Origin of the sequence: Streptomyces sp. NPDC015661, assembly GCF_043077765.1 — a bacterium.
Classification (GTDB): domain Bacteria; phylum Actinomycetota; class Actinomycetes; order Streptomycetales; family Streptomycetaceae; genus Streptomyces.
In genome coordinates this window covers 115,344-770,054 of the sequence record NZ_JBIBST010000003.1, presented here as the reverse complement: position 1 = coordinate 770,054, position 654,711 = coordinate 115,344, and the positions used below count along the sequence as shown (strand labels likewise).

The following is a 654,711-nucleotide window of genomic DNA, read 5'->3' as shown; positions in this document are numbered from 1 at the left end:
TTAAGCACGCCGCCAGCGTTCGTCCTGAGCCAGGATCAAACTCTCCGTGAATGTTTACCGGTAATCCGGTGAGACACTCGCGTTGAGCGGGACAGGCAGGCCGGAATATGGCCCGCTGTCCACAGCGTCCTCGCTGTAGTGTGCCACCCCGAGGGGTGGACTTTTTCAAAGGAACCTCGACCATCCGAAGATGGACGGGGTATCAACTAATCTGGCGTTGATTTTTGGCACGCTGTTGAGTTCTCAAGGTGCGGACGCTTCCTTCGTTCCTGTTTCCAGGCCCTCCGGGCGCTTCCTTCGTTTCCGACTCTATCAGATCTTTCCGATCCGATTTCCTCGGTGCTTTCCGGTCCCTTTCGCTTTCGCTCCGGGCCCTTCCGGCGTGTCCACTACGTTAGCTGATTTCTTCGGCGACTCATAATCGAGCCAATCGAATTCGAATTCCGGCATGCCGAAATACGCCCCTGCTGGGGAGTCATCTTGAGTAGTGGGTGGCCGCTGCGGGGTGCTCGAACAAGCAGACCGTTTCCAGCGGCTCGGGCTACGTTACGGGGTCCGGTTGCCCGAGTCAAGGCGACGTTTGCGGGGCGTGTGGGCGCGGTACGGGCTCACCGTCGGGTCCTCGGTGATCCAGAAACGCCAGGGGTGCGGGGCCCCGTCGCCGCCGACGCCCGTGCGGGGGCCGCTGTTGATGCGGTCCGGGGCGGGGGGCGTGCCGGTGAGGAGGGCGAGCGGTCCGTCCTGACCTGCGCAGGTGTCCGTGCCGTTCAGGGAGAGGGCGATGTCGAGGGCGGTCGCCAGGCGGGCCGGGCCCTTCGCCAGCTCGTGGTCGGAGCGGGCCGAGCGGCGGCGCGGGCGGGCCTGCTCGGCGCCCTCGATGAATTCACCCGCGCGCAGGAGGACACCGCTCGCGTGTCCCTCGGGGCCGCACACCAGGTTCAGGCAGTGCCACATGCCGTACGTGAAGTAGACGTACGCGTGCCCGGGGGGTCCGAACATGACGGCGTTCCGGTCCGTACGGCCCCGGAAGGCGTGGGAGCCGGGGTCGATCGCGCCGGCGTACGCCTCCACCTCCGTGAGGCGGAGTTCCATCCGGCCTTCGTCCGTGTTGCGGACGAGCGTGCGGCCCAGGAGATCGGGGGCCACCTCCAGTACGGGGCGGTCGAAGAAGGCCCGCGGGAGCGGCGTACGGTCGGGGCTCTCGCTCATGGCGTCCGAGGGTAGTGGGGAACCGGCTACGGTCGTCGCGCGTATGTAGGGGTCAGGACCCTAGAAGGAGTGGAAGTCATGGGATTCAAGAAGCTGCTCGCGAGCCTGGGTGCCGGTGGGGCCACCGTGGAGACGGTGCTCACCGAGGAGAACGTCGTCCCGGGTGGGGTCGTCCAGGGCGAGGTGCGGATCCAGGGTGGTTCGGTCGCGCAGCAGATCGAGGGGCTGTCCGTCGGGCTGCAGGCGCGTGTCGAGGTCGAGGGCGGTGACCAGGAGCACAAGCAGGACATCGAGTTCGTGAAGGTGCGTCTGGGCGGGGCCTTCGAGGTGCAGCCCGGGGCGGTGCACGTGGTGCCGTTCGGTCTGGAGATTCCGTGGGAGACGCCGGTGACGACCATCGCCGGGCAGCAGCTGCGCGGGATGAACATCGGGGTGACGACCGAGCTGGAGATCGCCCGGGCCGTGGACTCGGGTGACCTGGACCCGATCAACGTGCACCCGCTGCCGGCGCAGCAGGCGATCCTGGACGCCTTCATCGGACTGGGCTTCCGCTTCAAGAGCGCGGACATGGAGCGCGGGCACATCCGGGGGACGCGGCAGCGGCTGCCCTTCTACCAGGAGATCGAGTTCTTCGCGCCGCAGCAGTACCGGGGTCTGAACCAGGTCGAGGTCAGCTTCGTCGCGGACGACCGTGAGATGGACGTCGTCCTGGAGATGGACAAGAAGCCGGGTCTGTTCACCGAGGGCAGCGACTCCTTCCGTGCGTTCAAGGTGGGGCTGCACGACTTCCACACCACGGACTGGGCGGCCTACCTGAACCAGTGGCTCGCCGAGGTCGGCGGCCGTCGCAACTGGCTCTAGGCTCGGCCCGTCAGCGTTGACGGACGATTCGGAGGTACTCGACGTGTCCGAGGGCAAGAGGGCGCCGCTCCCCCACGACTTCCATCCGCCGGTGGCAGCGTTCACCGTGGTGAGCGACGACGTCGCGGCGGGCGGGGTCCTGAAGGACGCTCAGGTGTACGCGGCGGGGAACACCTCGCCGCAGCTGAGCTGGGAGGGGTTCCCCGCGGAGACGAAGAGCTTCGCCGTGACCTGCTTCGACCCGGACGCCCCGACGGGCAGCGGGTTCTGGCACTGGGTGCTGTTCGACATACCGGTGTCGGTGACGGAGCTGCCGGTGGGTGCCGGATCGGGGTCGTTCGAGGGGCTGCCGGCCGGTGCGGTCCACGCGCGGAACGACTACGGCTCGAAGGACTTCGGCGGTGCCGCTCCGCCGAAGGGGGACGGGCCGCACCGGTACGTCTTCACGGTGTACGCGGTGGATCAGGAGAGGCTCGGTCCGGACGCCGACGCCTCGCCCGCGGCGGTCGGGTTCAATCTTCGCTTCCACACCCTCGGGCGTGCCCAGCTCGTGGGTGAGTACGAGGATCCCGCGCAAGGCTGATCGTTCGTCAGTTGTTTGCCCGCTTCTGGTCTTGGAGAGATCAGAAGCGGGCATCTTTTGTTGCGCAGGAAATTGCGTTGTCCGACCCGGCCGGCCCGGCCATCGTTGATCCAAGCCCGAAGACCCCTTCCGGGGCTGGGGCCGGCACACGGGAGGTGGGCAACATGCGGGACACGCTGGTACTGAACGCGAGCTTCGAGCCGCTGTCGACGGTCACACTCAACCGTGCGGTGGTGCTTGTCCTACAGGACAAGGCCGTCGTCGAGCAGGCCCATCCCGAGCTGAGGGTGCGGGGTGCCGCCGTCGATCTCCCGGTGCCCCGGGTGATCAGGCTCTGCCGGTACGTACGGGTGCCGTTCCGAAGACAGGCTCCGTGGTCGAGGAGGGGGGTGCTGGTCCGGGACCAGCACCGGTGCGCGTACTGCGGGCGGCGGGCGACGACGGTCGACCACGTGGTGCCGCGGGCGCAGGGCGGTGGGGACAGCTGGCTGAATACGGTCGCTTCCTGTGCCGAGGACAACCACCGCAAGGCCGACCGGACGCCGGAGCAGGCGGGGATGCCGCTGCTGCACCAGCCGTTCGAGCCGACCCCGGCGGACGCGATGCTGCTCGCGATGCGGGCGAGCGAGCGGTCGGAGCTGCCGGAGTGGCTGGCCAACTCGGCCGCTTAGACGCGTAGACGCGTAGACGTGTGAACGGGTGGGCCCGTCTCCCTTGGGGGAGGCGGGCCCTTCCGTCGTTGCGGCTAGCCGAGGGTCAGCTGGAGGATCGCCACGATGCCGACCGCGATGATCACCCCGCGCAGGACCGTGGGGGGCAGTTTGCGGCCCACCTTGGCGCCGAGCTGGCCGCCGAGGGTGGAGCCGACGGCGATGAGCAGGACGGCCGTCCAGTCGAAGTCGGCGACGAAGAGGAAGAAGACGGCTGCGATTCCGTTGACCAGGGCGCCGAGGATGTTCTTGACGGCGTTGATGCGCTGGAGGTCGTCGTGGAGCAGCAGGCCCATGAGGGAGAGGTAGAGGACTCCCTGGGCGGCGCCGAAGTATCCGCCGTACATGCTGGCGAAGAAGAGGCCGACGAGGAGCACGGGGCCGCCGTCGGGGTGGGCCTCGGTGCCGGTCTGTTCGCGGCGGCGCTTCACGGCGGCGGCGATGCGGGGCTGGAACAGGACCAGGACGAGCGCGAGGCCGATGAGGACGGGGACGATCGCGTCGAAGGCCTCGGACGGCAGGGCCAGGAGCAGGATGGCGCCGATGAGGCCGCCGGCGAGGGCGACGGCGCCGAGTCGCAGGACGCGGGACTTCTGGCCCCCGAGTTCGCGGCGGTAGCCGATGGCCCCGCTGATGGAGCCGGGCACGAGGCCGAGGGCGTTGGAGACGTTCGCGGTGATCGGGGGGAGTCCGGTCGCGAGGAGGACCGGGAACGTGATCAGCGTTCCCGATCCGACAATCGTGTTGATGGTGCCGGCGCCGATGCCGGCGGCGAAGACTGCCAGGGCTTCCCAGATGGACAACGCCATCTCCTTACATGGTCAGTGAGTCGCCTCCCCGCCCTGACGTCGTCAGGGTCGAGGGGCTCGTTACTGATCATGCACGAATTACGTGTACGCGTCAGTCGACCGAGGGTTCGTCTCGCCGTTCGGCCGCCGCGCCCTTGACGTTGAAGCCGGGGGTGCCGCCGCCGACGTTGCCGAAGGCGCCGGAGAGGCCCTTGAGCGCGTCGCCGATCTCGCTGGGCACGATCCAGAGCTTGTTGGCGTCGCCCTCGGCGATCTTCGGGAGCATCTGGAGGTACTGGTACGAGAGGAGCTTCTGGTCCGGGTCGCCCGCGTGGATGGCCTCGAAGACCGTGCGGACGGCCTGCGCCTCGCCCTCGGCCTTGAGCGCGGCGGCCTTGGCCTCACCCTCGGCGCGCAGGATCGCGGACTGCTTCTCGCCCTCGGCGGTGAGGATCGCGGACTGGCGGGTTCCCTCGGCGGTGAGGATCGCTGCGCGCTTGTCGCGCTCGGCGCGCATCTGCTTCTCCATCGAGTCCTGGATGGAGGTCGGCGGCTCGATGGCCTTGAGTTCGACGCGGTTGACGCGGATGCCCCACTTGCCGGTGGCCTCGTCGAGGACGCCGCGCAGGGCCGCGTTGATCTCCTCGCGGGAGGTGAGGGTCCGCTCCAGGTCCATGCCACCGATGATGTTGCGCAGGGTGGTGACCGTGAGCTGCTCGATCGCCTGGATGTAGCTGGCGACCTCGTAGGTCGCGGCCCGGGCGTCCGTCACCTGGTAGTAGATGACCGTGTCGATGTTGACGACGAGGTTGTCCTGGGTGATCACCGGCTGCGGCGGGAACGGGACGACCTGCTCACGGAGGTCGATCCGGTTGCGGATCGAGTCGATGAACGGGACGACGATGTTCAGTCCTGCGTTGAGCGTGCGGGTGTAGCGGCCGAAGCGCTCCACGATCGCCGCACTCGCCTGCGGGATGACCTGGATCGTCTTGATCAGGGCGATGAAGACGAGCACCACCAGAATGATCAGGACGATGATGACTGCTGACATCGTGTTCCCCGTGCCCTTCGCTGCCGGTTGTCTGCCGGGTATCTTCCGATGATCGAGTTTCCCAGATGGCGGAGCGTCATGGGCGAGGTTCGGTCACATGACGTCACATGACCACGGCGGTCGCCCCGTCGATCTCCACGACGTCGACCTGTTCGCCCGGTTCGAAGCTCTGGCCGGTGTCGAGGGTGCGGGCCGACCAGACCTCGCCGGCGAGCTTGATGCGGCCTCCGTTGCCGTCGACCCGTTCCAGGACGACGGCCTGACGGCCTTTCAGGGCGTCGACGCCGGTGCGGATTCCGGGACCGCCGTCGCGGTGGCGGACGGCGATCGGGCGTACCACCGCGATGAGTGCCACGGAGACGACGACGAAGACGAGCACCTGGGTGACGATGCCGAAGCCGAGGGCGGCGGTCACCGCCCCGGCGACCGCTCCTACGGAGAACATGCCGAACTCCGGCATCGCGGTCAGGACCAGCGGAATGCCGAGCCCCACCGCGCCGATCAGCCACCAGACCCACGCGTCGATGTCCACGTGGTCATGGTAGGGCGGTGGGGTCCTTCCGGGACAGGGCGCGGGCGGCTGTGCGGGACGCCGGTGCCCTCTCCGGTCACTTCAGGGGCAGGCCGTGGGCGGTCCAGCGGTCGCCGACGCGCTCGACGACGAGCGGCAGGCCGAAGCAGTGCGAGAGGTTGCGGGAGGTGAGCTCGGTCTCCACGGGTCCCGCGGCGAGGACCTTGCCCTGGCGGATCATCAGGACGTGGGTGAAGCCCGGGGCGATCTCCTCGACATGGTGGGTGACCATGATCATGGAGGGGGCGTACGGGTCGCGGGCCAGACGGCCGAGGCGGCGGACCAGGTCCTCGCGGCCGCCGAGGTCGAGGCCGGCGGCGGGCTCGTCGAGGAGGAGGAGCTCCGGGTCGGTCATCATCGCGCGGGCGATCAGGGTGCGCTTGCGCTCGCCCTCGGAGAGGGTGCCGAACTTGCGGTCCAGGTAGTCGTTCATCCCGAGCCGGTCGAGGAAGGCCTTGGCGCGCTCCTCGTCGACCGGGTCGTAGTCCTCGTGCCAGGTGGCGGTCATGCCGTACGCGGCGGTGAGGACGGTCTGCAGGACGGTCTGGCGCTTGGGGAGCTTCTCCGCCATGGCGATGCCGGCCATGCCGATGCGGGGGCGGAGTTCGAAGACGTCGGTGCCGACGCCGCCGAGCTGCTCGTCCAGGATGCGGGCGGTGCCCTTGGTGGGGAAGAGGTAGCTGGAGGCGATGTTCAGAAGGGTGGTCTTGCCGGCGCCGTTGGGTCCGAGGATCACCCAGCGCTCGCCCTCCTTGACCGACCAGGAGACCTCGTCCACCAGAGCCCGTCCGTCGCGGACCACGGATACGTCCACCAGCTCCAGTACATCGCTCATGAGCGCGTTGTCTCCCCTTGCGGTCGAGTCTTGTCGTCGCCTTGCGCCGGTGGGCGCGGCGTCCAGGGGAAAACCTACGTTATCGACGGAGCGGACCGGTCCGTAGGGCTTCCTTTGAGTCCTTAGTCTGGGGGGATGCTTTCGGAACCACGCTCAGGACGTCTGGCCGCCTGGGGCAATGCCCTGCTGGCCGGGGCCGTGTCGCCCGACGAGGCGGCGACGGCGATTGTCGGGGAGGACGCGGTGCACCGCGTCGAGGGGCTGCCGGGTGAGGCGGGGCCGGTGGGGCTGACGCTCGCGCTGGGCCGGCTGCGGCGGCTCGGGGTGACCGGCTGGCGGGTCGCGCTGCCGGCGCCGGGGCATCCGCTGGGGCTGAGCGGGCCGCCGGACTTCAACGCGCGCGCGTTGGAGGCGGAGGAGGCGGTGGTGGGCTTCGGTGCGCCGTACGGTCTCGTGCCGGAGGTCTCCGAGGCCGGTCCCGCGGGTGATGTGCACGTCTCGGTGGTCTGGCAGTGCCTGGCCGTACGGGAGGCCCCGCCGGCCGACGTGCCCTCGCTCGGCGAGGCGGAGCGGGAGCTGGCGGAGGCGCTGCGGGACGCGACGGCGGTGCTGACCCGGCTCGACGTGGCGGCCTCGGGCCCGGCGGCGGACGCGGCGCGCGAGGCGTACCGGGCGCGGGCGGAGGTGGGGCGCGAGGTGCTCGCCCCGGGCTATCCGCCGCGCGCGGTGCGGGTCCTGGAGCTGGCGCAGCGGATCGGCCTGCTGGTGAACCTGGCGTACGACCACGGGCACGGGGGCGCGGTGAGCGCCTCGGAGATGGCGGCGCGGGGGGCGGCGCTGCGGCCGGTGGAACGGGTGGCACGACGGGCCCAGGTCGCGGCGTACAACGCGTACGTGGAAGAGAGGGAGCGGGACCGGGGCTTCTGACGCCTGCGCCTCCACCTCCGGCCCGGCGGACGGAGTCCGGCGCAGCGACCCCGAAGCCCGAGAGGCCCCCGGGGCCGAGCGGTGCGAGGGACGCGTCAAAGAGGGGCCGGCGGCGCGGGGGGCGGCGCTGCGGCCGGTGGAACGGGTGGCACGACGGGCCCAGGTCGCGGCGTACAACGCGTATGTGGAGGAGAGGGAGCGGGAGCGCGGGTTCTGAGGCCTGCGCGGCCGGAGGTGGGCGCCACGTCGGTCGCCTCGGCGGCGGAACCGTGCGGCGGGCCGTGGTCGGCTGAGGTGGTGGGGCGGCTGCAGGCCGGTGGTTCCGGTGCGCCCACCCGTTCCGCCCTTCGCGGAACGTATGCCCACCACCGGCACGAACCCCCGGCCCCGGGGGGATCGGCCGGGGGCGGGGGTTCGGTCGGGGAGGCGTCAGCCGTTGACGGCGCCGTTGCCGAAGGCCGGGTTGAGCAGGCCGATCACGTTGACCGTGTTGCCGGAGACGTTCACGGGGACGTGGACCGGGACCTGCACCAGGTTGCCGGAGGCGACGCCCGGCGAGTGGAGGGCCTGCCCGTTGGCGTCCGCGTTCGCGGAGGCGACGCCCGCACCGGCGGCGACGATGCCTCCGGCGACCATGGTGAGGGCAGCGGCCTTCTTGAGGTTCTTCACTTGGTACATCCTCCTGGTCGTCGCTGCGGCAGGTCCGCCGCAGCACGCCATGGAGAACGCCCCACCCCCCGTCGGGTTGCGCCGAACGGGGGACATACACACGACGGTATGAAGGACTGAACGGTCGTGCGCTCCGGCGCGCGAAGGGGGCGCATCAGCGGGTGAGGCCGTGCCTCACCGCCCAGAGCGCCGCCTGGGTGCGGTCCGCGAGGTCGAGCTTCATCAGGATGTTCGAGACATGCGTCTTGACCGTCTTCTCGGAGAGGACGAGCGCGCGGGCGATCTCCCGGTTGGACCGGCCGTCCGCGATCAGGCCGAGGACCTCGCGCTCCCGCTCCGTGAGGGACGGCCCCCGCCCCGTGCCCCCGTGGGAGTCCTCCTGGGCGAGGAGCGCGCCCGCGACCTCGGGCTGGAGCAGGACGTGCCCGGCGTGGACGGAGCGGATCGCGCCGGCCAGGGCGTCGGGGTCCACGTCCTTGTAGACGTATCCGGAGGCCCCTGCCCGGAGCGCGGGGACGACCGTCCGCTGCTCGGTGAAGCTGGTGACGATCAGGACCCTGGCGGGGTTGGCGAGCTCGCGGAGCCGCTTGAGCGCCTCGATGCCGTCCGTGCCCGGCATCTTCACGTCCATCAGGACCACGTCGGGGCGGAGCTCCTCGGCCCTCGCGACCCCTTCGTCGCCGTCGGAGGCCTCCCCCACGACCTCTATGTCGTCCTGCACCTCCAGGAAGGTGCGCAGGCCTCGGCGGACGACCTGGTGGTCGTCGACCAGCAGGACACGGATCGGCTTGTCAGCCACCGGGAACCTCCATCTCGATCGTGGTGCCCTCGCCCGGGGCCGAGGTCACGGTGAGCCGGCCGCCGACGCCGCCCGCGCGGTCCCGCATGGAGACCAGGCCGAGGTGGCGGCCGGCCCTGCGGACCGTACGCGGGTCGAAGCCCTTGCCGTCGTCGGTGACGGTGAGCCGCGCGCCCTGGCCGCTGCGGGTCAGGGAGACCGCGACGAGCCGCGCGTCCGCGTGCCGCAGGGCGTTGTGCAGGGCCTCCTGCGCGACCCGGAGGACGGCCTCCTCCTGGGCGGCCGGCAGGGCCCGGGTCCCGGGGCTCTCGAAGGTGACCCGGGCGGAGTGGGCGCGGTCGAGGACCTGGATCTGGGTGCGGAGCGTGTGCACGAGGCCGTCCTCGTCGAGGGCGGCGGGCCGGAGCTCGACGACGGCGGCGCGCAGCTCGTCGGCGGCCTCGGCGGCGAGCGCGGCGACCTGCTGGAGCTCGCCCTTGGCGCGGGCCGGGTCGCGGTCGACGAGGGCGGCGGCGGCCTGGGCGGTCAGCCGGAGCGAGAACAGCTTCTGGCTGACGGCGTCGTGCAGCTCGTGGGCGAGGCGGGAGCGCTCCTCGGCGATGGTGAGCTCGCGGCTGCGCTCGTACAGGCGGGCGTTGGTGAGGGCGATGGCCGCGTGCTGGGCGAGGATCGAGAGGAGTGCCTCGTCCTCGGCGGTGAAGCCGCAGCCGCCGTCGGGCTTGGGGCAGCGCTTGTTGGCGAGGAAGAGGGCGCCGAGGATCTCGTCGCCGTCCCGGACGGGCAGGCCGAGGAAGTCGGACATCTCGGGGTGGGCGTCGGGCCAGCCCTCGAAGCGGGGGTCCTCGCGGACGTCGGCGAGCCGCTCGGGCTCGGCCTTGTGGAGCATCGAGGCGAGGATGCCGTGCTGGCGGGGCAGGGGGCCGATGGCCTTCCACTGCTCGTCGCTGACGCCGTCGACCACGAACTGGGCGAAGCCGCCGTGGTCGTCGGGGACGCCCAGGGCCGCGTACTCGGCGTCGAGCAGCTCGCGGGCGGAGGCCACGATCGTCTTGAGGACGTCCCGGACCTCCAGATGGCGGCTCATCGCCAGGAGGGCGGTGCTCACGGCGGCCAGGCCGGAGCTCGGTCGATGGCTCATGTGTTCACCGTACCGGCGGGGTGTGACGGTCCGTATCCGCCCGGGGACGAGGGCGGCGCAGGTCTCGGGACCTAGGTCGAAGTGCCCTTGGCGGTCCGGGCCGGGGGACGAGGCGGTGGGCGGGGGTGCGGCCGGAGGCTTGAGCCATCCAGAAGGAAGAGGGGATGGACGTCATGGCTGTCGCGATCATCACGGGTGCGTCGAGGGGTCTCGGGCGGGCGCTGGCCACGGCGCTTGCCGGGCAGGGCTGGGATCTGGTGCTCGACGCCCGCAAGGCGGACGTACTGGAGGAGAGCGCGGAGGCGGCCCGCGCGCGTGGCGCCCGGGTGGTGGCGCTGGCGGGGGACGTGACGGACGCGGCGCACCGGCGGGAGCTCGTGGCGGCGGCGCGGGAGCTCGGGGGGCTCGATCTGGTGGTGAACAACGCGGGGATCCTGGGCGCCGAGCCGCTCGTGCCGCTCGACCGTCACTCGCTGGACGGGTTCCGGGCCGCCCTTGAGGTCAATGTGGTGGCTCCGCTGGGGCTCCTCCAGGAGGCGCTGCCCCTGCTGCGCACCTCGCCCGCCGGTGCGGTGGTCAATCTGAGTTCGGACGCGGCGGCGGAGGCGTACCGGACCTGGGGCGCGTACGGGGCGACGAAGGCGGCGCTCGACCAGCTGTCGGCGGTCCTGGCGGTGGAGGAGCCGGGGCTGCGGGTCTGGTGGGTGGACCCGGGCGGGATGCGGACGGACATGCTGGCGGCCGCGGAGCCCGGCGAGGACCTGTCGGGGACGCCGACACCGGACGAGGTCGCCCCCGTCTTCCTGCGGCTGCTCGACGAGCGGCCGGCGAGCGGGCGGTACTCGGCGCCGGCCTTCCTGGAGACACGATGAGCCTCGCCGTACGGGTGCCGGCGGAGCTGTCGGCGCGGGTGCCGGCCGAGCAGCGGGGGCCCGGGCGGGGCCGGGACGACGTGCGGCTGCTCGTGTCGCGGGGCGAGGCGGTGTCGCACCACTCCTTCAGGGAGCTGCCGGCACTGCTGCGGGCCGGGGACGTGCTCGTCGTGAACACGTCGACGACGCTGGCGGCGGCGGTGGACGGGTGGTCGGCAGGACACCCCCCGGGGCACCTTCCCGGGCCCGGGCCCGGGGAGCCGGTGGTGGTGCACTTCTCGACCCGCGGGGACGACGGGCGGTGGGCCGTGGAGCTGCGGACGCCGGACGGGTCGGGCAGTACGCGCCCGCGTGGGGGCGGTCCGGCGGGGGCGGTCGTGCGGCTGCCCGGCGGGGCGCGGCTGGTGCTGGCGGAGCCGCTGGTGCCGGGGAGCGGGCGGCTGTGGTGGGCGCGGGCGGACGTGGACGTGCCGGGGCTGCTCGGGCGGTACGGGCGGGCCATCCGGTACGGGTACACGGAGCGGGACCAGCCCCTGTCGGCGTACCGGACGGTCTTCGCGCGCCCCTCCCCCGACGGGGCGGGCTCGGCGGAGATGCCGAGCGCGGGGCGGCCCTTCACGGCCCGGCTCGTGGCGGAGCTGGTCGACCGGGGCGTACGGATCGCTCCGCTGTCCCTTCATACGGGGGTGTCGTCGGCGGAGGCGCACGAGCCGCCGTACCCGGAGCGCTTCGAGGTCCCTGCGGCGACGGCGGCCCTGGTGAACACGGCCCGCGCCGAGGGCTGCCGGGTGATCGCGGTGGGGACCACGGTGGTGCGGGCCCTGGAATCGGCCGCCGTCGACGGGGTCGTGCGGGCCGCCGGGGGGTGGACCGGGCTCGTGGTGACGCCCGCGCGGGGAGTGCGGGTCGTGGACGGGCTGCTCACCGGCCTGCACGAGCCCGAGGCCTCGCATCTGCTGATGCTGGAGGCGGTCGCCGGACGGCCCGCGCTGCGGAGCGCGTACGACGCCGCGGTACGGGGCCGCTACCTCTGGCACGAGTTCGGCGACGTCCATCTCCTCCTCCCGGCGCAGGAGCCTCACCCTGCGCATTGCTGACGCAACGCCCGGTGAGTTTGTTACGTGCCCGATGTGAGGCCGCGCATAGGACCCACATCACTTACGAAGCCCCCTAGTGGACCCATGACGCCGGATATCGGCGGAGGAAATGGGGCACAGGGGGCTTCGTGCGGCCTGTGCGCGACCCCCTGATCCACTACCCGGGTTCGTACGTCACACCTTTGCCACGGGATTTTGCTGCCGCTAAGAATTGCCCCCGTCGCCGCCGAGCAGGCGCAGCGCCGCCCCGGCCGAGCGACCCCCAGCGATTCGAAGAGGTAGTCCTGCATGTCTGCGAACACCCCTGGCCACTATCGTGGTCTGAAGAAGACCCACAAGGCCACGATCGCCGGCGTCGTCGCTCTGAGCGCCGCAGCCCTCACCTTCTCCCTCGTGCCCGGTAACAGCGGCACCGAGACCGAGCCGCAGGCTCTGGCCGGTACGCAGCAGGTCGCCTGGTCCTACGACGCGAGCAGCCCGCAGGCGAAGGCGCTTGCCGCGAGCCTCGACGAGCAGCAGGACGCGATCAGCCTGAAGGCCAAGCAGGAGGCGGCGGCGAAGGCCAAGGCAGCCGCCAAGGCAAAGGCCGACGCCAAGGCGAAGGCCGCCGCGAAGGCCAAGGCCGACGCGCAGGCCAAGGCCGCCGCCAAGGCGAAGGCCGAGGCCAAGGCGAAGGCCGCCGCGAAGAAGCGCGCCGCCGAGAAGGCCGCCGCGAGCCGTTCCGTCGCCCGTACCCCGGTCTTCGCGAACAACCTCGACGGCTGGATCCGCGAGGCGCTCTACATCATGGACAAGCACAACATCCCGGGCACCTACAACGGCCTGCACCGGAACATCATGCGCGAGTCCAGCGGCAACCCGTACGCCATCAACAACTGGGACATCAACGCCATCAACGGCGTCCCGTCCAAGGGCCTGCTCCAGGTGATCTACCCGACCTTCAAGGCGTACCACATCCCCGGCACCAAGTTCGACCAGTACGACCCGGTCGCCAACATCGTCGCCGCCGCCAACTACGCGGCCGACCGCTACGGCTCGATCGACAACGTCAACAGCGCGTACTGAGTCGCCTCGGACACGCCGAAGGGCGGCACCCCGTGCGGGGTGCCGCCCTTCGGGGCTGTCACTACTTGCGCATGACCTCGGGCTCGTGGCGGCGCAGCAGCCGCGCCACGAGGACGCAGCAGACGGTCGCCATGAACAGCTGGATGCCCAGGTCGAGGCTCCACTGGCCGACCGTGTGCTCCCACAGCGGGTCGGTGTTCGTGGGGTCCTTGTGGTCCCACGGCGGCATCAGGTGCGCCAGGTCCAGGGTGGTGCCGGCGCCGGCGATGCCCCAGCGGGAGGGCATGAGCCAGGCGAACTGCTCCAGGCCGGGCGAGCCGTACACCTGGAAGAGGATGCCGGTGAACACGACCTGGATGATCGCGAACATCACGAGCAGCGGCATGGTCTTCTCGGCGGTCTTCACCAGCGCGGAGATGACCAGGCCGACCATCATCGAGGTCAGGCCGAGCGCGATGACCTGGATGCACAGCTCGGCGGCCGGCGGCATGAACAGGCCCTCTTCGGGCAGCGCGCGCGTGGAGAAGCCGATGCCGCAGATGATCACGCCCTGGAAGGCCGTGATCAGGCCGAGGACGATGACCTTGGACATCAGGTACGCGGAGCGGGACAGGCCGACGGCGCGCTCCCGCTCGTAGATGACACGTTCCTTGATCAGCTCTCGGACGGAGTTGGCCGCGCCGGAGAAGCACATGCCGACCGCGAGGATCAGCATGATCGTGCCGGCGTCGCCGTTGAAGCGGGACGGCGGCGTGGGCTTGCCGAGGCCGAAGTCGGCCGGGATGACGACGGACACCGCGCCGAGGACGGCCGGCAGGATCACCATCAGGGCCATGAAGCCCTTGTCGGAGGCGATCACCGACACGTAGCGGCGGATCAGGGTCAACAGCTGCGAGCCCCAGCCCTGCGGCTTCGGCGGGCGGGCCATGGCCTGCTGCGGCATCTGGACGGGCTGCGCGGCGACGGCGTCGATGTCCGCGGCGTACATCTGGTAGTGCTGCGAGCCCTTCCAGCGGCCCGCCCAGTCGTAGTCGCGGTAGTTCTCGAAGGCGGAGAAGACGTCGGCCCAGGTGGAGTAGCCGAAGAAGTTCAGCGCCTCCTCCGGCGGGCCGAAGTACGCCACGGAGCCGCCGGGTGCCATGACGAGCAGCTTGTCGCAGAGGCCCAGCTCGGCCACCGAGTGGGTGACGACGAGGACCGTGCGGCCGTCGTCCGCGAGGCCGCGGAGCAGCTGCATGACGTCGCGGTCCATGCCCGGGTCGAGGCCGGAGGTCGGCTCGTCCAGGAAGATCAGCGACGGCTTGGTGAGGAGCTCCAGGGCGACGGAGACGCGCTTGCGCTGGCCACCGGAGAGGGAGGTGACCTTCTTCTCCTTGTGGATGTCGAGCTTGAGCTCGCGCAGCACCTCGTCGATGCGGGCCTCGCGCTCGGCCGTGGCGGTGTCGCCGGGGAAGCGGAGCTTGGCCGCGTAGCGCAGCGCCTTCTGGACGGTCAGCTCCTTGTGCAGGATGTCGTCCTGCGGGACCAGACCGATGCGCTGGCGCAGCTCGGCGAACTGCTTGTAGAGGCTGCGGTTGTCGTAGAGGACGTCGCCCTCGTTGGCCGGGCGGTAGCCGGTCAGCGCCTTGAGCAGGGTGGACTTGCCGGAGCCGGACGGGCCGATGACGCCGATCAGCGACTTCTCCGGGACGCCGAAGGTGACGTCCTTGAGGATCTGCTTGCCGCCGTCGACCGTGACCGTGAGGTGGCGGGCCGAGAAGGAGACCGAGCCGGTGTCGACGAACTCTTCCAGCTGGCCGCCGACGATGCGGAAGGTCGAGTGACCGACGCCGACGATGTCCTGCGGGCCGAGGAGGGCCGTGCCGCCCTTGGCGATCGGCTGGCCGTTGACGTACGTGCCGTTGTGCGAGCCGAGGTCGCGGATCTCGAAGCGGCCGTCGGGCGTCGCGTGGAACTCGGCGTGGTGCCGCGAGACCTGCAGGTCGGAGACGACCAGTTCGTTCTCGAGGGCACGGCCGATCCGCATGACGCGGCCGAGGTCCAGCTGGTAGAAGGTCGTCGGGCTGCGGTGGTCGCCGTAGGGCGACGGCGCCGGCGCGGAGCCGCCGGGGTGTCCCTGGGCGGGCCCCTGCTGGTGCGGGACCTGCTGCTGGGCGGGCGGCTGCTGGGGCTGCTGCCAGCCCTGCTGCGGCGGCGGCGCCTGGTGCGTGGCCCAGTCGGCCTGGGCCGCGGCGGCCCCGGCCGCGTGGTGCGCGGGGGCCTGCTGGGCGGGGGCCTGCTGCTGGGGCACCTGCTGCTGCGGTGCCTGCTGCTGCGCGGCGGCCGCGCCGGCGGCGGCGAGATTCAGCCGCGGGCCGTCGGTCGCGTTGCCGAGGTTGACGGCCGAGCCGGGGCCGATCTCCACCTGGTGGATCCTCTGGCCCTGGAGGAACGTGCCGTTGGTGGAGCCGTGGTCCTCGATGACCCAGCTCCGGCCGCCCCAGCTGATGGTGGCGTGGCGCCACGAGACCCTGGCGTCGTCGATGACCAGGTCACCCTGAGGGTCCCTGCCCAGGGTGTACGACCGGGACGGATCGAGCGTCCAGGTCCTGCCGTTCAATTCCAGTACGAGTTCTGGCACTCCATGCCCCACTACTTGTCCCCCGATGTACCCCCGTCTTCGGGAGTCCAGGGATGGCGAATCATCCTGGGGAACTATTTCAGGCCCGGTCCCGTCTCGGAAAGTCGGGCCGCGTGAAGACCTTCGGGGCAAGCCCCGGGCAAGCCCTGGACCACTCGGGTGTCCGCAGGGCGGGACGGACGCTCGGACCGCACACGGTGCCCGATACGGTGGAACCACCATGAGCGCATCGCAGACCTCAGACGTTCCCACCCTTCTCGTCAAGATCTTCGGGAAGGACCGTCCCGGGATCACCGCGGGACTCTTCGACACCCTCGCCGCCTACTCCGTCGACGTCGTGGACATCGAGCAGGTGGTCTCCCGGGGCCGCCTCGTCCTGTGCGCGCTCGTCACCGAGCCGACCGTCGCCTCGCAGGGCGAGCTCCGGGCCACCATCCACAGCTGGGCCGAGTCGCTGAAGCTCCAGGCCGAGATCATCTCCGGCACGGGCGACAACCGTCCCCGTGGCGAGGGACGCTCGCACGTCACCGTGCTCGGCCACCCGCTCACCGCGGAGCAGACGGCGGCCATAGCGGCCAGGATCGCGGAGACCGGCGGCAACATCGACCGCATCTTCCGCCTCGCGAAGTACCCGGTGACGGCGGTCGAGTTCGCCGTCTCGGGCTGCGGGACCGAGCCGCTGCGGACCGCCCTCGCCACCGAGGCGCACTCCGTCGGCGTCGACGTGGCCGTCGTCTCCGCCGGTCTGCACCGGCGGGCCCAGCGGCTGGTGGTCATGGACGTCGACTCGACCCTGATCCAGGACGAGGTGATCGAGCTCTTCGCCGCGCACGCGGGCTGCGAGGACAAGGTCGCCGAGGTGACGGCGGCGGCGATGCGCGGCGAGCTGGACTTCGAGCAGTCGCTGCACGCGCGCGTGGAGCTGCTCGCGGGCCTCGACGCCTCGGTGGTCGACAAGGTCCGCGCCGAGGTGCGGCTGACGCCCGGCGCCCGGACCCTGATCCGTACCCTCAAGCGGCTCGGGTACCAGGTGGGTGTCGTCTCCGGCGGTTTCACGCAGGTCACCGACGATCTGAAGGAGCGGCTCGGCCTCGACTTCGCCTCGGCCAACACCCTCGAGATCGTGGACGGGAAGCTCACGGGGCGGGTGACCGGCGAGATCGTCGACCGGGCGGGCAAGGCGCGGCTGCTGCGCCGGTTCGCCGCGGAGGCCGGGGTGCCGCTGGCGCAGACCGTGGCGATCGGCGACGGGGCCAACGACCTGGACATGCTGAACGCGGCCGGGCTCGGGGTGGCGTTCAACGCGAAGCCGGTGGTGCGTCAGGCGGCCCACACCGCGGTGAACGTGCCGTTCCTGGACACCGTGCTGTACCTGCTGGGCATCACGCGCGAAGAGGTCGAGGCGGCGGACTTCGGCGAGGAGGACCTGCCGCACTGAGCGGTGGGGGTACGGGGAAGGGCCCGGGCGTCGGTCGACGCCCGGGCCCTTCCGCGTACGGGATCAGGCGTACGGGATCAGGCGTACGGAACAGACGTACGTGATCGGGTGTGCGGGATCAGGGGTGCGGGGTCCAGAAGTCGACCAGCTTGCCGACGCCGTGCTCCACGGACTTCCAGGAGCCGTTGAAGGTGACGACGGCGAAGGCGGAGGCCGGGAAGCCGCTGCGGTTCATGCGGGCGACGGTGTCGCCCTCGGCCTCGCCGGCGAGGGCGTCGGCGAGGGCGTGCATGCCGGGGTTGTGGCCGATGAGCAGGAGGTTGTTCACGGCGTCCGGGGTCTCGTTGACCAGGGCGATGAGCTCGCCGAGGGAGGCCTCGTACATCCGCTCCTCGTACACCGTCCTGGGGCGCACGGGCAGCTCGTGGACGGCCAGCTTCCAGGTCTCGCGGGTGCGGAGGGCGGTCGAACAGAGGGCCAGGTCGAAGGCGATGCCGCTGTCGGCGAGCTTGCGGCCGGCCACCGGGGCGTCCTTGCGGCCTCGGTCGGCGAGCGGTCGCTCGTGGTCGGAAGAGTCGTTCCAGTCTGCCTTCGCGTGCCGGAGGAGCACGATGCTGCGGGATGTATCGACGCTCATGGTCCACAGCTTCGCACGAAACAGGCCACTCCGACTCAGAGAGAGAGCGTTTGCCAGACGTGCTCCAGGACCTGGCCGACCCCTTGATCACCCGTGGTCGCCCGGGCCTCACCCGACCCGGCCATGAGGACCAGGAGGGCGAGGAAGGCGGCCGCGGGGAGGGCGAGGGCCCACCAGGGCAGCCGGGTGTCGACGCCGGTGGTCGTGGTCCGGATGCCGGGGTGCGTGGGGGCCGACATGGCCGCCTCCGTGGGTGAGTTCCGCGCTTTCGCCGTTGTCACCAACGTACGGATCGCGCGTCCGCCGGCCCATCCGGTGATCCACCCACTTCACCCTGAGACCCGCCCCCTAGGGGATACGGGGGTCAGCCCCACCTCACGGGGAGGCGAAGGTGGCGATGACGGCGATGACGACCGTGATGCCGAGCATCGCGCCGAGCACGACGAGCAGCTTCTTCTGGCCGTTCTGGGGGTTGGGTTCGAGGACTGGCATGGGAACAGTCTTACATCTCAGCATTCGTCCTCGACCGTCCGGTCCCTGCCCGCCAGGGTTCCGACGATCATCTGCGGGACCATCAGCCCGCCCATGAGGGCGATGGGCAGTCCCCAGCCACCGCTGTGCTGGTAGAGCACACCGACGAGGAGGGGGCCGGGGATCGAGATCAGGTAGCCGACGCTCTGCGCGAAGGCGGAGAGCCGGACGACGCCGGCGCCGGTGCGCGAGCGCATGCCGATCATCGTGAGGGCGAGCGGGAAGGCGCAGTTGGAGATGCCGAGGAGCACCGCCCAGACCCAGGCTCCGGCGGCGGGGGCCAGGAAGAGTCCGGTGTAGCCGGTGAGTCCGCACAGGCCGAGGGCGACGACGATCGGGCCCTGGTTCTTCATCCGGGTCGCGAGGCGGGGGATGACGAAGGCGAGCGGGACGCCCATGACCATGGTGACGGCGAGGAGCACGCCCGCGGTGGTGGCGGGGACGCCGGAGTCGCGGAAGATCTGCGGCATCCAGCCCATGGTGATGTAGGCGCCGGTGGCCTGGAGGCCGAAGAAGACGCCGAGCGCCCAGGCGGTGCGGCTGCGGGTGATGCGGGGCGCGGCCGCCGGCGGTGCCGCCACGGGGGCCGCGTGGGGTGCCGCGTCCGCGTCCCGGTCGCGCAGGAGCGGGAGCCAGGGCAGCACGGCGAGCGCGGCGAGGACCGCCCAGACGCCCAGGCCGAGGCGCCAGCCGCCGCCCAGGGCGTCGGTCATGGGGACGGTCGCGGCCGCGGCGATGGAGGTGCCCAGGGCGAGCGCCATGGAGTAGAGGCCGGTCATGCTGCCGACGCGGTCGGGGAAGTACCGCTTGACGATGACGGGCATCAGGACGTTGCTGACGGCGATGCCCATGAGGGCGAGGGCGCTGGCGGCGAGGAAGGCGGCGGTGCCGGTCGCGAAGGGCCTCAGGACGAGGCCGGTGAAGATCGCGGCCATGCCCGCGCAGACGACGGCGGCGGGGCCGAAGCGGCGGGCGAGGCGGGGGGCGGTGATGCCGAAGACCGCGAAGCAGAGCGGGGGCACGGAGGTGAGGACTCCGGCGACGCTGCCGCTCATGTGGAGGTCTTCGCTGACCTCTTCGAGGAGGGCGCCGAGGCTGGTGATGGCGGGGCGCAGGTTGAGGGCGGCCAGGACGAGTCCGACGGCGACGAGGCCGAGGGCCCAGCGGCGCGCCGGGGCGGCACGGTCCGGTGCGGGAGAGTCGCCGGCGGTGGCGGGCGCTCCGGACGGCGCGGTCGCGGCGGGGTCGAGGGTCTTCTGCTCGTCAGGCATGGGGCCATCATAGAATCATGGGATGATTGGTTGTCCAATCCCGAACGATCCAATCTTGAACGTTCTAGGCTCGAACCAATGGAAAGGCGTTCCATGGCCCTCGGTCACCCCCGGCGCACCGGTCTCTCCGACCAGGTGATCGCCGAGCTGCGGAACCAGATCACCTCCGGCGAATGGCCGGTGGGTTCGCGCATCCCGACCGAACCCGAACTGGTCGAGCAGCTGGGCGTCGCCCGGAACACGGTGCGCGAGGCGGTCCGCGCGCTCGCGCACAACGGCCTGCTCGACATCCGCCAGGGCTCGGGGACGTACGTCGTCGCCACCAGCGAGCTGGCGGGCGTCATGCACCGGCGCTTCGCCGGCTCCGACCCCCGGCACGTGGCCGAGCTGCGCTCCACGCTGGAGTCCGCCGCCGCCCGGTTCGCGGCCGAGCGGCGCACGGAGCGGGACCTGAAGCAGCTGGACGCCCTGCTCGGGCGCCGCGAGGAGGCGTGGGAGTCCGGGGACGCGGAGCGCTTCGTGACGGTCGACGCGGCCTTCCACCACGCCGTCGTCGCCGCCTCGGGCAACGAGGTCCTGACGGAGCTCTACGCGGACCTGGGCGACCTGCTGCGGGACTGGCTGCGCGACGACGTGGGGCAGGTGCTGCGGCCGGAGAACCACATGGACCACGCGCGCCTGGTGGACGCGATCCGCGAGGGCGATGCCGAGCGGGCCGGCACGGAGGCGGCCGGCTACCCCTTCATGTGCCTCAGGAACCCCGTACCGGAAGCGAGTCGGGAGCAGGAGCCGGAGCCTGGTCCGCGGGCTGGTGCGTGATCCAGGCGGACCGGACCTCCTTCCAGCAGCGGCCGGTGACCCGGGCGTAGTCGGCGGGTTCGACCTCCACGGGGGCGCTGTCGCTGTCGACGTCCCACCAGCGCTCGCACTCGACGTGGAGGCGGATCCGGTCGGTGCGGGGGTACGGGTTGCTGCAGTGCGCGGTGACGCGGGAGCCCTCGACGACGGTGCGGCAGGAGGCCCCGAAGTCCTCCGGCTCCTCCGCCGCCGGGGCGGTGGCCGGGAGCTCCTCGGCCGGGGCGGGAGCGGCCCGCAGCTCGGTGGCCACGGCTGTCCCGGTGATCAGAACGGCGACGGAGGCGAACGCCCCGAAGCCCTGACGTATCGCGCGCATGCCCGTACCTCCTCCCCGTCAGCAGCAGAACATCACGCTCTGCCTCAGTCTGGGGTCATTCGGGCTACTTTTCGACCCGTGCAGGAGTTGCGGAACGGCGAGGGCCGTGTGTCCGCCACGGGGGCGGCCACACGGCCCTTACCTGCTGTCCTGGACGGTTACGCGCCGATGGCGTGCAGACCGCCGTCGACGTGGATGATCTCGCCCGTGGTCTTCGGGAACCAGTCGGAGAGCAGCGCGACGATGCCGCGGCCGGCCGGCTCCGGGTCCGAGAGCTCCCACTCCAGCGGGGAACGGCTGTCCCAGACGGACGCCAGCTCGCCGAAGCCCGGGATGGACTTGGCGGCCATGGAGCCGAGCGGGCCCGCCGAGATCAGGTTGCAGCGGATGTTCTGCTTGCCGAGGTCGCGCGCCATGTAGCGGCTGGTGGCCTCGAGGGCGGCCTTGGCCGGACCCATCCAGTCGTACTGCGGCCAGGCGAACTTCGCGTCGAAGGTGAGGCCGACGACCGAGCCGCCCTCGGACATCAGCGGCAGCAGCGCCATCGTCAGCGACTTCAGGGAGAAGGCGGAGACGTGCATGGCGGTGGCCACGGACTCGAACGGCGTGTTCAGGAAGTTGCCGCCGAGCGCGTCCTGCGGCGCGAAGCCGATGGAGTGCACGATGCCGTCGAGACGGTCGCCCAGGTGCTCACGGACCTGGCCCTCCAGACGGGCGAGGTGCTCGTCGTTCGAGACGTCGAGCTCCAGGACCTTGACGTTCTCGGGCTTGGGGAGCTTCTTGGCGATGCGCTCGGTCAGCGACGGCCGGGGCCAGGCGGTGAGGATGATCTCCGCACCCTGCTCCTGGGCCAGCTTCGCGGCGTGGAAGGCGATGGAGGACTCCATCAGCACACCGGTGATGAGGATGCGCTTGCCCTCGAGAATTCCGCTCATGGTGATCAGTGACCCATGCCCAATCCGCCGTCAACCGGGATGACGGCTCCAGTGATGTACGAGGCGTCGTCGGAGGCGAGGAACCTCACCGCCGCGGCGATCTCCTCCGGCTGGGCGTAGCGGCCCAGCGGCACCTGCGACACGATGCCCGCGCGCTGCTCGTCGGTGAGCACCGCGGTCATGTCGGTGTCGACGAAGCCGGGGGCGACGACGTTGAAGGTGATGTTGCGCGAGCCCAGCTCACGCGCGAGGGAGCGGGCGAAGCCGACCAGGCCGGCCTTGGAGGCGGCGTAGTTGGCCTGGCCCGCGGAGCCCAGCAGACCGACGACCGAGGAGATCAGGACGACGCGGCCCTTCTTGGCGCGCAGCATCCCGCGGTTGGCGCGCTTGACCACCCGGAAGGTGCCGGTGAGGTTGGTGTCGAGGACGGACGTGAAGTCCTCCTCGGTCATGCGCATGAGGAGCTGGTCCTTCGTCACGCCGGCGTTGGCCACGAGGACCTCCACCGGACCGTGCTTCTCCTCGATCTCCTTGTAGGCCGTCTCCACCTGCTCCGCGTCGGTGATGTCGCACTTGACGGGAAGGCAGCCGAGCTCGACCAGGGCGGCCGGGGGCTCGCCGGAGCGGTACGTGATCGCGACCTTGTCGCCGGCCTCGGCGAACGCGCGGGCGATGGCGAGGCCGATGCCCCGGTTTCCTCCGGTGACGAGAACCGAGCGGCTCAACGGATCACCCTTTCGATAGCGGTCTGGTAGCCGAAAACCTATCGGTATCACTCCCGACATGAGCAATCGACCTCCCACAGTGGCGTACGGGTGTCGCTGTCGGATCCCTACAGCTCGGGGGCCGTACGGGTCGGGTCGCCGCACCGCGGAGGGACCGGTTCCACCGGGGGCGGTCCTCAATGCGCCGACTCGGCCGCCCGTCCCGTGATTGACTTCCGGGGCAGTTTCAGACCGCTGTCTTCCGATCGCCGAGAGCGAGGCCGCTCGTGGTCCATCAGATCGACCCTTCGTTCGTCGCGCTGCCGTTGCGGGCGCTCGCCGACGCGGCGCTCGCCCGAGCGCGCGCGCTCGGTGCCGAGCACGCGGACTTCCGCCTGGAGCGGGTGCGCAGCGCCTCGTGGCGGCTGCGCGACGCCAAACCGTCCGGGTCCTCCGACACCACGGACCTCGGCTACGCGGTGCGGGTGGTGCACGGTGGGGCCTGGGGCTTCGCGTCCGGCGTCGACCTGACGATGGACGGGGCCGCGCGGGTCGCCTCGCAGGCGGTCGCCATGGCGAAGCTGTCGGCGAAGGTGATCGCGGCGGCCGGCTCCGACGAACGCGTGGAGCTGGCGGACGAGCCGGTGCACTCCGAGCGCACCTGGGTCTCCTCGTACGAGATCGACCCCTTCTCCGTCCCCGCCGAGGAGAAGAGCGCCCTGCTCGCCGACTGGAGCGCGCGGCTGCTCGGGGCGGAGGGCGTGGCGCACGTGGACGCCTCGCTGCTCACCGTCCACGAGAACAAGTTCTACGCGGACACGGCCGGCACCGTGACCACCCAGCAGCGCGTCCGGCTGCACCCGCAGCTCACGGCGGTCGCCGTGGACGAGACGACCGGCGAGTTCGACTCGATGCGGACGATCGCGCCGCCGGTCGGACGGGGCTGGGAGTACCTGACGGGGACCGGCTGGGACTGGGACAAGGAGCTCGACGAGATCCCGGCGCTGCTCGCCGAGAAGATGCGGGCGCCGAGCGTGGAGGCGGGCCGGTACGACCTGGTCGTGGACCCGTCGAACCTGTGGCTGACGATCCACGAGTCCATCGGGCACGCCACCGAGCTGGACCGGGCGCTGGGCTACGAGGCGGCGTACGCGGGCACCTCGTTCGCCACCTTCGACCAGCTGGGCAAGCTGGCGTACGGCTCCTCGATCATGAACGTGACGGGTGACCGCACCGCCGAGCACGGTCTCGCCACCGTCGGCTTCGACGACGAGGGCGTCGAGGCGCAGAGCTGGGACCTGGTGAAGGACGGCACGCTCGTCGGCTACCAGCTGGACCGGCGGATCGCGAAGCTCACGGGCCTGGGCCGGTCGAACGGCTGCGCCTTCGCCGACTCCCCCGCGCACGTGCCGGTGCAGCGGATGGCGAACGTCTCGCTCCAGCCGGACCCGGGCGGTCTGTCGACGGAGGACCTGATCGGGGGCGTGGAGCGCGGCATCTACGTGGTCGGCGACCGGTCCTGGTCGATCGACATGCAGCGCTACAACTTCCAGTTCACCGGCCAGCGCTTCTTCCGCATCGAGAACGGCCAACTCACCGGGCAGCTGCGGGACGTGGCGTACCAGGCGACGACCACCGACTTCTGGGGCTCGATGGAGCAGGTCGGCGGCCCGCAGACGTACGTCCTCGGTGGCGCCTTCAACTGCGGCAAGGCCCAGCCGGGCCAGGTCGCCGCCGTCTCGCACGGCTGCCCGTCCGCCCTCTTCCGGGGCGTCAACATCCTGAACACGACGCAGGAGGCCGGTCGATGAACGCCCGCCACAACCTTTGCTGGGGGTCCGGGGGTCGTCCCCCGGGTAGGCACAGTCTGAACACGACGCAGGAGGCCGGTCGATGAGCCGCGTCAGCAAGCCGTACGAGATCGTCGAGCGGGCCCTGGAGCTGTCCCGCGCCGACGGGTGTGTCGTCATCGCCGACGAGGAGTCCTCGGCCAATCTGCGCTGGGCCGGGAACGCGCTCACCACGAACGGGGTGACCCGGGGCCGTACCCTCACGGTGATCGCGACCGTCGACGGCGCCCAGGGCACCGCCTCCGGTGTCGTCTCGCGGTCCGCCGTGACCGTCGACGACCTGGAGCCCCTGGTCCGGGCCGCCGAGGCCGCCGCCCGCGCCGCCGGGCCCGCCGAGGACGCCCAGCCGCTCGTGGAGGGCGTGCCCGCCTCGCCCGACTTCACCGACGCCCCGGCGGAGACCTCCTCCTCCGTCTTCGCCGACTTCGCCCCGGCGCTCGGCGAGGCCTTCGCACGCGCGCGTACCGGCGGCCGTGAGCTGTACGGCTTCGCCAACCACGAGCTGACCTCCACCTACCTGGGCACCTCCACGGGGCTGCGGCTGCGCCACGACCAGCCCAACGGGACCCTGGAGCTCAACGCCAAGTCCCCGGACCGCGCGCGTTCCGCCTGGGCCGGGCGCTCGACCCGGGACTTCAAGGACGTCGACCCGGCCGCGCTCGACGCCGAGCTCGCGACCCGTCTCGGCTGGGCGGAGCGGCGGATCGAGCTGCCCGCCGGCCGGTACGAGACGCTGCTGCCGCCGACCGCCGTGGCCGACCTGATGATCTACCAGCTGTGGTCCTCGACGGCCCGGGACGCGGTGGAGGGCCGGACGGTCTTCTCCAAGCCCGGCGGCGGCACCCGGCTCGGCGAGACGCTCTCCCCGCTGCCGCTCACGCTGCGCAGCGACCCGAACGAGCCGGGCCTGGAGTCCTCGCCGTTCGTGATCGCGCACTCCTCGGGCGACGACTCCTCCGTCTTCGACAACGGTCTGCCGGTCGGGCCGGTCGACTGGGTGAAGGCGGGCAGCCTGGCGCACCTGATCACCACCCGGCACACGGCGGGGCTTACTCATTTGCCCGTGGCGCCGGGAGCGGGGAACCTGATCCTGGACGGCGGCGGCGAGCGCTCCCTGGAGGAGATGGTCGCCTCGACGGAGCGCGGCCTGCTGCTGACCTGCCTCTGGTACATCCGCGAGGTCGACCCGGCGACGCTGCTGCTGACCGGGCTGACCCGGGACGGCGTCTATCTCGTCGAGAACGGCGAGGTGGTCGGCGAGGTGAACAACTTCCGGTTCAACGAGTCGCCGGTGGACCTGCTGTCGCGGGCCTCGGAGGCCGGTCGTACGGAGAAGACGCTGCCGCGCGAGTGGAGCGACTGGTTCACGCGCGCCGCGATGCCGGCCCTGCGGGTGCCGGACTTCAACATGAGCTCGGTCAGCAAGGGGGTCTGACCCCCATAGACTGATCGCGACAACTGGTTCCCCTGAGCATCACGAGGAGACGGACGACGTGACGGACATCGTCGACGAGCTGAAGTGGCGCGGGCTCTTCGCCCAGTCCACCGATGAGGACGCACTGCGCAAGGCTCTCGCGGACGGCCCCGTCACGTTCTATTGCGGTTTCGACCCGACCGCGGCCAGTCTCCACGTCGGCCACCTGGTCCAGGTCCTCACCGTCCGCCGGCTCCAGCAGGCCGGGCACCGGCCGCTGGCGCTGGTCGGCGGGGCCACCGGGCAGATCGGTGACCCGCGGCCGACGGCCGAGCGCACCCTGAACGACCCCGAGACGGTCGCGAACTGGGTGAACCGGCTGCGCTCGCAGATCGAGCCCTTCCTCTCCTTCGAGGGGGAGAACGCGGCGGTCATGGTGAACAACCTGGACTGGACCGCCGGGATGTCGGCGATCGAGTTCCTGCGGGACATCGGCAAGCACTTCCGGGTCAACAAGATGCTGACCAAGGACTCCGTCGCCCGGCGCCTGGAGTCCGAGCAGGGCATCAGCTACACCGAGTTCAGCTACCAGCTGCTCCAGGGCATGGACTTCCTGGAGCTGTACCGCCGCTACGGCTGCACGCTCCAGCAGGGCGGCTCGGACCAGTGGGGCAACCTGGTGGCCGGCCTCGACCTGATCCACCGCCTGGAGCCGGGTGCCGAGGCGCACGCGCTCGCGACCCCGCTGATGGTCAAGGCGGACGGCACCAAGTTCGGCAAGACCGAGGGCGGGGCCGTCTGGCTCGACCCGGAGATGACCACGCCGTACGCGTTCTACCAGTTCTGGCTGAACGTGGACGACCGGGACATCTCGACGTACATGCGGATCCTGTCCTTCAAGTCCCGCGAGGAGCTGGAGGAGCTGGAGGCGCAGACCGCCGAGCGACCGCAGGCGCGTGCCGCCCAGCGGGCGCTCGCCGAGGAGCTCACCACCCTGGTGCACGGCGCCGAGCAGTGCGCGGCCGTCATCAACGCCTCCAAGGCGCTGTTCGGGCAGGGCGACCTGGCCGAGCTGGACGAGCCGACGCTCGCCGCCGCGCTCTCCGAGCTGCCGCACGCGCGCGTGTCCGAGCTCGGCCAGGTCGTGGACCTGTTCGCCGAGGTCGGTCTCGTGGCGAGCAAGTCGGCGGCGCGCCGCACGGTGAAGGAGGGCGGGGCCTACGTGAACAACGTGAAGGTGACCGCCGAGGACGCCGTGGTGTCGGCGGAGGAGCTGCTGCACGGCCGCTGGCTGGTGCTGCGGCGCGGCAAGAAGAACCTGGCGGCGATCGAGTTCGCCGGCTAGCGGTACCCATGGGAAGAGGCCCGGTACGTGCGCTGTGCGCCGTACCGGGCCTCTTCCCGTCTCTCAGGCGCGCTGCTTGCTGCCCTTGATCGAGGCCCACAGCATGTCGCCCACGCCGACGACGGCGACGGCGCCGATCAGCTGCAGCAGATGCCGGGTCCAGTCGATGCCCCGGGTGTCGTTGACTCCGATCCAGGTCGCGACCGCGTTGCCGAGCACGCTGCCGAGAATGCCGAACACGGTCGTCAGCCACAGCGGGATCTGCTGCTTGCCCGGCAGGATCGCCTTCGCGATCAGACCGAGGACGAATCCCACGATGATCGCCCACAACCAACTCATCGTCGCCTCCTAGTGCGGATCTGGGCTCAGTCTCGGCCCATCCGCCATACGACGCATGTCGGACAGCACCGTACGTGCCCCGGTCTCGTCGGCCCGGCGGGGCGGGCGTACGGTGGAAAGAGGTCCGGACCGGGGAGGGTCCGGCATGACCTGTGGGTGGTGAACGGCGATGCCGAAGCATGGCGGGACCGAGGTCTTCCGGATCACGGGAGCCCGGCAGGGGCTCGCCGACGACGTGCGGGGCAGGCAGCGGCGCTATGTCATCTCGATGACGGTGCGGACGCTCTCCGTGATCGCCGCGACGGTGCTGTGGAACGTGGAGCGGCACGTGGCCTTCGTGGCGCTGGGCCTGGGCCTGCTGCTCCCCTATATCGCCGTGGTGATCGCCAACGCGGGACGCGAGAGGGCTCCGTCCCTTCCCTCCACCTTCGTCCCCCCTCCGGAGCGCCCCGCACTCGAGCCTCCGAACCTCAAGAAAACCTCAGATCAATCATGACGATCCGGTGCACCGCACCCCATGTGCCGTGACATACTGCCTACGCGCTCCGCATCCCCCGTCGGAGCGACGGACCGATGCCGGGCAGCTCCCCCCGTGGCTGCCCGGCATCGCTGTTGCTGGACAATGATCGGGTGATCAATGGTCCAGTGAGCGAAGAGAAGCCGATCTGTTCCGCCAAGGGGTGCCGCGCCGACGCCGTCTGGGTCCTCGCGTGGAACAACCCCAAGCTGCACACGCCGGAGCGGCGCAAGACCTGGCTCGCGTGCGAGGAGCACCGCGAGCACCTCTCCCAGTTCCTGGGGGTACGGGGCTTCCTGAAGGACGTCGTCCCGCTGGCCGACTGGGAGTCCGAGGACGCCTAGGTCAGCCGCCGATGGCCGACATCGGGCGCTCGGGCTGGAGGAAGCTCGGGTCGTCGAGGCCCGAGCCGGCCTTCTTGCCCCACATGGCCTTCTTCCAGAGCTCCGCGACCGTCTCGTCCGGGGCGTCCGAGCGGAGCGCCGCCCGCAGGTCCGTCTCCTCGGTGGCGAAGAGACAGGTGCGCACCTGTCCGTCGGCGGTGAGCCGGGTGCGGTCGCAGGCCCGGCAGAACGGGCGGGTCACGGAGGCGATGACGCCGACCGTGTGCGGTCCGCCGTCGACGACCCAGCGCTCGGCGGGGGCCGAGCCGCGCTCCTCGGAGCCTTCGGGCGTCAGGGTGAAGCGGGTGCGCAGGGACTCCAGGATGTCCCCGGCGGTGATCATGCCGTCGCGCTTCCAGCCGTGCTGGGCGTCCAGCGGCATCTGCTCGATGAAGCGGAGCTCGTAGTGGTTCTCGACCGCCCAGGCGAGGAGGTCGGGGGCCTCGTCGGCGTTGAGCCCGGGCATCAGGACGGCGTTGACCTTGACCGGGGTGAGGCCGGCCTCGCGGGCGGCGGCCATGCCGTCGAGGACGTCCTGGTGGCGGTCGCGCCGGGTGAGGGTCTTGAAGACCTCGGGGCGCAGGGTGTCGAGGGAGACGTTGACCCGGTCGAGGCCGGCGGCCTTGAGGGCGGCGGCGGTGCGCTTGAGTCCGATGCCGTTGGTGGTGAGGGACATCCGGGGGCGGGGCTCCAGGGCGGCGCAGCGCTCGACGATCCCGACGAGGCCGGGGCGGAGCAGCGGCTCACCGCCGGTGAAGCGGACCTCGGTGACGCCGAGGTCGGTGACCGCGATGCGGATCAGCCGGACGATCTCGTCGTCGGTGAGGAGGTCCGGCTTGGCGAGCCACTGCAGGCCCTCCTCGGGCATGCAGTACGTGCAGCGCAGATTGCACCGGTCCGTGAGCGAGACGCGCAGGTCAGTGGCCACACGGCCGTAGGTGTCGATGAGCACTGTGGGCCCCCTCCCTGTGTTCCGGATGCGTGTGTTCCGAGCCTACGTGAGCGCACGGACAACGAGCAGGGCAGATTGTCACGAGGACCGACGCGGCCGCGTCGTAGAACTCTACGACGCGGCCGCCGGGCGGTGGCGGAACGTATACGGTTCAGTGCGCTCCGACTCCGGTGAGGGACTTGACCTCCAGCTCCGCGTACTTGCCCTTGTCCGGCTCCTCCTTGGAGAGGATCGAGCCGAGCCAGCCGAGCAGGAAGCCGAGCGGGATGGAGACGAGGCCGGGGTTCTCCAGCGGGAACCAGTAGAAGTCCGCCGTCTTGAACATCGACGTGGGCTTGCCGGAGACGACCGGCGAGAAGAGCACGAGGACGACGGCGGAGATCAGACCGCCGTAGATCGACCAGAGCGCGCCCTGGGTGGTGAACCGCTTCCAGAAGAGCGAGTAGAGGATCGTCGGCAGGTTGGCCGAGGCGGCGACCGCGAAGGCGAGGGCGACGAGACCGGCGACGTTGAGGTCGCGGGCGAGGGCGCCGAGCGCGATGGAGACGATGCCGATGAAGACGGTCGCCCAGCGGGCGGCCTTCACCTCCTCCTTCTCGGTGGCCTGTCCGCGCCGGATGACGTTGGCGTAGATGTCGTGCGCGAAGGACGAGGACGAGGCCAGGGTCAGACCGGCGACGACGGCGAGGATGGTCGCGAAGGCGACGGCGGAGATGACGGCGAGGAGGATCGCTCCGCCGGTGGAGCCGGCTCCGCCGCCGATCTCCAGGGCCGCGAGCGGGGCGGCCGTGTTGCCGGCCTTGTTGGAGGCGACGATGTCGCTGTTCTTGAGGAGGGCGGCGGCGCCGAAGCCGAGGACGATCGTCATCAGGTAGAAGGCGCCGATGATGCCGATGGCCCAGTTGACGGACTTGCGGGCGGCCTTGGCGGTCGGCACCGTGTAGAAGCGGATCAGGATGTGGGGCAGGCCGGCCGTGCCGAGGACGAGCGCGATGCCGAGCGAGAGGAAGTCCAGCTTGGAGGTGGCGGTGGCGCCGTACTTGAGGCCGGGCTCCAGGAAGGCGTCGCCCTTGCCGCTGTTGGTGGCGGCCGCGCCGAGCAGCTCCGAGATGTTGAAGTGGAACTTGAGGAGGATGAGGAAGGTGATCAGGAGCGTGCCCGCGATGAGCAGGACCGCCTTGACCATCTGCACCCAGGTGGTGCCCTTCATGCCGCCGATTGTCACGTACACGATCATCAGCAGGCCGACCAGGGCGACGATCGCGATCTTGCCGCCGTCGCTGGTGATGCCGAGCAGGAGCGAGACGAGGACGCCCGCGCCCGCCATCTGGGCGAGCAGGTAGAAGATCGAGACGACGATGGTCGAGGTGCCGGCGGCGGTGCGGACGGGCCGCTGGCGCATCCGGTAGGCGAGGACGTCGCCCATGGTGAACCGGCCGGAGTTGCGCAGCGGCTCGGCGACCAGGAGCAGGGCGACGAGCCAGGCGACGAGGAAGCCGATCGAGTACAGGAAGCCGTCGTAGCCGAAGAGGGCGATGGCTCCGGCGATGCCGAGGAAGGACGCGGCGGACATGTAGTCGCCGGAGATCGCGAGGCCGTTCTGGAAGCCGGTGAACTGGCGTCCGCCGGCGTAGAAGTCGGCGGCGCTGCGGGTCTGGCGGCCGGCCCAGACGGTGATGACGAGGGTGGCGACGACGAAGGCGCCGAACAGGGCGATGATCAGGGGCCGGTGCTCGGTGGTGGCGTTGCCGGCGGCGAGCAGGACGGGGGTGCTCATGCGTCGCCCTCCATACGGGTTCTGATGGCCTCGGCCCGGGGGTCGAGCCGGTTCGCCGCGTGCCGCGAGTAGAGCCAGGCGATGAGGAACGTGGTGAGGAACTGGCCGAGGCCGAGGACGAGCGCCACGTTGATGTTGCCGAAGAGCTTGGTGCCCATGAAGCCGCCCGCGTAGTTGGAGAGCAGCACGTACAGCAGGTACCAGGCGATGAAGGCCAGGGTGAGGGGGAAGGCGAAGGATCGGTACGTACGGCGCAGTTCGCCGAACTCCGCGCCCTCCTGCACCTCGACGAACTGCTCCGTCGTGGGCGACGCGGGACCGTGGTCGGTCTCCGTGCCGTTTCTGGGCGGCGGCGGTGCTTCGGTAGCCACGGAATCTCCTCGTGACGCGGGGGCGGACGGCTGGGTCAAGGGGGCCTCACCAGGGGTGCGGGAACCGGGGCTCCGAGCGGAGCTCCTCCCCTGACCAACGGCACGGAGGCGGAACCGACGCGGTTCAACCGGAGGAATTTCTTGAACAGATCTTCATGAAGTCTTCTCAACTCATTGAAGGTTCGGGAAGATCAGCGATAACTTCACTCGTCATGCACCTGCCCGAGCGCAAACCCGCGCGCGGGCAGTACATACGGATGATGTGGAGAACCCATGGCTCATCTGGGATCGAGGCGCGGCCGAGCTCTCGCTCTGCCGGTTGGTCTCGCGCTCACGGCCTCGCTCGGCTTCCTTGCCCCCGGCGCCGCCTCCGCCGCGGAACTGAGCGACGCTCCGGCCACCGTTGCCACCAACGGCCCGAAGCTTTCCTACGTCGTCAACGTCGAGGGTGGCCGCTGGACCGCCGCCTCGGTGAAGAAGGCGATCGCCGCCGCGGGCGGCGAGGTGGTCATCTCGTACGACCAGATAGGCGTGATAGTCGTCCACTCGCAGAACCCCGAGTTCGCGAAGACGATCCGTCAGGCGCGTGGTGTGGTGTCGGCCGGTTCGACCCGTACCGCCCCGCTCTCCGTCCAGTCCGACGACTCCGTCGACGAGGGCGCGCAGACGCTGTCCGCCGCCGAGGCGAAGGCGGCCGCCGCCGCCGCCACGGACGGTCAGGACCCGCTGGAGCCCCTGCAGTGGGACCTCCCGGCGATCAAGGCCGACAAGGCCCACGAGAAGACGCTCGGCAGCAAGAACGTCACCGTCGGCATCATCGACACCGGTGTCGACGACACCCACCCGGACCTGGCGCCGAACTTCGACGCCGCCGCGTCCGCCAACTGCGTGTCCGGCAAGCCGGACACCACGGCCGGCTCGTGGCGTCCGATGCAGGGCGAGAGCGACCACGGCACGCACGTCGCCGGCACCATCGGTGCCGCCAAGAACGGCATCGGCGTCACCGGTGTCGCCCCGGGCGTGAAGCTCGCCGGCATCAAGGTGTCCACCCCGGACGGCTTCTTCTACACCGAGGCCGTGGTCTGTGGCTTCGTGTGGGCGGCCGAGCACGGCGTCGACATCACGAACAACAGCTACTACACCGACCCGTGGATGTTCGCCTGCAAGAACGACGAGGACCAGAAGGCCCTCATCGAGGCGGTCACCCGGGCCACCCGCTACGCGGAGAAGAAGGGCACGGTCAACGTCGCCGCGGCCGGCAACTCCAAGTTCGACCTGGCGGCCGACTCGATCCTGGACAACAGCAGCCCGAACGACACCACGCCGGGCGACCGGGTCATCGACCCGTCGGAGTGCTTCGACTACCCGGCCATGCTGCCGGGCGTCGTGACGGTCTCCGCGACCGGCGCCAAGGGCCTGAAGGCGTCCTACTCCAACTACGGTGCCGGTGTCATCGACATCGCCGCCCCGGGTGGCGACCGCACCGAGTACCAGACCCCGGACGCCCCGGCGGTCAACGGCCGCATCCTGTCGACCACGGTCGACGGCGGCTACAACTACAAGGCCGGCACGTCGATGGCCTCGCCGCACGCGGCGGGCGTCCTGGCGCTCATCAAGTCGACGCACCCCTACGCGAGCCCGGCGGCGCTGAAGGCGCTGCTGTACGCGCAGGCCGACGACCACGCGTGCACCAACCCGTACGACATCAACGCCGACGGTGTCGTCGACGCGGTGTGCGAGGAAGGCGCCGACAAGAAGAACGGCTTCTACGGGGCCGGCATCATCAACGCGCTGAACGCCGTGAAGTAAGCGGTACGGTCCGGTTCGCGAGAGGGCCCTGGTGTGGTGTGCCACACCGGGGCCCTTTTGTGTGGCACTCAGTGCCACACTGCTGGTCATGGACAACACAGTGCGTACCGGTACGGAGTTGCTGTGGTCGGCCCTCGGCGGCGATCCCGCCCTCGTCGACCGGGTGGAGTACGGCGGGACGTCCGGGCTGCTGCCCGCGCGGCTCCCGGTGATGGACCTGGCGCGCGGCGCGGTCGCGGCCTGCTCGCTCGCCGCGGTGGAGCACGCGGGGCTTCCGGGGCCGGTGCGGGTGGACGACGGGGCGGTCGCCACCGCCTTCGTGAGCGAGCGTCATCTGCGGGTCGACGGGCGGGCGCCGGTGAACTTCGCGCCCCTCTCCCGGTTCTGGCGGTCGGCCGACGGGTGGGTCCGTACGCACGCCAACTACCCGCACCACAGGGCGGCGCTGCTCGCGGCGCTGGGTGTGGCGGACTCCGGCTCCGGCTCCGTCGAGGCCGTCGCGGCGGCGATCGGGGAGCGGAAGGCCGTCGAGGTCGAGACGGCGGTGTACGCGGCCGGGGGCCTGGCCGTCGCCCTGCGGACGCCCGAGGAGTGGGCGGCGACCGAGCAGGGCCGGGAGGTGGCGGCGCGGCCGCTGCTGACCCGGGAGCGGCTGGACGACGCGGCGCCCCGGGACCGGGGCGGGCGGCCGCTGCGGGTCCTCGACCTGACCCGGGTGATCGCCGGGCCGGTCGCGACCCGGTCGCTGGCGCTGCTCGGCGCGGACGTGCTGCGGATCGACCCGCCGGGCAACCCCGAGCTGCCGGACCAGCACGCCGACACGGGCGTCGGCAAGCGGACCGCCGCGCTCGACCTGGACCGGCCGTCGGACCGGCGGACCTTCGACGAACTCCTCGACGCGGCCGATGTGCTGGTCGCCGGCTACCGTCCGGGCGCGCTCGACCGCTTCGACCTGGAGCGGCCGGGTCTGGTGACCGCCCGGCTCTCCGCCTGGGGCGACTACGGGCCGTGGGGCGGGCGGCGCGGCTTCGACTCGCTGGTGCAGGTGGCGACGGGGATCGCGACGGTGGAGGGCTCGGCGGCGGAGCCCGGCGCGCTGCCGGCGCAGGCGCTGGACCACGGCACGGGGTATCTGCTGGCGGCGGCGGTGCTGCGGTCGCTGACGGAACAGCGCGAGCAGGGCGGGAGCCGGCTCGTACGGCTCGCTCTGGCCCAGACGGGTCACTGGCTGAGCGGGACTCTGCCGCGGTACGAGCCGGAGCGGTACCTCGCGGAGTCGGAGGGGCCGCTCGGACGCCTCCGGCACGCGCTGTCGCCCGTGTCGTACGAGGGCGGGCCCGCGGGCTGGTCGCGGGCGCCGGGCGTCGCCGGGGCGGACGCGCCGGAGTGGGCGGGGGCCTGACCGGAGGGCGGCGGGCCGGGCCGGCCCGCCGCCCGGCTCACGGCTTGACCAGGACCTTGAGGGCCGTGCGGTCGTCCATCGCCTTGTAGCCGCCGGGGACTCCGTCCAGGCCGACCGTCAGGTCGAAGACCGGGGACGGGTCGATGGTGCCGTCCAGGACGTCCGGGAGGAGTTCCGGGATGTACGCGCGGACCGGGGCGACGCCGCCGCGGAGGGCGATGTTGCGGTCGAACATGACCGAGAGGTCGAGGCCGGTGCCGCTGCCGTGCGGGACGCCGACGTAGCCGATGGAGCCGCCGTCACGGGCGATCGCGACGGCCGTGCGCATCGACTGCTCGGTGCCGACGGCCTCGATGACGCCGTGGGCGCCCTGGCCGCCGGTGAGCTCGCGGACGGCGGCCTCGGCGGCCTCGCCGCGCTCGGCGACCACGTCGGTGGCGCCGAAGGCGCGGGCGATGTCGGTACGGGCGGTGTGCCGGCCGAGCGCGATGATCCGCTCGGCGCCGAGCCGCTTGGCGGCGAGGACGCCGCAGAGGCCGACGGCGCCGTCACCGACGACGGCGACGGTGGAGCCCCGCTTCACCCCCGCGCCGAGGGCCGCGTGGTGGCCGGTGCCGAGGACGTCGGAGAGGGCGAGCAGCGCGGTGAGGAGACGGTCGTCGCCGGCCGCCTCGGCGGGCAGCTTGACGAGGGTGCCGTCGGCGAAGGGGACGCGGACGGCCTCGCCCTGGCCGCCGTCGGAGCCGACCGAGCCCCAGAAGCCGCCGCGCGGGCAGGAGGTCTGGAGGCCTTCGGCGCAGTACTCGCAGGTGCCGTCGGACCAGACGAAGGGGGCGACGACGAGGTCGCCGGCGGCGAAGCCGCTGACCTCGGAGCCGGCCGCCTCGACGATGCCGAGGAACTCGTGGCCGATGCGCTGGCCGGGCTGCCGGGCGGACTCGCCGCGGTAGGCCCAGAGGTCGCTGCCGCAGATGCAGGCGCGCAGGACCCGCAGGACGACGTCCGTGGGCTCCTGGATCACCGGGTCGGGCACGTCCTCCACGCGCATGTCGAACGGGGCGTGGATGGTGGTGGCGCGCATGGGGGGCGGTCCTTGCTGTCAGACGGTTGTACGACGTTCACCGTACATCGCTCGGAGCGCTCCCGCCGTCAGCAGGTACTGCGCCGCGATGTAGGTCAGCATGACCCAGAAGTCGGGGGCCGGCAGCTGGGGCCACTCGGCGACACCGGTGGCGATCAGGGTGTCGGACAGCAGGAAGAGCGCGCCGCCGAGCCCTGCGAGGAGCCCGAGGGCGCTGGAGCGGTAGGCCATCGCGGTGAGCAGCAGCGAGTACCCGGCGACCGGGATCCGCAGTTCGGCGGGAAGGTCGGGCCAGAGGAGCGCGACGGTGCCGGCGAGCACGGCCGCGTACAGGGCGCCGAGCGCCGGGGACGTACGCCTGCGCCCGAACAGGACCAGGTAGCAGACGTGTCCGGCGGCGAAGGAGCCCATGCCGACGAGGAAGGCCCAGTCGGCGTCGGAGAGCAGGAACACGTCGCCGCCCCAGCCGAGGAGGAGCGCGGCGGTGAGCGGCTTCGGGGCGCCCCTGGTGACGGCGTACGCGGCGAGCAGCGGCATCAGGAGCGGTTTGGCGATCTGGTGGCCGAGCTCGGCGCCGGCGAGCAGGGAGACCAGGTCGACGGTGGACGCGAGCCCGAAGGCGGCGAGCAGGACGCGGGAGGACGTCTTCACGCGGCGGCCTCGGGGGCGGCGGCGGGCACGGCCTCCGGGGCGGCGGGCGCGGCCTTCGGGGCCGGGGATGCCGGCTGCCAGCCCGGACCGCGGAAGACCCGTCCGGCCCGCTCGCGCCAGCCGTGCGCGGCGCGCAGGTCGCGCGCGATGGCGGCGTACTCGTGGGTGGCGACGCGCAGCGGGTTGTACGTCTCGATGTTCTTGGTGAGCCCGTAGACGGGCCGCTCGGTCTCGCCGACCCAGGAACCGAACAGCCGGTCCCAGACGATCAGGATGCCGCCGAAGTTCCGGTCCAGGTAGCCCCCCTGGGAGGCGTGGTGGACACGGTGGTGCGAGGGCGTGTTGAGGACGTACTCGAAGGGGCGGGGCAGCTTGTCGATGCGCTCGGTGTGGATCCAGAACTGGTAGACGAGGTTGACCGAGTAGCAGAAGGCGAGGGCCGCCGGGTGCACGCCGAGGGCGATCATCGGCAGGTAGAACGGCCAACCCGTCACACCGGTCCACGGCTGGCGCAGGGCGGTGCTGAGGTTGAACTTCCGGCTGCTGTGGTGGACGACGTGGCAGGCCCAGAGGATGCGGATGACGTGGTGTCCGCGGTGCTGCCAGTAGTAGAGGAAGTCCTGCGCGAGCAGCATGAGCGGGATGGTCCACCAGAGGACGGGGACGCGGAGCGGGGTCAGCTCGTAGACGGCGGTGTAGATCGCCACGACGGGGATCTTCCACAGCGCGTCGAAGCCGAGGCTTCCCAGGCCCATGCCGATGCTGGTGGCGGCGTCCCTGGCCTCGTACCCGGCGGCGTCCTCGTCGGGGTGGATCCGGTGGCTGACCATCTCCAGGACGGTGAGCAGGACGAACGCCGGTATGGACCAGAGCACGACATCGGGCAGGTGTGGCATGCCGTTGACGGTAGAGGCGGCGGACGGACGCGACTAGACGTGATTACTTACAAGTAAGTGAGACTGCTTGTCAGCAAGCTTTGGCACCTTCCGACAAGCCCGCACGTCGTACGATCGCAGGGGGCGGTGAGCAAGGGGGAGGAACTCCGTTGCAGGGTCTGGAAGTTGCGCTGCTGCGCTTGGCGGGGGCGGCACTGGGGGCGGTCGTGCGGTCCGTCGTCGCCCCGGGGAAGGGAGCCGGGCTCGTCCCCTCCCCCGTCCGCCCGCTCCCACGGCCCGCGAAGCCCGGCCGTCTGGCGAAGGTGCTGGGCGGACGACTCACGGAGCACTACGCCACCCTGCCCGAGCACGAGCGGCTCGCGGCGGTCGACGGGGTGCGGGACGCCTTCGCCGCGGCGGGCCCGCTCGACGCGGACCGGCTGTTCGCCGCCGGCCTCGACCCCCTGCGGCTGCGCGAGGAACTGCGCTCCCCCGACCGCGGGCTGTCCGGGCGAACCCTGGAGCTCTACGACGACCTGCTCGGGCTGTGCTGCGCCCACCTCGTGGAGCAGCTCACGGCCGAACCGTCCTTCCCCGCACGGGCCGCGGTGGAGCAGGTGCGCACGGCCGGCCGGACCCGCGACGCGGTGGCGTCCCTGGCCGCCGGCCGGCCGAGCCCCGAGGCGGAGGCCCTCGCCTTCGAGGAGCGGTACGCGCGGTACGTGGCCCAGACGCACGGCCGGCTGGAACTGTTCGGCCTCACCCTCGGGCGCTCGGCGCGCGAATGGCCGCTGGACACCGCGTACATCACCCTCGCGGTGAGCGGCGACCGCGAGGCCGTCCATGGACTCGCGCCCACGGGACCGGCCACCGTGAGCACCGAGGTGGCGCTCACGACGGCGGACCGGCTGCTCCTGCGCGGCCCGGCCGGTTCCGGCAAGAGCACGCTCGTCCAGTGGCTCGCCCTCAACGCCGCCAGGCGTTCCTTCGAGGGCGACCTCGCCGACTGGAACCGCTGTGTGCCGTTCGTCCTGCGGCTGCGCGCCTTCACCTCGTCGGACGCGCTGCCGGTGCCCGAGGACTTCCTCAGGGCCACGGGGGTGCCCCTGGCTCCCCCGGCCGGCTGGGTGGAGGACCTGCTCACGAGCGGCCGGGCGCTCGTCCTCGTCGACGGCGTGGACGAGGTGCCGGTGCGGCTCCGGCAGCGGACCGAGACCTGGCTGAAGGGCCTCGTCACGGCCTTCCCCCAGGCCAGGTACGTGGTCACGACCCGGCCCTCCGCCGTCCCCGAGGCCTGGCTCTCCCGGCAGGGCTTCGCCCCGCACACGCTGCTCCCGATGGACCGGAACGGGATCCGGTCCTTCCTCGCCCACTGGCACGACGCGGCGCGGCTGGAGGACCCCGGGGACGGGACCCTCACCACCTACGAGAACGCCCTGCGGCAGGCCGTCGCCACCCGGCGGGACCTCGGCCGGCTCGCCACCAACCCGCTGATGTGCGCACTGCTGTGCGCACTGAACCGCGACCGGCGGATGCAGCTGCCGCGCGCCCGGAAGGAGCTGTACGACGCCGCGCTCGACATGCTGCTCGTACGGCGTGACACCGAGCGGGAGATCTGCGGGGTGGAAGGGGTCGATCTGACCCGGGACGAGCAGACGGCCCTGCTCCAGCGGCTGGCGTACTGGCTGATCCGCAACGGACAGGTCGAGGCCGACCGCGACGAGGCGGAGGAGATGGTCGCGGAGTGGCTGGCCGCGATGCCGCAGGTCCGGGGGACGAGGGAACAGGTCTTCGCCCATCTGCTGATCCGCAGCGGTCTGCTGCGCGAACCGGCTCCCGGCTCGGTGGGATTCGTGCACCGCACCTTCCAGGACTACCTGGGCGCCAAGGCGGCGGTGGAGGCGCGCGACTTCGGGGTCCTCGTCAAGAACGCCCACGACGACACCTGGGACGACGTGGTGCAGATGGCCGTCGGCCACGCGCGCGTGGAGGAGCGGGCCCGTCTCCTGAAGCAGCTGCTGCGCCGCGCGGAGCGGGCACCCCGGCTGCGCGGCCGACTGGTGCTGCTCGCGGCGGCGTGTCTGGAGCACGCGCCGGAGCTGGAGCCGGGGGTACGGGCGGAGGTCGAGCGCCAGGCGCGCGAGCTGATCCCTCCGCGCTCCGTGAAGGACGCGGACGACCTCGCGAAGGCGGGCGAGCTCGTCCTCGAGCTGCTGCCGGGCCCGGAGGGCCTGGACGCCGACGGCGCGGCCGCGGTGGTGCGCACGGCGGCGCTGGTGACGGGGGACGCGGCCTTCGAGGTGGTGGCACGCTTCCGTGAGGACGAGCGGATCGACGTCGCGGTCCAGCTGGGCGATGCGTGGGGCGCGTTCGACACCGAGCGGTACGCCCGCGAGGTGCTGTCGGCGAGCACCTGGGAAGAGGTCTCCCTCAATGTGCAGTCCCGGGAGCAGTTGGCGGCCCTCCGCCTCCTGCCGAAGGCCCGGGGGGTCCGTCTCGGCGGCCTCGACGTCGACCTGACGGCCCTGCACGTCCTGGACGGTCTGCAAAGGGTCTTCGTCTACGAGAACCCGTCGCTCGCCGACCTGTCCCCGCTGCGGCGCTTCCCGGAGCTGACGAACGTCGGCCTCAGCCGCTGCCCCCTGCTGAAGGACCTCTCGCCGCTCGCGCGTCCCGGCCTGAAGACACTCACCGTCTACGAGCTGCACCCCGAGCTGTCCGTCGAGCCGCTGCGCGACATGCCGGACCTCTCTTCTTTCAGTCTCGCGGTTCCCCTGTTGATGGAGCGGCTGGACGAACTCCCCATCGGCCCGGCTCTCGGGTTTCTCTCGCTGGGCGCGCAGGCCCGCTACGTCGACCTCGGCGGCATCGAGAAGTGGCCCCTGCTGGCCAACCTCTCCCTGCAGGGCCGTACGCAGACCGACCAGCTGCTCGCCCTGCGCACCCCTCCGAAGCTCACGACCCTGCAGCTCTCGGAGATCACCGTCCCCGACCTCACCGCGCTCGGCGGTCTGGAGGACCTGCGCGCGCTGTACCTCTTCCGCTGCGAGATCCCCGACCTCACGCCCCTGCGCGACCTCCCTTCGCTCGACCGCCTCCATCTGTGGCAGTCCACGGGGCGGGGTGGCGGACCGATCGACATCACTCCGCTCGCTGCCCGGCACGGCCTCCGCCTCTCGGTGAACGCCGGCATCCCGCTCCTCGGCGAAGAGCTCTTCGAGCCCGACCGGATCGAACGCACCCCCTAGACCCCGGCCGCCCCCAGGAGCGAGCCCGCCGCATACGTCACGCCCATCGCCAGCGCCCCGCCCGCCACGTTGCGGAGGATCGCCGGGCCCGTGGGGGCGGCGCCCAGGCGGGCGCTCCACCAGCCGGTGAAGGCGAGCGCGGCGAGGACGGAGAGGACCGTGACCCAGAGGCGGGCGGAGGCCGACGGGAGGACGATCGCGAGCAGCGGGAGCAGGGCGCCGACGGTGAAGGCGAGGAAGCTGGCGCCGGCCGCGTGCCAGGGGTTGGTGAGGGCGTCGGGGTCGATGCCGAGCTCCACGCGCGCGTGGGCGCGCAGCGCGTCGCGTGCGGTGAGCTGTTCGGCCGCCTCGCGGGCCACCTCGGGGGAGAGGCCGCGGGCGGCCAGGAGGCCGGTCAGTTCGGCGAGTTCGGCCTCCGGCCGTTCGCGCAGCTCGCGCTTCTCCTGGGCCAGCGCGGCCTTCTCGGAGTCGCGCTGGGTGGAGACCGAGACGTACTCCCCCGCCGCCATCGACATCGAGCCGGCGAGCAGCCCCGCCAGGCCGGCCGTGAGCAGCGCCGCCTGGGACTCGGTGGCGCCCGCGACGCCGACGACGAGGCCGGCGGTGGAGACGACGCCGTCGTTGGCTCCGAGCACGGCCGCCCGGAGCCAGTTGAGACGGGAGCCGAGGCCACCGCCGTGGGCCTCGTCGTGTACGGGGGCTTCAGTCACCCCAGGAGGGTCGCACCCGGCGCCTCACCACACGCGGACCGACCCGCCCGGGGCGAAGGCCGGGCTCGTCGCCCCCTCGGGAACCTTCTCCAGGGGCTGGGCGATCTCCTCGACGGCCGGGCCGTGGACGGCGGCGAGGCGGTCGAGGAGGGCGAGGTCGAAGCCGTAGACGCGGGCGGCGTTCCCGCCGACCATGGCGGCGACCTCCTCCTTCGGGAGTCCCGCGTAGGCGATGCGGAGGCCTTCGCGGGAGTACGGGGTGGTGCCCTCGTCGTGCGGGTAGTCGCTGCCCCACATGATCTTGTCGAGGCCGATCCGGTCGCGCAGCGGCACCTCGTGCGGGCGCATGAAGCTCGCGCCGACGAAGCAGTTGTCCCGCCAGACCTCGCCCGGGCCCTTGCCCATGGACTCCGCGAGGCCGGCGCCGAACTTGGACTCGGCGGTGGCGGCCCGCGTCGCGGCCGACACCAGGCGCCGGTGGTAGTAGTCCAGCATGTCGAGCACGCCGGGGATCCAGCCCGAGCCCTGCTCGGTCAGGACCAGCTTGAGCCCCGGGTGGCGCCGGAACGCGCCGCCGAAGATCAGGTGCCACAGGGCCCGGTGGGAGAACCAGGTGGTCTCCACCATGAACACCGCCCGGGCGGCCGGTTCGTCGCCGAGCGGCGGCGAGGCCGAGCCGCCGTGGTGGTTGACCGGCACGTCGAGCTCGGCGCAGACCGCCCAGATCGGGTCGTACGCCTCCGAGTACAGCTCGGGGACGGGCGAGCCCGGTGGGACGCCCGGGAGCAGGATGCCCCCGGTGAGACCGGCCTCGCGGGTGCGGCGGATCTCCGCGACCGCCGCGTCCACGTCGTTGAGGAGGATCTGCGCCACGCCCGCCCTGCGGCCCGGGGCGTCCGCGCAGAAGTCGGCCAGCCAGCGGTTGTGCGCCTGGAGCCCGGCCCAGCGCTGCTCGTACTCGGCGCGGGTGGGCGGCTGGGCCATCAGGGAGGCCTTGGGGAAGAACGGCGGGATGGTGTTGGGGAAGACGACCTCGGCGACGATGCCGTCCGCCTCCAGCTCGCGCAGCCGGCGCCGCGAGTTCCAGTTGCGGTCGGCGGTGTCGGCGAGGAGGTCCTCGTACGGGTTGACGTAGGTCGCCGCCCAGGCGTCGAAGTCGTCGTGGTGCTTCTTCTCCAGGTACGGCCTGTAGTCGAGGAGGTCGGCGCCCGCGTGGCAGTCGGCGGAGACGACGGTGTAGCGGTCGGTCACGGGTTCACCCCCAGGACCGGGAACTCGTGGTCGGTGAGCCAGTGCCGGCCGACCTCGCGCGAGCGGGCCCAGGAGGCCTCGACGGCGGCCTGGTCGGCGGGCTGGCCGAGGTCGGCGGGGGTGGGGCCGATCCGACGGGCTATCGGATCCAATGTTTGGACATCGAATCCGAAGACCTCGGCGGCGGCGAGCCCCAGCATCCTCCGGGTCTCCTCGACCGGGATGTCGTGGAACGTCTTCCGCAGCCACGCGCGCGTGTCGGGCCAGGTCCCCTCCGGGTGCGGGAAGTCCGAGCCCCACAGGATGTTGTCGACGCCGATCTCGTACCGCTGGGCGAGCTCGCGCCGCTTGGTGTTGGTGGCGCAGACGAAGACCTGCCGGTCCAGGTACTCGCTCGGCGGCCGCTTCAGCTCCGCGAACGGGGACAGCTTCTTGCCGCCGTGCGCGCCCAGGTAGAGCCGGTCCATGAACCAGAGCAGGTTCGGCAGCCACCAGCAGCCGGACTCGGCGACCCCGAACCGCAGGCCCGGGTGGCGCTCGAAGACGCCCGACCAGAGCAGGAACCACAGCGGCCTGGCGGGCCACCAGGTGACCTCGGAGACGTAGATCCCGAGGTGGTCGCCGTACTCCTCGCGCGGCGCCGCCCCGGAGTGGGTGACGACCGGCATGCCGGTCTCGGCGGCCGCCGCCCACACCGGGTCGTAACGCCGGTCGTGGTAGGGGGCCTTGTCCACCCACATGGAGGGGATCATCAGCGCGCCGAGTCCGGACTCCTTGGCCCGGTGGATCTCGGCGACGACCTCGCGGACGTCGGCGGTGACGGGCAGCAGGGCGACCCCGCGGTGCCGGGCTGCGTTTTCGGCGTTCCCGCCCACGAACTCGGCGAGCCAGCGGTTGTGGGCCTTCGCGCCCGCCATGCCGAGCTCCGGGTCCTGGTCGCCGGAGAGCCCGAGGCCGACGCCGAAGGGCGCGGCGGTCTGGCTGTCGACGGCGTCCGCGTCCGGGAAGACGACCTCGGCGGCCACCCCGTCGCCGTCGAGCTCCTTGATCCGCTGCGCGGGGTCCCAACCGCCGCGCAGGCCTTCCTCGTTGTCGCGGAACCATTTGTCCGCGAAGGCCTCGTTGCGGACCCCGAGCCGGGTCATGGCCTCCCGGCGGGCCTCGCGCCCGGCGAGGAAGTCGTCGAAGTCCCGGTGGAAACGGGAGTCGAGATAGGGCCGGTACTCCTCGGTGGGAAGCCCGGCGTGGCAGTCGGAGGAGATGATCAGATACGGGTCCTCATAGCTCATGGCTAAGCCCCTCAGTCGAGGATGAAGCTCTCCAGGTACGACGGGTTGGCGCGGTCGAGCATGGACCGCGAGCGCGCCTTGATCTGGCGGTCGCTGTGCTCGCTCTCCGGCAGCATCCAGAAGCGGTCGGCGCGGATGCCGTCGACGACGTGCTCGGCGACGTCCTCCACCGGCGTGAAGGTCACCTCGTGACCGGCTTCCTTCATCGCGGCCTCGTACTGGTCGAGGCTGCGGTACGGGGTCCTGCGCGGCCGCTGCTTGGCGTACCGCTCGGGCCGGTTGCGGTGCGACTCCCACAGTCCGGTGCGGAGCATGTGCGGGCCCGGGAAGAGGACGGAGGCGCCCACACGCGCGTGCTCGGCCTTCAGGTGCGCGTACAGGGACTCGGTCATGGTGACGACGGCCGCCTTGGTGACCGCGTACACGGAGGCGGTGGGCAGCGGGGCGATGCCTCCGTCGCCGGAGGAGGTGTTGACGACGTGGCCGGGTTCGCCGCCGGCGAGCATGCGCGGGACGAAGGCCTGGATGCCGTGGAAGACGCCCCAGACGTTGACGGAGAAGGCCCACTTCCAGTCGTTGGGCTCGTGCTCCCACATGCGGCCCTCGGCGCCGGAGCCGACGCCCGCGTTGTTGCAGAGGACGTGGACGGCACCGAAGGTCTCGTACGCGGCGTCCGCGAACGCCCGTACCTCGTCGGGGTCGGAGACGTCGACCGTCCGGGCGAGGACCTGCGCCCCGCTCGCCATCAGCTCGTCGGCGGCCTCCTCCAGGGCTCCCCGCTCGACGTCCCCGAGGACGACGGCGAGGCCTTCGGCGGCGAAGCGGCGGGCCATCGCGAGGCCGATGCCGCTCGCCGCGCCGGTGACGACGGCGACCTGTCCCTCTCGCAGCTCCATCAGGCACTTCCTTCCGGGGGTCCGTCGAGGATCTGGAGCGGGTCGTCGTACCGCTGGTGGACGAAGGGCAGCAGGTCCCGGGCGGAGACGCGCTCGGCGACCGTGCCCTTCTGGTCGGTGGTCTTCTCGCCGATCGTGATCTCGACGAGCCGGCGCACCGGAAGGTCGGCGACCGGGTCGTACATGGACTCGCGCAGGACCACGTCACCGGTGATCCGCTCCAGCTTCCGCACCTTCTCGTTGCGGACGCAGTGGACGAGGACGGGGTCGGCGTCGAAGCCGGTCCCCTCCACGCCCGGCAGGAACTTGAAGTAGAAGTCGGTCTTCTCCACGGGCTCCGGCAGCGGCAGCGGCCCGGAGACCGCGCCGCGCACCTCCACGAAGGCGATGCCGTGCCGGGCGAGTGCGGCGCGCACGACGAGCCCCTCGCGCTCGACCGTGACCTCGCCCAGCTTCTTCGGCTCGCCGAAGACCTCACGCCCGCCGATCAGGGCCCGCTCGTGGGTCATCGGCATCACCAGCGGGTACCAGCCCTCCCGGTCGCCGTGGGCGGCGGCCACGGCCACCGAGCCGGCGCCGAGGGGATAGCCGGGCAGGTCGACCTTGCTGATGTTGGCGCGCACCAGGGGGCGCGCGGTGGGCTTCAGCGGGGGCGGCAGGACCGCCGCCACGACGTCCGGGTCGGTCTCCCAGACGGCGACCACACCGGTGGACCAGATGTCGGGGAGCTTGGCGGACCGCTCGCGGGCCGCCGCCGCCTCCGCGTCGCTGCGCGCCCCGTACCGTACTCGTGCCATGACGTACCACCCTTCGGGATCGTCGGCCTGTAACACAGTTACACCGCTGCCGCCGAAGGGTAAAGAGGTCTGCACGCAGAGGAGTTGGGGGAACCGATGGCACGCTCCGCGCTGACCCGCGACGAGGTCCTGGACACCGCGGCCGCCCTGGTGAGGGAGCACGGCCCGGACGCGCTCACGATGCGCCGGCTCGCCGCGGAGCTCGGCACCGCGGTCACCTCGATCTACTGGCACGTCGGCAACCGCGAGTCGCTCCTCGACGCGCTCGTCGCCCGCACGGTGGCCGACCTCGGCACGATCCGGCCCCGGGGCGCGACCCCGGCCGAGCGGATCGTCTCGGTGGCCCGCGCGCTGCGCCGCGCGCTGCGCGAGCGGCCGCACCTGGTGGCGATGGTCCACGAGCGGGGGCTGACGGAGCGCATGTTCCTGCCGGCCCAGCGCGCCCTGGTCCACGAGGCGCACGCGGCGGGGCTGCGCGGGGCGCGGGCCGCCCGGGCCGTCCGGGCCGTGCAGTTCCAGGTCGTCGGCTACGTCCTGGTGGAGCGCAACCGCGAGCGGGCCCCCGCCCAGTCCCCCGCCGAGGAGGAGCTGTGGCGCGGGGAGGACGCCGAGGCGGACGGGCCCCTCGCGCGCGCCCTGTCCGCGCCGATCGACACCGAGCGGCTCTTCGCCGACTCCGTACGCGCCCTGGTCGACGGCCTCCTCGCGGGCGCCCCCGTGAACACCGCGAAGGACACGGGAAAGGGCACGGGAGAGGACTCCGGGGACGGGAGTGTCGGTCGCGGGCCGTATTCTCAGTGACCGTGCTTGACGACCGTACGACAGCAGCGATGTGGCCGGCCGCCTACCCGCAGGGGTACGCGGTCGTCGACGTGGAGACCACCGGACTCGCCCGCGACGACCGGATAGTGTCGGCTGCCGTCTACCGGCTGGACGCCCAGGGGAACGTCGAGGACCACTGGTACACGCTCGTCAATCCCGAGCGCGATCCCGGTCCGGTCTGGATCCACGGGCTGACCAGCGACGTCCTGGAGGGCGCGCCGCTCTTCCCGGAGATCGCGGCGGAGTTCGCGGCCCGGCTCGACGGCCGGGTGCTCGTCGCGCACAACGCCATGTTCGACTGGCAGATGATCGCCCGGGAGTACGCGCGCGCGGAGTCCGCCGCGCCGGTGCGCCAGCGGCTGTGCACGATCGCGCTCGCCAAGGAGCTGTCGCTGCCGCTGCCCAACCACAAGCTGGAGTCGCTCGCGGCGCACTTCGGCGTCGTGCAGCAGCGCGCGCACAACGCGCTCGACGACGCGCGGGTGCTCGCCGAGGCGTTCCGGCCGAGCCTGCACGCGGCGGCCGAGCGGAACGTACGGCTGCCGCTCCTGGAGTGCCGGCCACTGACCGAGTGGGCCTCGGGGCCGGCGCAGCCGCGGATCGGCCAGCAGTCCTCGTACCGGGCGGGCAGCTGGCGTCCCTCCCGCAAGCGTCCGCCGTGCCCGTACCCCAACCCCGGGCGGTACGAGTCGGACAAACCACTCAAGCAGGGCATGCGGGTGGCCTTCTCCGGCGACACCTCCGTCGACCGCGAGCTCCTGGAGGACCGCACCGTCGAGGCCGGCCTCCACGTCGCCACCAGCGTCTCCCGGCTCACCAGCCTGCTCGTCACCAACGACCCGGACGCCGCCACCTCCAAGACGGTGAAGGCGAAGTCCTTCGGCACCCCGGTCGTCGACGAGGCCGCCTACACCCAGCTGCTGCGCGACGTGACCCCGGCAGACGGGTGACACCCCCCGCCCCTGCGGGCGCGCCGAGCTGCGCGCGCCCGCCGGGCGCTCCACCCTGTGGCGCATGGCACGTTGTGAGGTCTGCGGAAACGATTACGGCATGTCCTTCGAGGTGCACGCGCAGGGCGCGGTGCACGTCTTCGACTGCTTCGCCTGCGCCATCCACCGCATGGCGCCCATCTGCGAGCACTGCCGGGTCCAGATCATCGGACAGGGCGTCGAGGTCGAGGGCAGCTGGTACTGCGGCGGCCACTGCGCCCGCGCGGAGGGAAAGGTGGGCATCGTCGACAGGGTGTGAACCGGGACCACTCCGGCCCCCCTGCGGCACCCGCCGCAAGGGGGCCTTTCGCCGCAATGTACCGTCGACGGCGTGTACCGCTTCCTGTTGTCCCGGCAGTGGGTGATCCTCACCCTCGTCGCCCTCGTCCTCGTCCCCACGATGATCGAGCTGGGCTTCTGGCAGTTCCACCGGCACGAACACCGGGTCGCCCAGAACGCCCTGATCGCAGACAACCTCAAGGCGAAGCCGCTCCCGGTCGAGGAGCTCACCTCCCCCGGCCACACCGTCCCGCGCGCCGACTACTGGCGGACGGTCACCGCCACCGGCACCTTCGACACCGCCCACGAGGTGGTCGTCCGCCGCCGCACCTCCTCCGACGACCAGGTGGGCGTGCACGTCCTGACCCCGCTGGTCCTGCGCGACGGCCGGGTCGTCCTGGTGAACCGCGGCTGGATCCCGGCCGCCGCCGACCAGCACTCCTTCCCGCCGGTGCCGCCCGCCCCCAAGGGCGAGGTCACCGTCACCGGCCGGCTCAAGGCGGACGAGACGACGGGCGCCAGCGGCATCAAGGACCTGAAGGGCCTGCCGGACCGCCAGGTCATGCTCATCAGCAGCCGTCAGCAGGCCGAGCTCATCGGCCGCGAGGTGCTCGGCGGCTATCTGGAGCTGAGCGCGCCCGACCCGGCCGGCGGCACCCCCGAGATGATCGCCGAGCCGGACCACGACTCGATCGGCCCGCACATGGCGTACGCCGTGCAGTGGTGGCTCTTCACCGCCGGGGTACCCGTCGGCTGGGTGATCCTGGTCCGCCGGGAGAAGCGCGACCGCGCGGCCGGCACCGCCTCCGAGGTCCGGCGATCCCCCGAGCCGGCCCCGGTCGAGGCGTAGGCCACTCCCTCCCGCTGATTGGCCGTCGCCGCTTCCGGGAACAGCCCAAAGCGTGACGCAACGTATCGACGACTACGCCCTCATCGGGGATCTCCAGACCGCCGCGCTCATCGGCCGCGACGGGTCGGTCGACTGGCTGTGTCTGCCCCGCTTCGACTCCGCCGCCTGCTTCGCCGCCCTCCTCGGCGACGAGAACAACGGCCACTGGACCGTCGCGCCCAAGGGCGCCACGACCTGCACCGGCCGCCGCTACGCCGAGGACTCCCTCGTCCTGGAGACCTACTGGGAGACCCGTACGGGCACCGTCAAGGTCGTCGACTTCATGCCGCAGCGGGACAGGTCCCCCGACCTGATGCGGATCGTGGAGGGCGTCAGCGGCAGCGTGGAGATGACGTCCGTGCTGCGGCTCCGCTTCGACTACGGCTCGATCGTGCCCTGGGTCCGCAGGGCCGACGGCCACCGGGTCGCGATCGCCGGGCCCGACTCGGTCTGGCTGCGCAGCGAGCCGCCCGTGAAGACCTGGGGCCAGCAGTTCTCCACCCAGTCCTCCTTCACCGTCGCCGCCGGCGAGAAGGTGGCCTTCGTGCTGACCTGGCACCCCTCGCACGAGCCGCGCCCCGACCTCGTCGACCCCTTCGAGGCCCTGGAGCAGTGCCTCGCGGACTGGCGCGAGTGGACCGCCCGCTGCACCTACCGCGGCCCCTACCGGGAGGCGGTGCTGCGCTCCCTGATCACCCTCAAGGCGCTCACGTACGCCCCCACGGGGGGCATCATGGCCGCCCCCACCACCTCCCTGCCGGAGGAGCTCGGCGGCGTGCGGAACTGGGACTACCGCGCCTGCTGGCTGCGCGACTCCTCCCTCACCCTGGGCGCGCTGCTCGCCGCCGGGTACGAGGAGGAGGCCTGCGCCTGGCGGGACTGGCTGCTGCGCTCGGTCGCCGGCGACCCCGCCGACCTGCAGATCATGTACGGCCCCGCCGGGGAGCGCCGGCTGCCGGAGACGAGCCTGCCGTGGCTGCGCGGCTACGCCGACTCGGCGCCCGTACGGACCGGGAACGCGGCGGTGGACCAGTTCCAGCTCGATGTGTACGGCGAGGTCCTGGACTCCCTCCACCGCGCGCGTGAGGCCGGGATCCCGGCCGAGCGGCACGCGTGGCACCTCCAGCTGAGCCTGCTCGGCTTCCTGGAGTCCACCTGGCGGGAGCCCGACGAGGGCCTGTGGGAGGTCCGCGGGCCGCGCCGCCACTTCACCCACTCGAAGGTGATGGCCTGGGTCGCCGCCGACCGCGCGGTCCGCACCCTGGAGGCCGACCCCTCGCTGCCGGGGGACGCGGGCCGCTGGCGGACCATGCGGGACGAGATCCACGCCCAGGTGTGCGCGCGGGCGTACGACCCGGTGCGGAACACCTTCACCCAGGCCTACGGCTCGTCCGGGCTGGACGCCGCCACCCTCCTCATCCCGCGGGTCGGCTTCCTGCCGCCGGACGACCCCCGGGTCGTGGGCACGGTGGACGCGGTACGGGCGGAGCTCATGCACGACGGCTTCCTGAGGCGGTACAGCCCCGACTCCACGGCCCTGGACGGGCTCCCGGGCCAGGAGGGGACCTTCCTGGTCTGCTCGTTCTGGCTGGCGGACGCGCTGCTGATGACCGGCCGCGCCGGGGAGGCCCGCGAGCTCTTCGAGCGGCTCGTCGCGCTCACCAGCGACGTGGGGCTCCTCGCGGAGGAGTACGACCCGGTGGCGGGGCGTCAGCTGGGCAACTTCCCGCAGGCGTTCAGCCACATCGGTCTCGTCGGGACCGCCTTGGCGCTCGCCGCCGGGGAGACGGCAGGATAGGGCCCATGGATCTGGGACTGAAGGACCGTGTGTACGTGGTGACCGGCGCGACGCGGGGGCTCGGCCGGGCCTCCGCCGAGGCGCTGCTCGCCGAGGGCGCGAAGGTGCTGATCACCGGGCGCGAGGAGAAGACGGTCGCCGACGCGGTGGCCGAGCTGGGCGAGGGCGCGGCCGGGATCGCCGCCGACAACACCGACCCGGGGACCCCGGCCCGGCTGATCGCCGAGGCGCGGGCCCGGTTCGGCGGTTTCGACGGCATCCTGATCAGCGTCGGCGGCCCGGCGCCCGGCTTCGCGGCCGACAACACCGACGAGGAGTGGGCGGCCGCCTTCGACACCGTCTTCCTGGGGGCGGTACGGCTGGCCCGCGCGGCCGCCGAGACGCTCACCGAGGGCGGGGTCATCGGCTTCGTCCTGTCCGGCTCCGTCCACGAGCCGATCCCGGGCCTGACGATCTCGAACGGGCTGCGCCCGGGACTCGCCGGCTTCGCCAAGTCGCTCTCCAACGACCTGGGCCCGCGCGGGATCCGCGTCGTCGGCCTGCTGCCGAGCCGGATCGACACCGACCGGGTCCGCTCCCTGGACGCGCTCTCCGGCGACGCGGACGCGGCCCGCGCGACGAACGAGCTCACGATCCCGCTGCGCCGCTACGGCACCCCGGAGGAGTTCGGGCGCACGGCGGCCTTCCTGCTCTCGCCGGCCGCGTCCTACCTGACGGGCCTGATGCTGCCGGTGGACGGCGGGGCGCGCTCCGGGTTCTGACCCCGGGGCACCCCTTCAGGCGACCCTGCGGGCGCGGTGCTTCACCGCGCGCAGGCGCGCCTCGGCGGGCAGGGCCGGCAGGCCCGTCGACGTACGGGCGTGGGCGAGGGCCTCGGTGCTGAGGGCGGTCAGGGCGCTGCCCGGGGAGGCGTACGGCTCCAGGTGGAGCGCGATCCGGGTCCGGGGGGCGCCGCGGCGGCCCGTGAGGGAGACCTTGGCCCGGGCCACGCCCTCCTGCGCGGCGGCGTCCGCCTCCAGGACGCTCTCCAGGGCCCGGCCGCGCAGCACCGCCTCCTCGCCGTCGCCGGTGTCGACGAGGACCTCGCGGAGCCGGGCCCGCCGGAACTGGACGAGCAGCCACCACAGGGCCAGCAGGACGACGAGCCCGAGGACCGCGATGACCACGGGCCACCACCAGCTCTCGTCCCGCCAGCGCTGCCGCTGGGCGGTGGTGAGCAGCACGTCGGAGGGGCCCGACCAGGGCCACCAGGACGGTACGGGCAGGTCGGTGGCGGCCGCGAGGACCGCGCCGCCGCCGAGGACCAGGAGCAGCCCGGCGAGCCCGAGCAGGAGACGGTTGACCCGCCGGAGGACCACGGTCACCTCGGCTTCCCTTCCTTGCGGGGCGGCCTGGCCACCCGTACCGTCCGCGCGGGCGGATGGGCGAGGCCGAGTTCGTCGACGCCGGTGGCGAGCACCGTCTCCACGTCGGCCCGGACCTCGTCGAGGGCCCGGAAGTGGGACACCGCGCGGACGGCGACCTTGGCGCGGCCGACGCGCACCCGGACGGACTGCACCCCGGAGACCTCCATGACGCGGTCCCGCAGGGTGAGCGCGGCGGCCTCGCGGTCGAGTCCCGCCCGGACGTCGGTGTGCTCGCGGCGCATCGGGAGGATGGCGCGCAGCCCGGGGGTGGCGGCCAGGACGAGCAGCCAGACGCCGAGCACGACGGCGACGGCCGCGCCGACGACGATCGCCGTGTCGTCGAGCGGCCGGGTCGCGAGGGCGTCGGCGAGCTTGCTCCGCCACGCCATGGCGGAGCGGTCGGCCCGTACGGCCGCGACATCGTAGAGGAGCAGCCCGGTGCCGCCGAGGACGACGGCGGCGAGCAGGGCGGCGGGGATGCGGCGGACGGACCAGAAGCGGCGGACGTGCGACGCTTCCGGGGCGCCCGCGGCGGCGCCCTCGGGGGGCGCGGGGTCCTGGGTGGCGGTCATGCGAGGCGGCCCCTCGGCTTGGCGTGGCGGGTGTGCGCGGAGTGGAGGCGCTCGACCTGGACGTCCACCTCGTGGACCTCCAGGCCGACGAGTTGCTCCACGCGCGCGCGTACCCGGCTCCGGACGGCGCCGCACTGGCGGCCGACGTCGGAGGGGTAGTCGAGGTCGAGGCTCACCGATACGCGGGCGACCTCCCGGTGGACGACCACCGAGGCGTGCGGCTTCGATCCCCCTTCGGGGACGGCGTCGACCGCCTCCCTGGCCGCCTGGGCGGCGATCTTCGCGACGACCCGGTCGGCGATGGTGGTCGCCCCCCGGTGCCGCACCCCGTCCCGTACCGGGTCGTCTGCCAGGTCCGTCACCACCCCGGGTCACCGCCGCCGGTCGCCGCGTTCGCGTCCCCGGAACAGATCGCCGGGTTCGAGGTCTCCGTCGAGGAACCGACCGGCCACGAAGCCGATCGCCCCGAGGGCCGCGACCAGCAGAAACGCCCCGAAGCCACCGAAGTATCCGGCGAAGCCGAGAGCCATGCCGGCCACCAGGCCGACCACCGCCATGCTCATTTCGAGCCCCTTTCCTGGCCCCTGTCGCCGGGGTTCCGACGACTACTGGAGCCGGGGCTCCGGCTCCTCTTCCTCTTCCTCGGGCAGCTTCACGTCGCTGACCGCGATGTTGACCTCGACGACCTCCAGGCCGGTCATCCGCTCCACGGCGGCGATGACGTTCTCCCGGACGTCGCCCGCGACATCGGCGATGGAGACGCCGTAGTCGACGACGATCTCCAGGTCGAGCGCGGTCTGCACCTCGCCGACCTCGGCCTTGACCCCTCGGGTCACGTTCGCCTTGCCGCCGCCGGTGCCGGGGACGCGGTCGCGGACGGCGCCGAAGGTGCGGGAGAGGCCGCTGCCCATGGCGTGGACGCCGACGACGTCGCGTGCGGCGAGGCCGGCGATCTTCTCCACGACTCCGTCGGCGATCGTCGTCCGGCCCCGGGAGGCCGCTGCGCCGCCGCCCCGTTTGGTCACCGGGGTGCGGCGCGACTCGCGCGGATCGTCCGTCGCGGCGACTCCGGTCTGAGTGGTGTCCGTCATCATTCAGCCCCTTCTGTCATATTTCGGGGTTCTTCGCCCACACTAAGGGCGCTTGCCCCGATCCGCCCCGGGAATGCGGCAGGCTGGGGGAATGACGACGGCTGAGGGTTGGACGGCTGCGGTACGGGACCGCCTCGCGCCGGGCAGGCTACTGCCCCTCGGGGCGGCCGGGGACGGCGCGTGGATCACCGAGCGCGCGGCGCGGGGCGTCCTCGACCCGGCCGCCGCGGCGGTACGCGGGGTGGTGCCGGGCGGCCTCCGGATCGGACCCGATCCGGACGAGGAGGAGACATCGGCCGGCCCGCTACCGGTGCCGCCGGGCGGGCTCGGGCCCGGGGCGCTGCGGATCGCCGCGGACTTCGGGGCGGTGGCGGGCCGCCCGCTGCCGGAGCTGGCCGAGGAACTGCGGACGGCCCTGCTCGGGGCGGCCCGCGACGGTCTCGGGCTGCGGGTGACGGCCGTGGACCTGCGGGTGACGGAGCTGCTCGACGCGGAGCCGCCCCCGGCGGGGCCGGCCGCTCCCCCGCCGGGGCGGCCCGCTCCCGCGACGGACGATCCGGTGGCCCTGGCGGTCCTGCGGGTCGAGGGCGTGGCCGGCGTGACGGACCTGTGGGGGCCGCCGGTGCGCCGGGGCCCCGATCAGGTGCGGGTGGAGCTGGCGGTGACGGCCGGGCACCGCCCGCTGGACGTGGCCCGCGCCGCCCGGAGCGCCGCGACCGCGGCCGCCACGGGGGCGACCGCGGTCACGGTGCTGGTGTCGGAACTGCGCTGAGCGGGCGCGTCGGCCGCCCTGCACGCGGGCGTCGGCGCACCCGTGCGTCGGCAGCGCTCCGCGCGCGTGCCGCGTCGGTGCGTCAGTCGCCGAGGCCCGCCAGGTCGCGCAGGCGGCGGGCCTGGGCGGCGCGCTCGGCGGTGCGCTGCTCCTCGTAGGAGCGGCCGGAGACGCCCTGGAGCAGCGCCTTGGTCTCGTTGACCGCGTCGCGGGGCGCCGCGAGCAGGGCGGCGCTGAGGTCCCGTACCGCCGCGTCGAGCTCGTCGGCGGGCACGGACAGATTGGCGAGGCCGATGCGCTCGGCCTCCTCCGCGTGCACGAAGCGGCCGGTGGCGCAGATCTCCAGCGCGCGGGCGTAGCCGACGAGCGAGACGAGCGGGTGCGTCCCGGTCAGGTCCGGGACGAGGCCCAGGCTGGTCTCGCGCATGGCGAACTGCACGTCCTCGGCGACGACCCGCAGGTCGCAGGCGAGGGCGAGCTGGAAGCCCGCGCCGATGGCGTGGCCCTGGACGGCCGCGATCGACACGAGGTCGCTGCGGCGCCACCAGGTGAACGCCTCCTGGTACTCGGCGATGACCGCGTCGAGGTCCGCGTCGGACCCGCGCGCCATCTCCAGGAAGGACGGCTCGCCGTCGAAGCCCTCGGGCGTGAACGCCTGCCGGTCGAGTCCGGCGGAGAAGGACTTGCCCTCGCCGCGCAGAACGACGACCCGCACGCTGCCGGGCAACGACCGGCCGGCTTCCGTCAACGCCCGCCACAGAGCGGGAGACTGGGCGTTGCGCTTCGCCGGATTGGTCAGGGTCACCGTGGCAACGGCGTCCTCGACGGTGAGCCGTACACCGTCCTTGTCGAATACGAGCTCAGAGTCGTCGAGCGTAGTCATGGGGCGCCTCCGGTTCCGGTGCAGCACTGCAACGAGATGCTAAGTGACTGCACAGTAACCACCTGGCCGACCGCAGGGCCGACCGGGTGCCCACCGGGAGGTCCCGGTGGACCGGTCGAGCCGCCCCGATGTCAGGCCGAGGCCGCCTTCTTGCCCCGTGTCGCTCCGCCGCGTCCACGCAGCGTGACTCCGGACTCGCTCAGCATCCGGTGGACGAATCCGTAGGAGCGGCCGGTTTCCTCGGCCAGCGCCCGGATGCTCGCACCGGAGTCGTACTTCTTCTTCAGGTCTGCCGCGAGCTTGTCGCGCGCGGCGCCGGTCACCCGGCTGCCCTTCTTCAGAGTCTCGGCCACCCGTGCCTCCTCATGGGAAGTGCGCTCTGGACTTCTCATGATCACCCCTTACGTCCGTCCTGGCCACCCATTCGACAAGGTCCGTGCCGCCGGGTTTGTGGACGAGTACGCCGTCATCACGAACGGAAGCCGATATTCCGCAGGGCCGAAAACGCGCCTACGGACCACTTGGTACGGGAAGTGCCAGGTCAGCGCAGCAAGGGGAACACACGTACGGCGCGGGTCTGCCGGAAGGATTCGGCAGAGCACCGCGCCGGGGTGTACGAGAGACCCTCACTCAGATGAAGGATCACCCATGAGCCGAATGATCCAGCCCGGGATGATCACCCGGGGCCCCGAGGGCCCCACGGGGGTCAGGCGAGGGCCACCAGGTCCGCGTAGTCCGCGCCCCACAGGTCCTCGACGCCGTCCGGGAGCAGGATGATCCGCTCCGGGTCGAGCGCCTCCACGGCGCCCTCGTCGTGGGTGACGAGGACGACGGCGCCCTTGTACGTGCGCAGCGCGCCGAGGATCTCCTCGCGGCTGGCCGGGTCCAGGTTGTTGGTCGGCTCGTCGAGGAGGAGCACGTTCGCCGAGGAGACGACGAGGGTCGCGAGCGCGAGCCGGGTCTTCTCGCCGCCGGAGAGCACGCCCGCCGGCTTGTCGACGTCGTCGCCGGAGAAGAGGAAGGAGCCGAGCGTCTTGCGCACGTCGACGAGGTCGAGGTCGGGCGCGGCCGAGCGCATGTTCTCCAGGACGGTCCGCTCGGGGTCGAGCGTCTCGTGCTCCTGGGCGTAGTAGCCGAGCTTCAGGCCGTGGCCGGGGGTGACCTCGCCGGTGTCGGGCTGCTCGACGCCGCCGAGGAGGCGGAGCAGGGTCGTCTTGCCCGCACCGTTGAGGCCGAGGATGACGACGCGCGAGCCCTTGTCGATGGCGAGGCTGACGTCGGTGAAGATCTCCAGCGAGCCGTAGGACTTGGAGAGCCCCTCGGCCGTGAGCGGGGTCCTGCCGCAGGGGGCCGGCTCGGGGAAGCGGAGCTTGGCGACCTTGTCGGAGGCGCGCACGGCCTCCAGGCCGGAGAGCAGCCGCTCGGCGCGCTTGGCCATGTTCTGCGCGGCGACGGTCTTGGTCGCCTTGGCGCGCATCTTGTCGGCCTGCGAGTTGAGCGCGGCGGCCTTCTTCTCGGCGTTCTGGCGCTCGCGCTTGCGGCGCTTCTCGTCGGCCTCGCGCTGCTGCTGGTAGAGCTTCCAGCCCATGTTGTAGACGTCGATGGTGGAGCGGTTGGCGTCCAGGTAGAAGACCTTGTTCACCACGGTCTCGACGAGGTCGACGTCGTGGGAGATCACGATGAAGCCGCCGCGGTAGGTCTTCAGGTAGTCGCGCAGCCAGACGATGGAGTCGGCGTCGAGGTGGTTCGTGGGCTCGTCGAGGAGCAGGGTGTCGGCGTCCGAGAAGAGGATCCGGGCGAGCTCGACGCGGCGGCGCTGACCACCGGAGAGGGTGTGCAGCGGCTGGCCCAGGACCCGGTCGGGCAGGCCGAGGGCGGCGGCGATGGTGGAGGCCTCGGCCTCGGCCGCGTACCCGCCCTTGGTCAGGAACTCGGTCTCCTGGCGCTCGTACTGCCGCAGCGCCTTGTCGCGGGTGGCGCCGGAGCCCGTGGCGATGCGCTCCTCGTTCATCCGCATCTTCTTGATGAGGACGTCGAGGCCACGGGCGGACAGGATGCGGTCGCGGGCCAGGACGTCGAGGTCGCCGGTGCGCGGGTCCTGCGGGAGGTAGCCGACCTCGCCGGAGCGGGCGATGGTGCCGGCGGCCGGCTGGCCCTCGCCGGCGAGGCACTTGGTGAGGGTGGTCTTGCCCGCTCCGTTGCGGCCGACCAGGCCGATGCGGTCGCCCTTGGCGACGCGGAAGGAAGCGGACTCGATGAGGATTCGGGCGCCGGCGCGCAGCTCGATGCCGGAAGCGGTGATCACGGACAGACTCCAGGGCGGTGGGAAACGGCGGAAGGACGACTGGTGGCGGGCTTCGACGCCGCTAATGCACCCAAAGGAGAATGGCCATGCGGCCAGTCTAACGGGCGTCTGCAACTGGTTTTCGGCCATGCGGGGGACGGGGACACTCTCGGACTTTTCTCACATTCCCGCCGATGCTCGCGAAAAGGGGCGTGAGCTGAAAGATCGTCCGATACTCGGCGCAGGGCGGCGGCCACTGCCGCGGCAGCGACGCGGAGGGTGGTGGACCGTGCAGTTCGACGACGACGCCGACCTGGACACCTCGGAGGTGCGGGACGTCCGGAACAGCCGCGTCCCGGGCGGCAGGGCGACCGTCGGCGGCGGCATCATCGGCCTCATCGCGCTGGTCCTCGGCGTGCTCTTCGGGGTGGGCCCCGACCAGCTCGGGCTCTCCTCCGGCGGGGACGAGCCGCTCGCGTCCTCCTCGTCCGCGGCCCAGGTGGACCAGAGCTGCAAGAAGGGCTCGGACGCCAACGCGCGCCAGGACTGCCGGATCGTCGCCGTCGTGAACAGCGTCCAGGACTACTGGCGGAGCGAGTACCCGCGCCGGGGCGGCACCTACGGGAACGCCGCCACCGTGATGTTCAGCCGGCGCGTGGGCACCGCGTGCGGCTCGGCGAGCTCGGCGGTCGGCCCCTTCTACTGCCCCGGAGACCGGCAGGTCTATCTGGACCTGGGCTTCTTCGACGAGCTGCGGACCACGTTCGGGTCGAGCGGCGGCCCCTTCGCCCAGGCGTACGTCGTGGCGCACGAGTACGGCCATCACATCCAGAACCTGATGGGCACCCTGAGCCGCGCCCAGGACGGCCGGACCGGCGCGAACTCCAACGCCGTACGGGTCGAGCTCCAGGCCGACTGCTACGCCGGGGTGTGGGCGCGGCACGCGACGACCACTCCCGACGAGAAGACGGGCCGGCTGCTGCTGACCCGGCTCACCGACGAGGACATCCGGGACGGCCTGGACGCGGCGGCGGCCGTGGGCGACGACCGGATCCAGGAGAGGTTCCAGGGCCGGGTGACGCCGGAGAGCTGGACGCACGGCTCGGCGGCGCAGCGCCGGCAGTGGTTCCACGAGGGCTACCGGACCGGCGACATGGCCCGGTGCAACACCTTCCGCTGAGTTGTCGGTGGCGACTGCCAGACTGAGATCCGGGTCACATCGAGAGGAAGTGATCGGGATGGCTGGGACACCCGACATCTGTCCGGCGCTGCGGTACGCGGACGCGAAGGCCGCGATCAAGCAGCTCACGGAGGGCTTCGGCTTCGGCGAGCACGCCGTGTACGAGGGCGAGGACGGCCGTGTGATGCACGCCGAGCTCACCTGCGGGAACGGCATGGTGATGCTGGGCAACAAGGGCAGCGGCAGCGCCTTCGACAAGCTCATGGCCGACGGCGGACCGACCGCGGTGTACGTGCGCGTGGACGACGTCGACGAGCATCACGCGCGGGCCGTGGCGTACGGCATCGAGATCGTGGTGCCGCCGACGGACCAGGAGTACGGCTCCCGGGACTACACGGCCCGGGACGCCGAGGGCAACGTGTGGAGCTTCGGCACGTACGCCCCCGGCGCCGCCGGGTAGTTCCGGGGCTCGGGTGCCGCCGGTCGGACCTCGCCGGCGGCTCAGGCCCCGCCGGTGTGGACCTGGAAGGCGGCCCGGCGGACCGCCTTGGCCAGGGCCGGGTCCGGGTGGGCGGCGGCCAGGGCGACCAGGACCTGGACGGTACGGGGGTGGCCGACGGCGCGGACCTCGTCGAGCAACGCCGGGACCGTGCCCTGCACGGCCGAGTCGAGGTGGCGGACGAGCAGCTCGCTCTCGCCGTGGTCGGCCACGGCGGCGGCGGTGTCGACCCAGAGCCAGGTCGACTCCTCGCGGGTCAGCACCTCCTGGGCGTCCTCGGGGTCGGCCCCCTCGTACTCGGCGAGCCAGAGCAGCGCGTACGGGCGCAGCGAGGGCTCGGCGACGGTGGCCCGGACCTCGGCCTCGGCGGGCGCGCCGACGACGCGGAGCGCCTCGAAGGCGAGCCCGCGCAGGAGGGCGTCCTCGCCGCGGGCGACGGCGAGGAGTTCGCTCACGGCGCTGGACAGGGTGCGGGCGGCGAGCCAGGCGCGGTACTCGTCGCGGGCCGGGCCCGGGGTGAGCCGGGCGCAGCCGCGGAGCATGTCCTCGGCGGACTGCTCGATGTTGCCCGCGGGGCTCTGCGCTGCGACGCAGATCTGCTCCAGCTTGACCCAGACCGCCCAGTTGCCGAGCGGGGTCAGGGTGGCGTGGCGCTCGTCGGTGCCGGGGTCCAGGGTGAGCGCGCCGACGGCGGCCAGGCCCTCCAGGGCCCAGTCGAGGAGGGCGGGCAGCCCGTCCACGGCGGGGGCGTCCGCGGCCTCGGGCGCCGGCTCGGCCGCGGGGACCTCGCAGCGCTCCTCGCGGAGCTCCTCGACGCGCTGGCCGAGGAGGTCGAGGAGGGCGGGGACGAGGACCGGGCCCTGGGAGAGCTGGAGCAACGAGAGCACCTGGGGGACGGCCTCGACGACCTCGGCGACGGCGCTCGGCGCGACCCCTTCCGGAGCGGGGTGCACCAGGGACCAGGCGTCGAAGAGGGCGACCCAGCCGCGCAGGACGGCGGAGTCGTCGCGGTCCCAGGCGTGCAGGCGCCAGCCGGGGCGGGCGGTGTCGCCGTGCAGCTCGACGAGCCCGGCGAGCCGGGCGCGGTCCCAGCCGGCGCTGATCTGGCCGGGCGTCAGGTCCAGGGCGGCCGCGGCCCGTTCCTGGGCGGGGCCGGCTCCGGGGCCGGTGCGGGGTGCCGCGTCGGCGCCGTGCTCGACGGCGGCCCAGCGGGCGATCCGTACGGCGTCGGCGAGGACGTGCCGGGCCTGGCGGGCGAGTTCCGCGCGGGGCGGAGTGCCCTCGGGCGGCCGCGGCGCCGGCCGGGTGCGCCGGGTCGTCACGGCCCGTCGGGCGGTGGCCAGCGCCCGCGGGCGGACGAGTCGGAGTCTGGAGTTGCGCGCCAATGGTTCATCGGGCTTTCGAGACATCACGGGGGCAGTCTTCCCGCTGACGGCCCGAAAGCCCAATCGGAATCGGACGCCCCGTCGGATCGGGCCCCGGAGCGGCCGCGGAGGCCCCCTCAGAACAGCGGGGTGAGGAAGCGGCGCAGGGACTCCTCGTAACGGACGGGGTCGGCGTTCCACATCGCGGCGTGCGGGGCCTGCCGCACGGTCTGCAGGGTGACCCGGTCGGGGCGGCGGGCGGCGAGCTCGACGGAGGGTTCCCAGGGGGCGATCGTGTCGTCGGGGCCGTGGAAGAGGAGGACGGGGACGCGCAGGGCGTCCGGCTCGGAGGCCTCCTGGAGGAGGTCCTCGCGGGGGCTGGTCCTGCCCTGGGCGGCGCGGACGGCGAGCGGCAGCAGGGGGCCGGGGACGTGGTGGGCCGCCGCGAGGTTGCGGAGGGTGGCCGCCCAGTCGAGGACCGGGGAGTCGAGGACGAGGCCGGTGATCCGGTCGCGCAGGCCCGATTCGGCGGCGGCGCGCAGGGCCATCGAGGCACCGGTCCCCCAGCCGTGCAGGACGACCTTCCGGGCGCCCCGGCGGACGGCGTAGCGGATGGCGGCGTCGACGTCCCGCCACTCGGAGTCGCCGAGGTGGGCGAGGCCGTCCGGGGAGGCGGGGGCTCCTTCGTCGCCGCGGTAGGCGGGGACGAGGACGGGGATCTTGCGGTGGTGGAAGAAGGGGACGAGGTTCAGCGGGTGCTCGCGGGTGGTGCCGAGGCCGTGCAGGGCGATCACCCAGGTGGTGCGGGGGCCGGCCACGAGCCAGGCGGGCAGGGGGCCGAGTTCGCCGGGGATCTCGACGTCCTCGTGGGCGAGCCCGAGGGCGCTGATGGGGGTGCCCCGGTGCAGCTGGGGGGTGAGCCGGACGCGGGCGCCGGGCCCGAGGACGCCGAGCTCGACCCGCTCCAGGCGGCGGACGACGGTGTCGGCGGTGTGCGGGACCCGGTCGAGGACGGGGCCGAGGACGGCGTGCAGTCCGGGGGCCTCCATCCCGTACGTGCCGGGGCGCAGCGAGGCGAGGCTGCGGGTGAGGGTGACCCGCTCGGGTCCCGTGGCGTGCACGGTGAGCCGCGGGTCTCCGGGCAGTGGTCGTCCGGACGGCGCCTTGAGGGCGACGTCGCTGGCGTACCGGCCGGCCGCGAACGCGGCCGCGCCGACACCGATCAGGGTGGTGACGGCCGCTGCCGTCGCTGTAGCCGGGCGCACGCTCCCAGTCTCGGCAGGTCGGGGTGGGGCTGCCACCGGGGGGACCCGGCGGGGGAGAAGCGGAAGGGTCGCTCAGGGGAGTGACATGGGTCTCCTCCGCGGGGTCATCCGGTCGGATGGTCGCGTCCAGGGAGCGGAACGGGATGACGGGGGAGGAAGCGGGACAGGTCGCATGTGCCCCGGGAGGACTGGGATGCCCGTGGTTCCGGGGTGACCGCATCGTGGACACCGGGTCCCCCGGAGCGAGAAGCGGAACCTCTTGACACCGGTTAGAGACACCACGTCGCCCGGCCCAGTTCATCTTCCGTTCACTCAGGTTGCTTACGTTCAACGAAACACTGACGTCGAACGATTGCCTGGGTAAATGGAACACATCACGCTGCTGCTCGCCATTGTGGTCGTGACAGCTCTCGTGTTCGATTTCACGAACGGTTTCCACGACACCGCCAACGCGATGGCCACGACCATCTCGACCGGTGCCCTCAAGCCGAAGACGGCGGTGGTCATGTCCGCCGTGCTGAACCTCGTCGGCGCGTTCCTGTCCGTGGAGGTCGCCAAGACGATCTCCAAGGGACTGGTCAACGAGGACGGCATCCAGCCCGAAGTGATCCTCGCCGCGCTCGTCGGCGCGATCCTCTGGAATCTGGTGACCTGGCTGGTCGGACTGCCCTCCAGCTCCTCCCACGCCCTGATGGGCGGCCTCATCGGCGCGACCGTCGCCTCGATCGGCGTCAGCGGCGTCAACGGCGAGGTCGTCGTCAGCAAGGTCCTCATCCCGGCCGTCGCCGCGCCGATCGTCGCCGGCATCGCCGCGATGCTGGCCACGAAGCTGACGTACAAGATCGGCGCCAAGACCTCCGAGAAGGACACGGCCAAGGGCTACCGCGTCGGCCAGATCGCCTCCGCCGGTCTCGTCTCCCTCGCCCACGGCACCAACGACGCCCAGAAGACGATGGGCATCATCACCCTCGCCCTGGTCGCCGGCGGCTCCCTGCCCTCCGGCGCCAACCCGCCGGTCTGGGTCATCGTCTCCGCCGGCACGGCGATCGCGCTCGGCACGGCCCTCGGCGGCTGGCGCATCATCCGCACCATGGGCAAGGGCCTCACCGACCTCCAGCCGCAGCAGGGCTTCGCCGCCCAGACCAGCGCGGCCACGGTCATCCTGGCCTCCTCCCACCTGGGCTTCTCCCTCTCCACCACGCACTCCGTCTCCGGCGCCGTCATGGGTGCGGGTCTGGGCCGCAAGGGCGGTGTCGTCCGCTGGTCGACCGCCACCCGCATGTTCGTCGCCTGGGGCCTGACCCTGCCGGCCGCCGGCCTGGTCGCCGCCGGTGCCGAGTTCGTCGCCCGTCAGGGCAACTGGGGCGTCTACGTCGTCGCGGCCTTCCTCGCCGCCTCCTGCCTCGGCATCTGGCTCGTCTCCCGCCGCCAGCCGGTCGACCACACCAACGTCAACGAGGTCGACACCGACGCCGAGCCCGAGGGCGTCGTGACCACCGCGATCGCGGCCGTCACCCCGCCGCCGGCCGGTACCGTCGCCGCCGTCGCGGACGAGGACCTGAAGACCACCATCCCCGCGCCGGCCCCCACGGACCCGGCCGCTCCCCCGGCCACCGCCGCGGTCTAAGGAACTGGAACCAAGCATGAAGATCGACTGGGCAGCTCTCGGCTCCGTCTTCGGAGTCAGCCTCGTGGCGACCGTCGCCCTCGTGGGCCTCTTCACCCTCGGTGTCATCGGCCTCTCCAAGCAGGAGCAGGCCGCCACCCAGGGAGGCTCCGCCGTCCTGGCCCGCACCGGCGCCTACGCCTGCTTCGCCCTGTGCCTGGCGGCCGTGGCGTACGGCATCTACCTGATCGTCGCCTGACGGTCCTCACCACCCCGGCCGGGCGGTCCGCACCTCGCGTGCGGGCCGCCCGGCCGTCGTGTTTGTGGTGCTTCGCACAGTGACGCGGCGCAGGTCAAGGGTGAGTTGACGGCTGTTCTCGGGCCGTGGTGGACTGCCGAGGCCATTACGGCGGCAGTAGAGGAAGTCCGGTGCGATTCCGGCGCGGTCCCGCCACTGTGACCGGATCCGAAGGGTCCGGGAGTCAGGAACTCTCGCCGCCGGTCACGTCGATCCAGGGCGCGGACCCTGAGTGAGGACACGTCGCCATGCCCGGCCGCAGCCCCACCCTGTCCAGAGCCAGCCGCCTCTCCCCGGACGGATTCGCGTACGGCGCGGCGGCCGGTCTCGCCGTCGACCTGCTCGTCGGCGATCCCCGCCGCGGACACCCCGTCGCCGCCTTCGGCCGGGCCGCGGGCCGGGTCGAGAAGGCCCTCTGGCACGACCACCGCGGCTGGGGCGCCCTGCACACCGCCGTCTGCGTCGGCGCCACCGTCGCGGCCGGCGCCCTCGCCGCCCGTACGGTACGGGACAGCCGCGCCGCCTCCGTCGCCCTCACCGCCGCCTCGGTCTGGGCCGTCGTCGGCGGGACGACCCTGGGACGCGAGGCCCGCGCGATCGGCGGCGCCCTCGCCGCCGGGGACCTGGAGGTCGCCCGGGAACGGCTGCCGCACCTGTGCGGACGCGACCCGCAGTCCCTCGACGGTCCCGCGATGGCCCGCGCGGTCGTCGAGTCCGTCGCCGAGAACACCTCCGACGCGGTCGTGGGCGCCCTCTTCTGGGGAGCGGTCGCGGGCGTGCCGGGCCTGGTCGGCTTCCGCGCGGTGAACACCCTCGACGCGATGGTCGGCCACAAGAACCCCCGCCACCGGCGGTACGGCTGGGCCTCGGCCCGCCTCGACGACGTGGCCGGCTGGCCCGGGGCCCGGCTGACCGCCGCCCTCGCGACCGTCGCCGGCGGGAACCCGCGCGGGGCCGTACGGGCCTGGCGGGCGGACGCCGCGAAGCACCCGAGCCCCAACGCGGGACCGGTCGAGGCCTCCTTCGCGGGCGCCCTCGGCGTACGGCTCGGGGGCACCCTCTCGTACGCCGGACGGGTCGAGCACCGGCCCGTCCTCAACGGGGAGGGGCGGCCCGTCGAGGTCGCCGACATCGACCGCGCGGTCCGGCTCTCCCGCCGGATCACCGGACTGACCCTGGCCGCCTGCGTCGGCGGCCGCATGATCGCGAGCGCGCTGAAGCGGAGGAACGCATGAGGGGTGGGGGGCTGCTCGTCGCCGGGACCACGTCCGACGCGGGCAAGAGCGTCGTGACGGCCGGCATCTGCCGCTGGCTGGTACGGCAGGGCGTCAAGGTCGCGCCGTTCAAGGGACAGAACATGTCCCTCAACTCCTTCGTCACCCGGGAGGGCGCCGAGATCGGCCGTGCGCAGGCCATGCAGGCGCAGGCCGCCCGGGTGGAGCCGACCGCGCTGATGAACCCGGTGCTGCTCAAGCCCGGCAGCGACCGCTCCAGCCAGGTCGTCCTCATGGGCAAACCGGTCGGCGAGATGAGCGCCCGGGGCTATCACGGAGGCCGGCAGCAGACGCTCTTCGAGCCGGTGATGGCGTGCCTGGAGGAACTCCGGGGCACGTATGACGCCGTGATCTGCGAGGGGGCGGGGAGTCCGGCCGAGATCAACCTGCGGCGCACGGACATCGTGAACATGGGCATCGCGCGCGCCGCGCGGCTGCCCGTGGTCGTCGTCGGGGACATCGACCGGGGCGGGGTCTTCGCCCAGTTCTTCGGGACGACGGCGCTGCTCGCGCCCGAGGACCAGTCGCTGGTCGCGGGCTACCTGGTCAACAAGTTCCGGGGCGACGTGACCCTCCTGGAACCGGGCCTGGACATGCTGCACGGGCTCACCGGGCGCCGGACCTTCGGTGTCCTGCCGTACGCGCACGGCCTCGGCATCGACGAGGAGGACGGCCTGCGGGTCTCCCTGCGGGGCACCGTCCGCGAGTCGGTCGTCGCGCCGCCGGTCGGCGCGGACGTACTGCGGGTCGCCGTCTGCGCGGTGCCGCTGATGTCCAACTTCACGGACGTCGACGCGCTCGCCGCCGAACCGGGCGTCGTGGTCCGCTTCGTGGACCGGCCCGAGGAGCTCGTCGACGCCGACCTCGTCGTCGTGCCCGGCACCCGGGGCACGGTCAAGGCCCTCTCCTGGCTGCGGGAGCGGGGACTCGCGGACGCCCTCGTCCGGCGCGCGGCCGAGGGCCGGCCGGTGCTCGGCATCTGCGGCGGCTTCCAGGCCCTGGCCGAGCGCATCGAGGACGAGGTCGAGTCGAAGGCGGGGGTCGTCGACGGACTCGGCCTGCTGCCCGTACGGGTGCGGTTCGGGGTCGAGAAGACCCTCGCCCGGCCGGTCGGCGAGGCGCTGGGCGAACGGGTCGAGGGCTACGAGATCCACCACGGCGTCGCCACCGTGGACGGCGGGGAACCCTTCCTGGACGGCTGCCGGGTCGGCTCCGTGTGGGGCACCCACTGGCACGGCTCGCTGGAGAGCGACGGCTTCCGCCGGGCGTTCCTGCGCGAGGTCGCGGCGGCGGCGGGCCGCCGGTTCGTGCCCGCCCCGGACACGTCCTTCGGCGCGCTGCGCGAGGAGCAGCTCGACCGCCTCGGCGACCTGATCGAGGAGCACGCCGACACGGACGCGCTGCTGCGGCTGATCGAGGAGGGAGCCCCGAAGGGGCTGCCGTTCGTGCCGCCGGGGGCGCCGTGAGCGCGGGATCCCCGCGTGGGCGGGGAGCACACGAGAACTCCGCCCACAGCTGGGCTGACGGCGGGGCCATCCCCATGACCGTGGGGAACGCCGACAGTCTCGCCCACGTCTCAGGCGCCTACGGTCGAGTCGAACAGAAGTCACCCGAAGGAGCGAGCATTCGATGAACACCCGCTACCCGTTCACCGCCGTCGTCGGCATGGACGACCTGCGGCTCGCGCTGCTGCTGACTGCGGTCAGCCCAGCCGTGGGCGGTGTGCTCGTGCGGGGCGAGAAGGGCACGGCAAAGAGCACCGCCGTTCGCGCGCTCGCCGAGCTGCTGCCCGAGGTGCCGGTCGTCGTCGGCTGCCGGTTCAGCTGTGACCCCACCTCGCCGGACCCCGGGTGCCCGGATGGGCCGCACGGGGACGGCGCCGCCAACGCCCGGCCCGCGCGGATGGTCGAGCTGCCCGTCGGGGCCTCCGAGGACCGGCTCGTCGGCTCGCTCGACATCGAGAAGGCCCTCGCCGAGGGCGTGAAGGCCTTCGAGCCGGGGCTGCTGGCCCATGCGCACCGGGGAATCCTGTACGTCGACGAGGTGAATCTGCTCCACGATCACTTGATCGATGTCTTGCTCGATGCCGCCGCGATGGGTCAGTCCCACGTCGAACGCGAAGGCGTCTCCGTACGGCATGCCGCCCGCTTCCTGCTCGTCGGGACCATGAACCCCGAAGAGGGCGAGCTGCGGCCGCAGTTGCTCGACCGCTTCGGTCTCACCGTGGAGGTCGCCGCCTCGCGGGACCCGGAGCAGCGGGTCGAGGTCGTACGGCGGCGGCTCGCGTTCGAGGACGACCCGGCCGCCTTCGCCGCCCGCTGGGCCGGCGAGGAAGCCGCCCTGCGCGAACGGATCGTCGCCGCGCGGGCGTTGCTGCCCCAGGTCACCCTCGGGGACGCCGTGCTCCTCCAGATCGCCGCGACCTGCGCCGCCTTCGAGGTGGACGGCATGCGCGCCGACATCGTCATGGCCCGGACCGCGACCGCCCTCGCCGCCTGGGCCGGACGGACCGAGGTCACCTCGGAGGACGTGCGGCAGGCCGCGCTCCTGGCCCTCCCCCACCGCCGGCGTCGCTCGCCGTTCGACGCGCCCGGACTCGACGAGGACAAGCTCGACGAGACCCTGGAGCAGTTCAAGGGGGACGCACCGGACGACGATCCCGAGCCGGACGGGCCCGGGGACGGCGGTCCTGACGGGGGCGGCGGCGGGGGTGTCCCGCCGCAGGGCGAGGGGCCCGGGGGTCCTGCGCCCGAGTCCGCCGAGGCACCGGAGAGCGCGCCCGCCCCGCAGAACTCCGGCGCCGGTGCCGGTGAACGCGCCGCCGTCAAGGCCGGCGAACCCTTCCGTACGAAGGTGCTGAGCGTTCCCGGTCTCGGCGAGGGCGCGGCCGGGCGCCGTTCCCGGGCCCGCACCGAGCACGGCCGTACCACCGGCTCCACCCGGCCCCGGGGCGCGCTGACCAAGCTGCACCTGGCCGCGACCGTCCAGGCCGCCGCCCCGCACCAGCGGGCGCGCGGGCGGTCCGGGCCAGGACTGGTGGTCCGCCGCGACGACCTGCGGCAGGCGACCCGGGAGGGCCGTGAGGGCAACCTGGTGCTCTTCGCCGTGGACGCCTCCGGCTCCATGGCGGCGCGGCAGCGGATGAGCGCCGTGAAGGGCGCGGTGCTCTCGCTGCTGCTCGACGCCTACCAGCGGCGCGACAAGGTCGGTCTCGTCACCTTCCGGGGGCGGGACGCCGAGGTCGCGCTGCCGCCGACCTCGTCCGTGGACGCGGCCGCCGCCCGCCTGGAGAAGCTGCCGACCGGAGGTCGTACACCGCTCTCCGCGGGGCTGCTCAAGGCCCATGACGTGCTGCGGGTCGAACGGCTGCGGGACCCCTCGCGCCGCCCGCTGCTCGTCGTCGTGACCGACGGGCGGGCGACCGGCGGCGGGGCCGACCCGGTGGCGCTCGCGGCCCGCGCGGCGCGGCTGCACGCCGCCGACGGCACGGCCTCGGTGGTCGTGGACTGCGAGACCGGCCCGGTGCGCCTCGGGCTCGCCGGGAACCTGGCGCGTGAACTCGGCGGCACCGCCGTCACCTTGGACGAGCTGCGCGCCGACTCGATCGCCGGCCTCGTCCGGGACGTACAGGCAGCAGGACAGACAACGCAGACAGCATGGAGGGCCGCTTAATGCCGCAGGGACAGCCGACCGTCGTGCCCGACGACGGCCTCACCACCCGTCAGCGCCGCAACCGGGCACTGGTGATGGTGCACACCGGAGTCGGCAAGGGGAAGTCGACCGCCGCGTTCGGCATGGCGCTGCGCGCCTGGAACCAGGGCTGGCCGATCGGGGTGTTCCAGTTCGTCAAGTCCGCCAAGTGGAAGGTCGGCGAGGAGAACGCCCTCAAGGCGCTCGGCGAGACCGGCAAGGGCGGCACGGTCACCTGGAACAAGATGGGCGAGGGCTGGTCCTGGATCCAGCGCGAGGTCGCCGAGGGCGAGCAGTCCCACGAGGAGAAGGCCCGCGAGGGCTGGGAGCAGGTCAAGCGGGACCTCGCCGAGGAGAGGTACAAGTTCTACGTCCTCGACGAGTTCGCCTACCTGCTGCACTGGGGCTGGATCGACGTCAAGGAGGTCGTCGAGGTGCTGCGCGACCGTCCCGGGCAGCAGCACGTCGTCATCACCGGCCGCAACGCCCCGCAGGAGCTCGTCGACTTCGCCGATCTCGTCACCGACATGTCCAAGGTCAAGCACCCGATGGACGCCGGTCAGAAGGGCCAGCGGGGCATCGAGTGGTAGCACGTCTCGTCATCGCCGCGCCGTCGTCCGGCGCGGGCAAGACCACGGTCGCGACCGGCCTGATGGCCGCGTTCGCCGGCCGTGGTCTGGCCGTCTCCCCGCACAAGGTCGGCCCCGACTACATCGACCCGGGCTACCACGCGCTCGCGACCGGACGCCCGGGCCGCAACCTCGACGCGTACATGTGCGGTACGGGGCTGGTCGCACCGCTCTTCCTGCACGGCTCGCGCGGCTGCGACCTGGCCGTGGTCGAGGGGGTCATGGGCCTGTACGACGGGGCCGCCGACCAGGGCGAGCTGGCGTCCACCGCGCAGGTGGCGAAGCTGCTCAAGGCACCGGTGGTGCTCGTCGTCGACGCCTCCTCGCAGTCGCGGTCGGTGGCGGCGCTCGTGCACGGCTTCGCGTCCTGGGACCCGGAGGTGCGGATCGGGGGCGTGATCCTCAACAAGGTCGCGTCGGACCGGCACGAACACCTGCTGCGGGAGGCGCTCGGGGAGTCGGGGGTGCCGGTGCTCGGCGTGCTCCGGCGTGCCCCCGCCGTGGCGACGCCGTCGCGGCACCTCGGGCTCGTGCCGGTCGCCGAGCGGCAGGCCCAGGCGGTGGAGGCGGTGGCCGCGCAGGCGGAGCAGGTGCGGCAGGGGTGCGACCTGGATGCGCTGATGGCCCTTGCACAGTCGGCGCCGGAGCTTCGCTGCACGCCGTGGGTGCCTGAGGTTGACGGGCGGCTGCACGCCGGTGGTCGCGTTGTGCCCACCCGTTCCGCCCCGGCGGAACGCATGCCCACAACGCGGCCTGTGGTAGCCGTCGCCGGCGGGGCGGCATTCACCTTCTCGTACGCCGAGCACACGGAGTTGCTCCAGGCCGCCGGCGCCGAGGTCGTCACCTTCGACCCGCTCCGGGACGAGGCCCTCCCCGAGGGGACGAGCGGGCTCGTCATAGGCGGCGGCTTCCCCGAGATGTACGGCGAGCAGCTGTCCGCCAACGAGCCCCTCCGCAAGGCCGTGGCCGAGCTCGCCGCCTCCGGCGCGCCGATCGCCGCCGAGTGCGCCGGGCTCCTGTACCTGGCGCGGTCGCTGGACGGGCACCCGATGTGCGGCGTGCTCGACGCCGACGCGCGGATGTCGGAGCGGCTCACGCTCGGCTACCGGGACGCCGTCGCCGTCAGCGACAGCGTCCTCGCGCCGGCCGGGGCGCGGCTGCGCGGCCACGAGTTCCACCGCACCGTGATCGAGCCGGGTGCCGGGCCGCTGGCGGCCTGGGGCCTTCGGCAGCCGGAGCGGCGCGTGGAGGGCTTCGTGCAGGGCGGGGTGCACGCCAGTTATGTGCACACCCACTGGGCGGGGTCGCCCGAGGTCGCCGCGCGGTTCGTGGGGCACTGCGCGTGAGTTCAGCCGCCGGAGACGCCCACCACGAGCCAGATGAAGGCCACGCCCGCCACCGTGCACAGCACGGTGGAACGGGCGGGGTGTTCGTGGTGGGCCTCGGGCAGGATCTCGGCGGCGGCGAGGTAGAGCAGGACGCCGCCGAAGAAGCCGAGATAGCAGCCGAGCAGTTCCTCCGGAAGGGTGAACAGGGTGGCGAGTCCGGCTCCGGCGAGCGGGGCGACGGCGGCCGCGACGAGCATGGTGAGGGCTCTGCGGCGGGCGTTCCCGTAGAGGCTCGTGATCGTGTACGTGTTGAAGCCGTCGGCGAAGTCGTGGGCGATGACGGCGAGGGCGACGGTGGCGCCCATGCCGCCGCCGACCTGGAAGGCGGCGCCGAGCGCGATGCCGTCCATGAGGCTGTGGAGGATCATCGCCGCGGCGGCCGTCAGACCGACCTGGGGGACCCGCTCGTGGGCGTCGACGCCGTGCGCCGCACGGCGGACGGCGAGGAGCCGCTCGACGACGTGGGCGAAGAGGAAGCCGCCGACGAAGAGCAGCAGGGCCTCGGGGACGCCGAAGACCTTCTGCCCGGCGGCCTCCAGGGCCTCCGGCAGGAGGTCGAGTCCGACGACGCCGAGCATGAGTCCGCCGGCGAGGCCGAGGACGAGGTGGCGGCGGTCGGTGACGCGCCCGGCGACCCAGCCGCCGAAGAGCGTCATGAGGAACGCGCCGAGCGCGACGACTACAGCCATGGGCCTTTGCTATCCGATGGGACGGCGTCCGCGCACCTCGGCGTCGGGGCCCGGTCGGGCGTGCCGGTGGGCGAGGTCCTCGCGCTCGTGGACGCGGTCCTGCGGGAGGCGGGTCTGACGCGCGCGCGGGTGCGGTCGCTCGCCACGCTCGACGCGCGGGCGGCGGAGCCGGGGATCGTGGCGGCCGCGGCGGCGCTCGGGGTGCCGGTGCGCGGGTTCACGGCCGGGGAGCTGGCGGCCGTACCCGTACCGCATCCTTCGGCGCTGCCGCTGGCGGCGACGGGCACGGCGTCCGTGGCGGAGGCGGCGGCGCTGCTCGCGGCGGAGGCGGATGCGGAGGCGGCGGCGCTGCTCGCGGCGGAAGCGGATGCGGAGGCGGCGGCGCTGCTCGCGGCGGAGGCGGATGCGGATACGGAGGCGGAGGAGGCGGAGGTGGAGGCGGGCACGCGCGCGGGTGCCGAGCCGGCCGTGGGCACGCGCGCGCGTACGGAGGCGGACCTCGGCACGCGCCCCGGTGCGGAGGCCCGGGCGGGGTCCCGGGCGGGGTCCCTCGTGCCGCCCGGCGGTCGGGCCGGGGCCGTGCTGCTGGTGCCGAAGCGGAAATCCCGGCGCGTGACCTGCGCAATCGCCACCTTTCTCCCGTTTCATCCGAACGAAGTGACTTCCGTCGCACGGTTGTTGCCCTTGACGCACGGGTACATCGCTGGCGAGCCTGGCTCACCCCCCACCATCCCCACCCCCCACACGACGGCGGCCATGGACACGCATACCGACGCCCACGACCTGCGCCACCACGGTGACGACGAGGTCAGGGACGAGAAACTCATCGATCTGGCGGTCAACGTCCGGACGAACACCCCGCCGGACTGGCTGCGGAAGCGGATCGCCGACTCGCTGACCGGTCTGGCGGCCTATCCGGACGGCCGGGCCGCGCGGGCGGCGGTCGCCGAGCGGCACGACCTGCCGTCGAACCGGGTGCTCCTGACGGCGGGCGCGGCGGAGGCGTTCGTGCTGCTCGCGCGGGCGCTGCCGGTGCGGCGGCCGGTCGTGGTGCATCCGCAGTTCACCGAGCCCGAGGCGGCGCTGCGGGACGCCGGGCACGAGGTGGGCCGGGTGCTGTTGCGCGAGGAGGACGGCTTCCGGCTGGATCCGGCGGCGGTTCCGGAGGACGCGGACCTGGTGGTGATCGGGAACCCCACGAACCCGACCTCCGTGTTGCATCCGGCCGCCTCGATCGCCGCGCTCGCCCGGCCGGGGCGGACCCTGGTGGTGGACGAGGCGTTCATGGACGCGGTGCCGGGTGAGCGGGAGTCGCTGGCCGGGCGGACGGACGTGCCGGGGCTCGTGGTGCTGCGGAGCCTCACCAAGACCTGGGGGCTCGCCGGGCTGCGGATCGGGTACGTACTGGCCGGGCCGGAGACGATCGCGGCTCTGGAGCGGACGCAGCCGCTGTGGCCGGTGTCGACGCCGGCCCTGGTGGCGGCGGAGGCGTGCATGTCGCGGGCGGCGCTCGCGGAGGCGGAGCACGCGGCGCACCGCATCGGGGTGGAGCGGGCCCATCTGCTCGCCGGGCTCGCGGAGTTCGACGAGGTGCGGACGGTGGCGGGGGCGGAGGGCCCCTTCGTGCTGCTGCGGATCGACGGTGCGGACGTGGTGCGGGAGCGGCTGCGGTCGCTCGGCTTCGCGGCCCGCCGGGGCGACACGTTTCCGGGGCTCGACCGGAACTGGCTGCGGCTCGCGGTCCGGGACCGGGCGACGACGAACCGTTTCCTGCAGGCGCTCGACCAGGCGCTGCTGATCTGCGGCTGAGCCGCGGCCGGGAGGAACGCGAGGAAGGGTCCGGGGAGGGCGGTGTCGTCACCGCCGCCCTCCCCGGACCCTCGTTTTCCTCCCGGCGCCCCCCGGCGCTTCCCCCTCGGACCGTCAGCCGCGGTTGCGTGCGCGCGAGCGGGTCACGGCGAGGGCGCCGCCGCCGGCGACGAGCAGGGCGAGCGCTCCGGCCGCGATGTACGGGGTGGTGGAGCTGCCGCCGGTCTCGGCGAGGTTCTCGGTGGGCGTGGTGCCGCCGTTGTTGGTCTTGATGCCCCCCGCGTCACTCGGCTTGACCGAGGGCTGCTGCGTGGGCTGCCCGGTCGGCTGCTGCGTGGGGTTCTCGGTGGGCTTGTCGGTGGGCTTCTCGGTCGGGGTCGTGCCCTCGGGCGTCTCGCAGGTGGCCTCGGCGAGGGTCACGGTGCCGTTGACCTCGGCGACGCCGAGGTCCAGCGGGTTGACCTGCACCTTGAGTTCGAGGGCCGTGGCCGCGGCGGTGCGGGAGGTCGTGGACGTACGGGACAGGTCCAGGGTGACCTTGCCGACCCCCGGCACGCCGACCTGGGTCCGGCCGCCCGCGGACAGGGTGGTCTTCTTGCCGAACACGGTCACGTGACCGAGGACGTTGGACTGGGCGACCGGCTTCTTCCCCACCTCGCACAGCGCCTTGGAGGTGACCTTCTCGACCTCGATGAGGGAGAGCAGCGGGATGCCGGGGACGTGGACCCGGGCCTTGACGAGGTTGACGTACCCCTCGGCCTTCTTCTCGTCCACGGTCGCGTCGGCGGTGGCGACGTCGGCCTTGAGGAGGTCGATCGGCTTCCCGCCCTCGGCTCCCTGCACCTTCACGGAGAGCGCCGTCTCCTTCTCGGTCTCGGGCGCCTCGACCTCGTTGAGGGAGGCCCGGACCGGCACGTTCACGGTCTTGCCGAGGAGGGAGACGTCGAGGCCGGCCCTCAGCACGACGGCGGTGGCGCGCCCTTCGCCGCCCGTGGCGTGCGCCGCCGGGGCCGCGAGGAGCACGGGGCCGACGGCCAGGGCGGCGACGGTCGCGGCGGCGGCGGAGCGGCGTACGGGCATGCGGAAGGTGTTGCTGTTCAAGATGGTGGAACCCCCACAGGAGACATGGCGTCGCCGGCCGCTCACCACGGGGACGGTGGGTCGGTGCGGCCTCGGCGACTTGAGACACCGGAATCTTTACGCACGGAGAGTGAACCGACAGTCGCCTGACGTGAGTTCACTCCAAAGGGGGGTTTCCGTGTTCATTTTCGATTCATCTCTCTACAACCGTTCCCGGTTTTCCCGCGTGTTTCGTACGGGGCGGTCCGGGCGGAATCGGTGAGAACGATCCGCGGGGCGCCCGGGTCACGGATCGTCAACCCGGCGCACCCGACCCCTCCGGGACTCCTGTAGATTAATTTAGGCCAGCCTAACCTAAGGAGCTGGCGGGATCGGAACGACGGGATCGGGGTCTCCGTGAGCATCGAGGTCTACCGGGACGCCTGGGGCGTCCCCCATCTGCGGGCCGCGGACCCGGACGAACTCGCCTTCGCCCAGGGGCGGGTCACCGCCCGCGACCGCGCCTGGCAGCTGGAGGTCGAACGGCACCGGGCCCAGGGCAGCAGCGCCGCCTTCCTCGGCGCCGCCGAGCTCGGCTGGGACGCCTTCGCCCGCCGGGCCCGCCTCGCCGACACCGCCCGCCGCTGCTTCGACCGGCTCCGGGAGACCGACGCACCGACGGCGGCGTGGGTACGCGCGTACGTGGACGGGGTCAACGACGGCCTCGCCGAAGGCGCCGGCCGCGCACCCGAGTTCGCCCGGACCGGCCTCGCGCCCGGCCGCTGGGAGCCCTGGACGCCGCTCGCCGTCTGGCTCTCCACCCACATCCTCTTCGCGGGCTTCCCCACCAAGCTGTGGCGGGACGAGGTCGCCCGGCGGCTCGGCGAGGAGTGGACGGAGCTCTTCGCGACCGACGGGCCCGGCACCGCCGGCTCCAACGGCTGGGTCGTGGCCGGCGGACGGACGGCGAGCGGGGCGGCCCTGGTGGCGGGCGACCCGCACCGGTTCATCGAGGCGCCGGGCGTCTACCAGCAGATCCGGCTCGCCTGCCCCGCGTACGACGTGGTGGGCCTCGCCGTGCCCGGAGTCCCCGGACTCGCCCACTTCGGCCACACCGGGCCGGTGGCCTGGGCGATCACCAACGCGATGGCGGACTACCAGGACCTCTACCGGGAACGGCTCCGCATGCTCCCCGACGGCACCGTGGAGGCCCTCGGCCCGGACGGCTGGGCCCCGGCGGCCGCGCACCGGGAGACGATCGAGGTCGCGGGCGCGGACCCGGTGGAGATCGAGGTGATCGAGACGCCCCGGGGGCCGGTGATCACCGACCCGGACGGGGACGCGGCCGGCGGCCGGGAGGCCCTCGCCCTGCGGTACCCGCCCCGGGTCACCGGGGAACTCGGCTTCGGGGTGCTGCCCGCGCTGCTGCGCGCCCGGACCGTCGCCGACGTGGACGCGGCCCTCGACGGCTGGGTCGAGCCGGTGAACGTCGTCCAGGCCGCCGACACCGGAGGCGGTCTCCTGCACCGGGTCGCCGGCCACGTCCCCGTACGGGACCGGGCCAACTCCCTGCGGATCGTGCCCGCCTGGGACCCGGCGCACGCCTGGGCCGACGCCCCGGCGCCGCTGCCCCGCGCCGAGGTCCGCGGCCACGCCGTGATGGCCAACGCCCGGGGCCTGGCCGCGCCCCTGGGCGTCGAGTTCGCCCCGCCGCACCGGGCGGCCCGCATCGACACGCTGCTCGGCGCCTCCGCGGCCTGGACCCCGGAGACGACGGCCGCGATCCACACGGACACGGACAACCCCTCGGCGGCCCGCCTCCTGGAAGCCGTACGCCGCGCGGGCGAGGGCCTCTCCCCCGCCGGCGCAGGCGTCCGGGAGCGGCTGCTCGCCTGGGACCGGCGGATGGACGCCGACAGCCTCGACGCCGGTCTCTACGCGGCCGTGCGCGGGGCCGTCGTCCGCCGCCTCGCCGCCCACGAGGCCTTCGCGGCGCTGCGCGAACCCGCCCCGTACCCCGAGCTCTTCCGGCCCTGGCTCGCGCTCGGGCCGCGGGTCGCCCTCGCCCTGGAGACGCTGCTCGTCACCGGGCCCGTGCCCGCCGGGGACGTCGACCGGATCGTGCGCGAGGCGCTCGACGAGACCGGCGCCGGTGAGCCCCCCGCCGCCTGGGGCGTGACCCACCGGCTCGCGCCCTGGCAGGCGCTGCCGGACCCGGACGACCACCGGTGGCCGGGGCTCGGCGGGGACCACGACTGCGTCCTCTCCACGTCCAGCGTGCCCGGCTGGACCGACCGCAGCGCCCGCGCCTCCGCCGCTCGCTACGTCTGGGACCTCGCCGACCGGGAGCGGAGCCGCTGGATCGTGCCGTTCGGCGCGTCCGGAGTGCCCGGCGACCCGCACCACCGCGACCAACTCCCCCTGTGGCTGCGGGGCGAGCTCGCCCCCGTCACCACCGACTGGCAGGACCTCACCAAGGAGCAGGGATGACCACCGCCGTACACGTCCAGACCGTCGAGGGCTTCGGAATCGTCACGGTCCGGCCCGTCGACCCCGACGGCGACGCGCCGCTCCTGCACGGCTGGGTCACCGAGGAGCGGGCCCGCTTCTGGGGCATGGCCGGGACCACCGTCGAGCAGGTCCGGGAGATCTACGCGCACCTCGGCTCGCTGACCACGCACCACGGTTACCTGGTCGCCCGGGACGGGCAGCCGGTCGCCCTCTTCCAGACGTACGACCCCGAGGCCGACCGGGTCGGCGAGTGCTACGAGGCGCGGCCGGGCGACATCGGCGTGCACCTGCTCGTGGCGCCGGGGCTCGCCCCGGAGCCGGGCTTCACCGGCCGGCTGCTCGTCGCGCTCGTCGACTTCGCGCTGACGGGCCGCACCCGGATCGTCGTCGACCCGGACGCCGCGAACGAGAGGGCGATCGCCCGGCTCGTACGGGCCGGTTTCGAGCTCGGCCCCGAGGTCCTGCTGCCCGAGGTCGACCTGCCGGAGGTCTTCATCCCGGAGAAGCGGGCCCGGCTCGGATTCCTGAGCCGCTGACGGGCCGGACCAGGCCCGCCCACGGCGCCGCGTGAGGGCTCAGCCCACCACCCGGCCGTTGACGACGATCCGCCGCGGTGCCGCGAGGACACGGACGTCCGCGCGCGGGTCCTCGCCGTAGACGACGAGGTCGGCCGGGGCGCCCTCCTCCAGGGAGGGCCGGCCCAGCCAGGCCCTGGCCCCCCAGGCGGTGGCGGCGAGCGCGTCGATCGGCGGGATACCGGCCTTGGTCAGCTCCTCGACCTCCTCGGCGACCAGGCCGTGGGCGAGGGAGCCGCCCGCGTCGGTGCCGACGAAGACGGGCACGCCCGCGTCGAAGGCCGCGCGGACCGTGTCGTACCGCCGCTCGTGGAGCCGGCGCATATGGGCCGACCAGCGGGGGAACTTCTCCTGGCCGCCGTCGGCGAGGTGCGGGAAGGTCGCGATGTTCACCAGGGTGGGGACGATGGCGACGCCCCGCTCCGCGAAGAGCGGGATCGTCTCCTCGGTGAGCCCGGTGGCGTGCTCGATGCAGTCGATGCCCGCCTCCACCAGGTCCCGCAGCGAGTCCTCGGCGAAGCAGTGCGCGGTGACGCGGGCGCCGAGCCGGTGCGCCTCCGCGATGGCCTCCTCGACCTCGGCGCGCGGCCAGCAGGCGGTGAGGTCGCCCGCCTCGCGGTCGATCCAGTCGCCGACGAGCTTGACCCAGCCGTCGCCGCGGCGGGCCTCCCGGCCGACGTACGCGACGAGGTCGGCGGGCTCGATCTCGTGGGCGTAGTTGCGGATGTAGCGGCGGGTGCGGGCGATGTGCCGGCCCGCCCGGATGATCTTCGGGAGGTCCTCGCGCTCGTCGATCCAGCGGGTGTCCGAGGGCGAGCCCGCGTCCCGGATGAGGAGGGTGCCGGCGTCCCGGTCGGTGAGGGCCTGCTTCTCGCTGGTGGCCTCGTCGACGGGACCGTGCCGGTCGAGTCCGACGTGGCAGTGGGCGTCGACGAGGCCGGGGAGCACCCAGCCCTCGACGGTCACGGCCTCGGCGGCGGGCCGCTCGAAGGTGATCCGCCCGTCGACGCACCACAGTTCGTCGCGGACGTCCTCCGGGCCGACGAGCACCCGCCCCTTCACGTGCAGCACCTCGTGATCGCTCATACCCGCACTCTACGAGCCGTGTCGAGGGGGCGGATCAGGGGCGCCAGTCCGCCTCCAGGTCGTGCGAGTCGGTCTTGGTGAGCTGCTTCAGGCCGGTGCCGTCGACCCGCACCAGGAAGAGGTGCTCGGGGTCCGCGTCGTCGGTGCCGCCGCGGGTGAAGACCAGGCGGCGGCCGTCCGGCGACCAGGAGGGGAACTTGTCGTGGGCCGGGCCCGTGGTGATCTGGTGCACTCCCGTGCCGTCGGGGCGGACGTCGTAGAGGTGGGCGAAGCCGCTGGCGTCCAGGCGGCTGAAGGCGATCCGGTCGGCGCTCGACCAGTCGGGACTCCAGTCCTGGGAGCCCGTCCCGGTGATCGGCGTCTGGGCCAGGGTGGACAGCTGGATCCGTACCAGCCCGCTGCCTCCGGAGGTGTCCGTGCGGCTGAAGGCCAGGTTCTTGCCGTCCGGGGACCAGGTCGGGTGGAACTCGTCCGCCGTGGTGGTGGTGAGCCGCGTGGCGGGGGTGCCGTCGACGTCGGCCACGTAGATCTCGCGCTGGTCGCCGACCGGCCGGGAGTAGGCGATCCGCGTGCCGTCCGGGGACCAGGCCGGGTCGGAGGCGCCCTGGGTGCCGGGCACCGACTTCAGGTCGCCGCCCGCGGCGTTCATCGTCCAGATGCCGTCGATCGTGCCGTCGAGGCTGTACCGGAGGAACGCCACCCGCTTGCCGTCCGGGGACCAGCCGGGCATCACGTCGCTGACGGTGGGGGTGTGGGTGAGCCGGACGGCGCCGCCGCCGAGCGGGGACATGGCGTACAGGTCCTCGATGGAGTCCGTGGCGTCGTAGCGGGCGAAGACGATCGGGTGGCCGATCGCCGACCACGCGGCGCGGGCCGCGTCCGCAGCCGTGGCCGCCTCGGACGTCACTGCCGTCGCCGACGTCACTGCCGTCCCCGACGTCCCGGCCGCTCCCGCCGTCACGGCCGTCCCCGCCGCTCCCGCGTCTCCCGCGGCGCAGAGGGTCAGCGGTGCGGTGACGGCGAGCGTCGCGGCGGCCACCGCCGCCCGGCGCAGCAGCGCTCTGTCGTTCCCGCCCGTTCTCGTGCTTCCGGCCATGGTGTCCACCCCGTTCGTCCCGGCGGCATCGTGCGGCGCCGCTCCGGCCCGCAACATCCCACCGACGGCGCGCCGGGGGAAGAGTCCGGGCCCACCGGTACGAGCCCTGTGACACGTTGGGCACACCGCCGTGACGGCGTACGGGCCCGGCCGTCCGGCGGCGGACCGAGCGCTTACGCTGGCACGAGCCTCATCCTGATGTAGGCGACACGCATTCGACACCGACGAAGGAACCCCCGTGACCGTGACACATCCGCTGCTGGACCTGGCCCCGCTGACCGCCGCGCACTTCGCGTCGATCGAGCGCCGGGTCGCCGCGCTGCTCTCCACCGAGCAGGACGTGGTGATCACCCAGGGCGAGGCGCTGCTGCCCCTGGAGGGGTGCATCCGCAGCGGCGCGCGGGCCGGTTCGACCGCGCTGAACATCGTCACCGGTCCGTACGGACAGACCTTCGGGAACTGGCTGCGGGACTGCGGGGCGACCGTCGTCGACCTGGAGGTGCCCTTCCACACGGCGGTCACGGCGGAGCAGGTGGAGCGGGCGCTCGCCGAGCACCCGGAGATCGACTTCGTGTCGCTGGTGCACGCGGAGGCGGCGACCGGCAACACCAACCCGGTGGCGGAGATCGGCGAGGTCGTGCGGGCGCACGGCGCGCTGTTCTACCTGGACGCGGTGGCGTCGATCGGCGCCGAGCCGGTGCTGCCGGACGCCTGGGGCGTGGACATGTGCATCATCGGCGCGCAGAAGGCGATGGGCGGCCCCGCGGGCGTGTCGGCGGTGTCGGTGAGCGCGCGGGCCTGGGAGCGGTTCGCCGCCAACCCGGCCGCGCCGCGGCGCTCGTACCTCTCCCTCCTGGACTGGAAGGAGCGCTGGATCGACGGCGGCCGCAAGGCGCTGCTGCACGCTCCGGCGCAGCTGGAGATGCTGGCGCTGGAGGCCTGTGTGGAGCGGATCGAGGCCGAGGGCCTGGACGCGCTGATGGCACGGCACGCCTCGGCGGCGGCCGCGACCCGCGCGGGCGCGCTGGCCCTGGGCGGCGGTCTGGAGCCGTATGTGTACGAGGCGAAGGACGCGGCCCCGGTGGCGACGACGCTGCGCGTGCCGGCGGGTCTCGACGCCTCGGAGCTGGTGGCGAAGGCGCTCGCGGCCGATCCGTCGCTGCCGCTGATCGCGGGCGGCGGGGCGCTGGCCAAGGAGATGATCCGGGTCAACCACTACGGGGTGGACGCGACGCCGGGGGCCGTGCAGTCCTCGCTCGCCGCCCTGGGCGCGGCGCTCGGCGAGTCGGGCCGCGCGGTGGACCTGGAGGCGGCGCGCCGGGCGGTCACGGAGGCCTGGTAGTCGACACGTGGAAGGGGCGGGGGTCCGGGCCCCCGCCCCTTCCGCGTCTCCGCGTCTTACAGCGCGGGGTAGTCGATGTAGCCCTCGGGGCCGCCGGCGTACATGGTGGCGGGGTCCGGGGTGGCGTAGGGGCCGTCGGTCTTCAGCCGGGCGGGCAGGTCGGGGTTGGCGATGAAGTGCCTGCCGTACGCGACGAGGTCGGTGGTGCCGTCCTCGATCAGGGCCAGGGACTCGGCGCCGGTCGGGTCGGCGCCGGTGGCCGGGTTGAGGATGAAGGTGCCGGCGAAGCGCTTGCGCAGGTCGAGCACGAGCGGGCGGCGCTCGGGGCCGGTCTCCAGGACGTGGAGGTAGGCGATGCCGACGGGCTCGATCGCGGTGAGGAGCCGGGTGTAGAGCTCGTCGGTGTCGGTCTCGCTGATGTCGTTGAGGGTGTTGGCCGGGGAGATGCGCAGGCCGGTTCGCTCGGGGCCGATCTCGGCGGCGACGGCCTTGACGACCGCGACGGCGAAGCGGATGCGGTTCTCGACGGATCCGCCCCACTCGTCGGTGCGGTGGTTGGAGCCGGAGGCGAGGAACTGCTGGATCAGATAGCCGTTGGCGCCGTGGATCTCGACGCCGTCGAAGCCGGCCTCGACGGCGTTGCGGGCGGCGGAGGCGAAGCCGGCGATCGCCTCGTGCACCTGGTCGCCGGTGAGTTCGCGCGGGGCGACGAAGTCCTTGGGGCCCTCGTGGGTGTAGACCTGGCCGGCGGCGGCGATCGGCGAGGGGCCGACGGGGTGGAGGTCTCCGTCGAGGAGGTCGGGGTGGCCGATCCGGCCGGAGTGCATGAGCTGGGCGAAGATCCGGCCGCCGCGCTCGTGGACGGCGGTGGTGACCTCGCGCCAGGCGGCGATCTGCTCGCGGCTGTGGAGGCCGGGGGTGTTCGGGTAGCCCTGACCCTCGGGGACGGGCTGGACGCCCTCGCTGATGATCAGGCCGGCGGAGGCGCGCTGGGCGTAGTACTCGGCGACGATCGCCGGCGGGGTGCCGTCCTGGCCGTTGGCGCGGCTGCGGGTCATGGGGGCCATCGCGATGCGGTTGGCGAGGCGGGTACCGGCGAGGTCGATCGGGTCGAATGCAGTGGTCACGGCTGTCCCTCACAGAAATATGTGGTCGGCCAACTAATTGGGCCGGATGCCACTGTAACCCATTCATTGGCCGACCAAGGTAATCTTGTGGTCAGAGCCGTCCCGAGGAGTGCGCATGTCAGGAAACGACCCCGTCTGTACCGCCCCGTCCGCCGGGCCGGAGCCCTCCGGTGCCTGCACCGGGACCGTCAGCCACACCCTGGCGTGGGTCGCGCGGCTCCACCGGATCGCCATGGGCCGGCGGCTGCGGGACCTGGGCCTCTACCCGGGCCAGGAGCTGATGATGATGCGCCTGTGGGACTGCGGGGCGGTCCGCCAGTCGGAGCTGATCCAGTCGCTCGGCCTCGACCCCTCCACGGTCACGAAGATGCTCCAGCGCATGGAGCAGTGCGGCTACGTCCGCCGCAGCCCGGACCCGGCCGACCGGCGCGCGGTCCTGGTCGAGGCGACGGACCAGGGCCTTGCCCTGCGCGCCGGGGTCGAGGACGCCTGGGCCGACCTGGAGGAGACCACCCTGTCCGGGCTCACCCCGGCCGACCGGGCGGAACTCGCCCGGCTCCTCGGCCTCGCGGGCGAGAACCTGGCGAAGGAGGCGGGCGAGGAGGGCGACGCGGGCGCCGTCTGCTGAACGCCCGCGGGTCCGGACGGGGCGGGGCGTGCTGAACACCCGCCCCGTCCGGACCGGGCGCCGGGCCCGCCGCCGTCGGGGGTCAGCCCGCGAGGACCTCCAGGACGCGGTCCACGTCCGCCGCCGTGTTGTACAGGTGGAAGGAGGCCCGCAGATTGCCCGCGCGGGCCGAGAGCAGGACGTCCGCCTCGCGCAGGGCGTCCGCCCGGTCCCCGAGGCCGGGGACGGCGACGACCGTCGAGTCGTCCATGACCGGAGCGTGCCCCAGGGCGAGGAGCCCGGAGCGGAAGCGGGCCGCGAGCCCCTTGTCGTGGGCCTCGATCCGCTCGATGCCGATCTCCTCCAGGAGGGCGAGCGAACGGGCCGCCCCGTGGTACGAGAGGAACGCCGCGGGTTCGTCGAACCGGCGGGCGGTGCGGGCCAGTTCACGGACCGGGCCGTAGCTGTTGACCCACAGCTCCTCGCCCGTGACCCAGTTGGCGTGGATCGCGAGCAGCGAGTCCTGCGCCTCCTCCGTGACGGTCAGGAAGGACGCGCCGCGCGGGCAGAGCAGGTACTTGTAGCCACCGGCGACGGTGTAGTCCCACTCCCCCGCGTTCAGCGGCAGCCAGCCCGCCGACTGGGTGGCGTCCATGAGGGTGCGCGCGCCGTGGGCGGCCGCCGCCGCCCGTATCGCCGCGAAGTCGGCCGTGCGGCCGTCCGCCGACTGCACGGCGGAGAAGGCGACGAGCGCGGTCCCGGGACGGACGGATTCGGCCAGCCGCTCCAGGGGCGCGAAGCGGATCTTGAGGTCGCCGCGGATCGTGAAGGGGGTGATGACGGAGGAGAAGTCGCCCTCGGGGAAGAGGACCTCGGACCCGGCGGGCAGCGACTGGGCGATCATCCCGCAGTGGACCGCGACCGAGCTGCCGACGGCGACGCGCTCGTGGGAGACACCGGCGATCCGGCCGAAGGCGGCGCGGGCCTCGTCCACGATGTCGAAGCTTCCGGCACCGTCCGGGCGGCCGTCGGCGGTCTCCTCGGCGAGGAGGGTGATCGCCTCGATGGTCCGGCGGGGCAGCAGGCCGCAGGCGGAGGTGTTGAGGTAGGTCTTCTTGGGAGCGAACTCGGCGCCGCCGAGCGGCTGATCAAGGGAATCCATGTCCCCACCCTGGATTCCCCGCGATCGCCCGTCAATGGCGTTTCGACCGCGGGGGATCCCCAAGCCGCGCTTATCTCCGCAGGTCAGAGACTCGGGTCAGAGACTCGGGTCAGAGACTCAGGACTGCGGGACCTCGCAGGTGCCGTCCGGGCCGCAGACCTCCGCGTCGGCGCCGACGGGCTGGAGGACGCGGCCCTGCCAGGCCTGCTCCAGGGCCTGGGTGAAGACCTCGGCGGGCTGGCCGCCGGAGACGCCGTAGCGGCGGTCGAGGACGAAGAACGGCACGCCGTTGGCGCCGAGTTCGGCGGCCTCGCGCTCGTCCTCCCGTACGGCCTCGGCGTAGGCGGTCTCGTCGGCGAGGACGGCACGGACCTCGGCCTCGTCGAGACCGGCCTCCACTCCGAGGGTCACCAGGGTCTCGGCGTCGAAGACGGAGCGCTCCTCGGCGAAGTTGGCCCGGTAGGCCAGGTCCAGGAGTTCGCTCTGGCGGCCGCGCTCCTTGGCGAGGTGCAGCAGCCGGTGGATGTCGAAGGTGTTGCCGTGGTCGCGGCCGTCGGTGAGGTACGCGAGGCCCTCGGAGTGCGCGTTCGACGCGACGTGCGCCTCCATGGCGCGGGCCTCGTCGAGGGTGCGGCCGTACTTCTTCGCCAGCATCTCCAGAACGGGGCCGGTGTCGCCCTTGGCGCGGTGCGGGTCGAGCTCGAAGGAGCGGTGCACGACCTCGACGTCGTCGCGGTGGGCGAAGGCCGCGAGCCCCTTCTCGAAGCGGGCCTTGCCGATGTAGCACCAGGGGCAGGCGATGTCGCTCCAGATCTCGACGCGCATGTGACTTCTCTCCGAGGGTTGCCGGTGGGGTGTACGGGGGTGTGTACGCCGGGGGGAACGCGCACACCGGCCCGGTTCATTCCGTTTCCGGCCCCGGTGTGAGCCGGAGCACCCGACCTCAGGCCGTTCCGGCGCCCGTCAGACGGCTGAAGGAGGAGCGGTAGGCGCTGGGGGTGAGACCGGTGCGGCGGAGGAGGTGCTGGCGGAGGGAGTCCGCCGTGCCGAGGCCGCTCGCGCGGGCCAGCCGGTCCATGGGGAGCGAGGTGGTCTCCAGGAGTTCCTTCGCCCGCTCGACGCGCTGGTGCAGCAGCCACTGGAGCGGGCTGACGCCGGTCTCCGCGTGGAAGCGGCGGGAGAGCGTGCGGACGGAGACGCCGGCGTGCCGGGCGAGGTCGGTGAGGCCGAGGGGTTCGTCGAGGTGTTCCATCGCCCACGCGCGCGTGTCGGCGAAGGAGGCCCCGCGCTCGGGCGGCAGCGGGGTCTGGGTGAACTGGGTCTGGCCGCCGGGCCGGACGGGCGCGACGAGGGCGAGCCGGGCGACGGCGTTGGCGACGGCGGCGCCGTGGTCGGTGCGGATGACGTGCAGGCAGAGGTCGATGCCCGCCGCGTATCCGGAGGAGGTGAGCACCGGGCCGTCCTGGACGAAGAGGACGTCGTCCTGGAGGTCGACGGCGGGGTGCCGGGCGGCGAGCAGCGGCCGGTACGCCCAGTACGTCGTCGCCGCCCGGCCGTCGAGCAGTCCGGCCTCGGCGAGCGCGAAGGCGCCGGTGCAGATGGAGGCGATCCGCTTGCCCCCGACGGCGGAGGCGCGCAGGACGTCGAGGACGCGCGGGTCGGGGTCCTCGTACGCGCCGCTGCCCGCGAGGATCACCGTGTCGGCGCCCTCGACGGCTTCGAGTCCGTGCGGGACGACCAGGTCGAGGCCGCCGGTGGTGGTGACGGGCCCGGGGTCGGGGGCGCAGATGACCGTCTCGTACCCGGGCCCGCCGTCGATCTCGACCTTGCCGAAGAGCATCTCCGGGATGGCCAGGTTGAACATCGAGACGGGCGGGGCGGCGATCACGGCGACGCGCCGCACACGGGAGGCGGGGGGCGTGCCGGGCGCTGCGGGCGAGCGGGTCGTCGGCGGCATGGCCAGAACCTCCGGTCGTATGGCATTCCAGCCACTACTGTACGGGCCCGCGGCTCACGAAGCTGGGCGCATGTCCTCAACAGTCCTCACCAAGGCCCCCGTTGACCGTCGCGAATCCCCCGGCTCCGCCCCCGGGCCCGCCCTCGCCGCGGCCATGCTCGGCTTCGCCCTCATCACCCTCGACACCTCCGTCGTGAACGTCGCCCTGCCCGCGATCGGCGCCGACCTGCGGGCCGGCATGACGGGCCTGCAATGGGTGGTCGACGCGTACACGCTGGCCTTCGCCGCGCTGCTGCTCTCCAGCGGGGCGCTCGCCGACCGGGTCGGGGCGAGCCGGGCGTACGGGGCGGGGGTCGTCGTCTTCACCCTCGCCTCGGCCGCCTGCGGTCTCGCCCCCGGCCTCCCCGGGCTCCTGGCGGCCCGGACGGTGCAGGGCGCGGCGGCGGCCGTGATGCTGCCCGCCTCCCTCGCCCTCGTACGGGAGGCGTACGGCGATCCGGCGCGGCGGGCCCGTGCGGTGTCGCTCTGGGCTGCGGGCGGCACGGTCGCGGTGGCGCTCGGCCCGGTCGCGGGCGGGGCGCTGACCACGGCCTGGAGCTGGCGCGGGATCTTCTTCATCAACCTGCCCCTCGGGCTCCTCGCGCTCGTCCTGCTGACCCGGGTCGCCCGCTCGGAGCGCCGGCCGGCCCCGCTGGACCTGCCGGGGCAGCTGACGGCGATGACGGCGCTCGGGGCGCTGACCTTCGCCGCGATCGAGGGCGGCGCGGAGGCCTGGTGGGCGCTGGGGGTCGCGGTGGTCTCCTTCGCCGCGTTCCTGCTGGTCGAGGCGCGGCGGCGGCATCCGATGGTGCCGCTCGGGCTGTTCCGGAACACGACGGTCGCGGTCGCGGTGGCGGCCGGTTCGGCGAACAGCGTGGCCTTCTACGGCATGGTCTTCGTGTTCAGCCTCTTCTTCCAGCAGGTCCTCGGGCTCTCGGCGCTCGGCGCGGGGCTGATGTTCCTGCCGATGACGGGGCTGCTCGCCGGGGTGAACGTCCTGTCGGCGCGGGTGGCCGCGCGGTACGGGGCGCGGCTGCCGATCGTCCTGGGCCAGACGGTCGCGGTGGCCGGGCTCCTCGGCCTGCTCACCGTGGACGCGGACTCCTCGCGGGTGGCCCAGGCCCTGCTCCTCGTGCCGCTCGCGCTGGGGGCCGGTTTCTCCCTGCCGCCGCTGATCGCGGCCATGATGGAGGCCGTCCCTGCGGAGCGGGCGGGCACGGCGGCGGGCCTCCTGAACGCGATCCGTCAGACGGCGGGCGCGCTCGCGATCGCGGTCTTCGGCTCCCTCGCGGCCCAGGACATGGCGACGGCGCTGCGCACGAGCCTCCTGATCAGCGCCGGCCTGCTGACCCTGACGACCCTGGTGTCACTGCGGCTGCCGCGCCGCGGAACCCGGACGCGCTAGGGGGGTGGGTGCCGGGCGGGGCTTTCCGGACACCCTAGGCGCCCTTGCGGTACTGGCCGGGTGCCACCCCGTACTCCCGTTTGAAGGCCTTGGCGAAGGCGAACTCCGAGGAGTACCCGGAGCGTTCGGCGACGGCCCGGAGGGGCAGGTCGTCGGAGCGGAGGAGGCGGCCGGCCGTGGTCATGCGCCACCAGGTGAGGTACGCGAGGGGCGGCCGTCCGACGAGGGCGGTGAAGCGGCGGGCGAAGGCGGCGCGGGAGAGGCCCCCGAGCGCGCCGAGCTCCTCGACCGTCCACGACCGGGCGGGGTCGCCGTGCAGGGCGCGCAGGGCGCCCGCGACGGCCGGGTCGCTGAGCGCGGCCGACCAGCCGGTGGAGCGGTCGCCGCACTCGGTGAGCCACCAGGTGCGCAGCAGGTACAGGAGCAGGGTGTCGAGGAGGGCGGGCACGACGGCGTCGGATCCCGGCTGGGGTTCGGCGAGTTCGGCGCCGAGCAGGTCGACGGCGGCGCGCAGCCGGGGGTGGGCGCCGACCCGGGCGGGGAGGTGGACGTACGGCGGCAGTTCGGTGAGCAGGGGGTGGGCGCGGGACCGGTTGAGCTGGTAGGCGCCGCAGAGCAGCAGGGTCTCCTCGGCGCCGACGGGTCCGCGGGCGGGCCGGGTGGGCCAGGAGCCGTCGGGGGTGGGCACGGCGTCGACCAGGGGGGTGTCGGGCCGGTCGGCGAGGCCGTGGCCGGTGGCGTGGGCGACGAGGACGATGTCGCCGGGGCCGAGCCGGACGGGGGCGCCGTCGTCCGGGGGCAGCAGCCAGGCGGTGCCCTGGAGGAGGACGTGGAATCCGGCGCCCATGCTCGGGGGGAAGCGGTAGCCCCAGGGGGCGAAGCGGACGGTGCGGGAGGAGTGCGGGCGCCCGGTGCGCATGGAGGCGATGGCATCGCTCAGTACGTCCATGGCCCGAACGGTAGCGGGCGAGACGATCGGACATGGCGGGAAGCCGGGGAGACATGGATCGTCTTGCCCGGCCTTCCTAACGTCGACGCCATGACGACAACAGGCATGACGACGAAGGCTGTTCTCTTCCACGAGCTCGGCGGACCCGAGGTGCTGAGGGTCGAGGAGGTGCCGCTCCCGGACCCCTGTCCCGGGGAGGTGCTCGTCCGGGTCGAGGCGATCGGGCTCAACCGCGCGGAGGCGCTGTTCCGGGCCGGCACCTACTACTACCCGGCGACGCTGCCGGGTTCGCGGCTCGGCTACGAGGCGGCGGGGGTGGTCGAGGCGGTCGGCGCGGGGGTCACCGCGTACGCCCCGGGCGACCCGGTGATGGCGGCGGCCAACTTCGAGTTCGGGACGTACGGCGTGTACGCGGAGCGGGTGGTGCTCCCCGAGGAGTACGTGGTGGCCCGGCCCGAGGGGGTGGACGCGGTGACGGCGGCGGCCGTGTGGCTGGGCTACTTCACCGCGTACGGCGGGATGGTCCTGACCGGCGGTCTGCGTCCGGGCGACCATGTGGTGATCACGGGCGCGTCGAGCGGGGTGGGGACGGCCGCGATCCAGACGGCGCTGCGGATCGGCGCGGTGCCGCTCGCCACCACCCGCGGCGAGGACAAGCGGAAGCCCCTCCTTGAGCTGGGGGCCGCGCATGTGATCACCACCGACACCGAGGACCTGGTCGACGAGGTGCGGCGGATCACCGGCGGAAGGGGCGCGGACCTGGCGTTCGACGCGATCGGCGGGCCCGGCTTCGCCCGCCTGGGGGACGCGCTGCGGACCGGTGGCACCGCCGTGCTCTACGGCTGGCTGGACCCGCGGCCGACCGAGCTGTCGCGGAACTGGCCGCTGACCACGCACGCGTACGCGAACGGGGCGCTGGCCAGGACCGAGGAGGGGCGCCGGCTCGCCGCGGGGTTCATCGGCTCGGGGCTGCGGGACGGCTCCCTGGCGCCGGTGATCGCCGAGACCTTCGACGGTCTGGAGCGGATCGCCGACGCCCATCGGCTGATGGAGTCGAACACGCACCTCGGGAAGATCGTGGTGCGGCTCGACTCCTAGGCGTCAGCGCCGGGGCAGTCCCAGCGGGTTGCCGTCGCGGAGTTCCGGCGGGAGGAGGTGGTCGGGCGTCGACTGGTACGTGACCGGGCGCAGCCAGCGCTCGATCGCGGTCGCGCCGACCGAGGTGGAGGTGGAGGTGGTGGCCGGGTAGGGGCCGCCGTGGTGCTGGGCGGGCGCGACGGCGACGCCGGTGGGCCAGCCGTTGACGAGGACGCGGCCGGCGAGGGGCGTGAGTTCGGCGAGCAGCGGGGCGGCGTCGGGATCCCCGGCGGCATCCTCGGCGATGTGCAGGGTGGCGGTGAGGTTGCCGGGCAGCAGGCCGAGGACGGCGGCCACCTCCTCCCGGCCGGAGTAGCGGGCGACGACGGTGACCGGTCCGAAGCACTCCTCCAGGAGGAGGTGGTGGCCGTCCTCGGCGAGCGCGGCGGCGTCGACGGCGAGGACGCCGGCGCTGACGGTGTGGGCGCCGCCCGCGCCGGGGGTGACGGGGGTGTCGACCCCGGTCAGCGCGGCGCGCTCGGCGACCCCGGTGACGAAGGCGTCCCGCATGCGGTGGTCGAGCATGACGGCCGGTTCCGTCTCGCTGACGGCGGCGGTGAGGGCGTCGAGGAAGCGGTCGCCGTCCGCGCCCCGGGGGGCGAGGACGAAGCCGGGCTTGGTGCAGAACTGGCCGGCGCCCAGGGTCATGGAGCCGGCGAGACCGGCACCGATCTCCTCGGCGCGCTCCGCGGCGGCGGCCTCGGTGACCACGACCGGGTTGAGGGAGCCGAGTTCACCGTGGAAGGGGATGGGGACGGGCCGGGTGACGGCCGCGTCGAAGAGGGCCCGGCCGCCGCGGATCGAGCCGGTGAAGCCGGCCGCCGAGACGAGCGGGTGGCGGACGAGTTCCACGCCGGCGTCGAAGCCGTGGACGAGGACGACGACGTCCTCGGGGAGGCCGGCCTTGGCGGCGGCCCGGCGCAGCAGGGAGGCGCAGAGCTCGGAGGTGGCCGGGTGGTCGGGGTGGGCCTTGACGACCACGGGGCAGCCGGCCGCGAGGGCGCTCGCGGTGTCGCCGCCGGGGACGGAGAAGGCGAGCGGGAAGTTGCTGGCGGCGTAGACGGCGACGACGCCGAGCGGGATCTTCCAGCGGCGCAGGTCGCACCGGGGCGGGGTGGTCGTGGGGTCGGGGAGGTCGATCCGGATGTCGAGGAAGGAGCCGTCCTCGACGACCTCCGCGAAGGCGCGCAACTGGGCGGTGGTGCGGGCCAGTTCGCCGGTGAGGCGGACGGGCCCGAGGGCGGTCTCGGCGTCGGCCGCCTCGACGACGTGCTCGCCGGAGGCGTCGAGGAGGTCGGCGGCGGTACGGAGGAAGGCGGCCCGCACCGCCCGGTCGGCGAGGGCCTCGCGGGCGGCGTGCGCGGCCCTGACGGCGCGGTCCACCTCCTCGGCTGTGGCCTCCACCGCAACCTGCTCGCGCGGCTTCCCCGTCCGGGGGTCCACACTCCACACTGGTTCTGCCGCCACCGCCACGCCCCTGTTCGCTATTCTGAACACAGTTCCCGTAGATGAACGCATCTGGGCGGGACTCTATTGACGGCCCGGCCGTCTCCACAAGGGCCCCCGTTCGGCCGGGGTGGCCGGTGGGCGGCCGGACAACGGAAAAGGGGCGAGGGCCATGGCGACTGCCGACGCGGGTGGGGCACAGGTGAAGTCCGCGGTGCGGACCGTGGAGCTGCTCGAGTACTTCGCGGGGCGCCCCGGGATGCATTCGCTCGCCGCCGTCCAGGAGGCCGTCGGCTACCCCAAGTCCAGCCTGTACATGCTGCTGCGCACCCTGGTCGAGCTGGGCTGGGTGGAGACGGACGCCACGGGCACGCGGTACGGGATCGGGGTGCGGGCCCTGCTCGTCGGCACCTCGTACATCGACGGCGACGAGGTGGTGGCCGCCTCCCGGCCCACCCTGGACCGGCTCTCCGACGACACCACCGAGACCATCCACCTGGCGCGGCTCGACGGCACCAACGTCGTGTATCTGGCGACCCGTCAGTCCCAGCACTATCTGCGGCCGTTCACCCGGGTCGGGCGCCGGCTGCCCGCGCACTCGACCTCGCTCGGCAAGGCGCTGCTGGCCACCCACAGCGACGAGCAGGTGCGCAAGCTGCTCCCGGAGACGCTCCCGGCGCTGACCGAGCACACGATCACCGACCGCGAGAAGCTCATCGAGGAGCTGCGCGTCATCCGCGAGCAGGGCTACTCGGTGGACCGCGAGGAGAACACCCTGGGGCTGCGCTGCTTCGGCGTCGCGATCCCCTACCGGACCCCGGCGCGGGACGCGATCAGCTGCTCGGTGCCGGTGGCGCGGCTCACCCCCGCCCACGAGCAGATGATCAAGGACGCGCTGTTCGACGCGCGGGACCGGCTGACCCTGGCGACCCGCCGCCTCTGAGCCGTCCGGTCAGGCACGGTCGGCGAGGGCCCGCTGCCACACCGGGCTGTCGACGTAGTGGTTGTCGTACTGCTCCGAGGACGCCTTGATCTCCTCGAAGCTCGCCTCGCCCCGCATGACGCGGCCGAGGAGGCGCAGGTAGTCGAAGCGGGCCATGCCGGGCGTGAAGACGAAGAGGACGTCGGCCTCGGCGCCGGGCGCCGCCGCGAAGGCGTGCGGGGTGTGTGGCGGGACGAGGAGGAAGTCGCCCTGGTCCAGGACGGTCAGCTCCTCGCCGACCAGGACCTGGAGCGACCCGCCGAGCACGAAGAACATCTCCGAGGCCTTGGTGTGGAAGTGCGCCGGGGCGCCGACCGCGCCCTTCGCGAACGAGGAGCGGTAGCTGGTGAGCTGTCCGCCGGTGGTGCCGGAGTCGGCGAGGAGGGTCATCACGCTGCTCGGGTCGGCGGTGGTCTCGGCGGTGGCGGCGCGGGTGAGGAGCGGGGCGAAGGTCTCGATCTCGTTCATGATCACTACCCTAGGCCTCCATTGACCCCCGCCACAGGGGCAATCGATCACCGGAAACACGGGTCAATTCCGCCGGAGGGAAGCCACGGCCCAGGCCCCGGGAGGAGGGCTCCTCCCCCGCGCGGCGGAGGCGGTTCACCGCTCGGCAGGAGGTGGCGGCAGGGGTCCGCGCGGGAGCGTGGAGCCATGACACAGACCGCGCACCTCCCCGCCCCGGCGCCCGCCGCCGGCCACCGTCCGAGCGCCGCCCGCCGGGCGCTGCGCGCCCTCGCGATCCTCGCCTGCCTCCCGTACATCTCGCTCAAGGTCGCCTGGGTGGCGGGCAGCCGGATCGGCATCCCGGCCGGGAGCGTGCTCCTGGAGCACCGGCAGATGATGGTGATCGCCAACGCGGTCTCGGTGGTCGCCGACGTCCTCGTCGTCGTCCTCGCCCTGCTGCTCACCCAGGCCTGGGGCCGGCGCTTCCCCGCCTGGCTGCTCGCCCTGCCCATGTGGGCGGCGACCGGGCTGCTCACCCCGATCATGACCGGCTACCCGGCCCAGCTCGCGGTCGCCCTCGTCACCGGCGACGAGAAGGCCGCCGCGCCCAGCGAACCCTTCCTGGACGACTGGGTCTTCGGCGTCGTCTACGGCGGTTTCATCCTCCAGGGCCTCGCCCTCGGCACCCTCTTCGCCCTGTACGCCCGGGACCGCTGGAGCCATGTGTGGCGGGGCCGGCTCGGCGAGCTCCCCGCCCGCACGTCCGGGCCCGGGGCGCGGGCGCTCGCCGTGGCCGGCGCGGTCGTCGCACTCGTGCCCGCCACGCTGCACCTGATGTGGGCGGCCGGCTCGGCCACAGGCCTGTCCCCCCGCCGGATCGCCGAACGCGACTCCGACTTCTACGTCCTGGAGGCCGAGCGGCTCGGGTTCCTCGTCCTCGCCGTCGCCTTCACCCTCTTCCTGGTACTGCGCCGGCCCGCCCGGCTCCGGGTGCGCGGCACACTCGCCCTGGCCTGGACGGCCTCGGCCGCCGTGGGCTGCTGGGGCGCCTACATGTCGCTCGTCGCGCTCCTCCCGGAGTCGGATCCGACCAAGCACGTCCCCGGGCTCGTACAGCTGTCCTACGCTGGCGACATGATCACCGGGTTCCTCCTCGCCGCGTGCGTGGCACTGTTCCTGCGGCGGCGGAGCGCCGGGGCGTGAGACCGGTTCGGGCCCTGTTCGGGCAGCGGGCCAGGCTGCGCTGGCTCCATCTGATCCTGGGCGGCGCGCTGTTCATGCCGTTCTGGATGGTCGGATCCCTCGTCGTGGCGCCGCTGCTCGACGACGGCGGCCTGTTCGCCGGCGGCCTCGGTACCCAGCTCTGGGCGTACGCGGCGGGGCTGCCGCTCGCCGCGGTCACCGCGCTCTTCCCGCTGGCCCGGCCGATGTCGGTGGCGGCGGCGCGGGCGCTGTGCGGGGTGGACGCGGACCGGTTCGCGGACGGCCCCGCGCGCGGCCGGGAGGCCAGGGCCCGGACAGCCGGCTGGTTCACCCTGCACCTGGGCGCCGGGGCGCTGATCAGCGGGGCGACCCTGGCCCTGCCGCCGTTCGCGGTCGCCGTCCTCGCGCTGCCGCTCTCGCCGGGGCTCCGGGCGTCCGAACTCGGTCGGTTCTGGGGGCTCGACCGGAGCTGGTGGGTCTGGGCGGCGCTCCCGGCGGGCCTCCTGATGCTGCTCGCCCTCGCCGCCGTCGCCGCCGCGACCGGCGCCCTGCTCGCCCGCCAGGCGCCCCGGATGCTCGGGCCCAGCCCGGCGGACCGGCTCGCGGCGGCCGAACGGCGCGCCGCCGAGGCCGAGTCCCGCAACCGACTCGCCCGCGAGCTGCACGACTCGGTCGGCCACGCCCTGAGCGCGGTCACCCTCCAGGCGGGCGCGGCCCGCCGGGTCCTGGACGGCGACCGGGCCGACCTGGAGTTCGTACGGGAGGCGCTGACCGCGATCGAGGAGACCACCCGGCGCACGGTCGGCGAACTGGACTGGGTCCTGGGCCTGCTGCGCCGGGGCGGGGAGGTCGAGGAGGGCGTGGGCCCGGGGCTCGACGCCCTGGAGGCCCTGGTGCGGGGCGCGGGGCCGCGGGTGGCGCTGACGGTGGACGGCGCCCTGGGCTCCGTACCGGAGGCGCTGTCCCGGGAGGCGTACCGGATCGTCCAGGAAGGGCTGACGAACGCGGCCCGGCACGCGGGCGGCCAGCCCGTCACCGTACGGCTCGACGCCCGTACCGAGGAGTTGGAGATCACCATGGAGAACCCCCTGCCCGACCGGCCCCCCGTCACCCGGCCCGACGGCGGACGCGGCCTGCGCGGGATCGCCGAGCGGGCCCGGTTGTTCGGCGGCACCGCCGAGACGGGACCGGCGGACGGCGTCTGGCGCCTCGCGGTCAGGATCCCCCGGTGACCGCCCCCGTCAGGGTCGTCCTCGCCGACGACGAGCGGATGGTCCGGACGGCCCTGCGGGTCATCCTGGACGCGGAGCCCGGCCTGGAGGTGGTCGGCGAGGCGTCCACGGGCGCCGAGGCGGTGTCGGTGGTGCGGGCGGAGCGTCCGGACGTCGTCCTCATGGACGTTCGGATGCCGGAGATCGACGGGATCCGGGCCACCGAGCAGATCCTCGCCGGGATGGCGGAGCCGCCGCGGATCGTGGTGGTGACGACCTTCGAGAACGACTCCTATGTGTACGACGCGCTGCGCGTCGGCGCGGCCGGCTTCCTCCTGAAGCGGGCGGCCGCCGACGAGCTGGTGAGCGCGGTCCGCCTGGTCGCGCGGAGCGATTCGCTGCTCTACCCGGCGGCGGTACGGGGCCTGGCCGCCGAGCACGCCCGCCGCAGGCCGCGGGTGGCGCCGCCGTGGGTGGCGCGGCTCACCGAACGGGAGGCGGAGGTGCTGCGTCTGGTGGCGACGGGCCTCACGAACGCCGAGATCGCCGGCCGGATGGGCGTCGGCCCGGCCACGGTCAAGACCCACGTGGCGGCGGTCCTGTCGAAACTGGGTGCCCGCGACCGCACCCAGGCGGTGATCCTGGCGTACGAGTCGGGGTTCGTGGGGGCGGGCTGAGGCCCCCGCCGGCGGCGGGGGCCCGGTCTCAGGACCGCGTGGCGGTCGCGCAGCCGCCGTCGCCCCCGGCGATCGGGCCGGTGCGGTCGTACGGGTCGACCGTCCCGCCGTCCGCGCCGGCGGCCGGGCCCCCGCCGCCGAACTCCGGCCGGAAGGACCCGGTGGTGTTGTCGCAGCCGCCGTTCGTCATGTCGGTCCGGTACGACAGGAGGCTGAAGGTCCCCTTCTCGGTGATCACCTTCGACGGGTCGTCCCAGCTCACCACGGTCTCCCGCCGCACGATCACGCGCACGACCTCGTCGCCGCCGCCGGCCGGCGCGACCGGGTACACGTAGGTGACGTCGGCGGTCACCTCCAGGGCCCCGAGCCGCCCCTCGCGGAAGGAGAGACGGCCGCGGGTCTTCACCACGTCCCCGGCCGGGCGCGCCTGCGCGGGGTCGAAGCGGCTGAAGAGCAGCAGCGGGTCGTGGTCCTTGTCCGGGGTGCGCAGCGAGGTCGTCACGAAGGCGGTGACGTCCTTCTGGTGCGGGTTCATCAGGGCGATCGCCTTCTCCGGGCGCCCGCCGCGCAGCACCGCCGGGTCCAGGTTGGACGCGGCGAGGAAGTCACGGGTCCGCGCGAGCGCCCGCTCCACCTCGGCCTTCGACATCCATCCGGTCGCCCTGGCCGGGGGGACGGTGATGCCGGCCGTGCCGTTCGCCCAGCGGGCCGCCGGGGAACCCTTGAAGGGCTCGTCCAGGGTGGGCCGCCCGCCCGGCTCGGCAGGAGGCGCCTCCTCCGGTCGCGCGGTCTCCTGCGCGACGGGCTTCGCGTCCCGGTCCCCGTCGCCGGACCAGCCGATGAGGCCGCCCGGGTCCAGGGCCACCACGAGCAGTACGAGCGAGGCCACGAGCCCCGCCACGTACCAGCCGTTCCGGCGCCGGGGCCGTCCGGGCGTGTGCGCGCGCCAGGGCGTCGGCTCCGCGGGCCGGTCCCGCAGCCGGCCCGCGACCTCGCGGGCCCGCGCGGACGGCTCCTTCGGCGCGTCGCCGGCGCCCTCGCCCGAGGTCCTCAGGAACTCCGCCCACACCTCGTCCGGCACGGACGAGCCGTCCTTCTCCCCACCCACGCTCACGCCGACCCCTCTCCCCCTGCGTCTCCGGCCGTCACATGATCACACGGTGCTCCGACATGAAGGTTCGCTGAGAAACCGGCCACATCTGGAACGTCCGCCACCGCCCCGTTCGTCCCCAGAAGTGCGATGAACAAGACGATCAGGCACACGTCGGTCTTCGTCCTGATCCTGGTGCTCGCCCTCCTCGGACGGGCCACCTGGGTGCAGGCGTACGAAGGCAAGGCGCTCGCGGACGACTCGAAGAACCGGCGGAAGACCATCGCGCAGTACGCGCAGCCGCTCGGGAACATCGTCGTGGCCGGCTCCCCGGTCACCGGCTCGAAGAAGACGGAGGGATCGGATCTCTCGTACAAGCGCACCTACACGGACGGCGAGCTGTACGCGGCGGTCACCGGCTACAGCTCGCAGGCCTACGGCGCGACCCAGCTGGAGGGCATCTACTCCTCCGTCCTCGACGGCACCGACGACCGGCTGAAGAACCCCCTGGACGCCGTCACCCGCAAGCAGCAGGAACCGGGCACGGTCGTCACCACGATCGACCCGGACGTGCAGAAGGCCGCCTACCGGGCGCTCGGCGGCAAGAAGGGCGCGGCCGTCGCCATCGACCCGGCGACCGGCCGGATCCTCGCCATGGTCTCCACCCCGTCCTACGACCCGTCGAAGATCGCGGGGACGAACGACGGCGACGCCTGGAAGGAGCTGACCACCGACGAGGACAAGCCGCTGGTGAACCGCGCGCTCCGGCAGCCGCTGCCGCCCGGCTCCACCTTCAAGCTGGTCGTCGCGGCCGCCGCCCTCGAGGACGGTCTCTACGGCTCCGTGGACACGGCGACGAAGAGCCCCGACCCGTACACCCTGCCGGGCACCCGGACCGTACTGAGGAACGAGAACGCCTCCGCGCCCTGCGAGAACGCCACGATCCGCACCGCGCTCCAGTACTCCTGCAACAACGTCTTCGCCAAGATGGCCGCCGACCTGGGCCAGGACAAGGTGAAGGCGATGGCGGAGAAGTTCGGCTTCAACGACGCCGAGCTGGACGTCCCGGTCCGCGCCTACGCGAGCGTGTACCCCTCCGGCATGGACAAGGCGCAGACGGCCCTGACCGGCATCGGCCAGTTCGACGTGACCGCCACCCCGCTGCAGATGGCCATGGTGTCGGCCGCCATCGCCAACGACGGCCTGCTCGCCGCCCCGCACATGGTCTCGCAGGTCGTCGACTCCGACGGCGACGCGCTGAACTCGTACGAGGACGGGGACACCGAGCGGATCGTCTCCTCCTCGACCGCCGAGCAGCTGCGCAGCGCGATGGTGACCGTCGTGGAGAAGGGCACCGGCACCAACGCGGCCGTGGCCGGCGCCGAGGTGGGCGGCAAGACCGGCACCGCGCAGCACGGCGAGAACAACAGCAAGACGCCGTACGCCTGGTTCACCTCCTACGCCAAGGACTCCTCGACCGGGAAGCAGGTCGCCGTCGCGGTGATGATCGAGGACTCGGGCGCGGCCCGCTCCGAGGTCAGCGGCAACGGCCTGGCGGCCCCCGTGGCGCAGAAGATGATGGAGGCGGCGCTGAAGTGACAGGGGGCGGGGGCCGATTGGCCGTCGGGCCCCGTCACACGATATGCAGGGGCGCACCCCATGATCCGATTACACATTCGAATCATGGGGTGTGCCCCTGCTCTTCGTCCCACCTGTCGTCCCACGGAGGACCGCCGTGCGTCTGCCCCGTTCCCTGTCCGGCTGGACCATGGCGGTCTTCGGCGTGCTCGCCGCCGCCCTGGGGGTGGTGGGCCTGGTCGCCCCGGACGCCCTGCTCACCGTCATGGGCTTCGAGCCGGTGCCCGCGGGCCGGCGCGCGGACGGGGACCACACCCTGGTCTTCCTCACGGCCTCCTCGATGGCCGCGCTCAACATGGGCGTCTACTACGTCCTCGCCGCCCTCGCCGACTGGAAGCCGTTCTTCCGCTGGACGGTCCCCTTCCGGCTGCTCACCTGCGCCGTCTTCACCCTCGCGGTCGTCGGCGGCCGCGCCCCGGCCGGCTTCCTCGGCGTGGGCCTGTGGGAGGGGCTCGGCGCGGTGGTGACGGGACTCGCGCTGAGGTACGAGAAGCGGGCGGCGGTACGGGGATGAACGACCGCGCCCCCGGCGGGCCCGACCCGCTCGCCGGGCTCCACGACATCGACTGGGCGTCCCACCGGCACGCGTACGGACCGGCGAAGGGGGCGCCACCCGGGCGGTCACCGAGACGGTGCGGCTGCTCGGCCGGATCGGCCCGGCGGCAGCACCCGCCGTACCCGCCCTGCGCGCCCTCCTCGACGCCGACGAGCGGCCGGTGGAGCACGGAAGCCGGCGGTCCGTGCCGGACGACGACGCGCTGTGCGCGGCGGCACGTAGGGCACTGAGCGCCGTCTCCGGGGAAACGATCTAGGGCAACCGACCGATCCGGCCGGCCCGCCTCAGACGGCAGCCTTCGGCCATGCGTTGGTATCTGACAGGTGTCGTCGTGTCCGGATTCGGGACGACGGCGATGTGGCTGGTCTCCGGAATCTGGGTCAAGTCCCTCACGGGCTCGGACAGTCTGGCGGCCCTGGCCGCCTTCGCCCTCTGGGCTCCCGTGCTCCTCGGGCCACTGCTCGGCACGCTCGCCGACCGCGTGCGGCGCAGGCCGCTGCTCGTCGTCCTGAACCTGGCGATGGCGGGCCTGCTGCCCGTCCTGCTGTGGGTGGAGTCGGCGGACAGGGTGTGGCTGCTCTTCGCGGTCCTCGTGCTGTACGGGGCGCAGGGCTCCGTCCATGACGCGGCGGAGCAGGCGCTGGTGGCCTCCGTGGTCGACGAGAAGCGGCTCGGCACGTTCAACGGGCTGCGGATGACCGCGAACGAGTCCATGAAGCTGATCGCCCCGCTGGTCGCGGCGGGCCTGTTCGCCGCGTACGGGGGCGGGCCCGTCGCCCTCCTCGACGCGGCGAGCTTCGCCGTCGCCGCGGTCCTGTTCGCCCTCATGCCGGTCCGGGAGGCGCGCCCCGCCCGGCCGGAGACCCGGAACTGGTGGCGGGAGACCGCCGAGGGCGTGCGGCTGCTCCGGGCCTCCCGGGTGCTGCGGCCGCTGGTGGCGACGGGGGCGTTCACGATGCTCCTCGCCGGGGTGAACGGGGCCGCGATCTACGCCGTGGTGGACCGGGGGCTCGGGCACGCGCCCGCGTACGCGGGAGTCCTCTACGCGGTCCAGGGCGTGGGCTCCGTCCTCGCGGGCCTGGTCACGGGCCCGCTGCTCCGCCGGATCCCGGAGCGGGCCCTCGCCGCCGCCGGCCTCGCGCTGTTCGCCCTTGCCGTGGGCGTGCGGGGAGCCCTGCCGTACGAGGCGACGGCCCTGGCGGCGAGCGCGGTGATCGGCCTGGGGATGCCGTGGGTCCTCATCGCGGTGATGACGGCCGTCCAGCGGGAGGCCCCGGCGGAGGCGGTCGGCCGGATGGCGGCGACCGCGAACACGGTGGTCATGGCGCCGAACGCGCTGGCCATCGCGCTGGGCGCGGGCCTGGTCGCGGTCGTCGACGTCCGCGTGCTGCTGCCGCTCCTGGCGGTGGCGGGCCTGGCCTGGGCGACGACCCTCGTACCGGCCACACGCCGAGCCGACCTCCTCCCCCGAGACAACACCTGACCCCCTCTCGCGCGCCCCCACACGACGCGGCCCCGCCGCCGTGTGGGCCCGCGCCCCGCCCGTGTGGGCAATCGTCCCGCTGGGGCGATGGGGGTCCCCCTGCTCGAGCGGAACGCCTGCCCACGACGGGGGTGGGCGGGGGGCACCGCCCCTTGCGGAACGCATGCCCACAACGGGGTGGGCGCCGCCCCGGCGGGACCCGCGCGCACAACGGGGTGCGGCGGGGCCTGGGGGCGGGGAGCATGGAGACAGGCGCCCCGCGCGGCGGGAGGAGGGCAGTGTGACGGCCGGTTCGTTCCCGGGGACCGCGGGGCGGGTCGGTGTGCCCCTGGACGGCAAGGGACTCCTCGACGTGCTCGGCGTCGCGGCCGTCGTCGTGGACGCCCGCGGCCGCATCGTGCTGTGGAGCCCACAGGCGGAGACCCTCTTCGGTTTCCGCGCCGACGAGGCCCTCGGCCGCTACGTGGCCCGGCTGATCGTCGGCGAGGACCACCGCGAGGAGGCGCAGCGCCTCTTCGGCGAGGTGCTGCGCGGCGGCCCGACCTGGGCCGGCACCTTCCCCGTACGGCACAAGGACGGCTCCGTCCGGCGCGTGGAGTTCCGGAACATGCGGCTCACCGACGACCTGGGCGACCTGTACGCCCTGGGGATCGCCGCGGACGCCGCCGCCGTCGAGCGGATCGAGACCGAGCTCGCGCTCTCCGACCGGCTGGTCTCCCAGTCGCCGATCGGCCTCGCCGTACTCGACACCGAGCTGCGCTACGTCCTGGTGAACCCCGCCCTGGAGCGGATCAACGGCATCCCGGCGGCGGACCACCTCGGCCGGCGGATCGCCGACATGCTCCCGCAGGTCGACGCCGAGGCCCTGGAGGCGGCGCTGCGCGGGGTGCTGGGCACGGGGACGCCGATTCTCGACCACGCCGTGGCGGGCCGGACCCCGGCGGACCCGGAGCACGAGCACAACTGGTCGCTCTCCTTCTACCGTCTGGAGGGGGCCGACGGCCGCGTCCAGGGCGTCGCGGCCTCGGTGATCGACGTGACCGAACGGCACCGGGCGGACGCGGACGCCGACCGGTCCCGACGGCGGCTCGCGCTCATCGCGGACGCCTCGGCCCGGGTGGGCACCACCCTGGAGGTGGAGCGGACGGCCGACGAGCTGGCCTCGGTGGTGGTGCCGGAGCTCGCGGACATCGCCGCCGTCGACGTCCTCGACTCCGTCCTGGCGCTGCGCAGGCCGGGCGCGCCCGAGGACGGGCCCGAGCTGTTCCGGGCGCTCGCGGTGAAGGCCGAGGGCGCGACGGACGCGCTCCCGGCGGCGGACCCGCCGGGGGAGGTCGCGATGTACGGCGCGGACCGGCTCGTCACCCGGTGCGTGCACACCGGTCTGCCGGTCCTGGTGGAGCATGTGGGCCCCGGTGACCTGTCGCGGATCGCGCGCAGCCCCGAGGCCGCGGAGCTCCTCGCGCGGGCGGGGGTCCACTCGTACCTGGCGGTGCCGCTGATCGCGCGCGGCGAGGTGCTCGGCGCGCTCGACCTCAAGCGGGACCGCAACGCGCTGCCCTTCGACGGGGACGACGTCCTGCTGGCGACGGAGCTGGCGGCCCGCGCGGCCGTCAGCATCGACAACGCCCGCTGGTACCAGAGCGTGCGGAACTCGGCGGTGACGCTCCAGCGCAGTCTGCTGCCGGGGTCTCCGCCGCAGCGGGCGGGCCTCGAGGTCGCCGCCCGCTACCAGCCGGCGCACGCGTCGAGCGAGGTCGGCGGCGACTGGTACGACGTGATCGCGCTGCCCGACGACAAGACGGCGCTGGTCGTCGGGGACGTGATGGGCAGCGGGATCGACGCGGCGGCGACGATGGGCCGGCTGCGGACGGCGACCTGCGCGTTCGCCGACCTCGATCTGTCCCCGGCGCAGGTCCTGCGGCATCTGGACCGGATCACGGCGGGCCTGGAGCACTACATCGCGACCTGTCTCTTCGCCGTGCACGACCCGGTGCGGCAGCGCTGCCGGATCGCGAACGCGGGCCATCTGCCGCCCGTCCGGGTCCCGGCGGACGGGCCGGCCGAGCTGGTGCGGCTCTCGACTGGGGTGCCGCTGGGGGTCGGCGGCGGCGTGTTCCGGACGGCCCGGGTGCCGTTCCGGCCCGGGGACCTGCTCGTGCTGTACACGGACGGTCTGATCGAGACGCGTACGGAGTCGATCGACGAGCGGCTCGCCCTGCTCGTACGCCTCCTCGACGAGGAGCGCGGACCGCTCGAGGAGACCTGCGACCGGCTCCTCCGGGCGCTGCGCCGGCCGGGCGCGCCGGACGACGTGGCGCTCCTGATCGCCCGGAGCACGGGATGACGGCGCGCGACCGCGGAACGGGGCGGGGGCGGCCCCCGGGGCAGGGCAAAGGACGCCGCACCGGGACGGGGCTGCGGAGCGTCGCCGGGCAGGTGTTCGCCCTGGAGGCGCTGATCGCGCTCCTGGTGATCGCCGCGGCCGTGTTCGTGACCTTCCATCAGGCGAACCGGGACACCGAGCGGGACGCCCGGATCCGTTCGCTCGCGGTCGCGGAGGCCTTCGCCCACGCGCCCGGCGTCGACGACGCCCTGACCTCCTCCGATCCGACGGCGCAGCTCCAGAGCCGCGCGGAGGCGACCCGGAAGGCCACGGGCGTGGACTTCATCGCGGTCCTGAGCCCCTCCGGGGTGCGCTACACCGACTCGCAGCCGGAGCTGATCGGCCAGAAGGCGACCGGGGACCTCTCGCGGGCGACCGTGGACGGCGAGGCGTTCACGGAGCTGTTCCACGGCGCGCCGAACGACGCGGTGCGGGCGGTGGTCCCGGTGTTCGACGACCGGGGCCGGTTCGTCGGCATGGTCAGCAGCGGCATCGAGGTGGAGAGCATCTCGCACGCCGTGCAGGGACGGCTGCCGCTGCTCATCGGCGCGGCGGGCGGCGCCCTGGCGGCGGCCGTGGGCGGGGCGGCGCTGGTGAGCCGACGGCTGCGGCGACAGACCCACGGGCTCGGTCCCGCGGAGATGACCCGGATGAAGGAGCACCACGAGGCGGTGCTGCACGCGGTGCGCGAAGGGGTCCTCATCGTGGACGCCGACCACCGGCTGCTGCTCGCCAACGACGAGGCGCGCCGGCTGCTCGGTCTGACGGCGGAGGCGGAGCGGCGGCACGTCTCGGAGCTGGGCCTCGATCCGCGGACGGTGGAGCTCCTGGAGTCGGGGCGGGCGGCGACCGACGAGGTGCACCGGGCGGGCGACCGGCTGCTCGCGGTGAGCGTGCGGCCCACCCTGCAGCACGGCTCGGAGTCCGGGTGCGTGATGACGATGCGGGACACCACCGAGCTGGCGGCGGTGACCGGCCGGGCGGCGGTGGCCCGGGGCCGGCTGCAGCTGCTGTACGAGGCGGGTGTGCGGATCGGGACCACGCTGGAGGTCGTACGGACGGCGGAGGAGCTGGCGGAGGTGGCGGTGCCCCGGTTCGCGGACTTCGCGACGGTGGAGCTGCTCGAACCGGTGCTGCGCGGGGAGGAACCCCCGGAGACGGCGGCCACGTCCACGGAGATGCGGCGGACGGCGCTGAGCGGGCTGCGCCCGGACCAGCCGCTCCAGCCGGTCGGGGACACCGTCCACTTCCACGTCTCCAGCACGCCGATGGCGAAGGCCCTGCACGCGGGGCACGCGGTGGTGGAGCCGGAGCTCGCCGCGGCGGAGGGCTGGCGGGCGCAGGACCCGGAGGGTGCCGCGCAGGCCCTGGCGTACGGGATGCACTCGCTGCTCACCGTGCCGCTGCTCGCCCGTGGGGTCGTCCTCGGGATGGCCAACTTCTGGCGCGCGGACACCCCGGAGCCGTTCGGGGAGGAGGACCTGTCGTTCGCGGAGGAGCTGGCGGCGCGGGCGGCGGTCGCGATCGACAACGCGCGCCGGTTCACCCGGGAGCACGCGATGGCGGTGACGCTCCAGCGGAGCCTGCTGCCGAGGGCGCTGCCCGAGCAGAGCGCGGTGGAGGTGGCGTACCGCTACCTGCCGGCGAAGGCCGGGGTGGGCGGCGACTGGTTCGACGTGATCCCGCTGCCGGGGGCGCGGGTGGCGCTCGTGGTGGGCGACGTGGTGGGGCACGGCCTGCACGCGGCGGCGACCATGGGGCGGCTGCGGACGGCGGTGCACAACTTCTCGACGCTGGACGTGCCGCCGGACGAGCTGCTCGGCCATCTCGACGAGCTGACGGGGCGGATCGACGACCGGGAGTCGGAGGTGCCGGACGGGGAGGTGCGGCGGCGGGACGAGGGCATCACCGGCGCGACCTGTCTGTACGCGATCTACGACCCGGCGTCGGGGCTCTGCCAGGTGGCGAGCGCGGGGCATCCCGGTCCGGCTCTGGTGGGTCCGGACGGGCGGGTGGAGTTCCCGGAGCTGTCGCCGGGGCTGCCGCTGGGGCTGGGTCTGGGCGATGTGCCCTTCGAGTCGACGGAGCTGCGGCTGCCGGAGGGCAGCAAGCTGGTGATGTACACCGACGGGCTCCTGGAGGACCACGGGCGGGACCTGGACACGGGGCTCGGGCTGCTGCGGTCGACGCTCTCCCGGCCGGACCGGAGCCCGGAGCAGACCTGCGCGGACGTGCTCGCGACGCTCCTGTCGCCGACGCCGCGCGACGACATCGCGCTGCTCGTGGCGGAGACCCGGCTGCTCGACCGGGACCGGATCGCCGAGTGGGAGGTGCCCCGGGACCCGTCGGCGGTGTCGCCGGTACGGAACGCGGCGGCGGAGAAGCTGTCGGAGTGGGGGCTCGACGGGCTCGCGTTCACGGCGGAGCTGATCCTCAGCGAGCTGATCACGAACGCGGTGCGGTACGGGGCGGATCCGGTGCGCGTACGGCTCCTCCACGACCGGACGCTGATCTGCGAGGTCTCGGACGGCAGCAGCACCTCGCCGCATCTGCGGCACGCGGCGACGACGGACGAGGGCGGGCGCGGGCTCTATCTGGTCGCGCAGTACGCGGAGCGCTGGGGCACCAGGTACGCCCGGCGCGGCAAGACGATCTGGGCGGAACTCCGCGTCGGCGGGAACGACGACGAACCGGTGGCCATGGCAGTGCCGGACCTGGACGCCTTGGAGGACCTCGCGTGGTGAGCCCCGCCCCCGTTGTGGGCAGTGGCCCGCCGTTCGTTGTGGGCAATCGTTCCGCTGGGGCGATGGGGGTCCCCCCTGCTCGAGCGAAGCCGAGAGCTTGGGGGAGGGTGGGCACAACGGACGGCGCCCCTGGCCGGGCCTAGGCTCCCGTGCCTGAACCCGCACCGGCCGAGGCGCATGGTATACCAAATGGCGCCCCCTGTCGCTGCCCCTGAGGAGCCCCGCGTGACCCCGCCCCGCACCGCCACCCTCTTCCACGACGTACGCCCCTTCGGCGGCCCCGCCCGCGACCTGATCGCCGTGGACGGCGAACTCGTCGCCGAGGTCCCCCCGGGCGCCGAGGTCGAGCGGATCGACGGCGGCGGCCGGCTCGCGCTGCCGACCCTGGTCGACGCGCACATCCACCCCGACAAGACCTCCTGGGGCGAGCCCTGGCACAGCCGCCGGCCCGCGCACGGCATCGCCGAGTACGTCGCCGGGGACGTGGAGCTGGCACGCGCCCTGCCGACGCCGGTGGCCGAGCGGGCGCTGCGGCTGATGTCGCGCGCCGCCGCGCAGGGCACCCGGGCGATGCGGGCCCACGCGGACGTGGCCCCGGCCTTCGGGCTCTCCGGGATCGAGGGGGTCGCCGAGGCGGCCCGGAAGCTCGCCGGGACCGTCGACGTGGAGCTGGTCGCCTTCCCGCAGCACGGGGTGGTCCGGACCCCGGGGGTGGCCGAGCTCCTGGCGGAGGCCGCGGCGAGCGGGCTCGTCAGCCACATCGGCGGCATCGACCCGGCCGGCTTCGACGCGGAGGGCGGCCGGGAGGGCGACCAGCTCGGCACGGTCTTCGCGCTGGCCGAGGAGCACGGGCTCGGGCTCGACGTCCACCTCCACGACCGGGGCGAGCAGGGTCTCGCGCCGCTGCGGGACATCGCGGCCCGCACGCGCGCGCTGGGGCTGCAGGGCCGGGTGAACGTGGGCCACGCCTTCGCGGTCGCGGCCCTCCCGGACCGCGAACTCGACGAGACGGCGGACCTCCTGGCGGAGGCCGGCGTCTCGCTCACGACGGTCGCCCTCTCGACGACGACGATCCTGCCGTTCCGGCGGCTCGCCGAGCGCGGGGTGACGGTGGGTCTCGGCTCGGACGGGGTGCGGGACAGCTGGAGCCCGTTCGGCAACGCGGACATGCTGCACCGCGCCTGGCTCGCGGCCTGGGCCCTGGACGCCCGGCTCGACGAGGAGTTGGAGGGCTGCTTCCGGCTCGCCGCCGACGGGGGCGCGGAGCTGCTCGGCCTGCCGAAGGCGGACCTGCGGCCGGGCTCCCCCGCCGACTTCATGCTGGTGGACGGCGAGTGCCTGCCGCAGGCGGTGGTGGACGTGCCGCGCCGTGACCTGGTGGTCCGCGCGGGCCGGGTGGTGGCGCGGGACGGCCGCCTGGTCTGAGCGGCGCGGGAAGGCGTACGGGGCGGGGGCGGCCCCGCCCCGTACGCACGCCCGATCAGTCCCGCTCCACGTCCACCGTCGTGAGCGAGGCGTACCGCTCGGGGTCCCGGCGCCGGATCCGGAGGGCCACGAGGAGGCCGGCCGCGAGGACCACCGGCAGCGGCACCAGGAGGGCCGTGTTCACGGCGCCGGTGCGGCCGGTGAGCAGGTCGAAGTGGACCACGGCGAGGACGGTGAGCAGGGCGAGGCCCGCGCAGGAGATCAGCGGCGCCCAGACGACCCGGGCGGCCGAGAGGCCCATCCGGTCGCGCCGGAAGTAGGCCCAGACGGCGAGCGCGGCGAGGGCCTGCATGCCCATGATGCCGAGGACGCCGACGCTGTTGGTCCACAGGAAGACCTCGCCGTACGGGTCGGCGGCGAGGAGCGCGCCGGCGCCGACGACGGCCAGGTTGAAGCCGGTCTGGGCGACGACGGCGCCGCCGGGCGAGCCGTGCTTCCCGGAGACCGAGCCGAGGCGGCGGGGCAGCAGGCCCTCGCGTCCGAGGGCGTACAGGTAGCGGGCTCCGGCGTTGTGGAAGGCGAGCGTGGCGGCGAAGGCGCTGACGATGATGAGCCCGTGCATGGCGTCCGCCAGCCAGGCGCCCGCGTAGAGCTCGGCGGCCCGGAAGGTGAGTTCGGGCCCGTCGGCGGCGCGGGCGAGCTCCACGGCCTTGTCGGTGCCGAAGGCGCCCATGATCAGCCAGCAGCCGAGGGAGTAGAAGACGGCGAGGAAGCCGATCGCGATGAAGGTGGCCCGGGGCACGGTCTTGCGGGGCTCGCGCACCTCCTCGGCGAAGATCGCGGTGGCCTCGAAGCCGGTGAAGGCGCCGATGACCAGGACGAACATGCCCGCGACGCCGCCCGCGGCGAGGGTGGAGGGGGCGAAGGACGCGGTGTCGAGGGCGGCGGTGCCGCGCTCGCCGAGGATGCCGCCGTCCATGACGACGAGCGAGAGGACCTCCAGGACCAGGGCGATGCCGAGGACCTTGGCGCTGAGCGTGACCTTGAGCCAGCCGAGCACGCCGACGGCGAGCACGCAGAGCCCGGAGAGCAGCCACCAGGGCACGTCGGCGCCGGTGGCGTCACGGACGGATCCGGCGGCGAAGTAGCCGAAGGCGGCGGCGACTCCGGGGGTGACGAGGTTGTACGAGACGACGGCGACGTAGGCGGTGCCGACGCCGAGGGTGCGGCCGAGGCCGCGGGCGACGTACGCGTAGAAGGCCCCGGCGTTGCGGACGTGCAGGCTCATCGCGGTGAACCCGGCGGCGAAGAGGGCGAGCAGGGCGCCGGAGACGAGGTAGGCGAGCGGGGCGCCGGGGCCGCCGATGCCGATGGCGAAGGGGGCGACGCCGGCGAGGACGGTGAGCGGCGCGGCGGCGGCCACGACGAAGAAGACGAGGTCGAAGGTGCCGATCCGGCCGGCGGCGAGCCGGCCCGCCGCTTCCTGTGCCGTTCCCGGCGTCGTACGGGGGGTGGTGTCGGTGGTCATGCGGGCGCTCCGGCGGACGGGACGAGCGTGGGGTACGGGTCGTCGGCGAAGGGTCCGACGAGGATTCCGGCGTGCAGGACGAGGAGCCGGCGGGGGTGGGCGGCGACGGCCTCGGGCACGGAGCCGGCGGCGACGGCGACGAGGTCGGCGCGGGCGCCGGGGGCGATGCCGTAGTCGGTGAGGCCGAGGGCCGCGGCGGCCTCGCCGGTGACGAGGGAGGCGGCGAAGGACAGTTCGGAGTCGGTCATGAGCCCGGTCCTGAGGCCGATGATCGTGGCGCGTTCGAGCATGTCGGCGGTGCCGTAGGGCCACCAGGTGTCGCGGATGTTGTCGGAGCCCGCGAAGACCCGGACGCCGTGCTCGCGCAGCCGGAGGACGGGCGGTACGGGGCCGCTCGGGCCGTTGGTCATGATCGCGACGCCGGCGGCGGCGAGGGCGGTGGCGGTGCGGTCGAGCTCGGTGGCGTCGACGTCGCCGAGGGCGTAGGCGTGGCTGACGGCGACCTTGCCGCCGAGGCCGAGGGCGGCGGTGCGGGCGGCGATGTCCCGCAGCTGGGCGGTGCCGGTGTCGCCGCCGTCGTGGAGGTGCAGGTCGATGCCCTTGCCGTGGCGCTCGGCGAGTCCGAAGACGGTGTCGAGCTGGCCCGCGGCGTCGCCGTCGAAGCCCACCGGGTCGAGGCCGCCGACGAGGTCGGCGCCGTCGGCGAGGGCGGCGTCGAGGAGTTCGGCGACGCCGGGCGCGGTGACGACCCCGGACTGCGGGAAGGCGACGAGCTGGATGCCGAGCCGGTCGCGGAACTTCTCGCGGACGTCGAGGAGGGCGTGCAGGTGGTCGAGGCCGGTGTCGGGGTCGACGTCGACGTGGGAGCGGACGTGTCCGGTGCCGAGGGAGACCATCCGGCGGGCGAGGGCGGCGGCCCGCTCGGCGACGGGGACCTCCTCGGTGTGCCGGGAGGCGCGCTCGGCGGCGATCTGCTCGTGCAGGGTCGCGGTCGGCCGGTGCGGGCGCCAGGGGGCTCCGAGGAGGGTCTTGTCGAGGTGGGCGTGGCCGTCGACGAGGGCGGGCAGCAGCAGGGCGCCGCCGAGGTGGAGGGCGCCGGGCGGGGTGGGGCGGTCGGGGACGTGCGCCTCGACGGCGCTCACCCGGCCGTCCCGGAGGTGGACGTCGGCGGTGCGGCCGTCGGGGAGGGCGGCCCCGAGGAGGGCGGTGGGCCCGGGCGGGGCGGAGGCCTCGCTCATGGTGTCTCCTTCGCGAAGAGTGCGGACGAGGGGCAGGGGCGCGCGTCGGGATCCCCCTGGTGACCGCGGTGTGGCGCAAAGGTAATTGGTATACCGAATACCAGGCAATGCCTGGAGGCCCCTCAGTTCGGGACACCCTCGAACCGGTCTGCGAAGATCGGGGAACCAGCACCGCCCCCGCCCCTCCCGACTGGAGCCCGCCCGATGAGCACCCCCCGCCCCACCGGCCGCAGCACCGCCATCGGGGACACGCACCTGTCCCTGCGGGAGCGGGTGTACGTGGAGCTGCGCGAGCGGATCATCGAGGGCGACTACCCGGCGGGGCTCCGGCTCGTGGAGCGGGAGATCGCCGACGAGCTGCGGGTCTCCCGGGTGCCGGTGCGCGAGGCCATGCAGCGCTTGGAGTCGGAGGGCTTCCTCTCGGTGCAGCCGCGCCGGGGATCGGTGGTGGCGGAGTTCGGCCCGGAGGACGCCGAGTACCTCTTCGACGTGCGGGAGAACCTGGAGGGCCTGGCCGCGCGGCTCGCCGCCCGGCACGCGAGCCCCGAGCGGCTGCGGGACCTGGAGCGGCTGCTGGCCCGGGGGCGGAAGGCGGCGGAGTCCGGGCGGCTCCGCGAGGCCGTCTCGCTCAACGCCGACTTCCACCGCCGGATCGTCGAACTCTCCGGGAACCCGCTCCTGGTCGACCTGATGACCCCGCTCGACTCCCGGCTGCGCCGGCTCTTCCGGCTCACCTCGGCCCAGGCGGACGGCGAGCCGATGTGCGGGGCGCACGAGCGGCTCTACGAGGCGGTCCGCGACCGCGACGAGGACGGCGCGGAGGCCCTGGCCCGCGCCCACGTCGCCGACACCCGCGCCTCGACGCAGCGCCTCCTGGCGGCGCTGCCGGACGCTCCTTAGGGGAGCCGCAGCTCCCGCAACGCCACCCGGACGGCCGCCAGGTCCTCGTCCGATGCCAGGCCCGCGTGGTAGAGGCGGAGCTCGGTCGCGCCCGCCTCGCGCGCGTGCCCGGCGTCCCGGGCCAGCGAACCGGGGGCGCCGCCCATGCCGGCGACGATCGGGAGGTTGGCGGCGAGGACGGTCCCCGCGCGCGCGTGGCCGGCGAAGTCGGCCAGCTTCGGCGGGCGGGCGACGACACCGTCCGCGAGGCCCAGGACGTGCGCCGGGTCCGTGCCGGCGTCGGCGCCGCAGCGGTACGGGTCGGGGTCGGCGTGCAGCAGGACGCGGAAGCCGGGCGGAGCGGCGGCGCGCACGGCGGCGACGGCGTCCTCCTGGAAGGCACGGGCGGTCCGCGCGCGCCAGGCGAGGGCGGGGGCCTCCAGGGCGCCGAGCCCGCCGACCGGTCCCGCGCCGGTCCACACGGGCTCCAGCGCGGCGCGCACGGCGGCGGCCAGTTCGTCGGGGTCGGCGCCCTCGTCCCCGTACCCCTCGCGGCAGGAGGGGCAGAAGCAGAGCGACATCAGGAGCTGCTCGCGCTCCCCCAGGGGTATGCCGGCGGTCTTGTCGTGGGCGTGCAGATGGGCGAGGCCGTACCAGCCGCAGGACTCCAGTTCCGTGCCGGCCGCGCCGGGCCGGACGGCGGCCTCGGCGGCGAGGTCGACGAGCAGGGCGCGGACCTCGGGGCGGGCGATGCAGGGGGCCCACGGGTAGCGGTCGCCGTGGGCGTTGACGACGGATGTCTCGGGATGTTCCGCGCCGAGGCGGGAGTTGTGCGCGAGGACGACCCAGCTGTGCACCTCGAGGCCGGTGGCGGCGAGGGCCTCGGCGGCCCGCCCGTAGGCGTCGCCGGGGGCCCACTCCCCCGCCGGGTACGGGCGGAGCGCGCGGCCCGCCCAGCGGCCGGGGTCGGGCGGGTAGAGCACGGCGGCGTGTCCGGCGGTGACGATCCGGTGGGCCGGGTGACGGGGGCTCAGCGCCCGGGTGGAGTGGTAGGCGGCGGCGAGGGTGACCCGGGCGAGGCCGAGGTCGGCGAGGAGCCCGGGCGCGGCGGGGTCGCCGTCGACGTCCCAGGGGTAGAGGAAGGCCCCGGCCCTCAGGTTCCCCGCGCCCCCCGTGCGCCCCGCGCGCCCCGCGCTCTCTGCGCTCCCCATGCGCCCCACGCTCCCTGTGTGCCTCACGCTCTTCTTGCTCCCTGCGCCCCCCGTGCGCCCTGCGCTCCCGGGGCTCCCGGGGCTCCCGGGGCTCGTGCTCACGCGCCGAGCTCCTTCACCAGGGCGCGGCCGCGCTCGACGAGCCGGGCGAGCGCGTCGAGGTGCTCGGGGGCGGGCTCGCTGAGCGGGGGCCGCACCGGGCCGACGTCGAGGCCCTCCATCCGTACCGCCGCCTTGACGAGCGAGACGGCGTATCCCCTGCCCTGGGCGCGGAGTTCGACGAGCGGCCGGTAGAAGCCGTCGACGAGCAGGTCGACGGTGGCGTCGTCGCCGGAGGCGAGGGCGCGGTGGTAGGCGAGGGCGAGGTCGGGGGCGAAGCAGAAGACGGCGGAGGAGTAGAGGGTGACGCCGATGCCCCGGTAGGCGGCGCCGGTGAGTTCGGCGGTCGGCAGGCCGTTGAAGTAGAGCAGGTCGAGCCCTTCGGCGCGGACGGCGCTGACGATCCGCTGCATGAGGCCGAGGTCGCCGAGGCCGTCCTTGAGGCCGATGACGCCGTCGGTGCGGGCGAGGGCGACGGCGGTGTCGGGGGTGAGGACCGCGTTGTCCCGCTGGTAGACGATGACGTCGAGCGAGGTGGCGGCGGCGAGTTCGGTGTAGTGGCGGAGCAGCCCGGCCTGGTCGGCGACGACGAGGTACGGGGGCATGGCGAGGAGCCCGTCGGCACCGGCCTGCTCGGCCAGGCGCGCGTACCGGACGGCGAGGGCGGTGCCGTAGCCGGTGCCGGCGACGACGGGGACGCGTCCCGCGGTCTCCTCGACGGCGGCGGCGACGCAGTCCCGGAACTCCTCGGGAGTGAGGGCGTGGAACTCGCCGGTGCCGCAGCAGGCGAAGACGGCCGCGGCGCCCGCGTCGACGCCGGCGCGGACGTGGGCGCGGAAGGTGTCGACGTCGACGGAGCCGTCGGGTGCGAAGGCGGTGACGGGGAAGAACAGCAGGCCGTCGAGGCGGCCGGCGAGCGGGGCAGTGGTCACGGGCGCTCCCAGGAGTCCGTCGTGCACAGTTATGACTTTCATCCATATGCATGAACGCTGACCTCACGCACGCTAGAGCAGCGTCGATCGGCCGGTCAAGGCGATTGCGCGCCTCGGTCAAGGATCTTGACGCTCCGTCGGACAGCTCCCTAGCGTGTCCACGGTTGTGAACGACACTCAGGTCAATGGCACTCGACGGAGGAGACCCGCTCCATGACCGCACCCCGCACCGTCCTGCTCACCGGCGCCGCCGGGGGCGTCGGCACGCTGATGCGGGAGCTGCTGCCCCCGTACGGCTACGAGCTCCGCCTCCTGGACGTCAACCCCGTCCAGGGGGCTCCCCAGGCGATCGTCGCCGACCTCGCGGACCGCGCCGCACTGCGCGAGGCGGTCCGGGGCGTCGACGCGATCGTGCACCTGGCGGGCATCTCCCTGGAGGCCGACTTCGAGAAGATCATGGCCGCCAACATCGCCGGCACGCACCACCTCTACGAGGCCGCCCGCGAGGAGGGCGTCCGGCGGGTCGTCCTCGCCTCCAGCAACCACGCGGTCGGCTTCACCCGGCGCCCGCGCGAGGGCGAGCCGCCGATCCCGGTCGACACCCCGCACCGGCCCGACACCTTGTACGGCCTCTCCAAGTGCTTCGGCGAGGACCTGGCCCAGCTCTACTGGGACCTGCACGGCGTCGAGACGGTCTCCCTCCGCATCGGCTCCTGCTTCCCGGAGCCCACCTCGGTACGGATGCTCTCGATGTGGCTCAGCCCCGCCGACTGCGCCCGCCTCCTGCACGCCGCGCTCACCGCCGAGGACGTGGCCCACACGGTCGTGTACGGCTCGTCCGCCAACACGCGCGCGTGGTGGGACCTCTCCACGGCCCGGGCGCTCGGCTACGCGCCGCAGGACGACTCGGAGGCGTACGCGGAGAAGCTGATCGCCGAGAAGGGCATGCCGGCGGAGGGCAGCGCCGACGACCTCTACCTGGGTGGCCACTTCTGCGTGGACCCGCCCCGCTGGCCGCACTGAACGGGCCGCACCGCGCAGGGGATACGCAGGACCCGGCCGGACTGATACGGGGGAGCCGGCCGGGGCCCGGGTCGCGGTGCGCCTCGGCGCACGTGACCAGCTCACCGTAGGCGCGGCCGAAGATCATCGCGAGCCGGGGAACGCGGCACCTGTCCGGATTGCGCGATGGGTTGGCGCAAAGAAGTGGGTGCGGACGCGCCCCCTGCGCCCCTCCCGGTGGGGCGCGCGCCCCCGTTCCCGGTCGGGCGCCCACTTGCCGTTCCCGGTCGGGCGCCCACTTGCCGTTCCCGGTCGGGCGCCCGCTTGCCGTTCCCGGTCGGGCGCCGCCTGCCGTTCCCGGTCAGGCACCCGCTCTGAGCGTCCGGGACGGGGACTCGCCGAACTTCTCCCGGTAGCGGGCCGCGAACCGCCCCTGGTGGGCGAAGCCCCAGCGCCAGGCCACCTCGCTCACGCTCACCTCGTCCGGCGCGGCCGCCCGCAGCTCCTCGCGGACCCGGTCGAGCCGCACCTCCCGCACGTACGCCATCGGCGACATCCCCACGTACTCCCGGAAGGACTCCTGGAGGCGGCGGACGCTCACCCGGCCAAGGGCGGCGAGTTCGGTGGTCGTGAACGGGTGCTCCGGGCGTTCCCGCACCGCGTCCATCGCGCGCTTGACCGGGGCCGGGCGCAGCGCCTCCCCCGGGTGGGCGAGCGCCTCGCGCCAGGGGTGCTCGGCGGCCAGGAGCAGCCCGTTGAGCAGCGCCTCCTGCAGGGGCCGCGCGACCAGCTCGTGCGTGGCGATCCCCTCCCCGGCGAGCGCCTCGGCGGCGACCTGGCGGGCGAAGCGCACCCAGCTGAGGCCGGGGCCGCGCGTGATGTCCAGGTGGGGTGCGAAGACGAGCGGGCCGCGCGGCGCCCGGCCCATCAACTGTTCGAGGCGCTCGCGCAGCTCGACCGCCCCGACCTTCACGGACAGGCTCCGGCAGTCCCCGGTCCAGCGGTCGAGGAAGGTGTCCCCGGCCGGGTCGAGCAGCAGCGCCTCGCTCGCCGTCGCGACGATCGGGGAGCCGCCGCCCTGGCGGATCTCCATCCTCCCGCTCAGCGGCGCGTTCAGGTGGTACGCCCCGAGCTCGCCGAAGCTCATCCGCACATCGGCGCCGCAGCTGAGGTCGCCGATGACCAGCGGCCCGAGCGTCACGGTGTCGAAGCGGGCCGCGAAGGGGCGCCGCTCCCCGTCGACTACGGCCATGCGGTTCGCGTAGTAGCGCGCGTCGAGCTCCTCGCGCGCCTCGTCGACGTCGTCCGTCCGGAACGAGTTCCCGCCCACAGCACCCGCGCCACGCGCGGCCCCCACACTCCCCATGGGCCACAAGAATATTCATATGACGGATCTGACCGGGAACGGCAGGATGCGCGGCATGCCACGACCCCATGGATTCGCCTACGAGCAGCGCCGCGACGGCTCCGTCGTCCTCACCCACCAGGGCCGCGCCGCGGGCGTGCTGCGCGGCGGGCGGGCCGGGAAGTTCCTGGCGGAGGTGGAGGCGGGCGACGCCCAGCTGGTCATGGCCCGCTGGACGGGCTCGTACCGCTTCGGCAACGAACGGCAGGCCAGGAGCCACCCGCGTAACCAGGGTGGCCGAACCGGGCGCGGGTAAGGGAACGGCAAAGGGACCCGGATCGTTAGCCCTGGCATGACCGCTATGACCCCCGGCTCGAACATCCCTCTCACCGCCGCGCGCGTGGCGGTGGACGTGGCCGCCCCCGTGCGGCTCGACGTCTCGGGCCTGCTGCTCGGCGCCAACGGCAAGGTGCGCTCGGACGACGACTTCATCTTCTACAACCAGCCGGCCGGGCCCGGTGTCACCTACCGCTCCGGCGGCGGGGCCGCGCCCGACGCGATCCTGGTGGACACCGGCGCCCTCCCCGCCGGCATCGAGAGGATCGTCGTCACCGCGAGCCCGGACGCCGCCGGCCAGACCTTCCAGGGCATCGAGCCCACGGCCACCATCCGGAACGCGGACGACGGCACCGTCATCGCCACGTTCACGCCGCCGCAGCTGGCCACGGAGACGGCGCTGGTGGTCGTCGAGATCTATCTGCGCAACGGCGCGTGGAAGGCCCGCGCGGTGGGCCAGGGGTACGCGAACGGCCTCGCCGGCATCGCGACCGACTTCGGCGTCTCGGTGGACGACGAGCCCGCCGCCGCCCCCGCCCCCGTCGCGCCGGCGCCGGTCGCCCCGGCCCCCGTCGCCCCGCCGGTGCCGCCCGCGCCGCCCGTCGCCCCGGTGGACCCGCGCATCGCGGCCCCGGTGCCGCCGGCCCCGGCCGCCGCCCCCGTCTCCACGGGCAAGATCAACCTCGACAAGGGCCGGGTCAGCCTCCAGAAGAACCAGACGGTGTCCCTGGTCAAGGGCGGCCGCCCGCTGCTCTCCCAGGTCAAGATGGGCCTCGGCTGGGAGCCCGCCTACCGGGGCAAGGACATCGACCTGGACGCCTCCGTCATCGCGTACGGCCCGCAGCGCAACCACCTGGACAGCTGCTACTTCGGCAAGCTGTCCATCCTCAACGGCTCGATCAAGCACTCCGGTGACAACCTCACCGGCGAGGGCGCGGGCGACGACGAGGTGATCGTCGTCGACCTCGGCCGGCTGCCGGCCGACGCGACCGGCCTGGTCTTCACGGTCAACTCCTTCTCCGGCCAGAAGTTCACCGAGGTCGCCAAGGCCTACTGCCGGCTGATCGACGCGGCGACCGGCGAGGAGCTGGTCCGCTTCGACCTCACCACCGCCGAGCCGCAGACCGGCGTGATGATGGCCAAGCTGATCAAGCAGTTCTCCGGCGAGTGGGAGATGACGGCGATGGGCGAGTTCGTGAAGTCGCGGACCGTCCGGGGCATGGTGAAGCCGGCCGCCCAGGCGCTGTAGCAGGGCCCGTCGCCGACGGGAACGCGGCGACAGGCCCCCGGGCCTCAGAACAGCGCGCTGTAGGCGTTGAGGGCGGGCTGGCCGCCGAGGTGGGCGTAGAGCACGGTCGAGTCCCGGCCGATCTCTCCCCGGCCCACCAGATCGACCAGCCCCGCCATCGACTTCCCCTCGTAGACGGGGTCGGTGACCATGCCCTCGGTGCGGGCGGCGAGCCGCATCGCGTCGAGGGTGGTCTCGTCCGGGACCCCGTACACCCCGGCGTGGTAGCGCTCGTCCAGCTCGACGTCGGCCGCCGTCACCTCGCGCTCGACGCCGATGAGGGCGGCGGTGTCCCGGGCGATCCGGGTGATCTGCTCGTGCGTCGGGACGGGCTTCGCGGAGGCGTCGATCCCGATGATCCGGCGGGCCGGGCCGCCCTCCTCGGCGAGCGCGGCGAAGCCCGCGACCATGCCGGCCTGGGTGGAGCCGGTCACCGAGCAGACGACGACGGTGTCGAAGAAGACGCCGAGCTCCCGCTCCTGCTCGGACACCTCGTACGCCCAGTTCGCGAAGCCGAGGCCGCCGAGGCGGTGGTCGGAGGCGCCCGCCGGGATCGCGTACGGCTTCCCGCCGCCCTCCTCGACCTCCCGCAGGGCCTGCTCCCAGCTCTCCTTGAAGCCGATGCCGAACCCGGCCTTCACCAGGCGCACATCGGCGCCCGCGAGGCGGCTGATGAGGATGTTGCCGACCTTGTCGTAGACGGAGTCGGGCCAGTCGACCCAGCTCTCCTGGACGAGGACGCACCTCAGGCCGGCGCGGGCGGCGACGGCGGCGACCTGGCGGGTGTGGTTGGACTGCACCCCGCCGATGGAGACGAGGGTGTCGCAGCCCTGCGCGAGGGCGTCGGCGACCAGGTACTCCAGCTTGCGGGTCTTGTTCCCCCCGTACGCGACACCGGAGTTGCAGTCCTCGCGCTTGGCCCAGAGGACGGCGCCGCCGAGGTGATGGGTGAGCCGTTCGAGCGGGTGGACCGGGGAGGGTCCGAAGAGGAGCGGGTAGCGGTCGAAGTCGGTGATCGGCAAAACGGCTCCCGGTGGGTGACGGCGGGGGATCGACGTTCTGGACGCGCTACGGCGCGGGGATGCCGGTGACCTCCGCCACCTCGATGGCGTCGTCCGCGAGCTGCTCCAGGGCCGCCCAGATCTCCGTGGTGACCCGCACCGCCGCCTCCGCGTCCCCCGCCGCGCACGCCTCGATGAGCCGGGCGTGCAGTTCGGCCGATCCGCAGCTCCCGGCGTCGCCGAAGAGGCGCCGCTCGACGCGGCGGATCAGGGGGGTGTAGCGCGCGATCGTGGCGGCGGCGGCGTGGTTGCCGCTGGCGACGACGAGGACCTGGTGGAGCTCGTCGTCGGCGCGGAGCGCGGCCTCGACGTCGGAGGCGCGGACGGCCGCGGCGAAGCGCTCGTTGGCCTCGCGCATCGTCCGGATGCCCTCGGGGCCGAGCAGCGGGACGCCGGTCCTGGCGGCCAGCTCGTGCATCACCCGCACCACCGAGGCGGCGTCCCGGACGACCCGGCTGACGGGCCGGGTGACCCGGGTGTAGCTCTGGGGCTTGGACTCGACGAGCCCCTCGTCGCCGAGCCGGGCCAGGGCCTCGCGCACGGGTGCGCGCGAGAGCCCGAGACGGTCGGCGAGATCGGCGTCCTTCAGCGAGGCGCCGGGCGCGAGGTCGCCGCGCACGATGGCCTCGCGCAGCGCCTCGTACGCCCGGTCACGCAGCAGGGTCCGGCCCACGGGCCGCAGTGCGTCCATGGACTGACATGTTAGATGTCAGTCCATGGACTGACCAGGGATCAGTTTCGGCCTCCCCGGCCCCTCTTGGCTCAGCGGCGGGGCTGGCGGCGCCAGGGGCCGGTGATCGCGACCATGATGCCCGGGGTCTGGATGTTGGCGAACAGCGTGTCGCCGTCGGGCGAGAAGACGACGCCGGTGAACTCGCTGTCGTTGAGGTCGTTGCGGGCGATCGGGTAGGTGCGGCCGGAGTCCGTCGCGCCGAAGAGGTGCTGGACGCCCTCGCCGTCCTCGGCGATGACGAGCCCGCCGTACGGGGAGACGGTGATGTTGTCGGGGCCGTCGAAGGCGCCGTCCTCGTCCGGGGCCGTGTTCACCCCGAGGAGCACCTTGAGGGTGAGGGTGCGGCGCTTCGGGTCGTAGAACCAGACCTGGCCGTCGTGCGCGGCGCCGGGGCTCTCCTCGCGCGCGTAGGAGGAGACGACGTAGGCGCCGCCGTCGGCCCACCACATGCCCTCCAGCTTGCGGGCACGGGTGACCTGGCCGTCGGCGAACTGCTTGCGGACGGGGGTGGTGCGGGCGTCACGGTCGGGGACGTCGACCCAGTCGACGCCGTAGACGGTGCCGATCCCGGTGGCGCGGGACAGGTCGTCCACGAAGCGGCCCGAGGAGTCGATGCACTTGAAGGCCTGGAGCACACCGGCGTCGTCGGCGAGGGTACGGAGCTTGCCGCGGCCGTGCTCGAAGTCCTGCGGCGGCACCCAGCGGAAGAGCAGCCCGTTGGGGCCGGAGGCGTCCTCGGTGAGGTAGGCGTGGCCGCGCTTGGGGTCGAGCACGACGGCCTCGTGGGCGTACCGGCCGAAGGCCTTGACCGGCTTCGGGTCGAGGTTGGCGCGGACGTCGCGCGGGTCGACCTCGAAGATGTAGCCGTGGTCCTTGGTCATGCCGTTCTTGCCGGCCAGGTCCTCGGTCTCCTCGCCGGTCAGCCAGGTGCCCCAGGCGGTGCGGCCGCCGGCGCAGTTGGTGGAGGTGCCGGCGATGCCGACCCACTCGGCGACGGTGCCGTCGCGGTGCACCTCGACGACGGTGCAGCCGCCGGCCGCGGCCGGGTCGTAGACGAGGCCCTCGGCGAGCGGGACGGGGTGCTCCCACTTGGCGCGGGGGCCCTTGAGCTCGTGGTTGTTGACCAGGTACGTGGTGCCGCGCGGGCCGGCGAAGGCGGCGGTGCCGTCGTGGTTGGAGGGCGTGAACTCGCCGGACTCCAGGCGGGTCACGCCGCTGTGGGTGACGACGCGGTACGAGAACCCCTCGGGCAGGGCGAGCATGCCGTCGGGGTCGGCGACGAGCGGCCCGTACCCGAGCTCGTGTCCGTGCCCGTGGCCGGCCCCGAACGCCTCCGGCTCGTCGGAGGCGAGCGCCTCGGGAGCGGTGGCGAGAGCCCCGACGGCACCGGTGAGGGCGAGGCCCGCACCGGCGGCGGCGGACTGCTTGGTGAACTCTCTGCGGTTGAGCGGCATGGTGGTGGGGTCTCCCTGTGATGGCCGATTCTCGCGGGCCAGCCTTCCGCGCCGCCGAGAACTCCGCCTGAACACCACGGGAACACCACCGGGCATCCAGCCCGGACGGCCCTGGACGGCCCCGGACGGCCCCGGACGGCATCGGACCGGCCGCACGGGACCGGCCGCACGGGACCGACCCGACCACCCGGCCCCGCGTCAGGCGGCCCGGGCCCCTGTCAGGCCGTGCCGCCTCGCGGGAACAGGCCGCGTCAGGCCCCCGTCGACCCCGCACGGGAGCGCGCCTTGAAGGCCGCCTTGCGGGCCTCCTTCGCCGCCGTCCTGTCGCGGTGCAGGCGGCCCATCGCCTCCAGGACCTCCGCCGTCGCCGGGTGCTCCACCCGCCAGGCCGCCTCGAAGAAGCCGCTGTGGCGGCCGGTCAGGCCCTCGATCAGTTCCTGGAGTTCCTCCAGGTCTCCGTCCGAGTCGAGCTGGGCCGCGATCGTGTCGATGGCGAGCCAGAAGATCATCGACTCCGGCGGCGCGGGCACGTCCGCCGCGCCGCGCTCCGCGAGCCAGACCCGGGCGAGGCCGCCGAGTTCCGCGTCGTCGAGGACCTCCCGGACGGCGGGCTCCGCCTCGGCGCCGACCAGGGAGAGCGTCTGCTGGCAGTGGAGGCGGCGGAGCGGGGAGCCCGCGTCGGAGCCCCGCGCGGCGTACAGCAGCTCGCGGGCCGCGCCGAGCGCGTCGCGGCCGGCCAGCCACGCGGCGGTCTCCTCGCGGGCCGCGGCGGCCGGGTAGCCGGCGATTCCGTCGAGGAGGGCATCGGCGCCCTTGTCCGTCAGGTCGCCGACGGCGGGCGCGTCCACCCCGGCCTCCAGCATCCGGGCGCGGACGCCGTAGAGCCCGAGCGGGGTGAGCCGGACCATGCCGTAGCGGCTGACGTCCTCGTCGTCGACGGGCGGCGCGGGCTCCTCGCCCTCCTCGGCCATCAGGGCCTCGTCGACGGGCTGGTACTCGACGAGCCCGATCGGTTCGAGCAGCCGGAACTGCTCGTCGAGCCGCATCATCGCGTCCGAGACCTGCTCCAGGACGTCGTCGGTGGGCTCGCCCATGTCGTCGGGGACGACCATCGACGCGGCGAGCGCGGGCAGCGGCACGGGGCCCTCGCCGGCGCCGCCCTCGCTGACGGTCAGCAGGTAGAGGTTGCCGAGGACGCCCTCCAGGAACTCGGCCTCCGCCTCGGGGTCCCAGTCGAGCGCCTCGATGTCGATCTCGCCGTCCTCGCCGACGATCGCGTCCAGGTCGTCGAGGACGGGCGCGACGGCGTCGGCGAAGACGGCGTCGAAGCCGTCGAGCCAGAGTCCGAGGACGTCCTGCGGCGAACCGCCCGTGACCAGCGCGAGGTTCTCGCCGGGACCGGCCCGCCCGGGAAGGTCCTCGTCCCCGGCACCGGCCGAGGCCTCGCCGTCCTCGACGGCGACCAGCCCGGTGTCGACGGCGAGCCGCCACGCGTCGCCGGCCCACGTCTCGCCGTCCTCGTCGTCGGCGAGCCCCAGGAGCTCGGCGGCCTCGGGGAGTTGCTCGTCGACGAGTTCGCCGCCCGCGTCGACCCGGGTCCCGGGCCCGGCCCAGCGGGCGAGCCGTACGGCCTGGGCGAGGAGGGGGGCGGCCAGGGCGTCCCGCGCCAGCTCCGCGTCCGCACGGAGCCGAACGGGGGGAAGGGTGGGGTGCTCTGACATCTGGTGGGTCTCCTCGACGCGTACGGGGGTGAATCGGGTGAAGGTGAAGGGCTCGGAGAGCGGTCCTCAGGGTAGACGTATCCGGGACCCCGTCCGCCGGTTCACGGATCCGTCAGCCTTCGTACACCCGTCGACTCTTGACAAGTCCACCGCTCTCACAAGAGATTGACGCGCGTAGATACATCTGCCGATCCTCCAAGCACCCCCCGGAGCCTCTGATGTCTTCCTCCATACCGAGATCCGCCGCGGTCTCCGCCGTCGTCGCCGCCGCCCTCGCCTCCGGTCTGCTCGCGGGTTCGGCGAACGCCGCCGCGGAGGACGCCGCCGCCGGCGTCCGCATCCACGACATCCAGGGCACGACGCGCGTCTCGCCCCTCGTCGGCAAGCAGGTCACCGGCGTCACGGGCATCGTCACCGGCGTCCGCACCTACGGTTCGCGCGGTTTCTGGATCCAGGACCCGGAGGCCGACGACAACGCGGCCACCAGCGAAGGCATCTTCGTCTTCACCAGCTCCGTCCCGACCGTCGCCGTCGGCGACGCGGTCAGCCTGAACGGCACGGTCACCGAGTACGTCCCCGGCGGCCTGAACTCCGGCAACCAGTCGCTGACCCAGATCTCCAAGCCCGTCGTCACCGTCCTGTCGAAGGGCAACCCCGTCCCGGCTCCGGTGACGATCTCCGGCTGGTCCGTCCCCGACGAGTACACCCCCGAGGGCGACCCCGCCGCGGGCGGCTCGATCAACGGCCTGACGCTGGACCCCGAGACGTACGCCCTGGACTACTACGAGTCCCTGGAGGGCACCAACGTCCGGATCGACTCCTCGCGGGTGGTCGGCGCCACCGACGCGTACGCGGAGCTCTGGGTGACGGTGAAGCCCTGGGAGAACGACAACGAGCGCGGCGGCACGGTCTACGGCTCGTACGAGTCCCAGAACACCGGCCGCCTCCAGATCCAGTCGCTGACCCCGCTGGCCCAGCAGCCCTTCCCGAAGGCGAACGTGGGCGACCGGCTGACCGGCACCACCGAGGGCCCGCTCGACTTCAACCAGTTCGGCGGCTACACCCTGACCGCCCGTACCCTCGGCACGCTCGTCGACGAGGGCCTGGAGCGCGAGACCACGGACAAGCAGCACAAGAACGAGCTGGCCGTGGCGACGTACAACGTCGAGAACCTCGACCCGACCGACCCGCAGGAGAAGTTCGACGCGCTCGCGAAGGCGGTCGTCGAGAACCTCTCCTCGCCCGACATCGTCGCCCTGGAGGAGATCCAGGACAACAACGGCGCCAAGAACGACGGCACCGTCGCCGCCGACGTGACGGTGAAGAAGTTCACGGACGCGATCGTGGCGGCCGGCGGACCGGCGTACGAGTGGCGCTCGATCGACCCGCAGAACGGCAAGGACGGCGGCGAGCCCGGCGGCAACATCCGTCAGGTCTTCCTCTTCAACCCCGAGCGGGTCTCCTTCGTCGACCGCGCGGGCGGCGACGCGACCACCGCCACCGCCGTGACGGGCACGAAGGGCGACGCCCACCTCACCCTCTCCCCCGGCCGCATCGACCCGGCGAACTCCGCCTGGGAGAGCAGCCGCAAGCCGCTCGCCGGCGAGTTCCGCTTCCGCGGCCGCACGGTGATCGTGGTCGCGAACCACCTCACCTCGAAGGGCGGCGACGAGTCGATCGTCTCCCACCACCAGCCGCCGAACCGTTCCTCCGACGCCAAGCGACTGCTCCAGGCGCAGGCCGTCAACGCCTTCGTCAAGGAGATCGAGGCCGTCGACAAGCAGGCGGACGTGCTCGTCGTGGGCGACATGAACGACTTCGAGTTCTCCGGCACCACGGAGGCGATGACCGACGGCGGCGCGCTCCACCCGGCCATGCTGTCGCTGCCGGAGAGCGAGCGCTACTCGTACGTCTACCAGGGCAACAGCCAGGTCCTCGACCAGATCCTGACCAGCCCCGGGGTGCACCACTTCGAGTACGACTCCGTCCACATCAACGCGGAGTTCGCCGACCAGAACAGCGACCACGACCCTCAGGTGCTGCGCTTCCGCCCCTGACGGCCCGGCCGTCACACGCCCGCGCTCAGACTGAGCGCGGGCGTGTACCGCCGCACCCGGCTGCCCACGAGGCCCGGGTGGTGGTGCACCCGCTTCCAGGCCTCGCTCGGCCGGGTGTCGTCCGCCAGCCACTCCTCATGGGCCCGCTCGCTCTCCCACTCGGCGTAGTTGAGGACCCGCCCGCCGTCGGTGGACAGATGGAACTGGGCGCTGATCCCGCCGGGCGCCGGCCGCGTCGCCGCGTCCTCGTCCAGGGCGGTGAACACGGCGTCCACCCAGTCCTCCCGGCGCCCCGCGCCGGGCCCGTCGAAGTCGGCCTCGACGACCACGACGACCCCGGGCAGCTCCCCCGTGCCCGTCCCGCCGCGGACGGCGGAACGGTGGATCGGCGCGTAGCGGCGGAGCTCCACCCGCTCGATGCCGGGCACGGCGGCGTCGATCTCGGCGTTCCGCTCGTCGCGGTGGGTGCGGACGAAGTCGTCGTAGGCCTGCTGCTCGGTCCACTGCGAGTAGTGCAACAGCGTGTCCCCGTCGGTTCCGACGGCCACGCTGTACGAGAGCAGGCCGAGGTCGGGCCACGCGCGGCTCTCCCAGGCCTTCCGGATGGCCTCGACGGCGGCGCGCTGGCGTTCGGGGGTGCCGACCCTCCAGGTGCTGACGAGGACGGCGCCGACTCCGGGGCGGTGGAGGTCGGGACGGGCATCGGGGCGCGCGACGGCGTTCATGGAGTGTCTCCTCCTGCTCGGTTCCGATGGTTCGACCCTCCTCCCTCAACCATGGTTGAGGTCAAGGGGGTTCGCCGTGGGAGACTTCCGCCATGATCCTTCGCCCCGCCACCCGCGCCGAACTGCCCGCCGTCCTCGCCCTGCTCGCCGACGAGGACAGGGTCGTGGACCCCGCGTCGGTCCTCGTCACCGAGGCGTACGAGCGGGCCTTCGCGTCCATCGAGGGCGATCCGCGCAACGAGGTGCTCGTCCTGGTGGACGGTGAACTCGTCCTGGGCTGCCTCCAGGCCACGTACATCCCGGGGCTCGGCAAGGGCGGCGCCGAGCGGGCCCTGATCGAGGCGGTCCGGATCAGGGCCGACCGGCGCGGCGGCGGGCTCGGCCGGGAGCTGATGGAGCGGGCCGTGGCGCGCGCCAAGGAGCGCGGCTGCGCGCTCGTCCAGCTGACCAGCAACAAGCAGCGGACGGATGCCCACCGCTTCTATGCCTCGCTGGGCTTCGCGCGCAGCCACGACGGCTTCAAGCTGGCGCTCCAGCCGGTCTAGCCGAGCAGGTGTCCGCCACCGTCGACGAGGAGCACCTCGCCGGTGATGTACGAGGCGTGGGCGAGGTCGAAGACGGCCCCGGCGATGTCCTCGGGGCGGCCGACCCGGCGCAGCGGGACGACCCCGGCCACGTGCTCCTTGGCGGCGTCGGCCCCGTCCACCCCGTCGAACCAGGGGGTGTCGATGAGGCCGGGCGCGACCGCGTTGACGCGGATGTCGGGGCCGAGGGTCTTGGCGAGGAGCTTCGTCATGTGGTTGACGGCCGCCTTGGAGACCGAGTACGGGATGGAGCTGCCGCCCGGCCGGACGCCCGCCTGGGAGGAGATCGTCACGATGGTGCCGCGGGTCTTCCGCAGGTGCGGGACGGCGGCGGTGACGGTCTGCCAGACGCCGATGACGTTGACGTCGTAGAGGTGGCGCCAGACCTCGGGCGAGGCGGCTTCGAGGTCGTCGTGCGGGATGAACCGGGTGGTGCCCGCGCAGTTGACGAGGAGGTCGAGGCGGCCGTACGCCTCCACGGCGGCCGCGACGAGCCCCGTGGCCTGGGCCTCGTCGGAGACGTCGGCCTGTACGTAGACGGCGTCCGGCAGTTCCGCGGCGAGGGCCTCGCCCGCTTCGACCGACCGCCCGGAGTTGACGACGACCCGGTAGCCGGCCTCGGCGAGCCGTCGGGCGACGGCCGCTCCGATGCCCGAGGACGAGCCGGTGACGAGTGCGACGCGCTGTTCGGCGGCCGTGCTGTGTGCGCTCATGCTGTGCTGTTCTCCATGTCCCCCTGTCGCGCCCGGCCGATCATGCCAGACGGCCATCGTTCACAGAAACTGAATTCTCGAACCAAGCAGATCTAAGTGGACCTTCACGGTCGCGCGCGCACAGACTGCTCGGATGAACACTGGACGCCCCTTCGGTCGCGCCCTCTGCGCGATGATCACCCCGTTCACCCCCGCCGGCGCGCTCGACCTCGACGCGGCGGGGAAGCTCGCCACCCGGCTCGTCGCGGAGGGCTGCGACGGACTGGTCCTCAACGGCACCACCGGTGAGTCCCCCACCACCGGCGATGCCGAGAAGGCCGCGCTCGTCCGTGCCGTCCGCGAGGCGGTCGGCCCCGGGCCCTCGGTCCTCGCGGGGGTGGGCACCGCCGACACCCTGCACACCGCGGAGCTCGCCCGGCAGGCCGAGGAGGCGGGGGCGGACGGGCTGCTCGTCGTCACCCCGTACTACAGCCGTCCCCCGCAGGCGGCCGTCGAGGCGCACTTCCTGAAGGTCGCGGACGCGACCGGTCTTCCGGTGATGGTGTACGACATCCCGGGGCGCACCGGCACCCGGGTCGAGCCCGCGACGATGCGGCGGCTCGCCCGGCATCCGCGGATCGTGGCGGTGAAGGACTGCTCGTACGACCTGCTCGGCTCGGCCCGTCTGATCGCGGAGACGGGGCTCGCGTACTACTCGGGCTGCGAGGAGCTGAACCTGCCGCTGTACGCGGTGGGCGGCGCCGGGTACGTCAGCACGGTGGCCAACGTGGTGCCCCGCGGGCTCCGGGCCGTCCTCGACGCCTTCGACGCGGGCGACACCGCGGGCGCGGCCCGGCTCAACGCCCTGACGCTGCCGCTCGCCGAGCTGATGATGGCCTCGGGCCTGCCGGGCACGGTGACCGCGAAGGCGCTGCTCGGCGGCCCGGTGCGCGAACCGCTGCAGCCCGCCGACCGGGAGACGGCCGACGGGCTGCGGGCGGCGCACGAGGCGCTGCTCCGGGCGGACTCCGCGTTCCGCTGACCGCGGAGTCGCCGGATCAGTTGTGGCTGTGCAGGATCTCGTTCAGGCCGCCCCAGACCGCGTTGTTCGGGCGGGCCTCGACGGCGCCGGTGACCGAGTTGCGGCGGAAGAGGATGTTCGAGGCGCCGGAGAGCTCGCGGGCCTTCACGATCTGGCCGTCGGGCAGGGTGACCCGGGTGCCGGCGGTGACGTAGAGACCGGCCTCGACGACGACCTCGTCGCCGAGCGCGATGCCGACGCCCGCCTCGGCGCCGATCAGGCAGCGCTCGCCGATGGAGATGACGACGTTGCCGCCGCCGGAGAGGGTGCCCATGGTGGAGGCGCCGCCGCCGATGTCGGAGCCGTTGCCGACGACGACGCCGGCCGAGATGCGGCCCTCGACCATCGAGGTGCCGAGGGTGCCGGCGTTGAAGTTGACGAAGCCCTCGTGCATGACGGTGGTGCCGGCGGCGAGGTGGGCGCCGAGGCGGACGCGGTCGGCGTCAGCGATGCGGACCCCGGCGGGCACGACGTAGTCGGTCATGCGGGGGAACTTGTCGATCGAGGTCACCTGGAGGTGCAGGCCCTCGGCGCGGGCGTTGAGCCGGACCTTCTCGATGTCGTCGACGGCGACCGGGCCGAGCGAGGTCCAGGCGACGTTGGCGAGCAGGCCGAAGACGCCGTCCAGGCTCTGGCCGTGCGGCTTGACCAGCCGGTGGCTCAGCAGGTGGAGGCGGAGGTAGGCGTCGTGGGCGTCGAGCGGCTTCTCGTCGAGCGAGGCGATGACGGTGCGGACGGCGACCACCTCGACGCCACGGCGGGCGTCCACGCCGAGGGCCTTGGCGGCGCCTTCACCGAGGGCGTTGACGGCCTCGTCGGGGCTGAGGCGCTCGGTGCTGGCGGGGCCGGCCGCCTCGGTGAGCTCGGGGGCGGGGAACCAGGTGTCGAGAACGGTGCCGTCGCCGGCGATGGTGGCGAGGCCGGCGGCGACGGCGCCGGTGGTGCGAGGAGCAGTGGTCATGACGGAAAACCTAACCGGCGGGCCCCCGCCCGGGCCAACCGGTCTCAGGTGTCGGTCGAGTCCGTCGGCGGTTCCGACGAGGCCACGAGCGGCGGATTCGGTCCTTCGTTCAGGACCCGCGCGAGGATCACGCGTGCGTACTCCTCGTCGTACGTGCCGTCGGTGAGCAGCACCTGGAGGCAGATGCCGTCCATGACGGCGACCAGGGCACGGGCGCCGGCCGGGTCGGTGCGGTGGGCCAGGGCGGCGACGACGGACTCGGTCCACTCGGCGGCGACCGGGCGCAGGGCGGGGCGGCGCAGGGCGGCGAGATAGAGCTCGTACTCCAGCTCCACGCGCGCGCGTTCGCCGCCCAGCCACTCCCCGAGGAGCCGGGCGAGCGCGGTGGCGAGGCCGGTGTCCGGATCGGTGAGGGCGGGGTGCTCGCGGAGCAGCCGTCCGAAGCCCTCGTTGGCCTTGCGGAGCGCCGCGACGAGGAGTTCGTCGAGGGAGGCGAAGTGGTACGTGGTGGAGCCGAGCGGCACATCGGCCTCGGCGGCCACCGTGCGGTGGCTCAGGCCCCCGATGCCGGCGCGCCCGACGACGGTGAGGGCGGCGTCGACGATCCGCTCGCGCCGGTCGGGGTCGTACCGCCGGGCCCGGGCCATCAGTGCGCGCCGCCGAGGTTGAGGACGGCGACGCCGGCGATGATGAGGACGATTCCGGCGATCTTGGCGGGGTTGAGGCTCTCGCCGAGGAAGAGGAAGCCGATGACGGCGACGGCGGCGGTGCCGACCCCGGACCAGATGGCGTAGGCCGTGCCGACCTGGAGGGTCTTGAGCGCCTGGGCGAGGAGCGCGAAGGCGATGAGATAGCCGGCGCCGGTGACGAGGGAGGGCCAGAGCCTGGTGAAGCCCTCGCTGTACTTCATCGAGGTGGTGGCGAGTATCTCCGCCGCGATGGCGCCCGCAAGGAGTCCGTAACCCATGCGTACGAGCGTACACATGGATGCGTACGGGCGTACACAACGGGCCCCGATACGGTGTCCCGCATGACGTATCCCCCAGGTCCGCCAGGACCGCCCCACGGCTACGGCTATCCGCCGCCGCCCCCGCCGCCGAAGCCCGGCGTGATACCCCTCGCGCCGCTCGGTTTCAGCACGATCCTGACCGGTGCCTTCGCCACGCTCGGCCGCTACTGGAAGCAGCTGCTCGGGGTGGCGGGAGCCGTCTACGGCGCCGCGATCCTGATCGTCGGCGCGGCGGTCGGCATCGGGTACGCGGCCGTCGGCGACCACTTCCCGGCCGTGTTCGACCTGCCCGAGGGCCGTCAGCCCCAGTGGGAGGACGTCCGGCCGCTGCTCTACGCGTTCGTCTGCGTCTGGGCCGTCGCCATGATCGCGATCATGTGCGCCACCATCGTGGTGGCCGCCGCCTCCCCGGCCGTGGTCCAGGAGGCGGTCCTCGGCCGGCCCCTCACCTTCGGCGCGCTCTGGCGCCGGTCCTGGTCCCGGGTGCCGTCCGTCCTCGGCACCGTGGTGCTGACCTCGCTGGCGCTGCTGCTCCCGGCCGCGCTCTTCCTGGGGGGCTTCGTCGCCCTGACCGTGGCGCTGATCGCGGCGCGGACCGGCCCGCTGATCGCGCCGTTCCTGGCGCTCCTCGGCGCGACGGTCACCCTGCCGCTCGCGCTCTGGATCTGGGTGAAGTTCAGCCTGGCCCCGGCGGCTGCGGTGATCGAGGGCCAGGGCGCCCTCCCCTCGATGCGCCGCTCCTCGTCCCTCGTCCGGGGCTCCTGGTGGCGCGTGTTCGGCTGCCTGCTCGCCGCCGGCGTCATGGCCTCCGTGGTGAGCTGGCTGATCCAGCAGGTCTTCTCCCTGCTGCTCTCGGCGCCGCTGGCGACGACGGACTTCTCCGGCAGCGACTCCAACGCCCTGATCGCCTCCTTCCTGGTCCTCTTCGGCGTCCTCGCCGTGGGCCAGCTGATCAGCCAGGGCATCGTCTCGGTCTTCCCGCCGCTGGTCACCGCCCTGCTCTACGTGGACCAGCGCATCCGCAAGGAGAACCTGGCCCCGGAACTGGCCCGCGCGGCGGGTCTGTACTGAGGAACGCGAACGGCCGCGCCCCGAAGGGCGCGGCCGTTCTCACGTACACCGGCGATCAGACGTTGAAGCCGAGCGCGCGAAGCTGCTCGCGGCCGTCGTCCGTGATCTTGTCCGGGCCCCACGGGGGCATCCAGACCCAGTTGATCTTCAGCTCGCTGACGATGCCGTCCGTCGCGGACTTCGCCTGGTCCTCGATCACATCGGTCAGCGGGCAGGCCGCCGACGTCAGTGTCATGTCCAGCGTCGCGACGTTCGAGTCGTCGATGTGGATGCCGTAGATCAGGCCCAGGTTGACGACGTCGATGCCCAGCTCGGGGTCGACGACGTCGTACAGCGCCTCACGGACTTCTTCCTCGGAGGCCGGCTTCATCGTGGCCTCGGCGTTCTCGGTCATGCCGACTTCCTCTCCGCGTCACCCAGCGCCTGGGCGGTCGCGTCCTTCCACGCCATCCAGCTGAGCAGCGCGCACTTCACACGGGCCGGGTACTTGGAGACCCCGGCGAACGCGACCGCGTCCTCCAGGACCTCCTCCATCGCCTCGTCCGGCTCGATCTGGCCCTTGGACTGCATCAGCTCCAGGAAGGTGCCCTGGATCTTCTGCGCCTCGGCCAGCTCCTTGCCGACGAGCAGCTCGTTGAGGACGGAGGCCGAGGCCTGGCTGATGGAGCAGCCCTGACCCTCGTACGACACGTCCTCGATGCGCGAGCCGTCGTACTTCACGCGGAGCGTGATCTCGTCGCCGCACGTCGGGTTGACGTGGTGCACCTCGGCGTCGCCGTCCCGAAGACCGCGCCCGTGCGGGTGCTTGTAGTGGTCCAGGATGACGTCCTGGTACATCGAATCCAGCTTCACGAGCCGTTCCCCTAGCCGAAGAAGTTACGGACGTGCTCCAGTCCCTCGACCAGGGCGTCGACCTCGGCCGGAGTGGAGTACAGATAGAACGACGCTCGCGTGGTCGCGGGAATTCCGTACCGCAGGCAGACCGGCCGCGCGCAGTGGTGGCCGACCCGGACCGCGATGCCCTGCTCGTCGAGGACCTGGCCCACGTCGTGCGGGTGGATGTCGCCCAGCGTGAAGGAGATCGCCGCGCCGCGGTCCTCGGCCGTGGTGGGGCCGATGATCCGCAGGTCCGGGACCTCCTGGAGGCGCCGGACGGCGTACTCGGTGATCGCGTGCTCGTGGCGCGCGATGTTCTCCATGCCGATCGCCGACAGGTAGTCCACGGCCGCGCCGAGGCCGACGGCCTGGGCGATCGGGGGCGTACCCGCCTCGAACTTGTGCGGGGCCGGCGCGTACGTCGAGGAGTGCATCGAGACGGTCTCGATCATCTCGCCGCCGCCGAGGAAGGGCGGGAGGTCCTCCAGGAGCTCCTGCCGTCCCCACAGCACGCCGATGCCGGTCGGGCCGCACATCTTGTGGCCGGTGAAGGCCACGAAGTCGGCCTGGAGCGCCTGCACGTCCAGGACCATGTGCGGGGCCGCCTGGGAGGCGTCGATGCAGACGAGCGCACCGACCTCCTGGGCGCGGCGGATGATCGTCTCCACCGGGTTGACCGTACCGAGCAGGTTCGAGACCAGCGTGAACGAGACGATCTTCGTCTTCTCGGTGATGACCTCCTCGATGTTCGAGAGGTCGAGGCGGCCGTCGTCGGTGAGGCCGAACCACTTCAGCTTCGCGCCCGTGCGCTGCGAGAGCAGCTGCCACGGCACGATGTTGGAGTGGTGCTCCATCTCCGTGATGGCGATCTCGGTCTCGTGGTCCACGCGGTAGGGCTCGTCGGCCCAGCCCAGCATGTTGGCCACGAGGTTGAGCGACTCCGAGGCGTTCTTGGTGAAGATCACCTCGTCGCGGCTCGGCGCGTTGATGAAGGCCGCGACCTTGTCACGGGCGCCTTCGTACAGCGCCGTCGCCTCCTCGGCGACCGTGTAGACGCCGCGGTGGACATTGGCGTTGTGACGCTCGTAGTACTGGTTGAGCGCGTCGAGGACCTGCCGCGGCTTCTGGGAGGTCGCCGCGGAGTCGAGGTACACGATCTTCTTGCCGTCGTGGACCACGCGATCCAGGAGCGGGAAGTCCTTGCGGATCGCCTCGGTGTCGAGGAGGCCGGAGAGCCCCTGATGGGCAGAAGTCACGCGGATGCGCCACCCTTCACGTACTTGTCGTAGCCCTCGTTCTCCAGCTGGTCGGCGAGCTCGGCGCCGCCGGACTCGACGATGCGGCCGTTCGCGAACACGTGCACGAAGTCGGGCTTGATGTAGCGCAGGATGCGCGTGTAGTGGGTGATCAGCAGGGTGCCGACCTCACCGGTCTCGCGGACGCGGTTGACGCCCTCGGAGACGATGCGCAGGGCGTCGACGTCGAGACCGGAGTCGGTCTCGTCGAGGATCGCGATCTTCGGCTTGAGGAGCTCCAGCTGGAGGATCTCGTGGCGCTTCTTCTCACCGCCGGAGAAGCCCTCGTTGACGTTGCGCTCGGCGAAGGCCGGGTCCATCTGGAGCTGCTCCATCGCGGACTTGACCTCCTTCACCCAGGTGCGCAGCTTGGGCGCCTCGCCACGCACGGCGGTGGCGGAGGTGCGCAGGAAGTTGGAGACCGAGACGCCGGGAACCTCGACCGGGTACTGCATGGCGAGGAAGACGCCGGCGCGGGCGCGCTCGTCGACCGACATCTCCAGGACGTCCTCACCGTCGAGGGTGACGGTGCCGCCGGTGACCGTGTACTTCGGGTGACCGGCGAGGGAGTACGCCAGGGTCGACTTGCCGGAGCCGTTGGGGCCCATGACGGCGTGGGTCTCGCCCTGCTTGATGGTCAGGTCGACGCCCTTGAGGATCTCGCGGGGGCCGTTCTCCGCCTCGACGGAGACGTGCAGGTCGTGGATTTCAAGCGTAGCCATGGGTGACTCAGGACTCCTGGGTGACGGAGACGAGCACATCGTCCCCTTCGATCTTTACGGGGTATACGGGGACGGGGCGCGTCGCGGGAAGGCCGGAGGGCTTGCCGGTGCGCAGGTCGAAGCTGGAGCCGTGCAGCCAGCACTCGATCGCGCAGTCCTCGACCTCGCCCTCCGAGAGGGAGACGTTCGCGTGCGAGCAGATGTCGTTGATCGCGAACACCTCGCCCTCGGTGTGCACGACCGACACCGGCGTGCCGTCGACCTCGACCCGCTTCGGGGTGTCGGCCTCCAGCTCGCTCAGCGCGCAGACTCGGACGAAGGCCATCAGACGGAGGCCTCCAGCTCGGCCTCGATCTTGGCGAGGAGCCGCTCCTGGACGTCCGGCAGACCGATCTGCTGGACGAGCTCCGCGAAGAAGCCGCGGACGACGAGGCGGCGGGCCTCGGCCTCCGGGATGCCGCGGGCCATCAGGTAGAAGAGCTGCTCGTCGTCGAAGCGGCCGGTGGCCGAGGCGTGACCGGCGCCGGCGATCTCGCCGGTCTCGATCTCCAGGTTCGGCACGGAGTCGACCCGGGCACCGTCCGTGAGGACCAGGTTCCGGTTGAGCTCGTACGTGTCGGTGCCCTCGGCGGCGGCCTGGATGAGCACGTCACCGATCCAGACGGCGTGCGCGTCCTGGCCCTGCAGCGCGCCCTTGTAGGCCACGTTGGACTTGCAGTGCGGGGCGTCGTGGTCGACGAAGAGGCGGTGCTCCTGGTGCTGACCGGCGTCGGTGAAGTACAGGCCGAACAGCTCGGCCTCGCCGCCGGGGCCCGCGTAGTCGACGCGCGGGTGGATGCGGACGACGTCGCCGCCGAAGGTGACGACGACCGACTTGAAGGAGGCGTCGCGGCCGACCAGCGCGTTGTGCTGGGCGACGTGGACGGCCTTCTCGTCCCAGTCCTGGACGGAGACGACGGTCAGCTTGGCGCCGTCGCCGAGGACGTAGTCCACGTTGGCGGCGAGCACGGCGTCACCGGTGTGGTCGATGACCACGACGGCCTCGGCGAAGGCGCCGAGCTCGATGACCTGGTGCGCGAAGGCGACCCCGCCCTGGCCGTGCACGGAGATGCGGATCGGCTCGGTGAGCACCGCCTCCTTGGCGACGGTGACGACCCCGGCCTTCTCGAAGGAGGAGTAGGCCTGCGCGGCGACGCGGTCGACGGGCGTGCCGGCCTTGCCGAGGCGCTCGTCGTCGCGGCCGACGGTCTCCACGGTGACGCCCTCGGGCGCCTCGACCTCGACCTTGACGCCCTCGCCGGAGGCGACGGCGGTGCCGTCGTGGAGTCCGCGCAGTCGAGCCAGCGGGGTGAACCGCCACTCCTCCTCACGGCCGTGCGGGACGGGGAAGTCCGCGACGTCGAAGGACGGGGGCGCGCTCATGCGCGTGGCGACGGTGGACTCGGCGGCCACCGCGATCGAGCCGGCGGTGGTGGAGCCCGCCGGGATGTTCTGAGCCTCAGCCATGGCTGTCGTCTTGCTCTCTTCCTGCCTCGTCTTACGGGCCCGCCCCCTGCGGGGGGCCGGTCCGGCCGGGCACCTCTCGGCCCCGGCCGGGGACCTGCCGTCGTGCGGCGGGCTCGCGGGGCTCAGCGACTGAGCCCGGGTCGTTTGCCTGGTCTGCGGGGCGCTCTAGCCCACCGCGCCTTCCATCTGCAGCTCGATCAGCCGGTTGAGCTCCAGGGCGTACTCCATGGGGAGCTCCTTGGCGATGGGCTCGACGAAGCCGCGGACGATCATCGCCATGGCCTCGAACTCGGTGAGGCCGCGGCTCATCAGGTAGAAGAGCTGGTCCTCGGAGACCTTGGAGACGGTGGCCTCGTGGCCCATGGAGACGTCGTCCTCGCGCACGTCCACGTAGGGGTACGTGTCGGAGCGGGAGATCGTGTCGACGAGCAGCGCGTCGCAGAGCACGTTGGACTTGGCGCCCGGGGCACCCTCGCCGATCTCGATGAGACCGCGGTAGGAGGTGCGGCCGCCGCCTCGCGCCACCGACTTGGAGACGATGTTGGAGGAGGTGTTCGGGGCCATGTGGACCATCTTGGCGCCGGCGTCCTGGTGCTGGCCCTCGCCCGCGAAGGCGATGGACAGGGTCTCGCCCTTGGCGTGCTCGCCCATGAGGTAGACGGCCGGGTACTTCATGGTGACCTTGGAGCCGATGTTGCCGTCGACCCACTCCATGGTGGCGCCCTCGTAGGCGACGGCGCGCTTGGTCACCAGGTTGTAGACGTTGTTCGACCAGTTCTGGATGGTCGTGTAGCGGCAGCGGCCGCCCTTCTTCACGATGATCTCGACGACCGCGGAGTGCAGCGAGTCCGAGGAGTAGATCGGGGCGGTGCAGCCCTCGACGTAGTGGACGTAGGCGTCCTCGTCGACGATGATCAGCGTCCGCTCGAACTGGCCCATGTTCTCCGTGTTGATGCGGAAGTAGGCCTGGAGCGGGATCTCGACGTGCACGCCCTTCGGCACGTAGATGAAGGAGCCGCCGGACCACACGGCCGTGTTCAGGGAGGCGAACTTGTTGTCGCCGACCGGGATGACGGTGCCGAAGTACTCCTTGAAGAGCTCCTCGTGCTCCTTCAGCGCGGTGTCGGTGTCGACGAAGATGACGCCCTGCTCCTCCAGGTCCTCGCGGATCTGGTGGTAGACGACCTCGGACTCGTACTGGGCGGCGACACCGGCGACGAGGCGCTGCTTCTCCGCCTCCGGGATGCCGAGCTTGTCGTACGTGTTCTTGATGTCCTCCGGCAGGTCCTCCCAGGACTCGGCCTGCTTCTCGGTGGACCGCACGAAGTACTTGATGTTGTCGAAGTCGATGCCGGAGAGGTCGGAGCCCCAGGTCGGCATGGGCTTCTTGTCGAAGAGGCGCAGACCCTTGAGACGCAGCTTGAGCATCCACTCGGGCTCGTTCTTCTTCGAGGAGATGTCGCGGACGACGTCCTCGTTGAGTCCGCGCTTGGCGGCGGCACCGGCCGCGTCGGAGTCGGCCCAGCCGTACTCGTACCGACCCAGGCCCTCGAGCTCGGGGTGGCTGATCTCGGTGGTCATGCGGGGTTCCTCCCGGCCGTGCTTGCGGATGCTGATTCGGTGGTCTGTGGGGCGCTGTGCGGGATGAACGTGGTGCAGACGCCGTCACCATGCGCGATGGTGGCCAGACGCTGGACGTGCGTTCCCAAGAGGCGGGAGAAGAACTCCGTCTCCGCCTCGCACAGCTGGGGATACTGCTCGGCGACGTGGGCTACCGGGCAGTGGTGCTGGCAGAGCTGCTCGCCGACCGGCGCGTTCCGCGCAGTGGCAGCGTACCCGTCCGCCGTGAGGGCCTTGGCAAGCGCCTCGGTCCGCTGGGCGGGCTCGGCCGACTCGACGGCCTCCCGGTACGCCCCGGCCTGGGCCTCGATCCGGTCGCGGGCGAAGGCGGCGACGGCCGCCTCCCCGCCGGCGTTGCGCTCGATCCAGCGGAGCGCCTCGACGGCGAGCGAGTCGTACGACTGGTCGAAGGCGTCCCGGCCGCAGTCGGTGAGCGCGAAGACCTTCGCGGGGCGGCCACGGGTCCGGGTCCCGTAGACGCGCTTCTCGCGGGCTTCGACGACGTTCTCGGCGACCAGCGAGTCGAGGTGGCGGCGGACGGCCGCCTGGGTGAGGCGGAGCCGTTCGGCCAGGTCGGCGACGGTCGAGGGACCGTGGTCCAGGATCGACCGCGCGACCCGGTTGCGCGTGGAACGCTCTCGGGTCGCGAGTTCCTCCACGGGAGCCGCGCCAACGTTTTTCACAACGCCATTGTTGCGTAATTAATCGCGAGGTGACAAGCGGCGTCCGAGCCGGTCACGGTGCCGTGCATCACTCAGGTAAGGCTTACCTGACCTGCGGAAACGATCATTGGTGGGATGAATCCGCCGCCCCGCGCACCGGGGCCCCCGGCGGGCTCTCTAGACTTCCCGGCATGTCAATCGAGTCCGTCGACAGCGCCGTCCGGGTCCGCGGCCTGGTCAAGCGGTACGGAAACAAGACCGCCGTCGACGGCCTCGACCTCGACGTGCGCGCGGGCACCGTCACCGCCGTCCTCGGCCCCAACGGGGCCGGCAAGACGACCACCATCGAGACCTGCGAGGGCTACCGCAGGCCCGACGGCGGCACCGTCCGCGTCCTCGGCCTCGACCCGGTCGCCGACGCCGCCGCCCTGCGCCCCAGGATCGGCGTCATGCTCCAGTCCGGCGGCGTCTACTCCGGCGCCCGCGCCGACGAGATGCTCCGCCACATGGCCAAGCTGCACGCCCACCCGCTCGACGTGGACGCCCTCGTCGAGCGGCTCGGCCTCGGCTCCTGCGGCCGCACCACCTACCGGCGCCTCTCCGGCGGCCAGCAGCAGCGCCTCGCGCTCGCCATGGCCGTCGTCGGCCGCCCCGAGCTCGTCTTCCTCGACGAGCCCACCGCGGGCCTTGACCCGCAGGCCCGCCGCGCCACCTGGGACCTCGTCCGCGAGCTGCGCGCCGACGGCGTCACCGTGGTCCTCACCACCCACTTCATGCAGGAGGCCGAGGAGCTGGCCGACGACGTCGCCATCGTCGACGCCGGCCGGGTCGCCGCCCAGGGCAGCCCCGAGGAGCTCTGCCGCGGCGGCGCCGAGAACACCTTGCGCTTCACCGGCCGCCCCGGCCTCGACCTCGGCTCCCTGCTCAAGGCGCTGCCGGACGGCTCGGCCGCCGCGGAACCGCTCCCCGGCACGTACCGGATCACCGGCACCGTCGACCCGCAGCTGCTCGCCACGGTCACCACCTGGTGCGCCCAGCACGGCGTCATGCCCGACGGCATCTCCGTCGAACGCCACACCCTCGAAGACGTCTTTCTGGAACTGACGGGCAAGGAACTGCGGTCGTGAGCACTGGTACGTACGCCCCGAAGCCCGGAGCCGCCCCCGTCGGGCGGATGATCGCCGCGCAGACCGCCCTGGAGACCAGGATGCTGCTGCGCAACGGCGAGCAGCTGCTCCTGACGGTGATCATCCCCTCGCTGATCCTGGTGCTGTTCTCCACCGTGGAGATCGTCGACACCGGCACGGACGAGGCCGTCGACTTCCTGGCCCCCGGCGTCCTCGCGCTCGCCGTGCTGTCCACCGCCTTCACCGGCCAGGCCATCGCGACCGGCTTCGAGCGGCGGTACGGGGTGCTCAAGCGCCTGGGCGCCTCACCGCTCCCCCGCTGGGCGCTCATGACCGCCAAGACGCTCTCCGTCCTCGTCACCGAGGTCCTCCAGGTCGCGCTCCTGACGGCGATCGCCCTGGCCCTCGGCTGGTCCCCGCACGGCAACCCCGCGTCGGTCCTGCTGCTCCTGGTCCTCGGCACGGCCGCCTTCTCCGGACTCGGCCTGCTGATGGCCGGCACCCTGAAGGCCGAGGCCACCCTGGCCGCCGCGAACCTGGTCTTCCTGCTGCTCCTGGTGGGCGGCGGGGTCATCGTCCCGCTGGAGAGGTTCGGCGCCGCGGGCGACGTGCTCGCGCTGCTCCCGATCTCGGCCCTCTCGGACGGGCTCCGGGACGTCCTCCAGAACGGGGCCGCCATGCCGTGGGGCGACGCGCTGATCCTGGCCGTCTGGGCGGTCCTGGGGCTCGGAGCTGCGGCGAAGTTCTTCCGCTGGGAGTAACCGTAAGGTTCCGTTCGGCCACATACGCCCCCCTCGTGAAAGCGCGCACAAGCACCGTCCTACGATAGGGCCCGTGCTGACCCCCCTCGCCTCCATCGCCCAGCGCTGGACCCCGTCCCCCCGGACGCTCCGGCGCGCCGCGCTCGCCGCCGTCGTGATGAGCGTGCTCATCATCGTCACCGGCGGCGCGGTCCGGCTGACCGGTTCCGGTCTCGGCTGCGACACCTGGCCGAAGTGCACGGACGACAGCCTCATCGTGACGCCCGAGCAGGGCTACCGCGGCGCGATCGAGTTCGGCAACCGGATGCTGACGTACGTCCTGTCGGCGGCGGTCGGCTGGGCGATCGTCTCCGCCCGCTCCACCAAGCCCTGGCGCCGCGGGCTCACCCGGCTCGCCTGGGCCCAGTTCTGGATCGTGATGAGCAACGCCGTCATCGGCGGCATCACGGTCTGGATGGGCCTCAACCCGTGGACGGTGGCCGGCCACTTCCTCGCCGCGAACTCCCTGCTCACGGTCGCCGTCATCACCTGGCACCGCACCGGCGAGGGCGACACCGCCCCCCGGCCGCGCGTGCCGCGCCCGGTCCGGAAGCTGTCCTGGGCCATCACGCTCGTCTCCGCCCTGCTCATCGTGCTCGGCACGACGGTCACCGGCGCCGGCAAGCACGCCGGCGACAGCAGCGACGTCCCGCGCATGCCGTGGGACTGGACGAACGCCGCCCACGTCCACGCGATCGCCGCCTGGGTCGTCTGCGCCCTCGCGCTCGCGATGTGGCTGGTCCTGCGCGTGGTGGACGCCCCGGACGACACCCGCGCCCGCGCCCGCGACCTGCTGATCGTGCTGGTGCTTCAGGGGGGCGTGGGCTATGTCCAGTACTTCACGGGCGTGCCGGAGCTCCTCGTCGGTCTCCACATGCTCGGCTCCTCGCTGATGTGGATCGCAGTCCTGCGCCTGGCCCTGAGCCTGCGCGAGCGCCCGCTCGGCACGGCCGGGATCCCGGCCCAGGCCGACCCCGAGCTGGCGAAGGCCTGATCGATCGGCTCTCTCCTAGCGGAGCGGATCGGGCGCATGTCTTCCCCGGTCCGCCTGCCGGAGAATCTTGCGATCGTGGTCCCGCTTCGAGCTGCGCAGCCGGAACGAGTCCAAGTGTCGCTCCATCGCGTCCCGGGCCTCGTACGAGAGGTGCCAGGCGATCTCGACCTTGTGCGATTCCGACGCCACGGACGCGAACTTCTGACAGGCCTCGCCGGTCTCGAGCGTCTCGAGTTGACGCGCCACACCGTAGGCCCAGTGCGAGTCCCAGAGAGCAGCGGCCTGCGGCCTGGGCAGGCGCCCCATAAGGTCGTGGGCGTCGATCCCGGACACCGCGACAGCGGCCGCGATGTAGCGGCAGGCCAGGGGCGCCCTGAACGGGCGGGACTGGTCCGCCGCCATCATGCTCGACACACAGTCGGCGAGCCGTCCTTCCAGCCTCGGGAACACATCGGCCAGGCCCTGAACGTTCATCGGGCCGATCAGATTGACTCGCATCTCGGGCGAAAGACCGCTGTACACGGCGGGCCCGATGTCCGAGGTGGCGACGAGTTCAGCGATCCGCGGTTCCCCCAGAGCCCCCAGGACCTCGCCGATCCGCGGAACCTCCACCCCGTAGAGGTCACACACCTGCCGCAGCTGGTCGGACGCGTCCGCGAGCCCGATGATCGCCTTCTCCGCCCATTCGACCGGCATGTGCGCGACCAGGGCGAGCCGCGCCGACGGGTCGCCCATGGCCAGCCACACCACAATGTCCCGGTCGACCGCCGCCTCGAGGATCTGCGCCCCGCCCACCGGCGGGAACCGCGTCAGGAGCGCTGACAGGACGGGAACGGGCAGACAGACGGCGAAGCTTTTCAGGGTCTCGATGTTGAAAGACCCCATCCCCGTCGCCTCATCGACCTCCCCGATGAGACGGACCACCTGGTCCAAGGTCATCTTCGCGAGGAAATCGGACCTGAACGGCTCAGGGGTGACGAGTGCGACACTCTGGGCATCGAGGGAGTTCATCGCGAGCAGTCTTTCGATCGCCAGCTGCTCGTCCATACCCAGAAGGATCTCCACGGCCATCGGCGGCGGGAGTCTCGAGATCCTGACCGCCGCGGCGGGAACAGTCATCTCGGCAAGCACGGCCGCCCGCTCGTCCGTCGGCATCTGGACGAGTTTCTCCGCCGCCTGCTGCACAGGCATCGCCGCCAGCTTTCGAGCGGTGACCACGGTGGAGTCGACGTCGCCGATGTACATGCTGCCTTCGGCCACTTGATACACGCGGCTCTCTCCGAGCGCGTCGATGTTCACCTCGATGCGCCGGGATCCCTCTTCGGAGCTCGTCATTCCGTGATACTCATCTCGCCCTGCCCGAGCTGGTAGATCCGGGCATTCCCCGAGGCCCTGGAGGTCTGACGCACATCCCCCTGCCAGATCGGGCCCTCCGGGGACCGTGCGTCTGCGGGCTCACCGACGATTCCGCGCAACTCCTCCAGCGCCTTCTCGCGCTCGGCCGCGTCCAGGGAGGACAACCAGTCTTCGAGCCGCGCCTGCCAGGTTCCCTCCTGCAGCGTGCGGACTCGGTCGAGCTGCTCCTCGTCGGCGTTCGCAATCACCGTCGCGGTCCTGTCAAGCCGCTCCAGCTCGTGCTCCGAGCGCTGCTCATCGCCTCGGCCCAGCAGGGTCGCGACCCGTGCCCGCATGCTCGTCCACGCGTCCGTGCCGACAGCCTGCACCACCGCGGTGCCACCTGTCGCGGCGACCGCCGCGAGTGCCTCTGTGAGCATCTTTGCTCCTTTGCCATCCGTTCCGGAGCGCGCGAGTCTAGCGGAGATCAAACGGGCTCGTGACCGCCAACTCCCTTCCAAGAATGGCCATTTATCGCCGGTTCACAGCGTCGGTTCACGGTGTCGAGGCTTCCCGAAGCCATCGGAGGTGCCGGTGGCGCCAGCGAGCCGGTAGACCCGTTTCGCGTTGTCTGCCGCGATCATCGTCGCGACCCGCTGCGCGTCCGTACGGGACCAGGCGCCGTCCATGACCCACTCGCCGAGCACCCGGCCCAGGGCGGACCGGAAGGTGCTCGCCGCGACCACGTGCAGCTCGGGCAGCCCCTGGGCGCCGCTGGAGAACAGCAGCTTGCCGAAGGGCGCGCGCTCCAGGACCTCGGCGAGGACGGCCGCCGCCCGTGCCCCCGTGTGGGCGAGGACAGGGCCGAGGTCGGCGTACACGTGCGGGTGAAGTCCGGTCAGGTGCGCGGCCGCGCGATGGTGCGGATAGCGGTGCAGCAGCACCAGGTCCGCGCCGAGCCCCGCGGTGGCGGCGGCGAAGCCGTGCAGGGCGGCCGGATCCTCCGTGTGCAGCTGGAGGGGACGCCCGGCCGTGACCGCGATCCAGAGCAGATGGCGCAGCAGGACGGGGTCGGTGACCGGCCCGCCGGCCGCGCGCTGGGCCAGCCAGCGCCCGGCGGCCCCGCGTACCTCTCCGGGGCCCGGCGGTTCGGGCAGGGCCGCGAGCCCGCCCCGTACGCCCGACGCCGAACTGAACGCGACCGCGCCGGCGGCGGCCCCGTGGACGGCCTCGGCGAGGTGGGCGAGGAAGGCCTCGACGGTGCCCGAGGTGTCGGCGACCCGTTCGGCGAGGGGTTCGAGCCGGACGATCTCGTGGGCCTCGGCGGCACCTGCGGCGCCGAGCTCGGCGGGGCGGGTGAGATCGCCGGGGAGCCCGGTGTCGACGAGATAGGTGGAGATCCCGGAGGCGCGGAGCAGCCGGCGGCCGGCCTCGGCGGCGCCGAGTTCCCGGCGGCGGGCGAGGTAGCGCGCGGGCGGGCAGTGCGGTTCGAGGCCGAGGAGCGGCGGGCACCAGCGGCGCACGGCGAAGCCGGTCTGGGTGTCGAAGAGGGTGGTGCCCGCGGCGGGCAGCACGGCGGCACCACCCGGGTGGCCGCCCAGGTGCGCACCGAGGTGGGCCTCGAAGGTGCCGAGGCCGAGCTCCGTACGGAGCACCCCGTGGCAGTACTGGTCCACCAGGTGCGGCGTGTCGATCATCTCGGGGGGCTCCCTGTGTGGACGTGTCTCCACACGTCCTAACGGGTGAGCCCCGCGCGAGGTTGTTGCCTCAGCTGTTGGAGGGGCCGCCGATCTGGATACCGGCCATCCGGGTCCACTCGTACGGGCCGGTGGCGACCTTGGCGGCGAACTCGCCGTCGAACTCCTCGTGGAGGGTCAGACCGGCCTTCTCGGCGGCCTTGGTCGCGACCTCGTACGTCGGGGCGACGAGGTCGCCCCAGCCGCCGTCCGTGCCGACCAGGACGATCCGGGTGCCCGCCTGGCCGATGTGCGCGAGGTGTCCCTCGGAGCCGCCGTGGGCCTTGGAGAAGGCCTGGATCTCCTTGGCGAGCCTGGCCGCCTTGCGCTCTGCCTGCTTCGTTTCTGCCATGACACGGATGCTACCGAGCGGTAGAACGAACGGCGACGGCCGGGTCACGTGGCCTATCCCACGCGACCCGGCCGTCGGACCGGTCTGATCATCTGAGCGCTAGCGGAGGAAGGGGTCCACCGCGACCGCCACGAAGAGCAGCGAGACATAGGTGATGGACCAGTGGAAGAGGCGCATCTCCTTGAGCTTGGCGCCCGTCACCTCGGCCTTGGCGCGGTTGAGGAGCGCGTGCGCCTCCCACAGCCACCAGCCGCCGGTGAGCAGCGCCACGGCGGTGTAGAACCAGCCGGTGTAGCCGAGCGGGGTCAGGAGCAGGGAGACGGCGACCATCACCCAGCTGTAGAGGACGATCTGCTTGGCCACGACCTTGTTGGAGGCGAGGACCGGCAGCATGGGCACGCCCGCGCGTGCGTAGTCGTCCTTCACCTTCATCGACAGCGGCCAGTAGTGCGGCGGCGTCCAGAAGAAGATGACGAGGAAGAGGATGACCGCGGCCCACGACATCGAGTTGGTCACGGCCGACCAGCCGATGAGCACCGGCAGGCAGCCGGCGATGCCGCCCCAGACGATGTTCTGCGCGGTGCGCCTCTTGAGGATCATCGTGTAGACGACGACGTAGAAGAGGAGCGCGCCGAGCGAGAGCGCGGCGGACAGCCAGTTGACGAGCAGGCCGAACCAGAGCGTGGAGACCACGGCGAGGGTGAGCCCGAAGACCAGCCCCTCGCGCGGCGTGAGCACGCCGGTGACCAGCGGTCGCTGGGAGGTGCGGTCCATCAGGGCGTCGATGTCGCGGTCGATGTACATGTTCAGCGCGTTGGCGCCGCCCGCGGACAGGTAGCCGCCGAAGCAGGTGGCGAGCACCAGCCACAGGTCGGGCACGCCCTGCTCGGCGAGGAACATCACCGGAACGGTCGTGATGAGCAGCAGCTCGATGATCCGCGGCTTGGTCAGCGCCACGAATGCCTTGACGCGGGCCCCGAACGGCCGATGGCCCCCCGGGCTGGGAGTCAAGACGACCCCTGCGGGTCGGGACTCGACGGCCGTCACGCACACCCCTGACAGAGAAATTCCCAGCAAGCTCCCCGGGTGAAGACGGGGTAAAGCTTGCGCGTACCACGCCACTGTAGACGTTGCCCAGACGCCGATCTTCGCGGGGGTGGGGTCGTGTTGGTGCGGTACGTCCCAAGGGGTGGACACCGTTCGGGGACGGCTCCGGGCGTGGCTCGGGAGGCGAACTCCCACGACCACCGGCACTCTTGCTGTGTCCATTCATTTCTCCGCTCATTTGAGGGGCATGGACACGAAAAGAGGGGCGTTCTGCGGGGGTAGGCTCGACAACGCCGGTACACCCTCAGTCACCGGCTTCAGACATGTGGAGAGGAGCCCTGACCCAGGGTGAGCACTAAGCCGACCACCACAGACCTCGAGTGGACCGAGTTGGACCAGCGGGCCGTCGACACCGCCCGCATCCTGGCCGCGGACGCCGTACAGAAGGTCGGCAACGGCCATCCCGGTACGGCGATGAGCCTGGCGCCCGCCGCGTACACCCTCTTCCAGAAGGTGATGCGGCACGACCCGGCCGACCCCGAGTGGGTCGGGCGGGACCGGTTCGTCCTCTCCGCGGGCCACTCGTCCCTGACCCTCTACACCCAGCTGTACCTGGGTGGTTTCGGTCTTGAGCTGGACGACCTGAAGGCCTTCCGCACCTGGGGTTCCAAGACCCCCGGTCACCCGGAGTACGGTCACACCGCCGGCGTCGAGACGACGACGGGCCCGCTGGGCCAGGGTGTCGCCAACGCCGTGGGCATGGCGATGGCCGCCCGCTTCGAGCGCGGTCTGTTCGACCCGGAGGCCGCCACCGGCACCTCCCCGTTCGACCACCGTGTCTACGTGATCGCCGGTGACGGCTGCCTGCAGGAGGGCATCTCCGCGGAGGCGTCCTCGCTCGCCGGCCACCAGAAGCTCGGCAACCTGATCCTGCTGTGGGACGACAACCACATCTCGATCGAGGGCGACACCGAGACGGCCGTGTCCGAGGACACGATGAAGCGGTACGAGGCGTACGGCTGGCACGTCCAGCGCGTGGAGCCGAAGTCCAACGGCGACCTGGACCCGGCCGCGCTGTACGCGGCGGTCAAGGCCGCCGAGGCCGAGACCGAGCGTCCGTCGTTCATCGCGATGCGCTCGATCATCGCCTGGCCGGCCCCGAACGCGCAGAACACCGAGGCCGCGCACGGCTCGGCGCTCGGCGACGAGGAGATCGCAGCCACCAAGCGCGTCCTGGGCTTCGACCCGGAGCAGACCTTCGAGGTCGGCGACGAGGTCATCGCGCACACCCGTGCGCTCGGCGACCGCGGCCGTGAGGCCCGCGCCGCGTGGGAGAAGCAGCTCGCCGAGTGGCGTACGGCCAATCCGGAGCGCGCCGCCGAGTTCGACCGCATCCAGGCGAACGAGCTGCCGGCCGGCTGGGCCGAGAAGCTCCCGGTCTTCGAGCCGGGCAAGGGTGTCGCCACCCGTGCCGCCTCGGGCCAGGTCCTCAAGGCGCTCGGCGCGGTCGTCCCGGAGCTGTGGGGCGGCTCGGCCGACCTCGCCGGCTCGAACAACACGACGATCGACAAGGACTCGTCGTTCCTGCCCGAGGGCAACCCGCTGCCGGAGGCCGACAAGTACGGCCGCACGATCCACTTCGGCATCCGCGAGCACTCCATGGCCGCGGAGATGAACGGCATCGCGCTGCACGGCAACACGCGCATCTACGGCGGCACCTTCCTGGTGTTCTCCGACTACATGCGCAACGCGGTGCGTCTGTCGGCCCTCATGCACCTCCCCGTGACGTACGTCTGGACCCACGACTCGATCGGTCTGGGCGAGGACGGCCCGACGCACCAGCCGGTGGAGCACCTGGCCTCGCTGCGCGCGATCCCGGGTCTGAACGTGGTCCGTCCGGCCGACGCGAACGAGACGGCCCTGGCCTGGCGCGAGATCATGCAGCGCCACACCAAGGTCTTCGGCAAGGGCGCCCCGCACGGTCTGGCGCTCACCCGCCAGGGCGTGCCGACGTACGCGCCGAACGAGGACACGGTCAAGGGCGGCTACGTGCTGTTCGACGCCGAGGGCGGCGACGCCCAGGTCGTGCTGATCGGCACCGGCTCCGAGGTGCACCTGGCCGTCGAGGCCCGTGAGCAGCTCCAGGCCGCCGGCGTCCCGACCCGTGTGGTCTCGATGCCGTCCGTGGAGTGGTTCGAGGAGCAGGACCAGGCGTACAAGGACTCGGTCCTGCCGCCGTCGGTCAAGGCGCGGGTCGCGGTCGAGGCCGGCATCGGTCTCACCTGGCACAAGTACGTCGGTGACGCCGGCCGGATCGTCTCGCTGGAGCACTTCGGTGCCTCGGCGGACGCGAAGGTCCTCTTCCGCGAGTTCGGGTTCACGCCGGAGGCGATCGCCGCCGCCGCGCGGGAATCCCTCGCCTCCGCCGCGCGCTGACGTCCATACGTACGACTTAATGGAGATGCAATTCTCATGACAGACGCTCTCAAGCGCCTCTCCGACGAAGGCGTCGCGATCTGGCTGGACGACCTCTCGCGCAAGCGGATCACGTCCGGCAACCTGGCCGAGCTCATCGACCAGAGCCACGTGGTCGGTGTGACCACGAACCCGTCGATCTTCCAGAAGGCCATCTCCTCGGGTGACGGTTACGAGCAGCAGCTCGTCGACCTCGCCGCCCGCAAGGTGACCGTCGACGAGGCCATCCGCATGATCACGACGGCGGACGTCCGTGACGCCGCCGACATCCTGCGCCCGGTCTTCGACGCGACGGACGGCCAGGACGGCCGGGTCTCCATCGAGGTCGACCCCCGTCTCGCCCACGAGACCGCCCCCACCATCGCCGAGGCCAAGCAGCTGGCCTGGCTGGTGGACCGCCCCAACACCCTGATCAAGATCCCGGCGACCAAGGCGGGCCTGCCGGCGATCACCGAGGTCATCGGCCTCGGCATCAGCGTCAACGTCACGCTGATCTTCTCGCTGGAGCGCTACCGCGCGGTCATGGACGCCTACCTGGCGGGTCTGGAGAAGGCCCGCGAGCGCGGCCTCGACCTGTCGAAGATCCACTCGGTGGCGTCCTTCTTCGTGTCCCGCGTGGACACGGAGATCGACAAGCGCCTGGACGGCATCGGCACCGACGAGGCCAAGGCGCTCAAGGGCAAGGCCGCCCTGGCCAACGCCCGTCTGGCCTACGAGGCGTACGAGGAGGTCTTCTCCTCGGACCGCTGGGCCGCCCTCGACAAGGCGCAGGCCAACAAGCAGCGTCCGCTGTGGGCCTCGACCGGCGTCAAGGACCCGGCGTACAAGGACACGCTGTACGTCGTGGACCTGGTCGCGCCCGGCACGGTGAACACCATGCCGGAGGCGACCCTGGAGGCCACCGCCGACCACGGCGAGGTCACCGGTGACACCATCCGCGGCACGTACGAGCAGTCGCGGGCCGAGCTGGCGGCCGTCGAGAAGCTGGGCATCAGCTACGACGACGTCGTCCAGCTCCTGGAGGACGAGGGCGTCGAGAAGTTCGAGGCGTCCTGGAACGACCTGCTCAAGTCCACCGAGGCGGAGCTCGCGCGCCGCGGATCTTCGGAGGCGTAAGCACTTTGAGCGCAGTCCACGGAGCCAACCCGCTCCGTGACGCCGCAGACCGACGGCTCCCGCGCATCGCGGGGCCGTCGGGTCTGGTGATCTTCGGCGTCACGGGCGATTTGTCCCGTAAGAAGCTGATGCCTGCCGTCTACGACCTCGCCAACCGTGGCCTGCTGCCGCCGGGCTTCTCGCTCGTCGGCTTCGCCCGCCGCGAGTGGGCGGACGAGGACTTCGCGCAGGAGGTCTACGAGGCCGTCAAGCAGCACGCGCGCACCCCCTTCCGCGAGGAGGTGTGGCAGCAGCTCATCCAGGGCATGCGGTTCGTCCAGGGCGACTTCGACGACGACACGGCCTTCGAGCAGCTCAAGTCGACGATCGAGGAGCTCGACAAGGCACAGGGCACGGGCGGCAACTTCGCCTTCTACCTGTCCGTGCCGCCGAAGTTCTTCCCGCTCGTCGTCCAGCAGCTCAAGAAGCACGGCCTGGCCGACCAGAAGGACGGCTCCTGGCGCCGCGCTGTCATCGAGAAGCCCTTCGGGCACGACCTGGTCTCCGCCAAGGAGCTCAACGAGGTCGTCCACGAGGTCTTCCCGCCCGACGCGGTCTTCCGCATCGACCACTACCTCGGCAAGGAGACCGTCCAGAACATCCTGGCGCTCCGCTTCGCCAACACCCTCTTCGAGCCGATCTGGAACCGGTCGTACGTCGACCACGTGCAGATCACCATGGCCGAGGACATCGGCATCGGCGGCCGGGCCGGCTACTACGACGGCATCGGCGCCGCCCGTGACGTCATCCAGAACCACCTGCTCCAGCTGCTCGCGCTGACCGCGATGGAGGAGCCCGCCTCCTTCGACGCCGACGCGCTGGCCGCCGAGAAGACCAAGGTCCTCGGCGCGGTGAAGCTGCCCAAGGACCTGGGCAAGTCCACGGTCCGCGGCCAGTACGCGGCCGGGTGGCAGGGCGGCGCCAAGGCCGTCGGCTACCTCCAGGAAGACGGCATCGACCCCCAGTCGAAGACCGACACCTACGCGGCCATCAAGCTGGAGATCGACAACCGCCGCTGGGCGGGCGTCCCGTTCTACCTGCGGACCGGCAAGCGCCTGGGCCGCCGCGTCACCGAGATCGCGGTCGTCTTCCAGCGCGCCCCGCACTCCCCCTTCGACCACACCGCGACCGAGGAGCTCGGCCGCAACGCCATCGTGATCCGGGTCCAGCCGGACGAGGGCGTGACGGTGCGGTTCGGCTCCAAGGTGCCCGGCACCCAGATGGAGATCCGGGACGTGTCGATGGACTTCGCGTACGGCGAGTCCTTCACCGAGTCCAGCCCCGAGGCGTACGAGCGGCTCATCCTCGACGTCCTGCTCGGCGACTCCAACCTCTTCCCGCGCGTCGAGGAGGTCGAGCTGTCCTGGAAGATCCTCGACCCGATCGAGCAGTTCTGGGACACGCACGGCAAGCCCGCGCAGTACCAGTCCGGGACCTGGGGTCCGGTCGAGGCGGACGAGATGCTCGCACGAGACGGCAGGAGCTGGCGCCGGCCATGAAGACCGACCTGACGGACACCACGTCCTCCAAGATCAACAAGGCGCTGGTGCTCGGGCGGCGGGCGATCGGTACGCCGGCCGTCGGCATGGTGCTCACCCTCGTGATCGTCACCGACGAGGAGAACGCCTACGACGCGCTGAAGGCGGCCAACGAGGCGTCCCGCGAGCACCCCTCGCGGACCCTCGTCGTCATCAAGAGGGTCTCGCGCTCCCCGCGGGACCGTGCCAAGGCGCGGCTCGACGCCGAGGTCCGCCTCGGCGCCGACGCCAGCACCGGCGAGACGGTGGTGCTCCGGCTGTACGGCGAGGTCGTCGACCACGCCCAGTCGGTGGTGCTGCCGCTGCTCCTCCCGGACGCCCCCGTCGTCGTCTGGTGGCCGGTGAACGCGCCGTCCGACCCGGCGAACGACCCGCTGGGCGCGCTCGCCCAGCGCCGGGTGACCGACACGTACGCCGCCGAGCAGCCCATCCAGGAGCTGACCGCGCGCGCGGACGCGTACACCCCGGGCGACACGGACCTCTCGTGGACCCGGATCACCCCGTGGCGTTCGATGCTGGCCGCCGCGCTCGACCAGGTCGTGTGCGAGGTCACCTCGGCCGAGGTCGAGGGCGAGGAGTTCAACCCGAGCGTCGAGCTGCTCGCGATGTGGCTGGCGGACCGGCTGAAGGTGCCCGTGCGGCGCGCGAAGTCGGCCGGCCCCGGTCTCACCTCCGTACGGATGGAGACCAACGCGGGACCGATCGTGCTCGACCGGCCGGACGGCTCGCTCGCGACGCTCTCCATAGAGGGTCAGCCGGACCGTGCGGTGGCGCTCAAGCGCCGTGACACGGCCGAGCTGATCGCGGAGGAGCTGCGCCGGCTCGACCCGGACGACACCTACGCGACGGCGCTCAAGTTCGGTCTGGAGCGGCTGGACGAGGAGGCGGCGACCCTCGCCCCCGCACCGGCCGTGTCGCCCGAGCCGGCGGAGACGCCGGAGCAGGCGGAGACGCCCGAGCCGGTGGCGAAGCCCGAGCCGGTGGCGAAGCCCGAGCCGGTGGCGAAGCCCGAGCCGGTGGCGAAGCCGGCCGCGAAGAAGACCCCGGCCAAGAAGGCGGCGGCCAAGTGAGCACCCCTCAGCTGGTCGTCCACCGCGACAAGGAGCTGATGGCCGAGGCCGCCGCGGCCCGGCTCATCACGAAGATCGTGGACGCCCAGGCCGCCCGCGGCTCCGCCTCGGTCGTGCTGACCGGCGGCCGCAACGGCAACGGCCTGCTCGCGGCGCTCGGTTCGGCGCCCGCGCGGGACGCGGTCGACTGGTCGCGGCTCGACCTGTGGTGGGGCGACGAGCGGTACCTGCCCGAGGGCGATCCCGAGCGGAACGTCACCCAGGCCCGTGCCGCGCTGCTCGACCGGGTGCCGCTCGACCCGGCGCGGGTGCACGCGATGCCCGCCTCGGACGGGCCGTACGGCTCCGACGTCGACGCCGCAGCCGCCGCGTACGCGGAGGAGCTGGCCGCCGCCGCGGGTCCCGGTGACCACGGCGGGGTGCCGACCTTCGACGTGCTGATGCTGGGCGTCGGTCCGGACACGCATGTGGCCTCGCTCTTCCCTGAACTGCCGGCGGTCCGTGAGACCGAGCGGACGGTGGTCGGGGTGCACGGCGCTCCGAAGCCGCCGCCGGTCCGCGTCTCGCTGACGCTTCCGGCGATCCGGGCGGCGAAGGAGGTCTGGCTGCTCGCGGCCGGGGAGGACAAGGCGAAGGCCGCGGCGATCGCGCTGTCGGGCGCGGGCGAGGTGCAGGCCCCGGCGGCCGGTGCCTACGGCCGCTCGCGGACGCTGTGGCTGCTCGACGCGGCGGCCGCGTCGGAGCTGCCGCGGAGCCTGTATCCGCCGGCCTCGGCCTGACGCAGCTGTACGGAGGCCCGGTTCACCGCTCGGTGGGCCGGGCCTCCGGCGTTTCCAGGAACGGCGCGAGGAGGTCCGGTACGGCTCCGGCGGCGAAGGCCAGGCCCTGGCTCTCGCCCGCGTCGAGGATGTCGTACGCCCCCTCGCCCGCGGCCGTCGTGGCGGTGAGGGTCAGGACGCCGGCCCGGCGCTGGAAGTACGACTGCTTGACGGTCCATCCGATGACGCCGGAGCGCTGGAGGGCGGTCGTCCTCCGCCGCACGGTGCCCGAACGGGTCACCAGATAGCCGCCGCTGACGCCGTGTCCGAGGGCGCGGTACGCGTCGAGGGCGAGCAGCACGGCGAGCGGGGTGAGGACGAGGGCCCAGCCGGCCGCCACGTACAGCAGCACCGGAGTGAGCAGCAGCCCGAGGACGGCGAGGACCGCGGCGGGTCCGAGGGCGCCCCACAGGGCCCGGCGCAGTCGCCGGGCGCGGGCGGCCCGGGGGTGGGCGGCGAGGGGCGTGCCGGTCGGCGGCTCCGGCTCGCGCAGGACCAGGGCGACGACCCGCCCGGCACGCTCCCTGGGGGCGGCGGGCAGCAGGTTCTTCAGGTCGGCGTGCTGGTCGTCGTCGTCCTGGGCGAGGCCGGTGGCGACGGCGTCGACGCGGGCGGCGCCGAACAGCCGTACGCCGAGCGGCTCGACGAGCTCGACGCCACGCAGCCGGCGCTCCTCCAGCGTGACCGACCGGGCGGTGAACAGGCCGCGACGGACGCGGAGGGTGCCGCCGGGCTCGCGCTCCAGGCGGTAGTTCCACCACATCTCGATCCAGAGGCCGAGGGCGCCGACGGTGCCGGCGAGGGTGACGAGCAGGAACAGGTCGACGACCGTCCAGGTGAGGGAGGTGTTCCGGAAGCGGTCGCCTATCCAGTCGATGACCTCCGCCCGGGCGTCGAACCAGTCGCTGACCTGCAGGACGGCCCCGGCCGCCGCGCCGCCGAGGGCGGGGGCGAGGAAGGAGACGGGGGCGTAGCGGATCCAGCGCGGGTCGAGCGCGGCCAGGACACTGTAGTGGCCCGGCTCCTCGGCGGCGGCGCGGGTGAGGAGCTCCTGGCGGAGCCGCTCGCCCTCCGCGCGGGTGACCAGGTCGAGTTCGAGGGTGGACTCGCCGCCGGTGTGCTCGCCGGTGCCGATGCGGACCTTGACGAGGCCGAGGAGGCGGTGGAGGGGGTTCGCGGTGAGGTCGACGCTGCGGATCCGCTCACGGGCCAGGGAGCGGCGCTTGAGGAGCAGGAGCCCGGTGTGGAGGTCGACCCGCTCGGGGCCGACGCGGTAGCGGGTGCGGCGCAGCCGGACCCAGTCGGCGGCGGTGCCGGCGAGGACGAGCAGCAGGGCGCCCGCGAGGACCCAGGCGACGGCCTGCCACAGGGGCCTGCCTCCGGAGAGGCCGGCCACGGCCGGGAGGGCCGCACCGCCGGCCACCCCGCAGAGGACGGCGGCTCCGGCGAGCACGGTCCGCGGGTCGAGCCGCCGCCACTGCTCCTCCTCGCTCATGTGGCGTCCCCGGGGGTGGCCCGGGTGAGGAGGGTGAGCCGCTCGGCGAGCTCGGCGGCGAGCTCGTGGTCGAGTCCCTCGATGCGGATCGCCCCTTTGGAGGAAGCGGTGGTGACGGTGACGGTGGCGAGCCGGAAGGCCTGCTCCAGCGGGCCGCGTACGGTGTCGACCGTCTGGATCCGGGACATCGGGGCGATCCGCCACTCCTGCCAGAGGGCGCCGGTGCGCACGTAGACGGCCTCGTCGGTGACCTCCCAGCGGTGCACCCGGAACCACCAGGCGGGGAGGAACGCGGTGCAGGCGAGACCCAGGGCCGCCACGGCCCCGGCCGCGAGTAGCAGCCAGGACCTGGCCGGCCCGATCAGCGCGCCGAGCACGGCCAGGACCACCACCGGCACGGCGGTGGCCACGAGCAGCCGGCCCCGCCACCACGGGACGGCCCGTGCGTCGACGGCGTTCCTGGGCGGCCGCAGCCGCACCGCGTCCTCCCCCCTCATCCGGTTACCGCCCGCGCAGCGAGCGGTAGACGGAGACGAGCCCGGCGGTGGAGCTGTCGAGCTGCTCGGCTCCCTCGCCCTCCGTCAGGACCGGCTCGATCTTCTTGGCGAGGACCTTGCCGAGTTCGACGCCCCACTGGTCGAAGGAGTCGATGTTCCAGATCGCGCCCTGGACGAAGACCTTGTGCTCGTAGAGCGCGATCAGCTGGCCGAGGACGCAGGGGGTGAGCGCCTCGGCGAGGATCGTGGTGGTCGGGTGGTTGCCCTGGAAGGTCTTGTGCGGGACGAGTTCCTCGGCGACGCCCTCGGCCCGTACCTCCTCGGGCGTCTTGCCGAAGGCGAGCGCCTGGGTCTGGGCGAAGAAGTTGGCCATGAGCAGGTCGTGCTGGGCGACGAGCCCGGGCAGCAGGTCGTCGACGGGCCGGGCGAAGCCGATGAAGTCGGCCGGGATGACCTTGGTGCCCTGGTGGATCAACTGGTAGTAGGCGTGCTGCCCGTTGGTCCCGGGGGTGCCCCAGACGACGGGGCCGGTCTGCCAGTCGACGCGCTTGCCCTCGCGGTCCACCGACTTGCCGTTGGACTCCATGTCGAGCTGCTGGAGGTAGGCGGTGAACTTGGACAGGTAGTGGGAGTACGGCAGGACGGCGTGCGACTGGGCGTCGAAGAAGGCGCCGTACCAGACGCCGAGGAGGCCGAGGAGCAGCGGCGCGTTCTCCTCGGGCGGGGCGGTGCGGAAGTGCTCGTCGACGAGGTGGAAGCCGTCGAGCATCTCGCGGAAGCGCTCCGGGCCGATGGCGATCATCAGGGAGAGGCCGATGGCGGAGTCGTAGGAGTAGCGGCCGCCGACCCAGTCCCAGAACTCGAACATGTTCGTGGTGTCGATGCCGAACTCCTCGACCTTCTCGGCGTTGGTCGAGAGGGCCACGAAGTGCCGTGCGACGGCCTCCTGGCCGGCCCGCAGCCCGGTGAGGAGCCAGTCGCGGGCGGAGGTGGCGTTGGTGATCGTCTCGATGGTGGTGAAGGTCTTCGAGGCGACGATGAACAGCGTCTCTGCGGGGTCGAGGTCCCTGACGGCCTCGTGGAGGTCGGCGCCGTCGACGTTGGAGACGAAACGGAACGTCAGGTCCCGCCGGGTGTAGGAGCGCAGGACCTCGTAGGCCATGGCGGGGCCGAGGTCGGAGCCGCCGATGCCGATGTTCACGATGTTCTTGATGGGCTTGCCGGTGTGGCCGGTCCACTCGCCCGCGCGGACCTTGTCGGCGAAGGCGCCCATCCTGTCGAGGACGGCGTGGACGCCCGGCACGACGTTCTCCCCGTCGACCTCGACGACGGCCCCGCGGGGGGCGCGCAGCGCGGTGTGGAGGACGGCGCGGTCCTCGGTGGTGTTGATCTTCTCGCCGCGGAACATGGCGTCGCGGAGCTCGGCGACGCCGGTGACGGCGGCGAGTTCACGCAGCAGGGTCAGCGTCTCGTCGGTGACGAGGTGCTTGGAGTAGTCCAGGTGGAGGTCACCGACGCGCAGGGTGTTGCGGGTGCCCCGCTCCGGGTCGGCGGCGAACAGTTCGCGCAGATGGGTCTCGCCCAGCTGCTCACGGTGCTTGCCGAGGGCCGCCCACTCGGGCAGCCGGTTGAGCCTGGTACGGCCTTCGCTGGTCATCTCGGACATCGCCCACTTCTTCTCAATACTGCTTGTCTGCCCCGCTGCACCCCCCAACCTAATTGATCAGGGGGGCCAGCGACGCGACGGCGAGCGCGAACAACGCCGCCGCGAGGAGGGCGGGTGGTGCGGTCCCGGACCGGCGGCCGCGGCGCCGCCGAGCAGCGCCCCGAGCGGCGCGCCCGCGACGGCGAGGGTGCGGAAGGCCGCGGCGACGCGGCCGAGCATCCCTTCGGGGGCGCGCTCCTGCATGAGGGTGGTCTGCTGGACGTTCCACACCGTCCCCGTGAAGCCGAACACCGCCATGGCCCCGATCGATACCGGGAGGACGGGCATCGCCCCCATGAGGACCAGGCAACCGGTCTGGACGGTCCCGGCGAGGAACACGGCGCGTATCCGTCCGGTCCGTTCGGCGATGCGCCGGGCGAGGAAGCCGCCGGCGACGGCGCCCAGGGCGTAGGCGGTGATCGTGGCGGCGTACGCCGTGTTCCCGGCGGTTCCCGCGGGCCGGCCGTCCGTCACGTGGAGGACGAGGGTGGCGATGAGGGCGCCCATGCCGATGTTGCACAGGGTGGTGGCGGTGCAGAGCCACCGCAGGTGCCGGTCCGCGCGCAGGACGGCGAGTCCTTCGGCGATCTCGGAGCGGAGGGTGGACCCGGCCGGGCGGGGCGGCCGGGCGGGTGCCCCGGTCCGCAGGGAGGCGACGAGGAGCGCCGCCAGGACGTAGGTGACGGCGTCGGCCGCGTACGGTACGGCGGGGCCGGCGAGGAGCAGGACGGGCACGGCGGGTCCGGCGAGGAGCAGGACGGGCACGGCGGGTCCGGCGAGGAGGCCGCCGGCGAGCTGCTGACCGGTCATCAGGCGGGCGTTGGCCCCGGCCAGGGACTCGGTGGGGACGAGGGCGGGCAGCAGGGCGGTGGCCGCGTTGTCGAAGAGGGTCTGGAGGGTGGTCAGCGCGAACGCGAGGAGGAGCAGCAGGGCGATCGTGGCGTGTCCGAGGGCCACGGCCGCGGCGAAGGCGGCCACGAGTCCGCCGCGGACGAGGTCGACGGCCCACATGGCCCGGCGCTGGTCGACGCGGTCGGCGACGGCTCCGCCGAGGAGTCCGAAGAGCAGCCAGGGCAGGAAGCCGCAGGCGGTGACGGAGGCGATGAGGAGGGGGTCGTCGGTGAGCGAGGCGGCGAGCAGGGGCAGCGCGGCGTTGCGCAGCGAGTCGCCGAACCGGGAGACGACCGCGGCCGTCCACAGGCGTCCGAAGCCGCCCCGCCAGGTGGGCGCCGTCCTGGTGCCGCCCACTGCCTCCGTCGCCGCCACGGCGCGCCCCCTCGGTCCGGTGATCTCCCGTCCGGGCGACCGTAGAGGACGCCACTGACAACGCCCGGAATCCGGCCGTCGGGGACACACGAACGGGCCTTGCCCGCGAATCGAGTTCGCGGGCAAGGCCCGTTCGTCACACCGTCACACCACGCTTCAGATCTCGCCGCGCAGTTTGGCCAGCGCCTCGGCGAGGATGGCCTCGCCGTCCGCGTCGCTGCGCCGCTCACGCACATAGGCGAGGTGGGTCTTGTACGGCTCCGTGCGCGGCGGGTCCGGCGGGTTGTCCCGGTCCTGGCCCGCCGGGAAGCCGCAGCGCGGGCAGTCCCAGGTATCCGGGACCGCCGCGTCGCTGGCGAAGCTCGGCTGCGTCTCGTGCCCGTTCGAGCACCAGAAGGAGATGCGGAGGCGCGGTGCCGACTCGCCCCGCTCGGCCTCCCCCATCGGCCCCGCTCCGACCCGGCTTCCCCGGATCGCGTTGCCACTTGCCACGGTCGTAACTCCCTGCGTGATGGTGCTCGAAGATGCCCCAGTCTACGTAAGGCCCAACGCGCGTCCAGTGATTGGAGTTACCGGTCCAACTTCATCAGCAGACCAAGTACCACAATGCAGGAGAACCAGAGCAGACCGACCACGACCGTGATCCGGTCAAGGTTCCGCTCGGCGACCGAGGAGCCGCCGACGGAGGACTGCATACCGCCTCCGAACATGTCGGAGAGGCCGCCGCCCTTCCCCTTGTGCATCAGCACGAGCAGCATCAGCAGCGCGCTGAAGACGATCAGGGCGATCGAGAACCCCATAACCACGGCTGGACCAACTTCCTCGGACTTATACGGACGGGGGCCGGGCACCTGCCCGACCCCCGCAAGGGTACGACGTAACTCCGCTACCGCATACTCACTGGTCGCGGAAGCGCACGATCTTGACGAACTCGTCGGCGTCCAGCGCCGCGCCGCCCACGAGGGCGCCGTCGACGTCCGGCTGCGCCATGATCGCGGCGACGTTGCCGGCCTTGACCGAGCCGCCGTACTGGATGCGGACCTTGTCGGCCAGCTCCTGCGAGTACAGCTCCGCGAGGCGGCCGCGGATCGCCCCGCAGACCTCCTGGGCGTCGTCGGGGGTGGCGACCTCGCCGGTGCCGATGGCCCACACCGGCTCGTACGCGATCACGATCGTCTCGGCCTGCTCGGCCGGGACGTCCTTCAGACCGCCGTCGATCTGGGCCAGGGTGTACGCGACCTGGTCGCCCGCCTTGCGGACGTCCAGGCCCTCGCCGACGCAGAGGATCGGGGTCACGCCGTGCTTGAAGGCGGCCTTCACCTTGGCGTTGCAGACCTCGTCGTTCTCGGCGTGGTACTGGCGGCGCTCGGAGTGGCCGACGGCGACGTAGGCGGCCTTGAGCTTGGACAGCATCAGGCCCGAGATCTCACCGGTGTAGGCACCGGAGTCGTGCGCCGAGATGTCCTGGGCGCCGTACTTGATCTTGAGCTTGTCCCCGTCGACCAGGGTCTGGACGGACCGAAGGTCGGTGAAGGGAACCAGGACCGCGACCTCACAGGCGTCGTAGTCCTTGTCGGTCAGGGCGAAGGCGAGCTTCTGGACGTGGGCGATGGCCTCGAGGTGGTTGAGGTTCATCTTCCAGTTGCCCGCCATCAGCGGGGTGCGGGTGGTCATAAGGGGGTCAGTCCTCCAGTGCGACGAGGCCGGGGAGCTGCTTGCCCTCGAGGTATTCGAGGGAGGCGCCGCCGCCGGTCGAGATGTGGCCGAAGGCATTCTCGTCGAAGCCCAGGATCCGGACGGCGGCGGCGGAGTCGCCACCGCCGACCACCGTGAAGGCCGGGGAGTCGACGAGCGCCTGGGCGACGGCCTTGGTGCCCTCGGCGTAGTCGGGGTGCTCGAAGACGCCCATCGGCCCGTTCCAGAAGACGGTGGCCGCGTCGGCGAGCTTCGAGGCGTAGAGCTTACGGGTCTCCGGACCGATGTCCAGGCCCTCCTGGTCCGCCGGGATGGCGGTCGCGGCGACCGTGGTGGGGTTGGCCGGAGCCTTGGTCTTCAGGTCCGGGAACTCGGGCGAGACCAGGACGTCGACGGGGAGCACGAACTCCACGCCGCGCTTCTCGGCACGCGCCAGGTACTCCAGGACCGCCGGGATCTGGTCCTCCTGGAGCAGCGAGATGCCGACCTCGTGGCCCTTGGCCTTGAGGAAGGTGTACGCCATGCCGCCGCCGATGAGGATGCGGTCGGCCTTCTCCAGGAGGTGGTCGATCACGCCGAGCTTGTCGGAGACCTTGGCGCCGCCGAGCACGACCACGTACGGCCGCCGGACCTCGTCCGTGAGCTTCTTCAGGACGCCGACCTCGGTGGCGATGAGGTAGCCGGCGGCGTGCGGGAGGCGCGCCGGGAGGTCGAAGACCGAGGCGTGCTTGCGGTGCACGGCGCCGAAGCCGTCGCCGACGTACAGGTCGGCGAGGGCCGCGAGCTGGTCCGCGAAGGCGCCGCGCTCGGTGTCGTCCTTCGAGGTCTCGCCGGCGTTGAAACGGAGGTTCTCGATGACGGCCACGCCGCCGTCGGCGAGGCCCTCGACGGTGGCCTTGGCCGAGTCGCCGACGGTGTCGGTCGCGAACGCGACCTCGGCGCCCAGCAGTTCACCGAGCCGCGCGGCGGCCGGGGCGAGCGAGAACGCCGGGTCCGGGGCGCCCTTGGGGCGGCCCAGGTGCGAGGCGACCACGACGCGGGCACCCGCGTCGGCGAGCGCCTTGACCGTGGGGACGACGGCGCGGATGCGGCCGTCGTCGGTGATCTTGGTGCCGTCGAGCGGCACGTTGAGGTCGGCACGCACGAACACGCGCTTGCCTTCGACGCCGGCTTCGAGCAGCTCGTCGATCGTCTTCATCTGTTAACAGACTCCTTGGTACGCGGTGGAGCACACAAACAGGGCTCGCACAGCGCGACGTTGCGCTGCCCGAGCCCTGCTCCCATCGAAAACCCGCCCTGAAGCTTAGAGCTGGCCGCCGACGAAGACGGTGAGGTCGACGAGACGGTTGGAGTAGCCCCACTCGTTGTCGTACCAGCCGAGGATCTTGACCGTGTTGCCTTCCTGGACCATCGTCAGGGAGGCGTCGAAGGTGCAGGACGCCGGGTCGCTGACGATGTCCGAGGAGACGATCGGGTCCTCGGTGTAGAACAGGATGCCCTTGAGGTCGCCACCGTCGGCGGCCTTCTTGAACGCGGCGTTGACCTCGTCCTTGGTGACCTCACGGTCGAGGGTGACGACCAGGTCGGTGGCGGAACCGGTCGGGACCGGGACGCGCATGGCGATGCCGTCGAGCTTGCCCTTGAGCTGCGGGAGGACCAGGGCGGTGGCCTTGGCGGCGCCCGTCGTGGTCGGGATGATGTTCTCCGCGGCGGCGCGGGCGCGGCGCAGGTCCTTGTGCGGGAAGTCCAGGATGCGCTGGTCGTTGGTGTACGCGTGGACCGTCGTCATGAGGCCCTTGACGATGCCGAAGTTCTCGTCGAGGACCTTGGCCATCGGCGCGACACAGTTGGTGGTGCAGGACGCGTTGGAGATGACGTCGTGCTGCGCGGGGTCGTACTTGTCCTGGTTGACGCCCATGACGATGGTGATGTCCTCGTCGGTGGCCGGAGCCGAGATGAGGACCTTCTTGGCGCCGCCGGCGAGGTGCTTCGCGGCGTCGGCCTTCTTGGTGAAGATGCCGGTCGACTCGATGACGATGTCGACGCCCAGGTCGCCCCAGGGGATGTCGGCCGGGTCGCGCTCGGACAGCACCTTGATGGTGTGACCGTCGACGGTGATGGTGTCGGCGGTGTGGGTCACCTCGGCCTTGAGGCGGCCCAGGATGGTGTCGTACTTCAGCAGGTGCGCGGTGGTCGCGGTGTCACCCAGGTCGTTGACAGCCACGATCTCGATGTCAGCACCCTGCTCAAGGAGCGCGCGGAAATAGTTCCGGCCGATGCGGCCAAAGCCGTTGATGCCTACGCGGATCGTCACGAACCGATCTCCTCGTTAGGAACGCCGGTGTATCGACGCCGGCGAGATTTTTGTTTTTTGGGATGTCCCCGACCGCTTACGACCCTACCTCCCCGGCCGCCCGCGAGTGACATCCTGCGCAGCCGTACGAGCCCGGAAAGTGAGGGAAAACGGCCGACGGCCCGCACCTACCAACGGGTACGGGCCGCCTTGGGACCTTTGTCCCGACTACTCTCCGTCAGCGCCGGAGAGCGCCGAGGGCGCGGCCGACGAGCCGTGCGCGCTCCGCCTCGCCGGGCACGTGCTCCAGGCCGAAGCCGAGGAGGACGGTGTCGCGGGTGGTGACCGCGGCCTGGGAGTGGAAGAGCGCCGCGGAGCGCGTCCAGTCGGAGGCGTTGCCGGGGCTGCCGGCCGGGGCGCCCGGCGTGGACCAGGCGCCGAGGGAGGTCTCGAAGCCCTCCGCCTCGGTGGTGGTCCCGGTGACGAGCCGGGTGTCGTCGACGAAGGCGCCCATCTCTCCCGTACCGGGGTCCGAGACGTACGAGACGGCGAGCTCGACCTTCTTGCCCGCCCAGGCGCTCAGGTCGACGGAGGCCTGCCGCCAGCCGTTGGAGGGGCCGGTGAAGGCGTTCCAGGCGCCGGTGGTGCCGGTGGCCGCGCAGCCGTCCTCGCCGACGGTGAGGTAGTGGGCGAGGAAGGGGTGACCGCGGAGGTAGTAGCCCTCGCCGCAGTCGGCCGGGGGCTCGGCGGAGGTGCCGCCGTTGGCGTCGGGCAGGGTCGTCCAGTCGTCCTGGCCGACGGTGTGGGCCTCGACGACGAGGTTGTCGTAGCCGGGCTCGGTGTCGTAGCTGACCTGGAAGTCCAGGCGCGGCTTCGAGGCGGCGGCGACGCCGGTGAGGTCGACGGTCCTGGCGAGCCGGGCCCAGGTGTCGTCGGCGTGCCTGACGGCCGCGAAGGACGTGCCCTCGGCGGGCTCGAAGGGGGTGCGGATGCCCGGGTAGTCGCCGGCGGAGGCGCTGCTCGCGAACTGCGGGAACCGCTCCGGCTTCAGCGTGTCCGAGGTGACGGTGTACGCGCCCGCGTTGTCCAGCGGGTTGTCGGCGGCGGCGCCGAGCGTGGCGCCGGTGCCCGCGAAGGCGCCCGTGCCGGAGAACGCGGGCGGGTTCTTGAGGCCCGCGCGGTGGTAGGCGCCGAGGTAGTACTGGGCGAAGTCGTTGGACTCGGCCCGGCCGACCTGGGTGAGCCCGCCGGCCTTCTCACCGGCGTTGATCAGCTTGCCGCCCTCGTTGAGGTAGGCGCGGACGGCGAGCTGGGCGGCGCCGGAGGGGCGCTCGGCGCCGGTGTACCAGACCACGGTGCGGAAGTGGGAGAGGACGCCGAGGGCGTCCGGGGCGCCCTGGGTGGCGACGTCCCAGACGGCGGCCTTGCGGCCGTTGTCGGCGAGCGCCTTCACGTACGCGGCGGTGTGGCCGGCCGCCGTGGTGCCGCCCTCGTCGGCGAGGACGAGCACGTCGCCGCGGGGCCGTTCGGCGACCTTGTAGGTGAAGGGGGCGGAGGAGGTGGGCCGGCCCTCACGGGTGCGGGCGGTGTACCAGACCTCGACGGAGTCGCCGGGGCGGGCTCCCCCGACCTCGGCGCGGTACTCGTCGAAGTAGAGGTTGTCGTCGCCGCCGAAGGTCTCGCCGCCCTTCCAGGCCTCGAGCTCCTCGCTGTGGGTGCGGCCGCCGTTGATCCGGTACTTCAGGGTCTTGGCGCGCAGCGACTTGCGGGCGGTGACGGCGACCTCCTGGTCCGCGCCGCGCGCGTAGGAGGTGGTGAAGGTCTTGGGGGTGAGGTCCGGGGCGTCGATGCCGACCGGGGAGACGGGCCGGTCCGGGTGGGCGGCGGTCTCGGCGACGGCGAGCGCGAAGGGGACGTTCTTGGCGAACTCGGCCTGGATCAGCTTCTCGTCGTCGGGGAAGGTGAAGACGGAGGCGCAGTCGCCCGGGTTCCACGCGTCGTTCGGGTCGACGCGGGAGGCGGTGGCGCAGGTCGACATCTCCGGGGTGAACATCTGCATCCCGTTGACGTTGGCGGCGTGCCCGTCCGCCTCGCCGTTGGTGATGTACAGCTCCGAGGAGACCTGCGGCCGGTAGCCGGGGACGGCGGAGTTCTGCGGGGTGCCGGCGAGGGCCTTGAGGGCCACGTCGTCGGGGGTGTCGGTGGCGACCTGCCAGCCGACGCCGTACAGCAGGAGCTGGGCGGCCGAGTGGTAGTTGACGCCGTACGCGAAGCCGATCCGCTTCTGGAAGGCGTCGAGGGCCCTCGTCTCGGGCTCCGACATGGGACCCTTGCCGCGGAAGGTCTCGTCGGCCGGGTCGGGGGACGAACCCTCGTTGTCGTAGCCCCACTTGTAGGCGAAGTTGCGGTTGAGGTCGACGCCGTCGCCGGGGCCGATCCTCCCGTCGCCGTCGTTGTCGTGGAGGTTCTTGCGCCACTGCCGGTTGGCGGGATCGGCGTGCGTGAAGTCGTAGCCGTCCGGGTTGGCGGAGAGCACGAACCACAGCTCGGTGGAGTCGACGATGCGGGTGATCCGCTGGTCCTTGCCGTAGTTGTCGAGGTAGTGGTGCATCAGCCGCCGGGTCATCTCCGGGGTGATCCACTCGCGCGCGTGCTGGTTGGACATGTACAGCGTGGCGGGCTTCGAGCCGTCCTTGGTGCGCTGGGCGCCCTTGGTCAGCTTGAGGGCGAGGATGTCCTGGCCCCTGAGGGTCTTGCCGATGGAGACGACCTTGGTGAGGCCGGGGTTGGCCCGCGCGGTGTCCAGGATCTCCTGCTTCAGGCCGCCCGGCCCTCCGTACGGGCGGAAGACGCCGTCCCCGGCCGCGGCGACCCGCTTCTCGGCCTGGGCGGTGAGGCTGTGCTCGGCGATCTCGACGCCCTGGCCGCGCAGCTGCCCGGCCTGCCGGCCGGTGAGGAAGAGCTCGACCGTCGCGGAGCCCTTCGCCGGGACCTGCTCGGTGAGTTCATGGGCGTCGGCACCGGCGTCGAGGAGCAGCGGAACCTGCTCCTGGGTGACCACGGCGCGCCAGACGGAGAGGGCGTCACCGCCGTCCCGGTCATTCGGCTGCGCTCCGGCGACGGGTGCCGCCGCCACTCCGGCGATCAGCAGTGAAGCCGCGGCGAGGATCGATCTCGCTCTGCGTCTCATGAGCCCCCCTTGCTGTTGTCTGTCACGAAGGCGAACAGACGCCAGGCTCTTGGGCGCTCATGGGCCTGTCAAGGGTGCCTCGCGGGTGTACGAAAAAGCTGCCGGTGCCTCAGAAAGGCACCGGCAGCCCGGAGTTCGGAATTCCGTACGGTCAGCCGACCAGGCTGTCGTCGAGCTCCTCCGTCAGGTTCGACTCGGTCCCGGGGATGCCCAGGTCCTGCGCCCGCTTGTCGGCCATCGCGAGGAGCCGGCGGATCCGGCCGGCCACGGCGTCCTTGGTCAGCGGCGGGTCGGCGAGCGCGCCCAGCTCCTCCAGGGAGGCCTGCTTGTGCTCCATGCGGAGCCGGCCGGCGGCGGCGAGGTGCTCGGGCACCTCCTCGCCGAGGATCTCCAGGGCGCGCTGCACCCGGGCGCCCGCGGCGACCGCGGCACGGGCCGAGCGGCGCAGGTTGGCGTCGTCGAAGTTGGCCAGGCGGTTGGCGGTGGCGCGGACCTCGCGCCGCATCCGCCGCTCCTCCCAGGCGAGCACCGACTCGTGCGCGCCGAGCCGGGTGAGGAGCGCGCCGATCGCGTCGCCGTCACGGACGACGACCCGGTCCACGCCCCGCACCTCACGGGCCTTCGCCGCGATGGAGAGCCGGCGGGCCGCGCCGACCAGCGCGAGGGCGGCCTCCGGACCCGGGCAGGTCACCTCCAGGGAGGAGGAGCGGCCGGGCTCGGTCAGCGAGCCGTGCGCGAGGAACGCGCCGCGCCAGGCCGCCTCGGCGTCACAGGTCGCGCCGGAGACCACCTGCGGGGGAAGCCCCCGGATGGGACGGCCGCGGCCGTCCACGAGACCCGTCTGCCGGGCCAGCTGGTCGCCTCCGGCCACCACCCGCACCACGAAGCGCGAGCCGCGCCGCAGCCCGCCCGGAGCCATCACGATCAGCTCGGAGCTGTGCCCGAAGATCTCCAGGATGTCCCGCTTGAGGCGGCGGGCCGCCATCGCGGTGTCCAGCTCCGCCTCGATCACGATGCGGCCGCTCACCAGGTGCAGCCCGCCCGCGAACCGCAGGATCGACGAGACCTCTGCCTTCCTGCAGCAGGTCCGGGTGACGGGAAGCCGGGAGATCTCGTCCTTCACCGCTGCCGTCATCGCCATGGGCCGATCCTTCCATGCATCCGAAAAATACGGTCGTACGCGGCGGCCAACAGCTCCGGGTCATGCTTCGCGGAGCCGTCGGGCCCGGCCACCGGCGCCAGCTCGACCGCGGCACCGAGCCGCTTGGCGGCATCGGCGAGGGACTCGCGGTCGGGCACGGCGGCCTCGTCGGCCAGCACCACGTCCAGGGCGAGTTTAGGGGCGTGTCGTCCCAAAACCTCCAAATGACGCTGCGGGGAGAAGCCTTCGGTTTCTCCGGGCTGCGGCGCGAGGTTCAGCGACAGCACCTTCCGGGCCTTCGTCTCGACCAGGGCGTCGAGGAGTTCGGGGACCAGGAGGTGCGGGATCACCGAGGAGAACCAGGACCCGGGACCGAGCACCACCCAGTCCGCGTCCAGGACGGCGGCGACCGCCTCGGGCACGGCCGGCGGGTCGTGCGGCACGAGGTGCACGGACTGCACCTCGCCGGGGGTGAGCGCCACGGTCGCCTGCCCGCGGACCGTGTCCACGTCGTCCGGCCGCTCCGGGTCGTGGCCCCTGACCAGGGCCTGGAGCTCCAGCGGCACGGCGGACATGGGCAGCACCCTGCCCTGGGCGCCGAGCAGCCGTCCGACCAGGTCGAGGGCCTGGACGGGGTCGCCGAGCTGCTCCCAGAGGGCGACGATCAGCAGATTGCCGACGGCGTGGCCGTTGATCTCGCCCTTGGACTGGAAGCGGTGCTGGATCACCCGGGCCCAGGTCTGGCCCCAGTCGTCGTCGCCGCAGAGGGCGGCGAGCGCCTTGCGCAGGTCGCCGGGGGGCAGCACGCCGAGCTCCTCCCGGAGCCGGCCGCTGGACCCCCCGTCGTCGGCGACGGTGACGACGGCGGTGAGGTCGCCGGTGATCCGGCGGAGCGCGGCGAGGGAGGCCGACAGGCCCATGCCGCCGCCCAGCGCGACCACCTTGGGCTGGGCGCCGCGCCTGCGGAGCGTACGCCGCACCGCGAGGGTGGAGGTACGCCGACGGTACGGCTTCACTCGCGCCCCATGTCCCGGTGGACGACGACGGTCTCGACCCCTTCGGAGGCGAGGCGGGCGGCGAGGCGCTCGGCGGTGGCGACGGAGCGGTGCTTGCCGCCCGTGCAGCCCACGGCGATGGTCACGTACCGCTTGCCCTCGCGGCGGTAGCCCGCAGCGATCAGCTGGAGCAGCTCGGTGTAGCGGTCGAGGAACTCCTTGGCGCCAGGCTGGTTGTAGACGTAGTTCGACACCTCCTCGTTGAGGCCGGTGAAGGGGCGCAGCTCGGGGACCCAGTGCGGGTTCGGCAGGAAGCGCATGTCGACGACGAGGTCGGCGTCGACCGGCAGGCCGTACTTGAATCCGAAGGACATCACGGTGGCCCGGAGCTCGGGCTCCTCGTCGCCGGCGAACTGGGCGTCCATCTTGGCGCGCAGCTCGTGGACGTTGAGGCTGGAGGTGTCGATCACCAGGTCGGCGTCGCCGCGCAGCTCGCGCAGCAGGTCGCGCTCGGCGGCGATGCCGTCGGTGATGCGGCCGTCGCCCTGGAGCGGGTGCGGCCTGCGGACCGACTCGAAGCGCCGGACGAGGGCCTCGTCGGAGGACTCCAGGAAGACGATCCGGCGGGTGACCTGCTTGGCGTCCAGGTCGGCGAGGGACTCCCTGAGGTTGTCGAAGAACTGCCGGCCGCGGACGTCCACGACGACGGCGATCCGGGCGACATTGCCCTGGGAGCGGGCGCCGAGCTCCACCATGGTGGGGATCAGCGCGGGCGGCAGATTGTCCACGACGAACCAGCCGAGGTCCTCCAGGCACTTCGCCGCGGTGGACCGGCCGGCTCCGGACATGCCGGAGATGATCACCAGCTCGGGAATGGCCGCCTCGGCGCCGTTGTCGCCGGGGGTCTCCTTCGTGCCCGTACTCACGTGTCCTGCTCCGTCTTCTCGGTCGTGCTCGTCGTGCGTGTGGCGCTCGGTCATGCGGTGGTGCCCCCGTCGTCTTCCATGATCTCTCCTGTGGCCGTGTTCACGGCGGGTGCGGCGGGGGCCGCCTGGGCCAGGGCCACGGCGACCGCCTCCGCGGTCTTCCGGCCGAAGCCGGGGACCTCACAGATCTGCTCGATTGTCGCCTGCTTCAGCCGCTTCACCGAGCCGAAATGCTTGATCAAGGCCTGTTTGCGCGACTCTCCGAGGCCGGGGACGGCGTCGAGCGGGCTGGTCCGGAGGCGTTTGGTCCGCTTGGACCGCTGGTAGCGGATGGCGAAGTCGTGAGCCGTGTCACGCACCCGCTGGAGCAGATAGAGCCCCTCGCTGGACCGGGGCAGGACCACGGGGTCGTCCTCGCCGGGCAGCCAGACCTCCTCCAGGCGCTTGGCGAGGCCGCAGACCGCGACGTCGTCGATGCCGAGCTCGTCCAGGGCGCGGCGGGCCGCGGCGACCTGCGGCTGCCCGCCGTCGACGACGACGAGCTGCGGCGGGTACGCGAAGCGCTTGGGCCGCCCGTCGTCCTGGGCGTCCTCGGCGGGGACCTCGCCGCCGACGGGAACCTCACCCTCCGCGACCGGCCCCCACTCCCCCGTACGGTCCTTCTCGGCGAGGTAGCGCTTGAAGCGGCGGCTGATCACCTCGTGCATGGACCGGACGTCGTCCTGGCCCTCGAAGCCCTTGATCTGGAAGCGGCGGTACTCGCTCTTCCTGGGCAGCCCGTCCTCGAAGACGACCATCGAGGCGACGACGTCCTCGCCCTGGAGGTGCGAGATGTCGAAGCACTCGATCCGCAGCGGCGCCGAGTCCAGGTCCAGGGCCTCGGCGATCTCCTCCAGGGCCCGGGAGCGGGTGGTGAGATCGCTGGCCCGCTTGGTCTTGTGCAGGACGAGCGCCTGCTGGGCGTTGCGCGCGACGGTCTCCATCAGGTCCTTCTTGTCGCCGCGCTGCGGGACGCGCAGCGAGACGAGGGAGCCGCGGCGGCCGGAGAGCCAGGCGGAGACGGACTCCGTGTCCTCGGGCAGCGCCGGGACCAGGACCTCCTTGGGGACGGCGTCGCCGCTCTCCTCGCCGTACAGCTGCTGGAGCGCGTGCTCGACGAGCCCCGCCGTGTCGACGGCCTCGACCTTGTCCGTGACCCAGCCGCGCTGGCCCCGGACGCGTCCTCCGCGCACGTGGAAGATCTGGACGGCGGCCTCCAGCTCGTCCTCGGCGAGGGCGATCAGGTCGGCGTCGGTGGCGTCGGCGAGGACCACCGCGTTCTTCTCCATGGCCCGGCGCAGGGCCTCTATGTCGTCGCGCAGCCGGGCGGCCTTCTCGTACTCCATGTCCTCGGCCGCGATCATCATCTGCTTCTCGAGCCGGCGGATGTACGTGCCGGTGCGGCCGGCCATGAAGTCGCTGAAGTCCTCGGCCAGTTCGCGGTGCTCCTCGGGCGTGACCCGGCCGACGCAGGGCGCCGAGCACTTGCCGATGTACCCGAGCAGGCAGGGCCGTCCGGCCGACGCGGCGTTCCTGAAGACCCCCGCCGAGCAGGTCCGCACGGGGAACACCCGCAGCATCAGGTCGACGGTCTCGCGGATCGCCCACGCGTGCGCGTACGGCCCGAAGTAGCGCACGCCCTTCTTCTTGTGGCCGCGCATGACCTGGACGCGCGGGAACTCCTCGTTCATGGTCACGGCGAGGTACGGATAGCTCTTGTCGTCCCGGTACTTGACGTTGAACCGGGGGTCGAACTCCTTGATCCAGGAGTACTCCAGCTGCAGCGCCTCCACCTCGGTGGACACCACGGTCCACTCCACGGAGGCGGCCGTCGTCACCATGGTGGCCGTGCGCGGGTGCAGGCTCGTCAGCGGCTGGAAGTAGTTCGCCAGCCGCTGGCGCAGGGACTTCGCCTTCCCGACGTAGATCACCCGGCGGTGCTCGTCGCGGAACTTGTAGACCCCCGGGGAGTCGGGGATCTGACCCGGCTTGGGGCGGTAGCTGGAGGGGTCTGCCATGCTCCCCACCCTACTGGCGGGGACCGACACTCAGGGCGGGCGCGCTCGTTGGCCGGACATGGCTCAGAACACTTCAGGACGGCTGTCGGACCGGGTGTGCGTGATCACGGGCGCGGCGAGCGGAATCGGCCGGGCGACGGCGGAACGCTTCCTGCGGGAGGGGGCGCGGGTGGTCGCCACGGACGTCGACGCGGACCGCCTCGCCACCCTCCCGGGCGTGACCCCGGTGGTGGGGGACGTCTCCCGGGAGGAGGACGCCCGGCGCATGATCGACACCGCGGTGGAACGCTTCGGACGGCTGGACGTCCTTGTCGCGAACGCGGGCGTGATCCCGCTGCTCTCCGTCACGGAGGCGGAGCCGGCGGACTTCGACCGGGTGATGGCCGTCGACGGCCGGGGCATGTTCCTGACCTGCAAGTACGCGATCGAGGCCATGCTCGTCTCGGGCGGCGGGGCCATCGTGTGCACCTCGTCGATCTCCGGCGTGGCCGGCCAGGCGAGGCAGGCGGTGTACGGCCCGGCGAAGTTCGTCGCGACCGGCCTGACGAAGCACCTGGCGGTGGAGTGGGCGGAGCACGGCATCCGTGTCAACGCGGTCGCCCCCGGCACCATCGAGACCGAACGGGTCGCCGCCGCGCGTGTGGAGCCGGGCGGCCCCGAGTACCTCGCGGAGATCGTCGGGGCGCACCCGATGGGGCGCTTCGGGACGCCGGAGGAGGTGGCGGCGGCGATCCTGTTCCTGGCGTCGGAGGAGGCGTCGTTCGTGACGGGCGCGATCCTCCCGGTAGACGGCGGCTACCTGGCCCGCTGAGGAGCCCGTGCCCCCGGCCCCACGCCCCCACACCGCGCGGACCCGCGCCGCGTGGCCCCGCACCTCCACCGGGCGGTGCCGCCGTGTGGGCCCACACCGCGTGCGCCCGCATCGTGTGGGCCCGCACCGCGTGGGCCCGCACCGCGTGGGCCCGCATCGTGTGGGCCCGCACCGCGTGGGCCCGCACCGCGCGGGCCCGCACCGCGTGGGCCCGCACCGCGCGGGCCCGCACCGCGTGGGCCCGCGGCTCCGCCGGGCGGTGCCCCCGCCACCCCCCGTGTGGGCAATCGTCCCGCAGGGCGGGACGGGTGGGCACACGGGACGGCGCCCATGCGGGCGCCTCCGCCTTCCGTGCCTGGACCCGCACCACCAGTGCACTGCGCACGGGGTGCGGGTCAGGGCGCGGAAGCCTAGGCCCGGCCAGGGGCGCCGTCCGTTGTGCCCACCCGTTCCGCCCCGGCGGGACGATTGCCCACAACGGGGATGGGCGCCGCCCCGGCGGAGGACGTCCGGCGTCGGCGTACCACCGCCGTCGCCGCCAGCGCGAGCACCAGCCCCGCGCCCACCCCCGCCGCCGCGACGCCAGACGTCTCGGACGTCGCGGGTGCGGCCGAGCCGTAACCCCCCGCCGCTCCCTTCCGCGCGTACGCCGAGCCCGGCAGCTTGTCGCCGTACGCTCGGGCGACCCGCTCCCGGTAGGCCGTGAGGCTCGTCCCGTCGCGGCCGACGGCCCGTACCGCGTCCTCGTCCAGCGGCAGCACCTTCGCCCCCTTCTGGACGTACCACGCGTCGATCTGCGGCTCGCGGAAGACGAGGCCGCCGTGGCCCATCTCCGCGTACCGGATCTCGTCGTCGCCGGTGGCGATGTTCACCACCTGCCAGCCGCCCGGCTGCTTCACCGTCCACAGCGAGGCCTTCTGCCCGTCCGAGGCCACGGCCCTGCTGGCGCGGAACTCGACGCGGGCGACCGGTGCCCCGGGCTTCCCGGCGACGAAGTCCGGGGAGAGGAACCGCACCGGGACGGAGGCGCCGTCGACGCGCGGCGCGGCCGCCGTGCGGGCGAGGGCCCCGTCGCGGGCGAAGAACCGGGACAGGGTGTCGAGGGTCCCCGGCGCGGAGGCGGCCTGTTCGGGGGTCGGCGCGGGCGGCAGGCCCTCGGCGGCGGCCGAGGGGAGCACCCCGAGGGCGACGAGCGCGGCGGCGAGGAGGCCGGTGGCCGTGACGCGTGCGTTCATGGTGGTCACGCCCCGATCCGGTAGAGCGAGTGGGTCCAGGAGAAGGAGTTGTTGTTGACGTACCAGGCGTGCGAGGCCCAGTTGTAGCGGTCGCTGGAGGGCCAGGGATCGCCCCAGTAGACCCAGCTGTTCGCGTCGTCGTAGCCGTAGACCACGTGCATGTGGCCGCCGCCGGCGGCCCACTGGATGCGGGTCTCGACGGGCCGGTCGGCGTTGATCTCGGTCTGGACGGTCGAGTACCGCAGCCAGCCGTCGACGTAGGAGCCGGGGCTGATGCCGGCCCAGCTCAGGCCGGTCTGGACGTTGCCGAGCGTGGCCTGCCAGTTGGGGCAGTCGTAGCCCTGCTGCCGGTTGAAGGCGGCGTTGCAGAACTGGTTCTGGCTGTAGTTCCGGCCGTACCAGGTGGCGATGGTGTTGCCGCTCGCCGCCCAGCACCAGTTGGTCTTCTGCTGGGCCTGCATGGTGATGTTCAGCCGCTTGGAGGCGAGGGCGGAGACACCCTCGTCCGAAGACGCGGCGGGTGAGGCAGGCACGGCGGGCGCGGCAGGCGCGGCGGAGGCCGGGGTCGTGGGGACGAGGAAGAGGGCGGCCGCGGCGAGTGCCGCGAGGTCGATCAGTCTTCTGCGCATCGCGTTCCTCCCAGGGTGGGGGGGTGGGGCTGTGGGGAGTCGGAGGAGCGCGTCCGGACGCTGGTCAGGAGCATCGGCCGTTGTCGGGACCGGGTCAACACGCTTCAATGCGGGGTGACATCGGACTGTGAACGGTGTGACCCGGGTGTGAACGGACACCCATGGCCCACCTGCCCGCCCACCCCTCGCGGCGCGACGGTCCGTGCCCCCGACGTGAACGTTCACCGAGGAGTCCTCGTGAGCCACACCGAGGCCGATCTGGTGCAGCTGCTGCACACCGGCCCCTTCCATCTGGCGCTGCGCACCGCGCTCGCCGTGCGCGGGCTGCCGCTCCAGCGGGTGCAGCACCATCTCGCGCACCGGGGCGTGAAGGTCGGGGTGACAAGTCTGAGCTACTGGCAGCAGGGCGCCCGCCGGCCCCAGCGGCCGGAGTCCCTGAAGGCCGTCCGGGCCCTGGAGGAGGTGCTCCAGCTGCCCGGGAACTCACTGCTGCGGCTCCTGACGGAGGACGCGGCCGCCCGCTCCGAGGTGGAGCGCCCGGCGGCCCGCTCGTACCGCTCGCTGGTGGAGGCCTCGGGCTCGGTCGAGGAGCTGCTCGCGGAGCTCGAGTCCCCGGTGGACGGCGGGCTGCACACGGTGGGGCACCACGAGCGGGTGCGGATCGGGGCGGGGCGGGAGCTGGTGGGGCGCGAGTCGCAGCACGTGGTGCGGGCGCACCGGGACGGCGTGGACCGCTATCTCGCCATCCACCACGGCGACCCGGACTGCGACCCGTCCCGGGTGGTCGTGCGGGCGGTGGAGAACTGCCGGACGGGGCGGGTGCGGTGGCACGCCGGGACGGGCGTGCTCGTCGCGGAGCTGCTCTTCGACGTGCGACTGCGGGCCGGGGACACGTACCTGTTCTCGTACGGCTTCGAGGACGGTACGGCGGGGCCGAGCGGGGAGTACGTGCGCGGGTTCAGCTTCGCGGGCGGGCAGTACGTGCTCCAGGTCCGCTTCGACGAGGCGGCGCTGCCGGTGCGGTGCCGGAGGTTCGCGCAGGCCTCGGCGGGGGCGCCGCGCGGCGGCCGTGCGGAGCTGACCCTGAGCGGCCGGCACCGCACGGTGCACCTCGTGGAGCAGGGGGTACGCCCGGGGATCCTGGGGATCGACTGGGACTGGGCGTGAACGCCGGCGGTCAGGCCTCGGGTCCGGCCACCAGCTTGCCGTCCTCGACGCGGATCGGGACCTCGGGGAGCGGGACGGTGGCGGGGCCCTGGATCGCCTTGCCGGTCGTCGTGTCGAAGCGGCTTCCGTGGCAGGGGCAGTTGCCCTCGTTCTCCTCGACCTTGTCGAGGACGCAGCCGGCGTGGGTGCACTGGGCGCTGAAGGCCTTGTACTGGCCCTTGGCGGGGCAGCTCACGACGAGCCGCTGCTCGCGGTAGAGCTTCGAACCGCCGACCGGGATCTCGTCCGGGGCGCCGAGCGGGACCGGGGCGGTCGGGGTCGGGACCTCGGCGTGGCCGAGCTTGGACTCCGTGGAGCAGGCGGCGACTCCCAGCCCGGCGGCTCCGGCGAGGGCCGCGCCTTTCAGTACGGTGCGGCGGCTGGACTGGCCGGACATGAGCGCTCCACGGTGAGATCGGGGACAACACACCCAGGGGGTGACCGACCCGACGATACCGGCGCCCTCTCCCGCCCCGTCGGCCGGGCCTGACCTGGCACGCAGGCCCGGGGCTCGGGAGCGTACGGGCGGGCCCGCAGCCGTACGGGCAGGGCAGCGCAGGGCGGCGCACGGCCCGCGCCCGAGGCGTACGGGCGGGGCCGGGGCTTACGGGCAGGGCTCGTAGCCGTACCGGGCAGGGCCCGGGACCGGACGGGCTGGGCCCGGGGCAGTACCGGGCAGGGCCCGGAGCAGGACGGGCAGGGCCCGGGGCAGTACCGGGCAGGGCAGCGCAGGGCGGCGCACGGCCCGCGCCCGAGGCGTACGGGCGGGGCCGGGGCTTACGGGCAGGGCTCGTAGCCGTACCGGGCAGGGCCCGGGGCCGGACGGGCAGGGCCCGGAGCAGGACGGGCAGGGCCCGGGACCGGACGGGCTGGGCCCGGGGCAGTACCGGGCAGGGCCCGGGGCCGGACGGGCAGGGCCCGGGGCAGTACCGGGCAGGGCCCGTAGCAGTACCCGGCAGGGCCCGTAGCCGGACGGGCAGGGCCGGAGCCGTACCCGGCAGGCCCCGGGGGTGGGGCGCACCCCGGCGCGCGGCAGGGCCCCCGGGCGGGGGCCCTGCCGGGACCTCACGCCTTGCGGGTCCGGGTCGTCGCCTTCTTCGCGGCGGCCTTGGTGGCCGTGGCCGCCTTCTTCGCGGGGGCCACCGCCTTGGTGGCGGTCTTCTTGGCGGGAGCCTTCGCGGCCACCGTCTTCGCCGCCTGCTTCTTCGCCGCCGCCTTCTTCGGACCGCGGGCCGCCGGGATCGTCCCCGCGGCGTCGCTGATCCGCTCGGCGCCGAGGATCTCGCGGAGGAACTTGCCGGTGTGGCTCGCCGGGACCGAGGCGACCTCCTCCGGCGTGCCCTCGGCGACCACCAGACCGCCGCCGCTGCCGCCCTCCGGGCCCATGTCGATGACCCAGTCCGCGGTCTTGATGACATCGAGGTTGTGCTCGATGACGATCACCGAGTTCCCCTTGTCGACCAGGTTGGACAGCACCTTGATCAGCTTCGAGATGTCCTCGAAGTGGAGACCGGTGGTCGGTTCGTCGAGGACGTAGACCGTGCGGCCCGTCGAGCGCTTCTGGAGCTCGGAGGCGAGCTTCACGCGCTGGGCCTCGCCGCCCGAGAGCGTCGGCGCCGACTGGCCGAGGCGGACGTAGCCGAGTCCGACCTCGTTGAGCGTGCGCAGGTGCCGGGCGATGGTCGGGACGGCCTCGAAGAAGTCGAGGGCCTCCTCGATCGGCATGTTCAGGACTTCGGCGATGGACTTGCCCTTGTAGTGGACCTCCAGGGTCTCCCGGTTGTACCGGTCGCCGTGGCAGACCTCGCACGGGACGTAGACGTCCGGGAGGAAGTTCATCTCGATCTTGATCGTGCCGTCGCCGGAGCAGTTCTCGCAGCGGCCGCCCTTGACGTTGAAGGAGAAGCGGCCGGGCAGGTAGCCCCGGACCTTGGCCTCCATCGTCTCGGCGAAGAGCTTGCGGACGTGGTCGAAGACGCCGGTGTACGTCGCCGGGTTCGACCGCGGGGTGCGGCCGATCGGGGACTGGTCGACGTGCACGACCTTGTCGACGAGGTCGTCGCCGTCCACGCGCGTGTGCCGTCCGGGCACCGACTTGGCGCCGTTCAGCTCGCGCGCCAGGTGGGTGTAGAGGATGTCGTTGACCAGGGTCGACTTGCCGGAGCCGGAGACGCCGGTGACGGCGGTGAGGACGCCCAGCGGGAAGGAGACGTCGATGTCCCGCAGGTTGTTCTCGCGGGCCCCGTGCACGGTGAGCCGGCGGCCGGGGTCCATCGGGCGGCGGATGTCCGGGGTGGCGATCGCCCTGCGGCCGGACAGGTACTGCCCGGTCATCGACTCCTCGTTGGCGAGGAGCTCCTTGAGGGAGCCGGAGTGGACGACCTTGCCGCCGTGCTCGCCGGCGCCGGGGCCGATGTCGACGACCCAGTCGGCGACCTTGATCGTGTCCTCGTCGTGCTCGACGACGATGAGCGTGTTGCCCATGTCCCGGAGCCGGACCAGGGTCTCGATGAGCCGGTGGTTGTCGCGCTGGTGGAGGCCGATGGACGGCTCGTCGAGCACGTACAGCACGCCGACCAGGCCGGAGCCGATCTGGGTGGCGAGCCGGATGCGCTGGGCCTCTCCGCCGGAGAGCGTGCCCGCCGCCCGGTTCAGGGAGAGGTAGTCGAGGCCGACGTCGACGAGGAAGCGCAGCCGCTCGTTGACCTCCTTGAGGACCCGCTCGGCGATCTTCTTGTCGCGGGCGTTGAGCGTGAGGCGGGAGAGGAACTCGGCGCAGTCGCTGATGGACATCGCGGAGACCTCGGCGATGGACCGGTCCATGACCGTGACCGCGAGGACGATCGGCTTGAGGCGGGAGCCCTCGCAGGTGGGGCAGGGCACCTCGCGCATGTAGCCCTCGAAGCGCTCGCGGCTGGAGTCGCTCTCGGCCTCGGTGTGGCGCCGCTTGACGAAGGAGACGGCGCCCTCGAAGGCCGGGGTGGTGTACGCCCGCTCGCGGCCGTACCGGTTCCGGTAGCGGACCTCGACCTGGGTCTTGTGGCCGTACATCAGGGCCTTCTTGGCGCGCTGCGGCAGCCCGGCGTACGGGATGTCCGTGCGGAAGCCGAGGGCCTGGGAGAGTCCGCCGATGAGCCGGCCGAAGTACTCCTTGGTGTGACCGTGCGACCACGGGTGGATGGCGCCCTCGTCGAGGGACCGCTCCTCGTCGGGGACGATCAGCTCCGGGTCGACCTCCATGCGGGTGCCGATGCCGGTGCAGTCGGGGCAGGCGCCGAAGGGCGAGTTGAAGGAGAAGGAGCGCGGCTCCAGCTCCTCGAAGGACAGGTCGTCGTACGGGCAGTAGAGGTGCTCCGAGTACATCCGCTCGCGCTCGGGGTCGTCCTCGGCGAGGTCGACGAAGTCGAGCACGACCATGCCGCCGGAGAGTCCGAGCGCGGTCTCGACGGAGTCGGTGAGCCGGCGCTTGGCGCTGTCCTTCACGGTCAGGCGGTCGACGACCACCTCGATCGTGTGCTTCTCCTGCTTCTTCAGCGTCGGCGGCTCGCTCAGCTGGATGGTCACGCCGTCCACGCGGGCGCGGCTGTAGCCCTTGGTCTGGAGGTCCGCGAAGAGGTCGACGAACTCGCCCTTCCGCTCGCGCACGAGCGGGGAGAGCACCTGGAAACGGCTGCCCTCGGGGAGGTCCAGGACCTTGTCGACGATGGCCTGCGGCGACTGGCGGGAGATGGGGCGGCGGCACTCGGGACAGTGCGGCTTGCCGATGCGGGCGAAGAGCAGGCGGAGGTAGTCGTAGACCTCCGTGATGGTGCCGACCGTCGAGCGCGGGTTGCGCGAGGTCGACTTCTGGTCGATGGAGACGGCGGGCGACAGACCTTCGATGAAGTCGACGTCCGGCTTGTCCATCTGGCCGAGGAACTGCCGGGCGTACGAGGAGAGCGACTCGACGTACCGGCGCTGCCCCTCGGCGAAGATCGTGTCGAACGCGAGGGAGGACTTGCCCGACCCCGAGAGCCCGGTGAAGACGATGAGGGAGTCACGCGGGAGGTCGAGCGAGACGTTCTTGAGGTTGTGCTCGCGAGCGCCACGGACGATGAGACGGTCGGCCACGCCGGTCCGCACCTTTCTTGAGAGAGCGGATGTGCCTGACACACCCAACAACCAAGGATGCCGGATGCTTCCGTCGAGCCTATAGCACGCACATTCGATTTCCGCCCGCGCCGAGACCGCTTCACCCGAATGAGTGGCGGCGCTAGGGTCGGCGCCATGATCGACCACGAAATCGACCTTGCCTCCGTACGCGAGGCGACCGAGCGGCTGCTGACCGCGGCCGCCTCATGGGACAACGCGGCGACGGGCGAGCCGTCACGGCTTCCCGGCTGGACCCGCGGCCACGTGCTCGCCCACGTCGCCCGTAACGCCGACGCTCTGGTCAACGTCCTCCAGGGCCTTCCCATGTACGCCGACGCCGCCACCCGCGACGCCGACATCGAGCGGGACGCCGCCCGCCCGCTCGACGTCCACCTCGCCGACCTGCGCGAGTCCGGCGACCGCTTCCAGGCCGTGGCCGCCGAGCCCGCCGACTGGAACCGCACGGTCGAGCTCCGCAACGGGGTCACCGACAGCGCCTCCCGGATCCCCTTCCGCCGCTGGGTGGAGGTCGCCCTGCACCACGTCGACCTGGGCGTCGGCTACGAGCTGGAGGACCTGCCCGAGGAGTTCGTCCAGCGCGAGATCGACTTCCTCACCGAGCGCTTCAGGGGCCTGGAGAGCGTCCCGGCGACCGAGCTCCGGGCCGCCGACGGGCGGGGCTGGACGACCGGCGGCACCTCCGGCGGAGTCACCGTCACGGGGCCGGCCACCGAGCTCCTCGGCTGGCTCGCCGGACGCCGCGACGGCTCCGCGCTGAAGACCGAGGGCGGCCCGCTGCCGGAGCTTCCTCCGCTGTAGCCGCCACTGTCACTCCCCGGGGCTAGTCTGAGGCCATGACGTACAGCGGAGTGGTGAAGGTCGGCGGCGCGGCGGACGTGCACGAGCTCACGGACCTGATGATCTCGAAGGTCGCGGTCGGCCCGATGGACAACAACGCGTATCTGCTGCGCTGCCGGGCGACCGGTGAGCAGCTGCTGATCGACGCGGCCAACGAGGCCGGGACGCTGCTCACGCTGATCGGTGACGACGGCATCACGGCCGTCGTCACCACCCACCAGCACGGTGACCACTGGCAGGCCCTGGAGGAGGTCGTCGCCGCGACCGGCGCCCGGACCTACGCGGGCGCGTACGACGCGGAGGGCATCCCGGTCCCGACCGACGTGCCCGTCGAGGACGGCGACACGATCCGGGTGGGCCGGGTCGAGCTGACCGCGCGCCGTCTGGTCGGGCACACCCCCGGCTCGATCGCCCTGATCTACGACGACCCGCACGGCCACCCCCACGTCTTCACCGGCGACTGCCTCTTCCCCGGCGGCGTGGGCAACACCTGGAAGGACCCGGAGCGCTTCGCGAGCCTCCTGCACGACGTGGAGACCAAACTCTTCGCGGCCCTGCCCGACGAGTCCTGGATCTACCCCGGCCACGGCAAGGACACCACGCTCGGTGACGAGCGCCCCCACCTCACGGAGTGGCGCGAGCGCGGCTGGTGACACCCGGCGCGCGGCTTCCGAGCTGCTCGCCTCCGTACGCCCCCGTAACCCGGACGGCGGCGGGGTAGTTGGCGCGACATGCGCCAAAGTCACCCTCCGTCGCCGTCCCCGACGCCCCCGGCTCCCGCTGCTCCGCCGGCTCCTCCTGCTCCTCGCGCTCCGTCGATGGGGCGGCTCGCCGCCGCCTCGCTCGTCGGCACGGCCATCGAGTTCTTCGACTTCTTCGTCTACGGGACAGCCGCAGCCCTCGTCCTGGGGCCGCTCTTCTTCCCCACCTTCTCGCCGCCGGCCGGGACCCTGGCGGCCTTCGGCACCTTCGCCGTCGGATTCCTCGCCCGGCCCCTCGGCTCGGTCCTCTTCGGACACGTCGGCGACCGTTACGGCCGGCGGCCGGTCCTCTTCGCCTCGCTGCTCCTGACGGGCTGCGCCACCGTCGCGGTCGGCTGCGTCCCGACGTACGCGACACTGGGCATCGCCGCCCCGGTGCTGCTCCTGACCCTCCGCTTCCTGCAGGGTCTCGGCCTGGGCGGCGAGTGGGGCGGGGCGGTCCTGCTCACCGCCGAGCACGCCCCCGAGCACCGGCGCGCGCTGTGGGCGAGCTTCCCGCAGATCGGCCCCCCGATCGGCTTCCTGCTGGCGAACGGGGTGATGCTGGCGCTCACCGCCGGACTGAGCGAGGCCGAGTTCCGTGCCTGGGGTTGGCGGGTGCCGTTCTGGGCGGCGGGGCTGCTGGCCCTTGTCGGACTGCTGCTGCGCTCCTCGCTGGCGGAGACCCCGCAGTTCGAGGAGGTGTCCGCGTCCGGGCGGCGCACGGGCGCCCCGCTGGCCGAGATCGTCCGCGACCACTGGCGTCTCGTCCTGCTGACGGCCGGGGCGCTCGCGGTCGGGTACGCCGTCTTCTACACGGTCTCCACCTGGGCGCTGGCCTACGGCACCGAGCGGCTCGGGGTGAGCAGCACGGTGATGCTGACCTGTGTGATGGCGGCGGTGGCGGTCCAGGGTGCGGTCACCCCGTTCGTGGGGCTCCTGGGCGACCGCTGGGGCCGCCGGCCGCTCTGTCTGGCGGGGTGCGCGGCCTCCGCGCTCTGGATGTTCCCGATGGTGGCCCTGCTGCACACCGCGCGACCGGCGCTGATGTTCCTCGGGTTCCTGGGCTCGATGCTGGCCTTCATCACCATGTTCGCGGTGGTCGCCGCGTACCTCCCGGAGCTGTACGAGCCCCACGTCCGCTGCACCGGCGCCGCCGTCGGCTACAACCTGGCGGGCGTCCTGGGCGGCGCGCTGACGCCCCTCGTGGCCACGGCCCTCTCCGACGGCGGCTCCGGGCCGCCCTGGGGCGTCGCGGCCTATCTCACGCTGGTCGCCCTGGTGAGCCTCGGCTGCTTCGCCCTGCTTCCGGAGACCCTCCCGGACCGCGCGGGCCGGCCGGCGCCCGAGCCGGCCGCCGCCTGAGCGGCACCTGCGGACAGCACGGCGACGGCCGACCGGAGTGCATCCGGTCGGCCGTCGTGGTGTGCGGGAGCGGCGTCAGGCTTCGACGCTGTCCTTCGGGGCCTCGTCCGCGGCCTCGGCCGCCTCGCGCTGCGCCTGCTTCTTGGAGGCGATCAGGCTGGTGATGGTCGTGATGACCAGGACACCGCCGATGACCGCCAGCGAGAACGGGATGGAGATCTCCGGGACGTGGACCCCGGACTCGTGCAGGGCGTGGAGCACCAGCTTCACGCCGATGAAGCCGAGGATCACCGACAGGCCGTAGCTGAGGTGGACCAGCTTCTTGAGCAGGCCGCCGATCAGGAAGTACAGCTGCCGCAGGCCCATGAGGGCGAAGGCGTTGGCGGTGAAGACGATGTACGGGTCCTGGGTGAGGCCGAAGATCGCCGGGATGGAGTCGAGGGCGAAGAGGATGTCCGTGGTGCCGATGGCGAGCATGACGACCATCAGCGGGGTCATCACCCGCTTGCCGTTGGTGCGGATGAAGAGCTTGGTGCCGTGGTACCGGTCGGCGACGCCGAACTTCTTCTCGACGGTCTTGAGGAGACGGTTCTCCTCCCAGTCGTCCTCCTCCTCGTCGGCACGCGCCTCCTGGATGAGCTTCCAGGCGGTGTAGATCAGGAACGCGCCGAAGAGGTAGAACACCCAGGAGAAGCTCGCGATGATCGCGGCGCCGGCGGCGATGAAGATCGTGCGGAGCACCAGGGCGATCACCACGCCCACGAGCAGCACCCGCTGCTGGAGGTGGGAGGGGACCGCGAACTTCGCCATGATCAGGACGAAGACGAAGAGGTTGTCGACGCTGAGCGACTTCTCGGTGATGTAGCCGGCGAAGAACTCGCCGGACGCCTGACTGTTGCCGAAGAACAGCAGGCCGAGCCCGAAGAGTCCGGCCAGCACGATCCAGACGATCGTCCAGATTCCGGCTTCCTTGACCGACACGTCATGGGGTTTGCGCCCGATGAAGAAGTCGGCACCGATCAGGGCAGCGAGACCGAGAATGGTCACTACCCACAGGGTCATTGAAACGTCCACTGCGCCTCCGGCGTCGTACGGCTACTGATCAGCGTCGTCGCTGCCGGAGGTCTCTTCCACCCGGGCGGCTGACGGGCCGCCGGGCCGACGCCCCGGGATCGGATCGATGAGGATCCGTCCGTATTGACGGGTACGCCGCGCATGGGGAGTACTCCCCTCCGCGCTCAAAAGACTACCCGAAAGACCAAGAGAAGGTAAAGGGCAGGGTAAAGAGCCCCCAAAAGGCCAGGTCAGAGCCGCTTTCCCTGGCGAGCGTCCGCCACCTGCGCAAGGACCTGGCGGAGGATCACGCTGCCCGGCGGAAGGAGCGGCGGATCGTACGACCAGGCATGGCCGACCCATGGATCGGCCAGGTGGTCGTCCGGCACCGGGGTGAGCCGCAGCAGCGAGCGCCACAGCGGGTCGAGCAGCGGCCCGTACGCGGCCGCGTCCTCCCGTGCGGCGACCATCAGCAGATGGACGCCGACCGACGGCCCCTCGTCCGCGAGGTACCGCAGCCGGGTGACCGCCCGGTCGTCGAAGCCGTGCGGGAAGTCGTGCACGATCACCAGCTGCCGGGCCGTGTCGAGACCGGGCGGCAGCGCGTCGGCCGCACCGCCCCGCTGTGCCATCTGCAGCAGGTCGACCCGCTCCGTGAGCTGCTCCAGGACCGCCGTGACCCCGGCGGCACCCCGGGCGGGCGGGGCGGCGGCCCCCGTCTCCACGAGGGGTGCGAGGGCCGCCGCGCCCGCGCCCGCCGGGTCGACGAGATGGACGGTGAGACCGCCGGCCGGGTGCGCCGCGAGCAGCCGCGCCGCGTGTGCGACGGCGGAGTCCAGGGCGAGCCGCCGCAGCTCGACCTCGTCGAGGAACGCGGCCGCCTCGGAGCGGCCGCGGCCGGAGTCCACCCAGAGCCCGCGCTCCAGCGGCAGCCGGACGAGCATGGGGATCCGCAGGTCGGTGCGCTCGGGCAGGTGGAGGTCGCCGAGGCGTACGGCCATCGGCTCCTCGGTGGGGACGCGGTAGGCGTGCCAGACGGGGTTGTCCCAGCGGGCGTAGGCGACGGGCAGCGCCGGCTCGACGACCTCGGACTCGGCGGCGAGCTGGGCGAGGTCCCGGTCCAGGACCTCCCGGGCGCGCTCCACGAGCTCGTCGTGCCGGGCGCGGGCGGCGGCGCGGGCGGCGTCGTTCGCGCCCCCGGCCCGGGCGCGGTAGTCGGTGAGCGTCTCGTCGAGCTCGCGGTCGAGCCGGGACTCCGCGAAGTCGCAGGCGCTGCGGTAGGCGGCGGCAGTACGGGCCAGGTCCTCGAACATGCCCCACACCTGGTTGTAGAGCCGCTCGTCCATGGACCAGCCCGAGGCGTCCCCGGCGACCGGCACGGGCGGGGCCTGCCGGGGCTCGGGGGCCGGGGCCGGGTCGGCGGCGGCCGGCCGGCGCCGGGGGTGGGAGTAGTCGATGGGATCGCCGGCGGCGACGCCCGTCGCGGGGGTGGGCGGCGGTGTCGCCGGTGCCGGGTCCTGAGCGGTCGGCGGTGCCGCCCGGCGTACGAGTTCCGGCTCGGGGACGCTCGGCGTGGCGGCGGGCGCGGGGGCGACGTCCGGGGCCGCGGTCGCGAGGATCGTGGCGGCGAGCTCCTCGGGGCGCTCCAGGCCCTGGTCGCCGAGCAGGGCGGCGAGTCCGTCCTCGTACCCCTGGCCCATGGCGCGGACCTTCCAGGCGCCCTGGCGGCGGTACAGCTCCAGGGCGACGACGGCGGACTCCCGGTCGAGGCCGGTGATCGTGTAGCCGGCGATCTCGGTGCCGTCGAGGCCGCTGACGGCGACGTGGGGGGCGGCGAGGGCCCCGAAGCGGGCCGCTGCGCCGGTCAGCGCGAGGAGGACCGAGACACGGTGGACGGCTTCGGGGACCGCGTCGAGGTCGACGGTGAGGCGGTGGTCGGCGGCGGTCCGCCCGGGGACGTCGACACCGGGGAGCGAGGGCGTGCCCGGGTGGGCGATCCACTCGGCGCCGGCGACCCTGCCCCGCTCGTCGCCGAGGGTGGCCCCGGCGAGGACCGGATGACCGGCGGACACCCGGATCTCCAGTCGGGTGTCGGGCAGGGGGTGGTTCTGCCCCCGGACCAGCTCGGCCGTCATCGACTCTGTCCCCTCGGTGTGTCCGGTCGGTGTGTCCGGTCGGTGTGTCCGGTCGGTGTGTCCGGTCGGTGTGTCCGGTCGGTGTGTCCGGTCGGTGTGTCCGGGCGCGGTTCATGCGGACAGCTCCCGGCGGCCTGGGCCTGTCGTCGACGTAGCGCCGTCTGCCCGGAGGGCAGGGGCCGCGGCGTCTGGTGCGTGCGAGCGCAAGGCGCCGGGATGCCCTCGTAGCGGAGCTACTTGGGCATCCCGGCAACGCGGCGATCGTGCGTGCCGGGCGTCGCGGCCCGGGCGGGACCTTGACGGCAGGCCCCAGCCTCCGGGAGCTGTGGGTGTGCCGGGACCTGTTTACAGGTGCGGCAGGATCGCCGGCATCAGGTCCTGGAAGGTGCGGCCGTTGGCCGGGTTGCCCAGGGCCGTCATCTGCCAGCCGGAGCCGACCCGGTGCACCTTCGCCATGATCTGCGCGGTGTAGTTGCCGCCGCCGTCGAGGGTGTAGCGCGCGAGCTCCTGCCCGTTCGTCTCGTCGACGATCCGGCAGAAGGCGTTCTGCACCTCCTGGAACGTCTGGCCGGTGAAGGAGTTCACCGTGAAGACGATCTGGTCGATGTGGACCGGCACCCGCTCCAGGTCCACGAGGATCGCCTCGTCGTCGCCGCCCTGGCCGGCGCCGCCCACGAGGTTGTCACCGGTGTGCTTGACCGAGCCGTCGTCGCTGACCAGGTGACGGAAGAAGACCACGTCGACCGGCTGCTTCTCGGCGAAGAGGACGGCCGAGGCGTCCAGGTCGATCTCCCGGGTGCGCGAACCGAAGAGACCGCGGCGCGGCGCCGCCTGCCAGCCGAGCCCCATCCGCACCTGGGTGAGGCTGCCCCCGCCCCGCTTCTCCAGGCTGATGGCCTGACCCTTGGTCATGTTGACCGACACGCGTTGCCCCTCTCGTTCAGCGTTCCCCGCGCCCGCTTCCGGTGCGTGCGGTTGTCGAGCACCCTACGCAGCCGCACCGACACAGCGGAGGCGCGGTCCGGTTTTGTGTCGGTCTTGCAACACACCGGACCGCCCGTCCGCGGCCGTCCGGTCAGGCGAGTCCCGCCTCCTTCATCTGGCGCAACTCCTTCTTCAGCTCCCCCACTTCGTCGCGGAGCCGGGCCGCCACCTCGAACTGCAGCTCGGCGGCGGCGGCGCGCATCCGGTCGGTCATCTCCTCGATGATCGCGGCCAGTTCGGTGGCGGGCCGGTCGCCGAGCTCGACCGTCGCGCCCGCCTTGCCGCCCTTGCCCCTGGCCTTGGGGGCGTGCGCGGCGAGCGAGGGCACGGGGGCCTTCGCACCCTTGCCCTCCTTGCCCTGCCGGTAGCCGCTGCCGAGCAGTTCCTCGGTGTCGATCTCCTCGCGCGCGATGGTCGCGACGATGTCGTTGATCTTCTTGCGGAGCGGCTGCGGGTCGATGCCGTGCTCCGTGTTGTACGCGATCTGCTTCTCGCGGCGCCGGTTGGTCTCCTCGATGGCCTGCTCCATCGCCGGGGTGATCCGGTCGGCGTACATGTGGACCTGGCCCGAGACGTTGCGCGCGGCGCGGCCGATCGTCTGGATGAGGGAGGTCCCGGAGCGCAGGAAGCCCTGCTTGTCGGCGTCGAGGATGGCGACGAGGGACACCTCGGGCAGGTCGAGGCCCTCCCGGAGGAGGTTGATGCCGACGAGGACGTCGTACTCGCCGGCGCGGAGCTCGCGGAGGAGTTCGATGCGGCGCAGGGTGTCGACGTCGCTGTGCAGGTAGCGCACCTGGATGCCGAGCTCCAGGAAGTAGTCGGTGAGGTCCTCGGCCATCTTCTTGGTGAGGGTGGTGACGAGGACACGCTCGTCGCGCTCGGCGCGCAGCCGGATCTCGTGGACCAGGTCGTCGATCTGGCCCTCGGTGGGCTTGACGACGACCTCGGGGTCGACGAGTCCGGTGGGACGGATGATCTGCTCGACGAAGCCGTCGCCGCGCGAGAGTTCGTAGGTCCCGGGGGTCGCGGAGAGGTAGACGGTCTGGCCGATCCGCTCCTGGAACTCCTCCCACTTCAGCGGGCGGTTGTCGAGGGCGGAGGGAAGCCGGAAGCCGTGGTCGACCAGGGTCCGCTTGCGGGAGGCGTCGCCCTCGTACATGGCGCCGATCTGGGGCACGGTGACGTGCGACTCGTCGATGACGAGGAGGAAGTCCTCGGGGAAGTAGTCGAGGAGGGTGTTGGGCGCGGAGCCGGGGTCGCGTCCGTCGAAGTGCATCGAGTAGTTCTCGATGCCGGAGCAGGAGCCGATCTGCCGCATCATCTCGATGTCGTACGTGGTGCGCATGCGCAGGCGCTGGGACTCCAGGTGCTTGCCCTGCTTGTCGAGCTCGGCGAGGCGGACCTCCAGCTCGCGCTCGATGTCGTTGATCGCCCGCTCCATGCGCTCGGGGCCGGCGACGTAGTGGCTGGCGGGGAACACGTACAGCTCGTGGTCCTCGCTGATGACCTCGCCGGTGAGCGGGTGGAGGGTGGAGAGGGCCTCGATCTCGTCGCCGAACATCTCGATGCGGACGGCGAGCTCCTCGTACACCGGGAAGATCTCGATGGTGTCGCCGCGCACCCGGAAGGTGCCGCGGGTGAACGCGAGGTCGTTCCGGGTGTACTGGATGTCGACGAAGCGGCGGAGCAGCTGGTCGCGGTCGATCTCCTCGCCGACCTTGAGCGGGACCATCCGGTCCACGTACTCCTGGGGCGTGCCGAGGCCGTAGATGCAGGAGACGGAGGCGACCACGACGACGTCCCGGCGGGTGAGCAGGGAGTTCGTCGCGGAGTGCCGGAGCCGCTCCACCTCCTCGTTGATGGAGGAGTCCTTCTCGATGTAGGTGTCGGACTGCGGGACGTACGCCTCGGGCTGGTAGTAGTCGTAGTACGAGACGAAGTACTCGACGGCGTTGTTCGGCAGGAGCTCGCGGAACTCGTTCGCCAGCTGGGCGGCCAGCGTCTTGTTCGGCGCCATCACGAGGGTGGGGCGCTGGAGCTTCTCGATCATCCACGCGGTGGTCGCCGACTTGCCGGTGCCGGTGGCGCCGAGGAGCACGACGTCCTTCTCGCCCGCGCGGATGCGCCGCTCCAGGTCGGCGATGGCGGTCGGCTGGTCGCCGCTGGGCTTGTACTCGCTGACGACCTCGAAGGGCGCCACCGAACGTTCGATCTTGGAAACTGGCCGCATGCAACCACCGTACGACCCGGCACTGACACTCGGGCGGTGATCGGCTCACCGCCCGGTCGCCGGGCCTCCCGTCACCAGTCCTGGGAGCGGTGTCCGCCGCGCGCGACGCTTCGGCGCGCGCCCCGTCCGGCGGCCCGGCCGGGCGGGCGGGCGCTCCAGTTGGCCGGCTCTCCGTAGGACGGGACATGGCGCGGGGCGGGCACGCCGGGGCGGTGCGGGGTCCGGGCGGCGGGGCGCTGCCAGTCCGGGTCGCCCATCACGAGCAGCGGGTCGAACATGACGACGACGGCGGCCAGGATCAGGAAGACCGCCGGGCCGATCAGCATGGGCAGCAGGAGCGAGGTGGCCGTGGGGCCGCCCCCGGTGACGGCCTCGGTGCCGTGCAGGTGGACGCTGACGGCGGCCATGGCGGTGTAGTGCATACCACTGACGGCTCCGCCCATCACCAGGCTCGCGCCGAGACTGGCCAGAAATCCATGGACGGAGACGGCCGCCCAGAGGGCCGCGGTGGCGGCCACGACGGCGATGACCACGGAGAGGGCGACGGTGAGCGTGTCGTACTCGATCCGCCCCTGGAGGCGCATTCCGGCCATGCCGAGGTAGTGCATGGTGGCGACGCCGAGGCCGGTGATGGTGCCGCCGGTGACGAGGGTGAGGGCGGTCGCGCCGCGGTAGCCGACGATGAAGATGCCGATGCCGACCATGAGGACGGCGACGCCCAGGCTGGCGAAGGTGATGGGGCGGTCGTAGTCGATGGGCGCGTGCTCGACGGAGAAGCCCATCATGGCGATGAAGTGCATCGTCCAGATGCCGGTGCCGATCGAGGTGGCGCCGAGGGCGAGCCAGCCGGCCTTGAAGCTGTCGTGGTGGCGGAGCGATCTGGTGGTGCACCTCAGGCCGAGGGCGCCGCCGAGGCAGGCCATGAGAAAGGCGGCCACCGGCGTGACGAGCCCGTAGCTGAATCCGTCGACCGTGCCCTGCATGAGCGTGTGTCCTCCACCCCTGGTGCAACGTCGTCCGAAAACAGTCGGTACCGCTGGGTAGTACTACCGGGGCGAGATTATGGCGCGCCGGGGGCCGGGCGACCACGTGACCGGGGATTTTCCGTTCGCGAGACCGGAGCGAGACCGGCCCGTGATCTCGGTGGCGGTCCCGGGCCGGGTGACCGTCGCCCTTCCCGGACCGGGGTGTCGGTGCCGGGTCGTACCGTGGGCGGCATGGACATCGACACGGGGTCGGAAGCGGGGCCGGCCGGCCGGGAGCGGGCCGGCACGGTGGAGTGGACGGTCGTGGAGAGCGCCATCGGGCCGCTCTTCCTCGCCGCGACGGGGCGGGGGCTCGTGCGGGTCGAGTTCCACGCCGACGCGGCCCGGCGGGAGCGGATGCTCGACCGGCTGGCGGGACAGCTCGGCGCGGAGCCGGTGGAGTGCGCCTCGGGGCGGCTCGCCGAGGCGATACGCCGGCTCGACCACTACTTCGCGGGCGAGCCCGACGAGCTCGACCTGCCGCTGGACTGGAGCCTGACGACCGGCTTCAACCGGCAGGTGCTCCGCGAGCTGGCGGCGGGCGTGCCGTACGGGACGGTCGTCGGGTACGGGGAACTGGCGAGGCGCGTGGGGCAGCCGGGCGCGGCGCAGGCGGTCGGAGCGGCGATGGGCGCCAATCCGCTGCCGGTGGTGGTGCCGTGCCACCGGGTGGTGGAGAGCGACGGCGGTCTCGGCGGTTTCGGGGGCGGTCTGGAGACGAAGCGGCAGCTGCTCGCCCTGGAAGGGGTGCTGCCGGCGCCGCTCTTCTGAGCGCGGGTGGCCGTCGGGGAAGGAGGCGGCGTTCCCATCGGATGGGACGGCTGGCACACTCACGTAAGTGACACATACCCCCAGTGCCCCTGACGCCACCGTGCCCGGCCACATATCCGCCCCCGTCACCCCCGCCGAGCTGCCCGCGCTCCGCCGGCGCGTCCAGGCCGGACTGATCGCCACCCAGGTCCTGGGAGGCCTCGGCATCGCCATCGGCTTCGCCCTCGCCGCCGTCCTGGCGCGGGACGTCAGCGGCACCGAGGCCCTGTCCGGTCTCGCCTCGACGGCCTCGGTGGCCGGCTCCGCGCTGCTCGCCATGCCGCTGGCCACGCTGATGACCCGGCGGGGGCGCCGGACCGGACTCGTCCTCGCGTATCTGCTGGCGGCGGTCGGCGCCGGTGTGGTGGTGCTCGGGGCGGTCGTCGACAGCTTCCCCGTCCTGCTCGTCGGGCTCGTCGGCTTCGGTGCCGGGTCCTCGGCGAACCTGGCGGCCCGCTTCGCCGCCGCCGACCTCGCCGAGCCCGACCGCAGGGCCCGCGCCATCTCCACGGTGGTGTGGGCGACGACGATCGGCGCCGTGCTCGGTCCGAACGTCGCCGCGCCCGCCGGAAGGAGCGTCTCGGGCCTGGGGATCCCGGCCGCCGCGGGCCCGTTCGTCTGGGCCGCCGGTGTCTTCGTGCTCGCCGCGGCCGTCGTGGCCGTGCTGCTGCGCCCGGACCCGCTGCTCACCGCCCGCGCGCTGGCGGCCGCCGGGCCGGGTGAGGCGGCGGAGGGCCGCTCCCTGCGGGCCGGGATGGACGCGGTACGGAAGTCCCCGCGGGCCCGGATCGCCCTGGTCACCATCGCCGGCTCGCACACCGCCATGGTGTCGATCATGTCGATGACCCCGGTGGCGCTCACCCACCACGGCGCGGACATCCAGCTGATCGGGCTGGTGATCAGCGGGCACATCACGGGGATGTACGCCTTCTCGCCGCTGATGGGCTGGCTGTCCGACCGGCTCGGCCGGCTCGCGGTGATCGGGCTCGCGGTGGGGCTGATCGGCACGGCGGCGCTGATCGCGGGCACGGCGGGATCGTCCCACGGCCGGATCGCCCTGGGCCTCTTCGTCCTGGGCCTGGGCTGGTCGGCAGGGCTCGTGTCCGGTTCGGCGCTGCTCACCGACTCGGTGCCGCAGGCCGCGCGGGCCGCCGTCCAGGGACTCTCCGACTTCGTCATGAACACCGCCGCCGGGGTCGGCGGCCTCGCCGCCGGCCTGGTCGTCTCCCAGGCGGGCTACGGCCCCCTGAACGCGATCGCCGCGTGCCTGCTGCTGCCGATGGCGGCCCTGGCGCTGCGCGGCGCCCTCCGCAAGGCCTGAGCCGCCGGAGCCCCTGGGCCACGGACTTTCCGGACACGGCCTAGCGCGGCGCCGCCGGGGACGAGGCCGCCGCGGCCAGCCTCCGCGGGGCGCCCGTACCGTCGGCGGGCACCGACCAGACCGCTCCCCCGTACCCGTACGCGAGGGTGTGCGCGTCCGTCCACAGCGCCTGGTCGTCGATGCCGCGCCGCTCGGCGACGGGGTGCTCGCGCCCGGTGCGCAGCTCGTACACGTACAGGCGCCATGGATCGCGCGGGCCGTCGGACACCCGTTTCTTGAAGGCGATCCGGGTGCCGTCCGGGGAGAGCGAGGGGCATTCGACGTTCTCCCGCAGTGTCCGGGCGGACCAGTTCCGCATGTCCCCCTCCACGAGGTGGGTGCGGCCGCCGGTCGAGACGGTGGCGTAGAAGCGGTTGTCGTCGGCGGCGAAGCTGACGCCCCAGTAGTTGACGTCGGGGGCGTGGTGGCGGCGGCCGTCGAGGGTGAGCGGGATCTGCTCGATGTTCTTCACCAGGTAGCCGGTGCGCAGGTCGAGGATCGACGTGCGGGTGGCGAAGGCCGAGCGCGCGTACGAGTCGCCGGTGGCGAACATCGTCCAGGACAGCATGCGTCCCGAGGCGGAGACCCTGGCCCGGCTGGGGATGCCCGGCAGGCCGATGCGGCGGACCTCGCGCAGCCGCCCGTCGAGCACGAGGACGTACGAGCGGGCGGGCACGCCCGGCCGCCGCTGGAGGCAGAGGGCGGTGGAACCGGCCGCGTGGAAGCGGTCGCAGGACGGGCCTCCCGTCACCCGGCCGCCGGGCGCGGCCGGGTCCACGCGCGCGACGCGGCCGCTCACGGTGTCCCGGACATAGAGCGCCCCGGCGCCGCCGTCGAGGGTGAAGCCGCGGTCGGCGGTGCTGTCGGCGGCGGCATGCCCGGAGGCGGCCCGCAGGGTGTAGGCGGTGGCTCCGCCGCCGAGCAGCAGGAGGGCGAGGACGAGGATCCCCACACGCGCGCGCGTGGAGGTGGTGAGGGTCATGTCGTGGTCCCTTCGGGGGTGGGCCCGTACGGCAGCAGCCGGGCGGCGCAGCCCAGGGCCACGGCCAGCGCCAGGATCGCCGCGACGAGCGCCGTCTCCGGGCCGCTCGCCGTCCAGACGGCGCCGAAGGCGACGGCGGCACCGAGCCGGGCGAGCGCCTGCGCGGTCTGGACGACCGCGAGGCCGCCGGCCTGTCGTCCCTCGGCGAGGAACGGTCCGGTGAGGGCCATCAGGACGCCGTCGGTGGCGGCGTAGAAGACCCCGAGCAGCAGGAGGACGCCCACGAGGGCCGCCGTGCCGGGCACGGGTGCCAGGAGCAGTCCGTAGGCGAGGAGCAGGGCCCCGTGCCCGTACAGGAGCGGTCCGCGGCGCCCGAGGCGGTCGGCGAGGCGGCCGGCGGGGACGGCGAGCAGGAGGTAGACGGCGGCCGCGCCGAGCGGCAGGAACGGGAACCAGGTGGGGTCGAGGTCGAGGCGCCGCTGGAGCAGCAGGTAGAGGAAGGAGTCGCCGACGGTGGCGGCGCCGAGGAGGGCGGCGCAGAGCACGACGCGGCGGTAGGCGGGCGAGCGTCGCAGGGTCGCGAGGAGTGCGCCACGCGCGCGTGGCACCGCCTTCTCCCTCGGCGCCGTGGGCCGCGCGCGCCCGGGGACGAGGAGCAGCCAGAGCAGCACGCCGAACGCGCCGACGCAGAAGCTGACGGCGAAGACCGCCTCGTACGTCTCGGCCGTCGCCCACAGCAGCGCGAAGGCGGCGAGGGGTCCGAGGAGGGCGCCGGTGGTGTCCATGGCGCGGTGGGTGCCGAAGGCGCGGCCCAGGTCCTCGGGTGGACTGTGCAGGGTGATGAGCGCGTCGCGCGGGGCGGTGCGGACGCCCTTGCCGAGGCGGTCGGCGGCGAGGGCTCCGGCGATCCAGCCGGTCGCCCCGCCGGCGAGGAGGAGGCCGAGCCGGGAGCAGGCGGAGAGGGCGTAGCCGAGTCCGGCGACCTGCTTGTGGCGGCCGCCGCGGTCGGCGGAGGCGCCGCCGAGGAGCCGTACGAGCGCGGTGGCGCCGGTGGAGAGGCCGTCGAGGAGCCCGAACTGGAGCGGGGAGAGGCCGAGTCCGAGGACCAGGTAGAGCGGCAGGACGGCGGTCACCATCTCCGAGGAGACGTCGGTGACGAGGCTGACCGTGCCGAGGGCGAGGACGGTGCCGGGGACGCGCCGCCGGGTCCCGGTGGGACGGGGCGGCGCGTCGCGGCGACCGGTGGTCGCGAGGTACATCAGTGGCAGGTGTAGGTCGGGCCGGAGTCCTTGACCTGGTCGTCGGTGCCGACGTACTGCCAGGTGTAGGTGGTGTCGGTGAGGTTCAGCTTCAGGACGCCGTACGTGCCGCTGATCCTCTTCTGGCTGTTGGGCTGGACGGTCTCGATGTCGTACGGCTCGGCGCCGCCCATGCCGCCGACGATCTCGACGATGCCGTCGGCGGTGGCCTGCCCGTTCGGGTCCTGCGGGGCGAAGCGCTCGTAGTGGTGGTCGTGTCCGTTGAGGACGAGGTCGGCCTTGGCGCCGTAGAGGATCTGCCAGACGGGCTTGGAGACGGGGTCGTTGCCGTGGCCGCCGGAGGAGTACAGCGGGTGGTGGAAGTAGGCGGCGACGCAGCCCTTGGTGTTCCGCGCGAGGTCGTCCTTGAGCCACTGGATCTGCGCGGCGTCGTCGAAGGTGTTGGAGTCGAGGGCGACGAAGTGCCAGTTGCCCTGGTCGTAGCTGTAGTAGGGCTTGCCCTGCGGGTAGGCGATGGCGCCGAAGTACGACTTGTAGCCGGAGAACGCGCCGGCCGGGTCGTAGGACTCGTGGTTGCCGGGCACGGGCCGGGTCTGCGCCTTGAAGGCGCCCCAGGTCTTGTCGTAGTAGTTGCGGAAGTCCGAGAGACGGGCGTCGTCGTACTGGTTGTCACCCATCGTCAGATAGAAGGACGGCGCGATCCGCTGGGCCAGGGCGGCCGTCTTCGGGTGGGCGCAGGAGCTGCTGGCGGCGGTGCACTGGGCGGCGATGTCGCCGGCCGCGACGACGGTGAAGGCGCCGGTGGGCGGGGGTGTGGTGGAGGTGGTTCCGTAGACCTCCACGGTGTAGAGGGAGTAGCCGTACGAGGTGCCGCGGGCGGTCCCGTAGACGCGCAGGTAGCGGCCGGTGCCGGTGAGTCCGGTCCAGTCGTCCGTGGCGCCGTTGCCGGCGGTCTCGGTGGCGAGCCGGGTCCAGGTGGTGCCGTCGGCGGAGATCTCGACGCGGTAGGCCTTGGCGTAGGCGACCTCCCAGACGAGCTTGACGCGGGAGACGGTGGCCGAGGGGCCGAGGTCGACCCGGATCCACTGCGGGTCGATGCCTTCGGCGCTGGCCCAGCGGGTGGTGGCGTTGCCGTCGAAGGCCTTCTCCGGGCCGAAGGTGCTGTCCTCGACGGAGGAGGACGTGGCCGGCCTGCCCTGGGATATCAGGGTGTCGGCGGCGGCTCCGGCCCGGTCCGGGAGGGCGAGCAGGAGTCCGCCGACGAGCAGCAGCACGGCGGCGAGGACGAGGGGAAGTCGGTCGGTGGTGCGGCGAGGTGGGGCGGAGGCGAACAGGCGCATACCTGGGCTCCCTGGCCTGAGGGGTCGGCGAGAGCTGGACACCGGTGCGGGGCACCACGGCCGCGCCGGACGCACGGACCGGGTCGCCCGTGCCGCGCGGTGCGGGCACGGGCGACCGGCCGGGTGGCGATTCGGGGCGCCACGCGGTGGGGTGGTGCTCGGCGGCCGGGTCAGAGCTCTCGCTGAGCGCGTCACGCCCCGGGGGTGGAGCTTGGGGTGGGGCGCCGCGCCAAGCCGCTGCCGGGGAGGATAGCGGATAGGAAGGTTTCCTACCAGACTCCCAACCCCCGCTCGCCCGCCCCGGGTTCGGGCGGCTCGGGCAGGCCTCAGAGGCTGATGTGGTAGGCCTTGCGCAGGGTCTCGTGCACGGTCCAGGTCGTGCGGTCGCCCTCCCGCAGCACGCACGCGTCGCCGGGGCCGATCTCCAGGGTCTCGCCGCCCTCGACGGCGACCGTCGCGCGCCCGGAGACCACCACGAAGAGCTCGTTGGCCTCGGTGTCGGTGACGACGCCGGGCGTGATCTGCCAGATGCCGCGCAACTGCTTGCCGTCGGCCGACTCCCACAGCACCTTGCCGGTCACCTCCGGCGCGCCGGAGACGATCTGGGCGGGGTCGAGGGGCTCGGCCTCGAGCTCCGCGTCGGGAATGTGAACGGCGAAGGAGGGCACGTCATGAGTGGTCATGGGCGGTGACTGTAGCGGGGGTCCGGAGGCGCTCCCAGGCCGGGACCGGCTGGAACAACAGCCTCCGTTTCGGCCCCCACCAGGCGCGATGCCAAGAACCCGCTCCGGCGACGAAATCCGTACCGGCCCTCCGCCGCAGCGCCCCAAGGGCGCCGCGGGCGTCCCCGCCGCCTCGGGCGGGGGGTCGGTCACGGATTCCGCAGACGCCTTCGCGTGAGTGGCAGGAGGTCGCCAACGAGGTTTGCGGGGCCGGTGATCGCGCCAAGGAATGGGACATGTCCACACAGGTGTCCGAAGAGGTACGGGAGGCGCTCCACGAGGGCCGGCCCGTCGTCGCGCTGGAATCGACGATCATCGCCCACGGCCTGCCGCGCCCGCGCAACCTCGCCGTGGCCGCGGAGCTGGAGGAGTCGGTACGGGCCGGGGGCGCCGTCCCCGCCACGATCGCGGTCGTCGACGGCACGGCCAGGATCGGCCTCGACCGGGCGGCCCTCACCAGAATCGCCGAGGACCCGTCGGTGCGGAAGCTGGGCCACCGCGACCTGGCCCCGGCCCTGGCGACCGGGGCGACCGGGGCGACGACGGTCTCGGCGACGGCCTGGCTGGCGGACGCCGCCGGCATACGGGTGTTCGCGACGGGCGGGCTCGGCGGCGTGCACCGCGAGTGGAGCGAGACCCAGGACGAGTCCGCCGACCTGCGGCTGCTCGCCCGGGTCGGGATCACCGTGGTGTGCGCGGGGGTCAAGTCGATCCTCGACGTGCCCGCGACGCTCCAGCGCCTGGAGACCCTGGGGGTGACGGTCGTCGGCTACGGCACGGACCACTTCCCCGGCTTCTACCTCTCCTCCTCGGGCGAGCCCGTCGACTGGACCCTGCGCACCCCGGCGGAGGTGGCCGGGGTGATACGGGCGCAGGACGCGCTGGGCGGCCCCCGGGCCGCCCTGATCGTGGCGAACCCGGTGCCGGTGGCCGAGCAGCTTGATCCCGCGCTGCACGACCGGGTGCTCGCGCGGGGCCTCGCGGCGGCGAAGGAGAAGGGGATCACCGGGCAGGCCGTGACGCCGTTCCTCCTCGAATACCTGACGGTGCACACGGAAGGGGCGTCCCTGGAGGCCAACCTCGCGGCGGTCCGCGGCAATGTGCGGCTCGCGGCGAGCGTCGCGGGTGCGTACGCGTCGGGTGCGGCACCGGGCGGCGCGGGCACGGCGGCTCAGGGCACGGCGACCGGCTCCGACGGCCGGTGACCCGGCCCGGGGGCGCGCTGCTCGTCGTCGGGGACGTCGTCACCGATGTCGTCGCCCGGCACCGGACCCCGCTCGCCCCGGCGACGGACACGGCGGCGGAGATCCGGACCCTACCGGGCGGCGCCGGGGCCAACGCGGCCTGCTGGGCGGCGCGTTCGGGTGGCGGGGAGGTGCGGCTGCTCGGCCGGGTGGGGACGGACGCGGCCGACTGGCACGAACGGGCGCTGCGGAGGGCGGGCGTGCGCCCCCTGCTCGTCCCGGACGCGGAGGCGGCGACGGCCACCGTGATCGCGCTCGTGGACGGCTCGGCGGAGCGCACCTTCCTGACGGACAGCGGCGCCGCGCTGCGCCTCTCCCCCGCCGACTGGTCGCCCGCCCTCCTGGACGGCGTGGCCCGGCTGCACCTCTCGGGGTACCTGTTCTTCGCCGCGCCGAGCCGCGAGACGGCCTGCCGGGCGCTGCGGGACGCGCGGGCGGCGGGAGTCCCGGTGAGTGTGGACCCGGCGTCGGCGGGGTTCCTGGCGGAACTGGGCGCGGACCGGTTCCTCGCGGCGGCGGAGGGCGCCGAGACCCTGCTGCCCAATGCCGACGAGGCCCGGTCGCTCACCGGCTGCGGCGAACCGGAGTCGGCGGCCGCGGAGTTGAGCCGGCGGTTCCCGCTGGTCGTGGTGACCCTCGGGGCGGCCGGCGCACTGGTCGCCGATGGCGGTGCGGTCACCGCGCGGGTGGCGGCGCCCCCGGTGCGGCCGGTGGACTCGACGGGCGCGGGCGACGCGTTCACCGGGGCGTTCCTGGCGGCGCGGCTCGCGGGCGAGGACCCGGCGCGGGCCGCCGAGGCGGGCTGCCGCGCGGGCGCGGAGGCGGTCACCGCGGTGGGCGGCAGACCCCCTGCGGGCCCCGATGGCGACTGAACGGGCGGGGCTCTCCGGACACGGACGGGGGGCGTGCCGGGCGCCGCGGCTGCTGTGCGGGACTTCCCGGACACCCCCGCCGTGGGTGCCGCGCGGGACTTCCCGGACACCCGCTAGGTCCGCAGCCCCGTCCAGGCCGGGTGGCGCGGGTCGTCGGCGCGCACGACGGCGTCCGCCGCATCGGTGGGGCCGACCTCCATCTCGTACCGGGCGAAGGCGGGCAGGGTCCAGGACTCCTCCGTGCGCCGGGCGAGGGCGCCGGGCGAGAGGCGCAGATGGACGGTGAGGTCGAAGGGGAACCAGTGGCCGAGCAGGAAGGTCCCGTACAGCACGAGCACCCCGCGCGGCGGCAGCGTGACGTAGGGGCTGCGGGTCGCGCGGTCCGTGACCGGGTCCCACAGGTCGGGCAGCACGCGCCCGGTGCCGCCGGGGTCCAGCGGCCCGAAGACCTCCCGCCACAGGGCCCCGGTGTCGGTCCACCCGCTGTAGTACGCGTCGGGGTCCTGCTTCCCGTACTCGTACCGGAGGGAAGCGGGCCGCAGGAAGCCGCCGGTGCTCACGACCTGGACCGCCCGCCCGCGTGTGCGCAGCGCCTCGGCGAGGAGCCCGGCGAGTTCGCCCCCGGGCGCGGGGGGCGGGCCGTCGATGCCCACCTTGAGCCAGTCGTCGCCCGCCGCGGCGGGGGACGCGTCGAGGTGGCCGGCGAGCGTCTCCGCCAGCCGGTCCCAGGTGATCGCCTCGTATCGCATGACGCCCATCCTGCCTGCCGCGCACACCCCTGACGTGTACCGGCCGACATCTTCGGCCGTACGGTGACCTGGCCGCGCGACCGCACGGCACCCACGGAGGAGAGGACTCGTTCCCGATGAGCCGGCGTCAGGAAGCACTGCCCTACGAGACCGCGGAGGCGAGGACGCCCTTCGGCCTCGGGCTGCACCATGTGCAGCTCTCCCTGCCACCGGGCGAGGAGGAGGCGTGCCGCCGGTTCTACGTGGACGTCCTCGGCATGACCGAGATCCGGAAGCCGCCGGTGCTCGCGGCGCGCGGCGGTCTGTGGGTGCGCTCGGACGCGCTGGAGATCCACCTGGGCGTCGAGGAGGACTTCCGGCCGTCCCGCAAGGGGCACCCGGGCATCCTGGTCGCCGACATCGACGGCCTGGCGGAGCGGCTGACCGGCCTGGGCGTCGAGGTGACGTGGGACGACAACTTCCCGGGCCACCGGCGCTTCTATGTCGCCGACTGCCACGGCAACCGGCTGGAGTTCCTCTGCCCCCAGCGGTGAGCCGGGCTTGACCTTGTCACTGGCGTCAGGGTTCGACCATCGGATCCATGGACACCACCACACCCACCAGGGTCGTCGTCGTCACCGGCGCGGGCACCGGCATCGGCCGGGCCACCGCGCGCTCGTTCGCCGGGCAGGGGGCGACGGTCGTCGCCGTCGGCCGCCGGGCGGAGCCGCTGCGGGAGACCGCCGAGGGGCACCCGGGCATCCGCCCGTTCGCCGCCGACATCACGGCGGAGGGCGCGGCCGAGGAGATCGTCCGCGCCACGCTGGCGGCCCACGGCCGGCTCGACGTGCTCGTCAACAACGCGGGGATCTCCGCCGGCGGCCCGCTCGGCACCCTCGACCGTTCCGTGATGGCCCCGCTGCTGGAGACGAACCTCGTCGCCCCGGTCCTGCTCACCCAGGCGGCCGTCCCCGCGCTCCGGGAGTCCCGGGGCGTCGTGGTGAACGTGACGACGACGATCGGTCAGCGCGGCTGGCCCGCCAACTCCTTCTATCCGGCGACCAAGAGCGCCCTGGAGACCCTGACCCGCTGCTGGGCGGTGGAGCTCGCGCCGGCCGGCGTCCGGGTCGTGGCGGTCGCGCCCGGTGCGATCGAGACCCCGATCGCGGACCACATGGGCCTCTCCCCCGAGCAGCGGAAGGCGGTGCGGGCCTGGCAGCTCGCGCACACCCCGCTGGGCCGGGTCGGCAGGCCCGAGGAGGTCGCCTGGGCGATCACCGCGCTCGCCGCCCCGGACGCCGCCTTCCTGACCGGCACGGTCCTGCCCGTCGACGGGGGCGCGCTGGTCTCGTGATACGACTGCGCGAGGAGGTGGCGTCCTTGCGCATCGGTGAACTGGCCCGGCGGACCGGGGTGTCGGCCCGCGCGCTGCGGCACTACGAGCAGGCGGGGCTGATCACCTCGGGCCGCGCGGCCAATGGCTACCGGGAGTACGAGGAGATCGCCGTCGCGCGGGTGGCGAACATCCGGTACCTGCTGGAGGCCGGGTTCACCCTGGACGACGTGTCGGCGTTCCGCACCTGTCTGGACGGGGACATCTCGGCGGCTCCGCCGTCCGCCCGGGCCCTGGAGATCGCCCGCGAGCGGCTCGCCGTGATCGACGCCCGCATCGCGGCCCAGACGGCGGCCCGCGACCGCCTGGCGAAGGCCCTGGCGGCGCAGTCCTGAGCACGGGCGCGGTCCCGAGCTCAGGCGCGGTCCTGAACTCAGGCGCAGTCCTGAACTCAGGCGCAGTCCTGGACTCAGGCGCAGTCCCGAGCTCGTGCGCCGGGCCGGTCCTGAACTCAGGCGCGGTCCCGAGCTCAGGCCGACGCGACGGCCGCCGCGGGGCGTTCCAGCACGGCGCGGCCCGAATCGACCGCCTCGCCCAGCGTCAGCTCTCCCGCCGCGAGGGCCCGGCAGGTCGCCGCGTCGGTCCGCAGCCGTGCGTCGGGGGCGTCCACCGTCCCGTCCCCGTAGGCCGCGTCTCCGTCCGCCCCGAGCCGTACATGGAACTCACCCTCGTCGAGGGTCACTTGGACGACCCCCGCGCCGAGCTCCGTCAGCGCGCCGAGGAGCGGGATCGCGTACCAGTGGGCGCGGACCGCGTCGGTGGGCCGGGGCTCGCCGAGGTCGGGCGCGCCCCAGGCGGCGAGGGTGCGCAGGACGGGCAGCAGGTCACGTCCGCGCGGGGTGAGTTCGTACACGTACGCCGAGACGGGCGGGGGCAGCCGGCGGCGGGTGACGAGCTCGGCGCCCTCCATGTCCTTGAGGCGGCCGGCGAGCATGTCGGTGCTGACGCCGGGCAGATCGGCGTGGAGGTCGGTGTAGCGGCGCGGCCCGGCGAGGAGTTCGCGGACGACGAGCAGGGTCCAGCGGTCGCCGACGAGGTCGAGGGCGCGCGCGGCGGCGCAGTGCTGGTCGTAGCTGCGGCGGCGTGGCTGACGTGGCATGCGACGCAGTCTAGTGATGTTGTTGGACTTTCCAAGCTCGAACTTGGTAAAACCAAGCAACACTGATTCCGGGGACCTGGGGAGGTCGGACATGGAGTTCCGGCAGTCGAGCAAGCTGAACGAGGTCTGCTACGAGATCCGCGGCCCGGTGATCGAGCACGCCAACGCCCTGGAGGAGGCGGGCCACAGCGTCCTGCGCCTCAACACCGGCAACCCGGCGCTCTTCGGCTTCGAGGCCCCCGAGGAGATCGTCCAGGACATGATCCGGATGCTCCCCAAGGCCCATGGCTACACCGACTCGCGCGGGATCCTCTCCGCCCGGCGCGCGGTCGCCCAGCGCTACCAGTCCATGGGCCTGCCGGACGTGGACGTCGACGACATCTTCCTCGGCAACGGCGTGTCCGAACTGATCTCGATGGCCGTCCAGGCCCTCCTGGAGGACGGCGACGAGGTCCTCGTACCCGCCCCGGACTACCCGCTGTGGACAGCCGTGGTCACGCTCGCGGGCGGCAGGCCCGTGCACTACCTGTGCGACGAGTCCGCCGACTGGTACCCGGACCTCGACGACATGGCGTCGAAGATCACCGACCGCACCAAGGCCATCGTCGTCATCAACCCGAACAACCCCACGGGCGCCGTCTACCCGAAGGAGGTCCTGGAGGGCATCTTCGAACTCGCCCGGCGCCACGGCCTGATGGTCTTCGCCGACGAGATCTACGACCAGATCGTCTACGACGAGGTCGTCCACCACCCGGCCGCCTCCCTCGCCCCCGACCTGGTCGTCCTCACCTTCGGCGGGCTCTCCAAGACGTACCGGGTCGCGGGCTTCCGCTCCGGCTGGCTGGTCGTCACCGGCCCCAGGCAGCACGCGAGGAACTACCTGGAGGGCCTCACCATGCTGGCCTCCATGCGGCTCTGCCCCAACGCCCCCGCCCAGTACGCCATCCAGGCCGCGCTCGGCGGCCGGCAGTCGATCCACGAGCTCACCGCCCCGGGCGGCAGGCTGCGCGAACAGCGCGACCGGGCCTGGGAGAAGCTCAACGAGATCCCGGGCGTCTCCTGCGTGAAGCCGAAGGGCGCCCTGTACGCCTTCCCGCGCCTCGACCCCACCGTGCACAAGATCCACGACGACGAGAAGTTCGTCCTCGACCTGCTGCTGCGGGAGAAGATCCAGGTCGTGCAGGGCACCGGGTTCAACTGGCCGCGCCCGGACCACTTCCGCATCCTGACCCTGCCGTACGCCGACGACCTCGATGCCGCCATCAGCCGCATCGGGCGCTTCCTGAGCGGCTACCGGCAGTGACGTGCGACCCCCTCTGCTGTCATGATCTACGGGTCTGAAGGCCTCTGAAGGCCTCTGAAGGCCTCTGAGGGCCCCAGAGGGCCTCTGACGGCCGAGGAGAAACGGGAGGGCGGGCCGGTCATGGATGCGGCGCTGATAGCGGTGGCGGGAACCCTGTTGGGCGTCGTCTTCACCCACTGGTTCCAGGGGCGGGCCACCGAGCGCACGGCCGCCCTCGCCCGCACCGAACAGCTCCGGCAGGAACGGATCGCGACCTACAGCGCCTTCGCTGGCGCCGTCGTCGACTACCGGCACAGCCAGAACGACCGCTGGTTCCGGGCGCACCGACAGCCCGGCTCGGAGGAGGCGGAGGAGTCCCGGCACGCCTCCTACCGGCAGCGCACCGCCGCCCGGCAGGCCCTCTTCCGCGTCCAGTTGGTGTGCGAGGACCCCGAGGTCCGGCGGCTCGCCGAGGCGGCCTTCGTGGATTCCCACTGCATGCACGAGGCGGTCGACGAGGCGGACCGCGCCCGCCGCTCCCAGCAGGCGAAGGAGGCGCTCGCCGTGTTCATCGCCGCCGCCGCACCCGGCGTCCGCTGACCGGGGGCCGGCCGTGGACCTCGTCGCGCCCGTCGTCGTCGAACCGCTCAGGCGCCGCCGCTGCTCCGAGTGCCACCAGGGGCCGCTGGAACGGATGATCGTCGAGTTCAACGCGCCGGTCTGCCTGGACTGCGCCGATCTCGGCCATCTGGTCTTCCTGCGCCGCGGCGACACGGCGCTCACCCGCCGCGCCCGGGAGGCCAGCACCCTCTGGGCCGTGGTCGTACGGCACAACCGGCGCCGCACCCGGTACGAGCGCCAGGGCCTGCTCGTCGAGGAGGCCGCCCTCGCCGAGGCGGAACGGGCCTGCCTGGCGGACGCGGACGCACGGGCCGCGCGGCGGGCCCGGGACGCGGCCCGGCGCGCCGCCCTCGACGCCGAGATCACCCAGGTCCTCCGGGCGGAGATCCTGCGGCTCTTCCCGTCCTGCCCGGCCGACCGGGCCACGGAGATCGCCGTCCACGCCTCGGCCAAGGGCAGCGGACGGGTGGGGCGCACGGCCGCGGGCCGCTCGCTCGACCGCGGCGCGGTCACCGCCGCGGTACGGGCCTCCGTACGGCACGTGGACACGCCGTACGACTCCCTGCTGATGCAGGGGGTTCCCCGGCACCAGGCCCGGACGAGGATCGCGCCCGCCATCGAGGCGGTGCTCCGGACCTGGCGCCAGGACGTCGGGACCGCGGGCGGCCGGGGACGGGGCTGACGGCTCGGGCGTCAGCCCGCGTCGGCCGGACCGCGCGGGGCGGACCCTCAGGCCTGGTCGGCGGCCCGGCGTGCGCGGCGGTACAGCAGGGCGCCGCCGAGGAGCAGCGCGGCGCTCGCGGGAGCGGCGAAGCCCATGGCGTCCGAACCCGTGGCGGCCAGCGAGGCGGTGCTCGTCTCACCCTGCGGCGCGGGGGCCGGGGCGGCCGGGGGCACGCTCTCGGAGCGCGGCACCGGCACGTTGCGCACGGGGGTCTGCGGGCGCGGCGTCGGCGTCTCGATCGGCTGCTCGGGCTTGGCCGGGCCGTTCACCGAGGTGTTGCCGAAGACCGGGTTGAGGATGCCGACCACGTTGACCGAGTTCCCGCTGACGTTCGCGGGGAGGTCGACGGGCAGCTGGAGGCCGTTCCCGGAGAGCACGCCCGGGGATCCCGCGGCGTGGGTCTCGGCGGTGGACCCGCCGCCGTTGGAGGAGCCGCCCCCGTGGGAGCCGCCGCCGTGGGAGCCGCCCCCGTGGGAGCCGCCGGCCTGCTCGCCGCCGCGCGGGGTGGCGGGCTGGTCCTTGTAGGTGCCGCCGCCGCTCTCGTCCCCGTACCCCCCGGCCTCGCGCTCGGCGGAGCGGTTGGCACAGCTGTTGCCGAAGGCCGGGTTGAGCAGCCCGACGACGCTGACGGTGTTGCCGCAGGCGTTGACCGGCGCGTGCACCGGCAGCTGGATCGTGTTGCCGGAACCGACTCCCGGCGAACCGACCGCGGCGCCCTCGGCGCCGGCGTCGGCGTGCGCGGCGCCCGCCGAGAGGGCGAGCGCTCCGCCCGTGACCAACAGTGTGGCCAGACCACTTCGGCGAATCTGCCTCATGGCTTCCTGCCTTCCGGAGGTATGCACGGGCAAGTGCCCGTACCGGAATCAACGCGACAAACGTGTGCACCGGATCCGGCCGTTGACGGGTTTCACTCCATCGAGTGGGACTCCGTTCGAGTGTCGGGTCAACACCCGTCTACGGCCGTCAGCGCCCCAGGAGATCGGTGAGGGCGCCGACCGGGTCCGGGTCGGGGGCGCCGCGCGGCCACCAGTCCTCGCGGCCGGCGTCCGACTCGTACCCGTACCAGAGACCGTCCCGGCCGAGCCGGAGCTGGAGGGACTCCCCGGAGAGCCGGTTGCGCCAGGGGCGGAACGCCGGGAAGTCGGCCGCGAGCAGCGCGGGTCTGGCCCGGTCGAACGGGCCGGCCGGCGGGTCCCAGGGCTCTTCGAGGACGGCGAGGCCCGCCGCACCGCCCTGCCGCCAGGCGGCGACGGCGCGGGCGAGGTCCGTGGGGGTGCGGTCGAGGGCGTACGCCAGGTCGCGGTAGAGCGCGCGTGACGAGGCGGTCAGTCCGGAACCGGGGTGCGCGGCGGCCAGCCGGACCGCGTCCTGCCAGGGGGTGAGCGCGGCGACCGGGTCGTGGCCGGTGGCGAGGAAGGCGTGCGCCCGGGCCGCGGCCTCGGTGGCGAGGAGGTCGAGCGCGAGCGGATCGGGGGCGTCCGGGTCCGGCGGGAAGACGGCCGGGCGGCCGGGCCGGTCCGGGACGGGCAGCTCGGGCGGCAGCGGCGGCAACCCGGGCCCGGTGGCCGCGTCGAGCGCGATCCGGGCGGGGACCGTGGGCATCGGCGGGGCGGCGGCGCCCGCCTCGGCGGCGCCCCGGGCGGCGTTCCGACGGGTGAGTTCGGCGAGGAGCTCCTGCTCCCCGCGGCCGCGCATCAGGAAGAGGACGAACGGGTCCTCGTCGAGGAGACGGGCGGCCTGGTAGCAGAGGGCGGCGGCGTGCTTGCAGGGGTAACCGTCGTCCGGGCAGGAGCAGTCGGGGACCAGGTCGCCCGGCGCGGGCAGCAGTCCGGTGACCGCCTCCAGGGCGTGCGGGACGTCCTTGTCGAGGAGGGCGGCGATGTGGTCGGGGCGTGCGGCGGCCTCGTCGAGGAACCGCTCCCAGCCGTCGTCGCCGAGGGTCCGCATCCTGATCTCGGTGCGGTACGGGCGGGGCCGGGTGCCGTGCACATAGGCGACGACCCGGCCGGGGGTGACGGTGATCGCGTCGACGTGGCCGCGCCCCGCATAGGCCTTGCCGCGCGCGAGCCGGGCCGGGTCGAGGGCGGTGTTCTCCAGGGCCGTGACCCAGGCGTTCCCCCACCAGGTGGCGGCGAACCGGCCGTCGGGGGCCGAGCGGGGCGCGAGCTGCGGGAAGCTGCGGCGGCGGTCGTCGTGACGGAGGGCGGCACCCCGTGCGCCCCGCGCGCTCCTGGCGTGGTTCACGAGGGCCTCCTCAGGGACACCAGGTCGGCGAGCTCCCGGTCGGTGAGTTCGGTGAGGGCGGCCTCGCCGGAGCCGAGGACGGCGTCGGCCAGGGCCCGTTTGGCGCGGAGCATCTCGGCGATGCGGTCCTCGACGGTCCCCTCGGCGATGAGCCGGTGGACCTGCACCGGCTGGGTCTGCCCGATGCGGTAGGCCCGGTCGGTCGCCTGCTCCTCGACGGCCGGGTTCCACCAGCGGTCGTAGTGGACGACGTGGCCGGCCCGGGTGAGGTTGAGACCGGTGCCGGCGGCCTTCAGGGAGAGCAGGAACACGGGCACCTCGCCGGCCTGGAAGCGGTCGACCATCCGCTCCCGCTCGGCCACGGGCGTGCCGCCGTGCAGGAGCTGGGCCGGGATGCCGCGCGCGGCCAGGTGGTCGGCGAGGAGCCGCGCCATCGACACGTACTGGGTGAAGACGAGCACGGACCCGTCCTCCGCGAGGATCGTGTCGAGGAGCTCGTCGAGCAGGGCGAGCTTTCCGGAGCGGCCGGCGAGCCGCCCGGTGCCGCTGCCGCGCGGCGCCTCCTCCTTGAGGTACTGCGCGGGGTGGTTGCAGATCTGCTTGAGGGAGGTCAGCAGGCTCATGACGAGACCCCGGCGGGCCATGCCCTCGGCGCCCTCGATCCGCGTCATGGTCTCGCGGACGACCGCCTCGTAGAGCGAGGCCTGCTCCCGCGTGAGGGCGACGGGATGGTCGGACTCCGTCTTCGGCGGCAGTTCGGGGACGATGCCGGGGTCGGACTTGCGGCGGCGCAGCAGGAAGGGCCGCACCAGCCGGGCGAGCCGCTCGACGGCCTCCTGGTGCTCGATCTCCTCGTGGTTCTCCACGGCCCGGGCGTGCCGGGAGCGGAACGCCTTGAGCGGGCCGAGGAGGCCGGGGGTGGTCCAGTCGAGGAGCGCCCACAGCTCGGAGAGGTTGTTCTCGACGGGGGTGCCGGTGAGGGCGACCCTGGCGGGTGCGGGGATCTCGCGGAGCGCCTTGGCGGTCGCGGAGAACGGGTTCTTGACGTGCTGGGCCTCGTCGGCGACGACCATCCCCCACTCCCGCTCGGCGAGGCGGGCGGCGCTGGTGCGCAGGGTGCCGTAGGTGGTGAGGACGAAGCCGCCCTCGGTGCCGTCGAGGTCCCGGTCCGTGCCGTGGAAGCGCCGGACGGGCACGTCGGGGGCGAACTTCCGCACCTCCCGCTGCCAGTTGCCGAGGAGGGAGGCCGGGCAGACGACGAGGGTGGGGGCGCGGCGGGCGCGGCGCAGGTGGAGGGCGATGAGGGTGACGGTCTTGCCGAGGCCCATGTCGTCGGCGAGGCAGCCGCCGAGTCCGAGCGAGGTCATCAGGTCCAGCCATGCGAGGCCGCGGAGCTGGTAGTCGCGCAGGGTGGCGGTGAGACCGGCTGGTGCCTGCACGTCCTCGGGGCCGGCGAGGAGCCGGTCGCGGAGCGCGGCGAGGGCCCCGACGGGGACGGCGGGGACGGACTCGCCGTCCACCTCGGCGGTGCCGGTGAGCGCGGCGGCGAGGGCGTCGACCGGTTCGAGCAGGCCGAGCTCGCGCTTGCGTGCCTTGCGGACGAGGGCGGGGTCGACGACGACCCACTGGTCGCGGAGGCGGACGACGGGCCGGTGGGCCTCGGCCAGGAGGTCCATCTCGCGCTCGGTGAGCGGATCTCCGTCGAGCGCCAGCTGCCAGTTGAACCGCAGGAGCTCCTCGCTGTCGAAGAAGGAGGTGCCGTCGGTGGCGGAGCCGGGCGCGGCGTGGGCGGGGCGGACGACGGCGGAGGCGCTGAGGGAGCGGGCGAGCTCGCGCGGCCAGTGGAGGGCGACCCCGGCGTCGGCGAGCCGGGCGGCGGCCGGGCCGAGGAGTTCGTACAGCTCGTCCTCGGTGACGGCGAGGACGTCGGGCACGTCCCGCTCCAGGAGCCGGGAGAGCGGGGGCCAGACGCGGGCGGCCCGGCGCAGGGCGAGGACGGCGTCGATCCGGGCGCGGGGCCCGAAGTGCTCGCCGTCCCCCGCCCACAGGTCCGCCGCGTCGATGACGAGGGTGGGGTCGGCGAGGCTGTGGATCTGGAGGAGCGCGGCGGCGGCGTGCCGCTCCCCGTCGGCGGTGCCGGGGGTGTCGGCGGCATCGGCGGTGTCGAAGAGCTCGTACGGCGACAGGTCCAGGCGGAGCGAGACCCGCACCCCCGCGTCCATCCCGGCCGCCGCCTCGGCGGCCCAGGCACGCGCGCGGGGCAGGTGCTGCGGGGCACGCGCGGCGAACGGCGCGCCGACCGCGTGGGCGGCGGCGGGCGTGCGGGGCAGCACGTCGGCGACCGCGTCGAGGAAGGCCCGCACGAGGCCCTCGGGCTCGGGCAGCCGCAGCGGACCGCGCCCCGGCACCGGCACCGCGTATCCCTCGTACGGCAGGGCGGCGGCGACGGCCCGCAGATGGGCGATGTCCTCGGCGTCCAGGGGTCCGGCCCGCCAGGCGTCGAGATCGTCCGCGGTCAGCCCCGGCAGGAGCCGCCCGCGCGAGGCGAGGTGCAGGGCGTGCAGGGCGGCGGCGCCCCAGCCGGCGGTGGCGGGGTGCGCGGCCGGATGGTGGCGGGCCGCGACGAGATGCGGCAGGGCGGCCTCGACCGGCAGGATCACGGCGGGCACGGAGCGGCCGCGGGCGCCGCTGCCGTGCCGCCGGGCCACGGTCAGCTCGGCCCGCTCGGCCCCGCTCGCCGCCGGGTCCGGCAGCGGGCGGCCGTCGGGGGCCCAGAAGGCGACCCGGCCGTCGCGGGGCAGGGCGGCCGGCAGGAAGACGGCGGCGCTGGTCGTCCAGGTGTGTGCCACGGCTCCGCTCTCCTCCCGCTGTGTGTCGTTTCCCGACTGGACCTCCGACCTTACGGGTGGGGTCTGACAACGTGCGTCGGACGGGTTCCCCCGGGCGGCCCAACAGCGGATGACAGCGGTCGCCGCGGGCGGGATGGTGGCCTGAAACGACACGACAGAAGAGGATTCCGCCATGTCCGTTCGCCGGCGTCTCACGACCGCCACCGGGGCCGTGCTGCTCACTCTCGCCGCCGCCGGCTGCTCGGGCCTCGGCCGCACCACCGTGGGCACGATCGAGTACGAGACGCAGCGTGAGCTCGTCGTGACCGTGACCAGCCCCTCGGTGAACGGCTGCCACCGCCTGGCGCCCTCGGGCGTGACCAAGGTCCGGAACAACTCCCTGACCGACATCGTGATGTACCGGACCCGCGACTGTAAGGGCGGGAACTCGATCTACGTGGCCACCAACACCGCGAACTGGATCGCCCCGGACACCCTGCCCTGGCGCAGCTACAGCGTCGTCCACTAGACGGGAAGCGCCCTTCGGCGGGCGTTCCGTTTCCCCCACCCCGGGTACATGCTGGAAGTGACCTCGGGGTGCCGAGGGGAGATGTGACCGCCATGCGTACGGGGAACGAGCCTGTGAACGCGCGCAGCGCGCTGCGCCTGCGGTTCTGGCTGAGCATGTGGGGGCTGCTCTGGGCGGCCTTCGGCACGACCGTGTTCTCCCTGGTGGAGCGCCCCGGCTGGGCGGCGGCCTGCGGAGTGCTGTTCCTGGTGGTCACGGTCGACCTGGCGGTGGTGCTGCACCACATCCACCAGGGCCCGCACTGGCAGCCGGGCCGGGGCATCCCGCCGTACGAACCCGATCACGGCGGCACACGGCACTGACGCCCCCGCCGCTCGGACCCGCCCGTTTCCGCCCGCTCAGTTCCGGGTGTCGAAGCCCGCCGCCAGGAGGTACTCCGGCTTCGGGTCCAGCGCGGCCGCGAGGCGGAAGTGCCGCATGGCCTGGGCGGTCTGCCCGGAGCGCTCGAAGGTGCGGGCCAGCGCGAAGTGGGCGAAGGCGTTGTCCGGCTCGCGCTCCAGGACCAGCTCGAACTCCAGCTGTGCCGGGCGGAGCTGTGCGGCGGCGAAGAACGCCCGGGCGCGCAGCAGACGCGCGGCCGTGTTCTCGGGGTGGGCGGCGATCACCGAGTCCAGCAGCTTCACGGCCCCGCGAGGGTCCCGCGCGGCCAGGAGGTGCTCGGCGGCGCGGAAGTCGATGACGTGCGTTTCCGGGTTGCTGTCGGCCACGATGGCATCCTTCCCCTCGACCCGAGGTTGAACACCGGACCCGGCGGCCGCATTCCTGCGTCGGACGGCCCCTAGGGCCTGTCGCCGGCCGCCGCGCGGCGCTCCAGCTCCTCCCAGACCTTCCGCACCTGGGGCTCCAGCGCGTCGAGCGGTCCGTCGTTGTCGATCACGAGGTCGGCGACGGCCAGCCGCTGCGCGCGCGTGGCCTGGGCGGCCATCCGGGCCCCGGCCTCGGCCTCGGCCATGCCCCGGAGCCGTACGAGCCGGTCGAGCTGGGTCTCGGGGGACGCGTCCACGACCACGACCAGGTCGTACAGCGGCGCGAGCCCGTTCTCGGTGAGCAGGGGTACGTCGTGGACGACGACGTCCCCGGCGCCCGCACGGCTCTCCAGCTCCGCCGACCGGGCCCCGACCAGGGGGTGGACGATGGCGTTGAGGGTGGCGAGCCGGTCGGCGTCGGAGAACACGATGGAGCCGAGCTTCGGCCGGTCGAGCGTCCCCTCCGCGGTGAGGACGCCGTCCCCGAAGGCCGCCACGACGGCCGCGAACCCCGGGGTCCCCGGCTCGACGACCTCGCGCGCGATCCGGTCCGCGTCGATCAGCACGGCTCCGTACGAGACGAGCAGCCGTGACACTTCGCTCTTGCCGGCGCCGATCCCGCCGGTCAGGCCCACCTTCAGCATGAGCGGCAGCTTAGGGCCTGCCCCGGAGGGGCTAGGCGTCGCCCTCCCGCTCCGCGAGGAAGCGCTCGAACTCACGGCCCAGCTCGTCGGCCGACGGCAGGTCGACCGGCTCGGCGACCAGGCTGCCGCGCGTCTCGGCGCCGGCCGCCGCGTCGTACTGGTGCTCCAGGCCCTGCACGAGCGCGACCAGCTCCTCGTCGCCCTCGCCGATCTGGCGGTCGATCTCGGTCTGGGTGCGACGGGCCTCGGTCCGCAGGGAGTGGGCGACACCCGGGAGGACGAGGCCGGTGGCGGCGGTGACGGCCTCCAGGGCGGTCAGGGCCGCGTCCGGGTACGGGGATCGCGCCACGTAGTGCGGGACGTGGGCGGCGACGCCGAGGGTGTCGTGGCCGGCTTCGGTGAGCCGGTACTCGATGAGGGACTCGGCGCTGCCGGGGACCTGCGCCTCGTCGAAGGGGCTGCGGTGGCCGGGCATGAGGTCGGTGCGGCTGCCGTGCGGGGTGAGGCCGACGGGGCGGGTGTGCGGAACGCCCATGGGGATGCCGTGGAAGTTGACGGAGAGGCGCACGCCGAGGCGCTCGACGATCTGCCGGACGGCGACGGCGAACCGCTCCCACTCCACGTCCGGCTCGGGGCCGGAGAGCAGGAGGAAGGGCGCGCCGGTGGCGTCCTGCACGAGGCGGACCTCGATGGACGGCGTCTCGTACGCGGTCCAGCGGTCGCGCCGGAAGGTGAGCAGCGGGCGGCGGGCGCGGTAGTCCACGAGCCGGTCGTGGTCGAAGCGGGCCACCAGCTGGTGCGGGAGGGTGTCGAGCAGGCCGTCGACGATCTGCTCGCCGGTCTCGCCCGCGTCGATGTAGCCGTCGAAGTGGTACAGCATGACCAGCCCGGCCGACTCCTGCGCCAGGGCCAGGTCGACGACGGCCACGCCCTTCGGGTCCCATTCGTACAAATCCTGGGGATCAAGCACGATTACCGCTCCTCCTCGTGTTCTCTCTGGAAACGCCGTGCGCGGCACGGCCATTCCCGGCTCGCGCGATCTTCCGGCGGAGGAGTGCGGGGACCGCGGCAAACGACCGAGGCCCGCTCCCCCGAAGGGGAACGGGCCTCGGTTTCGCTAGCGGCTAGCGCTCAGCGGAGAGCCTGTTCAGCTCTGGCCGCCGGCGAGCTTCTCGCGGAGGGCGGCGAGCGCCTCGTCCGACGCCAGGGCGCCGGAGGTGTCGTCCGACTCCGAGGAGTACGAACCACCCGAGATGCCCGCACCGGCGTTGCCGGCGGCCGGGGCGGCAGCACCCTCGGCAGCGGCGGCCTCGTCGGCCTCGCGGGACTTGATGACCTGAGCCTGGTGCTGCTCGAAGCGAGCCTGCGCCTCGGCGTACTGGGTCTCCCAGGCCTCGCGCTGAGCCTCGTAGCCCTCGAGCCAGTCGTTGGTCTCGGGGTCGAAGCCCTCGGGGTAGATGTAGTTGCCCTGGTCGTCGTAGGACGCGGCCATGCCGTACAGGGTCGGGTCGAACTCGACCGAGGCCGGGTCGGCACCGAAGGACTCGTTGGCCTGCTTCAGCGAGAGGCTGATGCGACGACGCTCGAGGTCGATGTCGATGACCTTGACGAAGATCTCGTCGTTGACCTGGACGACCTGCTCCGGGATCTCCACGTGGCGCTCGGCCAGCTCGGAGATGTGGACCAGACCCTCGATGCCCTCGTCCACGCGGACGAACGCACCGAACGGAACCAGCTTGGTGACCTTACCCGGGACGACCTGGCCGATCTGGTGGGTCCGGGCGAACTGCTGCCACGGGTCCTCCTGCGTCGCCTTCAGCGACAGGGAGACACGCTCGCGGTCCATGTCGACGTCGAGAACCTCGACGGTGACCTCCTGGCCGACCTCGACAACCTCGGACGGGTGGTCGATGTGCTTCCAGGACAGCTCGGAGACGTGCACGAGGCCGTCGACGCCACCCAGGTCCACGAAGGCACCGAAGTTGACGATCGAGGACACGACGCCGGAGCGGACCTGACCCTTCTGGAGGGTCGTGAGGAAGGTCTGGCGAACCTCGGACTGGGTCTGCTCGAGCCAGGCGCGGCGGGACAGGACCACGTTGTTGCGGTTCTTGTCCAGCTCGATGATCTTGGCCTCGAGCTCCTTGCCCACGTAGGGCTGGAGGTCGCGGACACGACGCATCTCGACGAGGGAGGCCGGCAGGAAGCCACGGAGGCCGATGTCGAGGATGAGACCACCCTTGACGACCTCGATGACGGTACCGGTGACGATGCCGTCCTCTTCCTTGATCTTCTCGATGGTGCCCCAGGCGCGCTCGTACTGGGCACGCTTCTTCGAGAGGATCAGGCGGCCTTCCTTGTCCTCCTTCTGGAGAACCAGGGCCTCGATCTCGTCGCCGACCTTGACGACCTCGTTCGGGTCGACGTCGTGCTTGATCGAGAGCTCGCGGCTCGGGATGACACCTTCGGTCTTGTAACCGATGTCGAGCAGGACCTCGTCCCGGTCGACCTTCACGATGACGCCGTCGACGATGTCGCCGTCGTTGAAGTACTTGATCGTCTCGTCGATCGCGGCGAGGAAGGCTTCCTCGTTACCGATGTCGTTGACCGCAACCTGCGGGGTGGTGGCGGTGGTCTCGGTGCTGCTCGTCATGTGGGAAAGGGCTCCGGTTACGGACAGAAAGTCGTAGGTACTGCTACGCCGAGAGCCCGTATCGCACCAAGAAGCCGGACAGCCAATGAAGCACCCTTCCGCGAACGGGAGGGAACCTCGAGAACCGAGGGGACATACAAAAGGTACGAGCGCGGCCTGCTCCGTCTGAGGCGCGCAGGCCCGCAGCGCAACCTTTAGCATACGGGGGCAGCCGGACAGGGTCAATGCGCGAAGCGCGCACCCGGGGCAGATCTGCTCAATTCCGGCGCGACTCATGGCCCTTGCGCCGTCATGGCGGGGGTCGCCGCGCGGCGGCACTGAGCGCAAACTACATCGGCGGGCGAGATGAACCAAGAGTACGGACACGAAGACGGGGTCGACGGGGACGCCGACGAGGCCGAGGCGACCCGGCGTGACGCGGGGGACGCGGAGAGCAGCCGGGCGAGCCGGGGCTGGTGGGACCGGAACGCCGACGAGTACCAGAGCGATCACGGCTCCTTCCTGGGCGACGACCGGTTCGTCTGGGGCCCCGAGGGGCTCGACGAGGCCGAGGCCGGGCTCCTCGGCCCGGCCGGCTCCCTGAAGGGCCTCGACGTCCTGGAGATCGGCGCGGGCGCGGCACAGTGCTCGCGGTGGCTGGCCGCCCAGGGCGCGCGGCCGGTGGCCCTCGACCTCTCCCACCGGCAGCTCCAGCACGCGCTGCGGATCGGCGGGGAGGTGCCGCTGGTGGAGGCGGACGCGGGGGCGCTGCCCTTCCGGGACGGCTCCTTCGACCTGGCGTGCTCGGCGTACGGCGCGGTGCCGTTCGTCGCGGACCCGGTGCGGGTCTTCCGCGAGGTGCGCCGGGTGCTGCGGCCGGGCGGCCGCTGGGTGTTCTCGGTGACGCACCCGATCCGCTGGGCGTTCCCGGACGAGCCGGGCCCCGAGGGCCTCTCGGTCGCCGCCTCCTACTTCGACCGCACGCCGTACGTCGAGCAGGACGAGCGGGGCCGGGCGGTGTACGTGGAGCACCACCGGACCATCGGGGACCGGGTGCGGGACGTGGTGGCCGGCGGCTTCCGGCTCGTGGACCTGGTCGAGCCGGAGTGGCCGGCCTGGAACAGCCAGGAGTGGGGCGGCTGGTCCCCGCTGCGGGGGAACCTGATCCCGGGGACGGCGATCTTCGTCTGCGAGCGGGACGACTAGCCGGTCCTCGTAGACGACGGCTGATCAGTCCTATTAATGGAGGGCCCTGTGGACAACGGGGCCCTCCATTTTCTTCGCGCGTACGAGACTGAGTGCGTGATCCGAAACGACGCACTCGACCGTCTCCCCGTCCGCCATGCCGTCCCCGAGCTGCTCGCCGCGCTCGCGGAGCGCGGCACGGCGGTGCTGTCCGCTCCTCCCGGCACCGGCAAGACCACGCTGGTGCCGCTGGCTCTCGCGGGGCTCATAGGGGACGGACCGGAGCGCCGGGTGCTGGTGGCCGAGCCGCGGAGGATGGCGGTGCGGGCGGCGGCCCGGCGGATGGCCTGGCTGCTCGGCGAGGAGGTCGGCGGCGCGGTCGGCTTCTCGGTCCGCGGCGAGCGGCGGAGCGGCCCCGCGACCCGGGTCGAGGTGGTGACCACGGGCATCCTGCTGCAGCGGCTCCAGCGCGATCCGGAGCTGGCGGGCGTGGACGTGGTGCTGCTCGACGAGTGCCACGAGCGGCATCTCGACGCCGACACGGCCATGGCCTTTCTGGTGGACGTGCGGGCGACGCTGCGGCCGGAGCTGAAGCTGATCGCCGCGTCGGCGACCAGCGACGCGGCGGCCTGGGCGGATCTCCTCACGGTCCTGGACGGGAGCGGGCCCGCGCCGGTGGTGTGGAGCAAGGGGGAGGGCCACGGCTGCCGGGTCCTCTTCGCGGAGCCGCCGGCGGGCATCCGGCCCGCGCACGGCACCTGGGTGGATCCGGCGCTGCTGCGTCACGTGGCGGCGACGGTGCGGCTCGCTATGGAGCGCCACGAGGGGGACGTCCTCTGTTTCCTGCCCGGTACGGGGGAGATCGCACGGACGGCCGGCCTGCTCGACGGGGTCGATGCGGAGGTGCTCCAGCTGCACGGCCGCGCCCCGGCGGCGGTACAGGACACGGTGCTGCGCGGTGCGGAGCCGGGCGGGCGGCGCAGGGTGGTGCTCGCCACGTCGGTGGCGGAGTCCAGCCTGACGGTGCCGGGCGTGCGGATCGTCGTGGACTCGGGTCTCGCCAGGGAACCGCGCATGGACCACGCCCGGGGGCTGGGCTCGCTGGCGACGGTGACGGTGTCCGAGGCGACGGCGACCCAGCGGCTCGGCCGGGCGGGCCGTGAGGCCTTCGGCTTCGTCTACCGCTGCTGGGCGGAGGCGAGCGACGGCGGCAGGCCGCGCTTCCCGTCGCCGGAGATCAAGGTCGCCGACCTGGCGGACTTCGCCCTGCGGGCCGCCTGCTGGGGCGACCCGACGGCGGAGGGGCTCGCGCTGCTCGACCCGCCGCCGGCCGGGGCGATGGCGGCGGCCCGCGCGGTCCTCGGGTCGATCGGGGCCGTCGACGGGGACGGCCGGGCCACGGAGCGGGGTGTACGGATGTCCCGGCTCGGGCTGCACCCCCGGCTGGGGCGCGCGCTCCTGGACGGCGCGCCCGAGGTCGGGGTCCGGCGGGCCGCGGAGGTGGTGGCGCTGATCGGCGAGGAGCCGCCGCGCGAGTACGGGGACGACCTGGTGGCGGCCTGGCGCACGGCCCGCCGGGGCACCGACGGGTACGGCGCGCGCTGGCGGGCGGAGGTACGCCGCCTGGAGCGGTCGGCGGTCGAGGCGGTGGGCGGGGGCGCCGGGGACAGGGCTGGGGCGGGGTCCGGGTCCGTGTCGGGGTACGTGTCCGGGTCGGGGTCCGGGTCGGGGCCCGGGTCCGAGTCGGGCGCGGGGTCCGGGGCCGGGGGCGATGACGACGCCGTGGCCGGGCTTGTGACGGCGTTGGCGTTTCCGGAGCGGGTGGCCCGGGCGCGGGAGCAGGGGGGCTATCTGATGGCGTCGGGGAGCGGGGCCCGGCTCGCCGAGGGGTCCCGGCTGCGGTCCAGCCCGTGGCTCGCCGTGGCGGTGGCGGACCGCACCGCCAGGGACGCGACGGCGCGGGTGCGGCTCGCGGCCGTGGTGGACGAGTCCACGGCGTGCCGGGCGGCCGGGCATCTGCGGAGCACCGGCGAGGAGGTCCACTGGGAGGACGGGGACGTGGTCGCCCGGTCCGTGGATCGGCTGGGCGCTGTCGAGCTGACGGTCCGGCCCCTGGGTTCCGGGGCCGAGCCCGCTCTCGTGCGGGAGGCGCTCCTCGACGGTCTGCGGCGCGAGGGGCTCGGGCTGCTGCGGTGGCGCCGGGAGGCCGGGGAGCTGCGCGAGCGGCTCGCCTTCCTCCACCGGGAGCTGGGAGAGCCCTGGCCGGACGTGTCGGAGGAGGCGCTGGTGGACCGGGCCGGGGAGTGGCTGGAGCCCGAGCTGTCCCGGGCGTCGCGCCGGGCCGATCTGGGGCGGATCGACGCCGGGGAGGCGCTGCGGCGGCTGTTGCCGTGGGCTTCGGGCGAGGCGGTGCGCCTCGACGAGCTGGCGCCGGAGCGGATCGAGGTGCCGAGCGGTTCGCGGATACGGGTCGAGTACGGGGGTGAGCGGCCGGTGCTCGCGGTGAAGCTCCAGGAGATGTTCGGTCTGGCGGAGACACCCCGGGTGGCGGGGGTCCCGGTGCTCGTCCACCTCCTCTCCCCCGCCGGCCGGCCGGCGGCGGTCACGGCCGACCTGGCGTCGTTCTGGCGGGACGGCTACCGCGCGGTGCGGGCGGAGCTGCGGGGGCGGTATCCGAAGCACCCGTGGCCGGAGGATCCGTCCGCGGCGGTGCCGACCCGGCACACCAGTGCCCGTCTCAGAGGGGAGCGCTGACCGGGGCCGGGGCGGGGGCGGCCGGGGGCTCCGGCTCGGGGCGCCGCGAGCGGGCCTCCAGCCAGAGGGCGAGGGCGAGGAGGACGAGGGCCAGGAGGGTGAGGCTCCACGGGATGTAGGAGACGAGCATGAGGACCATGAGGCGGTTGGAGGAGACGAGCTCGCCGACGCTCTCCAGGTAGTCCTCGCGCATCTTCACGTGGCCCGCGAAGACGGTGAGGGTGTCCTGCCCCATCAGCTTCCTGGCGTTGCGGAGCTCCTCCTTGTGGATCTCCTCGCCGTTGACGGGGGCTCCGGTGACGGGCTCGATCCAGAACATGCGCTTGGTCGTGTACCAGCGGGTGAGGCCCGAGTCGGCGAGGATCTTCGGGGTGATGCCCTTGACCGGCATGGTCTTGGGCATGGGGACCTTGGTCCAGGGGATGGTCTGCTCGAAGTAGTAGACCTCCATGCCGCGGAAGGTGCGGGTGCCCTTGTAGTGGATGGGGGCCGCGGTGCGGGTCTGGGCGTCGAAGTACTGGTAGTCGCGCTTCTCGGTGAGGAAGGGGAACTTGAACTCGATGCCCTCGCGGCGGACCGGGTCGCCGTCGACGGATTCGCCGGTGGCGTGGACGGGGTCCTGGGTGTGGGCGTCGAAGATGTACCGCTCCGGGACCTGGGAGACCATCTTGCCGTCGGGCCCGGTGACGTAGGCGAGGGCGTCCCAGACGACGACGTCGCGCCCGGCGTCGCGTTCGATGCGCCGTGACTCCTCCACGTTGCCCTTGAGGGTCTGGATGATCGTGATCTTGTCGACCTTCTCGGCCTTGAGGGTGGAGTAGTTGAGGAGGGTCGCGGGCTGCGCCTCCAGAACGGTGTCCTGGTACTGGTTCGCCGGGATCTTCGCCAGGCGGGGGAAGGCGTACCAGCGCAGGGTCGGGGCCATCGCGGCGCAGAAGACGGCGAGGGCGAGCAGGACGAGGCTGGCTCGGCGGCGCACGGTCGTCCCCCTACTTCTTGGCGCCGGGATCGGCGGTCAGCAGGGGCTTGGGCGAGGTGGGGCCGTCGGGCGGCAGATCGACCACGGAGAGGAGCAGGACGAAGAGCAGGACTGGGGCGAGTCCGATGGCGGCGGCGACGAGGGCGCGCATGGTCGGCCTCCCGGGATGCGATCTGATAGGTCGTCAGGGCGGGGGCACCGTAGCAACGCGGCCGTGAGATGAGAACACGTTGCACCCGGGTAACGCGAAGCGCCGCCCCCCGTCCGATGCGGACGGGAGACGGCGCGGAGGAACGCGGTGCGGTGGAGGAGCGCGCGGTGGCGCGTCCGGTCAGGCCGAGGGGGTGGGGGTGGGGGTGGGCGAGCCGCTGTCGGAGGGCGAGGGCTCCGGGGTCGGCGTCGCGGGCGCCTCGACGGTGAGGTCGATGAAGGTGGTGCCGCCGCCCGGTGCGGTGAGCTGGACGTAGAACGTGCCGGCCGTGTCGCCCGCGAGGATGTCGCCCGACTCGAAGGTGAGCAGTCCGTCCGTACCGGTCTTCAGGGTGACGGTACGGACCGCCGTGCCGTCCGCGCCCTTGAAGGAAGGGCCCTCGGTGCTCTCCTTGGGGTCCGTCTTCGAGGTGACGATCACCGCGGTGACGAGCACGCCGGGGGCGAGGGCGCCCTTGTCGGTGGCCTTCACCTGGACCTGCTGGGTGAAGGAGGAGCCGGTCGTGGCGGTCAGGGCGTCGCCGGGGACCCGGGTGAGGGTGTCCGCCCGGCGCTCCGTGACGGTCGCGGCGAAGTCGGCCGCGCCCAGGGTGCGGCCCACGACGGTGGCCCGCACGGTGAAGGATCCCGTCTTCTCGCCGGCCCGGAGCGCGGCCGCGGTGGCGAGACCGGTCGACCCGGTGGTGACGAGGGCGGTGGTCCCGCCGTCGGCGAAGCGGGAGTCGGTGGTGCCGGCGATCTCGAAGCGGATGCTCACGCCGGCGACGGGCTTGCCCGAGGCGTCGAGCGCGGCGACCCGGGGGGCGCCCGTGAAGGCGCTGCCGGTGGTCGCTGTCAGCTGCTGGTTGGCCACGATCGCGAGCCGCGTGACCTTGGCGGCCGCCGGGACGGCGGGCGGCTTCACCGGCGTGGTGACCGGGGGCTTGGTGGGGACGGTCGGCGGCTTGACCGGACCGGGACGGTTCTCCGGCGGCTTCGGCTGCTGGGTGCCCGGGTTCGGTGCCGGAGTCGACGGCTGGGTGCTGGGGTGGGTGCGGTTGCCCCGGTTGCCCTCGTCGCTGCGGCCGACCGGCAGCACGCCCGTGCCGTCCGGGACCTGGTGGGTGCCGCGCTCGTAGAAGGCGGCCCAGGACAGAACCGTGTTCAGGTACTCCCTGGAGCGGTTGTAGCTGAGGATCGCCTGGTCGAGGTCGGCCTTGAGCGCGAGGTTGCGGTCGTTGGCGCAGAGGTAGAGACCGGCGGCCTGCGCCGCGTCGTAGATGTTGTTCGGGTCCTTCTTCCCGTCGCTGTTGGCGTCCTGGCCCCAGGTGGCCCAGGTGGACGGGATGAACTGCATCGGGCCGACGGCCCGGTCGTGGACCTTGTCGCCGTCGTAGGCGCCGCCGTCGGTGTCGGCGATCATGGCGAAGCCGTTGCCGTCGAGGGCGGGACCGAGGATCCGCGGCGATGCCGTGCCGTTGGCGTCGACCCTGCCGCCGTTCGCCTGACCCGACTCGACCTTGCCGATGCCGGCGAGCAGCTGCCACGGCAGGTTGCAACCGGGGTCGGTCGAACGTATCGACAGCTCTGCGCGCTTGTAGGCGGAGTAGACGGACGCGGGTATGCCGGCCTCGGCGGGGCCTGCGATCACCGGCAGATTGGTGGTCGCGCCCGGCTTGTTCGGCGTGTTCAGCGGCGGCAGCTTCGTGTAGTACGGGGAATCGCCCGTCGCGGAGCCGTCTCCCGACGGCGGCGCCGTGTCACCGGCACCGATGGCGGTGTCTCCGCCGGCGTTGTCCGCGGCCGGCGGTATCACCTCCGGCGCCTGCGAGGCGGCAAGCGCGGCGACCGCCGCGGCCATCACCACACCACTGGTGGCTCCCTTGCGCAGCCGGTGGCCGATGTGCGCTGCCATGTCCGTCGTCCCCTCCCCATCGACGCGGTCCCGCGCTCCCCGCGCGAAACCTCTGGCGACCCTATGCCAACTCCGGACCGACGAGTACCGGCAGCTGACCGTGTTTCACGGTTTCGTCACCTCTTGGCCGCCTGCCGACCAGGTGAGTCCGGGAACCGACCGGAGCGTCCCGCCCCTCTTGCACTGCGGCCGACCATGGACACCGCCATCCCGTACACCGGCCGCCGTCGCCACCGGACCCTGGGGGAACTCCCGTTGCCGTTCACGCTGAGCCATGCCGCCGCCGTGCTGCCCGCGCTGCGCCGGGACGGGACCGCGCGCGGGCCGCTCGTCGCGTCCGCTCTCGTCGCCGGGTCCTTCTCCCCCGACATGACCTACTTCGCGGCCTCCGCGTCCCCCGGGGCGATGGTCCTCGGGGACGTCACCCACTCCCCCGTCGGCATCGTCACGGCCGACGTGCTGATCACCACCGCGCTCGTGGCCCTGTGGCTGACCGTGCGCGAGCCGCTCGTCGCGCTGCTGCCCGCCGGGTGGCGGGGCAGGGTGTACGGGCTCGTCCGGGGCGCTCCCTGGCGGGAGCGGCACCCGGCCGCGCTCGCCGGGTGGTTCTGCCTCTCGGCGATCCTCGGCGCCACGACCCACGTGGTGTGGGACTCCTTCACCCACCTGGACCGCTGGGGCACCCGCGCGATCCCCTTCCTCGGCGACGTCGTCGCCGGGTTCCCGGTCTATCTGTACGCGCAGTACGGGGGTTCGGCGCTGGCCCTCGCGCTCCTCGGCCGGTACACGGCGCGGGCGCTCCGCTCTGCCGTCCCGGGGGTGGAGGCGCCGGCCGGGGTTCCGGTCCCCGACCGGCGCGGACGGCTCCTCGCCGCCGGGCTGATCGGCGGCTGCGTCCTCGCGGGGGTCGCCCACCGGGTGCTGCGCTGGGCCGCGTACTGGGGCTGGGACCGGATCGAGACGCCCCTCGACGTCATCCCGACGGCCTGCTTCGGCGCCGGCGCGGGGCTCGCCGTCGGGCTCGTGCTGTACGGGACGGGGGTGCGGCTCCTGGGGTCACGGCGGGCTCGGACGACCCCGGCCGCGCCGGCCCCCCGGGACCTCCCTGACCCGGATCCGGACCCGGGCCCTCGGCCGGAGCGCTCCCGTCAGGGATCTCGCTGATCTTCTCGGGCGGGGTGAAGCCGCGGGCCGCCGCGCCGCCGGCGAGTCTGCGGTGGACGGCGAGGGAGACGCTCTCCAAGGTGCGGACGCCGTACCGCATGGTGGGGTTGTCGTGGCTCAGGAGGACGATCCGGTAGTCGACCGCGGGGCTCTGCGCGGCGGTGTCCGCGTCCTCGTCGGTCTTCTTTCCCTTGTCGGTGCCTGCGCCCGTTCCTGCACTCGTACCTGCGCCCGTTCCTGCACTCGTGCCTGCGCCCGTTCCTGCACTCGTACCTGCGCCCGTTCCTGCGCCCGTTCCTGCACTCGTACCTGCGCCCTTGCCTGCGCCCTTGCCTACGCCCGTGCCCGTGCCCGTGTCCGTCGTCGCCGGGCGCACGATGCCGACGCTGTGGACGCGCCAGGCGTGGGTCGCGCGGGGCAGCCAGCCGTTCTTGACGTGGACCTTGACCGTGCGGGGCGCGCCCGCCGTGACACCCCAGGCCTGTGCGTGGACGACCTGCCCCATCAGGGACAGGGCCTCGGTGCGGCGCGACACCGCGGCGAGGAGGGCGAGTTGGTCGCGGGCGGTGGTGCGGGTGAGGCCCCAGTAGTGGCCGCGGCCGAGGACCGTGTCCTGGGCCCCGGCCTCCCGCAGCACCCTGTTCAGCCGGGCGCGGGACAGCCCGTCCCAGAGCTCGGTGGCGGCCTTGTTGTCGGAGCGGGTGATCATCGCCTTCAGCCGCCGTGCCTCCAGCGGGGTCGGCGCGCGGCCGAGCTCCTCCGCGCGTCCGAGGACGGCCTGCATGATCAGGACCTTGGCGATGCTGGCGGAGTCGTACGCGAGGGTGTCGTCGAGCCGGCAGCGCAGTCCGCGCCCGGGGTCGTGGACCGCGAGGGCGACCGTGCTCTGGCGGCCCTTGAGCGCCGCCCTGATGTCCTGGGACAGGCGGGCGGCGAGGGCCGGCTCGCGGGACGAGGTGCAGAGGGCGGGCGCCGGGTGTGCCTGGGCCTCGGCGGGCGGGGACCAGACGGTGCCGGAGGCGCCCAGCAGTGCGCCCAGGAGGGCCCAGGCGGGGAGGTGGGGGCGGCGGATCATGCTCCCAGTTTCGAGAGCCGTGCACCTGGGCCGCGCCCGGACTGGTCCGACTGGCGCACACCTGCCGGGCCCGCACCACGGGCGTGATGTGCACGTGGTGCGGGTTCAGGCTCGGAAGCCTCTGGCGCCGGCAGGGCGCGGGTCCGTTGTGCCCACCCTCCCCCAAGCTCTCGGCTTCGCTCGAGCAGGGCCCCCCATCGCCCCCTTGCGGAGCGCATGCCCACAACGGGGGCGGCGGATGGGCGCCGCCCCCGGCGCGGCGATGTCAGTGGGCTGCCGAGTCCCAGTTCGGGCCTACGCCCACCGAGACGTCCAGGGGGGCCCGGAGGTCGGCGGCGGCCGACATCTGTTCGCGGACCAGGGCCTCGACCTGCTCGCGCTCGCCGGGGGCGAGTTCGAGGACGATTTCGTCGTGGACCTGGAGGAGCATCCGGGAGGCGAGGCCCGCGTCGGTGAGGGCGCGGTCCACGTTCAGCATGGCGACCTTGACGATGTCGGCGGCCGTGCCCTGGATGGGGGCGTTGAGCGCCATCCGCTCGGCGGCCTCGCGGCGCTGCCGGTTGTCGCTGTTGAGGTCGGGGAGGTAGCGGCGGCGGCCCAGCATCGTCTCGGTGTACCCGGTCGCGCGGGCCTCGTCGACGACGCGGCGCAGGTAGTCCCGTACCCCGCCGAAGCGCTCGAAGTAGGTGTCCATCAGGCCGCGGGCCTCGCCCGGGTCGATGTTCAGCTGCTGCGAGAGGCCGAAGGCCGACAGGCCGTAGGCCAGGCCGTACGACATGGCCTTGATCTTGCGGCGCATCTCCGCGTCGACGGCGGACCGCTCGACGCCGAAGACCTGGGAGGCGACGGTGGTGTGCAGGTCCTCGCCGGAGGTGAAGGCCTCGATGAGGCCCTCGTCCTCGGAGAGGTGCGCCATGACGCGCAGCTCGATCTGGCTGTAGTCGGCGGTCATGAGGGCCTCGAAGCCCTCGCCGACGACGAAGCCGTGCCGGATGGCGCGGCCCTCGTCCGTCCGCACCGGCACATTCTGCAGGTTGGGGTCGGTCGAGGAGAGACGGCCGGTCGCGGCCACCGTCTGGCTGAAGGTGGTGTGGATCCGGTTGTCGGCCGCGACCGTCTTGATCAGGCCCTCGACCGTGGAGCGCAGGCGGGCCTGCTCGCGGTGGCGGAGCATGATCACCGGCAGTTCGTGCTCGGTCTGGCCGGCCAGCCAGGCGAGCGCGTCGGCGTCCGTCGTGTACCCGGTCTTGGTCTTCTTGGTCTTCGGCAGGTTCAGCTCGCCGAAGAAGACCTCCTGGAGCTGCTTGGGCGAGCCGAGGTTGAACTCGTGGCCGACGGAGGCGTGCGCCTCCTTCACGGCCTGCTGCACTGCGCCGGCGAACTGCTGCTCCATGGCCTCCAGGTGGTCGCGGTCGGCGGCGATGCCGTGCCGCTCCAGGCGGGCGAGGAGGGCGGAGGTGGGGAGCTCGACCTCGTGGAGGAGCTCGCGGGCACCGACCTCGGCGAGCCGCTCGTCGAAGGCTCCGCCGAGGTCGAGGACGGCCCGCGCCTGGCTCATGAGGGCCTCGGCCTCGGCGGTGTCGTCGGCGCCGAAGGCGAGCTGGCCGTCGGCGGCGGCAGCGGGGGCGAGCTCACGGCCGAGGTACTCGACGGTGAGGGCGTCGAGGGCGAAGGAGCGCCGGCCGGGCTTGACCAGGTAGGCGGCGAGGGCGGTGTCCATGGCGACGCCGGCGATGGTCCAGCCGTGCTCGGGGAAGACCCGCATGGCGCCCTTGGCGTTGTGCATGATCTTCGGCCGGTCGGGGTCGGAGATCCACGCGGCCCAGGCCTGGTCGTCGGCCTCGTCGAGGGTGCTGGGGTCGAACCAGGCGGCGGCTCCCCCGGCGGCGGCGAGGGCGATCTCGGCGACGTTCCCGGTGCCGAGGGTCCAGCTGTCGACGGTGGCGATGCCGAGGGGTTCGCCGGCGTGCTCGGCGAGCCAGGGGGCGAGCTCGCCGGCGCCGAGGACGGTGAAGTCGAGCTCGACGCCCGCGGCGGGGGCGGGCGCGGTCTCCTCGGCGGCGCCCGGGTCGACGGCGAGGAGCCGCTCGCGCAGCGAGGGGTTGCGGATCTCCAGGGTGTCGAGGACGAGGGCGACGGCCGTGCGGTCGTACGGCTCGCGGGCGAGGTCCGTCACGGTCTTCGGCAGCTCGACGTCCCGGACCATCTCGGTGAGGAGGCGGTTGAGCTTCACCGACTCCAGGTGGTCGCGGAAGTTCTGGCCGGCCTTGCCCTTGACCTCGTCCGCGCGCTCGACGAGCTCGGCGAAGGAGCCGAACTGGTTGATCCACTTGGCGGCGGTCTTCTCGCCGACGCCGGGGATGCCCGGCAGGTTGTCGGACGGGTCGCCGCGCAGGGCGGCGAAGTCGGGGTACTGCGAGGGGCTCAGGCCGTACTTCTCCTGGACCTTCTCCGGGGTGAAGCGGGTGAGCTCGGAGACGCCCTTGGTCGGGTAGAGCACGGTGGTGTGGTCGGTGACGAGCTGGAAGGAGTCCCGGTCGCCGGTCACGATGAGGACCTCGAAGCCCTCGGCCTCGGCCTGGGTGGCGAGGGTGGCGATGACGTCGTCGGCCTCGAAGCCGTCGACGGCGAAGCGCGGCGCGTGCATCGCGTCGAGGAGCTCGCCGATCAGCTCGACCTGGCCCTTGAACTCGTCGGGGGTCTTCGAGCGGTTCGCCTTGTACTCCGGGAACTCCTCGGACCGCCAGGTCTTGCGGGACACGTCGAACGCGACCGCGAAGTGGGTGGGCGCCTCGTCGCGGAGCGTGTTCGCCAGCATCGAGGCGAACCCGTAGATCGCGTTCGTCGGCTGTCCGGTCGCGGTGGTGAAGTTCTCCGCGGGCAGCGCGAAGAACGCCCGGTACGCGAGCGAGTGCCCGTCCATGAGGAGCAGGCGGGGGCGGGTGTCTGCGGGGTTCTTCGATGCTGTCTCGGCCACACGACGATCCTGCCACGGTCCACTGACAATCCCGTCCACAGCGGTCGGGGTGCCGGGTTGTCGGTGCCGCGTGACAGGATCGAAGACGTACGCCACAGGATTACCGCTCAAGGGAGAGCGCGATGGTCAGCAAGCCGCCGGCCGGTGACCCGGTCCAGGACGCACCGCAGGTCACGCCGCCGCAGCACGCCGCAGCAGGCCTGCCCGCCATCGGGCACACCCTGCGGATCGCGCAGGAGCAGATGGGCCTGCGGCGCACCGCGCGGACCCTGCTCAAGGTCAATCAGAAGGACGGCTTCGACTGTCCCGGCTGCGCCTGGCCCGAGGGTGACAAGCGGCATGTGGCGGAGTTCTGCGAGAACGGCGCGAAGGCGGTCGCCGAGGAGGCGACGCTGCGCCGGGTGACCCCGGAGTTCTTCGCGGCCCATCCGGTGGCGGACCTGGCGACCCGCAGCGGGTACTGGCTGGGCCAGCAGGGCCGGATCACTCAGCCGATGCTGCTGCCGGAGGGCGGCGAGCGGTACGAGCCGGTGAGCTGGGAGCGCGCGTTCGCGATCATCGCGGAGGAGCTGCGGGCCCTGGGCTCGCCCGACGAGGCGCTCTTCTACACCTCGGGGCGGACGAGCAACGAGGCGGCGTTCCTGCTGCAGCTCTTCGCCCGCGAGTTCGGCACGAACAATCTGCCGGACTGCTCCAACATGTGCCACGAGTCCTCGGGCTCGGCGCTGACGGAGACGATCGGCATCGGCAAGGGCAGCGTCTCCCTGGAGGACCTGCACCGGGCGGACCTGATCATCGTGGCCGGGCAGAACCCGGGGACGAACCATCCGCGGATGCTCTCGGCCCTGGAGAAGGCGAAGGCGGCGGGCGCGCGGATCATCTCGGTGAACCCGCTTCCGGAGGCCGGCCTGGAGCGCTTCAAGAACCCGCAGACGCCGCAGGGCATGCTCAAGGGCGCGGCGCTCACCGACCTCTTCCTGCAGATCCGGATCGGCGGCGACCAGGCCCTGTTCCGGCTCCTCAACAAGCTGGTCCTGGAGACGGCCGGGGCGGTCGACGAGGAGTTCGTCCGCGAGCACACCCACGGGTACGAGGAGTTCGCGGCGGCGGCGAAGGACGCCGACTGGGAAGACACGCTCGCCGCGACGGGTCTCGACCGTGCCGAGATCGAGCGTGCCCTGGAGATGGTGCTCGCCTCCGAGCGGACGATCGTCTGCTGGGCGATGGGGCTGACCCAGCACAAGCACTCCGTGCCGACCATCCGCGAGGTGGTCAACTTCCTGCTGCTCCGGGGGAACATCGGGCGGCCGGGCGCCGGGGTGTGTCCGGTGCGCGGCCATTCGAACGTGCAGGGCGACCGCACGATGGGCATCTTCGAGCGCCCCGCGCCCGCCTTCCTCGACGCCCTGGACAAGGAGTTCGGGATCGTCTCGCCGCGTCACCACGGTTTCGACGTGGTGCGCTCGATCCAGGCTCTGCGCGACGGCGAGGCGAAGGTGTTCTTCGCGATGGGCGGCAACTTCGTGGGGGCGACGCCCGACACGGAGGTGACGGAGGCGGCCATGCGGAACGCGCGCCTGACCGTGCACGTCTCGACGAAGCTGAACCGCTCGCACGCGGTGACGGGCACGCGCGCGCTGATCCTGCCGACGCTCGGCCGCACCGACAAGGACGTGCAGAAGAGCGGCAAGCAGTTCGTGACGGTCGAGGACTCGATGAGCCTGGTGCACGCCTCCCGGGGCAATCTGCCGCCGGCGAGCCCGCACCTGCTGTCCGAGCCCGCGATCGTGGCGCGGATGGCCCGGGCCGTGCTCGGCGACGGATCGGCCACGCCCTGGGAGGAGTTCGAGGCGGACTACGCCCGGATCCGGGACCGCATCGCGCGCGTGGTGCCCGGTTTCCAGGACTTCAACGCCCGCCTCGCGGCCGATCCGGGCGGCTTCGCGCTGCCGCACGGCCCGCGGGACGAGCGCCGCTTCCCCACGAAGACCGGCAAGGCCAACTTCACGGCCGCCCCCGTCGAGTACCCGAGGGTGCCCGAGGGCCGGCTGCTGCTGCAGACGCTGCGCTCGCACGACCAGTACAACACCACGATCTACGGCCTGGACGACCGCTACCGGGGGATCAAGGGCGGCCGTCGGGTGGTGCTGGTGCACCCGGAGGACGCGGCGGCGTTCGGCCTCGCGGACGGGGCGTACACGGATCTGGTGAGCGAGTGGACGGACGGCACCGAGCGGCGGGCGCCCGGCTTCCGGGTGGTGCACTACCCGACGTCCCGGGGGTGCGCGGCGGCCTACTACCCGGAGACGAACGTCCTGGTGCCGCTGGAGTCGACGGCGGACATCAGCAACACCCCCGCCAGCAAGTCCGTCATCGTGCGTCTGGAACAATCGCAGTCCGCCTAAGCGTTTGCTCAGGCGACCACGATGCGACAAGCAGCCGTACGAAGACGAACGGAGCCGGGCCCATGGGTGAGCAGCAGCACGTGAAGTTCCCGCAGGAGGTCATCGACGAGTACGCGGCGCTCGGCGTCGACCTCCCGGCGCTCTTCTCGGCCGGGCACCTCGGGAACCGGATGGGCGTCCAGATCGTGGAGGCCTCGGCCGAGAAGGTCGTCGGCACGATGCCGGTGGAGGGCAACACCCAGCCGTACGGGCTCCTGCACGGCGGTGCGTCGGCGGTGCTCGCCGAGACGCTGGGCTCCGTCGGCTCGATGCTGCACGGCGGGGTCTCGAAGATCGCCGTCGGCGTCGACCTGAACTGCACCCACCACCGCGGGGTGCGCAGCGGTCTGGTGACCGGTGTGGCGACGCCGGTCCACCGCGGGCGGACCACCGCCACGTACGAGATCGTGATCAGCGACGAGCAGGGCAAGCGGGTGTGCTCGGCGCGGCTGACCTGCCTGCTCCGCGAGGTCACCGCGAAGGACGCGGGCAACCTCCCGGAGGCGGGGACGACCACGGGCGCCTGAGGCAGCCGGGCGGCACTCGCCCGCACGCCGGCGCCCGAGCCGGAAAACGAGCGGCGCGGCGCGGGACGGTTCACCGTCTCGCGCCGCGCCGTTTCCGTCTCAACTCCCGTATCTCCGGAACCTCTTGCTCCACGCGGCCACAGCCGCTTCACTGGCGAACCTCCCCCACAGGAGAACACCCGATCCACTCACACACCGAGGGGTTCTTCGTGACCGCCAGTCGCACCACCTACGCGATGACCACCGCCATCGCCGCCGCCTGCGCCGCCGTGCTCGCCACCGCGATGCCGGCCACGGCGATCAACTCGTACAACGCGACCCCGGCCCCCGAGCGCACCGAGGTCGGCGCGCTCGTCGCGACCTGGGACAACGACGACGACCCGGCGACGCCCGACCGCGTCGACTGGGTCTGCTCGGGCACCATGATCGACGCGGACACCTTCCTGACGGCCGCGCACTGCACCACCGACTGGCCGGCGAACGTCCGCTTCTACGTCTCGCTCGACCAGGACGTCCAGGCCGGCCTGGACCGCGCGGCCGCCGCCCACCCGGGCGACCCGGCCGCCCAGGCCCGGAGCGTGGCCGTCGAGGGCACCGCCCACACCCACCCGGCCTACCCCGGTCCGGCCTCCGACACCCATGACATCTCGGTGATCGAACTGCCGGCGAAGGCCGTGAAGGCCCGCTGGTCCTTCACCCCGGCCTCCCTCCCCCGGGCGGGCGCCCTCGACGCGCTCGGCCCGCAGGGGCTGAAGGACACCTCCTTCCTGGTCGCCGGTTACGGAACCGAGGAGGCGGAGCGCGGCCCGGGCGGGCAGACGCACCCCGGCGGCGGCGTCCGCATGAAGGCGCCGGTCACGTTCGACGCGCTCAACAGCGCCTGGATCCGGCTCGCGATGACCGCGCCCCAGGGGAACGGCGGCGCCTGCTACGGCGACTCGGGCGGCCCCAACTTCGCGACGCTGAGCGGCAGGCGGACCCTGGTGGCCACGACGATCACCGGCGATACGCCGTGCTACGCGACCAATGTGGTCTATCGGCTGGACACTCCCGGTGCGCGTGACTTCCTGAAGCCGTACGTCCAGCTTCCCTGACGTCCCCGGCCCGCCCCGCCCCGCCCGATGTCACTCTCCGTGATCTTCGCACGATGTGGAATCGGGCGGGACGGGCGAGCCGTCTCGTCCGCTCAGGTTTTGGCCGCTGTCCGATATCCGGAGAGTCCGCTGAGCGGACCGTCAGTACCAAGAATCGCTCAAGCCCCTTAGCGGAACTGCACGTTCTCAGTATGTGAACACTGCATTACAGACCCTAATGCCCCGGTTTTTCCATCCGGCGCGCACACTCTTTCCCCCTCGGCATAACAAGACAGTCACATCCTGACCTCGCCGCTCCCCGACCCTCCCCACCTGCGCTTAGAGTCACCGCCAGTCACCGCGCCGCCGGGCGCGTCCTAGTGCACGGCCCTGTACCAACCCCAGTACGGCCCGGCGTTCCAAAACGGCACCCCTCGCTCCGCAGCTTCACGGCACCGCCTCATTCCGAGGGGGCCGCGCCAGGGAAAGGACCCTTCGTGCGAAACCGTTCGTTGCTCATACTCACCACCGCGGTCACCGCGGGAGCGCTCACGCTCACGGCCTGTGGTTCCCGGGACGACAAGGGCGGCGCCGAGAACGGCGACAGCGGCAACGTCACCGTGACCATCGGTCTCGACGCGCCGCTCACGGGTGAGCTGTCCGCCCTCGGCCAGGGCATCAAGAACTCGGCCGACCTCGCGGTCAAGACGGCCAACAAGAAGGGCTACGTCAAGGGCGTGACCTTCAAGCTGGAGTCCCTGGACGACCAGGCGCAGCCCTCCTCCGGCCAGCAGAACGCCACCAAGTTCGTCGCCGACAAGTCCGTCCTCGGCGTCGTCGGCCCGCTGAACTCCGGTGTCGCCGAGTCCATGCAGAAGGTCTTCGACGACGCCAAGCTGGTGCAGGTCTCCCCGGCCAACACCAACCCGGCGCTGTCCCAGGGCCCGAACTGGGCCTCCGGTGACAAGAAGCGCGGCTACAAGTCGTACTTCCGCACCGCCACCACCGACGCCATCCAGGGCCCGTTCGCGGCCCAGTACGTCTTCAACGAGGCCAAGAAGACCAAGGCCTTCATCATCGACGACAAGAAGACCTACGGCGCCGGTCTCGCGGGCACCTTCAAGGGCGAGTTCGAGAAGCTCGGCGGCAAGGTCGTCGGCACGCAGCACATCAACCCGGACACCAAGGACTTCGCCGCGGTCGCCACCCAGGTGAAGAGCTCCGGTGCCGAGGTCGTCTACTACGGTGGCGAGTACCCGGCCGCCGGCCCGCTGGCCAAGCAGATCAAGGCGGCCGGCGCCAAGGTCACCGTCGTCGGTGGCGACGCGATCTTCTCCCCCGAGTACGTGAAGCTCGCCAGCGCGGCCTCGGCCGAGGGCGACTTCGCCACCTCGGTCGGCGCGCCGATCGAGTCCCTCGACTCCGCCAAGGAGTTCCTGGCCAACTACAAGGCCGAGAACTACAAGGAGGCCTACGAGGCCTACGGCGGCTACGCCTACGACTCGACCTGGGCGATCATCGAGGCCGTCAAGAAGGCCGTCGAGGGCAACGGTGGCAAGCTCCCCGAGCGCGCCAAGGTCGTCGAGGCCATGCAGGGCGTCTCCTTCGAGGGTGTGACCGGCTCGGTCGCCTTCGACGAGTTCGGTGACACCACCAACAAGCAGCTCACGGTCTACAAGGTCGAGGGCGGCGCGTTCAAGCCGGTCAAGTCCGGCACCTTCGGCGGCTGATCCTCAGCAGCCCCATCTCTCAGCACCACCTTCACCGCGCGGGGGCGCCACACCAGGCTCCCCGCGCGGTGTCACATCCGTCGAAAGTCTCGGAGGACAATGCGGTGAACGAACTGCCGCAGCAGCTGGTCAACGGCCTGCTACTGGGATCCATGTACGGGCTCGTCGCCGTCGGCTACACGATGGTCTACGGCATCGTCCAGCTCATCAACTTCGCCCATGGCGAGATCTTCATGACCGGCGGCTTCGGGGCGCTCACGGTCTGGCTCATCCTGCCCACCGGCACCACCATGTGGATCGCTCTGCCCCTCATGCTCATCGGTGCCATCCTCGTCGCGACGACGATAGCCGTCGGGGCGGAACGCCTGGCCTACCGCCCGCTGCGCGGTGGCCCCCGCCTCGCCCCGCTCATCACCGCCATCGGTCTCTCGCTCGCCCTCCAGCAGGCCGTGTGGTCGCTGTACCCGGAGGCGAAGTCCGCCCGGACCTTCCCGCAGATCCCCGGCGGCCCGATCGAGCTCGGACCGGTCACCATCCAAACCGGCGACGTGTTCCTCCTGATCGCGGCCCCCGTCTGCATGGCCTTCCTCGCCTTCTTCGTCATGCGCACCCGCACAGGTCGCGGCATGCAGGCCACGGCGCAGGACCCGGACACCGCGAAGCTCATGGGCGTGAACACCGACCGGATCATCGTGATCGCGTTCGCCCTCGGCGCCGCGTTCGCGGCCGTCGGTGCCGTGGCCTACGGCCTCAAGTACGGCGTCGTCGACTTCAAGATGGGCTTCCTCCTCGGCCTGAAGGCCTTCACGGCCGCGGTCCTCGGCGGCATCGGCAACATCTACGGCGCCATGATCGGCGGACTCGTCCTCGGCATCGCCGAGACGATGGCGACGGCCTACATCGCCCACATCCCCGGCATGCAGCAGCTCGGCGGCCAGTCCTGGGCCGACGTCTGGGCCTTCGTACTCCTCATCGTCGTACTCCTCGCCCGGCCACAAGGCCTGCTCGGCGAGCGCGTCGCGGACAGGGCGTGAGCACCATGACCACCATCTCCGAGAACACCACGGCACCCGCGGCACCCGAGCCGACCGCGGCGACCGGCCTCATCGGCTTCATCCCGGCCGGGATCGCCCGCCCGCTCGCCCTCGGCGGCGGCGCCCTCACGGTCGCCGGCTGCTTCCTCGCCTGGACCTGGACCGCCCGCTTCCCGGGCGACCTCACCTTCTACGGCAACCCGGGCGGCCTCCAGCTGCAGGTCCTGGTCACCGGCCTGCTCACCACCCTCTTCGCCCTCTCCTCGTACGGCGTCAAGGGCACCCGCTGGCTGACCCCGGCCGGTGGCGACGGAGCCCTCAAGCTCGCCGCGCTCGCCAACTTCGCGATCGTCTGGTTCACGGTCGGCGCGATCAGCATCGAGCTCGGCGGCCCGATCAACCTCGAGCCGGGCGGCGCGATCGTCGCGCTCACCTCCCTGCTCGCCCTCCTCGGCGCCTTCGCCCTCCCCTTCGAGCGGCCGAAGCTGCTGCCCGTGGACCCCGAGGACACCGGCTGGGACCAGTTCAAGCACCGCTGGAGCAACGGCTGGGCCACCTTCCGGGCCTCCTTCGCCGCCGGTCCGGTGCGCAAGCTGCCCGCGATGAACTCCGCCGTCGAGCTCCTGATCATCACCGGAGTCCTCGCCGTGGCGCTCGGCGTCTTCACCTACGGTGTCGGCACCGAGTACGACGAGCAGTTCCTCGGCTTCCTGATCACGACCGGCCTCGGCTTCGCGGCGGTCAGCAAGTCGGGCCTCATGGCGCAGGCCACGCAGCTCACCGGCAAGCACCAGAACCTGTCCATCGCGGGCGCGTTCACCGCCGCCGCGCTGTTCCCCTTCACCCAGACCGACGACCAGTACGCGACGCTCGGCGTCTACATCCTGATCTTCGCCACGGTCGCCCTGGGCCTGAACATCGTCGTCGGCCTCGCCGGTCTCCTCGACCTCGGTTACGTCGCCTTCCTCGGCGTCGGCGCCTACGCGGCCGCCCTCGTCTCGGGCGCCCCGACCTCGCCGTTCGGCATCCACCTGCCCTTCTGGGCCGCCGTCCTGGTCGGCGCGGCCGCCTCCCTGGTCTTCGGTGTCCTCATCGGCGCCCCGACCCTGCGACTGCGCGGCGACTACCTCGCCATCGTCACCCTCGGTTTCGGTGAGATCTTCCGTATCGCGGTGATGAACGCCGACGGCACCTCCGGCCCCGACATCACCAACGGCTCCAACGGCATCGCGTCCATCCCGAACCTCGACATCCTCGGGTTCGACTTCGGCGCCGAGCACAACATCGCCGGCTTCACCATCGGCCGCTTCGCGAACTACTTCTTCCTGATGCTGCTGATCATGGCGGTCGTCGTGCTGGTCTTCCGGCGCAGCGGCGACTCCCGCATCGGCCGCGCCTGGGTCGCCATCCGCGAGGACGAGACCGCCGCGCTCGCCATGGGCATCAACGGCTTCCGGGTCAAGCTCATCGCCTTCGCGCTCGGCGCCTCGCTCGCCGGCCTCGCCGGCACCGTGCAGGCCCACGTCACCTACACGGTGACCCCGGAGCAGTACGTCTTCGCCGGTCCCATCCCGCCCAACTCCGCCTTCCTGCTCGCGGCCGTCGTCCTCGGCGGCATGGGCACCATGAGCGGTCCGCTGGTCGGCGCGTCCCTGCTCTTCCTCATCCCCAACAAGCTCCAGTTCATGGGCGAATACCAGCTGCTCGCCTTCGGCGTCGCGCTGATCCTGCTCATGCGCTTCCGCCCGGAGGGCATGATCGCCAACCGGCGCAACCAGCTGGAGTTCCACGAGAAGGACGAGACGCCCGCCACGCTCGCCAAGGCAGGTGCCTGAACCATGACGACCACCACCAACAAGGCCGAGGCCACCACCGAGCCGGCCGCCCGCGAGACCGTGCTCGACGCGCGCGGGGTCACCATGCGGTTCGGCGGCCTCACCGCCGTACGCGATGTGAACCTCACCGTGAACAGCGGCGAGATCGTCGGTCTCATCGGCCCCAACGGCGCCGGCAAGACCACCTTCTTCAACTGCCTCACCGGTCTCTACATCCCGACCGAGGGCGAGGTCCGCTACAAGGGCCAGGTCCTCCCGCCGAAGTCGTTCAAGGTCACCGCGGCCGGTATCGCGCGCACCTTCCAGAACATCCGTCTCTTCGGCAACATGACGGTCCTGGAGAACGTCCTCGTCGGACGCCACACCCGCACCAAGGAGGGCCTCTGGTCGGCCCTGCTCCGCGGCCCCGGCTTCAAGAAGGCCGAGGCGGCCTCCGAGAAGCGGGCCATGGAGCTCCTGGAGTTCATCGGCCTCCAGGACAAGGCGCAGCACCTCGCCAAGAACCTCCCGTACGGAGAGCAGCGCAAGCTGGAGATCGCCCGCGCCCTCGCGAGCGACCCCGGTCTGATCCTGCTCGACGAGCCCACCGCGGGCATGAACCCGCAGGAGACGCGGGCGGCGGAGGAACTCATCTTCGCCATCCGGGACATGGGCATCGCCGTGCTCGTCATCGAGCACGACATGCGGTTCATCTTCAACCTCTGCGACCGGGTCGCCGTGCTCGTCCAGGGCCAGAAGCTGATCGAGGGCGACAGCGCGACCGTCCAGGGTGACGAGCGGGTCATCGCCGCGTACCTGGGCGAGCCCGTCGAGGCGGACGCGGCCCCGGCCGCTGCCGATGCCGCTGCCGCTGAGGAGACCTCGGAGGAAGGCGCGGAGACCCCCGAGGCCCCTGCCGACGAGAACCCGGCGGCCGAAGAGGACGCCGAGACCTCCGAGGACGACGAGACGCCCGAGGCTCCCGCCGACGACGAGACGCCCGAGGCTCCCGCCGACGACGAGAGCGCCGAAGAGCCCTCGGAGGGCACCCCGCACGACCCTGCTTCGGGCAAGGAGAACGACGCATGACCGCACTGCTCGAAGTCGAGGACCTGCGCGTCGCCTACGGAAAGATCGAGGCCGTCAAGGGCATCTCCTTCTCCGTCGACGCCGGTGAGGTCGTCACCCTCATCGGTACCAACGGCGCCGGGAAGACCACCACCCTGCGGACCCTCTCCGGGCTCCTCAAGCCGGTCGGCGGCCAGATCAAGTTCGAGGGCAAGTCCCTCCGCAAGATCCCCGCGCACAAGATCGTCTCGCTGGGTCTGGCCCACTCCCCCGAGGGCCGGCACATCTTCCCCCGGATGACGATCGAGGAGAACCTCCTCCTCGGCGCCTTCCTCCGGAAGGACACCGCGGGCATCGCCAAGGACGTCCAGCGCGCCTACGACCTCTTCCCGATCCTGGGCGAGCGTCGCAAGCAGGCCGCGGGCACGCTCTCCGGCGGTGAGCAGCAGATGCTCGCCATGGGCAGGGCGCTGATGTCCCAGCCGAAGCTGCTCATGCTCGACGAGCCCTCGATGGGTCTCTCGCCGATCATGATGCAGAAGATCATGGCGACGATCGCCGAGCTGAAGGCCCAGGGCACCACGATCCTGCTCGTCGAGCAGAACGCCCAGGCCGCGCTCGCCCTGGCGGACCACGGTCACGTCATGGAGATCGGCAAGATCGTGCTCTCGGGCACGGGGCAGAACCTGCTCCACGACGAGTCCGTCCGCAAGGCGTACCTCGGCGAGGACTGAGCCCCACGAACCGAAGGCCCGCCCCACAAGGTCGTGGGGCGGGCCTTCTCGTGTACGGAGCGGGGGGGGGGCGGTTACTGCCCCTTGGCCGCCTTCTTCTCCTCGGCGTCCTCGATGACGGCCTCGGCGACCTGCTGCATCGACATGCGGCGGTCCATCGAGGTCTTCTGGATCCAGCGGAAGGCCGCCGGCTCCGTCAGGCCGTACTGGGTCTGCAGGATCGACTTGGCGCGGTCGACGAGCTTGCGGGTCTCCAGGCGCTGGGAGAGGTCGGCGACCTCCTTCTCCAGGGCGCGGAGCTCGGCGAAGCGGGAGACGGCCATCTCGATGGCCGGGACCACGTCGCTCTTGCTGAACGGCTTCACCAGGTACGCCATGGCGCCGGCGTCTCGGGCCCGCTCGACGAGCTCGCGCTGCGAGAAGGCGGTCAGCATGAGGACCGGGGCGATGGACTCGCCGGCGATCTTCTCGGCGGCCGAGATGCCGTCGAGGACGGGCATCTTCACGTCGAGGATGACGAGGTCGGGGCGGTGCTCGCGGGCGAGCTCGACGGCCCGCTGGCCGTCTCCGGCCTCGCCGACGACCGTGTAGCCCTCTTCTTCCAGCATCTCTTTGAGGTCGAGGCGGATGAGGGCCTCGTCCTCGGCGATGACGACGCGGGTCGTCAGCGGCGGGACGTGCGACGCCGCGGCGTCGTCGGCGGGCTGGGGCGACTCGGGGGCGGTCACGGGAGCTCCTCGTTGCGGGGCAGTGCGCTGCATGAAGAAGCCTACCTAGCCACCAGACAGACCGGTGACCGGGTACACTCCGATTGGCAGCCTGCCGGGTTGGCGAAATCGGCAAACGCGGAAGCCTCAAAAGCTTTTGCCCGTAAGGGCTTGCGGGTTCAAGTCCCGCACCCGGCACCGATCAAGAAGCGGACGTTCGCCTTCGCGTGAATGTCCGCTTTTTGCTGCGCAAGGCGATGGATCGTTGCGCAGAGTGATCGCATGAAGCGCGGCGAGTGCCCAGGCAGGCGCAGCCCCTTGTGTCCACAGTGCGACGGCCGCGAGCTCGACAAAGTCGCGTAGGCCCGTCTTCTCGGGTTGTACCTCGGTGACGGGCACATCAGCCGGCCCCAGCAGCACCGGGTTCCGGCGATACGAGTATCCCCGCTACTTCTTCACCAATACCTCGGAAGACATCGTGCGGCTGTACACCGACACGCTGGAGCGTGTCGGTGTGGCAGGGCGGAGTCGGCGCCGAGCGGCGGGGGCACGGGATGTCTCCGTGGCAAGGCGTGATGCCGTCGCCCTCATGGACGCGCACGTGGGGCCCAAGCACTGACTACGTCAGCGACTCACCGATGTGGTGGACGCGGACCAGGTTCGTCGAGCCCGCGACGCCCGGCGGGGAGCCCGCCGTGATGACCACGATGTCGCCCGGCCGGCAGCGGCCGATCCGCAGCAGCTCCTCGTCGACCTGGGCCACCATCGCGTCCGTGGAGTCCACGTGCGGACCGAGGAAGGTCTCGACACCCCAGGTCAGATTGAGCTGGGAGCGGGTCGCCGGGTCCGGCGTGAAGGCGAGCAGCGGGATCGGCGAGCGGTAGCGGGAGAGCCGCTTGACCGTGTCGCCGGACTGGGTGAACGCCACCAGGAACTTGGCGCCCAGGAAGTCACCCATCTCGGCGGCCGCGCGGGCCACGGCACCGCCCTGGGTGCGGGGCTTGTTCCGCTCGGTGAGCGGCGGGAGGCCCTTGGCGAGGATGTCCTCCTCCGCGGCCTCGACGATCCGGCTCATGGTGCGGACCGTCTCGATCGGGTAGCGGCCGACGCTGGTCTCGCCGGAGAGCATCACGGCGTCGGTGCCGTCGATGACCGCGTTCGCCACGTCGCTCGCCTCGGCGCGCGTGGGGCGGGAGTTGTCGATCATCGAGTCGAGCATCTGGGTGGCGACGATGACCGGCTTGGCGTTGCGCTTGGCCAGCTTCACGGCGCGCTTCTGGACGATCGGCACCTGCTCCAGCGGCATCTCGACGCCCAGGTCGCCGCGGGCGACCATGATGCCGTCGAAGGCGGCGACGATCTCCTCGATGTTCTCGACGGCCTGCGGCTTCTCGATCTTGGCGATGACGGGGAGCCGGCGGCCCTCCTCGTCCATGATCCGGTGCACGTCGTCGATGTCGCGGGCACTGCGGACGAAGGAGAGGGCGATGACGTCGGCGCCAGTGCGCAGCGCCCAGCGCAGGTCCTCGATGTCCTTCTCGGAGAGGGCGGGGACGGAGACGGCGACCCCGGGCAGGTTGAGGCCCTTGTGGTCGGAGACCATGCCGCCCTCGATCACGCGGGTGTGCACGCGGGGGCCGTCGACGGAGGTGACCTCCAGGGTGACGCGGCCGTCGTCGACGAGGACGCGCTCGCCCGGGGTCACGTCCCCGGCGAGGCCGGCGTAGGTCGTCCCGCAGCCGTGGCGGTCGCCCTCCCTCGGCTCGACGGTGATGGTGAACTCGTCGCCGCGTTCAAGGAGTACGGGACCTTCGCGGAAGCGGCCGAGGCGGATCTTCGGGCCTTGAAGGTCGGCGAGGACGCCGACGCTGCGGCCGGTCTCGTCGGCGGCTTTGCGGACGCGCTGGTAGCGCTCCTCGTGCTCGGCGTAGCTGCCGTGGCTGAGGTTGAAGCGGGCCACGTCCATTCCGGCCTCGATCAACGCCTTGATCTGGTCGTATGTTTCGGTGGCGGGCCCAAGGGTACAAACGATTTTCGCTCGGCGCATGAGTCGAGCCTAGGCCTTACCGATCGGTAGGAAATTGGCTCGGCATGACGACCCAACAACCTTTCCGTGAAAGGTTGTTGACAAGACTTGAATCTGTGCGCCGGGCTGCTCCGATGAGCGGATCAGGGACCGAAAAACCGTTCGTCTCAGAGTGCGGGCGGGGTCATCGTGAACCGCGCGACGACCTCGGCCGTGACCGTCTGGCGCTGCGGTTCGAGGTCGAGCGGCGGCGCCTCGCCGGCCGCCTCCGCCGAGTACGCCACGGCCGCCGCGCCGAAGCCGGAACGCCTCGGCCTCAGCGGCTCCGCGAGTCCGGCGTCCGACAGTTCGAGGAGTGAGTCGAGCGAGGCGCCGAGCGCCGCCGCGTAGGCCCGGGCCCGCTGCACCGCCTCCTCGACCGCGCGCCGGCGTGCCTCCGCGTACGCCGGGGAGGCCGGCCGCAGGTCCCACCACGGGCCGTCGACGCTCGTCATCTCCAGGTCGGCGAGCCGCGTCACCAGCTCGCCGAGGGCGGTGAAGTCGGTCAGCTCGACCGTGACCCGCACCCGGCCCGTATAGGCGTGCACCCGCTCCCCGCGCCCCTTCCGGGTCAGCTCCGGGGAGAGCGAGAAGCTGCCCGTCTCCAGCTTCTCGACCGCGTCGCCGAGCGCCTTCACCAGGTCGAGCACCCGCGCGTTGCGCCGGGTGAGGTCGGCGAGCGTCTCCGCGCGGTCCGTACCCCGGGCGGAGACCGTCACCCAGATCCGGGCGAACTCCGGCTCGACCTCCAGGCGTCCTTCGCCACGGACCGTCACCTGGGGTGCGTCGGGGGTGGGGTGTGGATGTGTCATACCGAACACTTTCCCACTCCGTAACCCGGAAGGTCTGTTGCGACGGTGCGGTCTGAGCCAGAATCTACGCGCGTTGTGCGCCATGGCAGGCGCCGAATCAAGGGGAGAAACACATGCCGCTGAACCGCCGGGCCTTCTTGGAGAGCTCCGCCGCCGTCGGAGCCGGAGTCGCTCTCACCGCCGGGGTCGCCGCCCCCGCCGAGGCCCACCAGGCAGGCCCCCGGCCGGCCAAGCGGTACTCGTTCACCGTGATGGGCACCACCGACCTGCACGGAAACGTCTTCAACTGGGACTACTTCACGGACAAGGAGTTCGACGACAAGGCGCACAACGACGTCGGCCTCGCCAAGATCTCCACCCTGGTGAACCAGGTGCGCGCGGAGAAGGGCGAGGAGAACACGCTCCTCATCGACGCCGGCGACACCATCCAGGGCACCCAGCTGTCCTACTACTACGCCAAGGTCGACCCGATCACGCAGACCGGCGGCCCCGTCCACCCCATGGCCCAGGCCATGAACGCCATCGGCTACGACGCCGCCGCGCTCGGCAACCACGAGTTCAACTACGGCATCCCGGTGCTCCGGAAGTTCGAGGAGCAGTGCGACTTCCCGCTGCTCGGCGCCAACGCGCTCGACGCCAAGACCCTGCGCCCGGCCTTCGCGCCGTACAGCATGCACTGTCTGCGCACCCCGCACGGCAGGGACGTCAAGGTCGCGGTCCTGGGCCTGACCAACCCGGGCATCGCCATCTGGGACAAGGCGAACGTCACCGGCAAGATGGTCTTCCCCGGCCTGGAGGAGCAGGCGGCCAAGTGGGTGCCGAAGCTGCGCTCCATGGGCGCCGACGTCGTGGTCGTCTCGGCGCACTCCGGCTCCTCCGGCACCTCCTCGTACGGTGACCAGCTCCCGTACATCGAGAACGCCGCCGGGCTCGTCGCCGAGCAGGTGCCGGGCATCGACGCGATCCTCGTCGGCCACGCGCACACCGAGATCCCCGAGTACCGGGTGAAGAACAAGGAGACGGGCAAGGACGTCGTCCTGTCCGAGCCGCTGAAGTGGGGCCAGCGCCTCACCCTCTTCTCCTTCGACCTGGTGTGGGAGAAGGGCCGCTGGGTGGTCGAGAAGGCCGGCGCGCAGGTCCTCAACTCCAACACGGTCGCCGAGGACCCGGAGATCACCGGACTGCTCGCGGACGAGCACAAGAAGGTCGTCGCGTACGTCAACCAGGTCATCGGCACCTCCACGGCGGCCATGACCACGACCGACGCGCCGTGGAAGGACGAGCCGATCATCGACCTGATCAACGTCGTCCAGGCCGAGACGGTGAAGGCGGCCCTCGCGGGCGGCGCGTACGCCGGACTTCCGGTGCTCTCGCAGGCCTCCTGCTTCTCCCGCACGGCCCGGATCCCGGCCGGCGAGATCAGCATCAAGGACGCCGCCGGCCTCTACCCCTTCGAGAACACCCTGGAGGCCCGTCTGATGACGGGCGCCCAGCTGAAGGACTACCTGGAGTACTCGGCGAAGTACTACGTCCAGACCCCGGCGGGCGCGCCCGTCGACACCGCGAAGCTCACGAACGCGGACAGCACGCCGGACTACAACTACGACGCCGTGTCGGGTCTGACCTACGACATCGACATCGCCAAGCCGGCCGGCTCCCGGATCACCGGCCTGTCCTTCCAGGGCAAGCCGCTCGACCCGGCCGCGCAGTTCGTCCTCGCGGTCAACAACTACCGCGCCTCCGGCGGCGGCGCGTTCCCGCACGTGGCCAAGGCCCAGCAGCTGTGGGCGAACTCGGACGAGATCCGCAACACCATCATCCAGTGGGTGAAGGCCAAGGGGACGGTCGACACGGGCACCTTCGCGTCGGTGGACTGGAAGCTGACCCGGGACGGCGTGCCGGTCTTCTAGTCCGTACGCTCCTACTGCTGCACGAGAGGCGTCAGCTTCCGGTCCTGGGCCGGGATGCTCGGCGCCTCTCGCGTCTCCAGGCCGAAGCTGGTGAAGGCGGTGCGGCGCGGCAGCGGGTACGGATCCTTGCCGGTGACCGAGTTGAGGATGGTCGCGCTGCGCCAGGCCGCGAGGCCCAGATCGGGGGCCCCGACGCCATGGGTGTGGCGCTCGGCGTTCTGGACGTACACCGAGCCGGTGACGGAGGGGTCGAGGACCAGCCGGTACCGCTCGTCGACCCGCGCCCGCCCGGCGGAGTCGTGCCGCAGGTACGGGTCGAGCCCGGCGAGCATCCGGTCCACCGGGCGCTCCCGGTAGCCGGTCGCGAGGACCACGGCGTCGGTGGTGAGCCGCGAGCGGGTGGACTGCTGCACATGCTCCAGGTGCAGTTCGACCTGGGTGGTGGCGACCCGGCCCGCGGTGCGGACCCGGACGCCGGGGGTGATGACGGCGTCGGGCCAGCCGCCGTGCAGGGTGCGCCGGTAGAGCTCGTCGTGGATGGCGGCGATGGTGTCCGCGTCGATGCCCTTGTGCAACTGCCACTGCCGGGGCACGAGTTCACCGCGCACCGGCTCGGGCAGGGCGTGGAAGTAGCGGGTGTAGTCGGGGGTGAAGTGCTCCAGGCCCAGCTTGGAGTACTCCATGGGGGCGAAGGCCTCGGTGCGGGCCAGCCAGTGGAGGCGCTCGGCCCCGGCGGGACGGGCGCGGAGCAGGTCGAGGAAGACCTCGGCACCCGACTGGCCGGAGCCGATGACGGTGACGTGCCCGGCCCGCAGGAGCGTCTCGCGGTGGGTGAGGTAGTCGGCGGAGTGGATCACCGGGACGCCGGGGGCGTCGGTGAGCGGGCGGAGCGGCTCGGGGACGTACGGCTCGGTGCCGACGCCCAGGACAACGTTCCGGGTGTAGGCGCGGCCCAGGGCCTCCGCCTCGCCCTCCGGGTCGACCTGGGTGAAGTCCACCTCGAAGAGGCGGCGCTCGGGGTTCCAGCGGACGGAGTCGACCTGGTGGCCGAAGTGCAGGCCGGGGAGCCGCTCGCTGACCCAGCGGCAGTAGGCGTCGTACTCGGCGCGCTGGATGTGGAACTTCTCGGCGAAGTAGAAGGGGAAGAGGCGCTCACGGCTCTTCAGGTAGTTGAGGAAGGTCCAGGGGCTGGCCGGGTCGGCGAGGGTCACCAGGTCGGCCAGGAAGGGGACCTGGAGGGTGGCGCCGTCGAGGAGGAGCCCCGGGTGCCAGTGGAAGGCCGGCCGCTGCTCGTAGAACGTGGCGGCGAGGCCTCCGGGGACGCCGTGCGCGAGGGCGGCGAGCGAGAGGTTGAAGGGGCCGATGCCGACGCCCACCAGGTCGTGGGGTTGGTCGAGGTCCTGCTGGGGGGTGCTGCCGGTCATCGGTGCGCGCTGCCTTCCACGAGGGTGAGGATCTCTGCGAGATCTCCGGGGGTGGTGTGGGGGTTGAGCAGGGTGGCCTTGAGCCAGAGGCGGCCGTCGGCCCTCGCCCGGCCGAGGACGGCGCGGCCCCCGGCGAGCAGGGTGCGGCGGATCGCCGCGACGGCCTCGTCGTCGGCGCCGGTGGGCCGGAAGAGGACGGTGGTGAGCGTCGGGCGACCCTTGAGGTCGAGACCGGGGGCCTTCTCCACCAGACCGGCGAGGTCCTGGGCGAGGTCCATGCACCGGTCGACGAGCGCGCCGAGGCCCGTGCGGCCGAGGGCCCGGAGGGTCACGGCGGTCTTGAGGACGTCGGGGCGGCGGGTGGTGCGCAGGGAGCGGCCGAGGAGATCGGGGAGACCGGCCTCCGTGTCGTCGTCGGCGTTGAGGTAGTCGGCGGTGTGGCCGAGGACGGCGAGATCGGCGGTGTCGCGTACGGCGAGGAGTCCCGCGGCGGCCGGCTGCCAGCCGAGTTTGTGCAGGTCGACGGTGACGGTACGGGCCCGGTCGAGGCCGTCGAGGAGCCGGCGGTGGGTACGGCTGAACAGGACGGGCCCGCCGTACGCGGCGTCGACGTGCAGCTCGGCGCCGGAGCGGGAGCCGGAGCGGGAGCCGGAGCCGTGGGCCGCGCAGACCTCGGCGATCGCGGGGAGCGGGTCGATCAGGCCCTCGTCCGTGGTGCCGGCGGTGGCGGCGACGAGCACGGGCCCCGTCTCCCCGTCCAGGACCTCGGCCAGGGCCGCCGGGTCCATGACCCCCGTCGGGGTGGGCACGGCGACCGGCTCCCGCAGGCCCAGGAGCCACGCGGAACGGCGGAAGGAATGGTGGGCGTTGGCGCCGACGACGATCCGCAGTCCGGCTCCGTGCCGCTCCCGGGCGAGGAGCAGGGCCAGCTGATTCGACTCGGTGCCGCCGGTGGTGACCAGGGCGTCGGGCTGCGTCGCGTCCGGGAAGACCTCGGCGGCCAGGGCCGCCGTGACCTCGGCCTCCAGGGCGGAGGCCGCGGGCGCCTGGTCCCAGGAGTCCATGGACGGATTGAGCGCGGAGGCGGCCAGATCGGCCGCCGCGGCGAGCGCGAGGGGCGGGGTGTGGAGATGGGCGGCGCAGAGGGGGTGGGCGGGGTCGGCGGCGCCCTCCGCGAGAGCCCGCACGAGGGTACGGAGGGCCTCGTCGGGTCCCGTACCGGTGTCGGGGAGTACGGCTCCGAGCTCCGCGAGCCGACGGGCCACGGCCTCCGGGCCACCCGCCGGCAGGGGGCCGCCCCTGACCTGCGCCCCTTCCCGGAGGGCGTCGAGGGCCGTGCCGAGGAGCCGGCTCAGAGCGGTGGCGTCGGCGGCGAGGGGCGGGGGTGCGGCACGCATGGACGACAGGGTGCCGGGCCCTGCGGGGTGCTGTCCGGGGAGTACGCGGACGTGACCCGAACGGGGGACGCGGGAGGGGGTGACCCGAGCCGCCTTGCTGGGCGGCGCCCCGGTCCGTGCGGGCCCGCGCCCTGGAGGGCGGTGCCCGGGCCCGCCGCCGTGTGGGCAAGCGTCCCGCAGGGGCGGGACGGGTGGGCACACGGGACGGCGCCCTCCAGCGGCGCCTCCGCGTTCCGCGCCTGGGCCCGCACCACGTTGTGCGCCGTACCTGCCGGTGCGGGTTCAGGCGCGGGAGCCTCTGGCGCCGGCAGGCGCGGGTCCGTTGTGCCCACCCGTTCCGCCCCAGCGGAACGATTGCCCACAACGGGGGCGGGTGGGCGCCGCCCGAGTGGAACGGGTGGGCGCAACGGGGTGGGCGTCAGGTCACCTCGATGTTGGCCATCATGCCCATGTCCTCGTGTTCCGCATTGTGGCAGTGGAAGAGGTAGCGGCCCCGATGGCCCTCCCACCGCGTGATGATCTCCGCCGACTCCCCCGGCCGGAGGGACACCGTGTCCTTCAGGCCCGCGTCGTGCGGCAGCGGCGCCCCGCCGCCCCTGGACAGGATGCGGAAGCCCGTCAGGTGGAGGTGCACGGGGTGGTGGACGTCCGCGACCAGGCGCCAGATCTCCACGTCGCCCAGGCGGACCGTCACGTCCGGGCGGGCCGGGTCGAAGGGGCGGCCGCCGATCAGCCAGCCGTGCCGGTCGTCCTCGCCCATGCGTCCCGCGCGGAAGGAGAAGTCGCGGACCCGGACCGCCTCCGAGCGCCGCCACCTCGGCAGGTCGGTCGACAGGACGGCCGGGACCCGACTGTCGTCGGCCGCCTTGCGCGCGACCCTGAAGGCCATCACGTCACGGGTACGGCCGGAGCCCAGACGGTTGACGAGCTTCACCAGGCTGCCGACCGGGACGTGGGCGAAGTCGACGACCACGTCGTAGCGTTCGGCGGGTGCGACCGGCAGGGACCGGAGGGTGACCGGCCCGGCGAGCAGGCCCTGGTCCGCGCCGATCTGGACGAGGTCGAGCCTGCGCCCGTCCTCGGTGACCGCTTCGAGCTCGTAGTGCCGGGCGTTCGACGCGTTCAGGAGGCGCAGCCGGTGGCGGGCCGCGTCGACCTCGTGCACGGGCCAGGGGGCGCCGTTGACGAGGACGACGTCGCCGAGGACGCCGGCCAGGTAGGGCTCGCGGACGCCCGGGCTGCCCCGCAGCGTGGGGTCCAGGGACGGGTAGTCGAGGCTGCCGTCGGCGGCGAAGGAACGGTCCGCGATCATCAGCGGCAGTTCACGCGGCCCGGACGGCAGTCCGAGGGCCTCCTCGGCGTCGTCGCGCACGAGGTGCAGTCCGGCGAGGCCCCGCCAGATCGCCGGGGCGGTGAAGTCCATCCGGTGGTCGTGGTACCAGAGCAGCGTCGGCCGCTGGTCCAGCGGGAAGGTGTAGTCCCGGGTGAGTTCGGTGGTCACCGCCCGGGGGTCGTGCATGACGTGACCCGATCCGTGTCCCCCGTGGCCGCCGCTTCTCCCGTGGCCGCCGCTCCAGCCCTCCGGCAGCACCAGGTCCGTCGGGTAGCCGTCCGACGCCGCGGGGGTGCGTCCGCCGTGCAGGTGCACGACCGTCGGCACGGGCAGTTCGTTGCGGTGGGAGACCGTGACCGGGCGGCCGCGCCGCGACTCGATCGTGGGACCGGGGAAGGTGCCCCCGTACGTCCACAGCCGTGTCCGTACGCCGGGCAGGATCTCCGCCGTCACCTCGCGCTGGACGATCTCGTAGCGGTCCACGCCGCCCGACGTGGCGACCGGCGCGAGGACCGCCGGGAGCGGCAGCGGCACCCGGAACGGGCCCGGCAGCGGTACCCCGCTGCGGAGTTCCGCACCCGTGGCCGCCGGTCGGCGGGACAGTCCGGCCGCGGCCGTCAGACCGCCGGCCGCCATGAGGCCGAGCGCCCCGCCGACGGCCAGGACCCGGCGTCTCGTCGGGTCAGGCATCGACGGCCTCCCGCCCGGTGGCCTCCCGGCGCTCCAGCGGCCGCAGCCACACCGCGGTGAACAGCACGACGACGGCCGCGACGGTGAACACGCCCAGCGGAATGTGCAGCCACAGCGCCCCGGCCGTCCCCGCGAAGTACTGCGCGGTCTCGGCGACCGCGAGCGCCAGCGTGACGGAGAACGGCCAGGAGCGGCGCAGCCGCGCCCAGACCACGATCGCGACGACGAGCTGGACGAGGCAGAGCGAGGTGACGACGTCGGCGCCCGCCCCGTGCATGCCGAGGCCGTCGAAGTCGCCGCTCAGATAGACGCCGGCGAACACCGGCTGGCCGAAGACCGCCACCACGTGCGCCGTGACGACGGCCCGCCACACGCCTCCCAACATGACGTGCCTTCCCCCTTGTTGTCGGTGCGGGAACGCTCACGACGCTATGACCCGGCCGATACCCTGTCCAAGATCAATATCGTTATCGGGCTATGTCCCTGGGGGCATGATGGATCTCCACGCGCTCGGGCAGTTCGTCGTCGTGGCCCGACTGGAGCACCTCAGCCGCGCGGCCGAGGAACTCCGCGTGGCCCAGCCGTCGTTGAGCCGCACCATCGCCAGGCTGGAGAGCGAGCTGGGCACGCCCTTGTTCGACCGGGTCGGCCGGCTCCGGCTGAACGACGCCGGGAAGGTCTTCCTGCGGCACGTCGAGCGTTCCCTCGGGGAGCTCGACGCGGGACGCCGGGCCGTCGCCGCGATCACGGGCGGGGAGTTCGGCACCGTACGGCTGGCCTCGGAGACCTTCCTGACCCTGACGGGGCCGCTGGGGGCCTTCAAGCGGGCCCACCCGGGCGTCGAGGTCGAGCTCCATCAGATGGCCGCCGAGGAGATGGCCCGCGGCCTGCGCGGCCAGGAGGTGGACCTCTGCGTCGCCTCGCAGCCCTTCGCGCCGGAGGGCCTGGAGGCGGTCCGGCTGCTCGACGAGGCGGTGTGGGTGGTCACGCCGCTCGACCACCCGCTGGCGGGCCGCGCCTCGGTGACGGTCGCCGAGCTGGCCGACGAGCCCTTCGTCAGCACCCGCACGGGCCACTGGCAGCGCAGGCTCCTCGACCGGCTCTTCGCGGGGAACGGACTGGCGCCCCCGAGGATCGTCTGCGAGGGCGACGAGCCCGGCGCCACCGCGATCCTGGTGGCCGCCGGGCTCGGCATCGGCCTCATCCCGGACATGGCCCGGCGCAGCGCCACCCGCGCCCCCGTCGCCTGGATCGCCGTGGACAGCCCCGACTGCCGGCGTACCCTCACCCTGCTCCGGTACGCCGACGGCCGCCCGGCGGGCGCCGCGCGCCTGATGCACGCGGCGCTGACGGGCTGGGACTGGACGTCCGGCCCCGTCTGATCCCCGAAGGGACGCGCCCAGGGGGGGTCTAGCCGCGCACGCGCAGGGCCCGCCGCAGGTCGTCGAGCTGGTCGACGAGCTTGCGGTGGAGGGCCGGGATCATGGCGTCGTCCGCGAGGTGGGACTCGCCCAGGGCCAGGGAGTCGGCGTCGATCGCGTGCGCCGGGAAGGCGTAGCGGCCGGCGGCCTCGGCCATCGCGGGGCCCCGGCGGTCGCCGAGCGCGACGGCCGCCTCGTAGAAGCGCGGGACGTACTCCCGTACGAGCTCGGCCTGTTCGGGCTGCCAGAAGCCCTGGGCGGTGGCGGTGAAGAGGTAGTTGGAGAGGTCGTCGGAGTCGAAGAGCGCCGACCAGGCGGCGGCCTTCGCCTCCGGGGTGGGGAGGCCCGCCCGGCAGCGGGCCGCGCCCTCCTGGCCGGTGGCGCTCGGGTCCCGGTCCAGTTCGGCGGCGATCACGGTCTCGTCGACGGCGCCGAGGACGGCGAGGCGGGCGAGGATCCGCCAGCGCAGTTCGGGGTCGAGCTCGGGGCCTCCGTGGACGGTGCCCTCGTCGAGCCAGGAGGCGATCTTGTCGGGGGTGGTGGCGCTGTCGATGCAGGCGCGGACGGCGGTGAGGCGCAGTCCGGGCTCCTCGCCGTCCTCGGTGCGGCGAAGGAGTGCGCGGGCGATCTCGCCGATGGTGGCGAGCGCGGCCGGGCGCTCCTCCTCGGTCACGTACCGGTCGGCGATCTGGGTGCGGGCGAAGCCGAGGACGCCCTGGACCAGGGCGAGTTCGGTCTCCTGGGGCAGGTGGGCGTGCGCGGCCTCCAGATAGGTGGCGGGCTCCAGTTCACCGTCGCGGACCATGTCGCGCAGGCTGTTCCAGACGACGGCGCGGGTGACCGCGTCGGGGATGTCGGACAGCGCCCACAGGACCGTGTACTCGGAGGTCTCGTCGAAGCGCACCTTGGCGTAAGTGAGGTCCTGCTCGTTGAGGGCGACCAGGGCGGGGCGGGGGCCGGTCAGATCGAGCGGCGCCTCCTGCGGGACGTCGATCTCGTGCCGCTCTCGCAGGACGGGGGCGTCGAGGGCGTCCCGGTCGTAGACGCCGACGCTGATCCGGTGCGGTCGGCTGCCGGCGCGGTCGACCGTGAGCTTCCAGTCGAGGCCCTCGCCCTCGACGCGTGGCTTGAGCGTGTCGACGCCCGTCGTGCGCAGCCACTGCTCGGCCCAGGCGTGGACGTCGCGGTCGGTGGCGGCGGCCAGGTTGTCGATGAAGTCGGCGAGGGTGGCGTTGCCGAACTTGTGGCGCTTGAAGTGGATGTTGATGCCGGCGAGGAAGTCCTTCTCGCCGAGCCAGGCGACGAGCTGGCGCAGGGCGGAGGCGCCCTTGGCGTAGGAGATGCCGTCGAAGTTGAGGAGGGCGGAGGCGGTGTCGGGGACGGCTTCCGGGTCGGGGGCGACGGGGTGGGTGGAGGGGCGCTGGTCCGCCTCGTACCCCCAGGACTTGCGGGTGACGCCGAAGTCGATCCAGGTGTCGGGGAAGAGGTCGGAGCAGGCCTCGTTGACGGTCTGGAAGCCCATGTACTCGGCGAAGGACTCGTTCAGCCAGATGTCGTCCCACCAGCGCAGGGTGACGAGGTCGCCGAACCACATGTGGGCCATCTCGTGGGCGATGACCATGGCGCGGGTCTGGCGCTCGGTGACGGTGACGGCGGAGCGGAAGACGAACTCGTCGCGGAAGGTGACGAGTCCGGGGTTCTCCATGGCGCCGGCGTTGAACTCGGGGACGAAGGCCTGGTCGTACGAGTCGAAGGGGTAGGGCTCCTCGAACTTCTCGTGGTAGCGGTCGTAGCAGGCCTTGGTGACGGCGAGGATCTCGTCGGCGTCGGCGTCGAGGTGGGCGGCGAGGGAGCGGCGGCAGTGGATGCCGAAGGGCAGTCCCGCGTGCTCGGTGCGGACGGTGTGCCAGGGGCCGGCGGCGACGCAGACGAAGTAGGTGGAGAGCAGCGGGGTGGGGGCGGCCTGCCAGCGGCCGTCGTCCTGCTGTTCGGTGATGCCGTTGGAGAGGACGGTCCAGCCCTCGGGGGCCTTGACGCTCAGCTCGAAGACGGCCTTCAGGTCGGGCTGGTCGAAGGCGGCGAAGACGCGCTGGACGTCCTCCATGAACAGCTGGGTGTAGACGTACGACTCGCCGTCGGTGGGGTCGGTGAAGCGGTGCATGCCCTCGCCGGTGCGGGAGTACCGCATGGTGGTGCTGACGCGCAGGGTGTGCTCGCCCTCGGTGAGGGTCAGCGGGAGCCGGTTGCCGTCGAGGGTGGTGACGTCGAGGGGCTCGCCGTCGAGGAGGGCGGAGCGGAGCGTCTCGGGCTTGAGCTCGACGAAGGTGTCCCCCGCGGCGCGGGCCGTGAAGCGGATCAGGCTCCGGGACCCGAAGGTCTCGTCGCCGGTGGTGAGGTCGAGGTCCACGCGGTAGTGGTGGACGTCGAGGAGCTGGGCACGGGTCTGCGCTTCGTCGCGCGTCAGTACGGACATGGGCCCTATGCTGCCCGATCACTCTCCGCCGGGGCAGGGGGTGGGCCCGGCTCAGGCGAGGCCGGAGCCGTTCAGGTGGGTGAAGGCGGCGGTGATGCGGGGGCGGTCGTAGCCGGTCGGTCCCGCGGCGCCGCTGGAGACCAGGGTGTGGAGCAGGATCCGGGCCTTGGCGGGGTCGAGCGGGCCGGCGGGGATCAGTCCGCGGTGCAGCAGGTCGTACTCGGAGCCGGGGCCGCGGTAGGTGTGCGAGAGGGTCGCGCCGCCGCCCGTGCGGGAGGCCAGGACGACGGGGATGCGGCCGGCGATCTCGGCGAGGGGTTCGACGAGGGGGGCGGGGACGTGTCCGGCGCCGAAGGCGGCGACGACGAGGCCCTGGAAGCGGTCGTCGACGGCGTCGAGGAGTTCGCCGCGGTCGCCGAGGGAGAGGGTCACCAGGGCGACGCGTACGGAGGGGTCGACCTTGAGCGGGCAGAGCGCGGTGGGGGCGGCGGGGCGGAGCAGGATCCGGGGTTCGCCCTCGACGACGGTGCCGAGGGGGCCGGCGCCGGGCGAGGCGAAGGTGGTGAGGGAGGTGGTGTGGGTCTTGCGGGCGAGGCGGGCGGCGTGGATCTCGTCGGCGAGGACGACGAGGACGCCGAGGTTCCGGCAGGCGGGGTCGGCGGCGACGGCGAGCGCGGCGGCGAGGTTGGCGGGGCCGTCGGCGCCGGGCAGGTCGGGGCGGCGCATGGCGCCGGTGACGGCGATCGGCTGCTCGGTGGTGCAGAGCAGGTCGAGGAGGAAGGCGGTCTCCTCCAGGGTGTCGGTGCCCTGGACGACGACCACGCCGGAGCCGTCGGCGACGGCTTTGCGGACCTCGTCGGCGAGGGCGGCGAGGTCCTCGAAGGAGAGGGTGGAGCTGGGGACGCGGCGGAAGTCCCGCAGCTCGACGTCCTCGGGGGCGCCGAGCCCGGCGAGGACCTCCTGACCGGTCATGCGGGCCGCGTCACCGCCTCGTGCGGAGATGGTCCCTCCGAGGGTGAAGACCGTGACGCGGCCCATCAGCGTGCTCCGTCCGCAATCGTCTCGTGGTGCCGGATGACCTCGGCGATGATGAAGTTGAGGAGTTTCTCCGCGAAGGCCGGGTCCAGTTTCGCGCTCTCGGCGAGTTCCCGCAGCCGGGCGATCTGGCGGGCCTCGCGGGCGGGGTCGGCGGGCGGGAGCTGGTGCTCGGCCTTGAGGACGCCGACCTGCTGCGTGCACTTGAAGCGCTCGGCGAGCATGTGCACGACCGCGGCGTCGATGTTGTCGATGCTTTCGCGCAGCCGGGTCAGTTCGGCGATGACGGTCGGGTCGATGTCGCTGGTGTCGCTCATGATCTGCGAGCTTAGACGGATCTCGGGAGGATCGTGGGCGGGTGTTCGGGATCCGGAACGACGTTGCTCCAGCCGCCGTGCACGGACCGCCCCTGCTGTTCGCGGAAACGGATGGGCGCGGTGCCCACCCGGCGGGTGAAGAGCCGGGAGAAGTAGGCGGGGTCGTCGTAGCCGACGCGGCGGGCGACGGCGGCGACGGGCAGCTCGGTGGCGGCGAGGAGCTCCTTGGCGCGGCCGAGGCGGACGGTGAGCAGGTAGTCCTTGGGGCTGCATCCGGCGGCGCGGCGGACGGCGGTGCGCAGCTCGGCGGGGGTCATGCCGTGCCGGGCGGCGTGGTCGGCGACGGAGAGCGGCTGGAAGGCGTCGCGGGCCAGGGCGGTGAGGACGGGGTCGCCCTCGGCGTTGGTGTCGGCGCGGGCCCGGCGCAGGGCGACGAGGAGTTCGTGGACGGCGGCGCCGGTCTCGACCTCCAGGAGGGGGTTGCCGGGGCGCGCGGCGCGGGCGATGCGGCTGATGGCGGCGCGGGCGGGGGCGGCGTCGGAGAGGGGGACGACGGGCCGGTCGGGCTCGATGTAGCCGAGTTCGGTGTAGGTGGCGGTGGCGGGTCCGGTGAAGTCGACGAAGGCCTCGTCCCAGCCGGTGGCGGGGTCGGCGGCGTAGTGGTGGGGGGTGCCGGGGGTGAGCCAGAGGAGGGCGGGGGCGGTGACGGTGGTGCGGCGTCCGTCGACGCCCCGGTACCAGCCGCTGCCGGCGGAGACGACGACGGCGACGTGGTGGTCGAGGGTGCGCGGGCCGACGGTGGGCAGGGTGCCGTGCTGGAGTCCGACGCCGAGGCAGACGAGGCCGAGGCGGTGGTGGACGGGGCTGGGCGTGAAGTAACGCATCCAGGTGTGGTACATCGCGCGGCCCGCTCTCTCTAACGTCCAAACTGCGACGATCTTTGTCCATGGACCGCGCCGCCGCCAGCGGGTCAGGGTGAGGTCATGAGCACGTTCGCTGTGGGTGACGAGGACTTTCTGCTCGACGGGCGGCCGGTGCGGCTGCTCTCGGGGGCGCTGCACTACTTCCGGGTGCACGAGGGGCACTGGGAGCACCGCCTCGGGATGCTGCGCGCGATGGGCCTCGACTGTGTCGAGACGTACGTCCCGTGGAACCTGCACGAGCCGGAGCCCGGCCGGTACGCGGACGTGGAGGCGCTCGGCCGGTTCCTGGACGCGGTGGGGCGGGCCGGGATGCGGGCGATCGTGCGCCCCGGTCCGTACATCTGCGCCGAGTGGGAGAACGGCGGGCTTCCGCACTGGCTGACCGGCCCGCTGGGGCGGCGGGTGCGGAGCCTCGACCCGGAGTTCCTGGCGCCGGTGGAGGCCTGGTTCCGGCGGCTGCTCCCGCAGGTGGTGGAGCGGCAGGTCGACCGGGGCGGGCCGGTGGTCCTGGTGCAGGTGGAGAACGAGTACGGGAGTTACGGGAGCGACCGGGGCTATCTGGAGTGGATGGCGGAGCTGCTGCGGGGCTGTGGGGTGAGCGTGCCGCTGTTCACCTCGGACGGGCCCGAGGACCACATGCTGACGGGCGGTTCGGTGCCGGGGGTGCTCGCGACGGCGAACTTCGGCTCGGGCGCGCGGGAGGGCTTCGCGACGCTGCGGCGGCACCGGCCTTCGGGGCCGCTGATGTGCATGGAGTTCTGGTGCGGCTGGTTCGACCACTGGGGCACGGAGCACTCGGTGCGGGACGCGGCGGACGCGGCGGCGGCGCTGCGGGAGATCCTGGAGTGCGGGGCCTCGGTCAATGTGTACATGGCGCACGGCGGGACGAACTTCGGCGGCTGGGCGGGCGCGAACCGGGCGGGCGAGCTGCACGACGGTCCGCTGCGGCCGACGGTGACCTCGTACGACTACGACGCGCCGGTCGACGAGGCGGGGCGGCCGACGGAGAAGTTCTGGGCCTTCCGCGAGGTGCTCGCGGACTGTGCGGAGGGGCCGCTGCCGGAGGTGCCGGAGCCGCCGGCCGGGCTCGGGGCGCCGGTGTCCTGCACGCTCGACGGCTGGGCGTCGCTGGACGGGGTCCTGGAGGTGCTCGGCGGCGAGGAGACGGTCACGCCGATGCCGCCGACCTTCGAGGAGCTGGGCGTGGACCGGGGTCTGGTCCGCTACCGGGTGGCGGTGCCGGGTCCCCGGCAGCCGTATCCGCTCTCGGTGACGGGGCTGCGGGACCGGGCCGTGGTGCGGGTCGACGGGCTGCCGGCGGGGGTGCTGGACACCTCGGCCGGTGAGGACGCCGTCCTGCCCGAGCCGGTGGCGGGTCCCGCGCTCGTGGACCTGTGGGTGGAGTCGCTCGGCCGGGTCAACTACGGGCCGCGTCTTGCGGAGCCGAAGGGGATCACCGGGGGCGTACGGCACGAGCGGCAGTATCTGCACGGGGTACGGGCGCGGGGGCTGCGGCTCGACGCCTTCGAGGCGGCGGCGGTCGGCAAGGTGCCGTTCGCGTCGGTGCCGGCGGAGCCGGGCCCCGGCCTGTACCGGGGCGCGCTCGATGTGACGGGCGCGGGCGACGCGTCGCTGCGGCTGCCGGGCGCGACCCGGGGCTTCGTGTGGGTGAACGGCTTCTGCCTGGGCCGCTACTGGGCGGCCGGCCCGCAGGAGGCTCTGTTCGTGCCGGGTCCGGTGCTGCGGGAGGGGGCGAACGAGGTGTGGGTCCTGGAGCTGGAGGGCGCGGCGCCGTCCTCCGTGGAGCTGGACGTCCTCCGAGCACAGAGACTGGACGTCCTCTGAGCACAATAAGGGGGGCGAGCACGTGAAGGTGCCCCGGAGCCGAGGCCGCTCCGGGGCACCCGTTCAGGGCGAGCGGCTACAGCGTGGCCGCGGCCGACTTGATCGCGGCGGCGAAGGTCGAGACCTCCGTGTAGACGCCGGGGTAGCCGGCCCGCGCGCAGCCCTCGCCCCAGCTCACGATGCCGACCTGGATCCAGGCTCCGTTGTTGTCCTTGCGGAACATGGGGCCGCCGGAGTCGCCCTGGCAGGTGTCGACCCCGCCCTGGCTGTAGCCGGCGCAGATCTCCTCGGCGGGCACGAGGTCGCTGCCGTAGGCGGTCTGGCAGGAGGCGTCGGAGACGAACGGGACGTTCGCCTTGAGCAGGTAGCGCTGCTGCGAACCGCCCTCGCGGGCGGCGCCCCAGCCGGCCACGGTGAAGGTGCCGCTGTTGTACGCGGTGGTCTCGGCGATCTTCAGGTTGGCCAGCGAGGTGATCGGGGTGGCGAGCTTGATCAGTGCCCAGTCCTTGCCCTGGCCGTTGTAGCCGGGGGCCTGGAGGACCTTGGTCGACTTGACCTTGATGGCGCTGCTGGACTGGAGATCCACGACTCCGGCGGTGGCGGTGATGCTGGTGTTGTTGCCGGAGCCGCTCACGCAGTGGGCGGCGGTGAGGACGACCTGAGGGGTGATCAGGGAGCCGCCGCAGCCCATGGAGAGCCTGACCATCCAGGGGAACTCGCCCTGGGCGGCGCGGGTGCCGCCGACCACGGGGGCCGGGGCGGCGGAGGCGGTGGTGGTGGGCTGGAGGCTGACGGCCGCCAGGACGACGGCGCCGGCGGCTGCCAGCTTCTGGAGGGCACGGACCATGCGGTTCTGCTGCTTCACGTGTCTTCCTTCTCTCGTGGGGGGTCGGCCCGGACGGGTGACGACACCGACACGAGTCGGTGACATGCGCTCGTCAAGGCACGTCCGGATTATGGACAGCGCCCAACTGACGCCACAAGAAAGCCTTTTCGGCCAGATCCGGTGGGGGGACCGTACAGTGGAGAGGAGAGGGGATCCGGCATGCAGAACCGTCATGAGGCCGACCGTGTCATCCACGGCTTCCCGCACCGCGCCGTCGTGCGGGCCTCGCTCACCGCGCTCTACCGCCGCCTCTCCCCCGACGGCGTGCACCGCTACCCGTCCTGCGTGACCGCCGCCGACGTGGCCCTGGGGGACGACGAGGACCTCCATCTCGGCGCCCAGCGGGTGGCCCACGCCCTCGTCCGGCACCTGAGGCTGCCCGAGGCGCGCATCGTGGTGAGCTTCCGGCCCATGGAGTACGCGGCGGCCGTCGAGCTCACCGCGGGCCCCGAGTACTTCGTGGAGCTCAACGACCGCTTCCGGACCCGCCGCAGGGACATCGGCGCGGCCCTCGCCCACGAGATCACCCACGTCCTGCTGCACCGGCTCGGCCTCGGCTTCCCCTCCACCGCCGAGAACGAGGTCCTCACCGATGTGACCACCACCTATCTGGGCGCCGGCTGGCTGCTGCTCGACGCGTACCGGCAGGACGGCGTCGAGCACCAGAAGCTCGGCTATCTGACCCCGGAGGAGTTCGGCTACGTCCTCGCCAAGAGGGCCGAGGTCTTCGGCGAGGACCCCTCGCCGTGGTTCACCAGCGCGGTGGCGTACGAGGCGTGGGTACGGGGCCGGGCGGAGGCGGCGCGGGAGCGGACCGCGCCGCCGCTCGCCGGGGCGGGCTGGGCCGAGCGCCGCCGGTACGCCCTGCAGCGGCACCGGGGCCGGGCCTCCGAGGAGGCTCCGTACGCCTTCGACGGCGGCGCCCCGGCGACCGGCGTCTCCTTCCACTGCCCGGTCTGCGCCCAGCGCCTGCGGATCCCGGCGGGACGGGCGCTCAAGGCCCGGTGCGGGGTGTGCGGCTCCGTCCTGGAGTGCTCCGCCTGACGTAACGATTTGCGCCGCACACCGACGGCGCGTCAGGGTCGGGGCATGAGCACGTTGTTCGACGCCATCCGGGACGGGGACGAGAACGGGGCCGTGCGGCTCCTGCGGGACGGGGCGGACCCCGAGGGCCGGGAGGACGGGGAGACCGCCCTGTACCGGGCGGCCGTCGGCGACGAGGCGGGCATCGTGCGGCTGCTGCTCGCCGCAGGGGCCGACCCCGGCCGGGGCAGCGGCGAGGACGACGGCGACCTGCCGCTCTGCGGCGCGGCCTGCGGGGGACACACCGAGGTGGTGCGGGCGCTGCTCGCGGCGGGCGCGGCGGCCGACCAGGAGGAGGCGTACGGCTTCACCGCCCTCGCCTGGGCCCTCCGCCTCGGCCACGCCGACACGGCCCGGGTCCTCCTGGAGCACGGCGCCGACCCGGACCGGCCGGGACCCGACGGGCTCCTCCCGCTCGTCGCCGCCGCCCGGCGCGGCTGCACCGGCTGCGTGCGGGCGCTCCTCGACCACGGCGCGCAGGCCCGGGAGGCCGCGCTGCGGGAGGCCCGGCGGTGGATCGGCGCCGACATCGCGGCCGAGCTGCGGCGCGGGCTCGTCGCCGGGAACGAGGGCGGGCAGACGTACGAGGCGGTCGTCCGGCGGGTGCGGGAGGACGGCGGGATCACGGTCGTCGTCGAGCTGCTGCGGGAGGACGGGGCGCCCGGGCGCGGCGACGACCGGGGCACCGGCCACGCGGCGATCGCCACGCTCCTGGAGGCGGCGCTCGGCCTGCGCACCCCGCAGGAGGAGCTCGCGGCGCGGGCGCTGCGCTGCGGCGACCCCGAGCTCGACGACTGGACGACGGCGGTGACCGAACTGGTGGGCCGGGCCGACGAGGAGACCTTCGTGGCTGCTGCCGGGTGGTGCGCCTACCGGGATCCGCTGCGCCGGGCCCTCGGCGCGCGGGTGCTCGGCGCGCTGCCCGGCTTCGGCCCGAGCGCGGTGCCGGTCCTGCGCCGCCTCGCGGCGGAGGCCGTGCCCCCGGCGCGGGAACCGCTGCTCTCGGCGGTGAACGCGCTCGGGGAGTGCGCGGACGCGGCCGCCGTGCCCGAACTGCTCGCGGCGGCCGGGCATCCCGACGCGGTGGTGCGCCGGGCGGTCGCGGCGGCCCTCGCCGGGATCGTGCCGGCCGGACACGTCGAGGCGCTCGGGGTGGTGCTGGCGCTGAGCCGGGACGGCGACGCCCGGGTGCGGGACTGGGCGACGCTGGCGCTCGCCGAGCTGCCCGACGACACCCCTCTCGTGCGGGAGGGGCTCGCGGAGCGGCTCGGCGACACCGATCCGGAGACCGCGGCGGAGGCGGCGCGCGGGCTCGCGATCCGTCAGGACCCGCGCGCCGTCGACGCGCTGGCGTCGATCCTCGCGGACGGGGCGGCGGACGGCGCGGCGCGCGAGACGGCGCTGGCCGCCCTGGAGCACGTCCACGACCGGCGGGTCAGGACCCGCCTGGAGTGGACGACTCCGCGCCGGGGCTGACCGCGGGGGTCAGCAGGCGTAGTCGACGAGGTCGAACGTGGCGTAGTGGTCGGAGGTGTAGTAGTCCTCCTCCGCCGCGCTCCCGGTGACGATCCGGCGGGCGCCGCGGGTGTCGATGCCCGGGGTCTTCACCGTGTACTCGTGGTAGTAGCCGTAGCTGTGGGCCGGCAGGACGCCTTCGCGGTTCTGGAAGACGGAGCCGTCCTGGCTGTACGGGAAGGGGCCGCCCGCGTCGATCAGGCGCAGGGTGTCGTACGCCTGGCTGGGCAGGTCCGAGTAGCAGATGTCCCCGACGGACGCGGTGGCCGCGAGCGTGGACACGGCGGCGACGGGTGCGGGGGCGGGCGCGGCGGTGGCCGGGGCGCCGAGGAGGAGGGAGGACAGGAGGGCGGTGGCGACACCGCCGGCGAGGGTGAATCGAGGGGGGATTCGCATGGCTGTGATGATGACGCGCGTAGATCCCCGTCGGGAACCCCAACGCCCGTGAATTCCCCGGACGTTAACCGGTTCCTCCCGAACGTGCGGATCCGGTGGACGCGGCGCGCGCCGGGACCCGTCCGGGTCCCGGCGCGCGCCGTGTGCGTGAGGAGGTGTCACCGCCCGCCGGCGGGGAGCCGCAGGCTCAGCAGGGCGGCGCCGGCGTAGGCCGCGAGGACCCAGGGCATCGCGGCGGAGAGGGAGAGGTCCGCGAAGTAGGCGGTGCCGATGGCTGCCGCGCCGAGGGCGCCGCCGAACTGCTGGGCGGTGGAGAAGACGCCGGAGGCTCCGCCCGCGAGTTCGGCCGGGGCGGCCGAGAGGACGATGCCGACGAGCGGGACGACGAGGAGGCCGAGGCCGGCGCCCGCGACGGCGAGGCCGGGCGCCAGGGGCCAGGCGCCGGTGTGGACGGGCGCGGCGGCGTCCATCGCGTACCAGACCCAGCCGTAGCCGCCGGCCATGAGGAGGGCGCCCGCGGTGGGGACGTACCGGCCGAGCTTGACCGCGAGCGGTTCGGCGGCCGGGGCGGTGAGGAAGCCGCCCGCCGAGAAGGCGGCCATCAGGACGCCCGCCTGGGTCGGGGTGTAGCCCTGTCCGCCCTGCAGCCAGATCGCGAGGACCAGGAAGAAGCCCTGCATGCCGAGGGCGAAGAGCAGCTGGACCGCCAGGCCGTACGAGAAGGCCGGGACGGTGAAGATCCGCCGGGGCAGCACCGAGCCACGCACGGCGACCCCGGCCACCGCGAGGGCGCCGGCCGCGAGGAGGCCCCAGCCCCAGAGCGGCCAGCCCCAGCCGCGGCCCTGGACGAGCGGCAGGACGACGGCGACGAGGCCGGCGGCGAGGACGAGGCTGCCGAGCAGCGGGGGCCGGGTGGCGGCCTGCTCGCGGGTGCTGGGGACGAGGACGACGGCGGCGGCGAGGGTGAGGACGGAGACGGGCACGTTGACGAGGAAGACGGTGCGCCAGCCGAGCCCGAAGAGGTCCGCGTCGGTGAGGACCCCGCCGAGCAGCAGCCCGATCGCGGAGGCGAAGCCGGCCACCGCGCCGTACATCCCGAAGACCTTGCCGCGGTCCTTGCCCTGGAAGAGGCTCTGGAAGGAGCCGAGCACCTGCGGCATGAGCACGGCCGCCGCGACGCCCTGCACGGCGCGGGCCGCGATCAGCTGGCCGGGGCTCTGGGCGATTCCGCAGGCGAGGCTGGCGAGGCCGAAGCCGGCGGTGCCGGCGAGGAAGAGCACCTTGCGGCCGTACCGGTCGCCGAGCCGTCCCGCGACGACGAGGGTCGCGGCGAAGCCCAGGAGGTAGGCGGAGACGGTCCACTGGAGGGCACTCTCGGAGGCGCCGAGGCCGTGCCCGAGGGAGGGCAGGGCGACGTTGACGATGGTGACGTCCACGAGGTCCATCAGGGCGGCGACCATCATGACGACGGCGGCGGCCCAGCGGCGCGGGTGGACGGTGAACGGAGCGCCGGTGGCGGCGGTCGTGACGGTCGTGGACATCTCGACTCTCCCTCTCTCGAGATTTATTTCGTTCGAGCGAACGAAATAAATCTGGCATGCACCACCCCTTGATCACAACTCTTTCGTTCGGCCGAACGAAATGAATTTTGCTAGGCTGCCGCCATGAGCGAGCCGGGCACCGAACAGGACAGTGGGCGGGACAGCGCACAGGACCGGGAGCGGGGCGCGGTCGTCGCCGCCCTCACCGCCGCCGGCCGGGACTCCAGTGCCGCCTCCGTCGCCTTCCACTCGGCGATCGCCGCCCAGCAGGACCTGGGCGCCACCGAGACCAAGACGCTCGACCTGCTCGAACGGCACGGCCCCCTCACCGCCAAGGAGCTGGCCGAGCACTCGGGCCTGGCCCCCGCCTCCGTGACCGGACTCGTCGACCGCCTGGAGCGCAAGGGCTTCGTGCGCAGGGTGAAGCACCCGACGGACAAGCGCCGGGTGCTCGTCGAGCCCCGCCCCGAGAAGCTGGCCGAGCTCGCCCCGCTCTTCGACGACTGGGCACGCGAAGTGCACGAGCTCTACGAGGAGTTCACGACCGAGGAACTGGTGACGATCACCCGCTTCCTGACGGGCGCGACCGAACGCCAGCGCGCCGCGACGAAGCGCCTCACGGAGTAGCCCGCCCGACCCGGCGCCGCAGACCCCTCCCGTTCGGCCCCTCCGGCTGCTACCTTCCTCGCCAGCACGTCACCTAACTAACGTTAGGTGGAAGAGCGGCCCCGCGGGCCCGTCCGCCCACGGCTGTCCACCCGAGTCCGTCTGCCGTACGGCCGTCCGCCGTACGTCCGTCAGTCCGTAAGGGAGCCCAGCCATGCCCCTGTCCCGACGCGCACTGCTCACCACCACCGGTGCCGCAGCCCTGCTCTCGGCGCTGCCCACGGAAGCGAGCGCCCGCACCAGCTCGACGACCGCGATCCGGCAGATCCCGCTCCAGGGCGCGGTCAACGTCCGTGATCTCGGCGGATACGCCACCTACGACGGCCGCCGGGTCCGGCACGGTCTCGCCTACCGGAGCGACCACCTCGCCAAACTCACCGACGCCGACCTCACCACCCTCGCCGGGCTCGGCCTCGGCACCGTGGTCGACCTGCGGATCCCGCTGGAGGTCGGGTACGACGGCGCCGACCGGCTGCCCGCGGGCCCGGTCCCGGTCGCCCGGCCCATCACCGACCACGGGCTCTTCGGGCAGCTGATGGCCGCGATCGGCTCCCGCGACCCGGTCCGTCAGGAGGAGATGCTCGGCGGCGGGCGGGCCGCCGCCTTCATGTGCGAGGTGTACCGCACCTTCGTCACCGACTCCGCGAACCGGGACGCCCTCGCGGCCACCCTGCGGGACCTGGCCGACCCGCGCCGGGGGCCGCTGCTCCTGCACTGCACCTCGGGCAAGGACCGCACCGGCTGGACGAGCTGGCTCCTGCTCACCCTGCTCGGGGTGCCCGAGAGCTCCGCCCGCGCGGACTACCTGGCCTCCAACACCTTCCGCGCCGCCTACGACGCGCGCGTCCGGGAGGGCCTGAAGCAGGGCGGGCTCATGCAGAACCCGGACCTGATCGTGCCGCTCCAGGAGGTGCGGGCCGAGTACCTGGACACCGCCCTCGACCAGGTCCGCACCTCCTACGGGAGCCTCTTCCGTTACGTGTCGGTCGGCCTCGGCCTGGAGCTGCGCGAGCTCGCGGCGCTCCGCGAACGGCTCGTGCCGGAGGCCTGACGCCCGCCCCGGCCGGCGCCGGCCGCCGCACCGCGCCCGGCACCCGCGCCGGAACCACGGCCCGCGCCGGAGCCGCGCCCCGCGCCGCCCGCGCCACGCCCGGAGCCGCCGGCCCCGCCGGAACCCCGGCCCGAGCCCGTCGCGGCGCCGGAGCCCCGGCCGGTGGGCGTGGTGGACCCGCGCCCGCCGGACGTGCCGGAGCCGCGCCCCGAGCCCGGTGCGGCCGTGTCCGTACCACCGCTGCCGGCTCCGGAGGAGGCCGGACGGCGACGGCGGCGGCCGCCCGTGCCGGCGCCACCGGCCCCCGCCGCCTTGCGCGGCGGGGTCGGCTGCGGGGTCTCGACGACGACGGGGACGCCCGAGGGCTCCCGGGCGCCGGTGAGCTCGGAGAGCTCCTCGTCGCTGGACCTGATCTGCGCCGTACGGGGGCTGATGCCCGCGTTCGACATCAGCCGGCCCATGTCCCGCTTCTGCTCGGGCAGGACCAGCGTGAACACGCTGCCGGACTCGCCGGCGCGCGCGGTGCGGCCGCCCCGGTGCAGATAGTCCTTGTGGTCCATCGGCGGGTCGACGTTCACGACCATGTCGAGGTCGTCGACGTGGATGCCGCGGGCCGCCACGTTCGTCGCGACGAGCGTGGTGACCTGACCGGTCTTGAACTGGTCCAGGGTCCGGTTCCGCTGCGGCTGCGAGCGGCCGCCGTGCAGCCCGGAGGCCCGGACGCCGTTGGCCAGGAGCCGCTTGACCAGCCGGTCCACGGACCGCTTGGTGTCGAGGAAGAGGATCGTGCGGCCTTCGCGGGCCGCGATCCGCAGCGTGACGGCCTTCTTGTCCGTCTCGTCCATCACGTACAGGACGTGGTGCTCCATCGTGGTCACCGCACCGGCCGAGGGGTCGACCGAGTGCACGACCGGGTCGTCCAGGAACATCTTGACCAGCTTGTCGATGTTCCGGTCGAGGGTCGCGGAGAACAGCAGCCGCTGCCCGTCCGGCTCGACCTGCTTCAGCAGCTTCGTGACCTGCGGCAGGAAGCCCATGTCGGCCATCTGGTCGGCCTCGTCGAGGACGGTGACGGCGACCTGGTCGAGGCGGCAGTCACCCCGCTCGATGAGGTCGTGGAGCCGGCCGGGCGTGGCGATGAGGATCTCGGCGCCGCGCCGCAGGGACGAGGACTGCCGGGAGATCGACATGCCGCCGACGACCGTGGTGATCCGCAGCCGCAGCGCAGAGGCGTACGGGGTGAGGGCGTCGGTCACCTGCTGGGCGAGCTCGCGGGTCGGCACCAGGACCAGCGCGAGGGGCGCGGTCGGCTCGGCGCGGCGGCCGGCGGTGCGGGCGAGGAGCGCGAGCCCGAAGGCGAGGGTCTTGCCGGAGCCGGTGCGCCCCCGGCCGAGGACGTCACGCCCGGCGATCGAGTTCGGCAGCGTCGCGGCCTGGATCGGGAACGGCTCCGTCACACCCTGCTCGGTGAGCGTCCGCAGCAGCGCGGCCGGCATGTCCAGGTCCTCGAAGGAGGCCACGGGCGGCAGCGCGGGCGTCACCGTCTCCGGAGGGGTGAACTCCTGCGGCGGCGGGGGCGCGGCGGGACGACGGCCGCCGCGGGGGCCCTTCGGCTGGGACGTGGACTTCGCCTGGGCGGTGCGGGGGCCGCGCCTCTGGGGGCGTTCGGAGCGGGTCATTCGTGCCTTCCTGGCCGGTGCGCGGCACAGCCGGGGCCCGCACCTGCGCGATGCGGGCCCCGGCTGTACCGCCCGGAACACGAGATACGGGCCCCGGCTGTCTCTCCCGGAACGCGAAACGGTTTCCGGATGTCTCTACCGGAACAATAGTGCGCCCCGGGACCTTCCCGCCCCGGCCGCCCCCTCGGCCGCCCCGTACCACGCCCTGCACGGGGCCCCGTACGGCGCCCCGTACGGCGCCCCGTACGGCGCCCGGTGCGACGCCCCGCCGTGAGCGGCGTCACAGCCGTCCGGTCAGTCGCGGCGTACGGCGACACCGTCCAGGACCATGGACAGGTACTGCCGGGCGATCTCCTCCGGGCTGTGCCGGCCGCCCGGCCGGTACCAGGAAGCGGCGACCCAGACGGTGTCGCGGACGAACCGGTAGGTGAGCCGGACGTCGAGGTCGGCGCGGAAGACCCCGGCGGCGACGCCGCGTTCCAGGGTGCCGAGCCAGGCCTTCTCGAACTTGCGCTGCGAGTCGGCCAGATAGCCGAAACGGGGCTGGTCGACGAGGTGCAGGGACTCCTTCTGGTAGATCGCGACGGCGGCACGGTGCCGGTCGATCTCCCGGAAGGACTCGGTGACCAGGGCCTCGATGGTCTCGCGGGGGCCGAGCCCGGCGTCGAGGACGGCGTCGTACCCCTCCCACAGCTCGTTCAGGAAGGTGGAGAGGATCTCGTCGAGCATCGACTCCTTGGAGTCGAAGTGGTAGTAGAGGCTGCCGGCGAGCATCCCGGCGGCGTCCGCGATCTTGCGGACGGTGGTGGCGTTGTACCCCTGGGCGGCGAACACCTCGGCCGCCGTGTCGAGGAGTTCACGGCGCCGCTCGGGCCCGCCGCTCACCTGGGTCTTCTTCTTGCTTGCAGTGTTCGGCACGTGCCCATTGTGGTCCTCCGCGCGCCGGGCCACCCAGGGGTCAGGTGTCCTCGCGGGGCGGACGGTCGTCATTGCCGCGCCGGAGCGTCCGGGTCGGGCGTCCCGGCGCCCAGCTGCGGAAGACGATCTCCTCGCCGTCCACCCAGGTCCGCACGACCTCGGTCGGCTCCACCCGGAAGAGGTGGAAGGGCTGCGGCGCGCCCGCCTCGGCCGCGTACCAGTCCAGCTTCTCCGGGTCGGTGACCTCGACGGCCCGCCCCGAGATCCGGACGTCCCCGCCGCCCATGTCGGTGCCGGGGCCCGGGTTGGCGAGCAGCGCGAACCGGGGGTCGCGGCGCAGGTCGAGCGCCTTGCGGGAGTTCGGCATCATGCCGAGCCAGAGCTCCCCGCCGCGGAAGTCGGCCTCGATGCCGCTGAGGCGGGGCGAGCCGTCCTTCCGGAGGGTGGCGAGGGCGTGGTGGGTGTACTGCCCGAAGCGCTCCCGCACGGTCGCGGCGAAGTCGGGCTCGTCGGCCTCGAAGGCCGGCCAGGTGGTTCCGGTGTCTCCCATGAGTCCAGGAAACACCGGAAACCCGACAGCCACTGTCCGGATTACTCCGGACTCACCCGTGGGTTCAGGCGGTCGCCGCGCGTTCCGCCCGGCTGCGCTCCACGCAGAACTCGTTGCCCTCCGGGTCCGTCATGGTCGCCCAGCCGGTGCCGTCGGCGTTCCGGCGGTCGTCGACCAGCGTCGCGCCGAGGCCGAGCAGCCGCTCGACCTCCTCGTCACGCGTGCGGTCCTGCGGCTGGAGGTCGAGGTGGACGCGGTTCTTCACCGCCTTCGGCTCGGGGACCCGGATGAAGAGGAGGTTCGCGCCGGCCGACTCGACGAGCGCCTCCGGGTCGCCGGGCTTGTCGTCGTCGGAGACCCGGGAGTCGAGGGCCTTCGCCCAGAAGTTCGCCAGGGCGTAGGCGTCGGCGCAGTCGATGGTCACGTGTCGCACGAGAGAAGTCATGGGCGGCATCGTCGCCCGCGGCCGCGCCCGGAGGCCACCGGATTTCCCTACCTGCCTTGTTTCCTCCTGCCTTCGGTCGGCGGTGGCGAGTTGCCCGCCCTCGGTCACCGCGACGAGCGCGGCGGGCGAGGAGCGGGCGCCCCCGGGCCCCTGGTTCCACCGAGGAGCGGTTCGCCCGCCTCGGGGCCTCGGGTTCACGACCGGACGACGCCCTGGGCCCGGGCCGCGGCGAGCCAGGCCGGGAACTCGGAGACGAGCCGGTCGTACAGCTCCGCGTCCGGGACCCGGCTCGGGTCCTGGCCCGCGTGGAAGAAGCCGGCGTTGTCGAGGGGCCGCTTCGCCGGCACGTCCAGCTCGTCGAGCCGGCGCAGGAACTCGAACTGCCGGCTTCCGGGGTCGCCGAAGCCGATGAACTGCCAGAAGATCGGCAGCCGGGCCGCCTTGCAGACGTACCGCTCGGCGGCGAGCTTGTTGATCGGCCCGCCGTCGGTCTGGAAGACGACGAGCGCGGGCGCGGTGGAGCCGCTGTCCAGGTAGTGGTCGATGACGGCGTCCATGGCGAGGTGATAGCTCGTCTTGCCCATGTGGCCGAGCCCGGCGACGATCCGGTCGATCCGGCCGACGTGGTCGTCGAGCCGGATCTCGGTCTCGGCGTCGATGCCGGTGGAGAAGAAGACCACCGGCACCCGTCCGTCGTCGTCGAGGTGCGCGGAGAGCCCGAGGACCCGGTCCGCCAGGGCCTGCACGGCGCCGTTGGCGTAGTACGGCTTCATGGACCCCGAGTAGTCGACGACGAGGTAGACGGCGACCCGATGGCCGCCGATCCCGTGCCGCGCGAGCGAGGCCCCGGCCTCCTTGTAGAGGCTCACCAGGGCGGGCGCTGTCTCCTCGACCTTCCGCAGGCTCAGTGCCATCTACTGCTCCCCCTCCAGTTCCTCGATGTCCGCGAGCATGGCGTCGGCCAGGTCGCGTTCGGCCGTGTAGTACCGCTCGGCCCAGGTGAGGGTGAGCCGGGGGTACGCCCAGGCCTCGTCCGCCCCCGCGTCCGCCACGTCCGCCTCGGCGCGCCGCCGCATGCGCTCGGCGTACTCGCGGTGCGCGGCCAGGATCTCCCGCATCCGCTCGGGTTCGAGGAGGTGGCCGAGCCAGAGCCGCAGCATCGGCCCGTGCTTGAGGACGGGCGGGTCGAGGGGGGCCGTGCGGGCCCAGGTGCGGACGGCGTCGAGGCCCTCGTCGGTGATCCGGTAGACCCGCTTGTCGCGCGTGCCGGCCTCGGGGGCGACGAGCCGCGAGGTGGCGTAGCCGCGGTTCTCCAGGCGCTTGAGCTCGCTGTAGACCTGGCTGAAGGAGGGGCTCCAGTAGAAGAGTCCGAGGGACCGGTCGGACCACTTCTTGACGTCGTAGCCGGACAACTCCCGTCCGTGGGAGAGCAGTCCGAGCACCGCCCAGCTGGTCGCGGGAAGCTCCGGCACGCTCTCTCGGTCCACCACGGAGGGCAGTCTACGGCCCTTCCTTCCTCCTCCTATGCCTGCTAGAAGTATTTCGATTAGGCATAGAACTGGCCTGCCCCGGGAGGAGCGTCCCGTGAAGTTCTCCATGATCTTCGAAGCACAGCTCGTCGACCCCACCCCCGCCCGCGAACACCAGGTCCTCCACGACTGCGTCGAACAGGCCGTCCTCGCCGAGGAGATGGGCTTCGACCGGATCTGGGCGGTCGAGCACCACTCCCTCGTCCAGTACGCCCACATGAGCGCGTCCGAGATCTTCCTGACCTGGGTCGCGGCCCGCACCCGGACCATCCGGGTCGGCCACGGCGTGGTCACCATGCCCTTCGGCTACCAGCACCCGGTCCGGGTCGCCGAGCGCGCCGCCATGCTCGACGTGCTCTCCGGCGGCCGGGTCGACGTCGGCGCCGGGCGGGGCGCGACCCGCCAGGAGACCCGGATGTTCGGGGTACGCCCGGAGGACACCCGTCCGCAGACCGAGGAGGCCCTGCGGATCTTCGCCTCGGCCTGGCGGGAGCCGGAGCTGGAGTGGCACGGCACCCTCGACATCGGCCCCGGTGCGGTCCTCCCCCGCCCCGTGCAGACCCCGCATCCCCCGCTCTTCATGGCCTGCTCGCAGCACGAGTCCCTCCGGCAGGCCGCCGAACTCGGCATCGGCGCCCTGGTGATGGGCTTCGCCGGCGCCGAGGACGTCCGCGCGATGCGCACGGTGTACGACGAGGCCATCGCCGCCAGGGACGGTTCCCGGTTCGTCTCCACCGAGGTCAACGACCACTTCTCGGCCCTCTGCCCCACGATCGTCCTCGACGACGCCGCCCGCGCCCTCCGCCTCGGCACCCGGGGCCAGCGCTTCTTCGCCGAGTCGATCGCCCACTGGTACGGCGGCGCCCCCGCCCCCACGGGCTACGCGGAGGACGAGGACCACACGGGGGCGCTCGACGAGCAGCGCCGGAAGCTGATCGCCCGCCTGCACGACGCGGACATCCCGGCCCGACCGGTGGACACGGGCACGTACAACACCGACCACGCCTACGGGGACGCGGCGACGGCGATCGCCTACGTGGAACGGCTCCGGGAGATCGGCGTCGACGAGGTGATGTGCCTGATCCAGATGGGCACGGTCCCCCAGCAGGTCTGCCTGGAGACGATCCGGCAGTGGGGCGAGCGGGTGATCCCGCGCTTCCGCGGGCCGGGGAAGGGCGTGTGAGGTGGGGGCTCCCGTGAGCTCCGGGCTTGTCCCCGGCAGTACCGATCCGGTCCCGGTGTTCTGGAATCATGGACCTCCTGCGGTGCCGCACAGGGGAGTTGGGGGAACGGGTGAGCTCGACGACGGCCGCGTCGGTGGACACGACCGAGGAACCGGTCGACGGAAGACGGCGAGCGCTGCTCATCGGAGTCGGCAGGACCGCCTTCCTGGAACGGAACGAGACCCTCGCCCGACGCTTCCCCCCGCTCGGGTTCGTCGACCGCGACGTAGAACTCGTCGGGTCCGCCCTCGCCGAGTCCGGCTACATCGTCGACGCCCTCCACCCCGGCCACACCAGTCCGGAGCGGCAGGACACGGGCGTGGGTTCGATCGTCAGCGCCGTGGAGGAATTCCTCCTCTCCTGCACGGCAGGTGACACGGCCTTCCTCTACGTCTCCGGCCACGGGGTGACCATCGGCGAACGCGAGTACCTGCTCACCTCGGACGCGCGCCCTCGTGCCGACGGCTCGCTGATCGCACAGACGGTCCTCGAAACCGCCCCCGAGGTCCTCCTCGGCACGATTCCCGAGGGCGTCACGGTCGTGGTCTGCCTCGACACCTGCAGGACCGACCAGCCGCCCTCACCCTCGGACCCGGACGAGGCCCGCCTGGTGAACTCCACATATCGCGACGTGGCCTGGCTGCTCGCGAGCGGGCGCGGACAGCCCGCCTACGCCGACCCCGAGAAGGGCAGCTACTTCGGCATCGCCCTCTCCGAGGCCCTGTCCCGCAACAGTCCCCCGAAGACCCTGAAGGACGTTCACAACTTCGTCCGGGCCCGGGTCGGGCGACTGACGGCGCAGCTCACGGAACCCCCTCCGACGGTGGACTTCCAGTGCGTGCAGGGCCTCGACGCACGGCTGGTCCTCTGCCGGGGATCTCAGGAGACCCAGCGCTGGTCCGAGGCGGTCGCCGGCTCCGTCCTCTGGCAGCACACCTCGCACGCGGACGCACACGAGTCGGTCAAGGACAAGCTCGCCGACCTGGCGCGCGAGGTCGCGAAGAGCCGCCTGGGCACGGACTCGGCCCTCGCCACCCCCTGGAACGATCCGGACTATCCGATCCGGGTCGTCGACCGCCTCGGCCGGCTCGTCGAGGCCGCCCACCTCACCGGCCGTGAACGTCTCTCTCCCGCCGAGACGGCAGCGCTGCTCGCCGCACCCCTGCTGCACGAGGGCGTCGTCGCCATTGCCCTGAGCGAGCTGGCGGCACTGCGGCCGGACCGGATCGACCGGCGCGAGGACGGCCGCGGCCGGGAGGCCGTCACCCCGCACGACCACCTGGTGTGCGACGCCGCGCGGGACGTGTCCCGGGCGCACTCGCAGGTCAGCCTGGCGGCCGAAACCCTGCGCCGGCGCCACCTGGCCGGACCCGCCACGGCGGCCGACCACTGGCTGCGCCACCGGTTCATCGCCGACTGGGACCGCCTGTGGGACGGTACGGGCGACTACGCGGCGGTCGACCACCTGCTCGGCATGGTGGTCGCGGCCGTGACCGCCGCGTCCTCCGGCGAGACCTCCCCGCAGAACCGCACCCTGATCGACCGCCAGCTCCGCCAGGTCCTGGCCCACGTCACGGTCGCGCCCGGCAGCAGCCCCCGCATCAACGACAGCGGCGAGCTCCGGTGGAACGAGCACCCCGCCGTGCCCGGCAACTCTTGGCGCGCCCCCGACCTCGCGTACCTCGTCTGGCTGGCGTCGCTCCTCGCCGCGGACCCCCGGCGGATGTCCAGCGTCCTCGTCGACCATCTGGGCGCCCACCGCCGGCTCCTCCCCTCAGACGTCACCGCGGCCCTCTCCGAGTACCGCCTGGAGTCCCCCGACGGGCACACCCGGACCGGCGACGACGGGGGATACGACCTCGCGATCAACTTCCTCTGCCCGCACCCCGCGCTGCACGCGGCCGTGGAGGACCTGGCCGCGACGGCCGACGCGTCGGTCCGAGCGCTCCACAAGGGCTGGAAGGACGCCCGGACGACCGCCCCCCACCTGCTGCGCGGCATCCCCCGGAAGGTGACCACCGAGTTCCTGGAACCCCTGGAGCAGCAGTACACCAAACCGCTGGAGCGCTTCCGCCTAGCCGAGGACGAGATCCGCCCGCTGCTCATGGGGACCCAGCTGTACGGCGACAAGATGCTCGCCGTCCGGGAGCTCTACCAGAACGCCCTGGACGCCTGCCGGTACCGGCAGCTGCGCACCCAGTACGGGCGGAGCCTGCGCAAGTGCGGGGCGAAGGGCCGTGATCCGGAGATCTCCTTCGTCCAGGGATACGACGAGGAGGACCGCCCGTACATCGAGTGCCGCGACACAGGCACCGGTATGAGCCGCAGAAAGCTCATCTCGATGTTCGCCCGGGCGGGCAAACGGTACGAGCAGGACCCGGACTTCGTCCAGGAACGCCGGAACTGGCGCCGGGCGGGCATCGAGCCGATTCCTTTCAACAGCCGTTTCGGCATTGGCGTGTTCAGCTACTTCATGCTGGCGGAGGAGGTCGTGGTCACCACCGCCACCACCGACCTCCACGGCAACCTCTCCCGTGCGGAAGCGCCCCTGCAGGCCACCATCCAGTCGGGCTCGGGCCTTCTGGAGATCGTGGAGACCACCGACGCCCCGGAACGCGGCGGCACCGTGGTCCGCCTCTATCTGAGTGCGGACGGCGAGACGCCGCCATCACTCGTGGAGACGCTGCGCTCCCTGCTGTGGGTGAGCGACCACCGGGTGACGGCAGAGGAACTGGACCGGGACGGCAACCGGATCCGCTGGGCGGAGTGGTCGCCCGGCGAACTCCAGGCGTCGGAGAACTGGCCGGCCAAGCCCGCCGTGGCAGGGACGGACGCGTGGATCGTCCAGGGCGCGGGCCAGCTACTCCTGGACGGCGTCGTCCTCAAGAAGGCCCCCGAGGTCGACGGCTACGTCTTCAACCTGCGCGAACGGGACCAGCCGGTCCCCACGGTCGACCGCAACGGCCTGATCGGCCACGACGAGGAAGGCGTACTGCTCCGCCTGCTGTCGGGCGTGCCCGAGGCAGTGGCCGCCTTCGAGGAGGTGTCACTGCGCTGGCTGTGGGAGCTCGCCCGCACGGAGCCGAAACTGGCGGTGAAGGTCTTCGACTCGCTCGGCGAGGACGCGGTGGGGGTACTGCATACGACACACGAAGAGCGCAGCCTCGGCTCGTCGACCTTGCGGCTGCGCGATGTGGGGTGCATCCCGTCCGACCGCGATCTACTGAGCCTGAACAGATACACCGGTCGCCTCAACGGCTCGCCGATCAGCAGCACGACGCTGAGGCAGTGGCGGCACTCCGCGCTGGGGGTTCACCGCCACGAGGGTGAGCCGTTCACTCCGGACAGCTACCCCAAGCCCATCGGCCTGGACATGCTGCTCTTCGCTCGGGGCATGCCCGACGGCTGGGCGGCGCCGCTCCGGGCTGCCGCGCAGACCCAGGAGTCTCTGGCCCTGGCCGTCCGCGCCCAACGACGACTCGCCGTCGTCGGCGTGCACGTGCCGGAAGTCTCCGACGTACGCGCCTTGAGGACCTTCTTCCCGACCCCGGTCATGACCGACATCGTCGAGACGCATGCGGCCGCGAGACGTCGTGGCATCGCGGGCCGCAAGGCGAGCCCAGCTGCCTTCGCCCCGCTCCTACCGGTCGCTCATACCCACACGATCACACTGTCCGAGGCCCTTTCCTCGACAAGGGAACTGACGCGCGTCGTGCCACTGCGCGGATGGGAGGACGTACCCCGGCTCTCCGAGGGCGTCGTCCTGGAGACGGAGGTCTCCGAACTGGCCGGTCCCAGGTCTGTGGCCGTGCCAGGGAGGATACGAATGTGGCACGACGGGGTCGTTCACCCGGTCGACCTCTTGGTGCGTGCGCCCTCGGTCGAGGAGCGCAAGCACCTCGTCGAGCGAATCGAATCCTTGAGCGACCTGGGCTTCTCCCTGGGCCCCGAGGTCTCCGCCGCGACACTCGGCCATCGGCCCCTGACCGGCGACGAGCGCCGCCTCATGTCGTCCAAGGTGGACGGTGAGCCGCCGTGGGTCCAAGGCGCCCTCACCATGCTCGACGTACTCGAACGATCCGCCGTCATGAACATCCCGGTCGGCCGGGTGGCCGAGCAGATCAACGGCCTCACAGCGGCCACCGGTGTCGACGCACCTCCCGTACCGGCGGAGACCAGCGACTGGACGGCGCCGGGCTGGCTCGGCACTCTTCATTCCCAGGCCGCCAAGGGTCTCGGCCCCATCGGCCCCTGGCGGCTTCTCGCAGCGATCCGGCACGCCACCCCCGATCCCGACATCGCATCGACGCTTCAGGATCTGAGGTGCCTGGAGGTGTGCGGCGTTCTCACCCCCGAGTGCCTCGCCTCGGTCGACGCAAGCACTCTGCAGCTGGTCCAGGACCCTGTCGTCGACGTACTGCTCACCATCGCCTACCCCCGCACGGGCCTCGGTGCGGCTCACTGGGATCTCGACGCGAGGGGTGTCGGTCTGGAGCCGCTCACGGCCCTCGCCAGTCGGGAACGAACGACGTTGGGTCGTCAGGCGGAACGCCTGGCAGAGCTTCCTTTGCCCATCCCCCTGAAGGTCGTCGATCTCCCCGAGTCCCTCCGGGCGATATCTCCGTACGCCAACACCAATTTCCTCTTCGACAGGGGGCTTTCCATCGGGATGGCCTTTCGCACCACACTCACATGCCACCAGCTGCTCGACGCGACTCGTCATGGCAAGACCCTCAGCGAGGTCGTCCGCACCGCCCGCGCCTTCCACTCCGCCGGCGGCCCCAGCCTCCCCGGCCCCTTCACCGGCTCCGACGCCGAAGCCCTCAAGCACTTCGTCCCCGACCGCTTCGACATCGCCGCCTTCGAAACGGATCTGCTCGGACCCGGCACCCTCGGCCCCCTCGAACTCGTCCTCGTCGCCGGGCGGTTCGGTTGGACGCTCGGGAAGGTGTACGACCGCTACGCGCCCTTCCGCTGTCTCGGGCTCGGCGTCACCGTCCCCGAGCCCGTCGGGGACGAACGGGACCTGACGCCCGACTGGCGCGACGTCATCGTGCTCACCACCGGGCTGACCGGCCGCGCGCCGGCCGTCGAAGGTGCCGTGGACCCCGATCACGTCCTCCTCTGCTCGGAGGAGACGGACCTCTCCGAGACGGAGGTCCTGGAGCGGCTCCGCACGTACTCCCGCCTCTTCGACCTCGATCTTCCCCGCACCCCAGGAGGCCCCCGCCCATGAGTTCCGCCGTCCCCTACCGCGTCAACGACCGGCCCCCGGCCTCGCCCGTCACGACGTTCCTGTGGCAGCCCCGGGGCGCCGGGCGCGTGCAGGCCACGGGCGAGTGTCCGGAGTGCCGGTGCGTGACCACCCGGATATGGGAGGACGTCCAGTACGTCACCAAGGGCCCGTCCGGCCCGTACACGTTCGACGACGGCGAGCCGAAGTACGCGCGGTGCGCGTGCCCGACCTGGCACGTCGGTCGGCCCGCCGGGGTCGAGAAGGGCTGCGGCGCCTCGTTCTATCTCACGCCGCCCCAGGGGCTGTCGCTGTGAGCGAGTTCACCCCCGAGGAACTGCGGGACGCCGACGACCGGGTCCTGACCATGGCCACCCCGCCCGAACAGCTCAAGGCCGCTCTCCAGCAGGCCGAGGGGTACCGGAACTTCCTGGCCACGCTCACCGGTCTGCTCACCGTCGTCTTCGTACTCAAGGGTCAGGAGAACCTGAGCAAGATGACCACCGGGCCCCGGTGGTGGGTGATCGGGCTGCTCGCCGGGGCGTTCCTGCTGCTTCTCCTGGCGTCCTGGCTGATGGTCTCGGCGGTGCACGAGCGGCCGGGACGGAAGCTGCCGTCGGGGGCGGAGTACCTGCTGCGGTACGAGCGGGAGCGGGCCAGGACCGTTCGGCGGATGACCGGCTGGGCCCGCTGGATGGGTCTCGTCGGGGTTCTCGCGGTGTCCGCCGCGTCGCTGATCACCTGGATCTGGCCGGGGAACAGCTGACGACGCGCCGCAGCGCCCACCCAGTCGTCCGGTCGGGGACATTCGGGGGGCGCTGCGCTCAGTTCCGTACGTCGTTGTACGGGACGTTTGTGGGGGTCGGTCAGACCGTCAGGGAGCGGTCCGTCGGGCGGATCGGGGCCGGCAGGGAGCTGGCGCCGGTCAGGTAGCGGTCGACGCCGCGGGCGGCCGAGCGGCCCTCGGCGATGGCCCAGACGATGAGGGACTGGCCGCGGCCGGCGTCGCCGGCGACGAAGACGCCGTCGACGTTGGTGGCGAAGTCCGCGTCGCGGGCGACGTTGCCCCGCTCGTCCAGGTCCAGGCCGAACTGCGCGACCAGGCCGTTCTCCACGTCCGTGCCGGTGAAGCCCATCGCGAGCGTGACCAGCTGGGCGGGGATCTTCCGCTCCGTGCCCGGCTTCTGGGTCAGCTTGCCCTCGACGAACTCGACCTCGACGAGGTGGAGGAACTGGACGTTGCCGTCCTCGTCGCCCTCGAAGTGGGTGGTGGAGACGGAGTAGACCCGCTCGCCGCCCTCCTCGTGCGCCGAGGTGACCTTGTAGAGCATGGGGAAGGTCGGCCAGGGCTGGCCGGCGTTCCGCTCGTCGCCCGGCTTCGGCATGATCTCCAGCTGCGTGACCGAGGCAGCGCCCTGGCGGTGTGCCGTACCGACGCAGTCCGCGCCGGTGTCGCCGCCGCCGATGACGACGACGTGCTTGCCCTCGGCGGTGATCGGCGGGGCCACGAAGTCGCCCTCGACGACCTTGTTGGCGAGCGGCAGGTACTCCATCGCCTGGTGGATGCCGTTCAGCTCCCGGCCCGGGACGGGCAGGTCGCGGGCGGTGGTGGCACCGGCGGCGATGACGACCGCGTCGTACCGGTTGCGCAGCGCCGTCGCCGGCATGTCGCGGCCGATCTCGACGCCCGTGCGGAACTTGGTGCCCTCCGCGCGCATCTGCTCGATGCGGCGGTTGATGTGCCGCTTCTCCATCTTGAACTCGGGGATGCCGTAACGGAGGAGGCCTCCGATGCGGTCCGCGCGCTCGTAGACGGCGACGGTGTGGCCGGCCCGGGTCAGCTGCTGGGCGGCGGCGAGACCGGCCGGGCCGGAGCCGATGACGGCGACGGTCTTGCCGGAGAGGCGGTCGGGCGCCTGCGGCTTGACGTCGTTCGCGTCCCAGGCCTTGTCGATGATGGAGACTTCGACGTTCTTGATGGTGACGGCCGGCTGGTTGATGCCGAGCACGCACGCCGACTCACAGGGCGCCGGGCAGAGGCGGCCGGTGAACTCCGGGAAGTTGTTGGTGGCGTGCAGGCGCTCCTGCGCCGCCGACCAGTCCTCGCGGTAGGCGTAGTCGTTCCACTCGGGGATCAGGTTCCCGAGGGGGCAGCCGTTGTGGCAGAACGGGATGCCGCAGTCCATGCAGCGGCCGGCCTGCTTGCTGATGATCGGCAGCAGGGAGCCGGGGACGTAGACCTCGTTCCAGTCCCTGACGCGCTCGCCCACCGGTCGGGTCTGGGCGACTTCGCGCCCGGTGGTCAGGAAGCCCTTGGGGTCAGCCATGGGACGCAGCCTCCATCATCTTCTCGGTGGTCTCGGTCTCGGAGAGACCGGCGAGCTCAGCGGCGTCCTTGGCGGCGAGCACTGCCTTGTACGTGGTGGGGATGATCTTGCTGAACCGGGCCGCCGCGGCGTCCCAGTCGGCGAGGAGCTTCTCGGCGACCGTGGAGCCGGTCTCCTCGAAGTGGCGGCGCACGACGTCGTGCAGCCAGGTCCTGTCGGTGTCCGACAGGGCCTCGATCGCCTCCAGGTTCCCGGAGTTGACGTTGTCCCGGTCGAGGTCGACGACGTAGGCGACACCGCCCGACATGCCGGCCGCGAAGTTGCGGCCGGTCTCGCCGAGGACGACCGCCGTGCCGCCGGTCATGTACTCGCAGCCGTGGTCGCCCACGCCCTCCGAGACGACCAGGGCGCCGGAGTTGCGGACGCAGAAGCGCTCGCCGGTGCGGCCGCGGAGGAACAGCTCGCCGCCGGTGGCGCCGTAGCCGATCGTGTTGCCCGCGATGGTGGAGTACTCGGCCAGGTGGTCGGCGCCCCGGTCGGGGCGGACGATCACACGGCCGCCGGAGAGGCCCTTGCCGACGTAGTCGTTGGCGTCGCCCTCCAGGCGGAGGGTGACACCGGCCGGCAGGAAGGCGCCGAAGGACTGGCCCGCGGAGCCGGTGAAGGTGATGTCGATGGTGTCGGCCGGGAGGCCGGCGCCGCCGAACTTCTTCGTCACCTGGTGGCCGAGCATGGTGCCGACCGTGCGGTTGATGTTGCGGATCGCGACCTGGGCGCGGACCGGCTGGGCCTCCTCGGCGGAGGCGGCACCCAGGGCCTCGGCGGCGAGCTCGATCAGCTCGTTGTCGAGGGCCTTCTCCAGACCGTGGTCCTGCTCGACGAGCGCGTGACGGACCGCGCCCTCGGGAAGCTCGGGCACGTAGAAGAGCGGCTCCAGGTCGAGGCCCTGCGCCTTCCAGTGCGTGACCGCGCGGCTGGTGTCGAGCAGCTCGGCGTGGCCGACGGCCTCTTCGAGGGTGCGGAAGCCCAGCTCGGCGAGGAGCTCGCGGACCTCCTCGGCGATGAACTCGAAGAAGTTGACGACGAATTCGGGCTTGCCGGAGAAGCGGTCGCGCAGGACCGGGTTCTGGGTGGCGATGCCGACCGGGCAGGTGTCCAGGTGGCAGACGCGCATCATGACGCAGCCGGAGACGACGAGCGGCGCGGTCGCGAAACCGAACTCCTCGGCGCCGAGCAGCGCGGCGATGACCACGTCACGGCCGGTCTTCAGCTGGCCGTCGGTCTGGACGACGATCCGGTCGCGCAGGCCGTTGAGCAGCAGCGTCTGCTGGGTCTCGGCGAGACCGAGCTCCCAGGGACCGCCCGCGTGCTTCAGGGAGGTCAGCGGGGAGGCGCCCGTACCGCCGTCGTGGCCGGAGATGAGGACGACGTCCGCGTGGGCCTTGGAGACACCGGCGGCGACCGTGCCGACGCCGACCTCGGAGACCAGCTTCACGTGGATGCGGGCGACCGGGTTGGCGTTCTTGAGGTCGTGGATCAGCTGAGCCAGGTCCTCGATGGAGTAGATGTCGTGGTGCGGCGGCGGCGAGATGAGGCCGACGCCCGGCGTCGAGTGACGCGTCTTGGCGACCCACGGGTAGACCTTGTGGCCGGGCAGCTGGCCGCCCTCGCCGGGCTTGGCGCCCTGGGCCATCTTGATCTGGATGTCGTCGGCGTTGACGAGGTACTCGCTGGTGACGCCGAAGCGGCCGGAGGCGACCTGCTTGATCGCGGAGCGGCGCGCCGGGTCGTACAGGCGCTCCGGGTCCTCGCCGCCCTCACCGGTGTTGGACTTGGCGCCCAGCTGGTTCATGGCGACGGCGAGCGTCTCGTGCGCCTCGCGGGAGATGGAGCCGTACGACATGGCGCCGGTGGAGAAGCGCTTGACGATCTCGGAGACCGGCTCGACCTCGTCGATGGAGATCGGGGCACGGCCCTCGGTGGCGAAGCCGAAGAGGCCGCGGAGCGTCATGAGGCGCTCGGACTGCTCGTTCACCCGGTCCGTGTACTTCTTGAAGATGTCGTACCGCTTGTTGCGCGTGGCGTGCTGCAGGCGGAAGACGGTCTCCGGGTCGAACAGGTGCGGCTCGCCCTCGCGGCGCCACTGGTACTCGCCGCCGATCTCCAGGGCGCGGTGCGCCGAGGGGACGCCGGAGGCGGGGTACGCCTTGGCGTGGCGGGCGGCGACCTCCTTGGCGACGACGTCGAGACCGGCGCCGCCGATCTTGGTGGCCGTGCCGTTGAAGTACGTGGCGACGAAGGTCTCGTCGAGGCCGACGGCCTCGAAGACCTGGGCGCCGCGGTAGGAGGCGACGGTGGAGATGCCCATCTTGGACATGACCTTGAGGACGCCCTTGCCGAGGGCGTAGATCAGGTTCCGGATGGCCTGCTCGGGCTCCAGGCCCTCGATGAAGGTGCCGGCGCGGACCAGGTCCTCGACGGACTCCATCGCCAGGTACGGGTTGACCGCCGCGGCGCCGTAGCCGATGAGCAGGGCGACGTGGTGGACCTCGCGGACGTCGCCGGCCTCGACGAGCAGACCCACCTTGGTGCGCTGCTTGGTGCGGATGAGGTGGTGGTGGACGGCCGCGGTGAGCAGCAGCGAGGGGATCGGCGCGTGCTCGGCGTCGGAGTGCCGGTCGGAGAGCACGATCAGGCGGGCGCCGCCCTCGATGGCGGTGTCGGCCTCGGCGCAGATCGCCTCGATGCGGGCGGCGAGGGCCTCGCCGCCGCCGGAGACCCGGTAGAGGCCGGAGAGGGTCGCGGCCTTCATGCCGGGCATGTCGCCGTCGGCGTTGATGTGGATGAGCTTGGCCAGCTCGTCGTTGTCGATCACCGGGAAGGGCAGGGTGACGCTGCGACACGACACGGCGGTCGGCTCGAGCAGGTTGCCCTGGGGGCCGAGCGAGGAGCGCAGCGAGGTGACGAGCTCCTCGCGGATGGCGTCCAGCGGCGGGTTCGTGACCTGCGCGAAGAGCTGGGTGAAGTAGTCGAAGAGCAGCCGCGGGCGGGCGGACAGGGCCGCGATCGGCGAGTCCGTACCCATGGAGCCGAGCGGCTCGCCGCCGGTGCGGGCCATCGGGGCGAGGATGACGCGGAGCTCTTCCTCGGTGTAGCCGAAGGTCTGCTGGCGGCGGGTGACCGAGGCGTGGGTGTGCACGATGTGCTCGCGCTCGGGGAGGTCGGAGAGCTCGATCTCGCCGGTCTCCAGCCACTCCTCGTAGGGGTGCTCGGCGGCGAGGGCGGCCTTGATCTCGTCGTCCTCGACGATGCGGTGCTCGGCGGTGTCGACGAGGAACATCTTGCCGGGCTGGAGGCGGCCCTTGCGGACGACCTTGGCGGGGTCGATGTCGAGGACGCCGACCTCGGAGGAGAGGACGACGAGGCCCTCGTCGGTGACCCAGTAGCGGCCGGGGCGCAGACCGTTGCGGTCGAGGACCGCGCCGACCTGGACGCCGTCGGTGAAGGTGACGCAGGCCGGGCCGTCCCAGGGCTCCATCATCGTGGAGTGGTACTGGTAGAAGGCGCGGCGGGCCGGGTCCATGGTCTCGTGGTTCTCCCACGCCTCCGGGACCATCATCAGGACCGCGTGCGGCAGGGAGCGGCCGCCGAGGTGGAGGAGCTCCAGGACCTCGTCGAAGGAGGCGGAGTCGGAGGCGTCGGGGGTGCAGATCGGGAAGATCCGCTCCAGGGCGCCCTCGCCGAAGGCGGTGGAGTCGAGCTGCGCCTCGCGGGCGGTCATCCAGTTCCGGTTGCCCTTGACGGTGTTGATCTCACCGTTGTGGGCGACGAAGCGGTACGGGTGGGCCAGCGGCCAGCTCGGGAAGGTGTTGGTGGAGAACCGGGAGTGGACCAGGGCCACGGCGGTGGCACAGCGGCGGTCCGACAGGTCCGGGAAGAAGGGCTCCAGCTGGCCGGTGGTCAGCATGCCCTTGTAGACGATGGTGCGGGCGGAGAGCGACGGGAAGTACGTCGCGGCCTCGCGCTCGGCGCGCTTGCGCAGGACGAAGGCCTTGCGGTCGAGCGCGAGGCCGGTGTGCTCGCCGTCGGCGACGAAGAGCTGGCGGAAGACCGGCATGGTGGCGCGGGCGGAGGCGCCGAGCAGCTCGGGGGCGACGGGGACCTCGCGCCAGCCGAGGACGGTGAGGCCCTCTTCGGTGGCGATCGTCTCGATCTTCGCGGCGGTCTCGTCGGTGCCGTCCTCGGGGAGGAAGGCGATGCCGACGGCGTAGGCGCCGGCCTCGGGGAGGGCGAATCCGGCGACCTCGCGCAGGAAGGCGTCCGGGACCTGGAGCAGGATGCCGGCGCCGTCACCGGAGTCGGGCTCGGAGCCGGTGGCGCCGCGGTGTTCGAGGTTGCGCAGTACGGTCAGCGCCTGCTCGACCAGCGCGTGGCTGGCTACACCGGTGAGGGTGGCCACGAACCCGACACCACAGGCGTCGTGTTCGTTACGGGGGTCGTACATTCCCTGCGGGGCAGGGCGACCGTCCATGGGCGACCAGGCGTCGGAACGCATCGGCTCTCCCGTCGTCGTCGTGGCAATGGAGCTGCCGAGGGACGACGTTGGCCCTCCGCGAAATTTCGTGCAGGTTACATGATGGCTGGCTTCTCGGTAAGTGGAAAGCACGTTCCAGCATGCGGACACCGCCGATACGCAGCGGTGGTGTGGGTTCACCTGTGGGGTGCGGCGACAGAGGCTGTCCCGCGGGGGACGGATCGAAGGTCCGGAGGTTGTTCGGGCTCCGGCGACCCGCCACTGGGGCTGGGGGTGGGCTTCATTGCCCGGTGACGCTCAGGCCTCTTTCCCGTTGGTCACGGGTTCGAAACCGCCGGGTAACCGGCTACTTATGTGGCGTCCCGCATAGTGTCTCATCGTCGCGGCGGATCGGGCCAGGGATATACGTCACAGCCGATACGCACCTTTCACCCCGTAAAGGCGCCACGAAAAGACCGAGAGGCCCCTTTCGGGGGCCTCTCGGTCTTCTGTCGAGGTACGGAATCCGCACCGGTCCCGCAGGGCTACAGCGCCGCCCCGAAGAGCATGCCGAGCCCGTACGTGACGGCCGCGGCGGCACCACCCAGGACGAGCTGGCGCATACCGCTGAAGAGCCAGCCGCGGGCGGTCACGCGGGCCACCAGGGCGCCGCAGGCGAAGAGCCCGAGGAGCGCGAGCAGCACGGCGGGCCAGAGCGCGGTCGCCCCGAGCAGGTACGGCAGGAGGGGGAGGAGCGCGCCGAGCGCGAAGGAGCCGAAGGACGACACGGCGGCGACCATCGGCGACGGCAGGTCGTCCGGGTCGATGCCGAGCTCCTCGCGGGCGTGGATCTCCAGGGCCTGCTCGGGGTCCTTCGACAGCTGCATCGCGACCTCGCGGGCGAGCGCGGGCTCGACGCCGCGGGAGACGTAGAGCGCGGCGAGCTCCTCCATCTCGTCGATCGGGTGCTTGCGCAACTGGCGGCGCTCGACGTCGAGTTCCGCCTGGACGAGCTCGCGCTGCGAGGCGACGGAGGTGTACTCCCCGGCCGCCATGGAGAAGGCGCCGGCGGCGAGGCCCGCGAGGCCGGTGATGACGATGGTCTGCGAGGAGACCGCGCCACCGGCGACACCGGTCATCAGGGCGAGGTTGGAGACGAGTCCGTCCATCGCGCCGAACACCGCCGGGCGCAGCCAACCGCCGTTCACGTCGCGGTGCGTGTGGTTGTCGCGGTGGGCCTCGTGCAGTGGCGCCTGAGCTTCGATGATGGACATGGCTCTCCCCTCGTTCCGGCGGGCCGGGTTGCACCCGCCGCCCCCAACAGCCTCGAAAATACGCCCGATGTAAGGGGCCCGCCAGCAAGCCAGGCCGTACTTACTAAGGCCCGCCTCAGTGAGGGCAGCCCAACCTGGCGAGGTGTCAGGCGGGTGACAGAGACGTTTCTTCGGCGAGTTCGCGGTCTGTGGTGGCACAGATCCAGGCATCGGGGCGCCGCCGTCGGCGCCTCTATTGAGGAAGGGGCGCGAGATGGTGAACAGCACGGCCTGCGACACGCGTGAACGGGCGAGAGGGGCACTCCTCGGTCTCGCCGTCGGCGACGCGCTCGGCGCGCCCGCCGAGAACATGAAACCCTCGGAGATCCGCCGCCGCTGGGGCCGCATCGAGGGCTTCGTGACGGACAGCCCGGCGGGCACCGACGACACGGAGTACGCCATCTTCTCGGCGCTGCTCCTCGCCCGGCACGGCTCGGCCCTCACCGTCCACCACGTGGAACGGGCCTGGCACCACTGGATCGCCGACCTCGACGAAGGCCCCTTCCGCGGCGCGGGCTTCTCGGAGCGCGGCACCCTGGAGAACCTCCGCCGGGGCCTGGCGGCCCCCATCTCGGCCCAGCACCGCCACGCGTGGAGCGACGGCCTCGCGATGCGCGCGGCGCCTTTCGGGGTGTTCGCGGCGGGCCGTCCGGCGGAGGCGGCCCGGCTGGTCGCGATCGACGGCAGCGTCAGCCACGACGGTGAGGGCATCTACGGCGGCCAGGCGGTGGCGGCGGGCGTGGCGGCGGCGATGACGGGAGCGACGGTCACCTCGGTGATCGCGGCGGCCCTGTCCGTGGTCCCGATGGACTCGTGGACGGCGCGCTCGCTGCGCCGCGCGGTCGTCGCGGCCCAGCGGGTCCAGCCGGACCCGCTCACCCGCGAACGCCAGGTCCGCTCGGCGGTCGTCATCGGCGGCTACCCGTGGACGGACCTGGCGCCGGAGGCGGTGGGCCTGGCGTTCGGCGCGTTCGCGGCGGCCCGCGGCGACTTCCGTACGGCGGTCCTGACGGCGGTCAACATGGGCCGCGACGCCGACACGACGGCGGCGGTGGCGGGAGCCCTGGCGGGCGCGGCGGGCGGCGTGGACGCGATCCCGGCCGACTGGGCCTCGGCCATCGCCCCGGTGACGGGCAGCTGCCTCCCGTCGATGCGCGGCTACCACGTCCTGGACGTGGCGGACCTCCTGACCCCGGAGGAAGCGGCATGAGCGCCGACGTGACGACGACGGCGGAGGCGGACGCCACGACCGCCGCCGCCACCGCCGCCACCACCGCTGCCGCTGTGGGCAAGGCCCCGGAGCCGGGCGCACTCACCGCACCAGCTGTGGGCAAGGCCCCGGAACCGGGCACACTCGCCGCACCAGCTGTGGGCAAGGCCCTGGAACCGGGTGCAATCGCCGCACCAGCTGGGGGCACGGCCCTGGAACCGGGTGCAATTGCCGCACCAGCTGGGGATCAGGGCACAGGTACCGGCGCACTCGCCGCACCAGCCGTGGGCAAGGCCCCGGAGCCGGGCGCACTCACCGCACCAGCTGGGGATCAGGGCACAGGTACCGGCGCACTCGCCGCACCAGCCGTGGGCAAGGCCCCGGAGCCGGGCGCACTCGCCGCACCCGCTGTGGGCAATCGTTCCGCAGGGCGGAACGGGTGGGCACAGCCCCCGATGCCGGGCACCGCCCCGGCGAACGGTGCCCCGTGGGACCCCGCCCTGGTGCGGGGCACCGGCTCGTGGCGAGGCGCCGACAAGGCCCCGGCCTCACCGCTGGGCCAGGCCCCGGCGCCGGCCGCCCGGGCCAGGGCGACCCGTGACAAGGCGGAGGGCCTCCTCCTCGGGCTCGCCGCAGGCGACGCCGCCGGCTGGCCCGCCGCCAGGCACCGCGCCGCCCGCATGCCCGAATGGACCCGCCGCCTCACCCGCGAACTCGACACCTTCGCCGAGCAGAACGCGACGACCACCCTCCCCGTCCCCATCGCCCTCAACCAGCCCCCGGAGCCCCTCCGCCTCGGCCCCTCCGACGACGCCGAGTGGGCGGTCTTCACCGCCGAGGCGATCCTCACCGCCGACGGCCCGGTCTTCGCCGCCCTCCCCCCGGACCGCCGCCTCCGCGCCGCCGTCGACCTCGCCTGGAACGCCCTCGCCGGCCAGGTCGCCGCCGCCGCCGACCGCGCCCCCGAGGTCGAGTCGGCCGTCCTCCCGCTCCGGGCCCGGATCTCGGTCCGCGCGGGCCTCGGAAATCTCGCCACCGGCCTGCGCCCGCCCGCCACGGGCCACGACAACCCGCACTTCTTCGACGACGCCGCCTGCGTCCGCGCCGCGGTCCTCGCCCTCGTCCACCCCGGCGACCCCCGCGCGGCCGCCGAACTCGCCGAGTTCGACGCGCGGTACACCCAGGACGGCGACGGCGTCCACGGCGCCCGGGCGACGGCGGCGGCCGTCGCCGCGGCCCTCGGCGGGGCGACGGTCGACGGGGCCGTCGAGGCGGCGCTCGCCGAACTCCCGCCCGTCACCGAGATCGGCCGCAACGCCCGGCACGCCGTGAAGCTCGCCCAGGCCGCCGAGTCCGCCTTCGAACTGGTCCCGCTCCTGGAGCACCAGATCGTGGACCACGTCTACAGCTACGGCATCGCCGCCGCCGAGACCGTCCCGGTCGCCCTGGCCCTCGCCACCGCCGCCAGGGGCGAGATGACGGCCGCGGTACCGGCCGCCGCCTGCCTCTCCCGGGTCGCCGACTCGGCCCCGGCGCTCGCGGGCGCCCTCACCGGCGCGCTGGGCGGCGGCCGTTCGGTCCCGGCGAGCTGGCGCGAGGCGTGCAGGACGCTCGCGGGCTGCGCGCTGCCCCGCCTCGCGGGGACGGACCTGGTGGAACTCGCCGGGCTGCTGGGAGCCACGGAACCGGCCGCCCCAGGTGGACAATTCCGACATGACACGCACACTGGATCTGCCCACCCTGGATGACCGGATCACCGGCAGTCTCCTCGGGGCCGCCGTCGGCGACGCCCTCGGCGGCCCCGTCGAGGGCTACACCCCCGAACAGATCCTGGAACGCCACGGCGGCCGCGTCACCGGGATCGTCGGCCCCTGGAACGGCGGCGACTGGCGCACCGCCCGGCCCATCGCGCCGTACCACAAGGGCGACGGGCACGTCACCGACGACACCTTGATGACCCACGCGCTGATCCGGGTGTACGAGAAGGTCCGCGGCCACCTCGACGCGTACGCGGTCGCGGACCACCTCGTCCCCGAACTCATGGGCTCCCCCGTCTGGATCCCGGAGCTGGAGGCCGAGGCGCTCCCCCTCCAGCGGATCTTCCTCGCCGAGAAGTGGATCGTGACCCGGCTCCACTACGGCCACGTGGACCCCCGGGAGGCGGGCGCGGGGAACATCGTCAACTGCGGGGCCGCGATGTACATGGCGCCGGTCGGCCTGGTCAACGCCGCCCACCCGGCGGCCGCCTACGCCGAGGCGATCGACCTGACGGGCGCGCACCAGTCCTCGTACGGCCGGGAGGCGGCGGGGGTCTTCGCGGCGGCGGTCGCGGCGGCCTGCGCGCCGGGCGCGACGCCGGCGTCGGTGGTGGCCGCGGCACTGTCCCTGGCGAAGGACGGAACGCACGCGGCGATCAGGGCGGTCGCCGAAGTCGCCGCCGACCACACGGACTTCGAGACCGCCCTGATCCCGCTCCGCAGGGCGGTGGCCCCCTTCGACACGGTGGGCCCCGACTACCGGGCCCCCTCCCTCGGTGCCCGCCGCCCCTCCCGCCTGCACGCCATCGAGGAACTCCCCGTCGCCCTCGGCATGCTCCTCGTCGGCGAGGGCGACTACCGCCGTACGGTCCTGGGCGCGGTCAACTACGGCCGCGACTGCGACTCGATCGCCACGATGGCGGGTGCGATCGTGGGCGCACTGCGCGGCGAGTCCGCGGTCCCCCCGGAGTGGGCGAAGCAGGTGGCGGAGGCGAGCCGCCTGGACCTGCACGCACCGGCGCGAACGCTGGCGGAGGTGGCCCGCGAGATCTTCGCGGGGGACAGCGCCGTCCGCCGGGCCCACGAGGCGGCCTTCGCGACGCTGACGAGCGCGGACCGATGACCCTCCGCGTGACCTGGGTCCAGCCGGAGGACCTGGTGGGCCACGAACTCCGCCAGGCCTCGGAGGACGGCCGCGACGCCGACGCCCTGGCGGCCCGCTGGACGGAGGCGGGCGGCCCCCCGGCCCCGAGGACGGCCGGCGCCTCCGGGACCCCCCGCCCGGACCTCCGCCCCCTGGCGGAAGAACTCCTGGACGCCCTGACGTCCCTCCCCTCGCCCCTCTCGGCCCACGAGCCCACCGACCTCCCCGCGATCCGGGCCCTGACGGCGACCTCCGACCCCCCGGAACGCCTGCCCACGACGTCGAAGGACACCGCTCTGCTGCACCGGCTGCACGCCGCCTGGCTCGGGCGGGCCGCCGGGTGTCTGCTCGGCAAGCCCGTCGAGAAGCTCCCCCTCCCCGCCCTCCGCGCCCTCGCCCGCGCCGCCGGCAACTGGCCCCTCACCACCTGGTTCACCGCCCGCGGCGTCCCGCCCGAACTGCTCGCCGCCCACCCGTGGAACCGCCGCTCCGCCGCCACCTCCCTCGCCGAGAACATCGACGGCATGCCCGAGGACGACGACCTCAACTACCCCCTCCTCAACCTGCTGCTCCTCCAGCGGTACGGGCGCGACTTCACCACCGCCGACGTAGCCCGCCTCTGGCTCGACGAACTCCCCGCCGGCCGCACCTTCACGGCCGAGCGGGTCGCCTACCGCAACCTCCTCGACGGCGTCGAACCCCCGCTGACCGCCCTCCGCCGCAACCCCTTCCGCGAGTGGATCGGCGCCCAGATCCGGGCCGACGTCCACGGCTGGACCCACCCGGGCGACCCGTCGGCCGCCGCGGCGCAGGCCCACCGGGACGCGGTGCTCACGCACACCGGCAACGGCGTCTACGGCGCCATGTTCGTCGCCGCCACCCTCGCCGCCGCCGCGGGCGGGACGGCGGACGTCCATCAGTCCCTCGCCGCCGGTCTCGGCGTCGTCCCGCCGCGCTCGCGGCTCGCCCGGGCCGTCCGCCTCGGGATCGGGGCCGCACGCACCACCGCCGACTTCGACACCGTCGTCGACCGCCTGCACGCCGAACTCGGCGGGTACCACTGGGTGCATGCCGTCCCCAACGCCGCCCTGCTCGCCGCCGCCCTCACCCACGCCGAGGGCGACTTCTCCCGCTCCGTCTGCGCGGCGGTCTCGGGCGGCTGGGACACCGACTCCAACGGCGCCACCGCCGGTTCGGTCGCCGGGCTGCTCGCCGGGCACCCGGACCGGCTGCCCGAGCGCTGGACCGACCCGCTCAAGAACCGTCTGGCGACCTCGGTGCCGTCCTTCGACGGCATCGGCTTCGACACCCTCGCCGAACTGACACACACGGAGGCCGTACGCCCATGACCAGCATCGTCGTGCTCGGCAGCACGAACATGGACCTCGTCACCTATGTGGCACGGGCCCCCGCCCTCGGTGAGACGGTCACCGGCCGCTCCTTCCGTACGATCCCCGGCGGCAAGGGCGCCAACCAGGCCGTCGCCGCCGCCCGCGCGGGCGCCGAGGTGGCGATGATCGGCGCGGTCGGCGCGGACGACTTCGGGGCACGGCTCCGCGCCACCCTGGAGCACTGCGCCGTGGACACCGATCTGCTGCGCACCTCCGAGGGCTCCTCCGGCACCGCCCACATCGTGGTCGACGACGAGGGCGGCAACGCGATCGTGGTCGTCCCCGGCGCCAACGGCACCGTCACCTCCCTCAGCCACGGCGACGAGGCCCTCATCGGCACCGCGGACGCCCTGCTGCTCCAGCTCGAACTCCCCCTGTCCGCCGTCGTCGAGGGCGCCGTCACCGCCCGCCGGCTCGGCGTCCGTACCGTGCTCACCCCCGCCCCCGTGCAGCCCCTCCCGCCGGAACTCCTCGCCGCCACCGACCTGTTGGTGCCCAACGAGCACGAGGCCGCGGCGCTCACCGGGCTCACCGACCCGCGCGAAGCCGCGCAGGCACTGCTGCGGGACGTCCCCGAGGTGGTCGTCACCCTGGGCGCGGCCGGCGCCCTGTACGCGGCGCGCGGCGCCGAACCGGTCACCGTGCCCGCGCCCCGGGTCCGGGCCGTGGACACCACGGCGGCCGGCGACACCTTCGTCGGAGCCCTCGCGGTCGCCCTCGGCGAGGGCCGTCCCGCCCCGGAGGCCCTCGCCTGGGCGCAGACCGCCGCCGCCCTCTCCGTCCAGCGCGAGGGCGCGTCGACGTCGATGCCGTACCGCGTCGAGATCGAGGCCGCCTTCCACACGCCCCACACCCTGGAGGCCGACGCCGTATGACCGCCCACGCCCCGACCGCCACGCCCCAGAACCCGACGGCACCCCTGCACGGGCTGCGCGTCCTGGATCTCGCGACCCTCTTCGCCGGCCCACTGGCCGCCATGATGCTGGGCGACTTCGGCGCCGACGTCGTCAAGGTCGAGCATCCCCGCAAGCCGGACCCGTCCCGTGGCCACGGCCCCGCCAAGGACGGCATCGGCCTGTGGTGGAAGGTCCTCGGCCGGAACAAGCGGGCGATCACCCTCGACCTCTCCTCGCCCGGCGGCCGCGACACCCTGCTCGCGCTCGCCGCCGAAGCGGACGTCATCGTGGAGAACTTCCGCCCCGGCACCCTGGAACGCTGGGGTCTCGGCTGGGAGGAGCTGTCCACCGTCAACCCGCGTCTCGTGCTCGCCCGGGTCACCGGCTTCGGCCAGTTCGGCCCGTACGCCCACCGCCCCGGCTTCGGCACCCTCGCCGAGGCGATGAGCGGCTTCGCCGCCATCACCGGCGAGCCGGACGGCCCGCCGACCCTGCCGCCCTTCGGCCTCGCCGACTCGATCGCCGCCCTCGCCACGGCGTACGCGGTGATGACCGCGCTCACCGCGAGGACGGCGACCGGCCGCGGCCAGGTCGTCGACATGGCGATCATCGAACCGATGCTCTCCGTCATCGGACCCCACCCCCTCTGGTACGACCAGCTCGGTTACGTCCAGCCCAGGACCGGCAACCGCTCCCGCAACAACGCCCCGCGCAACACCTACCGGACCTCCGACGGCTCCTGGGTCGCCGTCTCCACCTCCGCCCAGTCGATCGCCGAGCGGGTGCTGCGGCTCGTCGGCCGCCCGGAGCTGATCGACGAGCCGTGGTTCGCCGACGGCACCGGCCGGGCCGAGCACGCGGACGTCCTCGACGAGGCGGTCGGCTCGTGGATCGCCCGCCACACCCGCGACGAGGCGATGGCGGCCTTCGAGAAGGCGGAGGCGGCCATCGCCCCCGTCTACGACATCCGGGACGTCGTCGCCGATCCGCAGTACCAGGCGCTCCGCACCGTGACCGAGGTGCAGGATCCCGAACTCGGTCCGATCAAGATGCAGAACGTCCTCTTCCGCCTCTCCGAGACCCCGGGCGCCATCCGCTGGCCCGGCCGGCCGCACGGCGCCGACACCACCGCCGTCCTCTCCGAACTCGGCCTCACCCCCGCCGAGATCGACGCCCTCCGCGAGCAAGGAGCGGTATGAGCCCTCTCAGCGGCCCCGCCGGACGAGAACGGACGAGCCCGGGCGAACGGACGGACGCGCCCCGCAGGCACGCCACCGCCCACCCGCGCGCCCCGCTCACCCCCCTCACCTGGCTGTACGCACCCGGCGACCGCCCCGAGGTCGTCCGCAAGGCCCTGTCCTCCGGCGCCGACGTCGTGATCGTCGACCTGGAGGACGCGGTCGCCCCGCACCGCAAGGCGTACGCCCTCGACGCCACGGCCGATCTCCTCGCGGACGTCCACCCCGTCCCGGTCCACGTCCGCGTCCACACCCCGCTCGACATCCCCACCCTGGCCCCCCTCCCCGGCCTCCGCGGTCTCCGAGTACCCAAGGTGACACACGCCACTGACATCCACCGGATCGCGGACCTCGCCCCGGGCCTCCCGCTCTATCCGCTCCTGGAGAACGCCCTCGCCGTCGAGCACGCCTACGCCATCGCCACCGCCCACCCCGCCGTCCGCGGCATCGCCCTCGGCGAGGCCGACCTCCGCGCCGACCTGGGGGTACGGGAGGACAGCGGGCTCGACTGGCCGCGCGGCCGCGTGGTGGTCGCCGCCCGCGCGGCCGCCCTTCCGCCGCCGGCCCAGTCCGTCCACCCGGACATCGCCGACCTGGACGCGCTGGCCGCCGGCTGCGCCCGGGGCCGGGCCATGGGCTTCTTCGGCCGGGCGGCGATCCACCCGCGCCAGCTCCCGGTCATCGAGCGCGCCTACCTCCCCACCCCGGAGGAGGTCGACGCGGCCCGCGAGGTCGTCGAGGCGGCCGCGACCGAGCAGGGCGCCCTCGCGCTCCCGGACGGCCGCTTCGTCGACGCGGCGGTGGTGGAGGGCGCCCGCCGGATCCTCGCGCTCGCGGCCCGCACGGGGTGACCCCGCGGCCCGCACGGGGTGACACGGAAGCGGGGCGTCACACGGAAAAGGGCCGCCGGAACCTCTCGGTCCCGACGGCCCTCCGGCTAGGGGCGATCAGCTCTTGGCGGCCGATCCGGCGCCGTTGCCCGACTTCTCGGACTTCTCGGACTCGGACTCCTCGGGATCGGACTCCCCGGCATCGGACTCCCCCGGTTCCGCGGCGGAGTCCGCGTCAGGAGCGGCGTCCTTCGGCTCGGCGTCCGTCACCTCGCCCTCCTCGGCGCCTTCCACGGCGCCGTCGGCCTTCTCGGCCTTCCGCGGCTCCACGATCTCCTCGCGGCCCGGGCGGAGGCGGGACGAGATCACCATGTAGACCACGGCGAGCACACCGACGACGATCGCGGTCCACACGTTGAGGCGCAGGCCGAGGACGTGGTGCGCCTCGTCGACGCGCAGGGCCTCCGTCCACACGCGACCCGAGCAGTACGCGGCGACGTACAGCGCGAAGGCGCGGCCGTGGCCCAGCTTGAAGCGGCGGTCGGCCCAGATGACCAGGAAGCCGACGGCGACGTTCCACAGCGACTCGTACAGGAAGGTCGGGTGGTACAGGCCCGCCTCGCGGTTGGGGCCCTCGGTGATCTTCAGCGCCCACGGCACGTCGGTCGGCTTGCCGTACAGCTCCTGGTTGAACCAGTTGCCCCAACGGCCGATGGCCTGGGCGAAGGCGATGCCGGGGGCGATGGCGTCCGCGTACACGGGCAGGGAGATCCCGCGCCGACGGCAGCCGATCCAGGCGCCCACCGCGCCGAGCGCGATGGCACCCCAGATACCGAGGCCGCCCTCCCAGATCTTGAAGGCGTCGACCCAGTTCTCACCCTCGCTGAAGTACAGCTGGTAGTCGGTGATCACGTGGTAGAGGCGTCCGCCGACGAGGCCGAAGGGCACCGCCCAGACGGCGATGTCGGCCACGGTGCCGGCGGTGCCGCCCCGGGCGATCCAGCGCTTGTTGCCGAGCCAGACGGCGACGAAGACACCGATGATGATGCAGAAGGCATAGCCGCGCAGCGGGATCGGTCCGAGGTGGATCACGCCGGTCGACGGGCTGGGAATGTAGGCAAGGTCCATGGCAGGACCGACGCTACCTTGCCGGGCGGGCGGGACGGCAGCCCACCCGGCAACTTCTGGATAACCAATCCGCCGGGCGACCCGCCGGCTAGCCCGCCGACGGGGAGGCGCTGCCCGCCTTCTTGCCCTTGTTGGCCTCGGCGACCCACTTCTTCAGGTTCTCCGGGGAGATCTGCTCGTTCCCCTTGGTCGGGAAGATCGATTCTCCGTTGAGGAGGACGGAGGGGGTGCCGCGGAAGCCGCCGTTCTGGAAGGCCTCGTTCGACTTCTTGACCCAGCCGTCGTGCGTGCCGTCGTTCACACAGCTGCGGAAGGCCGGCGTGTCGAGCCCCGGCACCTTCGCGGCCAGCTCGATCAGCTTGTCGTTCTTCCCGTAGGCGTCGTCCGTCTCCGGCGGCTGGTTGATGTAGAGCGTGTCGTGGTACGCGGTGAACTTCCCCGCGTCCTGGGCGCACGCGGCCGCGTTCGCCGCGCGGAGCGAGCCGCTGCCGCCCATGTTCCCGTCGATGAGGGTGGCGAGGTGGTACTCGGCCTTGAGCGCGCCGGAGGCCTCCAGCTCGTGGATCGAGTCCCGCATCACGTTCTCGAACTGGGCGCACGCCGGGCAGCGGAAGTCCTCCCAGATCGCGAGCGTCGACGGGGCGCCCGCCGTGCCCGTGGGGATGGCGGGCTTGGCGTCCTCGTCGGTCGCCCCGCTCGGCGCGACCACCGGGCCGGCCTTGTCGGACCCGCCGTCCTTGTCGCCGCCGGCGGCGATCACGCCGACGATCGCGGCCAGGCCGAGGACACCGACCACCGCCGCCGACACGATCAGGACGCGCCGCTGCTTCTCGCGGGCCTTGTCGCGCTCACGCTGCTGCTGGAGGCGCTCCCGCGCGCTCCGGTTACCGTCACCGCTGTTCTTCTCACTCACGCCCCAGGCAACGAACCGGGGAGGCACATCCGCGCCTCCCCGGTCCCACATCCACCCGAATGGGCTACGAAACGCGGCGGACGCCCTCGGCGAGTTCGGCCGCCAGTTCCCTTACGGCGGTGAGGCCGGCCGCCTCGTCGCCGTCGGCGTCGAGGAGCCGCTGCACGAAGGCGGAGCCGACGATGACGCCGTCGGCGAAGCCGGCGACCTCCTTCGCCTGCGCGGCGTTGGAGACGCCGAGCCCGACGCAGACGGGGAGCCCCTGGCGGGAATGGTCGGTGGCTCGGGTGCGACGGACCAGGTCCGCGGCCGACGCGCCGACCGACTCGCGGGTGCCGGTGACACCCATGAGCGAGGCGGCGTAGACGAATCCGGAGCCGGCGGCCGTGATGGTGGCGAGCCGCTCGTCCTTGCTGCTGGGCGCGACGACGAAGACGGTCGCGAGACCGTGCTTGTCGGCGTGCTCGCGCCAGACGCCGGACTCCTGGACCGGCAGGTCGGGCAGGATGCAGCCGGCGCCGCCGGCCTCGGCGAGCTCCTGGGTGAAGCGCTCGATGCCGTACCGGTCGATCGGGTTCCAGTACGTCATGACGAGGACCGGCTTGCCGGTGGCCTCGTGGGCCTCGCGGACCGTGCGCATGACGTCGGTGATCTTCACGCCGCCGCGCAGGGCGATGTCGTCGGCGGTCTGGATGACCGGCCCGTCGAGGACCGGGTCGCTGTGCGGCAGTCCGACCTCGACGACGTCGGCGCCGCCGTCGAAGACGGCCTTGATCGCGGCGATGCCGCCGTCGACGGTCGGGAAGCCGGCCGGCAGGTACGCGATGAGCGCGGCCCGGTTCTCGGCCTTGGCCTTGGCGAGGGTGTCGCTGAGGAGCTGGATGTTTCCGGTGGTCACTTGGAGCCCCCCTCGGCGCCGTTGTCGTAGAGCCCGAAGTAGCGAGCGGCGGTATCCATGTCCTTGTCGCCGCGCCCGGAGAGGTTCACGAGGATCAGGGCGTCCTTGCCGAGCTCCTTGCCGACCTCCAGGGCTCCGGCGAGGGCGTGCGCCGACTCGATGGCCGGGATGATGCCCTCCGTACGGGAGAGCAGCCGCAGCGCCTGCATGGCGTCGTCGTCGGTGACGGCCCGGTACTCGCCGCGCCCGCTGTCCTTGAGGTACGCGTGCTCGGGGCCGATGCCGGGGTAGTCGAGTCCGGCGGAGATCGAGTACGGCTCGGTGATCTGCCCCTCCTCGTCCTGGAGGACATAGGAGCGGGACCCGTGCAGGATGCCGGGCTCGCCGGCGGTGAGGGTGGCCGCGTGCTCGCCGGTCTCGACGCCGTGGCCGGCCGGCTCGCAGCCGATCAGGCGGACGCCCGCGTCCGGGACGAAGGCGTGGAAGAGCCCGATGGCGTTGGAGCCGCCGCCGACGCAGGCGATGGCCGCGTCGGGCAGACGGCCCGCGCGCTCCAGGATCTGGCGGCGGGCCTCGACGCCGATGACCCGGTGGAAGTCGCGGACCATGGCGGGGAAGGGGTGCGGTCCCGCGACGGTGCCGAACAGGTAGTGCGTGCGGTCCACATTGGCGACCCAGTCGCGGAAGGCCTCGTTGATGGCGTCCTTGAGGGTGCGGCTGCCGGACTTCACGGCCACGACCTCGGCGCCGAGCATCCGCATCCGGGCCACGTTGAGGGCCTGGCGCTGGGTGTCGACCTCGCCCATGTAGATGGTGCAGTCGAGGCCGAAGAGGGCGCAGGCGGTGGCGGTGGCCACGCCGTGCTGGCCGGCGCCGGTCTCGGCGATGACCCGCGTCTTGCCCATGCGCTTGGTCAGGAGGGCCTGCCCGAGCACGTTGTTGATCTTGTGCGATCCGGTGTGGTTGAGGTCCTCGCGCTTGAGGAAGACCCGGGCGCCGCCGGCGTGCTCGGCGAACCGGGGGACCTCGGTGAGGGCGCTCGGCCGGCCGGTGTAGTTGACCATCAGGTCGTTGAGCTCGCGGGCGAACTCGGGGTCGGCCTTGGCCTTGTCGTACTCGACGGCGACCTCGTCGACGGCGGCGACGAGGGCCTCCGGGATGAACTTGCCGCCGTAGGCGCCGAAGTAGCCATCCGGGCTGGGGACCTGGCCTTCCAGGTCCGGGATGAAGAACTCGCTGGACATGCGGATGCGCTCCTCGCGGGGCGGGTGCCCCGGGATACGTGGGGTTGATGGTCACGGTATGCGCGCGAGCTCTTCAGGTACGGGCACCCCGGCCGTTGTGGGCATGCGTTCCGCCGGGGCGGAACGGTTGGGCACAACGGACGGCGCCCTTGCCGGCGCCAAGGGCTTCCGCACCTGAACCCGCACCGCAGGTACGGCGCAGTCGTGGTGCGGGCCGAGGCGCGGAACGCGGGGGCGCCGCCGAGGGCGCCGTTCCGTGTGTCCACCCGTTCCGCCCTTGCGGAACGTATGCCCACACGGAGGTGGCGTTACGTGAAGTCGCGCGCGAGGCGCGGGCGCCATCGCATGCCGTTGACCTGGCCCGGCTCGGAGCCGATGACGTAGCGGACCCGGCGGCCGTGGACACGGCGGGCGGGCGCGCGGCAGCCGCGCGGACGGCAGCCCCTGGCCAGGGGGGCGTGCTTGGAGACGGGCGCCGCGGCGGTACGGAGCCGGCCGCGGCGGCCCGAGGCGTCCGCGGGCACGACGGAGCCGCCCGGGGCGGAGCCCAGGGCGGTCGGCGTGGCGCGGACGACGGTCATGGTTCGGTCAGCTCCGGCCGTGGCGGAGGGCCGGGTGGGCGCCGGCGGCGACGAGGTCGGCGACGGCGGCCTTCGGGTCGCGGCCGGTGACGAGGGACTCGCCGACGAGGACCGCGTCGGCGCCCGCGTTCGCGTAGGCGATGAGGTCGTGCGGGCCGCGGACGCCGGACTCGGCGACCTTGACGATGTGCGCGGGGATCTCGGGGGCGACGCGCTCGAAGGTGGAGCGGTCGACCTTGAGGGTCTTGAGGTTGCGCGCGTTGACGCCGATGATGCGGGCGCCCGCGTCGACGGCGCGCTCGACCTCCTCCTCGTCGTGGACCTCGACCAGCGGGGTCAGCCCGATGGACTCGGCACGCTCGATGAGGGAGACCAGCGCCTCCTGCTCCAGGGCGGCGACGATGAGGAGCGCGAGATCCGCTCCGTACGCCCGCGCCTCCCAGAGCTGGTACGCGGTGACGATGAAGTCCTTGCGCAGCACAGGGATGTCGACCCGGGCCCGGACGGCCTCCAGGTCGGCGAGCGAGCCGCCGAAGCGGCGCTGCTCGGTGAGGACGGAGATGACGGCGGCGCCGCCCGCCTCGTAGTCCGCGGCGAGACCGGCCGGGTCGGCGATCGCGGCGAGCGCGCCCTTGGACGGGCTGGAGCGCTTGACCTCGCAGATCACCTTGACGCCGTCCCCGCGCAGTGCGGCGACGCCGTCCTTGGCCTGCGGCGCCTTGGCGGCGCGCTCCTTGAGCTCGTCGAGGGTGACCCGCGCCTGCCGCTCTGCGAGGTCGGCGCGCACGCCTTCGATGATCTCGTCGAGCACACTCACGCGAGGGGCCCCCTTCCGGGACGGTGACGGTGATGAAGAACCAGGTTCAGCCACTTCGATCCTATCCGCAGGACGGCCCCGGAATCGCATCGGCCGGAGCGGCGTCCCACCTGCTGGGACTCCCGACCGGCGCTCAGGGGGCCAGTGCGGAGCCGAAGGGAAGGTTCCGGACCAGGGTGAAGAGGGCGAGGACGGCCCCGATCCCCCACCACCAGACGGGGGAGATCGCCAGGCGCATGGGCACGCCGCGGACCGCCCGAATCAGCCAGACGGTGATGGCGACGGCGAAGATTCCGTAGCCGACGACGGCGAGGGCGTTGGCGCCGAGCGCGGCCGGGAGGTCGCCGTGGGCGAAGGCGTGGGCGCTGCGGAGCCCGCCGCAGCCGGGGCAGTAGATGCCGGTGAAGCGGAGGAGGGGGCAGACGGGGTAGTGCCCGGGTTCGTTGGGGTCGACGGCCCCGACGTAGGCGAACGCGGCGACGACACCGGCGAGGGTGCCGACCGGCGGCAGCAGCCGGCGCACGAGTGACCGCGGCGGGGCGGGCGGCGGCGCCGGCACGGACCCGGCCGGCCAAGTGGCACCGGGCGGCACGGACCCGGTCGGCCACGCAGCGCCCGGCGGCACGGACCCGGCCGGCCACGCAGCACCCGGCGGCACGGACCCGGCCGGCCACGCAGCACCCGGCGGCACGGACCCGGCCGGCCACGCAGCGCCCGGCGGCACGGACCCGGCCGGCCGGGCGGCACCGGGCGCCACGGCCGCGTCCTGGCGCGGGGCGGCGCCCGGTGGCGTCGGGGCGTCCGGTCGGGCCGTGGCATTCGGTCCCGCAGGTTCACCCGGCTGGGTGGGGGAATCGTCGGTCACGGCTCCGGCCGTCGGCTGCGCGTCCACCCGGTGATTGTGGCCCCTGACGCGCGAGGGCGCAGCCCGGCACGGCCGGACTGCGCCCTCGGGTGCGTCGTGTCGCGTCAGGCGCGGGCCCTCGCGGTCGCGGTCGCGGCCTCGCGGGCGGCGACGACCGCCTCCGAGTCCTTCGGCATGCCGAGGCCCGCCACCTTCATCGCGCCGCCGACGATGCCGCCGAGGAAGATGACGCCCACGCCGGCCCAGAAGCCGGGCAGGTTGGCGGCCACCATGAAGACGCCGGCGATGCAGAAGCCGATGAAGGAGATGATGACACCGGTCCAGGCGGCCGGGGTGTGTCCGTGGGCGCTGCCCGCCATGAGTTGCTCCTCGTTGCAGTTGCTCGATGGTGAGGTCTCGCGTGCGCGGACACTCGGCGCTCATTGTCCCGCACGTGGGCGCGCGAGGATGAATCGGGGGTGCCCGGACGATCACGCGTCGCGGACGGAACGGTTCACTCGCCCCGGGTCGGGTCCTCGCCGCGGTCCAGGGCCTTCCACAGGTCCTCGGGCCGGTCCGGGTCGGTCGTGGGGGTCTTGCGGCCCGCGCGCGGGGTGCCGGAGCGCTCGTAGCGGCCGCCCATCGCGGGCCAGTTCTTGCCGAAGCGGAGGGCGAAGAGGCCGGCGAGCAGGATGAGGACGGCGCCCGCGGCGGTCACGTACGGCCAGATGGTGTGGGAGAGGCCGGCGACGGCGGCGGCGGTGTCTCCGCTGATCCGGGCGGCCTCGGCGTCGAGCGCGGCGCTGTCGGAGGCGCCGAGGACCGCGGCGAGCGCGGCGCCGGCGCCGCTGAGCGCGAGGAGCGCGGCGACGAGGGTGCGGCCGGTGCGGCGGACGGCGAAGACGGCGAAGAGCGCGGCGAGACCGACGATCGCGAGGGCGGTCGGCACTCCGGTGACGGTGCCGCCGTCGGCCTCGACGGGGACCGTGCCGCCGCCGACGGACGCGGTGCCCTCCGCCCAGATCTGGCCCGCGGAGAGCAGGACGACGGTGGCGCCGAGGGCGCCGAGGAGGAGGGCCGCGGCCAGGCTGCGGCGGCCGCCGGTGGGGACGGCCGCGCGGGCGGCCCGGGGCTGGGGTACGGGTACGGCACTCACATACCCCACTATCCCCTACGTGCTCAGTTGCCGTTCATCCGGTTGGCGGTGTGAACGGCGCGGAGGACGGCCGCGGCCTTGTTGCGGCACTCGTTGTCCTCGGCGACCGGGTCGGAGTCGGCGACGACACCCGCTCCGGCCTGCACGTACGCCGTTCCGTCACGGAGCAGTGCCGTACGGATGGCGATGGCGGTGTCCGCGTCTCCGGCGAAATCGAGATAACCGACACATCCGCCGTAGAGGCCGCGCCGGGAGGGTTCGAGCTCCTCGATGATCTGCATGGCGCGGGGCTTGGGCGCACCGGAGAGCGTCCCGGCGGGGAAGCAGGCGGTGAGGACGTCGAAGGCGGTGCGACCGTCGGCGACCTCGCCGGTGACGGTGGAGACGATGTGCATGACGTGGGAGTAGCGCTCGATCGACATGAAGTCGACGACCTCCACCGAGCCGGGGGTGCAGACCCGGCCGAGGTCGTTGCGGCCGAGGTCGACGAGCATGAGGTGCTCGGCGCGCTCCTTGGGGTCGGCGAGCAGCTCCTCGGCGAGGTCGTGGTCCTCCTGCGGGGTGGCGCCCCGGTGCCGGGTGCCGGCGATGGGGTGGAGCATCGCCTGCCCGTCCTCGACCTTGACGAGGGCCTCGGGCGAGGAGCCGACGACGTCGAAGCCGTTCTCGAAGCGGAAGAGGTACATGTACGGGGACGGGTTGGTGGCCCGCAGGACCCGGTACACGTCGAGCGCGGAGGCGGTGCAGCGGGTCTCGAAGCGCTGCGAGGGCACGACCTGGAAGGCCTCGCCGGCCCGGATGCGCTCCTTGATGTCCTCGACGGCGTCCTGGTAGGCGGGGCCGCCCCAGAGCGCGGAGAACGCGGGGAGCTCGGAGGGCGGCAGGGCGGCCGGCGCGGTCTCGACCGGGCGGGCCAGGTCGGCCTCCATGGCGTCGAGGCGGGCGACGGCGTGCGCGTACGCCTCGTCGACGCCGGTCTCCAGGTCGTTGTGGTTGATCGCGTTGGCGATCAGCAGGACCGAGCCGTCCCAGTGGTCGAGGACCGCGAGGTCGCTGGTGAGGAGCATGGTGAGCTCGGGGAGCTGCAGGTCGTCGCGGGTGGAGTCGCCGATCTTCTCCAGGCGGCGGACGATGTCGTAGCCGAGGTAGCCGACCATGCCGCCGGTGAACGGGGGCATGCCGGACGCGAGGTCGCGCGGGGTGTGGAGGGTCTCGACGGTGGCGCGCAGGGCGGCGAGCGGGTCGCCGTCGACGGGGACGCCGACGGGCGGGGTGCCGAGCCAGTGCGCCTGGCCGTCCCGCACGGTCAGGGTCGCGTCGCTGCGGACTCCGATGAAGGAGTAGCGGGACCAGCTGCGGCCGTTCTCCGCGGATTCGAGGAGGAAGGTGCCGGGGCGTTCGGCGGCGAGCTTGCGGTAGAGCCCGACCGGGGTGTCGCCGTCCGCGAGGAGCCTGCGGCTGACGGGGATGACGCGGCGGTCGGCCGCCAGCTTGCGGAAGGTCTCGAGATCCATGGCACCGGACCTTACTGGGAGACGGGGAGCACGTCGGCGTCGAAGCAGGTGCGGGCGCCGGTGTGGCAGGCGGCTCCGACCTGGTCGACCTTGACGAGGAGGGTGTCGGCGTCGCAGTCGAGGGCGACGGACTTGACGTGCTGGACGTGCCCGGAGGTGTCGCCCTTGACCCAGTACTCGTTGCGGCTGCGGGACCAGTAGGTGCAGCGGCCGGTGGTGAGCGTGCGGTGGAGGGCCTCGTCGTCCATCCAGCCGAGCATCAGCACCTCACCGGTGTCGTACTGCTGGGCGATGGCGGGGACGAGCCCGTCGGCGCTGCGCTTGAGGCGGGCGGCGATGGCCGGGTCGAGGTCGCTGGGGGTCCGGGGCGTGCTGCTCATGGCGCCATTGTGCCGCGATCCGGGGCGGTGTCCGGCGGGGCGTCCACTGGGCGGACCGGAGTGCCCGGCCGTACGCTGGCGGACATGTCGACCCATGCGAAACGTGAACGGCTTCTGCTCGCCGATCTGTTGGAGGCGGCGGGCCCGGACGCGCCCACGCTCTGCGAGGGCTGGCGGACCCGGGACCTCGCGGCCCATGTGGTGGTGCGGGAACGGCGTCCGGACGCGGCGGCGGGTTCCCTCGTACCGGCGCTGAAGGAGCGGCAGGAACGGGTGCAGGCGGAGTTCGCCGACAAGCCGTACGAGGAGCTGATCCAGCTCATCCGGACGGGCCCCCCGCGGTTCTCGCCGTTCACCATCAAGCAGGTGGACGAGGGTGCGAACGTCGTCGAGTTCTACGTCCACGCGGAGGACGTCCGGCGGGCGCAGCCCGACTGGTCGGCGCGTGAGCTGGACCCGGTCTTCGCGGACGCCCTCTGGTCCCGTCTGGAGCGGATGGCCCGGCTGCTGGGCCGCAAGGCGCCGGTGGGCCTGGTCCTGCGCCGTCCGAACGGCCAGACGGCGGTCGCCCACCGCGGCACCCCGGTGGTCACGGCCTCCGGGGAGCCGGGCGAGCTGGTGATGTACCTGTACGGCCGCCAGGACTCGGCGAAGGTGGCGCTGGAGGGCGAGCCGGAGGCGATCGAACGGCTGCGGGAGACGAAGCAGCTGGGGATCTGACCCGGGCTACCGGGGCAGTTCGGCGCGGCGGAGGGCCGGGACGGCGAGGGTGTACACGCCGGCCAGGGCGCAGATCGAGGCGCTCACGGCGAAGACCGGGCCGGGGCCCCACAGGCCGATCGCCGCGCCGGTGACGGGGAAGGACAGCGGGGCTATGCCCAGGCTGGCGAGGCTGGAGACGGCGGTGACCCTGCCGAGGTAGGCGGGGTCGCACTCGGTCTGGACGAGGGCGTTGACCAGTGCCCCGGAGAGTCCGGCGAGCAGGCCGACGGCCAGGGCGACGGCGGCGGCGACGGGCAGGTACGGCGTGAAGGCGAGGGCGCCGATGGAGACGGCGCCGACCGTCATGGTCCAGCCGCTGACGGCCCCGGCGCGCGGGACGCGTCCTCGTACGGTGAGGAGCAGGGAGGCGGCGCCCGCGCCCGTACCGAAGCCGGCGAGGATCCAGCCGATGCCTGAGGCACCCCAGCCGCGCTGTTCGGAGAGGACGGCGAGGCCGACGTTGAGGGGGCCGACGAAGCCCAGGTCGCTGAGGAGCACGACGATCATCAGCGGGCCGAGGACGCGGTGGCCGCGCAGATAGCGCAGTCCGTCGGCGAGGTCGCGCAGGGCGGTGCCGTCGCGGGCCTCGTCGGCGCCGGGGAGCGGGCGGAGCCGGAGCGCGCTCAGCAGGGGCAGCGAGAGGGCGAAGAGCAGTCCGGCGACGCCGAAGGCGGTGGCCGGGCCGCCGAGGGCGACGGCGAGGCCGCCGAGCGGGGCGCCGAGGACGGCGCCGGAGCGGTACGCGAGCCCGCGCATGCCCTGGACGCGGGCGAGCTGGTCGCGCTCGGCGATCCGGGGCGGGAGGGCGCCGACGGCGGGCAGGAAGAGGGCGTCGACCACGCCGAAGACGAGGGCGACGGCGGCGAGCACCCACAGGCCGGGCGAGGCGAGGAACAGGGTCGCGGCGAGGCCGAGGACGACCAGGGCGCGGACGGTGTCGGAGGCGATGACGACCCGGCGGGGGCCGAGGCGGTCGGCGACCACTCCCCCGCCGAGCATGAGCAGCGCGCGGGGTACGGCGGAGACGGCCATGACCAGTCCGGCCTGGGCGGGGGTGCCGCCGCTGACGGCGGTCCAGGAGAGGGCGAGGTAGTAGACGCTGTCGCCGAGGGTGGAGGCGGTGAAGGCGCCGAGCCAGCGCAGGACGTTGAGGTCGCGGTGGGCGGGGCGGGCGGGGGCGGGCGCGGTCGTCGTCATCGTCATGGTCAGCCTCGGTAGGGGAAGCCGTGGAGGTGGACGGCGACGTTCTCGCGGCCCTCGGTGTCGCCGGCGGCCTCGGCGGCGCGGGCGGCCTGGTCGTACTTCTTGAGCAGCGCGTCGAGCTCCTTGCCGAGGGCGGCGAGCTCGGGGGCGGTGAGGCGCGGCAGCCATTCGGAGCTGATGGCGGCGGAGCGCCACTCGTCGGACCAGGTGTGGCGCTCGTCGCGGAAGCGGGCGTACATCTGGCTGCGCTGCTCGTCGACGGTGCGGCCGAAGGCGGCGGACGCGGCGGCGAGCTCGGGGGCGTCACGGACGTCCTCGTCGTGGATGCTGATGCCGTACGAGCTGGGCTGCCACCACCGCTCCCGCCCGTCCGCCGACTGCGCCTCGGCCTCCTCGATGAGGCCGTGCTCGGCGAGCTTGCGCAGGTGGTAGCTGACGAGGGAGACGGCCTCGTCGACCTGCTCGGCGAGCTGGGAGGCGGTGGCGGTGCGGGCCACGTGCAGGGCGCGGTAGAGGCGCATGCGCAGCGGGTGCGCGATGGCTTTGAGGGTGCCGAGATCGGTGATCCGGCGGTTCTCCGACGAGGTCATGACATGGACGGTAGATGCGAAAGAAAACTTGCGCAACAGATATTGCGCAACTAATCCTGCGTATCCGGTGAAAGGAAAGGGCCCCCGAAGGGGCCCCTTCCGCAAGCGGAACCTCGGCTCAGCGGACCGGGTGGCCCGCCTCCCGCAGCGCGTCCTTGACCTGCGAGATCCGCAGGTCGCCGAAGTGGAAGACGGAGGCCGCGAGCACCGCGTCCGCGCCCGCCGCCACGGCCGGGGCGAAGTCGGCGAGCTTGCCGGCGCCGCCGGAGGCGATCACCGGGACCGTGACGTGCTTGCGCACGGCCGCGATCATCTCGGTGTCGTAGCCGTCCTTCGTGCCGTCGGCGTCCATCGAGTTGAGCAGGATCTCCCCCGCGCCGAGCTCGGCGGCCCGGTGCGCCCACTCGACGGCGTCGATGCCGGTGCCCTTGCGGCCGCCGTGCGTCGTCACCTCGAAGGAGCCCGAGGCGGTGCGGCGCGCGTCCACGGACAGGACCAGCACCTGCCGCCCGAAGCGCTCCGCGATCTCCTGGATCAGCTCGGGGCGCGCGATGGCGGCGGTGTTGACGCCCACCTTGTCGGCGCCGGCCCGCAGCAGCTTGTCGACGTCCTCGGCCGAGCGGACGCCGCCGCCGACCGTGAGCGGGATGAAGACCTGCTCGGCGGTGCGGCGCACCACGTCGTAGGTGGTCTCCCGGTTGCCGGAGGAGGCGGTGATGTCGAGGAAGGTCAGCTCGTCGGCGCCCTCGGCGTCGTACAGCTTGGCCATCTCGACGGGGTCGCCCGCGTCCCGGAGGTTCTGGAAGTTGACGCCCTTGACGACCCGGCCGTTGTCCACGTCCAGGCAGGGAATCACCCGTACGGCGAGACTCATGCGGCATCACCCCGGTAAGCCTCGACCTCGACCTCGACCACAAGACGCGGGTCGACGAAGCCGGAGACGATGATCATGGAAGCGGCGGGGCGGACGTCGTCGAACAGCTCCTTGTGGGCGCGGCCGACCTCCTCCACGTCCCGGGCGTGGGTGATGTACATCCGGGTCCGGACGACGTGCTCCGCGCCCAGGCCCAGCTGCTTCAGGGCGTCGAAGGCCACGTTGAAGGAGTTGACGGCCTGGTCGTACGGGCCGCCGTCGGCGATCTTGCCGTCGACCACCGAGGTGCAGCCGGAGACCAGGACGAGGCCGTTCGGCAGCTCCAGCGCGCGGGAGTAGCCGAACTCCTCCTCCCAGGGGGCGCCGGTGACGACCCTGCGGATCTCGGAGGTCACGACGCCACCGCCGCGAGCGCCTCTTCGAGGGTGAAGGCCTTGGCGTACAGCGCCTTGCCGATGATCGCGCCCTCGACGCCCACCGGGACCAGGCCGGACAGGGCCCGCAGGTCGTCCAGGGAGGACACGCCGCCGGACGCGACGACGGGCTTGTCCGTGGCCGCGCAGACGTTCTTCAGGAGCTCCAGGTTGGGGCCCTGGAGGGTGCCGTCCTTGGCGATGTCGGTGACGACGTAGCGGGAGCAGCCCTCGGAGTCGAGGCGGGCGAGCGTCTCGTACAGGTCGCCGCCGTCGCGGGTCCAGCCGCGGCCGCGCAGGGTCGTGCCGCGCACGTCGAGGCCGACGGCGATCTTGTCGCCGTACTGGGCGATGACCTTGGCGACCCACTCGGGGGTCTCCAGGGCGGCGGTGCCGAGGTTGACGCGGGTGCAGCCGGTGGCGAGGGCGGCGGCGAGCGAGGCGTCGTCGCGGATGCCGCCGGAGAGCTCGACCTTGATGTCCATGGCCTCGGTGACCTGGCGGACCAGGTCGCGGTTGTCGCCGGTGCCGAAGGCGGCGTCCAGGTCGACCAGGTGGAGCCACTCGGCGCCGGCGCGCTGCCAGGCCAGGGCGGCCTCCAGCGGGGAGCCGTAGGAGGTCTCGCTGCCGGACTCGCCGTGGACGAGCCGGACGGCCTGGCCGTCGCGGACGTCGACGGCGGGGAGGAGTTCGAGAGTGCTCACAGGGTTCCGATCCAGTTGGTGAGGAGCTGGGCTCCGGCGTCGCCGGACTTCTCGGGGTGGAACTGGGTGGCCCAGAGGGCGCCGTTCTCGACGGCGGCGACGAAGGGCTCGCCGTGGGTGGCCCAGCTGACCTTGGGGGCGCGGATGTTGGGGTTGCCGACCTCCAGGGTCCACTCGCGCACCGCGTAGGAGTGCACGAAGTAGTACCGGGCGTCGGCGTCGAGGCCCGCGAAGAGCTGGGTGTCGGCGGGCGCGTCGACGGTGTTCCAGCCCATGTGGGGGACGACGGGGGCGTTCAGCGGGCCGACCGTGCCGGGCCACTCGTCGAGGCCTTCGGTCTGCACGCCGTGCTCGATGCCCTCGGCGAAGAGGATCTGCATGCCGACGCAGATGCCCATGACCGGGCGGCCGCCGGAGAGCCGGCGGCCGATGATCCAGTCGCCGCGGGCCTCCTTGAGGCCCTGCATGCAGGCGGAGAAGGCGCCGACGCCGGGGACGAGGAGCCCGTCGGCGTTCATGGCCCTGTCGTAGTCGCGGGTGATCTCGACGTCGGCGCCGACCCGGGCGAGCGCGCGCTCGGCGGAGCGCACGTTGCCGAAGCCGTAGTCGAAGACGACGACCTTCTTCGGGGAGACCGTGCTCATGACCACACGTCCAGACGCAGCACGCCGGCGGAGAGACACATCGCGGCGCCGATGGAGAGGAGCACGATGAGGCCCTTGGGCATCTGCTGCTTGACGAAGGAGTAGATGCCGCCGAGCAGGAAGAGCCCGACGAGGATGAGGATGGTGGAGAGGCCGTTCACGACTAGAGCGCGCCCTTCGTGGAGGGGAGGATTCCGGCGGCGCGCGGGTCGCGCTCGGAGGCGTAGCGCAGGGCCCGGGCGAGTGCCTTGAACTGGCACTCCACGATGTGGTGGGCGTTGCGGCCGTACGGCACGTGGACGTGCAGCGCGATCTGCGCCTGGGCGACGAAGGACTCCAGGATGTGCCGGGTCATCGTCGTGTCGTACGAGCCGATCATCGGCGCCATGTTCTCGGGCTCGGTGTGCACGAGGTACGGGCGGCCGGAGAGGTCGACGGTGACCTGGGCGAGCGACTCGTCCAGCGGGACGGTGCAGTTGCCGAAGCGGTAGATGCCGACCTTGTCGCCGAGGGCCTGCTTGAAGGCGGCGCCGAGGGCGAGGGCCGTGTCCTCGATGGTGTGGTGCGAGTCGATGTGCAGGTCGCCGTCGGTCTTGACGGTCAGGTCGAAGAGCCCGTGCCGGCCGAGCTGGTCGAGCATGTGGTCGTAGAAGCCGACCCCGGTCGACACGTCGACCTTTCCGGTGCCGTCGAGGTCGATCTCGACGACGACGGAGGTCTCCTTGGTGGTGCGCTCAACGCGGCCTACGCGGCTCATCGCTTCTGCTCCTTCATCAGTTCACGGACCGCGTCGAGGAACGCGTCGTTCTCTTCGGGGGTGCCGGCGGTGACCCGCAGCCATCCCGGTACGCCGTTGTCCCGGACCAGGACGCCCCGGTCGAGGATCGACTGCCAGGCCGCGTGCGCGTCGGGGAACTTCCCGAACTGCACGAAGTTGGCGTCGGAGTCGGTGACCTCGCAGCCGAGGGCGCGCAGCTCGGTGACGAGGCGGTCGCGCTCGGCCTTGAGCTGCTCGACGTACCCGAGGAGGGTGTCGGTGTGCTCCAGGGCGGCGAGCGCGGTGGCCTGGGTGACGGCCGAGAGGTGGTACGGCAGGCGGACCAGCTGCACGGCGTCGACGACGGCCGGGTGGGCGGCGAGGTAGCCGAGACGGAGCCCGGCGGCGCCGAAGGCCTTGGACATGGTCCGGGAGATCACCAGGTTCGGGCGCCCCTCGATGAGGGGCAGCAGCGAGTCGCGGTGGCTGAACTCCACGTACGCCTCGTCCACGATCACCATGGAGGGCTTGGCCGCCTGGGCCGCCTCGTACAGGGCGAGGACGGTGCCGGCCGCGACCGCGGTGCCGGTGGGGTTGTTGGGCGAGGCGATGAAGACGACGTCCGGCGCGTTCTCGGCGATGGCCTGGACGGCCGCCTCGACGTCGATCGTGAAGTCCTCGTTGCGCGGCCCGGAGATCCAGCCGGTGCCGGTGCCGCGGGCGATCAGGGCGTGCATCGAGTACGAGGGCTCGAAGCCGATCGCGGTACGGCCGGGGCCGCCGAAGGTCTGCAGCAGCTGCTGGAGGACCTCGTTGGACCCGTTGGCCGCCCAGACGTTCTCGACGCCGACACGGTGCCCGCCGGTGCGGGTGAGGTAGGCGGCGAGCTCGGTGCGGAGCTCGATCGCGTCGCGGTCGGGGTAGCGGTTGAGGCCGCGGGCGGCCTTGGCGACCCGCTCCGCGATCCGGGCCACCAGGGGCTCGGGCAGCGGGTAGGGGTTCTCGTTGGTGTTCAGCTGGACGGGGACGTCGAGCTGGGGCGCGCCGTAGGGGGACTTGCCGCGCAGCTCGTCCCGGACGGGCAGGTCGTCGATCTTGATCTGGCTCACTTGCTCTACGGCACCTTCCAACCGAAACGGGCCTTGACGGCGGCGCCGTGGGCCGGGAGGTCCTCGGCCTCGGCGAGGGTGACGACGTGGTGGGCGACGTCGGCGAGGGCGTCGCGCGTGTAGTCCACGATGTGCACGCCGCGCAGGAAGGACTGCACGGAGAGACCGGAGGAGTGGCAGGCGCAGCCGCCGGTGGGCAGGACGTGGTTGGAGCCGGCGCAGTAGTCGCCGAGCGAGACCGGCGCCCAGGGGCCGACGAAGATCGCGCCGGCGTTGCGGACGCGGTCGGCGACGGCGGCGGCGTCGGCGGTCTGGATCTCCAGGTGCTCGGCGCCGTACGCGTCGACGACCTTGAGGCCGTCGGCGAGGTCGCGGACGAGGACGATCGCGGACTGACGGCCGGCCAGGGCCGGGACGATCCGGTCGTCGACGTGCTTGGAGGCGGCGACCTGGGTCTTCAGCTCGGCCTCGGTGGCGGCGGCCAGTTCGTCCGAGTCGGTGACGAGGACGGAGGCGGCCATCGGGTCGTGCTCGGCCTGGCTGATGAGGTCGGCGGCGACGTGCACGGGGTCGGCGGTGGAGTCCGCGAGGATCGCGATCTCCGTGGGGCCGGCCTCGGCGTCGATGCCGATGCGGCCCTTGAGGAGGCGCTTGGCAGCGGCCACGTAGATGTTGCCGGGGCCGGTGACGAGGTTGACGGGGGCACAGCCGGGCTCGTCGGCCGTTCCCTCCGTGCCGTACGCGAACATGGCGATGGCCTGGGCGCCGCCGGCGGCGTAGACCTCGTCGACGCCGAGCAGGGCGCAGGCGGCCAGGATCGTCGGGTGCGGCAGGCCGCCGAACTCCCTCTGCGGGGGCGAGGCGATGGCCACGCCCTCGACGCCGGCCTCCTGGGCCGGGACGACGTTCATCACGACGGAGGACGGGTAGACCGAACGGCCGCCCGGCACGTACAGACCGACGCGCTCGACGGGGATCCACTTCTCGGTGACCGTGCCGCCGGGGACGACCTGGGTGGTGTGGGTGGTGCGGCGCTGCTCGCGGTGGACGAGCCGGGCGCGCCGGATGGACTCCTCGAGGGCGGCGCGGACGGCCGGGTCGAGCTCGTCGAGGGCGCGGCTGATCGCCTCGGCCGGGACGCGCAGGCTCCCGACGCGGACGCCGTCGAATTTCTCCCCGTAGTCGATCACCGCCGCTGCGCCATGATGCCGTACGTCCTCGCAGATCGGCCGCACCTTCTCCAGGGCGGCTTCCACGTCGAACTCGGCACGGGGCAGCAGGTCGCGCAGTGCGGAACCCTCGGGGAGGGTCTCGCCGCGCAGATCGATTCGAGAGATCACGGGTCAATTCTCTCAGACGGCCCACAGCGCCGGTCGCCCGTATCACTGGCTGATACACGCCACGGTGGCGTCTCCTCGCCACTCCTGACCGTTAGCGTTCAGCCCGTCACAGCGCGGGAAGAACGACTGTACGAATCCACGAATCCCGGGAAGCGGAATCGTGGGAGCGCATCGGGGAAAGCGAGGGGGCGGCAGTGACCGAGCCGCACGAGGACGGGATGCCGGAGGGTCTCACGGGCCCGGAGCGGGCCGTGTGGCGGGCGTTCCGGATCGGCAGGACCTGCGATCTCACGGAGGGCATCGCGGAGCGGGACGACCCCTTCGGGGGACGGGAGTGGGGGGAGGAGCGGAGCGTCCGCGCCGACGTGGTGGCGCTGCTGCTGCTCGACGGGCCGCCGGCGCGGTCCGGGCGGGTGGCCGCGCTGAAACTGCGCGGGGTCAGGATCACCGGCGTGCTGAACCTGGCGGGCGGGACGATAGGGCCGTACGTGGAGCTGCACGGCTGCCGGTTCGACGGCGAGGTGGTGCTGCCCGAGGCCCGGTTCGGCACGCTGCGGATGATCGAGTGCGTGCTGCCGCGCCTGGAGGCGGCCCGGCTGCACACGGAGGGGGACCTGCACCTGCCGCGCTGCCGGGTGCGCCGCGGCATCCGGCTGACGGACGCCCAGATCGGCACGGACCTGCTGATCAACCAGATCCAGGTGTGGCCGGACCGGCGCGGGCGGGCGATCACGGCGGACGGGATGGTGGTCGCCCAGGACCTCCAGGCCGAGCTGATCGAGACCCACGGGGAGCTGAGCCTGCGCGGGGCGAAGGTGGGGGTCTCGCTCAGCCTCCGGGGCAGCGTGCTGCGCGGGGCCCAGGGCCGCCGCGCGCTGAACGCCCCGCAGCTGACGGTGGAGCGCTCGCTCTATCTGAACGCGGCCTGGGTGTACGAGGAGACGGGCTCGGGCCGGACGGGGAACACCACGGCCACCCCGCCGTACGGGGTGACGCCCGCGCAGGGCACCCGCCGCAAGCCGGTGGAGTGCCACGGCGGGGTGCGGCTCGACGACGGCCGCTTCGGTGACGCGGTGGACCTGCACAGCGCCCGGTTCCTGCTGAACGGCGCGCGCCGGGACGAGCTGTCGCTGCGCCGGATCGTCACCCCGGAGCTGCGGTTCAACGGCGAGCGGCCGGAGGAGGGCCGGGTCGTGCTCAACGGCGCGAAGGTCGTCACCCTGATCGACCTGTCGACGAGCTGGCCGGGACCCGGCGGGCTGGCGATGGGCGGCTTCGTCTACGAGAACCTCGTGCCGTACGGACACTTCCCGCTGGCCCGGCGGCTCGAGTGGGTGGCGGCGGCCACCCCGGAGTACGCCCCCGAGCCCTACGAGCGGCTCGCGACGGTCCTGCGGAACAGCGGCGAGGACGCCGACGCCCGCGAGGTGCTGCTCGCCAAGCAGCGGCGCAGACGGGAGACCCTGCCGATCGCGGGGAAGCTGTGGGGCTACCTCCAGGACTGGACCGTGGCGTACGGCTACCGGCCGGGCCGGGCGGCGCTGTGGATGGCCGTGCTGTGGGCGGCCGGCACGGTGGCCTTCTCCCACTACCGCCCGATACCGATGAAGGCGGACGAGGCGCCCGAGTGGAACGGCACGCTGTACGCGCTCGACCTGCTGCTTCCCGTGATCAACCTGGGCCAGGACGGCTACTGGCGGCTCGAAGGCATGTGGCAGTGGGCGGCGGCGGCCCTGATCCTCCTCGGCTGGATCCTCGCGACGACCGTGGCGGCGGGCGCGACACGGTTGCTGCGGAGGGGCTGAGGACGGCGGCCCCCGCCGAGGGGGTGAGGACGGTGTCACCACCAGGTGAGAGTGCTGTCGCGACCTCGTGATGCGGCTGCCGGGGCGGGCCGGGCCGGGGGAGAATGCACAGCACCATGTCCTTCCTCCGCGCCCTGGTCGGCACCCTCCGCTCGGCCCGGCACGCACCGCGGCTCGCCGCGGGGTTCGTGCCGGACGACGACGTGCTGCTCGACGCCCCGGACGAGCGGCTCGCCCCCGCCCTGGTCGCCGCCGCCCTCGGCGATCCGGAGCCCGCGGCGAAGCTGCTCGCCACCACCCGGGACGGCGGCGAGTGGGAGGACCGCGACCGGTACGTGACCCGGCTCGCCACCTTCGCGTACAGCAGGGGCGACTGGCTCACCCGCTGGGTCTCCACCACACCCCGCGATCCCGACGCGCTCCTCGTCTCCGCGCAGCTCGCCGTCCGCCGCGCCTGGGAGTCCCCGGCGCGGGCCGAGCGGCTGCGCGAGCTCGCCCCGCTGATCCGGGAGACCGCCGAGGAGGCGCCGCACGACCCGGTGCCGTGGCGGCTGGCGCTCGACCACGCGCGCGGGGCGCACGCCGGACACGCGGTCTTCGAGTCGCTGTGGGAGCAGGCCGTGCGCCGTTCCCCGCACCACTACGGCTGCCATGTCGCCGCGCTGAAGTACCTCTCCGCGCAGTGGTACGGCTCGCACCGCGCCGCCTTCGACTTCGCCGAGCAGGCCGCCGACGACGCCGCCCCCGGCTCGCTCGTCGGGGCGCTGCCGGTCCGCGCGGCCTACGACGGGCTCCGGGTGCCGCCGGGTCCCGACGGGTCCGTGCCGGCCGCGCGGGTCGACCGGGCGGTGGTCCGCGCCCTGGCCCTGTCGGCGGAGTTCCCGGCGGGCGACCCGTGGCCGGCCGAGGTCCGCAACCTGCTCGCGTACGTGCTGGTGGAGCTGGGGCGCTGGGAGGAGGCGTGGGGGGAGTTCGGGCGGATCGGCCCGTTCGCGACCTCGTTCCCCTGGGGTGCCGCGCGGGCTGCCGCGGCGGGGGACCCCCTCCTCCGCTTCCTGGCCGCGCGGGACCGGGTACGGGGCGAACTGGCCCGCCGGACACCTCTCCGTGGCTCGGGTCGTGGAAGGGCCGGACGGGGCGGGCCCGGCGGCCATTAGGCTTGGCGGCTGTGACCACCGCTCGCCTGCCTCTCTTCCCGCTCAACGCGGTGCTGTTCCCCGGCCTCGTGCTGCCGCTGAACGTCTTCGAGGAGCGTTATCGCGCCATGATGCGCGAGCTGCTCACGATCGACGACGCGGAGCCGCGCCGATTCGCCGTCGTCGCCATCCGCGACGGCCGCGAGGTCGCGCCCACGGCTCCGGGCATGCCGGACCGGACGGCGCTGCCGGAGAAGGGCCCGTCGGCGGGCTTCGGCTCCGATCCCATCCAGTCCTTCCACCGGGTCGGCTGCGTCGCCGACGCGGCGTCGATCCGGGAGCGCGCCGACGGCAGCTTCGAGGTGATGGCGACCGGTACGACCCGGGTGAAGCTGCTGTCGGTCGACGCGACCGGGCCGTTCCTGACGGCCGAGGTCGAGGAGATCCCCGAGGAGCAGGGCGAGGAGGCGGGCACGCTCGCCGAGGGGGTGCTGCGCGCCTTCCGTAGCTACCAGAAGCGGCTCGCCGGTGCCCGGGAGCGTTCCCTGACGACGAGTGAGCTGCCGGACGAGCCCTCGGTGGTGTCGTACCTGGTCGCGGCGGCCGCGGTGCTCGACACCCCGTCCAAGCAGCGGCTGCTCCAGGCGCCGGACACGGCGACCCGGCTGCGGGAGGAACTGACGCTGCTGCGCGCGGAGACCGCGGTGCTGCGGCATCTGCCGTCGCTGCCGGTGGTGGACCTGACGCAGACCCCGACGTACCCGAACTGATCCGACCGGGCCCGGCCCAGGAAGAACGCGCGTGGCGAAGAAGCAGAAGAAGAACAGCGGAGGCACTCCGGCGACGGTGGCCCTGACGGCGGCCGGCACCCCGTTCACCCTGCACGCGTACGAGCACGACCCGGCCTCGCCCTCGTACGGCGAGGAGGCGGCGGAGGCCCTCGGCGTCTCCCCCGACCGGGTCTTCAAGACGCTGGTCGCGGACGTCGACGGCGAGCTGACGGTCGCGGTGGTCCCGGTGGCGGGCCAGCTGGACCTGAAGGCCCTGGCCTCGGCGGTCGGCGGGAAGCGGGCCGCGATGGCCGACCCGGCTGCTGCGGAGCGCACGACGGGGTACGTCCGGGGCGGCATCTCCCCGCTGGGCCAGCGCAAGCGGCTCCGTACCGTCCTCGACTCCTCGGCCTCGGACCACGCGACGGTCTGCATCTCGGCGGGCCGGCGCGGCCTCGAGGTGGAGCTCTCCCCCGCGGACCTGGCCGCCCTCACCTCGGCGGTCCTGGCCCCGATCGGCCGCGCCTGAGCTCGGGCACGGCGAAGGGCCTGCCCGACGCGAACGGTCGGACAGGCCCTCGCGGGGTCGTCAGTGTGTGCTCGGCCCCTGGGTGTACGGCTTCGGCTGCCCCCAGGGTTCCGGCTCCGGGTCGCGGGGGCCGAAGGCGGCCGTGAGCGCCAGGTGGACGATCATCGCGGCGAGCGGCCAGGCCAGCATCGCGGCGGCCCCCAGGTTCAGTTCGAGCGGCGCCTCGAAGGCGACGTTCGGGCCGACGGCCTTCGCGTGGGCGACCACGTCGTCGGTGGGGCCGAAGTAGGTGCCGATCCCCCAGGCGAGCAGCGAGCCCAGGACGCCGCCGAGGGCCAGTCCGAGCACGAGCGGGACGCCGCCCTTGCGGCGCAGCAGGAAGACCACGAGCGCGGCGACCGCGCCGAAGGCGAGCGCGAGGAGCACGAACGTTCCGTCGGCGCCGATCGCCTGCTCCCCCTCCGAGTTCCGGAGGTAGACGCCCTTGCCGTCCGAGATCAGCAGGACGCGCGGGGCCAGGTTCAGCCACAGGACTCCGAGGAGCGCTCCCGCGACCGCGGAGACGAGGGTCACCAGCACGCCCTGCACGACCTCGGCAGCCGTGATCGGGTCACCGGCCGGGCCGTCGAACGGCGGAGTTGGCGGGGGCCGGTCGGGATCGTGCGGCTGCGGCTGGTGAGGCGGAGTCAGAGGTGCGGTCACCCCGCCATCGTGCCAGGTGTCCCTGTGGCCCGCCTCAGCGGACGGCGGCCCACGCGTAGGCCCGGCCTCGGCCGACCGCGACCCACGCGTAGGCCCGGGTCCAGGCGACCGCGGCCCATGCGAAGGCCCGGGTCCAGCCGACCGCGGCCCATGCGAAGGCCCGGGTCCAGGCGACCGCGGCCCATGCGAAGGCCCGGGTCCAGGCGACCGCGGCCCACGCGTACCCCGGCCTCAGCGGACGGCGGCCCGCCGGTAGGCCCAGGTGGCGACGGCGAGCGAGACGAGGCCGACGGCCCCGCACACGGCGAGGTCGACGGCGACGGCCGCCCAGTCGGGGTGCGGGTCGAAGGTGCGGGCCAGGGCCTCCACGCCGTACGTCGACGGCAGCAGGTCCCGCGCCCAGCCGATCGGTCCCGGCAGCCGCTCGGCCGGGAGGACGCCGAGGAGCAGGGCCGCCGACATGCCGAGCTGGCCGAGGAGGGTGGCCAGCTCCTGGCGGGGCGCGAGGAGCCCGAGCGCCGCGCCGAGCCCGGCGAGCGCCGCCCCGGCGAGCGGCACGACGGCGCCGAGGATCCACAGGTGGCCGAGGGGCAGCCCGAAGAGCACGGAGCCGGCGACGGCCGTGACGGCGGTCCCGGGCACGGTGAAGGAGGCGTACGCCCCGGCCGCGCCGAGCACGACGGCGGCGGGCGGCACGGGCAGGGTGGCGTAGTGGTCGAGGCCGCCGCCGGCCCGCAGCTGCCCGAAGTACTGGGCGAGCAGGTTGAGCGCGACGAAGGCGACGACGAGGACGGTGGAGCCGGCCACGACGGCGCGCGCCTCCGAGCCGCCGTCGACGACCCCGCGCATCAGGACCATGATCCCGATGGACTGGAAGGTGGCGACGAAGAGCAGCGGGATCCGGGCGACACGGGCCCGGGAGAGCTGGGCGCGGTAGACCGCGGCCAGCGCCGGAAGGAGCCGGGCGCGCGGGGCGAGGGGCGCGGCGCCGTCCTCGTCCCGGCTCGTGGCGGGGAGCGCGCCGGTCGGCAGGACCTCGGCGGGCACGGTGCTCACTGCGTACAGCTCCTGACGGTCACGGGCGGTTCGTGGCGGGTCACGCCTTCACCAGCCCCTCGGTCGCGCCGCCCAGCGCGAGGTACACGTCCTCCAGGCTGGGCGTGGCCAGGGTGAAGTCGTCGAGCGCGGCGAACGCCGCCCCGCCGGTGACGGTGGCGACGGCCGCGCGGGCGGCGTCGGGGGCGAGCCGGAGGTGCCAGCGGCGTCCGGTCTCCTGGGCGTGCGCGCGCAGCTCGGCGACCTCGGGGAGGTGGAGCGGCGGCGTGTCGCGCCACACCAGCTCGACGCGGACCTCGCCGGCGACCCGCTCCTTGAGGCCCGCGGGGGTGTCGCAGGCGATGACCCGGCCGCGGTCGAGGACGGCGACCCGGTCGAGGACGGTCTCGGCCTCGATGACGTTGTGGGTGACGAGGAGCACGGTGGTGCCGTGCTCGGCGCGGCGCCGGTCGACGGCGGCCCAGACGGCGCGCCGGGCGACCGGGTCCATGCCGGTGGTGGGTTCGTCGAGGACGAGGACGGGCCGGCGGCCGACGAGTGCGGCGGCGAAACAGGCGAGCCGGCGCTGTCCGCCGGAGAGCTTCTTGAGGGGGCGGCCGGCGATCTCGCCGAGCCCGAGCTCGTCCAGGACGGCGTCGCGCTCGGCGCGGGCGTCGTGGGCGGTGAGGCCGCGGAGGCGTCCGGTGGTCTCGGCGGCGAGGGAGACGGTCAGCTCGTCGAGGGCGGTGGACTCCTGGCCGAGGTAGGCGAGGAGCCGTGCCGCCCGCTCGGGGTGGCGCACCAGGTCGTGGCCGAGGAGTTCGACGGTGCCGGAGTCGGGGCGCATGAGCCCGGTGAGCTGGCGGACGAGGGTGGACTTGCCGGCGCCGTTGGGGCCGAGCAGGCCGAAGATCTCGCCGCCGCGCACGTCGAGGCTGATCCCGTCGGTGGCCCGCACCTCGGGGGTCGCGGGCGCGCCTCGCCTGCCGCGCGTGGCGGGGTACGTCTTGACCAGATCCCGCACCACGCACACCGTACTCACGGGGGAAGAGCCTACGGGGTCGGCGGGGCCGCTCCGGGCGCGGGGGCGTGTTCGGCGGCGGCCCGGACGTCGATCTCGCGCCAGAACCCGGCCCGGATGGCGTACCGGTCGTGCTCGTCGATCTGGTCGTCCTTGTGGGCGAGAAGTCCGAAACGGGCGGCGTAGCGGAGGAGTTCGCCGTCGATGCGGTGCGGGATGCGCGGGTACAGGGTGGAGAGCTTCTGGACGTGGCTCTGCTCGGGGAGCCGTTCCATCCAGCGGCGGGCGAACACCTGTCCGACCTCGAAGGGGTCGCCGCCGACGGTGGTGATGTCCTCCTCGCGGTCGGCCCAGCGCTGCTCGGCGCTGGTGAGCGTGGCGAGGGTGGGCAGGGTGGCGGTCTCGGCCGGTTCGCCGACGGAGGGGGCGGGGCGCTCGACCCAGCCCCGGTCGGAGGACCAGCGCAGCGCGCTCGCGCCGTGTGTGACCTGGGTGGCCGGGGCGCCGGGGCCGCGCAGTCCCGCCAGGTCCTTGGGGGTGGGGACGCCCCTGCCGGGCGACGCCGGGGCGGGGACGCCGTCGCCGTCGCCGTGCTCGTCGCCGTTGACGTGTCCGTTGTGGTGGAGGTGCTCGTGGCCGCCGTCGCCGTTCGCGTCGACGGGGGCCGGTCCCCCGTTCCGTACGGCGGCTGCTGCCTCGGCGGCCCGTTCGGCGGAGGCGGCGAGGGCCGCCTCGGGCAGTGGCGCGGAGAGGATGGCGGCGATCTCCGGGCGCGGGGCGGGCGGCGGCGCGCAGATGCCGGTGAGGTCCTTGGCGCGGACGGCGCGGGTGATCCAGGCCCGGTCGAGGACCCGCCGTTCGTCGGCCTCGGCGACGAGGTCCTCGGACTGGTTGTAGTCGCCGTCGGCGGCCTGGACGGCCCAGAGGTGGACGGCGACGCCGTGCTCCTTGGCCGACATCAGGCCGGGCAGCAGATCGCCGTCGCCGGTGACGAGCACGATGTCGGAGCAGGCCCTGTTCCTCGCGAGCTCGGTCAGCTCGGTGTGCATGGCCGCGTCGACGCCCTTCTGCGCCCAGCGCCCGTCGCTCCTGGTCAGAGCGCCGAGCCGGACGGTGACCCGGGGCATCACACGGAGCCGGCGGTGCTCGGGCTGGGGCACCCGGTCGGGCGCGCCGTCGAACCAGTAGATCCGCAGGAGGGGCAGCGCGGTCTCGGCCTCGGCGCGCTGCCGCAGCTGCTGGATCAGCCCGGCGTGGTCGACGGTGATCCTGGAGCGGGCCGGTTCCCCGGCGAGGAGACTGGCGGCGGCGCCCAGCAGGTAGCCGGCGTCCACCAGGACGACGCAGCGGTCCACGTGTTCCACCCTCTTTCGGGAGCCTCGGGTTCGAAAGGGTGCTTCGGGTTCCTTCGAGTCTGCCCGACGGCCAGGTGCTTGACGTCCGGAACTGGATCATCGGCGTGGCGAGTATCACTCCCGCTCGCCCCCTACGCTCCGTAATGATCCAACATGCGGCGGTTCGTACCGTGTGTGAGTCTGACAGCGGCCCTGGCCCCTAGGTCCCTTTGAGGAGGCAACCCCATGGCCAAGAACCGCAACCAGAACCGCAGTCAGAAGCAGCAGTCGCCGGCCGAGCGCGGCGCCCAGCAGGCGCAGCAGTCGGCGATGGAATCGCAGGCCGAGCAGCGCGCGAGCCAGGTCACTCCGGGTGACATGGCCCGCAAGGGCCGTCAGAAGCGTTTCGGCCACAACTGACGGTTCGCATACGGCAAAGGGGCGCGCCCGTGACGACGGGCGCGCCCCTTGCGCGTGGGTGGGGGCGGTGCGGCTAGCCGGCGAGGCAGGAGGGGCCGAGCAGCACCTTCAGGTCGCCGAAGAGCGCCGGATCGGGCTGCACCCGGTGCCGGTCGAGCCGGAGCACGGTGGTCTTCCGGGGGCCCTGGAGCTTGATCCGCACCTCGGTGTTGCCCTTGTGGTGCTTGAGGATCTCGCCGAGCCTGCTGACCATCGGCGGGGTCACCTTCACCGTCGGGATGGTGAGGACGACCGGCGCGTTGGTCCCGGCGTTCGACAGGTCGGGGACCATCAGCTCCATGGCGACGAGGCGGGGCACGTCCTCGCGCTTGTCGAGGCGGCCCTTGACGAAGACGACCGTGTCCTCGACGAGCTGGGTGGAGACCAGCTGGTACGTGGCCGGGAAGAACATGCACTCGATGGAGCCGGCCAGGTCCTCGACGGTGGCGATCGCCCAGGCGTTGCCCTGCTTGGTCATCTTGCGCTGGAGGCCGGAGATGATGCCGCCGATGGTGACGACGGCGCCGTCGCCGTGCTCGCCGCCGGTCAGCTGGGAGATCGCCGCGTCCGTCTTGTCGGACAGGACGTGCTCGATGCCGAAGAGCGGGTGGTCGGAGACGTAGAGGCCGAGCATCTCGCGCTCCTGGGCGAGCAGGTACGACTTCTCCCACTCGACGTCGGAGAACTCGACGTCCAGGCCGAAGCCGGGCTCGTCGCTCGCCTCGTCGCCCATCCCGCCGAAGAGGTCGAACTGTCCCTCGGCCTCCTTGCGCTTGACCGCCACCACGTTGTCGATCATGGGTTCGTGGTGGGCGACCAGGCCCTTGCGGGTGTGGCCCATCTCGTCGAAGGCGCCGGCCTTGATCAGCGACTCGACCGTCCGCTTGTTGCAGACGACGGCCTCGACCTTGTCGAGGAAGTCGGGGAAGGAGGAGTACTTCCCCTTGGCCTTGCGCGATTTGATGATCGACTCGACGACGTTGGTGCCGACGTTCCGGATGGCGGAGAGGCCGAAGAGGATCACGTCGTCGCCCTGGGCGGCGAAGTTCGACTCGGACTCGTTGACGTTGGGCGGGAGGACCTTGATGCCCATGCGGCGGCACTCGTTGAGGTAGACCGCGGACTTGTCCTTGTCGTCCTTGACCGAGGTGAGCAGTCCCGCCATGTACTCGGCGGGGTGGTTGGCCTTGAGGTAGGCGGTCCAGTAGGAGACCAGGCCGTACGCGGCGGAGTGCGCCTTGTTGAAGGCGTAGCCGGCGAAGGGGACCAGGACGTCCCAGAGGGCCTGGATGGCCTCGTCGCTGTAGCCGTTCTTCTTGGCGCCGGCCTGGAAGATGGTGAAGTTCTTCGCCAGCTCCTCGGGCTTCTTCTTGCCCATGACGCGGCGGAGGATGTCGGCCTCGCCGAGCGAGTAGCCGGCGATGATCTGGGCGGCCTTCTGCACCTGCTCCTGGTACACGATGAGGCCGTAGGTGACCGCGAGCACCTCTTCGAGCGGCTTCTCCAGCTCGGGGTGGATCGGGGTGATCTCCTGCTGGCCGTTCTTGCGCAGGGCGTAGTTCGTGTGCGAGTTCATGCCCATCGGGCCCGGCCGGTACAGGGCGGACACGGCGGAGATGTCTTCGAAGTTGTCGGGCTTCATCAGCCGCAGCAGCGAGCGCATCGGGCCGCCGTCGAACTGGAAGACGCCGAGGGTGTCACCGCGCTGGAGCAGTTCGAAGGTCTTCTGGTCGTCGAGCGGCAGCGCCAGGAGATCGATGTCGATCCCCTTGTTGGACTTCACCATCTTGACGGCGTCGTCCATGATCGTGAGGTTGCGCAGGCCGAGGAAGTCCATCTTCAGCAGGCCGAGCGACTCGCACTGCGGGTAGTCCCACTGCGTGATGGTGACGCCGTCGGTGTGCCGCACCCAGATCGGGGCGTGGTCGACGATCGGCTCGCTGGACATGATCACGCCGGCGGCGTGCACGCCCATCTGGCGGACCAGGCCCTCGACGCCCCGGGCGGTGTCGATGACCTTCTTGACGTCCGGCTCGTTCTCGTACATCGCGCGGATCTCGCCGGCCTCGCTGTAGCGCGGGTGCGAGGGGTCGGTGATGCCGTTGAGGTCGATGCCCTTGCCGAGGACGTCGGCGGGCATGGCCTTGGTGAGCCGGTCGCCCATGGCGTACGGGTAGCCGAGGACGCGCGCGGAGTCCTTGATGGCGTTCTTCGCCTTGATCTTTCCGTACGTGCCGATCATGGCGACCTTGTCGGCGCCGTACTTCTCGGTCACGTACCGGATCACCTCGACGCGCCGACGCTCGTCGAAGTCGATGTCGACATCGGGCATCGAGATGCGCTCGGGGTTGAGGAAGCGCTCGAAGATCAGACCGTGCGGGATCGGGTCGAGGTCGGTGATGCCCATGGCGTACGCGACGATCGAGCCGGCCGCGGAGCCTCGGCCGGGACCCACGGCGATGCCCTGCTTCTTCGCCCACATGATGAAGTCGGCGACGACGAGGAAGTAGCCGGGGAAGCCCATCGAGATGATGGTGTCCATCTCGTACTCCGCCTGCTTGAGGCGGTCCTCGGGGATGCCCCCGGGGAAGCGGCGGGCCATGCCGCGCATGGTCTCCTCGCGGAACCAGGTGACCTCGGTGTAGCCCTCCGGGATGTCGAACTTCGGCATGAGGTTCTTGGCCTCGAACATGCCGGAGGTGTCGATCTGCTCCGCGACGAGCAGCGTGTTGCGGCAGCCCTCCTGCCAGGCGTCCGAGGAGTCGACGGCGTACATCTCGTCCGTGGACTTGAGGTAGTAGCCGGTGCCGTCGAACTTGAAGCGGTCCGGGTCCGAGAGGTTCTTGCCGGTCTGGATGCAGAGCAGGGCGTCGTGCGCGCCGGCCTCGTGCGCGTACGTGTAGTGCGAGTCGTTCGTGACCAGCGGCGGGATGCCGAGCTTCCTGCCGATCTCCAGGAGCCCGTCGCGGACCCGGTGCTCGATCTCGATGCCGTGGTCCATCAGCTCCAGGAAGTACCGGTCCTTGCCGAAGATGTCCTGGTACTCGGAGGCGGACTTCAGGGCCTCGTCGAACTGGCCGAGGCGGAGGCGGGTCTGCAGCTCTCCGGAGGGGCAGCCGGTGGAGGCGATCAGGCCCTCGGACCACTGGGAGATGGTCTCCTTGTCCATCCGGGGCCACTTCTGCAGCCAGCCCTCGGCGTACGCGTCGGAGGACAGCTTGAAGAGGTTGTGGAGTCCGGTGGCGTTGGCCGCCCAGATCGTCTTGTGGGTGTAACCGCCGGAACCGGAGACGTCGTCCCGCTTCTGGTGCGGCTGGCCCCACTGGATCTTCCGCTTGTTGCGCCGGGACTCGGGCGCCACGTACGCCTCGATGCCGATGATCGGCGTGACCCCGGCCTTCTTCGCGGTGTGGAAGAAGTCGTACGCCCCGTGCAGGTTGCCGTGGTCGGACATGGCGATATGGGTCATGCCCATCTCGTTGCACGCGTTGAACATGTCCTTCAGCCGCGCGGCACCGTCCAGCAGCGAGTACTGGGTGTGGACGTGGAGGTGCGTGAAGGGCGGCTTGGTCACGGGGGAGGCCTCCGATGAATTTCTGGGGGGACAGCGTGGAAGTCTACGTCGGCCCACTGACAGATCGCGGGCACTCGCCGGTACCGTCGAGCGTTGGGAGAACGGGAACACCTGTCCCATTTGTCATGAGCAGTCTTGCACCAGGAGGCACCCTCGATGTCGGTCCCGCAGCCCACCGCAGCCGAGCGCGGTGAGCACATCCTCGCCGTCTTCGACACCGCCTTCGGCGAGCTCCTCGCCGCCGACCCCGCGGCCTTCCGCGTCAAGTTCCGGAAGATGGCCGGCTCCGCCTTCGCCTTCTACCGCGGCACGGCGTGCCTGTTCTACGCGGACCTGGAGCACGAGACGCACGGCGGCCCCTACCTGGACGAGCAGACCGGCCGGGTCTGGATCCACGGCGATCTCCACGCGGAGAACTTCGGCACGTACATGGACGCCAACGGCCGGCTCGTCTTCAACGTGAACGACTTCGACGAGGCCTACGTCGGCCCCTTCACCTGGGACCTCAAGCGGCTGTCCGCCTCGCTCGCCCTGATCGGCTACGCCAAGGCGCTCAGCGACGAGCAGATCACCGGGCTCGTCCGGATCTACGCGGGCGCGTACCGGGAGCGGATCCACGCGCTGGCCACCGGCGCCAAGGGTGACGAGGTCCCCGCCTTCACCCTGGAGACCGCGGACGGGGCGCTGCTCGGCGCCCTGCGCGAGGCCCGGGCGCTGACCCGCTTCGGGCTGCTCGACTCGATGACCGAGATCCGCGACTTCGAGCGCCGCTTCTCGGCGGGCGGCGGCGCGATCGAGCTGGACGCGGCCACCCGGTACAAGGTCCTCGCCGCCTTCGACGGCTACCTGGAGACCCTGCCGGAGTCCTCGCTCGCCCGCCCCGACTCCTACCGGGTGAAGGACGTCGTCGGGCGGCGCGGGATCGGCATCGGCTCGGCCGGCCTCCCCTCTTACAACATCCTCCTGGAGGGCAACAGCGACGCCCTGGAGAACGACGTCGTGATCTACCTCAAGCAGGCGCAGACCCCGGCGGTCTCGCGGCACGTCACGGACGCGGCGGTACGGGGGTACTTCCAGCACGAGGGCCACCGCACCGTGATCTCGCAGCGGGCGCTCCAGGCGCACGCCGACCCGTGGCTGGGCTGGACGGAGCTGGACGGGGCGGGCCAGCTGGTCGCCGAGGTGTCGCCGTACGCGGTGGACCTCGACTGGTCGGACATCGACGACCCGCAGGACATCGCGGCCACCGTCGCCGACCTGGGCCGGGCGACGGCCACGATGCACGCGGCGGCGGACGACTCCAGCGGTCACTCCCTGGTCCCGTTCTCGACGGAGCGGGCCATCGACGCGGCGATCGCCGCCGACGAGGAGGGCTTCGCCGAGCTCCTGGTGGACTTCGCGCACGCGTACGGCGCGCGGGCGCGGGCGGATCACCAGATCTTCGTGGACCTCTTCCGCAACGGCCGGATCCCGGGGCTGTAGGGGCGGATCCACAGGCTGCGCTTAAGGCCGTCTTACGCGCGGGCATGGGACACTCCACGACGATGGACATGGCAGGGACGCAGCTGAGGGCGCTGCGGGCGGCGTTCTTCACGGCACTGGTCGTGACGCTGTCCGTGGCGTCCCACGTGCTGCTCTCCGGCGTGCCGCTGCCGCTGGGGACGGTCGTCCCGGTCGCGGTCGCCGTCTTCGCCGTGGCGTACGCGCTGGCCGGCCGCGAGCGCGGGTTCGGTCCGATCGCCGGGCTCCTCGTCCCGCTGGAGCTGGCCGCCGACACCCTCTTCACCAGCGGGCAGGCGGTCTGTTACGGGCCCGCCGGCGGCCCGGTCGCCGGTTCGCTGCGCGCGGTGGGGGTGGACGTCTTCTGCGGCGGCGCCGTGGGCACGCCGCTGCCCGGTGTGGTGACCCCGCAGAGCGGGAGCGCGGCCGCGCTGCTCGACTCCCCCGACCCGGCGCTGCCGTGGCTGCTGCTCCTGGCCCATGTGGGCGTGGGGCTCTCGGCGGCCTGCTGGCTGCGCGGCGGGGAGCGGGCGCTGGCCCGGCTGCTCCGCGCGGTGGAGGCCTTCGCGTTCCGGCCGCTGCTGCTCGTGGCGGCCTTCTTCCGGGCCGCCGGTCCGGCGCCGCTGCGGGCCGGCCGGCCCGCCGGGCGGCCCCGGGCCTCCCGTGCCCGGCTCCTCGTGCACTCCGTCGGGCGGCGGGGGCCGCCGCGTCCGGTGCTCGCTCTCGTCTGAGCGGGTTCCGCGCCTCCCCCTGCCTTTCCCCACCTTTCACGGAGAACACGATCATGAGTGCACGCAACAACCAGGCCAACAAGGCCGCCGCCCGCGAGCGACTGCGCGAGGAGCGCGAGCGCCAGGCGAAGAAGGACCGGGCGCGCCGGCAGCTGATCGTCGGCGTCTCGGCCGTCGCCGTCCTGGCCGCCGCCGGCGGCATCGGCTTCGCGATCGTCCAGTCGAACAAGCCGACCCAGTGGGAGGCGGCGGCCGACGCGAAGAGCGTGACGGCCCCGAAGAACACCACGGGCACGAACGGCACGACCGTCGTCATCGGCAAGGACTCCGCGAAGAAGACGCTGGAGCTGTACGAGGACTCGCGCTGCCCGGTCTGCGCGACCTTCGAGCAGAGCGTGGGCTCCACGGTCGAGAAGGACGTCGAGGCCGGCAAGTACAAGATCAAGTACGTCGGCGCGACCTTCATCGACAACGGCATCCCGGGCGAGGGCTCGAAGAACGCCCTCTCGGCGCTCGGCGCCGCGCTGAACGTGAGCCCGGAGGCCTTCCTCAAGTACAAGGCGGCCCTCTACTCCACGAAGTTCCACCCGGAGGAGAAGGACGACAAGTTCGCCAAGGACTCCTACCTCCTCGAGGTGGCGGACTCGGTCCCGGCCCTCAAGGGCAACGCCGAGTTCAAGAAGAACGTCGAGGACGGCACCTTCGACGCGTGGGCGATGAAGATGTCGAAGGCCTTCGACGCGAGCGGGGTGCAGGGCACGCCGACCCTGAAGATGAACGGCAAGGCCGTCACGGTCCAGGGCACGGAGAACCCGCCGATGACGGTGGCCGAGTTCAACACGGCGATCGACGCGGCCCTCAAGGCCTGACGCCCCGCCCGAGAAGACCGCCATGGCCCCGGACCGACCCGGTCCGGGGCCGAGGCGTACCCGGCCCGGGCGTCCGCCGGGCGACGAGTCGGCGAACTTCCGGAATTCGCCTGCCCCTGGGGCGTACTCGTCAGTAATCTGACTGCCCGTGACCAGTCGTTTCATATCTCCTGCCCCCACGCGGCGCGCCGTCGTCAAGGCCGCCGCCGTCACCGCCGTCGCCACGCCCGCCCTGCTCGGCGCGGCCTCTCCGGCGCTCGCGGACTCCGGGGCACCCGCCTTCCTCCACGGCGTCGCCTCCGGCGACCCGCTGCCCGACGGCGTCCTGCTCTGGACGCGCGTCACCCCCACCCCCGAGGCCGTGCCCGGCTCCGGCCTCGGCCCCGACGTCCAGGTCGGCTGGGAGCTGGCCGAGGACCGCTCCTTCGCCCGGGTCGTCGCCTCCGGCACCACCACGGCGAGCGCCGCCTCCGACCACACGGTGAAGGCCGACGTCCGGGGCCTGCGCCCGGCCACCGCCTACTGGTTCCGCTTCACCGCGGGCGCGACCGTCTCCCCCGCCGCCCGCACCCGCACCGCGCCGGCCGCCGACTCCGCCGCGCCCGGTGTCCGCTTCGGCGTGGTCTCCTGCGCCAACTGGGAGTCCGGCCACTTCTCCGCCTACCGCCACCTCGCGACCCGCTCGGACCTGGACGCGATCCTCCACCTCGGTGACTACATCTACGAGTACGCCACCGGCGCCTACCCCGAGGCGAAGTACGTCGTGCGGCAGCACGAGCCGCGCCACGAGATCGTCTCGCTCGCCGACTACCGCACCCGGCACGGGAAGTACAAGACGGACGCCGACCTCCAGGCGCTGCACGCGGCGCACCCGGTGATCGCGATCTGGGACGACCACGAGTTCGCCAACGACGCCTGGTCGGGCGGGGCCGAGAACCACACCCCGGGCACCGAGGGCGAGTGGGCGGCCCGGGTGGCCGCCGCGAAGCAGGCCTACTTCGAGTGGATGCCGGTCCGCACCTCCACGGAGGGCACGGTCTTCCGGCGCCTGCGCTTCGGCAAGCTGGCCGATCTGCATCTGCTCGACCTTCGTTCCTTCCGCTCCGCGCAGGCGAAGACGGGCAGCGGCACGGTCGACGACCCGGAGCGGAGCATCACGGGGCGGGCGCAGCTGGACTGGCTGAAGGCCGGGCTCGCCGGTTCGGACGCGACCTGGCAGCTGGTCGGCACCTCGGTGATGATCTCGCCGGTCGCCTTCGGCTCCCTGCCGGCGTACCTCCTGGAGCCGCTCGCCGGGCTCCTCGGCCTGCCGAAGGAGGGGCTCGCGGTCAACGTCGACCAGTGGGACGGCTACACCGACGACCGCAAGGAGCTGCTCGCGCACCTGACCGCGCGGGCGATCCGGAACACGGTCTTCCTGACCGGCGACATCCACATGGCCTGGGCCAACGACGTGCCGGTGAAGGCCGCGACGTATCCGCTCTCGGCCTCGGCGGCGACCGAGTTCGTGGTCACCTCGGTGACCTCGGACAACCTGGACGACCTGCTGCACGTGGCTCCGGGCACGCTCTCGGTGGTGGCCGCGGGCGCCGTGAAGGCCGCCAACCGCCATGTGAAGTGGGTGGACATGGACTACCACGGCTACGGCGTGCTCGATGTGACGGCCGAGCGCTCGCAGATGGACTACTACACGGTCTCCGACAAGGCGGATCCGGCCGCGACGACGGCCTGGGCGCGCTCGTACCGGACGCTGAGCGGAACGCAGCGTGTCGAGCGGGTGTACCAGCCGGTGCTGTAACCGCCTCCTCAACGGCGATTTTCAGCCATGATCTCTTCTGTTAACGGGAGATCACATCACTACGGCGGGTGGTGGGTTCCGGAGATCGAATCCGGACACACCACCCGCCTCCGTCACCCCGCTCGTTACGTCGGCGTCTCAAACTCCGGAAGCGGCGCAAGTTTTTCTTCCCGATGACCCGAATTGCCCCATGAATGATTGGGCCTGATCACTTCTCAACGATGCGTGACATGGACGCGTAATCTCCCCGGCGTGGCGAGGAAGTTCCTCCCACCACCCCCCGCGAGGAGTCACCCGTGCGTGCTCTTGTCCGTATATCGCCGCGTACGTCACGCCGTATGCTCGGCACCGCCGTCATGGCCGGAACCCTGGCCCTGGCCCCGCTGTCCGCCCCGGCGGCCACTCCGTCGACCACCACGCTGGCCTCGGCCGAGAAGTGCGCGGACGGCACCACCGCGCTGTCCGGCGCCCGCAAGGCCAAGGGGGACGCCACCAAGGCCGAGCCCAACGACATCACCGCCGCGCAGGCCAAGGCCATGGACGACGACCTGAAGAAGAAGGTCGCCGCCGCCCGCACCTCCGGCCGCGTCGGCTCCTCCTCCCTCGCCGCCGGCGCCACCATCCCCGTCTACTTCCACGTGATCCACAGCGGCACGACGGGCAAGCTCAGCGCCACGGCCGTCAGCAACCAGATGGCCGTCCTCAACGCCGCCTACGCGGGCCAGGGCACCGGCAACGTGAACTCGGGCTTCCAGTTCTCGCTGGCCGCGACCGACTACACGGACAACGCCACCTGGTACAACCTGTCCTCCGGCTCGCAGGCCGAGAAGGACATGAAGACCACCCTGCGCAAGGGCGGCGCGAACGCCCTGAACATCTACACCGCCAACCTCGGCGGCGGCCTGCTCGGCTGGGCGACCTTCCCGTCCTCGTACAACTCCAGCCCGAACATGGACGGTGTCGTCATCCTCGACACCTCCCTGCCGGGCGGCTCGGCGACCAACTACGACGAGGGCGACACCGCCACCCACGAGGTCGGCCACTGGATGGGCCTGTACCACACCTTCCAGGGCGGCTGTAACGGCAACGGCGACTACGTCGCCGACACCCCGGCCGAGAAGAGCCCTGCCTACCAGTGCCCGACCGGCCGTGACTCGTGCGCCTCGAAGCCCGGTGTGGACCCGATCCACAACTTCATGGACTACACGTACGACTCCTGCATGTACCAGTTCACCGCGGGCCAGGTGACCCGGATGAACGACGCCTGGACCGCGTACCGCGCCTGACGGCCCGTCCGCGGAAGAAGGGGTGTGGCCCCCGGGGAACTCCCGGGGGCCACACCCCTTTTCCGTACGTCCGGAAGGCCGTCGCCCTGAAGACCGTCCTCCTCCAGGCTGTCGTCCTACAGGCTGTCGATGAAGGACAGCGCCACCGACCAGGTCCGCTCCGCCGCCTCCGCGTCGTAGTCCGGCAGCTCCGGATCCGTGTAGATGTGCCCCGCGCCCCGGTAGCGGTAGATCTCCACGTCCGCCCCCGCCTTGCGCATCTGGAGGTACCAGGAGGACAGCCAGTCGTCCGTCTCGAAGGGGTCCGGCTCGGCCACGTGCAGCTGCACCGGCAGCTCGTCCACCTCAGCGGACTCCGCGATGTCCGAGGTGCCGTGGAGCAGCAGCAGCCCACGCGCCTTCTCGTCGCCGAGCGCCAGGGTCTGCGCGATCGAGGCCCCGAGCGAGAGGCCCATGTAGACCAGGCCGCGCTCGGAGTAGGGGGCGGCGGCCAGGACCGCCCGCTTGAGCAGCTCGTCCTTGCCGATCTCGTCGCGGAGCACCACGCCCTCCTCGACGGTCCCGACCGTCCGTCCGTCGTAGAGGTCCGGAGTCCAGACCTGGTGGCCGGCGGCCCGGAGCCGCTCGGCGGCCGCCTCGACGGAAGGGGTCAGCCCGTAGGCCGAGTGGAAGAGCATGATGTCCATGCGTCCCATCCTGCCACCCGCCGCCGACGGCCCCGCCGTCACCGCATGCTGCGCACGTCCAGGTGGCGCAGCACCCGGTCCACCACCTCGGGGTCGGCGCCCGGTTCGCTGCGCGCCGCGAGGACCTCGTGCCGGGCGGCCGACATCAGCTCCCGCTGGATCCGCTGCACGGCCTTGAACCGCTTCGTCCGCTCCATGAAGGCGGCCTTCCGCTCGTCGTCCACCATGTCGGGGCTGATCCGCGCCCCGATGTCGTACGCCCCGCGCAGCAGCCGCTCCTGGACCTCCTCGGGCAGCTCCTCGACCTCCTCGATCTCCTTGAGCCTGCGCTTGGCGGCCTTCGCGGCCCGGATCGCGAGCTCCCGCTCCAGGGCGCGCCCGGCGTCCGAGTCGGCCCGCACCCCGAGCCGCCTCACCAGCCAGGGCAGGGTGAGGCCCTGGAGGACGAGGGTGGCGATGATCACGCAGAAGGCGATGAAGACGATCTCGTCACGGCCGGGGAAGGGCGTGCCTTCGTCGGTGGTGAACGGGATGGCGAGGGCGAGGGCGACCGAGGCCACCCCGCGCATCCCCGCCCACCACATGACGACGGTCTCCCGCCAGCTCATCGGGATCTCCTCGTCGATGTCCCGGAGCGTGTGCAGCTTCTTCGCCAGCCAGGTGGCCGGCAGCAGCCACAGGAGGCGGACGCCGACGACCACGCCGACCACGGCGGCGCCCCAGCCGAGCATCTGCCAGCCGTGCCCCTCGGCGACTCCGAAGACATGGACGAGCTCCAGGCCGATGAGGCCGAAGGCGATGCCGGTGACGAGGGTGTCGACGATCTGCCAGAAGGTCTGCCCGGCGAGCCGGCCCATGACGTCGTCGGCGTCGGCCGCGTGCTCGGCCAGGAAGAGCGCGGTGACCAGGACGGCGAGGACGCCGGAGCCGTGCAGCTCCTCGGCGATCACGTAGCTCACGAAGGGGACGAGGAGGGTGAGGCCGGTCTGCAGGGTGGCGTCACCGAGGAGGCCGATGAGCTTGTTGCAGAGCCAGCCGAGCGCCAGGCCGACGATCACGGCGACGACCGCGGACAGCACGAACTCGCCGAGCGCCTCGGGCCAGGAGAAGGAGCCGCTGACGACCGCGGCGATCGCCACGTGGTAGAGCACGATCGCCGTGACGTCGTTGAAGAGCCCCTCGCCCTCCAGGATCGACACCAGCCGGCGGGGCAGCCCGAGCGAACCGGCCACGGCGGTCGCTGCGACCGGGTCCGGCGGTGCGACGAGGGCGCCGAGCGCCAGCGCGGCGGCCAGTGGAAGGCCCGGCACGAGCGAGTGCGCGACCGCGCCCACGGCGGCGGTGGTGACGAAGACCAGGGCGACCGCGAGCAGGAAGATGGGCCGCCTGTTGGCCGCGAACTGCCGCCAGGAGGTCCGCTGCACGGAGGCGTAGAGCAGCGGCGGCAGCACCAGCGGGAGGATGAACTCCGGCGGGATGTCGACGTTCGGCACGAAGGGCAGGAAGGCCAGCAGGATCCCGATGAGGGTCATCAGGACGGGCGCGGGCAGCCCCAGCCGCTCCCCCAGGGGAACGGTGAGCACGGCGCCGAGCAGCAGCAGGAACAGCAGGGCGAGCTGGTCCACGGTGTCCTCTCCAGGCGGGCGAAGATCAGAACCCCTATCATGAAAGGGACATTCCGACCACTCGCCAGGAGGATGTCATGTTGAGGCAGCACATCGGGCGCCGCGCGGCCGCCTTGGTGCTGGCCGTCGCCGGCGTGCTCGGCGCCGGCTCGGCAGCACTGGCGAACCCGTCGCCGCCGACCAACGGCGGAAACGGCGGCGGCCAGAGCGGTCAGTGCACCGGACCCGTCGACGAGCGCCCGCACGGGTGCCACACCTTCAAGTAGCCACCACCACGATCACCCGGTCCGGGCCGGGCAGACCGCCCCCCGGGTGTCCATGCAGGGCCTGTCCTTCCGGACCGGCCCTCCGCCGTGCCCGCTACAGCGCGCGCCTCATCGCCCGGTGCGGGATGCCCGCGTCCGGGAACTCCGGGCCGTACGCCGCGTACCCGAGCCGCTCGTAGAAGCCGAGGGCGTGGGTCTGCGCGTGCAGGTCGACGGCGCTCAGACCGCGCTCCCGCGCCGCGTCCTCGATGCCCCGCACGAGCGCCGCGCCGACACCCAGACCGCGCGCGGCCTCCGCGACCGCGAGCCGGCCGAGCGAGCCCACCGAGGGGTCGCCACCGGTCTTGCCGGCCGCGTCCGCCCCGTACAGCAGACGTCCGGTGCCCAGCGGCAGCCCGTCCGCGCGCACCGCGAGGACGTGCACCGCGGTCGCGTCGTACGTGTCGTACTCCAGCTCCTGCGGAACGCCCTGCTCCACGACGAAGACCTCGCGGCGCACCGCGAAGCAGGCCTCCCGGTCGCCCTCGCCCACCGCCTCGCGGACGGCGTACGCGGCGGTCACCGGCTCTCCGAAGCGATGCGGTCCAGGGCCTTCTGCAGGTCCTCGGGGTAGGTGCTCGCGAACTCGACCCAGGACCCGTCGCCCGGGTGCTCGAAGCCGAGGCGGACGGCGTGCAGCCACTGCCGGGTCAGGCCGAGGCGCTTCGCCAGGGTGGGGTCGGCGCCGTAGGTGAGGTCGCCGACGCAGGGGTGGCGGTGGGCGGACATGTGCACCCGGATCTGGTGGGTGCGGCCCGTCTCCAGCTTGATGTCGAGCAGCGAGGCCGACCGGTACGCCTCGATGAGGTCGTAGTGCGTGACGGAGGGCTTGCCGTCGGCGGTGACCGCCCACTTGTAGTCGTGGTTCGGGTGCCGGCCGATCGGCGCGTCGATGGTGCCGCTCATCGGGTCCGGGTGGCCCTGGACCAGCGCGTGGTAGCGCTTGTCGACCGTGCGTTCCTTGAACTGGCGCTTGAGCGAGGTGTACGCGTACTCCGACTTGGCGACCACCATCAGGCCGGAGGTGCCGACGTCGAGGCGGTGCACGATGCCCTGGCGCTCGGCGGCGCCGGAGGTGGAGATCCGGTACCCGGCGGCGGCGAGGCCGCCGATCACGGTGGTGCCGGTCCAGCCGGGGCTGGGGTGGGCGGCGACGCCGATCGGCTTCATGATGACGACGATGTCGTCGTCGTCATGAACGATCTCCATGCCCTCGACGGGCTCGGCGACGATCTGCACCGGCGCGGCCGCGCCCGGCATCTCGACCTCGAGCCACGCGCCACCGCTGACCCGCTCGGACTTGCCGACGACGGAGCCGTCGACCTGGACCTTCCCTGAGGCGGCCAGCTCGGCCGCCTTCGTACGGGAGAACCCGAACATACGGGCGATGGCGGCGTCGACGCGCTCGCCCTCCAGGCCATCGGGAACGGGCAGCGTGCGGATCTCGGGACTCGTGCTCACCCGTCGAGTATGCCTTGTCAGTCCTTGTGGACGGTCCCGTCGGGGTCCAGGCCCCGGAACGACAGGAGGACGATCAGGATGCCGCCGCAGACGATCGCCGAGTCGGCGAGGTTGAAGACGGCGAAGTGCGCGGGGGCGATGAAGTCCACGACCGCGCCCTCGAAGACGCCCGGCGAGCGGAAGATCCGGTCCGTGAGGTTGCCGAGCGCACCGCCGAGCAGCAGGCCCAGCGCGATCGCCCAGGGCAGGCTGTAGAGCTTCCGCGCCAGCCGGATGATCACGACGATCACGGCGGCGGCGATGCAGGTGAAGATGATCGTGAAGGCCTCGCCCATGCCGAAGGCGGCGCCCGGGTTCCGGATGGCGTCGAGCCGCAGCAGGTCGCCGATCAGGTCGATCGGCTCGTGGCCCTCCAGCTTGGCGACCACGAGCATCTTGCTGCCGAGGTCGAGCAGATAGGCGAGCACGGCCACGACGAAGAGGGCGACGATCCGGCGCCTGCCCCTGGGCCGCTCCTCGGGAGCGGCCGTGCCGTCGGGAGCGGCCGTGCCGTCGGGGGCGGCCGTCTCGTCGGCCCCTGCTGAATCCGGCGTACCGATGATGCGCTCCGCCTCTGCCACGTGAGTGAGTCCCTCGACCTCGATGCCTGACCGTGCACCGAGGGTACGGCACAGGCGTACGAGACCGGCAGCCGAGATCGTCAGCCGCGCCGCTCCTGTCGCTGTTTGTCCTCGACGCAGAGCGTGGCCCGCGGGAAGGCCTGCATCCGCGCCTTGCCGATCGGCTTGCCGCACACCTCGCACAGGCCGTACGTGCCCGCGTCGAGCCGCTCCAGGGCGTGCTCGCTCTGCTCCAGCATCTCCCGGGCGTTCGCCGCGAGGGCCAGCTCGTGCTCGCGCGTGATGTTCTTGGTGCCGGTGTCGGCCTGGTCGTCCCCGGCGCCGTCGCCGGAGTCCCGCATCAGGCCGGTCAGCTCCTCCTGGGAGTGGACGAGCTCGCTGCGGAGCCGCAGCACCTCCGCCTGGAGGCCGCTGCGGGCCTCGGCGACCTCCTCCGGCGTCCACGGGTCCTCGCCGGGACGCACCGCGAGCTCACCGGCCCGCGCCGGGGGCACCGCCGTCTCGTCGCCGACGGTCGTGACGCCACCCGCGGTCTTCTTCGCTGCCACCGTCCTGGCTCCTGTCTGCTTCTTCGCGGCGGGCGCCTTCCTGGCGGCCGCCTTCTTCGCCACCGCCTTCTTGGCGGGCGTCTTCGGGGCGGGGGCGTCGTCGGCGGAGGCCTCGTCGGCGGGGTCCGCCGCACCGGCCTCTCCCGCGACGGCGTCCTTCGGGGCCGTGTCCGCGGCGGCGGTCCTCCGCGCCGCGGTCTTCTTCGCGACCGACTTCTTCGCGACCGTCTTCTTCGTGACCGTCTTCCTGGCCGGCGTCTTCTTCGCGACCGGTTTCCCGTCGACCGTCGACTTCTTGCCGGCCACGTCCTTGGCGGCCACGTCCTCGGCGACCCCGGTCGTGCCGGGGGAACCGGCGACCGAGGTCTTCTTCGCGGCGGTCTTCTTCGCCACCATGTCGCGGCCCCTTCACATTTTGTGATCTTGCTCGCGAATCGTGCTGGGACGATAAATCGGCCCAAGGCCCGCGGCAACGGGGCACGCCGCCGTTCCCACCCGCCCCCGCTCCCCGCGGGGCGGGCCTGCCTCCGTTGTGCCCAGCTCCCCGCCCGGTTATCCGTCCCACCACTCCCCCACATGGCCGCACAGGAAGTCGGGCCCGGCCCGTATGGCCATTCGGGTCACGGGAAAACCGGTCTGCCGCCTCCCCTCCGGCCCCTTACACTGGCCACAGCGAAAGGCTTGGATGGGGACGAGTAGCGTCGCAAGCAGCCATGAGCGACCCGGGGACGGTGAGAGCCCGGGGGCGAGCCCGATGTGAAGCATCACCCCGGAGCCGTCGGAAGAAAGCCGCACGACAGCGCGGTGACTAGAACCGGCGTCGCGACCCCAATGAGGGGGCTCAGGGCGATCACGTCCGGGGCCAAGGAGGGTGGTACCGCGGGAGCAGCGCTCTCGTCCCTCCGACGGAAGAGAACCGTCCGCCGGAGGAAGATCGATGTCGCAGTACCGCCAGGTGCCCGCCCAGGTCGACCTGCCCGCGCTGGAGCACGACGTGCTCGATTTCTGGCGCGAGAGCAAGGTCTTCGCGAAGACCCTGGAGCAGTCCGAGGGACGCCCCGAGTGGGTGTTCTACGAGGGCCCGCCCACCGCCAACGGCATGCCCGGCGCCCACCACATCGAGGCCCGCGTCTTCAAGGACGTGTTCCCCCGCTTCCGGACCATGCGCGGCTACCACGTGGCCCGCAAGGCCGGCTGGGACTGCCACGGCCTGCCGGTCGAGCTCGCCGTCGAGAAGGAGCTCGGCTTCTCCGGCAAGAAGGACATCGAGGCGTACGGCATCGCCGAGTTCAACGAGAAGTGCCGCGAGTCCGTGACCCGGCACACCGACGCCTTCGCCGAGCTCACGACCCGCATGGGCTACTGGGTCGACCTCGACGACGCGTACCGGACCATGGACCCCTCGTACATCGAGTCGGTCTGGTGGTCGCTCAAGCAGATCTTCGACAAGGACCTCCTGGTCCAGGACCACCGCGTCGCCCCCTGGTGCCCCCGCTGCGGCACCGGCCTCTCCGACCACGAGCTGGCGCAGGGCTACGAGACGGTCGTCGACCCCTCCGTCTACGTGCGCTTCCCGCTCACGTCCGGCCCGCTCGCGGGCAAGGCGGCGCTCCTGGTCTGGACGACGACCCCGTGGACCCTGGTGTCCAACACGGCCGTCGCCGCGCACCCCGAGGTGACGTACGTGGTCGCCACGGACGGCGACGAGAAGCTGGTCGTCGCCGAGCCCCTCCTGGAGAAGGCGCTCGGCGAGGGCTGGGTGACCACGGGCGAGTCCTTCACGGGCGCGGAGATGGAGCGCTGGACCTACCAGCGCCCCTTCGAGCTGGTGGCCTTCCCCGAGGAGGCGCACTACGTCGTCAACGCCGAGTACGTCACGACCGAGGACGGTACGGGTCTGGTCCACCAGTCCCCCGCCTTCGGTGAGGACGACCTCAAGGTCTGCAAGGCGTACGGCCTGCCGGTCGTGAACCCGGTCCGCCCCGACGGCACCTTCGAGGAGGACACGCCGCTGGTCGGCGGCGTCTTCTTCAAGAAGGCCGACGAGGCCCTCACCGCCGACCTGGACGCGCGCGGCCTGCTCTTCAAGCACATCGCGTACGAGCACAGCTACCCGCACTGCTGGCGCTGCCACACGGCCCTGCTCTACTACGCGCAGCCGTCCTGGTACATCCGCACGACCGCGGTCAAGGACCGCATGCTCCAGGAGAACGAGCGGACCAACTGGTTCCCGGACTCGGTCAAGCACGGCCGCTTCGGCGACTGGCTGACGAACAACGTCGACTGGGCCCTCTCCCGGAACCGCTACTGGGGCACCCCGCTGCCGATCTGGCGCTGCGAGGACGACCACCTGACGTGCGTGGGCTCGCGCGCGGAGCTCACGGAGCTGACGGGCACCGACCAGTCGGAGCTCGACCCGCACCGCCCGTTCATCGACGCGGTGACCTTCCCGTGCCCGAGCTGCTCGAAGACCGCCACGCGCGTGCCGGAGGTCATCGACGCCTGGTACGACTCGGGCTCGATGCCGTTCGCGCAGTACGGCTACCCGTACCAGAACAAGGAGCTCTTCGAGTCGCGCTACCCGGCGCAGTTCATCTCCGAGGCGATCGACCAGACGCGAGGGTGGTTCTACACCCTCATGGCCGTGGGCACCCTGGTCTTCGACAAGTCGTCCTACGAGAACGTGGTCTGCCTGGGCCACATCCTCGCCGAGGACGGCCGGAAGATGTCCAAGCACCTGGGCAACATCCTCCAGCCCATCCCGCTGATGGACCAGCACGGCGCCGACGCCGTCCGCTGGTTCATGGCGGCCGGCGGCTCCCCGTGGGCGGCCCGGCGAGTCGGCCACGGCACGATCCAGGAGGTCGTGCGGAAGACGCTGCTCACGTACTGGAACACGGTGGCCTTCCAGGCCCTGTACGCCCGTACGTCCGGCTGGGCGCCGAGCGCGTCCGACCCGGCGCCGACGGAGCGCACGGTCCTCGACCGCTGGCTCCTGAGCGAGCTGAACACGCTGGTCGCCGAGACGACCGAGGCGATGGAGTCGTACGACACCCAGCGCACCGGCAAGCTGATCTCCGCCTTCGTCGACGACCTGTCCAACTGGTACGTGCGCCGCTCGCGCCGCCGCTTCTGGCAGGGCGACGCCTCCGCGCTCCGCACCCTGCACGACGTCATCGAGACGGTCACCCGCCTGATGGCCCCGCTGACCCCGTTCATCACCGAGCGGGTCTGGCAGGACCTGGTGGCCCCGGTGACGCCGGACGCCCCGGAATCGGTCCACCTGGCCACCTGGCCCGAGTCGGACGCGACCCTGATCGACAAGATGCTCTCGGAGCAGATGCTCCTGGTCCGCCGCCTGGTCGAACTGGGCCGGGCGACGCGGGCGGAGTCGGGCGTGAAGACCCGCCAGCCGCTGTCCCGCGCGCTGGTCGCGGCGACGGGCTTCGCGGCGCTGTCGCCGGAGCTCCAGGCCCAGATCACCGAGGAGCTGAACGTCAGCTCCCTGGCGTCCCTGTCGGAGGTCGGCGGCTCGCTCGTCGACACGACGGCCAAGGCGAACTTCCGCGCCCTGGGCAAGCGCTTCGGCAAGGGCGTCCAGGACGTGGCGAAGGCGGTGGCCGCGGCCGACGCGGCGGCCCTCTCGCTGGCCCTCCGCTCCGGCGAGGCGACGCTCTCGGTGAACGGCGAGGACATCACCGTCACCCCGGAGGAGATCATCATCACGGAGACCCCCCGTGAGGGCTGGTCGGTCGCCTCCGACGCGGGCGCGACGGTGGCCCTGGACCTGGAGATCACCCCGGAGCTGCGCCGCGCCGGCCTGGCCCGTGACGCGATCCGCCTGATCCAGGAGGCCCGCAAGAACAGCGGCCTGGACGTCGCGGACCGCATCGCCCTCCGCTGGACGTCCGCGTCCCCGGAGACGGTGGAGGCCCTGACGGCCCACGCGGACCTGATCGCGGACGAGGTCCTGTCCACGGACTACGCGGAGGGCGAGGCCGACGCCTCGTACGGCACGCCCTTCGAGGACGAGGGCCTGACCCTCACCTTCCGCCTCCGCAAGGCGTAACCCCACGGGAAGGGCCCGGCACCAAACCTTGGTGCCGGGCCCTTCCCGTTGCCGCTTGCGGACGCCGCCCACCCCGTTGTGGACATGCGTTCCGCAAGGGGCGGTGCCCCCGCCCCGTTGTGGGCAGGCGTTCCGCAAGGGGCGATGGGGGTCCCCCCTGCTCGAGCGGAGCCGAGAGCTTGGGGGAGGGTGGGCACAACGGACCCGCGCCCTGCCGGCGCCAGAGGCTCCCGCGCCTGAACCCGCACCCCAGGTGACGGCGCACACGTGGTGCGGGTCCAGGCGCGGAACGCACAGGCGCCGCTAAGGGGCGCCGTCCCGTGTGCCCACCCGTCCCGCCCCAGCGGGACGATTGCCCACACGGGCGGGGGCAGCCGCCCAGCGGAGGCGCGGGCCTAACCCGGCGGGCACGGGGCGCGGGGTTCGCCCAGTGGGTACGGCGAAGGGCCGGTTCTCCGGGGTGTACCCCGGGGAACCGGCCCTTGCAGCCTGCCGACGGCTACGCGCTCAGCGCGCGCTCACCCGCCGCCTCAGTTGTCGTCCTCGTCGATCAGGAAGCCCCGCATCGGCGCCGGCGCCTGCTGCATCGGCTGGGGCGCCTGCGGCCGGACCGGAGCCATCGGCTGGGTCATCGCCGGGGACATCTGCTGCTGGCCGCCGTAGGACGGGGCGCCACCCATGGACGGCGCACCACCCATCGCGCCGTTGCCGCCGTAGGACGGCGCGCTCGCGCCCGCCGAGGCCATCGACGGGGCCGGCGGCAGCGAGGCCGTGGCCGGGGTGCGCGGCGGGGCCAGCGAGTCGTCCGCCTGGGTCTCCAGCTGACGCAGCTGGGACTCCAGGTAGGACTTCAGACGCGTGCGGTACTCGCGCTCGAAGCCGCGCAGGTCCTCGACCTTGCGCTCCAGCGTGGCGCGGGCGGACTCCAGGGAGCCCATCGCGACGCGGTGCTTCTCCTGCGCGTCCCGCTCAAGAGCGTCCGCCTTGGCGCGGGCGTCCCGCTCCAGGCCCTCGGCGCGGGAGCGCGCCTCGCCGACGATCTTGTTGGCCTCGGAGCGCGCCTCGGCGATCGCCTGGTCGGCGGTCTGCTGGGCGAGCGAGAGGACACGCGCGGCACTGTCGCCACCGGGGCCCTGCTGCGGCTGCTGCATCTGCGGCTGCATCTGCTGCTGCGGGTGACCCATGGGGCCGCCCTGCATCGGGCCGGGACCCATCGGTCCGCCCTGCATGGGGCCGCCCTGCATCGGGCCGGGGCCCATGGGCCCGCCCTGCATGGGGCCACCCTGCATGGGGCCGGGGGGAAGCGCGGGGGCACCGGACGGAAGCTGCGGCGGACCCATCTGCGGCTGCTGCTGCTGGGCCGGCGGTCCGGATATGGCGGCGGGCACGGGCGCGCCGGGACCGACGGGACGATCCTGCGGCTCCGGGGGCTTGCGCATGCCCTGCTGCTGGTTCTGCGCGGCGGCACGCGTCGCGGCGGCCAGCTTGGCGCGCAGGTCCTCGTTCTCGCGGAGCAGGCGGGTCAGTTCGGCTTCGACCTCGTCGAGGAAGGCATCGACCTCGTCCTCGTCATAGCCTTCTCGAAGGCGGACGGTCGTGAACTGCTTGTTCCGCACGTCCTCGGGGGTCAGCGGCATCTCTTCTTCACCTCTACGTAGTCGTCGGCAGTCGGCAAGACCGTATCGTCCACTTGTTCCTCCACCATCACCTCGCGAAGCTGCTCACGATGGAGATCAGGATGTAGACGATGATCATCAGAACGAAGAAGGACAGGTCGAGTGCCACGCCCCCGAGACGCAGCGGCGGGATGAGTCGCCGCAGAAGCTTGAGCGGTGGATCGGTGACAGTGTAGGTGGCCTCAAGGACGACCACCATCGCCTTACCGGGTTGCCATGAACGGGCGAACTGGAAGACGTAGTCCATGACAAGCCGGACGATCAGGAGGACGAGGAAGCACATCAGCACGATGTAGACCACCTGTAGTGCGACGCCCATCCCGCGTTTCCCTCTCCCCTGGCTTTCGTGCTCTCGCTTGTCCGGCCGCTTCGCGACCGGTCCGTCCGGTTCTCGTGTTCTCAGCTCTGGTTGAAGAATCCGCCCTCTGCGATCCGGGCCTTGTCCTCCGCCGTGACATCGACGTTAGCAGGCGACAACAGGAACACCTTCTGCGTCACGCGCTCAATGCTGCCATGGAGCCCGAAGACGAGTCCGGCGGCAAAGTCGACAAGTCGCTTCGCGTCCGTGTCGTCCATCTCTGTGAGGTTCATGATCACCGGGGTGCCCTCACGGAAGTGTTCCCCGATGGTACGGGCCTCGTTGTAGGTCCGCGGGTGCAGCGTGGTGATGCGGTACGGCTCCCGCTCGGACACGACCTTGGGCATGATCACCGGTGCGTTCTTCTCCAGGCTCGGACGTTCGGGTGTGATGGATGCCACGGGGGCAATTCGGGCCGGACGTCCGCTTTCGGCGAGTACCGGGACAGAATGGGCAAGGGGCTCCCGGGGGGCCGGGGGCTGCACCACTCGTACCGGCTCCTCGCGCTCCACCTGACGCGGGGGGGTGTGGCGCCGGTCGCGCTCGGGCTCCGGCTCCAGCTCGGGTTCGAAGTCGTCGTCGGGGTCGAAGCCCCGGCCGTCGTACCCATCGTCCTCCACGAGGCCGAGGTAGACCGCCATCTTGCGCATCGCGCCGGCCATTCTCTGAGTCCTCCGCTCTGTGGTGGATCGGCCTTGTCACCAAGTGCCGGCGATCCACGGGTCAACCCGCCGTTCTGCGGAATGACCATATTTTCTGCTGTGGTCCGACTTGCTTCGCGACGTTACCCGAGCTTCGGGCGGACACCGAGTACCGCCGTACCGACGCGTACGTGTGTCGCCCCGGCAGCGACGGCCTCCTCGAGGTCCGCACTCATCCCTGCTGACACCATGTTCGCAGCCGGACGGGTCGCGCGCAGGACAGTCGACAAATCCATCAGCCGGTCGAAGGCGGCGCGTTGCCGCCCCGCGTACTCCCCGGCGAGCGGGGCGACGGTCATCAGTCCGGCGAGTCGCAGTCCGGGCGCGGCGTCCACGGCGGCGGCCAACTCCTCGATCCCGTCCGGCGCGACGCCGCCGCGGTCGCCCCGCTCGCCGGATTCGGCGTCGAGCGCCACCTGGATCAGACAGCCGAGCTCGCGGCCCTCCTTCTCCGCGGCCGCGGAGAGGGCGGAAACGAGCTTCAGGCGGTCGACAGACTGCACCACATCGGCATAACCCACCACGGATCTGACCTTGTTGGTCTGCAACTGGCCGACGAAGTGCCAGGTCAGATCGAGGTCGGCACAGGCGGCCGCCTTGGGGGCGGCGTCCTGGTCCCGGTTCTCGGCGACGTGCCGCACCCCGAGCTCGTGCAGGAGTCTGACGTCGCTCGCGGGGTAGGTCTTGGTGACCACGATCAGGGTCACCTCCTCCCGCGGGCGCCCGGCGGCGGCGCACGCGGCGGCGATGCGCTCCTCCACCTGGGCCAGGTTCGCGGCGAGTTCCGACTTGCGGTCTGTCATGTCTCTTCTCACAACCAGACATATCCCGCGAGTCGCCCCGTGGTGCGATCGCGGCGGTACGAGTAGTGGTCGCGCGATTCCAGGGTGCAGACCCCGGCGTCCGCGATGTCCAGGACCCCGAGCCGCTCCAACTGCGCGCGCACTCCGGCGGCGACGTCGACGGCGGGGGTGCCCCAGGAGGTCTCGGCGTACGCGGCCGGTTCGACGGCCGCGACCTCGGCGCGCATCGCCTCGGGCACTTCGTAGCACCGGCCGCAGACGGCGGGTCCGGTGCGGGCGACGATCCGGGCGGGTTCCGCGCCGAGCTTCGCCATCGCCGCGACGGCGGCGGGGACGACTCCGGCGACCATCCCGGGCCGCCCGGCGTGGGCGGCGGCCGCGACTCCGGCGACCGGGTCGGCGAGGAGGACGGGAACGCAGTCCGCGGTGAGGACGGCGAGGGCGAGTCCGGGCCGGGCGGTGACGATCGCGTCGACGGACGGGATCACCGCGTCTCCCCACGGTGCGTCGACCTCGGCGACGTCGGCTCCGTGGACCTGGTTCATCCAGACCACCCGCGCCGGGTCGAGCCCGAGGGCCCCGGCGGCGGCCGCCCGGTTGGCGAGGACGGCCGCGGGGTCGTCCCCGACCGCTCCGCCGAGGTTGAGCTCCTCGTACGGAACGGCGCTCACCCCGCCCCACCGGTCGGTGAAGGCGAAGTGCGCGCCGTTCGCGTCGAAGCGCTGTCCTATCACTTCAGGAAGTCCGGGACGTCCAGCTCCTCGGCCTGGCTGTCCGCGTACGGACGGGCCGGCGGGACGACCGGCGGGGCGGGCGTCAGCGGGGTCTCGTTGACGACCGGGGCGGGCTCGACCGGGACCGGGGCCGGCTCCTCGCGCGGGGCGACCGTGCCGAGGCCGCCCAGCGGGCGGGGGGTCTCGGTGATGCGGGGCGCCGGGGCCGGCTCCTCGCGCTTGGCCGAGACCGAGCCGATGATGTTGTCCCGGCGGGCCGGGGGCTGGCCGCCGTCGAAGCCGGCCGCGATGACGGTGACCCGGACCTCGTCGCCGAGGGCGTCGTCGATGACGGCGCCGAAGATGATGTTGGCCTCGGGGTGGGCCGCCTCGCTGACCAGCTGCGCGGCCTCGTTGATCTCGAAGAGACCGAGGTCGCTGCCGCCGGAGATGGAGAGCAGCACGCCGCGGGCGCCGTCGATGGAGGCTTCGAGGAGCGGCGAGGAGATCGCCATCTCGGCCGCCGCCACCGCGCGGTCGTCGCCGCGGGCGGAGCCGATGCCCATGAGCGCCGAACCGGCCTCGGACATGACCGACTTGACGTCGGCGAAGTCGAGGTTGATCAGACCCGGGGTGGTGATGAGGTCGGTGATGCCCTGGACACCGCTCAGGAGGACCTGGTCGGCCGACTTGAAGGCGTCGAGCACGGAGACCTGGCGGTCCGAGATCGAGAGCAGCCGGTCGTTCGGGATGACGATGAGGGTGTCGACCTCTTCGCGGAGCTCGGCGATGCCGTCCTCCGCCTGGTTGGCGCGACGGCGGCCCTCGAAGGTGAACGGCCGGGTGACCACACCGATCGTCAGGGCGCCGAGCGAGCGCGCGATGTTGGCGACGACGGGCGCGCCGCCGGTGCCGGTGCCGCCGCCTTCGCCGGCGGTGACGAAGACCATGTCGGCCCCCTTGAGGACCTCCTCGATCTCCTCACGGTGGTCCTCTGCCGCCTTGCGACCGACGGCCGGGTTGGCCCCGGCCCCGAGGCCGCGGGTGAGTTCACGGCCGACGTCGAGCTTGACGTCGGCGTCGCTCATCAACAGCGCTTGCGCGTCGGTGTTGATCGCGATGAACTCGACGCCCTTGAGGCCGACCTCGATCATTCGGTTGATGGCATTGACACCACCGCCGCCGACACCGATGACCTTGATGACTGCGAGGTAGTTCTGCGGTGCTGCCACGTCGAAGGCCTCTCGCCTCGAGTTACGTGTCGTCGCTGCGCGGTTGGTCGCGCCGCTCCGACGGATGCCGATTGGGACGGTCCGAAACGCCGACCCAAACCCTAACGTTGAAGTTTAGGGTTACCAGTGTCTCTGTTCGCTGGACTCTTCCGAACAGGACACTAAGTCGACAAGTGGCGCACGTTCAACGAACACGCCGAACCTCCCGTTTTTCTTTTCACCCTATGTGATCACCCGTAGCGATGGCCAACCAGGGTGCTGGCCAGCGCAGATGCCCGTCAACTTCCGGACGAGGCGGGGGCCGTGGGGGCACTTACGTCGAAGTGCCCCGCTTTGGGAGTGGCCTTCATGAGGGCGGTCAGCACCCGGGCCTTGACCGGGCCGTGCTCACCGCTGCCCCAGAAGACCGTTCGGCCCCCGGTCAGCTCCAGAGTGACGGAGTCGTACGAGGTGATGCGCACGACACGAGTGTCCCGGGCGATTTCCGCCGGGAGTTCACCCCGGACGCGGACCGCCTCCCGGAGCAGCCGGTCCGCGTCGAAGCGGCGCAGGCTCGGCGAGGAGGCGCTGTCGAGGACGAGGAAGGGGACGCCTCGGGGCGCGGTGTCGACGGTCGCGAACCGCAGCCCGGTCGAGTCCACTTCGGTGAACTTTCCGCCCTTTTCGACGAGAAGAACGGGCTTCCGTTCCGTCACTTTCAGCCCGATTCCGTGCGGCCACGACCGCACGACGTCGATGGACTCGATGCGCGGCAGCCTCTGCCGGAGCCGGGCCTCGATCGCGTCGGTGTCGACGGTGACGAGCGGGGCACCCATCGGGACGGCGGCGACCGTCTCGACCTCGGCCGGTGTCAGCACCCGGGTCCCGGAAGTCTTCACACGTTCCACACGGAACCAGGTCGAGCCGTAGAGCGCCCAGACCCCGCCGGCGACGAGCACGACGAGGCCGAGCACGACGAGGAGCACCCGGGGGGCAGGCACCCGGAATCGGTGATTCCGGGTGCCCGTGCCGGACGACTGCCCCGACGGCCCCTTCGACTTGCTCGTCCCGCTCTTCTCCGCGGTCGTCGGTCCGGCTGCCACCCGGCGCCTCCTGCCTCAGGGCCGCTACGCCTGCCGGCGGGCGGCGATCGCCTCGTACACCATGCCGACGAGCAGGTCGTCGGCGTCCCGGCGGCCGAACTCGGCGGCGGAGCGGGACATCTCGTACAACCGGTGCGGATCGGCCAGTACGGGCAGGACGTTGCCCTGCACCCACTGCGGCGTCAGCTCCGCGTCGTCGACGAGGAGTCCACCGCCTGCCTTCACCACCGGCTGGGCGTTGAGCCGCTGTTCGCCGTTGCCGATGGGCAGCGGGACGTACGCGGCGGGCAGCCCGACGGCGGAGAGCTCGGCGACGGTCATCGCGCCCGCGCGGCAGAGCATCATGTCGGCCGCGGCGTACGCGAGATCCATCCGGTCCACGTACGGTACCGGCACGTACGGCGGCATACCGGGCATGTTGTCGACGCGCGGCATCTCGTTCTTCGGGCCGACCGCGTGCAGGATCTGGATGCCGGAGCGCTGGAGCACCGGGGCGATCTGCTGGATCACCTCGTTGAGCCGCCGGGCGCCCTGGGAGCCGCCGGAGACCAGCAGCGTCGGCAGGTTCGGGTCGAGACCGAAGGCGGCGCGCGCCTCGGGCCGCACCCGCGCCCGGTCGAGGGTCGCGATGGTGTGCCGCAGCGGGATGCCGATGTAACGGGCGTTGCGGAGCTTGCTGTCCGGGGTGGCGACGGCGACCCCGGCCGCGTACCGCGAACCGATCTTGTTGGCCAGGCCGGGCCGGGCGTTGGCCTCGTGGACCACGATGGGCACCCCGAGGCGCTTGGCCGCGAGATAGCCGGGCAGGGCCACATAGCCGCCGAAGCCGACCACGCAGTCCGCCTTGGTGCGCTCCAGGACCTGCTCGGCCGCCTTGATCGTGCCGCGCAGCCGCCCGGGGACGGTGATCAGCTCGGGGGTGGGCTTGCGGGGCAGCGGTACGGCGGGGATGAGCGCCAACTCGTAGCCCCGCTCGGGCACGAGCCGGGTCTCCAGACCCTTCTCCGTGCCGAGCGCCGTGATCCCCACGCTGGGGTCCTGCCTGCGCAGGGCGTCCGCGAGGGCGAGCGCGGGCTCGATGTGGCCGGCGGTCCCCCCACCGGCGAGTACGACATGCACCGAAATTCACCGCTCTCCGGACGGGCGCTTCTTGACGCGCCGTCGCATCGACTTCCATCTCTTCCCGGCCCGCTTGCCCCAGCCGGGGCGGCGCATGGCCAGGGCCGCTTTCGCGGCGGGTTCCTGTCGCGCGAAGGCGATGAGGAGCCCGACGGCGAACATGGTCGGCAGCAGGGCCGACCCTCCGTAGGAGAACAGCGGGAGCGGGACACCGGCGATCGGCAGCAGGCCGAGCACCGCACCGATGTTGATCACGGCCTGAGCCGTGATCCAGGTGGTCACACCTCCCGCGGCGAACCTCACGAAGGGGTCCTCCGTGCCTCCGGCCACGCGGATACCCGCATAGCCTAGAGCCGCGAACAGGGCGAGTACCGACAGCGTCCCCGCGAGACCCAGTTCCTCACCGGTGACCGCGAAGATGAAGTCGGTGTGCGCTTCGGGGAGTTGGCCCCATTTCTCGACGCTCGCGCCGAGTCCGGAACCGAACCATCCGCCCGAGGCCAGAGCATAGATTCCGTGCGCGGCCTGCAGGCAGGGGGCTCCCTCGCCGCCGGGGTCGGTCGCTCCGATGCAGTCGAAGCGCTTCATCCGGTTCGCGCTGGTCTTGATCAGCAGGACGCCGATCGCGCCGGCGACCGTGAGGACGCCGACGAAGAGGCGGGTGGGCGCTCCGGCCGTCCACAGCAGGCCGAAGAGGATGGCCGCGAGGATGATCGAGGTGCCCATGTCGCCGCCGAGCATGATCAACCCGAGCAGCATGAAGGCGCCCGGCACCAGCGGCACCAGCATGTGCTTCCACTGGGTGAGCAGCCGCGTGTCGTGCTTGCGGGCGAGCAGGTCGGCCCCCCACAGGATCAGCGCCAGCTTGCCGAACTCGCTGGGCTGGAGCTGGAAGGGGCCGCCGAGGGAGATCCAGTTCTGGTTGCCGTTGACCGCGTGCCCTATCCCGGGGATCTGCACGAGGACCATCAGGAAGACCGCGCCGACCAGGATCGGGTAGGCCAGCGCCCGGTGCAGCTTGACCGGCATCCGGGAGGCGACCAGGAGCAGTCCGGTGCCGAGGAGCGCGGCGATGAACTGCTTCCGGAAGAAGTAGGAGGGCACCAGGTCGTAGCGGAGCGCCGTGATCATCGAGGCGGAGTAGACCATCACCAGGCCGAGCGTGGTGATGAGCAGTCCCGCGCCGATGATCACGTAGTACGCCGTGAGGGGCCGGTCCCAGGCCTTGCGGAGCCGCTCGTACAGCCCCCGTACGCCTCCGCCGCGCGCCCGCCGCGGGGTCGCGGGGGCCCGCCCTCCGCCGCGTACGGCGGAAGGCCGGCGTGTCCCGGCGATCTTGCTCGGCATGGTCGCTGTCCCCTCCAGTCGTGCCCGGTCCGGCCGGACCCTCCCGCTGGTCGGGTCAGGCGTCCCCGGTGGCGGCGAGGGCGCGGACGGCGTCCGCGAAGGCCTCGCCCCGCTTGTTGTAGTTGGTGAACATGTCCATCGAGGCGCAGGCCGGGGCGAGCAGGACCGTGTCCCCCGGCTGGGCGAGCCGGGCCGCCTCGCGGACCGCCTCGGACATCGCCCCAGTGTCGGTCCGGTCGAGGTCCACCACCGGGACCTCCGGGGCGTGTCGCGCCAGGGCTTCGCGGATCAGGGCCCGGTCGGCGCCGATCAGGACGGCGCCGCGCAAGCGCTTCGCCGAGCGCTGGACGAGCTCGTCGAAGGTCGCACCCTTGGCGAGGCCGCCGGCGATCCAGACGATCGGGTCGTAGGCGGCCAACGAGGCTTCCGCGGCGTGGGTGTTGGTGGCCTTGGAGTCGTCGACGTACGTGACTCCCTGGACCTCCTCGACCAGTTCGATGCGGTGCGGGTCGGGCCGGAAGGCCTTGAGGCCGTCCCGTACGGCCTTGGCGTCGACGCCGAAGGCGCGCGCGAGGGCGGCGGCGGCGAGGGCGTTGGCGATGTTGTGCGGGGCCGGCGGCTGGACGTCGGCGACCTCGGCGAGCTCCTGGGCGTTCTTCTGCCGGTTCTCGACGAAGGCCCGGTCGACGAGGAGTCCCTCGACGACACCGAGCTGGGAGGGGCCGGGGGTGCCGAGGGTGAAGCCGATCGCGCGGCAGCCCTCCTCGACGTCGGCCTCGACGACCAGGTCCTCGGTGGCCTTGTCGGCGACGTTGTAGACGCAGGCGATCCGGTTGCCCTCGTAGATGCGGCCCTTGTCGGCGGCGTACGCCTCCATGGAGCCGTGCCAGTCGAGGTGGTCGGGCGCCAGGTTGAGCACGGCGGCCGAGTGGGCGCGGACGGACGGCGCCCAGTGCAGCTGGTAGCTGGAGAGCTCGACGGCGAGCACGTCGTACTCCTGCTCGCCGAGGACGGCGTCGAGGAGCGAGACGCCGATGTTCCCGACGGCGGCGGTCCGCAGTCCGGCCGCCTCCAGGATCGAGGCGAGCATCCGCACGGTGGTGGTCTTGCCGTTGGTGCCGGTGACCGCGAGCCAGGGAGCCGCGTCCGGGCCCCTGAGCCGCCAGGCCAGCTCGACGTCGCCCCAGATCTCCACGCCCGCCTCGGCGGCGGCCGTGAAGAGGGGCTTGTCGGGGCGCCAGCCGGGAGTGGTGACGATCAGCTCGGTGCCGGCCGGCAGCGTCGCCCCGTCGCCGAGGCGGACGGTGATGCCCTCCGCCTCGAGCTCGGCGGCCTGCGCCCGGGAGCGCTCGTCGTCGCCGTCGTTGACGACGGTCACGAGCGCGCCGCGGGCGTGCAGGACGCGGGCGGCCGGGATCCCGGAGACCCCGAGCCCCGCGACGGTGACCTTCTTGCCGTTCCAGTCGAGCTGTTCTGTCACTTTTCCGATGCCCATCCCGCGTAGAAGAGGCCCAGGCCCACGATCACGCACATGCCCTGGATGATCCAGAACCGGACGACGACCAGGACCTCGGACCACCCCTTGAGTTCGAAGTGGTGCTGGAGGGGTGCCATCCGGAAGACGCGCTTGCCGGTCATCTTGAACGAGCCGACCTGGATGACCACGGACATCGTGATCAGCACGAACAGGCCGCCGAGCAGGGCCAGCAGAAGCTCCGTACGGGAGCAGATGGCGAGACCGGCGAGGGCGCCGCCGAGGGCGAGCGAGCCGGTGTCACCCATGAAGATCTTGGCGGGCGAGGTGTTCCACCAGAGGAAGCCGAAGCAGGCGCCCATCAGCGCGGAGGCGACGACCGCGAGGTCGAGCGGGTCACGGACCTCGAAGCAGGCGTTGGGGTTGGTCAGCGTCACCGCGTTGGCACAGGACTCCTGGAACTGCCAGAGCCCGATGAAGGTGTACGCGCCGAAGACCATCACCGAGGCGCCGGTGGCCAGGCCGTCCAGACCGTCGGTCAGGTTCACGCCGTTGGACATGGCCAGGATCATGAAGAGCGCCCAGACCACGAAGAGCACCGGGCCGATGGCCCAGCCGAAGTCCGTGATGAAGGAGAGCTTCGTGGAGGCCGGGGTGTTGCCGCGCAGGTCCGCGAACTGCAGCGCGAGCACGGCGAAGGCGATGCCGACGATCAGCTGGCCGGCCATCTTCGCCTTGGCCCGCAGACCGAGCGAACGCTGCTTGACGATCTTGATGTAGTCGTCGAGGAAGCCCACCAGGCCCATGCCGGCCATGAGGAACAGCACCAGGACGCCCGAGTACGTCGGGTCCTCACCGGTGATGACCTTGGCCAGCGCGTACGCGATGAGCGTGGCCAGGATGAAGGAGATGCCGCCCATGGTGGGCGTGCCCTTCTTCCCGGCGTGACCGCGCGGGCCGTCGTCCCGGATGAACTGCCCGTACCCCTTGCGGGCAAGGAGCTTGATCAGCAGCGGCGTGCCGATCAGGGTCAGGAAGAGCCCGATGGCCCCCGCGAAGAGGATCTGCCTCATCGGCCGGTGACCTCGCCCTCGGTGTCGAGGAGCGCCAGCGCGACCTGTTCGAGACCGACCGACCTGGAAGCCTTCACAAGGACGACATCCCCCGGGCGCAGCTCACTGCGCAACAGGTCGACAGCCGCCTGCGCGTCGGACACGTGCACCGACTCCTCACCCCACGAACCCTCGTTATATGCGCCCAGTTGCAGCCAGGAAGCTTCCCTCTCCCCGACCGCGACGAGCTTGCTGACGTTGAGCCGGACGGCGAGCCGTCCGACCGCGTCGTGCTCGACGAGCGATGCGTCACCGAGCTCGGCCATCTTGCCGAGCACCGCCCACGTACGAGCCCCTCGGGCCTGTGCGGCCCTGCCCATGGCCGCGAGCGCGCGCAGGGCGGCTCGCATGGACTCGGGGTTCGCGTTGTAGGCGTCGTTGACGATCGTCACGCCGTCCGGACGCTCGGTGACCTCCATGCGCCAGCGCGACAGGGTGCCCGCCTCGGAGAGCGCGGTGGCGATCTCTTCGACGGGCATGCCCAGCTCGTGCGCGACGGCGGCCGCTGCGAGCGCGTTCGACACGTGGTGCTCACCGTACAGGCGCAAGGTCACGTCACTGCACCCGGTGGGTGTGTGAAGCCTGAAAGAAGGCTGTCCGTTCTCTGTGAGGTGGACGTTCTCGGCCCGTACGGCCGCTTCGTCCGCTTCGCCGAACAGGGTCACGCGGGCCTTGGTGCGGCTCGCCATGGCGCGGACGAGCGGGTCGTCGGCGTTGAGGACCGCGATCCCGCCCTCCTCGGCGGACGGCAGGGCCTCGACGAGCTCGCCCTTGGCCTCGGCGATCTGCTCCCGGCCGCCGAACTCGCCGATGTGGGCGGTGCCCACGTTGAGGACGAGGCCGATACGGGGCGGGGTGAGGCCGGCGAGGTAGCGGATGTGTCCGATGCCGCGGGCGCCCATCTCCAGGACCAGGTGCCGGGTCTCGTCGCTCGCGCGGAGCGCCGTGAGCGGCAGGCCGATCTCGTTGTTGAGCGAGCCGGGCGTCCACACGGTGGGCGCGTGCCGGTCGAGGACCTGGGCGATCAGGTCCTTCGTGGAAGTCTTGCCGGCCGAGCCGGTGAGGGCGACGACATCGGTGCCGAGCCGCTCCACGACCGCGCGGGCGAGGGCCCCCAGCGCGGTCTGGACGTCGTCGACGACGATGGCGGGGACGCCGACGGGCCGGGCGGCGAGCACGGCCGCCGCTCCCGCCGCGACGGCGCGCTCCGCGTAGTCGTGGCCGTCGACGTGCTCACCGGCGAAGGCCGCGAAGAGGCTGCCGGCCCGCACCTCGCGGGAGTCGATGACGACGGGCCCGGTGATCCGGGTGGCCGTGTCCGGTATGTCGTGCGCCTGCCCGCCGACGATTTCGGCGATCTCGGCGAGGGAGAGGGCGATCACTGCTTCATCCCTGACTGTTCTCGTGACGGTGTGCGTCGTGCTGGCTCTGCTGGCGGAGAATCGCCTCGCGCAGGACCTCGCGGTCGTCGAAGGGGCGTACGACCCCGGCGATCTCCTGGCCCTGCTCGTGGCCCTTGCCGGCGACCAGGACGGTGTCGCCGGGCCGTGCGCGGGACACGGCGGCCGCGACGGCGGCGGCCCGGTCGGGTTCGACCAGGACGTCCCCGCGCTCCCCCGCCGGCACCTCGGCGGCGCCGGCGAGCATGGCGCTGAGGATCACCAGGGGGTCCTCGGAGCGGGGGTTGTCGGAGGTGAGGACGGCGGTGTCGGCGAGCCGGGCGGCGGCGGCGCCCATCGGGCCGCGCTTGGTGGTGTCCCGGTCGCCGCCGCAGCCGATGACCACGTGCAGCCGACCCTCGGTGACCTCGCGCAGGGAGCGCAGGACCGATTCGACGGCGTCCGTCTTGTGCGCGTAGTCGACGACCGCGAGGTACGGCTGGCCGGCGTCGACCCGCTCCAGGCGGCCCGGGACGCCGGGGACGGCGGCGACGCCCTCGGCGGCGGCCTTCGGGTCGAGGCCCGCGGCGGCGAGGGTGGCGATCGCGGCGAGGGTGTTGGCGACGTTGAACGGGCCGGGCAGCGGGGCGGTGGCGGAGATCCGGGCGCCCTCGGGGCCGACGGCGGTGAACGTCGAGTCGTGGGAGCCGAGGACGAGGTCCTCGGCGCGCCAGTCGGCCTGGGGGCGGCCCTCGGCGGAGAAGGTGACGACCGGGACGGTCGCCTCCGCGACGAGCCTGCGGCCGTATGCGTCGTCGAGGTTGATCACGCCCAGGCGGCTGCGCTCGGGCGTGAAGAGCCCGGCCTTGGCCCGGAAGTAGTCCTCCATGTCGGAGTGGAACTCCATGTGCTCCGGGCTGAGGTTGTTGAAGACGGCGACGTCGAAGACGCAGCCGTCGACCCGGCCGAGCACCAGGGCGTGGCTGGAGACCTCCATGGCGACGGCCTCGACGCCCCGCTCGCGCATGACGGCGAAGAGCGCCTGGAGGTCGGTGGCCTCGGGGGTGGTGCGCTCCGACTTGATGCGTTCGTCGCCGATCCGCATCTCGACGGTGCCGACGAGGCCGGTCTTCCGCCCGGAGCCGCGCAGGCCGCCCTCCACCAGGTAGGCGGTGGTGGTCTTGCCGGAGGTGCCGGTGATGCCGATCTGGAGGAGGTCCTCGCCGGGGCGCCCGTAGATCGCGGCGGCGAGTTCGCCCATCCGGCCGCGCGGGTTCTCCACGACGAGGACCGGGAGGCCGGTCTCGGCGGCGCGCTCGGCGCCCGCCGGGTCGGTGAGGATCGCGGCGGCTCCGAGTCCGGCGGCCTGGGCGACGAAGTCGGCGCCGTGGGTGCGGGCGCCGGGCAGGGCCGCGTACAGGTCCCCGGGGCGCACGGCCCGCGAGTCGTGCGTGATGCCCGAGATCTCGGCGGCCCGGGGGGCGTCGGCCCCCAGCTGCGCGGCCAGGTCGCCCAGGGGTGTCGGGCGGGCCTGCTCCGGCCGGGGTGGGGCGTTTCGGTACTGATCAGCGTGTGGCACGGCGGTGAGCGTACCGGGCGCACCCTGTGCGGGGCCAAAAGAGCCCGGGGCCTCGCCGGAGTTCGATTTCCGGTTCCCGGAATGAGGGGTGATCGTTGTCACTGGTGCTCCCGGAGTGTCACGGGGTGGGTTCGAAGGTGACCGGCAGTCGGGCGGGGTCGCTGCCCGTGGGGGCGACGTGGAGGGTCTTGAGGGCGAACTCCATGACCTTCTTGTAGATGGGTCCGCAGATCTGGCCGCCGAAGTAGCTGCCCTTGGTGGGGTTCTGGATGGCGCAGTAGACGGTGATCTGCGGGTCGTCGGCGGGGGCGAAGCCGGCGAAGGAGGCGGTGTAGCCCTTGTAGCGGCCGAGTTCGGGGTCGACGCGGTTGGCGGTACCGGTCTTGCCGGCGACGCGGTAGCCGGGGATGGCGGCCTTGGTGCCGGTGCCCTCCCGGTCCTTGACGACGGACTCCAGCATCTGCGCGAGGGTCTTGGCCGTCTTCTCGCTGACGACCCGGGACTCCTTGGGCGCGGGGGCCGCCGCGAAGCGCCCGTCGGGGCCCTTCGTGCCGCGCACGAGGGTCGGTTCGATCCGTACGCCTCCGTTGGCGATGGTCGAGTAGACGGAGGCGGCCTGCATCGCGCTGACGGAGAGGCCCTGGCCGAAGGGGATCGTGTACTGCTGGGAGGTGGACCAGTCCTGGGGCTTGGCGAGGATGCCGGGGGTCTCGCCGGGGAAGTGCAGGCCGGTGGGGCTGCCGATGCCGAACTTGCGCAGGTACGAGTGGAGGACCCGGTTGGCCTCGGCCTGGTCCTTGCCGAGCTGGCCGGTGGCGAGGATGGTGCCGATGTTGCTGGACTTGGCGAGGACGCCGTTGAGGGTCAGGTACCAGGTGATGTGGTCGATGTCGTCCTTGAAGAGCCGGTCGCCGCGGTGGAGCCGGTTGGGGACGGTGACGTGGGTGTCGGGGGTGGCCTTGCCCTCCTCCAGGACGGCGGCCATGGACAGGACCTTGCTGGTGGAGCCGGGCTCGTAGGCGTCCTGGAGGGCGGCGTTGCCCATGGCGGCGGCGTTGGCGGCGGAGAGGTCGTTGGGGTCGAAGCCGGGGGCGTTGGCCATGGCGAGGACCTCGCCGGTCCTGGTGTTCTGCACGACGACGTAGCCGCGGTCCGCCTTGGACTTCTTCACCTGCTCGGTGATGGCCTGCTGGGCGGCCCACTGGATGTCCCGGTCGATGGTCAGCTCGATGTCGGAGCCGGGGACGGCGGGGGTGCCCTGGGAGCCGGCGGTGGGCACCTGGCGGCCGCCGGACTGGGTGAAGCGGATCTTGCCGTCCTTGCCGGCGAGCTCCGCGTCGAGCATGGACTCCACGCCGCCGGCGCCCTTGCCCTCGGCGTTGACGTAGCCCAGTATCCCGGCGGCGAGCTCGCCGTTCGGGTACACGCGCTTGGTGCTGGGCTCGCTGAGGATGCCGCCGAGGAGGTTGATCCCGTTGCCGCCGACGGCCTGCGCCTTCTGCCCGTAGACCTTCTTGAGGTCCTTGATCTGGTTCCAGACCTGCGGGGTCTGCTTGCGGGCCAGCAGGGTGTAGCGGGACTTGGGGGTACGGAGCTTCTTCGCGAGCTCGGCGGGCTGCTTGCCGAGGATCGGGGCGAGGAGCGCGGCCGCCTGCTCGGGGGCGTCCGCGAGCTTCGACTCCTCGCGGGTGAAGAGCTTGGGGTCGGCCGTGATGTCGTACGCGTCGACGCTGGCGGCGAGCGCGATGCCGTTGCGGTCGGTGATCTCGCCCCGCTCGGCGGAGAGCGTGTACTCCTGGAAGCGGTACTTGTCGGCCTTCGCGGCGTACGCGCCGGCGTCCACGGCCTGGACCTGGAGCAGCCGCACCACGAAGACCAGCATGACGAGGGTCAGGCCGAGGGAGATCAGGCGCAGCCGGGGCCGGGGGCTGCCGAGCCGGATCGTGCGGGGCTGCCGGGCCGGGGGCCGGGGCGCGGTCCGCTTCGCGGCCGGGCGCGGGGCGGGGCGGGACGGGCGGGCTCCGGACGCGCGGGCCCCGGCGGAGGCGGGCCGGGGACGCGCGGGCCGCGCGGGTCCGGGGACACGGCGACGCGGGGGCTCCTGGGGGGGCACTGCGGTCACCTGCCGGTCTGTGTGGGGTCCTGGACGTCCGGTTCCGGCGCTGTCCGTGCCTGGCCGGTGCCGGTGGGGTCCTGTCGATCCGGTTCCGGCGCTGTCCCTGCCTGGCCGGTGCCTGTGGGGTCCTGTCGATCCGGTCCCGGCGCTGTCCCTGCCTGGCCGGTGCCGGTGGGGCCCGGACTGGTGGGGGCTGAGCCGGTCGGGCCGGTGCCGGTGGTCGTGGCCTCGGCCGTGCTTGTGATTGCGGCGTTGCCGGTGTTCGCCGAAGTGCTGGTCCGGTTGGCGGACGTGCCCTTGGGCACGGAGGCCGTCGGCCTGGGTTTCGGGGTCGGCTTCGGGGCGACCGCGACGGAGGGTTCGCCCAGGACCTTGCCGTCCGGGCCCAGGAAGGCGGGGCTGCCGCCCGGGACCATGCCGAGCTCGCGGGCCCGCCGCTCCAGGGCGTCGGGGGCCGCGTAGTCGTCGACGTCCCGCTGGAGCGCCTGCTCCTCGTCGGTGAGCTCGGTGGTCTTGACCTTGAGCTCGTTCAGCTTGAAGGAGCCCTGGTTGAGGGCGGAGTTCAGCAGGAGCAGGGAGATGAGCCCGCCGCCGAGCAGGACGACGACGAGCAGGACGAAGGGGGTGCGGGCGGCCGAGCTGGGCCCCGACGGCATGAGCCGTCCGAGCCGCGCGGCCCGCCCTTTGACGGGCCCCTTCGCCGTGCTCACAGGACGTCTTCCCGGATGCGCTCGACGCCCCGGAGCCGGGCGGGGGCGGCGCGCCGGTTCTCGGCGACCTCCTCCTCCGTGGGCAGCTCGGCGCCGCGGGTGAGCAGCTTCAGGCGGGGCTGGTACTTCTCGGGGACGACCGGAAGGCCGGGCGGCGCGGTGGTCGCCGCGCCGGCCGCGAAGACGCCCTTCACGATCCGGTCCTCCAGGGACTGGTACGAGAGGACGGCGACCCGGCCGCCGACGGCGAGGGCCTTCACGGCCGCCGGGATGGCCTTCTCGACGCTGTCGAGCTCGTGGTTGACCTCGATGCGCAGGGCCTGGAACGTGCGCTTGGCCGGGTTGCCGCCGGTGCGCTTGGCGGCCTGGGGCAGGGCGTCGCGGATGAGCTCCACGAGCCGGGCGCTGTTGGTGAAGGGCTCCTTGTCGCGCTCGCGCACGATCGCGGAGACGATCCGCTTGGCCTGCTTCTCCTCGCCGTACGCGCGGAGGATCCGGACCAGCTCGCCCGGCGGGTAGGTGTTGAGGACCTCGGCCGCGCTGATGCCGGTCGTCTGGTCCATGCGCATGTCCAGCGGGGCGTCCTGGGCGTAGGCGAAGCCGCGGTCGGCCTCGTCCAGCTGCATGGAGGAGACGCCCAGGTCGAAGAGGACGCCGTCCACCTTCGGGATGCCGAGCCGGTCGAGGACCTCGGGCAGCTCGTCGTACACGGCGTGGACGAGGGTGGCCCGGTCCCCGTACGGGGCGAGCCGCTCGCCGGAGAGTCGCAGGGCCTCCTTGTCGCGGTCGAGGGCGACGAGCCGCACCTCGGGGAACCGCTGCAGGAGGGCCTCGCTGTGGCCGCCGAGGCCCAGGGTGCAGTCGACGACGACCGCGCCGGGGCGCTGCAGGGCGGGGGCCAACATGTCCAGGCACCGCTGGAGCATCACCGGGACGTGTCGGTCGTTGCTCAATGCGCCCTCTCAGATCCGGCGCGGAGGCACGTACCGCGGGAGAGGCCGAGCCGTAGGTACCGCCGCACACACGGGGGAGAAACCGCGGAAAATCGCTCGTTGTCTCCGTGAACTCCGCGTCACTTTAGTCCACGGGACCCGCCGGTCAATCAACCGACTGGCGGGTCGCACAACCCGGGGAGCCCCATCTGTGGGTTAGCTCACAACAAGACTCATTGATGTTCTTTGTCCCCTCTCACAGCGGGCCGGAAAGAGGTGTGACCATTACCGTCGGAACCATGTCGACCTCCGCGCACCCCTCTGCCGACGCCATACGCACCGGCGCCACGGTCACCGACCGTCTCGTCGAGGCCAACGAACGCTACGCCGCCGATTTCGCCGACCCGGGAATGGACGCGCGGCCCGTACTGCGCGTCGCCGTCGTCGCCTGCATGGACGCCCGTCTGGACCTGCACGCGGCCCTCGGCCTGGAACTCGGCGACTGCCACACGATCCGCAACGCGGGCGGCGTGGTCACCGATGACGTGATCCGCTCGCTCACCATCAGCCAGCGGGCCCTCGGCACCCGCAGCGTGATGCTGGTGCACCACACGAACTGCGGTCTCGAATCGCTCACCGAGGACTTCCGGCACGAGCTGGAGGACGAGGTCGGCCAGCGCCCCGCCTGGGCGGTCGAGGCCTTCCGCGACGTCGACCAGGACGTCCGGCAGTCGATGCAGCGGGTGCGGACCTCCCCCTTCCTGCTGCACTCCGACGACGTCCGGGGCTTCGTCTTCGACGTGACGACGGGTCTCCTGCGCGAGATCGACCCGGCGTAATCCGTCAAACCCTGGCATTTCCCCCGCACTTGTCCGCATGCAAGTGACAGGCCCGGCCACGGCAACAACAATGCTCGGACGACAGTTCCGAAAGGCCGAGGAGGGCCGGGGTGACGACCTATGACGATCGAGCGAGCCTCGCTGATCTGACCACCACTGTGGAGCGCGTCCGCAGATCGGTGGAGAGTGTGATCGAGGGCAAGCCCGAGGTCGTACGGCTTTCGCTGACCGTGCTGCTCGCCGAGGGGCACCTCCTCATCGAGGATGTCCCCGGCGTCGGCAAGACCATGCTGGCCAAGACACTGGCCCGGTCCATCGACTGCTCGGTGCGCCGCATCCAGTTCACGCCCGACCTGCTGCCCTCGGACGTCACGGGCGTGTCGATCTTCGACCAGCAGCGCCGGGACTTCGAGTTCAAGCCGGGCGCGATCTTCGCCCAGATCGTGATCGGCGACGAGATCAACCGCGCCTCGCCGAAGACCCAGTCCGCGCTCCTGGAGTCCATGGAGGAGCGCCAGGTCACGGTCGACGGCCAGACGTACGAGCTGCCCAGCCCGTTCATGGTCGTCGCCACCCAGAACCCGGTCGAGATGGAGGGCACCTACCCGCTGCCCGAGGCCCAGCGCGACCGCTTCATGGCCCGCGTCTCCATCGGCTACCCCAGCGCCGAGGCCGAGCTCCAGATGCTCGACGTGCACGGCTCGGTCTCCCCGCTGGACGACCTCCAGCCGGTCGCCCACGCCCACGACATCCTCAAGCTGATCGACGCGGTGCGCGGCGTCCACGTCGCCGACGCCGTACGCCGCTACGCGGTGGACATCGTCGCCGCCACCCGCACCCACCCCGACCTGCGGCTCGGCGCCTCCCCCCGGGCCACGCTCCACCTGCTGCGGGCCGCCAAGGCCTCCGCGGCGCTCAGCGGCCGCGAGTACGTCCTGCCGGACGACCTCCAGGCCCTCGCCGCGCCCGTCCTCGCCCACCGGCTGCTGCCGACGGCGCAGGCCCAGCTCAACCGCCGCACCGCCGAGCAGGTCGTCCAGGAGATCCTCCAGCGCACCCCCGTCCCGGCCACCGCCCCGCCGGCCGGACCGGTCTACGGCCAGCAGCAGCCCGGCGCCCGGCGGCTGTGATGAGTGGCTCCGCCGTGCCGGACGGACCGCGGGGCGACGAGGACGACCGGGGCAGTCTGCGGGCCGCCCTCGGCGGTCTCACCACCCGCGGCCGTTCCTTCCTCGCCGCGGGGGTGGCCGCCGCCGCCTGCGCGTACGTCCTCGGCCAGGCCGATCTGCTGCGCGTCGGGCTGCTGCTCGCCGCCCTCCCGCTGATCTGCGTCCTCGTGCTGCACCGGACCCGCTACCGCGTCGCGGCCTCCCGCCGGCTCACTCCCCAGCGGGTGGAGACCAGTACCGAGGCACGCGTCCAGCTGCGGATGGAGAACGTCTCCAAGCTGCCCACCGGCCTCCTGATGCTCCAGGACCACGTGCCGTACATGCTGGGGCCCCGCCCCCGCTTCGTCCTCGACCGGGTCGAGGCGGGCGGGCGGCGCGAGGTGTCCTACCGGGTCCGCTCCGACCTGCGCGGCCGCTTCCCGCTGGGCCCCCTCCAGCTGCGGCTCAACGACCCCTTCGGGATGTGCGAGCTCACCCGGTCCTTCAGCGCGTACGACACCCTCACCGTCGTGCCCCGCACCGAGGCCCTCCCGCCGGTGAAGCTCTTCGGCGAGGCCGGGGGGTACGGGGACGGGCAGTCCCGCTCCCTCGCGCTCGCCGGCGACGACGACGTCATCCCGCGCACCTACCGCCACGGCGACGACCTGCGCCGGGTGCACTGGCGCTCCACCGCCCGCTACGGCGAGCTGATGGTGCGCCGCGAGGAGCTGCCCCAGCGGGCCCGCTGCACCGTCCTCCTCGACACCCGCCGGATCGCCTTCCAGGGCGCGGGCCCGGACTCGGCCTTCGAATGGGCCGTCTCCGCCACCGCCTCCGCGCTCGTCCACATGCTGGAGCGCGGCTACGCGGTCCGGCTGCTCACCGACACCGGCACCGCGATCCCCGGCGAGGGGTCCGAGGGCTTCGCCGGCTCCGCACAGGACTCGGCCGAGGCGGCCGGACTGATGATGGACACCCTCGCGGTCGTCGACCACTCCGAGGGGGCCGGGCTCTCCCGCGCCTCCGACGTGCTGCGCGGCGGCGGCGACGGGCTGCTCATCGCCTTCCTCGGCGACCTCGACGAGGAGCAGGCCGCCCTCGCCGCCAAGATGCGCGGGCGGTCCGGCGCGGCCGTCGCCTTCGTCCTCGACTCCGGCACCTGGCTCACCGGCGGCGCGGTCGCCGGAGCGGCCGAGGACCGGGTGCGGGAGCTGCGGGAGGCGGGCTGGACGGCACTGGCCGTACCGGCCGGCGCCTCGCTCGCCGACCTGTGGCAGCAGGCCGCCGGGCTCCGCCCGGAGACCGCCGCCGCCGACACCTACGGAGGATGGTCATGAGCGGCCGCACACGGCTGACGCTCGCTTCCTGGGCCGCCACCCTCATGGCGGCCGGGGCACTGCTCCCCCTGGTGAAGCCGGCGACCTGGATCTTCACGGCCGCCTTCGTCCTCGCCCTGGTCAGCGGAGTGGGCACGCTCGCCCGGCGGGTGCCGCTGGCCCGGCCGCTGACCCTGCTCGCGCAGACCGTCACCGCGGTCCTCGCGCTGACCGTGTTCTTCGCCCGGGAGCAGGCCCTCCTGTGGCTCGTCCCGGGCCCCGAGGCCCTCACGCACGCCGCCGAGCTGTTCCGGGCGGGCGCCGAGGACGTCGGCCGGTACGCGATCCCCGCGCCCGACACCGAGGGCATCCGGCTCATGCTGGTCGGCGGCGTCGTCGCTATCGGGCTCCTGGTGGACGCCCTCGCCGTCACCTTCCGCAAGGCGGCCCCGGCCGGCCTGCCGCTGCTCGCCCTGTACTCGGTGGCCGCCGGCCTCTCGGGCGGCGGAGCGGGCTGGCTCTGGTTCCTCCTCGCGGCCTCCGGCTATCTGCTGCTGCTCCTCGCCGAGGGCCGTGACCGGCTCTCCCAGTGGGGGCGGGTCTTCGGCGGCGCCCAGCGCTCCGGCCGGCCCGGCTCCAGCGTCGCCGCCGGCGGCGGCCCCGCCTTCGCCCCGGCGCGCACCGGCCGCCGGATCGGCGCCGTCGCCATGGGCATCGCGCTCGTGGTGCCGTTCGCGCTGCCGGGCTTCTCCGGCGGTCTCTTCGGCGGCGACGGCGAGGGCAGCGGGGGCTCCGGCAAGGGCGGCACGATCTCCGCGGTGAACCCGCTGGTGTCCCTGCAGAACAATCTGCGCCAGCCGGAGGACCGGGAGGTCCTCCGCTACCGGACCAACGCCCGCGACACCAGCGGGATGTACCTGCGGCTGGTCGCCCTCGACCAGTTCGACGGCACCTCGTGGAAGTCCTCGGTCCGTCCCATCGAGGACGTGCCCAAGCAGCTGCCCTGGCCGGACGGCCTCTCCCAGAGCGTCCGGATCACCGAGGTGACCAGCAACTTCGTCGCCTCCGAGGCGTACGAGCAGAAGTGGCTGCCCATGCCGTACCCGGCGGGCCGGGTCGACATCGACGGACGCTGGCGGTACGAGCCGGCCGGCCGGATGCTCGTCGGCGACGACAAGCAGACCACCAAGGGCGCCCGCTACCAGGTCTCCAGCCTGGACGTGCAGCCGACGGCCGCCCAGCTGGCCGCCGCCGGGCCCGCCCCGGAGAAGCTGCGCCGCGAGTACACCAAGGTGCCGACGACGCTGCCGGCCGACGTGCGCGCGACGGCCCTGAACGTCACCAAGGGCGCGCGGAACGACTACGAGCGGGCGGTGAAGCTCCAGGACTGGTTCGCCCAGGACGGCGGCTTCCGCTACGACGTCGACGTGGAGTCCGGAACCGGGGTCCAGGCGATCTCCCGCTTCCTGAAGGACAAGGAGGGCTTCTGCGTCCACTTCTCCTTCTCGATGGCGGCGATGGCCCGCTCGCTCGGCATCCCGGCCCGGGTGGCCGTGGGCTTCATGCCGGGCGCGACGCAGACCGACGGATCGGTCTCCGTCGGCATCCGGGACGCGCACGCCTGGCCCGAGCTGTACTTCGAGGGCGCCGGGTGGACGCGGTTCGAGCCGACCCCCTCGCGGGGCTCCACCCCCTCGTACACCCGGGAGAACACCCCCTCGGGCACGGCCACCGGGCCCGCGCAGCCCCAGCAGAGCGCCTCGGCGCAGCCGTCCGCCGCGCCGAGCGCCCCGGAGAGCTGCACCCCGCAGATGAAGAAGCTCGGCGACTGCGGTCCCGACGCTTCCGCGGCCGGCGCGTCCGGGGGCGGCTCCGGCCCGGACCTCCGGACGGTCCTCCTCCTGTCCCTGGCGGCCCTCCTGCTCGTCTCGCTCCCCCTCCTCCCCCTCTTCTGGCGGACGCGGGTACGGGCGCGACGGCTCGGGACGGACGGCGCCCCTCTCGCGGTCTGGGAGGAGATCAACGACACGGCCTGGGACTACGGGGTCGAGCCGGACGACTCCCTCACGCCGAGGAAGTCGGCGGCGCGGATCGTCCGCCTCGGTGAGCTGCGCGGCGAGTCCGCGGACGCGGTGCACCGGGTGGCCCGGGCGGTGGAGGAGGTCCTGTACGCGCCCCGGCCGCGGCCGGTCGCGGACCTGGCCTCCGATGCGGGGCGGGTCCGTGCGGGCTTCCACGCGGCCGCCGACGGTCGCACCCGGCTCCGTGCCCGCCTGGCCCCGCGCTCGGCGGCCCGCCTCCGCTGGGCGGCCTCGACCCGCTGGGCGTCGTGGACGACGCGGTGGTCGGAGCGGCGGGATGCGGCGGTGACACGGGCGGCAACCGCCTTCCGCCGCCGCAACCACAAAACCGGCTGACAGCACCCGTTCCACCAGGGCGGGCGCCCACCCGCCGCCCCCCCGTTGTGGGCAGGCGTTCCGCAAGGGGCGGAACGGGTGGGCACAACGGACCCGCGCCCTGCCGGCGCCAGAGGCTCCCGCGCCTGAACCCGCACCGCGAGTGACGGCGCACTGGTGGTGCGGGCCGGGGCGCGGAACGCGGAGGCGCCGCTAGAGGGCGCCGTCCCGTGTGCCCACCCTCCCCCAAGCTCTCGGCTTCGCTCGAGCAGGGGGAACCCCCATCGCCCCAGCGGGACGATCGCCCACACGGCGGGTGGGCGAGGGGCACCGCCCCGCACGGGCGCGGCACACACGGGCAGGGGGGCAGCGCCCAGCCAGGCGGGGCCCGGAATGTGTTGAGCCCCGCAGGGGGCGCGTCGGAAGGCGCGGGCCCTGCGGGGCTCGGGGTTTTGGGGGGCGGGGCTACCGCTCCGGGGCCGTCAGCGGCCGCCACCCTGCTGCTCGTCGCGGCGGCGCTGCCAGCGCGCCTCGATCCGGTCCATCATGGAGCGTCGCTGCCGAGCCGGACGGCCCGCGGCCGCCCGCTGCTCACCCGGCTTCGGCGCCTTGCGCCATCCGGTGACCGCCAGGACCGCGCAGCCCAGCATGACGAGGAATCCCACCACGCTGATCCAGATCTGCTGTGCGACCATTCCGGCCATGAGGAGCGCGATACCCACCAGGAAGCCGGCGACTGCCTGGTAAACCCGTCGCCGGGTGTACGTACGCAGTCCGCTTCCCTCGAGCGCTGTCGCGAACTTGGGATCTTCGGCGTACAGCGCTCGCTCCATCTGCTCGAGCATTCGCTGCTCGTGCTCCGAGAGCGGCACGGAGTCCTCCTAGTCGTCGGTCGCGGGGGCGACCGGTTTGCGGCCCTTTCAGGATAGGCAGGGAATCGCCCCCGTGAAACCCGCCCTCAATGCCGAATAGCCAATCCGGGCCGCCATGCGGATCGGTTGCTGAGGCGTTGATTCCCCAGCCCCTTGTCCGTCATGCCGGATGGTGTCCCCCGATCATACGGGGCGGAGCCCCAGATCGGGCGGGCTGTGGCGTACTCCATGGCACACCGCGGCCCGCACCGCCGAACGGGTGGCCGTCCCGCTCAGGCCCGCTTCTCGCCGAGAACGTGCAGCTGGGTGGCGATGGCGTGGAAGGAGGGCAGCTCCGCGGCGGCCGCCTCCAGCTTGAGCAGGGCCTCGGCGGCACCGGGCTCGGTGTCGACGAGGGCGCCGGGAACCAGGTCGGCGAAGACCCGGACGCCGTGCACGGCGCCGACCTCGAGTCCGGCCCCGTCGGCGAGCTCGGTGAGCTGCTCGGCGGTGAAGCGGCGGGGCACGGGGTCGCCGGCGCCCCAGCGGCCCGCGGGGTCGTCGAGCGCGTGCCGGGCCTCGGTGAAGTGGCCGGCGAGGGCGCGGGCCAGGACGGCGCCGCCGACGCCGGAGGCCAGCAGGCTGAGGCTGCCGGCGGGGCGGAGCGCGGCCGTCGCGTTCCGCAGGCCCTCGGCGGGGTCGTCGACGTACTCCAGGACGCCGTGGCAGAGCACCGTGTCGTACGCCTCGCGCTCGACGACGTCGAAGAGGCCCTTGATGTCGCCCTGGACGCCGGTGACGAGGTCGGCGACACCGGCCTCGGCGGCCCGGCGCTCCAGCGCGAAGAGCGCGTTGGGGCTGGGGTCGACGACGGTGACCCGGTGGCCGAGGCGGGCGACCGGCACCGCGAAGTTGCCGGAGCCGCCGCCCGTGTCGAGGACGTCGAGGCTGTCCTTCCCGGTGGCCTCGACCCGGCGGTCCAGGGCGTCTTTGAGGACGTCCCAGACGACGGCGGTACGCAGGGAGGCGCGCGACGGGCGCGACGACGCCTCTCGACCGAAGACAGGGGAAGGGTCCGGCACGGCTGTTGACTCCTCGGTGACGGGTACGAACGCTCCCCACCCTATGGCCTCGCCCCCGCCTTCCGGATCATCCTCCGCCCTCGTCGGCCCCGGGCTGGCGGGGCAGTACCGGCTGGAGGGCGAGCAGTCGCTCGACCAGGCGCAGGAAGTGCCCGGCGTCCCTGAGCAGGTCGTCGGCCTCGCGCCGGGTGGCGGCGCCGACGATGCCGGCCTCGGCGCGGGCTCTGCGCTGGGCGCCGGCGGCGAAGAGGGCGCTCCACTCGGTCAGCTCGGGGGCGAGGTCGGGGAGGAGCTCCCAGGTGCTCCTTATCCGCTGCCGGTGGCGGGGCCGGGTGTCGGGCCTGGCCCGGGCGGCGAGCACGGCGGCCGCGGCGCGCAGGGCGGCGAGGTGGGCGGTGGCGTACCGCTCGTGGGGGCGGTCGAGGACGGCGGCCTCGGCGAGTCCGGCGCGGGACTTGGCGAGGAGGTCGAGGGCGGCGGGCGGGGCGGCGGAGCGGCGCGTGACGGGGTGGATGTCGGAGCCGGGTCCCGCCTCCCCGGGGGTGGGACGGCGGCGGGGCGCGGCTGCTGCGGATGGGCTTGCCATGACGAGCCTCCTGTCGTCGCGTGACGGCGCTGTGGCCGTATGTGTTCATCGTGCCGTGCCCCACTGACAATCGCGCTGACCTGGGGTTTTGCCTGAAACCCAACCCGGGGGTAACTTTTGAACTGACTGGTCAGTTCAAAAAGGGGAATGGGGGGTGAGTCCGTGGGCACCGAAACCGGGGAACAGCCGCACGGAGCCACCGTCGTCGCGGACGGCTTCGGACTGAAGGGACCGCGCGGCTGGGCCTTCCGGGAGGTCTCCTTCCGCGCCGAGCCGGGCGCACTGGTGGCGATCGAGGGCCCTTCGGGCTCGGGCCGCACCTCTCTGCTGCTCGCGCTCACCGGCCGGATGAAGGCCAAGGAGGGCCACGCCGAGGTCGGCGGCCTCCCCCTGCCCCGCAAGATGGCCGCCGTGCGCCGGATCAGCGCGCTCGGCCAGGTCCCGGGCGTCAGCGAGCTCGACCCCGCCTTCACGGTCGCCGAGCACCTGCGCGAGCGGGCCCTGCTCCAGCGCCGCTTCGACGGTTCCGTACGGGCCCTCCTGCGGCGCCCCGCCGAGCGGGCGGCGACCTCCCGGGAGCGGATCGACGAGGCCCTGAAGGCCGCCGGCCTGGACCTCGACGCCCTGCCGAAGGGCGAGCGGACCTCCGTACGGGATCTGGAGCGCCTCGAAGCGCTGCGGCTCTCGATCGCCCTGGCCCTGATCGGCCGTCCCCGGCTGCTCGCCGTGGACGACACCGATCTGAAGCTCTCGGACGCCGACCGCGCCGAGGCCTGGGCGCTGCTGCGCTCGCTGGCCGCCTCCGGGACCACGGTCCTCGCCGTCTGCAGCGAGGCCCCCGCGGACGCCCTGCGCATCACGACGGTCCCGGGCGGGAGCGAGGACGAGGGCGAGGCCACGGCCACCGCCACCACCGCCACCGCCACCGCCACCGCCACCGCCACCGCCGCGGACGCGGACCCGGCCCCGGCCCCGGACGCCACCGACACCACCGACACCACGACCGAGGAGGGGGCGGCCGATGCGCTCGCCGAAACTGGCCGCGCTTGAGCTGAAGCGCTTCGGCAGGGGAAAGCTGCCGCGCGCCGCGCTCGTCGCGATCCTGCTGCTGCCCCTGCTGTACGGCGCCCTGTACCTGTACTCGTTCTGGGACCCGTACAGCAGGCTCGACAAGATTCCCGTCGCCCTCGTCAACGAGGACCGCGGCGCCACCGCCGGCGGCAAGGAGATCCACGCCGGTGACGACATCACCGAGGGGCTCCTGGAGAGCAAGACCTTCGAGTGGCACCGGGTGAGCGACGCCGAGGCACGCGCGGGCGTGGAGGACGGGACGTACTACCTGTCCCTGACCATGCCCGGCGACTTCAGCTCCCGGATCGCCTCCAGCTCCGGCGACTCCCCCGAGACCGGTGCGCTCCGGGTGCGGACGAACGACGCCAACAACTACATCGTCGGCCAGATCTCCCGGACGGTCTTCTCCGAGGTGCGCACCGCGGCCTCCACGAAGTCCTCCCGCACCTTCCTCGACAAGATCTTCATCTCCTTCTCCGACATCCACGACGCCACCGCGAAGGCCGCCAAGGGCGCGGCCGACCTCAAGCAGGGCGTGGACAAGGCGAAGAAGGGTTCCAAGAGCCTGTCGGAGGGCCTCACCGACGCCAAGTCCGGCAGTGGCGACCTGGCCGCCGGCCTGAAGAAGCTCGACAAGGGCGCCAAGGACCTGGAGAACGGTTCCCGCAAGGTCGCGAACGGCACGCAGGCCCTCGCCGACAAGGTGAACGGCACCGCCGACAAGGTCCGCCCGTACCTGGCGAACAACGGCAAGTCGATCCGCGACACCGCCCGCCTCGTCTCCGACTCGGCCACGGCCGCCCGCCACAACCTGGACGACCTGGTGAAGCGCGCGCCCCTGGTGCGCACCGCCGCCCACAAGGCCGACGACGGTCTCGGCCGGCTCCACCGCGAGCTGTGCCTGGAGGCCCCCGCCACGACTCCCCCGCTCGACCCCACGGTCTGCCAGAAGCTCAAGGAGGCCTCGGTCACCGCCGACGACGTGGCCACCATCGCCGACGACGTGCACGAGCTCACCAAGGACAACTCCGACGACCTGAAGACCCTGGACGCGCGCCTGGCCAAGCTGAAGAAGCAGGCCGACGAGCTGGCCGCCCGCGCCCCGCACCTCGACGAGGACGTCGAGGGCGCCATCCGGAAGATCAACGAGCTCAACACGGGCGCGCAGAAGGTCGCGACCGGCGCGGACCAGCTGCACACCGGCATCACCCGGGCCAAGACCGGTTCGGTCAGCCTCGACACCGGCGTCGGCAAGCTCAAGAAGGGCGCGGGCGACCTGGACGGCGGTCTGTTCAAGCTGGCCGACGGCTCGGGCACCCTCGCCACCGGCCTGAAGGACGGGGTCGACCAGATCCCGGACTACGACCAGCAGGACCGCGACCGGCGTACGGAGGTCATGGCCGACCCGGTCAAGCTGGCCTCCCAGTCCCTGCACAAGGCCCCGAACTACGGCACCGGCTTCGCCCCGTACTTCATCCCGCTCTCCCTCTGGGTCGGCGCGATGGTCGCGTACATGCTCATCCAGCCGCTGAACCGGCGCGCCCTCGCGGCGGGCGGCTCCGCCTGGCGGATCGCGCTCGCGGGCTGGCTCCCGGTGGCGGCCATCGGCATCCTGCAGGTCGCGGCCCTGATGTCGGTCCTGCACTGGGGCCTCGGCCTCCGGATGGACCGCGCCGCCGGCACGATCGGCTTCCTCGCCCTGGTCACCTGCTGCTTCGCCGCGATCATCCAGTGGCTCAACGCCCGCTTCGGCGCGGCGGGCCGGATCCTGGTGCTCGCGTTCCTGATGCTCCAGCTGACCTCGGCGGGCGGCACGTACCCCGTCCAGACCAGCCCGGCCTTCTTCAACGCCGTCCACCCCTTCCTGCCGATGAGCCACGTGGTCGAGGCCCTGCGCCGGCTGATCACGGGCGGCGGGACCGGACCGGTCTGGCAGGCCTGCGCGGTCCTGGCGGCCTTCACCGTCGGCGCCCTGGCCCTGACCGCCGTCTCGGCACGCAGGAAGCAGGTGTGGACGATGGACCGGCTCCACCCCGAACTGTCCCTCTGAACCTGTGAGAATCGACGCCATGGACAGCAGCAGCACCCGACGCCAGGCCACGCGCACCAAGCTCTACGAGGCGGCCGTCACCCTCATCGCGGAGCAGGGCTTCTCCGCGACGACGGTGGACGAGATCGCCGAGCGGGCCGGCGTGGCCAAGGGCACCGTCTACTACAACTTCAAGAGCAAGACGGAGCTCTTCGAGGAGCTGCTGCGCCACGGCGTGTCGCTGCTCACCGCCTCCCTGCGCTCGGCGGCCGAGGAGACCGCGGAGCGCGGCGGGAGCCGGGTCGACGCGCTGGACGCGATGATCCGGGCGGGCCTCGTCTTCATCGACCGCTACCCGGCGTTCACCCAGCTGTACGTGGCCGAGCTCTGGCGCACCAACCGGGCCTGGAACTCCACGCTCCTGGTGGTGCGTCAGGAGGCCGTGGCGGTGGTCGAGGGGGTGCTGCGCGAGGGCGTCGCGGCCGGTGAGCTGAGCGAGGAGATCGACGTCCAGCTGACGGCGGCGGCGCTGGTCGGAATGGTGCTGGTGGCCGCGCTCGACTGGCAGGCCTTCCAGAGCGAGCGTTCCCTGGACGACGTGCACGCGGCGCTCTCGCGGCTGCTGCACGGGCGCGTGGGCGGCCGCTGAGGCAGACGCACGACGGCCACCGCCACCGCGCGCGCAGGTCATGAAAACGCCGGTGCGGCGAGGCTCGATCCCCCCGAGCCTCACCGCACCGGCTTCTTTCGCACCCCCGTGCCGGCAGGTGCGCGGCCCCGTTCCGCAGCCCCGTGCCGGCGGTACCGGAGCCGCGCCCCTTCCGTTGGCTCCACTCTCTCCTCCCGCCCGCGGCGGCCCCATCCGCGCACGTACTCATCTCGACCCCTAGGTACGGATACTCAGTCCTGGTTACGATCGCGGGCGTGTCCGTACTCCCCCTGGTGTTCACCAGCGGCTGGGCGAGCGGGATCAACGCGTACGCGGTGGTCCTGCTGTTCGGCGTCTTCGGCGCGACCGGGCTGACCGACGAGGTGCCCGCGTCCCTGCAGCGCACCGATGTCCTCGTCGCGGCGGGCGTGCTGTTCCTGTGCGAGGCGGTGGCGGACAAGATTCCGTACGTCGACTCGATATGGGACTCCGTCCACACGGTGATCCGGCCGATCGCGGGAGCCGTGGTCGGCGCCCTGCTCGCCGGGCAGAACGGTTCGCTGCCGGAGCTGGCGGCGGGCGCGGTCGGCGGTTCGACGGCCTTGCTCAGTCACTTCGTCAAAGCCGGGACGAGGATGGCGGTCAACACCACGCCGGAACCGTTCTCGAACGTCGTGCTGAGCCTGGCGGAGGACCTCGGTGTGGCGGCGATCGTCACCTTCGCCGTCTTCCATCCCGTGGCGGCGGCGTCCATCGCGGCGGTCCTGCTCCTGGCGGGCCTGGCGATACTGGTCTTCCTGGCGCAGCGGATCCGCCGCTTCTGGCGCCGCCGGTCCCAGCGGCGGGAGGAGAGACGGCTCACCGCCATGGGGGCGCGTCCACGGGCCCAGGGCCCGCCGGACGACGGGTCCGACCACTTCTGACCGTGCCCGGCCTGCCCTCCGACGGTGTCGGAGGCGCCGGATAGGCTCGCCCGCATGGCACGGATTGTGGTGATCGGCGCGGGACTCGGCGCCATGGCGGCGGCGGCCCGACTGGCGGTCGCCGGGCACACGGTGACGGTGTACGAGAAGACGTCGGCGTACGGCGGCGCGGTCGGCCGCTTCGAGCGTGACGGCTTCGCCTTCGACACCGGCCCCGGGCTGCTGCATCTGCCCGCCGTCTACCGCGACCTGTTCGTGAAGACCGGCAAGGAGCCGCTCGAGGAGTGCGTCTCGCTGACGCAGGTCGATCCGGCGGCCCGTCATGTCTTCGCCGACGGCACCCGCGTCGACCTGCCGAACGCCTCGCGGGCCGGCACGGTCGCCGCCCTGGACGCGGCGCTCGGCGCGGGCGCGGGCGAGCGCTGGGGCGACTTCCTGACGCGGGCCCGCGAGGCCTGGGACCGGACCCGGCGCCCGCTCCTGGAGGAGCCGCAGCCGGCTGACCCGTCGCCGCTGGCCCGTGAGCCGTACCCGGCCCTGAAGGCGGGCCTGCTGCGCCGCCCGACGACGACGCTCGCCCAGGTCGGGACGCGGGAGCTGCGCGACCCGCGGCTCGCGGCGCTCCTCGACGCGTACGCCTGGTCGTACGGCTTCGACCCGGCGACCGCCCCGGCCTCGGCCGCCGTCCTGCCGTACATGGAGCAGACCTTCGGCAGCTGGTACGTGGGCGGGGGCCTGCGGGCGCTCGCCGACGCGGTGTACGAGCGGTGCCGGAAGCGGCGGGTGGAGTTCGTGTTCGACACACCGGTCGAGGACGTCCTGGAGAAGGACGGCCGGGCGGCCGGGGTCCGGCTGGCCGGCGGAGCGACCGTCGAGGCCGACCACGTGGTGTCCGGGGCCCCGGTGCCGGCGCTCTACCGCGACCACGTCGTGGAGTGGGAGCACGGCGACGACTGGCCGCACCACCAGGTGAACGGGACGGGCCGGGTGACGGTCTGTCTGGCCCTGCGCGGCGCCCGGGAGGCGGACGCGGTCCACCGGACGGTCGTGCACGCCGAGGGCGGCCGTCCCACCGTGACCGTGCTGCGGCCGGACGACCCGGCGCTGCGCCCGGACGCGGACCACGAGTCGGTGACGGTCACGGCGACGGTGCGGACCTCCCCCGAGCAGGACTGGGAGCCCTTCGCCGACCGGATGGCCGAGGCGGCCGCGCGCGCGGTCCCGGGGCTCGCGGAGCGGCTGCTGTGGCGGCACGTCCGCACCCCGGAGGACGTCCGGCGGGACACCGGCGCCGCCGAGGTGCCGGGGCCCGCGCTCGCCGGGGCGGGGGGCCGGCTCCTGCCGGCCGCCAACCGCTCCCCGCTGCCGGGCCTCCACTTCGCGGGCGGCTGGTCGCACCCGGGCGGCGGGCTCGCCCACGCGGGCATGTCGGGCGCCCTGGTGGCCGGACTCATCGTGGAGGGCGCGGACTTCCGCGGCTCCCAGTAGGCCCCGGCCGGCCCGGGTGGGCCCGAGGGGGCCCTAGTAGCGGTACTGGTCGTCCGGGTGCGGCTGCTCGTAGCCGTACGGGGCCTGCGGGTGCTGCGGGGCCTGGTCGGTGTCGCGCTGCTGCGGGACCCAGACGCCGCCGGGCGGGGTGTCGTAGGTGTACGAGGGGGCGTACGGGTCGGTGTAGTACGGGGTGTACTGCTGACTGTCCGTGCCCGGGCCGATGTACGGGTCGGAGTACGCGGCGTACTGCTGCTGACCGGCGGCGGCGCCGTAGTCGTAGGCCGGCTGCTGCTCGTAGCCGGGCTGTTCGTAGGAGGTCTGCCCGTAGGCGGGCTGCTCGTACGAGGGCTGCTCGTACCCGGAAGCGTAGGAGTCGTAGCCCGTGCCGTAGACCCCGTACTGGCCGGTGTCCTCGGGCATCGGCTGCGGCTCGTAGACGGCGGTCGTCTCGGCGGCGGTCTCCGGGTGCCCGTCGTGACCGGGGCCGTCCTCCGTGCCGTACGCGGTGTCCTCCGAGTCGTACGAGAGCTCGGTGACCTCCAGGGTGGGCCCGGCCTCGGCCGGTCCTGCGGCCTTGCGGCGGCGGCTCGCCCCCGGGTTGCCGCCGATCGCCCAGCCGGTGGAGAAGCCGCGGCGGAAGGAGAGCGTCACATAGGTCTGGCCGACGGCGAAGGCGACGGCTCCCGCGATGATGACGACGACCGAGGGCAGCAGGACGCCCAGGACCACGCAGAGGAAGCCGCCGAAGGCGAGCAGGCGCCAGCGCAGCCGCGCCTTGTACTGGAGGAGCACCTCCCCCAGCAGCCACAGCGCGACCACGCCGAACGCGATGTAGAGGACCGTCCACCCCATGCCCCGCCGCCCCTCTCCACGGTCACCGCCGCGGGTCGGGGCGGGTACGACCGGTCACGACTGCTGGTGCAGTCCGAGATTCTCGTAGATCTCGAGCGTCGCGGTGGAGCTGTTGAGCGTGATGAAGTGCAGTCCGGGGACACCCTCGGAGAGCAGACGCGCGCAGAACTCCGTCGCGAACTCGATACCGATGGAGCGTACAGCGGCGGGATCGTCCTTGACGGCGAGGATGCGCTCTTTCACATCCGCGGGGAAGACGGCGTTGCTGAGCTGGGGCAGCCGGTCGAGGGTCTTCACGTTCACGACGGGCATGACCTCGGGGATGATCGGGGTCTCGCAGCCCACCCTCTCCACGCTGTCGCGGAGCCTCAGGTAGTTCTCCGGGTCGAAGAACATCTGGGTGATCGCGTAGTCGGCACCCGCACGGCACTTGTCCACGAAGTGCCGGATGTCCGTGTCCCAGTCGGTGGAGCGGGGGTGCATCTCCGGGAAGGCCGCGACGCCGACGCAGAAGTCTCCCGACTCCTTGATCAGCCGGACGAGGTCGGCGGCGTACCTCACGCCCTCCGGGTGCTCGATCCACTCCCCCAGTGGGTCGCCGGCCGGGTCGCCGCGCAGCGCGAGCATGTTGCGGATGCCGGCGTCGGCGTACTGGCCGAGGACGTTGCGCAGTTCGGCGACCGAGTGGTCGACGGCCGTGAGGTGGGCGACGGGGGTGAGCGTGGTGTCGGAGGCGATCTTCTGGGTGGCCTTGACGGTGCCGCCGCGGGTGGAGCCGCCGGCGCCGTAGGTCACGGAGACGAAGCTGGGGCCGACCGCCTCGACGCGGCGCATGGCGTTCCAGAGGACCTGCTCGCCCTTCTCGGTCCGGGGCGCGTAGAACTCGAAGGAGTACGACGTGTCACCGGCAGCGAGGATCTCGCGCACCGTGCGTGCACGGTCCGATCGGACGGAAGCGGTTCCAAGGGCCATACCGGCAGGTTAGACGCGGTCCGGGGAGCCGCGGGAGCGCTGTCCGAGTGTTGGACACCTTTTCGGACAACTCGCCGGGCGGCTTCCCGCGGCTTCGGAGGGTCCTACACGCCGGCGCCCGAGTGTTGGACACCTTTTCGGACAACTCGCCGGGCGGCTTCCCGCGGCTTCGGAGGGTCCTACACGCCGGCGCGCTCACGGACGCGCTTGGCGAGGGCGGCCGTCGCGGCGGCGGGGTCGTCGGCCTCGGTGATGGCGCGGACGACGACGATCCGGCGGGCGCCCGCGTCCAGGACCTCGTCGAGGTTGGTCTCGTCGATGCCGCCGATGGCGAACCAGGGCCGGTCCTGGGCCAGACCCGCCGCGTACCGCACGAGGCCGAGCCCCGGCGCGTACCGTCCGGGCTTGGTGGGGGTGGGCCAGCAGGGGCCGGTGCAGAAGTAGTCCACGCCCGGCTCGGCGGCGGCCGCGGCCACCTCGGACTCGGCGTGGCAGGAGCGGCCGATCAGCAGCTCGTCGCCGAGGATCGCGCGGGCGGCGGGCACGGGCAGGTCGCCCTGGCCCAGGTGGAGGACGTCGGAGCCGATGGCGTGGGCGACGTCGGCCCGGTCGTTCACGGCGAGGAGCTTGCCGTGCCGACGGGCGGCCTCGGCGAAGACGGCGAGGTGCTCCAGCTCCTCACCGGCCTCCATGCCCTTGTCGCGGAGCTGCACGATGTCCACGCCGGAGGAGAGCACGGCGTCGAGGAAGGCGGGCAGGTCGCCCTGGCGCTTCCGGGCGTCGGTGCACAGGTAGAGGCGGGCGTCGGCGAGCCGCTCACGAGGCGTGGACATGGGTGGGTTCCCCCCGTTCGTGCGCCGGTGCCGCGGCGCCCGGCCCCTGGAGGGGCGGGGCGCCGCGACACCCGCGGGTGGTGTCTTCGGTGCGTACCTGCGTCAGATGGCGAGCGCCTGGGCGCGGCGCTTCACCTCCGTACCGCGATTCTCGTTGAGCGCCTGGGCGGGCGTGCCCGGCAGGCTCTCGTCCGGAGTGAAGAGCCACTCCAGCATCTCCTCGTTGGTGAAGCCGTCGTCCCGCAGCACGGTCAGGAGTCCGACGAGACCCTTGACGATCCTGTCGCCCTGGATGAAGGCCGCGGGGATCTGCAGGGCGTTGTTCTCGCCGCGGCGCACGGCGATGAGCTGGCCTTCCTTGATCAGCTGCCGCACGCGCACCACGTCGACATCGAGCATCTCCGCGATGTCGGGCACGTAGAGCCAGGCGGGGACGAGCGCATCGATCTTTACGTCAATCTCGGTCACAGGACAAGCCTGCCATCCCGGACTGACAGCCGGTAGTCGGGCCCTACCTGAGTGCCGCCTTCAGGGGGACGGACGGGTCCGCGGCGCGCTCCGGGTCGACGGGGACGGCGGCCTCGATGAGCTTGCGGCCCTGGGCCAGGTCGCGGGGGCGGCCGACGGCGAGGAGGGCCACGGGCACCCCGGCGCGCAGCCAGAGCACGGACCAGGCCTCGTCGGCCGGGTCGCCGCGCCACAGCAGCTGGTCCGCGTGCGCGTGGTGCCCGGCGTACTGGACGAAGCGGCCGAACTGCTCGGACCAGAAGTACGGCACCGGGTCGTACGGCGCGTCGGCGGCCCCGGTGATGGCCGCGGCGACCGCGCGCGGGCCCTGGAGCGCGTTGTCCCAGTGGTGGACGAGGAGGCGCTCGCCGTAGCGGGCGGAGGGGAAGGAGGCGCAGTCGCCGACGGCGTACACATCGGGCAGGGAGGTGCGCAGCCGGTCGTCGGCGGTGATGGCGCCGCTCGGGTCGAGGGCGATGCCTGAGCCGGTGAGCCAGCTCGTGGCGGGGCGGGCGCCGATGCCGACGACGACGGCGTCGGCGGCCAGTTCGCGGCCGTCGGCGAGGACGACGCGGCCGGGCGCACCGGGCTCGACGGTGAGCACGCGCGCGTGGGTGAGGAGTTCGGCGCCGTTCGCCCCGTACCACTCGGCCATGGGGGCGGTGACCTCGGCGGGCAGGGCTCCGGCGAGCGGGCGGTCGGCGGCCTCGACGACGGTGACGGCGCAGCCCGCCTCGCGCGCGGCGGTGGCGAACTCGGCGCCGATCCAGCCGGCGCCGACGACCACGACGGAGTGGCGGCGCTCCAGGACGGGCCCGAGGCGGACGGCGTCGTCGAGGGTGCGCAGCAGATGGACCCCGGGGACGCCCTCGGTGCCGGGCAGGGTGACGGGGTGGGCGCCGGTGGCGACGACGAGGGTGTCGTACGCGACGGGTCCGGCCTCGGTGTCGATCTCGTGGTCGGCGGGGCGCAGCCCGGTGACGTCCAGGCCGAGGCGGAGTTCGATGTCGAGGTCCTCGAAGTCGATCTCGAAGGCGGAGTCCTCGGCCTTGCCGAGGAGGATCGCCTTGGAGAGCGGTGGCCGGTCGTAGGGCTGGTGGGGTTCGGCCCCGATGAGGGTCAGGGGTCCGGTGAAGCCCTGCTCGCGCAGGGCGACGGCGGTCTGGACGCCCGCCATTCCGGCGCCGACGATCACGACGTGCTGCTGGGCCTGCTTCTGCTCGCTCACCCGACCACCTTACGCATCTGACGGACCGTCAGGAAGGGAGGGGTCTGTGGCCCCCGGGAGACGCGGGCTAGTCTGGCGGGCGTAAAGCACTCGCGGGAGCCCGGACGCACCGGGCTGAGAGGGAGGCTGGGACGGCCTCCGACCGTACGAACCTGATCCGGGTCATGCCGGCGAAGGGAGGGGCTGGACGCCCATGCGTTCTTCCGATGTCCTCGTGGTCGGGGGCGGCATCATCGGCCTGGTCACGGCCTGGCGGGCCGCGCAGCGCGGACTGCGCACCGCCGTCGTCGACCCGGACCCGGGCGGCGGGGCCGCGCGGGTCGCGGCCGGCATGCTCGCCGCCGTCACCGAACTCCACTACGGCGAGGAGACCCTGCTCGGGCTCAACCTCGCCTCCGCGGCGCGCTACCCCGCGTTCGCCGCCGAACTCGAGGAAGCCACCGGCCACGACGTCGGCTACCGGGCCTGCGGCACCCTCGCCGTCGCCCTCGACGCCGACGACCGGGCCCATCTGCGCGAACTGCACGCCCTGCAGACCCGCTGCGGGCTCGTCTCCGAATGGCTCAGCGGCCGCGACTGCCGCCGCCTCGAACCGATGCTGGCCCCGGGGGTGCGCGGCGGACTGCGGGTCGACGGCGACCACCAGGTCGACCCTCGCCGGCTGGCCGCCGCCCTCGTGGTGGCCTGCGAGCGGGCCGGGGTGGCCTTCCACCGCACGCTCGCGGAACGCCTGGAGGTCGTACGCGACCGGGCCCGCGGAGTCCTCCTCACCGGCGGCGAGGAGCTGACGGTCGACCAGGTCGTGCTCGCCGCGGGCAGCCTCAGCGGGCGGCTCGCGGGCGTGCCGGAGGAGGTGCTGCCGCCGGTCCGCCCCGTGAAGGGCCAGGTCCTGCGGCTCCGCGTCCCCGCGCCGTACGCCCCCTTCCTCTCCCGCACCGTCCGGGCCGTCGTCCGCGGCAGCCACGTCTACCTGGTGCCCCGCGAGAACGGCGAGCTCGTCGTCGGCGCCACCAGCGAGGAACTCGGCTGGGACACCACGGTGACGGCGGGCGGGGTGTACGAGCTGCTGCGCGACGCCCACGAGCTGGTCCCCGGTCTCACGGAGCTGCCGCTCACCGAGACCTGTGCCGGGCTGCGCCCCGGCTCCCCCGACAACGCGCCGCTGCTCGGCCCCACCGCCCTGCCCGGCCTGCACCTGGCCACCGGCCACTACCGCAACGGGGTGCTGCTCACCCCCGTCACCGGCGACGTCATGGCCGAGGCGCTCACCACGGGCGCCCTCCCCGACGAGGCGCGCCCCTTCACCCCCCGCCGTTTCTCCCCTGTACGTCAGGAGCAGCCCGCATGAACGTGTCCGTGAACGGAGAGACGCGCGAGCTCTCCGGCCCGCTCTCCCTGGACGACCTGGTGACCACCCTGACCACGGCCCGCTCCGGGGTCGCCGCCGCCCTCAACGAGACGGTCGTACCGCGCGGCGAGTGGGCCACGACGCTGCTGGACGAGGGCGACCGGGTGGAAGTCCTCACGGCCGTGCAGGGAGGCTGAGGAATGTCCGACGACGTCTTCACCCTCGGCGGTACGGAGTTCTCCTCCCGCCTGATCATGGGCACCGGCGGCGCCCCCAGCCTCGACGTCCTGGAACGCTCCCTCGTCGCCAGCGGTACGGAGCTGACGACGGTCGCCATGCGGCGCCTGGACCCGACGGTCCAGGGCTCGGTCCTGTCGGTCCTGACCCGGCTCGGCATCCAGGTCCTGCCCAACACCGCGGGCTGCTTCACGGCCGGCGAGGCCGTCCTCACGGCCCGCCTGGCCCGGGAGGCGCTGGGCACGGACTGGATCAAGCTGGAGGTCGTCGCCGACGAGCGGACCCTCCTCCCCGACGGGGAGGAGCTCCTCGCCGCGGCCGAGACGCTGGTCGACGACGGCTTCGTGGTCCTCCCCTACACCAACGACGACCCGGTCCTCGCCCGGAAGCTGGAGGACGTGGGCTGCGCCGCGATCATGCCGCTCGGCTCCCCCATCGGCTCCGGGCTCGGCATCCGCAACCCGCACAACTTCCAGCTGATCGTGGAACGGGCCGGGGTCCCGGTCATCCTCGACGCGGGCGCGGGCACGGCCTCCGACGCGGCGCTCGCGATGGAGCTGGGGTGCGCGGCGGTGATGCTGGCGTCGGCGGTGACCCGGGCGCAGGAGCCGGTGCTGATGGCCTCCGCGATGCGGGACGCGGTCTCGGCGGGGCGGCTGGCGTACCGGGCGGGCCGGATCCCGCGCCGCCACTTCGCATCGGCGTCCTCCCCGACGACGGGCCAGGCCCACCTGGACCCAGAACGCCCGGCGTTCTAACCACAACGAACCAACGCCCACCCCCGTTGTGGGCACTGGTCCCGCCGGGGCGCTGCCCACCCCGCCCACCCCCGTTGTGGGCAGGCGTTCCGCCGGGGCGGTGCCCACCCGCCGCCCCCGTTGTGGGCAGGCGTTCCGCAAGGGGCGGAACGGGTGGGCACAACGGACCCGCGCCCTGCCGGCGCCAGAGGCTTCCGAGCCTGAACCCGCACCACGTTGGGCGCCGCAGCTTGTGGTGCGGGTCCAGGCGCGGAACGCGGAGGCGCCGCTAGAGCGCGCCGTCCCGTGTGCCCACCCTCCCCCAAGCTCTCGGCTTCGCTCGAGCAGGGGGGACCCCCATCGCCCCAGCGGGACGATTGCCCACACGGGGGTGGGTGTGGGTGGGGGTGCCGCCCCGGACGGGCGCGGGCACACACGGCGGGGGCGGATGAGGGCGCCGTCCATCGGGCGCGGGTGCGGCGTCGTGCGGGGTGTGCGTCGCAGGTGGGCTGCAGTGGTGGGCGCCAGGCCCGGCACCCCGTACCGCCCTCGTAGACTCGTCGCCGTGGACACGACCCTTCAGGACCCCCTCGTCGGGCGGCTGCTCGACGGCCGCTACCGCGTGGACGCGCGCATCGCCGTCGGCGGCATGGCCACGGTCTACCGGGCCGTCGACACCCGCCTCGACCGCGTCCTCGCGCTCAAGGTGATGCACCCCGACCTCGCCACCGACGCCGCCTTCGTCGAGCGGTTCATCCGCGAGGCGAAGTCCGTCGCCCGGCTCGCGCACCCCAACGTCGTCGGCGTCTTCGACCAGGGCGCCGAGGGCGCGTACGTCTATCTGGCGATGGAGTACGTCGCCGGCTGCACCCTCCGCGACGTCCTGCGCGAGCGCGGCGCCCTCTCGCCCCGTGCCGCGCTGGACATCCTGGAGCCGGTGCTCGCCGCGCTCGGCGCCGCGCACCGGGCCGGGTTCGTGCACCGGGACATGAAGCCGGAGAACGTCCTGATAGGGGACGACGGCCGGGTGAAGGTCGCCGACTTCGGTCTCGTCCGGGCCGTGGGTTCGGCGACCGCCACGACCGGCGCGGTCCTCGGCACGGTCTCGTACCTCGCACCGGAGCAGATCGAGCACGGCACCGCCGACACCCGCGCCGACGTGTACGCCTGCGGTGTCGTCCTCTACGAGATGCTCACCGGCGGCAAGCCGCACTCCGGCGACACCCCCGCCCAGGTGCTCTACCAGCACCTGAACACCGACGTGCCCGCCCCTTCCGCCACCGTCCCCGGCCTCGCCCCGGAGCTGGACGACCTGGTCGCGGCGGCCACGGCCCGCAATCCCGAGCTCCGTCCGTACGACGCCGTCGCCCTGCTCGCCCTGCTCCGGGAGGCCCGCGCCGGGCTCGGCGACGAGCAGCTGGACGCCGTGCCCCCGCTGGCGCGCCCCGAGGCCCGGGACACCGCCGAGGACCGGACGAGCGTGATCGCCCGCCCCGTACCGGCGGCGACGGAGCACACCAACCGGCTGCCCGCCCCGGAGGCACCGCCCGCCGCCCGCAGGCGGCCGCCGCGCGGTCCCTTCCTCCTCGTCGCCGCCGTCCTCCTCGCCCTCGGCCTCGGCGCCGGCGTCTGGTACATCAATTCCGGCCAGTTCACCCGTGTCCCCGCCGTCCTCGGCCAGTCCGAGGCCGCCGCGACGAAGCGCCTCACCGACGCCGGTCTCGACGTCGGCGCCACGAAGCGCGACTTCAGCGACGTGTACGAGCGCGGCACGGTCATGGCCGTCGACCCGGCCCCCGGCGAGCGCGTCCGGGGCAACGACACGGTCACCCTCACCCTCTCCCGCGGCCCGCAGATCGTGAAGGTCCCCAACCTCAAGAACAAGCCGCTCGGAGAAGCCAAGCGCACCCTGAAGCGCGAGGGCCTGGCGCCCGGGGTGATCAGCTACGACTTCAGCGACTCCGTCGCGCAGGGCGCCGTGATCAGCTCCGACCCCGAGCCCGGCACCGAGCGCAGCCCCGACTCGGCCGTCGCGCTCGTGGTCAGCAAGGGCTCCCCGATCGACGTGCCCGACGTCAGCGGCGAGACGGTCGCCGACGCCACGGCCGCCCTCCAGGAGGAGGGGCTCACCGTCAAGGTCGCCCCGGAGCGGATCAACTCCCCGGAGGAGGCCGGCACCGTCGCGGCCCAGTCCCTCGCCGGCGGCAGCAGGGCCGCCGAGGGCGACGTCATCACCCTCACCGTCTCCAAGGGCCCGAAGCTGGTCGAGGTCCCGGACGTGACCGGTGAGACGACCGCCGACGCACAGGCGGCCCTGGAGGACGCGGGCTTCGAGGTGAAGGTCAAGAAGTCCTTCCCCTATCTCGGCGACACGGTCGCGAGCCAGTCCGTGGAGGGCGGCGGGACCGCGCCCGAGGGCTCCACCATCACCATCACGATCAAGGGACTCTAGAGACTCATGCGCAACCCCGTCGGCGGCCATGTCCCCGTGGCCGGTGGCCTCGCCACGGTCGGCCTCGGCTACGCCCGCGAGCTCGGCGCCGAGACCGTGCAGGTCTTCGTCGCCAACCCGCGCGGCTGGGCCACGCCGGTGGGCAACCCGGCCCAGGACGAGCGGTTCCGTGCCGAGTGCGAGGCCGAGTCGATCTCGGCCTGGGTGCACGCCCCGTACCTGATCAACTTCGGCTCCCACACCGAGGCCACGGTGGAGAAGTCCGTGGAGTCGCTGCGGCACTCGCTGCGCCGCGGCCGGGAGATCGGTGCGCAGGGCGTCGTGGTCCACACCGGCTCGGCGACCGGCGGCCGCCCGCGCGAGGTGGCCCTCGCCCAGGTGCGCGAGCGCATGCTGCCGCTCCTCGACGAGCTGACCCACGAGGACGACCCGTATCTGCTCCTGGAGTCGACGGCGGGCCAGGGCTTCTCGCTCTGCTCGCGGACCTGGGACTTCGGCCCGTACTTCGACGCCCTCGACCACCACCCCAGGCTGGGCGTCTGCCTCGACACCTGCCACATCTTCGCCGCCGGGCACGACCTGGCCGGGCCGCACGGGGCGGCGCAGACGCTGGACCTGCTGGTGGAGACGGTCGGCGAGGGACGCCTGAAGCTCATCCACGCCAACGACTCGAAGGACGTCGTGGGCGCCCACAAGGACCGCCACGCGAACATCGGGTCCGGCCACATCGGCGAGGAGGCGTTCCGCAATCTCCTGCGCCATCCGGCCACGGAGAACGTACCGTTGATCATCGAGACCCCTGGCGGCAAGGACGGGCACGTCGCCGACATCGAGCTCCTGAAGAAGCTCCGCGAGCGCCCTTTTTGATCATTCCTGTTGAGGAATACCCTAGAGGGGTATACGGTTTTCCTGGAGGCGGCAGGATCCGTAGAGGGGATCGGGGGCACTCCCATGAAGCACGAAGCGCACGAGCACCACGAACACGAGGGCCACGCGGGCCACGCAGGGCATGAAGCTCACGCCGACCGTGCGGGTCATGCGGGTCACGAGGGCCACGAGGCCCACCTGGCTCACGCCGGCCACGAAGGCCATGCGGACCACGGCAGCCACATGGACCACTCCGCCCACGCGGATCACGCCGAGCACGCGGGTCACTCAGGTCACACCGGCCACGAGGAGCACGCAGGTCACGCCGGCCACGAGGAGCACCATCACACCCCCGGCGGCACCGTCTCCTGGGCCATGGCCGCCCAGGCCACCCTGCACTGCCTCACCGGCTGCGCCATCGGCGAGATCCTCGGCATGATCATCGGCACCGCGTTCGGCTGGGGCAATGTGCCGACGATGATCCTCGCGATCATCCTGGCCTTCTTCTTCGGCTACGCGCTCACCCTGCGCGGCATCCTCAAGGCCGGCGTCGATTTCAGGACAGCCTTCAAGGTCGCTCTCGCCGCCGACACCCTCTCCATCGCCGTCATGGAGATCATCGACAACGGCGTCATCGCCCTCTGGCCCGGCGCCATGGACGCGCATCTCGACGAGCCGCTCTTCTGGATCGTCCTCGCGATCTCGCTCGGCGTCGCCTTCGTGCTCACCACCCCGGTCAACAAGTGGATGATCGGCCGCGGCAAGGGCCACGCGGTGGTCCACCAGTACCACCACTGAACGACACCACCACCGAGGCGGTCCGGAGCTGCTACAGCTCCGGGCCGTCTCCGGGTTCCTCCTGGTACGAGTAGCGCTGCTCCCGCCACGGGTCACCGAGGTTGTGGTAGCCGCGCTCCTCCCAGAAGCCCCGCCGGTCGGCCGCCATGTACTCCACGCCCCGGACCCACTTCGGCCCCTTCCAGGCGTAGAGGTGCGGGACGACGAGCCGCAGCGGGAAGCCGTGCTCGGCGGTGAGCAGCTCCCCGTCCTTGTGGGTGGCGAAAATCGTACGGTCCGAGGCGAAGTCGGCGAGCCGCATGTTGGCGCTGTAGCCGTACTCGGCCCAGACCATCACGTGCGTGACGTGGGGCGCGGGCGGGGCGAGCTCCAGGACCGTGCGGGCGGGGACACCACCCCATTCGGCCCCGAGCATGCTGAATTTCGTGACGCAGTGCAGATCGGCCACGACCGTGGAGAACGGCAGGGCCGAGAACTCCTCGTGGTTCCAGCACCGCTTGTCGCCGTCGGCCGTCGCGCCGAAGACGCGGAACTCCCAGCGGTCGGGCTTGAACCTGGGGACGGGCCCGTAATGGGTGACCGGCCAGCCGCGCTGGAGGCGCTGCCCCGGCGGCAGATCCGGCGGAAGCTCCGGCGAACGATCCGGCTGACCCGCTTCCCGGTGTACTCCGCTCTCCGGCTGACCCATGTCATCCATGGTGACAGACGGCGAGGGGTGGTCATGACCAAGCGACCGGGCGGGCGGCTCGATTCGGGCAAGTCCGACTAAGCCTGCACTTACTGGACGCCCCCCATTCGGGGTGCGAGGATGCGGCCATCCCGCCTAGTGACGGCATGGACACGTACCGTGGAAGGATCCTGAAGCGATGCAGGGCGACCCCGAGGTCCTCGAGTTCCTCAACGAGCAGCTGACCGGCGAGCTGACGGCCATCAACCAGTACTGGCTGCATTACCGCATCCAGGACAACAAGGGGTGGACGAAGCTCGCCAAGTACACCCGCGAAGAGTCCATCGACGAGATGAAGCACGCGGACAAGCTGACCGAGCGCATCCTGATGCTCGACGGCCTGCCCAACTACCAGCGGCTCTTCCATGTGCGGGTCGGCCAGACGATCACCGAGATGTTCCAGGCGGACCGCCAGGTCGAGGTGGAGGCGATCGACCGCCTCAAGCGCGGGATCGAGGTCATGCGCGCCAAGGGGGACGTCACGTCCGCCAACCTCTTCGAGGAGATCCTCGCCGACGAGGAGCACCACATCGACTACCTGGACACGCAGCTGGAGCTGATCGAGTCCCTGGGTGAGGCGCTGTACCTCTCGACGCTCATCGAGCAGCCGAGCTGAGTCCGTCAGACGGGCTCTAGGCCGCTTCCTGGAGCTCCGTGACCGTCTCGGCCGTCAGGGCGGGCATGCCCTGGTCCACGAGCTCGCGTCGCGGGCAGTTGCCGCGCCCGAGAATGGCTTGAATGCGACGGACGCAGGAGCCGCAGTCCGTGCCGGCCTTGCAGGCGGAGGCTATCTGGCGGGGCGTGCAGGCGCCCGCGTCCGCGTGCTCCTTGACCTGCTTCTCCGTGACACCGAAGCATGAGCAGACGTACACGCGGTTCACCTCCCGCCGAGATCGTTAAGGCTAACCTAACCTTACCCGGCACCCCGAAGGCGTAAAAGCCCTCGATACGACGATGGGGCACGGATCACAGCGATCCGTGCCCCATCCCCGTAGGAACCTACTTACTGATCGCGGTACATCTCCGCCACCAGGAAGGCCAGGTCGAGCGACTGGCTGCGGTTGAGCCGCGGGTCGCAGGCCGTCTCGTAGCGCTGGTGCAGGTCGTCGACGAAGATCTCGTCGCCGCCGCCCACGCACTCGGTGACGTCGTCACCGGTGAGCTCGACGTGGATGCCGCCCGGGTGGGTGCCGAGCGCCTTGTGGACCTCGAAGAAGCCCTTGACCTCGTCGAGCACGTCGTCGAAGCGGCGGGTCTTGTGGCCCGAGGCCGCCTCGAAGGTGTTGCCGTGCATCGGGTCGGTGACCCAGGCGACGACCGCGCCGGAGGCGGTGACCTTCTCGACCAGCTCGGGGAGCTTGTCGCGGACCTTGTCGGCGCCCATGCGGACGATGAAGGTCAGCCGGCCCGGCTCGCGGTCCGGGTCGAGACGGTCGATGTAGCTGAGCGCCTCGTCGACCGTGGTGGTCGGGCCGAGCTTGATGCCGATCGGGTTGGCGATCTGCGAGCAGAACTCGATGTGCGCGTGGTCGAGCTGACGGGTGCGCTCACCGATCCAGACCATGTGGCCGGAGGTGTCGTACAGCTTGCCGGTGCGCGAGTCCGTACGGGTCAGGGCGCCCTCGTAGTCGAGCAGCAGCGCCTCGTGGGAGGCGTAGAACTCGACGGCCTTGAACTCGGCCGGGTCGGTGCCACAGGCCTTCATGAAGTTCAGGGCGTTGTCGATCTCGCGGGCGAGCGCCTCGTAGCGCTGGCCCGAGGGGGACGACTTCACGAAGTCCTGGTTCCAGGCGTGCACCTGGCGCAGGTCGGCGTAGCCACCGGTGGTGAAGGCGCGGACCAGGTTGAGCGTGGAGGCGGAGGCGTTGTACATCCGCTTCAGCCGCTCGGGGTCCGGGATGCGGGCCTTCTCGTTGAAGTCGAAGCCGTTGACGGAGTCGCCGCGGTAGGTCGGCAGGGTCACGCCGTCGCGGGTCTCGGTCCCCTTGGAGCGGGGCTTCGAGTACTGGCCGGCGATGCGGCCGACCTTCACGACCGGCACGGAGGCCGCGTAGGTGAGGACGGCGCTCATCTGGAGCAGCGTCTTGAGCTTGGCCCTGATGTGGTCGGCGGACACGGCGTCGAAGGCCTCGGCGCAGTCGCCGCCCTGGAGCAGGAACGCCTCGCCACGGGCGACGGCTCCCATCCGGGCGCGCAGCTGGTCGCACTCGCCGGCGAAGACGAGCGGAGGATACGACTCGAGGTCCGCGATCACATCGCGCAGAGCCTCGGCATCGGGGTACTCGGGCTGCTGCGCCGCGGGCAGGTCTCGCCAGGTCGCCTTGGCGACGGCGTGGGAATCAGCGTTCACGGTCACATGCACAACATTACGGGGTTCTTCGTCCGGTCCTGTCCCTCTGCCCATTGGCTGAGACGCGCGCCCGAAATGTCACACGGGGATCTTCACGCCATCGAGTGGTGTTACCCTCTGGCCCGTTTCACAAGAGCAAAGTCGAATTCACAGGGGTGGGCGTGACCCAGAGGCATCGCAGGGATCGCAAGAAGAAACGACTCTTGTACGGAGCGGCGGCGGCCGTCGTCGCCACCGCCACGATCGGCACCATCGCGGTCGCCTCACCGGGCCTCCTCGGCGCGGGCGACGGCAGCTCCGGAAGTGACCCTTCCCTCCAGACGCAGTTCGCAAACGCCGCCCGCGAGTTCGATGTCCCGCAGAGCGTGCTGATGGCCGTGTCGTACCGCCAGACGCGCTGGGAGTCGCACGACGGTGTCCCCAGCACCACGGGTGCGTACAACGTCATGGGGTTGACGAAGGTCGACCCGGAGGACGTCGAGCAGGACACGGACGAGCAGCTGCTCGATCTGATGAACCGGAGCGGCGACCCGCGCATCGAGAAGCGGTTCGACGGGAAGAAGGCGCTGGCCTCCCTCCCCGAGAAGAAGATCGACACCTCCGACCCGACGCTGCACACGCTCGACAAGGCCGCCGAGCTGATCGACGGCTCGACCGAGTCCGTGCAGAACGACACGGCCGCCTCGATCCGCGCTGGTGCCGCGCTCCTCGCCGAGTACCAGAAGCAGGCCGGCGCCGAGCTGTCCGACGACGCCGGCAACTGGTACCCGGCCGTGGCCCGCTACAGCCAGTCCGAGGACCGGAAGGGCGCCGACCTCTTCGCGAAGCGCGTCTTCGAGTCCATCAAGACGGGTGAACGGGAGATCACCGCGGACGGCGAGCAGGTCGTCCTGCCGGCGGACCCGTCGGTGAAGCCGGTCAAGGCGTCGAACGTGCCGCTGGCGGCGAGCTTCACGGCCACCACCGAGGACCCGGCGGTCGAGTGCCCGACCGGCCTGGTTTGCGCGTTCATCCCGGCCGCCTACTCGCAGAACGACGGCAACTACAACATCGCGAGCCGTCCCGCGAACGGCTTCGACGTCCGCCAGATCGTCATCCACGACATCGAGGGCAACCACGACGGGGCCGTCAGTGTCTTCCAGAATCCGCTGAGCTACGCCAGCGCCCACTACATCGTCCGCGCTGACGGTCGCGTGACGCAGATGGTGGAGACCAAGAACGAGGCGTACCACGCCGGCAACAAGACTCTCAACATGCACTCGATCGGCATCGAGCACGAGGGTTACGCCATCAAGGGCGACTCCGGCTGGTACACCGAGCCCGAGTACGAGTCCTCCGCGGCCCTCGTGAAGTACCTGGCGGCGAAGTTCTCCATCCCGCTGGACCGCGAGCACATCATCGGCCACGACGACGTGCCGAGCATCCTGGACTCCAAGATCCAGGACCACTGGGACCCGGGCCCGTTCTGGGACTGGAACCACTTCATGACGCTGGTGGGCGCCCCCACCGGTGCCGGTGGCGCGGGCGGCCCCCTCCAGGCCGGACAGCTCGTGCGGATCGTCCCGCCGTTCACCTCGGCCAACCAGCAGCAGCTGAAGTACACGGAGAAGGTCGGCGACCAGTACGTCACCAAGACCACCGTCGCGCTGCCGGTCAACTTCGGCTACCTCTACTCGGAGCCGGTGGCTGACCAGACCAAGGCGCTGACAGACCCGTACATCGGGCTGGGCTCGGGCTGGCAGTTCGGCTCCACATGGGCGAACAAGGTCACCGCCGGCAGCACCCACGTCGTCGCCGAGTCCCGGACCGACTGGACCGCCATCTGGTACGGCGGCAAGAAGGCCTGGTTCTACAACCCGGGCGGCCAGTACACGGCCCCCGTGGGCGTGAAGACGGCGATCACCGCCAAGGACGGCCTCACCTCCGTCCCGGTCTACGGCCGCGCCTACCCGGAGGACGCCGCCTACACGGGCACCGGCGTCCCGGTCCAGGCCAGCAACGGCGCGTCGCTGACGAAGTACAGCCTCCCGGCCGGGCAGCTGTACGTGAAGGCCGGTGAGCCGGTCGCGGGCGACTACTACTACAGCGCCTACAACACCGACGGCACCCGTGTCGTCGGCACGACCAACATCTTCATCCCGATCCGCTTCAACCACCGCATGGCGTGGGTGAAGGCGAGCGACGTCAAGGAGGTCGCCACCACGGCGCCCCTCCGCGCCGACAACCGCTACAACCTCCTCGCCCGGGACGGCTCCGGTGTCCTCTGGCAGTACCAGGGCACCGGCAGCGCCACCAGCCCGTTCCTGACCCGGTACAAGGTCGGCGCCGGCTGGCAGATCTACAACACCGTCACCCCGCTGACCGCCCTGCGGGCCGACGGCACCGGTGACGCCGTGGCCCGGGACGCCTCCGGTGTCCTCTGGTACTACCAGGGCAGCGGCAACGCGTCCGCGCCGTTCAAGACGCGCCTGAAGATCGGCGGCGGCTGGCAGATCTACGACCGGATCACCGGCGTCCGCGACCTCACCGGGGACTCCAAGCCGGACCTGATCGCCCGCGAGAAGTCGGGTGCCCTGTGGCTGTACAAGGGCACCGGCACCCCGGCGACGCCTTTCGCCCCCCGGGTGCAGATCGGCACCGGCTGGCAGATCTACAACACCATCGTCAGCACCGGCGACCTGACCTCCGACGGCAAGGCGGACATGATCGGCCGCGACAGCGCCGGCGTGCTCTGGCTGTACAAGGGCACCGGCAGCGCCACCGCCCCGTACGCCGCCCGCGTCAAGGTCGGCACCGGCTGGCAGATCTACAACAGCATCACCGGTCCGAGTGACATCACCGGTGACGGCAAGGTCGACTTCGTCGCCCGTGACAGCGCCGGCGCGCTGTGGCTCTACAAGGGCACCGGCAGCGCCACCGCCCCGTACGCCTCGCGCGTGCAGGTCGGTCCGGGCTGGCAGTCCTACAACCTGATCTTCTGATCGGGTAGTTCGCCCGGCCTCGGGGCCCGGCTCGCACCGTCCACGGTGCGGACCGGGCCCCGTTCCGTGCCCGGGCTGCGTTACAGTGCTCGCATGTCGTACGCCTCGCAGACCCAGAACTGGTGGTGGACCGCTCATCCGGCGGCCCACTGACTGCGCGTACACCCACACACGCAAAGGCCGCCCGAGGGGCGGCCTTTCTCGTGCCCGGGCCGTTCCTCCTCTCCGTATTCCACTCGGAAGGAACGACCCGCCCCATGGACCTTTCCCGTCTCCTCGACCCCTCCTGCCCTCCCTTCGCGCTGCTGCGCCGGCGCACCCCCGGCCGTGACCACGACACCGTCGAGGTGCTGATCGGCCGGGTCCACGAGGCCGAGCGCCTCGCGGAGCTGCCCGTGGGGCCGATGCCGACGCTCGCGCTCGTGCCGTTCCGGCAGATCCGCGAGCGCGGCTTCGACGTGCGGGACGACGGCACCCCGCTCTCCGTGCTCGTCGCCGACGAGGCGTACGAGCTGCCGCTCGACGAGGCCCTGGCCGCGTTGCCCACCCATGGGGTACGGGTGGAGGGCGGCGGGTTCGACGTCTCCGACGAGGAGTACGCGGAGACCGTGCGGCGGGTCATCGACGAGGAGATCGGCTCCGGCGAGGGCGCGAACTTCGTGATCCGGCGCACCTACACCGGCGAGATCCCGGGCTTCGGGCGCGCCGACGCGCTCGCCCTGTTCCGGCGGCTGCTGGCGGGCGAGCGGGGCGCGTACTGGACGTTCGTGGTGCACACCGGGGACCGGACGCTCGTCGGGGCGAGCCCCGAGGTGCACGTCCGGATGTCGGGGGGCACGGTCGTGATGAACCCGATCAGCGGCACGTACCGCTACCCGGCCGGGGCAGCCCCGACGGCCGAGGACCTGCTCGCCTTCCTCGCCGACCGCAAGGAGACCGAGGAGCTCTCCATGGTGGTGGACGAGGAGCTCAAGATGATGTGCACGGTCGGCGACATGGGCGGGGTGGTGGTCGGACCGCGCCTCAAGGAGATGGCCCATCTCGCGCACACGGAGTACGAGTTGCGCGGCCGGTCCTCGCTCGACGTGCGGGACGTGCTGCGGGAGACGATGTTCGCGGCGACCGTGACCGGCTCGCCCGTGCAGAACGCCTGCCGGGTGATCGAGCGTCACGAGACCGGTGGGCGCGGCTACTACGCGGGGGCGCTCGCCCTGCTCGGCACGGACGCGAACGGGGCGCAGACGCTGGACTCGCCCATCCTGATCCGTACGGCCGACATCGCGCCCGACGGCCGGCTCCGGGTGCCGGTCGGGGCGACGCTCGTACGGCACTCGGACCCGGCGGGCGAGGTCGCCGAGACCCACGCGAAGGCGGCGGGCGTGCTGGCCGCCCTGGGGGTGTGGGAGGGGCGGCCGCGCGACGAGGCCGTGGTGCCGCCGCCGCTCGCCGAGGACCCCAGGGTGCGGGCCGCGCTGGACGCGCGCCGCGCGGACCTGGCGCCGTTCTGGCTGAAGATGCAGGTCCGGTCGGCGGAGTTGTCCGGGCACGCGCTGGTGATCGACGCCGAGGACACCTTCACGGCGATGCTCGCGCACGTCCTGCGCTCCTCCGGCCTGGAGGTGTCGGTGCTGCGCTACGACGAGCCGGGGCTGCGGGAGCTGGCCCTCGCCCACGAGGGGCCCGTCGTCCTGGGGCCCGGCCCCGGGAACCCCTCGGACGTCGCCGACCCGAAGATGCGCTTCCTGCGCGGCCTGACGGCGGAGCTCGTCCGGGGGCACCGTCACGGCCTGCTGGGCGTCTGCCTCGGGCACGAGCTGATCGCGGCCGAACTGGGCCTGGACATCGTCCGCAAGCGGACGCCGTTCCAGGGGGCGCAGCTGCGGATCGACCTCTTCGGGCAGGAGCAGACGGTCGGTTTCTACAACAGCTTCACGGCCCGGTGTGACGACCGGACGGCGACGGAGCTGGCGCTGCACCGCATCGAGGTGAGCCGGGACGCGGAGACCGGCGAGGTGCACGCCCTGCGCGGGCCGGGCTTCGCCGGAGTGCAGTTCCACCCGGAGTCGGTGCTCACGACGGACGGCGCGGCGCTCACGGCCTCGCTGCTCGCGGGCGTGCTGGTCTAGGGGGCGGTCCTCGGTACCAGGACGTTCTCGCTGCGCCGGCCGGCGGTGTAGTCGAGGACGTTCTGGACGGTGGTGTCGACGATCTGGCCGACCGCGTCGGTCGTGTAGTAGGCCTGGTGGGAGGTGACCACCACGTTCGGGAAGGTGACCAGGCGGGCCAGGGTGTCGTCCTCGACGACCTCCAGGGACTTGTCGAGGTAGAAGAGCCCGGCCTCCGCCTCGTACACGTCGAGGCCGACGCCGGCGAAGCGGCCGGACCGGAGTTCGGCGACGAGGGCCTCGGTGTCGATGAGCCCGCCGCGGCTGGAGTTCACCAGGATGGCGTCGTCCTTCATGGCCCTGAGGGCGGCGGCGTCGATGAGGTGCCGGGTGGCGGGGAGCAGCGGGACGTGGAGGCTGACGAGGTCGGCCTCGGCGAGGAGCCGTTCCTTCTCGACGTACTTCATGCCGAGTGCCACGCAGGCGGGGTTCTCGGCGACGTCCCAGCCGAGGAGGTTCATGCCGAAGCCGTGGGCGATCCGGGTGAAGGCCTCGCCGATCTTGCCGGTGCCGAGGACGCCGACGGTGCGGCCCCGCAGGTCACGGCCCATCAGTCCGTCCAGCCGGAAGTCGAAGTCGCGGGTCCGGTTGGAGGCGCGGACGATGCGGCGGTTGACGGCCGTGGCGAGGGTCCAGGCGAACTCGGCGACGGAGTACGGCGAGTAGTACGAGACCCGGGCGACGGTGAGGCCGAGGCGCTCGGCGACCTCCAGGTCGATGTTGTTGAAGCCGGTCGAGCGCTGGGCGATCATCCGGGTCCCGCCGGCCGCGAGGGTCTGCAGGACCCGGTGGTCCAGGACGGCGTTGACGCTGCTGGAGATGATCTCGTAGCCGGCGGCGATGGGCGCGGTGTCCTCGGTGAGGAAGACGCTCAGGCAGCGGACGTCGTGGTGGCCCTCGAAGGCCTTCTCGATGAGGGGCTTCTCGTCCGCCTGCACGCCGAATGCCAGGATTTCCACGGGATTCCCCTCAACATCACGATGGGCCGTATATCCGCGAATATACGGCCCCTCGTGATGTCCGGCCGTCTCAGGCGTCGTCGAGGCCGCGCTCGATGGCGTACCGGACGAGCTCCACCCGATTGTGCAGCTGCAGCTTGCCCAGGGTGTTCTGGACGTGGTTCTGCACGGTGCGGTGCGAGATGACCAGGCGCTCGGCGATCTGCTTGTAGCTGAGGCCCTTCGCGACGAGCCGCAGGACCTCGGTCTCGCGATCGGTGAGCTGGGGGGCCTTCGGCTCGTCGGCGCCGGCCGCCGGGGCGGGCTCGGAGGCGAGCCGGCGGTACTCGCCGAGGACCAGGCCGGCCAGGCCCGGGGTGAAGACGGGGTCGCCGACGGCCGTGCGGCGTACCGCGTCGATCAGCTCCTCCGTACTGGCCGACTTGAGGAGGTAGCCGGTGGCACCGGACTTGACCGCCTCCAGGACGTCGGCGTGCTCGCCGCTCGCCGAGAGGACGAGGACCCGCAGCTCGGGCCGGCCGCCGACGAGCTCCTTGCAGACCTGGACGCCCGGCATGACCGGCAGGTTCAGGTCAAGGACGAGGACGTCGGGACCGGCCGCGACGGCGCGGCGCACGGCCTGCTCGCCGTCGCCGGCGGTGGCGACCACGTCGAAGCCCGCCTCGGCGAGGTCACGGGCGACCGCGTCCCGCCACATCGGATGGTCGTCGACGACCATCACCTTGATCCGCTGCTCGCTCACTTCTCCCCTGCCTTCCCCCGTGGAACCTTCAACTCGACTTCCGTGCCCTGGCCGGGGACCGAGATCAGCTCGGCCGAGCCGCCCAGGTCCCGCAGTCTCCCCCGGATGGACAGGGCGACGCCCATCCGGCCCTCGCCCCAGGCCTCCGCGAGGCGGCCCTCCGGGATGCCGGGGCCGTCGTCCCGGACGGTGACGATCACCTCGTCCGTCCAGTCCTCGATCAGGATCCACGCGTGCGCGTCCGCCCCGGCGTGCGCCCGGACGTTGTCCAGGGCGGCGCCGACGGCGTTGGACAGCTCCCGGGCGGTGGGCGGCGGCAGCAGGACCGGGGCGCCCGGCTCGGAGAGGGTGACCTTGGCCCCGGCGCGGGGGGCGAGCAGGACGCGGAGGTCGACGGGCGCGTCGCCGGCGCCGTAAGGGGGGTCGTCGTCGACCTCGACGACCCGGACGAAGGCGCCCTCGGACTCGTCCTCGGAGACCAGGCTGGGCCGGGTGAGCCCGCCCGCGACGAGGGTGCGGAGGGCGACCTCCTGCTCCCCCGCCATCCGGCCGAGTTCGGCGGCCTCGCCGCCGAGCGCCGTGCCGCGCCGCTGCACCATCGCGAGGACCTGGAGGACGCTGTCGTGGATGTCGCGGGCGAGCCGCTCCCGTTCCCGGGTCGCGGCCTCGATCTCCAGGGCGCGGGCGAGGGTGCGCTCGGAGGCGCGGGCGACCTCGACGATGTAGCCGACGGCGATGGAGGCCACCCAGACGAGCAGCACGTTGTGGAAGGTGTCCCGGCTGGGGTGGGCGCGCTCGATGATGTTGGCGACGGCGACGAAGGACGAGGCGACTCCGGCCCAGCGCCAGCCGCCCTTGATCGCGTACGCGAGGACGGCGCCGGCGGTCCATATCGACGGCAGGGTGGGGCCGTCGACGGACTGGGCCTGGGCCTCGGCGAGCGGGGTGAGCAGGATGCCGACGAGGGCGATCGTGAGGTCGGCGCCGAGGAAGCGCTTGGTGCAGCTGGCCGCGTTGGCGACCCTGGGGAGGGTCGCGAGCGTCCAGACGCTCATCACCGTCAGATAGCCGACGGCGACCCAGGGCCGCTCGTACCCCTTCCAGCCGAAGACGAAGATCAGGACGGCATAGACCATCGTCAGGACGCGGTAGCCGGCCAGTGCCCGCCACAGCGGCTGCTCGACCGACATGCGCACGACACGCTCGCGCTTGGCCATCTTCCCCACCCCTGAGAAGCCCCTCGCGGGGACTTACGCGCCGGACTCTTCCCGAGCGGCGATCTCGGCCTTGACGGCCTCCTTGGCCGCCTTCTCCGCCTCCGCGATCTGCCGCTTGGCGGCCGTCGCGTAGATGTCGACGTACTCCTGGCCGGACAGCTTCATGATCTCGTACATGACCTCGTCGGTCACCGAGCGGAGGATGAAGCGGTCCCCCTCCATGCCCTGGTAGCGGGTGAAGTCCAGCGGCTTGCCGATCCGGATCCCCGGGCGCATCAGCTTGGGGACGACCTTGCCGGGCGGCTGGATCTTCTCGGTGTCGATCATGGCGACCGGGATCACGGGCGCGCCGGTGGCCAGGGCCACGCGCGCGAGACCGCCGGGCTTGCCCCGGTAGAGGCGGCCGTCGGGCGAGCGGGTGCCCTCGGGGTAGATCCCGAAGAGCCCGCCGCCCTCGATGACCTCGATGCCGGCCTTGATGGCCGCCTCGCCCGCGCCGCGGGCACCCGAACGGTCCACCGGGAGCTGGCCGACGCCCTTGAAGAAGGCGGCGGTGAGCTTGCCCTTCACGCCGGGCGTGGTGAAGTACTCCGCCTTGGCGATGAAGGTGACCTTGCGGTCGAGGACGGCGGGGAGGAAGAAGGAGTCCGAGAAGGACAGGTGGTTGCTCGCGAGGATCGCGGGGCCCTCGGCGGGGATGTTCTCCAGACCCTCCACCCAGGGCCGGAAGGCGAGCTTCAGGGACCCTCCGATGGAGAACTTCATTGCGCCGTAGATCAACTCGCCAAGCCTTCCGTGTGCCGTCGCCACGACTTTATCCCGTACCGGTGCACGGCCCCCGCTACGGCCCTGGTCGGTGTCGGTCCGGTCGCGTACCGTGAAGGTCCTTCCCCATTTTCCGTCGCTCCGGCGCACCCGAGAACGCCGGAGTCGCAACCGAACAGGAGACCCCGGTGCCGGTCCTTCCCGGAGCCGAGCCGTACCGCCATGAAGGCGGAGAGGTCGGCGTCCTTCTCTGTCACGGATTCACCGGTTCCCCGCAGTCGATGCGCCCGTGGGCCGAGTACCTGGCCGAGCGCGGCCTGTCGGTGTCGGTGCCGCTGCTGCCCGGTCACGGCACCCGCTGGCAGGACATGCAGCTCACCACCTGGCACGACTGGTACGCGGAGGCGGACCGGGCCCTGCGCGAGCTCCTGGAGCGCTGCCGGACCGTCTTCGTCTTCGGCCTCTCCATGGGCGGGGCCCTCACGCTGCGGCTCGCCGCCCAGCACGGTGACGCGGTGCGGGGCATCGTCCTCGTCAACCCGGGCAACAAGGTGCACGGCCTCGCCGCGTACGCCCTGCCGGTCGTCCGGCACCTGGTCCCCTCCACGAAGGGCATCGCCAGCGACATCGCCAAGGAGGGCGTGGCCGAGGTCGGCTACGACCGGGTGCCGCTGCACGCCGCGCACTCCCTGCGCCGGTTCTTCCAGACGGTGGACGGGGAGCTTCCGCAGGTCACGCAGCCGGTGGTACTGCTCCACAGCCCGCAGGACCACGTCGTGCCGCCGGCCGACTCGGCCCGGATCCTCTCCCGTATCTCCTCGACGGACGTGAAGGAGGTCCTGCTGGAACAGAGCTACCACGTGGCGACGTTGGACCATGACGCGGAGCGGATCTTCGACGAGAGCCTGGCCTTCGTCGAGCGTCTGGCCCCGGATCTGGTCGACGGGAAGGGGAGCAGGAGCGGTGGCTGAGCAGCAGGACGGCCCGGAGCGGGAGCCGCAGCCCATCGACGAGGAGGCGGCCTGGGCCGCGATCGTCGCCGGGTACGGCGAGGAGCCCGCGGATCCTCCGGGGACGAAGCCGTTCCGGCCCGTCGAGAACCTCTCGCTGCCCGAGCCCGAGGAGACGGACGGGCCCGACGAGGAGGTACGGCCCGTGAAGGGCACGACCTGGAAGCCGAGGCCGAAGCCCCCGGCCGAGGAGCCCGAGGCGGACGAGGACCCGGAGGCGGGGCCCGAGCGGCCCGCGCTCGGCAGCTCGATCGTGTTCGCGCCCGGGGTGCGGACCGGCGGCCCCCGGGACTACTCCCCCGCCGAGGCCGACGACGAGGCGGGCGGCTCCGACGAGGGCCACTTCGTCCCGCCGGAGCCGCCGCCGCTGCCCGAGGCGGACACGACGACCAGGTTCGCCTGGCTCGCGGTCGTCGGCGGCCCGGTCCTGATGCTGCTCGCCGTCCTGCTCCAGTGGGACATGACCTGGTGGCTGACGACGCTCTGCGTGGGCGGCTTCCTGGGCGGCTTCGCGACCCTGGTGGCCCGTATGAAGCACGACGACGACGATGACGACGGCTTCGACGACCCGGGCCGCGGGGCGGTCGTCTAGCCTCCCGACGCCGCGGTGACATCGGTCGCCGAGCGACGGGCGTCCGCCGACGCGGGGGCGTGGGCCCCGGGATCCGGCCTGCCGGTCAGCTGTTCGCGGGGACGCGGACCGCGGCCAGCACCGGGAGGTGGTCGGTGGCGGCCCGCAGGTCCGCCGGGTCGAGGTCCGTGGGGACTCCGCAGCCGAGGAACTCGACGCCGGGGGTCGCCAGGATCGCGTCGATGCGCTGGTGCGGGTCGGCCGGGGTCGAGGTGTGCTCGCCACCCCAGGGGCTCACCGCCCAGCCGTCCTGGAGCTCCTTCGTGAGCCGGGTGAACGCGGGTCCGCCGGGGCGTTCGTTGAGGTCGCCGGCGACCAGGGCGTGCGGGGCGCCGAGGGCGGCGACCCGGTCGAGGACCATCCCGGCCTGGGCGTACCGCTCGTCCTTCCGCAGGCTCAGATGGCAGCTGACGAGACCGAGCCGGGCCCCGGCGAAGCGGACGACCGCGGTCGCGAGGCCGCGCCGGTGCAGGCCCGGGGTGAGCGGCAGCAGGACGTCCTCGGTCCGCTCCACGGTGGCCCGCAGGGAGCAGAGCAGGAGCGGTCCGGCCGCGGTGGCGCCGCCGCTCAGGACGACGAGCTCGCTCTTGGCGGCGAGCCGGGCGGCGTGTTTGCGCCAGCGGAAGAAGCGCGGGGCCTCCTGGACGAAGACGAGGTCCGGGGCGCAGGCGCGGATCACCCGGGCGAGGGCGTCCTCGTCGTCGCGCATCGAACGGACGTTGTAGCTCAGGACCCGGAGGACGGCCGAACCGTCGCTCTCGGTGCGGGAGTTGGGCAGCTCACTGATCGCCATGACGGCCAACATACGACGACCGCCCGCCGGGTCCGAGAGGACGCGGCGGGCGGTCGTCGTATGCCCGGGGGGCTGTCAGCCCTGGCGGGCGAGGTCGGCGGCGCCGACCAGGCCGGCCTTGTTGCCGAGCTGGGCCGCGAGGACCTGCGCGTGCGGGCGCCACTGGCCGCCGATCAGCCAGCGCCGGAAGGACTTGCGGATCGGGTCGAGGACGAGGTCGCCCTCGTCCGAGACGCCGCCGCCGACGATGAACGCCGAGGGGTCGAAGAGCGAGGCCAGGTCGGCGAGACCGGCGCCCGCCCAACGGGCCAGCTCCCGGAAGGAGTCGACGGCCACCGGGTCGCCGGCGCGGGCGGCCTGGCTGACGTGCTTGCCCTCGATGCCCTCCGGGGTGCCGTCGCCGAGGCCGAGGAGGATCTCCGCGCGCTCCGGGGTGGCGTTGGCGCGCTGCCTGGCGTACCGGACGAGCGCGCGCCCGGAGGCGTACTGCTCCCAGCAGCCCTGGCTGCCGCAGCCGCACAGCAGACCGTCCGGGACGACCCGGATGTGGCCGAACTCGGCTGCCACGCCGAAGCGTCCGCGGCGCAGCTTGTTGCCGATGATGATGCCGCCGCCGAGGCCGGTGCCGAGGGTGATGCAGATGACGTCCTCGTGGCCCTTGCCGGCGCCGAACTTGTACTCGCCCCAGGCCGCCGCGTTGGCGTCGTTCTCGACGACGACGGGCAGGCCGACGCGCTGCTCGACCTTGTCCTTGAGCGGCTCGTGCCGCCAGTCGATGTTCGGCGCGAAGAGGACGGTGGCGCGCTTGTCGTCGACGTAGCCCGCGGCGCCGATGCCGACGGCCTCGATCTGGTACCCCTTGCCGGCCTGGGAGACCGCGTCGCAGATGGCGTCGACGATGCCTTCGGGGGTCGGCGGGGTGGGCACGGTGTGCGTGTCGAGGATGTTGCCCTCCTCGTCGACCACGCCGGCCGCGATCTTCGTGCCGCCGATGTCGACGCCGATGGTGAGTCCCATGTGTCCCTCAGTTTTCGGTCGAGCCCCGCTAAGGCCCACCGTACCCGAGCGGGGGTGGCCCGCCGATCAGTCGAGGTCGATGTGCTGGCCGGTTCCGGGCCCCTCGTCGTCCTTGCGGTCGTCCTTGCGGTCGCCCTTGGGCGGCGTGTCCGGGTCCGCGTCCCGGCGCGGGTCGTCGGCGTCGGGGACGGAGCCGCCGCGGGTCCAGCGGCTCTCGTGGCCCTCGACGGCGGAGCGGTAGGCGGCGAGCAGCTCGCTGCCGGCGGCGGCGAGGTGGTCGAAGACCTGCGGGTTGCGCTCGATGACGGGCTCGACGACGGCCTTCGCCTGGTTGACGAGCTGCTGCACGGTCTGCGCGGCGGTCTGCGCGGCCTGGCCGCCGAGGAGCGGGTTCCCGAGGCCGCCGGAGACCTTGTCGGCCACGGCCTCGAAGAGCTTGCGGAACTCCTCCGCGGGCGAGCCGGGCTCGGTCGCGCGCTGCGCCCGGCGGCGGGCCTTCTCCGCCTCCAGGTCCTCGGCACAGGCCTTGGCCCAGGCGTCCGAATCGCTCATGGCGTACTCCTCAGTGGCTGCGTACTTCGACGGTACACGCCACCTCAGGCGGTGCGGGGCCAGAGCCCGGGGTCGGGTGTGAAGCGCACCCGGAGGTCCCCGTCGACGAGTCCGGCGCCGGTGACGGTGCAGCGGCGCAGGGCGCCCGGCAGGGGGACGCCGCGGCGGAACGCGCCGACGGTCAGGAGCAGTTCGTCGCCGCGGCGGACGAGGTTGAGCTCCTCCTTGACGGCGCCCGGCAGGGGGATGTGCCAGACGAGGACGCCGTCCTCCTCGCGCCGGTCCTCGACGGCCCACTCCGGTACGGGGACCGCTCCCTCGGTCCGGACCGGCGAGAGCAGCACCAGGTCCTCGGCTCCGCGCGGGGCCCTGCCGAGATGCGGCAGCTCGTACAGCTCCCCCGTGGCGGCGGTACGGAGCTCCGCGAGGTGCCGGTGCTGTTCGGCAGTGAGTCCGGCGAGCCACGGGTCCTCCGAGGCGGCGGGCAGGATCCGGTTGGCGACGACGGCGTCGAGGGCGAGGCGCTGGACGGCGAGGCCGAGCCGGGCGGTGCGCAGGGCGCGGGCGGCGCCGGGGCCGGGTTCGAGGACGAGCCGGACGGTGGTGCCGGGGGCCTCGACCACGGCCTGGACGGCGGCGAGCTCGGCCTCCCAGCGGGCGGTGGTCTCGTACAGCCACTGCGCGGGCATGGGGACGCCGGCGAGCTGGGCGAGCATCGGGCGCAGGGCGCGGGCGGCCTGGCGCTCCTGGGGCAGGAGGCGGCGCAGATAGCGGCGGAGCTGGCCGGGGAGAGCGAGGAGGGCGAGGGCCTCCGGGAGCGGCGGCAGATCGACGACGGCGAGGTCGTGGTCACCGGCGGCGGCGTCCCGCAGGGCCCTGAGCAGGGCGAACTGCCGGCTCCCCGGGAGCTCGGTCAGCTCGGCGTCCTCGAAGGGAGCGGCGCCGAGGAGGTCGAGGGCGGCGGAGGAGCGCTCCTGGAGGGCGAGGAACTCGCGCCGGAAGTCGGCGGCGGGCGCGGGCCGGAGGCTTTTTATGTGGGGGAGCGGGTCCGCGTCCTCGGATACGAGCACGACGCGGCGTCCGGCCCGGGCCTCGGCGAGGGCGGTGGCGGCGGCGAGGGTGGTGCGGCCGGCGCCGCCGGGGCCGGTGACAAGGATGATCCGCATGCGGCGAAACGTTACCGGGCCCCAGTTGCGGGCCGCCGCGCCACCCACCGGCGTGTGGGCCCGCGCCCGTCGGGGCGGTGCCCCCTGCCCGCCCGCCGTCTGTGCCCGCGCCCGCGCAGGGCGGTGTTCCCCGCCACCCGCCCGTGTGGGCAATCGTCCCGCCGGGGCGATGGGGGTCCCCCCTGCTCGAGCGATGCCGAGAGCTTGGGGGAGGGTGGGCACACGGGACGGCGCCCTTCAGCGGCGCCTCCGCGTTCCGCGCCTGGACCCGCACCAGCGACGACGGCGCACCTGCGGTGCGGGTCAGGGCGCGGAAGCCTCTGGCGCCGGCAAGGCGCGGGTCCGTTGTGCCCACCCGTTCCGCCCTTGCGGAACGCCTGCCCACAACGGGGTGGGGGGGGTGAGGGTTACGCGCCGGATTCCACGCGCTGCTTCAGGCCCGCCAGGGCGCGGTCGATGATGACCTTCTCCGCCTTGCGCTTGATCATGCCGAGCATGGGGATCTTGACGTCCACCGTCAGCTGGTACGTGACCTCGGTGCGCTCGTCCCCGAGGTCCTTCAGCAGGTACGAGCCGTCGAGGGAGCGGAGCATCTGGGACTTGACCAGCGTCCAGGAGACCTCGTTGTCCCCGGTCCAGGTGTACGCCAGGGTGTGGTCGTCCTTGATGGCGCCGGCGTCGAGGAGCAGCCGGACCTTCTCCGCGCGCCCGGCCTCGTCGGAGGAGAGGACCTCGGCCTCCTTCACCTCGCCGGTCCACTCGGGGTAGCGGGCGAAGTCGGCGATCACGCCCATGACGTCGGCCGGCGCCGCCTCGATGGTGATGCTCGAGCTGGTGTGTTCGGCCATCGCGGTGGCTCCTCCACTGTGCGGTCCGGCGGAAGTAGAAAAGGGGCACAGACGTGCCGACGGAAGGCTATCGCGCCCCCGTGGCCGCGCCGTCACCACTCCAGGGCGTAGGGCCGCCCGGTCGAGGCGAAGTGGCCGACGTTCACGCACTCCGTGACGCCGATCCGCATGCGCCGGGCGAGCGGCTGGTGGACGTGGCCGAAGAGGGCGTACCGCGGCCGGACCCGGTGGATGGCGTCGAGCAGGGCGCGGCTGCCGCGCTCGAAGCGGCGGGCGACCGTGTCGTAGGTCAGGTCGGGGACGTCCGGCGGGATGTGGGAGCAGAGGACGTCGACGTCCCCGAGCGCCTCGACCTTCGCCGCGTACTCCTCGTCGGAGATCTCGTACGGGGTGCGCATGGGAGAGCGCAGGCCTCCGCCGACGAAGCCGAACACCAGCCCGCCGAGCTCGATCCGTTCGCCGTCGAGGACGGTCGTGCCCGGTCGGGCGAAGTCCGTCCAGAGCTGGGGGATGTCGACGTTCCCGTAGGTGGCGTACGTGGGGGTGGGGAAGGCGGCGAAGAGTTCGGCGTACTGGCGGCGGACCGCCGCCTCGATCGCGGTGTCGCGGTCGACGTCGAGCTCGGCCCAGAGACGGCGGCCCAGGTCGCGGGCCTCGTCGAAGCGGCGTGCGGTGCGGAGCTCGACGATCCGGTCGGCGTTCTCGGTGCCGAAGAGGTCGGGGAAGATGCCCCGGCTGTGGTCGGCGTAGTCGAGGAAGAGGACCAGGTCACCGAGGCATATCAGGGCGTCGGCGCCCTCCCCCGCCTTGGCGAGGTCGCCGGCGTTGCCGTGCACGTCACTGACCACATGGACTCGCATGAGCCCACCTTAGGGGGTGTCACCTGCGGTTACTTGGGAGTCGCGAAACCCGTGGATTACTGTGCGCAGAGCAACGTCATGCATGTGTGACGCACGGAACATCTGGCCGGGACCCCCTATCGGGAACCATGTACTGGTGGGTAACGTCCGAGCGGTCCAGTCGTGCTCACCCCCACTGAGCACCTGCCCGATCATGGACTTCACCGGTGCATCACACAGAGCCGTGGCGCCGGCGCCCGATGAGGAGCAGCAGTCTTGCGCGAGTTCAGCCTTCCGGCCCTGTACGAGGTCCCCACGGACGGCAACCTGACGGATCTCATCCGCCGCAACGCCTCCCAGCACCCAGACGTCGCCGTGATGGGGCGCAAGGTCGACGGCGTCTGGACCGATGTCACCGCCACCCGGTTCCTCGCCGAGGTCCGCGGGGTCGCCAAGGGTCTGATCGCCTCCGGTGTGGAGCCGGGCGACCGGGTCGCGCTGCTCTCCCGCACGCGGTACGAGTGGGTGCTCCTCGACTTCGCGATCTGGAGCGCGGGCGGCGTGACCGTGCCGGTGTACGAGACGAGCTCGCCGGAGCAGATCCAGTGGATCCTCGGCGACTCGGGCGCGAAGCACGTCCTGCTGGAGAGCGCGGCGCACGAGGCGTCGGTGGCGTCCGTGCGGGCGAACCTGCCGGAGCTGGAGGGCGTCTGGCAGATCGAGGCCGACGCGGTCGCGCGGCTCACCGCCGCCGGTGCGGACGTCTCCGACGAGCTGCTCGACGCGCGCATGTCGGCGGCGAACGCGGACGACCCGGCGACGATCGTCTACACCTCGGGCACGACGGGCCGCCCCAAGGGTTGTGTGCTGTCCCACCGGGCCTTCTTCGCCGAGTGCGGCAACATCGTGGAGCGGCTCAAGCCCCTCTTCCGTACGGGCGAGTGCTCGGTGCTGCTGTTCCTGCCGGCCGCACACGTCTTCGGGCGGCTCGTCGAGGTCGCGTCGGTGATGGCCCCGATCCGTCTCGGCTGTGTCCCGGACATCAAGAACCTCACCGACGAGCTGGCCTCGTTCCGGCCGACGCTCATCCTGGGCGTGCCGCGCGTCTTCGAGAAGGTGTACAACTCGGCGCGGGCGAAGGCGCAGGCCGACGGCAAGGGCAAGATCTTCGACAAGGCCGCGCATACGGCCATCGCATACAGCAGGGCGATCGGCACCCCGCAGGGCCCGTCCTTCGGCCTGAAGCTGAAGCACAAAGTCTTCGACAAGCTGGTCTTCAGCAAGCTGCGGGCGGTGCTCGGCGGTCGCGGCGAGTACGCGATCTCGGGCGGCGCGCCGCTGGGCGAGCGGCTCGGCCACTTCTTCCGGGGCATCGGCTTCACGGTGCTGGAGGGGTACGGCCTGACGGAGTCGTGCGCGGCGACGGCGTTCAACCCCTGGGACCGGCAGAAGATCGGCACGGTCGGTCAGCCGCTGCCGGGCTCGGTGGTGCGGATCGCCGACGACGGCGAGGTGCTGCTGCACGGCGAGCACATCTTCTCGCGGTACTGGAACAACGAGGCGGCGACGGCCGAGGCGCTCGCGGACGGCTGGTTCCACACGGGTGACATCGGCACCCTCGACGAGGACGGCTACCTCGCGATCACGGGCCGCAAGAAGGAGATCCTGGTGACGGCGGGCGGCAAGAACGTCGCCCCGGCGGTCATCGAGGACCGGATCCGGGCGCACGCGCTGGTCGCGGAGTGCATGGTGGTCGGCGACGGGCGTCCGTTCGTGGGCGCGCTGGTCACGATCGACGAGGAGTTCCTGGGCCGCTGGGCGAGCGAGCACGGCAAGCCGGCCGGTTCGACGGCGGCTTCCCTCCGTGAGGACGCGGAGCTCATCGCGGAGGTCCAGCGGGCGATCGACGACGGCAACGCGGCGGTCTCCAAGGCGGAGTCGGTCCGCAAGTTCCGTATCCTCCCGGCCCAGTTCACGGAGGAGGCGGGGCACATCACCCCGTCCCTGAAGCTGAAGCGGAACGTGGTGGCGAAGGACTTCGCGGACGAGATCGAGGCGATCTACACGGCGTGAGCCGGTGGCGCCGGTGACGGTGCACGAAGGGCCCGGGGCGATCGCCCCGGGCCCTTCGCCGTACTGCCGAAGCGGGCGCTACAGGAGCTCGCGCAGCCGCTCCGCGAGCAGGTCCCAGCGCCAGCGCTCCTCCACCCAGGCCCGGCCGCGCTCGCCCATGCGGGCGCGGAGCTCGGGGTCGAGGAGGAGGGTGGCGACCCGGTCGGCGGTCTCCTCGGCGGACTCGCCGCGGACGACCCAGCCGGTCTCGCCGTCGAGGACGGCGTCGGGCGCGCCGCCGGAGTCGCCGGCGACGACGGGCAGGCCGGTGGCGGAGGCCTCCAGGTAGACGATCCCGAGGCCCTCGACGTCGAGGCCGCCGCGGCGGGTGCGGCAGGGCATGGCGAAGACGTCGCCGGCCCCGTAGTGGGCGGGCAGCTCGGACCAGGGGACGGCGCCGGTGAAGCGTACGGATCCGGCCACACCGGTCTCGGCGGCGAGGCGGTGCAGGTCCTTCTCGTACGGTCCGCCGCCGACGATCAGGAGGACGGCGTCCGGGACCCGGCGCAGGATCGCGGGCATGGCCCGGATCAGGGTGTCCTGGCCCTTGCGCGGGACGAGCCGGGAGACGCAGACGACGACGGGGCGGTCGCTGAGCCCGAGGCGGGCGCGGACCTCGTCGCCGCCGGAGTCGGGGTGGAAGGTCTTCTCGTCGACGCCGGGCGGGAGCTGGACCATGCGCCGGGCGGCGGCCGGGGTGAGGGCGGTCGCGATCCGGGAGCGGGTGTACTCGCCGAGGTAGGTGATCGTGTCCGTGCCCTCGCCGATGCGGCCGAGGAGCTGCCGGGCGGCGGGCAGCTGGGCCCAGCCGGCCTCGTGCCCGTGGGTGGTGGCGACGAGCCGCTTCGCGCCCGCGCGGCGGAGCGCGGGGGCCATCAGGCCGAGGGGGGCGGCCGCGCCGAACCACACGGACTCGCAGCCGTGCTCGCGGAGGAGCGCGGTGGCCCGGGCGGTGACCCGAGGAGTCGGCAGCAGCATGGTGGTGCGATCCCGTACGACCGTGAAAGGCTGTTCGGCGTCGAACGCGGCCGTCGCCTCGATCCCTTCACGGCTGCGCTTCCAGGTGGAGGCGTAGACCACGATCCGGTCGGGGTCCAGGCGGAGCGCCATGTTGTGCAGGAAGGCCTGGATTCCGCCGGGACGCGGCGGGAAGTCGTTGGTTACGATCAGGGTCTTGTGCATCGTGGCCGACAGTACGCGATCGCCTGCACCACCCGGCAACACCGTCACCCGCCACCGCGGGGCGGCAGGACCATGACCGCCCCGCCACCGCGGGCCGACAGGACAGGGACGCGACAGTGACGACGGGTGCCGTGGGGAACGGGTCACGCACGAGTCCGCGACTTGCCCTCGGCCTCTGGGGTCTCTCCCGGGTCCTGCTGCTGCTCTGCGTCTTCAAGATCGTGGTGATCCCGGGCCCCGACATCACCTTCGACGTCCGGGAGATCTACCAGGGCTGGTACGAGGTCCTGCGGACGGGCACGTACCCGCTGGACGACGTCACCTGGCAGTACCCGCCGGCCGCGGCGTTCGCGATCCTCGCCCCCGGTCTGCTGCCGTTCCTCGGCTACGCGTCCGCGTTCTTCGTCCTCGCCTTCCTCTGCGACGCGCTGGTCTTCGGGCTGCTGCTCCACACGGGCCGCCGGGCGGGCCGCTCGTCACGGGGTGCCTGGTTCTGGCTCGCGGGCGTCCCGCTGCTCGGCCCGACGGCGTACGCCCGGTACGACGTGATGGTCACCGCCGTCGCGGTGGCGGCGCTGCTCGCGGCGGGCCGCAGCCCGCGCGTCCTCGGCGCCCTCGCCGGTTTCGGCGCGGTCCTGAAGGTCTGGCCGGTGCTGCTGCTCGCGGGCTCCCCGAAGGGCCGGGCCACCCTCCGTTCCTGGTCGACGGCGGTGGGCGCGGCGGCCGCCGTCCTCGCGTTCTGCCTGGTGTGGATGCCGGGGGCGCTGGCCTTCCTCGGTTTCCAGCGGGACCGGGGCACGGAGGTCGAGTCGCTGGGCGCGATGGTCTTCCACATAGTCCGGCACTTCGGCTGGGAGGGCGAGGCGCGGATGAACTACGGGTCGATCGAGTTCCTCGGCCCGTACGTGTCCACGGTGTCGACGGCCGCGCTCGTCCTCACGGTCGCCGCCTTCGGCTGGCTGCTGGTGTGGCGGATCCGGGCGCGGGCCTTCGTGTCGTCGACGGTGGCGGACGCGGCCTTCGTGGCGGTGCTGCTGTTCACGACGACGAGCCGGGTGCTCTCCCCCCAGTACATGCTGTGGCTGGTCGGTCTGGCCGCGGTGTGCCTCGCCTTCCGGTCGAGCCGGATGCGGAAGCCCGCGCATCTGGTGCTGTGGGCGACGGCGGTGACGCAGTTCGAGTTCCCGGTGTGGTTCTCGCACGTGACGCGGAGCGATCCGCTGGGCATGGCGGTGCTGTTCACGCGGAACGGTCTGCTGATCGCCGCCACGCTCCTCGCCTGCCGGATCCTGTGGCGTCAGACGGTGACGGAGCCGCGTCTCGCCGAGGTCGGGAAGGTGCCGGCCCAGGGCGCTCAGCCGGAGCGCGAGAAGGCCTTGTCCGGCTCGTACTGACTCCTCCCGGCCTTCCCGGTCTTCCCGGGGGTCGCGGTGACCGTACGGCGGTGCAGCAGGCCGAGGGCCGCGCACTGGGCTCCCATGGCGAGGGCCATCGCGAGGCAGATCCCGGGGAGGCCGAGGCCGGTGCCCGAGAGGGCGTACGCGAGGGGGAGCTGGACGAGGACGCCGGCGAGGGTGATCCGGGCGAGGTACGGGCTCGCCCCGGTGCCCTCGAAGACTCCGGCGAGCGCGATGTACCCGGCCATGAGCAGCAGATAGGGGCCGAGGCAGCGCAGGAAGAGCGCGCCCGCCTCCGCGACCGCGGGCTCCGCTCCGAAGGCCCGCATGACGGGTCCGGCGCCGAGGAGCAGCAGCCCCGCGGCGCTCGCGCCGAGGGTGCCGCCGAGGAGGAGGGCCTGCCGGCCGACGGCCCGGCGTTCGTCCAGGCCCGCCCCGAGGAGGTGGGCGCTGTGGATGGACGCGGCCTGCCGGACGGCGTAGAAGGCCATGGTCGCCACGTACATGGCCTTGGTGGCGATGCCGTAGGCGGCGATCTCGGTGACGCCGAGCCGGGCGACGACGGAGACGAGCGCGAGGGCTCCGGCCATCCGGACCGTGAAGTCGACGGCCATGGGCAGTCCGGTGGCGGCGGTGCGGCGCAGCGCGGCGGCGGTGGGCAGGGCCGCCCGGGCCGCCCGCGCGGCCTTGAGGAGCGGGTCGCGGCGCAGGGCGAGGAGGCCGGCGGCGAGGGCGACGCTCCGGCCGGTGACGGTGGCGAGGGCGGCGCCGGGGACCCCGTACGCGTGGATGAGCAGCGGGTCGAGGACGAGGATCAGCCCGTTGGCGAGGAAGGCGAGCCGCATGGGGGTGCGGGTGTCGCCGGTGCCCTTGAGGATTCCGTCGAGGACGTTCGTGGCGAAGAAGACGGCCGTGCCGGGGAGCGAGATCGCGAAGTAGGCGGTGGCCAGGGCGTGCGCGGGGTGTCCTGAACCGCCGAGCAGGAGGGCGGCGAGCGGGTCCCGGAGCAGGTAGCCGCCGAGGGCGACGGGTGGCACGAGCAGGGCGCAGAGGGCGGTGCCGCCGCGGACGGCGGCGCGGACCGCGCCGGGGTCGTCGGCGCCCCGGGCACGGGCGACGAGGACGGTGGTGCCGGAGCCGGCCATGAGGACGACGCCGAGCAGGAGGTTCTCGACGTTGGTGGCGACCGCGACGGCGGCGACGGCGTCCCCGCCGAGCCGGGCGACCCAGACCATGTTGATGATGCCGGCGGCGACGCCGGCGAGGAGTTCGAGATAGACCGGGCGGGCGAGCCGGACGAGTGTGCGGCGGTGCGAGGACGGCGACGACAGCGAGGACATGTGAAGGGACCCCCTCTTTCCGATGTACCTCGATTCGAGGCACCTCGAAAAGAGGTAGCATGAGAAGCGGTCCCCCGACAAGCGCGAAGGAGAGTGCACGGTGCTGGAGCTGTCGATCCTGGGCTTCCTGTACGAGAAGCCGCTGCACGGGTACGAGCTCAAGGAGCGCATCCAGGGCCTGAGCGGCCACGTCCGCCCGGTCAGCGACGGCGCCCTCTACCCGGCCATCACCCGTCTGGTGAAGAACGGCCTGGTCGACAGCCGTACGGAGCCCGGCGTGAGTGCGGCCCCGCGCCGCACGCTCTCGCTCACCCCCGAGGGCCGCCGGGAGCTCCTCGCCCGGCTGCGCACGCCCAAGGACGCCGAGATCACCGACGGCCAGCGCTTCTTCACCCTGCTCGCCTTCCTGCGGCACCTGCCCGACCCGGCGGACCAGGCGGCCGTCCTCCGCCGCCGCCAGGAGTTCCTGGACACCCCGGCCAGCTTCTTCTACGAGGGCGGGACCCCGGTCACCGTCGAGCGGGAGCCCGACCTCTTCCGCCAGGGGATGCTGCGGATCGCCCGCGCGACGGGCACGGAGGAGAAGGCCTGGCTGGCGGAGACCCTGGAGAAGCTCGGGACGAGCTAGCCGAGCCGCTCCCCCAGGTACGTGCGCCAGTCGGCGGTGAACTCCTCCGGCGTGGTGTCCAGGACCTCCCGGAGCGCCTTCTCCACGGCGCCGTCCCGGCCCGGGTGCGCCCCCACCGCCCGGTAGAACGCGGTCAGCTTCTCCTCGCCCCAGCGGTCCGCGATCAGCTCGCAGGCCAGCCAGCCGCCCTCGTAGGCCCGGGCCAGCGCCTCCGCGTCCCCGCCGAAGGTGAAGGCCTCGTCCTCCGGGAGCCCGGCCGGGAGGTCTCCGGCCCGGACCGCGCGGCGCAGCTCGGGGGCGGCCTGGGCGGCGGTGCGGTCGGTCCCCCGGTAGGCGACCCAGTCGGCGAAGCCCTCGGAGAGCCAGACCGGGGTGGCCTTCGTCGTCTGGACGCGGGTGGCGACATGGGTGGTCTCGTGGGTGAGGACCACCTGCCGGCCGAACGCCCCGAGCACCGCGTACGCGTCCGGGTTCACGATCACCCGGTCCGCGGGCGCGGTGGGGCCACCGCCGGTCCGGCCGGTCGTGACGGCCGCGATGCCCCGGTAGGAGGCGGCCGGCCCGCCCAGGAGCCGGCCCATCGCGTCGATCGAGTCGGGCACCAGGACCACGACCCGGCCCGCCCAGTTCCCGTGCCAGGCGTCCCCGACCGCGGGCACCGCCCGGTCCGCCGCGGTCGCGATCTCCCGCAGCCGCTCCTGGCTCTGCCCCACGCCGAGGACGAGGCTGCGCCTGCCGGTCACGCTCCTGACCTCGCCCTGCTGCCACAGCTGCTGGGGGGCGCCCTCGGCGGCGCGGTCGCCGGTCACGTACCAGCGGCCGTCCCGCTCGGCGAGGTCGAGGACCCGCTCGGTGGTGGCGGGCCCGGAGTCGTAGCCCTTGATCCGGTAGCCGAGCTCGGCCCTGGCGGTGACCCGGCCCTCACCGGCCCGGTCGACATCGGTGACCCGGTACGTCCAGCCGCCGAGCGGGACCTTCGCGAGCCGGTCGAACTCGGTGCGCGCGGCCGGCACGAGCGCGGGGTCGAGGGCCGCGAGGTAGCCGGCCTCGTCCCGGTCGAGCAGCGCCCGCGCGTGCCGGTCGAGCAGGCTCTGGATCTCCTCGGACGCCGGTCCCGCCGGGGCGGGGGCCGCGCATCCGCCGAGGGCGAGCACCGCGGTCAGCAGCCCCGCCGCCGCACCGCGCACCGCTCCGCTCCGCCTGCCCGCCACGCCCCCGATCGTACGGGGACGGGGTCAGGCGCGGGCCGGACGCGGGTCAGACGCGGGTCACAGTGACGTGGGACATCATGTTCACCGGGTCGTAGCGGACCCGGGCGCCCGGGTAGGGGGCGTGGATGACCTGGCCGTTCCCGGCGTAGATCGCCACATGGCTGGCGTCCCCGCGGTAGGTGACGAGGTCGCCCGGCTGCGCCTGCGAGAGCGGTACCCGGCGGCCGGCGTACCGCTGCGCCGAGGAGGTGCGGGGCAGGCTGATCCCGGCCTGCCGGTACGACCAGACCATCAGGCCGGAGCAGTCGAAGGCGGAGGGACCGGTCGCGCCCCACACGTACGGCTTGCCGATCGCGCTGCGGGCGGCGATCACCGCGGCGGCGGCCCGCGAGGGGCCGAGGTCGGCGAGCGGCGGCATGTCCTCGGCGGGCGAACCGGCGCGCTCGCCGGTGCGGGAGACCCGGTCGTAGTCGGCGCGCTCCTCGACGGTGAGGGAGGCGAGCACCCGGCGGGCCTCGGCGAGCTTCCGCTCGACGGTGCGCTTGTGGCGGGCGACCTCGGCCCGGCTGCGCTCCAGTTCGCCGAGGGCCGTGCGGGCCTCGCTCCGCTCCTGGTTCAGGGCGCGCTGCTCGCGCAGGAGTTCGCCGAGCGCGGCGCCCTGCCGGGCGGTGACCCGGTCCAGGGCGGTGGCCCGGTCCAGGTAGCTGTCCGGGTCGGAGGAGAGCAGCAGGGCGAGGGCGGGGTCGATGCCGCCGGAGCGGTACTGGGCTCCGGCGACCGAACCGAGCGCGCCCCGCATGCGGTTGATGCGCTCCTGGCCGCGGGCGAGGCTGTCCTGCGCCTGGGAGACCGTCCTGCGCAGCGCGTCCGCCTTCTCGTCCGCCCGGTTGTAGCCCTCGGTGGCCTTCTCGGCCTCCTCGAAGAGGCGGTCGACCGTGGCGCGGGTGGCCGCGGGCGTCGCCCCGGGGTCGGCGCTCGCGGGGACGGCCCCGAGGGACGCCGCCGCGGTGGCCGCGGCGGCGGCGGTGAGGACGGTGACCCGGGCGGGTCGGCGGTGGGACGCCACGAATCGCGCTCCGTTCGGCTCGACGCTGACTGGCGCGGCAGACAGTAGCCGCTGATCAGTCCTCGTCCAACGAAGGCGCCGGGCACACAAAGTGACGCCCCGCCGGAGAACACAGGTCACCGGCGGGGCGTCAGGTCAGTGCGCGTCGCGGCGAACCACCCGTTCGGGCGGTGTGCCGCAGCGGGTCGCGGGGGTGGGTCAGCCGGCGATCCGGACGCCGAACTGGAAGGTGCCCATGTAGTTCATGGACTCGTAGCGGACGACGGCGCCCGGCTTCGGGGCGTGCAGGATCGTGTTGTTGCCCGCGTACAGAGCCACGTGCGACAGGTTGTTGAAGAAGACCAGGTCGCCCGGCTTGAGCTGACTGCGGCCGATCTTCACGCCGTCGTTCTGCTGGGTGTAGGTGGTGCGGGTGAGGGTGACGCCGGCCTGGCGGTAGGACCACATGGTCAGACCGGAGCAGTCGTACGAGTTGGGGCCCTCGGCACCGGAGACGTACGGCTTGCCGAGCTGGGTGGCGGCGGCCGCGAGCGCGGCGGCGCCGAAGCCGTTCGCGGGGACCTCGCTGCCCAGGTTGACGCGCTCGCCGGCGGCGCGGCTGGCGCGCTGCTCCTGCTCCTCCATCTTGGCCCGCTCGGCCGCGGTGAGGCTGTTGAGGAGCTTGCGGGCCTCGGCCAGCTTGCCCTGGTACTTCGCCTTCTTGGCGCCGAGGGTCTTGCGGACGTCCTCGAGGTCGGCCAGCTTCGAGGTGGCCTCGGCCCGCTGCTGGGCGAGCGTGCGCTGCTTGGCCTGGATCGAGGTGAGCACGTCGGCCTGCTGGGCGCTCAACTGGTCGATCGCGGACGCCTTGTCGAGGTAGGAGTCCGGGTCGGAGGAGAGGAAGAGCTGGAGCGCGGGGTCGATGCCGCCGGAGCGGTACTGGGCGCTGGCGACCGAACCGATCTGGTCGCGCAGGGTGTTGAGCTCCTGCTGACCGCGGGCCACCTTGTCCTGGAGGGCGCCGATCTCCTTCTGCAGCTTGCCGCGGCGCTCCTCGGCGAGGTTGTACTGCTCCGTGGCTTCCTCGGCCTCGTGGTTCAGGGCGTCGACCTTCGCCTTGACCTCGTCGATCTTGGGCTTGGCGGGGGCCGCCTGGGCGCCGGACTGGGCGGTGAGGGCGACGGCTGCTGCCGCGGTCACGGTGAGCACGGTCACACGGGTGCGGCTCGGCTGCTTGGGTCGACGGTGGGACGCCACGAAGGCGAGCTCCTTCTTCCTCAGAGCCGCCCAACCGGTCACGGGCAGGCGGTTCCTCCGCCGCCACCCCGGATGGGTGATCAACCGCGCGAAGGTTCGAAGCCCGACCCTAGTGACCAAGTTGTGATCAGTTCAAATCCCGCTGGCAAAATTCTCGCCCACGCACCACTTTATTTACACGCACCGCACGGCCAGTGATGGGCACTTGACGGTGCGCCATCCAGAATTCGGGCATAACGCCCAGGAGTTGCGATGCGTCACGAGAGGCGCGAAAGCCGCTTCAGCAACAAGGCGGACGTCACCGGCCGCGCCCCCGCCTTCGCGACGCCGTCGGCCACCTCGCGGTCGGTGGAGACCACCACGACCGGCCGACCCGGCGGCTCCGCCCGGACCAGCTGACGGATCAACTCGTCCGCCGTGACACCGGGCTTGGAGAACAGCACCCGCACCCCGCGCGGCGGGGCGAGCAGCACCGGGGCCGCCAGCTCCGCCCCGTCGAAGACACAGGTGACCTCGGCGCCCGAGCGGGCCGCCAGGGCCGAGAGCGCGCCGAGCAGCCGCAGCCGCTGCTTCTCCAGCGGCATCGTCGGATAGCCGGTCTTGGTGACGTTGTAGCCGTCGACGACCAGATGCGCCTGCGGCAGCGCGAGCAGCTGGTCGAGCAGCGCCGGGTCCGTCTCGGAGAGCGCCCGCGCCGCGATGTCCTTCGGGGACATCCGCCCCGGCTCCACCGCGTCCACGGTGTCCGCCGGGTGCACCGAGACGGGCGGCAGCGCGAGTTCGCGCCGCAGCCCCTGGGCCGCGTCGAGGACCGTGTCGAGGAGCAGCCGCAGCCGCATGTCCTCCACCGAGCGGCCCTCGCGGGCGGTCCTGCGGCTCGCCTCCAGGGCCGCCTCGACCTCGCCGAGCCGGGCCTTGAGCCGCCGGGTCTCGCTCTCGGCGGCCGACACCTGGGCCGCCGACTCGGCCCGCGCGGCCTCGATCTCGCCCTGGACCTTGCGCAGCGCCGCCTCGCCGCGCTTGACGTCGCTCTGGGCGCTGCGCAGCTTGCGGTGAAGCGATTCCGCTTCCTTGCGGGCGGCCTCCAGGTCGTGCCGGAGCTGCTCGGTCTCGCCCCGGGAGCGGTCCCGGGCGGCGGCGAGCTCCTCGCGCAGCCGCTCCAGCTCGCGCCGGCCGGCCTCGTCGGCCCGCTCGGCGTCGGCCCGCTGGGCCTCCTCGCCGGCGGCGGCGACGAGCTTGACCCAGCCGGGCGGGCGCAGCACATAGGCGGCCGCCGCCACGTCGACGGGGTCGGCGGCCGCGGGCGGGGTGCCGGTCTCCACGGCTCCGGCCAGCTCGGGCTGGCCCTGCTTGAACCGTTCGCCGATCCGCTGCCGGAAGAGCGGGTCGCTCTCCAGGGCGGCGGCCATCGCGTTGCCGGCGAACTTGGCCCGCCGGCTCGCGGTGAAGCGGGCGTACTGCCGCAGGGGCGCGGGGAGCTCCGCCACGGTGAGCCCGCCGAAGGCGTCCGCGACCAGCGCGACGACCCGTCGCCGTACACCTTCCGGCAATGGGTGGTCGAGCGTCTCGGCAGCGTCACCTGCCGCGCCGGCCGGCTCACCACCGTGCGCGGGCTGCTCCACGATCCGTCACCCCTATGTCGTCCGCGCCGCCCCTCAGGAAGCGGCGCCCGGCCTGTCCACCAGTTCGATCTGGTCCACCGCGTTGCACCAGCGGCAGCGGACCGACTCGATGGTCTCACTGACCACCTGCCGCTCCTCGACCGTCGGGTCTCCGGCGAGGTCCAGATGGACGTACTCCACGACCTTGGAGGAGCGGGTCACGTCGAAGCGGGTCAGGTTGCCGCAGAGCGTGCAGCGCCAGCGGGTCTCGTCGGTCGGCAGGGGAACCGTCGTCATCGGTGCCGTCCTTCTTCCTGTTTCCTGGTACCAGGTGCGGGTGCCGCGGTGCGCCGTCGAACTGCGGTGGTGGTGCCCGTAACCCTACGGCCTCGCGGGCAGGCCGGGGCACGGCGAGGCACTCTGTCCACTTCGGCCCCGGTACGCCATGATCTGTCCATGATCGACTGGCGAGGCGCGGTCCTCGGTGCCTGGCGGGGCACCCGCAACGGACCCACGGTGACCTACGGGCTGATCGCCGCCTGCTGCCTGCTCTTCGCCATCAGCCCGGTCTCCGGACTCAACCCGGGATACGGCACGGGCGACGAGCTCCTGGCCGCCCAGGGCGCCTACTTCCGCCGCTGGGGCGTCGTCCCCGCCGATCTCACGGGCGGCGATCCGCGCGCCCTGCTCACCCCGCTGACCGCGCTCTTCGTCCACGGCAGCTGGCTCCACCTGCTGGGAAACATGCTCTTCCTGTACGTCTTCGGCGCGATGGCCGAGGAGCGCATGGGGCCCGTCGAGTTCTGCCTCTTCTACCTGGGGACCGGCTACGTCGCCCTGTCCGGGTACGCGCTGGCGCACGCGGACAGCGAGCAGACCCTGGTCGGGGCCTCCGGAGCGATCTCCGCGGTGCTCGGGGCCTTCCTCTTCCTCTTCCCCCGCTCCCGGGTCACCAGCCTCTTCCCCTTCCTGTTCTTCCTGCCGCTGCGCTTCCCCGCCTGGATCGTCCTGATCTTCTGGTTCACGCTGCAGTGGCTGGCCGCGCGGGCGGCGGGCGCGGGGCCCGGCGTCGCCTATCTGGCCCATGTCGTGGGCTTCTCCGTCGGCTTCCTCTACGCCTGGGTGCGCTTCCGCGGTGGGGATAGAGTGAAAGCCCAAGCCGCGGCGACCGAGGGAGAAAGCCAGCCGTGATCACCGCGATCGTGCTCATCAAGACCAGCGTGGACCGCATCCCCGAGATCGCCGAGTCGATCGCCGCGCTCGACAGCGTCAGCGAGGTCTTCTCGGTCACCGGTACGTACGACCTGATCGCCATGGTCCGGGTGCCGCGCCACGACGACCTGGCGGACGTGATCCCCGGCCGCATCAGCAAGATTCCGGGCGTCGAGGCCACGGACACGCACGTCGCCTTCCGGACGTACTCCCAGCACGACCTGGAGGCGGCCTTCGCCATCGGTCTGGAGTCCTGACGGTCCGGAGTCCTGGAGACCGCGCACGCGGCATGGCTGAAGGGGGCCTCCCGACCGGGAGGCCCCCTTCACCCGTACGAGTGACTGATCAGCCGCGGTCCGGGACGCAGCGGCCGTCCTCGGTGCGGTACTTCCACTGCGCGCCGTCCCGGACGAGCTCCTTCACCGCGCCGACGAACCGGTCCACGTGCTCGTCCGGGGTACCGGCGCCGAAGCTCACCCGGATGGCGTTCAGGGACCGCTCCCCCGGGGCCGCCTCGGGGGAGCCGCACTCGCCCGGGTCCTGCGGGTCGCTGCCGAGCAGGGTGCGGACCAGCGGGTGGGCGCAGAAGAGGCCGTCACGGACGCCGATGCCGTACTCGGCGGAGAGCGCGGCGGCGAAGTGGGAGCTGTTCCAGCCCTCCACGACGAAGGAGATGACGCCCACGCGGGGCGCGTCGTCGCCGAAGAGCGAGAGCACCCGCACCTCGGGGACCTCGGCCAGGCCCTCGCGGACCTTGGCGATCAGGTGCTGCTCACGGGCGACGAGGGTGTCGAAGCCGGCCTCGGTCAGCGCCTTGCAGGCGGAGGCGATCGAGTAGACGCCGATGACGTTCGGCGAACCCGCCTCGTGCCGGGCCGCGGTGGTGTGCCACTCCACGTCCACACCACCGTCGGCCCGGCGGGCCACCTTGCGGGAGGCGCCGCCGCCCGCGAGGTAGGGCTCGGAGTCCTGGAGCCAGTCGGCACGGCCGGCGAGGACGCCGGAGCCGAAGGGCGCGTACAGCTTGTGCCCGGAGAAGGCCACCCAGTCCACGTCCAACTCCCGCACGGAGACCGGGTGGTGGGGGGCCAGCTGGGCGGCGTCGAGCACGATCCGGGCGCCGTGCGCGTGCGCGGCGGCGGCCAGCTCCTTCACCGGCCACAGCTCACCGGTGACGTTGGAGGCACCGGTCACGCAGACCAGGGCGGGACCGTAGCCCCCCTCGATCGTCACAGTACGGTCGGCGAGGGCGCGCTCCAGGGTCTCGACGGCCTGCTCCGGGGTGCGCGGCGCGTTGAGGTAGGTGACGCGGGCGTCCCGCCAGGGCAGCAGGGAGGCGTGGTGCTCGGTCTCGAAGACGAAGACCTGGCAGCCGGCCGGGATCGTGGCAGCGAGCAGGTTCAGCGAGTCGGTGGTGGAGCGGGTGAAGACGACCTGGTCGTCGGGGCGGCAGTCGAGGAACTCGGCGACGGTGACGCGGCTGTTCTCGAAGAGGTCGGTGGAGAGCTGGGAGAGGTAGCCGGCGCCGCGGTGGACGCTGCCGTAGTACGGGGCGTACGCGGCGACGTCGTCCCAGACCCGCTGCAGGGCCGGCGCGCTGGCCGCGTAGTCGAGCGCCGCGTAGGTCACCTCGCCGCCGGTGACGAGCGGGACGGTGACGTCCCGGCCGAGGACCGCCAGCGGGGCGGCGCAGCAGGGGTCGGCGGACTCGGAGTCGGCGGCGACGGCGGTGGCGTTCGGGTATGCGGACATGGCGGTATCTCCCGGCGGGCGGTGCGGAATGGCTTCGGTGGATCCCGTACGCGGCCGGGTACGGCGGGGTACGGGTGATGCCTCGGAGGACATGGGGGTACGCGGAAGGGACCCTGTTCCGAGGGTGAAGAAGGGGCGGAGTCGCCCTATCGCATTCGCTTGCTCACGGAAAAAGCTCCTCGAGTGACCAGGACCCCTGGTGTTCGAGGGATCCGCGCTTGCCGTAGACCTCGCTGCCTACGGCCTGGTCATCACCCGGGGCACCCCGCCACGGAAGGAGGGTTGCCGGACAGCAAGCCGGGGCCAAAACGCTGTCACTCGTGACCTGTGAAGCATCCTGCCACATGATCGCCGAAGCGCAAGACCCCGGTCCGCATGGTGGACCGGGGCCGTACGCCACAAGGGTTACGCGTTGCTGGCGGCGATCCAGCGCTCCAGGGACCGCAGGGCCGCACCGGAGTCGATCGACTCGGCCGCCTTCGCGATGCCCGCGCCCAGCTGCTCGGCGAGGCTGCCCGTGCCGGGGTCCAGGGCGGTGAGCGCCGCCGCGGCGTTGAGCAGCACCGCGTCCCGTACCGGACCGGTCTCCCCCGCGAGCAGCCGGCGGGCGACGTCGGCGTTGTACGAGGCGTCGTCGCCGCGCAGCGCCTCCAGGGGGACGAGGTCGATGCCGACGTCCCGCGGGTCGAAGCGCTCCTCGGTGACGCCGCCGTCCCGGACCACCCAGACCCGGGACGTGGAGGTCGTGGTGAGCTCGTCCAGGCCGTCGTCGCCGCGGAAGACCAGGGCGGAGTTGCCGCGCTCGGCGAAGACCCCGGCGACCACGGGCGCCATGCGCGGGTCGGCGACCCCCACGGCCTGGGAGCGCACCTTGGCCGGGTTGGTCAGCGGGCCGAGGACGTTGAAGGTCGTCCGGATGCCCAGCTGGCCGCGGGCCGCGGCGACGTGCCGCAGCGAGGGGTGGAACTTGATCGCGAAGCAGAGGGTGATGCCCGCTTCGTCGGCGACCTCGGCGACCCGCTGCGGGGTCAGGTTCAGATTGACGCCGAGCTTCTCCAGGACGTCGGAGGAGCCGGAGGCGGAGGACGCGGCGCGGTTGCCGTGCTTGACGACCTTGGCGCCCGTTCCGGCGACCACGATCGACGCCATCGTGGAGATGTTCACCGTCTTGGCGCCGTCGCCGCCCGTGCCGACGATGTCGACGGTGCGGCCGGGCACCTCGATGACGTTGGCGTGCGCGTACATGGTCCGGACGAGGCCGGCGATCTCCTGCACGGTCTCGCCCTTGGCGCGCAGGGCCACCATGAAGCCGGCGATCTGCGCGTCGGTCGCCTCGCCGCTCATGATCAGGTCCATCGCCCAGGCCGTGTCGTCGGCGGTGAGGTCATGGCCGTCGAGGAGTCCGTTCAGCAGGGCGGGCCAGGAGCGGCCCGCCGACGTAGGTCCTCCAGCGGGGGTCGCAGCGCTCATGGCAGCTCCTGTTGATCACGTGACGGATACACACCCACCCTATCGATGTCCGGGCACGGCAAAGAGCCCCGTCCATCGAATGGACGGGGCTCTCGCCGTGGCGACCTACGAGGTCAGGTGATCAGTGGTGGCCGTGGCCGCTCTGGATCTCCTTGTACTCCTCGACCGTGGGCTTGGCGACCTGGCTGTCGTCTCCGTAGTAGCCCTTGTTGAGCTTGACCCGGAGCTTCTCCATGCGGCCGATCTTGCGCTCCACGCCGTTCTCGTCGACGGCCGGCGGAAGCTCCGCGGCCTCGTACTGCTCGTGCGCCGTGAGGCGGTGCAGCTCGCCCTGGCTGAGCGGCTGGTGGACCTCGACGAACTCACCGTGCGGCAGGCGCTTGATGATGCCCGACTCGCGGCCGTGCAGCACCTTGTCCTTGTCGCGGCGCTGGAGGCCGAGGCAGATCCGCTTGGTGGCGACGAACGCGATGACCGGACCGACGAAGAAGAAGATCCGCACGAACCAGGTGATCGAGTTCAGCGACAGGTGGAAGTGCGTGGCCCAGAGGTCGTTTCCACCACCCACGAGCATGATCATGTACGCGGTGATCCAGGCGACACCGAAGGCGGTGCGCGTCGGAGCGTTGCGCGGGCGCTGCGCGATGTGGTGCTCGCGCTTGTCGCCGGTGATCCAGGACTCGATGAACGGGTAGACCGCGATGGCCGCGAGGACCGCCGGGAAGATCGCCAGCGGGATCATCACGCCGAGGACCAGCGTGTGGCCCCACAGGTTGATCTCCCAGCCCGGCATCACTCGGATCAGACCCTCGGCGAAGCCCATGTACCAGTCGGGCTGGGCGCCGGTGGACACCTGGTCCGGGCGGTACGGGCCGATGGCCCAGATCGGGTTGATCGAGGCGATCGCCGCGATGACCGCGATGAGACCGAAGACCAGGAAGAAGAAGCCTCCGGCCTTCGCCATGTACACGGGCAGCAGCGGCATGCCGACGACGTTCTCGTTCGTCCGGCCGGGGCCGGCGAAGTGCGTGTGCTTGTGGACGAACACCAGGATGAGGTGGGCGACCACGAGACCCAGCATGATGCCGGGCAGCAGCAGCACGTGCGCCGAGTAGAACCGGGCGACGAAGTCGCCGCCGGGGAACTCGCCGCCGAACAGGAACATCGAGAGGTACGTGCCGATGACCGGCACGGACAGGATCGCGCCCTGCATGAAGCGGACACCGGTGCCGGAGAGCAGGTCGTCCGGGAGCGAGTAACCGGTGAAGCCGGTGAACATGCCCAGGAAGAACAGCAGGAAGCCGAACAGCCAGTTGATCTCACGCGGCTTGCGGAACGCGCCGGTGAAGAACACGCGCATCATGTGCACGAACATGCCGGCGAGGAAGATCAGCGCCGCCCAGTGGTGGATCTGCCGGATCAGCAGACCACCGCGCACCTCGAAGGAGATGTGCATGGTCGAGTTGAACGCCTCGGACATCAGCTGTCCCTGGAGCGGGACGTACGGTCCGACGTACTCCACCTCGTTCATCGACGGGTGGAAGAACATCGTCAGATAGACGCCCGTCAGGATGATGATGAGGAAGCTGTAGAGGCAGACCTCGCCCAGCATGAAGGACCAGTGGTCCGGGAAGATCTTCCGCATGTTGGCCTTGGCCAGCGTGTAGATCCCCAGGCGGCCGTCGGCCCAGTCCGCGACCCGCTCACCGGCGGGTGCTTTCTTACTCGTGGTCACGGTGCTCATCCGCGCTCCCAGAAGGCAGGACCGACGGGCTCGTCGAAGTCGCCGAGCGCCTCCAGGAAGCCCTTGTCGTTCACACCGATCCGCAGCTGCGGAAGGGCGTGACCGGCCGGGCCGAAGATGACGCGGGCGCCGTCGGAGAGGTCGAAGGTGGACTGGTGGCACGGGCAGAGCACGTGGTGCGTCTGCTGCTCGTACAGGGAGATCGGGCAGCCGACGTGGGTGCAGATCTTCGAGAACGCGACGATGCCCTGGTGGGACCACTCGAGCTCGCGCTTGTCCTTGATGTCCTCCGGCTGGATCCGGACGATCATCAGGGCGGCCTTGGCGATCTCGGTCTGGAAGTGCTCGTCGTGCTCCGAGAGGCCCTCGGGCATCGCGAAGGTCAGCGAGCCGACCGCGACGTCCTCGGGACGCAGCGGCTCGTTCGTGTTCATGTTGATGAGCTGGAGCCCCTTGGTCCACAGCGTGGACCGGAGCTTCTTCTCGGGCAGCGGGCCCATGTCACGCAGCAGGACGATGCCGGAGAGCGGTACGAGCGACAGCGCACCGAACATCGTGTTGCGGATGAGCTTGCGGCGGCCCATGCCCGACTCCGCGGCACCGGCCGCGAAGTCCGCCATGACCTTCGCCTTGACCTCGGGCGTCGCCGCCATCGGGTGACGCTCGTCGGCGACCTCGACGTCGGACATCAGGGTGCGGGCCCAGTGGACCGCGCCCGCGCCGATGAAGAAGAGGGCGGCACCGAGGGTCAGGCCCAGGGCGAAGTTGAGCGCGGACACGTGGCCGAAGGGCCAGATGTACACGATCTTGTCAACCGGGAAGATCACGTACGAGGCGATGAAGCCGACGGTGGCCAGCATCGACAGCGTGAACATGAAGGCGACCGCACGCTCGGACCGGCGGGCGGCCCGCTCGTCGATGTCCTGGATGCGGGGCTTGTGGGGCGGAAGGCCCGGGTCGGCGAACGGGTCGTCGGCGACCTTCACCGCGCCGTGCGCGGTGTCCTGCCCTGCCGGCAGGGTCTCTTCTGGAATCTCTTGGCTACTCATGACTTCTTGGCCTTAGCGGTGTGGGCCGCGACCCAGATGGCAACTGCGATCAGCGCACCCAGGCCGAAGACCCAGGCGAACAGGCCCTCACTGACGGGGCCGAGGCCACCGAGCTTGAGACCGCCCGGGCTCTCGGACGAGTCGCTGTTGACGGCCTGGACGTACGCGATGATGTCCTTCTTCTCCTTCTCCGGCATCGTCGTGTCGGGGAAGGACGGCATGTTCTGCGGGCCGGTCTGCATGGCCTCGTAGAGGTGCTTCGGGCTCACGCCTTCGAGGCTCGGGGCGTACTTGCCGTAGGTCAGCGCGCCACCCTCACCGGTGAAGTTGTGGCACTGGGCACAGTTGGTGCGGAACAGCTCGCCACCCTTGGCGATGTCGGCACCGTCAGGGCTGTACTGGCCCTCGGTCGGCGTGATCGCACCGGCACCGAGAGAGGCGACGTACGCCGCGAGCTGATCGATCTCAGCCTGCGAGTAGATGACCTTCTTCTTCGGGACCTGGGCGCCCGGCTGCTGGGCCGGCATACGGCCGGTGCCGACCTGGAAGTCGACCGCGGCCGAACCGACGCCTACGAGGGACGGGCCGTCAGAGGTGCCCTGACCGCCGGTTCCGTGGCAGCTGGCGCAGCCGACGGAGTAGAGCTTCTTGCCCTCCTCGATGGCGAGGGACTGGGCGGTTTCATCGGCCTTCGCCGTGCCCGCGGGCGCGAACGCGGCGTACAGCCCCCCCGTGGCCGCCAGCGCGAGAAGTAGGACGACGACCGCCGCCAGCGGATGGCGTCGTCGTGCGGAGAGCTTTTTCACGGATTACCCCGGTGTCAGGATCTTCTGCGTCGATGCTTGCTGGATGTCTCGGTCCGCCGTGGAGGCGGAGCCGATTACTTGATCATGTAGATCGTGGCGAAGAGGCCGATCCAGACGACATCGACGAAGTGCCAGTAGTAGGACACGACGATGGCGGCGGTTGCCTGCTCGTGGGTGAACCTCTTGGCGGCGTACGTCCGGCCGAGGACCAGCAGGAAGGCGATGAGACCGCCCGTCACGTGCAGGCCGTGGAAGCCGGTGGTCAGGTAGAACACCGTGCCGTACGGGTCGGAGGACAGCGAGAGGCCGTCCTTCTTGACCAGCTCGGTGTACTCGAAGACCTGGCCGCCGATGAAGATGGCACCCATCACGAACGTGATGATGAACCACGTCCGGAGCTTCTTCACATCGCCCCGCTCCGCGGCGAAGACGCCGAGCTGGCAGGTGAGGGAGGAGAGCACCAGGATCGTGGTGTTGGTCGCCGAGAAGGGGAAGTTCAAGGCCGAGGCCTTTTCCGCCCAGAACTCGGGACCCGTCACCGATCGCAGGGTGAAGTACATCGCGAAGAGGGCCGCGAAGAACATCAGCTCGGAGCTCAACCAGATGATGGTTCCGACGCTGGTGAGGTTCGGTCGATTGACCGACGGGTGCGCGTGCCCTGTTTCTACTGTCGTTACTGTCGCCACGACCGACATTATGTCGGTCGCTTATCCCGCCCTCACTCCGGGGGGTGCCGTTCGGAGTGTCAGGGGGGCGTGTCCAGCCCGAACGGCCCAGTGGGAAGGCCCCTGAGCACCGTTCGAACAGGTGCTGAACGGGTGTTGACGGGGTGTGGACCGGAGTAGCATCCGGCGCATCGATCGACGACCTTCCCACGGACTTCCCCACGGAGGAACGATGCAGTCGAGTGCCACGGTCCTGGTCTACAGCGACGACGCGAACACCCGCGCGCAGGTGCGGCTCGCGGCCGGACGCAGGCCCGCGAGCGACGTTCCCCCGGTCGAGTTCGTGGAGTGCGCGACGCTGCCCGCGGTGCTGAAGCGCCTGGACGAGGGCGGGATCGACGTGTGCGTGCTCGACGGCGAGGCGGTGCCCGCCGGAGGCATGGGGGTCTGCCGGCAGATCAAGGACGAGGTCTTCCGCTGCCCGCCGGTGCTGCTGCTGATCGGGCGGCCCCAGGACGCCTGGCTGGCCACCTGGAGCCGCGCGGACGCCGCGGTCACCCTTCCGGTGGAACCGGTCGAGTTCGCGGCGTCCCTGGCGGCCCTGCTGCGCTCGCGCCTGTCGATCGACGCCTGAGCCGTTCAGGGCGCGCCGCCGCTCAGATCGAGGGCCTCAGACGGGCCTTCTCGGTGGGGGCCACCGGGTTTCCGGCGGCCTCCACCAGGGCGCTGCCCTGGCGCCACTTGTCCCACTCCATGTTCCAGTCGCCGAAGCCGTTGCCGAAGGTGTCCATGGTGTCGCCGATGCTGTTGACCACGCGGACGATGTCGCCCGGGCGGACGGTCTCGTAGAACCAGGCCGCGTTCTCCGTCGACATGCCGACACAGCCGTGGCTGACGTTCTCGACGCCCTGCGAGCCGACGGACCAGGGCGCCGCGTGCACGTACTCGCCGCTCCAGGTGACCCGGGTGGCGTAGTACACGGGCAGGTCGTACGAGTCGGAGCTGCCCTCCGCGATGCCGATGCTGGTGCCCCGCATCCGGACGTAGTACTCCTTGCCGAGGACGACCTTGATGCCGTTGCGGGTGGAGAAGCCCGGCTTGCCGGTGGTCACCGGCATGGTGTTGATCACTTCCCCGTTGCGCTTCACGGTCATCTGGAGCGATCCGGCGTCGGCGACGGCCTCGATCCGGTCGCCGATGGTGAGCTTCAGCGGCTTGGAGGCGCCGCCGTAGAGCTTGTCGCCGACCTTGAGGCCGTCCAGGTTGCCGGTGACCGTGACCTGCGCCCCGGCCGGCCAGTACTCCTTCGGACGGAAGTGCAGCTTCTTGTCGTCCACCCAGTACCAGGCGCCCTCGACGGCGGGCGTGGAACGGACCTTGAGGGCCCGTTCGACGACGGCGCGGGCCGACCGGTCCTTGACGGGGAGGCTGAGCTCCGCCGTGATGGGCTGTCCGACGCCGTACGTGCCCGCCTCCGGCCCGAAGGTGGCGGTGAGGGCCCGTTTGGCCGGAGCCGTCTCGAAGGTGAACGTACGGGCGCCTGGGGCGCCGTCCTCGTCCTCGGTGGCCACCTGGACGGTGTAGCGTGCGCCGGCCGCCAGGGCGGCCGTGGAGCGCCAGCGCTGCCCGTCCGCGGTGAGTTCGCCGGCCAGGTGGTGACCGGAGGCGTCGGTGGCGGTGACGTCGGTGATCCGGCCGTCGTCGCCCTTGGTGGTGATCTCCAGGGGCTTCTCGGGGTCCGCCTTGGCTCCGTCGGCGGGGGCGTTGACCGCGAGCTGGTCGGCCGCGTCGTAGGCCTTCTCCGACAGCGGGTGGTTGTCGGAGCCCGCGCACGCGGTGGCACCCGCGGTGACGGTGACAGCCAGAAGAGTGCAGCTCAGAACAGTCCGAATGCGCGGCGTGTCGTTCATGACTTCACGCTAAATACGATCCTCGCGACCGGCGCGCCGAGTGCTGCAAAAGAGGGGCCCGGACGCTTCGGTGACGAAGTGTCCGGGCCCCTCGGTGTGCTCCGGTGCGGAGCGGGGTACCGCTACTGGTTCTGGTTCTCGCCGCGGTAGAACTCGAAGACCCAGCCGAACAGGCCGACGAGGATCAGCGGGGCGGAGAAGTACAGGATCCACCAGCCCATCGCGATGCCGAGGAAGGCGAGCGCGCCGCCGACGGCCAGCGAGAGCGGCTGCCAGCTGTGCGGGGCGAAGAAGCCCACCTCACCGGCCTCGTCCGCGACGTCGGCCTCCTTGTCGTCCTGCGCCATCGCGTCGACACGCTTGGCCGTGAAGGCCAGGTAGTAGCCGATCATGATGGCCAGGCCGAAGGCCAGGAAGAGCGCCGTCGTACCGACCGGCTCCTTGGACCAGACGCCGTAGAGGATCGCCATGGCAAGGATGAAGACGCTCAGCCAGATGAACATCTTGCCCTGGATCTTCACTTGCCGGCCTCCTTGCTGCCCGTGAGGGCCGCGGCCTCGTGCGGCTTGTTCTCGAGCTGGTCGACAGCCGCGATCTCAGGGTGGTGCAGGTCGAACGCCGGGGATTCCGAACGGATCCGCGGCAGGGTGAGGAAGTTGTGCCGCGGCGGCGGGCAGGAGGTCGCCCACTCGAGCGAACGGCCGTAGCCCCACGGGTCGTCGACCTCGATCTTCTTGCCGTACTTGGCGGTCTTCCAGACGTTGTAGAAGAACGGCAGGATCGACAGACCGAGCAGGAACGAGGAGATCGTCGAGATCGTGTTCAGCGCGGTGAAGCCGTCGGCGTCGAGGTAGTCCGCGTAACGACGCGGCATGCCCTCGGCACCGAGCCAGTGCTGCACCAGGAACGTGCCGTGGAAGCCCACGAACAGCGTCCAGAACGTGATCTTGCCGAGGCGCTCGTCGAGCATCTTGCCGGTGAACTTCGGCCACCAGAAGTGGAAGCCGGAGAACATCGCGAAGACGACGGTGCCGAAGATGACGTAGTGGAAGTGCGCCACGACGAAGTACGAGTCGGAGACGTGGAAGTCCATCGGGGGCGAGGCCAGGATGACGCCGGTCAGACCACCGAAGGTGAAGGTGATCAGGAAGCCGACGGCCCAGAGCATCGGGGTCTCGAAGGACAGCGAGCCCTTCCACATCGTTCCGATCCAGTTGAAGAACTTCACGCCGGTCGGTACGGCGATGAGGAACGTCATGAAGGAGAAGAACGGGAGGAGCACGCCACCGGTGACGTACATGTGGTGCGCCCACACGGTCACGGACAGACCGGCGATCGCGATGGTCGCGGCCACCAGACCGATGTAGCCGAACATCGGCTTGCGGCTGAAGACCGGGATGACCTCGGAGATGATGCCGAAGAACGGCAGGGCGATGATGTACACCTCTGGGTGTCCGAAGAACCAGAAGAGGTGCTGCCAGAGCAGTGCTCCGCCGTTCGCCGCGTCGAAGACGTGGGCACCGAACTTGCGGTCCGCCTCCAGGGCGAACAGCGCGGCCGCCAGGACCGGGAAGGCCAGCAGGACCAGGACACCGGTCAGCAGGACGTTCCAGACGAAGATCGGCATGCGGAACATCGTCATGCCCGGAGCGCGCATGCAGATGATCGTGGTGATGAAGTTGACCGAGCCGAGGATCGTGCCGAAGCCGGAGAAGGCCAGACCCATGATCCACATGTCGGCGCCGACACCCGGCGAGCGGACGGCGTCCGACAGCGGGGAGTAGGCGAACCAGCCGAAGTCGGCCGCACCCTGCGGGGTGAGGAAGCCGGCCACCGCGATGATCGAGCCGAAGAGGTACAGCCAGTACGCGAACATGTTCAGCCGCGGGAACGCCACGTCGGGCGCGCCGATCTGCAGCGGCATGATCCAGTTCGCGAATCCGGCGAACAGCGGCGTCGCGAACATCAGCAGCATGATCGTGCCGTGCATCGTGAACGCCTGGTTGAACTGCTCGTTCGACATGATCTGCGTACCCGGACGGGCCAGCTCGGCGCGCATGAAGAGCGCCATGAGTCCGCCGATGCAGAAGAAGACGAACGACGTGACCAGGTACAACGTACCGATGGTCTTGTGGTCCGTGGTGGTGAGCCACTTGATGACCACGTTGCCGGGCTGCTTGCGCCGTACGGGCAGCTCGTTCTCGTACGAGTCCTCAGCTGCGGCGGCACCCTGGGTTTCGTTGGGGATGCTCACAGTTGGTGCTTCTCCGCATTCCTAGCCGGGTCCGTCTGCTCGATGCCGGACGGAATGTAGCCGGTCTGCCCCTTCTCGGCCAGCTCCTTCAGGTGCTGCTGGTAGCGCTCCGGGGAGACCACCTTGACGTTGAAGAGCATCCGGGAGTGGTCGACACCGCACAGCTCGGCGCACTTGCCGAGGAAGGTGCCCTCCTGCGTCGGAGTCACCTCGAAGGAGTTGGTGTGACCCGGGATGACGTCCTGCTTCATGAGGAAGGGGACCACCCAGAACGAGTGGATGACGTCACGGGAGGTCAGGACGAACCGGACCTTCTCACCCTTCGGCAGCCACAGGGTCGGGCCCGGGTTGCCGGTCTGCGGGTTCCGGTCGCCGGGGATGCCGGCGTCGTAGACACCGCCCGCGTTCTCCGGGAAGTCCTCGAGGAACTTGTCCGGGATCGTGGCGAGGTTCTTGTCCGTCTTGGCGTCGCCCTGAACACCGGGCACGTTCTCGACGTAGTTGAAGCCCCAGCTCCACTGGTAGCCGACCACGTTGACCGTGTGGGGCGGCTTCGGGGTGAGCTCGAGGAGCTTCGACTCGTCGCGCGCGGTGAAGTAGAAGAGCACCGAGACGATGATGAGCGGGGTGACCGTGTACAGGGCCTCGATGGGCATGTTGTAACGGGTCTGCGGAGGTACCTCGACCTTGGTCCGGCTGCGCCGGTGGAAGATGGTGGCCCAGAGGATCAGGCCCCACACCAGGACGCCCGTGATGAGGGCGGCGGCCCAGGAGCCCTGCCACAGGGAGAGGATCCGAGGGGCCTCTTCCGTGACGGGGGTGGGCATGCCAAGGCGGGGGAAGTCTTCCCAGTTGTACGAGCAGCCCGTGGCTGTCGCCAGGATCAGGCCCGCAGTCAGCACCTGCGGCAGCTTCCGCCGCATCGGGCGCCGCGACGAGCGGTCGGAGCCGTTGGGACTCACGTAGCGCCTTCCCGAGAGTCTCGGCCCGCGTTGGTCGGCCACGGCCGTCCGTCTCGCTGGTCGGTCGCCGCCCCGGCCGCGGGCAGGGGTTTGGATGTTTATGCGGACCAAACCCTACTGGACGCTATTTGGGGTCGCGCGGGGAGGGTGCCCAACGCGCCGTCCGAGTCCCCGAAGGGGTGGACTCCGTCCTTCCGGAGGGGGGTGGGGCACGCCCGTTCGGCGGCCTGCCGGGGCGCGGGGGCGAGGTTCTGACGGGGGGTCATCGGGGGGCGGGAGGTCTGGCGGCGGGGGCTCGGCGAGCGGTGGGGACCTCGGGCCGCAGGGGCTCGGCGCAGGCCCGGGTGCCCGGGTCGCGGGGGCTCGGGGCGTGCAGGGGTGCTCGGGTCGCGGGGGCTCGGGGCGTGCAGGGGTGCCCGGGTCGCGGAGGCTCGGCGAGCGGCGGGGACCTCGGGCCGCAGGGGCTCGGCACACGCCCGGGTGCCCGGGTCGCGGAGGCTCGGGGCGTGCAGGGGTGCCCGGGTCGCGGGGGCTCGGCGAGCGGCGGGGACCTCGGGCCGCAGGGGCTCGGCGCAGGCCCGGGCGCCCGGGTCGCGGGGGCTCGGGGCGTGCAGGGGTGCCCGGGTCGCGGGGGCTCGGCGAGCGGCGGGGACCTCGGGCCGCAGGGGCTCGGCACACGCCCGGGTGCCCGGGTCGCGGGGGCTCGGGGCGTGCCGGGGTGCCCGGGGCCGTGGTGGGGGATCCGGGCGTTCTACGGTGGATGGATGCCGTACTTCGACGCCGCGTCCGCCGCTCCCCTGCACCCCGTCGCCCGTCAGGCGCTGCTCGCGTCCCTGGACGAGGGCTGGGCCGACCCGGCCCGGCTCTACCGGGAGGGCCGGCGGGCCCGGCTGCTGCTCGACGCGGCCCGGGAGGCCGCGGCGGAGGCCGTGGGGTGTCGCCCGGACGAGCTCGTATTCACTCCTTCGGGGACGCGCGCGGTTCACGCCGGAATCTCCGGCGCGCTCGCGGGACGTCGGCGTGTCGGAAACCGGCTCGTGGTCTCCGCGGTCGAACACTCCTCCGTCCTGCACGCGGGAGAGACACACGCGGCTGCGGGCGGCACGGTGACCGAGGTGCCGGTGGCGCGCTCGGGCGCGGTGGACGCGTCCGTGTTCGCGGCGGCGCTCGACTCCGGCACGGCCCTGGCCTGCCTCCAGTCGGCCAACCACGAGGTGGGCACCGAGCAGCCGGTGGCCGAGGTCGCCGAGGCCTGCCGGGCGGCGGGGGTGCCGCTGCTCGTGGACGCGGCCCAGTCGCTGGGCTGGGGTCCGGTGGACGGCGGCTGGTCGCTGCTCGCGGCGAGCGCGCACAAGTGGGGCGGTCCGGCGGGCGTCGGCCTCCTCGCGGTGCGCAAGGGCGTCAGGTTCGCTCCCCAAGGCCCGTCCGACGAGCGGGAGTCGGGCCGGGCTCCGGGCTTCGAGAACCTGCCGGCGATCGTGGCGGCGGCGGCCTCGCTGCGGGCCGTCCGGGCGGAGGCGGCCGCGGAGGGGGCGCGGCTGCGGGCCCTGGTGGACCGGATTCGGGCGCGGGTGCCGGAGCTGGTGCCGGACGTGGAGGTGGTGGGCGACCCGGTGCGCCGGCTCCCCCACCTCGTCACCTTCTCCTGCCTGTACGTCGACGGGGAGACGCTGCTTCACGAGCTGGACCGGGAGGGCTTCTCCGTTTCGTCCGGTTCGTCGTGCACGAGTTCGACGCTGACGCCCAGCCATGTGCTGCGCGCGATGGGGGTGCTGAGCGAGGGGAACGTCCGGGTGTCCCTGCCGGCCGGCACGACGGAGGAGGACGTGGACCGTTTCCTCGCCGTGCTCCCGGGGGTGGTGGCGGGCGTACGGGAACGGCTCGGCGCCCCCGAAGCCGTACCGTCCGCCCCGGCGTCCGCGGGGTCGCTCGTCGTGGACTCCCTGGGCAAGCGCTGCCCGATCCCGGTGATCGAACTCGCGAAGGTGATCGGGGAGGTGCCGGTGGGCGGGACGGTGACGGTGCTGTCGGACGACGAGGCGGCGCGGCTCGACATTCCGGCGTGGTGCGAGATGCGGGGGCAGGAGTACGTGGGCGAGGAGCCTTCGGCGCGGGGTGGGGTGGCGTACGTGGTCCGCCGCGTGTCGTAACCGCCCCGGGACCTCACGCCCCGGTGGGCGGCGCCCACCACACCCCCCGTGTGGGCAATCGTCCCGCTGGGGCGATGGGGGTCCGCCCTGCTCGACCGAAGCCGAGAGCTTGGCGGAGGAGGGGACCCCCATCGCCCCGGCGGAACGCATGACCACAACGGGGCGGCGGGTGGGCGCCGCCCGGGTGGAACGGGTGTCCACGACGGGCGGCGCGGCCCCGGGTTCAGAGGAGGTGGGACTGGACCTCCGTCGCTGCGTCCTCGCCGTACGCCTTCGTGAAGCGCTCCATGAAGTTCGCCCGCCGCAGCGTGTACTCCTGCGTGCCCAGCGTCTCGATGACCAGCGTCGCCAGCATGCAGCCGACCTGCGCGGCGCGCTCGAGGCCGACGCCCCACGACAGTCCCGTCAGGAAGCCCGCGCGGAAGGCGTCGCCGACGCCGGTGGGGTCGACCTTGGCCGTCTCCTCGGGGCAGCCGACCTCGATGGGCGTCTCGCCGACCCGCTCGATGCGCACCCCGCGCGAGCCGAGCGTGGTGACGCGGTGGCCGACGCGGGAGAGGATCTCCGCCTCGGTCCAGCCGGTCTTGGACTCGATGAGGCCCTTCTCGTACTCGTTGGAGAAGAGGTAGGTGGCGCCGTCCAGGAGCGTACGGATCTCCTCGCCGTCCATCCGCGCGATCTGCTGCGAGAAGTCCGCGGCGAAGGGGATCTCCCGGGTCTTGCACTCCTCGGTGTGGCGGAGCATCGCCTCGGGGTCGTCGGCGCCGATGAGGACGAGGTCGAGGCCGCCCACGCGGTCCGCGACGGCCTTGAGCTCGATCAGCCGGGCCTCGCTCATGGCGCCGGTGTAGAAGGAGCCGATCTGGTTGTGGTCCTTGTCCGTGGTGCAGACGAAGCGCGCCGTGTGCAGGACCTCGGAGATCCGCACCGAGCCGGTGTCGACACCGTGCCGGTCGAGCCACGCGCGGTACTCGTCGAAGTCGTAGCCGGCCGCGCCGACCAGGATCGGGTTGCCGCCGAGCTGGCCCATGCCGAAGCAGATGTTGGGGCCGACGCCGCCCCGGCGGACGTCGAGGTTGTCGACGAGGAAGGAGAGGGACACCGTGTGGAGCTGGTCGGCCACCAGCTGGTCGGCGAACCGGCCGGGGAAGGTCATGAGGTGGTCGGTGGCGATGGAGCCGGTGACTGCGATACGCACGGCGGGGTGCTCCTGCGAATTCGGTAGGGCGCGCGAAGCGCTCGAAAGGGGCGACAGTTCACGCTACCGGGTGGGGCGCGCCCTGCCGAACAGTGGAAACTACCCCAGAGTAGGCCTTTTCCCCGGAGTGGTGTGGTGCATACGGTGCGCCCATGACCACGTACCCCGCTCCCCGTGAGCGACACGAGTCCGAGTTGAGCCTCGCCCAGCTGCGCGGGGACGGTGCTCGGATGGCCCCCCACTGGGTCACCCCGGTCTCCCCCAAGCCCCTGCCGGTCTCCCCCGCGTCGATCCACGGCGTGGTCGTTCCGGCGGCCTCGGCCCGGCTGATCGACGCCACCGCCGAGTACGGCGGCTGACGGACGGAACCGTCCGCCCCTCCGCTCCGTCCCATCGGCGTCCGGTCGAGACGAGGGAGCATTGCGGTGAGCGGTACGGAGAACGTACGGAGGCGACGGAACGTCCTCGCCGCCTCGGTGGCGGCGGGTGTGCTGCTCGCCGGGGGCGGTGGCGTCTATCTCGCCGTCGCGGCGACGGCGCCCGGCAAGGCGACGCCGGTCGCGGTGGGCGGCAAGGCCGGCGACACGGTCGCGGCGCCTCCGCCCCTGCGCCTGGAGGGCGGCGGCGGGGAGACGGGCGGCGGTCCCGGGATCGCGCCCGGTGAGCCCGACCCGGGCGGCGGTTCGAACGGAACGGTCTACAAAGCCAAGGGCCCCCTCCCCCAAGGGCCCGCCTCGGCCGCGGTCCACCGGCCCGAGGGCCTGGTCACCTCGGCCGAGGTGACCAGGCTGGCCGAGGCGCTCGGCGTCGAGGGCCGGCCCTCCCTCGTCGGGGACGTCTGGACGATCGCGCCCGAGAAGGACGGTTCGGGGCCGCGCCTCGACGTGGCCCGTAAGGCTCCCGGGAGCTGGTCGTTCTCCTGGTACGACGGCGGCCCGGTCGGTGACTCCTGCCTCAAGGGCAAGGAGTGCCCGCCGCCGGGAGAGACGAAGCCCTCGCGCGGTGGTTCGCCGGTGAGCGAGGCGGCGGCGAAGGCGGCGGCCGCCCCCGTCCTCAAGGCGCTGGGCCAGGACGACGCGAAGGTGACCGCGACCCAGGTGATCATGACTTCGGTGCGGGTGGTCAACGCCGATCCGGTGGTGGGCGGGCTGCCGACCTACGGCTGGTCGACGGGGCTGCACGTCGCCGCGAACGGCCGGGTGTTCGCCGGGAGCGGGATGCTGAAGGAGCCGGTGAAGGGCGACACGTACCCGGTGATCGGGGCGGCGAAGGCGCTCGCCGAGCTGAACGAGGACTCGAAGGGCACGGGCCCGATCGGCATCGGCGGCTGCGCGACCGACCCGCCGGCGGCAGCGGAGGTCGAGGGGAGCGGCAAGGACGAGCCCGCCGCGCCCTGCCGGTCGGCCGTCGACACGGTGCCGCCGACCGAGGTCCCGGTGACGGCCGCCGTCTTCGGCCTGGCCGCCAAGGACGTGGCGGGCGAGCGGCTGCTCGTGCCCACCTGGCTGTTCACGGCGGACCCGGTGGACGGGGCGCCGTACACGGTGACGGAGACGGCGGTGGCCCCGGAGTACCTGGCGCCGCCGGCGAAGCCCTCGCCGGTCACGAGGCCCCAGCAGATCGAGTCGTACCGGACGGCGGACGACGGCCGGAAGCTGTCTCTCACCTTCTTCGGCGGGGTGTGCGCCACGTACACCGCGAAGGCCGTCGAGACCCCGGAGAAGGTGACGGTGCGGATCGAGGAGAAGTCCGACCCCGACACGATGTGCATCGCGATCGCCAAGGAGATCACGCTGACCGTGACGCTCCAGAGCCCGCTGGGTGGGCGGACCGTGGTGGACGCGGCGAGCGGTCAGGCCGTGCCGCGTCACTGAGCCCGCGCGGGCGGGTACGCGTGAGGGCGGCGGCCCGGGGAGCTCCCGGGGCCGCCGCCCTCACGTTCGTACAGGCTTAGCTGAACGAGTCGCCGCAGGCGCAGGAGCCCGTGGCGTTCGGGTTGTCGATGGTGAAGCCCTGCTTCTCGATGGTGTCGACGAAGTCGATCGACGCGCCGCCCAGGTACGGGGCGCTCATGCGGTCGGTGACGACCTTGACGCCGTCGAAGTCCTTCACGACGTCGCCGTCGAGCGAGCGCTCGTCGAAGAACAGCTGGTAACGCAGGCCGGAGCAGCCGCCGGGCTGAACGGCGACGCGCAGGGCCAGGTCCTCGCGGCCTTCCTGTTCGAGGAGGGCCTTGACCTTGGCCGCGGCGGCGTCGGACAGGAGGATGCCGTCGCTGACAGTGGTCTTCTCGTCCGATACGGACATCTGCTTCTCTCCCGGTGTGTACGGAGACTGCTTGCCGACGGTTGCAACCGACGGTGCCCCGGATTCATTCCGGGCCGAGTGGGGTCTTCCCTCTTTCATGCTCGCACACCATGTCCAGGAGCGCGGACAGCGAATTCGTCACATCGACACTATGGCCATCGTCATCCTGACGTGAAGCGGTTATGATAGATAGCGTCATTTCGACGAAAAGCGTTTCCCGAAGACCCCGAAGAAAGGGTGCGTGACGTGACCACCGCCCAGCCCCTGGATGTGCAGCCGACGCCGCTCGCCCTGCTCCTGCTCGGTCGCGAAGCCGACCCGAAGAGCGAGCGCGGCGTGGAGTGTCCCGGCGACCTGCCGTCGCCCTCCGACCCGGACCTCGTGGAGCGCGCCCGCGCCGCGAAGGAGAAGCTCGGGGACAAGGTCTTCGTGCTCGGTCACCACTACCAGCGCGACGAGGTCATCCAGTTCGCCGACGTGACCGGTGACTCCTTCAAGCTCGCGCGCGACGCCGCCGCCAAGCCGGAGGCCGAGTACATCGTGTTCTGCGGTGTCCACTTCATGGCGGAGTCGGCCGACATCCTCACCGGCGACGACCAGAAGGTCGTCCTGCCCGACCTCGCGGCCGGCTGCTCGATGGCCGACATGGCCACCGCCGAGCAGGTCGCCGAGTGCTGGGACGTGCTGACCGAGGCCGGCATCGCCGAGCAGGTCGTGCCCGTCTCGTACATGAACTCCTCGGCCGACATCAAGGCCTTCACCGGCAAGCACGGGGGCACGATCTGCACCTCGTCCAACGCGGAGCGGGCCCTGAACTGGGCCTTCGAGCAGGGCGAGCCCGGCACGACAAAGGTCCTGTTCCTGCCGGACCAGCACCTGGGCCGCAACACCGCCGTCCGCGACATGGGCATGTCCCTGGACGACTGCGTGCTCTACAACCCGCACAAGCCGAACGGCGGTCTCACCGTCGAGGAGCTGCGCGCCGCCAAGATGATCCTCTGGCGGGGCCACTGCTCGGTGCACGGCCGCTTCTCGCTGGACTCGGTGAACGACGTCCGCGAGCGCATCCCCGGCGTGAACGTGCTCGTCCACCCCGAGTGCAAGCACGAGGTCGTCGCGGCCGCGGACTACGTGGGCTCGACCGAGTACATCATCAACACCCTGGAGGCGGCCCCGGCCGGTTCCAAGTGGGCGATCGGCACCGAGCTGAACCTCGTCCGCCGGCTGGCGAACCGTTACGCCGACCAGGGCAAGGAGATCGTCTTCCTCGACAAGACGGTCTGCTTCTGCTCGACCATGAACCGCATCGACCTCCCGCACCTGGTCTGGACCCTGGAGTCCCTGGCCGAGGGCAACCTCGTCAACCAGATCCAGGTCGACAAGGAGACGGAGAGCTTCGCCAAGCTCGCCCTGGAGCGGATGCTGGCGCTGCCGTAACGGTTCTCCCGTACGTACGCCGGAAGGGGCGCCCCGCACATCGCGGGGCGCCCTTTCCTCATGCCGTACGGGTCAGGCGCCCAGGACGTCCAGGACGCTGTCGACCCCCTCGACGAGGTCCGCAGCGGCCTTCCCGGCCTTCTTCAGCCTCCGGCGCTCCTTGCGCAGCTCCACCATCGCGTAGAGCGTCGGGACGAGGAGCAGGGTCAGCAGCGTCGAGGTGATCAGACCGCCGATCACCACCACGGCCAGCGGCTGGGCGATGAAGCCGCCCTCGCCCGTGACGCCGAGGGCCATCGGCAGCAGCGCGAAGATCGTCGCCAGGGCGGTCATCAGGATCGGGCGGAGCCGGTGCCGGCCGCCCTCGACCACCGCTTCGACGACGCCCAGGCCCTGCGCCCGGTACTGGTTGATCAGGTCGATCAGGACGATCGCGTTGGTGACGACGATGCCGATGAGCATCAGCATGCCGATCATCGCCGGGACGCCCATCGCCGTGCCGGTGACCACGAGCAGACCGATCGCGCCGGTCGCCGCGAACGGGATCGAGACCAGCAGGATCAGCGGCTGGATCAGCGAGCGGAAGGTCGCCACCAGGAGCATGAAGACGATCGCGACGGCCGCGAGCATCGCCAGGAACAGGTTGAGGAAGGCGTCGGACTGGTCCGCGGTGACGCCTCCGACGGTGGCCGTGGCGCCCTCGGGCAGGTCGAGCGCCTTGAGCTTCGTCTGGAGGGCGGCGCCCACCGCACCGGTGTTGTCGCCGACCGGCTTGGCCGTGATCGTCGCGGCGCGCGCGCCGTCGATCCGGGTCATCGAGACCGGGCCGGGGACCAGCTCGACGGTGGCGATGTCGCCGAGCTTCACCGGGCCGAGCGGCAGCGCCCTGAGCGAGGCCAGGGTGGTCGCCGGGTGCGCCGAGGTGATGAGGACGTCCCGCTCGCTGTCGTCGAGGATCGCCTTGGCGGCCGGGGTGCCCCGGACGGCCTGGGCGACGACCGCGCCGAGCGAGGTGGTGTCGAAGCCGGCGTCGGCCGCCTTGGCGTTCGCCTTCACGGAGATCCGGGGGACGGACTGCGAGAGGTCGCTCTGGACGTCCGTGACGTCCTTGAGCCCGGCGACCGCCGACCGGACCTGCTCGGAGGCCTTCTTGAGGACCTCAGCGTCGGCGGCCTTGACGACCACGCTCAGGTTCTGGGAGCCGAAGCCGTCGCCGGCCGCGATGGTGGTGTCGCCGATCCCGTCGAGGGTGCCGAGGCCCTTCTCGATGGCGTCACGGGTCTTCTCGTACGAGGCGGAGTCCTCCAGGCTCACCTTGTAGGAGGCCTGGTTGGAGCCGGTGCCGCCGCCGAAGGCCGCCATGAAGCCGGAGGAGCCGACGGTGACCTGGTAGTCCTTGACGCCCTCGGTCTCCGCGAGGACCTTCTCGACCTTCTTCGCGGCCTCGTCGGAGGCACCCAGGCTGGTGCCCGGCGCCAGCTCCTGCTTGATGCTGAGCACCTCCTGCTCGCCCGGGTCGAAGAAGTTCGTCTTCAGGAGGCCGCCCATGCCGAAGGTGACGACCAGGACGACGAGGGCGATGGCGACGCTGGTGAGCCGGCGCCGGGTCGCGAACCGCAGGACCGGCACGTACGCACGCTGGAGACGGCTCTTCTCCTCCTTCTCCTCGGCCAGGCGACGGGCCTCCTCCGGGTCCTGCGAGGTGCCCTTGGGGGCGCGCAGGAACCAGTACGAGAGCACCGGGACCACGGTCAGGGAGACGAGCAGCGAGGCGAGCAGGGCCGCCGTCACCGTCAGGGAGAAGGAGCCGAACATCTCGCCGACGATGCCGCCGACCAGACCGATCGGCAGGAACACGGCGACGGTGGTGAGCGTCGAGGAGGTGACGGCGCCCGCCACCTCGCGGACCGCGGTGAGGATCGCGGCCTGGCGCTCCTCGCCGTAGCCCAGGTGACGCTTGATGTTCTCCAGGACCACGATCGAGTCGTCGACGACCCGGCCGATGGCGATGGTGAGCGCGCCGAGCGTCAGCATGTTCAGCGAGAGGTCGCGGGTCCACAGCACGATGAGGGCGAGGACGACCGAGAGCGGGATGGAGACCGCGGTCACCAGCGTCGAGCGGAGCGAGGCGAGGAAGACCAGGATCACCAGGACGGCCATGACGAGGCCGAGCGCGCCCTCCGTGGTCAGGCCGGAGACGGCCTTCGCGACGGCCGGGCCCTGGTCGGAGACCACGGTCAGCTCGGCGCCGGCGCCGAGGTCGCGGCGCAGCTCGGGCAGCTTCTCCTCGACGGCGTCGGAGATCGCGACGGCACTGCCGTCCTTGTCCATGGTGGCGAAGACGGCGAGGCTGGGCTTGCCGTTCGTGCGCGTGAGGGAGACGCGCGGCGACTCCTCCTGCTTCACGGTGGCGACGTCCCCGAGGCGTACGGCCCTGCTCTTGCCGGGGACGGCCGCGGGGATGCGCAGGTCCTCGATCTGCCGGAGCGAGGTGTAGCCGCCGCCGACCTGGATCGTGCGGGACTTGCCGGCCTCCGAGAAGGCGCCGGCCGGCATCGTGACGCCGCCGGAGCGCAGGGCCTCGGCGAGCTTCATGGTGTTCAGTCCGGCCGCGGCGAGCTTGCGCTCGTCCGGGGTGACGGAGACCTGGAGGTCCTGGACGCCGTCGATCTGCACCCGGCCGACGCCCTCGATGTCCTCCAGGGCGGGGACGACGGTCTGCTGCAGCTGGTCGGCGAGCGCCTGCGGGTCCTTGTCCGAGGAGGCGGCGAGGACGACGGTCGGCATGTCGTCCGTCGAACCGGCGATCACCTGCGGGTCGACGCTGTCGGGGAGCTGCGCGCGGGCACGGTTCACGGCCTGCTGCACGTCGGCGACGAGCTGCTTCGTCGACTCGTCGCCGTAGTCGAAGGAGGCCATGATGACGGCGCTGCCCTCGGAGGCGGTCGCGGTGACCGACTTCAGGCCGTCGACGGCCTTGAGGCTGTTCTCCAGCGGCTCGACGACCTGCTTCTCGACCACGTCGGGAGAGGCGCCCTGGTACGGGGCCAGGACCGACACCATGGGGAGCTCGATCGAGGGCAGCAGCTGCTGCTTCAGCTGCGGGATCGCGATCGCCCCGAACACGATCGCGACGATGGACATCAGCCCGATCAGGGCCCTTTGCGCGAGGCTGAATCTGGACAGCCAGGACATGGGGTCTCTCTTCTGTGGCGTACTCGTCGACATGCGGGAGCAGCCAAGACCCCGGCCGGACCCGCTGGATCCGCCGGAGGTGCCCCCCGCCTATACGATCTGCCATCCCCGGCCGGAAGTCCTCGGCCCCCGGGTCCACTTCTTTACGCCGCGCATACCGCGTCTGGAGTACGCGCTCACTCCACCCGGGGGCGTACGAGACCGGACTCGTACGCCGTGACCACCAGCTGCGCCCGGTCGCGGGCGCCGAGCTTGGCCATCGTCCGGTTGACATGCGTCTTCACCGTGAGCGGGCTGACGTCGAGCCGTTCGGCGATCTCGTCGTTGGAGAGGCCGCCCGCGACCAGGACGAGGACCTCCCGTTCCCGGGCGGTCAGCGCGGCGAGCCGCTCGGAGCGCGCCCCGGCTCCCTCGCCGGCGGCCTCCGCGCCCGAGCCCTGCGCGAGGAAGGTGGCGATCAGCCCCTTGGTGGCGGCCGGGGAGAGCAGCGCCTCCCCGGCGTGCGCGATCCGGATCGCGCCGAGGAGCTCCTCCGGTTCGGCCCCCTTGCCGAGGAAGCCGGAGGCTCCGGCGCGCAGCGACTGCACGACGTACTCGTCGACCTCGAAGGTGGTCAGCATGACGATCCGTACGTCCGCGAGCTCGGGATCGGCGGTGATCATCCGAGTGGCGGCGAGGCCGTCGGTGCCCGGCATGCGGATGTCCATCAGGACGACGTCGGGCCGCGTGGCCCGGGCGAGCGCGACCGCCTCGGCGCCGTCGGGCGCCTCCCCGACGACCTCCATGTCGGGCTCGGAGTCCACCAGGACCTTGAAGGCGCTGCGGAGCAGGGCCTGGTCGTCGGCGAGCAGTACCCGGATCGTCATGTGCTGTCCTCCCCCGTGCGGGACGTCACCGGCAGTATCGCCTGGACGCGGAAGCCGCCGCCGTAGCGGGGGGCCGCGGTGAGGGTGCCGCCGAGCGCGCCGACCCGCTCCCGCATGCCGAGCAGTCCGTGGCCGCCGACCGGGGGCTGCTCGGCGGCCTGGGGCGGGACGGCCGGGGGCGTGCCGTTGTCGAGGACGGTGATCTCGACCGTACGGCCCACCCGGACGACGCTCACCTCGGCCTTCGCGTCCGGTCCCGCGTGCTTGCGGACGTTCGTCAGGGCCTCCTGCACGATCCGGTACGCGGCGAGGTCGACGGTCGCCGGCAGCGTCAGGCCCTCGTCCGCGCGGGCCAGGGCGACGGGGAGACCGGCCTTGCGGAAGCTGTCGAGCAGCCCGTCGAGGACGGCGAGGCCCGGGGCGGGCTCGGTGGGGGCCTCCGGGTCGCCGGACTGGCGGAGCAGGCCGACGGTGGCGCGCAGCTCGTCCAGGGCGGAACGGCTGGCCTCGCGGACGTGCGCGAGGGCCTCCTTGGCCTGGTCGGGGCGCTTGTCCATGACGTGGGCGGCGACGCCGGCCTGGACGTTCACCAGGGCGATGTGGTGGGCGACGACGTCGTGGAGGTCCCGGGCGATGCGCAGCCGCTCCTCGGCGACCCGCCGCCCGGCCTCCTCCTCGCGGGTCCGCTCGGCCCGCTCGGCGCGCTCCCGGATCGCGTCGACGAAGGCCCGGCGGCTGCGGACGGCGTCCCCGGCGGCCGCGGCCATCCCGGTCCAGGCGAAGACGCCGAGGTTCTCCTGCGCGTACCAGTGGGTGGGCCCGAAGACCATCGCGGCGGCGGTCAGCACCGCCATCGTGACGAGGCCCACCCGCCAGGTGGTGGGGCGGTCGGTGCGGGAGGCGACCGTGTAGAGCGCGACGACGGCGCTCATGGCGATCGGGGCGGGGCGGTTGTCGTTGACGAGCTCGAAGAGGCTGATCGTGACGGTGAAGCCGAGCACGACGAAGGGGCTGCGGCGGCGCATCACGAGTGCGGCCGCGCCCGCGATCATGATCAGCACGCTCCACAGGTCGGGGCGGTGATCCCCGAACGTCGGCCCGTCCGGGCTGCCGTGCGGGTCGGTGAAGGACCCGGCGATCATGGCGACGAGCGCGCCGGCCGCGATGGTCGCGTCGAACGCGAGCGGGTGCGCGTGGAACCAGTCGCGGAGACGGGCGGTGGCGGGGCCGGTGGGGGTCACGGGAGTCCACGGTACGGGGCGGCACCCACCCCGTTGTGGGCAGACGTTCCGCAAGGGGCGATGGGGGTCCCCCCTGCTCGAGCGGAGCCGAGAGCTTGGGGGACCCCCATCGCCCCAGCGGGACGATTGCCCACACGGCGGACGGGCGCCGCCCCGCACGGGCGCGGGCGCACACGGGCGGGTGGGCGCCGCCCAGCCGGGCGCGGGCTCCGGGCGCGTGGCGGTGGGGGCGTCAGCCTGGGATCAGGCCGTCGTCGGAGAGCATGGCGCGGACCTCTTCCAGCGTCGCCCCCGGCTCCGGGAGGATCAGTTCCGAGGGCTCCAGGGCGTCGTCCCGAAGGGGCGAACCGAGGCGGCGGACCGCGCCGAGGAGGGCGCCCAGCGTCCGCCGGAAGCCTTCCTCGTCCCCCGCCTCCATCTCGGCCAGCAGCTCGTCGTCGAGCTTGTTCAGCTCGACGAAGTGGCTGTCGGCCAGCTTCCACTGGCCCTCCCCCATGATCCGTACGATCATGACGCGTCCTGTCTGTCGCCTACTTCTCGAAGCGCGGGTGGGACTGCTGCTGAGTGCGGTCCTGCGGCGCGGCCGCGCCACCGCCCTCGATGGCCTGCTGCTGCGCCGAGGGGCCGCCGGCCAGCTCGGCCTTCATCCGCTGGAGCTCCAGCTCGACGTCCGTGCCCCCGGACAGCCGGTCGAGCTCCGCCTGGATGTCGTCCTTGGCCAGGCCCGACTGGTCGTCGAGCGCGCCCGAGGCGAGGAGCTCGTCGATCGCGCCGGCGCGCGCCTGGAGCTGGGCGGTCTTGTCCTCGGCCCGCTGGATCGCCAGACCGACGTCGCTCATCTCCTCGGAGATGCCGGAGAAGGACTCGGCGATCCGGGTCTGCGCCTGGGCCGCCGTGTAGGTCGCCTTGATGGTCTCCTTCTTGGTGCGGAAGGCGTCCACCTTGGCCTGGAGGCGCTGGGCGGCGAGGGTGAGCTTCTCCTCCTCGCCCTGCAGCGTCTGGTGCTGCACCTCCAGGTCGCTGACCTGCTGCTGGAGCGCGGCCCGCCGGGACAGCGCCTCGCGGGCGAGGTCCTCGCGGCCGAGGGCGAGGGCCTTGCGGCCCTGGTCCTCCAGCTTGGCGGACTGGCCCTGCAGCTGGTTCAGCTGGAGTTCGAGCCGCTTGCGGGAGGTGGCGACGTCGGCGACGCCCCGGCGCACCTTCTGCAGCAGCTCCAGCTGCTTCTGGTAGGAGTAATCGAGCGTCTCGCGCGGATCCTCGGCCCGGTCAAGGGCCTTGTTCGCCTTCGCGCGGAAGATCATCCCCATACGCTTCATGACACCGCTCATGGGCTTCGCGCGCCCCCTTCTGACGGACTCGGCTCCAGCTCTTCAACAGGATCCACACTACGGGCCCTGTCTCCATTACCGCACTGTTCGGAGCGGGATGCGCTCCTCCCCAAGGACGACTGCGCGCGGTGTTCCCTCCCGCGCAGGGAGTAGACGGATCTCCGGGAGATCCCCGCGCCGTCCTTCGTACGTACCGCCCAAGACGCAGTCCGTTAGCGGATCGTTCCCGGCCCGCATGGGGTTCATGCCCGCTACCCCGTACCCTTGGGTTTTGTGTTCCGTAGCCGTTCGAAGGACGAGAAGGCCCCCACCGACAAGGTGACGGCGGACCTCTCCACCAAGCAGCCCCGCGACCCCGAGGCCCCCAAGGGCCGCCCGACCCCGAAGCGGAGCGACGCGCAGACCCAGCGCCGCCGCGCCGCGACGGTGCCGACCGACCGCAAGGAGGCCGCCAAGCGTCAGCGCGAGGCACGCCGCTCGGACCTGGCCCGGCAGCGCGAGGCGCTGGCCAGCGGCGACGAGCGTTACCTGCCCGCCCGCGACAAGGGTCCGGTCCGCCGTTTCGTGCGCGACTTCGTCGACTCGCGGTTCGCGATCGCCGAGTTCTTCCTGCCGATGGCCGTGGTGATCCTCGTGTTGTCGCTGTTCGGCAACGCCAACCGGGGGCTGCAGAACATCTCCCTGCTGCTCTGGCTCGGTGTGATCGTCCTGATCGTCATCGACTCGATCGGCATCTGGATCCGTCTGCGGAAGCAGCTCAACGAGCGCTTCCCGAACGAGCCGAAGCGCGGCGCCATCGCCTACGGCCTGATGCGCACGCTCCAGATGCGCCGACTGCGTCTGCCGAAGCCGCAGGTCAAGCGCGGAGAGCGGCCCTGAGCGCCGACAGCTCGGAGTTCGACGGGCGCGCGTTCGGCGAGGCCACGTCGGAGTCGGGTGGCCCCGTCCTGCCCGTCGTCGCCCACTGGCCCGCCGGTCCCGGCGGGCTGCGCGACACCATCCGGCAGGAGATCGTCGCCCGTCAGCTCGACGAGCAGATAACCGGCCGCTACCCGGTGGGGCAGCGGCTGCGGATCCTCGACGCGGGCATGGGGCAGGGCACCCAGGCCCTTCGCCTGGCCCGGGCCGGGCACACCGTGACCGGTCTTGAGGCCGACCCCGACCTCCTGAAGGCGGCCCGCGAGTCGCTGGCGACGGAGCCCGCCGGGATCCGCGAGCGGGTCCGGATGATCGAGGGCGACGGCCGCGAGACCGGGGTGCACTTCCTGCCCGGCAGTTTCGACGTGGTCCTCTGCCACGGCGTGCTGATGTACGCGGACGAGCCGGACGCGCTGCTCGCGGGCCTGGCCCGGATGCTGGCCCCCGGCGGCCTGCTGTCCCTGGTGGTGCGGAACGCGGAGGCCCTGTCCATGCGGCCGGGGCTCGCCGGGGACTGGTCGGGGGCGCTCGCCGCCTTCGACTCCGATGTCTACACGGACGACAACGGCGTGAAGGTGCGGGCCGACCGGCTCGACGCGCTCACGTCGACGCTCGCGGGAATCGCGGCGCCGCTGCACGCCTGGTACGGGGTGCGGGTCTTCACGGACGACGTCCCCGCGGACGCGGGTCTGCCCGCCGCCGAGGAGCTGGACCGGCTGCTCGCCGCCGAGGACCGGGCGGGGCGCACGGATCCGTACCGGCGGATCGCGGCCCTGCTGCATCTGTGCGGGGTACGGGGCTGACGCGAGCCCCTCGGCGGGTCCTGCGGGCCGGGGCCGGCCCGCTCGGTGGTCGCGCACGCCCGCTCGGTGGTCGCGCACGCCCGCTCGGTGGTCGCGCACGCCTGATCGGCTGCGCTCGCCGGGCCGGGGGCGGGGCGGAAACGGATACTCCGGACATGGACGTGTCCCGTGCCCGCCGCCTCCTTCCGCCGCTCACCGCCGGGGTCTGTGCCGTCGCGCTCGTCGGCGGCTGTTCCTCCGCCGGGGACGCCGCCGCGGAGCGGTCGACCCAGGCGGCGGCGCCGGTCGCCGCCAACGAGCTCCAGGACGACTACCGGGCGGTCATCAAGAACGTCCTGCCCTCGGTCGTGCAGATCGAGGCGGGGAACACCCTCGGCTCCGGGGTCGTCTACGACGGCAAGGGCCACATCGTCACCAACGCGCACGTCGTCGGCCAGGAGCAGTCCTTCAAGGTCACGGCGGCCACCGGCGGGCAGCCGGTGACGGCGCGGCTCGTCTTCTCCTACCCCGAGCAGGACCTCGCGGTGCTCAAGCTGGACAGCGTGCCGCAGGGGCTGAGGGCGGCGACGTTCGGCAACTCGGCCTCCGTCGACATGGGGCAGATCGTCCTCGCGATGGGCTCCCCGCTGGGCCTGTCCGGCAGCGTGACCCAGGGCATCGTCTCCGCCACCGGCCGGACGGTCAGCGAGGGACGGACCGGGGGCGGGACGGGCGCGACGATCGCGAACATGGTCCAGACGTCGGCGGCGATCAATCCCGGCAACAGCGGGGGTGCCCTGGTGAACCTCGACAGCGAGGTCATCGGCATCCCGACGCTCGCCGCGACCGATCCCGAGCTGGGCAGCGGCTCGGCGGCCGGCATCGGCTTCGCGATCCCCGCGTCGACGGTGAAGACGATCGCGGACCAGATCGTCAAGAACGGCAAGGTGACGGACTCGGGCCGGGCGGCCCTGAACATCACCGGCCGTACGGTCCTCGACGACAACTACGAGCCGGCGGGCGTCGCTGTGGTGGAGGCGCCGCCGGACGGGGCGGCCGGGCAGGCGGGCCTGAAGCCGGGTGACGTGATCACGCGCCTCGGCGACACGGAGATCACGACGATCACGTCGCTGGCGGAGGCGCTGGCGTCGATGAAGCCGGGGGACAAGGTGACGGTGGTGTACACCCGCGGCACGACGACGCGGAAGGCGGAGGTCACGCTGGGCGAGACGTAGGCCCCGCGCCCCGCCCCGTGTGGGCAATCGTCCCGCCGGGGCGAGGGGGTCCCCCTGCTCGAGCGGAGCCGAAAGCTTGGGGGAGGGTGGGCACACGGGACGGCGCCCTCAGCGGCGTCTCCGCGTTCCGCGCCTGGACCCGCACCATCAGAGACGGTGCACACGGGGTGCGGGTTCAGGCGCGAAAGCCTCGGGCGCCGGCAGGGGCGCCGTCCGTCGTGCCCACCCGTTCCGCCCCAGCGGAACGACTGCCCACAACGGGGGGTGCTCTAGCCCTCCGCGTCCAGCGGCATCGGGCCGTAGATCTTCGCCCCGTCCTCCGACAGCGTCACCTGGTCCGCGCCGCCGCTCAGGAGGTCACGCCAGTTCTCGCCGATCCAGCTCTCCGCGTCACCCTGGGTCGTGAACTCCTCCGGCGTCACCACCGGCTCGACCTCGGTGCCGTCGGACTTCTCGAACCGCCACGTCCATGCCATGCAAGCCTCCTGGCGCTCACCGGATGATCGGTTTCCTGCCCGCAGCGTAGCCGGGCGCGCACGCCTCGCGGCGGCGCGGGAGGATCTGAGGGTGGAACTGACTCTGCTCGGCACCGGCGCCCCGCTCGGACTCCCCCGCCCCGACTGCCCCTGCGCCGTGTGCGCGCTGTCTCGTGGGGCGCGAGCGAGGGCTGCGACCTCGCTGCTCGTGGACGGGGCCCTGCTGCTCGATCTGACCCCCGGCGCCGCGCTCGCCGCCGCCCGGTCGGGGCATTCGCTGGTGGGGGTGCGGCAGGTGCTGCTCACCCATCCGCACGACGGGCCCGCCGTGGAGGTGCCCGCGGGGCTTCCGACCGCCGTTCGGGTGCCGGACGGGCGGGAGTTGACGCTGATCAGCGGGCACCGGGTGCGGGCGGTGCCGATGGACTCCCCCGGGACCGGGTACGAGGTGACCTCGGCCGACGGGGAGCGGTTGCTGTACCTGCCGCCCGGGTGTGCGCCCGCGGGGATCGGGGACGAGCACCGCGCGCCGTACGACATGGTCGTCGCCGATGTCACCGGGCGGCCGGACGGGCTGGCGCGGCTGCGGACGACGGGGGCCGTCGGCCCGGCCACCGAGGTGATCGCGGTGCACCTGGACCACGACGCGCCGGCCGGCGCGGAGCTGGACCGGCAGCTCGCCGCGGCGGGGGCGCGGGCGGTGCCGGACGGGACGACGCTGTACGTGGGCGACTACCACGAGGTGCCGGAGGTGCCCCGTCGGACGCTGGTGACGGGCGGGGCGCGGTCGGGGAAGTCGGTGGAGGCCGAGCGGCGTCTGGAGACCTTCCCCGAGGTGCTGTACGTGGCGACTGGCGGGACCAGGGAGGGTGACCCGGAGTGGGCCGAGCGGGTGGGGCTGCACCGGGACCGGCGGCCGGCCTCGTGGCGTACGGCCGAGACCTGTGAGCTCGTACCGCTGCTCGCGGAGGACGGCCCGGCGTTGCTGATCGACTGTCTGTCGCTGTGGCTGACGGACGCCATGGACCGGGTGGGTGCCTGGGACGACGAGCGGTGGCGGAACGGCGGGCAGGCGGCGCTGCGGGAGCGGACGGCGGAGCTGGTGGCGGCTGTGCGGGCGACGGGCCGTACGGTCGTGACGGTGACGAACGAGGTCGGCTCGGGGGTGGTGCCGGGGACGGCGGCGGGGCGCCGCTTCCGGGACGAGCTGGGCCGGCTGAACGCGGCCTTCGCGGACGAGTGCGAGGAGGTCGTCCTCGTGGTCGCGGGTCAGGCTCTGGTGCTGCGCGGGTAGGGTTCCGATCGCTGATGGACCTCGCTGACGTGATCACTGGGTGGAACCCTTGAACCTGGACGACTTCTCCGATCTGATCGAGCGCCCCGACGGCGGGATACGGCGTGATGCCGAGGAGCGCCGGGAGCGGCTGACCGTGCCGCCGGGGGCGCTGGGCCGGCTCGACGAGCTGGGTGAGTGGCTGTCCGCGGCCCAGGCCTCGGTCAAGGTGCGGGCGATCGAGCAGCCGAAGGTGGTGCTGTTCGCGGGCGACCACGGGGTGGCCTCGCTCGATGTGTCGGGCCGTGCGGCGGGTACGGCGTACGAGCTGGTGCGCGCGGTGCTCGACGGGGCGAGCCCGGTGGCCGTGCTCGCCCGCTCGACGGGCGTGCCGGTACGGGTCGTGGACGCCGGCCTGGACTGCGACCCCGAGCTGCTGCCCGCCGAGGTGGTACGGCACCGGGTGCGGCGCGGCAGCGGCCGGATCGACATCGAGAACGCGCTGACGGTCGAGGAGACCGAGGCGGCGGTCCGGCTCGGTATGGCGATCGCCGACGAGGAGGCGGACTCGGGCACCGATCTGGTGGTGCTCGGGGATCTGAGCGTCGGTGGCACGACGGCGGCGTCGACGCTGATCGCGGCGCTGTGCGGGACGGACGCCTCGGTGGTGACCGGCCGGGGCGGTGCCGGGATCGACGATCTGGCGTGGATGCGCAAGTGCGCGGCGATCCGGGACGCGCTGCGGCGGGCCCGGCCGGTCCTGGGCGACCAGCTGGAGCTGCTCGCGGCGGTCGGCGGGGCGGATCTGGCGGCGACGACCGGGTTCCTGCTGCAGGCCTCGGTGCGGCGGATGCCGGTGATCCTGGACGGTGTGGTGGGTGCGGCCTGTGCGCTCGTGGCGCAGCGGGCGGCGTTCCGGGCGCCGGACTGGTGGCTGGCGGGTCAGGTGAGCGGGGAGCCTGCGCAGGCGAAGGCCTTGGACCGGATGGCGCTCAACCCGTTGCTCGATCACGGCGTCCATGTGGGTGAGGGAACCGGGGCATTGCTCGCACTTCCCCTCGTCCAGGCCGCGGCGGCGTTCGCCGCGGAGCTGCCCGAGCGTCCGGATCCGACCACTCCGGCCGGCGAGGGTGCGGCGGAGGTCTGAGTACGGGCGGGACGGAACGGCCTACTCCGGGGGCGGTCACGCGCGACGCGCGCGTGGCCGCCTCCGGCGTCTCCGTACGGCAAAGCAGTGCCCCATATGATCGCTTTTCATGGGAGAAGTCCGCTTGTCTGCCGAAGCAGCACCCCGGGGCACGACCGCCCGCTCGCGGCGCAGCGCCGCGTTCGCCGTCTGGTACCTGCGTGTCGTCACGTTCATCAATTTCCTGAGCGCCGTCTGGGTCTCGTTCGGGCAGGACCTGCGCCGCCACAACGAGGACAACTACTTCACCCCGTACATGCTCACCGCGGGCTTCGCCTCGGGGGTCTTCACGCTCTTCCTCGCGATCACCATGCGGCGCCGCAAACGGGCCGCGTGGATCCTCAACATGGTGCTCGGCGGCCTCTTCCTGCTGCTCTTCGCCCTCGTGATGCTGTTCCCCGAGATCCGGCAGCACGCCCAGAACTGGATCTCGCTGATCCTCACCGCCGCGTTCGTGCTCGCGCTGCTGCTCGGCCGCAAGGAGTTCTACGCCAAGGGCGACCGCTCCAACCCCAGGCTCGCGGCGGGGGTGGCCGTGGGCGGACTGCTCGTCACCTCGCTGCTCGCCGCCGTCCTGGTGACCGTCACCAACGAGTCCACCGGCCACTCCACCTTCCTGGAGCGCTGGAAGTACGGCGTGATGCGGCTGATCACGCTGGCCTCCGACAGCTCGGGGGTCGCCGGGATCAGCACCCCCGGCTGGGTCGACGTCACCATCAACGTCATGTCCACGCTGCTGCTCTTCGCGGTGCTCTTCGCCGCCTTCCGCTCCCGGCGGGCGGTCGACCCGCTGACCGAGGAGGACGAGGACCGGCTGCGGGTCCTGCTCGACAAGCAGGGCGAGCGCGACTCCCTCGGCTACTTCGCGCTGCGCCGCGAGAAGAGCGTGGTGTGGTCGCCGAGCGAGAAGGCGGCCATCGCCTACCGGGTGGTCGGCGGGGTCTCGCTCGCCTCCGGCGATCCGATCGGCGACCCCGAGGCCTGGCCGGGCGCCATCGAGCCCTGGCTCGCCGAGGCCCGCGAGCACGGCTGGATCCCGGCGGTGATGGGCGCGAGCGAGGAGGCCGGGGTCATCTACGCCCGGCACGGTCTGGACGCCCTGGAGCTGGGCGACGAGGCGATCGTGGAGACCGACGAGTTCACCCTGGACGGCCGGGCCATGCGGACCGTCCGGCAGGCCTTCAACCGGGTCAAGCGGGCCGGGTACGAGGTCCGGATCCGGCGCCACGAGGACATCCCCGCCGACGAGATGGCCGAGCTGCTCCGCAAGGCGGACGACTGGCGCGACGGGGCCACCGAGCGCGGCTTCTCGATGGCGCTTGGCCGGCTCGGCGACCCCCGGGACGGCCGCTGCGTGATGCTGGAGTGCACCGACGACCGGGGCGAGCTGCGGGCCCTGCTCTCCTTCGTCCCCTGGGGGCCGAAGGGGCTCTCGCTGGATCTGATGCGCCGTGACCGGGACTCCGAGAACGGCCTGATGGAGTTCATGGTCATCGAACTCCTGCAGCGCGCCAAGGAGATCGGGATCACTCAGGTCTCGCTCAACTTCGCGATGTTCCGCTCCGTCTTCGAACGTGGCTCGAAGCTCGGGGCGGGACCCGTGCTGCGTCTGTGGCGCTCACTGCTCAGTTTCTTCTCCCGCTGGTGGCAGATCGAGTCGCTGTACCGCGCCAACGCCAAGTACCGACCGATCTGGGAGCCCCGATTCATGCTCTTCGAGAAGAGTGCGGACCTGCTGCGCATCGGCCTCGCCGCCGGTCGGGCCGAGGGCTTCCTGGAGGCCCCCGGTCTGCCGAAGTGGCTGCACCGCAGGCATCTGGAGAGCAGCCGTTGAGACACGCCGCAAGGGAGTTCGCCCGCCGCGAGTGGGGGCCGCTGTTCACCACCGTACGGACGGCACTCCTCACGAAGAGGTGGAGGGCGGCTCCCCTGACGCTGGGCGCCGTCTGCCTCACCTCCCTCTTCCAGATCGTGCAGAACCAGGACTGGGGCTATCAGCCGGTCCAGGACATCGGTTCCGTACGGGCCGAGGACCCGCTGTGGCTCTCGCTGCTCCGGACCCCGCTCTCGCTGTTCGTCCCCGCCCTCGACCTGCCGGTGTGGGGCGCCCTCGCGCAGGTGCTGCTGGTGTTCGGGATCGCCGAGATCTGCATCGGGCGGTGGCGGACGCTCGGCATCGCGTACCTCGCCACCCTCGCCGGCACGCTCTACGCGCGCGTGGGCATCGCCCTCGGCCCGGACAGCCCGTTCGGGCTGCCCGCCTCCGACGCGCAGGTCGTCGACACCGGCCCGTCGGCGGCCGTGGTCGGCCTCGCCGTGTACGTCTGCTGGCGCTACCGGGCGTACTGGACCGGCGGGCTCGTGGTCGTCGCGATGGTCGTCGAGGTGTTCGTCAAGGCGAACCTGGCGGGCAAGGAGCACCTGGCGGCGATCGCCGCCGTCCTCGTCCTGATCGCCGTCCGGGTCCGCCGCGGGCGCGGTCAGGACGGCGGTGTCGAGCCGCGCCCGGGGACGCGCTCCTGGAAGCCGCCGATCAGGTCCTGAAGGCGGCGCCGGACCTTGGTCCAGCGCCTGTCGTGGCGGTACGTACGGATCCGGGAGCGGGCCCTGGCCCGGTGGCGGCTCCGGTAGAAGCGCCGGGACCACCAGGAGCCGGGACGGGCCAGGCGGACCGCCCCGACGATCGCCACGAACGGGACCAGGGCCCCGAACACGGCCATCCGGAACTTCCCCTTCACCAGGGTGATCAGGACGAGGAGGAAGTTCAGCGCGAGGCTGAGGATGAAGGTGACCCGGTCCTGGCGCTCCTCGGTGGTCATGTCGTTGACGCCGAGCGGCGAGAAGCCGCTGAGCGTGAGTCCCACGAGGGCCGTGGTGAGCACGACCACCTCGACGCTCTTGCGGCCGTCCTCGGACCAGTACACGTCGTCGAGATGGAGGATGAGCGCGAACTCGTCCAGGACGAGCCCCACGCCGACCCCGAAGACGACCGCGAAGACCGCCGCGCCGACGCCGTGCCGGCTGCTGCCCACCGCGCCGAACCCGCCGAGGACGGTGAGGACGACACCCGGTACGACGTGATGGATGTGGACGCCTCCGGAGGAGACGTTCCGGAAAGGTCCCTTCCCCGCCCGGATGAGCCGGGTGACGGTGCGGGTGACCAGGAATGTCAGGACGAAGGAGGTCAGAGCGAGCAGCATCGGGAGCTTGCCCGGCTCGACGATGTTCCGGGAGAACCAGTGACCCATGCCACCCACTTCCGATATGCGCGGTATGCGCAATCTACCGTCCGGAGACGGCGATTACCCTGCCCGGATGGACGGCCTGCGTTTCGCCTTCGGGACCCTCACCGTGTTCCCCGCCCGCATCACCCGCTGGGACCGGGACGCGGCGCGCGCCGGCATGCTCTCGGCCCCGCTCGCCGGGCTGGTCGTCGGGCTCTGCTCCGCCGCGGCCGGCGGTCTCTTCCTGCTGCTCGGCTCGGGCCCGCTGCTCGCGGCCGTCGCCGCCACCGCCGTCCCCGCCCTGCTCACCCGGGGCCTGCACCTCGACGGCCTCGCGGACACCGCCGACGGCCTGGGCAGCGCCAAGCCGGCCGAGGACGCGCTGCGCATCATGAAGCAGTCGGACATCGGCCCGTTCGGCGTCATCGCCCTCGTCCTGGTCCTGCTCGCCCAGGTCGCGGCGCTGTACGAGCTGTACGGGGAGGGCTGGGCGCACGGCACCGTCGCCGCCGCCCTCGCCGCCACCGTCGCCCGCCTCGCCCTCACCCACGCGTCCCGGCACGGCGTCCCGGCCGCCCGCCCCGAGGGCCTCGGGGCGATCGTCGCCGAGACGGTCCCGACCCGGTCGGCGACCCTCACCACCGCCCTGGTCCTCGTCCTCTGCGCCGCGACGGGCCTCCTGCTCTCCCCGTACGACGCCGTCCGCTCCGTCCTCGCGGCCGGTGCGGGCCTCGGTGCGGCGGCGCTGCTGCTCCGCCGGTGCGTGCGGCGCTTCGGCGGGGTGACGGGCGATGTGTTCGGCGCGGTGGAGGAGACGGCGACCACGGCCGTGCTGGTCGCGCTGACGCTGGGCTAGCAGGGTTGGCGCCAGACCCCCAGCTCGTACCGCTTCCGCATGGAGCTGAGGCCCAGTTTCCGGGCCTGGGGGCAGAACTGGTCCGTCGTCAGCTCGTACTCGACGTGGAAGACGGCCTTGCCCGCCGCCACGAACGGGGCGAGACGGCCGCATTCGTCGTATTCGGCGCACTGCTCGTTGACCGCGAAGTCGAAGTCCGGGAGCAGCTTCGGGATCTGGTCCAGGTCGTTCTTGAGGCCGACCGCGAGGCCCCGGTCGTGGGCCATGGTCGCGATGAGGCGGTTGTAGCGGAGCTGGTCGGCGGCGGTGAGGGGGAAGCCGGTGCGGTTCTTGTAGCCGTCCATGTTGTCGGGTTCGACGGCGTCGAAGCCCTTGTCCCGGCACATGTCGAGGCGCTTCGCCATGAGGGGTCCGAGGAGGTCGGTGCGGCGGATGTCGAGCCAGCGCTCGCCCTCCCAGCCGTTGCCCTTGCCGAGGAGGGCCTTCGGGAAGCGGTCGGCGTCGGGGCGGAAGTCCTCCCAGGCGCCGGTGGAGACGTAGCAGATGACCTTGCGGCCGCGCCGGTGGAGGTCGGCGACGGTCGACGCCGGGTGGTCGAAGCCGTCGATGTCGTACACCGGGACGTCGACGGCCGGGTCGAGCCGGCCGCTGAGCTGCCACTGCCAGGCGAGGCCGGGCGCCGGGCGCCAGCGCTGCTCCTCGGTGGTCTTCGGGTCGGGGCCGGGGTCGGGGGCCGCCGTACAGGCCGTGGCCAGCAGGAGGAGCCCCGCGAGCAGCGGCAGCGGTCGTCTCATCGGGCGGGCTCCAGGAGGTGCGGAAGGGTGCCCCAGGGGTGCGCGCCGGTGCCGGGGACGGCGCAGTGCACCGGGGTGGCCGGACGGACGCCCGCGGGGGCGGCGTACACGAGGTGGCAGTAGTGGGCGGCGACCGGCAGGTCGAGGGTCCGGTAGGTGTCCCAGGGGCCCTCGAAGGTGACGAGGAGGTCGGCCTGGGCCTCGTATCCGGGGTCGGGGTGGGCCCCGTGGTTGAAGACGAGGGTCGCGGCCCCGGCGGCCCGGGCGGCGACCGCGATGCGGCGGTAGTGGGCGAGGGCCGCGGGCGCGGTCGCGACCTGGTCCAGGAAGGCGCCGTCGGCGCCGTACCAGTCGCGGTGGCGGACCAGTTCGGCGACGACCTCGGCGTGCGGGCGGCGGCCGTAGGCGGTGTCCACGTAGCCGAGGACCCGCACCCCGGCGGCCCGCAGCCGCCCGGCGGCCTCGGCGAACGCCGGGTCGGGCGCGGCACCGGCGCCGCTCGCCGGGTTGAGGACGACGCCGTACAGGGACGGCGCCGCGTCGACGAGGGCCGACCAGGCCCCGGGGCGTTCGGCCGGGTGCTCGTAGTACGGCACCAGGAGGGAAGGGACGGTCATGACACCTCTAGGCGCGGTGGGCGGTCGGTCGTACCAGCAGGACACAGGTCAGGGCGGCGAGCACGGCGGCCGCTCCCCCGGCGGCCACCGGGCCCGCCACCGGCTCCACGGTCTGCGCCGCCGCCGCGAGCAGGCAGACGGTGGCGGCGCTGAGCACCGCGCCGAAGGCCTGGAGCAGCAGCCCGAGCCAGAGCACGGTCCCGATCAGGAGCAGGGTGACCAGGCGCGGGAGGGTCGGCCAGGGCGCCCCCGGCCAGACGAGGGTCGCGGCGAGCGCGAGGGCGAGGAGCACGGTGAGGTAGCCGCCGAGGCAGAGCACGAGGGTGCCGGTGACGGCCCGGCGGAACTCGCGGGCGGTGGTGAGGGTCCGCAGCCGGGTCAGGCTCCCGTCCCGGAAGCGGTGCAGGAGCCATTCGGCGGGGCCCATGGAGAGGGTGAGCGCGATGACCGCCCCCGCCCCGCTCACCAGCGTGTCGCCCACGCCCGCGTGGAGGACGAGAAGGCCGCTGCCGAGGCCGAAGAGGCCGTACGGCAGGGAGGCGGCGCGCGGGGGTCCGCCCCGGCCCGACGCGCCCCGGCTCAGGCCGGGGCGGAGGACGAGCCCGGCGAAGACGACGGAGGCGGTGAGCGAGGCGAGGAGCAGCGCGGCGCGCAGGCCGTCCGGCAGGTCCCAGCGGAAGGCGGGGACGGCGCCGGTGAGCGGCAGCAGGGCGCAGAGCAGGGCCCGTTCGCGGCCGAGGACGAGGAGCACGGTCGCGGCGGCGAGGTAGAGCGACTGTCCGGCGGCGAAGACGGCCGCGGGGGTCTCGCCGGGCGCGGCGCTCGCGAGGGCGACGGCCGTACCGGCGAGGGCGCCGGCCGGGGCGCCGGCGAGGAGGGCTCGGGCGGCGGCGGGCCGGTCGCCGAGCCCGAGCCAGGTGTACGCGCGGTGGGAGAGGGCCTGGTTCCACACCCAGCCGGTGACGGCCCCGGCGAGCAGCGGGATCGTCCCGGCGGGGAGCCCGAACCGGCCGTGCCCGCCGGCGAGCAGCGGTGCGGCGAGCACGTACGCGAGGCCGGGGAGCGCGAAGACCAGCCCGCGCAGCAGACAGCCGGCGAGCTCGCCGTACCAGGCGCCGGAGGACGGCGCGGTCGGTTCGGGGTGGCGCCGCTCCACGCGCGCGTAGAGGTCCTCGGCGAGGGAGAAGGAGTCGGCGCGGCCGTAGGTGAGCCGGATGTGCTCGTCGGTCATGCCGTCGGACTCGAGGATCGCGGCGATCTCGTCCGGGTGCACGGCGACGGCGACGAACCCGTCGAGCCGCCGCGCGAGTTCGTCGAGCGGATCGGCGGCGAGCCCGGCGCCGGCGGGGGCCGGGGGGTGCCCGGCGCCGGCGGGGGCCGTGGGGTGCCCGGCGCCGGCGGGGGCCGGGGGGTGCCCGGCCGGTTGCCGTGGGCGGGGGATCGCCGGAAGCGGGGTCTCGGTCCTCGGGGGTTTCAGCCAGAGGGAGGCGCTCATGCCGGGGTGCCTCCTGGGACGAGGGCCGGGGTGGTGCGGCGCGGGGAGGGGATTCTCAGGCGGAGGGGTTCCTGGGGCGGCAGCGGGGCCGGGCGGGCGCCCGCCAGTTCGCGGTAGATCTGGCGGAAGCCGTCCACCGAGCGGTGCAGCGTGAACTCGTCGATCACCCGCTGCCGGGCGCGGCGGCCGAGTTCGGCGCGGCGGGCGCCGTCCCGGAGGAGTGCGGAGACGGCGGCGGCCATGACGGCCGGTTCGCGGGGCGGGACGACGATCCCGGTGTCGCCGACGGCCTCCCGTACGCCTCCGACGTCCGTGGAGACGGTGGCGCGGCCGCAGGACATGGCCTCGATGAGGGAGAAGGGGAAGCCCTCGCTGATCGAGGAGAGCATGACGACGCTGCCGGCCGCGTAGGCCGAGGGGACGTCGCTGATCCGGCCCTCGAAGGACACTCCGTCGGTCACGCCCAGTTCGGCGGCGAGCTTCTCCAGACGGGTCAGGTAGTCCTCGTTCCCGGCCGGGACCGGGCCGAACAGGCGGAGCCTGAGCGAGGGGAGTTCGGCGCGGCAGATCGCGTACGCCCGGATCAGGGTCTCCAGGTCCTTGATGGGGTCGACACGGCCGCACCAGCTGAGGGTGGGGGTCTCGGGCTCGGGTCCGGCGTCGGGGAAGAGGGCCGGGTCGACGCCGTTGTAGACGGTGCGGATGCGGTCGGCGGGGGCTCCGCCGCGCTCCTCCCAGCGCCGGTTGTACTGGTTGCAGGGGGTGATGAGGTCGGCCTTGCGGTAGCCGAGGGTGTTGAGCTCGCGGTAGAAGCCGAGCATCAGGGCCTTGACGGGCCAGCGCTGTGCCTCGGTGCGGTAGCCGAGGTAGCGCTCGCGGAGGTAGATGCCGTGTTCGGTGAGCAGGAAGGGCACCCCTTCGAAGTGCTGCGCGGCGAGGGCGGGCAGTGTGGCGAGACCGCTGGAGACGGCGTGCGCCACGCCGCCGCCGGCTATCCGGGCGGCGAGCGGACGCAGGGCGTGTTCGAGCAGGTCGGTGGCGGTGAGCGCGTCGTGGACGGTGGGCCGGGCCGCGAGGGTGGGCAGGTGCGGCATGGTCCAGATCCACATGAGGGAGCGCAGGGCGGGCTCGGAGCGGAGGGCGGCGGTCAGCCGTCCCTGCCGGGCGAGTTCGGCGAGTTCGTACAGGCCGGTGCCGAAGTCGCAGCCCGCCTCGGGGTCGAGGAGGGCGAGCAGGAGGCGCTCGTACGCGTCGAGGAAGCGGCGGCGTTCGCGCCCCCGCAGGGGCCGGCGCACGGCCGGACCCTGCGGCGGTCCCCACAGGGGGTACGCGGTGTGCCGGGTGACGTTGGGCGGCAGCTCCCAGGTGACGGGTTCGCGGCCGCTGCCGGTGAGGGCGAGGATCTCGAAGTCGACCTCCGGCATGCCACGGACGAGCTGGTCGCACCAGGTGCTGACGCCGCCGTGGACATGCGGGTAGGTGCCTTCGGTGAGCATGGTGACGTGACGGCCACTGCTCGGCATGAGCGGGTTCCCCCCAGGACGTGCTGGTCAGGCGTCAGGCGGTCGGGAGCGTGAGGGTGACGGCGGTCTGGAGCAGTTCGGGCGTGGTCCAGGCGGAGCGGGTGCCCGCGTAGGGCGCCCCGAAGGCGGTGGTGCCGAGCAGGAGCTTCTTGCGGGTGCCCTCGGGTGCGGTGACGGGCACGGTGACGCCGGAGGGCGCCTTGATCGTGACCGTGGTGCCGATGCGGTAGGCGGTGACCTTTCCGGCGGCGACGGCCTGGTCCCAGGCGGTGCGGCGGCTCAGTTCCGTGCCGACGTCCTTCTGGGCCGGGTTCACCAGGGGCGCGTTCGCCGCGAACAGGGCCCGGTAGTCGGCGAGTACGCGGTCGAGGACCGGGTAGAGGAGCCGCTCCTCGGCGAGGTTGGACTGGTGCACGTAGTGCGGCCGGGGGTCGTTGCCCAGGACGTGGGAGAGGGCGGTGCGGGCCTCCTGCGGCACGATGTGGCCGGCGTAGCCGGTGGCCGTGGGGAGCGGGGCGGGCAGGCAGGTGGAGGCCGGGTTGGACTCGCAGATCCCGCTGCCGCCGTCGGCGCGGGAGGTGTAGATCCAGTTGTACTCGTCGGCCATCTCGGCGGCGGTGCCCACGTTGTAGTAGACGTTCATCGGGTGGCGGGGCACGGTCTTCGCGGTGCCGGTGCCGACGGCCCGCTGCTGGGGCTCGCGGGAGTTGTCGCTCGCGGTCCACTTCACGCCGTTGTCGGCGAGGGCGCCGGCGAGGTTGGGATTGTCGACGGGCTGCTGGGGCAGGGTCCTGAGGCCGGAGTGCTCGCCGGTGACGAGTTCGGAGCGGTCGACGGAGATGCCCTTGCCGACGGCCCAGTCGTGGTTGTTCCGGATCTGGCCGGAGAGCTCGGAGCGGCTCACCCAGAGGGTGTTGCCCGCGGTGTCCTTGGCGCACTGCCAGGGGACGACGCTGTTGTCCTGGACGCAGCCGAGGAAGGGGTGGGTGTAGGTGTGGTTGATCCACCGGTACTGGGCGCGGTCGGCGAGCAGTTGGGCCGTGAGCGCGTCGGTGCCGCCGTGCTCGGTCTTCCACTGCTCGCCCTGGCCGCCGTTGTAGACCATGTCGAGCGTGAAGCCGGAGGCCTTCTGCCAGGCGGCGGCGTACTGGGCGTCGGCGGCGGTCATACGGATGGGGTTGACGCCCTCGCCGTCGTCGCCGACGCAGTCGAAGTCGCCGGGGGTGCAGTTGAGCGCGGGGTCCCAGCGGGCGTCGGGGGCGAAGACGTCGTCGACGTGGACGGAGAGGTAGTTGCGGCTCTGGCCGAGGTGGACGCCCTGGGTGAGCCAGTCGACGATGCCGCGGGCGAGGGCGCGGAACTGCCGCTGGTACTGGTTGTAGGCGAAGGTGACGACGAGTTCGCGGCGCCCGTCGGCGGCGTACTCGCCGACGAGGCTGGCGCGGCCGCCGCCGTCGACGGGGATGTCCAGGTAGCTGGTGTAGCCGGCGCGGGGGCGACCCGCGTAGCCGTAACTCTCGGAGATCGAGGGGTCGTTGTCCTCGAAGGTGAGCGCCCCGGCGAGGTACCGGAAGGGGCCCGACTGCCCGGCGGCGGTGACGCCGGCCTGGCGGCCGTCGAGGACGCCGGACCAGCCGCCCTGGTCGGTGTAGTCGAGGCCGACGCCGGGGTGCGACCAGGTGTAGGCGTCGACCTGCGGGATCCCGAAGGTCCGCTCGTACGCCTGGAGGGTGGTGGCCTCGGCGGAGTCGGGGCCGAAGGCGCTCTCGTGGGGCAGGACGACGCCCTGGTACTTGGCGCGGGGCCGCCCGTCGACCGTGTCGCTGAGGAAGGCCGTGTCGAGGACGGGCCGGTTCGGGTCGTTCAGGTCGATCCTGCGGTACGGGACGCCGGAGCCCTTCAGCTCGGCGGTGATCGCCCCGACCGCGCTGCCGCCGTCGTCGACGACGAGGACGGTGAGGTCCACGCGGGGCGCGGTCGCGGCGACCGCCTGCGCGGAGGGGACGACGGTGGCGAGCAGCGCGGCGGCGGCCAGGACGGCGATCCTGCCCGCACGAGGACCCGTACGGGGCGCGGTGCGGGCGCCGGCGGCGGTGCGGGGCGCGGTTCTGGGCGTACGGATTCGGCCGGAGTCCATGCTTGGTGTCCCCCCTCGACGGGCTCCGCCCGAACCGGCGGAACGCGTGGAGATGTCGCAGATGAGGCGAAGAACGGTGTGTCGTCCTTGCGTGAATGAGGCGAGTGTGACCGGGCGACAGAGGCCGGAAGGGTAAACATGAAAGAGACACCACGGATGAGTGAATCCCCGCCGCCGTGAGCGAACCGGGCGAGCGAGCGTAGGCTCGTTCTCGGCGCTCTCCGGGCCGAAATACGATGCGGCGGGCACGGTCGGCCCATCCCTCGACCGCCACAGAACTCAATGGAAGCGAGATTTCACCACCGTGACTGCTCTCACTCTCAGCACTGCCGGCGCGGCGACGCTGCGCGCCGACGCCCTCGTCGTCGGCGTCGCGAAGTCCGGGAAGGCGCTCGTCGTCGCCCCGGGCGCCGAGGCCGTCGACAAGGCCTTCGACGGCCGGCTCGCCGCCGTCCTGGAGACCCTGGGCGCCTCGGGTGCCGAAGGTGAGGCGACGAAGCTGCCCGCCCCCGCCGGTCTCAAGGCCCCCGTCGTCCTGGCCGTCGGCCTGGGCGAGGCCCCCGAGGACGGCGCGTCCTTCGCCGGGGAGACCCTGCGTCGCGCCGCCGGCACCGCCGCCCGCACCCTGACCGGCTCGAAGAAGGCCGCGTTCGCGCTGCCGATCGCCACCGCCGAGGACGCCGCCGCCATCGCGGAGGGCGCCCTGCTCGGTGCGTACGCCTACACCTCGTACCAGGAGAACGGCAAGGACGCGAAGAAGCCCCTCGCCGAGGTCGCCCTGCTCGGCGCCAAGCCGCGCGACAAGGCCCACAAGGCCGCCGCCGAGCGCGCCCAGGCCGTCGCCGAGGAGATCAACCGCGCCCGCGACCTGGTCAACCAGCCGCCGAACGACCTGTACCCGGCCACCTTCGCCGCCGCCGTGCAGGCCGCCGGCAAGGAGCACGGCCTCAAGGTCCAGGTCTTCGACGAGAAGGCGCTCACCAAGGGCGGCTACGGCGGCATCCTCGGCGTCGGCAACGGCTCCGTGAACCCGCCGCGCCTGGTCCGCGTCGCCTACACCCACCCGAAGGCGGAGAAGACCCTCGCCCTGGTCGGCAAGGGCATCACCTACGACTCGGGCGGCATCTCCCTGAAGCCGGCCGGCCACAACGAGACGATGAAGTGCGACATGGCCGGCGCCGCCGCCGTGTTCTCCTCCGTCGTCGCCGCGGCCCGTCTCGGCCTGGAGGTCAACGTCACGGGCTGGCTCGCCCTCGCGGAGAACATGCCGTCCGGCTCCGCCACCCGCCCGGGTGACGTGCTGAGCATGTACAGCGGCAAGACCGTCGAGGTCCTGAACACCGACGCCGAGGGCCGGCTCGTCCTCGCCGACGCGCTCACCAAGGCCTCCGAGGAGCACCCGGACGCGATCGTCGACGTGGCGACCCTGACCGGCGCCATGGTCCTGGCCCTCGGTGACCGCACCTTCGGCATCATGGCCAACGACGACGAGTTCCGGACCGCGATCCACGAGATCGCCGAGGAGGTCGGCGAGCAGTCCTGGCCGATGCCGCTCCCCGCGGACCTGCGCAAGACGATGGACTCCCCCACCGCCGACATGGCGAACATGGGCGTCCGGATGGGCGGCGGCCTGGTCGCCGGTCTCTTCCTGCAGGAGTTCGTGGGCGAGGGCATCACCTGGGCCCACCTGGACATCGCGGGCCCGGCCTTCCACGAGGGCGCCCCGTACGGCTACACCCCGAAGGGCGGCACCGGCTCCTCGGTCCGCACCCTGGTGAAGCTGGCCGAGCGCACGGCGGCCGGCGAGCTCTGATCCACCCCGTGACAGGGAAGGCCCCGGGCTGCGTGCCCGGGGCCTTCCCTGTTCGCCGACGACGAAATCCGTAGGTTCGTCCGTGCCCGTGACCCCGCCGTACGGACGATCGGCCGTCTCAGACCACGGCCCCGCGTCCCGTCGTCCGTCAACAAGTGCGAAGATGGGTTCTCGGCAGGACAGGGCCCCCACCACAGGGCCGAAATAAAGCGGCCGGACACCAGCCGCCGCCAGGTCGTCGACGACCGGCGACGAGCGCACATGCATGGAGGACGTGACGTGGCGAACGACGCCAGCACCGTTTTCGACCTAGTGATCCTCGGCGGCGGTAGCGGCGGTTACGCCGCGGCGCTGCGCGGAGCGCAGCTGGGCCTGGACGTCGCACTGATCGAGAAGAACAAGCTCGGCGGCACCTGCCTGCACAACGGCTGCATCCCGACGAAGGCCCTGCTCCACGCCGGCGAGGTCGCCGACCAGGCGCGCGAGGCGGAGCAGTTCGGTGTCAAGGCCTCTTTCGAGGGCATCGACATCAAGGCCGTGCACAAGTACAAGGACGACGTGATCTCGGGCCTGTACAAGGGCCTGCAGGGTCTCGTCGCCTCCCGCAAGGTGACCTACATCGAGGGCACCGGCCACCTGTCCTCCCCGACCTCCGTCGACGTGGACGGCCGTCGCGTCGAGGGTCGTCACATCCTCCTGGCCACCGGTTCCGTGCCGAAGTCCCTCCCCGGCCTGGAGATCGACGGCAACCGGATCATCTCCTCGGACCACGCCCTGACCCTGGACCGGGTCCCGGAGTCCGCGATCATCCTGGGCGGCGGCGTCATCGGCGTCGAGTTCGCCTCGGCGTGGAAGTCCTTCGGCACCGACGTCACGGTCATCGAGGGCCTGAAGCACCTGGTCCCGGTCGAGGACGAGAACAGCTCGAAGCTTCTTGAGCGCGCGTTCCGCAAGCGCGGCATCAAGTTCAACCTCGGCACCTTCTTCCAGTCCGCCGAGTACACCGACAGCGGCGTCAAGGTCACCCTGGCCGACGGCAAGACCTTCGAGGCCGAGGTCCTCCTGGTCGCCATCGGCCGCGGCCCGGTCTCCGCCGGTCTCGGCTACGAGGAGCAGGGCGTCGCGATGGACCGCGGCTACGTCCTGGTCGACGAGTACATGCGCACCAACGTGCCGACGATCTCGGCCGTGGGCGACCTCGTCCCGACGCTCCAGCTCGCGCACGTCGGCTTCGCCGAGGGCATCCTCGTCGCGGAGCGCCTGGCCGGTCTGAAGACCGTCCCGATCGACTACGACGGTGTGCCCCGGGTGACGTACTGCCACCCCGAGGTCGCCTCCGTCGGCATCACCGAGGCCAAGGCCAAGGAGATCTACGGCGCGGACAAGGTCGTCGCCCTGAAGTACAACCTCGCGGGCAACGGCAAGAGCAAGATCCTCAAGACCGCGGGCGAGATCAAGCTCGTCCAGGTCAAGGACGGTGCCGTGGTCGGCGTCCACATGGTCGGTGACCGCATGGGCGAGCAGGTCGGCGAAGCACAGCTGATCTACAACTGGGAGGCGCTGCCGGCCGAGGTCGCGCAGCTCATCCACGCCCACCCGACGCAGAACGAGGCGCTCGGCGAGGCCCACCTGGCCCTGGCCGGCAAGCCTCTGCACTCCCACGACTGACTCTCACGTCATCACAGGGCGCGACGACCACTTTCCGCAATTCGTTAGGAGCAACTGAAACCATGTCGGTTTCCGTAACCCTGCCGGCGCTCGGCGAGAGCGTCACCGAGGGCACCGTCACCCGCTGGCTCAAGGCCGAGGGTGAGCGTGTCGAGGCCGACGAGCCGCTGCTCGAGGTCTCGACCGACAAGGTCGACACCGAGATCCCCGCCCCCGCCTCGGGCATCCTGGCCTCCATCAAGGTCGCCGAGGACGAGACGGTCGAGGTGGGCGCCGAGCTCGCCATCATCGACGACGGCACGGGCGCCCCGGCCGCCGCTCCGGCCCCCGCCGCCGAGGCCGCCCCGGCCCCGGTCGCCGCCCCGGCGCCGGTCGCCGAGGCCCCGGCCGCTCCGGCCCCCGTGGCCGAGGCCCCGGCCGCCGCCCCCGCCGGTGCCGCCCAGGGCACCGACGTCGTCCTGCCGGCGCTCGGCGAGTCCGTCACCGAGGGCACCGTCACCCGCTGGCTGAAGTCGGTCGGCGAGACCGTCGAGGCCGACGAGCCGCTGCTCGAGGTCTCCACGGACAAGGTCGACACCGAGATCCCCGCCCCCGCCTCCGGCGTTCTCCTGGAGATCGTCGTCGCCGAGGACGAGACCGCCGAGGTCGGCGCCAAGCTGGCCGTCATCGGTGTCGCGGGTGCCGCTCCCGCCGCCGCCCCGGCCCCGGCCGCTCCGGCCCCCGCCGCCGCTGCCCCGGCTCCGGCCGCCCCGGCCGCTCCGGCTCCGGCCCCCGCGCCGGTCGCCCCGGCCGCTCCGGTCGCCGCTCCGGCTCCGGTCGCCGCCGCCCCGTCGATCGCCCCGGCCGTCGTGACCCCGGTCCCGGCGACCCCGGCTCCGGCCGCCCCGGCCGAGGACGGCGCGTACGTGACCCCGCTGGTCCGCAAGCTCGCCACCGAGAACGGTGTCGACCTGGCGTCCGTCAAGGGCTCCGGCGTCGGCGGCCGCATCCGCAAGCAGGACGTCCTCGCGGCCGCCGAGGCCAAGAAGGCCGCCGCTGCCGCTCCCGCCGCCGCTCCGGCCGCCGCCGCCGCGCCGAAGACCCCCGCCCTGGAGGTCTCCCCGCTGCGTGGCCAGACGGTCAAGATGACCCGCATGCGCAAGGTCATCGGCGACAACATGATGAAGGCGCTGCACGGCCAGGCCCAGCTGTCCTCGGTCGTCGAGGTCGACATCACCAAGCTGATGAAGCTGCGCGCCCGCGCCAAGGACGCGTTCGCGGCCCGTGAGGGCGTCAAGCTCTCCCCGATGCCGTTCTTCGTCAAGGCGGCGGCCCAGGCGCTGAAGGCCCACCCGGTCATCAACGCCCGGATCAACGAGGCCGAGGGCACCATCACGTACTTCGACTCGGAGAACATCGGCATCGCCGTGGACTCCGAGAAGGGTCTGATGACCCCGGTCATCAAGGGTGCGGGCGACCTGAACATCGCCGGCATCTCCAAGGCCACCGCCGAGCTGGCCGGCAAGGTCCGCGGCAACAAGATCACGCCGGACGAGCTGGCCGGTGCGACCTTCACCATCAGCAACACCGGTTCGCGCGGTGCGCTGTTCGACACGATCATCGTCCCGCCGAACCAGGTCGCCATCCTGGGCATCGGTGCCACGGTCAAGCGTCCGGCCGTCATCGAGACCGCCGAGGGCACCGTCATCGGCGTCCGCGACATGACCTACCTGACGCTCTCCTACGACCACCGTCTGGTGGACGGCGCCGACGCCGCCCGCTACCTGACGGCCGTCAAGGCGATCCTGGAGGCCGGCGAGTTCGAGGTCGACCTCGGTCTGTAAGGCACGGGGCCGAAAGGCAACGTAACGAGCCTCACCTGCGGCGCCCCCGCCCGGAAGTGTTTCCGGACGGGGGCGCCGCCGTATTGTCTAAGGGTCAACACTCCCCGAGGAGCCGCTTCATGACCGTCCCCGTCGTCCACTCGCTGCGCGAGCAGATCCGCGAGCACATCGTGGAGGGGATCGTCAGCGGCCGCTGGAAGCCGGGCGAGCGCATCGTGGAGCGCCGGATCGCGACGGAGCTGGAGGTCTCCCAGACCCCGGTCCGTGAGGCGCTGCGCGAGCTGGAGTCGCTGCGGCTGATCGAGTCGGCGCCCAACAAGGGCGTCCGGGTCCGCAACCTCACCGCGGCCGACCTGGAGGAGAGCTACCCCGTACGCGCCGGTCTGGAGCAGATCGCGGCCGAGCTGGCGGCCGGGCGGCTCGCGGCCGACTGCTCGGCCCTGGAGCCGCACGTGGCGGCCCTGTACGAGGCGGACGCGGCCATGGACGGTACGGCGCAGGTGCGGCACACCGTGGCCTTCCACCGGGAGCTGGTGAAGGCGGCCGGGAACGGCGTCCTGCTGCACACCTGGGAGACGCTCGGCATCGAGGTCTTCACGGCCCTGTCGATCCGCTGGCTGGGCACGGTCCAGAAGTCGTACGCGGAGGAGCACCAGGAGCTGGTGGAGGCCTTCCGGCGGGGCGACCCGAACATCGGTGCGCTGGTGAAGGCGCATGTTCTGGGCTGCGCGCCGCGAGCCTGAGCCCTTTCCGTACGCACAGTGAGCGGGTCCGTGCCGTCGACGGGCCCGCTCATTCGTGCGCGCACACCCTCAGACAACCGGCCTCACCTGCGAAAACAGGACAGAAAACAAGGCACCGGGTGCCCGCTTCCCTGGCACCCTGTGCCTACTTTCTCGATCTGAAGAGGTTTTCACCTTCAACCCTTTGATCGATCATCGATCGCCGGTTTACAGTCTTCGGCGGGCCGTCACCCGGCCCTTCGCCCTGTCCTGCCAGACATGGCCCCATCTCCACCCCCTACCCCTGTCCGGAAGGCGGCGATCATGACCGATCCCGTAGGCAAGATTCCGAGCGAGCTCGACCAGCTCCCGGACCGTGACACCGAGGAGACCGCCGAGTGGGCGGCCTCCCTGGACGCCGTCACCAAGGCCGCCGGCCCCCACCGGGCCGCCTACCTGATGCGCCGTACGCTCCAGCACGCCGAGGGCGCGGGCCTCGCCCTGCCCAAGCTCCTGGAGACGGACTACGTCAACACCATCCCCACCTCCGCCGAGCCCTCGGTCACCGAGTTCGGCGGCGACGAGGAGATGGAGCGGAAGATCACCGCGTGGAACCGCTGGAACGCGGCCGCGATGGTCACCCGCGGCTCCAAGCACGGCGTCGGCGGCCACATCGCCACCTTCGCCTCCGCGGCCTGGCTCTACGAGACCGGCTTCAACCACTTCTTCAAGGGCAAGGAAGCCGACGGTTCCGGCGACCAGCTCTACATCCAGGGTCACGCCTCCCCCGGCATCTACGCCCGCGCCTTCCTCGACGGGCGCCTGAACGAGGCCCACCTCGACAACTTCCGGCAGGAGTCCGGCGGCAACGGCCTGCCCTCCTACCCGCACCCGCGCCGCCTCCCCTGGCTGTGGGAGTTCCCCACCGTCTCCATGGGTCTGGGCCCGCTCTCCGCGATCTACCAGGCGCGCTTCAACCGCTACCTGACCAACCGCTCCATCAAGGACGTCTCCGCCTCGCACGTGTGGGCGTTCCTCGGTGACGGCGAGATGGACGAGCCCGAGTCGACCGCGGCCCTCGCCCTGGCGGCCCGCGAGGGTCTGGACAACCTGACCTTCGTCATCAACTGCAACCTGCAGCGCCTCGACGGCCCGGTCCGCGCCAACTTCAAGATCGTGCAGGAGCTGGAGGCCCAGTTCCGCGGCGCCGGCTGGAACGTCGTGAAGTCGCTGTGGGGCAACGCCTGGGACGAGCTGTTCGCGCTCGACACCACCGGCGCCCTCGTCCGCCGCCTCCGCGAGGTCCCGGACGCGCAGGTCCAGACGTACCAGACCCGCGACGCCGCCTACATCCGCCAGGACTTCTTCGGCAAGGACCCGGCGCTCGTCGCGATGGCGCAGCTGCTGTCCGACGACAAGATCCTCGAGTGCTTCCACCTCTCCCGCGGTGGCCACGAGCCGCGCAAGGTGTACGCCGCGTACAAGGCCGCCCTGGAGTTCAAGGGCGCGCCGACGGTCATCCTGGCGCAGACCGTCAAGGGCTTCACCCTGGGTGAGGGCTTCGCGTCGAAGAACGCGAACCACCAGATGAAGAAGCTGACGACGGACGAGTTCAAGAACATGCGTGACCTTCTTGAGCTGCCGATCTCGGACGCCCAGTTCGTCGACGGGCAGGTGCCGTACGGCCACCCCGGCGCCGACTCCCCCGAGGTCCGTTACCTCCAGGAGCGCCGCGCGGCCCTCGGCGGCCCGGCCCCGGCCCGTCGCACGCACCCGCTCGCCCCGCTGCCGGCCCCGGCCGAGAAGGCCTTCGCCGCCTTCGACAAGGGCTCCGGCTCGCAGTCGATGGCCACGACGATGGCGTTCGTGCGACTGATCAAGGACCTGATCCGCGACAAGGAGACCGGCAAGCGCTGGGTCCCGATCGTCCCGGACGAGGCCCGTACCTTCGGTATGGAGTCGCTGTTCCCGTCGCTCGGCATCTACTCGCCGAAGGGCCAGACGTACGAGCCGGTCGACCGCGACCAGCTGATGTACTACAAGGAGGCCGTCAACGGCCAGATCCTGAACGAGGGCATCACCGAGGCCGGCTCGATGGCCGACTTCATCGCCGCGTCCACCGCGTACTCCACGCACGGTGAGGCGATGATCCCCTTCTACATCTTCTACTCGATGTTCGGCTGGCAGCGGACCGCCGACCAGATGTGGCAGCTCGGCGACCAGCTCGGCCGCGGCTTCCTCGTCGGCGCGACGGCCGGCCGCACGACCCTGACCGGTGAGGGCCTGCAGCACGCCGACGGCCACTCCCCCGTCATCGCGGCGACCAACCCGGCGGCGCTGACGTACGACCCGGCGTTCGCGTACGAGGTCGCGGTCATCGTCAAGGAGGGTCTGCGCCGGATGTACGGCGAGGCCGCCGAGGGCGAGGACCAGAACGTCTTCTACTACCTGACGGTCTACAACGAGCCGATGCCGCAGCCGGCCAAGCCGGCCGGGATCGACGAGGGCATCGTCAAGGGCCTCTACCGCTTCAACACGGCCGAGTCGGCCGGCCTGGAGCTCCCGGCGAACGCCTCCCGCATCCAGCTGCTCTCCTCCGGCACGGCCATCCACTGGGCCCTGGAGGCGCAGAAGACGCTCGCCGAGGAGTGGGGCGTGGCCGCCGACGTGTGGTCCGCGACCTCCTGGACGGAGCTGCGCCGTGACGCCCTGGAGGCCGACGCGGCCCTCCTGCGCGGCGAGGAGCAGGTGCCGTACATCCGCAAGGCCCTGGAGGGCATCGACTCCCCGGTCCTCGCGGTCTCCGACTACATGCGCCAGGTCCCCGACCAGATCGCGCAGTGGGTCGAGCAGGACTACTCCTCGCTGGGCGCCGACGGCTTCGGCCTCTCGGACACCCGTGAGGCGGCCCGCCGCCACTTCGGCGTCGACGCCCAGTCGATCGTCGTCGCGGCCCTGGCCCAGCTGGCCCGCCGCGGCGAGGTCCGGGCGACGGCCGTGAAGGAGGCGCGCGAGCGCTACGGCCTGTAAGGGCCTCCCATCCGTCCGAGGGGCCGCTTCCGTACGCACATACGGAGGCGGCCCCTCGGCGCGTCCGTACGGCACTCTGGTGGGCATGCGTGCCGCCCGCCTCATCAAGATGGTCCTGCTCCTGCAGAACCGGCCGTCCATGACCGCCGCCGAACTCGCCGCCGAGCTGGAGGTGTCGGAGCGGACCGTCACCCGGGACGCGCTCGCCCTGTCGGAGGCGGGGGTGCCGGTGTACGCGGACCGGGGCCGGGCCGGCGGGTACCGGCTCGTCGGCGGGTACCGGACGCGGCTCACGGGGCTCGCGCGCGGCGAGGCGGAGGCCCTGTTCCTGTCGGGACTGCCGGGCGCGCTGCGGGACATGGGCCTGGAGGACGCGGCCTCGGCGGCCCGGCTCAAGGTGTCGGCGGCGCTGCTGCCCTCGCTGCGGGACGCCCACGAGTCGGCGGCCCGGCGCTTCCATCTGGACGCGCCGGGCTGGTACCAGGAGCCCGAGACGCCGGAGCTGCTCGCGCCGGTGGCCGAGGCGGTGTGGGACGACCGGTGGGTGTCCGCCCGCTACCGGCGCGGGGACGGCGAGGAGGTGGAGCGGGAGCTCCAGCCGTACGGCCTCGTCCTCAAGGCCGGGGTCTGGTACGTGTGCGCGCGCTCGGGCTCCTCCTTCCGTACGTACCGGGTGGACCGGTTCACGGCGGTGGCCGTGGGCGAGGAACGCTTCGACCGGGACCCGGTCTTCGACCTGCCCTCCTTCTGGGAGGAGCGGGCGGCCGAGTTCGCCCGGTCGATCCTGCGCGCCGAGGTCGTCGTACGGCTGACGGAGGCGGGGGCCCGCAGGCTGCCGTACGTGACGGACCGGACGGCCGCCGAGGAGGCGCTCGCGGCGGGGACCGCCGAGGACGGCCAGGCGCGGGTGGTCCTCCGGGTGGAGAGCGAGGAGGTCGCCGTCGGTCAGCTGCTGGGTCTGGGCCCGGAGGTGGAGGTGCTGGCCCCGGCCGCGCTCCGCGAGCGGTTCGCGGAGGCGGCACGGGGCATGGCGGAGCGCTACCGGTAGTCGGCCACGTCCGGCTTCCCGGTCTCGCCCGCGAGGATGAAGCCCCAGGCGTCGGGCCGCGAGCCGTCCGCGTCCGTGAAGCCGTACTCCTTCGCCAGCTGCCCACTGGAGAGGGACTGTCCGGTCCAGCGGTTCCGGTCGGGGTCGGCCGCGAGGGCGGCGACGGCCCGGCCGACGTACACCGGGGACTCGGAGATGCCGAAGTCGGGGAGCTTCTCGGTGGCGTCGCGCCAGTTCTCCTCGGTGACGCCGAAGCCGGCGAGCATCTGCTCGGACCTGAGCCAGCCGGGGGTGACGGCGACGGCCGTCCCGCCGTACTCCGCCAGCTCCTCGGCGAGCCCGAAGGCCATCCGGATCGGGGCGTTCTTGGTGAGGTCGTAGTAGAGGTTCTCGCGGAAGCGGGTGTTGTTGTACGCGGCGGTGCCGTCGGTGACCTCCACGACGAACCCGCCGGGGTTGCGGATCAGCAGCGGGACCGCGAGGTGCGAGGTGATGGCGTGGGTCCGTACGCCGAGTTCGAGCATCCGGAGGCCGTCGGCGAGGTCGAGCTCCCAGGTCTTCTTGCCGAAGGACGGGCCGACGAGGTGTTCACCGCCCCACACGTCGTTGACGAGGACGTCGAGCCGGCCGTGCTCGCGGTCGATCCGCTCGACGAGGGCCCGGACCTGCTCGGGGTCCAGGTGGTCGGTGGGGACGGCGATGCCCTCGCCGCCGGCGGCCGTCACCAGTTCGGCGGTCTCCTCGATGGTCTCCGTGGCGCGGCCGACCTCGCTGAGGTTCTCGCGGGTGGTGCGGCCGGTGACGTAGACGGTGGCTCCGGCCGTGCCGAGCTGGACGGCGATGGCCCGTCCGGCGCCCCGGGTGGCCCCGGCGACCAGGCAGATCCGTCCGTACAGGGGTGCGGTTTCAGTCGTCATGGACGTCAGCCTGTCAGGAAAACACGACATCTTCTGTCCGGATTCATTTCGGGCTTTCCGGGTGCGTCGGACTCCCCGAGCCACGATGCTGGTGCCGTGATGGACGAGACCGAGTTCTGGGAGCTCATCGACGCCACCCGCGAGGAAGCCGAGGGCGACCCCGAGGAGCAGGCGGATCTGCTCGTGGAGCGGCTGACCCGGCTTGACCCCGACTCGGTGCTCGACTACGCGCGCCATTTCGAGGCCCGTTTCAACCGCGCGTACCTCTGGGATCTGTGGGGCGCCGCGGCGGTGCTCTTCGACGGGGCGGGCGAGGAGACCTTCGACTCGTTCCGCTGCTGGCTGATCGGCCAGGGCCGGGAGGTGTACGAGGGGGGTGTGCACGAGCCGGACGCACTGGCGGAGCTGATCGGCGACTTCGACGTGGAGATCGACGGGGACGGCGAGGAGATCGGCTTCGCGGCGGACGAGGCGTACGAGGCGCTGACCGGGGCCGAGACCCCCGACCTGGGCATTCCGATGCCGGGCGGGGAGCCGTTGGGCGCCCCGTTCGACCTGGAGGACGACGACGTGCTCGCGGCCCGGTTCCCCCGGCTGTGGGAGCGCTTCGGGACGGTGTAGGGATCCCGGGGGCGGGGCCCCCGGGATCGACACGGATCAGCCCGGCTGGAGCCGCGGGTTCTCCTGGCCGAGGATCATGTCCGTGCGGGGCCCGAGCGCCGGGAAGAGCTGCTCGGGCTGCGGGATCGCCCAGTACTTGCCCTCCGCGACCATCTCGAAGACCCGCTCGGCGTGCTCCTCGGGCGTGAGCCCGTGCTCGTCGGCCAGCGCCTGGAGCTGGTCGTTGAAGGCCGCGATCTCCGGCGGGGCGGTCTCTCCGGGCCTGGCGGCCTTGAAGATCTCGCTCTTCACCGAGCCGGGCGTCACGACGGACACCTGGATCGGGGCGCCCTTCATCTGCATCTCGTAGTGCAGCGACTCGGTGAGGGCGAGCGTGCCGAACTTGGTGACGCTGTACGGGGCCATCAGCGGGCTCGGCAGCAGGCCGCCGATCGACGAGACGTTGACCACCCAGGCCTTCTCGCCGCGCTCCAGCATGCGCGGGACGAAGGCCCGGATGCCGTTGACGTACCCGCCGATGTTGATCCGGAGCATGGCGTCCCAGCGCTCGGCCGGGATCTCCCAGGAGTAGCCCATGGCCATGATCCCGGCGTTGTTGACGAGCAGGTCGACGGCGCCGTGGCGGGTGTGGGCGGTGTCGGCGAGGGCCTCGACGGAGGCGGGGTCGGCGACGTCGGTGACGACGGCGGTGACCTCGGCGCCGGTGGCGGACAGCTCGCCCGCGAACTCGGCGAGCCGCTCGGCGGCGATGTCGGCGAGGACCAGCTTCATGCCGAGCCCGGCGGCGTGCCGGGCGAGGCCGGCGCCGATGCCGGAGGAGGCTCCCGTGATGACGGCGGTGCGGCCGTGGAAGACCTCTGCGGCGGTCATCAGAAGTGGGTCCCGCCGTCGATGCGGACCTCGGTGCCGGTGATGAACCTGCCGTCCTCGGAGGCGAGCATCGCGACGACGCCGGCGACGGTCTCGGGGCCGGCGAAGCCCTGGCCGAGGGCGGGGGCGAGCTTGGCGAAGAGGGACCAGTCGGTGTCCTCGGGCAGGCCGGGGCCCTGGGACTGCTTGGAGGCGCCGGAGCCGTCGGTCATGCCGGAGGAGATGGAGCCGGGCTGGACGGCGGTGAAGCGGATTCCCTGCTTGGCGTACTCGGCGGCGAGCGCGTGGGTCATGGACTGGATGCCGCCCTTGCTGGCCGCGTAGGCCGCCATGTAGGGGTGGGCGAACATCGCGGAGGTGGAGGAGAAGTTGACGACGGCGGAGTCGTTGCCCTCCAGGAGCGCCGGGATCGCCTCGCGGATCATGAGGAAGGTGCCGGTGAGGTTGATCCGGATCACCTGCTCGAAGGAGTCCAGGCTCGTCTCGTGGGTGTGCGAGGAGCGCAGGATGCCGGCCGCGTTGACCAGGACGTCCAGACCGCCGAGCGCCTCGACGGCGGCGGCCACGCCGGCCCGTACGGAGGCCTCGTCGCCGATGTTCACGACGACGGTGGTGAGGCGGTCGGCGGCGTCGCCGGCCTTGGCGACGGTGTCCTTGAGGCCGTCCTCGCTGATGTCGGCGGCGACGACACGGCCGCCCTCGGCGAGCAGGCGCAGGACGGTGGCCTGGCCGATGCCGGAGCCGCCGCCGGTGATGAGGGCGCGGCGTCCTTCGTAACGGGTCAGCTGGTTCATGTCGGCAACCTCTCGATGTCAAGCTTTCCGGGGATGCCGCCACCGTACGCCCGAGTGGCACGTTTTGCCACACCTGCACGTCATGCACGTTCGGCAGTCGCAGGCGTACGCTTCGTGGAGTGAGCACCAAGCCCGAGGGCGCCACGCCCCCCACCCCCTCCCTGACGGAGCGCCGCAAGGCCGCCACCCAGCTGGACATCGCACGCGCCGCCGCCGAACTCTTCACCGAGCGCGGCCCCGACGGCACCACGGCCGAGGAGATCGCCCGGCGGGCGGGCGTCGCCCTGCGCACCTTCTACCGCTACTTCCGCTCCAAGCAGGACGCCGTCGCCCCGCTCCTCGCGGGCGGCGCCGACCGCTGGCGGGAACTCCTCGCCGCGACGGGACCGGGCGCGGGCGTGCCCGAGGCCCTGGAACGCTCGATCGCCGCCTCGCTCACCCCCGGGACCGAGGCGGAGGCGGAGGGTCTGCGCTGGACGCGCGGGCTGCTGCGGGCCGCCGCCGAGGACCCCGCCCTCCGGGCCGTCTGGTACCGGGTCAACCAGGAGTCCGAGGAGCGGCTCCGCGAGGTCGTCGCCGGGCTCGCCGGCCCGGACGCGGACCCGCTGGAGGTACGGCTCGCGGCGGCGGCGGCCACCGACGCGATCCGGATCGCCCTGGAGAGCTGGGCGGAGACGGACGCGCCCGTGACCGGCACCGGAGCCCCGGCCGCCCTCGCGGTGCGCTGCCTGCGCGAACTGATGGGCGGGATGCGGCTGCTGGCGTCAGAGCAGTGACCGGCCCATGAGCACGTCGTCCACGTACGCCCCGTCGAGGAAGATCTCCCCCGGCAGCACGCCCTCGACCGCGAAGCCCTCCGAGGCGTAGAGCGCGCGGGCCGGCGCGTTGTGCCCGAGGACCCGCAGGGTGATCCGGACGGCACCCTGCTCCCGGGCCCGGTCCATGGCGGCCCGCAGCAGCGCCCGGGCGACGCCCCCGCCCCGGGCGTGCCCGGCGACGGCGAGGCCCTGGATCTGGCGGACGTGCGCGGTGACGGCGAGCGGGGTCGGCGGCGCCACCCGGACGTAACCGACGACCGCTCCCCCGCGCACGGCCACGAGGTAGTCCCCGGGCAGATGGCGCTCGTCGAAGAAGGGCGCGCCCGGCTCCGGGGCGGGCATCACGGCGTGAAGGGTCGACCAGGTCGTTCGGTCGAGCTCCGCGAGCGCGGCGTCGTCCTCAAGCACGGCGGTACGTATGCGTATCTGCGTCTCCGGCACGATCATGACGGCCACTGTGCCACGCGGCCGCGCGGGAGGGCAGGATGGTGACCATGCAGCGTTCCGCCATCCGCAAGCGTGTCGCCGTCACCGGCGCCTCCGGGCTCATCGGCTCGGCCCTGGTCCGCTCCCTGCGCGCCGACGGCCACGACGTCCTCCGTCTCGTCCGCCGCCCCGCCCGGACCGCCGACGAGGTCGAATGGGACCCCAAGCGGCTGTACGTGGACGCCGCCGGGCTCGTCGGCGTCGACGCCGTCGTCCACCTGGCGGGCGCCGGCGTCGGCGAGCGCCGCTGGAACGAGGCGTACAAGAAGGAGATCAGGGACAGCCGGATCCTCGGCACGACGGCGATCGCCCAGGCCCTCGCCTCGCTCGCCGACCCGCCGGAGACGCTGGTCTGCGGCACCGCACTCGGCTGGTACGGAGACACCGGCACGCGCGCGGTGGACGAGAGCGCCCCCGCCGGCACGGGCTTCCTGCCCGAGGTCTGCGTCGAGTGGGAGGCCGCGGCCGCCCCCGCCGAGGAGGCCGGCATCCGGGTCACCTATGCCCGCACGGGCCTGGTCGTGGCCCGCCAGGGCGGCGCCTGGGGACGCCTCTTCCCCGTCTTCCGCGCCGGGCTCGGCGGGCGGATGGGCGACGGCCGCCAGTACTGGTCGCACATCTCCCTCCACGACGAGGTGGCCGCCCTGCGCCACCTCGTCGACACCCCGTCCCTCTCGGGTCCGGTGAACCTGACGGCCCCCGAGCCCGTCACCAACCGCGAGGTGACGGCGGCGATGGGCCGGGTGCTGCGCCGGCCGACCCTCTTCACCGTCCCCGCGCCCGCCCTGAAGGTGGTTCTCGGCGACTTCGCGCAGGACGTGCTGGGCAGTCAGCGGGTGCTGCCCGGGCGGCTGTTGGAGACCGGTTTCGGTTTCGCCTTCCCGACCATCGACGAGGCGATCCGGGCGGCGCTGCGCTGACACCCCCTCCCCGAGGTGCGCTCCCCCGTGCTGCGTGCACCCCGCCGCGCGCGGGCCGACTTCCGTACGGCCGCTGCCTAGGCTCGACGCCCACCGTTCGATACGAACGCGAACTCGGGCATTCCGGGGGCCTGTTGGGGGCATAAGGCCTCCCACCGGCGGCGCCGACCTGGGGAGGGGAACGTGCTCAGTACCGCAACCAGCGCACAGCACAGGGACGTCGTGGAGGCCGTCGACGTCGTCATCGTAGGAGCCGGGATCGCGGGGCTCGCCGCCGCGCGCCGGCTGACCGGCGCCGGGCTCGCCGTCGCCGTCCTGGAGGCGGAGCCGCGGGTCGGCGGCCGGCTGGCCACCGACCGCGCCGACGGCTTCCTGCTCGACCGGGTGGGCCCGCTGCTCACCCTCTCGCCCGAGGAACTACGGGCCACGCCGGGGCTGTCCGGGCTCGCGCTGCGCCCGTTCGCCCCCGGGGTGCTCGTCCACAGCGACGGGCGGTACGCGCGCTGGGGCGTCCCGCACCCGCGCCGGGCCGCCGGCCACCGGGGCGGCGGGGTCCACCGGGGCGTGGGGGGAGCGTTCAGCGTGGCGCGCGCCCTCGCGAGCGCCCCCCGGAATCCGGCCGCCTCGCTCGACCAGGCGCGGCTCGGCGCGTCCCTCGTCCGGCTCGCCGCGACGCCGACGCAGCGGCTCCTCGCCCGGCCGGAGCGGACCGCCCGGGAGGCCCTGACGGCCCGGCTCCCCGCCCGGACGGTGCAGGGGGTCCTGCGGCCGCTGCTCGCCGCGCTCCTCGCCGACCCGGACCTCTCCATGTCGAGCCGTCAGGCGGACCTGGCGCTGCGGGCCTTCGCCCGGGGGCGGCCGGCCGTCCCCGAGGGCGGTTCCGCGGCGCTCCCCGAGCGGCTCGCCGCCGCGCTGCCGCCGGGCACGGTCCGGACCGGCGTCCGGGTCACGGACATCTCGGTCTCCCGGGTCACGACGGCCGAGCACGGGGTCATCGGCTGCCGCTCGGTCCTTCTGGCGACGGGCGCGCGGACGGCGGCGTCCCTGCTGCCGGGCCTGCGCGTCCCCGCCTTCCACCCGGTCACGGTCCTCCACCACACGGCCCCCGTGGCGCCGACCGCGGACCCCACCCTGCTCCTGGAGTCCGACCCGGGCGGTCCGGTGGCGCACACGGCGGTGATGAGCGCGGTGGACCCGGCGCGGGCGCCGGGCGGCCGGGCCCTGATCACGTCGACCGTCCTCGGAACCCCCCCGGACGACACGGAACGCCGAGTCCGCAAACACCTGGCCACGCTGTACGGGACGTCGACGGACGACTGGGAGCTCCTGGCCCTCCACCACACGCCGGAGGCGGTCCCGGCGATGCGGCCCCCGCACGACGCGCACCGCTCGGTCCGGCTGCTCGCGGGCCTGTACGTGTGCGGCGACCACCGGGGTACGAGCACGGTCGGCGGGGCGCTGACGTCGGCCCACCGGGCGACGACGTCCCTCCTGCGGGACCTGGGCGTCCGCACCCCCTCGAAAGAACCGAACGCAGCGGCCTGACACCCCGGGGCGGCGCCCCCGCCCACGCCGTCGTGGGCAGGCGTTCCGCAAGGGGCGGTGCCCACCCGCCCGTGTGGGCACCGCCCCGGACGGGCGCGGGCGCATACGGGCGGGTGGGCACCGCCCAGCCCGGCGCGGGCACACGCGGCGGGTGGGCGGGGGCGCCGGTCGGGTGCGGGCGCCGCCCCCCGGAGGCCGGGTCCGCGTGGGTGCGGGCGCCGGGCGGGGGCGGGTTAGGTGATGGCTGCCACGCGGTCGCGGTACGTGCGGGCCGCCGCCGCGTCGCGGTACGGCTCCAGCCGCCGCTCGAAGTCGCGGACGTACTCGACCGCCCGGGCCGACCGCATCTCCGAGGCCTGCTGCGCCGCCTCCGCCCCCAGCGCGCACGCCTGGTCCAGCTCCCCGAGGGCCAGCCGCGACGTCGCCAGGACCACGCGGCAGAAGAGGCGGCTGCGGGCGAAGCCGGGCGCCCTGAGCTGGAGCGCGCGCTCCGCGTGCTGCGCGGCCGGGCGGTACTGCTGGAGGTCCCGGTGGCAGTGCCCGAGCTCGTCGGCGAGCTGCGCCTCGTCGAAGTGTCGGGCCCAGTAGGGGACCTCGTCGCCGGGCCGGGCCGCCTCCAGGGCCCGTTCCGCCCGGACCAGGGAGGCGCTGCAGGCCCGCGCCTCGCCGAGGACCGCGTGGCCCCGCGCCTCGACGGCGTGGAGCATCGCCTGGACGACGGGCGGCGCGGCGGGCCCGACGCCCTGCTGGGCGACCCGGGCGAGCTGTACGGCCTCGCGCCCGTGGCCGAGGTAGACGGCCTGGCAGCTCATGGTGAGGAGCACGTACGAGCCGTACGCCCGGTCCCCGGCGGCCTGGGCGAGCCGCAGCGCCTGGACGAAGTAGCGCTGCGCGAGGCCGTGGGCGGCGATGTCGTACGAGGTCCAGCCCGCGAGCCGGGTGAGGTCGGCGGCCGCGGCGAAGAGGCGGCGCCCGGTGCTCTCCCCGTACGTGCCGCGCAGCATCGGCTCGGCCTCGTGCTCCAGGTAGCGCACGAGGGCCTGCCGGGCGTGTCCGCCGCCGTAGGCGTGGTCGAGGGTGCGGAAGAGTTCGCCGACCGAGCGGAGGGCGGCGATGTCGCCGCTGGAGACCCGCTGTCCTGGCCCCCTGTCCGTACCGCGCTGGCGGGGCACCGAGAACCGTCCCTGGGGCGGGACCCGGGGGTCGTGCGGGGGCGCCGCCGGGGTGGCCGGCTCGCCGCGGGCGACCCGGTCGTCGGCGCGGCCGATGAGCCAGTCGCGGCTGGGGACGACGAGGCCGGCCGGGGTGAAGGCGATCTTGCGGAGTTCGGCGTGGCTGCCGGAGTCCTTGCGCCACAGTCCGCTGACGATGTCGACGGCCTCCTCGGGGGTGGCGGCGAACTCCAGGCCCGCGTAGACGGGCGCGCAGGCGTCGAGGCCGAGGTCCTGGGCGGAGAGGCGGCGGCCGAGGCGGCGGGTGAAGACCTCGGCGATGAGGGCGGGGGTGGTGCCGCGCGGCTGCTGACCGCGGAGCCAGCGGGTCACGGAGGTCTTGTCGTACCGCAGGTCGAGGCCGTGTTCCAGACCGAGCTGGTCGACCCGTCTGGCGAGCCCCGCGTTGGAGAACCCGGCTTCGGCGATGAGCGCGGCGAGCTGGCGGTTCGGGATGCGCTGCGGTGGTCGTTCCGTCATCAGCTGTGCGGTCTCCTGCCTTCCGGGTCCGGGCGGCAGTCCCGTCGGACCCTCATGGAACGGCGTGAATTTAGCGGTCCTCACGGCCCGTACCGCCACCTTCGCCCCACATTCATCCGATCGTGTGAGGATTGACGGCACCGCTGACGTAGGCGCCCCCGTCCACCTGGCGGAGGGGCGTCCCCCGCGCCGCCGTACAGTGGCATGGGCGCGAATGACGCATGGTGCCGCGCCGGCCCGGGATGATCCCCGGTCCCCGGTCCTCGGCACCCAGGAGGAGGCATGGCCGTGAGTGAGCTGCGATTCGTCCGCCTTGGGTTCGGCGAGGAAGCCGTCGAGTACCAGGTGGCCTGGGACAAGCAGCGCGAAGTGCACGCCGCACGGTTCGCCGACGAGATCGACGACACCTGTCTGCTGCTGGAGCACCCGCCGGTCTACACGGCCGGACGGCGCACGCAGGAGAGCGAGCGGCCGCTGGACGGGACGCCGGTGGTGGACGTGGACCGCGGCGGCAAGATCACCTGGCACGGCCCCGGCCAGCTGGTCGGCTACCCGATCATGAAGCTGCCCCGCCCGGTGGACGTCGTCGCGCATGTGCGCCGCCTGGAGGAGGCCCTGATCCGCACGGCCGCCGAGTTCGGCGTGGAGACGACGCGGATCGAGGGGCGCAGCGGGGTGTGGGTCCTGGGCGACCCGGTCGAGCAGCGGCCCTCCCTGGGTGGGCTCTCCCTGGACTTCGACCCGCGTCTGACCGACGAGGAGTTCGACCCGCGCCTGAACGGTCCCGAGTACGCCCCGTCCAACGCCGGCCAGCGCCGCGAGGACCGGAAGCTCGCCGCCATCGGCATCCGGGTCGCCAAGGGTGTCACCATGCACGGCTTCGCCCTCAACGTGAACCCGGACAACACCTGGTTCGACAGGATCATCCCGTGCGGCATCCGGGACGCCGGCGTGGCCTCGCTGGCCAACGAGGCCGGCCGGGACGTCACGATCGAGGAGGTGCTCCCGGTCGTGGAGAAGCACCTGCGGGACGTCCTGGAGCACGCCGAGCTGAAGCCGCGGGAGATCGAGCGTGCGGAGGAGCGGGCCCCGGAGCCCGCCTCGGCCTGAGGAATGCCGAGCACTGGCCACAGGTTGGCCGGACGTAGGCAAGGCATGGAAGCAACGGGCGTACCCTGGTGTGCGCCGAAGAATCGAAGCTACAGGAGCCGATGTGTCCGCAGTCGCCCCCGACGGACGCAAGATGCTGCGCCTGGAGGTCCGGAACGCCCAGACCCCCATCGAGCGCAAGCCCGAGTGGATCAAGACCCGCGCGAAGATGGGTCCGGAGTACACGAAGATGCAGGGCCTCGTGAAGAGCGAGGGCCTGCACACGGTCTGCCAGGAGGCGGGCTGTCCCAACATCTTCGAGTGCTGGGAGGACCGCGAGGCGACCTTCCTCATCGGTGGTGACCAGTGCACCCGGCGCTGCGACTTCTGCCAGATCGACACGGGCAAGCCCGAGGCCCTCGACCGTGACGAGCCGCGCCGCGTGGGCGAGTCGGTCGTCACGATGGACCTGAACTACGCCACCATCACGGGCGTCGCGCGCGACGACCTGGAGGACGGCGGCGCCTGGCTGTACGCGGAGACCGTGCGCCAGATCCACCAGCAGACGGCGGACCGCGCCGACGGCCGTACCAAGGTCGAGCTGCTCGCCCCCGACTTCAACGCGGTGCCGGAGCTCCTCAAGGAGGTCTTCGACTCCCGCCCCGAGGTCTTCGCGCACAACGTCGAGACCGTCCCGCGGATCTTCAAGCGGATCCGTCCGGGCTTCCGCTACGAGCGCTCCCTGGACGTCATCACCCAGGCCCGCGACTACGGTCTGGTCACGAAGTCGAACCTGATCCTCGGCATGGGCGAGACCCGTGAGGAGATCAGCGAGGCGCTCCAGCAGCTGCACGACGCGGGCTGCGAGCTCATCACGATCACGCAGTACCTGCGCCCCTCGGTCCGGCACCACCCCGTGGAGCGCTGGGTGAAGCCGCAGGAATTCGTGGAGCTGAAGGAGGAGGCCGACGAGATCGGTTTCTCCGGCGTGATGTCGGGCCCGCTGGTCCGTTCCTCGTACCGCGCGGGCCGGCTGTACCAGCAGGCGATCGAGAAGCGCGGCGCGGTGGACAACGCCACGCAGGCGGTCTGAGACCGCCGCGCGCCGTGTGAATCGGCGCACAAGTAGTTACCGGTCAGTACTGGCCGGATCCGGTGCGGTCCGTACGACCCCGCAGCTCAGCGGGGCGCACGGGCCGCACCGTCGTTCTCCCGCTGACCCGAGCGGCCGCATCAACGTTTCATCAGTGTTTGACCACCGGGTCACGCCCTGGTAACACCGATCTGTGAGCCTGGTTTCACTCACCGCCACCACCCACTCACACCCCCACCTCGTCTCACCCGCAATCGAGGGAGGACCCCGCATGCCGGCCGCATCGACGCACGTCCGCGTCACCGCGATCCCGTCCGTCACCGACGCCCTGAAGGCCGTTGAGTCCCTGCTCCTGGGCGCCGGCCAGCGCACCGCACGGCGCAACGCCTGGAACTCCGTCCTGGAGGACCGCCGCCGCGCCAAGGACCGGGTGGAGGCCCAGCACGTGATGGAGGTCGCGTCGGGCCGGGCTTCCCGGGCCACGTAAACTTCAGGACATGGCGAGGAGTGCAAACACGGGCAGCGCTGACGCTGCGAACCCCGGGCGACTGAAGCAGATCGCCCTCACGTACCAGATGACCCGGAAGGCGGACCCGAAGGTCGGTCTGGTCGTCGCGGGCGTGGGCATCGTCGTACTCGGTGTCCTCCTCGGGATCGGCTTCCTCATCGGTCACCCGGTCTACCTGGGCATCCTGGGCTTCGTCCTGGGACTCCTGGCGGCGGCCATCGTCTTCGGACGACGTGCCGAGCGCGCGGCCTTCGGGCAGATGGAGGGCCAGCCGGGCGCGGCCGCGGCGGTGCTGCAGAACGTCGGGCGCGGCTGGACGACGACCCCCGCGGTCGCGATGAACCGCAGCCAGGACGTCGTGCACCGCGCGGTCGGCCGGGCCGGCATCGTGCTGGTGGCCGAGGGCAACCCGAACCGGGTCAAGACCCTGCTCGCGGCCGAGAAGAAGCGGATGAGCCGCGTCGTGGTGGACGTGCCGGTGCACGACATCATCGTCGGCGACGGCGAGGGCCAGGTGCCCCTGAAGAAGATCCGTACGACCATGCTCAAGATGCCCCGCGTGCTCACCGGCCCGCAGGTGACCGCGGCCAACGACCGGCTGCGGGCGATGGGCGACCTGATGAGCAACATGCCGCTGCCGAAGGGCCCGATGCCGAAGGGCATGCGGATGCCGCGCGGCGGAAAGATGCGCTGACCCCCGACCTGACGAGAAAGGCCCCGGACCACGCGGTCCGGGGCCTTTCTCGTATCCGTGGTTCAGATGCGGACCTGGACGGCGCCGGAGAGGCGGTCGTGGAGGCCGCGGCCGTCACGGTCCCAGATGAGGGCCGGGATCGCGAGGCAGACGAGCAGGGAGCGCAGCGCCACGCGGAACAGGCCGAGGCGGCCACCGTTCGCGGAGACGACGCGCAGGCCGAAGAGCCGCTTGCCGGGCGTCGAGCCGACGGTGCCGACCGTCAGGACGCTCAGGACGAACAGGATGAGCAGGGCCCAGTTGCCCGTCGCCTGGTTGTAGCCGTCGGTGATCAAGCCGTATGCGATCAGGATGCAGAGGGCCCAGTCGAGGGCGAGGGCGCCGAGGCGCCGCCCGGGGCGGGCGATCGAGCCGGGGCCCTCCTCGGGCAGCCCGAGCTGCTGACCGCGGTAGCCGAAGTCGACGCCTGCGTCCTCGGCCGCCGCGCGGGGGCCGGAGAGCCAAGATCCGAGTGCTTGCCTGTTGTCCACCCGACCACGGTACTGTGCCCGTTTTTGATCACTTCGGGCCGGGTGGGAGTACGGCTCCGGCGTGGCCGGACAGCACCCGGCCCGGTTAACTTCGACGAAACAAATGGGTCACGCTTGAGAAATCCCGTCTGCCTATGGTCGGGTCGAGCGTGTGCCACCGCACTGGCCGCACGACCGAGCTGCAACCCCGCCCCTCCCCGGGCCGGGAGTAGGAGGAGTGGGATGTCCCAGAACGGCTTCCAGAACGCCGACGAGGTCCAGAAGTTCATCAAGGACAACGACGTCAAGATGGTCGACGTCCGCTTCTGCGACCTTCCGGGCGTGATGCAGCACTTCACGATCCCCGCGACGGCCTTCGACCCGTCCGAGGAGCTCGCCTTCGACGGCTCGTCGATCCGCGGCTTCCAGGCCATCCACGAGTCCGACATGGCGCTCCGCGCCGACCTGTCGACGGCCCGCGTGGACCCCTTCCGCCGCGACAAGACGCTGAACATCAACTTCTTCATCCACGACCCGATCACGGGCGAGCAGTACAGCCGTGACCCGCGGAACATCGCGAAGAAGGCCGAGGCGTACCTCGCCTCCACCGGCATCGCCGACACCGCCTACTTCGGCCCCGAGGCCGAGTTCTACGTCTTCGACTCGGTGCGGTTCGAGACCTCCGCGAACCAGGGCTTCTACCACATCGACTCCGAGGCCGGCGCCTGGAACACCGGTGCGGAGGAGAACAACCGCGGCTACAAGGTCCGCTACAAGGGCGGCTACTTCCCGGCCCCGCCGGTCGACCACTTCGCCGACCTGCGCTCCGAGATCTCCCTGGAGCTGGAGAACGTCGGCCTCCAGGTCGAGCGCCAGCACCACGAGGTCGGCACCGCCGGCCAGGCCGAGATCAACTACAAGTTCAACACGCTGCTCGCCGCGGCCGACGACCTGATGCTCTTCAAGTACATCGTGAAGAACGTCGCCTGGCGCAACGGCAAGACCGCGACCTTCATGCCGAAGCCGATCTTCGGCGACAACGGCTCGGGCATGCACGTCCACCAGTCGCTCTGGGCGAACGGCGACCCGCTGTTCTACGACGAGACGGGCTACGCGGGCCTCTCGGACACCGCCCGCTACTACATCGGCGGCATCCTCAAGCACGCCCCGTCGCTGCTCGCCTTCACCAACCCGACGGTGAACTCGTACCACCGCCTGGTCCCGGGCTTCGAGGCCCCGGTCAACATGGTGTACTCGCAGCGCAACCGCTCCGCCGCCATGCGCATCCCGATCACGGGCTCGAACCCGAAGGCCAAGCGCGTCGAGTTCCGCGCGCCGGACCCGTCCTCGAACCCGTACCTCGCCTTCTCGGCGCTGCTCCTCGCGGGCCTCGACGGCATCAAGAACAAGATCGAGCCGGCGGAGCCGATCGACAAGGACCTGTACGAGCTCGCTCCCGAGGAGCACGCGAACGTCCAGCAGGTCCCGACCAACCTGGAGGCCGTGCTCCACGCCCTCGAGGAGGACAACGAGTACCTCCAGGCCGGCGGCGTCTTCACCTCCGACCTGATCGAGACCTGGATCGACTACAAGCGCACCAACGAGATCGCCCCGATCCAGCTGCGCCCGCACCCGCACGAGTTCGAGCTCTACTTCGACCTCTAAGCCGGAGCCACGTCCGACGAGGCCCGTCGCCCCCTTCGCGGGGGCGGCGGGCCTCGCCGTTTTCCGGCCAAGATCACAGGAGTGCGAACAGCTGACGAACTATCGGCCGTACCTACGAGTAGGGGGTTCACGCTCAGCGACCGGTCGATAGCGTGTCGTCGTCGCTGCCGCCACACCCGGAGCACAGGGCTCCGCTGGGACTAGCTGGCGCGATGAGGACTGCCTACGTGACTCAGGCGGCTTTCGCCCCTGCGGAGACACTCCGACTCCAGCCGTACACCGATCACTGCCGCGTCATCGCCGACGAGGGCGCGCACGTGGTCATCGGCGTCTCCCCGGGGAACAGTTATTTCACCGCCCAGCGACTGCGCGAGCTGACGCGCTGGGGCTTGGACCACTTCGATCAGGTCGATCTCGTATACACCGATCTGCATGTCGCCGACATGTACGAGGCGCTGGGATACGGGGCCGACGAGGCACGGCGGAAGGCCGTCAAGAACCTGCGGGGGGTGCGGGCCAAGGTCGGGGCGGCCGCGGCGGAGGCCGATCCCACAGGGGTACGGGTACGGGCCCGCGGGATGTCGGAGTTCGGGGACGTCCCGGCCTACCGCGAGCTGCACCGCACGGTGCTCGACGCGGTGGCGGCGGACCCGGTGGTGCGGGAGACCTGCGACGCGCTGACCGGCATCTTCCTCGCCGGGAAGCTGGCGCCGGGGCAGCGGACGGACGAGCGGCAGCGGGAGGTGTGCCGGGCGTACATCTGCGCCGAGGTGCCGCTGTTCCTGGACACGCCCGCGATCCTCGGGGTGCCCTCCTCGCTCAACTGCTACCACCAGGCGCTGCCGCTGGCCGATCTGCTGTACGGGCGGGGGTCCGGGCTCCGGGCCTCGCGCAACCAGGGCCACGGCATCCTCACGCCTGCCGGGACCACCGCCGAAACCACTGCCGAAGGAGCCGCGCGATGAGCGTCGCCGTCGAGACCCTGCCCGCCTTCCCCTTCGACTGGGACGGGACCCGGCTGCCCGCCGAGATCGCCGGACTGCGTGCCGAGCCGGTCCGGAAGGTCCGTACGATCGCCGGGGCCGAGGCCTGGCTGGTCTCCTCGTACGAGCTGTGCAGATTCGTCCTGGAGGACCAGAGGTTCAGCCTGAAGGACACCTCGGCGCCTGGGGCGCCGCGGCAGTACGCGCTGACGATCCCGCCGCACGTGGTGAACAACATGGGCAACATCACCGGGGCCGGGCTGCGCAGGGCCGTCATGAAGGCGATCAACCCGAAGGCGCCCGGCCTGGAGGAGTGGCTGCGGGCGCGGGCCGCGTCCCTGGTGGACGCGCTCGTCACCGAGGGGGCGCCCGGCGAGCTGCGGAGCGCGTACGCCGATCCGTACTCGGCGGGGCTGCACTGCCGGATGCTGGGCATCCCGGAGGAGGACGGGCCGCGGCTGCTGCGCAGTCTGGACGTGGCCTTCATGAACGCACCGCGCGAGATCGAGGCGGCCCGGCTGAACTGGGACCGGGACATCGCGTACATGACGGAGCGGCTCGACGATCCGGCGACCGGCGGGCTGATGGCGGAGCTCGCGGCGCTGCGCGAGGATCCCGAGTACGCGCATCTGACGGACGAGATGCTGGCGACGGTGGGCGTGACGCTGTTCGGCGCGGGGGTGATCTCCACCGCCGGGTTCCTGACGATGGCGCTGGTGTCGGTGCTGACCCGGCCGGACGTGCGGGAGGCGCTGACCGCCCGCGGCGCGGGCGGGGTCGCCGGGGCGATGGACGAGCTGCTGCGGGTGAACCTGTCGATCGGCGACGGGCTGCCCCGGGTCGCCCTGGAGGACGTACGGCTCGGCGACGTCGACGTACGGGCGGGTGAGCTGGTCCTCGTGCTCGTGGAGGCGGCGAACCACGATCCCGAGCGCTTCCCCGACCCGCTGGCCTTCCGGCCGGACCGGGAGAACGCCGGCGAGCACCTCTCCTTCGGCGGCGGCTCGCACTACTGCCCGGCGACGGCGCTCGGCAAGCGGCACGCCGAGATCGCCCTGGAGACGCTCCTCGACCGGCTGCCGGAGCTGCGGCTCGCGGTGCCGGTGGAACAGCTGGTGTGGCGCACCAACTTCATGAAGCGGCTCCCCGAACGGCTGCCGGTGGCCTGGTAGCGGACGGGATCCGAGGACGGCGCCGCCCGGCCCGGGAGAACGGGCCGGGCGGCGCCCCTCCGACGTCAGCGGCCGTCAGCGACCCTCCGGCGTCAGCGGCCGTCAGCGACCCTCCGGCGTCAGCGGCCGTCAGCGACCCTCCGGCGTCAGCGGCCGTCAGCGACCCTCCGACGTCAGCGGCCGTCAGCGCCCCTCCGGCGTCAGCGGCCGTAGCGGATGAGGGCTCGGACCATGCGGCAGGTGGTGTCGGAGGGCGGGTGGATGCCGATGGTCTCGGCCGTCGTGCGTATCGTCGCGTTCGTCGCCTTCGACGGGACGTAGACGCCCGCGTCGAGGAGGGCGATCGCGAGGCGCATGGCCTTCAGGCGGCGGTTGTGCGACACGTACCACTCGCGGGGGCGGCCCGCGGGGAGCGGCTTCCTCTGGAGCGGCTTCCAGGGTTCGAGGGACGGCGTCCGGATCACGGCCAGAGCCATGGGCTACCTCCTGGCGAACGATGGGGTGCGGGCCCTCCCCGGGACCCTCACCTTCACCCCCCATTTTAGAGACCCCCACTGACAATCGCCCCTGGCCAGATGGGGTTTGGGGGGTGGTGGAGGGGGGCCTGGGGGGTGCCGTACGGGTACCGTGTGGGCCATGGAGATCTGGATCAATCCCGCCTGTTCCAAGTGCCGCAGCGCCCTCACCCTGCTCGACGCGGAGGGCGCCGACTACACCGTGCGCCGCTACCTGGAGGACGTGCCGTCGCCGGAGGAGATCCGGGGTGTGCTGAAGCGGCTCGGGCTCGAGCCCTGGGACATCACGCGGACCGGTGAGGCGGTGGCCAAGGAGCTCGGGGTGAAGGAGTGGCCCCGGGACGAGGCCCACCGGGAGCAGTGGATCGAGGCCCTCTCCGCGCACCCCAAGCTGATCCAGCGGCCCATCATCACGGCCGAGGACGGCACGGCCGTCGTCGGCCGGACCGAGGAGGCCGTGCGGGACGCGCTGTCCCGCTGAGTTCAGGTCCTCAGGAAGTCCGCCAGCCCCGTCAGCGCGGCCGGCGGCAGGTCCACCGGGAGCGTGTGGTGGGTCGCCGCCGGCAGGGTCTCCGTCACGATGCCGGGGACGGTCGCGCGGGCCCGCGCCGTGATCAGGGCCGCGTCGTGCACGCGGCTCCTCCCGGCGGCGAGCAGCAGCGCCGGGGGCCGCAGCGCGGCCAGTTCGGCGGGCGTCGGGCGCGGGCCGGTGACCGGACGCCGCCGGGGCTGTTCCGCCGCGAGGGCGTCGAGGCGCCGCACCGCCGGGTCGTGCTCCGCGCCGCCGGTCTCCCAGGCCAGGAAGGCCGCGGCCCGTGCGGCGCTCGGGCGCAGCAGCAGGGGCAGGGCGCGCAGGAGGTACGTCGGCCGGAAGCCGGCGAAGCAGCCGGTGGGGTCGAGCAGGACCAGGCGGTCCGTGCGGTCGGGGGCCGCGAGGGCGTACCGGAGCGCGATCCATCCGCCGTACGAGTGGCCGCAGAACGACGCGGACGTCAGTCCCAGGCCGTCGAGCACCGCGTCGAGCCAGGCCCCGAGGTCGGCGGCGGTGCGGATCGGACGGCCGTCCGCCCGGCTGCGGCCCGGTCCGCCGACGAGGTCCACGGCGTGCACCCGGTGTGTCGCGCCGAGCGCGGCGGCCGTCGCACCCCAGGAGGCGGCGGTGCTCCCGCCGCTGGGCAGGAGGAGGACGGGCGGGCCGTCCTCGGGGCCGTGGTGGAGGACGTGGGTGGTGCCGTGCGGTGTGTCGAGTTCCGAGGCGGTGGTGGGCCGGGGCCACCGGGCGAGGACCGCGTCGTAGGCGGTGGTGAAGTCCGTCTCGCGGGCGTGGGACAGGGCACGGGGCATGGTGCGAGTCCTCTCGTTCGGCGATAATCTCGCTCAGCGAGATAATAGGAGGTCACGGTGGCCGAGTCACCGGAGATGCGGATCTTTCATCTGCTGCGCGAGGTCACCGTCGAATACGGCCTGCGCCAGAACGAGTTCGCCGCCCGCAACGGCATGCACCCCACGGACGTACGGGCCCTGATCTGCCTCCTCGACGCCGAGCGCGCCGGTACGGACGCCACCGCCGGGTGGCTCGGCGAGCGCCTCGGCCTCAACTCGGCCGGCACCACCGCCGTCGTCGACCGGCTCGAACGGCTCGGCCACGTGGCCCGGACGCGCGACGCCCGGGACCGGCGGCGCGTCCTGCTGACCGTGGAGGACCGGGCGAAGGAGCTGGGCCGCGCGCACTTCGGACCCCTCATCGACGGGACGGTCGCGCTGCTCGACGGCTTCACCGAGGACGAGACCCGGGCCGTACGACGCTTCCTGACCGGGGTGCGGGACCTCATGGACGACGGCGAGGGACGGTGAGCGGCACCGGCGCCCTCGGGAACGACCTCCATCTGGACCTCGGCGCCGGCGGCAGCCGCCGGGCCGCGCTCATCCGGGCCCTGCGCGAGGCCGTGCGCGAGGGACGGCTCGCCCCCGGCACCCGGCTGCCGCCCTACCGCTCGCTCGCCGCCGACCTCGGGATCGCCCGCAACACCGTCGCCGACGCGTACGCCGAGCTGGTCGCCGAAGGCTGGCTCACCTCCCGCCAGGGCTCCGGCACCCGCGTCGCCGACCGGGTCGCCGCGCCCGCCCCCGGGCCCGTCCGCCCGCCGGCGCCGGCACCGCTCCCGTACGACCTCGTCCAGGGCAGGCCCGACCCCGGCGCCTTCCCACGCGGCCCCTGGCTGGCGGCCGCCCGGCGGGCCCTGACCGACGCGCCGCACGAGGCCTTCGGGACCCGCGACCCGCACGGCCGGATCGAACTGCGCCGGGCCCTCGCCGAGTACCTCGCCCGGGTCCGGGGCGTCCGCACGAGCCCCGACCGGATCGTCGTCTGCTCCGGCGCGGCCCACGCCCTGCGGCTGCTCGCCCCCGTGCTCGGTACGGAACGCCCCTGGGCCGTCGAGGCGTACGGCCTGCCCTTCCACCGGGGCCTCCTCGGCGAGGCCGGGGTCCGTACGGTGCCGGTGGCGGTCGACGACGACGGGGCCCGGACCGGGGAGATCCCGCCCGGGGCCGGCGCCCTGCTGCTCACCCCCGCCCACCAGTTCCCCACCGGCGGGCCGCTGCACCCCGAGCGCCGGGCCGCCGCCCTGGAGTGGGCGCGGAGCTCCGGCGGGCTCGTCGTGGAGGACGACTACGACGGGGAATTCCGGTACGACCGGAGGCCCGTGGGCGCCGTCCAGGGCCTCGACCCCGAACGGACCGTCCTCCTCGGCTCCGTCAGCAAGAGCCTCTCCCCCGCGCTGCGGCTCGGCTGGATGTGCCTGCCGGCGAACCTCGTGGACGCCGTCGTCGCCACGAAGGGGCAACGCGAGCCGTACGCCTCCGCGATGGAGCAGCTCACCCTCGCCGACTTCCTCGGCTCCGGCGCGTACGACCGGCACGCCCGGGGCATGCGCCGCCGCCACCGGGAGCGGCGCGACCGGCTGACCGCCGTGCTCGCCGAACGGGTGCCGGGGGTCCGGGTGACGGGCATCGCCGCCGGTCTGCACGCCGTCCTGGAGCTGCCCCCGGGCACGGAGCGGGCGGCGCTCGCCGCGGCCGCCCGGCACGGGGTCGCCACGGAGGGCCTCGCCTCCTACCGCCACCCGGACGCCCGGGGCCCGGCCCGCCCGGACGGCCTGGTCGTCGGCTACGCGACCCCGCCGGAGCGGCTGTACGGGGCGGCGCTCGACGCCCTGTGCGAGGCGCTGTCGGAGAGTCTCAGCGGGTCTCGCGCAGGTGTTTCGTCATGAACAGCTCCTGACCCGCCCCGCCGTCCGGCGCGTACCCGAGACGTTCGTACAGGGCGATCGCCGGGGCGTTGGCCGCCAGTACGGAGAGCCGGACGAGGCCCCCTCCCGTGCCGTGCGCCCAGGTCTCGACGGAGGCGATCAGGCGGGCGGCGAGACCGTGGCCACGGGCCTCCCCCGCGACCCAGAGCGACCGCAGTTCGGGGACGCCGTCGGGCGCGAGGAGCCCGGCCGCCATCCCGACGGGCCGGGCGTCGGCGACCGCCAGGACGCCGTACGCGGCCGGGTCGTCGAAGCGGGCCCGCCACTGCTCCTCGCCGCCCCGGTCCCAGTCGGCGAGCCGCGCCTTGAACGCCTCGGGCGAGACGGTGAGCGCGGCGATCCGGGCCTCGCGCCAGAGGGGCCAGTCGGTGGGGGTGACGGCCCGGAGGACCGGCCGCCCCGCAGCATCAGCGGCGGGCCGCACGGTGCTCCGCCTCCGTCAGGATCTCCGTGAGGCGCAGCCCGAAGCGGGCGTCGCAGGCGTGGGGTTCGCCGGTGCGGGCGGCGGTGACGAGGGCGTCGACGGCGGCGGCGAAGGCCCCCACCGCGCCGTCCCAGCGGGGCAGTTCGGCCCGACCCCCGGTGCCGTACAGGCTGAGGGCCGCCTCCGCCGCCTCAGGGGGCGCGCTCAGGGTGAGCGTGGCCGTGCTGCTCGCGCCCGACGCGTGGCGCAGCACGAGGTGGTGGGTGTCGTCCGGGCCCGGGGCGGCGGTGACCTCGGTGACGTCGCCGAGGACCGGCAGGTAGACGGAGAGGACGTGCGGGCCGACGTCCCACAGGCCGCCCTTCGCCCGGCGCCAGGGCGAGGCCGCGTACGCGCTGGTGGAGCCGGGGCCGTACAGCGAGCCCAGCCAGTGGGCCTCGCCGAGGAACCAGCCGCCCGCCGCCGCCTGCTGGTCGATCCAGCGGGCCGTCGGCTCCGCGAACCGGAGGGTGCAGAAGACCACGGAGGCGACCCCGGCGGCCTCGACCGCCTCGGTCACCTCGCGGGCGAGGGCCACCGTCGTGGCGACCGGCTTGTCGAGCAGCACGTGACAGCCGGCGGCCGCGGCCCGGACGGCGAGGGGGGCCTGGACGTCCGGCGGGAGGGCCAGGGCGACGGCGTCGCTGGCGGCGAAGAGGGCGTCCACGTCCTCGTACGCGCGCGTGCCGGACGCGGCCGCGAGCTCGGCGGCCGCCTCGGGGCGTCTGCCCCACACCCCGCTGAACTCGACGCGCGGGTGCGCGGCGAGGGCGGGGGCGTGCGTGCGGGCGGCCCAGGGGCCGGTGCCGAGGAGTCCGATACGGGGCTTCACGCCCAGAAGCTTCGCCATGCCCCCAGTCTGCCGGGCGGCACCGACAGTCACCCTCCCCCGTAAACCCCTGGCGGTCCTCCCCCGGCCCGGTGCCAGCGTTCCTGCGCCGGCCGCCGGACTCCGGTGCGACTTCCGGAACCTGCCTCTGAAGCAACGTCTTCGCTGTTCGCGCCCCCATTCCCCGGCCGGCACCCATGTGCAGGGAGGGGAAGGCACCGTGTCCGAGCTCGTCGCCGCCGAGGACGTGCTCCTCTTCGTCGACGCCGCCGTGACCGCCACCGGCCAGCGCGAGTTCCGCTCCTCCGCCGCCGAGCAGCGCTTCTCGCTCGCCTTCCTCCACGAGTACGTACGGGTCAACTACCGGCCCGTGTACGCCGCCGCCCTCGCCCTCGCCCTCGCCCTCGCCCTCGCCCTCGCCCTCGCCCTCAACGACCACAACGCCGCGCTCGTCATCGAGCACTTGCTCCGCACCCCGAAGGAGGCGGAGCCGGGCGAGGGCCGCCTGATCGCCGCGCGGCTCGCGCTGCTGCCGCCGCCGCAGCGGGTCTACCGGCTCTTCGGCGCGCCGCGCTCCGCCGGGGTCAACAACCGCCGCACGCGCGCGATCGTGCGCGCGTGGCTCGCGGCCCGCCCCGATCCGGCGCTCGACGCGGTGAAGTACCGGACCGGATTCAAGACCGCCCTCCGGCACGTCCACGGGCGGCTGCCCGACCCCGAGACCGGGGACTTCCTCGCCCTGTACGTCCTGGCGCTCCCGTTCGCCGAGCGGGTGGAGCGGCGGGCCGAGCTGACGGCCGCGCTGCGCGCGGCGGCCCGGCGCGCGGCGGGTCCGTACGCCGGGAGCTGGGGACGGGTGGCGGCCGTGCTCGACGACAGCTTCTCGTCCTCCGGTTCGGCGGTGAAGCGGCGCCGTCCGCCGGCCGTGGCCCTGGGCTGCCACTTCCTCCTGGAGCCCTCGCGTCCCCGGGGGCGTACGCGCCGCTGTGGACCTCGGGCCGGGACGATCCCCTGCTCGTCCACCCCTACGACCCGACCCCGCTCGGCCTGCGGATCCTGGACGCCCTGGAGACCGGTCCGGAGCGGCTGGTGATCGTCTCCGACGGCTGGGACAACGCCCCGCCGGGGCTCGCGGGCGAGGTGCTGCGGGTGTGGCGCACGCGGCTGGATCCGGAGCGGCGCACGAGCGTGGTGCATCTGAACCCCGTATACGACGCGGAGGGCTTCGACGCGCGCCGACTGGCACCGAGCGTGCCGACGGCCGGGGTCAGGGACGCGGAGGATCTGGCGGCCCTGGTGGAGATCGCGCAGTTCGCGGAGGGGGCGGACGGGCTTCGCGGAGCTGAGGGCCTATCTGGACCGGCGGGTGGAGCTGTTCCTGAAGGGGGCGGAGGGGTGACCCGGATCGATCTCGGCGGGCTGCGTGCGCGGCCCGCGCAGGTGTGGGGCGGGGTGCGGGACGAGCCGGTCCTGGGGCCGCGGCTGCGGCTGCGGCTGCGGCTGCGGCTGCGGCTGCGGCGGGAGGTGTACGAGGGGTGGGGCGCGGACGCGCCGGCCCCGGTCTCCGGGACGGCGCCCCGCCCCGCCCGTCGTGGGCATGCGTTCCGCCGGGGCGGAACGGGTGGGCACAACGGACGGCGCCCCTTGCCGGCGCCAGAGGCTCCCGCGCCCTGACCCGCACCCCGGGCGGCGGCGCACACGTGGTGCGGGTCCAGGCGCGGAACGCGGAGGCGCCGCTGAGCGCGCCGTCCCGTGTGCCCACCCTGCCCCAAGCTCTCGGCTTCGCTCGAGCAGGGGGACCCCCATCGCCCCAGCGGGACGATCGCCCACACGGCGGGTGGCCGGGGCCAAGGCCTGGGCGGGCGGGGGCATACGCGCTGCGGGATCGGAGCACCGCCCTGGTCCGTGCCCGGGCTCGGGGAGGCGCTGCGGGTGTTCGAGCTGCATCCGGGGCAGTGCGGGCTGCTCCTGTACGTGACGGACGCGCTCGCCGCGGCCTTCGTGGTGCCGCACCCGGGGGGGGCGTTCGATCTGTAGCGGTTCCTTCCGCCGTTCGAGCGGGGCGGGCGCGAGCAGCACATCGGGGAGGTGATCACCGACCGGAAGGGGCGGGCGGCGTATCCGAAGACCTTCCGGCCCTCCGAGAACCAGATCCGGAAGGGGTACCTCCTGAACCGGCTCGCGGACTGCGACTGGCACCTCGGGCGGACGGCGGAGGCGCTCGGCACCTCGTACGCCGAGGTGGTGCGGCGGGTGCGGTCGGCGGGGCTCGGGTCGCTCCTCGACTCCCACGTCGTCGCACGGCGGCTGGGCGAAGATCGGGAAAGCTGAGTAACACGGGGTTCACAAACGGGCAACCGACGGGAAATCCCGTGTTGCGAAGCTGCGGTCGAACACAAACCGCGCAGTCAGCGCAGAGACCGCAGCTTCTCGCAGTGCCGCGAGCCGCAGCGGAAGCCCGCAGCAGCACGCCAAAGGATGAGACCCGTGACCTTCAAGGCTGAGTACATCTGGATCGACGGCACCGAGCCGACCGCGAAGCTTCGCTCCAAGACGAAGATCATCGCCGGTGAGGGCCTCGCGCTCGACGAGCTGCCGATCTGGGGCTTCGACGGTTCCAGCACGAACCAGGCCAAGGGCCACGCCTCGGACCGCGTCCTCAAGCCGGTCTTCTCCTGCCCGGACCCGATCCGCGGTGGCAACGACGTCCTGGTGCTGTGCGAGGTCCTCAACACGGACATGACGCCGCACGAGTCCAACACGCGCGCCGCGCTGGCCGAGGTCGCCGCGAAGTACGCCTCCCAGGAGTCGATCTTCGGCATCGAGCAGGAGTACACCTTCTTCGACGGCACCCGTCCGCTCGGCTTCCCGGTCAACGGCTTCCCGGCCCCGCAGGGCGGTTACTACTGCGGCGTCGGCGTGGACGAGATCCACGGCCGCCCGATCGTCGAGGCGCACCTGGAGAACTGCCTGAAGGCCGGTCTCGGCATCTCCGGCATCAACGCCGAGGTCATGCCCGGCCAGTGGGAGTTCCAGGTCGGCCCGCTGTCCCCGCTCGAGGTCTCGGACCAGCTGTGGGTCGCCCGCTGGCTGCTCTACCGCACGGCCGAGGACTTCAACGTCTCCGCGACCCTCGACCCGAAGCCGGTCAAGGGCGACTGGAACGGCGCCGGCGCGCACACCAACTTCTCCACCAAGGCGATGCGCGAGGGCTACGACGCGATCATCACCGCGTGCGAGTCGCTCGGCGAGGGCTCGAAGCCGCTCGACCACGTCAAGAACTACGGCGCCGGCATCGACGAGCGCCTGACGGGCCTGCACGAGACCGCCCCGTGGGACGAGTACTCCTACGGCGTCTCGGACCGCGGCGCCTCGGTCCGCATCCCGTGGCAGGTCGAGCAGGACCAGAAGGGCTACATCGAGGACCGTCGCCCGAACGCGAACGTGGACCCGTACGTGGTGACCCGCCTGATCGTGGACACCTGCTGCGAGGCCCTGGAGAAGGCCGGCCAGGTCTGATCCGCACCGCTCGACGAGAGGCGCCCACCGTTCCGCACGGTGGGCGCCTCTCTCGTCATGTGGGACGGACGACAGGGCTTTTGGGCCCCGGAGGGGTCGTCGGGGGCATTCCCTTCTGGTTCAATAGGGATATGGCCATCATGCAGAACGACACCGCGAAGGGTCGCCACGACCTCGAGCCGTTCTGGCCTTCCCGTCAGCACCACGACTTCGACCGGTGCTGTCGACGCGTGAGGAACGCGTCGGCCCTCTAACGCCCCGATCGGTACGGTCCGATCCCGGCCTTCGGCCGCACGCGCACGACGTACGAGACCTCTCCGTCCGTTCCCCGCGCGAAAGAGCTGACCTGCCATGGCCCACACCCAGATCGCCCGCCCCCAGAGCGCTTCCCTCACGGCCGTCCGTCCCGGCCGGCACCGACTGCGTGCCGTCGATCCGAACGAGGTCGTCGACTTCTCCCAGGTGGCGGACTTCCTGCCGCCGGGCGCCACCCTGCTGCCCGCGCCGCAGCACGCGCTGCCGACGCTGCCGGGGCGCCCGCCGATGGTCGGGTACCTCGTCCTCGTCCCGGCCGACCAGCAGCCGCAGCTGCCCGCCGCCCCCGCCCCGACGGCGCCCGTCGCGGCGGAGGAGCAGGGGCCGGTGACCATCGACGACGTCCAGCGGATCGCCCTCGTCGACGGGCAGGCACTGGACCTGACGTACCTCGAATTCGAGCTGCTCGCCCACCTGGTGGCACACCCCCACCGGGTGCACACCCGCGACCAGTTGGTCACGACGGTGTGGGGGTACGGGCACGTGGGCGACGGCCGGACGGTCGACGTGCACGTGGCCCGGCTGCGCCGCAAGCTGGGCGCCGAGCACCGCCACACGATCCAGACCGTGCGGCGGGTCGGCTACAAGTACACCCCCTGATCAGGCGGTTGTACGGGACCTCGCCCTGGAGACCAGTGCCAGGGCGAGGTCCACCGCCAGGAACAGCAGCAGGCTCAGGCCCAGCAGCGGGACGAACCAGCCGACGGCCGCCGTCGCCGCCGCGAGCGGCAGCAGCAGCGTCACCGGGACCTTCCGCCAGGTCCCGCGCGCCACCGGGCGGCCCGGACGGCGCAGCCACCACATGCGGTAGCCCCAGAGGATCAGCAGGATCAGGGCGAGCGCGAGGGCCGCGAGCGCCAGCTGGTTGAACAGGCCCAAGAAGACCCCGGTGTGCGCGTCGATGCCGATGCGGGTGAGCTTCGCGAGCAGCGGGTGGTCGGCGAAGGCGAGCCGGTCGAGGACCGTGCCGTCGGCCGGGTTCAGGGCCACCGAGTCCAGCTGGACCGGGAACTGCGTGTCGGTCTCCTTGACCACGTACCCCTTGCCCTCGGCGGGCAGCACGACCGAGATCCGCGGGCTGTCGATGCCGGCCGCGCGGGCCGCGGCGACCGCCTTGTCGAGGCCCATGTCCGGGCCCTGGGTGGTGGCGGAGCCGTGGTGGGCGCCGCCGTGGCCCTCGTGTTCGGACCCGGGATTCGCGCCCGACGACAGACCCGCCGACAGGGTGGGCGTCGCACCGCCGAGACCGTCCCGGACGGTGCCGATGTTCTCGCCCGCGTACCGCGACCAGGTCAGGCCGGTCGCGGAGAGCAGGACCAGGCCGACCGCCGCCCACAGGCCGACCGAGCCGTGCCAGGAGAGGGTGCGGCGACGGGACTTCGGGCCCCGCTCGGGCAGGACGAGGGCGCGGCGGCTCCTGCGGCGCCGGCCGACCCAGAGCAGTACGCCGCCGAGCGCGATCACCCACAGCCAGCTCGCCGCGAGTTCGCTGTAGTTGCGTCCGAACTCGCCGAGGTGCAGATCGGCGTGCAGCCCGTCGATCCAGGTGCGCAGCGGGAGGGCGCCGGAACTGCCGTAGCTGGGCAGCTGTCCGCGTACGTCACCGGTGTACGGGTCGACGAAGACGGCGAGCGAGGTGCCTTCGGGGACGTCGGGGTCGGCCATCAGGACCCGGGTGGTCGCGCCCGGTTCGGCGCCGGGCCAGACGGCGGTGACGGTGCCGTCCGGGTTGGCCTCGCGGGCGATGTCCGTCTGCCGGGAGAGCGGCAGGGTGGTCTCGCCGACGGGGACTTCGAGCTCGTGCGCGTACACGATCTTCTCCGCCTGGAAGGAGAGCGCGTACAGCAGACCGCTGACGGCGGCCACGAGGAGGAACGGGGCGACGAGGACGCCCGCGTAGAAGTGGAGGCGCAGGACGAGGGGGCGCAGCGCGCTCCAGGTGCCGGGCCGGGACGGAGTGGCTGACGGTGGCGCTTCGGAGCCGGAGGATTCCGGGGTTTCCGGGGTTTCCGGGCGCGCGAGATCGTCGATGGTCATGACGGACTGTCCTTGGAGTCGGTATGTCGACAGGGGGAAGCGACCCCCGGGTCAGACGTGTGCTCCGAGGGCCGTGGCGCGGGGTACGGACAGCCGGGGCGGGCCGCGCCGGGAGAGGGTGTGCGCGAGGACGACGGTGTGCGGGCGGCGGGCGTTCCGCCGGGCCCGGCGGACCGGGCGGCGCGGGGACTCGGCGACGGGGACGAGTACGGCGCCGAGCAGGCGGAGCGGGGTGAAGGCGTAGGCGAGGGCGGCGCGGGCGAGCGTGAAGAACGCGGCCTCGCCGCGGGCGAGCCAGAGCCCGCAGAGGAGGGCGGCGAGGAGGTGGACGGCGAGCATGCCGGCGCCGGAGCCGGAGGTCATGGGGGCGGTGGCGTCCATGACCATGTCGTCCATGACGTGCCTGGCGTCCATGACGTGCCTGGCGTCCATGACGTGCATGACGTGCATGACGTCCATGGCGTCCATGGCGTCCGTGCCGCGCATGTTCCCCATGCCGGGCATGGCCTCCATGGTGGGCACGGTGTCCCTCCCCGGCATGGTGTGGCGCATCCCCGGCGGGTGCTGACCCGTCGTCGAGAACAGCAGGTGGAGCGCACCCTGGAGGACCAGCAGGGCCCCCGCGATCGTGGGCGCGCCCCGGCGTCGTCCGGCCGCGGCCCAGGCGGCCGCCGCCGTCGCGGCGAAGGCGCCGAGCAGCAGGGTCGCCGGAAGCCGGTGCGCAGACATGGACGAATGCCCCACAGCGGCCAGAGTCACGCATACGACCGCGAAGAGCGCGGCTCGCAGGGCGCGCAGGGGCGACCGGGCATCCGTCATCGCCACCATGGTGTCATCCCGGCCACATGGCCGACAGACCGCCTCTCGCTGCCCGTTCGTTCCTCCCCCGGCGGAATCCTCCGGGAGCGGAACTCCCTGGCCTCGGCCGTCCCCACGGGGCAGGCTCGGATCATGAAACTGCTGATGCTCGGAGGTACGGAGTTCGTCGGCCGCGCGATCGCCGAGGCCGCGCTCGAACGGGGCTGGGAGGTGACGGTCTTCCACCGGGGCCGTCACGCCGCTCCGGAGGGAGCCGCGTCGCTGATCGGGGACCGCACGGCCCCCGACGGTCTCGCCGCCCTGGACAGGGGTTCCTGGGACGCCGTCGTGGACACCTGGTCGGCCGCGCCCTCGGTGGTCCGGGACGCGGCCCGGCTGCTCGCGGACCGGGTCGGGCGGTACGCGTACGTGTCGAGCCGCTCCGTGTACGCCTGGCCGCCCGCCGCCGGACTCGGGGAGGACGGGCCGCTGGTCGAGGGCTCCCCGGACGACGGGGACATGCCCTACGCGGAGGCCAAGCGGGGCGGCGAGCTCGCCGCCGGGGAGGCCTTCGGGCCCGACCGGACGCTGCTCGTCCGCGCGGGCCTGATCCTCGGGCCGTACGAGAACGTGGGCCGGCTCCCGTGGTGGCTGGGCCGGATCGCGCGCGGCGGCCCCGTCCTCGCGCCCGGGCCGCGCACGATGCCGGTGCAGTACATCGACGTCCGCGACCTCGCCGCATGGACCCTCGACGCGGTGGCGGCGGGGCTCTCGGGGCCGTACAACCTGGTCTCGCCGCCCGGCCACACCACGATGGGCGGGCTGCTCGACGCGTGCGTCCGGGCGACCGGGGCCGGGGCCGACCTGCGCTGGACGGAGCCCGAGGCGCTCCTCGCGGCCGGGGCGGCGCCGTGGACGGAGCTGCCGGTGTGGCTGCCGCCGGGCGAGATGTACGACGCGATGCACACCGCGGACGTCTCCAAGGCGGTCGCGGCGGGGCTGCGCTGCCGCCCGGTGGAGGAGACGGTCGCGGACACCTGGGCGTGGCTGGAGTCCCTCGGCGGGGTCGCCCCGCAGCGGCCGGACCGGCAGGGGGCGGGACTCACGCGGGAACGGGAGGCGGAGGTCTTGGCGGCGCTGCCGAAGGACTGAGCACGAGACGGCACCCCCACCCGCGCGGGACCCGCGCCCGGCGGGGCGGTGCCCAGCTGCCGTGTGCGGCCCGCGCCTCCGCCGGGCGGCGCCCCCCACCCCGCCACCGTGTGGGCCCGCGCCCGGCGGGGCGGCGCCCCCGCCGCCCCCCGTGTGGGCCCGCGCCCGGCTGGGCGGTGCCCCTCGCCGACCCCCGTGTGGGCCCGCGCCCGTCCGGGGCGGTGGCCCTCGCCCACCCGCCGTGTGGGCAATCGTCCCGCTGGGGCGATGGGGGTCCCCCCTGCTCGAGCGAAGCCGAGAGCTTGGGGGAGGGTGGGCACACGGGACGGCGCCCTCAGCGGCGCCTCCGCGTTCCGCGCCTGGACCCGCACCACGTGTGCGCCGCCGCCCGGGGTGCGGGTTCAGGCTCGGGAGCCTCTGGCGCCGGCAAGGGCGCCGTTCCGTTGTGCCCACCCGTTCCGCCCCTTGCGGAACGCCTGCCCACAACGGGGGCGGCGGGTGGGCACCGTCCCTTGCGGAACGCATGCCCACAACGGGGTGGGCGCCGCCCCGGCCGAACGTGGGCCCACAACGGGGTGGGCGGGGGCATCGCCCGGCGGAACGTGGGCCCACAACGGGGGTGGGTGGGTGCCGCCGCGGCGGGACTCGGGGCGCGTTTCGGCTGGACCTGCTCGGATCGGGGCGATCCACTACCGTCGAGGAAACCGTACGCATCGGAGGAGTCGACGCCATGCCCGCCATCCCCGCCACCTCCGTCGCCAACCTCCGCGACCTCGGCGGCCTGCCGCTCGGTGACGGGCGTTCCGTCCGGCACGGCCTCGTCCTCCGTTCCGCGCAGCTCGACCGGCTCGACCCCACCGAACCCGCCGTGGCCGGCCTGGGCATCCGTACCGTCGTCGACTTCCGGACGGAGACCGAGCGCGGCGACCGGCCGGACCGGCTGCCGGCCGGTGCCCGGCTGCTCGTCGCGGACGTCCTCGCCGACTACCTGGCCGGCAGCGGACTGCCACCGGCCGCCCGCCTCAAGGCCCTCCTCACCGACCCCGCGCTCGCCGAGGAGCACCTCGGCGGGGGCCGGGTCCGGGCCGCCTTCGCCCGGACCTACCGCACCTTCGTCTCCGGCGACTCCGCGCGGGCCTCCTACCGCGCCCTGCTCGGCGAGCTGGGCACCCCCGGCGCGGGGCCGCTGCTCTTCCACTGCTCGGCGGGCAAGGACCGTACCGGCTGGGCGGCGACGGTCGTCCTGTCGCTGCTCGGCGCGGACGAGGAGACGGTGCGGGCGGAGTACCTGGCGGTCAACCCGGCGGTGCGGCTGGCGTTCGCGCCGATGATCGAGGGGTTCACGGCCCAGGGCGGCGACCCCGAGCTCGCGCTCGAACTGATCGGGGTCCTGCCGGAGTACCTGGACGCGGCGCTCGACGAGGTGTCGGTCCGGCACGGGTCGATGGAGAAGTACGTACGGGAGGGGCTCGGCGTCCCGGACGAGGTGACGGACCTGATCCGCGAGCGGCTGACGGTCTCCGCGGCCTGATCCCCCGCGGGGCGCCGGGGTGACCATCGGAAGAATCGCTCGTTCTGCTGAACGTGAGCACCCAGGATCTCGTTCCCTCGCCCGTGGGCCCCGTCGACGTCGAGCAGGCCGAGGCCGCGCTCGTCGAGCGGTATCCGCGGCTCGTCCGCATCGCCTACCTCGTCCTGCCGCCGGCGCTCGGCCGCAACCGCCGGGTGCTGACCGCGCACGCCCTGGTCCAGCGGTCGCTGCCGCGCCGCCGGGTCCCGGGGCCTGCCGTGCCCGGGCCGCGGCGGGCCGAGGACGCGGTGGATCCCGGTTACGCGTACGTGCGGGGGGAGGTGCTGCGGCAGGCGCTGGTCGCGGGGCTGCCGCTCCGGCGCCTCGCGCTGCCGCGCCGGGCGCAGTTCCCGCCGCTGCTGCCGCACGTGTGGGGGCTGCGGCTCTTCCCCCGGGTGGGCGGCGCCGACGAACTCGCCCTGGACCAGCAACTGTCCCGGCTCTCCGGCGCCGGCCGTGCTGCGTACGTGCTCCGCGGCCTGGAGCGCCAGGGCGATCCTGAGGTCCTGCGCGTCCTGGCGGCGGCGGGCGTCGAGGACCCGGCGGCGGCCCTGGCGGAGGCGGACGCGCTGGAGACCCCCGTGGTGACGGGGCCCGACAACCCCTCCGGCCTTTCCGCCGCCGGGGCGAGCCCCGAGACGGAGCCCTGGCGGGACGGCCCGGCCAGGGTGGGCGAACAGGGCGGCCCGGGGAGGGCCGGGGGCCGGGGCGGGGCCGGGGGCCGGGGCGGGGCCGGGGGCCGGGGCGGGGCCGGAGCCCCGGACGGGGTCGCGGGCCAGGGTGGAGCCGGTCACCTCGGGGGCGCCGGGCGCATGAACGGTTCCCCCGGCGGGTCCGTCGGCGCCGACGGGCCGGCCGGCACCGATGCCGCCGCCCCGGAGGGACGCCCGGACAGGGTCGGCGAGCAGGCCGGGCCGGGCAGGACCGGCAGCCGCTCCGGCGGGGCAGAGTTCCCGGACGGGCACGGCGGCACGCACGGGGACAGGGCCGACGGCGGTCCCCGGGCCGGTCGGGCCGACGGGCCCGGGAGGGCCGCAGGCACCGGACGGGCCGGAGGACTCGGGGGTGCCGCAGGCGCCGCCCGGGGGCCCGGCGCCGACGCCCGAGCCGGAGGCACCGGAGGCCACGGCGGGGCCGGGGCCACCGGAGGCTACGGCGGGGCCGGGGCCACCGGGCCCGGAGGGCCGACGGGCGCCGGAGGCCATGGCCCCGCCGCGCCCGGAGGGCCCCCGGGCCCCGTCGGTGCGGTCGTCGGAGGCCCCGGCCCCGCCTCGCCCGGCGGCCCCGCCCTCCCCCGTCGGCTCAGTGGCGCCGCCCTGCTGGAGTCCGACGAGTTCGACCCGTGTGCCCTGCAGGCGCGGCCCACCGATCTCATGCGCCGTCGCCAGCACGCCCGGGCCGCCTTCGTCGCCCTCGTCGCGCTCGTCGTCTGCGGGACGCTGCTCGGGCTGCCCGGGGACGGCTGGGGCAGAAACGGTGCTGCTGCGCCCTCGTACGCCCGTAACCCCGCCGCCGAGGCCGCCCTCGACCCCGGCGCGGTCAAGCGGGTGGATCCGGCGGTGTGGCCCGGGGCCACCCGGCAGGACTTCTCCGTGTGGCCCGCGCGCGGCGGGCTGACCGGCGACAGCGCGCTGCTGCGGCGGGCGCTCGCCGTATGGGCACGGCCGGGTGGCTCCGTACAGTCGTCGGCCACGCCCGGGACTCCCGTCGGGCCCCCCATGGGCCCGCCGCAGCTGCTGTTCGCCGGGCGGGTCGACGCCATGCGGGTGGTGCTCTTCCACGACGGGCTGCGGGCCGTCCGGTACGCCGAACCCGTCGAGGGGACGGCGGGTGCCGCCCTGGACTTCGCGCGCACCGACGCGGCCGACAGCGTCGGCGCCGCCGCGCTCGTCGTCTCCCGCGCGTCCGGCAACGTCCGCTATCTGACGGCCCCCTGGGTACGGGAGACGGCCGTGCGGGACCTGCTCGCACCCGCCCGGGACCCGCGGCCGCTCGTGCGGGACTCCGCCGGGGTGACCGATCCCGTGCCCAGTCCCCTGCGGTCCGGCGGCTGCACCCGCTGGAACACCCTCCAGGTGCGGGACGGTTCGGGGGTGCGGCTGCTCACCGACCTCGGTGAGCTTGCGCCCGCCCGGCTGCTGTGGGGGCCGCCCTCCGCGGCCTCGGACGCGACGGGGACGGAGGCCCGGAAGGCCTGGGCCCGGACCGCGTGCCGGCTGACGGCCGTACGGGCGCACGGCGTGCGGTCCGTGAACGCCTGGCGGTTCGCCCGGCAGCCGCTGCCCGGGGGCGCCGGGCAGGCCACCTGGGTGTGCACGCGCGCGGAGACCTGGCGGGGCACCGGCAGCCGGGTCCTCGCCCAGTTCCTGGTCCCCTCGCCCGAGGTCCCCGCCGCGCTCGCGGCCCGCTCCGAGGGATCGCCGGCCTGCGGGGTGCGGGATCCCCGGGTCCTCGCGGGCGTGCTGTGGAAGGCGCCGGGCGGCGACTGGTTCGTCCTGGCGGCGGGCAGCCCGGACTTCACGTCCCTGGAGACCTCGGGTGGCGTGAAGGGACGTTCGGACGGCCCGCTGCTCGCGGTGAAGGCGACGGCGGGCGCGCGGGCCGACCTGGACGGCACGCTGCGGGACGGGACGCGGAGGGCCGCCCTCCGCTGACCGGGACGCCTCAAAAAGACCCCGCACAAGCCTGTTGCCACGGCCCTACCCCTCAGTACATTGACGTCATGTCTAATACGCAGCCTGCACCGGTGGCGTCGGAGCACGTCGAGCTCAAGGCCCGCAAGGTCTCCTTCGACTGGGAAGAGACGCCGCTCCACTGGGTACCGGGCGACCCCTTCACCACGCACACCATCAACGTGCTGCACCTGCTGCTCCCGGCGGGCGAACGCTGGTTCGTCCACGTCTACAAGCAGGCCCTGCCGTACATCACCGACGACCGGCTGCGCGAGGACGTCATCGGCTTCATCGGCCAGGAGGCCATCCACTCCCAGGCCCACGACGACGTCCTCCCCCACCTGCGGAAGCTGGGCCTCGACCCCACCCCGTACACCGCGCAGGTCGACTGGTTCTTCGAGAAGCTCCTCGGGGACCGGACCCTGCCGCCCGGCCGGCCCCGCCGCTGGTGGCTCATGGAGCGGGTGGCGCTGATCGCCGCCATCGAGCACTACACCGCCTTCCTCGGCGACTGGGTGCTCAACGCCGACGCGCTCGACCGGGCCGGCGCCGACCCCACCATGCTGGACCTGCTGCGCTGGCACGGGGCGGAGGAGGTCGAGCACCGCGCGGTCGCCTTCGAGCTCTTCATGCACCTCGACGGCGGCTACCGGCGCCGCGCCCGCACCTGGGCGCTCGCCTTCTCGGCGCTCGTCTTCCTCTGGCAGCGGGGCATCCGCTTCTTCATGGAGAACGACCCCAGCCTGCTCGACCCGAAGGCCTCCTTCGCGGACTTCGTCCGCAAGGGACGGCAGGGCCTGCTGCCCTCCACCCCGGCGATGGTGCGCTCCATCCCCCGCTACCTCAGCCGCGCCTACCACCCCTCCCAGGAGGGGAACACCGCGCAGGCCATGGCCTACCTCGCCTCCTCCCCCGGCGCCAACGGAGGCCACTGATGCCCCGGTTCACCACCGTCGCCCTCGTCGCCGGGGCCGCGCTGCTCGTCCGCCGCGCCGTCCGCAGCCGCATGTCCACCGCCCCGCTCTGGCCGATGCCCGCCCTCGACACCCCCGTCTCCGGGTACGGGCGGGGCAGCACCGTCCCGCGCAAGGTGCTCGTCACCGGCCGCGCCACGCCCGCCGAGGGCGTCGTCGAGCTGCGCCTGGAGGGTGCCGGGCTGCCCACCTGGCAGCCGGGCGCCCACGTCGACCTCGTCCTGCCCTCCGGGCTCGTCCGCCAGTACTCGCTCTGCGGGGACCCGGCCGCCACCGGCGCGTACACCGTCGCCACCCGCCTCATCGAGGAATCGCAGGGCGGACGCGGCGGCTCGCGCGAGGTGCACGAGCAGCTGCACGAGGGCGTGGAGATCGAGATCCGGGGGCCCCGCAACCGCTTCCCGCTCGTCGACTCCCCCGCGTACGTCTTCGTCGCCGGCGGCATCGGCATCACCCCCGTCCTGCCCATGGTGCGCGCCGCCGAGGCGGCCGGGGCGGACTGGCGACTCGTGTACTGCGGGCGGAGCCGGGCCACCATGCCCTATCTGGACGAGATCGAGCGGCTGGGCGGCGGCGACCGCGTCACCGTCGTCGCCGAGGACGAATCCGGCTTCCCCGAGCTCGAGTTCCTCGCGCACGTGCCCGCCGAGACGCTCGTGTACTGCTGCGGGCCCGACGGTCTGATGGACGCCGTGACCGCGGCGATGCCCGAGGGCCGGACGCCGCGTCTGGAGCGCTTCACCGCCGCCGCGACCACCGGCACCGCCTTCGAGGTCGAACTGCGCCGCTCCGGGCGGACGTTGACGGTGGCGGCCGACCAGTCGCTCCTGTCGGCGGTCCGCGAAGAGGTCCCGGGCCTCATGTACTCCTGCCGGCAGGGCTTCTGCGGGACCTGCCAACAGCGGGTCCTGGAGGGCGAGGTCGACCACCGGGACGAGCTGCTCACCGACGAGGAGCGGGGCGACTCGATGCTGATCTGCGTCTCCCGCTGCGCCGGGAAGCGCCTCGTCCTGGACCTTTGAGGACGGCTAGGGCAGAACCAGCCAGTCCAGGGCGAGCGCGGTCAGGAGGCCGCCGACCAGGAGCCAGGTGCCGAGTCGTGTGCGGCCGTTGCGGGAGAGTTCGATCACGATCCCGCAGAGGATCATGGCGAGTCCGTACACGCCGACGACCAGGACGGACGTGCGGCTCGCGAGCCGGACGACCAGCACCACGGCCAGGGCGACCAGGAGCACGGACGCGGCGGCGACGCGCAGCCGCCGCGCCTGCTTCGGGGTGAGCCCGCCGGCAGGGGACTCCGCCTCGTCGCGTTCTTCGAGTTCGTCGAGTTCGTCGAGTTCTTCGAGTTCGTCCGTCTCTTCGGTCTCTTCCGTCTCTTCGGTCTCTTCGATCTCTTCCGTCTCTGCTGCCGGGGTGTCCTGGTCCGAAGCGCTCATGGGGCAGGAGCGTAACGGACCCCGCTAGGCTGTTCGTATGACGACCGGTGTACGCCGCAGGATGGGCGTCGAGGAGCGCAAGCAGCAGCTGATCGGGGTGGCCCTCGAACTCTTCAGCCACCGCTCTCCCGAGGACGTGTCCATCGACGAGATCGCCGCGGCCGCCGGAATCTCCCGGCCGCTGGTCTACCACTACTTCCCGGGCAAGCAGAGCCTGTACGAGGCGGCGCTGCGGCGGGCGGCCGACGATCTCGCCGCCCGGTTCGTCGAGCCCCCGCGGGGGCCGCGCGGGGCGCGGCTGCTGCGCGTGATGGGCCGCTTCTTCGACTTCGTCGACGAGCACGGCCCCGGCTTCTCGGCGCTGCTGCGCGGCGGTCCGGCGGGCGGCTCCTCGTCGGCCAACGCCATGATCGACGAGGTGCGGCAGATCGCGTACGAGCAGACGCTGATCCATCTGGACGTCGAGAAGCCCTCGGCCCGGCTCGAACTGGTCATCCGTTCCTGGGTGTCGCTCGCCGAGACGACGGCCCTGCTGTGGCTGGACGGGCGCCGGATTCCGCGCGCGGAGCTGGAGTTGCAGCTCGTGCACGACTTCGCCGCGCTGGCGGCGGTCAGCGCCGCGTACGACAGGGAGATGGCGGACATCCTCGTCCGGATGCTCGCGGACGAGCCCGCCGACAGTCCCTTCGGGGATCTCGTGGCCCGGCTCTCGGCGCTCGCCCCCGGCGTTCCCGATCAGCCCTTGCGGTAGGACCCGTCGAGGTCGTGGACCTCGACGGAGAGGTGGACGCCCTCCTTCGCCTTGAGGTAGGCGGGCAGCAGGGCGAGGACGGCGTCCGACAGCCGGGCCTTGGCCTCGTCGGTGCGGCCGGCCAGCAGGGCGATGTCGACGTGCACGATGTGGTCGTCGGCCGCTCCGTCGCCGACGACCAGCTCCTCGACCTCCCGGAACCGGGTCTTGCACGCGTCGAGCGTGGCGTCGACCGTCTCCACGACGATCGGGTGCAGGGCGAGCGCGAAGCCGCGGCGGTCGAGGGGCGCGGAGTAGTCGACGGTGATCTGCGGCATGAGGGTCACTCCCAGGGATACGGACGTCTGGCCACACCTTTACGGTGATCGTCATGACGGCACAAGTGACCTTCCGGCAGGCGGACGAACGCGATCTCGACCTTCTGGCGGGAATGTTCGACGGGGTGGCGCACTGGATGGTGCGCAGCGGGATCGACCAGTGGAAGCCGGGGGCCCGGGGCCCCGAGCACTTCCGCGCGCGGATCGCGGAGGGCGAGGTCTGGATCGCCTCCCACGAGGGGCGGGCGGTCGGCGCGTACGAGCTGTGGTGGGAGGACGAGCAGGCCTGGGGCCCGCAGCCCCCGGTCGCCGGGTATGTCCACCGGCTGATGGCGGACCGGGAGGCCGCGCCCGCCGGTACGGGGCGGGCGCTGCTCGCGCACGCCGAGGGGCGGATCGCGGCCCGCGGGCGGGCGGTCGCGCGGCTCGACTGCGTGTCGAGCAACCCGCGGCTCCGTACGTACTACGAAGCCGCGGGCTACCGGGTCGTCGGCGAGGAGCCGGGGAAGCTCGCCGCCGACGGGACCCGGTACGGGGTCACGCTGATGGAGCGTCCGCTCACCCGGCCCTGAAGACCGCGACCGTCCGCGCCGGGACCGTGAAGGTGCCCGATGCCCGGTCGTAGGCGGCCGACTTCACCAGCTGGTCGGAGCCGCCGGCCTGGACCGGGTGGAGGGCGTAGCCCTTGCCCGCCAGGTCCGGGACCTTCTGCGCGGTGCTGCCCGGGGTCGCGTTGAGGACGACGACCAGGTCGCCGAGGCGCATGGTGATCACGCCGGGGGTCTCGTCGCGGCCGGAGAGCGGGAAGGACAGGGCCTCCTGGACCCGGTCCGCCGTGGCCAGGGAGAACACCGGCTCGGTGGTACGGATCTTCTGCAGGTCCCGGTAGGCGGCGGAGGCGCCGTCGATCTGGGCGCAGCCGACCGTCAGGGCCGGATTGACGAGCAGCGGCTTGCCGTAGGACCACTTGGCCTTGTTGTCGGCGGCCGGCGGCAGGCCGCGGCCGAAGCCGTTGCCGTCGCGGCAGTCCCAGTGGATGGCGTTGAACCAGTCGCCGCTGTCGAAGGAGTTGCGGTCCAGGGACTTGGAGCGCAGCAGGTCCGAGCCGGCCTGGGAGAGCGCCGGGCCCTGCGAGAGGGTGGCCGTCGCCATGGCGAGGACCTGCATGCGGGCGCGGTCGGCCGGGGACGTGTCCGCCGGGAGCTTGAAGGCGAGCGCGTCGTACAGGGACTCGTTGTCGTGGGCGTCGGCGTAGGCGAGGGCGTCGCCGGGGGCGGCGGCGTACCCGGCGGGGGCGCCGTTGTAGTCGACCTCGGAGCCCTTGACCGTGCGCCCCGAGGTGTCGGTGAAGGAGTACGAGGCGAGGTTGCCGCTGAGGCCGACCTTGATGAGGTCCTGGTAGTGCAGGAGGCGGGCCTTCTGCTGCTCGGGGGTGCCGTTGGCGGAGGAGGAATTGGGGTCGGTGTAGAGGCCGGAGGCGAAGCCCTGGACGCCGGGGTCCTCGTCGAAGGGGCCGCCGCCGCGGACGGCGTCGCGGGCCCGGTCGGAGAAGGTCGCGATGCCGGTGCCGGCCATGTTCTTCTGGGTGGCCTGGACGAAGCGGGCGTCGTCGGCGATCTCGCCGAAGTTCCAGCCCTCGCCGTAGAGGACGATCGCCTTGCCGTCGACGCCGTCCTTCTCGACGGTCAGCGCGTCGAGGGCTTGCCGTACGGCGAGGATGTTGGCCTTCGGGTGGTGGCCCATGAGGTCGAAGCGGAAGCCGTCGACCTTGTACTGCTTCGCCCAGGTGACGACCGAGTCGACGACGAGCTTGCCCATCATGGCGTTCTCGGGCGCGGTGTTGGCGCAGCAGGTGGAGGTGGCGACGGAGCCGTCGGCCTGGAGGCGCTGGTAGTAGCCGGGCACGATCCTGTCGAGGACGGACTTGTCGGACTGTCCGGCGGCGACGGTGTGGTTGTAGACGACGTCCATGACGGTGCGCAGTCCGTCGCCGTTGAGGGCCTGGACCATCTGCCGGAACTCGACCGTGCGGCGGGTGCCTTCGGGGTCGGTGGCGTAGGAGCCCTCGGGGACGGTGTAGTGCAGGGGGTCGTAGCCCCAGTTGTAGGCGTCCTTCGCGGCCGCCGCGGTGACGCAGGCCTGCTGCTCCTCGGAGTCGGGGGCGTAGACCTTGAGGTCGCAGGCGGGGGTGGTCTGCGCGGACTTGTTCTCGGGGACGGTGCCGAGGTCGAAGGCCGGGAGCAGGTGGACGTAGGAGGTGCCGGAGGCGGCGAGCGCCTTCAGGTGCTCCGATCCCTTGCTGTCGCGGTCGGTGAAGGCGAGGTAGGTGCCCCGGTGGTCGGCCTCGGCCGTGGGGTCGGCGATCGAGAAGTCCCGGATGTGGAGTTCCTGGATCTGGGCGTCCCGCAGCGGCACGGCGGCGGGCTTCTTCAGTTCCTTCCAGCCCTTGGGTGCCAGGGCCGGGTCGGTGAGGTCGACGGCGAGGCTGCGGGCGGAGTCGGTGGTGAGGGCGGTGGAGTAGGGGTCGGTGACCCGGTTCTCGACGATCTTCTGGACGCTGGGGGCCCAGACCTTCACGACGTACCGGTACGGCTTGCCCGCCCAGGTCCGGGGGCCGGTGACGGACCAGACGCCGGAGGCGGGGTCGCGCCGCATGGGCACGGTGTTCCCGTCGAGTTCCAGGGAGACGGACCGGGCGGTGGGGGCCCACAGGGAGAGGGTGGGGCGGCCGTCGCGGAAGACCGGGCCCAGGTTCGCCTTCGTGGCCTTCGCCGCGTACAGGTCGTCGAGGATGCCGGCGGTCTGGACGCCGGTGGCGGCGAGCAGGGCGCCGTTGGCGGCGCGCTGGGTGGCGATGAGCTGGCCGCGCAGGGAGTCCCGTACCCGGTCGGCGTCGCGCGGGTCGACGGTGAAGGCCGGGTAGTCCCTGAGGTGCGGGAACTTCGCCTTCTGGGCGTCGGTGAGGCTTCCCGGATCGAGCCGGAGCCACTGGCCCTCGTCGCTCAGGGCGCCGTCGGTGACGGTGATCCCGCCGCCCTTCGCGTACACCAGCTGCTGGCTGGTGGCGTCGGTGGTCTTCACCTTCCAGACGACGGTGTTCCGGTCGATCCACTGGGCCTCGGCCTTGCCGAGGTCGAGGTTCGGGGCGCCGCCGGTGGTGGGGAGGAGGTACTTGGGCTGTCCGGAGAGGAGCCAGACCTCGTGGCCGTAGGTGGCGAGGTCGAGGGACTGGTCGGTGGGCAGGTCCTTCTGGTCGCCCTTGTGGAGGATGTACGAGAGGGAGCTCGCGCCCTGGGTGAGCGGGACCTCGTACACGGCGCCGTACGCGTCGGTGCGGACCGGCATGAGCGGCTTGGACCAGTCGGTGGGCTGGGCGGCGCCGGTCCAGGTGTGGAGGCCCCAGCCGTCGTAGTTCCCGTCGGCCCGCTGGTAGTGGATGACGGCCTTCGACGTGTCCGGGGTGGCGGGGGCCGGGTCGGTGTCGGACTGGCCGTCGGTGCCCTGCGTGATCCAGACCTCGCCGGTGCGGCCGAGGTTGATGCTGCGCTGCGGGCCGTCGGCGGCGCCGTCCTTCTCGACGGTGTACGTGACGGTGGAGGCGCCCTCGGGGACCTTGACCCAGGCGAAGGCGCCGTGGGCGTCGCGTCCGGTGAAGGCGGCTTCCTGGCCGGCGGCCTTCAGGGTCCAGCCGTCGTATTCGCCGTCCTGGCGCTTGTAGTGCACGACGGCGTAGGCCCGCTCGACGGCGACCGGCTTCTCGGGGGCCGGGGGCGCGCCGGCCGTGGTGGCGGCGAGGGTGCTCGCGGTGCGGCCCGCGGCGTCGACGACGACGGCCCTGTAGCGCAGGGCGGTGCCGGCGGGGGCGGTGATGTGCTGGGTGACCTTGTAGGGGGCGTGGTCGGCGGTGCCGAGGGTCTGCCAGCGGCCGTCGCCGGTCTGGGCGGCGAAGACGACCCTGTTGAGGCCGCCGCCGGTGACGTCGGCGGAGAGCTCGACGGTGCCGGTGGAGCCGGCGGCCGGGGCCTTCAGGGAGACGGTGGGCGCGGTGGCCGGGGCGGGGAGCGGCGCGTCGGCCTTGAGGACGAGGGAGGAGAGGGCCGGGACGGTGACGGTGACCTCGCCCCCGGAAGCCGTGAGGGCGCCCTGACCCCCGTACAGGGCGCGGAAGCCGGCGGAGTCGACGGGGACGGTGACGGTCTTCGGCTCGGTGGCGCCGTTGACGGCGACGAGGTACTCGGTCCGGGTCTTCGCGTCGGTGCGGGTGAAGGCGTAGACGGAGCCCTCGGCGTACCGTTCCTGCTGGACGCCGTCGCGGAGGGCGGGGTTCTCCCGGGTGAGCTTCGAGAGGGCGGCGATCGACCGGTACAGCGGGTGCGTGGTGTCGTACGCGTCGGAGGCGTGCGTCCGGTCGGTGCCGAGCTGGTCGTCGTCGAGGTAGTCGGCGGTCTTGGAGGCGAAGAGGGTCTGGCGGGCGTCCTTGTCGCCGCCGGGGCCGGTGAAGCCCTGCTCGTCGCCGTAGTAGACCACCGGGTTGCCCCGGGAGAGGAACATCAGCTCGTTGGCGAGCCGGTCGCGGCGGACGAGTTCCTCGTCGGAGGCGTTCGGGTTGTCCTGCTTCACGAAGGTGCCGATGCGGCCCATGTCGTGGTTGCCGAGGAAGGTCACCTGCTCGTAGGCGTTGGCCTTGTCGGTGGTGTACCGGTAGTCCTCGGCGAAGACCTGGGCGAGGCGGTCGGCTCCGGCGCCCTGGGAGGCGAAGGCGCGGGCCGCGTCCTGGAAGGGGAAGTCGAGGGTGGCGTCGAGCCGGCCCCGGGTGACGTACGGGGAGGTGACGGCGGTGTCGGCGGAGTAGACCTCGCCGAACATGAAGAAGTCCTCGCGGCCCTGCTTCTTCGCGTACGCGTCGAGGGCGGTGGCCCACTGCGTCCAGAAGTCCAGGTTCACGTGCTTGACGGTGTCGATGCGGAACCCGTCGATGTCGAAGTCCCGGACCCACTTCTCGTAGATCTTCTTCATGCCCTCGACGACCTCGGGGCGCTCGGTCCACAGGTCGTCGAGGCCGACGAAGTCGCCGTACTCGGCGGACTCCCCGGCCCAGGTGGAGTCGCCCCGGTTGTGGTACATCGTGGGGTCGTTCAGCCAGGACGGGACCTTGCCGCCGGTCGTCGTCGGCGTGTACGGGAAGGAGTCCGCGTCGACCTTGCCGATCGCGGTGCGGTCGTCGAAGGGCCGTCCTGAGGCGTCGAGGTACGGGTAGGCGCCCTTGGGGCGGTAGCCGTACTTCTTCTCGGCGTAGTCGACGGTGTCGGCGGTGTGGTTGGTGATGACGTCGAAGAAGACCTTCATGCCCTTGGCGTGGGCGGCGGCGATCAGCTTCTCCAGATCCTCGTTGGTCCCGAAGTGGGGGTCGACCTGGGTGAAGTCGGTGATCCAGTAGCCGTGGTAGCCGGCGGAGGCGTCCTTGCCGGTGCCCTGCACGGGCCGGTTCTTGAAGATCGGCGCCATCCAGATGGCGGTGGTGCCGAGGCCCTTGATGTAGTCGAGCCGCTCGGTGAGGCCCTTGAGGTCGCCGCCCTGGTAGAAGCCCTTGTCGGTGGGGTCGAAGCCGGTCTCCGTGCGGCTGCCGGTGAGGCCGCCCCTGTCGTTTCCGGTGTCGCCGTTGGCGAAGCGGTCGGGCAGGACGAAGTAGAACTGCTCGCGGGTGAGGTCCTGGCGGGCCGGCTGGGCGGCGAGGGCCTGGTCGGAGGGCGGGGCGGGCGGTCGGGGTGCGGCCGTCGCGGGGACGGCGGGCACGAGGGCGGCGCACAGCGCGGCGGCCAGCGCGACCGCCGTTCTCTTGGGTGTCACGGGGGTGCTCCCGGAGAAGGGGGTACGGGTGGGAGGGCCGCCCCGGCGGGGGCGGCCCTGGAGGGGAGGCGGGGTCAGCTGCGGAAGGTGTCGTTCAGGACGATCTGGCCCGAGGCGGGGACGGTCGCGGTGCGGTTGGCGCCGGACTCCCAGGTGACGTTCCCGGCCGCGTCCTTGCGGATGTACTTGTACTCGAAGGCCGTTCCGGCGGGCAGGTTCACCGTCAGCTTCCAGACGGGGTACGAGGCCGGGTCGAGCTTGAGGGCGGAGGCGGGGGTCCAGTTGCCGAGTTCGGCGCGGTTGCCGGTGACGTAGATGTTCTGGCCGGTGACCGTGGTCGCGTTGACGTTGAAGGAGGCGCCGGCGGTGACCGGCTGGGACCCGCAGGTCATGGCCCCGGTGTGGAGGGCGAGAGCGGTGTTCGCGCCGAGGGTGGCCGTGAACTGGCCGGAGGAGTTCACCGTCACGGCGGTGTTGGACTGCACGTCGCAGTAGGTGCCGGCGGCGAGGGAGGTCTGGAAGGTGCGGGTCAGGGCCGAGGACTCGTGGTTGATCGCCACGTACGCCTTGGAACCGCGGCCGAACGCGATCGCGTTGCCGCCGTTGTCCCACCAGTCCGTGACGGCCTGCCCGCGGGCGGTGTTGCGGAAGGCCACCATGGAGGAGATCTCGCGCCAGGCGTGCTGGCACTTCCAGCCGTCGCTGTAACAGGCGTTCACCTGGCCGTTGTTGGGCGGGCCCGCGTCCTTGTCGGTCCACTCGTAGCCGGAGTGGACGTCCGGGGAGCCGTAGGGCCAGGCGAGCATGAAGACGGAGGCGAGGGTGTAGTTCGCGCCGTCCTTGTAGTTGAGGGTGTCGCCGCCGCGCTCGGTGTCGTGGTTGTCGACGAAGACGCCGGACTGGCCGGAGGGCATGTAGCCCCAGGCCTCGCCGAAGTTCTTGAGGTAGGCGAGCTTCTCGTTCTGCAGGACCCGCTTGAGGTCGCGGGCGTAGCGGAACTCCTGGACGTCGCCGTTGCCGAGGTACTCGCTCGGGGAGACGGCCTCGCCGGCGCCGTAGATGGCCTCCTGCTTCCAGAAGACGTTCGGGTTGGTCAGCCGGGACTTGATGTTCGCGAGGTCGGCGGCCGGCATGTGCTTGGCGGCGTCGATGCGGAAGCCGTCGACGCCGAGGGAGGCGAGGTCGTTGAGGTAGCCGGCTATCTTCCCGCGGACGTAGTCCTCGCCCGTGTCGAGGTCGGGGAGCTGGACGAGTTCGCAGTTCTGGACGTTGGCGCGGTCCTGGTAGTTGGAGATGGCGGACCGGCAGTCGTCCATGTCGGCGCCCGAGTAGAGGCCGGGGTAGTCGTACTTGGAGAAGGGGGTCCCGCCCGTTCCCGTGCCCGACCCGTTCGCCATGTGGTTGATGACGGAGTCGGCGACGACCTTGACGCCCGCCGCGTGGCAGGTGTCGATCATGCTCTTGAAGGCGGTGCGGTCGCCGAGGCGTCCGGCGATCTTGTAGCTGACCGGCTGGTACGAGGTCCACCACTGGGAGCCCTGGAGGTGCTCCTGGGGCGGGGAGACCTGGACGTATCCGTATCCGGCGGGGCCGAGGCGGTCGGTGCACTCCTTGGCCACCGAGGCGAAGTTCCATTCGAACATCACCGCGGTGACGTCCTTCCCGCCGGGCGGGGTGGCCTGCGCCGGGGCGTTGCCCGTGACGGCCACAGCGGCTCCCGCCACGAGGGCGAGTGCAGCGGCCACGGTCTTTCTTGCCATGTTTCCTCCTGTACGACGTCCCTGTCGCAAGAGCGGGTGCAAGAAGTTGCCGAAAAGTTCAGCAACTGTTTTCAGCCGTGACCGTAGGGGCGTACGGGCGTGCGGTCAACCCTCCGCACACCCGAATGCAAGCCGTTACGAAAGAGGTTGCGCGGGGCGGGCGGGCGGCTGCGCGGTGGAACCGCGGACCACCAGCTCGGGCTGGAAGACGAACTCCGTGCGCTGCACGGGATTCCCCTCGATCTCCTCCAGGAGCGCGCCGACGGCCGCCGTCGCCATGGCCTGCACGGGCTGGCGCACGGTGGAGAGCGGCGGGCTGGTGAAGGCGATGAGCGGGGAGTCGTCGAAGCCCACGACGGAGACGTCGCCGGGCACGTCGAGGCCGCGGGCGCGGACCGCGCGGATCACGCCGAGCGCCATCAGGTCGGAGCCGCAGACGATCCCCGTGCAGCCCTCGCGGAGCAGGATCTCGGCGGCCGCGTGGCCGCCCTCGACGCCGAACAGCGTGGGCCTGATGAACCGTTCGGCCTCGGCGCGGTCGACGCCGAGGAGTTCGTACAGCTCGGCGGTGAAGCCCTCGGCCTTGCGGCGCGAGGGCACGTACCGGGTGGGGCCGATGGCGAGGCCGATCCGCTCGTGGCCCAGCTCGACCAGGTGCCGGACGGCCATCCGGGCGGCGGCCCGGTCGTCCGGGGAGACGAAGTTGGCGTCGATGTGCTCGTTGTAGCCGTTGATGAGGACGTACGGGACGCCCCGGGCACCGAGCCGGGCGTAGCGCGCCGGGTCGGCGGTGGCGTCGGCGTGCAGCCCGGAGAGGAAGACGATGCCGGCCACGCCGCGCTCCACGAGCTGCTCGACGAGCTCGTCCTCGGTGGCGCCGCCGGGCATCTGGGTGCAGAGCACCGGGGTGTAGCCGTGCCCGGCGAGGACCTGTTCGACGACCTGCGCGAAGGCCGGGAAGATCGGGTTGGTCAGCTCGGGCACGACGAGCCCGACGAGGCCCGCGCTGCGGCGTTTGAGCCGTACGGGACGCTCGTAGCCGAGCACGTCGAGGGCCGCGAGCACCTTGTGCCGGGTCGCGCCGGCCACCCCCGCCTTGCCGTTGAGGACGCGGCTGACGGTGGCCTCGCTGACCCCGGACTGGGCCGCGATGTCCGCGAGCCGCGGGGCGCCGTTCCCGGCACCCCGCGGCAGGGGGATCGTCACACCGCCCACCAGACGGTGGTGTCGGCGGGCAGCTCCACCGTGTCCTCGTCGTCGACGGCGACGATTCGGATTTCCTCGTTGGAGAGGAGATACCGGCCGGGCAGCGGGACGGTGATGGCCCGGCCGGTGGTGTTGGCGGTGCAGACGAAGCCGTCGCGGCGGAAGGAGAGCACACCCTCGGGTGCCTCCAGCCACTCGACGGCGTCGCCCGCACCGAGTTCGGGGCGCTCGCGCCGGACGGCGAGGGCGCTGCGGTAGAGCTCCAGGGTGGAGCCGGGGTCGCCGGTCTGCGCCTCGACGCTCAGGGCGGCCCAGGTCGCGGGCTGCGGCAGCCAGGAGCCGCCGTCGCCGAAGCCGTACGAGGAGCCCTCGACGGTCCACGGGATCGGCACGCGGCAGCCGTCGCGGAAGCCGTCCTGGCCGCTGGCCCGCCAGAACGACGGGTCCTGGCGGACCTCGTCGGGCAGGTCGGTGACGTCGGGCAGGCCGAGCTCCTCGCCCTGGTAGACGTAGGCGGAGCCGGGCAGGGCCAGCATGAGGAGCGTCGCGGCGCGGGCGCGGCGCAGGCCGAGCTCGCGGTCGCCGGCCTCGCGGAGCTGGGTGCCGAGGCCCGCCGGGTTGGCGAAGCGGGTGGCGTGCCGGGTGACGTCGTGGTTGGAGAGGACCCAGGTGGTGGGGGCGCCGACCGGGCGCATCGCGTCGAGCGAGGCGTCGATGACGGTACGGAGCTCGGCGGCGTCCCAGTGGGTGCCGAGGTACTGGAAGTTGAAGGCCTGGTGCATCTCGTCGGGGCGCACGTAGTTCGCGGTGCGGTCGACGGTGGGGGTCCACGCCTCGGCGACGAGGATGCGCTCGCCGTCGTACTCGGCGAGGATCTGCCGCCAGGAGCGGTAGATCTCGTGGACGCCGTCCTGGTCGAAGAAGGGCATGACGTCGTTGCCGAGCAGCTTCAGCTGGTCGTGGGCGCCGATGTCGGGCAGGCCGGCGGCCTTGACCAGGCCGTGGGCGACGTCGACGCGGAAGCCGTCGACGCCCATGTCGAGCCAGAAGCGCAGGATGGAGCGGAACTCGTCGCGCACGGCGGGGTGTTCCCAGTTGAAGTCGGGCTGCTCCGGGGCGAAGAGGTGGAGGTACCAGTCGCCGGGGGTGCCGTCCGGGTTCTCCGTACGGGTCCAGGCGGGGCCGCCGAAGATGGACTCCCAGTCGTTGGGCGGGAGTTCGCCGTTCTCGCCCTGGCCGGGGCGGAAGTGGTAGCGCTCGCGGAGCACCGAGCCGGGGCCCTCGCGCAGGGCGCGCTGGAACCACTCGTGCTGGTCGGAGGAGTGGTTGGGGACCAGGTCGACGATGATGCGCAGGCCCAGTTCGTGGGCCTCGCGGATCACGGCGTCGGCGTCGAGGAGCGAGCCGAACATGGGGTCGATGGCCCGGTAGTCGGCGACGTCGTAGCCGGCGTCGGCCTGCGGCGAGGCGTAGAACGGGGAGAGCCAGACGGCGTCGACGCCGAGCTCCTTGAGGTACGGCAGCCGGCTGCGGATGCCCTCCAGGTCGCCCATGCCGTCGCCGTTTCCGTCGGCGAAGCTGCGCGGGTAGACCTGGTAGATCACGGCGTCTCTCCACCAGCCCGTGTGCGTGCCGGTGGTCGGGGCGGCGGCGGGGGTGGCGAGGTGCTGGGTCATGTCTTCCTTGGGTCGTAAGGACATGGAGGGGTGTGCTCAGCCCTTGACGGCGCCGGCGGACATGCCGGTGACCAGGTGGCGCTGGGCGAAGAGGAACACCAGGGCGGCGGGGACGGCGATGAGCACGGAGGCCGCGGCCATCGGGCCCCACTGGGCGCCGTACTGGTTGACGAACTTCTGCAGTCCGCCGGCGAGCGTGAGGTTCTCGTCGCCGACCATGAAGGCGGAGGCGTAGGCGACCTCGCCCCAGGCGGTGATGAAGGAGTAGAAGGCGGTGACGGCGATGCCCGGCTTGGCGAGCGGCAGGATGAGCCGCCAGAAGGTGCCGAAGGGGGTGAGGCCGTCGACGTAGCCGGACTCGTCGATCTCGCGCGGGATGGTGTCGAAGAAGCCCTTCATCATCCAGGCGCAGAACGGGACGGCGATGGTCAGGTACGTGATGACCAGGCCGGCCGGCTGGTTGAGCAGGCCCATCGACGCCATGATGTTGTAGATCGGCACGATCAGGACGGCGACCGGGAACATCTGGGTGATGAGCAGCGTCCACATCAGGCCGCGCTTGCCGGGGAACCGGAAGCGGCTGACGGCGTAGCCGGTGGTGGCGGAGATGAAGACGCCGACGACCGTGGTGAGTGCGGCGACGAGCAGCGAGTTGCCGAACCAGGTGAGGAACGGGGTGTCGTTCAGCAGGTTCGTGTAGTTCTCGAGCGTCGTCTCCTTGAAGAAGTCCGTGGTCGTGGCGAACTTCGCGGGCTTCAGCGAGGTCAGCAGCACCCACAGGACCGGGAAGACGGCGATCACGGACGCCACGATCAGGGTGACGTGCAGGCCGACCGAGGCGAGCGGCGAACGGCGTCCCCGGACGGGGGCGTTCATGGCCTGGGGGGTGGGGGTCGTGGTGGTCACCAGACTTCTCCCTGCTTGCGGAGGACGCGCTGGTAGAACGCGGCGAAGACCATCAGGAGGACCAGGATGAGCACGCCCCACGTGGACGACTGGGCGAAGTCGCGCGGGCTGACCTCGAAGGAGAACTTGTAGGCCTGGGTGACGAGGATCTGGGTGGCCTCGCCGGGCCCGCCCCGGGTGAGCAGGAAGATCACCGGGAACATGTTGAAGGTCCAGATGGTGCTCAGCAGGACCACGGTGGTGCTGACGGACCGCAGCCCCGGCATGGTGATGTGCCGGAAGCGCTGCCAGGGGTTGGCGCCGTCCATCTCGGCGGCCTCGTACAGCTCGCCGGGGATGGACTGGAGCCCGCCGAGGAGGGCGACCATCATGAACGGCACGCCGAGCCAGACGTTGGTCGCGATGACCGAGAGCTTGGCCCAGGTGGGGTCGTTGAGCCACGGGACGGCGTCGATGCCGCCGCCCGCGAGGACCTTGTTGAGCAGGCCGTTGTCCTGGTTGTAGAGGAAGCGCCAGGCGAAGACGGAGACGAAGCCGGGCACGGCCCAGGGCAGGATGAGCAGCAGCCGGTACACGGAGCGTCCGGCTATCTTGCGGTTCAGGATGTTGGCGAGGCCGAGGCCGAGCGCGAAGGTCAGCGCCACGCAGGACACGGTCCAGACGATGGTCCAGCCGAGGGTCCCGAGGAACTGGCTCCCGGTGAGCGCGTCGGTGTAGTTGTCCAGACCGACGAACTCGTAGGTGGCCGGGATCTGGTTGACACCGATGGACCGTGCGACGTTCCGCTCGTTGGCGTCGGTCAGCGACAGGTAGATGCCGCGGACGAGCGGGTAGCCGATGATCACGGCGATCACCACGGTCACCGGGGCGACCATCGCCCAGGCGTACCAGTGGGTGGAGAGGGAGCGCTTCGCCGCGCCCCGGGGCTTGCCAGTTCCGCGGCTCCGGCCGCGGGCGACGTCGTCGCCCGCGGCCTTCGCCACCGACTGGCCGGTGGTGTCCACGGCCATCAGCCGGCCTGCCTTCCTGTTACTTCCAGTCCTTCAGGAGCTTGCGGTAGCCGTCGCCCACCGTCTTGGCTCCCGTCTCCGGGGTGGTCTGGCCGGTCAGGACCTTGGTGTACTCGGTGACGAGCGGCGCGAAGAGGCTGCCGGTCTCCGGGATCCAGGGGCGCTCGACGGCCTTGTCGACGACCGGCTTGAAGAAAGCGATCTGCTCGTTGGTCGCGACGTCCGGCTTGATGTAGACGGACTCGCGGGTGGGGAGGAGGCTGAGCTCCTCCGAGATCTTCGCCTGGGTCTCGACCGAGGTCATGTACTCGGCGAAGGCGTAGGAGGCGTCCAGGTTCTTGGAGCCCGCGTAGACGGCGAGGTTGTGGCCGCCCTGCGGGGCGCCCTGGCCGGCCGAGCCGGCCGGGACCGGGGCGATGCCCAGGTTGGCCTTGTCGGCGAACTCCTTGCCGGAGTAGGTGTCGGCGACGGCCCACGGGCCGTTGATCATCATGGCGACCTTGCCTTCCTTGAAGGCGGTCTGCATGTTGTTCCAGCCGTCGGTCGCGTCGGTCTTGGCCGCGCCGGAGTCCACCAGGTCCTTGACGACCTTGAAGGCCTTCACGCCGGCCGGGCCGTCGACGGTGATCTTCTTGTTGTCGGCGTCGACCAGGTCGCCGCCCTCGCCGTACAGGAAGGAGAGGAACCAGTAGGCGTCGTCGCCGCGCAGGTAGAGGCCGGTCTTGCCGGTCTTCTGCTTGATCTTGGCGGAGACGGCCTTGAGCTCGTCGATGGTCTTGGGGACCTCGACGCCGGCGTCCTTGAAGATCTTCTTGTTGTAGAAGATGCCCATGGAGTCGATGACCTGCGGGACGGCGTAGGTCTTGCCGTTGTACTTCGTGGAGGCCGCGGCCTGCTTGAGGAAGTCGTCCTGGTCCTTGAGGGCCGGGGTGCCGTCCAGCGGCGCGAGGTAGCCGAGGTCGGCGAACTCGGGGGTCCAGGCAACCTCGGAGCGGATCACGTCGGGCGCGCCGGAGCCGGACTGCGCGGCGTTCTTGAACTTGTTCTGCGCCTCGCCGAACGGCACGTTCACGTACTTGACGGTGACCTTCGGGTGCGCCTTGGTGAAGTCCTCGGCGACCTTCTTGAAGACCTTGTCCTCGGAGCCGACCGTGGAGGTGTCCCACCAGGTCACGGTGCCGGAGAGCTCGCCCGAGCCCTTCGAGCCGCCGTTGGAACCGCTGTCGCTTCCGCCGCACGCCGCCAGGGTCACGCCCAGGGCCGCGACCAGCGCGGTGGCCGCTATGCCACGCCGCATGTGAACTCCTTCAGTGATCCCGGGGAGACGAGGGGCTGGAACCTTCCTCATGCGACCGCTCCCTCGCGGCGCTCCGGGTTGCCAGGAACGTAACAGGGATGAAAACGCGCCGAAAGACCTTGCGAGAAGTTTCTGCAAGACCCGGCGATCGTTACATTCGCGTGTCCCTAAGGTTGCCGAAGGATCGCTTGACAGGGGCGGTCGGCCCCCTTTCCCGCCCGAATGCCCCCGCAAGCCGCCCGCAAGGACTGCAAGAGCTTGCGCAAGAGGCCTGCGGTGACAGTCTGTGGTCCGGCGGTGGGCAATACGCCCCGTGACCGGTACAGTCCACCTTCATGACCGCGCGGCTCTCAGACATCGCAGCCCAGGCGGGGGTCAGTGAGGCCACAGTCAGCCGCGTGCTCAACGGCAAGCCGGGCGTGGCCGCCGCCACCCGCGAGTCCGTCCTTGCCGCGCTCGACGTGCTCGGCTACGAGCGGCCCGTACGACTGCGCCAGCGCAGCGCGGGGCTCGTCGGCCTCATCACCCCCGAGCTGGACAACCCGATCTTCCCCGCCCTCGCCCAGGTCATCGGGCAGGCCCTGACCCGGCAGGGGTACACGCCGGTCCTCGCCACCCAGACCCCCGGCGGGTCCACCGAGGACGAGCTCACCGACATGCTGGTGGAGCGGGGTGTCGCCGGCATCATCTTCGTCTCCGGCCTGCACGCCGACACGACCGCCGACATGACGCGCTACGACCAGCTGCGCGGCAAGGGCGTCCCGTACGTCCTGCTCAACGGCTTCTCCCCCAAGGTCCAGGCGCCCTTCGTCTCGCCCGACGACCGGGCGGCGATGCGGCTCGCCGTGACGCACCTGGCCGCGCTCGGCCACACCCGGATCGGTCTCGCCGTCGGCCCGAAGCGCTTCGTGCCGGTGCTGCGCAAGATAGAGGGCTTCCAACAGGGCATGCAGGAGCGGCTCGGTCTGGCCCCGGAGGAGTCCGAGGCGCTGATCCAGCACTCGCTCTACACCCTGGAGGGCGGCCAGGCGGCGGCGGGCGCGCTGATCTCCCGCGGCTGCACGGCGGTCGTCTGCGCGAGCGACATGATGGCGCTCGGCGCGATCCGGGCGGCCCGTCAGCAGGGTCTCGACGTCCCCCGGGACGTCTCGGTGGTCGGTTTCGACGACTCTCCGCTCATAGCCTTCACCGACCCGCCGCTGACCACCATCCGCCAGCCGGTGCAGGCGATGGGACAGGCCGCGGTCCGCGCGCTCCTGGAGGAGGTGGGGGGCACCCCGGCCCCGCACTCCGAGTTCGTCTTCATGCCTGAGCTGGTCGTTCGCGGCTCCACCGCATCGGCTCCGGCGCCCGCGCGCACTCCTTCCTGAGGTGGAGCGGGTGCACCCTGAACCCGACCGAGGGATGATCGGTCGGGGGGACGGGATCTGGCAGACTCTCTCGCTATGGGTGAAACGACCGTGAAGAGCTTGGACAGCCGGACGACCCCGTCGTCACCCATCGCGGCCGACGAGGGCAGGTTCGCGCGGCTGCGTGCGCGCACGCCGCGGCGTCCCACGATCTGGTTCGAGATCCTGCTCATCGCGGTGAGTTACTGGACGTACTCGCTCATCCGCAACGCCGTGCCGGAGCAGAAGGCCGAGGCGCTCAGGAACGCCGACTGGATCTGGCGGACCGAGGAGTCCCTCGGCCTCGCCTTCGAGCACGCCGTCAACCACGCCGTGAACTCGGTGACATGGCTGATCGTCTCGATGAACTACTACTACGCCACGCTGCACTTCGTCGTGACCATCGGTGTGCTGGTGTGGCTGTACCGAGGGCATCCGGGCCGTTACGCGGCGTTCCGTACGGTTCTGTTCGCCACCACCGGTGTGGCCCTGGTCGGTTACTACCTGTACCCGCTCGCGCCGCCCCGGCTCATGAACGGCCAGAACTTCGTCGACACGGTGCTCGTCCACCACACCTGGGGCTCGATGGCCTCGGGGAACCTCAAGCACGTGTCGAACCAGTACGCGGCGATGCCGTCGATGCACATCGGCTGGTCGCTCTGGTGCGGAGTCACCATCTTCCTGCTCGCCCGGGCGCCCTGGGCGAGGATCCTCGGCCTGCTGTACCCGACGGCGACCCTGGTCGTCATCGTCGCCACCGCCAACCACTTCTGGATGGACGCGGTCGGCGGCATGATCTGCCTGGCCTTCGGCTTCGCCGTCTCCTACTTCTGGTACGGCTCCCGCCCGCACCGGCTGCCGAAGCTGGTGGAGCCGGTGGGCGTCGTCGAGCGGGGCGGTCCGCCCCCGGTGACGGGGACGGACCGCGCGAAGGACCCGAGCGAGGAGCAGGTCAGCTCCGGTAGGTGATGCGGCCTCCCGCGACCGTCAGCCGGACCGGGGCCTCGGCGGTCTCGTCCGCCGGGGCCTCCACCGGGTCCACGGCGAAGGCGGCGAGGTCGGCCCGGAAGCCCGGGGCGATCCGGCCCGCGACCGTCTCCTCCCCCGCGGCGACCGCCGCGTGCGTGGTCATCCCCTCCAGGGCCATCAGGCCGGTCAGCCCGTGCCGGGCGGCGGCCGCGCCGCGCGGGGCCCGCGCGGTGGAGAGGACCTGCCGGGCGTCGTAGTGGGCGATGGGCCAGTCGGAGCCGAGCGCGAGGTGTGCGCCGGCGTCCCGCAGGTCGCGGCAGCGCCAGGCGCGGGCGGCCCGCTCCTCGCCGAGCCGCTTGGACCACTCGTCGGTGTGGTCGGCGCGGGTGTACGCGGTGTGCGGGGGCTGCATGGAGGCGACGACGCCGAGCGCGGCGAAGCGCCCGAGCTGGTCGTCGGGGACGGTCTCGATGTGCTCGATCCGGTGGCGGGGACCACCCGTACCGAGGCCTTCGACGGTGTCCAGGACGTGCCGGACGGCGGCGTCGCCGATGGCGTGGGTGGCGGTGCCGACGCCGGCCCGGTGGAGGTGGCGTACGGCGGCGGAGTAGGCGGCCGGGTCGGGCCAGAAGGCGTCGGTGCCCTGGCCGTGGCAGTCGGCGTGCTCCAGCCAGGCGGTGCCGCCCTCGACGGTGCCGTCCATGAAGAACTTCACGCCGCCGATCGCCCAGAGGCGCCCGGCCCGCTCCTGGAGCCGGACGAATCCGTCGAGCTCCTCCGCGGTGGCGCCGGGCATGCACCAGGGGGCGAGGCGGAGGCGGACCGGCAGGTCGCCGTCCTCCTCGACGGCGGCGAGCAGGCCGGGGACGTCGTGGCCGCCGAGGTCCATGACGTGGGCGCCGGTGAGGCCGGTGGCGGCCATGCCGGAGAGCAGCTCGACGAGCCGGTCGCGGCGCTCGCCGTACGGCTGGGTGGGCAGGACCGGGGTCATCAGGTCCATGGCGGCGTGCTCGACGAGGTGTCCGGTGGGGCGGCCGCCGGGCTCGCAGACGATCTCGGAGAGCTGGGCGAAGGCGCGGGGTCCTTCGATGCCGGCGGCTTTGAGGGCGGTGGCGCTCGCGAGGGCGGAGTGTCCGTCGTAGAGGCGCAGGAAGGCGGGGGCGCCGTCGAGGACGTCCTCGACGAGGTCGCGGTGGACGGGGCGGCCGCCGAAGACGTTGTGGTCGAGGCCGTGGCCGATGATCCAGCCGTCGCGGCGTTCGGCGTCGCGGAGGGCGGCGCGGAGTCCTTCCAGGTCGGTGACGCCGGACAGGTCGGTGCCGGTGAACATCTCCAGGCCCCAGACGGGGTGGCTGTGGGCGTCGGTGAGGCCGGGGGTGAGGGTGGCGCCCGCGAGGTCGACGGTCTCGGTGCCGGGTCCTGCCCAGGTGCGGGCCTCGGCGTCGGTGCCGAGGGCGGTGATCAGTCCGCCATGGACGGCGACGGCTGTGGCTCCGGTGAGCTCGGGGTCGCGGACGCGGGCGTTGACGAGGACGAGGTCGGGTGCGGACACGAGGGGTCTCCAGGGTCGGACGGTTCGGTGGCGAAGCGGGCGTAGGTCTCGGGGCGGGTGCGGCGGAGGTGCCACGCGAGGCCGAGGCCGAGGACGAAGACGGCGGGGACCACGGCGACCAGCACGGTGTTGACCAGCGGCGGGGCGGCCGTGAAGAGGTCCATGTGGGTGATCACCAGCCAGATCGCCCCGGAGAGCAGGACCGCCGCGACGGCGGGGGCGACGGTGGTGCGCAGCACGCCCTCCTGGTGCGTGATCCTCCGGAAGAAGAACGGGACCGCGAGCGCGGCGAGCAGCTGGAGCGCGAGCAGGCCGATCATGCCGGGGGTGTTCACCCAGAGCAGCAGCTGCTGGTACGGGTCGGCGCCCGCCAGCGCGAAGCCGAGGACCACGGCCGCGCCGAGCACGGTCTGGGCGATGCCCGCGAGGTACGGGGAGCGGTGGCGGGGGTGGATCCGGGCGAAGGACCGGGGCAGCACGCCCTCCTCGGCGAGCGCGAGGCCGTAGCGGTTGATCGCGTTGTGGAAGGCGAGCAGGGAGGCGAGGACGCTGGTGACGATGAGGATGTGCATCAGGTCGGCCGCCCAGCCTCCGACGAACGTGGTGATGGCGGTGAAGAACAGCCCGGCCGGGTCGCCGCCGGCGGCCTCGACGACCTGGGCGTCGCCGAACGCCTGGATCGCGATCCACACGACGAAGGCGTAGAACAGGCCGAGGAAGCCGACGGCGAAGTAGGTGGCGCGCGGGACGGTGCGGTCGGGGTTCTTCGCTTCGCGCCGGTAGATCACCGTGGACTCGAAGCCGGTGAACGCGGCGAACGCGAAGGCGAGGACGCCCGCTGTGCCCGGGACGAGGATGTTGCCGGGGGTGAAGGAGGCGAGCGACAGGCCGTGCGCGCCGCCCTTGAGCAGCACGCCTCCGGCGAGCAGCACGAGGATGCCGGTCTCGGCGACGAGCAGGACGCCGAGGACCTTGGCGCCGAAGTCGATCGAGCGGTAGCCGCCGTACCAGATCAGCAGCAGACCGGCGAGGGAGACCGGGAGCCAGGGGACGTCGACACCCCACAGGGAGTGGGCGGTGTCGGCGGTGGCGGTGCCGAGCAGGCCGTACACGCCGATCTCCATGCCGTTGTAGCCGAGCATGGCGAGCAGGGCGGCGGCGATGCCGAGGGGTTTGCCGAGACCACGCGTGATGTACGCGTAGAAGGCTCCGGCGTTCTTCACGTGGCGGCTCATGGTCGTGAACCCGACCGCGAAGATCGCCAGGGTGATGCCGGCCAGCAGGTAGCCGGCGGGGGCGCCGATGCCGCCCAGGACGATGGCGATCGGGGCGACGCCGGCCATGACGGTCAGCGGGGCTGCGGCGGAGACGACGAAGAACGAGATGTCGGCGGTGGTGAGCGTGCCGGTTCTCAGTCCTGGGGGCTCGTCGGAGGTGGGTGAGGACATGGCGGGGGAAGCCTTTCCGCGACAGGAAACCTAAAGGCTTTCGGTTTGCGCAATGTAGCCTCGTGTCCGACCGTTCGGGAAGACCTGACGAGCATCTGAACAGGGAGTGACGATTCATGGGCCGGCCGCGCAGACCCCTCCTCGACCGGGAGCGGATCACCACCACGGCGCTCGAGATCGTCGACGAGCTGGGCGAGTTCAGCGTCCCGCAGATCGCCAAGCGGCTCGGGGTGCAGACGGCCTCCGTCTACCACCACGTGGACGGCAGGGACGGCATCGTGGAGCTGCTGCGCGAGCGGGTGGCCGCCGCCATCGACGGCGCGACCCTCGACCAGGAGCCCTGGGACGCCGCCATGGCCGGCTGGGCCCGCTCCTACCGGGCCGCCTTCGCGGCGCACCCGCGCGCGATCCCGCTCCTCACCACGTCACCGGTGCGCGCGCCGAAGGTCCTCGGCCAGTACGAGCACGCCGTCGGCCGCCTGCTCGACGCGGGCTTCGCCCTGCCGGCCGTCATGCCGGTGATCATCGCCCTGGAGAACATCGTCCTCGGCTCGGCCCTCGACATGGCCGCCCCCGAGACGATGTGGGAGCTGGCCGACGAGACGGCCACCCCCCGGCTGGCCCGCGCCCTCGGCGCGGTCCCCGAGGGCCGCACCGACCAGGCCTTCGAACTGGCCCTGGCCGGCTATCTGGCGCACGTCCGGGGGCTCCTCGACACGGGTCAGCTGTAGGACTGCAGCTCGATCAAGTACCCCTCGGGGTCGCGGAGATGGGCGGTCCGCAGGCCGGGCCCCCACTCCGGGCGGTCGGCCGGGCCGAGCACCGGAACCCCGCCGGCCTCCAGGCAGAGGGCGAGGGCCTCGTCCACGTCGGTCACCCGCAGCACGAGCATCGCGGCGTCCTGGGCCGGCGGCGGCGCGGCCGGAAGGGCCCCGGTGCCGAGGACGGAGGCCATCGCGCCCCGGTCGAAGAGGACCAGGACGGCCCGGCCGTCCACCTCCCAGTTGGCGTACGGCCCGTCCGGGGCGCCCTTGTCGAGGCCGGCGCCGGTCAGCGGCGGCAGGACCGCGGCGTAGAACCGGAAGCAGTCGGCGAAGCGGCCGACGAGCAGGCGGGGGTACGGGACGTCCACGGCGGGCTCCTCGAAAAATAGTAGGTCTGCACCCACTATAGGAGCGGACCTTAGACTTCGGTCATGTCTTCCGCGCGATCCACCCCGCCGGCCCTGCTCGGCCTCAGCACCTATCTGCTCTCCAGGATCGGCAAGACCGCCCGGGGCAGACTGGCGGACCGGCTGGCCGAACGCGGGCTGCGCCTCTGGGACATGGCGGTCCTCGCCGCCCTCTCCGACTTCGGCCCGCACGCCCAGCGCGACCTCGTCGTCCGGCTCGGCGTCGACCCCAGCGACATGGCCAAGGTGGTCGAACAGCTGGCCACCGCCGGATACGTCGAGCGGGCGCGCGATCCCGAGGACCGCAGGCGCGTCTCCGTGTCCCTCGCCACCGCCGGCCGCGAGCTCCTCGCGGAGCTCGACGCCGAGGCCCGGGCCGTCCAGGACGAGCTGCTCGCCCCCCTGGCCCCGCAGGAACGGACCCTGCTCCAGGGCCTGTTGCTCCGGGTGCACGAAGGGCTCGGCTGACCGGCCCCCAACCGGGCGTCGCGGGCCGGGCGGGACCTTCCGGACGCGGCCTACGCCCCGTAGAAGAGCTCCTCGACCACGGCGCGGGCCCGGCGGGTGATGCGGCGGTAGTCGTCGACCATCTCGCCGACATGACCCGCCTCGTACCCCAAGTACCGCCCCACCGCGGCGAGTTCACGCGGCTGCGAGGGGAAGGTGTCGCCGGGACGGCCGCGGACCAGCATCACCGCGTTGCGCACCCGGGTGGCGAGCACCCAGGCCTCGTCGAGGGTCTGCGCCTCCTCCGTCGGGATCAGGCCCGCCGCGTGGGCGGCGGCCAGGGCCTCGCGGGTACGGGGCGTCCGCAGGCCCGGTTCGACCCAGCCGTGCTGCATCTGGAGCAGCTGGACCGTCCACTCGACGTCGCTGAGGCCGCCGCGCCCGAGCTTGGCGTGGAGGGTCGGGTCGGCGCCGCGCGGCAGCCGCTCGGACTCCATCCGGGCCTTGAGGCGGCGGATCTCGCGGACCGCGTCGTCGCCGAGCCCCTCCACCGGATAACGCAGCGGGTCGACGAGCTCGATGAAGCGGTCCGCCAGCTCGCGGTCGCCCGCCATGGGTTCGGCGCGCAGCAGGGCCTGGCTCTCCCAGACGAGCGACCAGCGGCGGTAGTAGGCCTCGTACGACTTGAGGGTGCGCACCAGGGGGCCGCTCTTGCCCTCCGGGCGCAGGTCCGCGTCGATCAGCAACGGCGGGTCGGCGGTCGGGAGTTGGAGGAGCCGTCGCATCTCGGCGACCACCCGGTTCGCGGCCTTGGCCGCCTCCTGCTCGTCGACGCCCTCGCGCGGCTCGTGCACGAACAGCACGTCGGCGTCGGAGCCGTACCCCAGCTCGTGGCCGCCGAAGCGGCCCATGCCGATGACCGCGAAGCGGGTGGGGAGCTCCTCGCCCCACTCGGCGCGCACGGCGGCCCGCAGGGCGCCCGCGATCGTCGCCGCGTTGAGGTCGGTGACGGCCTCCCCCACCCGGTCGACGAGGGCGCCCGGGTCCTGCTCGCGGGGGTTGTCCTCGGTGCCGTACGAGCCGATGAGATCGGCCGCGGCGGTACGGAACAGCTCCCTGCGGCGCACCCCGCGGGCCGCCGCGACGGCCTGCTCGGCGTCGTCCGCGCGGCCCACCGCCGCCAGGACCTCCTGCTCCAGATGGTCCCGGCCGCGCGGCTTCAGCCCCTCGGGGTCACCGAGGATCGCGACCGCCTCGGGGGCGCGGAGCAGCAGGTCGGGGGCGAGGCGCCCGGCGGAGAGGACGCGCGCGAGGTTCTCGGCGGCGGCGCCCTCGTCGCGGAGCAGCCGGAGGTACCAGGGGGTCTTGCCGAGGGCGTCGGAGACCTTGCGGAAGCCGAGGAGTCCGGCGTCCGGGTCGGCCGAGTCGGCGAACCAGCCGAGCAGCACGGGGAGCAGGGTCCGCTGGATCGCGGCCTTGCGGGTGACCCCGGAGGCCAGCGCCTCCAGGTGGCGCAGGGCGGCGGCGGGGTCCGCGTACCCGAGGGCTTCGAGGCGCTGCCCGGCGGCCTTGGGGCTGAGCCGGATCTCGCCGGGGGCGAGCTGGGCGACGGCGTCGAGCAGCGGCCGGTAGAAGAGCTTCTCGTGCAGCCGCCGGACGACGGCGGCGTGCCGCTTCCACTCCTTGTTGAGGTCGGCGACCGGGTCGGTGCGCAGTCCGAGGGAGCGGCCGAGGCGGCGCAGGTCGGCCTCGTCCTCGGGGACGAGGTGGGTGCGGCGCAGCCGGTACAACTGGATGCGGTGCTCCATGGCGCGCAGGAAGCGGTACGCCTCGTCGAGCTGGGAGGCGTCGGCGCGGCCGACGTAGCCGCCGGCGGCGAGGGCGGCGAGCGCGTCGAGGGTGGTGCCGCTGTGCAGGGTGGCGTCGCTGCGGCCGTGCACGAGCTGGAGGAGCTGGACGGCGAACTCGACGTCCCTGAGGCCGCCGGGGCCGAGCTTGAGCTCGCGCTCGACCTGGGCGGCCGGGATGTTGTCGACGACGCGGCGGCGCATCTTCTGCACGTCGGGGACGAAGTTCTCGCGCTCGGCGGCCTGCCAGACGAGCGGGGAGACGGCGTCGATGTACTGGGCTCCGAGCTCCAGGTCGCCGGCGACCGCCCGCGCCTTGAGGAGGGCCTGGAACTCCCAGGTCTTCGCCCACCGCTGGTAGTAGGCGAGGTGGGAGGAGAGGGTGCGGACGAGGGGGCCGTTGCGGCCCTCGGGGCGCAGATTGGCGTCGACCGGCCAGATGGTGCCCTCGACGGTGGTCTCGGAGCAGATCCGCATCAGATGGGAGGCGAGCCGGGTCGCGGCCTGGATCGCCTTTCCCTCGTCGGCGCCCTCCGAGGGCTCCCCGACGAAGATCACGTCCACGTCGGAGACGTAGTTCAGCTCGTGGCCGCCGCACTTGCCCATGGCGATCACCGCGAGCCGGCACATGGCGGCGTCGGCGGGCGCGGCCGCGCGGGCGATGGCGAGGGCGGCGCGCAGGGTCGCGGTCGCCAGGTCGGCGAGCTCGGCGGCGGTCTGGGCGACGTCGGTGGTGCCGCACACGTCACGGGCCGCGATGGCGAGGAGGCAGCGGCGGTAGGCGACGCGCAGCGACACCGCGTCGTTGGCCTCGGCGAGCCCCTGCTCGAACTCGGCGACGCCCGGGTGCAGGTCGGCCGCCTCGTACGTGACGAGGGACTCCCAGTCGCGGGGGTGCCGGGCGAGGTGGTCGGCGAGCGCCTCGGAGGCGCCGAGCACGCCGAGGATCCGGTCCCGGAAGGGCTTCGCGGAGAGCAGCGTGGTGGTGAGGGTCTGCCGCTCGGTCTCGGGCTGCGCCTCGACGAGCCGGACCAGGCCGCGCAGGGCGAGGTCGGGGTCGGCGGTGGCGCCGAGGGCGTCGAGGAGGACGGGGTCGTCGCGCAGCGCGGACAGGTCGGGCACGTCGAGGAGCCGTTCGGCGCCCGAGGGGTCGGTGAACCCGTGCCGCAGCAGACGTGAGAACGTACTGCTCCTGCGTCCCGGCACCGTCATTCCGCCGCTCCCTCCGAGCAGGTCAGTCCCTGGAGGAGCCTATCGGGAGCGGGGGCCGGGGGCTTCCTCGGCTGCCGGTGGCGCCGCATCACACGTGAGATCGCACACAAAGATCGCTTTACGGGCGAATAAACCGTAAATCTGGAAGATCCGTCTAGATGGACGCGCCGCCTCCGCAGGGCGTCGCGCCCTCCCGCCTGCCCCGCCCCGTTCCACCCCGTCCGTCAGTGAAAGCGCGCCGCCGATCATGCCTGTCCGCCCTCGCCGCCCCTCCCGCCGCAGAATCGTTTCAGCGGCCGTCGCGACCGCCCTGGTAGGCGGCACCTTCGCCGGACTCCTCTCGGTGACGACGGCGAAGCCCCGGGCGGCCGAGGCGAAGGCACCCGCGAAGGCGGCCGCCGAGCCGCGCCCGAAGACCCCGGCGCCGCAGCCCGCCGTCTCCGTGGTGCAGATCGTGGCCCACCCGGACGACGACCTGTTCTTCATGAACCCGGACGTCTCCCAGTCCCTGCGCTCCGGCAGCCCCCTGACCGCCGTCTACCTCACCGCCGGCGAGTCCGACGGCGTCAACGCGCGCCCCCGCGACGCCGCCGCGGCCGAGCCCGACAAGGCGGGCTACGCCGAGGCCCGGCAGAACGGCATACGCGCCGCGTACGCCGAGATGGCGACGGGCAGCCGCACCAGCGCCTGGGACCGGGAGGCGATACCCACGGCCGGCGGCGGGTGGGCCGAGCTGGACACCCTGCGCGCCCGGCCGCAGATCAGACTGGTGTGGCTGCAGCTGCGCGAGGCGGGCTCCATCAACGGCGACCGTCCGGACAGCCTCCACGGCCTCTGGGACGGGCGGATCACCGCGCTCGGCTCGCAGCGCTCCGCCGGCACCCCGGTCCCCACCGACTTCGCGTACACGAGGGAACAGGTCGTCGACACCGTGACCGGGATCCTGGAGCGGTTCCGGCCGACCTTCGTCCGGATGCAGGACCCGAGCCCCGGCACGTACGAGAAGGGCGGGGCGTTCCGGGACCACCAGGACCACCTGTTCGGGGCGCGGTTCGCGCAGGCCGCGCTCGCCCGGTACGCGGAGCTGCCCGGGCACCCGCACGTCGGCGTGCAGAACTACCTCGGCTACCCGACCAGCGCTCTGCCGCACACCCTCGACCCGGCGGCGGCCGACGCGAAGCTGAAGACCCTCAAGACGTACGCCTGGCTGGACGGGGTCCACGACTGCGGGACCGTCGCGGGCTGCGGCGACCTGAAGGTGGCCGCGCGGCCCGCGGGACGGGGCTGGACCCAGACCGTCCGCTACGCCCGGGGCACCTCCACCTCCTGGGTCCAGCGCGACCCGGCCGGCGGACTGCACGCCTTCTCCGTCCTCGACGGGCGCCTCGCGGCCTGGCGGAAGCCCGCGGACGCCGTGGCCTGGCAGGGCCCGGTGCTGCTGCCCGGCGGCGGCCTCGACAGCGGGATCACCTCCGTGACCCTGCCCGACGGCCGCACAGCCCTCTTCGGCACCCGTACGACCTTCGGCGGCACGGCGTCCGCCTACGCGCGCGAGGTGGTCACCAGCGTCCAGTCGGCGGCGGGCGGCTTCGGCCCCTGGCTGTCGCTCGGCACGCCCGAGCGCGACGACGCCGACGGGACCTCGGACATCAGCGCCCCCGCCGTGACGGTGGCCCCCGACGGCCGGGCCACGCTGATCCTGCGCGACAGCCGCCACCGGCTGACGGCCCGCGAGCAGCGGGCCGACGGCGGCTGGGGTCCGTGGCGGTCCCTGGGCGGCACGGAGGTGTACGGCGACCCGGTGGCGGCGACGGACGCGAACGGACGCGGGTACGTCTTCGCCAGCACCCCGGACACCGTCCTCGCCTGGGCCGGGCGGAGCCCCGGCGGGCCGCTGACCGGGCCCGCGCCGACCGGGCTGCCGCCGACGACCCTCGCGCTGAGCGCGAGCGCGGCGCCGGACGGCGAGGGCGTACGGCTCTGGTTCCGCAAGCCGGCCTCCGGCGACCTGCGGAGCGCCGACTTCTCCGGTACGGGCCCGGTCTCCCCGGTCACGGAACTGTCCGGCACGGGCGTCGCCGGCTTCGGTCCGGTGAGCGGCGGCGACGGTCTGCTCGCGGTCCGGTCCCGCACCGGTTTCCTGGCGACGGCGCCGCACGGCAGGGCCGGGGCGCGGCCGGTGTGGACGCTGGAGAAGTTCCTGTTCTCCGGCGCGCCGGACGCCGGTACGGACGGGGTGGCGGCGATCGGCCTTGACGGCCGGCTGCACTGGACGCCGGCGGGCCGCTGACCGCTGTCCCGTGGCGTTCCGGGTGCGGAGGCCGGTCCCGTACGGGACCGTGTTCCTCATGAACTGGACACTGGAAGTCGTGCTGGTCCCGGTCTCGGACCTGGACCGGGCGAAGGAGTTCTACGGCGGGAAGTGCGGCTTCACGGTCGACCTGGACACCGAGGTCGCGCCCGGCGTGCGGATCATCCAGGTGACGCCGCCGGGCTCGCGCTGCTCGATCGCGCTGCAGAGCGGCATGCCGCAGATGCCGGGCACGAAGGAGATGAGCCCGGGCAGCATGCACGGCCTCCAGCTCTGCGTCACCGACATCGAGGCGGCCCGGACGGAGCTCGTCGGCCGGGGTGTCGACGTCTCGCCGGTGATGCACGTCGGCGCGGCGGGCTGGGAGGACGGCAAGGGCGACACCTGGAACTCGTTCATGACCTTCGTGGATCCGGACGGCAACGGCTGGGTGGTGCAGGAGGCCCCGTCGGAGCTGTCGGAACGCTGAGCCCGGCCACGGCCTCGGCCGTCCAGTGCCCGGCGGCGCCGGGGCAGCCGGCGAGATAGGCGGCGACCTCGGCCCACCGCCAGGCCCCGGCCCGGCCGAGCCCGGCCGCCAGATGCCGGAGGTACGCGGCGGAGGGCGCCCGCAGCCCGCCGTCGCCCGGCATCGGCCAGGGCGCGGTGAACGTCATCACCGGCACCCCGTCGAGGAGCCCGGGGCAGACGAGCGTCTCGTACCGCCCGGTCCCGAGGACGCGGCGCCCGGTGGCGAGGACCCCGGCCAGATCGAGGTCGGTGCCGGGCTCGCGGTACATCTCCTGGGCGGCGATGTCCGAGAGCTGTCCGACCGTCAGCAGATGGGCGACGCCCCACGCGTCGCCGTCCGCCGCCGGGTCGTAGAAGGCGAGACCGCCGCCCCACACCTGCGAGTCGGTCGCGAAGTACACCCGGCCGGGCAGCACGACCGGCACGGACCGCTCGGGCGGACGCCGGTCCCGGCACCCGGGGTACTCCCGCCTGCCGCCGGGCGGGCGGCCGCCGTCCAGGTAGTACCGCAGGCGCTCGGCGTGCGTGTTGGATCCGTAGGCGGCGTACCAGACGCGGGGCGGGGTCTCCGGCATGAGGCCCGACGCTAGCGCGGCGGTCGCCCGGGGAGTACCGGCGCTAGGGTGAACCCTCACGCAGACGAGAGGGATACGGGTGAAGATCGGTGAACTGTCCCGGCTGACCGGGGTCAGCGTGCGCGCGCTGCGGTACTACGAGGAGGAGGGCCTGATCCGGCCCGACCGCTCCGGCAACGGCTACCGCGACTACTGCGAGGGCGCGGACGAGGTGGTCCGGCAGATCCGGGGGCTCATCGACTGCGGACTGCCCACCCGGATCATCCGCGACATCCTGCCGTACCTGGACGGGCCGGCCGATCTGCTGCCGCCGGTGCCGTGCGCGGAGATGCTCGACCAGGTGGCCGCCGAACGCGAGCAGCTGGACCGGCGGATCCACTGCCTGGTCCGGAACCGGAACGCCCTCGACGCGTATCTGAAGGCGGCGCGGAAGGCGGCGCGAAGGGCTGCGCCAGTAACAGACTTGACCCTCACGTAAACGTGAGGGTTCTACGGTCCGACCATGACAGCGACGACTCCCGCTCCCGCCCCCACCGCACCGTCTCCCCCCTGGCCCCTCGGCGGCCTCCTCACCCTCTCCGGCGCCGCCTTCGTCACGATCCTGACCGAGGCGCTGCCCGCCGGCGTCCTCCCGGCGATGAGCGCCGGCCTCGGGGTGACGGAGGCCCGCGCCGGTCTCCTCGTCACGGTCTACGCCCTGGCCGCGGCCGTCACCGCGATCCCCATGACCGCCTGGACCCTGCGCCTCCCCCGCCGCACCCTGCTCCTCGCCCTCCTGCTCGGCTTCGCGGCCACCAACGCCGTGACGGCCGTCTCCACCGGCTTCGCGCTCACCCTGGGGGCGCGGATCCTCTCCGGGGTGTTCGCCGGAATGCTGTGGGCGATGGTCCCGGCGTACGCGGCCCGGCTCGCGCCGCACCGCAGCGGCAAGGCCATCGCCACCGCGCTCGCGGGGATGACGGTCGGGCTGTCGCTCGGCATCCCGGCGGGCACGGCACTCGGTGGACTGATCGGCTGGCGGGGCGTGTTCGCGACCCTCACCGGCCTGGCGCTCGCCCTGGCGGCGACGGCGCTGTGGCGACTGCCCGCGCTCGCGGGGCAGACGGCGGGAGAGGTCGGGGAGGGCCACGGCCTGTGGGCCACGATCCGCACACCGGGGATCGCGGCGATCAACGCGGCCTCGATCGCGATGGTGCTCGGCTTCTACGTCCTCTACACGTACATCGCGCCCTTCGTGGAGCGGGCGGACCTCGCCGTCTCCACCGGCACGGTGCTGTTCGTGTTCGGGCTCGGCTCGACGGCGGGCGTGTGGATCGCCGGAGCCACGGCGGACAGATGGCTGCGGCGCTCGACCCTCGCCCTCCTGACCCTGGCGGCCCTGTGCCTGGTGACGCTCGGCCTCTCCGCCGGCAATGCGGCGGTGGTCCTGGCCGCCGCGGCCCTGTGGGGCGTGACGCACGGCGGCATCCCCGCACTGACGCAGACGGCGGGCGTCCGGGCGGCGCCCCAGGACCCGGACACGGCCAACTCCCTCTGGGTGACCGGCTGGAACGTCGCCATGGCGGGCGGCTCGCTCCTCGGCGGCGCGGTCCTGACCGGCGCGGGGACGACGGCCCTGCCCTGGGCGGCGGCGGCGCTGCTCACGGTGTCGGCCCTGACGGCCGGCGCGGCCCGCCGCCACGGCTTCCCGCGCTGAGTCCTCAGAACCCCAGGTAGAAGTGGCGGAGCTGCTCGTCCTCCGCCACGCACGCCATTCCTGCGGCCTCCATCACCCGGTGCGAGGCCGGGTTGTCCAGGTCGGCGTCGCCCTTCACCCCGGCGGCGCCGGCCACCCGGGCGATCTCCAGGACGGCCCGCAGCGCCTCGGAGGCGTACCCGTTCCCCCGTACGGAGGGCGAGAGGCCGTACCCGATGGTGGCGACCCCGAGGTCGTCCGGCGGCCCGTGGAACCCGATGCCGCCGACGGAGACGCCGTCGAGCCGTATCTCGTAGAGCCGGAACGCCCCGGGATCGCCGCGCTCGGCGAGCCCGCGCAGGAACCCGGTGGCGGCCCGGACGTCCCCGTCCCCTGGATATCCCTCTCCCCAGAGGTCCCGGTCGCCGGACTCCCGGGCGACGATGCGCTCGGCCTCTCCCTGGCTCAACGGATGCAGCACGAGCCGCGCGGTGGCGACGGATTCGATCTTCACCGGGGCAGTGTGGACTCCCCCACGCGCCCGGGGCAAAGGGTTTCTTCGCAGGTCCTGGCTAGCCCCGGGCCGCCCAGCGTCGCAGCTTCGCCGTGCCGGCCAGCTTCCGCGAGCGCGCGCCGGCGGTCTCCCCCGAGACCGTGGCGAAGGCCGTGACCGGTGTCCACCGCTTCCGCCCGGCCGGTGTGGTCCACCGGACGGCCGGGAAGTCCGTGACCGCGTCGACGGCCGCCCGTGGGACCACCCGTGTCCACAGGAACCCCCGGACCACGAGCCGTCCCCCCTCGCACCGGACCCCCGCGCGGTAGCCCCGTACGGCGAGGACGGCGCAGCCCAGGCCGACGACCGCCGCCGCCACCCGCGCCCAGGCCTCCTCGGCCTGCGTCCCGTAGAGCAGGGAACCGAGCCCGAACACGACGCCGAGCACCCCGTTCGCCACGCGGTTGGCGAACGCGGGGACGATCTCGACGCCGTCCACGGCCCTACAGCACCGGCAGGTTCTTGCGGAGCTCGAAGGCGGTGACCTCGGAGCGGTACTCCTCCCACTCCTGCTTCTTGTTGCGCAGGAAGAAGTCGAAGACGTGCTCGCCGAGCGTCTCCGCGACCAGTTCGCTCTTCTCCATCAGGGCGATCGCCTCTCCCAGGTTCTGCGGGAGCGGCTCGATGCCCATCGCGCGGCGCTCCGCGTCGGAGAGCGCCCAGACGTCGTCGTCGGCGCCGGCCGGGAGCTCGTAGCCCTCTTCGATGCCCTTGAGGCCGGCGGCGAGGAGGACCGCGTAGGTCAGGTACGGGTTGGCGCCCGAGTCGATGGAGCGGACCTCGACGCGCGACGAGCCCGTCTTGCCGGGCTTGTACATGGGGACGCGGATGAGGGCGGAGCGGTTGTTGTGGCCCCAGCAGATGTACGAGGGGGCCTCGCCGCCCGAGCCTGCCGTGCGCGAGGAGCCGCCCCAGATGCGCTTGTACGAGTTGACCCACTGGTTGGTGACGGCGGAGGTCTCGCCCGCGTGGCGCAGGAGGCCCGCGATGAAGGAGCGGCCCACCTTCGACAGCTGGTACTCGGCGCCCGACTCGTAGAAGGCGTTCCGGTCGCCCTCGAAGAGGGACAGGTGGGTGTGCATGCCCGAGCCCGGGTAGTCCGAGAACGGCTTCGGCATGAACGTGGCCTGCACGCCCTGCTCCAGCGCCACCTGCTTCATGACCAGGCGGAAGGTCATGATGTTGTCCGCCGTGGACAGGGCGTCGGCGTAGCGGAGGTCGATCTCCTGCTGGCCGGGCGCGCCCTCGTGGTGGGAGAACTCCACCGAGATGCCCATCGATTCGAGCATGGTGATGGCCTGGCGGCGGAAGTCCATGCCGACGTTCTGCGGGGTGTGGTCGAAGTAGCCCGAGTTGTCGGCCGGGGTGGGCCGGGTGCCGTCGAGCGGCTTGTCCTTCAGGAGGAAGAACTCGATCTCGGGGTGGGTGTAGAAGGTGAAGCCCAGGTCGGAGGTCTTGGCAAGGGCCCGCTTGAGGACGTAGCGCGGGTCCGCGAAGGACGGCGAGCCGTCGGGCATGAGGATGTCGCAGAACATCCGGGCCGTGCCCGGGGCCTCGGCGCGCCACGGCAGGATCTGGAAGGTGCCCGGGTCCGGCTTGGCGATCATGTCCGACTCGTAGACGCGGGCGAAGCCCTCGATCGCGGAGCCGTCGAAGCCGATGCCCTCGTCGAAGGCCTGCTCCAGCTCGGCGGGCGCCACGGCCACCGACTTCAGGAAGCCGAGCACATCGGTGAACCACAGGCGTACGAAGCGGATGTCACGCTCCTCGAGCGTACGGAGCACGAATTCCTGCTGCTTGTCCATTTCCACACCCATCCTCGCTGGTCAGGCCGCCTGCTCCCACCGCCTCCGGTACATCGGGGGGCACCTGAGCATCCCACCACATGGTTTCGCGCACGTTGCACACCCATACTGCCTGCTCGGGTGTGACTCAGGTAACGGGGGAACGGCCGGATCCGGGTGGTTGTCCCCCGCCCGCCGGTACCGAGTGGTACCCCGTTCGGCCCACAGGCGCCTCCCGCCCACTACGATCTGCGCCCATGGGGGCCCCACGGCTCGTACGCCTGTTCCGACACGCGCGTCCCATGGCACTGGCGAGTGCCGTGGCGACGCTCCTCGCCGCGCTCTTCCTCTGTCTGGGGACGGGTCCGGACGGGGAACGGGTCCACCACGAGGAGGGCCCGCGGGCGACGGGCGTCACCGCCCACCGGGGCCCCACGGCCCGCACCGCCGAGGCCGGCTCCGTCACCGGCGAGTACATCTGCCCGTACGACCGCGGCGGCTGCTCCCTCTTCCCCTCCCTCTCCCCCGCGGTGCTCAGCGCGCCCCCGCTCGACACCCCGCTCCACGCCGGGGGCGGGCTCCCGCGTCTCGCGCCGCCGCCCGCCGACGGGCCGGCGCGCCGTTCGGACGCACGGCCGCGCGCGCCGGACCTGCACGTCCTTCAAGTTCTCCGGACGTGAGGGGCGCCCCGCCCCCGCACGTCCACCCCCGAACTCCACCCCACTCCTGAAGAAGGACGACATCACCATGGCCGCCAACCGCTCCGCCACCGCCGACCGCCGCGCCCGAATAGAGGAGATGCGCCGCGCCGAGCAGGCCCGTGAGCGCCGCAACCGCTTCCTCACCATCGGCATCTCGTCCGTCGTCGTGCTCGGCCTCGTCGGCTTCGGCACCTTCGTGCTGATGAAGCAGTCCGCGGACCAGGACAAGAAGGAAGCCGCAGCCAAGGCCCCGATCACGGCCGAGAAGAGCTGGGACCCGAAGAAGCTCGGCCGCAACCACGTCACCACGGCCGTGAAGTACGACATGAAGCCGCCGGTCGGCGGCGACCACAACCCGGTCTGGATGAACTGCGACGGTGTGGTCTACGACAAGAAGATCGCCGACGTGAACGCCGTGCACTCGCTGGAGCACGGGGCCGTCTGGGTGACGTACAACAAGTCGGCCTCCCAGGCCGACGTGAAGAAGCTGGCCGACAAGGTCGGCAAGACCAAGTACTCGCTGATGAGCCCCGTGGACGACCAGGCCGGGGCGATCATGCTGTCCGCCTGGGGCAAGCAGGTGACCGTGGACGGCGCGGACGACCCGCGCGTCGACGCCTTCTTCACGAAGTACGTGCAGGGCCCGCAGACCCCGGAGCCGGGCGCGGCCTGCACGGGCGGTCTGGACGCGAGCGGCCAGGGCGGCACCGGGATGGGCCAGTGAAGCTGAACCGTACGCAGGGGGCGGCGGTCACGGCGGTCGCCCTCGCGGTGCTGTTCGCCGGGGGCGCGGTCACCGTCGCCTCCGCCGACCGTGAAGAGGCCCCGAGCACCCCGGTCTCCACGTCCGCGGACGCCGGCTTCGCCCGGGACATGGCCGTCCACCACCAGCAGGCCGTCGAGATGTCGTTCATCGTCCGGGACCGGACGAAGGACGAGGCGGTCCGGCGGCTCGCGTACGACATCGCCAACACGCAGGCCAACCAGCGGGGCATGATGCTCGGCTGGCTCGACCTGTGGGGGCTGCCCAAGAACGAGTCCGGCGTCGAGCCGATGGCCTGGATGGGCATGGGCGGTTCGGGTGACACGGGCGACCTGGACGGGGCCCTGATGCCGGGCATGGCGACCAACGCGCAGCTGGACGAGTTGCGCAGGGCCAGCGGCCGGGAGGCCGAGGTCCTGTACCTGAAGCTCATGACCGCCCACCACATGGGCGGGGTCCACATGGCCGAGGGCTGTGTGCAGAAGTGCGGCGTGGAGATCGAGCGGAACCTCGCCCAGGGCATGGTCGACGCGCAGCGGTCCGAGATGGCGCTGATGGCGGACATGCTGAAGGAGCGCGGGGCCTCCTGAGGCCCCTGTCCGCCGGGCCCACGGCCCCCGTGACCGGCTGCGGTCGCGGGGGCCGGTCCGTCCGCCGACAATGGGTGGGCTCGGGGAGTTCGTACGACACGTTCGACGAAAGGTACGCACCCCATGACCACGGCGAAGGACATCATGCACACCGGGGCCCAGTGGATCCCGGCACACGAGACGCTCGACCGCGCAGCTCAGCTGATGCGCAACCTGAACGTGGGCGCGCTGCCCATCGCCGACGAGCACGAACGGCTCTGCGGCATCCTCACGGACCGTGACATCGTGATCGGCTGCGTGGCCATGGGCCACGACCCGGCGAAGGTCACCTGCGGCGAGATGGCGAAGGGCACCCCGCGCTGGGTCGAGTCGAACGCGGACGTGGGCGCCGTCCTGGAGGAGATGCAGAGCCACCAGATCCGTCGGCTTCCCGTCATCGAGGACAAGCGGCTCGTCGGCATGATCAGCGAGGCCGATCTGGCCCAGCATCTGTCGGACGAGCAGATCAAGTCGTTCTGTATGAGCGTCTACTCCGCTTCCGCCTCCGCTTCCTGACCGCTACGGGGGATCGCCCGGGCCAGCGCGTCCGGGCGGTCCGGCATGCCCGGACGGCCCGGCGGCCCGTTGGCGGGCGCCGGGCCGTCCCGTACGGCTAGGGCGCGGCGGTGGGTTCCCGGTGGTCGGGGTGGACCCAGCCGGGCTTGCGGTACCTGAGGAGCGCGGCCGGGATGGCGAGGCCGAGGACCAGCAGGCCGCCGCCGACGATGAGGAGGTAGCGCCAGAGCGGCTGGTCGCCGAACTGGTCGGGCGGGACGAAGCCGATGACGAGCGCGGCGACGGAGGCGACGAAGCCGATGCCGGCGACCCACCCGACGGCGGGGACGCGGAAGCCCCGGTCGACGTCCGGCTGGGTCCTGCGGAGCTTGACGACCGCGACGAACATCAGCAGGTAGGCGATGAGGTAGATCTGCACGGTGATGACGGAGAACATCCAGTAGGCGCTGGAGACGTCGTCGCTGAAGGCGTAGAGGATGCCGATCAGGGTGGTGACGACACCCTGCGCGATCATGATGTTCTGCGGGGCGCCGTCCTTGTTGAACTTCTGCAGCGAGGGCGGCAGATACCCCTCCTGCCGGGAGAGCAGGACGAGGCCCTTGGCGGGTCCGGCGAGCCAGGTGAGCATGCCGCCGAGGGCGGCGCAGACCAGCATGATGCCGACGACCTTGGTCATCCAGCCGATGGAGAAGTGGTCGAAGAACGCCTGGAAGGCCTGCATCAGACCGGCGGTGAGGCTGAGCTGCTCGGCGGGCATCACCCAGGCGATGGCCAGGGCCGGAAGGATGAAGATCAGCAGGACGAGGCCGGTCGCCAGGAACATCGACTTCGGGTACTCGCGCTTGGGCTCGCGCAGCGAGGAGACGTGGACGCCGTTCATCTCCATGCCCGCGTAGGACAGGAAGTTGTTGACGATCAGGACCAGGCTCGCGAGGCCGGTCCAGGGCGGGAGCCAGTGGTCGGCGCTCATGGGCTGGGCGGAGGGGTTGCCCTGGCCGAGGAAGACGATGCCGAGGACGACCAGGAGCACGCCGGGGATGAGGGTGCCGACGATCAGGCCGAAGGAGGAGAGGCCGGCGATCGTCTTCGTGCCGCGCGAGGAGATCCAGACCCCGGACCAGTAGATGACGATGATGACGATCGCGACGTAGAGCCCGTTCTCCGCGAGGGAGGGGTCGATGACGTACGCGAAGGTCGAGGCGACGTACGCGAGCAGGCTCGGGTAGTAGGCGATGGTCATGGCGAACTGGCACCAGACGGCGAGGAAGCCGAGGGGCTTGCCGAGGGCCTCGCTGACCCAGCGGTAGATGCCGCCGGACCAGCCGGAGGCGAGCTCGGCGCCGACGAGGGCGGTGGGGAGCAGGAAGACGAGGGCGGGGAGCAGGTAGAGGAAGATCGCGGCGAGTCCGTAGATGGCCATGGACGGCGAGGGCCGCAGGCTGGCGACGGACGCGGTCGTCATGAAGGCGAGCGTCAGCCACGAGATGAACTGCCTCTTGGTGCCGTCGTCCTGGGGGACGCCCGTGTCGGTCGCTGCGGGCCGTGCCGACTCTGCCGGTTCGTCAGTGGTCGTCATGGGGCCATGATCAGCGGGGCCCGGCCGCCCCGCACCTCGGGCGGAGCAGTGGGCTCCGGCGGCGCTCGGCCCGCGTCACCGGCGTGTGCCGTATCCACCGGCCGGTCAGGAATCCCCTGGCCGGAGCCGGTTCGGCCGGGTTAGCGTCGGCGTTTCGGCTCGACTCGGAGGATCCCGCATGACCACGCCCATGGAGAGACCCGACCCCGCGATGCCGCCGGGAGCGGGTTCCCCCGGGATGCCACCGGGGTCCGGCGCACCCGGGCCGTCTCCGTACGCCGTGCCGGCGGCCCTCAGCGGGCTCGGCGTGGCGGCGCTCGTCCTCGGCGTCGTCGGTCTGGTCCTGGCGATCGTCCCGTTCCTCTTCTGGCTCGGCGGGATGCTGGGCGTCGTGGCGCTGGTTCTCGGCATCGTCGGTCTCTCCCGGGCGGAGTGGGGGAACGGGCGGGGGCCGGCGGTCGCCGGCGTCGCGCTCGGTGCCGTGACGATCTTCGTCTCGGCGGCCTGGCTGGTCGCCCTCTTCGTGATCGTGCGCGCGAACGACGCCACGGGCGACCCGGTCCTGGAGGGGGAGACGGTCTCCGGTGCGCCGGAGACACCGGGCGCCGAGACCCTGCCCGAGCCGACCGGGACCGCCCCGGCGGTGCTGGCGTTCGGCGAGACACGCACGTACGAGGACGGGGTGCAGGTCACCGTCTCCGAGCCCGTGCCCTACCGGCCCGACGCGTTCGCCGCCGGGTACGAGAAGGGCGACACGGCGGTCCGGGTGACGATCACGATCGTCAACGGCAGCGGGAAGGCCATCGACGTCACCACCGCGCTTCCGGACGCGCGGGACGCGGAGGGCGAGCAGGTGAGCACGATCTTCGACGGCAGCAGGGGGACCGAGATGTTCCGGGGAAAGGTGCTCCCGGGCAAGCAGGCCAGGGCGGGGTACGCCTTCGCCCTGCCGGCCGACGCGGACGGCGAGGTGCAGCTGGAACTGGCGCCGCAGCTCCTGGAGTACGAGCCGGCGATCTGGACCGGTTCGGTGAAGTGACGCGGACCCGCTTCCGGATCCCAGGACATAGCGTCGGTCTGACGATTACACTGGGCGGGTGCCTCAACTACGCCTCGCCCTGAATCAGATCGACTCGACCGTCGGAGACATCGCCGGGAACGCCGAGGCGATCGTGCACTGGACCCGGCACGCCGCCGGGCAGGGCGCGCATCTCGTCGCGTTCCCCGAGATGGCGCTGACCGGATATCCCGTCGAGGACCTCGCGCTGCGCTCCTCCTTCGTCGAGGCGTCCCGGACGGCCCTGCGCGGGCTCGCCCGGCGGCTCGCGGACGAGGGCTTCGGCGGGCTGCCGGTCGTCGTCGGCTACCTCGACCGCTCCGAGCGGGCCGAGCCGCGGCTCGGCCGGCCCGCCGGGTCCCCGGAGAACGCCGCCGCCGTCCTGTACGGCGGCGAGGTGGTGCTGCGCTTCGCCAAGCACCACCTGCCGAACTACGGCGTCTTCGACGAGTACCGCTACTTCGTGCAGGGCGACACCCTGCCGGTGGTCCGCGTCCACGGCGTCGACGTGGCCCTCGCGATCTGCGAGGACCTCTGGCAGGAGGGCGGCAGGGTGCCGGCGGCGCGCAGCGCCCGGGCCGGTCTGCTGCTCTCGGTCAACGCCTCGCCGTACGAGCGGAACAAGGACGACACCCGGCTCGAACTGGTCCGCAAGCGGGCCCAGGAGGCCGGCTGCGTCACCGCGTACCTGGCGATGACGGGCGGCCAGGACGAGCTGGTCTTCGACGGCGACTCGATCGTCGTGGACGCGGCCGGCGAAGTCATCGCGCGTGCCCCGCAGTTCGTGGAGGGCAGCGTGATCCTCGACCTGGAGCTGCCGGTGGCCGAGCCGGACGCGCCCGAGGGCCTGGTGGACGACGGGCTGCGGATCGACCGGGTGGTGCTCTCCGAGGAGCCGCTGCCCGCGTACGAGCCGGAGCTGACGGGCGGTTACGCGCACCGGCTCGACGACGACGAGGAGGTGTACTCGGCGCTGGTCATCGGGCTGCGGGCCTATGTCGCGAAGAACGGTTTCCGCTCGGTCCTGATCGGCCTCTCCGGCGGCATCGACTCGGCGCTCGTCGCGTCGATCGCCTGCGACGCGCTCGGCGCGGACCAGGTGTACGGCGTGTCGATGCCCTCGAAGTACTCCTCCGACCACTCCCGCGGCGACGCGGCCGAACTGGCCCGCCGCACCGGGCTGCACTTCCGCACCGTGTCGATCGAGCCGATGTTCGACGCGTACATGGGCGCGCTCGGGCTCACCGGCCTCGCCGAGGAGAACCTCCAGTCGCGGCTGCGCGGCACGACGCTGATGGCGCTCTCCAACCAGGAGGGCCACATCGTCCTCGCGCCCGGCAACAAGTCGGAGCTGGCGGTGGGCTATTCGACGCTGTACGGCGACTCCGTCGGCGCGTTCGGGCCCATCAAGGACGTCTACAAGTCGGACGTCTTCCGGCTCGCGCGCTGGCGGAACCGGGCGGCCGAGGAGCGCGGCCAGACCCCGCCGATCCCGGAGGCCTCGATCACCAAGCCGCCCAGCGCCGAGCTGCGCCCGGGCCAGGTCGACACGGACTCGCTGCCGGACTACGACCTCCTGGACGCGGTCCTCGCGCTGTACGTGGACCAGGACCAGGGCCGGGACGCCATCGTGGCGGCCGGATTCGACGAGGAGCTCGTGGCGCGGACGCTGCGGATGGTGGACCGGGCGGAGTACAAGCGGCGCCAGTACCCGCCGGGCACCAAGATCTCGGCGAAGGGCTTCGGCAAGGACCGGCGGCTGCCGATCACGAACGGCTGGCGGGAGACGACGACCGGCTGACCGCCGGTTCCTCCGCCGCGAGGGGGCCTCCCGCGACGACGCGGGAGGCCCCCTCCCCCGTACCAGGACGGTCGAGGAGGCCGGCCACCGCCGCGATCACCAGGCCGACGAGGGTGAGGCCCGCGCCGACGAGCGCCGGGGAGGTCCAGCCCCAGCCGGCGGCGACGGCGGCCCCGCCGGCCCAGGCGCCGCCCGCGTTGGCGAGGTTGAAGGCGGAGTGGTTGGAGGCGGAGGCGAGCGTCGGGGCGTCCTTCGCCTTGTTCATGACCAGCATCTGGAGCGGCGTGGTCGTCATGAACCCGACCGCGCCCAGCACCACCACCGTGACCAGGGCGAGCCAGGGCACGTGGACGGTGAAGCGGAAGGCGACCAGGGCGAGGACGAGGGCCGCGAGCGAGCCGTACAGCGTGGGGCGCAGCGCCCGGTCGGTCAGCGGGCCCGCGGCCAGCGCCCCGCCGGTCATGCCCAGGCCGAAGAGGGCGAGGACGATCGTGACGGTGGAGTCGCCGAATCCCATCACCTCGGTGGTCATCGAGGCGAGGTACGAGTAGACGGCGAAGACGCCCGCGAAGCCGAAGACGGCCGTGAGCAGGCCGAGCAGCACCTGCGGGCGGCGGAGCGCGCGCACCTCGCCGGCGAGGCCCTGCCGCTCGTCCACCGGCACGTACGGCACCAGGCGGGCGAGCGCGGCCATGGCGAGCAGGCCGATCACGGAGACCACGAGGAAGGTGGCCCGCCAGCCGAGGTGCTGGCCGAGCAGGGTCGCGGCCGGTACGCCGAGGATGTTGGCGACGGTGAGGCCGAGGAACATCGTGGCGACCGCCCGCGCCTGCCGGTCCTCACGCACGAGGCGCGCGGCGACGACCGCGCCGAGGCCGAAGAACGCGCCGTGCGGGAGCCCGGCGAGGACCCGGCCCGCGACGAGCCAGCCGAAGCCGGGGGCGAGCGCGGAGGCCAGGTTGCCGACCGTGAACAGGGCCATGAGCAGCAGGAGCATCCGCTTGCGCGGGACCCGGGAGCCGAGGGCCGTGAGCAGCGGGGCGCCGACGACGACGCCGATCGCGTACGCCGAGACGAGGTACCCGGCGGTCGGGACGGAGGTGCCGAGGTCGTCGGCGACCTGCGGGAGCAGGCCCATCATCACGAATTCGGTGGTGCCGATGCCGAAGGCGGAGACGGCGAGCGCGAGCAGCGCCAGGGGCATGGGTGGAGCCTTTCCGGAAGTTAGTTCTTCGACGGAACAAAGCGTCTCGGACGTTTTCTTCCCGGCGGCGTCCGGAGGATGAAGGGCAGATTTCAGAGCTTCGCGTCAGAGCTTCGCGTCAGAGCTTCACGCGGGCGGCGATGGGGAGGTGGTCGCTGTTCGTCTCCGGCAGCGCCCAGGAGGACATCGGCTCCACGCCCTTGACCATGATCTGGTCGATGCGGGCCATCGGGAACGAGGCCGGCCAGCTGAAGCCGAAGCCGTCGCCCGCGGCGCCCTGGGTGGAGCGCAGCTGGGAGGTGACGGCGTTGAGCGCGCGGTCGTTCATGGTGCCGTTGAGGTCGCCGAGGAGGACGATCCGCTCGTGCCGGTCGTCGGCGATGGCCTCGCCCAGCGCGACGACGCTGTTGTCGCGCTGGTTGGCGGTGAAGCCGGCGTTCATCTTGACCCGTACCGAGGGCAGATGGGCGACGTACACGGCCACCTCGCCCTTCGGTGTCACGACGGAGGCGCGCATGGCACGGGTCCAGCCCATGTGGATGTCGACGGGCTGCGCGGCGCGCAGCGGCAGCTTGCTCCAGAGCCCGACCGTGCCCTGGACGGAGTGGTACGGGTAGGTCTTGGCGAGGCCCTTCTCGTAGACCGGGACCATGTCGCCCTTCAGCTCCTCCAGGGCGAGCACGTCGGCGCCGGAGGCGGCGAGCAGACGGGCGGTGCCCTCGGGGTCCGGGTTGTCGGCGTTCACGTTGTGGGTGGCGACGGTCAGGTCGCCGCCCGGGGCCGACTTGTCGGCCACGAGACCGCCGAAGAGGTTGAGCCACACCGCCGCCGGAAGGAGCAGGGCGATCAGCGCGGTGGCGGAGCGGCGCACGAGGGCGAGCACCAGGAGCAGCGGCACGAAGAGGCCGAGCCAGGGCAGGAAGGTCTCGGTGAGGCTGCCCAGGTTGCCGATCCGGTTCGGGATGTCCGAGTGGAACACCATGAGCAGCGTGAGCGCCACCGCCGCCGCGGCCAGCAGGATGCCCCGGCGCCAGATGCCCCGGTCGTGGCGGAGCCCGTCGAGCGCGGTCCGGAACCGGGAACGGGGACGCTCGTTCCCCGCGCCGCCGAGGTCGGTCTCCGTCATGTCCACCCGCGCCATCGCACTGTCCTCACTGCCTTGCTGCCGTGCTGTCCCGCTCCGTGACCCGACGTCGACACTAGGCGATGACGGGTCCGTCGTACTCACCCAGGGACGACCTGGGCGCGTGGCGGGTTCCTGCAGGTGGCGCGGACGGGGAGGCTGTGACAGAACGCGCACATTCGTACGGATCAGGTACGGGGGCGCAGGCCCTCCATGACGGCGTCGACGACCCGCTCGGCGAGGCCGGGGTCCAGGGTGGCGCCGGGCCGGATGACGGTACGGAGGAGCAGCGGGCCGGTGAAGAGGTCGTTGACGAACTCGACGTCGAGGTCGTCGCGGATCTCCCCCAGCTCCATGCCGCGCCGCACCGTGTCGAGGCCGAGGCGGCGGCGCGGTTCGATGACGGTGTTCTGGTAGGCCTCCCACAGCTTGGGATAGGCCTGCATCTGCGAGAACACGTTGTGCAGCAGGGCCGAGGAGCGCTTGGCCAGACCGCGCTGCCGCAGCATCTCCAGGAGCATGACCAGGTCGTCCCGGACGGAGGTGCCGCCGAGCTCCGGGTCCTGGGGCTCCACGGAGCGGAGCAGCTCGACGAAGAGCTCCTCCTTGCCGGGCCAGCGGCGGTAGATGGTGGCCTTGCCGACGCCGGCGGTGCGGGCGATGCGCTCGATGGACAGCTCGGTGAGCGGGACGCCGTCCTCCAGGAGCCCGCCGACGGCATCGAAGATCGCCTGCTCGACGGCCTCGGACCGGGGTCGGCCGCGCCGGGCCGCGGTCGCCTGGGCCGCGTCCTGGGGTTCGGGGTTCCCGCTGTCCTGCAGGGACACGTGCGCTCCGTCTCTCGTCCGGGTACTGCTCTTGCTCGTCCCCCCGATTCTCCCGCACCCCCACTGGTCCGGGTTGCGACCCGCACCCCCACCAGGCCCGGTTGCGACCCACACCCCCACCGGGCCCGGTTGCGACCCACACCCCCGCCGGGCCCGGTTGCGACCCACACCCCCACCGGGCCCGGTTGCGACCTACACCCCCGCCGGGCCCGGTTGCGACCCACACCCCCGCCGGGTCCGGTTGTGGGCAGGCGTTCCGCGGGGCGGAACGGGTGGACACAACCCGACGACGGCGCCGCACACGGGGCGCGGGACCACGTGGTGGCGCCGCCCCGGCGGGCGCGGGGGTGGGGCGGGGCGCCGTACCGCCACTGGCCCGGGCCCGCCCTAGGTGGCTCGGGTCGGGGTTGGGGTCTCGTCCGGGGTCGCGGCGGCCTGGCGCGCGCCCGGCCCGCCGTTCCCGCCCGGCACCCGGCCCGGCAGGAACGTCGCGACGACCGCCGCGCCCGCAAGCCCGATCGCCGCCGAGGCCATCGCCGTGACGTGCATGGCGTCCAGGAACGCCGTGTACGCCGGGGCGACCAGCTCCTTGCCCGCCGGGCCGAGCTTCGCCGCGACCGCGAGCGTCGCCTCGACGGACTCGCCCGCCGTGCCGCGCAGGGCCTCCGGGACGTCGCCCAGGTGCCCCTCGATCTCGCCCCGGTACGTGGAGGAGAGCACCGAGCCGAGGACGGCCACGCCCAGCGCGCCGCCGACCTGGCGGAACGTGTTGTTGATCGCGGAGCCGGAGCCCGCCTTCTCGCGGGGCAGCGCCTGCATGATGGCGACCGTGACCGGCGGCATGATGTGCGCCATGCCCGCGCCCTGGAGGAAGAAGACGACTTCGAGGACCCAGACGGGCGTCGTGGCGTCGAAGAGGGAGAAGGCCGCCAGGCCGAGGGCGACCAGCAGCATGCCGGCGGTGCAGACCGCCCTCGCGCCGAAGCGTTCGACGACGAGCCGGGCCCGGGGCGCGAAGACCATCTGCGCGACGGCGAGCGGCAGGATGAGCAGCCCGGACTCCAGGGCGGTGTAGCCGCGCACGCTCTGCAGGTAGAAGGCGGAGAAGAAGGTCACGCCCATGAGGGCGAAGAAGACGAGCGCGATCGCGGCGACGGCCGCCGAGAACGCCGGCTTCCTGAAGTACGACATGTCGATGGCCGGGTGGTCGCTGCGCCGCTCGTGCAGGACGAAGACGACGAGGACCGCGAGGCCGCCGAGGACGGGCGCGAGGACGGTGACGTCGGTGAAGCTCGCCAGCTCGCCGCCGCGGATGATCCCGTACACGAGGAGGACGAGTCCGACGACGGAGAGCAGCACGCCGGGTATGTCGACGCGGCCGGGGTTGGGGTCCCGGGAGTCGGGCACGAGCCACAGCATCAGGGCGAGGGCCAGGAGCACCACGGGCACGTTGACGAGGAAGATCGAGCCCCACCAGAAGTGTTCGAGGAGGATGCCGCCGGTGATGGGGCCGATCGCGATGGCGAGGCCGACGCTGCCGGCCCAGATGCCGATGGCCTTGGGCTGCTCGTCGCGCTCGAAGACGTTCATGAGGACGGCGAGCGTCGCGGGCATGACGAAGGCGGCGCCGAGGCCCATGACGGCCCGGTAGGCGATGAGCTCGCCCGGGGAGCCGGAGAGGGCGGCGAGGGCGGAGCCGATGCCGAAGACGGTGATGCCGAAGAGGAGGACCTTCTTGCGGCCGAGGCGGTCGCCGAGGAGGCCGGAGGTGAAGAGGAGTCCGGCGAAGACGAGCGTGTAGGAGTTGATGGACCACTCCAGCTCGCTCTGGGTGGCGCCGATGCCGGTGGGCGCGGGGGCCGCGATCGTCTTGACCGCGACGTTCAGGATCGAGTTGTCGAGGACGACGATCAGCAGGCTGAGCATGAGGACGCCGAGGACGGCCCAGCGGCGCCGGTGGACGGCCTCGGGGACGCGGCGCCCGGCGGGTACGGCGGGTGCGGTGGACGGCTGTGACATGGGCACCACCCTAGAGCCATTTCGATACGAGACCGTCTCGTATCGAAAATACTGGGCAAGTCTTTACGTTGCGGCGGTGTGAACAGCGCCACTCCGGCCCACTTCCCCGCCCGCCCGGCGAAGTGCCACCATGGATGTGGTCCGGGGACGCCACAGGGCGCCTCGAGATGACACAGAGGAGCCGTTCACCATGACGCTTCAGGCTGCCCAGAAACCGCCCGCCGACAGCAGCAAGGCGCTGTACGGAGGGAAGGGCACCCGCCGCATCACCGTCCACGACATCGCCGCCGCCAAGGTCCGCGGCGAGAAGTGGCCCATGCTCACCGCCTACGACGCGATGACCGCCTCCGTCTTCGACGAGGCCGGCATCCCGGTGATCCTCGTCGGCGACTCGATGGGCAACTGTCACCTCGGCTACGACACCACCGTGCCCGTCACGATGGACGAGATGACGCTGCTCTCCGCCGCCGTCGTCCGGGGCACCAAGCGCGCCCTCGTCGTCGGCGACCTGCCGTTCGGCTCGTACCAGGAAGGGCCCGTCCAGGCCCTGCGCAACGCCACCCGGCTCGTCAAGGACGCCGGCGTCGGAGCGATCAAGCTGGAGGGCGGCGAGCGCTCGCTGCCGCAGACCGAGCTCCTCGTCCAGGCCGGCATCCCCGTCATGTCCCACCTGGGGCTCACCCCCCAGTCCGTCAACACCATGGGCTACCGGGTGCAGGGCCGCTCCGACGAGGCCGCCCACCGGCTGCTCAGCGACGCCAAGGCGGCGCAGGACGCGGGCGCCTTCGCCGTCGTCCTGGAGCTCGTCCCGGCCGAGCTGGCCGCCGAGGTGACCCGCTCCCTGCACATCCCGACCATCGGCATCGGTGCCGGCGCCGGCACCGACGCGCAGGTCCTCGTCTGGACCGACATGGCCGGCCTGACCGGCGGCAAGGTGCCGCGCTTCACCAAGCAGTACGCCAACCTCCGCGAGACGCTCGGCGACGCCGCCCGCGCCTTCGCCGAGGACGTCAGCGGCGGGGCGTTCCCCGCCGAGGAGCACACCTTCCACTAAGACTTGTTCCGCAATTCACCAGAGGGTGAGCTGCGGACTGCACGCCGTTCGGGTGCCGGGCGCTCCAGCGTGGTCGCGCAGGTGGCGCGGCTCATCTGGGGTTGCCCGGTCCCGTCGTTCGGCGGTTCGGTGAGCAGAGGTCACCCGCTGGGCGGGGACTGCCACGCGACCAGCACCCCGAGGGGTGTTCTGGCACGGTGTGGTTGACTCACGCAGGGCTTCTTCCAGCCCTTCTCCGTACGCGATCTGCGCGTGCCGCGACCGGGCGGAGTCCAGTCGGGCGGTCTTGGGGTCATCGGGGTCGGTCAGGTCCACGAAGGCGGCCAGGGCGGCGGAGACAAGGTCCCGCTTGCCGACAAGTCCGCAGGCGGTGCACTTGTGTTCCCGGTCCCGGAGCGTCTTGATGACACGCTCGCCGCACAGGCAGTGCTGCGACAGGGCCGTGGACCAAGTGGAGACACGCACGAGACGGCCACCGGCAGCCCGGCACTCGGTCTCCAGGGCAGAGACCAACATGCCCGGTGTGGCCCGGGAGAGGCGCTTTCCCCACAGTCGGTACCAGGTGCGGATGTCGCAGTCCTCCACCGTCAGGCGGGGGCCGTGGGCGGCGACGATGTCGCGGGCCACGGCGCGGGCCCGGTGACGCCGGTACTCAGCCGCGCCGGCGGCGGCTTCGGCCTGGCGGGCGCGCAGCTCCCGGTAGCCGCGGGAGAGCCGGTCGCGGCGGAACGCCTGTTTCGGCACCCCATCGGTCCGGGAGTCGCGGGCACCTCCCGGCACGGTGACGGTCTTCTCCGGAAGTCCCTTGGTGGCCCTGCGCTCCGCCCGGCGGGCCTGCTTGTTCGACAGTCCGTACTGTCCGGTGTTCGTGGACCGGCGGGAGCGTTCCAGCGCCCTGGCCCGGCCTCGCCGCTTCTTCGCCTCCTTCTCCAGCCGCGCCCGCTCGGCGTCGGTGAGTACGATCTCGGAGGAGACGGCGGCGCCGGTCGAGGGGGTCAGGTTGGCCGGGAAGGACACCACGGACAGGTTGGAGACGTTGCCATCCACCCCGCCGATCCGGTCCAGCTCGGCGGCCTGCTGCCGCATCCGCCGGACGGACGGGGAGGCGTAGCCGGGGCCGAGAACCATCAGGTGCGCCTCGTACGCCCAGCCGCCCGGCGCACCGGCCTTGCGGCGACGTACCAAGTCCACCTTGTGCCAGCAGGCGTCGGCCTCAAGGAAGTGCCGGGCGCGGGCTTCCTGGCCGGGGCACTGTGGGATGCGGACGGGAAGGACGAGTTCGCCGCGCTTGCCGTCCGGGCCGCCCGCGAACACCACGGCGAGCGGGCCGGAGTGGTCCCACCAGGTGGCCTTGCGCATCCCCTTGCCAGTGGGGATCCTGCCGTCTGGCTTGGCCGGGGTCGGCATCCGGCGGGGCTGCGTCAGGTCGTGCCGGCCACCGTCGGCGTAGGCCATGGCGTGGCCATGGAGGGTGCCGACGAGGCGGAAGGTCTCCCACTTGTTGGCGGTGGTGTGGGAGCGGGCACGGCCGGGGATGCGGGTGAAGTCGTGCTGGCGGCCGACGCGGGGGCGGCCGTGGCGGTTGCTGGTGGTATCGGCGAACAGGTGTCGCTGCACGCCGTTCCACACCTCGTCGGCCATGTGCATGGCCAGAGCCTTGGAGGCGTGGTGCTTGAGATGCCCGGAGTCTTCGAGGTGTTTGTAGGCGCAGCGTTCCAGGGCCTCACGGGACAGGCCGAGGCGCTGCCGTACGACCTTCGCCCCGCGCTCGTCGCGCTCGTGGAAGGCGGCCCAGTACGCGTCGACCTTGGCGCGGGCGTCGCGCTGGACGGCCCGCTTGACCGACCACATCGCGCCGAACAGCTTCTCCAGCCGGGCCATGTCAGCGGGGTTGGTGACGGCCAGGGGCAGCACCATCACGGACACGATCCCGCCGTCGGGCTTGGTCCACTTCGGGGCCTTGTTCCTGCCCCGGCACTTCCGCTGCGCCTGGGCGTGCCGCATGACCATCACCTCCCTTCAAAATTGGCCGTGCCAATGCTCTGCAAGCTCTTAACGTGCGAACGTGCTCCAGAAGACTCCCGCCTCGCCCCCCGTGTCCGATCTGGCCATCCCATGCTGAGGGGAGTGAGCAACGGCGAGTTCCGGGCGGCCGTGGCCCGCCTCGCCGCGGGCGTGGTCCTGGTGGCCACACCCGACCCCGGCGACGGACCGCGCGCCGAGGGCCAGCGGCACGTCGCCGGGCGCTTCGCCATGAAGAACCGCGTCAGCGACCGGTTCCCCTTCGCTGACCTGTCGTACACGCGCGCGGCGAGGAGAGCGGCGCCCCGCTGATGGGCGGCGCGTGGCGGCCCGCATGGCAGGCACCCCTCGGTCACGGCCCTGGGTAGCCCAGGCCCCTTGCATCTCGCGCGCGTCATGGATCCGGGCCCCCTTCCGAGGGTTCCTCGGCGGGCGATGCCTCACGCCACAAGGCGGGCCCGATGTTGTCGACCGCTGTCGTCCAGGCGACGCCGGTGGCGGGCTGGACGTATGCGATACGCAGGAGTCGGCCGCCGTACCACTCGTGAACGACGGCCGTCAGCACTCCTTCACCACGGCTGGCGATGTCGCGAACCCTCCGGTGAAGGAGGGGGTGCCTATCCCCACCCTCGGCACCCGGCGCGCTCACCGTTCGGACTCCTCGCAGGCGTCGAACCATCGGTCGAGGAACTTCCGCCACCCGACCTCGGCACGAGCCTGGAGAGCCGGGCTCAAGCCCTCCGGCGGTACGGGAACCCCATGCTGCGCTTCGTCAGCATCCGTCGCTTCCATGCGAACAACCTTAAGCGTAACCGCCTTTAAGTCGCAAGCACTTAAGGTTGGGTTTCTGGCGGGAGCGAGCAAGTAGGGTCACTGACAACAGTGAGCCGGAGGTAGGAACATGTCGGGCGATGCATGGACTAGCGAGACCGCGCCATACCTGGCCCCGCGCAAGCCCGGCCAGAGCGACGCATGGACCGATGAGGCCGCCCGCCGTGGGCGCCGAGGCGGCCAACGCCTCCTCCAGGCAGGCGAAGCGGACGCCCCCGACGCGGTCCGCGCCGCCCTGCGGTTGTCCGCCTCTGAGCGCGTGATCGTCAGGCGTCGGCTGATCCTCCTCGATGACCAGCCCGTGGAGCTGGCCGACTCCTACTACCCCGTCGCCATCGCCGCAGGCACGCCCTTGGCAGAACCGGGCAAGGTGCCCGGCGGCGCCGTCACCCTGCTCAAGGAGCTCGGGTACACCGGCGCCGAAGTCGTTGAGGACGTGAGCGCCGCCCTCGCCACCACGGAGGAGCGCGAGCACTTGGGCCTGCCCGAGGGCAGCGCCGTCCTCCACCTGCTCCGCCTGACGCGGACCGCCGACGGAACACCGATGGAGGCATCCCTGATGACCATGCCGGCCGACAGGCACCTCACGTACCGGCTCGGAAAGCAGGGCGCGTGATGGCGAAGGAGTTCAAAGATCCGAGATCGCCGCACCAGAAGATCGCGGCGGAGCTTCGACGTCAGATCACCCGCGGTGACCTCCCTCCGGGAAGCAAGCTGAGCTCGACGGCCGAGCTGATGGAACAGTACGGTGGCGTGGCCAACACGACCGTCCAGAAGGCCCTCCAGGCGCTGAAGGCCGAGGGACTCCTCGAAGGGCTCCCGGGCAAGGGCGTGTACGTACGGCAGCACGCGCAGCAGTCCGTCGAGCCGATCGCCTACATGAGGCCGGCCGGGCCGGGAGAGCCCTACCCGTGGATGTCCGAGGCCGCGAAACGACGGCAGGTCGGCAGGGCCCAGCTCCTTGCCGTCGAGGTCGTCATCCCGCCGAAGGAGGTGGCCGAGGCCCTGCAGCTGGAGGACGGTGAGCGAGCTGCGCTTCGTAAGCAGGTTCTCTTCCTGGACGAGGAGCCGACCGAACTCACGAGGTCGTACTACCCGCTGAGCCTGGTCGAGGGCACGGCCATCCTGGAGAAGAAGCGGATTCGAGGCGGTACGCCCACGCTGCTCGACGCGATGGGCCTTCCCCCGCGCGAGTTTGTGGACGAGCTGTCGTCCGAGATCCCGACGGAGGAGGAAGTCGTAGCGCTGGAGCTCCCGAAGGACATGCCCGTACTGGTGGCCTTCCGGGTGGTCTATTCCGACGCCCGGCGTCCGATCGAGGTCACGCTGATGACGAAGGCTGCGCACCGCTTTCGGATGCGCTACAGACTGCCTGTGACATAGGTACGTCCTCGCCGGCCTCTCTGCGACCATGCCCAACCAGGTCACCGGTCACCGGTCACCGGCTGCTCATCTGAGGCCGGGCCTACCGCAGAGCACCCGAGGTCACCAACGGAACAAATCTTGGGCACGCAGAGCCACTGCGGCACCTCCGACAGCCCGCCGACATCCCCCATCGGCGGGCTGTCGGTCGTCTGTCGGGGGCTTGTCGGTGGCGCCCTGTTCCATGGTGGACATGACGCGATCACACACCAACGCCGTCGAGGTCCGGGGCCTCGTGAAGCACTTCGGCGCCACGAAGGCCCTCGACGGGGTCGACCTGGACGTCCGGGAAGGCACCGTCCTCGGGGTCCTCGGCCCCAACGGCGCCGGGAAGACCACCCTCGTCCGCTGCCTGTCCACCCTCCTCGTCCCGGACGCCGGGACCGCCACCGTCGCCGGCTACGACGTGGTGAAGCACCCCCGCCAGCTGCGCCGCACCATCGGCCTCACCGGTCAGTACGCCTCGGTCGACGAGAAGCTGTCCGGCTGGGAGAACCTCTACATGATCGGGCGGCTGCTCGACCTCTCCCGCGCCGACGCCCGCCGCCGCGCCGACGAGATGCTGGAGCGCTTCTCCCTCACCGACGCCGCCAAGCGCCCGGCCATGAACTACTCCGGCGGCATGCGGCGCCGCCTCGACCTCGCCGCCTCCATGATCGGGCAGCCCGCCGTCCTCTACCTGGACGAGCCGACCACCGGCCTCGACCCCCGCACCCGCAACGAGGTGTGGGACGAGGTGCAGCACATGGTCTCCGAGGGCGCGACCGTCCTCCTCACCACCCAGTACATGGAGGAGGCGGAGCAGCTCGCGAACGAGCTGACCGTCATCGACAAGGGCAAGGTCATCGCCCGCGGCGGCGTCGACGAGCTCAAGGCGAAGGTCGGCGGCCGGACCCTGAAGGTCCGCCCCGTGGACCCGGGACAGCTGCCCGCCATGGCCGCCGCGCTCCGCGAGACCGGTCTCGACGGGGTCGCCGGCTCGACCGTCGTGCCCGACGAGGGCGTGCTGTACGTGCCGATCCTCGCCGACGAGCAGCTGACGGCCGTCGTGGCCCTGCTCGGCGCCCGCGGCTTCGGCATCTCCCACATCGGCACCCATCTGCCCAGCCTGGACGAGGTGTTCCTCGCGATCACCGGCCAGAAGACCGCCGACGCCGAACTCTCCGGCGCGATCAACGAGGAGGTCGCCGCGTGAGCACGACCACTGTCACCAAGTCCCCCGCCGACACCCGGGATCCGGGTCCGGCCGCCGCGCGCACCGCGCCCGCCGCGGAGGGCCGGATCGGCCTGCGGGCCAACCTCCGCCACATCGGCGCCCTGGCCCGGCGCAACGCCCTCCAGATCAAGCAGGACCCGGAGTCGATGTTCGACGCCGTCCTGATGCCGATCATCTTCATCCTGCTGTTCGTGTACGTCTTCGGCGGCGCCATCGCCGGCAAGGGCAACAACGACGTCTACGTCAACTACGTGACGCCCGGCCTGATGGCCATGATGGGCATGAACATCGCGATGGGCGTCGGCACCGGCATCAACGACGACTTCAAGAAGGGCGTCATGGACCGGTTCCGGACCATGCCGATCGCCCGCTCCTCGGTCCTCATCGCGAAGATCGTCGTCGAGGTGGGCCGGATGCTCATCGCCACCGCGATCCTGCTCGGCATGGGCTTCCTGCTCGGCCTGACGATCCACACCTCGGTCCTGCACCTCTTCGCCGCCATCGGTCTGTCGATGGTCTTCGGCGCCGCCCTGATGTGGATCTTCATCCTGCTCGGCCTCACCATGAAGACGGCCCAGGCCGTCCAGGGCATGGCCATGCTCGTCCTGATGCCGCTGCAGTTCGGCTCCTCGATCTTCGCCCCGCCGACGACGATGCCCGGCTGGCTGCAGACCTTCACCGACTACAACCCGCTGTCCAACCTCGCCGACGCCGCCCGTCACCTCATCAACGGCGGCCCGGTCGCCCACTCGGTGTGGATGACCCTCGGCTGGGCGGCGCTGATCACCGTCGTGACGGCACCGCTCGCGGTCGCCAAGTTCCGCAAGAAGACCTGAGTCCCGACCGGGGGATCATGACTCGGCGCGCTCACTGATCGCGTCGGCGGCGCGACCGAGCAGGGCGGCGGCCTCCTCCAGGGAGAGGCCGCCGCCCTCCGCGTATGCCGCCTCGAACTCCCCGTCCGCCAGCGCGGACCGGGTCAGTTCCGTCGCCCTCGCCCGGTTCTCCCGCTCCATCGGCGGCGGCAGATGACCCGGCGGCAGCAGCCCCTCGTACGCCCCGAGCAGCACCGCGGCGGTACGGGCCGGAGGGCCGCCGAGCCCGGCGAGCGCCCAGGCGGCACTGATCAGATGGACCGCCGGCATCTGCGGGGCGACCATCAGCGACAGGGCGCCGAGGGAGCGCTCGTACGCCTGCCGGGCAAGACCGAGCGCCGGGCCGTACCCCTCTTCCAGGTTGAACACCCAGGCCAGGCTGCCCAGCGTGAAGCCCTCGAAGATGGAGAAGGTCTCCGAGCTGAACTCGTCGAGCAGCCGCTCCAGATGCACCCGGGCCTCCGCCGTACGGCCCGTCCGGCCGAGCAGCAGCGCCAGGAAGATCCGGGCCGCCAGCATCGGTTCGTGACCCCGGCCGTGCTCGCCCTCCACGACCTCCCGCAGGATCCGCTCCGCCTCCTCACGGCGGCCGGTCTCGATCAGCATGTCGGCGTACCGGGCGCGCAGCAGGGCCATCTGGGACTGGGCGCCGATCCGCTCCGCGTACGCGATGGCGTCGGCGAAGTCCTGGGCGGCGCCCTCGAACTCCAGCCGCCGCTCACGGGCCTCGGCCCGCGAGGACAGCGCCTCGGCCGCGCCCCAGGCGTCCCCGAGCCGGACGAAGATCTCCAGGCTCTCCTCGGCGTCGGCGCTCGCCCGCTCGGCCAGGTCGGCACGGTTGGCGAGCATGTTGGCGCGCAGCTGGAGGGCGTTGGCGAGCTCCCAGTCGTAGCCGTAGCGGCGGCAGGCGGCGACGTGCGCCTCCAGGGCCTCGCCCATCCGGCCCGGTTCGCCGATGAGGAGGACGGCGAAGACCGCGAAGGAGCCGGGCAGCCGGCAGGTCTGCGGGAGGCCCGGCGGATAGACCTCGTTGATCCGCCGCAGCCGCTCCACCCCCTCGGGGGTGGTCCATCGGCCGGTCTCGTGGTCCATGTTGAGCAGCTCGATCAGCCGCACCCCGCGCCGGGCCTCCCAGCGCTGCTCCTCGGAGAGCGGCGGCGGCGCGGCCGTGCACGGCTCGTGCAGCGGTACGACGGGGGCGGCGGGCGTCCCGAACGGGTCGGGGCCGAGCGCGACGACGGACTCGGCCCAGTGGAGGGCGTCGCCGCGCAGATCGCGCATCTGCCAGTACCAGAGCAGCGAGTGGACGAGGACCAGCGCCTCGTCCTCGTCCCGGGCGTCGACGGCCCGGCGCAGGGCGGTGCGGATGTTGCCGTACTCGGCGCCGAGGCGGGCGACGGCCGCGGCCTGGCCCGCGCCGCGCAGCTCGGGGTCGGTACGGCGGGCGAGTTCGCGGTAGTACGTGAGGTGCCGGCGCTCGGCGCCGGTCCGCTCCCCCGCCTCGTCGAGCCGCTCGCCGGCGTACTCGGCGACGGTCTCCAGGAGCCGGTAGCGCATGCCGGTCTCGGCGGGCGCGGCGACGACGAGGGACTTGTCGACGAGAGTCCCGAGCACATCGAGGACGGGGATGGCCTCCCCTGCGCAGACCGCCTCGGCCGCCTCCAGGTCGCAGCCGCCCGTGAAGACGGCGAGGCGGCGCAGGACGGCCCGCTCGGCCTCGTCCAGGAGGTCCCAGGACCAGTCGACGACCGCCCGCAGGGTCTGCTGCCGGGGCAGTACGGTCCGGGCGCCGGAGGTCAGGAGCCGGAAGCGGTCGTCCAGCCGGTCCGCGATCTGGCGCAGGGTCAGCATCCGCAGCCGGGCCGCCGCCAGTTCGATCGCCAGCGGCAGACCGTCGAGACGGCGCACGACCTCGCCCGCGGCGGCCGGGTCGTCCTCGACGCGGAAGCCCGGACGGACCGCCGCGCCCCGCTCGCCGAGCAGCCGCAGCGCCATCCCGGTCGGCAGCGGGCCCAGGGGCCGGATCGCCTCCCCCGGGACACCGAGCGGCTCCCGGCTCGTGGCGAGCACCCGGAGCTCCGGGCAGCGCGCGAGGAGGGTCTCGGCGAGTTCGGCGGCCGCGGCGACGAGGTGCTCGCAGTTGTCGAGGAGGAGCAGCATCCGCCGCCCCGCGCAGTGCTCGACGAGCCGGGCGAGCGGGTCGTCGCCGCCGCGGAGCTCCTCGGCGCCGGCGCCGCGCAGCACGGTCTCGCGGGCGCCGACGGCCGCGAGGACCGCCTCGGGGACGGCCTCCGGGTCCCGTACGGGCGCGAGCTCCGCCACCCAGACGCCGTCCGGCCAGTCCTCGGTGCCGCGCTCGGCCGCCTCCTGCGACAGCCGGGTCTTCCCGGCCCCGCCGGGCCCGAGCAGGGTCACGAGCCGGGCACCGCGCAGGTCGTCCCGGACGAGGGCGATCTCCTCGTCGCGCCCGACGAAACTGGTGAGCCGCGCCCGCAGATTGCCCCGGAGGGGGGTGCGCGGGGGCTCCGGGGCGAGGAGCTCGGCGTGCAGGGCGCGGAGGGCGGGTGACGGATCGGTACCGAGGCGGGTGGCGAGGGCGCGGCGCACCGACTCGTACGCGGCGAGAGCCTCCGCCGCGCGGCCCGTGTCCCGCAGGGCGCGGATCCGGAGGGCCTGCAGCGGCTCGTCCAGCGGGTGGGCGGCGCAGAGGGCGGTGAGCTCCGGGAGGGCGGCGGGCGCGTCGCCGAGGGCGAGGGCCGCGTCGAGGCGGGTGCGGCGGGCGTCCAGCCGGCGGGCCTCCCAGCGGGCGGCCTCCGCGTCCCGGTCCGGCAGATCCGCGAGCGCGGGGCCGCGCCACAGCCCGAGGGCCTCGTCGAGGAGGGCGGCGGCGCGGGTGGGGTCGCCGGCGGTGAGCGCGGCAACGCCATCGGCGGCGAGGTGCTCGAAACGGCGGGCGTCCACGTCCTCGGGCCGGGCGTCGAGCCGGTAGCCGCCCTCGGCGGACACCACCCGGTCCCGCCCGAGGGCCCTGCGCAGCCGGCCGACGAGGGCCTGGAGCGCGGCGGGGGCGTCGGCGGGCGGCTCGTCGCCGTGCCACACCTCGTCCACGAGGTCGGGCACGGGGACGTTCCGGCCGGCCCGCAGGGCGAGGACGGTGAGCAAGGCCCGGACGCGGGGGCCGCCGACTTGGACGTCGGTGCCGTCGGGGGCGCGGGCGATGGTCGAACCGAGCACGAAGTAACGCACGCCCCCATTCTCCGCGAGCCAAGCCCCGCGCGCCGCCGCCCCGTTAACGGGCCGCGTCCCGCCGAGCCGGCGCCCACCCGCCCCCGTTGTGGGCATGCGTTCCGCAAGGGGCGATGGGGGTCCCCCCTGCTCGAGCGGGACGATTGCCCACACGGGGGGGGTGGAACTCCCCGTGCGGGCCGGTACGTTTCTCGGGCATCTGACCTTCGTCCCCCTGGGAGCCCCCGCGATGACCACGGCCACCACCCGGCGCCACGAACGGCGGATCAGCCCCGTCTTCCTGGCGATCCTCGCCGTCATGGCCGTCACCGGCTGGGCGGTGTGGACGGACTTCGCCGCCTCGCCGGGCGTCGCGGTGTTCCTCTTCGTGACCTCGGCCTGGGTGGTGTCGCTCTGTCTGCACGAGTACGCCCACGCCCGCACCGCCCTGCACGGCGGGGACATCACGGTGGGCGCCAAGGGCTACCTGACGCTGAACCCGCTCGCGTACACGCACGCGTGGCTGAGCATCATCCTGCCGGTGCTGTTCGTGATCATGGGCGGGATCGGTCTGCCGGGCGGCGCGGTCTTCATCGAGCACGGCCGGATCAGGGGCCGCTGGAAGCACAGCCTGATCTCGGCGGCGGGCCCCCTGGCCAACGTGCTGTTCGCGCTCGTCTGCACGGCGCCGTTCTGGCTGGGCGCGCTCGACGGCGTCCCGCTGCCGTTCCGGTTCGCGCTGGCGTTCCTGGCGTTCCTCCAGGTGACGGCCGCGCTCCTGAACTTCCTGCCGGTGCCGGGTCTTGACGGCTACGGGGTGGTGGAGCCCTGGCTGTCGTACAAGGTGAAGCGACAGATCGCGCCGTACGCGCCGTACGGCTTCTTCATCGTGATCGCGCTGCTGTTCGTGCCGGCGATCAACAGCGCCTTCTTCGACGCGATCGACGCCCTGATGCGGGCCCTCGGGGTGCCGGAGGCGGCCCGCTACTGCGGTTCGCAGCTGTTCCGGGTCTGGGAGGGGAGCCCCCCGGAGTTCTGCCAGGCCCGGTAGCACCGTGGCCGGGAGGGGCCGTGCGAGCCTCCCGGCCGAGTCCGCCCCGGACAGGCCCTAGCGGAGCCGGGTCGCCGCCCAGCGGGCCCACTCGCGGTTCATCTCGTTGAGGCGGAGCCCGTACTCCAGGGCGATGCGGCCGTACACCGACAGCTGGTCGTCGCCCCAGTCGATCGACCGCTCCAGCTCGCGCAGGGCTTCGAGTTCCCGTTCGGACCTGTCCATCAGTCCGGCGAGATAGCCGCTCGCCTGCTCCCGCGTCAGCACGCCGAGGAAGAAGACCCTCAGCAGGGTTTCGCTGCGGGGGTTGCGCTGCGGCTCGGTCTCCGTCAGCCAGTGACGCAGCTCGGCCATGCCCTCGTCGGTGAGGGTGTACTCCTTGCGGCCGCGCGGCCCTTCCGCCGAGACGCTGATCAGCCCGGCGGCGGCGAGCTTGGACAGCTCGCCGTACATCTGGCTCTGGGTGGCGGGCCAGACGTTGGCCAGCGAGGTCTCGAAGCGCTTCAGCAGGTCGTAGCCGCTGGCGGGGCGCTCGGAAAGAAGTCCCAGGAGGGCGTGTCGAAGGCTCATACGCACAACCTTACCTTCCATTCTTGACATGTCACTCCTGGAACGTCTAGCTTCGACATGTCAGAACAGGAACGTCAGAGCAGCGAACAGCAGACGGGGGTCTTCGATGTCCTACGTGCGCACCTTCCTTCCGTGGATCGTCTTCGCGGTGATCCCGTCCACCCAGTGGCAGTGGGGCGCGCTCGCCGCCCTGGTGGCCGCCCTCGCGGTGACCGTGCAGCAGCGCCGCGAAGGGGCCGGGTTCGACGCGCTGATCATCGAGATCGGCTCGGCGGTCTTCTTCGCGGCCCTGGCAGGCATCGCCTTCGCCGACCCGGCATCGGCCGTGCACGGCTACTCGGCGGCCCTGTCCTCGGCCATCCTGGCCCTGATCGCCGCGGTCTCGCTGCTCATCGGCAGGCCCTTCACCCTGGGCATCGCCAAGCGCACCACGCCGCCCGAGGTCTGGGGGCTGCGCCCCTTCGTGCGGGCCAACACCGTCATCACCACCGTCTGGACGGCCGCCTTCGCGCTGACCGCCGGCGTGCTCGCGCTCCTCGCCCGGGCCGGCCAGGGCCACTCGACGGCCGCCACGGCCGTCCAGGCCGCCGGGTTCGTCGTCCCGATGCTGTTCACCTCCCGCTACGTCGCCTCCCTCCAGACCAAGGCCGGTGCCCGATGAGCTCCTCCACCTCCCCCCGCCACCTCTCCGGCAACTACGCCCCGGTCACCGAAGAGCTGACCGCCCACGAGCTGCCCGTCACCGGGCGGATCCCCGAGGAGCTGACCGGCTGGTACCTGCGCAACGGGCCGAACCCGGCCGACGCCGCCTCCGGCCACTGGTTCTTCGGCGACGGCATGGTCCACGGCGTACGGCTCGAGGGCGGCCGGGCCGTCTCGTACCGCAACCGCTGGGTCCGCACGACCGCGTTCACCGACGGGGCCCGGATGTACGACGAGCGGGGCCGGCGGGATCTCACCGCGGGCCCGGCCAACACCCACGTCGTCCGGCACGCCGGCCGCACCCTCGCCCTCGTCGAGACGGCCCTGCCCTACGAGCTCGCCCCCGCGCTCGACACCGTCGGCCCGTACGACTTCGGCGGCCGGCTGACGACCGCGATGACCGCGCACCCCAAGACCTGCCCCCTCACCGGGGAACTGCACTTCTTCGGCTACGGGATCGCGGAGGCCCCGTACCTCACCTACCACCGGGCCGAGGCCTCCGGCGAGCTGACGGTCAGCCGGCCGGTGGAGGTGCCGGGGCCGACGATGATGCACGACTTCAGCCTCACGGCCGGGCACGTCGTCTTCCTGGACCTGCCGGTGGTCTTCGACTTCGGCCTCGCCGGCACCGGCACGATGCCGTACCGCTGGGACGACGGGTACGGGGCCCGGCTCGGCGTGCTGCGCCGCGACGACCCGTACGGGCGGGTGCGCTGGTTCGGCGTCGACCCCTGCTACGTGTTCCACGTACTCAACGCGTACGACGCGGCGGACGGGACGATCGTCGTCCACGTCATGCGCTACCCCGAGCTGTGGCGGCGCGCCGCGGACGGGACGGTCGACCGGAGCGGGGAGGCCGTGCTGTGGAAGTGGACGATCGACCCCGCCACGGGGACCGTCCGGGAGGAACAGTGCGACGACCGCCCGGGCGAGTTCCCGCGGGTGGACGACCGGCTGGCCGGGCTACGGGCCGCGCACGGGCACGTGACCTGCGGAAACGCGCTGGTGCGCTACGACCTGGGCGCGGGGTCGTCCGTCACCCACGACTTCGGTCCGGCCCGCACGCCCGGTGAGGCCTCGTTCGCCCCGGCCGCCGACGGGTCCCCGGCCGGCTGGCTCATGGCGTACGTCCACGACGCCGGCTCCGGCCGCAGCGACCTGGTCGTCCTCGACGCCGACGACCTCGCGGCCGAACCGGTGGCCACGATCCATCTGCCGGCCCGGGTGCCGCACGGCTTCCACGGCAACTGGCTGCCGGACCTGCCGTAGCCCCCGGCCGCGTGGTCGCCGCCCGCGCGGTCCCCGGCCCCGTGGTCGCCGGCCGCGTGGACCCCGGCCGCCCCGGGCGATCCGCCCGGGGCTCGGTCAGCCCTGGGCCGCCGCGGCCTTCTCGGCCTTCGCGCGGCGGAGGTAGTACCAGGCCATGTTGGAGGAGAGGCCGGCGAGGAGGACCCAGACGATGCCGAGGAAGCTGCCCTGGACGAAGGAGACGACGGCCGCGGCCACGGCCAGGGCGCAGACCACGAGGGCGTAGAGGGCGAGGCGGGGCATGGGGTCGGCTCCTGTCCGGATACGGCGTTTCGTGCCCGTCCAGTGTCCCCCATGCCCCGATCCGCGACGGGACCGGCTCAGATGTCGGTGACCCGGAGTCCCGCGTGCGCCTTGTAGCGGCGGTTGACCGAGATCAGGTTGGCGACGAGCGACTCGACCTGGTGGGCGTTGCGCAGCCGCCCGGCGAAGACGCCCCGCATGCCGGCGATGCGGCCGGCGAGGGCCTGGACGATCTCGACGTCGGCGCGCTCCTCGCCGAGGACCATGACGTCGGTGTCGATCTCCTCGATGGAGGTGTCCTTGAGGAGCACCGCCGAGAGGTGGTGGAAGGCGGCGGCGACCCGGGAGTCCGGGAGGAGCGCGGCGGCCTGCTCGGCGGCCGAGCCCTCCTCGGGCTTGAGGGCGTAGGCGCCCTTCTTGTCGAAGCCGAGCGGGTTGACGCAGTCCACGACGAGCTTGCCGCGGAGCTCCTCGCGCAGGGACTCCAGGGTCTTGGCGTGCCCCTCCCACGGCACGGCGACGATCACGACGTCGCTGCGGCGGGCGGTCTCGGCATTGTCGGCACCCTCGACGCCGTGGCCGATCTCCGCGGCGATGTCCTGCGCGCGCTCGGCGGCGCGGGAACCGATGATCACCTTCTGGCCGGCCTTGGCGAGCCGGTAGGCGAGGCCGCGGCCCTGGTCGCCGGTGCCGCCGAGGACGCCGACGACGAGACCGGAGACGTCGGGGAGGTCCCAGGGGTCCTTGGGGGCGGGCTTGCTCTCAGTCGTAGTCATGGCCCCGACATTACCGACCGGTCGGGTCGGCCGGGACGGTCCGCGCGTCACCAGCGGGCGGGCGGCGGGGCCGTCAGCCGGTCCGCGAGGTCCGAGAGGCGGTCCCGGAAGCGGCGGGTTCCGCGTGGTGACGGCAGGCTGTTCTCCCCGGCCGCCGCGCTCACCAGGTGCTGCACCGTGTCCAGGTCGACCCCGGCGCCCTCCGTCACGGTGAGCGTCTCGTGCGCGAGGCCCCGCACCTCCTCGTCGCCCCCGTCGAGCGTGAGCACCGTCGCTCCCGCGCGACGGGCGTCGTGCACCCGCTGGAGCAGCCCCGCGTCCGGCCGCTCCGGGGCCACCATGAGCAGGGTCGCCCCGCGCCCGGCGGCCTCCAGGCGGCCGAGGCCGACGGCCAGGTGCGCCGGGTCGCCGGGGCGCACCCGGTGCCGTACGAGGGTCGGCGCCAGCTCCGGGAGCCCCGACCAGGCGGACTCGTCGACCAGGTGCGCCGCCAGGTGCCACGGCTCGTACTCCGCCGTGCCCACGAGGAGCAGTCCGCCCCGGTGCGGCACGACGGAGGACCGGAGCGCGCCCGCGAACCGGCGGGCCGCCCCCGGCCATTCCGTCCCGGCGAGCACTTCCCGCAGCAACGCGACCCGTACGGCATCCATGGGCCCGCATCCTGCCCGAGCCGGGGCCCGCGCGCGGGCGATCGGCGAGCTTCCACCCGTACGGGACGACGGGCGCGGCGCCCGTAATTCGGTTGCCCCCGCCGTCCGGCGGACGGAGCATGACCTTTCGTGTCCTCCCCCCTCTCCCGACTCTCCGCCCTGCTGCCCGATCTCGCGCCGTGGCGTTCCTCCGGCGACTTCCGGCTCCTGTGGGTGCAGGGGCTCGTCACGTACTTCGGCAGCGCGATGGCGATGATCGCCCTGCCGCTCCAGATCAAGGAGCTGACGGGCTCCCCGCTCGCCGTCGGTGCGATGGGCGCGGTCGAGCTGGTGCCGCTCGTGGTGTTCGGCCTGTACGGCGGGGCGCTCGCGGACGCGGTCGACCGTCGGAAGGTGATCCTCTGGACGGAGGCGGGGCTCGGACTGCTCGCCGTGCTCCTGCTGCTGAACTCACTGCTCCCGGACCCGATGCTCTGGCCGCTGTACGTGGTCGCGGCCGGGGTGTCGGCGCTCGCGGGGCTCCAGCGTCCGGCGCTCGACTCGCTGCTCGCCCGGATCGTGCCGCACGACCAGCAGACGGCGGCGGCCGCGCTGAACTCGCTGCGCTGGCAGATCGGCTCGATCGCGGGCCCGGCCGTCGCGGGCCTGGTGGTGGCGTACGCGGGTCACGCGCCCGCGTACGGGGTGACGGTCGCCTGTTTCGCGGTCTCGGTCCTGATGTGCCGCCGGCTGTCGCCCGCGCCGCCCGCGCACGACGCGGAGAAGCCCTCGCTGCGGGGCATCGCGGAGGGGGCGCGGTACGCCTGGTCGCGGCCGGTGCTGCTGGGCACGTACGTGATCGACCTGGCGGCGATGCTGTTCGCCTTCCCGAACACGATCTTCCCGTTCCTCGCGGACGAGCTGGACGCGGACTGGTCGCTCGGCCTGATGTACGCGGCGGGCTCGGTCGGCTCCCTCGTCCTCGGCCTGACCAGCGGCTGGACCTCGAAGGTGCGGCGGCACGGGCTGCTCGTGGCCGGGGGCGCGGCCGGCTGGGGTCTGGCGATCGCGGCGGCCGGCTGGTTCGGGAACGTGTGGCTGGTGCTGCTGTGCCTGGCCTTCGCGGGCGCGGGCGACATGCTGAGCGGGCTCGGCCGGGCCACGATCTGGAACCAGACGATCCCGGAGGAGCTGCGCGGCCGGCTCGCCGGCATCGAGGTGCTCTCCTACAGCGTGGGCCCGCAGCTGGGCCAGGTCCGGGCGGGCGTCATGGCCGGCTGGACCGGCACCCGGGCGGCCGTCTGGACGGGTGGCGTGGCGTGCGTCGCCTCGGTCGGCCTGCTCTGCCTGGCGCTGCCGAAGCTCCTCACGTACGACTCGACGACGGACGAGGACTCGCTGCGGCGGAAGGCCCAGCAGGAGGCGACGCAGCGCGAGACCGCCGAGGTCGCCTGAGCGGCCGCGCGGGGTCCTGACCGCCGGCCCGCCGAGAGCGCCGGAGCGTCCCCGCGGAGCCCTGACCGCCCAGCCCGCCGGGGCCGCCCGAGCGTCCCCGCGGGCCCCTGGACTCCGCAGGCCGGAGTCCGGGGCCCCGGGCGGCTACTCCTCCGGCGTCTTGTCCTTCCCCGCCGCGTCGTGCCAGCGCGGGTCCGTCTCCCACTCCAGGTTCCGCTCGCGGGCGGTCTCCATGGCGTGGGTGGCCTCCTCACGGCTGGCGTACGGGCCGAAGCGGTCCTTCGCCGGGCACTCGGGGCCCTCCTCGACCTTCTTGTGTTCCAGGCAGTAGTACCACTCGCCCGGTTTGCCCACCGTGCGCTTCTTGAACAGGGCCATCGTCTTCGGCTCCTTCCTCCGAGACCATGCTGCCCCAGACCCGGTCGTTAGACTCGCTGGCATGTCTGGCCAGTCGCTTCTCGTACCGGGGGAGCTCTCCCCCCACCGCTCCGTTCCGGGCTCCATCCGCCGCCCCGAGTACGTCGGGAAGCCCGCACCGGCCCCGTACACCGGGCCCGAGGTGCAGGATTCCGACACCATCGAACGGATGCGGATCGCCGGCCGCATCGCCGCACAGGCGATGGAGGAGGCCGCCAAGCACATCGCCCCGGGCGTCACCACCGACGAGCTCGACCGGGTCGCGCACGAGTACATGTGCGACCACGGCGCCTACCCGTCCACGCTGGGCTACCGCGGCTTCCCGAAGTCGCTGTGCGCCTCGATCAACGAGGTCATCTGCCACGGCATCCCGGACTCCACCGTCCTGCGGGACGGCGACATCGTGAACCTGGACGTCACCGCGTACATCAACGGCGTCCACGGCGACAACAACGCCACCTACCTCTGCGGCGACGTCGACGAGGAGTCGCGGCTGCTCGTGGAGCGCACCCGGGAGTCCCTCAACCGCGCGATCAAGGCGGTGAAGCCGGGCCGCCAGATCAACATCATCGGGCGGGTCATCGAGTCGTACGCCAAGCGCTTCGGCTACGGCGTCGTGCGTGACTTCACCGGGCACGGCATCAACTCGTCGTTCCACTCCGGCCTGATCGTCCCGCACTACGACTCGCCCCACCACACCACCGAGATCAAGACCGGCATGACGTTCACGATCGAGCCGATGCTGACGCTCGGCACCCACGACTACGACATGTGGGACGACGGCTGGACCGTGGTGACCAAGGACCGGAAGCGGACGGCGCAGTTCGAGCACACGCTCGTCGTGACCGAGAACGGGGCCGAAATCCTTACGTTGCCCTGACCCTAGGAATGGGTAGCGTTTTACCGACAGGACGTCGGGAACCAGTTGACTTAGGTAAGCCTAACTCGGCAGGATCGTCACTGGTTCCCGTCCCATCGGTCTCGGAGGCACGCCTTGGACACGCCCTTCTCGACGCTCATCCGCACGGCCTCGCACGCGCAGCACACGGAGGCGGAGACCTCGTCCTTCATGGGTGACCTGCTGGGCGGACGGCTGGCCGTCGACGCGTACGCGCGGTACACCGAGCAGCTCTGGTTCGTGTACCGGGCCCTGGAGGAGGGCGCGGAGGCGCTGCGCGCGGACCCGGTCGCCGGGCCCTTCATACAGCCCGAGCTGTTCCGCACGGCCGCCCTGGAGCAGGACCTCGCCCATCTGCGCGGCCCCGGCTGGCGCGAGGGCGTCTCCCCGCTGCCCGCCACCGTCGCCTACGCCGAGCGGGTCGCCGAGTGCGCCCGCGACTGGCCGGCGGGCTATGTGGCCCACCACTACACGCGCTACCTGGGCGACCTGTCGGGCGGTCAGATCATCCGCGACAAGGCGGAGCGGACCTGGGGCTTCGACCGCAAGGGCGACGGGGTCCGCTTCTACGTCTTCGAGGAGATCTCCAACCCGGCGGCGTTCAAGCGGAGCTACCGGGAGCTGCTCGACGGGGTGAACGCCGACGACCTGGAGAAGCAGCGGATCGTCGACGAGTGCAAGCGCGCCTTCGCCTTCAACAGCGCGGTCTTCCGCGAGCTGGGCGTGGAGTACCCCCTGAGCGCCTGACGGTTCAACACCTGACCGGTCGTCGCGCGACCGTTCAACACCTGACCGGTCGTCGCGTGACCGATCAGCGCGCGACCGATCAGCGCGTCATCGTTCCTTCCAGGCGGACGCGTCCGCCCAGTTCCACGATGCCGTCGGGGCCTGGGGCGGTGAGCAGCTGCGAGCCCCGGCCCTGCGTGATGTTCAGGGCCCGTCCCAGCTCCGCCGTGAGCAGCAGCGCGGCCGCGCCGGTCGCCTCGTCCTCGTCGATGCCGTCGCCGCGGCCCGGGAAGGCCCGCGCCCTGATGCGGCCGGCGGCCTCCTCCTCCCAGGCCCAGGCGTAGATCCACTCCCCCGGCTCGGGCACGTCGAGGGCGTCCACCTCGGCGACGGAGCCGTACTGACGCAGGGTGCGGGGCGGCGCCCACTCGGCGCGCGCCTCGATCCAGGTGAACTCCCCGTCCGCGCGCACCCACACCTCGCCGGCCGGCGGCTGGACGACCTCCAGGTCGAGGAGCCAGGCGGTGCCGACGAGCGGGTGTCCGGCGAACGGCAGCCGCAGGCCGGGCGTGTAGATGTCGACGATCCCGCGCTCCGGGTCGTCGACGAACACCGTCTCGCTGAAGCCGAGCTCCTTGGCGAGCGCCTGCCGGGACGACTCGTCGGGGTGGGTACGGGCATCCCGTACGACTCCCAGGCGGTTGCCGTGCCGGCCGTCGCCCGCACAGAAGACCCGCAGGACGTCGATGTCAGTGGCGGTCGTGTTCATGCCGGAATTCAACCACCCGTCGCGCCTCGTCAGGGCCGCACCGCCCTTGCCCCGCCCCTATACCGACGCGTAACCAGAAACGGGACATTCCACCTCCCTTGACCTTCCCTTGACCAAGCCATGAGATCCCCATGGAGCCCCCGTGATCGAGCCGTGTCCGGTACGCCCGGCCTGAGAGCTGAATCACTGGACGGGTGGGTATTGCTGAGGTAAGCCTCGGTTAAGTTAGGTCCGCCTCAGCACCGTCCCCCGCGTTCCTGGAGTCCTCATGCGAGCCGTCCGCTTCTCCGTCGTCACCGCCGCCGCGACCGCGGCGGCCCTGACCGCTGTCACGGGCTGCACCGAGAAAAGCGACGCCAAGGCGGACGACGGCGCGATCACCGTCGTCGCCAAGGACGACTCCTGCGAGGTCTCGAAGAAGGAATTCCCGGCCGGGCACGTGAAGCTGGCCGTCGAGAACCGCGGCTCCAAGATCACCGAGGTCTACGTCCTCTTCCCGGACGACCGGATCGTCACCGAGCGCGAGAACATCGGCCCCGGCACCAAGGCCACCATCACCGCCGAGATCAAGGCCGGCGACTACGCCATCGCCTGCAAGCCCGGCATGAAGGGCGACGGCATCCGCCAGCAGGTCAAGGCGACCGGCAAGGGCGCCGTGAGCGCGAAGCGCTCCCCCGAGATGGACGCGGCCGTCGCCGGCTACCGCCAGTACGTCCAGGCGCAGGCCGACGAGACCCTCCCCAAGGTGAAGGTCTTCACCGACGCCGTCCGCGCCGGTGACATCGAGGCCGCGAAGAAGGCCTACGCCGACTCCCGCATCGGCTGGGAGCGCACCGAGCCGGTCGCCGAGTCCTTCGGCGACATCGACCCCAAGGTCGACGTCCGCGAGGACGGCCTGGAGGACGGCCAGGACCCGGCGAAGGACTGGACCGGCTGGCACCGCCTGGAGAAGGCGCTCTGGCAGGACAAGAAGATCGGCGACCGCGAGAAGCAGCTCGCCGACCTCCTCGACAAGGACCTCGCGGACTGGGTGAAGCGGGTCGGCAAGGCCGAGATCACCCCGACCTCCATGGCCAACGGCGCCAAGGAGCTCCTGGACGAGGTCGCCAGCGGCAAGGTCACCGGCGAGGAGGAGCGCTACTCCCACACCGACCTCGTCGACTTCAAGGCGAACGTCGAGGGCGCGCAGAAGTCCTTCGAGCTGCTCAAGCCGGTCGCCGCGAAGAACGACCCCAAGCTCGTCGCCGAACTCGACAAGCAGTTCGCCGCGCTGAACGCGCTGCTCGACACGTACCGCACGGACAAGAGCGGCTACGTCTTCACCTCCTACGACAAGGTCGGCAAGACCGAGCGCAAGGAGCTCTCCGACGGCGTCAACGCGCTGGGCGAGCCGCTCTCCAAGCTCGCCGCCGCGGTCGTCAAGTAGTCGTCGAGCCACCAGGGACGGGAACCCCGAGATGTCCGAGGAAATCCAGGAGCAGACCGCGGCCGCCGAGCCGGCCGCGCCCTCCCGCCGTACCGTCATCGGCTGGGGAGGTGCCGGGCTCGCGCTCGGTGCCGCCGCGGCCGGCGGCGCCGTCGCGCTGAGCGCCGGCGGCGACACCACCGCGCCGGTCGCCGACAGCGGCGGGGCCGTGCCCTTCCACGGCGTGCACCAGTCCGGCATCGCGACCGCCGTGCAGGACCGGCTGCACTTCGCCTCCTTCGACGTGAAGACGAAGGACCGCGCGGAGCTGATCCAGCTCCTCAAGGACTGGACGCGGGCCGCCGAGCGGATGACGGCCGGCGCGGAGGTCGGCGAGGGCGCGTACGGCGGCCTGCCGGAGGCCCCGCCGGACGACACGGGCGAGGCCCTCGGCCTCAAGCCCTCCCGTCTCACCCTCACGATCGGCTTCGGCCCCTCGCTCTTCGACGGGCGCTTCGGGCTGAAGGACAAGCGGCCCGGGGCCCTGGTGGACCTGCCCAAGTTCCCGGGCGACAACCTGGATCCGGCGCGCAGCGGCGGCGACATCTGCGTGCAGGCCTGCGCGGACGACCCGCAGGTCGCCGTGCACGCCATCCGCAACCTCGCGCGGATCGGCTTCGGCAAGGTCGCGGTGCGCTGGTCGCAGCTGGGCTTCGGCAAGACGTCCTCGACGACCCCGGACGCCCAGACCCCGCGCAACCTCTTCGGCTTCAAGGACGGCACCCGCAACATCGCGGGCACCGAGACCGACCGGCTCGCGAAGCACGTGTGGGTCTCCGGCAAGGACGCCGAGGGCGGCGCGGCCTGGATGGACGGCGGCTCGTACCTCGTCGCCCGCCGCATCCGCATGAACGTCGAGATCTGGGACCGGACTCCGCTCGCCGAGCAGGAGGACATCTTCGGCCGGGACAAGAAGGAAGGCGCCCCGGTCGGCAAGGCCAAGGAGCACGACGAGCCGTTCCTGAAGGCGATGAAGCCGGACGCGCACGTCCGCCTCGCCCACCCGGACAGCAACAACGGGGCGACGCTGCTGCGCCGCGGCTACTCCTTCACGGACGGCACCGACGGCCTCGGCCGTCTGGAGACGGGCCTGTTCTTCCTGGCGTACCAGAAGGACGTCCGTACCGGATTCATCCCGGTGCAGACCTCGCTGGCGGCCGACGCCCTCAACGAATACATCCAGCACGTGGGTTCGGCGCTGTACGCGGTCCCGCCGGGCGTCCGGGACAAGGACGACTGGTGGGGCCGGGCGCTGTTCTCGTGATGTACGCACTCCGGGAGGGGAACCGACGTGTTCGGTAACTATCTGATCGGCCTCCGCGAGGGCCTCGAAGCCAGTCTGGTCGTCTGCATCCTCATCGCGTACCTGGTGAAGACCGGGCGCCGTGACGCGCTGAAGCCGATCTGGATCGGCATCGGCGTGGCCGTCGGCGTGGCCCTGGCCTTCGGTGCCGGCCTGGAGTTCGGCTCCCAGGAGCTGACCTTCGAGGCGCAGGAGGCGCTCGGCGGCTCGCTGTCGATCCTCGCCGTCGGCCTGGTGACCTGGATGGTCTTCTGGATGCGGCGCACCGCCCGGCACCTCAAGGCGGAGCTGCACGGCAAGCTGGACGCGGCCCTGCAGATGGGCACCGGCGCGCTGGTCGCCACCGCCTTCCTGGCGGTGGGCCGCGAGGGCCTGGAGACGGCGCTCTTCGTGTGGGCGTCGGTCCGGGCCTCCTCGGACGGTTCGTACGCGCCGCTGATCGGCGTCGTCCTGGGCCTGCTCACGGCCGTCCTCCTCGGGTGGCTGTTCTACCGGGGCGCGCTGAAGATCAACCTGGCGAAGTTCTTCACCTGGACCGGCGGGATGCTGGTCGTGGTGGCGGCGGGCGTGCTCGCGTACGGCGTGCACGACCTCCAGGAGGCCCGCTTCCTCGGCGGCCTCGCGGACAAGGCCTTCGACATCTCGGCGACGATCCCGCCGGACAGCTGGTACGGCACGCTCCTCAAGGGCGTCTTCAACTTCCAGCCGGATCCGACGGTCCTTCAGGTCACGGTGTGGGCGCTGTATCTGGTCCCGACGCTCGCGCTGTTCCTCGCCCCGATAGGGTCGGGTCCGTCCGTGCGGGTGAAGAAGCAGAAGGCGACCGATGAGAAGGCTGAGGCTGAGGCGAGCGCTTGAGCGGTGGTCGCCCTCCGGTGACCACCGACCGGCGAGGTTCCTCGCGGCGACGGCGGCGGCGACCGTCCTGTCGCTGACCGCGAGCGGCTGCGTGACCGTGCACGGCGAGCTGGCACTGCTGCCGCCGGCGACGAAGACCGAGGCCACGCAGGCCCTCGCGGACTTCACCACCGCCTACAACAAGGCCGACAAGGCCTATGACCCGGCCCTGGACGCGGGCCGGGTCACCGGTCCGCTCGGGGCCATCAACCAGGCGGGCCTGCGCGCGCGGTCGATCAACACGCCCGGCGGCAACCCGGACCACAAGCCCCTCGTCCTCACGGACGCGCGGTTCGTGCTGCCCCGCAAGGCGGGCTGGCCGCGCTGGTTCGTCGCGGACACCGCCTCCAACCGCAGCGCCGGCGACGAGCGCTGGCTCCTGGTCTTCGTGCGCAACGGGCCCGAGCAGCTGTGGGAGGCCGCCTACCTCGCGATCCTCCCCCGCGGTGACGTCCCCGCGTTCGCCGAGGAGGAGGGGTACGCGGTGCCGGTCGCCGCGGACAGCGACGCGCTCGCGGTCGCGCCCGGGGAGCTCGGCGAGAAGTACGTGGCGTATCTGAAGGACGGGCAGCCGGGGCCGTTCGCGCCGGGCCTGCACACCACGGAGTGGCGGGCGCAGCGGCAGAAGGCCGCCAAGCGGCCGGGCATCGCCACCCAGTACATCGACCAGGTCACGGACCGCGGGGACTTCGCGCCGCTCGCGCTGCGGACCCGGGACGGCGGCGCGCTGGTCTTCTTCGCGACCCGGTACTTCGAGCGGCAGACGACGGCGAAGGGCTACCGGCCGAAGGTCGGCGCCGACACGAAGGCGCTGTTGACCGGCGAGATCAAGAACACGGTCACCCGGGAGTGGGTGTCCAGCCAGGCGGTCCTGGTGAAGCCGGCGGGCACGGCCCGCGACGGGGTCACGATCGCGGGCCGGCTCCAGGGCGTGGTGGGCGCGGAGGGCTCGTAGGGGGCGTGGCGGGCGCCGCGGGTGCCGTGCGGGACTTTCGCGACACCCCCCGACCCGCCGCCCGGCGCGGGCTCAGCGCGTCAGGGGCCAGGCGATCTCGTGGGGCCGGTGCTCCCCGTCACCGTCCGCCTCGCGCTCGGCCGCGTGGCGGGCGCAGGCGTCCTGGAGGGCCTCCAGGAGGTTCAGCGGGTCGGGCAGCGGGTGTTCGGGGCCGCGGACCCAGGCGACGACCGGGTGGGCGTCCTCGTCACCGGGGAGCCGGGCCGGCGGGACGAGGACGTAGCTGCCGCGGCAGTGCCAGCGCAGCCCCGGGTGCTCGTCCATGGTCTCCGGGTGGCAGTCCAGCTCGCACGGCCACCACTCGTCCTCGTCCTCGGGGGTGCCGCGGGTGGCGGTGAAGAAGAGCATCCGTCCGCCGACCGTGTCGACGTCGGCGGACTCGGCGACGGGCCCGACCTCGACGCCCTCGGCGAGGAGCCGCTCCAGGGCGGCCCGGCCGGCGGCGAGGGGGACGTCGAGGACGTCGTGGACCATGCCGGTGGCGGTGATGAAGTTCGCCTCGGGCTCGTTGCGCGCCCAGCGCTCGATCTGGCCGCGGTCGGTGGTCGACTGGGTCTGCCAGGCGAAGGAGACGGGGTGCCGGGCGGGGGTGGGACAGCCGATCCGCTCACAGGAACAGCTGTAGCCGACGGGGTACGCGGCGGGGGCCAGGGGCAGCCCGGCGGCGGCGGTGGCCAGGAGCAGCTTCTCGCGGTCGTTCTCCTCGTCGGCCGCGGTGCGTTTGGGGCGCCTGCGCAGCCACTGTGCGAGTTTGCTCTCCGTGCCGCGGTAGCGGCCGATGCCGTCGCCCATCTATCCCCTCACACCTCATGCTCGCCCGTTCGGCTCTGCCCATGGTCCCACCATCCTGCGCCCCGGGTGACCGGAGTGCGGAACCGGGGTCGTCACACCGGGCGGGAACGGGGGGCGAGGCCGCTCAGGGCGAGATCGACGAGGGTGTCTGCGTAGGCGTGGGTGAGCGGCAGGGTGCGGTGGATCCAGCGGTGGTGGAGCGGCCCGACGAGGAGTTCGACGGCGACGCGGGGGTCGACGCCGGGGTCGATGTCGCCCTTGGCCTGGGCGGCCTCGATGCGGCGGACGTAGTACCGGAGCTGGGGCTCCAGGAGGGCCTCGGTGAAGCGGGCGCCGAGCTCGGGGTCGACGATGCCCTCGGCGGCGAGGGCGCGGGTGGGGCCGTCGAAGGCGGGGTCGCTCATCTCGTCGACGGTGGCGCGCAGGACGTACTTGAGGTCGGCGGCGAGGTCTCCGGTGTCGGGGATCTCACTGTCCCCCTCCCTGCCGTGGGCGTCATCCCACCGAACTGCCTCGTTGGCGCGGGCGGCGAGATCGAGGAAGGCGTCGAGGAGGACGGCGGCCTTGGAGGGCCACCAGCGGTAGATGGTCTGCTTGCCGACGCCGGCGCGGGCGGCGATGCCCTCGATGGTGGTCTTGGCGTAGCCGGTCTCGGAGACGAGGGCGAGGGCGGCGTCGAAGATGGCGCGGCGGGAGCGCTCGCTGCGGCGGGAGGCGTCGGGGGCGGCCTTGGCGGGCCCGGGCGCGGGGGTGGGATCGGACATGACCTCAATCTAGCAGCGGGCGAGACGAGACGTCTCGCCACTCGAACGGTCCCGAACCACCCGAACGGTCCACAGCGCGAAGGCCGCCGAGAGCGGACCATGGGGTCCTCCGATCGTCAACCGATCACCGACCGTTCTCCGTGAGGAGGCTTCATTGCGCACCACTCCGCGCACGTCCTCGCCCCGCCGTTATCTGATGTGCCCACCCACGCACTTCACGGTGACGTACTCCATCAACCCCTGGATGGACCCCACGAAACCGGTCGACCTGCCGCTCGCCCTCGCCCAGTGGGAGGACCTGCGCGACCGCTACCGCTCGCTCGGCCACACCGTGGAGCTCCTCCGGCCCGACCCGGCGCTGCCGGACATGGTCTTCGCGGCGAACGGCGCGACGGTCGTCGACGGCCGGGTCCTGGGCGCGAAGTTCGCCCACCGGGAGCGCGCGGCCGAGGCCGACGCCCATCTGTCCTGGTTCCGCAGGAACGGTTGGGCGGACGACGCCGTGCGGGCCCCGGAGCACGTGAACGAGGGCGAGGGCGACTTCGCCGTCACGGCCTCCTGGATCCTCGCCGGCCGCGGCTTCCGCTCCAGCCCGCTCTCCCACGACGAGGCCCAGGAGTTCTTCGGCCGCCCGGTGATCGGCCTGGAGCTGGTGGACCCGCGCTACTACCACCTGGACACGGCGCTGTGCGTCCTGGACGACGCCCGGGACGAGGTCATGTACTACCCGGACGCCTTCTCCCCCGGCAGCCGCGCGGTCCTCGCCCGGCTGTTCCCCGACGCCCTGATCGCGACCGGCGAGGACGCGGCCGCCCTCGGCCTCAACGCGGTAAGCGACGGCCGGCACGTCCTGCTCCCGCAGGCCGCGGTGGGCCTCTTCGACCCGCTCCGCGCCCGCGGCTTCGAGCCGATCGGCATGGACCTGGGCGAACTCCTCAAGGGCGGCGGCAGCGTGAAGTGCTGCACCCAGGAGCTGCGGCCCCCCTCCTCGCCCCGGCCCCCGTCCCAGTCCCCGTCCTGGTCCCCGTCCCAGTCCCCGTCCTAGTCCTCGTCCTGGTCCTCGTTCTCGGGCGGCCAGGAGTCGCCCCACTCCGCGTCACGGGCCTGCTTGTAGAGGGGCCCGTGCCGCTTGGTGACGGTGTCGCGGCCGAGGCCCTCGGGCCCGCAGAGCTCCAGGAGGACCTGGCCCTTGCGGATCTGCGGCCTGCGGGTGATGCGGGAGGGCGCCGGGGTCACCGGGAACCGGACGGCGGCCACGTACGCGTACTTCTCGTCCTCGTACGGCAGCGAGCCGCCCTTCACCTTCCGGTGCAGGGAGGACCGGCTCACCCGGGCGGAGAAGTGGCACCAGTCCGTGCCGGGCACGATCGGGCAGGCCCCGCTGTGCGGGCAGGGCGCGGCGACGGTGAAGCCGGCGTCGATCAGCAGGGTGCGGGCCGCGATGATCCGCTCGTAGCCGTCGGGGGTGCCGGGCTCGACGATCACGACGGCCTGCGCGGCGCGGGCCGCCTCGGTGACGAGCGCCGTCCGGTCGGCCTCGGTCAGCTCCTTGAGGACGTACGAGACGGTGACCAGGTCGCTGTCGTCGAGGCGCAGCGCCGCCCCGATCCGCTCGCGCCGCCACTCCGCGTCGAGGACTCCGGCGGCCAGTTCGCGGCCGAGCACGAGGGCCGGCTCCGCCCAGTCGAGGATCGTGGTGCGGGGCCGCTCCTCCTCCCAGGCCTCGGCGACGGCCCAGCTCGCCGCGCCCGTGCCGCCGCCGACGTCGGTGTGGGTGCGCGGCTCCCAGTCGGGCGCGGCCGCCCGGAGCGCGTCGAGGGCGCCCCGTACCGCCTCGAAGGTCGCCGGCATCCGGTAGGCGGCGTACGCGGCGACGTCGGAGCGGTCGCGCAGCACGGGGGCGTCCGTCGGGGTGGTGCCCCGGTAGCTGGCGATCAACCGCTCGACGGCCTGCGCCGCCCGCTGGGGCGGCAGCCCGTCGAGGAGCGCCGCGAGGGCGGCGCGCAGGGAGTCGGCGGAGGGGGAGGACACGGCGTTCACCGAGACAGTCTAGGCGGGCCCGGCCGGGGCTTCCGTCGTGCGCCAGGGGCGGCACAGGCCCAGGAAGCAGGCGAGGGCGAGGAGGGCGCAGCCGAGCTGGACGACCGCCATGGGGACGGCGGTGTGCTCGCCGGCGATGCCGACGAGCGGGGAGGCGACGGCGCCGATGAGGAAGGAGGAGGTGCCGAGGAGGGCGGAGGCGGAGCCGGCGGCGTGCGGGGTGCGCATGAGGGCCTGGGCGTTGGTGTTGGGCATGGCCAGGCCCATCGCGGACATCAGGACGAAGAGGCCGGCGGCGATGGGGACGAGGCCGACCTCGCCGAAGACGCCGGTGGTCAGGAGGGTGAGCGCGAGGCCGGCGAGCAGGATGATGCCGAGGCCCCAGCCGAGCGCCTTGTCGAGGCTGACGCGGCCGACGAGGAGCTTGCCGTTGATCTGACCGACGGCGACGAGCCCGACCGAGTTGAGGCCGAAGAGCAGGCTGAAGGTCTGCGGGGAGGCGCCGTAGATCTCCTGGACGACGAACGGCGAGGCCGAGATGTAGGCGAAGAGGGCGGCGAAGGCGAGTCCGCCGGTGAGCATGTAGCCGGTGAAGACGCGGTCGGCGAGGAGCCCCCGCATGGTGCGCAGGGCCTGTCCGACGCCGCCCTCGTGCCGCCGCTCGGGGGGCAGCGTCTCGTGGAGGAAGCGCCAGACCACGACGGTCAGCAGGACGCCGATCGCGGCGAGGACGTGGAAGACGCCCCGCCAGTCGGTGAGCCGCAGGATCTGGCCGCCGATGAGGGGGGCGATGATCGGGGCGACGCCGGAGATCAGCATCAGGGTGGAGAAGAAGCGGGCCATCTCGACGCCGTCGTAGAGGTCGCGGACGACGGCGCGGGCGATGACGATGCCGGCGGCGCCGGCGAGGCCCTGGAGCAGCCGGAAGCCGACGAGGAGTTCGACGCTGGGCGCGAGGGCGCAGACGGCGGTGGCGAGGACGTAGACGGCCATGCCGACGAGCAGCGGGCGGCGGCGTCCCCATTTGTCGCTCATGGGGCCGACGACGAGCTGGCCGAGGGCCATGCCGGCGAGGCAGGCGGTGAGGGTGAGCTGGACGGTGGCGGCGGGGGCGCGCAGCGCGCCGGTGACCTCCGGGAGGGCCGGGAGGTACATGTCCATGGAGAGCGGGGGGAGGGCGGTGAGTCCACCCAGGACGAGGGTGACGAGGAGGCCCGCCCGCCGGGCGGTGGTGACGACCGGGGCGGGTTCGGTTATGTGTCCCTGTGTTGTTTTCTGGCCGCTCTCCGGCATCGACTGCTCCATTTCGTTGAATCCTTACCTATGCTCTCAGCTCGACCGGCATGGTCGAGACCTGTGGGGTGGAGATGGACGCGAACAGGACAGTGCGCTGGGGAATCCTGGCGACGGGTGGGATTGCGGAGCGGTTCACGACGGACCTGAGTGCGCTCGACGGCGCCGAGGTGGTCGCGGTGGCCTCCCGTACGGAGGCGTCCGCGAAGGCCTTCGCGGACCGGTTCGGGATACCCCGGGCGTACGGGGAATGGGCCGGGCTCTTCGCCGACGAGTCCGTCGACGTGGTGTACGTGGCGACTCCGCATCACGCGCACCGCGCGGCCGCCGGCCTCGCCCTGGAGGCGGGCAAGGCGGTGCTCTGCGAGAAGGCTCTCACACTCAACGCCCCCGAGGCGGAGGAGTTGGCCCTTCTCTCCCGGGACCGCGGCCTCTTCCTCATGGAGGCGATGTGGATGTACTGCAACCCGCTGATCCGGCGCCTCGCGGAACTCGTCCGCGACGGGGCGATCGGCGAGGTCCGCACGGTCCAGGCGGACTTCGGGCTCGCGGGCCCGTTCGACGCGGGCCACCGGCTGCGGGACCCGGCGGTGGGCGGCGGGGCGCTGCTCGACCTGGGGGTGTACCCGGTGTCGTTCTCGCACCTGCTGCTCGGCGAGCCGTCCGCGGTGCACGCGCACGCGCGGATCTCGCCGGAGGGCGTCGACCTGAACACCGGCATGCTGCTCGGCTGGGACTCGGGCGCCTCGGCGCTGCTGTCCTGCTCGCTGGAGGCGGACACGCCGCTGACGGCCTCGGTGACGGGAACGGAGGGCCGGATCGACGTCCCGCGCGGCTTCTTCTTCCCCGAGCGGTTCACCCTGCTCCGGAACGGCCACGAGCCGGAGGAGTTCGTGTCGACGGACGACCCGCACTCCTTCCGGCACGAGGCCGCCGAGGTCATGCGCTGCCTGCGGGCGGGCGAGACGGAGTCCCCGCTCGTCCCCCTGGACGGTTCGCTCGCGGTGATGCGGACGCTCGACGCGGTACGGGACCGCATCGGCGTCCGCTATCCGCAGGAGACGGTCCTCACGCGGGCTTGAGGCCCGGGTCGCCCGCCTCCGTGACGAAGGAGGCGGCCGTGGTGACGGGGGCGCCCGGCCGGGTCACGTACGGCACCGTGCGGAAGTCGGCGCGGGCGCTCTGCTCGCCGAGGGCGACCGTCACGTAGCCGCGCCGCCCGTTGAGGAACTTCAGGTGCGGGTTGGCCCCCATGAGCTTGTCGTGGTTGGCCGGCCGGTCGGCACCGTCCTTGCCGCTGCTGATGGACGTGGCGGTGATCTCGGTGCCGACGGTGCGCGAGGCCGGGTCCCGGAAGTCGGCCTTGATGTCGATGGCGTAGCCGACGTGGACGTCACCGGTGAGCACCAGCAGGTTCTCGACACCGGCGGCCTCGGCCCCCGCGAGGACCCGCTGCCGGGAGGCCGGGTAGCCGTCCCAGGAGTCCATGGAGAGCTTGAAGTCGGCGGTCGAGCGGTCGCGGCGCTCGGAGAGGACGACCTGCTGCGGCAGCACGTTCCAGCGGGCGTCGGAGGCGCGCCAGCCGTCGAGCAGCCAGCGCTCCTGCGTGGCGCCGGTCAGGGTGCGCGAGGGGTCCTCGGACTCGGGTCCCGGGGCCTGCCAGCCGTCGCCGTACGCCTGGTCGGAGCGGTACTGGCGGGTGTCGAGGATGTCGAACCGGGCGAGCCGGCCGAAGCGCAGCCGCCGGTACAGCTTCATGTCGGGGCCCTCGGGCAGCTGGGGGCGGCGCAGCGGCTGGTGCTCCCAGTAGGCGCGGTAGGCGGCGGCGCGGCGGAGCAGGAACTCCTCGGGCGGGACGTTGTTCTCGGGGGTGTCGCCCGCGTAGTTGTTCTCGGTCTCGTGGTCGTCCCAGGTGACGACGAAGGGGTGGGCGGCGTGCGCGGCGCGCAGGTCGGGGTCCGACTTGTAGAGCGCGTAGCGGAGCCGGTAGTCGTCCAGGGTGAGGGTCTCGCGGTTGAACAGGTCGGGCAGTCTGCGGTCGGTGTAGGCGCGGGCGCCGCCGGTGGCGTTGACGGCGTACTCGTACAGGTAGTCGCCGAGGTGGAAGACGACGTCGACGTCCTCCCGGGCGAGGTGGCCGTAGGCGGTGAAGTACCCGTCCTGGTAGGCCTGGCAGGAGACGGCGGCGAGCTTGAGCGCGCTGTTCCGGGCGTCGGGGGCCGGGGCCGTGCGGGTCCGGCCGACCGGGCTGAGCCAGTCGCCGACCCGGAAGCGGTAGAAGAAGACGCGGCCGGAGTCCAGGTGGTCGACCTCGACGTGGACGGTGTGCCGGAACTCGGGGTGCGCGGTGGCGCGGCCGCGCCGGGCGATCCGGGTGAACCGCTCGTCGTGGGCGAGTTCCCAGTGCACGGAGACCCTCCCCCGGACTCCGTCCGGGGAGACGGCGGGCAGTCCGCCCTCGGGCTCGAAGGGGCGGGGCGCGAGCCGCGTCCACAGGAGTACGGAGCCGGGCAGCGGGTCGCCCGAGGCGACGCCCAGGGTGAACGGGTCCTCGGTGACACGCCGGGCGTCGAGCTCGGCGGCGGCCGCGGCGCCGGCCGCGGGCAGCTGGGTGGCGAAGGCGAGCGCCGCGGCGGCGCCGGTGACGGTCAGGAACCGCCGGCGCCCGAAGTGGCGTGCGGCGGCGCGGAGTTCCTCGGAGTGCTGAAGCGTGTGATGCATGTGCCCCTCCCCAGACGGATACTGTCCGTCCGTCATTCGAAGGGGAGGGAACGACCGCTCCTTGTCGAGTACAGAACATCCACGTGTCGGACGGATGAGTTCATGGGGCATGCGTCTCGCGTACGCTGCGCGCCCATGAGCATCGCAGTGGTGACGGGAGCCGGTTCGGGCATCGGCCGGAGCGTGGCGCTGGCCCTCGCGGCCGCCGGCTGGTCGGTGGCCCTCGCGGGCCGCAGGGCGGAGGCCCTGGAGGAGACGGCCGCGGCCCTGCCGGAGGGCGACTTCCTGGTCGTCCCGACGGACGTCACGTCGGAGCAGGAGGTCGCGAACCTCTTCGCGGCGGTACGGGCCCGCCACGGCCGGGTGGACCTGCTCTTCAACAACGCCGGTACGTTCGCGGGCGGCGGCGTCCCCGTCGAGGACCTGGACCCGGCGACCTGGCGCGCGGTGGTCGACGTGAACCTGACGGGCGCGTTCCTCTGTGCCCAGGCGGCCTTCCGGACCATGAGGGAGCAGGACCCGCAGGGCGGCCGGATCATCAACAACGGCTCGATCTCCGCGCACGTGCCGCGCCCGCACTCGATCGCGTACACGGCGACCAAGCACGCGATGACGGGCCTGACGAAGTCCCTGTCCCTCGACGGACGCCCGTACCGGATCGCCTGCGGCCAGATCGACATCGGCAACGCGGCGACGGAGATGACGGCCCGCATGCAGACCGGCATCCTCCAGGCCAACGGCGAGCTGGCGGTGGAGCCGGTGATGGACGCGGCGGACGTGGCGGCGACGGTGGTGCACATGGCGGCGCTGCCGCTGGAGGCGAACGTGCAGTTCGCGACGGTGATGGCGACGGCGATGCCGTACATCGGCCGGGGGTAGCGCACCCTCGGCCCACGACACGCGGGTCAGGCCTGCCCGGTCTCGAACCGCGCGATCTTCCCCCCGTCGACGGTGAAGGCCCACTTGGTGCGCATCGCGCCCCAGGTGTCGTTGCGGTAGGTGGCGACGAGGGAGAGCCCTCCGTCCGTCTCGGACTCGACGTCCATGTGCCCGTTCGAGGAGAACACCTCCCGGTCGAGCCACTCCCGCAGGTTGCGGTCGGAGCCGTCGTCGGACATGGTCGCGCCGGGCGCCAGAAGGCCGGCCACGGCCGACTGGTCGTTGGCATTGAGGGCCGTGACGAAGTCACGCACGGTCGGGTCACTGAGCTGATTCACGGGAATGGCCATGCCCCACCCGTACACCGCCGGCGGCCCCGCCCCGGGGAACGGGGCCGCGCGCATGCCACCTATCGGCGCGCGGGCTCGGCCACCTGGGCCAGCAGGGCGGCCGACTCCTGCGGCGGAAGGACCCGTTCGAGCACCAGGTCACCGGTCATGCCGGGGAAGAACCGGCCCGCGGGCCAGCTCCTCCGGTACGCGGGCGGGTCGATGACCACGAGACGGACGCCGTCCACGACGGGGATGTCCGCGGGGTTGCCCTCGTTCCAGATCCACTCGCCGTCGGCGCCGACGAGGTTGAACGAGCCGGTGGTCGGGGTCTGGCCCGGCCTGTCCCTGCACATCGCGACGGCCTCGGCCGAGGGCGCCTCGCCCGGCAGGTGGCCGCCACCGATGAGGGCGTCGGCGAGGAGGGTGTGCAGCTGGAAGTTGTCCCCGATGCCGGACCCGCGCAAGGCGAATCCGACGCCGGTGGCACGGTCGATCGCGACGAACGGCTCGTCGTCGAGGACGACCAGGGCGTAGGCGAGGCACTTGAACGGGTCGTCCGTCAGCTCCTGGACCCGGGCCACGGCCTCGCGCAGCTCGGCCCGGCCGGGGGTGTTCCCCCGTACCGACGGGGAGTTGAGCATCGCCACGCAGGCCATCTCGAACTGCGGGAGCGACTGCCAGGCCATCACCGGCTCGAAGCCGATCCGCTCGAAGTCCGCCTCCCCCAGGCCCTCGCCCTGGTGGCTCGGCAGCTCACCGCGCCCGGCGGCCGCCCAGCGCTCACAGAACACGGCGGCCGCCTCGAAGGCCTCACGGGCGGCGGCGAAGACGGCGGACGCGCAGGCCGCCGGGTCTGCACCGCGCTCGACACAGGCCCCGATCACGACGGCGACGACGGCGCGGGGGCCGGGCGGGACCTCGGCAAGGACCGCGGCGAGACGGGGACCCGCATCGTGGAGCTCCTCGTCACGGGCCTTCCCGACCGTGCTGGTCAGGCGCCCGAAGGCCTTCTCGGCGGCGTCCGCGTCCTGGGCCCGTACGGCCGACTCGAAGGCTGCCACGGCGGCGGGAAACCGCCCACGTCCGAATATCATCCGCGCACCCTAACCGACCGTCGAACCCTCCGGACCTCCGGTCAGGACCAGTCGCAGGCCTTGCCGTCGCCGTCGCGGTCGAGGCCGGAGCGGTAGCCGGGCTGGCCGGCGTAGATGGGGGCCCTGCCCGCGGCGCGGACGGCGTCGCAGTTCTTGTAGTAGACGGCGCCGCCGCCACCGTCCGAACCGCCGGAGCCTCCCGAACCGCTGCCACTTCCGCTGCCGTGGCGGTCCGGGTCAGGGTCCGGGTTCAGCCGGGCGTACTCCTCCGAGGGGCAGGAGAGGCCGGGCCGGGCGAGGGAGAGCCGTACGGACATGTACTCCGGCCGCTCGATGTCCTCGCCCGCCGCCGGGTCCTGGAAGCAGATCCGCCAGTCGTCATGACGGGCCGCCAGGTCGACGTCCGTGTACACACTGGCGCCGCGGATCTCGGTGAGGCCCGCCTTCCGGAGCACCGCGGAGCCGTCCCCGAAGGTCTTGCCGACGACGTTCGGCACCTTGGGGAAGACCACGGCGTCGCCGTCCCGTGCCGGGCAGGGGCTGCTCTTCTCGACGACGGCGAACTCGATGCCGATCCGCCGACCTTCCTCGATCGCGGCGGTCTCGCCCGCCGCCGGCTCCTGGAAGCAGACCTTCCAGTTGCCGTCCACGAGCTGCATCTTGTCGTCCTCGGTGGCGTCGTGCGAGCGCGCCCGGAACCCCGCCTCGTACGCGGCCCGCGAGGCGGTCTCCAGGTTCTGGCCGACGTAGTCGGCGACGACCCGGTGCACGATCGGCGTCGGCGTGGGGGTGGGCGGGGTGTACGGCGTGAAGGACGGGAAGGCACTGACCCGCGGCTTCGCGTCGGCCACCGCGGGGCTGTCCGCCGGCGGCTCGCTCGTGCCCATGGCCACGAACCAGACACCGGACAGCACCGTGGCGAGCACCTTCCGCCCCGGCGACCAACGGCTGCGCCAGGCAAGGACGATGCCCAGCGGCGGCAGAAGAACCAAACAGAAGACGACGACCCCGGGCCGCCGCCACCGCGACTCCTCCCGAACCGGCCCCTTGCCCAGCGACACGCCCACCCGACCCTGCCCCTCCCTGACGACGTTTCGGCGGCACACAGGGTATGACCTGCGCGTTCACCGTCCGCGCCCAGGGTGGTCCCGGTCAGTCGAGGCAGAACTCGTTGCCCTCGGGGTCGGTCATCACGATGTGGCCGGCGCTCATCGGCGGGGCCGGCTCGAAGCGGCGCACCCGCTTCGCCCCGAGCCCGACGAGCCGGTCGCACTCGGCCTCCAGGGCGGCCATCCGCTCCTCCCCCTGGAGTCCCGGCGCGGCGCGGACGTCGAGGTGGACGCGGTTCTTGGCGACCTTGTCCTCGGGCACCTGCTGGAAGAACACGCGCGGGCCCGCACCCTCCGGGTCCTCGATGGCCGACCGCGAGTTGCGCTGGTCCTCGGGGACGCCGATCCTCGCGAGGAACTCGTCCCAGGCGGCCAGCGGGTCGGCGCCCTCGGGCAGCTCCGCTCCGGGCGGCCCGGGGTGGACGTACCCCAGCGCGTCACGCCAGAAGGAGGACAGGGCCCGGGGGTCGTGGGCGTCGAAGGTGACCTGGAAATGACGGCTCATCCGTACGGCTCCGTTCGATAGCGGTTCGCGAAGCGACCGTACCGAAGCGCACTGACAACGCCCCGGCGGAACACCCGGACCGAGCGCGGCGTCCGAATTGCGCCAGCGGTACGGGGCCGCCCCGGGCGAACCTGACGGCATGAACACCTACTTCGCCCGCCCCATCGCCCCCTCCGCCCTCGCCCGGCTGCGCGTCACGGACGACGCCGGCCGCGCCTGCGCTCCGTACACCGCCACCGACGGCGGACATCCCCTCCGCTGCTGCCTGCGCCTCTCCGAGCCCGGCGAGCGGATCGCCCTGGTCTCGTACGCGCCGCTCCGCCGCTGGGCCGCCGAGACGGGTGCCGAGCCCGGCGCGTACGACGAGCAGGGTCCCGTCTTCGTCCACGCCGAGGAGTGCGGCGGGCCCGCGCCCTCGGAGGCGTACCCCTTCTCCCGTGCCGGGGCGCTCCGCACCCTGCGCCGCTACGACGCGGCCGGCCGGATCGTCGGCGGCCGTCTCCTGGAGCTGCCCGAGACCCCCGCCGAGGGCTTCGACCGGGCCCTCGGCGAGGCCTTCGACGACCCGGCCGTCGCCCTGGTGCACGTCCGGGCCGTCGAGTACGGCTGCTTCCACTTCGAGGTCCGGCGCCCCTGAGGACTACCGGCCCGTGCCGGGGGTGTCGCACAGGGCGCGGTCGACGAGGTCACTGGCCGCCTCCTGCTGCCGGATCGTCCGGCCCAGGTCGTTGAAGCTGGTGGTCAGCGAGACGGTGACCGTGCGGCGGCCGTCGTCGGTGGCGCCGTTCAGGGTGATGTAGCCGGCCTCGCCCCCCTCATGGCTCCAGTAGCTGCCGCCGCAGCTCAGGGGGCGGCTGACAAGGCCGAGGCCGTAGCGTCCGCCGGGCCAGAACACCTCGAACTCCTTGGGGACCGGGACGGTGTGCCTCATCTCGGCGAGGCGCGCCGCGGAGAGCAGCTCGCCGCCGAGGAGGCCCTGGAAGAAGCGGTTGACGTCCGCCGTGGTGGAGACGTAGCCGCCGAGGTCGGGGACGATCTGTTCGGTGACGTCGGTCCGTTCGCCGGAGGCGAAGACCTGGTAGCCGTCGGCGTGCGGGCGGCGCAGGGTGGGCGTGGCGCCCGGGAGGTACGTGTGGCGCATCCCGAGCGGTTTCAGGATCCGGCTCTCGACCTCCTCCGGCCAGGGGCGGCCGGTGACCTTGTCGACGATCATGCCGAGGACGACGTAACCGGTGTTGGAGTAGCCCCAGCCGGTGCCGGGTGCGAAGTCCGGGTGGTGCTTCATGGCCCGGGCGACGAGCTGTTCGGCGGTGTAGGTGTCGTAGCGGTGCCGGTAGTACTGCTGCGGGGTGTCGAAGCCGGGCAGGTCGTCGTGGAGGCCGCTGGTGTTCTGCAGGAGCTGACGCACGGTCATCTTCCGTCCGTCGTTGCCGTTTCCGGCGATCACACCGGGCAGCCAGTGGTCCACGGTGTCGGCCGGCGACAGCTTGCCCTCGTCGACCAGCTGCAGGACCAGCGTGGCCATGAGCGCCTTGCCGGTGCTGGCGATCCGGAAGTAGCCGTCGCGGGGCACCGGCCGCGCTTCGCCCACCTCGGCGACGCCGGCGGTGGCGACCAGGTCCCGGCCCGAGGCGGTGGTCACCCGCGCCTGGACGCCGGTGATGCCCAGCGCCCGGAGGGCATCGGCGTCCCGGCGCAGGTCGGCCTGGCGGTAGCCGGGCGCGGCCGCACCGTCCGCGGACTGGACGGCCAGGGTCGCACCCGCGGTGGCGAGTGCGGCGGCCGCCGCGACGGCCGGCCATCCTCGGCGGAGGCGGCGGTGGCGCCGCGGTGTGGAGGTCTGGGTCGTGGATGTCATGAACGCCACGCTAGGGAGGCGCCGCATCGCAAGTCGCTGCCGTGGACGACCGGTTGTGCCCTACAGCCCGCTGTAGTGCCGTCCGGGTCGCCGGGCACGTACGGTCGCTTCCGGAGGACCCGCTCCTCCGGTCCCGTACCCACCGAACGAAGGCGAGCCCAGTGCACCGCGTGACCGGCGAGGCCCGCGCACGGTTGGCCGACACCGGGCGCGGCGGACGCTATCTGCTCGGCACCCTGACGACCGCGACGGTGACGCTCGTGGCGCTGCCGCTCCTGTGCGTACCGTCGCTCGCGGCCCCCTGGGCGCAGCGCCACCGCCTCCGAGCCGCGGCGCTGCTCGGCCGGCCGGTGGAGCCCGGCCCGCGCCCGCTCCGCCGCGCTCCGGCATGGCTCGTCGTGCAGCTGGCGACCGGTCTGCCCGCGGGCCTGGTCGCCCTGCTGTGCCTGGGCAACCTGCTCCTCACCCTGGTGGCCGCCGTGGGCTGGTGGGCCTTTCCCGCGTCGGATCCGCCACGGCTGCTGCTGCTCGACGTCCCTGTCGACGGCTGGGTCCCCGCGCTGACGGTCAACCTGGTGCAGCTGCTGCTGCTCGCGGGGCTCGCGGCCCTCGTCCTGCCGCCGCTGGCCCGGGTGCACGCGCGGTGCTGCCTGGCGGTCCTGGCACCGTCTCCGGCGGAGCGCCTGGCCGCGCGCGTCACCGAGCTCACCCGGACGCGGGCGGACGTCCTGCGGGCGCACGGCGCGGAACTCCGACGGATCGAGCGGGACCTGCACGACGGCACCCAGGCGCGGCTCGTCGCCATCGCCATGCGGCTCGCCGTCGCCGAGGAGACCCTGCCCCGGGACCCGGACGCGGCCGCCGCGCTCGTGCGGCAGGCCCGGGCCGAGACCGAGGAGGCCATGACGGAGCTGCGTACCGTCATCCGCGCCATCTACCCCCCGGTCCTGGCCGACCAGGGACTCGTGGGCGCGCTCGGCACCCTGGGCACCAGGGCCGGCGTACCGACCCGCATCGGCGTCGGCGAGCTCGGCGAGGTCCCCGCGGCGGTCGAGGCGGTCGCGTACTTCGCCGTCACCGAGGCGCTGGCGAACATCGCCCGGCACAGCCGGGCCGGCAGGGCCTCCGTCGACGTCGACCGCGACGGCGCGCTGCTGTGCGCGAGGATCACCGACGACGGGACCGGCGGGGCGGACGCGTCCCGGGGCAGCGGCCTGGACGGGATCCGCCGCCGCGCCGCCGCCCTGGACGGCACCCTGGAGATCAGCAGCCCGCCGGGCGGGCCGACCGTCATCACCGTGGAGCTGCCGTGCGTGTAGTCATCGCCGAGGACAACGTCCTGCTGGCCTCGGGCCTCGAACTCCTCCTCGGCTCCCAGGGCTTCGAGGTCGCCGCGATCGCGGGCGACGCCCCCGGCTTCCTCGCCGCCGTCGAGACCCACCGCCCGGACGTCACCGTCGTCGACGTACGGCTGCCGCCGGGCTTCCGCGACGAGGGGATCCGCGCCGCCCTCCAGGCCCGCCGCGACCGTCCCGGCCTTCCCGTCCTCGTCCTGTCCCAGTACGTCGAGCAGGAGTACGCGGGCCGCCTCCTCTCCGACACCCGCGGCGGGATCGGCTACCTCCTCAAGGACCGGGTGAGCCGCATCGCGGAGTTCACCGAGGCGCTGCGCCGTGTGGCGGCCGGCGGCACGGCCATGGATCCGGAGGTCATCGCCCAGCTCCTCGCCGTCCGCGGCGACCCCGTCGACGCCCTCACCCCCCGCGAACGCGAGGTCCTGGCGCTGATGGCCGAAGGGCACGACAACGCGGGCATCGCCCAGCGGCTCTTCGTCACCGACAACGCCGTCCACAAACACATCGGCAGCGTCTTCCTCAAGCTCGGACTGTCGGCCGGCGACAGCGGCCACCGCCGGGTCCGCGCCGTCCTGGCCTGGCTCCGCCGCCACGGCGGCCCGGAGCCGGTCTGAGCCGTCGAAGTCCGTGCTGTCGAAGTCCGCGCCATCGAAGTCCGCGCCATCGAAGAAGGGCCCCCGATCAGGCGGAAACCTGTTCGGGGGCCCTTCCCACGCGGGCCGACAGACGAGTCGGGCTGTACGCCGGGTTCTGTGCCCCGGGACCTCGCGGTCGTCGGGGCGACGGCCATCCATCTAGGACCGGCGTTGCCGCCGGCCTCCTGCGGTCTACCCGCGGACTCGGGCGAGCAGCCCTCGAACATCCGCGCAGGGACACCGAGGTGTCCCCTCTTGACCTTGCTCCGAGTGGGGTTTACCTAGCCGCCTGAGTCGCCTCAGGCGCTGGTGGTCTCTTACACCACCGTTTCACCCTTACCGAGGACCGAGGTCCCCGGCGGTCTGTTTTCTGTGGCACTGTCCCGCGGGTCACCCCGGGTGGCCGTTAGCCACCACCCTGCTCTGTGGAGCCCGGACGTTCCTCGGGAAGATCCGAGGATCTCCACGCGGCCGTCCGCCCGGCTCGTCTGCCGTGCCGACCATGCTACCTGGCGGGGCGGACACCCTTGACCCTGCCGCAGCGTCAGGGTTTCTACTGGGCGCATGCGTATCGGCGAGATCGCCGCGCTCGTCGGGGTCACCCCCCGGGCCGTGCGGCACTACCACCAGTCGGGGCTGCTGCCCGAGCCCCAGCGGCGGGCCAACGGGTACCGGGAGTACGGGGTCAGGGACGCCGTGCTCCTCGCCCGGATCCGGCGGCTGACCGAACTGGGGCTCGGCCTCGAAGAGGTACGGGACGTGGTCGCCGGCGACGAGGGGCGGGGGCTCGCGGAGGTCCTGGAGGAGCTGGCGGACGACCTGGCCCGGCAGGAGGCGGTGATCCGGGCGCGCCGGGAGCGCCTCGCCCCGCTCCTCGCCGAGGCCCGTGCCGGGCGCCTGCCCGCCGAGGGCCCCGTCTCGCCGGAGCTGTCGGCGCTGCTCGCGGGTCTCGGCGAGCTGCCCGAGTCGCCGATGGCGGCGAAGGACCGGGAGGTCCTGGCCCTCCTCGACACCGTCGTCCCCGAGGCGGAACGGGCCCGGCTGATGGAGCTGATGCACGAGGCGGCGGGCAGCGCGCGGGAGCTGTACGGACTCCTGGACGCCCTCGCGGACGTGGCGGCGGAGGACCCCCGGGTGGAGGTGGCGGCCCGCGCCCTGGCCTCGGTCCTGCCGGTCGGGATGGCGGTGGAGCTGCCCCCGGCGGGCGCCGGGGGTCTCGCGGACACGTTCTTCGCGGACCTCGCCCCGGCCCAGTCGGCGGCGGTGCGGCGGGCGGTGGAGCTGGTGGCGGCACGGAGGACGGAACAGGGGGAGGCGGACCGATGACGAACACACGGACGACAGCCCGGAGGCCCGGCGCACCGGCCGGGCTCGTGCCCGAGGTCGTGCTGCGGCTGATCGGGCACGAGCTGCGGCTCATGGGGAGCCTCGTCCGGTGGGTCGGGCGGCGGCCGCACGGGGTGGCGGGCGCGGACGGCGTGTTCCCGCACGCGCGGGACCAGGCGGCGCTGATGTACGGCTTCGCGTTCGTGTGCGTGGTCGAGACGGTCGGCATGTCGTACCTGCTCGCCGAGTGGCCCTCCGTCCACGCGGCCTTCCTCGTCCTGGACGTCTACACCGTGCTGTTCGTCCTGGGGCTGCACGCCGCCTCCGTGACCCGCCCGCACACGCTCGCCGGCGGTGTCCTGCGGGTCCGGCAGGGCGCGCACGTCGACGTGCGGGTCCCGGTCGGGCGGATCGCGGCCGTCCGGCGCGAGTCCCTCTTCTCGCACGAGAAGAGGGACGGCGAGCTGAACCTCGCCGTCGGCTCCCAGACCTCCGTCACGATCGAGCTGACCGAGCCGGTCGACGCACCCCGGCTGCTCGGCGCGCCCCGCCCCGTACGGCTGATCCGGCTGCACGCCGACGACCCGCGGACGCTCGTACGGGAGCTCACGCGGGCGCGAACAGGACCTTCGCCGTCCCCGGGTCCGCCGCCGACAGCCTGACCCGCAGCCACTCGCCCAGCGGCAGCTTCGCCTCGCCGCCCTCGATGCGGGCGACGACCGCCGGGTCCTCCAGGTGGACGGTGCCGACGGCCGGTTCGTGTTCCTTCACGTCGATGACGTACGCGTCGAAGACCTCGCCGATCCGTTCCTTCAGGAGCGCCGCCTCGACGATGTCGACGCTCTCGCGTTCCACGGTGTTGGCGCGGCGGGCGCCGGTGGCCATCTCGTCCGGGAGGGCGGGCAGGGCGGCCCGTACCCACTCGGGCGGCTCGTCCCCGGCGACCGCCGCCACGCACAGCTCGCCCGCGTACCGGTCGACGAGCCGGCGCAGCGGCGCGGTGCAGTGGGTGTACTCGTCGGCGACGGCGGCGTGGACGGCGGGGACGGGGACGTGGCCGTCGGTGAAGACGGTGTAGCCGGCGCCGCGCAGGAGGCTGGTGCACTCCTGGAGGAAGGCGGCGTGGCGCGGGTCGGTGGGGTCGGCGGAGCGGACGACGTCGGCGTACGAGACGTGGTGCGGCCAGTCGACGCCGAGGGCGTGGGCGGAGCGGCGCAGCCGGGCGACGGCGCCGTCGGGGGCGGTGGGGAGGGTGCGCAGGATGCCGGTGCCGGCGGCGGTCATGAGGTCGGCGGCGGCCATGCCGGTGAGGAGGGAGATCTGGGCGTTCCAGGCTTCGGCGGGGAGCGGGGCCCGGTAGGCGAGGGAGTAGGTGTGGTCGGTCTCGACGATCTCCTGCTCGGGGACGTTGAGGGAGATCCCGCCGCGTTCGGCTTCGAGGGCCTCGCGGAGCCGGCCGATGTCCCGGAGGAGTGCCAGGGGCTCTTCCGCCGTCCCGTCCTCGATGCGGCGCTGCGCGCCCTCGTAGTCGAGTCGGGCGCGGCTGCGGACGAGGGCGCGGCGGACGTCGGTGGCGACCCGTCGCCCCTCCGCGTCGAGGTCGATGCGCCAGAGGAGGGCGGGGCGGGCTTCGCCGGGGAGGAGGCTGGCGGCGCCCTCGGAGAGGACGGGCGGGTGGAGGGGGACCCTGCCGTCGGGGAAGTAGAGGGTGAGGACCCGCCGGTGGGCCTCGGCGTCGAGCGCGCCGCCGGGGGTGACGAAGGCGGCGACGTCGGCGATGGCGTAGTGGACGCGGTAGCCGCCGTCGGCCCGGCGGGCCAGGTGCATGGCCTGGTCGAGGTCGGTGGACGTGGGCGGGTCGATCGTGATGAACGGCAGGTCGGTGGCGTCGTAGGACGGAAGCCGGGGGGCGTTCGCGGCGGCTTCGGCCTCGGCGAGGACGGCGGGCGGGAAGTCCTCGGGGATCGCGAGCTCGGTACGGAGTGCGCGCAGGGCGGCCCGCAGCGGAGCCTCGGCTGCGCCGGTCACGTGGATGTGGCGGCGGGGCATGGACCGAGCGTATGAGCTGGGGCAGGGTGCGGCACCTCGTAGGCTGGACGACCGGGGCCGCACCCCCACCCCCGTACGGACGAAGGAGAACCACCGTGCTCGTGCTGTTGCCGCCCTCCGAAGGCAAGGCCTCCTCGGGGCGCGGGGCGCCGCTGAAGCCGGAGTCGCTGTCCCTGCCGGGGCTCGCGGAGGCGCGGGCGGCGGTCCTGGACGAGCTGGTCGAGCTGTGCGCCGCCGACGAGGAGAAGGCGCGCGAGGTGCTCGGGCTGAGCGAGGGGCTGCGCGGCGAGGTCGCGAAGAACACGGAGCTGCGGACGGCGGGCGCGCGTCCGGCCGGGGAGATCTACACGGGCGTCCTGTACGACGCGCTGGGTCTGGCGACCCTGGACGCGGCGGCCCGGAAGCGGGCGGGGGGCTCGCTGCTCGTGTTCTCGGGCCTCTGGGGCGCGGTGCGGGTGACGGACCGGATTCCGTCGTACCGCTGCTCGATGGGCGTGAAGCTGCCGGGGCTCGGGGCGCTGGGCGCGCACTGGCGGGGTGCGATGGCCTCGGTGCTGCCGGAGGCGGCCGGGGACGGGCTCGTCCTGGACCTGCGCTCCTCGGCGTACGCCTCGGCGTGGAAGCCGAAGGGGGAGCTCGCGGCCCGGACGGCGACGGTGCGGGTGCTGCACGCGCCGACCCGGAAGGTGGTCAGCCACTTCAACAAGGCGACGAAGGGCCGGATCGTGCGGAGCCTGCTGGAGGCGGGTGCGGAGCCCGGTTCGCCGGTGGAGCTGGCGGAGGCGCTGCGGGACCTGGGGTACGTGGTGGAGGAGGGCGGGAAGGCGGGGGCCCTCGACGTGCTGGTGGACGAGATCCACTAGCTCGCGTTGCACCCTCCGCAACGATCGTTGCGGGTGACGCTCGCCCTGGGCAGGATGACGCCCATGACGAGCGTGTTCGACCTTGCCCCGGGGGACCGTGCCGTCCCCGTCGTCCCCGTCGTCGTGATCGAGGACGCCGCCGACGCCGTGCCCCTGGCGCGGGCCCTGGTGGCCGGCGGGCTGCCGCTGATCGAGGTCACCCTGCGCACCCCGGCCGCGCTCGACGCCGTCCGCGCGATCGCGGACGGGGTGCCGGAGGCGGTCGTCGGCGCCGGCACCGTGGTCTCGGCGGCCGGGGTCGCGGAGGCGGTCGCTGCGGGGGCGCGGTTCCTGGTGAGCCCGGGGTGGACCGAGGGTCTGCTCGGTGCGATGCGGGACGCGGGGGTGCCGTTCCTGCCGGGGGTCTCGACGGCCTCGGAGGTCGTGGCCCTCCTCGAACGCGGGGTGGAGGACATGAAGTTCTTCCCGGCCGAGGCGGCGGGCGGCGTCCCGTACCTGAAGTCCCTCGCGGGCCCGCTCCCCCGGGCCCGCTTCTGCCCCACGGGCGGCATCTCCCCCGCCTCCGCCCCGGCCTACCTGGCCCTCCCGAACGTCGGCTGCGTCGGCGGTACGTGGATGCTCCCGCCCGACGCCCTCGCCGCCCGCGACTGGGCGCGGGTGGAATCCCTCGCGCGCGGGGCGGCGGAGCTGTCCTCCCCGTGAGGACTCAGGAGGCGAGAACGCTCGTGTTCTCCAGGACCGCGTAGACGCCCACGATCGCGGGGAAGAGGCTGGACAGGCCGAGGACCGTGCTGCGGACGACGAACCCGGCGGTCGGCGGGACGCCCACGCGGCGCGGCGCGGCGGGGTCGTAGAGCACCTCCGCCTTCGTCTCCGTGCTCACCTTCCATCCGGCGGAGGTCGCCGACGGCACCGCCGTGAAGCTCTGTCCCTCGACCGTCGTGTACGAGAGGCGCGGGAAGACCCAGGAGTGGCCTCCCTTGTCCCAGATCTTGACGAAGCCCTTGACGTCGGCGACGACGCCGATGCCCCGGGTACGCAGGATCCACATGCTCCGGAAGCGCCGCGCGACCCGCCAGAGGCCCACCGCACCGAGGGCTCCCAGCGCGCCTCCCACCGTCAGGGACACCGCGGCCACCGGGGCGGAGCGCGGGCCCGCCGCGCCGATCCCCCAGAGGGCCCCCGCGTAGAGGCACAGCAGGAAACCGGTCAGGACCGCCCGCGAACCGGCCTCGCCGGTGCCCGGCGTCGCCGCCGCCGGACGGACGACGGTCACCAGGGCGTGCCCGTCCTCGACGGTCTCCACCCGCCCGAGGGCACCCCGGAGGTGGTCGGCGAAGGCCTGCGCCGCACGGGCGTTGGGGCCGGACAGGGCGACGGAGCCGCCGAGGCCGTGCCGGGCGCCCGAGGGATCACCGGCGAGGGCGACCCGTACCGCGCCGCCCGTCGTCTCCTCCACCGAGGCGATCGCCCGGACCGGCACCGTCCACGTCGTGCCGGCCCGCACGACCTTCAGGCGCGAGCCGTCGAATCTCGCGCTCGTCCCTCTGGCCGACAGCACCGTCTCCACGGCAACGCCTCCCCCACGTCCGGATTCCGGCGTGATCATACGGCCGCGGGGGCGAACTCCACGCCGAGGTGATCGGTGACGGGGAGGTAGCCCAGGCGCTGGTAGAGGGCGTTGCTGGTGGGGTTGGCCAGGTCCGTGAAGAGCAGGACCTGAGCGACGCCGGCGTCGCGCGCGGCCCGGCTGACCGCCTCGGTGACACCGGCCGCGTACCCACGGCCGCGCTCGGCGGGCGGGGTGTGGACGAGGTGGACGCGGGCCTGGCCCTCGATCGTGCGGGAGACGGCGGCCATCGAGACCGGGCGGCCGTCCGGCGCTTCCCAGAGCCGGAGCCGTCCCTCGGAGATCCGCTCGGTGACGAAGCCGGTGTAGTCCTCGGCGGGCTCGTCCCCGATGGCCACCGCGAACTCCCGCGTCCAGGCGGCGACGAGCGGGACGTCGGCCACGCCCGCGAGCCGGGCACGGCCCGCCGGGGCCGGGTCCGGCGGGATCAGCTCGCCGAGCCGGAAGAGCCGCATGCGGACGGTGGGCGTCCAGGGGCGGCCGGTGGCCTCCGCGTACGCCTCGACGGCGGCGGTCTCGCCGCGTACCTCCGTCGGCTCCTCGCCGCCGGGGAGTTCGAGCGCGCGGGCCGCCTCCTCCGTCATGGCACCGAAGGCGGGCACGCCGGACCGGGACACCGCGAGGACGCCGGTGACCCGCCCGTCCGCCTCCTCCCACCAGCCGAGCCGGGCGGCCGTGTCCATGAGCGTGAGCACGGCGGTGTTGCGCGCGGGGTCGGCGGCGAGATGCTCGGAGGCGGCGGCCCGGAAAGCGGCGGCGCTGTCGGTGAAGGACCACGTCATACGGGCGATGGTGGTACGGGGCCGGGCGCCGGCGCCAGCGGTTTGGCGGGCTACCTCAGATGCGAGGTGTCGTTGAGGAGCCGTACGGAGGCGTTGCCGTCGGCGTAGTAGGCGACGGCCGAGATCGAGGCCGCGGACAGCTCCATCCGGAACAGCGACTCCGGAGGGGCGCCGAGCGCGAGCCGGACGAGGGTCTTGATCGGCGTGACGTGGGTGACGAGGAGGACCGTGCGGCCCGCGTACGCGGCGGTCAGCCGGTCCCGGGTCGCGGCCACACGCCGGGCGACGGTCGCGAAGCTCTCGCCGCCGCCGGTCGGCGCGGCCTTCGGGGAGGCCAGCCAGGCGTCGAGGTCCTCCGGATACCGCTCGCGCACCTCGCCGAACGTCAGGCCCTCCCAGGCGCCGAAGTCGGTCTCGCGCAGGCCCTGCTCGATCCGCACGTCGAGGCCGAGGCGGGCGGCGACGGCACCGGCGGTCTGCCGGCAGCGGGTGAGCGGCGAGCTGACGATCTCCTGGACGGTGCCGCGCGCGGCGAGCGCCTCGGCGACGGCCTCGGCCTGCCGCAGCCCGGCCGCCGACAGCTCGGGGTCGCTCCCCCCGCTCCCGGAGAACCTCTTGTCGGGCGTGAGCGCGGTCTCCCCGTGCCGCAGCAGGACGAAGGTCGCCGGGGCCCCCATGTCGGGCCCGGCCCACCCCTGCCGGGGCGCGGCCGGGGCGGTGGTGGCCGGGGCGGCGGCGGTGGCCTGCGTGAGCGTCTCCGCTGGGGCGGTGTCCTGGGTGAGCGTCTGCGCGGGAGCGGTGGTCGCCGCGCGCACTGCCGGGGTCTCGGCGCGCGCCGCGTGGCCCACCGGGGCCAGCGCGCCCGCCTCCGCCTCGAAGTCGCCGGAGGCGACCGAGGCCGCGACGGCTTCCTCGGCGGCGAACAGGCCGTCGTCCGGACCCGTGCCGGGGGCCGTCGGGCGCGATGCCGCGCCCGGCCAGGTGCCCGAGCCCGTACCCGCGCCCGTACCGCCCGCGGAGGACGTCGGGGCGGAAGCGGCCAGCGCCGCCCGCGCACGTGCCGCGCCCGCCGTCGCGTCGCCCGGCGGGCCCGACGGGGGCGGGGTCGCGGCGTTGCGGGCGGCCGCGGCGTCCAGGCCCGCCGTGGAGGCGGACGGCTCCCACTGGCGGCCCCGCTTGCCCGCGTCCATCGCCTCGTTCGCGAGCCGGTCCGCGTGCTTGTTCCGCTCGCGCGGGATCCACTCGTAGCGGACCTGGCCCGGCGGGAAGATCCGTCCCGCCTCGGCCGCGAGCGGCTTCATGTCCGGGTGCTTGATCTTCCAGCGGCCGGACATCTGCTCGACGACCAGCTTGGAGTCCATCCGGACGTGGACGGCGGCGTCCGGGAACAGCTCCCGGGCCGCCTTCAGGCCCGCCACCAGGCCCTTGTACTCGGCGACGTTGTTCGTGGCCACGCCGATGTACTCGGCGGCCTCCGCGAGGGTCTCCCCCGTCGCCGGGTCGAGGACGACCGCGCCGTACCCGGCGGGCCCCGGGTTGCCCCGGGAGCCGCCGTCCGCCTCGACCACGAGTTCGCGCATTACAGGCCGGACTCCGAGGTGCGGACGAGGATCCGGCGGCAGTTCTCGCACCGGACGACCGTGTCCGCCGCGGCGGCACGGACCTCGTTGAGCTCGGTGATGTTGAGCTCGATGTGGCAGCCCTCGCACTTGCGCTGGTACAGCCGGGCCGCGCCGATGCCGCCCTGCTGCTCGCGCAGCTTCTCGTAGAGCTTGATGAGGTCGGCCGGGACGGCGCCCGCGACGAGCTCGCGCTCCTTGGCGACGGAGGCGGACTCGGTGTCCAGCTCGGCCTGCGCGGCGTCCCGGCGCGCGGTGGCGTCGTCGACCTTGGTCTGGACGGCGGCGACCCGCTCGGTCAGCTCGGTGAGGCGCTCCTGGGCGGACTCGCGGCGCTCCATGACCTCCAGGACGATCTCCTCCAGGTCGCCCTGGCGCTTGGCGAGGGAGACGATCTCGCGCTGGAGGTTCTCCAGGTCCTTCGGGGAGGAGACGGCACCGGAGTCGAGCCGCTGCTGGTCGCGCGCGGCGCGCTGGCGGACCTGGTCGACGTCCTGCTCGGCCTTGGTCTGCTCGCGGCCGCAGTCGCTCTCCTCGGTCTGCGCGGCGACGAGCAGGTCGCGCAGCTGGGTGAGGTCCTTCGTCAGCGCCTCGATCTCGGCGTGCTCGGGCAGCGAGCGGCGCTTGTGGGCGAGCTGCTGGAGGCGGACGTCCAGGGCCTGGACGTCGAGGAGGCGGATCTGGTCGGCGGGCGCGGCGTTCAGTTGGGGGCTCCAGAGGAAGTGTGGTGGGAGGACCAGGGGTCGGTGACCGTCTTCGAGACGTGGACGCGGAGGTCCCAGCCATGGCGGTCGGAAATCTCGTCGAGCTGTGCGGCGGCCTGCTCGCACCAGGGCCATTCGGTGGCCCAGTGAGCGGCGTCGACCAGACCCAGCGGCGACTGCTGGGTGGCCTCGGAGACCGGGTGGTGGCGCAGGTCGGCGGTGAGGAAGGCGTCGACGCCGGCGGCGCGCACGGCGCCGAAGAGGCTGTCGCCGGAGCCGCCGCTGACGGCGACGCGGCGCACGGTCATGCCGGGGTCGCCCGCGACGCGGATGCCCTGCGCGGTGGCGGGCAGCCGTCTGGCGGCGCGGGCGGCGAACTCGGCGAGGGTCTCGGGGTGGTCGAGCTCGCAGATCCGGCCGAGGTTGTTCTCGGGGACGAGGGGGCCGGTGACCCGGAGGTCGAGCGCGCCGGCGAGGGCGTCGGAGACGCCGGGGTCGGCGGTGTCGGCGTTGGTGTGCGCCACGTGGAGGGCGATGTCGTTCTTGATGAGGGTGTGGACGACGCGGCCCTTGAAGTGGCCGGCCGCGACCGTCGTCGTACCGCGCAGGTAGAGCGGGTGGTGGGTGACGATCAGGTCGGCGCCGAGGGCGATCGCCTCGTCGGCGATCTCCTGGACGGGGTCGACGGCGAAGAGGACGCGAGCGACCTCCGCGTCGGGGTCGCCGCAGACGGTGCCGACGGCGTCCCACGACTCGGCCCGCTCGGGCGGCCAGAGGGCGTCGAGCTCGGCGATGACTTCAGACAGACGGGGCACGAGGGAAAGGCTACCTGTCCCCTCTTTGCGCCTAAACCGGCGCCGCTCTCGCGGAGGTGGCCGGCCGCCGTCGGGGTTGCTCCATTGCGGGTCGCGGTGATCCCGGGCCGACCGGCCCCCGGCGCCGTCGGCCGACGCCGGGGGGGATGCGGGCCGCCGCTACTTCACGAGGTTCGCGCGCAGGTCGTCGAGGACGCTGTTCGCGGCCGTGACGCCGAGGCCGAGGTACCAGGTCTCGTCCGGGACGTCCTTGGCCCGACCGGCCTTGACGGCCTTGAGGTTCTTCCAGAGCGGGTTGGCCTGTGCGGTGTCCTTCTTGGTGGCCTTGGCGTCGCCGTAGACGCCGGTGAAGATCCAGTCGGCGTCGGCCTCGTCGATCTTCTCGGGGCTGATCTCGGCCGCCAGCTCGTTGATCTGCTGGTTCGCGGGCCGGGGCAGGCCGGCGTCCTCCAGGATGGTGCCGATGAAGGAGGCCTTGGCGTAGAGGCGGATCTTGCCCGGGAGGTAGCGGACCATCGAGACGGTCGGCTTGTTCGGGCCGCCGGCCGCGCCGATGTCTGCGCCGAGCTGCTTCGCCTTGGTCTCGTAGGCGGCGAGCTTCGCCTTCGCCTCGGCGGTCCTGTCGAGCGCGGCGGCGTTGAGGAGGTAGTTCTCCTTCCAGGTGAAGCCCGGGCGGATGGAGAACACGGTCGGCGCGATCTTCGACAGCTCGTCGTACTTGTCGGCGGCGCGCAGCTGGCTGCCGAGGATGAGGTCGGGCTGGAGGTTGGCGATGGCCTCCAGGTTGAGGTTGTTGATGGTGCCGACGGACTTCGGGGTGCCGGCGTCCTTCGCGAGGTAGCCGGGGATGCCGTCGTCGCCCTCGGAGGGGGCGTAGCCGACGGGCTTGACGCCCAGGGAGACGACGTTGTCGAGCTCGCCGACGTCGAGGACGACGACCCGCTTGGGGGCGGCCTCGAGTTCGGTCGTGCCGAGGGCGTGGGTGAGGGTGCGGGGGAACTGGCCCGGCTTCGCGTCGGTGCCCATGGCCGCGGTCCTGGCGGCGGCGTCGCCGAAGTCCTTGCCTCCGGTGGCGACGTCCTTCTTCTTGGCCGTGTCGTCCTTCGTGGCGGAGTCGGAGCTCCCGTCGCCCCCTCCGCAGGCCGCGAGCGAGAGCGCGGCGGCGAGGGCGACGACGGCGGCGGTGCCGCGGCGGCGGAGGGACATGAGAAGGCTCCTGTACGGGTCGTCCTGGCGGGGACACGGGCACGTCCTGACGGAGACACAGCCTCCGCTTAGGTTCGCCTTACCTTACTCACCACGGGTCACTCCAGCACAACCGCCCCCTCACCCTCAGCCGAACCGCCGCAGGGCCACCCTTATGTGTGAAGTGACCCCACTCGTGTTGTTCGGCTGGAAGTGCGAAAACTAGCTTCGTGGCCGGAGGTGACGAGTCGATGACAGCGTGTGCCATCGAGACCACGGCCGAGGACGACGACCGCGACGCGGGTGCGGCCTGGCCGGCGGGGTTCACGATCACGGCCAACGGCGCGTACGCGGCCAGGCTCGCGGGCGTCGGTGACGCCCTGTACGTGGAGAGGTGGACCCTCGACGGCCCCGAGCCGTACGCCGTCCCGCTCCCCCTCGACCAGCCGGAGGAGGCGGGCACCCAGCTGCTGCCCCTCGCCGACGGCCGGGTCCTCGTCGCCCGCCGCGTGGACGGCCGGCGGCACACGTTCTCGCTGCTCTACCCCACCGGCCCGGCCACCGGCGAGCTCCGGCTCGGCGCGGTGGAGGCGCCCGGCTCCGAGCGTCTCGTGCTGCTCCCGCCCTCGCCGGACGGCATCTGCGCGTACGCCCTGTGCGTCGGCCCCGCCACGACCACGCTGTGGCTGGTGGCGGGCGGGGCCTTCGGCCCGGAGCAGGTGGCGGAGGTCAGGGGGCGTTGCACGGGCGGGGTGTGGCTCGACCGCACGGGCCGGATGCTCGCCCTCGACCGGCGGCTCGGCGACGGGCCGGTGAAGGCCGTCGCCGTCGACCTGGAGCGGGGCGGGGAGGTGACGCCGCTGCTCCAGATCACCGAGGAGAGCGACGACCGGCTGCTGCTCGCGGACCCGGACAGCGGGCTGCTCCTGATCCGCTCCGACGCGCCGTCCCCGGGGCACGACCGGCTCGGCTGGGGCGTGCTCGGATCCCTGCTGCCGGTGCGGTTCCCCGAGTGCCTGCGGCTCGACGACGCGGCGGTGACGCCGTTCGCGGTGCAGCCGGGGCAGGTCCTGATGCCGGAGAGCTGCGCGGTGGCGCTGCGGATCGACGCGGCGGGCGGCAGCTGGGTGGGCGCCTGGCAGCCCTCGTCCCGCCGAATGGCCCAACTGGCCGTACCCCAGGGCTGGCTGGCCGGAGCGGGACTGTGGACGGCCGGGGGCGTCCTGCGGCTGCCGTACGCGACGGCCGAGGTGCCGTGCGGTCTCGCCGCCCTGGAGGTGCCGCCGGAGCCGGAGCCCGAGCCGGTGGTGGTCGTCGAGGAGCCCCGGGTGTGCCGACCGGTGCCTTTGCAGCAGGCTCCTCTGACGGACCGCAAACCGGCTGGCTAGACTCACGGCCGCACAGCAAGAGCAAGACACACGGGGTGAGTTCCAGCATGTCCGAAGCAAGCACGCAGGGTTCGGAGTCGCACGGCTCCGGGAAGCACCGCGGTCAGGCCTCGCCGGCGGAGGACTCCACGTCCTCCCCGCACGGCCGGCACCGCCGCGAGGCCGAGGCCCACGCGCAGTAGGAAGAACGGAGCGAAGGGCCCCGGGGTTCCCCCCGGGGCCCTTCGCCGTTCCCCACCACCCGTCTCGCGACGGGCCCCCGCCACCCGCCCCCCGTGGCTCAGGGGGCGCCTTGCCGGCCAGGCCGGGCTCACCGACAAGACACCCCCTAGCCCTTCTTCAGACCCAGCACCTCCGTCGCGGCGAAGGTCTCGCCCGCCGGGCGGGAGGCGTAGTGCGGGGTCAGGAGGGAGTCCAGCTCCTCGTACGTGAACGCCTCCTTGGCCGTGTCGAACTTGGCGGACACCTTCGGCCGGTCCACGACCGCCACCATCCCGCCGTGCACGACGAGCAGCTGCCCGTTGACCCCGGACGCCGCCGGGGACGCCAGATAGCCGACGAGCGGCGCCACGTGCTCCGGGGACAGCGGGTCGAGCTCCCCCTCCCCCGGCTCCCCGAAGCCGGCGAAGACGTCCTCCGTCATCCGGGTCCTGGCCCGCGGGCAGATCGCGTTGGCCGTCACGCCGTACCGGGCGAGCGCGAGCGCCGACGAGGTCGTCAGGCCCACGATGCCGCCCTTGGCCGCCGCGTAGTTGGGCTGACCGGCCGAACCCGCGAGGAAGGCCTCCGAGGACGTGTTGACGATGCGGCCGTAGACACCGGCCTCACCCGCTTTGGCGCGGCCCCGCCAGTGCACCGCCGCGAAGTGGGTGGTGTTGAAGTGGCCCTTGAGGTGGACCCGTACGACCGAGTCCCACTCGTCCTCGCTCATCGAGAAGACCATCCGGTCGCGCAGAATGCCCGCGTTGTTGACGAGGACGTCCAGCTTCCCGAACTCGGTCACCGCGAGGTCGACCAGGCCCCGTGCCGTCTCGAAGTCGGAGACGTCGCCGAGGTGGGCGACCGCCCGGCCGCCCGCCGCACGGATCTCCGCCGCGACCTCCTCGGCGGGGGCGGCGGAGGCCGCGCCCGAGCCGTCGCGGCCGGGCTGCCCGTAGTCGTTGACGACGACGGCGGCGCCGAGCCGGGCCAGTTCCAGGGCCTCGGCGCGGCCGAGACCGCGCCCGGCGCCGGTGACGATCGCGCTCAGTCCCTCAAGAGGGAGCGACATGGGTCAGGTCCTCTCAGATCTCGATGCAGGTACGGAGGGCCGCGCCGGTCCGCATCTGCTCCAGGGCCTCGTTGATGCCCGCCAGCGGGACCCGGTGGGTGATGAGCGACTCCAGGTCGATGCGGCCGGCCCGCCAGAGCGCGATGGCCCGCTCGTACGAACGGAGCACGTCCCCGCCGCCGTACATCGAGGGCAGGATCCGCTTCTCGTCGAAGAACAGCTCGAACATGTTGAGCTGGAGGAAGTCGTCGAGGGCGCCCGCGCCGACCACGCAGAGGGTGCCGCCGCGACGGGTCGTCTCGTACGCGGTGCGCGCGGTGGCGGACTTGCCGACGACCTCGAAGACGTAGTCGAAGCCCTCGCCGCCGGTGATCCGCTGCTTGGCGTCGGCGAGCGCGTCGGGAGCGACCGCCTCGGTGGCGCCGAACCTCAGCGCGGCCTCGCGGCGGGACTCGACGGGGTCGACGGCGACGATCTGGGCGGCGCCCTGGAGCTTGGCGCCCTGGATGGCGGAGATGCCGACACCGCCGCAGCCGATGACCGCGACCGAGGAACCGGCCTCCACCTTGGCCGTGTTGATCGCCGCGCCGAGGCCGGTGGTGACGCCGCAGCCGATGAGGGCGGCGATGTCGAAGGGCACGTCGTCGGGGATCGGGACGGCGCAGCCCGCGTCGACGACGACCTCCTCGGTGAAGGTGCCGGTGCCGGCGAAGCCGAAGACGTCGCCGCCGGGGCGCTTGAAGTTGGGGACGCCGGCGTTCATGAAGCCGGCCAGGCACAGCTGCGTCTGGCCGCGCTTGCAGGCGGGACAGCCGCCGCAGGCGGGCAGCCAGCACAGCAGGACCCGCTGGCCCTGGCTGAGGCCGGTGACGCCGTCGCCGACGTCGAGGATCTCACCGGCGCCCTCGTGGCCGGGGATGAAGGGGGCGGGCTGCGGGAGGACGCCGCTCATCGCGGAGACGTCGGAGTGGCACAGGCCGGTGGCCCTCACCCGGATCCGGACCTTGCCCGGGCCGAAGCCCACCGCCTCGACGTCGTCGAGGACTTCGAGTTTGTCCTGGCCGATCTCGTGCAGTACGGCTGCGCGCATGGTGCGGCTCCCTCCGTGATGGGTCTACGAGTGTTCGACGAGGGTGTCGGCGAGGACCGGGGCGTCGTCGCGCTCCACGGCCGTCACCGCCACCTGGACGCGGCCGTCCCCGGCCCACATCCGGATGCGCAGGGTCTCGCCCGGGAAGACGATCCCGGCGAAGCGGGTGCGGTACGCGCGGACCCGGGTGACGTCCCCGCCGAGCACCGTGTCCACCACCGCCTTGAGGGTCATGCCGTACGAGCAGAGGCCGTGCAGGATCGGCCGGTCGAAGCCGGCCAGCTTGGCGAACTCGGGGTCGGCGTGGAGCGGGTTCCAGTCGCCGGAGAGCCGGTAGAGCAGGGCCTGTTCCTCGCGGATGGGCCGCTCGACGGTGGCGTCGGGCTCGCGGTCCGGGAGGGCGAGGCGCTCGGAGGGCCCGCGGTCGCCGCCCCAGCCGCCCTCGCCCCGTACGAAGATCGACGCGTCGCTGGTCCAGAGCGGCCCGTCCTCGTCGGCGGCCTCGGAGCGCAGGACGAGGACCGCGGCCTTGCCCTTGTCGTACACGGCGGCGACGCGGGAGGTGGAGACGGCGCGGCCGCCGGTGGGCAGCGGGCGGTGGAGGGTGATCGACTGGCCGCCGTGCAGGACGGCGGCGAGGTCGATGTCGATGCCGGGGGCGGAGAGCCCGCCGACGACCCCCATGCCGGCGCCCGCGACGGTGGCGAAGCTGGGCAGGACGTGGAGCTTGGACTCCAGGGTGTAGCGGAGCTCGTCCGGGTCGGTCGCGGGGCTGGGTTTGCCTTGGGACGAGCCCGCCCCGAGGCCCAGGTGGTAGAGCTGGACGTCCTTGTGGTCCCAGGAGATCTCGGCGCTGCGGGGTTCCGCGGCGACGGCCTTTGCGGGGTCGATGGGCATCGGGCTGCTGCTCCTTGTGGCGGGTGGAGACCTCGGCGCGGCCGTCCGCACCGTCGACCGCACCGAGGCCGTGCGGGACCGTCCCGATACGCGCCGGATCTAGAACGCGTTCCAGTTCGGTGACCCATGTATAGCGGAGGGGCGGGGGGTTGTGAAGCCCTCCTGACGGTACGTCAGATGAGGGGCCCGGGACATTTGTCACGGCCGGGTCCGTACATTCACGCCTGCCGGACCCCGGGCCCCGCTCCGTAGCGTCGGAGGCATGAAGAACGAGACAGCGGTCGCCTTCACCGGAGTCACCCGGTCCTTCGGACCGGTCCGCGCCGTGGACGGCATCGACCTCACCATCCGCCGCGGCGAGACCGTCGCCCTGCTCGGCCGCAACGGCGCCGGCAAGTCCACCACCATCGGCCTGCTCCTCGGCCTCGACGAGCCCGACGGCGGCGAGGTGCGGATCTTCGACGGCACCCCGGCCCAGGCCGTCGCCGCCGGCCGCGTCGGCGCGATGCTCCAGGACGGCCGCCCGGTCCCCCGGGTCACCGTCCGCGAGCTCGTCACCTTCGTCGCCCGGACCTACCCCGAGCCCATGCCGGTCTCCGAGGCCCTCGCGCTCGCCGGCCTCACCGACCTCGCCGGCCGCCGGGTCGACCGGCTCTCCGGCGGCCAGGTCCAGCGCGTCCGCTTCGCCGTCGCCCTCGTCGGCAACCCCGAGCTGATCGTCCTCGACGAGCCCACCGCCGCCCTCGACGTCGAGGCCCGCGAGATCTTCTGGGAGTCGATGCGGGGCTACGCCCGGCGCGGCAACACGATCCTCTTCTCCACCCACTACCTGGAGGAGGCCGACGCCAGCGCCGACCGGATCGTCGTCGTCGACTCCGGCCGCGTCCTCGCCGACGGCACCGCCGAGCAGCTCAAGCGCGCGGCAGGCGGCAGCCTCGTCTCCTTCGACCTGGCCGGCGCCCCCAGCGAGGGCCTGACCCTGCTCCCCGGAGTGACCGCCGTCGAGATCCGCGGCGACCGCGCCCGGCTCCACACCGACGACTCCGACGCGACCGTCCGCGCGCTCGCCGACCGCGACGCGATCCGGGGCCTCGAAGTCGCCCCCGTGTCCCTCAACGACGCCTTCCTCACCCTCACCGCGCACGCCCCGGCCGCGCAGGCCCCCGCCCTGGAGACGACCCGATGATCACCGAGTACGTACGCCTCGAAGTCCGCCGCACCCTGCGCGACACCGGGTTCGCCATCGGCACCATCGCCGTCCCGGTGATGATGTACCTCCTCTTCACCAACCTCGGCGGCCAGAACGAGGAGGAGTGGAAGGCCGCCTCCATGGTCGGCATGGCGGCGTACGGAGCGCTCGGCGCCGCCCTGTCCACCGGCACGGGCGTCGCCGAGGACAAGGGGTCCGGCTGGCTGCGGCAGCTGCGGATCACCCCGATGTCCCCGCGCCAGGTCGTCACCGGCCGCGCCCTCACCGGCTCGGTGGTGGTGCTCCCGTCGATCCTCGGAGTCCTCCTCGCCGGCGGCCTGTTCAACGGCGTCCACCTGGCGGCCTGGCAGTGGGCCGTGGTCACGCTCACCCTCTGGCTCGGCTCGCTCCCCTTCACGTTCCTCGGCATCGGCAACGGCTACCGCCTCACCGCCCAGACCACGGGCGTCGCGAACATCGCCTGCAACCTGGGCCTCGCGGTCCTCGGCGGCCTGTGGTTCCCGGTGAGCCTCTTCCCCGGCTGGCTGCGCTCCCTCTCCGGGTACACCCCGACCAACCGCTTCGCCGAGCTCGGCGTCTCGCTCACCCAAGGCCACGCGCCGGGCGCGGCGGCGCTCGCGGTCATCGCGGTCTGGGCGGCACTGTTCGGTGCGTACGCGGCGGCCTCGTACCGTCGTTCGGCGAGGACGGCATAGGGAGAGGACGGTGCGGGGAGTGAACATGACGATCTGGCGGCGGTGGAGAGCCGCGGCGCGCAAGCGCGACGACCGGGGGCCGAGCGGGCTGAGTCTGCTCCCCTGGCTCCTGATGGGCCTGGGTGCGCTCTCCCACCTCCTCGGCGGCGATGCGCCGAACCCGTGGATCGGCGGCCTCGGGCTGCTCGCCTTCAACTCGCTGTACATCGCCATCGTGTTCCGCGCCTTCGACCCGCGCTGCCGGGAGACCCCCCTGACCTGGGGACTCCTCATCGGCCTCGGAGTGCTCACCTTCGGTCTCGCCATCGGGTACGGCCGGGAGTGGCTGCTCCTCTTCCCGCTCCTGGGCCTCGGCGTCGGCGCGGTGGTGCGGCGCGGCCGGCTCCTGCCCGCGATCACGTTCCCGCTGGTCGCCGCGGTCGGCGCCGTGACCTTCTGGAGGGACGGCTGGGACTCCATCGGGATCGTGTACGGCACGTTCATCTCGATCATGGTGACGGCGGCGATCCTCGCGCTCGACGAGACGGTCCGGCAGCTGCGGGCGACCCGGGAGGAGCTGGCGAGGGCGGCCGTCGAGAAGGAACGGTTGCGGTTCTCGCGCGACCTGCACGACCTGCTCGGCCACACGCTGTCGGTGATCGTCGTGAAGTCCGAGGTCGTACGCCGGCTCGCCCCGCGCGACCTGGACGCGGCCCTCGCGCAGGTCGCGGACATCGAGTCGGTGGGCCGTCAGGCGCTCACCGAGATCCGGGAGGCGGTGACCGGCTACCGCGAGGGCAGCCTCGCCACCGAGCTGGACCGGGCGCGCGACGCGCTGTCCTCGGCCGGCATCGAGCCCGTCGTGCGCCGCTCGGGCCCGCTCCTGGAGCCCCAGACGGAGGCCCTGCTGAGCTGGGTGGTGCGGGAGTCGGCGACGAACGCGGTACGGCACAGCGGCGCGTCACGCTGCGAGATCGCCCTCTCCGGCGCGGAGGACCGGGTCCGCCTCACCGTCACGGACAACGGCCGGGGCCCGTCGAGCGGCACCCCGGGGAGCGGACTGCGCGGTCTGCGCGAGCGGGTGGCCGCGGCAGGCGGCACTCTTGACTCGGGACCCGCTCCGCGGGGCGGGTTCCGGGTCACCGCGGAACTCCCCGTGGAGACCTCCGTACAGCACCGGGGGGAGCCCACGGGATGATCAGACTGCTGCTCGCCGAGGACCAGGGCATGATGCGCGGGGCGCTGGCCCTGCTGCTCGGGATGGAGCACGACATCGAGGTGGTGGCGCAGGTCGGGCGGGGCGACGAGATCGTCGACGCGGCGCTCGTCGCGCGCCCGGACGTGGCCCTGCTCGACATCGAACTGCCGGGGCGTTCGGGCCTCGACGCGGCGGCGGACCTGCGGGACGAGGTGCCGGACTGCCGGGTGCTGATCCTGACGACCTTCGGCCGGCCGGGGTATCTGCGGCGGGCGATGGAGGCGGGGGCGGCGGGCTTCCTCGTGAAGGACGGCCCCGTGGAGGATCTGGCCGAGGCGGTCCGGCAGGTGCTGCGGGGCGAGACGGTCATCGATCCGGCGCTCGCGGCGGCGGCCCTGAGCGCGGGCCCGAACCCCCTGACGGGGCGTGAGCGGGACGCCCTGGCGGCCTCGGTGGACGGCGCGACGATCGCGGACATCGCCGCGACCCTGCACCTCTCGGAGTCGACCGTACGGAACTACCTCTCCTCCGCGATCGGCAAGACGGGCACCCGCAACCGCATGGAGGCGGTGCGGGCGGCACGTCAGCAGGGCTGGCTCTGAGCCTTCGCGGGGCGCTTCGGGAGCCACAGGAGCATCAGCAGGGCCGCGCCGACAAGGACGGCCGTCGAGACGCGGAAGGCCGCCGCGTAACCGGCGGTGAGGGCGGCGGGGTCCGGTGAGGCCCCGCTCACGGCCGTGGCGAGCGTGGTGAGGATCGCGATGCCGAGGGCGCCGCCCATGGTGCGGGAGGTGTTGACGAGACCGGACACGAGGCCCGCGTCGCCGGGGGCGGCGCTGGAGGTGGCGAGGGTGGCCAGCGGGGTGGTGGCCAGGCCGATGCCGGCCATCATCAGGATCCCGGGGCCGAGGATCGTCGTCAGGAAGCTGCCGTCGGCGGTCATCGTGGACTGCCAGGCGAAGCCGGTGGCCCCGATGAGCGCGCCGGTCGCGGCGAGCTTGCGGGCGCCGACGGACGGCATGAGGCGTGGGGCCAGCTTCGAGCCCAGGATGACGCTGAGGGAGCTGGGGACGAGCGCCAGACCGGCCTGGAGCGGGCTGTAGCCGAGGACGGTCTGCGCGTATGTCGTCATGAAGAACCACATGCCGAAGGAGCTCGAACCGCTCAGCAGGATCCCCACGTTGGCCGCCGACACCGCCCGCGTGCGGAACAGCTTCAGCGGCATCAGCGGGGCGGCCGTGCGGGCCTCCACGGTCACGAAGACGGCGAGGAGCGCCAGGCCGCCGAGGAGCGTCAGGAGGGTCGACGGGGCGGTCCAGCCGGCCTCCTCGGTCTGGACGATGCCGTACGCGAGGGTGGCGAGGCCCGCGGTGACGAGGACGGCGCCCGGCAGGTCGAGGCGGCGGCCGGTGCCGGTGCGGCTCTCGCGGAGCCACAGCACGGCGCCCGCCAGGACGAGCACGCCGATCGGGACGTTGACGAGGAGGACCCACCGCCAGGACAGCAGGTCGACGAGGAGCCCGCCGACGAAGCCGCCCGCCGCGCCGCCGGCCGCGCCGACCGCCGTCCAGGTGGCGATGGCCCGGGTCCTGGCGGGTCCGGCCGCGACGGCGCCGGTGACCAGGGTCAGCGTGGCCGGCGAGAGGACGGCCGCGCCGAGGCCCTGGGCCGCGCGGCCCGCGACGAGCTGCCAGCCCTCCTGGGCGAGGCCGCCCGCGACCGAGGCGGCGGTGAAGAGCCCGAGTCCGAGCAGGAACATCGCCTTGCGCCCGTAGAGGTCGGCGGCCCGCCCGCCGAGCAGCATGAACCCGGCGAAGGCGATCGCGTACGCGCTGATCACCCACTGCAGGCCGGCCGCCGAGAGCCCGAGGTCGGACCGCATCGACGGCAGCGCCACGTTCACGACCGAGACGTCGAGGACGACGAGGAACTGCCCCGCGGAGGCGGTCAGGACGACCGTCCATGCGCGGGGTGAGGGTGGGGCGGCGGAGGACGTGGCGGTGGCGGCGGAGTCGGTCTGCGGCATGAATGTCATGGTCGCAGACCGCTTCAGCCCCGTACATACGTCCTTCGGAGGCCGTGTCCGAGCCCTCGGACCTACGCCTTCCGCAGCAGCGTCACCACCGCCGCGCCGCCCAGGCCGATGTTGTGCGCCAGTCCGACCCTCGCCCCCGCGACCTGCCGGGCCCCCGCCTCGCCCCGGAGCTGCCAGACCAGTTCGGCGGCCTGGGCGAGGCCGGTCGCGCCGAGCGGGTGGCCCTTGGAGATGAGGCCGCCGGAGGGGTTCACGACCCAGCGCCCGCCGTACGTGGTGGCGCCCGACTCGACGAGCTTGCCGGAGGCGCCCTCCTCGCACATGCCGAGGGCCTCGTAGGTCAGCAGCTCGTTGACGGAGAAGCAGTCGTGGAGTTCGACGACGTCGACGTCCTCGATGCCGAGGCCGGAGCGCTCGTACGCGAGGCGGGCGGCGGCCCGGGACATCGGGCGGCCGACGGCGTCGATGCAGGAGCCGGAGGCGAAGGACTCCTCGGTGTCGGTGGTCATCGCCTGACCGGCGATCTCCACGGCCCGGTCGCGCAGCCCGTGTTCGTCGACGAAGCGTTCGGAGACGACGACGGCGGCGGCCGCCCCGTCGGAGGTGGGCGAGCACTGGAGTTTGGTGAGCGGCCGGTGGACGGTCTTCGCGGCGAGGATCTCGTCGACCGTGTAGACGTCCTGGAACTGGGCGTTCGGGTTGTTCGCCGAGTGCTGGTGGTTCTTGGCGCCGACGGCCGCGAGCTGCACCTCGGTCGTCCCGTACCGCTCCATGTGCTCACGGGCGGCGTTGCCGAAGATCTGGGCGGTGGGCGGGGACATCTCGAAGCCGTGGGCGGCGGCCATGATGCCGTAGTGCCGGGCGACGGGAGACGTGGCGAAGTCGCCGGCCCCGCCCGCTCCGCCGCCGAGCGAGCCCCGGCTCATCTTCTCGAAGCCGAGGGCGAGGACGCAGTCGGCGATGCCGCCCTCGACGAACTGCCGGGCCGTCATGAGGGCGGTGGAGCCGGTCGCGCAGTTGTTGTTGAGGTTGTAGACGGGGATGCCGGAGAGCCCGAGTTCGTACACCGCGCGCTGGCCGGCGGTGGAGGCCTGGAAGCAGTAGCCGACGGCGGCCTGCTCCACGCGCGCGTAGGGGACGCCCGCGTCGGCGAGGGCGGCGGTGCCCGCCTCCCTGGCCATGTCCCAGTACTGCCAGTCCCGGGTCTCCGGCTTCTCGAACTTCGTCATCCCGACGCCGACGACGTACGCCTTGCCCATAGGAGGTTCCCCCTCAGTCCTTCGGGAGGCCGAGCAGGCGCTCGGCGACCACATTGAGCTGTACTTGCGTGGTGCCGCCCGCGATGGTGAGGCAGCGGGACATGAGCAGGCCGTGGACGGCCCGTTCGCCGGGGCCCTCGCGCACGGCGCCTTCGGGGCCGTGGAGTTCGAGGGTGAGTTCGGCGAGCTTCTGCTGGTGGAGGGTCTGGACGAGCTTGCGGACGCTGGCGCCCGCGCCGGGTTCGAGACCGGACACCTGGAGCAGGGTGGTGCGCAGTCCGATGCACGCGAGCGCGTGCGCCTCGGCGAGCAGCGCCCCGATCCGTACGCGTACGGAGCTGTCGACCCGGTCGGCCCGGTCGATGACGGCTTCGAGGCCGGTGTCGAAGGCGACCTGGTCGGCCATGTGGACGCGTTCGTTGCCGAGGGTGTTGCGGGCGACGCGCCAGCCGTCGTTCACCTCGCCGACGACGGCGTCGGCGGGGAGGAGGGCGTCGTCGAACCAGACCTCGTTGAAGAGGGAGTCCCCGGTGATCTCCTTCAGCGGCCGGATGTCGATCCCCGGGGTGTTCCGCATGTCGACGAGGAAGTAGGTGAGCCCCTGGTGCTTGGGGGCGGTGGAGTCGGTGCGGGCGAGCAGGATGCCGTGGTGGGCCCACTGGGCGGCGCTCGTCCACACCTTCTGCCCGTTGATCCGCCAGCGCCCGTCCTCGGTGCGTTCGGCGCGGGTGCGGAGGGAGGCGAGGTCGGAGCCGGCGCCGGGCTCGGAGAAGAGCTGGCACCAGAGCCGTTCGCCGCGCAGGGTCGGGCCGAGGTGCTCGGCCTGCTGCTCCGGGGTGCCGTGGGCGAGGAGCGAGGGGACGACCCAGGTGGCGATGCCGAGTCCGGCGACGGTGATCCCGGCCTCGTCGAGTTCGCGCTGGACGGCGAGCTGCTGGAGGGGGCCGGCGCCGAGCCCGTACGGCTCCGGGAGGTGCGGGGCCGCGTAGCCGGTGGGGGCCAGGGCGCGCCGGGCGGCGGCCGGATCGAGCCCGGCGGCGGGGGCGACGGCCTCGCGGGCCTCGCGGCGGTACGTGTCGGCCTCGGGCGGCAGGTCGAGGCGGAGGCCGCGGCGGACACCGGCGGAGGCGTGCCGGAGGGCGGCGAGCCGGTGGTGGTCGCCGGTGCCGAGGAGCTGGCGGGCCACGAGGGCGCGGCGGAGCAGCAGATGGGCGTCGTGCTCCCAGGTGAAGCCGGTGCCGCCGAGGATCTGGATGCAGTCCTTGGCGCAGGTGTAGGCGGTGTCGAGGGCGGTGGCGGCGGCGAGCGCGGCGGTGAGGGAGCGGACTCCCTCCTGGCTGTCCTGGCCGGCGCGGGCGGCGTCCCAGGTGAGGGCGCGGGCCTGTTCGAGCCGGACGAGCATGTCGGCGCAGAGGTGTTTGACGCCCTGGAACTGTCCGATGGGCCGGCCGAACTGCTCGCGGGTGCGGGCGTGTTCGGCGGCGGTGTCGACGGCACGGGCGGCGGTGCCGCAGGCGTCGGCGGCGAAGAGGACGGCGGCGAGGTCGTGGACGAGGGAGGTGTCGAGGTCCAGGGCGCGCGCGGCGGGCACGTGGGCGGCGCGGGCGGTGATCTCGGCGGTGGGCCGGGTGGGGTCGGCGCTCTCGTGGGGCCGGACGGCGAGGTCCTCGGTGTCGGCGGCGAGCCAGACGGAGCCGTCGGCGGTGGCGGCCCGGAGCAGCACGAGGCCGGCCTGGGCGCCGCCGAGGACGGGGGGCGCGGTGCCGTCGAGGAGGTAGCCGCTCGCGGTGCGGACGGCGGTGAGGGTGCCGGTGCCGCCGAGGGCGACGGCCCCGATCCGCTCCCCACGCGCGAGCGCGCCCGCGGTTTCGTGCTGCCCGCACCGGTGGAGGAGTTCGGCGGCGAGCGCGGAGGGCAGGTAGGGCCCGGGCAGCAGGGCCCTGGCCGCCTCCTCCACGACGACGGCGAGGTCTCCGAGGTCGCCTCCTCCGCCGCCGTGCTCCTCGGGGAGGTGCAGTCCGAGGAGTCCCTGTTCGGCGGCGGCGTCCCAGTAGGCGGGGCGGCCGGTGGCGGTGTCGGGGACGTCCAGGTGCTTGCGGACTTCCTCGGGGGGTACGGCGCGGGTGAGCCAGCCCCGGACGGATCGGGCGAGCTCCCGCTGTTCGTGCGTGATGGCGATGCCCATGGGCCGCAGACTAGAACACGTTCCATTCTGACGGAAGGTCAGAAACCCGATTCGGGAAAACCTGCGTGACGCAGAGAAAGTGGGGTAGGGTCTTCTGTGTAACGCAGAGAATGCACTGCACAGCCACTACGCCGATCCAGGCACTACCCCAGGGGGAACCATGCTCACCGTCGCCGTCACCGGAGCCACCGGAGCCCAGGGCGGAGCCACCGCCCGCAGCCTGCTCGCCGCGGGCCACCGGGTCCGCGCCCTCACCCGCCGCCCCGACTCGCCGTCCGCCGACGCCCTGCGCGCCCTCGGCGCCGAGGTGCGGTACGCGGACTTCGACGACCGCTCCTCGCTCGACACCGCCCTCGCGGGCGCCGACTCCCTCTTCGCCGTCACCGCCTTCGAGGCCGGCGCCGAGACCGAGATCCGGCAGGGCAGGGCCCTCGTCGACGCGGCGGCGACCGCCCGCCTCGGGCACGTCGTCCTCACCTCGGTCGCCCACGCCGACCGCGACACCGGCGTCCCGCACTACGAGAGCAAGCGGGCGGTCGAGCGCTCTCTCTACGCCTCCGGCACGCCCTGGACGGTGATCGGCCCCGCCGCGTTCATGGACAACTACACCGGCGGCTGGACCGCCGACGGACTGCGCGAGGGCACCTTCGCCTGGCCGATGCCGGCCGACCGCCCGCTCGCGCTCATCTCCTCACGGGACATCGGCGCGTTCGCCGCGCTCGCCCTCGGGCGCCGCGAGGACTTCACGGGCCGGCGCATCGACATCGCCTCCGACGAGCGCACCCCCGGGGAGATGACCGGCATCCTCGCCGCCGCCATGGGACGCCCGGTCTCCTACCAGGAGGTCCCGCTCGCCCATGTGCGCACCCGGTCCACGGACCTGGCCGCGATGTTCTCGTACTTCACGACGACCGGTCTCGACGTGGACGTCGCCGGGCTGCGCCGCGAGTTCCCCGAGGTCGGCTGGCACGGTTTCGACGACTGGGCCCGGACGCAGGACTGGACGTCGATACTGACGCCGGAACCGTCCCACCGCTGACCCCTTCCCCACCGTTTGGAGAGTCCCGGATGGAGCGCAGGCCCAAGCCCATCGGCTTCCTGCTCAACCGCACCGACGAAGCCCTCACGCGTGTCATGGACGGCACACTCGGGGAGTTCGGCCTCACCCGCCTCGCCTGGCAGGTGCTCAACGTCGTCGAGGACGGCGACGGAACGACCGACGCCGAGGTCCTGTCGGTCCTCTCGGCCAACGCCGACGCCCCCGCCCTGACCGCCGCCATCGACACCGCCGTCACCGGCGGCTGGGTCTCCCGCCCGGCCCCGGGACGACTCGCCCTGACCCCCGACGGCACCCGCCGGCTGACCGAGGTCGGCACCCGGGTGGCCGCCTTCCGCGCCCGATCGGTCGAAGGCATCTCACCGGAGGAGTACGGGACCGCCGTCCGCGTCCTGGAGCGCATGATCGAGAACCTCGAAGGGCCCCAGGCCTGACGCGGACCCTGTGACGGCATCGCCGGGAACCCGGGGGCGATGAAGGTGGCCATGCGCACCCAACTGGGCATCGACGACTGAGTGTCAGTGGTGGCTGCCACGATGCGCGGAGACCTGAACGACTCTCGAGAGCGAGCATGCCATGGGCACCTGGGACATCGGCCCCTTCGACAACGACACCGCCGCCGACTTCTCGTACCGGGTGGACGAGGCGCCGGAGGAGAAGCGGGCCGGGATCCTGCTCGCGGCCTTCCACGAGGTGACGACGACGGGCGAGGAGTACCTCGACTCGGACCTGGCGGTGGAGGCGATCGCGTCGGCGGCGCTGGTGGCGGCGCAGTGCCCGGGCGGGGAGCCGGTCACCACCTCGTACGGCCCGAAGAAGCCGCTGCCCGCCCTTCCGGCGGAGCTGCGTCCGACGGCCGTCGAGGCCCTGGACCGGGTCCTCACCGAGCCGTCCGAACTCCTGGAGCTCTGGGAGGAGTCGGACGGGGAGGAGTGGAAGGAGGGCGTACGGCGGCTGCGGGCGGTCCTCGCGGGAGGCTGACCCGTCGCCGGGCCGTCAGGCCCGTGGGCCCTTCACGTGCACCGCGCTGGAGAGCGGCCGCTCCGTGACCGTGGTGGTTCGCGCGCGGCGCATAGGGCACCATGGGCGCCCGTAGACGCGTACCCGCCAGTAGGAGTGACCATGTCCGAGCCCTCGCCCGAGATTCTTGCCGCCTTCGAGGCCGCGAAGGGGTTCATGCCCGTCGGGGAGGGGCTCGCCCTGTACGGGGCGGCCGTCGAGGCGGCGAAGCTGGGACTGCCGCTGCTCGAGGTCGGGACGTACTGCGGGCGGTCGACGATCCTGCTCGCGGACGCGGCCCGGCAGGCGGGGACGGTCGCGGTGACCGTGGACCACCACCGGGGCAGCGAGGAGCAGCAGCCGGGCTGGGAGTACCACGACGCGAGCGTGGTGGACCCGGAGGTGGGGCTGATGGACACCCTGCCGACCTTCCGCCGGACGCTCCACAAGGCGGGCCTGGAGGAGCACGTCATCGCGGTGGTCGGCCGTTCGCCGCTGGTCGCGAAGGCCTGGGCCGGTCAGCTCGGGCTGGTGTTCGTCGACGGCGGGCACACCGACGAGCACGCCACGAACGACTACGAGGGCTGGGCCCCCAAGGTCGCCCCCGGGGGCCTGCTGGTCATCCACGACGTCTTCCCGAACCCGGAGGACGGCGGCCAGGCGCCGTACCGGATCTACCTCCGCGCCCTGGAGTCGGGTGACTTCGAGGAGGTCTCGGTCACCGACTCGCTGCGGGTGCTGCGCCGCCGCTGACGCACGTGACGGCTCAGAAGAGCGAGGTCACGTACAGGCAGTTGGTGTAGCTGTAGCCCGGTTCGATCTTCGTCTTGCTCGACTTGGTGTCCCCCGCCGTGGAGGTGCCGGTGGCCGCCCGCTTCTGGAGGAAGTGGTAGTCGCCGGCGGGCAGGAGCAGGGTCGCCTTCGGGTACTTCGAGGACGGCCCCGAGCAGGCCTTGATCTTCGGGGAGTTCACGAGCAGCGGGGTCTGGTACTTCGTGCAGGTCCCGCACGCCTTGAGGGTGACCTTGCCGGTCATCGGGCCCGTGTAGAGCAGCTCGACCTCACCGGGGCCGTCGTTGCTGACGACCATGACCATGCGGGCGCCGCCGGGGACGTCGGCCGGGGGCAGGCGCTTGCCGGCGGCCGGCTCCTCCTCGGCGATCTCGGCGGCGATGGCGATCGAGCGGGCGTGCGCGGCCTGCGGGCTGTTCGGGTAGGTCTTGGCGTAGTCGGTCATGGTCGTGGCCGCGGTGCTGAACTCCTTGTCCCTGAACTGGTCGGTGCCGCAGGCGAAGTCGCCCTTCTGGACCGCGTCCGCCGTCTCCTTCGAGGCGGGTTCGAGGGACGGGTCCGCCATGTCGTCGAGGGAGGACCGCAGCACGCGCAGCTCGGCGGTGGCGTCGCAGGGCTCGGCGCCGCGGAGTGCGGTGGTGCGGGTCCTGATGGCTGCCCTGACGGCCGGTTCGACGCGGGTCGCCTGGGTGGACTTCGGGAAGGTCCTGAGGAGCTCGTTCAGGCTCTCGCCGGCCGTCGGGTTCGCCGTCTGCACGCCGAGCGCCGCCGTGCCGCACTGGAAGAGCGACTCGGCGAGCGGCTCGTCGGTCTTGGCGGGCCGGGAGCCGAGCAGCTCCTTGTCGACGGTGGCGGGGAGCTCGCGCAGGTGCTTGAGCGGCGGGACGGCCGCGCAGTACTGCTTCTTGTCGTACGGGGCGGAGACGGTCTTGTAGTACGCGTCGAGGCGGTCGGGGACGAGCTTCCCGGCCCGCGAGCCGGCGTGCTTCGTGCCGAGGTCCTGGTAGGTGTCGAGCGCCTTGCGGTAGGTCGGCTCGGCCTTGTCGAAGGCGAGGCCGTCGGCGGACTTCACGAGCGAGTCCGCCGCCGCGAGCCGTTCGAGGAGCGCCTGCTCCTCGGCCTCGTCGCGGGCGGCGCCGTACGCGAGCGAACCGCCCGCGGGGACGGCGAGCAGCACGAGGGCGAGCGGGAGCGCGAGGCGCCGGAAGGAGGCCCCGATCCGGAGGGTGGCGCGCAGTCCGCGCCGGGCGCCGTCGGCGGCGACGGCGAGCAGGAAGACGCCGTAGCCGACGAGGAGGCCGAAGGGCACTCCGTCGACGTCGGCGGGGAGCGCGGCGACGAGCAGGACGGCGGTGGCGAGCCAGCAGACCGCGGCGCCGACCCAGTTCCGCAGCAGGACGTAGCCGAGCCCGAGGCAGGAGAGGTTGAGCAGCCCGACCATGGCGGCCTGCGCCGGGTTCGCGTCGCCGGGAGGCTGGGGGCCGTGCCCGGGCGGCGGGCCGAAGCCCGGCGGGGCGCCGGGCGGCGGCGGCAGGGTCCCGACCCCCGCCCACCCGGGCGCGGTCACGGGCCCGGGGGCAACACCGGGCCCACCCACGGGACCGGGCACAGGCCCGGCACCGGACGAGGCGGCCGCGGGCGGAGCGCCGTCGGCCCCGGCGCCGGCCGGCGGCCCGAAGGCGAGCGTGGGCCCACCAGCGCCGGGAGCGGCGCCGGACGGGGCGCCGGGCGCCGCCGTGGGCGGAGTGGCCTCGGCCCCCGCACCTGGCGGCGGCCCGAAGGCGAGCGTGGGCGCACCGGCCCCGGGCGCGCCCGGGGCACCGGCCCCCGCGCCGGACGCCGGCCCGAAGCCGCCGGCCGCGGCCGGTGGCGCCGGAGGTGCCCACGGCGGCTCAGGTCCGTCCGAAGGGCCTCCGAGTGGCCGTCCGGAAGGCGGCCCGGTCGGCGCCGGGCCCGGGTGCGCGGCCGGGTCCGGGTGCGCAGCCTGGTCCCGGTGCGCGGCCGGGTCCCGGTGCGCAGCGTGGTTCCAGTGCGCAGCCTGGTCCGGGTGCGCGGCCGGGTCCGGGGGCGCAGCCTGATTCCGGTGCGCGGCCTGGTCCCGGTGCGCGGCCGGGTCCGGGGGCGCAGCGTGGTTCCGGTGCGCGGCCTGGTCCGCCGCCGCCTCGCGGCTCTTGCCCAAGCCGCCCTCGCCCGGAGGTCTGTCGGTCGGCTCGGGACGTGCGTCGTTCGGTTCTTCCCCCACCACGGTTCCCCCTCGTGGGTCCATGCGCGGTGACACCCCACCGTCGCCCTTCCCCCCTACCCTTCACGGTTCGCTCACACGCGTCCACCGATCCATGAAGCCGGTGACCGACCTGCGACCCACCCCTACGGCGTTTCACCCCGCGCAGGGCCTAAAGTCGCGGGGTGCCGTACGACCACCGGAACACCGCCCGCCGTACCCTCGCCCTCGCCCTCGCCGCCACGGGCTGCTGCGCCGTGCTCGCCGGGTGCGCCACCTCACAGGCCTCGCCGCCGGCGGGGAAGGACCAGGGGGCCACCCGGAGCGAGAGCGGGACGCAGTCCCGGCCGCCGTTCGCCTCCGCCTCCGCCCCCGCCTCCCCCTCCGCACCCCGGACCACCCACGCGCCGTCCGCCGCCCAGGGCAGCGGCTCGCTCGCCGGCAGGACCATCGTCATCGACCCCGGCCACAACTCCGGCAACTTCGACCATTCGACCGAAATCAACCAGAAGGTCAACATCGGGACGAACCGCAAGGAGTGCGACACCACCGGCACCTCCACCAACGCCGGTTACACGGAGGCCTCGTTCACCTTCGACGTCTCGCACCGGCTGCGGGACCTCCTCACCGCGCGCGGCGCCAAGGTGGTCCTCACCCACGACGGCGACCGCCCCTGGGGCCCGTGCATCGACGAGCGGGCCAGGATCGGCAACGCCGCCCGCGCCGACGCCGTCGTCTCCGTCCACGCGGACGGCTCGGCCGCCGGCAACCGCGGCTTCCATGTGATCCTGCCCGCGAAGGTGCGGGCGGGCTCCGCCGACACCGCGAAGATCGTCGCCCCCTCCCGCGCCCTCGGCGAGCGGATCGTGGACCGGTTCGCCCGCGCGACCGGAACCTCGCCCGCCAACTACATCGGTTCCGGTACGGGGTTGGACGTACGGGACGACCTCGGGGGCCTCAACCTCTCGACCGTTCCCAAGGTCTTCGTCGAATGCGGCAATATGCGTGACCCGAAGGACGCTCAGCTGCTCACGTCGTCGACGTGGCGGCAGAAGGCCGCACAGGGACTGGCGGACGGCATCGCGACCTACCTCGAGGGGTAGAACCCGCGGGCGATAGATTCGCTCCGTACGATGGGGGCCCCGCCCCCCGTGCCACGAACCTGAGCGCCATGACCTGAGCGCCACCCGACGCGACGACCGACGACCCGACGAAGGACTCTTACGTGAATATCCGCTCCCTCACCCGAGGCGATGGCGTGCTGATCGGCGCAGCGGTGGTGCTGTTCATCGCCTCGTTCCTCGGCATCGCCGGCTGCGACGCCGGCGCCGACATCTGTGCCAAGGTCGACACCCCGAACTCGTGGGAGTTCTCGCAGCTCGGCTGGGGCTCCTTCTTCCTCGGGATCGCGGGCGCCGCCCTCGTCGTCGTCTCCCGCTCCCTGCCGCAGCCGCGCAAGGTGGCCGGCCTTGAGCTCGGCCAGGTCGGTGCCGCGTTCACCGTCGCCGCCGCCTGGACCCTGCTCATGTGGATCTTCGAGGCGGAGAACGCCGGCGCCGGTCTCGTCCTCGGCCTCATCGCCGCCCTGGTCCTGGCCGGTGCCGCCGTCGCCGGTCCGCTGGTTCCCGCGCTGAAGGCCCCGCTCGTCGGCGCGCCCAAGCCTCCGGCCCCGCAGCCGTACGGCATGCAGCCCGGCCAGCCCGGCCAGCCGGGTGTCCCCGGTGGCTACGGCTACCCGGGTGCGCAGCAGCAGCCGTACGGCGCTCCGCACGACCCCTCCCAGGGCGCGGGCCAGCCGTTCGGCGCGCAGGCCGCCGCCCCGCAGCCGCCGGCCGTGCACCAGCCCGAGCCGCAGGCGGCCGCTCCGGCCCCGCAGCCGGCCTCGGACTTCGCGCCGTTCTGGTTCGCGGTCCCGGTCGCGCGTCCGCTGTACGCGGAGGACGGCTCGCAGGCGCCGATCGCCGAGCTGGCCCCGGGTACCTGGTACCTGGCGGTCGAGCAGCGCGGTCCGGGCCTGGTGGCCCAGACGCAGGACGGCCGCCGCGGCGTCCTCCAGGACACGACGGGCATCCAGCGCGGCTGACCGCCCCCGCTCACGAACGGCCCCCCGCCCGGAATCCCTTCCGGGCGGGGGGCCGTTGGCGTACAGTCCCCGCATCGCGCGAACTGACGGAGCGTCAGAAAGGATGCGGGCATGCGACTCGGACTCGCCCTCGGCTACTGGGGCCGCGGCCCCTCCCCCGCCCACCTCGACCTCGCCCGCGAGGCCGAGCGGCTCGGCTACGACTCCGTGTGGACCGCCGAGGCCTGGGGCTCCGACGCCTTCACCGCGCTGACCTGGATCGCCGCGCACACCAGCCGCATCAGGCTCGGCACCGCCGTCGCGCAGATGGCCGCCCGCGCGCCCACCACCACCGCGATGCACGCGCTCACGCTCGACCACCTCTCCGGCGGGCGCGTGCTGCTCGGGCTCGGCCTGTCCGGGCCGCAGGTCGTCGAGGGCTGGTACGGCCGCCCCTTCCCCCGCTCCCCGCTGACCGCGACCCGCGAGTACGTGGACGTGGTCCGCCAGGTGCTGCGCCGCGAGGCCCCCGTACGGCTCGACGGGCGCCACCACTCCCACCCGTACACCGGCCCGGACGGCACCGGTCTCGGCAAGGCCCTGAAGCCGATCACGCACCCGCTGCGCGCCGACGTGCCCGTGCTGCTCGGCGCCGAGGGGCCCAGGAACATCGCGCAGACCCTCGCCGTCGCCGACGGCTGGCTGCCCCTCTACTGGACGCCCGACCGCTGGGCCGAGGTGTACGCCCTGCCGGACACGCTCCCCGAGGGCTTCCTCGTCGCACCGATGGTCCGGGCGCAGCTCTGCGAGGACGTGCCGGCGGGGCTGCTGCCGGTCAAGGCGATGCTCGGCTTCTACATCGGCGGCATGGGGCACGCGGCCCGGAACTTCCACGCCGACCTGATGGGACGCATGGGGTACGAGAAGGAGGCCCGCCGCATCCAGGAACTGTTCGCGGCGGGGCGGCGCGAGGAGGCGGTGCTGGCCGTACCGGACGCCTTCGCGGACGAGATCTCGCTGGTCGGCCCCCGGGAGCGGATCGCCGAACGCCTTGAGCGATGGCGGCGGGGCCCGGTGACGGACCTGCTGGTCACGGCACCGGACCCGGCCACGCTCCGCCTCCTGGCGGAGCTCAACTCCTGAGACCTACCCACCGCTCAGCTGCGACGTGCTGGGGACCTGGTCCACGACCTCCGCACCGGCGCTCTTCCCGGCGTCCTTCACGCTGTTGATGATGTTCTCGAAGGCGCCGACGTCCGCGTCGCCCACCTCGCCCTTGCGGAGCTTCGTCCCCAGGTCCTTGAGCGACTCGATGCCGGCGGAGAGCGGCGCGACCGCCTTCGACAGCAGCGGGTCGCCCTTGGCGTTGTTCACGGCCGCCTTGAGCCGGTTGTAGGTGAACGCGCCCGCGAGCCCCGCCTTCACCAGGGCGAAGGTCCGGCCGTCCGCGCCGTTCTTGAACTTGCCCGCGCGGTACGGCTTCACGATCCACTGGTACGTGGCACCCGCGGCCAGACCGGCGTTGGCCACGAACCGCGTCTTCGCCAGCTTCTGCTGCTCGAAGCTCGCCGAGGCCGACGGGGTCGCGGCGGCGCCGGTGCTCTTCGTGTCGTCGTTGCAGGCGGCGGTGGTCAGGAGGAGGGTGCAGGACAGCAGCAGCGCCGCGACTCCACGCGAAACACCTCTGGGCACGGCGGGACCTTCCTGAAGACGGTCCCGCCAGCCTCGCCCGGCCCCGCGGCGCCCGCCACCGGGGCGACGCCGAACGGGGCCGCTCAGGCCCCGCAGCAGTCCGGTTCGAGGCCCGCGGGGAGGCGGGTGCCGCCGAAGACGGCGACGGTCGCCTCCTCGCCGCCGAGCGCCGCCACCGCGAGGAGGAGGGAGCCGGCGGTCCAGCTGGTCTGCTCCTCGGGCCACACCGCCCTGTCGGCCTCGGTCTCGCCCTCGAAGACGTACCCCGTCCAGTACATGCCGTTCCCGGCGCGCAGGTGCTGGATGTCCTGGAGGATCGTGAGGGCCCGGTCGGACTCCCCCATCGCCCAGAGCGCGAGGGCGAGCTCGCAGCTCTCGCCGCCGGTGACCCACGGGTTGGGGACGACACAGCGCACACCCAGGCCGGGGACGACGAACCGCTCCCAGCCGGCCTCGATCCGGTCCTTCGCGTCGGCCCCGGTCACCGCGCCGCCGAGGACCGGGTAGTACCAGTCCATCGAGTAGCGGGACTTGTCGAGGAAGCGCTCGGGGTGCCGGCGGATCGCGTGGCCGAGGGCCCCCGTGGCCAGCTCCCAGTCGGGTTGCGCCTCCTCACGGACCTCGGCGATCGCCAGGGCGCAGCGCAGCGCCTGGTGGATCGACGAACTGCCCGTCAGGAGGGCGTCGTTCACCGGCGTCCCGTCGGGCTCGCGCTTCCAGCCGATCTGGCCGCCGGGCTGCTGGAGCCCGAGGACGAACTCGACGGCCGCGTAGACGACGGGCCACATCCGGTCGAGGAAGGCGTCGTCTCCGGTGGAGAGGTAGTGGTGCCAGACGCCGACCGCGATGTACGCGACGAAGTTGGACTCACGGCTGGAGTCGGTGACCTGCTCCGGGTCGCCGTCGTGGTACGCCGCGTACCAGGATCCGTCGCCGTTCTGGTGCCGGGCGAGCCACTCGTAGGCCCGGGCCGCCGCCTCGTGCTCCCCGGCGGTGTCCAGGGCCATGGCGGCCTCGGTGTGGTCCCACGGGTCCAGGTGGTGGCCGCGGAACCAGGGGATGGCACCGTCCTCGCGCTGCACCGCGAGGATCCCGGCGACGGTCTCGGCGGCCTGTTCGGCGGTGAGCACCCCGGGCAGGACGAGGTGCTCGGCGATCCGCTCGGGAAGGGTCACTGCGCGTCGGCCTTGGGGAGGTGGGGCTTGGTGGCGTAGGCGACGAAGCTCTTGCCGACGACCGGGTTGAGCAGCTGCTCGGCGACCCGGGTCAGGGCGGGCTTCTTCATGATGTCCCAGACCAGGAGCTTGTGGTACGCGCGGACCGGCAGCGCCTTGTCGTTGTCGACGCCGAAGGCGCACTTCAGCCACCAGTACGGCGAGTGCAGCGCGTGCGCGTGGTGGGTGCCGTACGGCTTGAGGCCGGCCTGCCTGATCTTGGCGAGCAGCTCGTCGGCCTTGTAGATGCGGATGTGGCCGCCCTCGACCTCGTGGTACGCGTCGGAGAGCGCCCAGCAGACCTTCTCGGGGCCGTACCGGGGCACGGTGATCGCGATCCGGCCGCCCGGCTTGAGGACGCGGACCATCTCGGCGAGCACGCCCTTGTCGTCGGGGATGTGCTCCATGACCTCGGAGATGATGACGACGTCGAAGGACTCGTCGGGGAAGGGCAGGTTGAGCGCGTCGCCCTCCATCGCGGTGGCGGTGGCGCCGGCGGGGGCCTCACCGGCCTCCTTCATGGCCGCGAACCACTTGGCGACCTCGCGGATCTCCTCGCCGTTCTGGTCGAGGGCCACGACCTGGGCACCACGCCGGTAGCACTCGAAGGCATGCCGCCCCGCCCCGCACCCGAGATCGAGCACACGATCACCGGGGGCGAGCGGGAAACGAGTGAAGTCGACGGTCAGCACGGGGTCCTGCTTTCGCGGTTGAGGGAGGTTGTGGGCAGGCGTTCCGCAGGGGCGGAACGGGTGGGCACAACCCACCCACCGGGCCGCACCCGGCGAACAGGGCGAGGCATCACCGGCGGACTCCGGCACCCTGACGGGCCACGGCCTCGCGGTAGAGCTCCGCCGTCCCCTGGGCGGCCCTGGCCCAGGTGAAGTTGGCCAGCACCCGCTCGCGCCCCGCCGCACCGAGCCGCGCCCGCAGCTCCGCATCGCCGAGGACCCGCCCCAGCGCGGCGGAAAGCGCCCCCGCGTCACCCGGCGGCACGGCGAGGCACGTCTCGCCGTCGGCCCCGGCGACCTCCGGAATCGCCCCGCCCGTCGTGGCGACCAGCGGAGTCCCGGTCGCCATGCCCTCGGCGGCCGGCAGCGAGAAGCCCTCGTACAGCGAGGGCACGCAGGCGACCTGGGCGGACCGGTAGAGGTCGACGAGCTCCGCGTCGCTGATGCCCTTGACGAACTCGACGGCACCGTCGAGCCCGTACCGCTCGATCGCGGCGGCGACCGGCCCGTCCTCGGCGCGCTTGCCGACGACGACGAGGTGCGCGTCGGGGTTCTCGGTGCGGAGCTTGGCGAGCGCCTCGATCAGGTGGACCAGGCCCTTGAGGGGGACGTCCGCGCTGGAGGTGGTGACGATCCGGCCGGGGATCTCGGCGACGGACGGGTCCGGGGACCAGAGGTCGGTGTCGGCGCCGATGTGGACGACCTTGATGCGGTCCTCGCGGACGCCGAGGTGCTCGACGATCTCCTGGCGGGAGGTGCCGGAGACGGTGAGGACGGACGGCAGCCGGCGGGCGACCTTCTTCTGCATGCCGGTGAAGGCGTACCAGCGGCGGACGGAGGCGCGGCGCTTCCAGTCGGCGGCGGCGTCGAGTTCGAGCTTCCGGTCGACGGTGATGGGGTGGTGGATCGTGGTGACGAGCGGCGCGCCGATCGCGCGCGGCCCGCCGAGGAGTCCGTACCCGAGGGTCTGGTTGTCGTGGACGACGTCGAAGTCGCCGCGTCGGGCGGCGAGCATGCGCCGGGCCCGCAGGGAGAAGGTGAGCGGCTCGGGGAAGCCGCCGGTCCACATGGTGGCGACCTCGAGCGCGTCGATCCAGTCCCGGTACTCCTCGCGCTTCGGGGTCCGGAAGGGGTCCGGCGAGCGGTAGAGGTCGAGGCTGGCGATCTCGGTGAGCCTGAGCCCCGCGAGGTCCTCGCCCTCGTCCAGGACGGGGTACGGCTGGGAGCCGATGACCTCGACGCTGTGGCCGAGGCGGGCGAGCTCGCGGGAGAGGTGCCGGACGTAGACGCCCTGGCCCCCGCAGAACGGGTTCCCCTTGTACGTGAGGAGAGCGATCCGCAACGGACGGTCACCGGCAGCGGTGACGCCCTGTCGGGGGCTTGCCTCTATGGCCTCAGCGGTCATGCGCGACCCCCTTCGAGCGTGCGTTTCGCGGGAGCGTAACCGCTCGCGCTAATCTAGAACAAGTTACAGACTTGAACGTTCTTGATCCTTCAAGGAGCACAGAATCTACCGGCAGGTAGCTCCATGGTGAGAGCCGGAACAGGTGATTCGCGCCACGGCGGACGCACGGCCATACTGTCGCTCCCCACCGAACCGAAGCCGCACGGAACGGGACCTCATGACCGCAGAGAACAGAGCGGACCACAGACCCGCGTCGCCGCCCCTCACGGAGCGCCAGGAGGCGCGGCGCCGCCGCATCCTGAACGCCAGCGCCCAGCTCGCGGCCAGGGGCGGATTCGACGCCGTGCAGATGCGGGAGGTCGCCGAGGCGGCCGGGGTCGCCCTCGGCACTCTGTACCGGTACTTCCCGTCCAAGATCCACCTGCTCGTCGCGACCATGCAGGACCAGCTCCAGCACATGCACAGCACGCTGCGGAAGCGGCCGCCGGCGGGCGCGGACCCGGCGCAGCGGGTCGCCGAGACCCTGATGCGCGCCTTCCGGGCGCTCCAGCGTGAACCGCAGCTGGCCGACGCGATGGTGCGGGCGCTGACCTTCGCGGACCGCAGCGTGAGCCCCGAGGTCGACACGGTCTCCCGGCTGACGACCGCGATCATCCTGGACGCGATGGGGGCGGAGCACCCGACGCCGAGCCAGCTCTCGGCGGTCCGGGTGATCGAGCACACCTGGCACTCGGCGCTGATCACCTGGCTGTCCGGACGCGCCTCGATCGCACAGGTGAAGATCGACATCGAGACGGTCTGCCGCCTGATCGACCTGACGGCTCCGGAGCCCGCGGTCTGAGCCCTCCCGCCCGGGCCCCCGGCGGTTCACCCGCCGGGGGCCCGGGCGGTGCGGGGTCAGGAGCCCTGCGTCTTGGCGTTGCTCGCCGCGAGGACCGCCTCGCACTCCGCGCCGCTGTCGACGGCCACGAACATCACCAGCTTCAGCGGGCCCGCCGCGTGGTTGCTGGCCTGGAGCTTCCAGCTGCTCTTCTTCAGCGACTTGATCACCGAGCCGCCCACCGCGGAGCTGCGCTCCTCGCTCCAGCCGCCCCCGGTCAGGGTCGCGACCGTGCCGGCGTAGGACTTCGCCGGGTCCGCGGCCTTCGCGGCGTCTGCCGTCCAACTGACCATGCACTCCTTGGCCTCGGCCGGCACGGCCTCGCCCGAGGAGTCCTGGGTGAAGCCGGCACCGGTCGCCGCGTCCGTCAACTCCTTGGTGACGGCGGCCGCGTCCAGCTTCTCGTCGCTCGAACCGCCCGCACCGGAACCGCCCGTCGTGGCCGAACCGGCCGAGGACGAACCGCCCTTGTCCGTACCGCCCTCGCTGCCGCAGCCCGCGACGAGCAGCACCACACCGGCGGCCGCGGCCACCACGCTCACCTTGCGCACAACACTCCCAATTCCGTGCGCACGAAGGCCCCTTGCCCCCGTGACCAAGGGACCCAGTTTTGCACGTGGGAACGACAGCTCCGTCCCGGCGCCGCTACTCCTCCGGTGGGAACACCGGCTCTCCTCCGTCCGCCAGGGTGATCAGGATCGCCTCCACCGGGCAGCCCTCCGCCGCCGCGAGGAGGCGTTCGCCCGCGTCCGTCTCCGGCTCCACCGGGTGGGACTGACGGGCCGTGTCGAGGCGGAAACCGCCCGGGGCGTGGTTGACGCACATGCCGGAGCCGATGCAGACGCCCCGGTCGACCTCGACGCGCCAGCGGTCCCCCATCACGCCCCGCCCTCGTAGCCGCCGGGGAGGTGGATCATCTTGTGCTCCAGGTACTCGCCGAAGCCCTCGGGGCCGAACTCCCGCCCCAGACCCGAGTTCTTGTAGCCGCCGAACGGGCCGAGCATGTCGAGGCTGAAGGTGTTGACGTTGAAGGTGCCGGTGCGGACCTGGCGGGCGAAGTCGATGCCGTGTTCCACGTCGCCGGTCCAGACGCTGCCGCTGAGCCCGAAGTCGGAGTCGTTCGCGATCCGCCGCGCCTCGCCCTCGTCCCCGTACGGCAGGAGACAGATGACCGGGCCGAAGATCTCCTCGCGGGCGATCCGCATGGAGTTGTCGACGTCGCCGAAGAGGGTCGGCTCGACGTACCAGCCCCGGTCGAGGCCGTCCGGGCGGCCGCCGCCGGTGAGCAGCTTGGCGCCCTCCGCCTGGCCGATCCCGATGTAGTCGAGGGAGCGCTGCTGCTGGCGCCGGGCGACGAGCGGGCCGACCTGGGTGGCCGGGTCGAGCGGGTCGCCGACCACGAGCGCGCCGGCCGCGGCGGCGAAGGCCTCGGCGATCTCCTCGTACCGCGCGCGGGGCGCGAGGATGCGGGTCTGGGCCACGCACGCCTGCCCGTTGTTCATCCAGGCGGCCGGGACGATCCCGGCGACGGCGGTCTCCAGGTCCGCGTCCGGCAGGATCACGGCGGCGGACTTGCCGCCCAGTTCGAGGGTGACGCGGGTGAGGTTGCGGGAGGCGACCTCCATGACCCGCTTGCCGGCGGCGACCGAGCCGGTGAAGGAGACCTTGTCGACGCCGGGGTGGCCGACGAGGTACTCGCTGACCTCGCGGTCGGCGGGGAGGATCGACAGGACCCCCTCAGGGAGACCGGCCTCGGCGGCGATCTCGCCGAGGATGTACGAGTCGAGGGGCGACTCCGGCGAGGGCTTGAGGACCACCGTGCAGCCGGCGAGCAGCGCGGGCCCCAGCTTGGCGGCGGCGGTGAACTGCGGCACGTTCCACGGGACGACGGCCGCGACGACCCCGACCGGCTCGCGCCGCACGAGCAGCGGTCCGAGGACACCGCCGCGCCGCTCCTCGTACGGGAAGTCCCGGGCGACGGTGATCGCCGCGTCCCAGACCATCATCGCGCCGAGCGCCTGGGCGAGGACGGACCAGGAGTACGGGGAGCCGTTCTGCGCGCTGATGCAGCGGCCGATCTCCTCGTACCGGACGGCGATCGCGTCCTTGATGCGGGTGACGACGGCGATCCGCTCCTCCACCGTCATCCTGGGCCAGGGCCCTTCGTCGAAGGCGCGGCGGGCGGTGGCCACGGCCCGGTCGACATCCGCCTCGGAGGCGTGCGGGACACGGCCGATGACCTGCTCGGTGTGCGGGGAGATCACCTCGATGACCCCGTCGGAGAGCGGGTCGGTCAACTCCCCGCCGATGAACAGCTTTCCGTGCTCCACAAGCTCGGTCATGACCGCTGCCTCCCGAGGGGATGAAAGTGCCTGCCGGTGTTCCGCGACGATGTTTCCTGACGGTGCTTCAGAACTGATACCAGTTCTAGTTATGGTGGGCAATGGTCGTACCGGTACGCAGAGATGAGGCGCTCATGACCCAGGTGACCGAGCACGGCGGAGGCGTCTGGTCCCTGCGGGTGCCCATCCCGGACAATCCGCTGGGCCACACCCTGGTCCACGTCCTCGACACCGACCGCGGCCCCGTCCTCGTCGACACCGGCTGGGACGACCCGGCCTCCTGGGACGAACTCGTCGGCGGCCTCGACGCGTTGGGACTGTCCGTCCGGGAGATCCACGGCGTCGTCATCACCCACCACCACCCCGACCACCACGGCCTCTCCGGCCGGGTCCGCGAGGAGTCCGGGGCCTGGATCGCCATGCACGCCGCCGACACGGCCGTCGTCCGCCGCACCCGCGAGGCCGAACCCGGCACCTGGTTCGACTACCTCGCCCGCAAGCTCGCCACCGTCGGCGCCCCCGAGGACCACATCGCCCCGCTGCGCGCCGCCCGCGCGGCCGGCCGGATGCGGACCCTGCCCGGTCTCCGCTCGGCCCTCCCCGACCGCGAGATCGTCCCCGGCGAACTCCTCGACCTGGCCGGACGCCGCCTCCGCGCGATCTGGACACCCGGCCACACGCCCGGGCACGTCTGCCTCCACCTGGAGGAGGAGCACCCCTCCCGGCTGCCCGGCCACGGCCGGCTCTTCTCCGGCGACCACCTGCTGCCCGGGATCTCCCCGCACATCGGCCTGTACGAGGACCCCGACGAGCTCACCATGACCGACCCCCTCGGCGACTACCTCGACTCCCTCGAACGGATCGGCCGCCTCGGCGTCGCCGAGGTCCTCCCCGCCCACCAGTACGCCTTCACCGACGCCGCCGGCCGGGTCCGTGAACTCCTCGACCACCACGAGGAGCGCCTCACCGGCCTCCTCGGCCTCCTCGCGACCCCGCTCACCCCGTGGCAGCTCGCCGAGCGCATGGAGTGGAACCGCCCCTGGGAGCAGATCCCCTACGGCTCCCGCAACATCGCCGTCAGCGAGGCCGAGGCCCACCTCCGCCGCCTGGTGAAGCTCGGCCGCGCGGAGCCCGTGGCGGGCACGGACCCGGTCACGTACATCGCGGTGTGAGGACCCCGAGGACCCTCCTCAGGCCTTGAACAGGCGGATGAGGGACATGACCAGGACCAGCGGGGAGATGCCGCCGCCGAGCACCATCACCGGGCCCGCCACCCACCACAGCCAGTGCTGCCCGCCGTGTTCGTAGTAGTCGAAGCCGTTGTGGACGAACAGGAACCAGAGGAGGTGCAGGGTCAGTACGGCGATCAGCGCGATCCAGTAGAGGGCGATCCCGGCCGACCACAGCCGGACCCGGCCGGGCCGGACCGTGAGCAGCCGCCCCCGGTAGCCCTGGAGCCCGACCATGGCGGCGATCAGCAGCAGCGTCGCGGGGACGCGCCACCAGTCGTTCATCGCCCACTGATAGGGGCCCTGCGCCTGGTCGGAGAGCGAGGGGTGGTCCACCGCGCGGCTCAGGAGGTCGACCCCGCCGACGAGGAAGGCGACCATCGGCACCAGGTAGAACAGCCCGAGGACCGGCCTCCCCAGGCCCGTGGTCAGCGCCCGCACGGCACGTTCCCGCGCGGACGGCACCCCCGTCGAGGAGGCCCGGGCCCGCGGCACGGCGGCCGGGCCGCGGACCGGCGCACGCGAAGGCAGAACGGCCGTCCTGGGGGGTGGGGCCGGCTGCGGGAGGACGGTGGTGGCGGCGGTGGGCGTACCCGTACCGGCGGTACCGGCCCCAGCGCGAGCGGACCGGGGCTCGGGCCCGGGTTCCGCACCCGGCTCGGGCTCGGGCTCCGGCCTCGGCCCCGGCTCGGCCCTCGGCTCCTGCCCCCGCTCCGGCCCCAGCCCCGGCTCCGGCCTCGGCTCCCGCCTCCGCCCCGGCTCCGGCTCCGGCTCCGGCTCGAACTCCGCCTCCGCGTTGAGCAGCTCCTCGGCCTTCTGCGCGATGGCCGCGACCACCGGCGCCGGCAGCCAGCTCCCCGAGTCCTCCCTGTGGGCGTCCGCCGTCGCGGCGAGCTCGGCCACCGCCGGCCGGTCGTCCGGCCGCTTGGCCAGGCAGCGCCGTACGAGCTCCGCGAACGGCCCCTCGACCCCGGCGAGGTCCGGCTCGTGGTGGACGAGCCGGTACAGCAGCTCCGCCACCGAACCGCCCCCGAACGGCCCGCGCCCGGTCGCCGCGAACGCGAGGACCGCGCCGAGCGAGAAGAGGTCCGCCGCGGGCCCGACCGTCCGGCCCTCCGCCTGCTCCGGCGACATGAAACCGGGCGAGCCGACGACCAGTCCCGTCCCCGTCAGGGCCGTCTCGTCGGCGGAGCGGGCGATGCCGAAGTCGATGAGCAGGGGCCCGGACGGCGAGAGCAGCACGTTGGACGGTTTGACGTCCCGGTGCACGAGCCCCGCCCGGTGCACGCCGTCGAGGGCGTGCGCGAGGCCGGACAGCAGCCGCCAGAGGGCCGGTTCGGGGAGCGGCCCATGGGCGAGGACCGCTTCGGAGAGCGCGGGACCCGGCACGTACGCGGTGGCCAGCCAGGGCACCTCCGCGTCCGGGTCGGCGTCGAGGACCGGGACCGTGCCGGCGCCGCGTAACGACTGGGCGGCCCGTACCTCGCGGGCGAAGCGCGTACGGAAGCCCGGGTCGCCGGCGAGCGCGCCGTGCACCACCTTGAGCGCGACCGTCCGGCCGCCCCGCGAACGGCCCAGGTAGACGCGGCCCATGCCGCCCTCGCCCAGCCGGTACAGGAGCCGGTAGGAACCGACCCGTCGAGGGTCGGTCTCGGTCAACGGCCGCATGCGCACCCCCATGAAGACGCCGTCGTGTCCACGCGCGGGCGCCAGCATGGCACAGCGGTCCGCTCCCCGGCAGCGGACCGGTGTGAGGCGCCTCGCACCCCCGGAGCGGCGGGCGTACGGGCCGGTAGAGTGAGCGGGTCGTCATCATGCCCGTACGGGGGGAAGCCGGTGAGAACCCGGCACTGACCCCGCAGCCGTGATCCGCCCCCTTCCGGGAGCGGCGAGTCGGAATGCCCCGCCCGGGACGTGACCGCCGGCACCGTCGAGGAATACGGAGCCGAGCCTGGTGCCCCCGAGGCGTGCCGGTGCCCGGCCGCAGGAGAGGGCCCCATGAACACCGTCCGCCGCGGCGCCGCCGCGCTCGCCGCCGCCGCAGCCGTGCTCGGCACCGCAGCAGCCTTCCCGGCCGCCGCCGCGCCGTCCCCGACCCCCTCGACCGGCACCCTCCCGCCCGGCCTGTACGGCACGAAGGACCCGACGTACGACGGTGTCTGGCGGCAGTCGCTCGCTTTCCTCGCCCAGCGCGGCGCCGGCTACCAGCCCGCCGACCAGGCGGTGAACTGGCTGCTCGGCCAGCAGTGCGACGACGGTTCGTTCGCCTCGTACCGCGCGGACGTGTCGAAGCCCTGCGACGCGAAGACGATGCGGGACACCAACGCCACCGCCGTCGCCGTCCAGGCGCTCCGCGCCGTGCGCGGGCAGTCCGCCGCCCCGAGCGCGATCGACAAGGCCGTCAAGGCCGGTTCCGACTGGCTGCGGACCGTGCAGAACAAGGACGGCGGCTGGGGCTACGGCGTGGGCGGCGCGAGCGACGCCAACTCCACCTCGGTCGTCACCGGCGCGCTCGCCGCGACAGGCGTGAAGCCCGTCTCGTTCACCTCCGCCGAGGGCCACACCCCCTACGACGCGCTCCTCACCTTCGCCCTGCCCTGCTCGGCCGAGGACGGCGCCGGGGCGTTCGCGTACCAGCCGGACAAGACCGGCAAGCTCCTCGCCAACGCCGACGCCACCGCGGCGGCCACCCTCGCCGGGCTCGGCAAGAGCATCGTCGCCACGAAGGCCTCGCCCGAGCAGCCCCCGGCCTGCAACGACCTGTCGAAGCCGACCGCCGAGCGGGCCGCCCTGAACGGCGCCTCCTACCTGGCGAAGTCCCTCGCGAAGACCGGCCACCTGACCCTGCCTCCGATGCCGGGCGCCACCGACACCACCGAGCAGCCCGACGTCGGCAACACCGCCGACGCCGTCGTCGCGCTCGCCGCCGCCGGCGCCACGAAGGAGGCCCGGCCGGCGCTGGCGTGGCTGGAGAAGAACTCGGCCGCCTGGGCGAAGGAGGGCGGCCCGGCCGCGTACGCGCAGCTGATCCTTGCCGCCCGCGCGACCGACACCGACCCGCGCCAGTTCGGCACGGCGGACCTGGTCGAGCAGCTCAACGCCACCGGCCCGGCGCCCAAGACCCCGGACACCTCGGCCTCCTCCACCAGCGACGACGAGGGCTCCGGCTTCGACGTCTGGTGGATCATCGGCATCGGCACGGTCGTCGGCGTCGGCATCGGCTTCCTCGTGAGCGGCCGCAAGAAGTGAGCCGGACGCGGACGAAGGCCGTGGGCGCCACGGCCGGGGCGCTGCTGACCCTCGCCGGGGTCGCGGCGGCTCCGGCGCAGGCGGCCGGCTACCGCTACTGGTCGTTCTGGGAGAGCGCCGGCGGAAAGCCCTGGGCGTACGCCACGCAGGGCCCGGCGACCGCCAGGCCCGCCGACGGCGACTCCCTCGGCTTCCGCTTCGCGATCAGCAACGGCACGGACGACACCTCCCAACCCTCCGTCGCCCCCGACTTCGCGGGGATCTGCGGGGGCGTGGAGAAGAAGGACGGTACGAAGCGGATCGCGGTCGTCGTCGACTTCGGCGGCCCGGTGGACGCGCCGCCCGGGGAGACCCCACCGGAGAAGCTGATCAAGGTCGGCTGCGCGGAGGTCCGCGAGGAGGCGACGGGCGCGGAGGCGCTCGCGGCGGTGGCGAAGCCACTGCGGTACGACAGCGCGGCGATGCTGTGCGGGATCGCGGGGTACCCGGCGAAGGGCTGCGGCGAGCAGGTCGAGGAGAAGCCGACGGCGTCGGCCGCCCCGACGGCCGCTCCGGCCGCCGCTCCGCGGGGATCCGGCGGCGGCCCGTCCTTCGGCGTGCTCGCGGGCGGGGCCGCGGTCCTGGCCCTGGGCGGGGCGGCGATCTGGAAGGCCCGCCGGCGCGGATGAGTACGGCGAGTGCGGCCCGTGGGCTCCGGGTGATCACGGCCCCCGAGGCGAGCCGGGCCAACGCCCTGCACGCGGGCGCGTGGTGGCTGTGGGCGCTCGGCCTGGCCGTCGCCGCGTCCCGGACCACGAACCCCCTGCTGCTCGGACTCCTGGTCGGGGTGGCGGGTTACGTGGTGGCCGCGCGGCGCACGGACGCGCCCTGGGCCCGCTCGTACGGCGCGTTCGTGAAGCTGGGCCTGTTCGTCGTGGCCCTGCGCGTGGTGTTCTCCCTCCTCCTCGGCTCCCCCATCCCCGGTGAGCACGAGCTGTTCACCCTCCCCGAGGTGCCGCTGCCGGACTGGGCGCAGGGGGTACGGATCGGGGGCCGGGTGACGGCCGAGCAGCTGGTGTTCGCGCTGTACGACGGGGCGAAGCTGGCGACCCTGCTGATCTGCGTGGGCGCGGCGAACGCGCTCGCCAACCCGGCGCGGCTGCTGAAGTCGCTGCCCGGGGCGCTGTACGAGGCCGGGGTCGCCGTCGTCGTGGCGATGACCTTCGCGCCGAACATGGTCGCCGACGTGGTCCGGCTGCGGACGGCCCGCCGGCTGCGGGGCCGGCCCACGGGCGGGGTGCGCGCGGTGCTCCAGATCGGCCTGCCGGTCCTGGAGGGAGCGCTGGAACGGTCGATCGCGGTGGCGGCGTCGATGGACGCGCGGGGCTACGGCCGGACGGCCCGGGTCCCCGCCTCCGTACGGCGCACGACGAACGTCCTGACCCTGGGCGGGCTCCTCGGGGTGTGCGCCGGCTCGTACGGGCTGCTGGCGGCGGAGGGCGCGGGGTACGGGCTTCCGCTGCTCGGCGCGGGGCTGCTCGCCGCGATGGCCGGGCTCCGGCTCGGCGGCCGCAGAACGGTCCGTACCCGCTACCGCCCCGACCGCTGGGGGGCGCGGGCATGGCTGGTCGCGGGCTCGGGGGTCGCGGTGGCGGTCCTGATGATCTGGGCGAACGCGTACGCCCCCGAGGCGCTGCACCCCGGGGTGGTCCCCCTGGAGGCGCCGGAGCTGCCGGTGTGGCCGGCGATGTCGGTCCTCGTCGGCCTGCTGCCGGCGTTCGTGGCGCCGGCCCCTTCGCCGAAGGAGAAGAACACGTGATCCGCTTCGAGAACGTCTCGGTGCGCTACGAGGAGGACGCCGAGCCGACCCTGCGGAACGTGAACCTCACGGTCCCCGAGGGCGAGCTGGTGCTCCTCGTCGGCCCTTCGGGGGTCGGCAAGTCGACCCTCCTGGGCGCGGTCTCGGGCCTCGTCCCCCACTTCACGGGCGGCACCCTGACCGGGCGGGTGACGGTCGACGGCCGCGACACCCGCACCCATCCGCCGCGGGAGCTGGCGGACCTGGTGGGGACGGTGGGCCAGGATCCGTCCGCGCACTTCGTCACCGACACGGTCGAGGACGAGCTCGCGTACGGCATGGAGTCCCTCGGCCTGGCGCCGGGCGTGATGCGCCGCCGGGTGGAGGAGACCCTGGACCTCCTGGGCCTCGCCGAACTCCGCGACCGCCCGATCGCGACGCTCTCCGGCGGCCAGCGCCAGCGGGTCGCGATCGGCTCGGTCCTGACCCCGCACCCCAAGGTCCTCGTCCTCGACGAACCGACCTCCGCGCTGGACCCGTCGGCGGCGGAGGAGGTCCTGGCGGTCCTCCAGCGCCTGGTCCACGACCTGGGCACGACGGTCCTCCTGGCGGAACACCGCCTGGAACGGGTGGTCCAGTACGCGGACCAGGTGCTTCTGCTGCCGGAGGCCGTGATGGGCGCGCCGGCCGAGATCATGGCGGTGTCGCCGGTGCATCCGCCCGTGGTGAGCCTGGGCCGCCTGGCGGGCTGGGACCCGCTGCCGCTGACGGTGCGGGATGCGCGGAGGCGGGCGGGGGGCTTGAAGGAGCGGCTGAAGAACTCAGCCCCGCCGGCCCTTGAGGCGCGGGGGTCCGGGGGCGGAGCCCCCGAATCCGGGCCCGGGGCCGCTCCGGTGCCTCGGGGGCCGGGGCAGAACCCCGGTTCCGGGAAGGGGCGGGGTGAGGGCTTCTCCCTCTTCCGACGGCGCCGCAGCGCACCCGCACCCGCACCCACCGCTCCCCTCCTCACCGTCACGAACCTCGCCGTCCGCCGCGGCCGCGTCGAGGCGCTCCGCCGCATCGACCTCCAGGTCGACCCCGGCGAGACCGTCGCCCTCATGGGCCGCAACGGCGCCGGCAAGTCCACCCTGCTCTCCACCCTCGTCGGCATGATCGAACCGACCACCGGCACCGTCCGCGTCGCCGGCCGCGCCCCGCACGGCACCGCGCCCCGCGAGCTGATCCGCCAGGTCGGCCTGGTTCCGCAGGAGCCCAGGGACCTCCTGTACGCGGACACGGTCGCCGCCGAGTGCACGGCGGCGGACGCGGACGCGGGCGCGGAGCCCGGGACCTGCCGGGCCCTGGTGGAGGAGCTGCTCCCGGGGGTCGGGGACGACACGCATCCCCGGGACCTGTCCGAGGGCCAGCGGCTCGCGCTCGCGCTGGCCGTGGTCCTGACCGGCCGCCCCCCGCTGCTCCTGCTCGACGAGCCGACCCGCGGCCTGGACTACGCGGCGAAGGCCCGCCTGGTCGCCCGTCTGCGGACCCTCGCGGCGGACGGCCACGCGATCGTGCTTGCGACGCACGACGTGGAGCTCGCGGCCGAGCTGGCGCACCGGGTGGTGATCATCGCGGACGGCGAGGTCGTCGCGGACGGCCCGACGGCCGAGGTGGTCGTGTCCTCGCCGGCGTTCTCGCCGCAGGTGGCGAAGATCCTCGCGCCGCGGCCGTGGCTCACGGTCGAACAGGTGGAGGCGGCGCTGTGAAGACGGCACGCCCCCTCCGCCTCGGCCCGCGCTCGGTGGCCGCACTCCTCCTTGTCTCCCTCGTCGGTCTGGTCGGGATCGGCTGGCCGCTCTTCGCCGACAGGGCGGCGGCGGTCACGAACCACGCGGCCGACGCCCCCTGGCTCTTCGCCCTGCTCCTCCCCCTCCTCATCGCGGTCGTCGTGGCGACGATCGCGGACTGCGGGATGGACGCGAAGGCGGTGGCGATGCTGGGCGTGCTCGCCGCGGTGGGCGCGGCGCTGCGCCCGCTGGGGGCGGGGACGGCCGGTCTGGAGCCGATGTTCTTCCTGATGGTGCTGAGCGGCCGGGTCCTCGGCCCGGGCTTCGGCTTCGTCCTGGGCGCGGTGACGATGTTCGCGTCGGCGCTGCTCACGGGCGGTGTGGGTCCGTGGATGCCGACGCAGATGCTGGCGATGGGCTGGTTCGCGATGGGCGCGGGGCTGCTGCCGGGCCCGGACCGGCTGAGGGGGCGGGCCGAGCTGCTGATGCTGTCCGCGTACGGATGCGTGGCGGCGTTCGCGTACGGCACGGTCACCAATCTCTACGGCTGGGTGACGGTCGGCGGCATCGGCCAGGCCATCTCCTTCGTGCCCGGGGATCCGGTGCACGAGAACCTGGTCCGTTTCCTCGCGTACGTCCTCGCCACGTCTCTCGGCTGGGACCTCGGCCGTGCCGTTCTGACCGTCGTCCTGACGCTCACCGTCGGCGGCACCCTCCTGAGGGCGCTGCGGCGGGCCACGCGGCGGGCGAACTTCGAGGCCCAGGTCACATTCGAGGCCCCGGAAGGGGCCTCCCCGGGTGAGGCGCCCCACAGGACGTACGTCACGTACGAGGCGAAATAGTAGACCGCCAGACCGGCCCAAATCGCCTCACACCCCCGCACGACCTGCGGAAACACCGCACACCACCCCACCCCCGAAGGCCCCCCGGGTCCGAACCTCCCTCGTACTGGGGGTCCTTGCCCCGCCCTTCCAGCCCTGCTTCTCTGGTGGACGTCGCCAGGCAGCCGGTGCTCAGGACAGCTCGTCCGAAAGCGCCACGGCAGGCCGGTTCCCCCCAGTTCCCGGGTCTCCCGGGCTCTGGTTCCGGCATGCCGAAAACGCCCGGCGCGACCCTTGTTCCCGACGTTAGGTATGACGCTTTGTTCCGCTCGATCGCCACTCGTGTCAACGCCCGCAAGAAGACCTTCGCTGTTTCCGCCGCTGTGCTCGTCGGCACCTCGGCCGCGGTGCTGGGCACGACGGGTTCGGCCTCGGCCGCCTCGGAGCAGGAGATCGCCCGCCAGATCGTCCCGCCGGCGCAGTTCGCGTCCTTCAGCAAGATCGTCGAGCACGAGTCCGGCTGGAACCACACCGCCACCAACTCGTCCTCGGGCGCCTACGGCCTGGTCCAGGCTCTCCCGGGCTCCAAGATGGCCTCGGCCGGTTCCGACTGGAAGACGAACCCCGCCACGCAGATCAAGTGGGGTCTCAAGTACATGAACGAGCGCTACGGCTCCCCGAACGCCGCCTGGGCGTTCTGGCAGGCCAACGGCTGGTACTAAGAAACACCTGCCGCACCGCGCATCCGCAAGGCCCCGCCCTCCTCACGGAGGGGCGGGGCCTGCGGCGTTTTCCGACCCGGCGGACGGCCCGGCCGACGGCCCGGCCGACGGCCCGGCGGAGACCCGGCGGACGGCCTGGCGGACGGCCTGACGGACGACCCGGCAGACGGCCCGGCGGACGACCCTGCGGACGGCCTGACGGACGGCCCGGCGGACGGCCTGACGGACGGCCCGGCGGACGGCCTGGCATTTTAGTAGACCGGTCATCTAGTGTTTCCGGCATCGGCGGACCCATCAGACGGTCCCACCGCCACACCGGAGGCTGCCCATGTCAGCGCACCCCGCCCGCACCCTCCCGCCCGGCCGCTTCGGCGACCTCGTCGGGATCCCGCTCCCCGTCGTCCAGGGCCCCTTCGGCGGAGGCCTCTCCTCCGTCGAGCTGGCCGCGGCCGTCTCCGAGGGCGGCGGCCTCGGCTCGTACGGGGCGCACATCCACACCCCGGAGGAGATCACCGCGCTCGTGGCCAAGCTCCGCGCCGCGACCGCCCGCCCCTTCGCCGTCAACCTCTGGGTGCCGCAGGAGGGCGAGCGGGCCGGCCTCCCCGAGTCCGCGCTCGCCGAGCACATCGCGCGGCTCCGCCCGTACTACGAGGAGCTGGGGGTACGTCCCCCGAGCGCCGAGGACGTCCTGGCGTGGCCCGACTTCGACGCCCAGCTGGACGCCCTGATCGCGGCCGCCCCGCCGGTGATCAGCCTGGTCATGGGTCTGCCGCCGCGCCGCCTGGTCGCGGAGGCCCGGCGGCACGGGATCGTCGTGGTGGGCACGGCGACGACGGTGGAGGAGGCGGTGGCCCTGGAGGCGGCCGGGGTGGACGCGGTCGTGGCCTCCGGCAGTGACGCGGGCGGCCATCGGGGCGCCTTCCTGCGGCCGGTACGGGAGTCCCTGGTGGGCACCTTCTCCCTGATCCCGCAGGTGGCGGACGCGGTGAGGGTCCCGGTGGTCGCGGCGGGCGGGATCGCCGACGGGCGCGGGGTCGCCGCCGCGCTCGCGCTCGGCGCGGACGCCGTCCAGGTCGGCACCGGTTTCCTGGCCACGCGCGAGTCGGGGGCGAGCGAGGCGCACCGGCGGATCCTCGGCACGCCGGAGGCCCGGACGACCGTGCTCACCCGCCTCTTCTCGGGGCGCACGGCGCGCGGCATCCCGAACGGCTTCGTCCGGGACATGGAGGTCCACGAGGATCACGTACCGCCGTATCCCGTGCAGAACGCGCTGATGGGTCCGGTGCGGCGGGCGGCGGCGGAGCAGGGCCGGCCCGAGTACGTGAACCTCTGGGCCGGCCAGGCGGCGGCTCTGGCGCAGGAGCCCTCGGCCGCCGCGTACCTCTCCACCCTCGTGGAGCAGGCGGTCAGAGCCGCTGGATGATCGTCCCGGTCGCGAGCGCTCCGCCCGCGCACATGGTGACGAGCGCGAACTCCTTGTCGGTGCGTTCCAGTTCGTGCAGGGCGGTGGCGATGAGCCGGGCCCCGGTGGCGCCGACGGGGTGGCCGAGGGCGATGGCGCCGCCGTTGACGTTGACCTTCTCCAGGTCCTGGTCGAAGACCTGCGCCCAGCTCAGCACCACGGACGCGAAGGCCTCGTTGATCTCGACGAGATCGATGTCCTTGAGCGACATCCCGGCCTTCCCGAGCACCGCCCGCGTCGCGTCGATCGGCCCGTCGAGGTGGAAGTGCGGATCGGCGCCGACCAGGGCCTGGGCGACGATCCGGGCGCGCGGGCGGAGCTTGAGGGCGCGGGCCATGCGCTTGGAGGCCCACATGATGGCGGAGGCACCGTCGGAGATCTGCGAGGAGTTCCCGGCGGTGTGGATCGCGGTGGGCATGACGGGCTTGAGGCGGGCCAGGCCCTCCATGGTCGTGTCGCGCAGGCCCTCGTCGCGGTCGACGAGCCGCCACATGCCCTGCCCGGCGGCCTGTTCGGCCTCGGTGGTGGGGACCTGGACGGCGAAGGTCTCGCGCTTGAAGCGCTCCTCGGACCAGGCGATCGCGGCCCGTTCCTGGGAGAGCAGGCCGAGGGAGTCGACGCGCTCGCGGGTGAGTCCGCGGCGGCGGGCGATGCGCTCGGCGGCCTCGAACTGGTTGGGCAGGTCGACGTTCCACTCGTCGGGGAAGGGCTTGCCCGGGCCGTGTTTGGAGCCGGAGCCGAGCGGGACGCGGGACATGGCCTCGACGCCGCAGGAGATCCCGATGTCGATGACACCGGCCGCGACCATGTTGGCGACCATGTGGCTGGCCTGCTGCGAGGAGCCGCACTGACAGTCGACGGTGGTGGCGGCCGTCTCGTAGGGGAGGCCCATGGTGAGCCAGGCGGTGCGCGCCGGGTTCATGGACTGCTCGCCGGCGTGGGTGACCGTACCGCCGACGATCTGTTCGACGCAGTCGGCGTGGATGCCGGTGCGACCGAGGAGTTCGCGGTAGGTCTCGCCCAGGAGGTAGGCGGGGTGGAGGTTGGCGAGCGCGCCTCCGCGCTTGCCGATGGGGGTGCGTACGGCTTCGACGATGACGGGTTCCGCGGCCATGAGCTCGTCCTCTCCTCGACCGGACGGGGTGTCCCGGCACCCCGGTCGGTCGGCGTCACGGGGGAACTAGTACGCGTTCTAGTTCTGAGTGCAGTCTTATGACTGCTACCGCCGGTACGCAAGGGTCCGGGACGCAACAGTTCCCGCTCCGCCCCTTGCTACTTGTAGAACTCGTTACTAACTTTCCCGGCAACTTCTGATGGTCCATCAGATATGGAGAGTGTTGCCGATGGCCTGCCCGCATCTCCCCGGAGGACAGCTCCCCGAAGGGCTCCCGGAGGGGCTCCCCGAGGGGTTCGACGCCACCGACCCCGATCTGCTCCGCGACCGCGTCCCCTTCCCGGAGTTCGCCCGGCTGCGGCAGACCGCGCCCGTGTGGTGGTGCCCCCAGCCGGCCGGCGTCACCGGCTTCGCGGACGGCGGGTACTGGGCGGTCACGCGCCACTCCGACGTCAAGTACGTCTCCACCCACCCCGAACTGTTCTCCTCGAACGAGAACACCGCCGTCATCCGCTTCAACGAGCACATCACCCGGGACCAGATCGAGGTCCAGAAGCTGATCATGCTCAACATGGACCCGCCCGAGCACACCCGGGTCCGCCAGATCGTCCAGCGCGGCTTCACCCCGCGCGCGATCCGGAACCTGGAGACCGCCCTGCGCGAGCGCGCGCACGCCATCGTCCAGGAGGCGAAGCGCGCCACCGACAGCGACGGCACCTTCGACTTCGTCACCCGCGTCGCCGTCGAACTCCCCCTCCAGGCCATCGCCGAACTCATCGGCGTCCCCCAGGAGGACCGCTCCCGGATCTTCGACTGGTCGAACAAGATGGTCGCGTACGACGACCCCGAGTACGCCATCACCGAGGAGATCGGCGCCGAAGCCGCCATGGAACTCATCGGCTACTCGATGAACATGGCCGCCGCCCGCAAGGAGTGCCCCGCCAAGGACATCGTGTCCCAGCTCGTCGCCGCCGAGGGCCAGGGCAACCTCTCCTCCGACGAGTTCGGCTTCTTCGTCCTGCTGCTCGCCGTCGCCGGGAACGAGACCACCCGCAACGCCATCAGCCACGGCATGCACGCCTTCCTCACCCACCCCGACCAGTGGGAACTCTTCAAGCGGGAGCGGCCCGCGACCGCCGCCGAGGAGATCGTGCGCTGGGCGACCCCCGTCGTCTCCTTCCAGCGGACCGCGACCCAGGACACCGAAATCGGCGGGCAGAAGATCCGCAAGGGCGACCGCGTCGGCCTCTTCTACTCCTCCGCCAACAACGACCCCGAGGTCTTCACCGACCCCGAACGCTTCGACATCACCCGCGACCCCAACCCCCACCTCGGCTTCGGCGGCGGCGGACCCCACTTCTGCCTCGGCAAGTCCCTCGCGATCAAGGAGATCGAGCTGATCTTCAACGCGATCGCCGACGCCCTGCCCGACCTCACCCTCGCCGGCGAACCCCGCCGGCTGCGGGCGGCCTGGCTGAACGGGGTGAAGGAACTCCGGGTCCGTACCGCATAGCCCCGCACCCGGCGGAACCGGAATCCGGCCGGTCGCGTCCGACCCCACATGCGGGGGACACAGAGAAACATCCTGACGGTCGTCATCGCGCTGCTGGCGCTCCAGCTCGGCTCGCTCGTCGCGCCGGCCTACGCCTGCGGCTGCGGCGCGATGATCCCGGACAGGTCAGAGCGCATCGGCGTCGACCGGGAGGAGTCGGCCGTCCGCTGGGACGGCCGCACCGAGACCGTCGTCATGCGCTTCAACGTCCACGGGAACGCCCGGCGGGCGGCCTGGATCATGCCGGTGCCGGGCCGCGCCGACGTCACGCTCGGCGACCCGGCGCTCTTCGACGCGCTCGACCGGCTCACCGAGCCCGAGCAGCGCGACCGCTTCCACTTCTGGCCCCGCGAGGGCGACTGGCCCTTCGACTCCACGTACGGCGACGGAGCCGCCGCCGCCCCGCCCGGCGCGGGCTCCGGCGTCGGCGTCGTCGGCCGCGAACGGCTCGGCCCCTTCGACGTGGCCCGGCTCACCGCCACCGACCCCGAGGCCCTCGGCGACTGGCTGCACACCAACGGCTTCGAGCTGCCCGAGCGGCTCACGGACGCGCTCCGGCCGTACGTCGAGCGGAAGTGGGAGTACGTCGCGGTCCGCCTGGCCCCGCAGGAGCAGGGCGCGACGCTGTACGGCGAGCTGACCCCGCTGAGGATCCGCTTCGCCTCCCCCGAACTCGTCTACCCCATGCGGCTCTCCCGCCTCGCCCGGACCCCGCAGACCCTCGGCCTGTACATCCTCGCCGACCACCGGATGGAGCCCCGCTCCCCGATCGGCGGCGACCGCCCCGAGGTGACGTTCGCCGGACGGATCGAGCGCCCCGAGGACGCCGTGGCGGGACTCACGGGCGACGCGCCCGTCCAGCTGACGGTCCTGGAACAGCACTTCCCCCACCCCGAACGGATCGACGACGACCACCACCTGCGGACCGTCGCCGACACCCCCTACCGCCGGGTCGAGTACACGGACCGGCTGCTCACGGTCGGCGGCGGCATCCCGGTCTGGCTCCTGACGGTGGGCGGGGGCCTGCTGCTCGCGGCGCTGTTCGCCGTACGGGTGACGAGGCGCCGCTCCGACAGGAACGCAGGTGTACGTTCGGCCGCATGACGAACCCTCAGTGGACCGCAGTCGACCAGTACTTCGCCGAGACGATCACCCCCGCCGACGAGGCACTCACCGCAGCGCTCACCGTCTCCACGGCGGCCGGCCTGCCGGAGATCGCCGTCGCCCCCAACCAGGGCAAGCTGCTCCACCTGCTCGCCCTGATGCAGGGCGCGCGGACCATCCTGGAGATCGGCACCCTCGGCGGATACAGCACGATCTGGCTGGCCCGCGCACTGCCCACCGACGGACGGCTGATCACCCTGGAGTACGAGCCGGCCCACGCGGACGTCGCCCGCGCCAACATCGCCCGCGCCGGCCTCGACAAGATCGTCGAGGTCGTGACGGGCGCGGCCCTGGACACCCTGCCGCAGCTGGAGGCCGAGGCCGCGGGCCCCTTCGACCTCGTCTTCATCGACGCCGACAAGGTCAACAACCCCCGCTACGTGGAGTGGGCGCTGAAGCTCTCCCGCCCGGGCACGGTGATCATCGTCGACAACGTGGTGCGGAACGGCGAGGTCGCCACCGAGCACCCCGACGACCCCGCCATCACGGGCACACGCGAGATGTTCGACCTGGTCGCGCGCGAGCCGCGCCTGGACGCGACGGCCCTCCAGACGGTCGGCACGAAGGGCTACGACGGCCTGCTGCTCGCGCGCGTGGTGGAGTGACCGGGCGGGACTACTTCCACTCCCAGACCGTTCCGGTCACCTTCCCGCTCTCCTCGACCGCGTACTCGAACACGGCGGCGACCCCGTTGAGCCGGACGAAATCGGCGGCGGCGGTCTCGTAGAAGAGGGCGCCCCGCCAGTCCACCCCGCCGGACCCGTTGAAGCGGCCGACGCCGGTGCCGTGCCAGGTGATCGTGTCGCCGCCCTGGGTCATGGTGATCCCCTGACCCTCGCCGAAGAGCGTGCCGTCGGCCCGTAGGACCGACTCGTACGTCGCCATGTCCTTGACGGCCGCTCCAAGGAGGGTGCCCGTCGCCTGGACCGAGGTCTCCGTGACGGCGTGACCGCCGTCCGTGGACAGCACCCGTATCCCCGTCGTCTCTCCTGTGATCGTGCCGAGCTCCTCGCCGAGCATGGTGGGACTCCTCTCCGGATCCCCCTCCCTCCGGACTACGCCCACCGGCGGGCGTCGTCAAACGGAGGCGCCGGGCGCGCCGGACCGCCAGCCGGCGAAGAGCGGCAGCTCACCGTCACCGTCGAGCACCACGACCCCGAACGGCCGGTCGAAGGCGATCCGCTCCGTCACCTCGTGCCGGCGCGCCGCCGCACTGCGGGTCATCGTCACCTGGGTGACGGCAGCCGCCTCGACACCCTCCTCCGCGACCTCGACCACGGCCGACTGCGCGACCTCGGCGATGTACAGGTCGGCCGCGGAGATCCCCGAGAAGTCGGCGCCGGGACGCAGGGCACGGGTGACGCCGAGCGCCGCCAGGTGCGCCCCCGCGTCGGTCCTCGTACGGAGCGTGAAGCGCGGCAGGGCGAGATCGGCCGAGTCGGCCACGAGCGGCCGCCGCGCCTCGGGCCCCGCCCAGGCGGCGGGCAGCACCTCGGCCGGCCCGGCACCCTCGGCCCCGAGCACGCACCGCACCCGCACGCCCCGCTCCCCGGCACAGGGCAGCTCGACGACGGTGACCCCGTCCACGTACCAGACCCGGCCGGCGGGGATCCGCCGCCGCATGGTCGGCACGGGCCGGGTGTCGCCGAACCGGTCGGTGAAGGGCTCGTCCCGGGTGGCATGCACCGGGAAGGCGGTCGCCCAAGAGGCCTTCAGCGCCAGGGCGTTGACCAGCACCAGGTCCTCGGAGCCGTCGAGCTCGACCGGCAGCCGCGCGATCCGCCCACCGGTGGCCGCCCGCACCCAGGCGTCGAGCTCCTCCTGGAAATCGGGGAGTTCGCCCAGGGACATGTCGTCCGTGGCCCCGAAGAACTCGTCGGGCAGCGCGAACCAGACCGCACGGGGCAACAGACCGAACCGCACCTCGGGCAACCCCCGCCGGAACGCCTCCAGGATCGGCAGCGTGCTCCACACCCCGGTCGCCACCGCGACCCCGTCCATGGCCGCGACCCGCCGCCCGACCGAGGTCACGGCCTCGGCGGCGGCCTCCCCCTCCACCCCGAGCAGCGCCCTCAGTTCCTCACCGGTCCGGCCCCGCGCCCCGGAGGCCACGGCCCCGAGCGCCAGCCACAACCCGACCGGCGAGACGACGAAGTCACCGCCCCCGAGCCCGGCCGTCCAGCGCGCGGCCAGATTCCGTACCGCGTCCACCTGCGGGGCAGGAGGGGTGCCGGTCATATGCTGCCTTTCATGAGCATCGTGAAGATCAACGTCCTGACCGTGCCGGCCGAGCAGCGCGAGGTGCTTGAGCAGCGGTTCGCCTCCCGGGCCGGGGCCGTGGAGGGGTCCGACGGTTTCGAGTGGTTCGAGCTGCTGCGCCCCGTGGAGGGCACCGACCAGTACCTGGTGTACACCCGGTGGCGCAGCGAGGAGGACTTCCAGAACTGGATGAGCGGTTCCATGAAGGACGCCCACCAGGGCGGTGGCGACCGGCCGAAGCCCGCCGCTTCCGGCTCCACCCTGTGGTCCTTCGAGGTCGTCCAGCAGGCGTCGCCCAAGTAATTCGAGCGCGAGCGTGGTCGTGCGGGCCGCAGAATGGCCCGCATGACCTGGACCATCTCTGCCGAGCGTGTCGACACCCCGGACGCGACCGCCCTCCGACGCGACTACTACGACGACGTCGCCAGCCGCTACTGGAAGCGGCCCGCGACCGAGGCCGAGATCGACGAGGGCCTGACGAACGACGGGGTCGAGAAGCTGACCCCGCCGACCGGGCAGTTCCTGGTCGCACGGTTCGAGGGGAAGCCGGCCGGCTGCGGCGGGATCCTGATGCTGGACGCCGAACGCGCCGAGCTCACCCGGGTGTTCCTGCGGCACGCCTTCCGCGGCGCCGGCGGCGCGGGCGCCCTGCTGCGGAGGCTTGAGGAGGAGGCGCGCGACCTCGGCGCGCGCCGGATGGTCCTCAACACGCGCCTCGACCTGGTCGAGGCCCGCGCCCTGTACTCGCGGCACGGGTACGTGGAGATCCCCGCGTACTGCACCGGGCCGTACATGGACATCTGGTACGGCAAGGAGCTCTGAGCCCCGCCGGGTTCAGGGGTGGTGGTGGTCGCCGGGCGGTTCCGGTGTGTGCGGCCGCTCCCCGTCCGAGCCGCACAGTTCGGCCGTCAGCTCCTCCACCAGCTGGACGAGGTCGGTGGGCCGGTCGGGCCCCCACCAGTCGCCGAGGAGTTCCGCGAGCGAGTCCTCCCGGGCCTTGGCCAGTACCGTCGCCGCCCGTACGCCCTCCTCGGTGAGGGTCAGCTGGACGCCCTCCCGGTCCACCATGCGCCGTTCCTCCACCTGCCGGGACGCCTCCGTGATCACCCGCAGCGGCACGGGGGTGGTGTCGGCCAGCAGGGAGGGTTCGACGGTCCCGTGGCGGCGGATGCGCAGCAGCAGCCAGCTCGCGGCCGGCAGCAGATCGAGTCCGGCACGGGCGGTGATCTTCACGTAGATCGCCTTGCGGCCCTCCCGGGAGCCGAGGACGGACAGGGCGCGGGCGCACTCGTCGTACGAGGAGCGCTCGACCGGGTTGGAGGCGAGCGTCTGGCTGGTGTCGGGCGCGGTCACCGAGCCGCGCAGCTTGTCCTCCTTCAGGAACCAGGCGATGACGAAGGCGACGAGGACGACCGGCGCCGCGTACAGGAAGACGTCCGTGATGGACGTGGCGTACGCGTGCAGGACGGAGGGCTGCAGGTCGGACGGGAGCTCCCCGATGGCCCGCGGGTCGGCGGCGACCTGTTCGGGGCCCATGCCGGGCGGGAGCTCGTCGGCGGGGACGCTCGCGAACACGTCGTCGAGCTTGCCGGTGAGCCGGTTGGTGAAGATCGTGCCGAAGACGGCGACACCGAAGGAGGCGCCGATGGAGCGGAAGAAGGTGGCTCCCGAGGTGGCGACGCCGAGGTCCTCGTAGGAGACGGCGTTCTGCACGACCAGGACGAGGACCTGCATGACGAGGCCGAGTCCGGCGCCGAAGACGAAGAAGCAGACGCTCATCGACCAGGTCGAGCTGGTCTCCGTCAGCTTGTGCAGGAGCAGCAGGCCGAGCCCGGTGAGGGCGGTGCCGGCGATCGGGAAGACCTTCCAGCGGCCGGTGCGCGACACGATCTGACCGGAGGCGGTCGAGGTGATCAGCATGCCGAGGACCATCGGCAGCATGTGGACGCCGGACATGGTCGGGCTGACGCCCTGGACCACCTGGAGGAAGGTCGGCAGATACGTCATCGCGCCGAACATGGCGAAGCCGACGACGAAGCTGATGACCGAGACGAGGCTGAAGGTCCGGATCCGGAACAGCTTGAGCGGCAGCACCGGTTCGGCGGCCCGCCGCTCGACGTACACGAACCAGACGAGGAGGACGGCTCCGAGGACCGCGAGTCCGATGATCTGCGCCGAGCCCCACGCCCAGGTCGTGCCGCCGAGGGAGGCGACCAGGACCAGGCAGGTGGCGACCGAGGCGATGAGGAACGTACCGAGGTAGTCGATCGTGTGCCGGGTGGAACGCACCGGGATGTGCAGCACGGCCGCGATCACGAACAGGGCGACGATCCCGATCGGCAGGTTGATGTAGAACACCCAGCGCCAGGAGAGGTGCTCGGTGAAGAGGCCGCCGAGCAGCGGGCCGAGGACACTGGTGGCGCCGAAGACGGCGCCGAAGAGGCCCTGGTACTTGCCGCGCTCCCGGGGCGAGACGAGGTCACCGACGATCGCCATCGACAGGACCATGAGGCCGCCGCCGCCGAGGCCCTGGATCGCGCGGAAGCCGATGAGCTGCGGCATGTTCTGGGCGACGCCGCAGAGGGCGGAGCCGATGAGGAAGACGACGATCGCGCCCTGGAACAGCTTCTTGCGGCCGTACTGGTCGCCCAGCTTGCCCCAGAGGGGGGTCGCGGCCGTCGACGCGAGCATGTAGGCCGTGACCACCCAGGAGAGGTGTTCCATGCCGCCGAGCTCGCTGACGATGGTCGGCAGGGCGGTGGAGACGATGGTCTGGTCGAGCGCGGCGAGGAGCATGCCGAGCAGCAGCGCGCCGATCGCGACGAGGACGGTGCGATGGCTCTGCCCCTCGCCGGGCACGGGGGCGTCGGCGTCGGGGAGCCGGGACGGGTGCGTGTCCTGAGCCATGGGGTCTCCGTCTCCGTGTCGCGGCGGGCCCCTCCATCCTGATCGGAATGTCCCGTTATGGCCTGCCGAAGGGCACGGCCGTTCGCCCGCCGTACAGACGCGGCCTGCATAATCGCTCGCAGTGGTATCGGGGAGGGGACCCATCATGACCGGACACGTCTGTCCTGAATGCGGTGTACACAGACCTGGCTGCGCCTGCGCCCGGGCGGCGGAAATGGCGGCGGCCGAGGACTTCAACCCGCTGCGGATCAGGCCTTACGTGACCCTGGACGCCTCGGAGGGCCCGGCGGGGCCGTACGAGGCGGGGGCGGGCGCGGGGGGCGTCGGCGCGGGGGGCGACGGCATGGCGGCGGGCGACGCGGCGGACGACGGCATGGCGGGTCCGGACGCGCGGCGGACCACGGTTCTGCCGGCGTACGCGTCGGAGGAGGCGGCGACCGCGCACGTACCCGCGTACTCCACGGACGGCCCGGCGACCGCACACATACCGGCGTACTCGACGGAGGACCCGCCGACCGCGCACGTACCCGCGTACTCCACGGACGGGACAACGCCGGCGCACGTACTGGCGTACTCCACGGACGGGACGGCAACGGCGCACGTACCCGCGTACTCCACGCAGGACCCGCCGACCGCGCAGTTGGCGGCGATCCGCCCGGAGAGCGCCCTCACGGCACCTATACCGGCCGGGCACCCGGCCGACGGCCCCGAGTCGGAGGCTTACCCCTCCGGCCCCGGCGCGGGGACGTACCCGGGCGGCCCCGAGTCGGAGGCTTACCCCTCCGGCCCCGGCGCGGGGACGTACCCGGGCGGTTCCGGCGCGGGGACGTACCCCGGCGGATCCGGCGCGGAGACGTACCCCGGCGGATCCGGCGCGGAGACGTACCCCGGCGGCCCCGGCGCGGAGACGTACCCCGGCGGCCCCGGCGCGGAGACGTACCCCGGCGGCCCCGGCGCGGGGACGTACCCGGGCGGATCCGGCGCGGAGACGTACCCGGGCGGCTTCGACCCGGAGACGTACCCCTCCGGCCCCGGCCCGGACGCGTACCCCGAGCACGTCCACCCCGGCGCCCCCGTGGGCGACCCCTCCGAGACCATGCCGCTGCTGCTGCGCGGCGTCGGCGACGTACCGCCCGCGCACGAGCGGGAGCGGTCGAGGGGCCGCAGGCGCGGCGCCGTGGTCGCGGTGGTGGCCGCCGTCGCCGTGGCGGGCACCGCGGCCCTGGCGGCGGCCGTCCTCGGCGGCGGGGACGAGACCGACGACCGTGCGGCCGTGCCCGACGTGACCACGAGCGCGTCCCTGAACGTCGCCGTGTCCGAGGCACCGTCCCCGTCCTCCGAGACGCCGGAGCCGACCTCCTCCTCCCCGACCCCGCACCGGACGTCCGCGTCGCCGTCGCCCACGCCCTCCCCGAGCCGTACCACCGCGAGCGCCTCGGCGGCCCCGCCCGCCGCCACCTCCTCCGCACCGCCGACGACCGCCAAGCCGACGGCCACTCCGTCCTCGCAGCCGCCCGCGGCGACCGAGGAGGCGTCGGCCACGCTCAGCCTCGGCTCGTCGGGCGAGGAGGTCGTCGAGCTCCAGGCGCGGCTGACCCTCGCGGGGGCGTACCACGGCGACGTGGACGGGGAGTACGACCAGGAGGTCTGGCGCGCGGTGAAGAACTACCAGTCCTGGATGTACATCCAGGGCGATCCGAAGGGCGTGTACGGCCCGAACACGCGCGAGGCCCTCGAGCGGAGCACCTGGCTCTAGACCTCCGTACGACACCCCCCCGTAGGACACCCCCCGTACGACACCCTTCGTACACCACCCTTCGTACACCACCCTTCGTACGGCACCCTCCGTACGACACCTCCCTACGACACCTCCCTACGACAGCCGGACGGCAGCCGGACGGCGGGCCGCGGGATCCCGAAGCGCGGACCGGTTGGCCAAGACGGCCCCGGGTTTTGTATCGTGAAAGAACAAAGTGGCCCCGCCCGCACTCCCTGACCGGTGGGCGGGACCGCTTCGTTCTCCGTGCCACCCCTTCTGGAGACCCGATGCCTGCCACCACCCCGGCAACGCTCACCACCCGCGCCCTCCTCCTCGACATGGACGGCACCCTCGTGAACTCGGACGCCGTCGTCGAGCGCTGCTGGCGCCGCTGGGCGGACCGCCAGGGTCTCGACGCGGCCGAGGTGCTCAAGGTCGTCCACGGCCGCCAGGGGTTCGCGACGATGGCCGTTCTCCTCCCGGACCGCCCGATGACGGAGAACCACGCCGACAACCGGGTCATGCTGGCCGAGGAGACCGCCGACCTCGACGGGGTCGTGCCCGTTCCCGGAGCCCCCGCCTTCATGGACACGATCACGGACCTCCCGCACGCCCTGGTGACCTCGGCGGACGAGGCCCTGACACAGGCCCGGATGGGCGCTGCGGCGCTCCGAATGCCGGAGGTCCGCGTCACGGCCGAGATGGTCGGCGCCAGCAAGCCGGATCCCGAGGGCTTCCTCAAGGGCGCGGCGGCGCTGGGCTTCGAGCCGGCGGACTGCGTGGTGTTCGAGGACTCCGAGGCGGGCATCCAGGCGGGCCGCGCAGCCGGCATGCGCGTCGTGGGCGTGGGCCCGCGCGCGGCGGCCTTCGCGCCGGACGTGCACGTCGCCGACCTCACGCGACTGCGGGTGGAGCCCGCGGCGGACGGAACGATCACGCTGACCGTCCTGGCATAACCTCCCCTTCTTCTCCCGCCTCGCGCGCGACCGGAGCTTCCGGCCGCGCGCGAGGCGTTTCCGGGCGCCCCCCGACTCTCCGACCGCGGGCGGAATCTGGCACTCCATCAGGACACGTCACACCCCTTGATGTGACGTGTCCATGTCGCCACCCTGTTACCTGGCGCACCCCCCACCGAAACCTGGCGCCGCAACGATGACCGGGCCCACCGCCCGGCACCCCACGGGGACGCAGCAGTCAAGGTCCCCCCGCCTCAAGGGAGTCCACATGCCCCTCGGCCTGATCTACGCGCGTCGACTCGCCGTACTCGCCACCTCCGCCGCCCTCACCGTCACCGGCTTCCTCGCCACCGCCCCGGCCGCGCAGGCCGCGATGCCCACCCCGGTCAGCGCCGCGACCGCCCGCACCTACCTGGCCGCCCTCACGGTCAAGGCGGAAGGTTCCACCACGGGTTACAGCCGGGACCTCTTCCCGCACTGGATCACCCAGTCCGGGACCTGCAACACGCGCGAGACGGTCCTCAAGCGCGACGGCGTGAACGTCGTCACCGACTCCAACTGCGCCGCGATCAGCGGCAGCTGGTACTCCGAGTACGACGGTGCCACCTGGACCGTCGCCTCCGACCTCGACATCGACCACATGGTCCCGCTCGCCGAGGCCTGGCGCTCGGGCGCGAACTCCTGGACCACCGCCCAGCGTCAGGCCTTCGCGAACGACCTCACCCGGCCGCAGCTCATAGCCGTCACCGACAACGTCAACCAGGCCAAGGGCGATCAGGACCCGGCGACGTGGCTGCCCTCGCGGACGGCCTACCGCTGTACCTACGTCCGGGCCTGGGTGCAGGTGAAGTACTACTGGAACCTCAGCGTCGACTCCGCCGAGAAGAGCGCCCTCCAGTCCGTCCTCAACGGCTGCTGACCGAAGCACTGCTGAGCCCATGTCAGCGACGGTCGTCGGGGAGTGAGCCGTGCCACACGCTCCCCGATGACCGAATGTTGAACTTGCAAGCACTACTGAGGGATGCCTAACCTTACGGCCTCATCGGTATCCGTCCCCCCGCGCCCCGTTCCCCACGGACGAGGCCAGGCCGAAGGAGTCCCTCCCCCATGACCGCTCAGAGCACCCCGGGCACCACCTCGAGCTCCACCTCGAGCTCCACCCCCAGCTCCGGCCCGAGCCCCACCCCCGCGAGCCTCACGGCCCGCCTGAACCAGGCCCAGCCCTACGCGCTCGGCCTCTTCCGCATCGTCGTCGGCCTGCTCTTCGCCTGCCACGGCGCCTCCTCGCTCTTCGGCCTCCTCGGGGGCACCGCGATACCCGCCGGCACCTGGCCGGGCTGGTACGCGGCCGTCATCCAGCTCGCCGCCGGCATCCTGGTCCTGGCCGGGCTCGGCACCCGGAGCGCCGCCTTCCTCGCCTCGGGCTCGATGGCGTACGCGTACTTCAAGGTCCACCAGCCGGAGTCGCTCTTCCCGCTCCAGAACGGCGGCGAGAGCGCGGCCATGTTCTGCTGGGCCTTCGCCCTGCTCGTGTTCACCGGCCCGGGCGCGCTGGCCCTGGACCGGCTCTTCGGCGCCGGCGAGGCCACGGACGCGAAGGCCCGCGAGGAGCGGGGCACGCCGGTCGCGGCCTGACGCACGAGCCACCTACCGGAGGGGGCCGGAATCCGCAGCGCGGTTTCCGGCCCTTCTCGGCGCCGGCGCCCCCACCCGAGCCCCCACCCGAGGCCCCACCCGAGCGCCACCGGGCTCCCCGCCGGACCCGCTCCCCTCCCCCGGCACCCACCGGCACCCACCGGCCGCGATCACCCCGCCCCCGCGTAGGCTCTGGCCCTGTGAATCTGCTCGACAGCCTGGGCTCGCTGCGGTCGCTCACCGCCGGTCCATGGATCTATCCGGTGGTGGCGACGTCGATCCTGCTCGACGTCTTCCTGCCCGTGCTGCCGAGCGGTTTCCTGGTGATCACCGCCGCCACGGCGGCGGCGACGGCCACCGGGGCCTCCTCCGGCGTACCGTCGCTTCTCCCCCTGCTCCTCTGCGCGGCGACCGCCTCGACCCTCGGCGACTTCCTCGCGTACCGCCTGGCCCTGCGGGGCGGGGCCAGGCTGGACCGGGCGATCGCCCGTTCACGCCGCCTCTCACTGGCGCAGGAACGTCTCGGCACCGCGCTGGCCCGGGGTGGCGGACTGCTCGTGGTGCTCGCGCGCTTCGCCCCGGCCGGCCGCTCCGTGGTCTCCCTGGGCGCGGGTGCGGCGAAGCGGCGGATCGAGGAGTTCCTGCCGTGGTCGGCGCTGGCGGGCGTGACCTGGGCCTCGTACAGCGTGGGGCTCGGCTGGCTGGGCGGTCAGTGGCTGGGCGCGACCTGGTTCAGCGCGGGGGTGTCGACCCTGGCCCTGTTCCTGGCGGGCGGTCTCGCGGCGTACCTCCTCCGCCGCCCGACCACGACTCCGGCACCCGCGTCCTGACGCCGAAGGCGAAGGCGAAGGCGAAGGCGAAGGCGAAGGCGAAGGCGAAGGCGAAGGCGAAGGCGAAGGCGAAGGCGAAGGCGAAGGCGAAGGCGAAGGGCTGAGGCTCCCGAGTCCTGACGGCGAAGGCGAAGGGCTGAGAGTCCGCGCCTTGCCGACGGAAGGCCGAGGCTCCCGAGTCCTGACGGCGGAAGGCCGAGGCCCCCGAGTCCTAACGGCGGAAGGCCGAGGCTCCGCGCCCCCCTGACCGCGACACCCCAAGGCTCCGCGCCCCTGACCGCGACGCCCCAAGGCTCCGCGCCCCCTGACCGCGACACCCCAAGGCTCCGCGCCCCCTGACCGCGACGCGCTGCGGCTCCTGCGTCCTGACGGCGGCGGCCGACGCCCCCCGTCCCGACCGCGAAGGCAGCGGCTCCCCTGCCCTGACCCCAAAGGGCAGCGGCTCCCCCGCCCCACCCCCGAAGGACAGCGGCTCCCCCATCCCGCCCCCGAAGGACAGCGACTCCCCCGTCCCACCCCCGAAGGACAGCGACTCCCCCATCCCGCCCCCGAAGGACAGCGACTCCCCCATCCCGCCCCCGAAGGACAGCGACTCCCCCATCCCGCCCCCGAAGGACAGCGGCAACCGCGCCCCGCCCCCGCAACGGGCAGCGACTCCCCCACCCCGCCCCCGCAACGGGCAGCGGCGGCTACCGCGCCCTGGCCGCGACAGGCTGTGGCTCCCGGGCCCTGGCCGGGGCGGGGTGTGAGCCGCGTACCTCCAGGCCGTCGAGGAGTCTCGCGGTCGCGTCGGCGATCTCGTCCACGGCCCGCTCGAAGACCTCGCGGTTGTGGGCGGCGGGCGCGTGGAAGCCCGAGACCTTGCGGACGTACTGCAGGGCGGCGGCGCGGATGTCGTCCTCGGTCGCCTCCTCGGGCAGCGCGGGCGGGCGGAGCGTCTTGATGCTTCGGCACATGCCTCCAGTGTGGCGCGCCCCACTGACAACCGCCCGGAACCGGCCCTCACCCACCCCCGAGACCGCGTCTGCTCCGTGCGTTGATCTCGGCGGTGCGGGCGCGCAGCTCGTGCAGCGGCGTGGCGGGCTGGACGTCGACGGGCTCGGCCTCCCACTCGCCGCCGCCGTGGACGGCACGGATCAGAAAGCGCCCGGAGACGCTCTGCACATAGAAACCGACCCGCCCCGTGGCGGTGTCGCGGACGAGGTCACCGACCTCGGGCACTGGCTGCACGCATCCCCTCCCTCCCGAACCTTGAAGCCTGGGGACACTCAGGGAAGCGCGGCGACCCCGCCCTGTCAACGTATCTCTAGAGATGTCCCCCGATGGATGGATCGACCGGGCGGGACGGCGTACAGGTGTGCACCTGGGCCGAGGAGCGCGCCGTAGGGTGTCCCGCAATGGAAGGGAGTGGTCCACCCGTGACTGACCAGGACAGCGCTCGTCGGCCCAAGTACCAGCGCATCGCCGACGAGTTGAGAACCGCGATCGAGTCGGGCGCCTTCGCGCCGGGCGATCGCCTCCCCGGCGAGAACGACCTCATGTCGACCTACGACGTGGCCCGCATGACCGCTCGCCAGGCCCTGTCCGTGCTGCGTACGGAAGGGCTCACCGAGGCGCGCAAGGGCGCCGGGGTCTTCGTCCGGGTCTTCCGCCCGTTGCGCCGCCGGGGCATTCCGCGCCTCGCCGGGGAGCAGTGGGGCAGCGGGCGCTCGGTCTGGTCGGCGGACGTCGACGAGGACCGGGAGCTGGTCGTGGACCAGATCGAGGTGGGCGAGACGGAGGCCGGGGACCGGGTGGCGGGTGCGCTGAACCTGGCGCCGGGGGCGCCGGTCTGTGTCCGCAGCCGCCGTTTCGTGCTCGACGCGAAGCCGGTGCTGCTGTCCGTCTCGTACCTCTCGGCCGAGCTGGTACGGGGTACGCCGATCACCGAGCCGGACACGGGTCCGGGCGGCACCTACGCGCGGCTCACGGAGCTGGGGCACCGGCCGGTGCGGTTCCGGGAGGAGATCCGCTGCCGGATGCCGACGGCGGACGAGTCGGACCGGCTCTCCCTGGAGTTCGGGACGCCGGTGGTCCTGATCGGACGTACGGCGTTCACGGGGCCCGGGATGGCGGTGGAGCTCAACGAGATGACGCTGGACTCGTCGTCGTACGTCCTGGAGTACGACTTCGACGCGTGACGACGGCTTCGAACCGCGCTCCGGGGTCGGCGTGGACCACGTCGCCGGGGAACTCGGCGGCGGCCAGGGCGACGGCGTCCGCCGGAGTGGTCCCCGGACCGACGTGGGTCACGACGAGGCGGCCGGCGCGGGCTTCGGCGGCGCTCCGTCCGGCCTGCGCGGCCGAATGGTGCCCGGGCACACAGCCGTCGGCCTCACAGACGAACAGGTCGCACTCAAGGGCGAGTTCGACGAGAGAGGGGCACGGCTCGCAGTCCCCGGAGTACACGAGGGAGGCACCGGCCGCCCCTCCCGCATCCTCCACGCGCAGGGCGAAGGCGGGCAGACCGCCGTGCTCGACGGCGCGGGAACGGAGGGCGAGCCCGCCGATGCGGACGACATGCCCGTCGTACAACTCCTCGACGGCGAAGGCCTTTTCCACGGGGCTGCGGTCGGGTCCGTTGCTCAGGAAGCCGGCGAGGCGATCGGCGATGCCGGGCGGGCCGAAGAGGGGCACGGGCAGCGGGAGGTCGAGGCCCGCGTACAGGAGCGCGTAGTAGGCGGTGAGCAGATCGGCGCTGTGGTCGGCATGGAGGTGGGAGATCCAGATGGCGTCGACCTCGCCGAGCGTCACGTGCCGCTGGAGCTCGGCGAGGGTGCCGGTCCCGGCGTCCACCCACAGGCGGACGCCGCCGCCCTCGACGAGGTAGCCGGAGCAGGCGTTGCCGGGCCGGGGGAAGGGGGTGGCGGACCCGAGGACGGTGATCCGCAACAAGTCGCTGCCCATGCGCCGAGTCTAGGCCGAGCTGCCGACAACTGGCCTGAAGTTGTGCGGAAGAAGTAAAGATCGTGCGTATTCTGTGGGCTCGCCGGGCCCCATCGGCGGGTGCTCGGCAGAGAACTGAGGGACTTTCATGCTTCGCGTACGCACGCTCGCGGCCGTCACCGCGGCCGCCGCCTCCGGCATCCTGCTGCTGCCTTCGCAGGCGCAGGCGGCCGGCTCGGTCCACCTGTACAAGATCTATTACGACAGCCCGGGCACGGACAACCGGTCCAACAGCAGCCTGAACGCCGAGTACGTCCAGATACGCAACACGACCGGCTCCGCGGTCAACCTGCGGGGCTGGACGCTGACGGACGCGGCCAACCACAAGTACACCTTCGGCAACTTCCCGCTCGGCGCGGGCAAGATCGTGACGGTCCGCACGGGCCGGGGCACGAACACGGCCGCGAACATCTACCAGAACCGCGCGGCGTACGTCTGGAACAACGACAAGGACACGGCGACGCTGCGCAAGTCGAACGGCTCGACCGTGGACACGTGCGCGTACAACTCGACGCGGGTGGACTACAAGTGGTGCTGACGAGGCACCGCACCTGACACCCTGAGGCCCCGCGACCCGGGGCCCCAGGCCGGGCCGAGGCTCACCCGAGGCGTCGGCCCGGGCCCTCCGGTCGAGGGGCCCTTTGGCTCAGGAGCCCCCGTCTCAGGAGGTCTCCGCCTCAGAAGGTCTCGGTCTCAGGAGGTCTCCGCCTCAGGAGGTCTCCGCCTCAGAAGGTCTCCGCCTCAGAAGGTCTCCGCCTCAGGAGGTCTCCGCCTCAGGAGGTCTCCGTCTCAGGAGGTCTCCGTCGCCTCCCGGGCACCGGGCACCCCACCACCATGCTGCTGCACATCGGAGTTGACCTGCCCGCCGAGGGTCATGACGTTCAGGGTGGCGGAGTTCTCGTTGGCGATGGCCTTCTCGACACGGGAGACGAGGACGGAGAACGCCTCACGCTTGCCCAGGTCGTGATACGGCCCGACCTTGGTCTCGAAATAGACCCGCTCGTGCCCGAGCAACTGCTCGGTGGACCGGTAGTTCTTCCACTGCTCGCGATAGCGGTAGACGCTCTCCAGGGACACGGCGGCGACGACCACGACGCTCAGGACCGTGGCGGTGACGCGCGCGAACCCCAGGTCAAGATTCACGAACACCGGTACCAGCGCGCCGCCGACGACGGAGACGGTCCGCATCCGCAGGTGCATCGCCTTCATCCGGGTCGCCTTGGCGTCGTACCAGCCCTGGTACTGCGCGAGCCTGGTCTCGATGTACCGCTGCGGCGTCATCTCGCCACTCGGCACCCCTGTTTCGGGCGCGTCCCCCACGTCAGCCATGCCGGGAGTACACCGGGAAGGACGAGTCCACGTCAACTTCCGCTTCCGCTTCCGCTTCCGCCTCAGCCTCCGCCGAAGGGGACGGCGCCCCAGTCACGCACGGCGTCGAGACCCAACCGCCAGGGAAACGGGGCGGACTCATGCGGCCCGACGCCACCCACCTCGCCGTCCAGTACGGAAACCCCGGCACCCCGGAGGGTCTCCACGGACCGCTCGTACTGCGGATGTCGGGCGTAGGCGGCGCTGAGACACGGCACGGCCACGGTCGGAATCCCCCTGCCGATCCCCTCGGCAACCACACCGACGACGAACGTGTCGGTGATCCCGAGCGCCCACTGGTTGACCGTGTTGAAGGTGGCCGGCGCGACGAGGATCGCCGAGGCCTCCGGCCACACATCCGGCTCACCGGGCAGCCGGTAGTCCCACCGCACGGGATGCCCGGTGAGCACGGCCAGCCCATCGAGCGACCCGGCGAGCCAACGGGCCGCCGTCGGGGTGAGCCCAAGACAGACGTCCCACCCGTCGGCCTGCGCGTCCTCGATGACACGGGCGACCTCGAAAACGGGCTCGGCGGCACTGGCAAACAAGTACAGGGTGCTCATCCCTCCATCCGATCACACCGCTCCTGCCCACCCGCAATGCCCGGCCGGCCACCAAAGCCCCAGCTCAGAGCCCAACCCGGCGGACGACGCCACCACCCGCTCGCGGAGCGTGCAACGGTTGGGCCGCGAAAACCCGCAAGGCGCCCGGAAAGCACACAGAGACGACTACGGTCTGGCTCGTATCGACCTGAGCTCTTGGAGGTTCGTTGCCCACGCGCGTCCAGCCCGCCCGCCCCGGCGACCCCCGCCGCGTAGGCCCGTACCGGGTACTCGGCCGCCTCGGGGCGGGCGGGATGGGAACCGTCCATGCGGCGCTGGACTCCGAGGGACGCCGAGTCGCGCTCAAGCTCATTCATCCGGCGCAGGCGGAGGACGGCGAGTTCCGCGCACGGTTCAAGCGAGAGGTCGCGCTGTCCCGGCGGGTCTCCGGCCCCTGTCTGGTGGCGCTGCTCGCGGCCGACACGGACGCCGACCACCCGTGGCTGGCCACCGAGTACGTCCCTGGCCCCACCCTCGGTCAGCACGTCACCACGGCCGGCCCGCTCACCGGGGCCCACTTGTACGCCCTCGCGGCGGGCACGGCGGCGGCCCTGACGGCCGTCCACGAGGCAGGGGTGGTGCACCGGGACGTCAAACCGGCGAACGTGATCCTGTCGCCGTCCGGTCCCCGCGTGCTCGACTTCGGCATCGCCCACGCTCTGGACGGCACCTCCGTGACGCGCACGGGCGTGATGACGGGAACCGCGGGCTGGATCAGCCCCGAGTACTACCGAACCGGCACCGCGGGCGCCGCCGGCGACGTGTTCGCCTGGGGAGCTCTGATCGCGTACGCCGCGACGGGACGCCTGCCCTTCGGCACCGGAGCCCCTGACGTGGTGGCATTCCGGGTGATGTCGGGAGAGCCCGACATCGGCGGCGTGCCTGATGACTTGCTGACGGTGGTGACATCGGCGCTGGCAAAGGAACCGGACGACCGCCCCACCCCAGCCGTGCTGGCAGAGAAATGCACCACGCTCCTGGCCGCCCAGACCACCAGCGTCCTGCCTCCGAACGCGAACACGCCCACCGCCGTACGGAACCTGGTCGCGACCCATTGGGACATGCCCACCCAGGACGACCCCACATGGACACGCGCCCACCGCGGCCCCCTCAGCCGCCGCGCCGGTGTCCTGGCCGCGGTGGGCGTGACGGTGTTCGCAGTGACCCTGGGGGCGGGCTACACCCTCCGCACATACACCCCAGCCAACACAAAAGCCGAGGCACTCGGTACGACGGCACCACCATCGCCCAGTGCTCCACCAAGCCCCAAGGCATCGGCCACAGCCACAGCGGCAGCCACATGCCTACCGGTCACCTACAAACTCCCCGACGGCGATCAAAGCTGCGAACCCAAGGAAGCGATCTGCGAAAACGGCGCACCGTGGTACGTCTCCGACATCAACACCCTGTGCGGCACACGCCCCTCCCCGCAGCTTGTCCGCCTGGTCTCCCAGCCGGAGACCGGAGGCGATCCGGGTACGGCGTTCTGCATCGCTTGGACTGGCGAAGAAACAGAGGCCGGCCGCAACGGTGCGCTCCTCATGAACGCTCCGGGCTATCAGTGCGGTGCGACTCTCGTCGGCGCCGCCGACGGCCAAGCCGTGCATCTGAACGGCGAGTCGGTCGTCTTCTACGATTCCCCCCAAGACTGCACACCCGGCTACCCCGGGACGCGCCTGACCTACCCGGCGATCCTCGACTACAGCCTCATCGACGCCGAGGTACCGCGGGCGTACGTGTGCCTCATGCAGCACGCGGGCGCATGACGAGCGAAACACCCCCACTGGCGAAGAGGGGCCGAAAGCACTGGCGGAAGAGACTCGGAACACCACTGACGCGTGGCGCTGTGCGACGTACTTCTCCAGCGACGTCGTAGACGGCTACCTCGCCGAGCCGAGCGCCCCCAGCGACCCCGGAGAAGCTCAGACAGCCGCACACGCCAAGGCCGAGAACCCGGCCGGCCAACCGCTGACGATCTCCCGGGAGGCGAGCGACACACCGGGCTGGTATACGCGAACCATCACACAGGCCCAGGGACTGACGTCCAACCCAGCTGAATGGCGCGGGGGAATGTCAGACCGCCCTGACACGCGCTACGACGGCTGTCACCAGCGATGGACGCCTCAGTGACCCGCCAGTGACCGTGGTTGTCCGTTCGTTCTGGCACGCATCTGGCACGCGTGCCGCCGGCCCCCTCATTGACCGCGAGCAGCCGCACCTTCCGGCAGGTCGGCGACACGTCGGGCGGTCACCAGATAGCCCGCGAACCTGACGTCCGGTCTGGCCTTCGCCCACCCGTCCGCCTTCTTAACCGGTACCAGTACGGTTGTGCCCGGAACGGGGTAGTTCACCTTGTCCGTGGCGCCCTGGGGCACCCCGTAACGGCAGTGCACCTCGACAATCGACACCACCTCTACCGAGGCGGGTGCGTGCCCCTCGTCCTGGCCGTGGTGCTCCTCGCAAAAGTCGATCTGATCCGCGCGTTCGCTCCCGACGGCGTCGGCGTAATCATCCGGATCGGCCTCCAGCAACGTCCACGAGACAACGTCCCCTGGCGCGAAGCTCTCCCCGCAGCACTGCATCTGCCAGTCATCGACCCAAATCGTCAACGTCATGACGCCATTGTCCGCCGCGGACAGCTGCTCACGGCTGCTATTACTAGCCCTCCTGCGAACGCCACCGTGCACAGTCAGTAATGACGGACGCATCGTGAGCCTCCCGATCGGTCACTAACCTGTTCGCATGATCCCGAACGAAGACCGCCAATTTCCCGCTGCGCTCGCTGCTGCCATGGCGGTCCGGCTCGACTGCATAGGTGAAGACGGCGTCGACTTCGAGCCCTACGAGTCCTTCCTGACTGCCGACGAGACAACGGATTGGCTCCGTTCATGGACGGGCAACAGCGACCTGACCGGCGATGACTTCCGCGTCTTCGGCCAGGACGGCACCGGCGGGAACGCAGCCTTCTGGCTCATCCGTCCAGGCCGGGAACTGGCAGAGCAGCCGGTTGTCTTTATGGGCTCCGAAGGAGAGACCGGGGTAGTCGCCCGCGACCTGGGCGCCTTCCTATGGCTGCTGGCTGACGGCTTCGGCCCGTGGGAAGCAGCCGCCTTCTACGAACCCGAGCCCGACTGGACTCCGCGGGTTAACGAGGACCTAGCGGCCATCGCGGAGCAGCACGCTCCGGCCTGCCGCGCATCGGCAGCTGCGATCGTCGCGCAGGCCACACAAGAGTTCCCCGACTTCGACGACACCATCATGGGACTGTGCCGCTGAGCGCGGTTACTTCCTCGCGGGTCATCCGCGGCGCAGGTTGCTTGGTCGCTTGTGCGTCATCGGCTGGCGGTCGTCGTGGCTTCGGAGGTGGGGGCCTCTTCCGTGCTGGGCGTCGAGGAGGCGGATCGCGTAGACCTCGGCCGGCGTCAGCCAGTCGACCGTGGTGGTTCGATCGGTGCCGCCAACCACGCCATCGCCCCCACGTCGACGAGCAGATCAGGAAGGGCAGGCCAGCCGAGCCCGACGGGGAATGTGGCATAGAGGTGGCACGGCGCCCTGTAGGCGCCTCCCCGGCCGGGGAACGAACAAGGCCCAGGCTCCCGGTTCAGTACCGGTGACCTGGGCCTTTTCCTTGCTACCTACTGGTGGGCGCGGACGGTTTCGAACCGCCGACATCTGCTTTGTAAGTTCGTCCGGGCACGTCGTCGGCCACACGACCATGCTCGTAGGTAGGCGGAACTCCAGGCGTCAAAGGCTGCCCCTGAGCACACAGGTGCACCGACGTTGCCGTCACTGACTGCCGTCAGATCACCCCGGAGCCCCGGGCGCTTGGAAGAGGACT

General features: G+C 72.6%; 597 protein-coding genes, 1 tRNA gene, 1 other RNA gene, 3 pseudogenes and 4 riboswitches. Of the genes and pseudogenes, 275 read left to right on the top strand and 327 right to left on the bottom strand.

Annotation, left to right across the window (positions count from 1 at the left end; all coding sequences use genetic code 11):
• Positions 1 to 546: 546 nt before the first annotated feature.
• Positions 547 to 1,209, bottom strand: coding sequence for a DNA-3-methyladenine glycosylase (locus tag ACF07V_RS11950; protein ID WP_392153406.1), 663 nt, complete (start codon positions 1,207 to 1,209; stop codon positions 547 to 549).
• Between the two features lie 78 nt (positions 1,210 to 1,287).
• On the opposite strand from ACF07V_RS11950, the gene ACF07V_RS11945 reads away from it, so the two are divergent.
• From ACF07V_RS11945 to ACF07V_RS11935, 3 genes are all read left to right on the top strand, one after another.
• A complete protein-coding gene (locus tag ACF07V_RS11945) occupies positions 1,288 to 2,070 on the top strand; it encodes a sporulation protein (RefSeq protein ID WP_392153404.1) in 783 nt (260 codons plus the stop codon).
• A 43-nt stretch (positions 2,071 to 2,113) separates the two neighbouring features.
• A complete protein-coding gene (locus tag ACF07V_RS11940; RefSeq protein ID WP_392153403.1) occupies positions 2,114 to 2,653 on the top strand; it encodes a YbhB/YbcL family Raf kinase inhibitor-like protein in 540 nt (179 codons plus the stop codon).
• A 164-nt stretch (positions 2,654 to 2,817) separates the two neighbouring features.
• Positions 2,818 to 3,324, top strand: a complete 507-nt coding sequence (locus ACF07V_RS11935) for an HNH endonuclease (protein WP_041128537.1) — start codon at positions 2,818 to 2,820, stop codon at positions 3,322 to 3,324.
• Positions 3,325 to 3,398: 74 nt separating this feature from the next.
• On the opposite strand, the gene ACF07V_RS11930 is transcribed toward ACF07V_RS11935, so the two are convergent.
• The 4 genes from ACF07V_RS11930 to ACF07V_RS11915 form a co-directional block, all read right to left on the bottom strand.
• Positions 3,399 to 4,172: a sulfite exporter TauE/SafE family protein gene (locus tag ACF07V_RS11930; protein ID WP_392153402.1), complete on the bottom strand. Its 774-nt coding sequence runs from the start codon at positions 4,170 to 4,172 to the stop codon at positions 3,399 to 3,401.
• 91 nt (positions 4,173 to 4,263) lie between these two features.
• Positions 4,264 to 5,202 (bottom strand): SPFH domain-containing protein, encoded by a 939-nt coding sequence (locus ACF07V_RS11925; protein WP_392153400.1) that lies wholly within the window; start codon positions 5,200 to 5,202, stop codon positions 4,264 to 4,266.
• 103 nt (positions 5,203 to 5,305) lie between these two features.
• Positions 5,306 to 5,734 (bottom strand): NfeD family protein, encoded by a 429-nt coding sequence (locus ACF07V_RS11920; protein WP_392153398.1) that lies wholly within the window; start codon positions 5,732 to 5,734, stop codon positions 5,306 to 5,308.
• A 76-nt stretch (positions 5,735 to 5,810) separates the two neighbouring features.
• Positions 5,811 to 6,608, bottom strand: a complete 798-nt coding sequence (locus ACF07V_RS11915) for an ABC transporter ATP-binding protein (protein ID WP_392153397.1) — start codon at positions 6,606 to 6,608, stop codon at positions 5,811 to 5,813.
• A gap of 135 nt (positions 6,609 to 6,743) precedes the next feature.
• On the opposite strand from ACF07V_RS11915, the gene ACF07V_RS11910 reads away from it, so the two are divergent.
• Positions 6,744 to 7,535: a hypothetical protein gene (locus tag ACF07V_RS11910; protein ID WP_392153395.1), complete on the top strand. Its 792-nt coding sequence runs from the start codon at positions 6,744 to 6,746 to the stop codon at positions 7,533 to 7,535.
• A 429-nt stretch (positions 7,536 to 7,964) separates the two neighbouring features.
• Here the strand turns inward: ACF07V_RS11910 and ACF07V_RS11905 are convergent, their stop codons facing one another.
• The 3 genes from ACF07V_RS11905 to ACF07V_RS11895 all read right to left on the bottom strand — a co-directional run bounded on the left by ACF07V_RS11905 (position 7,965) and on the right by ACF07V_RS11895 (position 10,141).
• Positions 7,965 to 8,204, bottom strand: a complete 240-nt coding sequence (locus tag ACF07V_RS11905) for a chaplin (protein WP_392153394.1) — start codon at positions 8,202 to 8,204, stop codon at positions 7,965 to 7,967.
• A gap of 154 nt (positions 8,205 to 8,358) precedes the next feature.
• On the bottom strand, positions 8,359 to 9,003 hold the full coding sequence (locus ACF07V_RS11900; protein WP_392153392.1) for a response regulator: 645 nt from the start codon (positions 9,001 to 9,003) through the stop codon (positions 8,359 to 8,361).
• Positions 8,996 to 10,141, bottom strand: coding sequence for a GAF domain-containing sensor histidine kinase (locus ACF07V_RS11895; protein WP_392153390.1), 1,146 nt, complete (start codon positions 10,139 to 10,141; stop codon positions 8,996 to 8,998). The genes ACF07V_RS11900 and ACF07V_RS11895 overlap by 8 nt, the downstream gene beginning before the upstream one ends.
• A 173-nt stretch (positions 10,142 to 10,314) precedes the next feature.
• Here ACF07V_RS11895 and ACF07V_RS11890 point away from each other — a divergent pair, with 173 nt between their 5' ends.
• The 3 genes from ACF07V_RS11890 to ACF07V_RS11880 all read left to right on the top strand — a co-directional run bounded on the left by ACF07V_RS11890 (position 10,315) and on the right by ACF07V_RS11880 (position 13,175).
• Entirely contained in the window at positions 10,315 to 11,013 is a 699-nt protein-coding gene (locus ACF07V_RS11890) for an SDR family NAD(P)-dependent oxidoreductase (protein ID WP_392153446.1), read from the top strand.
• Positions 11,010 to 12,110, top strand: coding sequence for an S-adenosylmethionine:tRNA ribosyltransferase-isomerase (locus ACF07V_RS11885; protein WP_392153389.1), 1,101 nt, complete (start codon positions 11,010 to 11,012; stop codon positions 12,108 to 12,110). Before ACF07V_RS11890 ends, ACF07V_RS11885 begins: the two co-directional genes overlap by 4 nt.
• A gap of 288 nt (positions 12,111 to 12,398) precedes the next feature.
• On the top strand, positions 12,399 to 13,175 hold the full coding sequence (locus ACF07V_RS11880; protein WP_392153387.1) for a transglycosylase SLT domain-containing protein: 777 nt from the start codon (positions 12,399 to 12,401) through the stop codon (positions 13,173 to 13,175).
• A 61-nt stretch (positions 13,176 to 13,236) separates the two neighbouring features.
• Here ACF07V_RS11880 and ACF07V_RS11875 read toward each other — a convergent pair whose 3' ends face one another.
• Positions 13,237 to 15,807 carry an FHA domain-containing protein gene (locus tag ACF07V_RS11875; protein ID WP_392153385.1) on the bottom strand — a complete coding sequence of 857 codons (2,571 nt, stop codon included), beginning with the start codon at positions 15,805 to 15,807 and terminating at the stop codon, positions 13,237 to 13,239.
• 208 nt (positions 15,808 to 16,015) lie between these two features.
• On the opposite strand from ACF07V_RS11875, the gene serB reads away from it, so the two are divergent.
• Positions 16,016 to 17,233 carry a phosphoserine phosphatase SerB gene (gene serB, locus ACF07V_RS11870; RefSeq protein WP_392153384.1) on the top strand — a complete coding sequence of 406 codons (1,218 nt, stop codon included), beginning with the start codon at positions 16,016 to 16,018 and terminating at the stop codon, positions 17,231 to 17,233.
• A 118-nt stretch (positions 17,234 to 17,351) separates the two neighbouring features.
• On the opposite strand, the gene ACF07V_RS11865 is transcribed toward serB, so the two are convergent.
• The 4 genes from ACF07V_RS11865 to ACF07V_RS11850 form a co-directional block, all read right to left on the bottom strand.
• Positions 17,352 to 17,870 (bottom strand): SixA phosphatase family protein, encoded by a 519-nt coding sequence (locus ACF07V_RS11865; RefSeq protein WP_392153382.1) that lies wholly within the window; start codon positions 17,868 to 17,870, stop codon positions 17,352 to 17,354.
• 35 nt (positions 17,871 to 17,905) lie between these two features.
• Positions 17,906 to 18,109, bottom strand: a complete 204-nt coding sequence (locus tag ACF07V_RS11860; protein WP_392153381.1) for a hypothetical protein — start codon at positions 18,107 to 18,109, stop codon at positions 17,906 to 17,908.
• A gap of 136 nt (positions 18,110 to 18,245) precedes the next feature.
• Positions 18,246 to 18,362: an SGM_5486 family transporter-associated protein gene (locus ACF07V_RS11855; RefSeq protein WP_351186620.1), complete on the bottom strand. Its 117-nt coding sequence runs from the start codon at positions 18,360 to 18,362 to the stop codon at positions 18,246 to 18,248.
• A 17-nt stretch (positions 18,363 to 18,379) separates the two neighbouring features.
• Positions 18,380 to 19,672: a CynX/NimT family MFS transporter gene (locus ACF07V_RS11850; protein ID WP_392153379.1), complete on the bottom strand. Its 1,293-nt coding sequence runs from the start codon at positions 19,670 to 19,672 to the stop codon at positions 18,380 to 18,382.
• Between the two features lie 93 nt (positions 19,673 to 19,765).
• Here ACF07V_RS11850 and ACF07V_RS11845 point away from each other — a divergent pair, with 93 nt between their 5' ends.
• Positions 19,766 to 20,491, top strand: coding sequence for a FadR/GntR family transcriptional regulator (locus tag ACF07V_RS11845; RefSeq protein WP_392153444.1), 726 nt, complete (start codon positions 19,766 to 19,768; stop codon positions 20,489 to 20,491).
• Here ACF07V_RS11845 and ACF07V_RS11840 read toward each other — a convergent pair.
• The 3 genes from ACF07V_RS11840 to fabG all read right to left on the bottom strand — a co-directional run bounded on the left by ACF07V_RS11840 (position 20,424) and on the right by fabG (position 22,506).
• Positions 20,424 to 20,846, bottom strand: a complete 423-nt coding sequence (locus tag ACF07V_RS11840) for a hypothetical protein (protein WP_392153378.1) — start codon at positions 20,844 to 20,846, stop codon at positions 20,424 to 20,426. The two genes, ACF07V_RS11845 and ACF07V_RS11840, sit on opposite strands and share 68 nt — an antisense overlap.
• A 158-nt stretch (positions 20,847 to 21,004) precedes the next feature.
• Positions 21,005 to 21,781 (bottom strand): enoyl-ACP reductase FabI, encoded by a 777-nt coding sequence (gene fabI, locus ACF07V_RS11835; protein ID WP_392153377.1) that lies wholly within the window; start codon positions 21,779 to 21,781, stop codon positions 21,005 to 21,007.
• A gap of 5 nt (positions 21,782 to 21,786) precedes the next feature.
• Complete coding sequence (gene fabG / locus ACF07V_RS11830) at positions 21,787 to 22,506, bottom strand: 3-oxoacyl-[acyl-carrier-protein] reductase (protein ID WP_086827680.1); 720 nt, start codon at positions 22,504 to 22,506, stop codon at positions 21,787 to 21,789.
• 266 nt (positions 22,507 to 22,772) lie between these two features.
• On the opposite strand from fabG, the gene ACF07V_RS11825 reads away from it, so the two are divergent.
• The 3 genes from ACF07V_RS11825 (at position 22,773) to tyrS (ending at position 27,094) form a co-directional block, all read left to right on the top strand.
• Positions 22,773 to 24,296 carry a TldD/PmbA family protein gene (locus ACF07V_RS11825; RefSeq protein ID WP_392153376.1) on the top strand — a complete coding sequence of 508 codons (1,524 nt, stop codon included), beginning with the start codon at positions 22,773 to 22,775 and terminating at the stop codon, positions 24,294 to 24,296.
• Between the two features lie 82 nt (positions 24,297 to 24,378).
• Positions 24,379 to 25,770, top strand: a complete 1,392-nt coding sequence (locus ACF07V_RS11820; protein WP_392153375.1) for a metallopeptidase TldD-related protein — start codon at positions 24,379 to 24,381, stop codon at positions 25,768 to 25,770.
• 58 nt (positions 25,771 to 25,828) lie between these two features.
• Complete coding sequence (tyrS, locus tag ACF07V_RS11815) at positions 25,829 to 27,094, top strand: tyrosine--tRNA ligase (protein WP_392153373.1); 1,266 nt, start codon at positions 25,829 to 25,831, stop codon at positions 27,092 to 27,094.
• 63 nt (positions 27,095 to 27,157) lie between these two features.
• On the opposite strand, the gene ACF07V_RS11810 is transcribed toward tyrS, so the two are convergent.
• A complete protein-coding gene (locus tag ACF07V_RS11810) occupies positions 27,158 to 27,433 on the bottom strand; it encodes a GlsB/YeaQ/YmgE family stress response membrane protein (RefSeq protein WP_392153372.1) in 276 nt (91 codons plus the stop codon).
• A 169-nt stretch (positions 27,434 to 27,602) separates the two neighbouring features.
• Between ACF07V_RS11810 and ACF07V_RS11805 the strand changes: the two genes are divergently transcribed.
• Both ACF07V_RS11805 and ACF07V_RS11800 read left to right on the top strand, forming a co-directional pair.
• Positions 27,603 to 27,929, top strand: a complete 327-nt coding sequence (locus ACF07V_RS11805) for a DUF3099 domain-containing protein (RefSeq protein ID WP_392153371.1) — start codon at positions 27,603 to 27,605, stop codon at positions 27,927 to 27,929.
• 149 nt (positions 27,930 to 28,078) lie between these two features.
• On the top strand, positions 28,079 to 28,294 hold the full coding sequence (locus ACF07V_RS11800; protein WP_392153369.1) for a hypothetical protein: 216 nt from the start codon (positions 28,079 to 28,081) through the stop codon (positions 28,292 to 28,294).
• 1 nt (position 28,295) lies between these two features.
• Here ACF07V_RS11800 and moaA read toward each other — a convergent pair whose 3' ends face one another.
• The 3 genes from moaA to ACF07V_RS11785 form a co-directional block, all read right to left on the bottom strand.
• Positions 28,296 to 29,285, bottom strand: a complete 990-nt coding sequence (gene moaA, locus ACF07V_RS11795; protein ID WP_392153368.1) for a GTP 3',8-cyclase MoaA — start codon at positions 29,283 to 29,285, stop codon at positions 28,296 to 28,298.
• Between the two features lie 151 nt (positions 29,286 to 29,436).
• Positions 29,437 to 31,062, bottom strand: a complete 1,626-nt coding sequence (locus ACF07V_RS11790; protein WP_392153366.1) for a cation acetate symporter — start codon at positions 31,060 to 31,062, stop codon at positions 29,437 to 29,439.
• Entirely contained in the window at positions 31,059 to 31,433 is a 375-nt protein-coding gene (locus tag ACF07V_RS11785; RefSeq protein ID WP_392153365.1) for a DUF485 domain-containing protein, read from the bottom strand. Before ACF07V_RS11785 ends, ACF07V_RS11790 begins: the two co-directional genes overlap by 4 nt.
• 273 nt (positions 31,434 to 31,706) lie before the next feature.
• Between ACF07V_RS11785 and ACF07V_RS11780 the strand changes: the two genes are divergently transcribed.
• Both ACF07V_RS11780 and ACF07V_RS11775 read left to right on the top strand, forming a co-directional pair.
• Positions 31,707 to 33,242, top strand: coding sequence for a S8 family serine peptidase (locus tag ACF07V_RS11780; RefSeq protein WP_392153363.1), 1,536 nt, complete (start codon positions 31,707 to 31,709; stop codon positions 33,240 to 33,242).
• A gap of 88 nt (positions 33,243 to 33,330) precedes the next feature.
• Positions 33,331 to 34,644 (top strand): CoA transferase, encoded by a 1,314-nt coding sequence (locus tag ACF07V_RS11775; RefSeq protein WP_392153362.1) that lies wholly within the window; start codon positions 33,331 to 33,333, stop codon positions 34,642 to 34,644.
• Between the two features lie 37 nt (positions 34,645 to 34,681).
• Here the strand turns inward: ACF07V_RS11775 and ACF07V_RS11770 are convergent, their stop codons facing one another.
• Genes ACF07V_RS11770 through ACF07V_RS11760 form a run of 3 tightly spaced genes read right to left on the bottom strand, consistent with a single transcriptional unit; the run spans position 34,682 to position 37,272 of the window.
• On the bottom strand, positions 34,682 to 35,725 hold the full coding sequence (locus tag ACF07V_RS11770) for a zinc-dependent alcohol dehydrogenase family protein (RefSeq protein WP_392153361.1): 1,044 nt from the start codon (positions 35,723 to 35,725) through the stop codon (positions 34,682 to 34,684).
• A gap of 18 nt (positions 35,726 to 35,743) precedes the next feature.
• Complete coding sequence (locus ACF07V_RS11765) at positions 35,744 to 36,376, bottom strand: lysoplasmalogenase (RefSeq protein ID WP_392153359.1); 633 nt, start codon at positions 36,374 to 36,376, stop codon at positions 35,744 to 35,746.
• Positions 36,373 to 37,272 (bottom strand): sterol desaturase family protein, encoded by a 900-nt coding sequence (locus ACF07V_RS11760; RefSeq protein WP_392153358.1) that lies wholly within the window; start codon positions 37,270 to 37,272, stop codon positions 36,373 to 36,375. Before ACF07V_RS11760 ends, ACF07V_RS11765 begins: the two co-directional genes overlap by 4 nt.
• 149 nt (positions 37,273 to 37,421) lie before the next feature.
• Here ACF07V_RS11760 and ACF07V_RS11755 point away from each other — a divergent pair, with 149 nt between their 5' ends.
• The gene (locus ACF07V_RS11755) at positions 37,422 to 40,499 is read left to right on the top strand and encodes an NACHT domain-containing protein (RefSeq protein WP_392153357.1); all 3,078 of its coding nucleotides are present in this window, start codon (positions 37,422 to 37,424) and stop codon (positions 40,497 to 40,499) included.
• On the opposite strand, the gene ACF07V_RS11750 is transcribed toward ACF07V_RS11755, so the two are convergent.
• The 5 genes from ACF07V_RS11750 to ACF07V_RS11730 are packed head-to-tail and all read right to left on the bottom strand — an operon-like array spanning position 40,496 to position 45,442.
• Positions 40,496 to 41,209 carry a VIT family protein gene (locus tag ACF07V_RS11750; protein WP_392153356.1) on the bottom strand — a complete coding sequence of 238 codons (714 nt, stop codon included), beginning with the start codon at positions 41,207 to 41,209 and terminating at the stop codon, positions 40,496 to 40,498. The genes ACF07V_RS11755 and ACF07V_RS11750 overlap by 4 nt on opposite strands.
• A gap of 24 nt (positions 41,210 to 41,233) precedes the next feature.
• Positions 41,234 to 42,460, bottom strand: coding sequence for an amidohydrolase family protein (locus ACF07V_RS11745; protein WP_392153355.1), 1,227 nt, complete (start codon positions 42,458 to 42,460; stop codon positions 41,234 to 41,236).
• The gene (locus ACF07V_RS11740; protein ID WP_392153354.1) at positions 42,457 to 43,749 is read right to left on the bottom strand and encodes an amidohydrolase family protein; all 1,293 of its coding nucleotides are present in this window, start codon (positions 43,747 to 43,749) and stop codon (positions 42,457 to 42,459) included. Before ACF07V_RS11740 ends, ACF07V_RS11745 begins: the two co-directional genes overlap by 4 nt.
• 11 nt (positions 43,750 to 43,760) lie before the next feature.
• The gene (locus ACF07V_RS11735) at positions 43,761 to 44,645 is read right to left on the bottom strand and encodes an SDR family NAD(P)-dependent oxidoreductase (RefSeq protein WP_392153352.1); all 885 of its coding nucleotides are present in this window, start codon (positions 44,643 to 44,645) and stop codon (positions 43,761 to 43,763) included.
• Complete coding sequence (locus ACF07V_RS11730; RefSeq protein ID WP_392153350.1) at positions 44,645 to 45,442, bottom strand: acetoacetate decarboxylase family protein; 798 nt, start codon at positions 45,440 to 45,442, stop codon at positions 44,645 to 44,647. The genes ACF07V_RS11735 and ACF07V_RS11730 overlap by 1 nt, the downstream gene beginning before the upstream one ends.
• Before the next feature lie 96 nt (positions 45,443 to 45,538).
• On the opposite strand from ACF07V_RS11730, the gene ACF07V_RS11725 reads away from it, so the two are divergent.
• From ACF07V_RS11725 to ACF07V_RS11700, 6 genes are all read left to right on the top strand, one after another.
• A complete protein-coding gene (locus ACF07V_RS11725; RefSeq protein WP_392153348.1) occupies positions 45,539 to 46,243 on the top strand; it encodes a TetR/AcrR family transcriptional regulator in 705 nt (234 codons plus the stop codon).
• A complete protein-coding gene (locus ACF07V_RS11720) occupies positions 46,240 to 47,214 on the top strand; it encodes a DEDDh family exonuclease (protein WP_392153347.1) in 975 nt (324 codons plus the stop codon). Before ACF07V_RS11725 ends, ACF07V_RS11720 begins: the two co-directional genes overlap by 4 nt.
• Positions 47,215 to 47,278: 64 nt before the next feature.
• The gene (locus ACF07V_RS11715; RefSeq protein WP_030691654.1) at positions 47,279 to 47,512 is read left to right on the top strand and encodes a hypothetical protein; all 234 of its coding nucleotides are present in this window, start codon (positions 47,279 to 47,281) and stop codon (positions 47,510 to 47,512) included.
• A gap of 72 nt (positions 47,513 to 47,584) precedes the next feature.
• Entirely contained in the window at positions 47,585 to 48,382 is a 798-nt protein-coding gene (locus ACF07V_RS11710) for an SURF1 family protein (RefSeq protein WP_392153345.1), read from the top strand.
• Between the two features lie 52 nt (positions 48,383 to 48,434).
• On the top strand, positions 48,435 to 50,219 hold the full coding sequence (locus tag ACF07V_RS11705; RefSeq protein WP_392153344.1) for a glycoside hydrolase family 15 protein: 1,785 nt from the start codon (positions 48,435 to 48,437) through the stop codon (positions 50,217 to 50,219).
• A gap of 5 nt (positions 50,220 to 50,224) precedes the next feature.
• Positions 50,225 to 50,980 carry an SDR family oxidoreductase gene (locus tag ACF07V_RS11700; protein WP_392153342.1) on the top strand — a complete coding sequence of 252 codons (756 nt, stop codon included), beginning with the start codon at positions 50,225 to 50,227 and terminating at the stop codon, positions 50,978 to 50,980.
• Positions 50,981 to 50,995: 15 nt separating this feature from the next.
• Here the strand turns inward: ACF07V_RS11700 and amaP are convergent, their stop codons facing one another.
• From amaP to ACF07V_RS11675, 5 genes are read right to left on the bottom strand one after another with little or no spacing between them, the layout of a single operon-like run.
• Positions 50,996 to 51,583, bottom strand: a complete 588-nt coding sequence (amaP, locus tag ACF07V_RS11695; protein WP_392153340.1) for an alkaline shock response membrane anchor protein AmaP — start codon at positions 51,581 to 51,583, stop codon at positions 50,996 to 50,998.
• Positions 51,580 to 52,197, bottom strand: a complete 618-nt coding sequence (locus ACF07V_RS11690) for a DUF6286 domain-containing protein (RefSeq protein WP_392153338.1) — start codon at positions 52,195 to 52,197, stop codon at positions 51,580 to 51,582. The genes amaP and ACF07V_RS11690 overlap by 4 nt, the downstream gene beginning before the upstream one ends.
• Positions 52,194 to 52,559: an Asp23/Gls24 family envelope stress response protein gene (locus ACF07V_RS11685; protein WP_392153336.1), complete on the bottom strand. Its 366-nt coding sequence runs from the start codon at positions 52,557 to 52,559 to the stop codon at positions 52,194 to 52,196. The genes ACF07V_RS11690 and ACF07V_RS11685 overlap by 4 nt, the downstream gene beginning before the upstream one ends.
• Before the next feature lie 9 nt (positions 52,560 to 52,568).
• Positions 52,569 to 52,760 (bottom strand): hypothetical protein, encoded by a 192-nt coding sequence (locus ACF07V_RS11680; RefSeq protein ID WP_024756245.1) that lies wholly within the window; start codon positions 52,758 to 52,760, stop codon positions 52,569 to 52,571.
• Between the two features lie 42 nt (positions 52,761 to 52,802).
• Positions 52,803 to 53,288, bottom strand: a complete 486-nt coding sequence (locus tag ACF07V_RS11675; RefSeq protein ID WP_392153335.1) for an Asp23/Gls24 family envelope stress response protein — start codon at positions 53,286 to 53,288, stop codon at positions 52,803 to 52,805.
• Between the two features lie 91 nt (positions 53,289 to 53,379).
• On the opposite strand from ACF07V_RS11675, the gene ACF07V_RS11670 reads away from it, so the two are divergent.
• Positions 53,380 to 54,060: a hypothetical protein gene (locus tag ACF07V_RS11670; RefSeq protein WP_392153333.1), complete on the top strand. Its 681-nt coding sequence runs from the start codon at positions 53,380 to 53,382 to the stop codon at positions 54,058 to 54,060.
• 82 nt (positions 54,061 to 54,142) lie between these two features.
• Here the strand turns inward: ACF07V_RS11670 and ACF07V_RS11665 are convergent, their stop codons facing one another.
• The 3 genes from ACF07V_RS11665 to ACF07V_RS11655 all read right to left on the bottom strand — a co-directional run bounded on the left by ACF07V_RS11665 (position 54,143) and on the right by ACF07V_RS11655 (position 57,248).
• Positions 54,143 to 54,943, bottom strand: a complete 801-nt coding sequence (locus tag ACF07V_RS11665; RefSeq protein ID WP_392153331.1) for an enoyl-CoA hydratase/isomerase family protein — start codon at positions 54,941 to 54,943, stop codon at positions 54,143 to 54,145.
• Between the two features lie 131 nt (positions 54,944 to 55,074).
• Positions 55,075 to 55,296 (bottom strand): helix-turn-helix domain-containing protein, encoded by a 222-nt coding sequence (locus ACF07V_RS11660; protein WP_006123601.1) that lies wholly within the window; start codon positions 55,294 to 55,296, stop codon positions 55,075 to 55,077.
• Between the two features lie 353 nt (positions 55,297 to 55,649).
• Positions 55,650 to 57,248 carry an ABC-F family ATP-binding cassette domain-containing protein gene (locus ACF07V_RS11655; protein ID WP_392153329.1) on the bottom strand — a complete coding sequence of 533 codons (1,599 nt, stop codon included), beginning with the start codon at positions 57,246 to 57,248 and terminating at the stop codon, positions 55,650 to 55,652.
• 268 nt (positions 57,249 to 57,516) lie between these two features.
• On the opposite strand from ACF07V_RS11655, the gene ACF07V_RS11650 reads away from it, so the two are divergent.
• Both ACF07V_RS11650 and ACF07V_RS11645 read left to right on the top strand, forming a co-directional pair.
• A complete protein-coding gene (locus ACF07V_RS11650; RefSeq protein ID WP_392153328.1) occupies positions 57,517 to 58,407 on the top strand; it encodes a neutral zinc metallopeptidase in 891 nt (296 codons plus the stop codon).
• 58 nt (positions 58,408 to 58,465) lie between these two features.
• Complete coding sequence (locus ACF07V_RS11645; protein ID WP_392153327.1) at positions 58,466 to 58,867, top strand: VOC family protein; 402 nt, start codon at positions 58,466 to 58,468, stop codon at positions 58,865 to 58,867.
• A 41-nt stretch (positions 58,868 to 58,908) separates the two neighbouring features.
• On the opposite strand, the gene ACF07V_RS11640 is transcribed toward ACF07V_RS11645, so the two are convergent.
• Positions 58,909 to 60,228: a hypothetical protein gene (locus ACF07V_RS11640; RefSeq protein ID WP_392153325.1), complete on the bottom strand. Its 1,320-nt coding sequence runs from the start codon at positions 60,226 to 60,228 to the stop codon at positions 58,909 to 58,911.
• A gap of 179 nt (positions 60,229 to 60,407) precedes the next feature.
• A complete protein-coding gene (locus ACF07V_RS11635; RefSeq protein ID WP_392153323.1) occupies positions 60,408 to 61,535 on the bottom strand; it encodes an alpha/beta hydrolase in 1,128 nt (375 codons plus the stop codon).
• A gap of 364 nt (positions 61,536 to 61,899) precedes the next feature.
• Here ACF07V_RS11635 and ACF07V_RS11630 point away from each other — a divergent pair, with 364 nt between their 5' ends.
• From ACF07V_RS11630 to ACF07V_RS11600, 7 genes are all read left to right on the top strand, one after another.
• On the top strand, positions 61,900 to 63,162 hold the full coding sequence (locus ACF07V_RS11630) for an anion permease (RefSeq protein WP_392153321.1): 1,263 nt from the start codon (positions 61,900 to 61,902) through the stop codon (positions 63,160 to 63,162).
• Between the two features lie 16 nt (positions 63,163 to 63,178).
• Positions 63,179 to 63,400, top strand: a complete 222-nt coding sequence (locus ACF07V_RS11625) for a hypothetical protein (protein ID WP_392153319.1) — start codon at positions 63,179 to 63,181, stop codon at positions 63,398 to 63,400.
• A 120-nt stretch (positions 63,401 to 63,520) separates the two neighbouring features.
• Positions 63,521 to 63,653: riboswitch (cobalamin riboswitch) on the top strand.
• 34 nt (positions 63,654 to 63,687) lie between these two features.
• Positions 63,688 to 64,674 (top strand): cobalamin biosynthesis protein, encoded by a 987-nt coding sequence (locus ACF07V_RS11620; RefSeq protein ID WP_392153318.1) that lies wholly within the window; start codon positions 63,688 to 63,690, stop codon positions 64,672 to 64,674.
• Positions 64,671 to 66,179 carry a cobyric acid synthase gene (locus ACF07V_RS11615; RefSeq protein ID WP_392153316.1) on the top strand — a complete coding sequence of 503 codons (1,509 nt, stop codon included), beginning with the start codon at positions 64,671 to 64,673 and terminating at the stop codon, positions 66,177 to 66,179. The genes ACF07V_RS11620 and ACF07V_RS11615 overlap by 4 nt, the downstream gene beginning before the upstream one ends.
• Positions 66,180 to 66,342: 163 nt before the next feature.
• On the top strand, positions 66,343 to 68,385 hold the full coding sequence (locus ACF07V_RS11610) for a putative cobaltochelatase (protein WP_392153314.1): 2,043 nt from the start codon (positions 66,343 to 66,345) through the stop codon (positions 68,383 to 68,385).
• Positions 68,385 to 68,993, top strand: coding sequence for a cob(I)yrinic acid a,c-diamide adenosyltransferase (cobO, locus tag ACF07V_RS11605; protein WP_392153313.1), 609 nt, complete (start codon positions 68,385 to 68,387; stop codon positions 68,991 to 68,993). Before ACF07V_RS11610 ends, cobO begins: the two co-directional genes overlap by 1 nt.
• Complete coding sequence (locus ACF07V_RS11600; RefSeq protein ID WP_392153312.1) at positions 68,987 to 70,378, top strand: cobyrinate a,c-diamide synthase; 1,392 nt, start codon at positions 68,987 to 68,989, stop codon at positions 70,376 to 70,378. Before cobO ends, ACF07V_RS11600 begins: the two co-directional genes overlap by 7 nt.
• Positions 70,379 to 70,380: 2 nt before the next feature.
• Here ACF07V_RS11600 and ACF07V_RS11595 read toward each other — a convergent pair whose 3' ends face one another.
• Complete coding sequence (locus ACF07V_RS11595) at positions 70,381 to 71,109, bottom strand: ZIP family metal transporter (RefSeq protein WP_392153311.1); 729 nt, start codon at positions 71,107 to 71,109, stop codon at positions 70,381 to 70,383.
• 6 nt (positions 71,110 to 71,115) lie between these two features.
• Here ACF07V_RS11595 and cobC point away from each other — a divergent pair, with 6 nt between their 5' ends.
• A complete protein-coding gene (gene cobC / locus ACF07V_RS11590) occupies positions 71,116 to 72,918 on the top strand; it encodes an Rv2231c family pyridoxal phosphate-dependent protein CobC (RefSeq protein ID WP_392153310.1) in 1,803 nt (600 codons plus the stop codon).
• 114 nt (positions 72,919 to 73,032) lie between these two features.
• Here cobC and ACF07V_RS11585 read toward each other — a convergent pair whose 3' ends face one another.
• Positions 73,033 to 74,019: an SCO1860 family LAETG-anchored protein gene (locus ACF07V_RS11585; protein ID WP_392153309.1), complete on the bottom strand. Its 987-nt coding sequence runs from the start codon at positions 74,017 to 74,019 to the stop codon at positions 73,033 to 73,035.
• Positions 74,020 to 74,394: 375 nt separating this feature from the next.
• Between ACF07V_RS11585 and ACF07V_RS11580 the strand changes: the two genes are divergently transcribed.
• Together ACF07V_RS11580 and ACF07V_RS11575 are read left to right on the top strand one after the other, a co-directional pair.
• Positions 74,395 to 76,467, top strand: coding sequence for a penicillin acylase family protein (locus tag ACF07V_RS11580; RefSeq protein WP_392153308.1), 2,073 nt, complete (start codon positions 74,395 to 74,397; stop codon positions 76,465 to 76,467).
• Positions 76,464 to 77,024 (top strand): GNAT family N-acetyltransferase, encoded by a 561-nt coding sequence (locus ACF07V_RS11575; protein ID WP_392153307.1) that lies wholly within the window; start codon positions 76,464 to 76,466, stop codon positions 77,022 to 77,024. Before ACF07V_RS11580 ends, ACF07V_RS11575 begins: the two co-directional genes overlap by 4 nt.
• A 39-nt stretch (positions 77,025 to 77,063) precedes the next feature.
• Here ACF07V_RS11575 and ACF07V_RS11570 read toward each other — a convergent pair whose 3' ends face one another.
• Both ACF07V_RS11570 and ACF07V_RS11565 read right to left on the bottom strand, forming a co-directional pair.
• The gene (locus ACF07V_RS11570) at positions 77,064 to 78,149 is read right to left on the bottom strand and encodes an amidohydrolase family protein (RefSeq protein WP_392153304.1); all 1,086 of its coding nucleotides are present in this window, start codon (positions 78,147 to 78,149) and stop codon (positions 77,064 to 77,066) included.
• Between the two features lie 34 nt (positions 78,150 to 78,183).
• Entirely contained in the window at positions 78,184 to 79,245 is a 1,062-nt protein-coding gene (locus ACF07V_RS11565; RefSeq protein ID WP_392153303.1) for a hypothetical protein, read from the bottom strand.
• Positions 79,246 to 79,489: 244 nt separating this feature from the next.
• Here ACF07V_RS11565 and ACF07V_RS11560 point away from each other — a divergent pair, with 244 nt between their 5' ends.
• Positions 79,490 to 80,587, top strand: coding sequence for a pyridoxal-phosphate-dependent aminotransferase family protein (locus ACF07V_RS11560; protein WP_392153443.1), 1,098 nt, complete (start codon positions 79,490 to 79,492; stop codon positions 80,585 to 80,587).
• A gap of 56 nt (positions 80,588 to 80,643) precedes the next feature.
• On the opposite strand, the gene ACF07V_RS11555 is transcribed toward ACF07V_RS11560, so the two are convergent.
• Positions 80,644 to 81,714: an alkene reductase gene (locus ACF07V_RS11555; RefSeq protein WP_392153301.1), complete on the bottom strand. Its 1,071-nt coding sequence runs from the start codon at positions 81,712 to 81,714 to the stop codon at positions 80,644 to 80,646.
• A gap of 115 nt (positions 81,715 to 81,829) precedes the next feature.
• Here ACF07V_RS11555 and ACF07V_RS11550 point away from each other — a divergent pair, with 115 nt between their 5' ends.
• A complete protein-coding gene (locus ACF07V_RS11550) occupies positions 81,830 to 82,342 on the top strand; it encodes a MarR family winged helix-turn-helix transcriptional regulator (protein WP_392153299.1) in 513 nt (170 codons plus the stop codon).
• Between the two features lie 82 nt (positions 82,343 to 82,424).
• Here ACF07V_RS11550 and ACF07V_RS11545 read toward each other — a convergent pair whose 3' ends face one another.
• The 3 genes from ACF07V_RS11545 to ACF07V_RS11535 all read right to left on the bottom strand — a co-directional run bounded on the left by ACF07V_RS11545 (position 82,425) and on the right by ACF07V_RS11535 (position 85,440).
• The gene (locus tag ACF07V_RS11545) at positions 82,425 to 83,483 is read right to left on the bottom strand and encodes an aminotransferase class V-fold PLP-dependent enzyme (RefSeq protein WP_392153297.1); all 1,059 of its coding nucleotides are present in this window, start codon (positions 83,481 to 83,483) and stop codon (positions 82,425 to 82,427) included.
• A gap of 117 nt (positions 83,484 to 83,600) precedes the next feature.
• On the bottom strand, positions 83,601 to 84,308 hold the full coding sequence (locus ACF07V_RS11540; RefSeq protein ID WP_392153295.1) for a DsbA family oxidoreductase: 708 nt from the start codon (positions 84,306 to 84,308) through the stop codon (positions 83,601 to 83,603).
• 118 nt (positions 84,309 to 84,426) lie between these two features.
• The gene (locus ACF07V_RS11535) at positions 84,427 to 85,440 is read right to left on the bottom strand and encodes a GlxA family transcriptional regulator (protein WP_392153293.1); all 1,014 of its coding nucleotides are present in this window, start codon (positions 85,438 to 85,440) and stop codon (positions 84,427 to 84,429) included.
• A gap of 70 nt (positions 85,441 to 85,510) precedes the next feature.
• Here ACF07V_RS11535 and ACF07V_RS11530 point away from each other — a divergent pair, with 70 nt between their 5' ends.
• A complete protein-coding gene (locus tag ACF07V_RS11530; RefSeq protein ID WP_392153292.1) occupies positions 85,511 to 86,884 on the top strand; it encodes an MFS transporter in 1,374 nt (457 codons plus the stop codon).
• 34 nt (positions 86,885 to 86,918) lie between these two features.
• Here ACF07V_RS11530 and ACF07V_RS11525 read toward each other — a convergent pair whose 3' ends face one another.
• The gene (locus tag ACF07V_RS11525) at positions 86,919 to 87,833 is read right to left on the bottom strand and encodes an AraC family transcriptional regulator (RefSeq protein WP_392153290.1); all 915 of its coding nucleotides are present in this window, start codon (positions 87,831 to 87,833) and stop codon (positions 86,919 to 86,921) included.
• Positions 87,834 to 87,923: 90 nt separating this feature from the next.
• Here ACF07V_RS11525 and ACF07V_RS11520 point away from each other — a divergent pair, with 90 nt between their 5' ends.
• Entirely contained in the window at positions 87,924 to 88,931 is a 1,008-nt protein-coding gene (locus ACF07V_RS11520) for a zinc-dependent alcohol dehydrogenase family protein (protein WP_392153288.1), read from the top strand.
• Between the two features lie 3 nt (positions 88,932 to 88,934).
• On the opposite strand, the gene ACF07V_RS11515 is transcribed toward ACF07V_RS11520, so the two are convergent.
• Positions 88,935 to 90,437 carry an aldehyde dehydrogenase (NADP(+)) gene (locus ACF07V_RS11515; RefSeq protein WP_392153287.1) on the bottom strand — a complete coding sequence of 501 codons (1,503 nt, stop codon included), beginning with the start codon at positions 90,435 to 90,437 and terminating at the stop codon, positions 88,935 to 88,937.
• 151 nt (positions 90,438 to 90,588) lie between these two features.
• Here ACF07V_RS11515 and ACF07V_RS11510 point away from each other — a divergent pair, with 151 nt between their 5' ends.
• Positions 90,589 to 91,359, top strand: coding sequence for an IclR family transcriptional regulator (locus ACF07V_RS11510; protein WP_366042810.1), 771 nt, complete (start codon positions 90,589 to 90,591; stop codon positions 91,357 to 91,359).
• A gap of 9 nt (positions 91,360 to 91,368) precedes the next feature.
• Here ACF07V_RS11510 and ACF07V_RS11505 read toward each other — a convergent pair whose 3' ends face one another.
• Positions 91,369 to 91,866: a cupin domain-containing protein gene (locus ACF07V_RS11505; RefSeq protein WP_392153285.1), complete on the bottom strand. Its 498-nt coding sequence runs from the start codon at positions 91,864 to 91,866 to the stop codon at positions 91,369 to 91,371.
• Positions 91,867 to 92,052: 186 nt separating this feature from the next.
• Between ACF07V_RS11505 and ACF07V_RS11500 the strand changes: the two genes are divergently transcribed.
• The 3 genes from ACF07V_RS11500 to ACF07V_RS11490 are packed head-to-tail and all read left to right on the top strand — an operon-like array spanning position 92,053 to position 94,936.
• Entirely contained in the window at positions 92,053 to 93,048 is a 996-nt protein-coding gene (locus ACF07V_RS11500; RefSeq protein ID WP_392153283.1) for a hypothetical protein, read from the top strand.
• Positions 93,045 to 94,280 (top strand): sensor histidine kinase, encoded by a 1,236-nt coding sequence (locus ACF07V_RS11495; protein ID WP_392153282.1) that lies wholly within the window; start codon positions 93,045 to 93,047, stop codon positions 94,278 to 94,280. Before ACF07V_RS11500 ends, ACF07V_RS11495 begins: the two co-directional genes overlap by 4 nt.
• Positions 94,281 to 94,318: 38 nt before the next feature.
• The gene (locus ACF07V_RS11490; RefSeq protein WP_392153442.1) at positions 94,319 to 94,936 is read left to right on the top strand and encodes a response regulator; all 618 of its coding nucleotides are present in this window, start codon (positions 94,319 to 94,321) and stop codon (positions 94,934 to 94,936) included.
• 28 nt (positions 94,937 to 94,964) lie between these two features.
• On the opposite strand, the gene ACF07V_RS11485 is transcribed toward ACF07V_RS11490, so the two are convergent.
• Positions 94,965 to 96,050 (bottom strand): hypothetical protein, encoded by a 1,086-nt coding sequence (locus tag ACF07V_RS11485; RefSeq protein ID WP_392153280.1) that lies wholly within the window; start codon positions 96,048 to 96,050, stop codon positions 94,965 to 94,967.
• Positions 96,051 to 96,176: 126 nt separating this feature from the next.
• On the opposite strand from ACF07V_RS11485, the gene ACF07V_RS11480 reads away from it, so the two are divergent.
• From ACF07V_RS11480 to ACF07V_RS11450, 7 genes are all read left to right on the top strand, one after another.
• Positions 96,177 to 97,625, top strand: a complete 1,449-nt coding sequence (locus ACF07V_RS11480) for a peptidoglycan D,D-transpeptidase FtsI family protein (RefSeq protein ID WP_392153278.1) — start codon at positions 96,177 to 96,179, stop codon at positions 97,623 to 97,625.
• A 169-nt stretch (positions 97,626 to 97,794) separates the two neighbouring features.
• A complete protein-coding gene (locus ACF07V_RS11475; protein WP_392153440.1) occupies positions 97,795 to 98,178 on the top strand; it encodes a hypothetical protein in 384 nt (127 codons plus the stop codon).
• Between the two features lie 118 nt (positions 98,179 to 98,296).
• Positions 98,297 to 98,476 carry a hypothetical protein gene (locus ACF07V_RS11470; RefSeq protein WP_392153276.1) on the top strand — a complete coding sequence of 60 codons (180 nt, stop codon included), beginning with the start codon at positions 98,297 to 98,299 and terminating at the stop codon, positions 98,474 to 98,476.
• Positions 98,477 to 98,524: 48 nt separating this feature from the next.
• Positions 98,525 to 99,703, top strand: coding sequence for an MFS transporter (locus tag ACF07V_RS11465; protein WP_392153275.1), 1,179 nt, complete (start codon positions 98,525 to 98,527; stop codon positions 99,701 to 99,703).
• A gap of 280 nt (positions 99,704 to 99,983) precedes the next feature.
• Positions 99,984 to 102,050 carry a SpoIIE family protein phosphatase gene (locus ACF07V_RS11460; RefSeq protein WP_392153274.1) on the top strand — a complete coding sequence of 689 codons (2,067 nt, stop codon included), beginning with the start codon at positions 99,984 to 99,986 and terminating at the stop codon, positions 102,048 to 102,050.
• Positions 102,047 to 104,833, top strand: a complete 2,787-nt coding sequence (locus tag ACF07V_RS11455; RefSeq protein ID WP_392153272.1) for a SpoIIE family protein phosphatase — start codon at positions 102,047 to 102,049, stop codon at positions 104,831 to 104,833. The genes ACF07V_RS11460 and ACF07V_RS11455 overlap by 4 nt, the downstream gene beginning before the upstream one ends.
• A 189-nt stretch (positions 104,834 to 105,022) precedes the next feature.
• Positions 105,023 to 106,258 carry an amidohydrolase gene (locus tag ACF07V_RS11450; RefSeq protein ID WP_392153271.1) on the top strand — a complete coding sequence of 412 codons (1,236 nt, stop codon included), beginning with the start codon at positions 105,023 to 105,025 and terminating at the stop codon, positions 106,256 to 106,258.
• A gap of 55 nt (positions 106,259 to 106,313) precedes the next feature.
• On the opposite strand, the gene ACF07V_RS11445 is transcribed toward ACF07V_RS11450, so the two are convergent.
• Positions 106,314 to 107,786 carry an APC family permease gene (locus tag ACF07V_RS11445; protein WP_392153269.1) on the bottom strand — a complete coding sequence of 491 codons (1,473 nt, stop codon included), beginning with the start codon at positions 107,784 to 107,786 and terminating at the stop codon, positions 106,314 to 106,316.
• Positions 107,783 to 109,024, bottom strand: coding sequence for an amidohydrolase (locus ACF07V_RS11440; RefSeq protein WP_392153267.1), 1,242 nt, complete (start codon positions 109,022 to 109,024; stop codon positions 107,783 to 107,785). Before ACF07V_RS11440 ends, ACF07V_RS11445 begins: the two co-directional genes overlap by 4 nt.
• A gap of 204 nt (positions 109,025 to 109,228) precedes the next feature.
• Here ACF07V_RS11440 and ACF07V_RS11435 point away from each other — a divergent pair, with 204 nt between their 5' ends.
• Entirely contained in the window at positions 109,229 to 109,924 is a 696-nt protein-coding gene (locus ACF07V_RS11435; protein ID WP_392153265.1) for a GntR family transcriptional regulator, read from the top strand.
• Here the strand turns inward: ACF07V_RS11435 and ACF07V_RS11430 are convergent.
• Together ACF07V_RS11430 and ACF07V_RS11425 are read right to left on the bottom strand one after the other, a co-directional pair.
• A complete protein-coding gene (locus ACF07V_RS11430; RefSeq protein WP_392153438.1) occupies positions 109,921 to 111,060 on the bottom strand; it encodes a hypothetical protein in 1,140 nt (379 codons plus the stop codon). The two genes, ACF07V_RS11435 and ACF07V_RS11430, sit on opposite strands and share 4 nt — an antisense overlap.
• A 152-nt stretch (positions 111,061 to 111,212) precedes the next feature.
• On the bottom strand, positions 111,213 to 112,145 hold the full coding sequence (locus ACF07V_RS11425) for a 5-dehydro-4-deoxyglucarate dehydratase (RefSeq protein WP_392153264.1): 933 nt from the start codon (positions 112,143 to 112,145) through the stop codon (positions 111,213 to 111,215).
• A gap of 213 nt (positions 112,146 to 112,358) precedes the next feature.
• Here ACF07V_RS11425 and ACF07V_RS11420 point away from each other — a divergent pair, with 213 nt between their 5' ends.
• On the top strand, positions 112,359 to 113,168 hold the full coding sequence (locus ACF07V_RS11420; RefSeq protein ID WP_392153262.1) for an NAD-dependent epimerase/dehydratase family protein: 810 nt from the start codon (positions 112,359 to 112,361) through the stop codon (positions 113,166 to 113,168).
• A gap of 340 nt (positions 113,169 to 113,508) precedes the next feature.
• On the opposite strand, the gene ACF07V_RS11415 is transcribed toward ACF07V_RS11420, so the two are convergent.
• Complete coding sequence (locus tag ACF07V_RS11415) at positions 113,509 to 114,513, bottom strand: AraC family transcriptional regulator (protein ID WP_392153260.1); 1,005 nt, start codon at positions 114,511 to 114,513, stop codon at positions 113,509 to 113,511.
• Positions 114,514 to 114,568: 55 nt separating this feature from the next.
• Here ACF07V_RS11415 and ACF07V_RS11410 point away from each other — a divergent pair, with 55 nt between their 5' ends.
• On the top strand, positions 114,569 to 114,808 hold the full coding sequence (locus ACF07V_RS11410) for a hypothetical protein (RefSeq protein WP_392153259.1): 240 nt from the start codon (positions 114,569 to 114,571) through the stop codon (positions 114,806 to 114,808).
• A gap of 36 nt (positions 114,809 to 114,844) precedes the next feature.
• Positions 114,845 to 116,077 (top strand): TerD family protein, encoded by a 1,233-nt coding sequence (locus tag ACF07V_RS11405; protein WP_392153258.1) that lies wholly within the window; start codon positions 114,845 to 114,847, stop codon positions 116,075 to 116,077.
• 44 nt (positions 116,078 to 116,121) lie between these two features.
• Here the strand turns inward: ACF07V_RS11405 and ACF07V_RS11400 are convergent, their stop codons facing one another.
• From ACF07V_RS11400 to ACF07V_RS11385, 4 genes are all read right to left on the bottom strand, one after another.
• Entirely contained in the window at positions 116,122 to 117,138 is a 1,017-nt protein-coding gene (locus tag ACF07V_RS11400) for a 1-aminocyclopropane-1-carboxylate deaminase (RefSeq protein WP_392153256.1), read from the bottom strand.
• Positions 117,139 to 117,184: 46 nt separating this feature from the next.
• Entirely contained in the window at positions 117,185 to 117,868 is a 684-nt protein-coding gene (locus ACF07V_RS11395; RefSeq protein WP_392153254.1) for a GntR family transcriptional regulator, read from the bottom strand.
• Between the two features lie 71 nt (positions 117,869 to 117,939).
• Complete coding sequence (locus tag ACF07V_RS11390; protein WP_392153253.1) at positions 117,940 to 119,364, bottom strand: alkaline phosphatase PhoX; 1,425 nt, start codon at positions 119,362 to 119,364, stop codon at positions 117,940 to 117,942.
• Between the two features lie 251 nt (positions 119,365 to 119,615).
• Positions 119,616 to 121,085: a hypothetical protein gene (locus ACF07V_RS11385; RefSeq protein ID WP_392153251.1), complete on the bottom strand. Its 1,470-nt coding sequence runs from the start codon at positions 121,083 to 121,085 to the stop codon at positions 119,616 to 119,618.
• Positions 121,086 to 121,303: 218 nt separating this feature from the next.
• Between ACF07V_RS11385 and ACF07V_RS11380 the strand changes: the two genes are divergently transcribed.
• Positions 121,304 to 123,142 carry an endonuclease/exonuclease/phosphatase family protein gene (locus tag ACF07V_RS11380; protein WP_392153249.1) on the top strand — a complete coding sequence of 613 codons (1,839 nt, stop codon included), beginning with the start codon at positions 121,304 to 121,306 and terminating at the stop codon, positions 123,140 to 123,142.
• 11 nt (positions 123,143 to 123,153) lie between these two features.
• On the opposite strand, the gene ACF07V_RS11375 is transcribed toward ACF07V_RS11380, so the two are convergent.
• Positions 123,154 to 123,867 carry an antibiotic biosynthesis monooxygenase family protein gene (locus ACF07V_RS11375; RefSeq protein ID WP_392153247.1) on the bottom strand — a complete coding sequence of 238 codons (714 nt, stop codon included), beginning with the start codon at positions 123,865 to 123,867 and terminating at the stop codon, positions 123,154 to 123,156.
• Positions 123,868 to 123,959: 92 nt separating this feature from the next.
• Here ACF07V_RS11375 and ACF07V_RS11370 point away from each other — a divergent pair, with 92 nt between their 5' ends.
• Positions 123,960 to 124,412, top strand: coding sequence for a GNAT family N-acetyltransferase (locus tag ACF07V_RS11370; RefSeq protein WP_392153245.1), 453 nt, complete (start codon positions 123,960 to 123,962; stop codon positions 124,410 to 124,412).
• On the opposite strand, the gene ACF07V_RS11365 is transcribed toward ACF07V_RS11370, so the two are convergent.
• On the bottom strand, positions 124,409 to 125,164 hold the full coding sequence (locus tag ACF07V_RS11365; RefSeq protein ID WP_392153243.1) for an SDR family NAD(P)-dependent oxidoreductase: 756 nt from the start codon (positions 125,162 to 125,164) through the stop codon (positions 124,409 to 124,411). The genes ACF07V_RS11370 and ACF07V_RS11365 overlap by 4 nt on opposite strands.
• A 133-nt stretch (positions 125,165 to 125,297) precedes the next feature.
• Between ACF07V_RS11365 and dapA the strand changes: the two genes are divergently transcribed.
• Positions 125,298 to 126,185: a 4-hydroxy-tetrahydrodipicolinate synthase gene (gene dapA, locus ACF07V_RS11360; RefSeq protein WP_392153241.1), complete on the top strand. Its 888-nt coding sequence runs from the start codon at positions 125,298 to 125,300 to the stop codon at positions 126,183 to 126,185.
• A 16-nt stretch (positions 126,186 to 126,201) separates the two neighbouring features.
• Here the strand turns inward: dapA and dapD are convergent, their stop codons facing one another.
• Genes dapD through ACF07V_RS11345 form a run of 3 tightly spaced genes read right to left on the bottom strand, consistent with a single transcriptional unit; the run spans position 126,202 to position 128,152 of the window.
• Complete coding sequence (dapD, locus tag ACF07V_RS11355) at positions 126,202 to 127,185, bottom strand: 2,3,4,5-tetrahydropyridine-2,6-dicarboxylate N-succinyltransferase (protein WP_392153239.1); 984 nt, start codon at positions 127,183 to 127,185, stop codon at positions 126,202 to 126,204.
• A 44-nt stretch (positions 127,186 to 127,229) separates the two neighbouring features.
• On the bottom strand, positions 127,230 to 127,832 hold the full coding sequence (locus ACF07V_RS11350; protein WP_392153238.1) for a TetR/AcrR family transcriptional regulator: 603 nt from the start codon (positions 127,830 to 127,832) through the stop codon (positions 127,230 to 127,232).
• The gene (locus tag ACF07V_RS11345) at positions 127,832 to 128,152 is read right to left on the bottom strand and encodes a DMT family transporter (protein WP_392153237.1); all 321 of its coding nucleotides are present in this window, start codon (positions 128,150 to 128,152) and stop codon (positions 127,832 to 127,834) included. Before ACF07V_RS11345 ends, ACF07V_RS11350 begins: the two co-directional genes overlap by 1 nt.
• A gap of 63 nt (positions 128,153 to 128,215) precedes the next feature.
• Here ACF07V_RS11345 and ACF07V_RS11340 point away from each other — a divergent pair, with 63 nt between their 5' ends.
• Complete coding sequence (locus tag ACF07V_RS11340; protein WP_392153236.1) at positions 128,216 to 129,265, top strand: oxidoreductase; 1,050 nt, start codon at positions 128,216 to 128,218, stop codon at positions 129,263 to 129,265.
• Positions 129,266 to 129,320: 55 nt separating this feature from the next.
• Here ACF07V_RS11340 and ACF07V_RS11335 read toward each other — a convergent pair whose 3' ends face one another.
• From ACF07V_RS11335 to ACF07V_RS11300, 8 genes are all read right to left on the bottom strand, one after another.
• Positions 129,321 to 129,659 (bottom strand): metal-sulfur cluster assembly factor, encoded by a 339-nt coding sequence (locus ACF07V_RS11335; protein WP_030205917.1) that lies wholly within the window; start codon positions 129,657 to 129,659, stop codon positions 129,321 to 129,323.
• On the bottom strand, positions 129,656 to 130,117 hold the full coding sequence (gene sufU, locus ACF07V_RS11330; RefSeq protein WP_116161626.1) for a Fe-S cluster assembly sulfur transfer protein SufU: 462 nt from the start codon (positions 130,115 to 130,117) through the stop codon (positions 129,656 to 129,658). The genes ACF07V_RS11335 and sufU overlap by 4 nt, the downstream gene beginning before the upstream one ends.
• An 11-nt stretch (positions 130,118 to 130,128) precedes the next feature.
• Positions 130,129 to 131,397, bottom strand: coding sequence for a cysteine desulfurase (locus ACF07V_RS11325; RefSeq protein WP_351186788.1), 1,269 nt, complete (start codon positions 131,395 to 131,397; stop codon positions 130,129 to 130,131).
• Positions 131,394 to 132,158 carry a Fe-S cluster assembly ATPase SufC gene (gene sufC, locus ACF07V_RS11320; protein WP_041128637.1) on the bottom strand — a complete coding sequence of 255 codons (765 nt, stop codon included), beginning with the start codon at positions 132,156 to 132,158 and terminating at the stop codon, positions 131,394 to 131,396. The genes ACF07V_RS11325 and sufC overlap by 4 nt, the downstream gene beginning before the upstream one ends.
• A gap of 7 nt (positions 132,159 to 132,165) precedes the next feature.
• A complete protein-coding gene (locus tag ACF07V_RS11315; RefSeq protein WP_030322524.1) occupies positions 132,166 to 132,483 on the bottom strand; it encodes a bifunctional 3-phenylpropionate/cinnamic acid dioxygenase ferredoxin subunit in 318 nt (105 codons plus the stop codon).
• Positions 132,483 to 133,664, bottom strand: a complete 1,182-nt coding sequence (gene sufD, locus ACF07V_RS11310; RefSeq protein WP_392153233.1) for a Fe-S cluster assembly protein SufD — start codon at positions 133,662 to 133,664, stop codon at positions 132,483 to 132,485. Before sufD ends, ACF07V_RS11315 begins: the two co-directional genes overlap by 1 nt.
• Positions 133,665 to 133,829: 165 nt before the next feature.
• The gene (sufB, locus tag ACF07V_RS11305) at positions 133,830 to 135,245 is read right to left on the bottom strand and encodes a Fe-S cluster assembly protein SufB (RefSeq protein WP_352025133.1); all 1,416 of its coding nucleotides are present in this window, start codon (positions 135,243 to 135,245) and stop codon (positions 133,830 to 133,832) included.
• The gene (locus tag ACF07V_RS11300) at positions 135,242 to 135,967 is read right to left on the bottom strand and encodes a helix-turn-helix transcriptional regulator (protein WP_392153232.1); all 726 of its coding nucleotides are present in this window, start codon (positions 135,965 to 135,967) and stop codon (positions 135,242 to 135,244) included. Before ACF07V_RS11300 ends, sufB begins: the two co-directional genes overlap by 4 nt.
• A 170-nt stretch (positions 135,968 to 136,137) precedes the next feature.
• On the opposite strand from ACF07V_RS11300, the gene ACF07V_RS11295 reads away from it, so the two are divergent.
• The 3 genes from ACF07V_RS11295 (at position 136,138) to ACF07V_RS11285 (ending at position 138,867) form a co-directional block, all read left to right on the top strand.
• A complete protein-coding gene (locus ACF07V_RS11295; RefSeq protein ID WP_392153231.1) occupies positions 136,138 to 137,073 on the top strand; it encodes an ABC transporter ATP-binding protein in 936 nt (311 codons plus the stop codon).
• Complete coding sequence (locus ACF07V_RS11290) at positions 137,070 to 137,834, top strand: ABC transporter permease (RefSeq protein ID WP_392153229.1); 765 nt, start codon at positions 137,070 to 137,072, stop codon at positions 137,832 to 137,834. The genes ACF07V_RS11295 and ACF07V_RS11290 overlap by 4 nt, the downstream gene beginning before the upstream one ends.
• A 64-nt stretch (positions 137,835 to 137,898) precedes the next feature.
• Positions 137,899 to 138,867, top strand: a complete 969-nt coding sequence (locus ACF07V_RS11285; protein ID WP_392153437.1) for a heme A synthase — start codon at positions 137,899 to 137,901, stop codon at positions 138,865 to 138,867.
• A gap of 15 nt (positions 138,868 to 138,882) precedes the next feature.
• Here the strand turns inward: ACF07V_RS11285 and ACF07V_RS11280 are convergent, their stop codons facing one another.
• From ACF07V_RS11280 to ACF07V_RS11260, 5 genes are all read right to left on the bottom strand, one after another.
• Positions 138,883 to 140,202: a hypothetical protein gene (locus ACF07V_RS11280; protein ID WP_392153227.1), complete on the bottom strand. Its 1,320-nt coding sequence runs from the start codon at positions 140,200 to 140,202 to the stop codon at positions 138,883 to 138,885.
• Positions 140,199 to 140,642: a hypothetical protein gene (locus ACF07V_RS11275; RefSeq protein ID WP_392153225.1), complete on the bottom strand. Its 444-nt coding sequence runs from the start codon at positions 140,640 to 140,642 to the stop codon at positions 140,199 to 140,201. The genes ACF07V_RS11280 and ACF07V_RS11275 overlap by 4 nt, the downstream gene beginning before the upstream one ends.
• 102 nt (positions 140,643 to 140,744) lie before the next feature.
• Positions 140,745 to 141,899, bottom strand: coding sequence for an amidohydrolase (locus ACF07V_RS11270; RefSeq protein ID WP_392153223.1), 1,155 nt, complete (start codon positions 141,897 to 141,899; stop codon positions 140,745 to 140,747).
• Between the two features lie 70 nt (positions 141,900 to 141,969).
• Positions 141,970 to 142,290, bottom strand: coding sequence for a hypothetical protein (locus ACF07V_RS11265; RefSeq protein WP_369143597.1), 321 nt, complete (start codon positions 142,288 to 142,290; stop codon positions 141,970 to 141,972).
• A gap of 99 nt (positions 142,291 to 142,389) precedes the next feature.
• Positions 142,390 to 143,337 carry a heme o synthase gene (locus ACF07V_RS11260; RefSeq protein WP_392153221.1) on the bottom strand — a complete coding sequence of 316 codons (948 nt, stop codon included), beginning with the start codon at positions 143,335 to 143,337 and terminating at the stop codon, positions 142,390 to 142,392.
• Positions 143,338 to 143,685: 348 nt separating this feature from the next.
• On the opposite strand from ACF07V_RS11260, the gene tkt reads away from it, so the two are divergent.
• The 5 genes from tkt to pgl are packed head-to-tail and all read left to right on the top strand — an operon-like array spanning position 143,686 to position 150,354.
• Positions 143,686 to 145,773 carry a transketolase gene (gene tkt, locus ACF07V_RS11255; protein ID WP_392153219.1) on the top strand — a complete coding sequence of 696 codons (2,088 nt, stop codon included), beginning with the start codon at positions 143,686 to 143,688 and terminating at the stop codon, positions 145,771 to 145,773.
• 36 nt (positions 145,774 to 145,809) lie between these two features.
• Positions 145,810 to 146,928 (top strand): transaldolase, encoded by a 1,119-nt coding sequence (tal, locus tag ACF07V_RS11250; protein WP_392153217.1) that lies wholly within the window; start codon positions 145,810 to 145,812, stop codon positions 146,926 to 146,928.
• A gap of 5 nt (positions 146,929 to 146,933) precedes the next feature.
• Entirely contained in the window at positions 146,934 to 148,466 is a 1,533-nt protein-coding gene (zwf, locus tag ACF07V_RS11245) for a glucose-6-phosphate dehydrogenase (RefSeq protein ID WP_369143601.1), read from the top strand.
• On the top strand, positions 148,463 to 149,575 hold the full coding sequence (gene opcA / locus ACF07V_RS11240) for a glucose-6-phosphate dehydrogenase assembly protein OpcA (RefSeq protein ID WP_392153215.1): 1,113 nt from the start codon (positions 148,463 to 148,465) through the stop codon (positions 149,573 to 149,575). The genes zwf and opcA overlap by 4 nt, the downstream gene beginning before the upstream one ends.
• Positions 149,572 to 150,354 (top strand): 6-phosphogluconolactonase, encoded by a 783-nt coding sequence (gene pgl, locus ACF07V_RS11235; protein WP_392153213.1) that lies wholly within the window; start codon positions 149,572 to 149,574, stop codon positions 150,352 to 150,354. The genes opcA and pgl overlap by 4 nt, the downstream gene beginning before the upstream one ends.
• A 22-nt stretch (positions 150,355 to 150,376) precedes the next feature.
• Here the strand turns inward: pgl and ACF07V_RS11230 are convergent, their stop codons facing one another.
• The 14 genes and pseudogenes from ACF07V_RS11230 to uvrC all read right to left on the bottom strand — a co-directional run bounded on the left by ACF07V_RS11230 (position 150,377) and on the right by uvrC (position 167,653).
• Complete coding sequence (locus ACF07V_RS11230) at positions 150,377 to 151,888, bottom strand: PH domain-containing protein (protein WP_392153212.1); 1,512 nt, start codon at positions 151,886 to 151,888, stop codon at positions 150,377 to 150,379.
• On the bottom strand, positions 151,885 to 152,385 hold the full coding sequence (locus ACF07V_RS11225; RefSeq protein WP_392153211.1) for a PH domain-containing protein: 501 nt from the start codon (positions 152,383 to 152,385) through the stop codon (positions 151,885 to 151,887). Before ACF07V_RS11225 ends, ACF07V_RS11230 begins: the two co-directional genes overlap by 4 nt.
• A gap of 4 nt (positions 152,386 to 152,389) precedes the next feature.
• On the bottom strand, positions 152,390 to 154,051 hold the full coding sequence (gene pgi / locus ACF07V_RS11220) for a glucose-6-phosphate isomerase (protein ID WP_392153209.1): 1,662 nt from the start codon (positions 154,049 to 154,051) through the stop codon (positions 152,390 to 152,392).
• A gap of 49 nt (positions 154,052 to 154,100) precedes the next feature.
• Positions 154,101 to 155,356, bottom strand: a pseudogene (locus ACF07V_RS11215) (MFS transporter).
• Positions 155,357 to 155,512: 156 nt separating this feature from the next.
• Entirely contained in the window at positions 155,513 to 155,848 is a 336-nt protein-coding gene (locus ACF07V_RS11210) for an RNA polymerase-binding protein RbpA (RefSeq protein ID WP_078908267.1), read from the bottom strand.
• 77 nt (positions 155,849 to 155,925) lie between these two features.
• On the bottom strand, positions 155,926 to 156,156 hold the full coding sequence (gene secG, locus ACF07V_RS11205) for a preprotein translocase subunit SecG (RefSeq protein WP_086827885.1): 231 nt from the start codon (positions 156,154 to 156,156) through the stop codon (positions 155,926 to 155,928).
• A 97-nt stretch (positions 156,157 to 156,253) separates the two neighbouring features.
• Positions 156,254 to 157,030, bottom strand: a complete 777-nt coding sequence (gene tpiA, locus ACF07V_RS11200; protein ID WP_392153207.1) for a triose-phosphate isomerase — start codon at positions 157,028 to 157,030, stop codon at positions 156,254 to 156,256.
• Between the two features lie 7 nt (positions 157,031 to 157,037).
• Entirely contained in the window at positions 157,038 to 158,249 is a 1,212-nt protein-coding gene (locus ACF07V_RS11195; RefSeq protein ID WP_392153206.1) for a phosphoglycerate kinase, read from the bottom strand.
• A gap of 105 nt (positions 158,250 to 158,354) precedes the next feature.
• The gene (gap, locus tag ACF07V_RS11190; RefSeq protein WP_392153204.1) at positions 158,355 to 159,365 is read right to left on the bottom strand and encodes a type I glyceraldehyde-3-phosphate dehydrogenase; all 1,011 of its coding nucleotides are present in this window, start codon (positions 159,363 to 159,365) and stop codon (positions 158,355 to 158,357) included.
• 217 nt (positions 159,366 to 159,582) lie between these two features.
• Positions 159,583 to 162,534 (bottom strand): M14 family zinc carboxypeptidase, encoded by a 2,952-nt coding sequence (locus tag ACF07V_RS11185; RefSeq protein WP_392153202.1) that lies wholly within the window; start codon positions 162,532 to 162,534, stop codon positions 159,583 to 159,585.
• 151 nt (positions 162,535 to 162,685) lie between these two features.
• The gene (gene whiA, locus ACF07V_RS11180) at positions 162,686 to 163,675 is read right to left on the bottom strand and encodes a DNA-binding protein WhiA (protein WP_030205188.1); all 990 of its coding nucleotides are present in this window, start codon (positions 163,673 to 163,675) and stop codon (positions 162,686 to 162,688) included.
• On the bottom strand, positions 163,666 to 164,691 hold the full coding sequence (yvcK, locus tag ACF07V_RS11175; RefSeq protein WP_392153201.1) for a uridine diphosphate-N-acetylglucosamine-binding protein YvcK: 1,026 nt from the start codon (positions 164,689 to 164,691) through the stop codon (positions 163,666 to 163,668). Before yvcK ends, whiA begins: the two co-directional genes overlap by 10 nt.
• Positions 164,688 to 165,650: an RNase adapter RapZ gene (gene rapZ / locus ACF07V_RS11170; protein WP_392153200.1), complete on the bottom strand. Its 963-nt coding sequence runs from the start codon at positions 165,648 to 165,650 to the stop codon at positions 164,688 to 164,690. Before rapZ ends, yvcK begins: the two co-directional genes overlap by 4 nt.
• Positions 165,647 to 167,653: an excinuclease ABC subunit UvrC gene (gene uvrC / locus ACF07V_RS11165; protein WP_392153198.1), complete on the bottom strand. Its 2,007-nt coding sequence runs from the start codon at positions 167,651 to 167,653 to the stop codon at positions 165,647 to 165,649. Before uvrC ends, rapZ begins: the two co-directional genes overlap by 4 nt.
• 58 nt (positions 167,654 to 167,711) lie before the next feature.
• Between uvrC and ACF07V_RS11160 the strand changes: the two genes are divergently transcribed.
• Positions 167,712 to 168,464 carry an SDR family NAD(P)-dependent oxidoreductase gene (locus ACF07V_RS11160; RefSeq protein ID WP_392153196.1) on the top strand — a complete coding sequence of 251 codons (753 nt, stop codon included), beginning with the start codon at positions 167,712 to 167,714 and terminating at the stop codon, positions 168,462 to 168,464.
• Positions 168,465 to 168,874: 410 nt separating this feature from the next.
• On the opposite strand, the gene ACF07V_RS11155 is transcribed toward ACF07V_RS11160, so the two are convergent.
• Both ACF07V_RS11155 and ACF07V_RS11150 read right to left on the bottom strand, forming a co-directional pair.
• The gene (locus ACF07V_RS11155; RefSeq protein ID WP_392153435.1) at positions 168,875 to 169,699 is read right to left on the bottom strand and encodes a hypothetical protein; all 825 of its coding nucleotides are present in this window, start codon (positions 169,697 to 169,699) and stop codon (positions 168,875 to 168,877) included.
• Positions 169,700 to 169,704: 5 nt separating this feature from the next.
• Positions 169,705 to 170,328 carry a papain-like cysteine protease family protein gene (locus tag ACF07V_RS11150; protein ID WP_392153195.1) on the bottom strand — a complete coding sequence of 208 codons (624 nt, stop codon included), beginning with the start codon at positions 170,326 to 170,328 and terminating at the stop codon, positions 169,705 to 169,707.
• Between the two features lie 237 nt (positions 170,329 to 170,565).
• Here ACF07V_RS11150 and ACF07V_RS11145 point away from each other — a divergent pair, with 237 nt between their 5' ends.
• Positions 170,566 to 171,495: a hypothetical protein gene (locus tag ACF07V_RS11145; protein WP_392153193.1), complete on the top strand. Its 930-nt coding sequence runs from the start codon at positions 170,566 to 170,568 to the stop codon at positions 171,493 to 171,495.
• A 10-nt stretch (positions 171,496 to 171,505) separates the two neighbouring features.
• Here ACF07V_RS11145 and ACF07V_RS11140 read toward each other — a convergent pair whose 3' ends face one another.
• Positions 171,506 to 171,931, bottom strand: a complete 426-nt coding sequence (locus ACF07V_RS11140) for a Rieske (2Fe-2S) protein (RefSeq protein WP_392153192.1) — start codon at positions 171,929 to 171,931, stop codon at positions 171,506 to 171,508.
• Between the two features lie 668 nt (positions 171,932 to 172,599).
• On the bottom strand, positions 172,600 to 175,644 hold the full coding sequence (gene uvrA, locus ACF07V_RS11135; protein ID WP_392153191.1) for an excinuclease ABC subunit UvrA: 3,045 nt from the start codon (positions 175,642 to 175,644) through the stop codon (positions 172,600 to 172,602).
• Positions 175,645 to 175,800: 156 nt separating this feature from the next.
• On the opposite strand from uvrA, the gene ACF07V_RS11130 reads away from it, so the two are divergent.
• The 3 genes from ACF07V_RS11130 to ACF07V_RS11120 all read left to right on the top strand — a co-directional run bounded on the left by ACF07V_RS11130 (position 175,801) and on the right by ACF07V_RS11120 (position 178,628).
• A complete protein-coding gene (locus ACF07V_RS11130) occupies positions 175,801 to 176,484 on the top strand; it encodes a maleylpyruvate isomerase family mycothiol-dependent enzyme (protein ID WP_392153189.1) in 684 nt (227 codons plus the stop codon).
• Positions 176,485 to 176,519: 35 nt separating this feature from the next.
• A complete protein-coding gene (locus ACF07V_RS11125; protein ID WP_392153188.1) occupies positions 176,520 to 177,176 on the top strand; it encodes an MBL fold metallo-hydrolase in 657 nt (218 codons plus the stop codon).
• Positions 177,177 to 177,341: 165 nt separating this feature from the next.
• Complete coding sequence (locus ACF07V_RS11120; RefSeq protein WP_392153186.1) at positions 177,342 to 178,628, top strand: MFS transporter; 1,287 nt, start codon at positions 177,342 to 177,344, stop codon at positions 178,626 to 178,628.
• 75 nt (positions 178,629 to 178,703) lie between these two features.
• Here the strand turns inward: ACF07V_RS11120 and ACF07V_RS11115 are convergent, their stop codons facing one another.
• The 5 genes from ACF07V_RS11115 to ACF07V_RS11095 form a co-directional block, all read right to left on the bottom strand.
• Positions 178,704 to 179,702 (bottom strand): TerC/Alx family metal homeostasis membrane protein, encoded by a 999-nt coding sequence (locus ACF07V_RS11115; protein WP_392153184.1) that lies wholly within the window; start codon positions 179,700 to 179,702, stop codon positions 178,704 to 178,706.
• Between the two features lie 230 nt (positions 179,703 to 179,932).
• Entirely contained in the window at positions 179,933 to 181,816 is a 1,884-nt protein-coding gene (locus tag ACF07V_RS11110) for a TerD family protein (RefSeq protein WP_392153182.1), read from the bottom strand.
• Positions 181,817 to 182,161: 345 nt separating this feature from the next.
• Positions 182,162 to 182,740, bottom strand: a complete 579-nt coding sequence (locus tag ACF07V_RS11105) for a TerD family protein (protein ID WP_030692674.1) — start codon at positions 182,738 to 182,740, stop codon at positions 182,162 to 182,164.
• A gap of 151 nt (positions 182,741 to 182,891) precedes the next feature.
• Positions 182,892 to 185,030: an excinuclease ABC subunit UvrB gene (gene uvrB / locus ACF07V_RS11100; protein WP_392153181.1), complete on the bottom strand. Its 2,139-nt coding sequence runs from the start codon at positions 185,028 to 185,030 to the stop codon at positions 182,892 to 182,894.
• Between the two features lie 71 nt (positions 185,031 to 185,101).
• Positions 185,102 to 186,013, bottom strand: a complete 912-nt coding sequence (locus ACF07V_RS11095) for an MHYT domain-containing protein (RefSeq protein ID WP_392153179.1) — start codon at positions 186,011 to 186,013, stop codon at positions 185,102 to 185,104.
• Between the two features lie 234 nt (positions 186,014 to 186,247).
• Here ACF07V_RS11095 and ACF07V_RS11090 point away from each other — a divergent pair, with 234 nt between their 5' ends.
• Both ACF07V_RS11090 and ACF07V_RS11085 read left to right on the top strand, forming a co-directional pair.
• Positions 186,248 to 186,826 carry a methylated-DNA--[protein]-cysteine S-methyltransferase gene (locus ACF07V_RS11090; RefSeq protein ID WP_392153178.1) on the top strand — a complete coding sequence of 193 codons (579 nt, stop codon included), beginning with the start codon at positions 186,248 to 186,250 and terminating at the stop codon, positions 186,824 to 186,826.
• A 67-nt stretch (positions 186,827 to 186,893) separates the two neighbouring features.
• Positions 186,894 to 188,186: an MFS transporter gene (locus ACF07V_RS11085; RefSeq protein ID WP_392153176.1), complete on the top strand. Its 1,293-nt coding sequence runs from the start codon at positions 186,894 to 186,896 to the stop codon at positions 188,184 to 188,186.
• Between the two features lie 40 nt (positions 188,187 to 188,226).
• On the opposite strand, the gene ACF07V_RS11080 is transcribed toward ACF07V_RS11085, so the two are convergent.
• From ACF07V_RS11080 to ACF07V_RS11065, 4 genes are all read right to left on the bottom strand, one after another.
• On the bottom strand, positions 188,227 to 189,207 hold the full coding sequence (locus ACF07V_RS11080; RefSeq protein WP_392153175.1) for a hypothetical protein: 981 nt from the start codon (positions 189,205 to 189,207) through the stop codon (positions 188,227 to 188,229).
• Positions 189,204 to 190,466 (bottom strand): MFS transporter, encoded by a 1,263-nt coding sequence (locus tag ACF07V_RS11075; RefSeq protein ID WP_392153174.1) that lies wholly within the window; start codon positions 190,464 to 190,466, stop codon positions 189,204 to 189,206. The genes ACF07V_RS11080 and ACF07V_RS11075 overlap by 4 nt, the downstream gene beginning before the upstream one ends.
• On the bottom strand, positions 190,466 to 191,806 hold the full coding sequence (locus ACF07V_RS11070; RefSeq protein ID WP_392153173.1) for a discoidin domain-containing protein: 1,341 nt from the start codon (positions 191,804 to 191,806) through the stop codon (positions 190,466 to 190,468). Before ACF07V_RS11070 ends, ACF07V_RS11075 begins: the two co-directional genes overlap by 1 nt.
• 326 nt (positions 191,807 to 192,132) lie before the next feature.
• On the bottom strand, positions 192,133 to 192,489 hold the full coding sequence (locus ACF07V_RS11065; protein WP_392153171.1) for a cupin domain-containing protein: 357 nt from the start codon (positions 192,487 to 192,489) through the stop codon (positions 192,133 to 192,135).
• A gap of 275 nt (positions 192,490 to 192,764) precedes the next feature.
• Here ACF07V_RS11065 and ACF07V_RS11060 point away from each other — a divergent pair, with 275 nt between their 5' ends.
• Positions 192,765 to 193,733, top strand: coding sequence for a pseudouridine-5'-phosphate glycosidase (locus ACF07V_RS11060; protein WP_392153169.1), 969 nt, complete (start codon positions 192,765 to 192,767; stop codon positions 193,731 to 193,733).
• Positions 193,730 to 194,644 (top strand): carbohydrate kinase family protein, encoded by a 915-nt coding sequence (locus ACF07V_RS11055; protein WP_392153167.1) that lies wholly within the window; start codon positions 193,730 to 193,732, stop codon positions 194,642 to 194,644. Before ACF07V_RS11060 ends, ACF07V_RS11055 begins: the two co-directional genes overlap by 4 nt.
• A 113-nt stretch (positions 194,645 to 194,757) precedes the next feature.
• On the opposite strand, the gene ACF07V_RS11050 is transcribed toward ACF07V_RS11055, so the two are convergent.
• Positions 194,758 to 195,393: a uridine kinase gene (locus ACF07V_RS11050; RefSeq protein ID WP_392153165.1), complete on the bottom strand. Its 636-nt coding sequence runs from the start codon at positions 195,391 to 195,393 to the stop codon at positions 194,758 to 194,760.
• A 116-nt stretch (positions 195,394 to 195,509) separates the two neighbouring features.
• On the opposite strand from ACF07V_RS11050, the gene ACF07V_RS11045 reads away from it, so the two are divergent.
• The 3 genes from ACF07V_RS11045 to ACF07V_RS11035 are packed head-to-tail and all read left to right on the top strand — an operon-like array spanning position 195,510 to position 197,100.
• Positions 195,510 to 195,926: a VOC family protein gene (locus ACF07V_RS11045; RefSeq protein ID WP_392153164.1), complete on the top strand. Its 417-nt coding sequence runs from the start codon at positions 195,510 to 195,512 to the stop codon at positions 195,924 to 195,926.
• A gap of 47 nt (positions 195,927 to 195,973) precedes the next feature.
• Entirely contained in the window at positions 195,974 to 196,726 is a 753-nt protein-coding gene (locus tag ACF07V_RS11040) for an SDR family NAD(P)-dependent oxidoreductase (RefSeq protein WP_392153162.1), read from the top strand.
• A gap of 26 nt (positions 196,727 to 196,752) precedes the next feature.
• Positions 196,753 to 197,100: a MerR family transcriptional regulator gene (locus tag ACF07V_RS11035; RefSeq protein WP_392153160.1), complete on the top strand. Its 348-nt coding sequence runs from the start codon at positions 196,753 to 196,755 to the stop codon at positions 197,098 to 197,100.
• A 134-nt stretch (positions 197,101 to 197,234) separates the two neighbouring features.
• On the opposite strand, the gene ACF07V_RS11030 is transcribed toward ACF07V_RS11035, so the two are convergent.
• Positions 197,235 to 197,864 (bottom strand): winged helix-turn-helix transcriptional regulator, encoded by a 630-nt coding sequence (locus ACF07V_RS11030; RefSeq protein ID WP_392153158.1) that lies wholly within the window; start codon positions 197,862 to 197,864, stop codon positions 197,235 to 197,237.
• A gap of 91 nt (positions 197,865 to 197,955) precedes the next feature.
• On the opposite strand from ACF07V_RS11030, the gene ACF07V_RS11025 reads away from it, so the two are divergent.
• The 3 genes from ACF07V_RS11025 to ACF07V_RS11015 all read left to right on the top strand — a co-directional run bounded on the left by ACF07V_RS11025 (position 197,956) and on the right by ACF07V_RS11015 (position 200,449).
• Positions 197,956 to 199,167, top strand: coding sequence for a pyridoxal phosphate-dependent aminotransferase (locus tag ACF07V_RS11025; RefSeq protein ID WP_392153157.1), 1,212 nt, complete (start codon positions 197,956 to 197,958; stop codon positions 199,165 to 199,167).
• Positions 199,168 to 199,287: 120 nt separating this feature from the next.
• Positions 199,288 to 199,746 carry a hypothetical protein gene (locus ACF07V_RS11020; RefSeq protein WP_392153156.1) on the top strand — a complete coding sequence of 153 codons (459 nt, stop codon included), beginning with the start codon at positions 199,288 to 199,290 and terminating at the stop codon, positions 199,744 to 199,746.
• A gap of 13 nt (positions 199,747 to 199,759) precedes the next feature.
• The gene (locus tag ACF07V_RS11015) at positions 199,760 to 200,449 is read left to right on the top strand and encodes a DUF2293 domain-containing protein (RefSeq protein WP_392153154.1); all 690 of its coding nucleotides are present in this window, start codon (positions 199,760 to 199,762) and stop codon (positions 200,447 to 200,449) included.
• A gap of 47 nt (positions 200,450 to 200,496) precedes the next feature.
• Here the strand turns inward: ACF07V_RS11015 and ACF07V_RS11010 are convergent, their stop codons facing one another.
• The 3 genes from ACF07V_RS11010 to ACF07V_RS11000 all read right to left on the bottom strand — a co-directional run bounded on the left by ACF07V_RS11010 (position 200,497) and on the right by ACF07V_RS11000 (position 205,584).
• The gene (locus ACF07V_RS11010) at positions 200,497 to 201,306 is read right to left on the bottom strand and encodes a chaplin (protein WP_392153153.1); all 810 of its coding nucleotides are present in this window, start codon (positions 201,304 to 201,306) and stop codon (positions 200,497 to 200,499) included.
• A gap of 148 nt (positions 201,307 to 201,454) precedes the next feature.
• The gene (locus ACF07V_RS11005) at positions 201,455 to 202,735 is read right to left on the bottom strand and encodes an SWIM zinc finger family protein (protein ID WP_392153151.1); all 1,281 of its coding nucleotides are present in this window, start codon (positions 202,733 to 202,735) and stop codon (positions 201,455 to 201,457) included.
• Entirely contained in the window at positions 202,732 to 205,584 is a 2,853-nt protein-coding gene (locus ACF07V_RS11000; RefSeq protein ID WP_392153150.1) for a DEAD/DEAH box helicase, read from the bottom strand. The genes ACF07V_RS11005 and ACF07V_RS11000 overlap by 4 nt, the downstream gene beginning before the upstream one ends.
• A gap of 172 nt (positions 205,585 to 205,756) precedes the next feature.
• Here ACF07V_RS11000 and ACF07V_RS10995 point away from each other — a divergent pair, with 172 nt between their 5' ends.
• Together ACF07V_RS10995 and ACF07V_RS10990 are read left to right on the top strand one after the other, a co-directional pair.
• The gene (locus ACF07V_RS10995; protein ID WP_392153148.1) at positions 205,757 to 206,092 is read left to right on the top strand and encodes a hypothetical protein; all 336 of its coding nucleotides are present in this window, start codon (positions 205,757 to 205,759) and stop codon (positions 206,090 to 206,092) included.
• Between the two features lie 92 nt (positions 206,093 to 206,184).
• A complete protein-coding gene (locus tag ACF07V_RS10990) occupies positions 206,185 to 206,454 on the top strand; it encodes a DUF6343 family protein (protein WP_392153146.1) in 270 nt (89 codons plus the stop codon).
• 36 nt (positions 206,455 to 206,490) lie between these two features.
• Here ACF07V_RS10990 and ACF07V_RS10985 read toward each other — a convergent pair whose 3' ends face one another.
• The 4 genes from ACF07V_RS10985 to rpsA all read right to left on the bottom strand — a co-directional run bounded on the left by ACF07V_RS10985 (position 206,491) and on the right by rpsA (position 210,195).
• Positions 206,491 to 206,859, bottom strand: coding sequence for a tetratricopeptide repeat protein (locus ACF07V_RS10985; protein WP_392153144.1), 369 nt, complete (start codon positions 206,857 to 206,859; stop codon positions 206,491 to 206,493).
• 71 nt (positions 206,860 to 206,930) lie between these two features.
• On the bottom strand, positions 206,931 to 207,542 hold the full coding sequence (gene coaE, locus ACF07V_RS10980) for a dephospho-CoA kinase (RefSeq protein WP_392153142.1): 612 nt from the start codon (positions 207,540 to 207,542) through the stop codon (positions 206,931 to 206,933).
• Positions 207,543 to 207,573: 31 nt separating this feature from the next.
• Positions 207,574 to 208,512, bottom strand: coding sequence for a PAC2 family protein (locus ACF07V_RS10975; protein ID WP_392153140.1), 939 nt, complete (start codon positions 208,510 to 208,512; stop codon positions 207,574 to 207,576).
• Positions 208,513 to 208,689: 177 nt separating this feature from the next.
• Complete coding sequence (gene rpsA, locus ACF07V_RS10970) at positions 208,690 to 210,195, bottom strand: 30S ribosomal protein S1 (protein ID WP_392153139.1); 1,506 nt, start codon at positions 210,193 to 210,195, stop codon at positions 208,690 to 208,692.
• A gap of 345 nt (positions 210,196 to 210,540) precedes the next feature.
• On the opposite strand from rpsA, the gene ACF07V_RS10965 reads away from it, so the two are divergent.
• Entirely contained in the window at positions 210,541 to 211,380 is an 840-nt protein-coding gene (locus ACF07V_RS10965; protein WP_392153137.1) for a class I SAM-dependent methyltransferase, read from the top strand.
• Positions 211,381 to 211,476: 96 nt separating this feature from the next.
• On the top strand, positions 211,477 to 214,113 hold the full coding sequence (locus ACF07V_RS10960; protein WP_392153136.1) for an ATP-dependent RNA helicase: 2,637 nt from the start codon (positions 211,477 to 211,479) through the stop codon (positions 214,111 to 214,113).
• Here ACF07V_RS10960 and ACF07V_RS10955 read toward each other — a convergent pair.
• The 3 genes from ACF07V_RS10955 to ACF07V_RS10945 all read right to left on the bottom strand — a co-directional run bounded on the left by ACF07V_RS10955 (position 214,097) and on the right by ACF07V_RS10945 (position 217,196).
• Positions 214,097 to 215,092 carry a DUF3068 domain-containing protein gene (locus tag ACF07V_RS10955; RefSeq protein ID WP_392153135.1) on the bottom strand — a complete coding sequence of 332 codons (996 nt, stop codon included), beginning with the start codon at positions 215,090 to 215,092 and terminating at the stop codon, positions 214,097 to 214,099. The two genes, ACF07V_RS10960 and ACF07V_RS10955, sit on opposite strands and share 17 nt — an antisense overlap.
• Positions 215,093 to 215,102: 10 nt before the next feature.
• Positions 215,103 to 215,243, bottom strand: a complete 141-nt coding sequence (locus tag ACF07V_RS10950; RefSeq protein ID WP_351180940.1) for an SPW_0924 family protein — start codon at positions 215,241 to 215,243, stop codon at positions 215,103 to 215,105.
• Positions 215,244 to 215,423: 180 nt separating this feature from the next.
• The gene (locus tag ACF07V_RS10945) at positions 215,424 to 217,196 is read right to left on the bottom strand and encodes a lytic transglycosylase (protein ID WP_392153133.1); all 1,773 of its coding nucleotides are present in this window, start codon (positions 217,194 to 217,196) and stop codon (positions 215,424 to 215,426) included.
• A 255-nt stretch (positions 217,197 to 217,451) separates the two neighbouring features.
• On the opposite strand from ACF07V_RS10945, the gene ACF07V_RS10940 reads away from it, so the two are divergent.
• Positions 217,452 to 218,360 (top strand): DUF4184 family protein, encoded by a 909-nt coding sequence (locus tag ACF07V_RS10940; RefSeq protein WP_392153433.1) that lies wholly within the window; start codon positions 217,452 to 217,454, stop codon positions 218,358 to 218,360.
• A 379-nt stretch (positions 218,361 to 218,739) separates the two neighbouring features.
• On the opposite strand, the pseudogene ACF07V_RS10935 reads toward ACF07V_RS10940, so the two are convergent.
• Together ACF07V_RS10935 and polA are read right to left on the bottom strand one after the other, a co-directional pair.
• A pseudogene (locus tag ACF07V_RS10935) lies at positions 218,740 to 219,069 on the bottom strand (serine hydrolase); the annotation flags it as partial.
• 631 nt (positions 219,070 to 219,700) lie between these two features.
• On the bottom strand, positions 219,701 to 222,412 hold the full coding sequence (gene polA / locus ACF07V_RS10930) for a DNA polymerase I (protein ID WP_392153132.1): 2,712 nt from the start codon (positions 222,410 to 222,412) through the stop codon (positions 219,701 to 219,703).
• A gap of 122 nt (positions 222,413 to 222,534) precedes the next feature.
• Here polA and ACF07V_RS10925 point away from each other — a divergent pair, with 122 nt between their 5' ends.
• The 8 genes from ACF07V_RS10925 to ACF07V_RS10890 all read left to right on the top strand — a co-directional run bounded on the left by ACF07V_RS10925 (position 222,535) and on the right by ACF07V_RS10890 (position 232,836).
• The gene (locus tag ACF07V_RS10925) at positions 222,535 to 224,817 is read left to right on the top strand and encodes an FdhF/YdeP family oxidoreductase (protein WP_392153131.1); all 2,283 of its coding nucleotides are present in this window, start codon (positions 222,535 to 222,537) and stop codon (positions 224,815 to 224,817) included.
• 62 nt (positions 224,818 to 224,879) lie between these two features.
• The gene (locus ACF07V_RS10920; RefSeq protein ID WP_392153129.1) at positions 224,880 to 225,383 is read left to right on the top strand and encodes a PaaI family thioesterase; all 504 of its coding nucleotides are present in this window, start codon (positions 224,880 to 224,882) and stop codon (positions 225,381 to 225,383) included.
• Positions 225,384 to 225,592: 209 nt separating this feature from the next.
• On the top strand, positions 225,593 to 226,477 hold the full coding sequence (locus tag ACF07V_RS10915; protein ID WP_392153128.1) for a trypsin-like serine protease: 885 nt from the start codon (positions 225,593 to 225,595) through the stop codon (positions 226,475 to 226,477).
• Positions 226,478 to 226,953: 476 nt separating this feature from the next.
• Complete coding sequence (locus ACF07V_RS10910; protein ID WP_392153126.1) at positions 226,954 to 228,186, top strand: ABC transporter substrate-binding protein; 1,233 nt, start codon at positions 226,954 to 226,956, stop codon at positions 228,184 to 228,186.
• 104 nt (positions 228,187 to 228,290) lie between these two features.
• A complete protein-coding gene (locus ACF07V_RS10905; RefSeq protein ID WP_369143665.1) occupies positions 228,291 to 229,220 on the top strand; it encodes a branched-chain amino acid ABC transporter permease in 930 nt (309 codons plus the stop codon).
• A gap of 5 nt (positions 229,221 to 229,225) precedes the next feature.
• Positions 229,226 to 231,055 (top strand): branched-chain amino acid ABC transporter permease, encoded by a 1,830-nt coding sequence (locus ACF07V_RS10900; protein ID WP_392153124.1) that lies wholly within the window; start codon positions 229,226 to 229,228, stop codon positions 231,053 to 231,055.
• A 3-nt stretch (positions 231,056 to 231,058) separates the two neighbouring features.
• Entirely contained in the window at positions 231,059 to 232,123 is a 1,065-nt protein-coding gene (locus ACF07V_RS10895) for an ABC transporter ATP-binding protein (protein ID WP_392153122.1), read from the top strand.
• The gene (locus ACF07V_RS10890) at positions 232,120 to 232,836 is read left to right on the top strand and encodes an ABC transporter ATP-binding protein (RefSeq protein ID WP_392153120.1); all 717 of its coding nucleotides are present in this window, start codon (positions 232,120 to 232,122) and stop codon (positions 232,834 to 232,836) included. Before ACF07V_RS10895 ends, ACF07V_RS10890 begins: the two co-directional genes overlap by 4 nt.
• Before the next feature lie 74 nt (positions 232,837 to 232,910).
• Here the strand turns inward: ACF07V_RS10890 and ACF07V_RS10885 are convergent, their stop codons facing one another.
• A complete protein-coding gene (locus ACF07V_RS10885) occupies positions 232,911 to 233,564 on the bottom strand; it encodes an ANTAR domain-containing response regulator (RefSeq protein ID WP_392153118.1) in 654 nt (217 codons plus the stop codon).
• A 93-nt stretch (positions 233,565 to 233,657) separates the two neighbouring features.
• Here ACF07V_RS10885 and ACF07V_RS10880 point away from each other — a divergent pair.
• Positions 233,658 to 233,741, top strand: a tRNA-Leu gene (locus tag ACF07V_RS10880).
• A 421-nt stretch (positions 233,742 to 234,162) separates the two neighbouring features.
• Here ACF07V_RS10880 and pyk read toward each other — a convergent pair.
• Together pyk and ACF07V_RS10870 are read right to left on the bottom strand one after the other, a co-directional pair.
• Entirely contained in the window at positions 234,163 to 235,590 is a 1,428-nt protein-coding gene (pyk, locus tag ACF07V_RS10875; protein WP_392153117.1) for a pyruvate kinase, read from the bottom strand.
• Positions 235,591 to 235,736: 146 nt separating this feature from the next.
• A complete protein-coding gene (locus tag ACF07V_RS10870; protein WP_392153116.1) occupies positions 235,737 to 236,420 on the bottom strand; it encodes an SIMPL domain-containing protein in 684 nt (227 codons plus the stop codon).
• Positions 236,421 to 236,533: 113 nt separating this feature from the next.
• On the opposite strand from ACF07V_RS10870, the gene ACF07V_RS10865 reads away from it, so the two are divergent.
• The gene (locus ACF07V_RS10865) at positions 236,534 to 238,330 is read left to right on the top strand and encodes a bifunctional metallophosphatase/5'-nucleotidase (protein WP_392153114.1); all 1,797 of its coding nucleotides are present in this window, start codon (positions 236,534 to 236,536) and stop codon (positions 238,328 to 238,330) included.
• Positions 238,331 to 238,341: 11 nt separating this feature from the next.
• On the opposite strand, the gene ACF07V_RS10860 is transcribed toward ACF07V_RS10865, so the two are convergent.
• From ACF07V_RS10860 to ACF07V_RS10845, 4 genes are all read right to left on the bottom strand, one after another.
• Positions 238,342 to 239,754: a lysine N(6)-hydroxylase/L-ornithine N(5)-oxygenase family protein gene (locus ACF07V_RS10860; RefSeq protein WP_392153112.1), complete on the bottom strand. Its 1,413-nt coding sequence runs from the start codon at positions 239,752 to 239,754 to the stop codon at positions 238,342 to 238,344.
• Positions 239,751 to 241,151: a pyridoxal phosphate-dependent decarboxylase family protein gene (locus tag ACF07V_RS10855; protein WP_392153110.1), complete on the bottom strand. Its 1,401-nt coding sequence runs from the start codon at positions 241,149 to 241,151 to the stop codon at positions 239,751 to 239,753. Before ACF07V_RS10855 ends, ACF07V_RS10860 begins: the two co-directional genes overlap by 4 nt.
• A 418-nt stretch (positions 241,152 to 241,569) precedes the next feature.
• Complete coding sequence (locus ACF07V_RS10850) at positions 241,570 to 243,174, bottom strand: multicopper oxidase family protein (RefSeq protein WP_392153108.1); 1,605 nt, start codon at positions 243,172 to 243,174, stop codon at positions 241,570 to 241,572.
• On the bottom strand, positions 243,167 to 243,559 hold the full coding sequence (locus ACF07V_RS10845; protein WP_392153106.1) for a hypothetical protein: 393 nt from the start codon (positions 243,557 to 243,559) through the stop codon (positions 243,167 to 243,169). The genes ACF07V_RS10850 and ACF07V_RS10845 overlap by 8 nt, the downstream gene beginning before the upstream one ends.
• Positions 243,560 to 243,665: 106 nt before the next feature.
• On the opposite strand from ACF07V_RS10845, the gene ACF07V_RS10840 reads away from it, so the two are divergent.
• A complete protein-coding gene (locus tag ACF07V_RS10840) occupies positions 243,666 to 244,556 on the top strand; it encodes a LysR family transcriptional regulator (RefSeq protein ID WP_392153104.1) in 891 nt (296 codons plus the stop codon).
• 28 nt (positions 244,557 to 244,584) lie between these two features.
• Here the strand turns inward: ACF07V_RS10840 and pepN are convergent, their stop codons facing one another.
• From pepN to ACF07V_RS10820, 4 genes are read right to left on the bottom strand one after another with little or no spacing between them, the layout of a single operon-like run.
• Positions 244,585 to 247,068: an aminopeptidase N gene (pepN, locus tag ACF07V_RS10835; RefSeq protein WP_392153103.1), complete on the bottom strand. Its 2,484-nt coding sequence runs from the start codon at positions 247,066 to 247,068 to the stop codon at positions 244,585 to 244,587.
• Positions 247,069 to 247,119: 51 nt separating this feature from the next.
• A complete protein-coding gene (locus ACF07V_RS10830; RefSeq protein ID WP_392153102.1) occupies positions 247,120 to 248,106 on the bottom strand; it encodes an asparaginase in 987 nt (328 codons plus the stop codon).
• The gene (locus ACF07V_RS10825; protein WP_351180877.1) at positions 248,106 to 248,420 is read right to left on the bottom strand and encodes a chorismate mutase; all 315 of its coding nucleotides are present in this window, start codon (positions 248,418 to 248,420) and stop codon (positions 248,106 to 248,108) included. The genes ACF07V_RS10830 and ACF07V_RS10825 overlap by 1 nt, the downstream gene beginning before the upstream one ends.
• A gap of 11 nt (positions 248,421 to 248,431) precedes the next feature.
• Positions 248,432 to 249,319 carry an AraC family transcriptional regulator gene (locus tag ACF07V_RS10820; RefSeq protein ID WP_392153101.1) on the bottom strand — a complete coding sequence of 296 codons (888 nt, stop codon included), beginning with the start codon at positions 249,317 to 249,319 and terminating at the stop codon, positions 248,432 to 248,434.
• Between the two features lie 84 nt (positions 249,320 to 249,403).
• On the opposite strand from ACF07V_RS10820, the gene ACF07V_RS10815 reads away from it, so the two are divergent.
• The gene (locus tag ACF07V_RS10815; protein ID WP_392153099.1) at positions 249,404 to 251,188 is read left to right on the top strand and encodes a beta-galactosidase family protein; all 1,785 of its coding nucleotides are present in this window, start codon (positions 249,404 to 249,406) and stop codon (positions 251,186 to 251,188) included.
• Between the two features lie 76 nt (positions 251,189 to 251,264).
• On the opposite strand, the gene ACF07V_RS10810 is transcribed toward ACF07V_RS10815, so the two are convergent.
• Positions 251,265 to 252,035 carry a S1 family peptidase gene (locus tag ACF07V_RS10810; protein ID WP_392153431.1) on the bottom strand — a complete coding sequence of 257 codons (771 nt, stop codon included), beginning with the start codon at positions 252,033 to 252,035 and terminating at the stop codon, positions 251,265 to 251,267.
• A gap of 198 nt (positions 252,036 to 252,233) precedes the next feature.
• Here ACF07V_RS10810 and ACF07V_RS10805 point away from each other — a divergent pair, with 198 nt between their 5' ends.
• A complete protein-coding gene (locus tag ACF07V_RS10805; protein WP_392153097.1) occupies positions 252,234 to 253,118 on the top strand; it encodes a hypothetical protein in 885 nt (294 codons plus the stop codon).
• Positions 253,119 to 253,163: 45 nt separating this feature from the next.
• The gene (locus ACF07V_RS10800; RefSeq protein WP_392153095.1) at positions 253,164 to 254,633 is read left to right on the top strand and encodes an ankyrin repeat domain-containing protein; all 1,470 of its coding nucleotides are present in this window, start codon (positions 253,164 to 253,166) and stop codon (positions 254,631 to 254,633) included.
• A 9-nt stretch (positions 254,634 to 254,642) separates the two neighbouring features.
• Here ACF07V_RS10800 and ACF07V_RS10795 read toward each other — a convergent pair whose 3' ends face one another.
• A complete protein-coding gene (locus ACF07V_RS10795) occupies positions 254,643 to 255,068 on the bottom strand; it encodes a ribonuclease domain-containing protein (protein ID WP_392153093.1) in 426 nt (141 codons plus the stop codon).
• Positions 255,069 to 255,226: 158 nt separating this feature from the next.
• Positions 255,227 to 256,609, bottom strand: a complete 1,383-nt coding sequence (locus tag ACF07V_RS10790) for an MFS transporter (RefSeq protein WP_392153092.1) — start codon at positions 256,607 to 256,609, stop codon at positions 255,227 to 255,229.
• A gap of 123 nt (positions 256,610 to 256,732) precedes the next feature.
• Here ACF07V_RS10790 and ACF07V_RS10785 point away from each other — a divergent pair, with 123 nt between their 5' ends.
• Positions 256,733 to 257,236, top strand: coding sequence for a MarR family winged helix-turn-helix transcriptional regulator (locus tag ACF07V_RS10785; RefSeq protein ID WP_392153090.1), 504 nt, complete (start codon positions 256,733 to 256,735; stop codon positions 257,234 to 257,236).
• A 193-nt stretch (positions 257,237 to 257,429) separates the two neighbouring features.
• Positions 257,430 to 258,326: a tyrosine-protein phosphatase gene (locus ACF07V_RS10780; RefSeq protein WP_392153088.1), complete on the top strand. Its 897-nt coding sequence runs from the start codon at positions 257,430 to 257,432 to the stop codon at positions 258,324 to 258,326.
• Here the strand turns inward: ACF07V_RS10780 and ACF07V_RS10775 are convergent.
• The 6 genes from ACF07V_RS10775 to ACF07V_RS10750 form a co-directional block, all read right to left on the bottom strand.
• On the bottom strand, positions 258,251 to 260,005 hold the full coding sequence (locus ACF07V_RS10775) for a DEAD/DEAH box helicase (RefSeq protein WP_392153086.1): 1,755 nt from the start codon (positions 260,003 to 260,005) through the stop codon (positions 258,251 to 258,253). The genes ACF07V_RS10780 and ACF07V_RS10775 overlap by 76 nt on opposite strands.
• 294 nt (positions 260,006 to 260,299) lie before the next feature.
• Positions 260,300 to 260,923, bottom strand: coding sequence for a TetR/AcrR family transcriptional regulator (locus ACF07V_RS10770; RefSeq protein WP_392153084.1), 624 nt, complete (start codon positions 260,921 to 260,923; stop codon positions 260,300 to 260,302).
• Positions 260,924 to 260,963: 40 nt separating this feature from the next.
• On the bottom strand, positions 260,964 to 261,473 hold the full coding sequence (locus ACF07V_RS10765; RefSeq protein ID WP_392153082.1) for a pyridoxamine 5'-phosphate oxidase family protein: 510 nt from the start codon (positions 261,471 to 261,473) through the stop codon (positions 260,964 to 260,966).
• 64 nt (positions 261,474 to 261,537) lie between these two features.
• A complete protein-coding gene (locus ACF07V_RS10760) occupies positions 261,538 to 261,918 on the bottom strand; it encodes a VOC family protein (RefSeq protein ID WP_392153080.1) in 381 nt (126 codons plus the stop codon).
• 194 nt (positions 261,919 to 262,112) lie between these two features.
• Complete coding sequence (locus tag ACF07V_RS10755; RefSeq protein WP_392153078.1) at positions 262,113 to 262,832, bottom strand: vWA domain-containing protein; 720 nt, start codon at positions 262,830 to 262,832, stop codon at positions 262,113 to 262,115.
• Positions 262,833 to 263,408, bottom strand: a complete 576-nt coding sequence (locus ACF07V_RS10750) for a PadR family transcriptional regulator (RefSeq protein WP_392153077.1) — start codon at positions 263,406 to 263,408, stop codon at positions 262,833 to 262,835.
• A gap of 94 nt (positions 263,409 to 263,502) precedes the next feature.
• Here ACF07V_RS10750 and ACF07V_RS10745 point away from each other — a divergent pair, with 94 nt between their 5' ends.
• The 4 genes from ACF07V_RS10745 to ACF07V_RS10730 all read left to right on the top strand — a co-directional run bounded on the left by ACF07V_RS10745 (position 263,503) and on the right by ACF07V_RS10730 (position 270,669).
• On the top strand, positions 263,503 to 264,630 hold the full coding sequence (locus tag ACF07V_RS10745) for an LLM class flavin-dependent oxidoreductase (protein WP_392153075.1): 1,128 nt from the start codon (positions 263,503 to 263,505) through the stop codon (positions 264,628 to 264,630).
• Positions 264,631 to 264,740: 110 nt separating this feature from the next.
• The gene (locus ACF07V_RS10740; protein WP_392153074.1) at positions 264,741 to 269,906 is read left to right on the top strand and encodes a caspase family protein; all 5,166 of its coding nucleotides are present in this window, start codon (positions 264,741 to 264,743) and stop codon (positions 269,904 to 269,906) included.
• Positions 269,903 to 270,220 (top strand): hypothetical protein, encoded by a 318-nt coding sequence (locus ACF07V_RS10735; RefSeq protein ID WP_392153072.1) that lies wholly within the window; start codon positions 269,903 to 269,905, stop codon positions 270,218 to 270,220. Before ACF07V_RS10740 ends, ACF07V_RS10735 begins: the two co-directional genes overlap by 4 nt.
• Positions 270,217 to 270,669 carry a hypothetical protein gene (locus ACF07V_RS10730; RefSeq protein WP_392153071.1) on the top strand — a complete coding sequence of 151 codons (453 nt, stop codon included), beginning with the start codon at positions 270,217 to 270,219 and terminating at the stop codon, positions 270,667 to 270,669. The genes ACF07V_RS10735 and ACF07V_RS10730 overlap by 4 nt, the downstream gene beginning before the upstream one ends.
• Positions 270,670 to 270,769: 100 nt before the next feature.
• Here the strand turns inward: ACF07V_RS10730 and ACF07V_RS10725 are convergent, their stop codons facing one another.
• From ACF07V_RS10725 to ACF07V_RS10715, 3 genes are all read right to left on the bottom strand, one after another.
• Positions 270,770 to 272,230 (bottom strand): glutamate synthase subunit beta, encoded by a 1,461-nt coding sequence (locus tag ACF07V_RS10725; protein WP_392153070.1) that lies wholly within the window; start codon positions 272,228 to 272,230, stop codon positions 270,770 to 270,772.
• Entirely contained in the window at positions 272,223 to 276,785 is a 4,563-nt protein-coding gene (gene gltB / locus ACF07V_RS10720; protein WP_392153068.1) for a glutamate synthase large subunit, read from the bottom strand. The genes ACF07V_RS10725 and gltB overlap by 8 nt, the downstream gene beginning before the upstream one ends.
• 503 nt (positions 276,786 to 277,288) lie before the next feature.
• Positions 277,289 to 278,017, bottom strand: a complete 729-nt coding sequence (locus tag ACF07V_RS10715) for a VIT1/CCC1 transporter family protein (protein ID WP_392153066.1) — start codon at positions 278,015 to 278,017, stop codon at positions 277,289 to 277,291.
• Between the two features lie 253 nt (positions 278,018 to 278,270).
• Here ACF07V_RS10715 and ACF07V_RS10710 point away from each other — a divergent pair, with 253 nt between their 5' ends.
• The 7 genes from ACF07V_RS10710 to ACF07V_RS10680 all read left to right on the top strand — a co-directional run bounded on the left by ACF07V_RS10710 (position 278,271) and on the right by ACF07V_RS10680 (position 286,543).
• Positions 278,271 to 279,266 (top strand): ADP-ribosylglycohydrolase family protein, encoded by a 996-nt coding sequence (locus ACF07V_RS10710; RefSeq protein WP_392153065.1) that lies wholly within the window; start codon positions 278,271 to 278,273, stop codon positions 279,264 to 279,266.
• Between the two features lie 455 nt (positions 279,267 to 279,721).
• Complete coding sequence (locus tag ACF07V_RS10705; RefSeq protein WP_392153064.1) at positions 279,722 to 281,014, top strand: ADP-ribosylglycohydrolase family protein; 1,293 nt, start codon at positions 279,722 to 279,724, stop codon at positions 281,012 to 281,014.
• Positions 280,980 to 282,146, top strand: coding sequence for an ADP-ribosylglycohydrolase family protein (locus ACF07V_RS10700; RefSeq protein WP_392153062.1), 1,167 nt, complete (start codon positions 280,980 to 280,982; stop codon positions 282,144 to 282,146). The genes ACF07V_RS10705 and ACF07V_RS10700 overlap by 35 nt, the downstream gene beginning before the upstream one ends.
• A complete protein-coding gene (locus ACF07V_RS10695; RefSeq protein WP_392153061.1) occupies positions 282,143 to 283,516 on the top strand; it encodes an ADP-ribosylglycohydrolase family protein in 1,374 nt (457 codons plus the stop codon). Before ACF07V_RS10700 ends, ACF07V_RS10695 begins: the two co-directional genes overlap by 4 nt.
• Positions 283,513 to 284,433, top strand: coding sequence for a ribokinase (gene rbsK, locus ACF07V_RS10690; RefSeq protein WP_392153059.1), 921 nt, complete (start codon positions 283,513 to 283,515; stop codon positions 284,431 to 284,433). The genes ACF07V_RS10695 and rbsK overlap by 4 nt, the downstream gene beginning before the upstream one ends.
• Entirely contained in the window at positions 284,430 to 285,653 is a 1,224-nt protein-coding gene (locus ACF07V_RS10685; RefSeq protein ID WP_392153057.1) for a CaiB/BaiF CoA transferase family protein, read from the top strand. The genes rbsK and ACF07V_RS10685 overlap by 4 nt, the downstream gene beginning before the upstream one ends.
• On the top strand, positions 285,650 to 286,543 hold the full coding sequence (locus ACF07V_RS10680; RefSeq protein WP_392153055.1) for an HpcH/HpaI aldolase/citrate lyase family protein: 894 nt from the start codon (positions 285,650 to 285,652) through the stop codon (positions 286,541 to 286,543). Before ACF07V_RS10685 ends, ACF07V_RS10680 begins: the two co-directional genes overlap by 4 nt.
• Before the next feature lie 96 nt (positions 286,544 to 286,639).
• Here ACF07V_RS10680 and lgt read toward each other — a convergent pair whose 3' ends face one another.
• The 11 genes from lgt to hisI form a co-directional block, all read right to left on the bottom strand.
• Complete coding sequence (gene lgt / locus ACF07V_RS10675) at positions 286,640 to 287,650, bottom strand: prolipoprotein diacylglyceryl transferase (protein WP_392153053.1); 1,011 nt, start codon at positions 287,648 to 287,650, stop codon at positions 286,640 to 286,642.
• An 88-nt stretch (positions 287,651 to 287,738) separates the two neighbouring features.
• Positions 287,739 to 288,563 (bottom strand): DsbA family protein, encoded by an 825-nt coding sequence (locus ACF07V_RS10670; RefSeq protein ID WP_392153051.1) that lies wholly within the window; start codon positions 288,561 to 288,563, stop codon positions 287,739 to 287,741.
• Positions 288,564 to 288,627: 64 nt separating this feature from the next.
• Complete coding sequence (gene trpA, locus ACF07V_RS10665) at positions 288,628 to 289,461, bottom strand: tryptophan synthase subunit alpha (protein WP_392153050.1); 834 nt, start codon at positions 289,459 to 289,461, stop codon at positions 288,628 to 288,630.
• A complete protein-coding gene (trpB, locus tag ACF07V_RS10660; protein WP_392153048.1) occupies positions 289,458 to 290,705 on the bottom strand; it encodes a tryptophan synthase subunit beta in 1,248 nt (415 codons plus the stop codon). Before trpB ends, trpA begins: the two co-directional genes overlap by 4 nt.
• Positions 290,706 to 291,013: 308 nt before the next feature.
• The gene (gene trpM / locus ACF07V_RS10655) at positions 291,014 to 291,286 is read right to left on the bottom strand and encodes a tryptophan biosynthesis modulator TrpM (RefSeq protein WP_392153046.1); all 273 of its coding nucleotides are present in this window, start codon (positions 291,284 to 291,286) and stop codon (positions 291,014 to 291,016) included.
• A 7-nt stretch (positions 291,287 to 291,293) separates the two neighbouring features.
• Complete coding sequence (trpC, locus tag ACF07V_RS10650) at positions 291,294 to 292,103, bottom strand: indole-3-glycerol phosphate synthase TrpC (RefSeq protein ID WP_123451331.1); 810 nt, start codon at positions 292,101 to 292,103, stop codon at positions 291,294 to 291,296.
• Positions 292,104 to 292,236: 133 nt separating this feature from the next.
• Positions 292,237 to 292,695: a DUF2752 domain-containing protein gene (locus tag ACF07V_RS10645; protein ID WP_392153043.1), complete on the bottom strand. Its 459-nt coding sequence runs from the start codon at positions 292,693 to 292,695 to the stop codon at positions 292,237 to 292,239.
• A 377-nt stretch (positions 292,696 to 293,072) separates the two neighbouring features.
• Complete coding sequence (locus tag ACF07V_RS10640; RefSeq protein ID WP_392153041.1) at positions 293,073 to 293,327, bottom strand: HGxxPAAW family protein; 255 nt, start codon at positions 293,325 to 293,327, stop codon at positions 293,073 to 293,075.
• 134 nt (positions 293,328 to 293,461) lie between these two features.
• The gene (locus tag ACF07V_RS10635; RefSeq protein ID WP_392153040.1) at positions 293,462 to 294,112 is read right to left on the bottom strand and encodes a TIGR02234 family membrane protein; all 651 of its coding nucleotides are present in this window, start codon (positions 294,110 to 294,112) and stop codon (positions 293,462 to 293,464) included.
• Positions 294,113 to 294,126: 14 nt separating this feature from the next.
• A complete protein-coding gene (locus ACF07V_RS10630) occupies positions 294,127 to 295,617 on the bottom strand; it encodes an anthranilate synthase component I (protein ID WP_392153038.1) in 1,491 nt (496 codons plus the stop codon).
• An 11-nt stretch (positions 295,618 to 295,628) separates the two neighbouring features.
• Positions 295,629 to 295,997: a phosphoribosyl-AMP cyclohydrolase gene (gene hisI / locus ACF07V_RS10625; RefSeq protein ID WP_369143715.1), complete on the bottom strand. Its 369-nt coding sequence runs from the start codon at positions 295,995 to 295,997 to the stop codon at positions 295,629 to 295,631.
• A gap of 84 nt (positions 295,998 to 296,081) precedes the next feature.
• Between hisI and ACF07V_RS10620 the strand changes: the two genes are divergently transcribed.
• Positions 296,082 to 296,717 (top strand): TIGR03085 family metal-binding protein, encoded by a 636-nt coding sequence (locus tag ACF07V_RS10620; RefSeq protein ID WP_392153037.1) that lies wholly within the window; start codon positions 296,082 to 296,084, stop codon positions 296,715 to 296,717.
• A gap of 6 nt (positions 296,718 to 296,723) precedes the next feature.
• On the opposite strand, the gene ACF07V_RS10615 is transcribed toward ACF07V_RS10620, so the two are convergent.
• The 10 genes from ACF07V_RS10615 to hisD form a co-directional block, all read right to left on the bottom strand.
• Complete coding sequence (locus tag ACF07V_RS10615) at positions 296,724 to 297,962, bottom strand: MFS transporter (protein ID WP_392153036.1); 1,239 nt, start codon at positions 297,960 to 297,962, stop codon at positions 296,724 to 296,726.
• A gap of 2 nt (positions 297,963 to 297,964) precedes the next feature.
• On the bottom strand, positions 297,965 to 298,552 hold the full coding sequence (locus ACF07V_RS10610; RefSeq protein ID WP_392153035.1) for an ArsR/SmtB family transcription factor: 588 nt from the start codon (positions 298,550 to 298,552) through the stop codon (positions 297,965 to 297,967).
• Positions 298,553 to 298,670: 118 nt separating this feature from the next.
• Positions 298,671 to 299,426, bottom strand: a complete 756-nt coding sequence (gene hisF / locus ACF07V_RS10605) for an imidazole glycerol phosphate synthase subunit HisF (RefSeq protein WP_392153033.1) — start codon at positions 299,424 to 299,426, stop codon at positions 298,671 to 298,673.
• Entirely contained in the window at positions 299,423 to 299,821 is a 399-nt protein-coding gene (locus ACF07V_RS10600) for a RidA family protein (RefSeq protein ID WP_392153032.1), read from the bottom strand. Before ACF07V_RS10600 ends, hisF begins: the two co-directional genes overlap by 4 nt.
• Positions 299,818 to 300,543 carry a bifunctional 1-(5-phosphoribosyl)-5-((5-phosphoribosylamino)methylideneamino)imidazole-4-carboxamide isomerase/phosphoribosylanthranilate isomerase PriA gene (gene priA / locus ACF07V_RS10595; RefSeq protein WP_392153030.1) on the bottom strand — a complete coding sequence of 242 codons (726 nt, stop codon included), beginning with the start codon at positions 300,541 to 300,543 and terminating at the stop codon, positions 299,818 to 299,820. Before priA ends, ACF07V_RS10600 begins: the two co-directional genes overlap by 4 nt.
• On the bottom strand, positions 300,540 to 301,187 hold the full coding sequence (gene hisH / locus ACF07V_RS10590) for an imidazole glycerol phosphate synthase subunit HisH (protein ID WP_392153029.1): 648 nt from the start codon (positions 301,185 to 301,187) through the stop codon (positions 300,540 to 300,542). The genes priA and hisH overlap by 4 nt, the downstream gene beginning before the upstream one ends.
• Positions 301,184 to 301,348: a hypothetical protein gene (locus ACF07V_RS10585; protein WP_184930073.1), complete on the bottom strand. Its 165-nt coding sequence runs from the start codon at positions 301,346 to 301,348 to the stop codon at positions 301,184 to 301,186. Before ACF07V_RS10585 ends, hisH begins: the two co-directional genes overlap by 4 nt.
• A gap of 2 nt (positions 301,349 to 301,350) precedes the next feature.
• The gene (hisB, locus tag ACF07V_RS10580) at positions 301,351 to 301,944 is read right to left on the bottom strand and encodes an imidazoleglycerol-phosphate dehydratase HisB (RefSeq protein ID WP_030492957.1); all 594 of its coding nucleotides are present in this window, start codon (positions 301,942 to 301,944) and stop codon (positions 301,351 to 301,353) included.
• A complete protein-coding gene (locus ACF07V_RS10575) occupies positions 301,941 to 303,053 on the bottom strand; it encodes a histidinol-phosphate transaminase (protein ID WP_392153027.1) in 1,113 nt (370 codons plus the stop codon). The genes hisB and ACF07V_RS10575 overlap by 4 nt, the downstream gene beginning before the upstream one ends.
• Positions 303,054 to 303,058: 5 nt before the next feature.
• A complete protein-coding gene (gene hisD / locus ACF07V_RS10570; protein WP_392153025.1) occupies positions 303,059 to 304,393 on the bottom strand; it encodes a histidinol dehydrogenase in 1,335 nt (444 codons plus the stop codon).
• Positions 304,394 to 304,587: 194 nt separating this feature from the next.
• On the opposite strand from hisD, the gene ACF07V_RS10565 reads away from it, so the two are divergent.
• The 4 genes from ACF07V_RS10565 (at position 304,588) to ybaK (ending at position 308,633) form a co-directional block, all read left to right on the top strand.
• Complete coding sequence (locus ACF07V_RS10565; RefSeq protein ID WP_392153024.1) at positions 304,588 to 306,198, top strand: oxidoreductase; 1,611 nt, start codon at positions 304,588 to 304,590, stop codon at positions 306,196 to 306,198.
• Positions 306,199 to 306,302: 104 nt separating this feature from the next.
• Entirely contained in the window at positions 306,303 to 307,355 is a 1,053-nt protein-coding gene (locus ACF07V_RS10560; RefSeq protein ID WP_392153023.1) for a hypothetical protein, read from the top strand.
• Between the two features lie 11 nt (positions 307,356 to 307,366).
• Entirely contained in the window at positions 307,367 to 308,104 is a 738-nt protein-coding gene (locus ACF07V_RS10555; RefSeq protein WP_392153022.1) for an LON peptidase substrate-binding domain-containing protein, read from the top strand.
• A 31-nt stretch (positions 308,105 to 308,135) separates the two neighbouring features.
• Positions 308,136 to 308,633 (top strand): Cys-tRNA(Pro) deacylase, encoded by a 498-nt coding sequence (gene ybaK / locus ACF07V_RS10550; RefSeq protein WP_392153021.1) that lies wholly within the window; start codon positions 308,136 to 308,138, stop codon positions 308,631 to 308,633.
• Positions 308,634 to 308,693: 60 nt separating this feature from the next.
• On the opposite strand, the gene ACF07V_RS10545 is transcribed toward ybaK, so the two are convergent.
• From ACF07V_RS10545 to ACF07V_RS10530, 4 genes are all read right to left on the bottom strand, one after another.
• On the bottom strand, positions 308,694 to 309,335 hold the full coding sequence (locus ACF07V_RS10545) for a DUF2567 domain-containing protein (protein ID WP_392153020.1): 642 nt from the start codon (positions 309,333 to 309,335) through the stop codon (positions 308,694 to 308,696).
• A gap of 231 nt (positions 309,336 to 309,566) precedes the next feature.
• Positions 309,567 to 310,391: an ABC transporter permease gene (locus tag ACF07V_RS10540; RefSeq protein ID WP_392153019.1), complete on the bottom strand. Its 825-nt coding sequence runs from the start codon at positions 310,389 to 310,391 to the stop codon at positions 309,567 to 309,569.
• A 40-nt stretch (positions 310,392 to 310,431) separates the two neighbouring features.
• Positions 310,432 to 311,403 carry an ABC transporter ATP-binding protein gene (locus ACF07V_RS10535; protein ID WP_392153429.1) on the bottom strand — a complete coding sequence of 324 codons (972 nt, stop codon included), beginning with the start codon at positions 311,401 to 311,403 and terminating at the stop codon, positions 310,432 to 310,434.
• 20 nt (positions 311,404 to 311,423) lie between these two features.
• Positions 311,424 to 312,755 carry an NYN domain-containing protein gene (locus ACF07V_RS10530; protein WP_392153017.1) on the bottom strand — a complete coding sequence of 444 codons (1,332 nt, stop codon included), beginning with the start codon at positions 312,753 to 312,755 and terminating at the stop codon, positions 311,424 to 311,426.
• Positions 312,756 to 312,971: 216 nt separating this feature from the next.
• Here ACF07V_RS10530 and ACF07V_RS10525 point away from each other — a divergent pair, with 216 nt between their 5' ends.
• Complete coding sequence (locus ACF07V_RS10525; protein ID WP_191094710.1) at positions 312,972 to 313,145, top strand: hypothetical protein; 174 nt, start codon at positions 312,972 to 312,974, stop codon at positions 313,143 to 313,145.
• 73 nt (positions 313,146 to 313,218) lie between these two features.
• Here the strand turns inward: ACF07V_RS10525 and dnaE are convergent, their stop codons facing one another.
• Positions 313,219 to 316,758: a DNA polymerase III subunit alpha gene (dnaE, locus tag ACF07V_RS10520; RefSeq protein ID WP_392153016.1), complete on the bottom strand. Its 3,540-nt coding sequence runs from the start codon at positions 316,756 to 316,758 to the stop codon at positions 313,219 to 313,221.
• A gap of 156 nt (positions 316,759 to 316,914) precedes the next feature.
• Here dnaE and ACF07V_RS10515 point away from each other — a divergent pair, with 156 nt between their 5' ends.
• The 5 genes from ACF07V_RS10515 to ACF07V_RS10495 all read left to right on the top strand — a co-directional run bounded on the left by ACF07V_RS10515 (position 316,915) and on the right by ACF07V_RS10495 (position 322,942).
• On the top strand, positions 316,915 to 318,240 hold the full coding sequence (locus tag ACF07V_RS10515) for a DUF2252 domain-containing protein (protein ID WP_392153015.1): 1,326 nt from the start codon (positions 316,915 to 316,917) through the stop codon (positions 318,238 to 318,240).
• Positions 318,241 to 318,302: 62 nt separating this feature from the next.
• Positions 318,303 to 318,989, top strand: coding sequence for a hypothetical protein (locus ACF07V_RS10510; protein ID WP_392153014.1), 687 nt, complete (start codon positions 318,303 to 318,305; stop codon positions 318,987 to 318,989).
• A gap of 53 nt (positions 318,990 to 319,042) precedes the next feature.
• A complete protein-coding gene (locus ACF07V_RS10505) occupies positions 319,043 to 319,858 on the top strand; it encodes a DsbA family protein (protein WP_392153012.1) in 816 nt (271 codons plus the stop codon).
• A gap of 148 nt (positions 319,859 to 320,006) precedes the next feature.
• Entirely contained in the window at positions 320,007 to 321,656 is a 1,650-nt protein-coding gene (locus ACF07V_RS10500; RefSeq protein WP_392153010.1) for an alkaline phosphatase D family protein, read from the top strand.
• A 338-nt stretch (positions 321,657 to 321,994) separates the two neighbouring features.
• Complete coding sequence (locus ACF07V_RS10495; protein WP_392153008.1) at positions 321,995 to 322,942, top strand: zinc metalloprotease; 948 nt, start codon at positions 321,995 to 321,997, stop codon at positions 322,940 to 322,942.
• A 116-nt stretch (positions 322,943 to 323,058) separates the two neighbouring features.
• On the opposite strand, the gene ACF07V_RS10490 is transcribed toward ACF07V_RS10495, so the two are convergent.
• Together ACF07V_RS10490 and ACF07V_RS10485 are read right to left on the bottom strand one after the other, a co-directional pair.
• Positions 323,059 to 323,628, bottom strand: a complete 570-nt coding sequence (locus tag ACF07V_RS10490) for a dienelactone hydrolase family protein (protein ID WP_392153006.1) — start codon at positions 323,626 to 323,628, stop codon at positions 323,059 to 323,061.
• 38 nt (positions 323,629 to 323,666) lie between these two features.
• Positions 323,667 to 325,253 (bottom strand): Na+/H+ antiporter, encoded by a 1,587-nt coding sequence (locus ACF07V_RS10485; protein WP_392153004.1) that lies wholly within the window; start codon positions 325,251 to 325,253, stop codon positions 323,667 to 323,669.
• A 77-nt stretch (positions 325,254 to 325,330) separates the two neighbouring features.
• Here ACF07V_RS10485 and ACF07V_RS10480 point away from each other — a divergent pair, with 77 nt between their 5' ends.
• Positions 325,331 to 325,519 carry a hypothetical protein gene (locus ACF07V_RS10480; protein WP_392153002.1) on the top strand — a complete coding sequence of 63 codons (189 nt, stop codon included), beginning with the start codon at positions 325,331 to 325,333 and terminating at the stop codon, positions 325,517 to 325,519.
• Between the two features lie 94 nt (positions 325,520 to 325,613).
• Here ACF07V_RS10480 and ACF07V_RS10475 read toward each other — a convergent pair whose 3' ends face one another.
• The 4 genes from ACF07V_RS10475 to ACF07V_RS10460 all read right to left on the bottom strand — a co-directional run bounded on the left by ACF07V_RS10475 (position 325,614) and on the right by ACF07V_RS10460 (position 328,583).
• On the bottom strand, positions 325,614 to 326,081 hold the full coding sequence (locus ACF07V_RS10475; protein ID WP_392153001.1) for a GNAT family N-acetyltransferase: 468 nt from the start codon (positions 326,079 to 326,081) through the stop codon (positions 325,614 to 325,616).
• A complete protein-coding gene (locus tag ACF07V_RS10470; protein ID WP_392152999.1) occupies positions 326,078 to 327,019 on the bottom strand; it encodes an RluA family pseudouridine synthase in 942 nt (313 codons plus the stop codon). Before ACF07V_RS10470 ends, ACF07V_RS10475 begins: the two co-directional genes overlap by 4 nt.
• A gap of 17 nt (positions 327,020 to 327,036) precedes the next feature.
• Positions 327,037 to 327,639, bottom strand: coding sequence for a signal peptidase II (gene lspA / locus ACF07V_RS10465; protein WP_392152998.1), 603 nt, complete (start codon positions 327,637 to 327,639; stop codon positions 327,037 to 327,039).
• Between the two features lie 80 nt (positions 327,640 to 327,719).
• A complete protein-coding gene (locus tag ACF07V_RS10460) occupies positions 327,720 to 328,583 on the bottom strand; it encodes a TraR/DksA C4-type zinc finger protein (RefSeq protein WP_392152996.1) in 864 nt (287 codons plus the stop codon).
• A gap of 541 nt (positions 328,584 to 329,124) precedes the next feature.
• Between ACF07V_RS10460 and ileS the strand changes: the two genes are divergently transcribed.
• Positions 329,125 to 332,256 carry an isoleucine--tRNA ligase gene (ileS, locus tag ACF07V_RS10455; protein ID WP_392152994.1) on the top strand — a complete coding sequence of 1,044 codons (3,132 nt, stop codon included), beginning with the start codon at positions 329,125 to 329,127 and terminating at the stop codon, positions 332,254 to 332,256.
• Positions 332,257 to 332,786: 530 nt separating this feature from the next.
• On the opposite strand, the gene ACF07V_RS10450 is transcribed toward ileS, so the two are convergent.
• The 16 genes from ACF07V_RS10450 to rsmH form a co-directional block, all read right to left on the bottom strand.
• Positions 332,787 to 333,893 carry a DivIVA domain-containing protein gene (locus ACF07V_RS10450; protein WP_369143745.1) on the bottom strand — a complete coding sequence of 369 codons (1,107 nt, stop codon included), beginning with the start codon at positions 333,891 to 333,893 and terminating at the stop codon, positions 332,787 to 332,789.
• A gap of 67 nt (positions 333,894 to 333,960) precedes the next feature.
• On the bottom strand, positions 333,961 to 334,251 hold the full coding sequence (locus tag ACF07V_RS10445) for a YggT family protein (protein WP_017238790.1): 291 nt from the start codon (positions 334,249 to 334,251) through the stop codon (positions 333,961 to 333,963).
• A gap of 80 nt (positions 334,252 to 334,331) precedes the next feature.
• Entirely contained in the window at positions 334,332 to 334,952 is a 621-nt protein-coding gene (locus ACF07V_RS10440) for a cell division protein SepF (RefSeq protein ID WP_352019006.1), read from the bottom strand.
• Between the two features lie 122 nt (positions 334,953 to 335,074).
• Positions 335,075 to 335,794 (bottom strand): YggS family pyridoxal phosphate-dependent enzyme, encoded by a 720-nt coding sequence (locus ACF07V_RS10435; protein WP_392152991.1) that lies wholly within the window; start codon positions 335,792 to 335,794, stop codon positions 335,075 to 335,077.
• An 8-nt stretch (positions 335,795 to 335,802) separates the two neighbouring features.
• Positions 335,803 to 336,528, bottom strand: a complete 726-nt coding sequence (gene pgeF / locus ACF07V_RS10430) for a peptidoglycan editing factor PgeF (protein WP_392152988.1) — start codon at positions 336,526 to 336,528, stop codon at positions 335,803 to 335,805.
• Complete coding sequence (gene ftsZ / locus ACF07V_RS10425; protein WP_392152987.1) at positions 336,525 to 337,739, bottom strand: cell division protein FtsZ; 1,215 nt, start codon at positions 337,737 to 337,739, stop codon at positions 336,525 to 336,527. Before ftsZ ends, pgeF begins: the two co-directional genes overlap by 4 nt.
• 278 nt (positions 337,740 to 338,017) lie before the next feature.
• Positions 338,018 to 338,821, bottom strand: a complete 804-nt coding sequence (locus ACF07V_RS10420; RefSeq protein ID WP_392152985.1) for a cell division protein FtsQ/DivIB — start codon at positions 338,819 to 338,821, stop codon at positions 338,018 to 338,020.
• 24 nt (positions 338,822 to 338,845) lie between these two features.
• On the bottom strand, positions 338,846 to 339,940 hold the full coding sequence (gene murG / locus ACF07V_RS10415) for an undecaprenyldiphospho-muramoylpentapeptide beta-N-acetylglucosaminyltransferase (RefSeq protein ID WP_369143751.1): 1,095 nt from the start codon (positions 339,938 to 339,940) through the stop codon (positions 338,846 to 338,848).
• Positions 339,941 to 339,946: 6 nt separating this feature from the next.
• Positions 339,947 to 341,287 (bottom strand): putative lipid II flippase FtsW, encoded by a 1,341-nt coding sequence (gene ftsW / locus ACF07V_RS10410; protein ID WP_392152984.1) that lies wholly within the window; start codon positions 341,285 to 341,287, stop codon positions 339,947 to 339,949.
• A 55-nt stretch (positions 341,288 to 341,342) separates the two neighbouring features.
• A complete protein-coding gene (gene murD / locus ACF07V_RS10405; RefSeq protein WP_392152982.1) occupies positions 341,343 to 342,782 on the bottom strand; it encodes a UDP-N-acetylmuramoyl-L-alanine--D-glutamate ligase in 1,440 nt (479 codons plus the stop codon).
• Positions 342,764 to 343,834 carry a phospho-N-acetylmuramoyl-pentapeptide-transferase gene (mraY, locus tag ACF07V_RS10400; RefSeq protein ID WP_392152981.1) on the bottom strand — a complete coding sequence of 357 codons (1,071 nt, stop codon included), beginning with the start codon at positions 343,832 to 343,834 and terminating at the stop codon, positions 342,764 to 342,766. Before mraY ends, murD begins: the two co-directional genes overlap by 19 nt.
• Positions 343,831 to 345,255 carry a UDP-N-acetylmuramoyl-tripeptide--D-alanyl-D-alanine ligase gene (gene murF, locus ACF07V_RS10395; RefSeq protein ID WP_392152979.1) on the bottom strand — a complete coding sequence of 475 codons (1,425 nt, stop codon included), beginning with the start codon at positions 345,253 to 345,255 and terminating at the stop codon, positions 343,831 to 343,833. The genes mraY and murF overlap by 4 nt, the downstream gene beginning before the upstream one ends.
• Before the next feature lie 4 nt (positions 345,256 to 345,259).
• Positions 345,260 to 346,933: a UDP-N-acetylmuramoyl-L-alanyl-D-glutamate--2,6-diaminopimelate ligase gene (locus ACF07V_RS10390; RefSeq protein ID WP_392152977.1), complete on the bottom strand. Its 1,674-nt coding sequence runs from the start codon at positions 346,931 to 346,933 to the stop codon at positions 345,260 to 345,262.
• 16 nt (positions 346,934 to 346,949) lie between these two features.
• Positions 346,950 to 348,944, bottom strand: a complete 1,995-nt coding sequence (locus ACF07V_RS10385; protein ID WP_392153428.1) for a peptidoglycan D,D-transpeptidase FtsI family protein — start codon at positions 348,942 to 348,944, stop codon at positions 346,950 to 346,952.
• 5 nt (positions 348,945 to 348,949) lie between these two features.
• Positions 348,950 to 349,657: a septum formation initiator family protein gene (locus ACF07V_RS10380; protein WP_392152975.1), complete on the bottom strand. Its 708-nt coding sequence runs from the start codon at positions 349,655 to 349,657 to the stop codon at positions 348,950 to 348,952.
• Positions 349,654 to 350,610, bottom strand: coding sequence for a 16S rRNA (cytosine(1402)-N(4))-methyltransferase RsmH (gene rsmH, locus ACF07V_RS10375; RefSeq protein WP_392152974.1), 957 nt, complete (start codon positions 350,608 to 350,610; stop codon positions 349,654 to 349,656). The genes ACF07V_RS10380 and rsmH overlap by 4 nt, the downstream gene beginning before the upstream one ends.
• Before the next feature lie 278 nt (positions 350,611 to 350,888).
• On the opposite strand from rsmH, the gene ACF07V_RS10370 reads away from it, so the two are divergent.
• The 4 genes from ACF07V_RS10370 (at position 350,889) to ACF07V_RS10355 (ending at position 356,309) form a co-directional block, all read left to right on the top strand.
• Positions 350,889 to 351,428: a beta-class carbonic anhydrase gene (locus tag ACF07V_RS10370; protein WP_392152971.1), complete on the top strand. Its 540-nt coding sequence runs from the start codon at positions 350,889 to 350,891 to the stop codon at positions 351,426 to 351,428.
• A 110-nt stretch (positions 351,429 to 351,538) separates the two neighbouring features.
• Complete coding sequence (locus ACF07V_RS10365) at positions 351,539 to 352,558, top strand: AAA family ATPase (protein ID WP_392152970.1); 1,020 nt, start codon at positions 351,539 to 351,541, stop codon at positions 352,556 to 352,558.
• Entirely contained in the window at positions 352,558 to 353,913 is a 1,356-nt protein-coding gene (locus tag ACF07V_RS10360; RefSeq protein ID WP_392152968.1) for a DUF58 domain-containing protein, read from the top strand. Before ACF07V_RS10365 ends, ACF07V_RS10360 begins: the two co-directional genes overlap by 1 nt.
• The gene (locus ACF07V_RS10355; RefSeq protein ID WP_392152967.1) at positions 353,910 to 356,309 is read left to right on the top strand and encodes a transglutaminaseTgpA domain-containing protein; all 2,400 of its coding nucleotides are present in this window, start codon (positions 353,910 to 353,912) and stop codon (positions 356,307 to 356,309) included. The genes ACF07V_RS10360 and ACF07V_RS10355 overlap by 4 nt, the downstream gene beginning before the upstream one ends.
• Positions 356,310 to 356,770: 461 nt before the next feature.
• On the opposite strand, the gene ACF07V_RS10350 is transcribed toward ACF07V_RS10355, so the two are convergent.
• The 3 genes from ACF07V_RS10350 to ACF07V_RS10340 all read right to left on the bottom strand — a co-directional run bounded on the left by ACF07V_RS10350 (position 356,771) and on the right by ACF07V_RS10340 (position 358,807).
• Positions 356,771 to 357,160, bottom strand: coding sequence for a DUF3040 domain-containing protein (locus tag ACF07V_RS10350; RefSeq protein ID WP_392152965.1), 390 nt, complete (start codon positions 357,158 to 357,160; stop codon positions 356,771 to 356,773).
• A gap of 272 nt (positions 357,161 to 357,432) precedes the next feature.
• Positions 357,433 to 358,221, bottom strand: coding sequence for a methyltransferase (locus ACF07V_RS10345; RefSeq protein WP_392152963.1), 789 nt, complete (start codon positions 358,219 to 358,221; stop codon positions 357,433 to 357,435).
• Between the two features lie 67 nt (positions 358,222 to 358,288).
• The gene (locus ACF07V_RS10340) at positions 358,289 to 358,807 is read right to left on the bottom strand and encodes an SAV_6107 family HEPN domain-containing protein (protein ID WP_392152961.1); all 519 of its coding nucleotides are present in this window, start codon (positions 358,805 to 358,807) and stop codon (positions 358,289 to 358,291) included.
• A gap of 162 nt (positions 358,808 to 358,969) precedes the next feature.
• On the opposite strand from ACF07V_RS10340, the gene ACF07V_RS10335 reads away from it, so the two are divergent.
• From ACF07V_RS10335 to ACF07V_RS10315, 5 genes are all read left to right on the top strand, one after another.
• Positions 358,970 to 359,857, top strand: coding sequence for an ATP-binding cassette domain-containing protein (locus tag ACF07V_RS10335; RefSeq protein ID WP_392152959.1), 888 nt, complete (start codon positions 358,970 to 358,972; stop codon positions 359,855 to 359,857).
• A complete protein-coding gene (locus tag ACF07V_RS10330) occupies positions 359,829 to 361,928 on the top strand; it encodes a YhgE/Pip family protein (protein WP_392152958.1) in 2,100 nt (699 codons plus the stop codon). Before ACF07V_RS10335 ends, ACF07V_RS10330 begins: the two co-directional genes overlap by 29 nt.
• Positions 361,929 to 361,947: 19 nt before the next feature.
• The gene (locus ACF07V_RS10325; protein ID WP_093876528.1) at positions 361,948 to 362,556 is read left to right on the top strand and encodes a TetR/AcrR family transcriptional regulator; all 609 of its coding nucleotides are present in this window, start codon (positions 361,948 to 361,950) and stop codon (positions 362,554 to 362,556) included.
• 275 nt (positions 362,557 to 362,831) lie between these two features.
• Positions 362,832 to 363,479, top strand: a complete 648-nt coding sequence (locus ACF07V_RS10320) for a DUF4126 domain-containing protein (RefSeq protein WP_392152957.1) — start codon at positions 362,832 to 362,834, stop codon at positions 363,477 to 363,479.
• A gap of 54 nt (positions 363,480 to 363,533) precedes the next feature.
• On the top strand, positions 363,534 to 364,967 hold the full coding sequence (locus ACF07V_RS10315) for a phytoene desaturase family protein (RefSeq protein ID WP_392152956.1): 1,434 nt from the start codon (positions 363,534 to 363,536) through the stop codon (positions 364,965 to 364,967).
• A 33-nt stretch (positions 364,968 to 365,000) separates the two neighbouring features.
• Here the strand turns inward: ACF07V_RS10315 and ACF07V_RS10310 are convergent, their stop codons facing one another.
• From ACF07V_RS10310 to ACF07V_RS10290, 5 genes are all read right to left on the bottom strand, one after another.
• Positions 365,001 to 365,822 (bottom strand): hypothetical protein, encoded by an 822-nt coding sequence (locus tag ACF07V_RS10310; protein ID WP_392152954.1) that lies wholly within the window; start codon positions 365,820 to 365,822, stop codon positions 365,001 to 365,003.
• Between the two features lie 54 nt (positions 365,823 to 365,876).
• Positions 365,877 to 366,794 carry a methylenetetrahydrofolate reductase [NAD(P)H] gene (metF, locus tag ACF07V_RS10305; RefSeq protein ID WP_392152952.1) on the bottom strand — a complete coding sequence of 306 codons (918 nt, stop codon included), beginning with the start codon at positions 366,792 to 366,794 and terminating at the stop codon, positions 365,877 to 365,879.
• Positions 366,795 to 366,973: 179 nt separating this feature from the next.
• Positions 366,974 to 367,627: a thiamine phosphate synthase gene (gene thiE / locus ACF07V_RS10300; RefSeq protein ID WP_392152950.1), complete on the bottom strand. Its 654-nt coding sequence runs from the start codon at positions 367,625 to 367,627 to the stop codon at positions 366,974 to 366,976.
• A gap of 102 nt (positions 367,628 to 367,729) precedes the next feature.
• Complete coding sequence (locus ACF07V_RS10295; RefSeq protein WP_392152948.1) at positions 367,730 to 368,095, bottom strand: Rv2175c family DNA-binding protein; 366 nt, start codon at positions 368,093 to 368,095, stop codon at positions 367,730 to 367,732.
• 43 nt (positions 368,096 to 368,138) lie between these two features.
• Positions 368,139 to 369,311: an NAD(P)/FAD-dependent oxidoreductase gene (locus ACF07V_RS10290; protein ID WP_392153427.1), complete on the bottom strand. Its 1,173-nt coding sequence runs from the start codon at positions 369,309 to 369,311 to the stop codon at positions 368,139 to 368,141.
• A 133-nt stretch (positions 369,312 to 369,444) separates the two neighbouring features.
• Positions 369,445 to 369,558: riboswitch (TPP riboswitch) on the top strand.
• On the opposite strand from ACF07V_RS10290, the gene thiO reads away from it, so the two are divergent.
• From thiO to ACF07V_RS10265, 5 genes are all read left to right on the top strand, one after another.
• Positions 369,556 to 370,710, top strand: coding sequence for a glycine oxidase ThiO (thiO, locus tag ACF07V_RS10285; protein ID WP_392152946.1), 1,155 nt, complete (start codon positions 369,556 to 369,558; stop codon positions 370,708 to 370,710). (Overlaps the previous riboswitch by 3 nt.)
• Positions 370,707 to 370,907, top strand: coding sequence for a sulfur carrier protein ThiS (gene thiS, locus ACF07V_RS10280; RefSeq protein WP_392152944.1), 201 nt, complete (start codon positions 370,707 to 370,709; stop codon positions 370,905 to 370,907). The genes thiO and thiS overlap by 4 nt, the downstream gene beginning before the upstream one ends.
• 3 nt (positions 370,908 to 370,910) lie before the next feature.
• Positions 370,911 to 371,705 (top strand): thiazole synthase, encoded by a 795-nt coding sequence (locus ACF07V_RS10275; RefSeq protein WP_392152942.1) that lies wholly within the window; start codon positions 370,911 to 370,913, stop codon positions 371,703 to 371,705.
• 544 nt (positions 371,706 to 372,249) lie between these two features.
• Positions 372,250 to 374,136 carry a Stk1 family PASTA domain-containing Ser/Thr kinase gene (gene pknB / locus ACF07V_RS10270; protein WP_392152940.1) on the top strand — a complete coding sequence of 629 codons (1,887 nt, stop codon included), beginning with the start codon at positions 372,250 to 372,252 and terminating at the stop codon, positions 374,134 to 374,136.
• Positions 374,137 to 374,142: 6 nt separating this feature from the next.
• Positions 374,143 to 375,003, top strand: a complete 861-nt coding sequence (locus tag ACF07V_RS10265; protein ID WP_392152938.1) for a deoxyribonuclease IV — start codon at positions 374,143 to 374,145, stop codon at positions 375,001 to 375,003.
• 21 nt (positions 375,004 to 375,024) lie between these two features.
• On the opposite strand, the gene ACF07V_RS10260 is transcribed toward ACF07V_RS10265, so the two are convergent.
• A complete protein-coding gene (locus ACF07V_RS10260; protein WP_392152935.1) occupies positions 375,025 to 375,228 on the bottom strand; it encodes a hypothetical protein in 204 nt (67 codons plus the stop codon).
• 18 nt (positions 375,229 to 375,246) lie between these two features.
• Here ACF07V_RS10260 and ACF07V_RS10255 point away from each other — a divergent pair, with 18 nt between their 5' ends.
• Positions 375,247 to 375,801, top strand: coding sequence for a DUF4396 domain-containing protein (locus ACF07V_RS10255; protein ID WP_392152933.1), 555 nt, complete (start codon positions 375,247 to 375,249; stop codon positions 375,799 to 375,801).
• Between the two features lie 31 nt (positions 375,802 to 375,832).
• Here ACF07V_RS10255 and ACF07V_RS10250 read toward each other — a convergent pair whose 3' ends face one another.
• The gene (locus ACF07V_RS10250) at positions 375,833 to 376,489 is read right to left on the bottom strand and encodes a sulfite oxidase-like oxidoreductase (RefSeq protein ID WP_392152931.1); all 657 of its coding nucleotides are present in this window, start codon (positions 376,487 to 376,489) and stop codon (positions 375,833 to 375,835) included.
• Between the two features lie 178 nt (positions 376,490 to 376,667).
• Here ACF07V_RS10250 and bfr point away from each other — a divergent pair, with 178 nt between their 5' ends.
• A complete protein-coding gene (gene bfr, locus ACF07V_RS10245; RefSeq protein ID WP_392152930.1) occupies positions 376,668 to 377,144 on the top strand; it encodes a bacterioferritin in 477 nt (158 codons plus the stop codon).
• Between the two features lie 16 nt (positions 377,145 to 377,160).
• Here bfr and ACF07V_RS10240 read toward each other — a convergent pair whose 3' ends face one another.
• The gene (locus ACF07V_RS10240; RefSeq protein WP_359515867.1) at positions 377,161 to 377,409 is read right to left on the bottom strand and encodes a (2Fe-2S)-binding protein; all 249 of its coding nucleotides are present in this window, start codon (positions 377,407 to 377,409) and stop codon (positions 377,161 to 377,163) included.
• A 122-nt stretch (positions 377,410 to 377,531) separates the two neighbouring features.
• Positions 377,532 to 378,932 carry a class II 3-deoxy-7-phosphoheptulonate synthase gene (locus tag ACF07V_RS10235; protein ID WP_392152927.1) on the bottom strand — a complete coding sequence of 467 codons (1,401 nt, stop codon included), beginning with the start codon at positions 378,930 to 378,932 and terminating at the stop codon, positions 377,532 to 377,534.
• Positions 378,933 to 379,039: 107 nt separating this feature from the next.
• On the opposite strand from ACF07V_RS10235, the gene ACF07V_RS10230 reads away from it, so the two are divergent.
• The 3 genes from ACF07V_RS10230 (at position 379,040) to ACF07V_RS10220 (ending at position 383,985) form a co-directional block, all read left to right on the top strand.
• Complete coding sequence (locus ACF07V_RS10230) at positions 379,040 to 381,859, top strand: N-acetylmuramoyl-L-alanine amidase (RefSeq protein ID WP_392152925.1); 2,820 nt, start codon at positions 379,040 to 379,042, stop codon at positions 381,857 to 381,859.
• A gap of 93 nt (positions 381,860 to 381,952) precedes the next feature.
• Positions 381,953 to 382,012 carry a trp operon leader peptide gene (locus tag ACF07V_RS10225; protein ID WP_351181052.1) on the top strand — a complete coding sequence of 20 codons (60 nt, stop codon included), beginning with the start codon at positions 381,953 to 381,955 and terminating at the stop codon, positions 382,010 to 382,012.
• A gap of 104 nt (positions 382,013 to 382,116) precedes the next feature.
• Positions 382,117 to 383,985: an anthranilate synthase family protein gene (locus ACF07V_RS10220; protein WP_392152923.1), complete on the top strand. Its 1,869-nt coding sequence runs from the start codon at positions 382,117 to 382,119 to the stop codon at positions 383,983 to 383,985.
• Here ACF07V_RS10220 and ACF07V_RS10215 read toward each other — a convergent pair.
• From ACF07V_RS10215 to ACF07V_RS10200, 4 genes are all read right to left on the bottom strand, one after another.
• The gene (locus tag ACF07V_RS10215; protein WP_392152921.1) at positions 383,982 to 384,983 is read right to left on the bottom strand and encodes a 2-hydroxyacid dehydrogenase; all 1,002 of its coding nucleotides are present in this window, start codon (positions 384,981 to 384,983) and stop codon (positions 383,982 to 383,984) included. The two genes, ACF07V_RS10220 and ACF07V_RS10215, sit on opposite strands and share 4 nt — an antisense overlap.
• Positions 384,984 to 385,053: 70 nt before the next feature.
• Entirely contained in the window at positions 385,054 to 385,701 is a 648-nt protein-coding gene (locus ACF07V_RS10210; RefSeq protein WP_392153425.1) for a response regulator, read from the bottom strand.
• Between the two features lie 20 nt (positions 385,702 to 385,721).
• Entirely contained in the window at positions 385,722 to 386,942 is a 1,221-nt protein-coding gene (gene macS, locus ACF07V_RS10205; RefSeq protein WP_392152919.1) for a MacS family sensor histidine kinase, read from the bottom strand.
• Between the two features lie 33 nt (positions 386,943 to 386,975).
• Positions 386,976 to 387,722, bottom strand: a complete 747-nt coding sequence (locus ACF07V_RS10200; protein ID WP_174518248.1) for a 1-acyl-sn-glycerol-3-phosphate acyltransferase — start codon at positions 387,720 to 387,722, stop codon at positions 386,976 to 386,978.
• Positions 387,723 to 387,895: 173 nt separating this feature from the next.
• Between ACF07V_RS10200 and ACF07V_RS10195 the strand changes: the two genes are divergently transcribed.
• Both ACF07V_RS10195 and ACF07V_RS10190 read left to right on the top strand, forming a co-directional pair.
• Positions 387,896 to 388,678, top strand: coding sequence for an alpha/beta hydrolase (locus ACF07V_RS10195; protein WP_392152917.1), 783 nt, complete (start codon positions 387,896 to 387,898; stop codon positions 388,676 to 388,678).
• Positions 388,671 to 389,309 carry a hypothetical protein gene (locus ACF07V_RS10190; protein WP_392152915.1) on the top strand — a complete coding sequence of 213 codons (639 nt, stop codon included), beginning with the start codon at positions 388,671 to 388,673 and terminating at the stop codon, positions 389,307 to 389,309. Before ACF07V_RS10195 ends, ACF07V_RS10190 begins: the two co-directional genes overlap by 8 nt.
• A gap of 85 nt (positions 389,310 to 389,394) precedes the next feature.
• Here the strand turns inward: ACF07V_RS10190 and ACF07V_RS10185 are convergent, their stop codons facing one another.
• The 6 genes from ACF07V_RS10185 to ACF07V_RS10160 form a co-directional block, all read right to left on the bottom strand.
• A complete protein-coding gene (locus ACF07V_RS10185) occupies positions 389,395 to 390,141 on the bottom strand; it encodes an endonuclease/exonuclease/phosphatase family protein (RefSeq protein ID WP_392152914.1) in 747 nt (248 codons plus the stop codon).
• Positions 390,142 to 390,216: 75 nt separating this feature from the next.
• A complete protein-coding gene (locus tag ACF07V_RS10180) occupies positions 390,217 to 391,158 on the bottom strand; it encodes an ROK family glucokinase (RefSeq protein ID WP_392152913.1) in 942 nt (313 codons plus the stop codon).
• Between the two features lie 66 nt (positions 391,159 to 391,224).
• The gene (locus ACF07V_RS10175) at positions 391,225 to 391,710 is read right to left on the bottom strand and encodes a DUF5304 domain-containing protein (protein ID WP_392152912.1); all 486 of its coding nucleotides are present in this window, start codon (positions 391,708 to 391,710) and stop codon (positions 391,225 to 391,227) included.
• A 44-nt stretch (positions 391,711 to 391,754) separates the two neighbouring features.
• Complete coding sequence (locus tag ACF07V_RS10170; protein ID WP_392152910.1) at positions 391,755 to 392,876, bottom strand: ArsA-related P-loop ATPase; 1,122 nt, start codon at positions 392,874 to 392,876, stop codon at positions 391,755 to 391,757.
• A 407-nt stretch (positions 392,877 to 393,283) separates the two neighbouring features.
• Entirely contained in the window at positions 393,284 to 393,724 is a 441-nt protein-coding gene (locus ACF07V_RS10165) for an SRPBCC family protein (RefSeq protein ID WP_392152908.1), read from the bottom strand.
• Positions 393,725 to 393,816: 92 nt separating this feature from the next.
• The gene (locus ACF07V_RS10160) at positions 393,817 to 394,584 is read right to left on the bottom strand and encodes a metallophosphoesterase (protein WP_392152906.1); all 768 of its coding nucleotides are present in this window, start codon (positions 394,582 to 394,584) and stop codon (positions 393,817 to 393,819) included.
• Between the two features lie 255 nt (positions 394,585 to 394,839).
• Between ACF07V_RS10160 and ACF07V_RS10155 the strand changes: the two genes are divergently transcribed.
• Complete coding sequence (locus tag ACF07V_RS10155) at positions 394,840 to 396,636, top strand: AMP-dependent synthetase/ligase (protein WP_392152905.1); 1,797 nt, start codon at positions 394,840 to 394,842, stop codon at positions 396,634 to 396,636.
• A 78-nt stretch (positions 396,637 to 396,714) separates the two neighbouring features.
• On the opposite strand, the gene ACF07V_RS10150 is transcribed toward ACF07V_RS10155, so the two are convergent.
• Positions 396,715 to 397,857, bottom strand: a complete 1,143-nt coding sequence (locus ACF07V_RS10150; protein ID WP_392152903.1) for a glycosyltransferase family 4 protein — start codon at positions 397,855 to 397,857, stop codon at positions 396,715 to 396,717.
• Positions 397,858 to 397,988: 131 nt separating this feature from the next.
• Between ACF07V_RS10150 and ACF07V_RS10145 the strand changes: the two genes are divergently transcribed.
• Positions 397,989 to 399,251: a glycosyltransferase 87 family protein gene (locus ACF07V_RS10145; RefSeq protein WP_392152902.1), complete on the top strand. Its 1,263-nt coding sequence runs from the start codon at positions 397,989 to 397,991 to the stop codon at positions 399,249 to 399,251.
• Here ACF07V_RS10145 and ACF07V_RS10140 read toward each other — a convergent pair.
• A complete protein-coding gene (locus tag ACF07V_RS10140; protein WP_392152901.1) occupies positions 399,212 to 400,594 on the bottom strand; it encodes an MATE family efflux transporter in 1,383 nt (460 codons plus the stop codon). The two genes, ACF07V_RS10145 and ACF07V_RS10140, sit on opposite strands and share 40 nt — an antisense overlap.
• A 100-nt stretch (positions 400,595 to 400,694) precedes the next feature.
• Between ACF07V_RS10140 and ACF07V_RS10135 the strand changes: the two genes are divergently transcribed.
• Complete coding sequence (locus tag ACF07V_RS10135) at positions 400,695 to 401,222, top strand: PadR family transcriptional regulator (protein WP_392152899.1); 528 nt, start codon at positions 400,695 to 400,697, stop codon at positions 401,220 to 401,222.
• Here the strand turns inward: ACF07V_RS10135 and ACF07V_RS10130 are convergent.
• The 5 genes from ACF07V_RS10130 to ACF07V_RS10110 form a co-directional block, all read right to left on the bottom strand.
• Positions 401,219 to 402,433 carry a hypothetical protein gene (locus ACF07V_RS10130; RefSeq protein ID WP_392152897.1) on the bottom strand — a complete coding sequence of 405 codons (1,215 nt, stop codon included), beginning with the start codon at positions 402,431 to 402,433 and terminating at the stop codon, positions 401,219 to 401,221. The genes ACF07V_RS10135 and ACF07V_RS10130 overlap by 4 nt on opposite strands.
• A gap of 46 nt (positions 402,434 to 402,479) precedes the next feature.
• Positions 402,480 to 403,499 carry an NlpC/P60 family protein gene (locus ACF07V_RS10125; protein ID WP_392152896.1) on the bottom strand — a complete coding sequence of 340 codons (1,020 nt, stop codon included), beginning with the start codon at positions 403,497 to 403,499 and terminating at the stop codon, positions 402,480 to 402,482.
• Between the two features lie 198 nt (positions 403,500 to 403,697).
• Positions 403,698 to 404,735, bottom strand: coding sequence for an NlpC/P60 family protein (locus tag ACF07V_RS10120; RefSeq protein WP_392152895.1), 1,038 nt, complete (start codon positions 404,733 to 404,735; stop codon positions 403,698 to 403,700).
• A 257-nt stretch (positions 404,736 to 404,992) separates the two neighbouring features.
• The gene (locus ACF07V_RS10115) at positions 404,993 to 406,357 is read right to left on the bottom strand and encodes an NYN domain-containing protein (protein ID WP_392152893.1); all 1,365 of its coding nucleotides are present in this window, start codon (positions 406,355 to 406,357) and stop codon (positions 404,993 to 404,995) included.
• Positions 406,358 to 406,390: 33 nt separating this feature from the next.
• Positions 406,391 to 406,633 (bottom strand): hypothetical protein, encoded by a 243-nt coding sequence (locus ACF07V_RS10110; protein WP_055644001.1) that lies wholly within the window; start codon positions 406,631 to 406,633, stop codon positions 406,391 to 406,393.
• 159 nt (positions 406,634 to 406,792) lie between these two features.
• Between ACF07V_RS10110 and ACF07V_RS10105 the strand changes: the two genes are divergently transcribed.
• Positions 406,793 to 407,527, top strand: coding sequence for a rhomboid family intramembrane serine protease (locus ACF07V_RS10105; protein ID WP_392152892.1), 735 nt, complete (start codon positions 406,793 to 406,795; stop codon positions 407,525 to 407,527).
• On the top strand, positions 407,524 to 407,805 hold the full coding sequence (locus ACF07V_RS10100; protein ID WP_017238849.1) for an Lrp/AsnC family transcriptional regulator: 282 nt from the start codon (positions 407,524 to 407,526) through the stop codon (positions 407,803 to 407,805). Before ACF07V_RS10105 ends, ACF07V_RS10100 begins: the two co-directional genes overlap by 4 nt.
• Positions 407,806 to 407,893: 88 nt before the next feature.
• Here ACF07V_RS10100 and ACF07V_RS10095 read toward each other — a convergent pair whose 3' ends face one another.
• From ACF07V_RS10095 to ACF07V_RS10070, 6 genes are all read right to left on the bottom strand, one after another.
• The gene (locus ACF07V_RS10095) at positions 407,894 to 409,300 is read right to left on the bottom strand and encodes an aminotransferase class V-fold PLP-dependent enzyme (protein WP_392152890.1); all 1,407 of its coding nucleotides are present in this window, start codon (positions 409,298 to 409,300) and stop codon (positions 407,894 to 407,896) included.
• Positions 409,301 to 409,509: 209 nt separating this feature from the next.
• A riboswitch (SAM riboswitch) is annotated at positions 409,510 to 409,626 on the bottom strand.
• Between the two features lie 79 nt (positions 409,627 to 409,705).
• Positions 409,706 to 410,770, bottom strand: a complete 1,065-nt coding sequence (trpD, locus tag ACF07V_RS10090; RefSeq protein WP_392152888.1) for an anthranilate phosphoribosyltransferase — start codon at positions 410,768 to 410,770, stop codon at positions 409,706 to 409,708.
• A gap of 121 nt (positions 410,771 to 410,891) precedes the next feature.
• On the bottom strand, positions 410,892 to 412,514 hold the full coding sequence (locus ACF07V_RS10085; protein ID WP_392152886.1) for a cytochrome bc complex cytochrome b subunit: 1,623 nt from the start codon (positions 412,512 to 412,514) through the stop codon (positions 410,892 to 410,894).
• On the bottom strand, positions 412,511 to 413,563 hold the full coding sequence (locus tag ACF07V_RS10080) for a Rieske 2Fe-2S domain-containing protein (RefSeq protein WP_392152885.1): 1,053 nt from the start codon (positions 413,561 to 413,563) through the stop codon (positions 412,511 to 412,513). The genes ACF07V_RS10085 and ACF07V_RS10080 overlap by 4 nt, the downstream gene beginning before the upstream one ends.
• Positions 413,560 to 414,369: a c-type cytochrome gene (locus tag ACF07V_RS10075; protein WP_392152884.1), complete on the bottom strand. Its 810-nt coding sequence runs from the start codon at positions 414,367 to 414,369 to the stop codon at positions 413,560 to 413,562. Before ACF07V_RS10075 ends, ACF07V_RS10080 begins: the two co-directional genes overlap by 4 nt.
• Positions 414,370 to 414,443: 74 nt before the next feature.
• A complete protein-coding gene (locus ACF07V_RS10070) occupies positions 414,444 to 415,064 on the bottom strand; it encodes a heme-copper oxidase subunit III (RefSeq protein WP_041128837.1) in 621 nt (206 codons plus the stop codon).
• 202 nt (positions 415,065 to 415,266) lie between these two features.
• Between ACF07V_RS10070 and ACF07V_RS10065 the strand changes: the two genes are divergently transcribed.
• Entirely contained in the window at positions 415,267 to 415,668 is a 402-nt protein-coding gene (locus tag ACF07V_RS10065; RefSeq protein WP_392152882.1) for a hypothetical protein, read from the top strand.
• Between the two features lie 22 nt (positions 415,669 to 415,690).
• Here ACF07V_RS10065 and ACF07V_RS10060 read toward each other — a convergent pair whose 3' ends face one another.
• The 4 genes from ACF07V_RS10060 to coxB all read right to left on the bottom strand — a co-directional run bounded on the left by ACF07V_RS10060 (position 415,691) and on the right by coxB (position 420,160).
• On the bottom strand, positions 415,691 to 416,944 hold the full coding sequence (locus ACF07V_RS10060) for an Ig-like domain-containing protein (protein WP_392152881.1): 1,254 nt from the start codon (positions 416,942 to 416,944) through the stop codon (positions 415,691 to 415,693).
• Between the two features lie 122 nt (positions 416,945 to 417,066).
• Positions 417,067 to 417,465 carry a cytochrome c oxidase subunit 4 gene (locus ACF07V_RS10055; protein WP_190157189.1) on the bottom strand — a complete coding sequence of 133 codons (399 nt, stop codon included), beginning with the start codon at positions 417,463 to 417,465 and terminating at the stop codon, positions 417,067 to 417,069.
• Complete coding sequence (ctaD, locus tag ACF07V_RS10050) at positions 417,462 to 419,198, bottom strand: cytochrome c oxidase subunit I (RefSeq protein ID WP_392152880.1); 1,737 nt, start codon at positions 419,196 to 419,198, stop codon at positions 417,462 to 417,464. Before ctaD ends, ACF07V_RS10055 begins: the two co-directional genes overlap by 4 nt.
• Positions 419,195 to 420,160 (bottom strand): cytochrome c oxidase subunit II, encoded by a 966-nt coding sequence (gene coxB / locus ACF07V_RS10045; RefSeq protein ID WP_392152878.1) that lies wholly within the window; start codon positions 420,158 to 420,160, stop codon positions 419,195 to 419,197. Before coxB ends, ctaD begins: the two co-directional genes overlap by 4 nt.
• Positions 420,161 to 420,924: 764 nt before the next feature.
• Between coxB and ACF07V_RS10040 the strand changes: the two genes are divergently transcribed.
• Positions 420,925 to 422,310, top strand: coding sequence for a cysteine desulfurase/sulfurtransferase TusA family protein (locus ACF07V_RS10040; protein WP_392152877.1), 1,386 nt, complete (start codon positions 420,925 to 420,927; stop codon positions 422,308 to 422,310).
• Positions 422,311 to 422,533: 223 nt separating this feature from the next.
• On the opposite strand, the gene ACF07V_RS10035 is transcribed toward ACF07V_RS10040, so the two are convergent.
• Positions 422,534 to 423,508, bottom strand: a complete 975-nt coding sequence (locus tag ACF07V_RS10035) for a carbohydrate kinase family protein (RefSeq protein WP_392152875.1) — start codon at positions 423,506 to 423,508, stop codon at positions 422,534 to 422,536.
• Between the two features lie 152 nt (positions 423,509 to 423,660).
• Here ACF07V_RS10035 and ACF07V_RS10030 point away from each other — a divergent pair, with 152 nt between their 5' ends.
• Complete coding sequence (locus tag ACF07V_RS10030) at positions 423,661 to 423,867, top strand: hypothetical protein (protein WP_369143815.1); 207 nt, start codon at positions 423,661 to 423,663, stop codon at positions 423,865 to 423,867.
• 66 nt (positions 423,868 to 423,933) lie between these two features.
• Positions 423,934 to 425,382, top strand: coding sequence for a hypothetical protein (locus ACF07V_RS10025; RefSeq protein WP_392152874.1), 1,449 nt, complete (start codon positions 423,934 to 423,936; stop codon positions 425,380 to 425,382).
• Positions 425,383 to 425,458: 76 nt separating this feature from the next.
• Here the strand turns inward: ACF07V_RS10025 and ACF07V_RS10020 are convergent, their stop codons facing one another.
• A complete protein-coding gene (locus ACF07V_RS10020) occupies positions 425,459 to 425,815 on the bottom strand; it encodes an iron-sulfur cluster assembly accessory protein (RefSeq protein ID WP_073806813.1) in 357 nt (118 codons plus the stop codon).
• Between the two features lie 237 nt (positions 425,816 to 426,052).
• On the opposite strand from ACF07V_RS10020, the gene nadA reads away from it, so the two are divergent.
• Positions 426,053 to 427,252 carry a quinolinate synthase NadA gene (nadA, locus tag ACF07V_RS10015; protein ID WP_392152873.1) on the top strand — a complete coding sequence of 400 codons (1,200 nt, stop codon included), beginning with the start codon at positions 426,053 to 426,055 and terminating at the stop codon, positions 427,250 to 427,252.
• 72 nt (positions 427,253 to 427,324) lie between these two features.
• On the opposite strand, the gene ACF07V_RS10010 is transcribed toward nadA, so the two are convergent.
• The 5 genes from ACF07V_RS10010 to ACF07V_RS09990 form a co-directional block, all read right to left on the bottom strand.
• Positions 427,325 to 430,447 carry an efflux RND transporter permease subunit gene (locus ACF07V_RS10010; RefSeq protein WP_392152871.1) on the bottom strand — a complete coding sequence of 1,041 codons (3,123 nt, stop codon included), beginning with the start codon at positions 430,445 to 430,447 and terminating at the stop codon, positions 427,325 to 427,327.
• 176 nt (positions 430,448 to 430,623) lie between these two features.
• Positions 430,624 to 431,313, bottom strand: coding sequence for a response regulator (locus ACF07V_RS10005; protein ID WP_392152870.1), 690 nt, complete (start codon positions 431,311 to 431,313; stop codon positions 430,624 to 430,626).
• Entirely contained in the window at positions 431,310 to 432,554 is a 1,245-nt protein-coding gene (locus tag ACF07V_RS10000; protein WP_392152868.1) for a sensor histidine kinase, read from the bottom strand. The genes ACF07V_RS10005 and ACF07V_RS10000 overlap by 4 nt, the downstream gene beginning before the upstream one ends.
• 232 nt (positions 432,555 to 432,786) lie before the next feature.
• Positions 432,787 to 433,065, bottom strand: coding sequence for a hypothetical protein (locus ACF07V_RS09995; protein ID WP_392152866.1), 279 nt, complete (start codon positions 433,063 to 433,065; stop codon positions 432,787 to 432,789).
• A 19-nt stretch (positions 433,066 to 433,084) separates the two neighbouring features.
• Positions 433,085 to 433,882 (bottom strand): PspA/IM30 family protein, encoded by a 798-nt coding sequence (locus ACF07V_RS09990; protein ID WP_189802190.1) that lies wholly within the window; start codon positions 433,880 to 433,882, stop codon positions 433,085 to 433,087.
• A gap of 273 nt (positions 433,883 to 434,155) precedes the next feature.
• Here ACF07V_RS09990 and ACF07V_RS09985 point away from each other — a divergent pair, with 273 nt between their 5' ends.
• The 3 genes from ACF07V_RS09985 to ACF07V_RS09975 all read left to right on the top strand — a co-directional run bounded on the left by ACF07V_RS09985 (position 434,156) and on the right by ACF07V_RS09975 (position 436,817).
• Complete coding sequence (locus tag ACF07V_RS09985) at positions 434,156 to 434,761, top strand: DUF3043 domain-containing protein (RefSeq protein WP_392152865.1); 606 nt, start codon at positions 434,156 to 434,158, stop codon at positions 434,759 to 434,761.
• Positions 434,762 to 434,868: 107 nt separating this feature from the next.
• Positions 434,869 to 435,603, top strand: coding sequence for a class I SAM-dependent methyltransferase (locus ACF07V_RS09980; protein WP_392153423.1), 735 nt, complete (start codon positions 434,869 to 434,871; stop codon positions 435,601 to 435,603).
• 155 nt (positions 435,604 to 435,758) lie between these two features.
• Positions 435,759 to 436,817: a S1C family serine protease gene (locus ACF07V_RS09975; RefSeq protein ID WP_392152864.1), complete on the top strand. Its 1,059-nt coding sequence runs from the start codon at positions 435,759 to 435,761 to the stop codon at positions 436,815 to 436,817.
• Between the two features lie 269 nt (positions 436,818 to 437,086).
• Here ACF07V_RS09975 and ACF07V_RS09970 read toward each other — a convergent pair whose 3' ends face one another.
• Entirely contained in the window at positions 437,087 to 437,293 is a 207-nt protein-coding gene (locus ACF07V_RS09970) for a hypothetical protein (protein WP_392152863.1), read from the bottom strand.
• A 91-nt stretch (positions 437,294 to 437,384) separates the two neighbouring features.
• Here ACF07V_RS09970 and ACF07V_RS09965 point away from each other — a divergent pair, with 91 nt between their 5' ends.
• The 4 genes from ACF07V_RS09965 (at position 437,385) to ACF07V_RS09950 (ending at position 442,296) form a co-directional block, all read left to right on the top strand.
• On the top strand, positions 437,385 to 438,587 hold the full coding sequence (locus tag ACF07V_RS09965; protein WP_392152861.1) for a bifunctional adenosylcobinamide kinase/adenosylcobinamide-phosphate guanylyltransferase: 1,203 nt from the start codon (positions 437,385 to 437,387) through the stop codon (positions 438,585 to 438,587).
• Between the two features lie 49 nt (positions 438,588 to 438,636).
• Positions 438,637 to 439,713: a nicotinate-nucleotide--dimethylbenzimidazole phosphoribosyltransferase gene (gene cobT, locus ACF07V_RS09960; RefSeq protein WP_392152860.1), complete on the top strand. Its 1,077-nt coding sequence runs from the start codon at positions 438,637 to 438,639 to the stop codon at positions 439,711 to 439,713.
• A 109-nt stretch (positions 439,714 to 439,822) separates the two neighbouring features.
• Positions 439,823 to 441,586: a phosphatidylglycerol lysyltransferase domain-containing protein gene (locus ACF07V_RS09955; RefSeq protein ID WP_392152858.1), complete on the top strand. Its 1,764-nt coding sequence runs from the start codon at positions 439,823 to 439,825 to the stop codon at positions 441,584 to 441,586.
• Positions 441,583 to 442,296, top strand: coding sequence for a hypothetical protein (locus ACF07V_RS09950; RefSeq protein ID WP_392152856.1), 714 nt, complete (start codon positions 441,583 to 441,585; stop codon positions 442,294 to 442,296). The genes ACF07V_RS09955 and ACF07V_RS09950 overlap by 4 nt, the downstream gene beginning before the upstream one ends.
• Here ACF07V_RS09950 and ACF07V_RS09945 read toward each other — a convergent pair.
• The gene (locus tag ACF07V_RS09945; protein ID WP_392152854.1) at positions 442,233 to 443,000 is read right to left on the bottom strand and encodes a hypothetical protein; all 768 of its coding nucleotides are present in this window, start codon (positions 442,998 to 443,000) and stop codon (positions 442,233 to 442,235) included. The two genes, ACF07V_RS09950 and ACF07V_RS09945, sit on opposite strands and share 64 nt — an antisense overlap.
• A 67-nt stretch (positions 443,001 to 443,067) precedes the next feature.
• On the opposite strand from ACF07V_RS09945, the gene cobS reads away from it, so the two are divergent.
• On the top strand, positions 443,068 to 443,832 hold the full coding sequence (gene cobS / locus ACF07V_RS09940; RefSeq protein WP_392152853.1) for an adenosylcobinamide-GDP ribazoletransferase: 765 nt from the start codon (positions 443,068 to 443,070) through the stop codon (positions 443,830 to 443,832).
• On the opposite strand, the gene ACF07V_RS09935 is transcribed toward cobS, so the two are convergent.
• The 5 genes from ACF07V_RS09935 to ACF07V_RS09915 are packed head-to-tail and all read right to left on the bottom strand — an operon-like array spanning position 443,829 to position 450,398.
• Positions 443,829 to 444,626 carry an endo alpha-1,4 polygalactosaminidase gene (locus ACF07V_RS09935; RefSeq protein ID WP_392152851.1) on the bottom strand — a complete coding sequence of 266 codons (798 nt, stop codon included), beginning with the start codon at positions 444,624 to 444,626 and terminating at the stop codon, positions 443,829 to 443,831. The genes cobS and ACF07V_RS09935 overlap by 4 nt on opposite strands.
• Entirely contained in the window at positions 444,623 to 445,243 is a 621-nt protein-coding gene (locus ACF07V_RS09930; RefSeq protein WP_392152849.1) for a spherulation-specific family 4 protein, read from the bottom strand. Before ACF07V_RS09930 ends, ACF07V_RS09935 begins: the two co-directional genes overlap by 4 nt.
• Before the next feature lie 7 nt (positions 445,244 to 445,250).
• Positions 445,251 to 446,738 carry a hypothetical protein gene (locus ACF07V_RS09925; RefSeq protein WP_392152847.1) on the bottom strand — a complete coding sequence of 496 codons (1,488 nt, stop codon included), beginning with the start codon at positions 446,736 to 446,738 and terminating at the stop codon, positions 445,251 to 445,253.
• The gene (gene pelF, locus ACF07V_RS09920) at positions 446,735 to 448,261 is read right to left on the bottom strand and encodes a GT4 family glycosyltransferase PelF (RefSeq protein ID WP_392152846.1); all 1,527 of its coding nucleotides are present in this window, start codon (positions 448,259 to 448,261) and stop codon (positions 446,735 to 446,737) included. Before pelF ends, ACF07V_RS09925 begins: the two co-directional genes overlap by 4 nt.
• A 34-nt stretch (positions 448,262 to 448,295) precedes the next feature.
• Entirely contained in the window at positions 448,296 to 450,398 is a 2,103-nt protein-coding gene (locus ACF07V_RS09915; protein ID WP_392152844.1) for a hypothetical protein, read from the bottom strand.
• Positions 450,399 to 450,702: 304 nt separating this feature from the next.
• Here ACF07V_RS09915 and ACF07V_RS09910 point away from each other — a divergent pair, with 304 nt between their 5' ends.
• The 6 genes from ACF07V_RS09910 to ACF07V_RS09885 all read left to right on the top strand — a co-directional run bounded on the left by ACF07V_RS09910 (position 450,703) and on the right by ACF07V_RS09885 (position 460,502).
• Positions 450,703 to 452,211, top strand: a complete 1,509-nt coding sequence (locus ACF07V_RS09910; protein WP_392152843.1) for a leucyl aminopeptidase — start codon at positions 450,703 to 450,705, stop codon at positions 452,209 to 452,211.
• 279 nt (positions 452,212 to 452,490) lie between these two features.
• On the top strand, positions 452,491 to 453,879 hold the full coding sequence (gene lpdA, locus ACF07V_RS09905) for a dihydrolipoyl dehydrogenase (protein WP_189802175.1): 1,389 nt from the start codon (positions 452,491 to 452,493) through the stop codon (positions 453,877 to 453,879).
• Positions 453,880 to 453,941: 62 nt separating this feature from the next.
• Entirely contained in the window at positions 453,942 to 455,702 is a 1,761-nt protein-coding gene (sucB, locus tag ACF07V_RS09900) for a 2-oxoglutarate dehydrogenase, E2 component, dihydrolipoamide succinyltransferase (protein WP_392152841.1), read from the top strand.
• Between the two features lie 119 nt (positions 455,703 to 455,821).
• Positions 455,822 to 456,445: a GntR family transcriptional regulator gene (locus ACF07V_RS09895; protein ID WP_041128868.1), complete on the top strand. Its 624-nt coding sequence runs from the start codon at positions 455,822 to 455,824 to the stop codon at positions 456,443 to 456,445.
• 303 nt (positions 456,446 to 456,748) lie between these two features.
• Entirely contained in the window at positions 456,749 to 459,454 is a 2,706-nt protein-coding gene (gene aceE, locus ACF07V_RS09890; protein ID WP_392152839.1) for a pyruvate dehydrogenase (acetyl-transferring), homodimeric type, read from the top strand.
• A gap of 85 nt (positions 459,455 to 459,539) precedes the next feature.
• Entirely contained in the window at positions 459,540 to 460,502 is a 963-nt protein-coding gene (locus ACF07V_RS09885; protein ID WP_392152838.1) for a helix-turn-helix transcriptional regulator, read from the top strand.
• On the opposite strand, the gene ACF07V_RS09880 is transcribed toward ACF07V_RS09885, so the two are convergent.
• Positions 460,493 to 461,419, bottom strand: a complete 927-nt coding sequence (locus ACF07V_RS09880; protein WP_392152836.1) for an SDR family oxidoreductase — start codon at positions 461,417 to 461,419, stop codon at positions 460,493 to 460,495. The two genes, ACF07V_RS09885 and ACF07V_RS09880, sit on opposite strands and share 10 nt — an antisense overlap.
• 99 nt (positions 461,420 to 461,518) lie before the next feature.
• Between ACF07V_RS09880 and ACF07V_RS09875 the strand changes: the two genes are divergently transcribed.
• On the top strand, positions 461,519 to 462,040 hold the full coding sequence (locus ACF07V_RS09875) for a DUF4240 domain-containing protein (RefSeq protein WP_392153422.1): 522 nt from the start codon (positions 461,519 to 461,521) through the stop codon (positions 462,038 to 462,040).
• A 36-nt stretch (positions 462,041 to 462,076) separates the two neighbouring features.
• Here ACF07V_RS09875 and ACF07V_RS09870 read toward each other — a convergent pair whose 3' ends face one another.
• Together ACF07V_RS09870 and ACF07V_RS09865 are read right to left on the bottom strand one after the other, a co-directional pair.
• Positions 462,077 to 462,910 carry an SDR family NAD(P)-dependent oxidoreductase gene (locus tag ACF07V_RS09870; protein ID WP_392152834.1) on the bottom strand — a complete coding sequence of 278 codons (834 nt, stop codon included), beginning with the start codon at positions 462,908 to 462,910 and terminating at the stop codon, positions 462,077 to 462,079.
• Entirely contained in the window at positions 462,910 to 463,704 is a 795-nt protein-coding gene (locus tag ACF07V_RS09865) for an SDR family NAD(P)-dependent oxidoreductase (RefSeq protein WP_392152832.1), read from the bottom strand. The genes ACF07V_RS09870 and ACF07V_RS09865 overlap by 1 nt, the downstream gene beginning before the upstream one ends.
• Before the next feature lie 119 nt (positions 463,705 to 463,823).
• Here ACF07V_RS09865 and ACF07V_RS09860 point away from each other — a divergent pair, with 119 nt between their 5' ends.
• Positions 463,824 to 464,480: a TetR/AcrR family transcriptional regulator gene (locus ACF07V_RS09860; RefSeq protein WP_392152830.1), complete on the top strand. Its 657-nt coding sequence runs from the start codon at positions 463,824 to 463,826 to the stop codon at positions 464,478 to 464,480.
• On the opposite strand, the gene ACF07V_RS09855 is transcribed toward ACF07V_RS09860, so the two are convergent.
• Positions 464,469 to 464,969, bottom strand: coding sequence for a GNAT family N-acetyltransferase (locus tag ACF07V_RS09855; protein ID WP_392152829.1), 501 nt, complete (start codon positions 464,967 to 464,969; stop codon positions 464,469 to 464,471). The genes ACF07V_RS09860 and ACF07V_RS09855 overlap by 12 nt on opposite strands.
• A gap of 38 nt (positions 464,970 to 465,007) precedes the next feature.
• On the opposite strand from ACF07V_RS09855, the gene ACF07V_RS09850 reads away from it, so the two are divergent.
• Both ACF07V_RS09850 and ACF07V_RS09845 read left to right on the top strand, forming a co-directional pair.
• On the top strand, positions 465,008 to 465,928 hold the full coding sequence (locus tag ACF07V_RS09850; protein ID WP_392152827.1) for a TIGR01777 family oxidoreductase: 921 nt from the start codon (positions 465,008 to 465,010) through the stop codon (positions 465,926 to 465,928).
• Between the two features lie 183 nt (positions 465,929 to 466,111).
• Positions 466,112 to 467,473: an NAD(P)/FAD-dependent oxidoreductase gene (locus ACF07V_RS09845; protein WP_392152825.1), complete on the top strand. Its 1,362-nt coding sequence runs from the start codon at positions 466,112 to 466,114 to the stop codon at positions 467,471 to 467,473.
• 233 nt (positions 467,474 to 467,706) lie between these two features.
• Here the strand turns inward: ACF07V_RS09845 and ACF07V_RS09840 are convergent, their stop codons facing one another.
• Positions 467,707 to 469,164: a regulator gene (locus ACF07V_RS09840; protein ID WP_392152823.1), complete on the bottom strand. Its 1,458-nt coding sequence runs from the start codon at positions 469,162 to 469,164 to the stop codon at positions 467,707 to 467,709.
• Positions 469,165 to 469,452: 288 nt separating this feature from the next.
• Between ACF07V_RS09840 and lipB the strand changes: the two genes are divergently transcribed.
• From lipB to ACF07V_RS09820, 4 genes are all read left to right on the top strand, one after another.
• Positions 469,453 to 470,274 carry a lipoyl(octanoyl) transferase LipB gene (gene lipB, locus ACF07V_RS09835; RefSeq protein WP_392152821.1) on the top strand — a complete coding sequence of 274 codons (822 nt, stop codon included), beginning with the start codon at positions 469,453 to 469,455 and terminating at the stop codon, positions 470,272 to 470,274.
• Positions 470,275 to 470,377: 103 nt separating this feature from the next.
• Positions 470,378 to 471,346 carry a lipoyl synthase gene (gene lipA / locus ACF07V_RS09830; RefSeq protein ID WP_041128874.1) on the top strand — a complete coding sequence of 323 codons (969 nt, stop codon included), beginning with the start codon at positions 470,378 to 470,380 and terminating at the stop codon, positions 471,344 to 471,346.
• 271 nt (positions 471,347 to 471,617) lie between these two features.
• Entirely contained in the window at positions 471,618 to 471,833 is a 216-nt protein-coding gene (locus ACF07V_RS09825; RefSeq protein WP_015033065.1) for a hypothetical protein, read from the top strand.
• Positions 471,834 to 471,843: 10 nt separating this feature from the next.
• Positions 471,844 to 472,548 (top strand): DUF4191 domain-containing protein, encoded by a 705-nt coding sequence (locus ACF07V_RS09820; RefSeq protein WP_392152819.1) that lies wholly within the window; start codon positions 471,844 to 471,846, stop codon positions 472,546 to 472,548.
• Positions 472,549 to 472,610: 62 nt separating this feature from the next.
• Here the strand turns inward: ACF07V_RS09820 and ACF07V_RS09815 are convergent, their stop codons facing one another.
• Entirely contained in the window at positions 472,611 to 473,078 is a 468-nt protein-coding gene (locus tag ACF07V_RS09815; protein ID WP_392152817.1) for an RDD family protein, read from the bottom strand.
• 222 nt (positions 473,079 to 473,300) lie between these two features.
• On the opposite strand from ACF07V_RS09815, the gene glnA reads away from it, so the two are divergent.
• The 3 genes from glnA (at position 473,301) to ACF07V_RS09800 (ending at position 476,877) form a co-directional block, all read left to right on the top strand.
• Complete coding sequence (glnA, locus tag ACF07V_RS09810; RefSeq protein ID WP_392152815.1) at positions 473,301 to 474,722, top strand: type I glutamate--ammonia ligase; 1,422 nt, start codon at positions 473,301 to 473,303, stop codon at positions 474,720 to 474,722.
• Between the two features lie 227 nt (positions 474,723 to 474,949).
• Positions 474,950 to 475,687, top strand: coding sequence for a tRNA-dependent cyclodipeptide synthase (locus ACF07V_RS09805; protein WP_392152814.1), 738 nt, complete (start codon positions 474,950 to 474,952; stop codon positions 475,685 to 475,687).
• On the top strand, positions 475,684 to 476,877 hold the full coding sequence (locus tag ACF07V_RS09800; RefSeq protein ID WP_392152812.1) for a cytochrome P450: 1,194 nt from the start codon (positions 475,684 to 475,686) through the stop codon (positions 476,875 to 476,877). The genes ACF07V_RS09805 and ACF07V_RS09800 overlap by 4 nt, the downstream gene beginning before the upstream one ends.
• Before the next feature lie 200 nt (positions 476,878 to 477,077).
• On the opposite strand, the gene ACF07V_RS09795 is transcribed toward ACF07V_RS09800, so the two are convergent.
• The gene (locus ACF07V_RS09795) at positions 477,078 to 477,353 is read right to left on the bottom strand and encodes a hypothetical protein (RefSeq protein ID WP_189802157.1); all 276 of its coding nucleotides are present in this window, start codon (positions 477,351 to 477,353) and stop codon (positions 477,078 to 477,080) included.
• A gap of 160 nt (positions 477,354 to 477,513) precedes the next feature.
• On the opposite strand from ACF07V_RS09795, the gene ACF07V_RS09790 reads away from it, so the two are divergent.
• On the top strand, positions 477,514 to 477,873 hold the full coding sequence (locus ACF07V_RS09790) for an arsenate reductase family protein (protein WP_392152810.1): 360 nt from the start codon (positions 477,514 to 477,516) through the stop codon (positions 477,871 to 477,873).
• 2 nt (positions 477,874 to 477,875) lie between these two features.
• Here the strand turns inward: ACF07V_RS09790 and ACF07V_RS09785 are convergent, their stop codons facing one another.
• Positions 477,876 to 478,736: an alpha/beta fold hydrolase gene (locus tag ACF07V_RS09785; protein ID WP_392152807.1), complete on the bottom strand. Its 861-nt coding sequence runs from the start codon at positions 478,734 to 478,736 to the stop codon at positions 477,876 to 477,878.
• Positions 478,737 to 478,811: 75 nt separating this feature from the next.
• Between ACF07V_RS09785 and ACF07V_RS09780 the strand changes: the two genes are divergently transcribed.
• Positions 478,812 to 479,246: a MarR family winged helix-turn-helix transcriptional regulator gene (locus ACF07V_RS09780; protein WP_392153421.1), complete on the top strand. Its 435-nt coding sequence runs from the start codon at positions 478,812 to 478,814 to the stop codon at positions 479,244 to 479,246.
• Entirely contained in the window at positions 479,243 to 480,664 is a 1,422-nt protein-coding gene (locus tag ACF07V_RS09775; protein WP_392152805.1) for a PLP-dependent aminotransferase family protein, read from the top strand. The genes ACF07V_RS09780 and ACF07V_RS09775 overlap by 4 nt, the downstream gene beginning before the upstream one ends.
• Here ACF07V_RS09775 and ACF07V_RS09770 read toward each other — a convergent pair.
• Positions 480,633 to 481,127 (bottom strand): GNAT family N-acetyltransferase, encoded by a 495-nt coding sequence (locus ACF07V_RS09770; protein WP_392152803.1) that lies wholly within the window; start codon positions 481,125 to 481,127, stop codon positions 480,633 to 480,635. The two genes, ACF07V_RS09775 and ACF07V_RS09770, sit on opposite strands and share 32 nt — an antisense overlap.
• The gene (locus tag ACF07V_RS09765) at positions 481,111 to 482,016 is read right to left on the bottom strand and encodes a Gfo/Idh/MocA family protein (RefSeq protein WP_392152801.1); all 906 of its coding nucleotides are present in this window, start codon (positions 482,014 to 482,016) and stop codon (positions 481,111 to 481,113) included. The genes ACF07V_RS09770 and ACF07V_RS09765 overlap by 17 nt, the downstream gene beginning before the upstream one ends.
• Before the next feature lie 49 nt (positions 482,017 to 482,065).
• Here ACF07V_RS09765 and ACF07V_RS09760 point away from each other — a divergent pair.
• The 6 genes and pseudogenes from ACF07V_RS09760 to ACF07V_RS09735 all read left to right on the top strand — a co-directional run bounded on the left by ACF07V_RS09760 (position 482,066) and on the right by ACF07V_RS09735 (position 486,429).
• A pseudogene (locus ACF07V_RS09760) lies at positions 482,066 to 483,394 on the top strand (hypothetical protein).
• Entirely contained in the window at positions 483,391 to 483,669 is a 279-nt protein-coding gene (locus ACF07V_RS09755) for a hypothetical protein (protein WP_392152800.1), read from the top strand. Before ACF07V_RS09760 ends, ACF07V_RS09755 begins: the two are co-directional and overlap by 4 nt.
• 231 nt (positions 483,670 to 483,900) lie before the next feature.
• Positions 483,901 to 484,032, top strand: coding sequence for a hypothetical protein (locus tag ACF07V_RS09750; protein WP_392152799.1), 132 nt, complete (start codon positions 483,901 to 483,903; stop codon positions 484,030 to 484,032).
• A gap of 51 nt (positions 484,033 to 484,083) precedes the next feature.
• Positions 484,084 to 484,326, top strand: a complete 243-nt coding sequence (locus tag ACF07V_RS09745; RefSeq protein ID WP_392152798.1) for a hypothetical protein — start codon at positions 484,084 to 484,086, stop codon at positions 484,324 to 484,326.
• A gap of 156 nt (positions 484,327 to 484,482) precedes the next feature.
• Positions 484,483 to 485,514, top strand: coding sequence for a glutamine synthetase (glnII, locus tag ACF07V_RS09740; protein ID WP_392152797.1), 1,032 nt, complete (start codon positions 484,483 to 484,485; stop codon positions 485,512 to 485,514).
• A gap of 351 nt (positions 485,515 to 485,865) precedes the next feature.
• Entirely contained in the window at positions 485,866 to 486,429 is a 564-nt protein-coding gene (locus ACF07V_RS09735) for a winged helix-turn-helix domain-containing protein (RefSeq protein ID WP_392152796.1), read from the top strand.
• Here the strand turns inward: ACF07V_RS09735 and ACF07V_RS09730 are convergent, their stop codons facing one another.
• Together ACF07V_RS09730 and ACF07V_RS09725 are read right to left on the bottom strand one after the other, a co-directional pair.
• The gene (locus tag ACF07V_RS09730; protein WP_392152794.1) at positions 486,430 to 487,866 is read right to left on the bottom strand and encodes a PepSY-associated TM helix domain-containing protein; all 1,437 of its coding nucleotides are present in this window, start codon (positions 487,864 to 487,866) and stop codon (positions 486,430 to 486,432) included.
• Between the two features lie 51 nt (positions 487,867 to 487,917).
• Positions 487,918 to 488,595: a hypothetical protein gene (locus tag ACF07V_RS09725; protein ID WP_392152793.1), complete on the bottom strand. Its 678-nt coding sequence runs from the start codon at positions 488,593 to 488,595 to the stop codon at positions 487,918 to 487,920.
• A 222-nt stretch (positions 488,596 to 488,817) separates the two neighbouring features.
• On the opposite strand from ACF07V_RS09725, the gene ACF07V_RS09720 reads away from it, so the two are divergent.
• From ACF07V_RS09720 to ACF07V_RS09700, 5 genes are all read left to right on the top strand, one after another.
• The gene (locus tag ACF07V_RS09720) at positions 488,818 to 489,816 is read left to right on the top strand and encodes an NAD-dependent epimerase/dehydratase family protein (protein WP_392152791.1); all 999 of its coding nucleotides are present in this window, start codon (positions 488,818 to 488,820) and stop codon (positions 489,814 to 489,816) included.
• Positions 489,817 to 490,546: 730 nt separating this feature from the next.
• Positions 490,547 to 491,347: a tyrosine-protein phosphatase gene (locus tag ACF07V_RS09715; RefSeq protein WP_392152790.1), complete on the top strand. Its 801-nt coding sequence runs from the start codon at positions 490,547 to 490,549 to the stop codon at positions 491,345 to 491,347.
• A gap of 53 nt (positions 491,348 to 491,400) precedes the next feature.
• The gene (locus tag ACF07V_RS09710; RefSeq protein ID WP_392152788.1) at positions 491,401 to 494,040 is read left to right on the top strand and encodes a hypothetical protein; all 2,640 of its coding nucleotides are present in this window, start codon (positions 491,401 to 491,403) and stop codon (positions 494,038 to 494,040) included.
• A gap of 68 nt (positions 494,041 to 494,108) precedes the next feature.
• A complete protein-coding gene (locus ACF07V_RS09705) occupies positions 494,109 to 494,993 on the top strand; it encodes a metal-dependent hydrolase (RefSeq protein WP_392152786.1) in 885 nt (294 codons plus the stop codon).
• Positions 494,993 to 496,054, top strand: coding sequence for a PDR/VanB family oxidoreductase (locus ACF07V_RS09700; protein ID WP_392152785.1), 1,062 nt, complete (start codon positions 494,993 to 494,995; stop codon positions 496,052 to 496,054). The genes ACF07V_RS09705 and ACF07V_RS09700 overlap by 1 nt, the downstream gene beginning before the upstream one ends.
• A 6-nt stretch (positions 496,055 to 496,060) precedes the next feature.
• Here the strand turns inward: ACF07V_RS09700 and ACF07V_RS09695 are convergent, their stop codons facing one another.
• Positions 496,061 to 496,468 carry a hypothetical protein gene (locus ACF07V_RS09695; protein ID WP_392152783.1) on the bottom strand — a complete coding sequence of 136 codons (408 nt, stop codon included), beginning with the start codon at positions 496,466 to 496,468 and terminating at the stop codon, positions 496,061 to 496,063.
• A gap of 37 nt (positions 496,469 to 496,505) precedes the next feature.
• Between ACF07V_RS09695 and ACF07V_RS09690 the strand changes: the two genes are divergently transcribed.
• On the top strand, positions 496,506 to 497,219 hold the full coding sequence (locus ACF07V_RS09690; protein WP_392152781.1) for a TetR/AcrR family transcriptional regulator: 714 nt from the start codon (positions 496,506 to 496,508) through the stop codon (positions 497,217 to 497,219).
• Here the strand turns inward: ACF07V_RS09690 and ACF07V_RS09685 are convergent.
• Positions 497,204 to 497,536, bottom strand: a complete 333-nt coding sequence (locus ACF07V_RS09685; protein ID WP_392152780.1) for a 5-carboxymethyl-2-hydroxymuconate Delta-isomerase — start codon at positions 497,534 to 497,536, stop codon at positions 497,204 to 497,206. The two genes, ACF07V_RS09690 and ACF07V_RS09685, sit on opposite strands and share 16 nt — an antisense overlap.
• 53 nt (positions 497,537 to 497,589) lie before the next feature.
• On the opposite strand from ACF07V_RS09685, the gene ACF07V_RS09680 reads away from it, so the two are divergent.
• A complete protein-coding gene (locus ACF07V_RS09680) occupies positions 497,590 to 498,108 on the top strand; it encodes a GNAT family N-acetyltransferase (RefSeq protein ID WP_392152778.1) in 519 nt (172 codons plus the stop codon).
• Here the strand turns inward: ACF07V_RS09680 and pulA are convergent.
• The 7 genes from pulA to ACF07V_RS09645 all read right to left on the bottom strand — a co-directional run bounded on the left by pulA (position 498,095) and on the right by ACF07V_RS09645 (position 511,238).
• Complete coding sequence (gene pulA / locus ACF07V_RS09675; protein WP_392152776.1) at positions 498,095 to 503,383, bottom strand: pullulanase-type alpha-1,6-glucosidase; 5,289 nt, start codon at positions 503,381 to 503,383, stop codon at positions 498,095 to 498,097. The two genes, ACF07V_RS09680 and pulA, sit on opposite strands and share 14 nt — an antisense overlap.
• 74 nt (positions 503,384 to 503,457) lie before the next feature.
• Complete coding sequence (locus tag ACF07V_RS09670) at positions 503,458 to 505,143, bottom strand: carbohydrate-binding module family 20 domain-containing protein (RefSeq protein ID WP_392152774.1); 1,686 nt, start codon at positions 505,141 to 505,143, stop codon at positions 503,458 to 503,460.
• 135 nt (positions 505,144 to 505,278) lie between these two features.
• Positions 505,279 to 506,358 (bottom strand): LacI family DNA-binding transcriptional regulator, encoded by a 1,080-nt coding sequence (locus tag ACF07V_RS09665; RefSeq protein ID WP_392152773.1) that lies wholly within the window; start codon positions 506,356 to 506,358, stop codon positions 505,279 to 505,281.
• Positions 506,346 to 508,025 (bottom strand): alpha-amylase family glycosyl hydrolase, encoded by a 1,680-nt coding sequence (locus ACF07V_RS09660; RefSeq protein ID WP_392152772.1) that lies wholly within the window; start codon positions 508,023 to 508,025, stop codon positions 506,346 to 506,348. The genes ACF07V_RS09665 and ACF07V_RS09660 overlap by 13 nt, the downstream gene beginning before the upstream one ends.
• A 36-nt stretch (positions 508,026 to 508,061) precedes the next feature.
• Entirely contained in the window at positions 508,062 to 508,934 is an 873-nt protein-coding gene (locus ACF07V_RS09655; protein ID WP_392153420.1) for a sugar ABC transporter permease, read from the bottom strand.
• Positions 508,928 to 509,941, bottom strand: coding sequence for a carbohydrate ABC transporter permease (locus ACF07V_RS09650; protein ID WP_392152770.1), 1,014 nt, complete (start codon positions 509,939 to 509,941; stop codon positions 508,928 to 508,930). The genes ACF07V_RS09655 and ACF07V_RS09650 overlap by 7 nt, the downstream gene beginning before the upstream one ends.
• 19 nt (positions 509,942 to 509,960) lie before the next feature.
• Complete coding sequence (locus ACF07V_RS09645) at positions 509,961 to 511,238, bottom strand: extracellular solute-binding protein (protein ID WP_392152768.1); 1,278 nt, start codon at positions 511,236 to 511,238, stop codon at positions 509,961 to 509,963.
• 335 nt (positions 511,239 to 511,573) lie between these two features.
• On the opposite strand from ACF07V_RS09645, the gene ACF07V_RS09640 reads away from it, so the two are divergent.
• The gene (locus ACF07V_RS09640; protein WP_369143882.1) at positions 511,574 to 512,608 is read left to right on the top strand and encodes a LacI family DNA-binding transcriptional regulator; all 1,035 of its coding nucleotides are present in this window, start codon (positions 511,574 to 511,576) and stop codon (positions 512,606 to 512,608) included.
• A 75-nt stretch (positions 512,609 to 512,683) separates the two neighbouring features.
• Positions 512,684 to 513,595, top strand: a complete 912-nt coding sequence (locus ACF07V_RS09635; RefSeq protein WP_392152766.1) for a phosphatase PAP2 family protein — start codon at positions 512,684 to 512,686, stop codon at positions 513,593 to 513,595.
• On the opposite strand, the gene ACF07V_RS09630 is transcribed toward ACF07V_RS09635, so the two are convergent.
• Both ACF07V_RS09630 and ACF07V_RS09625 read right to left on the bottom strand, forming a co-directional pair.
• A complete protein-coding gene (locus ACF07V_RS09630; RefSeq protein ID WP_392152764.1) occupies positions 513,579 to 515,147 on the bottom strand; it encodes an amidohydrolase in 1,569 nt (522 codons plus the stop codon). The two genes, ACF07V_RS09635 and ACF07V_RS09630, sit on opposite strands and share 17 nt — an antisense overlap.
• A complete protein-coding gene (locus tag ACF07V_RS09625; RefSeq protein WP_392152762.1) occupies positions 515,057 to 516,595 on the bottom strand; it encodes an APC family permease in 1,539 nt (512 codons plus the stop codon). Before ACF07V_RS09625 ends, ACF07V_RS09630 begins: the two co-directional genes overlap by 91 nt.
• Before the next feature lie 116 nt (positions 516,596 to 516,711).
• Between ACF07V_RS09625 and ACF07V_RS09620 the strand changes: the two genes are divergently transcribed.
• Positions 516,712 to 517,326, top strand: a complete 615-nt coding sequence (locus ACF07V_RS09620; RefSeq protein ID WP_392152760.1) for a TetR/AcrR family transcriptional regulator — start codon at positions 516,712 to 516,714, stop codon at positions 517,324 to 517,326.
• Here the strand turns inward: ACF07V_RS09620 and ACF07V_RS09615 are convergent.
• Positions 517,317 to 517,727, bottom strand: a complete 411-nt coding sequence (locus ACF07V_RS09615) for a VOC family protein (protein ID WP_392152758.1) — start codon at positions 517,725 to 517,727, stop codon at positions 517,317 to 517,319. The genes ACF07V_RS09620 and ACF07V_RS09615 overlap by 10 nt on opposite strands.
• A 63-nt stretch (positions 517,728 to 517,790) precedes the next feature.
• Here ACF07V_RS09615 and ACF07V_RS09610 point away from each other — a divergent pair, with 63 nt between their 5' ends.
• Positions 517,791 to 518,234 (top strand): MarR family winged helix-turn-helix transcriptional regulator, encoded by a 444-nt coding sequence (locus ACF07V_RS09610; protein ID WP_392152756.1) that lies wholly within the window; start codon positions 517,791 to 517,793, stop codon positions 518,232 to 518,234.
• Positions 518,235 to 518,284: 50 nt separating this feature from the next.
• On the opposite strand, the gene ACF07V_RS09605 is transcribed toward ACF07V_RS09610, so the two are convergent.
• Positions 518,285 to 521,272 carry a bifunctional [glutamine synthetase] adenylyltransferase/[glutamine synthetase]-adenylyl-L-tyrosine phosphorylase gene (locus tag ACF07V_RS09605; protein WP_392152755.1) on the bottom strand — a complete coding sequence of 996 codons (2,988 nt, stop codon included), beginning with the start codon at positions 521,270 to 521,272 and terminating at the stop codon, positions 518,285 to 518,287.
• A gap of 247 nt (positions 521,273 to 521,519) precedes the next feature.
• Here ACF07V_RS09605 and ACF07V_RS09600 point away from each other — a divergent pair, with 247 nt between their 5' ends.
• Both ACF07V_RS09600 and ACF07V_RS09595 read left to right on the top strand, forming a co-directional pair.
• A complete protein-coding gene (locus ACF07V_RS09600) occupies positions 521,520 to 523,562 on the top strand; it encodes a PIG-L family deacetylase (RefSeq protein ID WP_392152753.1) in 2,043 nt (680 codons plus the stop codon).
• Positions 523,563 to 523,620: 58 nt separating this feature from the next.
• Positions 523,621 to 524,052, top strand: a complete 432-nt coding sequence (locus ACF07V_RS09595; protein WP_392152751.1) for a VOC family protein — start codon at positions 523,621 to 523,623, stop codon at positions 524,050 to 524,052.
• On the opposite strand, the gene ACF07V_RS09590 is transcribed toward ACF07V_RS09595, so the two are convergent.
• Positions 523,979 to 524,668, bottom strand: coding sequence for a histone deacetylase (locus ACF07V_RS09590; RefSeq protein ID WP_392152750.1), 690 nt, complete (start codon positions 524,666 to 524,668; stop codon positions 523,979 to 523,981). The genes ACF07V_RS09595 and ACF07V_RS09590 overlap by 74 nt on opposite strands.
• Positions 524,669 to 524,747: 79 nt before the next feature.
• On the opposite strand from ACF07V_RS09590, the gene ACF07V_RS09585 reads away from it, so the two are divergent.
• A complete protein-coding gene (locus ACF07V_RS09585) occupies positions 524,748 to 525,146 on the top strand; it encodes a MerR family transcriptional regulator (RefSeq protein ID WP_392152749.1) in 399 nt (132 codons plus the stop codon).
• A gap of 24 nt (positions 525,147 to 525,170) precedes the next feature.
• Positions 525,171 to 526,364, top strand: coding sequence for an MFS transporter (locus ACF07V_RS09580; protein WP_392152748.1), 1,194 nt, complete (start codon positions 525,171 to 525,173; stop codon positions 526,362 to 526,364).
• Between the two features lie 4 nt (positions 526,365 to 526,368).
• Here ACF07V_RS09580 and ACF07V_RS09575 read toward each other — a convergent pair whose 3' ends face one another.
• From ACF07V_RS09575 to ACF07V_RS09565, 3 genes are read right to left on the bottom strand one after another with little or no spacing between them, the layout of a single operon-like run.
• Complete coding sequence (locus tag ACF07V_RS09575; RefSeq protein WP_392152746.1) at positions 526,369 to 526,857, bottom strand: GNAT family N-acetyltransferase; 489 nt, start codon at positions 526,855 to 526,857, stop codon at positions 526,369 to 526,371.
• A gap of 58 nt (positions 526,858 to 526,915) precedes the next feature.
• The gene (locus ACF07V_RS09570) at positions 526,916 to 527,335 is read right to left on the bottom strand and encodes a hypothetical protein (RefSeq protein ID WP_392152744.1); all 420 of its coding nucleotides are present in this window, start codon (positions 527,333 to 527,335) and stop codon (positions 526,916 to 526,918) included.
• 4 nt (positions 527,336 to 527,339) lie between these two features.
• Positions 527,340 to 528,701, bottom strand: a complete 1,362-nt coding sequence (locus ACF07V_RS09565) for a glutamine synthetase family protein (RefSeq protein ID WP_041128921.1) — start codon at positions 528,699 to 528,701, stop codon at positions 527,340 to 527,342.
• 281 nt (positions 528,702 to 528,982) lie between these two features.
• Between ACF07V_RS09565 and ACF07V_RS09560 the strand changes: the two genes are divergently transcribed.
• The 4 genes from ACF07V_RS09560 to ACF07V_RS09545 all read left to right on the top strand — a co-directional run bounded on the left by ACF07V_RS09560 (position 528,983) and on the right by ACF07V_RS09545 (position 531,289).
• A complete protein-coding gene (locus ACF07V_RS09560) occupies positions 528,983 to 529,360 on the top strand; it encodes a hypothetical protein (RefSeq protein ID WP_392152743.1) in 378 nt (125 codons plus the stop codon).
• A 67-nt stretch (positions 529,361 to 529,427) separates the two neighbouring features.
• Positions 529,428 to 530,105, top strand: coding sequence for a DUF3105 domain-containing protein (locus tag ACF07V_RS09555; protein WP_392152742.1), 678 nt, complete (start codon positions 529,428 to 529,430; stop codon positions 530,103 to 530,105).
• Between the two features lie 2 nt (positions 530,106 to 530,107).
• Positions 530,108 to 530,734, top strand: coding sequence for a DUF305 domain-containing protein (locus ACF07V_RS09550; protein ID WP_392153418.1), 627 nt, complete (start codon positions 530,108 to 530,110; stop codon positions 530,732 to 530,734).
• A 123-nt stretch (positions 530,735 to 530,857) separates the two neighbouring features.
• Positions 530,858 to 531,289, top strand: a complete 432-nt coding sequence (locus ACF07V_RS09545) for a CBS domain-containing protein (RefSeq protein WP_392152741.1) — start codon at positions 530,858 to 530,860, stop codon at positions 531,287 to 531,289.
• Positions 531,290 to 531,386: 97 nt separating this feature from the next.
• On the opposite strand, the gene ACF07V_RS09540 is transcribed toward ACF07V_RS09545, so the two are convergent.
• Positions 531,387 to 532,865, bottom strand: coding sequence for an APC family permease (locus ACF07V_RS09540; protein WP_392152739.1), 1,479 nt, complete (start codon positions 532,863 to 532,865; stop codon positions 531,387 to 531,389).
• Between the two features lie 178 nt (positions 532,866 to 533,043).
• Between ACF07V_RS09540 and ACF07V_RS09535 the strand changes: the two genes are divergently transcribed.
• Both ACF07V_RS09535 and ACF07V_RS09530 read left to right on the top strand, forming a co-directional pair.
• A complete protein-coding gene (locus ACF07V_RS09535) occupies positions 533,044 to 533,904 on the top strand; it encodes a DUF4190 domain-containing protein (protein ID WP_392152737.1) in 861 nt (286 codons plus the stop codon).
• Between the two features lie 58 nt (positions 533,905 to 533,962).
• Positions 533,963 to 535,723, top strand: a complete 1,761-nt coding sequence (locus ACF07V_RS09530; protein WP_392152735.1) for an NAD+ synthase — start codon at positions 533,963 to 533,965, stop codon at positions 535,721 to 535,723.
• Here the strand turns inward: ACF07V_RS09530 and ACF07V_RS09525 are convergent.
• The 4 genes from ACF07V_RS09525 to ACF07V_RS09510 all read right to left on the bottom strand — a co-directional run bounded on the left by ACF07V_RS09525 (position 535,689) and on the right by ACF07V_RS09510 (position 540,896).
• On the bottom strand, positions 535,689 to 536,927 hold the full coding sequence (locus ACF07V_RS09525) for an MFS transporter (protein WP_392152733.1): 1,239 nt from the start codon (positions 536,925 to 536,927) through the stop codon (positions 535,689 to 535,691). The genes ACF07V_RS09530 and ACF07V_RS09525 overlap by 35 nt on opposite strands.
• Before the next feature lie 118 nt (positions 536,928 to 537,045).
• Positions 537,046 to 538,053, bottom strand: coding sequence for an endonuclease/exonuclease/phosphatase family protein (locus ACF07V_RS09520; RefSeq protein WP_392152731.1), 1,008 nt, complete (start codon positions 538,051 to 538,053; stop codon positions 537,046 to 537,048).
• Between the two features lie 185 nt (positions 538,054 to 538,238).
• On the bottom strand, positions 538,239 to 538,877 hold the full coding sequence (locus ACF07V_RS09515; protein ID WP_392152729.1) for a TetR/AcrR family transcriptional regulator C-terminal ligand-binding domain-containing protein: 639 nt from the start codon (positions 538,875 to 538,877) through the stop codon (positions 538,239 to 538,241).
• Between the two features lie 387 nt (positions 538,878 to 539,264).
• Positions 539,265 to 540,896, bottom strand: coding sequence for an MFS transporter (locus ACF07V_RS09510; protein WP_392152728.1), 1,632 nt, complete (start codon positions 540,894 to 540,896; stop codon positions 539,265 to 539,267).
• Between the two features lie 190 nt (positions 540,897 to 541,086).
• On the opposite strand from ACF07V_RS09510, the gene panB reads away from it, so the two are divergent.
• Positions 541,087 to 541,950 carry a 3-methyl-2-oxobutanoate hydroxymethyltransferase gene (gene panB, locus ACF07V_RS09505; RefSeq protein WP_392152726.1) on the top strand — a complete coding sequence of 288 codons (864 nt, stop codon included), beginning with the start codon at positions 541,087 to 541,089 and terminating at the stop codon, positions 541,948 to 541,950.
• Between the two features lie 15 nt (positions 541,951 to 541,965).
• Here the strand turns inward: panB and ACF07V_RS09500 are convergent, their stop codons facing one another.
• Positions 541,966 to 543,954 (bottom strand): transposase, encoded by a 1,989-nt coding sequence (locus ACF07V_RS09500; RefSeq protein WP_392152725.1) that lies wholly within the window; start codon positions 543,952 to 543,954, stop codon positions 541,966 to 541,968.
• A gap of 123 nt (positions 543,955 to 544,077) precedes the next feature.
• Here ACF07V_RS09500 and ACF07V_RS09495 point away from each other — a divergent pair, with 123 nt between their 5' ends.
• The 5 genes from ACF07V_RS09495 to ACF07V_RS09475 all read left to right on the top strand — a co-directional run bounded on the left by ACF07V_RS09495 (position 544,078) and on the right by ACF07V_RS09475 (position 548,277).
• Complete coding sequence (locus ACF07V_RS09495) at positions 544,078 to 544,284, top strand: hypothetical protein (RefSeq protein WP_392152724.1); 207 nt, start codon at positions 544,078 to 544,080, stop codon at positions 544,282 to 544,284.
• Positions 544,285 to 544,873: 589 nt separating this feature from the next.
• On the top strand, positions 544,874 to 545,419 hold the full coding sequence (locus ACF07V_RS09490; protein WP_392152723.1) for a GntR family transcriptional regulator: 546 nt from the start codon (positions 544,874 to 544,876) through the stop codon (positions 545,417 to 545,419).
• The gene (locus tag ACF07V_RS09485) at positions 545,419 to 546,186 is read left to right on the top strand and encodes a GntR family transcriptional regulator (protein ID WP_392152721.1); all 768 of its coding nucleotides are present in this window, start codon (positions 545,419 to 545,421) and stop codon (positions 546,184 to 546,186) included. The genes ACF07V_RS09490 and ACF07V_RS09485 overlap by 1 nt, the downstream gene beginning before the upstream one ends.
• A gap of 223 nt (positions 546,187 to 546,409) precedes the next feature.
• A complete protein-coding gene (locus tag ACF07V_RS09480; RefSeq protein WP_392152720.1) occupies positions 546,410 to 547,420 on the top strand; it encodes an ATP-binding cassette domain-containing protein in 1,011 nt (336 codons plus the stop codon).
• Entirely contained in the window at positions 547,417 to 548,277 is an 861-nt protein-coding gene (locus tag ACF07V_RS09475) for an ABC transporter permease (protein WP_392152719.1), read from the top strand. Before ACF07V_RS09480 ends, ACF07V_RS09475 begins: the two co-directional genes overlap by 4 nt.
• A gap of 15 nt (positions 548,278 to 548,292) precedes the next feature.
• Here ACF07V_RS09475 and ACF07V_RS09470 read toward each other — a convergent pair whose 3' ends face one another.
• Positions 548,293 to 551,562 (bottom strand): BTAD domain-containing putative transcriptional regulator, encoded by a 3,270-nt coding sequence (locus tag ACF07V_RS09470; protein ID WP_392152717.1) that lies wholly within the window; start codon positions 551,560 to 551,562, stop codon positions 548,293 to 548,295.
• 229 nt (positions 551,563 to 551,791) lie between these two features.
• Between ACF07V_RS09470 and ACF07V_RS09465 the strand changes: the two genes are divergently transcribed.
• Positions 551,792 to 552,592 (top strand): site-2 protease family protein, encoded by an 801-nt coding sequence (locus tag ACF07V_RS09465; RefSeq protein ID WP_392152716.1) that lies wholly within the window; start codon positions 551,792 to 551,794, stop codon positions 552,590 to 552,592.
• 57 nt (positions 552,593 to 552,649) lie between these two features.
• Here the strand turns inward: ACF07V_RS09465 and ACF07V_RS09460 are convergent, their stop codons facing one another.
• Entirely contained in the window at positions 552,650 to 553,162 is a 513-nt protein-coding gene (locus ACF07V_RS09460; RefSeq protein ID WP_392152714.1) for a PadR family transcriptional regulator, read from the bottom strand.
• Between the two features lie 106 nt (positions 553,163 to 553,268).
• Here ACF07V_RS09460 and ACF07V_RS09455 point away from each other — a divergent pair, with 106 nt between their 5' ends.
• Both ACF07V_RS09455 and ACF07V_RS09450 read left to right on the top strand, forming a co-directional pair.
• Complete coding sequence (locus ACF07V_RS09455; protein ID WP_392152712.1) at positions 553,269 to 553,823, top strand: hypothetical protein; 555 nt, start codon at positions 553,269 to 553,271, stop codon at positions 553,821 to 553,823.
• On the top strand, positions 553,820 to 555,133 hold the full coding sequence (locus ACF07V_RS09450; RefSeq protein WP_392152711.1) for a carotenoid oxygenase family protein: 1,314 nt from the start codon (positions 553,820 to 553,822) through the stop codon (positions 555,131 to 555,133). The genes ACF07V_RS09455 and ACF07V_RS09450 overlap by 4 nt, the downstream gene beginning before the upstream one ends.
• Before the next feature lie 96 nt (positions 555,134 to 555,229).
• Here ACF07V_RS09450 and ACF07V_RS09445 read toward each other — a convergent pair whose 3' ends face one another.
• The 3 genes from ACF07V_RS09445 to ACF07V_RS09435 all read right to left on the bottom strand — a co-directional run bounded on the left by ACF07V_RS09445 (position 555,230) and on the right by ACF07V_RS09435 (position 556,841).
• Positions 555,230 to 555,415 (bottom strand): hypothetical protein, encoded by a 186-nt coding sequence (locus tag ACF07V_RS09445; protein WP_362658266.1) that lies wholly within the window; start codon positions 555,413 to 555,415, stop codon positions 555,230 to 555,232.
• A gap of 77 nt (positions 555,416 to 555,492) precedes the next feature.
• Positions 555,493 to 556,191, bottom strand: a complete 699-nt coding sequence (gene npdG, locus ACF07V_RS09440; protein WP_392152709.1) for an NADPH-dependent F420 reductase — start codon at positions 556,189 to 556,191, stop codon at positions 555,493 to 555,495.
• A 47-nt stretch (positions 556,192 to 556,238) separates the two neighbouring features.
• Positions 556,239 to 556,841, bottom strand: coding sequence for a hypothetical protein (locus ACF07V_RS09435; RefSeq protein ID WP_392152707.1), 603 nt, complete (start codon positions 556,839 to 556,841; stop codon positions 556,239 to 556,241).
• 129 nt (positions 556,842 to 556,970) lie between these two features.
• Between ACF07V_RS09435 and ACF07V_RS09430 the strand changes: the two genes are divergently transcribed.
• Positions 556,971 to 558,275, top strand: coding sequence for an MFS transporter (locus tag ACF07V_RS09430; protein WP_392152705.1), 1,305 nt, complete (start codon positions 556,971 to 556,973; stop codon positions 558,273 to 558,275).
• A 144-nt stretch (positions 558,276 to 558,419) separates the two neighbouring features.
• Here ACF07V_RS09430 and ACF07V_RS09425 read toward each other — a convergent pair whose 3' ends face one another.
• Entirely contained in the window at positions 558,420 to 558,653 is a 234-nt protein-coding gene (locus ACF07V_RS09425) for a hypothetical protein (protein ID WP_392152704.1), read from the bottom strand.
• Positions 558,654 to 558,714: 61 nt separating this feature from the next.
• On the opposite strand from ACF07V_RS09425, the gene map reads away from it, so the two are divergent.
• On the top strand, positions 558,715 to 559,572 hold the full coding sequence (gene map / locus ACF07V_RS09420; RefSeq protein WP_033209659.1) for a type I methionyl aminopeptidase: 858 nt from the start codon (positions 558,715 to 558,717) through the stop codon (positions 559,570 to 559,572).
• Positions 559,573 to 559,686: 114 nt separating this feature from the next.
• Positions 559,687 to 560,337, top strand: a complete 651-nt coding sequence (locus ACF07V_RS09415; protein ID WP_392152702.1) for a heme oxygenase (biliverdin-producing) — start codon at positions 559,687 to 559,689, stop codon at positions 560,335 to 560,337.
• 79 nt (positions 560,338 to 560,416) lie between these two features.
• Here the strand turns inward: ACF07V_RS09415 and ACF07V_RS09410 are convergent, their stop codons facing one another.
• The gene (locus ACF07V_RS09410; protein WP_392152700.1) at positions 560,417 to 561,085 is read right to left on the bottom strand and encodes a PhzF family phenazine biosynthesis protein; all 669 of its coding nucleotides are present in this window, start codon (positions 561,083 to 561,085) and stop codon (positions 560,417 to 560,419) included.
• Between the two features lie 268 nt (positions 561,086 to 561,353).
• On the opposite strand from ACF07V_RS09410, the gene efeO reads away from it, so the two are divergent.
• Genes efeO through ACF07V_RS09390 form a run of 4 tightly spaced genes read left to right on the top strand, consistent with a single transcriptional unit; the run spans position 561,354 to position 565,705 of the window.
• Positions 561,354 to 562,511, top strand: coding sequence for an iron uptake system protein EfeO (gene efeO / locus ACF07V_RS09405; protein ID WP_392152699.1), 1,158 nt, complete (start codon positions 561,354 to 561,356; stop codon positions 562,509 to 562,511).
• Positions 562,512 to 562,542: 31 nt separating this feature from the next.
• A complete protein-coding gene (gene efeB, locus ACF07V_RS09400; protein ID WP_392152698.1) occupies positions 562,543 to 563,814 on the top strand; it encodes an iron uptake transporter deferrochelatase/peroxidase subunit in 1,272 nt (423 codons plus the stop codon).
• 27 nt (positions 563,815 to 563,841) lie between these two features.
• The gene (gene efeU, locus ACF07V_RS09395) at positions 563,842 to 564,711 is read left to right on the top strand and encodes an iron uptake transporter permease EfeU (RefSeq protein ID WP_392152696.1); all 870 of its coding nucleotides are present in this window, start codon (positions 563,842 to 563,844) and stop codon (positions 564,709 to 564,711) included.
• Entirely contained in the window at positions 564,680 to 565,705 is a 1,026-nt protein-coding gene (locus ACF07V_RS09390) for a hypothetical protein (protein ID WP_392152694.1), read from the top strand. Before efeU ends, ACF07V_RS09390 begins: the two co-directional genes overlap by 32 nt.
• A gap of 72 nt (positions 565,706 to 565,777) precedes the next feature.
• Here the strand turns inward: ACF07V_RS09390 and ACF07V_RS09385 are convergent, their stop codons facing one another.
• Together ACF07V_RS09385 and ACF07V_RS09380 are read right to left on the bottom strand one after the other, a co-directional pair.
• Positions 565,778 to 566,557: a bifunctional DNA primase/polymerase gene (locus ACF07V_RS09385; protein WP_392152693.1), complete on the bottom strand. Its 780-nt coding sequence runs from the start codon at positions 566,555 to 566,557 to the stop codon at positions 565,778 to 565,780.
• A gap of 92 nt (positions 566,558 to 566,649) precedes the next feature.
• Positions 566,650 to 567,321 carry a TetR/AcrR family transcriptional regulator gene (locus tag ACF07V_RS09380; RefSeq protein WP_392152691.1) on the bottom strand — a complete coding sequence of 224 codons (672 nt, stop codon included), beginning with the start codon at positions 567,319 to 567,321 and terminating at the stop codon, positions 566,650 to 566,652.
• Positions 567,322 to 567,475: 154 nt separating this feature from the next.
• Between ACF07V_RS09380 and ddaH the strand changes: the two genes are divergently transcribed.
• Positions 567,476 to 568,366 (top strand): dimethylargininase, encoded by an 891-nt coding sequence (gene ddaH, locus ACF07V_RS09375; RefSeq protein WP_392152689.1) that lies wholly within the window; start codon positions 567,476 to 567,478, stop codon positions 568,364 to 568,366.
• Here ddaH and ACF07V_RS09370 read toward each other — a convergent pair.
• Positions 568,363 to 569,361 (bottom strand): small ribosomal subunit Rsm22 family protein, encoded by a 999-nt coding sequence (locus tag ACF07V_RS09370; RefSeq protein WP_392152688.1) that lies wholly within the window; start codon positions 569,359 to 569,361, stop codon positions 568,363 to 568,365. The two genes, ddaH and ACF07V_RS09370, sit on opposite strands and share 4 nt — an antisense overlap.
• 9 nt (positions 569,362 to 569,370) lie before the next feature.
• Positions 569,371 to 570,654, bottom strand: a complete 1,284-nt coding sequence (locus tag ACF07V_RS09365; RefSeq protein WP_392153417.1) for a Bcr/CflA family multidrug efflux MFS transporter — start codon at positions 570,652 to 570,654, stop codon at positions 569,371 to 569,373.
• A gap of 50 nt (positions 570,655 to 570,704) precedes the next feature.
• Between ACF07V_RS09365 and ACF07V_RS09360 the strand changes: the two genes are divergently transcribed.
• Positions 570,705 to 571,736 carry a Gfo/Idh/MocA family protein gene (locus tag ACF07V_RS09360; protein ID WP_392152686.1) on the top strand — a complete coding sequence of 344 codons (1,032 nt, stop codon included), beginning with the start codon at positions 570,705 to 570,707 and terminating at the stop codon, positions 571,734 to 571,736.
• Here the strand turns inward: ACF07V_RS09360 and ACF07V_RS09355 are convergent.
• On the bottom strand, positions 571,723 to 573,375 hold the full coding sequence (locus ACF07V_RS09355; protein WP_392152685.1) for an alkaline phosphatase D family protein: 1,653 nt from the start codon (positions 573,373 to 573,375) through the stop codon (positions 571,723 to 571,725). The genes ACF07V_RS09360 and ACF07V_RS09355 overlap by 14 nt on opposite strands.
• 102 nt (positions 573,376 to 573,477) lie before the next feature.
• Between ACF07V_RS09355 and ACF07V_RS09350 the strand changes: the two genes are divergently transcribed.
• A complete protein-coding gene (locus tag ACF07V_RS09350) occupies positions 573,478 to 574,254 on the top strand; it encodes an SDR family oxidoreductase (protein WP_392152683.1) in 777 nt (258 codons plus the stop codon).
• A gap of 26 nt (positions 574,255 to 574,280) precedes the next feature.
• On the opposite strand, the gene ACF07V_RS09345 is transcribed toward ACF07V_RS09350, so the two are convergent.
• From ACF07V_RS09345 to ACF07V_RS09330, 4 genes are all read right to left on the bottom strand, one after another.
• Positions 574,281 to 574,604, bottom strand: a complete 324-nt coding sequence (locus ACF07V_RS09345; protein WP_392152681.1) for a nuclear transport factor 2 family protein — start codon at positions 574,602 to 574,604, stop codon at positions 574,281 to 574,283.
• A 59-nt stretch (positions 574,605 to 574,663) separates the two neighbouring features.
• Positions 574,664 to 575,680 carry a hypothetical protein gene (locus ACF07V_RS09340; protein WP_392152680.1) on the bottom strand — a complete coding sequence of 339 codons (1,017 nt, stop codon included), beginning with the start codon at positions 575,678 to 575,680 and terminating at the stop codon, positions 574,664 to 574,666.
• 41 nt (positions 575,681 to 575,721) lie between these two features.
• Positions 575,722 to 576,747: an excalibur calcium-binding domain-containing protein gene (locus ACF07V_RS09335; RefSeq protein ID WP_392152678.1), complete on the bottom strand. Its 1,026-nt coding sequence runs from the start codon at positions 576,745 to 576,747 to the stop codon at positions 575,722 to 575,724.
• Between the two features lie 85 nt (positions 576,748 to 576,832).
• Positions 576,833 to 577,294 (bottom strand): VOC family protein, encoded by a 462-nt coding sequence (locus ACF07V_RS09330; protein WP_392152676.1) that lies wholly within the window; start codon positions 577,292 to 577,294, stop codon positions 576,833 to 576,835.
• A 139-nt stretch (positions 577,295 to 577,433) separates the two neighbouring features.
• On the opposite strand from ACF07V_RS09330, the gene ACF07V_RS09325 reads away from it, so the two are divergent.
• Positions 577,434 to 577,931 carry a DUF1203 domain-containing protein gene (locus tag ACF07V_RS09325; RefSeq protein WP_392152674.1) on the top strand — a complete coding sequence of 166 codons (498 nt, stop codon included), beginning with the start codon at positions 577,434 to 577,436 and terminating at the stop codon, positions 577,929 to 577,931.
• A 3-nt stretch (positions 577,932 to 577,934) separates the two neighbouring features.
• Here the strand turns inward: ACF07V_RS09325 and ACF07V_RS09320 are convergent, their stop codons facing one another.
• A complete protein-coding gene (locus ACF07V_RS09320; protein ID WP_392152672.1) occupies positions 577,935 to 579,152 on the bottom strand; it encodes a serine hydrolase domain-containing protein in 1,218 nt (405 codons plus the stop codon).
• A gap of 161 nt (positions 579,153 to 579,313) precedes the next feature.
• On the opposite strand from ACF07V_RS09320, the gene ACF07V_RS09315 reads away from it, so the two are divergent.
• Together ACF07V_RS09315 and ACF07V_RS09310 are read left to right on the top strand one after the other, a co-directional pair.
• Positions 579,314 to 580,471, top strand: coding sequence for a sensor histidine kinase (locus ACF07V_RS09315; RefSeq protein WP_392152670.1), 1,158 nt, complete (start codon positions 579,314 to 579,316; stop codon positions 580,469 to 580,471).
• A complete protein-coding gene (locus ACF07V_RS09310) occupies positions 580,462 to 581,121 on the top strand; it encodes a response regulator (RefSeq protein WP_392152668.1) in 660 nt (219 codons plus the stop codon). The genes ACF07V_RS09315 and ACF07V_RS09310 overlap by 10 nt, the downstream gene beginning before the upstream one ends.
• Positions 581,122 to 581,230: 109 nt before the next feature.
• On the opposite strand, the gene rnpB is transcribed toward ACF07V_RS09310, so the two are convergent.
• An RNA gene (rnpB, locus tag ACF07V_RS09305) (RNase P RNA component class A) lies at positions 581,231 to 581,629 on the bottom strand.
• Between the two features lie 77 nt (positions 581,630 to 581,706).
• Here rnpB and ACF07V_RS09300 point away from each other — a divergent pair.
• Together ACF07V_RS09300 and ACF07V_RS09295 are read left to right on the top strand one after the other, a co-directional pair.
• Positions 581,707 to 582,468, top strand: a complete 762-nt coding sequence (locus ACF07V_RS09300) for a MerR family transcriptional regulator (protein WP_392152666.1) — start codon at positions 581,707 to 581,709, stop codon at positions 582,466 to 582,468.
• A complete protein-coding gene (locus tag ACF07V_RS09295; RefSeq protein ID WP_392152665.1) occupies positions 582,465 to 583,130 on the top strand; it encodes a hypothetical protein in 666 nt (221 codons plus the stop codon). Before ACF07V_RS09300 ends, ACF07V_RS09295 begins: the two co-directional genes overlap by 4 nt.
• On the opposite strand, the gene ACF07V_RS09290 is transcribed toward ACF07V_RS09295, so the two are convergent.
• Positions 583,075 to 584,517, bottom strand: a complete 1,443-nt coding sequence (locus ACF07V_RS09290) for an RNB domain-containing ribonuclease (RefSeq protein WP_392152664.1) — start codon at positions 584,515 to 584,517, stop codon at positions 583,075 to 583,077. The genes ACF07V_RS09295 and ACF07V_RS09290 overlap by 56 nt on opposite strands.
• A gap of 95 nt (positions 584,518 to 584,612) precedes the next feature.
• Here ACF07V_RS09290 and yaaA point away from each other — a divergent pair, with 95 nt between their 5' ends.
• Together yaaA and eda are read left to right on the top strand one after the other, a co-directional pair.
• Positions 584,613 to 585,380 carry a peroxide stress protein YaaA gene (gene yaaA, locus ACF07V_RS09285; protein ID WP_392152662.1) on the top strand — a complete coding sequence of 256 codons (768 nt, stop codon included), beginning with the start codon at positions 584,613 to 584,615 and terminating at the stop codon, positions 585,378 to 585,380.
• A 63-nt stretch (positions 585,381 to 585,443) separates the two neighbouring features.
• Positions 585,444 to 586,082, top strand: a complete 639-nt coding sequence (gene eda / locus ACF07V_RS09280) for a bifunctional 4-hydroxy-2-oxoglutarate aldolase/2-dehydro-3-deoxy-phosphogluconate aldolase (protein WP_392152661.1) — start codon at positions 585,444 to 585,446, stop codon at positions 586,080 to 586,082.
• Between the two features lie 4 nt (positions 586,083 to 586,086).
• On the opposite strand, the gene ACF07V_RS09275 is transcribed toward eda, so the two are convergent.
• The 6 genes from ACF07V_RS09275 to ACF07V_RS09250 all read right to left on the bottom strand — a co-directional run bounded on the left by ACF07V_RS09275 (position 586,087) and on the right by ACF07V_RS09250 (position 592,136).
• Positions 586,087 to 586,950 (bottom strand): hypothetical protein, encoded by an 864-nt coding sequence (locus ACF07V_RS09275; RefSeq protein ID WP_392152660.1) that lies wholly within the window; start codon positions 586,948 to 586,950, stop codon positions 586,087 to 586,089.
• 35 nt (positions 586,951 to 586,985) lie between these two features.
• Positions 586,986 to 587,792 carry a GNAT family N-acetyltransferase gene (locus ACF07V_RS09270; protein WP_392152658.1) on the bottom strand — a complete coding sequence of 269 codons (807 nt, stop codon included), beginning with the start codon at positions 587,790 to 587,792 and terminating at the stop codon, positions 586,986 to 586,988.
• A 50-nt stretch (positions 587,793 to 587,842) separates the two neighbouring features.
• Positions 587,843 to 589,372, bottom strand: a complete 1,530-nt coding sequence (locus ACF07V_RS09265; RefSeq protein ID WP_392152657.1) for a bifunctional RNase H/acid phosphatase — start codon at positions 589,370 to 589,372, stop codon at positions 587,843 to 587,845.
• Entirely contained in the window at positions 589,372 to 590,115 is a 744-nt protein-coding gene (locus ACF07V_RS09260; RefSeq protein ID WP_392153416.1) for a zinc ribbon domain-containing protein, read from the bottom strand. The genes ACF07V_RS09265 and ACF07V_RS09260 overlap by 1 nt, the downstream gene beginning before the upstream one ends.
• Positions 590,112 to 590,930 carry a Nif3-like dinuclear metal center hexameric protein gene (locus ACF07V_RS09255; protein WP_392152656.1) on the bottom strand — a complete coding sequence of 273 codons (819 nt, stop codon included), beginning with the start codon at positions 590,928 to 590,930 and terminating at the stop codon, positions 590,112 to 590,114. Before ACF07V_RS09255 ends, ACF07V_RS09260 begins: the two co-directional genes overlap by 4 nt.
• Before the next feature lie 159 nt (positions 590,931 to 591,089).
• A complete protein-coding gene (locus tag ACF07V_RS09250) occupies positions 591,090 to 592,136 on the bottom strand; it encodes an ABC transporter substrate-binding protein (RefSeq protein ID WP_392152654.1) in 1,047 nt (348 codons plus the stop codon).
• Positions 592,137 to 592,366: 230 nt separating this feature from the next.
• On the opposite strand from ACF07V_RS09250, the gene ACF07V_RS09245 reads away from it, so the two are divergent.
• On the top strand, positions 592,367 to 593,503 hold the full coding sequence (locus tag ACF07V_RS09245; protein ID WP_392152652.1) for a hypothetical protein: 1,137 nt from the start codon (positions 592,367 to 592,369) through the stop codon (positions 593,501 to 593,503).
• 47 nt (positions 593,504 to 593,550) lie between these two features.
• Positions 593,551 to 593,685, top strand: coding sequence for a hypothetical protein (locus ACF07V_RS09240; RefSeq protein WP_392152651.1), 135 nt, complete (start codon positions 593,551 to 593,553; stop codon positions 593,683 to 593,685).
• A gap of 146 nt (positions 593,686 to 593,831) precedes the next feature.
• Here the strand turns inward: ACF07V_RS09240 and ACF07V_RS09235 are convergent, their stop codons facing one another.
• Genes ACF07V_RS09235 through ACF07V_RS09225 form a run of 3 tightly spaced genes read right to left on the bottom strand, consistent with a single transcriptional unit; the run spans position 593,832 to position 596,760 of the window.
• On the bottom strand, positions 593,832 to 594,773 hold the full coding sequence (locus ACF07V_RS09235) for a 3-oxoacyl-ACP reductase (RefSeq protein WP_392152649.1): 942 nt from the start codon (positions 594,771 to 594,773) through the stop codon (positions 593,832 to 593,834).
• Between the two features lie 13 nt (positions 594,774 to 594,786).
• Positions 594,787 to 595,863 (bottom strand): Zn-dependent alcohol dehydrogenase, encoded by a 1,077-nt coding sequence (locus tag ACF07V_RS09230; protein WP_392152647.1) that lies wholly within the window; start codon positions 595,861 to 595,863, stop codon positions 594,787 to 594,789.
• 24 nt (positions 595,864 to 595,887) lie between these two features.
• Positions 595,888 to 596,760, bottom strand: a complete 873-nt coding sequence (locus ACF07V_RS09225) for a MaoC/PaaZ C-terminal domain-containing protein (protein WP_392152645.1) — start codon at positions 596,758 to 596,760, stop codon at positions 595,888 to 595,890.
• A 262-nt stretch (positions 596,761 to 597,022) separates the two neighbouring features.
• Between ACF07V_RS09225 and ACF07V_RS09220 the strand changes: the two genes are divergently transcribed.
• Genes ACF07V_RS09220 through ACF07V_RS09205 form a run of 4 tightly spaced genes read left to right on the top strand, consistent with a single transcriptional unit; the run spans position 597,023 to position 600,444 of the window.
• A complete protein-coding gene (locus ACF07V_RS09220; protein WP_392152644.1) occupies positions 597,023 to 597,946 on the top strand; it encodes an ABC transporter ATP-binding protein in 924 nt (307 codons plus the stop codon).
• A complete protein-coding gene (locus ACF07V_RS09215; protein WP_392152642.1) occupies positions 597,943 to 598,665 on the top strand; it encodes an ABC transporter permease in 723 nt (240 codons plus the stop codon). Before ACF07V_RS09220 ends, ACF07V_RS09215 begins: the two co-directional genes overlap by 4 nt.
• A 25-nt stretch (positions 598,666 to 598,690) precedes the next feature.
• Positions 598,691 to 599,842, top strand: coding sequence for a sensor histidine kinase (locus ACF07V_RS09210; RefSeq protein ID WP_392152641.1), 1,152 nt, complete (start codon positions 598,691 to 598,693; stop codon positions 599,840 to 599,842).
• Positions 599,839 to 600,444, top strand: a complete 606-nt coding sequence (locus ACF07V_RS09205; protein WP_359516619.1) for a response regulator transcription factor — start codon at positions 599,839 to 599,841, stop codon at positions 600,442 to 600,444. Before ACF07V_RS09210 ends, ACF07V_RS09205 begins: the two co-directional genes overlap by 4 nt.
• Here ACF07V_RS09205 and ACF07V_RS09200 read toward each other — a convergent pair.
• The 3 genes from ACF07V_RS09200 to ACF07V_RS09190 all read right to left on the bottom strand — a co-directional run bounded on the left by ACF07V_RS09200 (position 600,426) and on the right by ACF07V_RS09190 (position 605,321).
• The gene (locus tag ACF07V_RS09200; protein WP_392152640.1) at positions 600,426 to 601,877 is read right to left on the bottom strand and encodes an MFS transporter; all 1,452 of its coding nucleotides are present in this window, start codon (positions 601,875 to 601,877) and stop codon (positions 600,426 to 600,428) included. The genes ACF07V_RS09205 and ACF07V_RS09200 overlap by 19 nt on opposite strands.
• A 62-nt stretch (positions 601,878 to 601,939) precedes the next feature.
• Entirely contained in the window at positions 601,940 to 603,136 is a 1,197-nt protein-coding gene (locus ACF07V_RS09195) for a lipid-transfer protein (RefSeq protein WP_392152639.1), read from the bottom strand.
• Positions 603,137 to 603,149: 13 nt separating this feature from the next.
• Positions 603,150 to 605,321 (bottom strand): acyl-CoA dehydrogenase, encoded by a 2,172-nt coding sequence (locus ACF07V_RS09190; RefSeq protein ID WP_392152638.1) that lies wholly within the window; start codon positions 605,319 to 605,321, stop codon positions 603,150 to 603,152.
• Between the two features lie 160 nt (positions 605,322 to 605,481).
• Between ACF07V_RS09190 and ACF07V_RS09185 the strand changes: the two genes are divergently transcribed.
• From ACF07V_RS09185 to ACF07V_RS09170, 4 genes are all read left to right on the top strand, one after another.
• Positions 605,482 to 606,360, top strand: a complete 879-nt coding sequence (locus ACF07V_RS09185; protein WP_392152637.1) for an NmrA/HSCARG family protein — start codon at positions 605,482 to 605,484, stop codon at positions 606,358 to 606,360.
• A 29-nt stretch (positions 606,361 to 606,389) separates the two neighbouring features.
• Complete coding sequence (locus tag ACF07V_RS09180) at positions 606,390 to 606,812, top strand: MarR family winged helix-turn-helix transcriptional regulator (RefSeq protein WP_392152636.1); 423 nt, start codon at positions 606,390 to 606,392, stop codon at positions 606,810 to 606,812.
• Between the two features lie 142 nt (positions 606,813 to 606,954).
• The gene (locus tag ACF07V_RS09175; RefSeq protein ID WP_392152635.1) at positions 606,955 to 607,359 is read left to right on the top strand and encodes a DUF4259 domain-containing protein; all 405 of its coding nucleotides are present in this window, start codon (positions 606,955 to 606,957) and stop codon (positions 607,357 to 607,359) included.
• Positions 607,360 to 607,500: 141 nt separating this feature from the next.
• Entirely contained in the window at positions 607,501 to 608,130 is a 630-nt protein-coding gene (locus ACF07V_RS09170; RefSeq protein WP_392152633.1) for a class I SAM-dependent methyltransferase, read from the top strand.
• 13 nt (positions 608,131 to 608,143) lie between these two features.
• Here ACF07V_RS09170 and ACF07V_RS09165 read toward each other — a convergent pair whose 3' ends face one another.
• Positions 608,144 to 609,736 carry a hypothetical protein gene (locus tag ACF07V_RS09165; protein WP_392152631.1) on the bottom strand — a complete coding sequence of 531 codons (1,593 nt, stop codon included), beginning with the start codon at positions 609,734 to 609,736 and terminating at the stop codon, positions 608,144 to 608,146.
• An 839-nt stretch (positions 609,737 to 610,575) separates the two neighbouring features.
• On the opposite strand from ACF07V_RS09165, the gene ACF07V_RS09160 reads away from it, so the two are divergent.
• The 3 genes from ACF07V_RS09160 to ACF07V_RS09150 all read left to right on the top strand — a co-directional run bounded on the left by ACF07V_RS09160 (position 610,576) and on the right by ACF07V_RS09150 (position 613,595).
• Entirely contained in the window at positions 610,576 to 611,493 is a 918-nt protein-coding gene (locus ACF07V_RS09160; protein ID WP_392152629.1) for an N-acetylmuramoyl-L-alanine amidase, read from the top strand.
• Between the two features lie 122 nt (positions 611,494 to 611,615).
• A complete protein-coding gene (locus tag ACF07V_RS09155; RefSeq protein ID WP_392152627.1) occupies positions 611,616 to 612,473 on the top strand; it encodes a hypothetical protein in 858 nt (285 codons plus the stop codon).
• A 111-nt stretch (positions 612,474 to 612,584) separates the two neighbouring features.
• A complete protein-coding gene (locus ACF07V_RS09150) occupies positions 612,585 to 613,595 on the top strand; it encodes an LLM class F420-dependent oxidoreductase (RefSeq protein ID WP_392152625.1) in 1,011 nt (336 codons plus the stop codon).
• 3 nt (positions 613,596 to 613,598) lie between these two features.
• Here the strand turns inward: ACF07V_RS09150 and ACF07V_RS09145 are convergent, their stop codons facing one another.
• The 4 genes from ACF07V_RS09145 to ACF07V_RS09130 form a co-directional block, all read right to left on the bottom strand.
• Complete coding sequence (locus ACF07V_RS09145) at positions 613,599 to 614,144, bottom strand: hypothetical protein (RefSeq protein WP_392152623.1); 546 nt, start codon at positions 614,142 to 614,144, stop codon at positions 613,599 to 613,601.
• An 83-nt stretch (positions 614,145 to 614,227) separates the two neighbouring features.
• The gene (locus ACF07V_RS09140; protein ID WP_392152621.1) at positions 614,228 to 615,319 is read right to left on the bottom strand and encodes a prenyltransferase; all 1,092 of its coding nucleotides are present in this window, start codon (positions 615,317 to 615,319) and stop codon (positions 614,228 to 614,230) included.
• Positions 615,316 to 616,050, bottom strand: coding sequence for a class I SAM-dependent methyltransferase (locus ACF07V_RS09135; protein WP_041128992.1), 735 nt, complete (start codon positions 616,048 to 616,050; stop codon positions 615,316 to 615,318). Before ACF07V_RS09135 ends, ACF07V_RS09140 begins: the two co-directional genes overlap by 4 nt.
• 109 nt (positions 616,051 to 616,159) lie before the next feature.
• Positions 616,160 to 617,494, bottom strand: coding sequence for a glycosyltransferase family 4 protein (locus ACF07V_RS09130; protein ID WP_392152619.1), 1,335 nt, complete (start codon positions 617,492 to 617,494; stop codon positions 616,160 to 616,162).
• A 217-nt stretch (positions 617,495 to 617,711) separates the two neighbouring features.
• Here ACF07V_RS09130 and ACF07V_RS09125 point away from each other — a divergent pair, with 217 nt between their 5' ends.
• On the top strand, positions 617,712 to 618,335 hold the full coding sequence (locus tag ACF07V_RS09125; protein ID WP_392152618.1) for a TetR family transcriptional regulator: 624 nt from the start codon (positions 617,712 to 617,714) through the stop codon (positions 618,333 to 618,335).
• Positions 618,336 to 618,391: 56 nt separating this feature from the next.
• Here ACF07V_RS09125 and ACF07V_RS09120 read toward each other — a convergent pair whose 3' ends face one another.
• The 3 genes from ACF07V_RS09120 to ACF07V_RS09110 form a co-directional block, all read right to left on the bottom strand.
• Entirely contained in the window at positions 618,392 to 618,925 is a 534-nt protein-coding gene (locus ACF07V_RS09120) for a hypothetical protein (RefSeq protein WP_392152616.1), read from the bottom strand.
• Between the two features lie 94 nt (positions 618,926 to 619,019).
• Positions 619,020 to 619,253 (bottom strand): ferredoxin, encoded by a 234-nt coding sequence (locus ACF07V_RS09115; RefSeq protein ID WP_392152614.1) that lies wholly within the window; start codon positions 619,251 to 619,253, stop codon positions 619,020 to 619,022.
• Positions 619,253 to 620,716, bottom strand: a complete 1,464-nt coding sequence (locus ACF07V_RS09110; RefSeq protein WP_392152612.1) for an aldehyde dehydrogenase — start codon at positions 620,714 to 620,716, stop codon at positions 619,253 to 619,255. Before ACF07V_RS09110 ends, ACF07V_RS09115 begins: the two co-directional genes overlap by 1 nt.
• A gap of 134 nt (positions 620,717 to 620,850) precedes the next feature.
• Here ACF07V_RS09110 and ACF07V_RS09105 point away from each other — a divergent pair, with 134 nt between their 5' ends.
• A complete protein-coding gene (locus ACF07V_RS09105) occupies positions 620,851 to 621,888 on the top strand; it encodes an MBL fold metallo-hydrolase (protein WP_392152611.1) in 1,038 nt (345 codons plus the stop codon).
• A gap of 18 nt (positions 621,889 to 621,906) precedes the next feature.
• On the opposite strand, the gene ACF07V_RS09100 is transcribed toward ACF07V_RS09105, so the two are convergent.
• A complete protein-coding gene (locus tag ACF07V_RS09100; protein ID WP_392152609.1) occupies positions 621,907 to 623,613 on the bottom strand; it encodes a serine/threonine-protein kinase in 1,707 nt (568 codons plus the stop codon).
• Between the two features lie 158 nt (positions 623,614 to 623,771).
• A riboswitch (cobalamin riboswitch) is annotated at positions 623,772 to 623,849 on the top strand.
• Positions 623,850 to 623,943: 94 nt separating this feature from the next.
• On the opposite strand from ACF07V_RS09100, the gene ACF07V_RS09095 reads away from it, so the two are divergent.
• From ACF07V_RS09095 to ACF07V_RS09065, 7 genes are all read left to right on the top strand, one after another.
• A complete protein-coding gene (locus tag ACF07V_RS09095; protein WP_392152607.1) occupies positions 623,944 to 625,194 on the top strand; it encodes a prenyltransferase/squalene oxidase repeat-containing protein in 1,251 nt (416 codons plus the stop codon).
• 20 nt (positions 625,195 to 625,214) lie between these two features.
• Positions 625,215 to 625,862 carry an SCO2322 family protein gene (locus ACF07V_RS09090; RefSeq protein WP_392152605.1) on the top strand — a complete coding sequence of 216 codons (648 nt, stop codon included), beginning with the start codon at positions 625,215 to 625,217 and terminating at the stop codon, positions 625,860 to 625,862.
• Entirely contained in the window at positions 625,859 to 626,992 is a 1,134-nt protein-coding gene (locus tag ACF07V_RS09085; protein ID WP_392152603.1) for an energy-coupling factor transporter transmembrane component T, read from the top strand. The genes ACF07V_RS09090 and ACF07V_RS09085 overlap by 4 nt, the downstream gene beginning before the upstream one ends.
• Positions 626,989 to 628,716 (top strand): ABC transporter ATP-binding protein, encoded by a 1,728-nt coding sequence (locus ACF07V_RS09080; protein ID WP_392152601.1) that lies wholly within the window; start codon positions 626,989 to 626,991, stop codon positions 628,714 to 628,716. The genes ACF07V_RS09085 and ACF07V_RS09080 overlap by 4 nt, the downstream gene beginning before the upstream one ends.
• Entirely contained in the window at positions 628,713 to 629,579 is an 867-nt protein-coding gene (locus tag ACF07V_RS09075; protein WP_392152599.1) for an ECF transporter S component, read from the top strand. Before ACF07V_RS09080 ends, ACF07V_RS09075 begins: the two co-directional genes overlap by 4 nt.
• Positions 629,580 to 629,878: 299 nt before the next feature.
• Positions 629,879 to 630,280 carry a transglycosylase SLT domain-containing protein gene (locus tag ACF07V_RS09070; RefSeq protein WP_392152598.1) on the top strand — a complete coding sequence of 134 codons (402 nt, stop codon included), beginning with the start codon at positions 629,879 to 629,881 and terminating at the stop codon, positions 630,278 to 630,280.
• Positions 630,281 to 630,608: 328 nt separating this feature from the next.
• Complete coding sequence (locus ACF07V_RS09065; protein WP_392152596.1) at positions 630,609 to 631,703, top strand: NAD(P)H-dependent flavin oxidoreductase; 1,095 nt, start codon at positions 630,609 to 630,611, stop codon at positions 631,701 to 631,703.
• On the opposite strand, the gene ACF07V_RS09060 is transcribed toward ACF07V_RS09065, so the two are convergent.
• Complete coding sequence (locus tag ACF07V_RS09060) at positions 631,687 to 632,856, bottom strand: steroid 3-ketoacyl-CoA thiolase (RefSeq protein WP_392152595.1); 1,170 nt, start codon at positions 632,854 to 632,856, stop codon at positions 631,687 to 631,689. The two genes, ACF07V_RS09065 and ACF07V_RS09060, sit on opposite strands and share 17 nt — an antisense overlap.
• A gap of 229 nt (positions 632,857 to 633,085) precedes the next feature.
• On the opposite strand from ACF07V_RS09060, the gene ACF07V_RS09055 reads away from it, so the two are divergent.
• Genes ACF07V_RS09055 through ACF07V_RS09045 form a run of 3 tightly spaced genes read left to right on the top strand, consistent with a single transcriptional unit; the run spans position 633,086 to position 636,177 of the window.
• Positions 633,086 to 634,369, top strand: coding sequence for a cytochrome P450 (locus ACF07V_RS09055; RefSeq protein WP_392152593.1), 1,284 nt, complete (start codon positions 633,086 to 633,088; stop codon positions 634,367 to 634,369).
• Positions 634,370 to 634,417: 48 nt separating this feature from the next.
• Positions 634,418 to 635,512, top strand: coding sequence for a DUF2330 domain-containing protein (locus ACF07V_RS09050; protein WP_392152591.1), 1,095 nt, complete (start codon positions 634,418 to 634,420; stop codon positions 635,510 to 635,512).
• Positions 635,509 to 636,177 (top strand): O-methyltransferase, encoded by a 669-nt coding sequence (locus tag ACF07V_RS09045; protein WP_392152589.1) that lies wholly within the window; start codon positions 635,509 to 635,511, stop codon positions 636,175 to 636,177. The genes ACF07V_RS09050 and ACF07V_RS09045 overlap by 4 nt, the downstream gene beginning before the upstream one ends.
• A 10-nt stretch (positions 636,178 to 636,187) precedes the next feature.
• Here the strand turns inward: ACF07V_RS09045 and ACF07V_RS09040 are convergent, their stop codons facing one another.
• A complete protein-coding gene (locus ACF07V_RS09040; protein ID WP_392152587.1) occupies positions 636,188 to 636,592 on the bottom strand; it encodes a hypothetical protein in 405 nt (134 codons plus the stop codon).
• A 57-nt stretch (positions 636,593 to 636,649) separates the two neighbouring features.
• Complete coding sequence (locus ACF07V_RS09035) at positions 636,650 to 637,810, bottom strand: serpin family protein (RefSeq protein WP_392152585.1); 1,161 nt, start codon at positions 637,808 to 637,810, stop codon at positions 636,650 to 636,652.
• Between the two features lie 12 nt (positions 637,811 to 637,822).
• Between ACF07V_RS09035 and ACF07V_RS09030 the strand changes: the two genes are divergently transcribed.
• A complete protein-coding gene (locus ACF07V_RS09030; RefSeq protein ID WP_392152583.1) occupies positions 637,823 to 638,134 on the top strand; it encodes an antibiotic biosynthesis monooxygenase family protein in 312 nt (103 codons plus the stop codon).
• 33 nt (positions 638,135 to 638,167) lie between these two features.
• Positions 638,168 to 638,653 carry a GNAT family N-acetyltransferase gene (locus ACF07V_RS09025; RefSeq protein WP_392152582.1) on the top strand — a complete coding sequence of 162 codons (486 nt, stop codon included), beginning with the start codon at positions 638,168 to 638,170 and terminating at the stop codon, positions 638,651 to 638,653.
• Positions 638,654 to 638,665: 12 nt separating this feature from the next.
• Here ACF07V_RS09025 and ACF07V_RS09020 read toward each other — a convergent pair whose 3' ends face one another.
• Positions 638,666 to 640,738: a DHA2 family efflux MFS transporter permease subunit gene (locus ACF07V_RS09020; RefSeq protein ID WP_392152580.1), complete on the bottom strand. Its 2,073-nt coding sequence runs from the start codon at positions 640,736 to 640,738 to the stop codon at positions 638,666 to 638,668.
• 214 nt (positions 640,739 to 640,952) lie between these two features.
• On the opposite strand from ACF07V_RS09020, the gene ACF07V_RS09015 reads away from it, so the two are divergent.
• From ACF07V_RS09015 to ACF07V_RS08995, 5 genes are all read left to right on the top strand, one after another.
• Entirely contained in the window at positions 640,953 to 642,494 is a 1,542-nt protein-coding gene (locus ACF07V_RS09015) for a peptidoglycan-binding protein (protein WP_392152578.1), read from the top strand.
• A gap of 290 nt (positions 642,495 to 642,784) precedes the next feature.
• Positions 642,785 to 643,453 (top strand): HAD-IA family hydrolase, encoded by a 669-nt coding sequence (locus ACF07V_RS09010; protein WP_392152576.1) that lies wholly within the window; start codon positions 642,785 to 642,787, stop codon positions 643,451 to 643,453.
• 268 nt (positions 643,454 to 643,721) lie between these two features.
• A complete protein-coding gene (locus tag ACF07V_RS09005; RefSeq protein WP_392152574.1) occupies positions 643,722 to 644,372 on the top strand; it encodes an HNH endonuclease family protein in 651 nt (216 codons plus the stop codon).
• A 188-nt stretch (positions 644,373 to 644,560) separates the two neighbouring features.
• Positions 644,561 to 645,088, top strand: coding sequence for a DoxX family protein (locus tag ACF07V_RS09000; RefSeq protein ID WP_392152572.1), 528 nt, complete (start codon positions 644,561 to 644,563; stop codon positions 645,086 to 645,088).
• Between the two features lie 206 nt (positions 645,089 to 645,294).
• A complete protein-coding gene (locus ACF07V_RS08995; RefSeq protein WP_392153415.1) occupies positions 645,295 to 645,918 on the top strand; it encodes a DedA family protein in 624 nt (207 codons plus the stop codon).
• Between the two features lie 689 nt (positions 645,919 to 646,607).
• Here the strand turns inward: ACF07V_RS08995 and ACF07V_RS08990 are convergent.
• On the bottom strand, positions 646,608 to 646,874 hold the full coding sequence (locus ACF07V_RS08990) for a DUF2277 domain-containing protein (RefSeq protein WP_392152571.1): 267 nt from the start codon (positions 646,872 to 646,874) through the stop codon (positions 646,608 to 646,610).
• A 46-nt stretch (positions 646,875 to 646,920) separates the two neighbouring features.
• Positions 646,921 to 647,148: a hypothetical protein gene (locus ACF07V_RS08985; protein ID WP_392152569.1), complete on the bottom strand. Its 228-nt coding sequence runs from the start codon at positions 647,146 to 647,148 to the stop codon at positions 646,921 to 646,923.
• A 188-nt stretch (positions 647,149 to 647,336) separates the two neighbouring features.
• Between ACF07V_RS08985 and ACF07V_RS08980 the strand changes: the two genes are divergently transcribed.
• Positions 647,337 to 648,098 (top strand): GntR family transcriptional regulator, encoded by a 762-nt coding sequence (locus ACF07V_RS08980; protein ID WP_392152567.1) that lies wholly within the window; start codon positions 647,337 to 647,339, stop codon positions 648,096 to 648,098.
• On the opposite strand, the gene ACF07V_RS08975 is transcribed toward ACF07V_RS08980, so the two are convergent.
• Complete coding sequence (locus ACF07V_RS08975) at positions 648,040 to 648,864, bottom strand: MBL fold metallo-hydrolase (RefSeq protein ID WP_392152565.1); 825 nt, start codon at positions 648,862 to 648,864, stop codon at positions 648,040 to 648,042. The genes ACF07V_RS08980 and ACF07V_RS08975 overlap by 59 nt on opposite strands.
• Positions 648,865 to 648,991: 127 nt before the next feature.
• On the opposite strand from ACF07V_RS08975, the gene ACF07V_RS08970 reads away from it, so the two are divergent.
• Positions 648,992 to 649,441: a lamin tail domain-containing protein gene (locus tag ACF07V_RS08970; RefSeq protein ID WP_392152563.1), complete on the top strand. Its 450-nt coding sequence runs from the start codon at positions 648,992 to 648,994 to the stop codon at positions 649,439 to 649,441.
• Positions 649,442 to 649,692: 251 nt separating this feature from the next.
• Here ACF07V_RS08970 and ACF07V_RS08965 read toward each other — a convergent pair whose 3' ends face one another.
• Positions 649,693 to 650,232, bottom strand: a complete 540-nt coding sequence (locus ACF07V_RS08965) for a DUF4231 domain-containing protein (RefSeq protein ID WP_392152561.1) — start codon at positions 650,230 to 650,232, stop codon at positions 649,693 to 649,695.
• Positions 650,233 to 650,294: 62 nt separating this feature from the next.
• Positions 650,295 to 650,834 carry a flavoprotein gene (locus ACF07V_RS08960; RefSeq protein ID WP_392152559.1) on the bottom strand — a complete coding sequence of 180 codons (540 nt, stop codon included), beginning with the start codon at positions 650,832 to 650,834 and terminating at the stop codon, positions 650,295 to 650,297.
• Positions 650,835 to 651,127: 293 nt separating this feature from the next.
• Here ACF07V_RS08960 and ACF07V_RS08955 point away from each other — a divergent pair, with 293 nt between their 5' ends.
• Complete coding sequence (locus tag ACF07V_RS08955) at positions 651,128 to 652,639, top strand: serine/threonine-protein kinase (RefSeq protein ID WP_392152557.1); 1,512 nt, start codon at positions 651,128 to 651,130, stop codon at positions 652,637 to 652,639.
• A gap of 429 nt (positions 652,640 to 653,068) precedes the next feature.
• Here the strand turns inward: ACF07V_RS08955 and ACF07V_RS08950 are convergent, their stop codons facing one another.
• Positions 653,069 to 653,488 (bottom strand): DUF6578 domain-containing protein, encoded by a 420-nt coding sequence (locus ACF07V_RS08950; protein WP_392152555.1) that lies wholly within the window; start codon positions 653,486 to 653,488, stop codon positions 653,069 to 653,071.
• Positions 653,489 to 653,615: 127 nt separating this feature from the next.
• Here ACF07V_RS08950 and ACF07V_RS08945 point away from each other — a divergent pair, with 127 nt between their 5' ends.
• A complete protein-coding gene (locus ACF07V_RS08945) occupies positions 653,616 to 654,149 on the top strand; it encodes an SMI1/KNR4 family protein (protein WP_392152553.1) in 534 nt (177 codons plus the stop codon).
• Positions 654,150 to 654,711 lie beyond the last annotated feature (562 nt).

Bases quoted from the DNA above. Each gene is read 5' to 3' on its own strand.
- ACF07V_RS10260 (WP_392152935.1), bottom strand. From the start codon at position 375,228: ATGGCCTTCGTGGCCGGCGTGAGCCAGGTGGGCCTCGTGGCCCTCGTG.
- ACF07V_RS10150 (WP_392152903.1), bottom strand. From the start codon at position 397,857: ATGCACAAGACCCTGATCGTAACCAACGACTTCCCGCCGCGTCCCGGC.
- ACF07V_RS09480 (WP_392152720.1), top strand. From the start codon at position 546,410: ATGGTGGACATGACGCGATCACACACCAACGCCGTCGAGGTCCGGGGC.
- aceE (WP_392152839.1), top strand. From the start codon at position 456,749: ATGACCGATCCCGTAGGCAAGATTCCGAGCGAGCTCGACCAGCTCCCG.
- ACF07V_RS09640 (WP_369143882.1), top strand. From the start codon at position 511,574: ATGACCGCGCGGCTCTCAGACATCGCAGCCCAGGCGGGGGTCAGTGAG.
- ACF07V_RS09485 (WP_392152721.1), top strand. From the start codon at position 545,419: ATGGCGAAGGAGTTCAAAGATCCGAGATCGCCGCACCAGAAGATCGCG.
- ACF07V_RS11595 (WP_392153311.1), bottom strand. From the start codon at position 71,109: ATGGCTGTAGTCGTCGCGCTCGGCGCGTTCCTCATGACGCTCTTCGGC.
- ACF07V_RS11275 (WP_392153225.1), bottom strand. From the start codon at position 140,642: ATGCTCACAGAGGCACTCGCGGCGGTCGCCGCGACAGGTGGCACCGCG.
- ACF07V_RS10825 (WP_351180877.1), bottom strand. From the start codon at position 248,420: ATGAGCGACACCAGCGACATCGACCCGACCGTCATCGCCGAACTGACC.
- ACF07V_RS11670 (WP_392153333.1), top strand. From the start codon at position 53,380: ATGACGACGGCTGAGGGTTGGACGGCTGCGGTACGGGACCGCCTCGCG.
- ACF07V_RS10515 (WP_392153015.1), top strand. From the start codon at position 316,915: ATGTCGGTCCCGCAGCCCACCGCAGCCGAGCGCGGTGAGCACATCCTC.
- ACF07V_RS11565 (WP_392153303.1), bottom strand. From the start codon at position 79,245: ATGGCCGGAAGCACGAGAACGGGCGGGAACGACAGAGCGCTGCTGCGC.
- ACF07V_RS11030 (WP_392153158.1), bottom strand. From the start codon at position 197,864: ATGCCACGTCAGCCACGCCGCCGCAGCTACGACCAGCACTGCGCCGCC.
- ACF07V_RS09245 (WP_392152652.1), top strand. From the start codon at position 592,367: ATGACAGCGTGTGCCATCGAGACCACGGCCGAGGACGACGACCGCGAC.
- uvrB (WP_392153181.1), bottom strand. From the start codon at position 185,030: ATGCGGCCAGTTTCCAAGATCGAACGTTCGGTGGCGCCCTTCGAGGTC.
- ACF07V_RS11850 (WP_392153379.1), bottom strand. From the start codon at position 19,672: ATGCCTGACGAGCAGAAGACCCTCGACCCCGCCGCGACCGCGCCGTCC.
- ACF07V_RS10735 (WP_392153072.1), top strand. From the start codon at position 269,903: ATGAGTTCCGCCGTCCCCTACCGCGTCAACGACCGGCCCCCGGCCTCG.
- ACF07V_RS09115 (WP_392152614.1), bottom strand. From the start codon at position 619,253: ATGGGGGACCGCTGGCGCGTCGAGGTCGACCGGGGCGTCTGCATCGGC.
- ACF07V_RS09840 (WP_392152823.1), bottom strand. From the start codon at position 469,164: ATGACGGAACGACCACCGCAGCGCATCCCGAACCGCCAGCTCGCCGCG.
- ACF07V_RS10005 (WP_392152870.1), bottom strand. From the start codon at position 431,313: ATGACGATCCGGGTACTGCTCGCCGACGACCAGGCCCTGCTCCGCAGC.
- ACF07V_RS11645 (WP_392153327.1), top strand. From the start codon at position 58,466: ATGGCTGGGACACCCGACATCTGTCCGGCGCTGCGGTACGCGGACGCG.
- ACF07V_RS10170 (WP_392152910.1), bottom strand. From the start codon at position 392,876: ATGCGGATCATCCTTGTCACCGGCCCCGGCGGCGCCGGCCGCACCACC.
- pelF (WP_392152846.1), bottom strand. From the start codon at position 448,261: ATGCCGAGCAGTGGCCGTCACGTCACCATGCTCACCGAAGGCACCTAC.
- ACF07V_RS10330 (WP_392152958.1), top strand. From the start codon at position 359,829: ATGCGCTCGCCGAAACTGGCCGCGCTTGAGCTGAAGCGCTTCGGCAGG.
- ACF07V_RS11475 (WP_392153440.1), top strand. From the start codon at position 97,795: ATGGCGGTCTTCGGCGTGCTCGCCGCCGCCCTGGGGGTGGTGGGCCTG.
- ACF07V_RS09150 (WP_392152625.1), top strand. From the start codon at position 612,585: ATGCGACTCGGACTCGCCCTCGGCTACTGGGGCCGCGGCCCCTCCCCC.
- ACF07V_RS10085 (WP_392152886.1), bottom strand. From the start codon at position 412,514: ATGAGCACCGTGACCACGAGTAAGAAAGCACCCGCCGGTGAGCGGGTC.
- ACF07V_RS09535 (WP_392152737.1), top strand. From the start codon at position 533,044: ATGACCACGCCCATGGAGAGACCCGACCCCGCGATGCCGCCGGGAGCG.
- ACF07V_RS11895 (WP_392153390.1), bottom strand. From the start codon at position 10,141: ATGAGCCATCGACCGAGCTCCGGCCTGGCCGCCGTGAGCACCGCCCTC.
- ACF07V_RS09565 (WP_041128921.1), bottom strand. From the start codon at position 528,701: ATGGACAAGCAGCAGGAATTCGTGCTCCGTACGCTCGAGGAGCGTGAC.
- ACF07V_RS10560 (WP_392153023.1), top strand. From the start codon at position 306,303: ATGCACAGCACCATGTCCTTCCTCCGCGCCCTGGTCGGCACCCTCCGC.
- ACF07V_RS11740 (WP_392153354.1), bottom strand. From the start codon at position 43,749: ATGAGCTATGAGGACCCGTATCTGATCATCTCCTCCGACTGCCACGCC.
- ACF07V_RS09390 (WP_392152694.1), top strand. From the start codon at position 564,680: ATGAGAAGGCTGAGGCTGAGGCGAGCGCTTGAGCGGTGGTCGCCCTCC.
- trpD (WP_392152888.1), bottom strand. From the start codon at position 410,770: ATGAGCGCTGCGACCCCCGCTGGAGGACCTACGTCGGCGGGCCGCTCC.
- ACF07V_RS09450 (WP_392152711.1), top strand. From the start codon at position 553,820: ATGAGCTCCTCCACCTCCCCCCGCCACCTCTCCGGCAACTACGCCCCG.
- ACF07V_RS11225 (WP_392153211.1), bottom strand. From the start codon at position 152,385: ATGAGGGGGGAGGACGCGGTGCGGCTGCGGCCGCCCAGGAACGCCGTC.
- ACF07V_RS09885 (WP_392152838.1), top strand. From the start codon at position 459,540: ATGCGTGCCGCCCGCCTCATCAAGATGGTCCTGCTCCTGCAGAACCGG.
- ACF07V_RS10505 (WP_392153012.1), top strand. From the start codon at position 319,043: ATGAGTGCACGCAACAACCAGGCCAACAAGGCCGCCGCCCGCGAGCGA.
- ACF07V_RS10715 (WP_392153066.1), bottom strand. From the start codon at position 278,017: ATGTCCATCATCGAAGCTCAGGCGCCACTGCACGAGGCCCACCGCGAC.
- ACF07V_RS11715 (WP_030691654.1), top strand. From the start codon at position 47,279: ATGGCACGTTGTGAGGTCTGCGGAAACGATTACGGCATGTCCTTCGAG.
- ACF07V_RS11620 (WP_392153318.1), top strand. From the start codon at position 63,688: ATGCCCGGCCGCAGCCCCACCCTGTCCAGAGCCAGCCGCCTCTCCCCG.
- ACF07V_RS09765 (WP_392152801.1), bottom strand. From the start codon at position 482,016: ATGGCGAAGCTTCTGGGCGTGAAGCCCCGTATCGGACTCCTCGGCACC.
- ACF07V_RS09690 (WP_392152781.1), top strand. From the start codon at position 496,506: ATGACGACCGGTGTACGCCGCAGGATGGGCGTCGAGGAGCGCAAGCAG.
- ACF07V_RS08945 (WP_392152553.1), top strand. From the start codon at position 653,616: ATGATCCCGAACGAAGACCGCCAATTTCCCGCTGCGCTCGCTGCTGCC.
- ACF07V_RS11040 (WP_392153162.1), top strand. From the start codon at position 195,974: ATGGACACCACCACACCCACCAGGGTCGTCGTCGTCACCGGCGCGGGC.
- ACF07V_RS09880 (WP_392152836.1), bottom strand. From the start codon at position 461,419: ATGACGACTGAAACCGCACCCCTGTACGGACGGATCTGCCTGGTCGCC.
- pgi (WP_392153209.1), bottom strand. From the start codon at position 154,051: ATGTCCGAGATGACCAGCGAAGGCCGTACCAGGCTCAACCGGCTGCCC.
- thiO (WP_392152946.1), top strand. From the start codon at position 369,556: ATGCGTTCTTCCGATGTCCTCGTGGTCGGGGGCGGCATCATCGGCCTG.
- ACF07V_RS10235 (WP_392152927.1), bottom strand. From the start codon at position 378,932: ATGGGCAGAGGGACAGGACCGGACGAAGAACCCCGTAATGTTGTGCAT.
- ACF07V_RS09355 (WP_392152685.1), bottom strand. From the start codon at position 573,375: ATGCATCACACGCTTCAGCACTCCGAGGAACTCCGCGCCGCCGCACGC.
- ACF07V_RS09935 (WP_392152851.1), bottom strand. From the start codon at position 444,626: ATGAGACGACCGCTGCCGCTGCTCGCGGGGCTCCTCCTGCTGGCCACG.
- ACF07V_RS11070 (WP_392153173.1), bottom strand. From the start codon at position 191,806: ATGCGCCTGTTCGCCTCCGCCCCACCTCGCCGCACCACCGACCGACTT.
- ACF07V_RS10160 (WP_392152906.1), bottom strand. From the start codon at position 394,584: ATGCGAGTCCATGTGGTCAGTGACGTGCACGGCAACGCCGGCGACCTC.
- ACF07V_RS10255 (WP_392152933.1), top strand. From the start codon at position 375,247: ATGGACCACTCCGCCCACGCGGATCACGCCGAGCACGCGGGTCACTCA.
- ACF07V_RS11410 (WP_392153259.1), top strand. From the start codon at position 114,569: ATGCCACGACCCCATGGATTCGCCTACGAGCAGCGCCGCGACGGCTCC.
- ACF07V_RS10175 (WP_392152912.1), bottom strand. From the start codon at position 391,710: ATGAGCGATTCGGACGCCTGGGCCAAGGCCTGTGCCGAGGACCTGGAG.
- ACF07V_RS09190 (WP_392152638.1), bottom strand. From the start codon at position 605,321: ATGGGCATCGCCATCACGCACGAACAGCGGGAGCTCGCCCGATCCGTC.
- ACF07V_RS09065 (WP_392152596.1), top strand. From the start codon at position 630,609: ATGTCAGCGCACCCCGCCCGCACCCTCCCGCCCGGCCGCTTCGGCGAC.
- ACF07V_RS10440 (WP_352019006.1), bottom strand. From the start codon at position 334,952: ATGGCCGGCGCGATGCGCAAGATGGCGGTCTACCTCGGCCTCGTGGAG.
- ACF07V_RS09635 (WP_392152766.1), top strand. From the start codon at position 512,684: ATGGGTGAAACGACCGTGAAGAGCTTGGACAGCCGGACGACCCCGTCG.
- ACF07V_RS09235 (WP_392152649.1), bottom strand. From the start codon at position 594,773: ATGTCGCTCCCTCTTGAGGGACTGAGCGCGATCGTCACCGGCGCCGGG.
- ACF07V_RS11060 (WP_392153169.1), top strand. From the start codon at position 192,765: ATGTCCACACAGGTGTCCGAAGAGGTACGGGAGGCGCTCCACGAGGGC.
- ACF07V_RS11680 (WP_024756245.1), bottom strand. From the start codon at position 52,760: ATGAGCATGGCGGTGGTCGGCCTGGTGGCCGGCATGGCTCTCGGCTTC.
- ACF07V_RS11315 (WP_030322524.1), bottom strand. From the start codon at position 132,483: ATGGCCTTCGTCCGAGTCTGCGCGCTGAGCGAGCTGGAGGCCGACACC.
- ACF07V_RS11280 (WP_392153227.1), bottom strand. From the start codon at position 140,202: ATGACGAGCTCCGAAGAGGGATCCCGGCGCATCGAGGTGAACATCGAC.
- ACF07V_RS11125 (WP_392153188.1), top strand. From the start codon at position 176,520: ATGACGTACAGCGGAGTGGTGAAGGTCGGCGGCGCGGCGGACGTGCAC.
- ACF07V_RS11535 (WP_392153293.1), bottom strand. From the start codon at position 85,440: ATGCCGCCGACGACCCGCTCGCCCGCAGCGCCCGGCACGCCCCCCGCC.
- ACF07V_RS09705 (WP_392152786.1), top strand. From the start codon at position 494,109: ATGTCTAATACGCAGCCTGCACCGGTGGCGTCGGAGCACGTCGAGCTC.
- ACF07V_RS09435 (WP_392152707.1), bottom strand. From the start codon at position 556,841: ATGGATGCCGTACGGGTCGCGTTGCTGCGGGAAGTGCTCGCCGGGACG.
- ACF07V_RS11120 (WP_392153186.1), top strand. From the start codon at position 177,342: ATGGGGCGGCTCGCCGCCGCCTCGCTCGTCGGCACGGCCATCGAGTTC.
- ACF07V_RS11160 (WP_392153196.1), top strand. From the start codon at position 167,712: ATGGCTCAGAACACTTCAGGACGGCTGTCGGACCGGGTGTGCGTGATC.
- ACF07V_RS09340 (WP_392152680.1), bottom strand. From the start codon at position 575,680: ATGATATTCGGACGTGGGCGGTTTCCCGCCGCCGTGGCAGCCTTCGAG.
- ACF07V_RS09265 (WP_392152657.1), bottom strand. From the start codon at position 589,372: ATGCGCGAACTCGTGGTCGAGGCGGACGGCGGCTCCCGGGGCAACCCG.
- ACF07V_RS09240 (WP_392152651.1), top strand. From the start codon at position 593,551: ATGTCCGAAGCAAGCACGCAGGGTTCGGAGTCGCACGGCTCCGGGAAG.
- thiE (WP_392152950.1), bottom strand. From the start codon at position 367,627: ATGTCCACGCCTCGTGAGCGGCTCGCCGACGCCCGCCTCTACCTGTGC.
- ACF07V_RS11770 (WP_392153361.1), bottom strand. From the start codon at position 35,725: ATGCGCGCCACCACCATCCACGCCCCGTTCGACATGCGCGTGGAGGAC.
- ACF07V_RS11130 (WP_392153189.1), top strand. From the start codon at position 175,801: ATGATCGACCACGAAATCGACCTTGCCTCCGTACGCGAGGCGACCGAG.
- ACF07V_RS09060 (WP_392152595.1), bottom strand. From the start codon at position 632,856: ATGGCCGCGGAACCCGTCATCGTCGAAGCCGTACGCACCCCCATCGGC.
- ACF07V_RS09015 (WP_392152578.1), top strand. From the start codon at position 640,953: ATGGCGGCGGCCGAGGACTTCAACCCGCTGCGGATCAGGCCTTACGTG.
- ACF07V_RS10775 (WP_392153086.1), bottom strand. From the start codon at position 260,005: ATGACCCGCTCCGAACGCCCCCAGAGGCGCGGCCCCCGCACCGCCCAG.
- ACF07V_RS10355 (WP_392152967.1), top strand. From the start codon at position 353,910: ATGAGCGGCCGCACACGGCTGACGCTCGCTTCCTGGGCCGCCACCCTC.
- ACF07V_RS09680 (WP_392152778.1), top strand. From the start codon at position 497,590: ATGACGGCACAAGTGACCTTCCGGCAGGCGGACGAACGCGATCTCGAC.
- ACF07V_RS10700 (WP_392153062.1), top strand. From the start codon at position 280,980: ATGACACGCACACTGGATCTGCCCACCCTGGATGACCGGATCACCGGC.
- ACF07V_RS11530 (WP_392153292.1), top strand. From the start codon at position 85,511: ATGTCCTCAACAGTCCTCACCAAGGCCCCCGTTGACCGTCGCGAATCC.
- ACF07V_RS09000 (WP_392152572.1), top strand. From the start codon at position 644,561: ATGACCGCTCAGAGCACCCCGGGCACCACCTCGAGCTCCACCTCGAGC.
- ACF07V_RS11845 (WP_392153444.1), top strand. From the start codon at position 19,766: ATGGCCCTCGGTCACCCCCGGCGCACCGGTCTCTCCGACCAGGTGATC.
- ACF07V_RS10020 (WP_073806813.1), bottom strand. From the start codon at position 425,815: ATGTCCGTATCGGACGAGAAGACCACTGTCAGCGACGGCATCCTCCTG.
- ACF07V_RS10855 (WP_392153110.1), bottom strand. From the start codon at position 241,151: ATGCGTGCCGCACCCCCGCCCCTCGCCGCCGACGCCACCGCTCTGAGC.
- ACF07V_RS11500 (WP_392153283.1), top strand. From the start codon at position 92,053: ATGACACAGACCGCGCACCTCCCCGCCCCGGCGCCCGCCGCCGGCCAC.
- ACF07V_RS10685 (WP_392153057.1), top strand. From the start codon at position 284,430: ATGACCGCCCACGCCCCGACCGCCACGCCCCAGAACCCGACGGCACCC.
- ACF07V_RS11295 (WP_392153231.1), top strand. From the start codon at position 136,138: ATGTCAATCGAGTCCGTCGACAGCGCCGTCCGGGTCCGCGGCCTGGTC.
- ACF07V_RS09095 (WP_392152607.1), top strand. From the start codon at position 623,944: ATGAACACCGTCCGCCGCGGCGCCGCCGCGCTCGCCGCCGCCGCAGCC.
- ACF07V_RS09410 (WP_392152700.1), bottom strand. From the start codon at position 561,085: ATGAACACGACCGCCACTGACATCGACGTCCTGCGGGTCTTCTGTGCG.
- ACF07V_RS11140 (WP_392153192.1), bottom strand. From the start codon at position 171,931: ATGTCCGGCCAGTCCAGCCGCCGCACCGTACTGAAAGGCGCGGCCCTC.
- ACF07V_RS11050 (WP_392153165.1), bottom strand. From the start codon at position 195,393: ATGCGATACGAGGCGATCACCTGGGACCGGCTGGCGGAGACGCTCGCC.
- ACF07V_RS09345 (WP_392152681.1), bottom strand. From the start codon at position 574,604: ATGGCCATTCCCGTGAATCAGCTCAGTGACCCGACCGTGCGTGACTTC.
- ACF07V_RS10140 (WP_392152901.1), bottom strand. From the start codon at position 400,594: ATGTCCTCGCTGTCGTCGCCGTCCTCGCACCGCCGCACACTCGTCCGG.
- ACF07V_RS11885 (WP_392153389.1), top strand. From the start codon at position 11,010: ATGAGCCTCGCCGTACGGGTGCCGGCGGAGCTGTCGGCGCGGGTGCCG.
- ACF07V_RS09600 (WP_392152753.1), top strand. From the start codon at position 521,520: ATGCCTGTCCGCCCTCGCCGCCCCTCCCGCCGCAGAATCGTTTCAGCG.
- ACF07V_RS10830 (WP_392153102.1), bottom strand. From the start codon at position 248,106: ATGGGCCGCGTCACGGTCTTCACCCTCGGAGGGACCATCTCCGCACGA.
- ACF07V_RS11465 (WP_392153275.1), top strand. From the start codon at position 98,525: ATGCGTTGGTATCTGACAGGTGTCGTCGTGTCCGGATTCGGGACGACG.
- ACF07V_RS11420 (WP_392153262.1), top strand. From the start codon at position 112,359: ATGACCGCACCCCGCACCGTCCTGCTCACCGGCGCCGCCGGGGGCGTC.
- ACF07V_RS09525 (WP_392152733.1), bottom strand. From the start codon at position 536,927: ATGCCCCTGGCGCTGCTCGCGCTCGCCGTCTCCGCCTTCGGCATCGGC.
- ACF07V_RS09545 (WP_392152741.1), top strand. From the start codon at position 530,858: ATGACCACGGCGAAGGACATCATGCACACCGGGGCCCAGTGGATCCCG.
- ACF07V_RS11335 (WP_030205917.1), bottom strand. From the start codon at position 129,659: ATGACCGAGAACGCCGAGGCCACGATGAAGCCGGCCTCCGAGGAAGAA.
- ACF07V_RS09050 (WP_392152591.1), top strand. From the start codon at position 634,418: ATGCGGGGGACACAGAGAAACATCCTGACGGTCGTCATCGCGCTGCTG.
- ACF07V_RS10845 (WP_392153106.1), bottom strand. From the start codon at position 243,559: ATGTTGGGAGGCGTGTGGCGGGCCGTCGTCACGGCGCACGTGGTGGCG.
- ACF07V_RS09035 (WP_392152585.1), bottom strand. From the start codon at position 637,810: ATGACCGGCACCCCTCCTGCCCCGCAGGTGGACGCGGTACGGAATCTG.
- sufB (WP_352025133.1), bottom strand. From the start codon at position 135,245: ATGACCACCGAGATCAGCCACCCCGAGCTCGAGGGCCTGGGTCGGTAC.
- ACF07V_RS09325 (WP_392152674.1), top strand. From the start codon at position 577,434: ATGAACACCTACTTCGCCCGCCCCATCGCCCCCTCCGCCCTCGCCCGG.
- ACF07V_RS11405 (WP_392153258.1), top strand. From the start codon at position 114,845: ATGACCGCTATGACCCCCGGCTCGAACATCCCTCTCACCGCCGCGCGC.
- ACF07V_RS09465 (WP_392152716.1), top strand. From the start codon at position 551,792: ATGACCACGGCCACCACCCGGCGCCACGAACGGCGGATCAGCCCCGTC.
- ACF07V_RS11510 (WP_366042810.1), top strand. From the start codon at position 90,589: ATGGCGACTGCCGACGCGGGTGGGGCACAGGTGAAGTCCGCGGTGCGG.
- ACF07V_RS09520 (WP_392152731.1), bottom strand. From the start codon at position 538,053: ATGACGGAGACCGACCTCGGCGGCGCGGGGAACGAGCGTCCCCGTTCC.
- ACF07V_RS09220 (WP_392152644.1), top strand. From the start codon at position 597,023: ATGAAGAACGAGACAGCGGTCGCCTTCACCGGAGTCACCCGGTCCTTC.
- metF (WP_392152952.1), bottom strand. From the start codon at position 366,794: ATGGCCCTTGGAACCGCTTCCGTCCGATCGGACCGTGCACGCACGGTG.
- ACF07V_RS11195 (WP_392153206.1), bottom strand. From the start codon at position 158,249: ATGAAGACGATCGACGAGCTGCTCGAAGCCGGCGTCGAAGGCAAGCGC.
- ACF07V_RS11150 (WP_392153195.1), bottom strand. From the start codon at position 170,328: ATGCGCAGAAGACTGATCGACCTCGCGGCACTCGCCGCGGCCGCCCTC.
- ACF07V_RS09215 (WP_392152642.1), top strand. From the start codon at position 597,943: ATGATCACCGAGTACGTACGCCTCGAAGTCCGCCGCACCCTGCGCGAC.
- ACF07V_RS09455 (WP_392152712.1), top strand. From the start codon at position 553,269: ATGTCCTACGTGCGCACCTTCCTTCCGTGGATCGTCTTCGCGGTGATC.
- ACF07V_RS10785 (WP_392153090.1), top strand. From the start codon at position 256,733: ATGAGCGAGCCGGGCACCGAACAGGACAGTGGGCGGGACAGCGCACAG.
- ACF07V_RS11930 (WP_392153402.1), bottom strand. From the start codon at position 4,172: ATGGCGTTGTCCATCTGGGAAGCCCTGGCAGTCTTCGCCGCCGGCATC.
- ACF07V_RS11925 (WP_392153400.1), bottom strand. From the start codon at position 5,202: ATGTCAGCAGTCATCATCGTCCTGATCATTCTGGTGGTGCTCGTCTTC.
- ACF07V_RS09330 (WP_392152676.1), bottom strand. From the start codon at position 577,294: ATGAGCCGTCATTTCCAGGTCACCTTCGACGCCCACGACCCCCGGGCC.
- macS (WP_392152919.1), bottom strand. From the start codon at position 386,942: ATGGCCAAGCGCGAGCGTGTCGTGCGCATGTCGGTCGAGCAGCCGCTG.
- ACF07V_RS10490 (WP_392153006.1), bottom strand. From the start codon at position 323,628: ATGGACATCATGCTCTTCCACTCGGCCTACGGGCTGACCCCTTCCGTC.
- ACF07V_RS11185 (WP_392153202.1), bottom strand. From the start codon at position 162,534: ATGAGACGCAGAGCGAGATCGATCCTCGCCGCGGCTTCACTGCTGATC.
- sufD (WP_392153233.1), bottom strand. From the start codon at position 133,664: ATGGCTGAGGCTCAGAACATCCCGGCGGGCTCCACCACCGCCGGCTCG.
- ACF07V_RS11435 (WP_392153265.1), top strand. From the start codon at position 109,229: ATGAGCACCCCCCGCCCCACCGGCCGCAGCACCGCCATCGGGGACACG.
- ACF07V_RS11545 (WP_392153297.1), bottom strand. From the start codon at position 83,483: ATGGATTCCCTTGATCAGCCGCTCGGCGGCGCCGAGTTCGCTCCCAAG.
- sucB (WP_392152841.1), top strand. From the start codon at position 453,942: ATGTCGGTTTCCGTAACCCTGCCGGCGCTCGGCGAGAGCGTCACCGAG.
- ACF07V_RS10610 (WP_392153035.1), bottom strand. From the start codon at position 298,552: ATGACCTCGTCGGAGAACCGCCGGATCACCGATCTCGGCACCCTCAAA.
- pepN (WP_392153103.1), bottom strand. From the start codon at position 247,068: ATGTCCGTACTGACGCGCGACGAAGCGCAGACCCGTGCCCAGCTCCTC.
- ACF07V_RS10310 (WP_392152954.1), bottom strand. From the start codon at position 365,822: ATGGGGTGGACGGTCCTCTACATCGCGTTCGGCGTGGTCGCGCTGTGG.
- ACF07V_RS09110 (WP_392152612.1), bottom strand. From the start codon at position 620,716: ATGACCGAGCTTGTGGAGCACGGAAAGCTGTTCATCGGCGGGGAGTTG.
- eda (WP_392152661.1), top strand. From the start codon at position 585,444: ATGACGAGCGTGTTCGACCTTGCCCCGGGGGACCGTGCCGTCCCCGTC.
- ACF07V_RS09175 (WP_392152635.1), top strand. From the start codon at position 606,955: ATGGGCACCTGGGACATCGGCCCCTTCGACAACGACACCGCCGCCGAC.
- ACF07V_RS09605 (WP_392152755.1), bottom strand. From the start codon at position 521,272: ATGACGGTGCCGGGACGCAGGAGCAGTACGTTCTCACGTCTGCTGCGG.
- ACF07V_RS10110 (WP_055644001.1), bottom strand. From the start codon at position 406,633: ATGACGACGGTTCCCCTGCCGACCGACGAGACCCGCTGGCGCTGCACG.
- ACF07V_RS11915 (WP_392153397.1), bottom strand. From the start codon at position 6,608: ATGAGCGATGTACTGGAGCTGGTGGACGTATCCGTGGTCCGCGACGGA.
- ACF07V_RS11630 (WP_392153321.1), top strand. From the start codon at position 61,900: ATGGAACACATCACGCTGCTGCTCGCCATTGTGGTCGTGACAGCTCTC.
- ACF07V_RS10725 (WP_392153070.1), bottom strand. From the start codon at position 272,230: ATGGCTGACCCCAAGGGCTTCCTGACCACCGGGCGCGAAGTCGCCCAG.
- ACF07V_RS10630 (WP_392153038.1), bottom strand. From the start codon at position 295,617: ATGGATCTCGAGACCTTCCGCAAGCTGGCGGCCGACCGCCGCGTCATC.
- ACF07V_RS11110 (WP_392153182.1), bottom strand. From the start codon at position 181,816: ATGACGGCCGAGCTGGTCCGGGGGCAGAACCACCCCCTGCCCGACACC.
- ACF07V_RS11890 (WP_392153446.1), top strand. From the start codon at position 10,315: ATGGCTGTCGCGATCATCACGGGTGCGTCGAGGGGTCTCGGGCGGGCG.
- ACF07V_RS09030 (WP_392152583.1), top strand. From the start codon at position 637,823: ATGAGCATCGTGAAGATCAACGTCCTGACCGTGCCGGCCGAGCAGCGC.
- ACF07V_RS09385 (WP_392152693.1), bottom strand. From the start codon at position 566,557: ATGGGCGACGGCATCGGCCGCTACCGCGGCACGGAGAGCAAACTCGCA.
- ACF07V_RS11730 (WP_392153350.1), bottom strand. From the start codon at position 45,442: ATGGCACGAGTACGGTACGGGGCGCGCAGCGACGCGGAGGCGGCGGCG.
- ACF07V_RS09225 (WP_392152645.1), bottom strand. From the start codon at position 596,760: ATGCCCATCGACCCCGCAAAGGCCGTCGCCGCGGAACCCCGCAGCGCC.
- ACF07V_RS11855 (WP_351186620.1), bottom strand. From the start codon at position 18,362: ATGCCAGTCCTCGAACCCAACCCCCAGAACGGCCAGAAGAAGCTGCTC.
- ACF07V_RS11880 (WP_392153387.1), top strand. From the start codon at position 12,399: ATGTCTGCGAACACCCCTGGCCACTATCGTGGTCTGAAGAAGACCCAC.
- ACF07V_RS11395 (WP_392153254.1), bottom strand. From the start codon at position 117,868: ATGGACGCACTGCGGCCCGTGGGCCGGACCCTGCTGCGTGACCGGGCG.
- ACF07V_RS09100 (WP_392152609.1), bottom strand. From the start codon at position 623,613: ATGCGGCCGTTGACCGAGACCGACCCTCGACGGGTCGGTTCCTACCGG.
- ACF07V_RS09850 (WP_392152827.1), top strand. From the start codon at position 465,008: ATGGTGACCATGCAGCGTTCCGCCATCCGCAAGCGTGTCGCCGTCACC.
- ACF07V_RS11075 (WP_392153174.1), bottom strand. From the start codon at position 190,466: ATGTACCTCGCGACCACCGGTCGCCGCGACGCGCCGCCCCGTCCCACC.
- cobO (WP_392153313.1), top strand. From the start codon at position 68,385: ATGCCGCAGGGACAGCCGACCGTCGTGCCCGACGACGGCCTCACCACC.
- ACF07V_RS09425 (WP_392152704.1), bottom strand. From the start codon at position 558,653: ATGGCCCTGTTCAAGAAGCGCACGGTGGGCAAACCGGGCGAGTGGTAC.
- ACF07V_RS11690 (WP_392153338.1), bottom strand. From the start codon at position 52,197: ATGACCGCCACCCAGGACCCCGCGCCCCCCGAGGGCGCCGCCGCGGGC.
- ACF07V_RS10030 (WP_369143815.1), top strand. From the start codon at position 423,661: ATGACCACGTACCCCGCTCCCCGTGAGCGACACGAGTCCGAGTTGAGC.
- opcA (WP_392153215.1), top strand. From the start codon at position 148,463: ATGAAGACCGACCTGACGGACACCACGTCCTCCAAGATCAACAAGGCG.
- ACF07V_RS11610 (WP_392153314.1), top strand. From the start codon at position 66,343: ATGAACACCCGCTACCCGTTCACCGCCGTCGTCGGCATGGACGACCTG.
- ACF07V_RS10325 (WP_093876528.1), top strand. From the start codon at position 361,948: ATGGACAGCAGCAGCACCCGACGCCAGGCCACGCGCACCAAGCTCTAC.
- ACF07V_RS11450 (WP_392153271.1), top strand. From the start codon at position 105,023: ATGGCGCCCCCTGTCGCTGCCCCTGAGGAGCCCCGCGTGACCCCGCCC.
- ACF07V_RS11550 (WP_392153299.1), top strand. From the start codon at position 81,830: ATGTCAGGAAACGACCCCGTCTGTACCGCCCCGTCCGCCGGGCCGGAG.
- ACF07V_RS09990 (WP_189802190.1), bottom strand. From the start codon at position 433,882: ATGAGCGGTGTCATGAAGCGTATGGGGATGATCTTCCGCGCGAAGGCG.
- sufC (WP_041128637.1), bottom strand. From the start codon at position 132,158: ATGGCTACGCTTGAAATCCACGACCTGCACGTCTCCGTCGAGGCGGAG.
- ACF07V_RS11945 (WP_392153404.1), top strand. From the start codon at position 1,288: ATGGGATTCAAGAAGCTGCTCGCGAGCCTGGGTGCCGGTGGGGCCACC.
- ACF07V_RS11735 (WP_392153352.1), bottom strand. From the start codon at position 44,645: ATGGAGCTGCGAGAGGGACAGGTCGCCGTCGTCACCGGCGCGGCGAGC.
- ACF07V_RS11775 (WP_392153362.1), top strand. From the start codon at position 33,331: ATGGACAACACAGTGCGTACCGGTACGGAGTTGCTGTGGTCGGCCCTC.
- serB (WP_392153384.1), top strand. From the start codon at position 16,016: ATGAGCGCATCGCAGACCTCAGACGTTCCCACCCTTCTCGTCAAGATC.
- rbsK (WP_392153059.1), top strand. From the start codon at position 283,513: ATGACCAGCATCGTCGTGCTCGGCAGCACGAACATGGACCTCGTCACC.
- ACF07V_RS11025 (WP_392153157.1), top strand. From the start codon at position 197,956: ATGGAGTTCCGGCAGTCGAGCAAGCTGAACGAGGTCTGCTACGAGATC.
- ACF07V_RS09795 (WP_189802157.1), bottom strand. From the start codon at position 477,353: ATGGCTCTGGCCGTGATCCGGACGCCGTCCCTCGAACCCTGGAAGCCG.
- efeO (WP_392152699.1), top strand. From the start codon at position 561,354: ATGCGAGCCGTCCGCTTCTCCGTCGTCACCGCCGCCGCGACCGCGGCG.
- ACF07V_RS09825 (WP_015033065.1), top strand. From the start codon at position 471,618: ATGCCGGCCGCATCGACGCACGTCCGCGTCACCGCGATCCCGTCCGTC.
- ACF07V_RS11340 (WP_392153236.1), top strand. From the start codon at position 128,216: ATGACGTATCCCCCAGGTCCGCCAGGACCGCCCCACGGCTACGGCTAT.
- ACF07V_RS11480 (WP_392153278.1), top strand. From the start codon at position 96,177: ATGAACAAGACGATCAGGCACACGTCGGTCTTCGTCCTGATCCTGGTG.
- ACF07V_RS09020 (WP_392152580.1), bottom strand. From the start codon at position 640,738: ATGGCTCAGGACACGCACCCGTCCCGGCTCCCCGACGCCGACGCCCCC.
- ACF07V_RS09780 (WP_392153421.1), top strand. From the start codon at position 478,812: ATGCGGATCTTTCATCTGCTGCGCGAGGTCACCGTCGAATACGGCCTG.
- ACF07V_RS10755 (WP_392153078.1), bottom strand. From the start codon at position 262,832: ATGGCACTGAGCCTGCGGAAGGTCGAGGAGACAGCGCCCGCCCTGGTG.
- ACF07V_RS11865 (WP_392153382.1), bottom strand. From the start codon at position 17,870: ATGAGCGTCGATACATCCCGCAGCATCGTGCTCCTCCGGCACGCGAAG.
- ACF07V_RS10840 (WP_392153104.1), top strand. From the start codon at position 243,666: ATGATGGATCTCCACGCGCTCGGGCAGTTCGTCGTCGTGGCCCGACTG.
- ACF07V_RS10070 (WP_041128837.1), bottom strand. From the start codon at position 415,064: ATGTCGGTCGTGGCGACAGTAACGACAGTAGAAACAGGGCACGCGCAC.
- tpiA (WP_392153207.1), bottom strand. From the start codon at position 157,030: ATGACCACCCGCACCCCGCTGATGGCGGGCAACTGGAAGATGAACCTC.
- ACF07V_RS10450 (WP_369143745.1), bottom strand. From the start codon at position 333,893: ATGCCGCTGACCCCCGAGGACGTGCGGAACAAGCAGTTCACGACCGTC.
- panB (WP_392152726.1), top strand. From the start codon at position 541,087: ATGACGCTTCAGGCTGCCCAGAAACCGCCCGCCGACAGCAGCAAGGCG.
- ACF07V_RS11375 (WP_392153247.1), bottom strand. From the start codon at position 123,867: ATGAACGCCGTCGCGCGCCCCGATGCCCGTCCCGACCTCCACCGCCCC.
- tal (WP_392153217.1), top strand. From the start codon at position 145,810: ATGACAGACGCTCTCAAGCGCCTCTCCGACGAAGGCGTCGCGATCTGG.
- ACF07V_RS08960 (WP_392152559.1), bottom strand. From the start codon at position 650,834: ATGAGCACCCTGTACTTGTTTGCCAGTGCCGCCGAGCCCGTTTTCGAG.
- map (WP_033209659.1), top strand. From the start codon at position 558,715: ATGTCTGGCCAGTCGCTTCTCGTACCGGGGGAGCTCTCCCCCCACCGC.
- dapA (WP_392153241.1), top strand. From the start codon at position 125,298: ATGAACACTGGACGCCCCTTCGGTCGCGCCCTCTGCGCGATGATCACC.
- secG (WP_086827885.1), bottom strand. From the start codon at position 156,156: ATGGGGTTCTCGATCGCCCTGATCGTCTTCAGCGCGCTGCTGATGCTG.
- ACF07V_RS09915 (WP_392152844.1), bottom strand. From the start codon at position 450,398: ATGGACTCCGGCCGAATCCGTACGCCCAGAACCGCGCCCCGCACCGCC.
- ACF07V_RS08950 (WP_392152555.1), bottom strand. From the start codon at position 653,488: ATGACGTTGACGATTTGGGTCGATGACTGGCAGATGCAGTGCTGCGGG.
- ACF07V_RS09490 (WP_392152723.1), top strand. From the start codon at position 544,874: ATGTCGGGCGATGCATGGACTAGCGAGACCGCGCCATACCTGGCCCCG.
- ACF07V_RS09200 (WP_392152640.1), bottom strand. From the start codon at position 601,877: ATGACATTCATGCCGCAGACCGACTCCGCCGCCACCGCCACGTCCTCC.
- pyk (WP_392153117.1), bottom strand. From the start codon at position 235,590: ATGCGCCGAGCGAAAATCGTTTGTACCCTTGGGCCCGCCACCGAAACA.
- ACF07V_RS09510 (WP_392152728.1), bottom strand. From the start codon at position 540,896: ATGTCACAGCCGTCCACCGCACCCGCCGTACCCGCCGGGCGCCGCGTC.
- ACF07V_RS10460 (WP_392152996.1), bottom strand. From the start codon at position 328,583: ATGGTGGCGAAGAAGACCGCCGCGAAGAAGACCTCGGTCGCCGGTTCC.
- lgt (WP_392153053.1), bottom strand. From the start codon at position 287,650: ATGGACCTTGCCTACATTCCCAGCCCGTCGACCGGCGTGATCCACCTC.
- ACF07V_RS08965 (WP_392152561.1), bottom strand. From the start codon at position 650,232: ATGGCTGACGTGGGGGACGCGCCCGAAACAGGGGTGCCGAGTGGCGAG.
- ACF07V_RS11935 (WP_041128537.1), top strand. From the start codon at position 2,818: ATGCGGGACACGCTGGTACTGAACGCGAGCTTCGAGCCGCTGTCGACG.
- ACF07V_RS10185 (WP_392152914.1), bottom strand. From the start codon at position 390,141: ATGGCGATCAGTGAGCTGCCCAACTCCCGCACCGAGAGCGACGGTTCG.
- ACF07V_RS10165 (WP_392152908.1), bottom strand. From the start codon at position 393,724: ATGGCCGAACACACCAGCTCGAGCATCACCATCGAGGCGGCGCCGGCC.
- ACF07V_RS10795 (WP_392153093.1), bottom strand. From the start codon at position 255,068: ATGCGAATCCCCCCTCGATTCACCCTCGCCGGCGGTGTCGCCACCGCC.
- ACF07V_RS11570 (WP_392153304.1), bottom strand. From the start codon at position 78,149: ATGAGCGATCACGAGGTGCTGCACGTGAAGGGGCGGGTGCTCGTCGGC.
- ACF07V_RS09875 (WP_392153422.1), top strand. From the start codon at position 461,519: ATGGACGAGACCGAGTTCTGGGAGCTCATCGACGCCACCCGCGAGGAA.
- cobS (WP_392152853.1), top strand. From the start codon at position 443,068: ATGGACGGCCTGCGTTTCGCCTTCGGGACCCTCACCGTGTTCCCCGCC.
- ACF07V_RS09270 (WP_392152658.1), bottom strand. From the start codon at position 587,792: ATGACGTGGTCCTTCACCGACAGCGCCGCCGCTTTCCGGGCCGCCGCC.
- trpB (WP_392153048.1), bottom strand. From the start codon at position 290,705: ATGTCCAGCGAGTTCTTCATCCCGGACCTGGAAGGCCAGGTCCCCAGC.
- ACF07V_RS09725 (WP_392152793.1), bottom strand. From the start codon at position 488,595: ATGTCTGCGCACCGGCTTCCGGCGACCCTGCTGCTCGGCGCCTTCGCC.
- ACF07V_RS10060 (WP_392152881.1), bottom strand. From the start codon at position 416,944: ATGAACGACACGCCGCGCATTCGGACTGTTCTGAGCTGCACTCTTCTG.
- ACF07V_RS09785 (WP_392152807.1), bottom strand. From the start codon at position 478,736: ATGCCCCGTGCCCTGTCCCACGCCCGCGAGACGGACTTCACCACCGCC.
- rpsA (WP_392153139.1), bottom strand. From the start codon at position 210,195: ATGACGAGCAGCACCGAGACCACCGCCACCACCCCGCAGGTTGCGGTC.
- ACF07V_RS09295 (WP_392152665.1), top strand. From the start codon at position 582,465: ATGACGAACACACGGACGACAGCCCGGAGGCCCGGCGCACCGGCCGGG.
- ACF07V_RS11385 (WP_392153251.1), bottom strand. From the start codon at position 121,085: ATGTCAGAGCACCCCACCCTTCCCCCCGTTCGGCTCCGTGCGGACGCG.
- ACF07V_RS10945 (WP_392153133.1), bottom strand. From the start codon at position 217,196: ATGGCAGCGCACATCGGCCACCGGCTGCGCAAGGGAGCCACCAGTGGT.
- trpM (WP_392153046.1), bottom strand. From the start codon at position 291,286: ATGACCGTCGTCCGCGCCACGCCGACCGCCCTGGGCTCCGCCCCGGGC.
- ACF07V_RS10095 (WP_392152890.1), bottom strand. From the start codon at position 409,300: ATGTCCGCATACCCGAACGCCACCGCCGTCGCCGCCGACTCCGAGTCC.
- ACF07V_RS11625 (WP_392153319.1), top strand. From the start codon at position 63,179: ATGAAGATCGACTGGGCAGCTCTCGGCTCCGTCTTCGGAGTCAGCCTC.
- ACF07V_RS10995 (WP_392153148.1), top strand. From the start codon at position 205,757: ATGTCCGTTCGCCGGCGTCTCACGACCGCCACCGGGGCCGTGCTGCTC.
- ACF07V_RS10340 (WP_392152961.1), bottom strand. From the start codon at position 358,807: ATGGCAAGCCCATCCGCAGCAGCCGCGCCCCGCCGCCGTCCCACCCCC.
- glnA (WP_392152815.1), top strand. From the start codon at position 473,301: ATGTCCCAGAACGGCTTCCAGAACGCCGACGAGGTCCAGAAGTTCATC.
- ACF07V_RS11675 (WP_392153335.1), bottom strand. From the start codon at position 53,288: ATGACGGACACCACTCAGACCGGAGTCGCCGCGACGGACGATCCGCGC.
- ACF07V_RS09735 (WP_392152796.1), top strand. From the start codon at position 485,866: ATGGCCCACACCCAGATCGCCCGCCCCCAGAGCGCTTCCCTCACGGCC.
- ACF07V_RS11575 (WP_392153307.1), top strand. From the start codon at position 76,464: ATGACCACCGCCGTACACGTCCAGACCGTCGAGGGCTTCGGAATCGTC.
- ACF07V_RS11700 (WP_392153342.1), top strand. From the start codon at position 50,225: ATGGATCTGGGACTGAAGGACCGTGTGTACGTGGTGACCGGCGCGACG.
- ACF07V_RS09125 (WP_392152618.1), top strand. From the start codon at position 617,712: ATGACCGCAGAGAACAGAGCGGACCACAGACCCGCGTCGCCGCCCCTC.
- ACF07V_RS10250 (WP_392152931.1), bottom strand. From the start codon at position 376,489: ATGGGTCAGCCGGAGAGCGGAGTACACCGGGAAGCGGGTCAGCCGGAT.
- gltB (WP_392153068.1), bottom strand. From the start codon at position 276,785: ATGCGTTCCGACGCCTGGTCGCCCATGGACGGTCGCCCTGCCCCGCAG.
- fabI (WP_392153377.1), bottom strand. From the start codon at position 21,781: ATGAGCGGAATTCTCGAGGGCAAGCGCATCCTCATCACCGGTGTGCTG.
- ACF07V_RS09800 (WP_392152812.1), top strand. From the start codon at position 475,684: ATGAGCGTCGCCGTCGAGACCCTGCCCGCCTTCCCCTTCGACTGGGAC.
- ACF07V_RS11950 (WP_392153406.1), bottom strand. From the start codon at position 1,209: ATGAGCGAGAGCCCCGACCGTACGCCGCTCCCGCGGGCCTTCTTCGAC.
- ACF07V_RS10790 (WP_392153092.1), bottom strand. From the start codon at position 256,609: ATGTCCACGACCGTCACGACCGCCGCCACCGGCGCTCCGTTCACCGTC.
- ACF07V_RS10925 (WP_392153131.1), top strand. From the start codon at position 222,535: ATGGTCAGCAAGCCGCCGGCCGGTGACCCGGTCCAGGACGCACCGCAG.
- ACF07V_RS10695 (WP_392153061.1), top strand. From the start codon at position 282,143: ATGACCCTCCGCGTGACCTGGGTCCAGCCGGAGGACCTGGTGGGCCAC.
- ACF07V_RS10815 (WP_392153099.1), top strand. From the start codon at position 249,404: ATGAGCACGTTCGCTGTGGGTGACGAGGACTTTCTGCTCGACGGGCGG.
- ACF07V_RS09720 (WP_392152791.1), top strand. From the start codon at position 488,818: ATGAAACTGCTGATGCTCGGAGGTACGGAGTTCGTCGGCCGCGCGATC.
- ACF07V_RS09040 (WP_392152587.1), bottom strand. From the start codon at position 636,592: ATGCTCGGCGAGGAGCTCGGCACGATCACAGGAGAGACGACGGGGATA.
- ACF07V_RS09105 (WP_392152611.1), top strand. From the start codon at position 620,851: ATGACCCAGGTGACCGAGCACGGCGGAGGCGTCTGGTCCCTGCGGGTG.
- ACF07V_RS09975 (WP_392152864.1), top strand. From the start codon at position 435,759: ATGGACGTGTCCCGTGCCCGCCGCCTCCTTCCGCCGCTCACCGCCGGG.
- ACF07V_RS09010 (WP_392152576.1), top strand. From the start codon at position 642,785: ATGCCTGCCACCACCCCGGCAACGCTCACCACCCGCGCCCTCCTCCTC.
- ACF07V_RS09205 (WP_359516619.1), top strand. From the start codon at position 599,839: ATGATCAGACTGCTGCTCGCCGAGGACCAGGGCATGATGCGCGGGGCG.
- ACF07V_RS10705 (WP_392153064.1), top strand. From the start codon at position 279,722: ATGCCGGGCACCGCCCCGGCGAACGGTGCCCCGTGGGACCCCGCCCTG.
- ACF07V_RS09085 (WP_392152603.1), top strand. From the start codon at position 625,859: ATGAGTACGGCGAGTGCGGCCCGTGGGCTCCGGGTGATCACGGCCCCC.
- ACF07V_RS10680 (WP_392153055.1), top strand. From the start codon at position 285,650: ATGAGCCCTCTCAGCGGCCCCGCCGGACGAGAACGGACGAGCCCGGGC.
- ACF07V_RS11455 (WP_392153272.1), top strand. From the start codon at position 102,047: ATGACGGCGCGCGACCGCGGAACGGGGCGGGGGCGGCCCCCGGGGCAG.
- ACF07V_RS11380 (WP_392153249.1), top strand. From the start codon at position 121,304: ATGTCTTCCTCCATACCGAGATCCGCCGCGGTCTCCGCCGTCGTCGCC.
- ACF07V_RS09945 (WP_392152854.1), bottom strand. From the start codon at position 443,000: ATGGGTCACTGGTTCTCCCGGAACATCGTCGAGCCGGGCAAGCTCCCG.
- ACF07V_RS10480 (WP_392153002.1), top strand. From the start codon at position 325,331: ATGTTGAGGCAGCACATCGGGCGCCGCGCGGCCGCCTTGGTGCTGGCC.
- dapD (WP_392153239.1), bottom strand. From the start codon at position 127,185: ATGACCACTGCTCCTCGCACCACCGGCGCCGTCGCCGCCGGCCTCGCC.
- ACF07V_RS09995 (WP_392152866.1), bottom strand. From the start codon at position 433,065: ATGATCGTACGGATCATGGGGGAGGGCCAGTGGAAGCTGGCCGACAGC.
- ACF07V_RS09130 (WP_392152619.1), bottom strand. From the start codon at position 617,494: ATGACCGCTGAGGCCATAGAGGCAAGCCCCCGACAGGGCGTCACCGCT.
- ACF07V_RS08990 (WP_392152571.1), bottom strand. From the start codon at position 646,874: ATGTGCCGAAGCATCAAGACGCTCCGCCCGCCCGCGCTGCCCGAGGAG.
- hisI (WP_369143715.1), bottom strand. From the start codon at position 295,997: ATGAGCAGCACGCCCCGGACCCCCAGCGACCTCGACCCGGCCATCGCC.
- ACF07V_RS10890 (WP_392153120.1), top strand. From the start codon at position 232,120: ATGACCGCACTGCTCGAAGTCGAGGACCTGCGCGTCGCCTACGGAAAG.
- ACF07V_RS09250 (WP_392152654.1), bottom strand. From the start codon at position 592,136: ATGTCCCTCCGCCGCCGCGGCACCGCCGCCGTCGTCGCCCTCGCCGCC.
- ACF07V_RS11265 (WP_369143597.1), bottom strand. From the start codon at position 142,290: ATGGCAGAAACGAAGCAGGCAGAGCGCAAGGCGGCCAGGCTCGCCAAG.
- ACF07V_RS11840 (WP_392153378.1), bottom strand. From the start codon at position 20,846: ATGCGCGCGATACGTCAGGGCTTCGGGGCGTTCGCCTCCGTCGCCGTT.
- hisH (WP_392153029.1), bottom strand. From the start codon at position 301,187: ATGAGCACGGTCTCCCCGAAGAAGGTCGTCGTCTTCGACTACGGCTTC.
- ACF07V_RS09930 (WP_392152849.1), bottom strand. From the start codon at position 445,243: ATGACCGTCCCTTCCCTCCTGGTGCCGTACTACGAGCACCCGGCCGAA.
- ACF07V_RS10040 (WP_392152877.1), top strand. From the start codon at position 420,925: ATGCCGTACTTCGACGCCGCGTCCGCCGCTCCCCTGCACCCCGTCGCC.
- ACF07V_RS09445 (WP_362658266.1), bottom strand. From the start codon at position 555,415: ATGCCCCGCCTCGCCCTCTACGCCCTCGTGGTCTGCGCCCTGGCCGTG.
- ACF07V_RS10620 (WP_392153037.1), top strand. From the start codon at position 296,082: ATGTCGACCCATGCGAAACGTGAACGGCTTCTGCTCGCCGATCTGTTG.
- ACF07V_RS10010 (WP_392152871.1), bottom strand. From the start codon at position 430,447: ATGTCCTGGCTGTCCAGATTCAGCCTCGCGCAAAGGGCCCTGATCGGG.
- ACF07V_RS09670 (WP_392152774.1), bottom strand. From the start codon at position 505,143: ATGGCAAGAAAGACCGTGGCCGCTGCACTCGCCCTCGTGGCGGGAGCC.
- ACF07V_RS09185 (WP_392152637.1), top strand. From the start codon at position 605,482: ATGCTCACCGTCGCCGTCACCGGAGCCACCGGAGCCCAGGGCGGAGCC.
- ACF07V_RS10435 (WP_392152991.1), bottom strand. From the start codon at position 335,794: ATGACAGACCGCAAGTCGGAACTCGCCGCGAACCTGGCCCAGGTGGAG.
- ACF07V_RS09645 (WP_392152768.1), bottom strand. From the start codon at position 511,238: ATGCGGCGTGGCATAGCGGCCACCGCGCTGGTCGCGGCCCTGGGCGTG.
- ACF07V_RS10780 (WP_392153088.1), top strand. From the start codon at position 257,430: ATGCCCCTGTCCCGACGCGCACTGCTCACCACCACCGGTGCCGCAGCC.
- ACF07V_RS11020 (WP_392153156.1), top strand. From the start codon at position 199,288: ATGGATGCGGCGCTGATAGCGGTGGCGGGAACCCTGTTGGGCGTCGTC.
- ACF07V_RS10495 (WP_392153008.1), top strand. From the start codon at position 321,995: ATGCTCGGCACCGCCGTCATGGCCGGAACCCTGGCCCTGGCCCCGCTG.
- ACF07V_RS09870 (WP_392152834.1), bottom strand. From the start codon at position 462,910: ATGACCGCCGCAGAGGTCTTCCACGGCCGCACCGCCGTCATCACGGGA.
- ACF07V_RS09970 (WP_392152863.1), bottom strand. From the start codon at position 437,293: ATGGCATGGACGTGGCGGTTCGAGAAGTCCGACGGCACCGAGGTCGAG.
- ACF07V_RS11540 (WP_392153295.1), bottom strand. From the start codon at position 84,308: ATGCGCGTCGAGATCTGGAGCGACATCGCCTGCCCCTGGTGCTACATC.
- ACF07V_RS11350 (WP_392153238.1), bottom strand. From the start codon at position 127,832: ATGGCCCGGGCCCGGCGGTACGACCCCGACCGGCGCGAGCGGATCGTC.
- ACF07V_RS09610 (WP_392152756.1), top strand. From the start codon at position 517,791: ATGTCTTCCGCGCGATCCACCCCGCCGGCCCTGCTCGGCCTCAGCACC.
- coaE (WP_392153142.1), bottom strand. From the start codon at position 207,542: ATGCTGAAGGTGGGCCTGACCGGCGGGATCGGCGCCGGCAAGAGCGAA.
- ACF07V_RS11270 (WP_392153223.1), bottom strand. From the start codon at position 141,899: ATGATCGACACGCCGCACCTGGTGGACCAGTACTGCCACGGGGTGCTC.
- ACF07V_RS11445 (WP_392153269.1), bottom strand. From the start codon at position 107,786: ATGACCACCGACACCACCCCCCGTACGACGCCGGGAACGGCACAGGAA.
- ACF07V_RS09460 (WP_392152714.1), bottom strand. From the start codon at position 553,162: ATGAGCCTTCGACACGCCCTCCTGGGACTTCTTTCCGAGCGCCCCGCC.
- ACF07V_RS10810 (WP_392153431.1), bottom strand. From the start codon at position 252,035: ATGGTCCGTGCCCTCCAGAAGCTGGCAGCCGCCGGCGCCGTCGTCCTG.
- ACF07V_RS09500 (WP_392152725.1), bottom strand. From the start codon at position 543,954: ATGCGGCACGCCCAGGCGCAGCGGAAGTGCCGGGGCAGGAACAAGGCC.
- bfr (WP_392152930.1), top strand. From the start codon at position 376,668: ATGCAGGGCGACCCCGAGGTCCTCGAGTTCCTCAACGAGCAGCTGACC.
- ACF07V_RS09820 (WP_392152819.1), top strand. From the start codon at position 471,844: ATGGCGAGGAGTGCAAACACGGGCAGCGCTGACGCTGCGAACCCCGGG.
- ACF07V_RS10265 (WP_392152938.1), top strand. From the start codon at position 374,143: ATGCGCAACCCCGTCGGCGGCCATGTCCCCGTGGCCGGTGGCCTCGCC.
- efeB (WP_392152698.1), top strand. From the start codon at position 562,543: ATGTCCGAGGAAATCCAGGAGCAGACCGCGGCCGCCGAGCCGGCCGCG.
- ACF07V_RS09685 (WP_392152780.1), bottom strand. From the start codon at position 497,536: ATGCCGCAGATCACCGTCGACTACTCCGCGCCCCTCGACCGCCGCGGC.
- ACF07V_RS11505 (WP_392153285.1), bottom strand. From the start codon at position 91,866: ATGAACGAGATCGAGACCTTCGCCCCGCTCCTCACCCGCGCCGCCACC.
- rapZ (WP_392153200.1), bottom strand. From the start codon at position 165,650: ATGACCGAGCGCCACACGCACGACGAGCACGACCGAGAAGACGGAGCA.
- ACF07V_RS10760 (WP_392153080.1), bottom strand. From the start codon at position 261,918: ATGACTTCTCTCGTGCGACACGTGACCATCGACTGCGCCGACGCCTAC.
- ACF07V_RS09055 (WP_392152593.1), top strand. From the start codon at position 633,086: ATGGCCTGCCCGCATCTCCCCGGAGGACAGCTCCCCGAAGGGCTCCCG.
- ACF07V_RS09790 (WP_392152810.1), top strand. From the start codon at position 477,514: ATGGAGATCTGGATCAATCCCGCCTGTTCCAAGTGCCGCAGCGCCCTC.
- ACF07V_RS09595 (WP_392152751.1), top strand. From the start codon at position 523,621: ATGAACTGGACACTGGAAGTCGTGCTGGTCCCGGTCTCGGACCTGGAC.
- ACF07V_RS10370 (WP_392152971.1), top strand. From the start codon at position 350,889: ATGTCGACCTCCGCGCACCCCTCTGCCGACGCCATACGCACCGGCGCC.
- ACF07V_RS09380 (WP_392152691.1), bottom strand. From the start codon at position 567,321: ATGTCCGATCCCACCCCCGCGCCCGGGCCCGCCAAGGCCGCCCCCGAC.
- ACF07V_RS11440 (WP_392153267.1), bottom strand. From the start codon at position 109,024: ATGAGCGAGGCCTCCGCCCCGCCCGGGCCCACCGCCCTCCTCGGGGCC.
- ACF07V_RS11805 (WP_392153371.1), top strand. From the start codon at position 27,603: ATGCCGAAGCATGGCGGGACCGAGGTCTTCCGGATCACGGGAGCCCGG.
- uvrC (WP_392153198.1), bottom strand. From the start codon at position 167,653: ATGGCAGACCCCTCCAGCTACCGCCCCAAGCCGGGTCAGATCCCCGAC.
- ACF07V_RS10065 (WP_392152882.1), top strand. From the start codon at position 415,267: ATGCAGTCGAGTGCCACGGTCCTGGTCTACAGCGACGACGCGAACACC.
- npdG (WP_392152709.1), bottom strand. From the start codon at position 556,191: ATGACTACGACTGAGAGCAAGCCCGCCCCCAAGGACCCCTGGGACCTC.
- ACF07V_RS10765 (WP_392153082.1), bottom strand. From the start codon at position 261,473: ATGGGAGACACCGGAACCACCTGGCCGGCCTTCGAGGCCGACGAGCCC.
- ACF07V_RS10820 (WP_392153101.1), bottom strand. From the start codon at position 249,319: ATGTACCACACCTGGATGCGTTACTTCACGCCCAGCCCCGTCCACCAC.
- ACF07V_RS09580 (WP_392152748.1), top strand. From the start codon at position 525,171: ATGACAGCGACGACTCCCGCTCCCGCCCCCACCGCACCGTCTCCCCCC.
- ACF07V_RS10105 (WP_392152892.1), top strand. From the start codon at position 406,793: ATGATCGACTGGCGAGGCGCGGTCCTCGGTGCCTGGCGGGGCACCCGC.
- ACF07V_RS10850 (WP_392153108.1), bottom strand. From the start codon at position 243,174: ATGCCTGACCCGACGAGACGCCGGGTCCTGGCCGTCGGCGGGGCGCTC.
- ACF07V_RS09660 (WP_392152772.1), bottom strand. From the start codon at position 508,025: ATGACCCAGCACCTCGCCACCCCCGCCGCCGCCCCGACCACCGGCACG.
- ACF07V_RS10710 (WP_392153065.1), top strand. From the start codon at position 278,271: ATGGTGAACAGCACGGCCTGCGACACGCGTGAACGGGCGAGAGGGGCA.
- ACF07V_RS09625 (WP_392152762.1), bottom strand. From the start codon at position 516,595: ATGTCCTCACCCACCTCCGACGAGCCCCCAGGACTGAGAACCGGCACG.
- ACF07V_RS09865 (WP_392152832.1), bottom strand. From the start codon at position 463,704: ATGAACCAGCTGACCCGTTACGAAGGACGCCGCGCCCTCATCACCGGC.
- ACF07V_RS09620 (WP_392152760.1), top strand. From the start codon at position 516,712: ATGGGCCGGCCGCGCAGACCCCTCCTCGACCGGGAGCGGATCACCACC.
- ACF07V_RS09650 (WP_392152770.1), bottom strand. From the start codon at position 509,941: ATGGCCGTGGACACCACCGGCCAGTCGGTGGCGAAGGCCGCGGGCGAC.
- ACF07V_RS10895 (WP_392153122.1), top strand. From the start codon at position 231,059: ATGACGACCACCACCAACAAGGCCGAGGCCACCACCGAGCCGGCCGCC.
- ACF07V_RS10870 (WP_392153116.1), bottom strand. From the start codon at position 236,420: ATGACACATCCACACCCCACCCCCGACGCACCCCAGGTGACGGTCCGT.
- ACF07V_RS10290 (WP_392153427.1), bottom strand. From the start codon at position 369,311: ATGGCGGGCGTCCAGACCGCCGTCGCCCTGCGCGAGCAGGGCTTCACC.
- ACF07V_RS09555 (WP_392152742.1), top strand. From the start codon at position 529,428: ATGGCCGCCAACCGCTCCGCCACCGCCGACCGCCGCGCCCGAATAGAG.
- ACF07V_RS11490 (WP_392153442.1), top strand. From the start codon at position 94,319: ATGGTCCGGACGGCCCTGCGGGTCATCCTGGACGCGGAGCCCGGCCTG.
- ACF07V_RS11090 (WP_392153178.1), top strand. From the start codon at position 186,248: ATGGACATCGACACGGGGTCGGAAGCGGGGCCGGCCGGCCGGGAGCGG.
- ACF07V_RS11665 (WP_392153331.1), bottom strand. From the start codon at position 54,943: ATGACTACGCTCGACGACTCTGAGCTCGTATTCGACAAGGACGGTGTA.
- ACF07V_RS08975 (WP_392152565.1), bottom strand. From the start codon at position 648,864: ATGGGCAGCGACTTGTTGCGGATCACCGTCCTCGGGTCCGCCACCCCC.
- ACF07V_RS10445 (WP_017238790.1), bottom strand. From the start codon at position 334,251: ATGGGCGTCGCACTACAGGTGGTCTACATCGTGCTGATGTGCTTCCTC.
- ACF07V_RS11365 (WP_392153243.1), bottom strand. From the start codon at position 125,164: ATGAGCGCACACAGCACGGCCGCCGAACAGCGCGTCGCACTCGTCACC.
- ACF07V_RS11095 (WP_392153179.1), bottom strand. From the start codon at position 186,013: ATGCAGGGCACGGTCGACGGATTCAGCTACGGGCTCGTCACGCCGGTG.
- ACF07V_RS09300 (WP_392152666.1), top strand. From the start codon at position 581,707: ATGCGTATCGGCGAGATCGCCGCGCTCGTCGGGGTCACCCCCCGGGCC.
- ACF07V_RS09045 (WP_392152589.1), top strand. From the start codon at position 635,509: ATGACGAACCCTCAGTGGACCGCAGTCGACCAGTACTTCGCCGAGACG.
- ACF07V_RS11860 (WP_392153381.1), bottom strand. From the start codon at position 18,109: ATGTCGGCCCCCACGCACCCCGGCATCCGGACCACGACCACCGGCGTC.
- ACF07V_RS10640 (WP_392153041.1), bottom strand. From the start codon at position 293,327: ATGGCGGGCAGCGCCCACGGACACACCCCGGCCGCCTGGACCGGTGTC.
- ACF07V_RS11520 (WP_392153288.1), top strand. From the start codon at position 87,924: ATGACGACAACAGGCATGACGACGAAGGCTGTTCTCTTCCACGAGCTC.
- ileS (WP_392152994.1), top strand. From the start codon at position 329,125: ATGTCGCAGTACCGCCAGGTGCCCGCCCAGGTCGACCTGCCCGCGCTG.
- ACF07V_RS11155 (WP_392153435.1), bottom strand. From the start codon at position 169,699: ATGAACGCACGCGTCACGGCCACCGGCCTCCTCGCCGCCGCGCTCGTC.
- ACF07V_RS10865 (WP_392153114.1), top strand. From the start codon at position 236,534: ATGCCGCTGAACCGCCGGGCCTTCTTGGAGAGCTCCGCCGCCGTCGGA.
- ACF07V_RS09195 (WP_392152639.1), bottom strand. From the start codon at position 603,136: ATGGGCAAGGCGTACGTCGTCGGCGTCGGGATGACGAAGTTCGAGAAG.
- ACF07V_RS10615 (WP_392153036.1), bottom strand. From the start codon at position 297,962: ATGACGATGACGACGACCGCGCCCGCCCCCGCCCGCCCCGCCCACCGC.
- ACF07V_RS09925 (WP_392152847.1), bottom strand. From the start codon at position 446,738: ATGAGCGCCTCCCTCTGGCTGAAACCCCCGAGGACCGAGACCCCGCTT.
- ACF07V_RS10525 (WP_191094710.1), top strand. From the start codon at position 312,972: ATGGCCAAGAACCGCAACCAGAACCGCAGTCAGAAGCAGCAGTCGCCG.
- ACF07V_RS11810 (WP_392153372.1), bottom strand. From the start codon at position 27,433: ATGAGTTGGTTGTGGGCGATCATCGTGGGATTCGTCCTCGGTCTGATC.
- ACF07V_RS11065 (WP_392153171.1), bottom strand. From the start codon at position 192,489: ATGACCACTCATGACGTGCCCTCCTTCGCCGTTCACATTCCCGACGCG.
- ACF07V_RS11615 (WP_392153316.1), top strand. From the start codon at position 64,671: ATGAGGGGTGGGGGGCTGCTCGTCGCCGGGACCACGTCCGACGCGGGC.
- ACF07V_RS09560 (WP_392152743.1), top strand. From the start codon at position 528,983: ATGGCACTGGCGAGTGCCGTGGCGACGCTCCTCGCCGCGCTCTTCCTC.
- ACF07V_RS11045 (WP_392153164.1), top strand. From the start codon at position 195,510: ATGAGCCGGCGTCAGGAAGCACTGCCCTACGAGACCGCGGAGGCGAGG.
- ACF07V_RS10360 (WP_392152968.1), top strand. From the start codon at position 352,558: ATGAGTGGCTCCGCCGTGCCGGACGGACCGCGGGGCGACGAGGACGAC.
- ACF07V_RS11230 (WP_392153212.1), bottom strand. From the start codon at position 151,888: ATGAGCGAGGAGGAGCAGTGGCGGCGGCTCGACCCGCGGACCGTGCTC.
- ACF07V_RS10220 (WP_392152923.1), top strand. From the start codon at position 382,117: ATGGACCTTTCCCGTCTCCTCGACCCCTCCTGCCCTCCCTTCGCGCTG.
- ACF07V_RS09695 (WP_392152783.1), bottom strand. From the start codon at position 496,468: ATGAGCGCTTCGGACCAGGACACCCCGGCAGCAGAGACGGAAGAGATC.
- ACF07V_RS11525 (WP_392153290.1), bottom strand. From the start codon at position 87,833: ATGGACGTACTGAGCGATGCCATCGCCTCCATGCGCACCGGGCGCCCG.
- ACF07V_RS09895 (WP_041128868.1), top strand. From the start codon at position 455,822: ATGACCGTCCCCGTCGTCCACTCGCTGCGCGAGCAGATCCGCGAGCAC.
- ftsW (WP_392152984.1), bottom strand. From the start codon at position 341,287: ATGCCGAGCAAGATCGCCGGGACACGCCGGCCTTCCGCCGTACGCGGC.
- ACF07V_RS11370 (WP_392153245.1), top strand. From the start codon at position 123,960: ATGATCCTTCGCCCCGCCACCCGCGCCGAACTGCCCGCCGTCCTCGCC.
- murD (WP_392152982.1), bottom strand. From the start codon at position 342,782: ATGGGCATCGGAAAAGTGACAGAACAGCTCGACTGGAACGGCAAGAAG.
- ACF07V_RS11415 (WP_392153260.1), bottom strand. From the start codon at position 114,513: ATGGGGAGTGTGGGGGCCGCGCGTGGCGCGGGTGCTGTGGGCGGGAAC.
- ACF07V_RS11760 (WP_392153358.1), bottom strand. From the start codon at position 37,272: ATGCCACACCTGCCCGATGTCGTGCTCTGGTCCATACCGGCGTTCGTC.
- ACF07V_RS09230 (WP_392152647.1), bottom strand. From the start codon at position 595,863: ATGCGCGCAGCCGTACTGCACGAGATCGGCCAGGACAAACTCGAAGTC.
- ACF07V_RS10965 (WP_392153137.1), top strand. From the start codon at position 210,541: ATGAACCAAGAGTACGGACACGAAGACGGGGTCGACGGGGACGCCGAC.
- ACF07V_RS10990 (WP_392153146.1), top strand. From the start codon at position 206,185: ATGCGTACGGGGAACGAGCCTGTGAACGCGCGCAGCGCGCTGCGCCTG.
- ACF07V_RS11790 (WP_392153366.1), bottom strand. From the start codon at position 31,062: ATGAGCACCCCCGTCCTGCTCGCCGCCGGCAACGCCACCACCGAGCAC.
- ACF07V_RS10920 (WP_392153129.1), top strand. From the start codon at position 224,880: ATGGGTGAGCAGCAGCACGTGAAGTTCCCGCAGGAGGTCATCGACGAG.
- ACF07V_RS09320 (WP_392152672.1), bottom strand. From the start codon at position 579,152: ATGACATCCACGACCCAGACCTCCACACCGCGGCGCCACCGCCGCCTC.
- ACF07V_RS09005 (WP_392152574.1), top strand. From the start codon at position 643,722: ATGCCCCTCGGCCTGATCTACGCGCGTCGACTCGCCGTACTCGCCACC.
- ACF07V_RS09290 (WP_392152664.1), bottom strand. From the start codon at position 584,517: ATGCCCCGCCGCCACATCCACGTGACCGGCGCAGCCGAGGCTCCGCTG.
- mraY (WP_392152981.1), bottom strand. From the start codon at position 343,834: ATGAGGCAGATCCTCTTCGCGGGGGCCATCGGGCTCTTCCTGACCCTG.
- ACF07V_RS10805 (WP_392153097.1), top strand. From the start codon at position 252,234: ATGCAGAACCGTCATGAGGCCGACCGTGTCATCCACGGCTTCCCGCAC.
- ACF07V_RS10210 (WP_392153425.1), bottom strand. From the start codon at position 385,701: ATGGTCGTCGACGACCATCCGATGTGGCGGGACGCGGTCGCCCGTGAC.
- ACF07V_RS10080 (WP_392152885.1), bottom strand. From the start codon at position 413,563: ATGAGTAGCCAAGAGATTCCAGAAGAGACCCTGCCGGCAGGGCAGGAC.
- ACF07V_RS11345 (WP_392153237.1), bottom strand. From the start codon at position 128,152: ATGGGTTACGGACTCCTTGCGGGCGCCATCGCGGCGGAGATACTCGCC.
- ACF07V_RS09715 (WP_392152790.1), top strand. From the start codon at position 490,547: ATGCCCGCCATCCCCGCCACCTCCGTCGCCAACCTCCGCGACCTCGGC.
- ACF07V_RS10510 (WP_392153014.1), top strand. From the start codon at position 318,303: ATGGACATGGCAGGGACGCAGCTGAGGGCGCTGCGGGCGGCGTTCTTC.
- ACF07V_RS11390 (WP_392153253.1), bottom strand. From the start codon at position 119,364: ATGCCGCTCAACCGCAGAGAGTTCACCAAGCAGTCCGCCGCCGCCGGT.
- hisB (WP_030492957.1), bottom strand. From the start codon at position 301,944: ATGAGCCGCGTAGGCCGCGTTGAGCGCACCACCAAGGAGACCTCCGTC.
- ACF07V_RS09855 (WP_392152829.1), bottom strand. From the start codon at position 464,969: ATGATCGTGCCGGAGACGCAGATACGCATACGTACCGCCGTGCTTGAG.
- ACF07V_RS09365 (WP_392153417.1), bottom strand. From the start codon at position 570,654: ATGCCGGAGAGCGGCCAGAAAACAACACAGGGACACATAACCGAACCC.
- ACF07V_RS11910 (WP_392153395.1), top strand. From the start codon at position 6,744: ATGCTTTCGGAACCACGCTCAGGACGTCTGGCCGCCTGGGGCAATGCC.
- ACF07V_RS10315 (WP_392152956.1), top strand. From the start codon at position 363,534: ATGGCACGGATTGTGGTGATCGGCGCGGGACTCGGCGCCATGGCGGCG.
- ACF07V_RS10275 (WP_392152942.1), top strand. From the start codon at position 370,911: ATGTCCGACGACGTCTTCACCCTCGGCGGTACGGAGTTCTCCTCCCGC.
- ACF07V_RS11725 (WP_392153348.1), top strand. From the start codon at position 45,539: ATGGCACGCTCCGCGCTGACCCGCGACGAGGTCCTGGACACCGCGGCC.
- ACF07V_RS10800 (WP_392153095.1), top strand. From the start codon at position 253,164: ATGAGCACGTTGTTCGACGCCATCCGGGACGGGGACGAGAACGGGGCC.
- ACF07V_RS10900 (WP_392153124.1), top strand. From the start codon at position 229,226: ATGACCACCATCTCCGAGAACACCACGGCACCCGCGGCACCCGAGCCG.
- ACF07V_RS09025 (WP_392152582.1), top strand. From the start codon at position 638,168: ATGGCCCGCATGACCTGGACCATCTCTGCCGAGCGTGTCGACACCCCG.
- ACF07V_RS10860 (WP_392153112.1), bottom strand. From the start codon at position 239,754: ATGACCGGCAGCACCCCCCAGCAGGACCTCGACCAACCCCACGACCTG.
- ACF07V_RS11820 (WP_392153375.1), top strand. From the start codon at position 24,379: ATGAGCCGCGTCAGCAAGCCGTACGAGATCGTCGAGCGGGCCCTGGAG.
- ACF07V_RS09955 (WP_392152858.1), top strand. From the start codon at position 439,823: ATGGGAGAAGTCCGCTTGTCTGCCGAAGCAGCACCCCGGGGCACGACC.
- ACF07V_RS09730 (WP_392152794.1), bottom strand. From the start codon at position 487,866: ATGACCATCGACGATCTCGCGCGCCCGGAAACCCCGGAAACCCCGGAA.
- ACF07V_RS11080 (WP_392153175.1), bottom strand. From the start codon at position 189,207: ATGACCCTCACCACCTCCACGCGCGCGCGTGTGGGGATCCTCGTCCTC.
- ACF07V_RS09360 (WP_392152686.1), top strand. From the start codon at position 570,705: ATGGTCGAGACCTGTGGGGTGGAGATGGACGCGAACAGGACAGTGCGC.
- ACF07V_RS08970 (WP_392152563.1), top strand. From the start codon at position 648,992: ATGCTTCGCGTACGCACGCTCGCGGCCGTCACCGCGGCCGCCGCCTCC.
- ACF07V_RS09540 (WP_392152739.1), bottom strand. From the start codon at position 532,865: ATGACGACCACTGACGAACCGGCAGAGTCGGCACGGCCCGCAGCGACC.
- ACF07V_RS08955 (WP_392152557.1), top strand. From the start codon at position 651,128: ATGGGAACCGTCCATGCGGCGCTGGACTCCGAGGGACGCCGAGTCGCG.
- ACF07V_RS09170 (WP_392152633.1), top strand. From the start codon at position 607,501: ATGTCCGAGCCCTCGCCCGAGATTCTTGCCGCCTTCGAGGCCGCGAAG.
- thiS (WP_392152944.1), top strand. From the start codon at position 370,707: ATGAACGTGTCCGTGAACGGAGAGACGCGCGAGCTCTCCGGCCCGCTC.
- ACF07V_RS09180 (WP_392152636.1), top strand. From the start codon at position 606,390: ATGGAGCGCAGGCCCAAGCCCATCGGCTTCCTGCTCAACCGCACCGAC.
- hisF (WP_392153033.1), bottom strand. From the start codon at position 299,426: ATGAGTCTCGCCGTACGGGTGATTCCCTGCCTGGACGTGGACAACGGC.
- ACF07V_RS11780 (WP_392153363.1), top strand. From the start codon at position 31,707: ATGGCTCATCTGGGATCGAGGCGCGGCCGAGCTCTCGCTCTGCCGGTT.
- ACF07V_RS10180 (WP_392152913.1), bottom strand. From the start codon at position 391,158: ATGGGACTCACCATCGGCGTCGACATCGGCGGCACGAAGATCGCGGCC.
- whiA (WP_030205188.1), bottom strand. From the start codon at position 163,675: ATGGCGATGACGGCAGCGGTGAAGGACGAGATCTCCCGGCTTCCCGTC.
- ACF07V_RS10950 (WP_351180940.1), bottom strand. From the start codon at position 215,243: ATGCGCGCCCTCGTCGCCGCCGCCATCGGACTCGCCCCAGTCCTGCTC.
- ACF07V_RS09210 (WP_392152641.1), top strand. From the start codon at position 598,691: ATGACGATCTGGCGGCGGTGGAGAGCCGCGGCGCGCAAGCGCGACGAC.
- ACF07V_RS09590 (WP_392152750.1), bottom strand. From the start codon at position 524,668: ATGCCGGAGACCCCGCCCCGCGTCTGGTACGCCGCCTACGGATCCAAC.
- ACF07V_RS09700 (WP_392152785.1), top strand. From the start codon at position 494,993: ATGCCCCGGTTCACCACCGTCGCCCTCGTCGCCGGGGCCGCGCTGCTC.
- ACF07V_RS11010 (WP_392153153.1), bottom strand. From the start codon at position 201,306: ATGAGGCAGATTCGCCGAAGTGGTCTGGCCACACTGTTGGTCACGGGC.
- ACF07V_RS09350 (WP_392152683.1), top strand. From the start codon at position 573,478: ATGGGGCATGCGTCTCGCGTACGCTGCGCGCCCATGAGCATCGCAGTG.